The sequence below is a fragment of the Methanosarcinales archaeon Met12 genome (assembly GCA_002813105.2).
Classification (GTDB): domain Archaea; phylum Halobacteriota; class UBA148; order UBA148; family JAJOKI01; genus JAJOKI01.
The window spans coordinates 55,168-960,427 of record CP017966.2 but is presented as its reverse complement, the minus strand read 5'-3'; the positions used below and the strand labels follow the sequence as shown (position 1 = coordinate 960,427).

Annotated in this window: 1109 protein-coding genes, 33 tRNA genes, 3 rRNA genes, 1 other RNA gene, 9 pseudogenes and 1 CRISPR repeat array (2 of these 1156 running past the window's edge); of the genes and pseudogenes, 538 read left to right on the top strand and 617 right to left on the bottom strand. The window is 45.2% G+C overall.

What is annotated here, in order from left to right:
* From BME93_06125 to BME93_06085, 9 genes are all read left to right on the top strand, one after another.
* On the top strand, positions 1-419 hold the 3' portion of the coding sequence (locus BME93_06125) for an indole-3-glycerol-phosphate synthase (GenBank protein ID ATZ61621.2). 337 nt of this gene lie to the left of the window's left edge; the window shows 419 of its 756 coding nt (coding positions 338-756); the start codon falls outside the window, past its left edge; its stop codon occupies positions 417-419.
* Positions 420-1,580 (top strand): tryptophan synthase subunit beta, encoded by a 1,161-nt coding sequence (gene trpB / locus BME93_06120; GenBank protein ATZ61840.2) that lies wholly within the window; start codon positions 420-422, stop codon positions 1,578-1,580. It begins immediately after the preceding gene.
* Positions 1,577-2,362 carry a tryptophan synthase subunit alpha gene (gene trpA / locus BME93_06115; protein WRQ72895.1) on the top strand — a complete coding sequence of 262 codons (786 nt, stop codon included), beginning with the start codon at positions 1,577-1,579 and terminating at the stop codon, positions 2,360-2,362. The genes trpB and trpA overlap by 4 nt, the downstream gene beginning before the upstream one ends.
* Positions 2,363-2,427: 65 nt before the next feature.
* A complete protein-coding gene (locus BME93_06110; protein ATZ61620.2) occupies positions 2,428-3,225 on the top strand; it encodes a 2-amino-3,7-dideoxy-D-threo-hept-6-ulosonate synthase in 798 nt (265 codons plus the stop codon).
* Positions 3,222-4,361 (top strand): 3-dehydroquinate synthase II, encoded by a 1,140-nt coding sequence (locus BME93_06105; GenBank protein ATZ61619.2) that lies wholly within the window; start codon positions 3,222-3,224, stop codon positions 4,359-4,361. The genes BME93_06110 and BME93_06105 overlap by 4 nt, the downstream gene beginning before the upstream one ends.
* A gap of 9 nt (positions 4,362-4,370) precedes the next feature.
* Positions 4,371-5,111 carry a type I 3-dehydroquinate dehydratase gene (gene aroD / locus BME93_06100; protein ID ATZ61839.2) on the top strand — a complete coding sequence of 247 codons (741 nt, stop codon included), beginning with the start codon at positions 4,371-4,373 and terminating at the stop codon, positions 5,109-5,111.
* The gene (aroE, locus tag BME93_06095) at positions 5,074-5,895 is read left to right on the top strand and encodes a shikimate dehydrogenase (GenBank protein ID ATZ61618.2); all 822 of its coding nucleotides are present in this window, start codon (positions 5,074-5,076) and stop codon (positions 5,893-5,895) included. The genes aroD and aroE overlap by 38 nt, the downstream gene beginning before the upstream one ends.
* Positions 5,877-7,187, top strand: a complete 1,311-nt coding sequence (locus BME93_06090) for a prephenate dehydrogenase (protein ID ATZ61617.2) — start codon at positions 5,877-5,879, stop codon at positions 7,185-7,187. The genes aroE and BME93_06090 overlap by 19 nt, the downstream gene beginning before the upstream one ends.
* A gap of 187 nt (positions 7,188-7,374) precedes the next feature.
* Positions 7,375-8,607, top strand: a complete 1,233-nt coding sequence (locus tag BME93_06085) for a PGF-CTERM sorting domain-containing protein (GenBank protein ATZ61616.2) — start codon at positions 7,375-7,377, stop codon at positions 8,605-8,607.
* A 254-nt stretch (positions 8,608-8,861) separates the two neighbouring features.
* Here the strand turns inward: BME93_06085 and BME93_06080 are convergent, their stop codons facing one another.
* The gene (locus tag BME93_06080; protein ATZ61615.2) at positions 8,862-9,074 is read right to left on the bottom strand and encodes a DUF4258 domain-containing protein; all 213 of its coding nucleotides are present in this window, start codon (positions 9,072-9,074) and stop codon (positions 8,862-8,864) included.
* Positions 9,075-9,150: 76 nt separating this feature from the next.
* Between BME93_06080 and BME93_06075 the strand changes: the two genes are divergently transcribed.
* Both BME93_06075 and BME93_06070 read left to right on the top strand, forming a co-directional pair.
* Positions 9,151-9,396 carry an AbrB/MazE/SpoVT family DNA-binding domain-containing protein gene (locus tag BME93_06075; protein ID ATZ61614.2) on the top strand — a complete coding sequence of 82 codons (246 nt, stop codon included), beginning with the start codon at positions 9,151-9,153 and terminating at the stop codon, positions 9,394-9,396.
* Positions 9,387-9,818: a type II toxin-antitoxin system VapC family toxin gene (locus BME93_06070; protein WRQ72894.1), complete on the top strand. Its 432-nt coding sequence runs from the start codon at positions 9,387-9,389 to the stop codon at positions 9,816-9,818. Before BME93_06075 ends, BME93_06070 begins: the two co-directional genes overlap by 10 nt.
* Here the strand turns inward: BME93_06070 and BME93_06065 are convergent.
* Positions 9,815-10,150 carry a chorismate mutase gene (locus tag BME93_06065; GenBank protein ID ATZ61613.2) on the bottom strand — a complete coding sequence of 112 codons (336 nt, stop codon included), beginning with the start codon at positions 10,148-10,150 and terminating at the stop codon, positions 9,815-9,817. The genes BME93_06070 and BME93_06065 overlap by 4 nt on opposite strands.
* Positions 10,141-11,016 (bottom strand): shikimate kinase, encoded by an 876-nt coding sequence (locus BME93_06060; protein ATZ61612.2) that lies wholly within the window; start codon positions 11,014-11,016, stop codon positions 10,141-10,143. The genes BME93_06065 and BME93_06060 overlap by 10 nt, the downstream gene beginning before the upstream one ends.
* Positions 11,017-11,101: 85 nt before the next feature.
* Here BME93_06060 and BME93_06055 point away from each other — a divergent pair, with 85 nt between their 5' ends.
* Together BME93_06055 and BME93_06050 are read left to right on the top strand one after the other, a co-directional pair.
* Entirely contained in the window at positions 11,102-11,533 is a 432-nt protein-coding gene (locus tag BME93_06055) for a metal-dependent transcriptional regulator (protein ATZ61611.2), read from the top strand.
* A 98-nt stretch (positions 11,534-11,631) separates the two neighbouring features.
* Positions 11,632-12,303, top strand: coding sequence for a hypothetical protein (locus BME93_06050; GenBank protein ID ATZ61610.2), 672 nt, complete (start codon positions 11,632-11,634; stop codon positions 12,301-12,303).
* Between the two features lie 43 nt (positions 12,304-12,346).
* Here the strand turns inward: BME93_06050 and aroC are convergent, their stop codons facing one another.
* Together aroC and aroA are read right to left on the bottom strand one after the other, a co-directional pair.
* Complete coding sequence (aroC, locus tag BME93_06045; GenBank protein ID ATZ61609.2) at positions 12,347-13,435, bottom strand: chorismate synthase; 1,089 nt, start codon at positions 13,433-13,435, stop codon at positions 12,347-12,349.
* Entirely contained in the window at positions 13,435-14,715 is a 1,281-nt protein-coding gene (gene aroA, locus BME93_06040) for a 3-phosphoshikimate 1-carboxyvinyltransferase (protein ID ATZ61608.2), read from the bottom strand. Before aroA ends, aroC begins: the two co-directional genes overlap by 1 nt.
* Positions 14,716-14,736: 21 nt before the next feature.
* Here aroA and BME93_06035 point away from each other — a divergent pair, with 21 nt between their 5' ends.
* The 3 genes from BME93_06035 to BME93_06025 all read left to right on the top strand — a co-directional run bounded on the left by BME93_06035 (position 14,737) and on the right by BME93_06025 (position 15,887).
* The gene (locus BME93_06035; protein ATZ61607.2) at positions 14,737-15,054 is read left to right on the top strand and encodes a hypothetical protein; all 318 of its coding nucleotides are present in this window, start codon (positions 14,737-14,739) and stop codon (positions 15,052-15,054) included.
* Positions 15,055-15,152: 98 nt separating this feature from the next.
* A tRNA-Asn gene (locus BME93_06030) sits at positions 15,153-15,240 on the top strand.
* 11 nt (positions 15,241-15,251) lie between these two features.
* On the top strand, positions 15,252-15,887 hold the full coding sequence (locus BME93_06025; protein ATZ61605.2) for a protein-L-isoaspartate O-methyltransferase: 636 nt from the start codon (positions 15,252-15,254) through the stop codon (positions 15,885-15,887).
* Positions 15,888-15,910: 23 nt separating this feature from the next.
* Here the strand turns inward: BME93_06025 and BME93_06020 are convergent, their stop codons facing one another.
* From BME93_06020 to fen, 3 genes are all read right to left on the bottom strand, one after another.
* Positions 15,911-16,039, bottom strand: a complete 129-nt coding sequence (locus BME93_06020) for a hypothetical protein (protein ID ATZ61838.2) — start codon at positions 16,037-16,039, stop codon at positions 15,911-15,913.
* A gap of 15 nt (positions 16,040-16,054) precedes the next feature.
* Entirely contained in the window at positions 16,055-16,417 is a 363-nt protein-coding gene (locus tag BME93_06015; GenBank protein ID ATZ61604.2) for a type II toxin-antitoxin system death-on-curing family toxin, read from the bottom strand.
* Positions 16,418-16,480: 63 nt separating this feature from the next.
* The gene (gene fen / locus BME93_06010) at positions 16,481-17,494 is read right to left on the bottom strand and encodes a flap endonuclease-1 (protein ATZ61603.2); all 1,014 of its coding nucleotides are present in this window, start codon (positions 17,492-17,494) and stop codon (positions 16,481-16,483) included.
* Between the two features lie 87 nt (positions 17,495-17,581).
* On the opposite strand from fen, the gene BME93_06005 reads away from it, so the two are divergent.
* A complete protein-coding gene (locus BME93_06005) occupies positions 17,582-17,908 on the top strand; it encodes a hypothetical protein (GenBank protein ID ATZ61602.2) in 327 nt (108 codons plus the stop codon).
* Here the strand turns inward: BME93_06005 and BME93_06000 are convergent.
* The 3 genes from BME93_06000 to BME93_05990 form a co-directional block, all read right to left on the bottom strand.
* Entirely contained in the window at positions 17,882-18,670 is a 789-nt protein-coding gene (locus BME93_06000; protein ID ATZ61601.2) for a TatD family hydrolase, read from the bottom strand. The two genes, BME93_06005 and BME93_06000, sit on opposite strands and share 27 nt — an antisense overlap.
* Positions 18,671-18,679: 9 nt before the next feature.
* The gene (locus BME93_05995) at positions 18,680-18,991 is read right to left on the bottom strand and encodes a hypothetical protein (GenBank protein ATZ61600.2); all 312 of its coding nucleotides are present in this window, start codon (positions 18,989-18,991) and stop codon (positions 18,680-18,682) included.
* 84 nt (positions 18,992-19,075) lie between these two features.
* Complete coding sequence (locus BME93_05990; GenBank protein ATZ61599.2) at positions 19,076-20,026, bottom strand: NOG1 family protein; 951 nt, start codon at positions 20,024-20,026, stop codon at positions 19,076-19,078.
* Positions 20,027-20,258: 232 nt separating this feature from the next.
* Between BME93_05990 and BME93_05985 the strand changes: the two genes are divergently transcribed.
* The gene (locus tag BME93_05985) at positions 20,259-21,134 is read left to right on the top strand and encodes a CBS domain-containing protein (protein ID ATZ61598.2); all 876 of its coding nucleotides are present in this window, start codon (positions 20,259-20,261) and stop codon (positions 21,132-21,134) included.
* 12 nt (positions 21,135-21,146) lie between these two features.
* On the opposite strand, the gene hisE is transcribed toward BME93_05985, so the two are convergent.
* Genes hisE through BME93_05970 form a run of 3 tightly spaced genes read right to left on the bottom strand, consistent with a single transcriptional unit; the run spans position 21,147 to position 22,940 of the window.
* The gene (hisE, locus tag BME93_05980; GenBank protein ATZ61837.2) at positions 21,147-21,458 is read right to left on the bottom strand and encodes a phosphoribosyl-ATP diphosphatase; all 312 of its coding nucleotides are present in this window, start codon (positions 21,456-21,458) and stop codon (positions 21,147-21,149) included.
* Complete coding sequence (locus BME93_05975; GenBank protein ID ATZ61597.2) at positions 21,455-22,246, bottom strand: CBS domain-containing protein; 792 nt, start codon at positions 22,244-22,246, stop codon at positions 21,455-21,457. The genes hisE and BME93_05975 overlap by 4 nt, the downstream gene beginning before the upstream one ends.
* Before the next feature lie 58 nt (positions 22,247-22,304).
* On the bottom strand, positions 22,305-22,940 hold the full coding sequence (locus BME93_05970; protein ID ATZ61596.2) for a DUF1614 domain-containing protein: 636 nt from the start codon (positions 22,938-22,940) through the stop codon (positions 22,305-22,307).
* Between the two features lie 163 nt (positions 22,941-23,103).
* On the opposite strand from BME93_05970, the gene BME93_05965 reads away from it, so the two are divergent.
* From BME93_05965 to BME93_05940, 6 genes are all read left to right on the top strand, one after another.
* Complete coding sequence (locus tag BME93_05965) at positions 23,104-23,295, top strand: DUF5371 family protein (GenBank protein ATZ61595.2); 192 nt, start codon at positions 23,104-23,106, stop codon at positions 23,293-23,295.
* Between the two features lie 59 nt (positions 23,296-23,354).
* Positions 23,355-23,786: a type IV pilin N-terminal domain-containing protein gene (locus BME93_05960; protein ATZ61594.2), complete on the top strand. Its 432-nt coding sequence runs from the start codon at positions 23,355-23,357 to the stop codon at positions 23,784-23,786.
* A 135-nt stretch (positions 23,787-23,921) separates the two neighbouring features.
* Positions 23,922-24,155: a type II toxin-antitoxin system HicB family antitoxin gene (locus BME93_05955; protein ATZ61593.2), complete on the top strand. Its 234-nt coding sequence runs from the start codon at positions 23,922-23,924 to the stop codon at positions 24,153-24,155.
* Positions 24,148-24,369, top strand: coding sequence for a type II toxin-antitoxin system HicA family toxin (locus BME93_05950; GenBank protein ID ATZ61592.2), 222 nt, complete (start codon positions 24,148-24,150; stop codon positions 24,367-24,369). The genes BME93_05955 and BME93_05950 overlap by 8 nt, the downstream gene beginning before the upstream one ends.
* A 288-nt stretch (positions 24,370-24,657) precedes the next feature.
* Positions 24,658-25,395 (top strand): ATPase domain-containing protein, encoded by a 738-nt coding sequence (locus BME93_05945; protein ID ATZ61591.2) that lies wholly within the window; start codon positions 24,658-24,660, stop codon positions 25,393-25,395.
* A gap of 70 nt (positions 25,396-25,465) precedes the next feature.
* Positions 25,466-25,717 carry a hypothetical protein gene (locus tag BME93_05940; GenBank protein ID ATZ61590.2) on the top strand — a complete coding sequence of 84 codons (252 nt, stop codon included), beginning with the start codon at positions 25,466-25,468 and terminating at the stop codon, positions 25,715-25,717.
* 39 nt (positions 25,718-25,756) lie between these two features.
* On the opposite strand, the gene BME93_05935 is transcribed toward BME93_05940, so the two are convergent.
* The 6 genes from BME93_05935 to BME93_05910 all read right to left on the bottom strand — a co-directional run bounded on the left by BME93_05935 (position 25,757) and on the right by BME93_05910 (position 30,941).
* A complete protein-coding gene (locus tag BME93_05935) occupies positions 25,757-26,671 on the bottom strand; it encodes a type II secretion system F family protein (GenBank protein ID ATZ61589.2) in 915 nt (304 codons plus the stop codon).
* A gap of 4 nt (positions 26,672-26,675) precedes the next feature.
* Complete coding sequence (locus tag BME93_05930) at positions 26,676-27,428, bottom strand: type II secretion system F family protein (GenBank protein WRQ72893.1); 753 nt, start codon at positions 27,426-27,428, stop codon at positions 26,676-26,678.
* 97 nt (positions 27,429-27,525) lie between these two features.
* Positions 27,526-29,409 carry a type II/IV secretion system ATPase subunit gene (locus tag BME93_05925; GenBank protein WRQ72892.1) on the bottom strand — a complete coding sequence of 628 codons (1,884 nt, stop codon included), beginning with the start codon at positions 29,407-29,409 and terminating at the stop codon, positions 27,526-27,528.
* Between the two features lie 221 nt (positions 29,410-29,630).
* Positions 29,631-30,419, bottom strand: coding sequence for a cell division ATPase MinD (gene minD, locus BME93_05920; protein ID ATZ61588.2), 789 nt, complete (start codon positions 30,417-30,419; stop codon positions 29,631-29,633).
* A gap of 92 nt (positions 30,420-30,511) precedes the next feature.
* The gene (locus tag BME93_05915; protein ATZ61587.2) at positions 30,512-30,751 is read right to left on the bottom strand and encodes a PIN domain-containing protein; all 240 of its coding nucleotides are present in this window, start codon (positions 30,749-30,751) and stop codon (positions 30,512-30,514) included.
* Positions 30,741-30,941: a hypothetical protein gene (locus BME93_05910; protein ATZ61586.2), complete on the bottom strand. Its 201-nt coding sequence runs from the start codon at positions 30,939-30,941 to the stop codon at positions 30,741-30,743. The genes BME93_05915 and BME93_05910 overlap by 11 nt, the downstream gene beginning before the upstream one ends.
* Positions 30,942-31,172: 231 nt before the next feature.
* On the opposite strand from BME93_05910, the gene BME93_05905 reads away from it, so the two are divergent.
* The 12 genes from BME93_05905 to BME93_05850 all read left to right on the top strand — a co-directional run bounded on the left by BME93_05905 (position 31,173) and on the right by BME93_05850 (position 41,902).
* Entirely contained in the window at positions 31,173-31,370 is a 198-nt protein-coding gene (locus BME93_05905) for an antitoxin family protein (protein ATZ61585.2), read from the top strand.
* Positions 31,371-31,376: 6 nt separating this feature from the next.
* Positions 31,377-31,784 (top strand): type II toxin-antitoxin system VapC family toxin, encoded by a 408-nt coding sequence (locus BME93_05900; protein ATZ61584.2) that lies wholly within the window; start codon positions 31,377-31,379, stop codon positions 31,782-31,784.
* Between the two features lie 64 nt (positions 31,785-31,848).
* Positions 31,849-32,511, top strand: a complete 663-nt coding sequence (locus tag BME93_05895; GenBank protein ID ATZ61583.2) for a type IV pilin N-terminal domain-containing protein — start codon at positions 31,849-31,851, stop codon at positions 32,509-32,511.
* Positions 32,512-32,677: 166 nt separating this feature from the next.
* A complete protein-coding gene (locus BME93_05890) occupies positions 32,678-32,995 on the top strand; it encodes a V-type ATPase subunit subunit G family protein (protein ID ATZ61582.2) in 318 nt (105 codons plus the stop codon).
* A complete protein-coding gene (locus tag BME93_05885; GenBank protein ID ATZ61581.2) occupies positions 32,995-34,989 on the top strand; it encodes a V-type ATP synthase subunit I in 1,995 nt (664 codons plus the stop codon). The genes BME93_05890 and BME93_05885 overlap by 1 nt, the downstream gene beginning before the upstream one ends.
* Positions 34,982-35,953 carry a hypothetical protein gene (locus tag BME93_05880; GenBank protein ATZ61580.2) on the top strand — a complete coding sequence of 324 codons (972 nt, stop codon included), beginning with the start codon at positions 34,982-34,984 and terminating at the stop codon, positions 35,951-35,953. Before BME93_05885 ends, BME93_05880 begins: the two co-directional genes overlap by 8 nt.
* 20 nt (positions 35,954-35,973) lie before the next feature.
* Positions 35,974-36,561, top strand: coding sequence for a V-type ATP synthase subunit E (locus BME93_05875; protein ATZ61579.2), 588 nt, complete (start codon positions 35,974-35,976; stop codon positions 36,559-36,561).
* Positions 36,562-36,564: 3 nt separating this feature from the next.
* Complete coding sequence (locus tag BME93_05870) at positions 36,565-37,752, top strand: V-type ATPase subunit (GenBank protein ATZ61578.2); 1,188 nt, start codon at positions 36,565-36,567, stop codon at positions 37,750-37,752.
* Positions 37,749-38,081 carry a V-type ATP synthase subunit F gene (locus BME93_05865; GenBank protein ID ATZ61577.2) on the top strand — a complete coding sequence of 111 codons (333 nt, stop codon included), beginning with the start codon at positions 37,749-37,751 and terminating at the stop codon, positions 38,079-38,081. Before BME93_05870 ends, BME93_05865 begins: the two co-directional genes overlap by 4 nt.
* Complete coding sequence (locus BME93_05860) at positions 38,078-39,838, top strand: ATP synthase subunit A (GenBank protein ATZ61576.2); 1,761 nt, start codon at positions 38,078-38,080, stop codon at positions 39,836-39,838. The genes BME93_05865 and BME93_05860 overlap by 4 nt, the downstream gene beginning before the upstream one ends.
* Positions 39,839-39,851: 13 nt before the next feature.
* Positions 39,852-41,258 (top strand): V-type ATP synthase subunit B, encoded by a 1,407-nt coding sequence (locus BME93_05855; protein ID ATZ61575.2) that lies wholly within the window; start codon positions 39,852-39,854, stop codon positions 41,256-41,258.
* Positions 41,255-41,902, top strand: a complete 648-nt coding sequence (locus tag BME93_05850; protein ID ATZ61574.2) for a V-type ATP synthase subunit D — start codon at positions 41,255-41,257, stop codon at positions 41,900-41,902. Before BME93_05855 ends, BME93_05850 begins: the two co-directional genes overlap by 4 nt.
* A 145-nt stretch (positions 41,903-42,047) precedes the next feature.
* Here BME93_05850 and BME93_05845 read toward each other — a convergent pair whose 3' ends face one another.
* From BME93_05845 to BME93_05790, 12 genes are read right to left on the bottom strand one after another with little or no spacing between them, the layout of a single operon-like run.
* Positions 42,048-44,129: a proton-conducting transporter membrane subunit gene (locus tag BME93_05845; GenBank protein ID ATZ61573.2), complete on the bottom strand. Its 2,082-nt coding sequence runs from the start codon at positions 44,127-44,129 to the stop codon at positions 42,048-42,050.
* Positions 44,130-44,143: 14 nt separating this feature from the next.
* Positions 44,144-44,461 carry a hypothetical protein gene (locus BME93_05840; protein ATZ61572.2) on the bottom strand — a complete coding sequence of 106 codons (318 nt, stop codon included), beginning with the start codon at positions 44,459-44,461 and terminating at the stop codon, positions 44,144-44,146.
* A 2-nt stretch (positions 44,462-44,463) separates the two neighbouring features.
* The gene (locus BME93_05835) at positions 44,464-45,951 is read right to left on the bottom strand and encodes a monovalent cation/H+ antiporter subunit D family protein (protein ATZ61836.2); all 1,488 of its coding nucleotides are present in this window, start codon (positions 45,949-45,951) and stop codon (positions 44,464-44,466) included.
* Between the two features lie 12 nt (positions 45,952-45,963).
* Entirely contained in the window at positions 45,964-47,463 is a 1,500-nt protein-coding gene (locus BME93_05830; GenBank protein ID ATZ61835.2) for a monovalent cation/H+ antiporter subunit D family protein, read from the bottom strand.
* Between the two features lie 37 nt (positions 47,464-47,500).
* Positions 47,501-48,985 (bottom strand): monovalent cation/H+ antiporter subunit D family protein, encoded by a 1,485-nt coding sequence (locus tag BME93_05825; protein ID ATZ61571.2) that lies wholly within the window; start codon positions 48,983-48,985, stop codon positions 47,501-47,503.
* A complete protein-coding gene (locus BME93_05820; GenBank protein ID ATZ61834.2) occupies positions 48,985-49,332 on the bottom strand; it encodes a cation:proton antiporter subunit C in 348 nt (115 codons plus the stop codon). Before BME93_05820 ends, BME93_05825 begins: the two co-directional genes overlap by 1 nt.
* Positions 49,329-49,757 carry an MnhB domain-containing protein gene (locus BME93_05815; protein ID ATZ61570.2) on the bottom strand — a complete coding sequence of 143 codons (429 nt, stop codon included), beginning with the start codon at positions 49,755-49,757 and terminating at the stop codon, positions 49,329-49,331. Before BME93_05815 ends, BME93_05820 begins: the two co-directional genes overlap by 4 nt.
* A complete protein-coding gene (locus tag BME93_05810) occupies positions 49,754-49,975 on the bottom strand; it encodes a hypothetical protein (protein ATZ61569.2) in 222 nt (73 codons plus the stop codon). The genes BME93_05815 and BME93_05810 overlap by 4 nt, the downstream gene beginning before the upstream one ends.
* 46 nt (positions 49,976-50,021) lie before the next feature.
* Complete coding sequence (locus tag BME93_05805; GenBank protein ATZ61568.2) at positions 50,022-50,267, bottom strand: DUF4040 domain-containing protein; 246 nt, start codon at positions 50,265-50,267, stop codon at positions 50,022-50,024.
* A complete protein-coding gene (mnhG, locus tag BME93_05800) occupies positions 50,264-50,593 on the bottom strand; it encodes a monovalent cation/H(+) antiporter subunit G (protein ID ATZ61567.2) in 330 nt (109 codons plus the stop codon). Before mnhG ends, BME93_05805 begins: the two co-directional genes overlap by 4 nt.
* On the bottom strand, positions 50,590-50,853 hold the full coding sequence (locus BME93_05795; GenBank protein ID ATZ61566.2) for a monovalent cation/H+ antiporter complex subunit F: 264 nt from the start codon (positions 50,851-50,853) through the stop codon (positions 50,590-50,592). Before BME93_05795 ends, mnhG begins: the two co-directional genes overlap by 4 nt.
* The gene (locus tag BME93_05790; GenBank protein WRQ72891.1) at positions 50,850-51,353 is read right to left on the bottom strand and encodes a Na+/H+ antiporter subunit E; all 504 of its coding nucleotides are present in this window, start codon (positions 51,351-51,353) and stop codon (positions 50,850-50,852) included. Before BME93_05790 ends, BME93_05795 begins: the two co-directional genes overlap by 4 nt.
* Before the next feature lie 209 nt (positions 51,354-51,562).
* Between BME93_05790 and BME93_05785 the strand changes: the two genes are divergently transcribed.
* Positions 51,563-51,793, top strand: coding sequence for a hypothetical protein (locus BME93_05785; GenBank protein ID ATZ61565.2), 231 nt, complete (start codon positions 51,563-51,565; stop codon positions 51,791-51,793).
* Positions 51,794-51,979: 186 nt separating this feature from the next.
* Here the strand turns inward: BME93_05785 and BME93_05780 are convergent, their stop codons facing one another.
* On the bottom strand, positions 51,980-52,615 hold the full coding sequence (locus BME93_05780; protein ID ATZ61564.2) for an MBL fold metallo-hydrolase: 636 nt from the start codon (positions 52,613-52,615) through the stop codon (positions 51,980-51,982).
* Positions 52,616-52,736: 121 nt separating this feature from the next.
* On the opposite strand from BME93_05780, the gene BME93_05775 reads away from it, so the two are divergent.
* The 12 genes from BME93_05775 to BME93_05720 all read left to right on the top strand — a co-directional run bounded on the left by BME93_05775 (position 52,737) and on the right by BME93_05720 (position 61,829).
* Entirely contained in the window at positions 52,737-52,991 is a 255-nt protein-coding gene (locus BME93_05775) for a hypothetical protein (GenBank protein ATZ61563.2), read from the top strand.
* Between the two features lie 79 nt (positions 52,992-53,070).
* Complete coding sequence (locus BME93_05770) at positions 53,071-53,619, top strand: hypothetical protein (GenBank protein ATZ61833.2); 549 nt, start codon at positions 53,071-53,073, stop codon at positions 53,617-53,619.
* A gap of 109 nt (positions 53,620-53,728) precedes the next feature.
* On the top strand, positions 53,729-54,991 hold the full coding sequence (gene thiC / locus BME93_05765; GenBank protein ID ATZ61562.2) for a phosphomethylpyrimidine synthase ThiC: 1,263 nt from the start codon (positions 53,729-53,731) through the stop codon (positions 54,989-54,991).
* Between the two features lie 73 nt (positions 54,992-55,064).
* Positions 55,065-56,198, top strand: a complete 1,134-nt coding sequence (locus tag BME93_05760; GenBank protein ATZ61561.2) for an alanine--glyoxylate aminotransferase family protein — start codon at positions 55,065-55,067, stop codon at positions 56,196-56,198.
* A gap of 27 nt (positions 56,199-56,225) precedes the next feature.
* Positions 56,226-56,687, top strand: coding sequence for a riboflavin synthase (ribC, locus tag BME93_05755; protein ATZ61560.2), 462 nt, complete (start codon positions 56,226-56,228; stop codon positions 56,685-56,687).
* Between the two features lie 17 nt (positions 56,688-56,704).
* Positions 56,705-57,118 carry a 6,7-dimethyl-8-ribityllumazine synthase gene (gene ribH / locus BME93_05750; protein ID ATZ61559.2) on the top strand — a complete coding sequence of 138 codons (414 nt, stop codon included), beginning with the start codon at positions 56,705-56,707 and terminating at the stop codon, positions 57,116-57,118.
* 1 nt (position 57,119) lies between these two features.
* Positions 57,120-58,259: a pyridoxal phosphate-dependent aminotransferase gene (locus BME93_05745; protein ATZ61832.2), complete on the top strand. Its 1,140-nt coding sequence runs from the start codon at positions 57,120-57,122 to the stop codon at positions 58,257-58,259.
* A gap of 67 nt (positions 58,260-58,326) precedes the next feature.
* Positions 58,327-58,785: a PIN domain-containing protein gene (locus tag BME93_05740; GenBank protein ID ATZ61831.2), complete on the top strand. Its 459-nt coding sequence runs from the start codon at positions 58,327-58,329 to the stop codon at positions 58,783-58,785.
* Positions 58,786-58,793: 8 nt separating this feature from the next.
* Positions 58,794-58,970, top strand: a complete 177-nt coding sequence (locus tag BME93_05735; protein ATZ61558.2) for a hypothetical protein — start codon at positions 58,794-58,796, stop codon at positions 58,968-58,970.
* A 193-nt stretch (positions 58,971-59,163) separates the two neighbouring features.
* Complete coding sequence (locus BME93_05730) at positions 59,164-60,105, top strand: zinc metalloprotease HtpX (GenBank protein ID ATZ61557.2); 942 nt, start codon at positions 59,164-59,166, stop codon at positions 60,103-60,105.
* A 27-nt stretch (positions 60,106-60,132) separates the two neighbouring features.
* Complete coding sequence (locus BME93_05725) at positions 60,133-61,422, top strand: tripartite tricarboxylate transporter permease (GenBank protein ATZ61830.2); 1,290 nt, start codon at positions 60,133-60,135, stop codon at positions 61,420-61,422.
* A 98-nt stretch (positions 61,423-61,520) separates the two neighbouring features.
* Positions 61,521-61,829, top strand: coding sequence for a non-histone chromosomal MC1 family protein (locus tag BME93_05720; GenBank protein ID ATZ61556.2), 309 nt, complete (start codon positions 61,521-61,523; stop codon positions 61,827-61,829).
* Positions 61,830-61,876: 47 nt separating this feature from the next.
* On the opposite strand, the gene BME93_05715 is transcribed toward BME93_05720, so the two are convergent.
* Positions 61,877-62,148 (bottom strand) — tRNA-Ile (locus BME93_05715).
* A gap of 183 nt (positions 62,149-62,331) precedes the next feature.
* Here BME93_05715 and BME93_05710 point away from each other — a divergent pair.
* The 5 genes from BME93_05710 to BME93_05690 all read left to right on the top strand — a co-directional run bounded on the left by BME93_05710 (position 62,332) and on the right by BME93_05690 (position 63,213).
* A tRNA-Ala gene (locus tag BME93_05710) sits at positions 62,332-62,437 on the top strand.
* Positions 62,438-62,445: 8 nt separating this feature from the next.
* Positions 62,446-62,817, top strand: a complete 372-nt coding sequence (locus BME93_05705; GenBank protein ID ATZ61553.2) for a nucleotide-binding protein — start codon at positions 62,446-62,448, stop codon at positions 62,815-62,817.
* A 61-nt stretch (positions 62,818-62,878) separates the two neighbouring features.
* Positions 62,879-62,952 (top strand) — tRNA-Val (locus BME93_05700).
* Positions 62,953-62,991: 39 nt separating this feature from the next.
* Positions 62,992-63,065 (top strand) — tRNA-Phe (locus BME93_05695).
* A 77-nt stretch (positions 63,066-63,142) separates the two neighbouring features.
* A tRNA-Gly gene (locus tag BME93_05690) sits at positions 63,143-63,213 on the top strand.
* Positions 63,214-63,312: 99 nt separating this feature from the next.
* Here the strand turns inward: BME93_05690 and BME93_05685 are convergent.
* On the bottom strand, positions 63,313-64,554 hold the full coding sequence (locus tag BME93_05685; GenBank protein ID ATZ61550.2) for an Nre family DNA repair protein: 1,242 nt from the start codon (positions 64,552-64,554) through the stop codon (positions 63,313-63,315).
* A gap of 66 nt (positions 64,555-64,620) precedes the next feature.
* Here BME93_05685 and BME93_05680 point away from each other — a divergent pair, with 66 nt between their 5' ends.
* A complete protein-coding gene (locus tag BME93_05680; protein ID ATZ61549.2) occupies positions 64,621-65,349 on the top strand; it encodes an ABC transporter ATP-binding protein in 729 nt (242 codons plus the stop codon).
* Entirely contained in the window at positions 65,337-66,560 is a 1,224-nt protein-coding gene (locus BME93_05675) for a SufD family Fe-S cluster assembly protein (GenBank protein ID ATZ61548.2), read from the top strand. Before BME93_05680 ends, BME93_05675 begins: the two co-directional genes overlap by 13 nt.
* Positions 66,561-66,990: 430 nt before the next feature.
* Here BME93_05675 and BME93_05670 read toward each other — a convergent pair whose 3' ends face one another.
* From BME93_05670 to BME93_05640, 7 genes are all read right to left on the bottom strand, one after another.
* Positions 66,991-67,218 (bottom strand): hypothetical protein, encoded by a 228-nt coding sequence (locus tag BME93_05670; protein ATZ61547.2) that lies wholly within the window; start codon positions 67,216-67,218, stop codon positions 66,991-66,993.
* Between the two features lie 108 nt (positions 67,219-67,326).
* Positions 67,327-69,303, bottom strand: coding sequence for a methyltransferase domain-containing protein (locus tag BME93_05665; GenBank protein ATZ61546.2), 1,977 nt, complete (start codon positions 69,301-69,303; stop codon positions 67,327-67,329).
* 129 nt (positions 69,304-69,432) lie between these two features.
* Positions 69,433-69,876, bottom strand: a complete 444-nt coding sequence (locus BME93_05660; GenBank protein ID ATZ61545.2) for a Holliday junction resolvase-like protein — start codon at positions 69,874-69,876, stop codon at positions 69,433-69,435.
* Positions 69,877-69,896: 20 nt separating this feature from the next.
* Positions 69,897-71,426, bottom strand: a complete 1,530-nt coding sequence (locus BME93_05655) for an ATP-binding protein (GenBank protein ID ATZ61544.2) — start codon at positions 71,424-71,426, stop codon at positions 69,897-69,899.
* Positions 71,423-72,478: a DNA double-strand break repair nuclease NurA gene (locus tag BME93_05650; GenBank protein ID ATZ61828.2), complete on the bottom strand. Its 1,056-nt coding sequence runs from the start codon at positions 72,476-72,478 to the stop codon at positions 71,423-71,425. Before BME93_05650 ends, BME93_05655 begins: the two co-directional genes overlap by 4 nt.
* Positions 72,471-74,849 (bottom strand): SMC family ATPase, encoded by a 2,379-nt coding sequence (locus BME93_05645; protein ID ATZ61543.2) that lies wholly within the window; start codon positions 74,847-74,849, stop codon positions 72,471-72,473. The genes BME93_05650 and BME93_05645 overlap by 8 nt, the downstream gene beginning before the upstream one ends.
* On the bottom strand, positions 74,839-76,044 hold the full coding sequence (locus BME93_05640; GenBank protein ID ATZ61542.2) for a metallophosphoesterase: 1,206 nt from the start codon (positions 76,042-76,044) through the stop codon (positions 74,839-74,841). The genes BME93_05645 and BME93_05640 overlap by 11 nt, the downstream gene beginning before the upstream one ends.
* Before the next feature lie 214 nt (positions 76,045-76,258).
* Here BME93_05640 and BME93_05635 point away from each other — a divergent pair, with 214 nt between their 5' ends.
* Genes BME93_05635 through BME93_05620 form a run of 4 tightly spaced genes read left to right on the top strand, consistent with a single transcriptional unit; the run spans position 76,259 to position 80,465 of the window.
* The gene (locus BME93_05635) at positions 76,259-78,133 is read left to right on the top strand and encodes a DNA topoisomerase VI subunit B (protein ATZ61541.2); all 1,875 of its coding nucleotides are present in this window, start codon (positions 76,259-76,261) and stop codon (positions 78,131-78,133) included.
* Positions 78,130-79,230: a DNA topoisomerase IV subunit A gene (locus tag BME93_05630; protein ATZ61540.2), complete on the top strand. Its 1,101-nt coding sequence runs from the start codon at positions 78,130-78,132 to the stop codon at positions 79,228-79,230. Before BME93_05635 ends, BME93_05630 begins: the two co-directional genes overlap by 4 nt.
* A 52-nt stretch (positions 79,231-79,282) precedes the next feature.
* Positions 79,283-79,867 carry a winged helix-turn-helix domain-containing protein gene (locus BME93_05625; GenBank protein ATZ61827.2) on the top strand — a complete coding sequence of 195 codons (585 nt, stop codon included), beginning with the start codon at positions 79,283-79,285 and terminating at the stop codon, positions 79,865-79,867.
* Positions 79,851-80,465, top strand: a complete 615-nt coding sequence (locus BME93_05620; protein ID ATZ61539.2) for a hypothetical protein — start codon at positions 79,851-79,853, stop codon at positions 80,463-80,465. The genes BME93_05625 and BME93_05620 overlap by 17 nt, the downstream gene beginning before the upstream one ends.
* A 40-nt stretch (positions 80,466-80,505) precedes the next feature.
* Here BME93_05620 and BME93_05615 read toward each other — a convergent pair whose 3' ends face one another.
* Together BME93_05615 and BME93_05610 are read right to left on the bottom strand one after the other, a co-directional pair.
* Positions 80,506-81,339 (bottom strand): hypothetical protein, encoded by an 834-nt coding sequence (locus BME93_05615; protein ATZ61538.2) that lies wholly within the window; start codon positions 81,337-81,339, stop codon positions 80,506-80,508.
* The gene (locus BME93_05610) at positions 81,336-82,079 is read right to left on the bottom strand and encodes a signal peptidase I (protein ID ATZ61537.2); all 744 of its coding nucleotides are present in this window, start codon (positions 82,077-82,079) and stop codon (positions 81,336-81,338) included. The genes BME93_05615 and BME93_05610 overlap by 4 nt, the downstream gene beginning before the upstream one ends.
* Positions 82,080-82,292: 213 nt before the next feature.
* On the opposite strand from BME93_05610, the gene BME93_05605 reads away from it, so the two are divergent.
* Positions 82,293-82,457 carry a type II toxin-antitoxin system RelE/ParE family toxin gene (locus BME93_05605; GenBank protein ID ATZ61536.2) on the top strand — a complete coding sequence of 55 codons (165 nt, stop codon included), beginning with the start codon at positions 82,293-82,295 and terminating at the stop codon, positions 82,455-82,457.
* Between the two features lie 83 nt (positions 82,458-82,540).
* On the top strand, positions 82,541-83,731 hold the full coding sequence (locus BME93_05600) for an ATP-binding protein (protein ATZ61535.2): 1,191 nt from the start codon (positions 82,541-82,543) through the stop codon (positions 83,729-83,731).
* Positions 83,732-84,034: 303 nt separating this feature from the next.
* Here the strand turns inward: BME93_05600 and BME93_05595 are convergent, their stop codons facing one another.
* The 8 genes from BME93_05595 to amrS all read right to left on the bottom strand — a co-directional run bounded on the left by BME93_05595 (position 84,035) and on the right by amrS (position 89,511).
* Positions 84,035-84,247 (bottom strand): hypothetical protein, encoded by a 213-nt coding sequence (locus BME93_05595; GenBank protein ATZ61826.2) that lies wholly within the window; start codon positions 84,245-84,247, stop codon positions 84,035-84,037.
* Positions 84,241-84,687, bottom strand: coding sequence for a PIN domain-containing protein (locus BME93_05590; protein ID ATZ61534.2), 447 nt, complete (start codon positions 84,685-84,687; stop codon positions 84,241-84,243). The genes BME93_05595 and BME93_05590 overlap by 7 nt, the downstream gene beginning before the upstream one ends.
* A 688-nt stretch (positions 84,688-85,375) precedes the next feature.
* A complete protein-coding gene (locus tag BME93_05585) occupies positions 85,376-86,335 on the bottom strand; it encodes a hypothetical protein (protein ID WRQ72890.1) in 960 nt (319 codons plus the stop codon).
* 222 nt (positions 86,336-86,557) lie between these two features.
* Positions 86,558-87,073 carry a hypothetical protein gene (locus tag BME93_05580; protein ATZ61533.2) on the bottom strand — a complete coding sequence of 172 codons (516 nt, stop codon included), beginning with the start codon at positions 87,071-87,073 and terminating at the stop codon, positions 86,558-86,560.
* A 239-nt stretch (positions 87,074-87,312) separates the two neighbouring features.
* Positions 87,313-87,723: a hypothetical protein gene (locus tag BME93_05575; protein ID ATZ61532.2), complete on the bottom strand. Its 411-nt coding sequence runs from the start codon at positions 87,721-87,723 to the stop codon at positions 87,313-87,315.
* A 107-nt stretch (positions 87,724-87,830) separates the two neighbouring features.
* Complete coding sequence (locus tag BME93_05570; protein ATZ61531.2) at positions 87,831-88,235, bottom strand: type II toxin-antitoxin system VapC family toxin; 405 nt, start codon at positions 88,233-88,235, stop codon at positions 87,831-87,833.
* Between the two features lies 1 nt (position 88,236).
* Positions 88,237-88,464 (bottom strand): AbrB/MazE/SpoVT family DNA-binding domain-containing protein, encoded by a 228-nt coding sequence (locus BME93_05565; protein ATZ61530.2) that lies wholly within the window; start codon positions 88,462-88,464, stop codon positions 88,237-88,239.
* A gap of 30 nt (positions 88,465-88,494) precedes the next feature.
* On the bottom strand, positions 88,495-89,511 hold the full coding sequence (amrS, locus tag BME93_05560) for an AmmeMemoRadiSam system radical SAM enzyme (GenBank protein ATZ61529.2): 1,017 nt from the start codon (positions 89,509-89,511) through the stop codon (positions 88,495-88,497).
* Between the two features lie 66 nt (positions 89,512-89,577).
* On the opposite strand from amrS, the gene BME93_05555 reads away from it, so the two are divergent.
* Positions 89,578-90,597, top strand: coding sequence for a hypothetical protein (locus BME93_05555; GenBank protein ATZ61528.2), 1,020 nt, complete (start codon positions 89,578-89,580; stop codon positions 90,595-90,597).
* On the opposite strand, the gene thiL is transcribed toward BME93_05555, so the two are convergent.
* Entirely contained in the window at positions 90,563-91,537 is a 975-nt protein-coding gene (thiL, locus tag BME93_05550) for a thiamine-phosphate kinase (protein ATZ61527.2), read from the bottom strand. The two genes, BME93_05555 and thiL, sit on opposite strands and share 35 nt — an antisense overlap.
* 55 nt (positions 91,538-91,592) lie before the next feature.
* On the opposite strand from thiL, the gene BME93_05545 reads away from it, so the two are divergent.
* Entirely contained in the window at positions 91,593-92,324 is a 732-nt protein-coding gene (locus BME93_05545; GenBank protein ATZ61526.2) for a SagB/ThcOx family dehydrogenase, read from the top strand.
* 36 nt (positions 92,325-92,360) lie between these two features.
* Here BME93_05545 and BME93_05540 read toward each other — a convergent pair whose 3' ends face one another.
* Positions 92,361-92,651 carry a type II toxin-antitoxin system HicA family toxin gene (locus BME93_05540; protein ID ATZ61525.2) on the bottom strand — a complete coding sequence of 97 codons (291 nt, stop codon included), beginning with the start codon at positions 92,649-92,651 and terminating at the stop codon, positions 92,361-92,363.
* 378 nt (positions 92,652-93,029) lie between these two features.
* Between BME93_05540 and argH the strand changes: the two genes are divergently transcribed.
* Genes argH through BME93_05505 form a run of 7 tightly spaced genes read left to right on the top strand, consistent with a single transcriptional unit; the run spans position 93,030 to position 99,177 of the window.
* Positions 93,030-94,505 (top strand): argininosuccinate lyase, encoded by a 1,476-nt coding sequence (argH, locus tag BME93_05535; GenBank protein ATZ61524.2) that lies wholly within the window; start codon positions 93,030-93,032, stop codon positions 94,503-94,505.
* Positions 94,502-95,746 (top strand): Glu-tRNA(Gln) amidotransferase subunit GatD, encoded by a 1,245-nt coding sequence (gene gatD / locus BME93_05530; protein ID ATZ61825.2) that lies wholly within the window; start codon positions 94,502-94,504, stop codon positions 95,744-95,746. The genes argH and gatD overlap by 4 nt, the downstream gene beginning before the upstream one ends.
* A complete protein-coding gene (gene gatE / locus BME93_05525) occupies positions 95,739-97,610 on the top strand; it encodes a Glu-tRNA(Gln) amidotransferase subunit GatE (protein ID ATZ61523.2) in 1,872 nt (623 codons plus the stop codon). Before gatD ends, gatE begins: the two co-directional genes overlap by 8 nt.
* Positions 97,611-97,615: 5 nt before the next feature.
* Positions 97,616-97,801, top strand: coding sequence for a DUF5350 domain-containing protein (locus BME93_05520; protein ATZ61522.2), 186 nt, complete (start codon positions 97,616-97,618; stop codon positions 97,799-97,801).
* A 42-nt stretch (positions 97,802-97,843) separates the two neighbouring features.
* Positions 97,844-98,467: a DUF1614 domain-containing protein gene (locus BME93_05515; GenBank protein ATZ61521.2), complete on the top strand. Its 624-nt coding sequence runs from the start codon at positions 97,844-97,846 to the stop codon at positions 98,465-98,467.
* Positions 98,468-98,527: 60 nt separating this feature from the next.
* A complete protein-coding gene (locus tag BME93_05510) occupies positions 98,528-98,779 on the top strand; it encodes an AbrB/MazE/SpoVT family DNA-binding domain-containing protein (GenBank protein ATZ61520.2) in 252 nt (83 codons plus the stop codon).
* The gene (locus BME93_05505; protein ATZ61519.2) at positions 98,776-99,177 is read left to right on the top strand and encodes a type II toxin-antitoxin system VapC family toxin; all 402 of its coding nucleotides are present in this window, start codon (positions 98,776-98,778) and stop codon (positions 99,175-99,177) included. Before BME93_05510 ends, BME93_05505 begins: the two co-directional genes overlap by 4 nt.
* 125 nt (positions 99,178-99,302) lie before the next feature.
* Here BME93_05505 and BME93_05500 read toward each other — a convergent pair whose 3' ends face one another.
* The 3 genes from BME93_05500 to BME93_05490 form a co-directional block, all read right to left on the bottom strand.
* A complete protein-coding gene (locus tag BME93_05500; GenBank protein ID ATZ61518.2) occupies positions 99,303-99,674 on the bottom strand; it encodes a PIN domain-containing protein in 372 nt (123 codons plus the stop codon).
* Positions 99,675-99,887, bottom strand: coding sequence for a hypothetical protein (locus BME93_05495; protein ATZ61517.2), 213 nt, complete (start codon positions 99,885-99,887; stop codon positions 99,675-99,677).
* A 98-nt stretch (positions 99,888-99,985) separates the two neighbouring features.
* On the bottom strand, positions 99,986-103,159 hold the full coding sequence (locus tag BME93_05490) for a S8 family serine peptidase (protein WRQ72889.1): 3,174 nt from the start codon (positions 103,157-103,159) through the stop codon (positions 99,986-99,988).
* A 214-nt stretch (positions 103,160-103,373) separates the two neighbouring features.
* On the opposite strand from BME93_05490, the gene BME93_05485 reads away from it, so the two are divergent.
* From BME93_05485 to BME93_05475, 3 genes are all read left to right on the top strand, one after another.
* Positions 103,374-103,844: a hypothetical protein gene (locus tag BME93_05485; GenBank protein ATZ61516.2), complete on the top strand. Its 471-nt coding sequence runs from the start codon at positions 103,374-103,376 to the stop codon at positions 103,842-103,844.
* Positions 103,845-103,908: 64 nt separating this feature from the next.
* Positions 103,909-104,109: a hypothetical protein gene (locus BME93_05480; protein ID WRQ72888.1), complete on the top strand. Its 201-nt coding sequence runs from the start codon at positions 103,909-103,911 to the stop codon at positions 104,107-104,109.
* A 348-nt stretch (positions 104,110-104,457) separates the two neighbouring features.
* Positions 104,458-104,655, top strand: a complete 198-nt coding sequence (locus BME93_05475) for a type II toxin-antitoxin system HicB family antitoxin (GenBank protein ID WRQ72887.1) — start codon at positions 104,458-104,460, stop codon at positions 104,653-104,655.
* A gap of 88 nt (positions 104,656-104,743) precedes the next feature.
* On the opposite strand, the gene ilvC is transcribed toward BME93_05475, so the two are convergent.
* Genes ilvC through BME93_05445 form a run of 6 tightly spaced genes read right to left on the bottom strand, consistent with a single transcriptional unit; the run spans position 104,744 to position 110,159 of the window.
* Entirely contained in the window at positions 104,744-105,739 is a 996-nt protein-coding gene (gene ilvC / locus BME93_05470; GenBank protein WRQ72886.1) for a ketol-acid reductoisomerase, read from the bottom strand.
* A 10-nt stretch (positions 105,740-105,749) separates the two neighbouring features.
* Positions 105,750-106,238, bottom strand: a complete 489-nt coding sequence (gene ilvN / locus BME93_05465) for an acetolactate synthase small subunit (protein ATZ61824.2) — start codon at positions 106,236-106,238, stop codon at positions 105,750-105,752.
* A 16-nt stretch (positions 106,239-106,254) separates the two neighbouring features.
* On the bottom strand, positions 106,255-107,931 hold the full coding sequence (locus BME93_05460; protein ID ATZ61515.2) for an acetolactate synthase large subunit: 1,677 nt from the start codon (positions 107,929-107,931) through the stop codon (positions 106,255-106,257).
* On the bottom strand, positions 107,928-108,317 hold the full coding sequence (locus tag BME93_05455; GenBank protein ATZ61514.2) for a hypothetical protein: 390 nt from the start codon (positions 108,315-108,317) through the stop codon (positions 107,928-107,930). The genes BME93_05460 and BME93_05455 overlap by 4 nt, the downstream gene beginning before the upstream one ends.
* A 23-nt stretch (positions 108,318-108,340) precedes the next feature.
* Positions 108,341-109,822: a 2-isopropylmalate synthase gene (locus tag BME93_05450; protein ATZ61513.2), complete on the bottom strand. Its 1,482-nt coding sequence runs from the start codon at positions 109,820-109,822 to the stop codon at positions 108,341-108,343.
* A 55-nt stretch (positions 109,823-109,877) separates the two neighbouring features.
* A complete protein-coding gene (locus BME93_05445; protein ATZ61512.2) occupies positions 109,878-110,159 on the bottom strand; it encodes a hypothetical protein in 282 nt (93 codons plus the stop codon).
* Positions 110,160-110,292: 133 nt separating this feature from the next.
* Between BME93_05445 and BME93_05440 the strand changes: the two genes are divergently transcribed.
* Positions 110,293-110,619, top strand: a complete 327-nt coding sequence (locus BME93_05440; GenBank protein ATZ61511.2) for a winged helix-turn-helix domain-containing protein — start codon at positions 110,293-110,295, stop codon at positions 110,617-110,619.
* Between the two features lie 6 nt (positions 110,620-110,625).
* Here BME93_05440 and BME93_05435 read toward each other — a convergent pair whose 3' ends face one another.
* Positions 110,626-112,596 (bottom strand): sodium-translocating pyrophosphatase, encoded by a 1,971-nt coding sequence (locus BME93_05435; protein ATZ61510.2) that lies wholly within the window; start codon positions 112,594-112,596, stop codon positions 110,626-110,628.
* A 256-nt stretch (positions 112,597-112,852) separates the two neighbouring features.
* Between BME93_05435 and BME93_05430 the strand changes: the two genes are divergently transcribed.
* The 3 genes from BME93_05430 to BME93_05420 are packed head-to-tail and all read left to right on the top strand — an operon-like array spanning position 112,853 to position 113,719.
* The gene (locus BME93_05430; GenBank protein ID ATZ61509.2) at positions 112,853-113,026 is read left to right on the top strand and encodes a hypothetical protein; all 174 of its coding nucleotides are present in this window, start codon (positions 112,853-112,855) and stop codon (positions 113,024-113,026) included.
* Between the two features lie 37 nt (positions 113,027-113,063).
* Positions 113,064-113,300 (top strand): AbrB/MazE/SpoVT family DNA-binding domain-containing protein, encoded by a 237-nt coding sequence (locus BME93_05425; GenBank protein ATZ61508.2) that lies wholly within the window; start codon positions 113,064-113,066, stop codon positions 113,298-113,300.
* Between the two features lie 2 nt (positions 113,301-113,302).
* On the top strand, positions 113,303-113,719 hold the full coding sequence (locus BME93_05420) for a type II toxin-antitoxin system VapC family toxin (protein ID ATZ61507.2): 417 nt from the start codon (positions 113,303-113,305) through the stop codon (positions 113,717-113,719).
* 114 nt (positions 113,720-113,833) lie between these two features.
* Here BME93_05420 and BME93_05415 read toward each other — a convergent pair whose 3' ends face one another.
* The 4 genes from BME93_05415 to BME93_05400 form a co-directional block, all read right to left on the bottom strand.
* The gene (locus tag BME93_05415; GenBank protein ATZ61506.2) at positions 113,834-114,541 is read right to left on the bottom strand and encodes a glucose-6-phosphate isomerase family protein; all 708 of its coding nucleotides are present in this window, start codon (positions 114,539-114,541) and stop codon (positions 113,834-113,836) included.
* A gap of 30 nt (positions 114,542-114,571) precedes the next feature.
* Positions 114,572-115,279, bottom strand: coding sequence for an RAD55 family ATPase (locus BME93_05410; GenBank protein ID ATZ61505.2), 708 nt, complete (start codon positions 115,277-115,279; stop codon positions 114,572-114,574).
* Positions 115,280-115,385: 106 nt separating this feature from the next.
* Entirely contained in the window at positions 115,386-117,314 is a 1,929-nt protein-coding gene (locus BME93_05405; GenBank protein ATZ61504.2) for a type II secretion system F family protein, read from the bottom strand.
* Positions 117,315-117,324: 10 nt separating this feature from the next.
* The gene (locus BME93_05400; protein ID ATZ61503.2) at positions 117,325-118,926 is read right to left on the bottom strand and encodes a type II/IV secretion system ATPase subunit; all 1,602 of its coding nucleotides are present in this window, start codon (positions 118,924-118,926) and stop codon (positions 117,325-117,327) included.
* Between the two features lie 125 nt (positions 118,927-119,051).
* On the opposite strand from BME93_05400, the gene BME93_05395 reads away from it, so the two are divergent.
* From BME93_05395 to BME93_05380, 4 genes are read left to right on the top strand one after another with little or no spacing between them, the layout of a single operon-like run.
* Positions 119,052-119,918, top strand: a complete 867-nt coding sequence (locus BME93_05395) for a hypothetical protein (protein ID ATZ61502.2) — start codon at positions 119,052-119,054, stop codon at positions 119,916-119,918.
* The gene (locus BME93_05390) at positions 119,919-120,380 is read left to right on the top strand and encodes a hypothetical protein (protein ID ATZ61501.2); all 462 of its coding nucleotides are present in this window, start codon (positions 119,919-119,921) and stop codon (positions 120,378-120,380) included.
* A gap of 6 nt (positions 120,381-120,386) precedes the next feature.
* Complete coding sequence (locus tag BME93_05385) at positions 120,387-121,001, top strand: hypothetical protein (protein ATZ61500.2); 615 nt, start codon at positions 120,387-120,389, stop codon at positions 120,999-121,001.
* A gap of 1 nt (position 121,002) precedes the next feature.
* Positions 121,003-122,247, top strand: a complete 1,245-nt coding sequence (locus BME93_05380) for a hypothetical protein (GenBank protein ID ATZ61499.2) — start codon at positions 121,003-121,005, stop codon at positions 122,245-122,247.
* 7 nt (positions 122,248-122,254) lie between these two features.
* Here the strand turns inward: BME93_05380 and BME93_05375 are convergent, their stop codons facing one another.
* Positions 122,255-122,635 (bottom strand): type II toxin-antitoxin system VapC family toxin, encoded by a 381-nt coding sequence (locus BME93_05375; protein ID ATZ61498.2) that lies wholly within the window; start codon positions 122,633-122,635, stop codon positions 122,255-122,257.
* A complete protein-coding gene (locus BME93_05370; protein ID ATZ61497.2) occupies positions 122,632-122,889 on the bottom strand; it encodes an AbrB/MazE/SpoVT family DNA-binding domain-containing protein in 258 nt (85 codons plus the stop codon). The genes BME93_05375 and BME93_05370 overlap by 4 nt, the downstream gene beginning before the upstream one ends.
* Before the next feature lie 143 nt (positions 122,890-123,032).
* Between BME93_05370 and BME93_05365 the strand changes: the two genes are divergently transcribed.
* Complete coding sequence (locus tag BME93_05365; GenBank protein ID ATZ61496.2) at positions 123,033-123,440, top strand: hypothetical protein; 408 nt, start codon at positions 123,033-123,035, stop codon at positions 123,438-123,440.
* 137 nt (positions 123,441-123,577) lie between these two features.
* Positions 123,578-124,051: a small multi-drug export protein gene (locus BME93_05360; protein ID ATZ61495.2), complete on the top strand. Its 474-nt coding sequence runs from the start codon at positions 123,578-123,580 to the stop codon at positions 124,049-124,051.
* A 78-nt stretch (positions 124,052-124,129) separates the two neighbouring features.
* On the opposite strand, the gene BME93_05355 is transcribed toward BME93_05360, so the two are convergent.
* The 3 genes from BME93_05355 to BME93_05345 all read right to left on the bottom strand — a co-directional run bounded on the left by BME93_05355 (position 124,130) and on the right by BME93_05345 (position 126,238).
* The gene (locus tag BME93_05355; GenBank protein ATZ61494.2) at positions 124,130-125,194 is read right to left on the bottom strand and encodes a transcription initiation factor IIB; all 1,065 of its coding nucleotides are present in this window, start codon (positions 125,192-125,194) and stop codon (positions 124,130-124,132) included.
* A gap of 18 nt (positions 125,195-125,212) precedes the next feature.
* Complete coding sequence (locus BME93_05350; protein ID ATZ61493.2) at positions 125,213-125,455, bottom strand: Gar1/Naf1 family protein; 243 nt, start codon at positions 125,453-125,455, stop codon at positions 125,213-125,215.
* Between the two features lie 96 nt (positions 125,456-125,551).
* Complete coding sequence (locus BME93_05345) at positions 125,552-126,238, bottom strand: histidinol phosphate phosphatase domain-containing protein (protein ATZ61492.2); 687 nt, start codon at positions 126,236-126,238, stop codon at positions 125,552-125,554.
* Between the two features lie 68 nt (positions 126,239-126,306).
* Here BME93_05345 and BME93_05340 point away from each other — a divergent pair, with 68 nt between their 5' ends.
* Positions 126,307-126,600: a DUF211 domain-containing protein gene (locus tag BME93_05340; protein ATZ61491.2), complete on the top strand. Its 294-nt coding sequence runs from the start codon at positions 126,307-126,309 to the stop codon at positions 126,598-126,600.
* Positions 126,601-126,602: 2 nt separating this feature from the next.
* Here the strand turns inward: BME93_05340 and BME93_05335 are convergent, their stop codons facing one another.
* Positions 126,603-126,890: a signal recognition particle protein Srp19 gene (locus BME93_05335; protein ATZ61490.2), complete on the bottom strand. Its 288-nt coding sequence runs from the start codon at positions 126,888-126,890 to the stop codon at positions 126,603-126,605.
* A gap of 74 nt (positions 126,891-126,964) precedes the next feature.
* Between BME93_05335 and mvaD the strand changes: the two genes are divergently transcribed.
* Positions 126,965-127,936 (top strand): diphosphomevalonate decarboxylase, encoded by a 972-nt coding sequence (mvaD, locus tag BME93_05330; protein ID ATZ61489.2) that lies wholly within the window; start codon positions 126,965-126,967, stop codon positions 127,934-127,936.
* Positions 127,937-127,946: 10 nt separating this feature from the next.
* Here the strand turns inward: mvaD and BME93_05325 are convergent, their stop codons facing one another.
* Entirely contained in the window at positions 127,947-128,324 is a 378-nt protein-coding gene (locus BME93_05325; GenBank protein ID ATZ61488.2) for a 30S ribosomal protein S8e, read from the bottom strand.
* 191 nt (positions 128,325-128,515) lie between these two features.
* Between BME93_05325 and BME93_05320 the strand changes: the two genes are divergently transcribed.
* The 3 genes from BME93_05320 to BME93_05310 are packed head-to-tail and all read left to right on the top strand — an operon-like array spanning position 128,516 to position 129,512.
* Positions 128,516-128,983 (top strand): DUF2240 family protein, encoded by a 468-nt coding sequence (locus BME93_05320; protein ID ATZ61487.2) that lies wholly within the window; start codon positions 128,516-128,518, stop codon positions 128,981-128,983.
* Positions 128,980-129,306 carry a hypothetical protein gene (locus BME93_05315; GenBank protein ATZ61486.2) on the top strand — a complete coding sequence of 109 codons (327 nt, stop codon included), beginning with the start codon at positions 128,980-128,982 and terminating at the stop codon, positions 129,304-129,306. The genes BME93_05320 and BME93_05315 overlap by 4 nt, the downstream gene beginning before the upstream one ends.
* Entirely contained in the window at positions 129,288-129,512 is a 225-nt protein-coding gene (locus BME93_05310; protein ATZ61485.2) for a hypothetical protein, read from the top strand. The genes BME93_05315 and BME93_05310 overlap by 19 nt, the downstream gene beginning before the upstream one ends.
* A gap of 129 nt (positions 129,513-129,641) precedes the next feature.
* Here the strand turns inward: BME93_05310 and BME93_05305 are convergent, their stop codons facing one another.
* A complete protein-coding gene (locus BME93_05305; protein ATZ61484.2) occupies positions 129,642-130,625 on the bottom strand; it encodes a replication factor C small subunit in 984 nt (327 codons plus the stop codon).
* A 140-nt stretch (positions 130,626-130,765) separates the two neighbouring features.
* Here BME93_05305 and ileS point away from each other — a divergent pair, with 140 nt between their 5' ends.
* The 6 genes from ileS to BME93_05275 all read left to right on the top strand — a co-directional run bounded on the left by ileS (position 130,766) and on the right by BME93_05275 (position 136,935).
* The gene (gene ileS, locus BME93_05300; protein ID ATZ61823.2) at positions 130,766-133,999 is read left to right on the top strand and encodes an isoleucine--tRNA ligase; all 3,234 of its coding nucleotides are present in this window, start codon (positions 130,766-130,768) and stop codon (positions 133,997-133,999) included.
* On the top strand, positions 133,984-134,289 hold the full coding sequence (locus BME93_05295) for a DUF4258 domain-containing protein (GenBank protein ATZ61483.2): 306 nt from the start codon (positions 133,984-133,986) through the stop codon (positions 134,287-134,289). The genes ileS and BME93_05295 overlap by 16 nt, the downstream gene beginning before the upstream one ends.
* Positions 134,286-134,507 carry a YgiT-type zinc finger protein gene (locus BME93_05290; GenBank protein ID ATZ61482.2) on the top strand — a complete coding sequence of 74 codons (222 nt, stop codon included), beginning with the start codon at positions 134,286-134,288 and terminating at the stop codon, positions 134,505-134,507. Before BME93_05295 ends, BME93_05290 begins: the two co-directional genes overlap by 4 nt.
* A gap of 141 nt (positions 134,508-134,648) precedes the next feature.
* Positions 134,649-135,593 (top strand): beta-ribofuranosylaminobenzene 5'-phosphate synthase, encoded by a 945-nt coding sequence (locus BME93_05285; protein ATZ61481.2) that lies wholly within the window; start codon positions 134,649-134,651, stop codon positions 135,591-135,593.
* Positions 135,594-135,772: 179 nt separating this feature from the next.
* Complete coding sequence (locus BME93_05280; GenBank protein ATZ61480.2) at positions 135,773-136,303, top strand: 50S ribosomal protein L16; 531 nt, start codon at positions 135,773-135,775, stop codon at positions 136,301-136,303.
* A gap of 2 nt (positions 136,304-136,305) precedes the next feature.
* Entirely contained in the window at positions 136,306-136,935 is a 630-nt protein-coding gene (locus BME93_05275; protein ID ATZ61479.2) for a translation initiation factor IF-2 subunit beta, read from the top strand.
* Here BME93_05275 and BME93_05270 read toward each other — a convergent pair.
* The gene (locus BME93_05270) at positions 136,906-137,676 is read right to left on the bottom strand and encodes a coenzyme F420-0:L-glutamate ligase (GenBank protein ATZ61478.2); all 771 of its coding nucleotides are present in this window, start codon (positions 137,674-137,676) and stop codon (positions 136,906-136,908) included. The two genes, BME93_05275 and BME93_05270, sit on opposite strands and share 30 nt — an antisense overlap.
* A gap of 14 nt (positions 137,677-137,690) precedes the next feature.
* On the bottom strand, positions 137,691-138,860 hold the full coding sequence (locus BME93_05265; protein ID ATZ61477.2) for a cofactor-independent phosphoglycerate mutase: 1,170 nt from the start codon (positions 138,858-138,860) through the stop codon (positions 137,691-137,693).
* A 123-nt stretch (positions 138,861-138,983) separates the two neighbouring features.
* Between BME93_05265 and BME93_05260 the strand changes: the two genes are divergently transcribed.
* The 7 genes from BME93_05260 (at position 138,984) to BME93_05230 (ending at position 144,307) form a co-directional block, all read left to right on the top strand.
* Entirely contained in the window at positions 138,984-139,934 is a 951-nt protein-coding gene (locus tag BME93_05260) for a hypothetical protein (protein ID ATZ61476.2), read from the top strand.
* Complete coding sequence (locus tag BME93_05255) at positions 139,909-140,637, top strand: PRC-barrel domain-containing protein (protein ATZ61475.2); 729 nt, start codon at positions 139,909-139,911, stop codon at positions 140,635-140,637. Before BME93_05260 ends, BME93_05255 begins: the two co-directional genes overlap by 26 nt.
* A gap of 30 nt (positions 140,638-140,667) precedes the next feature.
* A complete protein-coding gene (locus BME93_05250) occupies positions 140,668-141,837 on the top strand; it encodes a tubulin/FtsZ family protein (GenBank protein ID ATZ61474.2) in 1,170 nt (389 codons plus the stop codon).
* 13 nt (positions 141,838-141,850) lie between these two features.
* Positions 141,851-142,696, top strand: coding sequence for a hypothetical protein (locus tag BME93_05245; protein ID ATZ61473.2), 846 nt, complete (start codon positions 141,851-141,853; stop codon positions 142,694-142,696).
* Between the two features lie 124 nt (positions 142,697-142,820).
* Entirely contained in the window at positions 142,821-143,051 is a 231-nt protein-coding gene (locus tag BME93_05240; GenBank protein ID ATZ61472.2) for an AbrB/MazE/SpoVT family DNA-binding domain-containing protein, read from the top strand.
* Positions 143,052-143,071: 20 nt separating this feature from the next.
* The gene (locus BME93_05235; GenBank protein ID ATZ61471.2) at positions 143,072-143,479 is read left to right on the top strand and encodes a PIN domain-containing protein; all 408 of its coding nucleotides are present in this window, start codon (positions 143,072-143,074) and stop codon (positions 143,477-143,479) included.
* A 273-nt stretch (positions 143,480-143,752) separates the two neighbouring features.
* The gene (locus BME93_05230; protein ID ATZ61470.2) at positions 143,753-144,307 is read left to right on the top strand and encodes an acylphosphatase; all 555 of its coding nucleotides are present in this window, start codon (positions 143,753-143,755) and stop codon (positions 144,305-144,307) included.
* Positions 144,308-144,436: 129 nt separating this feature from the next.
* On the opposite strand, the gene BME93_05225 is transcribed toward BME93_05230, so the two are convergent.
* Both BME93_05225 and BME93_05220 read right to left on the bottom strand, forming a co-directional pair.
* Positions 144,437-144,658, bottom strand: a complete 222-nt coding sequence (locus BME93_05225) for a type II toxin-antitoxin system HicA family toxin (GenBank protein ID ATZ61469.2) — start codon at positions 144,656-144,658, stop codon at positions 144,437-144,439.
* 9 nt (positions 144,659-144,667) lie between these two features.
* Positions 144,668-144,961 carry a type II toxin-antitoxin system HicB family antitoxin gene (locus BME93_05220; GenBank protein ID ATZ61468.2) on the bottom strand — a complete coding sequence of 98 codons (294 nt, stop codon included), beginning with the start codon at positions 144,959-144,961 and terminating at the stop codon, positions 144,668-144,670.
* Positions 144,962-145,048: 87 nt separating this feature from the next.
* Between BME93_05220 and BME93_05215 the strand changes: the two genes are divergently transcribed.
* The 5 genes from BME93_05215 to BME93_05195 all read left to right on the top strand — a co-directional run bounded on the left by BME93_05215 (position 145,049) and on the right by BME93_05195 (position 148,619).
* Entirely contained in the window at positions 145,049-145,249 is a 201-nt protein-coding gene (locus tag BME93_05215) for a hypothetical protein (protein ID ATZ61467.2), read from the top strand.
* Between the two features lie 208 nt (positions 145,250-145,457).
* Positions 145,458-146,414 (top strand): hypothetical protein, encoded by a 957-nt coding sequence (locus BME93_05210; protein ID ATZ61466.2) that lies wholly within the window; start codon positions 145,458-145,460, stop codon positions 146,412-146,414.
* The gene (locus tag BME93_05205; GenBank protein ID ATZ61465.2) at positions 146,393-147,619 is read left to right on the top strand and encodes a PGF-CTERM sorting domain-containing protein; all 1,227 of its coding nucleotides are present in this window, start codon (positions 146,393-146,395) and stop codon (positions 147,617-147,619) included. Before BME93_05210 ends, BME93_05205 begins: the two co-directional genes overlap by 22 nt.
* Before the next feature lie 114 nt (positions 147,620-147,733).
* On the top strand, positions 147,734-148,051 hold the full coding sequence (locus BME93_05200; protein ATZ61464.2) for a UPF0175 family protein: 318 nt from the start codon (positions 147,734-147,736) through the stop codon (positions 148,049-148,051).
* 4 nt (positions 148,052-148,055) lie between these two features.
* The gene (locus BME93_05195) at positions 148,056-148,619 is read left to right on the top strand and encodes a hypothetical protein (GenBank protein ATZ61463.2); all 564 of its coding nucleotides are present in this window, start codon (positions 148,056-148,058) and stop codon (positions 148,617-148,619) included.
* A 94-nt stretch (positions 148,620-148,713) separates the two neighbouring features.
* Here the strand turns inward: BME93_05195 and BME93_05190 are convergent, their stop codons facing one another.
* Together BME93_05190 and BME93_05185 are read right to left on the bottom strand one after the other, a co-directional pair.
* A complete protein-coding gene (locus BME93_05190) occupies positions 148,714-149,151 on the bottom strand; it encodes a type II toxin-antitoxin system VapC family toxin (protein ID ATZ61822.2) in 438 nt (145 codons plus the stop codon).
* Positions 149,135-149,380 carry an AbrB/MazE/SpoVT family DNA-binding domain-containing protein gene (locus tag BME93_05185; protein ID ATZ61462.2) on the bottom strand — a complete coding sequence of 82 codons (246 nt, stop codon included), beginning with the start codon at positions 149,378-149,380 and terminating at the stop codon, positions 149,135-149,137. The genes BME93_05190 and BME93_05185 overlap by 17 nt, the downstream gene beginning before the upstream one ends.
* A gap of 44 nt (positions 149,381-149,424) precedes the next feature.
* Here BME93_05185 and BME93_05180 point away from each other — a divergent pair, with 44 nt between their 5' ends.
* Entirely contained in the window at positions 149,425-149,541 is a 117-nt protein-coding gene (locus BME93_05180) for a DUF3368 domain-containing protein (protein ATZ61821.2), read from the top strand.
* Between the two features lie 102 nt (positions 149,542-149,643).
* On the opposite strand, the gene glmM is transcribed toward BME93_05180, so the two are convergent.
* Positions 149,644-150,990 carry a phosphoglucosamine mutase gene (gene glmM, locus BME93_05175; protein ID ATZ61461.2) on the bottom strand — a complete coding sequence of 449 codons (1,347 nt, stop codon included), beginning with the start codon at positions 150,988-150,990 and terminating at the stop codon, positions 149,644-149,646.
* A 65-nt stretch (positions 150,991-151,055) separates the two neighbouring features.
* Here glmM and BME93_05170 point away from each other — a divergent pair, with 65 nt between their 5' ends.
* Positions 151,056-152,234 carry a cysteine desulfurase gene (locus BME93_05170; GenBank protein ATZ61460.2) on the top strand — a complete coding sequence of 393 codons (1,179 nt, stop codon included), beginning with the start codon at positions 151,056-151,058 and terminating at the stop codon, positions 152,232-152,234.
* A gap of 60 nt (positions 152,235-152,294) precedes the next feature.
* Positions 152,295-152,924, top strand: coding sequence for an RNA 2'-phosphotransferase (locus BME93_05165; GenBank protein ID ATZ61459.2), 630 nt, complete (start codon positions 152,295-152,297; stop codon positions 152,922-152,924).
* On the opposite strand, the gene rtcA is transcribed toward BME93_05165, so the two are convergent.
* From rtcA to BME93_05150, 3 genes are read right to left on the bottom strand one after another with little or no spacing between them, the layout of a single operon-like run.
* Positions 152,914-153,918 (bottom strand): RNA 3'-terminal phosphate cyclase, encoded by a 1,005-nt coding sequence (gene rtcA / locus BME93_05160; protein ID ATZ61458.2) that lies wholly within the window; start codon positions 153,916-153,918, stop codon positions 152,914-152,916. The two genes, BME93_05165 and rtcA, sit on opposite strands and share 11 nt — an antisense overlap.
* A gap of 45 nt (positions 153,919-153,963) precedes the next feature.
* A complete protein-coding gene (locus BME93_05155) occupies positions 153,964-154,563 on the bottom strand; it encodes a hypothetical protein (GenBank protein ID ATZ61457.2) in 600 nt (199 codons plus the stop codon).
* Positions 154,564-154,589: 26 nt separating this feature from the next.
* Positions 154,590-155,432 carry a ribose-phosphate diphosphokinase gene (locus tag BME93_05150; GenBank protein ATZ61456.2) on the bottom strand — a complete coding sequence of 281 codons (843 nt, stop codon included), beginning with the start codon at positions 155,430-155,432 and terminating at the stop codon, positions 154,590-154,592.
* 102 nt (positions 155,433-155,534) lie between these two features.
* Between BME93_05150 and lonB the strand changes: the two genes are divergently transcribed.
* The 6 genes from lonB (at position 155,535) to BME93_05120 (ending at position 161,852) form a co-directional block, all read left to right on the top strand.
* Positions 155,535-157,418: an ATP-dependent protease LonB gene (gene lonB / locus BME93_05145; GenBank protein ID ATZ61455.2), complete on the top strand. Its 1,884-nt coding sequence runs from the start codon at positions 155,535-155,537 to the stop codon at positions 157,416-157,418.
* A gap of 13 nt (positions 157,419-157,431) precedes the next feature.
* Positions 157,432-158,763 carry a TldD/PmbA family protein gene (locus BME93_05140; GenBank protein ID ATZ61454.2) on the top strand — a complete coding sequence of 444 codons (1,332 nt, stop codon included), beginning with the start codon at positions 157,432-157,434 and terminating at the stop codon, positions 158,761-158,763.
* Entirely contained in the window at positions 158,760-160,073 is a 1,314-nt protein-coding gene (locus BME93_05135; protein ATZ61453.2) for a TldD/PmbA family protein, read from the top strand. Before BME93_05140 ends, BME93_05135 begins: the two co-directional genes overlap by 4 nt.
* Positions 160,074-160,197: 124 nt before the next feature.
* A complete protein-coding gene (locus BME93_05130) occupies positions 160,198-160,377 on the top strand; it encodes a hypothetical protein (GenBank protein ID ATZ61452.2) in 180 nt (59 codons plus the stop codon).
* Between the two features lies 1 nt (position 160,378).
* Positions 160,379-160,978 carry a hypothetical protein gene (locus BME93_05125; protein ID ATZ61820.2) on the top strand — a complete coding sequence of 200 codons (600 nt, stop codon included), beginning with the start codon at positions 160,379-160,381 and terminating at the stop codon, positions 160,976-160,978.
* A gap of 10 nt (positions 160,979-160,988) precedes the next feature.
* Positions 160,989-161,852 (top strand): radical SAM protein, encoded by an 864-nt coding sequence (locus BME93_05120; GenBank protein ATZ61451.2) that lies wholly within the window; start codon positions 160,989-160,991, stop codon positions 161,850-161,852.
* 20 nt (positions 161,853-161,872) lie between these two features.
* On the opposite strand, the gene BME93_05115 is transcribed toward BME93_05120, so the two are convergent.
* Together BME93_05115 and BME93_05110 are read right to left on the bottom strand one after the other, a co-directional pair.
* A complete protein-coding gene (locus tag BME93_05115; protein ID ATZ61450.2) occupies positions 161,873-162,199 on the bottom strand; it encodes a YgiT-type zinc finger protein in 327 nt (108 codons plus the stop codon).
* A gap of 4 nt (positions 162,200-162,203) precedes the next feature.
* Entirely contained in the window at positions 162,204-162,407 is a 204-nt protein-coding gene (locus BME93_05110) for a DUF4258 domain-containing protein (protein ATZ61449.2), read from the bottom strand.
* A 307-nt stretch (positions 162,408-162,714) separates the two neighbouring features.
* On the opposite strand from BME93_05110, the gene BME93_05105 reads away from it, so the two are divergent.
* On the top strand, positions 162,715-163,680 hold the full coding sequence (locus BME93_05105; GenBank protein ATZ61448.2) for a 5,10-methylenetetrahydromethanopterin reductase: 966 nt from the start codon (positions 162,715-162,717) through the stop codon (positions 163,678-163,680).
* Positions 163,670-164,182, top strand: a complete 513-nt coding sequence (locus tag BME93_05100) for a nicotinamide-nucleotide adenylyltransferase (GenBank protein ATZ61447.2) — start codon at positions 163,670-163,672, stop codon at positions 164,180-164,182. The genes BME93_05105 and BME93_05100 overlap by 11 nt, the downstream gene beginning before the upstream one ends.
* Here the strand turns inward: BME93_05100 and BME93_05095 are convergent.
* Positions 164,179-164,427, bottom strand: coding sequence for a methylated-DNA--[protein]-cysteine S-methyltransferase (locus BME93_05095; GenBank protein ATZ61819.2), 249 nt, complete (start codon positions 164,425-164,427; stop codon positions 164,179-164,181). The genes BME93_05100 and BME93_05095 overlap by 4 nt on opposite strands.
* Positions 164,428-164,430: 3 nt before the next feature.
* Positions 164,431-164,997: a TATA-box-binding protein gene (locus tag BME93_05090; protein ID ATZ61446.2), complete on the bottom strand. Its 567-nt coding sequence runs from the start codon at positions 164,995-164,997 to the stop codon at positions 164,431-164,433.
* A gap of 82 nt (positions 164,998-165,079) precedes the next feature.
* On the opposite strand from BME93_05090, the gene BME93_05085 reads away from it, so the two are divergent.
* The 8 genes from BME93_05085 (at position 165,080) to BME93_05050 (ending at position 170,590) form a co-directional block, all read left to right on the top strand.
* Positions 165,080-166,084, top strand: a complete 1,005-nt coding sequence (locus BME93_05085) for a THUMP domain-containing protein (GenBank protein ID ATZ61445.2) — start codon at positions 165,080-165,082, stop codon at positions 166,082-166,084.
* Between the two features lie 4 nt (positions 166,085-166,088).
* Positions 166,089-167,003 (top strand): ribonuclease Z, encoded by a 915-nt coding sequence (locus tag BME93_05080; GenBank protein ATZ61818.2) that lies wholly within the window; start codon positions 166,089-166,091, stop codon positions 167,001-167,003.
* Positions 167,004-167,045: 42 nt separating this feature from the next.
* On the top strand, positions 167,046-167,261 hold the full coding sequence (locus BME93_05075; GenBank protein ATZ61444.2) for an AbrB/MazE/SpoVT family DNA-binding domain-containing protein: 216 nt from the start codon (positions 167,046-167,048) through the stop codon (positions 167,259-167,261).
* Entirely contained in the window at positions 167,245-167,628 is a 384-nt protein-coding gene (locus BME93_05070; GenBank protein ATZ61443.2) for a type II toxin-antitoxin system VapC family toxin, read from the top strand. The genes BME93_05075 and BME93_05070 overlap by 17 nt, the downstream gene beginning before the upstream one ends.
* Before the next feature lie 75 nt (positions 167,629-167,703).
* Positions 167,704-168,093: a hypothetical protein gene (locus tag BME93_05065; protein ID ATZ61442.2), complete on the top strand. Its 390-nt coding sequence runs from the start codon at positions 167,704-167,706 to the stop codon at positions 168,091-168,093.
* A gap of 75 nt (positions 168,094-168,168) precedes the next feature.
* Positions 168,169-168,789 (top strand): magnesium transporter, encoded by a 621-nt coding sequence (locus BME93_05060; protein ATZ61441.2) that lies wholly within the window; start codon positions 168,169-168,171, stop codon positions 168,787-168,789.
* A complete protein-coding gene (locus BME93_05055) occupies positions 168,790-169,347 on the top strand; it encodes a magnesium transporter (protein ATZ61440.2) in 558 nt (185 codons plus the stop codon). It begins immediately after the preceding gene.
* Positions 169,348-169,387: 40 nt separating this feature from the next.
* Positions 169,388-170,590, top strand: a complete 1,203-nt coding sequence (locus BME93_05050) for a TrkA C-terminal domain-containing protein (protein ID ATZ61817.2) — start codon at positions 169,388-169,390, stop codon at positions 170,588-170,590.
* On the opposite strand, the gene BME93_05045 is transcribed toward BME93_05050, so the two are convergent.
* From BME93_05045 to BME93_05000, 10 genes are all read right to left on the bottom strand, one after another.
* Positions 170,567-171,322, bottom strand: a complete 756-nt coding sequence (locus BME93_05045) for a sugar phosphate isomerase/epimerase (protein ATZ61439.2) — start codon at positions 171,320-171,322, stop codon at positions 170,567-170,569. The genes BME93_05050 and BME93_05045 overlap by 24 nt on opposite strands.
* The gene (locus tag BME93_05040) at positions 171,319-171,708 is read right to left on the bottom strand and encodes an RNA-binding domain-containing protein (protein ATZ61438.2); all 390 of its coding nucleotides are present in this window, start codon (positions 171,706-171,708) and stop codon (positions 171,319-171,321) included. The genes BME93_05045 and BME93_05040 overlap by 4 nt, the downstream gene beginning before the upstream one ends.
* 1 nt (position 171,709) lies before the next feature.
* A complete protein-coding gene (locus BME93_05035; protein ID ATZ61437.2) occupies positions 171,710-172,249 on the bottom strand; it encodes an AAA family ATPase in 540 nt (179 codons plus the stop codon).
* Positions 172,250-172,254: 5 nt separating this feature from the next.
* Positions 172,255-173,016: an anaerobic ribonucleoside-triphosphate reductase activating protein gene (locus BME93_05030; protein ID ATZ61436.2), complete on the bottom strand. Its 762-nt coding sequence runs from the start codon at positions 173,014-173,016 to the stop codon at positions 172,255-172,257.
* Between the two features lie 270 nt (positions 173,017-173,286).
* Positions 173,287-174,549 (bottom strand): hypothetical protein, encoded by a 1,263-nt coding sequence (locus tag BME93_05025; protein ID ATZ61435.2) that lies wholly within the window; start codon positions 174,547-174,549, stop codon positions 173,287-173,289.
* A gap of 1 nt (position 174,550) precedes the next feature.
* Positions 174,551-175,885: a hypothetical protein gene (locus BME93_05020; protein ID ATZ61434.2), complete on the bottom strand. Its 1,335-nt coding sequence runs from the start codon at positions 175,883-175,885 to the stop codon at positions 174,551-174,553.
* Positions 175,886-175,945: 60 nt separating this feature from the next.
* Entirely contained in the window at positions 175,946-176,797 is an 852-nt protein-coding gene (locus tag BME93_05015; GenBank protein ATZ61433.2) for a site-specific DNA-methyltransferase, read from the bottom strand.
* A gap of 5 nt (positions 176,798-176,802) precedes the next feature.
* The gene (locus BME93_05010) at positions 176,803-177,447 is read right to left on the bottom strand and encodes a hypothetical protein (GenBank protein ID ATZ61432.2); all 645 of its coding nucleotides are present in this window, start codon (positions 177,445-177,447) and stop codon (positions 176,803-176,805) included.
* 93 nt (positions 177,448-177,540) lie between these two features.
* On the bottom strand, positions 177,541-179,805 hold the full coding sequence (nrdD, locus tag BME93_05005) for an anaerobic ribonucleoside-triphosphate reductase (GenBank protein ID ATZ61431.2): 2,265 nt from the start codon (positions 179,803-179,805) through the stop codon (positions 177,541-177,543).
* A gap of 30 nt (positions 179,806-179,835) precedes the next feature.
* Positions 179,836-180,090, bottom strand: a complete 255-nt coding sequence (locus BME93_05000; GenBank protein ATZ61816.2) for a glutaredoxin family protein — start codon at positions 180,088-180,090, stop codon at positions 179,836-179,838.
* 149 nt (positions 180,091-180,239) lie between these two features.
* Between BME93_05000 and BME93_04995 the strand changes: the two genes are divergently transcribed.
* The 5 genes from BME93_04995 to BME93_04975 all read left to right on the top strand — a co-directional run bounded on the left by BME93_04995 (position 180,240) and on the right by BME93_04975 (position 183,519).
* On the top strand, positions 180,240-180,833 hold the full coding sequence (locus BME93_04995) for a hypothetical protein (GenBank protein ID ATZ61430.2): 594 nt from the start codon (positions 180,240-180,242) through the stop codon (positions 180,831-180,833).
* 1 nt (position 180,834) lies between these two features.
* Positions 180,835-181,401 (top strand): RNA 2',3'-cyclic phosphodiesterase, encoded by a 567-nt coding sequence (gene thpR, locus BME93_04990; GenBank protein ID ATZ61429.2) that lies wholly within the window; start codon positions 180,835-180,837, stop codon positions 181,399-181,401.
* Positions 181,388-182,719, top strand: a complete 1,332-nt coding sequence (gene cca / locus BME93_04985; protein ATZ61428.2) for a CCA tRNA nucleotidyltransferase — start codon at positions 181,388-181,390, stop codon at positions 182,717-182,719. The genes thpR and cca overlap by 14 nt, the downstream gene beginning before the upstream one ends.
* Before the next feature lie 171 nt (positions 182,720-182,890).
* Positions 182,891-183,112, top strand: coding sequence for an AbrB/MazE/SpoVT family DNA-binding domain-containing protein (locus tag BME93_04980; protein ATZ61427.2), 222 nt, complete (start codon positions 182,891-182,893; stop codon positions 183,110-183,112).
* The gene (locus BME93_04975) at positions 183,112-183,519 is read left to right on the top strand and encodes a type II toxin-antitoxin system VapC family toxin (protein ATZ61426.2); all 408 of its coding nucleotides are present in this window, start codon (positions 183,112-183,114) and stop codon (positions 183,517-183,519) included. Before BME93_04980 ends, BME93_04975 begins: the two co-directional genes overlap by 1 nt.
* 114 nt (positions 183,520-183,633) lie before the next feature.
* Here the strand turns inward: BME93_04975 and BME93_04970 are convergent, their stop codons facing one another.
* Positions 183,634-184,683 (bottom strand): histone deacetylase, encoded by a 1,050-nt coding sequence (locus BME93_04970; GenBank protein ATZ61425.2) that lies wholly within the window; start codon positions 184,681-184,683, stop codon positions 183,634-183,636.
* Positions 184,684-184,742: 59 nt separating this feature from the next.
* Between BME93_04970 and BME93_04965 the strand changes: the two genes are divergently transcribed.
* Positions 184,743-185,708, top strand: a complete 966-nt coding sequence (locus BME93_04965) for a THUMP domain-containing protein (GenBank protein ATZ61424.2) — start codon at positions 184,743-184,745, stop codon at positions 185,706-185,708.
* A gap of 8 nt (positions 185,709-185,716) precedes the next feature.
* Here the strand turns inward: BME93_04965 and BME93_04960 are convergent, their stop codons facing one another.
* Positions 185,717-186,538, bottom strand: coding sequence for a DUF368 domain-containing protein (locus tag BME93_04960; GenBank protein ATZ61423.2), 822 nt, complete (start codon positions 186,536-186,538; stop codon positions 185,717-185,719).
* Positions 186,539-186,602: 64 nt separating this feature from the next.
* Positions 186,603-186,809, bottom strand: coding sequence for a histone family protein (locus BME93_04955; protein ID ATZ61422.2), 207 nt, complete (start codon positions 186,807-186,809; stop codon positions 186,603-186,605).
* A 91-nt stretch (positions 186,810-186,900) separates the two neighbouring features.
* Between BME93_04955 and BME93_04950 the strand changes: the two genes are divergently transcribed.
* The 4 genes from BME93_04950 to BME93_04935 all read left to right on the top strand — a co-directional run bounded on the left by BME93_04950 (position 186,901) and on the right by BME93_04935 (position 191,383).
* A complete protein-coding gene (locus BME93_04950) occupies positions 186,901-187,416 on the top strand; it encodes a DNA-binding protein (protein ID ATZ61421.2) in 516 nt (171 codons plus the stop codon).
* A gap of 1 nt (position 187,417) precedes the next feature.
* Positions 187,418-188,023: an orotate phosphoribosyltransferase-like protein gene (locus BME93_04945; GenBank protein ID WRQ72885.1), complete on the top strand. Its 606-nt coding sequence runs from the start codon at positions 187,418-187,420 to the stop codon at positions 188,021-188,023.
* A 23-nt stretch (positions 188,024-188,046) separates the two neighbouring features.
* Positions 188,047-190,908: a leucine--tRNA ligase gene (gene leuS / locus BME93_04940; GenBank protein ATZ61420.2), complete on the top strand. Its 2,862-nt coding sequence runs from the start codon at positions 188,047-188,049 to the stop codon at positions 190,906-190,908.
* Positions 190,909-191,005: 97 nt separating this feature from the next.
* Positions 191,006-191,383 (top strand) — tRNA-Arg (locus BME93_04935).
* A gap of 3 nt (positions 191,384-191,386) precedes the next feature.
* On the opposite strand, the gene BME93_04930 is transcribed toward BME93_04935, so the two are convergent.
* From BME93_04930 to dph5, 6 genes are read right to left on the bottom strand one after another with little or no spacing between them, the layout of a single operon-like run.
* Complete coding sequence (locus tag BME93_04930; GenBank protein ATZ61418.2) at positions 191,387-193,144, bottom strand: DUF2070 family protein; 1,758 nt, start codon at positions 193,142-193,144, stop codon at positions 191,387-191,389.
* Positions 193,145-193,149: 5 nt separating this feature from the next.
* The gene (locus BME93_04925; GenBank protein ATZ61417.2) at positions 193,150-193,818 is read right to left on the bottom strand and encodes a TIGR00289 family protein; all 669 of its coding nucleotides are present in this window, start codon (positions 193,816-193,818) and stop codon (positions 193,150-193,152) included.
* Complete coding sequence (locus tag BME93_04920) at positions 193,815-194,714, bottom strand: carbohydrate kinase family protein (GenBank protein ATZ61416.2); 900 nt, start codon at positions 194,712-194,714, stop codon at positions 193,815-193,817. The genes BME93_04925 and BME93_04920 overlap by 4 nt, the downstream gene beginning before the upstream one ends.
* Before the next feature lie 5 nt (positions 194,715-194,719).
* The gene (locus BME93_04915; GenBank protein ID ATZ61415.2) at positions 194,720-194,995 is read right to left on the bottom strand and encodes a DUF357 domain-containing protein; all 276 of its coding nucleotides are present in this window, start codon (positions 194,993-194,995) and stop codon (positions 194,720-194,722) included.
* Position 194,996: 1 nt separating this feature from the next.
* A complete protein-coding gene (locus BME93_04910) occupies positions 194,997-196,565 on the bottom strand; it encodes an ATP-binding protein (GenBank protein ATZ61414.2) in 1,569 nt (522 codons plus the stop codon).
* A gap of 28 nt (positions 196,566-196,593) precedes the next feature.
* Positions 196,594-197,376, bottom strand: coding sequence for a diphthine synthase (gene dph5 / locus BME93_04905; protein ID ATZ61413.2), 783 nt, complete (start codon positions 197,374-197,376; stop codon positions 196,594-196,596).
* Positions 197,377-197,804: 428 nt separating this feature from the next.
* Between dph5 and BME93_04900 the strand changes: the two genes are divergently transcribed.
* Positions 197,805-198,251 carry a hypothetical protein gene (locus BME93_04900; GenBank protein ID ATZ61412.2) on the top strand — a complete coding sequence of 149 codons (447 nt, stop codon included), beginning with the start codon at positions 197,805-197,807 and terminating at the stop codon, positions 198,249-198,251.
* Between the two features lie 48 nt (positions 198,252-198,299).
* Positions 198,300-199,280: a class I SAM-dependent methyltransferase family protein gene (locus tag BME93_04895; protein ATZ61411.2), complete on the top strand. Its 981-nt coding sequence runs from the start codon at positions 198,300-198,302 to the stop codon at positions 199,278-199,280.
* A gap of 25 nt (positions 199,281-199,305) precedes the next feature.
* Here BME93_04895 and BME93_04890 read toward each other — a convergent pair whose 3' ends face one another.
* Complete coding sequence (locus tag BME93_04890; protein ATZ61410.2) at positions 199,306-199,593, bottom strand: DUF5615 family PIN-like protein; 288 nt, start codon at positions 199,591-199,593, stop codon at positions 199,306-199,308.
* A 171-nt stretch (positions 199,594-199,764) separates the two neighbouring features.
* Here BME93_04890 and BME93_04885 point away from each other — a divergent pair.
* The 4 genes from BME93_04885 to deoC all read left to right on the top strand — a co-directional run bounded on the left by BME93_04885 (position 199,765) and on the right by deoC (position 201,502).
* Positions 199,765-199,838, top strand: a tRNA-Thr gene (locus tag BME93_04885).
* Between the two features lie 29 nt (positions 199,839-199,867).
* Complete coding sequence (locus BME93_04880; protein ID ATZ61408.2) at positions 199,868-200,026, top strand: hypothetical protein; 159 nt, start codon at positions 199,868-199,870, stop codon at positions 200,024-200,026.
* A gap of 68 nt (positions 200,027-200,094) precedes the next feature.
* Positions 200,095-200,210: transfer RNA gene (locus BME93_04875), tRNA-Leu, on the top strand.
* Between the two features lie 23 nt (positions 200,211-200,233).
* Complete coding sequence (gene deoC / locus BME93_04870; GenBank protein ID ATZ61407.2) at positions 200,234-201,502, top strand: deoxyribose-phosphate aldolase; 1,269 nt, start codon at positions 200,234-200,236, stop codon at positions 201,500-201,502.
* Here the strand turns inward: deoC and BME93_04865 are convergent.
* Positions 201,418-201,747, bottom strand: coding sequence for a hypothetical protein (locus tag BME93_04865; GenBank protein ID ATZ61406.2), 330 nt, complete (start codon positions 201,745-201,747; stop codon positions 201,418-201,420). The two genes, deoC and BME93_04865, sit on opposite strands and share 85 nt — an antisense overlap.
* A 189-nt stretch (positions 201,748-201,936) precedes the next feature.
* On the opposite strand from BME93_04865, the gene BME93_04860 reads away from it, so the two are divergent.
* Entirely contained in the window at positions 201,937-202,290 is a 354-nt protein-coding gene (locus tag BME93_04860; GenBank protein ATZ61405.2) for a heat-shock protein, read from the top strand.
* 25 nt (positions 202,291-202,315) lie between these two features.
* Here BME93_04860 and BME93_04855 read toward each other — a convergent pair whose 3' ends face one another.
* The gene (locus tag BME93_04855) at positions 202,316-202,750 is read right to left on the bottom strand and encodes a DUF371 domain-containing protein (protein ID ATZ61404.2); all 435 of its coding nucleotides are present in this window, start codon (positions 202,748-202,750) and stop codon (positions 202,316-202,318) included.
* A 43-nt stretch (positions 202,751-202,793) separates the two neighbouring features.
* On the opposite strand from BME93_04855, the gene BME93_04850 reads away from it, so the two are divergent.
* The 4 genes and pseudogenes from BME93_04850 (at position 202,794) to BME93_04835 (ending at position 204,575) form a co-directional block, all read left to right on the top strand.
* Positions 202,794-203,375 carry an HVO_0476 family zinc finger protein gene (locus BME93_04850; GenBank protein ATZ61814.2) on the top strand — a complete coding sequence of 194 codons (582 nt, stop codon included), beginning with the start codon at positions 202,794-202,796 and terminating at the stop codon, positions 203,373-203,375.
* 45 nt (positions 203,376-203,420) lie between these two features.
* Positions 203,421-203,785: transfer RNA gene (locus tag BME93_04845), tRNA-Ile, on the top strand.
* Between the two features lie 32 nt (positions 203,786-203,817).
* Positions 203,818-203,938: transfer RNA gene (locus BME93_04840), tRNA-Glu, on the top strand.
* 49 nt (positions 203,939-203,987) lie between these two features.
* Positions 203,988-204,575 (top strand): annotated as a pseudogene (locus BME93_04835) (RlmE family RNA methyltransferase).
* On the opposite strand, the gene BME93_04830 reads toward BME93_04835, so the two are convergent.
* The 11 genes from BME93_04830 to BME93_04780 all read right to left on the bottom strand — a co-directional run bounded on the left by BME93_04830 (position 204,547) and on the right by BME93_04780 (position 209,566).
* Positions 204,547-205,671, bottom strand: a complete 1,125-nt coding sequence (locus BME93_04830) for a tRNA (guanine(10)-N(2))-dimethyltransferase (GenBank protein ATZ61402.2) — start codon at positions 205,669-205,671, stop codon at positions 204,547-204,549. The pseudogene BME93_04835 and the gene BME93_04830 sit on opposite strands and share 29 nt — an antisense overlap.
* Before the next feature lie 4 nt (positions 205,672-205,675).
* A complete protein-coding gene (locus BME93_04825; protein ID ATZ61401.2) occupies positions 205,676-206,038 on the bottom strand; it encodes a type II toxin-antitoxin system VapC family toxin in 363 nt (120 codons plus the stop codon).
* The gene (locus tag BME93_04820) at positions 206,025-206,222 is read right to left on the bottom strand and encodes a hypothetical protein (GenBank protein ID ATZ61400.2); all 198 of its coding nucleotides are present in this window, start codon (positions 206,220-206,222) and stop codon (positions 206,025-206,027) included. Before BME93_04820 ends, BME93_04825 begins: the two co-directional genes overlap by 14 nt.
* A gap of 44 nt (positions 206,223-206,266) precedes the next feature.
* Complete coding sequence (locus BME93_04815; GenBank protein ID ATZ61399.2) at positions 206,267-206,770, bottom strand: NTPase; 504 nt, start codon at positions 206,768-206,770, stop codon at positions 206,267-206,269.
* A gap of 56 nt (positions 206,771-206,826) precedes the next feature.
* The gene (locus BME93_04810; GenBank protein ATZ61398.2) at positions 206,827-207,144 is read right to left on the bottom strand and encodes a hypothetical protein; all 318 of its coding nucleotides are present in this window, start codon (positions 207,142-207,144) and stop codon (positions 206,827-206,829) included.
* A gap of 77 nt (positions 207,145-207,221) precedes the next feature.
* Positions 207,222-207,623 (bottom strand): PIN domain-containing protein, encoded by a 402-nt coding sequence (locus BME93_04805; protein WRQ72884.1) that lies wholly within the window; start codon positions 207,621-207,623, stop codon positions 207,222-207,224.
* Positions 207,620-207,886 carry a hypothetical protein gene (locus BME93_04800; protein ID ATZ61397.2) on the bottom strand — a complete coding sequence of 89 codons (267 nt, stop codon included), beginning with the start codon at positions 207,884-207,886 and terminating at the stop codon, positions 207,620-207,622. Before BME93_04800 ends, BME93_04805 begins: the two co-directional genes overlap by 4 nt.
* Positions 207,887-208,041: 155 nt before the next feature.
* A complete protein-coding gene (locus BME93_04795) occupies positions 208,042-208,464 on the bottom strand; it encodes a type II toxin-antitoxin system VapC family toxin (protein ID ATZ61811.2) in 423 nt (140 codons plus the stop codon).
* A gap of 1 nt (position 208,465) precedes the next feature.
* A complete protein-coding gene (locus tag BME93_04790) occupies positions 208,466-208,678 on the bottom strand; it encodes a hypothetical protein (GenBank protein ID ATZ61810.2) in 213 nt (70 codons plus the stop codon).
* Positions 208,679-208,916: 238 nt separating this feature from the next.
* Complete coding sequence (locus tag BME93_04785) at positions 208,917-209,315, bottom strand: type II toxin-antitoxin system VapC family toxin (GenBank protein ID ATZ61396.2); 399 nt, start codon at positions 209,313-209,315, stop codon at positions 208,917-208,919.
* Entirely contained in the window at positions 209,312-209,566 is a 255-nt protein-coding gene (locus tag BME93_04780; GenBank protein ID ATZ61395.2) for an AbrB/MazE/SpoVT family DNA-binding domain-containing protein, read from the bottom strand. The genes BME93_04785 and BME93_04780 overlap by 4 nt, the downstream gene beginning before the upstream one ends.
* A 236-nt stretch (positions 209,567-209,802) precedes the next feature.
* Between BME93_04780 and BME93_04775 the strand changes: the two genes are divergently transcribed.
* On the top strand, positions 209,803-210,339 hold the full coding sequence (locus BME93_04775) for a nucleotidyltransferase domain-containing protein (GenBank protein ID ATZ61394.2): 537 nt from the start codon (positions 209,803-209,805) through the stop codon (positions 210,337-210,339).
* A complete protein-coding gene (locus BME93_04770; protein ID ATZ61393.2) occupies positions 210,336-210,773 on the top strand; it encodes a hypothetical protein in 438 nt (145 codons plus the stop codon). The genes BME93_04775 and BME93_04770 overlap by 4 nt, the downstream gene beginning before the upstream one ends.
* 65 nt (positions 210,774-210,838) lie before the next feature.
* Here the strand turns inward: BME93_04770 and BME93_04765 are convergent, their stop codons facing one another.
* The 16 genes and pseudogenes from BME93_04765 to BME93_04690 form a co-directional block, all read right to left on the bottom strand.
* Positions 210,839-211,330, bottom strand: coding sequence for a hypothetical protein (locus tag BME93_04765; protein ATZ61392.2), 492 nt, complete (start codon positions 211,328-211,330; stop codon positions 210,839-210,841).
* Complete coding sequence (locus BME93_04760) at positions 211,317-211,511, bottom strand: ribbon-helix-helix domain-containing protein (protein ATZ61391.2); 195 nt, start codon at positions 211,509-211,511, stop codon at positions 211,317-211,319. Before BME93_04760 ends, BME93_04765 begins: the two co-directional genes overlap by 14 nt.
* Before the next feature lie 302 nt (positions 211,512-211,813).
* Complete coding sequence (locus tag BME93_04755) at positions 211,814-212,761, bottom strand: FAD:protein FMN transferase (GenBank protein ATZ61390.2); 948 nt, start codon at positions 212,759-212,761, stop codon at positions 211,814-211,816.
* A 5-nt stretch (positions 212,762-212,766) separates the two neighbouring features.
* Positions 212,767-213,564, bottom strand: coding sequence for an RnfABCDGE type electron transport complex subunit B (locus BME93_04750; GenBank protein ATZ61389.2), 798 nt, complete (start codon positions 213,562-213,564; stop codon positions 212,767-212,769).
* A complete protein-coding gene (locus BME93_04745; GenBank protein ATZ61388.2) occupies positions 213,561-214,139 on the bottom strand; it encodes an electron transport complex protein RnfA in 579 nt (192 codons plus the stop codon). The genes BME93_04750 and BME93_04745 overlap by 4 nt, the downstream gene beginning before the upstream one ends.
* A 6-nt stretch (positions 214,140-214,145) precedes the next feature.
* A complete protein-coding gene (locus tag BME93_04740; protein ATZ61387.2) occupies positions 214,146-214,748 on the bottom strand; it encodes an electron transport complex subunit E in 603 nt (200 codons plus the stop codon).
* A 1-nt stretch (position 214,749) separates the two neighbouring features.
* Positions 214,750-215,271: an FMN-binding protein gene (locus BME93_04735; GenBank protein ID ATZ61386.2), complete on the bottom strand. Its 522-nt coding sequence runs from the start codon at positions 215,269-215,271 to the stop codon at positions 214,750-214,752.
* Complete coding sequence (locus BME93_04730; protein ID ATZ61385.2) at positions 215,268-216,083, bottom strand: RnfABCDGE type electron transport complex subunit D; 816 nt, start codon at positions 216,081-216,083, stop codon at positions 215,268-215,270. Before BME93_04730 ends, BME93_04735 begins: the two co-directional genes overlap by 4 nt.
* Complete coding sequence (locus tag BME93_04725) at positions 216,080-217,288, bottom strand: RnfABCDGE type electron transport complex subunit C (GenBank protein ATZ61809.2); 1,209 nt, start codon at positions 217,286-217,288, stop codon at positions 216,080-216,082. Before BME93_04725 ends, BME93_04730 begins: the two co-directional genes overlap by 4 nt.
* Before the next feature lie 101 nt (positions 217,289-217,389).
* Entirely contained in the window at positions 217,390-218,019 is a 630-nt protein-coding gene (locus BME93_04720) for an NTP transferase domain-containing protein (GenBank protein ID ATZ61384.2), read from the bottom strand.
* Entirely contained in the window at positions 218,004-218,750 is a 747-nt protein-coding gene (gene cobS / locus BME93_04715; GenBank protein ATZ61383.2) for an adenosylcobinamide-GDP ribazoletransferase, read from the bottom strand. The genes BME93_04720 and cobS overlap by 16 nt, the downstream gene beginning before the upstream one ends.
* Positions 218,743-219,816 carry a phosphatidylglycerophosphatase A gene (locus tag BME93_04710; GenBank protein ATZ61382.2) on the bottom strand — a complete coding sequence of 358 codons (1,074 nt, stop codon included), beginning with the start codon at positions 219,814-219,816 and terminating at the stop codon, positions 218,743-218,745. The genes cobS and BME93_04710 overlap by 8 nt, the downstream gene beginning before the upstream one ends.
* Positions 219,817-220,779: a cobalamin biosynthesis protein gene (locus tag BME93_04705; GenBank protein ATZ61381.2), complete on the bottom strand. Its 963-nt coding sequence runs from the start codon at positions 220,777-220,779 to the stop codon at positions 219,817-219,819. It abuts the gene before it with no gap.
* Positions 220,767-222,098, bottom strand: coding sequence for an aminotransferase class I/II-fold pyridoxal phosphate-dependent enzyme (locus BME93_04700; GenBank protein ID ATZ61380.2), 1,332 nt, complete (start codon positions 222,096-222,098; stop codon positions 220,767-220,769). The genes BME93_04705 and BME93_04700 overlap by 13 nt, the downstream gene beginning before the upstream one ends.
* Before the next feature lie 77 nt (positions 222,099-222,175).
* Positions 222,176-222,538 (bottom strand): annotated as a pseudogene (locus tag BME93_04695) (hypothetical protein).
* A complete protein-coding gene (locus tag BME93_04690) occupies positions 222,535-223,407 on the bottom strand; it encodes a cobyric acid synthase (GenBank protein ID ATZ61808.2) in 873 nt (290 codons plus the stop codon). The pseudogene BME93_04695 and the gene BME93_04690 overlap by 4 nt, the downstream one beginning before the upstream one ends.
* Before the next feature lie 113 nt (positions 223,408-223,520).
* On the opposite strand from BME93_04690, the gene BME93_04685 reads away from it, so the two are divergent.
* The 9 genes from BME93_04685 to BME93_04645 all read left to right on the top strand — a co-directional run bounded on the left by BME93_04685 (position 223,521) and on the right by BME93_04645 (position 232,018).
* Complete coding sequence (locus tag BME93_04685) at positions 223,521-225,119, top strand: helical backbone metal receptor (protein ID ATZ61378.2); 1,599 nt, start codon at positions 223,521-223,523, stop codon at positions 225,117-225,119.
* A 299-nt stretch (positions 225,120-225,418) separates the two neighbouring features.
* On the top strand, positions 225,419-226,441 hold the full coding sequence (locus BME93_04680) for an iron chelate uptake ABC transporter family permease subunit (GenBank protein ID WRQ72961.1): 1,023 nt from the start codon (positions 225,419-225,421) through the stop codon (positions 226,439-226,441).
* 9 nt (positions 226,442-226,450) lie between these two features.
* Positions 226,451-227,716, top strand: a complete 1,266-nt coding sequence (locus tag BME93_04675; protein WRQ72883.1) for an ABC transporter ATP-binding protein — start codon at positions 226,451-226,453, stop codon at positions 227,714-227,716.
* Positions 227,707-228,312, top strand: coding sequence for a hypothetical protein (locus tag BME93_04670; protein ID ATZ61377.2), 606 nt, complete (start codon positions 227,707-227,709; stop codon positions 228,310-228,312). Before BME93_04675 ends, BME93_04670 begins: the two co-directional genes overlap by 10 nt.
* Position 228,313: 1 nt before the next feature.
* Positions 228,314-229,375, top strand: coding sequence for a nicotinate-nucleotide--dimethylbenzimidazole phosphoribosyltransferase (gene cobT / locus BME93_04665; protein ID ATZ61376.2), 1,062 nt, complete (start codon positions 228,314-228,316; stop codon positions 229,373-229,375).
* 129 nt (positions 229,376-229,504) lie between these two features.
* A complete protein-coding gene (locus BME93_04660; GenBank protein ATZ61375.2) occupies positions 229,505-230,302 on the top strand; it encodes a hypothetical protein in 798 nt (265 codons plus the stop codon).
* Positions 230,303-230,337: 35 nt separating this feature from the next.
* Positions 230,338-230,643: a hypothetical protein gene (locus tag BME93_04655; GenBank protein ATZ61374.2), complete on the top strand. Its 306-nt coding sequence runs from the start codon at positions 230,338-230,340 to the stop codon at positions 230,641-230,643.
* A gap of 26 nt (positions 230,644-230,669) precedes the next feature.
* Positions 230,670-231,272 (top strand): hypothetical protein, encoded by a 603-nt coding sequence (locus tag BME93_04650; GenBank protein WRQ72882.1) that lies wholly within the window; start codon positions 230,670-230,672, stop codon positions 231,270-231,272.
* Between the two features lie 254 nt (positions 231,273-231,526).
* Positions 231,527-232,018 (top strand): hydrogenase maturation protease, encoded by a 492-nt coding sequence (locus BME93_04645; protein ATZ61373.2) that lies wholly within the window; start codon positions 231,527-231,529, stop codon positions 232,016-232,018.
* Here the strand turns inward: BME93_04645 and BME93_04640 are convergent.
* Positions 231,992-233,746 carry a nickel-dependent hydrogenase large subunit gene (locus tag BME93_04640; GenBank protein ID ATZ61372.2) on the bottom strand — a complete coding sequence of 585 codons (1,755 nt, stop codon included), beginning with the start codon at positions 233,744-233,746 and terminating at the stop codon, positions 231,992-231,994. The two genes, BME93_04645 and BME93_04640, sit on opposite strands and share 27 nt — an antisense overlap.
* Positions 233,743-234,723 carry a hypothetical protein gene (locus BME93_04635; GenBank protein ATZ61371.2) on the bottom strand — a complete coding sequence of 327 codons (981 nt, stop codon included), beginning with the start codon at positions 234,721-234,723 and terminating at the stop codon, positions 233,743-233,745. Before BME93_04635 ends, BME93_04640 begins: the two co-directional genes overlap by 4 nt.
* A gap of 245 nt (positions 234,724-234,968) precedes the next feature.
* Here BME93_04635 and BME93_04630 point away from each other — a divergent pair, with 245 nt between their 5' ends.
* Genes BME93_04630 through BME93_04615 form a run of 4 tightly spaced genes read left to right on the top strand, consistent with a single transcriptional unit; the run spans position 234,969 to position 236,904 of the window.
* The gene (locus tag BME93_04630) at positions 234,969-235,766 is read left to right on the top strand and encodes a hypothetical protein (protein ATZ61370.2); all 798 of its coding nucleotides are present in this window, start codon (positions 234,969-234,971) and stop codon (positions 235,764-235,766) included.
* Positions 235,767-235,801: 35 nt separating this feature from the next.
* The gene (locus BME93_04625; protein ID ATZ61369.2) at positions 235,802-236,107 is read left to right on the top strand and encodes a hypothetical protein; all 306 of its coding nucleotides are present in this window, start codon (positions 235,802-235,804) and stop codon (positions 236,105-236,107) included.
* Positions 236,108-236,133: 26 nt separating this feature from the next.
* A complete protein-coding gene (locus BME93_04620; GenBank protein ID ATZ61368.2) occupies positions 236,134-236,736 on the top strand; it encodes a hypothetical protein in 603 nt (200 codons plus the stop codon).
* A gap of 9 nt (positions 236,737-236,745) precedes the next feature.
* A complete protein-coding gene (locus BME93_04615) occupies positions 236,746-236,904 on the top strand; it encodes a hypothetical protein (GenBank protein ID ATZ61367.2) in 159 nt (52 codons plus the stop codon).
* A 5-nt stretch (positions 236,905-236,909) separates the two neighbouring features.
* On the opposite strand, the gene BME93_04610 is transcribed toward BME93_04615, so the two are convergent.
* The 5 genes from BME93_04610 to tatC form a co-directional block, all read right to left on the bottom strand.
* The gene (locus BME93_04610) at positions 236,910-237,635 is read right to left on the bottom strand and encodes a hypothetical protein (GenBank protein ID ATZ61366.2); all 726 of its coding nucleotides are present in this window, start codon (positions 237,633-237,635) and stop codon (positions 236,910-236,912) included.
* A gap of 127 nt (positions 237,636-237,762) precedes the next feature.
* A complete protein-coding gene (gene ccsA, locus BME93_04605) occupies positions 237,763-238,446 on the bottom strand; it encodes a cytochrome c biogenesis protein CcsA (GenBank protein ID ATZ61365.2) in 684 nt (227 codons plus the stop codon).
* Positions 238,430-239,089, bottom strand: coding sequence for a heme exporter protein CcmB (locus tag BME93_04600; GenBank protein ID ATZ61364.2), 660 nt, complete (start codon positions 239,087-239,089; stop codon positions 238,430-238,432). Before BME93_04600 ends, ccsA (BME93_04605) begins: the two co-directional genes overlap by 17 nt.
* Positions 239,086-239,793 carry an ABC transporter ATP-binding protein gene (locus BME93_04595; protein ATZ61363.2) on the bottom strand — a complete coding sequence of 236 codons (708 nt, stop codon included), beginning with the start codon at positions 239,791-239,793 and terminating at the stop codon, positions 239,086-239,088. The genes BME93_04600 and BME93_04595 overlap by 4 nt, the downstream gene beginning before the upstream one ends.
* Before the next feature lie 19 nt (positions 239,794-239,812).
* A complete protein-coding gene (gene tatC / locus BME93_04590; GenBank protein ATZ61362.2) occupies positions 239,813-240,550 on the bottom strand; it encodes a twin-arginine translocase subunit TatC in 738 nt (245 codons plus the stop codon).
* 105 nt (positions 240,551-240,655) lie between these two features.
* Between tatC and BME93_04585 the strand changes: the two genes are divergently transcribed.
* The 8 genes from BME93_04585 to BME93_04550 are packed head-to-tail and all read left to right on the top strand — an operon-like array spanning position 240,656 to position 245,916.
* Positions 240,656-241,375, top strand: coding sequence for a twin-arginine translocase subunit TatC (locus tag BME93_04585; protein ATZ61361.2), 720 nt, complete (start codon positions 240,656-240,658; stop codon positions 241,373-241,375).
* Positions 241,376-241,390: 15 nt separating this feature from the next.
* Positions 241,391-242,335, top strand: a complete 945-nt coding sequence (gene moaA, locus BME93_04580) for a GTP 3',8-cyclase MoaA (protein ATZ61360.2) — start codon at positions 241,391-241,393, stop codon at positions 242,333-242,335.
* Between the two features lie 4 nt (positions 242,336-242,339).
* Positions 242,340-242,768, top strand: coding sequence for a molybdenum cofactor biosynthesis protein MoaE (locus BME93_04575; GenBank protein ATZ61359.2), 429 nt, complete (start codon positions 242,340-242,342; stop codon positions 242,766-242,768).
* The gene (gene moaC / locus BME93_04570; protein ID ATZ61358.2) at positions 242,761-243,186 is read left to right on the top strand and encodes a cyclic pyranopterin monophosphate synthase MoaC; all 426 of its coding nucleotides are present in this window, start codon (positions 242,761-242,763) and stop codon (positions 243,184-243,186) included. Before BME93_04575 ends, moaC begins: the two co-directional genes overlap by 8 nt.
* Positions 243,187-243,690 (top strand): MogA/MoaB family molybdenum cofactor biosynthesis protein, encoded by a 504-nt coding sequence (locus BME93_04565; protein ATZ61807.2) that lies wholly within the window; start codon positions 243,187-243,189, stop codon positions 243,688-243,690.
* Positions 243,687-244,901, top strand: coding sequence for a molybdopterin-binding protein (locus BME93_04560; GenBank protein ID ATZ61357.2), 1,215 nt, complete (start codon positions 243,687-243,689; stop codon positions 244,899-244,901). Before BME93_04565 ends, BME93_04560 begins: the two co-directional genes overlap by 4 nt.
* 11 nt (positions 244,902-244,912) lie before the next feature.
* Complete coding sequence (mobB, locus tag BME93_04555; protein ID ATZ61356.2) at positions 244,913-245,605, top strand: molybdopterin-guanine dinucleotide biosynthesis protein B; 693 nt, start codon at positions 244,913-244,915, stop codon at positions 245,603-245,605.
* A 5-nt stretch (positions 245,606-245,610) separates the two neighbouring features.
* Positions 245,611-245,916, top strand: coding sequence for a LysR family transcriptional regulator (locus tag BME93_04550; GenBank protein ATZ61355.2), 306 nt, complete (start codon positions 245,611-245,613; stop codon positions 245,914-245,916).
* Positions 245,917-245,948: 32 nt separating this feature from the next.
* Here the strand turns inward: BME93_04550 and BME93_04545 are convergent, their stop codons facing one another.
* The 13 genes from BME93_04545 to fdhD form a co-directional block, all read right to left on the bottom strand.
* Positions 245,949-246,941 carry a hypothetical protein gene (locus BME93_04545; protein ATZ61354.2) on the bottom strand — a complete coding sequence of 331 codons (993 nt, stop codon included), beginning with the start codon at positions 246,939-246,941 and terminating at the stop codon, positions 245,949-245,951.
* Between the two features lie 109 nt (positions 246,942-247,050).
* On the bottom strand, positions 247,051-247,704 hold the full coding sequence (locus tag BME93_04540) for a hypothetical protein (GenBank protein ID ATZ61353.2): 654 nt from the start codon (positions 247,702-247,704) through the stop codon (positions 247,051-247,053).
* On the bottom strand, positions 247,658-248,032 hold the full coding sequence (locus BME93_04535) for a hypothetical protein (GenBank protein ATZ61352.2): 375 nt from the start codon (positions 248,030-248,032) through the stop codon (positions 247,658-247,660). Before BME93_04535 ends, BME93_04540 begins: the two co-directional genes overlap by 47 nt.
* Before the next feature lie 290 nt (positions 248,033-248,322).
* Positions 248,323-248,550, bottom strand: a complete 228-nt coding sequence (locus BME93_04530) for a type II toxin-antitoxin system HicA family toxin (protein ATZ61351.2) — start codon at positions 248,548-248,550, stop codon at positions 248,323-248,325.
* Complete coding sequence (locus BME93_04525; GenBank protein ID ATZ61350.2) at positions 248,547-248,786, bottom strand: type II toxin-antitoxin system HicB family antitoxin; 240 nt, start codon at positions 248,784-248,786, stop codon at positions 248,547-248,549. The genes BME93_04530 and BME93_04525 overlap by 4 nt, the downstream gene beginning before the upstream one ends.
* Before the next feature lie 159 nt (positions 248,787-248,945).
* The gene (locus tag BME93_04520) at positions 248,946-249,155 is read right to left on the bottom strand and encodes a type II toxin-antitoxin system HicB family antitoxin (protein ID ATZ61806.2); all 210 of its coding nucleotides are present in this window, start codon (positions 249,153-249,155) and stop codon (positions 248,946-248,948) included.
* Positions 249,156-249,235: 80 nt separating this feature from the next.
* Positions 249,236-249,670, bottom strand: a complete 435-nt coding sequence (locus BME93_04515; protein ID ATZ61349.2) for a PIN domain-containing protein — start codon at positions 249,668-249,670, stop codon at positions 249,236-249,238.
* A complete protein-coding gene (locus tag BME93_04510; GenBank protein ATZ61348.2) occupies positions 249,660-249,899 on the bottom strand; it encodes a hypothetical protein in 240 nt (79 codons plus the stop codon). Before BME93_04510 ends, BME93_04515 begins: the two co-directional genes overlap by 11 nt.
* 340 nt (positions 249,900-250,239) lie before the next feature.
* The gene (gene recQ / locus BME93_04505; protein ID ATZ61347.2) at positions 250,240-252,990 is read right to left on the bottom strand and encodes a DNA helicase RecQ; all 2,751 of its coding nucleotides are present in this window, start codon (positions 252,988-252,990) and stop codon (positions 250,240-250,242) included.
* On the bottom strand, positions 252,987-253,421 hold the full coding sequence (locus BME93_04500) for a DUF488 domain-containing protein (GenBank protein ATZ61346.2): 435 nt from the start codon (positions 253,419-253,421) through the stop codon (positions 252,987-252,989). Before BME93_04500 ends, recQ begins: the two co-directional genes overlap by 4 nt.
* Positions 253,418-253,942, bottom strand: coding sequence for a DUF488 domain-containing protein (locus BME93_04495; GenBank protein ATZ61345.2), 525 nt, complete (start codon positions 253,940-253,942; stop codon positions 253,418-253,420). The genes BME93_04500 and BME93_04495 overlap by 4 nt, the downstream gene beginning before the upstream one ends.
* Positions 253,943-254,077: 135 nt before the next feature.
* Positions 254,078-254,677 (bottom strand): molybdenum cofactor guanylyltransferase, encoded by a 600-nt coding sequence (locus tag BME93_04490; protein ATZ61344.2) that lies wholly within the window; start codon positions 254,675-254,677, stop codon positions 254,078-254,080.
* Between the two features lie 3 nt (positions 254,678-254,680).
* Entirely contained in the window at positions 254,681-255,427 is a 747-nt protein-coding gene (gene fdhD, locus BME93_04485; GenBank protein ID ATZ61343.2) for a formate dehydrogenase accessory sulfurtransferase FdhD, read from the bottom strand.
* An 83-nt stretch (positions 255,428-255,510) separates the two neighbouring features.
* Here fdhD and hisF point away from each other — a divergent pair, with 83 nt between their 5' ends.
* The 4 genes from hisF to BME93_04465 all read left to right on the top strand — a co-directional run bounded on the left by hisF (position 255,511) and on the right by BME93_04465 (position 258,237).
* A complete protein-coding gene (hisF, locus tag BME93_04480) occupies positions 255,511-256,323 on the top strand; it encodes an imidazole glycerol phosphate synthase subunit HisF (GenBank protein ATZ61342.2) in 813 nt (270 codons plus the stop codon).
* 4 nt (positions 256,324-256,327) lie between these two features.
* On the top strand, positions 256,328-256,783 hold the full coding sequence (locus tag BME93_04475) for a phosphopantetheine adenylyltransferase (protein ATZ61341.2): 456 nt from the start codon (positions 256,328-256,330) through the stop codon (positions 256,781-256,783).
* A 53-nt stretch (positions 256,784-256,836) separates the two neighbouring features.
* Positions 256,837-256,911, top strand: a tRNA-Pro gene (locus tag BME93_04470).
* A gap of 96 nt (positions 256,912-257,007) precedes the next feature.
* A complete protein-coding gene (locus BME93_04465) occupies positions 257,008-258,237 on the top strand; it encodes an MgtC/SapB family protein (protein ID ATZ61339.2) in 1,230 nt (409 codons plus the stop codon).
* A gap of 499 nt (positions 258,238-258,736) precedes the next feature.
* Here the strand turns inward: BME93_04465 and BME93_04460 are convergent, their stop codons facing one another.
* Together BME93_04460 and BME93_04455 are read right to left on the bottom strand one after the other, a co-directional pair.
* Positions 258,737-259,183, bottom strand: coding sequence for a phosphate-starvation-inducible PsiE family protein (locus tag BME93_04460; GenBank protein ID ATZ61338.2), 447 nt, complete (start codon positions 259,181-259,183; stop codon positions 258,737-258,739).
* Positions 259,184-259,392: 209 nt separating this feature from the next.
* Positions 259,393-259,812, bottom strand: a complete 420-nt coding sequence (locus tag BME93_04455) for a CBS domain-containing protein (GenBank protein ATZ61805.2) — start codon at positions 259,810-259,812, stop codon at positions 259,393-259,395.
* Positions 259,813-259,896: 84 nt separating this feature from the next.
* On the opposite strand from BME93_04455, the gene BME93_04450 reads away from it, so the two are divergent.
* The 5 genes from BME93_04450 to pyrF all read left to right on the top strand — a co-directional run bounded on the left by BME93_04450 (position 259,897) and on the right by pyrF (position 263,102).
* The gene (locus tag BME93_04450; GenBank protein ATZ61337.2) at positions 259,897-260,847 is read left to right on the top strand and encodes a methanogenesis marker 12 protein; all 951 of its coding nucleotides are present in this window, start codon (positions 259,897-259,899) and stop codon (positions 260,845-260,847) included.
* Positions 260,848-260,960: 113 nt separating this feature from the next.
* On the top strand, positions 260,961-261,257 hold the full coding sequence (locus BME93_04445; GenBank protein ATZ61336.2) for a nucleotidyltransferase family protein: 297 nt from the start codon (positions 260,961-260,963) through the stop codon (positions 261,255-261,257).
* The gene (locus BME93_04440) at positions 261,254-261,613 is read left to right on the top strand and encodes a DUF86 domain-containing protein (protein ID ATZ61335.2); all 360 of its coding nucleotides are present in this window, start codon (positions 261,254-261,256) and stop codon (positions 261,611-261,613) included. Before BME93_04445 ends, BME93_04440 begins: the two co-directional genes overlap by 4 nt.
* Positions 261,614-261,656: 43 nt before the next feature.
* Complete coding sequence (locus BME93_04435; GenBank protein ID ATZ61334.2) at positions 261,657-262,256, top strand: IMP cyclohydrolase; 600 nt, start codon at positions 261,657-261,659, stop codon at positions 262,254-262,256.
* Between the two features lie 30 nt (positions 262,257-262,286).
* On the top strand, positions 262,287-263,102 hold the full coding sequence (pyrF, locus tag BME93_04430) for an orotidine-5'-phosphate decarboxylase (protein ATZ61804.2): 816 nt from the start codon (positions 262,287-262,289) through the stop codon (positions 263,100-263,102).
* Positions 263,103-263,111: 9 nt separating this feature from the next.
* Here pyrF and thrC read toward each other — a convergent pair whose 3' ends face one another.
* Positions 263,112-264,326, bottom strand: coding sequence for a threonine synthase (gene thrC, locus BME93_04425; protein ID ATZ61333.2), 1,215 nt, complete (start codon positions 264,324-264,326; stop codon positions 263,112-263,114).
* Positions 264,327-264,592: 266 nt separating this feature from the next.
* Here thrC and BME93_04420 point away from each other — a divergent pair, with 266 nt between their 5' ends.
* From BME93_04420 to BME93_04410, 3 genes are all read left to right on the top strand, one after another.
* Positions 264,593-265,261: a hypothetical protein gene (locus BME93_04420; GenBank protein ATZ61332.2), complete on the top strand. Its 669-nt coding sequence runs from the start codon at positions 264,593-264,595 to the stop codon at positions 265,259-265,261.
* Between the two features lie 119 nt (positions 265,262-265,380).
* Positions 265,381-265,653 carry an AbrB/MazE/SpoVT family DNA-binding domain-containing protein gene (locus tag BME93_04415; protein ID ATZ61331.2) on the top strand — a complete coding sequence of 91 codons (273 nt, stop codon included), beginning with the start codon at positions 265,381-265,383 and terminating at the stop codon, positions 265,651-265,653.
* On the top strand, positions 265,613-266,053 hold the full coding sequence (locus BME93_04410; protein ATZ61803.2) for a PIN domain-containing protein: 441 nt from the start codon (positions 265,613-265,615) through the stop codon (positions 266,051-266,053). Before BME93_04415 ends, BME93_04410 begins: the two co-directional genes overlap by 41 nt.
* A gap of 17 nt (positions 266,054-266,070) precedes the next feature.
* On the opposite strand, the gene alaS is transcribed toward BME93_04410, so the two are convergent.
* Positions 266,071-268,791 carry an alanine--tRNA ligase gene (gene alaS, locus BME93_04405; protein ID ATZ61330.2) on the bottom strand — a complete coding sequence of 907 codons (2,721 nt, stop codon included), beginning with the start codon at positions 268,789-268,791 and terminating at the stop codon, positions 266,071-266,073.
* A gap of 63 nt (positions 268,792-268,854) precedes the next feature.
* Here alaS and BME93_04400 point away from each other — a divergent pair, with 63 nt between their 5' ends.
* Positions 268,855-269,082, top strand: a complete 228-nt coding sequence (locus BME93_04400; GenBank protein ID ATZ61802.2) for a hypothetical protein — start codon at positions 268,855-268,857, stop codon at positions 269,080-269,082.
* A gap of 227 nt (positions 269,083-269,309) precedes the next feature.
* On the opposite strand, the gene BME93_04395 is transcribed toward BME93_04400, so the two are convergent.
* The 8 genes from BME93_04395 to ftsZ (BME93_04360) all read right to left on the bottom strand — a co-directional run bounded on the left by BME93_04395 (position 269,310) and on the right by ftsZ (BME93_04360) (position 274,527).
* Positions 269,310-269,864 carry a PH domain-containing protein gene (locus BME93_04395; GenBank protein ID ATZ61329.2) on the bottom strand — a complete coding sequence of 185 codons (555 nt, stop codon included), beginning with the start codon at positions 269,862-269,864 and terminating at the stop codon, positions 269,310-269,312.
* Positions 269,865-270,093: 229 nt separating this feature from the next.
* Positions 270,094-270,405 carry a 50S ribosomal protein P1 gene (rpl12p, locus tag BME93_04390; protein WRQ72881.1) on the bottom strand — a complete coding sequence of 104 codons (312 nt, stop codon included), beginning with the start codon at positions 270,403-270,405 and terminating at the stop codon, positions 270,094-270,096.
* A gap of 40 nt (positions 270,406-270,445) precedes the next feature.
* Positions 270,446-271,381, bottom strand: a complete 936-nt coding sequence (locus BME93_04385; protein ID ATZ61328.2) for a 50S ribosomal protein L10 — start codon at positions 271,379-271,381, stop codon at positions 270,446-270,448.
* 1 nt (position 271,382) lies between these two features.
* Entirely contained in the window at positions 271,383-272,021 is a 639-nt protein-coding gene (locus tag BME93_04380) for a 50S ribosomal protein L1 (protein ATZ61327.2), read from the bottom strand.
* 92 nt (positions 272,022-272,113) lie between these two features.
* Positions 272,114-272,593 (bottom strand): 50S ribosomal protein L11, encoded by a 480-nt coding sequence (locus tag BME93_04375; protein WRQ72880.1) that lies wholly within the window; start codon positions 272,591-272,593, stop codon positions 272,114-272,116.
* Positions 272,594-272,616: 23 nt separating this feature from the next.
* Complete coding sequence (locus BME93_04370) at positions 272,617-273,081, bottom strand: transcription elongation factor Spt5 (GenBank protein ATZ61326.2); 465 nt, start codon at positions 273,079-273,081, stop codon at positions 272,617-272,619.
* Positions 273,082-273,099: 18 nt separating this feature from the next.
* On the bottom strand, positions 273,100-273,315 hold the full coding sequence (locus BME93_04365) for a protein translocase SEC61 complex subunit gamma (protein ID ATZ61325.2): 216 nt from the start codon (positions 273,313-273,315) through the stop codon (positions 273,100-273,102).
* 99 nt (positions 273,316-273,414) lie between these two features.
* The gene (gene ftsZ / locus BME93_04360; protein ID ATZ61324.2) at positions 273,415-274,527 is read right to left on the bottom strand and encodes a cell division protein FtsZ; all 1,113 of its coding nucleotides are present in this window, start codon (positions 274,525-274,527) and stop codon (positions 273,415-273,417) included.
* A 236-nt stretch (positions 274,528-274,763) separates the two neighbouring features.
* Between ftsZ (BME93_04360) and BME93_04355 the strand changes: the two genes are divergently transcribed.
* Positions 274,764-275,246 (top strand): DUF5806 family protein, encoded by a 483-nt coding sequence (locus BME93_04355; protein ID ATZ61323.2) that lies wholly within the window; start codon positions 274,764-274,766, stop codon positions 275,244-275,246.
* Positions 275,247-275,385: 139 nt separating this feature from the next.
* On the opposite strand, the gene BME93_04350 is transcribed toward BME93_04355, so the two are convergent.
* Positions 275,386-275,579, bottom strand: a tRNA-Thr gene (locus BME93_04350).
* Positions 275,580-275,624: 45 nt separating this feature from the next.
* Positions 275,625-276,854 carry a phosphoglycerate kinase gene (gene pgk, locus BME93_04345; GenBank protein ID ATZ61321.2) on the bottom strand — a complete coding sequence of 410 codons (1,230 nt, stop codon included), beginning with the start codon at positions 276,852-276,854 and terminating at the stop codon, positions 275,625-275,627.
* Positions 276,855-276,958: 104 nt separating this feature from the next.
* Between pgk and BME93_04340 the strand changes: the two genes are divergently transcribed.
* From BME93_04340 to radC, 4 genes are all read left to right on the top strand, one after another.
* Positions 276,959-277,444, top strand: a complete 486-nt coding sequence (locus BME93_04340; protein ID ATZ61320.2) for an Lrp/AsnC family transcriptional regulator — start codon at positions 276,959-276,961, stop codon at positions 277,442-277,444.
* On the top strand, positions 277,441-278,586 hold the full coding sequence (locus BME93_04335) for an aminotransferase class I/II-fold pyridoxal phosphate-dependent enzyme (GenBank protein ID ATZ61319.2): 1,146 nt from the start codon (positions 277,441-277,443) through the stop codon (positions 278,584-278,586). The genes BME93_04340 and BME93_04335 overlap by 4 nt, the downstream gene beginning before the upstream one ends.
* Positions 278,587-278,736: 150 nt before the next feature.
* Entirely contained in the window at positions 278,737-280,146 is a 1,410-nt protein-coding gene (locus tag BME93_04330) for an ATP-binding protein (protein ID ATZ61318.2), read from the top strand.
* Positions 280,147-280,223: 77 nt separating this feature from the next.
* Positions 280,224-280,925, top strand: coding sequence for a DNA repair protein RadC (radC, locus tag BME93_04325; protein ID WRQ72879.1), 702 nt, complete (start codon positions 280,224-280,226; stop codon positions 280,923-280,925).
* A gap of 94 nt (positions 280,926-281,019) precedes the next feature.
* On the opposite strand, the gene BME93_04320 is transcribed toward radC, so the two are convergent.
* The 13 genes from BME93_04320 to BME93_04260 all read right to left on the bottom strand — a co-directional run bounded on the left by BME93_04320 (position 281,020) and on the right by BME93_04260 (position 294,441).
* Positions 281,020-282,477, bottom strand: a complete 1,458-nt coding sequence (locus BME93_04320) for a class I SAM-dependent DNA methyltransferase (GenBank protein ID ATZ61801.2) — start codon at positions 282,475-282,477, stop codon at positions 281,020-281,022.
* Positions 282,467-283,933, bottom strand: a complete 1,467-nt coding sequence (locus BME93_04315; GenBank protein ID ATZ61317.2) for a restriction endonuclease subunit S — start codon at positions 283,931-283,933, stop codon at positions 282,467-282,469. The genes BME93_04320 and BME93_04315 overlap by 11 nt, the downstream gene beginning before the upstream one ends.
* Positions 283,933-285,342: an ATP-binding protein gene (locus BME93_04310; GenBank protein ATZ61316.2), complete on the bottom strand. Its 1,410-nt coding sequence runs from the start codon at positions 285,340-285,342 to the stop codon at positions 283,933-283,935. The genes BME93_04315 and BME93_04310 overlap by 1 nt, the downstream gene beginning before the upstream one ends.
* Positions 285,339-288,092, bottom strand: a complete 2,754-nt coding sequence (locus BME93_04305) for a type I restriction-modification enzyme R subunit C-terminal domain-containing protein (GenBank protein ATZ61800.2) — start codon at positions 288,090-288,092, stop codon at positions 285,339-285,341. The genes BME93_04310 and BME93_04305 overlap by 4 nt, the downstream gene beginning before the upstream one ends.
* Before the next feature lie 344 nt (positions 288,093-288,436).
* Positions 288,437-288,859, bottom strand: coding sequence for a type II toxin-antitoxin system VapC family toxin (locus tag BME93_04300; GenBank protein ATZ61799.2), 423 nt, complete (start codon positions 288,857-288,859; stop codon positions 288,437-288,439).
* Positions 288,856-289,110: a hypothetical protein gene (locus BME93_04295; GenBank protein ID ATZ61315.2), complete on the bottom strand. Its 255-nt coding sequence runs from the start codon at positions 289,108-289,110 to the stop codon at positions 288,856-288,858. The genes BME93_04300 and BME93_04295 overlap by 4 nt, the downstream gene beginning before the upstream one ends.
* A 320-nt stretch (positions 289,111-289,430) precedes the next feature.
* Entirely contained in the window at positions 289,431-289,715 is a 285-nt protein-coding gene (locus BME93_04290; protein ATZ61314.2) for a HEPN domain-containing protein, read from the bottom strand.
* The gene (locus BME93_04285; GenBank protein ATZ61313.2) at positions 289,712-290,275 is read right to left on the bottom strand and encodes a nucleotidyltransferase domain-containing protein; all 564 of its coding nucleotides are present in this window, start codon (positions 290,273-290,275) and stop codon (positions 289,712-289,714) included. Before BME93_04285 ends, BME93_04290 begins: the two co-directional genes overlap by 4 nt.
* A gap of 165 nt (positions 290,276-290,440) precedes the next feature.
* The gene (locus BME93_04280; protein ID ATZ61312.2) at positions 290,441-291,223 is read right to left on the bottom strand and encodes a CBS domain-containing protein; all 783 of its coding nucleotides are present in this window, start codon (positions 291,221-291,223) and stop codon (positions 290,441-290,443) included.
* A complete protein-coding gene (locus tag BME93_04275; protein ID ATZ61311.2) occupies positions 291,220-292,074 on the bottom strand; it encodes a CBS domain-containing protein in 855 nt (284 codons plus the stop codon). The genes BME93_04280 and BME93_04275 overlap by 4 nt, the downstream gene beginning before the upstream one ends.
* A gap of 12 nt (positions 292,075-292,086) precedes the next feature.
* Positions 292,087-293,028: a CBS domain-containing protein gene (locus BME93_04270; protein ATZ61798.2), complete on the bottom strand. Its 942-nt coding sequence runs from the start codon at positions 293,026-293,028 to the stop codon at positions 292,087-292,089.
* A gap of 4 nt (positions 293,029-293,032) precedes the next feature.
* On the bottom strand, positions 293,033-293,797 hold the full coding sequence (locus BME93_04265; protein ATZ61310.2) for a CBS domain-containing protein: 765 nt from the start codon (positions 293,795-293,797) through the stop codon (positions 293,033-293,035).
* 29 nt (positions 293,798-293,826) lie between these two features.
* Positions 293,827-294,441, bottom strand: coding sequence for a CBS domain-containing protein (locus BME93_04260; protein ATZ61797.2), 615 nt, complete (start codon positions 294,439-294,441; stop codon positions 293,827-293,829).
* An 86-nt stretch (positions 294,442-294,527) separates the two neighbouring features.
* Here BME93_04260 and BME93_04255 point away from each other — a divergent pair, with 86 nt between their 5' ends.
* Genes BME93_04255 through BME93_04245 form a run of 3 tightly spaced genes read left to right on the top strand, consistent with a single transcriptional unit; the run spans position 294,528 to position 296,017 of the window.
* Positions 294,528-295,169: a GTP-binding protein gene (locus BME93_04255; GenBank protein ATZ61309.2), complete on the top strand. Its 642-nt coding sequence runs from the start codon at positions 294,528-294,530 to the stop codon at positions 295,167-295,169.
* A gap of 5 nt (positions 295,170-295,174) precedes the next feature.
* Positions 295,175-295,594 (top strand): DUF2073 domain-containing protein, encoded by a 420-nt coding sequence (locus BME93_04250; protein ID ATZ61308.2) that lies wholly within the window; start codon positions 295,175-295,177, stop codon positions 295,592-295,594.
* A 9-nt stretch (positions 295,595-295,603) separates the two neighbouring features.
* Positions 295,604-296,017, top strand: coding sequence for a Zn-ribbon domain-containing protein (locus tag BME93_04245; protein ATZ61307.2), 414 nt, complete (start codon positions 295,604-295,606; stop codon positions 296,015-296,017).
* A gap of 3 nt (positions 296,018-296,020) precedes the next feature.
* Here the strand turns inward: BME93_04245 and BME93_04240 are convergent, their stop codons facing one another.
* The 4 genes from BME93_04240 to BME93_04225 all read right to left on the bottom strand — a co-directional run bounded on the left by BME93_04240 (position 296,021) and on the right by BME93_04225 (position 297,765).
* The gene (locus BME93_04240) at positions 296,021-296,497 is read right to left on the bottom strand and encodes a hypothetical protein (protein ID ATZ61306.2); all 477 of its coding nucleotides are present in this window, start codon (positions 296,495-296,497) and stop codon (positions 296,021-296,023) included.
* 68 nt (positions 296,498-296,565) lie between these two features.
* A complete protein-coding gene (locus tag BME93_04235; protein ID ATZ61305.2) occupies positions 296,566-296,826 on the bottom strand; it encodes a hypothetical protein in 261 nt (86 codons plus the stop codon).
* Between the two features lie 338 nt (positions 296,827-297,164).
* Entirely contained in the window at positions 297,165-297,362 is a 198-nt protein-coding gene (locus tag BME93_04230; protein ID ATZ61304.2) for a hypothetical protein, read from the bottom strand.
* A 217-nt stretch (positions 297,363-297,579) separates the two neighbouring features.
* Complete coding sequence (locus BME93_04225) at positions 297,580-297,765, bottom strand: DUF2116 family Zn-ribbon domain-containing protein (protein ID ATZ61303.2); 186 nt, start codon at positions 297,763-297,765, stop codon at positions 297,580-297,582.
* Positions 297,766-297,880: 115 nt separating this feature from the next.
* Here BME93_04225 and pyrH point away from each other — a divergent pair, with 115 nt between their 5' ends.
* From pyrH to argS, 4 genes are all read left to right on the top strand, one after another.
* Positions 297,881-298,582, top strand: a complete 702-nt coding sequence (pyrH, locus tag BME93_04220; GenBank protein ID ATZ61796.2) for a UMP kinase — start codon at positions 297,881-297,883, stop codon at positions 298,580-298,582.
* A gap of 533 nt (positions 298,583-299,115) precedes the next feature.
* Positions 299,116-299,304, top strand: coding sequence for a helix-turn-helix transcriptional regulator (locus BME93_04215; protein ATZ61795.2), 189 nt, complete (start codon positions 299,116-299,118; stop codon positions 299,302-299,304).
* A 69-nt stretch (positions 299,305-299,373) separates the two neighbouring features.
* Positions 299,374-300,600: a peptide chain release factor aRF-1 gene (gene prf1, locus BME93_04210; GenBank protein ATZ61302.2), complete on the top strand. Its 1,227-nt coding sequence runs from the start codon at positions 299,374-299,376 to the stop codon at positions 300,598-300,600.
* 2 nt (positions 300,601-300,602) lie between these two features.
* Positions 300,603-302,300, top strand: coding sequence for an arginine--tRNA ligase (gene argS, locus BME93_04205; GenBank protein ATZ61301.2), 1,698 nt, complete (start codon positions 300,603-300,605; stop codon positions 302,298-302,300).
* Between the two features lie 6 nt (positions 302,301-302,306).
* On the opposite strand, the gene BME93_04200 is transcribed toward argS, so the two are convergent.
* Together BME93_04200 and BME93_04195 are read right to left on the bottom strand one after the other, a co-directional pair.
* The gene (locus tag BME93_04200; protein ATZ61300.2) at positions 302,307-303,017 is read right to left on the bottom strand and encodes a glycosyltransferase family 2 protein; all 711 of its coding nucleotides are present in this window, start codon (positions 303,015-303,017) and stop codon (positions 302,307-302,309) included.
* Positions 303,014-303,358 (bottom strand): EamA family transporter, encoded by a 345-nt coding sequence (locus tag BME93_04195; protein ID ATZ61299.2) that lies wholly within the window; start codon positions 303,356-303,358, stop codon positions 303,014-303,016. Before BME93_04195 ends, BME93_04200 begins: the two co-directional genes overlap by 4 nt.
* Before the next feature lie 84 nt (positions 303,359-303,442).
* On the opposite strand from BME93_04195, the gene BME93_04190 reads away from it, so the two are divergent.
* The 14 genes from BME93_04190 to ilvE all read left to right on the top strand — a co-directional run bounded on the left by BME93_04190 (position 303,443) and on the right by ilvE (position 315,543).
* Positions 303,443-303,922: a hypothetical protein gene (locus BME93_04190; protein ID ATZ61298.2), complete on the top strand. Its 480-nt coding sequence runs from the start codon at positions 303,443-303,445 to the stop codon at positions 303,920-303,922.
* A complete protein-coding gene (locus tag BME93_04185; GenBank protein ID ATZ61297.2) occupies positions 303,919-304,929 on the top strand; it encodes a hypothetical protein in 1,011 nt (336 codons plus the stop codon). The genes BME93_04190 and BME93_04185 overlap by 4 nt, the downstream gene beginning before the upstream one ends.
* Positions 304,926-306,755, top strand: a complete 1,830-nt coding sequence (locus tag BME93_04180; GenBank protein ATZ61296.2) for a hypothetical protein — start codon at positions 304,926-304,928, stop codon at positions 306,753-306,755. The genes BME93_04185 and BME93_04180 overlap by 4 nt, the downstream gene beginning before the upstream one ends.
* Complete coding sequence (locus BME93_04175; protein ID ATZ61794.2) at positions 306,756-307,055, top strand: hypothetical protein; 300 nt, start codon at positions 306,756-306,758, stop codon at positions 307,053-307,055.
* Positions 307,049-307,978 (top strand): 4-demethylwyosine synthase TYW1, encoded by a 930-nt coding sequence (gene twy1, locus BME93_04170; protein ATZ61295.2) that lies wholly within the window; start codon positions 307,049-307,051, stop codon positions 307,976-307,978. The genes BME93_04175 and twy1 overlap by 7 nt, the downstream gene beginning before the upstream one ends.
* 410 nt (positions 307,979-308,388) lie before the next feature.
* The gene (sepS, locus tag BME93_04165) at positions 308,389-309,939 is read left to right on the top strand and encodes an O-phosphoserine--tRNA ligase (protein ID ATZ61294.2); all 1,551 of its coding nucleotides are present in this window, start codon (positions 308,389-308,391) and stop codon (positions 309,937-309,939) included.
* Positions 309,936-310,628 (top strand): glycosyltransferase family 2 protein, encoded by a 693-nt coding sequence (locus tag BME93_04160; GenBank protein ATZ61293.2) that lies wholly within the window; start codon positions 309,936-309,938, stop codon positions 310,626-310,628. Before sepS ends, BME93_04160 begins: the two co-directional genes overlap by 4 nt.
* A gap of 82 nt (positions 310,629-310,710) precedes the next feature.
* A complete protein-coding gene (locus BME93_04155; GenBank protein ID ATZ61292.2) occupies positions 310,711-310,995 on the top strand; it encodes a metalloregulator ArsR/SmtB family transcription factor in 285 nt (94 codons plus the stop codon).
* Between the two features lie 17 nt (positions 310,996-311,012).
* Positions 311,013-311,741 (top strand): metallophosphoesterase family protein, encoded by a 729-nt coding sequence (locus BME93_04150; protein ID ATZ61291.2) that lies wholly within the window; start codon positions 311,013-311,015, stop codon positions 311,739-311,741.
* Complete coding sequence (locus BME93_04145) at positions 311,716-312,378, top strand: aquaporin (GenBank protein ID ATZ61290.2); 663 nt, start codon at positions 311,716-311,718, stop codon at positions 312,376-312,378. Before BME93_04150 ends, BME93_04145 begins: the two co-directional genes overlap by 26 nt.
* A 52-nt stretch (positions 312,379-312,430) precedes the next feature.
* Positions 312,431-313,105, top strand: coding sequence for a winged helix-turn-helix domain-containing protein/riboflavin kinase (locus tag BME93_04140; protein ATZ61289.2), 675 nt, complete (start codon positions 312,431-312,433; stop codon positions 313,103-313,105).
* Entirely contained in the window at positions 313,102-313,797 is a 696-nt protein-coding gene (gene ribB, locus BME93_04135) for a 3,4-dihydroxy-2-butanone-4-phosphate synthase (GenBank protein ID ATZ61288.2), read from the top strand. Before BME93_04140 ends, ribB begins: the two co-directional genes overlap by 4 nt.
* Positions 313,798-313,981: 184 nt before the next feature.
* Positions 313,982-314,233 (top strand): hypothetical protein, encoded by a 252-nt coding sequence (locus BME93_04130; protein ATZ61793.2) that lies wholly within the window; start codon positions 313,982-313,984, stop codon positions 314,231-314,233.
* Between the two features lie 437 nt (positions 314,234-314,670).
* On the top strand, positions 314,671-315,543 hold the full coding sequence (gene ilvE / locus BME93_04125) for a branched-chain-amino-acid transaminase (GenBank protein ID ATZ61792.2): 873 nt from the start codon (positions 314,671-314,673) through the stop codon (positions 315,541-315,543).
* Here the strand turns inward: ilvE and BME93_04120 are convergent.
* Together BME93_04120 and BME93_04115 are read right to left on the bottom strand one after the other, a co-directional pair.
* The gene (locus BME93_04120; protein ATZ61791.2) at positions 315,536-317,134 is read right to left on the bottom strand and encodes a site-2 protease family protein; all 1,599 of its coding nucleotides are present in this window, start codon (positions 317,132-317,134) and stop codon (positions 315,536-315,538) included. The genes ilvE and BME93_04120 overlap by 8 nt on opposite strands.
* 2 nt (positions 317,135-317,136) lie before the next feature.
* The gene (locus tag BME93_04115; GenBank protein ID ATZ61287.2) at positions 317,137-318,387 is read right to left on the bottom strand and encodes a site-2 protease family protein; all 1,251 of its coding nucleotides are present in this window, start codon (positions 318,385-318,387) and stop codon (positions 317,137-317,139) included.
* Positions 318,388-318,437: 50 nt separating this feature from the next.
* On the opposite strand from BME93_04115, the gene BME93_04110 reads away from it, so the two are divergent.
* From BME93_04110 to BME93_04080, 7 genes are all read left to right on the top strand, one after another.
* Positions 318,438-318,734: a divalent-cation tolerance protein CutA gene (locus tag BME93_04110; protein ATZ61790.2), complete on the top strand. Its 297-nt coding sequence runs from the start codon at positions 318,438-318,440 to the stop codon at positions 318,732-318,734.
* Positions 318,735-320,261, top strand: coding sequence for a lysine--tRNA ligase (lysS, locus tag BME93_04105; protein ID ATZ61286.2), 1,527 nt, complete (start codon positions 318,735-318,737; stop codon positions 320,259-320,261).
* A gap of 77 nt (positions 320,262-320,338) precedes the next feature.
* Complete coding sequence (locus BME93_04100; GenBank protein ID ATZ61285.2) at positions 320,339-320,641, top strand: DUF2551 domain-containing protein; 303 nt, start codon at positions 320,339-320,341, stop codon at positions 320,639-320,641.
* 18 nt (positions 320,642-320,659) lie between these two features.
* Positions 320,660-321,598 carry a polyprenyl diphosphate synthase gene (gene uppS, locus BME93_04095; protein ID ATZ61284.2) on the top strand — a complete coding sequence of 313 codons (939 nt, stop codon included), beginning with the start codon at positions 320,660-320,662 and terminating at the stop codon, positions 321,596-321,598.
* A 102-nt stretch (positions 321,599-321,700) separates the two neighbouring features.
* Positions 321,701-322,519 carry a site-specific DNA-methyltransferase gene (locus BME93_04090; GenBank protein ID ATZ61283.2) on the top strand — a complete coding sequence of 273 codons (819 nt, stop codon included), beginning with the start codon at positions 321,701-321,703 and terminating at the stop codon, positions 322,517-322,519.
* Between the two features lie 2 nt (positions 322,520-322,521).
* Positions 322,522-323,172 (top strand): hypothetical protein, encoded by a 651-nt coding sequence (locus BME93_04085; protein ATZ61282.2) that lies wholly within the window; start codon positions 322,522-322,524, stop codon positions 323,170-323,172.
* A gap of 92 nt (positions 323,173-323,264) precedes the next feature.
* Entirely contained in the window at positions 323,265-323,834 is a 570-nt protein-coding gene (locus tag BME93_04080; protein ID ATZ61281.2) for a hypothetical protein, read from the top strand.
* 9 nt (positions 323,835-323,843) lie between these two features.
* On the opposite strand, the gene BME93_04075 is transcribed toward BME93_04080, so the two are convergent.
* Complete coding sequence (locus tag BME93_04075) at positions 323,844-324,497, bottom strand: undecaprenyl diphosphate synthase family protein (GenBank protein ATZ61789.2); 654 nt, start codon at positions 324,495-324,497, stop codon at positions 323,844-323,846.
* Between the two features lie 42 nt (positions 324,498-324,539).
* On the opposite strand from BME93_04075, the gene BME93_04070 reads away from it, so the two are divergent.
* The gene (locus tag BME93_04070) at positions 324,540-325,829 is read left to right on the top strand and encodes a TIGR00297 family protein (GenBank protein ID ATZ61280.2); all 1,290 of its coding nucleotides are present in this window, start codon (positions 324,540-324,542) and stop codon (positions 325,827-325,829) included.
* A gap of 5 nt (positions 325,830-325,834) precedes the next feature.
* On the opposite strand, the gene BME93_04065 is transcribed toward BME93_04070, so the two are convergent.
* The 4 genes from BME93_04065 to BME93_04050 all read right to left on the bottom strand — a co-directional run bounded on the left by BME93_04065 (position 325,835) and on the right by BME93_04050 (position 328,683).
* Complete coding sequence (locus BME93_04065) at positions 325,835-326,134, bottom strand: AbrB/MazE/SpoVT family DNA-binding domain-containing protein (GenBank protein ID ATZ61279.2); 300 nt, start codon at positions 326,132-326,134, stop codon at positions 325,835-325,837.
* Positions 326,131-326,349, bottom strand: a complete 219-nt coding sequence (locus tag BME93_04060; protein ID ATZ61278.2) for a DUF4258 domain-containing protein — start codon at positions 326,347-326,349, stop codon at positions 326,131-326,133. The genes BME93_04065 and BME93_04060 overlap by 4 nt, the downstream gene beginning before the upstream one ends.
* Before the next feature lie 254 nt (positions 326,350-326,603).
* On the bottom strand, positions 326,604-328,358 hold the full coding sequence (locus tag BME93_04055; protein ATZ61277.2) for a ribosome biogenesis/translation initiation ATPase RLI: 1,755 nt from the start codon (positions 328,356-328,358) through the stop codon (positions 326,604-326,606).
* 16 nt (positions 328,359-328,374) lie between these two features.
* Positions 328,375-328,683, bottom strand: coding sequence for a hypothetical protein (locus tag BME93_04050; protein ATZ61276.2), 309 nt, complete (start codon positions 328,681-328,683; stop codon positions 328,375-328,377).
* A 59-nt stretch (positions 328,684-328,742) separates the two neighbouring features.
* Here BME93_04050 and rqcH point away from each other — a divergent pair, with 59 nt between their 5' ends.
* Genes rqcH through BME93_04025 form a run of 5 tightly spaced genes read left to right on the top strand, consistent with a single transcriptional unit; the run spans position 328,743 to position 334,977 of the window.
* A complete protein-coding gene (rqcH, locus tag BME93_04045; protein ID ATZ61275.2) occupies positions 328,743-330,716 on the top strand; it encodes a ribosome rescue protein RqcH in 1,974 nt (657 codons plus the stop codon).
* A gap of 3 nt (positions 330,717-330,719) precedes the next feature.
* On the top strand, positions 330,720-331,760 hold the full coding sequence (locus BME93_04040) for an mRNA surveillance protein pelota (GenBank protein ATZ61274.2): 1,041 nt from the start codon (positions 330,720-330,722) through the stop codon (positions 331,758-331,760).
* Between the two features lie 10 nt (positions 331,761-331,770).
* Positions 331,771-332,883, top strand: coding sequence for a glycosyltransferase family 4 protein (locus BME93_04035; protein ATZ61273.2), 1,113 nt, complete (start codon positions 331,771-331,773; stop codon positions 332,881-332,883).
* Positions 332,884-332,890: 7 nt separating this feature from the next.
* The gene (locus tag BME93_04030) at positions 332,891-333,943 is read left to right on the top strand and encodes a glycosyltransferase family 2 protein (GenBank protein ATZ61272.2); all 1,053 of its coding nucleotides are present in this window, start codon (positions 332,891-332,893) and stop codon (positions 333,941-333,943) included.
* Positions 333,944-333,966: 23 nt separating this feature from the next.
* On the top strand, positions 333,967-334,977 hold the full coding sequence (locus tag BME93_04025; protein ATZ61271.2) for a flippase-like domain-containing protein: 1,011 nt from the start codon (positions 333,967-333,969) through the stop codon (positions 334,975-334,977).
* A 23-nt stretch (positions 334,978-335,000) separates the two neighbouring features.
* Here the strand turns inward: BME93_04025 and BME93_04020 are convergent, their stop codons facing one another.
* The 7 genes from BME93_04020 to BME93_03985 form a co-directional block, all read right to left on the bottom strand.
* Positions 335,001-335,507 carry a DJ-1/PfpI family protein gene (locus BME93_04020; protein ATZ61270.2) on the bottom strand — a complete coding sequence of 169 codons (507 nt, stop codon included), beginning with the start codon at positions 335,505-335,507 and terminating at the stop codon, positions 335,001-335,003.
* The gene (locus BME93_04015) at positions 335,492-336,643 is read right to left on the bottom strand and encodes an NDP-sugar synthase (protein ATZ61269.2); all 1,152 of its coding nucleotides are present in this window, start codon (positions 336,641-336,643) and stop codon (positions 335,492-335,494) included. The genes BME93_04020 and BME93_04015 overlap by 16 nt, the downstream gene beginning before the upstream one ends.
* 32 nt (positions 336,644-336,675) lie before the next feature.
* Positions 336,676-336,797, bottom strand: a 5S ribosomal RNA gene (gene rrf, locus BME93_04010).
* Positions 336,798-337,132: 335 nt separating this feature from the next.
* Positions 337,133-340,131, bottom strand: a 23S ribosomal RNA gene (locus tag BME93_04005).
* Between the two features lie 152 nt (positions 340,132-340,283).
* A tRNA-Ala gene (locus BME93_04000) sits at positions 340,284-340,485 on the bottom strand.
* A 109-nt stretch (positions 340,486-340,594) separates the two neighbouring features.
* A 16S ribosomal RNA gene (locus tag BME93_03995) occupies positions 340,595-342,117 on the bottom strand.
* Together the 16S, 23S and 5S rRNA genes with 2 tRNA genes alongside form the textbook arrangement of a ribosomal RNA operon.
* 236 nt (positions 342,118-342,353) lie before the next feature.
* A tRNA-His gene (locus tag BME93_03985) sits at positions 342,354-342,736 on the bottom strand.
* Complete coding sequence (locus BME93_03990) at positions 342,498-342,650, top strand: hypothetical protein (GenBank protein ID ATZ61264.2); 153 nt, start codon at positions 342,498-342,500, stop codon at positions 342,648-342,650. The two genes, BME93_03985 and BME93_03990, sit on opposite strands and share 153 nt — an antisense overlap.
* A gap of 146 nt (positions 342,737-342,882) precedes the next feature.
* Positions 342,883-343,761 (top strand): ABC transporter substrate-binding protein, encoded by an 879-nt coding sequence (locus tag BME93_03980; GenBank protein ID ATZ61263.2) that lies wholly within the window; start codon positions 342,883-342,885, stop codon positions 343,759-343,761.
* Positions 343,762-343,778: 17 nt separating this feature from the next.
* The gene (locus BME93_03975; GenBank protein ATZ61262.2) at positions 343,779-344,690 is read left to right on the top strand and encodes a UbiA family prenyltransferase; all 912 of its coding nucleotides are present in this window, start codon (positions 343,779-343,781) and stop codon (positions 344,688-344,690) included.
* 38 nt (positions 344,691-344,728) lie between these two features.
* On the top strand, positions 344,729-345,967 hold the full coding sequence (locus BME93_03970; GenBank protein ID ATZ61261.2) for a radical SAM protein: 1,239 nt from the start codon (positions 344,729-344,731) through the stop codon (positions 345,965-345,967).
* A gap of 15 nt (positions 345,968-345,982) precedes the next feature.
* Positions 345,983-347,104 carry an NAD(P)/FAD-dependent oxidoreductase gene (locus tag BME93_03965; protein ATZ61260.2) on the top strand — a complete coding sequence of 374 codons (1,122 nt, stop codon included), beginning with the start codon at positions 345,983-345,985 and terminating at the stop codon, positions 347,102-347,104.
* A gap of 1 nt (position 347,105) precedes the next feature.
* On the opposite strand, the gene BME93_03960 is transcribed toward BME93_03965, so the two are convergent.
* The 4 genes from BME93_03960 to BME93_03945 all read right to left on the bottom strand — a co-directional run bounded on the left by BME93_03960 (position 347,106) and on the right by BME93_03945 (position 350,598).
* A complete protein-coding gene (locus BME93_03960; GenBank protein ID ATZ61259.2) occupies positions 347,106-348,092 on the bottom strand; it encodes a radical SAM protein in 987 nt (328 codons plus the stop codon).
* Between the two features lies 1 nt (position 348,093).
* Positions 348,094-349,284, bottom strand: coding sequence for a radical SAM protein (locus BME93_03955; GenBank protein ATZ61258.2), 1,191 nt, complete (start codon positions 349,282-349,284; stop codon positions 348,094-348,096).
* Positions 349,285-349,296: 12 nt separating this feature from the next.
* The gene (locus tag BME93_03950) at positions 349,297-350,487 is read right to left on the bottom strand and encodes a radical SAM protein (GenBank protein ID ATZ61257.2); all 1,191 of its coding nucleotides are present in this window, start codon (positions 350,485-350,487) and stop codon (positions 349,297-349,299) included.
* Positions 350,488-350,512: 25 nt separating this feature from the next.
* A tRNA-Ser gene (locus tag BME93_03945) sits at positions 350,513-350,598 on the bottom strand.
* 58 nt (positions 350,599-350,656) lie between these two features.
* Here BME93_03945 and BME93_03940 point away from each other — a divergent pair.
* Complete coding sequence (locus BME93_03940) at positions 350,657-350,971, top strand: MoaD/ThiS family protein (GenBank protein ID ATZ61255.2); 315 nt, start codon at positions 350,657-350,659, stop codon at positions 350,969-350,971.
* Between the two features lie 358 nt (positions 350,972-351,329).
* Here the strand turns inward: BME93_03940 and BME93_03935 are convergent, their stop codons facing one another.
* The 3 genes from BME93_03935 to rnpB form a co-directional block, all read right to left on the bottom strand.
* Positions 351,330-351,869: a HEPN domain-containing protein gene (locus BME93_03935; GenBank protein ATZ61254.2), complete on the bottom strand. Its 540-nt coding sequence runs from the start codon at positions 351,867-351,869 to the stop codon at positions 351,330-351,332.
* Positions 351,859-352,431: a nucleotidyltransferase domain-containing protein gene (locus BME93_03930; protein ATZ61253.2), complete on the bottom strand. Its 573-nt coding sequence runs from the start codon at positions 352,429-352,431 to the stop codon at positions 351,859-351,861. The genes BME93_03935 and BME93_03930 overlap by 11 nt, the downstream gene beginning before the upstream one ends.
* Before the next feature lie 188 nt (positions 352,432-352,619).
* An RNA gene (gene rnpB / locus BME93_03925) (RNase P RNA component) lies at positions 352,620-353,020 on the bottom strand.
* A 73-nt stretch (positions 353,021-353,093) separates the two neighbouring features.
* Here rnpB and BME93_03920 point away from each other — a divergent pair.
* Complete coding sequence (locus tag BME93_03920) at positions 353,094-353,702, top strand: TIGR00296 family protein (GenBank protein ID ATZ61252.2); 609 nt, start codon at positions 353,094-353,096, stop codon at positions 353,700-353,702.
* Here the strand turns inward: BME93_03920 and phoU are convergent.
* From phoU to BME93_03870, 10 genes are all read right to left on the bottom strand, one after another.
* Positions 353,674-354,330: a phosphate signaling complex protein PhoU gene (gene phoU, locus BME93_03915; GenBank protein ID ATZ61251.2), complete on the bottom strand. Its 657-nt coding sequence runs from the start codon at positions 354,328-354,330 to the stop codon at positions 353,674-353,676. The genes BME93_03920 and phoU overlap by 29 nt on opposite strands.
* Before the next feature lie 13 nt (positions 354,331-354,343).
* A complete protein-coding gene (gene pstB / locus BME93_03910; protein ID ATZ61250.2) occupies positions 354,344-355,105 on the bottom strand; it encodes a phosphate ABC transporter ATP-binding protein PstB in 762 nt (253 codons plus the stop codon).
* Positions 355,102-355,575: a hypothetical protein gene (locus tag BME93_03905; protein ID ATZ61249.2), complete on the bottom strand. Its 474-nt coding sequence runs from the start codon at positions 355,573-355,575 to the stop codon at positions 355,102-355,104. The genes pstB and BME93_03905 overlap by 4 nt, the downstream gene beginning before the upstream one ends.
* Positions 355,576-355,577: 2 nt before the next feature.
* Positions 355,578-356,402, bottom strand: coding sequence for a phosphate ABC transporter permease PstA (gene pstA / locus BME93_03900; GenBank protein ATZ61248.2), 825 nt, complete (start codon positions 356,400-356,402; stop codon positions 355,578-355,580).
* On the bottom strand, positions 356,399-357,253 hold the full coding sequence (gene pstC, locus BME93_03895) for a phosphate ABC transporter permease subunit PstC (protein ATZ61786.2): 855 nt from the start codon (positions 357,251-357,253) through the stop codon (positions 356,399-356,401). Before pstC (BME93_03895) ends, pstA (BME93_03900) begins: the two co-directional genes overlap by 4 nt.
* A 131-nt stretch (positions 357,254-357,384) precedes the next feature.
* Complete coding sequence (locus BME93_03890) at positions 357,385-357,873, bottom strand: substrate-binding domain-containing protein (GenBank protein ATZ61247.2); 489 nt, start codon at positions 357,871-357,873, stop codon at positions 357,385-357,387.
* Positions 357,864-358,079 carry a hypothetical protein gene (locus BME93_03885; GenBank protein ATZ61246.2) on the bottom strand — a complete coding sequence of 72 codons (216 nt, stop codon included), beginning with the start codon at positions 358,077-358,079 and terminating at the stop codon, positions 357,864-357,866. The genes BME93_03890 and BME93_03885 overlap by 10 nt, the downstream gene beginning before the upstream one ends.
* A gap of 113 nt (positions 358,080-358,192) precedes the next feature.
* A complete protein-coding gene (locus BME93_03880) occupies positions 358,193-358,375 on the bottom strand; it encodes a hypothetical protein (GenBank protein ATZ61245.2) in 183 nt (60 codons plus the stop codon).
* A complete protein-coding gene (locus tag BME93_03875; GenBank protein ID ATZ61244.2) occupies positions 358,372-358,662 on the bottom strand; it encodes a hypothetical protein in 291 nt (96 codons plus the stop codon). The genes BME93_03880 and BME93_03875 overlap by 4 nt, the downstream gene beginning before the upstream one ends.
* 24 nt (positions 358,663-358,686) lie before the next feature.
* A complete protein-coding gene (locus BME93_03870) occupies positions 358,687-358,905 on the bottom strand; it encodes a hypothetical protein (protein ATZ61243.2) in 219 nt (72 codons plus the stop codon).
* 104 nt (positions 358,906-359,009) lie between these two features.
* Here BME93_03870 and BME93_03865 point away from each other — a divergent pair, with 104 nt between their 5' ends.
* The 38 genes from BME93_03865 (at position 359,010) to BME93_03680 (ending at position 388,645) form a co-directional block, all read left to right on the top strand.
* Entirely contained in the window at positions 359,010-360,035 is a 1,026-nt protein-coding gene (locus BME93_03865) for a phosphate uptake regulator PhoU (protein ID ATZ61242.2), read from the top strand.
* A gap of 9 nt (positions 360,036-360,044) precedes the next feature.
* Complete coding sequence (locus BME93_03860; GenBank protein ID WRQ72878.1) at positions 360,045-361,340, top strand: dihydroorotase; 1,296 nt, start codon at positions 360,045-360,047, stop codon at positions 361,338-361,340.
* 92 nt (positions 361,341-361,432) lie between these two features.
* Positions 361,433-361,732 (top strand): hypothetical protein, encoded by a 300-nt coding sequence (locus BME93_03855; GenBank protein ID WRQ72877.1) that lies wholly within the window; start codon positions 361,433-361,435, stop codon positions 361,730-361,732.
* A gap of 400 nt (positions 361,733-362,132) precedes the next feature.
* Positions 362,133-362,534, top strand: a complete 402-nt coding sequence (locus BME93_03850; protein WRQ72960.1) for a toprim domain-containing protein — start codon at positions 362,133-362,135, stop codon at positions 362,532-362,534.
* A 292-nt stretch (positions 362,535-362,826) separates the two neighbouring features.
* Entirely contained in the window at positions 362,827-364,059 is a 1,233-nt protein-coding gene (dnaG, locus tag BME93_03845) for a DNA primase DnaG (protein ID WRQ72876.1), read from the top strand.
* A 96-nt stretch (positions 364,060-364,155) separates the two neighbouring features.
* On the top strand, positions 364,156-364,422 hold the full coding sequence (locus BME93_03840; GenBank protein ATZ61241.2) for a UPF0058 family protein: 267 nt from the start codon (positions 364,156-364,158) through the stop codon (positions 364,420-364,422).
* 77 nt (positions 364,423-364,499) lie between these two features.
* Positions 364,500-364,916 (top strand): UPF0146 family protein, encoded by a 417-nt coding sequence (locus BME93_03835; GenBank protein ID ATZ61240.2) that lies wholly within the window; start codon positions 364,500-364,502, stop codon positions 364,914-364,916.
* Between the two features lie 34 nt (positions 364,917-364,950).
* Positions 364,951-365,952 carry a sugar phosphate nucleotidyltransferase gene (locus tag BME93_03830; GenBank protein ATZ61239.2) on the top strand — a complete coding sequence of 334 codons (1,002 nt, stop codon included), beginning with the start codon at positions 364,951-364,953 and terminating at the stop codon, positions 365,950-365,952.
* Positions 365,953-365,964: 12 nt separating this feature from the next.
* Positions 365,965-367,257 carry a UDP-glucose/GDP-mannose dehydrogenase family protein gene (locus tag BME93_03825; GenBank protein ID ATZ61238.2) on the top strand — a complete coding sequence of 431 codons (1,293 nt, stop codon included), beginning with the start codon at positions 365,965-365,967 and terminating at the stop codon, positions 367,255-367,257.
* Between the two features lie 5 nt (positions 367,258-367,262).
* Positions 367,263-368,258, top strand: coding sequence for a sugar phosphate nucleotidyltransferase (locus tag BME93_03820; GenBank protein ATZ61237.2), 996 nt, complete (start codon positions 367,263-367,265; stop codon positions 368,256-368,258).
* An 11-nt stretch (positions 368,259-368,269) separates the two neighbouring features.
* Positions 368,270-368,416 carry a hypothetical protein gene (locus BME93_03815; protein ATZ61236.2) on the top strand — a complete coding sequence of 49 codons (147 nt, stop codon included), beginning with the start codon at positions 368,270-368,272 and terminating at the stop codon, positions 368,414-368,416.
* Positions 368,406-368,819, top strand: coding sequence for a type II toxin-antitoxin system VapC family toxin (locus tag BME93_03810; GenBank protein ID ATZ61235.2), 414 nt, complete (start codon positions 368,406-368,408; stop codon positions 368,817-368,819). The genes BME93_03815 and BME93_03810 overlap by 11 nt, the downstream gene beginning before the upstream one ends.
* 482 nt (positions 368,820-369,301) lie before the next feature.
* On the top strand, positions 369,302-369,601 hold the full coding sequence (locus tag BME93_03805) for a hypothetical protein (protein ID WRQ72875.1): 300 nt from the start codon (positions 369,302-369,304) through the stop codon (positions 369,599-369,601).
* Positions 369,595-369,834, top strand: coding sequence for a DUF2283 domain-containing protein (locus tag BME93_03800; protein ATZ61785.2), 240 nt, complete (start codon positions 369,595-369,597; stop codon positions 369,832-369,834). Before BME93_03805 ends, BME93_03800 begins: the two co-directional genes overlap by 7 nt.
* A gap of 44 nt (positions 369,835-369,878) precedes the next feature.
* Complete coding sequence (locus BME93_03795; GenBank protein ATZ61234.2) at positions 369,879-370,817, top strand: SDR family oxidoreductase; 939 nt, start codon at positions 369,879-369,881, stop codon at positions 370,815-370,817.
* A complete protein-coding gene (locus BME93_03790; GenBank protein ID ATZ61233.2) occupies positions 370,805-370,990 on the top strand; it encodes a hypothetical protein in 186 nt (61 codons plus the stop codon). The genes BME93_03795 and BME93_03790 overlap by 13 nt, the downstream gene beginning before the upstream one ends.
* 43 nt (positions 370,991-371,033) lie before the next feature.
* Positions 371,034-371,411, top strand: coding sequence for a nucleotidyltransferase domain-containing protein (locus BME93_03785; GenBank protein WRQ72874.1), 378 nt, complete (start codon positions 371,034-371,036; stop codon positions 371,409-371,411).
* Position 371,412: 1 nt separating this feature from the next.
* Entirely contained in the window at positions 371,413-371,838 is a 426-nt protein-coding gene (locus BME93_03780; GenBank protein ID ATZ61232.2) for a DUF86 domain-containing protein, read from the top strand.
* A 55-nt stretch (positions 371,839-371,893) separates the two neighbouring features.
* Positions 371,894-372,190, top strand: a complete 297-nt coding sequence (locus BME93_03775) for a hypothetical protein (protein ATZ61231.2) — start codon at positions 371,894-371,896, stop codon at positions 372,188-372,190.
* A gap of 25 nt (positions 372,191-372,215) precedes the next feature.
* Positions 372,216-372,587: a type II toxin-antitoxin system VapC family toxin gene (locus tag BME93_03770; protein ID ATZ61230.2), complete on the top strand. Its 372-nt coding sequence runs from the start codon at positions 372,216-372,218 to the stop codon at positions 372,585-372,587.
* 39 nt (positions 372,588-372,626) lie between these two features.
* Positions 372,627-373,580 (top strand): GDP-mannose 4,6-dehydratase, encoded by a 954-nt coding sequence (locus tag BME93_03765; GenBank protein ATZ61229.2) that lies wholly within the window; start codon positions 372,627-372,629, stop codon positions 373,578-373,580.
* A 79-nt stretch (positions 373,581-373,659) separates the two neighbouring features.
* Complete coding sequence (locus tag BME93_03760) at positions 373,660-374,922, top strand: glycosyltransferase (GenBank protein ID ATZ61228.2); 1,263 nt, start codon at positions 373,660-373,662, stop codon at positions 374,920-374,922.
* A gap of 90 nt (positions 374,923-375,012) precedes the next feature.
* A complete protein-coding gene (locus BME93_03755) occupies positions 375,013-376,368 on the top strand; it encodes a glycosyltransferase family 39 protein (protein ATZ61227.2) in 1,356 nt (451 codons plus the stop codon).
* A gap of 29 nt (positions 376,369-376,397) precedes the next feature.
* Complete coding sequence (locus BME93_03750) at positions 376,398-377,960, top strand: oligosaccharide flippase family protein (protein ID ATZ61226.2); 1,563 nt, start codon at positions 376,398-376,400, stop codon at positions 377,958-377,960.
* 78 nt (positions 377,961-378,038) lie between these two features.
* Positions 378,039-379,100: a glucose-1-phosphate thymidylyltransferase gene (locus tag BME93_03745; GenBank protein ATZ61225.2), complete on the top strand. Its 1,062-nt coding sequence runs from the start codon at positions 378,039-378,041 to the stop codon at positions 379,098-379,100.
* Between the two features lie 43 nt (positions 379,101-379,143).
* The gene (gene rfbD, locus BME93_03740; protein ID ATZ61224.2) at positions 379,144-380,040 is read left to right on the top strand and encodes a dTDP-4-dehydrorhamnose reductase; all 897 of its coding nucleotides are present in this window, start codon (positions 379,144-379,146) and stop codon (positions 380,038-380,040) included.
* 2 nt (positions 380,041-380,042) lie between these two features.
* Positions 380,043-380,645 carry a hypothetical protein gene (locus tag BME93_03735; protein ATZ61223.2) on the top strand — a complete coding sequence of 201 codons (603 nt, stop codon included), beginning with the start codon at positions 380,043-380,045 and terminating at the stop codon, positions 380,643-380,645.
* A complete protein-coding gene (locus BME93_03730) occupies positions 380,642-381,121 on the top strand; it encodes a putative sugar O-methyltransferase (GenBank protein ID ATZ61784.2) in 480 nt (159 codons plus the stop codon). The genes BME93_03735 and BME93_03730 overlap by 4 nt, the downstream gene beginning before the upstream one ends.
* The gene (locus BME93_03725) at positions 381,106-381,585 is read left to right on the top strand and encodes a dTDP-4-dehydrorhamnose 3,5-epimerase family protein (GenBank protein ID ATZ61222.2); all 480 of its coding nucleotides are present in this window, start codon (positions 381,106-381,108) and stop codon (positions 381,583-381,585) included. Before BME93_03730 ends, BME93_03725 begins: the two co-directional genes overlap by 16 nt.
* Positions 381,569-382,819 (top strand): class I SAM-dependent methyltransferase, encoded by a 1,251-nt coding sequence (locus BME93_03720; GenBank protein ATZ61221.2) that lies wholly within the window; start codon positions 381,569-381,571, stop codon positions 382,817-382,819. Before BME93_03725 ends, BME93_03720 begins: the two co-directional genes overlap by 17 nt.
* Before the next feature lies 1 nt (position 382,820).
* Positions 382,821-383,600: a CmcI family methyltransferase gene (locus BME93_03715; GenBank protein ATZ61220.2), complete on the top strand. Its 780-nt coding sequence runs from the start codon at positions 382,821-382,823 to the stop codon at positions 383,598-383,600.
* On the top strand, positions 383,597-383,953 hold the full coding sequence (locus tag BME93_03710; GenBank protein ATZ61219.2) for a GDP-mannose 4,6-dehydratase: 357 nt from the start codon (positions 383,597-383,599) through the stop codon (positions 383,951-383,953). Before BME93_03715 ends, BME93_03710 begins: the two co-directional genes overlap by 4 nt.
* Positions 383,954-383,971: 18 nt before the next feature.
* Entirely contained in the window at positions 383,972-384,319 is a 348-nt protein-coding gene (locus BME93_03705) for a hypothetical protein (protein ID ATZ61218.2), read from the top strand.
* Positions 384,316-384,915, top strand: a complete 600-nt coding sequence (locus BME93_03700) for a nucleotidyltransferase domain-containing protein (GenBank protein ID ATZ61217.2) — start codon at positions 384,316-384,318, stop codon at positions 384,913-384,915. The genes BME93_03705 and BME93_03700 overlap by 4 nt, the downstream gene beginning before the upstream one ends.
* Positions 384,916-385,035: 120 nt before the next feature.
* A complete protein-coding gene (gene rfbB, locus BME93_03695) occupies positions 385,036-385,983 on the top strand; it encodes a dTDP-glucose 4,6-dehydratase (GenBank protein ATZ61216.2) in 948 nt (315 codons plus the stop codon).
* A complete protein-coding gene (locus tag BME93_03690) occupies positions 385,976-386,851 on the top strand; it encodes a glycosyltransferase family 2 protein (GenBank protein ATZ61783.2) in 876 nt (291 codons plus the stop codon). The genes rfbB and BME93_03690 overlap by 8 nt, the downstream gene beginning before the upstream one ends.
* Positions 386,851-387,762 carry a glycosyltransferase family 2 protein gene (locus tag BME93_03685; GenBank protein ATZ61215.2) on the top strand — a complete coding sequence of 304 codons (912 nt, stop codon included), beginning with the start codon at positions 386,851-386,853 and terminating at the stop codon, positions 387,760-387,762. Before BME93_03690 ends, BME93_03685 begins: the two co-directional genes overlap by 1 nt.
* A complete protein-coding gene (locus BME93_03680) occupies positions 387,752-388,645 on the top strand; it encodes a glycosyltransferase family 2 protein (protein ATZ61214.2) in 894 nt (297 codons plus the stop codon). Before BME93_03685 ends, BME93_03680 begins: the two co-directional genes overlap by 11 nt.
* Positions 388,646-388,656: 11 nt before the next feature.
* Here the strand turns inward: BME93_03680 and BME93_03675 are convergent, their stop codons facing one another.
* The 9 genes from BME93_03675 to BME93_03635 all read right to left on the bottom strand — a co-directional run bounded on the left by BME93_03675 (position 388,657) and on the right by BME93_03635 (position 395,493).
* Complete coding sequence (locus BME93_03675) at positions 388,657-389,763, bottom strand: glycosyltransferase family 1 protein (GenBank protein ATZ61213.2); 1,107 nt, start codon at positions 389,761-389,763, stop codon at positions 388,657-388,659.
* 90 nt (positions 389,764-389,853) lie between these two features.
* Positions 389,854-390,270 carry a DUF86 domain-containing protein gene (locus BME93_03670; protein ID ATZ61212.2) on the bottom strand — a complete coding sequence of 139 codons (417 nt, stop codon included), beginning with the start codon at positions 390,268-390,270 and terminating at the stop codon, positions 389,854-389,856.
* 2 nt (positions 390,271-390,272) lie between these two features.
* A complete protein-coding gene (locus BME93_03665) occupies positions 390,273-390,689 on the bottom strand; it encodes a nucleotidyltransferase domain-containing protein (protein ATZ61211.2) in 417 nt (138 codons plus the stop codon).
* A 235-nt stretch (positions 390,690-390,924) separates the two neighbouring features.
* Complete coding sequence (locus BME93_03660; GenBank protein ID ATZ61210.2) at positions 390,925-391,314, bottom strand: type II toxin-antitoxin system VapC family toxin; 390 nt, start codon at positions 391,312-391,314, stop codon at positions 390,925-390,927.
* Positions 391,301-391,546 (bottom strand): hypothetical protein, encoded by a 246-nt coding sequence (locus BME93_03655; GenBank protein ID ATZ61209.2) that lies wholly within the window; start codon positions 391,544-391,546, stop codon positions 391,301-391,303. Before BME93_03655 ends, BME93_03660 begins: the two co-directional genes overlap by 14 nt.
* A 96-nt stretch (positions 391,547-391,642) precedes the next feature.
* Positions 391,643-392,455: a class I SAM-dependent methyltransferase gene (locus tag BME93_03650; protein ID ATZ61208.2), complete on the bottom strand. Its 813-nt coding sequence runs from the start codon at positions 392,453-392,455 to the stop codon at positions 391,643-391,645.
* Positions 392,430-393,497, bottom strand: coding sequence for an NAD-dependent epimerase/dehydratase family protein (locus BME93_03645; GenBank protein ATZ61207.2), 1,068 nt, complete (start codon positions 393,495-393,497; stop codon positions 392,430-392,432). Before BME93_03645 ends, BME93_03650 begins: the two co-directional genes overlap by 26 nt.
* A 20-nt stretch (positions 393,498-393,517) precedes the next feature.
* A complete protein-coding gene (locus tag BME93_03640) occupies positions 393,518-394,669 on the bottom strand; it encodes a glycosyltransferase family 4 protein (GenBank protein ATZ61206.2) in 1,152 nt (383 codons plus the stop codon).
* 11 nt (positions 394,670-394,680) lie between these two features.
* Positions 394,681-395,493 (bottom strand): class I SAM-dependent methyltransferase, encoded by an 813-nt coding sequence (locus BME93_03635; GenBank protein ATZ61205.2) that lies wholly within the window; start codon positions 395,491-395,493, stop codon positions 394,681-394,683.
* A gap of 159 nt (positions 395,494-395,652) precedes the next feature.
* On the opposite strand from BME93_03635, the gene BME93_03630 reads away from it, so the two are divergent.
* Positions 395,653-396,528, top strand: coding sequence for an FkbM family methyltransferase (locus BME93_03630; protein ID ATZ61204.2), 876 nt, complete (start codon positions 395,653-395,655; stop codon positions 396,526-396,528).
* A gap of 2 nt (positions 396,529-396,530) precedes the next feature.
* Here the strand turns inward: BME93_03630 and BME93_03625 are convergent, their stop codons facing one another.
* From BME93_03625 to BME93_03605, 5 genes are all read right to left on the bottom strand, one after another.
* Positions 396,531-397,607 carry a glycosyltransferase family 4 protein gene (locus tag BME93_03625; GenBank protein ATZ61203.2) on the bottom strand — a complete coding sequence of 359 codons (1,077 nt, stop codon included), beginning with the start codon at positions 397,605-397,607 and terminating at the stop codon, positions 396,531-396,533.
* Positions 397,608-397,673: 66 nt separating this feature from the next.
* Complete coding sequence (locus BME93_03620) at positions 397,674-398,084, bottom strand: HEPN domain-containing protein (protein ATZ61202.2); 411 nt, start codon at positions 398,082-398,084, stop codon at positions 397,674-397,676.
* Positions 398,085-398,109: 25 nt separating this feature from the next.
* Entirely contained in the window at positions 398,110-398,613 is a 504-nt protein-coding gene (locus BME93_03615; GenBank protein ID ATZ61201.2) for a nucleotidyltransferase domain-containing protein, read from the bottom strand.
* Between the two features lie 127 nt (positions 398,614-398,740).
* Positions 398,741-399,118, bottom strand: a complete 378-nt coding sequence (locus BME93_03610) for a type II toxin-antitoxin system VapC family toxin (protein ATZ61200.2) — start codon at positions 399,116-399,118, stop codon at positions 398,741-398,743.
* On the bottom strand, positions 399,115-399,309 hold the full coding sequence (locus BME93_03605) for a hypothetical protein (GenBank protein ATZ61199.2): 195 nt from the start codon (positions 399,307-399,309) through the stop codon (positions 399,115-399,117). Before BME93_03605 ends, BME93_03610 begins: the two co-directional genes overlap by 4 nt.
* A 249-nt stretch (positions 399,310-399,558) precedes the next feature.
* On the opposite strand from BME93_03605, the gene BME93_03600 reads away from it, so the two are divergent.
* The 6 genes from BME93_03600 (at position 399,559) to BME93_03575 (ending at position 404,976) form a co-directional block, all read left to right on the top strand.
* Positions 399,559-399,804, top strand: a complete 246-nt coding sequence (locus BME93_03600) for a hypothetical protein (GenBank protein ID ATZ61198.2) — start codon at positions 399,559-399,561, stop codon at positions 399,802-399,804.
* A 191-nt stretch (positions 399,805-399,995) separates the two neighbouring features.
* On the top strand, positions 399,996-400,436 hold the full coding sequence (locus tag BME93_03595) for a nucleotidyltransferase domain-containing protein (protein ATZ61197.2): 441 nt from the start codon (positions 399,996-399,998) through the stop codon (positions 400,434-400,436).
* A gap of 3 nt (positions 400,437-400,439) precedes the next feature.
* Complete coding sequence (locus BME93_03590) at positions 400,440-400,655, top strand: DUF86 domain-containing protein (GenBank protein ATZ61196.2); 216 nt, start codon at positions 400,440-400,442, stop codon at positions 400,653-400,655.
* A gap of 52 nt (positions 400,656-400,707) precedes the next feature.
* Positions 400,708-400,857: a DUF86 domain-containing protein gene (locus BME93_03585; protein ID ATZ61782.2), complete on the top strand. Its 150-nt coding sequence runs from the start codon at positions 400,708-400,710 to the stop codon at positions 400,855-400,857.
* Positions 400,858-400,935: 78 nt separating this feature from the next.
* Positions 400,936-402,093 (top strand): glycosyltransferase, encoded by a 1,158-nt coding sequence (locus tag BME93_03580; GenBank protein ATZ61195.2) that lies wholly within the window; start codon positions 400,936-400,938, stop codon positions 402,091-402,093.
* 279 nt (positions 402,094-402,372) lie between these two features.
* Positions 402,373-404,976: an oligosaccharyl transferase, archaeosortase A system-associated gene (locus tag BME93_03575; GenBank protein ATZ61194.2), complete on the top strand. Its 2,604-nt coding sequence runs from the start codon at positions 402,373-402,375 to the stop codon at positions 404,974-404,976.
* A 61-nt stretch (positions 404,977-405,037) separates the two neighbouring features.
* Here the strand turns inward: BME93_03575 and BME93_03570 are convergent, their stop codons facing one another.
* Positions 405,038-405,382, bottom strand: a complete 345-nt coding sequence (locus BME93_03570) for a hypothetical protein (GenBank protein ID ATZ61193.2) — start codon at positions 405,380-405,382, stop codon at positions 405,038-405,040.
* Between the two features lie 55 nt (positions 405,383-405,437).
* Between BME93_03570 and BME93_03565 the strand changes: the two genes are divergently transcribed.
* From BME93_03565 to hisI, 5 genes are all read left to right on the top strand, one after another.
* The gene (locus BME93_03565; GenBank protein ATZ61192.2) at positions 405,438-405,584 is read left to right on the top strand and encodes a hypothetical protein; all 147 of its coding nucleotides are present in this window, start codon (positions 405,438-405,440) and stop codon (positions 405,582-405,584) included.
* A 196-nt stretch (positions 405,585-405,780) separates the two neighbouring features.
* Positions 405,781-406,008: an antitoxin VapB family protein gene (locus BME93_03560; protein ATZ61191.2), complete on the top strand. Its 228-nt coding sequence runs from the start codon at positions 405,781-405,783 to the stop codon at positions 406,006-406,008.
* Complete coding sequence (locus tag BME93_03555) at positions 406,008-406,403, top strand: type II toxin-antitoxin system VapC family toxin (protein ATZ61190.2); 396 nt, start codon at positions 406,008-406,010, stop codon at positions 406,401-406,403. The genes BME93_03560 and BME93_03555 overlap by 1 nt, the downstream gene beginning before the upstream one ends.
* A gap of 11 nt (positions 406,404-406,414) precedes the next feature.
* On the top strand, positions 406,415-407,314 hold the full coding sequence (aglJ, locus tag BME93_03550) for an S-layer glycoprotein N-glycosyltransferase AglJ (protein ATZ61189.2): 900 nt from the start codon (positions 406,415-406,417) through the stop codon (positions 407,312-407,314).
* Between the two features lie 59 nt (positions 407,315-407,373).
* Entirely contained in the window at positions 407,374-407,745 is a 372-nt protein-coding gene (gene hisI / locus BME93_03545) for a phosphoribosyl-AMP cyclohydrolase (GenBank protein ID ATZ61188.2), read from the top strand.
* Positions 407,746-408,188: 443 nt separating this feature from the next.
* Here hisI and BME93_03540 read toward each other — a convergent pair whose 3' ends face one another.
* Both BME93_03540 and BME93_03535 read right to left on the bottom strand, forming a co-directional pair.
* Positions 408,189-408,455: a hypothetical protein gene (locus tag BME93_03540; GenBank protein ID ATZ61187.2), complete on the bottom strand. Its 267-nt coding sequence runs from the start codon at positions 408,453-408,455 to the stop codon at positions 408,189-408,191.
* Positions 408,456-408,692 carry a DUF2683 family protein gene (locus tag BME93_03535; protein ID ATZ61781.2) on the bottom strand — a complete coding sequence of 79 codons (237 nt, stop codon included), beginning with the start codon at positions 408,690-408,692 and terminating at the stop codon, positions 408,456-408,458.
* A gap of 204 nt (positions 408,693-408,896) precedes the next feature.
* Between BME93_03535 and BME93_03530 the strand changes: the two genes are divergently transcribed.
* A complete protein-coding gene (locus BME93_03530) occupies positions 408,897-410,468 on the top strand; it encodes a PINc/VapC family ATPase (protein ID ATZ61186.2) in 1,572 nt (523 codons plus the stop codon).
* A 16-nt stretch (positions 410,469-410,484) separates the two neighbouring features.
* On the opposite strand, the gene BME93_03525 is transcribed toward BME93_03530, so the two are convergent.
* A complete protein-coding gene (locus tag BME93_03525) occupies positions 410,485-411,237 on the bottom strand; it encodes an ATPase domain-containing protein (GenBank protein ATZ61780.2) in 753 nt (250 codons plus the stop codon).
* A gap of 150 nt (positions 411,238-411,387) precedes the next feature.
* On the opposite strand from BME93_03525, the gene BME93_03520 reads away from it, so the two are divergent.
* Positions 411,388-411,492 (top strand) — tRNA-Arg (locus tag BME93_03520).
* Between the two features lie 19 nt (positions 411,493-411,511).
* Here BME93_03520 and argF read toward each other — a convergent pair.
* The 4 genes from argF to BME93_03500 are packed head-to-tail and all read right to left on the bottom strand — an operon-like array spanning position 411,512 to position 414,765.
* Entirely contained in the window at positions 411,512-412,414 is a 903-nt protein-coding gene (gene argF, locus BME93_03515; GenBank protein ATZ61184.2) for an ornithine carbamoyltransferase, read from the bottom strand.
* Positions 412,414-413,712, bottom strand: coding sequence for a phosphoribosylamine--glycine ligase (purD, locus tag BME93_03510; protein ID ATZ61183.2), 1,299 nt, complete (start codon positions 413,710-413,712; stop codon positions 412,414-412,416). The genes argF and purD overlap by 1 nt, the downstream gene beginning before the upstream one ends.
* Complete coding sequence (gene pyrE, locus BME93_03505) at positions 413,709-414,218, bottom strand: orotate phosphoribosyltransferase (GenBank protein ATZ61182.2); 510 nt, start codon at positions 414,216-414,218, stop codon at positions 413,709-413,711. Before pyrE ends, purD begins: the two co-directional genes overlap by 4 nt.
* Positions 414,219-414,246: 28 nt before the next feature.
* Entirely contained in the window at positions 414,247-414,765 is a 519-nt protein-coding gene (locus BME93_03500) for a CDP-2,3-bis-(O-geranylgeranyl)-sn-glycerol synthase (GenBank protein ID ATZ61181.2), read from the bottom strand.
* A 97-nt stretch (positions 414,766-414,862) separates the two neighbouring features.
* On the opposite strand from BME93_03500, the gene BME93_03495 reads away from it, so the two are divergent.
* The 3 genes from BME93_03495 to purN are packed head-to-tail and all read left to right on the top strand — an operon-like array spanning position 414,863 to position 417,598.
* Positions 414,863-416,095, top strand: a complete 1,233-nt coding sequence (locus tag BME93_03495; GenBank protein ATZ61180.2) for a serine hydroxymethyltransferase — start codon at positions 414,863-414,865, stop codon at positions 416,093-416,095.
* A gap of 46 nt (positions 416,096-416,141) precedes the next feature.
* Complete coding sequence (gene folD, locus BME93_03490) at positions 416,142-416,993, top strand: bifunctional methylenetetrahydrofolate dehydrogenase/methenyltetrahydrofolate cyclohydrolase FolD (GenBank protein ATZ61179.2); 852 nt, start codon at positions 416,142-416,144, stop codon at positions 416,991-416,993.
* Positions 416,990-417,598, top strand: coding sequence for a phosphoribosylglycinamide formyltransferase (gene purN / locus BME93_03485; GenBank protein ATZ61178.2), 609 nt, complete (start codon positions 416,990-416,992; stop codon positions 417,596-417,598). The genes folD and purN overlap by 4 nt, the downstream gene beginning before the upstream one ends.
* A 40-nt stretch (positions 417,599-417,638) precedes the next feature.
* Here purN and BME93_03480 read toward each other — a convergent pair whose 3' ends face one another.
* The 4 genes from BME93_03480 to BME93_03465 form a co-directional block, all read right to left on the bottom strand.
* The gene (locus BME93_03480) at positions 417,639-417,899 is read right to left on the bottom strand and encodes a type II toxin-antitoxin system mRNA interferase toxin, RelE/StbE family (GenBank protein ID ATZ61177.2); all 261 of its coding nucleotides are present in this window, start codon (positions 417,897-417,899) and stop codon (positions 417,639-417,641) included.
* Between the two features lie 5 nt (positions 417,900-417,904).
* Complete coding sequence (locus BME93_03475; protein ATZ61176.2) at positions 417,905-418,093, bottom strand: hypothetical protein; 189 nt, start codon at positions 418,091-418,093, stop codon at positions 417,905-417,907.
* Positions 418,094-418,170: 77 nt separating this feature from the next.
* Complete coding sequence (fxsA, locus tag BME93_03470; GenBank protein ATZ61175.2) at positions 418,171-418,569, bottom strand: membrane protein FxsA; 399 nt, start codon at positions 418,567-418,569, stop codon at positions 418,171-418,173.
* 110 nt (positions 418,570-418,679) lie between these two features.
* A complete protein-coding gene (locus BME93_03465; GenBank protein ATZ61779.2) occupies positions 418,680-419,114 on the bottom strand; it encodes an acylphosphatase in 435 nt (144 codons plus the stop codon).
* Between the two features lie 271 nt (positions 419,115-419,385).
* On the opposite strand from BME93_03465, the gene BME93_03460 reads away from it, so the two are divergent.
* On the top strand, positions 419,386-419,937 hold the full coding sequence (locus tag BME93_03460; GenBank protein ID WRQ72873.1) for a hypothetical protein: 552 nt from the start codon (positions 419,386-419,388) through the stop codon (positions 419,935-419,937).
* Here BME93_03460 and BME93_03455 read toward each other — a convergent pair.
* Entirely contained in the window at positions 419,909-420,754 is an 846-nt protein-coding gene (locus BME93_03455) for a DNA adenine methylase (GenBank protein ATZ61174.2), read from the bottom strand. The genes BME93_03460 and BME93_03455 overlap by 29 nt on opposite strands.
* A complete protein-coding gene (locus tag BME93_03450) occupies positions 420,751-421,071 on the bottom strand; it encodes a hypothetical protein (GenBank protein ID ATZ61173.2) in 321 nt (106 codons plus the stop codon). The genes BME93_03455 and BME93_03450 overlap by 4 nt, the downstream gene beginning before the upstream one ends.
* A 93-nt stretch (positions 421,072-421,164) precedes the next feature.
* On the opposite strand from BME93_03450, the gene BME93_03445 reads away from it, so the two are divergent.
* The gene (locus BME93_03445; protein ID ATZ61172.2) at positions 421,165-421,308 is read left to right on the top strand and encodes a hypothetical protein; all 144 of its coding nucleotides are present in this window, start codon (positions 421,165-421,167) and stop codon (positions 421,306-421,308) included.
* Positions 421,309-421,334: 26 nt separating this feature from the next.
* Here the strand turns inward: BME93_03445 and BME93_03440 are convergent, their stop codons facing one another.
* On the bottom strand, positions 421,335-421,535 hold the full coding sequence (locus BME93_03440) for a hypothetical protein (GenBank protein ATZ61171.2): 201 nt from the start codon (positions 421,533-421,535) through the stop codon (positions 421,335-421,337).
* Positions 421,536-421,562: 27 nt separating this feature from the next.
* Between BME93_03440 and BME93_03435 the strand changes: the two genes are divergently transcribed.
* A complete protein-coding gene (locus BME93_03435; GenBank protein ATZ61170.2) occupies positions 421,563-421,778 on the top strand; it encodes a type II toxin-antitoxin system HicB family antitoxin in 216 nt (71 codons plus the stop codon).
* Here BME93_03435 and BME93_03430 read toward each other — a convergent pair whose 3' ends face one another.
* From BME93_03430 to BME93_03410, 5 genes are all read right to left on the bottom strand, one after another.
* Positions 421,779-422,006: a type II toxin-antitoxin system HicA family toxin gene (locus tag BME93_03430; GenBank protein ATZ61169.2), complete on the bottom strand. Its 228-nt coding sequence runs from the start codon at positions 422,004-422,006 to the stop codon at positions 421,779-421,781.
* Between the two features lie 220 nt (positions 422,007-422,226).
* The gene (locus BME93_03425; GenBank protein ID ATZ61168.2) at positions 422,227-422,454 is read right to left on the bottom strand and encodes a DUF2283 domain-containing protein; all 228 of its coding nucleotides are present in this window, start codon (positions 422,452-422,454) and stop codon (positions 422,227-422,229) included.
* A gap of 49 nt (positions 422,455-422,503) precedes the next feature.
* Positions 422,504-422,890, bottom strand: a complete 387-nt coding sequence (locus BME93_03420; GenBank protein ATZ61778.2) for a HEPN domain-containing protein — start codon at positions 422,888-422,890, stop codon at positions 422,504-422,506.
* Positions 422,868-423,479 (bottom strand): nucleotidyltransferase domain-containing protein, encoded by a 612-nt coding sequence (locus BME93_03415; protein ID ATZ61167.2) that lies wholly within the window; start codon positions 423,477-423,479, stop codon positions 422,868-422,870. Before BME93_03415 ends, BME93_03420 begins: the two co-directional genes overlap by 23 nt.
* Before the next feature lie 146 nt (positions 423,480-423,625).
* On the bottom strand, positions 423,626-423,796 hold the full coding sequence (locus BME93_03410) for a hypothetical protein (GenBank protein ATZ61166.2): 171 nt from the start codon (positions 423,794-423,796) through the stop codon (positions 423,626-423,628).
* Positions 423,797-423,899: 103 nt separating this feature from the next.
* On the opposite strand from BME93_03410, the gene thiC (BME93_03405) reads away from it, so the two are divergent.
* The 9 genes from thiC (BME93_03405) to BME93_03365 all read left to right on the top strand — a co-directional run bounded on the left by thiC (BME93_03405) (position 423,900) and on the right by BME93_03365 (position 430,721).
* On the top strand, positions 423,900-425,120 hold the full coding sequence (gene thiC / locus BME93_03405; protein ID ATZ61165.2) for a phosphomethylpyrimidine synthase ThiC: 1,221 nt from the start codon (positions 423,900-423,902) through the stop codon (positions 425,118-425,120).
* Between the two features lie 4 nt (positions 425,121-425,124).
* Positions 425,125-426,060, top strand: a complete 936-nt coding sequence (gene purH, locus BME93_03400) for a bifunctional phosphoribosylaminoimidazolecarboxamide formyltransferase/IMP cyclohydrolase (protein ATZ61164.2) — start codon at positions 425,125-425,127, stop codon at positions 426,058-426,060.
* Positions 426,061-426,066: 6 nt separating this feature from the next.
* Entirely contained in the window at positions 426,067-427,284 is a 1,218-nt protein-coding gene (gene folP, locus BME93_03395) for a dihydropteroate synthase (protein ID WRQ72958.1), read from the top strand.
* Positions 427,285-427,302: 18 nt separating this feature from the next.
* Positions 427,303-428,058: a coenzyme F420-0:L-glutamate ligase gene (gene cofE, locus BME93_03390; GenBank protein ATZ61163.2), complete on the top strand. Its 756-nt coding sequence runs from the start codon at positions 427,303-427,305 to the stop codon at positions 428,056-428,058.
* A 4-nt stretch (positions 428,059-428,062) separates the two neighbouring features.
* Positions 428,063-428,362 (top strand) — tRNA-Gln (locus tag BME93_03385).
* Positions 428,363-428,467: 105 nt separating this feature from the next.
* The gene (locus BME93_03380) at positions 428,468-428,692 is read left to right on the top strand and encodes an LSM domain-containing protein (GenBank protein ATZ61161.2); all 225 of its coding nucleotides are present in this window, start codon (positions 428,468-428,470) and stop codon (positions 428,690-428,692) included.
* Positions 428,693-428,698: 6 nt separating this feature from the next.
* Positions 428,699-429,100: a hypothetical protein gene (locus tag BME93_03375; GenBank protein ID ATZ61777.2), complete on the top strand. Its 402-nt coding sequence runs from the start codon at positions 428,699-428,701 to the stop codon at positions 429,098-429,100.
* A 65-nt stretch (positions 429,101-429,165) separates the two neighbouring features.
* A complete protein-coding gene (locus BME93_03370; GenBank protein ATZ61160.2) occupies positions 429,166-429,582 on the top strand; it encodes a hypothetical protein in 417 nt (138 codons plus the stop codon).
* A 29-nt stretch (positions 429,583-429,611) separates the two neighbouring features.
* The gene (locus BME93_03365) at positions 429,612-430,721 is read left to right on the top strand and encodes a GTP-binding protein (protein ID ATZ61776.2); all 1,110 of its coding nucleotides are present in this window, start codon (positions 429,612-429,614) and stop codon (positions 430,719-430,721) included.
* Positions 430,722-430,862: 141 nt separating this feature from the next.
* On the opposite strand, the gene hypE is transcribed toward BME93_03365, so the two are convergent.
* The 5 genes from hypE to BME93_03340 are packed head-to-tail and all read right to left on the bottom strand — an operon-like array spanning position 430,863 to position 434,282.
* Positions 430,863-431,894, bottom strand: coding sequence for a hydrogenase expression/formation protein HypE (gene hypE / locus BME93_03360; protein ID ATZ61159.2), 1,032 nt, complete (start codon positions 431,892-431,894; stop codon positions 430,863-430,865).
* Positions 431,881-432,543, bottom strand: a complete 663-nt coding sequence (hypB, locus tag BME93_03355; GenBank protein ATZ61158.2) for a hydrogenase nickel incorporation protein HypB — start codon at positions 432,541-432,543, stop codon at positions 431,881-431,883. Before hypB ends, hypE begins: the two co-directional genes overlap by 14 nt.
* Entirely contained in the window at positions 432,536-432,946 is a 411-nt protein-coding gene (gene hypA, locus BME93_03350) for a hydrogenase maturation nickel metallochaperone HypA (GenBank protein ATZ61157.2), read from the bottom strand. The genes hypB and hypA overlap by 8 nt, the downstream gene beginning before the upstream one ends.
* Before the next feature lie 2 nt (positions 432,947-432,948).
* The gene (hypD, locus tag BME93_03345; protein ATZ61156.2) at positions 432,949-434,025 is read right to left on the bottom strand and encodes a hydrogenase formation protein HypD; all 1,077 of its coding nucleotides are present in this window, start codon (positions 434,023-434,025) and stop codon (positions 432,949-432,951) included.
* Positions 434,022-434,282 carry a HypC/HybG/HupF family hydrogenase formation chaperone gene (locus BME93_03340; protein ID ATZ61155.2) on the bottom strand — a complete coding sequence of 87 codons (261 nt, stop codon included), beginning with the start codon at positions 434,280-434,282 and terminating at the stop codon, positions 434,022-434,024. The genes hypD and BME93_03340 overlap by 4 nt, the downstream gene beginning before the upstream one ends.
* 85 nt (positions 434,283-434,367) lie before the next feature.
* Here BME93_03340 and hypF point away from each other — a divergent pair, with 85 nt between their 5' ends.
* From hypF to BME93_03325, 3 genes are all read left to right on the top strand, one after another.
* Positions 434,368-436,680, top strand: coding sequence for a carbamoyltransferase HypF (gene hypF, locus BME93_03335; protein ID ATZ61154.2), 2,313 nt, complete (start codon positions 434,368-434,370; stop codon positions 436,678-436,680).
* A 133-nt stretch (positions 436,681-436,813) separates the two neighbouring features.
* Complete coding sequence (locus BME93_03330; GenBank protein ID ATZ61153.2) at positions 436,814-437,338, top strand: NYN domain-containing protein; 525 nt, start codon at positions 436,814-436,816, stop codon at positions 437,336-437,338.
* 124 nt (positions 437,339-437,462) lie between these two features.
* Positions 437,463-437,705, top strand: coding sequence for a hypothetical protein (locus BME93_03325; GenBank protein ID ATZ61152.2), 243 nt, complete (start codon positions 437,463-437,465; stop codon positions 437,703-437,705).
* On the opposite strand, the gene BME93_03320 is transcribed toward BME93_03325, so the two are convergent.
* From BME93_03320 to BME93_03300, 5 genes are all read right to left on the bottom strand, one after another.
* Positions 437,706-441,098: a DNA polymerase II large subunit gene (locus tag BME93_03320; GenBank protein ATZ61151.2), complete on the bottom strand. Its 3,393-nt coding sequence runs from the start codon at positions 441,096-441,098 to the stop codon at positions 437,706-437,708.
* Positions 441,099-441,324: 226 nt separating this feature from the next.
* Positions 441,325-441,618: a hypothetical protein gene (locus tag BME93_03315; protein ID ATZ61150.2), complete on the bottom strand. Its 294-nt coding sequence runs from the start codon at positions 441,616-441,618 to the stop codon at positions 441,325-441,327.
* Entirely contained in the window at positions 441,599-441,757 is a 159-nt protein-coding gene (locus BME93_03310; GenBank protein ATZ61149.2) for a hypothetical protein, read from the bottom strand. Before BME93_03310 ends, BME93_03315 begins: the two co-directional genes overlap by 20 nt.
* Positions 441,757-442,281: a nucleotidyltransferase domain-containing protein gene (locus BME93_03305; GenBank protein ID ATZ61148.2), complete on the bottom strand. Its 525-nt coding sequence runs from the start codon at positions 442,279-442,281 to the stop codon at positions 441,757-441,759. The genes BME93_03310 and BME93_03305 overlap by 1 nt, the downstream gene beginning before the upstream one ends.
* 132 nt (positions 442,282-442,413) lie before the next feature.
* On the bottom strand, positions 442,414-443,886 hold the full coding sequence (locus BME93_03300; protein ATZ61147.2) for a DNA-directed DNA polymerase II small subunit: 1,473 nt from the start codon (positions 443,884-443,886) through the stop codon (positions 442,414-442,416).
* Positions 443,887-443,913: 27 nt separating this feature from the next.
* Between BME93_03300 and BME93_03295 the strand changes: the two genes are divergently transcribed.
* Positions 443,914-444,459, top strand: coding sequence for a signal peptidase I (locus tag BME93_03295; GenBank protein ID ATZ61146.2), 546 nt, complete (start codon positions 443,914-443,916; stop codon positions 444,457-444,459).
* On the opposite strand, the gene BME93_03290 is transcribed toward BME93_03295, so the two are convergent.
* The 3 genes from BME93_03290 to BME93_03280 all read right to left on the bottom strand — a co-directional run bounded on the left by BME93_03290 (position 444,449) and on the right by BME93_03280 (position 450,009).
* Positions 444,449-445,717 carry an ORC1-type DNA replication protein gene (locus BME93_03290; GenBank protein ATZ61145.2) on the bottom strand — a complete coding sequence of 423 codons (1,269 nt, stop codon included), beginning with the start codon at positions 445,715-445,717 and terminating at the stop codon, positions 444,449-444,451. The genes BME93_03295 and BME93_03290 overlap by 11 nt on opposite strands.
* Positions 445,718-446,874: 1,157 nt before the next feature.
* Entirely contained in the window at positions 446,875-447,144 is a 270-nt protein-coding gene (locus BME93_03285; GenBank protein ID ATZ61144.2) for a UPF0147 family protein, read from the bottom strand.
* Positions 447,145-447,543: 399 nt separating this feature from the next.
* Complete coding sequence (locus BME93_03280; GenBank protein ATZ61143.2) at positions 447,544-450,009, bottom strand: DEAD/DEAH box helicase; 2,466 nt, start codon at positions 450,007-450,009, stop codon at positions 447,544-447,546.
* Positions 450,010-450,116: 107 nt separating this feature from the next.
* Between BME93_03280 and BME93_03275 the strand changes: the two genes are divergently transcribed.
* Complete coding sequence (locus BME93_03275; protein ID ATZ61142.2) at positions 450,117-450,791, top strand: ATPase domain-containing protein; 675 nt, start codon at positions 450,117-450,119, stop codon at positions 450,789-450,791.
* A 45-nt stretch (positions 450,792-450,836) separates the two neighbouring features.
* Here BME93_03275 and BME93_03270 read toward each other — a convergent pair whose 3' ends face one another.
* The 6 genes from BME93_03270 to BME93_03245 all read right to left on the bottom strand — a co-directional run bounded on the left by BME93_03270 (position 450,837) and on the right by BME93_03245 (position 458,615).
* Positions 450,837-452,822 carry a type II secretion system F family protein gene (locus BME93_03270; GenBank protein ID ATZ61141.2) on the bottom strand — a complete coding sequence of 662 codons (1,986 nt, stop codon included), beginning with the start codon at positions 452,820-452,822 and terminating at the stop codon, positions 450,837-450,839.
* A complete protein-coding gene (locus BME93_03265) occupies positions 452,819-453,682 on the bottom strand; it encodes a type II secretion system F family protein (GenBank protein ID ATZ61140.2) in 864 nt (287 codons plus the stop codon). The genes BME93_03270 and BME93_03265 overlap by 4 nt, the downstream gene beginning before the upstream one ends.
* Entirely contained in the window at positions 453,679-455,475 is a 1,797-nt protein-coding gene (locus BME93_03260) for a type II/IV secretion system ATPase subunit (GenBank protein ATZ61139.2), read from the bottom strand. Before BME93_03260 ends, BME93_03265 begins: the two co-directional genes overlap by 4 nt.
* The gene (gene pstA / locus BME93_03255) at positions 455,468-456,364 is read right to left on the bottom strand and encodes a phosphate ABC transporter permease PstA (protein ID ATZ61138.2); all 897 of its coding nucleotides are present in this window, start codon (positions 456,362-456,364) and stop codon (positions 455,468-455,470) included. The genes BME93_03260 and pstA (BME93_03255) overlap by 8 nt, the downstream gene beginning before the upstream one ends.
* 19 nt (positions 456,365-456,383) lie before the next feature.
* Positions 456,384-457,397: a phosphate ABC transporter permease subunit PstC gene (gene pstC, locus BME93_03250; GenBank protein ID ATZ61137.2), complete on the bottom strand. Its 1,014-nt coding sequence runs from the start codon at positions 457,395-457,397 to the stop codon at positions 456,384-456,386.
* A gap of 279 nt (positions 457,398-457,676) precedes the next feature.
* Positions 457,677-458,615 (bottom strand): substrate-binding domain-containing protein, encoded by a 939-nt coding sequence (locus BME93_03245; GenBank protein ATZ61136.2) that lies wholly within the window; start codon positions 458,613-458,615, stop codon positions 457,677-457,679.
* 478 nt (positions 458,616-459,093) lie between these two features.
* On the opposite strand from BME93_03245, the gene BME93_03240 reads away from it, so the two are divergent.
* Positions 459,094-459,528 (top strand): hypothetical protein, encoded by a 435-nt coding sequence (locus BME93_03240; protein ATZ61135.2) that lies wholly within the window; start codon positions 459,094-459,096, stop codon positions 459,526-459,528.
* Between the two features lie 264 nt (positions 459,529-459,792).
* Here BME93_03240 and BME93_03235 read toward each other — a convergent pair whose 3' ends face one another.
* From BME93_03235 to BME93_03215, 5 genes are all read right to left on the bottom strand, one after another.
* Positions 459,793-459,972, bottom strand: a complete 180-nt coding sequence (locus tag BME93_03235) for a hypothetical protein (protein ID ATZ61134.2) — start codon at positions 459,970-459,972, stop codon at positions 459,793-459,795.
* A gap of 23 nt (positions 459,973-459,995) precedes the next feature.
* The gene (locus BME93_03230; GenBank protein ATZ61775.2) at positions 459,996-460,862 is read right to left on the bottom strand and encodes a hypothetical protein; all 867 of its coding nucleotides are present in this window, start codon (positions 460,860-460,862) and stop codon (positions 459,996-459,998) included.
* 73 nt (positions 460,863-460,935) lie between these two features.
* Positions 460,936-462,603 carry a glycine--tRNA ligase gene (gene glyS, locus BME93_03225; protein ATZ61133.2) on the bottom strand — a complete coding sequence of 556 codons (1,668 nt, stop codon included), beginning with the start codon at positions 462,601-462,603 and terminating at the stop codon, positions 460,936-460,938.
* Between the two features lie 17 nt (positions 462,604-462,620).
* Positions 462,621-463,463, bottom strand: a complete 843-nt coding sequence (locus BME93_03220) for a CBS domain-containing protein (protein ATZ61132.2) — start codon at positions 463,461-463,463, stop codon at positions 462,621-462,623.
* Positions 463,463-463,900: a universal stress protein gene (locus BME93_03215; GenBank protein ATZ61131.2), complete on the bottom strand. Its 438-nt coding sequence runs from the start codon at positions 463,898-463,900 to the stop codon at positions 463,463-463,465. Before BME93_03215 ends, BME93_03220 begins: the two co-directional genes overlap by 1 nt.
* Positions 463,901-464,036: 136 nt before the next feature.
* Between BME93_03215 and BME93_03210 the strand changes: the two genes are divergently transcribed.
* Both BME93_03210 and engB read left to right on the top strand, forming a co-directional pair.
* A complete protein-coding gene (locus BME93_03210) occupies positions 464,037-464,210 on the top strand; it encodes a preprotein translocase subunit Sec61beta (protein ATZ61130.2) in 174 nt (57 codons plus the stop codon).
* A gap of 2 nt (positions 464,211-464,212) precedes the next feature.
* Complete coding sequence (gene engB, locus BME93_03205; protein ATZ61129.2) at positions 464,213-464,806, top strand: GTP-binding protein EngB; 594 nt, start codon at positions 464,213-464,215, stop codon at positions 464,804-464,806.
* 109 nt (positions 464,807-464,915) lie between these two features.
* Here the strand turns inward: engB and BME93_03200 are convergent, their stop codons facing one another.
* The 5 genes from BME93_03200 to BME93_03180 all read right to left on the bottom strand — a co-directional run bounded on the left by BME93_03200 (position 464,916) and on the right by BME93_03180 (position 467,791).
* Entirely contained in the window at positions 464,916-465,821 is a 906-nt protein-coding gene (locus tag BME93_03200) for a carbohydrate kinase family protein (protein ATZ61128.2), read from the bottom strand.
* 194 nt (positions 465,822-466,015) lie between these two features.
* A complete protein-coding gene (locus BME93_03195; protein ATZ61127.2) occupies positions 466,016-466,210 on the bottom strand; it encodes a hypothetical protein in 195 nt (64 codons plus the stop codon).
* Positions 466,211-466,264: 54 nt separating this feature from the next.
* Positions 466,265-466,858, bottom strand: coding sequence for an HNH endonuclease (locus BME93_03190; GenBank protein ID ATZ61126.2), 594 nt, complete (start codon positions 466,856-466,858; stop codon positions 466,265-466,267).
* On the bottom strand, positions 466,858-467,577 hold the full coding sequence (locus BME93_03185) for a site-specific DNA-methyltransferase (protein ID ATZ61125.2): 720 nt from the start codon (positions 467,575-467,577) through the stop codon (positions 466,858-466,860). The genes BME93_03190 and BME93_03185 overlap by 1 nt, the downstream gene beginning before the upstream one ends.
* Positions 467,578-467,656: 79 nt before the next feature.
* The gene (locus BME93_03180; protein ATZ61124.2) at positions 467,657-467,791 is read right to left on the bottom strand and encodes a hypothetical protein; all 135 of its coding nucleotides are present in this window, start codon (positions 467,789-467,791) and stop codon (positions 467,657-467,659) included.
* Positions 467,792-468,250: 459 nt separating this feature from the next.
* Between BME93_03180 and BME93_03175 the strand changes: the two genes are divergently transcribed.
* Complete coding sequence (locus tag BME93_03175) at positions 468,251-468,571, top strand: DUF1622 domain-containing protein (GenBank protein ATZ61123.2); 321 nt, start codon at positions 468,251-468,253, stop codon at positions 468,569-468,571.
* Here the strand turns inward: BME93_03175 and asd are convergent.
* From asd to BME93_03150, 5 genes are all read right to left on the bottom strand, one after another.
* A complete protein-coding gene (asd, locus tag BME93_03170) occupies positions 468,568-469,644 on the bottom strand; it encodes an aspartate-semialdehyde dehydrogenase (protein ID ATZ61122.2) in 1,077 nt (358 codons plus the stop codon). The two genes, BME93_03175 and asd, sit on opposite strands and share 4 nt — an antisense overlap.
* Positions 469,613-469,783 carry a 4Fe-4S binding protein gene (locus tag BME93_03165; protein ID ATZ61121.2) on the bottom strand — a complete coding sequence of 57 codons (171 nt, stop codon included), beginning with the start codon at positions 469,781-469,783 and terminating at the stop codon, positions 469,613-469,615. The genes asd and BME93_03165 overlap by 32 nt, the downstream gene beginning before the upstream one ends.
* Before the next feature lie 194 nt (positions 469,784-469,977).
* Positions 469,978-470,703 carry a 4-hydroxy-tetrahydrodipicolinate reductase gene (dapB, locus tag BME93_03160; GenBank protein ATZ61120.2) on the bottom strand — a complete coding sequence of 242 codons (726 nt, stop codon included), beginning with the start codon at positions 470,701-470,703 and terminating at the stop codon, positions 469,978-469,980.
* Positions 470,700-471,572, bottom strand: coding sequence for a 4-hydroxy-tetrahydrodipicolinate synthase (gene dapA, locus BME93_03155; protein ATZ61119.2), 873 nt, complete (start codon positions 471,570-471,572; stop codon positions 470,700-470,702). The genes dapB and dapA overlap by 4 nt, the downstream gene beginning before the upstream one ends.
* 6 nt (positions 471,573-471,578) lie before the next feature.
* Positions 471,579-471,770, bottom strand: coding sequence for a 30S ribosomal protein S17e (locus tag BME93_03150; GenBank protein ID ATZ61774.2), 192 nt, complete (start codon positions 471,768-471,770; stop codon positions 471,579-471,581).
* A 212-nt stretch (positions 471,771-471,982) separates the two neighbouring features.
* Here BME93_03150 and BME93_03145 point away from each other — a divergent pair, with 212 nt between their 5' ends.
* Positions 471,983-472,588 carry a hypothetical protein gene (locus BME93_03145; GenBank protein ATZ61118.2) on the top strand — a complete coding sequence of 202 codons (606 nt, stop codon included), beginning with the start codon at positions 471,983-471,985 and terminating at the stop codon, positions 472,586-472,588.
* 5 nt (positions 472,589-472,593) lie between these two features.
* Here the strand turns inward: BME93_03145 and thiD are convergent, their stop codons facing one another.
* Together thiD and BME93_03135 are read right to left on the bottom strand one after the other, a co-directional pair.
* Entirely contained in the window at positions 472,594-473,910 is a 1,317-nt protein-coding gene (gene thiD / locus BME93_03140) for a bifunctional hydroxymethylpyrimidine kinase/phosphomethylpyrimidine kinase (protein ID ATZ61117.2), read from the bottom strand.
* A 359-nt stretch (positions 473,911-474,269) separates the two neighbouring features.
* Positions 474,270-474,698 (bottom strand): Hsp20/alpha crystallin family protein, encoded by a 429-nt coding sequence (locus tag BME93_03135; GenBank protein ATZ61116.2) that lies wholly within the window; start codon positions 474,696-474,698, stop codon positions 474,270-474,272.
* Between the two features lie 196 nt (positions 474,699-474,894).
* On the opposite strand from BME93_03135, the gene BME93_03130 reads away from it, so the two are divergent.
* The gene (locus BME93_03130) at positions 474,895-475,089 is read left to right on the top strand and encodes a hypothetical protein (GenBank protein ID ATZ61115.2); all 195 of its coding nucleotides are present in this window, start codon (positions 474,895-474,897) and stop codon (positions 475,087-475,089) included.
* Between the two features lies 1 nt (position 475,090).
* On the opposite strand, the gene BME93_03125 is transcribed toward BME93_03130, so the two are convergent.
* The 8 genes from BME93_03125 to hemA all read right to left on the bottom strand — a co-directional run bounded on the left by BME93_03125 (position 475,091) and on the right by hemA (position 482,768).
* Positions 475,091-475,351 (bottom strand): type II toxin-antitoxin system RelE/ParE family toxin, encoded by a 261-nt coding sequence (locus BME93_03125; GenBank protein ATZ61114.2) that lies wholly within the window; start codon positions 475,349-475,351, stop codon positions 475,091-475,093.
* Between the two features lie 326 nt (positions 475,352-475,677).
* Positions 475,678-476,862, bottom strand: coding sequence for a radical SAM protein (locus tag BME93_03120; protein ID ATZ61113.2), 1,185 nt, complete (start codon positions 476,860-476,862; stop codon positions 475,678-475,680).
* A complete protein-coding gene (locus BME93_03115) occupies positions 476,859-477,665 on the bottom strand; it encodes a uroporphyrinogen-III synthase (protein ATZ61773.2) in 807 nt (268 codons plus the stop codon). Before BME93_03115 ends, BME93_03120 begins: the two co-directional genes overlap by 4 nt.
* Positions 477,662-478,426, bottom strand: coding sequence for a uroporphyrinogen-III C-methyltransferase (cobA, locus tag BME93_03110; protein ID ATZ61112.2), 765 nt, complete (start codon positions 478,424-478,426; stop codon positions 477,662-477,664). Before cobA ends, BME93_03115 begins: the two co-directional genes overlap by 4 nt.
* Positions 478,395-479,285, bottom strand: coding sequence for a hydroxymethylbilane synthase (gene hemC / locus BME93_03105; protein ATZ61111.2), 891 nt, complete (start codon positions 479,283-479,285; stop codon positions 478,395-478,397). The genes cobA and hemC overlap by 32 nt, the downstream gene beginning before the upstream one ends.
* On the bottom strand, positions 479,282-480,538 hold the full coding sequence (gene hemL, locus BME93_03100) for a glutamate-1-semialdehyde 2,1-aminomutase (protein ID ATZ61110.2): 1,257 nt from the start codon (positions 480,536-480,538) through the stop codon (positions 479,282-479,284). Before hemL ends, hemC begins: the two co-directional genes overlap by 4 nt.
* 2 nt (positions 480,539-480,540) lie before the next feature.
* Positions 480,541-481,509 (bottom strand): porphobilinogen synthase, encoded by a 969-nt coding sequence (gene hemB, locus BME93_03095; protein ID ATZ61109.2) that lies wholly within the window; start codon positions 481,507-481,509, stop codon positions 480,541-480,543.
* A 5-nt stretch (positions 481,510-481,514) separates the two neighbouring features.
* On the bottom strand, positions 481,515-482,768 hold the full coding sequence (gene hemA / locus BME93_03090; GenBank protein ID ATZ61108.2) for a glutamyl-tRNA reductase: 1,254 nt from the start codon (positions 482,766-482,768) through the stop codon (positions 481,515-481,517).
* Positions 482,769-482,858: 90 nt separating this feature from the next.
* On the opposite strand from hemA, the gene BME93_03085 reads away from it, so the two are divergent.
* The gene (locus BME93_03085; GenBank protein ATZ61772.2) at positions 482,859-483,194 is read left to right on the top strand and encodes a hypothetical protein; all 336 of its coding nucleotides are present in this window, start codon (positions 482,859-482,861) and stop codon (positions 483,192-483,194) included.
* 6 nt (positions 483,195-483,200) lie between these two features.
* On the opposite strand, the gene BME93_03080 is transcribed toward BME93_03085, so the two are convergent.
* The 6 genes from BME93_03080 to BME93_03055 form a co-directional block, all read right to left on the bottom strand.
* Complete coding sequence (locus BME93_03080; GenBank protein ID ATZ61107.2) at positions 483,201-483,833, bottom strand: bifunctional precorrin-2 dehydrogenase/sirohydrochlorin ferrochelatase; 633 nt, start codon at positions 483,831-483,833, stop codon at positions 483,201-483,203.
* A gap of 1 nt (position 483,834) precedes the next feature.
* Entirely contained in the window at positions 483,835-484,296 is a 462-nt protein-coding gene (locus BME93_03075; protein ATZ61106.2) for an AsnC family transcriptional regulator, read from the bottom strand.
* A gap of 16 nt (positions 484,297-484,312) precedes the next feature.
* The gene (locus BME93_03070; GenBank protein ATZ61771.2) at positions 484,313-484,756 is read right to left on the bottom strand and encodes an AsnC family transcriptional regulator; all 444 of its coding nucleotides are present in this window, start codon (positions 484,754-484,756) and stop codon (positions 484,313-484,315) included.
* A 2-nt stretch (positions 484,757-484,758) separates the two neighbouring features.
* On the bottom strand, positions 484,759-485,820 hold the full coding sequence (ahbD, locus tag BME93_03065) for a heme b synthase (protein ATZ61105.2): 1,062 nt from the start codon (positions 485,818-485,820) through the stop codon (positions 484,759-484,761).
* A gap of 139 nt (positions 485,821-485,959) precedes the next feature.
* A complete protein-coding gene (locus BME93_03060) occupies positions 485,960-486,193 on the bottom strand; it encodes a type II toxin-antitoxin system HicB family antitoxin (GenBank protein ATZ61104.2) in 234 nt (77 codons plus the stop codon).
* A gap of 8 nt (positions 486,194-486,201) precedes the next feature.
* Positions 486,202-486,396, bottom strand: coding sequence for a type II toxin-antitoxin system HicA family toxin (locus tag BME93_03055; GenBank protein ID ATZ61103.2), 195 nt, complete (start codon positions 486,394-486,396; stop codon positions 486,202-486,204).
* A gap of 224 nt (positions 486,397-486,620) precedes the next feature.
* On the opposite strand from BME93_03055, the gene BME93_03050 reads away from it, so the two are divergent.
* On the top strand, positions 486,621-488,033 hold the full coding sequence (locus tag BME93_03050) for a radical SAM protein (GenBank protein ID ATZ61102.2): 1,413 nt from the start codon (positions 486,621-486,623) through the stop codon (positions 488,031-488,033).
* Here the strand turns inward: BME93_03050 and BME93_03045 are convergent.
* Complete coding sequence (locus BME93_03045) at positions 488,030-488,947, bottom strand: hypothetical protein (protein ID ATZ61770.2); 918 nt, start codon at positions 488,945-488,947, stop codon at positions 488,030-488,032. The genes BME93_03050 and BME93_03045 overlap by 4 nt on opposite strands.
* Positions 488,948-489,489: 542 nt before the next feature.
* Entirely contained in the window at positions 489,490-490,611 is a 1,122-nt protein-coding gene (locus tag BME93_03040; protein ATZ61101.2) for a DUF5667 domain-containing protein, read from the bottom strand.
* Positions 490,612-490,909: 298 nt separating this feature from the next.
* Between BME93_03040 and BME93_03035 the strand changes: the two genes are divergently transcribed.
* Entirely contained in the window at positions 490,910-491,269 is a 360-nt protein-coding gene (locus BME93_03035; protein ATZ61100.2) for a hypothetical protein, read from the top strand.
* An 8-nt stretch (positions 491,270-491,277) separates the two neighbouring features.
* Here BME93_03035 and BME93_03030 read toward each other — a convergent pair.
* A pseudogene (locus tag BME93_03030) lies at positions 491,278-491,771 on the bottom strand (nitroreductase family protein).
* Positions 491,772-491,898: 127 nt separating this feature from the next.
* Here BME93_03030 and BME93_03025 point away from each other — a divergent pair.
* The 8 genes from BME93_03025 (at position 491,899) to BME93_02990 (ending at position 498,321) form a co-directional block, all read left to right on the top strand.
* Positions 491,899-492,027, top strand: a complete 129-nt coding sequence (locus BME93_03025; GenBank protein ATZ61098.2) for a hypothetical protein — start codon at positions 491,899-491,901, stop codon at positions 492,025-492,027.
* A complete protein-coding gene (locus BME93_03020) occupies positions 492,024-492,401 on the top strand; it encodes a cytochrome c maturation protein CcmE (GenBank protein ID ATZ61097.2) in 378 nt (125 codons plus the stop codon). Before BME93_03025 ends, BME93_03020 begins: the two co-directional genes overlap by 4 nt.
* Before the next feature lie 197 nt (positions 492,402-492,598).
* The gene (gene ccsA / locus BME93_03015; protein ATZ61096.2) at positions 492,599-493,450 is read left to right on the top strand and encodes a cytochrome c biogenesis protein CcsA; all 852 of its coding nucleotides are present in this window, start codon (positions 492,599-492,601) and stop codon (positions 493,448-493,450) included.
* A 13-nt stretch (positions 493,451-493,463) separates the two neighbouring features.
* On the top strand, positions 493,464-494,162 hold the full coding sequence (locus tag BME93_03010; protein ID ATZ61095.2) for a hypothetical protein: 699 nt from the start codon (positions 493,464-493,466) through the stop codon (positions 494,160-494,162).
* On the top strand, positions 494,159-495,286 hold the full coding sequence (locus BME93_03005) for a hypothetical protein (protein ID ATZ61094.2): 1,128 nt from the start codon (positions 494,159-494,161) through the stop codon (positions 495,284-495,286). The genes BME93_03010 and BME93_03005 overlap by 4 nt, the downstream gene beginning before the upstream one ends.
* A gap of 168 nt (positions 495,287-495,454) precedes the next feature.
* Entirely contained in the window at positions 495,455-496,033 is a 579-nt protein-coding gene (locus tag BME93_03000) for a methyltransferase domain-containing protein (GenBank protein ATZ61093.2), read from the top strand.
* 261 nt (positions 496,034-496,294) lie between these two features.
* The gene (locus BME93_02995; GenBank protein ATZ61092.2) at positions 496,295-497,122 is read left to right on the top strand and encodes an ABC transporter ATP-binding protein; all 828 of its coding nucleotides are present in this window, start codon (positions 496,295-496,297) and stop codon (positions 497,120-497,122) included.
* Positions 497,119-498,321: an ABC transporter permease gene (locus tag BME93_02990; GenBank protein ID ATZ61091.2), complete on the top strand. Its 1,203-nt coding sequence runs from the start codon at positions 497,119-497,121 to the stop codon at positions 498,319-498,321. Before BME93_02995 ends, BME93_02990 begins: the two co-directional genes overlap by 4 nt.
* A gap of 95 nt (positions 498,322-498,416) precedes the next feature.
* Here BME93_02990 and purQ read toward each other — a convergent pair whose 3' ends face one another.
* The 5 genes from purQ to cofG all read right to left on the bottom strand — a co-directional run bounded on the left by purQ (position 498,417) and on the right by cofG (position 503,870).
* The gene (gene purQ / locus BME93_02985; GenBank protein ID ATZ61090.2) at positions 498,417-499,244 is read right to left on the bottom strand and encodes a phosphoribosylformylglycinamidine synthase subunit PurQ; all 828 of its coding nucleotides are present in this window, start codon (positions 499,242-499,244) and stop codon (positions 498,417-498,419) included.
* A gap of 3 nt (positions 499,245-499,247) precedes the next feature.
* A complete protein-coding gene (purL, locus tag BME93_02980) occupies positions 499,248-501,578 on the bottom strand; it encodes a phosphoribosylformylglycinamidine synthase subunit PurL (GenBank protein ATZ61089.2) in 2,331 nt (776 codons plus the stop codon).
* A 4-nt stretch (positions 501,579-501,582) separates the two neighbouring features.
* Complete coding sequence (gene purS / locus BME93_02975; GenBank protein ID ATZ61769.2) at positions 501,583-501,822, bottom strand: phosphoribosylformylglycinamidine synthase subunit PurS; 240 nt, start codon at positions 501,820-501,822, stop codon at positions 501,583-501,585.
* Between the two features lie 67 nt (positions 501,823-501,889).
* Positions 501,890-502,993, bottom strand: a complete 1,104-nt coding sequence (cofH, locus tag BME93_02970) for a 5-amino-6-(D-ribitylamino)uracil--L-tyrosine 4-hydroxyphenyl transferase CofH (protein ATZ61088.2) — start codon at positions 502,991-502,993, stop codon at positions 501,890-501,892.
* Positions 502,926-503,870, bottom strand: coding sequence for a 7,8-didemethyl-8-hydroxy-5-deazariboflavin synthase subunit CofG (gene cofG / locus BME93_02965; protein ID ATZ61087.2), 945 nt, complete (start codon positions 503,868-503,870; stop codon positions 502,926-502,928). The genes cofH and cofG overlap by 68 nt, the downstream gene beginning before the upstream one ends.
* 46 nt (positions 503,871-503,916) lie before the next feature.
* On the opposite strand from cofG, the gene cofC reads away from it, so the two are divergent.
* Positions 503,917-504,480 (top strand): 2-phospho-L-lactate guanylyltransferase, encoded by a 564-nt coding sequence (gene cofC / locus BME93_02960; protein ATZ61086.2) that lies wholly within the window; start codon positions 503,917-503,919, stop codon positions 504,478-504,480.
* A gap of 4 nt (positions 504,481-504,484) precedes the next feature.
* Here cofC and cgi121 read toward each other — a convergent pair whose 3' ends face one another.
* Positions 504,485-504,988: a KEOPS complex subunit Cgi121 gene (cgi121, locus tag BME93_02955; protein ATZ61768.2), complete on the bottom strand. Its 504-nt coding sequence runs from the start codon at positions 504,986-504,988 to the stop codon at positions 504,485-504,487.
* A 51-nt stretch (positions 504,989-505,039) separates the two neighbouring features.
* On the bottom strand, positions 505,040-507,199 hold the full coding sequence (locus BME93_02950) for an ATP-dependent DNA helicase (protein ID ATZ61085.2): 2,160 nt from the start codon (positions 507,197-507,199) through the stop codon (positions 505,040-505,042).
* A 249-nt stretch (positions 507,200-507,448) separates the two neighbouring features.
* Between BME93_02950 and BME93_02945 the strand changes: the two genes are divergently transcribed.
* The 7 genes from BME93_02945 (at position 507,449) to dapF (ending at position 512,700) form a co-directional block, all read left to right on the top strand.
* Positions 507,449-507,979, top strand: coding sequence for a hypothetical protein (locus BME93_02945; GenBank protein ID ATZ61084.2), 531 nt, complete (start codon positions 507,449-507,451; stop codon positions 507,977-507,979).
* Between the two features lie 81 nt (positions 507,980-508,060).
* Positions 508,061-508,561, top strand: coding sequence for a HEPN domain-containing protein (locus tag BME93_02940; GenBank protein ATZ61083.2), 501 nt, complete (start codon positions 508,061-508,063; stop codon positions 508,559-508,561).
* A complete protein-coding gene (locus BME93_02935; GenBank protein ID ATZ61082.2) occupies positions 508,558-508,911 on the top strand; it encodes a nucleotidyltransferase domain-containing protein in 354 nt (117 codons plus the stop codon). Before BME93_02940 ends, BME93_02935 begins: the two co-directional genes overlap by 4 nt.
* Positions 508,912-509,055: 144 nt before the next feature.
* Complete coding sequence (locus BME93_02930; protein ID WRQ72957.1) at positions 509,056-509,253, top strand: hypothetical protein; 198 nt, start codon at positions 509,056-509,058, stop codon at positions 509,251-509,253.
* Positions 509,254-509,455: 202 nt separating this feature from the next.
* The gene (locus BME93_02925; protein ATZ61081.2) at positions 509,456-510,613 is read left to right on the top strand and encodes an LL-diaminopimelate aminotransferase; all 1,158 of its coding nucleotides are present in this window, start codon (positions 509,456-509,458) and stop codon (positions 510,611-510,613) included.
* Positions 510,610-511,896, top strand: a complete 1,287-nt coding sequence (gene lysA / locus BME93_02920) for a diaminopimelate decarboxylase (GenBank protein ATZ61080.2) — start codon at positions 510,610-510,612, stop codon at positions 511,894-511,896. The genes BME93_02925 and lysA overlap by 4 nt, the downstream gene beginning before the upstream one ends.
* Before the next feature lie 15 nt (positions 511,897-511,911).
* Entirely contained in the window at positions 511,912-512,700 is a 789-nt protein-coding gene (gene dapF / locus BME93_02915) for a diaminopimelate epimerase (GenBank protein ID ATZ61079.2), read from the top strand.
* A 4-nt stretch (positions 512,701-512,704) separates the two neighbouring features.
* On the opposite strand, the gene radB is transcribed toward dapF, so the two are convergent.
* Entirely contained in the window at positions 512,705-513,415 is a 711-nt protein-coding gene (gene radB, locus BME93_02910; GenBank protein ATZ61078.2) for a DNA repair and recombination protein RadB, read from the bottom strand.
* Between the two features lie 56 nt (positions 513,416-513,471).
* On the opposite strand from radB, the gene BME93_02905 reads away from it, so the two are divergent.
* Positions 513,472-514,260 carry a hypothetical protein gene (locus BME93_02905; GenBank protein ATZ61077.2) on the top strand — a complete coding sequence of 263 codons (789 nt, stop codon included), beginning with the start codon at positions 513,472-513,474 and terminating at the stop codon, positions 514,258-514,260.
* Here the strand turns inward: BME93_02905 and BME93_02900 are convergent.
* The 3 genes from BME93_02900 to BME93_02890 form a co-directional block, all read right to left on the bottom strand.
* Positions 514,257-514,793, bottom strand: a complete 537-nt coding sequence (locus BME93_02900) for a hypothetical protein (GenBank protein ATZ61767.2) — start codon at positions 514,791-514,793, stop codon at positions 514,257-514,259. The genes BME93_02905 and BME93_02900 overlap by 4 nt on opposite strands.
* Positions 514,794-514,926: 133 nt before the next feature.
* Complete coding sequence (locus BME93_02895) at positions 514,927-515,178, bottom strand: PRC-barrel domain-containing protein (protein ID ATZ61076.2); 252 nt, start codon at positions 515,176-515,178, stop codon at positions 514,927-514,929.
* A 92-nt stretch (positions 515,179-515,270) separates the two neighbouring features.
* On the bottom strand, positions 515,271-517,493 hold the full coding sequence (locus BME93_02890; protein ATZ61766.2) for a CDC48 family AAA ATPase: 2,223 nt from the start codon (positions 517,491-517,493) through the stop codon (positions 515,271-515,273).
* 98 nt (positions 517,494-517,591) lie between these two features.
* On the opposite strand from BME93_02890, the gene larC reads away from it, so the two are divergent.
* Entirely contained in the window at positions 517,592-518,800 is a 1,209-nt protein-coding gene (gene larC / locus BME93_02885) for a nickel pincer cofactor biosynthesis protein LarC (protein ID ATZ61075.2), read from the top strand.
* 98 nt (positions 518,801-518,898) lie between these two features.
* Here the strand turns inward: larC and BME93_02880 are convergent, their stop codons facing one another.
* From BME93_02880 to BME93_02870, 3 genes are all read right to left on the bottom strand, one after another.
* Positions 518,899-519,561: a phosphoglycolate phosphatase gene (locus BME93_02880; protein ATZ61074.2), complete on the bottom strand. Its 663-nt coding sequence runs from the start codon at positions 519,559-519,561 to the stop codon at positions 518,899-518,901.
* Positions 519,558-520,526, bottom strand: coding sequence for a DNA repair and recombination protein RadA (gene radA, locus BME93_02875; GenBank protein ID ATZ61765.2), 969 nt, complete (start codon positions 520,524-520,526; stop codon positions 519,558-519,560). The genes BME93_02880 and radA overlap by 4 nt, the downstream gene beginning before the upstream one ends.
* Before the next feature lie 96 nt (positions 520,527-520,622).
* Positions 520,623-521,753, bottom strand: a complete 1,131-nt coding sequence (locus BME93_02870; protein ATZ61073.2) for an OB-fold nucleic acid binding domain-containing protein — start codon at positions 521,751-521,753, stop codon at positions 520,623-520,625.
* A 77-nt stretch (positions 521,754-521,830) separates the two neighbouring features.
* On the opposite strand from BME93_02870, the gene BME93_02865 reads away from it, so the two are divergent.
* Positions 521,831-523,105: a 3-isopropylmalate dehydratase large subunit gene (locus BME93_02865; GenBank protein ATZ61072.2), complete on the top strand. Its 1,275-nt coding sequence runs from the start codon at positions 521,831-521,833 to the stop codon at positions 523,103-523,105.
* A gap of 109 nt (positions 523,106-523,214) precedes the next feature.
* Here BME93_02865 and BME93_02860 read toward each other — a convergent pair whose 3' ends face one another.
* Positions 523,215-523,442, bottom strand: coding sequence for a type II toxin-antitoxin system HicA family toxin (locus tag BME93_02860; protein ATZ61071.2), 228 nt, complete (start codon positions 523,440-523,442; stop codon positions 523,215-523,217).
* Entirely contained in the window at positions 523,439-523,639 is a 201-nt protein-coding gene (locus BME93_02855; protein ATZ61764.2) for a type II toxin-antitoxin system HicB family antitoxin, read from the bottom strand. Before BME93_02855 ends, BME93_02860 begins: the two co-directional genes overlap by 4 nt.
* 300 nt (positions 523,640-523,939) lie before the next feature.
* On the opposite strand from BME93_02855, the gene BME93_02850 reads away from it, so the two are divergent.
* From BME93_02850 to BME93_02835, 4 genes are all read left to right on the top strand, one after another.
* A complete protein-coding gene (locus tag BME93_02850; protein ID ATZ61070.2) occupies positions 523,940-524,428 on the top strand; it encodes a 3-isopropylmalate dehydratase small subunit in 489 nt (162 codons plus the stop codon).
* 34 nt (positions 524,429-524,462) lie between these two features.
* Positions 524,463-525,590 (top strand): isocitrate/isopropylmalate dehydrogenase family protein, encoded by a 1,128-nt coding sequence (locus tag BME93_02845; protein ID ATZ61763.2) that lies wholly within the window; start codon positions 524,463-524,465, stop codon positions 525,588-525,590.
* Positions 525,591-525,614: 24 nt separating this feature from the next.
* Positions 525,615-526,145 carry an inorganic diphosphatase gene (locus BME93_02840; protein ATZ61069.2) on the top strand — a complete coding sequence of 177 codons (531 nt, stop codon included), beginning with the start codon at positions 525,615-525,617 and terminating at the stop codon, positions 526,143-526,145.
* A tRNA-Arg gene (locus BME93_02835) sits at positions 526,136-526,248 on the top strand. The genes BME93_02840 and BME93_02835 overlap by 10 nt, the downstream gene beginning before the upstream one ends.
* A gap of 14 nt (positions 526,249-526,262) precedes the next feature.
* Here the strand turns inward: BME93_02835 and serA are convergent.
* A complete protein-coding gene (gene serA, locus BME93_02830; protein ID ATZ61067.2) occupies positions 526,263-527,894 on the bottom strand; it encodes a phosphoglycerate dehydrogenase in 1,632 nt (543 codons plus the stop codon).
* A gap of 158 nt (positions 527,895-528,052) precedes the next feature.
* Here serA and BME93_02825 point away from each other — a divergent pair, with 158 nt between their 5' ends.
* The 11 genes and pseudogenes from BME93_02825 to BME93_02775 all read left to right on the top strand — a co-directional run bounded on the left by BME93_02825 (position 528,053) and on the right by BME93_02775 (position 536,260).
* Positions 528,053-528,439, top strand: coding sequence for a helix-turn-helix transcriptional regulator (locus BME93_02825; GenBank protein ID ATZ61066.2), 387 nt, complete (start codon positions 528,053-528,055; stop codon positions 528,437-528,439).
* 2 nt (positions 528,440-528,441) lie between these two features.
* The gene (gene ppsA, locus BME93_02820; GenBank protein ID ATZ61065.2) at positions 528,442-530,703 is read left to right on the top strand and encodes a phosphoenolpyruvate synthase; all 2,262 of its coding nucleotides are present in this window, start codon (positions 528,442-528,444) and stop codon (positions 530,701-530,703) included.
* A gap of 23 nt (positions 530,704-530,726) precedes the next feature.
* Positions 530,727-531,854, top strand: a complete 1,128-nt coding sequence (mfnA, locus tag BME93_02815) for a tyrosine decarboxylase MfnA (protein ATZ61064.2) — start codon at positions 530,727-530,729, stop codon at positions 531,852-531,854.
* A 42-nt stretch (positions 531,855-531,896) separates the two neighbouring features.
* Positions 531,897-532,484, top strand: a complete 588-nt coding sequence (gene hpt, locus BME93_02810) for a hypoxanthine/guanine phosphoribosyltransferase (GenBank protein ID ATZ61762.2) — start codon at positions 531,897-531,899, stop codon at positions 532,482-532,484.
* Entirely contained in the window at positions 532,481-533,476 is a 996-nt protein-coding gene (gene dph2 / locus BME93_02805; GenBank protein ID ATZ61063.2) for a diphthamide biosynthesis enzyme Dph2, read from the top strand. The genes hpt and dph2 overlap by 4 nt, the downstream gene beginning before the upstream one ends.
* A gap of 147 nt (positions 533,477-533,623) precedes the next feature.
* Positions 533,624-533,872: an AbrB/MazE/SpoVT family DNA-binding domain-containing protein gene (locus tag BME93_02800; GenBank protein ATZ61062.2), complete on the top strand. Its 249-nt coding sequence runs from the start codon at positions 533,624-533,626 to the stop codon at positions 533,870-533,872.
* Complete coding sequence (locus BME93_02795; protein ID ATZ61061.2) at positions 533,869-534,267, top strand: PIN domain-containing protein; 399 nt, start codon at positions 533,869-533,871, stop codon at positions 534,265-534,267. Before BME93_02800 ends, BME93_02795 begins: the two co-directional genes overlap by 4 nt.
* 88 nt (positions 534,268-534,355) lie before the next feature.
* The gene (locus BME93_02790) at positions 534,356-534,925 is read left to right on the top strand and encodes an exosome complex RNA-binding protein Csl4 (protein ATZ61060.2); all 570 of its coding nucleotides are present in this window, start codon (positions 534,356-534,358) and stop codon (positions 534,923-534,925) included.
* A gap of 13 nt (positions 534,926-534,938) precedes the next feature.
* The gene (locus BME93_02785; protein ATZ61059.2) at positions 534,939-535,214 is read left to right on the top strand and encodes a DNA-directed RNA polymerase subunit L; all 276 of its coding nucleotides are present in this window, start codon (positions 534,939-534,941) and stop codon (positions 535,212-535,214) included.
* Between the two features lie 3 nt (positions 535,215-535,217).
* Positions 535,218-535,844: a DUF99 family protein gene (locus BME93_02780; GenBank protein ATZ61058.2), complete on the top strand. Its 627-nt coding sequence runs from the start codon at positions 535,218-535,220 to the stop codon at positions 535,842-535,844.
* A 15-nt stretch (positions 535,845-535,859) separates the two neighbouring features.
* Positions 535,860-536,260, top strand: a pseudogene (locus tag BME93_02775) (O-phospho-L-seryl-tRNA:Cys-tRNA synthase).
* A gap of 37 nt (positions 536,261-536,297) precedes the next feature.
* Here the strand turns inward: BME93_02775 and BME93_02770 are convergent.
* The 3 genes from BME93_02770 to BME93_02760 all read right to left on the bottom strand — a co-directional run bounded on the left by BME93_02770 (position 536,298) and on the right by BME93_02760 (position 540,243).
* A complete protein-coding gene (locus BME93_02770; protein ID ATZ61761.2) occupies positions 536,298-537,365 on the bottom strand; it encodes an ABC transporter ATP-binding protein in 1,068 nt (355 codons plus the stop codon).
* Positions 537,362-539,056 carry an iron ABC transporter permease gene (locus BME93_02765; GenBank protein ATZ61056.2) on the bottom strand — a complete coding sequence of 565 codons (1,695 nt, stop codon included), beginning with the start codon at positions 539,054-539,056 and terminating at the stop codon, positions 537,362-537,364. The genes BME93_02770 and BME93_02765 overlap by 4 nt, the downstream gene beginning before the upstream one ends.
* Before the next feature lie 149 nt (positions 539,057-539,205).
* Positions 539,206-540,243, bottom strand: a complete 1,038-nt coding sequence (locus BME93_02760; GenBank protein ATZ61055.2) for a Fe(3+) ABC transporter substrate-binding protein — start codon at positions 540,241-540,243, stop codon at positions 539,206-539,208.
* A 440-nt stretch (positions 540,244-540,683) separates the two neighbouring features.
* On the opposite strand from BME93_02760, the pseudogene BME93_02755 reads away from it, so the two are divergent.
* The 3 genes and pseudogenes from BME93_02755 (at position 540,684) to BME93_02745 (ending at position 541,799) form a co-directional block, all read left to right on the top strand.
* A pseudogene (locus BME93_02755) lies at positions 540,684-540,884 on the top strand (ferritin family protein).
* An 8-nt stretch (positions 540,885-540,892) separates the two neighbouring features.
* A complete protein-coding gene (locus tag BME93_02750; GenBank protein ID ATZ61054.2) occupies positions 540,893-541,096 on the top strand; it encodes a hypothetical protein in 204 nt (67 codons plus the stop codon).
* A 103-nt stretch (positions 541,097-541,199) separates the two neighbouring features.
* The gene (locus tag BME93_02745; protein ATZ61053.2) at positions 541,200-541,799 is read left to right on the top strand and encodes a DUF2179 domain-containing protein; all 600 of its coding nucleotides are present in this window, start codon (positions 541,200-541,202) and stop codon (positions 541,797-541,799) included.
* Positions 541,800-541,919: 120 nt separating this feature from the next.
* On the opposite strand, the gene BME93_02740 is transcribed toward BME93_02745, so the two are convergent.
* Positions 541,920-542,150 carry a PD-(D/E)XK nuclease family protein gene (locus BME93_02740; GenBank protein WRQ72956.1) on the bottom strand — a complete coding sequence of 77 codons (231 nt, stop codon included), beginning with the start codon at positions 542,148-542,150 and terminating at the stop codon, positions 541,920-541,922.
* Positions 542,151-542,424: 274 nt separating this feature from the next.
* Here BME93_02740 and BME93_02735 point away from each other — a divergent pair, with 274 nt between their 5' ends.
* The 3 genes from BME93_02735 (at position 542,425) to BME93_02725 (ending at position 543,231) form a co-directional block, all read left to right on the top strand.
* Complete coding sequence (locus BME93_02735; protein ATZ61759.2) at positions 542,425-542,637, top strand: type II toxin-antitoxin system HicB family antitoxin; 213 nt, start codon at positions 542,425-542,427, stop codon at positions 542,635-542,637.
* A gap of 27 nt (positions 542,638-542,664) precedes the next feature.
* Positions 542,665-542,850, top strand: a complete 186-nt coding sequence (locus BME93_02730) for a type II toxin-antitoxin system HicA family toxin (protein ATZ61052.2) — start codon at positions 542,665-542,667, stop codon at positions 542,848-542,850.
* 199 nt (positions 542,851-543,049) lie between these two features.
* A tRNA-Gly gene (locus tag BME93_02725) sits at positions 543,050-543,231 on the top strand.
* Between the two features lie 135 nt (positions 543,232-543,366).
* Here the strand turns inward: BME93_02725 and mtnP are convergent.
* Positions 543,367-544,161, bottom strand: coding sequence for an S-methyl-5'-thioadenosine phosphorylase (gene mtnP / locus BME93_02720; protein ATZ61050.2), 795 nt, complete (start codon positions 544,159-544,161; stop codon positions 543,367-543,369).
* 61 nt (positions 544,162-544,222) lie between these two features.
* Between mtnP and BME93_02715 the strand changes: the two genes are divergently transcribed.
* Entirely contained in the window at positions 544,223-544,774 is a 552-nt protein-coding gene (locus tag BME93_02715) for an arginine decarboxylase, pyruvoyl-dependent (GenBank protein ATZ61049.2), read from the top strand.
* Positions 544,775-544,834: 60 nt separating this feature from the next.
* Here BME93_02715 and BME93_02710 read toward each other — a convergent pair whose 3' ends face one another.
* Positions 544,835-545,305, bottom strand: coding sequence for a multiprotein bridging factor aMBF1 (locus tag BME93_02710; GenBank protein ATZ61048.2), 471 nt, complete (start codon positions 545,303-545,305; stop codon positions 544,835-544,837).
* A gap of 111 nt (positions 545,306-545,416) precedes the next feature.
* Here BME93_02710 and BME93_02705 point away from each other — a divergent pair, with 111 nt between their 5' ends.
* Together BME93_02705 and BME93_02700 are read left to right on the top strand one after the other, a co-directional pair.
* Positions 545,417-546,655 (top strand): proteasome-activating nucleotidase, encoded by a 1,239-nt coding sequence (locus BME93_02705; protein ATZ61047.2) that lies wholly within the window; start codon positions 545,417-545,419, stop codon positions 546,653-546,655.
* A gap of 62 nt (positions 546,656-546,717) precedes the next feature.
* Positions 546,718-547,548 carry a TylF/MycF family methyltransferase gene (locus tag BME93_02700; protein ATZ61046.2) on the top strand — a complete coding sequence of 277 codons (831 nt, stop codon included), beginning with the start codon at positions 546,718-546,720 and terminating at the stop codon, positions 547,546-547,548.
* 193 nt (positions 547,549-547,741) lie between these two features.
* Here the strand turns inward: BME93_02700 and BME93_02695 are convergent, their stop codons facing one another.
* The 22 genes and pseudogenes from BME93_02695 to BME93_02590 all read right to left on the bottom strand — a co-directional run bounded on the left by BME93_02695 (position 547,742) and on the right by BME93_02590 (position 561,775).
* Positions 547,742-548,257 (bottom strand): adenylate kinase family protein, encoded by a 516-nt coding sequence (locus BME93_02695; GenBank protein ID ATZ61045.2) that lies wholly within the window; start codon positions 548,255-548,257, stop codon positions 547,742-547,744.
* A 7-nt stretch (positions 548,258-548,264) separates the two neighbouring features.
* Positions 548,265-548,894, bottom strand: coding sequence for a hypothetical protein (locus BME93_02690; protein ID ATZ61044.2), 630 nt, complete (start codon positions 548,892-548,894; stop codon positions 548,265-548,267).
* Positions 548,895-548,903: 9 nt separating this feature from the next.
* Complete coding sequence (gene hisC, locus BME93_02685; protein ATZ61043.2) at positions 548,904-549,983, bottom strand: histidinol-phosphate transaminase; 1,080 nt, start codon at positions 549,981-549,983, stop codon at positions 548,904-548,906.
* A gap of 1 nt (position 549,984) precedes the next feature.
* Entirely contained in the window at positions 549,985-551,106 is a 1,122-nt protein-coding gene (locus tag BME93_02680) for an acetylornithine transaminase (protein ATZ61757.2), read from the bottom strand.
* Between the two features lie 28 nt (positions 551,107-551,134).
* Positions 551,135-552,049: a glutamine-hydrolyzing GMP synthase gene (guaA, locus tag BME93_02675; GenBank protein ATZ61758.2), complete on the bottom strand. Its 915-nt coding sequence runs from the start codon at positions 552,047-552,049 to the stop codon at positions 551,135-551,137.
* A gap of 2 nt (positions 552,050-552,051) precedes the next feature.
* On the bottom strand, positions 552,052-553,632 hold the full coding sequence (gene pyrG / locus BME93_02670) for a CTP synthase (glutamine hydrolyzing) (protein ATZ61756.2): 1,581 nt from the start codon (positions 553,630-553,632) through the stop codon (positions 552,052-552,054).
* Positions 553,633-553,644: 12 nt separating this feature from the next.
* Positions 553,645-554,256 carry a hypothetical protein gene (locus BME93_02665; GenBank protein ATZ61755.2) on the bottom strand — a complete coding sequence of 204 codons (612 nt, stop codon included), beginning with the start codon at positions 554,254-554,256 and terminating at the stop codon, positions 553,645-553,647.
* A gap of 7 nt (positions 554,257-554,263) precedes the next feature.
* Positions 554,264-554,443, bottom strand: a complete 180-nt coding sequence (locus BME93_02660) for a methytransferase partner Trm112 (protein ATZ61042.2) — start codon at positions 554,441-554,443, stop codon at positions 554,264-554,266.
* 122 nt (positions 554,444-554,565) lie between these two features.
* Positions 554,566-555,093: a nitroreductase gene (locus BME93_02655; GenBank protein ID ATZ61041.2), complete on the bottom strand. Its 528-nt coding sequence runs from the start codon at positions 555,091-555,093 to the stop codon at positions 554,566-554,568.
* The gene (locus BME93_02650) at positions 555,094-555,819 is read right to left on the bottom strand and encodes a glycosyltransferase family 2 protein (protein ID ATZ61754.2); all 726 of its coding nucleotides are present in this window, start codon (positions 555,817-555,819) and stop codon (positions 555,094-555,096) included.
* Between the two features lie 9 nt (positions 555,820-555,828).
* Positions 555,829-557,133 carry a signal recognition particle protein Srp54 gene (locus tag BME93_02645; protein ATZ61040.2) on the bottom strand — a complete coding sequence of 435 codons (1,305 nt, stop codon included), beginning with the start codon at positions 557,131-557,133 and terminating at the stop codon, positions 555,829-555,831.
* 2 nt (positions 557,134-557,135) lie between these two features.
* Positions 557,136-557,993: pseudogene (gene ftsY, locus BME93_02640) on the bottom strand (signal recognition particle-docking protein FtsY).
* A 61-nt stretch (positions 557,994-558,054) separates the two neighbouring features.
* A complete protein-coding gene (gene pfdA / locus BME93_02635; GenBank protein ID ATZ61038.2) occupies positions 558,055-558,456 on the bottom strand; it encodes a prefoldin subunit alpha in 402 nt (133 codons plus the stop codon).
* An 89-nt stretch (positions 558,457-558,545) separates the two neighbouring features.
* Complete coding sequence (rpl18a, locus tag BME93_02630; GenBank protein ATZ61037.2) at positions 558,546-558,728, bottom strand: 50S ribosomal protein L18Ae; 183 nt, start codon at positions 558,726-558,728, stop codon at positions 558,546-558,548.
* Positions 558,729-558,738: 10 nt separating this feature from the next.
* Positions 558,739-559,398, bottom strand: coding sequence for a translation initiation factor IF-6 (locus tag BME93_02625; protein ID ATZ61753.2), 660 nt, complete (start codon positions 559,396-559,398; stop codon positions 558,739-558,741).
* A gap of 9 nt (positions 559,399-559,407) precedes the next feature.
* Positions 559,408-559,671 (bottom strand): 50S ribosomal protein L31e, encoded by a 264-nt coding sequence (locus BME93_02620; GenBank protein ID ATZ61036.2) that lies wholly within the window; start codon positions 559,669-559,671, stop codon positions 559,408-559,410.
* Positions 559,672-559,684: 13 nt separating this feature from the next.
* Positions 559,685-559,837 carry a 50S ribosomal protein L39e gene (locus BME93_02615; GenBank protein ID ATZ61035.2) on the bottom strand — a complete coding sequence of 51 codons (153 nt, stop codon included), beginning with the start codon at positions 559,835-559,837 and terminating at the stop codon, positions 559,685-559,687.
* A gap of 11 nt (positions 559,838-559,848) precedes the next feature.
* Positions 559,849-560,175: a DNA-binding protein gene (locus BME93_02610; GenBank protein ATZ61034.2), complete on the bottom strand. Its 327-nt coding sequence runs from the start codon at positions 560,173-560,175 to the stop codon at positions 559,849-559,851.
* Between the two features lie 89 nt (positions 560,176-560,264).
* Positions 560,265-560,687 carry a 30S ribosomal protein S19e gene (locus BME93_02605; GenBank protein ID ATZ61751.2) on the bottom strand — a complete coding sequence of 141 codons (423 nt, stop codon included), beginning with the start codon at positions 560,685-560,687 and terminating at the stop codon, positions 560,265-560,267.
* Positions 560,688-560,768: 81 nt separating this feature from the next.
* Positions 560,769-561,032 carry a YhbY family RNA-binding protein gene (locus BME93_02600; protein ATZ61752.2) on the bottom strand — a complete coding sequence of 88 codons (264 nt, stop codon included), beginning with the start codon at positions 561,030-561,032 and terminating at the stop codon, positions 560,769-560,771.
* Positions 561,010-561,294: a ribonuclease P gene (locus BME93_02595; GenBank protein ATZ61033.2), complete on the bottom strand. Its 285-nt coding sequence runs from the start codon at positions 561,292-561,294 to the stop codon at positions 561,010-561,012. The genes BME93_02600 and BME93_02595 overlap by 23 nt, the downstream gene beginning before the upstream one ends.
* 43 nt (positions 561,295-561,337) lie before the next feature.
* A tRNA-Gly gene (locus tag BME93_02590) sits at positions 561,338-561,775 on the bottom strand.
* A 35-nt stretch (positions 561,776-561,810) separates the two neighbouring features.
* Here BME93_02590 and BME93_02585 point away from each other — a divergent pair.
* The 4 genes from BME93_02585 (at position 561,811) to BME93_02570 (ending at position 563,777) form a co-directional block, all read left to right on the top strand.
* Complete coding sequence (locus BME93_02585) at positions 561,811-562,329, top strand: DUF367 family protein (GenBank protein ATZ61031.2); 519 nt, start codon at positions 561,811-561,813, stop codon at positions 562,327-562,329.
* Positions 562,330-562,529: 200 nt separating this feature from the next.
* Entirely contained in the window at positions 562,530-562,700 is a 171-nt protein-coding gene (locus BME93_02580; GenBank protein ATZ61030.2) for a hypothetical protein, read from the top strand.
* Between the two features lie 178 nt (positions 562,701-562,878).
* The gene (locus BME93_02575; protein ID ATZ61029.2) at positions 562,879-563,034 is read left to right on the top strand and encodes a 50S ribosomal protein L40e; all 156 of its coding nucleotides are present in this window, start codon (positions 562,879-562,881) and stop codon (positions 563,032-563,034) included.
* Between the two features lie 2 nt (positions 563,035-563,036).
* On the top strand, positions 563,037-563,777 hold the full coding sequence (locus BME93_02570) for a geranylgeranylglyceryl/heptaprenylglyceryl phosphate synthase (GenBank protein ATZ61028.2): 741 nt from the start codon (positions 563,037-563,039) through the stop codon (positions 563,775-563,777).
* A 35-nt stretch (positions 563,778-563,812) separates the two neighbouring features.
* On the opposite strand, the gene BME93_02565 is transcribed toward BME93_02570, so the two are convergent.
* The 13 genes from BME93_02565 to BME93_02505 all read right to left on the bottom strand — a co-directional run bounded on the left by BME93_02565 (position 563,813) and on the right by BME93_02505 (position 575,527).
* Positions 563,813-564,142 (bottom strand): HEPN domain-containing protein, encoded by a 330-nt coding sequence (locus BME93_02565; GenBank protein ATZ61027.2) that lies wholly within the window; start codon positions 564,140-564,142, stop codon positions 563,813-563,815.
* Positions 564,139-564,615 carry a nucleotidyltransferase domain-containing protein gene (locus tag BME93_02560; GenBank protein ID ATZ61026.2) on the bottom strand — a complete coding sequence of 159 codons (477 nt, stop codon included), beginning with the start codon at positions 564,613-564,615 and terminating at the stop codon, positions 564,139-564,141. Before BME93_02560 ends, BME93_02565 begins: the two co-directional genes overlap by 4 nt.
* A 386-nt stretch (positions 564,616-565,001) precedes the next feature.
* Positions 565,002-567,005, bottom strand: coding sequence for a DNA topoisomerase I (locus BME93_02555; protein ATZ61025.2), 2,004 nt, complete (start codon positions 567,003-567,005; stop codon positions 565,002-565,004).
* Positions 566,996-568,429 (bottom strand): Asp-tRNA(Asn)/Glu-tRNA(Gln) amidotransferase subunit GatB, encoded by a 1,434-nt coding sequence (gene gatB / locus BME93_02550; protein ID ATZ61750.2) that lies wholly within the window; start codon positions 568,427-568,429, stop codon positions 566,996-566,998. The genes BME93_02555 and gatB overlap by 10 nt, the downstream gene beginning before the upstream one ends.
* Positions 568,423-569,823, bottom strand: a complete 1,401-nt coding sequence (gene gatA, locus BME93_02545; protein ATZ61024.2) for an Asp-tRNA(Asn)/Glu-tRNA(Gln) amidotransferase subunit GatA — start codon at positions 569,821-569,823, stop codon at positions 568,423-568,425. The genes gatB and gatA overlap by 7 nt, the downstream gene beginning before the upstream one ends.
* Positions 569,824-569,825: 2 nt before the next feature.
* Positions 569,826-570,104, bottom strand: coding sequence for an Asp-tRNA(Asn)/Glu-tRNA(Gln) amidotransferase subunit GatC (gene gatC, locus BME93_02540; GenBank protein ID ATZ61023.2), 279 nt, complete (start codon positions 570,102-570,104; stop codon positions 569,826-569,828).
* An 8-nt stretch (positions 570,105-570,112) separates the two neighbouring features.
* Positions 570,113-570,982 carry an asparagine synthase-related protein gene (locus tag BME93_02535; protein ID ATZ61022.2) on the bottom strand — a complete coding sequence of 290 codons (870 nt, stop codon included), beginning with the start codon at positions 570,980-570,982 and terminating at the stop codon, positions 570,113-570,115.
* Between the two features lie 18 nt (positions 570,983-571,000).
* Positions 571,001-572,329 carry an adenylosuccinate lyase gene (purB, locus tag BME93_02530; GenBank protein ATZ61021.2) on the bottom strand — a complete coding sequence of 443 codons (1,329 nt, stop codon included), beginning with the start codon at positions 572,327-572,329 and terminating at the stop codon, positions 571,001-571,003.
* Between the two features lie 265 nt (positions 572,330-572,594).
* On the bottom strand, positions 572,595-572,834 hold the full coding sequence (locus BME93_02525; protein ATZ61020.2) for a hypothetical protein: 240 nt from the start codon (positions 572,832-572,834) through the stop codon (positions 572,595-572,597).
* A gap of 192 nt (positions 572,835-573,026) precedes the next feature.
* Positions 573,027-573,728, bottom strand: a complete 702-nt coding sequence (locus BME93_02520) for an MvaI/BcnI family restriction endonuclease (GenBank protein ID ATZ61019.2) — start codon at positions 573,726-573,728, stop codon at positions 573,027-573,029.
* Complete coding sequence (locus tag BME93_02515) at positions 573,725-574,612, bottom strand: DNA methyltransferase (GenBank protein ATZ61749.2); 888 nt, start codon at positions 574,610-574,612, stop codon at positions 573,725-573,727. The genes BME93_02520 and BME93_02515 overlap by 4 nt, the downstream gene beginning before the upstream one ends.
* A gap of 215 nt (positions 574,613-574,827) precedes the next feature.
* Entirely contained in the window at positions 574,828-575,211 is a 384-nt protein-coding gene (locus BME93_02510; GenBank protein ATZ61018.2) for a HEPN domain-containing protein, read from the bottom strand.
* Positions 575,192-575,527: a nucleotidyltransferase domain-containing protein gene (locus BME93_02505; protein ID ATZ61017.2), complete on the bottom strand. Its 336-nt coding sequence runs from the start codon at positions 575,525-575,527 to the stop codon at positions 575,192-575,194. The genes BME93_02510 and BME93_02505 overlap by 20 nt, the downstream gene beginning before the upstream one ends.
* Positions 575,528-575,754: 227 nt before the next feature.
* On the opposite strand from BME93_02505, the gene BME93_02500 reads away from it, so the two are divergent.
* The 6 genes from BME93_02500 (at position 575,755) to BME93_02475 (ending at position 579,755) form a co-directional block, all read left to right on the top strand.
* Positions 575,755-576,738: a tyrosine--tRNA ligase gene (locus BME93_02500; protein ID ATZ61016.2), complete on the top strand. Its 984-nt coding sequence runs from the start codon at positions 575,755-575,757 to the stop codon at positions 576,736-576,738.
* Positions 576,735-577,049, top strand: a complete 315-nt coding sequence (gene eif1A / locus BME93_02495; protein ID ATZ61015.2) for a translation initiation factor eIF-1A — start codon at positions 576,735-576,737, stop codon at positions 577,047-577,049. The genes BME93_02500 and eif1A overlap by 4 nt, the downstream gene beginning before the upstream one ends.
* Positions 577,036-577,830 carry a serine protein kinase RIO gene (locus BME93_02490; GenBank protein ID ATZ61014.2) on the top strand — a complete coding sequence of 265 codons (795 nt, stop codon included), beginning with the start codon at positions 577,036-577,038 and terminating at the stop codon, positions 577,828-577,830. The genes eif1A and BME93_02490 overlap by 14 nt, the downstream gene beginning before the upstream one ends.
* Entirely contained in the window at positions 577,805-578,311 is a 507-nt protein-coding gene (locus tag BME93_02485; protein ATZ61013.2) for a KH domain-containing protein, read from the top strand. The genes BME93_02490 and BME93_02485 overlap by 26 nt, the downstream gene beginning before the upstream one ends.
* Positions 578,312-578,389: 78 nt before the next feature.
* A complete protein-coding gene (locus BME93_02480) occupies positions 578,390-579,076 on the top strand; it encodes a DUF1614 domain-containing protein (GenBank protein ATZ61012.2) in 687 nt (228 codons plus the stop codon).
* Between the two features lies 1 nt (position 579,077).
* Entirely contained in the window at positions 579,078-579,755 is a 678-nt protein-coding gene (locus tag BME93_02475; GenBank protein ID ATZ61011.2) for a DUF166 family protein, read from the top strand.
* Here the strand turns inward: BME93_02475 and BME93_02470 are convergent.
* Positions 579,724-580,446 (bottom strand): HAD family hydrolase, encoded by a 723-nt coding sequence (locus BME93_02470; GenBank protein ID ATZ61748.2) that lies wholly within the window; start codon positions 580,444-580,446, stop codon positions 579,724-579,726. The genes BME93_02475 and BME93_02470 overlap by 32 nt on opposite strands.
* Positions 580,447-580,545: 99 nt before the next feature.
* The gene (trxB, locus tag BME93_02465) at positions 580,546-581,460 is read right to left on the bottom strand and encodes a thioredoxin-disulfide reductase (GenBank protein ID ATZ61010.2); all 915 of its coding nucleotides are present in this window, start codon (positions 581,458-581,460) and stop codon (positions 580,546-580,548) included.
* A gap of 145 nt (positions 581,461-581,605) precedes the next feature.
* Between trxB and BME93_02460 the strand changes: the two genes are divergently transcribed.
* Positions 581,606-582,187, top strand: a complete 582-nt coding sequence (locus BME93_02460; protein ID ATZ61009.2) for a DUF2150 family protein — start codon at positions 581,606-581,608, stop codon at positions 582,185-582,187.
* Positions 582,188-582,219: 32 nt separating this feature from the next.
* Here BME93_02460 and BME93_02455 read toward each other — a convergent pair whose 3' ends face one another.
* Positions 582,220-583,392 (bottom strand): argininosuccinate synthase, encoded by a 1,173-nt coding sequence (locus BME93_02455; protein ID ATZ61008.2) that lies wholly within the window; start codon positions 583,390-583,392, stop codon positions 582,220-582,222.
* 178 nt (positions 583,393-583,570) lie between these two features.
* Here BME93_02455 and cas6 point away from each other — a divergent pair, with 178 nt between their 5' ends.
* The 30 genes from cas6 (at position 583,571) to BME93_02305 (ending at position 603,065) form a co-directional block, all read left to right on the top strand.
* The gene (gene cas6, locus BME93_02450) at positions 583,571-584,302 is read left to right on the top strand and encodes a CRISPR-associated endoribonuclease Cas6 (GenBank protein ID ATZ61007.2); all 732 of its coding nucleotides are present in this window, start codon (positions 583,571-583,573) and stop codon (positions 584,300-584,302) included.
* Positions 584,303-584,326: 24 nt separating this feature from the next.
* Positions 584,327-584,467, top strand: a complete 141-nt coding sequence (locus tag BME93_02445; GenBank protein ATZ61006.2) for a hypothetical protein — start codon at positions 584,327-584,329, stop codon at positions 584,465-584,467.
* Positions 584,468-584,908, top strand: coding sequence for a nucleotidyltransferase domain-containing protein (locus BME93_02440; GenBank protein ATZ61005.2), 441 nt, complete (start codon positions 584,468-584,470; stop codon positions 584,906-584,908). It begins immediately after the preceding gene.
* 8 nt (positions 584,909-584,916) lie between these two features.
* Positions 584,917-585,339: a DUF86 domain-containing protein gene (locus BME93_02435; GenBank protein ID ATZ61004.2), complete on the top strand. Its 423-nt coding sequence runs from the start codon at positions 584,917-584,919 to the stop codon at positions 585,337-585,339.
* 40 nt (positions 585,340-585,379) lie between these two features.
* Positions 585,380-585,754: a HEPN domain-containing protein gene (locus BME93_02430; protein ATZ61003.2), complete on the top strand. Its 375-nt coding sequence runs from the start codon at positions 585,380-585,382 to the stop codon at positions 585,752-585,754.
* Positions 585,733-586,050, top strand: a complete 318-nt coding sequence (locus BME93_02425; protein ATZ61002.2) for a nucleotidyltransferase domain-containing protein — start codon at positions 585,733-585,735, stop codon at positions 586,048-586,050. The genes BME93_02430 and BME93_02425 overlap by 22 nt, the downstream gene beginning before the upstream one ends.
* A gap of 28 nt (positions 586,051-586,078) precedes the next feature.
* Positions 586,079-586,219: a hypothetical protein gene (locus BME93_02420; protein ATZ61001.2), complete on the top strand. Its 141-nt coding sequence runs from the start codon at positions 586,079-586,081 to the stop codon at positions 586,217-586,219.
* Complete coding sequence (locus tag BME93_02415; protein ATZ61000.2) at positions 586,161-586,526, top strand: HEPN domain-containing protein; 366 nt, start codon at positions 586,161-586,163, stop codon at positions 586,524-586,526. The genes BME93_02420 and BME93_02415 overlap by 59 nt, the downstream gene beginning before the upstream one ends.
* Positions 586,499-586,807 (top strand): nucleotidyltransferase domain-containing protein, encoded by a 309-nt coding sequence (locus BME93_02410; GenBank protein ATZ60999.2) that lies wholly within the window; start codon positions 586,499-586,501, stop codon positions 586,805-586,807. The genes BME93_02415 and BME93_02410 overlap by 28 nt, the downstream gene beginning before the upstream one ends.
* Before the next feature lie 99 nt (positions 586,808-586,906).
* Positions 586,907-587,071 carry a hypothetical protein gene (locus BME93_02405; protein ATZ61747.2) on the top strand — a complete coding sequence of 55 codons (165 nt, stop codon included), beginning with the start codon at positions 586,907-586,909 and terminating at the stop codon, positions 587,069-587,071.
* On the top strand, positions 587,072-587,443 hold the full coding sequence (locus tag BME93_02400) for a hypothetical protein (GenBank protein ID ATZ60998.2): 372 nt from the start codon (positions 587,072-587,074) through the stop codon (positions 587,441-587,443).
* Positions 587,436-587,768 (top strand): hypothetical protein, encoded by a 333-nt coding sequence (locus BME93_02395; protein ID ATZ60997.2) that lies wholly within the window; start codon positions 587,436-587,438, stop codon positions 587,766-587,768. The genes BME93_02400 and BME93_02395 overlap by 8 nt, the downstream gene beginning before the upstream one ends.
* A 56-nt stretch (positions 587,769-587,824) precedes the next feature.
* Complete coding sequence (locus tag BME93_02390; GenBank protein ATZ60996.2) at positions 587,825-587,953, top strand: hypothetical protein; 129 nt, start codon at positions 587,825-587,827, stop codon at positions 587,951-587,953.
* 79 nt (positions 587,954-588,032) lie between these two features.
* The gene (locus BME93_02385) at positions 588,033-589,745 is read left to right on the top strand and encodes a hypothetical protein (GenBank protein ID ATZ60995.2); all 1,713 of its coding nucleotides are present in this window, start codon (positions 588,033-588,035) and stop codon (positions 589,743-589,745) included.
* Between the two features lies 1 nt (position 589,746).
* Complete coding sequence (locus BME93_02380) at positions 589,747-590,799, top strand: hypothetical protein (protein ID ATZ60994.2); 1,053 nt, start codon at positions 589,747-589,749, stop codon at positions 590,797-590,799.
* A 2-nt stretch (positions 590,800-590,801) separates the two neighbouring features.
* A complete protein-coding gene (gene cas5 / locus BME93_02375; protein ID ATZ61746.2) occupies positions 590,802-591,755 on the top strand; it encodes a CRISPR-associated protein Cas5 in 954 nt (317 codons plus the stop codon).
* Positions 591,742-594,252 (top strand): CRISPR-associated helicase Cas3', encoded by a 2,511-nt coding sequence (gene cas3 / locus BME93_02370; GenBank protein ATZ60993.2) that lies wholly within the window; start codon positions 591,742-591,744, stop codon positions 594,250-594,252. Before cas5 ends, cas3 begins: the two co-directional genes overlap by 14 nt.
* Positions 594,253-594,443: 191 nt before the next feature.
* Positions 594,444-595,013, top strand: a complete 570-nt coding sequence (locus tag BME93_02365) for a nucleotidyltransferase domain-containing protein (GenBank protein ATZ60992.2) — start codon at positions 594,444-594,446, stop codon at positions 595,011-595,013.
* A 135-nt stretch (positions 595,014-595,148) separates the two neighbouring features.
* Positions 595,149-595,439 carry a HEPN domain-containing protein gene (locus BME93_02360; GenBank protein ATZ60991.2) on the top strand — a complete coding sequence of 97 codons (291 nt, stop codon included), beginning with the start codon at positions 595,149-595,151 and terminating at the stop codon, positions 595,437-595,439.
* A gap of 105 nt (positions 595,440-595,544) precedes the next feature.
* Entirely contained in the window at positions 595,545-595,808 is a 264-nt protein-coding gene (locus BME93_02355) for an AbrB/MazE/SpoVT family DNA-binding domain-containing protein (GenBank protein ID ATZ60990.2), read from the top strand.
* On the top strand, positions 595,769-596,206 hold the full coding sequence (locus BME93_02350; GenBank protein ID ATZ60989.2) for a type II toxin-antitoxin system VapC family toxin: 438 nt from the start codon (positions 595,769-595,771) through the stop codon (positions 596,204-596,206). The genes BME93_02355 and BME93_02350 overlap by 40 nt, the downstream gene beginning before the upstream one ends.
* Positions 596,207-596,264: 58 nt before the next feature.
* Positions 596,265-596,447 (top strand): hypothetical protein, encoded by a 183-nt coding sequence (locus BME93_02345; protein ID ATZ60988.2) that lies wholly within the window; start codon positions 596,265-596,267, stop codon positions 596,445-596,447.
* 8 nt (positions 596,448-596,455) lie between these two features.
* Positions 596,456-596,986, top strand: coding sequence for a CRISPR-associated protein Cas4 (gene cas4, locus BME93_02340; GenBank protein ATZ60987.2), 531 nt, complete (start codon positions 596,456-596,458; stop codon positions 596,984-596,986).
* Between the two features lie 38 nt (positions 596,987-597,024).
* Entirely contained in the window at positions 597,025-598,014 is a 990-nt protein-coding gene (cas1b, locus tag BME93_02335; protein ID ATZ60986.2) for a type I-B CRISPR-associated endonuclease Cas1b, read from the top strand.
* Position 598,015: 1 nt separating this feature from the next.
* Complete coding sequence (gene cas2 / locus BME93_02330) at positions 598,016-598,279, top strand: CRISPR-associated endonuclease Cas2 (GenBank protein ID ATZ60985.2); 264 nt, start codon at positions 598,016-598,018, stop codon at positions 598,277-598,279.
* Positions 598,280-598,416: 137 nt separating this feature from the next.
* Positions 598,417-599,179: direct repeats of the CRISPR family, unit length 30 nt; unit sequence ATTAAAATCAGACCATAGTGGGATTGAAAT.
* 98 nt (positions 599,180-599,277) lie between these two features.
* A complete protein-coding gene (locus BME93_02325) occupies positions 599,278-600,810 on the top strand; it encodes a catalase (protein ATZ60984.2) in 1,533 nt (510 codons plus the stop codon).
* A gap of 126 nt (positions 600,811-600,936) precedes the next feature.
* Entirely contained in the window at positions 600,937-601,353 is a 417-nt protein-coding gene (locus BME93_02320; GenBank protein ATZ60983.2) for a ferritin-like domain-containing protein, read from the top strand.
* Complete coding sequence (locus BME93_02315; GenBank protein ID ATZ61745.2) at positions 601,354-601,500, top strand: desulfoferrodoxin FeS4 iron-binding domain-containing protein; 147 nt, start codon at positions 601,354-601,356, stop codon at positions 601,498-601,500.
* A gap of 198 nt (positions 601,501-601,698) precedes the next feature.
* Complete coding sequence (locus tag BME93_02310) at positions 601,699-602,916, top strand: FprA family A-type flavoprotein (protein ID ATZ60982.2); 1,218 nt, start codon at positions 601,699-601,701, stop codon at positions 602,914-602,916.
* Positions 602,917-602,927: 11 nt separating this feature from the next.
* Positions 602,928-603,065 (top strand): rubredoxin, encoded by a 138-nt coding sequence (locus tag BME93_02305; protein ATZ60981.2) that lies wholly within the window; start codon positions 602,928-602,930, stop codon positions 603,063-603,065.
* A 480-nt stretch (positions 603,066-603,545) separates the two neighbouring features.
* On the opposite strand, the gene carB is transcribed toward BME93_02305, so the two are convergent.
* Both carB and carA read right to left on the bottom strand, forming a co-directional pair.
* A complete protein-coding gene (gene carB, locus BME93_02300; GenBank protein ID ATZ60980.2) occupies positions 603,546-606,743 on the bottom strand; it encodes a carbamoyl-phosphate synthase large subunit in 3,198 nt (1,065 codons plus the stop codon).
* Positions 606,743-607,816: a glutamine-hydrolyzing carbamoyl-phosphate synthase small subunit gene (gene carA / locus BME93_02295; GenBank protein ATZ60979.2), complete on the bottom strand. Its 1,074-nt coding sequence runs from the start codon at positions 607,814-607,816 to the stop codon at positions 606,743-606,745. The genes carB and carA overlap by 1 nt, the downstream gene beginning before the upstream one ends.
* Positions 607,817-607,927: 111 nt before the next feature.
* On the opposite strand from carA, the gene truA reads away from it, so the two are divergent.
* Positions 607,928-608,761: a tRNA pseudouridine(38-40) synthase TruA gene (gene truA / locus BME93_02290; protein ID ATZ61744.2), complete on the top strand. Its 834-nt coding sequence runs from the start codon at positions 607,928-607,930 to the stop codon at positions 608,759-608,761.
* On the opposite strand, the gene BME93_02285 is transcribed toward truA, so the two are convergent.
* Positions 608,737-610,071, bottom strand: a complete 1,335-nt coding sequence (locus tag BME93_02285) for a replication factor C large subunit (protein ID ATZ60978.2) — start codon at positions 610,069-610,071, stop codon at positions 608,737-608,739. The two genes, truA and BME93_02285, sit on opposite strands and share 25 nt — an antisense overlap.
* Before the next feature lie 61 nt (positions 610,072-610,132).
* Here BME93_02285 and BME93_02280 point away from each other — a divergent pair, with 61 nt between their 5' ends.
* Positions 610,133-610,720 (top strand): tetrahydromethanopterin S-methyltransferase subunit A, encoded by a 588-nt coding sequence (locus tag BME93_02280; GenBank protein ATZ60977.2) that lies wholly within the window; start codon positions 610,133-610,135, stop codon positions 610,718-610,720.
* Positions 610,721-610,730: 10 nt separating this feature from the next.
* Positions 610,731-611,666, top strand: a complete 936-nt coding sequence (gene mtrH, locus BME93_02275; GenBank protein ID ATZ60976.2) for a tetrahydromethanopterin S-methyltransferase subunit H — start codon at positions 610,731-610,733, stop codon at positions 611,664-611,666.
* Between the two features lie 422 nt (positions 611,667-612,088).
* On the opposite strand, the gene BME93_02270 is transcribed toward mtrH, so the two are convergent.
* Positions 612,089-612,220 (bottom strand): hypothetical protein, encoded by a 132-nt coding sequence (locus tag BME93_02270; protein ATZ60975.2) that lies wholly within the window; start codon positions 612,218-612,220, stop codon positions 612,089-612,091.
* Between the two features lie 91 nt (positions 612,221-612,311).
* On the opposite strand from BME93_02270, the gene BME93_02265 reads away from it, so the two are divergent.
* From BME93_02265 to BME93_02255, 3 genes are read left to right on the top strand one after another with little or no spacing between them, the layout of a single operon-like run.
* A complete protein-coding gene (locus BME93_02265; protein ID ATZ60974.2) occupies positions 612,312-613,631 on the top strand; it encodes a methanogenesis marker 14 protein in 1,320 nt (439 codons plus the stop codon).
* Positions 613,628-614,557: a methionine synthase gene (locus tag BME93_02260; protein ATZ60973.2), complete on the top strand. Its 930-nt coding sequence runs from the start codon at positions 613,628-613,630 to the stop codon at positions 614,555-614,557. Before BME93_02265 ends, BME93_02260 begins: the two co-directional genes overlap by 4 nt.
* Positions 614,550-615,212: a thymidylate synthase gene (locus tag BME93_02255; GenBank protein ATZ60972.2), complete on the top strand. Its 663-nt coding sequence runs from the start codon at positions 614,550-614,552 to the stop codon at positions 615,210-615,212. Before BME93_02260 ends, BME93_02255 begins: the two co-directional genes overlap by 8 nt.
* Here BME93_02255 and BME93_02250 read toward each other — a convergent pair.
* The gene (locus tag BME93_02250; protein ID ATZ60971.2) at positions 615,200-616,177 is read right to left on the bottom strand and encodes an HD domain-containing protein; all 978 of its coding nucleotides are present in this window, start codon (positions 616,175-616,177) and stop codon (positions 615,200-615,202) included. The genes BME93_02255 and BME93_02250 overlap by 13 nt on opposite strands.
* Positions 616,178-616,269: 92 nt before the next feature.
* On the opposite strand from BME93_02250, the gene BME93_02245 reads away from it, so the two are divergent.
* Both BME93_02245 and BME93_02240 read left to right on the top strand, forming a co-directional pair.
* Positions 616,270-616,569 (top strand): UPF0175 family protein, encoded by a 300-nt coding sequence (locus tag BME93_02245; protein ID ATZ60970.2) that lies wholly within the window; start codon positions 616,270-616,272, stop codon positions 616,567-616,569.
* Positions 616,566-617,081 carry a DUF3368 domain-containing protein gene (locus tag BME93_02240; GenBank protein ATZ60969.2) on the top strand — a complete coding sequence of 172 codons (516 nt, stop codon included), beginning with the start codon at positions 616,566-616,568 and terminating at the stop codon, positions 617,079-617,081. The genes BME93_02245 and BME93_02240 overlap by 4 nt, the downstream gene beginning before the upstream one ends.
* A 10-nt stretch (positions 617,082-617,091) precedes the next feature.
* Here the strand turns inward: BME93_02240 and BME93_02235 are convergent, their stop codons facing one another.
* Positions 617,092-617,703: an endonuclease gene (locus BME93_02235; GenBank protein ID ATZ61743.2), complete on the bottom strand. Its 612-nt coding sequence runs from the start codon at positions 617,701-617,703 to the stop codon at positions 617,092-617,094.
* Positions 617,704-617,782: 79 nt separating this feature from the next.
* On the opposite strand from BME93_02235, the gene BME93_02230 reads away from it, so the two are divergent.
* Positions 617,783-617,998, top strand: a complete 216-nt coding sequence (locus tag BME93_02230; GenBank protein ATZ60968.2) for a hypothetical protein — start codon at positions 617,783-617,785, stop codon at positions 617,996-617,998.
* Between the two features lie 122 nt (positions 617,999-618,120).
* Here the strand turns inward: BME93_02230 and BME93_02225 are convergent, their stop codons facing one another.
* From BME93_02225 to BME93_02215, 3 genes are read right to left on the bottom strand one after another with little or no spacing between them, the layout of a single operon-like run.
* Positions 618,121-618,357, bottom strand: a complete 237-nt coding sequence (locus tag BME93_02225; GenBank protein ID ATZ61742.2) for a type II toxin-antitoxin system HicB family antitoxin — start codon at positions 618,355-618,357, stop codon at positions 618,121-618,123.
* A 7-nt stretch (positions 618,358-618,364) separates the two neighbouring features.
* Positions 618,365-619,741, bottom strand: coding sequence for an NADPH-dependent glutamate synthase (gene gltA, locus BME93_02220; GenBank protein ID ATZ60967.2), 1,377 nt, complete (start codon positions 619,739-619,741; stop codon positions 618,365-618,367).
* Entirely contained in the window at positions 619,732-620,565 is an 834-nt protein-coding gene (locus BME93_02215) for a sulfide/dihydroorotate dehydrogenase-like FAD/NAD-binding protein (GenBank protein ID ATZ60966.2), read from the bottom strand. The genes gltA and BME93_02215 overlap by 10 nt, the downstream gene beginning before the upstream one ends.
* A gap of 91 nt (positions 620,566-620,656) precedes the next feature.
* On the opposite strand from BME93_02215, the gene BME93_02210 reads away from it, so the two are divergent.
* Positions 620,657-621,220 carry a DUF116 domain-containing protein gene (locus BME93_02210; protein ID ATZ60965.2) on the top strand — a complete coding sequence of 188 codons (564 nt, stop codon included), beginning with the start codon at positions 620,657-620,659 and terminating at the stop codon, positions 621,218-621,220.
* Between the two features lie 270 nt (positions 621,221-621,490).
* Here BME93_02210 and BME93_02205 read toward each other — a convergent pair whose 3' ends face one another.
* The 3 genes from BME93_02205 to BME93_02195 form a co-directional block, all read right to left on the bottom strand.
* The gene (locus BME93_02205; protein ID ATZ60964.2) at positions 621,491-621,916 is read right to left on the bottom strand and encodes a hypothetical protein; all 426 of its coding nucleotides are present in this window, start codon (positions 621,914-621,916) and stop codon (positions 621,491-621,493) included.
* Between the two features lie 3 nt (positions 621,917-621,919).
* Positions 621,920-622,954: an MBL fold metallo-hydrolase gene (locus BME93_02200; GenBank protein ID ATZ60963.2), complete on the bottom strand. Its 1,035-nt coding sequence runs from the start codon at positions 622,952-622,954 to the stop codon at positions 621,920-621,922.
* 61 nt (positions 622,955-623,015) lie between these two features.
* On the bottom strand, positions 623,016-623,291 hold the full coding sequence (locus BME93_02195) for a thioredoxin domain-containing protein (GenBank protein ATZ60962.2): 276 nt from the start codon (positions 623,289-623,291) through the stop codon (positions 623,016-623,018).
* Positions 623,292-623,380: 89 nt separating this feature from the next.
* Between BME93_02195 and BME93_02190 the strand changes: the two genes are divergently transcribed.
* The 7 genes from BME93_02190 to BME93_02160 all read left to right on the top strand — a co-directional run bounded on the left by BME93_02190 (position 623,381) and on the right by BME93_02160 (position 626,585).
* A tRNA-Glu gene (locus BME93_02190) sits at positions 623,381-623,499 on the top strand.
* Positions 623,500-623,515: 16 nt separating this feature from the next.
* Positions 623,516-624,118 (top strand): imidazole glycerol phosphate synthase subunit HisH, encoded by a 603-nt coding sequence (hisH, locus tag BME93_02185; GenBank protein ID ATZ60960.2) that lies wholly within the window; start codon positions 623,516-623,518, stop codon positions 624,116-624,118.
* Positions 624,118-625,467: an AIR synthase-related protein gene (locus BME93_02180; protein ID ATZ60959.2), complete on the top strand. Its 1,350-nt coding sequence runs from the start codon at positions 624,118-624,120 to the stop codon at positions 625,465-625,467. The genes hisH and BME93_02180 overlap by 1 nt, the downstream gene beginning before the upstream one ends.
* Before the next feature lie 45 nt (positions 625,468-625,512).
* Entirely contained in the window at positions 625,513-625,653 is a 141-nt protein-coding gene (locus BME93_02175) for a DUF5679 domain-containing protein (GenBank protein ID ATZ60958.2), read from the top strand.
* A 53-nt stretch (positions 625,654-625,706) separates the two neighbouring features.
* On the top strand, positions 625,707-626,021 hold the full coding sequence (locus BME93_02170; protein ATZ60957.2) for a twin-arginine translocase TatA/TatE family subunit: 315 nt from the start codon (positions 625,707-625,709) through the stop codon (positions 626,019-626,021).
* A 36-nt stretch (positions 626,022-626,057) separates the two neighbouring features.
* Entirely contained in the window at positions 626,058-626,369 is a 312-nt protein-coding gene (locus BME93_02165) for a twin-arginine translocase TatA/TatE family subunit (protein ATZ60956.2), read from the top strand.
* Positions 626,370-626,382: 13 nt separating this feature from the next.
* Positions 626,383-626,585, top strand: a tRNA-Met gene (locus BME93_02160).
* Between the two features lie 87 nt (positions 626,586-626,672).
* On the opposite strand, the gene BME93_02155 is transcribed toward BME93_02160, so the two are convergent.
* From BME93_02155 to BME93_02135, 5 genes are all read right to left on the bottom strand, one after another.
* Positions 626,673-627,170 carry an Hsp20/alpha crystallin family protein gene (locus BME93_02155; protein ID ATZ60954.2) on the bottom strand — a complete coding sequence of 166 codons (498 nt, stop codon included), beginning with the start codon at positions 627,168-627,170 and terminating at the stop codon, positions 626,673-626,675.
* Positions 627,167-629,329, bottom strand: a complete 2,163-nt coding sequence (locus BME93_02150) for a CDC48 family AAA ATPase (GenBank protein ATZ61741.2) — start codon at positions 629,327-629,329, stop codon at positions 627,167-627,169. The genes BME93_02155 and BME93_02150 overlap by 4 nt, the downstream gene beginning before the upstream one ends.
* 143 nt (positions 629,330-629,472) lie before the next feature.
* Entirely contained in the window at positions 629,473-630,039 is a 567-nt protein-coding gene (locus BME93_02145) for a hypothetical protein (protein ATZ60953.2), read from the bottom strand.
* Positions 630,040-630,076: 37 nt separating this feature from the next.
* On the bottom strand, positions 630,077-631,627 hold the full coding sequence (guaB, locus tag BME93_02140) for an IMP dehydrogenase (GenBank protein ID WRQ72959.1): 1,551 nt from the start codon (positions 631,625-631,627) through the stop codon (positions 630,077-630,079).
* Between the two features lie 68 nt (positions 631,628-631,695).
* Positions 631,696-632,397 carry a (5-formylfuran-3-yl)methyl phosphate synthase gene (locus BME93_02135; GenBank protein ID ATZ60952.2) on the bottom strand — a complete coding sequence of 234 codons (702 nt, stop codon included), beginning with the start codon at positions 632,395-632,397 and terminating at the stop codon, positions 631,696-631,698.
* Positions 632,398-632,447: 50 nt separating this feature from the next.
* Here BME93_02135 and BME93_02130 point away from each other — a divergent pair, with 50 nt between their 5' ends.
* Positions 632,448-633,146 carry a HisA/HisF-related TIM barrel protein gene (locus BME93_02130; protein ATZ60951.2) on the top strand — a complete coding sequence of 233 codons (699 nt, stop codon included), beginning with the start codon at positions 632,448-632,450 and terminating at the stop codon, positions 633,144-633,146.
* Positions 633,143-633,850: a dTMP kinase gene (tmk, locus tag BME93_02125; protein ATZ60950.2), complete on the top strand. Its 708-nt coding sequence runs from the start codon at positions 633,143-633,145 to the stop codon at positions 633,848-633,850. The genes BME93_02130 and tmk overlap by 4 nt, the downstream gene beginning before the upstream one ends.
* A gap of 11 nt (positions 633,851-633,861) precedes the next feature.
* Here tmk and BME93_02120 read toward each other — a convergent pair whose 3' ends face one another.
* The 4 genes from BME93_02120 to BME93_02105 form a co-directional block, all read right to left on the bottom strand.
* Positions 633,862-636,492: a valine--tRNA ligase gene (locus BME93_02120; GenBank protein ATZ60949.2), complete on the bottom strand. Its 2,631-nt coding sequence runs from the start codon at positions 636,490-636,492 to the stop codon at positions 633,862-633,864.
* Positions 636,489-637,259 carry a dihydroorotate dehydrogenase electron transfer subunit gene (locus tag BME93_02115; GenBank protein ATZ60948.2) on the bottom strand — a complete coding sequence of 257 codons (771 nt, stop codon included), beginning with the start codon at positions 637,257-637,259 and terminating at the stop codon, positions 636,489-636,491. Before BME93_02115 ends, BME93_02120 begins: the two co-directional genes overlap by 4 nt.
* The gene (locus BME93_02110) at positions 637,256-638,149 is read right to left on the bottom strand and encodes a dihydroorotate dehydrogenase (GenBank protein ID ATZ60947.2); all 894 of its coding nucleotides are present in this window, start codon (positions 638,147-638,149) and stop codon (positions 637,256-637,258) included. Before BME93_02110 ends, BME93_02115 begins: the two co-directional genes overlap by 4 nt.
* 262 nt (positions 638,150-638,411) lie before the next feature.
* The gene (locus BME93_02105; GenBank protein ID ATZ60946.2) at positions 638,412-639,098 is read right to left on the bottom strand and encodes a class I SAM-dependent methyltransferase; all 687 of its coding nucleotides are present in this window, start codon (positions 639,096-639,098) and stop codon (positions 638,412-638,414) included.
* 182 nt (positions 639,099-639,280) lie between these two features.
* On the opposite strand from BME93_02105, the gene BME93_02100 reads away from it, so the two are divergent.
* The 13 genes from BME93_02100 to BME93_02040 all read left to right on the top strand — a co-directional run bounded on the left by BME93_02100 (position 639,281) and on the right by BME93_02040 (position 651,895).
* Positions 639,281-639,694 (top strand): 4Fe-4S binding protein, encoded by a 414-nt coding sequence (locus BME93_02100; GenBank protein ATZ60945.2) that lies wholly within the window; start codon positions 639,281-639,283, stop codon positions 639,692-639,694.
* Positions 639,687-641,441 carry an aldehyde ferredoxin oxidoreductase family protein gene (locus tag BME93_02095; protein ATZ60944.2) on the top strand — a complete coding sequence of 585 codons (1,755 nt, stop codon included), beginning with the start codon at positions 639,687-639,689 and terminating at the stop codon, positions 641,439-641,441. The genes BME93_02100 and BME93_02095 overlap by 8 nt, the downstream gene beginning before the upstream one ends.
* A gap of 1 nt (position 641,442) precedes the next feature.
* Positions 641,443-642,204: a nickel pincer cofactor biosynthesis protein LarB gene (larB, locus tag BME93_02090; protein ATZ61740.2), complete on the top strand. Its 762-nt coding sequence runs from the start codon at positions 641,443-641,445 to the stop codon at positions 642,202-642,204.
* Position 642,205: 1 nt separating this feature from the next.
* Positions 642,206-643,402, top strand: coding sequence for a 5-(carboxyamino)imidazole ribonucleotide synthase (gene purK, locus BME93_02085; protein ID ATZ61739.2), 1,197 nt, complete (start codon positions 642,206-642,208; stop codon positions 643,400-643,402).
* A gap of 2 nt (positions 643,403-643,404) precedes the next feature.
* Positions 643,405-643,896, top strand: coding sequence for a 5-(carboxyamino)imidazole ribonucleotide mutase (gene purE / locus BME93_02080; protein ATZ61738.2), 492 nt, complete (start codon positions 643,405-643,407; stop codon positions 643,894-643,896).
* 87 nt (positions 643,897-643,983) lie between these two features.
* A complete protein-coding gene (locus tag BME93_02075) occupies positions 643,984-644,991 on the top strand; it encodes a sodium-dependent bicarbonate transport family permease (protein ID ATZ60943.2) in 1,008 nt (335 codons plus the stop codon).
* Positions 644,992-645,052: 61 nt separating this feature from the next.
* The gene (locus BME93_02070; GenBank protein ATZ60942.2) at positions 645,053-645,373 is read left to right on the top strand and encodes a hypothetical protein; all 321 of its coding nucleotides are present in this window, start codon (positions 645,053-645,055) and stop codon (positions 645,371-645,373) included.
* A gap of 217 nt (positions 645,374-645,590) precedes the next feature.
* Positions 645,591-648,272: a calcium-transporting P-type ATPase, PMR1-type gene (locus BME93_02065; protein ID ATZ60941.2), complete on the top strand. Its 2,682-nt coding sequence runs from the start codon at positions 645,591-645,593 to the stop codon at positions 648,270-648,272.
* Positions 648,273-648,470: 198 nt separating this feature from the next.
* On the top strand, positions 648,471-649,070 hold the full coding sequence (locus BME93_02060; protein ID ATZ61737.2) for a carbon monoxide dehydrogenase beta subunit family protein: 600 nt from the start codon (positions 648,471-648,473) through the stop codon (positions 649,068-649,070).
* The gene (locus BME93_02055) at positions 649,067-650,212 is read left to right on the top strand and encodes a transketolase C-terminal domain-containing protein (protein ATZ60940.2); all 1,146 of its coding nucleotides are present in this window, start codon (positions 649,067-649,069) and stop codon (positions 650,210-650,212) included. Before BME93_02060 ends, BME93_02055 begins: the two co-directional genes overlap by 4 nt.
* On the top strand, positions 650,213-651,037 hold the full coding sequence (locus BME93_02050; protein ATZ60939.2) for a thiamine pyrophosphate-dependent enzyme: 825 nt from the start codon (positions 650,213-650,215) through the stop codon (positions 651,035-651,037). It abuts the gene before it with no gap.
* Positions 651,034-651,687: a 2-oxoacid:acceptor oxidoreductase family protein gene (locus BME93_02045; protein ATZ60938.2), complete on the top strand. Its 654-nt coding sequence runs from the start codon at positions 651,034-651,036 to the stop codon at positions 651,685-651,687. The genes BME93_02050 and BME93_02045 overlap by 4 nt, the downstream gene beginning before the upstream one ends.
* A gap of 13 nt (positions 651,688-651,700) precedes the next feature.
* Positions 651,701-651,895 (top strand): 4Fe-4S binding protein, encoded by a 195-nt coding sequence (locus tag BME93_02040; GenBank protein ID ATZ60937.2) that lies wholly within the window; start codon positions 651,701-651,703, stop codon positions 651,893-651,895.
* Here BME93_02040 and fetB read toward each other — a convergent pair.
* The 15 genes from fetB to artA form a co-directional block, all read right to left on the bottom strand.
* Complete coding sequence (fetB, locus tag BME93_02035) at positions 651,887-652,615, bottom strand: iron export ABC transporter permease subunit FetB (protein ATZ60936.2); 729 nt, start codon at positions 652,613-652,615, stop codon at positions 651,887-651,889. The genes BME93_02040 and fetB overlap by 9 nt on opposite strands.
* Positions 652,616-652,759: 144 nt before the next feature.
* The gene (locus tag BME93_02030; protein ID ATZ60935.2) at positions 652,760-653,179 is read right to left on the bottom strand and encodes a hypothetical protein; all 420 of its coding nucleotides are present in this window, start codon (positions 653,177-653,179) and stop codon (positions 652,760-652,762) included.
* Positions 653,180-653,232: 53 nt separating this feature from the next.
* Positions 653,233-653,589, bottom strand: coding sequence for a hypothetical protein (locus BME93_02025; GenBank protein ID ATZ60934.2), 357 nt, complete (start codon positions 653,587-653,589; stop codon positions 653,233-653,235).
* 13 nt (positions 653,590-653,602) lie between these two features.
* Positions 653,603-653,992: a hypothetical protein gene (locus BME93_02020; GenBank protein ID ATZ60933.2), complete on the bottom strand. Its 390-nt coding sequence runs from the start codon at positions 653,990-653,992 to the stop codon at positions 653,603-653,605.
* Positions 653,989-654,405, bottom strand: a complete 417-nt coding sequence (locus BME93_02015; GenBank protein ATZ60932.2) for a hypothetical protein — start codon at positions 654,403-654,405, stop codon at positions 653,989-653,991. Before BME93_02015 ends, BME93_02020 begins: the two co-directional genes overlap by 4 nt.
* A gap of 266 nt (positions 654,406-654,671) precedes the next feature.
* Positions 654,672-656,108 carry a dihydropteroate synthase-like protein gene (locus BME93_02010; GenBank protein ATZ60931.2) on the bottom strand — a complete coding sequence of 479 codons (1,437 nt, stop codon included), beginning with the start codon at positions 656,106-656,108 and terminating at the stop codon, positions 654,672-654,674.
* 11 nt (positions 656,109-656,119) lie between these two features.
* The gene (locus tag BME93_02005) at positions 656,120-656,803 is read right to left on the bottom strand and encodes a dihydromethanopterin reductase (acceptor) (protein ID ATZ60930.2); all 684 of its coding nucleotides are present in this window, start codon (positions 656,801-656,803) and stop codon (positions 656,120-656,122) included.
* A gap of 116 nt (positions 656,804-656,919) precedes the next feature.
* Entirely contained in the window at positions 656,920-657,660 is a 741-nt protein-coding gene (locus tag BME93_02000; GenBank protein ID ATZ60929.2) for a class I SAM-dependent methyltransferase, read from the bottom strand.
* 108 nt (positions 657,661-657,768) lie between these two features.
* Positions 657,769-658,914 carry a NotI family restriction endonuclease gene (locus BME93_01995; protein ATZ60928.2) on the bottom strand — a complete coding sequence of 382 codons (1,146 nt, stop codon included), beginning with the start codon at positions 658,912-658,914 and terminating at the stop codon, positions 657,769-657,771.
* A 58-nt stretch (positions 658,915-658,972) separates the two neighbouring features.
* On the bottom strand, positions 658,973-659,311 hold the full coding sequence (locus BME93_01990) for a hypothetical protein (GenBank protein ID ATZ60927.2): 339 nt from the start codon (positions 659,309-659,311) through the stop codon (positions 658,973-658,975).
* Positions 659,312-659,426: 115 nt separating this feature from the next.
* Positions 659,427-660,035, bottom strand: a complete 609-nt coding sequence (locus tag BME93_01985) for a DNA methyltransferase (protein ATZ60926.2) — start codon at positions 660,033-660,035, stop codon at positions 659,427-659,429.
* A gap of 110 nt (positions 660,036-660,145) precedes the next feature.
* Positions 660,146-660,481, bottom strand: a complete 336-nt coding sequence (locus BME93_01980; GenBank protein ATZ60925.2) for a dihydroneopterin aldolase family protein — start codon at positions 660,479-660,481, stop codon at positions 660,146-660,148.
* The gene (pssA, locus tag BME93_01975; GenBank protein ID ATZ60924.2) at positions 660,468-661,148 is read right to left on the bottom strand and encodes a CDP-diacylglycerol--serine O-phosphatidyltransferase; all 681 of its coding nucleotides are present in this window, start codon (positions 661,146-661,148) and stop codon (positions 660,468-660,470) included. Before pssA ends, BME93_01980 begins: the two co-directional genes overlap by 14 nt.
* Entirely contained in the window at positions 661,145-661,726 is a 582-nt protein-coding gene (locus tag BME93_01970; GenBank protein ATZ60923.2) for a phosphatidylserine decarboxylase, read from the bottom strand. Before BME93_01970 ends, pssA begins: the two co-directional genes overlap by 4 nt.
* Positions 661,726-662,526 (bottom strand): archaeosortase A, encoded by an 801-nt coding sequence (gene artA, locus BME93_01965; GenBank protein ATZ60922.2) that lies wholly within the window; start codon positions 662,524-662,526, stop codon positions 661,726-661,728. Before artA ends, BME93_01970 begins: the two co-directional genes overlap by 1 nt.
* Positions 662,527-662,590: 64 nt before the next feature.
* Here artA and BME93_01960 point away from each other — a divergent pair, with 64 nt between their 5' ends.
* The 4 genes from BME93_01960 to priL all read left to right on the top strand — a co-directional run bounded on the left by BME93_01960 (position 662,591) and on the right by priL (position 665,118).
* A complete protein-coding gene (locus BME93_01960) occupies positions 662,591-662,995 on the top strand; it encodes an NUDIX hydrolase (protein ATZ60921.2) in 405 nt (134 codons plus the stop codon).
* A complete protein-coding gene (locus BME93_01955) occupies positions 662,979-663,287 on the top strand; it encodes a transcription factor S (GenBank protein ATZ60920.2) in 309 nt (102 codons plus the stop codon). The genes BME93_01960 and BME93_01955 overlap by 17 nt, the downstream gene beginning before the upstream one ends.
* Before the next feature lie 70 nt (positions 663,288-663,357).
* A complete protein-coding gene (locus tag BME93_01950) occupies positions 663,358-664,098 on the top strand; it encodes a DNA polymerase sliding clamp (GenBank protein ATZ60919.2) in 741 nt (246 codons plus the stop codon).
* Positions 664,099-664,107: 9 nt separating this feature from the next.
* Positions 664,108-665,118, top strand: coding sequence for a DNA primase regulatory subunit PriL (gene priL / locus BME93_01945; GenBank protein ID ATZ60918.2), 1,011 nt, complete (start codon positions 664,108-664,110; stop codon positions 665,116-665,118).
* A 13-nt stretch (positions 665,119-665,131) separates the two neighbouring features.
* On the opposite strand, the gene BME93_01940 is transcribed toward priL, so the two are convergent.
* The 13 genes from BME93_01940 to BME93_01880 all read right to left on the bottom strand — a co-directional run bounded on the left by BME93_01940 (position 665,132) and on the right by BME93_01880 (position 677,590).
* Positions 665,132-665,545 (bottom strand): type II toxin-antitoxin system VapC family toxin, encoded by a 414-nt coding sequence (locus BME93_01940; protein ATZ60917.2) that lies wholly within the window; start codon positions 665,543-665,545, stop codon positions 665,132-665,134.
* Complete coding sequence (locus BME93_01935; protein ATZ61736.2) at positions 665,542-665,775, bottom strand: hypothetical protein; 234 nt, start codon at positions 665,773-665,775, stop codon at positions 665,542-665,544. Before BME93_01935 ends, BME93_01940 begins: the two co-directional genes overlap by 4 nt.
* An 86-nt stretch (positions 665,776-665,861) precedes the next feature.
* Positions 665,862-666,977: a molecular chaperone DnaJ gene (dnaJ, locus tag BME93_01930; protein ATZ60916.2), complete on the bottom strand. Its 1,116-nt coding sequence runs from the start codon at positions 666,975-666,977 to the stop codon at positions 665,862-665,864.
* A gap of 76 nt (positions 666,978-667,053) precedes the next feature.
* On the bottom strand, positions 667,054-668,907 hold the full coding sequence (dnaK, locus tag BME93_01925) for a molecular chaperone DnaK (protein ATZ61735.2): 1,854 nt from the start codon (positions 668,905-668,907) through the stop codon (positions 667,054-667,056).
* A gap of 19 nt (positions 668,908-668,926) precedes the next feature.
* The gene (locus BME93_01920; protein ID ATZ60915.2) at positions 668,927-669,412 is read right to left on the bottom strand and encodes a nucleotide exchange factor GrpE; all 486 of its coding nucleotides are present in this window, start codon (positions 669,410-669,412) and stop codon (positions 668,927-668,929) included.
* 332 nt (positions 669,413-669,744) lie between these two features.
* Complete coding sequence (gene nikR / locus BME93_01915) at positions 669,745-670,167, bottom strand: nickel-responsive transcriptional regulator NikR (GenBank protein ATZ60914.2); 423 nt, start codon at positions 670,165-670,167, stop codon at positions 669,745-669,747.
* Positions 670,168-670,243: 76 nt separating this feature from the next.
* Positions 670,244-671,206 carry a dipeptide ABC transporter ATP-binding protein gene (locus BME93_01910; GenBank protein ID ATZ60913.2) on the bottom strand — a complete coding sequence of 321 codons (963 nt, stop codon included), beginning with the start codon at positions 671,204-671,206 and terminating at the stop codon, positions 670,244-670,246.
* A 14-nt stretch (positions 671,207-671,220) separates the two neighbouring features.
* Positions 671,221-672,183, bottom strand: coding sequence for an ABC transporter ATP-binding protein (locus BME93_01905; GenBank protein ATZ60912.2), 963 nt, complete (start codon positions 672,181-672,183; stop codon positions 671,221-671,223).
* The gene (gene nikC, locus BME93_01900; protein ATZ60911.2) at positions 672,180-673,061 is read right to left on the bottom strand and encodes a nickel ABC transporter permease subunit NikC; all 882 of its coding nucleotides are present in this window, start codon (positions 673,059-673,061) and stop codon (positions 672,180-672,182) included. Before nikC ends, BME93_01905 begins: the two co-directional genes overlap by 4 nt.
* Positions 673,061-673,999, bottom strand: a complete 939-nt coding sequence (locus BME93_01895; GenBank protein ATZ61734.2) for an ABC transporter permease — start codon at positions 673,997-673,999, stop codon at positions 673,061-673,063. Before BME93_01895 ends, nikC begins: the two co-directional genes overlap by 1 nt.
* Positions 673,993-674,793, bottom strand: a complete 801-nt coding sequence (locus BME93_01890; protein ID ATZ60910.2) for a class I SAM-dependent methyltransferase — start codon at positions 674,791-674,793, stop codon at positions 673,993-673,995. The genes BME93_01895 and BME93_01890 overlap by 7 nt, the downstream gene beginning before the upstream one ends.
* A 19-nt stretch (positions 674,794-674,812) precedes the next feature.
* On the bottom strand, positions 674,813-676,432 hold the full coding sequence (locus tag BME93_01885) for an ABC transporter substrate-binding protein (protein ID ATZ60909.2): 1,620 nt from the start codon (positions 676,430-676,432) through the stop codon (positions 674,813-674,815).
* A gap of 201 nt (positions 676,433-676,633) precedes the next feature.
* The gene (locus BME93_01880; protein ATZ60908.2) at positions 676,634-677,590 is read right to left on the bottom strand and encodes a nucleoside recognition domain-containing protein; all 957 of its coding nucleotides are present in this window, start codon (positions 677,588-677,590) and stop codon (positions 676,634-676,636) included.
* A gap of 384 nt (positions 677,591-677,974) precedes the next feature.
* On the opposite strand from BME93_01880, the gene BME93_01875 reads away from it, so the two are divergent.
* From BME93_01875 to BME93_01805, 15 genes and pseudogenes are all read left to right on the top strand, one after another.
* The gene (locus BME93_01875) at positions 677,975-678,217 is read left to right on the top strand and encodes a hypothetical protein (protein ID ATZ60907.2); all 243 of its coding nucleotides are present in this window, start codon (positions 677,975-677,977) and stop codon (positions 678,215-678,217) included.
* On the top strand, positions 678,207-678,902 hold the full coding sequence (locus tag BME93_01870) for a hypothetical protein (protein ID ATZ61733.2): 696 nt from the start codon (positions 678,207-678,209) through the stop codon (positions 678,900-678,902). The genes BME93_01875 and BME93_01870 overlap by 11 nt, the downstream gene beginning before the upstream one ends.
* On the top strand, positions 678,853-679,239 hold the full coding sequence (locus BME93_01865; GenBank protein ID ATZ60906.2) for a hypothetical protein: 387 nt from the start codon (positions 678,853-678,855) through the stop codon (positions 679,237-679,239). The genes BME93_01870 and BME93_01865 overlap by 50 nt, the downstream gene beginning before the upstream one ends.
* Before the next feature lie 47 nt (positions 679,240-679,286).
* Positions 679,287-679,967, top strand: a pseudogene (locus BME93_01860) (energy-coupling factor ABC transporter permease).
* Positions 679,964-680,221: a hypothetical protein gene (locus BME93_01855; GenBank protein ID ATZ61732.2), complete on the top strand. Its 258-nt coding sequence runs from the start codon at positions 679,964-679,966 to the stop codon at positions 680,219-680,221. The pseudogene BME93_01860 and the gene BME93_01855 overlap by 4 nt, the downstream one beginning before the upstream one ends.
* Before the next feature lie 5 nt (positions 680,222-680,226).
* The gene (gene cbiQ / locus BME93_01850; GenBank protein ID ATZ60904.2) at positions 680,227-680,898 is read left to right on the top strand and encodes a cobalt ECF transporter T component CbiQ; all 672 of its coding nucleotides are present in this window, start codon (positions 680,227-680,229) and stop codon (positions 680,896-680,898) included.
* A gap of 108 nt (positions 680,899-681,006) precedes the next feature.
* Complete coding sequence (locus BME93_01845; protein ATZ60903.2) at positions 681,007-681,828, top strand: ATP-binding cassette domain-containing protein; 822 nt, start codon at positions 681,007-681,009, stop codon at positions 681,826-681,828.
* A gap of 39 nt (positions 681,829-681,867) precedes the next feature.
* Complete coding sequence (gene priS, locus BME93_01840; GenBank protein ID ATZ60902.2) at positions 681,868-683,058, top strand: DNA primase catalytic subunit PriS; 1,191 nt, start codon at positions 681,868-681,870, stop codon at positions 683,056-683,058.
* On the top strand, positions 683,048-683,668 hold the full coding sequence (locus tag BME93_01835) for a hypothetical protein (GenBank protein ID ATZ60901.2): 621 nt from the start codon (positions 683,048-683,050) through the stop codon (positions 683,666-683,668). Before priS ends, BME93_01835 begins: the two co-directional genes overlap by 11 nt.
* Before the next feature lie 6 nt (positions 683,669-683,674).
* The gene (locus BME93_01830) at positions 683,675-683,953 is read left to right on the top strand and encodes a 50S ribosomal protein L44e (GenBank protein ATZ60900.2); all 279 of its coding nucleotides are present in this window, start codon (positions 683,675-683,677) and stop codon (positions 683,951-683,953) included.
* Positions 683,954-683,955: 2 nt separating this feature from the next.
* Complete coding sequence (locus BME93_01825) at positions 683,956-684,123, top strand: 30S ribosomal protein S27e (protein ATZ60899.2); 168 nt, start codon at positions 683,956-683,958, stop codon at positions 684,121-684,123.
* A gap of 31 nt (positions 684,124-684,154) precedes the next feature.
* The gene (locus tag BME93_01820) at positions 684,155-684,952 is read left to right on the top strand and encodes a translation initiation factor IF-2 subunit alpha (protein ID ATZ60898.2); all 798 of its coding nucleotides are present in this window, start codon (positions 684,155-684,157) and stop codon (positions 684,950-684,952) included.
* 32 nt (positions 684,953-684,984) lie between these two features.
* Positions 684,985-685,146 (top strand): RNA-protein complex protein Nop10, encoded by a 162-nt coding sequence (locus BME93_01815; GenBank protein ID ATZ60897.2) that lies wholly within the window; start codon positions 684,985-684,987, stop codon positions 685,144-685,146.
* Positions 685,143-685,898 carry a proteasome assembly chaperone family protein gene (locus BME93_01810; protein ID ATZ60896.2) on the top strand — a complete coding sequence of 252 codons (756 nt, stop codon included), beginning with the start codon at positions 685,143-685,145 and terminating at the stop codon, positions 685,896-685,898. The genes BME93_01815 and BME93_01810 overlap by 4 nt, the downstream gene beginning before the upstream one ends.
* A gap of 6 nt (positions 685,899-685,904) precedes the next feature.
* On the top strand, positions 685,905-687,131 hold the full coding sequence (locus tag BME93_01805) for a TIGR00375 family protein (GenBank protein ATZ60895.2): 1,227 nt from the start codon (positions 685,905-685,907) through the stop codon (positions 687,129-687,131).
* On the opposite strand, the gene BME93_01800 is transcribed toward BME93_01805, so the two are convergent.
* Positions 687,112-687,627 carry a hypothetical protein gene (locus tag BME93_01800; GenBank protein ID ATZ60894.2) on the bottom strand — a complete coding sequence of 172 codons (516 nt, stop codon included), beginning with the start codon at positions 687,625-687,627 and terminating at the stop codon, positions 687,112-687,114. The two genes, BME93_01805 and BME93_01800, sit on opposite strands and share 20 nt — an antisense overlap.
* Before the next feature lie 40 nt (positions 687,628-687,667).
* Positions 687,668-688,111 carry a hypothetical protein gene (locus tag BME93_01795; protein ATZ60893.2) on the bottom strand — a complete coding sequence of 148 codons (444 nt, stop codon included), beginning with the start codon at positions 688,109-688,111 and terminating at the stop codon, positions 687,668-687,670.
* 451 nt (positions 688,112-688,562) lie between these two features.
* Here BME93_01795 and BME93_01790 point away from each other — a divergent pair, with 451 nt between their 5' ends.
* From BME93_01790 to BME93_01750, 9 genes are all read left to right on the top strand, one after another.
* Complete coding sequence (locus BME93_01790) at positions 688,563-689,045, top strand: MarR family transcriptional regulator (GenBank protein ATZ60892.2); 483 nt, start codon at positions 688,563-688,565, stop codon at positions 689,043-689,045.
* A 5-nt stretch (positions 689,046-689,050) separates the two neighbouring features.
* Positions 689,051-689,221 carry a 4Fe-4S binding protein gene (locus tag BME93_01785; protein ATZ61731.2) on the top strand — a complete coding sequence of 57 codons (171 nt, stop codon included), beginning with the start codon at positions 689,051-689,053 and terminating at the stop codon, positions 689,219-689,221.
* Complete coding sequence (locus BME93_01780) at positions 689,218-690,396, top strand: NAD(P)/FAD-dependent oxidoreductase (GenBank protein ID ATZ60891.2); 1,179 nt, start codon at positions 689,218-689,220, stop codon at positions 690,394-690,396. Before BME93_01785 ends, BME93_01780 begins: the two co-directional genes overlap by 4 nt.
* Positions 690,397-690,450: 54 nt before the next feature.
* The gene (locus BME93_01775; protein ID ATZ60890.2) at positions 690,451-691,098 is read left to right on the top strand and encodes an NAD-binding protein; all 648 of its coding nucleotides are present in this window, start codon (positions 690,451-690,453) and stop codon (positions 691,096-691,098) included.
* Positions 691,099-691,105: 7 nt separating this feature from the next.
* Entirely contained in the window at positions 691,106-692,533 is a 1,428-nt protein-coding gene (locus tag BME93_01770; protein ATZ60889.2) for a TrkH family potassium uptake protein, read from the top strand.
* A 21-nt stretch (positions 692,534-692,554) separates the two neighbouring features.
* Positions 692,555-693,220: an NAD-binding protein gene (locus tag BME93_01765; protein ATZ60888.2), complete on the top strand. Its 666-nt coding sequence runs from the start codon at positions 692,555-692,557 to the stop codon at positions 693,218-693,220.
* A complete protein-coding gene (gene rnhB, locus BME93_01760) occupies positions 693,217-693,858 on the top strand; it encodes a ribonuclease HII (protein ID ATZ60887.2) in 642 nt (213 codons plus the stop codon). Before BME93_01765 ends, rnhB begins: the two co-directional genes overlap by 4 nt.
* 116 nt (positions 693,859-693,974) lie before the next feature.
* On the top strand, positions 693,975-694,205 hold the full coding sequence (locus BME93_01755) for a hypothetical protein (protein ID ATZ60886.2): 231 nt from the start codon (positions 693,975-693,977) through the stop codon (positions 694,203-694,205).
* Positions 694,202-694,612: a PIN domain-containing protein gene (locus BME93_01750; GenBank protein ATZ60885.2), complete on the top strand. Its 411-nt coding sequence runs from the start codon at positions 694,202-694,204 to the stop codon at positions 694,610-694,612. The genes BME93_01755 and BME93_01750 overlap by 4 nt, the downstream gene beginning before the upstream one ends.
* A 180-nt stretch (positions 694,613-694,792) precedes the next feature.
* Here the strand turns inward: BME93_01750 and scpB are convergent, their stop codons facing one another.
* The 14 genes from scpB to BME93_01680 form a co-directional block, all read right to left on the bottom strand.
* Positions 694,793-695,341, bottom strand: a complete 549-nt coding sequence (gene scpB / locus BME93_01745) for an SMC-Scp complex subunit ScpB (GenBank protein ATZ60884.2) — start codon at positions 695,339-695,341, stop codon at positions 694,793-694,795.
* Positions 695,338-696,000, bottom strand: coding sequence for a ScpA family protein (locus BME93_01740; protein ATZ60883.2), 663 nt, complete (start codon positions 695,998-696,000; stop codon positions 695,338-695,340). The genes scpB and BME93_01740 overlap by 4 nt, the downstream gene beginning before the upstream one ends.
* Positions 696,001-699,531 (bottom strand): chromosome segregation protein SMC, encoded by a 3,531-nt coding sequence (gene smc / locus BME93_01735; protein ATZ60882.2) that lies wholly within the window; start codon positions 699,529-699,531, stop codon positions 696,001-696,003.
* A gap of 250 nt (positions 699,532-699,781) precedes the next feature.
* Positions 699,782-701,086, bottom strand: coding sequence for an aspartate--tRNA(Asn) ligase (gene aspS, locus BME93_01730; protein ATZ60881.2), 1,305 nt, complete (start codon positions 701,084-701,086; stop codon positions 699,782-699,784).
* 102 nt (positions 701,087-701,188) lie between these two features.
* On the bottom strand, positions 701,189-701,452 hold the full coding sequence (locus BME93_01725; GenBank protein ID ATZ60880.2) for a type II toxin-antitoxin system RelE/ParE family toxin: 264 nt from the start codon (positions 701,450-701,452) through the stop codon (positions 701,189-701,191).
* Positions 701,453-701,456: 4 nt separating this feature from the next.
* Entirely contained in the window at positions 701,457-701,639 is a 183-nt protein-coding gene (locus BME93_01720; GenBank protein ATZ60879.2) for a hypothetical protein, read from the bottom strand.
* An 82-nt stretch (positions 701,640-701,721) separates the two neighbouring features.
* Complete coding sequence (gene hisD / locus BME93_01715; protein ID ATZ60878.2) at positions 701,722-703,005, bottom strand: histidinol dehydrogenase; 1,284 nt, start codon at positions 703,003-703,005, stop codon at positions 701,722-701,724.
* Positions 703,006-703,032: 27 nt separating this feature from the next.
* On the bottom strand, positions 703,033-703,758 hold the full coding sequence (locus BME93_01710; protein ID ATZ60877.2) for a 4-phosphopantoate--beta-alanine ligase: 726 nt from the start codon (positions 703,756-703,758) through the stop codon (positions 703,033-703,035).
* 2 nt (positions 703,759-703,760) lie between these two features.
* Complete coding sequence (locus tag BME93_01705) at positions 703,761-704,615, bottom strand: pantoate kinase (protein ATZ60876.2); 855 nt, start codon at positions 704,613-704,615, stop codon at positions 703,761-703,763.
* Positions 704,612-705,814, bottom strand: coding sequence for a bifunctional phosphopantothenoylcysteine decarboxylase/phosphopantothenate--cysteine ligase CoaBC (coaBC, locus tag BME93_01700; protein ATZ60875.2), 1,203 nt, complete (start codon positions 705,812-705,814; stop codon positions 704,612-704,614). Before coaBC ends, BME93_01705 begins: the two co-directional genes overlap by 4 nt.
* 4 nt (positions 705,815-705,818) lie before the next feature.
* A complete protein-coding gene (locus tag BME93_01695) occupies positions 705,819-706,277 on the bottom strand; it encodes a hypothetical protein (protein ATZ60874.2) in 459 nt (152 codons plus the stop codon).
* Between the two features lie 34 nt (positions 706,278-706,311).
* The gene (locus tag BME93_01690; protein ATZ60873.2) at positions 706,312-706,845 is read right to left on the bottom strand and encodes a PGF-CTERM sorting domain-containing protein; all 534 of its coding nucleotides are present in this window, start codon (positions 706,843-706,845) and stop codon (positions 706,312-706,314) included.
* 126 nt (positions 706,846-706,971) lie between these two features.
* Positions 706,972-707,379, bottom strand: coding sequence for a type II toxin-antitoxin system VapC family toxin (locus BME93_01685; protein ID ATZ60872.2), 408 nt, complete (start codon positions 707,377-707,379; stop codon positions 706,972-706,974).
* Positions 707,376-707,621 (bottom strand): AbrB/MazE/SpoVT family DNA-binding domain-containing protein, encoded by a 246-nt coding sequence (locus tag BME93_01680; GenBank protein ID ATZ60871.2) that lies wholly within the window; start codon positions 707,619-707,621, stop codon positions 707,376-707,378. Before BME93_01680 ends, BME93_01685 begins: the two co-directional genes overlap by 4 nt.
* 120 nt (positions 707,622-707,741) lie before the next feature.
* Between BME93_01680 and BME93_01675 the strand changes: the two genes are divergently transcribed.
* The 11 genes from BME93_01675 to acsC all read left to right on the top strand — a co-directional run bounded on the left by BME93_01675 (position 707,742) and on the right by acsC (position 717,689).
* Positions 707,742-708,245 (top strand): amino acid-binding protein, encoded by a 504-nt coding sequence (locus tag BME93_01675; GenBank protein ID ATZ60870.2) that lies wholly within the window; start codon positions 707,742-707,744, stop codon positions 708,243-708,245.
* A gap of 53 nt (positions 708,246-708,298) precedes the next feature.
* Positions 708,299-709,078: an AAA family ATPase gene (locus tag BME93_01670; GenBank protein ATZ60869.2), complete on the top strand. Its 780-nt coding sequence runs from the start codon at positions 708,299-708,301 to the stop codon at positions 709,076-709,078.
* Positions 709,075-711,411, top strand: coding sequence for a CO dehydrogenase/acetyl-CoA synthase complex subunit alpha (gene cdhA, locus BME93_01665; GenBank protein ID ATZ60868.2), 2,337 nt, complete (start codon positions 709,075-709,077; stop codon positions 711,409-711,411). Before BME93_01670 ends, cdhA begins: the two co-directional genes overlap by 4 nt.
* Positions 711,402-711,965, top strand: coding sequence for a carbon monoxide dehydrogenase beta subunit family protein (locus BME93_01660; GenBank protein ID ATZ60867.2), 564 nt, complete (start codon positions 711,402-711,404; stop codon positions 711,963-711,965). The genes cdhA and BME93_01660 overlap by 10 nt, the downstream gene beginning before the upstream one ends.
* 3 nt (positions 711,966-711,968) lie before the next feature.
* Complete coding sequence (gene cdhC, locus BME93_01655; protein ATZ60866.2) at positions 711,969-713,330, top strand: CO dehydrogenase/CO-methylating acetyl-CoA synthase complex subunit beta; 1,362 nt, start codon at positions 711,969-711,971, stop codon at positions 713,328-713,330.
* Positions 713,331-713,341: 11 nt separating this feature from the next.
* Positions 713,342-713,518, top strand: coding sequence for a hypothetical protein (locus BME93_01650; protein ID ATZ60865.2), 177 nt, complete (start codon positions 713,342-713,344; stop codon positions 713,516-713,518).
* Between the two features lie 119 nt (positions 713,519-713,637).
* Positions 713,638-714,384 carry an AAA family ATPase gene (locus BME93_01645; protein ATZ60864.2) on the top strand — a complete coding sequence of 249 codons (747 nt, stop codon included), beginning with the start codon at positions 713,638-713,640 and terminating at the stop codon, positions 714,382-714,384.
* 278 nt (positions 714,385-714,662) lie between these two features.
* Positions 714,663-714,890, top strand: a complete 228-nt coding sequence (locus BME93_01640; GenBank protein ID ATZ60863.2) for a type II toxin-antitoxin system HicB family antitoxin — start codon at positions 714,663-714,665, stop codon at positions 714,888-714,890.
* Positions 714,854-715,084: a type II toxin-antitoxin system HicA family toxin gene (locus BME93_01635; protein ID ATZ60862.2), complete on the top strand. Its 231-nt coding sequence runs from the start codon at positions 714,854-714,856 to the stop codon at positions 715,082-715,084. Before BME93_01640 ends, BME93_01635 begins: the two co-directional genes overlap by 37 nt.
* A gap of 104 nt (positions 715,085-715,188) precedes the next feature.
* Positions 715,189-716,334 carry a CO dehydrogenase/acetyl-CoA synthase subunit delta gene (gene cdhD, locus BME93_01630; protein ATZ60861.2) on the top strand — a complete coding sequence of 382 codons (1,146 nt, stop codon included), beginning with the start codon at positions 715,189-715,191 and terminating at the stop codon, positions 716,332-716,334.
* A 5-nt stretch (positions 716,335-716,339) separates the two neighbouring features.
* Positions 716,340-717,689, top strand: coding sequence for an acetyl-CoA decarbonylase/synthase complex subunit gamma (gene acsC, locus BME93_01625; protein ATZ60860.2), 1,350 nt, complete (start codon positions 716,340-716,342; stop codon positions 717,687-717,689).
* A 104-nt stretch (positions 717,690-717,793) separates the two neighbouring features.
* On the opposite strand, the gene BME93_01620 is transcribed toward acsC, so the two are convergent.
* The 18 genes from BME93_01620 to BME93_01535 form a co-directional block, all read right to left on the bottom strand.
* On the bottom strand, positions 717,794-718,453 hold the full coding sequence (locus BME93_01620; protein ATZ60859.2) for a cytochrome c biogenesis CcdA family protein: 660 nt from the start codon (positions 718,451-718,453) through the stop codon (positions 717,794-717,796).
* Positions 718,450-718,848: a thioredoxin family protein gene (locus BME93_01615; protein ATZ61730.2), complete on the bottom strand. Its 399-nt coding sequence runs from the start codon at positions 718,846-718,848 to the stop codon at positions 718,450-718,452. The genes BME93_01620 and BME93_01615 overlap by 4 nt, the downstream gene beginning before the upstream one ends.
* A 103-nt stretch (positions 718,849-718,951) precedes the next feature.
* The gene (locus tag BME93_01610) at positions 718,952-720,898 is read right to left on the bottom strand and encodes a hypothetical protein (GenBank protein ID ATZ60858.2); all 1,947 of its coding nucleotides are present in this window, start codon (positions 720,896-720,898) and stop codon (positions 718,952-718,954) included.
* Positions 720,895-721,998 carry a hypothetical protein gene (locus tag BME93_01605; protein ATZ60857.2) on the bottom strand — a complete coding sequence of 368 codons (1,104 nt, stop codon included), beginning with the start codon at positions 721,996-721,998 and terminating at the stop codon, positions 720,895-720,897. The genes BME93_01610 and BME93_01605 overlap by 4 nt, the downstream gene beginning before the upstream one ends.
* 67 nt (positions 721,999-722,065) lie before the next feature.
* Entirely contained in the window at positions 722,066-722,884 is an 819-nt protein-coding gene (locus BME93_01600; GenBank protein ATZ61729.2) for a F420-dependent methylenetetrahydromethanopterin dehydrogenase, read from the bottom strand.
* A gap of 1 nt (position 722,885) precedes the next feature.
* On the bottom strand, positions 722,886-723,866 hold the full coding sequence (gene mch, locus BME93_01595) for a methenyltetrahydromethanopterin cyclohydrolase (GenBank protein ATZ60856.2): 981 nt from the start codon (positions 723,864-723,866) through the stop codon (positions 722,886-722,888).
* Between the two features lie 9 nt (positions 723,867-723,875).
* Positions 723,876-724,769: a formylmethanofuran--tetrahydromethanopterin N-formyltransferase gene (gene fhcD, locus BME93_01590; protein ID ATZ60855.2), complete on the bottom strand. Its 894-nt coding sequence runs from the start codon at positions 724,767-724,769 to the stop codon at positions 723,876-723,878.
* Positions 724,744-725,370, bottom strand: a complete 627-nt coding sequence (locus BME93_01585) for a carbon monoxide dehydrogenase beta subunit family protein (protein ID ATZ61728.2) — start codon at positions 725,368-725,370, stop codon at positions 724,744-724,746. Before BME93_01585 ends, fhcD begins: the two co-directional genes overlap by 26 nt.
* Positions 725,371-725,372: 2 nt before the next feature.
* Positions 725,373-726,278, bottom strand: a complete 906-nt coding sequence (locus BME93_01580; GenBank protein ATZ61727.2) for a formylmethanofuran dehydrogenase subunit C — start codon at positions 726,276-726,278, stop codon at positions 725,373-725,375.
* The gene (locus BME93_01575) at positions 726,266-728,029 is read right to left on the bottom strand and encodes a formylmethanofuran dehydrogenase subunit A (GenBank protein ID ATZ60854.2); all 1,764 of its coding nucleotides are present in this window, start codon (positions 728,027-728,029) and stop codon (positions 726,266-726,268) included. Before BME93_01575 ends, BME93_01580 begins: the two co-directional genes overlap by 13 nt.
* On the bottom strand, positions 728,026-728,271 hold the full coding sequence (locus BME93_01570; GenBank protein ID ATZ61726.2) for a 4Fe-4S binding protein: 246 nt from the start codon (positions 728,269-728,271) through the stop codon (positions 728,026-728,028). Before BME93_01570 ends, BME93_01575 begins: the two co-directional genes overlap by 4 nt.
* Positions 728,264-729,568: a formylmethanofuran dehydrogenase subunit B gene (locus BME93_01565; protein ID ATZ60853.2), complete on the bottom strand. Its 1,305-nt coding sequence runs from the start codon at positions 729,566-729,568 to the stop codon at positions 728,264-728,266. Before BME93_01565 ends, BME93_01570 begins: the two co-directional genes overlap by 8 nt.
* Before the next feature lie 8 nt (positions 729,569-729,576).
* A complete protein-coding gene (locus BME93_01560) occupies positions 729,577-730,011 on the bottom strand; it encodes a molybdopterin dinucleotide binding domain-containing protein (protein ID ATZ60852.2) in 435 nt (144 codons plus the stop codon).
* A gap of 1 nt (position 730,012) precedes the next feature.
* Positions 730,013-731,089: a 4Fe-4S binding protein gene (locus tag BME93_01555; GenBank protein ID ATZ60851.2), complete on the bottom strand. Its 1,077-nt coding sequence runs from the start codon at positions 731,087-731,089 to the stop codon at positions 730,013-730,015.
* A 48-nt stretch (positions 731,090-731,137) separates the two neighbouring features.
* Positions 731,138-732,019 (bottom strand): Coenzyme F420 hydrogenase/dehydrogenase, beta subunit C-terminal domain, encoded by an 882-nt coding sequence (locus BME93_01550; GenBank protein ATZ60850.2) that lies wholly within the window; start codon positions 732,017-732,019, stop codon positions 731,138-731,140.
* On the bottom strand, positions 732,016-732,516 hold the full coding sequence (locus BME93_01545) for a transcription factor (protein ATZ60849.2): 501 nt from the start codon (positions 732,514-732,516) through the stop codon (positions 732,016-732,018). Before BME93_01545 ends, BME93_01550 begins: the two co-directional genes overlap by 4 nt.
* A 60-nt stretch (positions 732,517-732,576) precedes the next feature.
* Positions 732,577-733,677 carry an ATP-grasp domain-containing protein gene (locus BME93_01540; protein ID ATZ60848.2) on the bottom strand — a complete coding sequence of 367 codons (1,101 nt, stop codon included), beginning with the start codon at positions 733,675-733,677 and terminating at the stop codon, positions 732,577-732,579.
* A complete protein-coding gene (locus BME93_01535; GenBank protein ATZ60847.2) occupies positions 733,670-734,203 on the bottom strand; it encodes a tRNA (cytidine(56)-2'-O)-methyltransferase in 534 nt (177 codons plus the stop codon). Before BME93_01535 ends, BME93_01540 begins: the two co-directional genes overlap by 8 nt.
* A gap of 63 nt (positions 734,204-734,266) precedes the next feature.
* On the opposite strand from BME93_01535, the gene BME93_01530 reads away from it, so the two are divergent.
* Positions 734,267-735,547, top strand: coding sequence for an isopropylmalate synthase (locus BME93_01530; protein ATZ60846.2), 1,281 nt, complete (start codon positions 734,267-734,269; stop codon positions 735,545-735,547).
* 44 nt (positions 735,548-735,591) lie between these two features.
* Here the strand turns inward: BME93_01530 and BME93_01525 are convergent, their stop codons facing one another.
* From BME93_01525 to BME93_01515, 3 genes are read right to left on the bottom strand one after another with little or no spacing between them, the layout of a single operon-like run.
* Complete coding sequence (locus BME93_01525; protein ATZ60845.2) at positions 735,592-736,632, bottom strand: isocitrate/isopropylmalate dehydrogenase family protein; 1,041 nt, start codon at positions 736,630-736,632, stop codon at positions 735,592-735,594.
* Positions 736,625-737,137: a 3-isopropylmalate dehydratase gene (locus BME93_01520; GenBank protein ID ATZ60844.2), complete on the bottom strand. Its 513-nt coding sequence runs from the start codon at positions 737,135-737,137 to the stop codon at positions 736,625-736,627. The genes BME93_01525 and BME93_01520 overlap by 8 nt, the downstream gene beginning before the upstream one ends.
* Positions 737,138-738,397, bottom strand: a complete 1,260-nt coding sequence (locus tag BME93_01515) for a 3-isopropylmalate dehydratase large subunit (GenBank protein ID ATZ61725.2) — start codon at positions 738,395-738,397, stop codon at positions 737,138-737,140. It abuts the gene before it with no gap.
* Positions 738,398-738,494: 97 nt separating this feature from the next.
* Here BME93_01515 and BME93_01510 point away from each other — a divergent pair, with 97 nt between their 5' ends.
* Genes BME93_01510 through BME93_01500 form a run of 3 tightly spaced genes read left to right on the top strand, consistent with a single transcriptional unit; the run spans position 738,495 to position 741,517 of the window.
* Complete coding sequence (locus BME93_01510) at positions 738,495-739,346, top strand: diadenylate cyclase (GenBank protein ID ATZ60843.2); 852 nt, start codon at positions 738,495-738,497, stop codon at positions 739,344-739,346.
* A 43-nt stretch (positions 739,347-739,389) separates the two neighbouring features.
* Entirely contained in the window at positions 739,390-740,583 is a 1,194-nt protein-coding gene (locus BME93_01505; GenBank protein ID ATZ60842.2) for a methionine adenosyltransferase, read from the top strand.
* Positions 740,584-740,611: 28 nt separating this feature from the next.
* Positions 740,612-741,517: a TIGR00269 family protein gene (locus BME93_01500; GenBank protein ID ATZ60841.2), complete on the top strand. Its 906-nt coding sequence runs from the start codon at positions 740,612-740,614 to the stop codon at positions 741,515-741,517.
* A 14-nt stretch (positions 741,518-741,531) separates the two neighbouring features.
* Here the strand turns inward: BME93_01500 and ftsZ (BME93_01495) are convergent, their stop codons facing one another.
* The 4 genes from ftsZ (BME93_01495) to BME93_01480 all read right to left on the bottom strand — a co-directional run bounded on the left by ftsZ (BME93_01495) (position 741,532) and on the right by BME93_01480 (position 744,087).
* Positions 741,532-742,641, bottom strand: coding sequence for a cell division protein FtsZ (gene ftsZ, locus BME93_01495; protein ID ATZ60840.2), 1,110 nt, complete (start codon positions 742,639-742,641; stop codon positions 741,532-741,534).
* Positions 742,642-742,803: 162 nt separating this feature from the next.
* Positions 742,804-742,876, bottom strand: a tRNA-Asp gene (locus BME93_01490).
* A 176-nt stretch (positions 742,877-743,052) separates the two neighbouring features.
* Positions 743,053-743,267 (bottom strand) — tRNA-Tyr (locus BME93_01485).
* 421 nt (positions 743,268-743,688) lie between these two features.
* On the bottom strand, positions 743,689-744,087 hold the full coding sequence (locus BME93_01480; protein ID ATZ60838.2) for a hypothetical protein: 399 nt from the start codon (positions 744,085-744,087) through the stop codon (positions 743,689-743,691).
* Positions 744,088-744,356: 269 nt separating this feature from the next.
* Between BME93_01480 and ilvD the strand changes: the two genes are divergently transcribed.
* A complete protein-coding gene (ilvD, locus tag BME93_01475) occupies positions 744,357-746,000 on the top strand; it encodes a dihydroxy-acid dehydratase (GenBank protein ID ATZ60837.2) in 1,644 nt (547 codons plus the stop codon).
* Positions 746,001-746,101: 101 nt separating this feature from the next.
* Here ilvD and BME93_01470 read toward each other — a convergent pair whose 3' ends face one another.
* Positions 746,102-746,803, bottom strand: coding sequence for a phospholipase D family protein (locus tag BME93_01470; protein ID ATZ60836.2), 702 nt, complete (start codon positions 746,801-746,803; stop codon positions 746,102-746,104).
* Positions 746,804-746,967: 164 nt separating this feature from the next.
* On the opposite strand from BME93_01470, the gene BME93_01465 reads away from it, so the two are divergent.
* From BME93_01465 to BME93_01445, 5 genes are read left to right on the top strand one after another with little or no spacing between them, the layout of a single operon-like run.
* A complete protein-coding gene (locus BME93_01465; GenBank protein ATZ60835.2) occupies positions 746,968-748,125 on the top strand; it encodes an amidohydrolase family protein in 1,158 nt (385 codons plus the stop codon).
* The gene (locus BME93_01460) at positions 748,106-748,717 is read left to right on the top strand and encodes a TatD family nuclease-associated radical SAM protein (protein ATZ60834.2); all 612 of its coding nucleotides are present in this window, start codon (positions 748,106-748,108) and stop codon (positions 748,715-748,717) included. Before BME93_01465 ends, BME93_01460 begins: the two co-directional genes overlap by 20 nt.
* A 30-nt stretch (positions 748,718-748,747) precedes the next feature.
* Complete coding sequence (locus tag BME93_01455) at positions 748,748-749,782, top strand: phosphoribosylaminoimidazolesuccinocarboxamide synthase (protein ATZ60833.2); 1,035 nt, start codon at positions 748,748-748,750, stop codon at positions 749,780-749,782.
* A complete protein-coding gene (locus BME93_01450; GenBank protein WRQ72955.1) occupies positions 749,766-750,734 on the top strand; it encodes an L-threonylcarbamoyladenylate synthase in 969 nt (322 codons plus the stop codon). The genes BME93_01455 and BME93_01450 overlap by 17 nt, the downstream gene beginning before the upstream one ends.
* A 60-nt stretch (positions 750,735-750,794) precedes the next feature.
* Positions 750,795-750,950: a hypothetical protein gene (locus BME93_01445; GenBank protein ID ATZ60832.2), complete on the top strand. Its 156-nt coding sequence runs from the start codon at positions 750,795-750,797 to the stop codon at positions 750,948-750,950.
* Between the two features lie 277 nt (positions 750,951-751,227).
* Here the strand turns inward: BME93_01445 and BME93_01440 are convergent, their stop codons facing one another.
* Positions 751,228-751,791: a DUF447 family protein gene (locus BME93_01440; GenBank protein ID ATZ60831.2), complete on the bottom strand. Its 564-nt coding sequence runs from the start codon at positions 751,789-751,791 to the stop codon at positions 751,228-751,230.
* The gene (locus tag BME93_01435) at positions 751,778-752,620 is read right to left on the bottom strand and encodes a triphosphoribosyl-dephospho-CoA synthase (GenBank protein ATZ60830.2); all 843 of its coding nucleotides are present in this window, start codon (positions 752,618-752,620) and stop codon (positions 751,778-751,780) included. Before BME93_01435 ends, BME93_01440 begins: the two co-directional genes overlap by 14 nt.
* A 120-nt stretch (positions 752,621-752,740) precedes the next feature.
* Here BME93_01435 and BME93_01430 point away from each other — a divergent pair, with 120 nt between their 5' ends.
* A complete protein-coding gene (locus BME93_01430; protein ATZ60829.2) occupies positions 752,741-752,968 on the top strand; it encodes a hypothetical protein in 228 nt (75 codons plus the stop codon).
* On the opposite strand, the gene BME93_01425 is transcribed toward BME93_01430, so the two are convergent.
* The 8 genes from BME93_01425 to BME93_01390 all read right to left on the bottom strand — a co-directional run bounded on the left by BME93_01425 (position 752,963) and on the right by BME93_01390 (position 758,679).
* Positions 752,963-753,628 (bottom strand): YfcE family phosphodiesterase, encoded by a 666-nt coding sequence (locus tag BME93_01425; protein ATZ60828.2) that lies wholly within the window; start codon positions 753,626-753,628, stop codon positions 752,963-752,965. The two genes, BME93_01430 and BME93_01425, sit on opposite strands and share 6 nt — an antisense overlap.
* A gap of 112 nt (positions 753,629-753,740) precedes the next feature.
* Entirely contained in the window at positions 753,741-754,601 is an 861-nt protein-coding gene (locus tag BME93_01420; protein ID ATZ60827.2) for a DUF763 domain-containing protein, read from the bottom strand.
* Positions 754,570-754,839, bottom strand: a complete 270-nt coding sequence (locus BME93_01415) for a DUF763 domain-containing protein (protein ATZ60826.2) — start codon at positions 754,837-754,839, stop codon at positions 754,570-754,572. The genes BME93_01420 and BME93_01415 overlap by 32 nt, the downstream gene beginning before the upstream one ends.
* A gap of 9 nt (positions 754,840-754,848) precedes the next feature.
* Entirely contained in the window at positions 754,849-755,502 is a 654-nt protein-coding gene (locus BME93_01410; GenBank protein ID ATZ60825.2) for a class I SAM-dependent methyltransferase, read from the bottom strand.
* A gap of 7 nt (positions 755,503-755,509) precedes the next feature.
* A complete protein-coding gene (gene cofD, locus BME93_01405; GenBank protein ID ATZ60824.2) occupies positions 755,510-756,412 on the bottom strand; it encodes a 2-phospho-L-lactate transferase in 903 nt (300 codons plus the stop codon).
* 65 nt (positions 756,413-756,477) lie between these two features.
* A complete protein-coding gene (locus tag BME93_01400; GenBank protein ATZ60823.2) occupies positions 756,478-756,990 on the bottom strand; it encodes a DUF3368 domain-containing protein in 513 nt (170 codons plus the stop codon).
* Entirely contained in the window at positions 756,987-757,295 is a 309-nt protein-coding gene (locus BME93_01395) for a UPF0175 family protein (protein ID ATZ60822.2), read from the bottom strand. The genes BME93_01400 and BME93_01395 overlap by 4 nt, the downstream gene beginning before the upstream one ends.
* Before the next feature lie 94 nt (positions 757,296-757,389).
* A complete protein-coding gene (locus BME93_01390; GenBank protein ID WRQ72954.1) occupies positions 757,390-758,679 on the bottom strand; it encodes a hypothetical protein in 1,290 nt (429 codons plus the stop codon).
* A gap of 89 nt (positions 758,680-758,768) precedes the next feature.
* On the opposite strand from BME93_01390, the gene BME93_01385 reads away from it, so the two are divergent.
* A complete protein-coding gene (locus tag BME93_01385; GenBank protein ID ATZ60821.2) occupies positions 758,769-759,956 on the top strand; it encodes an HD domain-containing protein in 1,188 nt (395 codons plus the stop codon).
* A 135-nt stretch (positions 759,957-760,091) separates the two neighbouring features.
* Here BME93_01385 and BME93_01380 read toward each other — a convergent pair whose 3' ends face one another.
* The 7 genes from BME93_01380 to BME93_01350 all read right to left on the bottom strand — a co-directional run bounded on the left by BME93_01380 (position 760,092) and on the right by BME93_01350 (position 763,931).
* A complete protein-coding gene (locus tag BME93_01380; GenBank protein ATZ61723.2) occupies positions 760,092-760,331 on the bottom strand; it encodes a hypothetical protein in 240 nt (79 codons plus the stop codon).
* Positions 760,322-760,723 carry a desulfoferrodoxin gene (locus BME93_01375; protein ID ATZ60820.2) on the bottom strand — a complete coding sequence of 134 codons (402 nt, stop codon included), beginning with the start codon at positions 760,721-760,723 and terminating at the stop codon, positions 760,322-760,324. The genes BME93_01380 and BME93_01375 overlap by 10 nt, the downstream gene beginning before the upstream one ends.
* Positions 760,724-760,735: 12 nt before the next feature.
* Positions 760,736-761,320, bottom strand: a complete 585-nt coding sequence (locus tag BME93_01370; GenBank protein ID ATZ60819.2) for a ferritin family protein — start codon at positions 761,318-761,320, stop codon at positions 760,736-760,738.
* Between the two features lie 247 nt (positions 761,321-761,567).
* Positions 761,568-762,293: a hypothetical protein gene (locus BME93_01365; GenBank protein ATZ60818.2), complete on the bottom strand. Its 726-nt coding sequence runs from the start codon at positions 762,291-762,293 to the stop codon at positions 761,568-761,570.
* Between the two features lie 73 nt (positions 762,294-762,366).
* Complete coding sequence (locus tag BME93_01360; protein ID ATZ60817.2) at positions 762,367-763,242, bottom strand: malate dehydrogenase; 876 nt, start codon at positions 763,240-763,242, stop codon at positions 762,367-762,369.
* Between the two features lie 9 nt (positions 763,243-763,251).
* The gene (pth2, locus tag BME93_01355) at positions 763,252-763,602 is read right to left on the bottom strand and encodes a peptidyl-tRNA hydrolase Pth2 (protein ATZ60816.2); all 351 of its coding nucleotides are present in this window, start codon (positions 763,600-763,602) and stop codon (positions 763,252-763,254) included.
* On the bottom strand, positions 763,602-763,931 hold the full coding sequence (locus BME93_01350) for a hypothetical protein (GenBank protein ID ATZ60815.2): 330 nt from the start codon (positions 763,929-763,931) through the stop codon (positions 763,602-763,604). Before BME93_01350 ends, pth2 begins: the two co-directional genes overlap by 1 nt.
* A 59-nt stretch (positions 763,932-763,990) precedes the next feature.
* Here BME93_01350 and BME93_01345 point away from each other — a divergent pair, with 59 nt between their 5' ends.
* From BME93_01345 to BME93_01325, 5 genes are all read left to right on the top strand, one after another.
* On the top strand, positions 763,991-765,160 hold the full coding sequence (locus tag BME93_01345) for an NAD(P)/FAD-dependent oxidoreductase (protein ID ATZ60814.2): 1,170 nt from the start codon (positions 763,991-763,993) through the stop codon (positions 765,158-765,160).
* A gap of 71 nt (positions 765,161-765,231) precedes the next feature.
* The gene (locus tag BME93_01340) at positions 765,232-765,597 is read left to right on the top strand and encodes a HEPN domain-containing protein (protein ID ATZ60813.2); all 366 of its coding nucleotides are present in this window, start codon (positions 765,232-765,234) and stop codon (positions 765,595-765,597) included.
* Positions 765,570-765,890 carry a nucleotidyltransferase domain-containing protein gene (locus BME93_01335; GenBank protein ATZ60812.2) on the top strand — a complete coding sequence of 107 codons (321 nt, stop codon included), beginning with the start codon at positions 765,570-765,572 and terminating at the stop codon, positions 765,888-765,890. The genes BME93_01340 and BME93_01335 overlap by 28 nt, the downstream gene beginning before the upstream one ends.
* 247 nt (positions 765,891-766,137) lie before the next feature.
* The gene (locus BME93_01330) at positions 766,138-766,548 is read left to right on the top strand and encodes a nucleotidyltransferase domain-containing protein (GenBank protein ID ATZ60811.2); all 411 of its coding nucleotides are present in this window, start codon (positions 766,138-766,140) and stop codon (positions 766,546-766,548) included.
* Positions 766,520-766,894, top strand: a complete 375-nt coding sequence (locus BME93_01325) for a DUF86 domain-containing protein (GenBank protein ID ATZ60810.2) — start codon at positions 766,520-766,522, stop codon at positions 766,892-766,894. Before BME93_01330 ends, BME93_01325 begins: the two co-directional genes overlap by 29 nt.
* A 250-nt stretch (positions 766,895-767,144) precedes the next feature.
* Here the strand turns inward: BME93_01325 and BME93_01320 are convergent, their stop codons facing one another.
* On the bottom strand, positions 767,145-767,198 hold the full coding sequence (locus BME93_01320) for a hypothetical protein (GenBank protein ATZ60809.2): 54 nt from the start codon (positions 767,196-767,198) through the stop codon (positions 767,145-767,147).
* 208 nt (positions 767,199-767,406) lie between these two features.
* The gene (locus tag BME93_01315; GenBank protein ATZ61722.2) at positions 767,407-767,826 is read right to left on the bottom strand and encodes a ferritin-like domain-containing protein; all 420 of its coding nucleotides are present in this window, start codon (positions 767,824-767,826) and stop codon (positions 767,407-767,409) included.
* Positions 767,827-767,857: 31 nt separating this feature from the next.
* Between BME93_01315 and BME93_01310 the strand changes: the two genes are divergently transcribed.
* On the top strand, positions 767,858-768,160 hold the full coding sequence (locus tag BME93_01310) for a CRISPR-associated endonuclease Cas6 (protein ATZ61721.2): 303 nt from the start codon (positions 767,858-767,860) through the stop codon (positions 768,158-768,160).
* Positions 768,161-768,198: 38 nt separating this feature from the next.
* On the opposite strand, the gene BME93_01305 is transcribed toward BME93_01310, so the two are convergent.
* Positions 768,199-770,286 (bottom strand): ATP-dependent DNA helicase, encoded by a 2,088-nt coding sequence (locus tag BME93_01305; protein ID ATZ61720.2) that lies wholly within the window; start codon positions 770,284-770,286, stop codon positions 768,199-768,201.
* 97 nt (positions 770,287-770,383) lie between these two features.
* Between BME93_01305 and BME93_01300 the strand changes: the two genes are divergently transcribed.
* From BME93_01300 to acs, 6 genes are all read left to right on the top strand, one after another.
* Positions 770,384-772,891, top strand: coding sequence for a DNA-directed DNA polymerase (locus BME93_01300; GenBank protein ID ATZ60808.2), 2,508 nt, complete (start codon positions 770,384-770,386; stop codon positions 772,889-772,891).
* On the top strand, positions 772,875-773,141 hold the full coding sequence (locus BME93_01295; GenBank protein ID ATZ60807.2) for a DUF1922 domain-containing protein: 267 nt from the start codon (positions 772,875-772,877) through the stop codon (positions 773,139-773,141). The genes BME93_01300 and BME93_01295 overlap by 17 nt, the downstream gene beginning before the upstream one ends.
* Before the next feature lie 92 nt (positions 773,142-773,233).
* On the top strand, positions 773,234-773,713 hold the full coding sequence (locus BME93_01290; GenBank protein ID ATZ61719.2) for a universal stress protein: 480 nt from the start codon (positions 773,234-773,236) through the stop codon (positions 773,711-773,713).
* Between the two features lie 21 nt (positions 773,714-773,734).
* On the top strand, positions 773,735-774,007 hold the full coding sequence (locus tag BME93_01285) for a DUF485 domain-containing protein (GenBank protein ATZ60806.2): 273 nt from the start codon (positions 773,735-773,737) through the stop codon (positions 774,005-774,007).
* On the top strand, positions 774,001-775,455 hold the full coding sequence (locus BME93_01280; GenBank protein ID ATZ60805.2) for a cation acetate symporter: 1,455 nt from the start codon (positions 774,001-774,003) through the stop codon (positions 775,453-775,455). Before BME93_01285 ends, BME93_01280 begins: the two co-directional genes overlap by 7 nt.
* Positions 775,456-775,665: 210 nt before the next feature.
* A complete protein-coding gene (gene acs / locus BME93_01275) occupies positions 775,666-777,627 on the top strand; it encodes an acetate--CoA ligase (GenBank protein ATZ61718.2) in 1,962 nt (653 codons plus the stop codon).
* Between the two features lie 6 nt (positions 777,628-777,633).
* On the opposite strand, the gene BME93_01270 is transcribed toward acs, so the two are convergent.
* Both BME93_01270 and argB read right to left on the bottom strand, forming a co-directional pair.
* Positions 777,634-778,845, bottom strand: coding sequence for a TIGR00300 family protein (locus BME93_01270; GenBank protein ID ATZ61717.2), 1,212 nt, complete (start codon positions 778,843-778,845; stop codon positions 777,634-777,636).
* 36 nt (positions 778,846-778,881) lie between these two features.
* Positions 778,882-779,766, bottom strand: a complete 885-nt coding sequence (gene argB / locus BME93_01265) for an acetylglutamate kinase (GenBank protein ID ATZ61716.2) — start codon at positions 779,764-779,766, stop codon at positions 778,882-778,884.
* Positions 779,767-779,838: 72 nt separating this feature from the next.
* On the opposite strand from argB, the gene BME93_01260 reads away from it, so the two are divergent.
* On the top strand, positions 779,839-780,204 hold the full coding sequence (locus BME93_01260) for a DNA polymerase ligase N-terminal domain-containing protein (protein ATZ60804.2): 366 nt from the start codon (positions 779,839-779,841) through the stop codon (positions 780,202-780,204).
* Between the two features lie 112 nt (positions 780,205-780,316).
* Positions 780,317-780,535 carry a hypothetical protein gene (locus BME93_01255; GenBank protein ID ATZ60803.2) on the top strand — a complete coding sequence of 73 codons (219 nt, stop codon included), beginning with the start codon at positions 780,317-780,319 and terminating at the stop codon, positions 780,533-780,535.
* A 364-nt stretch (positions 780,536-780,899) separates the two neighbouring features.
* Here BME93_01255 and BME93_01250 read toward each other — a convergent pair whose 3' ends face one another.
* Together BME93_01250 and BME93_01245 are read right to left on the bottom strand one after the other, a co-directional pair.
* Positions 780,900-781,154: a SemiSWEET transporter gene (locus BME93_01250; GenBank protein ID ATZ60802.2), complete on the bottom strand. Its 255-nt coding sequence runs from the start codon at positions 781,152-781,154 to the stop codon at positions 780,900-780,902.
* Between the two features lie 163 nt (positions 781,155-781,317).
* The gene (locus BME93_01245) at positions 781,318-781,668 is read right to left on the bottom strand and encodes a hypothetical protein (protein ID ATZ60801.2); all 351 of its coding nucleotides are present in this window, start codon (positions 781,666-781,668) and stop codon (positions 781,318-781,320) included.
* Between the two features lie 58 nt (positions 781,669-781,726).
* Between BME93_01245 and BME93_01240 the strand changes: the two genes are divergently transcribed.
* On the top strand, positions 781,727-781,921 hold the full coding sequence (locus BME93_01240; protein ID ATZ60800.2) for a hypothetical protein: 195 nt from the start codon (positions 781,727-781,729) through the stop codon (positions 781,919-781,921).
* 110 nt (positions 781,922-782,031) lie between these two features.
* Here the strand turns inward: BME93_01240 and BME93_01235 are convergent, their stop codons facing one another.
* The 8 genes from BME93_01235 to argC all read right to left on the bottom strand — a co-directional run bounded on the left by BME93_01235 (position 782,032) and on the right by argC (position 785,938).
* Positions 782,032-782,172, bottom strand: a complete 141-nt coding sequence (locus tag BME93_01235; protein ID ATZ60799.2) for a hypothetical protein — start codon at positions 782,170-782,172, stop codon at positions 782,032-782,034.
* A complete protein-coding gene (locus tag BME93_01230) occupies positions 782,172-782,423 on the bottom strand; it encodes a hypothetical protein (protein ID ATZ60798.2) in 252 nt (83 codons plus the stop codon). Before BME93_01230 ends, BME93_01235 begins: the two co-directional genes overlap by 1 nt.
* A gap of 1 nt (position 782,424) precedes the next feature.
* A complete protein-coding gene (locus BME93_01225) occupies positions 782,425-782,667 on the bottom strand; it encodes a hypothetical protein (protein ID ATZ60797.2) in 243 nt (80 codons plus the stop codon).
* 84 nt (positions 782,668-782,751) lie between these two features.
* Complete coding sequence (locus BME93_01220) at positions 782,752-783,096, bottom strand: hypothetical protein (GenBank protein ID ATZ60796.2); 345 nt, start codon at positions 783,094-783,096, stop codon at positions 782,752-782,754.
* Between the two features lie 15 nt (positions 783,097-783,111).
* On the bottom strand, positions 783,112-783,240 hold the full coding sequence (locus tag BME93_01215; GenBank protein ID ATZ61715.2) for a hypothetical protein: 129 nt from the start codon (positions 783,238-783,240) through the stop codon (positions 783,112-783,114).
* Positions 783,241-783,294: 54 nt separating this feature from the next.
* Complete coding sequence (argJ, locus tag BME93_01210) at positions 783,295-784,455, bottom strand: bifunctional ornithine acetyltransferase/N-acetylglutamate synthase (GenBank protein ID ATZ60795.2); 1,161 nt, start codon at positions 784,453-784,455, stop codon at positions 783,295-783,297.
* Complete coding sequence (locus tag BME93_01205) at positions 784,452-784,922, bottom strand: CBS domain-containing protein (protein ATZ60794.2); 471 nt, start codon at positions 784,920-784,922, stop codon at positions 784,452-784,454. Before BME93_01205 ends, argJ begins: the two co-directional genes overlap by 4 nt.
* 8 nt (positions 784,923-784,930) lie before the next feature.
* Positions 784,931-785,938, bottom strand: coding sequence for an N-acetyl-gamma-glutamyl-phosphate reductase (argC, locus tag BME93_01200; GenBank protein WRQ72953.1), 1,008 nt, complete (start codon positions 785,936-785,938; stop codon positions 784,931-784,933).
* Between the two features lie 104 nt (positions 785,939-786,042).
* Between argC and BME93_01195 the strand changes: the two genes are divergently transcribed.
* Both BME93_01195 and BME93_01190 read left to right on the top strand, forming a co-directional pair.
* Complete coding sequence (locus tag BME93_01195) at positions 786,043-787,407, top strand: DHH family phosphoesterase (protein ATZ60793.2); 1,365 nt, start codon at positions 786,043-786,045, stop codon at positions 787,405-787,407.
* 53 nt (positions 787,408-787,460) lie between these two features.
* Positions 787,461-788,486, top strand: coding sequence for a hypothetical protein (locus tag BME93_01190; GenBank protein ID ATZ60792.2), 1,026 nt, complete (start codon positions 787,461-787,463; stop codon positions 788,484-788,486).
* A 154-nt stretch (positions 788,487-788,640) separates the two neighbouring features.
* Here BME93_01190 and BME93_01185 read toward each other — a convergent pair whose 3' ends face one another.
* The 12 genes from BME93_01185 to BME93_01130 all read right to left on the bottom strand — a co-directional run bounded on the left by BME93_01185 (position 788,641) and on the right by BME93_01130 (position 797,381).
* On the bottom strand, positions 788,641-789,093 hold the full coding sequence (locus BME93_01185; GenBank protein ID ATZ60791.2) for a hypothetical protein: 453 nt from the start codon (positions 789,091-789,093) through the stop codon (positions 788,641-788,643).
* A gap of 71 nt (positions 789,094-789,164) precedes the next feature.
* Positions 789,165-790,508: an NAD(P)/FAD-dependent oxidoreductase gene (locus BME93_01180; protein ATZ60790.2), complete on the bottom strand. Its 1,344-nt coding sequence runs from the start codon at positions 790,506-790,508 to the stop codon at positions 789,165-789,167.
* Positions 790,505-792,007 (bottom strand): radical SAM protein, encoded by a 1,503-nt coding sequence (locus BME93_01175; protein ATZ60789.2) that lies wholly within the window; start codon positions 792,005-792,007, stop codon positions 790,505-790,507. The genes BME93_01180 and BME93_01175 overlap by 4 nt, the downstream gene beginning before the upstream one ends.
* Positions 792,008-792,011: 4 nt before the next feature.
* A complete protein-coding gene (locus BME93_01170) occupies positions 792,012-792,389 on the bottom strand; it encodes a hypothetical protein (GenBank protein ATZ60788.2) in 378 nt (125 codons plus the stop codon).
* Between the two features lie 253 nt (positions 792,390-792,642).
* On the bottom strand, positions 792,643-793,194 hold the full coding sequence (locus BME93_01165) for a TATA-box-binding protein (GenBank protein ID ATZ60787.2): 552 nt from the start codon (positions 793,192-793,194) through the stop codon (positions 792,643-792,645).
* A 102-nt stretch (positions 793,195-793,296) separates the two neighbouring features.
* Positions 793,297-794,208 (bottom strand): hypothetical protein, encoded by a 912-nt coding sequence (locus tag BME93_01160; protein ATZ60786.2) that lies wholly within the window; start codon positions 794,206-794,208, stop codon positions 793,297-793,299.
* A 4-nt stretch (positions 794,209-794,212) separates the two neighbouring features.
* A tRNA-Ala gene (locus BME93_01155) sits at positions 794,213-794,284 on the bottom strand.
* 29 nt (positions 794,285-794,313) lie between these two features.
* Positions 794,314-794,580, bottom strand: a complete 267-nt coding sequence (locus BME93_01150) for an elongation factor 1-beta (GenBank protein ID ATZ60784.2) — start codon at positions 794,578-794,580, stop codon at positions 794,314-794,316.
* A gap of 16 nt (positions 794,581-794,596) precedes the next feature.
* Positions 794,597-794,767, bottom strand: coding sequence for a zinc finger domain-containing protein (locus tag BME93_01145; GenBank protein ATZ60783.2), 171 nt, complete (start codon positions 794,765-794,767; stop codon positions 794,597-794,599).
* A 172-nt stretch (positions 794,768-794,939) separates the two neighbouring features.
* Positions 794,940-795,947, bottom strand: coding sequence for a hydantoinase/oxoprolinase family protein (locus BME93_01140; protein ATZ61714.2), 1,008 nt, complete (start codon positions 795,945-795,947; stop codon positions 794,940-794,942).
* On the bottom strand, positions 795,944-796,798 hold the full coding sequence (locus tag BME93_01135; GenBank protein ATZ60782.2) for an ATP-grasp domain-containing protein: 855 nt from the start codon (positions 796,796-796,798) through the stop codon (positions 795,944-795,946). Before BME93_01135 ends, BME93_01140 begins: the two co-directional genes overlap by 4 nt.
* A 16-nt stretch (positions 796,799-796,814) precedes the next feature.
* Positions 796,815-797,381 (bottom strand): flavodoxin domain-containing protein, encoded by a 567-nt coding sequence (locus tag BME93_01130; protein ID WRQ72952.1) that lies wholly within the window; start codon positions 797,379-797,381, stop codon positions 796,815-796,817.
* A 22-nt stretch (positions 797,382-797,403) separates the two neighbouring features.
* Here BME93_01130 and rpiA point away from each other — a divergent pair, with 22 nt between their 5' ends.
* Complete coding sequence (gene rpiA, locus BME93_01125; protein ATZ60781.2) at positions 797,404-798,078, top strand: ribose-5-phosphate isomerase RpiA; 675 nt, start codon at positions 797,404-797,406, stop codon at positions 798,076-798,078.
* A gap of 20 nt (positions 798,079-798,098) precedes the next feature.
* On the opposite strand, the gene BME93_01120 is transcribed toward rpiA, so the two are convergent.
* Positions 798,099-798,494 carry a transcriptional regulator protein gene (locus tag BME93_01120; protein ATZ60780.2) on the bottom strand — a complete coding sequence of 132 codons (396 nt, stop codon included), beginning with the start codon at positions 798,492-798,494 and terminating at the stop codon, positions 798,099-798,101.
* 122 nt (positions 798,495-798,616) lie between these two features.
* Here BME93_01120 and BME93_01115 point away from each other — a divergent pair.
* A tRNA-Met gene (locus BME93_01115) sits at positions 798,617-798,729 on the top strand.
* 8 nt (positions 798,730-798,737) lie between these two features.
* On the opposite strand, the gene BME93_01110 is transcribed toward BME93_01115, so the two are convergent.
* A complete protein-coding gene (locus tag BME93_01110; GenBank protein ATZ61713.2) occupies positions 798,738-799,346 on the bottom strand; it encodes a class I SAM-dependent methyltransferase in 609 nt (202 codons plus the stop codon).
* Positions 799,347-799,443: 97 nt separating this feature from the next.
* On the opposite strand from BME93_01110, the gene BME93_01105 reads away from it, so the two are divergent.
* The 4 genes from BME93_01105 (at position 799,444) to BME93_01090 (ending at position 802,250) form a co-directional block, all read left to right on the top strand.
* Complete coding sequence (locus BME93_01105; GenBank protein ID ATZ60778.2) at positions 799,444-799,746, top strand: hypothetical protein; 303 nt, start codon at positions 799,444-799,446, stop codon at positions 799,744-799,746.
* Positions 799,739-800,935, top strand: coding sequence for a bifunctional 5,6,7,8-tetrahydromethanopterin hydro-lyase/3-hexulose-6-phosphate synthase (locus BME93_01100; protein ID ATZ60777.2), 1,197 nt, complete (start codon positions 799,739-799,741; stop codon positions 800,933-800,935). Before BME93_01105 ends, BME93_01100 begins: the two co-directional genes overlap by 8 nt.
* A gap of 27 nt (positions 800,936-800,962) precedes the next feature.
* A complete protein-coding gene (tpiA, locus tag BME93_01095; GenBank protein WRQ72951.1) occupies positions 800,963-801,628 on the top strand; it encodes a triose-phosphate isomerase in 666 nt (221 codons plus the stop codon).
* 73 nt (positions 801,629-801,701) lie between these two features.
* Positions 801,702-802,250: a hypothetical protein gene (locus BME93_01090; protein ATZ60776.2), complete on the top strand. Its 549-nt coding sequence runs from the start codon at positions 801,702-801,704 to the stop codon at positions 802,248-802,250.
* On the opposite strand, the gene BME93_01085 is transcribed toward BME93_01090, so the two are convergent.
* From BME93_01085 to infB, 3 genes are all read right to left on the bottom strand, one after another.
* A complete protein-coding gene (locus BME93_01085) occupies positions 802,245-802,646 on the bottom strand; it encodes a hypothetical protein (protein ID ATZ60775.2) in 402 nt (133 codons plus the stop codon). The genes BME93_01090 and BME93_01085 overlap by 6 nt on opposite strands.
* Positions 802,647-803,660: 1,014 nt before the next feature.
* On the bottom strand, positions 803,661-804,062 hold the full coding sequence (locus tag BME93_01080; GenBank protein ATZ60774.2) for a 30S ribosomal protein S6e: 402 nt from the start codon (positions 804,060-804,062) through the stop codon (positions 803,661-803,663).
* Between the two features lie 17 nt (positions 804,063-804,079).
* Positions 804,080-805,855 carry a translation initiation factor IF-2 gene (gene infB / locus BME93_01075; GenBank protein ID ATZ60773.2) on the bottom strand — a complete coding sequence of 592 codons (1,776 nt, stop codon included), beginning with the start codon at positions 805,853-805,855 and terminating at the stop codon, positions 804,080-804,082.
* 177 nt (positions 805,856-806,032) lie between these two features.
* On the opposite strand from infB, the gene BME93_01070 reads away from it, so the two are divergent.
* Entirely contained in the window at positions 806,033-806,233 is a 201-nt protein-coding gene (locus BME93_01070; GenBank protein ID ATZ60772.2) for a ribbon-helix-helix protein, CopG family, read from the top strand.
* Positions 806,221-806,490, top strand: coding sequence for a type II toxin-antitoxin system RelE/ParE family toxin (locus BME93_01065; GenBank protein ID ATZ60771.2), 270 nt, complete (start codon positions 806,221-806,223; stop codon positions 806,488-806,490). The genes BME93_01070 and BME93_01065 overlap by 13 nt, the downstream gene beginning before the upstream one ends.
* Positions 806,491-806,614: 124 nt before the next feature.
* On the opposite strand, the gene ndk is transcribed toward BME93_01065, so the two are convergent.
* The 5 genes and pseudogenes from ndk to BME93_01040 form a co-directional block, all read right to left on the bottom strand.
* The gene (gene ndk, locus BME93_01060; protein ATZ60770.2) at positions 806,615-807,046 is read right to left on the bottom strand and encodes a nucleoside-diphosphate kinase; all 432 of its coding nucleotides are present in this window, start codon (positions 807,044-807,046) and stop codon (positions 806,615-806,617) included.
* Between the two features lie 10 nt (positions 807,047-807,056).
* Positions 807,057-807,224 carry a 50S ribosomal protein L24e gene (locus tag BME93_01055; GenBank protein ID ATZ60769.2) on the bottom strand — a complete coding sequence of 56 codons (168 nt, stop codon included), beginning with the start codon at positions 807,222-807,224 and terminating at the stop codon, positions 807,057-807,059.
* A 20-nt stretch (positions 807,225-807,244) separates the two neighbouring features.
* The gene (locus BME93_01050; GenBank protein ID ATZ60768.2) at positions 807,245-807,454 is read right to left on the bottom strand and encodes a 30S ribosomal protein S28e; all 210 of its coding nucleotides are present in this window, start codon (positions 807,452-807,454) and stop codon (positions 807,245-807,247) included.
* A gap of 12 nt (positions 807,455-807,466) precedes the next feature.
* Entirely contained in the window at positions 807,467-807,835 is a 369-nt protein-coding gene (gene rpl7ae, locus BME93_01045; protein ATZ60767.2) for a 50S ribosomal protein L7Ae, read from the bottom strand.
* A gap of 216 nt (positions 807,836-808,051) precedes the next feature.
* Positions 808,052-808,348: pseudogene (locus tag BME93_01040) on the bottom strand (AAA family ATPase).
* Between the two features lie 6 nt (positions 808,349-808,354).
* Between BME93_01040 and BME93_01035 the strand changes: the two are divergent.
* Positions 808,355-808,645, top strand: a complete 291-nt coding sequence (locus tag BME93_01035; protein ATZ60765.2) for a transposase — start codon at positions 808,355-808,357, stop codon at positions 808,643-808,645.
* Between the two features lie 161 nt (positions 808,646-808,806).
* On the opposite strand, the gene BME93_01030 is transcribed toward BME93_01035, so the two are convergent.
* The 52 genes and pseudogenes from BME93_01030 to ppcA form a co-directional block, all read right to left on the bottom strand.
* On the bottom strand, positions 808,807-809,073 hold the full coding sequence (locus BME93_01030) for a hypothetical protein (GenBank protein ID ATZ60764.2): 267 nt from the start codon (positions 809,071-809,073) through the stop codon (positions 808,807-808,809).
* Between the two features lies 1 nt (position 809,074).
* On the bottom strand, positions 809,075-809,308 hold the full coding sequence (locus tag BME93_01025) for a DUF2683 family protein (GenBank protein ID ATZ60763.2): 234 nt from the start codon (positions 809,306-809,308) through the stop codon (positions 809,075-809,077).
* A 201-nt stretch (positions 809,309-809,509) separates the two neighbouring features.
* A complete protein-coding gene (locus BME93_01020; protein ID ATZ61712.2) occupies positions 809,510-811,195 on the bottom strand; it encodes a glutamate--tRNA ligase in 1,686 nt (561 codons plus the stop codon).
* A 51-nt stretch (positions 811,196-811,246) separates the two neighbouring features.
* Positions 811,247-812,209, bottom strand: a complete 963-nt coding sequence (locus tag BME93_01015) for a polyprenyl synthetase family protein (GenBank protein ID ATZ60762.2) — start codon at positions 812,207-812,209, stop codon at positions 811,247-811,249.
* 10 nt (positions 812,210-812,219) lie between these two features.
* The gene (locus BME93_01010) at positions 812,220-813,560 is read right to left on the bottom strand and encodes an RNase J family beta-CASP ribonuclease (GenBank protein ATZ60761.2); all 1,341 of its coding nucleotides are present in this window, start codon (positions 813,558-813,560) and stop codon (positions 812,220-812,222) included.
* Positions 813,557-814,648, bottom strand: a complete 1,092-nt coding sequence (fni, locus tag BME93_01005) for a type 2 isopentenyl-diphosphate Delta-isomerase (protein ID ATZ60760.2) — start codon at positions 814,646-814,648, stop codon at positions 813,557-813,559. Before fni ends, BME93_01010 begins: the two co-directional genes overlap by 4 nt.
* Positions 814,632-815,417: an isopentenyl phosphate kinase gene (locus BME93_01000; protein ID ATZ60759.2), complete on the bottom strand. Its 786-nt coding sequence runs from the start codon at positions 815,415-815,417 to the stop codon at positions 814,632-814,634. The genes fni and BME93_01000 overlap by 17 nt, the downstream gene beginning before the upstream one ends.
* Positions 815,410-816,312 (bottom strand): mevalonate kinase, encoded by a 903-nt coding sequence (locus BME93_00995; GenBank protein ATZ60758.2) that lies wholly within the window; start codon positions 816,310-816,312, stop codon positions 815,410-815,412. Before BME93_00995 ends, BME93_01000 begins: the two co-directional genes overlap by 8 nt.
* Before the next feature lie 37 nt (positions 816,313-816,349).
* On the bottom strand, positions 816,350-817,138 hold the full coding sequence (locus BME93_00990) for an MEMO1 family protein (GenBank protein ATZ60757.2): 789 nt from the start codon (positions 817,136-817,138) through the stop codon (positions 816,350-816,352).
* A gap of 8 nt (positions 817,139-817,146) precedes the next feature.
* Positions 817,147-817,758: a 30S ribosomal protein S2 gene (gene rpsB, locus BME93_00985; protein ID ATZ60756.2), complete on the bottom strand. Its 612-nt coding sequence runs from the start codon at positions 817,756-817,758 to the stop codon at positions 817,147-817,149.
* Positions 817,759-817,767: 9 nt separating this feature from the next.
* A complete protein-coding gene (eno, locus tag BME93_00980) occupies positions 817,768-818,973 on the bottom strand; it encodes a phosphopyruvate hydratase (GenBank protein ID ATZ60755.2) in 1,206 nt (401 codons plus the stop codon).
* Entirely contained in the window at positions 818,970-819,176 is a 207-nt protein-coding gene (locus BME93_00975) for a DNA-directed RNA polymerase subunit K (GenBank protein ID ATZ60754.2), read from the bottom strand. The genes eno and BME93_00975 overlap by 4 nt, the downstream gene beginning before the upstream one ends.
* A 34-nt stretch (positions 819,177-819,210) precedes the next feature.
* A tRNA-Pro gene (locus tag BME93_00970) sits at positions 819,211-819,285 on the bottom strand.
* 8 nt (positions 819,286-819,293) lie between these two features.
* On the bottom strand, positions 819,294-819,506 hold the full coding sequence (locus tag BME93_00965; protein ID ATZ60752.2) for a DNA-directed RNA polymerase subunit N: 213 nt from the start codon (positions 819,504-819,506) through the stop codon (positions 819,294-819,296).
* A gap of 21 nt (positions 819,507-819,527) precedes the next feature.
* On the bottom strand, positions 819,528-819,929 hold the full coding sequence (locus BME93_00960; protein ATZ60751.2) for a 30S ribosomal protein S9: 402 nt from the start codon (positions 819,927-819,929) through the stop codon (positions 819,528-819,530).
* Between the two features lie 16 nt (positions 819,930-819,945).
* Complete coding sequence (locus tag BME93_00955) at positions 819,946-820,365, bottom strand: 50S ribosomal protein L13 (GenBank protein ATZ60750.2); 420 nt, start codon at positions 820,363-820,365, stop codon at positions 819,946-819,948.
* A 10-nt stretch (positions 820,366-820,375) separates the two neighbouring features.
* Positions 820,376-820,729 carry a 50S ribosomal protein L18e gene (locus BME93_00950; GenBank protein ATZ60749.2) on the bottom strand — a complete coding sequence of 118 codons (354 nt, stop codon included), beginning with the start codon at positions 820,727-820,729 and terminating at the stop codon, positions 820,376-820,378.
* A 16-nt stretch (positions 820,730-820,745) separates the two neighbouring features.
* Positions 820,746-821,046 (bottom strand) — tRNA-Leu (locus tag BME93_00945).
* Between the two features lie 17 nt (positions 821,047-821,063).
* Positions 821,064-821,843 carry a DNA-directed RNA polymerase subunit D gene (locus BME93_00940; GenBank protein ATZ60748.2) on the bottom strand — a complete coding sequence of 260 codons (780 nt, stop codon included), beginning with the start codon at positions 821,841-821,843 and terminating at the stop codon, positions 821,064-821,066.
* 3 nt (positions 821,844-821,846) lie between these two features.
* Positions 821,847-822,236 (bottom strand): 30S ribosomal protein S11, encoded by a 390-nt coding sequence (locus BME93_00935; GenBank protein ATZ60747.2) that lies wholly within the window; start codon positions 822,234-822,236, stop codon positions 821,847-821,849.
* Positions 822,233-822,751: a 30S ribosomal protein S4 gene (locus BME93_00930; GenBank protein ATZ60746.2), complete on the bottom strand. Its 519-nt coding sequence runs from the start codon at positions 822,749-822,751 to the stop codon at positions 822,233-822,235. The genes BME93_00935 and BME93_00930 overlap by 4 nt, the downstream gene beginning before the upstream one ends.
* A gap of 12 nt (positions 822,752-822,763) precedes the next feature.
* Positions 822,764-823,240 carry a 30S ribosomal protein S13 gene (locus BME93_00925; protein ATZ60745.2) on the bottom strand — a complete coding sequence of 159 codons (477 nt, stop codon included), beginning with the start codon at positions 823,238-823,240 and terminating at the stop codon, positions 822,764-822,766.
* A 28-nt stretch (positions 823,241-823,268) separates the two neighbouring features.
* Positions 823,269-823,398 (bottom strand) — tRNA-Ser (locus BME93_00920).
* Complete coding sequence (locus tag BME93_00915; GenBank protein ID ATZ60743.2) at positions 823,389-824,438, bottom strand: RNA-guided pseudouridylation complex pseudouridine synthase subunit Cbf5; 1,050 nt, start codon at positions 824,436-824,438, stop codon at positions 823,389-823,391. The genes BME93_00920 and BME93_00915 overlap by 10 nt, the downstream gene beginning before the upstream one ends.
* The gene (locus BME93_00910) at positions 824,435-824,968 is read right to left on the bottom strand and encodes an AAA family ATPase (GenBank protein ATZ60742.2); all 534 of its coding nucleotides are present in this window, start codon (positions 824,966-824,968) and stop codon (positions 824,435-824,437) included. Before BME93_00910 ends, BME93_00915 begins: the two co-directional genes overlap by 4 nt.
* A gap of 2 nt (positions 824,969-824,970) precedes the next feature.
* A complete protein-coding gene (locus BME93_00905) occupies positions 824,971-825,576 on the bottom strand; it encodes an EMC3/TMCO1 family protein (GenBank protein ATZ60741.2) in 606 nt (201 codons plus the stop codon).
* On the bottom strand, positions 825,569-826,225 hold the full coding sequence (locus BME93_00900) for an adenylate kinase (GenBank protein WRQ72950.1): 657 nt from the start codon (positions 826,223-826,225) through the stop codon (positions 825,569-825,571). The genes BME93_00905 and BME93_00900 overlap by 8 nt, the downstream gene beginning before the upstream one ends.
* Positions 826,226-826,228: 3 nt before the next feature.
* Positions 826,229-827,722 (bottom strand): preprotein translocase subunit SecY, encoded by a 1,494-nt coding sequence (gene secY, locus BME93_00895; GenBank protein ATZ61711.2) that lies wholly within the window; start codon positions 827,720-827,722, stop codon positions 826,229-826,231.
* Entirely contained in the window at positions 827,719-828,162 is a 444-nt protein-coding gene (locus BME93_00890) for an uL15 family ribosomal protein (protein ATZ60740.2), read from the bottom strand. The genes secY and BME93_00890 overlap by 4 nt, the downstream gene beginning before the upstream one ends.
* 4 nt (positions 828,163-828,166) lie before the next feature.
* The gene (locus BME93_00885; protein ID ATZ60739.2) at positions 828,167-828,628 is read right to left on the bottom strand and encodes a 50S ribosomal protein L30; all 462 of its coding nucleotides are present in this window, start codon (positions 828,626-828,628) and stop codon (positions 828,167-828,169) included.
* 18 nt (positions 828,629-828,646) lie between these two features.
* Positions 828,647-829,261, bottom strand: coding sequence for a 30S ribosomal protein S5 (locus BME93_00880; protein ID ATZ60738.2), 615 nt, complete (start codon positions 829,259-829,261; stop codon positions 828,647-828,649).
* The gene (locus BME93_00875) at positions 829,258-829,812 is read right to left on the bottom strand and encodes a 50S ribosomal protein L18 (GenBank protein ID ATZ60737.2); all 555 of its coding nucleotides are present in this window, start codon (positions 829,810-829,812) and stop codon (positions 829,258-829,260) included. Before BME93_00875 ends, BME93_00880 begins: the two co-directional genes overlap by 4 nt.
* A gap of 12 nt (positions 829,813-829,824) precedes the next feature.
* A complete protein-coding gene (locus BME93_00870; protein ATZ60736.2) occupies positions 829,825-830,265 on the bottom strand; it encodes a 50S ribosomal protein L19e in 441 nt (146 codons plus the stop codon).
* Positions 830,266-830,907: a 50S ribosomal protein L32e gene (locus BME93_00865; GenBank protein ID ATZ60735.2), complete on the bottom strand. Its 642-nt coding sequence runs from the start codon at positions 830,905-830,907 to the stop codon at positions 830,266-830,268.
* Positions 830,904-831,434, bottom strand: a complete 531-nt coding sequence (locus BME93_00860) for a 50S ribosomal protein L6 (protein ID ATZ60734.2) — start codon at positions 831,432-831,434, stop codon at positions 830,904-830,906. The genes BME93_00865 and BME93_00860 overlap by 4 nt, the downstream gene beginning before the upstream one ends.
* Before the next feature lie 10 nt (positions 831,435-831,444).
* Positions 831,445-831,837: a 30S ribosomal protein S8 gene (locus tag BME93_00855; GenBank protein ID ATZ60733.2), complete on the bottom strand. Its 393-nt coding sequence runs from the start codon at positions 831,835-831,837 to the stop codon at positions 831,445-831,447.
* A gap of 16 nt (positions 831,838-831,853) precedes the next feature.
* Positions 831,854-832,009, bottom strand: coding sequence for a 30S ribosomal protein S14 (locus BME93_00850; GenBank protein ATZ60732.2), 156 nt, complete (start codon positions 832,007-832,009; stop codon positions 831,854-831,856).
* A complete protein-coding gene (locus tag BME93_00845; protein ATZ60731.2) occupies positions 832,006-832,515 on the bottom strand; it encodes a 50S ribosomal protein L5 in 510 nt (169 codons plus the stop codon). The genes BME93_00850 and BME93_00845 overlap by 4 nt, the downstream gene beginning before the upstream one ends.
* Positions 832,512-833,213, bottom strand: a complete 702-nt coding sequence (locus BME93_00840; protein ATZ60730.2) for a 30S ribosomal protein S4e — start codon at positions 833,211-833,213, stop codon at positions 832,512-832,514. The genes BME93_00845 and BME93_00840 overlap by 4 nt, the downstream gene beginning before the upstream one ends.
* A gap of 4 nt (positions 833,214-833,217) precedes the next feature.
* Positions 833,218-833,574, bottom strand: coding sequence for a 50S ribosomal protein L24 (gene rplX / locus BME93_00835; protein ATZ60729.2), 357 nt, complete (start codon positions 833,572-833,574; stop codon positions 833,218-833,220).
* Positions 833,575-833,598: 24 nt separating this feature from the next.
* A complete protein-coding gene (locus tag BME93_00830) occupies positions 833,599-833,997 on the bottom strand; it encodes a 50S ribosomal protein L14 (GenBank protein ATZ61710.2) in 399 nt (132 codons plus the stop codon).
* Positions 833,994-834,320, bottom strand: coding sequence for a 30S ribosomal protein S17 (locus tag BME93_00825; GenBank protein ATZ60728.2), 327 nt, complete (start codon positions 834,318-834,320; stop codon positions 833,994-833,996). The genes BME93_00830 and BME93_00825 overlap by 4 nt, the downstream gene beginning before the upstream one ends.
* A gap of 12 nt (positions 834,321-834,332) precedes the next feature.
* A complete protein-coding gene (locus tag BME93_00820; GenBank protein ID ATZ60727.2) occupies positions 834,333-834,605 on the bottom strand; it encodes a ribonuclease P protein component 1 in 273 nt (90 codons plus the stop codon).
* On the bottom strand, positions 834,605-834,811 hold the full coding sequence (gene rpmC, locus BME93_00815; protein ID ATZ60726.2) for a 50S ribosomal protein L29: 207 nt from the start codon (positions 834,809-834,811) through the stop codon (positions 834,605-834,607). The genes BME93_00820 and rpmC overlap by 1 nt, the downstream gene beginning before the upstream one ends.
* Before the next feature lie 89 nt (positions 834,812-834,900).
* Positions 834,901-835,677 (bottom strand): annotated as a pseudogene (locus BME93_00810) (30S ribosomal protein S3).
* 1 nt (position 835,678) lies between these two features.
* Entirely contained in the window at positions 835,679-836,140 is a 462-nt protein-coding gene (locus BME93_00805; GenBank protein ATZ60724.2) for a 50S ribosomal protein L22, read from the bottom strand.
* A 12-nt stretch (positions 836,141-836,152) separates the two neighbouring features.
* The gene (locus BME93_00800) at positions 836,153-836,566 is read right to left on the bottom strand and encodes a 30S ribosomal protein S19 (GenBank protein ID ATZ60723.2); all 414 of its coding nucleotides are present in this window, start codon (positions 836,564-836,566) and stop codon (positions 836,153-836,155) included.
* 10 nt (positions 836,567-836,576) lie between these two features.
* The gene (locus BME93_00795; protein ATZ60722.2) at positions 836,577-837,290 is read right to left on the bottom strand and encodes a 50S ribosomal protein L2; all 714 of its coding nucleotides are present in this window, start codon (positions 837,288-837,290) and stop codon (positions 836,577-836,579) included.
* A gap of 1 nt (position 837,291) precedes the next feature.
* Positions 837,292-837,540 (bottom strand): 50S ribosomal protein L23, encoded by a 249-nt coding sequence (locus tag BME93_00790; protein ATZ61709.2) that lies wholly within the window; start codon positions 837,538-837,540, stop codon positions 837,292-837,294.
* Entirely contained in the window at positions 837,530-838,297 is a 768-nt protein-coding gene (gene rpl4p / locus BME93_00785; GenBank protein ATZ60721.2) for a 50S ribosomal protein L4, read from the bottom strand. The genes BME93_00790 and rpl4p overlap by 11 nt, the downstream gene beginning before the upstream one ends.
* Positions 838,298-838,302: 5 nt before the next feature.
* Positions 838,303-839,316, bottom strand: a complete 1,014-nt coding sequence (locus tag BME93_00780; protein ATZ60720.2) for a 50S ribosomal protein L3 — start codon at positions 839,314-839,316, stop codon at positions 838,303-838,305.
* 214 nt (positions 839,317-839,530) lie between these two features.
* The gene (gene ppcA / locus BME93_00775; protein ATZ60719.2) at positions 839,531-840,991 is read right to left on the bottom strand and encodes a phosphoenolpyruvate carboxylase; all 1,461 of its coding nucleotides are present in this window, start codon (positions 840,989-840,991) and stop codon (positions 839,531-839,533) included.
* 290 nt (positions 840,992-841,281) lie between these two features.
* Between ppcA and BME93_00770 the strand changes: the two genes are divergently transcribed.
* The 3 genes from BME93_00770 to BME93_00760 all read left to right on the top strand — a co-directional run bounded on the left by BME93_00770 (position 841,282) and on the right by BME93_00760 (position 842,277).
* Positions 841,282-841,473: a hypothetical protein gene (locus tag BME93_00770; GenBank protein ID ATZ61708.2), complete on the top strand. Its 192-nt coding sequence runs from the start codon at positions 841,282-841,284 to the stop codon at positions 841,471-841,473.
* Positions 841,473-841,751 (top strand): type II toxin-antitoxin system RelE/ParE family toxin, encoded by a 279-nt coding sequence (locus BME93_00765; protein ATZ60718.2) that lies wholly within the window; start codon positions 841,473-841,475, stop codon positions 841,749-841,751. Before BME93_00770 ends, BME93_00765 begins: the two co-directional genes overlap by 1 nt.
* Before the next feature lie 103 nt (positions 841,752-841,854).
* On the top strand, positions 841,855-842,277 hold the full coding sequence (locus BME93_00760) for an archease (protein ATZ60717.2): 423 nt from the start codon (positions 841,855-841,857) through the stop codon (positions 842,275-842,277).
* Between the two features lie 129 nt (positions 842,278-842,406).
* Here the strand turns inward: BME93_00760 and BME93_00755 are convergent, their stop codons facing one another.
* The 4 genes from BME93_00755 to BME93_00740 all read right to left on the bottom strand — a co-directional run bounded on the left by BME93_00755 (position 842,407) and on the right by BME93_00740 (position 844,713).
* A complete protein-coding gene (locus BME93_00755) occupies positions 842,407-842,601 on the bottom strand; it encodes a type II toxin-antitoxin system HicA family toxin (GenBank protein ATZ60716.2) in 195 nt (64 codons plus the stop codon).
* Positions 842,602-842,708: 107 nt separating this feature from the next.
* Positions 842,709-842,918 (bottom strand): type II toxin-antitoxin system HicB family antitoxin, encoded by a 210-nt coding sequence (locus tag BME93_00750; GenBank protein ATZ60715.2) that lies wholly within the window; start codon positions 842,916-842,918, stop codon positions 842,709-842,711.
* A 143-nt stretch (positions 842,919-843,061) separates the two neighbouring features.
* A complete protein-coding gene (locus tag BME93_00745; protein ATZ60714.2) occupies positions 843,062-844,513 on the bottom strand; it encodes an RtcB family protein in 1,452 nt (483 codons plus the stop codon).
* A gap of 20 nt (positions 844,514-844,533) precedes the next feature.
* Positions 844,534-844,713: transfer RNA gene (locus BME93_00740), tRNA-Ser, on the bottom strand.
* Positions 844,714-844,823: 110 nt separating this feature from the next.
* On the opposite strand from BME93_00740, the gene BME93_00735 reads away from it, so the two are divergent.
* Positions 844,824-844,897, top strand: a tRNA-Arg gene (locus BME93_00735).
* 50 nt (positions 844,898-844,947) lie between these two features.
* On the opposite strand, the gene rpsJ is transcribed toward BME93_00735, so the two are convergent.
* The 14 genes from rpsJ to BME93_00665 all read right to left on the bottom strand — a co-directional run bounded on the left by rpsJ (position 844,948) and on the right by BME93_00665 (position 859,361).
* Positions 844,948-845,259, bottom strand: a complete 312-nt coding sequence (gene rpsJ / locus BME93_00730) for a 30S ribosomal protein S10 (protein ATZ60711.2) — start codon at positions 845,257-845,259, stop codon at positions 844,948-844,950.
* A 57-nt stretch (positions 845,260-845,316) separates the two neighbouring features.
* On the bottom strand, positions 845,317-846,582 hold the full coding sequence (tuf, locus tag BME93_00725) for a translation elongation factor EF-1 subunit alpha (protein ID WRQ72949.1): 1,266 nt from the start codon (positions 846,580-846,582) through the stop codon (positions 845,317-845,319).
* Between the two features lie 156 nt (positions 846,583-846,738).
* On the bottom strand, positions 846,739-846,891 hold the full coding sequence (locus tag BME93_00720) for a hypothetical protein (GenBank protein ATZ60710.2): 153 nt from the start codon (positions 846,889-846,891) through the stop codon (positions 846,739-846,741).
* Positions 846,892-847,020: 129 nt separating this feature from the next.
* Positions 847,021-849,186 carry an elongation factor EF-2 gene (locus BME93_00715; GenBank protein ATZ60709.2) on the bottom strand — a complete coding sequence of 722 codons (2,166 nt, stop codon included), beginning with the start codon at positions 849,184-849,186 and terminating at the stop codon, positions 847,021-847,023.
* Between the two features lie 5 nt (positions 849,187-849,191).
* Positions 849,192-849,749: a 30S ribosomal protein S7 gene (locus BME93_00710; GenBank protein ATZ60708.2), complete on the bottom strand. Its 558-nt coding sequence runs from the start codon at positions 849,747-849,749 to the stop codon at positions 849,192-849,194.
* Between the two features lie 4 nt (positions 849,750-849,753).
* Complete coding sequence (locus BME93_00705) at positions 849,754-850,182, bottom strand: 30S ribosomal protein S12 (protein ID ATZ60707.2); 429 nt, start codon at positions 850,180-850,182, stop codon at positions 849,754-849,756.
* 32 nt (positions 850,183-850,214) lie between these two features.
* A complete protein-coding gene (locus BME93_00700; GenBank protein ATZ60706.2) occupies positions 850,215-850,646 on the bottom strand; it encodes a NusA-like transcription termination signal-binding factor in 432 nt (143 codons plus the stop codon).
* A 16-nt stretch (positions 850,647-850,662) separates the two neighbouring features.
* Positions 850,663-850,956: a 50S ribosomal protein L30e gene (locus BME93_00695; protein ATZ60705.2), complete on the bottom strand. Its 294-nt coding sequence runs from the start codon at positions 850,954-850,956 to the stop codon at positions 850,663-850,665.
* Between the two features lie 12 nt (positions 850,957-850,968).
* Positions 850,969-852,105, bottom strand: coding sequence for a DNA-directed RNA polymerase subunit A'' (rpoA2, locus tag BME93_00690; protein ID ATZ60704.2), 1,137 nt, complete (start codon positions 852,103-852,105; stop codon positions 850,969-850,971).
* A 221-nt stretch (positions 852,106-852,326) separates the two neighbouring features.
* Positions 852,327-854,957 (bottom strand): DNA-directed RNA polymerase subunit A', encoded by a 2,631-nt coding sequence (locus tag BME93_00685; protein ATZ61707.2) that lies wholly within the window; start codon positions 854,955-854,957, stop codon positions 852,327-852,329.
* An 11-nt stretch (positions 854,958-854,968) separates the two neighbouring features.
* Positions 854,969-858,331: a DNA-directed RNA polymerase subunit B gene (locus BME93_00680; GenBank protein ID ATZ60703.2), complete on the bottom strand. Its 3,363-nt coding sequence runs from the start codon at positions 858,329-858,331 to the stop codon at positions 854,969-854,971.
* 14 nt (positions 858,332-858,345) lie between these two features.
* Complete coding sequence (locus BME93_00675) at positions 858,346-858,582, bottom strand: DNA-directed RNA polymerase subunit H (GenBank protein ATZ60702.2); 237 nt, start codon at positions 858,580-858,582, stop codon at positions 858,346-858,348.
* A gap of 196 nt (positions 858,583-858,778) precedes the next feature.
* Positions 858,779-858,948 (bottom strand) — tRNA-Lys (locus BME93_00670).
* 266 nt (positions 858,949-859,214) lie between these two features.
* Positions 859,215-859,361 carry a hypothetical protein gene (locus BME93_00665; GenBank protein WRQ72948.1) on the bottom strand — a complete coding sequence of 49 codons (147 nt, stop codon included), beginning with the start codon at positions 859,359-859,361 and terminating at the stop codon, positions 859,215-859,217.
* Positions 859,362-859,828: 467 nt separating this feature from the next.
* Between BME93_00665 and BME93_00660 the strand changes: the two genes are divergently transcribed.
* On the top strand, positions 859,829-861,127 hold the full coding sequence (locus BME93_00660; protein ID ATZ60700.2) for a DNA methyltransferase: 1,299 nt from the start codon (positions 859,829-859,831) through the stop codon (positions 861,125-861,127).
* Positions 861,096-861,485, top strand: a complete 390-nt coding sequence (locus tag BME93_00655; protein ATZ60699.2) for a hypothetical protein — start codon at positions 861,096-861,098, stop codon at positions 861,483-861,485. Before BME93_00660 ends, BME93_00655 begins: the two co-directional genes overlap by 32 nt.
* Positions 861,486-861,978: 493 nt before the next feature.
* Here BME93_00655 and map read toward each other — a convergent pair whose 3' ends face one another.
* Entirely contained in the window at positions 861,979-862,854 is an 876-nt protein-coding gene (gene map / locus BME93_00650) for a type II methionyl aminopeptidase (GenBank protein ATZ60698.2), read from the bottom strand.
* Entirely contained in the window at positions 862,851-863,963 is a 1,113-nt protein-coding gene (locus tag BME93_00645) for a Xaa-Pro peptidase family protein (GenBank protein ATZ60697.2), read from the bottom strand. Before BME93_00645 ends, map begins: the two co-directional genes overlap by 4 nt.
* A 75-nt stretch (positions 863,964-864,038) precedes the next feature.
* On the opposite strand from BME93_00645, the gene BME93_00640 reads away from it, so the two are divergent.
* The gene (locus BME93_00640; GenBank protein ID ATZ60696.2) at positions 864,039-864,692 is read left to right on the top strand and encodes a hypothetical protein; all 654 of its coding nucleotides are present in this window, start codon (positions 864,039-864,041) and stop codon (positions 864,690-864,692) included.
* Between the two features lie 15 nt (positions 864,693-864,707).
* Here the strand turns inward: BME93_00640 and BME93_00635 are convergent, their stop codons facing one another.
* The 3 genes from BME93_00635 to BME93_00625 all read right to left on the bottom strand — a co-directional run bounded on the left by BME93_00635 (position 864,708) and on the right by BME93_00625 (position 867,406).
* Complete coding sequence (locus BME93_00635; GenBank protein ID ATZ60695.2) at positions 864,708-865,478, bottom strand: A24 family peptidase C-terminal domain-containing protein; 771 nt, start codon at positions 865,476-865,478, stop codon at positions 864,708-864,710.
* Positions 865,479-865,518: 40 nt separating this feature from the next.
* Positions 865,519-865,995 (bottom strand): hypothetical protein, encoded by a 477-nt coding sequence (locus BME93_00630; protein ATZ60694.2) that lies wholly within the window; start codon positions 865,993-865,995, stop codon positions 865,519-865,521.
* A 67-nt stretch (positions 865,996-866,062) separates the two neighbouring features.
* Positions 866,063-867,406, bottom strand: coding sequence for an alkaline phosphatase family protein (locus BME93_00625; protein ATZ60693.2), 1,344 nt, complete (start codon positions 867,404-867,406; stop codon positions 866,063-866,065).
* Between the two features lie 243 nt (positions 867,407-867,649).
* Here BME93_00625 and BME93_00620 point away from each other — a divergent pair, with 243 nt between their 5' ends.
* The 4 genes from BME93_00620 (at position 867,650) to BME93_00605 (ending at position 869,616) form a co-directional block, all read left to right on the top strand.
* A complete protein-coding gene (locus BME93_00620; GenBank protein ID ATZ60692.2) occupies positions 867,650-867,811 on the top strand; it encodes a hypothetical protein in 162 nt (53 codons plus the stop codon).
* 85 nt (positions 867,812-867,896) lie between these two features.
* Positions 867,897-868,910: a type II glyceraldehyde-3-phosphate dehydrogenase gene (locus BME93_00615; protein ATZ60691.1), complete on the top strand. Its 1,014-nt coding sequence runs from the start codon at positions 867,897-867,899 to the stop codon at positions 868,908-868,910.
* Positions 868,907-869,341: a hypothetical protein gene (locus BME93_00610; protein ID ATZ60690.1), complete on the top strand. Its 435-nt coding sequence runs from the start codon at positions 868,907-868,909 to the stop codon at positions 869,339-869,341. The genes BME93_00615 and BME93_00610 overlap by 4 nt, the downstream gene beginning before the upstream one ends.
* A complete protein-coding gene (locus tag BME93_00605; protein ID ATZ60689.1) occupies positions 869,338-869,616 on the top strand; it encodes an acylphosphatase in 279 nt (92 codons plus the stop codon). Before BME93_00610 ends, BME93_00605 begins: the two co-directional genes overlap by 4 nt.
* Here BME93_00605 and hisS read toward each other — a convergent pair.
* Positions 869,613-870,845, bottom strand: a complete 1,233-nt coding sequence (hisS, locus tag BME93_00600) for a histidine--tRNA ligase (GenBank protein ATZ61706.1) — start codon at positions 870,843-870,845, stop codon at positions 869,613-869,615. The genes BME93_00605 and hisS overlap by 4 nt on opposite strands.
* 90 nt (positions 870,846-870,935) lie before the next feature.
* Here hisS and BME93_00595 point away from each other — a divergent pair, with 90 nt between their 5' ends.
* The 3 genes from BME93_00595 (at position 870,936) to BME93_00585 (ending at position 871,990) form a co-directional block, all read left to right on the top strand.
* Positions 870,936-871,376: a cytidine/deoxycytidylate deaminase family protein gene (locus tag BME93_00595; GenBank protein ATZ60688.1), complete on the top strand. Its 441-nt coding sequence runs from the start codon at positions 870,936-870,938 to the stop codon at positions 871,374-871,376.
* Positions 871,377-871,489: 113 nt separating this feature from the next.
* Positions 871,490-871,765, top strand: coding sequence for a hypothetical protein (locus BME93_00590; GenBank protein ATZ60687.1), 276 nt, complete (start codon positions 871,490-871,492; stop codon positions 871,763-871,765).
* Positions 871,766-871,771: 6 nt separating this feature from the next.
* Positions 871,772-871,990 carry a hypothetical protein gene (locus BME93_00585; GenBank protein ATZ60686.1) on the top strand — a complete coding sequence of 73 codons (219 nt, stop codon included), beginning with the start codon at positions 871,772-871,774 and terminating at the stop codon, positions 871,988-871,990.
* Between the two features lie 99 nt (positions 871,991-872,089).
* Here the strand turns inward: BME93_00585 and BME93_00580 are convergent, their stop codons facing one another.
* From BME93_00580 to BME93_00570, 3 genes are all read right to left on the bottom strand, one after another.
* Complete coding sequence (locus BME93_00580) at positions 872,090-872,398, bottom strand: hypothetical protein (GenBank protein ID ATZ60685.1); 309 nt, start codon at positions 872,396-872,398, stop codon at positions 872,090-872,092.
* 151 nt (positions 872,399-872,549) lie between these two features.
* Positions 872,550-873,374, bottom strand: a complete 825-nt coding sequence (locus BME93_00575) for an NAD(+)/NADH kinase (GenBank protein ID ATZ60684.1) — start codon at positions 873,372-873,374, stop codon at positions 872,550-872,552.
* A 5-nt stretch (positions 873,375-873,379) separates the two neighbouring features.
* Positions 873,380-874,153: a bifunctional fructose-bisphosphatase/inositol-phosphate phosphatase gene (locus BME93_00570; protein ATZ60683.2), complete on the bottom strand. Its 774-nt coding sequence runs from the start codon at positions 874,151-874,153 to the stop codon at positions 873,380-873,382.
* A gap of 85 nt (positions 874,154-874,238) precedes the next feature.
* On the opposite strand from BME93_00570, the gene BME93_00565 reads away from it, so the two are divergent.
* From BME93_00565 to BME93_00545, 5 genes are read left to right on the top strand one after another with little or no spacing between them, the layout of a single operon-like run.
* On the top strand, positions 874,239-874,625 hold the full coding sequence (locus tag BME93_00565) for a translation initiation factor IF-5A (GenBank protein ID ATZ60682.1): 387 nt from the start codon (positions 874,239-874,241) through the stop codon (positions 874,623-874,625).
* Positions 874,625-875,485 (top strand): agmatinase, encoded by an 861-nt coding sequence (gene speB, locus BME93_00560; GenBank protein ATZ60681.1) that lies wholly within the window; start codon positions 874,625-874,627, stop codon positions 875,483-875,485. Before BME93_00565 ends, speB begins: the two co-directional genes overlap by 1 nt.
* A 4-nt stretch (positions 875,486-875,489) precedes the next feature.
* The gene (locus BME93_00555; GenBank protein ID ATZ60680.2) at positions 875,490-876,413 is read left to right on the top strand and encodes a deoxyhypusine synthase; all 924 of its coding nucleotides are present in this window, start codon (positions 875,490-875,492) and stop codon (positions 876,411-876,413) included.
* Positions 876,410-876,835 carry a Mov34/MPN/PAD-1 family protein gene (locus BME93_00550; GenBank protein ATZ60679.1) on the top strand — a complete coding sequence of 142 codons (426 nt, stop codon included), beginning with the start codon at positions 876,410-876,412 and terminating at the stop codon, positions 876,833-876,835. Before BME93_00555 ends, BME93_00550 begins: the two co-directional genes overlap by 4 nt.
* Positions 876,836-877,264 (top strand): FAD synthase, encoded by a 429-nt coding sequence (locus BME93_00545; GenBank protein ATZ60678.1) that lies wholly within the window; start codon positions 876,836-876,838, stop codon positions 877,262-877,264.
* A 52-nt stretch (positions 877,265-877,316) separates the two neighbouring features.
* Here the strand turns inward: BME93_00545 and BME93_00540 are convergent, their stop codons facing one another.
* The 8 genes from BME93_00540 to BME93_00505 form a co-directional block, all read right to left on the bottom strand.
* Positions 877,317-877,571 carry a type II toxin-antitoxin system HicB family antitoxin gene (locus tag BME93_00540; GenBank protein ATZ60677.1) on the bottom strand — a complete coding sequence of 85 codons (255 nt, stop codon included), beginning with the start codon at positions 877,569-877,571 and terminating at the stop codon, positions 877,317-877,319.
* Positions 877,572-877,817, bottom strand: a complete 246-nt coding sequence (locus tag BME93_00535; protein ID ATZ60676.1) for a type II toxin-antitoxin system HicA family toxin — start codon at positions 877,815-877,817, stop codon at positions 877,572-877,574.
* Between the two features lie 165 nt (positions 877,818-877,982).
* Positions 877,983-878,777, bottom strand: coding sequence for a site-specific DNA-methyltransferase (locus BME93_00530; protein ID ATZ60675.1), 795 nt, complete (start codon positions 878,775-878,777; stop codon positions 877,983-877,985).
* A gap of 2 nt (positions 878,778-878,779) precedes the next feature.
* Entirely contained in the window at positions 878,780-879,511 is a 732-nt protein-coding gene (locus BME93_00525) for a hypothetical protein (protein ATZ60674.1), read from the bottom strand.
* A gap of 79 nt (positions 879,512-879,590) precedes the next feature.
* Positions 879,591-880,835, bottom strand: a complete 1,245-nt coding sequence (locus BME93_00520) for an adenosylhomocysteinase (GenBank protein ATZ60673.1) — start codon at positions 880,833-880,835, stop codon at positions 879,591-879,593.
* Positions 880,825-881,457 carry an MjaI family restriction endonuclease gene (locus BME93_00515; GenBank protein ATZ60672.1) on the bottom strand — a complete coding sequence of 211 codons (633 nt, stop codon included), beginning with the start codon at positions 881,455-881,457 and terminating at the stop codon, positions 880,825-880,827. Before BME93_00515 ends, BME93_00520 begins: the two co-directional genes overlap by 11 nt.
* On the bottom strand, positions 881,457-882,746 hold the full coding sequence (locus BME93_00510) for a site-specific DNA-methyltransferase (protein ID ATZ60671.1): 1,290 nt from the start codon (positions 882,744-882,746) through the stop codon (positions 881,457-881,459). Before BME93_00510 ends, BME93_00515 begins: the two co-directional genes overlap by 1 nt.
* A 40-nt stretch (positions 882,747-882,786) precedes the next feature.
* A complete protein-coding gene (locus tag BME93_00505; GenBank protein ATZ60670.1) occupies positions 882,787-884,064 on the bottom strand; it encodes an amidohydrolase family protein in 1,278 nt (425 codons plus the stop codon).
* A gap of 93 nt (positions 884,065-884,157) precedes the next feature.
* Here BME93_00505 and hisG point away from each other — a divergent pair, with 93 nt between their 5' ends.
* From hisG to BME93_00465, 8 genes are all read left to right on the top strand, one after another.
* Complete coding sequence (gene hisG, locus BME93_00500; GenBank protein ID ATZ60669.2) at positions 884,158-885,012, top strand: ATP phosphoribosyltransferase; 855 nt, start codon at positions 884,158-884,160, stop codon at positions 885,010-885,012.
* Positions 885,009-885,731 carry a 1-(5-phosphoribosyl)-5-[(5-phosphoribosylamino)methylideneamino]imidazole-4-carboxamide isomerase gene (gene hisA, locus BME93_00495; GenBank protein ID ATZ60668.1) on the top strand — a complete coding sequence of 241 codons (723 nt, stop codon included), beginning with the start codon at positions 885,009-885,011 and terminating at the stop codon, positions 885,729-885,731. The genes hisG and hisA overlap by 4 nt, the downstream gene beginning before the upstream one ends.
* Positions 885,728-886,303, top strand: a complete 576-nt coding sequence (gene hisB, locus BME93_00490) for an imidazoleglycerol-phosphate dehydratase HisB (protein ID ATZ60667.1) — start codon at positions 885,728-885,730, stop codon at positions 886,301-886,303. Before hisA ends, hisB begins: the two co-directional genes overlap by 4 nt.
* A 53-nt stretch (positions 886,304-886,356) precedes the next feature.
* Positions 886,357-888,021 carry a methionine--tRNA ligase gene (gene metG / locus BME93_00485; protein ATZ61705.1) on the top strand — a complete coding sequence of 555 codons (1,665 nt, stop codon included), beginning with the start codon at positions 886,357-886,359 and terminating at the stop codon, positions 888,019-888,021.
* Between the two features lie 91 nt (positions 888,022-888,112).
* Complete coding sequence (locus BME93_00480; GenBank protein ATZ60666.1) at positions 888,113-888,658, top strand: hypothetical protein; 546 nt, start codon at positions 888,113-888,115, stop codon at positions 888,656-888,658.
* 121 nt (positions 888,659-888,779) lie between these two features.
* A complete protein-coding gene (locus tag BME93_00475; GenBank protein ATZ60665.1) occupies positions 888,780-889,688 on the top strand; it encodes a substrate-binding domain-containing protein in 909 nt (302 codons plus the stop codon).
* 25 nt (positions 889,689-889,713) lie between these two features.
* Positions 889,714-890,406 carry an ABC transporter permease gene (locus BME93_00470; GenBank protein ID ATZ60664.1) on the top strand — a complete coding sequence of 231 codons (693 nt, stop codon included), beginning with the start codon at positions 889,714-889,716 and terminating at the stop codon, positions 890,404-890,406.
* Positions 890,407-891,477 (top strand): ABC transporter ATP-binding protein, encoded by a 1,071-nt coding sequence (locus BME93_00465; GenBank protein ID ATZ60663.1) that lies wholly within the window; start codon positions 890,407-890,409, stop codon positions 891,475-891,477. It begins immediately after the preceding gene.
* Positions 891,478-891,481: 4 nt separating this feature from the next.
* Here the strand turns inward: BME93_00465 and BME93_00460 are convergent, their stop codons facing one another.
* On the bottom strand, positions 891,482-891,889 hold the full coding sequence (locus tag BME93_00460; GenBank protein ATZ60662.1) for a Tfx family DNA-binding protein: 408 nt from the start codon (positions 891,887-891,889) through the stop codon (positions 891,482-891,484).
* Positions 891,890-892,218: 329 nt separating this feature from the next.
* Between BME93_00460 and BME93_00455 the strand changes: the two genes are divergently transcribed.
* The 4 genes from BME93_00455 to BME93_00440 are packed head-to-tail and all read left to right on the top strand — an operon-like array spanning position 892,219 to position 895,197.
* Complete coding sequence (locus BME93_00455; protein ATZ61704.2) at positions 892,219-892,761, top strand: hypothetical protein; 543 nt, start codon at positions 892,219-892,221, stop codon at positions 892,759-892,761.
* A gap of 4 nt (positions 892,762-892,765) precedes the next feature.
* Complete coding sequence (locus BME93_00450) at positions 892,766-893,548, top strand: TIM barrel protein (protein ID ATZ60661.2); 783 nt, start codon at positions 892,766-892,768, stop codon at positions 893,546-893,548.
* Complete coding sequence (gene hxlB / locus BME93_00445) at positions 893,538-894,146, top strand: 6-phospho-3-hexuloisomerase (GenBank protein ID ATZ61703.2); 609 nt, start codon at positions 893,538-893,540, stop codon at positions 894,144-894,146. The genes BME93_00450 and hxlB overlap by 11 nt, the downstream gene beginning before the upstream one ends.
* A 4-nt stretch (positions 894,147-894,150) precedes the next feature.
* The gene (locus BME93_00440) at positions 894,151-895,197 is read left to right on the top strand and encodes a M42 family metallopeptidase (GenBank protein ATZ60660.1); all 1,047 of its coding nucleotides are present in this window, start codon (positions 894,151-894,153) and stop codon (positions 895,195-895,197) included.
* 61 nt (positions 895,198-895,258) lie between these two features.
* On the opposite strand, the gene BME93_00435 is transcribed toward BME93_00440, so the two are convergent.
* The 7 genes from BME93_00435 to BME93_00405 all read right to left on the bottom strand — a co-directional run bounded on the left by BME93_00435 (position 895,259) and on the right by BME93_00405 (position 898,865).
* Entirely contained in the window at positions 895,259-895,459 is a 201-nt protein-coding gene (locus BME93_00435) for a TRAM domain-containing protein (protein ATZ60659.1), read from the bottom strand.
* A gap of 183 nt (positions 895,460-895,642) precedes the next feature.
* Positions 895,643-896,029: an NYN domain-containing protein gene (locus BME93_00430; protein ID ATZ60658.2), complete on the bottom strand. Its 387-nt coding sequence runs from the start codon at positions 896,027-896,029 to the stop codon at positions 895,643-895,645.
* A gap of 344 nt (positions 896,030-896,373) precedes the next feature.
* A complete protein-coding gene (locus tag BME93_00425; GenBank protein ID ATZ61702.2) occupies positions 896,374-896,649 on the bottom strand; it encodes a type II toxin-antitoxin system RelE/ParE family toxin in 276 nt (91 codons plus the stop codon).
* 2 nt (positions 896,650-896,651) lie between these two features.
* On the bottom strand, positions 896,652-896,831 hold the full coding sequence (locus tag BME93_00420) for a hypothetical protein (protein ID ATZ60657.1): 180 nt from the start codon (positions 896,829-896,831) through the stop codon (positions 896,652-896,654).
* 245 nt (positions 896,832-897,076) lie between these two features.
* Positions 897,077-897,280 (bottom strand): type II toxin-antitoxin system HicB family antitoxin, encoded by a 204-nt coding sequence (locus BME93_00415; GenBank protein ATZ61701.2) that lies wholly within the window; start codon positions 897,278-897,280, stop codon positions 897,077-897,079.
* A gap of 122 nt (positions 897,281-897,402) precedes the next feature.
* Complete coding sequence (locus BME93_00410) at positions 897,403-898,044, bottom strand: 2,5-diamino-6-(ribosylamino)-4(3H)-pyrimidinone 5'-phosphate reductase (protein ATZ60656.1); 642 nt, start codon at positions 898,042-898,044, stop codon at positions 897,403-897,405.
* The gene (locus BME93_00405; protein ID ATZ60655.1) at positions 898,041-898,865 is read right to left on the bottom strand and encodes a DNA glycosylase; all 825 of its coding nucleotides are present in this window, start codon (positions 898,863-898,865) and stop codon (positions 898,041-898,043) included. Before BME93_00405 ends, BME93_00410 begins: the two co-directional genes overlap by 4 nt.
* 192 nt (positions 898,866-899,057) lie before the next feature.
* Here BME93_00405 and BME93_00400 point away from each other — a divergent pair, with 192 nt between their 5' ends.
* Positions 899,058-900,128 carry an NAD(P)/FAD-dependent oxidoreductase gene (locus BME93_00400; GenBank protein ATZ60654.2) on the top strand — a complete coding sequence of 357 codons (1,071 nt, stop codon included), beginning with the start codon at positions 899,058-899,060 and terminating at the stop codon, positions 900,126-900,128.
* 112 nt (positions 900,129-900,240) lie between these two features.
* On the opposite strand, the gene mptA is transcribed toward BME93_00400, so the two are convergent.
* Complete coding sequence (gene mptA, locus BME93_00395; protein ATZ60653.1) at positions 900,241-901,185, bottom strand: GTP cyclohydrolase MptA; 945 nt, start codon at positions 901,183-901,185, stop codon at positions 900,241-900,243.
* 165 nt (positions 901,186-901,350) lie between these two features.
* Between mptA and BME93_00390 the strand changes: the two genes are divergently transcribed.
* From BME93_00390 to BME93_00380, 3 genes are read left to right on the top strand one after another with little or no spacing between them, the layout of a single operon-like run.
* Positions 901,351-902,850 (top strand): 2-isopropylmalate synthase, encoded by a 1,500-nt coding sequence (locus BME93_00390; protein ATZ60652.1) that lies wholly within the window; start codon positions 901,351-901,353, stop codon positions 902,848-902,850.
* Between the two features lie 28 nt (positions 902,851-902,878).
* The gene (locus BME93_00385; protein ID ATZ60651.1) at positions 902,879-903,091 is read left to right on the top strand and encodes a hypothetical protein; all 213 of its coding nucleotides are present in this window, start codon (positions 902,879-902,881) and stop codon (positions 903,089-903,091) included.
* Positions 903,075-903,338 carry a PIN domain-containing protein gene (locus BME93_00380; GenBank protein ATZ60650.1) on the top strand — a complete coding sequence of 88 codons (264 nt, stop codon included), beginning with the start codon at positions 903,075-903,077 and terminating at the stop codon, positions 903,336-903,338. The genes BME93_00385 and BME93_00380 overlap by 17 nt, the downstream gene beginning before the upstream one ends.
* Positions 903,339-903,541: 203 nt before the next feature.
* Here the strand turns inward: BME93_00380 and BME93_00375 are convergent, their stop codons facing one another.
* The 5 genes from BME93_00375 to rrp42 all read right to left on the bottom strand — a co-directional run.
* Complete coding sequence (locus BME93_00375; protein ID ATZ60649.1) at positions 903,542-903,901, bottom strand: prefoldin subunit beta; 360 nt, start codon at positions 903,899-903,901, stop codon at positions 903,542-903,544.
* A 4-nt stretch (positions 903,902-903,905) separates the two neighbouring features.
* Positions 903,906-904,151 (bottom strand): KEOPS complex subunit Pcc1, encoded by a 246-nt coding sequence (locus tag BME93_00370; GenBank protein ID ATZ61700.2) that lies wholly within the window; start codon positions 904,149-904,151, stop codon positions 903,906-903,908.
* Positions 904,148-904,285, bottom strand: coding sequence for a DNA-directed RNA polymerase subunit P (locus BME93_00365; protein ATZ60648.1), 138 nt, complete (start codon positions 904,283-904,285; stop codon positions 904,148-904,150). The genes BME93_00370 and BME93_00365 overlap by 4 nt, the downstream gene beginning before the upstream one ends.
* Positions 904,286-904,288: 3 nt before the next feature.
* Positions 904,289-904,570 carry a 50S ribosomal protein L37ae gene (locus BME93_00360; protein ID ATZ60647.1) on the bottom strand — a complete coding sequence of 94 codons (282 nt, stop codon included), beginning with the start codon at positions 904,568-904,570 and terminating at the stop codon, positions 904,289-904,291.
* 152 nt (positions 904,571-904,722) lie between these two features.
* Positions 904,723-905,260, bottom strand: the 3' portion of a protein-coding gene (rrp42, locus tag BME93_00355; GenBank protein ATZ60646.2) for an exosome complex protein Rrp42. 248 nt of this gene lie beyond the right edge of the window; 538 of the gene's 786 nt are visible here — the last part of the coding sequence; its start codon lies beyond the right edge, outside the window; its stop codon occupies positions 904,723-904,725.

Sequence of the window (905,260 nt, the reverse complement as noted above, 5' to 3'; positions counted from 1 at the left end):
TCATAGATAGTCGACAGCTGCAAGAAGTCGAGTCCGATATGATATTGCTCATCACACGAGTTCTTGGAGATGACCTCAATTACTTCGTAAATAGGGCAATGTTCTACGGGTTTGAGCCCGTTGTAGAAGTTCATACCAAAGATGAAATTAAGATGGCGATGAGAACTCCTGCGAGGATAATTGGAATTAATAATAGAGACCTGGATACGCTAAAAGTAGACCTGTCGGTCACGGAAGAACTGGCGCCAATAATAAGGGATAAGGGTCCGCAATGCATGATAATCAGTGAAAGCGGCATCGAAAATGCAGCAGACGTTGAAAAGGTCATCACGGCAGGTGCGGATGTCGTCCTGGTCGGTACGGCAATAATGCAGGATATCAGCAAGGTTAAAGAATTAGTCAATGCGTTGAGAGTATAGATGGATGAAATTATGAAGAAGAAATTTAATGGATACGGGGGGCAATTCGTCCCGGAAGCGCTGATGCCCGCGCTGGAAGAGCTTGAGAGGGGCTATGAACAGTATAGAGATGACCATAAATTCACGCAAGAATTAAATCGATATTTAAAGGACTTTGGCGGGCGCCCCACGCCACTGTACCATGCAAAGCGGTTGAGCGAGGCAGTTGGCACGAAAATATACCTAAAGCGTGAGGACCTCGTACACGGAGGCGCCCATAAGCTGAACAACACGATCGGCCAGGCGTTGCTGGCGAAATACATGGGAAAGGGGCGCATCATCGCTGAAACTGGCGCGGGACAGCACGGGACTGCGACGGCGATGGCTGGTGCAGTACTGGGACTTGAAACCATAATCTACATGGGCGCGAAAGATATCGAACGTCAAAAAATGAACGTATACCGGATGCAGCTACTCGGCGCAGAGGTCATACCGGTAAAATCCGGCTCCCAGACGCTGAAAGATGCCATCAACGAGGCATTGAGAGACTGGGTGACCAACGTGAAAGATACCTATTATCTGATAGGCTCTATAGTGGGGCCACATCCATATCCGACCATCGTCAGAGACCTCCAGAGTGTCATCGGTCGTGAGACGCGTAAACAAATTCTCGAAAAAGAAGAGGGATTGCCTGATTCGATTATAGCATGCGCCGGGGGCGGGAGTAACGCGATGGGCATATTTTATCAATTCATCGATGACGATGTTGACCTGTTTGCCATAGAGGCTGGCGGAGAGGACCTTAAAACCACTCTCGGAAGCGCTTCACTGTGCATGGGCGAAGACGGCGTGCTTCATGGTGCACGCACGAAAGTGCTCCAGGATAAATATGGGCAGATACTGGAGTCGCACTCCATTGCCCCTGGACTTGATTATTCAGGAGTAGGTCCGGAACTGGCATATCTCGCAGAGGTCGGACGCGTCAAGGTCAGAAATATCAGTGATGCTGGTGCTCTTGATGCATTTCATATGCTCAGTCGACTGGAAGGGATAATTCCGGCACTGGAATCTGCCCATGCAATTGCCTATGCTAAAAAAGCAGATGATATAGGTGGCCTGACCATCATTAATTTGTCAGGAAGAGGGGACAAAGATGTTGAGACGGTGATGAGGATAAGATGAACATCAAAGACGCATTTGAGGCGCTCCGCAGAAAAAAAGAGGGTGCGTTGATTGCATACATTTGTGCTGGCGACCCAAATTCCCAGAAGACCGTTGAGATAGTAAACGCATTGGTCAATGGAGGCGTAGATATCATCGAACTGGGCCTGCCGTTTTCAGACCCAATAGCGGATGGAGCGACAATTCAGGCGGCGATGGACAGGGCACTCACAGCCGGCATGAACCCCGATAGATTCTTTCAACTCATTCGGTCCATAAAAGTGGATGTCCCGTTAGTCGTAATGACCTATTATAATATAATCCTCAAGAGAGGAGTAGAGCGATTTATTTCTGAGTGTCAATCCACTGGCATTTCCGGCATAATCGTTCCAGATTTACCCGTTGAGGAGTCCGATGAGCTATATCAGGGTTGCAGGAAATATGACATCGATTTGATTTTCATGGTCACGCCTATCACGACGGAGAAAAGAATTGAACGCATCCTGAAGAGGACGTCGGGATTTATTTATGTGGTGTCGCGATTGGGCGTAACCGGTGCACGAGAGAATATCGCGGACCAGGCGAATGAAATATTGAAGCTCGTTAACAAAAAATCCCTCTCTGTTCCAACAGCCATTGGATTTGGAATCTCCAAACCAGAGCATGTGAGGAGTTTAATCGATGCTGGCGCAGATGGTGTAATCGTCGGCTCTGCTTTTATGGACGTCATCGCAAAGGACGGGGCAGATATGCTGGAAGAGTTGGAGGAGTTGGCAGCAACGCTCAAAGGCGCCACGAAATGAATTTTTCGATATCTTTAAGTCAATAGCGTGCTAGTATGTGACATAGTAACACAGTAGGTGAAAATATGTCTAAGATTGGAAAGAGGGTACGAATAGAAAGAATAATCGATCGGAAGAGCGGGAAATCGCTGATAATCCCCCTTGACCACGGCGTCTCGATCGGTCCTGTGAAAGGACTTGTAGATCTCGCTGAGACGGTAAATAAGGTAGCAGAAGGCGGTGCAAATGCAGTTCTGATGCAAAAAGGAATGGTCGCCCATGGCCACCGAGGATACGGCAGGGATATCGGATTGATCATCCACATGAGCGCATCCACATCAATAGGTCCTGATCCAGATAACAAGGTCCAGGTCTGCACTGTGGAGGAAGCCATCAAAATGGGAGCGGACTCGGTAAGCGTCCACATCAATATTGGCTCGGAGACAGAAGCAGAACAATTGCAGAAATTGGGAAGTGTCGCCGAGAAGTGCGATATATGGGGGATGCCATTGCTTGCGATGATGTATCCCAGGGGCAAAAATATCAAGGATGCGTTTGACCCAGTGGTGGTCGCACACGTAGCACGCGCAGGTGCTGAGCTGGGAGCAGATATCATCAAAACCAATTACACGGGAGATGTAGATTCATTCAAAGACGTCGTAAAAGGCTGTCCGGTCCCGGTCGTGATAGCTGGCGGTCCGAAGGTCGAAACCAATAGAGACGTACTTGAGATGATAAAAGAAGCGATAGATGCCGGTGCCAGGGGCGTAGCCATCGGACGGAATACATTCCAGCATGCAAATCCGATAAAAATGACCAGGGCTATAAGCCAAATCGTCCATGAGAACGCATCAGTCGAGGCTGCCCTGAAGGAGCTGATATGAAAGGAAAAAGCCTGTGGATTAAAGCAGACAGTGGGTCGTGGGAGGACAAACTCGCGAAGATTACCATGGGATTAGAGTCCGGCGCCGACTTCATACTCGTGGATGAAGAGGACATAGAGAGTGTACGAGAGTTGGGTAACATTCGGTTGGCGTCATTCTCTCATGGTGAAAGTGATGCAGATGTTATCGTAATCGGAAAAAATAGTGAAGGCGATGGCACGAATCCGCTGCCCAAGGATTTCTCCAACTCCAGAGATTTAAATCGAATCAAACTGCTTACCGAAAAAGGGAAGAAAACTGCAGCATACGTTGTAATCAAAGGAAAAAGGTACGAAGAGTTTGCGGTTGCGCTGGGAAAAATATGTGAGCATTTGATAGTCGTGGGAACCGACTGGAAAATCATTCCGTTGGAGAACCTAATCGCAGCATTGCGAGAGCAGGATGTCAACATCATTGCTGGTGTGAAAAATGCAACAGAGGCAAAGGTAGCCCTGGAAACGCTTGAACACGGCGCAGACGGCGTTCTCTTGGACACAGACGATCCTTCGGAAATCAAACGGGCCGCAAACATCGTTGAAGACGTCGGGGTGAAACCCATTCGTCTGACCACGGCGAAGGTCACACGAGTAAAAACAGTAGGGATGGGAGACAGGGTCTGCGTGGATACCTGCTCGCTCTTGTCGAGTGGAGAAGGAATGCTGGTTGGTTCGCAGTCCAATGGGCTGTTCATGGTGCATGCCGAATCAGAGGAAAGCCCATACGTGGCATCACGACCGTTCAGGGTCAATGCAGGTGCGGTCCATGCCTATGTGCATACGGGAGACAAAACCAAATATCTCTCCGAACTCGAAGCAGGCGACGAAGTCTTAATCGTGAACTCCAGAGGCGCAACAAAAAAGGCGATAATAGGGCGGGTGAAAATAGAGCGCAGGCCATTAATGCTCATCGAAGCCGAGGTAGAGGGGGCTAAAATAACGACGATTCTTCAGAATGCGGAAACCATCAAACTCGTGACCAAAGATGGAATGCCAAAAGCGGTGACGACGCTGAAAAAAGGCGACGAGGTCCTCGCATATTACGAGGGTGGCGGCAGACACTTTGGCATGAAGATCGATGAGACGATCGTTGAGAAATAGGTGCACATTATGATCGAGATTGGGGGGGTCGTACTGGATTCCCCAAGAATAGTGGGAGTGGTCGACAGTATTGATGCGGCGATTGGCGCAGAAAAGGCAGGTGCAGACCTGCTCGAGGTTAGAATAGACCTTCTTGATAGAGGTATCGAGGTGACGGGATTTTTGGATGATGTCCGTGAAGCGTCGTCCCTGCCGACCATCGTGACAAATCGACCAGAGGTAGAGGGTGGCGCATTTAAGGGCTCCGAGAATGAACGGATATCGATGCTATACACAGCTATGGGCCACGCTGATGCTGTTGATGTCGAGTTATCAACAGCCACAACTATGAATGTCGTGATACAGAGGGCAAAAGAGCAAAAAATTCCACTGATTGTATCATATCATGAGTTCAATAGAACTCCTCCAGATGAGGAAATAATGAAAATATTGAATGATGCGCGTAATATTGGGGGTGTTGAAAAAGTGATACCCAAGATAGCCGTCATGGCCAATTCGCTCGGCGATGTGCTGAGACTGCTGAGGCTCACTATCGAGGCATCAAAGCCCCTGTGCACCATTGCCATGGGTGAGCTTGGAAAACATTCCAGAGTGATTGCGCCGTTATACGGCTCTGCGCTGACCTATGGTCACGTTGACGGGGCAAAGGCGCCTGGACAGCTGTCCGTGAGCGAGTTGAAGGCTGCACTGGACATATGCCAGGGGAGTAGAAATGAAAACGATATTTGGAGTAATCGGAAATCCTGTTGAGCACAGCTTATCTCCGAGCATGCACAACAGCGCCTTCCGTAAATTAAACATGGATTGCGTGTACCATGCCTTTCGCGTCGCCCCTCAAGATGTACGTGGGGCAGTGCTGGGCGCAAAATCGCTGGGATTCGGCGGCTTAAACGTCACCGTCCCCCTCAAAGAAAAAGTCCTGGAGCTCGTGGACGCGGACCCAATCGCAAAGGAGATTGGCGCAGTCAATACAATTGATTTCAAGAGCGGGGTCACCGGGCATAATACGGATGGCATTGGCGCGAAGCAGGCGCTGGAAAAGCACAATATCGGCGTGAAGGATAAACGAGTCTTGCTCTTGGGTGCTGGTGGTGCTGCACGAGCGATAGCATTTCAACTCGCACATGAAGGTGCGGATATCATCATCGCCAATAGAACTGCTTCCAGAGCTATCAAACTCGCGCAGGATGTGCGAAGTGTAGGCAATGTCATAGGCACAGGATTGAAAGATTTGTCGAAGTTAGTGGATAAAGCCGAAATCCTGATCAACTCGACTTCGACAGGAATGCATCCTGATATCAATAAGACGCTGGTAACCGCGGACCAGATGCGACCTGAGCTGGTCGTCTTTGACATCGTGTACAATCCTGTCGAGACGCAATTACTGAAAGAAGTCAAAAAGGCTGGCGCTTTGGCCATAGACGGAGTAGACATGCTCGTTCATCAGGGTGCGGAGTCGTTCAGGATATGGACTGGCGTAGAAGCGCCTATCGATATAATGGAGGATGCTGTGAGATGTGCACTAAAGTGTTAATCGTCGGCGGCGCCGGCGAGATGGGGCAGTGGTTTGCACGTTTTCTCATGAGGCAGAACTATGCAGTCAGCATAACAGACATCGACCCCACTGCTAAGGAAGTGGCTAAAAAACTGGGAGCTGGTTTTGTCGAAGACGCAAGCGAGACAGCAGTTGACTTTGACATCGTATTGGTCTCGGTGCCTATCGATGTCACGGAAGAAGTGATACGCAGCATCGCACCACAGATGCGTGCCGGCAGTCTGCTCATGGACATAACGTCCATTAAAAAGGGACCGATGGAGGCGATGAAAAAAGCGCCGAAAGGTATCGAGTTGATCGGAACTCATCCCATGTTCGGCCCCATGGCGCCAGACCTCAGAAGACAGACCGTAATTCTTGTGCCCGTGCAGGGGCGCAGCGAGCATTGGTTGCCGAACATAAGGGAGCTTTTTGAGGAAAATGGAGCGCATGTAGAAATCCTCACAGCAGAGGAACATGACCAAATAATGGCAATCGTTCAGGGATTGACCCACTTTGCATACATAGCGATCGGAGTCACGCTAAATACATTGAACTTCGAAGTGCGAGAATCGAGACGGTTTATGAGCCCAGTATACGAGATAATGGTCGATTTCATGGGCAGAATCTTGGCACAGAATCCACACCTCTACGCCATGATCCAGATGAACCCAGAGGTAAAGAATGTGCACAACGCATTTATTGCCCAGTGTAAAGACCTGGCAAAGGATATAGAAAAGGGAGACGTGGAGAGGTTTGTAAGATCGATGAGAAGTGCCGCCGCCCATTTTGGCGACACCGAAGCCGCTCTGAAGCGGTCGGACAAACTGATCAACGTAAATATCGCTGAACTCGATGAGCTGGCGCAATCCGTCGGAATTGAGCGGGGGCTCCGCCATCTATACTCAGGCGCCGTACACGTTGGAATCGTCGAACAAGTAACGCCCAGCCACATCATATTGAAGATGAGGGGACGTAGAACCAAACTTAAAATTGAGAATATACAGCTGCTCAGCACAGATGAACTCCTGCAATGGAAAATCGATAACCTCCGCCACCATAGACGAGACATATCAGTAGCACTGCCAGAAAAAGTCCAACCAGATGTCATCGTTAGAATCATCAGCGGCATAGATGGGGTGGTCTCGGCCGAGGAAATAGATACATATAAAATCAAAAAAGGATGCTCCAGCATCACGTTCAGAATTGTTATTTTGGGGGACAAAAAACCAAAAGAAGTGCAGGGCGCAGTTGAAGAGCTATTGAAAGGAATTGGCGGGGAGATACGATAATCATCATATCTTCTTGTTCAGATGCTTGTTAGAGCATTCCAAAAAATGTTTCCATTTCCCTGTCACCAAAACGTCTACGGTGTATTTTTTGTTTAAAATGTCCATTCTCTGTCCAAGAAAATATTGGGAGAAGAGTTATATATTAAAAAAGGAAACATGTTATTAACTTTGAGAGGGATGTAAAAAGATGCGGACTAAGAGGATATTACTAATAACAGCAATTCTAATGCTGTCAGTTTTGTGTGCATTCGTGATGCCGGTGAGTGCGACAGCGACAACAGCAACAGGTCCAAACGTCACCATCAATGAGACGTTTGGTATGTGGGCACGTCTGCCAAGTACTCTCAACTTCACGATTATGTTCAATACGACCAACGTAACTGATAGAGCAAACACTACTTGGTTTATAAACATCACGCTTGTTAGCGGCTCAGGTGTTAACATAACTCATGCACCCCCTAATGTCACTGTCGTAGCCGGACACCCTCTGAATGCATCAATGACCAGTTGGAATACCACTTTCAGGATAAACGGCACAGCTGATGCAGTATTTAATGTCGGGGTAAGACACGCAAATAACTCAACCGAGAATGCAACTCTTACTAGATTTATTTTTGATGGTACGCCTCCAGCGGTAACCGCTCTGCCAACAATGTATCCAGTTAATCAGACACAAGCTAAGTCAGGGGATAGTATCACTTTGCGTGCCATGATAACTGACGTTGGCTCCGGCGTCTTCAATGCCACGGTGAACGCTACTCTAATAGGTCTTGGCCCTGCTATTGCTTTAGTAAATGATACCACGGGCAACTGGATCACCTCTGTGGTGGTTGGACCTGGAATAGCTACTGGAACCTACCTTCTCAATGTGACTGCACGCGATAATGCGACTAACATGATCAATACTACACAATTAGGGGTCATGATTGATAACACCCTGCCAGCGGTAACCATCTCAAGTTCACAGGGCACATCCACGTTTGCAACTTCGACGGTGATATCTGGGGTTGTAACGGAAGCGAATCCTCATAACCTCACGGTTGGTGGAGTACTAATAACACCAGCATTCGGTCCTTACAGCAGGGAAGTATCACTCTCGATTGGATACAACACGTTCACGGTCGTGGCAACCGATGTAGCCGGGAATGTTGTGACGCACTCGATCACGGTAAAGAGATTGTTGGCTGGTGTTGCACCTGTGCCGCCAGTAGTGCCTGTACCTACTCCCACGCCGACACCTACACCAGTGCCAACGCCTACGCCAACTCCGACGCCAGTAGTAACGCCGACACCTACACCGGTACCAACACCTACGCCGACACCAGTAGTAGAAGAGCCGCGGATTCCAGGCTTTGGAGCGATATTCGCAATCCTCGGACTGCTTGCGGTAGCATACCTGCTCAGGCGAAGAGAAGAGTAAAACACACAAAATCAAGAAGGGATGAAAAATCCCTTCTTCCCTAATTTTTGATTTTTATAACAATTCGTTTAAGTAGGACTATTTGTGATTTTAGAACAAGAAAGTCAAACGATTACGGGAAGAGCCTTTGCATGTAAAAAAGGTGGCTTGGCTTTTCGGTGAGTTACTGTATTATGCACTGACCACAGCTCGATAGACCAATTCTCGATGTGGCTTGATCTTCTTTGCAACCACCTTATCAACATAGGCATTTCTCATCTCCTCTTGTAACCAATCCATTTTTCGGGCTCTGGTTCATATACTATTATTATTGCGATTGCATCTTCATCGACACCGACTACAACGTGAATCGGCCGGTCCTTTGGCGTTTTCCCATATATCAGATAACTTGGCAACGGCTTGTCGCCAAGATATTCTTCCATTATCTCGCCGTTTGCTATAGCCTCTTCAACTTCACCTGATCTCAATCTTTCTTTCTATCGCCCATCAACTACACTCGCTCTTAATCGTAAGATATATATGTAATACGTCTTACAATAGAGTATGATTATCATGGCCGTGAAGGTGAAGGTCAGCAGTAAATATCAAGTGGTAATTCCCAAAGATATCAGGGAACGATTTGACGTCGAGGAGGGGGAGGAGATGATCGTTGACATCGAGGGTGAAAAGATTGTGATGAAAAAAGCACCAACTCGCCTTGTTGATATGATGAAAGGGCTACACAAGGAAGTCTGGAAAGACGTCATTGTAGGGGAATACATCGATAAGGAGCGAGAATCTTGGGAATAAAGCTCGATTATGAGAAAGTTGGACTGGACACGATGGTGTTCATCTATCAGTTCGAAGCGCATCCAGAGTATGGCGAAATTGTGAATGACATATTTGACAAAATAGAGAAGGGAGAAATAAAGGCAGTAACGAGCACTATAACGGTTGCAGAAATCTTAACCAAGCCCATGAAAGACGGTAATGAAGATGCAGTCAGAGACTACAAATACGTTTTGCAGAACTTTCCAAATCTCGAAATAGTGCCGATAACCTTTGAAATAGCCGAACAGGCGGCATCTTTGCGTGCAAAATATGGCTTGCGGGTTCCGGATGTTATCCAAATCGCGGTTTGCCTAGCAAATGACGCGCAAGCATTTGTGACAAATGATGCCAGATTGCGGAAAGTCAATGAGGTTGATATCGTTTTACTTTGCTTATTTTAATTAACAGATCTTTGAAACTCTTTTGAATTTTGTTGAGGGTCTTTGGCTTGCTGTAACTTTCCCCTTCCGCTCAATTCGCGCTGCCGTTCGATGTTCATTCCTATGAGTATTTCATAGAGCTGTTTTACTGCGCCAGCATCCAAGTTACATTCCGTTGCCGCTTCCGCCATCCTTTTTAGCACGACCTCCCTCTGTCCCTCATCGTTGATGCCCGTGCCCTCTTTTTTCTTTGCCACCAGCACATCTTCCGCCAGATCGGTTCGCTGAGCTATGAGTCTTATAATCTGGTCGTCAATTTTCTGGATTTTCTCCCGAACGCTCTTCAACGACATTTTTCTACTCTCGCACCTTCATTATTGATTTTAGTCTTTATGATTTTTCCGTTAAAATCGCCCCATGCCCTAATTACCGCATTGACTCTGTCCTTTTTCACCAATGCCGTGAATGCCGTCCCTGTCCCTGCAAGACTTACCCCGCTTGCCCCGGCTTCCAGTCCACGCAATATTATCTCTGGATCAAAACCAAGGGCAGCACAATAGAGGATGCCATTTAACGTCATCGCCTTTTCGAACTCACCCACAAGGGCCAGGTTGTATGCGATATCCACTGCAGGAGCGATGAGCCTTGACCTTTCTACACTTGTGTCCGAGGTAAATGCCATCTCCTCTGGCACAAAAATCAATACATCTGACTCCATCTCTACCCGCTTTATGAGTTGCCGAGTCTTGTTATCGGTCACCACGATGCCGCCCAAGAAGGATGCAGTGGCATCATCAAAAGCACCTGTTATCGTCACTCCTACATCAACGGCGGCTTTAACACCAAGGCGTATAGTTTCCAACGGTTCCATCTTTTCACCCAGCGCGTCCAGCGTAGCCAGAACGGCGGCATTTGCCGCAGCACTGCTGCTTTTCAGCCCTCTCGCAATGGGGATTTCACTGCTCGTTTTGACGTAAGCGCCACCAACATAATCAAATCTGTCCAGCACGAGCTCCACACAACGCTCAATCAGTGTTGTATCGCCGCCACCCGTGATCTCGCCATGGATGCCATCCATTTCCTCACTTAGCTCAACTTCTGCTGTTGTCCATAGGTCAACGGCAAACGCCGAGCCTTTCCACATCGCAATCGCGTTTATAATCGTGCCTGCACCGCAGGCTGATGCTCGTCCTTTTACTACCTGACTTGCCTTACTCATCATACGCACTACGCACATTTGTAATTTGGAGTATATCAAAGTGACCAAAATCTTTATATATTTTGGTAACCCTAAACTTGGTTACATGAGTGAAGAACGATTAGAGGAATACCTTGAAACTATTCTGTACTTGACCGAAAGATTTGGGATAGCAAAGACATCTGAGATAGCCAAAGAGCTCAGCGTTTCACCTCCAAGCGTTACTGAGATGTTGCAGAAGCTGGCTGAGGGAGGATATGTGGAATATCAGTTGTACTATGGGGTATCCCTGACCAAAAAAGGGCTGGATATTGCTCGGAAAGTCAAACGAAGGCACAGACTAATGGAACGATTTCTGGTTAATTTTCTGGGGATGGAGAAAGATAACGCACACGGTGAAGCTTGCAAGCTGGAGCATGCGCTATCTGATGACATGGAGCATCGATTTTGCTCGCTGATGGGGCATCCTAAAAAATGCCCTGATGGAAATCCAATTGCACATGCGTCATGCTGCTTTAAAGAGGATGCCTCTCCATGATTCCGTTATCTGAGCTGGACACCAAAAGGGCAGCAGTGATAAAACAGGTAGAAGGCGGGCGAGAATTCCAAAGACGCATGGCATCATAGGAGGATAATTTGAAAAGCGATGACTCCACTTTAGGACACGTCTTGGATGAATTGAGACACCACGCTCCATTCACGGCGTTTAGCGCTTGTGTCGCACTTATTTTATTGGGAATCTTGACGATGGCTTTCCCGCTGAGCAAAGCGCAAATGTCTGGGTACTGGTGTGAATTGTTCCACGTATTTCACCCTGTGCATATTTTGTTCTCTGCTACGGCCACGACGGCGATGTTTTGGAGACATGAGAGGAGGTTGCTCAAAGCGGTAATCATTGGACTGATCGGCGCTCTTGTGATTTGTGCTCTTAGCGACGTATTTTTTCCAGTCCTTGGAGGGGAGCTCGTTGGCATTGGGATGGAGGTCCATTGGTGTTTGATTAAGCATCCGACAGCCGTCGTACCCTTTGCAATCTTCGGCGTGCTCCTTGGAGTGGTGTCCGCCGATGTAATCAATGGCAGAGGCTCCACGATAGTTTCCCATAGCTCACACGTTTTCATAAGCACAATAACAACAATGCTGTACCTCATGGCATTTGGATTCACAGAATGGATTCCCCGTATAGCAGAAACGTTTCTCATCATATTCCTTAGTGTGGTGATTCCCTGTTGTATAAGTGACATAATATTCCCTACTCTGAGCAAATCTACAAATACCACAAATGATTCTGATGGCATCAAATCATAGCGACTTTGGATGCGAGTCCATCAATATTCTTGTGCTGGGAATCTCACCTGATTGGGTGGATAAATCCTCCAACTATCATGTGATCCGCCAGCACAAGAGCGACCATCGCCTCTGCCACAGGAACGATTCTTGGACAGATGCATGGGTCATGGCGCCCTTTGATTCGTATTTCGGCGTTAACCCTCTTCGACAAATCAACGGTCTTCTGCACTTTGGAAATAGAGGAAGTTGGCTTGACCGCAATTCTGCACACTATGGGCATGCCATTGGATATTCCACCGAGGATGCCGCCAGCATTGTTTGATTTGGTCATCACGACGCCTTTGTTGAGCACAAACGGGTCGTTCATCTCGCTTCCTCGCATCGTTGCACATCCAAATCCAACGCCCATCTCAACGCCCTTTACACTCCCAATTGACATCAGCGCTTTCGCCAAATCCGCATCTAATTTATCAAATACGGGCTCGCCCACGCCTGGGGGCACGTTTAATGCAATGATTTCAACGATGCCGCCAATGCTATCTCCTTCTGATTTTGCCTCCTCTATGCACTTGCACATCTTTTCCGCTATCCTGACGTCGGCGCACCTGACCACGTTCTTTTCCACGTTTTTTCGTATTTGGCCCAAATTGACGTCGCCGACAGAAATGCCCCCCACTTCAACGACGTGTCCCAGTATCTCAACGCCCTTCGTCCCGAGCAGTTTTTTTGCCATCGCCCCTCCTGCAACCCTGCCCACCGTCTCCCGTGCAGAGGCGCGCCCTCCGCCCCTATAATCCCTAAAACCGTATTTAGCCTCATACGTGAAATCGGCATGCCCGGGTCGTGGCATATATCTCAGTTGTTCGTACACGCTGGAATCGACATCTTTATTCCAGATTAGCATCGAAACGGGCGTTCCGGTCGTCTTGCCCTCGAATACGCCAGATAGTATTTCCACGACATCCGCCTCTTCACGCGGAGTGGTAATCTCACTCTGACCTGGGCGCCTTCTATCCAGCTCCTTTTGAATATCCTCCTCGCTTAAGGGCAGTCCGGCTGGGCAACCATCCACAACAGCACCAACAGCCCTGCCATGACTCTCGCCCCATGTTGTGAGTCTAAATGCCCGACCGAATGAATTTCCGCTCATCATTCCACTCTTATATTTGCGTCCATACTAAAAAGGTCATCGAAAAAGTCCGGATACGATACCCCCACGGATTCTGCGCTATCGATGGTCGTCTCTCCTTCCGCTACCAGTCCAGCTATCGTGAGTGCCATCACAATCCTATGGTCGTTATATCCGCATAACCTTGCGCCGTGCAGGTGCGATTCTTCGATTATCAGACCATCTGACAGTTGCTTCACCTTTGCCCCCATCTTCGCCAATTCGGTAGACATCGCCGTCAACCTGTCCGTTTCCTTGTAGCGCAGATGGGCAGCGTTGGTGATTTGCGTAACGCCTTTGGCACAAGCCCCCAATATGGCAATGGTCGGAACCAGGTCAGGGTGGGCCCCCGCATCAATCCTAATGCCCTTCAAATCAGCCCCATCAACGGTCACCACACCTTTCTTCTGGTTCCACTCCACGTTCGCACCCATTTGCTGGAGGATGGTTATGATGGCAACATCTCCCTGTTTAGATGGAAATAGATTCTTAACTACCACCTTTGAATTGGTAATCGCCCCTGCAGCGAGCAGATACGAGGCAGATGAGAAGTCGCCAGGAATCATATATGGCCCAACATCAATGGACTGCATGCATGGAATTGTAAATTGGGTGGAATCTGTAAATAATTTCACGCCAGCGTTTTTTAGCATATCTATAGTTATTTCTACATATGGCCTGGATTTCAGCTCACCGTCTACACGTATTGTAGTATCCTTTTCAACAAATGGGCATGCAAGCAACAAACCTGAAATAAATTGTGAGCTGATAGACCCGTCAACCGTCGTTTTGCCCCCTTTAAGTCTGCCCCTCACAACTATCGGCGCAGTCCCATCTCCTTTGGTGGAAAACGCGACCGCTCCCAGTTCATTCATCGCCTTCAACAAGGGGATATTTGGACGCTTGCGCAAGGATGCGTCACCCGTTAAAACTGCTGCGCCGTCTATCAAACCAGCAATGGCAATCATAAATCTAAGCGTTGTCCCTGAATTGGCGGCGTCTATTACATTTTCTGGCGTTGTGGGCTGTCCATCCACGCCGCTGATTCTTAAAACATCTTCTTTTCCTTCGATGATGCGTATAGTTGCTCCAAATGCCTCGCATGCATGAACAGTGGCCAACGTGTCTTTTGAAAGGAGAGGATACGATACCTCGGACTCCTTGCCAAGGCTGGCGATTGCCACTGCTCTGTGTGTATAGCTCTTTGACGGAGGAGCATATGTAGTACCTTTTACCGTTGACGGCTGAATACTAACATCCATAGTAAACAAATAATATTATGAATGAAGATATATAAACATGGTAATTGTATGCTGACCAAAAAATTGGTGCATGAACTAAATATGCTCGAGCGACATATATTAGTTCTAAAGACAGTTATGCGTGGAGAGCCAATCGGAATATTAAAACTTGCTGAAGAGACGGAATTTCCAAAACACAAGGTCAGATATTCCCTACGAGTGCTGGAGCAGGAGGGATTGATCGAGCCATCGCTTCGCGGTGCTATAACAACCAATAAGGCAAAAAAAAGTATCGTATGCTTAAAGTCAGATATCGAGCGGCTCGATAAAAAATTAAATCAGATTTATCGAGGACTTTAAGTAAATGGCCTATGTCACAAATAAATCAAAATCCTCTATCGAAAAATTTAAATCAAGTATAAGCAGTTTGATGTCAACGACCAATACCACATGGCAGTGCCGCCATAACTCAGTTGGTAGAGTGTCTGGCTGTTAAGTTTTCACATAGAGACCAGATAGTCACAGGTTCGAGTCCTGTTGGCGGCGTGAAGCAAGATATGGAATACAAGACCAAAAGGGACGAACTCATCGAGGGATTAAAATCATATGGCATTGGCGAGCATGTGCTAAAAGCGATGAGAGCGGTCCCGCGCCACCTGTTTATCCCTGAAGAATTTAGAAAGTACGCCTACGTCGATCGTCCCCTCCCAATCGGAGAGAATCAAACCATCTCGGCACCACATATGGTCGCGATGATGTGTGACCTGCTGGACATCAAAAAAGGCATGCAAATTCTGGAGATTGGTGCTGGGTACGGATACCATGCAGCAATCATGGCTGAGTTGGTTGAAGATGGTCATATTTACACGGTCGAACGCCTGGAATCCTTGGCAAATGCGGCGCGAGAGAACATCGAACTTGCAGGTTATTCAAATGTAACGGTCATCATCGGAGACGGCACGCTGGGATTGCCCGAACATGCGCCATATGATAGAATCAGCGTAGCATGCGCCGCACCAGACATCCCACCGCCCCTGCTCGAACAGCTCAAATACGGTGGAAAGATGGTGATACCCATCGGGCGTTATTCTCAGGAACTATATCTCGTCGAGAAGAAGGATGACGTCATAAAAAAGAGGAGTGGCGGTGTGATGTTCGTTCCACTGATGGGGAGATATGGATTTCGTGAGTGATGCCATCTGAGATTTTTGACTTTCTACATTCGTGACAGCTTTTTGTAGAATTCTTTTTCCTCCTGGAGGTCTTTTTTGACGATGTGTTCGATATCGTCCCATGTAGCTACCCTTACTGGTCGTTTCATTTCTGGATGGTATATAACTTCCATTATGGTCACTTCTAATTATTTTGTGTGGTTTGCTATCCATATAGTTACGTCATTTATATTATATGTTCCGTTTGCAATTCTAAAGAGAGCGTCAAGTTTGGTTCGTTCGTTTTTCACCTTTAGTTTTTTGCCATGTAGTGAAAGAAAAACTTTAGTTGATTCGTAGGCTGTCCTTTTATTGCCATCCACAAATGGGTGGTTTTTAGCTATGCCGACCATCAGGATAGCGGATTTTCTGTTCACTCCTCTTGACCTCATCACGTTATACAGTACATAATCCAGTATTCCTTCATCTCTAAATACTCCACTTTCACCGATGCTTTTGTTTATCTTTATTATGGCATGTTTTGAAATTACGTCTCTTTTTATACCAGTCATAACCACCATAAACTTAGTAATTTACTATATTTAAATTTATCGGGTTCCATGGAATGCCATACTTCAAAACCACTGGTCCAGCGTCCTCTGTCTCCTGTCAGAGGCATCGACCAACCGCTCCAGCGCTTTACGAACTCTGTCTTCTGAAAAATCGTGCCGACCGCAAAGAAAACTCTCGACCTCATTCTCGTCGGGTTCGCGCCATTTTACCTCGTAATCCGAGGCGACATCGGGATGTAAGAAAACGTCCCTAATCGCATCGAAATTCTCGATGTCTGCACCCAACTCGGCCAGCGCGCCCTCGATTGCGCCATGCTTTTTGATCAGTTTCAATGCCGTTTTTGGTCCAACTCCCTTGACGCCGGGGTCATAATCCGTGCCAATCAGAATTGCAATGTCGACCAACTGTTCGCGCGTAATTTCCAGGGTGCTTAGAATTGAGTCCAATTCGACGTTCTCTGGGTTCACGTCAATATAGACGTTCTTTCCAGGCAATTTGCGCCTGCCTGTGATGGCCAGGTTCCTGATCAATATGGGAGCACCAACGAGAATGGCATCGTAATCTTGTGAGCCTACTGCATATGCGTCGCCGTTTATCGCCATGAATGCCGCTTGAGCTTCTCCTTCGGACGGTGCCTGGATACATGGAATTCCCATGTGCCTCAAAAGCGTTTTTGCACCATCGACTATCTGCGTATCGATCTTGGAGGATGCCTGAGCGAATTTGATGGCTTCTGCACTTCCAGCTTTTTTTGCCTCCGCCCATAATCTCTCAGCCGCGATTCGAACCTCGTTGCGCTCTTGAATGGTCCTGGTCTTGAGTTTCGATGGCTCTCCATCAAATACGAAGATGGGCTTGAGTCCGCCCTCTATCAAGTTGGTATTCCGATATAGCAGTCCAGAGAGGTGCGATGTTATCTCTCCCCTGGAGTTCATCAATGGCGTGCCATCGGGCTGACGAATGATGCTGAGAAATTGATAGATGGCATTATATGCGTCGATAGCTATAGCCTTCCCGAATAGGTCCTTCAGGCTGATTTCCTGCCTTTCAACCATATCTCCAAAATCTACTCCCATGGCCGCTCCGAATAGGTTTTCAATTGTACTTTATTATACTTTGTGCCCCTTAAAACTAAATATACCTTAAGGCACAATGAAGTAATCATGTACAAGATCTCGCTGGCAAGACACTGTACCGATGACCCGGATAAGTATATAGCGGAAAGTAGTTTCAGCAGACCCTTTTTCATGAAAAAACTCTGCCAGTTGTTAAAAAAGCGCGTCGCCAACCTGAAATGCGCCGAAGACCTTGGCGTGGCCAAGTTCGAGATCGATGGCAAGACGGTCATGATTTACAGGAACGGACGAATAGACATAAGGTCGGTAAAGAATGTAGCCGACGCCGAAGCCATCATGGAAAAGACCGAAAGATTAGTAGCCACGGCGTATGATTGGTCTGGCGAGTTATCTCCCAATATTAAACGCGCTTAATGAGTTCTCATACACCTGGTTTAAGAGCTCCGTTGCGTCCATATTTTTTATTTCTGAGATTTTTTTAATCGAGAGTTCGACATTCCAGGGAAAATTTGTCGTTCCAGAAGGTGCGAGATAGGGCGCATCCGTTTCAAGCAGGATATTTTCAACAGGACAGGATTTTGCGAGTTTTTTATGCAATTTAGACGCCAGTATCATGGTCGAAAATGAGATATAATGGCCAAGTCCGATGCATCGCTCCATTATTTTTTTGCTTCCTGAAAAGCAATGCATAATGACGTTGTTCATATCGTTTTTTGTATCGTTTTTTTCTAAAACGCTTTCTAAAACGCTTACTACTGCGTCCTCTGCTTTTCTCGAGTGCACAACCAATGGGAGGCTTAATGACCTGGATAATCCTATCAGCTCTTCAAATCTTCGCCTTTGCGCCTGTAGTATATTCTCATCGGTATCCCAGAAATGGTCGAGTCCAGTTTCTCCAATTGCCACTATTTTATCCGCATTCTCCTCTATGTATCTAATTTCGCTTAAAAACTCCGAGTCGCTTATATTTTGGCATGGATGGATTCCTGCCGTGGCATAAATAAAATCGGGATGCCTGGTAGATAATTCGATTGCCCTCCTGTTCCATGGTATATTGGCGCCAGAAACGATTAAAAAATCCATTTTACGTTTTGCCTGCTCTATTATTTCATCCAGGCGACCATCGTATTTTTCGTGCTGCAAATGGCAATGGACGTCTACCAGGCGTAGTGACATCTTAATCGATTATCGATATTCGCGTTTTGTAAGCGATTCTACTGCCTCATTGATTCTTTTGACGGTAGCAGTTAGCTTTCGTTCCACGTTTTCCTCGACTCCCTGGATGTTCACCCTTAGTGAGCGCTCCTTGGCATCGAGCTTGTTTTCCAGAACGCTCAACCGCGTATCCATGCTCTCAAACAGTGCGGCTAATGCTCCTGCAAATATCATCGCAGCTATGACTATCACTGGGTCTCCCCTAACCACTGGCCAGAAAGTTGTGAGTACAAAAGCCGAAGCCACCAGTATGGCTGAAAATAATATGTTTCTCATCTCCATCTATTTCACCTCATATCGACGAACTTTAATCGTCTGTTATGTGATACTATCTCCATATATTATAAACTTTCGCCAATTGCCAATTTAAGATGTATGACTGGATGCCCGTGCCCTTGGTCGCTTGAGTATTTCGATTAACTGCGCCTTTATTTCTGCTACGCCCTCACCTGTCTTCGTGGACATGTCAGCGTCTACTCCCCTCAAATCGCCTTTATTCGTAACCACCACTATCGGGATTTTCAGTTCTTTCTCGATATCGACTAACAGGCGCTTCTGGGCATCAAGTAAATATCCACATGTCTCACTTGGGTCCAGTATGAACAAAACCACATCTCCCAGGTGTTTGAGCGCAGATATCGCCTGTAACTCAATGCGATTGCGCTCCGAAAGGGGACGGTCCAGTAACCCTGGAGTATCGATAACCTGGTACCCAATCCCATCATGAGTGAAGTGTCCTACTAAAACGCCCTTCGTCGTGAAGGGATATGTGGATATCTGCGGTTTTGCACTGCTAATCCATGCGACAAAGCTCGATTTGCCCACGTTTGGGTAACCAGCAACTATAATCGTAGGAATATCAGCCACCGCCGGCAACTTCCGCAATTTACCCCTTGCCTCATTTAAAAATTTCAGATCCGAATCTATTTCCCGAACAACCGAGGCAATTCGTCCAAAGGCTTGTTTTCGAATTGCCGCAGGATTCTGGCCCTTCCGCAAGTTTCCAATATAACTCCTCGAAAGTGTCTTGACTTTGGTGCTCGCCCAGTGCAGAGAGGACAACGACATTTTGAGTTGGTCTATGCCAACGAGGATGTCAGTTAGCTCCCTGTAAAACTGCGGTATGTCATCGAAGTTAGGAAATCGCCTGACGTTGTTCAAGAGATTATCTGAGATGATGTTCGATGCCGTCAGAATCATCGACTCTGTCGCTTTAACCCGCACCGCCTTTCCTCCTCCTGTACGGGATGCCTTTTTGAACGCCTTGTCAATCAGCTCTTCTGCTGTAAGCACTGTCGGTAATTTCTCGAATATCATGACCTCTTCATACCATTATATAAGGTACATTGATGTATAATTAGCCACTGTTGAATTTCCGAAGGAAATACAACCCTCGCAGTTCTCCGAACTGCGACATGTTCCATCACCTGAAACTCCATGGGAGTTGCAGGTCCACCACTTCTTTGAAGTGGTACATGGTGCATCTCGAAACATATTTAACATCTAAGAGACTAAAAACTATTTATTAATCATTATAATGGAGAACATCATGGAGCTGCCGCCGATTCAAAGGGAGATTCTTGCCGCCCTCATAAACATGGTCCGTCAGAAAAATGAGGCTGTGAGGGGGGAAGAGATAGCCAGGATTATCAACCGAAACCCCGGCACAGTTCGGAATCAGATGCAGACGTTGAAGGTGCTCCAGCTGGTGGAGGGCATTCCAGGGCCAAAGGGAGGATATATACCAACTGGAAAGGCATACGAGGTCATCGGCATCGAGAAGATAGATGAGGAGGCGATGGTTCGCATCCACCGCGACGGCTCCGAAATAGAGGGAGCTACGGTTTCGGAGATAAGTTTCACGACCATCAGACATCCCTATTTATGCTACGCATCCATAAAAGTCATTGGGAATATACGCTCGATTAATACAGGAGATAAAATCACGATCGGCCCCACGCCAGTGAACAAACTGATGATAAGGGGGGAGGTCTATGGCCGCAACGATGTAGATAATGTCATACTGTGCTCCATTGTAGAAATGATATCCCTGCCGAAGAGATTGGTCAAAGAATATGTACCCAAGAAGATGGTGTCCCTCACCCTTGACTCGACCATACAGGAGGCGGCGCGTGTTTTAATCAAGCACAATATCCACGGTGCCCCGGTGATGGAAAACGATGAGATACTCGGAATCGTGTCGTTTACTGACATTGGACGGGCGATATCGAGGGGGGAACCCAACGCACTGGTTGAGGATATAATGAGCAAGGACGTGATAACGATAGACGGCGAGAGGCCGCTCAACGAGGCCATCAAGGCAATGAACGAGCATAAAATAGGGCGACTGATAGTAACCGAGAAAGGAAAAATGATGGGAATCATCACAAGGACGGATGTCCTGAGTGGGCTGGCTGTGTACTGAAGCGTACCAATGTTACTCTTTCCTGCGACAGTTGTAATCTCTTCGAGATTTCAACTCATTTAATACATCTTCAAGGGGAATGTCATTGGCAGCCAATACCACCAGAGTGTGAAATATCAAATCCGCGGATTCGTGGATGATGTCTTTACGGTCTCCGCTTTTTGCCGCCATTATCAATTCGCCTGATTCTTCTTCGATTTTTTTCAGGATTCGGCCATTGGCATCGCTCAACAGTGAACATACATAAGACCCTTTTTTGGGATTCTTCTTTCGGTCCTCTATCACATCGTAAACTTCCCGTATGATGGAAACATCTGTCCTCATTTCAATCTCCTCCATCCCCTTCTGGTGAACTCGACTAATGGGTGCGGGGGATAGTCCAGTATTTTTATATCGTTCAGCGAATGAAGCCCAATATTTCTGGCAGTTTTTTCCATTCCAAGCGATATATCTTTTTCCAATATGAGTATGTATGCATCCATCGTGTCGATGCCAAGTTTTCTCGCCGCGATAACCCTGTGATGCCCGTCTACCAGGAGCAGTTTGCCGGGTTTTCGTATGACGACTATCGGTTCGACCATGCCTTTTTTCAATTCATATGTCCTGCCCTCGAGCTCGTCTGCGTAAATTTTTGATTGCGTCGGAACGAGCTGGTTTATCGCCACTTTATCATTTGCCACGCTTATCTTTACGTCGTGAATGGTTTCCAGCGTCCTCTTTAACTTCCAGACCTTTTTCGGGTCCGCCCGCTCGATCTGCGAGCGTATGACGTCTGCGTTGCTGAGAAGACCGATGAGCTTCCCGTGCTTATCGACCACTGGCAATTTGGACATGCCTGTTCTGAACATCACCCTTGCCGCATCGGCCAGGTCCATCTCCTGGTGCGCAAGCACGAGGTCGGTGGACATGACTTTGGATATCTTGTCATTCTGACCGCATAACAGCAAGTCCGTAGAGGTGACATAGCCATCTACCTTGCCGTTCCTTACGACCGGGAAACTCTCGTGCCCTGTCCTCTCGATGAGTCCTATGACGTCTGCCACCGTGCTGTCAGGCGAGACGATGTCGACATCATAGGTCATATAATCCCCAACTTTCAGTTTGTCTGTCATGGGCATCTCAAGTAGTTTGGTCGGCAGAGTATTTATAATATCTAATAATGTCATAATATTAGTCCTGTTTTAACATCCTGACGAAATCCTTGACCACGTTGTGCTCTTGACATGTAAATATCAGATCAAACAAAACAGCGATAATACCTGCCAGAAAAATGCCATCGGTGACACCTGCTCCGCCGATGATGATGAACACTGCTCCATCTGGCCTCCACCATTGCAATATGTGATATAGGTAAAGCACATCAGCCCCTATTAATATGCCAAGGGTGGCGCACACATATGTCATCAGCGCAGTGTTATAGTCATTAACTCTGGGGTCTTTTTTTAGTATGAATGCAATGGCTGCAGCGAGCATTGGCGGTATCGCGAAAAAGTATATGATGATTCCGACGTCTGGATCAAAATTAGTATATAAATATGTGACAGTGGCAACGATTGTAGTTATCAGCGCAACCTCCCTGAGCGGCAAGCGTTTCTGCATGAGTATCTTGGCTGAAACGATGAGGGGTATCAGCAGCCCGATGACGTTGAACCCAATGAGCTTGTTGCCCACCTCTATAACAGGTATGTTCATCAAGTTATTCTCCATGGGCAAAATATAGAAGAACAATGGGATAGCCATTAGCAGGACCAGCTCTGAGAATCTAAATCCCACCTGATAAAAATACAGCGCCAGCAACTTTGACATAATCAAGATGATGAAAAACAATGCAAAAATCTCGAGAAAGGGGGGGGGTCGGGCTCAAGCATGATATGAACAGGACGCACCATCTTATAAAGATAATCTGTAACTGTCGGTACCCAAAGTTTTATATATTACCTCATCATCATTATTATCATGAGGTGATGTAATGGTTAGAATATTACATGCGCAAACCGTGCTCACCGATGAAGACTTAAACCGGTTGAAGAAGAAGACCGGCGAAGGTTCGACAAAGGAAGCACTCGCAACAGCAGTTCAACATTACCTCGAATGCGACAGCACAGAAGTGAGTGATATGTGGCAAAGGCGATTAAAGCATCTAGTAAAAATAAAGCAATAGCCACCTTTTCAGACACTCTGTGCAAAAGAACATAAGAGGAGTGAAAAAATATGAAGAAAATGAAAGCAAATGGGAAATTTGGGGAAGATGAAGAGGCAGTATCGGCCGTCATCGGCGTCATTCTGATGGTGGCGATTACGGTCGTCTTGGCAGCAGTCATCGGAGCATTCGTATTCGGAATAGCTCCGCCAGAGCCAGCACCAGACCTGCGGTTCGTGGGCGTAGCAGCAAATCATACAACAGATAATATAACCATGACGCCTATTGGCACTGCGATGCCGATGAATGTTACGGATTTGGTAGTGGTGGTCAATGATGTACATATTCCCTCTGGCAGAGTCACCCCGACTGATATAATGGTTGGGAGGACGGTTACGATCAACGCCAGTGCCCTTGCCCCTTTCGGGCTTGGAGCGTCAGTCCGCGTGATAATAACACATCTGCCGACAGGGCATCTGATGTTGGACGTTCCCGTGACAGCCGGAGCGTAGTATCAACCCTGAACGAATTGGGAGCGGTGCGGACTGCTCCTTTTTTATTTTTTAATTTATTTTCTTTATTTTTCAGTTGGCAGTGTCATCTTTTTATATGAATGGCTGTAATGGAATGATGATAGGAGGAGATATATGAAAATATTAAGCTATAAAATCATGCTCAGAAAAGAGCCAGAGGGCGGTTATACAGTGATAGTTCCATCTCTTCCAGGCTGTGTTACATACGGGAGCACGATAGACGAAGCGATAGAGATGGCGAAGGAAGCTATCGAATTATACATAGAGAGCTTAAAAAGGCATGGCGAAGATATACCAACAGAAAAAGGAACTTTGGAATACAATCTAACGGTAGAGGCTCATGCCTAAACTTCCTTCTCTTACTCCCCAGAAAGTTATCAAGGTACTTGAAAGGAGGGGATTCGTGCTGGATAGGATTAAAGGAAGCCACCATATTTACTACCACACGGAAACGAAAAGAAGAGTTGTTGTCCCCCTTCATAAAAGAGATTTGCCGAAGGGAACATTGCTTGAAATTTTAAAACAAGCAGGGATAAGTAAGGAGGAGCTGAGAGACCAATGAGGTTTTTGTTGATTCTAATGTATTTCTAAAAATATGGGAAGGTCTTTAGGAATCCTATGATATAGCCAGAGCGTAGCATCAACCCTGAACGACTCTTAGGAACGGTGCGAGTCCGCCTAAATCTGTTGATTTAGTCGGTACTGCTCCCCTTTTTTATTTTCCTTGTATTTATGGAATGCTACTTTTGGGATATGCTGTTGATTAAATGAGATTAAATCATGCGAATCTGGAAAGTTTAATACTGGCAGCCAGTATATAGATACTAACAGGGGAGTCTCAATAGTGAACATGAAATTGGTTACGACCGGTATAAAAAGCCTGGACGCAGTACTAGGCGGGGGAGTACTACCCGGAACGACGATATTGTTGCTGGGAGAGTCCGGAGTCGGTGCCGAGGTGTTCGCAGACCAGTTCGTCTTTGGTGGCTTAGAGAACGGTGAAAACGCTTTCTACTTTTCGACCGAGAAACATATAGAGGGCATCAAAGATAATATGGCAAGATTGGGATTCGATGTTCAGAAGTATGAAAAGAAAATCGATTTTATCGATGCCTATTTGCCGCGATTCGCAGAAGCACTTCCCAGTACATTAACCAAAGGGACATCAGTGCAGAACATCATAGGAAAAAGCATTGGCGTTGATCAACTTAGCACATTGAAATCAGTGATAGAAAGAGATCATGGGAAAAAATATAGGGGTGTCATCGACTCGATTTCATTCTTCCTTAGAAACTATGAACTGGAAATGGTTACAGATATTGTCGAAGTCATGTCATCCATTGGACGGCTATCTGGTGGATTGCACTTGCTTTTGATGACCAGGGGCATACATGATACGATTGCTGAAAATATCATGAAGCATGTGGCAGGCGGGGTTTTCGAGCTATTCACAAGGGAGAAGGGCGACAGACTGGAACGCTCGATCATTATTCGTAAACTGCGTGGCATGCCAACGCCCACCAGAATCTTTCCATATAATATTGAGCATACGGGCATCGAATTGGATACTACAACCAGGGTCTTGTAGACGTCCCGAATCGGGTGTTGTGACATTGACCAATAATTTTATTAACAGTGAGTTATAAATCACGATATTCATGGAAAGTGAGCAGGTAAGAAAAGGGATAAAAAGCAAGTGGTACTTTGGGTGGAGGGAGCTGGCCCTCATTTTTGCCTCATTTACCTATGTGGCAGTTATGTATAGTGGGGCAGTGCTTCTCGGATTTGTCCCCATGCCAATCTATCTTGACCCCAATATTTTGCTAAAATCGATGGTGATATGGTCTACGGCCCTTTATTGTTTTGTCATATACATCTCTTTTCGGTCATCACGATTTACAAAACAATGAGATTTATCGTGTTCAGATGTTATCGGGAAATTCTCACCACTACCTGATAAAAGCAAACACTGTATATGCAAAGACCATGAGGATTACAGAGTGTTTTAGTCCGGCGGTGATGTTCCCACCTCCTATCTTTCCTGCAATCAATCCGGATGTGAATGCTTGGATTATTGCGGCATGGAAGAATAACCGTGTATATACAGCTGGGTCAAATTCAGCCAAAAAACCCACCCCTGGGCCCGCAAGGGCACCAGCCTCGGCCATAACAGGCATAAAGACCGTCGATAGAATCCAAACGATTAAAAGAAATACGAAGAACGCCATATAACTTATCACAACATACAGGAACATACTCCCTCGTCGTTCATCCTCAATAACCTTTGACCCTCGGGCATCTTTTGCCGTTGACTCTAATATATCAGGAATGTTGGCCCCGGCACGCTCTGCTTGATTGATCAGCGAGACAGACCGCTGAATCATCAGAGTTTTTTTCCGTCGGGCAAAGTTTTGCAACACTTGCTCAAACGGGATGCCCCATGATACCATTGCATCCATCCTCTTGATTTCCGGTGCCATTGCATCATATTCGCCCTTTGCCACAACGCTCAAGGCATGCGGAAGCGTCATCCCCGCTCGATTGAGGTCAGCCATTTCCAGCATAAAGTCCGGAAAGCGCTCTTCAATCTTAGTGATATCCTTGTACCTACTATATTGAAAGACTCCGGGAGGGACAATCGCAATCAACACCGTAAATATGATGACATCGTCAACCATGGGAGTGCCCCAAACAATCCGCATGCCAAATATCAAGAAGATAAGTGCGGCAGGTATGCTAAATATCATTGCAAAAGCCGGATTTCTGAGTAGCATGTCTTCTGGCGCTTCGATAGCCTGTTCTATGAACCACATGAGCTTCGCCCACCATCTTGGCTTCGGCCTCGTTAACACTTCGTCTTTCATTTAATCACGCCCTTGGAGTGGCCATATCTACCATGAGCAAGATTATCCCACTCCCCATAGGTATCATAACATAGATGACCAGATACAACAACACAATTTCAGCACCCATCATCGACATGATTGATAATATTACGATGAGAAATAATGGTCCAGCGACGAATGCCGTCACATACGTCTCGGCGATAATCCCCAATTTCTCGATGAACTCCTTCTGGACCATTCGTTTTTCAGTCATATATGCACCAGCTTTGAGCTTGAAATATGGCTCGAGTTCGCCACCCGCCGTGCTTGTCGTGATGACGCCTTGTAAGAACTCCTGTAATTTCTGGGATGGGGTTGTCGCAGCTACGTTTTTTATGGCTGTATTTAGGTCACGTCCAAACAAATCAACGTCCCTGATTACGTATCGCGCTTCTTTCGCCAGTTCGCCATATACCTCAGATTTAGCCAATGAATGGAATATCTTTAGTGGCGTCACACCTGCCCCTGCCATCGCAGCTATGTAGTTGATGGCATGCGGCAATGTGGCGTCGATGTCCCGTTTTCGCTGGGCCATTCGCATGACAGGCAAGACCAGAAACCCGAGATATGTCAAAACACCGAGTCCGAAACCAGTGAGCATGGAAAGAGCTACGGTTATAATATCAAAGACCCAAAACACATGTACGACCATAAGAGCAATGACGATGCTGACGAACCCAATTATCGTCGCATAGAGCGTGGCAGTGGAAAGGTACATTTCAAACGTAACATCCATCCGTGCTCCTTGGAGATCTTGCCGAAGATCATAATATTTCCTCGCTTTTGACCTGAAGCGGTCTCCAAAAATATTGTATGCGAGCCTCTGAAACGCACTAACTGCCATACAACTCCTGCCTAACTATTTTCATCAACTCTTCCGGTTCCTGATAGTACATGACCACGATTTTTGCAACATCTTCGTAATATTTAATCCCCTTTGATACCATCCATTTCAATATATCTTGCCGTCTCTTGAGTTCGTCTCCCATTTCTTTATCATTCCAGGCACGCTCTTCCATTATCCTCTTCAAAACATATGATGAACCGGAATATTTGAATTTGTCATCAGAGAAGTTCCAGCGGAAAACTTCATTGGTCAGTAGCTCGTTTGTATGTGGATCCATACCTACGACCTCTACAACTGCCTTCATCCGTCGAACTCGTTGCTTATTGACATATGTCTGGACGTTTATGCAGACGATGTCCAGTGATTTAAGCAATATTCGTGGAATGCTGATTGGCGGGTTCTCTAACCGATGAACAACCGAAATTACTGAATCTGCATGCATGGTCGAGAACGTCGTGTGCCCAGTAGCCATCGCCTGAAACATCACATAAGCCTCTTCACCTCTAATCTCGCCCACGATCAGAAATTCAGGACGTTGCCTGAGTGCGGAACGAAGCAAGTCATACATATCGATGTTTCCCTCTTTACTAAATGTCTCACGTACGACCCCTGGAATCCAGTTTTGGTGCGGTAGATTCAGCTCGCGAGTATCCTCAATTGAGACGATCTTCGCTTCTGGTGGAATGAACAGTGAGATGGCGTTGAGAGTCGTCGTCTTTCCAGAGGCTGTGCCGCCGACAAAGATAATGCTTTTAGCATTCTCTACAGCTAACCAAAGATATGCAATTGCCTCTACTGAGAACGTGTTGGATTCGATGAGCTCGGGTGGAGTAAATGGACTTTCTCTGAACTTCCTGATAGTGAATGTACTGCCACGCGTGGTGACCTCCTTACCCAATGTCAACTGAACCCTTGAACCGTCTGGTAACGAACCATCAAGTAATGGGTTTGCGATGGATATATGCCGTCCACAGATCTGAGCGAGTTTAATGATAAATGAGTATAATTTATTCACATCCTCAAAGGTAACGTTGGACCTAACTGACCCAAACTTTTTATGATATATGAAGATGGGGATATTGGGACCATCGCAAGAAATATCCTCTATATTGGGATCACGCATTATCGGGTCAATCTTTTCATACCCCAAAAAATTGCGTGTCGTATAATACATGACCCTCTCCTTTGAGGCAGGGGTGATATCAATGTGATGACTTCGTAAAAATTCGTTGATGCGATTAGTCATAAACTGCAATGCACCTTGTCTATCAACGTCCTTCAAGTTCATGTCTAATGTCTCAATCAATCGATCTTGAATCTCACTAAGGAGCTTTTGTTCACCTTCGCTCAACTTTGGCTCAAGAACATGGTAGTGATGTTCGTGCGTGGCCGGTTCATACATAACTCTGGTATATGCATATGGCTCATTAACTGAGCAGGTCTCAAGTATCTCCATACCTGGTGGCACGCTGAGGTCGACCAATGGCCCGTGCTTTTGCAGATCATATCTATCCACTTCCTCTGCCCCCCCAAACATGCGCTCGAACCATGTTGGCTTAACCGTGACATCTCTTGCCGTTCTCTGCCATACTGCCTCGGTCTCCTCGGCTATCTCGACCTGTTTAGAAATTTTTGGACGGACGATTCTCGCTTTTAACTGGTTTTTATCGACTGGTTTGGGAGAGACCAATTCGTCCAGTGTTTCTTTTGATATCTCTGCTGCTTTTTTTGGCATAATCCGCTTCTTAGTTGGTGCTATGTTTTGTCGCCGCCAGATGGAACATCTGACGGAGTCGTAATCCCTTTGGGATTTCGACATCTTCGAAATGCGCAGCGCATTTTCTATTTCCCTGAGCTCGGCGTCTGTCAAATTCGATTTTGGCTTGGGGAACGATATGAGTGTTTTACGCCTCTGCTTTCCGTCCTCACGCCAGTATAATCTTGCTCTTGTACATATCTCTCCGTCGTGGTATCTTTTGTATTCCTCAATTCTAGTAGATACTATTTTACCACCTGAGAAGATATGGGGAACATATTATACATATAGCTACTGGCTCAGAGAACACAAAATAATATTTATGCGTGAAAACATCACGACTTAAATCTAAATAAGTCCTTCAATCTCTCGACAAAACCCTTCTTTTCAAGTTTACCATAATTCTCTTCAAGTAAAGTTATGGCCAGTCTCTTGAAGCCTTTGGCAGCCGGTGAATTTGGAGTTGCAACTACTACTGGAGTCCTGAACAACGCGGCTTTTTTAATCTTCATATCCTCCGGAATCACTTGGAGGACCCGTGTCCCCAACAGTTCTCCCACCTTTTTACTTGATAATTCGTTCCTGCCCTCATCCGCCCGGTTAATGATGACTCCGCCCACTTCGACGCCAAACCCCTCTGCCAGTACTTTGGTTTTTAAGGCATCCACTATAGACGTGAGTTCCGGATTTACTACTAATAAAATTTCAGCAGCGATTGTCAAGGGCACCATGCTCTCTTTGCTGATTCCAGAGGGCGTATCGATCAATATGATGTCAGCTGTTTCACGAAGTGTATCTATCACCTCCTTGAGTTTTTCGGGCTTGGAATTCTGGAAGCCCTGTAAAGAAATGCCACTGGGGATGACCGTGACCCCGCCTATTCCCTTGTACATTGCATCTTCGACATCAGCCTTGCCAGCCAACACTTCGTGCAATGTCGTCGGGCTCTTTTCCAGCCCAAGAATAAATCCCAGATTAGCCATGCCGATATCTGCATCTATTATAACAACTTTTTTTTCGCTGTAATCAGGGCACATCGCAAGGGCAGTGCCAAGGTTGACCGTAATCGTCGTCTTTCCTGTGCCACCCTTGCCCGATGCAATGGCATATACTTTAGCCGCCATGTCTAACCTCTTTTTTATTTTTTCTTTTTGGTTTTTACCACAAAACCTCAACATCGCCAAATTCGATAATCTTACTATCCTTTGTCAAAACTTTAAACTACATAGTTCAGGCTCCTTTCAATTTTCCTTAAACCATCTTTGAACTTCAAATCGGCTCTTTTCTTTTCTAAAATAAATAAAGCCTCTGCCAATATAATTGCCGGGATGACAGCAGTTGTCTCCCCTCTATCTGCTTTATCGAGCACTTCTTTTGCTTTTCTGCCCAGTTTGGTATCTTCAGTTAGATGCCATAGCAGTGCATGCGTATCCACGACGAACATGCTAAATACCAACTTTAAATAATGAACTCTTCGCCTCTTTTATATCTTCTTCGGTTACCCCTACCCCTTTAAACAAACCGCCCAGTGAAACAACCCGCTTGGGAATCTGCTGTCCCTGAAGAAGGAGAGTCCTAAGGTCTTCGATTTCGCCCTCGATCCTGCCCAGTTTTTCATATATTTGGGTTTCGACTTCTGTCTGCATTTTTTCACCAGCGAATTGTATGTGTTAGTGTTTTATTAATCTTTGTGCGATTCTGCCTCGTCGGGTCACCACGATAACTTCCTTTATGACTTTCTTATATTGCAGGGAGTGGTGCGAACCGCTCCCCCTTTTTATTTTTTAATTTATTTTCTTTATTTTTCAGTTGGCAGTGTCATCTTTTTATATGAATGGCTCTATAATAGGATAAATAACAGGAGGGAATGTCGCAAGATGACAAAAACAATAGAGGTCGTCTATGAGAAGGGAGTGTTCAAGCCTCTGGAGAAGGTGGAGATAAGAGAGGGGGAGAGATTGCGGGTAGAGATAGATAGCTTAAGTAATATTGTAGACACTTCCTTTGGACTGCTGAAGGGCAAAGATACGCTCAAAACACTCAAGGAGTTAGAGGATGAATGGGGCTTTTGTTGATTTAACATATTTCTAAAAATCTTAGAGGGAAATTTAGAGATAAGAAATAAGTTTTTAGAACTGTGTAAGGATGAGAAGGTCTTTAGGAATTCCATAGTTTATAGTGAGGTCGTCTATGTCTTTTTAAAGCTCGTTACTGGAAAAAGTAGTTTTGAACTTAAGAAAGAGCCAGAAGTTATAAAATCAAAGGCTCAAGAATTGGAAAAAGTAGAAGCTTTGATTAATATCGCAGAGAATTTGCCCATAAGCAATGTTATAGAAGAAGAAGCAAGATGGATTGTTCAGCAATATGGACTACTCCCAAACGATGCACTCATCGCTGCAACGTGCAAACATTATGGAATTAAAAAGATAGCAACCTTTGACTCAGATTTTAAAAGGGTTGACTTTTTAGAGATAATCGTGCCAGAATGATGTTATTTTTCGATTGACCATAATTTTATTAGCATGAGCCTTGATAGAAACACCATAGGAAAACATGAACAGACTACCAAAAGGTTCGTTTACCGATCGCGGCATCGATGAAAATGCGGTATCCCCCATCATCGGCGTAATACTGATGGTCGCCCTGACCGTTCTGCTTGCGGCTATCATAGGAGCCCTTGCATTTGGCATTGGAACGCCAGAGAGGGTTCCACTGGCGAGTATCGTGGTAGAGAATGCAACGGGAGGACTACTACACAGTCAATCACCAGAAGTAAAATTCGGTGATAATTGGATCACGTTCATACACAGGGGCGGAGATTCACTCAACATATCCTGGACGAAAATAATTATCACAGGATATGGGGAGGCACAAAATATTACGGGAGGCGCTCCAGGAACCAGGGCGGGAGGCGATATCGTCGTCGTCTATGAGAATTTAGAATACGACGGCAAATACAAGGCATACAAAGACCGCAATATAGCGCTCAATGATGGAATCTGGTCTGCTGGAGAAGTGCTGATACTAAATGGTCACGATAGTAAGGAAGTGACTCGTCCAGCATCGACTGTCACGGTATCAATTGCTGATGTAAGTGTCACGAGCGACAATTGGAGATTCAAAGGAAACTCAAAAATCACAATCACGGTTATGGATATCCCTTCTGGTCTAATCATCGCTAGGTCTGAGGTTGTGGTGAGACAAGTCGTGAAATAAGTCGCATGAAGCTAATCATCGCGATAATCACATCCTCATCTGCTGTGGTCGTTGATAGGCGATGAGGAATCACACCTGTGACTCGGAATAACCAAGGCTCAAAAAAGATAAACTTTAAATGTGAAATCAACCGTTCTTATTTATTCAACAATTTCGAGGATTACCTGTGGCGCAAAGCGAGATTGAGATGCTCAAAAAGGCAGAATCCGATGCACTGAAGATGGTGGGGAGTGCCAGGTCCAATGCCGAGGAGAGGATTAAAAAGGCGCAAAAAGATGCCGAAGAGCTCGTCCTCCAGAAGAGAAAAGAAGCGATAGACGCTGTTCAGGATGCCAAAGAAAAGGCAGAGAAAACAGCGACAAAGGAGGCGGAGAAAATCAGACGACAGGGAGAAAAAGAGGCGGAAAGAATTAAAAGACAGGCAGAGCGCAAGGTCGCAGAAGCCGTTAGATATATCGTCGAAAAAGTGACAGGAGGGATATAGTGCTTTTTCCTGCTGAGATGAAGAGCGCAACGATGATCATGCATCGGGCGTATCAAGAAGAGCTCATTTTTGCCCTTCATGAAGCAGGAATCATGGAAATTACAAGTATACGGGATTCGAAGAGCGGTGTCGGCGACATTTTAGAGCAGGAGGAGACGCATCCCAAAATGGGAAAGTGCACAGAATATAAACTGAGGGTCGACCGTATTCTTGGTGCATTAGAGGAAGTTCGAGAGGACAAAACGAGCATATTGAGGGAATTGTTCCGCCCCACGCCCATCATTAAAACCCCCGTAAAGAGGAGAAATGTCGATCGGCTGCTCGATGAAACTGAGAGTATTTTTGAGGAAGTGGAGGATGCCATCAGCATTAAGAGCGAGCTGTCCACTATAGAGGAGGGCATCGATTCGTTTATGATGCAGCGGAATTCCATCGAGCTGTTAAAGCCGTTTGATTTTGACCTCAGCTATATGGGTGAATCAAAATACCTGTATATCGTCGCAGGGACGGTTGAACTGAAGAACTATGACAGGTTTATAGAAAATATCGATAAGGTGGGCATCGATACTTTATTGCTCAAGGAGAAGATTGATGATGAGCGTTATATAACAATCATCGCAACGCTTTCCGAAAACAAGGAGAAGCTGGACGATGCCTTGAGAGGGCATATCTTCGACGAGGTCAAAATTGGGCATTTTGAGGGCAAGCCTCTCGAGGTCATCGAAGGGATAAATGAAGAGCTGAAACAACTCAAAGCCCATAAGGATGAATTGCTCAAAAAACTTAAAAAAATGGACGAAAAGTGGGGTCGGAAACTCTTGACCCTGCAAGAGGAATTGGAAATCGAAAAAGAGCGAATGGCGTGTCCATCAAAGTTCGGCAGGACCAGAGATGCCATCGTTATCGAGGGGTGGGTTGCCTCCAAAGACGTCGACGAACTGAAAGGTCTTTGTGACAGGACGACGGATGGGCATGTTTTTTGTGAATTAAAAGCAGCATCTGCAACGCCGACTGAGATTCCAATTAAATATGATAACCCACGATGGTTAAAGCCATTTGAGTTTCTGACGACGATGTTTGGCCGTCCAAAGTATGATGAAATCGACCCCACCATTTTTATTGCCCCCATATTAGTATTGTTTTTTGGATTTATGCTTGGCGACGTGGCCTACGGACTGTTGATCATCGCAATCGGATACATGCTGTATCAAGGTGTGGGAAAGGTCAGCAATTCGATGCACGATATGAGCATCGTCTTGATGACGATTGGCGCATCGGCAGCCGTGTTTGGAGTCTGGCAGGGAGGATATTTTGGGGACTTTCTCCCGTTCTTCTTAGGCATAAACCCTCCATTCGTATTGTTAGATCCATTGAAGAACCCAGTAGCAGTTCTTCAGATTGCCCTGGTAATAGGCATAATCCATATCAATCTGGGCCTGCTTATAGCGGCTTACCAGAATATACGAAGGAAAAACTACCGAGATATATTGCATGGCCAAATTGCATGGTTCATTATCCAGCCATGTGCTGCCATCTTGATTTTCAGTTTCTTTGGATGGGCAGCGATAGAATCGCAGCTAATAACGGCTGCTGGCGTCGGAAGTATAATCGGAATGGCTTTGATTCTCATAAAACAGGGCCCGCTTGGGTTATTCGGCTTCACTGGATTTCTGGGCGACTGGTTGTCATATGCCAGGATTCTGGCACTGGCACTGGCTACATTCGGCATAGCGATGACCGTGAACATTTTAACCAAGATGGTCGCAGATATACACCCGGTGATGATAATCATGGCAGCCCTGGTCTTCGTGGTTGGGCAAACGTTTAACTTTGCCTTGCAATCCCTTGGAGCGTTTATTCATTCACTGCGTTTGCAGTATGTAGAATTTTTTGGGAAGTTCTATGTTGGTGGTGGCAAAGAGTTTATCCCATTTGGAGTTATGAGAAGATATACTGAATTAATAGACGAGAAAGGAAGAAATCTTGATGATTGAAATAGGAGTTGGAGCTGCGCTCGCAGCGATCGGAGCTGGATTGGCTGTTGGATTGACAGCGATAGGTTCAGGTATTGGAGTGGGAATTGCAGGAGCTGCAGGAGCAGGAGTCATCGCAGAAAAGCCGGATAGGTTTGGGATGGCAATCGTATTTCAGGCGCTACCGCAGACACAGGGGATATACGGCCTATTGGTAGCAATATTAATTTTAATGGCAACGGGATTGCTCGGCGGCATAGCGGTCGATATTCCTGTTTCAGTTGGATTGACTGCAATAGGTGTTGGCCTGGCAGTTGGCATCGCTGGTTTCTCTGCCATAGGTCAAGGGATCGCTGCATCGGCCGGTATTGGCGCAACTGCAGAGAAAAGCGAAGCAATGGGAAGAAGTATCGTGTTCTCGGTGCTTCCGGAGACGCAGGCGATATATGGTCTGCTCATAGCGATATTGTTGATGGCATTTACTGGAATGTTCGGCGGCATAGCTGTCGATGTTCCCATTTCAGTTGGATTGACTGCAATCGGTTGCGGTCTGGCAATTGGTCTCGCTGGTTTGTCTGGTATAGGCCAAGGGATTGCTGCATCGGCCGGTATTGGCGCAACTGCAGAGAAGGAAGAGATGTTTGGCAAGGGAATTGTGTTCTCGGTGCTTCCGGAGACGCAGGCGATATATGGTCTGCTCATAGCGATATTGTTGATGGCATTTACCGGAATGTTCGTGGGAGACTTCAATGCAACGGTTACAGTGGGTCTCGCAACAATCGGTTGTGGCCTGGCAATTGGTCTCGCTGGTTTGTCTGCCATAGGCCAAGGTATAACCGCGGCTGGTGCGATTGGCGCCACATCACGAAACCCAGATGCGATGGGGCGGGGCCTGATATTGACCGTAATGTCAGAGACGTTCGCCATCTTTGGGCTACTGGTCGCCATCTTAATCATGTTCGGCATAGGACTGCTCGGCGCATAATTTTAGGACGTTGATGACACATGGGTATTGATAAAATCATAGCAAAGATTAAAAGCGATGCAAATGCAGAGGTGCAACGTATCGAGGTGGAAGCAAAGCAGGAAGTGGATAAAATCCTGGCAGAAGCCGATAAAAAAGGAAAACAGGAGTATGCCAACATCGTCGAGAGAGGTAAGAGAGATATCGAAGCCATCGGTAACCGAATAAAATCAGGGGCTAGAATGGGTGCTCGTCGAATTACTATGGAGGCAAGGGGCCAGGGCATTTCTCAGTGCTTCACAGAGGCTGTAAAGAGCTTGAATTGCGACAAGACCAAAAAATATGAAACGGTGCTGAAAAGACTGGTAGTGGATGGCATTGAAGTGATAGGTCTCGATGAAGTTATCATCATGTCAGCTGAGAGAGACCATGCTATCGTCAAGAAGGTCGTTTCCAGTATGTCGGACAAAGTGGTGATGGGGAAAGAAAGCATAGATGCCATCGGAGGAGTCATCATCAAATCAAGCTCTGGAGATGTGACCGTGAACAACACCTTTGAGGCCATATTAGAGCGGCAAAAAAACGACCTCAGATATGGAGTATCCAAGATATTATATGAGGTGACCTAAAGTTTGCAGGAACTATTCGAACTGACCGAGCAATTCAATAGGATGTTTGGCATAACGTCGATTGAGTTTATAGCCTATGCAATGGCGATAATATTTCTGGTCGCTATCGGAATAGCGACAGCCCAGGGTTATTTTAAAATGATATTGGACATTGCGTATTTTGCCTATCCAACTGCCAGGGTTAAGGCGGTAGGAAACCCATATATTCGGTCTGATAGGGTACGTGAACTTTTGGAGTCAAAAAGTGCGTCTGAAGTTATGGATAAAATTATGGAGTTGGGGTATAAAATCGATGTAAGTGGCGATGTTGACAAAATCGAGAGAGCATTGAATGCCACACACCTCAAGGAATGCGAGAATATCGTACATACGGCGCCAGAAGGTGTAAAACCATTTTTCAAAGCATATCTAATGCTGCTGGAAACAGAGCAATTGAAAATTGCCATAAGGGCCAAGAAGATGGGGTTGCCGCCGGAAGAAATTGAAAAGAAACTAATTCCGACAGGCATTATAACTCCTGCATTGATAAGGAGTATGGCAGACGCGGATGGTGTTGAAGACGCTGTCCTGATGTTACAGAACACCCCATATGGAAAGCCGCTCTCAGACGTCCTTCCTGACTATGCCGAGATGAGGTCAGTGCTGCCCCTTGAACTGGCACTGGATAAATTCGTGTTTCAACAGCTTCACAATTCAAAACAGCACGTAGATGTGGGCATGGTCGAACCGATAAACAAATTCATTGGGGTGTATGCAGACGTGGCCAATATAAAGATGACATTGAGGGCTAAAAAGGATGAAATTGAAGCCGAGACGATGCAGAAATATATATTATCAGGGGGGCGGGAGCTTTCAGAAGCGAGTCTTAAACAAATTTCTGAATATAAAAATGTGATGGAAATCGTCACTCAACTTGAAGGGACGGCATATATGTCCTCAATAGAAAAAGCCATTCCAGAATATGAGGAGACTAAGAGCATCTATCCATTTGAGGCCGCCCTCGATAGATTCTTATTGAGCTCTGCATCATTCCTCGCTACAGCATATCATCTTGGTGCTGGACCGCTCATCAAATTTATAGTAGCCAAACGATATGAGATTCGAAATATCAGAGCGGTGATTCGCGGCATCAGCGAGGGTGTGCCGCTGGAAAAAATGAAAAAAATTGTGGTGTGTGAGGGAAGCATATGAAAGTAGCTGTGATAGGAGATATGAATATGGTGATGGGCTTTGCGTTGACAGGAGTGAGAAAAACAAAAATTGTCGATACGCCCATGGAAACAGAGGAGGCGCTGAAACAATTTATTGAAGATGCAGAGGTCGGAATAATAATACTTTTAGACCGTTTAGCAGAGGAGATTCGGTCATTTGTAACCGATATTCAAGAGAGAAAAACCGTTTACCCGATAATAATCGAAATGCCTGGGAAAGATGGCCCAACTAAAAGAGAAGACCCCATAAACAAATTGATTCGAAGGGCAGTGGGCATAGACATAAAAAGCAGAGGTATACAACCATGATGAGAGAAGGCGTTATCATCAAGATCACAGGACCGGTCGTTTTGGCTGAGAAGATGAAAGGCTCAAAGATGTATGAACTGGTCAGAGTCGGAAATGAGCAGTTAGTCGGAGAGATAATCAAATTAGAAGAAGATGTGGCGACGATACAAGTATACGAAGAAACAGTAGGCGTTGTGCCTGGCGAACCTGTTGTACGGACTGGTATGCCATTATCAGTCGAATTGGGTCCTGGACTTCTCGGAAAAATCTATGACGGCATTCAGCGCCCGTTAGAGTTAATCAAAATACAGACAGGAGATTATATAGAACGGGGCAGCGATGTACCGGCAATTGAGCGAGATGTCAAGTGGGAATTCGTGCCGACCGTCAAAAAAGGAGAGAAAGTAAACCCCGGAGACGTGATAGGAACCGTTCCAGAAACGAAAACTATCACTCATCGGGTACTTGTTCCGCCCGGGACCGCGGGGGGACTTATCGAGATAGTCCCAAAGGGCAAATATACGATCGCTGATACGATAGCGAAGATAGAAACCGATGAAGGCATTAAGGATATCCAGATGTTGCAGAAATGGCCAGTCAGAATTGCGCGACCCTACGTTAAAAAGCTTAACCCCATGATTCCGCTGACCACTGGCCAGAGAGTCATCGATACGCTTTTCCCTATTGCAAAAGGCGGGACCGCCGCAATCCCTGGCCCATTTGGCTCTGGTAAGACCGTGGTGCAACAATTACTGGCAAAATGGGTAAATGCAGATATAATCGTCTACATCGGGTGCGGTGAACGTGGAAATGAAATGGCAGATGTTCTAAGAGAATTTCCAGAACTCGTAGACCCAACAACTGGTGAGCCTTTGATGAAGAGGACCATACTCATCGCAAACACCAGTAATATGCCCGTAGCCGCGCGAGATGCGAGCGTATACACTGGAATGACGATGGCAGAATATTACAGAGATATGGGATACGATGTCGCATTGATGGCGGATTCGACGTCCAGATGGGCAGAAGCAATGCGAGAAATCTCCGGGAGGCTCGAAGAAATGCCTGGTGAGGAAGGATTCCCAGCATATCTGGCTTCACGGCTGGCGGATTTCTATGAACGGTCTGGGCGCGTCGTGGTAAATGGCAAAGAGAAGGCGGTAGGGTCAATTTCAGTAATCGGGGCGGTAAGCCCGCCCGGCGGAGACTTTTCAGAGCCGGTTACCCAGAACACCCTTCGAATCGTGAAGGTATTCTGGGCATTGGATGCAGACCTGGCAAATAAACGTCACTTCCCTGCAATCAACTGGCTCCAGTCGTATTCGCTCTACTCTGACCAGGTCAAACATTGGTGGCACGAACAAATAGGGACAGAGTGGGGAAAGATGAGGAACGAGGTGATGAACCTGCTCCAGAAAGAAAGCGAACTGGAGGAAATCGTACAATTGGTAGGGCCGGATGCTCTACCTGAAAGTGACCAGGTTATTCTGGAGGGGGCAAAGACCATCAGAGAAGCCTTCCTTGTGCAAAATGCATTCCATAAGGTTGATACTTATTGTCCAGGTAAAAAACAATATGAGATGATGAGAATCATGTTAAAATTCAATGAGCTTTCATTAAAGAAGGTCAAAGATGGCATCCCAGCCGAGATGGTCAAGGCGATGCCCATAAAAGACCAGTTGGCCAGAATGAGCACGGTCCCAGATGCAGAATACCAGAAGCATTTTGAGGAGATTGAAAAGAATATGGAGTCTCAGTTTAAAAAGATAGGAGAGTAGACCGATTATGGAGATGTCTTCAATTCACAGCAGCAGAGAATACACGACCGTAACAGAAGTAAGTGGACCGTTAATGATAGTAGAGGGCGTATCTGGCGTAGCATATGGAGAGGTCGTTGAAATCAAGACCCCATCTGGAGAGAGGAGACGGGGGCAGGTACTCGAAACAAGAACGAATTTGGCAGTCATCCAAGTATTTGAGGGCACGCACGATCTCGACGCCGACAAGACATCAGTTCGATTCACCGGAGAGACCATGAAGCTCCCAGTATCCGGAGAGATGCTCGGGCGAATTTTTGATGGCACTGGAAATCCTATCGATGGAGGAGCAGCCATCATTCCTGAAAAGGTGCTAGATATACATGGATATCCAATCAATCCAGTAGCACGAGAGTTTCCAAGGGACTTCATCGAAACAGGAATCTCGACTATCGACGGGATGAATACGCTGGTCAGAGGGCAAAAACTTCCAATATTCTCCGGCGCCGGTTTGCCGCATAATATTCTGGCGGCACAGATAGCAAGACAGGCAAAGACTCTCGGAAAAAAGGAGGAATTCGCAGTCGTATTCGCAGCGATGGGAATCACCCATGAAGAGGCGAACTTCTTTATCAAAGATTTCGAAGAGACTGGAGCGCTGGAACGGGCTGTGATTTTCCTGAACCTCGCTGACGATCCAGCTATCGAGCGAATTATCACTCCAAGACTGGCGCTTACTACGGCGGAGTTCTTGGCATTTGAGAAAGATATGCACGTGCTGGTGATTCTGACCGATTTAACAAACTATTGCGAGGCACTTCGAGAAATCGCTGCTGCCAGAGAGGAAGTACCAGGACGAAGAGGTTACCCTGGTTACATGTACACCGATTTAGCATCAATCTATGAAAGGGCTGGCAGGATAAAAGGGAAGAAAGGGTCGATCACCCAGATGCCGATGTTGACCATGCCAGACGACGACATAACGCACCCGATTCCTGACCTGACAGGCTATATCACGGAGGGGCAGATAGTATTATCAAGGGACCTTCATAGAACAGGAATATATCCACCTATCAACGTTCTTCCCTGCCTATCACGGTTGATGCAGGGAGGAATCGGAGAGGGTAGGACCCGGGAAGACCATGCTGATGTAAACGACCAGCTTTATTCCGCTTATGCCGAGGGGCGAAAATTGCGGAATCTGGTCGCAGTTATAGGAGAGGAGGCCCTGACAGACACTGATAGAAAATATCTCATGTTCGCTGATCGCTTTGAACGAGAATTCGTGCAACAGGAAAAAGTATATGCAGACAGATCGATCGAAAAGACGCTTGAAATCGCCTGGGACCTGCTGTCGATGTTTCCAGAATCTGAATTGAAGAGAGTCGACGTCGAGATGATAAAGAAATATCATCCCAAATACAGTGGTGGCAAGACTTGAGCAGGGACATCATCAGTGGCGTCAGGCCAACGAGGATGGAGCTTCTAAAGCTAAGAAAGAGAAAAGTGCTTGCCAAGAAAGGGCATGATTTACTCGAAGAGAAGCGGGATGCCCTGATTATGGAATTCTTCAAGATGATAGAGGAATATAGGAAGCACAGAGTCGAATTGGAAGAATACATCAAAGAAGCATTTGAAACGTTGATCGAGGCACAAATGGTGATCGGGCGCAATGGCGTCCAAGAGAGTTCGTATTCGGTCACCGAAATGGTCGACGTCCAGATGAATGTGCGGAACATAATGGGCGTGAGGGTTCCAGTAATTATGGAGCCCCCTCTATTAAGGGGGAGAGGGAGCAGAGAACGCGGATATGGCTACGTTAGCACGTCAGCCAAGTTGGATGAGGCATCTGACGGATTTGAGAGGGTTTTGAGACACATTCTACGGCTGGCAGAGGAGGAGACTTCGATAAGAAAACTGGCGCAGGAGATAGAGAAAACAAAGAGAAGGGTTAATGCGCTTGAAAATATTTTGATTCCACGTCTCCAGTCGACGCAAAACTATATCGAGATGCACCTCGAAGAGCTGGGACGAGAGGATTTCTTCAGAAGAAAGAGAATCAAGGCATTGTTAGAGGTATGTTGAACGATAAATGGTTAGAGAATTTCCTGAAAAATCCAGATATTCGGGCTAAACTCCATTTATTTTTATGGATTGCTCAAATATGCGCGATACTGTCTATTGCAATCGGCACGATAATATTTTTACTCCTCGTGCTGGTATAGGCGTTTCAAGAGACTCCCAGAAGATGCACCAGTGCCATATACACGAGAAATATCGATAGCATCACTGCTATGAGGAATATAGCGAAATCTATGCTTCTGACGTCCACTGTGGTGTCTCCGCGCTCTATCCTCTCCGCCCTCTCCTTGGCGCGCCTGGACGCCTTTTCAGCTGCCATGGATAACCTATCTATCCCATATACCACCATCGCATATGTGCATTTACATGCCCAAATCAAGCCAGTTACTATCTTTGCAAAAGCCATATCCACATAAGTGGCAAATGTTGAGACGGGATTCTTGCAGAACCATACGAAGCTTGATGCTGTTTTCTCATACCAGTAATTAGGGCCAATCCAGAGCGGCGGTTGTAGATGGAACCAGCCAGCCCTTATCCCTACTATAAATATCACGCCGGCCATCAGCATTTTGCCGCCCACACCCTGTATGCTTGTGAGCGTGAAAAACTTGGCTGCATCGTATCCATACTTCGCGATATATTCTACATTGTATGCAGAATAAGTGTAAACGCCCATCGCCGGAGTTATAAACATTTGCATCATCAGGTCAGGTCTTATGCCTATCAGTAATATCATGGCCGCCATAGCGAGCATTGCGACCTGCATTGACAATGGAACTGGCTTAACGTCTTTATATTTCTCTGACCTCTTGCCAAGGAATGTAAATATGAACATTTTCATGGCTGCACAGATAACTCCTGCAGACGTCACCTTGAATATGATTGGTGCAAGATACAACAAGCCGTCGCCATGAAGTTCATATGCCTCCACTATCGAATAATACAGCAAAACCTTGCTTGCATATCCATTGAATCCTGGTATGCCCGATATGCCCATGACCGCAATGAAACAGCATATCGCGGTGATAGGCATGTTCCTCCACAGTCCGCCCAGCTTATACATGTTCAGTTCATGCGTCCTGAAATAGACCGCTCCCACTGCCAAGAACAACAACGCCTTGAACAGTGCATGACTTAGTATGTAAGATGTGGCGCCAGCAAATCCCATTGCGCCCTCGTACCCGAGATATGCCGCACACCCAATACCCATCACGATGAATCCCATACTGCTGATTGACAGATATGCCAGCATTCGCTTTGAGTTCTCCTGTATCAACGCTAAGCACACGCCGATGAACATCGTGATGATGCCGATCCATATAACTCCATATCCAATGGCCTGAGTGGTGCTCCAGAGCACCGGGGCATGCTCAGTTGCATATGCCACGACATCATTAGCTGGTGTGAAAATCATGCCAACCGTCCTGAGTATGCCATATGCACCCGCCTTAATCATCACACCTGAAAGCAGGGCGCTCGCTGGAGAGGGTGCTACTGGGTGCGCCTCTGGCAACCATACATGCAAAGGCACTATGCCCGCCTTCACGCCGAAGCCTATGACCATGAGCGCTGCTATTAAATATTTCAGCCACCCAAGACCTGCCATCTCCTGCATCAGCGGCGAAATCATCAACGTTCCAGTAAAGTGATATATCAGGAAGATTCCCATGAGCAGGAACAGCCCTCCGATAACGCTCAGGAACAGAAACTTCCTGCCCGCCTTCATCGCCTCAGGCGTCTCCGTGTGTATGACCAATACATACGATGTAAGCGCCATCATCTCGAAGAATATGAATAAACTGAACAGATCGCCTGTTAGAAGAACGCCAAGGTTGGCACCTAAGGTGAGCAACATAAATACGTAAAATCTATTCCTCGCATGCTCATGGCTCATGTAGCCCGGCCCCACTGAGTAGAGCGTGGCTATCATCCAGATGAAGGACGTTACCACGGCTAACAACAAGCCAGTACCATCTACATAGAAATTCAACCCATAGAGGAAAGATGGGATAGTATATTCGATTGTGCTCCCGGCGGACACAATTGGATGCATTGAAACTACTAACCCAAACGTGATGGTGGTTATCGCCACTGCTAAAATATCTCTGACCTTCTCAGATTTTCTGCCAGCAATGTATACAAGAAGCGCCCCTACCAAAGGAAACAGTACCGCCCATGCTGGAATAACCGATGTCACCACGCTCGTCATCTCAACAACTTTCTCTGTCATTTCCTGCTTTCCTCCTAATGGTCATGTCTTCCTTTGACTGCATAATGCATCAACAATAGAGCGGTAATCGCCATCACAATGAAACGTATAACGCCGATGGCGGGGTGCTCATAATATTTGGCATATTTGTAGAATTCACTCGAAAAGGTAATGGCAAATGCACCCAAAGCGAGAGCAGATACTATGCCGGCAAATGTAAGTCCATCGTATATCGACTTTTTGTGCCCATGCTCTTCATGGCGCCGTGTCTCTATGATATATTTCATCAATAATATTATGAGCACCGCCAATATTGACCAGAAAACCCAGTACAGCACAGGAGGTGGTGTCATAACTAAACCCCTCCCCCTATAAATTTATGAACTGCCACCAAGACCAACTGTAAAGGCGTGTTTGGCATCATCGGCACGATGCCCAGTATCAAGGATATAGCTGCACATATCAGGATGGGCGCCAACAGCCACCAGGATGGTTCCCTGTCCTTAAACGATGCGTCCGGCTCTTTGAAGAATGCACTATATATGGGCGGCATAAAATATGCCGCGTTCAACAATGCACTCACCAGTATCACTAAAAGGAAAATTGGATACCCTGCCTCTATGGCGCCTAAGCAAAGATACCACTTAGAGATAAACCCACATGTGGGAGGTATGCCCATCATTCCCACTGCCGCTATCGCAAACGCAGCCATCGTTAGAGGCATTTTTTTGCCTATTCCATCCATCTCACTTATGTTCTTTTTCCCGGTCTGGACCAATATGGCTCCAGCACAGAAGAACAATGTGATCTTCATGAATGCCTGGTGCGTGATGTGAACCATGCCCCCCGTCAACCCATACGGACTCAATAAGGCGGCGCCCAATATGATATAGGCTAGCTGACTTATCGTGGAATATGCAAGTCGCAATTTTAGGTTATCCTGTGCCAATGCGAAGATAGATGCCACGATGATCGTAAACGATGCCACAATTGCAAGCGGCAGCCCTACACCGATATCAAGAGAAAGTTCTGCCCCAAAGACACAGTATATTATTCGTATGATTCCAAAGACGCCTGCCTTCACGACCGCCACGGCATGAAGGAGGGCACTGACGGGCGTCGGTGCCACCATGGCAGTAGGAAGCCATGCATGGAGGGGCATGATGGCTGCCTTGACGCCAAAACCGATTATGAATATCATGAACAACACACGGAGCACTTCTGGCGACCCATGACCTGAGAGAAATCCATGGTCGGCGAATGTGAGCGTGCCTGCCAGATAATACGTCCAAACCATTCCAAGCAAGATAACGACGCCTCCTGTCAGAGTATATGCCAGATACTTCCTGCCTGCCTTCATCGCCTCAGGCGTCTCCTTGTGTATCACAAGTGGATATGTGGCAAGGGTCAGCAATTCATAGAATATGAATAAGGTGAATAAGTTGTTCGCATGTGCTATGCCCACGGTGGATGCCACACATATCCCGAAGAAAAAGAAATATCTGGTCTGCCTGTGTTCTTCCAGAGCCCTCATATAGCCGATGGAATATACAGTGGTTAGAATCCACAGGAAGGATGAGAGCGAAGAGAAGAATATGCTGAATGCATCGGCTCTGAAATCAAGCGATATTCCTGGGGCGATTCCAGGTCCCTCAAATATATAAACTCCTCCAGCGAGCACAAAGGGAAACATCGATAGGACTACCAAAAATTTAGATGTGGATCCCAAAATGCTCCAAAATTCTCTTAGATTCCGATGCTTACCGTGTGCGAGTATCAAAAAAGTGCATGCCAATGAAACTGCTATGGCAAGTACTGGTCTTATCGAATGTACTGGTTCCATTTATTCAATCTCCTATGCTCCAAACAGCGCATTAACCGCCGGTACTATTACAGAAAAGCTTATGTTCGTAAATATGCCGAATATGATTACTCCCAGTGCCAATATCACCATCGGCACCAGCATCGAGACGGGGACGTCTCCATATTCCACCTTTTTGCCATGGTCCCCTTTGCCATGGTCCTCTTCGCCAAAGAACGCATTTATTATGATGGGCATGAAATATGCCGCATTCATAATACTGCTCAATATCAACACTACTATAAATATCATGAACACAGGCGCCCCGGTTTCCAGAGCGCCCATGGCAAGCACCCATTTGCTGATAAAGCCACATAGGGGAGGTATTCCTATCATCGAGATTGCGGCGATGGTGAACACGAGCATCGTCATCGGCATCTTCTTTCCAATGCCTGCCATCTCGCCAATCTCCCTGATTCCGGTTTTATAGATGATCGCACCAGCAGTGAGGAACAATGCACCCTTCATCATTGCGTGGTGGAGAATGTGCACTATCGCTCCCTGCAGTCCTGTTATCGTCAACAATGACATGCCCAAAAAGATATAGCCCATCTGCCCAACGGTCGAATAGCCCAGCATCGTCTTCAGATTGGTCTGCTTTATTGCCACTGCCGAGCCAAAGAGCATGGTAAATCCGGCGAGTATTGCCAATGGAACGTGAACGCCCATCGCTGCCACGAGGTCCACTCCAAACACATCATATATGACCCGTATCATCAGGTAGCAACCCTCTTTGACCAGCACCCCGGAGAGTATGGCGCTCGCTGGAGAGGGTGCGATTGGATGCGCCACCGGTAACCAGAGATGGAAGGGGAATATTCCTGCTTTAGTCATGGCACCGATTAGAAAAGCGATAAAGACGAGATACGATATCGTCCCTTGATACTCCAGGATTCCTCCCAGACCAAGGTCCAGCGTGCCTGCCATCATATAGGTCGTGACTATGGCTAAAAACAGGACGAGACCAGTACCTATGCCAAGGAATAAATATAATCTGCCCGCCTTCATCGCAGCAGGTGTCTCCTCGTGTATGACCAATACATACGATGTGAGCAGCATTAACTCGAAGAATATGAACAGACTGAACAAGTTTTTCGTGAGCAAAACGCCGAGCACCGAGCCGAGCGTCAAGAGCATGAACGTGTAATATCGGTTCCTCGCATGCTCATGGCTCATGTATCTTATCGAGTAAACCGTGGCCAATATCCACTCAAAAGAGCACATCATGGCTATTATCAAGCTGAGCTTGTCCACCCTGAAAGCGATTTCGATGGGGGCAACCTCGCCAGAGACGAGTATGAATTCGATGACCTTGCCACCAAGGATAGTAGGTGCCATTGCCGCTACTGCTAAAAAAGAAACGACACAGGTTGCGATAGAGACGATGTCTCTTGCACGCTCTGACCTTCTCCCGATATAATACAGCATGATGCCGACCAGGAATGGTGCAAGCACTGCTATTGCGGGCAAATATGAGGTTATTACTTCAGCCATAATATCTTCCCTTCACTTTTTATGGTGTTTCTATTAGTTATATGCCCAGCAACAACTCAACCGCTGGCCCTACAACCGACAGGGGGATACCTACGAATATGCCGAATATTATGCATCCCAGTGCCAGTATCACTATGGGAACCAGCATGCTGGGGGGGACTTCATCTACCTCGACGTGCTCCTCCTGCTTATGTTCACCAAAATATATGAGGTTAATAACTCTGAAGTAGAATACCGCAGTCAGGAGACTAGCCAGCAATATGACTATGGCGAAAGTCCATGCTCCTGCCTCCAGAGCTCCCAGACAGAGATAAAATTTGCTGAAGAATCCGGCAGTCGGCGGGAGTCCTATCATCGAGACGGCAGCCAGCGCAAACGCAGCCGCAGTGATTGGCATTTTATCTCCCAGTCCAGCGAGGTCATGGATGTTTCGCAGCCCGGTTTTATAGATAATCGCACCCGCACAGAAGAACAGGGCTCCTTTCGCCATCGCGTGATTGAATATGTGCAGGATCCCGCCTGTCGTGCCCATCTCTGTAGCCAATCCCACGCCCAATATCACATAGCCGATGTGAGCCACACTCGAGTATGCTAACATCCTTTTTATATCAGTCTGGGATATGGCAAACAAGGAACCTATGAGTATCGCAGCCGCCGCGACCCATGTGAGCACAGACATGATGGGCATCACCTCCGTGACGAACTCGGGCTGAAAAATGGTGAAAGACACCCTGATAATGGAATATGCGCCCACTTTTATCACCAGGGCGGAAAGAATAACGCTTATCGGTGATGGTGCGATGGAGTGCGCATCAGGCAACCAGGTGTGCAGGGGGAAGAGCGCGGTTTTGATGCCGAAGCCCACCATGAAAAAAGCCAGCGCGGCGAGCACAACATAAGAGCCATACCATGGTTGTAATCTGATTGACAGGTCGGCCATGTTCAAAGTACCTGTAATTATATACAGGTAGCCCGTGCCAAGCAATATGAAACTGGTGCCGATTGCGCCAAGCAAAAGATATTTATAACTCGCTATGAAAGACTCTTTTTTCTTTGATATGGCCACGAGTGCGTATGCTGCTACAGACATTATCTCTGTAAATATGAATAAATTGAACATATCCCCGGTGACTACTACGCCAAGCATGCCACCGATCAAGAGCATCAGCAGGGTGTAATATGAGGTCGTTTTTCCCTTTGGCAATTCCTTGTCGACGTAATTTTTGGAATATATTACTGCCAATAAACTGATGAAAGTTATCGTGACGCACATGAAAGCACTGAAATAGTCCACTACCAGCTCAATTCCCCATGGCGGCTCCCATCCCCCGAGATGATAGCTGATCGTACCATAAGTCATCACATATTTTGTGAGCACGAGCGATATACAAAATGATATAAATGTCGATGCTGTAGCGAGAGGGTGGCAAAGTCCTTTCCTCCACAACCCTAACGCAGGCATAAGGTATGCTGCTATAAGTGGCACCATGACAACCAATATCGGTAAATGCTCTATCATCATCACAACTCCATAAGCTTCTCGGCGTCCAGCGTTCCATATCTCTCATATATTTTTATCGTCAGGGCGAGGGCGAGCGCTGTCAGGGCAACGGCTACGACGACTCCAGTTAGCACCAGCACATGGGGCAGTGGATTCACATACACGTCAACTCCTGGTACGATTATGGGTGACGCCCCTCCCTCTTTATCCGCCAGTGATATCAGAAAAAGGAGCACCGACGTAGAGAAGATATTTAGTCCCAGAATCTTCTTTATCAGGTTTTCCTTCGCTATCATTGCATAGAGCCCTATCAAGAGTAGAATCACACATACCCAGTAATTAAAATTATCAAGTAGGAACTCAATCATACAGGTTCCTCCTTCTCCTGTGCCATGAGGAAGAATAGCGTTGCCATTAATGCCATGACGTGAATTCCGATGGCGACCCCAACCAATAGAATCATGAGTCCGCTGACCTGAGCCGGAGCCATCGGGAGCGGAATCATGCCGTATTGCAGAAAAGCTCCCCCGGCCAGCAGCGCCAGCAACCCGATTCCGGCAAACAACAAGATACCGCCGCTATCCATGATGAGTCTCATCTTGTGGCTTGCTCTGGCTTCGGCGCTGGACAAATCATAAGACAACGCCAGCAATATCATGCTCGCACCCACAATTACTCCACCCTGGAAGCCGCCGCCGGGGCTAACCGGCCCGTGTATGATGGTATATAGTCCAAATAGTTGTATAAACGGTACCATCAACCTCGAGACCGTTTTGACGATTACGGTCGTCATTCATCCTCCCTCCCAAGGAGGGATATGACCGCTGCCCCTGCGGTGAATATCACCGTAAGCTCGCCAAGCGTATCATATCCTCTATAACTCACAAGAACTGCCGTCACTATGTTCTTCACCCCAGTTTCCTCATATGCCATCTCAATGTACCTGGGGGCGACGTGCTGGTGTACCGGACCCTCAGGATCGCCGAACGCTGGCATGTCGACCACAGCCATGACAAGCACAGCTCCAATCATCACCAAGACGATAAGCGGTGCAATTCTAATCTTCCTCCCTCCTCGTCGTTTTAGCTATGGCTGCGATAAACAAGAGAGTCGTGATACCTGCTCCAACAGCTGCCTCGGTCAAAGCAACGTCTGGCGCATTCAGTTGCGCGAACACTATCGCCATGACCAAGCTGTAAATCGAGAAGACGACCGCTGCTGCCAACAAATCCCTGGTGAAGACCACGATGATGGAAAGTATCACCAGAAAATACAAGAGTACGATGTCAAGTGCCCATATCACCGTGATACCTCCTTGTACATGTCAACGATGCTCTTCTTCCATAACTCTATGCCGTGTTTATATGCAGCTCTTGCTATCGCATGAGCAGCGACTGGATTCGTCAGAAAGACGAAGCCTATGATGAATATCATTTTCACGCTTGCGAGTGTTGCCCCCTCATACAGTATCGACCCCGTCAATATCATACCAAGCCCAAGCGTATCGCATTTAGTCGCCGCATGCAGCCTCGTATAAACGTCAGGAAATCTCAGCAATCCAATGGTGCCTACGAAGAAGAAGAGAGTACCAATAGAGAGGAAAAGTATCTGCAGTGCCTCGATTATCATTCGACCACCTTCCCCGTCTCTAAATATCTCGCCGTAGCAAGTATCGCCAAGAACAACAACACGGCATATGTCAGAGCGATGTCGATGAACATCATCTGGTCATATATAACCGCGATTAAAACCAAGACCGCCAGCGTCTTGGTACCTATTACCTGTGCGGCAGCTATCTTGTCTGGCAGGGTTGGCCCAACTATAAGCCTGTAGAAACACATCAAGGCTGCGAAAGATAGTGCCAGGGCAACAAGTAAAAAGACGTTCATCGTTTCCCCTCCCCAAACACGTGCTCCATACGCCTCTCAAAATCCCCCTTCAAAAGGTTTTCTCCATGTTCGGTTGCCAGACAGTGAACATAATAATCTTCTCCAACTATATCCATGGTAAGCGTGCCCGGCGTCAGCGTTATCGAGCTCGCCAGCGTAGTGAGCGCGACATCACTTTTCAGTCTGGAGCTGAACTTTATGATTCCCGGAGATATTGGCATCTTTGGGTCGAGAACTCTGCGTGCCACGTCAATGTTAGACATAAAGATTTGAAATAGTAACCAAAAACTATATTTTATAAACCTTATGAGAGTGCCTGCACGGTCAATGATGCTGTCGTTACCTCTTATGAACAAATCATGTGAATAAAGTGCGACGAGAATAGAGCAGATTATGCCCATTGAGAGGTGCATCACATCCAAAAGGCCAGATAAAAATACCCAGAAACCAAATAAGACGATGAATGTTAGAAAGATGCCGACAATATCTTTAGAGTTCATCTCATATCCTCACTAACATTTGATGATAATTATAACATTCAAACGATGTAGGTGCATAAAAAGATTTTGAATTGATTGGCAATCTATTGAAAATCGCAGAAGATAATCTTCCGAAGGAGGGAATCTGTAATCTGTTTCCATTTAGGAGAGGGTTGACGGATTCAGCGAATAGAAACATTTTAATAGGTTATAGTTAGAATTATATAATAATGATTGGAACGCATATTGAAGTGATAGTGGGAACTATATCCTTTTTAGTGGCACTTGCTGGATTTATTCTCTGCATCATCCTGTTTCTAACGTTAGGAAGAGTTGACTGGAATATACTGAAAGAGAACACTTTTCAAGACATACACTTTTTAACTAAAAATTGGACGCTTCTTTTTGCATCAGGCGCGTATTTCGCAGTGCACCAGATCGAAGATCTGATGGAGTTGTAATTCCTACGGAATTTCAACACTTACGAATTAATTCGCCTCTTCAACCTGTGGGAGCCGATAGGGATACAGGTGTTTGCAAGCGCCCTAAGACTAATCTCCATAAGTTGTCTTGCGGTCCTGGTGTTTCGATGGTATCAAATGGTAAAAAAGAGTGTCGTTGATGCTGAAAAGCACGTATGAGCCTCTTCATTTGTTGAGCTCGGCGAATTCTAATGACTTTCTCATATGGATATTGACATTTTTGTGTACTGCCTCGCCATGCCCGGGATAAATGGCATCGATGTCCAGCGTTGTCAATAGTTTTATCGAATTTGCCAGCGCAGTGGAGTCGCCACCGGGCATATCAGTCCGCCCAATGCCGCCATTCGAGAAAATCGTATCACCAGAGAACAAAAGTTTAGAGCCGTAAAGACATATGCCACCCGACGTGTGCCCTGGCGTATGAATTACCTTAAGGTTTAGGTCTCCAAGGTCCAGAATCTCTCCCCCATGGAGCAGCATATCAGGTTTAATGTTGGGAGAGCATACTTCAAATAACGAGGATGCCGTCGCATGGTTGTCATCCAATAAATCAGCATCGCGCTGGTGAATCACAACGCTGGCATTTGTTTGTTCGGCCAGTTGAGCGGTGCCAGCAGTGTGGTCGTAGTGGCAGTGTGTCAGAATGATATACTCAAGAGAGTCGGGATCGATTATTCCCTTTATGGCGTTAAGGACAAAATCAGGCTCGGCGCCGACATCCACCAACACCGGCCGTTCTGCTTCGACCAGATACGCATTCGCGACGTATGGCGAAGCAGTAATTTTATGCACCTTGACCATTAAAATACATCTTTGGGAGTATAACTATATTAAACAAACTAAGAGTTGGCATGAACATGATAGGCGATGCGAGGCAAAAAAGAACAAATAAATAATAGCCTTGCACGGAGTGTGCCGAACAATGAAAGATAACATAGAGGAAATAGAGGAAAATTTAGGGAAATTTAATCAAATCGCTGATGGTTCAGATGACGACTTGACAAAAATAGTAAAGATGATACGTATTCTGAACGATAATATGAAGGAAGTGGCTGAAAACATAGAGGAAACAGACGAGCGCCTAAATGAAATAGAGGACTGCATAAACACCATTGAAAATAGGCTAAAACAGATTGAGAGAGACTTGAGGATAAAAAAAGGCGAATACTCAGCATAAGATGGAGGCGAAGGCAAAAAAGAACAAATAAATAATAGCTTTGGATTGTATCTGTTGGGTAAATCGTGAGGTTTAAAAAATGCAACATAAAATGTTTAAGTTCGTGTTGCGGGAGTCCGTGTTGCGGGTTGTGCGGGCTGTTGTTATCATTGTGATTGTCGTATTATTATTCTTTTTGTCACCTCAGCAACTAATTACCGCAGTGAGTGATAGTATAGGTGCAATTGCAGGTGCCTTACTGGGTGCCTTACTGGGTATCCTTCTATATCAATGGACGACCGAAAAGAGGCTCTCAACCGCATTAATCGATGAACTACAAGATAATAAAGAAGCATTAGAACATGGAGCAAACGCATTAGAATTAAAACCAACAAGTATATTGACTCGTCGTTATCATTTTGACTCTTACATCGCTGTACGAAATGCAGGAATATTAGCAAGTTTATCTAAAGTAACACGCAAAAAATTAGTGGACGTATATGATGAGTTACATACTATTGATGATATTAATAAGGGATTCGTTTACAGTCTTGCAAGCCTCAAAAAAGCACAGATTCTACATGCGCCTCAACATCTTAAGCGTGTTGCTGACGACATAGATGATTTGCTTAAAGATTTGAAGAAATGACTACTTCCTCTCGACACTACAAATAGTAGTCATTAACATACATATGAAAAAGACACACCACCAAAGACAATCTTCGTAATTATAATAGCATTAAACTAATGGCATGAACATGAGCATAATAAGAGACGCACAGAAAGGATATATCACGCCAGAGATGGAGTTTGTAGCCCGGTCAGAGGGCGTGGAATCCCAAAAAGTAAGGAAGCTAATTGCAGCAGGACGATTGGTCATCTTAAAAAATACACGTAGAGATACCATGCCCGTTGCCGTTGGCGAATCCCTCGGCACCAAAATCAACGTGAACATAGGTAGCTCTGTGGATTTTATCGATGCAGATGAGGAGACAGAAAAAGCGCTAACTGCAGTGAAATATGGCGCCGACACTATTATGGACCTGTCCACCGGCGGCGACCTCGACACCATTCGGAGGGGGATTCTCGATGCAGTAAGCGTTCCAGTTGGCTCTGTCCCCATCTATCAGGTTGCACATACCGACGTTACAGATATTACTTCTGATGATATGTTCAATATGGTGCGAAAGCATGCGGCGGATGGCATCGACTTTATGACCATTCATGCAGGCGTCACCATAAATGCCGTTGAACATCTGAGGAAGAGTGACCGAATTATGAGCGTCGTATCTCGCGGAGGTGCGCTCATGATTGCCTATATGACTCACAACGATTGCGAGAACCCGTTCTACGCCGAATATGATTATCTGCTGGAAATCGCGCGCGAACATGATGTCACGCTCAGCCTGGGAGACGGTATGCGACCGGGTTGCATCTCGGATGCTGGCGATGGGACAATGTTCATGGAGTGCATCACACTCGGAGAACTGGTGCGCAGGTCGCTGGATGCGGGAGTGCAGACGATGGTGGAGGGGCCGGGACATATGCCGTTAAACGAAATTGAGTCGAGCATAAGAATGATGAAGCATCTGACCGATGGTGCCCCATTGTACCTGCTCGGCCCTCTGGTCACGGACATAGCACCCGGCTATGACCATATAACTGCTGCTATAGGGGGGTCGGTCGCCGGCATGCACGGTGCGGACTTCCTGTGCATGGTCACGCCATCTGAACACCTTGCCCTTCCCACCATAGACGAGATCAAAGAAGGCACCATCGTGACCAAAATTGCAGCACACGTAGCAGACCTTGTCAAAACAGGCCGAAGAGGACGTGCAATAGAATGGGATGACAAAATGGCATATGCGCGCAGGGACCTTGACTGGGATAAACAGTTTGAACTTGCCATCGATACCGACAAAGCGAGAAGGATTCATGAATTCCGGAAGTCACCGAGCGATGCGTGTTCCATGTGCGGAGAGTTGTGCGCAATTAAAATCATGCGTGATGTCAGATTGTGACCAAAAAACAAAAACTTAAATTACATTGATGGCATTAAAATACCAATTACCGACATGAAGAGGCGCCCATATTATGGATTTGAACAAACCATTGCTGATGATACCAGGACCTGTGCCCCTGCATCCAAGGGTATTGAAGGCGATGTCCAGGCAAATGATCAATCACAGAGGTCCCGAATTTGCCAGAATCTTTGATGAATGCGTTTCCATTTTGAAGGATGTTTTTCAGACCGAGAATGATGTACTCGTGCTCAGTGGCTCAGGGACGGCTGGAATGGAAGCGGCTGTCAGCAACGTGACAAGGGGCGACGAGGTCGTTACGATTGTAAACGGCAAATTCGGCGAGCGCTTCAAGGAAATCGTTGCACTGTATGGAAATCCGATACCTGTGGAGTATGCATGGGGAAGTTCCATAGAATTGGATGACGTAGAGGGTGCCTTAAAAAAGGGTGCATCAGCCGTAACCATGGTTCACAACGAGACTTCGGTAGGCATAGTGAACCCAGCTGAAGAAGTCGGAGAACTGGCCAGAAAGTACGATGCGCTGTTTATAATGGACGGGATATCTTCCATAGGCGGCAACGAAGTGCCCGTGGACAAGTGGGGCGTGGACCTCGCTATCCTCGGTTCCCAGAAGTGCCTTGCAGTACCGCCTGGGTTGGCTGCCATCTCCGTCAGCGAGAGGGCATGGGAACGCATGGAGAATGTCAATTCCCCATATTACTTAGACCTGAAGGCGCATCAGAAATCTGCAAGCAAGGGACAGACGCCATACACTCCCGCCATTCCATTGTTTTTTGCGTTGCATGAGGCATTGCGCCTTGTGTGCGAGGAGGGGCTGTCCGCCAGGGTCAAGCGACATGAACGATGTGCAGATGCCGTTCGAAGAGCTATGAATGCAATGGGGCTCGAACTGTTTCCGCGTTTGAATAAAATTAGCAGATATTCGAACACAGTCACAGCAGTTAAGATGCCCGAAGGCATCGTCTATGAGCAATTGCGCGATGGAATAAAAAACAGGGGCGTACTCATAGCTGGCGGGCAGGAACATCTCAAGGGCAAGATATTCAGGATAGGGCATATGGGCAACGTCTCTGCTAAAGAGATTTTGACCACGATAGAAGCAGTAGAGTCCACGCTGGCCGAACATGGAGTCAAAGCGGAAGGTGGTGTAGCTACTGTAAAGGAAGTGGAAAGAAACTCTTAAATGAGATGCGTCGCATTCACTATAGCGATGAAGGTCGGCATCGCAGATACAACGTTCGCGCGCTTTGATATGGGCACTGCCGCTATCGATGAGCTGAAAAAGAATGCATCGATGCGCATCGAAAGATATACGGTGCCTGGCATCAAGGACCTGCCTGCTGCAGCCAAGAAACTGATCGAGGAGCGCAAGTGTGATATCGTGATGGCACTTGGAATGCCTGGCGCTACGCCAATAGACAAGACCTGTGCACATGAAGCATCTCTTGGCTTAATTCAGGCGCAACTGATGACGAACACGCATATTATAGAGGTGTTCGTTCATGAGGACGAGGCGAAAGACGATAAAATGTTAGCAGAGTTAGCAGGTCGCAGAACCAGGGAGCATGCGCAGAACGTCATTAAGTTGTTGCTCAAACCAAAACTGCTTGAAAAAGATGCAGGGATGGGCAAAAGGCAGGGAAGCGAAGATGTGGGACCTTTGAGGTTATAGCCTTTAGGAGGATTAAAATGAATAAAATCAGGCTTGGATTTGTCGTGTCGGAATTTAACAGAGACCTGACGCACCAAATGGAGTTGTTGGGAAGGGAGCATGCTGAATTTCTCGGAGCGCCAGTGGTACGAACTCTTCTGGTACCAGGTGTTTATGACATGCCTCTGGCTGCGAAGAAATTGGCTAAGGATAACGGCGTCGACGCAATCGTTGCTCTTGGCTGTGTTATTGAAGGCACAACAGAACACGATGAAGTCATCATGCAGCAAACGTCCAGAAAGCTCATGGATTTATCGCTGGATTTTGAGAAACCCGTTGCATTGGGCATATCCGGTCCAGGAATGAGCAGGCTGGAGGCGCACGAGCGCGTTGATTATGCGAAGAGGGCAGTAGAGTCAGCGGTGAAGATGGTACGGCGAATGCGTGAATGAAATGCCCTCAGAACGAGTCAACAGGATAGAAGAATCCGCGACGCTCAGAATATCCGACCTGGCGAATAAACTGAAAAGGGCTGGAAAGGACGTCATCAGTTTTAGCGTTGGCGAGCCCGACTTTGTCACTCCACAGCACATCATAGACGCTGCAAAGAAGGCGCTGGATGAAGGAAGGACACACTACACGCCGAGTGCGGGCATACCCGAGCTGAGAGAGGCGATAGCCAATAAGTTCAAAGAGAACGGCATCAGCGTATCTCCGAATGAAGTCATCGTAACACCCGGGGCGAAGCAGGCGATCTTTGAGGCAGTGCTTTCCATACTAGGAGATGGAGACGAAGTGATATTATTCGACCCTGCCTGGGTTTCGTATGAGTCCTGCATAAAACTGGCAGGTGCAAGGCCCGCGTGGATCAAGACAGGTGAAGAAAAAGGCTTTGTGCCAGATGATTTCCTGGAGTCCATCAGCAGAAAAACAAAACTGATCATCGTGAACACGCCAGGCAATCCAACCGGGGCAGTTTTTGATGAGAATACGCTCAAGATGATTGCGGATATTGCAAGGGACCATGACATATTCGTGCTTTCCGATGAGGTATATGAAAAGATCATCTATGAAGGAAAACATCTCAGCATTGCTTCCTTTGATGGCATGCACGATAGAACCGTCACGGTCAATGGTTTTTCCAAGGCGTATGCAATGACTGGCTGGCGAGTGGGATATGCATCCGCCCCGCCAGAGGTCATAGATGCCATGCTCAAGATACAGCAGCACTCAACGAGCTGCGCAACGTCTTTTGCGCAATATGGCGCTTTAGAGGCATTGAAAGGTCCGCAGGAATGTATCGCAGAGATGGTGAATGAATTTAAAACACGCAGAGACCTCATCGTTGACGGACTCGAGTCGATGGGTTTGGAGTGCAAAAAGCCAGATGGTGCATTCTATCTGTTCGTGAACGTCGCTCGATTCGGAGATGGTATGAGCGTCGCAGAACGTTTGCTAAATGAAGGGTATGTCGCTGTCACGCCTGGGTCTGCATTTGGGCCCCATAGTGAAGACTATATCAGAATTTCATATGCCACTTCCCAGGCGCGCATTTCAGAGGGATTGGACAGAATGAGAGAGGTGTTGGTGTGAATCTGTCAACTTTTCGTATATTAAGGAGTTATACGCCATGCCTAAGAAGAATAAGAGGTAGACGAAGATGAGAAGAAAAATGAGAGTATATATGGATACTTCGGTAATTTCAGCGCTATTTGATGAAAGGAATCCAGGGAGAGTATCACTCACAGAAGCTTTTTTCGCAGAAATAGGAAACTTTGAGACTTTCATCTCCGAAATTACGGTTGCTGAGATTGAACGCACTCCCGACATAGAACTCCGAGGCAAAATGAAGGATACAGTATCACGATTTTCAGTGCTCTCTTTAACCGATGACGTTGAATGGATAGCCAGCGAGTATATCCGCCATGGTGCGGTTCCTGAAGGTTACACCGAGGATGCCTACCATATTGCCATCGCTGTTATAAGCGAGGTTGACTATCTTTTGAGTTGGAACTTCAAACACATAGTGAGGAGGAAAACGAGAGACATAGTGAGGATGGTAAATACTTTAAATAACCTGAGACAAATAGAGATTATGACACCTGCGGAATTGCTATAGGAGAAAGTATGAGCAAGATTAAAGAAAAAGATATCGAGGAAATAAGAAGAGCGGTAGAAAAGGAGTTCCCAGACGACCATGCTTTACAGCAAGTTCATATCGCAAGGAAAATCATTGCTAAAGAAGCGCAACTTGAAGGATCAAGGTTCTCTGAATACATCAAATTGTTGGGAAGGCCAAGTTAAGCCTGTCTAATAATAAAGGTGCGGCGCATAACACAGGATATACGCTACGGGCTACGCCCTTGCCCTTCGGGACATTGTTCCCTTCGGTCGCAAACTCCATATATGCTAAAAACATTATCCCGTTGGTGTAAGCACAGAGCTTATATACATACATATCCTTATATGATAATCCAAATTAAATGGTGATCGTTAAATGTGGTTGCAAATACGGATGTACCTCTTACTGGGATTGATGTTCGCCATCATCTACGCACTAGTCGTAGTTGTAGGAACTATGATGGGCATAGGCAACTTTTTCTTCTTTGCTGTTTTAGCATCGTTCTTCCTCTTCATCCAGTACATGATCGGTCCCAGGATGGTCGACTGGTCAATGCGCATCCAATATGTATCTGAGAAGGAGCATCCAGAATTGCACAGAATGGTTGCAGAGCAGGCTCAACGGGCAGGAATCCCAAAGCCAAAGGTAGGAATAGCTAAAATCCAGATTCCAAATGCCTTTGCATTCGGCAGATCGATTAGAGACGGCAGGGTTTGCGTTACCGATGGCATCATCAGATTGCTAACAAAGGATGAGCTGAAGGCAGTGATAGGTCATGAGATTGCCCACATCAAGAACAGAGACGTCGCAGTTATCACGTTGATTAGCATAATTCCAATGATCTGCTGGTACATTGCCTGGAGCATGATGTTCTCAGGAGGTCAGCGAGGCAATACGATAGCCATCGGAATCTTTGCATTTGTGCTTTATTTCATTACTAATCTGTTGGTGATGTATGGCTCCAGAATTCGTGAGTATTATGCGGATTTGGGCAGCGTTAAATTCGGAAACGACCCTCACCTGCTCGCATCCGCCCTGTACAAATTATCCTACGGGAATGCGAGAGTCGCAAAGGAGACGTTAAAACAGGTCGAAGGGAACAAAGCATTCTTCATCAGCGACCCTTCCAGGGCATGGAATGAGATTAGAGAGTTAAAGCAGATAGACAAGGATATGAGCGGATGTGTCGACAGAAACGAGTTGATGCTGCTCAGGAGTAAAAAGGTACACGTCAGCACGACCGATAAGCTGATGGAGTTGCTTAGCACCCATCCAAATATGTTAAAGCGAATCAATCACCTGTCTTCGCTTACATAAATGTTCGAAATCTCGCCGCATTTTTTGTTGGCATCGGTTCTTCTGGGATGCATACTTGGCACCATCACTGGACTAATTCCTGGCCTTCATGTCAATAATGTCGCGTTGCTGCTCGTGGCTATGTCTCCATCCCTGCTGGTGCATGGTATTTCGCCGATTTATATCGTCGTTATAATCCTCGCAACTTCGATTGCACATACGTTTCTGGATTTCGTCCCTTCGATATTTTTGGGTGCTCCTGAAGCAGACACCGCACTGGCAGTCCTGCCAGGACACCGTATGCTATTAGAGGGCAGAGGCGTCGAAGCGGTCAGACTATCTGCACTCGGTAGTGCGGGTTCTGTGACCGTGGCGCTGCTGTTAGTGGCACCATTAAGCATGCTGGTATATCATATTTATCCCGTCCTCCACCAGCACATGGGCTGGATTCTTCTGACGATCGTCCTGCTTATGATCGGGTCAGAATCAGGAGAGATGGTCGAAGGGCAGGGCTCGCTTGCGCATCTCAAATACAAGGGATATGCCATACTTGTTTTTCTGTTATCTGGGGTACTCGGCATTCTCGCATTTATCGGAGATGGGCTGATGGACCCCTTGTTGCCCATGGGTACGCCGGCTATATTGTTTCCACTGTTCTGTGGATTGTTTGGGGCGAGCATGCTCTCTATAAGTCTCATTACGCGATCGGTCATCCCTGCCCAGACGGAGGTGGTGGAGTTCGACCTTCCAAGCCGAAATATCGTGAGGGGAGTGTTCACTGGAAGTATAGCTGGGTCGTTGGTGGCGTGGCTGCCGGGCATATCATCAGCAGTTGCGACGGTGATAATACGACTGGCGATTCGAGAAGATAATGATGGAGATTCCGCGAGGGAATTTATCGTCGCAGTCAGTGGAGTTAACACGGCAAACGCCATTTTCAGTTTAATAGCATTGTATATCATTCATCGGCCCAGAAGTGGTGCCATGGTCGCGGTCAACGAGATTTTGAATCCTGCCACATGGGATGTTTCATTAGTGGTGCTATTTTTAGCCGTTATCGTTAGTGTTTCCATAATATCCTATTTCGTGACCATTTCAGTAGGAGAGCGAATTTCCAAAGCGCTGTCACGCCTAAACTACCAAAGAATCAGCGCAACGGTTCTAATGTGTCTTTGCGTGATGGTGATTCTAACCACTGGTTTATTTGGGATGATAGTATTCGCAACTGCGACCGCGATTGGGATGATTCCATCTTATTTTAAGGTCAGAAAAAGCCATGCAATGGGCGTATTACTGTTTCCGTTAATACTATTCTTTTTTGGAATATTTAGATGGTGACATGTTGAATTTCCGTAGAAATTACAAGAAAAAACCGCAATGCTGAAATAGGATAAGCTTGTAAACATATTTACTCACAAAATATCAGGAGGTATAAAATGGTAAATAGACCTACAAAGAATTTTGGTTTGATAGAAAATGGAAGAGAAGTTGGAACATTCAGTGGATATCAACCACGAGATGCTGCCCTGAAGTGCGCAAGCAGGGGAAAGACAAACATAATGCTCAGGGAGAAGGGCACGAAAAGACTTCACGTATTTAAGGGATTCAGGGAAAAAGTCAGAGCTCCAAGCGGTGCCCCGAGCTGGTTGCCCTCCATGGTTTGGAAACCCAATGTCAAAAAAATCGGTGTTCGACATTTGAAGTACAACCAATTATCGAGAAATCCATTTGGGCTTCTACGATAGCTTTTCAACATCTCTTTTTTTATTTTTTTATATCGAATGATACATAATGGGCCCGAAGGAATTTGAATCCTTGACCTCACGGTGTCTACCACAACCCTCAAAAGGGTTGATCGTTTCAACGACCTGCCTCGTTATACTCGGCAGGTCATATCTTTCTGTGTTTAGTCCTACTGAGCCTGAAGGGCGAATGTAGGACGTTTTTGTTCAAACTTATCTTCTGCTTGCGCAGAAGGAAGTTGTTTCTGCAAAGCAGGAGCCAACTTTTTTTAAAAAGTTTGGTTATCAGCCGTGCGCTCCAACCAGACTAAGCTACGGGCCCAATAGATGTCTTTTTCAACCAAATAGGACGGCACATACTTTAAATTTTTCCTTTTAGTAATAGGCTCATGACCGATAAATTTAATTGCATGTATCTCACTTTGTTCGATAGCCAACATTTTACAAAAATGTTGATTAAAAGTGTGCATCTCACTTTGTTCGATAGCACAGGTGAGCATTTAAAGGGCCGGTAGATCAGGGGTAGATCGCTACCTTGGCAAATGTCATGGTCTGAAAGAGAGTGACATCCTTATTGGTAGAGGCCTCGGGTTCAAATCCCGACCGGTCCATGGGTACCATGCAAAAAGAGGAAAAAGTAGGTGCGGTGTTACTTATAGTGGCACTTTTATCGCTTGCCGTAATTTACTTTGTCATTACCATACCAATCGATGTGGAGCGCCTTTCGGACGAGTCCAAACTCGATGACAAGGTATATGCAGAGGGGCTGGTGATGGACAAGCGGATGACCAGAACAGGAGGACACCTCATTTTGAGCATCAAAATGGATGTTGGTACTATAAATATATTCGCCCATCGCGAGTCGGGTGCAGCTGAAATTGACGAAAAGGTGCGCGAGGGAGACCGAATCCGCGCATACGGCATATTAGACGAATTTAGAGGCGAAAGACAGATAAGAATTCAAAGCGGAGGAGATATAACCGTTCTGTGACCGCACATCCCCAAAAGGTTTATGACCAATTGAATGCCAACCTAATCGTGCGTCATAAATTGGGCCCGTGGTCTAGTTGGTTATGACGTCGCCTTGACATGGCGGAGATCACCGGTTCGAATCCGGTCGGGCCCATTTGTGTGGCTGACCAGTTTCGAAAGGACGTGGTCCTCTGCCCTGGTAGCTCAGCCTGGGAGAGCGTGCGGCTGAAGACCGCATTGTCCCCGGTTCAAATCCGGGTCAGGGCATGCAGAACTTCGACTGACCTGTAGTGATGCCTTAATCATATTATACTGGGTCAGAAGGGCGAGTGTATGACGCGGGTGCGCCGGTAGTGTAGTGGTATCACTATGGCTTGCCAAGCCATAAACCCGGGTTCGAATCCCGGCCGACGCATAATGGCCCACTGTTCAGGAGGCGTGTGAAGATAATTGATAGCGGCAAAGTAATGAAAAATGGATACTGGCTCCTGAATATTTCGAGATGTGTGCTCGCTTAATGCCCCTGTATCGTATCGGACATATAATCCATCAATCTTTTCTGGAATTTGAAGTCATCCAGAAATTTCGCTTCGTGTTTCCACCTGTACAGAGGTGTTCTTATTCGGGTTGCTATATCAATTATCGCCTCGTCTGCAGTTTCAAACTCTTTTGGCCGCCGCGCCATCGCATCCTTCACGGTCTCTTGAATCACCCAACTGCCCAGGGGCGCCCAATAGTCTGGAAGGATTTCCCGTACCATGAACACCGATGCCTGTTTCCTGGTTTTCTCGAGATATTCAAGTACGCCAAGGCGAGCGGAATAATATCCTCCACCAAGATTTGAATATGTGGTTTTGCCATCATATCCCTCCCGATCTGCGCCGACCCATACGGAATTCCCGGCCCAGACCGACTTCGGCAGCCAGATTTCTATCAACTCAAACGAGAATATGCGCGGGAGCAAGAGTATCTCAAAACGGTTGCCCAATTTCTGAGAACTGAACACCTTGATGCTGTCAAATATCGGCATATCCTTTAGTCCTGCAACAAGTTCCCTGCCAAGGACGTCGTCCGTTGCCGTAATAGCCCACCTTGTCGGAACGAGTCGTCGGGCATTCTGCTTCCCCAGCAATCCGATCGAGAGCAGCCTGTAAATGTGATAAACCGAAATGCCGCTTCCATACAACTCCACAACCGCATCCCCGGCCAAAACATCTGTATCAGACGTCAGACGGTCAATACTCTGCGGAACCGATGGATTTTCGGTTATGTCCAGTGATTTAATCTGACCGGATGGGCCCATCGGTGCGAGCACGTCATCAAAGCGCAACTCCTTTTTAGGAGGCTTTACGAACCACACCTCAGTATCTACCGGCATATCTGCCATTGCGAGCTCATGTGTCTTGACCAGAAATTTGTTGTCCAGTGTGCTGGCATCTTTGACGTTCAGCTTGATATTACATCGGACCAGATTCGAGCGCAATCCGATGACGTCCTCGACCTGCCTGTCGAGCCACTCCTGTGGACTGTCGTAGATCTGCGCATCACTGCCGCTTATTAGCGGTGGGACCTGCGGACCTGCTTGGATATTTGGATAACCCATCCGCCCGACAAAAACAGATGGCGGGGATGCACCAAAGATGATATCACCAATGGGTGGAAGTTTCTCGAACGCCTGGAATTTTGAGAGTATTGGACATTTCTGCCGTCCACACGCACCCTTTCCTTTGCACACGATGCACAGGGATGAATTCATATTGATGATGTATATATGAGATAACATTTAAGTTTGGTTAACAACGTTGACCATAGGTAGTGTCGCATGCTTAAAATTGACAACTTGACGGTCGCAGTCGACGGCAAACAGATATTGGACAACGTGAATCTGAACATAGGCAAAGGAGAATTGCACGCTTTATTTGGACCAAATGGCTCGGGAAAGACGTCTTTATTGCTAACCATCATGGGCAATCCAAAATATAAGGTGGTATCTGGTAAAATACTTTTCAAGGGCAAGGACATTACAAGCCTGCCAATGGACGAGCGAGCTAAACTTGGCATCGGCATTGCCTTTCAGAACCCGCCTGTTATCAGGGGCGTCAAATTAAGGGATATGGTCAACATCTGTGCACAATCAGGCAATTCTAACGCAGAGGAACTGGCCAAGAGGCTTAATCTGTCTGCGTTCTTGGACAGAGATATCAATCTTGGTTTTTCTGGCGGAGAGACAAAACGGTCTGAACTGCTTCAATTAGCAGCGCTACAGCCTGATTTTATCATGCTCGACGAGCCGGATTCAGGAGTGGATTTGGTGAATATCGCCCTTGTAGGCGAGGTCATAAATGATGTGCTGGAGAGAACTAAAAATTGCACCATAAGAGATACATCAGGACTGATTATAACCCATACCGGCCATATATTGGATTACGTGAACGCCGACCATGGACACGTCATGATCGATGGCACGATACGCTGCTCTGGAAAGCCGGATGGACTTTTAAAAATGATTAAAGAAAGGGGTTATGAGGAGTGTGCAAGATGCCTGAGATAAACAATACTCGGAAAAGGGCGCATAAAGCGAGAGACAAGCCCGCTGCACTTGGTCCTGACATAAGCTTGGATAAATATTCTGCTCAGGCGGAGGAACACGGCAGAATTAAGAAATTGAAGGAATTGTCCGTTGACGTACGAGAGAAAGCTATCGGCGCCGGCGTCGATGCCAATGAGTCGTATAGGTCGGGCTCGTTTTTTCAAATCGACCATTCTGTGATACAGTCGTCTGCCAATCAAAATGGCATAGAAGTCATGAGCGTCACGGAGGCACTGAAAAAATATGACTGGCTGAAGGATTACTGGTGGAAAAATGTAGCAGTCGATATGGACAAATACACCGCGCAGGCAGAGCTAAAATCGAATCATGGATATTTTATCCGAGCGCTACCAGGCGTTAAGGTGCAATTTCCAGTGCAAGCCTGCCTGTTTATTGACAAAGATGGCCTGGCACAGAATGTGCACAATATCATAATCGCTGAGGAGGGCTCCGAACTTCACATAATTACCGGCTGCACGACCGCCCATAACGTGAAAAATGGATTGCATATCGGCATTTCTGAATTTTATGTGAAGAAAAACGCACATATATCGTTCACGATGATTCATAACTGGGCAAAGGATGTCGTAGTCAGACCAAGGACTGGGACGATTATAGAAGAGAACGGCGTGTTTTTGAGCAATTACATTTGCATGAAACCTGTGAGAGACCTGCAGATGTATCCAACCGCATACTGCGCTGGCAAGAACGCCACCGTAAGGTACAACACCATTTTGTATGCCTCTGAAGGTTCAAATATGGATGTTGGCTCCAGAGTTTTCTTAAAGGCAAAAGGCAGTAAGGCTGAACTTATCGCCAGGGCAATATCAAAGGGCGGCAATATAATGGCAAGGGGACATTTGATTGGAGAAGTTCCTGAAGTAAAAGCACATCTAGAATGCCGCGGACTTATTTTGTCAGAGGGGGGCAAGATTCATGCAATACCAGAACTGGAAGGACTAAGAGAAGGCGTCGATTTGTCACACGAGGCTGCGGTCGGAAAAATTGCAGAAGAAGAGATACACTATTTGATGGCAAGAGGATTAAACGAGGAGGAGTCTGCTGCTGTGATTATCAGGGGTTTTTTGGACGTGGATATCAAAGGGCTGCCGCAGCATTTGCAGGATGAAATGAAACGAATTATGGAATCCAGTGAGAGGCAATTGCTGTAATAGGTCTATTAATGTTTTTTATGGCTTTGTAGAAAACCTCCATCTGAACGAGTAAAGGTTAAAATCTTCCCAAAGTTCGCCATACTATTTCTTAATGAGTCCAGTTACTAATACTTTGTGAGGGTTTTGTATAACGGTTTTGGTATATACGACGTTGCGACGAAGGGAACAACATCCCGAAGAGCAGGGGCGTAAGCCCATAGCGTATATGCTGTGGTATCTGATGATGCCGACTCTTATGCTCTACTATAGGCCTCCAAAAACTCCTCCCTTGTGATGCCAGCTTGGGTGCAAATTGTTCTGAGAGTAGAACCTTTTATTTTCGGATGGTTTATAGAAACGTGTTCTTTTTCCCGAACCACTTGAAAGCCCAAAGTCACCAGCGCTTTGATTACTTTCCGTTTAGGTGCACCCACAGGAAACTTTGTCATTACACATTAACTCCAGTCTCAGCAACGAAAGCTTCAAGGACAGGTGGTTCGACATCGAGAGCCTCTTTTCCAAAAGTCTCAACGTGGAAGCGAATTGCTGATTTCACGTCAGAAAGGGCTTCTTCATAGGTATCTCCTTCCCCGACTATAGCCCCTTTAAGCCCTAAAGGGTATGCTACATAACCATCAGGGTGCTTTTCAACGATAATTTTGAACTGACGCATCATAATTTCCTCCCATATAAATGTGATGTTCCCTTCCTAAAAGAACGTTATGGTCGGTGTTGTGAACGCATGTCAGGTAATTTGGGCGAAGGTGCGTAGCACCGTAGCCTTTTATCCGCTGTTAGGCGAAGTCTTGGCAACATGTTCTTCCATGCTTTTATCCGTCTGAATGCCCAATCGCTGTTCGGCTACGCGTAAAATAGATTCTAACATTTCAGTATAAGACATCCCTGCTATCTTTGCCATCTTTGCAAGATGACCATCCCAGCACCAGCCAGGATTCGGGTTAACATCAAGAAGTTTGGGATTATTCTCCACATCAAGCCTCCAGTCAAATCGGCAGTAATCTCTGACCTCCAGCCTCTCAAACAACTTCGAACAGCATTCCAAGACGAGTTTCTTTGTCTCCTCTGGTAATTCGGCAGGAACTGATTTAATGTTCCAGTATGGTGATTCTGGAAGCCACTTAGCCTCATATCCACATATTTTGGGAAGTTCTGGTGGAAGTGCTGAGTAATCTTCTTCTATGATGGGTAAGACTATGTAAGATTCGGGAGGATTTCCTATTATTCCTACGCTTATGTCTTTTCCTGTTAGAAATTCCTCAACAAGAATGGTTTTATCATAGCCAAGTCTCTCCCGGATCTCTGAAATAGCATTAACAAGCTCCTCAATATTGTTTGCCACACTCCTCTGGGTTATCCCAAAACTGGAATCGCCAAAGTTGGGTTTTACGATGACAGGAAATTCAAAGGGAAGTTCAAAAGTAGCGTCTTTGGACTTGATTAAGAATGCTTCGGGGACGGGGATCCACATCTCCTTTGCAATTCCACGTACAAGTGATTTGTCATAACAAAAAGCAAGACACTGAGGGTTAGAGCCCGTATATGGAATCTCAATCATTTCGAGCAAGGCTGGTATATGAAGTTCATTTCTTGCATTGTTGTTATAACCTTCATCGCATAGATTAAAAACAAGATCTACTTTATTCTTCAATTTCATAATATCATGAAGCAAAGTGTTGTGATTGACAAGATATGTAAAGTGGTAGCTCCTCAGTTCCCTTAATGAACCTTTCAGTTGGTCGATTGTATAAAGGTCGTCATCATCAAAGACGCATAATGGCTTCAAGGGATCGGCTTTCGCGGGGTCACCTAAGATTACGACAACATTCCTTACTTCCTCTTTTTTCCTCTTGACTGGCGACCATTCCTTCCTGCATATAGCTGTCGTAATAATTCGCCTCTCCATCATCCCCAAATCCTGATTTCGCTGTGAATTCTGAGATATTTCTCCATGAATAGTAAAGTTGCTGAATCCTGCTTTTTTCAGGAGTTCATCCATGCCCTCACGGGTGTAGAGTCTCTCTGCATAAAATTGATCCGCAATAACTCCTTTCTCCACATGAGTGGCCACTTCTCGTGAGATTAGACGCTGTTTATCCAATGAAAGGGAGCGCTCCCTGCATACAAAATGTTTATTGTCTATCCATTCCCAGGTTCTGGGCTGAAAACGCTCTCTTAAGTATTCCCCATCAGCAACATCGATAAGAAGTCGTCCCCAAGGCTTCAGAACCTTGAAAACCTCTTTCAGAACTCTCATGTCATCCTGAATCGTTTCAAAATAACCAAAACTGTTTCCTAAGATTGTAACCACATCAAACGTATCTGGTGCGTATGGGAGTTTTCGGGCATCACCTTCTCTAAATCTAACGTTCAACCCTTCCTTTTTTGCTTGTTCTTTAGCCTTTTGAATCAGGTAATGCGAACGATCTAACCCCTCACTGTTGAGAAACCCTCGCCTTGCCAGTTCAAGGGAATGCCGTCCCTGTCCACAACATAAATCTAAGATCTTATCATTTGGCGAAAGCTTTAGGATCTCCGAGAACAAGTCCACTTCTCGAAGAGTGATATTCTTGTCATCTACCACATCCGCATCTGTTTTCAGGTAAAAGGCGTTGAAAATGCTTCGCCACCATTCCGGACGAACGTGCTCTTCAAGACTTAGGACAGCTCCTAATACCCTTCTTGAGTGTCTTCCTTTTCTCCCACTTTGTGGGGGTTTGTCCTTAGGTGTTTTTTCATTCATTGTTTTTCCATTTCTATTATCCGAACCTATTTCGTTTATTCTCGACTCTAAACAACCTTCTAATCTTCCTTAAATCTTTCATTACAACATGCGTATAAATCCCTGTCGTTTTTGAATGTTTATCTCTACTCAAATCTTAAATTCGTCCCAACAAACCTTTCCATCCGTTACCAATGCTTTGATTTTCCTCTGCGCTTTCGTCAATTTGCTCTTGCCAGACTTTATTTCGACGAATACGATTTGTCGCAGGCCATCTCCAGTTCGATGACCTTCCGCATATCCATCGAATACGATGAGGTCCACGGGGTCTCCCAGCCACCGGACATCATGCGGGTCATACCCAAAATCCGCCAGAAACGGACATAACTTTTCCAGCGCCTTTCCAGAACGCGTTAGTGCGCTCCTCTGGATGGCGTCCTCCCTGATGCTGCGCTCCTCCCCTTCAAGCCATTCCTTCACGCGCATCTCAAATTTATATTCCCACCCTTTGACCTCCATCAGTGACCTCACTAAGAATATAAAACAGATTGTGAGAAGGATAAGGAGCAGCAGCACCAACAATTCATAATTCACAATACATCCTCCTATGTTCGTTACTTAAATATCTCATCCGCACGGTCTGCTATCTCGCTTATTTCCTCACTGTTTAGAGTCCCTTCACCAAAAAGACGTTTTACTGTATCTACATTATACTCCATGACATCGATGACGGTCGGAACCCTGATGGCATCGCCTACCGCAAGTACCGTTTTTGGAGGCATCGCGCCGACTATGCCTTCCCATACACTGCGGTCCGGTATGCCCGCAAGCGCAGAGGCGATGTCGTTTGGCTCTTTGAGCGACAATATCAACCGATTTGCAAGTTGACTTCGAACTTCATCATCGATGCGCGAGGGGCGCTGATCGATCAGTGCTAGTATCAAATTGAACTTTCTGGTCTCGCGAGCCAATTTGTCAAATGTCGTGTGCGATGCTATTTGCGGGTCCAGGAATTTATGTGCTTCTTCGAGGAAAACCACAAGGCGTGGAAGCCCTTCCGTCTTACCAGTATAAAGGTCGTACAGGCGCCTCGCCACTATGTTCGCTACGAAAAGATATGCAGTCGTATCCTGCCCGTATTTTCCGAAGTCAAGAACGATGGATTTTCTGGCTTTGATCAGCGATATCAGTTGACCGAATATGTCGGAAGATGTATCCCGAACAAAATCAAATCGGTCCATGCGCGCGATCTTTCGCTGGAGGGCCTGGAGTGAACCTGCGTGAATTCTTCCATCTGCGTCTGGTGTTGCCTCTCGAATCGCAGTCACAAGATCTTTTCTGTCACCTTTTTCTATCGCATACATGGTATCGATCATGGGAGGTGACAGGTCCTGAAAGGCGATGATGATGTCAGAGGGCGTTATCTCTCTCGAACTGATTACAAATGGTCTGGCCTCGTTGTTCGCCGGGTCCAGGGAGAACGTCTCCACTTTTTGAGGAAATGAAAACTTCAAACCAGGAGAGTTATCGCCTTTGGAGTACATGCCATATTCCTGGTGCATGTCAAACAAGAGTATGCTCGCGATGTCCTTTGTCAAAATAGAATTGCACACGATCTTGCACAGAATGCTTTTTCCCATGCCTGTGCGTCCAAAAAGTGCAAATGGCTTTTCAGTCAATCTGGCGAAGTCCAGTTGAATCTCAAAATCCGATATGCCACGCAAAGAGCCAATCGGCATGGAAGTCTCCGTGGGCTGGTAAATCTTCTGGACATCCTCATGGGTAGCCGTTCGAACCAACGAGAAATATGGCGGTATGGTCTCCGGCCCGTACAATTTGCCGCGTTCGTCGACCAACTGAATTGGCTTTAACAGCGCCTTTGAGAAGAATATCTGGCCGGCATAACCCTCATGAATGCCAGGTGAAATCATCGGCACGACCGATTTTCCCATGTCAGACCCTGCAATTTGTTCGATAATCCCGGTCGCAGGGTTGCGAATGTCCTGTACTACGCAGTAAAAATCATATTTTTGACCTTCGACGATGATGGGATATCCGATCTTCAATTCCTCTGGATTATTGAGTTCCAGTTTTGCCTCGATGCCTCCTGACACAGATGCCGATACGACTTCGCCAATCTTCATGGTTTCACCTTGCTATTTCTATCTAAAAACTCATGGAATGCCTGTCGCCTTAATCCATCGATATTCGTCCGCCCGTTTATGACGTCTTCTATCGAAATTCCATATTTCGGAGCGAGTTTAAGAACGACATTTTCATACATCTCGCGAAGATGTCGGACTGTTACGACGTATCTGTGCGCTTCCAGCAAAGGATATGGGTACCCTGGACAGATTTCTGATCGCGCATAGTGCGAGATGGCCGAGAAGACATAGTCTGGGTCATCCTTAAATGTGCCGACATCCACCCTGAACCACTTGGGCGCGCGCGGGAATAATTTTGCAAAATAAATATCGCCATAATGTGGCTGAGGATGTGTCTTTTCATATTCAGCACGCAAATAATAGAGGGCTGGCGTTTTGACCAATTTGCGCAATAACTCTTCATCGGTAGAGATTTGGCCGAGCATGTGCGTCTCAGAGTCCTTGGAGATTCCGACCAATATGTTTTCGTTCTTTTCACATAGCCGAATAGTATCTTCCATCAGATGCGCGAACTCATCCAAGAATGGCGGCGGCGTTGTTAACGCACCGTCGAAGGCCAAAATCTTTCCAGACACCTCTCCCGCAACTCGATTCATCAGCTTGCATTCCTCATATCTGCGCAGTTCGTTGGCGATATATATGTGCGTCTTTTTTAGTTGCGATTTCCTCGCACTTTTGAGCAACTTCTGGTACACCTCGGATTGCTCTCTGACAAACGATTCATGGGACGATACCAAAATGGGATGCTCAGCAACGAGATTGTGCCTGAGCTTATATCCAATCTTTCCATCGAGTTCCTTATCTACAAACTCGTATGTCAATGCACAAACCCGAATCGCCGCAAGTTTGATTCCTGAGAAATCAAATATGAATGAATGAGAACCGTCGACGGCAACCATGTCAGGCGATGCGTCTGCATATTCAAACCGAACGGGATTTACATCCACTACAGACTCCTCGTCTCGTATCTGGTCAAGATAATTTCGGACCGATATCAGCACTCCTGGAATCTCAACGCTAAAATCACTCATCGTACAGCACCCCTATCCTCGATTTGCCCTCTGGCGTCATATCTACCCTGAGCTTGGCCGGGAATTTTTCCGCCACATCGGTCAGATGGGTGATTAAAATGACCTTGTCGAAGAATCGTCCCATATCGAATAACTTCTTGACGAATAGTTCCCTACTGAGCTCCGTGTCCAGCGAGCCGAGGTCGCCTTCATCGATAAACAGCGTCTTCATCCTGCCGAATGATTTGCCGACCTGTGGCATGCTCGCGAGTTCTTTCGCTATCGCAAATCTCAGAGAGGCGTTTATCTGCGTCTTTTCGCCGCCGCTGAACTCCTGCACATCATGGAAACTGCCATCTGGTCCCTCTACCTCGATGCGAATGCCGTAGCGATTGTTTTCCTCATAGGGGCTCAGCCGTACCTTGCTAAACCTATTATCCGTCATATCTGAGAGATTGAGCGAGGACTCGCGGGCAAGTTGCGGCAGTAGCTGGTTGACCGCATACATCACTACTCCCCTCTTGTGAAATATCTTGTCTTTCAGGAGAAGGAGCACTTCGGAAGTCTCCTGTAATTTCTTTAGCTCATCCTCCAGTTCCCGAATCCGTTCGCCGAGAGCTTGAAGAGCTTCGATTTCCTTGGTGAGCTGCTTCATTTCCCCTTCCCTTCCATGGATGAGCCCGTCAAGCTCTCTTTGCCCTTCCTCCAACTTTCTCAACTCAGATTCCGTCGCTCTATACTGGGTTTCATATTCCTGAAGCCTCCTTAGCGAATCGCGCAAATCCTTCAGTTCAAACTCTTTTTGCGTTTTTTGGCCAGTCAAATCCTCTATGAGCGCATCGTAGTCCTTGACCTTATCTAATTCACTCCGTATTCGCTCCAATTCATCCTTCTTTTGTCTCTTAGCGTTCAACGATTGCTGTATCTCGTTCAATCTTGTTCTGTCGTGTATTTCAAAACCAATGGCGTCAATTTCAGCCTGAATCCCCTTGAGCTCCTCCCCGATTACCCGTATTTTTTCATGGTATCCTTCTCGTTTTCTTTGCATTTCATTTTGGATATGTTTTAGCCCTTCTTGAATCTCGGAGTGAACAAAGGAATCGACGTCGATCTTTTTCGTTTGCAACGAGACTTCGTCCAGTTCACACTTAGTGTCCTCTTGTTCTCGTTTAAGGCGGATGACAAGGTCTTCGTTTTCTTTTAGCCATTCGAGCTCCAGGTCTATTCGGGTGATGCGCTCCCCAAGTGCCCCCTCGCTTTTTAAAAGCGAGAATGCCATATCTTTATCGATGTCGGTAGTTATCTTGTCCAGCCTCGATTTCTGCACATTATACCGTGCAGATAATTCCCCAAATTCACGCTTATGCTCTGCATCAGTTTGCCGTCTTTGGCTCTCGTAAATCTGCTTTTGTTTCTGAATACTTGCGACCTTCTGCTCCTTTTCCTTTAGTACGTCCAGCTCCGTTTGCAGCAATTCATAATCCCCTGTTTCTATGGCTAATCTTGAAACCAGACGCTTGAGTTCCTGTGTTTTTAGATTATCCTCATGGGACTTTGCGATCTTCATTTTTAGCTCGGCGAGGCCACTGGATAACCCTGCCTCCTTAGCCCTTGCCTCTAAAAACTCTTCGTGCCTGCTCTTTAGTTCCTCAAGTGAGCCACTCATTATCTCAATTGTTTTTTTTAGCTCGTTTAATCTTTCCCTTTCGTCCTCGCTCTCCTTTTTTAGGAGGAAGTATTCTTCCTCTTTTTCTGGTAGTCTGGAATGTTGTTCCCCCATAACACCCAATGCCGATTCATTAGCCCTGATGTCCAACAAGACCTTGCCCAATTTCCCTGCGGCAATAGTTTGTGCCTTCTCAAACGTTTCAAGTCTGAATAACTTCTGGAAGATTTCGAGACGCTGGGAGCCAGTCTGCGCACCCAACTCCCTCATCTCGTCCTGCCTGACGAAGGTTGAATTTCTGAAACCCACATAATCCAAACCGATGATGTCCTGCATCTTCGCATCGATCTCCTGAATGGTGCCATTGATCGATGTGCCATTTATTCTGAGCGTGACATATGATGAACCAGAGCGAGTCAGCCCACGCGTGACTTCATATCTATCGGAACCCTGATAGAATGTAATCTTGACGTATCCGCCTTGCTGGCAAATGCTTTCGATCTTGACATTCGGCAGGTCGATTCTCGATGTGCGCCTGTATAATGCAAAGGTGATCGCATCGAGTATCGATGTCTTTCCAGTCCCTGTTCGCCCGGTTATCACCGTAAATTTATGCGGAAAACTGATCGTCGACCTGTCCAGGTAGCGCATGAAGCCCTTGATTTCAATATCCTCTATGACAAAGCCGCCATCCGAAACAAGCGAATCAAGCGTATTAATCCTCACGCAGAACCTCCTCCAGGATATTCCTGCCTTCATCCAACAGCGCATCACATTTTGGATGGGTTGAGTAATTTATCTCGATGAAGTTTTTGAGGAGTTCAAATGGATCCATCGTGAAATTGGCAAATCCTACCTTTTCCGCTGATTTTTCGCGCCAGCGCACATCATAATTGAAGGCACCTCTTAGCTTTTCAGCGATTTTGCCTTCAGCGACCTTGCTCCGAAGTCCTTCACCGATTGCAACCTCCAGTCTGACCAATTTTTCGGTGACGTCGGGTATTGCATCCAAAATTTTTTGCGTTGGGTCGTCATCTGCAGCAACTTCCACCTCAATCTTCAACATGTCTCTCGTCGGCAACTCTTCAAAGTGCCATTTGTTCGGAGCAAACAGATTAATTGCGATGAATCCCTTTTTGTCACCCATTTCGCCCCAATCGATTCTCTCGACGGCTCCCGCATAAATGAGTTCGGTAGAGTTGCTGCGCATCACCTGATGCAAATGAATATGTCCAAAAATAGCCAGGTCCAGATTATCTGGAATCATATCCTTCCTAAAGGAGAATTCGCCAGGCAAAACCTCCGGGCATGCGGTTTCCCTTAACTTCGCGCCTTCGATGTAGTAATGGGCGAATAAAATCTTAAAATCGGCATCCAGTTCTTCTGTCCTATTTTTAATCCAGTTCTTCAACACTTCCTGCCCCTGGTGGAACATCTGCTCTTGCGAAGTTTCCTTGCCCAATTTCTCCCTGACCAATCCCGCAATATGTGTTGGGTGCAAATAAGGAACGATGATGCAACCGACCGTCTTTCCATCAATGGTAAGTTTTTCTGTTGTGGGATTCCGGTATACTCTAACATGCGGATAACCTCTGAAGTCGTCGATGGACGTTCCTTTGTGCGTGTTACGGGGCTGGTCGTGATTTCCAGCAAGTATCCATATACCAATACCTGCCTCTGCCAGAGGCTCTATGACGTCACGTCTGACCAGCTCGCGAAATGCCGGGCTGACATGCGTACGATCAAAGAGATCACCGACTATGACGAAAAGTTTCGCAACATTCTCGATGGCAAACTGCGCTGCCCTCGTGAAATTATTGTGAGTGTCGAGAGTTCTCGCTGAGAGTCCTGTCTCTGAGTCTATCTGGAACCCAAAATTTATGCCCTCGTGAACATCCCCCACGACGATGATTTCGTTCATTGTTGTCAGGTTATTTTGCGTATATGTCGTTAAAAAGCTTGTTGAATAGGAGTGCGAAAGTGATTACATCCATAATCTTTTTGCCACATACAACTTATGTAAACGCAGTGAAGAAACTAAAAATTGGCAGTAATGATTAAATAAGTTCCCAGCATACTTAGTGGGTGGGGTGGGCAGAAACACCTCTTTTTGACTTTATCGGTAAGGTGAGTGAATGGCAAACTTGATTGCAGAAGAATTAGCAAAGAAACAAAAAGCGATTAGCGTCGCCGAGTTCTTTGAGAAGAACAAGCAGATACTCGGATTTGACTCGGCGCCGAGATGCCTCATCACGTGTGTCAAGGAAGCCGTGGACAACGCATTAGATGCGTGTGAAGATGCTGGAATCCTCCCAGATATATTAGTCCAGATTGAACGAGCAGATCGAGATAACTGCAGAGTCATAGTCGAAGACAATGGTCCAGGCATCGTGAAAGCCCAAATACCCAAAATATTCGCCAAACTGCTCTATGGATCGCGGTTCCACGTATTAAGACAGAGCAGGGGGCAGCAAGGCATCGGCATTTCGGCAGCAGTGCTCTATTCGCAGTTAACTTCCGGCAAACCTTCAAAAATAATCTCTAAAATCGGCAAGGATGAACCTGCCCACTACTATGAGCTGATTATCGACACCCAGACCAACGAGCCAGAGATCGTAGCCGAGAGCATCATCGAGTGGGACCGCCCACATGGGACCAGGACCGAGATGGAGATGACGGCGACATATGTCAGGGGGCGCCGTCAGTCGGTATGGGAATATCTCAAGGACACGGCAATCGTCAACCCGCACGCACGGTTGACACTGATAGAGCCGAATGGAGAAGAGGAGGTATTCGAAAGGGCAACCAACGAGATGCCTGCAAAACCCAATGAGATACGGCCGCATCCAGAAGGCATTGAACTGGGGACGTTAATCAAGATGATGAGGTACACAGAGCGCTATAAACTCATATCGTTTTTGATGAACGAATTTGCCAGAATTGGGCGAACTACTGCGGAGGACCTGTGTAAAACCGCGAATCTGGACCCTGATGCAAATCCAAATGATCTGTCCAGGGACCAAACAGTTCGATTGTTAGAAGCATTCAAAACGGTCAGAATTACGGCACCACCTACCGACTGCCTCTCACCGATTGGCAAAGACCTCATTTACAAAGGGCTGGAAAAAGAGTACAACGTAGATTTTATCTCGACCGCAACGCGACCACCCGCGGTCCACTCGGGCAATCCATTCATAGTCGAGGCGGGCATTGCATATGGCGGCGACCTGCCCAAAGAGGAGAAGGTCACCATATTGCGATTCGCCAATCGAGTGCCGTTACTATATCAACAGGGCGGATGCGCCATAACTCACGCCATGGAAAGGATGAACTGGAGACAGTATGAATTAAATCAACCAGGTGGAACTGGCATCCCGCTCGGACCACTGGTCGTGTCTATCCACGTGGCATCTACGAAGATTCCGTTTACCTCGGAGTCCAAAGATGCGATAGCAGATATCCCTGAGATAGTAGATGAGATCGAATTGGCGATTCGAGGTGTAGCCAGAAATCTGCGGAATTACCTCTCAAGGCAGAAATTGCTCGAGAAGCGCAGGGAAAAGGAAGAGATCATCAAAAAGGTCCTTCCAAAACTGGTGGAGAAGGTATCCTCAATTGTGGGAAAAGAAGAGCCAGACATCAAGCCAATAGTGGCGAAGATCATGGAAAATATATTAATACAACGAAAGATCGTAGGACAAAACGATGGCCAATATGGCGTGTCGATCAGACTCAAAAATTTCGGTGAACACACCAGGACATTCAAGTTATATGAATTATCCAAATATGAGATGGTAAAGCCAGATTCCGATGCAAAGGTCGTGGAGATGGATGGCGAGATGGGCCAGATATGGAAAGTATCACTGAAAGCAGATGAAGAGAAGTCCATTCAATATATGATCAAGTGCGATGAGGCACCGGAGCTATCAATTCCAATGGTCGAAGGGATAGAAGAGGAGCTCGTCACCGGTGCAAAGACTTTAGAGTCAAGAAAGGATGTGGAAGAATGAGTGCAGAAGCAAAAACAACGGAAAAGGACGAACTGACGAAGAAAAGATTGCTCGACATCATAGGAGGATTTTATGGCCAACTACTGGGCGAGCAAATTCCGCATCTCAATCTGCCTACCAGAACCAAAACCAACATAGAATACAGTGAGGATTCGGAGGTGTGGGTATATGGCGACAGGGAAAGTATCAGGAGTGCGAAAACCGTCAGGGGCGCATATCAGTTGCTAAAGACGTCATACTTGATCGAATTTTTAAATATGCAATTGGCTCAGGCAAGGTCCTCCACTCTGAGAGAATTATATTACATATCTGAAAATTGGAGTCTGGCAAAATTCAGGGAACAACAAGAAAGCGACAGGTTGATAGAAGACATTGAAATCATAAGTGAGCTACAGCGTGAAAACTTCCATATTCGGCCAGAAGAGGATGGAGCCTCCATCACTGGCCCAATCAAAATCAAGGAACAGACCAGACGTGGTACAAAGACATTCCACTGTCAGGATGATGTGGGAGAAGCTGGCTACCAGATTCCAAACACAGTGGACAAACTCGAGTTCCTGGAACACGACGCCAAGATGATCATAGCAATAGAGACTGGTGGTATGCGGGACAGGTTGATCGAGAACGGTTTTGACGAGAAATTTGATACGATTCTCGTGCACCTTAAAGGGCAGCCTGCCAGAAGCACAAGACGACTTCTCAAACGGCTGAACGAAGAGCTGAAGATACCCGTGGTGGTGTTCACCGATGGAGACCCATGGTCCTACCGTATTTTCGCCTCGGTAGCGTATGGGTCCATCAAAAGCGCCCATATGTCAGAGTACATGGCGACCCCTTCAGCGCAGTTTATCGGCATTCGCCCATCCGATATAGTCAACTACGAACTGCCGACCGATAAGTTGTCAGAGCAGGACATTAAAGCGCTACATTCAGAACTCTCCGACCCAAGATTTGAGACGGAGTTCTGGAAGAATGAAATCAACCTGCAGCTGGAATTGAACAAAAAGAGCGAGCAACAGTCGTTAGCGAAGTATGGGCTTGATTACGTGACGGACACGTATCTGCCAGAGCGCCTGACTGAGATGGGCATACTGTGAGATTTCGAAAAACATCGAAAGCTTTATAAATAAACCTATCATAAATTCGAACATGAAAAAGAAGGAGTTCGTGTACAGAGAAATCCTTTACCGAGTTTTAGAGCAGGGCGAGCGCGCGGCTACGCAGCAGGAGCTTTCAAAGGTATTGGACATCTCTCTGAGTACTGTCAATCACGCTTTCAAGCCGCTGACCAGGATGGGCACTGTAAAGGTCAATCCGATGAATTTCCGCATAATCGATGCAAAGAAGATTTTGCTGTATTGGGCTTCGATTAGGAACGTTCCAAAAGACGTCATTTACAGCACGAGAGCAGATGGTACCGTGACCGAAATCGAGAAGAGCATGCCAGACGATGTCGTCTATGGCGCCTATTCTGCCTACAAGTTCAATTTTAAGGACGTTCCAGCAGATTACAGTGAAGTTTATATCTACTCCGCTAAGAAACTCGAAGATAGGTTTCCAGAGATGCCAGGTCCGGCAAATTTATTCGTTCTGAAAAAGGATTCTTTGATGGATGGATATGGGAGAGTGACGACTATGGCACAAACCTACGTCGATCTGTGGAACATCAACACCTGGTATGCTGGCGAGTTCATCAAAGCGCTGGAGGATAGAATAAATGCAGTACTGGAGTGAGCTTCTGACACACAGGAGCTGGGAAGTTCTGCAAAAGCTGAGTCGAGAAGTGGATTTCATCGTCATCGGGGGCTGGGCAACCTATCTGTGGACGAATGCCAGCAAATCCAAGGACGTCGATATCATCGTCGATTTCACAACGCTGGAGCAGTTGAAGAAGAGCTATGGGCTGAGAAAAAACGACAGGTTGCGAAAATATGAGATGAAAATTGATGAGATAGATGTTGATATATACGTGCCCCATTACTCCAAGCTGCCGATTCAGGTGGAGGAGTTGGACAGCTATGTCACCAAGATCGAAAATTTGAGGACGGTCAAGCCAGAGGCGTTGTTGATCCTAAAGCAAGGGGCAGAGATGCACCGGAGAGATTCTGTGAAGGGCAGAAAAGACCAGATAGACATCATTGCACTGCTCATGCACCCTGTCGATCTTAAAAAGTATTTCGCCCTGCTCAAAAAGTACGGCAAGGAGGATTACGTCGGGGAGCTGATGACGGTAGTAAAGACCTTTGACCAACTTGAATATCTCGATATCAACCCGAGACAATATAGGCTCTGGAAAAACAAGATGATGAGCGAGCTGAGGAGTCTGTCCTGACTTGTATCTGCCTGAATTGCCTGACCGAGATGGGTGTCATCTAGGGTCGTTTGATTTTCGATTTTGTGGAGATTTCTTGCAGCAGGTCGTGTATCATTCCTGGCAGTCGCCCCCTCATGACGTAGGTGCTCCATGCATAGTATGCATATGCGTAGATTCCAAGGGCGATGTAGAGGGCTCCAAGCATTATTTCGCGCGGCAACAATATCGTCATGATAATCGTAGCGCTTGGGATGACTATGATTGGCACGAATCCCCATACATAGACGCCGTTATGACGCCATAGGCCGTATTCGGATGTGAGGCCCAGCCACCACATGAAGTACACAGCTGTGACCACGTATGGAAGGTATACCCATGGGAATTGCATCATGAACACAAACGCGGCAAACGTAACGTTTATCAGCACTACGATTTTGATGAGGAACAATATTGGATCTGAAGAATAGGTCAGTTTATCCGCCCTCATAGGCATTCTGCCAACAAGGGCGTCGTCAACCGCTTTTTTAAGACTGTTGATGCTGGACTCGATCGCGTTCATCTTATGTGATGCCCCATCCAGTCCGACCTGCACTCTGGCGACTTCTCTGAGCATGGGCTGGAGCCGCCTGTATATTCCCTTCTCGAACATGGCGTCAATCTTGGTGTTGAACAGGAGCGCCTGCTGGACCATCGAGAATGCGCCCAATCCTGCGCCTATGCCGATGAACAGTATTATCGTGTTTTGGATCAGACTGAGCCTGCTGAACTCCACGGTAAAAACATATATCAGCGGAAACACGGAAATATAAATTAGATATACGGAGGCGCATAGGGCGCAGACAACATTAATTTTTTGTGCCAGTGATAATCTTACTCCTTCCATACAGCTCATCCTTTGCCATCATATCTACTAAAAGCTTTTGAGTGAAATTCTTTGAGCGTCATGAGAACATATAGCGCTATCATCAGGAAAAACAAGATGAGTCCACTGGTCTGTACCGTCTGCACCAGCGATGTGATAAAACCGAATTCAGTGCCGAACACATGGGGCTGCCTGGGGTCTTCGATGAAATAAATGCCAACATCTCTGAGCACGATGGGTTCGCCATGTATCATGACCGCCTGTCCCTTGATGTCATCCTTAGGGATGGCCCACAGGTCAACAGGTCTGGCGTCACCCTTGGTCCTGAACCAATCACCCTCGCCCCCGATGGAATACACCCTGTGCACCACAGGAATAGCTACTCCTGGTGCGTCGAACATGATTATGTCCCCGGCGACGGGGTCTATCAACACACTCTGCATCACTAATAGGTCACCCTTCTCGAATGTCGGCGCCATGCTATCAGAGCCGATGACCACGAAGCCGATTATGCCGAAGTAGAGGATGAGTCCGACCATCAGCACGTTAATCAGTGGCAGAACGGATGAGATGACGCGCGGTCTCGTCGAGATGAATTTGTATCCCTGCATGACTGCATCTATGCGCTCCTCTCTCTTAGGCGTGAGCATGCCGATGAGTTTGCCAAGCAAGGTCAGCGGATATTTGACATCCCTCTTTTTCACCAGATATATGACGAAGAAGATGGTCGACAATATGCCCACGTAGATGATGAAATTGGTTTCTATCATTTCACTGAACAATTGAATGGTGTGCAAATATATAAATTTTGGTGCCGGAATTTCCTCCTGGAAATTCCTGCTGAAGGACTTAAATTTTAGAACTTTAAGAATATTGAAGGCATGATAGATTATAGACTTATAGGGATAGATGAACCGAAAGATGATGAGAAAAAAGCAATAGCTGATTATGAACAGAGAAAAAAGAAGGGAAAATTAAAATAAATGAAGTATGAGGTATTTTTAGAAAGAAAAGCACAAAAGAAATTAAAAGGATATAAAAACCATTATCGTTTAAGGGTTGGTCGTTACAGGGTTCTTTTTGAATTTATAGATGGGTACAAAATGGTGGTTTATGCGATTTTACCACGAAGAAAAGCATATAGATAAACATACAAATAAACAGAGAAACCAAAAGATTGGATAGGTATATTTATAACAAATAAGTTACTAACAAATGAGTTAGTGATATCATGCGGTTTACATTACAGCCTGTGAAAGGTGAGAAATTTATAAACAGGGCAGAACTGTTGGAAGAGATGGTTGCAGAACTAAAAGATAAAAGATCAACTGTCGGATATGCTCTTTATGGAAAAAGAAGGATAGGAAAGACATCAATTCTAAAAGAGATTCAAAGAAGGCTTGAAAAAGAAGATGAAATTATCGTTATATATTTTTCTGTCTGGGATTTGATTGAATCGACTCTGGCAGAGTTCTGCCAAAGATTGAGCATGGAGGTTATCGATGCATATAGACCGCACATCGGTTTGAAATACAGGGCAAAAGAGTTGATCCAAACACCCCTCACCATGCTGAGAAAAATCCTTGACGGCTCAGAATTTAAAGTCGTTTATAATGAAATCGAGTTTCTTTTATCCAGAAAAAGAGATGTCGCTGATGGGGCGCTCGTTGAACATGCATTCAGTATATCAGAGAAACTTGCTGAGAATACGGATACGAAATGTATTCTTCTGATAGACGAATTTCCTTCAATTATTGATCTGAAAAGTAACAATATAAAAATTGGTGAGGCGATTATCAGAAAAATCAGAACAATATTTGAGGATTGGGAACGAACATCCCTCTGCATATCAGGATCAATAAGAAGCACGATGAATCTTGCAGTTTTGTCATCAAGTTCTCCATTTTACAGACAATTGATCGTGAAAGAGATCAAGCCACTTGAACGGGAACATGTCGGGGAACTATTGTCGCAAAATCTTGAAATTCCATACGAAGGTATAGAAGAGATCTACAATTTTTCTGCTGGAATACCGTTCTACGTTCAGTTCATGGGTAAAATGCTCGAAAGAGAGGAAAAAATATCATTGGATTCGATTAAAAAGATAGAACACGAATTTCTGATGGAGGAAGGAAATATTTTGTTCAAAGAAGAATTTGGTACCCTGGGCCCAAAGGAGCGGTTGATCGTTATAAATATTGCAAACGGATGCCATGCACCGAAAGAATTGGCAAATGCCACCGGAGATAAAATCTCCAATGTCAGCAGGTTTTTGACATATCTAAGGGAAAAAGGTTATATCTCAAAAGCAGAGACGGGTTACTATGTTCTGGAGGACCCGGTTTTTGAGAGGTGGTTAAAGGAGGTTGTGCTGCAGGTAGATGTGGCTGGCACCCCCGACTCAAACATCACAGGAGAATAGAATGATCCATCCAAAAGTCTCAATCATAATCCTGAACTGGATGGATAGAAAGATATGGTAAAATGCTTGGAATGGTTTATTGAATTACACATCTGGAGAAGATGAAATTGGTTTCCATGCGACTAACTCCAAAACTATTAAGGGAACAGCCCAAAGAAATTTTAGGCCATGAATACATCACGACAACTGAACAATATCTAAACTACAGTGCGGAGAGGGTTATCGACGAATTTAAGAGAAAATGATAGTGGGCACACTAAAATCAAGCCATAGTGGGATTTTGATGCGAATTTACTGGTAAAATCAAAGTGTTATCCTAGCTCTTTTCCTCTTAAGCATTTTCATGAATTCTTCTTCACTAACGGTATCCCTAAATTTTCTTGTTTCTTTTACAGAGTCCCCTATCTTTGGAGTTATGATCGCCAAAAATCTGGCATACTCCACTGGATTAAGCTCTTCCTTTGCCAAATCAAATACTTTCTCTAAGATTTTTATTTCCACTGCTTTTACTACCATTTTTCTTCCTCCATCTTGATAAATTCGACGGGGCCACAGACCCTAATTCCATATCGTTTTTCAATTTCTTTGCCTTTTCTTAACACATCATCATCACATGATATAAAATATTTGCATTCTCCTGTTATTGTGCATGCAATGTGAGAGGCATCTGGGAGTTTTAATCCCATCAATTTTATTTCTTTTAACTTTGAGATGGAGACGTCATAAATCTTCTCTGAAACGAGGAGGGCTAACAATTGCTCAATGGCAGTTTTCTTCTCCACTTCTTCCATATTCCCAACTTCTACATCCAAAACCACCGAACCCACTATTGTTAACTCTCCTTCAAAGCCCCTCTCTAATATCTTGAAAAATGCATTTGTCTCGTTAATTATCCTTTGAGAAGGAGCATCAAAAGGACGACCCCATACATTTGTGTCAAGGTAAATTTTAAGCATGTTCCTTGACTGTCGTTGAAGTTAAAATAAGTTTTGTGTAACTTCTCCTCCCTCAAAAATGATGGTTATGTAGATAAATCGGTTGATGACCGTAAACCTCTCAGTGGGACCAACTGAAAATTCTACAATACCAGTATGAGTAAGAAGGAGCAAAATAGAAAATTGGGCTATATGATGAAGATGAGCGACAATATGCCCACGTAGAAACTAAAATCCCTTCGAGATTTTATAGACCTCAATTCTCTCTGATAATTTCGTTGATGAAATTGGTATTTATCATTTCACTAAAATAATTGAGTGTGTGTAGATATATAAATTTTGGTGCCGGAATTTCCTCCTGGAAATTCCTGCTGAAGGACTTAAATTTTAGAACTTTTTACTATATTCTAACACAAAATAAAAGTTCAATATCGAAAAGTGAACTTTTGGTAGCCTTCTCTTCCTCAGGTCTCTTTCCCTCACGAGGTTCAGCCACGAGGTTTCTCCGTCTCCCATAATCTCTCAACTATTAGCCGTTGATGTTGTAATGTATATTTAAATTTGTTTAAATTAATCAACGCGTAGATGTCATGTTATCCCAAGTATTAGCCGTGATGTTGTGACGCCAGAAAGTAGTTGTCCCATCACCTCCAAGGGATATGAATCAGAGTATGACACACCGTGCAGGCATAGCGACGCGGAGTAAACTTTAAACACTACGGTGCCAAGGGATATGAGCCATATTATGACACACCGTGCAGGGTTCTCCCACAGCACATATCCTGCCAGCGTGACAGTGCCGGCAGACCGTATCGAACCATATCGTTCTTACCCTGCTGATTTCTGCGGCAGTGTCGTTCACGGGCCTTACCATGAACCCGGCATGCACGCCCAAGTCGGGAATACGATAGGTGACGGGACTTATGTACGTGATGTTGAGAGCTCCCACGTGACACGAAACACACGGTGCTATTTGATTGTGGGTCATCCAAGCACCTCTTACAGCCCTCGAGGTGTTGTTACCGTGTGCATCCAGAAACCAGCTAGCATATGCGGCTGCATGGCATTTCCTACAGTCTTCGTTGCGGAAATGCGGCTCTGATGGAGGAAGACCTACAACAGGTTGAATCGTCGAGGCATTTGGCAAAAACCTATGCATGCCGACTAACGTCCCTGGCACAACCCCTGGCGCAGTTGTGAATCCGAAGCCAACATTTGTATGGCAGGCTATGCAGACCTCGTTTCCACTCACTTGTATCCCTGCTATGGTTGCATTTGTCCAGAAGCCCCTGTGCCTCTCCCTGCTATGATTGAGTTCTACTCTCACGCGGGTGTGGCACACCAAGCAATCGACCGTCACAGCGGCATGAGCACCAGATGGCCTCCCCGTGAAATTGATGTTGTGACATGTCACACATGCACTGTTCAATGTCCTTCCCCAGAAGGCGGTGCCAATTCCGTAGAGGGTGATGTTTCGCCCACCGCCTGTGACAGCATGATGATATGGCGATGCTAATAATTCAGCACCTTCTGAGACATGGCATCTAACGCAGTTGGTCTCATTTGCCCTGATGTAACGATGCATGCCTGTAAACAAGCCGAGCACCTGCGGTAGGGCTATCAGCCCGATTACCGTGACCGCGATGAGCAGGAGTAGTTTTTTGTTCATTATTTGAGCCACCTGCGTCTAAATATATAAAAGCGTCTAAATATATAAAATATACCATACACTTGTGATAAATATGTAATCTCCTCCATAATAATATCTTTTAACGGCGGAGGTATTACATCGTCCTTTGATTTATGGGACTTCTAAACCTAATCTAAGTCAAAAAGACCACATATAAAAAAAATATTATATCAGGGAGTTGGTCTTCCCCCTGATTTATCTTTAACGCGGTATTGTTCCAAATGCTCCAGTGATTGCGCTGTATGTGAGGTTTATCGGTGGCCTGGGGGTGTAGTTAAACCCGACCATCGTGTGGCAGGCTATGCATGCTTCGTTGCCGGCCCTCTGTATACCTGCAGCTGTGGCGTTTATGTAGAATCTCCTGTGTGCTTCTGTCGCATTCATAAGCTCGACTGATACATGAGCATGACATATTGCGCACCGAATGGTGACTGCTGAGTGTTGAATTGTACGATTAAACTCCCCCGCTACTTGGTGACACCTTAGACAAGCATCGTTGACTGTAGCTCCCCATCTAGGTACTCCTCCTGGACCTCCTCTCCAGTGATAAGGAGACGCGCTTAGTTCTGCCGCTTCCGCTGGGTGGCATTTCGTACAATCCGTTCTATTGGCAGCGACATATCGATGCATCCCTGTAAATAGTGCCAATGCCTCGGGCAGCACGAATAAACCGATGCACACCACTGCGACCATTAACACCAGTGTTTTGTTTTTCATTTTTATTTCCTCCTAGATATTTGTCTGTTAATATCTGTTATCTAACTTGATTTAATACTATAAAAGCCTTTGCACTTAATTAAGATCCCCTGTTTGCCAAAGGGAGCCGTCTAAGCGTAGCATTATTATTATGATGAGGTGATTTAAAAAGGTGTTTACGTTGTAGTTAATACAAGTGTTTTATTTCCAATCATCCTATTTTATCCACCCATAACGTCCCATATAAAACTATCTTGTGCTCATCTCCATATCATCACGGTTTCATTACGCGCAATAGTGTCACCCTGCTCATCCACAACTTGCACCAATACTAGCAGGTTATCGCCAGGGTTTGGTGCCGTCTTGAACCCGGCGGTGAGTTCATACGTTCCGGGTCCCGCGTATGGCACAGATGTCCAATAGTTGATAGTACCCATCCTCTCTTTTATCACCAATACATACACGCCTGGCATGCTTGGCGGATGGTCTTTAGGCCCTCTTAGCGCATCTATAGTACCCTGCTCGGTCTCTATGCTCTCGATAATTGGGGCATCAGTTGTGCCGCTGATAATAGTCGTGACCTTCAGAGTAGGAACGTAACCCAGACACCCAGAAATGCTGGTGATGAGGAGGATGATTACCATCAAAGAAATTGGTTTGGCTATCTTCATCTATGATACTTCCGTCTTTTACGACCCTTTATCTCAAACGCTAACAGAAATATTCCCTTAGTATATTTAAAGTCTCTTATCAAACGAATTGATGAAGCTGCTGTAACCTAATAATTGCTTGGATTGATTCGCTCAAGTCCAATTTTATCAAAGTCCTTGTCTGCCGATATGATTCTACGTATCCCAAGCTTTTTCATGGTGACTGCGTGCACACAATCATATGGACTTATTCCAGTTTTGTAAGAAAGGTCGACCGCTCCTCGGATGGTGGCGGAATCAACTTCATTTACGACCATATTAAGCGAATATAAGGCATCCACTTCGTTTTTTACCTCATCTCTAAAGCCGTATTTTCTTAAAGTGTTAGCAACTTCCAGAATAACCAGCACCGAGATTGCAGCCTTCAGCTTAGCTTTTGCGATGTCCTTAATGATACTTACACAGGTCTCGCCGTACTTAGCATCTAAAATTTTTGCGTAAAAGAAGACGTTGCTATCGACATATGTCAGCAAGTTATCTAAGCTCCGCTTTTTCTTCTAATTCCTCGATCGGCACGTGCTTGAACTTTTTTGTGCCAATTAACACCCTAAGCGGGTCTTTTATCGTTCTAAATCTCTTGATTATAATCCCTTTACCCATAGACTCCACGATTACCATTTCTCCAGATTTAAGCCCGATCTCTTCCCTGACCTCTTTCGGTATGGTCACTTGAAATTTCTCGGTTACTTTAACTTCAGACATAGTATACAGTATACCTGTATACCTATAAATCTATCGCCCATTCGAGCCTATTACATTCACTTCAAACCCACATTTGGGACAACAGTTCTCTGCGCCAAGACGGTTAATCACGCTGTACCCATGGCGCTCTATGAGAATTTCATCGCATTTAGGGCAAAACGTGCTCTCATATCTGTGCCCATACACGTTGCCGATGTATACGTATTCAACGCCACACTCCTTTGCGATTCGGTGCGCCTCCTCCAGCGTTTCCACGGGAGTAGGGGTGACGTCAGCCATCTGACGATGTGGGTGGAAACGCGAAAAATGCACAGGAGTATCTGCTCCAATGCCAACGACCCATTCTGAGAATCGCCTTATCTCTTCCGGGCCATCGTTATGCCCCGGAATTATCAGATATGTCACCTCCAGATGAATGTTCTTCTCCTTCATCCGCTCGCATGTTCTCAGTACGGGCTCAAGTTTTGCACCACAGACCTGCCTGTAAAACTCGTTATTGAACGCTTTGACATCAACGTTAGCCGCATCCAAATATGGCGCAATCGTGTTCAGCGCATCCTCACTCATATATCCATTGGTTACGTAAACCGTGTACAAGCCAGCTTTCTTCGCCAGTTTAGCGGAGTCATATGTATACTCAAACCAGATGGTCGGCTCGTTGTATGTCCAGGAGATGCCCTGGCAGCCATATTGCTTCGCCAGTTCGACCGATTTCTCGAGCGTGATTTCTTGAGTAGATTCTTCTCCTACGTTCGCAGTCGCAATAGCGTAATTCTGACAGTGCTTGCACCCAAAATTGCAGCTCACGGTTCCAAGCGAAAGAGCCATCGACCCGGGATAAAAATGGAACAGCGGCTTTTTCTCGATTGGGTCAACGTTAATCGAAGATACGGTGTTGTATATCAGCGTGTAAAGTTTGCCGCCATGATTCTCCCTGACGCGGCATATGCCCTTTTTCCCCTCGAAGATTGTGCACTGATGAGCGCAGGCATCGCATTTCACGCGCCCATCGTTTAGCGGCGCCCATAACATTGCCTTTTTTCTCATAATCGCCTATCTCAACATGTCGCAACATCAGTTATATATATTATCGGAAAGCATATTGAAGTTGAGATGTACCCTACAAAGCTTATCATAGTCATAATTATCCTCGTTTCCCTTGCCATTGGCTGCGCAGGGGCAGTTCACGCTGTCCAATACGCGGAGCAGCCAGAGTTCTGTGGAGCCTGCCATGCCATGCAGCCATATTATCACACATACATAGGAACCCCCCACAACCGCGCTAACGTAGCGTGCCATGATTGTCATGCCACGAGCCTCATCGGGGATGTGGAATTCAGGGGAATCATAGAGGACGTGACGATTCCTTTCATAGGAGATGAATTAGTGGTAACAGGTGAGCCAGAGTTCAGAGGGTCAACGATGCGCATGATACTGCTATATCATCTTGACGAATACGAGATGCCATCCGCCAATGTATCGACGGAAACCTGTTTAGGATGTCATCCAATGGAGGCTCAGCATTTCGCTAACGCCACCTGCACTGCCTGTCACACACTTCACGTGGCAAGAAGGGCAATATCCATGATAGAAGATTGTGCAACATGCCACGCAGAGCCAACTGCGATGGTTGGAGCGCACGTGGGCGTGACATGTGGTGGCTGCCATGTCAGGCATGAATACACGCCGAACTGCGTTAAATGCCATAGGCCACATGGAGTGAGGTATATTACTAACGCCGATTGCTTCTCATGTCATGGAGATGATCCACACCATATGGTGGGGATTGCACCATATCCAGATGTATCAAAAGAGGCTTGCGCCGATTGTCATGTGCGAGAATATGATGTGCTGAAGAAATACAATGAAGCGCATAACACGTTCGTGGGGGAGCATAGGGATGCTCTGCGAACATTCACATATGACTTCGCATCGAGCTGCGTGGATTGTCATCCTCAGCACCCGCAGGCGATTAGCTGCACCGCCTTTGGCTGCCATTTCAATCACCCACATCGGACGATGGGGTGCGTAGGATGCCACTTTGAATATGCGGGATATAGGTGCGGAACTTGCCATGTGGACCCACATGCACCAATGGCTAGCCTTGAGTGGACTGATTGGAGACGCATATAAAATGCTCATACCCTCTTGCCTCAATCTTTTCGGTCAAACCATCTTTTTTGATTAAAATATCGCCATGAGTGACTTCGCCTATCACAGTAAATTGACATGCTTTTCTTGCTCGCCCCAGAGCGTTGGGTTTAATGGTAAACAGAAGCTCAAAATCGCCTGCGCCATATAACGGCAAATTCAAGCCGGAAGAAATGACTTTTACTTCATCCAGAACTGGCAGTTTATCTCCATAAATAAGAAAGCCGACGCTGCTCGCTTTGCTCATGTCGTGCAGCGAAAGCGCAAGACCATCGCTGATGTCCATCATGGACGTCACCACACCTGATTCGGATAGGGCGATGCCCTCGTTAACTCTGGGCTGTGGCTCGAACAATTTTTTCGTCAACCTCTTTTTAGAGTTTTGCGGAATCTCTCTGCTGAGCGCTTGAAGACCTGCTTCTGCAGTGCCAAGCTCTCCAGTCACGCAGACCATGTCGCCCACGTTGGCGCCACTGCGCCTGAGCAACCCATCTTTTTTTACCCGCCCCAGCACAGTGCAGACTATAGTAAGTTCGTCATGCTCATCCGTGTCCCCACCGACGATGGAAACGCCGAACTTTTCTGCGCACGCATTCATTCCTTCTACCATGCCGTCAACAAACCCCACGTCAGTATCTCTTGGAAGCCCCATTGCAGCGACGAGGGCAAACGGCTTTCCGCCCATTGCAGCGACATCGCTCAGACTCACAGCAATCGACATCCAGCCCATCTGCCAGGGAGTCATCTCATCTGGAAAATCAGTTCTCTGGTGAAGCATGTCGGTGGTCATTAGAAGGTACTCGTCCCCATTCCAATCCAAAACTGCGCAGTCATCCTCTCCAGCGCCGAGGACCACACCATGAGGCAGTAATTTTGAAATCCGAGTTATGAGAGCCCTCTCTCCTAAGTCATGCACTTTCATCGAAAATTACATATATAACTCATAAGACATATAATATATATAAGAGGTGGGCAAGATGAATCAATTTGAAGATAGCATCTCGAGAAGGAGATTCATCCGTGCCGCGGCTGGAGTGGGGCTGGGACTTGTTGGCATATCGGTCGCTGGTTGTATCGAGAGAGAAGAAATGGTACAAAATGGAGGTGTAACAATGTTGCCAAATCCAAGACTAAAAGGAGATATATCGTTAGAAGAGGCGATAAAAGGGAGGAGATCTGAAAGAAGTTTCAAAGACATCGCTTTGACGAAGGAGCAGCTATCCCAGCTTCTCTGGTCTGCGCAGGGAATCACCGACCCTGACCCAGGAAGAAGATTTTTCAGGGCTGCGCCGAGCGCTGGCGCACAGTATCCACTGGACATATACGTCGTGGTTGGTGGAGTCGAGGAGCTCGGTGTAGGGGTCTACCACTATGACCCACATGAGCATTCCACGAGACTTCTCGTAGAGGGGGACCTTCGCGAGCCACTGGCAAGGGCGTGTGTGGCGCAGATGTTCATGGCGGATGCGCCGATTTCGATAGTCATAACAGCAGAATATGGAAGGATAACAGACCGATATGGAAACAGAGGGGTCAGATATGCCCACATGGAGGTCGGTCACGTGGGACAAAACATACATCTGCAGGCAGAGGCATTGGGGTTGGGTACCGTTGTGATCGGCGCATTCATGGATGATGAAGTCGCGGAACTATTACATCTCCCAAGGGGACACGAGCCGTTATATGTTATGCCGGTTGGATACCTATAAATCTGCCCGATTCTATTGTTTTTGTAATTTCACAGTTCAATTAAAAATGAACTGCATGTCATTTAATAAATTTGTCTCATTTACCAGAATTATGTGGCTACCTTTCTGCCTCACTGGGGAGAATCCTATTTTTGCAAGAATTTTTATCAGTTCACGCCCTGACAGCACAGGTAGTTTTTCATGAGTCCCTACCTCAAATCTTGCAATAATTGTATCGCTTTCCTTGATATCATCAGGTAACCCCATCGTGTCAATAAACAGCTCAGATGCTTCTTTTAAGTTCTTTAACGCTTCTTCAATGCTGTAACCCTTGACTAACGATATCAAGCTCGGGGCATAAAGCTACAAATTGCTTATCCCCTTTTTTAATAACTGCTGTCAAGTCCATATCAATTCACATACATTAATTAATTATTAGTGCTTAAATATTTGATGTATGTCACATTCCCACGATAGCGAGAAATATGTGCTTTGTTGAATTTAACAGACGGATGTCTGTGACAGTTGTAACCGAAAATATTCCATAGGAATATTTTATTCAGAAGATTGGTTATGCAACCTTCGTTCAGAAGTTATCCTTCGGATATCTTCGACTGACAGGTGTTTCAACATTTGCCATATTATCATGCTTAGTGGTGCAATACAAAACTTTTTCCACAAATACAGTTAAATCCAAATAGGGACAGAGTACGAATCGTGAACATTATGAGAGATATTTTACGCAGGGGGCGCCTATCATCTGATGTAGACAGGGAGACGGCGAAGTTTACGTCTTCTCCAGAAGTAGATGAATGGATTTTCGATTCCGCAATTCTCGTCAACAGGGCACACGTCGTAATGTTGTGTGAGCAGGGTATCATCTCCAAAGCTGACTGCTCCACCATACTGAAGGCGCTGGATGGCATAAAGAAGGAGGGCACGACAGGCATTAATTTGGCGTATGAAGACGTTCACATGGCACTCGAATCCAAACTCATAGAATCCATCGGCGAAGATGTTGGCGGAAGGATGCACACTGCTAAGTCGCGCAATGACGAGGTTGCCACATGCATCAGAATTGCACTTAGAGGCGAGTTGCTTGGGCTGATGCATGAGTTAAATGAGTTGAGGCAGGTGTTAATCAAGCTGGCAGAGAGCCATACTGAGACGATAATGCCAGGATTTACCCATCTTCAGCATGCCCAGCCCACCACCTTTGCCCACCATTTAATCGCATATGTAGATGCGCTTGAGCGCGATTTTGACAGGCTGTGCGATGCATATGCGCGGGTTAATCTGTGCCCGCTCGGCGCAGCAGCATTTGCTTCAACCGGCTTTCCGATCAACAGGGAAAGAACGGCACAGCTACTTGGATTTGACGACCTTGTAGAAAACTCGATGGACGCGGTAAGCACGAGGGATTTTGCCATAGAGTGCATGTCAGCGTTTTCGAATATAATGACGAATTTGAGCCGTATCGCAGAGGAATTGATACTCTGGAGCACGCCAGAATTCGACTTTATCGAACTGGATGACCGTTATGCATCCACCAGTTCCATTATGCCACAGAAAAAGAACCCAGATGTGTTGGAACTAATAAGGGCAAAAGCAGGTTCAACTTATGGTGCATTGATGTCGGCGCTCACCATCTGCAAAGCGCTGCCATACAGCTATAACAGAGACCTGCAGGAAGTCACACCCCATTTATTGAGGGCGATTGCGATGACCAGAGCGTCATCGAGGATGGTGGCTGACGTGGTCGATACGATGCAGGTAAAGGTCGATGTGATGCGAGACAAAGCAGAGATGGGATTCACCACGGCAACAGAATTGGCAGATACCATCGTCAGAGAGGCAGGAGTATCATTCAGAACAGCGCACCAAATCGTCGGGACATTGACCAAGAAAGGGGGACGCACGCTGAAGCACATCGATGCCATATCTGAAAAGGTAATAGGAAAACGACTGAGCGAGTTGGGGCTTTCACAAAAATCGGTCGATGTTGCACTCGATGTGGTGTCCAATGTAAAAACACGCAAGATCAGAGGGGGACCAGCACCAGAAGAGACCGTTAGAATGATCAAAAGTAGAAAGGAGAGCATTACAGGCAATATAAAAAATCTGAAAGGGAAAACTGAAACGGCATTTACGTGCCATAAAAAATTGGATGTAGCCGTTGGCAAACTTGGTGTACACAAATGAAGGCAGGCGACCGTGTTCGAATTAAAAAGGACGACGTCACTTATACTGGACTCATGATGCCCCCCACTGGCGAATATATCGTCCTTAAGCTCGATAACGGCTATAATGTTGGAATAAAGAAGGGCACCAAAATCACGGTTCTGAAAAAGGGGACAAAAATCGCACGAAGGAAAAAGGCATCCGCCCCGCCAGGCAACCGAGCGCTACCAAAGGTTTCCATCCTGTCCACCGGTGGTACGATAGCGAGTAAAGTGGATTATCGAACAGGGGCAGTGACCAGCCAGTTTAGCGTCGAGGATATACTCAGCGCCATACCTGAACTGACAGAGATTGCGAACTTCGATGGCAGAGTCGTCTACAGCATTTTAAGCGAGAATATGAAAGCTGAATACTGGCAGGAGCTGGCAAGAGCGGTCGCCGATGAGGTCAAGAAGGGCGCTGATGGCGTGATGATCACTCACGGGACGGATACCATGACATATACAGCTGCTGCGCTGTCATTTATGCTAAAGACGCCAGTACCAATCGTGCTCGTGGGTTCACAACGGAGCGCTGACAGGCCGAGTAGCGATAACGTGGTGAACACGGTTTGCGCTGCCAGGGTGGCGACGAGTGACATCGCCGAGGTTACGGTGGTGATGCATGCGACCTCCTCTGACGACCAGTGTTTGATACACAGAGGAACGCGAGTACGGAAGATGCACACCTCAAAAAGAGATGCGTTCCAGTCGATTAATGCCAAACCAATTGGACTGGTGAATTATAAAGATAAAGTGATATATCCCTTTCAACATGCGCCATATCAAAAGAGAAACGTGCAGGAGCTGGTTTTAGAGGAGGGTCTGGAGACAAAATGTGCGCTGGTCAAATTCTTCCCAGGGGCAAGTCCGATGATAGTGGACCATTATGCAGATGCGGGCTACAGGGGCATGGTAATCGAGGGCACTGGACTGGGACATGTATCCACTGAGTGGATTCCATCGATAAGAAGGGCAGTCGATAACGGCATGCATGTAATAATGACGTCCCAATGCCTCAGCGGTAGGGTTTGTGACCGCGTGTACGATACGGGCAGGGACCTGCTCAAGGCAGGCATCATCGAAGGAGAGGATATGCTACCCGAAGTCGCACTCGTCAAACTGATGTGGGTGCTGGACAAGACGAATGACCAAGGAGAGGTCAGGCAGTTAATGCAAACCAGTTTAGCTGGAGAAATCAGTGAGAGATCCACTTATGGTTGACTATCGGCGATTAGGGCTGAAGGCTGGCCTGGAAGTCCATCAACAATTGGATACTGCAAGTAAGTTGTTCTGTGGCTGTCCAACGAAGTTGAGAGATAATAATGAGCCGATTTATGAGATACATCGACATCTCCATATGACCGAAAGCGAATTGGGCGAAATTGACAGGGCAGTTCTGGAAGAGGCGCAGGTGCGACGGCGATTCGTCTACAAAGGATATGACACGACATGTTTAGTTGAAAACGATGAAGAACCTCCACGAGTGTTAAATCCGGAGGCTCTGGAGATAGCACTTGAAGTCGCCCTCCTGTTGAATATGGTGGTGGTCGATGAAACCCACACGATGAGAAAGATCGTCATCGATGGGTCAAACACGTCAGGTTTTCAGCGAACTGCTCTTATCGCCTCGGACGGAAGCGTCGTCGTGGATGGCAATGTAGTTCGAATCGATATACTCTGTCTGGAGGAGGAGGCGGCACAGAGGGTATCAGGGGGCGACATAACATACTCACTTGATCGGTTGGGAATTCCATTGGTCGAAATAGGAACCGCACCGTACATCACAACGCCCAAACAAGCACGTTCCGTCGCTGAACACATCGGAATTATCCTGCGCTCTACTGGAAAAGTAAAAAGAGGCATAGGCACCATTCGACAGGACATCAACATCTCGATTGCAGAGGGGGCGAGGGTGGAGATAAAGGGCGTGCAGACCCTCAATTTGATCGAGTCGATCGTGGAGAATGAAGTAACCCGTCAAGTAGGATTATTGAGAATTCGCGATGAACTCAAGAAGCGCGGTGCCAAGAGGATAAAAGCCAATGTGATAGATGTAAGTGATATATTTGCCAATACCATGTGCAATGCGCTGAAAAGCGGCATCGCTATGGCGGTCAATCTCTCCAAATTCGGTGGATTGGTGGGGTGCGAAATCCAACATAGCCGCAGGCTTGGCACCGAGTTCTCAGATCAGGCAAAACGATTTGGCGTGGGCGGAATTTTTCACACCGATGAGGTGCCAAAGTACGGCATCACGAATGGAGAGGTCGATATGGTCCGTAAAAAACTTCGTGCAGGTCCAGACGACTGCGTCGTGATCGCCGCAGGTGACGAAGAGCGGGTGCGTTCTGCACTGAATGCCGTAGTTAAGCGGGCCAATGAGGCACTGGATGGAGTGCCTGAAGAGACGAGACGGGCCCTGCCAGATGGTAATTCTGCCTATATGAGGCCACTTCCAGGCGCTGCACGAATGTATCCAGAAACGGACGTGCTGCCGGTCAGGATATCCGAAAAGAGATTAAAGCAAATCAAATGCTCCCTTCCAGAACTTATTCAGGAGCGCAAAGAGCGATATATGAAGGAATATGGCCTTAATGAGGAGCTTGCTGAATTAATCACACGCTCGGCAAACGCACCTCTTTTCGAGCGGATTATGAGGTTAAACGTCTCTCCAACCCTGGTAGTCATGACCCTGGAGGCAACGACTTCAAAACTTAAGAGGGAGGGCGTGCCCGTTCAGAATTTGGAGGCTATGCATTTCATCGAACTGTTTGAATTGATATGTGCCAACAAAATTGCCAAAGAAGGCATTCTACGAGTACTTGAAGGTCTGGCAAACAACCCGGATAAAACTGCAGAAGACATTGCCTCTGATTTTGGTCTGCGGACGCTGGATAGGATGGCAATCGAAAGTATTATAGAGGGAGTTGTACTATCTAAGAGAGCCTTTATTAAAGAAAAAGGATATGGGGTAATCGGGCCTTTGATGGGCGTGGTGATGACGGAACTCAGAGGCAAAGTAGATGGGAAGCTTGTTAGCACAATTCTCAAAGAAAAGGTCAGCGACATTATAAAGGAGAGATGATAGTTTTGGGTAAAACAGGAAGTGTAGAATGGATTCAGGTGAAGGGTAGAAAAGGAAGAATCAGACTCGTTCCAAAGAGTGGGGCTGCAACCAAACGACCTGGACCGGGACAGAGATACGATTCTGCTGGCAGTGTTAGAAGAAAGATTGCGCGGTCTGAAAAAGCCGTGATCGGTCCTAAAAATAAATAGGTGTATTTAAAATCGATGTTCGGAAACCAGCTATATACCTTGATGCTTATAGGGCTGATGGTTTTTGCCTTGGCATTTATTTTGTACGTAGTCATCAAGGCGTTTCGAGATATAGGATTCACTGTTTTTGAAACGCTCGTGCTATTGCTCGGTTCGATTGTCGCATTCAGGTTCATACCGGACATACCGATTTACTGGTATGAAAATACCATACTCTCTATTAACGTGGCAGGGTTCCTTATCCCTGTTATAATATCTGCCAAAATGATAAAGAGCGGCAGAGCACCGTTTATGGAGTGTTTGGTCGGCGTCGCTGTTGTGGCAGTTATAGCATATCAGCTGTCCGAGTTTATTGCAGGAAAGGGCGTATTAATCAGTAACATCTATCTGCCATCCTTTGTGGCCGCGATAATTGGCGTTGTGTTATCGAAAAAAGTATGGAATCGCGTGGGGCCGATTTCATATGTCTCCGGTTCAATGGGAATTCTGGTCGGCGCCGATGTGGTTAGACTAAATGAGATATTGGCATATCAATCGCCCACGTTGACCGTTCTATCGATAGGCGGCGCAGGCATATTCGATGCGATATTCATCGCGGGCATCATCGCAGTCACGCTCGGCATACTCACCATGCCTCTTGCACGAATGACTGAAGGGCAGAGATGAACGTGACGCACTTCCAAGAGTATAAATAGCAGTAATACATAGGTATAACTAGGTGTAGGAATGCTAGAGATAGAAATGAAGGTTGGACCAAAAGGGCAGGTGGTCATTCCACAGGTATTCAGGAAAGCGCTAAAAATATTTCCACGATCTGAGGTGATATTCAAGATAGAGAGCGACAAACTCATTCTTGAAAAGCCCAGGGACGATAGTATTAAAATATTTCGGGAGATTGCGAAGTCTGCCCCACTTTTCACTAGAAGGATACATCCGCATGAATCGCATGAGGAGGAGCTTGAGGAGCGATTAGGTTGATATATCTGGATTCTACCGTCCTCATCTATGCGATTCTGTACGCAGATGAGAGAGGAGAGTGGGCTAGAAATCTGTTGGAGAATGTAAAAGTTGGAGAGCGGATAGCAGCGACATCTGCACTGACATTTGATGAGGTATTCTGGAAGGTCAAAAAGGAGAAGAGCTTCAATGCCGCCTTGCGAGCTGGAGAGGCTTTTCTGACGATGCCAAATCTCACGTTTATCAGCGTGGATGACGAAGTGTTATGGGAATCATTAGCTCTGATCAAACAATACAAACTCGATCCAAGAGATGCAATCCATGCCGCATGTGCCATAACTCATGGCAGCTATACAATTATCTCAGAGGATACTGATTTCGATAAGATAGCCGTGTTGAGCAGGGAGTGGATGTGGTAACAAGGATTCCCTTCATCGCCTTCTTCTGAGTAGATATGCGACTGCTAGGAGTCCCAGGGGTTGTAAGTACAACTTCAAATTCTGGGATTCATGACTTTGGTTCTGCAGGACATGCATCATAATCTCTATAGTATGATCACATCATCCAGTCCCTTAAAATGGGGGTCTCTTGTAAGAAGTTTTTGCCTGATGCTTCTGGCACATGCTAAGATGAGACCATCCATTAAGCCAAAGTTCTCATTTACCTTTTTCCTTTCAAAGGTTATACGAGCACCCTCTTTATAGATCTCCTCACTAAGATCTAAAATGTCTACTATTTCCTTAGTTTCTTTGAAGAAATAATCTACATTTTCCCCTTCTCTGTAGCACCACAATGCTATTTCTGAGAGACTGATGGATGACGCATAGCAAGATTCTGTGGTTAAGATCTCTTTAACCCTTTTACCCTTACTAGAGCCTATGAAATGCTCGATAACAGCACTGCTATCGAGAAACATCTAGAGCTCCCTATCGAGGTGATCTAATCGGAAAAAGCCTTTTGCTCCTTTTGCGATGGCAAATGTCCTTTCAATGGCGTTCTTTCTTCTCCTACTCACGATAGCTAACTCAATTCGTTCCCCGACCACGATTTTATCCCCCTCCACAACTTCTTTGGGGATTAGCACTCCAATAGAACTACCTATTTTCAGCGTTTTGGCTTCAAAGGTCATTTTTCGTCATCTAGTTTAACGTTAAACTATTTAAGTATTGTGATCGATGTAAGACTGATCAGGATTTTTCGCTCTCTGTTATCTTCTGAGTTCTCTATTTACAATCGCCCTCTTCTGAGCAGATATGCTACCGCAAGCAGCCCGAGGATTGCGAATATCGCTCCAAATCCTGGAATCACATACCATGGTTTGAGTTCAGGCTCTGGTTCGGGCTCTGGTGTTGGAGTTGGCACTGGTGTAGGCACTGGCGTGGGCGTCGGTTCTATTTCAACTGGCGTGGGTTCTGGTGTTGGAGTAGGCGTTGGCTCTGGCGTTGGTACTGGTGTTGGCGTTGGAGTTGGCGTTACTACTGGCGTCGGAGTAGGTGTTGGTGTAGGTGTTGGCGTGGGAGCAGGTGCAGGTGCGGGAGCAGGTGCAGGTGCGGGAGCAGGTGCAGGTGCGGGAGCAGCACCATCAGCCAACAATCTCTTTACTGTGATTGTCTGCGTCAGACTATTCCCGGCAAGATCGGTTGCCACGACTGTGAACGTGTTATATCCAACGGATAGTGATACTTCTCTGCTGTAAGAGGCTGCAGGAGTTATTGGTGCTCCATTGAACGTGAGTGTATGAAGATTGACTTCTGTTACCGTACCAGATATCACCGTCGAAGTTGCAAATGTGGATGTGCCTGCTGAACTCGAGATGGTTACGGTTGGTAGGGTGTTATCCACACGAACCGTTAGATTGACCGTATTATTGAAATTGGTAGCGTTGTCAAAGGCAGTTATCGTTAGATTGTGCAATCCCTCGACAGCTGTGCCAACGATTACTGTACTATTTGTCCAGAAACCTGTGACATTCGTGAGTATAGCAGTTCCAACCGTCGCATTTACGCTGGAAACATTTACGGTAGCATTCCTGACGCCAGATAAAGCGTCGGTAACTGTGGCGTTTAGACGCAGAATCGTGCCATTTTTAACATGTAGACCGATGGGACCTATGGCGGTGACAGTTGGAGTGGTGCCGTCAAAAATAAACCCAATAAGAGTTGCAATCTCGGTTGTGTTATTCTGGTGTCTTACCCAGACATTAAATACTGCATCAGCTGTGCCGTTTATCCGGAAAGTGGTATTGTGACTAGTCAATGTTGCATTTAGAGAGTCTCGGACAGTGACAGTGACGTTTACACCTGATATGTTAATACCAGTGACTGTAACAGGCGTGATGTTTATAAACCAAGTAGTGTTTGCTGGATCAGTTCGATTGGTTGTATTGAACTGAATCGTGAAGTTAACAGCATTTGGTTGTCGTATAGCTATGCCCGCAGTTTCATTAATCGTGACATTCAAGCCTACTACTGGACCGGGTGCAGGTGCATGTGCAGGTACCCCCATGACTGTCAGAGTATAAGTCTCTAATGCTGTTATGAGATTCCATGCATTTATGGCAACTGTCCATGTTCCATGTTTTGGATTGACAACGGAAATTGTCTCTGGGCGTTTGTCAAGCCGAGGGACTCTTACAAGTTCACCTGTTGTATTGAACAAAAATAAGTTAAGGTCATTGGTTGCATTGGTCCAGTTCAAGCTAAGATACATGTTGGTGAGTCCTGATTGGACATCAAGGGTGTAATAGATCCAATCTCCACGTTCACCCACCGTTCCTGTTATGTGCCTAATCGTAATGCCGTCCACTCTTTGCATTACATTGACAGAGACGGGAATCGTTATGTTTGTCATCGGCACATTTGTGGTGTTGACGAGTGTTATACTGCCAACATACGTTCCTACTGCTGTGGATGGCACTCTCATCGTTACATTAAAGATTGCACTGCTCCTATTTAGGACGAACAAGTTTGTTGTGTTTAGAGTTATCCAGTCACCGATATCAACGCCTTGTGTGTCGGTCATGTTTGACTTGGTTATGCTCAGCGTTACGTTTGCCGTCGTATTTCTATTATGTACTGTGAAAGTCGTTGTGTTAGACCTTCCTGCCAACATATTTGGAACATACCATTCATGGTCAGCCAAGGTGCCATTCGTCAGTGCATCATAGGCATCTATTATATTCAGCCTTCCTGCACCCTGCTCAAGAACATTATAGCCTAAATTATCAGCAGAGTTTTTCAATGCCCTCTCAACTTCTGCGGGCGTAAGAGTCGAATTAACTTGAAGCAAAATTGCAGCAGCACCTGCCACATGTGGGGCAGACATTGAAGTTCCTGGATGATTCACATACATACCACGGCCATCTTCCCATTGTGCACGCGGTGCTCGTATATCAACACCCGGTGCAGCCAAATCCACGCCAATTCTACCATCTCCAGTTGGACCTCTTGAGCTGAAGTTTGCAATAATACCATTGATATCAGATGCAGCCACTGCTATCGCACCGTATGCGACTGCTGGCCTTGTAATTGTGGCTTCACCTGGACCCGAATTCCCAGCCGCAACCACTACAACAACCCTACGTGCAACTGCATTTGTCACTGCTCTAGAAAGTGGATCTCTCCCATCACCAGCACTCTGCCAGGCACCAAGACTCATGCAGATTATATCTGAATGGTTACTCACCGACCACCCTACGCCAGCGATGATCCAGCTATCAAGACCCCACCCACCATCTCCAAGCACCTTTGCATTGAAAATCGATGCATTATATGCAACACCTGAAACATTAGAGGTTATATTACGCGCTCCTGCGGCAATTCCTGCAACATGAGTACCATGTCCATGCATATCAAAAGTACCATTTGCCGAACTTGTAAAGTCCCGCTCTAATATAACTCTCCCAGTAAGATCAGGATGCGATTTATTAATTCCCGTATCTAGTATAGATATATTAATTCCAGTTCCATTAAACCCCATACCCCACAATATATTTGCACCTATCTGCCCATCCCCGTAATCCATAGGTGTCCATAATGGAGATACACTAGGCTCAATAAGATACACCCTCCTATCAAGCCACACCTCCTCCACATCCACTCTTGCAGCAATCTCATCAATCCTATCTGCTGAAACTCTTGCAGATATCGCATTGATGATCCAGTGTTGTTTCATGTTCTCTGCTTGCATCTGCCCCAAAGATGACATCAGCAACATCTGAGTTGTTGTTGCCAGTGATTTTGCTTCTTGGATGGAAAATTCCCCAACCTCAAAAGTGTCTCTCGGAATGTCTCCCGGCTGCTCTTTCAGCATTATTATAATTGAAATCTTTTCCACGGGACGGGCTTTTATTTCCGCTTCCAAAAGTGAGTCTATCTTTGGATTCAGGTCTTGTAGGGGCAAGACTTGTTCTTTAAAGTCGCGTTCTTTAAAATCACTGGGGGGGGTGAGAACGCAAATGCTGTGCTCGTCACAAAAAGAAGACATATAAATACAGAAGTTATTTTCAGCAGGATGCCTTTCATGATGGTACCTCGAATAAACCAGCCCCAGATGAATATTAATGAGATGAGGATTATATATATATCGGTTTGAGTTTATGTTATAGGGAGATAAAATGAAGAAGATTATTGCCATCGTCCTGTTGTTCTCGGTGATATTTGCCGCTGGCTGCATTCAATCGCCAAGAGAAGAAGCCATCTCGATTGCGATGCAGGTTCCAGAGTTCAAAGAAGCATCTGAGCAAGGAGACATAGTTTTTTCTGAGGAAGGTGGGGTATGGGTCGTCAAAGTCACACGAAGAATAGGGAATGAGACCATCGATGACCCGGTCGTCTTCATAGATTCAGAGACGAGAGATATCATGAAAGTATACGTAATCTCAAAAATAGAGGCAGAGAAGATAGCGCTCTTAGAATGGTGGAAGGACAGGGTGATGATTCCGGAACAGAAAGCTGTTGCAGTTGCAGAGGACAAAAGAGATCACTGGCTAGTTACCATCCAAATCGTCAACATGTTCACAGGTGAAATCATCTCTGAGAATGCAGGTGAATACAGGATAGATAAAGCGACAGGAAGGATGTCATGATGGTGAGTAGATATATAAATGCTATAGCGATATAAAGAATGTAAACATGGGAGGGTATTGAACAATGCTTGAAATAAAAAAGGAGTATGTAGTGACTAATGATAACATGAAGAGAGCTGTTTTGATAGACATAGACACATTTGAAAAAGTGGAAGAAATCCTTGAAAGCTTTGGTCTTGGCAAGTATATGGAGGAAGTTGAGGGTGAAGAGGTTTTATCTTCAGACAGTGCAAAAAGGTACTATGAGACCTTAAAAAAGGATTGATATGGTAACCTGCTTTTATAAAAAGACGTTTTTAAAGGATCTAGCAAATCTGCGTCAGTTTATCGAGAACGGATTGAGAAATTGGTCTTTGAGGAAATTTCTGAACTCGATAATATCTTTGGCACACTGGATATAAGAAAGATGCGAGGATACAGAGATTATTATCAGATAAGGGTAGGTGATTATAGAATAGGATGTAAGGTAGAATCAAAGAACAAGATCATCTTTTACAGGGTGAAGAGTAGAAATGATATTTACAAAGTTTTTCCATGAAGAGATCAATTCTTGGATGGGGGGGGTCAGTGCAAAGTTTTTAAAGTTGTTGAAATCCCTGCGGGATTACAACTGTTGAAGTCCCACGGGGACTACAACTCTCACAGTTCTCCGAACTGTGACATCCACCAGATGTTCCATCTGGTGCAGAAACAAACTTATACGCTTGTAAAGGTGTCCATGATGAAATTCAAAGTCCTAATCGAACGAGACGAAGATGGCTGGCATATTGCAACCGTGCCCTCTCTGCCGGGCTGTATTTCTCACAGGTAAAACAAGAGGGGGATGCCAAGAAAAACATCAAAGAAGCCATCAAATTACATTTATATCCAGTTATAAGATTACTGTAGTAATTGGAAAATCACTTCTCCAGCCACGGCATCATAGCTCTTAGTTTTTTACCGACTTCCTCGATTTGGTGCTCGGATTCATGGGCGACCAGTGTGTTGAAAACGCGACGGCCGGTTTGATTCTCCCGAATCCACTCCCTGGCGAACTCTCCTTCTTGAATCTCCCTCAGAATTTCCAGCATGGCATCTCTGGATTGTTGGTTTATTATCCTCCTGCCCCTTGTCAGACCGCCGTATTCTGCAGTATCAGATACCGAATGCCACATCGATACCAGACCACCCTCATATATCAAATCGACGATCAGTTTGAGCTCATGCAGTGATTCAAAGTATGCGACCTCTGGTTGGTAGCCCGCCTTTACCAACGTCTCAAATGTCGCTTTGATCATCTCGGTGACGCCGCCGCACAGGTCCACCTGCTCGCCAAATAAATCCGTCACCGTCTCTTCGCTGAACGTCGTCTCGATTAGCCCTGCCCTGGTACATCCAATTCCCTTGGCATATGCAAGCCCAATACGTCGCGCATTTCCAGTACTGTCCTGGTGAACTGCAAGCAAGCCAGGCACACCTGCGCCTTCCTGATACATCCGCCTGACGAGATGGCCTGGACTCTTGGGAGCTACCATGAATACATCTATATCTTTTAACGGAACTATCTGCTTGAAATGTATGTTGAATCCGTGCGAAAATCCCAATGCATTGCCCTTCTCAAGCCCTGGGAGTATCTCATCTTTATAGACGGCTGCCTGTACATGGTCTGGCAACAGTATCTGTATGACGTCTGCCATCGCTGCAGCCTTTTTAATTGAAGTGACTTTCATACCATCTTTTTGTGCTTGGTCCCATGAGTTCCCGCCATACTTTCTAACGCCAACCACCACGTCCAGCCCAGAGTCGCTCAAATTTTGTGCCTGAGCGTGCCCCTGGCTTCCATAGCCAATAACTGCGATTTTTTTGTCCTCAAGCACTGTTATGTCCACGTCTTCGTCATAAAACATCTTTGCCATTAAATATCACCTACTCTGTTCCCTTTGTGCCCCTGAGCATAGATGCCCTTCCAGTTCGCACCATCTCTTTGATTCCGAATCGCCTCAATAGTTGTTCCATTGCATCTATCTTGGAATCATCACCTGTGACCTCAATCACCAACGTCCTGGCACCCACATCAACGATTCGCGCCCTGAAAATGGTTGCTATCTGCATGATTTCCGAGCGCGTCTTTGGCTCAGCTTCCACTTTAATCAGTGCAAGCTCGCGATTAACAGACTCACCTTCTCGAAGATCCAAGACCTTGATGACATCTATAAGTTTGTTCAGCTGTTTAACGACCTGTTCCACGACGTGGTCATCTCCTGCCACTACAATGGTCATTCTCGAAACATCGGGATTCTGAGTTAGTCCCACACTCAGGCTGTCGATATTGTAGCCGCGTCTGCTGAAGAGTCCGGAAACGCGCGCCAGCACGCCTGGCCTATTCTTTACGAGTACTGAAAGCGTATGCTTCATTATGCTCTTTTCTCCTTTAGCCTATTATCTCATTTATAGCTGCACCTGCAGGTACCATCGGAAATACATTTTCTTCGGGAGCGACCTTGAAGTCGATGACTGCTGGCTTGTCAGAGTTTACTGCCTCTTCGATAGCTGATTTTACTTCCCCTGGCCTGGTTACTTCTATGCCAAGTGCCCCATATGCCTCTGCAAGTTTCACAAAGTCAGGAGTAGCGTCCAGACGAGTTGCAGAATACCGCTTGCCATAGAATAGCTCTTGCCACTGCCTGACCATTCCTAAAAATCCATTGTTGAGGATGGCAATTTTAACGGGAATATCATTTGATACGGCGGTTGCGAGCTCATGAGAGGTCATTTGAAAACTTCCGTCCCCTGCGATGTCAAATACGAGTTTATCAGGACACCCTACCTTGGCGCCAATTGCTGCAGGGAAACCATACCCCATCGTGCCGAGCCCTCCAGAGGAGATGAACGTGCGCGGTTTTATGGACTTGAAATATTGCGCTGCCCACATCTGGTTTTGTCCTACTTCCGTTGTGATGATGGCATCACCATAGAGTTTGCAGAGCTGCTCGATTACGTACTGTGGCTTGATGACTTTGTCACTGTATTCATACTGCAGCGGGAACTCTTTTTTCCACGCCTTTATTTTCTCGTTCCATTTGGATTCCCGTTTCTGCCTTAATGCCTTGATTAACTCTTTGAGTATGGCCCTGGCATCTCCCACGATTGGTATGTTGGCTTCGACGTTTTTGCTTATTTCGGCTGGGTCTATATCGATATGAATCACCTTTGCGTTTGGTGCAAAGCTACCGATTTTCCCGGTCACACGATCATCGAATCGCGCTCCAATCGCGATGATCAGGTCCGACTCTGTCATCGCATAATTCGCATATTTTGCACCATGCATCCCGAGCATCCCGAGAGACAGTGGATGCGTTTCAGGAAACGTTCCTTTGCCCATCAGCGTCGTCACTACCGGGGCCAGAATTAGTTCTGTTAGTGTGCGCAATTCATCATGGGCGCCCGAAATTACAACTCCGCCGCCGGCATAGATGATGGGTTGTTCTGCCCGCATTATACTCTCTGCCGCACGCTTGATTTGAAGTGGGTGTCCACTGTATGTGGGCCTATAACTATCTAGTTCTACTTTTTGTGGGTACTCAAATTTTATATTGTCCGCCTGTACATCCTTTGGCAAGTCAATCAAAACAGGACCTGGACGCCCTGTCGAAGCGATGTGAAAAGCCTCTTTTATGGTCTTTGGCAGGGTATTGGCGTCTTTTACAAGATAATTATGCTTGGTAATTGGAAGCGTGATCCCCGTAATATTCGCCTCCTGGAATGCATCATTGCCTATCATGTTGGTGGGCACTTGACCCGTAATCGCCACCATCGGCACAGAATCCATATATGCGTTGGCGATGCCGGTCACCAGATTCGTCGCTCCTGGCCCAGACGTCGCTATGCACACGCCCGTGCGCCCGGTAGCACGTGCATACCCATCCGCAGCATGAGCGGCACACTGTTCGTGTCGCACGAGAATGTGCCGTATATCCGAGTCATACAACGCATCGTATAATGGCAACACCGCGCCCCCTGGATATCCGAAGATAACTTCGATGTTCTCCCTGTACAGGCACTCGATTACAGCTTCTGCCCCTGTCATTTTTTGCCTCTTCGACATCATCCTCCCTTCATTAACGCTTTCTTTACATCCTTTATCAATTGAGAATCCTCCACACCATACATCTTTTTGAGCCCTGCGGTATCTGGACCTCCTCGCCCTTTTTTGATGTCATCTAGTATTCTCTTTTTCTCTCTTTTTCGGAGTTCAGACTCATCGATTTTGGGTATTTGTATTAAGCCGATTGGTCTATTGACGCCTATAACGAGGCTTTGTGATGATCTCTTCTTCACTTTTCTTACTATCTTATGTGGTTCACTGACATCTGTAACGGCTACGATAGTTTCATCTTGAGGATTTTGAACGCCCCGACCGCATGTTACAACGATTATATCCTTATATAAGTTGCATGGGTTGTTCTTTAGATTACATAGATCGCATAGACTCATAAATAAACCACTCCTATTAAACCTCACTCCAACAACCGATTAATTCCTTCCACCACCGCTTCAACCGATGCCATTATAATGTCGGCCCTTGCGCCCCTCGCCGTAACCATCTTTCCATCTTTACTCAATTTGACCCATACCTCGACAAGCGCATCCGTGCCCCCTGTGATCGCCTCTACCCGATATTCTTCCAGTTCGATGTCGGCAATATCAGCGATTGCCTTTCGCAGGGCATTGATGGCAGCATCGACAGGACCCAGCCCTGTGCCGGATTCAACTATATCTCGATTGTCAACTATTAACTTAACCGAAGCCGTTGGAGTTACCTTGTTTCCAGAGACGACTATCAGTTCCTCCAGCTTTACTCTGGCTTCTCGGCAATACCCTAACACTGCCTCTGCAATTGCCTGTAAATCGGCATCAGTAACGCGCTTTCCTTTATCACCGAGCTCTTTGATGCGCTTGGTTATCTCGCTTACCTGCCCGCCGCTCGCCTCGAGCCCAATCTCCTTTAACGCTATCTGAACGGAGCTTTTTCCAGCGTGCTTACCGAGGACAATTTTTCTCGTTCTGCCAACTATCTCCGGCGTAATTGGCTCGTAAGTAGATGTGTCAGCCAGTATGCCATGTGCATGAATGCCTGATTCGTGGGTGAAGGCGTTATCCCCAACTATCGCTTTGTTTGGCGCGATTGGAACGCCTGTTAGACGACTGACCAATCTGGAAGTCTTATATAAATTTGTAGTGTTTATCTTCGTTTTGTAGCCGTATAACGCATCCAGTGTCATGACCACTTCTTCAAGAGAGGCATTTCCGGCCCTCTCTCCAAGCCCGTTCACGGTAACGTGTACCTGCCCGGCTCCTGCTTTGAGCGCTGCAATTGAGTTCGCGGTCGCAAGTCCAAAGTCATCATGGCAGTGCACGCTGACCGGTACTCCCAATTCTGCGAGCTTCTTGAATATCATCTCAGTTCGCTCTGGAATCAACACCCCAACGGTGTCACAGAAGCACAGGCGATCTGCGCCAGAGGATATCCCCTCTTTATACAACGACATAAGGTAGTCCAAATCCGCCCTCGATGCGTCTTCTCCGCTCAATTCAACGATTAAGCCATGCTCCTTGGCATATTCCGTAACGTCTACTGCCATTTGCAGTACGGTTTCCCTGTCTTTCTTTAATTTTTGCTGGATATGAAGGTCTGAGACAGGTACGACAAGATGCACCGAATCCACGTTGCATTCCAGCGCGAGGTCTATGTCACTTTTTAATACCCTGGTAAAGCTGCAGATTTCTGCGTTTAAGCCTTCACTAGCAACCGCCCTGATGGCGGCCCGCTCACCCTCGGACGTGACTGCAGACCCTGCCTCAATCACATGAACGCCCAGCGCATCGAGTTGACGGGCAATCCACAGTTTTTCATCTGCTGTAAGCGAGACGCCTGGCGTCTGCTCTCCATCCCTGAGCGTCGTGTCAAAAAATTTTATGTCCTTGAACGGGGTGGTCATCTCTATTTACACCAGTGCACTAATCTATGTTTACCAAATATTAAGTTTTGGATTGTCATCTGATAAACCATATCTCAAAATTATGTGCATCAAATATCTCGATTATGGTTGCCCTGTTACGTTTGGGAATACACACATCATTTCGTCCTTTCGATTTATAACAAACTAATAATCCCTTTTTAATAAGAGATTTGATCGCATTTTTATAAATGCCAATGTCGTGAGATGGGAAGCCTCTCACAATATCGTCTTGTGAAATATGCTTTTTGCACCAGCGATTTTTACGAACGATCTTATATAAGATGTCCAGTTCATACTCTGAGAGTTCGCATGTCATATCACATATTTATTATTGTTCAGTTTATTTATACTTTTTGTCCAGCAAAAGCTTTAAATTATATAACATATAGAACATATAGAACATATAGTTAACGTATAGTTAACGTATAGTATAACATAAGAGGATAGAAATGACATTAACCGACTTTCTTGGAGATACCGCAGAAATGCGGATTATCGACTTCTTGGGCGAACACATCCGATATGATTACTCGATTAGTCAAATCGCTGAATACACAGGATTGTCACGGACGACCGTCTATGATAAAATTCCAAAACTTGAGGAGAACAATGTCGTCAAGAAAGTGAGAACGGTGGGACGAAGCGAGATGTTTAGGCTCGCTAACAATGAATTGACAAAGACATTAGAGAGGGTAGCGCTCACACACAGTTTAATTATGGCAGGGGATGAAAAACCCAAAGAGGTTATGAAAGAGCTTGCAAAAGCGTTGGCGTGATTTTATTTAAATGAACAGCGGAGCAAATACCAGTGCCACTATGGCCATCAACTTGATAAGGATGTTCAAGGAGGGGCCAGATGTATCTTTAAATGGGTCGCCTACGGTATCTCCTATCACTGCAGCGGCATGAGTCTTCGTGCCCTTGCCCCCAAGGTTCCCTGCTTCAATATACTTTTTCGCGTTGTCCCACGCACCGCCAGCATTGGCCATCATAATCGCAAGCAGGAATCCCGTGACGATCGCACCGGTTAAAAGACCTCCTAAAGCCTCGGGGCCAAGAATCAGGCCGACAGTGAGTGGCACTGCTATCGCCAGTATCCCTGGAACGACCATTTCCCTCAAAGCCACGACCGTGCTTATATCTATACATTTCACATAATCCGGCTTTGCCGTTCCCTCCATCAGACCGGGTATCTCTCTAAATTGCCTGCGCACTTCGTTGACGATCTGGGATGCTGCTTTTCCAACCGACTCCATCGTGATTGCAGAGAATAAAAACGGCAACATGCCACCTATGAACACGCCAGCGATGACTGATGGCTTGGTGACGTCTATGCTCTCCAACCCAATTTCCATGCAGTATGCTGAAAGTAGTGCCAGCGCGGTCAAAGCCGCAGAACCTATGGCAAAGCCCTTGCCGATGGCTGCGGTCGTGTTTCCAACTGCATCCAGTGCCTCGGCTCTTTCCCTTATCTTCGGGCCCATTTTCGCCATCTCTGCAATTCCTGCGGCATTATCTGCAACCGGCCCATAGGTATCTGCAGCGAGAGTTATGCCCAGTGTGGAAAGCATGCCAACAGCGGCTATCGCAACTCCATACAATCCAGCAAAATGATAGGCCAGTATGATTGCGAGGCATACCACGATGATCGGGGCGAAGGTGCTGCGCATACCGACCGACATCCCACTGATGATGTTCGTCCCAGCGCCCGTTTGAGAAGATTCCGCAATCCTTTGCACGGGCGCTCTATCAGGCGAAGTATAATGCTCCGTAAAGAGGCCGATCAGGATGCCGGTAATCAAACCCGTAATCGTTGCATAAAACACGCCCACGTCACCCAAAACGGCCATGATGACGATGTATGCCATAATCGTCATGAATACAGCACTCACATATATTCCTTTATTCATTGCGGCACCCAGGTTCGCATCCTTGCCGACTCTCACGAAGAATGTGCCGATGATCGAGGATAGAATTCCTACACCTGCGAGCAAGGGGGGAAGCACCACGGCATTAGGGCCCATATCCCCTGCCAGATATGCGACCAATCCTATCGCCATCGTTGCAATAATTGAACTGACATACGATTCGAATAAATCTGCCCCCATCCCAGCCACATCGCCGACGTTATCTCCGACATTATCGGCTATTACTGCTGGATTTCTCGGGTCGTCTTCTGGAATCCCCTTCTCGACTTTGCCGACCAGGTCAGCGCCGACGTCCGCTGCTTTGGTGAATATCCCGCCGCCGACTCTGGCGAAGAGTGCGATAGAGCTGGCACCGAATCCGAACCCAAACAATATGGCAGGGTCTTCAAATACGTAGTACAGGCTGCTTATGCCCAGCAGACCGAGTCCCACTACCGTTAATCCCATCACTGCGCCGCTTGAAAACGCGAGTTTAAGCCCCTGCCCCAATCCCTCTCTGCACGCATTAGCAGTTCTCGCATTGGATTTGGTAGCGACTCTCATTCCTATGTTTCCTGCCAATGCAGATACAAAAGCCCCGATGACGAACGTCACTGCTATTTCGATGCCTATTGCCACGGCAATCACTGCTGATACAATGACGGTGAAAACGATTAGCGTTTTATATTCCCTGTTCAAAAATGCCATCGCGCCTTCTTGAATCGCATCAGAAAGTTCAATCATCTCTGGCGTTCCAGCATCCTGTTTGAGAACGTTCCGTGCCATAAAGGCGGCGAAGATTAGGCTTGCGATACCAGCGAACAGTGCAAATAATATCAATTCCATCCTATGTCCTCCATAACAGCCGTATAAAAGTCATTTCCACTTCTCACTACTAGTTTATAATGTTTGCTATCATAAGTGAAAAAGATTATATAAACAGGATGCGTTTATAAATAGTTAGGCGAAATTTTTAATAGATGCATTCAAATGCTGTATGGAGATGTTTGCTTATGGAAACAAAAGTAAAGGATTTAACTGTTGAAGAGGCAAGAAGCGATTATAAAGAAGGTAAAGTGAAAGGTCTTGAGGAAATCTTTTGATGTATAAGGTAATATTCACTCAAAGGGCACTAAAAGACTTGGACGACCTCGATAAAGTGATGCAGAACAGAATCGCTGAGAAACTCAAGGAATGCGCTAAACATCTACGATATGCTTGGAACGTTATACGCAATGCCAGAGACCGCCTATCTATTAGGAAACCAAAAGTTTAATTAGGTAGTTTAACTACAGGGTTATTTAGTGGTTTAAATGATATCGAAAAATGTATTAGCAAAAGGTCAGATTGTAATCCCTAAAACAATTCGGGATATTCTAGGGATTAATGTAGGGGATGAAATAGTAATTGACATTGAGAATGAGAAGATAATACTCTCGAAAAAGCGGAATGTAGTAGATGTATTTTTAGAAGTGTGTAAAGAAAGTGCAAGTAAAATATCGATGAAAAAAATTAAAAGAGAATTAGAGACCAGATACGAGGAGGCCTAATTTTGTATATTGATTCCAATATTTTCATTTTTGCTGCGATAGACAAAGAGAAATTGGGACGAAATTGTAGGGAGATTATAAGACTCATAAACAAACAAAGGATTACCTGTGCATCGTCATTTCTCGTAATAGATGAAGTGATGTGGATTTTGAAAAAGAACGTTGGAAAAGATAACGCTATCAAGATTACAAAAGCTATACTTACATTGCCCATAAAATGGATTGAGCTTGATAAATCAGTTATTATTAGAATGGTAGAAATCTATGAAAAAACAACACTTGAACCAAGGGATGCTATCCATTTTTCTTCGATGAAAGAGACAGGCTTATCTACTATAGTAAGTGAAGATAAAGATTTTGATAACGTAGAAGGATTAGAGAAGATAAGTGCATCAAAATGTATTGAGAAATACCATTAAAAAGCAGTCTCTGGCACCCTCCGTTCGCTACGCTTTCCCCAAATTACCTTCAGCAACTTCTTTTCACAAAACGTTATACGCAAGCGAATGTTCCTTCCGATTTCGCCCCTCTTCTCATTCGTTAGCCAGAACCCTATCAAACAGCCACCCATAATCCTGTGGCCTGGTCAAAAACTCCAGTAGCTTCGGGTCTTTCCTGATGAGCCCATATATCTCTTTATTCTTGTCAAGCCCAATATCTGGAAAGTTTGCGGGCTTTAAAAATCGAATTTCGGACACATTATCATAATTTTCGTTCTTGACGAATCCTGCAGTCAGCTCAAAATATGCGGCACCACCCCTCTCTTTTATTGGAGCATATATCGGCGCAAAGTCACAGGCGACCCAGTTGCACATTTTAAGCTCTTTATTGGAGGGATTTATAGTTATATGACCGTAATCCGGAGGGATTATCACTTTATCTCCTTTCTGCGCTCTGATCACTATAACATCTGCGACATACCCATTCTGGCATTTTTGAAGCAAATAGTGCCCCTCTCCGCTTAATATCTCATATGCCTCCGCATATGATATGTTCGCCCCCGACGCCCTGGGATGATAGTGCCCGACCGTCTTTACATATTCGTTGCCCAACATACGTGGCGGAATGACCGTGATGTCATACCTGAGGTTATTTTCTTTTATAATCTGCCCATCTCTAATGCTCAGAGATAAGCCCCTATACATATAGTATACTTCTGGATTTCCCGCCCTTTTTAACCACTCTTTATCGTAAATGACGTCCCTCATGTCATCTAACGTTCTTATGTCGGGTTTTGTCATCGGGGACCTGAAGTTAAAACACATGAATGTCTATGCAATGTACATCGAGGTATCAATCTGTATGCCATCTATTATCTGATACTTGATAAATTGGGTTGGTACCGGGAATATGCCCCGTATTTTGGGTATGAGAAGTCTATTGTATATACATTCGCCGACCCTTTCGGATTCGATATCAAAGATCACATCACACGTATTGCTATGTGCCTCTATGATTTTTTCCTCATAAGCGCCTTTTAAGACATATAAATAGGAGACGCTGTTGGTCTCTTTGGACATTTCATATATCTGGTCAAGCAGTTCTCTTATCCTGCCATGGTCGACATCCAGTTCGAGGAAGAAAGAATATGTGTCGATAATGCAGACGAAATCCTCATCCTGTCTCAATTTCTCAAGTTCATCGGAAAAATATGCAAGAATCGTTTCATCTCTTTTGGAATCGACATTCTTGCGATACTGGTCATATATGTCAATGAAACTTATGTTGTCACTATTCAAACCGAAGCCATTAATATTTTGTTTTACATATTTGGGGGCCCTATCCGTAGCAAAGTAGTATGCCTTTTGTGCAGCAGCAAAATAATACAGAAAAATTTCTGACATTGATTTTGGGCTTGACCTGAAAAGAACCACCGATCCGTTAGGCAGGCCTCCGTCCAGGCGCCTGTCCAGCGCTTGGATGCCGGTGCTCTTTTTCGAGTTCATCTTTGTCACACGCTTTTCCTGTTCTATCTTCATGATTGTCCCCCCCCCTCAAGTTCTTTGCCATATAACTTTTTACAAGTTATATTTAACGCTTATTTAACACTAACATATATGAACATAACGGTTGAAAAACGAGCGCCTAGATGAATAAGAACACCAAATACGCAATACACATCATTACGATTGAATGTTTTAGACCTGATAATACACTGCCTTCACCCATCTGTCCGGCTATCAATCCGGAAAAAAAACCCTGCACTATAACAGCATGAAAAAATATGCGCATAAACATGTCAACATCAAAAGCTCCCATAAGGGATGGGGCGCCGGCATCAGCAGCCCCGACGCCAGCCATCACGGGCAAAAACGCTACAGACATGGTTACGATGACGAATAGAAAAACGAAAAATGCCATATATATGATGACCACATATATGATCATCTGGCCGAGTTGCTCTTCTTCCAGTCTTTGATATGCTACGGCATCTTTTGCTGCTATATCCAGCACGACCTTTGTGTTTCCACTTACTTGATTTGCCTTGACCAATAGCGTTATAACCCGCGACACAGGACCTGACATAATTCTGTTCCCGAGCCGCTTAAATGCATTCTCAACTGTCGTGCCCCATTGTAGGTCATTCCATATCTTTTTCACCTCAGTGGTTAAACTGCCGATGTTCGATTTTGATATCAATTTGATAGATTGAGGCAAGGACATTCCGGTTTCGTTTGCGCTCGCTAGTTTTTTCAAAAAGGTTGGCATTTCGCTTACCAACTTTTTCTGTCTCCGTGATGATGCCTCAAAGAAAGCAGCCAGCGGGAAAATCACCAGGAGCAAGGTGAATATAAAATAGTCGTCCAGTATGCTGACCGCTGTGTCGAGGGTCGTTAACTGTTCCCGGTAAGTGAATGCCACGGCGAGGAGGAGGATTATTCCAATCGGCACGCTTAAATAGAGAGTATAAAAAGGATTTTCTAATATGCCCTTAAATGGGTTACTCAAAAATTTTTTGAATTCTACCGATTTCCTGCCACTTTCAATGCTCTTTAATAATCTCTCTTCTTTAGTCCCTTCCGCCATTTGGACCTTGTACTCATCTACTTCTTCTACATCAAACGGTATAGCACTTATCGCACCCCTGGGATTAAGCATATCGATGATGACGATGAACATACACGAACCGAACGGCAGAGCTGCATAAATCAGTATATACAACATCATCAAATCCCCAGGCCCCATCGCGGCCATAACAAAGAATATTATCACGACAAACAGGGGACCTGCTACGAAGACGGTGACGTATGATTCTGCAATCAATCCCATCATCTCTATGAATCCACGTTGATCTCTGAGTGCCTTTTCTAAGTAATCTTCTGACTTGTCAGATAGATACGCGGTTATGTTGCCACCGCTCTCTATTACCGACAGCAGATTCACGACCAGGTCCTGGAAATTTTCAGAGGGAGATGTGTCGGCTGCATTTTGAATCGCAGTTCTTAAATCCTGTCCGAAAAAGTCCATGTTCCTGACGATTGTGCCCGCTTCTTTCGCCGCCTCTCCATATATCGTGGACTCGCTCAACGACCTGAATATATCGAGGATATTCATTCCGCCTCGACTGAGTGCATACATAAACGTGACGGCATACGGAAGTTCTCGGTCAATTTTGATCTTTCTCTCGCCGGCAACAAACTGTGGCATCAGCCTCATAATCATATATGTCGCGCCTCCTACTATGGTGGCTAATGTAACCATTAGAAAGAGGGCTAAAAAGACCGCTCTATACTCCAGCATCCACCAGAGTGCAGGTGGTAATCCGACTATGATGGCAGGGGGTAGGATGGCGGGGGGCAAACCAACCAGATGTATAACGATGATGACAAGCGTCAGACCGATGACGGCCCCAAGGAAACCCAGGATCAGCGAATATAACCTCGCTTTCGCAACATATACGTCCCATGAAACAGGGATGCGTGCCTGCCTCAAACTTCGCTCCAAGGAGTAGTACTTTTCCATCTCCAGCCTTGAACCAAATATACGAAATGCTAATTTGCTGATCGCATCCATTATGATTGCCTCAAAGGGTTTTATCCGCTATCTTCTTCATCAGTTTTTTGGAGTCGATATAGTACGCCTGTATAATTTTTATAATTCCTCTGTGGTCTTTTATTCCTTTTTCGAGCACATATTCGAGGACGGTTTGCCTATTTTCCAATTCCCTACACAACTCTTTTTTGTTCCACCCTTTCCGTTGTTGAATTTCTGCTAAAACAAGTGATTCACCAGTTTTTTCAAAATTATCAGCAATGGGGTTCCACACAAAAATATCTGTTGTTTGTATCTTTTTCGTGGTAGGGTCGATATCCGTTATCTCTGCGATTCTGTCTGCACGTCGAACACGTTTCTCGCCGATGTATACCTGAATCTGGATGGACGCAATATCCAGTACCTGCAACATCGTCCTTGGGACGTTGATGGGTTCGTTCTCCAGCCGATAAATCACAGACGGCACCGAGTCTGCATGCATAGTCGAGAACGTAGTATGTCCTGTGGACATGGCCTGGAATAATACAAGCGCCTCCTTGCCCCTGACCTCTCCCACGAGGAGGTATTCTGGTCGCTGCCGCAGTGCAGCCCTCAACAGTTCGTACATGTCGATTTTGCTGATCTCTCCACCAGTGAACGATTCTCTTGTTACTTGAGCAATCCAGTTTGGGTGGGGCAACTTTAATTCCCTGGTATCTTCCAATGTGACGATTTTTGACTTCGGCGGGATGAACAGGCAGACCGCATTCAATGACGATGTCTTTCCAGAAGCAGTGCCTCCTGCAAATATCAGGCTTTTATTGTTCTCTATACATAGCCAGAAATACGCCATCATCTCTGACGAGAAAGTATTCCAGCTTATGAGGTCGATAGGCGTGATAGGAATCTCCTGAAACTTTCTAATCGTGAACGTGCTGCCTTTTGTAGATACTTCTTTTCCAAGCGTCATCTGGATACGGGACCCGTCGATCATTGTCGCATCGATCATCGGGTCTGCGATGGATATATGTTTCCCACATTGTTGTGCAAGCCTGACCACGAATGAGTACAGCTCATCTTCATCGAAGATTATATTCGTCTCTATGTTTTCATAGTTCTTATGATACAGGAATACTGGGGCACCTGGCCCGTTACACGATATGTCTTCGATAAAAGCGTCATTCATCAGCGGATGTATCCTTCCAACTTTCAGGTAATTCCTTCGTATGAAATACAAAATTTTAATGAAGGTTTTTAAGTCCACATCTTCCATATAATTCATCATGAGTTCTTTTATTTTGTCGCTCAGCACTTTTTCTTTGTCTACTGTTTTATCGACATCTTCGACTATCAATACATCCTGCAGTCGTGCATGCAGTTCTTCCAGTAGCTCTTTCTCAAAAGGAGTAAGTGCAGGCTCAACGACATAGTACAGATATTCATTCTTTTTATCATCATATAGAATTGTGACAAATGCATAGGGTTCGTCCACCCAGTACCTTTCGGCTTCTTTATAGCCCTCCTTCCCTTCAAAGATGGCGATTGGGCCATATTTTTCAGGGTCGTACTTTTCGACCATAACCTCCTTGGGGGTTTTGCCCATTATGTCATCTAAAATTCCGACCCGTTTTCTCAAGTTATCTAAAAGTTCCATCTTCCATCTCCGCATGGCAATGGTTTATTCATATCGTTACATATACATTATGGTTAGATGGTTATATAATATCACATCATTCTTAAATATTAAGAACGAGATAATTTATATAGGGGGTTGATGGAGTGAATCGCAGCAGAAGGTTTCAACATGCCGATGATGCAGTTTCTTCCGTAGTGGGGATGATATTGATCCTCGCGATCGCAACGGCGATGATTGCCACAATTTATGCAGTGGGCATACCAGCGATAGATGCCGCCAGACACACTGTACACATGCAGAGCATACAGAACCACATGGGAATCCTCCAGTCAGATATAGGTGATTTAAAGGGCCCACTTGTAGGAGTTGGGCCGTCAAGACGCACCGCGATGCATATGGGCGGAGGAGCGATTACGATAATGCCCGATGCTCCAAATACTACGATACAGGTGAATTTTGGGAACACAACCGGCACTCATAATGTATTCAACACCTCCCTAAGAGTTGGAAATATCGAATGCACACTGCGGGACGATTCAGTAGTATTTGAGAATGGAGCTGTGATAGTTAGGTTTGCCCATGGCATACCCATAATGACCTCACAGCCAGATAATATGTTCATAACGCCTGCAGGTGGGACTAACATATCGATACATCTGCGCATGGTCAATCTCACCGGCCCCCTCTCCTCGGTGGGCGGCGCCGGCGTTGTATCTGTCGATTCGAGATTTGTCGGATTTGATAGAAATATCCGAAATCATCCCGTGGCGACAACTCTCAATAGAAACGTCACGATTACGATAACCAGTGAATACCATCAGGCGTGGGCGAGATTCTTCGAGGATGAATTAATCGGGGCTGGATTAATCAGAACTGGATTGGGCGCTGGCACAGGCTTTCAGATTCACACGACTGGAAATGTGGTTACAATAGGAATTCACGGCAAAACAGCTGGTGATGATATTCACCTTTCAGTTCACGAAACCATCATAGGGTCATCGGTGAGATAAATGATGAAACTTCTTCACGACACATCCGCAGTGGTCGTCCCGCTTAGTTATCTCATGTCCTTCATCATCGTCATGACGCTTCTGACAACCGTGGTCCTGTCTTTTCAGGGGATGGTCGACGGCACCGCCAGATTTGGATTCGCCGACGTCGGGAGCGATATTGCGGGCACTATCACAGACATGCGTCTTGCCGTCAATGTGAGCGGTAATGGAACTGTGACGAGAGTGGTGGATATCCCCTCACAAGTGGGAGGGGTTTCATATGTCATACGAACAAACCCCACCATATTGGCTCCAGGGACCACCACCCAGGCGATTTTACTCACTGCAAGGGGTACGGACGTTTACATTCCACTCAACAATATGGAGCCTGACGTTCGCATAACAGGAGAGGTTCCCAGCGGCATGGAACAGGTCATAGTAAAATATGACATAACCAACAGGACAATCACTTTGAGGTGAACTATCTTGATTCGAAAAACCGATATTCGAGATGATAGGGGCATTATCAACATAGACCTCGTCATTGCCGTATCGGTCTTTATGCTCGCCTTCTTCTTTATATTCCATACTTTAGCAGGTGCAGTTATGCCCTACACGGCCGAGTATAACAGAATATATCCAATTTCAAGTCGAGTTACAGATATCCTGGTGAAGGACCCTGGGCTATGGGATAATGGAACGAACTGGGAGACTGTATGGCGCACAAATCAATCGGCGGTGAGACGAATAGGCTTCGCAGTTGACGCTGAGAGGCATAATGTCCTCAACAGCTCCAAGATAGATGGGCTGATGGTAAACCACACTGTTGCAGGGAATCTGACCTGGTGGGAGTACCCAGTGGATGGTACGGGAGCTGGTGAGCTGCGAAATGCGACCAGAGCTATTGGACTAGAGGGACTTAGATTCTACCTGCAGATACGCCCGGTTAATGACAGTGCCTATAACTTTGCCAAAGCTGATGCCAACATTACAAAGGTCGTCCCCCTTACAGGCGACGTAGTTCAAATCGAAAGGGTCGCACTACTGCCCCAACCTGGCAGGGTGGATGGATATCAGATACTTCTGTGGGTATGGTGGTGAGATGAGCATTCGAAGAGATGATGCGGGTCAGATGTACACGATAGAGGCAGTGCTTGCCGTCAGCATGATGATCGCCGCCCTCTACATAGTGATGGCCACTACTCCAGTAGATATCACACCGAGGCAGGATTTCGCCGAAGTCCAGTTGAAACACTATGGCAGGGACGTGCTCACGCTCTTATCATACAGGGATGCAGATATAGTTGTGGGCTTGCTTGAGTATAGGTTGTATAGAGAGCATAGCCCCAGGCCGCCGCCCGGTAAGTGGGCGCACGATGTGAACGTAACAGATATAAGAACAGCAGATGGCAAGAATTGGACGACCAGGTATTTATATATCAATCATGACAGGGCAGGAGAAAATCTTACTACGAGGTTCAAATTATGGGATACGAGAGATAACAGATGGAAAAATCCCGCTGATATTATCGGCGGCCGCCTTTCCGTCGTTGAATATTTTGGTGTTGATGGCGGTGCTGTGAGGGATAGCCCAAACAATATCTTCACTTTCAGACATAGAGTAGGTATAACCAATTATACCATAAACATGGTCTGGTTTGAGGATGGTAGGGGAGGAGTTTCCACTCCTGTCTTGGTCTGGGTAGATAAAAAACCAGAAGGGAGAGATGGTTCGTTCAATATCACCAAGCCAAAGCTTACCGGAGAACAGGAGCTGTTGCAGTACGTAGTGATTGGTAGGGGTGGCACCATAGAGACGATGTTGAGGGAGAGAGTGAGGCCTGACAGATGGGATGCGTTGGGTATAAGGGGGAGAGACATCTATACAACAAGGGATATACCAACAAGGGATAGACCTACTACGGTGGATAGAGTAGTTACCATAAAACTTATCGGTAACAACACACTTGAATTCAAGTTTCACGATGGAGCAAGGGGTGGATATGCAATATGGGCAATAGATTCCGATCCAAGGAGGGGGCCCAATATTCATTCACACCCAATATTCGTCTGTGTCGGCAGACCAGGTCTGGCGCCAGGTGCAGAACTTAGCCCGCTCGAGGCGGCACTCAGGGGATTCATCAACCTCACCAAGCTGAACAACATTCTTCGCAGTTATATCCCGGAGAATGTCGAGTATAACCTGCATTTCTCCAACAGCACAGGAGAAATCGTTCAGATGAGAATCATCAATGGAATTCCTGCCCCGGGAGCGATTACAGTGACCGTGCCTGTATTTGTAACGGCCGAGGTTTATATGGCGAGATTGGTGTTGTGGTATAAGTAAAACATCGTCAAACCCACACAATTTCGACTTCGCTGACATCACCAAACTCTGAATCACCTGTCACGATTTTACATTCTGCTGAGACAGCAGTGGCAAGGCAGAAGGCATCTCCAAGGGCAAAAGAATATTTCATCTTGAACCTGCCTGCTTCTCTTGCAATCTCAACATCTGGTGGCATGAATTCTATGTTTAGTTTTGTAAACCACGTGAACTTCTCGTCCGCGTGCTCCTCTCCCCTCCGCCTCAATATAATGTTATAGACCTCTGCTGCGTTCACCGTACTCATGACCTTCTGCCCATCCCCGGATATTATCCTCTTCACCTTGTCTGCGCCATCTCCACCCTGAATCAGACTGATGATCGCATACGAATCCAAGCAGTGTTTCATGCTTTGAGCCCCATGAGTCGCTCATCTCTTCTTTTTTCCTCTTCATCCAATTCCCGCATCAGCTCTTTCGTCGATGCCCCGAGATTCAGGCATCCAGCTAATGCCTCCAAGGGGTCTTCTGGAATCCTGATGATCTTGATTACACCATCTCTCTCTATTATCTCAACCTCTGATCCCTTCTCCAATGACAGCTTCTCCCTAATGCACTTGGGTATCACTATCTGCCCTTTAGAACTTACCATAGTAGTAGTCATTCTTACTCACAGTATATTACTTAAGACTAAAGTTATTTAAGGCTTACCATTGATGACAAAATAATCAGCAAGAAGTGCCATTGCAGGAGATATGGAAACACAACCCTTTTTAACTTGTGACAGTTTACTATAAATTGGTACAAATGATGAAAGATGAGCAGGGACAAATTATTCTACTTGCGGGCTTCATTTTGGCAGTAGGCATCATCTCCTTCAGCATAGTTCTTCATACAGCTGCATTTGCAGGTCATCGGACCATAGAACAGGAAACCTGCGATGTAAACTTTGATTTTAAACGCATGAAAGACACATACGGAACCATCTTGAGGGATGTCTCACGTGCTGGTACAAAAAATCCGTTCGTCATCCCACAACTAACTAACCTAACCGCCCATGAAAACCAAATAATCGGGGTATATGCATCGGAGGGATATTCGGTTATATTCGTGCACGGGAGATATGACTCTGGTGCGAGAACAGCGACGGTACAAATAATATTTTCAGACGGCGAGACGACATATACCGAGACCGTGACCTATAAGCTTGGTTAAATGGCGATAATCTCATGAATCAAATGGACCTACTTTTGAAATTGAAGAGGGTACAAGACCATATCCTTAGAGGGAGTATGTCAGCATTAATTAAATTTGTCCTTCCCTTTCACATTGCAGCTGGAGTAATCTTCATTATGTATCTAACGTTGGATGAGGGCATCTTTGCCAAGGTAATCGTCATGATGACTGCTTATGTTATCCCGCCGGCTGGAAAAGAATCCGTGATTCCCATCGCTGTTGTTGCTGACGTTCACCCTGCTCTCGCTGCATCTTCCATTGCGTTCATCGATATCGTAACCGCACTATTTCTCGTATGGAACTTTGACCATCTCAAGAGGGTTCCAGTACTCGGAGAGACCATTGCAAATATGGAGAGGAGGGGTGGGATACTTTTAGAAGAACACTCCCGGATGAGGCGATTTGCCTTTACAGGTATCGTCATTCTTGTGATTATACCATTTCAGGGAACTGGAGCGGTTATGGCGTCAATTATTGGACGCATAATAGGTATGGACCCGTATAAGGTGTTCATTGCAATTACCATAGGTGCGCTGGTGGGATGTTTTGCCATAGCGTATTTTATCGACGTTATAATGCTCCTTGTTTAGGTCATTCTCTTTGAGAATGACCGTTTAAAGGATTGCATAAGCAATCTTTGTTTAAAAGATTGCATAAGCAATCTTTGTTTAAAGGACTATATCTATGTCGAGCTCCTCTGCCAACTCCTTATACCTGTTTCTGATGGTTACTTCAGTCACGCCTGCCACATCTGCCACTTCTCTCTGCGTTTTGCGTTCTCCGCAAAGAATGGATGCGATATATATCGCGGCTGCTGCGACCCCCGTGGGACCTCTCCCTGACGTCAGCTCCCTCTCTGCAGCATGGCGCAAGATTTCAACTGCCTTGGACTGCACCTCACCTTTGAGATTTAATCCAGAGGTAAATCGCGATACATAGTCAATTGGAGACGTCGGCATGAGTTTGAGTTTAAGCTCTCTGGATACGAATCGATACGTTCGCCCTATCTCCTTTCTGCTCACCCTCGACACCTCTGCGATCTCGTCCAGCGTTCTTGGCACGGAACTCATCCGGCACGAGGAATACAATGCGGCTGCAGCAACTCCCTCGATGCTGCGCCCCCTGATTAAATTTTTCTCCACCGCTTTACGGTAGATAATCGCGGCAGACTCTCTGATGTTTCTTGGCATACCCAGTGCTGATGCCATTCGGTCCAACTCCGATAACGCAAATGCGAGATTTCGTTCGGTCGCATTGTTCACCCTGATTCTGCGCTGCCATTTTCTCAGCCGATATAACTGTGCCCTGTTTTTCGATGATACTGACTTGCCACATGAATCTCTGTTCCGCCAGTCGATCATCGTGCTCAAACCCTTGTCGTGAATCGTATACGTCATTGGCGCCCCCACTCTGGAACGCTTCATTCGCTGGTCATGATCGAAGGCCCGCCACTCGGGCCCCATATCGATACAATCCTCTTCAAGTACAAGTCCGCACTCGCTGCATACAAGTTCTGCTCTCTCGTAATCGTGCACGAGTTGGGAGCTGTTACATTCCGAGCACTGCATTTTAGCCTCTTCATACTCTCTCCGTTCCTCGCGTGAGTCGGAAATCGAAGATTTCCCGACTGTCTGAAACTCTGTTGGAGTTTCGACTTGTTGAGACTCTACAGGGCTATCTTTGATTACTCTAATCTTCTTTTCGACTTCCTCGGCTGCCTTTATCTCTTCCATATCATACACCTTTTTGCATTATAATGAATAAACTCGCTGGCCTTTCAGCGCACATGCATCGGACATACTGATGCCATCATAAAGTCTGATGGAGATATATGGATGTCTTACGGGTCCAAAAACGTCATATATCCTTCCGATTCTTTTCATATTGTTCATTACTACCACTGATTCCAACTTTGGCATCTTATCGTCGGACTCGCCCCGTACAATCAAGCCCTTATGACCCAATAGATGAAGAACCGTACCTAATCTTTTCAATGCATATCGACCTCTTTAAAAATAGGATATCTAATTAATAGTAGAACAAAAAGGTGACTTTTAGTATATAATACTTTCGCAAGACTTATAATAGTCTCAACATTTGTAATCGAAGGCAGTGCCCTTGACCGTCTTCGCCCCAAGGGACTTCAACAGTTTAAGAGGATTGGCTCCTGTCGCCTTATCCGCATCATTTTTATCCAGTCCCGCCGCCATCGCAATATCGACCGCCTTCTTCTTCGTAATCAAGTCGGTCGGACTGTGTGCATCCGAATTTACCACCAGCATCGCACCGGCTTCGTTGGCAATTTTTGCGACATAGCCGTTTGTCATGCAGTGTCCCTGACGCGACGTGATCTCAAGATATACTTCATTATCTCGTGCTATTTCGGCATCCTCAATCGAGATGAATCCTGGGTGAGACAATATGTCCACATCCCCCAGACGAACTGCTGCGCTGTTGGTCCCAGGTGCAACCGGCTCCATCATGGTTTCTCCATGTATTACAATCAGTTCTGCTCCAAGCTGTTTTGCTTTGGTCACCAATTTTTCAATCTTAGCAGGAGGTATGTGAGTAATCTCGACTCCAATTACGACCCGTATATTCATTTCTCCTTCGAGGTTCATCTTTTTCAGGTTGGTCAGGACATATTCTACATTGGAAAAGTCAACATGGTCAGTGAGTCCGATTGCCGCATATCCTTGAACTACTGCTCGGCGCACTAACTCGGCAGGTATCAGTTCTCCATCGCTAAAAGTCGTATGAGAATGTAAATCAATCATGATTGGGTACATTTACCGCAAAAGTTATAAGTGTTCCTTTTGGTATTGCTATCATAAAGTGAAAGTCGATGAGTAGTAATATACAGCGAGTGGTGCTCGATGTCTTGAAGCCCCATCAACCATTAATGATGGACCTGGCAAAAAGCCTGTGTGAATTGAAAGGAGTGACTGGAGTCAATCTAAGCCTATATGAAGTTGATCAGAAAACGGAGAACATTAAGATTACCATCAAGGGAATCGATATAAACTATTCTGCGATAAAATCAACTATCGAAAATCATGGTGCGGTGATTCACAGTATCGATGAAGTAGCAGCTGGAAAAGAATTAATAGAGGGAGTCGAGACGCCACAAGATCGGTAAGTCTATTTCTTTCTCGATTTATTGACCTCGTTTGCTATTTTCTTTGCGATCAGGGATTTAGGACCTTTGTAATCTATGATTACCCGTCCGCTGGTCTCCCATGCTGATTTAGGATATGCCTTATCTGGCTCTATTTCTGGATAGAGACCTAGCATTTCAGCAGCCCTTTTGATTTCATCCAGTTCTGGCGATGAGATGGAATCTTTTTTTGAAATAATCCTGCCCTGGCTCCTGGACTTGGTCCCATCGACGTATGCAGGCCAGATGACCATTTTTCCCTTATTTTGCATAAACTATACATCGCATTTTTATTACTCTTAAACTTATGTAGGTTGACATAGATAATCACTACTTGGAGGATAAAATGAAGGCGACGGCAATAGCACATCCAATGCAGGCATTGCTCAAGTATCACGGCCTTATAGATAAAGAATTGCGAATTCCGTTCCACGACAGCATCTCCGTCAATGTCGATGCACTCCATACAAAGACGACGGTAGAGTTTGGCGATTTCGAGCAGGACATCGTTATGATGAACGGTAAAGAGATGGTGGAAGGGGGAGCGGCACTCCGGAGATGTCTGAGGGTCATAGATAGGGTACGGGAATTGGCAGAGCTCACAGAGAGATGCAGGGCAGTATCTGAGAACAGTTTAAGTTATAGTGAGGCGAAAGGTTTGGGCTTCTCATCGGCTGGTGGAGCCGCACTTGCAGGAGCCGCATTTAAGGCAGCGAACCTGGACGAGAGATATGGATGGGACCTTAAAATCATATCCAGAATAGCGAGGAGGCTCGCCGGGTCCGCATCCAGAAGTGTCGCAGGCGAATATGCGCGCTGGTATACTGGAAAAGACGATGAAAGTTCGTATGCAGAAAAGATAGCCACCAAATCTGATTTGGATATGGGAATACTGATAGTTCCAGTACCTTCAGATATCCGAACAGAAGATGTGCATTCGGATGTAACCACATCGCCGTTCTTCGAGGCACGTATCAAGAGCGCCAATATGCGAATCGGAGAAATGGAAACCGCAATCAAAGCAGGTAATCTGGAAAAGGTTGCGCATTTGGTAGAAATAGACTCACTTGAATTACACGGACTGACGATGACAGGAAAACATGGGTTGATTGCATATAAACCAGAGAGCATTCAGGTTATCACAGAGGTCAGAAAGATGCGCCAAGAGGGCATTCCAGCGTATTTTTCGATGCAAACAGGACCATCGGTGTTCATCAATACCTATCCAGAGCGCATACCAGAGGTACAGGAGCGGATAGGCTCCTTGGGGCTTAAGACCATTCGTACAGGGATTGGAGATGGGGTTAGGATAGTATAATCTATTCGAGCTACTCAACCAGTACAGCATTCACCATGCCGTCCTGTCCTGGTCGACTGGTTATCCTTACTTTGCCTAACTCAGTTCGTATTATTGCGCCCTTGGTCAGAATATTACGGCGAACGTAGTGCTGGTTTGCGGGATTTGCCTCTACTGTTTCAATCTTGGCTACTTTCGTCTCGCCTGTCTTGGGGTCTGTGACATTGGCAACGTCACTCCGGAGAACACGCATCTTGATGCCGCCTCCTCTGACGCGTACTTTCTTTCGCCGAATCTCGCCGATGTGGGACTCTGTAACCTCACGGCCCATCTCGTGCTTTTTCTTGCCTCTCGCCAGTTTCAACCGACCGCCCGTCTTCCTGCGCGTTGATTCACCCTGCCATCTCATCGCTGAACCTCCATATTCTACATTCCATATTCCACATAATAAACACAGAATGTTATTTGTATCTTTCGGATAGTTGGTGTCACAGATGAAACATCTGTGAGTCCGTCTAACTCTTCTAAGTTAGTCGGTGTTGCACCCCAAAGTTTTTTAATTCATCCTGTCGCTACCGATATTGATAGGATGTGTATCAAATGACCGACTTGATGATGACCGTTGCAATGCCATTTAGAAAGAGGGGAAAGGACTGCCTCACAACCAGCGAATTCATATTTGCCCTCTCTCTGGACCTTGGCTGGTTCTCGCCAGAACAGGCAAAAGAAGTTCTTAGTAAAGCAAAGGAGGAAAGTTTAGTATCCATAAAAGATGACAAAATCAGCCCGAGTTTCGACTTCAAAGTAATCGAGATACCGCTGGGCTTCAGACCTGACATGAAAAGTGAGCGGTCTATCTTTGAGCGCATCATCGAGAGGGTCATGACGACCGGGCTGAGTAGAAAAGATGTCATTGCATTGGTGAACGAAAAACAAGAACGCATGGCGAAGCTGATTGAGATTGAGGTTTCTGCGCTCCTGGTGGCGAAGGATAGAGGTGCCGACATCGAAGACCTGGCGGATGAGGTGTATCAGTCGTTGATTGAATGTAAAAGTGAAAGTAGGTGAACAAAATCAGATTTGAGGTTAGATCGACGTTGGATGTTATGATCAGAACCACTGAGGAGTACTGGGAGCTCATCACCGAATTAAAACACCCCATAATTAAAAAGTATGAAAATGAGGTTAAAGAGACGCTTCAAGATCCAGACGAGGTTAGAGTAAGCAAGAAAGATTCCACAGTTTTCCTATACTATAAACAGTATAGAAGGTTAAAGATGCGTTATATTTGCGTGTTGACCAAACGATTAAATAGTGAGGGATTCATAATTAGTGCATACCTCGCAGACAAAATAAAGAAGGGGAACATCATATGGCAAAAGAAGTCCTAGTAATATTTGATAAAGTTGGAAATACGTTGGATGTGTGGTTTGGTGAGCCTAAGGAAGCAGTTTGTGAGGAAACCGAAGAAGAGTTTCTGATCAAAAAAGACATCAAGACGGGCGAGGTCATCGGTTTTGAAAAATTTAACGTCATGCCAGAAGGAGAGGTCCCTCCAGTCAAAGTTTTGATAAAAACTTTGTACTCAAAGTTTTGATAAAAACTTTGTACTCAAAGTTTTGATAAAAACTTTGTACTCAAAGTTTTGATAAAATCAGGCACAGAATATCTCACGGCGTAGTATGTAAAACAAAGAAACCTACTTCTTCCCAGTGTCGCAGATGTTTCATCTGCGAGAGTTGTAATCCCTATGGGATTTCAACACCAGCATGAAATGGGCTATCAGCGCCTCCAATTGTATTCTTTCGTTTGCGCCTTCTGTTAGCCTGAAGTCAATCTCGCCAATTTTGTCAAGCAGCTGGACTCTCAGATTGTCCGAAATGTCGCCGAAGTCCATTATTGCCCTGTGAACTTGATATATTACATCTTCGCCAGCCATACCGTGGTCTATGAGCAGTGCATCCAATTTATCCCTTGCCCCCATAAAATCGCCTTTCAGAGATAACTCGATCAATTCGTTCATCTCTCCAGGGCATGCCGTGGCGGTTGTCTGGTATATCATATCTGCATCGATCTTTTTGCCCATAACTGCAGCGGACTGCAGCGAATTTATCGCCTTGCGCATATCCCCTCTCGTCACATATTTGATGGCTTCTATTCCGTCGTCCATGAGCTGCAAGCCCTCTTCTTTTGCAATCTGCCTGATGCACTTCTCAACGGCCTCGTCAGATATCGGCTTGAATCGATATACAGCACATCTGGACTGAATCGGTTCGATGATTTTAGACGAATAGTTACAGCTCAGAATGAATCTACACGTGCTGGTGTAGCGCTCCATGGTTCGGCGCAGTGCAGATTGTGCATCGTGGGTGAGGGCATCCGCTTCGTCGAGAAATATTATCTTGAACGCGGCTTTGCCCAGGGAAGCTGTCCTGGCGAAGTTCTTTATCTTATTTCGCACGACATCGATGCCCCTTTCATCCGAGGCATTGAGCTCTGTAAAGTTGCTTCTCCACACCTCTCCGAACATCTCCCTTGCGATGGCGATTGCCGATGCCGTCTTGCCAACCCCCGGCGGACCAGAAAAAAGCAGGTGCGGCAGGCTGCCGGATTTAACATATGATTGCAGGCGCTCGATTATGGCGTCCTGCCCTAAAACATCCTTCAAGGTCCTCGGTCGATATTTCTCGGTCCAGATTACTTCTTTAATCCTCGTGCCCCCTGTATTTAGTATATCATATTCATATATGTGAGATATAACTTTCCTCGGCGTTATTTAAAACATATGTCATACTGAAATCTTTAATTAGGATACAAGCATTTCAGAAACGCAGCAGTTGAGGTATGGACGTGAAGGAAGAAGTGGCAGGACAATATGATTCACACAAGGTAGAAGAACGGGTTATCCGACAGTGGAATGAGGCGGAGGCGTACAAGCGCACGCGAGAACATCGGAAGGGCAGCCAGCGATTTTATTTTGTGGATGGTCCGCCATATACGACGGGAGCCATTCACCTCGGTACCGCATGGAATAAGATCATCAAGGATGTGGTATTGCGCTTTAAATCGATGAAGGGATTTGACGTCCTGGACAGAGCAGGATGGGATATGCACGGCCTCCCCATCGAGGTCAAAGTGGAGGAGCATCTCGGTTTCAAGACGAAAAAGGATATCGAAGCATATGGTTCCGATCGATTTATCGATGAGTGCAAGCGCTTTGCCCTCCAGAATAAGGAACAGATGACAGCGCAGTTTAAGCGACTCGGCGCATGGCTTGACTGGGATGACCCCTACATGACGATTGATGACGGTTACATCGAAGCTGCCTGGTGGACGATAAAACAGGCACACAAAAAGGGACTGCTCGAGGGGGGCAAAAGGGTTGTCAACTGGTGTTCGCGGTGTGAAACCGCTATCGCGGATTCCGAGGTCGAGTACTGGGATCGAACCGACCCCTCGATTTATGTCAAATTTCCAGTAAGTCGGAAATCGAAGATTTCCCGACTGTCTGAAACTCCAAAGGAGTTTCGACTTGTCGGAGAGGACGACACCCACATCGTAATCTGGACGACAACTCCGTGGACAATCCCTTCCAACATAGCGGTTGCGGTGCATTCGGATTTTAAGTATTCAAAGGTGCGTGCATGGGACGAAAACCGGGACGAGATATTGATCATGGCATCAGAACTGGTCGAGAACGTTCTGAAGGAGGGGCACTATCAGGATTACGAGGTTCTCGAAACAATGCGTGGCAGGGACCTGGTCGGGCTTGAGTATGAAAATCCTTTAAGTGATGTCGTTCCAGCGCAGGCAGGCTTTGAGCACAAGGTATATCTTGCCGATTTTGTGACCGTCGAAAATACTGGATGCGTGCACATCGCTCCAGGACATGGTATGGACGACTTTGGATTGGGTACGGAGCACGAACTGCCCATCTTTTGTCCTGTGGGACCTGATGGACGTTATACGGCATATGCAGGCAAGTATGTGGACATGTATGTTTTCGATGCAAACCCGCAGGTCATAGAAGACCTTGATAAAAAAGGCGTGCTGCTGGCGCATGGAAATGTTACGCACAGATACGGCCACTGCTGGCGCTGTAAAACTCCCATTATCTATCTGGCGACGGAGCAGTGGTTCCTCAAGGTCTCGGAGTTGAAGGATTCGATGCTGAAGGAAATCGAGAAGGTCGAATGGCATCCAAGATGGGCAGGCTCTGCCAGGTTTAAGGACTGGATAGAGGGCGCCAGAGATTGGTGCATATCGCGCCAGAGATACTGGGGCATCCCGCTGCCGATATGGATATGCGAGTGCGGTAGCATGGACGTGATCGGAACGCGTGATGAGCTCGAGAAAAGGGCAGGCGACCTTCCTGACGATATGGAACTGCATCGACCAGACCTGGATAAAATCCGTTTAAAATGTCCAAAATGCACCGAGGATATGCGCAGAGTGGAGGACGTTTTCGACGTCTGGTTCGATTCAGCGATTGCTTCATGGGCTGGGCTGGACTTCCCGCACAAATCAGGGGCGTTCGATACATGGTGGCCTGCGGACTTCATCACCGAGGGACATGACCAGACGAGAGGGTGGTTCTATTCGCAGCTTGGCGCATCCATGATAGCGTTTGGCCGGGCGCCCTACAAGAGCGTGTTAATGCACGGCTTCACGCTGGACGACCTCGGCAGGAAGATGTCCAAAAGTATGGGGAATGTGGTGACGCCAGAGGATGTCATCAACAGGTACGGCGCGGATACGCTGCGCTTTTATGTCCTTTCATCAAACGCGCCGTGGGAAGACCTTCGATTTATCATAGAGGATGTCCAGAATGCGCATCGCATGTTGAACATTCTATGGAACGTGTATCGCTTTCCGCTTCCCTATATGGCGCTTGACAATTTCGACCCCTCTGCTGTGTCGTCGGAATCCGTGAAATCACATCTCAGGATTGAGGATAAATGGGTCCTATCAAAGGTTAATTCGCTGATTTTAGAAGTAGAGGATGCGATGGCCAGGTATGAGCTGCACCGAGCGACCAGAGCGCTCCAGAATTTCATAGTGGAGGATTTGTCGCGCTGGTACATCAGATTGATACGCCCGAGGATGTGGATAGAGGAAGATGACCCAGACAAGTTCGCGGCATATCGCACGATATGGGCTGTGACGGATACCATTGTCAAGCTGATGGCGCCCTTTACGCCGTTCATTGCAGAGGACATCTACCAGAACGTGAGTCATGAAGGCGATGTCGCAATGCGGCTGCCTACCGTGCATATGTGCGACTGGACGGTCGCAGACAAAAAGTCGATAAATAAAACTCTTGAAGCGCATATGGATGTCGCACGGAGGGTGGTTGAAGCCGCCTCGAATGCGCGCCAGAAGGCCAAGCGGAAGCTGAGGTGGCCTGTGAAGGTAATCGTGATAGCGCCAGATAACGACGCCGTGAACAAGGCGGTCAAATCACTTGAAAGCGTTATCAAGGAGCAGGCAAATACAAAGGAGCTCATCGTACTCGAGGCGGGAGAGGAGTGGGAGGAGCTCGGACTCAAGGTCGTTCCGAACCCCAATCGCATCGGACCGGAGTTCAAGGGAAGGGCTGGCAAGGTCATCGATGCGCTCAAAAAGATCGATGGCAGGGTAGTAAAAAGGAAAATTGCTAGGGGATACGAACTCAAACTACCTGACGGTGAGGTCCTCATCACCGAGGAGATGGTTGGATTTGAGGAGAGCGTTCCCGAACACATCAGCGTGGCAGAGTTCTCTGGCGGGCGCATATACGTGGATGTCGAGTTGACCGATGAACTCATTGCAGAGGGGTATGCCAGAGAGGTCATCAGACGCATTCAGGACATGCGACGCGAGCTGAACCTCGATATGATGGACAAAATAGACGTGTCCATGAGAATCCAGGATGGGCGAGTGGTTGGTTTAATGAGTGCATGGAGAGATTTCATCTCAGGCGAGGTCAGGGCAGAGAGTCTGAATATGGGCATAGATATCACGATAAAAGGCGATTTGGTAAAGAAATGGACCATAGAAAACATCGAGATGGAGTTTGGGATTGGGAAATGCGAGATGAAATAATATCACGCCTTAACAACATACGACACACGTTACATGCGGTTGAAAAAGAGTCCCTTGAAAATATCACTGCTGAAGAACTAGAGCAAGCCCTGAAACAAGATTTTGATGTTATCGAGGAACATCCAGATGATCCCAGAGGGGCCAGCTGCCTCTTGCTGTGCTCGATACACAAATCACCCATACATGTAGTATGCGCGCCCCATGAGGATGCATTGATTATCATAATAGTTTATAGGCCAGACTTAAATATATGGAAAGATGACTATAAACAAAGGAGAAGCGTGAAATGAAGACCTGCTATTCGTGTGGCGGCAAAGTCGAAAAGAAACTCGTCGAAGTTGAGATTAGAGGTGTTTCCGTAAGAGAGATGCCTGCAGAGGTGTGTACGCAGTGCGGCGAGAAGTATTTTGATACTAAGACCGCCACGTTCATTCAAAGGATCACATCATATGTCTCCAGCAAACGAAGAGAATATCTAGCGGATGTACTACAAGAAGCATCGAGTTAGTGACATGGTTTTTTGTATTTTGGTTCAGGGCTACTGATATGACTGTTGAAAAATTCGTTGATGTTGAAATTCCAAAGGAATTACAACTCTCGCAGTTCTCCGAACTGCGACAGACAGAAGAGTGGTGGAACGATTAAAACGATGATCAAGATCAGGACGCCATCGAGGATACATATCACGCTGATCGACTTAAACGGGGCGCTGGGAAGGGTGGACGGCGGCATTGGCATCACATTAGACCAGCCATCTCTCATCCTCTCTGCAGAAAAAGCCGACGGAGTGACAGTAGAGGGCGACAGCGCCCTGTGCGAACGCGTGAGGAGGAGCGCTGAAATGATAGCAGGTGGAGACAGGGGTGCACATATCACCATCGAGGAGGATATACTCTCACACGTGGGTCTGGGCTCCGGCACCCAGGCATCTCTCGCTGCGGGAATGGCTGTAAATATGTTATACGACCTCGGATTGTCCGTCTATGAGCTGGCGAAGATTGTCAAGAGGGGCGGCACATCTGGCATAGGCGTTGCTGCATTCGAGCAGGGAGGATTTATCCTCGATGGCGGGCACAAATTCGAGGAGAAAGGATTTAAGCCATCAGCAGTTAGTCATGCTTCACCACCTCCAGTGCTGATAAGGCACGATTTTCCAGACTGGGATATCGTGCTGGCCATTCCAAATCTGCAGGGAGCGTCTGGTGTGAGGGAGGTCGACATATTTCAAAGAGAATGTCCGATTCCCATAAGGGAGGTACAAGCCGTCTCGCATGTGATACTCATGGAATTGCTGCCTGCCCTATTTGAGGAGGATTTGACGACCTTCGGGTCCGCGATTAATCGAATCCAAGATATCGGCTTTAAGCGAAGGGAAATCGAGCTCCAGCCGATTGCCAGGGAAATAATGGACGTGATGCTTCAGAACGGCGCAGCAGGCGCTGGGATGAGTTCCTTTGGCCCACTCGTGTATGGAATTGCCGATCAACCCTCTGGACTTCAGGATGCCGTAAAGGAGCATCTGAAAACTAGTATTGGAGGCGACGTCATGACCGTACGTGCAAGAAACACTGGAGCATCAATAAGGTTTATATAAATGTTGAAACCCTTTCAGGGTTACAACTCTCGCAGAGGTCACAGATCGAAGATCTGTGAGTCCGTCTAACTCTTCTGAGTTAGTCGGTGTTGAATTTCCGAAGGAAATACAACTCTCACAGTTCTCCGAACTGTGACATGTTCCATCTGCGACATACACAAAATAATAAGAGGGCTACAATGGTCAGAAAACCAGCAAGAATGTATCGGGCACTTAAGGATCGTGCATACACCCGCAAGACATATATGGGAGGCATTCCAGGGAGCAAGATAGTCCAGTTTGACATGGGCAATCTGACCGATGAATTTCCTGTATCTCTGACGCTGATGGTGATGGAGGCGTGTCAGGTCAGGGATAGCTCTCTCGAGGCGGCGCGCGTCTCTGCAAACCGACTATTACTCAAAGAGGTGGGGCGTTTAAACTACCATCTCAAACTAAATGTGTTTCCTCATCATGTTCTCAGAGAGAATAAACAAGCAACAGGAGCGGGCGCAGATCGAATCTCTGATGGAATGCGAAAGGCCTTTGGCAAGGCAGTTGGGACCGCGGCGCGTGTTCACCAGAGACAAAAGATTATGACACTTGGTGTACATCCGCAGCACTTCAACATTGCAAAGGATGCGCTTAGAAGAGCGACCAATAAACTTCCCACACCGTGTCGAATCGTCGTAGATAAGGGCGAAGAGTTAATCAAATCAAAGGGGACGTAAGTTTGGGAGATTATGAGGCATTTTTGGACCGTGCGCTCAAGCAAGCACCAGCTACAAAAACCGATATGGCCCGCTTCGTCATACCTGCACCAAAAATACTGTTAGAGGGCAGGATGACGATCCTCGATAATTTTAAAGAAATAGTTGATGTTCTAAATAGAGATGCAGACCACCTCATAAAATATCTGCTCAGAGAAATCGGTACTGCTGGCAAGGTCGAAGGGAATCGGACGATATTTCAGGGACGTTTTTCAGCAGACGTCATCAAGTCGCACATAGATAATTATGCCAATGAATATGTTATCTGCTCGGAATGCAGGCTACCGGATACGCATCTTGTAAAGATGAACAGGGTATTAATGTTAAAATGCGATGCGTGCGGCGGACATAGGCCCATCAAAAAAAGACGGGCTCAAAAGGCAACTATCGTGAAGGGACTGGAAGAGGACAAGGTCTATGAAGTCCGCGTCGATGCCGTTGGCAGGAAGGGGGACGGCATCGCCAAAATGGATAAATACACGATATTTATACCAAATGTCAAAACTGGAGACATCGTCAAAGCTCGAATTAAGAAAATTTCTGGCAGTCTTGCCTTTGCAGAGCTAGTCGAGCACATCTCGTCCGGCCAATAGCGCTTTTTTAATCACGTCCTCTGCCTCTAACCTGTAGAGCTTGCGAACTCCGTCCTCACACTCTTCCCATTCCACGCCCCTGATTATCACAACAGGGGTGGCACCGTTACCTTCCCCCATCAACAGATTGGCAAAGCCCGCCAGCTCATCTACGATGGCTTCGTTGGTCGCCTTCAGTTCCCTGCCAAACAGGTCTTTTTTTCCCTTCCATGCCCTCATGGCAGGAACTCCTGCGCATCCAACCGCAACACCTGTCTGTCCAATCCTGAACGGGCGCCCGCACGTATCCGTGATGACGATGCCAACGCGCTTTCCAGTTCTATCGAAGATGACGTCTTTAATCCTCTTTGCGCTTGCGTCAGGATTCTCTGGCAACGGCACTATGAAACCATCTTCGACATTGGACCTGTCGACCCCGGCATTCACGCAGGTATGTCCGCATTTTATCTTAGTCAGCATAAAAGGAGCTTCAATCAACATCTCATCGCTCTCATCCAGAACGGCCTGAACAAATCTTGGGTCTTCCTGATTTATATGCGCAATGCGATTGGCATCCTCTCTTGGCGCGATATCATCCAGTGCAAGGACCCGCCCCTCGGACTTGGATACGATCGTTGAGGCGATTAGCACTATATCAACATGCTCCAGTTGCGCTAATTCTGATATAATCACGCCGATATCATCCCCTTTTTGTATCATGGGGATTCCAGTTACTGTAAATGCCTCGATTCTCAATGTCATGCTCCATTGCCCCATTAATAGATGAGCATATTCATCAGTGTATGACCATCTTTTAAAAAAATCCCTTTTCTTGCCGAAGCTTCGTCAAATGACCTGATGTCATCCGCACCGCCATCCGTCGAGTATATGGCGAATGGCACCGGGTCTGCGGTATGGGTTCTAAGCGAAATCGGTGTTGAGTGGTCCGAAAGCACCATTATCCTGTATTCACCATAGATATTAGCCAACACGCGCCCTACGACTTTTTCGTCAAAATCTTCTATCGCCTTAATTTTGGCTCTGATATCCCCCATATGTCCTGCCTCGTCGGGCGCTTCCACATGCAAAAAGACGAAATCATCATTTTTTAGGGCGCTCAGCGCATAATCTGCCATTCCCTCGTAATTGGTATCCAGGTATCCTGTGGCTCCTGGCACGTTTACGACGTTTAAATCAGCGCACCTGCCGATGCCTTTTACTAAATTTACGTCAGAAATCACAGAGCCACTTATGCCATATAGTTTTTCAAAAGAGGGCATAGTCGGCGCCATCCCCTGTCCCCACAGCCATATCATGTTCGCTGGACTTTTGCCAGCGCTCACGCGTCTGCGATTGACGTCGTGTTCATCAAGGATGGGCATTGAATCGCGCATTAACTTTTTTAGAAAGCCCCCATCACGAGGCAGGTATTTCTCGATGGATTTGTCAACTATGTCGTGCGGCGGAGTGCACTTCGCACCCTTGCCCTTGCCGTTGCCGAGCACCAGCAGGTGGCGGTAACTGGCCCCTGGATAAAATTTAGTTACCTCGTCCCCCAGTTTTTCATCGATATGTTTGATCAGAATCCGACTCTCTTCGGTTGGGATATGGCCGGCGCTATAGTCGACCATGATTTCATCCTTCACCGTCACCAGATTGCATCTGAACGCCACATCATCTCGGTTTAGAACTACATCCATGCTTGCTGCCTCTAATGGACCCCTGCCCGTATAATATACTCTGGGGTCATAACCGAGAATCGACAGGATGGCGACATCACTACCTGGGGACATTCCATCGGGTATGGTTTTCACAATTCCGTTTCTGCCGTTATTTGCGATGAAATCCATGTTTGGGATGTTGGCTACCTGCAGAGGAGTCCTGCCGTCCAACTCCTTCGACGGTAGATCAGCCATGCCATCTCCAACGAGTACGAGATACTTCATATATATCACTCACATCTTCGTTATGACGTAGATTAAAAACCGACTAAATCAACAGATTTAGACGGAGTTACAACATTTCAACAAATCTTATATATAAATCTTATATATGTAACATGGCAATTTATGGTTATCGATAGGGGAGCCATTATGACTCAGGTTACATTCAATGAGATAGTAAATGCCCTGGCAGTTAAATACTGGGACCTCAAGAAGGGGATTGATGTCAATGAGACAGATGGCAAGATAAAAGAGCTGGAGGAAATTGAGAAACTATTGGACAAGGGCATCGGCGGCAAACTCAGGTCACAATTGGAGGAGGAGGCGAACAGGCTTAGGACGGTTAAAGCGAAACGAGAGGACGCCTCTATAGATATATCGCACGTCACATCTGAGCTTCTCGACATGACATCGGACTTTGCTCCAAGTCTTGACCAGCGAAAGGATGGCATATATCATTATGACAGCGAGTACGAATCGATTTCCGCCCAATATTACATGGCGATAACGGACATATTGTTCAACAAACCAAAACCTGCAATTCAATTTAAAAATGCAATTATGTCCAGCAAAGGAATCGAAATCAATGCCCCTGATGCGAATAACTTAGCTGCATTGAGCGTCTTAAATTACGTTACTACGATACTCCAGGAGTCGGCAAAAAAGATGTTGGGCAGAGCCAACAAGATGGACTCCTCCTGGAAACGACTCAAGGAAAAAGATTATGCGTTTGACGTCTTTAGACGTCTGAACTCAAATTCAGAAATGAGTTTGAAAGAGCTGCAAGACGTCTGCAGTCGCGAGGATGGGGAATACAAAGGGCGCATAACCGACCTGTATGATGAACGTCTTGAAGAGGCGTTGAAGTACCTGACTGAGGACAAATGGGACCCTTATCTCGTTGAAAAATATGGCGATAGATACGCGGTGACGGACTTTGGAAGATGGGTCCAGATGCTCTGTGGCAGTGAGGAGAGCGGCAATGAAGATGACGAGGGAGTAGAAGAAAAATCAACATTGAGAAAGATTACCGAATTTATAAGGAAGCACAATGTCGATAGAACTAAGCACAAATAAGGCATACAATTATCTCAAATCGCGGCTATTTCCCTGGAATTTTCTTCTGGAGCCGGTTGATGACTCGGCAATCGAGCACTATATGAAACTGGCAATTCCAAGAGCAGTTGGCTTATTGAGAAATAATCTGGATGTGGAAAAGGTTATCGCAGACGAGGTGCGAAAGATAGCAAACGATTTTCTCATCGACCCAGGGAATGAGCATGCTCGAAATATTCACGGCAAATTTGCAGATGCCTATCCGTTCGCTTATGCGCAATGTCTGGTCTATGCGATGCTGTGCTGGCGCAAAGGCGAATTTTCAGGTCTGGGAGAGGCAACCGACATCAAGGTGCCCATGGACTTAATTGGCATGAGCATGACATCTCTTAACAACAAGGAGAGATTGATTCAGCGCCTAATGCACCAATATAAGGACGAGATGATTCGCGGGGTGCTGGTGAAGGATATATTGAATCGGCAAATTGTGTTTGGTGACGGCACACCTCTTGGAACCGTATGCAACGTCACCTTTGATACCGACACTGGTTATCTGCACGACATGGTAGTTGAACTGGAGGATGGAATCGACCCGTCAAAGTTTAAGAAGATAGAGGGGGAAACCTACGTGCAGATACCGATTCACTCGGTCAGGCTATCCAATATTTATAATGACTGTATAATCCATGACAACTCCAAAATACATTTATATAAGGAATATTAGTTATATTATATTCAAATACAGTTGATTACAATGAAATTTTTCCTAATTGGTTTTGGACAAGCAGGGGGCAAAGTGGTAGACCTTTTTGTGGAGTATGACAAGAGAACCGGTCAAAACAGCATCGCACGTTCTCTTGCCATTAACACCGCCAAGTCAGACCTCATGGGCCTGAAGAACATACCGATGGAGGACCGCCTGTTGGTAGGACAGTCGATTGTAAAGGGTCACGGCGTCGGCGCTGATAATGAAACGGGCGCAAAAATAGCTACGGATGAAATTTATACGATACAGAGCGCAATCGATAAACGGGGTACCCATCAGGTCGATGGCTTCCTGATCGTTGCAGGCCTGGGAGGGGGGACAGGGTCTGGAGGGGCGCCCGTCCTGGCACGCAGGTTGAAGACCCTGTACAACGAACCAGTATATGGTCTGGGATTTCTGCCTGCAAGAGAAGAGGGAGGATTATATTCATTGAATGCGGCTCGAAGTTTCATGACGCTGGTTAAAGAGGTGGATAATCTATTTCTATTCGACAACGACCTCTGGAAGAAAGAGGGAGAAACACTTGAGGATGCATACAATCATATGAACGATGAAATCGTGAGGAGATTCGGCGTTTTGATAAGTGCCGGCGAGCGGACCAAAAGAGGAGATGTAGGCCAGTTGGTCGTGGACGCATCCGAGATCATCAATACGTTGAAAGGAGGGGGCATTTCCGTTATAGGTTATGCAAGTGAAGAAGTGCAATCACACTCACGCGGCTTCCTTGCCAAACTGTTCCGAAGACGCAAGGCAACCATAAATACGTTGGATGCCACCACCAGGATCATGTCGCTGGTGCGAAGGGCGGTGATGGGCCGGCTGACGGTGCAGTGTGATATCAGAACTGCGGAAAAGGCGCTCGTGTTGATGGCAGGTGCGCCAGACGAACTGAATAAGAAGGGAATGGACAAGGCAAAAGTATTTGTCGAGGATTTGATAGATGGCACAGAGGTCCGTGGAGGAGATTATCCGATTCCAGGAAGTAAACACGTAGCAGTAGTGGTGCTCCTATCAGGCATATCCGACATACCCAGAATCAAGGAGTTGCAGCGCATAGCAATCGAGGCACAGGACAATATAGAGGGGCTCGTCGCCAAGAGCGGTAAGAAGTACGACGAACTGATGGACACGGACGACTCCCTCAAGCCGTTATTCTGAAAAGGGGAAAGTGATGAAGAGATTGGACAGATTGACCGGCAGAACAATTTTAATTACATTGGTCGTCCTCATGTTACTCAGCAGTGCTGTGATGCCCGTTTCAGCACACTTAAATTTCCGTGTGGTCTCCGAAGAGAGTATCCCGGACCGGGATTTGTTGATTGAAGAGCGGGTCTCTCTGGTGGTCGTTTTAAAGGAGGTCACTCCAGCCTTGATTACTGAAACATTGCTGTTGTTGGATACGGAGCTGGACGAACCGATCTGGACGATTATGGTGAACGGCAAGATAGTGGATACTCGCGATGTGCGCAAGTTCAATTTCACCTTCGACCATTTTGAGTATGATACTGTCACTATCAAGCTGGACGGCAGGGCTCCAACGGTTGGGGTGAGGACTTCCACCGCTATAATGGACATCCGACAAATGCACATCGGCCTGGTGGGTCCCAAGGCAGGCGATATAGAGGATATGCATCAGATAAGGGTGAATGTGACCAGCGAACTGATAGAGTATGCGTTGGCTACCATATTCGGGGCTATGGACCAGATCACCAGAGCCAAGAAGGCGATTGCAGATGCCGAAGGTGCGGGAGTGGATGTGACCGGGGCGATTGCGTATCTCCAGACGGCAAGGAATTTCAATAATTCAAGCAACGCACTGTATCATGCAGCGCAAATAAACGAGTCGATTGCGGCGGCCGATAGTGCCCATGCCAGTGCAGTGAGGGCACAACGTAGCGCCGAAGCCGCTGTCGTAGCACATGTGTTATGGGCCAATATAACCACAATAGGAATCGTTTTAGCCATCATCATAATAGCACTGGTCGTCTATTCCAAGAGGCGATGGGGAAGATTGTAAAGACGGCTCTTTTTATAAGTGTGAGGATTTCACATAACTTTCTCCCTTCAGAATTAGCTTCTTGATCGTGTCCGGAGGCAAAACGCCAAAAATCTTAAGTATTACTGAACAGTAATACTATAGTATGGAGTGTAGTAAAATCACAAAAAAGGGACAAGTCACCATCCCCCAGCGGATGAGGAGACTACTGGACATCAAGACAGGAGGAAAAGTGATGTTCGAAGTTGAAGGTGAAAAAATCGTGCTGAAAAAATCCCCAAGTCAGCCAATAGCAGACCTCGTTGGGCTGGGAAAGGGCATATTTGGAAAGAGCATGAATTACCAGATGCGGATACGGGATGAGTGGGAGAGGTGAAGAACGAGAGAAGTAACTGTATGAGGTTGTTTGTAGACACCAACATCTTCCTGAGCATTCTAAACGAAGAAGAAAATTATCACGCAGCGAAGATGGTACTCGAAAACATTCATAAAGGAAAACATGTTGGCTTCACTTCTGTGATATGTATAGCGGAAATCTTAAGCGGGTTCCAATCGAGCAGGGAGATTGAAAAAGGGGAAAAGTTTCTCATAGACATAATGAGCATTAACAACTTCACAATCATCGATGTGGATATATCCATCGCGAAAGAAGCATCGACGATCAGAGCCAAATATAAGGTGAGACTTCCAGATGCGATTATCGTCTCCACATGCAAAGTTCGGAGATGTGCCCTAGTTACAAGGGATGAAGAGTTTAAAAGAATAACGGAAATCGAGGTAAAGTCGCCTGAGGAAGTATGCTAACATCGACAACGAAGCATCAGACACCTACAATAAATTCCTTTTATCCCATCATTGGCCTTTTCTCAAGTCAAATATGTCTCCCCTTTTGGCTAATGACTGTGAAACCAAATCTTTTTGAGTGCTTTTAATGATTTCCCTGTCAGATGCGACAGGAAGTTTCATACAGCGACCTCATACACTCGGCACATCTTCTTATTTCTTATATATATTGATTCATCAATGCTTAGAGTTCTGGTAACTTATTTATACTGCATGATGGGAAAGTAAAATACGATGCAAGCCCACAAAAACTACAACATCCAGATAAAAGGCAGGGTTCAAGATACAGGATTCAGGAATCTGGTCGAAAGTATTGCCAAAAGCCTTAATGTCAGAGGCATGGTCTATAACGATAGTGATGGCACCGTAAAGATCGTTTGCAGGGGAGCAGCTCCTTTGGTCACAAGTCTGGTAAAGGAACTTGAGGACAAATGTGTGAACGTTGGAGCTGCAATAGATGAAGTAAATAAGGAAGAAATACCCTGCGATGTGTACCTGCCCCAGGTATTTTTCAAGGCACCAACAGACGAATTGAGCGATATTGGAAGAAAACTCGATGTCGGGATTGAATCAATTCGGGGGGTCGAGAGGAACACAGGAGCCCTGTTGGGTGGTCAGGATAAAATGATACAAAGTCTGGATTCGCTGACAGAGGGGCAGGATTCGCTGGTTAAGGGTCAGGATAAAATGATACAAAGTCTGGATTCGCTGACAGAGGGGCAGGATAAAATAGTTAATGGGCAAAATCGAACGGTTGAACTTCTTGAAAAGATGGTGAAGAAGCTGTAATTTGTGGTCATGGGAGTTGTACTCGCCATTCTCTGTTCTTTTCGTTCATCGATATTTCAGAAATAAGGCGATGACATCAGGCACGAGTTTTCTGACACAAAACCACAGTTTGACCAAGTAGTCTTCTTATCAAAACAAATCTACAAACTCTTCCACAGTTAAACCGGCCAGCTTAATCAGCTTCCTGAGAGTGCCTCTATCAAGTTCTCTGTGGATTGGTACGGAAAGAGTAACAATAGAGCCAACTTTTTCCATGATTATGTGGCTACCTGTTTGCCTATTTGCACTCCAGCCTGCTCTACTAAACGCTTTAACGGCTTTCGTCCCGGAGGTGACCGGCAGTTTTGTCATAGTGTTTGATTAAACAACTACCTCTACCACTTTATCATGGACACTGAATGCTCTTGCTCTTTGATTTAGAACTTCTAAACAACCCTGGATGGCATCTTTAATATTTTCTAAGGCATCCTCTATAGTTTTTCCTTGAGAAACACATCCAGGCAAGGCAGGGCATTCAACAACGTACCATCCGTCTTCCCCTTCACTTACAATTACTTTAAATTTCATCGTCTTTATCCATACTCGAACCGTTCTTGAGACCATTATCTCTGGGGTTCGGTGATAGTTGTAATCCCTATGTGGTTCAACATACATAAATTTTCGCCACCACCACAAAACATTCCAGAGATAAGGCGATGACATCAGAAATCTTTATATCGGCACACGTTCCACTGTTTTCACATGGTCGACCTGTTCGAAAAAGCCAAAGATATGGTCAAGTGGAAGGCTAAGCCAGAGAGAGTGGAGATAAACGTGAAAGGAATCGACAGGAAAACCTACCTGGAGTTCAAAGCAGAGGCTACCAGAAGGGGTATGGCGGTCGGAAAAGCCGTAACTGAAGCCATGCTGTCGTGGTTGGAAAAAGAGCAAAAACGTCGATGATGACCAAAAGATGGAAAACATCGAGAACATCGACAACCACAAAACATTTAAATAGGTAGGAACTTAACATATCCATAACAACCTCAAGAGGGGTTGGGAGGGCGCTGTAAAAAATAGGGTTTTATGTTTCGGACAAAAACGCCAAAACCAAAGCCTTATAATAGATGACGCCCAAAATGAATAAAACCAAAAGGAGGTTAAACAAATAATGAATAACATAAAAAAGAAGATTACAGCGACATTCTTAACGACACTAATGATACTATCCGTCTTTACGGCGTTTGTTACGCCGGTAGGGGCGACAGGTGCGACACCAGGCGAGAGTCATAATAGGTTTACTCCAGCAGCAGGAGTGGACTATCCGGTGTTGCTCGGTCAAGTCCTCAATCTTACAGATCTGAACGCCACTACCACAGTCACATTTACAGGTATGGTTGGTGCTGCAGCGGGCCACACCTTTGCGCTACCTGTAGGTCCTGCTCCTGCTAACCTAACCATCGTTGACACGGTCGCTCGAGCTATGAGAACTGGCATATATAATGTTACGGCTAATCGATCTATTGCGCCGGTTGGTTTGATTACATTCAGACTATTTGTCGATGCACCAATATTAACAATAGACACACGGTTCCACGGAACATCGGTGACCAGCGTTGCAGAAGGCTCTAATGTGACACTCAACGTGACGACCAACATAGCTGGTGGGGACAGGGGTGACATCATACTCACCGACCCGATTGGCAACATACATAGAGTAGCACCGAACAACTGGACTGTCGCAGGACACTCACAAAATGCTTTGAGAGACATTAACATGACCAACATCAGTGCGTTCGTACTGAACACGACCGGCTTGAGACATGGCACATGGACGATACAGGTCAGGACAGTAGCAGACAGAGCACAGGGATTATCAGCAAGTTCAAACATTGTATCGCTGAGGATAGTTGACCCAGCAGTAGCCATCAGTGCGACCAGGACCGCAATCGTCACAGGAGAGAGGACGACGTTCACGGTAACAGGAGTTGCCGGGCATAATGTCACCATAACCACGCTTCCCACAGGGGAGGCAAGGGTCATTCCACACCTGAACGACTTTACGACAAAGCCGACGGCACATTCAGGTTCACGATGGAGTTCGCCATGGACCGCACATTCACCGTGACGGCTACGGACCGTGTCGCCGTTCCAATGAGAGAGGCATCGATTGTCATCACCGTGGGCAGGGGTTTGGCAACCGTATCCGCACCGACGACCGCCATAATCGGCGAGAGGGTGGACATCACGGGTACGGTGACGGGTAACTTGGGTGCGACCATCCGTGTCATAAACCCGGCTGGCGAGAACGTGACAGTGGTATTCACGCGAGTGGATGCCGCTAATGTCTACAGGCACACATGGGTCACTAGCGGACTACTGCCAGGCACCTACAGGATAAACGTATACGCCACTGACGTATCAGGCATCAAACCATCCCCAGACGCAGTCACTTCGATACGACTGGTTGAAGGCGATTTAGTCGTAAACGTACCGGCAGTCACAGCTGAGAGCGATACCGTAGACATGAGGGTCGATGGTAGAGCACGTGGTGCCCCATGGGTCGGCATGATAGTGGTCAGGAACGACATTTCACGCATAGACTTCAGTGGCAATGTCACCGTCAGGGCAGCTGACTGGACATACGAACAGAGACCGTTCGCAACAGCAGTGACAAGAGGCACATACACCGTGTTCGTGGTACATCCAGGCAGGGATGGAAGAACAGATGTAATAATAGGTGCGAACCTGACTGCGGCTCGGGGTCACTACGCTGGTAGAACAATCGCAGAGATTACATCCATGATTAGGGCTAGAGCAACCGTTGCAGGCAGTGACGACATACTGACCATCAGGGAGTTCAGGGTCGAGAGAGACATCCTGACGATTCTTCCCATTGCAAATGTTACAGTGGGCAGAGACTTGACCGTTGAAGCAGAGACGAACAGGATGGCTGGTAAACTGGCAACCGTAACGCTGACAGGACCTGCTGGGGCCGTCGCACTGGCACGCCCAGTGGTTGTAGATGGTAGGGTGACTGCAGAGTTCAACACAACCGGCTTCGCAATAGGAGCATGGGAGGTTGAAGTCGAAATCTTAGGCACACCAGCAGAACGGACGACCGTACACGTCCTTGAGGCAGTAGTGGTCGTGCCAACGCCTACACCAACTCCAACACCAACTCCGACGCCTACACCAGTGCCAACACCTACACCAACTCCGACGCCTACGCCAACACCCACACCAGTACCAGTTCCAGGATTCGGAGCGATATTCGCAATCCTCGGACTGCTTGCGGTAGCATATCTGGTGCTGAGACGCAAAGAAGAGTAAAACACACCACAAATTGAGAAGGGAGCAATCCCTTCTTCCCTAATTTTTTTATTTTTGACAAACTTTTCAGCGACAACTTTAAATTATGTGACAACAATGTTTTCACGTGGTCAAATGGCAGAAACCAAATACGTAGGATTTAGGATTTCAAAAAACTTTGTGGCAGAGCTTGATGAGCTGGGGAGAATAGAGAAGAAGAGTAAATCAGCGGTCATCAGAGAGGTCTTCGAGGTAGGAATCGAGGAGAAAAGAAAGGAACTGGCACTGGAGTTATATAAAAAAGAAAAAGCCTCTCTCGAGAGAGCGGCGAGACTCGCAAAGCTATCACTACCTGATTTCATCGATTTCATTGAAAGCAAAAAAGTACCCAGAGACATAGACGTTGAGAACATCAAAAAACTGCTTCTCGAAGAGCTCGGTGCAGAGGTCTGAGGGGATGAAAGCCTCCGCCGACGCATCCATCATCATCGATCTACCTAAAGACGAGAGCCTGATACTGCTCGCGAAGAAGAGATACTCGAAAATCTATGTTCCAACCGAGGTTTTCGATGAACATAGGAGGCCAAAAAAGCACGTTCAACGAATAAGTCTACTGATAGAGGAGGGTTTCATCGAGAAAGAAGAGCTGAACAGGACAGGCATGAAATACCTCAGTTCACTTCTCAGCAGAGGGAAGATGGGGAGGGGGGAGTGTGCGGCCATTGCATTGGCACTCCAGCTGGATTTACCTGAGATTTTATTGGATGATAAGCTCGCGATAAGCACTGCCTCAAAACTCGGGCTCAGATGCGTTCCCATTTGCTACCTGCCACTATGGGGATTGTTGAAGTCCCTTCGGGACTACAACTCTCCCAGATCTCCGATCTGGGACATCAAAAAGAGCATTGTAACCAGCGAGGGGGCAGAGAAAGTATTGAAAAAACTATTCTCACGTGACGACCCAAATCTCTTAGTCCTACTCGGCATCCTGCATGAACTCGAGCGATATACAAATCCCTAATTTGGGACAATTCGCAGACACACCAAGATGTTCCATCTGGGATGTCCCTTCTTCCCTAATTTTTTATTTTTCTTATTATCCTTAGCGGTCTAAGTTACGCTATCTCCAAAAGAAAATCCTTGAAATTGAAGCACTTGATATCCTCGATCGCCTTGAAATCTCGATCGTCTGAAATAATCGTTGTTATCTTGTTTTCCATCATACAGCTTACATGAAAAGCGTCCCTTGGATTTAGACCTTTTAATATCAGTTCAATTGCATTTAATGGGATAGAGATTGAGACAGGTAATATTATCAAATTCCGAGTTTTGTAGATGTCATTCACGGCATCCTTTATTAGATGCCTCTTATTTGCTTTGACCAGTGCCCACATCATTTCGTCAAATGTCAGAGACGATGTAGCAGTATTTAGTTTTCCTTCGACCATCTTTTGATATATCATCCTTGCATCTTCGCCAACTTCCGTTTTATCGAGCAACGAGAAAATGAAGAAGTTTGCATCAAGGTATACTGTTTCAGAATATCTCTTCATACAACCTATCCCCGTATTTTATCTCTTTTTTTACATCCATGCCCTCTTCTTCTGCAATCCTGCTCCACTTCGACAATATGTCTTTTTCTGCCGATTTGATTTGTATCCCATCATCTGCCAGCTCAATAATAATCCCTGAACCCTCGATCATGCCGAGATTGTCCCTTGCTATCTTTGGTATCACGATCTGGCCCCTTGAACCAACCTTCGATTTTATTACAATCATCATTCATACCGCCATTCTGAATTATATATGAATTAATATATGAATCTATGCTCAAAGCAATTAAAGTTTTGCTTAAAAAATTGATTGATTCTGGTTTTAGAATCGACATCACGGTTTACGACAGGGTTTTAGAGGAAGCAGAGCAAATGAGCAGAAACCGCTAATCTTTAAGTCACCCATAGTGTCCTTCTAATCCTACCCCTCTATACTGACCCTTTGGGTGCCGACAAACCCGCTGCACCCTTTGTAATCACATTCTTCTTCACCTACACTCGCTTTGGCTGTTTAACCAACTCAACCCCTTCTTGCATCAATTCCCTTGCCCTCTCCATCGTCTTCGACTCCGCAAATACCCTGATAATTGGCTCGGTCCCAGACGCCCTGACCAACACCCAGCCATCGTCATGCCATATCTTCACGCCATCTGTGGTATCCACGTTGCCCTTGACGACCTTTCCAAGCTCCTTCATCACAGCATCTTTATCAGGAACCGTTATCTTCCTTTTTATGTGGAAGTACTTGGGAATCTCGTCAGCCAGCTGCGATAGGGGTTTTCCATCACTGAGCATCTCAAGAATCTTTGCAGCTGCCATTGTGCCATCTCTGCCATGCAGGTGTTCCGGGAAAATCAGCCCTCCGTTTCCCTCGCCGCCGAATACGGCCCCTGTTTCAATCATCCTCCTCGCCACGTGTATGCTTCCGACAGGAGTCCACACGATCGTTCCGCCATTCTGCTCAACGACGTCGACGACGCATTGAGACGAGCTCACCGGTATTACCACAATGCCTTTTTTCCTTTCCAGCATTGTGTGCTTTGCAAATATCGCAAGGAGGACATCCTCGCTGACGAATGCGCCATTTTCATCCACGAAGACCGCCCTGTCGGCATCTCCATCCAGGGCTACGCCTAAATTCGCTCTGGTTTTTTTCACAAGAGATATCAACTCGCCGAGTGCGTCTTCTATCGGTTCAGGAGGGCGCCCCGGGAACGTCCCATCGGGCTGTGCATTCAGCTCAATCACCGTGCAACCCAATTCACGCAATAAAGAAGGAGTGACAACACATCCCGCACCACCACCAGGGTCTACGACGACTTTGAACTTCTCGCCCCGTATTTTATTCACATCGACGAGTTTTTTAACACCCCCCTTATAACCAGATATTCCGTCAGCCATGCTCAATTTGCCGATATTTTTCCACCCGGCCCTTCGAAATTCTCCTCGCTCATACGCCCTTTCTATCTCTTTCTCCACATTCCTGCTGAACTCGGTGCCATCGCCGTCTACAAATTTCAGGCCGTTATACTCGCGTGGGTTGTGGGATGCAGTTACGATAACTCCCGCATCTGCGAAATCCCTTACATAATACTGAATGACGGGGCTGGGCGCGATGTCGAGGTCGATGACACTGCATCCGGTAGACTGCAGGCCAGAAACTGCGGCATTTTTTAGCATCTCGCCGGAGATTCGCGTATCCCTCCCCACCGCCACCGTACTTTTTTCATCCATCAGTGTACCCAGACTCAGACACAATCTCAGGGCAACATCTGGCGTCAGCTCTTTGTTTGCAATGCCCCTTATTCCATTTGTTCCAAAGATTGGTCTCCAGTCCATTGTCGATACATAGGTAATTAATACGCTTGAACACTTATAGATAATCACACGGTACGGTCGTTACTATGTATGATGTCAAACAGGTCAGAAAGGATTTTCCACTGCTTGAGAAGGTGACATATCTGGATAGCGCATCCACTTCGCAGACTCCCTGCCAGGTGGTCAATGCGATGAATGAATATTTTTTCGAATACGCAGCGAACTACGGTCGTGGAGCATACAGTCTCGTAAGGAAGACGACGGAGCGATATGAAGGGGCGCGAAAGCAGGTCGCGGATTTTATCGGCGCAGAGGAGTCGCACATAATTTTCACGCGGAACACGACCGAGAGCATCAATATGGTGGCGCTAGGGCTTGAATGGTCAAAGGGCGACCATATCGTGACCACGATAATAGAACACCACTCCAACCTGCTCCCGTGGCTCAGGCTGAAGGAAAAGGGAGTCCGTGTGGGCATCGTCGAGTCGAATCGGCAGGGAATCGTGAACCCGGCGTCTATCGAGGATGCGGTCACAGAACGTACGAAATTTATTGCGATATGCCACGTTTCGAACGTCTTCGGGTCCATTCAGGATGTCGAAAAAATGGCAGAGATTGCCCATGAGAACGATGCGCTATTTTTGATAGATGGCGCGCAGTCTGTGGGGCACATGCCGATGGACGTCGGGAAACTGGACTGTGATTTCCTGGCATTTCCAGGCCACAAGGGACTGCTTGGACCGCAGGGTACCGGCGCATTATATGTGAAAGACCCAGCGCAACTCAAACCAGCATACGTAGGGGGTGGAACAGTGCGGTCGGTCACGAGGGATTCCTTTGAACTGGACGAGCCGCCATACTGCTTTGAATCCGGAACCCAAAATATCCCTGGCGTGATAGGACTTGGACGGGCCGTTGAATATGTGGAAGACGTCGGCATAACTGACATCGAGCGTCACGTGACATCGCTGGCGCAGGATGCAGCCGACCGCCTGAGAGCATTGCCAAACGTCGATGTGTATGGGCCGACTGAAAGGAGTGGTGTGGTCTCATTCAACATAAAATCGATAAACCACCATGACGTCTCGATGATACTCGATGATGCCAAAATTTGCACGAGAAGTGGACACCATTGCGCTGTGCCTGCACATCGGTTCCTTGGGGTAGATGGCACTGTACGGGCGTCCTTTGCGATGTATAACACCCTGGAAGAGGTGGACATGCTGATAGATGCTGTGGAATCCATCGCTATGGGGTTGCTCTAAGAGAGAAAGGAGCAAATTTAATATTCTAAGTCTGGTATTGTATGCGAGAGTGAGAGTAAAATGGGAAATGGACAAATAAGATCGTGTTCTGCACACGGCTATTTTAGAGGAGGAGAATGCGAATGCGGCGAACCAGGACGCCTAATTTTGGATGAGGAGAGGACAGTGCGGCTTGGGAAGATGATTTCGGGAGCATTGCGGCACTTTCCAGATAAATTCGGTCTCGACATGGACCGACAGGGATGGGTGGACATAGAGCAGTTGGTCATCACACTCGAGGATAGGTACCAGTGGTTCCACAGGGAACATCTGTTTGCGCTGGTCGAATCCGATATAAAGCAAAGATATGAGATGAGGGATGGCAAAATTCGGGCGCTGTACGCCCATTCAGTGGAGGTGGACCTCGACCTGCCGCCAAATAAACTACCTGAACTTTATTATGGAGCGACCGAGGAGGAGGCTGACAGGATACTGGAGATTGGATTGAAACCCATTAAGCAGAGATACCTTCATCTGAGCACCAGCTTTGACGAGGCAATTCGAGTTGCAGAATACCGAACTCAACAACCAATAGTGATAATAATAGATGCACAGCGGGCACAGAAAGAGGGCATCAATATGATGAAGGTCAACGACCAAATCTGCCTGTCAGAGAGCATTCCACCTGCATTTCTGGATGTCATTTCTTAGTGATCCGAACCAGTTTATCCTCACGTACATCAAATTGCACGTCAAAAAACTGCCTGGTCACCCAGATATTCGTTTTCGTATGCGGGGTCAGGGTTCTCGTTGTAAAAGAGCATTCGCCATTAGCCAGCGCCATGTACGGTATCAACTGATCCGACAGATGTGCATCAATAGCTTCACCGCATTTAAGGCCAATCAAAAGCGATTTAGTCGCTTCTCTGCCGACTGCCTCTGCCGGCTTGCCCCTTTCTCCGATGGCGCATCCGCCAATTCCATCACACCACAGCGTGATGCCGCTGCCGGTAGATTCACCAGTAGTCGATGCCTCGATTGATATCTGTACATCATATCCTTCTTTAGTCAACACACTTCTTGCAGACTTGGCCTGCCTCACTGCGACATGCTCTGGCAGCCTTGAACAGTGTGAAATTCCCTTAATCTCGATTTCCCTGGGTGGTTCCAGTGCCACACCTTTCAGTTTAGTAGAGGGACGGATGACTGCTTTGACCATTCCCCCTCCGCGCGGATAATATCCTCTCTTGATGATATCAATTTGTGCGTCATATCCCATTTTAGCTATCGTAGGCAACATGACATGCCTCATATAATCAATAGACGGCGACCACCGTACGTCAGTGCCTCCTTTTATCTCCAGGCAAACAGGACCGTCGGCGTACATCGCCGCTGGCATCAGGCACTGCAAAAGAAGGGGAATGCTGCCGGCAGTCCCGATATCAAGCCTATACTCTCCGCTTTTTATTTCATTGGGAGCGAAGAATACTTCGGTCGATCCAAGCGCCAGTCCTTTGACCTCGGCATCCGTTAGTATTGCGACACCTCTCACTGCCTCAAGATGCTGGGCTGAAAGGCCAGGCGTCCGTCTGTTCGCCCTGATGTTCCTGATCGTGACCGCTTTTCCACATACAGATGAAAGCGCAATCGATGTCCTGAGAATCTGCCCTCCGCCCTCTCCATATGAACCATCTATTTCAATCATCTGACGGTATGCTCCCTATAAATCTCCATCTTTTTGCTGAAAATATCAGCTATGGATAATTGTCTTTAATATGGTCTCATCAGTGGGTCCGCCGGTGGCTATAATGGGAATGTCGGGAAACTCATCTCTAATCTGCCTAACTATTTTAGCGGTTTTAGCTGCCCCTGGAACATTTAAAATGGTCGCTCCTGCTTCTATTCGTTCCACCACAGCGTTTCTCCCCCCACTCTCTTCCGAAACCACGGTGACCGCCACCGGAATGTCTATAGTTTGGGCCAAACATTTTAAGGTCTCATTGGATATCAGGGCATTAACTACCACTCCTATAGCCCCTTGAAATTCGGCATCCAGTGCCAGGTTTATCACCCTTCTGTGTTGAGTTAGTCCGCCCCCCACGCCGCAAAAAACCGATACATCTGCAGCCATCATTATTGCATGGGTAATGCTGGGCTGAGGAGTGAAGGGATGGACCGCGATGATTGCATCGGCATTGGTGTTTTTTATTATCGCGATATCTGTGGTAAAAACTAAAGAACGGATAGTTTTGCCAAATATCTTTATCCCGCTTGCCTGCCCAATAACTTCTGGCACCTCTATGATGTCCCTTCTCAACATCCCTCTTATTTCGGGCGCTGGTATGTTCAATATGTATTCACTCCTAAAGACGATATCTATTCAACCGCTTTTGCTATCACTGGGGCGGCACTGACAATGCTCGCGCCGTTCTCGATGGTATCGGTGGCTATGAGCTCCTTTATACCTGCTTTGAACAACCTGATGAGCGCATTTCTAGCCAGCACTGGATGAACACATGCGACATATATATCGTTGGGTTTCTGCCTCCATAACAGTTCAATAGCTTCGACCATTGTCTCTCCAGTGGATATTATATCATCTACGATTACGACGTCCCTGTTCATTATATCTATATGTTTTGGTTTTATTTCCACATCTTCTCCATTCAGCCGTATCTTCTCTAATACGTCGTAATCGATGCCAAGTTTTGAAGCAGATGACCTGGCTAGCGCGCATGCACCATCATCCGGTGCGATGATGATCGGTCTATCGAGATCGAGGGACCTAATGTAGTCTCCTATTAATGGTGCCACATCCAGGTCATGTGCAGGTCCATTGAAGTGACCCAAGACCGATGGGTCATGGATATTGACCGTGAAAATTTCATCTGCATCGATCGTCCTTGCAATGGCGCGCGCACTGATCGGCTCGCCTGGGTGCGATGTCCTCTCCTGACGTGCATATCTAAAATATGGAATCACCACTCTAACCCGTTCAACCTCTTCACATGCGTCGACCAACTGCAGCAAGTAAATCAGGTCTCCATCGGAAACCGTGCTCTGAATGATCAGAACATCGTCGCCTATCTCATCCAACACCCTTACGCATGCCTCGCCATCGGGAAATCGCTTGTATTCAGCCAAAAGGATGTCGCAATCTAACTCTTTCGCAACCCTGGTTGCGAGCAACTGTGATGCAGGACCACTGATGATTTTCAAGTTATGCCTCCCTACGTTATGATTGTCTTGTCCTATTAATAATATTTGATATAACTCTATATTTATATAACATAAAGGGAGAATATACAGATGGCATAACAAATGAGCGACGACCTTTTAGGCGGACTGGAACTGAAGACGACCGACGATGTCGATGTGCCTGAACTTCTGATAGACCAGGTGATAGGCCAGGAACATGCTGTCGAGGTTATTAAGAAGGCGGCCAAACAGCGAAGGCACGTGATGCTGATTGGAACGCCTGGAACCGGTAAATCGATGTTAGCGAAGTCCATGGCCGAGCTCCTGCCAAAAGAGGAGTTGCAGGACATCCTGATATATCATAATCCAGAGGACTCGAACAATCCAAAGGCCGAGGTCGTCCCGGCCGGGGAAGGGAAACAGATAGTTCAAACTCACAAAATGGAGGCTCGGAAGAAGTCCCAGATGCGAAATATGTTTTTTATGATGCTCATCATGGGCATCGTGATATTTGCCTTCTTACAGGGACAATGGTTAATGGGCATTATTGCTGCTATTCTTTTGCTTATATTACTCAGACAAGTCATTCCAAGAGAGGATATGATGGTGCCGAAATTGCTGGTATCGAATGCTAAGAAGAACACAGGCCAATACATCGATGCTACTGGCGCACATGCTGGTGCCCTGCTCGGAGATGTGCGGCACGATCCATTCCAGAGCGGCGGGCTTGAAACTCCATCACACGATAGAGTGGAGGCAGGAGCGATTCACAAGGCGCACAAAGGCGTTCTCTTCATCGACGAAATCAACACCCTTCACATAGAATCCCAGCAGAGCCTGTTAACCGCCATGCAGGAGCACGAGTATCCAATTACAGGGCAGTCCGAGCGCAGCTCAGGGGCAATGGTCAAGACGGACCCGGTGTCGTGTGATTTTATCATGGTGGCTGCGGGCAATCTTGATTGCATCAAGGGAATGCATCCAGCACTGCGCTCCAGAATCAAAGGGTATGGCTATGACGTTTACATGCGCGATTCCATGGATGACACGCCAGAGAATCGATGCAAGCTAATCAGGTTCGTAGCACAGGAAGTTACGAAGGATGGAAAGATTCCCCACTTCACGGTGAACGCTGTCGAGGAGATAATCAAGGAAGCGAGACGTGGCAGTGGCAGAAAGGGGCACCTGACCCTTAAATTGCGTGACCTTGGCGGACTGATACGGATTGCCGGTGATATCGCTCGAGCAGAAGGTGCAGACCTCACTGAAGTTGAACATGTCCACAAAGCCAAGAAGATATCACGCTCGGTTGAACAGCAAGTGGCAGACCGACATATTGAGCAGATGGAAGATTATAAAGTATTCCGGAGTGAAGGCGCAGAGGTAGGGAGGGTTAATGGGCTTGCAATCATCGGTGGCGAATCCGGAGTGGTCCTTCCTATCGCCGTGGAAATAACACCGGCGCAGTCGAAGGAGGAGGGGAAGGTGATCGCGACTGGTCTGCTTCAAGATATTGCCAGAGAAGCAGTTCAGAACGTTTCAGCCTTCTTCAAAAAATTCTCAGGGCACGACATATCGAATAAGGACATACACATCCAGTTTATAGGGACATATGAAGGCGTGGAAGGCGACAGCGCATCGATATCGGTTGCTGCAGCGGTCATATCAGCGTTAGAAGGGGTTCCGATTGACCAGAGTGTGGCTATGACGGGGTCGCTATCAGTTAGGGGCGAGGTGCTTCCGGTGGGAGGAGTTACTTATAAGATCGAGGCGGCGGCGCAGTCAGGCATCAAAACAGTTTTAATCCCAAAGTCGAATGAAAACGATGTACTGCTCGAGGAACGCTATAAGGGCAAGATAAAAATAATCCCGGTCTCGACCATCAATGAAGTTCTTGGGCATGCCCTCATCGGTCGAAAGAGAAACAGCTTAATCAAGAAACTCCATAAATTCGCCTCCGATGCCAGGGTTGATATAGCACTACCAGAGAGGATAGTGCCACACTGATGGACGTGTTTTAATGGATGTAGAGCTTCACGATATCAAAGTCCTTGAGGCTTCCGGCACTTCCATCATCTTAGACAACGGAGCCATTGAGGAGATATCCGCCAATTTTTCGAAGAGGGCTGGCGTTCGGGTGCTGGTCGATGGTTCATGGGGCTTCACATCTACCGACGACATTAATGCTATTGATGATGCCCTGCGTTCCGCCATCGGCCTGGCGACGCAGGCGCACGAGAAGGCGCCGTGCACTTCATTTCCCATCACGTTGACGGGCCCCACCAACATTCGCCATATATCAAAGGTCAAAAAAGACCCAAGTGATGTCCCTGTTGAAGAAAAAGTTCAATTGTTAAAGGACATCGAACAGCAGATGAAACTTCCACAAATCGTCAGCACAAACGTATATTATTCAGAGTCGGAAGTACACATGCTTTATACTAACTCTGAAGGTTCTGAATGCGAATCCAAATTGACCAGATGTGGGTTTGGCATTACGGCTGTCGCCAAAGACGAGGACTTGCAGATGGGGTTCGACAGTCGATTCGGCGTTTGCGGTTATGAGATATTCGATCGATACGATGCACTATCACTGGCCAATGACGTTGCGACTGCTGCAGTTCAATTACTGAGTGCAAAAGCGTCTCCTGGGGGCCATCTGCCCGTGATACTCGACCCCAAGCTGGCTGGCGTATTCATACATGAGGCGCTGGGACATGCGGCAGAAGCGGACCTGGTGCTCGAGGGCAGCTCCATCCTCAAAGAAGAGATGGGAAGGCAAATCGCATCTGAATTGATATCCGTTCACGATGACCCGACGCTCCCAGAATTCGGATATTATCCATTCGATGATGAGGGCGTGTCGCCCACCAGAACGACGATCATCCGGGACGGCGTCCTCAATCATTACTTGCATTCAAGAGAAACCGCAGCCAGGCTTGGTTTTCCAAAATCTGGAAACGCCAGAGCACAGGGATGTGGAATTCCCATTGTCCGCATGAGCAATACGTTCATCGAGGAGGGCGATACATCATTTGATGAGATGGTTGAGGATATTCAATACGGCATATATTTAATCGGGTCAAGGGGCGGGCAGACGAATCCTGGCGAAGGCGTATTTCAATTCAACGCTGAAAAAGGCCACTTAATTGAAAATGGCTCTCTCACAATGCCACTGCGTAATGTCTCACTTTCTGGCAACACGCTCGAGATTTTGAAAAACGTGGTCGCGGTGGGCAACGATTTGAAATATCACTCGGGATTATGCGGCAAGAATGGCCAACTGATACCAGTAAGCGACGGCGCACCCCATATTAAGATATCTTCTGCAATGGTGGGTGGTTCTGTATGATATCACAGATAGAATCCATTGTAAAATGTGCCGAGCAAGCAGGCGCTGATGAAGTCGAGATTTTCTACGTTGATGGAAAAGTCATCTCCATCGACATCGAGAGGGACGAGATCAGCCTGGCAGAGAAATCGATTATACGGGGCGTGGGTATCAGGGCATCCGTCGACGGCGCAGTTGGTTTTTCGAGCACCAACGATTTTACGAAAGTCGAGGAGGTTATCGAGCATGCTGTAAAATATGCCACCATCAAATCACAGGATGTCAGTGATTGGGGGGGATTTCCATCCAACGGCAAATATCCAAAAGTAGACGGCGTATTTGACAAAAAACTCCATGACATCGGTCTTGACAGTTGCATCGATTATGCGGTCAAGATGATAGACGGCGCCAAATCAGTGGAACGGGCCATGCCTACCTCCGGAAACTTCGTATGTTCCTCCTCGACCAGAACGATTTACAACTCGAATGGAATTATGGTGCGTGAATCAGGAACCATTATCGAGGGGTCAATCGATTCGGTGGCACGTGATGGCGACATCTCAACAGCATCGGAATTCGATATATCGCGGAGCCTGGATATCGATTTTTATCAGATTGGTTTCAATGCATCGGACCTGGCCAATCGTTCTTTGAATGGCATCAGAATAGAATCCGGCGAGGTCCCTGTTCTACTCAGACCGACCGCCTTTGCAGAAATCATCGGCCATGCACTGGTTCCATCATTAGATGCAGACAACGTCCAGAAGGGGAGGTCGGCGCTGTGCGGAAGACTAAGCACTGCTATAGCTTCAGAGGAGCTTGACATTATCGATAACGGTTTGCTCGCCAAGGGAGTTGGGACCGCGATGATGGATGATGAAGGGACTCCTTCTCAAAAAATTGATATAATCGTCAATGGCATGCTCGAGACCTTCCTGTATGACTGTTATACTGCGGGTAAAGACGCTCGAAAGAGCACTGGCAACGGCGTCCGTCGCTCATACTCATCTGCACCAGCCGTTGGCATTCGCAATATGACCATCCAGTATCCGCCGACGGATATAATTTCTGAAACCTCCCATGGAATATTGATCAATTCGGTTATCGGGGCGCATACCGCGAACCCGGTGTCCGGCGACTTCTCGGTCGAGGCGAGAAACGCCTTTACGATAAGGGACGGCTCTATCTGCGAGCCTATCAAGTCCCTCATGTTATCTGGAAATGTGTTTGAACTGCTAAAGAACATAGATGGAGCAGGCTTTGATGTCCGTGCTGTTGGCAACATCATCACTCCTACCGTCAGAGTTTCAAACCAGCAGGTTGTAGGCTGAAAGGAAAGATTGAAGGGCATATAGCAAAGCTATGATAAGATGAGAGATAAATCGCAAGAGATATGAAGTTTAGTAAATGTTTTAAACTTACGAAGTATAAATCATGCAATAGGGGGTGTTGTTTATGGCGAAAAACAAAAAGAGGAGCTTAAAAAAGAGGATATACAACCCTGTAACTGGTAAGTACTATGCGCTCAGACAAAGAACCACGGAAACAGGGGAAAGAGGAGAGATAAGGGGGCTCTGGCAAGCACCTAAGGATAGAAAGAAAAAATCCCTGTTTGATATAATCCTTGGTAATTAGTATGAATTCGGTATTCTTAGACTCCAATGTTGTGGCAAATTGGATTTTGATAAAGGACTCAACTAATAAGTTTGAGGAATTAAAAAAAGATGAAATACTTAAAGAGAGATTGAGCAACATCAGCTACTCCCATATACTTGTGGAGGCTTTGTTAGGGACTGATGAATATTACTCCAAAGTATCAAACTTAGCTTTAGCAGAGGTTTTCTATGTTCTATATACTGAAATTTCATCGCTTAGGATGTATCGTTTAGGAATACCCATGACTCTATGGCCAAAGTTGAGAAAAAAGTATGCGAGTGAAGAAGATCTTTATCTTATTAAGGAGATAGTTTCAAAATACATTAAAGAACTTAAAAATAAAATAGGTATCGTCAATGATGAGATAGATGAGGAAGTTTATCCAAAGCTTGTTTTGGACTACCGGCTAAGGACTCATGACGCCGTATTGTTGACAACATCAATTTTAAACAAGTGCTCTTGGTATATAACCAACGATAAAGAGATTGTAGATCTTGATAAGGGCAGAAGAAAGCCAAAATTTTCAGAAAGATTTAAAATATCTCCAGAATTACCGCAAAATTTTCTGAGGGAATTGTAAGGTAGAGATTGTGCTTGGCAAACACAGGGCAAAATATATAGCCGCGAAGGAAACTTCGTCACTCGACTCAAAAATAGAGCTCGCTCATAAAATCCTCCAGAACTGCCATTTCTGTGAACGGCGCTGTGGCGTGAACCGACTGGCAAAGGAAATCGGATACTGCGGTGTCGATGCCGTATCGCGATATGCATCGGAATTCCTGCATTATGGCGAGGAGCCAGAACTGGTACCATCGCACACGATTTTTTTCACAGGATGCACGTTCTCCTGCGTATATTGTCAGAACTGGGATATAGCGCATAGAATCGCTCCCGAAGAGCCTGTTCTTCCGGAAAAGATGGCGGAACTTATCGCTATGAGGAAGTATCAGGGTGCGAGAAACGTGAATTTTGTAGGCGGAGACCCAACGCCGCACTTACATACCATACTGCAAATCATGAACAAATGCAATGTCAACACGCCCATGGTCTGGAACTCTAACATGTACTGCTCAAAAGAGGCGATGGAATTATTGTGCGGCGTGATAGATGTTTATTTAGCAGATTTTCGATATGGAAACGATGAATGTGCACAGAAATACTCAAATGTAAAAAACTACTGGGACATCGTCACACGAAACTTCCTTGCGGCATACGGGGATGCAGAGCTTATCGTAAGGCATCTTGTGCTGCCCAGCCATATCGAGTGCTGTACGAAGCCAATCGTGGAGTGGATTGCGGAATACATGCCTGAAGTGAGGTTCAATCTCATGTTTCAGTACGCGCCGCATTACAGAGCAAACCGATACCCAGAGCTGAACCGTCGGCTGGAATATGACGAAAGGAAGAAGGCGTTCGAGATCGTCAGGGATGTTGGACTGGAGAATTTGGTATAACTGCGGCATCTTTCAGTAAATCACTCTGTCTCGATAATCAGCCGCTTTTTATCCTCAGGTTTGATAAGAATTCCCCTCCCTTTTTTCAACTTCATGAATTCGGCCACTTTTTTCGGGATTCTCACTATAAGAGAATTCCCAGAATATCCTATTTTCCCTTTTTTCTCAAGTCCCCATAGTCCCGATGCTTTTGCATTCTTATCTATGGCATCAGACGACTTTTCTGTAAAGAATATTTCGCCACAAGACGAACAAACGTCTGCCTCAAAGGTGCCGAGTTTAACGCTTCCTATTGTATACGGGACTTTTTTTCTTTCCATATCTCCTTCACATATGGGACACTTCATCAATTCACCTCCAGTAAGTCGTTATGATATAATAATGGCAAGGTCTCTTCCAAAAGACGACTTCCAATTTTCCGAAGATGCCAATGACCTTTTTTCCTTGCAATCTTTTTGCTCCTTTCAAAATACAGTCCAACACCTCCCTTTTTGAAATGCCTCTAAGGACCATCTGACTCTTGGCATGTTTCGAGGGTTGAAATTCGCATTGCATATTATATCACTTACACTAACTCACATAAAAGTTATTGTATATATCATTTATTCTTTTTGGCGTCAGAATTTGGCGAGTTTGGTGTGACTGCGGCATTTTTTATCTTCAAATGTTCTGATTTTAATGCTATCTGCTCCTTGAGATTAATACGCCCTTCTACAAATGTTTATTTATCTTATTTTGTGATGGATGATTCAAAGATGAGCTCCTTATTATGTTTAACTCCAAAACACTCTAAGATTTTTTTGCCATGGAATCCTTTAGGATAACCTTTTAATCCTACGACCAATTTAATATGGTAACTCCTATGTTCAGCATCGAATTTGTACCGGATATGCCGTTGGACGAACTTGTAAAGTACTGCGTCTTAGCGGAGGATAACCGATTTGACAAAGTCTGGATCACCGACCATTATAACAATCGAAACGTCTATACAGCGCTGGCTTTAATAGCTAGAAAGACCGAACACATCAGGCTTGGGCCGGGTGTGACCAATCCATATCAAATACATCCAGCATTAACCGCCTCGTCTATTGCTACCATCGATGAGATTTCAAACGGCAGGGCTGTGTTTGGCATTGGGGCTGGTGATAAAACTACCCTTGGTGCACTGGGCATTCAAATAGATAAGCCCGTGACGAGGTTGAAGGAAGCGGTAGAGATCATAAAACGACTTTTGAGTGGGGAGTGCGTAACCTTCAACGGAGAGTTCTTCAAGATTGACGGTGCCAGACTGGCGTTCAAACCCTCCAACATTCCCATATATATCGGAGCCCAGGGTCCGGTGATGCTCAAGACAGCTGGAATGATCGGCGATGGCGTTCTAATCAACGGTTCGCATCCCGCAGACTTTAAATATGCGATCCCCAGGGTTCGCGAAAGCGCTCCAAAGAATTTTGACATCGTTGCATACACCAGTTTCTCGGTTGATGTAGATGCAGAAAAAGCGAAAAAGGCTACGATGCCCGTGGTCGCATTTATTGCTGCCGGAACACCTCAACCCATTTTAGAACGGCACGGCATCAATCCGGTAGATGTCACTCCCATAAAAAATGCATTATCCAGAGGTGATTTCAGGACCGCTTTTGGAGCTGTTACGGAGCAGATGATTAACGCATTCTCCATATGCGGCTCGCCGGACCACTGCATTCAGAAAATTAGAGAACTGTATGACATGGGGGTCACCGAGGTGGTGGCTGGCTCCCCAATCGGTCCGGATAAGCGGATGGCGATAAAAATCATCGGTGAGGAGATCATACCAAATGAAAACTAACAGAGCGTTCTACATAGGTCGCTTCCAGCCATACCACTTAGGGCATCACATAGTTCTTCAGAAGATCGTGGACGAGGTTGATGAGATAATTATCGGAGTCGGCAGCGCCCAGCGGAGTCACACGATGAGGGACCCGTTTACCGCCGGGGAGAGGGTGATGATGGTTTCGCGCTCCCTTGAGGGACTGGACACCACATTTTACGTCATTCCGATAATGGACATGGACTGGCATGCAGTCTGGGTGTCGCATGTCCGCTCACTGACGCCGCCGTTCAATGTCGTGTATTCCAACAATCCGCTTGTCATCAGCCTGTTTAGCGAGGCTGGTAAACAGGTTAGACGATCTCCATTGTACCAGAGAGACGAATATTCTGGCACAGAGATACGCAGAAGAATGCTTAATGATGAAAAATGGGAACACCTGGTACCAGAGGCAGTCGTGGAGATAATCAAAGAGATTAATGGCGTGCAGAGACTGAAGAATCTGTCACAATCTGATTAGACTCCAATCAAACCATTCTTCGCTACCACTCTATGACATGGAATTATTACGGGCGCTGGATTTTTAGCCATGGCATTTCCTACCGCCCTATCTGCCTTGGGGTGACCAATTTGTCGAGCCAATTGGGAATAAGTGATGATTTTTCCATGGGGAATCTTCATAACTTCCATGAGCACGAGTCGTTGAAATGGCGTCAGGTGCTGCAGGTCAATCTTGCCTATAAGCGGTGATTTATTGCCGTTCATATCTTATAAAAGGCTCAACCCCTCCAACTCCCCGACTATCTTTTCCACCGCTACCTCTGCATCAGCAATTTTTTTGCCGCCAGTAATTACCAACTTGCCAGACCCAAACAGCAACACCACTACCTTCGGGTTTGATAGTCGATAAACCAATCCTGGAAATTGCTCGGGTTCATATTCGATATTCTCCAAACCGAGTCCGATGGCGATCGCGTTGAGGTTCAGTTCCGTGCCCAGATTAGCGGATGCTACGATATTTTGAACCATGATCTGCGGCTCATCCACGACTTTGATGCCAACATCGCGCATATTCTTGAAAACTCTACTTAGTCCCACATCGACATCATCGATGCTTTTTGCACCAGTGCATACGATCTTGCCGGATTTGAAGACCAATGCAGCAGTCTTTGGATTCGTGGTCCTATACACTAACCCTGGAAACTGCTTTGGATCATATTCGGCGACATCAAATTTAAGCGCCAGTGATTTTAAGTCCAACTCCTGTCCTATCGCAGTAGATGCTACAACATTTTCAATCCTTATGGTCTTCTTTGCCGCTTCTGATTTAGATATGATAGCGCCCCCCCATCGATGAGAAAGTCATTTGTTTTCCTTCTTATATATATTTAAGTGGCTATGCATATATGTCGATATCATGCGGATTGCATTCGAGCTCTCGGGAGAGCATCAAACACTGCCCAGGTCAGAGGTCATCGGTTGTTTGACGTCTTCTAATATCCCTTTTAGGGAGATAGCCACTTTGGACCAGGTCCTTATCATCGAAACCAATGAAATGCCGCCGATTGCGAGGCGTCTTGCCATGACCCATCACATTTTGGAAGTTATTGACGTGTGTCAAACCGATATGGAGCTGATCCTAACTATGGTAAGTGCATCGGATTTACCACTTGGTAACGAGGAGACTTTTTGCGTCAGGGCAAAGAAGATCAAAAATTATGCCTTTAGAGGTGATATCGAAAAGGACGTCGGCGCAATCATACATAAACGAGGATACAAGGTGGGTTTAGAAGACCCAGATGTCGTTTTTCGTCTCGTCATCACTGGGGATAAATGCATATTTGGTAGATTGTTGTTTTCGATAGACAGACGCCAATATGAGTTTCGTCGACCACATCTAAAACCATTCTTTTATCCGGGGGCATTATTGCCTGGAGTTGCACGCGCCATAGTCAACATCTCCTCTGTCCGTCCAAGAGAACTCCTGCTGGACCCATTCTGTGGGACGGGGGGCATACTGATCGAAGCCGGGTTGATGGGGGTCAATTGCCTCGGTATGGATGTGCAGCGCAAGATGGTGTACGGTACTGCGATCAATTTTCAGCATTATGACATAGGGGGAGAGCTGATAATTGGAGATGCGTGTAATATCGGGCTGGCAGATAGCTCCGTGGATGCAATCGTGACAGATATCCCATATGGGAAGTCGACTTTGTACATGGCACAATCACTGCAAGATTTATATGTTAAATCATTAAAGGAGATGTATCGCGTACTCAAATCTGGAAAGAATGCCGTGATAGTGTCACAAATTCCCATGAAGGCAATCGGCGAGGATGTCGGTTTTAAAGTCCTCGAACATCATCAGCAACGAGTTCACAAGAGTTTGACGCGCCACATAATCGTATTGAAAAAAAGGTGACATCATGCTCAAAATAACCTTCCTCGGCACTGGCGGGACCATGCCAACGACCAGTCGAAGTTCATCCGCAATTATGATTGATAGAAAAGGAGAATTACTGCTCTTTGACTGTGGCGAAGGGGCGCAGCGGCAGATGATGAAAGCAAAGACAGGGATGATAAATCTCACTTCTATTTTCATAACACATTATCATGGAGACCACTTTCTGGGCATCCCTGGGCTCATCCAGACTATGTCGTTCCAAGGGCGGACCGAGCCACTGCACATCTACGGCCCTGCCTGGACGCATCAATTCGTCAAGATGCTGACTTCCCTTGGCTATTATAAGTTGAGTTTTTCCGTCGAGGACCATGAAATCAAGCCAGGCGATAAAATCGAGCGCCCAGAGTATACAATCCATGCTGTCAAGACCGAGCACGGCATCCCAAGTATTGGCTATGTGCTGGAAGAAAATCCTTTGTTGGGCAGATTCAATCGCGAGAAAGCCATTGAACTGGGTGTCCCACCTGGGCCATTATTTTCAAAACTGCATTCTGGACAATCCGTGTTCGTAGCTGGAAATGAAATCAAGCCAGAACAAGTGGTAGGTAAGCAGAGACCTGGCAGGAAAATCGTTTATACGGGAGATACCAGACCATGTGATGCGATAATAAAAATGGCAAAGAATGCAGATTTGTTGATTCATGACGGTACTCTCGCAGACGATTTGCAGGACTGGGCAATTGAATCTAAACATTCTACAGCTAAAGAGGCAGCGACCGTTGCAAACGCAGCGCAGTGTAAAGAGCTCGTACTGACGCACATCAGTTCGCGCTATTCTGATGACCCTTCTTCATTACTGAATGGGGCAAAATCAATCTTCAAGAACGTGTCCATTGCCCAGGACTTTATGGAGGTCGTGGTACCATATCCTGATTAGTAAACTATTTATATATCGATAGCATATTTGTTTTACGGTGATATGATGGATACTGTAACTGTATCCCCTAAATACCAGGTAGTCATTCCAAAAAAGATCAGAGAGCGATTGAGTATACGGGCAGGGGAACGAATGGTCATGATAGATAAGGATAATTTAATTCACATGGTCAAGATTGGGGCGATAAAAGATGCTAAAGGGTTGGCCAAAGGGGTCACTACAAAAAGCCTGAGAGATGAACGTGAACGTTTTAATTGACTCCTGTGGATGGATTGAATATTTTGGTAAGGGACCAAAAATAAATGAATATGCCTCCTTTATAGATAATGCCAACCCAAAAAACTATTACACGCCTTCAATCGTGCTCTACGAGGTTTACAAAAAAATTAAAAAGGAGTTAAGTGATGAAAAGGCGATGGAGGCTTGTGCCTACATAGTCTCCTATACATCTATCGTTTCTTTAGATGAAAAAGTAGCATTTGCGGCAGCTGACCTGAGTTCGGAATATGGTCTCCCAATGGCTGATGCAGTCATTATGGCGACTGCTATAATGTATGAGGCGACAATTGTCACCAGCGACAAACATTTCGAGAAATTAGACGATGTTAGATTTATCGGCGCCTGAGTGAAAACTCGGAATCTATAAGTATGTACACTCCATATTTCATTTATATCTTCGGGATGGGACGAGAGGTGCAGGATGAATAAACTTCAATTGGAGATTGACAGGCTTGGGCATGTGGTCGACCTCGAACCGAGCAGAATTCAAGAAACGCTCAAAAGCAGAGAATGTACGTTCATCTCACACAAATTCTATAACAAAGGGATATACCGGGTGAGAAACATAGAAACTAAGTCGCTGGAGGACTTTGCAATATATATCTATCGAATAGAATCGGCGACATATCAGGGGCTTGTTGACGAGTTGGGCGCAAAATGCGTGGACAAATCCCTATGGAAAAACGTACCCGAGGGGGGCGCCACCTTTTTCTATGCCTTCAGGGTGGAAGAACAATTCATCAAGGATACTAAAAAGTCCAAAGACGATATGAAGAAGGAAATAGGGTGGATACAGACGCAGGGGACGTAAAACTACGAAATATGATTGTGGTTACGCCAATCGTTCCAATTAACTTAAATATGAAATCGGCAATACAAACTATAGATGCCTCTCGAAGAAGGGACGGAAGACCTAAAAGAATATGTCGAAGAGTATATAGAAGAATACGCCAGCGTATCTTCCATCCTCAAGCAGACACTCCCTTTGCTCTTGATATGTGTCTTCTCAGGTCTGTTTGCAGGAATTGTATTGACGGGCATGGAAGCTTCGCTAAAGGCGCTTCCGGGATTATTAATAATGGTGCCAGCGATATTGGATACAAGGGGCAACATATATGGGGCGTTCGGCTCCAGACTTGGGTCAGCACTCCACCAGGGCATAATTCAACCAGAGCTGAAGAATGATAAGAACCTCATTCACAGCATTGCGGCTACACTCGCCATGGGAGTAATAATATCTGTCGTGCTGGCTGTTACCTCCCATTACGTCCTCCTGGTGCTCGGAAGAGAGAGCGCTGGCATACTTCCATTGACGATGATATCCCTGATAGCCGGAGTGGCCTCTGGACTGTTGCTGACTATGTTTGTCTTGGTAATCACCTTTGCAGGATATAGAAAAGGCATAGATCCCGATAACATCTCTGGACCTGTGGCGACCACTGCTGGCGATGTATTTGCAATGCTTGCACTTTTTATGGCGGCAGAAATCGTATTGGGGGTGTGGTAGTTGCAAAAAGAGTATAACGTTTTTAAAATCATGAAAACTGCGCTTCCATTACTCACGCTATGTTCTCTTTTGGGGATAGCTGCTGGAGTAGTTCTCACTACATACGAAGATACCCTGTTCGCGCTTCCTGGGTTGTTTATATTGGTCCCGGTTACGATTGGCATGGGGGGAAATATCGGCGCGATACTCAGCGCCCGTACTTCATCTGCCCTTCACCTTGGTACGATAGAATTCAGGCATACAAGTCTCGTATTTAAGAACAACATTCTTGCCACTCTCATCGTCGGTATGCTCTCGTTTTTTCTGGTTGGAGTCTTTGGACACCTATTCAGTGTTTTAATTGACTTTGGGAGCCCCGGACTCTTTGAAATGGTTTTGATATCTACAATCTCGGGGATTCTAATAACTATGATGGCGATAATCGTCGCTACTCTGTCTGCCTTTTATTCATATAACAATGGCATAGATCCTGATGATACGACGATACCCATAGTTACAAGTATCTGCGACGTGTTTGGCGTTTTGATATTATTTGGTGTGGCTATGATGATAGTATAAGGAAAGCATTTATTAATTCAAAGATGATTAATTGATTGATATGACCGAAGAAATCGACTATAGGCCGAAGAATGTAAAAGATATTTTGAAGGAGATGAAGGATACCTCAGAGCTAATGGTCGACCTGGCGTATTCAGCGGTTCTTTATGATGATGCAGATATTGCAGAGGAAGTGCTGAGATTAGAAGAGGAAATGACCATACTTGAGCATCACGCCAACATTGCGGCAATGCTCGGTGCCAGGGGAGTCGAAGAGGCGGAGGGGCTTTCAGGGGTCCTGCAGGTAGCTTCTGCTGCAGAAAAGATATCCAATGCGGCGGGAGACATCGCAAAAATCGTACTTAATAAATTAGGTCTCCCCCACGAGCTGAAGGCCGCAATTCCAGAGGCAGAGGAAACCGTCACGCGCGTTGCGGTCGAAAGAACATCCCCCCTTACAGAAAGATCACTCGGGGATTTGCGCCTGGAAACGGAAACCGGCATGAAAGTTATTGCGATTCGGCGCGACCACAACTGGATATATGACCCCAACAAGAAAACGGTCGTCATGGTGGACGACATCCTGTTCGCCAAAGGACATGACGAAGGCGTCGCCATTCTGTATGAATTGGCTACTGGAAAGAAATATAAGCCAACACCATCTGAGCCAGAAGCATTGTTAGACGATCTCGACAAGGCAGTAGACCTCATCATCGACATGAAGAACGTGTCCGAGCTGGCGGTGGGTCTCGCCTACTCCGCCGTGCTTTTTTACAACAAGGAGATTGCGCATGAGGTCGAGATATTGGAAACAAGGATGGATGAGATGAGATATGAACTCGAACATTGGGTGCTGGAATCTGCAAAACAAGTCGATGATGTGGATCGTCTAAGAGGGTTGCTCCACCTGGCCATATCATCAGAGATCATTTCAGATGCGGCAGATGAGATCGCAGATATAGTCCGAAGGGATATCGAACTTCATCCAATCTTTATGCTTGCGATAAGAGAGTCCGATGAGATCATCACCAACATAGAAGTGCGAGAAGGTGCAGATATCATCAACAAGACATTAGTAGAGTTGCAACTGGAAACGGAAACCAGCATGTTTATCATGGCAATTAGAAGGGAGAATAAATGGATATACCACCCAAGCGGGAGGACGATAATCAAAAAAGGCGACTCTCTGATCGCCAGGGGGACACGTGATGGCGAGGGGCGATTGATAGAGCTTTGCTCCTCAAAGCCTTCTCAAGTACTTTAGGCTCTCTCTACCCTCCTCGACGGTGCGCGCTTCGATGACAAACCTGCCTCTGTAATCCTTTAATTCCTTCATCACGGATGCCCAGTCGATGATGCCATGCCCGAGCGGAAGGTGTTCATCTGCCTTTCCACGATTGTCGTGTAGATGAACGTGTTTTGGTTTTAATTTTAGAAATCCACCCAATGTCCCAGTCAAGCTCGCATGCCCAACGTCGAAGGCGATGCCAATATTCTCCCTGTTTACATTCTCCACCATTCCGGCCAATTCCTCTGGCAATCTACCGAGTAAAAATTCGAGGTTGGGCATGTTTTCCACGCCAATCGTTATTCCAAACACCTCTGCGATGTCACATAGTTTCTGCATACCGATGATGTTTTGCTTCCAGGCTTCGTCCGGCAATTCCGCCCCCAGCGGTGAAAGATGTCCAGGATGCACGACCACCAAATCTGTAAATTCTCCCAGATGCCTTATTGCGCTGCCCATCTGCGCAATAGTCTCATCCCATATGCCTTGATTCAGGCTTGCAAGATTCAAATCAGAGAATGGAAGATGTGCTGTGAATTCCAGGTTCGTGCTCTCCTGCACTTCCTGTATTTTTTTGACGGTCGCCCTGGTCAGATATTGTTTTCCCTCGCCAACGATCTCCCATCCATTGAATCCAATATCCTCCAATTCATATGCCCAGTCAAATGGATTATTGACCAGTGCCAGTGATGAAAAGCCAATTCTCATTGCTTAGCCCCCTGTTCTATTCTTGGCGCCAGCCAGTATATCAATTCCTCTGTGTGCTCACACTCGATGGAGACATGGATATCCCCCAATGAACTCTCGCCAAAATTTGCCTTGCCTACGAATGCGACTTGTTTATTAAGCCTAAATTCGATTCTATTCCCACTTCTGCCATTGAAAAGTTCAGCCCTGACAGAATCCAGGATATTCTGTTTCATGAAAAGTTCGCGTAATTTATCCATGGAAGTGGTGCCGATTAGCAGACATTGTCGATTTGTGACGTCCTTGAACTCGAGTTGGGCATCTGGGAATATGTTGGTGATCGCCCTATTAACGCTTTCTACTAATTCAGTGGGGTGTACGGGTGCCGAGACCGTGGCCTTAAAAATATTAGATGCCTCCTAAAATGCTTTTAGCTTGTTTTTTAAACTCTTCCAGGGTTCCATCGTTATCCAGAGAAATGTCTGCTATGTTCATCGCTTCTGTTAATCCCCAGCGAAGTTCGCGCTCATCCTTCTGCTTGAACGATTCCCAGTTGGAAACATCATCTTCTCTTTTTCGAGCCATTGCCCTGTTGAACCTAATCTTTTGAGACGCCTCAATTGCAATCAATATAAATCGATTCCCGAATGCCTTTTCATATGCCTTTACCTCTGCTATGCCCCGTATACCGTCGATGACGACCGTGTCGCAGTTTGAGGGTGGAGTTTTCGAAATGAGAGATATGCATCGTTTGGCTACCGCATCCATCCCTTCATTTTTTCTCAGTTCATCTGCCACCCTTCCTACGTTCTCTTCGGTGATGTCGAGACCTCTTGCCTTAACCTCTGCCCGCACTACATCTCCCATCCTGATTATCGGGATGCCATGACATTGTAATACTTTAGCCGCCTCGGTCTTGCCTGACGCTGGCATCCCCACGAAACCCACTACTTTCAAATTAATTCCTCTCCAAATTCTTTTGTCCTAATTCGCACATCCCTCAGATATCTTTTTGCCATTCTACCCAATTCCAGCAGTTCATCTCTGTCCGGTGCATCATATTGCTTCAATTCTTCGCTCCGACCCTGCTCTGGTCTGCCCTGCTGGAGCACATATGGAATGTTTTTTCCATAAGAAGATACCTCCTCTGCAATCGCTTTGATATCGTTCTTGTCGCAGATCAGTCCCCTAAACACGGTAGTTCTGATTTCAAGATTATGGTCCCTGCATATCTCAAGCGACTTTTTAACCTGTGTCACAGCTTTTTTACCATCTGCCCCGGTTACTTTGCCATACAGTTTGGGGCTGAATAGAGGTGCCTTAACATCTATGAATATCTTATCCACTAACTTTGTGCCGATAAGTTCTTTAAGATGTTCAGGATAGTATCCATTGGTTTCGATACCAACCAGAAGGCTCTGCATTTTTGTAAATCCTGCCAGACGCTTTATTTGCTCGGGTTGCATCAACGGCTCTCCGCCAGAGAAGACGACGGCATCTATAAAATTTTTTGCCTTCTTGATTTGGCCCTCGAGATACTCGATGTCGACGAAGTTGTCCCCTTCGAGTATCGCATAATTTTGGCAATATGGACATCTAAATGGGCAACCCCTTAAGAATATAACCATAGACGCCTTTCCATACCACTCCACCGTTGATACTGGAACGACATCGCCAAGATTCACTTTAAATCCTTTTTTGTGTTCTCTTTTCATCAATGGACATCAATTAACATTTTGCGGATAAGAAGTTTGCTTCATGAATATCTGCTGTTAGGTGAAGTTGTCCTAGTGCTGTCCAGGTTCTCTCTTACCATTAAGATATGTTTTTCAACTCTAACAATTTTGAATCCGAGATATCGAGGATAAAAGAAGTTTTTGCGAAGCAAAAATTTGGGTGAGTGCCGTCAGGCACGAGCCTTTTATGCTGTGTTATACGCTGTTGGTCGCCATTCGTCATTGGTAAAATTATTCCTTGTAAAAACATTATGCCTCCGCTGCGCATAAAACTTGAATTACATCTGCTAAATACCCAGCCTTATTTTTCCCAGCAGGTAATATTTTATCTTCAAAAATGGGGGTATATTTATTAAGCAAGTAACTTACAATCGCATTAAGTTCGGTTTCTCCACACTCTGAATTTATTATGGCATCATACTTTATTCTCAAATCTCTATCTCTATTTAATAAACCCAAAAAGGTTGTAGTAAAATTCTTCTGATGCTTAAGTAACACGGCTCTTTCCTCAATGGTTATTAGTTGGGATAACCAAATATCATCGTATCTCAATAAAAGTAAATCGGATACCGGAAAACTTTTTCTAAAAAGCTTTAAAGTAATATCATTTCCGTATAAAGCACCTATCTTTACTTTTAGACTTGAATAACTCAACCCAAGTTCCATCTGTAAGTTCTCAGGATCTTCGTTAATTGTCTTTATTGTTGAACTTTGTTTTACCAGATTTTGCAGGTATTCAAAACCTTGCTTGCTTGAAGAATAAAATCCATTGGTTTTATCGCTCTGAACTGTTGCGGGATTATCGCCTGTATCAAACAAGACACCAATATATATTTCAAAGTTTTCAATACCAAAACTCTCAAGCAATTCTGCCAAAGAAAATTCTTTGTGACTTTTTCTAAACAATTTTTTATTGGACTTAAAATACTCTACAAAAATTCCAAACTTTTCAGAAGTCCAGATTTCTCGCCTTCCAGCCGTTCCCCCAGTATCTACTCTATTTTTAAGTTCAACCAACACCATCGTTTTTTCATCTTGTATAATGCTTCCTACATCAGTACTTACATCCCTATTACCCAACCAATCCCATTCAATTGTTCTTAAAATTTTCTTTTCCTCTGATGACAGACCTTGTTGAGTAAAGATTCCTTTCTTTTTATGAAGAGATGGATATTCCAACCAAAATGGAAATTTACTAAGTTCTATGTCAAGAGAGCAAGTTTCAAAAGACGAGGCTATTTTCTTTTCAATATACTTCCCCCTACCTCCTTGGCTGTGATGATAATACGAAGTAACACCTAATAAAGCCTCATAATATTCTCTAATTTCAGAAGGGACACTCAATAGCCCATCGTAAACTTTAGCTACAGGGTCAAAATCCTTAGCATTAACATCAATACATAACTCCTTAAAGTTTACCAGTATATTTTTATATGGTTCATAAAGTAATATCCGGCCAAGGTCTAATTTTTCTTTTACTTTTACACAAAGAAGATTCCTTTTTGTAATCATGTTATTTCCCCTTTTCACAAATTATTACACTTTCTCCTCTTATTGCCCTATTGCGAGCACCCAAGAGAGGATTGAATATTAACTTTTCAAATTTAAATCCTGCTTCTTCACAAAACTTTTTGGTTGTCATAGTTGTTGGTATCTTTTTCCCACTAACAGTACTATCCCCTATTATTATTGCGAGTTTACCACCAGGCTTTAATGCCCAGAAGATATTTTTTGTGGATTCTTTTAAGTCCTCATAATACATAGCAACCCTCGGAGGCAGTCCGTTATAATTATTTTTAGGGTATCCACTATTCTTCATTCCCAAATATTTTGATTCAATCTTTTTCATATCCGCACCTAAATAATCATAAGCAATCTTATCTTTCCCCACATAATCTATAGAAAAATAGTAAGGTGGACTCGTAATGCACGCATCAAACTTTTCTTCCATTTCACTCATATTTTTAAGTTCAAGTATATCCCCTTCTATAATTTGGGCAGGTTCAAATTTAAGTCCATATTTTTCTTTAATTTCCATAGTCTTTTTATAGCAGTCTCTTAGGTAATTCAATTTTTCAATAAAGAGACCTACCTTCCCTTTCCTGTTATATCTCGAAGTCCTTACAAAGGCGTCAACCGTATCAAAATATACTGCCAACATTAACTTATGAATTAAAGGGTCGGAATGTTCCCATCTTCTATTTTCTATTGCCTGCAAAATATCTTGTAGTTCCTTTGGTGCAAAACTCAATTTCTGGTCATCAATAAAAAGTAAATCATTTTTTAATTCTGATAAAACAATTCCCATTGGAGTAACATCTATCCCCACGCTTTTAATACCCATAAGAGAAGCCTCATGTGTAGCAGTTCCAGAGCCATTAAAAGGGTCAAAAAGTAGTGAATCATTATTTAATTTGAAGGCATTGATTAAAGTCCGTACAACTCTGGGATAAAATTTGCCTTTGTATGGATAAAGATTATGAAAAGCGTATGCATTAGTATCACCAAATTTATCCACTAATTCGGTATAAAGGGTTGTTTTTCCTTTTACTTTTTCAAGATGGGCAATTCTTAATCTTATATAGTCCTCATCTCCTTTTAAATTAACCACTCTATTTACTGGATCAATTTTATATTCGTCAGTTAAACCTTGTAATTCCAAATCTAAAAACTCCAAATCAGCCAATGTTTGCATCCAGAAACCAAATATAGTGTCCCCTTTGGGAAGAATATAATTTGCGAATTCCTTAGCGTAAACCTCCATTATTTCTTCATAAGATGAGAATTCATATGTTCCAAACATTGTTGTTTGTCTTGTTTGTTTTTGGGGGAAGGTTTTTTCAGTCATATTTCATTATCTCCTTTATCAATATTTAATTTCGCCAATGACATCCTCATTTTATTTTTTCTACTTCGCTACTAAATATTCTTTCTGTTCTTCAAGAAATTTTAGCTGCGTTTGGATATTGTTGATCTCATATTTTTTCATATTCAGACGATATTCTTGTTCAATTTTCCCTTTACTTAACCTATCAAGAATCATTTTGTAATACTTTTCATCAATTTCAGCTGAGATATATTGTCTGTTGAGCACCTTACAGATTTCTATTTCGGAACCACTCCCACCAAATAGAACCAAAACAATATCTTTTGGCATAGTGCAGGATTTAATTAACATTTCAGACATTTTTTGAGGAATTTGGCAAGCGTGAAATGTTTTCTCTTTGCTTACATTTTTGACCAAATCAAAATAGAACCAGTCATAAGGCATTCTTCCTTTTGAGCCATTGGCTAAGTTTTGTAAAATTCGTTTATCTGTTGGGTTTTTATAGGGGACTGCCACATTTTCTTTATAAAATTTGTTATCCTTTGTCCTTCTACAATGTAGTATGCTTCTGTGGGCAGTAGTAAAGCGATTGGGGGAGTGTCCTACATTTGTATTATAAACCCAAACATAATCCGAAACATCATAACAACCATTATCCAGATATTTAACACGCAAATATGCATTTTGTCTGGGATAGTTGATTAAAAATATATTACCGTCGTCCTTGAGAACCCTAATAGATTCTTTTGCTAATTCAATGTACCACTCGATATATTCATCAAAAGTTTTGGTATAAGATTTATCACCGTACTTTATACCAACATTATAATCTGGATCGCCATAAATCATATCAACACATTTATCAGGCAACTCTTTTAAGAGTTCCATGATATCTTTTAGAAAGACTTTGTTCAAGTACTTTTCTATTGTCATAAGGTTTACCCCTTGCTTGGTATCCATTCAATACCACACTTTCTCATGAAACTTTTTAATCTATCAGGATTTTTTACTTTTTCTAATGCCTCTTTGAGCCTATTATCATCTGTTTCTTCTGAGACATACCTAAGGAAATTAAATAAAAACGCCCGTCCTTCATTATCCCAATAAACGATATCTTCCATAATAAATAGCCATTTCACAACTTTCAGAATGACCTCAACTTTTGCACCTGTTTGGAATGATTTATCCATATCGGGATAACTTGACAATATCTTATCAGCATCACTTTCTAAACAATCATATATCTGGGTAATTGCATTCAATACCTCCCCAAATTTCTGTAGATTCTTTTGTTTCTTCTTTCTTAAATCTGTAGCTATTTCTATATGGCTTCCTTTCCCGAGTCCCAGATTTGTAATTACCCCTACTTTAAAATCAAAATTCTTTTTATGTCCAGGTCTAACGATAAAAAGTTGTTCATCCAGTAGATTTTCTACAGGATATTGGAATATTACATCTCTTCCTTTCTTGCGATACTCTGTCTTAATGAATGTATTAACAACCTTTTGTACTATTTTATGACGAGCTAGTGTTCCTTTAATCTCAATCATTTTCCCTGTAATGATAATCTTTTCTTTTTTCATGTTTTCATTTCCTCCCTAAGCCGACCAATTGGCGTATAACTCATATTAACTTCCACAGGATTTTAAAATTAGCTGGAGTTGGAAGCTCAGAACCTAAATATCATACCTCTTCCTATCCATTAACTCCTGTTTTTTAGCAGCGTTCCATCCACTGACTGCCTGAATATACCCGGTAACGCGCGACAGGTGCTCAATATTCGTGGAGTTGCAGTTGGGGCACTCATCTTTCAGTCCAGAGGCGACATGAAAATCATCCATGCATACCGTCATGTCCTTCGTGAACGCAAAATAGCCCACCTGCGTATTCTTCGCTATTTTCATTGCAAAACTCTTCAGTCCAGCAGGGTCAGGCGCACCTTCGCCCATCCATATATGAAGGATGTTCCCGCCATCGACTATTGGGAAGAATACGTGTTCGATGCCGATTCGGTCGATGATGGAGATATCTGCACCGAGGGGGACATGGGTGCCATTGGTGTAGTAGATGGGCAGGTCCCTTGTCTCCTTCATCATCTCCTTCGCCTTTTTTAAATTCCCTTTAACGACTTGCTCAGCGCACTTATTATATTCGTCATGCAGGGTATCTGACACTGCAAATCGTTGAGCAGTCATCTCCGCAGGTGTCCGTGCCAATACGATATTCATGCCGCATTTTTCAATTAACTCCTTGACATATAATTCCATTTCCGTCAACGCTCTTACTGCAAGCTTTTGCGCTTCTACAGACTCATGCAACTGCTTGCCCAGATGATGCTGGACCATCTCGTTGATGCCCACGACACCGATGGTATAGACGAGGCCTTCAATATATACGGCAACATCGCCCCTCTTGCCTGTAACGGGATCCTTTGGACGCTGGGTGACAAACGGCATCCGATTATTCTTGATTATAATGTCCATCCATTTTTTCTTGACTTTGAACAATTCGACGGAAACATCCATCAACCGTTTCAATTCATTAAATAGCTTAGCGTCATCATGGTCGGCTTTATATGCTGCCCTTGGACAGTTGAGCGAGATGACCTGCCACCCACCCATGGAGAAATGTTTACCGTCTCTGAAGTACAGCTTATTCTCGAATTCATCGTCCTCCTCATTAGAAGAGAACTGATAGGCGCAACACTGATAACACGAAATGCCCTTTCCAGCGCCCCTGTATGCTGGCAGCTGGTTATCGAAGTACGGCGACCCATATTTTGCCGCCAATTTAAATGCGAGATAGTACAGTTCGTCATAGGTCGGCAAATCTGGATGCGATTTGTTGAATTTCTCATCCTCCTCCATGAAATCCGGTTCGATGGATATCTCTGGTTTTGGGAAGTTGAATGGCTTGCCCCAGTAATCCCCCTGCAACATCACGTTAATCATCGCCTTGAATGCCAGCCTCACCTCTCGTTCAAACTCCCCATATGTGCGCAGGGGTGCCTGTTCTCCATCCCATAGCCTGCCTTGGTATACGACGGGCTTATCTCGCCAGAGCTTCGGGACGCCTGGAGATAGTTGCACTGAGGAGAATACCAGCTGGCCCCCTCTGGCGACCATCATCTGTGTCATCTCGTAGATGAACATCTGTACCAACTGTTCGATCTCCTCGTAGCTCTTGTTTTCAAAATAAGGCGCCATAAACGTCAGAAAATTATAGAAGCCCTGCCCTCCTGCGAAATTGGTCTGTGCCGACCCAAGTGCTTTCACAGCGTGCAGTACGGCAACTTCTGCCTTCTTTGCCGGACCTGCAACGCTTGCCTTGGTGCCAGAGCCGTCTGGCATCAGCCCGTAATAAAAGAAATATCGTAGGTCCCAGTCTTGACAGAAGCCCCTCGTGCCGAAATACTCTAAATCATGTATGTGAATGTCGCCATTCAGATGTGCATCAGCCAGATGCGGCGGCAGCAACAGCAGATACTGTTCCTTGGAAATCTTGTCGGCCTTCTTCTTGTGAGATGTCTCGGCATTATCCTGCAGATTTGCATTTTCGTTAACCTCGAAACCATTGCCGATATCGATCAGATGGGCATCATATACTGGTGTGCCGACGCGCGTGGAGACGTTTCGCCACTCCTGGTGATACTCTTCCAGTAAAACGTTGTTTACGAGCTCTCTTACGAGCGGACCGGATAGGTGGGTTATACCCATCATCCTTATGCGTTTCTCTACTTTTTTTGCAACATCTCGAGCAGTCTCTTCGTCAATTCCTGGAATCTTATAAAATTCCTCGCTGAGTTTTGTCTCCTTTATCAACTGATTGACAATGGCTTCTCGGTCCCAATCAAGTATGTGCCCATCAGATGTTCTGACTTTGGGCATTGCTGGCACTTCTGCGCCTTCAAGTGTTTTTTGTATTATGTTAGCCTTAGCCATATCAGAGCACATGTTACCTCCTTGTATCATCTATGGAACGAAAAAATCGTCTCCTACCTGCAGTACTGGTGCGGTTAGGGTGAATATTCCGTTCATTCTTAATTCGGTTAGCGCTTCGGGGGTGGACATATCTACCTCCCCATATCGAATTCCATACGACCTCAACAAGCGCTTCAGTTGCTCACACCTTGGACAATTTTCAGTGGAGTATACCTTGACGTTGTTGATTACACCTAAGCCGCGTCTGGCGAGAGCATCTAGTTTAGAGGTGTCATCGTCAGCCATCAATAAATCCCATCAACATCATGTAGTTTATGTGCTTTAAAACTTTTTAACATCAGACTTGGTCATAAAAAATAGAAAGTTTTATCAAACCTGATAACAATAAAAGAACATTCACCTGTATTTGTTACCAATTAGATTTTGAGGAAGATATGGAACAAAAATTCTATGAAATGTTAATTAAAATGCTTGAGAAAGGGCAACTATCGATCAGTGGAATAACCCGCCAGTTTAAAAAACAGGGGTATGACCAGCATAGATTGATCATCACAGGATATCTAAGGGCACTCAGAGATTTGGAGCATGTAATGGAGAAAGATATTCCTCCATCCAAAGTATACTCCCTCGCTCATTCATCCCCATCGTCATCCAAATATTACAAAGACATATATGCGCTTGTAGGGGAGCGTATAGCCAAGTTAGACCCTGATAGGCGCTTTGCGGTGGGAGTGTATGTGCTGTCGACGCTTTTTCACCGGCCTTGTTTCAAACATGAACTGAAATTGGCAGGACTACCTCCCATGACGACCGAATGGACCAGGGAGTGTGATAAGTCAAATCTGAAAGAATATCGTCAGGCTGTAAAGCGGATTAATATTCCTTCGGACGATCCAGCCTATGAATTTGTCGATAAAAAAAATAATCCAATTACTGAAATCGGGGCTGAGGTCTTATGTGGTATCACCAGAGAGGTCATGGACCTCGATGGCCTGTACATAAAGTACCAGCAGATGAAGTTGGGATAAAGTGATTCGAGCATTTATTGCAGTGGATTTTCCAGAGGATATCCAGAAGGAAGTGGCAGACATCCAGCGGCAATTCGTAGACTATGGTGTGAAGCTGGTGGACCCCAAGCTAATTCACATCACCATCAAGTTTCTCGGTGACATCGATGATGAACAAGTTGACGCGATAAAAAATGCCCTCCAGAACGTCCACCACTCCCCTTTTGATGCAGAAATAAATGGGATTGGGGTTTTTCCGGATGTGAATCACATCAACGTCATCTGGGTAGGGGTAAGCCCTTCAATTTCACGGCATTTCGAAAAACTGCACAGTGCAATAGAAGAAGCACTAATGCCTTTAAAAATTCGAGCAGATAATCGCAAATTCACGGCACATGCGACGCTGGCAAGGGTTAAGCGACTTTCGCCAGCGCAGAAACGATCCCTGATAAACGCCATCCGGGAATTCTCCGACATCTCACTCGGGCGGATGAGAGTTGACCATATTAAGCTAAAAAAGAGCACGTTGACATCAGATGGGCCAATCTACGAAACCCTATTGGAGGTAAAACTTGATGACCGGCGATAAAATATGTTCCACTGTCCTGAAGGAAATAGTGCCTGGCGAAGGTGAAAAAAAAGCGTTGCTGGAATTTGCTGAACATATCATATCTCGCATCGATGAGGCCGCAAAAGAGCTTGGCGTTGATGCGCATGGACTGTTGGTCGGCTCAGTTGCAAAAGGTACATGGATATCTGGTGACCTGGACCTCGATATATTTATAATGCTCCCTGAAACGATTTCAGAGGAAGAAATGGAGTCGCTGGGACTCCAAATCGCCAAGAGGGTTGCAACTAAATACGAGGAGCGGTATGCAGAACATCCATACCTAAAGGCATTCTTCGGGGGCTATGCTGTCGATCTGGTCCCATGCTTTAGCGTTTCCAATCCGGCATCGATCAAATCTGCGGTGGATAGAACGCCGTTCCATAACGAGTACATAAAAGCCAGAATCAATGGGCTGGAAAATGAGGTACGACTGCTCAAACAGTTCATGAAGGGCATCGGTGTTTATGGTGCAGAACTCAGGACGATGGGCTTTTCTGGATACCTATGCGAACTATTAGTCCTCAAATATGGGTCGTTCCTGAACGTGCTGCAAAGTGCAAAAGGGTGGCGGCGAGGGGTCATTATTGGCATAGAAGACCATAAAGGCCATGAGCATGATGCTCCCCTGGTCGTCATCGATCCAGTGGACCCATCGAGAAATGTCGCTGCTGCCGTCTCACTGGATAAGTTTTGTATGTTTATCGATGTATCGCGCACGTTCCTGAAAACGCCAGACATTAGTTTCTTTTTCCCACCAGAGGTCAAACCCATGACCGATGATGAGCTCGTCGATGAATTGAAGCAAAGGGGCATGGATGTATTTGCCATCGTGTTCAAGGCGCCGGATGTTGTGGATGATGTGCTCTATCCGCAATTGTATAAAGCGCTTAAATCCATAGAAGAACTGCTCCACCGAAATGATTTCAGGGTATTTCACGGCGACGTGTGGTCCAATTCCAACTCGGTTATCCTGCTGGAGATGGAAATAGCAAGACTGCCCCCTATCAAAATGCACATGGGGCCTCCTGTTGAATCGGTTACGCACGCCGAAAAATTCAAAGCGAAACATGCAAACTGCCATCCTTACATCCGCTCTGGGAGATATGCCGTCGAGATACCGAGGAAGTACGCCGATGTGAATGCCCTGTTGAAATCTGAATTGCAGACATGTAGCCTGGGGAAGCACGTGTCAGAGGCGATTGAGAACGGCTATCGCGTGTTGAAGAATGCGCAAATTATCAAAATAGATGATGAAGAATTCAGGGTTTTTCTAAGGAAGTATTTTAGGAAAAGATAGGCGAATGAAATGACGATATTAGAATCAAATGTTGAAGGTCAGATATCTATAGTTCTGATATAATCTTCAAGCAGTATCTTCCCACCCTTGTTTCTTTTTACTCTAAATATCACCATATCAGACCGTAAACTATTTAAAAAACGTAATACTATTTTAGAATGGGTGTAAGAAATGCAATCGTCAAAAGTCTCAACGAAGTATCAGATTACCATACCCAAGGGGATCAGGCAGAAAATTGGGATATCAGCTGGCGACATCATCGTCTTTGATGTTCAAAAGGACAAAGTTCAGATCGAAAAGCTCGAGGAGTTTTACGAGAAATATGCCGGCTCCATAAAGGTTAAGGAGCCTGTGAAGGCTGTTAAAGAAGCAAGAGAAGGGCTGTGGGAGTAATGGAGAATATATACATAGATACGAATGTATTTCTCGTTTTTCTTAAAAAGGAGGAGAACTTTAATCACGCAAAGGCAATACTCCAGAAAGTCGCTACTGGAAACGGCAGGGGTTTTATTTCCCCTTTTACACTTCACGAACTTCTATGGGTACTGGAAAAGGAGAGAGTATCCTGTGAAAAAGCAATCTCAGCCCTGGACTTCGTGATACACCACCCAAATCTTTCGTTTCTAACTCCTTCTACAAATACTTTCTACTCAGCCTTAGATATAAAACGCAAGAAGGGGCTAAAGATAGCCGACTCCTTGCACGTAGCGATCATGTTAGAAAACAACATAAAGAAGATAGCAAGTTTTGATTCGGATTTTGACAGGATAGAGGGGATTGACAGAGTAAGCGGGGCTTGATTGCCATCATAAATAGGAAATGGATAGAACTATCTGTGAAACTTACAATGGCGATAATCGCCGTTGCCACCGCAGAGGATATAGAAGCTCAAGTTGAGATGAAAGTTGCCCATATCAGAAAACATCCCAGTAATCCCTCTGCACTTCTTTAACCTCTTTTACCCTTTCTCTAACTTGATTGGATAATTCGTCTTTCGGGGAAGATGTCGGCTCTTTTATATCCATGCCCAAACTCCCCAATGAATTGAGGATGGATAAGACCGAATACGGTAGCGCAGTCAGGTCATATCCTCCTTCCAGCGCAGCAACCACTCGACCTTCAGATGTGGAATTTGCGATAGATTTGACTATGCTGGCGAGATATCCAAATCCCATGGCCGTTACGTTCATTCCCCCCAGTGAGTCTGCAAAATGCGGGTCCTGTCCGGCGGAAATCATTACAAGGTCTGGTCGAAATTCAAGGGAGATCGGAACCAGGACTTCGTTGAGAACGTAGACGTATCCTGCGTCTCCTGTCCCTCCAGGCAGCGGAACATTTACAGTAAAGCCGCTTCCATCATCGATGCCGACTTCACCCATCTTTCCAGTACCGGGATAGGATGGGCTTTGATGTATCGAAAAATATAAAACAGATGCGTCATCGTAAAATATATCCTGCGTACCGTTTCCATGGTGCACGTCCCAATCGACGATTAGGACTTTCTTCATATCGTGCCTGCTTTGAGCATATCGTGCCCCCATCGCAATGTTATTGAAGATACAGAAACCACCCCCATGATCTGAAAATGCGTGATGCCCTGGCGGCCTGATCAGCGCAAAAGCATTACTCAGCTCTCCAATAACTGCATCAACTGCGCTCATGACACCTCCAACCGCGAGCAGTGAAACATCGTATGAATTTGCCGATAGCACGGTATCGGCATCTAACATTCCCCCACCACTCTGGCAGAGCGCCTGCACACCCTCAACGTAAGAGGCGTCATGCACCCACTCAATCTGTTCAGGAGTTGCTTTTTTCGGAACGATGTCGACCAAATTCTCCAATGCTCCACTCTTTTTGAGCAGATTCATCGTAGCGGTCAAACGCTCCTTGCACTCCGGATGAGTGTTCGTCTTATGTTTCAGATAATCCTCGTGATATACGATTCCCGTTTTGATGGACATAATGAAAATACTTGCAGTTCGACAAAGATTAAACTATTCATAGGACAATAAGGTTATAGATGCTCAATTACGATGCAATTTTGATTCGCTACGGCGAGATAGGATTAAAAAGTAAGAGGGTGCGAAGCCGATATGAGCGCATCCTCGTGGAAAACATCAAGGCAGTACTGCACCTGCACAAGAAGACATATTCAGGCATCAGACGGGACCGAGGCAGAATATTCACCCATTCCAACGACCCAGACATCGCAGATGTGGTGGCGAACGTTTTTGGCGTGGTGTCAACGAGTCCTGTGATAACCACAGATCCAGACCTGCAGATGATGGCACAGATGGCCGCAGACGTCGGTGAATTGACAATACATCAAAACGAGTCGTTTGCCATACGGGCGCGCAAAGCAGGAGTCCACGATTTTTCCAGCAGGGACATCGGAGTATCGTGCGGAGATGCCGTATACGAGCGCATCAAGGGGCAAAATCCCTCCATTGACCTGACGTCTCCCGACAAAGAGATATTCATCGAGGTGAGACCCGACAAAGCCTATGTTTATACGAAAATCATCAAAGGCGTTGGCGGTCTACCGCTTGGCACGCAGGGTAGGATGGTGGCTTTGATAACTGATGACATCAGCTCGTCCGTTGCAGTATGGCTTATGATGAGGCGTGGCTGCGAGATAATCCCGGTATGCTGCGATAATGCTCATCTTTCCGGTGCGGCAGAGGGGGGCAGGGCGGTGGAGCATATTAAAATTTTGCAGAGATGGGCGCCGAATTACCCAATGAAAATCCACGAAGTGCCGCATGGAGGAGGCGTAGAGAATACGTATCGAATTGCTGCAGAAATAGCAAAAAAAGAGCGGGCGCATGGGATAATCACAGGCTCATCGTTGGAGCAGGTTGCCGCCCAGATATCAGCAGATGTGCTTGCAGAGGCTCTTGACATCGATTTCCCGATTTGCCGCCCGTTAATTGGCATGGACAGAGCAGAGATTGTATCTTTTGCAAAAAGGATTGGTATTTTTTGAACACTCTCTTATGCAAATTTCCCGCACATATCTTCCAAAACAAAAATAATAAAAAACCCAAAGAGGAATGAAGCAAAGATGGGCAGTATCAAATCAATCCAATTAACTATATTCTGATACAATATATAATCGACTATAATCTGATAAGGCAATCGCAGTGCGCCCAACATCATGCCAATAAGAAGAGAGATAGTAGCAAGTCTATATTTATCTAATATATAACTTATAACTCTTGAGAAAGATAAAACGCCAATTAAACCACCGAAACAAAATACAAAGATTTCTAATAATCGCATATCCCTCAGTACTGAGAGCATATATTCATATTGATTTAGCAACAACAGTACGAATGCGCCAGAGATTCCAGGCAACATCATTGCGCATGCAGCCATGATGCCAGAGATGAAGATAATAATCAGGGAATGCCCGATTTGCAATGTAGCCAACCCTACGAATAAGAAGGCAGATAAGAATCCGGCAATTATAAACAAGGTATTTTTAATTGAGAGGATACATTCTTTTTTGTAAAGCAAGATTGCTGATGCAAATATTAAACCAAAGAAGAAGGCATGAGTAATGGCAGGAAAATAATTCAAGAGAGAATATATTAGGTCAGACATGAGCAATATCGCTAAACCACTGCCTGAAACCAATGGAATAAATAATCTAAAATCTATATTCCTATAATCAAAATCTATCTTACTTATTGAATGAATCAATCTTTCATAAATGCCAGTTATCAGTGCAATTGTTCCGCCAGAAACGCCAGGTATTATATTGGCGATTCCCATAAACACCCCTTTTAAAAATATAATCAATGTCTCTTTCATGTCCTCTAATCCACTATTCTATGGCGATACACTTCTTAAAAAAACTAATTATTGACTATATTGACTATAATCTCTGAGCCGCCAATTTAATATCCTCTGCTTTTATGGTCCGTCTGCCAGCGTGTCCTGCTAACTTGAGCGCCTCTGCAGATACTTTGAGTCCATAATCCTCCAATATATCTGCCAAAATTATTCTGGCGTCTTCGCTGACCCTCTCAGCGCCTGCTTTTCTTACAATTCGGCCTACTGGTGCAAGTGGAAGTTCTGTCATATTTAACTTTAGGTGGTCTTTGTGTTATATACCTTTCGTTTTTGGAATAGATTTATGACCGCTCACGTGGTCTTTAAGATGGATAATACTTATGACCTCCAAAGTACTGATATTAGATGCCTCTGTATTCATCTACAAATGTCGCATAAATGATGGAGAACGGATTACGGTACCGGCAGTGATAGATGAATTGAAAGACGGAATGTCTGTTATGTCATTTGAACTGGCAAAAAGCGCCGGAATGGGGGTGGAGCCTGCGGAACAGCACTACATAGAGATGGTCAAAAAGATGGCAAAAAGCGCCGGCGACCTGAATGCGCTGTCCGAAACCGACATCGCATTACTTGCAAAGGCACTCCAGTACAATGGCAAAGATACATATTTGGTCACCGATGACTATGCCATACAAAACGTGGCATCTCATATGGGAATTCAAGTAAAACCAATCTCGCAGAAGAAAATCAAAGATGTTTTAATATGGGAAAAACGATGTATTGGTTGTGGAAGATATTTCACAAGAGAAATAGTATGTCCTGTCTGCGGGTCAAGACTGAAAAAGGCGAGATGCCGCAACCATGCAAAGGTCACAGGACGAAGGAGGGAATGAGATGAAAAATATCGACGCCCTTATAAAAAAGGCGATAGAACTGAAGAAGATGGGGTTGATGTCGGGCGAAATAGCTGATGAACTTAACGTTTCCAAGGAGACTGCTACTTGGCTGTTCTCCTGTGCCGAAGAGAAAGAGGGGCCGGCTCCGAAGGATATATTCATCGACTTGAGCAAGATAGGTCAGAGTTCACAGAGAATGAGGCATATCTCCAGCGCACTCACTGATATGGTCCTGGAGTCGATCGAGGCAGAAGTGGATGTTGTTGTGGGAATCGTCCTGAGCGGCATTCCATTCGCGACTTTGGTCGCAGATGAGCTCGGCGCGGAGCTGGCAATACTCCATCCAAAAAAGCAACGATGGGAACCGGAAAAACAGGGTGTTAAAGGAACTATCAGTCACAATTTCGCTCAAATCGAGGGCAAGAAGTGCATCATCGTCGATGACGTGGTCACCAGTGGCGCCACTGCACAGGAAGCAGTGGAACTACTCGAGGAGATGGGTGCAGAACCACTCGCAATAGTGGTTATGATGGATAAGAGGGGGCAGGACTCAGTAGCGGGTGTGCCCATGCTTTCGCTGATTAAGATAGGGCGAGTTGAGTAAACCCATTGTTTCGGAGGATCCATTTGAATCACGGTAATATCGACGAGAAGTGGCAAAAACGATGGGAAGAGGCAGGCATATTCGATGCAGAGGTAGATACAAACAAGGAGAAATTCTTCGTAAATTTCCCATATCCCTACATGAATGGCTACTTCCACATAGGGCACGCATTTTCTTTGATAAGGGCCGAAGTATTTGCACGGTATAAACGAATGCGCGGATATAACGCCCTCTTCCCTTTTGCATTTCACTGTACGGGCACGCCCATCGTCGCTGCTGCACAGAGAATAGCTGAAAATGAGCCCAAACAAATCGAGATTTTAAGACAGATGGGCATTCAAGAAGAGGAAATACCAAAATTCGCAGACCCTATGTACTGGGTTTCATTCTTTCCCGATGAAACGATGTACGATTTGAAAAGAATAGGTGCCAGCATAGATTGGCGCAGAAGGTTCATAACGACGTCCGCAAACCCATATTATGATGCGTTTATCAAATGGCAGTTTAATAAATTGAAAAAAGGCAGGTACATCACAAAAGGCGAGCATCCAGTTGTGTGGTGTTCAAAGTGCAAATCTACTGCAGGAGATCATGCGAGGTTGAAAGGAGAGGGCGTATCTCCAGAGGAGGTATTCTTAATCAAGTTCTACATGGACGGAGTGGTGCTCCCAACCGCGACTTACAGGCCAGAGACCTCTTTTGGGGTTACGAACATATGGGTAAATCCTAATGCAGACTATGTCGAGATGAAGGTAGATGATGAGGTCTGGATAGTCTCCAGAAAATCAATCGAGAAGATGGATGCGCAAAAGCACGCCGTAAAGGTCACCAGGAATCTTAAAGGCAGAGAGCTCATCGGAAGATGTTCTACGAATGCCGTAACAGGGAAAAAAGTGCCGATTTTGCCGGCGTACTTCATCGAACCAGCTACGGGAACGGGCATAGTTATGTCGGTTCCATCGCATGCCCCATATGATTATGTCGCTCTTAAAGATATCAAGAATTACCCCAAAAAACATGGAGTGGCACCCAATCTTATTAAGGATATAGAGCCGGTGTCGTTGATCGAAGTCCAGGATTTCGGGGTGCATCCAGCCATTGAAATCGTTGAAAAGAGGGAGATAAAAGGACAGGACGACCCCAAATTAGAGGAGGCGACAAAGGACATCTACAGAAAAGAATTCCATACGGGTGTGCTAAATAAGAACACCGGAAAGTATGCCGGACTGAGGGTTTCAGAGGTAAAAGAGGTTCTTGCCAGGGACTTCATTCGAGAAAATAAAGCCATACTATTCTATGAACTATCTGAAGAGGTTATCTGCCGATGTCTGACTAGATGCATTGTAAAAATAGTGTCAGACCAGTGGTTCTTGAACTACTCCGATATAAAATGGAAGGCAAAAGTACATGATGCCCTAAATGGTGTAACCCTGTACCCAGAAAAAGTTCGAGGGCAATTTGAATATGTCATCGACTGGCTGAAAGACTGGGCATGCGCCAGAGAATTCGGTCTGGGCACCCAGCTTCCATGGGATGAAAGATGGGTTATCGAGTCCCTTTCGGATTCGACGATCTACATGGCATACTACACCATCGCCCACTACCTGGAGAATGAAAGATATAGTATTAGGGCGGAGAAGCTGACGGATAATTTTTTCGAGTATATATTCCTTGGGAGAGGGGATTTGGAAGAAGTTGTAAGAGAGACAGATGTATCTCCTGCTTTACTAAAGCAGATGCGGACCGAATTCGAATACTGGTATCCATTTGACTTCAGAAATTCTGGGAAGGACCTGATTCAGAATCATCTCACTTTTTGTCTATATAATCATGTCGCCATATTTCCAAAAAAATACTGGCCATCTGGGATCGGCGTTAATGGATTCATCCAGATAGATGGAGAAAAAATGAGCAAATCGAAGGGCAACTTTTACACATTGCGCCAAATCTATGCCAAATATGGTGCAGACGCGACCAGAATAACGCTGATGTATGGGGGGGAGGGTCTGGATGACCCCAACTGGGATACGGAGTTTGCCAAATCCATTGGCCCGAAGTTAAAGCAGTGGCATGATTTTGCGATAGGAAACTATGAGTCTGCTGAGTGTCACAGTTCGGAGAACTGTGAGAGTTGTATTTCCTTCGGAAATTCAACATTTACAACCCGCCATATCGATAGATGGTTCCAATCAATACTCCATAAAACAATCAAGGCGACCGGCGAGGCGATGGACCATACGAAGTTCAGAACATCGCTTCAAAAAGGGTACTTCGACCTGCAGAGGCACTTGAAATGGTATACCCGAAGAACCCGTAAGTACAACAGGGATTTGATGAATCAATTCATCGAAGTTCAGACTAAAATGATGGCTCCGTTTGTGCCCCACATCTGCGAAGAAATATGGGAAAAACTGGGCAAAAAAGACTTCATTTCGCTGACAGAATGGCCTCAATACGATGAGACCTTAATCGATGAAAAAATCGAAAGAGCAGAGGAGTTTATCAAAGACGTGATTGCAGATGTTCAGGAAATATTCGCGGTCGCCAGGATAAGGGAGGCGAAAACTGCCCATATCTATACTGCCGAGGACTGGAAATGGAGAGTTATGGAACTTATAACGGGCAAGGATATGAGAGATGCGATGAGGAATGTGATGCAAGACTCGGAGCTGAGGAAAAGAGGCAAAGAAGTTTCAGCGTTTGTTCAGAAGGTGACCTCTGAAAGGATTTCCGTGGAAAAGATAGATGAAAATGGCATCCTGCAGGATGATAGGGAGTTCATCGAGGGAGAAATTGGCATGAGACTCGAGGTGAATCCAGATTACGACCCCCAGAATAAGAGAAAATTGGCGATTCCAGGCAGACCTGCGATCTATATAGAGTGACCACTTTCGCATACGGTCACCTCTTTCATCGTGCCATAACTCAACCTGAACGTATCGTCCAAAAGTTCTTATATATAAACCGATATTTCTTTTTGCTGGACTCGTGGCTTAGTCTGGATAGAGCGCCGGCCTTCTAACCCAAACTTTTTACTTAAAAAGTTGGTTCCTGCTTTGCAGAAACAACTTCACTCTGCGTAGCAGAGGTAAAGTTTGATCAAAAATGTCCTACGTTCGCCCTTCGGGCTCAGTAGGACCACTGATACAATTATGACCTATCGAATGAAGCGGAAACGGGTCAAATGATCAACCTTTTGCAGTTGGAACGGATCGACCCGTTGAAGCGAAAGCGGAAACGGGTCAAATGATCAACCTGCTCACTGCTCCGCAGTGAGAGGGTCTCTACGAAGTAGAGACTCCTTTTTGAAGGTTGGTGGAAGATAGCCGGGGGTCGAGGGTTCAAATCCCTCCGGGTCCGCTTTCACCCCGTCATCGTAAACACGACCACGGCGAGGGCAAGCGCTAAGAGTATAATCGAGATAGCAAATGCTCCGCCCATTGCCATTATTGCGTTGATCGTGCTCGCCAGTTGTGCGGTCCTATATGAGCCGAAAATTATGACATCCTCTGCAAATTCGGTAGTCATTCCAACCTCTACAGGCTCTAAATCCACCACTGCCTCATTGACAATCTCTCGGACTATGTCGATCAATTCATCGTGGTCTATTTTCATACCGATAAAATTTCGGCTGGATGTGATGTTCACGACATGGGAGTCGGTGGTCATCACCTCTGCCTCGTCAACGGGCAGCGTCTCGATGATTGCCTCTCTCAAGCCCATGACCATGTTATTTCCATCAATCAGTACGTATGCGGTACGCTGTCCAAAAACTTCAATAACGGCAACCCTGATGCCGAGAGGTCCCATTCCATCTTCCCGCGAGTACATCGCGTCCCTCTTGGATACTCCAACCCTGATCTCGCCGCTCTGGTGAGACAGCAACTCTTCTGTCGCATCCGATGAGGCTTTGATGATATCATAAGAAGTTCGGCTTCCCGGCGTTATCACCTTAGAACTCCCATAACCGCAGTTATGTGCATCTATGAGCGCAGCATACATAGCTCCTTTAACGCGTGCCTCTGCCATGGCAGTTAGCCCGACTGCGAACTCGATATCATCCGCAGGTACTGGCGAATGCGTCACCGTCAGCAGTACGGAGTCCCCAAATCGTTGACCCAGAATACACGTGTCATTTCTTTTTTTACGGGTCGACTTGGTCCCATATTTTACGTATTTCATACGACTTAGCGCCCTCTCTGTGGCAGATATGATTTTGAGTATCTCGCTGGCAGAAACCAGATTAAAATCATGATATGCCGTGCCGTGTGGGACAAAAACCAGCCCGTCAAAACTTTCTGCCACCCTCGCTGGCAAGTTCCCCCCTCCGATCTCTCCCATCGGTCCAGGGTGAACCATCGGTATTACGAACATCGCTTTGTTTTTAGTGTCCGTTCTAAAATTCAGGGCAGTGACGGGAATGTCTACCGCCTCCCCTATCTTTTTGAAGAATTCCTCCATCTCAGAGGAGCCATCAGTCGCATGGGAGATATAACTCTTGATGAAATCAAGCCCACTCACACCAAATGACTTTTTTATTGGGGCATCGACATATCGTACGAATAGATGGCATGCGAAGACGAATATGATGCCCCCTGCTGTTAGATTTATATAATATTCTGGACGTTGGGTATAGAGCAAAAGAAATGTTCCTCCCAAAAGGGTTTGAAGTGAAGCAGGAATGATCATTTTTCCAACACTGTTATTTGAAACCGCGAGCAGTATTAACATCCTAGTCGCAAAAACAACGCCCAGCGCCATTACATATGCGCTGAACGTCACGGGAAAGTTAAACAACACCGAAAAAAGTGCACCGGCGCCAGAAAAAACACCGATAATGATGGCTCCCACCAGAGATAGGAATGAAGACCTGTTGAGCGTCATAGCCCCGCCAAACCATCGTGCCATCGGGGCAGTTATCAGGGCAGATATCACGGAAGGAATTCCTATTAAAATTAAACCTGCGGTGGCACCCTCAAGCCAACCATAACCAGGCCTTAGGGTACCCATTCCCACTATTATCGAAAAGACCAGCAAAAAAGGAAGAGAGCGCGTCCACTTTGGCACCTCAAAAAGGTACTTGGCAAGATCGGCAGTTCGCTCATCCATTTCCTTTACCATATTATTCAACCCTCCACCAGCACTGCCTTCAGAATTCGCAGAGCCCCATAATCACCATGCCATATCCGCTCGGTTTTGACCAACTCGATGCTCTTCGCAAAGAACGTTGCATCCACCACCAGCGTCTCATATTCTCCGCCCTCTCCTGCTATGTGTATGCCATATCGTTCTTTTAATCTCTTCAACTCTTCTATCGTGCTTAGGTCTATTTTTCGGCCCAGCCAGCCTTCGTCCAATCCATGCGCTGCTACGTGGACAATTCGTATATCCATTACCTCGACCATCTCCCTGAGAAGCATTTCAGGGTCCATGTGCCACAGGGGCGTGTACATCTCGAGACCGAGCGACTCGCAGACACGACCAACCCGCGATGCCTGATATTCGGATTCTATCGACCCAGCCACAACTCCATCCACTTTTATGCGGCGCAATGCTCGCTCTAAATCCTTCAATTCACTCTCTTTTTTACCGGACGTCGTCTCCGTTATGAGCGGAATATCGACTGCTTCCGCGAATAGTTCAGTAAGATGTATGTTTGCCGTGTGATACATGTATGAGTGCGGATTTTCAGACCTGATCGTCACCAGATAGGTCACATTGTGTCCTGCTTGTAGTGTCTTATACAAGGCAAAAGCCGAGTCCTTTCCCCCGGAGATGAGTGCTGCCAGTTTCATAATTCATCCCCGAACGCATCCACATATCGCCTGCGCATTTGCTCCCATGTTGGTAAATTGGTTTGACACCCGCACTTTTCTACGATAAACGATGCCGCCGTCGCCCCAATTTTACCGCACACCTCCAAATCACAATCCTTCAACACCCCTACCAAAAATCCCGCCTTATAGCCGTCACCAGCGCCCGTCGGGTCAACTGGACTCGCTTTTACCGCAGGAATGTCGATCGCATCGTCTTCATAAATCTTGCTGCCATCTACATCATAGGTGACCACTATGGTCTTGATATCATCTCTGAGTTCTGAAAACGACTGGTCTGTCATTTCGCATATGCGCTGAATCTCATGCCTGTTCGCAAATAAGATGTTGGTCCTGCTAAATATGGACAACAGGTCCTCTTTTGAATACTTCATTAAATCCTGCCCTGGGTCAAACGAAACGAAATCAGCGGCTTGAGACATTCTGACGTTGAATTTCGGGCAGGCAGTGGCAAGATGCACCATCTGAACCTCAGGCACCTCTAACTCTGGAAAACGACTGGATGCGCCCCAATAAAAATATGTGATTTGATTGTGTTCATCATCATTGAAAATATAAGCTTTGGCGGTCTTCTCATCCTCAAATCTAATCAGACGGCCCAGCTTCACCCCCATATTCCGTAGGTGGGTCTCGTAATTCAAATCGATAAAGTCCGCACCAACTGGAGAGATAAGCTCGCAGTCTCCACCCAATTTTGCAATGGCTGCGGCAGTATTTGCCGCCCCTCCTCCGTAAAATTGTTCATAGTCTTTGATGCAGGCAGATGAATTGGCAGATGGGAATGCAGGGATGTCAAAAATATAATCCAAAGCCGTGTGTCCAACGATCGAAATCGTTTTCATTGCGCCCATATCCATCCTCTCTAAACCGTGAACAATGCCTTGTTCCCTACAACAAATACCTCTAGCCTTACGCCTGCATCCAGCCATGCATGACCATAACTAAAACAAGCCAGTGCATTGACCAAGTCGTTTTTTTCCTGGAAGTGAATACCATCTTCATAATATGAGCGCGCCATCGTCAAATAATACTCAGCAACTTTTTGCAGGTGTTCCGGTGATTTTATCTCAACGTCTCCCAGCGCCCTTTCCAATAACTCCTTATACCGATGCACTTTTTCTTCGAGTTCTGCCGCCATCTTATCTATTTTCGCCCCCGAACACCTTTCTGAAGAAGGTATCATTGGCACTCTTTTTCTCGGTATCACAGGTTGAACCTCTGTGAGTGGCGCCTATAATTCCAGGCGATTCACTGCTGCCATGTTGACTTTTTCTGACCCGTATATCTACGAGGACCGGGCGTTCGATGTCATTGTTGACCAACAGCGCCACTCCCGGCGGCAACCTCTTCACTTCTTCCTCCAGTTCAGAGCTAAATCCCTCGATACTTTTGCCAATCGCCCGCAGGTCATTGGGATTTGTCACCTTCATGATAATCTGCGTGTTACACTGAGACAGGACGTTCTTATCGATCCGTGCAGGTCGTTGAGACACTACCAGCAACCCCAGGCCGAATTTTCGTCCCTCTGATGCTATCGTCCGAAGAATGTCAGTTGATGCTGCTTTGCTATACCCTCTTTCTGGACAGAATCTGTGTGCCTCTTCAACGATGAGCATGGCGGGCGGGATCTTGCCTCTTTTTCTCTCTTCAAACAAGTCCATACAGAGACGAGCTACGATGATGCCCTGCAATTCTGGCACCACGCCCTTCATATCTATCACCGAAGCAGAACCTTTTTGTATCAATTCATCTATCGTCGTAGGATTGCTTGATAGTATAGCAGTTTCACGGAGCGCCTCCAGCGCACTGATTACGCCCCATTTTGCCCCACTCTTGCTATTGGCGATTGCACCTATAATGTCGTCGATTGTGTATAGCTCCTTTTTATCTTTCGCCTTATTGATGGCTTGATATAGGACACCCATTTGAGTATTGGTCAAATCGCCGGGAAGCATCTGTGCCAAATCCATGGCGCTCAGGTTAATTTCATCCAATCGAAACACTTTATCTGCATCTGGATTCAATGTAAGACTCGCAGGCGTGTATACTGTCACCTGTGAGCCATATCCTCGTGGATTGATGCCAAACCTTGCCATTAGACTTTGTTGTTTCCTATCACTGTTCAAATATTTCAGGGAGACATATTCACCATGTGGGTCTATAATCAAAAGCGGCACATCATGCTCTAACAACTCCTCAATTATGACTCCCGTGGTATATGACTTTCCGCTACCGGTCCTGGCTAAAATACTGCAATGGGTTCGCACCAATTTGTCTACATCGAGATAGACTGCCACGTCACATCCTTCTAACAAACCAATATATGCACCATCATGTCCGATGCCAAGCACCGACCCTATCATCTCCTTGTCCGCCTCGTACACGTTATCTCCTGGACTGAAGGGCGTTTTGGGGGAACGAAGCAATCCCTGCCGATCCCTCGACCCGATCACGTTCGCCTTTGCGACTATCTTTTCATCCGTGTCATAGATTTTTGCACCATCTGTGGCGCTTATCGCACCATTTAGAGAATATGCATCGCTGGATTTGGTGATGGATACTATCTGCGCAAGCACCCATCCATCGGATTCATGCCATACCTTCACGTAGTCTGACCTTTTTACTGCCTGACTGTCTGCGACGGCGAATTTGAACTCAAGCGAGCCCGTTTCTCCAAATACCACTCCAATCGAATTTCTGGCCATCATTTCTCCTAACAGGTTCTCTCTATACTCTCTATAATATCTCCTTCTCTATCTCGTTAGGTGCGTCGGCAAGCTTTATGAGCGCTTCCGCTTCAATGAAATGCAAACCCCCTACAATCACCAGGGTATGGAGGGGGAGCCCAAAGTCATATTTTTGCAGGTGCTCTATGTAATCCGCTTTAACCACTGGACTTTCCGAGCCGGCCCTCGCAACCCCTACTGCAACGCCTTTTAGGACATCTTCTTTTCTGCGCCTTTCAATCCTGAAGAGCAGTTCGATCGCCTGGTTTATCGTCATATATCTTTCCGCAATATCCAGGAATAACAATGTATGTAAATTATGTTCTTTATTGACTTTAATCGTATCGTAAGGGTATTCCGATACGTGCCTCTTGTACGGGAACGCAATAGTGGCTGATTTGCCGAACCGATAATTTTGTAGCCCTGTCAGTCCACATACTGCAGAATATATCGACGGTCCATGAATGACTCGCGTTTGGATTCCCTGCTCCATCGCTCTAAGCCTCAGGTCTATATGAGTGGTAGATATCATCGAATCTCCGCCCGTCAAGAAGACCACGTTTTGATTTTTCACATTGGACAATATATCATCCGCGCCCTCCTCGACATCTCTTCGGCTGAGAAGATGTATCTTTTTCCCATACAGTCGCTCCATCTTGTCCAGAGTAGTTCCCATCAGTTTGGATGTGTAGAACTCCGCCAGGACGAGGTCTGCGTTCTTGATGGCTTCAAGGCCCTTTAGGGTTATATCCGCTTCATCATACAATCCTATACCGACAAATGTTATAGGCATTTCACTTGTTCACCACATTTGTTAATGAGCGCGCATAATATCTCGATTTTTTTGCTAATAACCTTTTTATGGACGTATGATTACTTAAACTATGTGAACAACAGTATTAAAGACAAAAAAGGCAACCCCCTCGTTTCCCATGGAAAAAGGAGACACTCACTCAGAAAAGTATTCACATTAATCACACAATTGGGGTGATGTGAATCAAAAAATAAGCAGTTATAGCGGCTTTTAACGTTAAAGATGGGCATTTTTAGTATAGAATTGGTCATCTACTCATCTTCACCCTTCATTTCGACTGAAAGTTTATATAGTAGTTGTTAACTATTATTCACATGTTGTTCACAACAGTGTTTCACACGAAATTGAACACACCATCTTAGAGGGAATCTGGAGGGGATGGGGCACCTAGCCAACTGGGAGGCGGCATGATGAAGGTAAGTTTGGAGATAGTGGATGACGAAGGTGTAAAAACCAACGTGACCTTCGAGGGCGATTTCGCGAAAGAGCGCCTAATCCAATTGATCGAAGCTCTTGATTTCCAACCTACACCCAGACCTTCGTCACGCTCGCCCTCTCAAGGACCTGCACGTGACCTTATCAACGAGGCGCTGACGGCAAAGGATCGATTGAAGTTCTTTTTGAGGTATGAATATCCAAATATCTGGTTCAAATCAGTCGAGGTTAAAGAGCGCTATGGACTCACATATGGACATATGCCCCTGAGTACAATATCTACTTACCTGGGCCGGATGTATCGCGAGGGCATCCTGGAACGGAGGGGGACCAGGGCACAGCGAGAGTATCGGTATATCTCGATGGGAGCGGAAGAGCACAAAATGCCACAAGACATGCGCTCCGCTTCTAGTTTATAGGCAGAGCTTATATTATTTGTTAACGCCATTTGTCTCTGAGGCTTTATCGTGATATCTCCTTGTGTCAAGGTCATAAAATCAAGTGGCGAATCGGTTCGCAAAATGTTGATCGAACTTGGAGCTGTAGACCGGACTCTTAAAATCAAAGCAGATGAGCGGTTTTTGTATATACCAGTGCAAAACCAAGAGCTTGTCCCTTCCACCATGGAAATCACGACTGGAGATTTCAAAAAGATGAAAAAACCCAGGACGCTCGAGGAGATTTTGGGGTTTGCGCCTGCTTTTGATGTCATCGGTGATATCGCAATACTCGATACTGAAGCGAGTCGAAACGCAGAGGAGATTGCCAGGGCGATCCTCGCCGTGCACAAGAACGTGAGGACGGTTTTAAGCGCGGTCACGCCAGTAACAGGCGAATTTCGAGTCCGCAAATTTCGAGTAATCGCAGGTGAATCCAGGACCAATACCACCTACAAAGAGCATGGTTGCCGATATTTAGTGGACCTCCAGCGCGCATATTTTAATCCGCGACTCTCCACGGAGCGGGCACGTATTGCCGAACAGATACGCCACGATGAAACGGCCATAGATATGTTTGCCGGAGTCGGTTCCTTCTCGATTTTAATCGCCAAGCGCGCGAAACAGGTAATCGCCATCGACATCAATCCGGATGCGATCAAGTTTTTGCGAGAGAACGTACATCTCAATTCAGTGACGAATGTCGAGGCAATACAAGGAGATGTACGCGATGTGGCTGCATGCTTGAAAGGGCGCGCAGATCGTATCATCATGAACCTGCCACATAGCGCACACGAATACCTGAATGAAGCACTTATTATGTTAAAACATGGAGGGACGATTCATTACTATGACATCGGGCACGAGGATGAGTTGTTTGATGGCGCCATTGAGGCAATCCGAAATGCCGCGGCGCTTCACCGCAGGAACATTGAGATTCTTAATAGGAAAAAGGTGAAATCATATGCTCCCCGCCAATACTACATCTGCGTGGATGTTCGAGTATCTTAATTGGTTTTGTTGTATCCATAATTCATCAAAACTGTTTTAATTTTTCAACAACTATTTTGAAAATCTCATCATTATCAAGAAGGATGTATGGTAGATTATTTTCTTTACACGCCATTCCGTTTTCTGTATCCCTTGTAACTAAAATCATGCTATTTTCACGAGCATAATTGATTATGGAGTAATCGGTGTGTAGTTTTTTTCCTTCTGACCTCAGTTTTTTAACACTAAAGGCATCATACCCTATTTTTCTAAGTTTATCATCCATGCCATCATCCATTTCATCAACAAGAATTTTCAATTTATCATTAGACATGCTATTTCGACCTTATGTAACCCCTCTATCTGAACGAGCATAAACGTTCCCCTGAATGTCACAGATGGAACGCCGAGCGTATTTTATATGTAAAATGAGTTATCAAGTTGAAATAGACCGACAATTACGCAATTCTTAAGTTTGTATATGGCAATATAACATTCCCACATTGCCGTCGTGGCTTAGTCCGGCAAAGCGGCTGATTCGTAATCAGCAGAGCGAGGGTTCAAATCCCTCCGACGGCTCTTATAAGAGGAGAAGGGGGGAAGGTATTATGGGAGAGGAAGAAAAGTTAATAGATGCTGACAAGTGGAAAAGCGAAAGATTGTGCCCTGAATGTGGCGCCATCTTGCGGGTAGAGCCCTTGGATATAGATATAAAGACTGGCGCTCCACGCAGCTACTGCCCTAAATGCGAGTATAATCGAGTATAGACACTAAGTGATGTTGCTAAAAATATAAGTAACTTCAGCGACTAACATAGGAGAATTGCAAATATGTTGCGGGGGTAGCCAAGCACGGTCAAATCCGAGATATAACCTTGTCTTGAAGACCAACGGCGATAGACTCAAGATCTATTCTCGCAGGAGTTCGTCGGTTCAAATCCGGCCCCCCGCACTTGGGTTGTATATGAGGATAAAATGAGCATCTCAAAAGAGAAACTAGCAGGGATGATCGATCATACCCTTTTAAAGCCTGATGCAACAGTTGAAGATATCAAAAGACTTTGCGCCGAGGCGAAAAAATATCATTTCGCATCCGTCTGCGTCAATCCAGCCTATGTTAAGTTGGCGGCGGACATGCTAAAAGGAACTGGTATCAAGGTATGCACAGTGATAGGCTTCCCGCTGGGCGCAACCGCCCCAAGTGTCAAGGCGTTTGAGACGAAAAACGCGATTGTGAATGGGGCAGAAGAGATGGACATGGTGATGAACATCGGCGCATTGAAATCTGGTGATTATGAAGCAGTGAAACAAGATATAAATACGGTTGTGGATGCCGCAGGAGATGCGATAGTAAAAGTCATCATCGAAACAGGACTTTTGACGGACGAGGAGAAAATAAAGGCCTGCCAGCTTGCCAGAGAATCTGGTGCTGATTTCGTGAAGACCTCCACAGGCTTTGGTTTTAGGGGGGCAACCGTTCGCGATGTTAAATTAATGCGAAGGGTCGTAGGTGAGGATATGGGAATAAAGGCATCGGGCGGGATCCGCACATATGAAGATGCGGTCGCACTTGTCAAGGCAGGGGCCACAAGGATTGGGACGAGCACAGGAGTTGCAATCGTCTCTGGTGAGAACTATGTGGGGCGCAAATTCGAGACCGTTTTCGTTGGAAAGAGCGTGTCGCATCGGGAAAAACGTAATATCATTGAGGTTGGCAGAAAACTAAAGTCAATGCATCTGACAGAGAGTTCCTCTGGTAACCTGAGCGTGAAGGTCGATGATGGTATTTTGATAACCGCCGGGGAAGCGTCCTTGGGCGACCTAAAAGAAGAGGACATAGTCCTACTCAAGGCATACGATTCTGAAAGGAACATCGCCAATGTCATCGGTTCTAAGGAGCCGAGCTCAGAGACGCCATTGCACTATCTGATTTATCGACAGTTCGGATGCAGCGCCATCATACACGTACATGACGATTCACTGTTGGCGCGTCGGAAAGAATTGGGTCTTCCGCTGGCTGCATATGCGCCATATGGCACCCTGGAGCTGGCTCAGAACGCTCTGATCGCCCTCCAAAATGGCAATCTCATAGCGATGGAAAAACATGGCATACTATCAATCGGAAAGAATTTAGAAGAGGCGTTGTCAAAACTAATGCATCATCCAAATGCTATTAAGACTGTAGCGAGGAAGAACGCCACAACAGTAGATATTATGAACAGAACGAACAGCAATGGCTTTTGAAGCGATAAAACCTCCACCCAGGATGTCGTTTTTAAATCTACCCACTCTTCCTCATACCATTTTTTCTGCCTTCTTATGAAACAAACTGGCGGTTTAAATGCCGAGATGGCAGTGGGAACGTCTTCTATGCAGGTCTCACCTGACGCCACACATACTACTTTATAGGGACACTTCGAAGAGCGGTGCCTTATCACCTGCCCCATTATATCCTTAGTTACCTCGTTTATCTTCCTTCTCTTGGCCATTCCACTTTCTCCACAGTAACTATTTAGTTGTAACAGTGATTGTATCCTAATGGATATAGGCTTATTTGTTGTGTAGACTGCGACACTTATAAATCATGATAGTTATTTAGTATATTTATAGGAGGTATACCAATTCAAGTCAATTACTTTATCGAGGCGTTAATAGCTTCTGTCGTAGTGGCACTGGTAATGCTTGGAATTGTATTTGGAGTCATATATATAGTTGAGTTTGAGAGTCCAATTCATCCCGCCATCATGTTGATGATTGGCGCCATCTCCTTCATACTCGGCTCGGCATTCTTTGATACAAGAGGGGCAGGTCAGGCTCTTTCACTGGTTGGAGGGGGAGTCATCGCAGTTTCATCGACATTTGTAATTACGGCTGTATTTGGCGGAATTCGGTACGGTCTCGATGGCAGGCTCCAGGGGTGGGAGTGGGAAACGCTGGTTTCCATGTTAGCGGTTTGCATGATAGCGAGCGTGATCATCCTGAAATTCATATTGCCGCCCCAGTCCCGGCATTCACGTCGAAGGCCAATCTGATATAGCATTTATATTGAATCAGCTGTCAGTGTCGCCCCGGTCTGATCGCGATTAGTTCTATTCTTATCTCCACGTCTTTCAATTGAATCGCTCTTACAAAATTTCGGTCGAACCGAAGTGCTGATTTGTCAGCATTGACCATCAGCGTTCTGGGACACGTATACGAGCTCACTCGCCCGACCAGGTCTTCTGAATGTTCGAACGTTAAGTCTGGATGTCCGTGCCCGATTATTCGTTCGTGCAACTCGCCCGCGAAAAAGTCTACTACAATTCGAGTATCTGGTTGACTTGCCGCCTGTTTAAATCGTATGGAAAGGTCGTTCGCGCCTTTGTCCGCTGATACCGCCACGATACAATCTCCCGCCCCCATAATATGTACATCCTTCGTTATCTCAAACGTGGTCCGATGTCTAGCCGTAATGCTCGGATGCCCTAACGCATGAATGATCTCTTTGACCACAACTAATTATTTGTATCTAATTGTCCTTATGTATTGTGATTTCATGCAGATAGAGGTAATATGCCCAACATGCTCGCCCGAACATCCTGTGAGCCACCATATATTAAAGAAGGATTTGGTTAAGTGCGATGCTTGTGAAACCACCCATATGGCCTCCCCATCAGCGCCTCAAAATATATCGATAAAGGTTGTCATATCAAAACACGATACGTCCGCAGTACAAAAGATAGAGCTATTAGGTCAGAACGAGGTGACGATCGGTGACGAGTTCATAATCGATGAAGACGATAAACCAAGCGTGGTACAGGTCACGTCCATTGAGTTGCCAGGGAATAAAAGAGTCAGATGCGCTAATGCAGAGTCGATCAAAACGATTTGGGCAAAGGTTGTCGACGAAGTGGTGGTGAAAATATCTCTGCAATCCGGTAAGCGTACCGAACCAATCGACCTGCCTGTTCCAGGAGAGCGAGAGTTTGTGGTCGGAAACGTCGAGCATTTCAACAAAAATTACTTCAAAATAATGACGATCAAAGTGCGAGATGGCGCGCTGCTCAGGAAAACAGGCAAAAGCGCCAAAGCCAGATATATAAGGCGAATGTTTGCTCGTTTAGAAAAATCGACATAGAACTGGCTTAGGTTTAAGTGATGGAAGAATATATTTTGGTCTCACGGGCCCGTAGCTTAGTCTGGTTAGAGCGCTCGGCTCATAACCAAACTTTTTAATAAAAAGTTTGAACAAAAACGTCCTACATTCGCTCACATATGCTCGCTCAGTAGGACCAAACATAAAGAGATATGATCAACCTGCTCACCGCTCTGCAGTGAGAGGGTCTCTACGAAGTAGAGACTCCTGTTTGCAGGTTGGAACGGCGCGACTCGTTGAAGCAGAGCGAAAACGGGTCAAATGATCAACCTGTTTGCAGGTTGGAACGGCGCGACTCGTTGAAGCGGAGCGAAAACGGGTCAAATGATCAACCTGTTTGCAGGTTGGTGGGAGACACCGAGCGGTCATGCGTTCAAATCGCATCGGGCCCATAGGTTCACCGATAAAATATATCAAAACCTTTGCTCCGGTAGTGTAGTCCGGCCAATCATTCCGGCCTTTCGAGCAACCTTTTTGCAAGCAAAAAGCTTGACCAAAAAGGGCGAAGAAAGCCGAAGACTCGGGTTCAAATCCCGACCGGAGCATGATGAACTCCATAAACTTAAAATCACCATAGTTACACTTATTTAATCTATGCCGCGCCGTAAAGACCATTTTTACCATAAAGCGAGAAGAGATGGATATCGATCCAGGGCTTCGTACAAACTCCAGCAGATCAATGATAAGTTCAAGCTAATCAAGAGGGGCGCTACAGTGGTCGATCTTGGTGCCGCTCCAGGGGGATGGCTCCAGGTTGCAAAGGAGGTATCTGGCGGTTTTGTCCTGGGCATCGATATCCAAAAAATCGCCCCCCTCGAAGGAGTGGAAACTCTCGGGGGAGACGTGACCAACCCTGCCATGATTGAAAAAATCAAGGGGATTATCGAGAAGACAGGCGGCGCAGATGTGGTCATCTCTGATATGGCGCCAAACCTCTCAGGCAACTGGAGTCTGGACCATGCACGCTCTATCGACTTATCCAATTCTGCGTTGAATATTGCCGTAGAGATACTCAAACCTGGTGGAAATTTTGTGGTGAAGGTATTTCAAGGCGACATGTTCTCGGACTTCTTTAATGATGTCAGGAAATATTTCGGCTTTGTAAAACCATATACCCCGCTGGCATCCAGGAAGGAGAGTGCTGAGATATATATCATCTGCAAAGGATTCTTTCGATCTCCTCCAGCGGGGCATTCGTCTTGAATGACGTGCCTGAAAAATGAGTCCTCGATGCCTTAAAACCAGCATCGCATAATGCAGATATCGTCGACCCTATCGGCGGTGGATTGATTTTCAGTTTTTTGCACATCACGTGTTGGTCATAAAAAGTGGGAATCTCCTGTTCTTCAGCGCACAATCGCACGAGTTTTATCGCTGTTTGTCGTGTGCCCAATTTCCTATGCTCAAGTTCACGTAGAACCATGTCACAAAATTTTTTGTCGTGTAAGTTCCCCAGCCAGAGAGGGCCTGCCAGTGGTATGTGCTCAGCGCAAGAAGGACACTTTTCTGGCATGGAAACCGTTAAGCCATACTTCCAACTTCTAAAGCCGCAGCCAAAACAATGGCATATAAAACCCACTTGCTTCATCATTTCATTTGACTTTGCGGCGCCCTTTTCCACAGCCAAATAAACTCTAACATAGTGCTCCATGGCATAGGATAATAAAGGCGACATCGATTTGTCATATCTCGCCAGATTTCTGGCAATTGCACTCAGAAGGATGCGTACGCCCATCTCTGGATGATATTCCGTCTTGAGGGGGATGGCACCATATTTTCGGATGCCTGATGCCTTGTGGGCGCCACACAAAGGTGCCGTGTCCGTAGCAGTTATGCAGAGCATTTTTTTCACCGAACGGCAGGCAGAATCTAAAAATGGTATCGGAGTGCCAAACGGGTCTACGTCTACTATATCAAAATGAGACTCAGATAGAAGTACGTTCGCATTTTTATTCTGCGCCATGGCATTCAACTGATTCTGTTCGATATTTCTCTTGATCAATTCATATGCCCTGGGGTTCCAGTCGTTTATTACTACTTTTTTAAAACCGACTTCATTCGCCATCCTCGTGCCCATAATACCCGTAGCTCCGAGCACGTCTATATATGTATCCTGCTTTCTGGCAAATGCCCCAACACATGCAACGCTGATATCCCTGTTCAATTCCATCTTTGGATTGTAGAATACTGATGCGCTGGATGGAGGATAGTTCACCTCTTTATCCAATATAGGGACCATGATTTTTGTGCTGCCTTCCTGAATTATCTCGGTTTGCATGGACTCAAATCATCATTGTGTTTGGTAAATCCTTAAAGTGTGCATCTCCAGTTATAAGCTTGCCTCTCTTGACCGATGCCGTTGCGTATATCAAGGCATCGATAGTATGCAATTTATACTCAATCTTCATATCTGCAGCCTTTAACGCAATCTCCTTGTCGATCGGTGTGATGACACTTCTATTTTCCATAAAATTAACCCTCTTACTAGGATCTCTTCCCTCCCTTAGATACTTCGCCTTGAACTCAGTAAGACAGACAGAAGGCGTATAAATTATCTCCACATCGTCGATGACTTTCTTTACTTTCATTCCACATTCAGTGCCGGCAAAGTACTCTATCCATGCAAAGGAGTCAAAGACCTTCATGCTCCTCCTCATCTCTAAGTCCTTCGGTGGTGAGCCAGGGGTCGATGCCGAACATGCTTTTTTTCGTCCTGAACAGGTTCTTTTCGAGAATCTTGTTGATGGTTTCGGATATCTTTCTTCTTCCGAATCTCTCAACCAATATCTCGTGTATTTCATCCTTTAGAATCACAGTAGTTTTCACCATAAAACATACACCGTAGATGTATTAGGAAGGGGTGATATTTAAACTTATGTTTTTAGTTTTTCGGTAATCTCGTAGACGATCCTGTCCCTATTCTCCTTGGTTATCTCCCTCACCTCAAACTCGGACCTAATGCGCTCCGCAAGGGAATGTCTTGACCGCTGATGCAATGTAACCAGCATGGGTTTGTTTGAGTTCAGCGCCATCTCCACAGCTCTGACAAATCTCTCGGACTTCAATTCCATCGGTCCTATCTCATCGATGACAATCCGCTCTGCGTCTATTGAGCATTCGATGGCCTTTGCGCCGATGTTGTCTAAATCTGCCAGGTTGACATGATATTTTCCAATCCTTGGACCTGCTCCATGAACATGTGCAAGCGTGCCAACCATGCCAGTCATCAAATCCATAATCTGAAATCCAATTCTATCGCCGTCTCTGATTTCTGAAGTGCTCATTCCTCCGACTCTGCAGCCCAGAGAATCTATGACTCTCCTACATATCGTGGTCTTTCCAATTCTTGGCGGACCTGTTATGGCAATTCTGTTCATCACTATTGTTTCATCATTCAAAAGGGATAAATCTTGTAAGCAATGGCGTATGGTGCCTAGAACCTAAGGAATTGCCTTACCCTGTCCCACAATTCAACCTTGTATTCTTTTCCAATCAAGCGGGCGGCCAGTTTCTTGAATTCGACGGCAGCAGGGGAATATGGAGCGTTCAACACGACAGGATTCATATCAGATATGCTCCTTCTGACATCAACATCTTCAGGGATGACAGCGACCACGGGTGCATCGCAAACAGAATCAACTTCAGCAATAGATGGTTCATATCCTCTGCCCATCACCCTGTTTAATATGATTCCTTTGACAGGGATGCCATTTTTCTCTGCCATTTTTATCATTTTTAGCGTGTTGTTCAACAATCAACTTAGCCCGTTTTTCCGCTCTTTTGCCCATCATCCTTTATGACATTGTCGTTTTAAGGCATTAAACGTTTTTATGGAATCACGTTTACATATCTGGTGAAATGGTCATCAAAACTGGCAATCGTATCAATCTTCTTGCTCAACATGAGCGCGACAGAAGTCGCATCGGTCATGCTAAACTTTCGTCTATCGTCTTCTCTGAGGATTTTCAGCCCTTCGCTAAAAAGGGCAGGCCCTATGAAAATGACATCTATGTCTGGAGCTGCCAAGATCCCCAGGATTTTTTCATGCACTCTTTTTGTCTCTATCTCCCTTCTAAGCAAAGTAGCTAACTCATCCAACACGTAATCGCTTGTGACCGGTCTGCCGTATCTCCCGCTCTTGATGTTATCCTCTTCATCCAATGCATTTTGGTGCATGTCATCGGTCTCTACGATATGGGCAAACCAAAAGGTGGTATCGATGAAAATCATGCCGATCTACCGTAGAGTTCTTCATCAACTTTCGTTGACTTGACCTTACCCATGCCTTTAACCGGAGTTACTATGTCCCAGACGCTCTTTTTCGATAACATCATCTCCTCGAACTCAGGAAAGTTGGCGATCATGTATTTCACCGACTTAGAGATCAGCTCATATAGCGGGATGTTCACTCCCTCAGACTTTAGATGAGCATGGATCTTTTTTATTTCACTCAGCTCAGCCGACTTCATTTTAACGCTTTTCAATTCTTGCATTTTACCACTGGTAGAATTCTCTACTTGTAGAATATTAAAACTTTCGGTACTGCCCAACGATCAACTTAACCCTTCCATTTGCTCTTTTAGTCATCTTTCACCCAAACCATTTTTTTCTCTCCCTGTCTTTTATGACTATAGAGTGGTTAAAGTTTTTATAACTCTAATTCTTCCCTAGGTGTTAAAGCTTCAATGACATTAGAAGCTCTTTCCTTCTGCTCCTCATCCAAGGTTATTAGTTTAGATTTGAACATGCAGCTAACCGCCACATAGATGGCATCACAGCCTCTTAGCTTGTTTTCAGCAGCAAATTTACATGATAGATTAGAGAGCTCAGCGTCGATGGGAATGAATATGAAGTTGGGTACTTCTCTCAATTCGGTAACAAATTTCAGAGATATTTTGGGGTTATTGGTACCTCTGGACACGGCAGATGCAACTTCTGGTAAAACAATCTCAGGAACGACGACCATTCTTTCGTCCATCCTGATCTTTTCCATCAATCTCTTACTAAATTCGTGGAATTTCTCCCCTTCGATAAATGAATTCACCATCACACTTGCATCGATGCAATACATCCTATCTCCTTGATTCGGAAATTAGTTTCCAACTCGGCTTTTTACTCGTCCAACCTTTACTAATGCTTTTTCCAAGTTTCTCAAGCTCCTTCCAGGCTTTTTCATCTTTTTTTTCTGTTTTGACGCCCAATGTCCTCCGCATAACCAAGACCTCTGCCTCTAGGGATTCAACTTTCGTTTTTAATCCTTGTATCTCCTCTATCTCAACCTTCATTTTTCCACCTTCCTATGTTCTAAGTGTGTTTTATTACTTAAATTGTTGAGTTAAGGACAAACTTGTCCATCTCTCTGAGACTTGGGTATTTCTCGGGATTCAGGATTGTTGTGATTTGTTCTGTAGAGGTGGCTCCATAAGAAAGTGAACTTAACACCAAGAATAATGCTAATCCAACGGCCAACTTAGTCCTTCTTTTGTCCATTCTTCTAGAGCTCAATTTTGTAAGCCCCCCAAGCTACTCAAAGACCAGGTCTAGAAATTCAACTTTTCCGAGATGTTTTTGGTCGTTCGAATATACCTCGCTAACGTCATGGGCTCTCATCACTGAGATATTCACTCCATCATTGAAATCGACACGATAGCTGTTCATGTAATAGCAGCCTTGGATCAAATTTTTCTCATCAATTCCCTTGACTCCCAACGTTTTATAAGAGAAGATTCTTTCTAGGGTTTCTTTTATCTTGTTTTGCTCACCCATCGCCTCTAATACCCATGCGACTTCTTGCAAGACCACCATCGATGTTATCGCCTGCTCGCCGTCCTCTATCCTCTGGAGTATTTTCTTTGCAACTCCGCCAAATTTTTTGTGAGCAGTAATGTGATAGATGAAGACGTTGGTGTCAACAAACCTCATTCGTGCTCCCTCAATAGCTTAGACCTGATGTGGCTCCTAGCGAATTGTTTCGGATGATCTATGACTCCTTTCACGCTTCCTTCCAGTGCCTTTGTGGGATTTTCATATTCCTTGACTGAAACCAGAACGAGCCTGTCGTCTTCATCCACAAATATCACTTCTTTACCGATCGTCAGCCCAAATTTATCTCTGATAGAAGACGGGATCGTCACCCTCCAGTCCGCTCTGATCTTTGTGGTTGCCATAGTCATCACCGACAATTAATAGTAAGAGCGGCATTATTTAAAGTTATCGACAAAATTCATGATGGTGCTATCTATTTTCAGCGTTAGCCATTTCTTGCTTTTTGAAACGTGTAAATTGTAAGTTATTGTGTAAGGCACCATTTCACCATATTTTATCACTCTTTTTTCCTAAACTTCTGATGGGTTGCTTATGTGAAAATACAGAGAAAAATATTTAAACAGGTGTTTACAAAAGTAAACGTGTGTGTAAAAAACTAAACATACTTGAAATATTCATTGAAGATCCAGGTCAATGGTTCCATCTTAGAGAAATTGCAAGGTTATTGGACATATCTCCTAGGACTGCAAAGAAATATTTAACTGAATTGGTGGCAGAGAAGTTCTTATTGGAAAAAAAGGAAAGAGGCTATCTACTATATCGGGGGGACCAAGAGTCAGAAAAATTCAGGGATTATAAGATATCTCACATGATCCAACGCCTCAAAGATACGGGATTCATTTCTTTTTTAGAAGAGGAATTTCTATATCCGACGATAATCCTCTTTGGTTCTGCTGCCAGGGGAAAAGACATGAAAAAAAGCGATGTTGACATCTTCGTGCTAACGGAAAAGAAAAAAGAAGTGGATGTTTCTGATTTTGAAAAAAAAATGAATAGAAGCATACAGCAATTGGTCATGGATAAAGAGGGGTTTGAAAGAGTAAAAAAGCAAAGCCCAGAATTGGTGAACAACATATTGAATGGCATCGTAATTTCAGGTCAGTTAGAGGTGTTTAGGTGAGTTGGCAGGATTGTTTGGAGTCCGGTGATGCCAGACACTCATTTGTGGACAAGCAAAGAGCGAAATCACTACAAGGCATGGCAGACGCCAGGATCAAATTTATCGAGAATATCCGATTGACAGAAGAAAATTCTGCAATTTTAGTAAGTGAAGCATATCAGGCACTACTAGAGGTCGTTCAGGCCATCATAACATCAGAGGGATTCAAGGTATATTCCCATAAATGCGTGACATATTTCCTCGAGGATTATATGGGTATGGAAACGCTTTCTGAAAAATTTGATAAATTCAGGAAGATAAGAAACAAGATCAATTATTATGGAAAGACGCTTGATGTAAAAACAGGAAAGGAATTTATAGCTGAGATCTTTTCACTCATCAATCAGTTACGAACAAGATATAATAGTATGAATCTATCTCAACGATCAACTTAGCTCGTCTTGCTCATCATCTTACCATGACCTTATCGTTTTTAGGCTTTAAACGTTTTCTGATTGGTTTATTCCAATTTTTCATATCTTTCAATTTCTCTGATAGTCTCCCTAACAAGATCATGGGTGATAAACAGAGAGCTTCCCGTTTCCAATTCTGTTACCTTTTTCTCAACTTCTTCCTTCGTTAAAATTCCCTCTCTGAACGCTCTCAAAAGGATACCTACTGAACCATGGGGCTCTAAATTAAATCGGTCGGCTACAAGTCTGGCATCTAAATCATCGGTGAAAAACAGTTTTATTCCACTATGCTCAGCCAAGGCAATAGCTGTCGCTTCTCCCAAATCTATACCATACTTTCTGACTAACATGGCTGCCCTGTTCTTTTCTTTTTTCGTAAGCCTTTGAGTTTTTACTTTGAAGAGTATTCCCATATTCTTAACTTCACTTTCCACTTCCAGAGGTATGACCACATCGAAAAGCTTTAGGACATCTAAACAGTCGATCTCATTCAAATGGATGATTGGACCAGTATCAGAAACCGCCTTAGTCCTTGCCATACAAACCCCATCTAATATCCTCTTCGATAGCCTCTTCCAGGATCTCCAATTTCCTCTTTTCAATTAACTTGCGAACGGCATCTCTTATGGCTTCACTTCTATTGGAATACCAGCCGTCCTTGACCAGTTCATCCAATTCTATGATCAACTTATGCGTTAGTTTGGCGGGAATTGCTTCCATGATTATCTCCTCATAGTTTATACTATAGTATACAATATTTAAACTTTTTATCTCTCTAATCCTTTTTCACATCATCCTTCCACAAACATCATTGGATAGTTTCGCTCTTCATCGTATTCTATTCGTCCAGCGATTAAACGTTATCAGGACATCTTGAAAACCTTCATCCTTCCTATAAATTTCTCTGCTGTCTCTATAATGTCCTTCGCGATCTCTGCAGAGTATTCATATCTATAATCCGCTCCTTCTCTGGCTTCCATTCTAGCATGTCTCCGCCATGACATTGGTCATTTTCAGGTTTATCAATACTGAAACCCGCTTGACCTCAATATTCTTCTATCGTTCGTTATCACCAGCGCCTCTACACCACTCAGCCTCTCCACCAGTTCCATGCCCTTTTCCACTCCAAGCAAAAATATGGTGGTGGACAGCGCATCAGCATCCATCGCATTTTCAGCAATCACGGTTGCGCTCATCATTTCTTGGGCAACGCACCCTGTCCTGGCGTTCACGATATGGAATCTCTCATAGTTTCCGCTGGTCGCAATTGCTTTATCGCAAAGCTCGATGACGGTGACGCGCTCCTTCCTGTTGTCTGGGTCTCGTAAGGCAATTCTCCATGGCACTTCTGCGGTCCTGCCGCCGATGGTCCTGATGTCGCCGCCCGCATTTATCAGGGCGCGTTCTATACCGTTCTGCCTTAAAACCTCGATCGCCCTATCCACGGCGTATCCTTTCGCAATTCCTCCCAACGTTATGCCCATACCTGCCTTTTTGAACCCGATGTTACCATTCCCGATGAGAAGGTTCTCGTAATTGGCCAGTTCCAACGTGCTTCTGGTAAATCGAATACCTGTCATGATGGGCAAAACAGTGATGGCAAATGCGCCGCCACTCAGCCTGGAGTAATGATTCGCCCTCTCGATGACCCGTATGGTGTCAGCGCTCGCACCCTCATAAAACCCACTTTCGTTAAGGCTTCTAACCTCGCTGTTTGCCCTGTAGACGCTCATCAGGTCATCGATTTTATACATTTCGTTGAAGGCAAGGGCCATCGCCTCTTTCGCCACATCCACATCATGATGTATTATGCTTGCCGCCACAGATGTACCCATTATGTTGCGCGTGCCCTCTATTACGTGCGGCGATTCCTCGCCAATTCCATACAGTCGGAGCTTGCTGCCCATTAAAAACGTCATTGCAATGGCAACACCTCCCTTTATAAACTGCCTTCTACTAATCGATTTCATAGCTATTATACCCTCGATTTGATACATTTCTGGGGACATTTCTCAACACATATGCCGCAATCAGTGCATAACTCTGAATCGATTACGGCCAGATTGTCTTTAATCGTTATTGCCTTGAAAGGACATACCTTTACGCAAATGCCACATCCGATACAACCCACTTCACAAATACTCCTTACGTACTCCCCCTTGTCGCGCGACGAACACAGTACATGAGTTTGTTTATCCCTGCTAATCACCGTCAAAATGTCTTTTGGGCACACGTCGACGCACAAATCACATCCAACACACACTTGTTCATCTATCATGGGCAGGCCATCCTCGCCGATTGTAATCGCATCGACAGGGCACACATTTGCACAGTCACCGTATCCTAAACAATTATATGCACAGGCTTTTCCGCCCCCTTTTATTAACGCAGCGGCCCTGCAGCTCTTCACACCATCATACTGAAATTTATCGTCAGACCTTATGCCGCCAGCGCATTGAAGAAGTGCAACCCTTCTCCCCATTTCCCCTATGGATACTCCAAGGATGTTTCCCATTTTCTCTGCCACCTCTTCCCCACCAGGGGTGCAGAGACCAACCGCGGCCTTTCCACTGACCGCTTGCTCTGCATAATCATAACATGATGGGAATCCACAGGCGCCGCAGTTTATACCTGGCAGGACCTCCAATACTTTTTCCACCCGTGGGTCCGTCATAACCGCGAATTTCTTAGCAGCCCATACTAAAACAGCACTACATATAATCCCCAACACACTCAATGCGATTATCGCGTTTATTATCAATCCGCTCATCATAATAGACCCCCGAAAAAGCTCACGAATATGATGGACAGTATCCCGACGGTGATAAACGCGAGGGGCACGCCTTCTAAAGATTTAGGAACATCGGATAGCTCCAGCCTCTCCCGTATTCCCGACATAATCAGTAGTACCATGCCAAATCCAACACCGGAACTGGTGCCGAACACGATACCTTCAACGAAGGAATACCCTCCTCTGATGTTTAGCAGTACAGCCCCCAATACTGCGCAGTTGGTCGTTATTAAGGGTAGATATATCCCCAACGACCGGTACAATGGTGGACTGTGTTTCCTGATGATGAGTTCAATCAACTGAACCAATGTGGCGATTATCAGGATGAAGGATATCGTTTGTAGGAATCTGATGTTCAATGGAGTCAACATATAGGTATAAATGAGCCATGTAGCCGCTGTGGCAAGCGTCATGACGAAGATGACCGCGAGCGACATTCCCACAGCGCTTTTGGTATCCTTGCTCACCCCAAAAAGAGGGCACAATCCAAGGAATTTGGTCAAAACAAAATTGTTAATAAAAATTGCACCCAGTATTATAGCGAGTATGTTCTCCATTTTTAATCACCTGTCTTTTAATAGATTGATCAACCAGAGGAGCAAACCAATCACGAAGAATGCCCCTGGTGCGAGTATCATGAGCACGGCAGGCTCAATATTGACCTGCAGGAGGGTGTGTCCCATAAAAAATATCTCCCCCGTGCCGAACAACTCTCTGATGCCTCCAATTAACGTCAGTGCAAGCGTGAATCCCACGCCCATCCCCAAACCATCTATCGTGGACAGCGCTGGCGGGTTCCTCGATGCAAATACCTCTGCCCTGCCGAGGACTATACAATTCACCACGATCAGTGGGAGATATATGCCCAGTGCTCTGTGCAGTGGCGGCAGAAATGCCGACATCGTCATATCCACAATGGTGACGAAGGTGGCGATGACCACGATGAACGACGGAAGCCTCACTACAACAGGAATTTGCCTTCGCAATAGGGAGATGATGAGGTTGGACGCCGTCAGCACGAAAATAACGGCGGCACCCATACCAAGCGCAAGCTCTATGGAGGTGGACACTGCCAATGACGGGCACAAGCCAAGCAATAAACAAAGAACTGGATTGTCTTTTAGTATGCCCTTTTTGAATTCGTGCGCGTAGCTTTTTTCGCTCATGTCATCGCCTCTCGATTTCCATTATTTTTTCCCTTATGGCATCTACAACCGCCTGAGAGGATATGGTGGCGCCCGTAATGGCATCGATCTCGCCATATGGCGATAAGTGCAATTCTTCTGCAGATATGCCGGCGAATTGATTCAGAAACTGAGGCGCTGTTATTCTATCTCCAAGCCCTGGATTTTCAGTCTGTTTTATAATCGTCGTAGCAACGACCCGGTAGTTCAAATCAATCACTCCAGCGACTTTTATAGGACCAGAATATCCCTCCCTACTCGAAACAAAGGCATATCCAATCAGCATTCCTCCATCGTCGTATGCCTTAAAATAAATTATTTCATTGTCCATATCGAGCACAGGTCTAAACTGGACAGCTCCCGGCATAAGCTCTGAGAATATTATCTCAAGTTCGTTATTGACTGCAATATGCATTTCCGTTATTTCGTGGGTTATGCCTAATGCGCCTGCAGCTATCATTGTGATGAGGGTCAATCTCACTATCGTTCCCATTGCTTCCCTCATGGTTTATCCTCCCGAAGTGGCTTTGGCCTTGTAAATCTATCTATCAATGGCGTAACAGAGTTCATCAATAATATTGAGTAACCCACACCTTCAGCGTAACTGCCATATAACCCGTATATCACCGTCAATATCCCACATCCGATCCCGAAAACAAACCTGCCTTTTTTAGTTACAGGGGTCGTCACAGGGTCGGTGGCCATGAAGAATACGCCAAGTATGAAGATGCCGATGAAGATGCGGGAAATATCTATGGTGAATAGTGCCATCAGCGATACAGTGGTTATCAGATAGGCTGCGGAGATTTGCCACTTAATGTATCCCCTGTTCAACAAAAATAAAAATACCGCACAGACCAACAACACAACTGGCGGTATATCCGCCAGTCTTGCGACATCCATTGCCATGTGCATGGGCCATGCCATGGTCAAAAATGCCCATCCTACCAGCGCAGGATTGAATATATTGGAGCCGTAACCCCCGAAGGCGTGTTTTGCAATTGCCACGGCGACGAATGCTCCGACGATGGGGACCCACAACGGCACATTCGATGGGAGAAGCAGTGCTAACAGCAATCCAGTGACCACGGCGCTGCCATCTGTAATGGTCACCTTTTTCAAACGCATTTTTTGAATAATGCCATCTGTACAAACCGCCGCCAATACGCTTGTCGAGATGATGGTCAGTGCCTGGAGCCCGAAAAAGTGCACCGACGCTGCTACTGCAGGAAGCAACGCAATAATCACGTCCCACACCATTTTTTTGGCTGATGCACCTTCTTTGATGTGTGGCGGTGCGGATACGACCACGCTCACTTAATCCACCCCTTTGCGTATTTTATCAGTTGCACTATTGGTATCTTGGACGGGCATACATATGCACACTTGCCGCATTCCACACAGGCAGATATATTGTAATTCTCGCACATATCAAACCTGGCATCACCCGCAAACGCTACCAGCATGTTCGGCAGTAAATTCACCGGGCATACGTCGATACATTTGGCGCAATTGATGCATGGTCCTGGCTCTACTGTTGAAACGTCCCCTTCATACTGGACGAATACCCCATATGTCCCCTTGACGATTGGCACCTCATCCGTATACTGGGCCATTCCTGTCATCGGCCCGTTGATGATGATCTTTTTTGGCTCACCACTATAGCCCCCACAATGCCTGATTACATCTCTCACTGGAGTTCCAATCTTCACCAATACGTTTTGTGATTTTTTTGTCCCCAAAACGGTAATGACCGTCTCGATCATGGGCTTGCCTGTGCACACCGCATCATACACCACCTTCGCAGTTCCAACGGTAACGGTCATCGTGCTGGCGTTGGATATCTGCTGTCCATGCGACAGTTCCTTTCTGACGACGGCTTTGGCAAAAAGCCCCTCCATGCCCTGCACATACGTGGTTTTTAACGAAACCGTTCCTATGTTTGAGTCGTCAACCACTGCCCTGTTCATGCGATTGATTACATCAGAATCCCTAATGTCAATTCCGATAAGACCACGCGATGCTCCAGTAGCTTTCATCAATATTTTTAATCCTTCTATTATTTCGTCAGGAAAATCCAGCATGAGTGCATGGTTCATCGCCACGTATGGGGGTTCATCCATGCCGTTCAAGATGACCACATCTGACAGGTTCAACTTGGTGTGAACAGGGATGCCAGACTCAACGATTCCTGCCTCTTTTATGATTTCTATAATCTGTTCCCTTCCCTGCCGAGAATAATCCTTTGCTTTGAATTCAATAGAGGAGTCCTTCCCATTCGGCTCGATAATTATAGTCGGGGTGTTTTCATAAAAAGGGTGAGGATGCTTGGAAATTTCAATAACCTTCCCAGAGACGCTGGAGTGGACCGGTGAAATGCCCGATTCGCTTTCGCCAATCTTTTGACCAACTTTCACCACGTCGCCAACAATTACCAGAGATCTGTTTTCCACACCAACATGTTGCTGCAACGGGATCGTCACTTTTTCAGGTATTTTTGCAATGGATGTAATCTGCTTCATGTATCAAGCCCCACATAGAACAGAATTTATTGTTATATATTCAGCTAAGTTATATACTTAACGATTAATCATTTGTAGTGTTAACTTTAGGGATATCCTCGTCAAAGCTGGCTATCTCCAAGGCTTCTCTTACCTTTTTTGGCACTCAAAATTCTCTCGCAAACCACCAGATCATTGACCGTGTTCACATTGACCGCCAGCTCCCTTTGTGCAAGCACAAGCCGATGTTCGTCCTGTTCCTCTCTTATCAGGCGCCCATCCAGGATGTTCACACCTACTGGCACGGTCAATTCACCATTGTTATTTAACACGATGTCTGGGCGTACACCGACCTCTCTACAAACCCTAAGAGGGACGTAGACGGAGAGCGCTGGCTTGGTTATCTTTGAGTATATCTCGATAACTTCATCGATTAGCTTGGCGCTCAGAAGGGGCAGGTCAGCCATTACGATGAGGAATGGAGATTTTAATTCAAGGGACTCGGTCGCCTCCACTAAGTCAGATACATATCCGACGCCACCTGCTTCAATCACACGAAACTTATCTTTCAGGCACCTTCTTGTTTCCGGCGTATACGGCGAGGTTACGACAAAAATTTCATCGACTTTATCGCTTTGCCGAAGCGCATCCAAGACGTACGATATCATTGGATTTCCGCACAGACTTATCAGTGGTTTTTCTCCTTCACCCAGCCTATTTCCAGGTCCGCCAGCCATTACAAGGGCATCCATGTCATCACTCCGATTGCAATCAGTCCTGCTATGCGCCCCACTTCATTGGTTGCTCCGAGAACGTCGCCATTTACTCCTCCGAAGTTGCGGCTGGCGATATGCACTATCACGAGCGCAGACAATAGCGCAGATAATAGAGCGATAATGCCAAACACATCAAACGCAAGCCAGCATATAGCACAAGAAAAAACCAGCCCAATCAAGAAATCACGATGTCTGACATTGTCGATGAATATCGACCCCAGTCCCTTGTGTATGCTCTTTCCGAACATCGCTGCCGTGAGCATGGATTGTTTGGCGCTAATTTCTGCTATCAGGATAGCGAATAACAGGTTCTGCTCTATTGCAGCTATGGCTGAAAACAGAATCAGCAACGACATTACGCAAAAAACAGTGCCGCCAACCCCGGTGGTCGTATCATGCATAATCCTAATTCTTTCTTCCGGGGTGCCGTGCGCAGTAATGGCATCTCCAAAATCCATCAGCCCATCCATATGGTTTAATCCCGTAATGCAGTACAGGGCAAGGATGAGTAATGCCAAGGATAGGTACGGCGGCAGGTGTTGAAGCGCAAGCCCTATGCTGCCGATTATCAGGCCAATGAGGGCGCCTATGAAGGGGAGCAGGTATGTGCGTTTGCCAAGCTTCTGCAGACCGTCCATATCGATTCCAACCGGAATAGTCGTTAGAAAACCCATGCCTGCTTTGATAGCATGAAGAAGGTCATTCATCTTTATCCTCCTTGGCCCTCATCCCCGCATCATACATCTTCGCCGAGACGCCGCCTATCAATCCAGCAATCACATCGTCCATAAACGGACCCAACTCTGTAAGTATGCCCGGCTTTGCTTTATCAAACCTGATATACTCAAACAGCCCCTTATATCCGCCTATGTAATTTGCAATGCTCATCCCCAACACTTCATCGGCAATGAGGGCTGCAAGGTCATTTTCATATCCTTTGAGGTCAGGAATCATGCCCCTTTTTGCATCTCTTTCGAGAGTAATTCCTGCATAAATCAAAGCGCTCACGTTAGGGTCTGCCAGCGCATTGTTTAATTCATCTACAAATATTTGCCTCGCCTCCCTACCTGACTCTATTCCTGGGTGCGGGACAAAGAATGTCAGAGCAGTCTCTACAATCTTGGAAAGTGTTATTCCCAGTTCTTCCAGCCTCTGCATGATGGGCCTGTCTACGGTAATTTGTTCTTGTTTTTGGAGCGCCTGCAGCGTAGCTTCCCTAACAGTATTGTAAATCATCTTGCCAAGCGTTGTAGCAGTTCCGGCATATTCTATTCTCTCGCCTTTGCCCGTGAAGGCGATTGTCACCGTGTCCGTGCACGTTCCAGTTGCCTCCACACCTAAAAGCTGCAGGGCAAGACATTTGCCTTCTGTAGCGGTGATTACGGCGTTTACCATACACGACGGCGTCAGGTCGCTGTCTATCAATAGAATCGTGTTGACCGTATTACTGGATAGGCCAGCAGTAACCATGGCACAGACAGCCAGACCCCTCTCCTCTTCAAAAATTATTCCGGGATCATCCACGTTGGTAGCAGTCATCAGCCCTATTGTAGACTCTGGTAATTTTAGTCCTCTAATAACTTGTGCCAGTTTTGCCCTGGGTTCCAGACTGAAGTTTTTTCCAACTTGGTGGTTTATTATCGTCGTCGCCCTGCTGAAACCGCCATTTAATGCCGCAGAGCTTAGAATATAAAGAAGCCTCTCCGATTCTATCACAAGTGTTTTCTCTTCTACCCTCACACGAATCCCATCTATCGGAATCTTCAACATCATTTACATCACCAGCGGTAGTTTTGCGTAATAGAGGATGAGAAGGGATAACACGATGAGCATCATAGACGATATCCTCGTTATTTGAATTGCATCTCTTATTTGTTGTGGCTCGGGTAATGCAAACTCGCTCCCTATGGTATGGTACAGCGGCTTTTTCAGGGATATCTTCAATGCTCCAGCCATCGCAGCCATTGGCCATCCAGAATTTGGACTCGCGGTTTGACCATGGTCCCGTCTTGATGTTCTCAGAGCGGAAAGGGGCGAACCATGGACAGCTGACGCCATAGTGATAAAAAGCACTGACAATCTTGCCGGTATGTAGTTTGCTACATCATCCAGTCTTGCGGAAGCCCATCCAAAATCGCCCTGATTCCTGTATCCAATCATGGAATCCAGGGTGTTTATTGCCTTGTACCCCAATGCCCCCGGTAACCCAAAGAGCACGAAGTAAAATATTGGAGACAGTATTCCGTCTACGAAGTTCTCTGCGGTCGATTCTATGACAGCAGAACACATCTCCTCTCTTGTAAGTCCCTCAGGGTCTCTCCCAACCAGCGCAGGCAACTCCTTTTTGGCACTGACGAGGTCATCTTTCTCAAGATGTTCACATATCTTCGTCGCAGTATCCGTCAGGCATGTAATGGAAAATGTCGATTTTAGAACGTATGCGGATACGAGCAAACCGATGAAGCCATGCACGAGGGTGACCAGATATCCTCCCAATAGAGCGCTGCCAACGACTATCAACACCAATATGCAACCGGATATTTTTGATTTATCCTGGCATATAAAGTGAAACTTTGTATGGCTCAAGTAAATATGAGCGTAAGCGAACATTTTCTTGAGATGACTTTGTATGGCATCTATCAGTTTACCGATCCAGACTACCGGATGGAACGTTTTATTGGGTTCGCCGAACAGCAAGTCCATAATGGCCGCAAGACCAAGAATTATCCAGTGCATAATCGCCTCTCTATGATTTTCCAGACTTTGCTCAATTCATCACCAGCGAGAAGTCTGTCCAGCACCTCTTGCGCCACATCTGGCTGGTGTATAATATTGCAGTTAATACAACTCCATGCAACACCGCCAGATGATTTCTTCGTAAATTTTCCAGGGCGCTCATCCTCGCATGAATAGAACGGGCAGAAGCAGAAAGTACAGTCCTGCCCCTCGAAATGGCACGGATAATATTCACAGCCAAGATGGTCATGTTCCAAGGCATGATTGAAGGCAGTGGCGAGCCCCTCATTTTCAGCCCTTGTTTTAACGGCAACCCTGACATGGGTTTCACCAAGGGACCTAAACGAACTACAATCCCTGACCTGTATCCCATGTTCGAGCATGCGCTGCGTAATTTCACGTGATGTGAGGTCAGTGCCACTTATATCGAGCAAGATGAAATTAGCCTTGCTCTGCAAGGGACGTATGCCTATTATACTGCTCAATCGATTTATCAACCACTCTCGCTCGGTTTTTATCAATTCACGCGATCGTTCCAGATATTCAGGATTTTTGAGAAGATGGACGCCAATTACATCGGCAAATATATTGAGATTCCATTGCAATCGTGCCCTATCAAGCAATTCCACCAATCTAACTGAGCCGATGCCATATCCTATCCTGATTCCAGGCACTGCAAAGCACTTTGTCAGCGACCGAAGCACGAAGACGAAATCATTTTCCGCAGCGACATCGGCGATGCTCTGCTCTGGGTCGGATAGCTCGATGAACGCCTCATCCACGAAGAGAAATATCTTATTTTTTGAGCACCTCGTTGCCAGGTCTGTTAATACATCCCTTGGAAGCAGGTCGCCGGTCGGGTTGTTTGGGTTGCATATACAAAGGGCCTTGGAACCCTTTAATACACTATCACTTATTTGTCCATTTTTGACCTTCTCATATTCAATGAATCGCGGTCTTGCTCCAAATAATCTGGATTGAAATTCGTATTCCCCAAAGGTTGGGCAGGGGATGGTCACCCAGTCGCCGCGTTCGATGACGGTTTCGGCAAACAGCCTGATTATTTCCGTGGAGCCGTTTCCGGGGATTATATTATTTGCGCTTACGCCAACGAAGTTCGCGGCAGCCTCCCTGAATGCGGTATATCGGTCATCTGGATAATGCCCAATCCGTTTATATGCAGCCAACACGATGTCCGTTGCATCTGGCGGCGCAAGTGGGTTGATGCTGGCACTGAAATCGATTATGTCGTCTGTACTATTTCCCCCATGTACACATCGTTTTAGATTCAGCGCTTCTTCTCTGATGCGTTCCCTCATATTCTTACACCCAGCATTCTCGATATTGCATCCAAATCAACGTTTTCTTTTAATGCTCTGACAAATTCGTCTGGATTTTTGATATAGGGAATGACGCCGAGAACAGGGACCCCGGTCTCATCCTCAAGGAATTTCAGCCCAGGCTCCAGAATTGTACGATCTCCCCTGAACTTGTTAATCAAAAATCCGGATATATGCAATCCTTTTAGCAATATGTATGTTCCATACAGTCCGGCGAATACGCCGCCTTTTTCGATATCTCCAATCAGGATGAGCGATGCATCCGCATCTGCAACTCCAATCCCTTCTATGATGGTGCCGTCACATTCGCATCTTAACTGCGATTTGTCGATTTTGTGACCGAACAGTCTGTAAAGTGCATTGACTATTGTAGTTTTGCCGCATCCCTTACTCGCCCCCAAGAACAGGATATTATTCATAATGCTGCCTCTGTCCTTTCAATATCCACGCTCGCAGAAACGATGTTTGCCAGCCTATCTATCTCATCATCTAAATCTCGCTCAATTGTTTTAGAGGGTCTTTTCATGGCTTGTAATATTGCTTTTCGTACAGGTGGGGCGTCAAAATGGCCATCATGATTTTTCAGTCCCAGTGAGTCTTCCTCTGGCAGATTTAAATCTTCGATATATGGAACTACGCCCAGAACCGGTTTGCCGATAACTCTCTCAATATCACTTGTATCAAGTGATTCGCCATGAAATTTATTGATTATGACTCCTTCATATCGCTCTTTTTCATCTTCCAAGAGTCCCAGCGTGCCGAACAGATAAGCGAATGATCCTCCGTGCTCAATGTTATGAACAAGTATGCATTTTGCCTCAGCCAATCGAGCAGGATATATGTTCACGATATCCCGATGCATGATATTAATTTCCGCAGGACTACCCGCCCCTTCCATGATGACTAAATCATACTCCGATAACAGATATTCAAGAGAGGTTTTGACTATCTGGCGCCCCTGTCTTTCGATAAAATCATGATACTCACCAACATTCATGTCAGCGTAAGGTCTGCCATGCACGACCACCTGCGAAACATGCTCTGCCTTTGGCTTCAACAATATCGGGTTTATGTCGACAGTGGGCTCAATCCTGGCAGCATGCGCCTGCAATGCCTGCGCCCTGGCAATCTCCCCTCCATCTTTGGTGACGTACGAGTTCAACGACATGTTTTGCGCCTTGAAAGGGGTCGCGCTGTATCCCTTGTCAGCAAATATTCTGCAGAGAGCGGTCGCTATAATCGTTTTTCCTGCATTAGAGGTAGTTCCATGAATCGCTATCGCCGGCATCGCTGTAGTATTAAGCATGGATGATAATCTATAAATAGGTGGTTAACTTAACCATAGGGATGGTTAATATAACCAACTTGCTGGATATGTTAACTAGATAAGGAGAACATCAAATGTCTATAAAAATGGCTCGAAAGATTGCGATACTTCTCATTGCGGGTATATTGCTCATATGTAGTGTCGGTTTGGTAAGTGCAAGTCCTGTGATAACATCATGGGGTAACGATTTTACGAATGATAATTCAACGAATATAACAGTTTCCACAGGGACAACGGTTATGTTCAACGCCACTGCCAACGAGACGATCACGACGTGGAATTGGACAGTGAACAGCGTTGATCAGGATAATAACGCAAGCACTTTTAATTACACATTTCTATCGTATGGAATGTATAACGTCAATGTTTCTGGCACCAACGCAAACGGAACAACACCGATGGTTACCTGGAACGTCACCGTAGAACTGGTGATTACGGATGACCTCGGAAAAACTTGGAGGATATCACAACAACCGCTGAAGATAGTCTCTCTTGCACCAAGCAATACTGAGATTCTTTTTGCGGTTGGAGCTGGGAATAGGGTTGTCGGGGTGACAAACTTCTGTGATTATCCCCTTGAGGTGGGGGCAAGGGTGAGTGCAGGAAACATAACAAGGGTTGGTGGCTTCGTCGTACCTTCTACCGAAATAATCATCAATCTTACGCCTGATCTGATTCTGGCTGCTCATGGCAATCGCATAGATGTGATTAACAAGTTAATAGTGCATAATTTCACCGTGGTGGCATTACACCCAAAAAACATCTCTGACATACTTGGTCACATAGAACTGGTCGGAGACATAACGAGACAAAAGGCTAACGCCACCGCATTGACCACGAATATGACGCAGAGAATCGAAACCATAACAAGTAACACAACACATTACTCTGAGGCACAAAGATTGCGCGTCCTTCACGTGGTTTGGTACCCAGGCATATGGGTAGCAGGTTCAGGAACATTTCCCCACGACATAATTCAACAAGCAGGGGGAGTAAACATCGCATCCGGCATCTCTGGCTGGTCAATGATGAGCTTAGAGGACATACTCGTAGGCGACCCCGAGGTCATAATAACTTCAGGAATGGGCGGGGGGTCAGAAATCATCAAAGCCAATTTAATGAATAATACGATCATCCAGCAGACCACTGCATATAGAGATGGCAGGATTCATGCCATGGGTGATCCAAATATCATCGAGCGGCCTGGGCCTAGAATTGTATATGGGCTGGAGGAGTTTTATAGCGTATTCCGTTCTACACCGCCAATCACAACTATCGCAAGTTCAGCAGGAACATCCACATTTGCGACATCAACGGTAATATCGGGGGCTGTAAGGGATGCCGATCCTAAATCGCTTACACTAAATGGAGTGGCAATAACCCCTGCAGTAGATGGCTCTTATAGCAGGGGAGTGTCATTATCAATTGGATATAACACGTTCACGGTCGTGGCAACCGATCTTACCGGGAATAGCGTAACGCAGACAATCACGGTAAAGAGACTGCTGGCTGGTGGTGTTGCACCTGCTCCCACGCCAGTGCCTACACCAGTGCCAACTCCAACACCAGAGCCCGAACCTAAACCATGGTATGAGATTCCGGGCTTCGGAGCGATATTCGCAATCCTCGGACTGCTTGCGGTAGCATATCTGTGTCGCAGATCGAAGATCTGACTTCTCAAATCTTTGATTTGGAACTGTACTGAGACGAAAGGGAGAGTGAAAACAGGAAAACTCAAATAGGGGGGAGAATCTCTCCCCATCTTTGTATATGTGTAACCATGGACTGAAAAAAGATTAGCAAGAAGAATGGAGGGAGACAAAGAGTGCTCAAACAAAAACATAGCAACAGTTGAGAATGATTAGATATATGATATCATCAATTATTTGTTTACACTACAGGTCATATAATGGATTATATCAAAAAAACTCTCAGGTGGAAATCAATCATCTTCGCCTTAATGATGGCCTTAGTGTTGACCATTATCATAATCGTTTCCATAGGGCCTGTAAAGATACCGCTTCCAGACGTTTTTAATATACTCCTTAATGCGCTCCTCAATGAAATATATCTGCTACTTGGCAAAATGCCTCTAATAAACGGCCTGATTGCTCCCCCACAGATTCTCGTCAATCCCACCCATGAGAGCATAATCCTTCATATTCGTCTGCCAAGGATATTGCTGGCAGTGCTTGTGGGTGCAGCACTTGCAGCTGCAGGCACGATGATGCAGGGGTTGTTTAAAAATCCGATGGCAGACCCATTTATAATCGGGATATCCTCTGGCGCAGCAGCAGCAGTATCTGCGACGATAGTGCTCGGAATTGTTATATTTGGCGGATATACAATTCCAATTATGGCATTTCTTGGAGCCACTACCGCAGCCTTTGTAGTTTACAATATCGCCAGGGTTGGAGGAAAAGTGCCGGTAGAAACGTTATTGCTTTCTGGAATAGCTGTGGGTGCGTTCTTATCTGCTATCACATCATTTATGATATTTTTAGCCGGTGAGGATCTACACCATATCATATTCTGGATGATGGGTGGATTTTGGGCTGCCAATTGGGAGCAGGTTAAACTGATATCGCCTTTAATCTGCATAGGCATAGTGATTGTATACTTTTTTGCAAAGGATTTGAATGTGATGCTGCTGGGAGAAGAGCCTGCACAGCATCTTGGCATAAGTGTGGAGTCTTTCAAAAAAATCATGCTAATTTTTGCCTCTTTGATCACTGCAGCAGCAGTGTCGTTCAGCGGGCTTATTGGATTTGTTGGCTTAATCATCCCACATATAGTCAGAATCTTAACAGGTCCTGACCACCGCATTCTTCTTCCGGCATCTGCATTAGTTGGCGCCATATTTTTAGCATGGGCAGATACGTTAGCACGCACAATCATGGCGCCTGCAGAACTGCCGGTTGGAATAATAACTGCACTCTTTGGCGCCCCCTTCTTTGTTTACTTGCTGCGCACCAGAAAGAGGACGATGTTCTAAGGTGAAATCATGCCATTAAAAATCGACAATATCGATTGCTACTATGGAAGCATTAAGGTTCTGGAGAGTATCGACCTTTTAGCGGACAGCGGCGATTTCATCGGCGTGATAGGGCCAAACGGCTCAGGTAAATCGACCTTGCTCAGAAGTGTCAGCAGAATCCTCAGGCCAAAAGTGGGAACGGTTCTTTTAAATCACACAGATATTTATGCTCTGTCAAGCAAAGAGATAGCAAAAAGGCTTGCCGTAGTGTCTCAGGATAACGTGATTAATTTTGCCTTTACAGCACTGGAGATAGTGCTCATGGGACGCACACCACATCAGGGCAGATTTGAATTTGAAGGAGAAAGGGATATGTCCATTGCCAGAAAAGCCATGGAGCTGACCAATACATGGTATCTTTCCGAGCGCCCCATCACCGAGTTAAGTGGAGGAGAGAAGCAGCGAGTCATAATCGCCAGAGCCCTTGCCCAGGAGCCGAGAATCCTATTGCTCGATGAGCCCACCACCCATCTTGATATCAATCATCAAATTGAGATAATGGATATAATAAAACGATTGACCCGAACAGAAGGCCTAATTGCCATAAGTGTTTTTCATGACCTCAACCTTGCCAGTCGGTATTGCGACATCCTTGCATTGCTTGACCATGGAAAGGTCGTCTCCATTGGACCGCCGGAGACGGTCCTGACCGCCGAGAACATCAAAAAAGTATATCATACCGGCGTGCTGGTGAAACGGCATCCGGTGACGAACTCGCTCTACATCATTCCGCTGCCTGACGAGAAACCGGCAGCAGCATCACAAAGAATGGCCATTCACCTGATATGCGGAGGCGGGAGCGGAGCGCAACTAATGCATTGCCTCACTGAACATGGGTACCAGGTCACTGCCGGCGTGATTAATGTACTTGATGCCGACCACGAAGCGGCTCGATATTTGAATATCCCCACCATCAGCGAAGCCCCATTTTCCCCGATTACGCAGGAAGCGCACCAAGCCAATATTGAGTTAATCGACCAAGCCGATATAGTGATATTAACGAACATACCATTTGGACATGGGAACTTGAAAAATATGGAGGCGGCAAGCATCGCCTCGAAGGGCAAACCATTAGTGCTCATCGAGGATGGTCCAATCGAGCAGAGGGATTTCACAGATGGGGATGCCGAGAAGTGTTATATCGACTTGAAAAACAATGGTGCGATAGTCGTTAGAAATCTGGGCGAGGTGTTATCGATTATTGAAAAACAAGGTGAAAAGATATGGAGTTGATTGGTGCCATAAATAAGCCAAAAAAGGGCCCATTGCCCAACTATTCAGCATATCATGTCATCATGGCATTCTTTATTCTCGGTGATGGCCCGATAGGAAGAAGGGCGCTGGCGGAACGGCTTGACTTGGGTGAGGGAACGGTGCGCACCTTAATCGAGAAGCTGTATGGTCTGGGGCTGGTGAGCGCATCTGCCAAAGGATGTCAGTTGACCAAAAGAGGAGATAAAATGCTGATGGATATCAAAAAGAAGGTCTCTTACAAGCCACATATAGCAGCCGGTACCATAACGATTGGAAAAGCGAATTCTGCCATTCTCATCAGAGACGCTGCTAAGCTCATAAAATCTGGGATGGAGCAGAGAGATGCGGCGATATCAGCAGGCACCATGGGCGCAACTACCATCCTACTTGACGAAGATGATCCAAGAATCCCCATGTTCACAGCAGATGGACGCATGCAGGCAAGAACGAGAGTGCTCTGCGAGGACATGAAAATGGAAAAAGGCGATGTGCTGATCATCGGAACTGGCGAGACGGAAAAAGAGGCAGAGCGAGCAACATGGGCCGCAGCATATACTGTGTTGGAGCGTAGGTAGAATGCAGAAAATCAGAGAGATAATTGCTCAAATAGAACTGCTGGATAAAAATGCAATGAAGCTTGCTAAGGAAAGGCAGGATATATTGACCAAACCCAAGGAAAGTCTGGGAATACTGGAGGACCTATCGATCAAAGTGGCAGGCATTACGGGAAATCCCATGCCAGAAATACGCGATAAAGTTATCATAACGATGGCAGGCGATCATGGAGTTGTAGAAGAGGGGGTGAGTCTGTTTCCCCAGGAAGTAACTCCTCAGATGGTTTATAATTTCATTAGGGGCGGAGCAGGTATAAACGTTTTAGGCCGGCATGTTGGTGCTCGAGTTGTAGTTGTCGATATGGGTGTGGCTGCTGAGGTGGAGCATCAAAATATAGTGAATAAAAAAGTAGATTATGGAACGAAAAACATGACTAAGGGTCCGGCTATGAGTAGCGAACAAGCGGTGAGGTCGATTGAAGCCGGGATAGAGGTCTTTGAAGATGAACTGAAAAGAGGTCTGGACATCGTGGGAACAGGGGACATGGGCATTGGAAACACGACTCCGTCCAGTGCAATCGTGGCTGCCATCACAGGGGAAAAAGTTGAAAGAGTTACAGGCAGGGGCACAGGAATTGACGACACTGCACTTGAGGCTAAGATAAGGGCAATTAAAAAGGCGCTTGAAATTAACTCTCCAGACAAAAATGACCCATTAGATGTCCTGGCAAAAGTTGGGGGTTTTGAGATTGGTGGGTTGGCTGGCGTGGTCTTGGGTGCAGCAGCCCATAGGATACCGGTGGTGATAGACGGATTTATTTCTACTGCTGGTGCTCTCATCGCCACAGAGCTCGCTCCTTTAGCCAACCAGTATATAATTGCCTCTCATTGTTCAGTAGAAAACGGTCACAAAGTCATGTTGGAGAGAATGAGTCTATGCCCCCTTCTCAATCTACGCATGCGGTTAGGGGAGGGGACGGGTGCCGCATTTGGAATAAGCATTGTGGAGGCGAGCACAAAGATATTGAAAGAGATGACTACGTTCGCAGAGGCAGGAGTTTCGGAGGCTGTTGAGATTCCATAGTAAAATAAGAGCATAATGATATCATACCAAAAAAGACTTATAAGTGAAATTATATAACTAATTAGGATGTATAGCAAGGACAAGGGGATATAAGTGATTTAAATGGTTTCAAAAGTCATACTCATTTCAATGATGGCGATTATTGTTATTCTTGCAAGCATTAGTGGATGCATAGAATTTGAGCCACCAGTAGCAGAGCCAGTAGTAGGATTCACAGATGCACAATGTGGTTTCTGCCATAGGGCAGAGTATGATGCCCTCCAAGCTGAGGGGGGCTTTCATGGCAGAATGAGGTGTACAGCCTGTCATCCAGCACATCCTCCGGCCTTAGACCACACAATATCCTGTGATGATGCCGCATGTCATGACGTTTTCCATGGAGTTGACCCACTGCTTTTGAACTGCACGTTATGCCATTACGATCCCCATGCCATACTGCGACTTAACATGGAGGCGATGACAGATGAGGCATGTGCGGCATGTCATTACGATGTCGCAGCAGTGGTATATCAACACCCATCTAAACACGACTATGTAGCGTGCTCGGCCTGTCATCCGGAGCATGAAGCCGAAGCGACGCTTGCCTGTATGGTCTGCCATTCTGTTATTTCAGGACACTATCCCGGATTGACAAATATAGAGTGTCTGAGATGTCATCCACACGGGCACGATGAAATACCCGTCGTATATGTGTTACCCATACCCGATAAGTGGTGTGCATCTTGTCATGTTGAACCGGCCGATATCATAGCGACACGTGGTGCGGGGCACGCGAGAGTTGCGTGCGTATCATGCCACCCAGAACACCCACCATCTCCGAACCACACATTATCCTGTAATGATGCCGCATGTCATGGTCTACCTCATGGCACTGTGTTCACGGACTGCCTGACATGTCACGTTGGTGGTCATAACTTGAGGATATAGATATGACCTAAAGTGGGGGGAGAGGAAGAAAGACTGTGTCAAAAAAAGCGAGCATAACAATTGTTATTGGAGCATTTTTGACCGTTCTTATGGTCTATCTGCCATTCGCTATGGCAGGAGTGGTGCCAATCGACACCGGAGATTGTACCATATGCCATCTTGATATGATAGACGGTCACGCGACGGTAGGTGACGACTGCACCGCATGCCACATCCCAATTGCTCATCAAGAAACTCCTGAGGACTGTGCCATCTGTCATGGTGTAACCGCTACCAGGATGAGCTTGCACATAGAAACCGTAGTAGGGTGTGCAGAGTGCCATACTTGGCAGTGGAAGTAAGAAGTTTACATAAGTGATCAAACTAAATGGCGTCAAAGATAGGTATTGAGGGAAAACAATATAAATTATTCAGCATGGCGGTTCCATGGCAGCATTTTATACTCGCGATAGGCACGTTTTTATGTACGATCACTGGACTGTTTCTACTTTTTGCCGGGGGAGCCTATGGATTCATTCCAGGTCTTGCCGGTAAATTTGCAGGATATTTGAATGATCCCACAATGATAATCCTTCACTATGTTGGCGCAGCAGGTATCGTTGGCGCGGCAGTCTACCATATGATATGTGTGCTAAAGGACCAGGACTCGATATTTACGCCGAAGGCAGACTACATCGGAGAGGGCCCCAGCATCAAAAATATTCTGGCCATGGTGTCGGCCAAGTATCCCCTAAAGAGAGATGAGTATGACCTAGCACTCCAGACCTACGCATTCGTTATACTATTTGCCATGGTCATCGTCACTGGCTTCATAAAGTTATTTAAGGTCGAGCTCCTCGCCATCATAACGCCGCTTGGCTATGCGCACAACGTGATCTTTATGGCCAGCGTGCTTCACGGCATAGCAACTGTTCTTCTGATACCGCTTATCATAATTCACATAATAGACTCTGTAACTGCTGTCACTTGAAGGGCGCTGTTGACGACAAAAGTATCACTTGATTACGTAAAACATCACCATGAAAAATGGTATGATGAGCTGATGAGAGAGAGTCGACGCAGTGCCGGTAAAAGAAGGAAATAGAAAAGCCGGATAATTTGCCCTTTTTGACGTAAAACATGAAAATCCCGAGCTTGATGACAAATATATAGGAAGTTGTTTGACTTTTTGCTGGAACAACGGGATTTGTAGGGATTTAGACTTATCTGTAGGGGGGAGTAAAGATGCAGAAAATCCTCGTGGCAGGCATTGGGAACAAGTATATGGGAGACGATGGTTTCGGTCCAAGGGTCGTCGAGGCGCTAACGACGAGGGACCTGCCCGAGGACGTCGAGGTTAGAGATGTTGGACTCTGTGGCGTGACACTTGCACCAGACCTTGATGACTATAAGTTTGTCATCTTTGTTGATGCTGTCAAGAAAGGAGGAAAACCAGGGACGATTTATCGAATAGAAATTGGGGCCGGACAGATAGAAAAACTAAAGCCTGAAGATGCGAGGAGTTCACTTCCCCTCAGTATTCATGAAGCCAAGTTAGAAGAGCTCCTCCTCTTCGCTAAGGCAATTGGCACTCTACCTTCTACGATTGTCGTTATTGGCTGCGAAGTTGTGGAAGTTACACTGGGTGAAGTATTAAGCCAGGAGGTTGAGACCGCTGTCCATAGGGCGGTTGAACTCATTTTGAAGGAGTTACAGCGGTACCGCGAACGGAAGTAACTCGTGTTTAACTATTCGCTTACCCATATGGACAGCAACTGCACATCCCACGCACGGATCAAAGCTTCTTATAACTCTAACGACATCGACGCCTTTCCATTCTTCAGGCTTGCCAGCTTCGGTGATCGGCGTCTGGAGGAGGGCTTCTTCATAGGGCCCAGGATTGCCTTCAGGGTCTCTGGGTGATGCGTTCCATGTTGTTGGTGCGTGAAATTGATAGTTGTGAATGACCCCTTTCTTCATCACGCACCAGTGCAGACAGGCACCACGCATAGCTTCAGTCGCACCAAAACCTATGCCTTCTCTGGGCTTTTTGTATGGCGTCCATACCGCCACCTTGCCAGCCTTCAGGAGTTCTAAAGATTTCATTACCATCTTCAGCACGCAAGACGCAGAGTATGCGTGATAATATGCTCTGGCTCTAATCCTCTCCACAGTGTTTGGCTTCTCTGGAATCTTCCACTCAAATTCCATCTTTTCTGCGTACTTGAAACCTGGGATGACGGCTGCGGGTAGTTCAAACTTGAGGCTCTTGCCCGTGGATTCAGGAACGAGTTTTGCCTTTGTGGTCACCCACATCCTCGCTAGTGGTCCAAGTTCGATGTTGTGGTCCTCGCCATCCCCCTTCCAGTGCCGCCATCTCGGCGAGGTGCACCAGGAGTATGCAGAATCAAATTTTCCTAATTCGCCGGGCTTTGGAATCGTGCGCTTGTTCCATGGGTGTTCAAGGGCTATTTTGTTGCCTAACGGGTCGGTTTCGATTTCTTGCTTCCACTCACTCGAATACCAACTACTCCCGATATGCTCACGCACTCCGACATTGAACTCAACAAGGTCTGTGGTGACGAGTTTGCCGTCGAGGATAACTCCTGGGGATAACATCCTCTTGCGACCCCAGTCAGTCATCTCGCCATACTCGGCAGAATACGCCTCTGGATCGTCATAGGCGCCTGCAGAGCCGAGGTTTGCCTCTCTCGCACCTACGTCCTCATACCCTTGCTCGAGAACGAAATCGAGTAAATCGTCAGTAGCTGTAACCAGTTCCTTTGTGAAGGCCACATGCCTCATGAGAAGCGTGAGATAGGATTCAATGTCTGATGGCGAAAGATTTGCCTTAGCAACCCCTCCAGGAACGAAGGTTTGGACATGCGGGTGCTTTGCACCGAAGATTGCGGCCATGTTGTGCCCTGCCTTTTGGACGAGAAGAGACCTCAGGTAAAGCTCACCCGCTAGTGGATTAAGTGCGGTCATGATCTCGGCGATTGTCCCAAAGCCATGAACATCGGATCCCGATGCCTTTGTCTTTTGCGCTTCTTTCCACCAATCAGGGTTAAACTTCTTTATAGCAACCTCGCTGTAATCAGGCCCTTCGAGGTTGATAACGCCCACCTCTGCATCGTATAACTGCTCTGCACCATGGACCAAATTTCTGAGAACAATGCCCATGGGTGGTGGAGATGCCCCATATACCTGGTCAACAGCTATGACTGAAGCGAGAGCATGAGGAACAGGGCAAACACCACAAACCCGCTGCGTGATCATGACTGCTTCAGATGGTTCCCTTCCAACGAGAATGATTTCAAAACCCCTGAACATCGGGCTGTATGCATATGCATCGGTAATTTTTCTTGTGTTAGTGTCCACCTTCACGTGAACGCCGAGATGTCCCTCAATTCTCGTTACGGGTTCAATTGTTATTTCCTGTATAGCCTTTCCTTCCTTCATCATATCTTCCTCCTTTTAGCAGCCGCGATGGCAAGCTTCACTTGAGTCCTCAAACCGCGTGAGAAGTCCTTGAGGTATGCTATCGGAGGAGCGTCACCGAAGAATGGCGACGTTGGCGGGTCGGGGAAGTTAGGGTCGGCACATCCAATGCATGGAGAGCCCGTTTCTGTGCAACCTCCATATCCGTCCATCCACGTCGCTGAGGCGTTACAATGAGTGATGAGACCTTTACAACCGACGAGACCGAGGCAGCCTCTCTCTCCAAAGCCATGGCCAGCAACACCCCCTGAGAAGAAGCCGCATATTGAACAGTTTTCATGAGCAGTGTCACCATATAAATAAGTGGGTCGATGATGTTCATCAAGCTCTGGAAGTGGTGCTAATCCTCTCGCAGCCAAGACAGCGTGACCTAGGACCTGTACGATGTTATCAGGTCTGGGTGGGCAGCCAGGTACACAGATGACAGGAAGGCCCAGCCCTCCCTTCCACTTTTTTCCCAAGTAGTCCAGGAGTCCCCTCGCACCTGTTGGATTGGGCTTACCACTGGGTATGCCGCCATAAGATGCACATGTCCCAATGGCTACGGCTGCAGCACATTTCTTCGACAAGCCGTCTACGACTTCGTCAAGCAGGAGAAGTTTATGATTGTACTCACCAATAGCGCAGTAAACGCCGGGTTTTGCCCTCGCCTCGTCGGGAATCGCTCCTTCAAGAATCAATACAAATGGGTCATACTTTCCTTCCATTGCGTCAACGAGAACCTTTGATGCATCTTCTCCCCACTCGAACATGAGGGTTGGATTGAAAACGAGCTTCAGCCCTCCAAGCCCCGGAATAGCTCCCGTTACGATATCGATTAGCGTTGGATTGCTTGCCTGTTTGATAGAAATGGTACAACCAGCACAGTCCAGACCTTCAAGCCATATTAGATTTATTTCTTCCAGCGCCATGGCATATATACCTGTATATATGCTAAACAAATCAACTAAATAAATCTTTCTGTTTGAACATGGACAAGAGTTTGTTGACCCCCCCCTATTAAAAGGTTACAGAGCAAAAATTATTTTAATCACCTCATCCCTCGTTAATTACCGAAGAGCCTAATATCATACCGAAAAAGACTTATATATGTGAGATTATGTAATTAATTAAGACGTATAGCCAGATAGCCAGAACTAAGGAAATATAAGTGGTTTAAATGGTTTCAAAAGTCATACCCATTTCAATGATGGCGATTATTGTTATTCTTGCAAGCATTAGTGGATGCATAGAATTTGAGCCACCAGTAGCAGAGCCAGTAGTAGGATTCACAGATGCACAATGTGGTTTCTGCCATAGGGCAGAGTATGATGCCCTCCAAGCTGAGGGGGGCTTTCATGGCAGAATGAGGTGTACAGCCTGTCATCCAGCACATCCTCCGGCCTTAGACCACACAATATCCTGTGATGATGCCGCATGTCATGACGTTTTCCATGGAGTTGACCCACTGCTTTTGAACTGCACGTTATGCCATTACGATCCCCATGCCATACTGCGACTTAACATGGAGGCGATGACAGATGAGGCATGTGCGGCATGTCATTACGATGTCGCAGCAGTGGTATATCAACACCCATCTAAACACGACTATGTAGCGTGCTCGGCCTGTCATCCGGAGCATGAAGCCGAAGCGACGCTTGCCTGTATGGTCTGCCATTCTGTTATTTCAGGACACTATCCCGGATTGACAAATATAGAGTGTCTGAGATGTCATCCACACGGGCACGATGAAATACCCGTCGTATATGTGTTACCCATACCCGATAAGTGGTGTGCATCTTGTCATGTTGAACCGGCCGATATCATAGCGACACGTGGTGCGGGGCACGCGAGAGTTGCGTGCGTATCATGCCACCCAGAACACCCACCATCTCCGAACCACACATTATCCTGTAATGATGCCGCATGTCATGGTCTACCTCATGGCACTGTGTTCACGGACTGCCTGACATGTCACGTTGGTGGTCATAACTTGAGGATATAGATATGACCTAAAGTGGGGGGAGAGGAAGAAAGACTGTGTCAAAAAAAGCGAGCATAACAATTGTTATTGGAGCATTTTTGACCGTTCTTATGGTCTATCTGCCATTCGCTATGGCAGGAGTGGTGCCAATCGACACCGGAGATTGTACCATATGCCATCTTGATATGATAGACGGTCACGCGACGGTAGGTGACGACTGCACCGCATGCCACATCCCAATTGCTCATCAAGAAACTCCTGAGGACTGTGCCATCTGTCATGGTGTAACCGCTACCAGGATGAGCTTGCACATAGAAACCGTAGTAGGGTGTGCAGAGTGCCATACTTGGCAGTGGAAGTAAGAAGTTTACATAAGTGATCAAACTAAATGGCGTCAAAGATAGGTATTGAGGGAAAACAATATAAATTATTCAGCATGGCGGTTCCATGGCAGCATTTTATACTCGCGATAGGCACGTTTTTATGTACGATCACTGGACTGTTTCTACTTTTTGCCGGGGGAGCCTATGGATTCATTCCAGGTCTTGCCGGTAAATTTGCAGGATATTTGAATGATCCCACAATGATAATCCTTCACTATGTTGGCGCAGCAGGTATCGTTGGCGCGGCAGTCTACCATATGATATGTGTGCTAAAGGACCAGGACTCGATATTTACGCCGAAGGCAGACTACATCGGAGAGGGCCCCAGCATCAAAAATATTCTGGCCATGGTGTCGGCCAAGTATCCCCTAAAGAGAGATGAGTATGACCTAGCACTCCAGACCTACGCATTCGTTATACTATTTGCCATGGTCATCGTCACTGGCTTCATAAAGTTATTTAAGGTCGAGCTCCTCGCCATCATAACGCCGCTTGGCTATGCGCACAACGTGATCTTTATGGCCAGCGTGCTTCACGGCATAGCAACTGTTCTTCTGATACCGCTTATCATAATTCACATAATAGACTCTGTAACTGCTGTCACTTGAAGGGCGCTGTTGACGACAAAAGTATCACTTGATTACGTAAAACATCACCATGAAAAATGGTATGATGAGCTGATGAGAGAGAGTCACGACGCTAACAAGAAAATGTTCGCTACGATCACATTTAATTTATTAGATAGCAAGAGGGTGTTGCCAAATGAGGAATTATGATAATTTTACTTTTTAGTCCTCTCGTCTAAGAGGAACTTAAATGCCAAGTTTAAAACTGAAACAGCGGTTTGTCTATTTATTTTTTCTTTTTTTGGATGAACCGAGAATATCCTATATACATTACACAATTCTATAAGTGGTCTGTGTTCCTTAGGTATAATATTACCATATTTTTCCTTATTTTCCTGATATTCTCCTATAAGTTGTCCCAACGTTAAGCCTTCTAATTTTGAATCTGGTTTTACAGATTTCAGTAGGTTTAAAAGTCTAAACTCAATTGCAGATACCGACATAGCTACTGTTGAATAATAGCAACGCTCTAAGAAACAATGTATTGCCTCGTTCAATCTTTCTTTTTCAACGGCAGCTAGAAGAGAAATTTTTTCCTCTATTTCATCTTTAGCTTTGCTAAAAATATCTTTAATGAGGTCTATAGAATCTTTAAAATTCTTTTTTGTAGCATGTTCTGGATCTCCTAGAAAGCTAATATGGACTCGGAGTACTTCTTTATTTGCTTCCAACCTTTTAATTCCGAATATATCACTGATTTCCACGACCTTTTTGATTACATCAAAACGTTGTCGGTATCTTGGAGTAAAGCAAAAATACGCATTGTACGCTATAGGTGAATCTAAACCGAGACCTCCTTTAAAAAAATTTTGTAGTGTATCTTCCTTAAAATCCTCACACGACTTTTCCATATTCTGTATATGCTCTAGATAGTCTATCATATTGTCCTCTATCATCCACCCTTACTAGCAACTTAGTTTGACCATCACATTGACCGCAAAACATCATTGGTTTTCAACTTTCATAGGCTACTTTAACCACGCCGTTCGGTCTCTATCTCACTCGTAATCAGGATAAGCCCTGCCGAACTTCTTCACTCATCCTCTCGATGTCCACTTTAGTTGAAAACAGGTATGCATAGAGCAGCGTGAACGCCAGTATGTTGAACAACAACACGTACACAGGATATCCCTCGATCTGACCACCCCTAACCACGGCTGGGTGGAGAGTTGCCCAGATTCTCACCGATAGATGGCTGAGTGGCACTCCTATGAAGGCGACGATCCCAAATACCGCTGCAAGTCGTGCCCTTCTCTCCTGCTCGGGGACGGCAGACCGCACCATCAAATATGCGGCATATGATAGCCACAGGATTAGAGCGGTCGTCAGTTGTGGGTCCCATGCCCACCAGACGCCCCATGCGTCTTTCGCCCAGATTGGGCCCGTTATCAGGACCAGGCCGCAAAATATGACTCCAATCTCTGCTGATGACGATGCAAAGGCGTCCCATTTTAGCGCTCTGGTCCGCAGATACATGAAACTTGAAGCCGCCGTGACGAAGAAGGCCAGGTATGCAATCCATGCCAATGGCACATGGAAATAAAATATCCTGAAACTATCACCGAGGGGCACACCACCAGGACCGTATATCGCAGAAGCAGGAGAGAATACCAAATATATTGCAATGACCATTATCACAAGGGTTACCCAGGGGAGAGCCTTTTTGACCGTTTCATCAGTCCTCGATGACATATTCAAATATAAGCAGCGATACTATAAAAAATATTGCACCATAAGTACTCAATATCCTCACTTCCGCCCATATGTCATTTATGCCGCCCAGTACCTTACCGGTGGCAAGGACGGCAGAGATAATCACTGGCAATATGACCGGGAAAAGTATGACTGGAAGGAGTAATTCTCTCGCTCGCACATTTACTGTCAACGCGGAGAGCAATGTCCCCACAAACACGAATCCCAATGTTCCGAGTACGATGACGAACATCAGCCCTAATGGATTGGGAATGCTGTAATCGAAGAGCACCATGAATACTGGCACGGTAACCATCACCATTATGAGCATCAGTATCATATTTGATATCGCCTTCCCCACGTAGATATCGCTTCTATCCACCGGGCAGAGCTTCAGTCCATCAAGGCATCCGTTCTCTTTTTCAGATGCGAAAGACCGTGATAGTCCAAGCATTCCGGCGAAGGTGAACGCAACCCATAGTATGCCTGGTGCCAGCTGGTCGACGTTCTCGGGAAATGGGCCAAATGCAAAGCTGAATATCACGACCGCCAGCAATGCGAAGAGCAACATCGAATTCAGCATCTGTTTCGTTCTGAACTCGGTTTTGAGGTCCTTCCTGGCTATGTTCAGACAATGCCTCATAATTCCACCCCTACACACTGCTCGTAAATGGATTTGAAGTGCGCTTCATCACGAATTTGGTTCTTTTGCATATCACAGGTTAGCTCTCCCATGTTCAATATCGCCACCCTATCGCCCATCTCCAGCCCCTGGTTTATCATATGCGTAGTCATCATCACTGTCTTGTCCAAAAGGTTCAACCGTTTTAAGATTCCGTCAAAGGTCATGGCGGCGTGCGGGTCCAATCCAGTATAAGGCTCGTCGAGGAGTAATATAGGGGGGTCATGCAGAATTGCCCTTGTGATAGAAAGGCGTTGTTTCATGCCCCTGGAAAATGTTCTGACCATATCATCCAATCTTCTTGACAGGCCGACATCTGATGTCACTTTGGATATGCGCCCATCCAAGTCATCTACCTGGTACATCTTGCCGTAAAACTGTAGATTTTCGCGTGCTGTCAAATCATCATATAGATATGTCTCGTGCGAAATGACGCCAATCCTTTTGCGCACTTCAATGGGCGCCTCTTTTATATCATAGCCATCTATCGTGATGGTGCCTGACGTTGGGCTGATTAACGTCGACATGATTTTGATGAGCGTCGTCTTGCCAGCGCCGTTGGGACCGAAGAGCGCTATAAACTCACCTCTTTTTAATTCGAGATTTATCTCCCTTAAGGCAACGTTGCCGCCGAAGACCTTTGATAATCCGTTAATCGAAATCATCTTTGTTCACATCCCTTCTTTATAGAAATCGCGCTATTAATAAACTGACCTCAAATAATACCACCAGCATAGATGCCACTATTAATTGTGAGATGGCGGTTGGATCCGGTGATATGAACGTTGCAAAGGCCAAAAGCCCGAGATATATCCATAAGCGATTCTCCTTCAGCGTTTTATATTTTACCAGTCCCATCTTCACAGCGAGAGTTATCAATAAAGGTGTCTGGAATACCAATCCCATTCCAACAAGCATCGTCGTCACAACCGAGAACGTTCTCCTGATCGATAGTTGTGCGACTGCGACATCGCCGGAGAAAAGTATCAGGTATTTAAATAAAAGCGGCAGTACTATGAAGTAGGCCAGCAGCCCCCCAATTATGAACAAAATCAGCGAAAACGGTACGACGATAAGGAAAAAACGCCTCTCGCCAGGGAACAAGCCAGGATTCGCGAATGCCAGTAGTTCGTACATGAGCAGCGGGATGCCAAACACGAGGGCGCAGACGAGGGAGAGCGTAATTCTCACCGTGATGATTTCCCATGGCCCGTAGACCACCATCTCAACGCCGGGTGGGACCAGGTGGCTCCATATCATATTAAGCAGCAGAGAGGAAAATGGAAATACTATTGCGGTTATGATGGACACCCCTGCCAGGATTACGAGCAATCTATATCGCAATTCGGCTATGTGTTCCATCAGCGGCTGTTCTTTATCACATGGGGGCGTGCTGTATCTCGCGTTGCTGGTCTTGTTCATCACATACCACTCCCAATAAGGTCTTATCACTCCTTAAACTTAATTAATAAACTGCCCGATAGTTCTAATAAGGTAACGCACTTTATTAAGAATAGATGGAGGAAAATGTCCTTTAACGTAGTTCTGGTAAAATTACGGAAAAAAATGGTATACATAGGGGCCACCATAGCCATTGGTACGTTCGGAATATTCCCTTTTATGGGGGACATACTTCATCGAATCAGGACCGATCTTCTTCCAGGAGAGGCAGAACTGGTATTCCTTCACCCTCTCGAGGTGGTAATGCTCCAGTTGAAGTTATCTATTTTGTTTGGCATGCTTGCAGCGCTGCCGCTGGTCTTATACTATGTAAATAAAGCGCTAAAAGGAAGGATAAGCTCGGTGAGTTTATTCGGCATGGGGAGGTATTCCTGGATACTTGTGGCGACGTCCTCTATTTGTTTGTTTTTAGCCGGTGCAGCATATGCATATGTTATCATGTTGCCCGTGTTGTTGCAGTTTTTATATTTCGAGGCTATCAGGGCTGGTGCTATAGCAACGTATTCAATACATGAATTCATCTCCTTTGCGGCAATGATGGTCATCATATCCAGTCTGTCATTTCAAATGCCACTGGCACTATCCCTGCTGGTGCGCGCAGGCATTGTAGATTATCCGACATTGGTTCGACATCGAAAACATGCAATCGTCCTCATTTTCATCATCGCGGCTATCATAACTCCGCCAGACGTGATAACCCAACTGATGATTGGGGTCCCGATGGTGCTCTTCTATGAGGTCAGTCTATTGATAGTGAGGATTACTTCCAGAAAACACTCCCCATAGAAAGGTTTAATCGTTATGCTTGAACTAACATATCCTATAAGTATGCAGGATAACTTTGGCAGGAATATCAACAGTCTGCGCATATCAGTCACACAGCGATGCAACCTGAAGTGCTTTTACTGCCACAAAGAGGGGCAAGATGCCACAGACGGAGAGATTTCCCCTCCCGAAATCGAGAAAATCATAGAAATCAGCGCAAAGCTCGGAATGACAAAGCTAAAGCTGACCGGCGGGGAACCGCTTCTCAGGGAGGATGTCTGTGACATCATTCAGCGTGCGTCGAATCACATACACGACATATCGTTGACCACCAATGGCACGTTGCTGGACCAATATTGTGCAGAGCTCAAAGATGCAGGGCTAAAAAGGGTCAACATTAGCCTTGATACGATGGACTCCCAGAAGTACAAAATGATCACCAAGACGGATGCTCTGCCGCAGGCAATTGCTGGGATTGAAGCAGCGGTAGCTAACGATTTGACGCCCGTTAAGCTGAACATGGTCGTCATGAAGGGCATCAACGATTCAGACATCGAAGATATGATTCACTTTATTGCCGATAACGATGATATAATTTTACAGTTGATAGAGCTTGAGACAAGCGACATAAGTAATGAAATATATAAGAGATATCACCATGATTTCACGCTCATTGAGGGCTGGATTCGGAGGAGAGGATTACGAGTTCAAGAGCGCGAGCTGCACCACCGATGCAAATATTTCATCGAGAATGGCGGCGGCATCAGCGAAGTGGAAATCGTAAGGCCGATGCACAACACCACGTTCTGTAAAAATTGCACACGGATGCGGGTAACTTCTGATGGAAAACTGAAGCCGTGCCTGTTGAGGGGCGATAATTTGGTTGATATAATTGAGCCGATTAGAAATGGCGCATCGGATGAGGAGTTGACCGAGATGTTTAAAAAAGCTATCTTGCTGCGAGAACCATTCTGGGCGTGAAACTATGATCGACATTATAGAGGGCGATTTCAAAATTGAGGACATCATATTGAAGATGAAAAATAAGGACGCAGGTGCGCTTGTTCTTTTTCTTGGCACAGTAAGGGTGCGCTCAAAAGGGAAAACCGTTGAGAAACTCTACTTTGAGGCATATAGGGACGTAGCACTGGAGAGGATGAATGAACTAAAAAACACTGCAATGCAGCGCTTCGATATCAAGGATGTGACGATGGTACACCGAATTGGCACTCTTGACATTTTGGATAATATCGTGCTCATTACGGTCAGCGCAGAGCATCGCAAGGACGCGTTTGCGGCGTGTGAGTTCCTCATAGACGAGTTGAAAAAGGTCGTGCCAATCTGGAAGAAGGAGTTCACGACCGATGGTGAATACTGGGTGGAAGGTGGTGTTCTTGCAAACGAGAATGATTGACATAGGCGCCAAGGACGTTGTAAAAAGGAGCGCAAGAGCAAGAGGGGAAATACTGCTCAAGAGAGATACGGTCGACCTCATACAAAAGGGCAAAATCAAGAAGGGAAACGTTCTTGCGACGGCAGAAGTAGGCGGCATCATGGCCGTCAAGAAGACTTCGGAGATAATTCCACTCTGCCACCCAATTCCATTAACAAGCGTGAGTTTTGACTACGAGATTGAAGAGGACAGAATCATTTGCTACTGTCAGGTCCAGGCAGATTACAAAACAGGCGTCGAAATGGAGGCCATTACGGGCGTGACCATCGCATTGCTGACTATCTGGGACATGGTTAAATATCTGGAAAAGGATGAGGACGGACAGTACCCTTCGACCAGAATAACAAATATAGAAATCTTGGAAAAGGTGAAAGGGTAAATGGGCGTCAACGACCACAAATGTCATGCACTGGAAAATGTGCGGTGTGTGGTATTGACCCTCAGTGACACGAGGACAGAGGAAACCGACGAATCAGGGAAGCTGATAAAAGACCTATTGCAAGAACATGGCCACATCGTGGTTGGATACACCATTCTAAAAGATGAGCTTGAAACCATCAGGAAAGTGGCGTCCAGATTGATAGACAATCCTGATGTGCAGGTAATCATCACAAACGGCGGCACTGGGATATGCCACCGCGACGTTACCATCGAGGCGCTATCGGGATTGTTTGATAAAAAATTAGATGGCTTTGGCGAGATTTTTCGATTCCTCGGTTATGAAGAGGTGGGGAGTGTAGCGATGATGAGCCGTGCGTTGGCTGGCATCGCAAAGGGCAAAGTAATAATCTGCCTGCCAGGGTCAAAAAATGCCGTAGCTCTGGGCATGAAAAAATTGGTCATACCAGTGCTCGGGCATATGGTCTGGGAGGCAAATAGATGAGCATGCGGCCTTTTAAATCACTGATTCCATTAGAGGTGGCGCTTGATATCGTGAAAAACACGGTCAATCCAATCGAGCGGACGGAAGAAATTGCCATCGACAGCGCCGTTGGGCGTGTGCTATCAGAAGATATAATCGCCAACATGGATGTCCCGCCGTTTGACCGTGCTACCATGGATGGCTATGCTGTTATAGCAGAGGACATATATGGCGCAGGACAATCCAGCCCAAAGAAGTTGAAATTAATCGATGTGATAGAGGCGGGAGAGGTCAGCGAAAAGACGGTAAGGTCCGGCAAGTGCATTCAAATCGCAACAGGCTGCAAAATGCCGCAAGGTGCCGATGCGGTAGTCATGATGGAGAATACCGAGGAAGATGATGCAGAGATAAAAGTATTCAAGCCGCTTCATCCCAGGGCGAACACTTCCGGGCAGGGAGAGGATATTTCCGCAGGCAGTACGGTTCTGTGTGCCGGAGAACTGCTGAATCCAAGCAGGATAGGCGTATTATCAGCGATTGGGATGCAAAAAGTTCGCGTTTATGAGAGGCCGAATGTGGCAATAATCCCCACAGGAGATGAAATTGCGAATCTCGGTGATGATTTAAAAGAGGGGCAGGTATATGACATCAATTCATACACGCTCTCGGCGATTGTAAACGAAAACGGGGGCATTCCAATTAGGTTCGAAATAATTCCTGATATATATGAAGATATTAAGTCAGCGATGGAGCGCGCGGTAAGACAACACGATTTGGTCGCTTTTTCTGGCGGGAGTTCGGTCGGGGAGCGGGATATATTGTGTGATATTATCCGGGAGCTGGGCGAGGTGCTATTTCACGGCGTTCAGATTAAGCCAGGCAAGCCAAGCCTATTTGGCGTAATCGAAAATAAAGCGGTATTTGGGATGCCAGGATATCCCACTGCCTGTATGAGCAATGGCTATCGATTTCTGCTGCCTGCGGTTAGGTCGCTAGCGCGCTTGCCAAAGAAGATAGACATCATCATACGGGCGAAGATGGCAAAACGCATCGTCTCATCGTTGGGGCGAAGCCAATTCTTGACCGTGAGGTTAGAGGGCGACATCGCTCACTCCGTCTTCAAGGAGTCCGGCACGATAACCAGCATGGCGGATGCCGATGGATATGTAGATATCCCTGCTAATGTGGACCTCGTCGAGAAGGGCGAGGAAGTCGATGTGATACTATTGTAAAGGCGATCGCGATGATTCTCGGCGTATATGGGTATTCAAAAACGGGAAAAACTGTCCTGATAACGGAGTTGACGCAAAGGCTGACTTCTGAAGGGTACGACATAGTCACGATAAAACACATTCCGCACGAAGATTTCACCGTGGATGCTGAAAACAAGGATACATGGCTGCATGCCCATGCTGGAGCGAGTGCTGTAGTAGCCAGTTCACCTGCTGAAACGGCATTTATAGTTAAAAGCGGGATGGAGCTTGAAAGAATAATCGAAATCATCCAGAAGAGCCTAAATCCAGATTTGATCCTCGTCGAGGGATATAAGGATGAGGATATGCCAAAAATCGCGGTCGGCGATATCGAGGAAAAACCAAATACGGTTTTTAGATATGACGGCGACTTGGGAGAAGTTCTGCAGTATATAAAGCGAACGATCGGTGCAGAAAAGATTAACAAGCAAATGCCAGGGCTCAACTGCGGGAAATGCGGTCTGGAATGCGCGAAGATGGCAGAGCTCATTTATGATGGCGAGAAAAATCTCACAGACTGCCCCTCTTTTTCGCAACTCAACGTGATGGTCGAGGCAGATGGGGAGGGGATTCCGCTCGGTCACTTCACCAGGGAGCTTATCGCAAACGTGATCAATGGCATATTATCCTCATTGAAGGGCACTGCCGATGCAAACGAATTGAAGATCATACTCAGGAGATGAAATTTATGAAATTAAAGGCGAAAGTATGGTTGGAGAGGGATGGATGGCCCTTATTAGGTGAAGGTCGCGCAAGATTATTAGAAGCAATAGATGAAGAACGTTCAATCCTTAAAGCTGCAGAAAAACTTGAAATGTCATACAGGCATGCGTGGGGCATCATCCAGAGGGTTAACAAGGCATGGGGCGAGGATGTCGTACGCTCGGCGCGCGGCGGTAAAAAAGGTGGCAAGACCGAGCTCACCGCGAACGGGCGTGCCCTGTTAAATGAATATCATGAAAAGGTCGCTACATTAGAGCGGTTTTTGAGGTAATCGTCCTATGTAATCGTCCTTTTAGATGATATTTAGTTCGACCTTCTCCTAATACTTTTTGATTCATTAATGATTTTAAGCATATCTCTTTGTAAGACGAATAAATCATTTAACATCTTCTCACTCAATTCAACTATGCCCATTTTGAATCCAATTTTTGTTTTCTTTACATCAACGTTAGATTTCTTATTTATCCAAAATTCAAATTGGATGTACGGGAATCTACCGTCAATATATTTTTGAAAAGATTTTTGAGGTCTTTTGCCTTTTAATTGTTTGATATAATACTCAAATTCGTTTTTGATATATTCATCAAAAATACCATATCTTTTGTCGGAGGGGATATCCCTAATTTGCAGAATCGGATTCTGATTATTATGAACATATTCTATTTTGTCAGGATTATGGACAAGACAGTTTCTTATACAAACATAAAGAGATAAATCGACAGAATCATTAATCGATTGGTAGTAAGAAGGCAGATTATTTTTAGGATTTGTAAGGAAAGGCAAAATGTCTTTAAAGTTTTTAACGCTAATATTATTTTGTTTAAATCCTATCCGTTCGTATAAATTAATTGAAATCATGATTAATTCAACCAAAGTGGTGGTGAAATTTTCAAATCGTGCTAAAAAGAATTCTTTGAATTCCTCACCTTTATCCCAATCGAATCTCTTTGATAAATAATCAATTTCCATTTGTAGAATATTTAGATACGCAGTTTTACGATATATCAATCCTAATCTTTTTTCCTCTTCTGGGAATTTATTTTTCAGCTCATTTATATAAAAGAAGATAGGAGAGAATTCAGCACCATGTTCAGATGGGCTTTTATGCCATTTATAGAACGAAATCACTCCATAATATGAATCTAAGGCATCTAATTTATCAGGTTCTTTCAGAAGATTTTTTGGTGGATAAACATAAGGAGCAAAAATTGATCTCACCTTATCCGGTGCTTCAATATCTTCTTTAGACAACTGTTTAATTTTGTTTAATGATTCATTAGCTCCTTTTTTATCCATTCTTGCACCAATTCCAAAATCTATATTGCCCTTGTTATTATCAACTATCCTACTTTTAAGCTCCCAGTCACGTCACCATGCTTTGAAAAGCAGGGAATCCTTTTGAAGACTAAAATACTTCATCTAATATTTTAGCTCTACTTAATTTTTCAAAATTTGTGTATCTAGGTGCTTGTGGCGCCTTTATTTTACTTTTAGATACTAGTTTTATAGGTCCTATTTTTTTCGCACTATTCTTAAAATGAACAATGTATTTTTCTGTGTCTTTATACTTCTCTATTTTTGCAACCTCGGCGTAATAGGTAATTGCGGATATTGGAGCAGTTTGATACCCTGCAATATATTTAATTTTATCAATCATTGAACTAGAAATTCTAATTGCATACCAACAATTCGCACCAAGAAATGTCTCATTGAACCCATCTTCATTTGCTGGCACAACGATGGTATCTAACTGTTCTAATGGTTTTCCTGCTTCGCTTATATCCCTTATATCTTGTTGAAATGGCATAAATTTATGAATATGATTATTTTCCTCCCCTTCTTTGATATAAGTCTGAAATTCTAGTATATCAGTTTTCATTGCCAATTGATTCAAGACATTCGTTAAATCAATAGTAATTTGATCAATGATTACTATTGTTCCAACTGATTTATCAAAAATTAAATCTTCAAGAAACGCATCTATATTCCGATACCCTGCCCTCTTGACACCTTCATTTATTTTTTTCTTTTGTACCCTTGTCTTTGTTAATCTCTTCAAGTAAAAAAGATTTAATTTTTCGACCGTTTCCCTTATAAGAAATTGCAAATTTCAAAAGTTGTTCGCCAATATGTTTATAGGGATCGTGAGTTACTAATTCGTTCTCTAAAATATAGAGTCGTGGGTGTTGAGAAAATGAAAAATCTATCAAGTATCCATCTGGAATTGAAATTATATTGTCCAAACCAATTCTTTTTTTAACATCTATATAAACTGAATTTTCACCAAAGATTTCTTTAGAATGTTCGACTATATGTTTCTCAAAATCGGACTCGTTTTCATACTCGAACATCTTATAGATTGAATTTTGAAACATTATTCTATACATAGTCTTACCCTCTTTCTATCAACTCCCAACCAATATCAAAGTTACTATACCCATGCTTAAGATACTGAGTCTCATATAGTGTGCTATTTGCTTGTATTTATGGCGAAGTTCTTTTGAGGAGATATTAATTTCCACCACGCCCATCCTTGTCTTATTGAGCCATGAAAACGAGCTTTGTACGTCACCAACTTTTAGACAGATACCCCCTCGAGCCTTCTGTAGAATCCTTAGGCTGATGGAGTTTTTTAGTTGCCCTTATATTGAATACGGCGCCTGGTTAAAACTTAATCTTATAACAACTCGACAAATTCATCAACGCCTATTTCAGCATCCCTTAGAAGTTTTCTTAATAATCCTTTACCAAGCACTTTATGTTTTGGAATCGTTAATGGCTTCTTGCTTTTGTCAATTTTGTGCCACATGCGGATATGGCTTCCTTTTTGCCTCACGACTGTATAGTCCAGCTTTTCAAAGCATTTAATCGCCTTTTCTCCGGAGATAGCGGGCAATCTGTTCATATCTCTACCGACACGACATGGTAACTGAACTCTTGGATTGCATCAAGCTGTTCCACAATTTCTTCCTTCTGCTCTTCAAGACATAACTCAATCACTTCATGTATGTTTTTCAATGCCTCGTCGAGTGTTTTACCTTGAGTATAGCATCCCCGAAGAAGTGGGCATTCGACTACAAAGAGATCATCCTCATCTTTTTCCACAAGAACAGGGAGATGAAGTTTTTTAGCCTCTATCATTCTCAATCACCATTTTAATATCTTTTTACCTTCTTAAATATGTTTACTAAAAACCACCAACTAATTTACTCTGCAATGAATTGTGGGGGCATCTCCATTGTGTTATTCAAATTAGAGACCAATGATTAATAATTATTACTACGATCACTCGACAACGCGTCATACCTGAAAATTCATATCACTCGGAGATGCATCAGAATCTGGATTTGTCTTTTCATAGGTGTAATTCCTTTGTTTCCTATTTTTTCCTTGCGAAATACAGCCAGGTAAAGATGGGCACTCAACTACGTACCAGCCATCCTCTCCTTCTCTGATTACGACCTTGAACTTCATGTCAATCACCTTGCGATACCCACGTTCCTGTAACATGAATATGTACACCCAAGAACATAAAAACCTTGTCGTGGTTCAACCGCCTTATGTCAAAACCAACCCAAACACACCAAATCTTATTGCTTCATCGGATTTATGGCAGTTAGCCATGGTATCTTTTTGAATCCAGCATCTTCCGTATAGACGCGATGGACATGGTGTTCCCTCATCGTCGCTGCGAGCAACGCATCCCAGTAATGAACCTCATGCTTGGCGCTTATTTTGATCGCGGCTTGAATGGTATGGGCGCCAAAATCGATCTTTTTCCAGCCCTGGAATTCGGTTATGTCCTGCACGATTTCGCCAGCGATATTCGCAGACAGAGAGTTTTCAATCTTTTCTGTAACGATCACGTAAAACTCGGACAGATTTTGTAAAGAAATTGCGAAATCCTTTTTTAATCTCCAGCACGCATCCACTAATTTTTTACATATCCGATGCTTCTCCCCTTCGCTGACATCATAGGCATACACTAACAGGTTTGTATCAAGCAGACAAAGCTCATCGTTCATATAGCTCGTCCCTTGACCTATATAATTTTTTACCAAAATTGAAGCCATTATCCAGAAGTTTTAACTCCCTCTTGGCGATCTCTTTCTGCCTTTTCACATACACCCAGTTTTGCATCGCCTCGGTGATTGCCCTGCCCAGAGCTCCTTTTTTCCTTCCATAGAGGGTGTTGGCTGTCTCTCTAAACTCCTTCTCGACTTCGTTTTTCACGTTCACTGTAATTGTTCCCATATCTTCACCAATTACATTTAGAGTTATATTATATTTAAATATTTGGGCTTTGTAAATATTTGTGTAAAATGAATAGGTACACCCAAGAACATAAAAATGCAGAGCTTATCTAATAAAGAGAGATTTGAAAATGAGTTTGGTATTCAAATTAGAGAATTATATCAGGAATTTATCAATGAATTAAAAGATAAGATATAGTACTGGTTAAAAGCCCCAGCCACCCGCACAGCATGAGGCAGGAGGCATCCGTTTGGTGTGTGAAGCCCTACGTCTTATAACCTGTAATCTGGAAATGTATGGATGCCAAAAACTTGTAAATAACACATTCTTGCGGTCGTTTTTATGAAAGTATGCCCAATTTCTTTAGCCTTGAATTAATACCACCTCTTTGTCTTCCGAATAGTTCCATAAGTTCCTCTATGGCTTTACCAGATTTGTACTCGGCAATTAACTTTTCATCATCCTCTTTTGTCCATGGCTCATACGCTCGCGGATGGATTTTTTGAATTTCCTTTGCGGAATATGCCTTGGATTTATCAGAATACGCCTCTTCTTTGACTGGAAAAGATAGTATATGTTCACGTTTCTCGCAATAATCAACAATTTCTTTTACGAATAATTCCCCGTACTTCTCTAATTTGCTTTCACCAACGCCGCCGATCTTCCGAAAATCTGATAGACTTCGCGGGAACTGGGTTGCCATCGCCTTCAAACTTGAATCGTGAAAGATGATATACGGTGGCATATCCTCTGCATCAGCGAGTTCCTTCCTCAAACTTCTTAAAATTTCAAATAAACCGTGATTGAAGTCCTCATCGAAATATTTTTGCGCTATCTGAACCTCTTCTGCCGGCTTGGTCAACAAAACCCCTTCTTTTTTGGATAAAATATCGCAACTCTGCGGTGTCAGTTTTACGATTGGATATTTGTCACCTTCCGATTTCAGATAACCGAGTTGAGCGAGTTCCCTAATAAAAGCCTGCCACTGCTTTTTTGAGTATTCTTTTCCAGCGCCGTAAGCCCCTAGGATATCGTGTCGATTACGAATTAATTTTTGATTTTTTGAGCCATACAAAATATCAACGATGTAATTTATTCCAAATCTTTCTTTAACCTGAGAAACGCACGATATAATCTTTTGGGCGATAATAGTTCCATCAATAGTTTCTTTTGGCTCCAGACAATTATCACAATTTCCGCAATTTGTTTCATGATACGCTTCACCGAAATAATCCAATAAAATTTTTCTGTGACATGTTCTACATTCACAAAAATTAACCATGTCATACAATTTCTTATATGCAATTCGCTTTTCTGTTTCATCTCCTTTTTGCTCGATAAAATATTCTATTTTTCTCTTATCTCCATAACTAAAAAAGAGAATACAATCACTTCTAAGCCCATCTCTTCCAGCCCTGCCAGTTTCTTGATAATAAGTTTCAAGGTTTTTAGGTAAATCATAATGGATCACAAAACGGATATTGGGTTTATCTATCCCCATTCCGAAAGCTATTGTTGCCACAATTATTTCAACATCGTCTTTAATAAATTTATCCTGCGTCTCGGTCCTTAAGTTAGATCCTAGTCCAGCATGATAAGGCAAAACACGATAACCCTCTTCTTGAAGTTTATTCGCCAGATTATCGGCAGATTTACGACTGTAACAATAAATTATCCCTGAATCTTTTTTATGTTTCTTTAAATACTGGAGCAATTGGTGATAGGCATTATCTTTTGGTTTAACCTGGTAGAATAAATTTTCACGGTTTAAACTCGCTTTATATATCTTTGAATTGGTTAGCCTTAACTGTGTTATAATATCCTTTTGTACCTCGGGAATAGCGGTTGCTGTCAGTGCAATTAAAGGAGCTTGAGGAAAATGCTCTTTAAGCAATTTCAACTGGCGATATTCAGGTCTAAAATCATGCCCCCATTCTGAGATGCAGTGGGCTTCGTCAACGGCAATCAAACTGATATTCAAACGCTGTAAAAATGATAAGAAGCTGGGTAGCATTATTCTTTCAGGAGCCACGTAAAGAGTGCTGACTCTGTCCCCAAGCAATTCCGATTTTATGTGTTGTATTTCATCAAAACCCAAGGAGCTGTTGATATAGGCTGCAGCAATCCCATTTGCTTTCAAACCATCGACCTGATCCTTCATTAAGGCGATAAGTGGTGAAATAACGATCGTTACACCGTCCAAAAGAAGGGCTGGTAATTGATAACACAAAGATTTACCCCCACCCGTTGGCATCAGGGCAAAAACATCGTTTTTTTGCAGAATATCCTTGATAATCTCCTCTTGAAGAAGAAAAAATGAAGTGAAACCAAAGTATTTTTGTAGTGCCTGATACGCTAATTCCATGTTAACTTGCTTTCCGTAATCCTTCTCCCTATAATCTGGAAAAGCATGTAAGCCTGAGACCTGTAGCCAGTGCACATCTTTAAAAAGTCTCGTAAGCCCAATATGGAGGAAGAGATTACTTTGGTTCAACCTCCATCGTAGTTCGTCGCTAATAGAACCTGGATTTTTACCCATTTGAATTCTTTGAGCATCGCAGTACTCCCTAAACGCACAATCCGTGACTTGCAAATTGTAAATCTCTTCGCTCATATCCGAAAATGTTATTCTATATTTGTATTTCCTTTCTTCCTTCATCGAATAATTAACATCCAAGACATTTACTACTTTTATCGTTCCCAATGATCTTCTTCCTTCCCCTGGATTTGTGTATCGTCCTTCATGAATTTTCGCTCCAAATATATCCTTAACCGATCCATCCAATGTACTCTCCAAGAATTTTTCTCTCTCCTCTTCAGAGAGAACTCCTATCAATCTCGGTCTATATCTCGTATTTATCTCCCAATCCTCTGTATGTGGTGGTTTAGGTAAAGGACGGAGAAAATCAAATTCAATTTTTGCAAAGGGTTTTATGACCTGCCCGCCCCATCCATAAAAAAGATAACTCTCCTTCACTCCAGAATATGGTATCACAGGTCTTATTGGTCTCCCTTCTCCATCAATCCCAAATATGCAAACTTTACCTCCGTGCATCTTGCTTAAGTCGGTGATTATTATCTCCTTTTTCATAGATGCACCACTTTAACGTCATCCCAATGCTCTTTGAGATATTCTGCCAATAATCTCCTGTGGCAATGATCTGCTGATGCCTCACTGCAAAGAAAACACGTTCTTCTCTCAAAAAACGGTTTATCGAGCTTATCTATGACTTTCCTACTCTCAAGGAGTTCGATATACTCATTAGCATAAACATCCCACTCTTTACTTTTGATATATCGGTCTCTGATCTCCTTTGTTGGTGCAAGGAACTTAAAATGGTAGTAATCAATGTCACATAATTCTTTTAAAAAATACACTAAATCGTCCTTTTTCGTGAATCCAGCAAGTTGAGATGTATTATTGAGCCTTATATCAATTATCTGCTCGATATTGTTTCTTTTCAGTACTTCAAAGAATTCCTTTGCACTCTTTTTGGTAAAACCTATTGCATATATCTTCATATTAGTGTAAGTTGAACCATTATCTTTTCTGGTTTTTCTATTTTCTCCTTGCTTCCATCTCCCCTTATGTGAAAAACATCCATACCCTCTTTCAATAAACTCTGTGTGATCAAGTGATGCCTGTGACACTTATGAGGGTCTTCTTCGCTGCACATTATCACAGTCCCCTTCTTATTCGCAAGCTCAATTAATGCCAAGATACCCCTTTTATACCACCCTTTTTTCATTACGTTTTCATAAATTATTTTTCCATTTTCGTAACAGTCTCCATCTCTCGGTTCTCCTCCGAGAACGTTTCCCATGTATTCATCCTCCATAAAGACATATTCAATTCCAACGTTTTCAAGTTTCATTTTTATGTTTTTTATATTAAACTGAGGTGTATATTTACTAAATGGAACGCTCCTCACATCCACCAAAACCTCGATTCCGTTCAATAAGCTCAAAAACTTTTCAAATTCAACGTTACTGTGCCCAACCGTATAAATACCAGCTTGATTTAACGCTTTCTTGGGTTGCATTTTATCATTCTATTAGTTGCTCTTTCTTTCATATAAAACTATTACGACAGTCGGGAAACTCATACACCAAGGCACACTAAAAGTCACCATACCCCGTATTTGATATACAGACCCGCTATAAGGTTTTTATGGATTTTAGATGGACAGCCCTTCTAGATCGTCTGGAGTATTCACATTGACAAACGTCCTCAGTTCGGCATCTATTCTTTGAATATCCCTCTCTATGGGCACATACCTGACATTAAGTGCACGCAATGGCGCCATGATGGCTCTCTCCCCTCTTTGAATCGCCCTCTCGCATTCTATCACCATGCTTTCTCGCCTGTAAACGGCATGCAGTGGCTCAAAATTACCATCTGCCCATTTTGGCACCGCGGCATCATACCCTTCTGCCAGGGAGAACAACAACTCAACAACATCGGGATTGACAAACGGCATATCGCAGGCAAGGGTCACCACATACTCTGATTTTGCGCTCTTTAGCCCAGCTAAAATACCTGCTATGGGGCCGAAGCCAACAATAGAGTCGTATGCTATACTTACCCTACCGATGGTGGATATGACCCCCTCCCCCTGCTCCACCTCGCTGACCACTATGATAATCTCATCGACGATCTCCGATAGATTGCCAATCATGCATTCGAGCATCGTTTTGTTGCCAATCCTGAGCAGTGATTTATCCATTTCGCCAAATCGTGAGCTGCGCCCCCCTGCCAGAACGATTGCTGATTTCATATCTCACACCACTCTTTCTGGATGTGAATAAACCGATAATCCGCCTTCATGCGCAAAGCAAACCAACGTGATGCCAACTCTTTGCGCTGCCTCTATACCGGATGCTATCGGAGCCGTTTTTGAGACTATCATGGGAATGCCAATCCTTGCCGCCTTTAGCACCATTCCGGCGGATTGGCGACCGGTGGACAGCAGGAATACATTGTGCAGGTCAATACCATTCAAAATGGCACCTCCAATCACCTTGTCGACGGCATTGTGCCTTCCGACATCTATTGCCTTCGCAACCAAGTTGCCATCCTGGCCTATCAAACTCGCGCTATGCACGCCCCTGGTCTTATCATAGATATCTGAATTTAGATTGACCAGACTGTCCACAATAGAATTCACGGTGAACTTCGCATCCGATATGACGTGAACATCATCATAGCTTTCCCAGCCGACACCGATGCATCCACTAGAATGCAGCTCATGCCAGAGCTCCAGACGATCGTTCGCCTTTATACTTGCATAAACGTTCAAATTTTCGCCTAAACGTACATCGAGGATATCACTGGGGTCGCCGACGACGCCTTCACAAACGAGATAACCCACCGCCAGCTCGCGCAGCATATCTGGCGTGGCCATTATCGACGCAAGCTTGGCATCGTTGACGAACAGGGTGATGGCGTCCTCTGTGGCGGTCAGACTGGTGCTCTTCACCTTCGAGTTCCTTGTGATATTAACTACGTCGAACTTTTTGAGATACATAATGGTAGTTATTAATGTCAATGGAGAAGAAAGACTTTATTTATTAGATATAATATAAATTCAGTGTCGATGTGAGAGTTTTTATGCTGACAAAGAGAATCATTCCATGTCTTGACGCTACCCTTGACGGGGGGGGCATGGTCGTGAAGGGCGTCGAATTTGTAAATCTACGGGGCGCTGGCGACCCATGCGAGCTTGCCAGGCGATACGACGAGCAGGGAGCTGACGAACTCGTCTTTCTGGACATAACGGCATCACACGAAGGGCGAAGGACGATGATCGAGGTAATCGAGCGCACCGCAGATGCGGTATTCATCCCCTTAACCGTGGGCGGTGGCATCAATTCCATAGATGACATCAGGACCATTCTCAAGGCTGGGGCAGATAAGGTCTCGATTAACACGTCTGCTGTACAAAATCCAGCATTTATCAGCGAGGCATCAGATGTGTTCGGGTCTCAATGCATCGTCACCGCCATCGATTGCAGGCGCAATTATGACCTCAAAGACGATAAAACAACGGTTCGGTTGGAAGACGGGAACGAAGTCTGGTACGAAGTGGTCATTTACGGCGGACGAAAACCGACCGGCCTGGATGCGATCCGCTGGGCCCAAGAGGTAGAGTCGCTTGGCTCTGGAGAAATATTGCTCACGAGCATGGACCGTGATGGTACCAAGCATGGCTATGACATACCGGTCACCAGAGTGGTATCAGAAGCGGTCAATATTCCCATCATCGCATCGGGCGGTGCAGGGAACATCGAACACATGCATGAAGCATTCACCAAAGGCAAAGCAGACGCATGTCTGGCCGCGAGCATATTTCACTTCGGCGAATATACGATTGGCGAGGTAAAGGAATATCTTAGAGAGCGCGGGATTCCCATTCGAACGTGATATTATGGAGAAAAAGAGAGTTGCAGTTGGAGGGACATTTGAACCGCTGCATGAGGGGCACAGAGCCATACTTAAAAAAGCATATGAACTCGGCGAGGTATATATCGGACTGACCTCTGATGCCATGGCGGACCGCCGGTATCGCAAGGTGCTTCCATATTGGCGGAGAAAGAAAGCGCTCGAGCAGTACGTCCATCAAGGATTTGGCATCATCCCAAACATCCAAAAAATACACGACCCGTATGGTCCAACTATAGACGAGCATTTCGATTATATTGTCATATCTCCAGATACTTATCCTGTTGCCATGGAAATCAATCAAATTAGAGAAAAGAAAGGGCTTCGTCCCATCGAGGCCATCAAGATAGATTTCGTGCTGGCTCAGGATGGAAAACCAATATCCTCCACCAGAATCAAAAATGGCGAAATTGATGAGCATGGCGTCTTGTTGCACAAATAATCCCTCGGCATGACAATCTTTTTATTCGATATCGCCTACTACAATTGGTCATCGGGGCAGTAGGGTAGTCTGGTCTATCCTCGCGGCTTTGGGAGCCGTGGACGGCAGTTCGAATCTGCCCTGCCCCATTTATAAACCGATGAAATATTTATAGTCCAGATGGCATTAACACTGATTGTATATCTCAAATCTTTGATTTTGTAGATGATGGAGCGATATAACTTATGATGCACTCCCTGGAGATATATGAGTCCCTGTTCAAAATTGGCCTGAGCGTGGCCCTTGGTATGTTCATAGGCATTGAGCGCGAGTGGGCACACAAGGAAGCGGGCATCAGGACGTTCACACTGGTAACTCTATGCGGAACTATTTTCAGTTTTATAAGTCATCAGTTGGTTGTAGTGGGTGCGGTCTTCATCGTGATATTGTCGGTGCTCATATCCATCTGGAACTTGTCCAATAATAAGGATATAAATCTGACTACTATGGTTTCTCTCATGCTGGCATATGGCGTCGGCATCCTGATAGAGATGGAGTTTTATACATTTGCGATTGCCATCACGATAATCGTCACAGCCATTCTATCTGTTAAACACGAACTCCATGGATTCGCGAAAGGTCTGACCGACCAGGAAATAAAAGGAGTTGTCAAGTTTGGCATCCTTGCGTTCGTAATTTTTCCTGTTTTGCCAAACGCGTACATCGACCCATGGCACATGATAAATCCCAGAACCATCTGGTTGATGGTCATGTTGATTTCAGCTTTTGGCTTCATCAACTACATCATAATGAAGCGAATGGGTAGCCGCGGAATCATATATACTGGCTTTTTTGGCGGCCTGGCAAACAGCACGGCGGTCGTATTTGAGCTGGCATCGCGCGTGCGAGGCAATCCAAACCTGATGTTCTTTGCTACTTCAGCCGTACTTCTGTCGAATGTTGCAATGTGTATGCGCAATTTATTCATCTGCGCAATGTTTTCATGGCAATTGGCGACAACGACGCTGTTCCCCCTGCTCACCATGATGCTTACTGGCTTAATCTATGTGCATTGGGCAGGTACAAACACTCATCGAGTGGAAGTGGAGCTCAAGTCACCGTTCAGCATAACACAGGCACTGCTATTTGGATTTATATTCCTGGGTATTATCGTCATCTCCGCTCTGGCGCACGCGCAATTTGGCGATGCTGGTTTCTACGTCTCAAAACTCATCAGCGGAATGATAAGCAGCGCTAGCGCGACGACGAGCGCAATCGTCCTCTATCAAGCAGGTAAGATCGATCACATGACGGCGGCGCTGGGCATAATTATCTCCAATATCTCGAGCGTTGTGACCAAAATTGGGCTGGTTAGAGCGTCTGGCAACAGGGAGTTTGCAAAACACGTTATCATCGGAAGCAGCATTATCATAATATCGTCTTTGGCGGTGACTGCAATATTGCTACTTGCATAAACCAACCTGCAAACCAACCTGCAGACAGGTTGATCATCAGAACGACCTGTCTCGCTATACTCGACAGGTCATAAAAGCCCCGGGCGAGATTTGCAACCAACCTGCAGACAGGTTGATCATCAGAACGACCTGTCTCGCTATACTCGACAGGTCATAAAAGCCCCGGGCGAGATTTGAACTCACGAACTCCTGCGAGACAGCGCCCTGAACGCTGTGCCTTTAGCCAACCCTCAAAAAGGTTGATCCGAAGATGTCCAAAGGATATCTTCTTAAGAAAATATTCCTATGGAATATTTTCGGTTTCAACGACCTGTCTACACTTCGTTCCGACAGGTCATATGCCAGTATATCTACTCGTCCTACTGAGCCCGAAGGGCGAATGTAGGACATTTTTGATCAACCTTTACCTCTGCTACGCAGAGTGAAGGTGTTTCTGCCAAAGCAGAAACGACCTTTTTATTTAAAAAGGTTGTTGACCTGACTTGGCAACCCCCGCAATTTAATGAATTGATTTCGTTATTGGTCCATATTTTGTGAACACCACCATTGCTACAGTTAACACTACAATCAATGCCACTACGAGACTCATCATCATAGCATCTATGGGCTCCACACCGAATACAAGTACTTTCCGCACCATGGCCGTCAATCCAGCAGCCAGTATCAGTCGCATGTCAAGTTTATGTTCCCTTATAAAAACTATAACGGTCTGTAGTAGTTCAACGAGTATCATGGCAACCATTAGATCTTTGAGTGCCAATAACATGGCCGACATCGGGTCATTTGGAATCACAAAAACATTCAACAACAGATTTCTTCCCACGTGTACAAATGTGATAAATGCCATCCCAATCAAGAATACAGCGATAATCGCATAGATTGCTATTTCTATCCCATCTACCGTGTCTGCCAGTTTTTGCCTCCAGACTATGCTATTATATCTCATGATGCTAACCGCGCTAAGGACTATATTCGTTAGGATGACTTATATTTAAATATATTCTCTGTGGGCAGTGTTAACTTAAGGACTACCTGAAACGTAAAACAGGTAGGTGCTATGCGTTTTGAAATCGTCATTTCTGCTTAAGTTAACAGCACCTCTCTGTGTTGGTACTGATTTCAAAATAAACAAGTGATTGTGGCCGTATGAATTATTTAAAAGCTTGGTGGTCGAGAGCTTCTTCGGCGCCGCTCACTTACATATAAACGTCCCAAGGCATCCATGACGGTGCGTGCACTCACCATGCCTACGACCTTCCCTGAATCGTCGGAGACCGGAAGATGTCGTATATAATGAGTCATCAGCAATTTTACCGCATCCTGGACGGAGGCGTTTTCGTTAATTGTGACAACCGCGGGATGCATCACATTTTTGACCAGAGTCGTCTTTGGATCTATCCCTCCAGCTACTACTTTTTTTATTACGTCCCGCTCCGTCAATATGCCCTTTGAATCGGTAGCAGAACCAACTATGACGGAAGCTATGTTTTTTTCACACATAATTTTAGCGGTATCCGTGACCGTAGACATAGAGTCTACAAAAGTTGGCTTGTGCATAATTTCGCTTACTATCATGTTATCACATTTATTAATTGTTAATCATTATATTTTAAACTTGTGCATAAATTAGATTACCCCCCTATGTGAATACTAATGAACATGTTTGTTGGAATCGACCACGGTACCACAGCGATACGCTTCGGAACGGATGATGGTCATGGCTTTGAATTATCACGGGAAAGCGCCAGAGAAATGGCAGACGATATACTGCTTAAGGCCATCCTATGCGGTTTAGATGTCAACGCAAGTGATATCGATTTGATGGCGATAGGATATTCGATGGGAGACGGCATATCAAAGATCACCGATATTAGGTGCGTAGCCAATCGGGGCGTCAGAGGGGTTGGAGGTGCTGGGAGAAATGTTGGCGGCGGCACTCATGTATTCGATGTGATCAGGGCATCTAACATACCTGCGATTGTAATACCTGGTATACACTCCGGGAGCGACATAGACCCGCGGATGAAGATGTTTTCACATGGAGCTAGCCCGGAGAAAGTTGGAATCGCATACCATGCTCTTTTGCGCGGATATTATACTTTCATCGTCTCAGATGTAAGCTCGAATACCGTTACGGTTGGAGTGGTAAATGGAAAAATTATCGGCGCCATAGATGCGGGCATTTTTGCACCTGGGATACTCCATGGTCCATTGGACCTTGAAGCCATTCGGGACATCGATGCCGGCAAAATGAGTGCAAACGAGGCTTTTTCAAGGGGAGGCGTATTGAAACACACGCCCTTTAGGGACCAAAAGGAACTAATAAATGCAAAAAGTGATGATGCCAGATTAGCTCTGGATAGACTCGCCCTGTTTGCCGCGATGGAAATAGCTGGGATGCGAGTAATGGTCGAAGAGCGTGAAGTGCTGGAGGCCATTTTTTTGAGCGGACCTGGTGAAATCAGAATTAAAATAGAGAATATCTTAAATATGAAAACCATCCACCTTAATAAATGGGGCGCTGCAATAGGCTGTGCCGAGATAGCACGAGATGTACATGCTGGCAAGAAGAACATCCTTGGAATTGAGGTGGATAAGCGATTTAAGTAATTTAGAAAGATAATTGGAGAGATAGGGGGCATTATTTTTGTAAGGCGGGAGGGAGATGTAAATGGTGGGGGGATTGTATTCAGAATGAGTATTTTATGCATTGGAGGGAGAATATGAAGATGAAAACGCGAAAAGAAATGGAAGAAACATTGAAAAGACATAAACCTTTCCTGAGAGAGAAGTTCAAGGTAAGTGAGATAGGGATTTTTGGATCTTACATCCGGGGGGAGGAATCCAAAAAAAGCGACGTGGATATTTTAGTGGAGTTTTATGGTCCGATCGGATGGGAGTTTGTCGATCTCAAGGAATTTCTCGAGGAAATTTTGGGCAAAGAAGTAGATTTAGTTACAATAAGGGCTTTGAAACCACAGCTAAAAGATAAAATATTGGAAGAAGTGGTTTACGCATGAAAAAGAGGTCATACAGGATGTTTGCCGAAGACATACTGGAAGCCATGGGCAAGATTGAGCGCTATATCAAAGGTTTAAATTATGAGACGTTTGCAAAAAGTGAGATGATTGTGGATGCAGTTATAAGAAATCTCGAAATTATTGGTGAAGCGTCGAGAAACATTCCAGAGCATATGAGGGGAAAATATCCCGACATTCCATGGAAAAGGATGATCGGATTAAGGAATATCGCAATTCATGAATACTTTGGGGTTGACTTGAGTATCATCTGGGAGATCATAACCAGGAACCTACCGGAAACGAGTCCCATGATTGCAGAAATGCTGAAAGGATTTAATGTTGAAACCGTTAAGTGAAATTAGGCTTCGTGTTAAATATATAAAAATGTGAAGGGTTACCATGTATATAGGCAGAATCGTCGCAATAGGGTGCTCAGGTGAAATTCCTTTTGCAGGATATAGAGTATCTTCCCGCTCTTTTCCAAATCGAATTGCCGAGATAAAGGATGATGTAGTGCTCATCGTTCCGAAGGATATAGCAGACCTTCTCCAAAATCCCTATATCTCATATAACTGCATTAAGATCGTCGGAGACGTGGCGGTTGCCTCGAATGGCTCGCATACAGACCCCATAGCCGAAAAGATCCAGTTGGGATATCCGCCAAGAGATGCGTTAGCATTGGGACTGCTCACGATGGATTATGAAAAAGACTCATACAACACGCCGAGAATCGCAGGCGTCGTCGATGTCTCTGCTGATAAGGGATATCTTGGCATAATAAAGTCGGATGGATTAACAGTCAGAGAGTTCAAACTCAAAAAAGATGATGCGCAGTTTGTCGCCACGTATGAGCAGACCGACTTTAAGCCATTGAGAGTAAAGGGGGCAACAGCAGGCGAAATCGCCAGGTCGATGTATGGTCTGGACTTTGAGCATCCCGTATGCACGGCTGCCGCTGTGTGGGATGGGGAGTTTAAGATGGGCGTATATAACGGATAGTGTATATAAATAATGTAGTTGAGGATGAAAATGAAGTTCAAAGATAAACTCAACAGCATGTCAAAAGAGAACAACAGCCTCCTCTGCATCGGCCTGGATACCAACATCGACGAAATCGCGCCATTCCTTTTGCGCAAGAAAGACGACCCTGTCTTCGAGTTCAACAAACAGGTCATCGATGCGACGAAGGATTTAGTGGTTGCATACAAACCAAATCTGGCGTTTTATGAAGCCATGGGTCCGGAAGGCTTGAAATCTCTGATGAGGACAATAGAATATATTCCAACCTCCATTCCGATCATCGGCGATGCAAAGAGAGGGGACATCGGCAACACCGCCAGAGCATACGCAAGAGCCGTGTTCGATGTGTTCGGTTTTGACGCCGTAACGGTAAATCCATATATGGGGCTCGATTCGGTCAAGCCCTTCCTAAATTATGAGGACAAGGGAGTATTCGTGTTATGCAGAACTTCCAACCCCAGTGCATCCGAGTTTCAAAATATCGGCACAAAGCCGCTGTATCAAATCGTGGCTGAGCACGCGGTAAAGTGGAATGTGCACGAAAACTGCGGATTGGTGGTCGGAGCCACCTGGCCAGACGAGATAAAGAAGATACGAACTATTATGGGCGAGGACATGCTGATGTTGATTCCAGGCATAGGCGCACAAAGTGGTGACCTTGAAAAGGCTGTAAGGTTTGGCACCAACTCATCGGGGGATATGGCCATCATCAGCTCATCGAGGAGCATCATCTATGCTGGCAAAGGAAAGGACTTTGACAGAAAGGCCAGGGATGCTGCCATCTCTTTAAGAGATAAGATAAACCAGTTTAGATATGAGAGCTGAGAATTAGATTTATTTAGAAATACGTTCAGATAATACCTTTTTTATCGCCCTTATGTCCGCCTCTACCTCAATGGGCTTATCGCAAACCCTCATAATCTCCTCTGGGTCCTTCAGCAGATGCCCGGTGGTGACGCAGACGACGCACTCGTCCCCGTCAATGATGCCCTGCTCGACCAATTTTCTTAACCCTGCAATAGATGATGCGCTCGCAGGCTCAACGCCTATGCCCTCCAGCTTGGCAAGGTCTTTCTGCGCCCTTATTATCTCCCCATCAGATACAACTTCTGCCATTCCCCCAGAGTTGCGGATGGCTCTCAGCGCTTTCGGTGCGTTCACCGGATCTCCAATCCTAATGGCGGTAGCGATAGTTTCAGGATTTGGTTCGGGAACGATATCCTTTACACCTCTTTTGAATGCATCAACAATTGGGGCCGCCCCTTCAGCCTGTATCCCTGTCATCTTTGGGATTTCGTCTATGATATCAAACTTCTGAAACTCGACAAAGCCTTTGTGGATGGCAGAGATGTTGCCAGCATTTCCGACAGGCACGACAACTCTATCAGGTACTCCCCAGTTTAATTGGTCTACGATTTCAAATCCAATGGTCTTCTGCCCTTCGAGCCTGAACGGGTTGACCGAGTTGAGGAGATAAAATCCCTCTTGGTCGCACAACTCTTGCACCAGCTGGAATACATCGTCAAAGTTGCCCTTGATGCTGATGACTCTGGCGCCGTGCATCAACGCCTGTGCTACCTTTCCCATCGCCACCTTGCCAGTGGGCAGCAACACCACGGCAGATATTCCGGCCTTTGCTGCGTATATAGCAAGTGATGCAGATGTGTTGCCGGTGGATGCACAAGCAACGGTTTGCATTCCTAATTCAAGCGCCTTTGATACGCCGACCGTCATCCCCCTGTCCTTGAACGAGCCTGAGGGATTTAGTCCTTCGTGCTTTACGTATAACTTGCGAATGCCGACCTCGTCTGCCAATCGACCGCATTCATATAGGGGAGTTCCTCCTTCATATAAGGACACTGGCTCACCTTTAATCGGTAAAAGCGCCCTGTATTTCCAGACACTTGGAGGTTGTTTGAGGTTTTGCGCGCTAATGTCGATATTCGAGTAATCATATATGACATCAAGAAGCCCGCCGCACCTTGGGCATCTGTAAATGATTTCCGAATCTGGATATTGGGTTTTACATTCGATGCATTCTAAGAACATGGTCATTCCCTTGATAATAGGTATCAAGATTTAAAGCATTGTACTTAAGGAAGATGATTCATACTATAATCGTCATTTCTACTTGGGCTAACAACACTGAAATATATATATATAATCATGTCTTAATGGCTTCCTAACATAGGAAATGATAATGGTGATGAAAAACAAAATCGTTTTACCTTTTTTGATATTGCTTCTCTTAGTCTTGCTCGCTGCCCCGGCGTCAGCAGGACAGACACCACCAAACATTACTGTTCGTCGCCCTATTGAGCCAAGAAGTATTTAACGTAGAGAGGGAGACAAGGTCCTTCAGAATTGTAACAGACCAAATTGTCAATGTCACCTGGCAGATTGATGGTGCTGTTGTCCAGACAAATGAGAGCGTCATCTCTGCAAACCTTACGATTGATGGGCAGATACCACCTGGGAATTGGAACGTCTCAACCATAGTGGAAAATCCAAATGGAACCGATATTCATACATGGGTGTGGTATGTAGTCCCATATCATCCTGGGCCACCAAAACCGCTTGCAATGGTAAGACAACCCGACCACTATCACATATCCAATACTGTTGGTGAAACGAGAACGTTTAGTGTATCTCTTGAGGATACATATTTTACTGTTTATTGGATAATGACAGATGCATATGCACTATATGGGGAAGTGTTGCCATTCGATTTTCAAAATCATCCAGGACTGATTAGACGAGATGTAAATGTTAGCTTTTCGCAGATTGATATACCAGCTACGACGATTGGTGAGTTTTCTGTTATGGCGGTGCTTGAACAGAATGATGGGAGCATAATTGTAACATCATGGTTTTGGGAGATTAAATCACCACCAGCGTTGTCCCAACCACTATATTTTGGAGCAATAGTTGGAGTTGTTGGATTGCTATTAATAGCATGGCTAATGAGACGCTTGAAAAACTAAGAACTTAGAGCCTTTTTAACTAAATCAACGCCCTTTTTCGGTATCTCGCTCAGTTTTCCGTGGAAATCACATCAATCTATCGACAAGCTTAAATGGCAGTAATGGTATAAATGGATTTGATGGTAGATATGGAAATCGTAGGAGTAGACAATGCTGGACGTTTGATAATCCCAAAAGACATTCGTAAGCGAATGGGCATCAATGAGCATTCTAAGCTATTGATAACGGACGTAAAGGACGACATCATTGTAATCAAAAAGATGAACATATGGGAGATCGTTAAGAGGCTACAAGACGAACTAAAAGGCGTGGACATAGACAAGATTCAGAAAGAAGTTGAGGCAGAAACTAATGAAGAGGCCAGAAAAAAGTACCCACAAGTTCTTGGTTGACAACAATGTCTTTGTCTCAGCGATTAAACACCCTGGAAGAAGAACCCAGACGCTAAAATTAATCTTAAGAATGATATATGACGCCAAAATAGAGTTGGTCATGGATGCGCTCCTCTTAACAGAGATGAAGAAATATGCCCAGCGTTTTGGCTCAAAAACCACGACGGAAATTTTTGATGCCATCGTTGCTAAAGCAAACTCGGTTGAGGTCGAGGAAAAGTTCGTTAAGATCTGTAAGCAGTATCTACCTAAAAAAGAATCCGCAGATATCGTTCACGCCGCGGCCTGCCTTCAGACAGGTGCAATTTTAATAACGAATGACAAGCATTTTGAGAAGATTCGGAAGGAGAAGATCATCAAAGTATGGTACACAACTGAGGCGATAAAAAGGTTAAGGTGAATAAGCCGTTTGAAAAACTAAGAGTTTATAGCCTTTTTAACTAAATCAACGCCCTTCTCCAGCACCTCATCCAACCTCTCCACCTTCGGACCACCCCCCTGCGCAAGCTCTGGTCTTCCGCCACCACCACCACCTACCATTTTGGATAACTCGCGGACGATGGCGCCCGAGTCGATGCCGCGCTTGACTGCGACAGGTCCAGCCGAGACCACTATTTTCACATCGTCCTTACTGGATGCGAGTATCACGACCACGTCCTCTTTTGCCAACAGTGGCGCCATCTTTATCAATTCTTCTATATCGGCGTCGGCAAATGTCCTCGAAATCAATCTAACATCGTCGACCTTACGCGCACTATTGGCCATGTCCGATATCCTCGCCTTAGCCAGTTCCTCCTTCAGCCTGGCGTTCTCCTTCTTGAGCCATTTCCACTCTTCAAAGAACTTCTTCGCAGTCTTGGGAACATCGTCCCGTGAAACTCCCCACATATCTGACAATTCTTTTAAAATCCTCTCATGGTGCTGTATCTCTTTCATCGCATTCTCCCCTACCACAAATTCAAGTCGAACTACGCCGTCCTGTATTCTCTCCGAGCTCGTAATTTTGATAAAACCTACCTCTGAGGTGCTTTTGGTGTGAGTCCCTCCACATGCCTCTACCTCGTACTCGCCTATGCCAACGATCCTCAACACCTTCCCCGGGACGGCCCCGCCCTGATATATCCTCATAGAGTATCTGCTTTCAGCTTCTCCCCTTGGCATTTCCATGATACGAACTGGAATGTTCCGTTTCACAAGCTCGTTTGCCGCCCTCTCTATCTCCTGGAGCTGGTCAAAGCTTAAAGAGTCGTAATGGGTGATGTCAAGTCTCGCCTTTTCAGGGGTCTTTTCGGCGCCAGCCTGCCAGATATGCTCTCCCAGGACCTTTCTGGCAGCATAATTGACTATGTGCGTGGCAGTATGGTGCTCGGACAAGACCTTTCTCAACTCAGCATCTATAATTCCCTCAACCACATCGCCTTCGATGGGCTTTTCAGTAATATGTATTATGACGCCGTCTTCTTTTATGACCTCGAGGACTTTTACTCCGTTTAATGTTCCAGTATCATGCACCTGTCCCCCGCTGCTTGGGTAAAATAAGGTCTTGTCGAGTATTATTTTAGTAGGCGCAATCCGTTTGATGGCTTTTGCAGTAAACTTCGTTGCCGCTGGCTTTTCATAGTAAAGCATTTTCGTAGGGCGAATCCCTGTAACGTCGTATTTTGCCCTGTCCACTTTCGCCTCTTGTTTCTCATGCCGCATCTGCACCTGGTGGTAGAAATCATCCGGAATCGTGACAGAATGGCCGAATTCCCTTATGACAGCTGGAGATATCCCATGGGAATCATACAATTCCACCAGTTTGTTTACGTCGAATTTTTCGTTTCTCTGGGTCATCCTCCGCACGATGTCCCTGCTCTTTCTCATCGTCTCATCATATCGCCTCCTCTCGATTTGCAGAATTTCGAACAGGCTCCCATAATCTCTGAGCTCGGTGAACCATTTGCCGAATTCATCGATATGAAGTTTGAAAAGGTCTTCAAGCTCGACGTCGATGTCATACTCATCGATGAGGGACCAACAACGTCTCAGGATATTTCTGAGATTATATCCTCCCCCTACATTGCTGGGCAGTGCACCATCATGTAGTGCGACTAAAAGCGTCCTCGTGTGATCTCCCAAAGCATAAAGCGACCGTGTCCTGTAAACTTCTTCTTTGAGGTTGTGTGGCTCGATGCCAATATAGGACGCCACGTCATTCCATATGGGGCTGAGATTCTCCATCTCGTCGACGCTCAACAGACCCGCGTATCTCGCGAACTTGCTCCAGAATTCTGGGGGGGCGCCTCCATATTTGTATAGATATTTCATGACACTCGGGAAGACGGTATCATATGACATAGGGGTCCCCTGTGAAAGCCACGACCATCGTTCCAGACCAGCACCCATGTCGATTACCTGGGTTTGAAGTTCTTTATAAGAGCCGTCTGGCAGTGATTGGTATTGCATGTACACCTGGTTGCCCAGTTCAAGGCCTCTTGAAAAGAACTCCATAGATGGGCCGAAATTTCCTCCACCTGCCCAGACATCCTCATGGAAGTATAACTCATGTGGAGAAATTCCCAATCCATTTGTTAAAAACTCGTATATCTGGGCTATTCCCTCCTCCTTGAAATAGACGTACTTATCCGTGGTATTAAACACGTGCTGGCCCACCATTATGAAACCAGTGTAATGCCTACCTGTGATTCCCACGCTGTCGATATCCTGGAATCTCAGGCAGAATTGTGGTTCAATCACCGCATCCGCTGGTGGCTCCACTTCCCCAGAAACGACATATGGCTGGAAATCATTTATGCCTGCGGTCACAAAGTAAAGAGCGTCATACCACCTGCATACGACTGGATATCTGTCAAGTGGCACATAATCCCATTTCTTGAACGCATCTACATATACGTCCCATGCCTCTTTATATCCAAATTTCCTTTTCGTGATGGTCTGGTTGATAAACCGATACCCGCCACTGCACGCAGGTTCGTCACAGAAGTCCCGCGGCTGGATAGCCCAGAAACTTTTGCCACATTTTTTACAAATATTTCTGCAGAAACCAAGGGATTCTAACGTCCTGGCTGGGTAGAATTTATTATAATTCCTTGAGAAGTGAGATTTCATCTTATTTTTAATCTGCTCGTCGTTCATTGTGCTTTATTTATATGCCCATCTTCAAAAAGGTATTTGTTACAGGGGCACATATTAAATACCATGACAGAAGAAGAGGAAACGACAGAAGTAGTAGGGGAAAGTGCAGAGCAAGTAATCGATAGAGTGCATAAAGAGGGCGAAGCTGAACATGGCCCGATTTATCTTTCTAAATATATGCATAGGGATTTCATCGAATTATATCGCAATCTTAAAAAGGAATATAACAGGGAATTTGCAGCAGAGGAAGTTAAAAGGCGAATGAAGATGTTGACGAAACAACAGAGGTAGTAATTGGCCCTCACTTAGTGGTTTTAAAAGCGCCAGAAAGACCAATCGGTGTTGGTATCACTCTTTATGACGCTGACAATAATGCCCGAGTTTTTGGGACAAGCACTCGAATAATATAAGGTTTTGATGCCATAGGATATAAGTTTAATGCTGACCAAGCTTTGCACCTTTTAGGAGTTTAGGTGCAAACGCTACTCTTTAAGTGCAAAGCACTTAAACGGGAAAAATTAATCGATATGTTTTTCTATTTGGTTTTTCACTTGGATTGGATTTTTTACATACTTCCAAACAAACTCAAACACAATACCACTACCTGCGGTATCAATAATTATATCACCAAAATTGAACATTTTTCCAATTATTCCTTGCTTTGTTCTAACAGAGGTAATATGTTTAAACGAGGCGGATTTAAAGTCTTCTGAAATAACTCCATATCTATCCATGACTCGCTTATCTGTTATTGCATATTTTGTAGATAATTTTTGTATAATAACCCACCCGATAATTAGAACTCCGATTAGAAGTGGAATTGTTATTATCCCAAGACAAAATTTCCAAAAGTATCCTATCCATTCAGGAGTTCCTTCATATTCAATCTTCTCATCTTTTTGTAAATGTTGTTCGAGTTCCCACATGTTAATCTTTCCATTAATTCGGCCTTGTAGAAACCCTCTATCTGAACGAACATAAATGTCTGATGTCACAGATGAAACACCGACTAAATCAAAGCCGACTAACTCGGAAGAGTTAGACGGAGTCCGCAAATCTTTGATTTGGGACATTTAGACGGAATAGCAATTCTTTGAATTGCTACAGTTGTAATTCCTACGAGAATTTCAACACCCCTCTATCGATATTGTGTATCACTAGCTTGGTCTCCTTGGCTTGATTTCTGTAGTAATTGAGAGGAGGGTTCTACAGAGCCGATATCTTGCTCTCCCAGACAAGTAGATTACCCTTACGTGCTGAAACTTAAAAACTTCTCTCTGGGACAGGAAATTAAAAAGTGATTTAACCGAACAGAGCACTAAGCCCCTCCATTCCGGCTTCTTCCGTTTTCTCTTCTTTTTCCTTCTTTTCCTCTTTTTTACCTTCTTCCTTCTTTTCCTTAACAGTTGGTGCAGCCTGCGTTGGCGCCGCCGGTGCAAACGCCGCTTGTGCAATGGCCTCGTCTATATTGACGCCGTCGAGTGCGGCTACAAGCGCTTTTACTCGCGACATATCGGCATCGATACCTGCCGCCTTTAATACGGCGGTAATGCCATTTTCATCCACATTCTTTCCAGCATTGTGTAGTATAAGTGCTGCGTATACATATTCCATATCCTATAACACCTCTTTTTTGATTATAACAATAACGAACTCAAGCCCGTTTATATATCTCTTCTCCTTCTTTAACTTCACCTGCTTCTTCTGACGCCCGTTCGGATTTTGACTCTAGGGCTTTCTCTGAAAGTTTGGCTGTCAGAGATACCATTTGAAGATTTGCTTTTGCAAGCAGTGCATCGATGACATCTGGCTCAAATATCATCGCATTAATCGCCAAACTTCTCGCTTCGACGGATGCCTTTTGCAGTAATACTCGAATTGATGCACTGGTCGGATATGCGATATTAATCGATAGGTTAAAAGCATTACGCACGGCAGTCATGAAATCCGAGAAGTATTTGGATTCGTCGACCGCCAATATATCAGGCCTGAATATCATTCCCTCTTCATATACTGCTCTTAGATTCAAGCCGACCTCCATCGGATATATCTCAAGTTTTGTCAAGATATCTGCAACCTGCTGCTGAATTTTGTCGCCTGCCTTGACAAGGACTTTACGCTCCCGGATTACCACCTTGCCGCCCTCGATCGCAGCGGGCACCCCGACATTCTGGAACTCTCCCACTATTGGACCTGGTTTAAAGGGAGTTGGACCTTTTTCTATGATGATGTCACATGGAGCGATGTCTCCTGGCTTTGCTGGCGCAGATGACTTGTTTTTTTCTATTAGTCTTTGCAATTTGAATGGATTTAGTTCGGTGAACAACAGCGCAGTTTGTCCCTCAATAAATTCTTTCAGCACGCGGACCTTTTCATCAGATTCATCAAGCGCCCTTTCGATGAGCGTATTTCGGGCTATCTTCAGAATGGCCGACCCATATAACTCCGCCCTAATCTGCTGCAATTGTCTTGCTGGGATTCCATGAACATTTACTATGCCCACTGCAGGATGGGAATTAATGGACTCTTTAATCTCTTCGATTTCGTCCTTCTTCCATTTTGGAATGTGGGTGCTGTGCACTTCTGCCATCTTACATCACCTTCTCTGCAGGTCCCATCGTGGTTTTCACATAAATCGAACGAATATTCTGGGCTCCCCCTTCAAGTTTCGCCTCGATGTGCCTGAGAATCGCCTCGATGTTGGCAGCTATCTCTTCTGGCGCCATGGACTTACATCCGACCATCGTATGAAACGTCTTTTTATCCCTGGACTTCAATTTTACCGTCTTTCGCAGTTTCTTGATTATCGGAGTTATGTCCTCGTTTGGAGGGACCGGGTACGGTATTTTACCGCGTGGACCCAGGACCTGTCCCAAGTTTTTGCCTATCGATGGCATTAGTTGCACTTCGGCGAGGATGAAATCATATTCATCGGCGATGGATTTGGCCTTAGTCTTATCTTTTTTAAGTATCTCAATCTGTTCTGGCGGAAGAATCATATCTGCTCCCGCTTCCTTCGCCACTATGGCCAACTCATCCGAGGCAAAAACTGCTATTTTCACCGGCTTGCCCAATCCACTTGGGAGAACTACCGCTTCATCGATCCTATTTTGAGGTTGACCCATGTCGATATTTTTAAGATTGATCGCCAGGTCAACGCTTTCGGTAAAATTACGTTCCGGTGAGCTTAAAGCCGTTTTAACGGCCTGTAATATATCTTTGCGCGCCATATTATCCCTCGTAGTGTATTACGATCAGACGATCTCCTACGATGCATTTATCGAATTGTGAGTTCTCAAATTGACCAAGCACATATTTTAAACTATCGGTTGGCGAATACGCTGTCGTATTCTCCTTTATCAATATCCTTCAAGGCATCTTTAGCGCTTTTTCCATCCACGATAACGCCCATTGAAACACATGTGCCGATGACCTCTTTTGTGGCTTTTTTAAGCGTAGTTGAGAGCATGCTATCCATCTTCATCCTGGCAATTCTTGCCGCCTGCTCCATGGAGAGGTCGTTTACTGAATCGGTTCCAGCCGCACCAGGGGCTTTTTGTATCCCAAGTTCTTGCATTATCAGCGCAGATGTGGGTGGAGTCCCCACTTCTATGGATACGTTTTTGGCATCATCTACGATGACCTTGACGGGGACTTGCATTCCGTTAAACTCTTTCGTCTTTTCGTTGATATCCTCGACTACCTGCTTGATATTTATTCCAAGTGGTCCTAATGCTGGTCCCAATGGCGGCCCTGGATTTGCCTGTCCCCCTGCTACAAGAACTTCTATCGTTTCAGCCATGATATGGTGTGTTACCTCTTTATTTAACCCTCAGATTCCTCTTTGCCCAATACCCTAACGTGGTCCCCCCTGATCGTGATAGGTATTGGTACCATCGCTTCAAATAACTCAACTGTGATCTCCTCATGGCCCTCGTCCACTCGCTTGACTCGTGCCTTCTCTCCCTTAAATGGTCCGGCTATCAATTCTACAATACAACCATCTGAGATGCCTGTAACGCTCGGCTTCGGCGTCAGGAAATGCTCTATTTCAGCAAGGCTGGATTGTCCTTTAACCAAACCTCTCGTATGCGGAATACCATGAATGGCCTCATCTACGATCTCCTTCGCAGGTGACTCGATCAGTACATATCCCTTCAACTCGTGTGGAACTAATATTGCCCTGATGTCATAGCCCCCTTTGACCGTCGCCTGTGCAAGCAGGTTAGCGACAGGTCTTTCTTGATTGGCAGTCGTTTTAACCACATAGATGGTTGTTTTATCATCCATACTATCCTCCCCAAAAATCTAGTTGCCTATGAGTAACTGCGGCAGAAGGCTTAATACGAAGTATAATAAAAATCCGATTAAGCCGATCGATAGGGCGCCCATTATACAGACCTTTGAGACCATATTGAACTCTTCTTTACTAGGTTTTCTGGCTAACCTGATTATCCTCATATACTCATTAATTTTTGTTGATATATTGCCATCTAATGCCCTGCTGTCAATTCTTTTCGCCAACGTTTCACCGTCCGATAAACGGCATTATAAAATATACCCAAAGTATCACATGTCATTAAACTCAACGTAAAAATACCTTTTAAGTCATGACAATTGATATCATCTTAGGAAGTCGATGCCGTACTTTTGAGTGGTCCCTTTCAGTTCCTCTGCTCTCCCATATATCTGAGACGATTTTACCCCCGTCACGATTATCATCGTCTTGATGGTCCGCTCCAATGCTGGATCGATCTGCGCCCCCCAGATTAGATGTGCATCTGGATCGATGCGCTGATAAACCTCTTCGATTATTCCTTCTGCCTCGGCGACGGTCATATCAGTTCCGCCAATTACATTTACCAATGCAGTAGTTGCACCGGAGACGTCGACGTCGAGTAACGGGCTTCTCAACGCCCTCTTTGCCGACTCGATGGCTTTATCCTCGCCGTCTGCTTCACCGAGACCTATCATGGCAACTCCACCTTTTTGCATAACGGTTCTAACGTCTGCAAAGTCGAGATTTACCAGCCCAGGTTTAGTAATCAATTCGGTAAGCCCCTTAACTGCACGCATCAACACTTCGTCTGCAACCTTAAACGCAGCCTGTAATGGTAGGCGCGGTGCGATTTCCAGCAACTTATCATTAGGCACGACGATAACGGTATCCACTACTTCGCGCAGACGTTCCAGCCCAGCCTCGGCATTTGCTCGCCGGACCATGCCCTCTGCCCTGAAAGGAAGGGTCACTATTGCTATGGTAAGTGCCCCTGCATCTCTGGCAGCTTTTGCAACTACCGGGGACGCCCCGGTTCCAGTTCCACCACCAAGTCCGCATGTGATAAAGACCATATCAGATCCATCCACCGCCGCCCTGATAGTCTCTTCACTTTCCTTGGCTGCATCCTCCCCAATCTGTGGAATGCTGCCTGAACCAAGCCCCTTGGTCCTCTTCCGCCCTATTAAAATCTTATTATTCGCGTGAATATAAAACAAGTGTTGAGCATCTGTATTCAATGCAAACAGGTTCACCCCTTCAATACCTTCCTCTATTATTCTCTGAATCGTATTTGATCCGCCGCCTCCACACCCAAAAACACGTATGGTAGTTTTGAGCTCCTTTAAGATTTCAAATAGGTCCTCATCCGTCTCTCCAATTTCCTTCTTTTGGGACTTTTGCCCCTCTGCATTTTCCATTTCTGCCCTTGTAAGCGCCTCTTCTACGATAGACTTCATATTAATGTCCAACTCCTTTTTCATCACAATTTTCACAAAGAGATATACTTGTTTGTCTTATATTGTCAATATAATCTTTCATTCATTGTTAATATAGTCTTTCATTCTATCTTATATGTTTCTCTTTATTATATGTTTCTCTTTAAACAATGGCCTCATCTAATATTGTTGTTGATACATCTTAAAAACTTTTTTAAGGAAATGGACTAATATCGTAAACCAGTGGTTGGGATACCATGGCTAAAAAATATCAGAAGTTTAAAATGCTCGATAAACAACAATATGCTGAGGTCACCCGTTTTTTAAAGGAACGTACCCATCTAACTGCAAGGGAGTGGGCAATTGCGCGCTTATGCGCAGATTTTAGAACCACTACGAACCGAGCGGAGATGACATGGATTGGAGAGAATCTACCAGACCTCGTGCCGTTTATGAACGAATCCTATTCGCGTCAGGCAGTTGCTGCCGCACATTCAACGTTCAAGGACAAAGTTCTCAGGTCTGGCACCACTTTTTTCTATGCATACTATTCAGGACTTATCTCCATGGAGGACATGGTCGATATGGTTCACCAAATCGCGGAGAATATAGAGCATCTGCTCCAAGTCGGAGAGGGCAAAATCTCGGAAGATGGAGTGGATGTCGATGTCCAGTTAAGGGTCGCAGAGGTGTTGCGACAGATCACCCACAACCTTCAAAAAGGAGTCTCTACTTCGTAGAGACCCTCTCACTGCGGAGCAGTGAGCAGGTTGATCATTTGACCTGTCTCCACTTTGTTCCGACAGGTCGATCCGTTCCAACCTGCAGACAGGTTGATCATCAGAACGACCTGTCTCGCTATACTCGACAGGTCATAAAAGCCCCGGGCGAGATTTGAACTCGCGACCTAGTGATGTCCTGCAACCGTCCTACCGAGCGAAGCGAGCGTAGGACGTTTTTGATCAAACTTTACATCTGCTACGCAGAGTGAAGTTGTTTCTGCAAAGCAGGAACCAACTTTTGTTAAAAGTTTGTTACAAGTCACTCGCTCTTCCAGACTGAGCCACCGAGGCACATAAACTATTCAAACTACGATGTTACAGGCACAGATATAAAAGTTACCGCATGGATTTAAACCGTTTCGCTGAGTTCCTTAGCGCGGCTATCGCTGGCAATTCCTTCCCGGCGAGGGATATGATACATGCACCTCCGCCAGTGCTTATGTGTGCAACATTTTTCTCCAGCCCAACCTTTCGCATTGCAGCTCCAGTGTGCCCTCCGCCTATCACGGCAAATTTCGCTTTTGTAGCGGCTTCCAGAATCTCAAACGTTCCCAGGGCAAACTCTTTCTCCTCGAAAACCCCTGCGGCGCCATTCAATACCACAGTTCCAGCATTTTTGATTTCATCGGCGAAGGCCATGGTAGATTCTATGCCTATGTCAAATATCGGATATTTGACAGGCAGCGCATCTATGTTAACTTCAAAACGTTTGCCTTTTTTATTTAGTGCCACATCTCTTGGCACCCCTATCCTGCCGTCAAATTTTTTGAGCAGCGCTTTTGCCATAGGAATTGCGTCCGAACTCCCTTGTTTTTCGATGAGTTGCATATTTTTGGTCCCTATATCGACCCCGGATGCGGCCAAAAACACATTTGCCACGACACCACTTACAAGTACTCTATCGGCGACGTCATTCGACAGGACGTTTTTAATGACATCGATTGCATCGTTGGTCTTGGTTCCACCGAGCACGAATATGCGTGGCTGGTCTGAGCCAACCAGGACCCTATCCAATATGCCCATCTCCTTCTCCATCAGTTTACCTGCCGCAGACGGGACTACATGCGTAAATCCCACCATTGATGCGTGAGACCTGTGTGCAGACCCAAAGGCGTCGTTTATGAACAGATCGAAGTATGGTGCGAGGTTTTTGACTAGATGCGTTTTGGCATGCTCTTCTGGACCTTGTTCGAGCCTTTCCTCAGAATAGAACCTCACGTTTTCAAGAAGCAAGACCTCCCCTATGCCCATCTCCTCGATCGCACGTCGTGCAGAAGAGCCGAAAATATCATCTATATAAGCCACCTTCTGTCGTACGATTCTATTCAACAGTTTAGCATGTGGTTCCATAGTGGTGAAATCACTTTTTCCAGGTCGACTCTGATGTGCGAGCACTACTGTCTTCGCTTTTTCCAGCTTTTTCAAAGTCTCCATATGGCTCCACAATCGCTTGTCATCGAGGATTTTTCCTGTGTGAGGGTCCATTGGCGAATTTAAGTCTAGTCGAACTAAAACGGCTTTACCATCGACATCAAAATCATCCATCGTAAGGTATTTTAATTTCATGTGTACCCTCTGCTAGTTTAGTTAAATAGAGTAGTAAGATATAATATTTATTCACAAAGGTTTTTACTCAGTATATCCAAATTAGACAAATGTGAGGCGGAATTATGAAGGAAGAAAAGATACTCAGAATACTGGAAGACGATGCAAGAGTGGGTGCTGGCGAGATTGCGACAATGGTCGGAGCATCCGAATCCCAGGTTAAAAAGTCAATAGAGAAAATGGAGAAAGAAGGTATCATTCGAAGATACAAAACCATAATCAACTGGGACAAGGTCGGCAAAGATTACGTGTATGCGATGATAGAGGTGAAAATCACTCCAGAACGGGGCGTGGGATACGATGCTATTGCAGAGCGTATTGCCAAGTTCCCGGAGGTCATCTCCGTCCGCTTGATATCTGGAGGTCATGACCTATCTTTATTAGTCAAGGGCCAGACGATGAGAGATGTGGCATTCTTCGTCGCTGAAAAGATAGCGCCACTGGAGCAGATACAGGGCACTGTCACTCACTTCATACTCAGAACATATAAAGAAGGTGGCGACATCTTCTACGGAAAAGAAGAGCCCAAAAGGCTGGCGATAACCCTATGAAAGTTGCAGATAGAGTTCAACAAATCCCTCCATCGGGAATTCGAAAATTCTTTGAGATGATTGTAGGGATGGATGACGTTATCTCGCTTGGCGTGGGCGAGCCTGATTTCGTCACACCATGGTCCATACGAGAGGCATGCATATACTCTCTGGAAAAGGGATATACGTCTTACACGTCCAACTGGGGATTGCGCGAACTTAGAGATGAAATATCCCTGCAGATAGATTCAGATTACGGCATTTATTATAATCCAGAGGATCAGGTACTGGTCACCACCGGAGTGAGCGAGGCGATAGACCTTTGCAGTCGCGCTATTGTAAATCCTGGGGACGAGGTCATCGTCGTAGAGCCTTGCTACGTCTCGTATAACTCATGTGTTGTACTTGCAGGTGGAAAACCCGTACCAGTTTCCACGAATATATCCAATGATTTCAAGGTCACCCCGGAGCAGATAAAGGAGAAGATCACGAAGAAGACAAAGGCAGTCATATTCAATTATCCGAACAATCCAACAGGTGCAACCATGAAGAAAAAGGAACTGGAGGAGATTGCGGACGTCATCGTAGAATATGACTTGATAGCGATATCCGACGAGGTGTATGACCGACTAACATATGAAGGAAGGCACACTTGTTTTGCATCGTTGAACGGGATGCAGGACAGGACGATATTACTCAATGGATTTTCAAAGTCGTATGCGATGACAGGATGGCGCATCGGCTACGCTCTTGGTGACCCGGAAATAATTGGTGCTATGCTAAAGATACATCAATATACGATGCTGTGTGCTCCGATTACCGCTCAGATGGCTGCTATCGATGCATTGAAAAACGGCAAGGACAATGTAACTGAAATGGTCCATGAATATGACAGGAGAAGAAGACTCATCGTCAAGGGGCTGAACGACCTTGGTCTCGATTGTTTTGAGCCCAGGGGCGCTTTCTATGCGTTTCCATCGATAAAGAATACCGGAATGACCTCTAAAGAATTTGCAGAAGAGCTGCTCAAAGAGCAGAAAGTCGCCGTCGTTCCAGGTGACGTCTTCGGCGAATCTGGCGCAGGATTTGTGCGATGTGCGTATGCAGTATCACGGAATGAAATCAAAGAGGCGCTGGAGAGGATTAGGGCCTTTTTAAAGTAGTAGGCATCAGAGAATGTGCCCTCATTGTTGGTGGCTGGCAATGTTTTGGTGAGGGTCGTGGAATGGCAAATGAAGCATCTGAAAAATCGATATGGAACCTTAGTGATCGAAGGAAAATATTAAATACTCTAAAGTATGATACTCTGAAGTATGAATAAAAAATTCGTGGATAGAGAAAGCGAATTGAGAACCTTAGAGGACGCGTTCACCTCTGAGAATGCAGATCTCATCATCATCTATGGGAGGAGGAGGGTCGGGAAGACAGAGTTGATAAAGAAATTTTTTGAAAATAAACGGCACCTGTATTTCTTAGCGGATTTGCAAAAAGAGGAGCGGTTGCTTAAGATGTTTTCAGAAATTGCCAGGTTAGCTGTGAAGAAGGAGTATCTCAGGTTTGAGGGGTGGGATGGTTTGTTCGGTTTTTTGACCGACATTGCAAAAAAGGAGAGGGTTGTTGTTGCCTTTGATGAAGTCGGTTATATAAACGAGGCAAATCCAGCGTTTTACTCCATCCTGCAGAGGTTTTGGGATGAACGCTTGCAACATGCAAAGGTTTTCTTGATACTGTGCGGGTCGAGTGTTTCGATGATGGAGAGGGACGTTTTGGGCTACAGAAGCCCTTTGTATGGCAGAAGAACTGGACAAATTGAGCTAAAACCTTTGACATATAAGGATTCCAGGCGATTTTTCCCTGGGTTAGATGAGAGGGGGATGATTGAATTTTACTCCATCTTGGGAGGTGTACCAGCATATCTCAAGCAATTTGATGAGGATAAAGACGTTTTTGAGAACATAGAAAAGGAGATACTTGACCCAGATAAATTTCTTTACATGGAGCCGAGATTCGTCCTTTTGGAGGAGCTTAGAGATCCCACCACATACCTCTCGATCTTGACTGCCATATCGCAGGGAGCATGCAAGTTCAATGAGATATCTCAGAGCAGTTATGTTGAGCCCACTAAGCTATCAAAATATCTTTCGGTTTTGTTGAACCTGCGGCTGATAAACAAGATAAGGCCGGTTACGGAGAGGAGGGAGTTCAGGAGAAACACTTCATACAGCATCGGCGATAATCTGTTTAATTTCTGGTTTAAGTTCGTTCACCCGCATCACCCGTTAATCGAGGGTGGTGAAATTGAGGTGGTGATGGACATCATCAGATCTGATTTTGATCGGTTTGTTTCCTTTGCCTTTGAGGATGTTTGCAGGCAAACGCTCTTGGAGTTGAACGCAGAGAGGGGGTTGCCCTTCACTTTCATGAAGATCGGTAAATGGTGGCATAAGGAGAATGAAATAGACATCGTAGCTCTAAACGATAGAACGAAGGAAATTTTGTTCGCAGAGTGTAAGTGGCAGGACAGAAAGGTCGGGAAAGACGTTGCAGAAGACCTGCTCAGAAAGAAGGAACTCGTGGACTGGAATAAGGACAGGAGAAAGGAGCACTGCGCCATATTCTCCAAGTCAGGCTTCCAGAAGTCCTGCATAGAGCGCTGCAATGAGAATGGAATAGTGATGTTCGACCTGAAAGACGTCAAGAGAGCATCTGCGGGCATTGATTGAATTAGTTTTAGTTTCGCCCTCCACTTAGGTAAGGTTGATTATAAGGACAATCCTAAGGTCTCAACCGAGGGGTGAAGTTGAGCGAAGTCGAATACAGAATCAAAATAAAGGACCTGCCAAAGGATGAAAGACCAAGAGAGAGATTGGCTAAATTCGGTGCAGAATCGCTATCAACATCTGAGTTGTTAGCCATTATCCTGCGCACTGGCTCGCATGGCGAAACCGCCTTAGATACTGCAAATAAGTTGCTCAACAAGCATGACGGCAACATCAAATCCTTATTCTTTGCAGATATAACCGAGCTGAGCAAGATCAGGGGGATTGGATTTGCAAAAGCGGTTCAGCTCAAAGCAGTCTTCGAGCTGGCAAAGAGGATTCAATCTTTCACGAATGAAAAAACAAAGGTTTCAACTCCCGAGGACGTTGCCAATCTCCTAATGCCAAAAATGAGATCTCTCGACAAAGAACATTTAGTTATCCTATGCCTCGATCCCAGAAACAGAATACTAAACGGCTCAGAAGTCACGATCTCAATTGGCTCTCTGGACATGAGCATCATCGACCCCAAAGAAGTTTTCAAGGTTGCTTTGGCGAAGAACGCCGCATCCATTATACTTGCGCACAACCATCCTTCTGGAGATCCAAGTCCGAGCAGCGATGACCTAAGAATCACAAAGAGACTAATGGAAGCCGGGGACATCATGGGCATAGGCGTCTTAGACCACATCATATTTGGCGACGGTGAATACATAAGCCTAAAGAATAAAGGGTTGATTTAAGAAGGGCAAAATATACCAAATATGAAAAGATTGCCAAGCACATCTTAGAAAAGGCAAACAAAAACACTTCTGTGCATGTTCTTTTTTATGAAACCTATCTCTCTTTCAAATCCTCATGGATACTGCTAAACTGTTCTAATGCGGATTCAAGATTTTCTACTATATCACTTGCAAGCAAATCTGGAGCTGGAAGATTTTCAGAATCTTCAAGACTTTTATCCTTCAGCCAGAATATATCAAGGCTTACCTTGTCCCGCTGCATCAATTCGTCATAAGTAAATGCTTTAAATCGCTCTGCCTCTTTCCTGTTAAATCGGTTTTCCGGGTTGTAACATTTGATAAAGTCCTGGAGGTCTTCATAGCACAGAGGGTCCGTTTTCAATGTGAAATGCTTGTTGGTTCTCAAATCATATATCCAGAGTTTTTCTGTCCATGGTTTCTCGCTTGCTGGTTTTCTGTCAAAGAAGAGAAGATTCGCCTTTACTCCTTGTGCGTAAAATACCCCTGTAGGAAGCCTCAATAGCGTGTGCACATCGCATTCATGGAGTAATTTTTTTCTCACCGTCTCGCCAGCACCACCCTCAAAGAGGATATTATCAGGCACGACAATGGCGGCTTTTCCGTTTATTTTCAAAAGAGTTTTCACATGCTGGAGGAAGTTTAATTGTTTGTTTGAAGTAGTTGCCCAAAAATCTGGACGTTCGTATATCAAAGATTCCCTACCAGCCCGCCCCTCGCCATTTACTATAGTAATACTGCTTTTTTTGCCAAATGGTGGATTGGTTAGCACTATGTCAAATCGATCTCCAGGATCGGAAATAAGAGAATCGCCCACTTCAATAGGGCTTTCATCTCCGCCAATACCGTGGAGATAGAGATTCATTACACACAGCCTTACGACAGCATCAACGATGTCCTTTCCTTTGAAGGTGCGATATTTTAGGAGCTTCTTCTGATCTTTATCCAGTTGATGATGTTTGGATATGTGATTATGTGCTGCCAGAATAAATCCACCAGTACCACAGGCAGGGTCGCAGATAGTCATTCCCGGCTCTGGACGAATAACTTCCACCATGGCATTGATAAGTGGTCTTGGGGTAAAGTACTGCCCTGCACCACTTTTTACATCCTCTGCGTTCTTCTGTAAAAGTCCTTCATAGATATCCCCTTTCACATCGATATCAAGACCAATCCAAGTCTCATCGTTAATGAGCATGATGAGACGTCTAAGCTTAGCAGGGTCCTGAATCCTGTTCTGCGACTTTCTGAAGATGGCTCCAAGCATTCTCCCTTTCTTGCCCAGAGTTTCAAGGATATGCCGATAATGGACTCCCAGAGCATCTCCATCCTTCTCGAGGAGGCTTTGCCAATCAAGACCTTTTTGGATGAGGGTTGGCTTATTAAAAGGTGGCTTTGTCTGCTCATCAGCCATTTTCAAAAATAAAAGGTAAGTGAGCTGTTCTACATAGTCGCCATAACTTATACCATCATCTCTTAAAACGTTGCAGTAGTTCCATAATTTTTGCACGATTGAAGCAGATTCATTTGCCATTATACATCAACCTCGTTTGTTTCGTATTAACCTTTTTATTTTTCATCTTCTTTTCTTTCTCCTCTGCTTCGCACTTTGCCTTCTCTGCTTTTATTCGTTCAAGGAGTAATTCCGCAGGTTCGTCGGTGGGGTCTTGTGGCACAAGTTTACCTTCAAATGCTTTTTTCAGGATGCTCTGGCGCAATCTTTTCGATTGCTTGAGGCTCTGGTCAACTGTTTTTCCAATCTCATCTGCTACTGAAAAGCGGCGCTCAATTTCTTCAACGATTTTGTGTTGTTCGGGGAGTGGGGGGAGAGGCGCCAAGATATTTTGAACAATATCTTGACTGATATTAGGCTGGGCCCCACCAAATCTACTCTTGAGTAAGTTATCTCGATATGAGCTCAAGTAATTGAACAAATAGTCCTCCTCAAAAGCACTATATTTATTGAAAATCCCACATATTGCTTGATTCGTTGCAGCATCAATGCCTAACTTACCCATCTTTCCAACGGTAGCACCGTAAAGGGCGATTAGTAATGTATCTTTAGGAAATATTTTCGCGCTCGAATTAGCTAATCCCAATTTTGTTATTGATTCTTCACTCCGATAAATTATATTATCTTTCAACTCCCCAGATTTCAGCCATGGTATAGAACCACCGTAATATTCCTTTTTTGATCTTAATGGAGTACCGCCACTAGTAGTATCGCATACCTCCCCCAACCTCGTCCACACCCATCCCTCTGGCAATTCCAGCAAATCTGAAGTATCCGCCGGTGGTAGTTCTTTATATTTCCCCTTTGCGTGCTGCTTCCGCTCTTCCTTTATCCGCTCCAGAAGTACAGAAGCGGGTTCCAACTCCTCTTTATGCACCTCCCGCCATTCCTTGGTTAACTCTCCTTCAAATGCGTGCTTCAAAACCGACTGGCGGTAGCGCTTCAACTGCGCCTGCGTCTTTTTTAGCGCCTCCGCGCCTGCATCTAGGCTGGTGAAAAGCTCCTCAATCCTGGCAGCGATGCGGTGCTGCTCGGGGAGAGGGGGGAGGGGTAATGGGATATTCCAAAAAATATCTGGCTCAACGTGTGGGATTCCAACGCCTCTTGGTCTTTTGTTTATATATCCGTATTTTGTTTGAAGGAAGTAAAACAAGTATGCTGAGTTAATTTCATAACTGTCTAGCTTTGCCAATGTTGAGCCAATTGCACCAGATACGCCCCTTCCAACTAGTCCGCACCTTGCTCCATCCCAAACTATTAAGACATCATTCGTATCGCATAATGGAACATCCTTTCCATCTGTAAATTTCTCAAATACATTTTTCTCAAACGCTTCAATATTTATATATGGAACGGCTAAATCTTCACTTCTCAAGCTCAATTTTTTAGGCTTTTTACCTTTAATAAAACCTAATACCTCCCCCAACCTCGTCCACACCCATCCCGCCGGTAATTCCGGTAAAGCACTTCCGTCCATCATGTTGCAAGCGCCCCCATAATCTTCTTTCCTTTTTCTGTCAGGACGTATCTGCCTGTTTTTGGCGCACCCTCGAACTCCGTAAAGCCTTTATCTTTCAACAAAGCAATATCCCGCTCCAATGTCCTTTTAGAGATACCAGTCATAACGGCTAACTGAGAAATATTCACTTGCTCACTATATAATGCCTTAATGACTTTACCCAGTCGTTCAGCGACTTTTTCATTTACACCGCCAAATACGCCGCCAAATACGCCGCCACTTTCATCAAAAATGGTGGGCTCTATTCTCGCGGGTCTTCGGAAAATAGCAGTAAAGAATGTCCCAAACTCAAACACAATCGGCGGCAGTCCCGCTTCCGCTACCAACCTCCTCATCTTATTGATACCGGTCCCCATCTTCTCGATATACTTCACCCGGTGAAGAAGATCCGCAATGCTTGGATTCCTGAGCACACTCTTCGTACCAAAATCCTCAGGCTTCAAACCCTTAACAAGCCCGCCAAAATTCGTTATCTCAATCCTGTCATCAAACATCTCTACCATCACATTTGTGCCCTTCTCAAAGTAATCCCTGTGCGCCACCGCATTTATAATAGCCTCACGCAGAGCCTCATAAGGCACTTCCAGTATCTCCTTCCTCATCGGTTCGCCAGTTATTTCATATCGCACAGCTAAATACCGCATAAGAAAAATCATTGCACCGCCTATATTAGAGATCAAATCCTCGTTAAAATCACGTCTGTCCAAAACTTCTATCTTCTCTGTTCCTTTGTACAGGGCGCAGGTCACTGCGGTATGATAGTATATATCTTGCAAATTCTTCGCAAAGAATAGAATCCCGGCATTGTTAAAAATAACTTTTCCTTCCTGCTTTTCCGCAACACCCAAATTTATCAGTATAGATGGAATATCCAGCACCTTTGATATGCCTGCAAGTCTCAAAAACCGGTCAAGCTTAGTAGGGTCAAAGTGTGTATCATAATCGAATTTTAAATTTACCAGTTCATCAAACCTGATTTTACCTTCCACTTTAAAGAATTCGATAATATCGTCACGATTAAGCTTTTGGGAATTAGGACCAACTCGCGTATAAAATCCTGAAGAGCATTTATATGGCTTATCCTCTCCCCCTCTTACGATTATAACCAGTATGTCCTTAAACACCTCGAATAAAATCTTTACCGAAGGTTGACAATTATTGGCTATATCTTGAATTTGTGACTTGAGCCTATTTGTTATCTTCACTCCCCTTATCTCCTTATCGTCAGTTATTCCGAGAAATATTCTCCCGCCTGATGAATTGGCAAAAGCCACAAGCTCCTTATCAATATCCGTCAGAGCTTCTTTGAACTCTATTTTATAGCCTTCTCCTTCTTCGAGTACCAACTGCAACTCTTTTTCGTTCATGCCGTCAGCGCCTCATTAAGCTCTCCCAGAATAGTATTCAGTTCCTGCCCAAAGAGTTGATATGCTTTGACCGCTCCACCCCTCTGGTTAAAGGGTACCTCTTCAAAGTCTTCCATTTCGATACTCAAACTTGCAGCAATATGAGCTTCTACCATCTCAAGCCATTCCATCTGTTCGGGTGTGAAGTCCCTTCCTAGTTTTTTCTGTTCTTCAACCCATTCGCTGAATCTACGGTCTACGGTCTCCGCAAAAGGCTCAAGGACATCGCTCTCGCCAATGGCAAAGCGCATCAATGAAATGATATTGGTCAATAGTTTCTGGGGGCCAGCTCCCTTTACTTTCGATTTTTCCAATTTTTCATATGCCTGCCAAAGGAGTTCAGGAGTCAGATAGTAGGGCGGCTTTTTTATGGCTTCCGCAAGCTCCTTAATCCCCTCATATGTGATATGTCGTTTGCCGTATGGTTTGCTGTAAATGATCTGTAAAGCAGTTAGCTCGTCCTTGTTTTCCTCTATGAACTTTTTGAAGGTACCAACGATGTTAAGGGCTTTTTCCTTCGCCTTTTCATCAAAGCCTGCAATAATTACGGTATCTTTACTTATCGTGTCTATTGTCTGCTCGCTTCTTTTCTTGATATCGATGATCGTATTCCTCAATTTAGGATTATCAAAGGAGCTGCAAGCATCTTTTATTAACTCTTCAGTAACCTTTTCTACCTGCTCCTCTGTCGGTGTTTCTGTCTTAAAAATCTCCTTTGCTTTTTCCAATTTTTTATCTGGGTCAACTGCATCCAGCAGGTTGTTGATGATTTCTTTTAGGGGCTTGCCTCCTGCTACAGTCTCGATATCCTTTCTGTCTTTCTCGTCTATCTCTCTATCCAGCCTGGCAAGCCTTCCAGCCAGAGAGGTGAGCGTATCTTTATCCCCCTTACCCCAAGCAACAGACATGATAAGTTTTTCAAAAGTCACGCTCCTCTTTCTGTCCAGAGGACGAGAATCGGTCTTATCGTTTTCGCATACACCTATTGCATCAACGATCACAAAATGCGTTTTATGAGATGTATCCGGAGTAACGGCATTAATATCAGTTGGAGAAATAACTCTGGTCCCACGCCCTTTCATCTGCTCGAAATAAACCCTTGATTTAACATCTCGCATAAATATAAGGCATTCCAGTGGTCGAATATCTGTGCCTGTTGAAATCATATCCACTGATACAGTTATGCGCGGATTGTAGGAATTGCGGAAACTAGCAATTAAATCTTCTGTCTTCTCTCCCATGGTTTTGTATGTTATTTTTTTGCAGAACTCATTTCCTTTGCCGAATTCTTCTCGAACAATCTTGACGATATCCTCTGCATGAGAGTCATCTTTGGCAAAAATGAGAGTCTTTGGGACTTCTTTTCTACCTGGGAATATCTTCGTAAAGAGTTTTTCCTTGAAGGTTCTTATGACCGTTCTTATCTGGTCAGGAGTCACTACATCTCGGTCTAATTGCCTGGCAGAATACTCAAGTTCTTCGTCCAGTTGCTCCCATCGCATCTTTCTCGTGAGCCTGTCCCTTTTATCTATATAGTAGCCTGCTGGAACTTTGCCACCCTTTTGAGTGATCTCAGTACGTATCCTATAAACATCATATCCTACATTCACACCATCTGCAACTGCCCGCTCGTGGCTATACTCTGTAACAAGATTCTGATTGAAAAAACCGAGAGTTTGTTTTGAAGGGGTTGCGGTTAAACCTATAATAAATGCATCGAAGTATTCAAGCACCTGCCGCCAGAGGTGATAAATGGAGCGATGGCACTCATCGGTAACGATAAAATCAAAGGTCTCTATCGGAATCCGGGGATTGTAGTATGCCTCTTTTTGTTTCCCTTCCATGGGCGCGAGCTCAAAAAGTGAACTTTCCTCAAGCTCTTCATCAAATTCAGGCTCTCCTTTTAACATGGAGTATAGCCTTTGAATGGTAGTAATACAGACCCGGCTCACGGGGTCTAAGGTGTTTGAAGTGAGGTGTTGGACATTGTAAAGTTCTGTAAACTTCCTGCCATCATCCGGAGTGATATATTGTTGGAATTCCCTGCTTGTCTGACGTCCTAGATTGTTTCTATCAACTAAAAAAAGCACCCTTTTTGCATTTGCAAATTTTATTAATCGGTAAATGAAACTTACAGCAGCGTAAGTTTTCCCACCGCCAGATGCCATCTGGATAAGTGCTCTTGGCCTTGCTTCTGTGAAGGACTTTTCAAGGTTCTGGATAGCTTCTATCTGGCAATCTCTTAATCCCTCTATCCTTAAAGGAGGCATATTTCTGAGTCTTGCCCTAAGGGTGCCCTCTTGAGATGCCCACTCCTTAAGTGTTTCAGGTTTGTGGAAGGCAAATACCCTTCTGGAGCATGGCTCGGGGTCTTTCGAATCTCTAAAAAAGGTTTCTATACCCGTGCTCTCATAAGCAAAGGAGAGGGGTTCCTGTACATGTGGTAGATTTTTAGGAATGTCTGCCATATATTTTGCAGATTGTTCAGCAATGCCGCTTAATGTGGTGCCTTCGGGTTTTGCTTCTACAACTCCAACAGCCATTCTATCAATAAAAAGTAAGTAATCTGCTGCCCCAGATTTAAGAGGAAATTCACGGACAGCCACACCCAGAGAGGCGCCAAGATCTAATTCTCGCATATCTTGGATCATCCAACCTGCCGCTTCCAATAGTTGGTCGATCTTTTGCCTTGCTTTTTCCTCGGGCTTCATATCGACATCCTTCTCTCATACTCCAATACTATTCCAATTTATATAACATTTCGTGGATATATGAAGTTTCCCGAAAGCATTTGGGTGAAGCAAGTCGCAAACGTGCTGTTAAGTGAGTGCGATAGCACCTAGCAATCCAAAGGATTATGAAGAGTTACCCGAAGCCCGCGATCTCACTTAACAACTTATATGCGAACCCCACCCCTTAAAAAAAATTCTTACTAAATTTAAAGCTAAACTTATCTTACTATTTAATCATCGACTTGGTTGCCAGATTTTGACCTTCGGAACTACTGAATCACACCAAATCTCATCTAGATATGGTGGAGCGAAAAAGGAGAACATCAAAACTCTGGCAACCTCTTGATCCCATCAACACCTTCAAAGCTACGATCAAATGAATATATCTCTTTTATCTCCTCCCTCCTCATGATCTGTATGGCAAGAGAATCGTTCGGGTCCATCTTCGTCTCATCCATAAGTTCTATCGCTCCCAGATAATCGTTTTTAGTGACATCCACGATCTTGATGTTGTCCGATGAGTACAGTCCGATCAATAGCGTGGCAAGCTTATCCAGTGGCAATGCTCGTTTTAGTATATTTGAAACCTCAGACAGATGAACGACGGCTGTTATCACCGTCTCTCCTTCATTTATCCTATCCACAATTTCCTTTGATTTCTCCTTCATCGCCCTTCGCTTTGAACTCAGGTCATGCACTGGCTTATAATAGGCGTAGATGAAGATGTTTGCATCTAAGAACCTCAAACCTCTCCCTCATAGAACTCTTTTTCAAATTCGTCCCAGTCTCCTATGTTCATGCCTAGATCGGCTTTATCAAAGAATTTCGTCAGGTCCACCTTCTTCTTCGGAATCATCTTGAGATATCCTTTTCTCTTTATTATGAACACCTCATTGGTCCCTTTCAACTCTTCTCTTCTCCAGTCAGACGGCAACACGAATCTCCCTTGCTCATCGACTTTCTTCGCTTCAACGCCCTCGACCAAATCTATCACCATAATAAAGTAAATGTGCCATATATTAATAGTTTATGGTCAAAATAATATAATCTGGCATCACGTCATATACTTCGCATTGATCCTTATACAATCACATGTGAGACCACAGCATCATCGGATCGGTCGTTTAGTCACATCGCAGATCTTTATGAGATCGGCTACCAAACACACAAACCCCATCTGAGTATGTTAGACGTCGATCAGTTTCTTGGTTTGAGATATGAATTCCTCTGCAGATTTTATCGCTTCATCTGCATCATTCCCATCGATGGATGCGCCCAATCTGTACATTATTCTGTGCCTAAATTCTCTGTATGAATCTAGTACGTTGCATATCTTTCCAATTCTGGGTATCTCTCTTTGATATAGAGAGGTATGCAAATATGGCTACGTTCCTTAATCCCATCTCTGAACAGCATCGAACGGGCAGCATGGAACATTGAGGTATAACATAGTATCACGGTCACATCATAACACTCGATCTCCCTGTTCTTCATTGCCTTTTCCAAATATTCGTTTGAGATTTTTATGGACCTACGTGCATTTTCTGTGTCGGGATTTATCTTTCTAAGCAATCCTTGGCTAAAACAGTCATCCAAATTCATTTTAATCCACTTCCACGTAAGAGGACATGATTCTCGATCACCCTTCTGTAAAAAACATCATTTTTTCTTGCCAACGACCTCCATTGAGATAAATTAGATACCTCCAGGCTTATTTCAACCACCAAATCTCTTTCTAGATCGTTTATGAGTGCAGTAAAAATGTATCTGCCACTGGGAGTTATGGCCAACAAATCGATATCGCTTTTCTCATCATAGTCCCCTGTGGCATAGCTACCGTAAAGAGCCAGTGATATTATGTTTTCATCGGCATCCAGAAATTTGTCAGCGATTTTCAGTTCATGTATTCTCATGAGACTATATGCCTTTTTCAAGGATTTTACAATGGCGGATTCGTTGTTTAGTTTGTACAGGTGGGCTAGTCCTTTTTCCTCTTTTAGCAAAAGGTTATCCATGGCAAACCTTTTTACTGCTTTGCTCACGCTTCCCGGGCTGACATGGAGCCTTCTTGCCAACTCTTTAACATACACTGTCGTGGTAGGATTTCTCAAGAAGAATGCGAGTATCTTCCAGTCCACATATTTTTCAAACAGTTCAATCAACTGAACCACCGTTCAATATAATAAACGAGAGTTCGATATATAAAACTTTCTATGTGGGAGTTGTGCCCTCTGAATTTCACTTCCATCATATAAGAAGCACACCAAATCTCATCTGGGTACGAAAAAGAGGTATCGGGCGTCGCGTCATAGCTTTACCAGTTTCGCTCATAATAGCCCATCTTCAACCCGAATAATATCCCGGCGCGTGACCATACCGACCAGTCCATCTCGAATATTTAAAACAGGCAGCCCTCCAATATTCTCCTTCAGCATCAGATCGATGGCGTCTGACAACGGCGTATCAGTTCGTATGAATTTGACATTGACGCTCATTATATCACTGACCAGAAGGTTCTTGATTCTGCTATCTTGTTGATGTCCTGGAACCAAATCCCTGAACGTTCTCATTGCTCTTGCGATGTCGCTCTCTGTTATGATGCCGACCAGTTGCATATCCTCTATGACGAGCATTCGGCCAATGTCCTCGTCCAGCATACGCCTACGGACATGCACCACGCGCTCGCTTGGTGATACGGAAATGGGGTCGCTCATGATGTCTCCAGCACATCCTTTGGGTTTCAAGATAGTCAATACCTCCTTTGGAGTAACCCAGCCAACCAGCTTGTCATTGGAGACCGCTACAACCCCTACATCTCGAAAGAGGTGAAGAATCTTATTTACATCTTCGTCAGGGGAGATGGTCGCAAATTTATCAGTCATCGCAGTAGCTACATGGAGGGACGATGCTGGTAGATTCGACTTTTTCCTGGTACCGAGCACTCTTGCGATAGTGCGCTGTGTCACCACACCAATCAGACTATCATCTTTTGTGACTAACAGATGCCTGACGCCATGTTTCTTCATCAAATCCATGGCATGAGATAATGCCGCTGACTTATCGATGGTGAGTGCCTCGGCCATTATATCTTTCGCCACATATCTGCTCATCGCAGACCTCCTGAAATCAACTTGATGATGTCGGTCTTGGTCACGATTCCCACCATTTCCTCATCATCTATTACTGGAACCCCGTCGATCTTATGTGCCACCAATATCTTTGCCGCATCCGTGACAAGGGCATCTCTGCCTATAGTGATCAGTGGAGACGACATGACGTCTTCGGCGACAAGATGTACGACCTCTACATCTCGAAACTTTTTGCGCCCAGCAGGACTTTCCTTTCGGACCATTTTTATAGTCTTCTCTGGAGGTTTACCTTTGCCGTCTCTCAATTCGGTAAACGCCAGATTTGACGACGTGATGATTCCAACCGGTGTATTGCCACCTTCCATTACTATGACTCTGTGTACATCATTTCTGTCCATCTCTGCGATCACGTGACTTATCGAATGATGACGGTGAACCATGACTACGAAATCACTCATTATGTCTTCCACTTTTATGTCCAGTCTGACAGTCGAAAGATGATGGACGAGATTGGATTTAGTGATAATTCCAACCAATCCATCGATTCCAACAACGGGAATTCCACTGATGTCGTTTCCCAGCATTAACTCACTGACGTCCTCCAGCGATGCCTCGAGATAGGTAGTAACAAGATGTTCACTCATTATCACTTTAACCGGAACTCGGTCGATCGGCCGTCTACGCCATGCTGGTTCGGCCTGACCGAGTTTCCACATCAGGTCGGATTTCGTTATAATCCCCACGGGAATCTCGCCATCCACAACGACCAATCTACTTACCCCGTGCTTTAGCATGAGGTTTCTCGCACGTGAAAGCGGCTCCTCGGGGGCAATCACATATACTGGCGAGCTCATGACATCTTTTACTTTCATGGTAATATCAACTCACAGACAGGCTCGTAAAAGGTCTCTTTCCGTGAAAATCCCCACCAAGACACCTTCGCTGATGACTGATAGCGATCCGACGTTCCTTTCAATCATAACCTCTGCGGCTTTGCCCAAATCTACGTCTGGCTCTATAGTGATGGTGGCCGATCTCATAATCGTCTTAATCGGAGGCTTCAGGGCTTCATGAATGTCTCCCGTAATCAACTGATTGAACACCTCACCACTTCCTATGTATCTTATGATATCTCGAGAGGATGCCAGCCCCAGCAGAATGCCATCCTTGACAACCGGCAATCTGCGAAGCCCATTATTTCTCATCGTCTTTGTTACTTCTTTGATAGACATATTGGGCAGGACAGTTATTACGCGTTCGCTCATGTAATCCCTCACGGCCTTTCCAGTCTTTATGCCTGCAATCAACTCCACAAAATCTTGCTCGGAAATGATGCCAATTACGCGTCTGTCTTCGGTCACAATTGGCATCCCGCCGATGTTCTTCTGGAGCATCATATTCAGCGCATCTTTCAGCGATTGGTTTTCCTTTAGCGTTGCCACCTCACACTGCATTATCTCCCTGATGCCCCCATTAATGGCGGCGAGAAAATTTCCATCATATTTTTTTATGATTATGTTATATCGTTCACCGCCCCCCATAAAATCAAGCAAGTCAGTGCCGGTGAATATGCCAACGAGCCGATTTGTTCCTGCCTCTGCGACCGGGATACGTCTGAATCCATAAGTCATCATCGTCTTGACCGCGCCCATAATCGTCATGGTCGGTGGGACGGTGACCACTTCCCTGCTCGCAATCGTCATTATATCGCCAGGATGGGATGGGATTCGAGATTTAAATTCCACCGGTCCGCGATCAAGTACTGCCTCACTTGACTCATCTGCGCGTCTTGCTCCCTTCTTGATACTGCCGTGATGTCTCTTCATTATATCATGCCTCTGAAATATAGCCGCTAATCAAGTCATATCTATCGATTATGCCGACCAGTTTGCCATCATTGACCACGGGCAATCTTCCAATATCGTGTTTCAGCATCGCTTCGATGGCTTCTTTTAAAGTAGTTTCGGGATGGACGGTGTACACGGGCGTGTGCATTACCTTTTCGACAGTGGTCGAACGATTCGATTTTCCCTCTCCCGTTTCCCTTGACGTTCTGGCATAACCTGCTTTGATGATGTCGTATCGCGTGATAATTCCTATAAGTTTTTTCCTTTTGACGACCGGGAACCCGCTGTAATCATATTCATCCATGTTTGCCCAGCATCTTGAGACCGGATCTTTCGGAGAACATACCCTCACATCAGTAGTCATTATCTCGCCAACTGTTCTAGTCGGCATGATATCAATATCCAAATTTTTGAATATATCAGTGATGCTTAAGACGCCGACCATCTCACGATCATGGACCGAGTTCACGACGGGGGCGCACTCCAATTTAGATGCAAGCAGGATGCGCGCCGCTTCCAATCCGCTCATACCAGGGACTATTGTCGGACATTCTCGTACAAATCCTTTAACAGTTATATTTGACTTCGTCGATGATATTTTCAGCACATCTTGCCGGGTTATCACGCCGGTAACACGATTTTCATCATCTACGACGGGCACGCTCCTGAAATGATGAAGCCGCATCAATTGACGGGCTTTGGTCATAAATTCGTTTTCTTTGATAGACACGACGTCTTTAGACATCATATACTGAACTTTTATGTGCTTCCCCCCTTTCATCGGAATATTTCATCCTTACAACTCTCACAAACTGACGTCCCATCTATTACCTCTAAGGTCCCAGAGAGTTCATCGCACCTTTCACAAATACCCTGCGAGATCTTTTTAGTTTCAGAAAATGGAGGATGGTCCCGATTCATCTCGATTAAATTTGTGAGAATATCGGTGAGCCCTGGAGAAACCGCAATAATATCTGTATCGGTGACGATTCCGACTAATTTATTTTCCTCGACAACAGGTAGTCTCCTGATATCCAATCTCATCATTTTTCGCGCCGCCTCATCCAGACTCTCATCGCCTCTGATGGAGATAAGCGGCTGCGTCATCAAATCCCTGAGTGTTACGGAACCTGGTGTTATGTTTTCCGATATGATCTTTCGCACCATATCCCGTTCTGTCACAATACCCACTGGTTTGCCGTCTTCGACGATGATGAGGCTACCCACGTTGTGTGCGATCATTTTTTCTCCGGCAACAGACGCCCTCATATCGCCTTCTGCCGTGACGACCTCCTTGGTCATGATTTCTCGTACTGATATCCGCGTTTCCATTTCCTGCTCCATCGTCATTTTAACCACATATCTTATGACCACATAGGTTGTATTACTCATAGATATAAAATCTGAAGATATAAAAGTATCACGACCAGTATTAATGTGATAAAATATATATGACAATTAGATGACTTGTATATGGGATGGGAAGAATGATTAAAATAATTAAACGAAGTTTCTCATCGTGGATCAGAAAGATATTTAAAAAGAAGGCGGTGCGCATAGGGATTTATGGTCCGCCGAATGCCGGAAAAACCACTCTAGCAAACAGAATAGTCCGTGATTGGAGCGGTGATGATGTGATCGGCATAGTATCCGAGATACCTCATGAAACCCGTCGGGTGATAAGGAAGGAGAACGTACGTATTAATGCCAATGGCGTGGCAGTGACCTTGGATATCGTGGATACGCCGGGTTTGGCGACGAAAATCGATTTTCATGATTTCATGGCGTTTGGGATGGATGAAGAAGAGGCAAAGCGGCGGGCAAAAGAGGGGACGGAGGGCGTGATCGAAGCCATCAAATGGCTAGATGACATAGATGGAGTATTATTGATTATGGATGCTGCCGAAGACCCATTTACACAGGTGAACGTCATCGTCGTCGGAAACATGGAGGCGCGGGAGTTGCCCTTGTTAATAGTTGCCAATAAAATAGACCTGCCAGATGCATCTCCGGCCAGGATAAAAAGCGCATTTCCACAACATCCCGTAGTTCCTATTTCTGCCCTTGATGGCATCAATGTCGACAAGCTATACGAGTCAATAGCTGATCGGTTCGGGTGACCAAGATGACCGAAAAAGTTACTAAGACGGAGGAACGCACAAAGCGCGCAAATGGTGCCGTTGAGACGGGCATTCGGATAGATATGCTCTCCAAGGACCATCTGTCAACTATGACCTCGATGGAGAAAATCAGATTGATACTTGACAAGGTCAGAGAGGGCAATATCCTAATTCTTGAGGCAGGACTCACCCCCGATGAAGAGATGAAGTTAATGGAGCTCACAATGACGGAGATAGCACCAGGCGATTTCGCCGGCATTGAGATCGAGAGTTACCCCTCTAGGCGGAGATCAAATATCATCAGCAAACTCTTGGGAAGGGTCGTCATAGAAACGCGCCTTACCGTCATCGGACCGGCAAATCAGATCAAGACCATTAACAAAGACCACGATGTGATAAGCGCACTGGTGTCCGTGCGTTCATAGGAGTCCAAGATGCCACATAAATGTACCAGATGCGGTCAAACGTTCAGGGACGGTGCATCTGAAATTCTGAGTGGATGCCCTACCTGTGGATGGAATAAATTTCTCTACGTGACAGATAGGTCGGAGGAGATAGCCAGACAGGATGTGCTATCAGAAGATGCGGAAGTCATGGACATCAATGAACTGATAAACAAAGTTGAAATTGAGGAAAAGCCGAAAACGCACCCCGCACCCGACTCTCACAGGGTTGAAAGTATAAAAATACTCTGTCCGGGCTCGTATGAATTAAATATCAAGTCACTACTCGATCGACCGGAAATAATCATGGCGCTAAAAGAAGAAGGAACCTATATGGTTCACTTGCCATCGATTTTCAGTAAAGGCGATAAAAAGCGCAAATCTGGACGCAAACGAAGGAAATGAGCGTTACGCAGGAAGGAACATAATGAATTGTGTGTTATTTTTGTGGACGATCGGACGTGTGGCATTGATATCCTCGAGCATTATCTCATATCCATTTGGAAATATTATGTACAATTTATCTACATTCTGCCCAAGGTCGAACGCATGAATACGGTATATGCCGTCATCATATGTTATTACGTCGTTTGCAGTGATGTTGGCTTTATTCCATGATATGTCCGTTATCCTGATGTTCGAGAAATCAGCGAAAACATCCTCCAGCTTTTGCCTTATGGCATCGGGACCGAAGACCAGCAGGTAAAGTCTGGCAAAAAGGCCATCGATACTATACTCCACAGTGATGTTCGCGTCCTCTCCATCAAACGTCATTATTACATCGGTGATATCAATAAATCTCGATTCATGCGCCTCCGCAGCAGATACGACAGGCATCAGCAATAGAAGAAATATCATGAAAACTACCCATACTCGTTTAAACATCCTCCCCCCCAATATGGCATAGTTGTGCTGCTATATGTACTTTTTCATCTCGGAAGCTTTGCACATATTTAGAGCATATTATATACTGAATCTTTTTTCTTAACCAGTCCGTACTGCACTGAATATCTGCCCTCCAAGAAACTAATCGCTTCTTCTAAGTTTAGTATAGAGAATGGGATTTTAACATCATCCTGTGTAGTACTTTTTTTGTAGAGTTCCTTTGCAGTTTTCATCATGCCGTCCTTCATATCAGTTATGATTAAAGGTTCGTAATCGCTACGGTTATAAATTGCATCGGCTATTACAATAATACCTTCATTTTCTTCCAACTTATTTACTGATTCACTCTGAACACGAAAAATAAGCGTTTTTAATATATCCAAGTACTCATAAGTTTCTGGACTCGTATACTCGCTTTTAAGTTGCTCAGAAAACTCATTAAATATTTTTTCTGATGTAATAACAAAATAGGATATCCTTCAGAGCGTTCGGACCCCATCTCGATAATGAAATCAGCGATAAATCTAGACTGTGCCCATTTTTTGACCTGCGACAACGCCCCTCTTGGTTTTCTATGTTTACCAGACCTAAAAGCATTGTGAAAAAAAGTATGACATAAAATCAAAAGAGATCGTTTGGCATCGGACATATAATCACTTAGCTCTGACTAAGTTATTTTTCGTTGCAAGTACTCAATTGGACTTCCCTCTATCTTTTCGATTTTATAGGTGGGTAGAGAATTAATATATGTCCTCACAATAACTAAATCGTCTCCACTAAGACCTATTTGGTGCGCTTCCTCCTTCAATTTATCGCCAAGCACCCTAACTTTTCTAATCCTAATGTCATCATACTTAGTTGTCATATCCTTGCCCCCCGCTTCTTACACTATATTATAATGGGGGGTACCCCCCCATACAGTTTCCTATATGTTTCCTAATATACTACCAGTGAAGCCCTACTTACACTATACTATAATTGAGGGGTACCCCTCTATACCCCCCTTAAATGTTACTCCCTTGCACAAAAACTCTAACATCTGCACAAAAAGTAGGCCCAAATTAGGACTTTATGTGCAAAGCTCATCTCGGAAGCCAGGGCAACAACAGGATGACGAACATCAACACGATGAGAAGGATGAACATCAGTTTCTGCCTCCTCCGGGCATCACCATATCTCTTTGTACATTCGTCAGAGCAAAACGTTTCATTGGATTCAACCGACTTCCCGCATATTGCGCAGTGTCTATGAGGAATTATTTTTACCATGATTTAATGGATGGGGGGCCACCATATTAAAGATAACGTGCTTCACCCCCACCTTAGACGGCAATAATCATGTTCCATCTGGTGTAAATAGAAATCCCTTAGTACTTGGTGTGACATGTTAATCATCATGATTGTGGTGATATCTATAGGGGGCTCGATAATTGCGCCCAAGTTGGATTTCGAAAGGTTCGAGGAATATGCTGAAGCGATAAAGGAAATAGCGAAAGAGCATACGGTTTTCGTTGTAGTTGGCGGCGGTGCTGCTGCCCGTGAGTACATCCATGTTGCAAGAAAGCTGGGCGCAAATGAAGCCGTTTGCGATTTTATTGGCATTGATGTAACGCGATTGAATGCTCGTTTGTTGATTTCCGCCATAGGAGGGGATGCGCATCCTGAACCGCCCTCCGATTATAAAGAAGCGGCGAGCGTCGCATCGTGGGGCAAGATAATCGTGATGGGCGGCGTAACCCCTGGGCAAACCACAGATGCGGTCGCAGCCATATTGGCAGAATACGTCCAGGCGGATTTACTGGTCAATGCAACATGCACTGATGGTGTGTACACCGCCGATCCCAGGAGCAATCCCGATGCGCAAAAGCTCGATAATATCTCCCCCAAACAATTAGTCGAAATCGTAATGAGGACAGAGATGGGGGCAGGGTCAAAATCCGTTATGGACCTCTTGGCGGCGAAGGTCATCGAAAGGTCCAGGATACCGACGATTATATTAGACGGGTCAGATCCAAAAAACATCGTCGATGCCGTTCTCAGGAACAAACACGTTGGAACGGAAATTACATCCTCTTGCAAGAAGTGAGAAGTTGGTGGTGCAAACTAAAAAAACTATGGGGCGTAAAATATAAAAAGGTCGAAGCAATTATTATTTAAAAAGGGGTGAAAAAAATGAGTTGGTTTACTGAAATGCTTGAAAAATTTAGACGACAGAGCTTTCGAGTGATATTCATTACAATCTCTGCCAAATTTTTGGCTGGTGTGGGTATAGGAGCATTGTTAGCAAGCTATTTTCAAGCAATCGATTGGATACTATGGGGCTGGATATTGATTGTAATATCCCTGTTACTACATATACCAGTGATATACGCAATATTGATTAAAAAATAGCGTCCATTGTTCTCGCACTATCGTCTAACAGCAGATAAAAGAAGTTGCCAAAGGCAATTTGGGCGAAGCGTAGCGAAGTCTTTTTCCGCAGAAACGTTATTCGAGACCTCGGCGACGTCGGCTGGCTTTTGAATATATTAGGAGTAGGCTTTTCTCAAAACACTGACTGCTCAGTAATTATGTATTGAGTGTACAATATAAATTTGACGATAAAAGGCTTTAAAACTAATGTACGGGCAGGAGATAGCCAGAGAGATAGCGAAAAGGAAGGGGGAAAAGCCAAACCCCGGAACTCTTTATCCTGCCCTTGGGAATATGGAGGCAAAAGGGTTAATCATTTCGAATCAGACAGGTCAGATGCGAGACAGTGGTCGAATCTGTTTGAAGAAGGCGCGCGAATATTTCTATCGTGTATGAAGAGTGATAAGAGCGAAACAAACCATTTTAATAACGTGGAAGCCATCAGTATCAAGAGAGAGGTCTTAGATGTCGGATGGACAGAAAAAATACGAGTTCAAACGGAAACTGGAAGAGTTACGAGAGAAAACTGGCAGGGGGACCGAACTGGTTACGATTTACATCCCTCCTGATAAGCAGATATCCAATGTTGTGGCACAGCTTAGAGATGAGCATGGACAGGCTGCGAACATTAAATCCAAGTCCACAAGAGTAAATGTTCAGAGCGCACTGGACTCCATCATGGCCAGACTCAAATATTTTAAAAATCCGCCAGAGAATGGCATGGTTATTTTTTGCGGAATGATCTCTATTGGTGGAGATAGGACCACAATGGAGACGATAGTCATAGAGCTGCCGGAGCCCATTACGACCTATATGTATCGATGCGGCTCGGAATTCGTACTCGGGCCACTGGAAGACATGCTCAAGGAGAAGAAGACATTTGGTTTGGTCGCCCTGGATCGGAGGGAGGCAACCATTGGTTTGCTGAAGGGGAGACATATCGAGCTCATAAAACACATGACCTCCAACGTACCAGGCAAACAGAAGAGGGGGGGGCAATCGGCAAAGCGATTTCAACAATTGCGGCTAATAGCCATTAACGAATTTTATAAGAGGATCGGGGACTCTGCCAGCAAAATATTCCTTGAAGTGGATCACAAGGACCTCCAGGGCATACTGATTGGGGGACCCAGCCCGACGAAGGAGGAGTTTATAGGTGGAGAGTATCTTCATCATGAACTGCAGCCGAAGATACAGGGGGTATTTGATATCTCGTACACCGACGAGTCGGGATTATACGAGTTGGTGGATGCAGCGATGGATACACTTCAAAACTTGGATCTGATGCAAGAGAAAAAGTTGGTAAATCGGTTCATGAGGGAACTGGTAAGCGACCGAAATCTGGCCACTTATGGTGAAGATAATGTCAGAAAAAATCTCAAAATGGGCGCAGTCGACACTCTATTACTCTCCGAAGATCTGAGGCGAATTCGAATATATGTCAAATGTACCAGTTGTGATTACCAGTATGAAAAGACGGTCCAAAAACCGGATAAGTTGGAAGCGTGCCCAAGGTGCGATAAGGCACTTGAACTGGTGGAAATTACCGATATCGTAACCGAGTTATCCGAGATGGGAGAGCGGATAAATTCCACCACAGTGTTCATCTCAACGGATTTTGAGGAAGGGGAGCAGTTGATGAACGCGTTCGGAGGAATTGCAGCGATTTTGAGGTTTCAGACAGGAGTTTAAAGATGTTCATACAGTTCAAAAATGAGACGAAGTCACTGCTACAAAGCGCTGTCAAATCAGCAGGATATGCGGCAGAAGATGCCTATTTAGAGGAATCTTCATATGCAGATATATCCTCATCAATCGCCCTCAATCTTGCGCCACAATACAAGAAACTCCCTGCGAACATAGCGAAGGAAATCTTGCAGAATATCCAGATTCCGGATAAATCATATGTCGGACGCGTAGAAGTCCAGGGAGCATATATCAATTTTTACGTCAATCGCAGCTTCTTGAACCAAACGATATCGAGCATATCTGAGGAACGGGAGGAGTACGGCTCGCTTCCCAAGAAAGACAAGCGAGTAATTCTCGAACATACTTCTGTCAATCCAACAGGACCCATCCACGTTGGCAGGGGACGAAACCCCATCATCGGCGACACGTTGGCAAGGGCTCTCAGATGCGCCGGCTACGATGTCGATGTGCAATATTATGTAAACGATATGGGCAAACAGATCGCGACGATCGTCTGGGGATACGACAATATCGACCTGAATACCCTTCCTCAATTAGAGAGGGATAAGCCAGACCACGATGTCGTGCGATATTACCGAAAATCGACCGAGGCGGCATCAAATCCAGAAGTGGAATCAGCGATCATGCAGCTCTTGGGGGAATACGAGTCTGACAACCCCCTCGTCATCGAGAAGTTTAAGAAAGTTGTGAAACGCTGTATAGATGGGCAAAAGCAAACGTTAGAACGAATCAACATTTCCTTTGACAAATACGTGTGGGAATCACAATTTGTCAGAGACGGTACGGTGCATAAAATAATCGAGAAATTGAAAAAGACAAAATATGCCAGACTAAAAGACGGTGCATTGGTGCTTGATTTGACTCATTTTGGACTGGAGAAGGATTTTGTACTGACGCGTCTCGATGGGACGACTCTATACACTACCAGAGATATCGCATACCACGTATGGAAGTTCGATAACGCTGATATCATGATTAACGTGCTCGGCGAAGACCAGAAGCTGGCGATGGACCAATTAAAGTGCGCCCTTGAGATTCTCGGTCTCGAGAGATGGCCGCAAATGGTGTTTTATTCTTTTATCTCACTGCCAGAGGGCAGGATGTCAACGCGCAAAGGCACCACCGTCGATCTTGATGACCTGCTCGATGAGGCACTTGAACGTGCATACATCGAGGTACACAAACGCAGACCTGAACTGTCAGAGGGCGAAAAGCGAAGAATAGCGGAAATCGTGGGGATGGGTGCAGTACGATTTGACATCATCAAGGTGGCTCCAGAAAAGATGATGACGTTTAGATGGGAAGATGCGCTGGATTTCGAGAAACAGGGAGCGCCGTTCATCCAGTATTCGCATGCCAGAGCCTGCAGTATCCTTGATAAAGCGAAGCTGAAGAAGTTCAACCCGAATATGCTCGTCGAACCGCAGGAGATCGAATTGATCAAAAAGATGGCGATGTTTCCCAACGTCGTGGATGCGGTTGCACATTGCCTCAAGCCGCACATCTTAGCGACCTATGCCAGAGAATTGGCCGAGACATTTAATCAATTCTATGGCTTCGTCCCGGTACTCAAAGCAGAAGGAGATTTGAGAGATGCGCGACTGGCACTGGTGAACTGTACGAGAATCGTCCTGGAAAATACATTGAATTTGCTTGGAATCGAGGCGCCAAAATCGATGTGATATAGCTCAGCCAAAGCGCACCTTCAACAGATTGAAAAACATCTGCGGAGCGTATTTTAGACTGAATGCGGAATTGTCCTTATGCTGCCATGTGATTGGTATCTCTTCGATGATGTAGCCGCTCTTCTGGATGCGCCATAACAATTCGACGTCGAATTCAAAGCCCTTCAATACCATCCTTGGCACGATATCGTCGATGACGGTTTTCTTTACCATCTTCGCCCCACATTGGGTATCCTCAAAAGGCAAGCCAAATAATAGCTTAACAAACAGATTGAAAACCCTGCTTGCAACTCTCCTGCTCAACGGCTGCTGAATAAATATTTTGGCGCCCTGGGTGTGGCGCGAGGCAATGGCACAGTCTGCGCCACCATCTACCGCCTTTACCAATTTGTCAAAATCCTCGGGAGAGATAGAATCATCAGCATCAGTAAATCCAACCAATTCATTTCTTGCGGCTTTAAAGCCCTCCAGCACGCCGCCGCCTTTTCCCAGTTTGTGACGGAACACAAGAAGTTTTATGCGCGAATTCCGCCTGTGAAAATCCCTTACAATCGCAGGCGTTCTGTCAGTACAACCGTCACATACGACGAGTATTTCATAGTCTGGATAATGTAGATGCGCAAACGCCTGATGCTCGGTCAAGGTCCTGGTGATTCTTTTTTCCTCGTTATACGCCGGGATGATTATCGAGACGCTTATTTTATCTCTTGTCATCTTACTATCAGGCTGACCCCAAGAAGTATCAATCCAATACCGCCCCATTTAGCAAGGTTCATCGACTCTCCCAAGAACATCACGGCGAATAAAGCTGTCCAAATGAAACTCGTGGCGATAATAGGATAAAGAAGGGTTAAATTTCCGTGCCTCAGTGCAAGAATGAACAGGATGCTCGACAGACCATATAGTCCAAATCCAACGAGTAGTTTAGGTAGCCATGATGTGATGTCTTCCGATATCAAATCCGAACCCATTTTGAAGAATATCTGTCCTATTGCCCCAAGAAAGGCGCATACCACAACGACCAATATTGCCCATGTTTTTGTCTCTCCGATCATGTTTATCACTTTTTATTCGCCCTCTTGCCTTATAAATCCAGATGGCGAAAATTTTACATACGCCATAACCACATTAGTATCAATATGAATAAAATACTCGTCGTGGCGATATTTTCTGTTTTGCTCATCGCTGGAATGTACCAGGTAAAGTACCAAACAGACCCCTGGCTGGTACAGGTCGTTACTCAAGGTGAACTGGATGCGACCACCTGGATAAACGAGAATACATCGCCAGATGATAAATTCGCCGCAGATATTTTCGGTGGCGAGCTGATTATGGGCATGACGACGAGAATCCCAATCGTGGGAGGGGACTGGGCGAATGCACCGGACCCTATGCAACGCATGGCAGACGCAGAAAGGATATTTACCACCACCTCTTCCAGCGAGGCATTCGAGATATGCAGGAAATACAACTGTACCTACGTCTTTGTCCCGTTAAAAAGGCAAATCCATGCCGGATATGGGTGGAAGGATGTCGAAGTTGACAAATTTAGTGATACAAACTACTTTAAATTGGTGTACGAGAACCAGGATGTTAGAATTTATAGGGTGATATATTGAAGATAAAGAACGAGCAGCTTCTGTTATTCGCCATCATATGTGCAGCAATCTGGTACAGGCTCCCGATATTAGAGGGGCACATCATCCCCATGTTTGGCAATACGATGTATCACGTCGGAATCATACGAAATACAATAGATACGATGTATTATCCTGTGTATGAATTGTCGTATGGGGGGAATTTCAGACATTTTTACGTTCCAGCATACAGGCTGTTAATCGCATCCATTTCAATAACATCCAACATCGACCCGATGCCCCTCTCCGGCATAATGACGATCGTCATAGCCATTTTCATCATCCTGGCAATATATTGTCTCGCCTACAGGATTTATGACGGTCGTTATGTCGGACTCTGCGCCGCCATGCTCTTTGTATCGTCCCCAGAACTCTCCATTTTCACGTCGAGGCCATTGCCGCAACTGCTGGGGATGTTCATGGTCCCACTGACATTCTATTTTGTGGTCACGGAGCGGAAATCGTTGACCGTCCTGTCGGCTATGCTGACCGCCCTGACACATCAGATTACGCTGTTAGCACTTGTTGCTACACTGCTGGTTTACTCTATCTTCCAAATAAAGGACAGGAGTAAATTTTTATCGTCTTTTATTCCATTGCTTGCAGCCTGTGCCACATACGGCATCTGGCAGTTGCACTCTCTGCAAACATTGGACATCTTCGGCATATCACAGATAGTATATCGTGAAGGCACGGTCGTGGACTGGACATTGTTTGCCAGAGCGGGGCTTGTTCTCATTCCATTCTTCATAATCGGACTTTTCCGCACCTTTTACTCGGATGCAATAAAGAAAGACCATAAACTGCTGATGCTATCCTGGTTCATCGCTACGCTGTTGCTGACGAAAAATGACCTGATAGGGATGCATATATTTATGGACAGATTCTTCACGTTCCTGGTGGGCTGCATGGTGATATTCTCCGGTTTTGGCCTCTATTATTTCCTGTGCCAGCTCAATGGCATGTTGGATAAGGTGGTAGCACGATGAGGAAACTTGTGCTGGCAGGCATCCTGGCAGGCATATTGGTGATGCTGCCCCTTGGACCCGTATCATTGCCATTCCTGCTGTTCTCCCCAGGATTTTGTGTGTATGCTCACATGAAAAAGCAGGTTAACATCGTTGAACTGACTGCAGCGTCTATAACGCTGTCTCTGCTCGTATTACCAGTCATATCGGTCATCACGCGCCTTCTTGATCTGGACATAATGCGAATGGTACTTGGCCTGTTCATCATTTTGTCTATCTGCTTGTTGAACAAGGAATTTAAGGTGCAACCCAGCAGACAGGATGGCATCATCATTTTACTGGCGATAATCCCAGCAATGGTAGTATTTTTACCACTTCTGGGCTGCTTCACGTTTACTGGTGATGGTCTTGTGGCGAACCCAACCCATGTGGCAGATTTGAACTATCATCTGTCCATCATACAGCGATATATCAATGCGCCTCAAATTCCTGTGGAAGACCCATATCTCCCTGGGCACCATATACCGTATAACTGGTTCATGCACATCTTCATGGGGGATTTGTGTAAATTGACGGGGGTGCATCTATTCTCGATACTAAAAATCGTTTTTCCCATGCTCATATTCGCCCTGTTCTTGAACATGTACCTGCTTTCGAGATATGTGTTTGATGAGGGGTCGGCAGTGTGCTCATCTCTGATATATGTTTTCACGGGCGGTCTGTCGTGGTTGTATATAGCAATGCATCACGGACAGGTCGACCTGTTTCAAGCGCTTACATATAATTTCGAGGACGTGGTCATGCTAAAATACGACCCGACCCTGTTGTTCTACCTCATGCCGCAGACGCAGGCATTTGCCCTGGTCCTGATGGTCTTTGTATTATATGCCTGGACTGTCTCTACTGCCGAAGTTTCCAGGAGGATGGCGGCATTGACTGGCGTCTCCTTAGGTATTCTGACGTACTATCATCTCATATCCTCATTTCCGCTTTTCGTTTTGGTTGCCCTGCATATGCTATGGAACAGAAAAAAATTGGAAATCAATGCGATTATATTGGTATTAGCCTCTCTCATCGCAGTATCCCAACTGGCAGTGTTTCCACAAAATGCACCATCGCATATTATGATCGCACGCCATCCAAACATCATACTCTCGGCGATTCTGGCGCTGGGGATACTGGTGCCATTTGGCATCATTGGAGCGTGGAGATCGCGGCACAACGAAAAAGCACGGGGAGTCTTAATATTTGGCGCAGTCTTATTAATAATACTGAACTTCATCACCCTGCCGCTCACACAAAATACATACAGATTTCTCGTATATTTGACGATAACGGCTTCAATATTTTCGGGATATTTTGTGTATGAATCATACAAGAAGACATCCTCCCTCAAGAAGTATCTCCCATTATTGGCAATACTACTCATACTGCCCTCAACTATAATACTGGTCGGATTCTACATGAACAGCAATTATATCCATGTAGACAACAGTGAGATGCAGGCATTGGACTGGATTTATGAGAACACGCCATACGATGCAATATTCTTAGAAGAGCCCTCCCACTTTCCAAGAATCCCCTTATTGACCGGACGACGCATAGCCTATGCAGGTCAGTTATATATGATGCAGTATCACGGAGTCGATGACTGGGCAGACGTGAATCGCCTCTTTTATGAGGGGAATCCGTCCCGATTGAACAGCGACTTGCACGCCAGAGAGGTTTCATATGTGTTCGTCGGACACAGGGAAGCAAAATATCCACTTAACGATACTTTGAGAGATGCGGATTATTTCGAAAAGGTATACGATCTCAGTGGTGTGCGAATATATAGGGTGATTTAGATGGACATAACAGCGATTGGCATATTGGCATTTTCAGTATTGTATTTATTGATCCTGCCTGGACTCAACTTGCTCAGGACCATGAAGATGCTGAAAAATCTTGAGATAGAAGAGATTATCATGTTGAGTTTTGGATTAAGTTTATTGGTTTTGATATTCATCGCAATTGTTCTTAGCCTGCCCAAGAGTATTGGCCTAAACTTCCACACCTTAATCATATTTATGGCCCTTTTCATGATATTTACAAACATGGAAGTGATGGATTGCACGAAAAGAGCATTGCGCCGATTGATATGCTAAAAAAACAGGGATATCACATGGTCGGGGGACATAGCGCAGTAAAAGCGTGCCTATGGCTGAACAGGTCCCTCAGAGATGAGGGCGCCTGTTATAAATCCAAATTTTATGGGATACAGTCACACCGCTGCGTACAAATGACGCCAACGTTATCGTGCAATCAGCGGTGCATCTTCTGCTGGCGTCCGATAGAGATGGCCATCCCCGAGCATGGATGGGATGACCCAGAGACCATTGTAGAGGGTTGCATCGCTGCGCAGATGCGGTTGATGTCTGGATATGGCGGTGCCACCACGACCAATATGCAAAAACTGGAAGAGGCAAAAGAGCCGAAGCATGCAGCGATCTCGCTTGCGGGCGAACCCACGTTGTACCCCTACTTGTCTGAGTTGGTCGAAACGTTCCATAAACGAGGAATGACCACGTTCGTCGTGACGAATGGAACGCATCCAGAAATGATTGCGAGGATCAGGCCGACCCAGCTTTACATCTCGCTGGATGCTCCGGACCAGGAGACATATAAAAGTGTCTGCAACCCGGTTAGAGACACATGGAACGACATCAATGAATCACTTGAGATTTTGCGTACCAAAGATATCAGAACGGCTATCAGGATTACGCTCGTCGATGGGATAAATCTCAAGGGCCCTGAGAAATACGCCAGACTGATAGAAAAAGGAGAACCGGATTATGTCGAGGTGAAGGCATACATGCACCTAGGTTTTTCTAGGCAAAGGCTACCAAGAACTGCGATGCCATCCCATAAGACAATTCTCGAGTTCGCTGGAAGGCTCGCAGAAACATTAGGCTATCCAATAGTGGATGATGTAGAAATAAGTCGCGTTGTGCTCTTATCAAAGGTTAATGAGGCCAAGAGGGGATGCGAAACGTCGCGACAGCTTAACCCCTGTAGAATAATTTCTTAAACTTATCTACAATCCCCTCTGGTTTTTTAGCCTCTACTATTTTTTCCATTTCTTAAACTTATCTGTTATTCCCTCTGGTTTTTTAGCCTCTGGTTTTTTAGCCTCTGGTTTTTTAGCCTCTACTTTCTTTCCCTTTGATTCTCCACATTTAGACAATAGTCTCACCCCTTATATAGCATTTATAGTTCTTAGTATATAAAATAGTAACTTGATGATGTTGTAACTCCTGCGGAGTTATCAACTCTCGCAGATTTTTAATCTGCGTCATGTGCTGTTAACTTAAAGCAGAAATGACGATTTCAAAACGCATAGCACCTACCTGTTTTACGTTTCAGGTAGTCCTTAAGGTAACACTGCCCTGCGTCATATAGATAACTTAAATAAAGAGATTCAACATTCATTTAAGATATATGAAATTCGAGCCGAATGATATCAAGGAAAGGACCAATAAGGACTTTGATAAGACGTGGTTAGAGACTGCTGGGCTTGTCGATGGGCAGGAGAGAAGATTTACCATGCCGAAGAGGAGGGGGCAAAGGCATTTACTCACAGTATATTCTGATAAAGCACGCAATATACTTCTGGACATGGGCTTTGACGAAATCGTCTTGAAGCCAATCTGGGATGAACAACATGTCCGGCTTCAGTATGGACCTGAAGCACCAGCAATCCTTGACCGCCTTTATTATCTCGCCACCCTCCCAAGACCTGATATCGGCCTATCTGACGAAAAGAAGAAAATGATCAAAGACCATATAAAGGGTTTTGATAAGTTTGAGGAGCTCAGAACCCTTTTAAAGGAGTATAAAAGAGAGCGAATCGAATCAGGCGAAGATTTTACCGAAGCACTGGTCACGCGATTGGGGGTGGACACCATCGATACGCACTACTTGCTTGACGAAGTCTTCTCCGAATTAAAAAACATCAGAGCACTGCCTACCACGCTGACGTTGACGTCCCATCTCACGACGGCATGGTTCCCCACGCTCCAGGCAATTCAGCATAAAAAAGAGTTGCCCGTAATGCTGTTCACTTTTGGATGGAGATATAGGCGAGAACAAAGAGAGGATGCGACACACCTAAGGGCGCACTATAACCTCAGCATGGTAGTAATGGACGAAAACCTCACGATAGCAGATGGCAGGTACCTCACCGAAGAATTCTTCAAAAGGATGGGATATGGCGAGATAGAATTCCGGGCAAAACCAAACGCTCCGACTTACTATGCCCCAGGGACCAATTACGAGGTCTTTGCGAAGCATTCAGAAAAGGGCCGGATTGAGGTCAGCGAGATTGGCATGTACTCGCCTGTTGCCCTTGCAAACTACGGCATCGAATATCCTGTGTTCAATTCTGGCCCGGGGTTGGGTAGAATGATCATGATTTCAGAGAATATTTCCGATATCAGAGAGGTACATTTTCCAGAACTGTATAAAGAACTAAGCCTGAGTGATGAACAGATCGCCAGGATGATGTCCATCGATAAAGTGCCGGTCACACCTGTCGGAATGGACATTGCGGAAGCAATAGTCAGGACGTGTGAACGATATGGCAATGCACCATCCCCCTGTAAGTTCGATGCGTGGAAGGGGAAATTAAATGGCGAACAGGTTACCGTATCAGTAGTTGAACGAGAAGAAAACACAAGGCTTTGTGGACCGGCATATCTCAACGAAATATTAGTGTATAATGGAAATGTCATCGGCGTCCTGCCGACGAAAAAATTCAAAGAGATTCGTGATAAGGGCATCAACACAGGCATCCGATTCATCGATGGATTCACAGCATTGGCGGCGCATGAGATCGAAAGAGGGCGCAAAGAAATCCGAATCAGAATTGCAGAGGCATTGAGCGATGTGAACGTGAGGATAGACCCTACTGCAGTCAGATATATCCAGAGCAATAACAAGAAGATAGATATAAGGGGCCCTGTTTTCACGACGGTGCGTGTAGAAGGATGAAATTACTTTTATTACTGCCCACCCTAAACGAAGAAGATGCCATAAGGGCATTGGCAAATGAGATGCCTGGAGAGTTTGAAGTCCTGGTGGTAGACGGGGGCTCCACAGATTTCACGAAAGAGGTTGCCCTGCAACATGGATGGCGGTTCATCACACAGAGATATGGCAATGGCAAGGGATGCGGCATTCAAACCGGCATGGAAGAGTTTTTGAAGAGGGGGCATGACCATTTAGGGATAATCGACGCTGACTACACTAATGACCCTGGAGAGGTTATACAGATGTTAAAATTTCTTAAGGACAATGACCTTGACGTGGTGCTGGGCAACAGGAACATAGTCAAACAGAGAGAATACCTTGGATGGTTTTCGGTGTTCATAAACACCCTCACCTCTGGCATCGTTTCGCGCATGTACGGGCAGAAATTATCGGATATCCAGACCAGTTACTGGGTATTTAACAAAAAAGCAGTAGAAACGATAGCGCCAAATATAGTTGCCAACGGCTTTGATATCGAATATGATCTGACATATAATGCCTGGAAATCAGGTCTGAAAATAGGAGAGGTTCCAGTGAATTTTAGAAGAAGAATCGGATATTCCAAATTTCATACCTCTCACAGATTCAGGCAGATAGCCCATGGCTTGAAATATGTCTATTGGAGTTTAGTGCATTTATGCAGAAAGTGATGTTTTTGTTAGAAGGCACGATGTGATGATACTACATCAGAATCTTTATGTATCCTCAGCACATATATGATAATTTGTTCATATGAAAGAAGATATATTCTTCAAGTGCCTTGGCGAGGAAAATAGGCTCCAGATACTCAAAGTGGTTGGAAACGACGAAAAATGCGTCAACGAAATCGTGGAGTCGCTGAAAAAAGAACAATCTCTCGTCTCACACCATCTAAGGATATTGAAAGACTGTGGGTTGGTGCAAAGCAGACAAGCGGGTAAAAAAATAATGTACAAAGTCTCCGATCCAAGAATCATGGAGCTCATAAAAAGGTCGAAGACACTTGCCGAACAACTCGAAGGCGAATGCAAATGCTAAGCTACGGGGGATAAAAAATGATAGTTCTATTACTCTCAGACATACATGCAAATCTCGATAGCGTAGAGGCTATTGAAGAAGACTATGACCAACTGCTGGTTTTGGGCGATGTGGTCGATTATGGGCCAAATCCAGCGGAGTGTTTAGCGTTTGTAAGGGAGAATGCGCATAGAACTGTTAGGGGCAACCATGACCACGCTGTTGCGTTTGGAGTAGACTGTGGTTGCTCATACAAGTACAAACAACTATCCATCGCGACGAGAGATTTCACTTTGAACGTCCTTGAAGAGGGCGACCTAAAGTTTTTGAGAGAAATGCCATTAATCCATGAATTTAAATTGAGCGGTTATAATTTTTACATGGTGCACGCCTCCCCCACTGACAATTTGTTCAAGTACATCACACCTAAAACACCAGATGAAGAGATAGAAAACGAAATACGAACGATAGACTCTGACTTTATCCTTTTGGGCCACTCGCATATTCCAATGATCAAAAATGTGAATGGTCGAACATTGGTAAATCCTGGAAGCACGGGCCAGCCGAGGGACGGGGTGGCAAAGGCGTCGTATGCAATCTTAGATTTGGATGAGGGAGACGTGCGAATAAAAAGGGTGAGTTATGACGTCAGTAAAACAATAGAGAAGACGAAAAACCTCGATTTGGATAAAAACACCGTGGATGAGCTTGCCACGATTTTGATGAGGGGTGGGGACAAAAATGGAGAGGAATGTTTTACTAACTGAATACGTGGGCTCACTCATCCTAACCACAACGGTCATATCCTCTGGCATATTGAGTATGGCCTTCACGGGCGGAGACGTTGGCTTGAGCGTTCTTATTATCGCTTTTTCAACTGGATTTGTAGTCTTTGCTCTGGTGGAATCTCTCGGACCTGTTAGTGGGTGCCATATAAATCCCGTCGTAACGTTGTCCGCGGTGGTCACCAGGGCAATGGACGTTACAACGGGCATTAAATATGTAATTGTTCAAATCGCAGGAGGAATAACTGCAGCGGCACTATCTCATGCGATGTTTGAAATGCCATTGTTCGCCGTATCTGATGTTGTTCGCCTGAGTTATGGTACTGCTTTGAGCGAAATTGTCACCACTTTTGGGCTGGTCATGGTGATATTTTGCTGTGTGAGAAGAGAATCTAGATTAACACCATTGGCCATCGGCCTGTACGTAGTTTCGGCCGTGTACTGGACGTCCAGCACGAGTTTTGCGAACCCACAAGTTACGATCGGAAGAATATTCACAGATACGCTTACGGGCATACGTCCTACTGATGCCGTTGCGTTCATAGTAATGCAAGCCATCGGCTCAATTCTTGCTACGGGATTTTACTGTTACATCTATCCAAAAGGGCCGGAAGAATGAAGCGCAAACTTTAAAGCCCATCCATCCAATATTGAGATACATATCAATTTTGATGGTGGTTAGTATCAACATCGATGTCAATGCACTTAAAAAATTGGCGTTGCTGGGCGCAGTACAAGGACCTATACAAATATCCTCGTCGAGTTTTGCCAAACATATATCATCGAGCGCCCAGACCGCATCACGGCGACTACATGCTCTTGAACGGGACGGTCTGATTTCCAGGACCATTTTGCCAGCCAATGGGCAGCGGATAATGATGACCAAAAAAGGCAAGAATATTTTGAGAGACGAGTGTTATGATTATCAAAAAATATTCGCGCCCGCCGAGAATGAAATAAAACTGCAGGGGTCCATCATAACCGGTCTTGGCGAGGGGCAATACTATGTCTCAATAGAGGGTTACAAGGTGCAGTTTCGGAATAAATTGGGCTTTGCACCGTATCCAGGCACGTTAAACATCATGCTGACCGACAAGAGCATCGTTCTCAGGAAAAAATTAGATGAAAGCGAGGGAATTCCCATCAGTGGCTTCCAGTCCAGACAGCGAACATTTGGCGGCGGCAAGTGTTTCAGGGCGATGATAGATAAGATAGAAGGCGCTGTAATACTTCCAGACCGATCACACTATCCAGATGATGTGCTTGAGATGATAGCCCCTGAAAATTTTAGGGAGTCGTTGCATTTAAAAGATGGGGACATGGTCGAGGTAAGGGTTTTTCTATGATGATATATAAGACGGTAGAATCCATAAAAAAAGGTAGTATGGCCCTCATATATGATTTCGATGATAGAGAGGGAGAGACGGACATCGTAATGCCTGCCCATGCTATGACGCCAAAAACAGTTGCCACGATGCGAAGAGATGCTGGCGGATTGATATGTGTAGCGATACACCCTGTGGCAGCTCAACGTATTGGGCTGCCGTTTATATCGGATGTGTTGAGGTGTGCAGGTGAAAATGGTTTTAAGACGATAAAATCGATAATCGAGAAACCAGGAGACATCTTGTATGACGCTCGATCCTCCTTTTCGCTCTGGGTCAATCACAGAGATACCTTCACAGGAATCACCGATATCGATAGAGCCCTGACGATAACCGAGGTCGGCAAAGCAGTGCATTTATCGATGAACGGTGGGCAGGTCGATTTTGGCAGGGAGTTTCGCACACCTGGACACGTTCCATTATTGCGCGCAGCAGATGGCTTGCTGGATGAGAGAGCCGGACAGACAGAGTTGTCGATCGCCCTTGCGGAAATGGCAAATATCACGCCTGCTATGGCTATCTGTGAAATGTTGGACCATGAGACCGGTATGGCACTATCCAGAGAGGATGCAAAACGATATGCGGACGTGCACGATTTGGCTCTACTTGATGGCATGGAAATTATACAAGGATACAAGGCTTTTAATCGCTAAAGGTAAACTTTCGTCGATTCGTTTTGTTGCTTTGCGACAATTTCTCTGAACAGCGGCTAAACGACTCGGTAGCTTTCCTCAATTTTGATTTCTTAAAAACATTTATGTGCTATAATGAACAGGTTAAAAAAGAGCAGGGATTATGATTTTCTCGAATAAATCATTAAAGCAAGTAAAAAAAACTATGATTAAAAAATATAGCCAAGAACACCTTTTAAAGCTTTTTAGGAAACTTCCTCAAGAATTAAAAGAAATGATTCTTTCAGAAGAAACAGCTGATAATGCTTATAATATCCGTCAAAGATATAATATAGATTCTGAAATAGCTCAATATATAGGCTTTGTTTTGGTCGGGGTTCTTCCGCCAGATGAATTTCAAGAGACCTTAGAAAAAGAGCTTGGAATAAAACTAGAAATAGCCAAAAAGGTTGACTAAGAGGTTCTCACCGTTTTATCTTTTTCCGGTAAAAGAAAGTTTGGCTGAGCTTTATAGAATTAAAACCGCTCCTTATGGAGCAATAGAAAAACCTAAACCTGTAATAGAAAAGTCAGAACCTGAAGAAAAATCAGAATAAGACCTAACACTTATGTGACCAGACTTATAGGAGACACAGGATACAGAGTACGTGTAGGTGATTATAGACTCATACTTGACATCGATGGCAGTGTTACCTTAAGGACTACCTGAAACGTAAAACAGGTAGGTGCTATGCGTTTTGAAATCGTCATTTCTGCTTTAAGTTAACAGCACCACATCGATAAAAGAAAACTTCTTATTTTAATTTTAAAAGAGTCTATAAATAACCAATTTAGAAAAACTTAATGTCATAAAGCACATATCCCCCTAATATAGCACGCAAAGGTGACGTTTGCATGTCCAATTTAATCTACATAAACGGCGATTACGTTCCAAGAGATGAGGCAAAAATATCGGTTTTTGATCATGGTTTTCTCTATGGTGATGGCATATTTGAAGGAATACGCGCTTATAATGGCAGGGTCTTCAAGTTGGACGAACACATAAATCGCTTATATGATTCTGCCAAGGCGATATGTCTGACGATTCCCATGTCGAAAGAGGAGATGAAATCTGCTGTTTTGAAATGCATCAGGAAGAACAATTTGAAAGATACGTATGTCCGTCTGATAGTATCGCGCGGCGTTGGAGACCTTGGGCTCGACCCGAGAAAATGTCCAAAACCGAATGTGATCATCATAACGCAGGAGTGGGACGCATTATATGGTGGACTATCATATGAAAATGGATTGACCGCGGTGACCGTGTGCGTGCGGCGTAACGCTCCCGACGCCCTGCCGCCCAATATAAAATCATTGAACTATCTCAACAATATTCTCGCAAAGATTGAAGCAATTGAGAAGGGAGGAGATGAAGCCTTTATGTTCGATGTGCATGGCAATCTGTCAGAGGGGACGGGCAATAACATCTTTCTGATAAAGGACGGATGCATATCAACACCTCTCACACTTAATAACCTGAACGGGATTACGCGCGCTGCCGTGATCGAACTGGCAGGTAAGATGGAGTGCCCCGTCCAGGAAAAGAACTGCGGGCTAGTCGACCTGTATACAGCGGATGAGGTCTTCGTGACAGGTACGGCTGCGGAGATTGCCCCTATAATAAAGGTGGACGGAAGGATAATAGGAAATGGCAAGCCAGGCAAGATCACCAGGCGATTAATGTCAGAGTTCAAAAAGTTGACAGGGGAAGAGGGGACGCCTATATAAAGCCGCGCAATAGGTATGGCCCCATGAGTAGCAATATCAGCGATGATAGTATCAGCAGCGCCAGTCCAGTGACTATCGCATGCGAGATTTTCTCCCGGTTCTCCTCAGTTTTTATAATTCTACTCGTCTGGGATAATATCATCTCCTTAAATACGCGTCCGCCATCCAGTGGTACTACTGGCAGGCAATTGAACATTCCGACATAGAAGTTTATCCAGGCGACCCAAAACAATATATTTGCCATCCAAAAGATTTCATCTCCTATGGGAAACGCCCACTCCACTGGCTGAAAAAACTGCATGAGAAAATCAGTGAATCCTGTAAAGCCCATCAATCCAACAAATTCCATAAATGGCAGCGTGATCAGAATTGCCCATCCCATCGGTTCGTTCAATTTATGGGGAATTGCCTTTAAAAATTGGAGCGTGTCGCTGGCTGGATATTCTTCAAGTTGGACTCCGAGGCCTATAGAAGGCACGACTGTAACGCCAAGCCATCCCTTGTCCATGTCTTCGTGCGGTGGTTCGGCCAGTGTTATATTGAATATCCTCTCGGTCATGTTATCCAGCACATGGACGTCAACCCTCTGACCGGGCCTGGTGTCGTTCATAAACCTCAGAAATCCGTCCACCGTGTTGATGACGGTATCATCTATCTGGACTATGTACATGCCCGCAGTAATTCCGGCTTCTCTGGCAGGATACCCTTCGACTGTCCTCACGATCTCTATATGCCCTATTTGGTCCATTCTCACGCCGAATGCTCTTTCAGTTCCGTTGACCATGACATGTACTGTGACGATGTCTCCGGGTGGGATAGAGCGCATAAAGGCATGGACATCACGGATGGTTGTTATATTCCATTCGTTTAATCCAGTAAGGATCCCTCCCTTCTCGATTCCAGCAAGGTCGGCTGGCGATTCACTCGTCACACCAGTGATCATAACATCGCCTACCGGTGATATTGCACTTAGAGTGGCAAAAAAGAGGATAAACGAGACCAGCGCGACCACAAAATTGGCCATGACGCCAGCGGTTAATATGCGAATGCGCTTACCACGCTCCGCACCAGAGATTTGTCCATCTTCGAGTTTTGTAAAAAACGCTACGGGAATCAATGCCAGCACGATTCCCATCGATTTAACCCGAATCCCCTCCACTCTGCTCAAAATTGCATGACCAAATTCATGAACGATTGTCGCGAGCATCAGGCCGACCAAAACCCAGACCAATGGAATAAGCTCGTTTATATCTGGCAGCAGGAGTATCCCCTTTGGCTCGGGAAGGATAAAGGAGTAGGGAACATGGTCCAACATAACGTAATTTGCGTATAGCAGCATTGCAAAGACGAAGGCCAGCGTCATCAGCATCAGCGGACCTCCCACGTTTGCAAAAAATCTCCAGAACCGTTTTGGGCGCGCTAAGAAGTCCAGCAGTTTCTGCCCTCTTTTTGTGCCGACCATCAATATGGGACCATGTGCGCGAATATCATATCGCTCAAGCACCCCTTTTTTATCGAGTATGGCTATGGCAATCCAGTATGTGCTGAGGACCAGCAGCACAACGATCACGTCCAATATAAGGCGCTCCATAGTCATGTCATCACGATTAGTAGGATTGGGCCCAGATATATCAGAATAAATAACACACTGACCCAGTTTGAGATATTATTTGCAACTTTTTCATCTCTACTACCGAGTCGCTGTATCAACATCTTAACGTATTCTCCCATCAAATGTCCGCCATCAAACGGCTTCGCTGGCAACATATTTATCGCACCCAACCAGAAGTTGAGAAGGCCAACCCAAAATACGAGTTGCAGAGCGATGAGAACGACGTCACGATGCACCAGACCCGCACCAAAGAAATCAGGAGAGAGTAGTGGCAGCATGGTTCCAACCTGCGGCAAGATGAATCCTATGGGGTGCATCAGTCCCGCATAGAATTCGGTCACGGGAAAAAGGTGAACACCTAAAAAAGCCCTACCTGGATCATCTGGATGGACTCCCAGCTCTATTGTATACGCGTCTTTATTTGTTTGAATCTCGACGACGTCCCCGGGGCTGAACTCCGCCATCTTCCCCCTGAAGTCCTCTATGCCCTTCACCCCACTCTCGCCTACGTGGGTAATTATTTCGCCCCCCGTCATGCCGGCATCGGCGGCAGGAAATCCCTCAATGGTCTCTGATATGCCAATTCCCTCTGCGTTGGGCGCGAACATTGGCAATAGTATCTGCGTGAACACAAGGAACGATATCACGAATACCAAGATGTTTGCGGCTGGACCGGCGGCAAACATCTTCATCTTCGACCTCGAGGAGGCGTTCTTAATTCCTTCCTCATCAGGCTCCACAAACGCCAGAGGCAATGCCACCAAAACGCCGAGTCCAAGCGACTTTATGTTCATGCCCTCCGCCTCAGACAATATTCCGTGTGAAAACTCATGGACTACGATGGCGATTATGAGCGCGACCAATCCATATGTGAGGGGGAGCGCCAGCCCAGGCAGAAGGATCATTTCCCCTGCGCCGACATCTGGAGGTATGACTTCCGGGGTTCTGATGATTAAAATTGCCTGCGCAATTATCATAACTGCCGTGAAAACCATCGTCACCGTGGAGATTACTATGCAAATCACGCCCACCTTTTTCCAAAGAGGTCTGAACCTGTGTGCGATGAATCGTATAGTGCCCTTTCCATAGTTCGTGCGCCAAAGCAGCAGTGGACCAGATACCTCTAAGTTGTGCTTTGATAAGGTTCCCCTTTTATTTAGAGCGACTAATACGGCCCATGCGCCTACAAGAATTAGCGCAATCAGAATCCACGGTGGCAAATCCATATACATTTATATCTACACCTCTTACTATGTGAGTTTGGTGGCTTAAATTGTTCTCGATGATATATATAACTACACGCAACCTGGGCGAAGCCAAGCGCATTGCACGCACCTTGGTCGAAAAGCGGTTAGCAGCATGTGTGAACGTATTTCCGATAACATCAATATATCACTGGGACGGGATTCAGGAAGACGCCGAGGTTGCATTGATAGTAAAGACGACGAGGGGGAACGTCAAAAAGATAGAAGAGTGTGTAAAAGAACTGCATAGCTATGAGATGCCATGCATAATTTCGTTTGCAATTGACGGCGGCTCCGAGGAGTTTTTGAAATGGGTGAGAGACGAGATGAAATAGATGGCAGAAGATACGGTTCACTGGGCCGATGTCGTTGCGAAGGATGTATTGAAGAATCGCGGAAATAGACATGTGATAGCGACGGGAATCACCCCATCGGGGCCCATACATATCGGAAATATGCGGGAGGTGGTAACAGCAGATGCAGTGCGTCTGGCGCTAAAAGACCATGGAGCAGACGTACGCCTGCACTACATTGCGGATTCATACGACCCGCTTCGCAAGGTTTATCCCTTCCTGTCAGAAGACTATGCATCACACGTTGGGAAACCCATATCCGAAATACCGGACCCAGATGGATGTTGTGCAAATTATGCTGAACACTTTCTACAACCTTTTTTGGACGCAATGGAAAAGTTGGGCATCGGGACGGATGTCACCAGGGCGGACCAGATGTACAAGCGTGGTGATTATGCCGATGCCATCCTGACGGCACTAATAAACGAGGATAAAATTGCGCAGAGACTTGCCGAAGTCACTGGAAGAACGATGCCACAAAATTGGAGCCCATTCAATCCGTTATGTGAGCAATGCGGCAGGATTACCATGACTATCGTCACAGGATATCATGGGAAGGGAGTAGATTACGAATGCCAATGTGGGCACCAGGGCACCGCTGACATATCGAAGGGGGACGGGAAACTCACGTGGCGGGTGGACTGGCCTGCACGGTGGAAGATACTCGGTATCACAGTCGAGCCATTTGGAAAAGACCATGCAGTGGCTGGCGGTTCCTATGACACTGGAATACGCATTGCAAAGGAGGTATATGACTACGACCCTCCATATCCAATACCGTTTGAGCACATCTTTCTCAAGGGACATGGCAAGATGTCAAGTTCAGCAGGCGTTGTCATTTCAGTTCAAGAGATGCTCGATGTGCTCCCGCCAGAGGTACTGCGTTATCTAATCATACGGGCAAAACCAGAAAGGCACATTGACTTTGACCCCGGAGCGCCCCTCTTGAATTTGATAGATGAATATGACAGGTTAAACGAAACCGATCGGTCGTACGAACTCTCCACCAAGGTCCCGTTTAGGCATATGCAGATTGCTCGCGAGGTCTCCACCAAGGTCCCGTTTAGGCATATGGTCACGATCGTGCAGATTGCTCGCAACTTTGACCGAATCGTTGAAACGCTTAAGCGCAGTGGATATGAGATTGATGATGTGGGTGCGATCAAACAGCGTGCAAAAAATGCCGAGAACTGGCTGAACAAGTTCGCCCCATCTGTCGTGAAATTCAAGGTCAGGGAAACACTTCCCAACGCAGCAAAAGAGCTGTCTCCACAGCAAAAGAGGGCATTGAATATTCTCGCGGACGAAATAGGACGCGAATGGACTGCAGATGCGCTACATGCTGAAATATACCAAATTGCCGGGAATGTCGGCGTGGACCCGAAATACGTGTTTGAGGCGGCCTATATAGCGCTGCTTGGCACGCCCTCCGGTCCGAGAGCGGGATGGTTCCTGACGTCGTTGAGCCCAAATTTCATCAGGAAACGATTTAAAGAGGCGTCAACGTAAACTATTGGGTGATATACATATAACTTTATAATTGGTGCAGACTGATGTTTACATAGAAGAGCAAGGTGGTGTAGAATCTGAGTTATCCAGATGTTAAGGTCAAGGAAAGACTAAAAAATTATATAGAACGAGATGAGACAGGGGTACGAAAGACCGTCCTCAAGCTGTTTTTGGAGGACAAAACATACACCACCGAGGGCATCTATAACCATCTATTAGAGCAGAAATTTAACGTGAGCTACAGGGGCATCTCTGCAATGGTCGGTTTAATGAATATGCGTCTGGGCATTCTTTCCATCGATGTAACTGGCAACCATAATGTCTACTCCCTCAAGGGAGGATATAAGAAAGTTGTCGCCTCTGTTCTGGAGAATTACTAAATGTAGAAAGGTGAGCATATGACAGGGAGTAAGATACGGAATATATTGTACACGGGATATGAGTCCCTTCTAACGGAAGAAATAAAGGAGGGGCTAATTCCAGCGCATGTTGCAGTCATACAGGATGGAAACCGAAGATATGCCAAAAGGATTGGTGAACCTCCTTCCCATGGACATATCCATGGCGCTTACACGACCGAGAAACTCATAGAATGGTGTGTGGAGATCGGAGTTAAGCAACTGACCATATACACATTTTCGACCGAAAATTTCCGTAGACCATACACAGAACGCATGCAACTTTACAAGTTATTTAAAGAAAGATTCGATGAGATGTGCATTGACGAGCGAATTCACCGTTATAGGATGCGAGTCAGGGCCATAGGCGACATAGACCGTCTCCCCATCGACGTAAGACTGGCGATTAAACAGGCAGAGCAAAAAACGAAGGACTATGACAATTTTTGCCTCAACGTTGCACTGGCATATGGTGGACGGCAGGAAATCGTCGATGCTACAAGGAAAATAGCACAAAAGGTTCTTGCTGGAGAGCTGCGAACAGAGGATATCGATGAGAGCATAATATCTGCCCATTTGTATTCGGGTGATTCGGTCAACGTCGACCTGGTCATCAGAACCGGCGGAGAAGAGCGGGCATCCAACTTCCTCCCGTGGCAGGCAAGCGGTAACGAGTGCGCAGCATACTTCTGTGCACCATATTGGCCTGAATTTCGCAAGATCGACTTCTTGAGGGGCGTGCGCACATATCAGATGAGGGAATCTGAGAAACGGCGCAATACCGTTATACGGATGATTAAATTGTTAAGTGAATGCTCGAACGTCGAGGTCGAGGAAGTCATCAGCCTATGCGGGCGCATATTGAATATTACGAGAAAAGAGGTGCTAAGCATATTGCATGAATTGCCCGTTAACGTGAGAAGCGGGCTGAAGTTGTGAGTATCGATAAAAACGAGTGAATTGAGATGAAAGTTTATAGGCAAGAAAAGTAAGGTCATATAGGAAGTTATACGCCATCGCTCATGATAAGAAGGGGGTAAGATGGAAAAATTTGAATTTAACAAAATATACAATATGGATTGTATTGATGGAATGAAGCATATCACCGATAATACGATAGACCTTGTTATTACAGACCCGCCTTTTGCCATAGATTTTAAAGCAAAAAGAAATAATTATCGCAGAACACAATCTCGGGTTTTAGAAGGATACAATGAAATACCAAAAGAAGAATACTATGATTTCACACTCAAATGGATGAAAGGGGTTTATAGGGCTCTTAAGGAATCAGGAAGTATGTATGTTTTTTCAGGATGGAATAATTTAAAAGACATATTAGTTGCAATTGACGAAATCGGTTTTATTACAGTTAATCATATTATCTGGAAATATCAATTTGGTGTTGTGACGAAAAGAAAATTTGTAACTTCCCATTATCACTGCCTTTATGTTTGCAAAAATGATGAAAAACGGAAATTTTTTCCTTATTCAAGATATGGAAAAGAAGATGATGATAAAGATGGTGGCAGCTTGCATTATAAAGATAAAGAGGATGTTTGGATAATCAAAAGAGAGTATTGGACAGGAGACCAGAAAACCCCAACAAAATTACCTGCTGAATTGATTAAAAAGATATTGATGTATTCAAGTGAAGAAGGAGATGTTGTTTTAGATCCTTTCTTAGGTTCCGGGCAGGTGGCAGTTGTTAGTAAAATGATGAAAAGACAGTATATTGGATTTGAAATTGTAAAAGAATATTATGAGTTTGCTCAAAAAAGGTTGAATGAAAATAAATATAGGATTAAAGAGGTAGAGGAAAAGTTCCAAAAAACATTGAATTTATTTGAAATAGAAGGATAACAATGACTTTCTTAAAAACTGCCAAACATGTTGGAAAAGAATTGAGAAAGATTCCTAAGATGTGGGATGGCAGAAAATCAATCTTGGAGATGAAAGACGCAAACTATCCACATTGGAAACAAATGGAATGGATTGGTTTTTACTTTCAATTTCTATGTGAAAAATATTTATCAGGTTTTGTTGAAATACCAGGGCCAAAATATGGAAATGTTAGGTTTGATGGTTTTAAAAATGTTCCTTGGGATTTCAAAGCACATGCTATGAATACAAGCAGTCATCAGATAATTGTTAATGATAGTGAAGCGACAGCGAATGGAATTAAAGATTATGGAGCAGTTGGCTTAATTCTTGCCATCGGTAAGGTTCTATATAACGATGAAGATAGAACATTTCAAAAGTGGCATGAAGCGTTGAAAGGTGGAAAATCAAAATATGTGATAGAGAGGATAAAAAGAGGGGCATGGTCAAGATTGAGAAAAGTATCCTTTGAGTTACAGCAAATTTCTTTCATCAGAATAACGGATGATACATTGGTTAAATATGGTTCATTTCAGGAAGATTTCAGAAATGCCGATGGAAGTCCAAGAAGAGCAAAGGTGTTATTAGATTTGGAGGCAATAGATGATGAGCTGGAATATTTTATTGAGTTTTAAACGATGGCGTATAACACAGCATAAAAGATTCGTGCCTTACGGTACTCACTCAAATTTTTGTTTTGCAAAACTTCTTTTATGCTGGGAAAGTTATGAGTATCGATAAAAACGGAGTAATTGAGGAGATAATAGTTAGGCTTAAAAAATATAAGAGCATCGGCCGCCCTTTACCTCATGGGTTGGTCAGTAAGCTTGGAAAAAAGTGTGTATTGGACAAATTAAACGGATTGGGATTTAAAAAATTAACACCTGATAAAAGGAAAGCTAATATCTATATAGATTACAATGGCAAAAAAATAAACGTAAAGATTAGAACCTCCACGCTAAAGAATGAGGGATTATATCCTAAAGACGTGAAATATTGGGGTTGGACAGTTAAAGAATGGGATAAACAAGAGATAGAATACGATATTCTTGTGGGTGTAGCATTGAACGATGATTTTGTTGGTGCACAATTTTATATTTTTACAAGAGAGGAGGCTCTTTTAATAGATGATATACGCATAAAGAGGTTTAAGAATGTTCAAAATAAAATCCATTTATTTGAAAGCGAAGAAGCATACAGAAAAGCCATCGAAAAACCCAAGATTGTGACGAAGTATGAAAGATACATAAATGAGAATAAGTCTGAATTCCTATGTAAGTGGGCTAAGATACGATAAGCTACACCACTATTTCCCAAATCGTCTCTGTCTTTTCTGATAATCCCTGATCGCCCTTAAAAAATCCACCTTTCTGAACCCTGACCAGTTCACGTCTGTAAAAAAGAACTCTGAATACACTGCCTGCCATATCAGAAAATCCGTCAATCGTACTCCGCCTGTCTTGATGACCAAATCTGGTTCTGCTTTAAATACAAGGTGTGACTCGACCAATGCCTCATCAATATCGTCTAGAGTAAATTCTCCCACCTCGACTTTATGCATGATCTGCTTGATTGCCCTGACCAGTTCCTGCTTTCCCCCATAGCCAATTGAAATGTCAAGCATTAGGTCATATTTTCCAGAAGTTACGTCTATCCTTTCGGATTCTGTGTATATTGCGACCTTGGCTGGGATGTGGGACATTGCCTCGATCAATTGCTTCGTGAGTGTTGAATATATTCTTTTCTTTATCTCTCCTATGGCAATCACACTGATGTGTACTGTAACCCTGCGAATTCCAATTTCGGAACACCAGAAGACAAATGCCTTGAGCTTCTTGAGCGCATCGTCGGTCTGCAGGTCCTCTTCGGCGATCACGAGAATTATATGTTCTGGAATGCCCTCTTTCCCTATCTGACCGATGACCCTCTTCTCGTATTGGTCCAGAATGACTCCATCCATCTTGGCTAAATATAAGTAGAAAGGAGATAAAGTATTTTGTCAATGTGTTCGTCATCGAGATACGAGAGGCAATTAGTACGCATTTTGTTTGGCTGCGCCGCTTTGGTACTCCCATTTCTGGAGATGTGGCAGATAATACTCATAGTCCTGGCTGCGATGATTGGATTTGCATATGTCACAGATCGAAGGTCTGTTGCACTGGGCCCGCTACACCTGTGCTTTGCCGTTCTGATTCTAACGGTTTTGTCCTGGGTATCGAATTTTCCTGTCTACCTTTTGGGAGCGTCCATTGCCATCAGCACGTTCGCTGTCTCCATATGTGAGACCATCGAGGCGGATAAATCGCCAAGGATAAGGACGGTTATGGGCAGCGCAGTTTTCCTCATCTCCGGCATGATATCTGCATTTATCGTTGGCAGTTGGATAATTGCATTCAATGGAATAGGTGACATCCATATGTCCTCTTCTCCTTACCAGTTCATGTTCTTCCTGGCGGTAATCGGCACACTTACGGGTGCTCTGCTTGAGTCGATTCCCCACAAGAACAACAACCTGACGCTTCCCTTTGGCACTGCGATGGCGATGTGGCTATTTGCAGAGTTTGGATATTGGGTCCCCCCTTCCATACTAATATTCGCATTGGCGCTTGCGCTTATAATCGGTTATATCTCATATGGGGCAAAAATAGCGGACATCACAGGAGTGTTGAGTGGGACATTGCTTGGCGTTTTGGTCATCGTTTTCGGTGGCATCGAGTGGTTTGCGGTTCTCATGGTCTTTTTCGTACTGGGTGGGGCGTTCACGAAATATGAGTATAAATATAAGCAATCACTGGGAATTGCAGAGGCAGAAGGCGGAGCACGAGGATATAAGAACGTGTTTGGAAATGGACTCGTCGCCATGATTTTGGCTGTGGCATGGGGCGTGTTCGGCTGGCATGTCTTCTTGATAGGATACCTCGGCGCCATAGCAACCGCTACGGGAGATACGCTTGCCAGTGAGATCGGTGAAACCTGGAGGGGCAAGCCCAGGATGATTACGACATTTGAAAAGGTAAAACCAGGCACCAGTGGCGCCATCTCCGCATTGGGTGAATTTTCAGCGCTATTGGGAGCAGGTGCGATAGGCATAATCGCGGTGTTGCTTGGGCTGATAGATTATCCTATTGCGCTAATCACCACCATTTTAGGTGGATTCATCGGCACCAATGTCGACAGCCTGTTGGGCGCAACGCTGGAAAATAGGGGGCTTCTGACGAATCACTCGGTCAATCTTCTTGCAACGGCGGCAGGGGCGATTGTATCTGTGGGTTTGTATTGGGTTTTGGTTTGATATATCTATACAGTTGCTTCTTCCGTCTTGGAGATGGTGATCTTGTTCTTCGATACGGAAAAACCGACTTCGGTTCCCTCTTTGATTTCTAAAGCATCAGCCAGTTCCTTTGGAATTCTGATTGCGATACTTCCGCCAAGATTGAATGCTCTCCGCTTAAATAGGTCTAGCAACCTATCATGTTCTTTCTCATCAACCCATTCATCTTGGCAGTTTGAACATACCTCTACCTTTGCAAACACGCCTTTTTCTATTTCACGTTTTTCTTCTAATAGTTCGCTCTCGCAAAACGGACATTTAGTCATGTTTCCTCTATCGTTATTATCCACAGTATTTTGTTTCTAACCACGTACACGAATCGGATCTGAGAATCTCTTATCTTGCTCTGGATGATGCCGATGTTTCCTTCCTTCTCTGGCTTTTTGATATGTTTTCCTGTTTTAATGTGATGTCGCACTTCGTCAGAGCTCATCTGGAATCGTTTTATGAGTCTTTCAGATGCGTGTCTTTTGAATCTGATTGGTAACGTATGTAGATATCTCAGTCTAATTCCTCAGTATATTTTCAGTATTGAAAGTATATTAATGTTTGGTGTGAGGGCATTCATACTCTTTTGGAGGTGTAAATGTCAATTGTCACTCCACTCTTTCGTTATTTCAGCGATGCTTTTATCCAACTCATTCAACCAAATAGTATTGAAAATCCCGTCTTCTGCCTTACATATGATATTAAATTTGGCATTTCAAAATCCGTATTATCATCAACGTATTTAAATCACTGATAATAATACTCCCCTTTCGCCTTCTGTTCCCTGTCCAATTTGGATTCTGGTTTGTTTACCCTCGGCCTCTTGGTATTCTCGTCGCGCCTGAAGGTGATATCCATTTTTTCAAGAAATTTATTCATGCCTTCGCGCATATCGAACGGACCAAATACTTCACCACACACCCCTGGCTTCCCATCAAAGACCATCAAACGCTCGCTGAGCAGGTCTATCATATAGATGTCATGATCAACTACCATCGCGCTTGCTTTGTTGTTTTCTGCAAATCGGCGTATCGTCTTAATGGCGGAAGTCCGCTGCTCGACATCTAAATGTGCAGAGGGTTCATCCAAAATATATAAATCCGCCTTCCTGCTCAAACATGCTGCGATGGCAACGCGCTGGAGTTCTCCGCCGCTGAGGTCTGTCAGATTTTGGTCCAGTAAATATTCCAATTGCAATGGTCCGATCACCTCCGTATTGTAATGGCTTGTGCCGAATTGCTTCGTTATTGTTCGCAGCAAGTCCCTGACCGATTCGTCGCATCTCGTGATATACTGCGGCTTGTAAGATATCTGCAGGTCGAGACCTACCGCACCTTCATCTGGTTCGATGATGCCAGCCAATACCTTTATGAACGTGCTTTTCCCGATGCCGTTTGGCCCTACAATGCCTATAACCTCCCCCCTTCGTATTTCACCACCCTTTACGTTCAACGTAAATTCGGGATATTTTTTAACGAATGCATCAAATTTGGCGAGTGCTGGAATGTCCTTCTGAAGTCTGGGTGCATGAACCTCAAATTTGATTGCTTCTTGGCGCATTCTAATGTTCTCCTCTGGTAAAAAGCCCTGCAAATACTGGTTAATGCCGACTCTAACGCCTTTAGGGGAAGTTATTACGCCATACCCTCCTGGCGTCCCATATACAATATGCACGATATCTGCCAATAGGTCGAGAATGGCAAGGTCGTGCTCTACGATCATCACGGTTTTGTTCTTGGATAGGTCCTGGATGAGCTTTGCGACTTCGATGCGCTGGCAGATGTCCAGATGGGAAGTTATCTCATCGAAAAAGTAGAAATTGGCATCTTTAGCCATACATGCTGCGATGGCAACGCGCTGGAGTTCTCCACCGCTAAGGTCTTCAATCCCCCTATCCAGTATATGATCGATATCAAGTTTGGACGTCAAATCCTTTAACGCCCCGCGTTCGTCGAGGGGCTGGAGCAATTCACGAGCGCTGCCACTAAATGCCTTTAGTATTGCGTCGATGTGCTGTGGCTTTTGAGCAATTCTTATCTCTTTTTGCGATATCCCTCGCATATATCCTTGCAGTTCTGAGCCACGATAGTGCTGGATGATTTCGTCCCAATGGGGGGCGTCTTTTCCAATATTCGGTTTGAGGCTGCCTGACAATATCTTTATTGCAGTACTTTTTCCTGTGCCGTTTGGGCCAAGTATTCCGGTGACCTTTCCCTCCTGCGGAATGGGCAACCCATAGAGTGCAAAGCCATTTACGCCGTATCTATGCGTTTCCTGTTCACGAAGCTCCTCTGGCAGTCCGATGATCATTATCGCATCAAATGGACATTTTTTGGTGCATATGCCGCACCCGACGCACAGTTCTTCCGATATTATCGGTTTATGGTCCTCGCCGATGACGATGGTTTCGTCTCCAGTCCGCACCCTTGGGCAAAATCGATGGCACTCATGGGCGCATCTCTTAGGCTGACATCGATCCCTGTTCAGAACTGAAATTCTCATATCGTTCACTTCGAGATTAGTTCAGTAAAAGAGTCCAACTCACAAACCAGAACGTCGTCGTCATAAATACGGTATAAATCCAATCCTTGGCTTCAAACTCTTCTACTTTTATGTTGACCAGCGGGAAAACATACTTTTGCAAGAGTACCATGATGACCAATATCGCAAATCCAAATCCTGCCCTGGCCTGTGTTTCACCGGCGAGATGAAATGACATAATGCCCCCGATTATGCCAAAAATCCCAGGGATGATCGTTTTTTTGATGCCATCTATATATCCTTTCTTTTTTTCCTCTTCGGTTGGAACTTTCACCGTTTGATCCATGCTTAACCTCCGTTATTTTCAGCTAAAACTTATCTTATCCTTTATGCTATTAATACACGATGTACATAAAAAATCAGATGAGTAGTGTGGACATATCTGCCGTTGTATCCGAATTACAGATGCTGATTGATGCGAAACTGGACAAGGCATACCAGCACACTCCAAATGAAATCAGGTTGAAGCTTCAGCTTCCTGGCAGCGGACGCCAGGATCTTCTCATCGAAGCTGGCAAGAGAATACATGTTACAAAATATCCGCGCCCAAGCCCCAAAATCGCACCGAGCTTTCCGATGCTTTTGAGAAAGCATCTGATGGGTGGACGTATTACAGCGATAAAACAATATGACTTCGACAGAATCATCGAAATACACATCTTGCGCGGTGACACGATTGCAACACTCGTGGTAGAATTGTTCTCAAAGGGCAATGTCATACTTCTGGATGAAAATCGAAGAATCATAATGCCCCTTAAATCCATGAGTTTTAAAGACAGAGAGGTCAGGCGGGGTGAACAATATGAATTCCCGCCATCCCTGATGAATCCGATGGATATCACGAATGCTGAGTTGTGCACGTTGTTAGATATGTCCAACAGAGATGTGGTCAGAACGCTTGCCTCTAAACTGAATATTGGAGGATTGTACGCAGAGGAGATATGCATTCGAGCAGGGGTCGATAAAAATACGCTGACGGGGGATTTGACGAAGAGGCAGTCTGCATCAATCCACAGTGCGCTACACGGACTATTTGAGCCGATCATATCAGGAACGTTGAAGCCGCACATAGTCCTGGCAGACGATGCGCAAATCGACGTGTTTTCGTTTGAGCTGCGGCAATATGAAAAGCATGAAAAGAAGTACTTCACCACGTTTAACGAAGCACTTGATGAGTTCTTCAGCAAGCAGGCACTTCGAGAAGTGGAGGGGGTGGGAAGGAAAATTAAAGACGAGAAGCTAAGCGTAGTGAAGCGAATGTTAGAGCGGCAAGAAGACGCCATCAAGAGTTTTGAGCAGCTGGAAAAGGAATGTATCGAGAAGGCAGAGCTCATCTATGCCCATTATCAACATATAGATGAAGTTTTTGAGCGTGTTCGTAGTGCCAGAAAAGATGGCCATTCTTGGAGCGAAATTAAAACCAGAACCGATGAAATAATCGAAATCGATGAAAAGATTGGAGATATTACCATAAAACTTGATGGAGCCTCCATCGCATTGAATGTCAAGCTTACCATTCCGCAAAATGCCAAAAAGTATTATCTGCGCGCCAAGGAGCTCAGGAAAAAGCGAGAAGGGGCACTAAGGGCATTAGAACGGACTAAAAAAGAGGTCGAACAGGTAATGCTTGGGCACTATGAACCGGAATATCATCTGGCACCCCAGCGAAAAATCAGGCAAAAAAGTCACTGGTATGATCGGTTCAGATGGTTTACGTCTTCTGATGGATTTCTCGTGGTGGGTGGGCGAGATGCCGATACCAACGAGGATATCGTCAAGAAATACATGAAAAAAGACGACATATTTTTTCACGCAGAAGCACATGGCGCTCCAGTGACGGTGATCAAAACAGAGGGAAAGGATGTGCCAGAGGCGACTCTATCGGAGGCGGCACAGTTTGCAGTTTCATATTCCAGTGTCTGGAAAGCCGGGCACTACGAGGGGGCTTGTTATTGGGTCCACCCCGAACAGGTTTCAAAGACGCCGGAGACAGGCGAGTATATCGGAAAGGGGAGTTTCGTGATTCGTGGTAAAAGAAACTATATCAAGGCAGCGGTTGGTGTAGCGATTGGCATCGAAATCGATGAGGAAACCGATGTGATCGGAGGACCTTCAGACGCAATCAAGAAGCGTGCAAAATATGTCATCGAGCTTGAGCCTGGAGATAAATCCCAAAACCATATCGCAAAGGAACTGTCTGGAATTTTCTTGGAAAAAGCAGAACCCGAAGATAAATATCTGGTCAAGTCGATCGCCTCCCCTGACAAGATTGCGCCGTTTCTGCCGCCGGGAACATCTAACCTCAAAAATGGGAGGTAGCATATGCGAGTCGTTAAGCACAAATTGAAAAAACATCGAGGCGAGATCACGCTCGTTCCAGAATCGCTGGATGACCTGTGGCACCTAAAATATATCATAGAGCCTGGAGACACCATATTTGCGTTAACACATCGGCGGATAGAGGGCGCCACCGACAAAATACGTCCTGAGAAAATAGAGAAGAAGCCGATGCGCCTGGGCATCAATATCGAGGAGGTCAGATTTCATAAATTTTCCAATCGACTGCGTGTCAAAGGCACCATCGAAGAGGGCATTGACATTGGTTCACATCATACGCTCAATATAGAGCCGAATGTTAAACTTTCAGTTATCAAACAATGGAAAAACGATCAACTCGAGCGAATTAACGATGCAGTAAAGGCATCCGCCCGTCCAAGGGTGGTAATCGTTACCATTGAAGAAGGAGAGGCGTGTATCGGAACAGTCAGACAGTATGGCGTAGACGAAGTGGCAACCATAAAATCCTCCTCTGGCAAGGAGAGTGATGCAGCTGGCGAATTGTTTGATGAAGTTGCCCATCAATTGGACTGGACCTCCAGAGAAGTCCAGGCCATAATCATCGCTGGACCTGGATTCATCAAGGAGAACTTTCTAACGTTTCTAAAACAGAGCTATCCGGAGCTTGCCAAAAAAGCCGTGTTGGAGGATGTTTCTTCAATCGGCATATCTGGATTTCAGGAAGTGCTTCGGAGGGGGGCGGTCGACCGCATAGCAGAGGGGACACGAATATCCAATGAGGCAAAGTTGATGGAGCGTCTGCTCAAGGAAATCGCCAAGGATGGAAAAGTAGCATATGGGATGGAAGATGTTAAGAGGGCAATGGATTATGGAGCAATAGACGAATTATTAATCGCGGACGAAGTCCTCAGAGAGGAGCGTGAGCGTGGAGATATCGACGAGTTTCTGAAGGGAGTGGAACGGGCGCAAGGAAGAATAGTTGTGTTCAGCACCGAGTTTGAGCCCGGACGAAGATTGCACTCACTTGGGGGCATCGCAGCATTGTTGCGATTTAAGACCACATAGGGAGTCGCGTATGAAGATATTACAAGCAACACCGTATTTCATGCCACATGTTGGCGGCGTCGAAACACATGTTCTGGAACTATCGCGCACCTTGGTGGAAAGAGGACACGAGGTCGTGGTGCTTACTTCCAATGTGCCAAAGTCGGCTGAACGCGAATGCCTCAACGGAATTGAAGTATATAGGTTTGATGCTTTGAAGGTGCCGTATGTGCCATTCATACCCTTTTTGAAGAAGAAAATATCGTCGTATGATGCGGACATTTTTCATTCACACTGTCCTCCGCCGTTTTTTTCGCATGCGCTCATCGGAGTTCATCCCCATGTGGTGACCTATCACTGCGATGTTCAAATACCGCGATCCTTCGGGAAGATTCCCATCCCAAGATTCATCGGCTCCAGTCTGGAGTGGGCTCACGATCGATTTTACGCCGCCAAAGTGCTCAGGGATTGTGACGAGATCATTACGACGACGGATATCTACGCCAAGACTTCCGCCATCCTAAAACACATGGACTATCGAGTAATCCCAAATGCAATCAGGATTGAAAATTTCAATGAGGGGCTGGCGAAACGTGGGCCCATGGTCCTGTTTGTCGGACGCATTGCTGCATCCAAGGGTTTGGACTATCTGGTGCATGCGGTTCCAAAAGTGCTCGAAGAAATTCCTGATGCCAGATTCGTGATCGCTGGAGAGGGCGAAGAAAAAAAGAGCTTAATTAAATTGACAAAGGAATGTGGCGTCGATGATTATGTTTCATTCGTGGGCTTCATACCGTCTGAAGCGCTAGAGAGCATATATCAACGCGCAGGAGTATTGGTCCTTCCGGCCATATCGAGGTCGGAGTCATTTGGAATCGTGCTGCTTGAGGCAATGGCATGTGCGACGCCAGTGATTGCCACGCGGATGCCCGGCGGGATGGACGTCATTGATGGAGCGGGATTGCTGGCGGAACCTGCTAACTCTACCAGCCTGGCCAATGCGATTGTTGAAATACTCTCGGACCAAAAGAGGGCACGTGAAATGGGTAAACGCGGAAGACGGTTGGTAGAGGAGAAGTATACATGGGATATAGTCACAAACCAGATTATAGACTTATATGAGGGGGAAATCGACGCACCGTAAAGCACATATGCAGATTGCCCAATATTTAAATCAGGAGATGAAAAGTATCACAATTAGAGAGGGGGCTAATCAGGTGAAGTTAAATATCATCGTTCCCGTATCGCCACAGGAGCCGCTTTCGGTGATAGAGAGGTCCGTAGAATCTCTGTCCAGATTAGAGCACGGGGATATAGCTAAAGTTCATACGACATATGTCATTGATGTTCATCGTCCCGATGACCCGCGAGTCGCATATCTACAGAGCAAATCACATTTATGCACAATAGTCAGAACCCATGGACGGGGGCGACGCGCAGGTGCGATCAATGATGCACTGGATAAGATAGGCAAGACGGACTATCTTGCTTTTTTTGATGTAGACAGCCGACCGGATTCCAACTTTCTGGTCGAATGTGTCAGGAAATTAGAGGAAAATGGTGCTGTGATCGCTAGCGCCCCACGGTATATCACAAATCCGGATGCAAGCCTGACCGCAAGAATTGTGGCAACCGAATATGCCATTCTAACAGATATATATCAATTACTGGAGCGTTATGACGGGTTTAAGCAATTCAATGGCTTGGTCGGCGTATTGGATGCGCAGGTCTTCGACAATCGCGGACTCGATGAATCTACTGCTTGCGAGGATGTGGACATCACCCAGCAGGTCTATCTGGGAGGTGGCATCGCTGTACTCGCTGAGAGGACATGTGTGGGTGAGCAGGCCCCAGGTACTCTCAAAGATTATTATAACCAGAGGACAAGATGGATTAACGGCGCGTATGAAGGTCTAAATCGATACCTCTCAGCATTTGTGCGCGCAAAAATTCCGATGAGTCGCAAGATTACGTGGCTTTCGGCGACGGCACTTCCATTTGTCATCTTCTTGTTCAGTCCACTCACACTGCTGTACGGCATAAGATTGTGGAAGTCGTGTAACGACATAAAAGATTTTACGATTAGGGTATTCGGCCTGATACTACACGCTTGGATTCTGCAGGTATGTAGCTTGAACGTGTTGCTCAGACGATTATTCAATATGCAAATAGAATGGAAGGAGATGGGCAGGTCTGATATATAAATGGATGGGAGGGCTATCCAAGATTGGATAAAAAGAAGAAGTGGCTGGCGGTAAGCCTCACAGTAAGCATCATCTCAATGTTGGTAATCTTAATTCTCACTGTAGATGAGAATACGTTTGTCTATTTGAGTAAGATTCAACCGATATACCTTCTGATAGCAATAGGTCTAAATATCTTCTCATGGTTCGTGTGGGGCTTGCGCATAAAGATACTGGCAGAATCGCTTGGTAGTAGAATTCATATAATCAAGTCCACGAAGATAGTTGTAGCAAATCTATTGGTTGCTGCAGTAACGCCGTCTATGGCGGGAGGTGAACCAGTTAGAATACATCTGTTGAACAAGAACGGAATGACGGCAGGAGATGCAACTGCGGTTGTTTTTGGAGAAAGGGCGTTAGACGCATTATTTTTGGGGATAACTGCGCCGATTGCGATGTTTTTATTCCAAGATATCGTAAGAGATCAGATATATGTGAGTATGTTGTTTGCACTTGCAGGCATATTGTTATTTTGCTTGCTGGGCATGATGATATATGCTCTCTTCCGTCATGATAATCTTAAGAGGTGGTTATCTGCTCTTTTCAGATGGATCATTCCTAAATTTACTCGCAAGTATGCAATTAACATCGATAACATCGTCACAAGAATAAACACAGAGATTGACAACTTCAATAGAAGTTTATGGAGATTGCTTCGAGAGGGCAAGGTCGCATTGGTCCTCGCAACCATCTGTACGATCGCATTCTGGCTTCTGGGATTTGCCATTCCATCCTTCATCCTTATGGGGCTTGGTGCAGATCCTGTATGGTTGTACTCCATCATAGCACAGATAATTTTGACGTTCATAATGATGATTCCAATTACGCCTGGAGGCAGTGGACTGGCAGAGTTAGGACTTGTATCTCTATATGCGACTTTTGTACATATTCCCCTACTTGGCATATTGGCAGTTATATGGAGGGTTGTGACGTATTATTCCAATATCATCGCAGGCAGTATCATCAGTTTGAAGATGTTGAAGGATGGCAGTTGATTAAAAACATTTAAGTCCTGAGTTTAACTTAGCGCCCTGACGATAGCATTGCCAAATTTGGTGGCAGACTTCGGACCGTCAGCAGTTATCAGATTGTCATCTATGACCACCGGCTCAGGAACATACTGCGCTCCACCTTCTTCTACCTCGGCAATACCGGAGGAGAATGCCGTACTCTTTTTTCCTTTTAGCACTCCTGCTTTCGCCAGCACGACCGGTCCAAGACATATCGCTGCCAGTATTTTATTTTGCTCTTTTGCATCCCGTAGAATCTGAAGCACCTGCGGATACTGCTTTAAAACCGGCGTACCAGCGCCGCCAATGACTACAACGGCATCATAGGATTTTACCTCGATATCGTCAACGCTACAATCCGGCTTGACTCTGGCTCCGAACATGCCAATGCATGTTTTGGTTGTCACACTCGCAACAGTCACATCAAAATCGGCCTTTTGGAATGCATTAAACGATTCCTGATATTCCTCGTCTCTGAAATCCTGGGGAGGCAATATCATTAATATTCTGGGCATATCACATCCTCCCGTACCTCTTTGGCACCTATGTCGGCCTCTGGCCAGATTCGTACATCTGAATGGATGGTGGTTCCATCTCGAATTGTGACTCTTGGACCTATGACCGTTCCATTTTCTAAAACACAGTTATTTTCCACCACGGCATCATCGTCGATTATTGCACCGCATATGGATACATCATCTCCAATGCTGATGCCATTGTAGATATATGAGGACAATATCTGTGAACTGTCGCCTATTCTGCAACCATCTCCAATCGTAGTATATGGACCGATCAAAACGTCATTTCCGATTACAGTATCGGCTCCAATGATTACAGGTCCGATGACCACAGAGTTCTCCCCAAGAACGACCTCGTTCCCGATGTGTGCAGGTCCATTTAATCGTGCACCCTCGTGTAGATGTCCAGCGATCTCAATACCTGGTAGTTTTTCAAGCATCCACTTCGATGCCGCCCTATATTCCTTTGGGCATCCCAGGTCCATCCAAGACCCTCGCGCCAACCATCCATACATCGACATGCCATCCCGCAATAAAGCAGGAAATAAATCCCTGGCAAAGTCATATGGCCTGTCCTTTTGAATCAAATCAAATATTTCCGGGTCGCACACATATATGCCAGTACTCGCTAAATTAGTAAAAATCTGCCCAGGCGCTGGCTTCTCTATAAATCGCTTAATTCTATTGTTCACGTTTATCTCTGCTATGCCATATTCTGTTGGGTCATCTATCGGCAAAAGACCTACAGAGATGATTCCATCGTGCTTTCTGTGGAACTGATAGAATTCTCGCAGATTGAGGTCGAGAACATGGTCGCCTCCGACGACCAAAAAAGGTGAGTCGCTCAGATATTTTTCCGCATTCTTCACGCCGCCAGCGGTTCCGAGTTTCTCTTTTTCATAGACATAGTGAATCGTCACGCCGAACGACGACCCATCTCCCAGACATTCCTCTATTTTCTCACCGAGATGCCCCAAGGTCAGCACTATATTATCAAATCCCCTGTCAGATAGGTGTTCGATGAGATGCGCTATCGACGGTTTATTTAAAAGCGGGATTGTGGGCTTAGGTCGTTCAAACGTGAGCGGTCGCAATCTAGTTCCAACACCGCCACACATGATACATGCCTTCATATTGAACAAGCTCCAATAAAATATGATAAGTGGCCTGACGGCGATCTATGGTTCCCGAGGGCTCGCGCACCTCAGTACCACATAGAACGTGGACGGGCTTATCTTCTGGGTTCGAGATGGGACCAGGAGTTGCCCCGTCGCTATGGCCGTCATAACCACATTACATGAATTTTATTACTACTACTTCCTTCGGAACTTCGGCTCTTCGCTTATACTCAGAGCCTCATGTCGAAAATCCCTAAGGATTTTCTTATCCTCAATTCTCTCCACTTCGTTTCGAGAATTTCGGAAGCCAAGGACCGGAATCGAACCGGCAAAAAGCCGCTATCCACCAAGGAACCTACGGTTCCATTGACCCTTTTCCTTTTTCGTCTGCAGGCGGCTGCGTTAGCCATTCCGCCACCTTGGCAAGTATAAAAAGTTTGCGACCCAGATATCGCCTGAATTGAGCTCGAAAGCCCAACATCAGAACAATCTGATGTTTAGCAAAGCAAATGGCTTGGACGTTAGTGGTCGCGGACTGAACACCTCGTTGCCTTGGTGCTTACATCCCGACTCTATCAAACTCTTCTTCTAAGAATGTCCTTTAGAAGTCTCTTTTCAGGACGGGTTTCGGGCTTAGATGCTTTCAGCCCTTATCCCTTAGTGCGTAGCTGCTCGGCAATGCCCTGTCGGACAACCGATCGACCAGAGGCACCGTTGCCTTGTTCCTCTCGTACTAAAGGCAACTTTCCCTCAGACCTCAATACACCCCTAATAGATAGTAACCGACCTGTCTCACGACGGTCTAAACCCAGCTCACGATCTCCTTTAATAGGCGAACAACCTCACCCTTGGCCGCATACAGAACCTTTAGGTTCTGTGCTTTTGGTAAAGCTTTTACCTTAAAAGGTTTTGCTGCACGGCCAGGATGGAAAGAACCGACATCGAGGTAGCAAGCCACCGGGTCGATATGTACTCTTGCCGGTGACGACTCAGTTATCCCCGGGGTAGCTTTTCTGTCATCAATAGCCCCCACCAAGGAGGCATATTGGTTCGCTAGACCCGACTTTCGTCTCGTGATCCCTTGCTATGTAGAATCACATCAGGCTGACTTATGCTCTTGCGCTCTACAGTGGATTTCTGACCCACTTGAGTCAACCTTAGGGCGCCCTTGATATCTTTTCAAGGGCGTACCGCCCCAGCCAAACTGCCCACCTATCGGTGTCCTCCTCTCGGAGTTAGGGGCGTAGTTCTAGAGGGGTAGTGTTTCATTGTTGGCTCCACTCGACCTGGCGGCCGAGTTTCGACGCCTCCTACCTACGCTATACATCTAAAACCACAACCCAGCGACAGGCTGCAGTAAAGCTCCACGGGGTCTTCACTTCCCATTAGGGGTCCCCAGACTCTGCACTGGGACGTAAAGTTCACCGGTTTCTAGCTAGGGACAGTAGAGCTCTCATTAGTCCATTCATGCAAGCCGCCAATTAAGCGGCAAGGTACTACGCTACCTTAAGAGGGTTATAGTTACCCCCGCCGTTGACAGGTCCTTCGTCTCCTTGTACGGAGGTTTCAGATACCTGCACTGGGCAGGATTCAGTGATCGTACTAGCCCTTACGGGTTGGCGATCACCTATGTTGTTATTAGACAGTTAGAGCTCCCTCGTCACTGCGACCTGCTGTTTTCACAGCAGGCACTCCTTATCCCAAAGTTACGGAGCTAATTTGCCGAATTCCCTTAGCTAGAGTATACCGACACGCCTAAGTCTTCTCAACTAGGGGCACCTGTGTCAGATCTCGGTACGGCCACTCGACCCCCCTTTTCACGGGCCCCTGGGGTCAACCAGCTTTCGTCATCACGCATTCATCCACTTCTCACCATTACGGCTCTCCGTGGATTTCAACGCTTGAACAGCGCGACGGCGCTGCCTGGTCTGCCCTGAGGCGTCAGGTCGCTAATGCGATACGGTTGAGTGGTACAGGAATATTAACCTGTTTTCCATTTGACATACTCGAATTACGATATGTCTTAGGACCGACTAACCCTCGGCTGACGAACATTGCCGAGGAAACCTAGCCCTTTCGGCGGTTCCGATTCTCACGGAACTATGCTGCTACTATTGCCAGGATTTTCGTTCCCATGCGGTCCACATGACCTTACAGCCATGCTTCTACCCACACGGGACGCCTTCCTACAAGATCATCTTGCGATGCTCCATTGATGGTATCGGTGGTCGGCTTGAGCCCCGTCCATTTTCGGGGCCCCAAACCTCGACTGGTAAGCTGTTACGCACTTTTTAAAGGATAGCTGCTTCTAAGCTCACCTCCCAGTTGTCTGGGGCTTGGGACGCCCTTTAGTGTTAACACTTAGCCGACACTTGGGGACCTTAACCATGGTCTGGGTTGTCTCCCTCACGGACTAGAAGCTTACCCCCCAGCCCGGACTCCGATCTTCTACGACGACAGCAGTTTTGGAGTTTGACAAGAGGGCGGGCAGTTTCCCGCCCAGCTCCTCTAATCAGTGCGCTCTACTCTGCTGACTATCTCTGATCAGGTCATGCTGCGACATGTTTCGGAAGGAACCAGCTGTCTCCAAGCTCGATTGGACTTTCACCCCTAGACGCAGGTCACACGAGTGATTTGCATATCAACACCGCTAGGGACCTCCACGCAACTTTCGTCACGCTTCATCCTGCCCACGCCTAGATCGCCTGGTTCCGGGTCGTAACCTAGTGACTTCACGCGCTTATACACGCCGCGCCTCACCCGAAGGTTGCGCGCTTGTCGCTTTCGCTTTGACTTCGTTGGTCTCAACTTAGTCTCGCCACTTGGATACATTCCCTGGCCCGTTCTTCAAAACGTATGATATGACACTGGCAACATCGCTCGTACTAATGGGTCGCCCCATATTCCTTCACGATGAAGTTCCTTTTATGCCATATCGCTCCATCACCACCCAATTTCAGGCTCTTTGCACCCCCCTTTTTAGGGTACTTTTCAGCTTTCCCTCACGGTACTATTGCGCTATCGGTCTCAAGAATGTATTTAGTTTTGGAAGTTGGTGCCTCCCAAATTCCCGCGAGATATCCAACCCACGGTACTCAAGACCAAACCACAATCCACTAACTTGCGTCTACGTGGCTATCACACTCTTCGGCGCCCCTTTCCAGGGGACTTCGGCTTAATTAGTTTGGACTGTATTATGGCTTGGCTTACAACACTACATCTCCTTGACTTCTCTCGAAGCAGGATTCAGTTTGAACTGTGCCGTGTTCGATCGCCTTTAATAACGGCATCTCTTTGATTTCTTTTCCCGCCCCTACTAAGATGTTTCAATCCGGGGCGTTCCCGATCCTTACGGATCGCCTCCCGAAGGAGGCAGGAATTCCCATTAGGAAATCCTCGGTTCAATGGTTCCATGCACCTACCCGAGGCTTATCGCAGCTTGGCACGTCCCTCATCGGCTCTTGAGCCGAGCCATTCACTGGATGGCATATTTGCCATATTTTCACTTCACTAAACTCAGTGAGCGTCTGGGTCGCAAACTTATACGTGGCTTCATTTAGCAAAAGAAATGTTCTATATTATGAAATATATCACAGTAATATCATTTAGTCTGCTATTTGCCCTTCCCTGACAATATTTTCGTCAGGTGCATTGATGGACTCGCTGGGATTTGAACCCAGGGCCTCCGCCTGTTTTGTGCGAAAACCTGCTGGTTTTCTAATGCACTGTGTCACAGTTCGAAGATGCACCCTGCACCATTTCAAAGAAGTGGTGGACCTGCAACTCCTATGGGGTTTCAGGTGATGGAACATCTGGTGGATTGCAAAGGCGGCGCTCTTCCGCTGAGCTACGAGCCCTAGCACAACTCGCTAATTGCTCGTGCTCATACTAACAAGGGCTCATCCCATGTTTTATCATGTCTACCCCGCGACAATTTTTCGGTTCCGATCGGCGTTTAATTTCGTTAGGAGGTGATCCATCCGCAGATTCCCCTACGGATACCTTGTTACGACTTAACCCCCCTCGCGAAACCCAGGTTCGAACGTGACAATCAATCACGCCCTCATCCAGACCTCACTCGGGTGGTTTGACGGGCGGTGTGTGCAAGGAGCAGGGACGTATTCACCGCGTCATTTTGAGACGCGATTACTATGGATTCCAGCTTCATGAGGGCGAGTTACAGCCCTCAATCCGAACTACGATTGTCAGGTTTAAGAGATTGCCTTCACCTTTCGGTGTCGATACCCATTGTCCTGATCATTGTAGCCCGCGTGTAGCCCGGGAGATTCGGGGCATGCGGACCTACCGTTGCCCGTTCCTTCCTCCTCTTTAGCAGAGGCGGTCCCCACTGTGTACCCATCTCCCTTAAAAAGGGAATGCTGGCAACTGTGGGCGCGGGTCTCGCTCGTTGTCTGACTTTCTGCACCCTTTTCCGTAAACGCTTTTGCGCCAGTAAAAGGGTTTAACAGGATGCTTCACAGTACGAACTGACGACGGCCATGCACCACCTCTCAGCTAATCTGGCAAAGTCTTTAGCTTGACCTTCATATCGCTGTCTCCCCCGGTAAGATTCCCGGCGTTGAGTCCAATTGAACCGCAGGCTCCACCCATTGTAGTGCTCCCCCGCCAATTCCTTTAAGTTTCAGCCTTGCGGCCGTACTTCCCAGGTGGCGAGCTTCACGACTTCTCTACGGCACCAATTTCACTCGCAGTGAAACTGACACATAGCTCGCATCGTTTACGGCTAGGACTACCCGGGTATCTAATCCGGTTCGCGACCCTAGCTTTCGTCCCTCACTGTCAGACCCGTTCTAGCTAGACGCCTTCGCCACTGGTGGTCTCTCAAGGATTACGGGATTTCACTCCTACCCCTGAAGTACCTCTAGCCTCTCCCGGTCTCGAGCCTAATAGTATTCCTCAGCAGCCTGACGGTTAAGCCGCCAGATTTCCCAAGGAACTTATTAAGCCAGCTACGGACCCTTTAGACCCAATAATAACGGTCACCACTCGAGCCGCCGGTGTTACCGCGGCGGCTGGCACCGGTCTTGCCCGGCTCTTGCTAACGGTTGTTTTTTAGACAACTGGACAGCTCCTACTGAGTAGGAGCACTCGGGGTTCCCTTATCACACTTGCGTGCATTGTAAAGTTTTCGCGCCTGCTGCGCCCCGTAGGGCCTGGATTCGTGTCTCAGAATCCATCTCCGGGCTCTTGCTCTCACAACCCGTACCCGTCGTCGGCTAGTGGGTCCGTTACACCCACTACTACCTGATAGGCCGCAGATCCATCCTTGGGCACCGTAGTTTTGGGTCACAGGGCATTCCAGCATCTATGACCTATTTGGTATTATTCCCAGTTTCCCGGGATTATCCCAAACCCAAGGGCAGGTTATCCACGTGTTACTGAGCCGTCTGCCGAGGGCCGAACCCTCTCGACTCACATGGCTTAGTCGAACCCCGATAGCAGTGACCTCTGGCAGGATCAACCAGAATTGATTATCCTGTACTGGAAGTATTTTACCGATCGGAATTGACCGAATTGTTGGGGGTAAACGTCAGACATGAAATAGCTCACGTCTCCACTTGACACCATTGTATATGATTTATGACCATATAATGATTTTGCTATCCTGGGACCATGTAGGACCTCAGAAATGCTATTTGAATCGCTTATATAAAGCGTGCATTACCTACTCTATGCCAGTATTTAAGAGTTACGGTAACCATGAGGCCGGGGCCGAGATTTGAACCCGGGTCATAGGATCTCTGCACATCCCTCAAAAGGGTTGATCGTCAACCTGCAGACAGGAGTCTCTACTTCGTAGAGACCCTCTCACTGCCGACTAAATCCGGAGATTTAGACGGAGTGGCAGATGTTCCATCTGCCACACGGAGCAGTGAGCAGGTTAATCATCAGAACGACGTATCTCGCTCCGCTCGATACGTCATATGGTCCTACTGAGCGAGCATATGCGAACGAACGTAGGGCGTTTTTGATCAACCTTTACCTCTGCTACGCAGAGTAAAGTTGTTTCTGCAAAGCAGGAACGACCTTTTTATTTAAAAAGGTTGTGCCACAGTCCCATAGGATAGCCAACTACCCCACCCCGGCATGTGCACACATCCAATGCGTTACACTAAAATAAGCTTTTGCTCTAAAACATATTTTGTGGAAATTTGATGTTGAATGGGCACGGAATAATCGGTAAACTTTTAAAGCGAAAACACTAACTAATTCCAACTCTTGGAGGTACTACATTGTTAATCAATATTGGACTTATCAGGGGAGTATGCCAGATGCCCGCATACATAGCACACGAGAAGGGGTTTTTCAAAGAGCTGGGCTTGGATATCTCATACTCCATTAACCCCGCAGCTTGGGTATTGCCCGCCAAACTTATTTCTGGTGAGATATCCTTTGGAATCATTCCCTGGACACGGACAGTGAGCGCGAGAGATAATGGAGACGACATGGTCGTAATCGCTGGTTCCGGATATGAGGAGGCGGCTACGGTAGTTCGAAGAGACTCTGGGATAACCCGCCTTTCCGAACTAAAGGGAAAAAGAATTTCACTTCCAGCCGAAGGTGGTATGAAGGACCTGACATCACAAGCTTTGTTCAAAAAATACGATATAACTCCAGAGAACACAGAAATTATACGGCTTCCAAGTGGGGATGCGGCCATGCTTTCTCTGCTAAGCGGCAGGGCAGATGCCACAACCAACGTAGAGCCCTATGCCACAATGGCAGTTAAACTAGGAATAGGCAAGGTAATCGCCAGAGGTAAAGACGTGTTACCAAAAACGCCAGGCTGTAGCATCACTACTACCAATGAGTTTATTCAAGACCACCCCGAGATGACGTTAAATTTTTTAAAGGCGATCCTAAAAGCAGAGGAATTTTGTAATAAAGAGGCAGTAGAGGCAGCAGAAATCAGCTCCAAATACACCGGAATTTCCGCCGAGATTATACGAGAGGCTCTAAAATACAATCAGCCCCGCATTGATATAACCGGCAGCATAGACGCGATGATGCGAATTGTAAGACTGATGAAAGAGTTGAGATATATCGAAACGATGTCTCAAGATTTTTATAATTTCGAATTGCTCAAAAAGGCAATAGCTGAGTTGAAGTAGTCATGGGGCAATCTCTTTTGGATATAGGGTTTGGTGTAGCTGGACCGACAGGCAAGGGACCGTGGAGCAAAATTCTTGCAATCCTTTGCGTCCATCGAGTGCTGTGGCTTCCCTGGGGCGCTCTGTGTGCCAGCACCGGAGCACTTCTATTTATGGCACAGGGAGCCCCCCTTCTCCCATTATGGAAGCTTATTTTGGGCATCTTTGCAGCAGGCTTACTTACAAGAGTGATTTCTCAGGCCGATATGTTATACGACTGGTGGACAGGGGAGGATGAACGCCTTGGTCCGCCAAATTCAACCCTCCCTCTGGTAACCGGGCTCCTCTCACCGAAAACCGTCTTCTTCTTCATGGTAGTTGAGACGATATTCTGTCTGTGGGTTGCCCTCTTCATATTTAATCCAACCACCTTTTTGTTGGCGGTCCTAATGCTCATCTGGGGGCTGACATACTCCGCAAGCCCACCTTTAAAAAGGCTGACAGAACTGCAACGGCGCATTTACCGCTCCCTGAGCGGGCTTATAGTTCTGGGCGGCATCGCCATGGTGGCCCCAGAAAGGATTATCTCATGGGAAACTTTTGTGGTTTCTCTGGCAATTATAATAGGCTGCCTGTCCTACCACGATAAAGATTCGATGCGCTTTACACCGTTAACGCCAAAGGAAACGATATCATTCACGGTTGTTATGAGCATATTTGAATACTTATGGCTCATGGTGCTCTGGCAAACCTTTGCATTGAACTGGGCGTTCTTAATGCTGTACGTTGGGCTGGCAATTTTCAAAATTAGGGCGATTTCCCGTGCTTACAATCACCATGGAGAGCATAAAGCCCATATTAAACTGACACACGTAGGCGTTATAAACTACACTATCATGCTCATCATAATCAATATGGCTGCGGCTTATAATATTCTCGCTTCCGTGTGAGTGACGCCATTAATCATCGAAAGCTTTTTCCAATTGAATTGTCCAACTTAATAGAAACTGCAGGGGGAGTTACACTGGAATTATCAATCTATAAGGGTCCGGGCTTTGAGATTTTACTTGAAGTGACGGGCAGAAATGCCCAGATGAAGGCAAGAGGTCCGCTCTCAAAAGTAGTAGGATATATCCCCAAAGGGTTTAATAGGAGTGCATCACTGGAAAAGATAGCAGCTGTTCGGAAAGAAGACGTCGTAATCTCTTATGCAATGCCGCCCGTGCCGAGCGCACCTTTTAAAAGGCTTGTGAAGGCACAGATTAATCGCCTCCTTTTGCGAAGCTCCATGCCAGAGAGTTTGATGTTATTGGTCACGGCCAGATGCCAATGCAAATGCAAGCATTGTATATTTCACGGTTTTGAAAAAGGACGCGAGCTTTCCACTGAAGAATTTTATAGCGTGATAGACCAGGCCCTTGAACTTGGAGCGTACCACGTAAGCTTTGAGGGCGGGGAGCCAACGCTCCGGGACGATATATTTGATTTGATCGATCATGTCGATAAAAATATGGCCTCTACCCACCTGATAACGAATGGCCTCCGCTTGACAAAAGAATATGTACGGAAGCTGAAGAAGGCAGGACTCGAATACCTTCACGTCAGTCTTGATAGCCCCTATCAAGAGGGACATGATGAGTTCAGAGGGGTTGAAGGGACGTTTGAAAAGGCCTCTGCAGGAGTTAAGTATGGTGTCGAAGAGGGGTTGATAGGGATAGTCGAATATACCGCCACCCCCTACAACTCTGATTTTGAAACGTTAGAAGAGCTATACGGACATTGCAGGTCGCTCGGAGTACATGAGATTTTAATTAGTGATGTGGTTCCAGGAGGGAGGTGGGAACACCATGAAGACAATATTGTAAAGAAAGAGGATTATGATGGGATAGTTGCGTTTAGAGATGAGGCAAATAAGAGAAAAGATGGCCCACGAGTATCTACTTCTTTCTCATACAGAGACCCGAAGGTCATGGGATGTTTCGCGGGCAGAAGATGGGTATGGGTAACGTCAACTGGTGAAGTGATGCCCTGTCTGCATGTCCATCTTTCCTTTGGAAATGTGCGCGATCTAAGCCTGAAGAGCATCTGGAAAAAGATAAGAGGGGACCCTTTGTTTAGTAAAAAACCCGAAACATGCGCATGGAGAGACCCGATGTATAGGGCTCATTCAAACCAAATTGAGACCGCACTTAAAGAAGAAACTTTACCATACAGGACGGGGAAATAGACAGGGACGAATCCCATGAAATACGATGTAATAGTGATGGGGGCAAGTCCTGCCGGACTGATGGCCGCATGGAGAGCCGCAAGGGACGGGGCCGAAGTCCTGCTCCTGGAGGGGAGAGAAAGTTTCAACTCCGACCAAAGCCCAGCAGATACCTCTTTTGATGGCTTTTTTAAGATGATCGGACTTGAGCCCAAAAAAGAATACATCATCCACAGGGTCAAAGGAATGAATATAGTCTCTCCCTTTGGGACGGTCATAACAATAGATGCCCCTGGATTCTCAATGGATAGGAAAAAGTTTGACGCCCATTATGCTGAGATGGCAAGAGATGCCGGTGCAGAAATCAAAATGGATTCCAGGGCCATATCCTTCAATGGTGGAGAAGTGGTTGTGAAAGAGGAGGGGATCAAGAAAGAATACGAGAGAGATATTGTTATATGTGCTTCAGGCAACTCCGAAATCGTTAAAAAAGCGGGGTTAAAGACGATGAGGCATCCGAAAGACCTTGCATATGCAATCCAGGCTGAGATTGAGGAGGTGGATGTCGACGAAAATTATTTCCACTACTTCTTAGGTAAGGACGTTGCGCCTGGCTGGAAAGCCACGATTTCTCCAAAAGGAGACGGCAAAGCAAGCGTTGGAGCATTTGTAAGGGGAGCTGGGCCAAAAAAGTATTTTGATATATTTATGCAGCGCGACATGTTTGACAGGTCCAAAGTCCTTAGCATATCGCATGGAGCAGACCAAATAATCACAATGCCCAATGAGATAGTGGGTGATGGGCTGATGGTTGTAGGGGGGGCTGCTGGACAGGCCGGCATTCCTTACGGAATGGCTGCTGGCATGCTTTGCGGAGAGGTCGCTGCAGAAGCTGTGAAGATAGGAGACCCTTCCAAGAGGTTCCTTTCTAAGTACGAGAAGGAGTGGAAGAAGAGGTTTTTAAATCATTATAAGGCTGGACGTTTTGGCTTAAAGACCATAGAAAAGATGTCTGATGCAGAGCTTGATGAGACGATGAAGGCTTTAAAGGGCGTGAACATATCCCAGGTGCTCTCAAAACATAACACCATGAGCATGGGGCTCCTCCTTCTATGGAAGAATCCAAAGTTGATAAGATTTGCAAAATATCTTCTTTAGACTACCTGATGCCATTCAGTATTCTAATGCCATTTAGTATTGCTTCAGGTTTTAATGAATAGAGGAGGCTTAATTCAACATGTCCAAAAAACAGACACCCTTTACATTTCATCGATATTTTTTCCCTCCTCTCTTTTGAAGAGCTCCATGCATTGCCCAGCCCATCCTTGATGTTGCCCATGCTTTCTCTGTGAACCCTGCAGTTTTCTATCCTGCCATCCGATGAAACATGAAGAATGACTTTATTGGCGTGACATTTGAAATCTGGGCTTAGATTTTTTATAATTTTAAGATATGTGTTGGAGTTAATAATCGGGGCGCCCTCTTTTTTCAATTCAATTATCCTGTCAACGGTCTTCCCGTATCTGTCTATATCTCTTATCCCTATCTCTTCCCACACTTCTTGAGAGATTCCCTGGTATTCATAGATGGGTTCAAATGATATCCATCCTCCCATCTCTCGGGCTAAATATATCAGCTCCTCAATCTCGTCCAAATTCTTTCCGCTGATGACGCAGTTGATTAAGGTGGGGATTTTCATATCTCTTGCCCCTTTGATTCCATCCAGCACCTCATCCAACTTGATGCCCCTCAGTTCCTCGAAGGATTGATAGCCATCCACAGAAACAGACAGGTAGTCAAGGTCTGAGAGCTCCCCAATCCTTTTTTTCAACAGGACTCCATTGGTTACAAGGGATGTCATCATCCCAAGGTGATGAGCATGTTCAAGGATTTCTGGAAGATCCTTCCTCAAGAGAGGTTCTGTGGTCCATGCGTTGTAGAGTAGTATTCCCAAAGATTTTGCCGCTTTAAGAAGACTAAATATCTCCTCTCTGCTCATTTCTCCCCTGTCTTCTTTCCAGTATGGGCAAAATTTACAGCGCAGATTGCATTTCGAATTGATTCCATGAGAAAGAATTAGGGGCCTGTTTTCAATTTTCAACCGCCAAAGAGCTTTTAACCAGATAGGGTATGCGGGAGTCCTCATATTAAACAAACTCCTCAATAGGATAAGGTAAAACAGCGTCTTCTGGAATATTTTTTAGATATCTTTCCCTATATGCGGAGTCCTCATGTGCACATTTCTCTGGCTTTTTGCTGAAGAGTGGGTGCTTTCTAATTTTACTCCAAATCTTTGATAATTTTTCCTTCCTCACATTGCCGAAGGAGATGGGAGTATGCATGCAGGGCATGACCTCTCCGCTGGGAGAGATGTAGCACCATTTTCTGCCTGCAAAGCATCCAAAAAAACCAGGTCTTCTTAACTGGAAAAGGTTCGTGATAAAATTCTTCCCTTTCTTTTCGGCTACCTCTTTCTGAAACCTGATTATTTCTTCCTCCTGCTCTTCACCTAAGACGTCTTTACCTGCCCATTTTCCACCTGAAACAATTTTGTCGATCATCAGCTCAAAGACGCCGAGCTCTTCACAGTAATCCGCCATCCTTTCCAAACTCTTTCTATCACAATTTTCTGGATTTGCGATATATAAAACGCCAGTTAGAATTCCCACATCTACAGAATTTTTTATCCCTTCTGTAGCGCAATCAAAAAGCCCTTCAACGCCTCTGAACTCATCGTGTTTCTCCCGATAGGGGCTATCTATACTTACATTTATGTAATCCGCCCCGTGCTCCTTGAGCTTCTTGACATAATCCTTGGATAAATGCTGGCCATTTGTCACAATCATTGAAGTGGCCTTGCTTTTGTCGATATACTCGATAAGGTCGGTGAGGTCTTTTCTTAAAGTTGGCTCGCCGCCCTCAAAAGTGATTTGAGATACGCCAAGCTCCAGTGCCTGGTCAATAACATCGAATATCTCGTTCTTAGATAGCTCTACTCCTTCATCCATTTTATGCGCCAGACAGTGCTCGCAATTGCACTGACACTCTCCTGTAACCATAATCGTCAGGTTGTCCGGACTATGAAGTCCAAAGGCTCTTTTTATTTGAGAGAATACCAGCCTTTTAAAAGGTGCGCTCGGCACAGGAGGGAAGGCGGTTGAAAGATATAGTTTGTCCCCTCTTATGTCAGCTGGGACGCTTTTCAAATACTCATCAAACTTCTTCTCCACTTTTCCGAGGAAGGGAGAAAGTAGCCCTTTGGTCTTTATTCTCATCCCGGTGCCTGTATAGTCCAAAATCAGCTTAAATAGGATTGAATTATACGCGACAAATTTCATATTAATCAACCTTCAAATGATGTCTTTGTAGTTAATGGGAAGCTCGGAAGCGGAAAATTTATCGATATATTTCGACCTGAATTCCGCATCGAGCATCACGCAGGACCTCTTCTGCTTAAATTCCTTAAATTGACACATCCGCCTCCATATCCTTTCCACACTTTCTTCCCTGATATTCCCAAAAGAGATTGGCACATATGTGCAGGGAGTCAAATCTCCTGAGTGTATCAAGTTCAGCCATCTCCTGCCTGCCATACAGCCAAAGAGCTCTGGAGATTCAAAGACGCCGTTGTAGAATATTCTCGACCCCTCTTTAGAAGAGTTTGCTTTACAGTACAGTTCCCTGATTACCCTTCTGTGCTTATCCTCCAGAATTATATCCTTCCTATCTTTGTAGTTCCAGGTTGGGTGGCTTTCCCAGATGGATAACTCATGAACTCCGACCCTGGATGCAAGTTTATATATCCCCACAAGTCTTCCGCTCTCCACAAGTTTTGGGGTCACGTGTGTATGCATGGAGACATAGAGGCCGTTCTCCACCGCATTTTTCATGCCGTTTATAGCCTTATCAAATGCTCCTTTTTGTCCCCTCGCAGCATCATGCTCTTCCGGGTTGGGGCTTTTAATACCTATTATTACAGCGTATACTCCGTGCTCTTTCAGTTCCGCTGCTGCCTCATCTGTCAATAAGGGACCAGGGGTAAAAACGCTTGCAATGGACTTTTTCTTGTCCACGTAATCTATGAGTTCGAAAAGGTCCTCCCTTAAAAGCGGGTCCCCTTCTGCAAATCCAATTGTAATCGCCCCAAGGTCTTGGACTTGCCCTATAAAATTCTTCACATCTTTTGTTTTGAGCTCTTCCCCATGCTCAATTATGTTACATTCACTACACTCAAGCGTACAATCGGAAATATTCATTGAGACTGCCTGGGGAGAGAATTTTCCTCTCAGCAATATATCTATCTCGGCTTTTATAGCTCTTCGGAATGGTTCGCTTGGAATCGGTGGAAGCCATGTGCTTAAAACCACTTCTTCCTCGGTCGCCTTAATTGGCCTCTCATTCCTCAGCATCTTATTTACTTTTTTCAATAAAGGATAGGCCAATTTAGAAAATACGCCTGATGACTTGAGCTCAATGTTATCCTCGGCGATTTCGAGCCAAATTTCCAACCCCTTTTTCTTGTAAATCCCTATTTCAACCATTTCTTCCGCCAGCAGACGAAGTGAGCGCCGGGATTGGGATTTGAACCCAAGTGTCTCGAATGAGACAACAGGTCTCGAGCCTGCCGCGTTAGTCCGCTCTGCCATCCCGGCATATATCTAAAAACACTAAATTTAAATAGCTATCGAGTGTACGTTTGAAAGGTTTATCATGTCCAAGTATAAAAAGAAAGATGCCGAGCGAAAAGGTGCAAAAAAACAGAGAGAGATAGAGGGGAAGCTTATGAGAGAAAATCTGGAAGGGTCGGAGGGGATAAAAGATCACACGAAAGTGACTGTAATTTTGCCAGGCGGTGCAACAAAACGTTTTGACGTTTCTGCAAAGACGAGGTATGATGATATGCTCCTGGGCTTCAATCTAAATCCAGAAATTGTCGTCGTTCTAAAAAATGGGGTTCCAGTACCACTGGATGATGTTGTAGAAGCAGGCGAATTAAGGGTCTTGAAAGTGGTGAGTGGGGGATAGATATATTTAATGAACCCCTTAAAGGCGTATTGGTCCTCCGTTTACTTTATCACGAAACAAAATCTATTGTTATTAACTGTAATTTTGATTTATCAAACGACTCTACGATACTTTTCTTGAATACTCCCTTTTCCATCAAGAAATTGCTTACTTCTTTAATCAGTCTCTTCCAGTTATTAACCTTTATATATTGCCTCCAAATGCGTCTTGATACTTGCAGTCTTTTCTTGATTTGAGGAATATATATATAAGTTTATTCTTTAGAGGTTCCCAAAACTTTTCTATTGAATCATCATTCAGGAAACTAATTAATTTGTTTCCTTCACTGTTGTCTATGATTTCTTTTGGGATTGGCATTTTACCTTTCACCAACCATTAATTTTTCCATCTCTTTTGCAAATTCTTTTGCTCTTTGCAATGAAGTTTTTGCTTTGGATTTCTTTTCAAATTCAACTGTTTTATACTGAAGCATCCCTCTCTTGCTCCTCTCAAAATCAAAAGATTCAATTATTTGGTCAGCCCTTATGCCTGCTAAATTTAATGCTTCTTCTTTTGTTTCTTCATAATTCTCAATTAAAGATTCTTTTAGTTTTTTCCTAACGTAAACTATCAACGCATCGGCTGTAACTTTATGAACAATTTTTTCTCCAACTTTATAACCATATGTTGAAAGAACAGCATTGGCATAATAGAACATAGCATAATAGGAGCAGACAATAGTCCATAAATCAGAAAGTCCTCTTTTTTGAATTTCTTCAGCAACTCGCAGACTTTCTTTTGCATTATTTAAAAAGATATTTATAACATTATTTTCTACTCTTGTTTTTTTCAATAGTCCTTCTGCTAAGTAGGATTTAACATTGCTCTCAGCTTCATTTATCCTTTTTTCACTCAGCATTTTCCAACAACCTGTAATATTCTTCTATTCCAATTAAAATTATGTTATTTTTAATAGCTTCGCTTACTACTGTAAATTCCTTAGTTTTTGCCATATGAATAAACTCTTTATAGGTTACAAACGTTAAATGAATTTTTTCAGGCCATAAAGAGATAACTGATTGAATCTCTTTTTCATCTCCACCTATAATCAATAAATCAATGTCCGAATGTTTTGTTTCTTTTCCGTTAACATGGGAGCCGAACAACAGGGCTATAAATAGGAACGGCAATTCAAAGAGTCTCCTGTGAAGCACCAAAAAATCTTTGTTCCTAAACAAATCTTCTTTTCTTTTGTATTCTGCTTCAAAAATAAGAGGATGAATCTTCTTGTTCAGAGTTGCTTTTTTATTTTTGCCAAATGATTTCAGAGTTATCAATCCTTCTTTTTCAAGATTTCTGATTGTCAGATAGGCATTTTTATAATCAATTCCAGAATATTTGGCTATCTTGGCTATGTTAAGCTCCTCTTCCTGTTTCTCTATCAATACTTTAATAATCTCAATATTATTCCTTTTTACCATAATATTATGGTTATTTCACCATATATTTAAATGTTTTGGTTTGTGGCTTTTCCTGTTTTACTTTAAATTCTATTGTTTATTTAAAGCGATGTTTAGGTTTATTTTGGGGTTATAATCTGCTCTTAGAAAGATTGCCCTCTATGATTTAAAGCGTTTACTTCTATTTTTAATCCCTTAAAAGTCATTGTGAGTGAGGGGAGTAAGCCCCCTTCTGTTTCAGCGGCATTCATCTAAGCGCCATACTTTGGGCATCGGCTGGACTCCTTATCTGCCCATCTTTGGCTTGCACCTACGAGGTTTCGCCGTTCCAGCCACGACATGCACGACCTCATCGTCAAAAATCGCAAAAGCGATTCCCATACTCGAATCATCGCATTGGTGTAGCGTGGTATCGTTTCTGTTCCAGAGCCAAGACTCTCGCCTTGTGTGCTTGCACACACTCATATGTCCAGATGGTGGGGGGACTTTCCTCAACAACCCTTTTCCGCTTGTTCCAGATGGAATATCTGAAACTGCCTGCGAATCTCTGATTCGAGGCAAGCGCAAAAGCGTTGACGGAAAAGGTGTCGGCAGCCGCCCTTCCTCTCTCACAAGTTGTTATTATCCAGAAGAATCATATACCTTTCGTAACTTTTAAACATAACCGAGGAGTCATGAACAACATGTTAAGATTAAAAGATGGCGAACTTGCGATAAAACTCGCTAGAGAAGCGATTGAGGGATATTTAAACGAACGTACCACAATATCACCGAGGCTTTCCGGAAAGTTCATGGAGAAGAGAGGGGTATTTGTAACACTACACAAAGAGGGTTTGCGAGGTTGCATCGGCCAGCCATATCCAGATATGTTCCTTGGTGATGCTATCGTGGATTCCGCCATAAGCGCTGCAGTTAGGGATCCGCGGTTTTCTCCCGTTCAAATAAACGAATTGAAGGAGATTACGATAGAGATTACGATACTCGCACCGCCCAAATTAATAGAGGGCAAGGCAAATGAACGGCCTGAGAAAATACAAATTGGCAAACATGGACTGCTTGTAAAGTTTGCCACGCTTTCTGGCCTGTTGCTCCCTCAGGTGGCGACCGAATACCGCTTTGATGCAAAAAAATTTTTATCCCAGACGTGCATCAAGACAGGGCTGACGCCAGACATGTGGCTGGATGAAAGAGTGAATGTCTACACATTCGAAGGTCAGATTTTTGCCGAGGTTGAGCCGAATGGAGCGGTTGTGGAAAAGAAAATTACCCCAATTTTACCCTTTCACCGGTAACCATGTAGACGACCCTGCCAGCAATATTGCATGCATGGTCTGCCATTCTCTCTATGTGGCTCGCTGCAAATGAGAGATGAGATGCGCCGCCAATCGTGTGTGGGTCTTCGATCATGAGAGTTATCAATTCCCTGCGAACCTGGTCATATAACGCATCCACTATATCATCTTTATCTGATACGCTTCCCACCAACCTGGCGTCATACGTTGCAAATGCTTTTAAGCTGTCTTCCAGCATTTCCAATGTGAGCTCAGACATGCGCGGGATATCGATGAGCGGCTTAACCAATGGTTTGTCAGCCGTTGCAAGCGTGATTTCGGCAATATTTGTGGCAAGGTCGCTCATCCTGTCCAGGTCTGTTATCATCTTCATACAAGTACCGATAACCCTCAGGTCCCCTGCCATCGGCTGCTGTAGTGCTATCAGTTTCATGCATTTGTTCTCTATCTCAAACTCCATCTTATCGACCAGGGGATCGTACTCTTCAATGACTTTGGCAGCTAATTCCTTGTCCTGCTTAGCCAGAGATTGGACGGAATCGTGAATTGCCTTTTTGGCCATATCCCCCATTTTTAAAACGTCTTGTTTTAATTCCTCTAAACTCTGATGATACGTTTTCCTTATCATCGACATCGCCCCCTTATCCAAATTTCCCGGTTATATAATCCTCAGTGCGTTTATCCTGTGGACTTTCGAAGATTTTAGAAGTCGGCCCATACTCTATTAATTCCCCTTTAGTAAAGAAGAATGCGGTATAGTCTGATACCCTTGCCGCCTGCTGCATGTTGTGTGTCACGATTACGATGGTATATTCTTTTTTAAGGTCCTGAATCAGGTCCTCTATTTTAGAGGTGGCATTCGGGTCCAATGCGGAGCAGGGCTCGTCCATTAATATAACTTCTGGCTCTACTGCCAGGGCTCTCGCAATACAGAGCCTCTGCTGCTGACCGCCAGACAATTTCAGCGCAGGTTTGTTTAATCTATCTTTTACTTCCTCCCACAGGGCCGCCTCTTTTATACTTCTCTCCACTATTTCATCTAACTTTTCCCTATCTTTTATCCCATGGATTCTTGGACCATATGCCGCATTGTCGTAGATGCTCATCGGAAATGGATTTGGCTGCTGAAAAACCATGCCAACTCGTTTTCTGAGCTGCACCACATCTATATGGTCGCTATATATATTTACATCATCGAGCAAAACGCCTCCCGTGATGCGCACACCATCTATCAGGTCATTCATGCGGTTTAACGCCCTTATGAACGTCGTTTTCCCGCAGCCAGATGGCCCAATCAGTGCGGTAACCATATTCTTCTTAATCTTAATGCTCACATCCGTCAGAGCTTGATGCCCCCCATACCAGAGGCTTAGATTTGCTGTCTCCATTTTGTTTGTGGTCATAATAATCTCACATCCCTAATTGTCCAGACCAATGTCAACAGCACCCCGATTCCCAGAAAGCACCCGGACATTTTGCCGAGAGACGCCGACAGGGGAGTTCTAGCTTCCTCAATTCCATGTTCTCTCAAGTATTGCGCCACTCTTCCCTCCCATAAACCTGCAAATCCATCGGTGATGGCATCACCCGCAGCTGCCCCAACAATTGCCCCCAGAACCCCTGCAAAACTCGCGCCTATAAGAGCGGCGATTCCCAGGAAGAAGGTATCAACCGAGCCAAATACGATGTCGGCTGAACATGATTTTATCGTTCTTCCGGCGAGTTTTAGAGGAATTAGCGATAAAAGTGCCAGGAGGATGAGGGTAGGTCCCATCATGATTTTGTATTGTATAGTTATCGATAAAAGGCCAATCGCTATCAAAGAAATCACCAGAACGCTTGCAAAACTTACCCGTAAACTTTCTCGTTTCATTTTTATCCCCTTAGAGCCCTGGTATAGTATCTCATAATCAAGTTTGCAGTGAGATTTATGAACAGCACAGTCAAAACTAATACTGCAGCAGTACCATAGGCACGTTCCATAGATAACCCTTCCATGGCCAATATATATAAATGAAATGACATTGGCCTAACTGAGTCGAACAACGATGTTGGCAGTCTTAGAGCGCTGCCGGCAGTGAGCATGATTGCTGCCGTCTCCCCGGCAACCTTCCCCGCTCCCAATATTATGCCTGTAAATATGCCTGCGGCAGCACTTTTTAAGACAACATTTTGTATAGTTTGCCATTTAGTCGCTCCTAAAGATAGACTGCCCTCTCGGTATGAGTTAGGCACGGCTTTTAAAGCCTCTTCAGTGGTCCTGAGAATCATTGGCAAAATCATACATGCCACGGTCAATCCGCCCGATAGAATTGACCACCCGAATCCCAAAAAAATAACAAAAAAAGCGAACCCAAACAGACCAAACAAGATAGATGGTATGCCAGCTAAACATTCTGCCCCTGCTCTGATTATTTTAGTTATGGTACCCCGGTGTGTATACTCAGCCAAATATATCGCACCACCCACCCCAATTGGTGTCGCTATCACTAGAGCTACTACTACCAGAGCTATTGTTCCGATTATTGTTGGAAATATGCCACCTTCTCGCCCCAAAGCTCGCGGCGAATCCAGCAAGAACTCTATGCTTATCATGCCCATACCATTCAGAAGTATATGGCCAATCACAATGACTAAAATAGCGAGCGTTATCAGGCCAGAAGCCCACAATACGCCCATCGCAATTTTACCTGAATTCATGCCATATCCCTCTTTTGTACTATGTTGATTAAGGAAATAGAGAGCAATATTACTACGAACAAGATAATTCCGGTGGCAAATAATGCTTGACGGTGATCTCCGGTGGCGTAAGCCATCTCCAAAGCAATGTTAGCAGTAAGCGCCCTTACCGGATCTAATATGGACCGCGGAAAGATTGGGGCATTGCCCAAGACCATTATGACGGCCATGGTTTCACTTATAGCGCGCCCAAAACCAAGAATCACCCCTGCCGTAATACCGGAGCGTGCGGCAGGCAAAATAACGTTTCTAATGGTCTGCCAATGAGTTGCCCCCAATGCTAATGATGCTTCTTTATAGGTACGCTGCACTGAACGAATAGCATCTTCAGATACGGCGATAACCGTAGGCAATAACATTATTGCCAGTATAATTGAGCCAGCCAATATGCTAAAGCCAGGTCCACCAAAATGCTCTCTTATTATTGGAACAAGTATCACCAGCCCAAAGAAGCCATATACCACCGAAGGGATTCCAAGCAATAGTTCGATGGAGGGTCTAATCACCGACCTTATTCTTTTAGGTGCGATTTCAGCCAAAAATATAGCACAGGCGATCCCCAGAGGCACACCAAGCAGCATAGCACCACAGATAACATAAAAAGTACCAACTATCATGGGGGCGATCCCGAATATTCCTGCCAACGGTCGCCATTCAGCTCCAAGAATGAAATCAAAAAGTCCAACTTTGGCTATAAGTGGCAAACCTTCGCTGAAAATAACCACCGTAATAAGACCGAGGACAAAAATAGCAGCAAGTGCGCTTATGAATAAGACGGACTTGACAATTCGTTCCTTATAATGGCGATACATCTTTGCTTAACCCTCTATTGCTTCCCCTTAGATTATATCATAGTTTTAGAATAAAAAACTCTATCGCTCAACCACCACCCACATATTGGTGTTGTAGTGATAGTGAGCGATAATACTGTTTTTGGTGGCTTTTAGCGAACCGGCACAAGTCCTTTTTCTCTGATTATATCCTGGCCAGCGTCGCTTAAGACAAAGTCTATGAACGCCCTTTCGAGCACTTCTTCACCCAAGGTCAGGAATATATATGGTCTTGCGATTCCAAAATCGCCTGCCAGCACTGATTCGGCAGTCGGCATAACTCCATCTATCTTAACTACTTTTACGGTCTCATCTACACCCCATAATGAGATGTAGGCGATTCCACGTTCAGCACCGACCAAAGCAGCTTTAACACCGCCTGCCCCCACCATAGTGATAGCGCCGGGGAAAATAGGGTTATCATCCATTACCATGTCCTCAAATGCACCCCTTGTTCCTGAGCCTTCTTCTCTGGTTATGACCATAATCGGTGCATCTCTTCCGCCGACCTCTCTCCAGTTGGTGATCTCCCCAGCATATATCTGTCGAAGCTGTTCTGTCGTCAGATCAATGACTGGATTGGCAGGATGGACTATCGCCACAATGCTGTGCTATGTACATCGATTCGTACCTCAGGGTGTATCGCTTCAAATGCCCTGGCTAGTTCCTCAGCTATAGGCGCCACCGAAGTAGATCCTGCTATTACCAGTGTGCCTGTTAGTCCTGGAGCCTCTATGGGAGCCTCTGGAACATTGATACATCCTGCTACGATTGACATTATCATTCCTACTGCTACTACTAATGCCACTATTTTTTTGTTCATGTTTATCCTCCTTTTAACTATTACATATTTGTTTGCACTACTAATATATAATAATATCCCATATAGAATATATAGAACAATATAGACTATATAGACAATCATCTCATGGGCTTTTGAGAGATTCCATTGTAAAACACCACTTCCTCGATGGTTTTAGAAGAGATTCGCCTGACGACACGTCCCTCCTCGCCGACTTCCATTATATTGAAAGACGATGTTATCCTCGCCTTAACCTGTCTTGTCGTAGCGGTTCCAGCATTGACTATCAAGATTTCATTCAACTTCCAGAGCCATGGAACGCGTTTATGGCCGCATATGCCTTTAGAGTCTGCTGACCATGGCGCAATAATGAAATATATCTTCCCATCTTCATGTTCGTCTCTCTGACATTTAGGTGCAGGCCTACTTTCCACGCAAACCGGCGTATCTGTGTCATTCGTTCGTATTCGACGGTCAATCCTACCCACTTGTATGTACTCCTGTCCCACCACAGGCCAAGCTCCTTTAGCTCCTTTCTGAGTGGGTATGTCCTGCCACGAATCCCAATGTCATAGGTCTTTTGCGCCATTTACATCGCCATGCTCTTTAAGATTCATCTTATTTCATGCCATTCCAGCTGGTGCCCACAAAAAGAGCAGAATTTGTCACTGCTGTCTATCAGTTTGCCGCATCCACAACGGTACACCATGACGCAGTGCCTGCCAGCTCCAGCATCTCTCGTTGTCTTGCCTATACCATCATCTAAATCATCTGCAAGTATGGCCATATGTTTTGCACCACATATTCGGCGCTCGATACTGTTCACATCCATATTTATCTGCCTCCTTCACATATGGTCACACGACAGATAACTATATATACTTTATCCCAATATAGATATATCTACTCAATAGTCCATATATAGAGGTAAAAGAATTGGAAGAAGAGAAGCGAAAGGTCCAGATGACAGGCGGATCGACACTGATAGTATCTCTGCCAATAGACTGGGCAAGAAGCGTGGGGATAAACCAGGGAGACGAAGTAACGCTTATACGTGGAGCGGATAACTCGATTCTCATCACCACTGGGACAAAAAAGCAAGAGGCGTTCAGTACAGTTATAGAACTATTTCCCGATGAAAAGCCGGAGGACATACTCAGATTGCTAATAGCAAACTACCTGGTCGGCTATGACATAATAAAACTGATCTCCAGGGAAGGATTCAGCACACAGGACAGAAAATGGATAAAAGACTCGGTCAGACAGGGACTGATAGGGCTCGAAGTGGTCGATGAATCGGGAGATGAATTAATCCTGCAAAGCCTGTTAAACTATGAAGAGTTGTCACTTGAAAAGACATTTCAACGAATGGCGAGGATCCTCAAATCGATGCAAAAGGATTCCATAACGGCTCTGAAGGACGGGAACGTAGCGCTTGCACGAGACGTCATACAGCGGGATAACGAAGTGGATAGATTCTATCTGCTGATCGTGAGGCAGCTCAAGGCAGCGATCGGAGATTATAAAGTGGCTAAAAAAATGGGCATCGAGCACCAGAGAGAATGTATGGGATACAGGCTCATCGCGAAGAGCATGGAACGGATAGCTGACCATGCTGAAAAAATTGCGAAAGACGCAACTCAAATGAAGGGCATTGACCCGAAGTTAACTGCAGAAATAACTGAGGCGGGAGATTTTGTATTGAATTCATTCGATAACGTGTTTGCGTGTCTATTCAAAAAGGATGTAAAAGCCGCGAACAAAGCAATAGCAGAGTCTCAAGAGGCTGTGGAGCTGGTGACGGCTGTGAGCGAGAGAGTATTAAAGAATCGTCACGACACCATAAATCAAATACACCTGCGATCCGCTTTAGAGAGCTTGAAAAGGATGGCAGAATATGGGGTTGACATATCAGAGATGATGATCAACATGAGCGTCAAAGAACCGGAAAGGTGGACATAAAGAGATACAATGCCGGACCTTGTGATTAAAAATGCGAAATTATTCCTCGACGGGGATGTTCTGGAAGCCGAGCTGGCGATAACGGATGGCAGGATATCCAGGATTGCGAAGGACATTCGTGCAGACGATGTACTCGACGCGCATGGTTTGCTGGTTTTGCCTGGAGCGATAGATGTGCACGTGCACTTCCGCGACCCGGGTATGTCGCATAAGGAAGACTGGTATTCAGGCTCCTGTGCTGCCGCAGCTGGCGGCGTGACCACCGTTATAGACCATCCAAACACGATTCCACCTACTACGACATTAAAATCATTTGAGGCTAAGCTGAAGGCTTCAAGGAGCTCGATCGTGGATTTCGGCATCAATGCCGGTGTGGTTGAAGGCGCGGAACTCGAACTATTGTGGAGGGCAGGCGTAACCGCCTTTGGCGAAATCTACATGGCTGAATCGGTGGGCAGGTTGAACATCGATGACGATGCGTTGTCCAATGCGTTTCAGACCATTGCACAATTGAACGCCATCGCCTGCGTACATGCAGAAGACGAGCGCGTCATAAAGAGATGCACCGAGAAGTTGAGGGATAAGACCAACCCCGGCGCCTATTCATCATCCAGGCCGAATGAGTCCGAAGCTATTGCCATCGCAAGAGCAGTTCAATTCGCCAATGTTACAAGCACCAAGTTACATATATGTCACATCAGCACCAGGGAAGGTTTGCGCCTCCTAAGGACAAATGTGACATGTGAGGTCACGCCACATCACCTATTCCTCGCTGAAAAAGACTGGGATAAACTTGGTACGTTCGGCAAGATGAATCCGCCGCTGAGAAGCGAGGGGGATGGGCAAGCACTCTGGGCGGCGCTGGACCGCATCGACATGATCGCCTCTGATCACGCACCCCACACAGAGGAGGAAAAAGAGCAGGATATATGGAGTGCCCCTGCTGGCGTTCCTGGCGTTGAAACTTCATTACCATTGATGCTGTCTGCCGCAAAAGCAGGGCGCATATCACTTCAGCGCCTGATAGAGCTCATGGCTACCAATCCAGCGAGGGTTTTCGGATTGAACGGAAAAGGCGAGATTAAGGTTGGAAACGATGCCGATCTCGTGTTTGTCGATTTAAATGACATGAAGCCTATCAAGGACAGGAACCTGCACAGCAAGGCTGGTTGGACGCCATTTGAAGGAATGAACGCGATTTTCCCAAAGATGACGATGCTCAGGGGCGAAGTTGTGCTTGATGGGGAAATCGTCGGTGAAAAGGGGAGCGGGCGCTTCATCAGGGGGAGCGGATTTTCCGATTAAATTTATAGTTGATAATAGATGGGTGTGTTGGCTGTTGGAAAGAAGAGCCTAAGTCAGCCCCTAGTGTAAAAAAGGATGAAAAGGCTCGGCTTATGAGGCGACTTCTCATCGATACTGATATTTTTATCGACTTCCTACGTGGCAATGCAGAGGCGGTGAAATTCTTCGGCAAACTGTGGAGTTGTGGAGACATCATATTCTCATCAGTCATAATAGAAGCAGAGCTACTTAGCGGCAAGAGTTGTGAACGTCTTGATGTCGGACAGAAAACTGAAACACTCATAAACACCATTAATAAAATCAATGTCTGCCCAGATATTGCAAAAAGGCAGGAGAGTACAGAAGGAAATACGGGCGAATTTACAGGATGCATTGATTGCAGCGACCGCTAGCGAAACCAAGGCGATTTTAATCACCACGGAATTCAAAACGCTATGAGCAGATAAAGGAAGTCTCCATTAAATCACCATTTGACCGACAACACATCTTTATATAAGTGGCATGAAATAATATAATTGCCCTCTACGAGGACTGGTGCGAGGATTCCATTGGATACGGTGACCATCGGTGCAAAATGGGGGCGACAAATCCGCATTGTATAGGTCCTTGCGGGAGTTACTGGCAAAGCCTATCGATGACCGTATAGCCAACCCCAATGTGGAACAAACCCTGGCATGAGGGTAACTGAGGAGGACTGCGGATTATTCCAGCGGATGATCTCTCGGAGTTAGTGCGTCAGGGTACATCTAATTTATATTCTTATAACATCCCCTTGAATCGGGATTGATTGAGATGGAAGATGCTGAACGATTGCAGCGGATTGAGTGGATTCTCGCCGAAATTCAGGAATTGTTAGACGAGGGCGCAGTCATAATCGTCGAGGGTATGAAGGATAGGTTCGCATTGAATGAACTGGGCATTTCTGGTCAAATCATGCTTGCGTCCCATCCACCATTATTGTGCTTTGCCGAGGAGATTTCCAGAAAAGCCGATACTGTGATCATACTGACTGACTGGGATTCAAAGGGAAATGAAATGGCAAATAAGATTTTTAAATATCTACGCGCATCCGGTACGAAGCCGAATGCCAGACTTAGGGGGAGACTCAAAAAGCTTGTACAAAAGGAGATAAAAGAGGTGGAGAATATAGACACCTACATCCAAACGCTTCGCCACAAAGTGTGCAGATGTTAGCGTTCCAGCTCTTTGGTTTGCAGCCCATACCATAAGTTTATTATGTCCAAATGCGTAATCGATAATGTAATATTAAGAAAATAGCCAAGATAAAAAGGTAGTTTCAAAATTCATAGCGGATAGATTAAGATTAATCAAAATATGGTGTATGAAGGTATACATAGTTTTCATAAAAATATAGTAGTAAGTGCAATACTATCTTCATTGAGTTCGCTGTGTGGTTGAAACAAGTCAAGTGTGACCATCTTACCTTGACGCCTTTGGCTGTTTTTGTATCAAGGAGAGGATTTCAATGCAAAATTCCGATACCACGAAATACATTATTTATGCAAATATAAATGCCGATGGCATTGTAGAGAAGCCCGATGTGGTTGGGGCCATTTTTGGCCAAACAGAGGGTCTGCTCGGCGATGACATGGACCTTAGGGACCTGCAGAAGTCAGGAAGGGTGGGCAGGATCGAAGTTAATATCAATGCAAAATCCGGCAAGTCAAGCGGGTCAATCATGATTCCATCCAGTCTTGGTAAGGTCGAAACGTCGATTATGGCGGCGTCATTGGAAACCATAGAGCGGATCGGTCCATGTACCGCTAACATCACAGTATCGAAGATAGAAGATATCAGGGCGGTTAAGCGAAAACAGGTAATAGACCGGGCAAAATACATACTAACCGATAAATTCGATGATAATGTTCCAGAAAGCCAGGAGATCGCTGAATCGGTGAAGCATGCTATGCGCATCGAGGGCATCACATCTTATGGTGACGATGCCCTGCCGGCAGGTCCTAATGTGACCGATTCGGATGCAATACTCATAGTAGAGGGGCGTGCCGACGTTTTAAATCTATTGCGTTACGGCATCAAGAACACGATCGCAGTCGAGGGGACCAATGTCTCACTGACGATTGGAGACCTCAGTAAAAATAAAACAGTTACAGTTTTCCTTGATGGAGACCGGGGCGGAGATTTATTATTAAAAGAACTGCTTCAGATTGCCGACATCAACTATGTTGCACGCGCCCCCGAAGGCAAGAGTGTCGAGGATTTGACTCAAAAAGAGGTCATCAAGGCGTTGCGAAACAAGGTGCCGGCAGAACAGGCCATGGAAGTCTCTACAGGTCACCGGGTGCAGAAGAAAGAGGGAGTGGTAAAGAGGAGAATCTTGAATCTGAGCAGTATTCGACGCCGTGTAGAGAAGCCCAAGCAAGAGGATACGCCACCGGTGAGTGCAACAAATGAAAAAGCACTCAAGACATACGCAGAAGAGCTCAGCGGTACCTTGAGTGCAAAATTACTGAATGCCGATAAAAAGGCAATTGGAGACGTTGCAGTGAGAGACCTCGCCAACGTTTTAAGAGAGGCAAACAGCGATGTCAAAGGTGTCATCTTTGATGGCGTGATCACCCAGCGCATCATCGATATCGCTGCAGAAAAGAAGCTGGACTATCTGGTAGGCGTAAAACTGGGCAATATTGCCAATAGGCCGCCCTCCCTCAAGGTCCTTACCAGTGAGGAGCTCAAATAATAAATAAGGCGACCAAAAGCTTTAGTATGGTAAAGCTCTAACTCTCCTTAGTGTATCGTACTGTGATTGATTGCGTTGGTTGAATAGGGGTTTGAAATGCACAAGGATGAACTGATACATATCCATACAATATTGGTGCAGGTTAAAAGATTCTTCGAGAATACAGGTCACTGCAATAATTTCCAGAGATATCAGTCTTTACATATAAGCCCGGTTCACATACATAGGAGTAAAGCAGACCACAAAAAGGCTATTTTCGTACTTGGTAACGAATTAGCCTTGATTGTATCCGATGATGGGTTGTCCAGACAGGGCGCAGGGGTTTCCGCACGCATGCAGGAATTAGTAGACCGATGCCGTTAAATTTTGAATTGCACTCTCAAAATTAAGCTTCTTTTTCTCGTTCAGATTTATATGCAAGATGCTGCGTAGGGATGTCTATGGCAATTACTGGCCATAAGGATCTGGCGGAATATATTCTCAGATTATACAGGGGCAAAATCGTAGAGGTCGGCATAGGTAAACATCCCGAGGTAGCACTCCTGCTAAAAGACCGTCTGGATGTGACCGTAACTGATGTTATGTGCCCCCGTATTCATGGCATACGCTTCATCAGAGACGATATATTCAATCCGGATATACAAATATACAAAGGTGCAAGTCTGATATATTCGATCAGGCCGCCAATCGACCTTCAGTGTGCGATCGCGTCGGTCGCGAGGAAAGTTGATGCAGACATGATTATCAGACCATTTGCGTCTGAGAGAGCCAATATTGACAAATATTTTGTAGAATCTTTGGTAAACTATAAGGATGCGGCATTTTATTTGTATAAGAGACAAGTTAAAGAGAGGTAGTTAGAATCTACTTCTACTATATGAAGGGTGCCAAATGATCGGAATGATTCTATGCGGAGGGTATGGGAAGCGCCTCAGGCCACTTACATATGAGGTCCCCAAACCCCTCATCGATATCAAGAAGGGTTACACAATTCTCGATAAACAGATATTTGATTTTGCGAGTGCAGGAATCGATGAGGTCATTTTATTAGCCTGTCACTTAAATGAAAAAATAAAGGAGCGGTATGGCCAAAAATACAAAGGAGTGAATATCAGGTATCTCGTAGAAGATGAGCCGTTGGGCACTCTAAACGCCATACGCAGAGGTTTGGAGACGACCGATGATGAGGACGTCGTGGTCAGTAACGGTGACGTGATCGCAGACCTGAATCTGAAAAAGATGATGGATGAATTTGACATGTCGAAGTATTCCGTATCGATGTTCGTCACCAAGATGAAAAGCCCATATGGAATCGTGATGTTGGGCGAGGAGCATATCAAGGCATTCAAGGAGAAGCCCCTTCTGGACCATTACATAAATGGTGGCATATATTGTTTTGATAATGCATGTCTGTCGTTTTTCGAGGACTTTGAAACCGGTGCCATAGAGAATACCTTATTTCCATCGCTTGCCAAGATGGGGCGTCTCGGTTATTATCGAGAAGATGGTTTGCTCTGGATGTCAATCGATACGAGTAAGGACCTTGAGGACATCCGAAAAGAGTACGAGAACCGAACTGATAAGCCATGGGGATATGAGAAAATCCTGATCAGCACTGACAAATATCTGACCAAGAAGTTATTCATTCGCGAAGGATATCAAACATCATATCATTACCATGGGAAAAAGGATGAAACCATGCTTATAATGGACGGCATCGGTTACATTGAATTTGAGGACCACAAGGAGCAATTTGAGCGCAATGACGTCATCAGAATTGAACCAGGAACCCCCCACACCATTGTTGCGCTCGAGAACACGATACTTCATGAGGTCTCCACGCCGCATCTGGACGACAGCATCAGGATAAAGGATTTTTATAAGATGCGATGATTGGTGAATATCATGGGTGACAGTAGCATCTCGATTATCGGGGCTGGTTACGTCGGAGCGGTAACGGCAGCGTGCCTCGCTGAATTAGGCCATAATGTATGTTGCATAGACGTTGATGCAGAAAAGGTGGACAATATCAACGCCGGTATTCCACCCATCCATGAGGAGGGATTGGAAGAATTATTTCAAAAACACGCTGGTAAAATGTTGGTGGCTGCGACTGATTATACTTCCGTCGCTGACTCGGACGTCTCCTTTATCTGCGTGGGCACTCCATCTGCCCAGGATGGCGAAATTGACCTATCGGTCATCAAGACTGCAAGTAAAAGCATTGGCATATCGCTAAGAAACAACGAGAAGTATCATGTGATCGCGGTCAAGAGCACGGTGGTTCCAGAAACTACCCAAAACGTCGTAATACCGATTGTTGAAGAATACTCTCAAAAAAGGGCAGGGACAGACTTCGGCGTTGCTGTGAATCCAGAATTCCTTAGAGAGGGCAGGGCAGTCCATGATTTCATGAATCCAGACCGCATCGTCATCGGCGAGCTGGATAAGCGCTCTGGAGGGGTGGTGGCGCAGTTATATGAAGGTTTTGACTGCCCATTGATTCGAACCGGACTAAAGACGGCTGAGATGATCAAGTACGCTTCCAATGCATTTCTAGCGACGAAGATATCGTTTGCAAATGAAATCGGCAACATCTGTAAAGAGCTCGGCATCGATACCTATGAGGTCATGCATGCGGTTGGCTTGGACCATCGAATCTCGCCGAGCTTCTTGCGGGCTGGCGCAGGCTTTGGAGGCTCCTGTTTTCCAAAGGATATGAGAGCGTTGATTCATAAAGCCGAAGAGCTCGGCTATCGGCCAAAACTGCTAAGGTCCGTGATGGACGTAAACGAGGGGCAGCCGAAGAGAATGATTCGCCTGCTTGAGCGAAAATTAGGCAACCTTTCAGGGAGAAAAATCGCAGTACTCGGGCTCGCCTTCAAGAATGACACCGATGACATCAGGGAATCCAGAGCGATTCCAGTCATTCACAGCTTGATCGAGAAAAAAGCCATCGTCTCAGCATACGATCCTTTAGCAAATGAGAACATGCGCCCCATCTTTCCAAATATTCGATATCATTCAAGCGCAAAAGACGCACTCAAGGATGTGGATGCCTGCCTGGTGATGACCGAGTGGGATGAGTTTAAAAAACTGGGTGACGAGTTCAAGGTGATGAAAAACAGAATCGTCATTGATGGGCGAAATATAATTGCTTTTAGAGAGCATATCGATTATGAAGGGCTATGCTGGTGATTTGAATGAAAGTAATCATACCTGCAGCAGGCGTTGGCAAGAGACTGTATCCTCATACTCACACCAAACCAAAACCGATGGTGTTCGTGGCTGGCAAGCCCATCATCGGGCATATTCTGGATAGGCTGGTCGATGTTCAGCCAGAGGAGGTCATCATCGTCGTGGGCTATATGAAGAATAAGATGACCTCTTACATCGATGCGAACTACTCTGAGCTCTTTGACAAGCTCTCCTATGTCACGCAGGAAGAGCCACTTGGATTGGGACATTCCATATGCGTCGCCAAAGATGTTATCGGAGATTCGCCTGTGATGATAGCGCTGGGCGACATGATTTTCAAAGCTGGTTATAAGGATTTCCTGAATAGTCATCACGGCAATGGCAAATGCGCTGGCTCGATTGGAGTTAAAACTGTGGATGCGCCAGAGCACTACGGTATCGTGCACACCAGGGAAGGTGTTATCACCCAACTGGTCGAGAAACCCAAGCGCTCAGCATCCAATCTTGGCATCGCTGGCATCTACATCATAGAGAATACATCTCTCCTGTTCGAATCATTGGACAAACTAATTAGGAGTAGTAAAAAAGGCGAGTACCAACTCACGGATGCGCTTCAGCTCATGGTGAACGCTGGCGCAGTGCTGAAAACGTTTCCAGTGCATGATTGGTATGACTGCGGCAGAGCAGATACGCTGCTGGAGGTAAATAGGGTGCTCCTGGCCGAGAAGCCAGGCAATGATATCGCATCTGTCAATTCCATCATTATGCGGCCGGTAATGGTCGGAATTGGTGTGAAAATCGTCAACTCCATCATCGGTCCGAACGTGTCCATTGCAGACAATACCATCGTCAAAAACTCGATCATTGCTGACGGCATCATAGGCTCTGGTGCAAAGATAGTGAACATGAATCTCCAGACAAGTATACTTGGGGACGATGTCAATCTCGCTGGCAAACCAAATTCGCTCAACATAGGCGACTCGTCGACGATAGAGTTTTAGGCAGGGATAAGATGGTCATCAAGAAGGCGAAGAACATAAAGAAGGAGTTTGAGAAGATTGCAGCGCAAGGAAAGAGCATCTCAAAAATCGATCTCGATAGAGAGTATGAAGAACAGATAGAAGAGAGGATGCGAAGGATTGGTATCGATGTACCTTGATACAAATGTGTTCATCTATGCCGCTCTGAACAGAGAAGAGAAAGGAAAGAGGTGCAGAAAGATGATGGAAATGTTGGGGAGGGGCAAGCTATCATGTGCAATAAGTTGCCTTGTTTTGGATGAGGTGGCATGGGCCGTGAGCAAGCACAGGGACTTCAATACTGGGATGAAGGTATGGGGTGATATCCTAGAAGTCCCCAATCTGAAGATAGTATCCATAGATGAAAATATCGCTGTTAAAGCACCAAGTCTGATGGATAAGTACAGGTTGAGGCCGAGAGATGCCATTCATGCCGCCCTAGTTGTAGAAAATGCCATAGGCACTATTGTGAGCGATGACAGCGACTTTGATAGGGTAAATGAGATACAAAGAATAAAATTGGATGAAATGAAGATTACGTGACATAACTGGGTTTGACTCATGCATATATTGAATCACTATATATCTTCAATCTACTATCATTACTCTGACACTATACTCTCCGGAATCAAGACCGTTACTTGTATAATGAAAGATCCATATCTCGTGTTTCACGCCAGCCGTCAGCGTCACGGTATCATTATCAGGATAAGCAAAAAACTCTCCATCCTCCTACGCATCAAAGCTAACTTTATTTCCAGGAAGAACAATTATATCCACAGTTATGTTTTTAGTACTGTTTATCGTAATTTTCCTAGTTTGATGTAGAAAAATCATCTATCCAATGATTTATTTGCTAATTCCTTTATTGACGGGAATATCGGTAACTGCATTATTTATATCAAGAAAGATTAGACGATTTGAGAGATTATAATATTGCTTTAATATACGAATAGATAAATATAGGCATCTAATGAAAACGATGCTCATAACAGGCGGTGCAGGATTTGGGCAAGGTTGTTTAGATGACTAAACCAATCAGATATACTTCTCATTTAACTTTCCGTTTGAAAATAAGAAATATCCCCCAAAAGCTTCCAACTGAAGTATTTGAGAAAGCCAAAGAGTATTTTTATGACATCAAAACAAACCATTATATAGCAGTCACAAAAATAGTATCCAAAGAGAAAGAACGAGAGATGATGGTCGTATTCGATGTTGATGAGATTATTGAATTGATTACTATTCATCCTCTTAAGAGGGGACAAAAAGAAAATAGAGTTAAATTTGGAAGATGGATTGAAGTGAGGGATAAAGAATGGTGATAAAAAAAGTAGAGTCTGAAGCCGCCCCAGAGTTTCATTATGATAAAGAGCATGATGTCCTTTATATTATAGCAAAAGAGGGCGAAGAAGAAGAGTTTGTTGAGATAGCTGAAGGCGTTAACATAGAATTGGATGCAAAGGGCGAGATCATCGGGATTGAAATCTTCAACGCCTCACGAAGGTTGCCAGAGAGTTATATGAAAGCTCATATAAGGATGAAGGCTAAGGCTTAATCTTTTGTTGTGTTAAAAGAGCCTAGGGGACTTGGGGCAATAACATGAAGATACTCGTAACAGGCGGTGCAGGGTTCATAGGTTCACATCTATGTGAAAAATTATTAGACGATGGCCACAAGGTTATTTGTCTCGATAATTTGTGCACGAGCGACAAAAAGAACATCGTCAACTTGTTGAACAATAAAAATTTCACCTATCTACAGCATGATATAACTGAGCCGTTGACGCTCAAGGAGAATATCGATTACCTGTTTCACCTCGCAAGCCCTGCCAGCCCGGTGGATTATCAAAATATGCCAATAGAGACATTATTAGTCGGCTCATCTGGCACTCATAATACATTGGAACTTGCTAAGGAAAAAGATGCTGTATTTCTGCTGGCATCGTCATCCGAGGTTTATGGCGATCCGAAGATTCATCCCCAGCGAGAGGATTACTGGGGAAACGTAAATCCCGTGGGGCCGAGAAGTTGTTATGATGAGGCGAAGCGATTCGCAGAGGCATTAACGATGGCATATTACCGTAAACATGCTATGGATGTGCGAATCGTCAGAATATTCAACACATATGGGCCAAGGATGAAAAAAGACGATGGAAGGGCAATTCCCAATTTCATCACGCAGGCTCTTGCCAATGTGCCGATTACTGCCTATGGTGATGGTTCGCAAACCCGAAGTTTCTGCTACATATCCGACATGGTGGACGGCATATGCAAGATGGTCTTCTCTAATAAAGCGGGGGGCGAAATAATCAATCTCGGCAATCCAGATGAAATCACAATACTCGAGTTGACCAAAAGGATCAAGAAACTCACTGGATCGAGTTCACAAATCGTCTTCAAGGAGTTGCCAATAGATGACCCCAAACGCAGGTGTCCGGATATTTCAAGAGCAAGGAAAATCCTGGGTTGGGAGCCAAAGGTTGATTTAGATGTAGGTTTGAGTAATACGATAGAGTGGTTTAAATTATGTGTGGAATAATCGGATACATCGGTTCAAAGACCGCGTTGCCCATTATACAGGAGGGGTTAAAAAATCTCGAGTATCGTGGATACGACTCTGCAGGAGTCGCTGTAATATCAGACAGTCAGCTTCGCACCAAAAAAGTCGTCGGAAGGGTGGACCAACTTCTGGCAGATGAAACGGTGGGATGAACTGGAGAAGGCTTAAGTATTTCAAAATTTGATTAGAAATTATATGAGAGATGATGAGATGGAGATCGATAAGGTAATAGATGAATTGAAGAGAGATGGGATTGAGGCAATATACCTGTTTGGCTCTATGGCCAAAGGTAGTGTAAAACCATTTTCCGACATAGACCTCTGTGTGCTCACAGAGAAGGATATCTCCAAAAAAGTAAAAGAAGAAATATTGAGCAATTCATCTAAGAAAATAGACATATCCATATTCTGGGACCTTCCACCGACGATAAGGTTTAGGGTTTTAAAAGAGGGGGAAATTTTGTATAAAAAAGACGATCTAACATTGCAGAGGGCTAAAGTAGACACACTTAAATCCTATCTGGACGTTCAGCCGATGATTAAGAGGCACTGCTCCCACATCTTGGGTGAATGAAATGTATGATACAGAGAGAATTGGGAAGATAATAAGCGATATTGAAAAATATTTCAGAGATTTGGAAGAATTAGATATAAAGAAAATAGAGGATTTGGAAGATAAGAAAAATTTTTATTCTCTTTCGATGGTTTTGTTCTCTGCCATCAATAGAACTATAAATTTGGGAGAAGAAGTGGTGGTGGCGAACGATATCGGCATGCCCTCTACCTACAGAGAGATTTTTAGATTATTGGCAAAAAATAAATTTATCGATAGGAGATTGGAGAAGAGGCTGTCCAATTTAGTATTTTATAGAAACTTGTTATCACATGAGTACTATGACCTGACAGAAAAAGACGTGTTCGATGTGTCTAAGAGGATAAAGGTGGTCAAGCAATTTGTGGACATTGTGAAAGATGAGATATCCAAAAAAGGATGTGCATAGCGTCATCGAAGAAAGGTTTTTATATCTTATTACCTTAATGTCATTAGGAATTAAGATGAGTGGTATAAAAGTTTGTATCTCAGATGACGTGGAAAAAAAGTTTAGGGAGGCAGCTATGAGTAGCTTTGGGTATAAAAAGGGAGCTATTAGTATTGCTGCAGAAAAAGCTCTAGGCGAATGGGCCAATAGAACGAAGGAAGCCCTCAAAATAATGGAGCCACCAGAAGACCCAGTGGAGTCGATCTGGGGCATGCTCTCGCATGTAGATATGTCCGGCGTCGAGTTACAACATGAGGTGACTAAAATCAGAGCAAAAAGAGCTATGGGGCAAAATAGAGAGGTATCTGGTTGATGCCAATATCTTCTTGGAGGTTGAATTGGGTCAATCCAGGGGCGTGCACGCCAAAAACGTTCTAACCAGATTCAAAAACGGCGAATTAAAGGGAGTGATAACCGATTTCCATGTCGATGCAGTGGTAGTGGTCATGGAGAACTACAAATTGAGATGGAAGGACATTGCAATCTTTCTTTCCGGGCTTCTCAGATATGAGGGATTGACTGTACTGCCAATGACTCTATACAGTAGGATATGCGCAACATCTCATATGAAAGATTTTGGGCTGAGTTTCGATGATGCATTGGCATATCAATGCATGATAGAAAATGATATAGAGCGGATATTCTCATATGACCATGATTTTGATGTCCTGCCAGACATTCGGCGAGTCGACCCCAAAGAAAGTTGGTGATAAAAGGAGAGTTTGTAAAAGAAAGGCAAGGTGGAGAAAATGGAAAAAGCATTAATAACAGGAATATCTGGTTTCGTCGGCTCCCACTTGGCGGAGTTTTTGTTAGAGAAAAATTTAGAAGTATCCGGGACGATACGATGGAGAAGCAGGCTGGACAACATCCAGCACATCAAAAATAAACTGGGGCTACTTGACACCGATATAAGGGATGCCCACTCGGTGAAAAAAACAATAGATGAAGTTGAGCCAGATTATATCTTTCATCTGGCGGCCCAATCCTTCGTACCGACTTCCTGGAAGGCCCCATCTGAGACCTTAGACACAAACATCATTGGCACGTTGAACCTCTTTGAAGCGGTGCGAAATTCGAATGTAGATCCAAAAATTCAAATTGCGGGTTCATCTGAGGAGTATGGTTTGGTTTATCCAGACGAGCTTCCTATAAAAGAGACAAATCCACTGAGACCGTTGAGTCCGTATGCAGTCAGCAAGGTTACAACGGATTTACTGGGTTTTCAGTATCATCAGAGTTATGGACTGAAAATAGTGAGGACGAGAGCATTCAATCACACTGGACCTAGACGGGGAGAAGTATTCGTCTGCTCTGATTTTTCAAAGCAAATCGCAGAAATCGAAAAAGGATTAAAAGACCCCATCATACATGTCGGCAATCTGAATGCACAAAGGGATTTTACAGATGTCAGGGATATTGTTAGAGCCTATTGGTTGAGTTTACAAAAATGCGATTTCGGAGAAGTATACAACATATGTTCTGAAAAATCACGGACGATTCAATCTGTTTTAGACCTTCTATTGGAGAAATCAAAAGTAAACATCAAAGTTAAACAAGATCCGAAGAAGATGCGCCCGTCCGATGTTGAAATACTATTAGGGGACTGCTCTAAGTTCAGGAAAAAAACTGGCTGGAAGCCGACGATACCGTTTGAGCGGTCCATGGAAGAGTTGTTGGATTATTGGAGAGAACTGGTTTGAATCTTTGATAAACGTTGAGACATCATAATACTTATACCACGCCGTGTACAACTAAGAATATCTCTAAGATGGTGACGCTATGGATCTTTCCGTTGTTATACCAACATACAAGGAAGGTAAAAATATATCTAAATTAGTTTTTAAATTGCACGACGCGATACGTGATTTCTCCAATGATTATGAGATTATCATAGTCGATGGTGGCTCAGAAGATGGGACGGCGGAAAATGCACAAAGTGCGGGTGCCAAAGTTTTCGTACAGAGAAACCCGGGATATGGGAACGCTTTAAAGGAGGGATTTGGCGCTGCAAGAGGAGACTATATTATCACCATGGATGGCGATTTATCTCACGACCCCGTTGTGATTCGGGACCTTTGGAAGTCGAGAAATAAGTCTGATATCGTTATCGCATCTCGATACATAAAAAACGGCTCGGCAGACATGCCCTATTTTAGAAAATTTTTAAGTCTCGCCCTTAACAAATTCTTCACCTACTTCTTGTCCATTCCAGTAAAAGATATCTCCAGCGGTTTTAGGTTATATAAGGCATCGTCGATAAAAAGCATGAACATCACCGGACAAAACTTTGACGTGCTACAAGAAATATTGGTCCGAGCATATTCAGATGGCTATAGCGTGTCCGAAATACCTTTTAGATATAGGCCCAGGGAGCATGGGCAGTCCAAACTCAGGTTAATCAAATTTGGCATGTCTTACCTGAAAAGTTTTCTCAGATTATGGTTATTGAGAAACTCGGTGGAATCGGTTGATTACGATAGCCGGGCATATTATAGTAGAATACCACTTCAGAGATTCTGGCAAAGAAAAAGACACGGGATAATTACTGGCATGCTTGATAAAAACGATGATATAATCGATATCGGGTGTGGGACTAGTAAAATCATACAAGATCTACCAGATGCAGTTGCATGTGATATATCAATGGGCAGACTGAGATACCTCCAGCAAAACAATAAATTGTTGGTCTGCGGCGATGTGAGGGCACTGCCGTTTAAAGATAACACGTTCGACACTGTGATCTTTTCAAACGTCATTGAGCACGTTCCCCGATGTGGCTCAATACTGTCAGAGATCAATAGAATACTTAGAGCAGGCGGAACCCTAATTGTTGCAACACCTGATTATGGTAAAATCACATGGAGAGTAGTTGAGCACGTATATGACATAGTGAAGTTAAGAGGCGGATATAAACAAGAACACATCTCCCAATATGATTTGCCGTCTTTGAACAAAATTTTAAAGGAGAGTGGTTTTCAGATTATAGAGAGAGAATATATTTGTAATTCAGAGCTTGTTGTCAAGGCGATGAAAAACGTATGACTTTTGAAGAGAATTGAACAAAACATGTGAGGAAAACCAAACATGATGCATATAACAATTAAAAGGTTTAGAGCATGGGTGATTGTTAGTTTGGTTCTATATCATGTACTTTTTGCAATATTCTACGGTGGTAATCCTTTTCAACTGATCGAGCCTGATGTATGGTATAGCTTTGGAACTGGACTTAATCTGGTCGGAATGGAACATACAGGTATCCAATTTTTTGTTGAAAAAGAAATGACGCTCCCCCTCTTTATGGGCATTCTTTACAAATCCATGGGCTTTCCATCCTTCTTTTATTTTCTTTGGATTTGGAATGCCCTGACCATGGGCATCCTAATATTCAGTACATTTATAATAGCAAAATATTACTTCGATCGAAATACAGCATTCATCGCAGCGCTCTTAATCGGCCTCAATTGGCATGTGGCAGCATGGGGGCAAGAATTGGTAGATGATGTATCAATGGTATCTTTCATGTTCCTCAGCATCGCCCTCTACACCTTGTTCTTACGTGGTGGTGACCGGCGATATTTGTGCGCATCTGGGGTTGCAGCTGCACTCGCTATATGGACAAAAACCTCTGCATTGTATTTGTTCCCGCCATTTATCTTAATGCTAGCGGTTGTGAACAAAACCAAGATACGTGAAGCGCTCGTCTTCTTCGTAGGATTTGTTCTCGCTACGCTACCATTTTCTTTGGTTTGTAGTTTAAGATATGGACATCCGCTTGCTCCTTTTGTAGCCAGAGTCGTACAGTTTCAGCAAGCCGCGCTACCCCAAGAGCACGTTAACACACTATTTAACACATTTTATTTGGAAGCGTTACCCATTTCGGTGGGTCTCATTGTTTTTCCATTTCTCCTTGCTGGCTTGTTCTACTTGATTCGGAAAAGAAAATTTCTTTTTCCGGCATGGGGGTTGTATTGCCTCGGAATCTATGTTTTCGTTATACCGTTTGGACCGTATGACCAATATATGGTCCATTTTACCCCCATTTTTTTAATCATATCTGCTGTTGGGTTGATAAGAGTTGCTGAAGTTATAGGTCGTAAGGGGTTTCCACTTATCATTTTAGCGTTGTTATCCACAAATTTATCTCCTCCACTTGGAATTAGAGGAGTTGTAGAAGGCTTAGGATATGAAGGAATCCCTAAGATACTACTTTCCCTGAGACCACTGTTTCTCTACCCAAGGCAACGCTGGGAAGGGAATAAGTACGTTCATATTTCAGATCTACAAGATGCAGTTCAAAATGTTGCCTTAGGGTTTCCATCCCAAAGCATCTACTGGCCTGATTGGCTCCCAGAATTTTTTGTAACTCATAGTGAGCCAGACCACTCATATACGATAATAATGATAGTCATATTGACACTCGTTTGCATTTATTTGATAATGAATCGAGGAAAAATCGCACATGTGTGTACCAAGCTTTTCCAGTGCTAACTTAGAATATGTTAAATAGGGTAATCTAAATGACATCGAGCACAGAAATTTCATATCTAGATGGATATCTGAGGAAAATTGCTAAAGGGGCAGGTACCGTCTTCATCGGCACAGGCATTGGTCTGTTCTTTGCTTATCTTGGCATGATGACCGTTGCCAGACTCTTGGGACCAGCTGATTTTGGCTTGATATCACTGGCATCTACTGTTGCAATAATTGCGTCCACTATTGTGTTGGTTGGAATACCTGGGGGTGTTGTGAGATTTGTTGCTTTGTATAATGGAAAGAATGACCCAGGCCGTGTCAAAGGTGTGATCGTATCAGCGATGGGAATTGTTTTGCCGTTGGGGATAATCGCTGGAATACTCTTGTTTTTATTTGCAGATTTAATTGCTGTTAGGGCATTCAATGAACCGAACCTGACGCCGATATTAAAAATATTTTCGTTAACCGTTCCCTTTTATAGTTTATTTTCTATTTTTGTTCATGCTATCGGTGGATTTCAGGAAATGAAGTATGTGGTGTATGTCAGAGATGTATTCCAGAACGGTGTCAGGCTCATTTTGCTCATAATTTTGTTGCTTCTTGGATATGGCGTATATGGAGCTGTATTTGCCTATACTTTTGCGATTATTGCAACACCCTTCGTCGCCCTATACTACTTAAACAAGATTTTTCCAGTATTTAGTAAAAAAATAAGCTCGATTTCAATGAAAAGGGAGCTATTCTCTTTTTCCTGGCCATTGATGTTCGCTGGAATTCTTGGACTGGTGATGGGCTGGATTGATACGCTAATGATTGGTTATTTTCTCACGGCAGCAGATGTTGGAATATACAGGGCTTCGTTATCAACAGCTGCCCTATTAATGATTGTACCCAGCTCACTTGGAGCCATTTACTTTCCTGTTATTACAGAGTTCTATTCACGAGGAGAGAGAAGAAATTTAGAAAATACAAATTATGCTGTCACAAAATGGAGCCTTATGAGCGTACTTCCGCTGGTTCTTTTGATGATGCTTTTTTCAAAACAGGTCTTATATATTTTATATGGTGCTGAATTTATGGCAGGAGCGATGGTACTGAGTATTCTAAGTGTAGGAAACTTGATCATATCTATTTTTGGTCCTACAAACCAGCTTATTTCAGTGATAGGAAGAACGAAACTAATAATGATCAACACAAGTGTTGGTGCTGTTCTCAACGTTATATTAAATTTCTTGTTGATTCCTATCTACGGAATAAACGGTGCAGCTATCGCAACTGGGTTTTCACTTTTAGTAGTGAGTGCGCTTGCTTTTATCATGGTTCGTGCAATTACTGGTATCCAACCGATGAGATTGAATTATGCGAAGATATTTTTTGCCGCTATAATTTCGGCCGTGTTTGTTTATGCACTGACAAGAGCATTTTTTGAGAGCATCCCCATAACCGTTTTAGTTCTTATGTTCTTGCTGTATATGGGCATATATTTCATTCTACTTTTAATCATGAGAACATTCGAAAAAGAGGATGTTGTGATAATGAAGGCGATAGAAGCGAAGTCAGGAGTAAAATCAGAATGGATCAGGAATGTGATTGGAAGATTTTTGTAGTTTTGAGGCAATAAATAAACTTAAAAAGTCGATGAATTTAAATATTAACGAAAGGGTTAAAAAGATGAGGAACTTAATATGAAAGGCTTAATCTTATCGGGCGGACATGGAACTAAACTCCGTCCAATCACATATTCGCAGCAAAAGCAATTAATACCTGTTGCAAACAAACCAATTCTGTTCTATGCAATAGAAGACGTTATAGAAGCAGGAATAAAAGACGTTGGTATCATAGTTGGACCAAATAGAAAGGATGTCATGGAAGCAGTAAATAATGCCTATTTTGATGCAGAGATATCTTTCATAGAGCAAGAAGCACCATTAGGTATTGCACATGCAGTAAAAATCTCTGAGGATTTTATAGGCGATGAGCCATTCGTTGTGTACTTGGGCGATAACATACTAAAAGGCGGAATAATGAAATATGTTAAACGCTTTAAAGAAGGCGATATGGATGCCAGCATACTTTTAACCACCCATGAGAATCCAAGCCTGTTTGGATGTGCAGAGCTCAATGAAGATGGCTCCATTAAAAGGCTAATAGAAAAGCCCAAGAAACCACCTTCCAATCTTATTTTAGTTGGGATATACGTGTTCAGACCTTCGATATTTAAAGCAGTTAAAAATATAAAGCCTTCTTGGAGAAATGAGCTTGAGATAACGGATGCCATACAGTACTTGATTGATAATAACTTAAAAGTTGATTCTGATATAGTAAGCGGTTGGTGGAAGGATACAGGAAGACCAGAGGACATATTAGAGGCAAATCATCTTGTTTTGGATGAGTTAAAACCTTACAACGAAGGAATTCTGGAAGATGGCGCGAAAATAAGCGGGAGAGTTGCTATTGAAGAGGGCACAATAATAAAAAAATCAGTAATTAAAGGACCTGTAGTAATTGGAGCAAATTGTATGATAGGACCAAACACGTACATAGGCCCCTACACAAGCATTGGAAATTCTTGTGAGATAATAAACGGAGAGATTGAATCTTCTATCGTGATGAGCGGTACAAAGATAAATTGCAATAAAAAAATCATCGACAGCATAATAGGAAAGAACGTCAAGATATGCGATAAGGAAAAAATGCCGAAAGGCTATAGATTTATTATCGGAGATAGTTCTCAAGTGGAACTATAATAAGGAAGTTAAAAATAATATAAAGCAAAAGTTGTGATAGAAGGTGAAAGTGGCTATTATTGGGTCAACTGGTCAGCTTGGAAGTGATATCTCTAATGTATTTGGAAAGGAAGCTTTACCTCTCTCACACGATGAGATAGAAGTAAAAGATATTAATAGCTGCAGAAAAGCCTTAAAAGATGCTGATACTGTGATAAATTGTGCAGCGTATGTAAAGGTGGATGACAGCGAAGACCATCCAGATGAGGCTTTTATGATAAATGCGATTGGAGCAAGGAATGTAGCTATAGTATGCAATGAAGAACATCTAAAAAATGTCTATATAAGCACGGATTTTGTATTCGATGGTGAGAAAGAAGAGCCTTATAATGAAGATGATGATCCAAACCCGATTAATACCTACGGGTTGAGCAAATATGCAGGGGAAATATTTACAAGAAACTATTGCAGTAGACCCTATGTTATCCGATCTGCAAGTCTCTATGGAACAAAGGGTGCAAGAGGGAAGGGTGGAAATTTCGTTGAATGGATGATTAAGAAGGCGAATAATAATGAAATAATTAAAGTGGTAGACGATGTGGTAATGTCCCCAACTTATACAAAAGACATTGCTAAAATGATAAAAAATATAATTGAAAAGGAACTCCCTTATGGCATCTATCACGTTACTAATCAAGGATATTGCAGTTGGTTTGATTTTGCAAAGAAAATTTTTGAATTTTTGGATATTAAGCCCTTACAGGGCTTGCGGGGTCGTGGGGCAGAGCCCCACAATGCAAAGCTTTTTCCGATAAAGCCTGATGAGCTTAATAGAAAAGCGAGGAGACCGAAGTTCTCAGCACTTGAAAGTACAAAACTAAAAAAATATGGGCTTGAGATGAGAAGTTGGGAAGATGCTTTAAAGGATTATTTGAGAGAAAGAACAGGAGGCGTCAAATAATTATGAATCAATCAATAAGCGAAGAAGAAGGAATAAAAACGTTGAATAGCATGATTGAAGTTATTAAAAAATCTGAGGTTATTTATCATCCTTCTTTGTTTTGGGAGAAATTAAATAAAATCAACCTTCAACAACTACAAACATCAGGCTATCAAAATTTCAAAAGAACTGTTAACCAGAATTATTTTAATTTTTTAGTTACGAGTCCCATAAATGATCAATTTATAAGTCTATTTTTGAAATGGCTGAAAAATCCAAAATTAGGAGTATTTACGTCAAGATTTGAAGGAGACAAATACCTTGAATGTTTTGAACATAAATTTAAGCTTAACCCGATCCAACAGTTCTTCTATAAATTGTTTGTTTCCATGTTGTGGGAATATACAGGAACGATTGATAAAGAAAATTTATTAGAAAAACTCGAAGAACCGATAGAAGGAAATCCACTAAGAATATCTTACAAAGGAAAATTAATTTCGCAGGATTTATGCAATTCAATTTTGGAATATTATAGTATTATGAATCATGTACCCTCTGATGAAAAGGAGAATTTAACAATATCCGAACTTGGGGGGGGTATGGGAGGTGTGCATTCGTGTTTTTGAAAGCCATAAAATGTAAGTATGTTCTCTTTGACATTCCACCAGCTCTATATGTATGTCAAAGATATTTAAGCGCAGTTTTCCCTGAACTCAAAATATTTAAATTCAGGGATTTCCAGAAATATTCAGAAATTAAATCAGAATATGAAAATGCGGATATATGTTTCTTTACCCCGAATCAAATGGAGCTTTTGCCCAAGCGCCAATTTAATCTTTGTATAAATATTAGTTCACTGCACGAAATGACATTAGAGACAATAAAGCATTACTTTCATCTTATCAACGACTATTTCAACGGATACTTTTTTACAAAGCAGTGGCTGAATTGGACAAATCCTCATGATAATCTAACAATTTCTTACAAAGATTATCCGATTCCTTCTAATTGGAAATTAATATTTTTCAGAGAACATCCTATTCAAACAAGATTTTTTGAAGCATTATATAAAAAGGAGGAGAACTCATGTTACCCGGAGTAAGAGTTTATGATATAAAGAAAAATATAGATGAAAGAGGCTTTTTTGCCGAACTTCTCAGACTCGATTGGAAGGATTTTGTTGAAGACGATAATATCGTACAAGTAAATCTTTCAATGAGTTGTCCTGGAGTAATTAGGGCATGGCATCGCCATTCAAGAGGTCAAGTTGACTATATCTGTGCTGTGAAAGGATCTCTTATGGTTTGTGCGTACGACGATAGAAAGAATTCTAAAACAAAAGGGCAATTAGATGAGATTATTCTAAATAGTGAAAAGCTTCAAATTGTCAGGATTCCTGGATTTTACTGGCATGGTACAAAATGCATAGGTAATGAGCCTTCATTGGTTCTTTATAATGTAACAAAGCTTTACGACTACGAAGAACCCAATGAAGAGAGAAAAGCATGGAATGATCCTTCGATAATTGATTCAAAAACAGGCGAGCGATATGACTGGAATAAATAAAATAGAGATAGCAAAAGACAATTTCACACACAGGACAACATGCAGAGTCTGTGGAAGTGAAAAGTTACATAAATTCCTCTCGCTTGGCCCAACTCCATTAGCTAATAGTTTTTTGAGAGAAAATCAACTAGAGGCAGTAGAGCCATATTATCCGCTTGATGTGTACTTTTGTAGTAACTGTTATCTTGTTCAATTATTGGATGTGGTTTCCCCTGAAGTATTGTTTAAGGAGTACGCGTATGTAACTGGTGCTTCAAAGCCCATGCAAGCCCATTTTACGGGCCTTGTAGAAGATGTAATTCAGAATTTCAAAATTAGTGAAGATGGCTTAATAGTAGACATTGGGAGCAATGATGGGACGTTACTTCAGTGTTTTTCAAAATTAGGTTTACAAACATTAGGCATCGAGCCAGCTTCGAATATCGCACGGTTAGCAGAGGCAAAAGGATTTCGGACTGTGAACGAATTTTTCAGCGAGAAGTGCGCTGTAAAGATTCATGAAGAACATGGCAATGCAGACGTTATTCTGGCGACCAACGTTTTCGCCCACACTGACGATTTAGAGGGATTTGTACGCGGCATAAAGTACTTATTAGCAGATAACGGTACTTTCGTTATCGAAGTCCCTTATCTCTTAAATTTATTAAATAATTTGGAATTTGATACTATATACCATGAGCATCTTTCGTATTTTGCTGTTTATCCTTTGATTTACTTATTCCGAAAGTTTAACATGGAGGTTGTTCCTGTTCACGGGGGTTCAATTCGTGTCTTTGTGCAAAAAGCAGCGAAGCAGCAATCCCAACGTGTTACCGCTCTACTATTGATAGAACAGGAAGCTAAACTTGATTCTCTTAAGACTTACACAAAATTTGGCGAAGAGGTGTATTCACTAAAAGAAAAGTTAGTAAAGCTTTTAAAAGCACTGAAAAATGAAGGAGTAAGGATAACAGGCTATGGGGCTACGGCTAAGGGAAATACCTTACTAAACTACTGTAAGATCGGCACAGATATTTTAGATTATATTAGCGATACCACTCCTTTCAAGCAGGGATGCTACACTCCAGGTATGCACATTCCTGTATTTCCTGAGGAGGAGTTCCATGAAGACCCACCCGATTACTCTCTCCTCTTGGCTTGGAATTATGCTAATGAGATTTTACAAAAGGAGAGGAAATATAGACAAAATGGCGGGAAATTTATTTTACCAATTCCTGAACCTAAGGTGATCTGAAATGGAAAGACCAATTTCATGGTATTTTAAGAGATCAAGAGACATAATCCATGAGGAAGGTTTGGTAGCATTTATAAAGAAGGCACAAAAATATGCATCCGTACGTACACGCTTTGATAGGTATATAACCAGACTTCTCTCTCGATTTTATGTCAAGGGGTTTCATAAATTGTATTATTATTCTATCATCGAAAGTGCACCAGAAAGTACCCGTTACCTGGGGGTTCCGATAGTAAAAAACCCGCTTGATTGTTGGGTATATCAAGAAATAATTTATGAAACAAAACCCAAAGTAATTATCGAAACAGGGACCGCTCAAGGGGGCAGTGCATTATTTTTAGCATCCATTTGTGATTTAGTAGGGGGGGAAGTAATAACGATTGACATTGAGAATTGTAATATTCCAACTCACCCAAGAATAACAAAAATTACAGGAGATTCTGTTTCAGAGAAAACAGTGAATAAAGTGGAGGAAATTGTTAAGGGAAGAAAAGGAATGGTAATATTAGACTCGTGTCATGAGAAAGAACATGTTTTAAAGGAAATGGAATTATATAGTAAATTCGTTTCTGTTGGAAATTATTTGGTCGTAGAAGATACAAATATAAACGGTCATCCTGTTCTGCCTGGTTGGGGGGAAGGTCCAATGGAGGCTGTTAAAGAGTTTATACGCAATAGAGATGACTTTGAAGTAGATCGTAATATAGAAAAATTTCTCCTAACATTTCATCCAAAAGGCTTTCTGAAAAGAGTTAAACCAAATAGAGGAGATAAAAAATGAAAATATTAATAACAGGTGGAGCGGGATTTATGGGATGCAATTTTGTTCGGTATATGTTAGATAAATATCCGAATGATAAAATCGTTGTTTTGGACAAGCTGACTTATGCTGGTCGTTTAGAGAATTTGCAAGTTGTTAGAATCCCAGGCCATTACTGGCATGGATACAAAGTTATTGGAGGTGAAAGGGCATATCTTGTTTACTTCGTGAACCAATTATACGATTATGAGGAACCAGATGAAGAAAGAAGGCCCTGGAATGATAAAACGATAGTCCCAAAGGTAATAAATGGAAAGCAAGATGACCCTCGTTGTAACAAGCCCTGGGATTGGTTCTATACGCCATATAAGTAGAGGGGGTAGTGGTAGTATATGAATACAGATGGCCATAGAAAGAAAGCAGGCGAGATTGAGGACAGCTTGAATGAGTTGCTACCAGATCCCGGAGGCAGACACGTTGTTGCCGTGGTTGAATTGACCTTTGGGATTTTGTTGCACTGGGTTACCTTTGGTATGGAGAAGAAATTCGGTAAGCACATGGATACGCATGTTGGTCTGCCACGAGAGCTGAGGAGGTTGGGTGAACGCAAGGTGGCAGAGGTTTTTGAAACCATAAACACGTTCAGGGCTGGGAGGTGGTATGGTTCAAAGGGTAATGGTGATGTCGTGGAGAAATGTATAGAATCCATAGAAACAATCAAGGAGTGGGCACAGGGATGATAGAGGAAAGATTCAAGCTGCCGGTTATAGATTTCGTTAGTAGGGCAGATGAGATTCCGAACCTTATGGGTGTAGTGCTTTATGGTTCTGCAGTTACAGGAGATGTCTCCAAGAAGAGTGATATTGACCTTCTACTTCTTTTTGACTGCGATCATGACCCTGAACTTGGTGAGGAGGCACGCATCGCACATGGGATATCATCTGATGTTTCATTGAGGCACGATCTCGCTTTCCCGTTCTCTTTTGTTTTTGTGAACCTGAGAGAATTGAGAGAGATTGAATCAGATTTCTTGTGGAATGTTGTCAGGGAAGGCATCGTTGTCTGGGGGAAGCCAGAAGATATTATAAGCAAGGAACCCCACCCGTCCCTGAAGCCTTTGGTTGTGGTTAATTATTCTGTTGAAGGTCTGAGTGAAACTGATAAAAGGAGGCTGCTGAGGAGACTGTACACCTCCAAAAACAAGTTGTTGGAAAAGAAAACTGACAGACTCGGTCCAGGTACGATATCGGTGAGTGCAGAAAAGTTTGAAGATGTGAGAGAGTTGTTTGATAAGTTTCACGTGAAGTATTCATTGAAGAAAGTATGGGGGCACTGAGATGTCACTCTGGTGTCAAAAATGTTGGATGAGGAGGCCTATTTGTCATCCCGGTGACACTTATTCCCCTTGTTCTCACAATAAAAATGATGAGTTGATTGACGGAGAGATGGATAAAAAATGAAAATATTAATAACCGGCGGTGCGGGCTTCATAGGAAGTAATTTTGTTCGATATATGCTGGAAAAATATCCCGATGGAGAGATTGTAGTTTTGGATAAACTGACTTATGCAGGCAGAATAGAGAATTTACAGGATGTAATGGATAAAATAACGTTCATCAAAGGAGACATTTGCAATAAGGAAGATGTTGAAAAGGTAAAAGAATACGATATTATCTTCAACTTCGCAGCAGAAACGCATGTTGATCGCTCGATAATAGATGCGGGAGTTTTTGTAAAAACAGATGTCATGGGAACTTATAATCTATTAGAATACGCAAGAAAGCATGAAGTTAAAAAATATATCCAAATAAGCACGGATGAGGTTTATGGAAGCATTGAGAAAGGCTCTTTTAAAGAAGAAGATATATTAGAGCCTTCTTCTCCTTATTCCGCGAGCAAAGCAGGAGCAGACCTTCTGGTTAAGGCATATCACAAGACTTATGGTTTGCCAGTTTTGATAACTCGAAGTTCAAACAACTTTGGACCTTATCAATATCCAGAAAAATTGATTCCTGTTTTGATTCTTAATGCTTTGCACGATAAACCGTTGCCAATTTACGGAGATGGTAAAAACGTAAGAGATTGGATATTCGTTTTAGATAACTGTGAGGCAATAGATTTCGTTTTCCAGAAAGGAAAATTAGGTGAAATCTACAACATAGCAAGTGGTGATGAAAGAGAGAACATAGAGGTAGCAAAGCTCATTTTAAAAGAACTTAACAAGCCAGAGAGCCTGATAGAATTCGTTGAGGACAGGGCTGGGCACGACTTCAGATATTCATTAGATACGAAAAAGATAAGAGGATTGGGATGGGCACCGAGATATAAATTTGAAGATGCGATGAAAGAGACGATAAGATGGTATAAGGAGAACGAATGGTGGTGGGAAAGTGCCTATGAGTAAATCCAAAGTTTCAATCATCATCGTAAACTGGAACGGCAAACAATATCTGAAAGATTGTTTAACTTCGATTTCTAACCAAACATATCCCAATTACGAGGTTATTCTTGTAGACAATGGCTCGACCGATGGCTCTGTGGAATTCGTAAGAGGGAACTACCCAAATGTTAGAGTTATAGCATTAAAGAAGAACTATGGCTTTACAGGAGGCAACAACATCGGAATAAAGGAGGCACTAAAAGATAATAGCGTCAAATACATTGCTTTACTCAACAATGATACAAAAGTTGATAAGAGTTGGCTGTTTGAATTAGTCAAAGTTGCAAAAAAAGATGAGAAGATTGGAATCACAGCTTCAAAAATATTACCAATGAACAGTCAAAGTATTTACTCCATGGATAATGCGCAAATTTGGAGAAAAATAATTCACCGATTAAAATCTTTATATTATATATTGCAGTATGGTAATCACATATATGCTGCGAATGCTACAGCCTGTTTATATAAAAGAGAAATGCTGGAAGATATTGGTTTGTTCGATGAAAGCTTCTTTGCATATTGCGAAGATCTCGAATTATCATGGCGGGCTTATAAAAAAGGATGGAAATCAAAATATGTTCCTAATTCGATAGTGTACCATGAAGGTGGCGGAACAACCAAAAATAGTAAAAAACTTAAACGCGAGATGGGTTTTTTGTTTGCAAGAAACTGGGCAATAACTGTCAAGAGACATGCAACTCTGTTACAAAAATTTGTATTTGTATTAGTATTTACAAAAACCGCTGCTATGAGCTGGATTGGAATGCTATTAGGGAAAAATAATGTTGGTATTAAGCCTTATCTACGTGCTTTCAAGGAGTTTTTATCCTAATGGATCCAAAAGCCTCAATCGTCATCGTAAACTGGAATGGAAAACACTATCTAGATGCATGTCTTTCCAGTGCATCGAATCAGACATACAAGAACTTCGAGATAATTATGGTAGATAATGCCTCTACCGATGGCTCTGTGGAATATGTGCAGGAGAAATATCCATCTGTAAAAATCATCGAAACCAAAGATAATCTTGGTTTTGCTAAAGGGTGCAATGTTGGGATACGTGCATCAAATATGCCAGACTATATCGTGGCTTTGAGCAATGATACGAGGGTGGAATCCAACTGGCTTGAAGAGCTTGTTAAGGTGGCAGAAACAGATGAAAGGATAGGAATATGCGGCTCAAAATTAATATTGATGGATACGCCAAACATTTATAATTCGGCGGGATTTTTTATAATATGGAATGCTTTTATATACGATCGAGGTCCAGGCAAAAAAGTTGGGCGATATGAAAAATTAGAAAGAGTAGATGGTGTATGTGCTGCCTCAGCTCTCTATCGTAAAAAAATGCTGGATGAAATTGGCCTATTTGATGAGAGATTCTTTTTTGGTCACGATGATGTTGACCTCTCATGGAGAGCAAAAAATGCTGGATGGAAGGCAATGTACGTGCCCACCTCAGTCTGTTATCACAAGATGTTGGGCAGTGTAAAAGGGAAAAAGCTGCACGACCAATCTAATATTGATGCCGTGTGGGTCATATCTAAAAACTCCAATCTTCTGGGTATGGCTGGTATAGCTGTATATTATTTTGCTGGAATGATGAAAGCAATTGTTTGGAAATCATTTAGAAAAGATAAAGACTATAAACCATTCTGGAATGCGCTGAAAGCCATCCCCGATGAGTGGAAAAAGGGGAGACCGTATCGGGAAGGGCGGAGAATAAAGTTGCATGATGAATGAAAAAGTAAGTTTTTGCATTCCTGCTTATAACTGCGAGGATACGATAAGAAAATGCATAGAAAGCATCCTCAATCTAACTTATTCTAACAAAGAGATTATAATTGTAGAGGACGGAAGCACAGACAGGACTAATGAAATAATAAAAGAGTTGGTTAAAAAGTATGGAGATATAACGTATATACATAATGATGGGAGGCTAGGCAGAGGACAGGCTCGCCAAAAAGCCCTTGAAAATGCAACTGGCGAATATATTGCTTTGTTAGATGGTGACGGTTTTATCACCGATAAAAATTGGGTAGAAAAGATGCTGAGCAATTTCACAGACGAAAAAATTGCGGCGGTATTCTCATTAAGTAAGGCAATTAATTCTGAGAGCTCAATTGCCAGGTATTGGGATTATTTAACAACGACTATATTCACTCGTGGACAGATTACACGTGGTGCAGGGACTGGAAACACACTGATTAAGAAAAGCGTTTTAGATGAGGTTGGTGGGTTTGATGTAAGATTATGGAGCTGTGAGGATTGTGATTTATCAGAAAAAATATCAAAAAAGGGCTATGTCTTTTATTATGAACCTGATTGCCTGATGAGTAGAGAACAGCCATCAAGCATTAAAGAAGTGCTCAAAAAAGAAATAGATTATACCTTCTGGCATGGAAAACGGGCACATTATAACAATACCTTTCTAAAACTTTTTGTAGTTAGATTTTTAGTACTTTTAGCATTGCCAATTTTTGTTCTGTATTGTTTGTATATATCAGTGAAAATGTATATGCACACGAAAGATTTCGCCAGTTTTTGGTTCTTATTTTTTAAGACTGTAATGGCGATATTAGCACCATTTATTCTATTAAGTTCATTATATAGAAACGAATTATAAAAAGCCAAAACTTATTTCAATCTTTTTAAAAAATCCTCATATTTTTCCACTGAGTTTTTAAGATCAAAATCTTTAGACCTTTCTTTGGCGTTTCTTGAAAGTTGTTTTCTTAAATCACAGTCATTTTTAAGCATCTTTACTTTAGATACAAAATCATCCATCGATTCATACTCATACACCAAGCCAGCATCTCCGGCTACTTCGGGCATCGCGGTTCTATTTGGCACAATAACCGGCTTGCCACTTGCAAATGCTTCTATAATCGGAACACAAAAACCTTCATGTAAACTCGCGGTTACGAAAACATCTGATGCAGCATAATACTTTGGCAAATCTTCGTCAGATACTCTCCCGACAAAAATTATTTTATCTTCGAGATTTAATGAGTGTACTAAATCATTTAATTTATCCCTCTCTTCACCACCACCAACAACTAAAAGAGCCACCCCATCTAAGGCTTGTATTGCTTCAATCAAAAAATCGATCCGTTTAGATGTTGCAAGACGACCTACACAGATAATAACAAATTTACCATTCAGATGACGCTTTTCTCTGATAACTTTTCCATCCACATTCTTAAATCTAGTGGGGTTTATCCCTATTGGTATTATCTCTATGTCTTTTTTACCAATCTTACTTTCAACTTCTTTTTTTATGTAATTGCTATCTACTTTTACACAATCACTCCGTTTCATTGACCAGAAATATGCTATTTGCCTAATTCTCGTCAAAAGCTTCTGTTTATTACTCCCAAGGAATTGGGAAGGAGTAAGACCATGAAAGTCCCAAACAAGCTTAAGATTCGGATTAAAGCGCTTTGCCAGATGAATACTCGGCAAAACTGTGATATCAGGACCAACCAAAACTAGTATATCATATTTAGAGAGCTTCTTCGCTAAGTTATGTATCTTTGTAATTGCAGAAAGAACCGATAGTAAACTGTGTTCATTTTTTCCGGTGTAGTTGTATTGTTCTACTCTTTTTGGTATTTCTCTTTCTGTACAAAACGAATATAGATCTACTTTATTATTCTTAGATAATTCCGCTATCACCGCCATAGTATAATTGCTCACCGCATCATGTTCAACCAAGCGAGTTGTAGTAAATGCTATTTTCATCTAATGCTTCTCCTAAGCACTGTATCAAATTTCGAATCATTACGCTCTCCTGGAAGTTCCTGAAATATTGAGGCTTTGTTTATTTTAATCTCACCTCAGTAATTTTTTTATTATATCGCTGAACTCTTTAATGATTTTCAGATCATTTTTCAATACGCCATAAACCTCTTCCAGATTGAGTTTCCAGTATATGTGGACCAGCACATTTCTGAAGCCTGCCAGGTCTGAAAGAGCATCGCCAAGCTCAGAAGGAAGTATGCCCTCCTCAGAAAGAATTTCAAAACTCTCCCTGTATGTAGAGGGTTTTCTTAAGCCGCGTTCTGTTATCAAGTGGTTAGCTATGTCTATCGCTGTCTGAATACTAACAAGCAAAGCATGGAGCACCATATTTCTCTTATCTCTATCTGAACGTAACTCTTTCAGAGAGATGGATTGATACCTCTTCCAGTCTCCTGTTGCCTCTTCAAGCTCCCTTAGGTGGTCAATTACCCCTTCTTTGTCAAACATGTTTAAACCCTCGCAAGCAGTTTCTTGTCAATCCAATCTAAGGTATCCTTATAGTCAAGGTAGTTAGAAAGTACTTTAGCTTCATATCTAATCCGCTTTGTTTCATCCTTGCAAAAAACAACCTTCCCGTTTTTAATTACCTCATACTGAAAATAGGTTGGAGATGAGTTGAGGATCTTAACGTCAATCTCAAAACTATATTTTAATGTCCTCTCAACCTCTCTTCCTACTTTCATGGCAAATTTCATACTCTCATAAGGAGAAGGTGATTTTGATACTAACAAGGCGACATCTATATCCTCAAACTCTCCTTTGAGAAAAGAACCGAAGACATATCCAATGTCTATTTCCTCAAATCCGGACAAAACCTCGCCTATTTTTTGTAGAACTTCTTCCTTTTCCAGAACTTTCGCTCTCATTTTCACTCTTCCTTTAACTCCCGAGTTTAGGATATATTGTCAGTGCATACAAAAACCTTTTTGAAGGGCTGGTATTCTATCCCTATTTTTCCAATCAAAATGCTTTATCATCCTCTCCCTTGCATTTTTACCCTAGTTTCTTCCTCAATAATCCAGTTTCACAGTCTGTTATGGTGTCGAGCGTCCCGCCAACTCTTGTGCCAATAACTCTTTTAGGCTTTGCACATGCCATATATTAAAACATTCTTTTCAAGGGCGTTCTGTCGAAATCATCATCATTTGAATATATTTCACGTATTCCCAGACGCTCACAAACAGAAAAGTGTAATGCGTCCTCAAGGTCTATGGAGTAATTATCCTTGTTCTTTGATGCGAGGATGAAGTCCTCAGATATCAATGGTTCAACTCTCAAGTACTTTAGGTCCCCTATTCTCTGAAGCAGTTCCCCTATCGAGTAATCCTCTGCTTCTTTCTCAAGAATGACATGAAGGAGCCAGATTGTAAGAGCTGACGTGGTTGATCTCTCGCCTTTTTCAATTCTCTCTATGATGTTAGTGGCTCTCTCCCCGAACAAGGGATGATCGCTGAGCCAATATACAAAGACGTTTACGTCAACGTATTTCATCTTCGATTACCTGCTTCGAGTATTTCTTTGCCAATTCATCGACATCCTCGATGGGCCTTTTCACTTTGAAGATACCTCTGGATTTCCTTGCAATATTCATGGGTTTTAAGATGAGTTTGTCCCCTTCCACGACTCCCTTAAGTACTTTGTAGTCAAATTTCTCTCTCATCTCCTTGGGCAGGTATATTCTTCCTTGTTTATCCATGGTAACGATACAGTCCATCTTAATCACTTATGGTAAGTAATTATTTTTGGAAACTATAAAGTTTTTGGTAAAGAACCTACGAAGTAATGCATAGAGATCTACTTTATTATATTTGGATAACAATTAGATTTTTCTGAGTTTCAAAACTACATGCCAAGAGAAATTATAATTATGAGGTAAGTGGTCCAAAATTGCATCAAAGATGAGAATTACTCCAAATAATATTTGATGACGGTCAAAATAAGGTAAACCATATACTAAACTTCCTTTTCTTATTTTTTCTATCTTGAACCCTACTTCTTTTGATAATTCAATTATCTCCTTGCTGCTTAATACCGATATATGTCCAAAGGAGTCATCCACCTTCTGATATGATTCTGTTTTTTGACAATCAGCTTCAACCTTTTCTTCTATCATTTTTCCCGCTATTTTCTTTAAAATATTTTCTCTATTTGGTGTTGTGATGATTGCGACCCCCCCCAACTTCAATACCCTATGAATCTCTTTTAAAGTTTCATTTGGATTTGGTAAATGCTCTAACACTTCGGTACAAACAACGATGTCAAAGCTATCGTCTTTATATCCTAATCTTTCTGCATCCCCGACTGTAAAAAAACAGTTTTTCGATTCCATTTCCACTTCATACTCTTTTGCCGCTTTTATTGCTTTTAGTGAAATATCCATTCCATAAAATTCTATTCCTTTTGCATCGTAAAATAGGTCATTGAACATCCAAATATTCGTGCCTGCACCACAACCAACCTCCAAAACCTTCATGCCTTTCTTTGCTTCTTCGGAAAAATATTGGCAAATCATTTTTCTTAATTTATACCATGTAAATGCTTCAGAATAGCATATTTTATACATTTTTGTCACCTTTGAGAAATCTTCTACAACTGTGAAATTAATTTCATCGGATTGGTGTAAAAACGCCATTTTGAAATATTTCAATCAACATATCTCTAATAGCATATTTATAACCCCATCCAGGATAATGGGACTTGAACCTGCTAACATCGCTTATCCACCATATATGGTCACCAATCCTAATATTCTCAGTATATGAGTAGTTCAATTTATTTCCAGCAATCTCTTCGCACATTTCAATTGCTTCAAGCATTGAACAATTAGCCTGTCTTCCTCCTCCAATATTATATACTTCAGCTATTCTTGGTTTCTGATAAAAATGCCAGAAAGCGTTTACAAGGTCGTAACTGTGGATATTGTCCCTGACCTGTTTGCCTTTGTAGCCAAATATAGTATAAGGTTTTCCTGTAACAGCGCATTTCATCAAATAAGCCAAAAATCCATGAAGCTCGGTGGGAGAGTGTCCCGGTCCAGTGAGGCATCCTCCTCTGAAACTAACGGTTTTCATATTAAAATACCTACCATACTCCTGCACGAGTATATCCGCTGCCAATTTTGACACGCCGAACAGGCTGTGCTTTGTCTGGTCAACGCTCATGGATTCGTCAATCCCGTTCTTGTAATACGGGTGTGATTCATCAATTTCCCATCTTGTTTCAAGTTCTACCAGCGGCAAGCTGTTTGGCTGGTCGCCGTACACTTTGTTGGTAGAAGTAAATATGAATACGGCATCAGGGCAGTATTTTCTTGTCATTTCAAGCAGCGTGAGCGTTCCGTTTGCATTGACCGTGAAATCTGTAAATGGGTCTTTTGCGGCCCAGTCATGAGAGGGTTGAGCCGCTGTATGGATTATAACTTTTATATCTTCGCCATATTTATTAAAAATATTTTCCATTGCAGTTTTATCTCTGATGTCTTCATTGTAATGGATATAATTCTTTATCTCAGATTCAAGTTTTTTCCGGCTCCATTCAGTAGAGGCTTCATCACCGAAAAATACCCTTCTCATGTCGTTGTCTATTCCTACAATATCAAAGCTTTTTTTACTGAAAAACCTGACGGATTCGGCACCTATCAAGCCCGCAGAACCTGTAACCAGCGCGATTTTCATTTTAATACCTCTAATTTCACTCATTTTGGCAAAGCTTCTTCATATTTCTCCAATATTTGCCTGGCAATTTTCCTCCAATCATATTCAAGCGCTCTTTTTCTGGATTCCAACCCCATTTCCTCTGTCTTTTTTTCATCGCTGAGCATTGCCATCAAGGCATCTTCAATTCCTTTTACATCCCCCACTTTGAATAGAAACCCGGTTTTACCGTGAAGCACCATGTCCCTCATCCCACCCGTATCAGAGGAAACTGTTGGTTTCCCACAAGCCATTGCTTCTAAATTTGCCATACCAAACGGTTCAACTACGCTTGGAAAAGCAAAGATGTCAGCGCTGTTGTAAAGCTGAGATATTTTTTCATGGGGTACGTGTTCTGTTAAAAAGCTCACCTTTTTCTCTATGTTTAATTGCTTTGCCATATCTCTTAATTCTTTTTCCTGCGGACCCTTACCTAGAATTACAAGTCGTGTGTTTGGAAAGTTTCTTGCCACAGTCCCATAGGCTTGAATCAGGTAATGGAGACCCTTGAGGAGATGTAACCTTGCTATGGACAGGATGATTTTTTCATCACCCAGACCGAGTTTCTCCCGCAGCATGGAGGATGGATTTGGGGAAAATGTTTCAAGATCAACGCCGCTCGGTATCCAGTGGACCTTCTCTTCATTTACTCCATAATCAAGAAGATATTCTTTTATTGAAGCTGAGGGTGCAATAATGGCTGCAGCACGATTTCTAACGATTGTTGAGATGTACCTGTCGTAAAATTGGAACAGAGAGGCAAGCCTGATATTGGGTTTCCAGTAGAGCCAGCGTGTGATGAACAGAGGAATCTTATGTTCTTTTGCATACGAGCTTGCCTGCCACGAGCATAGCTGGAAGTCTTCGGTTGAATGGACAATGTCAAAACCGCCTGATTCAAGGTTTTTCCTCAGGTTCTGCATATACGGCACTTCTTTCATCTCGAATTTTATTGGCAGGCGTTTTACATAAAAACCCTCTATTTGCTCATCTGCCGTCAGAGCAGACCTGTCATTCAGATAATATCTCCTTACCTTTGTGGCAGAAGTTATTATGGTCACATCTTGGTTTAGCAGTGACAGGTTTTTTGCCAGATAATATTCGTAGCTGCCCCATTCTTTCTGAAAATATGGAACAATTAGTGCGATTTTCATAATGTTTCCTATTAATTGAGTTCTTCTGCCTTCTTAAACATTATAATAATATCGCTGCCCATTGATGGCAAGAAAGATGCTATTCTGTCGATTATGTTCAAGGGTGAAGGAATATGAGGATCATGTACGCCATAAGCTTTTATTATTTTGAAGTTATGTATTTCAATAAGTTCTTTGAGTGAGCGATATGTGAATCCTCTAATGTGCCCTGTTGACGTCATCCCTCCTTTGCTGCTGAGCTTGCCAACGTTATGATAAATGCTGACCTCTGTATAAAACGGCTGATATCCCAACGCAAGGCTTATTCGGTTATACCATGCGGCAAGATTTGGCGTGGTAAGAATGCAAAACCCGTCTTTTGCCATAACCCTGTAGATTTCGTCCAGCAGATGGTCGGTATTGAACAGGTGCTCAATTATCTCACCGCAAAAAACGCTGTTAAAAGCTCCATCTTTAAATGGATAAATGTCCTGCCCGACATCGACCCTGATAGCTTCTATCTTCTGACATGCCAGAGCAACCGCAGACTCTGAAACATCAATTCCAGTAACCTCGGCATTTGTGACTTTACCAAGCAAGTATGCGAATTTACCATTCCCGCAACCAATATCAAGGATATTTGAAGGTTTTTCTTTCTGGAACAGTTCTAAAATTCGTTTAAGTCTGGGGCCAAGAAGATCTTTATTATCTTCCAGGTAACTGGCATAATGATCTTTGTAAAACTTATTAATGTTCAAAGATTCTGATTGGAGTTCCGATCTCATTATTTTACTTATCCTCATAAATGCCTTCCTGAGTATTAAACCATACACTTTATTCTGCATTTGTATGATTACTTAAAAGATTACCGTTTGATGGTACAAAATCTTTTTGATTCAAACTTTAACGATTTTTTTGGTTTGTAAATTGTAAAGTAATAAAAATGCTTAAGTCATGTAATATCAGTAGTGATAATAAAAATAACCGCTTGGTCTGTTTAAGTTATGAATATCCATGAAATAAAGCTTTCAATATTTAGAGGTGGAGTTAAACTTTTTTCGGTTCATAGAGAGCATAAAATTGGCAAACTTTACCCTGTCAGAGTTGTATATGAGTTCATAATTTCTCATCTGAAGAGTTCTAAAAATGTTGCTCTTGTTCAGGGTCATAAAATGTTTTTAGATCCTGGAGATCAGTATGCATTGTCCGTATGGGGGGTATGGGAAGCATTAACAACAGGACAATTTAAGAAAGAAATTAAAAAGGGTGATGTCGTCCTGGATGTTGGAGCAGGTATTGGATATTACACCTTAATCGCTGCAAATCTGGTTGGAGAAACTGGCAGGGTTTATGCTTTTGAACCGGATCCGGATTTTTTTGGCTTGCTTAAAAAAAATATCGAAATAAATGGGTATAAAAATGTCATTCTTGAACAGAAAGCAGTTTCAGACAAAACTGGAAAGAACAAATCATACTTATGTAAAGATGAGCACAGAATACATGACTCACCTGATGCTTGTCATAAGTTTATCGAAATCGAATCTATACGATTAGATGATTATTTCAAGAATTATGATGGGAAGATCAACTTTATTAAGATGGATATTGAGGGGGCAGAAATAAAAGCGATTCAAGGGGCACCCTTGCTTTTACAGAAAAATAAAAATCTAAAAATAATCACCGAATTTTGGCCCATGGGGCTTATAAAATTTGGTATCGAGCCAAAAGAGTATATAAATTTACTCATAGACCACGGTTTCAAGCTTTATGAAATAAATGCACAAGAAAAGAAAATAGAACCAGTTGAAATCGCCAAGTTAGTAGAAACATATACTCCTGAAAAAGTATATTCTACAAATTTATTATGCATAAGAGACTGATTTTACTTTTCATCGTAAATCTTAGTCAATTTATTCACAACTTCATCCCAATCCATTAAATTTTTGACTTTATTTGCACGTCGGCTGCACACAGATTCTATTGTGCTGGCAAGGAGAGCACTTTCTATCGGATGACTCATGCCTATGCATGTTTCATCGTCCACGAATTCTTCAAGAGCGCTTCCCGTAGCCACGATGCAAGGAACCCCACTTGCAAGCGCCTCTGCCACCGTAATCCCGTATGCCTCAAACTGTGATGGCATGACGAAAACATCAGCGGATTTGTAATGTCGCAATAATTCGGCTCTTGAAAGCTCCTTTATCCAGTCAATCCTCTCGCTTACACCAAGTTTACTTGCCAATTTTTTCAATTCTTGCCCATATAGTCCTGTTCCTACAATCTCCAATCGATATTCTTCCAGTAACGGCAACGCTTGGATGATGTGCTGCACACCTTTATATTTTTCGAGACGCCCTACGAACAAGATCGTTTTATGCTTCCTTTCGAGTGGTTTAACATCCCTGAACTCATCTAAATTTATGCCGTTAGGAATGTGGATTAACTTAGATGCAGGAACGTTGAAATGCTTTTTTATCAAATTCAACTCAAACTGCGATACGCATACTACTTTGTCTGCTTTTTTAAATATCCTTGCTCCAAGCGGGCGATATGACTTGAGGAGTATATTTCGGATGAATGAATGCCCTGCTCCATGATAATAGGGTGTGAAAACTAATTTTCGACCCTTTTTGGCAAAGGCGGCAAATAACGCTGGAAACGCATGATAGCTGTGCGCATGAATTACGTAGTAGTCTCGATTTTTAAGATAATTATAAATCCCCGGTGCAAAGAAAAAGGCATCGTTAGGTGCGATTGACCTGAATCGTGTTACCTTTACTTCATTGATTGTTTCTTCCCTGTGGGGCGTTTTTCCGTAAACGCTTTTTCTAAAAGGGTTTGTGCATATAACTTCAATATCCAATCCATATTTTACCAACCGCTCACTGATCGCCTTTACATGCGTTTCCACGCCACCGATATCTGGATGGTATCTGGGGCAAACTTGGGCTATTTTCATCTTATTCTTTGCTCTCTACTGACAATTCCGTCAAAGCAATCGAACTCGTATCTTGGTTAATATGCCTCATTCCAACTCGAACGTTATTTTATATTCATCCTCCATGAATCCAATAATCGCATCGAAAGCGGATTCGGCTTTTTCAAAAGCTTCTACTGCGTCTGACTTTGTATATTCCTTGGATGGTATCCATATGGGTCTTGTCGCATCTCTGAACATCGGATATCTCGTTTTCGTCCCTTGACGTTCCAGATATTTTGCATCTTTCGCGATTTTCAAAGCATTGGGCATGTTTGAGAACGTGTGTGTAAATCTATCTGATACAAAATGATTATCTGTGATCATTTTTCCCGCCAGTGCAAGACATGACTTCATGGCTTTTTCAACCGCTTGCTGAGAGTGATAGATAGATCTGCTGTACTCTCCCCCTTCAAACAAAATTTGTGCAGAGTTTAGATCTGACTTTGCTTCTATCATCAAGGCTTCTGCAATAGCTCTGGTGTCAGGTCCCACTGCTAATCACCGCCAGTCCAGGAACGTCCCATTCTCCATAAGCAGTCTTTTTTGCTTTCCATTTTTTCATGTTTTTTTCGAATTTGGCCATGGACTTCTCAAAAAAATTATTTTTGTCAAAGATAACTTCATTTGCATCATAAATTTCAAACATTAGCGGGGATCCGAAGTTTATCGAAAGATCCATGTCTTTCTCCCCAACCAACGTTAGGTGGATCGTTTTTTCGTACCTAAAACCCAGTTCCTCTAATTCCAGAGTAATTTTGTCTCTGGCCCTCCAATCTTTCTCCAATCCTTTTACTATCACCAATCCATCTATGTCAGAACCTTCCGTAGCTCCTCCCCGAACAATAGAACCAAATAATACCAGAGATAACAGATTCTCTCCGAATCTGTCTTGGCACTTTTTCTTTAGATCGGATATTATGGTCATCGAGATTCCTTCTATGAAGTTTATACCTAAACCTTGTTCAAGCTTTTGGTTAGTTAACATTTATATTAGGGGGTCTCCACCGCCCATTTTCTTTACACCATTTTACCCTCTACTGACGATTCCGTCAAAGTGATCAAGGCACATCCCTTAGAGACAGATTTTGTCTTCATGGTATTTGAACACGGGCTCAAAGCATTACGCCCTCCGGGAAGTTCCTGAAATGCCGGTCTCCTGTCAACACTTTTATCTCCCTTTCTCTGGCAGTTGCAAGTATAAATGCATCTGCAAGTCCAAAGTTTTTTATATCCTTTTTCGCCTCTGCATGAATCTTGGCTGCCTGAACGGCAATTCTCTCGTCGATTGAAACAACCACACATCTTTTTACCATAAAATCCCTTCTTTCATCCTGTTTTCCATCTGTTCGAATCGATTTCGAATATATTTCCGCCAATACCACCGGAGAGATGTATACTTGCTCATCATCATCGATAATTTTTCGTACCTTTTCACCCTTTTCAGTCCCCATAAAGTACTCAATCCACGCAGAAGAATCGATCAACATCATATCCTGTCCTTGTGATCTCTTAGATCACCTATCCCTATTTTTGGCATCGTTCCAAAGAGGGTTTTCTTCTTTTTGAAAAGTGCTTCAGTAAGGATTTTATTTATCTTTTCTGACATTCTCCTCGAACCCGCGTCTTTTTTGAGCATCTGATACACATCCTCCCTTAATTGTATCGTGGTTCTTACATACATGCTATCACCTACATCAACATTAACCTAAATGTATATATACCTAATCGTTTATCAAAACTTTTCCAGTGTACCAATTGGCAAGAGCCGTAGCCAGTCACTCTGAAAATATTATCGATCTCTTTTGCATTTACTAAGCTTGTGGACGGGGGGCTTGAAAGTTTAATATAGTGATGCAACTTTGAAAAATATTACGCAAAGTCTTAAAAAGAGGTAATATGAATACATAACATAGGGGTGAAAAGATAAAAGATGACGCTGTACGTAGAAATCACGGAAGATGGATATTTATCAATCCCAAAGCGAAGCCTTGAGAAGATGCGGTTAAGGGCAGGCATGCGGTTCAAATTGTTGGCTGACGAGGATGATATTCTGGTTTTAAGGCTTGTGCATGAAGAAGAAACCGATACCTATATCGATGAGAGCTCTTTGTTGCTACAACAACAGGCGCTAAAGAATATTTGGGATAGTGAAGAGGAAGACGTCTATGAACTATGATCGTGCCACGCAGACTCGTTACGAGAAGGTTGGGACGTTTACCTGATGAAACAATGAAGGAAATCGATAAAAGATTGAAGTTGAGTTTAGGAATAAAGAGTTTAGGAGGTTAAAATACAAATAGAAAAGTTAGAGATGTTAACGAACCTTATCTAGATTCAAGGGCACAAGTGACCTTGTGGACGAGGGGCTTGAATAGTGATGCAACTAAAGTAGGGATAGGCATATTCATGGAAAAGAAAGCAATCATAAAGAGAATTGAACAAGTACTTTCCGGATTGGAAGTCGACCTCGGCTACGTTTTCGGTTCTTTTTTGGTCAGTGACGACTTCAGGGACGTGGATGTTGCCGTTTTAACCCCGGAAAAGCTTGGCCCATACGAACGTTTCAGATTTCCCATACAGGTTGCGAGGAAATTGGAAGACGAAATTAAGCCAAAGCATGAGTTCGATGTCAAAATTCTGGACTCGTCCCCTATCGATTTCCAGTATAATGTTATAAGCAGCAGTGAACTGGTCTTTTGCAAGGATGAATATGGGCGTATCGGATATGAGGAGGCGGCTATGAGAGAGTATCTTGACTATATGGAGACAAGCATGTGGCTGGATGAGCGATTTCTCGCGGAGGCGTAGGTAATGCTGGGTAGAAAAGGAGCAATGTGGCACCTCAGGGAGCTTGATGCTACTTTAAAAGATTGGGGCAGGTACAGGTCGATAAGCCTTGGTGATTTGAAATGGGACGGGGACAAGAGGGACGGGGTGCTCCATGCCATGCTGGTATCGATCCAGTCCATCATCGATATAGCTAATCACTTGATAGTCAAGAAAAAATTGAGAAAGCCGGCGACTTAACTTTTGAAATACTCCGCGAGTCAGACATCTTACCCGCCAACTATGTGAGTCCGTGTCCGACCTGGCAGGTCTCAGAAACGTGCTGGTCCATATCTACTGGAGATTAGACCTTGATGAGATATACAATGTACTCCAAAACGACTTGGGAGCATTAAAGGAGTTCGAAAAAACGATAAAAGAACTATTATTAAATTCTGAGTGATATTATGTTTATTTTTAATCGACTAACTCCTAAGAGCTACTTATAAATCCTCACCGCTTCATTAGTGTTAAAGTTACGATGAGAAACATATGCATCGTTGGTCCATCTAAGCAGTTCCTCAGCGGGTTGAGCTATTATACAATCCGCCTCGCTAATGCACTATCAACATCAAATAACGTGTCAGTGGTCTGTTTAAGAAAATTATTGCCCCAATTTTTGTTTCCGGGGCGAGAGCACGTTGGAAAAAAGATATCAGACCTTGAATTCTTGCCTAACGTCACGGTTTATGATGGCATGGATTACAATTCGCCATTGAGCTGGATTAGGGCATTTCACTTTATCAAAAAGCAGAATCCTGATGTGATTATACTACAATGGTGGACGTCTTCTGTGGCACACATGCACCTTGTCTTGAAGATGTTAAATATTCTATCTCTGAAATCAAAACTCATCATCGAGTTTCACGAGGTTGTCGATCCGTTAGAGGAGGCAATCTTGCCGATCAGGTTATATTCACGTATAGCTGGCCGCCTATTGACCCATAAGGCAGATGCATACGTCACACACTCCAACTTTGATAAGGAATTGATCGCATCGAAATATCGCCTCGATGAAGAAAAAATACACACCATTCCACTCGGGCTCTACGACCATTACAAACAAATCGACAGGAAAAAAGCCAGGTCTGCGCTGAAAATTAAGGAAAAGTTCGTCATTTTGAGTTTTGGGTTGATCAGGAGATATAAAGGAATTCCATATCTCATTGACGCATTCGAACGATTGCCAGAAGAAGTAGCGAAGAATGCAAGACTGCTCATCGTCGGAGAGCTCTGGGAAGGTGGAGATGAAGTGGTTGAGCGAGTTGCGGCATCAAAACGCAGGGACCAGATAACATTGATGCCAAAATATGTTTCCGATAAAGATATTCCGCTATATTTTTCAGCCGCCGACGTAATCGTCTTTCCATACACAAGGGCGTCACAGAGCGGCGCAGCCCACATAGCAATGTGCTACAAAAAACCCATCATCGTTTCCAATGTTGGCGGACTGGAGGAGTCCATGTCCAAATACGAGGGGACTCTCTTCATCCCACCCGGGGATGCAGATGCGATTGCAAGGGCACTCATTAAATGTTATGAACGCCCAATAGAGGTCAAATGTAATTTAGCAGACCTCGGCTGGGATACGGTTGCATCTAAGTACTGCGATGTAATAAACAGAATCGGCAACAAATAGCATCTTCAAAACAGTTGGTGATATCATTTAGCAACAAGCCTTTAATAGATTAAAGGATATAAAAAGAAGATGATGGGCTTTTTAAGATCTGTAGCAGGTTTCGTTCTTATAGTGGGAGTCCCCTTAGTTCCAACCATCTATATATTACTATGGCTGGGCCCAACTACATTCTGGCAGAACTTGGCAACATTGATACTTATAATACCATTGTACTTAATATTCCTGGTGATGTGGTTGATCATAATGACAATTATCAAATCTGTATGATAAGGATATGATATGGGCAGGAAAAGAAAAAAGAAGTTCAAGGCGCGACATAAGCCAAAGCAACCGGAACTGAAATTATCGGGCAAAGAAGCCAGCCAGAGTGGCAATCTTTTTAGAACTACCCCCATTGCTAGGCTCCGCTCATCGATAGAAAACTTGGAAAGAGAATATAAGCAGGGCAAAATTACCGAGGCGATATATGAGCGATTGAAGGCAGAATACGAGGAAAAAATCGAGAAAACAGAGCAACCAACTGTTTTGAGTCGCATATCGATTTACAATGTGCTGCTGGTCGCCATAGTTGCGCTCGCATTCTACATCAGGGTAGTCTTACCATGGGACAGCATATTCGTCGGCGACCTGATACGAGTAGCTGCTGACGATGCAGTATATCATATGCGCCTTGTGGAAAACACTGTTCATAACTTTCCGCACAGAATCTTCTTTGACCCTTTCACGCACTTTCCCTATGGCGCCCCCCTCCACTTTGGGCCGTTGTTCACCTGGATAGTTGCAATCATTGCATTTGTCGTTGAGGCAATTATAGGGGGCGGAGGGATACCGACCAGACGCACGATAGAACTTGTGGGCGCCTTCCTTCCAGCAGTTGGCGGAACGCTGGTCGTTCTCGCGACGTATTTCGTTGCCAAAGAGATATTTGACGACAGGCGAATTGGTTTGTTGTCGGCACTTATATTGGCAGTCATGCCTGGTCAATTCCTATCACGAACGATATTGGGGTTCGCAGACCATCACGTTCTCGAAATACTTTTCGGCACCACAACGATTCTTTTCTTCATAATGGCCATCAAAAGGGCAGAGGAATTGAGATTTGAGCATGTGTTGAATAGAGACTGGAATGTCTTGAAAACTCCACTGATGTATTCTGCACTGGCTGGACTTATGCTGGGTTTTTTCCTGTTATCCTGGCCAGGGGCTCCGATGTTCGCGTTTATCATCGTCGTATATGCCGTGGCTCAATTCGCTGCCAATCATATGAAAAACATATCATCCGATGGACTCTGCATTGTTGGCATGACCACGTTCGTGTTTCCGCCAGTGATGGCTGCACATATCATTCTGGAGGGCGTTGGCCAATACGGTAGGATGCACATATTGTCGTTTATTCTGGGAATCCTGGTGTTTTTAGTGCTGAGTATCGTCCCAAGGATAATGGAGCGCCAAAACATCAGTCGAAGCCATTATCCCTTTGTGTTGATGGGAATCGGCACCGTGGGCCTGGGAAGCATGTACTTGTTCAGCCCTGCTCTGTTCGGCTCGCTGTTCGGGGCATTTGGAATATTCATGCCAGTGGGCGGTGCGCTGACCATAGCAGAGGTTCAGCCGATGTTTTTCAGGGGCGGGGAGTTTACACTTATGCTTGCATGGTTCAATTTCACGACTACCCTATACATCGGACTCATCGCCATGGTGATGCTCGGCTATAGAGTCATGAGGGAGTGGAGAGCACCAGAAACCCTTCTCCTTGTATGGAGTATAGCCACGCTTCTTGCCACGTTCTCCCAGAACCGATTCGGATACTACTTAGCGGTGAACCTCGCGATTCTCTCTGGATACTTTGGCATAAAACTCCTGGAATTTGGCGGATTGGGTGCACTATATGAGAACTTTAAGAAAAGAGTAAGTGATTCGAGCGACCTGAGCAGATTCATCTCGAGATATGTCAAGCTCGGTCATGTGCTCGTCGTGGTATTGGTCGCGTTGCTCTTGATATATCCGAATCTTGGTATTACCGTGCAGGCAGCAAGACATGGCCCTGGGGTGGACTGGGACTGGTACTCTGCCCTGGTGTGGATGAGATATAATACGCCTGACCCTGGCGTTGATTACTATGGCATCTATGAGGCGCCGCTGCCTGGAGAGCGATTTTCATATCCTGAAGGAGCATACAGCGTGATGAGCTGGTGGGACTATGGGCACATCATCACATATTATGCCCGCCGCATCCCGAATGCAAATCCATTTCAGGCAGGCATAGGCGGTCCTGGACCGAATGGGACTATCATTCCAGGTGCATCCACGTTCTTCACCGCCACGAACGAGTCCACTGCTAATTGGATACTTGATGAACTTGGCACAAGATACGTGATCACAGATATCTCGATGGCGACCGGTAAGTTCTGGGCGATGGCTACGTTTGCAGAAGGAGACACATCGCGATTCTTTGGAGAGTATTTTATCGAGGAGATTACCCCGGAAGGTGTGGTGCTGCGACCAGTAAAGCCAGGCGATCCATTCTTATACTACCCTGATTTCTATCGTTCAATGGTAACGAGATTACATATTTTCAGAGGAGAGGAAGTTATTCCTGATAATTCAACTTGGGTTATCTCATACGAGGAGAGGACAGATGGAAGGGTGACATTTAGAGTGGTTACATCAAGCCAGTTGTTCCCCACATATACTGCGGCAAGAGAATTTATAGCTGCACAAGACCTTCCGAACTATAGGATAGTTGGGGCATCTCCGTTCATCAGTCCTGTGCCGTTGGAGGGGCTTGAGCATTATCGACTTGTTTATGAATCGCCCACGATGGTTGGCATGATAGAAGGCAGAGAGATCAGACAGGTGAAGATATTTGAATATGTTCCTTAACGCAATGTCTCCTATTCTATGGCAAAATGGGAATCCTCGTAAGCAAATGTAACAGTTATGATTATATCTGCTGTACTTTTATTGGCATGATCCTTTTACTCATGAGTGATTGCTCTGCATAGTAGTTGGATATTGCATCATCCAAATCCATCAGCTTCTTTATGATTGGATTTGACGTGTTCAATTTATACATCTCGGCCCTTCCAATCTCTCTGGTCTTGGTCACGATGTGGTTTCCCTTTAGGATGCCCCATATGTTGAAAAGAGTCGCTCTGCTAATGCCTGCACCCTTCGTTATGTCTGTTTTCGAGTGATCGAATGCCTCATTGTCCATCAAGAAGTCTATGACCTTCAATATCGGGGTTTCAGTTCCGAAAAATTCTAAGAATAATGTTTTATCTTCCATGCATACTCAATAAGGAAGAGTATGTTTATATAACTTATTATCAATGTATAAAAATATGGACACTAAGTCACTGTTGAAGGCAACTATATTAAAGAAATTGAAAAGGCGTGGTAAATGGGGCAAAGCTCATACAAGTTTTGATAAACTATCTACAGGAATACCCAGAACATTTGAGGGGAGAGGCAAAAGAAGTGGGGCATGATTTGATTAAATCTGGATTATTGCTTTCAAAGCCGACATCATATGGCTTAGAAGTCTCTCTTAATCCAAAACGAAAAGATGAAATCTTTAAGACTATTGAAAAATATCTCCCAAGAGAACGTTGAATGAATGGCAGTATGGCGGAAAAGGTATAAGACAAAAATCTTATATACACATACATACACATACACAGTGTGATGAACATGGCGACCAAAACGATTTCTATAACAGAAGAGGCATACAATCGACTGGTAAGTGAAAAAGAGAGAGATGAGAGTTTTACCAACACCATACTCAAACTGACGGGAAAGAAGGATCTTCTAAGGTATATCAGATCACTTAAGCCAGATGAGGAGCTGGCAAATAGCATTGAAGAAGCGATGACGGAGACAAGAAAACAGAAATTAGGGGATGTGCGTCTTTAATGGCCTGCCTTGACACCAATTTTTTGGTGGAATTGTTAAGGAGAAACAGCAGGGCAGAAAAGAAACTTGAGGAGCTGACCTTGAGGGGAGAAACACTGACCACAACGCCGTTAAATGCATGTGAGTTGTTCAAAGGAGCCTACAGGACAGGCAAACAAATTGAAGAGACGAAAAAAGTGAGAGAACTACTATCGCACTTAGACATACTGGATTTTTCGATCCCATCCTGTGAGGTGTTTGGGAAAATAATAAACAGCCTGCGAGACAAAGGGGATGATGTAGGCGAAGTGGATGTTCTGATCGCTTGCATTGTCATAACTCATGGAGAGATTTTAGTGACCAATAACGTAAAACATTTCTCGCGAATATCTGGGCTAAGACTGGAGACATTTTAGGTGAACATCAAATGAAAGAAGACGTCTGCATTCTGATTCCAACGCTCAATGAAGCGCACACAATAGGCGAGATAGTTCACAAGTTCAAATCCATGGGATTTTCGAACATCCTGGTCATCGATGGGCACAGCACCGACGGTACGGTCAAAATAGCGGAGGATGCTGGTGCCAAAGTCGTAACTCAAAAGGGGAAAGGCAAGGGACGGGCGCTTCAGCAAGCATTTGACATGATCGACGAAGAGGTCACCGTGATGATCGATGGCGATGGGACGTATCTTCCAGAAGAAGTGGACAGGTTGCTGGAGGCGATAAGGGACGGCGGCGCAGATCAGGTCATCGGCAACAGGTTTGCATCACCGCAAAAAGGAGCATTCACAAGGTTGAATCTCTTTGGCAATCGAATTCTAAACAAATTATTTAGCCTTGCATACGGCGCATGGATCACTGATATTCTGTCCGGGTACAGGGCATTTAACAAAAAATCCATAAAAGAATTGGAGCTGAACAAGACTGGATTTGAGATAGAAGTTGAGACCACCATAGAGGCAGTAAAAAAGAATCAGAAAATAATAGAGGTGCCGATAACATATTGCTCCAGACACAAAGGAGCTGTCACCAAGCTCAACCCCCTTAGAGATGGTATCAAGATCGGATATACGATATATCAACTTACTAAAACACACAATCCCTTGCTATATTTCGGCATATTTGGAGCTATTTTCATAATAGCGGGTATCGGTCTTGGAATCTACGTGACACTGGAGTGGCTTAGAGGAATAACCCGCATTCCAATGACGATTTTTGCCACTCTGCTGATCATGATGGGCGTTCAGATATTCGTCTTCGGCCTTCTGAGTGACCTTCTGGCGTTATTCCATAAAGAAGTGATGCGAGAGGTAAAGAAGCGATGATGATGGAGGACCAGAGAGTTACAAACATTTTTAATGCTTTAGTCATAATTAGAGGAATGATGCTCCAGAGGTTTAACTTCAAGAATGGCATGATTCACGCGATCGCACAGCATCGTCAGACCGGCGAAGTGCTGATGCTCGCCCATATGAACGAGGATGCGCTGAGGAGGACCATTGAGACCAAGCGGGCGCATTACTGGAGCAGAAGCAGAAACCGGATTTGGAGAAAGGGCGAGGAATCGGGCAACGAGCAGATCGTGCATGAAATTCGTGTTGATTGTGATGGCGATGCCGTTCTCCTGAAGGTGGACCAGGTCGGGGGAGCATGCCATATGGGATACATGTCTTGTTTTTACAGGGATGTGGACGGAAATGTCCTCGCTGAAAAGGTATTCGAGCCGGAAAAGGTTCGAGATGAGAATGGCCCTTGACCACAATAACATTTAAGTATGTCTCTCGATCACCTGTAAATATGATGCAAACAACTATTCCTAAAGAAATCGTAGAAGAACTAAAAACAATTACATTAAAAAGCATATGGTAGATGTGGAATTACTATTTTAACCACAGAAGAAGAAAAAGACTTGAAGAAAGTCTAAAAGAATATAAGGAAGGGGAAACAACTCGTTTAGATGATTCTGAAAAAGAGTTTGGCAGGTAAAATGTTCCAAGTTCAACTAGGTTCGCCTGCTAAACGTTTTCTTAAGTTGGGCTCAATTTCGTCTAATGGTTCTAACATATACGACGTTTTGCGATAGTAAAATGTCCCAAAGGGCGAGGACGAAGTCCGAAGTGTATATGCTGTGTTATATGACCGAGGGGCAAGGCGATGTAAGGAGACCAAAAGTTTCCGCAGAGTTGCGTTTTGGTGTTATTAATGCCTGTAAATGTTGTCATGGTGATCAAAATCCTCTAGTGTTACTGTTTTTGTATCTTCCTCGATAGAGAACGTTAGTACAAAATGTTTACCGACATGTGTTCTTTTCCAATTTTGCAAAGGACGTCTCAAATTTTTATATCGGTGAGGGTTTCTAATGATTTCCTCGGCTTTTTTCATAACGATTTCGTACTGTTTTCTGTTTTTCTTCACCAACTTCTTTAGTACCTTGTCCAACTCTGGTTTTATTGCCAAGGAATACATTTACTCATACCTCTTTCTAAGTTCCTCAATGCCTCCTACCCCAATGGGTTTTTGTTTTTGGATTTTTAACGCTTTTTCTATGTACTCAGGCCCCAACTCGGGGTCTAGTATTTCCTCCTCATAGTGTTGGGCCATCACATCGATGGCCTCAGATTTATCCCTCAGACTATACTTCGCTTTGATAATGTTTAATATTCTGTTAGTATGGTCAGATATATTAATTAGTGCTTGCACCATTGATATCACCCCAATACCATATTAATACGACATTTATATATATCCTTTCCTACACAAAAACGCGATTTCATCTAACTACTTACCAACGACCACCATATAAAATCGTGGCTACAAATACCAACACAGATATTAACTGTTTTGAAATCATCATTTCTGCTTAGAACCCCACAGATATATACCATATCATGACAATAAACAGCAAACATGAAACTCGTTCCAGATACAAGCGTAATCATCGATGGCAGAATCACCGCCAAAATAGAGAGCGGAGAGTTTGAGGGTGCCGAAGTAATCATACCGGAGGCGGTGGTCTCAGAACTTGAGGCGCATGCAAACCAGGGCAAGAACATAGGTTTTAACGGTCTGCAGGAACTCAAAAAGTTGAATGAACTGGCGAAAAAGAAAAAAATCGTATTAAAATATGTGGGTGAGCGCCCTACGCTAGATCAGATTAAACTATCCTCAGGAGGGGAGATCGACTCTATAATCAGGGCTGTGGCAATTCAAAATGATGCGGTATTTATATCAAGCGATATAGTTCAATCGGATGTTGCAAGGGCAAAGGGACTGGAAGTCATTTATCTTTATCCTGAAAAGAGAGAGATGGGTCCGCTGCAAATCGAATCTTTTTTCACGGATGACACAATGTCAGTGCATTTAAAGGATCGCGTCCTCCCCATGGCAAAGAGGGGCACTGTCGGCAAAATGCGCCTGGTGAAAATAGGAAACGAGCCATGCACTGAAAAGGGATTGCGTGATATGGTGCGTGAGCTCATCGAGAGGGCAAAGATGGACCCGGATGGCTTTATCGAGTTTGATAGAAAAGGAGCGACTGTGATTCAGCTCGGTTCGATGAGGATTGCGATAGCGCGCCCGCCATTTTCCGACGGAATCGAAATCACGGCAGTGCGCCCTATTGCGAAGGTCGGGCTGGACGACTATAGGCTAAGTGACGAACTTAAAGCAAAATTGATTGAAAAGCACAGGGGAGTATTGATTGCGGGTCCACCTGGTGCAGGAAAGTCCACCTTTGCCGCCAGCATGGCAGAGTTCCTGCAAACGCATGAGCACATAGTAAAAACCATGGAATCCCCGCGCGACCTGCCCGTATCGGACGAGATCACCCAGTATGCTCCCCTCGATGGCAACATGGCGAATACCGCGAATATTCTTCTGCTGGTCAGACCTGATTATACGATTTACGATGAGATGCGCAAGACATCCGATTTCGAGGTATTCACAGATATGCGATTGGCTGGCGTTGGAATGGTCGGCGTGGTTCATTCCGCCGGGGCCATAGATGCCATCCAGCGGCTCATAGGAAGGGTTGAACTGGGCATCATTCCACAAATCGTCGATATGATAGTGTTCATCGACAAGGGAGTGGTCTCCAAAGTATATGAGATAAAATTTACCGTTAAAGTCCCTGCTGGGATGCTCGAAGAGGATTTGGCGCGCCCTGTCATCGAGGTGCTGGATTTTGAGACGGAAGAAGTGGAATACGAAATTTACACGTATGGTGACCAGGTCGTGGTAATGCCCGTCGAGGCGCAGGTTAAGCCTGCATGGCGGCTTGCAGAAAAGGAGGTTTACAGGGAGATTGGCAAATACGTGCGTGGACATGTGGATGTGTCAATGGGGTCGGATTCGGGGGTTATCGTTTATCTTGAGCAGCGAGACATCCCCAGAGTTATCGGACGGGGCGGCAAAATCATCGATAAGATTGAAAGGGAACTTGGCATCAATATCGATGTTCGTTCGCATGAGGAAAAATGATGACTGCAGTATTAAATTAGAAAGAGATAGTTTTATCCGGATATACGACTATGCCCTTAGACATCATATCGAATGGATGGACTTTCTCACTGTGTTTGGTCCCTCTCATTTTATATATCTCTATGCCGCGAACTCGCACATCATTCGGTTTCCTATAATACAGTATGATAGTCCCATCAGTAACAAAGTTTTCCACTCCGAATCTATTTGTTTTCGTGTCATCAATGACCTCGCAGGTCAGCAGTGACGTTAGACCCAGGGTGTTCAGTATATTGCTTAATCTAAGCAACTCTATCCGTAGTTTAATTGGATCCATTTGAAGATAAAAACCTATTGAAGTCGAGGAGTCAACTACTGCCCTTTTTGCACCGATTTCTTCTTGTATCTTGATGACCTGGTCCAGCATAGAACGCATGTCGAGTGGTCTAACGTCCACGTATTTTTCGGTGGAAGGGAGTCCGACCTTGGCAGCACATGCATCCACTATTGCCAGTTTATTTTCAGCTTCAAGTGCATCCAAGTCCCAGCTAAAATTTGACGCATTTTGCCGAATTTGTTCTGGCTGCTCCTCTGTAGCTATAAAAATGCCAGCTTCATCGTATTTGGTAATTCCACCATAGAGATACTGCAGGCTAAAGATGGTTTTGCCGCTGCCGTATGTGCCAACGAGTAGATATGTTCTACCTCCAATAGGGCCCCCTTCGCATAATTCATCGAATCCTTTTATTCCGGTTGGCACCCGTTGAAGCACGCGTTTTTTGGTCGACATGTTTTTTTATTCTATTCTCTCCAACTATTTATAAGTATACCCCATAATTCGTTACAAACAGATATTGACTTATCATTATAAGCCTATCTATTTAATCCGAGAAATAGAAAATGAAAACAAATATAAAATTTGAGGGTGTTCGTATGCTAAGGGCGTGTGGCCTAGTTTGGATAGGGCGGCAAGCACTTGAGACGTTTTCAATTGTCCGCATGCCTCCTAAGCTGTAGGTCGCGGGTTCAAATCCCGCCACGTCCGTCAAACTTTAAAAAGTATCTCAACCCAATAGCTTCACCAACAGCGCCTTCTGAGCGTGCAACCTGTTTTCAGCCTGCTCAAAGATTACAGAATGCGGACCATCGATGATGTCTGCCGTTATTTCCTCGCCCCTGTTGGCTGGCAGGCAGTGCATGACGATGACGTCATCTTTTGCCATCTCTACTACCTTCTCATCAATCCGGAATCCCTGAAAATCGCGCATTTTTATCTTCTTCTTGCTCTCGTCCCCCATCGAGACCCACACATCCGTGTAGAGCACGTCTGCATCCCTGGCCGCACCTTCTGGGTCGTGCGTGATTTTTATATCGCCTCCAATCTCTTCCGCCTTTTTCACGACCGCCTCGTTAGGTTCGTATCCCTTTGGACATGCCACAACGACATCCATCCCTGTGAGCGCACCGGCCAGTATCGATGAGTTACATACATTGTTGCCATCTCCAATCCAGCCAAATTTAATATCGGCGAACTTTCCCTTTGATTCGTAGATGGTCAATAAGTCCGCGAGGGATTGGCATGGGTGCTCGATATCGGTCAATCCATTGATTACAGGCACCTTCGAGTGCTTTGCGAATTGTACTACCGTTTTATGAGCGTTCGCCCTGACCATCACTCCGTGCACATAGCGAGATATCGCCTGAGCACTGTCTTCTATCGTCTCCCCCCTTCCGAGTTGAATGTCCTGCCAGTTGAGATACAGTGCATGTCCGCCCAGGTCTGCCATGGCAGTTTCGAATGAAACGCGCGTTCTGGTGGATGGCTTTTCAAATATCATCGCAAGGCTCTTGTTTTTTAGATGGTCAGATATCTCCCCACGCGCTCGTTTTTCCTTTAGCTCCTCTGCCATGTCGAGTATATCGGTGATATCATCATATGTCAGGTCCGCCATCGAAATGAAATTCATCACAACCCTCTCAACGATTTTATATGGTCAATTCGTTTCTGGATTAAAAACTTTTTTCCAATATCGTGCCTGCACTGTATGTGTCCTTTTATTCTGGACAGTGCATTTTCTGCTTTTTTCTCTGCTTCGGAAATTGTATCGGCAATTCCCACGACGGCAAGCGAACGCGACGAAGTAGTGTAAATCTCTCCGTCGACCTCGTTCACGCTTGCATAAAACAGGAGAGCGTCCTCAATCGGCTCTATCGATAATTTCGCTCCGATGATGGGCTTGGCGGGATAGCCTTTTGGCACGGCGTACTTACATACGGTAGCCTTGCGCATGAATTCAACGTCTGAAAGCGACCCATTCAATATATCGTATGCTATCTCCACCAGATCGGTATTTAGAAGAGGGAGCACATTCATCGCCTCTGGGTCTCCAAATCTGCAGTTGAACTCGATAACTTTTAGACCGTCGGCGGTCAGCATAAATTGTCCGTACAGAATCCCCTTATACTCCACTCCAGTCTCCTTTTTCAGTGCAGCGACCGTTTGCTTCATTATCTTTATCCCATCCACATAGTCCTGTTCAGCCATGAACGGCAAAATGTCTCCGGCATCGCTATATGACCCCATGCCACCAGTGTTTGGCCCCCTATCTCCTTCATATGCTCTTTTATGGTCTTGCACTGCTGGACTTGACGCCAGCGCCTTTCCGTCCACAAATGCCTGGACCGTGAATTCCTCCCCCACAAGACGTTCTTCTATCACCACCTGTCCTTTTTCCAGAAGACCTTTGACGTATTCTTTGGCACCATCCTTGTCTACCTGGTCCCCGACCACCTTTACGCCCTTTCCGCCCGTGAGACCTGCGGGTTTGACGACCGCGCCTTTTTCAAATCCGTCTATAAATTCGCATGCATCGTCTGCATCGCCGAACACCCTGAAAACAGGACAGCCCTTGATGCCATGTTTCCTCATCAGCTGACGTGCCCATACCTTATCCGATTCGATTCTCGCAACTGTTTTTTTTGGACCGACTGCAGGAACGTCAATTTCTTCAAGCGCGTCCACGATGCCTGCGGCAAGCGGTGCCTCGGGTCCGATTATCGCTAAGTCGGTTTTAATCTTGTCCGCATAACCTGTAACTTTTGAAATGTCGGTCTCTTCGGCGATCAATATGCCTTCGCATAAGCGCGCTATACCAGGATTGTGATTTTTCATCACGGCGTACATGGCTGGGTGGCGTCTGCTTCGTGCCAGAGTCTCGGCGATGGCATGTTCCCTGCCGCCAGAACCGACAATTAAGAGTTTCATTTCAACAATTCCTTTGCTTTAATAAGCGGTATGAGTGAAACTCCAATTTTATCTAAATTCTCTTTTGCGCCCTCTTCTCGGTCAACTGCTACGATGGCGCAATCGACGACCAATCCAAGCTCGCGCAGCGTCTTGGCCGCCATGACTGCACCTGAACCGGTCGTGGTGACATCCTCTATCAGAAGGATGCGCTCGCCTGCTGCAAATTCGCCCTCGACTTTCTTGCCCGTTCCGTATTCTTTCTTTTCTTTTCTGACTATAACATATGGCAAACGACTGCAGATGCTTATCACCGCCGCCAGCGGAACCGACCCGAGCTCGATTCCTGCAAGTCTTTGCGTGCCTGGTGGTATCAGTTTTGACATTTGTTTGCCCAATGTCATCAAACACTCCGGGTTTGTCTCGAAAACATATTTGTCAATGTAATAATTGCTCTTCTTGCCCGAAGACAGTGTAAAATCACCAAATTTGACCGCTTTTTTAAGCGCTTTTATCAACTCTTTCATCAACACATCCTCCCTTTCATATTACTGGTCACCACGGCACATCTTTTTTTCCTATTTTATACCCGATGATGTTAAAAAGTATATGTAAAACCGGAGTCAACACGAGTATCGTTATGATGGTCCACGGCGTGAAATTTGCGATGACCCAGTCATAGCTGAAAATTGCTGTGAATATCAGTGCGCCAAAGACGAAATCCAGTTGGTCTATCAATGGAAGCGGCGCCCCACTATCAAGTCCTATACGCCTTTTAAAAAAACTCTTTGTGATATCTCCTGTCATCGCACCCATGGGCAGGCAGATGAGCGCAGGAATGGTAAACAAGGGCAAACCCTCAGGAGCGATGGTGTTTTGTCCCACTCCCATAACAATTCCTCCGAATACTCCTCCAATAAATCCCCTGTAGGTCTTTCCATCCCCCAATATCCTTTTTCCGTCTCTAAATTTTCGCTCCAAATCGATTGGGGTTCCGCCCCCACATAATACCGCACATATATTAGATATATATGCAGGCATCATCAACCAGACCGCAGTTATTATGGTTTCCAGCACATATATCAACACCGAAAATGTTTTTTAAGTAGGATTGATAGATGTCATGCAATTTAAATCCTCGTAATATAAATATACAAGAAGTGTAGGAGATTTGATGAGATTAGTTGAGGCGGACCCAGAGGTAGCAAGGGTTATTGAACAGGAAATCGAGAGAGAACGATCCGGGCTTGAACTGATTGCCTCTGAAAATTGCGTCGACGAGGCGATTTTAGAGGCACAAGGCTCGGTCATGACGAACAAGTACGCTGAAGGATATCCTGGCAGACGATACTACGGTGGATGCGAGTACATGGACGTGGTGGAGAACTTGGCGATCGAGCGGGCCAAGAAGCTTTTTGGCGCCGAACATGTCAACGTCCAGCCACATTCGGGATCGCAGGCAAATATGGCAGTTTATTTCGCGATGTTGAACGTCGGTGACACCATCATGGGCATGATGCTCTCCCATGGTGGACATCTGACGCACGGTAGCCCTGTCAATTTTTCAGGAAAATTTTTTAAGAGCGTTTTCTATGGGGTGGAGAGGGAGACGCAGAGGATAAACTACGACATGGTAGAGGAGTTGGCTAAAAAACACAAGCCAGCCATGATCGTGGCAGGGGCGAGCGCCTATCCGAGAGAGATAGATTTTGCCAGGTTCAGGGAAATTGCCGATGAAGTTGGAGCATATTTGATGGTCGATATGGCGCACATCGCCGGCTTGATTGCGGCAGGTCTGCACCAAAATCCAGTACCGCATGCGCATTTCGTGACGAGTACCACTCATAAAACGTTGCGCGGTGCAAGGGGGGGTTTCATCATCTGTAAGGGCGAGTTTGCCACAGCTATCGACAAAATAGTATTCCCGGGGATACAGGGCGGTCCCCTTATGCACGTCATCGCCGCCAAAGCGGTGACATTTAAACTGGCGATGACAAAGGAATTCGTGGATTATCAGAAGCAGACCGTCAAGAATGCAAAGGCGATAGCAGATACACTATCAAACAATGGATTTGCCATAGTATCTGGCGGGACCGACAGCCACCTGGTGCTGGTGGACCTTACTAATAAGGGTATCACCGGAAAGGATGCGGAGGCGGCGCTGGGTGAAGCGGGCATCACCGTGAACAAGAACACCGTCCCATTCGACACCCAGAGTCCTTTTGTCACCAGCGGAATTCGGATCGGTACACCGACTATAACCACAAGGGGCATGAAGGAATCGGAGATGAGAAAGATAGCAAATATGGTCAGCAGAGTTCTTTCAGATATTGGAGACAAAACAAAGAAGGATGCGGTTAAAAGAGAGGTCAAGGGGTTGTGCAATCGGTTTCCACTGTATTGAATGGATATCTGAATCATAGATTGAGAGACCACTGAGAGGATACATCTTGAATCTGATTGACGGACGCAAAGTCGCAACAGAATTGCAAGCCGAGATGAAACGTGAGATTGAGCAATTAAAGAGCGAGCAGAACATAATTCCTGGGCTTGCAACGATATTGGCAGGAAACGAACTGGCGTCTCGGATTTACGTCTCTATGAAGAAAAAGGCGTGCGAGAGCATAGGAATCTATCACGAGGAGCATGCGTTTCCAGAAGATGTCGGAGAGGATGAAGTCATTCAACTTATCCGTCAATTGAATGATGCCTCAAAGATTCATGGCATTCTGGTGCAACTCCCCCTCCCGTCACACCTAAACGAACGGAAAATTTTGAAGACGATATTCCCAAAAAAAGATGTGGACGGCTTCCATCCAACCAACATGGGCAACCTGATGATCGGTGTCGATATGGGAACGCTTGTTCCATGCACCCCTGCAGGAATTATGACATTATTGGAAGAGGCAGGAGTATCTATTGAGGGGAAACATGCCGTGATCGTGGGGCGGAGCGACATCGTCGGCAAGCCAGTAGCTTTGATGCTGCTTGCCAAACATGCAACCGTCACCATATGTCATTCGAAGACGAGGAATCTCAGCGAGTACACCAGACAGGCGGACATACTGGTGGCGGCGACTGGTAAGGCGAAGCTTATCACCGAGGATATGGTGAAGGAGGGCGCGGTGGTCATCGATGTTGGCATCAACCGAATCGATGGCAAACTCTGTGGAGATGTCGATTTTGAGGCTGTCAAGAGAAAGGTATCGGCGATCACGCCAGTCCCAGGGGGAGTGGGCCCGATGACCATTGCGATGCTCATGCGCAACACCATAACTGCAGCAAAGAGTGCGTTGTCATGAAGAAATTAAGCGTAGCAGTACTGGCCTCTAACAGGGGAGGGAACCTGAAATGCCTTTGGGAACTGGTCAAAAAGGGTGCGCTGGACGCCCGTATCTCGATACTGGTCACTGAAAATCCAGATGCGCCAGTCTTAAAATGGGCGAGAGAGCATGGGCTTGAGAACGTGTGCATTCCAGTGGACTCCAGGACCAGAGAGGAGCACGAGAAGGAGATCATGCAGCATCTCAAGAAGCATGACGTGGACCTGATCGTGCTCGACGGCTACAGGCGAATACTCAGCCCAGCCATCGTGAATGCGTACAGGGTCATGAACGTCCACCCATCGCTCTTGCCCGCTTTTCCTGGCAAGAATGCGTGGAAGCAGGTGCTTGACCACGGCGCCAAGGTTTCTGGATGCACCATACATTTCGTGGACGAGAGTGTGGATAACGGACCGATAATCCTGCAGAGCGCGGTTCCAGTCATGGGGGATGACACCGTCGAGACGCTGAAGGAGCGGATTCTCGTTGAGGAGAGAAGACTCTATCCAGAAGCGGTCCAGCTCTTTGCAGAAGGGCGATTAACGATAGAGGGGCGGCGGGTTATAATAAAGGAATCTGCGTGAGCCATGTGAGCAAACTGAAGAGATTATGTGCTTGCCCAAACTATCTCTTATAAGCTCTATCGTGGTGTTCAGCAACAAGAAATTCCACAACATCTCCTGTTATCTGGAAAATGATTACAATGCTCCCTATATGAACCCTTCTCAATCCTTTAAGTTTGTATCTCAATGGCTTGTAACCTTCTGGACTTTCTAAAATTTCCTCGATCTTCTTACAAATTCTCTCAAACAAAACCTTGTCTTTCTTCTTGATCTTCTGGAGGTCTTTTTCGAATTCGGGAGAAAATCTGCAGTTATATGTCATCCAAATCAGAGAGATTCAAAATATCTGCTTCTTTCTACCTTACTTTTGCACAGAATTCCTTTGCCTTTTTCGAGTTGCATCTGCGCTTTGCTTACCTTTTTTATAAACTCCTCGTTAAACTCCTCATAGAGTACCTTCTCGCATTTCTTCAAAAACTCATATTCCGCCCTGGGAATGGTCACAACTTCAGGCATGTTTATCACTAAATATAGTTCGTTCTGTGACTTTAAGGTTTCCTAACGATGTGCTGGAGATATGAGTTTTGAACAATTTACCACTCATATCTGTGCATTTGTACCTCGCCATACCTGATCTTTCGCTTGAGCCACCCCTTCAGTATCTTCTTTATCCACTTGCGCGTCAATGGAATGAGCAGGGCAAAGCCCAGTAAATCCGTGAGCACTCCCGGCGTGATGAGCAGAACCCCGCCTATCAGCACGAGTGCGCCATCGAACAATCTGTCTGTTGGCAGGATGCCGCGCATCAGGTCCATCTGCATGTCTCTGAGAACGGACAGGCCCTGGGATTTTGCGAGCATGGCGCCCAAAACCCCTGTGACCACGACGATGATGATTATATTCCACGTACCAATCAGCTTGCCAAGTTCGATTAATAAAAATAGCTCTATGATGGGCGTCAGGATAAAGATTAGTATTAGTGTGGGCAGCATTTTGGTTTCCTCTGCCGTAGTTTGTTTCTAGCACATGTAAACGTTTTGTGTCTAAAAGTGATGGTTAGCCAGAGAATTGGCGTGATGGATACCGTCAAATCGAATCCTTCTTATTTCTCTTTTAGGGTCTCATTAAGATTTTTTATGGCCCCAATCAATTCCTTATAAACATCAACACCTTTGTAAATTTGATCAAAAGTCAGAGAATGACTGAACAGACCGACATCCAAAACCAACAAATCTTCTTTAAATTCTAAATCAGTGACAGTAAGACTTGGATGAGGATTGCCCATTCGTCTTTTGAACTCTTCCTTATCCATAGCTCTTTGCTTTAGCCACTCGATTAAGTTTTCTCGGATTTCTTTATGTATGTACTTAATCTTATTTTCATCTCCTTCCAACACAACTTCTACCCTACCATCTGGTAAATTAAATGCGCCTCCTTTGGTGAACCCAGCACAGATTAATTCTCTCGTGACTGTAAGCCTACAACCAACATGTTGGACTTCTTTGCCCTCTATGTAAAAAAGTGCTTTTCTCTCCATTGTAACTTAGCTCACCCCCACTTCCTAAGTATGTTGCCAGGCTGCCTATATGAACAGGTGGCGCCACATATACATAAAAGTTGTTACCAATTTGTTGATAATGCCGCCGTAATCCCACCATGGTAGAAGTTAAGAGCATTTTGATTTTATCGATTTAAAGCAATCTGCGCGGCGATTTTTGAGAAAAGAGCGCTCTTTCGGATCAAAATGCTTAAATAAGCCCGCAGAGGATCAATCAAAGGGATGAAGTTTAAAAATCGGAGGTTAATTCTTGCCAAATTATAATCAAGGAAGAACACAAATAACAAGAGATGGAAATCCAATAATTTCCATCCTTGAAATTGATTTTGAAAATGGTTTACAAATTTACGTTTTTCCTGGTCAATTAAGCCCAAATGATATATGGATAAAATTTAGGAATTTTAACACTCCACGTTCACAAATAAGAACGCCAAAACATATTCATTGGACGGTTGATATTCTAATTAAAAAATTTGGTGATTCAAACCTTACTAATGAATTTTTGAATAATATGATAGCTCGATGGGAACAAATAACTCCTCTACCAGATAGAACAATGCAAACTATACGTAATAATCTGGTAAAATCACGAGATAATCAGTTTATTACACATTATCAAGACCTTAATAATCACGGATTTTTTGATATTGAATTTCTTACACACTTAATGGAGTTACTTATGTTACAAGAAAAGACTAATAATCCTAATGCTTTTATGTTTATAGGAGTAGTAGATAAACTTTTAAACTCAAATGATTTGTACTCAATATTATCTAAAGCTGGTTTTGGTGGGAGACGATAGGTTTCCAATTTCTGATAATTAATTCTCTTATTTTTCCCCGCCCATCTGCTTTACAACTTATCGCCCTTCCAGCAAATACTATTTCTAGATCAAATTCTTGATATAATTTTTGTGTATATGGGTGATATGAGTTACTTAGCATTACGAAACGTCCACCAGAATCGAGGTGCTTATAAACTTCGTATAGTCTATCTTGGTCTTCTTTGGTAAATCCTTCCGAGGTGTAACTCGTAAAATTAGATGTTTCTGACAACGGGAAATAGGGGGGATCGAAATAAACCAAATCTACCTTTTGGGCGTGTTTCAGAACCATTGAAAAATCCTCACTAACTAATTCAACTTTTTGAAGAGCTTGGCTTACGAGCTTCAAATTTTTTTCATCGCAAATTGTAGGATTCACATATCCCCCAAATGGGACATTGAATTTTCCTTTTTTATTTACCCGATAAAGCCCATTATAGGCTGTTTTGTTTAAGTAGATAAACCTAGCAACTCTCTTTACTTTATCTTTGAGTTCTTCAGCTCTGATTTTGTAATAAATTTCTTTTGTATTTTGATAGTTTCCAGATTGGAGTTCATTTATTAAGCTATCCACATCACTTTTGATTACCTGATATGCATTCATCAATTCTTCGTTTAAATCGTTAAGATATGCTTTTCTTATTTTGCCCATGCTGTATAATCGAAAAAATAAAGCCCCACCTCCAACGAATGGTTCGTGATAATTTTTAAACTCGGGGAGGTTCTTTGTAAGCTCATTTAAAAGACTTCCTTTACCACCCGCCCATTTTACAAAGGGTCTTGCTTCTTTGTTCATTTTGTATACCTCAGAACTTTTCTGGCTGAATCGAGGCAGTTTAAAACATTCTCCTCAAGTTCTTTACTATCCTCATCTAATTCAGGATACTTTAAATGAACTAGTTCATGACAGATGATTTCTTCGATTTCCTCTGTTGTAGCATCGGGGGCAAAAACTTCTAAAACCACTTTCTTCTCCGGTGGGAATGCTTCCCCGTACACATTATACCCTACAACTGGTGTATTTTCTAGAAAACTCAATTCAAGCTCGGCTTCGACTCCGAGTTTTCTCTTCTTCTCCTCAAATAATTTTTCTATCTCTTTTCTAACTTTCATACTTATCAACATATACACATATACACCCACCATATATAAATTTTACGCATATAGCGAAAAGTAGTTATATGCATACGTGCATGTCTGTCTTATATGAAAAGGCTTAACATAGTCTTGCCTGATGATTTGGAACAGGACTTTAAAGAAGAGGTCTTTAAACGTATGGGCATGAAGAAAGGTAACATGAGCAAGGCGATTGAGGAGGCGATTATGCTCTGGATCAGCAAAAAGTCATAGGAAATGCTTATAATTTCGCACAAACTTCATCTTGAGAAGACATCATCAAACTCCAATGGAAGACGAAATCCACGCGCGAAAGATGGCGCGGTAGGAACTACGATTTCCTTTTGATTGCCCACGAACATCTCTACGTCTTCAGGAAGCCTGCTCAGGACGAAAAAATCACAAAATTCAAGGAGAGTATGAGGTGGTGGTGAAAGGTTTATATTTATTAACACTAACATTGAGAGTGGGCAATACAAGGTGAAAAAATGAAGTTCAAGGTCATCGTCTGGGAAGATGAGGAAGATGAAGGATACGTTATAGAATGTCCTGCTCTCCCTGGGTGTGTTTCTCAGGGCGATACAATAGAGGAGGTCTTGGAAAATATAAAAGATGCGATTCAAGGCTGGTTAGAGGTTGCAGCTGAAAGAGGGAAAACCGAAACGAAAATCTCATCTGCAAGAGAGATCGAAGTAGAAGCGTGATTAAAGTAATTCTACGAATTCTTCTATCGTCAATCCTGCTTTTTTTATTAAGGTTCTCAACACGCCCCTTTTTAATGGTTTTTTGTGACAAGGTATTGTGAGAATCGCCTTCTCTCCAGGCTTTATCAAGTGGATATGACTTCCTTTTTGTCTTGCAACATGCCATCCTACTTTAGAGAACACCTTTACCGCCTTTTTCGGCATAACTACAGGTAGTTTTGATGGCATGATGTTTACTCAATATAGTATTTATATAAATCATTTCGCACAAACTTCATCTTGAGAAGACATCATCAAACTCCAATGGAAGACGAAATCCACGCGCGAAAGATGGCGCGGTAGGAACTACGATTTTCTTTTGATTGTGCACGAGCATCTCTACGTCTTCAGAAAGCCGGAAAAGGATGAGAGAATGACGAAGTTCAAGGAAAGTGTAAAGTGGTGGTAATTATGCCGTTACAAATCTAGCAGTTACAGGCACTTCTCTGCTAACACCCAATTTTTTGAATCTTTTTATGAAATTGAGTATCGTAAAGCCAACAATTTCGCCTTGGTCGTTTTTGTGAATTATGACGTCATCGCCTATCTCTTCGCTTATCGCTGGCTGAGGTTCACCTATCGTAACATCTAATACGTCACCTTCTTCATCCAAGAAGAATTTCAGCTTTTCTTCCATATCACATTCCCCTTCTTAATTCTGTCAGTGACATAAATAATAGGCATAATCACGCCTTCAAGCATTCTTTGGCGCATTCTATAAACTTCTGGGCTTTTCTAATCCATCTCTCGGCTTCTGCCTTGCTGACCTCTATCCCTTTATAGTCTGCCTTTGATTTTGTCTGCACTGCAGGGATTATGACCGTACTTCCCAAATCGGCAAATTTAGATGGAATTTTATTAAGACCGATAAGATCCCGAAACAGCCTTACAGCATCGTCATGTCTCATAGCCCGCCTTTTCAAGAACTTGAGCGTTAGGGCATCATTTGCTCTAATTATCGAGTGAATGGCTTGAGCGACTGCAACCGTGTACCTCTCCCTGTCCGGGCTTGCAGATTCCATCAGATTTTTAGCACTCTCCAGCCAAAATTCAGCCTCTTTTAGCTCCCTCATACAATACCACTCCTTCCGCTAATTCTGAGGCAAATTGCTCGTTTTCTTTCAATTCTCTCTGGGTCAATACTATGGGTATGATTTTCATTTTTGTTTCCCCCAAGATCTCATCGGCTACCTCTACGATCTTCTTTTCCAGTCGGTACTTCTCGCCTACGAGTAGAGCTACATCAACATCACTCGTAAGCTTTTCCTTGCCTTTTGCTACACTTCCAAATAGAATGACTTTTTTCACATGCTTCAGTTTTTTAACTCGGTCGACAAACTTGGATATAGCCAACCCGTGAGGTGATAGCTCCAACTCCACAAAGTCCCTCAATTCATCTATGATAGGCGATTTCTGATTTAATCTACACACATTGTACCCGCCTATTTTTTCTATGGTAATCATGCCCGCCCTTTCTAAGTCGTGAATAAACCTCCAAGTGGTAGTGTAAGATATCTTCGTTATCCTGGAAATCTCCAGGGGCGTGAAATTCCTGTTAGGGTATCCAAGGAACAATCTTAGCACGGCTGGATATTTGGTCAGCTTTTGAATAGTAGTTTTCACATTTGAATAGTAGTTTTCAAAATATTTAAAGACTTGCATCAATACTCCAATGGAAGACGAAATCTACCCGTGAATCGTGGTTCGGCAAGAACTACAACTTCCTCCTGATTGCCCAAGAGTAAGAATATTACAACATAGGTTATTGACTATGGGACCATCTGCAAATCCTTATGACCTGCAATACCTTATAGCAGAGCCACAATCCCGAGGATGATCAGGATAATCCCAAACACCCTGACTATCCATTTGGTTATGTTTGCCCCTATCGTGATAAGTATAACGCCAATTATTATCTGGATTATCGGGTGAATATGTTGTGGCATTATTCCAAAAGTGAATTCTAATTCTGGCAGCATAATAAATCAACCTACATTTACCTATTTTAATCTTATTGCTAAAAACGTTTGTGGTATCCCAAATTTATATGAGATATAGCATACCATAAGAAGGAATAATACGATGATGACGCAGATCGAAAGCGCTACACAGGGCAGAATTACAGAAGAGATGAAAAGGGTCGCTCTCGCAGAGGGTATCGATGAGGAGGTTGTACGGGAGCGCGTGGCGAATGGCGAGATTGTGATCATGCGCTCCGTTGGGATCGGTAAGGGATTGCGCACCAAGATCAATGCGAATATCGGTACATCCTCTGTGGCAGTTGATCCAGCACTTGAGGTTGAGAAGGCGAAGGTCGCAGTGAAATGCGGGGCAGACACCGTATCTGATCTTTCGATGGGCGGCGACATAGATGGCATTCGTCGAGAAATCTTACAAGCAGTCTCCGTCCCCATTACGACGGTACCAATCTACCAGGCCGTTGTTAGGTGCTCTTTCCAGAAGATGGCACAGAAGGATATCATCGAAACGATCCGAAAACAAGTTATGGATGGAGTCAGCTCGATTGTCATACATGCAGGATTTGTACTGGAGACATTGCCGCTGCTAAAAGAGCGCACGATGGGCATGGTCTCCAAAGGGGGGGCGTTCACAGCAGCCTGGATGCTCGAGCATAATAGTGAAAACCCCTTTCAAGAGGGATTTGACGACATACTTGACATCGTACATGATAATGACGTGGTCCTATCGCTTGGAAATGCGATGCGAAGCGGATGCGTTCACGATATGCAGGATGGTCCGCAACTACAGGAAATAAAGGCAAATACAGAACTTGCAGATCGCGCCAACGACGCGGGCATCCAGGTCATCATCGAAGGAATGGGAGGACATATTTGGGCAAGGGATATAGAGAAATATGTGAAATACCATAAAGAGGTTACCAGAAATCGACCGCTTTTCGTGGCAGGGCCGTTGCCCATCGATGTCGCGGTGGGCTATGACCATATCGCCGCATGCGTTGGAGCGAGCCTCGCCAGTGGAGCGGGTGCAGACTATCTATGCGCCGTGACACCATCCGAACATTTGGCCTTGCCAGACCTGGAACACGTCAGAGAGGGCGTGATCGCCTTTCGCATAGCCGCCCATATCGGTGACACGATAAAATATGGCCTCTCTGACAGGGACTTGAAATTAGCCATGATGCGGCGAGGTCGCAATTGGGAAGGGCAGTTCAAGTTCGCATTGGATGAGGAGAGGGCGCGAGAGATACATTCTCAGGAAGGATGCACGATGTGCGGAGAATATTGTGCGCTGGAAATAATGGATAAGTACCTCGGGAGTTGATTGTATGAGAGAGAAAGAACGTTTAAATCTGAGTTTCGAGAAGGTTCAGGACCTGAGATATGGAGAGAATCCACATCAAAAGGCGACATTCTACAGAGACTTGGGATTCAAGGGGGCCTGCGTAGCCAATGCAACACAGTTACATGGAAAAGAGTTGTCGTTCAACAATATCGTTGATCTGGATGCTGCACTTGAAATGGTGAAAGAATTCGAGAAACCGGCGGCCGTGATAGTCAAGCACACCAATCCATGTGGCGTCGCATGTGGCGAAACGATTTTAGAGGCATATCAAAAGGCGCATGCGTGCGATCCGATGTCGGCGTTTGGCGGCATAGTTGCGTTGAACAGAGAATGCGATGCTGAGACCGCGAAAGAAATTGCATCGGTCTTCAAGGAAGCAGTTATCGTCTCAGATTACGATGAAAAATCGCTAAAAATACTGAAGCAGAAGAAGGACCTGAGACTGTTGAGGGTGGGGGCGCTTACCAAGACCGCGGGAAAAGATATGAAAAAGGTTGTAGGCGGACTGCTTGTGCAGGATATGGACGTGGCGGACGTCGACGTGTTGAAAGTCGTGACCGAGCGGTCGCCCACTGATGAGGAGATGGTGTCTTTGTCGTTTGCATGGAGGGTTGCCAAACACGTAAAATCCAATGCAATAGTACTCATCAAGGACGAGCGGACTGCTGGCATCGGCGCAGGGCAGATGAGCAGGGTGGACTCCGTCGAGATGGCGGTGAAAAAGGCAGGAGAAAAGGGATGTGTTCTGGCTTCAGACGCATTTTTCCCATTTAGAGATGGAATAGACGCAGCGGCAAAGGCAGGTGTTACGGCGATCATACAGCCCGGTGGCTCCATCAGAGATGAGGAGGTCATCGCGGCGGCAAATGAGCACGACATGGCGATGGTATTTACTGGAATAAGGCACTTTAAGCACTGAGGCGATATGACGTTAATTGATGCTGAAATAGTAGGCATGAAGGTTGGCGACCTTCATCCGACGAGGGTCATGGGTGTGATAAACCTCAGCGAGGAGTCGTTTTACAAGGGCTCCATAGTCAGTGGAAATCAAGTTGCAGAGAGGGCATCCATGATGGTCGAAGAGGGTGCTGACATACTTGACATCGGGGCGAGGTCCACCGCCCCTGGCGTGAAACCGATTTCTGTGCAAGAAGAGGTGGGGCGCCTGTTGCCAGCGCTAAAAAGCGTTTTAGACGTAGTCGATGTGCCCATCTCGATCGATACGCAGTATGCAAGCATCGCAAAAAAATCCCTGAGTATGGGCGCCAATGTCATCAACGACATCAGTGGACTAAAAAACGACCAGGATATGGTGAAGACGGCGTCAGACTTCGATGCGCCGGTAATACTAATGGCGACCAAAAAGGTGCCAGGTGACTGTCTCACGTTCTCAGAAACCAAGGCCGCGTTGGTCGAGAGCATCTGTATGGCAGAGAACGGCGGAATAACTGATATCGTCATCGACCCGGGCATAGGCAGGTGGGTCCCCGAGAAGACGCATGAATGTGACCTGGCGCTGTTAGATAATTTTGAACGATTTAAAGTCCTTGGCAGACCCGTTTTGGTAGCAGTGTCGCGTAAATCCTTTATCGGTGGTGTTTTAGGTAAGCCAAGCCCATCTGATCGGTTGGCGGGTACCCTAACATGCACTGCCATTGCCGTATATAAAGGTGCACATATAGTTCGGACGCACGACGTAAAAGAAACGATAGATACTATTAAGATGGCAGAGACGGTGCGGAGCAGACCTATCACAGTGGAAAAAGATGGTCGCCAAGTTATCATAATCGATTGCATAAAGAAGCCAGAAGATTCGATAGATTTGATGAAGTCCATCAACGTGACCGATACTGGTATAAAAATAATGAAGGACAAGACGGTCTCCATGTCCATGTTCATCAAAAACGTGACAGCGCCGGAGGCTCTTGTTATTAAACAGGAAATGCTCGCAAGAGGGGGGGACGCTGCCATTCACAGGGGGGCGATATCTGGCGAGATAGAAGTGGCAGACGTGTTGCTTCTCGGCACGGTGGCGCAGATCAAAAGTTTGGTCCACAAGCTGAGAATGCAGTCGCTTAATTTACCCATGATCGGAGAGTTGATTCAAGATGCTTTGGCATTGCAAAAGAACGATAATAGGTGATAGCTCCTGGGACAGAAAATGATTTTATATCCCATTAAAACGCCTTTGATTGAACCTGGACACGATCTCGTCGAGATATTGATGAGCGTGCTGACAAGGGAAAAGCTGGACATCGAGGACGGAGATGTCCTGGTCATTGCGGAGTCGGTGGTCGCCACTGCCCAGGGCAGGCTGCAGAGGTTGGACCAGATTTCCCCCTCCAATGCTGCGATGGGGATGGCAGAGATTTATAAGATGGACCCGGCCGTCGTCGAGGTCATTCTTCAGGAAGCAGATGAGATATGTGGAGGCATGGAAAAGATATTGCTGACGGTCAAGGATGGGTGGTTTACCGTCAATGCGGGCGTGGATGTCTCCAACGCCCCAGAGGGTCATGTCGTCCTGCTGCCTGTGCATCCTTTCAGAGAGGCGGAACGTATCAGGAGGAGTATCAAGAAAAGGACCGGTAAGAGAGTTGGCACGATAATTGCCGACAGCAGAACTATTCCACTTAAAAAAGGTGTTATTGGAGTTGCACTGGCAACCGCTGGGATGGAGGCGGTAGAGGACCTCAGGGGAAAGAAAGACATATTCGGGAGGAGATTGCAGATGACGTTCAGGGCGATAGCTGATGATTTGGCTTCTGCGGCGCAGCTCTTGATGGGGGAAGCTGACGAACAGGTTCCCATGGTGCTAATACGGGGTGCTCCGATCAAATTGACCGAGAAGCCATCACAAAAGATGGATTTATCGCCAGAAGAATGTATATATATGAGTACCTTTCGGTATAGATGATATTAGCCCGGTGGTGTAGCGGTCAATCATACAAGGCTCTGGACCAAACTTTTACATAAAAGTTTGATCAAAAATGTGCTACATTCGCTCGCTTTGCGAGCTCAGTAGCACCATCAAATTACATAAAAAGACCATGACCTATCGAATGCAATGAAATAGAAAGGTAGGTCGTCAAAATGAGCAACCCTTTGCAGTTGGAACATATCGACCCGTTGAAGCGAAAGCGGAAACGGGTCAAATGATCAACCTGTTTACAGGTTGTGGGAGACACCTTGTGACCACGGTTCGAATCCGTGCTGGGCTATCTGAAGCAATGTTCGAAATATGATATAATATGGAGAAGAAGTTAGATTATCAAGATGGCAAATTATAGATACAGAGGGCGCATAAAAGAAGAGGGAGTTTTACTTTGTTTCCAAATAAGAAGGTTCAAGAGTTGGTCGGTTCCAAAATTCGGATCGAGATGAAGGGCAAAAAATACGTTCTCGAGGGCATGCTGAAGAGCGCGGACGATTATTTGAACCTTCACGTGGTGAATACAGTCGAATTACTCGATGGCGAAAAATCAAGGGCGCTGGGTTCGGTGATTATACGTGGAAATAATATAATTTTCATAAACCCTATCAACGAGTGAGATGATATGAAATGCTGGACTGATGATGAAATCAACCTGCTTAGAAAGCATATTTCATCATCAAAAGACGAATTACTAAAATTGTTCCAAAATAGGTCGTGGGCAAGCATCAGGAAAAAAATATCGAGGGTCATGAAAGCCAGAAAAATCCCGAAGTGGTTTTCTTTTGATTTGCTTAAGGACAGGTCAATAGAAGAGTTGGCGGAGGAGAGGGGACTTAGCCCGATAACTATTGAGAGAATCGTCCAGGCAGGTGGCAGGTCGGTAAAGGATTTCAGGAGACCTCAAGATGCAAAATTCGAGTTGCTGATGGCAGGAGGCATGATTACACCGTGCTGTGGCTGTACCGAGGAATGTCGACCTGAATACTGTGCCCTGCTTAACGAATGGATTCAAGCATTGGTGTGAACGTTATTTTAAAGGGGACGCACTTATACTTTTATGTATCAAGAAATCCTTTAATTATAACAAATATGAATGATATGAGCGACCGTGATTTGGCGTTATTTGCAGCGAAATGCTACTTTGGTATCGACGAGGAAAATGAAGACGATTGTCATTTCTACGTTGTTGATGACTTTAAAAGAAAATTGCCCCCTGGGGGGTTTATCGACGCCATGGAAAAGGAATTGCCTGGGTGGTGGAACGATAATATCGGGCACAAATCAAGAGTTGCACGCATGTCCATGGTCGATTTAATGCACCACATCAACAAACTGAGGGTTCAAAGAGGGTCGGACCATCTACCTGAACATAACGCGCTTTTTAATGTCTGGATGGAGCATATCGTGTCCAAATATCCTGACATATATCTAGTTGAAGTATGGAATAAAAAAAGCAATACAAGGAAGCGCATCCTCATCAATACCGGCGTCAGACAACAAGGCTAAACGGGTTGGGCCAAAGATGGTGGATGTACATGGGCATTGAAGATGACATCAAAGCCATAGAGGACGAGATTCGGAGAACCCCTTACAATAAGGCGACCCAGGTCCATATCGGCAGACTGAAGGCGAAATTGGCCAGGTTGAAAGAAGACGTTCAATCCACCAGGAAACGGAGGGGTGGAGGGGGATATTCGGTTAAGAAATCTGGCGATGCAACCGTCATCCTGGTCGGTTTTCCTTCTGTCGGAAAATCCACACTGCTCAATAAACTCACCAGTGCGCAGTCTCAAGTTGCCGACTATGATTTTACCACTATAGGTGTCATCCCAGGCTCTCTCGTTCATAGGGGAGCACATATACAATTGCTCGACGTCCCTGGTTTAATAGAGGGTGCTGCTGCGGGTAAAGGGCACGGAAAAGAGGTGCTGTCTGTCATACGAAGTGCAGACCTCCTATTGCTGATGACCGATATATTCCACCTGGAGCACCTAAACGTGCTTAAAAAAGAATTATTTGGCGCTGGGGTGCGCATCAACGAATTGCCCCCCAATGTTACGATTCGTAGAAAAGCCACAGGCGGCATTATCATTAATAGAACGACCGAATGCGAAATCGATGAGATGGCGATGCGCTCGATCTTGAATGATTTTAAAATTCATAATGCAGATGTGCTTATCCGTGAAAACATAACGATAGATCAATTCATCGATATAATTCTTGGCACCAGAAAATATGTGCCTGCTCTGCAGGTGTTGAACAAGCTGGACTTGATTTCATTTGGGGATAATGCCCTTGAAGACTTGCCGATACCAAATGATGCGATTTTGATCTCTGCAGAACATGGGTCGGGTCTTGATGACCTCAAGGATGCTATTTTTGAGAAGTTAGGGTTTATCCGCATCTATATGAAGCCACGGGGCGAGGGCGTGAATCAAGCGCCCATGATACTCATGAAGGGGTCAAGTGTCAGTGATGTCTGCGATCGCGTTCACAGAGATTTTAAGAGAAAGTTTAGATATGCGCAAGTATGGGGCAGATCCGTGAAACACAGGGGGCAGAGGGTTGGCCTTGAGCATACCCTGAGAGACGAAGATGTTCTGACGCTTGTGATGGAGAGAAAAGTTAAACCCCCAAAAAAATAAATAGGGGGGCTTGTGGGGTTATTTGTAATCCAGGCTAAACTCTGGACCGACCTCTAGTTCCTCTAAAACATGGATGCCAAAACCGTCGTCGGCAGCCAAGATATTTCCACAGCACAAAACGACGACCCTCAAAAAAACACCTCAACACACCCTCGGAACTGGGTCCCCTAAAGGCGTTTCAATATACCTCTTTCCCCCAAGTGCGGTTTCTAAAACGACTTTTCCCTTGTGCCCTTCGATTGCTTCTCCAATTATCTGCGCATCCTTCCCATATGCCGTCCCACGTATGGCAACAAGAACTGCTTTGGCACTCTCTGGCCGCACGCAAATGATCGCCTTGCCCTCATTTGCCACCTCCAGCGGGTCGATCCCGAGCATCTCTGACGCTGCTTTGACCCCTTCCTTCAGAGGGACTTGCTCTTCTTCGATAGATATTCCAACGCCGCTTTTTCTTGCCATTTCGTTTAGCGCGGATGTCAGCCCGCCCCTGGTGGGGTCCTTCATCGCGGTAATTCCGCCCACATCCAGTGCCGCCTTGATCACATCCCACAATGGCGCGGTATCGGATTCGAGCTCGGTCTCAAAACTGAATCCCTCCCTGAACGATAAAAGCGATGTGCCATGGTCTCCTATCGTTCCTGTGACGATGATTTTGTCACCGACATTCAAACCAGAGTCGCGTATCAACTCGTTTGCAACGCCGATACCTGCTGTGTTGATTACCAGGCCGTCCAACGCCCCCCTTTCCATCACCTTGGTGTCACCAGTGATTATTGCTGCTCCGACCTCTCCGACCACTTCATCCATGGACTTAACTATCTTTTCCAGGTCGTCAAGCGGAAACCCCTCTTCCATGATGATGCTGCTTGACAATGCGATGGGGCGGGCGCCCATGACCGCTAAATCGTTTATGGTCCCTGCGGCAGCAACTTTTCCGATGTTTCCGCCAGGAAAAAACAGCGGCTTGATAACATAACTATCGGTAGTAAATACGATCTCGGAGCCTCCAATCGATATCGTCGCGCCGTCATCAAGGTCGAGCAGGCCGACGCTGCCGGCGCGGTTGTTGGACACGTTCTTGACGATAATTTCGCTAATTAACTTTTGCATGAGTTCTCCGCCGGCACCGTGCGCGAGAGTTACGTTTTTTTCGGTTGCTTTACCTGCGGGCATTCACGTTCACCTCAATGAATTTGATCCAATCGTCAATGCCTTCGCCCGTGGTCTTGCTCGTCTTCAGTGCCTTAATCCGCGGATTGTTCCTGAGTGCATCATCGATCATCTTACCTGCATCGGCATCCACTGCCTCTGCGATGTCCACTTTGTTTACAATCGCCAGGCCACATGTCCTGAATATCATCGGATGTTTCTCCACTATGTCATCGCCCTCGCTGACGCTGACGACGACGACACGGTGATGTTCTCCAAGCGAATAATCCGTTGGGCACACCAGATTTCCGACGTTTTCGATGAACAAAATATCCATGTCATCCAATGGCAGCTGTCCAATGGCATGTTCGACCAGATTGGCATCCAGATGACATTCCTTCCCCGTGTTCAGGGAGACTGTGGGAGTGCCATGCGACTTAAAGCGGTCGGCGTCGATGTCTGCGACGATGTCCCCTGCTATCGCCCCTATTCCATATTTATCGCCAAGACTCTCAATCGCCAATTCTATCAGCGTCGTCTTGCCAGAGCCAATCGCACCCATGATGTTAAAGCCAGTGACGCCGAAACCATCCAATAATCTGCGATTTTTCTCCGCAAGCGCCTCATTTGCCTGCAAGACATCATATCCAACTTCTACGCGAATGTCATGCATTTTCCCCCACCTCTATTTTGATGTCTCTAACGTTTATCTCTCTGCCAGATATCAACCCCGGCAGGGAGTTCTCGCATTCTGGACAGACTATGCTTAGCGCTAAGTCAGATAGCGCGCGGTATTGTTTTGTATCGTCACAGTTCGAAGAATTGTGAGAATCTAAAACGCCTTCATATCCGCACTTGCATTTTATCGTTGGGGGGATTTGCATGATATTTAAGTCCGCACCCTCTGCCAGACTCTCCTTGGCGATAATTTCAAAACAAAAACTCAACTGCTCTGAATTTATGTGGGTCAGTTCACCCAACTCCAAGTATATTGATATCACTCTGATGGCATCGTTCTTCGATGCCGCATCCATCACGGCTTTGTATACTTCCATTGCCACACCATATTCGTGCATTCTTACTCCACACCGTAACGTCCGTATTTCCACCAATTATGACAGGTTCCCTCTATCCCCACCATGCATGGCCCATATGGCTTCTCTGGGGTGCACGCCTTTCCGAATAACTCGCATTCCTCTGGTGTGGCCTTGGCAGTCAATATAAGTCCGCAACTACAGCCAGGAGGCAAATCCTGCACCTCGCCAACGTCGATGTCGTATTTCTCCCTCGCATCAAACTGGCAGAACTCCGATTTTATTGCCAGCCCAGAATTTGCGATTTCCCCTATGCCACGCCAGTATGCATCCGTCACGTCAAACACCCTGTTCATGAGCTTCTGAGCCCTTAGATTTCCTTGCTCGGTCACCACCCGCGCATATTCGTTTTCCACCTTTGACTGCCCTTTTCTCATCTGTTTCAACGTCATCAAAATGGCAAAAAGGATGTCCAATGGTTCGAATCCCGTAACTATGACAGGCATTCCCATTTCGGCAAATCGCTCATATGGTCTGGTTCCGATGATCGTCGAGACATGCCCCGGAGCTATGACTCCATCAAAATTCACATCGCCATCGCCTACAAGCGCATCCATGGCAGGCGGGACCAGTTTGTGAGAGCTCAAGATGCTAAAGTTTTCCGGCGGCTTATTAAAGATGGTAGCGGCATTCGACGGCGCAGTGGTCTCAAATCCGATCCCAAAAAAGACGACGTCGTTCTTCGTGTTGGATGCCATCCGCACCGCATCGTTTACGCTGTATGCAACCTTTACATCTGCGCCATCGGCTTTTGCCTCTGCCAGACTCATGTCGGAGCCTGGGACGCGCATCATGTCGCCATAGGTGACCAATGTTGCACCGCTTTTTGCGAGAAAAATCGCCTCATCGATGTCCTTTGCAGAGGTGACGCAGACAGGACATCCCGGTCCGCTCAATAATTCCAAGTTGGGGGGGAGAAGTGCCCGCAGCCCGTGCTTTGTGATCGTTTGCTCGTGCGTCCCGCAAACATGCATTATTCTTACGGCTTCATCTAACATCAACGAATGAATCAACCTGACGACCTTTTTTCCAAGAGCCCTATCCCTAAATTCCAGGCTCATGTTGACTTCCCCCGAAGCTCTTTTTCCATCGCATCTGCATATTCGTAGAATACCTTCAGGGTTTCCTCCGCTTCCTGTTGAGTCATGAGTTGAATGGCATATCCGACGTGCACCAGCACATAGTTACCGATATGGTCGCCGTCCAGCTCACCAAGAAGGTCCAATCGCACCTCTTGCTTAACTCCGCCGAAGTCGACGGTAGCTACTTTTTTGTCGGCACCTATCTCTATTATTTTACCAGGTATTGCAATACACATCGCATAACCTCACCCAGCAGGTTTATTTCCTGCCAATTTATCAACATATTGGCTTATTACTTATAAAATAATATGGTCGATGGATATGGGATGTAAAAGGCTCCACATTTATGGAATCGTCCAGGGCGTCGGATTTCGTCCATTTGTATACCGACTCGCTCACGAATGCGGATTGAAAGGATATGTTCTCAATTTCGGAAATGGTGTCGAGGTCCTTATAGAGGGAGATGAGGAGCAAATGGAGATATTCCTACACGACCTGAAAACGAAAAAGCCGCCACTTTCCAGAATAGATAGGATTGAGATTAAAACTGCGCCCAAAATAAATTTTAGCGATTTTACGATAAGAGAGAGTGAAAAGAGCAATAGAATCGAGTCCTCGATAATTCCTCCAGATGTCCACATCTGCGATGAGTGTCTCGGTGAGATGTTAGATTTGAATGACCGCAGATACCACCATCCATTCACGGTCTGTACCAACTGTGGCCCCAGGTACACGATGGTCTCCCATCTGCCCTATGACAGGCAGAATACGACTATGGTGGACTTTCCGCTTTGTAAATTGTGCAGCGAAGAATATGCCTCGCCGATGGATAGAAGGTATCATGCGCAACCGACTTGCTGTAGCGATTGCGGACCGAAAACGATGTTGTACGATGATGCAGGGGCGTTGGTCATAGAAAGCGACAGGAGTGATGCGATCGTCAGAACGGCAGAGCTTCTCGATGAAGGGGGGGTCATCGCTATCAAAGGAGTTGGCGGAATCCACATAGCAGTAAAGGTCACCGATGATGCCCCCCTGTTAAGATTGCGAAAGAGATTGGGAAGAGATGAACAACCATTCGCAGTGATGGCGAGGGATTTGCACACGGCAAAGGGGTTTGCCCTGGTCAACCAGACCGAAGAGCAGGTTCTGACCAGTTACAGACGGCCGATGGTCGTATTGGATAAGAGCGGTGAATATTATTTTTCAGAACTCGTCGCGCCTGGACTGCACAACATCGGCGTGATGTTGCCTTATACTGGCTTACATCATCTGTTGTTCAGAGCACTCAAAGAGCCGACGTGTGTGATGACCAGCGCAAACCTGCCAAGAAGACCGATGGTAAAGGACAATGCAGTGGCTTTTGAGAAGCTGAACGGAATCGTGGATTATTATCTGCTCCACAACAGAAGGATAGCGAATCGGGCCGATGACACTGTCGCGAGGGTCGTCTGTGGCAGAACAAAATTCATCAGAAGGTCACGCGGCTATGTCCCGGAACCAATCGTTCTGCCCTTCGTCCTGGAGAAGGATGCGCTTGGCGTTGGCGCAGAGTGGGATGTCACCATAAGCATCGTACATGACGATTGGGCATACCTGTCCCAGTACGTCGGAAACACGAGAGAGATAGAGACGCTTCAATACCACAACGAGGTGGTGGAGCACCTAAAACGATTGACTCGCATATCGCCAGACATATATGGTTGCGACCTTCATCCCCTGTTCAATACGACCCGTTATGCCATGGAGAATGCAAAGAGCGTAAAAGTGCAGCATCATCACGCACATCTCGTCTCACTTATGATAGATAATGGATTGTCCATAGACTCCGAAATCGTGGGCATCGCCGTCGACGGTGTTGGCTATGGTCCAGATGGCACCATCTGGGGAGGGGAGATAATAGTGGCAGGCTACGGTGATTTTACGCGATGTGCGAGCCTTGAAACCCAGCCAATGCCTGGCGGCGACCTCGCCGCACATTATCCATCACGCATGGCTCTGGGAATACTCAACAAGGTCCTGAGCGACGATGAGCTCGCAAAGGTAAAACTGCGATTCAAACATGAAAAAGAAAAACAGATCATCATCGAGCAGTTGAGGCAGGATGTCAACGTCATGCGCACGACGAGCACGGGGCGTGTCTTAGATGCGGTCTCCGCGCTCCTGGGCATAACATATTACAGGAGTTACGAAGGTGAGCCGGCGATGAAACTGGAGAGTGCTGCCAGAGGTGGAAAGGACGTGCTCGATATCCCGATAAGGTTCAAAACAGAAGATAGCAGAAGGGTGTTAGATACAACGCAGGTCCTATTGAGTGTATATGATGGCCTGGGCACTTACTCAAAATCAGACCTCGCATTTTCCACAGAAGACGCCATTGCAACCGGTCTTGCCGAGCTCGCCATAGACGTCGCCAAAAAGCAAAACATAGAGACGGTCGGAATCAGCGGCGGCGTTTCATATAATGCACATATTACCAGAAGGATATGGGAGCTGGTAGAAGAACGTGGTTTCGGATTTATCATGCACGACAGGATACCGAATGGTGATGGGGGGATTTCCCTCGGACAGGCGATCGTCGCGAGTTTGCGGAAGCATGTGCAAAGCCATTTCCTATGGAAAATATTTATATAGTTAAGACATATAGGTTATTTGCGTATAAACTCCCTATTCTTATCTAATAAGGATAGGTATATTAACACCGGAGGGTTAAAAATTATTAACCCTCCGTACTCTTAATTTATATTGTCGGATGTGTGAGTATTGGATGAAGCGGGTATATGTTTTCGTAGATGGTAACAATTTCTATCATGGATTGAAACATAATGTGGGTTTTACTGATATTGATTTTTACAAATTCGGTTTAAAACTTGCAAAATTAAAACCAAAACGTGAGTTAATAAGAGTTTACTATTATAACGCCCCACATAAACAAGATAGTAGCAAGCGTTACAAAGATCAACAAAGATTTTTTAATGCAGTGAAAAGGACACCATACACTGAATTGAAATTGGGTCGATTAGTACCACGTGGAAACACCTTTATCGAAAAAGGTGTTGACATCCAAATCGCCGTTGATATGGCAAGATTCGCTGTTAACAATGTATATGATGTTGGCATTTTAGTGTCTGGAGATGGTGATTTTGCCCCGGCAGTTGAGTTTGCAAAATCAACTTTTGGTAAACATATTGAGCATGCGTACTTTGCAACTGGAAAATCTCGTCACCTTCAAGATGTCTGTGACGATTTTATTCTATTGGACAAGGATTTGATGGAGAGGGTACGTACATAATATGTTGCACAAAAAGTCCAACATCTGCACAATAAGTCCTTCGAAAAAGGGACTTTATGTACAAAGCCGATAAATAAGAAAAAGACATATAACAGAACAATCAGATAATCTTTTAGGTGGTCTAATGAAAATCATGGGATTTGATATCGAAGATGAGCTAAAACTCTACTATCTGGCGCTGGCGCTTGGGTCGGTCGGAGTGTTGTGTGGCATTGTGTTCTTTGTGAGCCAGTCGATGGTCACGATGATGATAATGGGCGTTGGACTGTTCCTGATTGTACTTGGAGCATTGTCCCTCCTATACGCGATCCGCCTTGATTACAAGAAGACGGGGTCGATAAAAGAGGCGATCGGCCTAAGCAAATGATTACATAAAATCCACTATGCCCATTTGCTTTGACTTGTCGCTTTTGAAGAGGGATTGGATTTCGAGATCGATTAACTTCAATCGTTGCTTTGTATAATCTGAGACGTCATACTCCATCGCGATTTTATGCGAGACGTCCAGATATTTTTTAACCGCCCCTTCGTGCACCGTCAGAATTATCCGTCCACCGCATTTCGAGCAGGTACCACTGAGCGGGGGGCGCCTGAATTTTTTATTGCATTTGACGCATCGCACTTTTTGTTTCGAGAATGCGCGTAGGTTACCTATCAAATCCGGTAGAAAGTGCGAGCTGATGACGCGTTCTGCCACATCTCTGGCATCCACCGCCCTGATTTTTTTTGCCAGGATTAGTTGTGCCTCCAGTTTATCCCCCATCGTGTCAAGGGTCTTGTAGGCACTGTTGGCTGGACCGGCCGCTATGTTGGACGTATCGTGTGTGAAGTCGAATCCCTCATACTGTGCTGGTGTGCCGAGTCTTGCGCCGATTAAATCCATCTTGGATGCCATGTCCTTTGGGTCTGCGTATTTGCGGGTCGCTTCGTAAAATTCCAATGGATATTGGCCAACCACATCGATGTTATGTGCCTCGCTATCGATCTCGTTGGGGTCTATCCTCGTCGTGAGCACGAGCGGCGCGTCCATCTTGCCGCCGCGCTTGTCAGGCAAGTATGAACGGGAAAAGTTGAGCAACCCGTCCATGAGCAGCATAACGCAGTCCTCGTCGCCATCGCAGTTACGGCGCTTCGCTGCATGGAAGAATGGGTGCGCATACCCGGCAGATGCATCGCTAAATCCGAGCATTCTGCCAAGCACTCCTGCACTGGTATGTGGGGCAAGCCCTATGACGAGGTGTCCGACCAGGTCCTCTGTTGAGCTGGCGCGATAATATGGCCCCGCCCCATAATATTTTACCAGTAGGTCGTCCACGAAGTTGGCGGCGCGCAGTAAATACCTGGCAGCATCCTTGGAGAGTATTAGGTCTTGTGGTTTGAGTTCTATCATCTGGTTTTCATCGATGAGGGGGCTACCATGGCGGTCGACGTCATATCCAAGCTCTTTGAGCTTTTCTATGGGCACGCCAATCTCCCTTGGTTTAAAGTGGGTGAGGGGGAGGTCTGTCAGGTCATATCTAACGGTCCCATCCTTGAATACGGATACGTCGTGTTTTGCCCTGAGTATGCCCTTTTCCAATGGCTCTGGCGTCTTATTCTTGGATATCAACCCGAGCACGCCTTTGAATACGTTGGGATTGTCACGTTCGCCCAATCGTTTCAATGATTGAGAATAAAGTGTTTTGAGGTCGATTGTCTGCAATCGAATGCTGGTAGTGTCTTTATTGCAGCGCGGGCATGTTTCTCCGTCTCCAGTAGATATGTTGCAACGTGGACAAAACATAGTTGGTTGTGTAAATTCCCCACACTCACATCTGGTCTTGAACGTGGTTTTGTTACAATTGTGGCATTTTCTGACCCCTAATTCTACCTCAATCTCGCCGATTTTGTCGTTAAGTGATTTTGAATGGTTTGCCGCATCCTGGAGCGACCGAATTCTGCCCCCAGCATGGCCTATTGGGAATAAGACGTGTACCGAGGGGCGCATTTCCCGTCTTTTTGACTTCTCCGGACGGCCCATTCTACCGCCGATTCTGAACGGTGCGCGCTCCATAATCTGCACGCCGCTCAGTATTGAAACTGCATTTACAGTCGTTTTTGCGTCCAGTGGCGATGGGTGCAACCTGTTCAGCTCGGGCGTCAGACCGAGACATTTGATGAGTGGATATGGCTGCTCGATTATTATATTACCTTCACGAACTTTGTGCGGAATTAACAGCGTTTCCAGAAGTTCCTTTATCTTCGCATCCTGGGGGATTGTGAGAGCCCCGTCGTGTCTTCCTTTCTCTGAGATATAGCTCACCAGCAATTCCAGTTCTTGGATGGAGACGTCGTGCCAGAGATATGTGTATTTGGGATGCAGTGGTATGCCAAATTTTTCCGATAACTCGAACGCTGTTTCCGGGGACATGTCCCTCAAATCTTCCGGCGTGGTGGTTTTTGCCCCGAGTTCTTGTATCCACCACTCATAACAATATGATGCCGGAACGAGGGGGCGGCCGTTCTCCAAAAAATCTCCATAATTGATCAATATCTCCCCCACATCTATTATCTTTGAAACGTTTGGGCGGAGTTCATGTGCCTGCTCCACTGAATTGATTTGCAGAACGTCCCCGTTGATCAATCGAACCGTCGGCCCCTCTATAGAGTCTACTGGCAACATGCCTGCTGCCTTTCCAGGTCCCTCAATCTTCATCTGTGTGCCGGTGGCGATGAAGTCATCAAATAATATCATCGTGGCTGGATGTATGCCTGCTGTGGCAAAACCGGAATTACGCGATCGTCCGTATCGTAATCGAAATCCACCTGGCCGAGAGGGGTGTGAAAACACGGGCCTCCCTGCTATGATATCGTCCAGAAACCGCCCCTTCGGCTTCATTGTTTCGTCTTTCCGTTCCCCGGTCTCAGTACTTTTTATGCTTTTTGTAAGATCATCCAACCATTCCCAGCCATCAAGACCCAATTGGGACACGTACTTCTTGATCTTTGGCGCCTTTAATGCGAGACCTTCGGCGAGCACCAGTGCCATTCCGCCCCTGACCCTGTTGGTCTCAATTCGGTCCAGGTCTCTATATCCTGAGACTTCCGCTTCCTCCGTGGGTTCGCCGTCTATACAAATGGGACAGTTTTCGACGATTAGCCGAATCTCCTTCTCGGCGGGGGTGTACTGAAGATTTGCCACTTTTTCGTAAAGCAAAACCTCTTCAACATAGCGCTCGACCTCGTCCTTTCGTGGTTTGTAGGCGCCGATACCCATTTTTCGTCTCACGTAATCGGCGACAAGAACCGATATCGTTTGAGCGGTCCCTCCTGCGCTCCTAATCGGTCCTGCATAGTATATCCTCACATAATCCGTGCCATCATCATTTTTGCCCAGCCCCACTCGAGCGATTCCCTCGATGGGCGCTGCTACCACTCCCTCAGTAAGTATTGCAACCGCAGTTCTGATTGCGCCCTCCGCCACATCAATTTTTGATTTGAACGTGCCGATGCGCCCGTTCACAAAGTCCAGACCAATCTGAAATGCGGCCTCTTCTCTGGACATTTTTGGCTCCAGTTCCCTGATCCTCTGCGCTACGCCCGATATCTCAACCAGGGCCTCAACCCGGTCCGCCAGGTCTTTGGCTGGAGGAATCTCTGGATGCGGCGCTGGGTCTGCGCCCGCCTCTCTGGCCCTCTGAGCTATCCACATCGCCTGCTCCAGCCCGCTTTCCAGTGAGCTAAAATAAGATGCGATGCGCTCACTTGTGCTTACGTTCATGCTCTTTAGTATTGGTTGGCTGATTTGAAATATGTTGTGATTGGGTTGCGATGCTAAAATAGTGTAAACAGATGGTTGGTATACTTTCTTAAGGTGAGGTTACTGATTTACTCAAAATCCAAAAACCCAGTATAAAATCTACTGCAAAAACTAAGTTGCTCTTGTCTCCATAGTGATTAAGATAATTCTATCAATCAAGTTGGTGATTGTTAGAGTGAGATGTTTCCTATACGCTCTCTCTTTCAAACTTCTCCCTAATTTTAGGCAAGAATCTTTCCAAAAACACCAATGCCTCTCTACATTTAGATATAGAAATGAAGAAGGCACCGTATACACATCTGTTCCTTAGCTTCCTATATCTATCAAAAGAGGATGTGTCTGCTTCAGGAAAGTTATAGAACTTTTTCAGAAAAGCTATCAGTGCCTCATGGGAGTATGGTTTGTAGCCTCTCAGGGACATCAGAGCTTGGGATGCCTCTCTTAGGGACTCGTAGATATCCTCAAAGATAAATGATGGCATTGAGCTCGGTAATTTCCTGTTCTTTCACATATCTCAAGCGTTGTATCGCTTTATTCATCAGTGACTTGGCTTCTTCTTTATTAGGATGCTTTTTGGCTACTAGATTTTCGTTTAGGTAATATTGAAACTCTTGCAGCATCAGAACACCTTCAAGCACCCGTAGAGGACTATTCCGTTTACGATGTTATTCAAAAATTCCTTCTCGCATTTTTTCAGTTGAATCTCATGGACGTTTATTTTTCTTCTCAGAATGCGTTCAAACTTTTGGAGATCGAGCTCCTTGGCTTCATCTGTCACGATTCCTATATCGATATCACTTTTGCTCGTATCCTCTCCCATAGAGTAGCTACCGAAAAGTATGATCGTCTCTGGCTCTTGGTATTCTTTTCTCAGGAAATCGACCAGGCCACTTTCATAGAGGGAGTGAAGATTGTAAGTTCTCTTAAGCCAGACAAAGTTCTCCGTCTTAGAAGCCGACACGTCTTCAACCATTTTTTCCTTTTTTGATTCCAGCAGTCCATCTTTCTTTAGCTCTGCAACTATTTTCGATACCGAGGGTGGTGACAGGGGCACCAACCTGGCAATTTCTCTGATGTGGAATCTCTTCTCAGGATTTTGGAGGAACAACTCCAGGATCTTCCAAGTGTTATTTTTTCTTAACACGTGTTAATTTTAATTAACGCTTGTTATTTAAATTTAACGACTCAATCATGCCAGATAAGATTTGCTGTGATTGGTAGCCGATCTCATAAAGATCTGCGCGTGACTAAACGGCCTATTCGATGATGCTGTGGTCTACGTATAAAACTTCAAAACAGACGTCTCCAGCGTATTCAAATTGACAATGGGTGCGCATCCTGGAACTGGCTCTAAATTCATGCGCTTCTGGAACTCGGTCTGTGCTTGCCATGTGCCAGAGTTTACCAACGTGACGCCCCGATATTTCGACAGTCCCATGGTGTGCACATGTCCGCAGTGCAGCACGTCTGGTACGATGTCGATCACAAAATGGTCTCGCTTCTCAGGGGCTATGGAGACGCGACCACCATATATCGGAGATAGATGTCTCCTTTTGAGCATTTCAACCATGGCCACCTCTGGCGCCTTGTATGATAGCCCTGGCAGCGTTGCAACAAAATCGTCCAGGGCGCGTCCGTGATAGACGAGGATGCGGGTGCCATTCAATTCGATTAGCGAGGGGTTGCCCACGAAGGTCGTATTGGAGGATTTAAACATAGACGTTATTTGTTTAGGAAGTGCTGGCTGCGGCTCTGCCTGGCGGACCGCATCGTGATTTCCTGGAGCGATGATGACCCTGATACGCGATGGCACGCCCGCTAGATGTTCGGCGGCGAGTCGGTACTGCTCATAAATATCCAGGATGGCGAGCTCCCTCTCTTGATTTGGATAGATGCCAATGCCGTCCACCAGATCACCGGCAATCACCAGGTATTTAACGCGCTCTGCAAGCGTTTGTTGTTGGTCATTGCCGACATCGCCGTTTATCCAGCTTATGAACCTGGACCACGTCTCCTCTAAAAACATATTGCTGCCTATGTGCACATCTGAAATCAGGACGGCGTAAGTCGGTTCTCCTGTTTTCTGGTGCTTGTTGTTCTTTGCAGGTGCTTCGGGCCATATGATATTGTTTGCGATCAACAGCCCGCCATCATTTGTAAGCGAGCCTGTGATGCCGATGACCTCATCCAAAATAATCTGTTGAGATTTCTCAAATGCGTCCTTGTCTTTAAGAAAAAGTACGGACATCGTCCCAGTTGGGTCCTCTATTTCCACCAATCTGTGCCCGTTTGGGGTGACCCTGGTGCTGGATATCATCCCTATTATGGTGATGTCCTCTCGTCCGTTTATCTGCGTGCCCTTGTTAACGATCTCGATAGGTCTGGCGCTAACCCGTTTTCGGATTATTTCTCCCGACCTGGCATAACGGTCACGAAAATATTTGACGAACTCATCATAATTACCAATGCATGTTGAATCGTCCGTGACGTCGCTTAAAATCCTGACCTCTGGTGCAGTTGTTATGATTTGTTGTTTATCTGGCGCGATAATGCCTAGTTGCAATCCTTGTTGCACGTTTCTGATGTGCTCTGGGGCGATTACCAGCACCGATTCGTCTAATGATGCGAGTATGTCCTGTACCATACTTTTTGAGAACCCATTGTACTGCTCGATCATCTTAACCGCATCTGGATGTATTTGATATCCAGTTTCGGCGAATTTTTGGATAATTTCGTCCGTTGTGCCCATAGGACCAGTAGATATATTATACTAAGTGTGTATAAATTATGCGATAGAGGTAAAAAGATGGGTCGATCTTTTTTGAGCGGAGTGATAAAAGATTTGGTTTCTGCCGTGGCGATCGTGGGCATGGTAGCGCTGGTGGCGTATGCTTTGGCCGGAACGTGGCCCGCAATGGTCGCGGTCGAGTCCGGCAGTATGGTGCCAAACATACACATCGGCGATATCGTATTCATACAATGTCCAAGTCGCGTTGAAATCATGACATATCAAAGCGGCAGAGAGATAGGGCATAGAATATTTGGGGACTATGGTGACGTGATCGTGTTCAGGCCAAATGGGGACCGATATGAGACGCCAATCATCCATAGAGTAATGTATTGGGTGTATGCTGGTGGCCGAATGCCCAACGGAGAGGTTGCCCAGCACGCTGGCTATATCACGAGGGGAGATAATAACCCAGGTTACGACCAACCCCATCTAAGCCCAGTAAAACCAGAGTGGATAGTCGGCGTTGCGTGGGGGAGATTGCCATATCTGGGACATATTAGATTGGCTTTCGACGTGAATGTTACAACATAGTCTGCCCGACCGATGCGATACCGCCAAGTGGTTTTAATCTATAATCTTCAAGGATTATGGTTTTTGTCTGCTCCAGCTGAACGTTGACTGATATTTCTTTTGTCCGCCCATATCGGCCCCTGCTGACCACTGCTGTGTTTATTATACCCAGCATATCAAGTTCTGATATGATATCAGTAACCCTCCGTTGTGTCAAAATATCCATATCGATCTGGCGACATAGGCGTTTATAGTGGTTGTAGACTTCCCCGGTGCATAATTTCTTGGAGTTGTTTTTGTAGAGTGTGGCCATCCCATAGAGAATTAATTTAGATTGTGTTGGCAGTGTGCGCACAACTTCCACGACGCGGTCCCCTTCAATTTTGTCCCTAGCTTTTCTCACGTGTTCTTCCTCGACCTTATCCACATTCACGCGCTCTGCCAGTTCGCCGGAGGTGCGCAGGAGGTCGAGTGCGCGTCTGGCATCGCCGTGCTCCTGCGCTGCAAAGGCAGCACAAAGGGGGATTACCGACGGCTTGAGTGCGTCGTGCTTGAAAGCCATTCTCGACCTCTGCTCGAGGATATCTCTGAGTTGGTTGGCATCATATGGTGGAAATATTATCTCCTCCTCTCCCAGAGAAGATCTGACCCGCGGGTCCAGGAATTCTATGAAGTTAAGGTCGTTTGATATGCCGATTATGCTAACTTTAGCATTATTTAATTCAGAATTGACCCTTGTGAGATTGTATAATATCTCGTCGCCTTTTTTAACCAGTTTATCTACCTCATCCAGTATTATTATGAGGCTTCTGTTCTCGGTATCGATGCCGTTTTTAAATTCATCATACACCTGGTCAGTCGGCCATCCAGTTGGCGGAACGTCCTTTCCAAAAAGCCTTGCCAGATGGTAGAGCACACGATATTGGGTGTCGACCACCTCGCAGTTGATATATAGTGTCGAGCATGGCATCCCCTTCGTCTCACTCGTTTCCTCAAGCTCCTTTCCCACGTGTTTTACCACCGCCGTCTTGCCCGTCCCGGTCTTCCCATAGATGAGGATGTTTGACGGCGTTTCTCCTCTAAGCGCTGCAACGAGGACTCGTGCGATGTCGTCTATCTGGGCTTTTCGATGCGGCAGGTGGTCAGGAACGTACGTAGGACGTAGGACGTCTTTGTTTGTAAAAATTGCCCTGGCATCTAACAACTCCTCAAAAAAACCATTAAGCGCTTTGTTTTTTAGACAATTTTCCTGCAAGACCGTTCCACCAGAAATGTTCATTATGCTTCCAATGGAAGAATACCATATAATAATTTTTGGTCTACGCCCCACCATTTCCACTGGAGCGTGCGTCCCGATGTGATGGTTTTGTTTCTACAAATAATCAGTTGGTGTTGGTTGGTGGACATGTTGGTGTGCACCATCATCGAGATTTAATTGATATTTTCTGTTTCTATTGGAGAGTTGCACCTACCCCACTACTTCCACTGGAGTTGTCAAAATATATAATGGCTTAAATTATCGAATATCAAAATATATTGTTGTATCTTTATGCACCTTTTAATATATAAATGTTGTTATCATAAACCACAAGTTGTGTTAGTAGGTTGAGATAATATTGAGATAAAATCTTCCCCTGAGACCGCTTCCGTGTTTCTGCACCCATTTCCAGACAGAGATATGAGTTGTCTCCCCCTAATCTAAGACAAAGCATGTGCGGCCCTCCTGAAAGATAGACCGCTCGTATAGAGAAGTATTCCTAGGTCTATCATGCCCACAGGCGCTCTCTCCCTTCGATGAAGTCGAGGGAAAAACTATTAATAATCTCTCAATAATCTCTCTTAGTTCATTAATTTGCAAATACCACTCCCTCCGAGGGACATTCTTCCCATCATAAAAACTTTAAGTTAACAGTACCTTAATCTCAAACCGAGAGGTTGAAGTAAGACCCTACACGCCCTATATAACAGCACTCAAATCCATAACATACTCTATAACATACCCTACATAACATGACACATAGCATACATAACACTCAAGTGAACACATAAGCGGAGGGATAGTATATAATATAGGGTGGATGAAATTCATACTTCTTCATCTTCCTACCACCTCTTCTATAACATAAAAACCAAACACAAAAGGACAACTCTGATTAAAAGCGACCCCCAATTAAGACACTCCAATCGAAACAATGGGGTAGGGAGATAATACAAACGAGTCATATAAACAAAACATATAAATAAATCATACAAATAAATATATAAATTATACGGACTATAAACTAGTGCTGTTAACTTAAGCAGAAATGACGATTTCAAAACGCATAGCACCTACTTGTTTTACGTTTCAGGTAGTCCTTAAGTTAACACTACCTATAAAATAATAAATCATACAGATTGTAAGATAATTAACGAATAATTAATGAATCAATTACATCATCTATCGACAGAAATGGCCTCTAACTGACTGACGACGCCCCAGACCAATGTCCGCGTGTATAATGGAATATTGGGATCAGCACACATTTCATCCAACATCGCTATGGCAGATGCAACCCGGATCGGGGGCGACTCATCTACACCCAACAAACGAGCCTTAACACCCTCTGCAGCACGCCGTATGTTTCTGGGAACAGAACGGTCTTCCACAATGTGCTCCAGACTACCAATACATTGTTTTATTATTTTTTCTGAGTCAACCGACATAATACCACCACAACCACATATACCACATACCATATATTACATTATTCTGCTCCTTAGTATACACATATACTATGCACATATACTATGCACATATACTATGCACATATACTATGCACATATACTATGCACATATACTATGCACACAATATATCATAACATTACACATACCACATCCTAATTACTAATGTTGTTTTATCAATTTCCAAATTTAAATTCCATTAGATAACCACAATATGAACAGAAAGGTACCCCGTCCTCTTTTACGGTTACGTCTTTCAGATAACAATCACACCACATATATTTATTTTCTATTTCTTCCATTTTTATCCATCTCGACAAATTTATTTTAACATCGTTTTGGCAGGGTTACCCCCTTATAGACAACCCCCACAAGTAGAATCACTCCTTATATTCAGACTCTACGACCTCCCGTATTCTGGCAGCCGTTTTGGGACCTATGCCAAAAACCGCCATCAAGTCATCGTGGGATGCACTCATTACATTCTGGACGGAGCCAAAGTGGAGCAATAGGCGCCTGGCAATGACCGGTCCGATGTTAGATATGGACGATACCAAATATTCTTGTTGCTCTTTTAACGTCTGGGGCGTCCTTCCACCATGCAGGGTTGGCACCCGACCACCCCCTTCCTGCTCCTGTTTTGCGACGACATACAAAAACGCAGCAGTATCCCCCGCATCCTCTGTTGTGATGGTGGGGACACCAAAACCAACCACCACCGCTCCAAGCGCCCCCCGTATCGCATTTGGATGAATTCTGCGCCTTGTGTAGAGCTCGCCCCCCTCTATGACCAATATCGGGCGGTCAAAACACCTCCGCAAATCAGATAATTGACCGAAAAGATCACGCCCCCCATCTACAAGCGATGACAGAAAGTCCTCAGCGGTCTTCCTCTCAACACAAACACGATCGCTCAACACATAATCTCCAACCTCCAGCGTCTTTATCCCAATACTAGCGCCCAATCGTTCCAGTTCTTTTACGACGGCGGAGCGCATCTCGCGTTGGTCGACGAATACGCGAACACCACCAACCCTACCAGTACCAACAGCACCACCAGTACCAATAGCACCAGTACCATTAGCACTACCTGAAGCACCAATAGCACCAGTACCAGTACCATTAGCACTACCTGAAGCACCACCATCAACACCAAAACTACTCAACCGTCTCTGTGCCACCACCTCTGATGCACCTGCATCCAACGTACCCACAACATCCACATCTGTAGCACCTTGACCGACCCCATTCTTAACGCCCCCAAAGGTCCCACCCCAATCATCCTCAAAACCAACACCACCATTAACACCCTCAAAACGACTCTTCAACCCACGTATTTTTTTATACATATTCTTCTCCCCCCTCCTACTCATCCAGTAATATGCCTCGTCCCTCGTTCCCTTGGTTATGAGCACTACCACGCGCCCCCTTCCGCGCCTGCCAGTCCTCCCCCGTCGCTGAATACTCCTAATTTCAGATGGCACTGGCTCGTAGAACACCACAAGGTTTGTGGAGGGTATATCCAACCCCTCTTCTGCTACCGACGTCCCGACCAACACGTTATACACACCATCTTTAAAGTTCCGCAGGATCTCGACCTGTTTCCGTTGGCTCAGGCCACAATCTTTATATTTATTTGCCTGCCCGACAAATTTGATAGGTCGAACGCCCTTCAAACCGCCCAGCGATTCGGTGACCAATTCAGCGGTATCCCTGAAGTTCGTAAACACGATTATCCTGCTATCTTGATTTCTGCGCATCTGCTCTTCGACTATCTGCCTCACTATATCCAGCTTCGGGTGTTTTTCCTCATCACAGCCATTGGCCAAACCCATTGCCATTTTGATATCGGCGCACTCCACCAGCCGCCTTGCTGCCTTGCTGCCCCCCCTCGATTGCGCCTCATTTTGGAGCCTCTCAAAATACCTCTTGAGCGCAGAAATGCCTTGCGTCTCGATCATGTCCATGGCATGTTTAATTTTAAAAACCTCTGCCAGCAATGATATTGACCTATATGCTTGTGGCCGTGGCGCTCTTTTCAATTGATATTGAAGGTTACTCTGCAACTGAAGCAACTCACTCTTTGAGGGGTCTGCACGCTTTGAGCTGACGACGCCCAACCGCCTCAACTCATTCAACCTGTCGCGCAGTACGTGGTCGACCAACTCCCTTATGTCCCGAATCTCATCTGGAAGGTCGACATATATCCATTCGACATCTTTTTTATACGTATATGGTACCACATCCAGGTCAGATTCGGTTCTAACTTCGACGCCCCCGATGTTTAGATTTCGGCAAACCTCCTCAATCTGTGTATCTCCTCCCCCAGGCGATGCAGTTATACCGAGGACAAGCGGGCTCCGAGATTGTCCCATATGCTTCTCAGCAATATAGACGTATGAATAATTACCAACCGCCCTGTGAGCCTCGTCAAATACGATGAGAACGACGTCATCCAAACACACCCGCCCACACATCAAATCGTTCTCGATCACCTGCGGGGTTGAAATGACCACGGACCCGCCCGCCCACAACTCCGCCCTCTCCGCTGGAGACGTCTCACCAGTGAACATCAGGATGTTGTGGCTTGGTACGTTGAGCATAGATTTTAAAAAGGCAGCATGTTGCTCTACTAAGGGTTTCGTAGGAGCCAGCACAAGGACCCTGCCCCCATACTTCTCAAGTCTGGCGACCATCACTAACAGCGCAACGATCGTTTTACCCAGGCCAGTGGGCAGCACCACCAGTGAAGATCGGTTCAGCGCGGCGTTGGCGAGCGAGGACTGATACAACCGTTTTTCAACTACGTTTGGTTTTATCAGCGGATGCGATATATATTTGGTCATCTACTAAGAAATAGTGTGTAACCATAAATAAGTGCTATCGCTGTAGAAACACGTATGGGTATAACAAAAACGTTATGAATGATGGCATTGAACCTTAACTAGTAATTATGGACTTATCTAGCATTGGATTGGAAGCGACTCTACAAAAGGGCGTATTATTGATTGAAGAGGAGTTAGGTAGTATAAAGAGCATATTCATCCAAAGGATTGGATTTGAATCGATAAAACTTGGAAAAACAGTGTTGTACATCTCAACAAAGCGGTCGAGAGAGGATGTTCTCGCTCAGATGTCGGCGTTTGGAATGGATGGGAATTCGGAGATGTTCACGATACTTGGAGACTTTAAGGACCGAACAACTCTGCTCGATATGTGCTACGAAGATACTCCGAAACGCCGGAAATTGTACCCTTTGGTCGCCCCATCGCCGCAGAACATCTCTGGTGTGGACCTCTGTATAGTGGACACCCTCACATCACTCTTCATAGATGTAGAGACGCATATGGTGGTGGATATGCTCAATTCTTTTATCGATGTAAGTCGACACAGCGATACAATGTTTTTGCTGGCAGCGGATATGGGCGTATTTCCTGAGAGGACTGAAAGGATTATGAGGTCGATGGTGGACGGCATAATTCAATTCAGAACCATATACGCCGGAGATAAAATAAATAAGGTCATCAACATCCCAAAACTGGAAGGCGTTCTGCCCCCGGAAAGGATGATACCCTACCATATGACAAGTGAAGGCATATCCATCGATACGAGAGAGCGGGTTGGATAGCTGCAATTAATAATTGCGGTCATTTTATTGAACTTAGTACCAAACTCAATATCGAATGTCTATGCTGAACGACATCGTATTGTTCACATTCTTCGCCTTATCTGTAGCGATGATGATGGCCTCTCTTATTCTATAGGGGGCTACCGTATTGACCATTATATCTGCTGTGAATAGGTCTGTTTCAGCAACCCGTGTTAAGGATAGGTACCTGATCGTATCGTTGATGCTTGAGACGTTAACTATCACATCCCTGACGCCAGAATGTTCATCTATAACGGTTACATTTAATCTGATTATATCCCCGTTCTTAGCCCACATACCTATTCCCGGGTAACCTATTGGATTGGAAATTACCTTTGGCGGTGTAACATCTATGATTGTTATCATCACTTCATCACCCGTCGTATTGCCCGTTGTATCGCTCGCGATGATTGTGTAGTTCCAGACCCCGGGTGTTGTGATAGTTATTGGAACGCTTATATTCACACTACTAAGGTGGGCGACTCCCATAATGGAGCGGAGTTGATAGTACAGTCCCTCCAACAAGGGCCGATCTATTAGCTGGGCGGGGCCCATGACCGTTTCCCCATCTCTCAATACCCGGAACTGATCAGGATTATCATCAGTTATATTCCATACAATCACTCCAAAGGCACCTGCTTCGAGTGTCTGGTCTAAGGGGGGCACTATAATCGGTCTTTCCGGGAATCTGACGTGGGCGGTCGCCGTCTCTTCCACGATGCCAGATATGGCTTTGATTTCATAGACGCCCTCTGTTAAACCAGGCACAATATTTACAGTGGCCCTGCCATCCGGCCCGGTCTTCACGATATCCGGATCTACACTGCCGCCCGGCAATATGTTAATACTAACCTGGACATCCTGGGCTGGGTCTCCATCCCGGTCCCGGACCATGAAGACGATAGGATATTCGAGTGGTACTCCGGTTATCCCTTCCTGCCCATCGCCCGAGAGCACTTCAATCGTAATATCGCCCTCTGCCGGCGGTACCGGGAGAATTAAAGCAGTGGATGCAACATAGCACACAATCATAAGGACTGCGGAATGCTTTAATCCGTGTTTTATATGCCCCTCTGTGATCTGGCCTATGATCAGGCCGCCAAAGAATGCGTTCATGATGATCATATGGAAGAATCCGAGTCTAAAATCTATATCAGCCACTCCCGCATCTCCTAACAATACCTCCATCCCCGCCCCCTCAATCATTGGAAGAAGCGAGGTCGAGAGGACATACATCAGCATGACGATGATTCCCTGCGCAAAATAAAATATAATTGTGTATTGTTTCAGGTCCCCCTCTTTTTCTTGCTCTATCCTGATTACGGTCCGCATATCCTCTGACGTTCTGAACACAATATCTGCGACCGAACCACCAGCGTACGATGCCCGAACCACCAGGGCTGTGTACTTTTTGATTATCTCGCTCTTCTGTGCGGCTGCCATATTATTCATCGCATCCGCAAACGAGTGCCCGAGAATCATGGCAGATGCCGCCCCCTTAATGCTTCCCGTTATTGCGCCAAGCCCGGTCTTTGAGAGTTCAATCACCCCTCTGATCGGGTCTATGCCGCCCCTCATCAGTTCAGACAGCTTGAATAGAAATCCACTGTATGCAATTTCACGTTTTTTAAGAAGCCCCTTTTGGATGTACATATCGACCGAATACGGGATAATCGCAACCAAGACTGCAAATACAAGTATATGGTCCAGATTATTTTTTATCTCCTCGTCCTTCTGGGGCACTTCAATCTGCTCCACGTCCATACCATCTTCGACTTCACCCAACTCAGCCACAAGTTCCGCAAACGCGGCAAGCCGTGCATCATCGACCTCATCTCTCGTTTCTCCTATGGCGGGGAAAGTATGGCCAATGAGCACTGCCACACAGAGGAGTACGATCGCAGCGATTACGGGAATCGCCACAGTGAAATACTCTCGCCTTATGTCATATTTCAATCTTATTATCTGCACGTATCTGGCGGCGTGCATGCGAAACTTTTCTATTTTCATGTCGGGCTCCCCGAATACTTCATCCAGAGTATGGTAAGAAATAATATGTTAATAAACGGCAGCATGCCATAGGTGGTGATGTTAAAGAGGTCTCGCGGTGGGAAGATGCCAAAATCTATGCCAAGCGCACCCCCAACCACGATTCCGAGGATTGCAATTATAATACTCATCACAATGCCGCCGAGGTATATTTCGCCATAAATCGAGAGCGAATCGACGAACTCCTTCTGGACCTGTCTCCGCATCGTCATCAGGTCTTTTGATTTCCCCTCAAGGTAACTCATAAGTCCGCCGCCCACGTGCATGATGTTTGCAATATCGATGCAGACGCCTCGAAACATCTCGGACGGCGTATTCTGTATCAAATCGTTCATAGCCGTGATGGCATCCTCTCCAAGAATATCGACCCGGTAGATGACCTTTCCGAACTCCTTTGATATATGGCCGTAATCCTCGATGGCAATCCTTCTGATAATGTCGAGCGGTGACGACCCTGCACTTGCAAGTACTGACATATAACCAAGTGCATATGGAAGCTCCCGCTCGATGTCCATCTTCTTCTCAGACGATCTGTTGTATAGTGCGAACGGGAATGCGCTGAGTACGAGCCCGAAGGTGAGCAAAGTCAACCCCGCGATATAGATGAGTGGGTTAGGTGAGTTGCGGAAGAGAATTGTCGATAAAACGAGCATCGTGACCGTCGCAACAACCGTCGTGACAAATACAAGCGAGATGAACATGCCGGGCGCCATCTCGATGTCGGCTCGATACAATGACTTCGCCACATCCCCCTGCGGCGATATGTTGATATATCGCCCAAAACGGTAACATAACACTTTGTAACGTTCGAGGCGCTTCATCCCACTCCCTCCATCATCGCATCCCTGTCTCGTGAATACTTCCGTATGGCGTTTACAACGGTCTCGTAATCTGTAATGTTGTTTTGAGCCAACCTGTCCAGTAGTTCTGCCCGGTCATTCAATTCATTTAAAAGCTGCTCTTCTTTTACCCCGAACTCGTCCCGTATACCTGTAAATAGGGTGTAACTTCCCCCGTGTATGAATGCATCAGAAACCGGGTCCCATTTGAAGACAGGATTTGTGATTAAGTCTCCGCGGTCCTGGTCGACCTCAATGACCTCAACGATACGTGTACTCCTTCTTATGTAATGCTCTCCCTGCTTTATCAGCGAGTTGAAGATTACGAGGTCCACATTCGAAAACAAATTTCTGGAAACGTCCATCGGTTTCGACTCGACCCTCGAGAGAAGTTCTTTCATCGACCCCGCATGAATCGTGCCGAGACATGGGTGTCCCACCGAAATTGCATGGAAGAGCGTGAAAGCCTCTGACCCCCGCACCTCGCCGACCACAATATACTCCGGACGCTGTCTGAGCGCAGCCACGAGCAGGTCATAGAGGTCCACGTCGCCTGCCAATTTGTCCCTGCCCGTACCGCCTCCCTCTTTGGTCGCGCCTCCACCGAACCCCGTTCTTGTGACCGATTGCGTCCAGTTCGGATGCATCAGGTTCAACTCTGCCGTATCCTCGATTGACACGATTTTGTATTCCGGGCGTATGAAGGCGCAGAGGGCGTTGAGGGTTGTGGTTTTTCCGGACGCGGTCCCGCCAGCCGCCAGCACCGACCGTTTGTATTCAAGGACAATCCAGAGATATGCAAGTTGTCTTGAATCAAAGGTTCCGTATTGGATAAGGTCGATCGGAGAGACCGGGTTTGTCCTGAAACGCCTGACTGTGAAGGTAGACCCCTTTCTTGTAACCTCTTGCCCGAGGGTGATGTTAACACGGCTTCCATCCGGTAACGTCGCATCCCGTATCGGCTGAAGCACCGAGATGTGCCTGCCGGCGGTCTGAGCAATCCTCATCACGAAATTGCTCAGCTCCACCTCCCCAAACACAATATTGGTTCGTATCGAGCCATATATCCTGTGGTAGACATATATATTGGTGCCCGGTCCGTTGCAGTGAATCTCCTCGAGGTAGGGGTCCTTCATCGGGATATCTACCCTGCCAAATCCGATGTACGTCTTCAGGAGGTGGTAGAACAGTTTTTCCTTCTGAAAATGGTCTAAATTAAGCGCATATATATCGACAATCATCGAAAATCTGTCTCTTATGTATTCTTCACGGCCCTTATGCCCAACTATCACCAGTTTTGAGTGAATCATCTTTTCAAATGCGTTTTCGATGACCTTCAGACACTTCAATTCATCATCGCTCAGTAAAGGCTCTACTGTATGATAGACCAGCTCGTCTCCCTCAAAACGAACGTTCACATACTGGAACGGGGGGCTAACTGCATAGGTGACATTTACATCTCGCAGCGGAACCCCCGGCATCGGAGTCGACACCTCACCCACTCCAAAGTCAAGGGCTTCGATGGGTTTGCTCTCCGGCGTTAAATGCTGCTCGATTCGCTTCCGTATGTCATCCAGACAGAATCCACCGAGCTCAAATCTGCCCGCCCCCTTAAGATGCGGCATCAGATGCCGCTCGATACGGTCTTGTATAGGGAGTGATGACACCTTCCGGAGCATCGATTTGAGTCTATCCGCCGACTTTGCTGGTTTCACAGCGTCATCTTCAGTCCGATCGGCAGGCCCCCTCTTTGGTTTTAATCTGAAATTAGCCAACCTGCCCCCTCCATCGAATAAGTATCCGTATGGTTGCATTAAGCAGTATCATGATGAGTACCAGTGCAAAGGCCGCTCCGAATCCGTCTGATGCCGGGGTGAGGTGCGGCTGCGAGAACGAGCGGAACACCGTGATTGGAAGTGCTGCGACCAAATCCTGTAATGGGCGTATTTCAATGCCAAATATAAGCACCTCGGACGGAAGTATTTTGAACTCCGGCAGAAACTGGGTGTAGCCCGCAGTAAGCAATACTACTGCAGATTGTTCGACAGCTCTTCCGATGCCAAGTATTACGCCTGTTATCATTCCGACGGATGCATATGGAATCGTTATATGCCGCAGCGTTTCCCATTTTGTTGCGCCGAGTGCATAGCTCCCCTCCTCAATCTCTGCCGGAACCGAATCTATTGCCGTTTCCGTCGCGCGCTCGATTACAGGCAGCACCACAAGGACAAGTGCGATTGTTGCCGCAAACAGCGAGAACCCCCCGGTTATGTGCTTCATGTAAAAGACGAGGAAAAAAAGCCCGAAGACGCCGAGCACAATTGAGGGCGTGCCTGCGAGCACATCGAGCAAGAAATTCATGGCGTTCACAAAGGCTCCGCTTTTTGTATAGCGTTTGAGGTATATCGCAGTTCCCAACGCAAGCGGCGCTGCAAACGCAGTCGACAGGACCGCAAGCAGGAATGTGCCAGCAATCGCATTTGCAACTCCGCCGCCGAGGCCAGGCACATCGGACTCGGGCGTGACCATAAAGTAGATGCTCAAACTTGGCAGCGCCTCCCATGTAATCGTTCCGAGGATTATGGTGAGTGCGAGCAAGGCGACCGCTGCCGCAGCCCAGGATATCATTATACAGATTCGCTCTTCGAGTTTTCGATAGTTCATGGTAATCCTCTAAGAAATCTTAATTGGGGCGCGTGCTAAGGCGAATCCTGTCCCAGCCTCCAACCAATCTCATGGCGCATACGAAGAAGAACTGCATCGCAAAAAGAACCGCCGCAACCCCAAAGAGCGCGCTTCGCGGCTCATCCATCGCGACATAGTAGCAAATCTCGTTTAAAATCTTTGCAGTCATCGGATATGCCGTATCCGTAATCGAGGCCGGAACCTTCGCGGCATTCCCGACCAGCATCACCACTGCGGTCGCCTCCCCCATCGCACGCAGCATTCCGATGATGGTTGCCGTAAGGATGCCGCTTGATGATATGGGAAGCACCACCTTCTTCATGGTCTCCCATCTGGTGGCGCCGAGCGCAAACGATGCCTCTCTGTATTTTGATGGAACAGAGCGTATAACATCCTCGGATATCGAGGTAATCGTCGGAAGGACCATCACCGCAAGTACCGTGGCTGCGAGCAGGATGCCTGAGCCGCTGTTTGGATCGACATCACGGAAGAACGGGATGAATGAGCCAAGCGCGGCGCATAAAAACGGGTCGACATGGTGCCGAAATACGTTTTCGAGCACGAAGAACCCGAGGATGCCATATACCACCGATGGAATCCCTACCAAAAGTTCGATGAGGGGGCGCAGAGCCGATGCCACGCGGGGGGGCGCAAACTCCGCGAGGAGCATCGCGGTGAAGACGCTCACAGGGACGGCAAGCATCAGGGTGACGCAGGTCATTATGAGCGTTCCGATGATGAACAGCCTGATTCCATAGACTCCCTCGTAATAAGACCACCTTGTGCCAGTGATGAAGTTTATCAGCCCCTCGCTTTTGAAGACAGGGAGCGCTGTGTAGAGTATGAATGCGACGAAGAATAGGGTGATAATTGCCACCAAAAGCACGGATGCAAGAAAGAACAGGTGCGGAATCCCTGACTGGAAGTTGATATGCCTTATGCTCTCCGGCAATCTGATATGCCTTATCATATGCCCTATCTTCTCCGGCAATTTCCAAGAGAGTCCCTTCATCGCCTCATCATCCCCCTCTCCACGTCCTTCACAATCTTCTTCAGATTATCTCTCATAAATACCCTGCCATTGGATATGTGGTAATTAGTTATATATAACTTTATGGCAGATTACGCAATTGATGTGTTATCACCTATATATACTATTGAGACCTATATAGTCTATATATGCACATGGCTGACAATCAAAACAAGGTCAAAAAAATAAAAAAGGGGTAGATTTGTGCCCGAAGGCACAAATCAATTCAGTTTATGGTTTTTGTGTGTGGCTGTCTCTAGGCTATCTGCAAAACATTGATCTCATTCCGACATCACGGAAGTGCTGAATCGAACCTGGCAGTCTCGCAAAATCAATGAATGCCTGCTCAAGTGCGGATGGCGCACCATTCGTGAGGAGGTTCAGTGGGCGGTCCGCCCGTAGGGTTGCGTTTGTGGATATTGTGATGGTGCGTATTGGAGCGCCTTCAGCGAATCCTATGTCAACGAAGCCTATGGAAATTGGTGTGGCTTGTACTGCTGCAAGTACGCCCGCATTGCCTGTCCTGCCCGATATAGTCCCATTGATTTGGTCTGCCCTAATTCCGAGCATCGCAGCAAAGGAGTCTTCAGTACCTGATGTGTCTGCTCTCCTGAATGTTGTAGCTGCTGTTATGCCTGCAGGGACAGTACTATTGAGGCGGATGGTACCGTTCTGGTACAGATCTCTCAAGTCAGCTATAGTGATATTGTTCAAATCCGTCAGATTAATACCGCTACCCGCAATCACGACGACTATGCTTCGTCCAATCTGAACCGTTCTGAGGTTCGGGTGCCTCGCCAACTCCGCGGGAGTAACATTTCTTGATACCCCACCGATGTCTACGACATCCATTGCGGTTGAGGTTATGCCTGCACCGGAGCCTCCGCCCTGCACGGTTGCCCTAACGCCTGGGTTCTCTCTCATGAATGCCTCTGCGAGCCGCTCCGTCACCGGCTGCACTGTCGTGCTGCCTGCGATGATAAGTCTTCCTGCTGGTATCGCCGCATCGCCTGCATCTATTTGTCTTCCCACGTCATCGCTGAATGCCCCTGTCATTGTTCCAACTGCTGCAGCTCCTGTGATCGCTACGACAATGAGAACGAGCGTTGCCATGACGGGAGACACAGCTTGCGTGTCCTCTATCAATCCATTGAACAGGTTTTTAATTCCTGCTCCTATTTTTTCTATTGTGTTTCTCATTTTCTATTCACCTATTGTGTTTTTATGCCGTTAGCCAGAGTGAGCAAACCGTCTTCAAGATGTCCAGAATCGTGTAGGACATGCACACTCTGACATTCAGAGCAGCCTTATAGCATCTACTAAATCTAGACTACTCTGAATGATGATTGGGATTGCCCCTATATATAGGTTGTGCAAATAGTATATTGATACATCTATAGCACCTATATATACTATTGAGACCTATATAGCCTATATAGATGTGGCTTTTGGATAAAACCGTTTGAATAAACGGTTTGAATAAGCGGTTTGAATAAACGGTTTGGTCAAAACCGCTTGGATAAAACGGTTCGGATAAACCGTTCGGATAAAACGGTTCGGATAAACCGTTTGGATAAAACGGTTTGGATAAACCGTTTGGATAAAGCGGTTTGAATAAACCGCTTGGATACAAACATATACCATTGGGAAGAGCATGTCAAATATAATGGTGAATCCAATGCAGCGAATATCACATGGCTTGCAATCAATTTATCACAATTACAAGGTCGTCCCGCTCGTTCTTTGCGCCGCAGTCGCCATTGACTATGCCCTCACGTTCTACTTTGCCGGCAGCATCGAGATGATACTTAAGTACGAACATAGCCCACTCCTGACACACGCCATCCGACACGACATCGTGATTCCATATCTGGTATTTACGATGTTCTTTTACTATGCCGTCGGCTATATTGTACTGAAACTTCTTACGGCTTCTGAAATGTATTATATCGGCGTTGCCGTCATCCTGTTGACGAGTATTGTGCACGTTCTTGGCGGGATGTCGTGGTATGTCATGTCCCCATCCTACTCGAATATGGTGCTTGCACTCTCACTGATATCCGTCATGTTCACGATTGCAGTTTTTGGATATGAGATACTCAAACGGGCATGACCGCCTTGTTTCTATATATCTCTATATAGTCTATATGCGCAAGATTTATCAGGGGATAGGATAAAGTCATTATCATGAAAGCCATCGTCAGTATGCTGGTTGCAACGATACTATCGCTGTATACATTCTACGCTGCTTGCTGGTATGCGCCATCCCCGCTCTTCAATCTGGCCATCCCCCTCGTCTTCGCAGCTCTCTTTGCATATTTCCTGACCGTATATGTCCTATATAGAAGTCGATGCGAGACATTCTGACTCAATCAGCTCAGCAAATCTCTGCACATTTCCGGCACATGCCGCCATCTACACCGAACGAACCGCAGATTCTGCATTCCTCGACATCTCCATGACCGCCGCACGCCCCGCACTTTTCTGTTATCTTGGCGCAGTTATTTTCTTCGATTAGAACGAACCCCCTGCCACCACATGCTTTGCATAATGTCATGTTAATCCATTTTTAATTTGTTTTCAGGGTCGATTCAGAATGGTGATATTCCCGGATCGCTGGCTGAGTTTTGATGTCATGCCTGTGTTATCATCTATTTCAAGGTCTATTCTTATATTCTGGGCTGTTGTCAGGTTAAGGTTCATAGGTCTTACCATCCTCCCGGTCAGGTTGTAATCATATATCAGTTCATTAGTGTTATTCCACACCGCCCACCTATATGCCGTAATGAAGTCACCATGGTCAGGGTCAAACGACCTCGACGCATCCAGTATAAGGAAATCGCGGAGGGTGACGTTGCCATTGGCAGCCACTATGCGTTCGGTCTCGAATCTAACCTCTGCAAGCGGCACGGGCGGCGCGAAAGCCCGTCTGAATATATTTATGTGCGAGGTCATCACCTCAATCACAAAAGTCTCATTATTGGCGATTTTGGTTCCTGTTGTGAAGTTGTTCGGGCAAGTCAGATTTATATGCGCCGTCCTTGCCCCTCCACCGGGAATCGATAATCTATTTGTGAAATTGAATATCTCGTTAGCTCCCCCTGTAGTTATAAAAATGCCCGCCTCATCCTTGGCAGTGAAGTTTATGACCCGCCCATCGTTCAGGGCAATCCCGATTATACGCGAGGGGCTGATATCGAGATTATGAATGGTTATATTGATCAGGCCCAATCGGGGGCGTGTGGCAATATGTTGGACGTGGTCGATTGAGACGACCCGAAGGTTCTCACCTTCTACAGCGGCTATACGCTCTTTTCGCGCCATCTCATCTCCCTGTAACTCTGAGACTATAAGCGCAAGACCGGATGCTGCGGTTATTGTAATCAGAATTAATATCAGTGTGCCGACTATAACGGCAACACCACTCTCGTCATGGTATAGTGACATCAATGGATATTTGGGGCATAACAATATAAATGTTGTGCAAGTGCCATATTAATATATATATTAGCTATAGATACTACATAGTACTATATAGTCCTATATAATCATCTCCAGACAACAACCCACAGACGATTTCCACCACCTCATCCGTTCTCACCCGAACCTGCTTCATCGAATCCCTGTCCCGAATCGTGACCGTATTATCTTCCAACGTTTGGTGGTCGATGGTCACAGCCAGCGGCGTTCCTATCTCATCATGTCGCCTGTATCGACGTCCAATCGTACCGGACTCATCATAATCTACCAGCAATTTATTTTGCCTTAATAGGGATTCGACCCCCCTCGCACACACAATCAGGCCATCCTTTGAGACCAGCGGGAAAACTGCAACTTGTATTGGTGCGACGTTTGGTGGAAACCGAAGCACGACCCGCGCCTCACCTTCTACGCACTCCTCATCAAACGAATGTTCCAGTAGCGCGTAAACGATTCGATCGATGCCGTATGAAGGCTCGATGATATGCGGCACGACATACTCTCCCTGTGCCTCCTCTGTGACGTGCTCATATTCAATCCACTTTGGGTCAATGCGAACTATCTCGCTGTCTACCTGTATGGTGATTTCCTCTCCCCTTAGCTGGTCAATGCTCAACGCCTTTAATTCATCTGCAACTTTTGCTGCCATATCCTTGAATTTGGGCCCAAGTACGCCCATATTTGGTTTGATGACAAGCCGTTCAACGGTCTTCGGACAGTCATATGGGACAAAAACCCTCATGTCGGCATGGGCATGTTTGGAGTGGGACTTAAGGTCATAATCCGTTCTATCTGCGATTCCCACAATCTCTATCCACTCAAATCGATCTGTTAGCGTCTCGGCATCCCAACAATCGATTGCATAATGTGCTATTTCATCCACCCGATGTTGTCGGAATCTGAGTTTCTCCAAAGGGATGCCAACATCCGTTAAAAAAGACTGGACCAATGCGATATGGTATCCTAAAAACTGGTGTGCTATGATACCCTTTTCGACCGCCTCTCCCACAGTGATATCGACCGCACTCCCCCCATCCTGCTCCTCCTTAGGATATAATCGCACCACGGTATCTGCAACGCTCTCAAATCGTGGATGCCGCTTCTCCTTGGGATGCACGAATATCTCCGCCTCGGCCTGAGTAAACTCCCTAAGCCGAATCACGCCCTGTCTTGGCGAAATCTCGTTTCGATACACCTTTCCAATCTGTGCCACGCCAAACGGCAGCCTATTTCTATAAAACCATACCAACCGCCCAAAAGCAGTAAAGATGTTCTGGGCCGTCTCTGGCCTAAGATATCCGATTCGCTTGGAATCGGTCCCAATCGTGGTCTTAAACATGAGGTTAAAATCGCAAGGGTCGCCGAGCACACCGCCGCATTCCGGACAACCATTATCGTGTTTTTCAATCAAGTGGTCAGCTCTAAACGCCCCACCACACTTCCTGCACTCGACCATCAAGTCGACGAAGCCCCCAACATGCCCGGAGGCTATGAACACGTCCTCTATGCCAATTGTTGGTCCCTCTATCTCGTAGAACCCCTCACTTATCACATAGAACTCGCGCCAGAGATTTTCAATTCGTCTTTTCAGAACGGTGCCGAGCGGCCCAAAATCCCAAAAGCCGGCAGTGGCACCATAAATTTCGAAAGATTGCCAAAGAAATCCCCGTCGCTTTGCCATCTCGATAACGCGCTCGTACTTGTCCATCTCATCCTCCGACGAGGCTATTCGATCAATACTCTGAGCAGGTCCACGTCTCTAAGCAATCCAATCAGCTTATTGTCCGCGGTGATGACGGGCATCTGTTCAATTCTTGCCCGGTACATCTTTCGTGCGCAGTCGCTGATCTCCGAGTGATGGAAAGCGGTAATAACCTCTTTGGTCATCACCTCGTTTACCGGCACATCTGGTAATTTTACATGTGAGACGCCATAGTACAAACTCATCGTATCGCGTATGCTTTCCCAAGTCCAGGGATTATCATCAGACCCTGCAGACATATCTGACATCTCAACAGAGTCCTCGATATCGCTTATGACGATTAAATTAGTATGGCTTATTATGCCAACAAGGTCTCTTTTGGCGTCGAGCACAGATGCCGCATCCACATCACCCAGTCTCAATATCTCCAGGGCCACGGGCAGCGGCGTCTCATCCCACATAGCAAGCAGATTACGCTGGGCGTAATCTTCAATGGGTTCTGTAAGGTTCATATTGGCGATGGCGCCCATTAAATCGACAACGGTTATGATGCCGACAAGCGTGTGGCCAGTCACCACAGGCAACCGCCGTATGTTGTTGTTGAGGATTTGTTTTGCGGCATCGACGATGCTGGCTTCAGGGGAAATCGAAATGGGGTTTCTCGACATTAACAATGCGATCTGCTCTTCCTCCGGATGCTTGAAAATATCCTTACGCGTTACTATCCCTATTAGTTTCTTCCCCTTGACCACGGGAACGCCGGAAATGTTCTCCCTCTTCATCAGCGCCAGCACATCATCCCTTGATCCTGGTACTGTTGCGCATACAACGTCTTTTACCATTATGTCTTCGACTTTTACTGACATTATCTATTCCTCACGACCATCACCGGAACTGGTGACGTTCTTATGACCTTTTCTGACACACTTCCCAACAAGAATCGTTCGATGCCAGCTTTTCCAAGCGTGCCCATCACGATCAGGTCGATGTTGCCCTCCTCGGCAAAGTTAACGATTTCGATGGCAGGCTGTCCAACTAGGACCTCCGAACGAACATCTACATCATTCTCCTTAGCCATTTCTTCGACCGCTCCTGTTATCTTCTCCCCCTTTTCGCGGAGCAAATCATGCGCCTTCTCCACTGCTGTGTCAACAGAAAAGAAATCGAATGCAGAAGTGTCAATCACGAAGACCACATACAATTTCGCATCCAACAATTTTGCAAGCTCAATGCCTTGTTTCACTGCTTTTCCTGTCTGCAGAGACCCGTCAGTTGCGATCAAAATTTTTTTATACGGACTCATATATTTCCACTCCATTAAATGGTGCTGAACTTAAATACTTCTCCTCATCTCTTAAAAATGTTTTCGATGCGAGTCCCGTATCTGATGGCACAAAAGATAAATAGGAACGCCAACATAGATAGAATAGAGGAGTCACATGGCGAAAAAGAAAAAATCTAAAAGTGGCTTTATGTCATCCGCAGGTTTGATGAGGTATTATGACGCAGATAAGTCAGCCATTGCCATCGATCCAAAAACGATAATGGTCGTAGGCATCGTAGCAGCGGTCACGACATTAGCGCTGAATGCTTATTATGGCTTATGGCCCTGACCATGGGATATGAAATCGTATTTGTAGGACGCTCAAATGTGGGCAAATCCACTCTTCTTCGTCAACTGATCGGCAAGAACGTCAGGGTTGGCCGCCGTCCAGGAGTTACCCTCAAACCCAATCACTTCTATCTCGATGATTTACTCATCACAGATATGCCAGGATTTGGATTCATGAGCGGCATATCCAGACAGGGACAAGAGCAGATAAAGGACATGATAGTTCAATATCTGGATGAAAACGCAGACCGAATTCTGGCGGCAGTACAGGTCATCGATGCATCATCTTTCATCGAAATCACGGACCGATGGGAGCGCCGTGGCGAAATCCCAATTGATGTGGAACTGTTCCACTTTTTGCACGATCTGGACATTCCAGTCATCCTCGCTGTGAACAAAATCGACAAACTAAAGGACATCGATTCGGAGGTGGACCAGCTCATAGAACGTTTTGATATGCTCCCCCCTTGGAGACAATGGCGCGACCGGATCGCATTAATGTGCGCGAAGAAGGGGCAGGTCGGCGAGTTGAGATTTTTGATCAAGGAACGGCTGCATGCCGCAAAAAGGGACGATTTGCTGAAGCATTTTTCTTAATCTAAATCACCCTCATACGGCATCCTCATCCCCCACCTCAAAAAGTGCAAAAGTTTAGACTATCAGATAAATTTCTGGGAAAACTTTTATTTTACGCCAACCTCGATTTTTATCGAAATTCCTCTAAATCCCTTTTATATGGCAGCCCCTCTCTTGCTCCGTATTTTCCTATGCACATGGATGCGACAGCAGTTCCCAACTCGCCACATCGCCTCATGCGCTCTCCCTTTGATAATCCATACAAAAACCCTGCTGCAAAGGCATCTCCTGCGCCAGTTGTATCCACGGCACATGCCCCCGACGCCGCTATGTAGATGTCCTCGTTGGCGATATAGCAACCTTTTTTGCCAAGCGTCACCACCACCATTTCAGCACCAACATTCAACAAAATTTCGCCGCCCTTTTTATAACCTACGCTGGTCAGCGAATGAATCTCTCCCTCATTTAGGAATACGATATGGCAGCTCTCGATGATTGGTTTTAACACATCAAACTTAAACTTGAAGCACATCATTCCTGGTGCGAAACTGACCGCCGCCCTCGTCTCCTTCATGAACTTCTTCTGCATCTCCAGTTGTTCTGCGCTCACGAACGAATCCATATGAACGAACTGGGCATTGTTGGCATACTCCAGATCGCCCTTATCAATGTACAGCGCATCATTGACTCCTGGGCTTATGTATAATGCCCGTTCCCCTTGTGCATCGACAAACACAAGTGCCGCTCCACTGCACCCCACTTCTCTCCTGATTCTGCTGACATCGACACCTTCAACAGCAAACTCATCCATGATGACATCCCCCTCTGCATCATCGCCCACGATGCCGATGAATCCTGTGCTCAGCCCCAATCGCGCCAACCCCACTATAGTATTCGCGGCAGAGCCGCCTGGGCAACCTTTCGCGTTGATAATATCAGCTTCTTCGCCTGGTTTTGCGAACTTCTTTGAAGTGGTGCATTTATCGACTGCATACAGCCTATCATAGTTCAATGCGCCCAGACCAACGACATCCATTTTTATGACCTCTGACAGTTTTAAATCATCCGTTTTTTCATAATAAAAAGATATTTGAAACCCCGAAGATAAAAATTGAATTTTCTGGCTCTATCGTGCCAGATGGGAGTATTCGATGTTTGATGGCGTCTGGCGACGCAAATCATGTCAATGGGCTCGAAATAGTTACAAAGTCGGTGATACATACGGCGTCTTCATAAAACTACTTTCGAATAGTGCCTAATCCTCTCTTTAATCCAGTTCCAATCAGTTTCACCCTCAGATAGAGAGTGGAAAAAACTTTTGTAGTTATCTTTTAGCCACTCATAGAAGTCATCTTCAGTATATTTACAGAAAGCCTCTACTAAATTGTCAAATAATATATCCTCTGGGACTTCAGTTCCATCCAACTCTTCTTCCAGAAACTCTCTTACAACTTGTCTGTCAAGTATTTTATCATCACCTTATTCATTATTTGGTCTCTGAATGTGGCTATTTACCTCATGTTTATCATAGCAGTTGAAAATACATCTGCAAAAATTAATTATCCTCTCATCATTGTTCGCCACTGCTTTTTCATATATTTTGATGAAATATCGTTTTCCTGCCCCAGTTTGCGAATAATTCTTTTTCATTAAATTACACGGGGTACACAAGGTTTGAGCATTACTAACATCATTTGTACCGCCTTGGTCTCTTGGTATTATATGATCAACAGTCAATTCAACGCCTTCTTTTTCTCCTCTTTCACAAAACACACAGCGATAGCCATCTATTTTTAATGCTGCCTCTTTTGTTTTTTGTGAAAAATCCCGTAATTCAACATCATGAACATAATCTGGATCATATCTGTAGACTCCTTTTTTGACTTTGATCAGTTTTCCTTCTTGGTGTAGTTTTCTTATGGCTCTCCAGGGGTCTCTTGGTTTCTTTTTGTATAACTGTAAATAACGTTCTTCTACCCAATCTACAACAGGTGCATGTTCCAAGTCTTCCTTAGGATGCATTCGAAAATACTCCATAATCAAATCAGAAATAGTTGTGTTTGTTTTCCCCATTATCTCCCCGCCTCTTGAATCATCTCCAGTTTGAGTTGGTTTATCTTCGCCTCATTTGTCAATCTTTGTTTCGCAATTTCACAATAATTTTTATCGATTTCAACTCCAATTCCTTTTCTATTCGTTAAAACACAAGCAATTAAGGTGGAGCCACTGCCTAAGAATGGGTCAAGCACAGTATCACCTAAAAATGTGAATAATTTTATACATCTCCTTGGAAGTTCTAATGGAAATGGGGCGGGGTGTCCTACTCGTTTTTTACTTTCACCCGTAAAATTCCAGACGCCATTTGTCCATTCCATAAACTCTCCTTTAGTAATATCAGATTTCCGACTGCCACTCGTTTTTTTCCATCGTTTTTTGTACAGGACAGCAATCATTTCGACCGGAGCTATAACAAACGGTGCAGACGCACTTAACCAAGAGCCCCATGCAGTTCGCCTTGAAATATTCTGCTCATTCCAAACAATAGTAGAATGATACTTCCAACCAATATCTTTGGCAATTGTTACTATATCAGCATAAACGCTTTGTTGCCCTCCCTTGTTTTTATCCAGTGGGATGTTTAAACAAAGGCGACCATCATCTTTTATTAATTTATAAGCTTTCTCAAGCCATTTTCGAGTAAATTCGAGATAAACATCATGGGAAATCTGATCATCATAAGAGTTGTACCTAATGTCTAAATTATATGGGGGCGAAGTAACAATTAAATCCACCGACCCCTTATGGATGTGCTCAGTGGATAAAAAGTCATCATTATATATCTGGATATCTCTTGCCTTTAAATAAGGTGTTTCATCTGTTCCCATATCTCCTCTCTTTATTAAATTCATCTCTTGCTCTGCATATAAATTCTCTATTGTTGGCTCTTCCTTCTCCATCGCTTCCTTTATCCCTCACTTCGTCATTAGCATTTATAATTCTCGCCATTATTTGGGTGTGTTAGATGATAAGTTTTTACTAAGTCAAAACTGAAAGTAATAATCCTTTCGACATTGTAGTAACCATGTGTCCATTTGCTTGTATCTGAGGGCTTGTACTCTACAAACGACCAGTCATTATCTATCTTTTTCGTATCGAATAGATATAAGATTTCTTCAGGAGATTTCATTTCCATCGTTCTCATATCGTCATCGCTCGTTATAAACAAACCGCTGTTTCGCTCAACTTCGCTTGCTCCTACTTATTTGATAGGGGGCGCATAAATCTGCCTGTCGATAGCTTAACCATGTCTCAACACGATCCCCGCACATCTACGTGTTCCAACCGTGGGTTTGCTCCTTTAATCCGTTTGCTCCTAAAGTACCTCAAAAACTAGACTTTAGGAGCAAATCCCCAACCGACAAAAATAATAAATAGCGGTAGAAACGTAGTGAAGTTGATAAAACAATGTCTTACGATATATTTACACCAGTACTTCTTACGATCGTATTTATACTGGAACTCCTCGGAATCACAATAATATGCTATGGCGTCGGAGTCTGCACGCTGAAGATGGTTAAAGCAGGGCCTTTTTTCGAACGTTCACAGCTTAAATCGTTCAGCCACGAGTTGGCACATTATCTAAAATTATCGTTGGATTACTTGCTTGGAGCCGAAATCATAAAGACGATCGTCGTCAGGACATTAGAAGAACTGATGATAGTGGGCGTTATCATAGTTTTGAGAGGTGTTCTTGGCTACATCATCCGTCAAGAGACAAAAGACTAAATCATCTTCTTCTTAACGAGGAGCTCTGCGTTCAACACGGATGCGCCTGCTGCACCCCTAATCGTGTTGTGCCCCATCGCGATGTATTTGACGCCGCCAGCATGTTCTCTGACCCTCCCGACCGACACGCTCATCCCCCTTCCGGCATTTCTATCTACTCTCGGCTGTGGTCTGTCGTCTGCATCGTGCACGATGATCGGTTTTTCTGGAGCGGTCGGAAGTCCTTTTACTTCATCGCATCTGAATGTGCGAAATGCATTCCTGACCTCCTCTATTGTGGGGTTGTCCCTCATCATTACCCATATTGCCTCAGTATGTCCATCCATCACAGGAACCCTATGGCAACTTGCGCTAACCGAAAAGTCAGCATTTTTCACTTTAGAACCATCGAATTTGCCCAAGATCTTCTGCGCCTCAGTCTCTACCTTCTCTTCCTCATCTTTGATGTATGGAATGACGTTATCGAGGATTGTCATTGACGCCACTCCTTCATAACCCGCACCCGAGACGGCCTGCATCGTTGCTACGTATACTCTTTCTATGTCGAAGCGCATCAATGGTCTCAGCGTGAGTGCCATCACGATCGTAGTACAATTTGGATTGGTGATTATGCATCCATCCCAATTGCGAGCATCTCTCTGGATCTTGATTAGACCCAGATGATCTGGATTGACCTCGGGAATCATGAGGGGCACATCACTCTCCATTCTGTACGAGCTGGCGTTGCTGGCTACTACAAATCCCGCCTCCGCAAATCTGGGCTCGACTTCCCTTGCTATCGACGCGGGCAATGCTGAAAATACGACATCTACATCTACCTGTTTTGGGTCAGTCGGCAGAACTTCAAAATCCCTCACATTCTCTGGAATGGGGGTGCCCAGTCGCCAGTTTGCAACATCTCCATATCTCTTTCCAGCACTCCGCCCAGAAGCGGCTAACGCTACCAACTCGAACCACGGATGCTCCGCTAACAGCTGAACGAATCGCTGGCCTACTGCGCCAGTTGCTCCTATGACCCCTACTTTAACCATTGCTTCAACATCAAAATGAAATTGCATTGATCGGGCAGACATCGATGCACATGCCACAATCGGTGCACAAACCCTCATCGACCGAAGCCACATCATCGTTCAATGAAATCGCATCCACTGGACACTCGTCAACACACGCTCCACATCCAATACACGCATCTAAATCAATCTTTATCACCATATTACATCACCTTTTTGGAATATTTGCACTATGGAACTATAATATTTATCTTTTTTGGTTTAATGTTCGGTGCTGTTAACTTAAGCAGAAATGACGATTTCAAAACGCATAGCACCTACCTGTTTTACGTTTCAGGTAGTCCTTAAGTTAACACTGCCTAATGTTCTGTCGTAAATTCGGGGACAGAACATGGTTTAGCATATTCCAAGCACATCGTCCATCGAATGTATTCCTTTTTCCGCATTCACAACCCACCGTATGCCTATCATGACGCCGGATGCGAATGCCTGCCTGCTGTGTGCCTGATGTTTGATCTCCATTCGCTCTCCATCCCCGGCATATAATATGATATGGTCGCCAACGATATCCCCACTTCTTATGGAGTGAACGGGTATTTCCACCCCTCCCAACGCTTTACCGATTAATTTTGCCGCTTTTATCGCAGTACCGCTTGGCGCATCTTTCTTATGGCGATGATGCACCTCGACGATCTCGATATCGCAACCACTGAGGTGCCTTGCCGCATTTGTAATTATTTTCCAAAAGACGTTCACGCCAACCGAGAAATTGGGAGAGATGACTGCCGCCACTTTTTTATCGATTGCCCTCTCCATCTCTGCATGTTGTTCTTGTGTGAACCCCGTCGTGCCGACCACCAGATTCACGCCGCGCTCGGCAGCGGATTTTACATTTTCTACCGCTGCATGCGCAATCGTGAAGTCGACCAAGACATCCGGGTTGGTTTCCATCAGCACTCTGCGGACATCCTTTGCATCCGATATACGCACATCTCCAACATTCGTGCCAATTCCTTTGACATCGAATGCAGCTACAAGCTTCATGTCGTCCGCACTGGCGACATTCTGGATGATCAGTTTGCCCATCCGCCCAGATGCACCGGCAACTGCAACACCAATCATAATAATCCCAACGATTCCATAGTGTAACGCAACTTGGCTACATTTTCTTCGTCCATGGGGGTCAAAGGCAATCTAAGTCCGCCAGCTGCCAAGCCCATCAAGTTCATTGCAGTCTTTACTGGAATTGGATTGGTCTCCAGAAACAGGGCATGCATCAGAGGAGATGTGGCGTGGTGAATCCTTCTTGCTGCATCGATATTTCCCTCGAAGAATGCGGATGTCATGTCACTTATCTGCTTTGGGATTATGTTGGCCGCAACCGATATCACGCCCTTCCCGCCAAGCGTTAAAATTGGAAAGGTCATGCCATCGTCTCCAGAAAACACGGCGAAGTTCTGACCTTGTGTTAGCCTGATGATTTGGGAAATTTGATATATGTTCCCGCTGGCTTCTTTGATACCGACGATGTTTTCAATTTTCGCCAATTCAGCTGATATGTGCGCCCCCATGTTTATCCCGGTTCTGGATGGCACGTTGTACAACAGTATTGGAATGTCACACGAATTGGCGACGGTTTCATAATGTTTAATTAAACCCGAATCAGTCGGCTTGTTATAATATGGAGATATCAACATTGCGGCATCTGCGCCAGCGTCCTCTGCGTATTTTGTGAGTTCGACCGCCTCTTTTGTATTATTAGACCCTGTCCCAGCGATGACGGGAACCGTAGAAACGTCTACTGCCACCTCGATGACCCTTTTCTGCTCCTGAAAAGAGAGCGTAGCAGCCTCTCCAGTGCATCCTGCTGGAACGATTCCGGATACGCCATTTTTTATGACGAATTCGATATTCTCCCTGAGCCCCTCCTCATCCACCCTGTTATCCTTTGTAAATGGTGTGACGAGCGCTGGCGCTACACCTTTAAACACGTTTTTCTACTCCGCCTTCTTTATTTTTAATTTGCTGGTTACGTATCCTGCAACGCGGTTTCTAATTCGTTTACTTCTGATATCTGTGAGTTCGGACACCAGATTTTTGTTCTCTTCGAAGTCGGCCGCAAACACATCCCGATGTAGTTTTAATAGGGCGTTTCCTGTTTTTTTGATATATGTTGGCTTAATGCCCATCCTTGTATCTCCTTTACCAAATCACCAATGTAATTCTAATACAATCCTGATACAATCGCTATGCATCCTTTACACTTAATCTTTTCCGATATGCCAAGAAGAATATATCAACCTATCAACCCAAGGACACGTAACTTTATATATTTCCCTATTATTTTGTATGTGGGTAGTTATGTGTTATGCCATGGGGCAAATTTGAAAAGAGATGCGAAATGGCAACAATAAAAGAACTTCATCCTGCATTCCAGCACAGTCACTACATATTTCGCAGGAAGGTATTCAAATTATTTGGAGGGGCTTTTCATGTATATGATAAGTATGGAAAACCTCTTTTCTATTCAGAGCAGAAGGCATTTAAGTTAAGAGAGGACTTCCGAGTCTACTCAGATGAACGTCAGACGGAAGAACTTTTGACTATTAAAACCCCCGAGATTCTTGATATTGGGGCAACGTATAATGTGCAAGATGCAACCACAGGCGAGGCTATTGGCGCCATAAGACGAAAGGGCATTAAATCCATTATTAAGGATGAATGGATTTTCCTTTCTAACGAAGGTCAAGAGGTTGGAAAACTAACTGAAAGTAGTATGGCAGGAGCCCTTTTGAACAGGTTCATTGATTTATGGTTCTTTAATTTAGTTCCACAAACATATGTTATCACCTCAACAGGTGGTAGAAAAATTGCTGAAATCAAGCAACATTTTAATCCGTTCGTACTCAAGTACAGCATGACCATAGTAGAGCTGGAACCCTCAATTGATCGAAGGCTTTTGATATCAGCAGGGATTCTGTTAGCTGGTATTGAACATGGGCAATGATAGTCTCATTTTGAAAAAAGTACTTCGCAAATCCTAACTGCTTTTTCTGCAACCTCCCTCGCGCTCTTGCCAAGCAATCGAACCATCGGCTCTTTTCCAGTGGCGCCCACGTCATAGATGACATCTGGCATGCGCCCTGATTTTTGGATTGCCTCTTCGACTCCCCAATCCATCGTGCTGACGCCTGTTGGTTCATCGCCCCTGTCAAACGAGGCAATCGAGAATCCCAATTTTTTGCAGACCGATAATATGTCCTGCGAATATTTGACGTTCATGGCTCCCACCATCTTTTCATCAAATCGCATCGCTGTGAGTATCACTCGCGCAATATGATTGCTCGCGCCGAAGTCAACGTCTCCTACTGCCCTTGCACCATCTGCGCGCACGATTCTTCCACTGACGGCAGCGACATCATCTTTCATGCTGGCCCCATGGACCGCCATCCCGATGTTGGTACCAACTTCTGGAATCAACTCAGAAAATCCTCTGCAATTCTTTAGCATCGAAACAGCGCCCCTTACATCCATCAGCACATGATATCTTTCAGCATCTTTTGATAGGCTCGCCAATTGATTCACTGGGTTGCTTCCGTGCCCGACCCGCACACCGCCAGCGATAGCAGCGGTCACGAATTCTTTTGCCTTTATTGCAGCATTTTTCAGTGCAAGACCATTTGCCAGATATGCTGTGAGCGCAGCAGAATATGTGCATCCCGCACCATGCGTGCCGCCAGCAATCAATTTCCCCTCTATGAAGTGAAATTCGCCATCGTACAGCACATCGACGGCATCGAGGTGTCCTCCTGTGATTATAACTGCTCTTGCGCCACGGTTGTGTATTTCAACTGCCGCCTTTTTTGCGCTTTTTTTATCCGTTATTTTCATGTCCGTGAGAACACCTGCCTCAAAGACATTTGGCGTCACGACCGTTGACAGGGGAAACAACCGCTCCACGAGTACTGAAACTGCATCATCTTTGAGTAACGTCCCTCCTGCCTCCGCGACCATCACAGGGTCAACTACCAGTGGAATTTTGTGTTTTTTAACTTCTCTGGCGACGGTCTTGATTATCTCCAATGACGACAGCATGCCTGTTTTTGCATATGCGACATCAAAATCAGATAATATCGCCTCTATTTGGCTCGCTATTATCTCTGCCGGCAAATCATAGGAGTCCTGCACGCCGAGCGTGTTCTGCGCTGTGATGGCTGTGATGGCACATGTTCCATGCACACCTAGCGCCGAAAACGTCTTCAGATCGGCCTGGATACCAGCCCCGCCACCAGAGTCAGAGCCAGCAATAGTCATCACTACTTTGTCCAAGTTTATTTAACCCCTGTAAAAATATGGCTTATTATTTAAAGAATTATCTGCATAAGGAAAGGCTGCCCAAAAAACGATTGCCGCCATAAAAAAAGAGGCGGGCATGACAACCGCGACAGTCACCGATAGCTACTAACTGGCAGCGAATCAATTGGCGAAAAGACTTGACATCGATGAGATATTTGCAAACGAATTGGACGCCAAATAATCGTTTGACCTCTACTTAATAATGTAATATTCTATAATAAATACTCATCCTGTCTCCAGTGGAAATGTAGGGGTGTAACGGTCATCATCTCATCTCAACATGCGCCAGTGCGAACTCCTGCGGAGTTTCGTAAAAGATAAAAGAGAGGGATTTATTCGATCGGAATGCCCCTCTTCTTCTCTATCTCCAACTTCGGAAGCCTGACCTCCAGCACACCATTCTTGAACGATGCCTTCGCCCTTTTATCATCGACGCTTACTGGAAGTTGAATGGACCGATAGAATTGATTATATGATCGCTCTCTCCTCCAGTAGTCCTTCTTTTTCTCCTCTTTTTCTTCCCGCCTGGATGCCACGATCTCCATGATATCACCCCTAACGTTGATCGAAATATCCTCTTTTTGTGCGCCAGGAATGTCTGCGGTCACCACTATCTCTTTGTCGGCATCTACTATATCGACAAAAGGAGACATTTTATCCCCAAAGGTTGGTGCAAAGGTCGGTGGTTTAATCTCTCTGAACATCCCGTCGAGTTGTCTCTGCATCCGCCTAATTTCATCAAACGGTTCCAAATCCCACATTCAAATCACCTTTCAATAATAATATTGGAATGAACCAGCTTATATAATTTTTGTTGGCGCTGACCTTAAAAGGTTTGATTGATAAATATATCTCAATTCCATCTAAATCAACATATTCAGGAGGGGTTCTGGTGCATAAAGTTGATCTGCCTCTAACGTTTATATAGTTTGATGAATAATTTAATTTACGATTAAAATGAATGAGATTGAGGTAGAAGGTGAACATAAAGCGAGATGGATTACTATTTCTACTGATAAGTATGAAAGCATGAAAGCGACTATTGAAGTTCTTTCTGACTCCAAACTATTAAAACAAATACAAAAAAGTAGAGAAGATTTTAAAAAAGGCAAATTCAAGAAACTTTCCGACTTAATTAAGGAAACAGAGTAGATTACATCTCATCCTTGTGCTTAAAACCAACGATGAGCACAATTTTTTGCTCCTCATATATTTCAAATAGAATTCTCCATCTTTTCTCAAAATAAATCTCCCAGATTCCTGCGAGTGGTTTTCTTAGCGGTTTGCCATAAACGGTTGGTTTTTTCTCAAGCTTTTTGAGCTTTTTATAGACTCTGTTGATCAGTTCCTTATTTTTGAGTTTCTTACTCACTATTCTTTCAATTTCGTCAGGAACTATAACTGTGTATGTCATCGATATATACTCCTTGTATAAATATGTGTTGAAGGAGTATGTAAAAATAGTGATATTTTAAAGAAATAATATGTATTTTTGTCATTATTTTTGTTATTTATTAGTTATTTTATTAATCAGTGATTCAACAGCATCGGAAAAAGACGTCTTGTCATCTGTGCCTCTTTCTCCCTTTATTTCTTTTTTGGTTTTATCGAGATATTTATATGCTCAATTTTTTAAGAAATAGAATGCAAATACCACTTACTCCGTAAGAGCATAGTGTGAAAAATAGATATTAATATCGATGCCACCGTCCTAAAAATCAATTCTATTATGGTCTGATTTTACACCTCAATCCTCTTCGTTTCGGGATTATATATGCACGTTGGGTCTTCCTCGAAGAAGTCGCCCTCAAAGAACCATGCCTTCTGCCTGCAGCCCCCACAGACGTCCTTATAATCGCAGATGCCGCATTTACCCTTCAACAACTCTTTTTGTCTACGCAACTCGCACAGCAACTTGCATGGATTTTCGTTCCAGAGCTCGTTGAACGAGCGTTCCCGTATGTTTCCGGCGGTCTTATGCAGGACAAAATGACACGGATTGACGTTGCCCAGATAGTCGATGTTTGCGACCTTATTTCCAATCGAGCATCCTCCGGACATCCTCAGCAGTTCTCGCACATCATCCAGCCGCTCCGGGTCCTCCTTTTTAAGTCGCTCCAGGATGTAAACGCCATCCATCGGCGAATCCGTCGTGAGGATTTCGATATCCCTGTCCTTCAGCTCGATGGCTTTATCATATAGATGCTTTAGCACCTCGACCCTCTGCGCTTTCGTGACATCCAATTCCGCGATGTTCTCCCCCCTCCCAGTGGGGACCAGATGATACAAGCAGAATCGTGGAACTCCCATTTCTACTGCCAAATCAAGCAATGCAGGCACCTGATTCCAATTATTCTTGTCGATGGTGATCCTGATGCCTGTCCGCAAACCCGCGTCCATCGCATTCCTTATTCCATCCATCGCCATCTGCCATGCGCCCCTTACTCCTCTGAACTCATCATGTATTTCTGGATCTGCGGCATCGATGCTGACGCCCACATAGCGTATGTCCGCCTCCTTCATCATCCGTGCAACCTCTGGCGTGATCAGGGTTCCGTTCGTGGAGATGACGGTGCGCACTCCCTTCTTCTTCGCATGACGGGCGAATGAGAAGAAGTTCTTGCTGGCAAGCGGCTCGCCCCCTGTAAATATCAACATTGGGATACCCAGCTCTGCAAGTTCATCGATGAACTTTATGCCTTCTTTCAATGTCAGCTCATCTGGGTGTGGACCCGACGATGCGCTGGAATAGCAGTGCTTGCACCTCAAATTACACTCCTGTGTGATGTTCCACATCACAACGGGCTTGATTTCAGAAGAAAACCTAATCAGGTCATCTGGTGCATCTGCCGCTGCCATCTCCTTCGCTCGTATGGCGTCCCATACCGTGCCCCTATCTGCCAATATTTTTGAAAAGATGATCATATTTTTAATTCTCCATGTGTTTTTCTGATCAGTGCATCCAGCATGCATTTGAAGGTAAATCGCTCCGGAAGCACATCCACGCAAATGCCGTTTTCCCTTAAAGCCTCTGCAGTAGGGTTTCCTATGGCTGCCACAGTTCTGTGCTTCATGCCCTCTACGAGTTCGCCCTTCTTACCTAAGTCTTCCGCCGTCTTCAAGAAATTTTTCACGCTCATCGCGCTCGTGAAGGCATATACATCAATCTCATCATTCAACGCGGCCTCTATCAGCTTTCTCTGGCATTTACCAACGGGCCGAACGATATCATATACTTTGACCTCATGTATTATGGCGCCATGTTTCTTCAATCCATCGACCAGCAACGGCGCACCATGCGAACTTCGCACAATCTCGACTTTTTTACCTCTGATATACGGCGCCAAAGCGCTAATGATTCCTTCCGAGCTGTATGCCCCCGGCACCACGTCAACACGTATGCCGTGTTTCTCCATCCCTCGCTGCGTGCTGGGTCCGACCGCTACCGTTTTGCAGGCATTCAATGCATCGATGAATTCGGTGATGTCGCAGATGGAAGATAATCGGCCCACCTTTTTCAGCGTGAATCGAACGCCATTGACGCTGGTGAATATCACATAGTCCACTTCGCCACCCAAAACACGATGGGCGAACACGTCAAACTCAGGAGCATCTCTTTCTTTAATTTCCACCATTGGCGCGGCGATCACCTTATACTCATGGGATTTTGCCAGTTCGATGGACTTCTTTAAATGTTGTTCAGGGCGCATTATCGCGATCGTCTTCATTTCCTTCTCCCAAGCGTTTCGTGTAGCCTGACGACATCGCCGATGACCATGACTGCAGGCGGTTTTACACCTACTGCTTCTGCAAGCTGGACGATGTTGCGCAGCACCCCGATGGTGACCTTCTGCTCATCTGTCGTTCCACGTTCAACTAAAGCCACTGGCGTCTCTGGGTTTTTGCCACGTCTCAACAGCGCATTTACATTGCGCTCGATGCCCTTCACACCCATTAAAACGACCAGCGTCCCAGACATTTTCGCAAGCAAATTCCAATCGAGTGCCGATTTTTCCTTGGTCGGGTCTTCGTGTCCAGTGATGAACGTCACCATCGATGCACATTCCCTGTGCGTAACAGGTATCCCTGCACATGCAGGGGCGGCTATCGCTGATGTGACTCCTGGAACGACCTCTACTCCTATTCCTTCGGCAGCCAGTGCCTCTGCCTCTTCGCCGCCCCGTCCAAACAGGTATGGATCTCCTCCCTTGAGCCTTACGACTATTTTCCCCTCTCTGGCGTGTTCGATGAGCATCTGGGTAATCTCATCCTGCTCGAACTTGTGAAGACCTGCGTGCTTACCGACGTCGATCAGCTCCGCTCCAGCAGGAAACGACTTGATGATTTCGCTCCCAATCAGTTGATCATACAGTATCACATCGGCTTCTTTGATGATGCGCTCTGCTTTTTTCGTGAGCAATTCCGGATCGCCAGGTCCCGCGCCGACCAGAAAAACTCTACCCTCGAATCCTTTTGTTCGCTTCTTCAATTAATTCCGCCCCACCTTTATTTTTTAAATCATTTCCAATTTCCACTGCCGCGGATTTATAATTACTGACCTCTGTTGAACGCTCGACAGAGATGCATCGCTCGCCCCCCGGAGAGAGAACTTCCGCCCTGACCACAATTTCGTCGTCGAATCGTGCCAGGATACCGATGGGAGCGACACAGCCCCCACCCAGAATCCCCAGAATCGTCCGCTCTATTTCCGTTTCGATCCTGGATCGCCCGCAATCCAATAATTTAACCTGCCTCTCCACATCCGTGCCTTTTTTCACGACCACGGCGATGGTTCCCTGGTTGGCAGACGGAGTGATAATAAGCCTCTCGGCACCGATATCCAATTTCAGCCGCTCCAGCCCTGCCTCGGCAAGAACAATTCCATCATACTTTCCTTCCCGCAGCTTCCGCAGTCTGGTATCGATGTTCCCTCGCATACCCCTGATGTCCAGGTCGGGCCTTAATCTCAACAATTGTGCCCGCCGCCGCATGCTCGATGTCCCTATCACGGCGCCACATGGCAAATCGTCGAACCCGTAATCGCTAATCAACACATCATAGGGCGAATCCCTGTGCAGAACGGCCCCTATACTTAGCTCTGCCGGACGTTCTGTCGGTATGTCTTTCATGCTGTGCACCGCCGCATCAATCTCGCCCTTCAACATCAGCTCGTCGATCTCCCTGACGAAGATGCCAACGCCGATTTCGTGTAACGGCCGATTTGTAAATACATCTCCGCTGGTCTTGATGATTTTTAGCTCGGTTTCAATGCCATTTTTTCGTAACAGCGACCGCACCGTCTCTACCTGTGCCAGTGCGAGTGCACTGCCTCTGGAACCGATTATCATTTTAAGTTTTCCCTGTATGCTTCTATTGTTTTTTGAATATCGTCTGGTGTGTGGGCATAAGATACAAAGTTGGTTTCGAATTGAGATGGCGGCAAGAATATGCCACTTTTAAGCATTCGATGGAAAAAATCAAGATAGCCAACCTTATCGCACTTCATGGCATCCTGGTAATTGCGCACCTCTGTCCTGAAAAATACCTCGAACATAGAGCCGATGCCAGTAACGCTGTAGTCGAGATGCAGATCGGCTATAACATCCTCCAATTGCGCCCTGAGCGAATCTCCTGTGCGATTTATCTCCTTGTGGACGTTATCCTGCTTCAATATATCCATGGTCACCAGACCCACAGTAAGCGATAATGGATTGCCGTTGAACGTACCGGCCTGATATACTCCCCCGGCAGGCGATATGTTTTCCATGATGTCTTTTTTCCCGCCTATGACGCCTATGGGAAGCCCCCCTCCAAGAATCTTGCCAAGTGTGGTCATGTCAGGCGTGACGCCATAATATTCTTGAGCGCCACCCATCGATAATCTAAAACCAGTGATGACCTCGTCGAATATCAGCACGATGCCATTTTTTTCCGTCAGTGTCCGCACCTCTCGTAGATATCCCTTCTCCGGCAAAATCGGCCCTACATTGCCCATCACAGGTTCCATTATGACTGCGGCTATGTCGTCATACGCATCCATCACATCGGCCATCGCATCTATGTCGTTGAAGGGAACCTGTAAGGTGTGCTTCGTGAAGTCGGCTGGAATTCCAAGTGAATCCGGCACGCCCGTCGTAGCGGCACCAGATCCAGCCTTCACAAGAACCGCATCGTGTGCACCGTGAAATCCGCCCTCGATTTTTATGATTCCGCTCTTACCTGTGAAGCCACGCGCTGCACGTATGGCGCCCATGGTCGCTTCAGTGCCGGTGTTGACGAAGCGGACCATATCGATGCTCGGATAATATTCTGTAATTCGCTTCGCCAATGTTATTTCCTGCTCGATTGGAGTGCCGTAGAGCCAGCCATTATCCAACTGATTCACGATTGCCCTCTTGATGGCAGGATGTGCATGACCGAGGATCAAGGGACCATATGCCATGCAGTAATCGATGTACCCATTTCCATCCACGTCATATATTTTGGAGCCTTTCGCGAATTTCGTATAAAAAGGGTATGGCTTAATCGCTCTCACTGGAGAGCTCACGCCTCCTGGCAAAAGAGCTTTCGCCTTGTCGAAGAGTTTTTTCGATGTCTCCATATTCAACTCATTAGCCACCCCGCAACATCTTTGGCAAAATAGGTAATGATCATATCAGCGCCCGCCCTCTTGATCGACAATAAGGATTCCATGACAACTGCCTCTTCATCAAGCCATCCGTGTCGAGACGCTGCTTTGAGCATCGCATACTCTCCGCTGACGCTATACGCAGATGTCGGCACGCCGAACTCGGATTTGACCCTGTAGATCACGTCCAGATACGGCAGTGCTGGCTTTACCATGACGATGTCAGCACCCTCTGCCAGGTCGAGCTGTATCTCCTGCAACGCCTCATCAGAATTGGCAGGGTCCATTTGGTAGGTCGTTCTATCGCCAAATGCATAACCAGAGTCGGCAGCCTCCCTGAAAGGACCATAGAAGGCAGAGGCATATTTCACCGCATATGACATTATAATCGTATCCAGAAACTCCTCTTCGTCCAGCGCACTTCGTATGGCGCCGACCATTCCATCCATCATTCCAGATGGAGCGACGATGTCCGCCCCTGCATGGGCATGACTGACTGCGGTCTTGGCGAGAATCTCCAGCGTTGGATCGTTTAAAATGCGCCCGCCCTCGACGATGCCGCAGTGCCCATGAGTAATATATTCGCAGAGGCATACATCAGTGATAACGATCAGATCGTTCACCTCATCCTTGATGGAGCGTATCGCTTTCTGTACGACACCATCTGGAGCATATGCCTGGGTGCCTACATCATCCTTATGCGATGGTATTCCAAATAATATGATGGCGGGGATGCCAAGGTCTGCCACCGCTCTTGCCTCATCTGCAACCATATTCAGCGGGTATCGAAACTGTCCGGGCATGGACGCGATTTCAACAGGTTTTGTATCACTCTCGCTGATGAACATGGGATAAACCAAATCATTATTCGTAAGTTCGGTTTCTCGAACCATATCCCTTATCTTGGGCTGCCGTAGTCTTCGCATTCTCGATACAAGAGACATAATATTCAATCCCCGCCATCTATCTTAAATAATTTCATAATCGAGCGCAGGAAATCGTCATCCCCGTCCTCGCTCCCATCTCTCAGGGTTTTTGTTGGGTGGGCGAGTATCTTGTTGACGAGCGATTTGGTCAGGTCGTCTATGACCTCGAGCTGATATTCATCTACTCCCCCGATGGCCCTTAGCCTATTGATCGCCCTCTTCCGCTCTTGGACCCTGATATTCTCGACCTGGGCGTATAACGATGAGATGACCCCATCTGCTCTTTTCCGTTTGTATTGTCTTTCGAGTAACTCAAGCTCTTCCTCGATTATCTCTTCAACTTTTAAAGCCTCGACTTTCCGTTTTTCTATGTTTGCATCTCTTATTTTCTTCAAAGAGTCGATGTTGTGCAACTCGACGCCTGGAATCTCGGCTACGGACGTCTCTATGTCTCTTGGATTTGCTATGTCAATGAGGAGGAGTTTTCTATTATTTTGTTTATCCATTGCCTCCTCTATCATCTTTCTGTCGATTACTATATGTGGAGCGGCCGTAGCGCTTATCACTACGTCTGATTGGGGTATGTAGTCCATGATGTCCTCAAAATACACTGCTTTTCCATCCAACTCCTTTGCCAACTCCAGTGCATGCTCGTGCGTCCGGCTCGATATGATAATTGCACGAATCTTCCTCTGCGAGAGTGCCTTTGCAACCAGCGCCCCCATCTCGCCCGCACCAATTACCATGATCGTTTTGCCATCCAGTGTGCCAAGTATTTGCTCTGCCAGGTCCACGGCAGCAGAGCCAATCGATACCGAGCCCCTATTGATATCGGTCTCGGTCCTACTTCTCTTGCCGACGTTGATAGCCTTGCCAAACGTCGTGTTGAGTATGTTGCCTGTAATGCCAAGCGATCGCGCGATATCGAATGCATCCTTGATTTGCCCGAGAATCTGATCCTCGCCGATGACCATGGATTCAAGGCCGGAAGCAAGCCTGAACAGGTGCCTAAGTGATTGCTCGTTGTTATAATATCTAACGAGATTTGCTGGCACACCCTTATAGCGAACATACTCCTCAAGCACATGCTTGCCGTTGTCAGAGGAAACGATATATGTCTCGATTCGATTACAGGTCTGGATGATGATGCACTCATCTATCCCATCAAAAGAGTACAGTTCCTTGAGGGACGCCCCTATATCATCATACCTTGCTTTTTCAAGGTCTTCTACGCTTGCCCACTTGTGAGTGGCCTGCATACTTGTTATTTCAGCCATTAAATCACTCTGATTAAGATGCCATGCATACACTTTCTGGGAAACACAATATATATATGATAGGGTAGAAATAAACTATCTGGCGAGAATATGGAACTTATAACTATACATAATAACCTAACTGGTTTTATTTTTGCCGTGGTACTCGGAGTGGCTTTATGTGTCTGGGGCAGGAACTACGAGCGCAAGTATATGATGACCTCTTCTCTGGCAGTGCTGAGCATGATTGCGATATATATGGCGATGATCATCGGTGCTGGCGGAATAGGGCATATGGTTGCAGGTCTCTTCGCATTGGTCATGAATATAGTTAACACCATTGCATTGAGGGCAAAACAAAGGGATGTCTTCTACATATCGATGTTCGCCGTGGCGCTGATAGCGATAAATGCGATGCTGGGCTTTGCATTACCGAACACTATTTGACTTAACTCACTCTGAATATGAATCTATATGGGCGATTGACAGCGCATATGCTTTATCATAGGACGTCTCTAGCGCATCCCAGATAACTTCATCATTCAGTATTTCCCATATCACTTTTTCTCTGATTTTCTGGCTTGTAATCCGCTCTTTCAAAAGTTCCCTGATTTCGTCCTGAAGCCTGACCATATCCGCATATTTCTGTGTGACTATCTGCTCCAGTTTCTTCCGTATGAATTTCGACACCGCAGGGCTTTTTCCCTGCGTAGATATGCCGATTATGATGTCGCCTTTTTTGATCACCGAGGGAATGAGCACATCGCCAACCGCGTTAACCTGGTTCACCAGGATGTTGCGCTCTCCGGCCATCTTGAGGATCCTCGAGTTCAACGCCAGGTCGTCGGTAGCCGGGATGACCAAAAACGCGTCTTTGATGATGGATTTTATGTCGATGTCATTCAAATCGCTCTTGACCAATTTGATGAAGCCACCCTCTGCGAGCTTTTGTATCCCTGGGGCAAAGTCCCTGCTCGCCACATATGTGTCTGCATCCCTGAATAACTCTGCCTTCCGCTCGCCGACCGCACCACCCCCAAATATGACGACCTTTCTATTTTCAACATCGATGATTAAAGGGAGCATTTTACTCAATTCTAACACCTGTCTTTTTGAATTCCCGTTCACTAAATAGGACTTTATAGTCATATATGGCGATCGCCTTGGAGATTCGTTTCACCGTTTCCTCGCAGTCCTTCCTGGTGCGGCCGTGAATCATCGCAAAGACGTTGTACTCCCAGTCAGGATGGCATGAGCGCTCATAGCAGTGCGTAACCTCATCGAAGTTCGCTATGATTTTTCCAGCTACATCTGCCCGTTTATCAGGCACCTTCCAGGCGCACATGGCGTTTGCGGTGATGCCGATTGCCCTGTGACCAATGGAGGCGGCAAAGCGGCGGATTACGCCCCCATCTACTAATTTTTGAATCCTTTTTAGCACCTCATCCTCGGTGATGCCTAATGAACTGGCAATGGCGACAAATGGCTCTGGAACCAGCGGGATTCCGTCTTGCGTTAACTTCAGTAGCTTTCTATCTATAGTATCCATGCGTCTTACAACCCCGTCATATGTCAAATTGAACTCCGAGTTTGAACATCTTTACCACTGGCAGATTGAGGCACTCGCAGCCAGTTTTATCCTTTATCTCCCCGAGTATTTGGTCCAGCCGCTCTTTGCTGGATGCCGAAACCGTAAACCATATATTGTATTTGTTTGGGCGCAAATAATTATGCGATACTTCGGAATATTCGTTGATTATGGCTGCCACCTCGTCCACCCTCTCCGATGGCGTGTTCATCGCTATCAAGGTACTGGAGCCACCCAATTTTTTCATGTCGATGATTGGACCTATGTGCCTGATTGCTCCAGCCGTTTTCAGTCGTTTGACGCGTGAAATCGCCTCTTCTCCACTGATTCCCAGCCCTCTTCCCACTTCGTCGAAGGGCCGACGTGTAAGTGGAAATCTTACCTGAATGATATTCAGAATCGCTTTGTCGACCTCATCCACTTCTATCGCCTCCTTGGTTGATATATGCAGTACGGCTCCTCTACTAAATAATCGCCGGTCTTTGCATATGCCCTGGCACGGCAACCGCCACATACTCGTTTATACTCGCAGATGCCGCATTTGCCCTTTAATTTGTCAACATCTCTCAAATCGTTGAAGACCTTCGAATCGCGCCAGATTTCCTCGAACGGCCGCTCTCTGATATTTCCAGCAAGTGCGGGCAGATATCCGCACGGATATATTTCGCCAACCTTTGATACGAAACAAAAGCTCGTGCCACCGAGACATCCTCTCGTCATGGCGCCAAATCCCTCCCCCTTCATATCGATTGGAGCGCCCTCCTGCTTTGCCCTCTGGTACATGATTCTGAAGTAATGTGGGGCGCACGTGGCCTTCAGTTGGATTGGTACCTCTCTTTGCATATCATAGAACCAGTTCAGCGCACGCTCGTATTCTTCTGGCGGGATTTCTTCGCCCCTGAGTATTTCTCCCCTGCCCGTCGGCACGAGCATGAAGATGTGCAACGCGACTGCCCCCAATTCCAGCGCCAAATCCAGAATCTTTGGCGTTTCATCCAGGTTGCGCTTGGTAATGGTCGTATTGATCTGAACTCCCATGCCAACCGTCTTCAATGCTTCTATGCCTCTCAGTGCGCCGTCAAATGCACCTGGCATGCCCCTGAACTCGTCATGCGTTTTAGCACTCGCACCATCTATGCTGATGCTGACGCGCTGTATGCCAGCCTCCTTCAGCTTGCGCGCGACGCCAGAGGTTATCAATACTCCATTGGTTGCCAGCACCATCCGCAGACCCTTGCCCGAACCGTATTGTGCGATTTCATATATGTCGTCCCGTATCAGCGGTTCGCCGCCGGTGAGTATCATGACCGGCTTGGCAAAATTCGCGACGTCGTCGATAAATCGCTTTGCCTCTTCCGTAGATAACTCGTTCGGATCCTGCTCTTTTGTGGCTGATGCGCGACAGTGTACGCATTCGAGATTGCATGCGCTGGTAAGCTCCCATGCAATCAGCCTTGGTAGAATTTGCTTCACGATAATGCTCATCAATTCGCCACTAATTGTTTAGAACGTTTATTAAGTTTATGAATGTGAGGTTTTGCAAGGCCATAAGGGGGGAAAAGCTTTGCGAAATCTACAAAATACTACGGCATTTTGGCAGACGTAGCGAACCACAAACCCTGTGTTATGCGATTTGTTGGGCGTGGCATTTAAAGACAACATATTCGGAGGACGTTCTTGATTTGGGAATCGGAAGATCGTCTTCTAACAATCCTTTAATGTGCATTTCAATGGCCCCGTACATGTTTTGTTCTGTTTCCTCCTTTGTGGAACCGGTGGCTACACACCCCGGAAGATCTGGAGAATACGCTGAATACCCCCTCCCTGTTTGTTCCAGCACTATCATGAATTTATACATATATGCATTCACCTCTCTTTTAGTTGTGCTTGTTTCAGGATGCTGTTTAGGGTTCCTGCTGCAAGGTCATGGTTAGGATGTCCTGCTATGGTAACTCGACCTTTTTTCGTTGGATGTTTGAACTGTTTGTGGCTTCCTTTGCTCTTTATCAGATGCCACCCATCAGACACAATGAGCTTGATAGCATCCCTGACTTTCATCATAAAAAGATGTTTCTTTCTATATATTAACTTTGATGATGTTTTAGTCACATACACATAAACTTCTATGCCAAAATAGTTACCTCTGAAGAAGATATCATCGAACCAGCAAAACAGGGATATAACCGTCAACCAATGGGAAACAATAAATGGTTATTGAGAATATGATGATGTGTGATTAAAACTCCACAAAAATATGTTTTAGGAGATAAGGTTGGGCTGAGAACATGAAGACGCTATTGATTCATCCCTCGTGTGAAGGAGAGATATATCAGCGCTTTCTCGGATTGGTTGCGCCGCCGATTGGATTGGCGTATGTGGCAGCAGCGCTTGAAAACGACGGATATGCTGTCAAAATCATCGATATGCCTGCCGAGGAAAAGGACATTCTCGATGTCAAGGAGGATATTAGAAAGTTCAAACCGGGCGCTGTCGGCGTTTATTGCGCAACGTATCGCGTGCCATATGCAAATCAAGTTGTGAACGCCGCTAAAGAGGTGAACCCGGATATCAAAACCATGATGGGAGGCCCCCATGCATCGTTGTTGGGGGGCGATTGTTTGGAGGGAAACCCCAACCTGGATGCAGTGGTCTGTGGTGATGGAGAGCTCACCACATCCGAATTGATTCATGCGTGGGAATCTGGCGGCGACCTTGCTAAAGTCAGGGGTGCGGTCTTTCGGGAAGACGGACGAATCATTAGAAATCCTCCGCGAGAGCCCGCAGACATCGATTCCCTCCCCTATCCCGCAAGACATCTATTGCCGATGGACCGGTATCGGCTTTTTGGCGCATTCAAGCTGGGCACCATGATATCCAGCAGGGGGTGCACTCATGGTTGCTATTACTGTAGCGTCGCCGCGATATATGGCAGGAAGTGGAGGGCACGCAAGCCAGAGCTCATCGCGGATGAAATGAAGCATTTATGTGACGACTACGATGTTGACATGGTAATGTTCATGGATGATAGCTTCGATCTGGATAAAAAACGGGTCATGACACTCTGTGATGAAATAGCAAAACGCGGGCTGGAGCTCACATGGGGGTACCAGAGCGCAAGCGTGATCAATGATGGGGAAATGTTGAGGAAATTGCGAAATGCAGGATGTCGCATTCTGACATACAGTATTGAAACGTCATCGCGCAAGTCCATCGATGTGATGAAGAAGAAGATCGACGTGCAACAGATCAGGGACGTGTTCCAGATATCAGGGGAGCTGGGCATGGTGCGAATTGCTAACATCATTCTCGGCCTGCCAGGGGAAACCAAGAAAGACCTAGAAGAGAGCATAGAATTTGCTAAGGAACTTGACCCAGAATATGCACTGTTCTTCCTACCCACACCATATCCAGGAACGATGTTCTATGAAACTGCTGAAAAAATGGGCATGATTAAGGAGCTGGACTGGGGCAAATATGATGCGACAAATCCGATTATAGAGACCGAACAAATATCCATAGGTGAGGTCAGGGAATTGAACAGAAAGGCATACAAAGAGTTCTATCTCAGGCCAAATATGATAAAAAATAATCTCAGGATAGGCTATGATTTCATGAGATGCGGGATTATAAAGCCAAGGCACATTCCAGCCCTTATCCGCCACATACTTAAGACCAATATAGACCTTGCAAGGCTCTAAGACATCCTAATTAGATTTTCCTTTCCCTTTTTGACTTTTTGTATGGTGCCGTTATCCTTCATGGATTTCAGTATTGCGCTGACCTTCGACTTCGAGAAGCCAGTTTTTTTGACTATGGCTGATTGATACATACTCCCTCCCGCTTCTCGCAGCAGTTCAGTGACCCGGTCTTCATCAGATTTCATTATTTCGTCTTCGGTCATTCTGCGTTTGGTCTTTTTTCTTTTCAAGATGGATAAGGCAATCGCAACAACGAGAATTGCTATGATGCCAAATATCCATATGGGCGCCACTGGCATGTACGTCAGCACGACATTGGGCTCACCTGGGCCAAAGTCCCTGAGCCCGTACCATATTAACTCATCATCTCTTGTAACATCTGGTTTTGGCGTCACGGAATCGACTTTGTAATTATAGGGGGACCTTATGACCAACGCATCGTCCCTGGAGAGGAAAAATCCATCCACGAACACATCTCCCACTACGATGTTCCCATCTTTAACTTCAGCAAAACCAATCCAATCGAATTGATATTTGATCACGCCAAATCTACCGATTGCCGCGTCTGTCACCTCATAAGAGATGTCGAAATTTTTAGCCATCATACCCCGCCCGGTCGCTGCTTCGGCATCTCTGATAATCCGATTTATTCGATTTGAGAACTCCTTTATATAGGTGCCTTCTATTGCTTCAAATTCTTCCATGTATTTTCTAAAGGCATCCTCCTCTTCTCGTGTCGCCAACGCAATCCTGTGCCCTATCGTCCACGTCGCAGACCCGCCACCATGTACATCTATCAGCGTGTATGTGGCCCTATATTCAGTTTCCTGCGCAAGGGCAGGTGTTGCTGAGAAAAATACTGAGCCAAAAAGAAGCAGGAGAACAAATAGAAAAGATATCCACCTTCTTGTCATCCCTACTCCCATTGTCTAATCGGAGATGGATGAATTAATAGTTTTGGGTGTTCGCAGTTTTGAGATGCACCACTTCAAAGAAGTGGTGGACCTGCAATTCCTATGAAGTTTCAGGTGATGGAACACCGACTAACTCGGAAGAGTTAGACGGACTCACAGATGTTTCATCTGTGACCCTCTGGTGGAGTTGTATTTCCTTCGGAAATTCAACACCGACTAACTCGGAAACCGACTAAATCAAAAGATTTAGACGGGGTCCGCAAATCTTCGATTTGGGACAGTTAGACGAAGTGACTATTCTTTGAATCGCTACACTGTGAGAGTTCGGCAATCGAAAACACTCTCTTTGATGGATTGGCACACGTCGCAATGTCTCATCTACGAGAGTTGCAACATATTATAAAAAATATATAAAAATAAAAAGAGGGGGTAAGTGACTAAGTCACTTACCTGTTGGTGGTTTATGGTGCTATAGTTGGCGTTGCTGTCGGTGTTCCTCTATGGCTCTGGTGTCGGTACTGGTGTCGGTACGGGGATTGGAGTTACTGCTCCTCATCCTCGAGCTCCTCGTCCTCGACCTCATCCTCGAGCTCCTCGTCCTCGACCTCATCCTCGAGCTCCTCGAGCGTGATGCCTATGGTATAATGCATCTCCGTATATGCTGCAAATACTGTCACGCTAACCGTTATTGTCACGCTCGGCGTATATGAAACTCCTCTGACATCCACTATGTCCATATCCTTTTCCATGGTGAAGTCCAGGGAGTCCTCGGTGAGACTGACATCTCCTTCCCAGTTCACTGCTCTTCTCAGCAGTAGCGCATCCTTCAGTTTACTCAGCGTTACGGTTTCGTTCGTCGTGAGCGTTTTTGTTATAGATAGTGTGTCGTCTTCAATATCAATGTCTTTAGAGACCACCGTAAACCCTGTGGGTGGTAAAGAGAATTCACGGTTTACCGCCGTCAGTGCTGCGTTTAGTTGTCTGCCCATCTCTGCTTCTACAAGACCCATTCGCCTTTCGATCCCTCTGATCTCAGTATCGACTTCTTCTTCGCTCATGCCAGTCTGCTGTATGATCTCGATCCTCGTCTCGCCCTTCCTAATCTCTATTTCAATTTCCACTTCACCAGTCCGGACTCGCAGACTGTTTAGTATAGAGGTGATAAGGGCTATCTGCTCTGGCGTGACGCCGCCCTCGATTTCAATGCGAAGTTCCAGCCTGTTGCTGAATCCCTCGATATTTCCTCTGTGTCTTGTGACATCTCGTTCTAATTCGATTCGCATCTCGATCTCCCTGGTTGCATTGGCATGCTCTATATCCTTGATGCGTTCCTTTACAACAGCTAACATTTGGTCGTGTTCGTGCTCTGCACTTGCCATTGCCTCAAAGTTCCCTTGTTCCGCCATCACTTCTGATTCTGCAAGCCGCTCATCGGCTATCTCCAGGCCTTTTCGTGCATGGGCCTGTGCCCCTTCAAGGCTGGCTATTAGCAAGCTGATTCTGTCAAGAGCCACGTCCAGTCCATAGAGTAGACTGTCCGGAGTTGTGCCTGCTACCTCTACTGGTATCCTTACAGCTGGTCTTTCTTGAGCAAATGATGGCATAGCTGTAGCTAAGAGAAGCATTGCAGCCACCATCATACTCTGGATTTTTCTCATTTTCATTCACCTCCTTTGTTTTTTTACATGTTTTTATATATTTTCCATCAATTTAAGGCTTTTTATAGTCTTGTTTTTCCAAAAACGACGAGATTGTCCCATTTCGTTCAAAAAAGTTCAGAACGCTCCCTCTTTCGTTCAAAAGACGCTATATGCGATTGTAGCAAAAGGTTTTAGATTATGGAGAGAAGTAACTGTGAATATTAATGAATTTACAAAGCAAATGCCACATTACAACGGCTGCAGATATTCTTGATGCGCCATCTGTGATATGTGGCACCGTACATATTGGAGGGCGCAAAATATGCCGTGGTACTCAGACCTGCTAAATTCGAATCGGTCCACGACAGAATTCGTGAAGGGCAGGTTTAAAAAAGTTCAATTTGGGATTATTAGACAGCATGAGACCAGTGATGCGATAATCAGAAGGGCGCAGTTCGTTTTAGATGGAGAGCCGCTGATTATATCGACGGCCACAATCCCTAAGGACAACCCCCTCGCTTTTTTACGTCAGGTGCGCGAGCAGAAAACCCCGATTGGCGATATCATAAAAGACAACAAGTACTGTGTTGAACGCCATATCCTGTCAAATGACAGGGCATCGAAGCACTACAAGATAGAAGGCGACGTCTGGATGGAGGTCTACGAGGAATATTTTGAGTGATATATCCTTCAGTACGGATGTCCGTACCGTTCCAGATGTGCTATCTCGCTCAGCGCCCTTCTCGTCGACCTTGCCCTCTCCACAGAATAGCCAATGGCAATGACCGCCATCAACTTCAAAGAGTCAGGTACGTTCAGTATTTGATTTACCTTCTCTCTTTTATTGAGTATCTCGCCCAGCCAGACCGCGCCTAACCCCAATGAGTCAAAAGCATGTTCTGGATGCATGCACCTATTGCCATAATATCTTTTGTTTGGTCATACATCTTGCCCTCGTCCAGAAAAACGGCAATCAAAAGGTTCGCAGAGCGGACTATGTCGCCATAGGTGGTGCACTCCGCCACCTCCTCAATGGTTTTCTCGTCCTTCACGCTGATGAACTGCCATGGCTGGTTGTTCATGCCAGACGGTGCCCACCTTCCGGCATCGAGTATGATGTCTACCTTCTCGTCCTCGACGTTAGCATCCCCGAACTTCCGAATACTCCTCCTGTTCCGAATCATATCTATGATGTCCACAATATCCACAATCTCAGAGAACGTTTATCGACATCATATTCTTTTCCATCCTATGCTACCATCACTCAATGTACCAAAAGTTTAAAGTAAGGGAATCCAAATATATTGTGCTATGGAATATCTATTAAGTGCCTTTGGGATAACCTGGGCCGTATTGATCGCCTATATGGTTTCGCTTCACGTGAAAAAGGCAAAGTTGATACGAAAGATAGAGGGACAGAGAAGAGGGGATGGTACTTGAAAAAAAGAGATAAGGCAGTCATTGGAGTACTCTTGATTGTTGGATTGTTGATTGTGATGCTATGGGGCGTTGGTACGGGAGGATATCTATCGATCTCCGAGGTCACATCCGACCCACAATACATCGGAAGAGATGTAAGGCTCATAGGTACCGTAAAGGAGGGTACAATCCAAGTAAATCTGAGCGAGACCTCATTTGTGCTTACAGATGGGAGTGCAGACATAAACGTCATATACATCGGCGAAGCACAGGTTGACATCACCGACGGAGAGGGTGTCGTAGTCATAGGAACGCTGGTCACGAACGAAAAAATAGAGGCTCGTAAAATAATAATGAGATGCCCCACGATGTATGTTGGTGCGCAGCCATCTTGAGATGCCTCTGGAGCAAATACCGTGCTTGTTGCCACAAGCCCAATTACGAGCGCCCACTCCTATTACCTCTCAAAGTTTCATATATATTTCGAAAAATCAGGAATTATGCGATAGGCTAAGTTTTATATTGATTAACGTAAAGTTATAGTGCAACGGAACCGAAAAGAGTAATAATCTCCACATTCAGGATAATACCAATGTTAGTTGAAAGTATCCCAATAATGATGATGACCGCAGTTATCATAGCTAGCGGAGCAAGCATAGCTTACCTATTTAAAAAGGACCCTTATTGGGATAAGCTAACCATTTTTGCTATGCTAGCAGGTTTTATTCTTATCACTATATTTTTTGTTATTCGTGGTCACATGATTTGGGTACTAGACATTCCTGATACACCATTACTCATGACGGTAATGGGTAGAGGCGGTAGCCTAGCACTCTGGGTTTGGGGAACATATCTCTGCTATTTCTGGGTTAGACAAAAATATAGGGAAGACGATCTACCACTTCTTAAATATACTCCAGCAACAGTCAACTTAACATCGCTCGTCATCATATATTTCCTTGTATTTTACTATGATCCGTATGGACTCCGTACGCTATGCCCTTGCTGTCTTGCATATACATGGTTACTAATTTCACATCCTCTCACACTATTCGCGAGCAGGAGCTTAATGGTGATAGCATTTGCCGGATACATAGGATACCTCATAACAGAGGATCGGCGGTGGGATGAGTTTACATACCCTTTTTTAATGGCTAGCTACGTGCTCCTAACTGCGGGCATAATAACCGGTGGTATCTGGATCTACGTGATATCTGTGACACATTGGGGCGCATTGCATCCAATATACTGGGGATGGGACCCTATAGAAACCGCTCCACTGGTTCCTTGGATAGTATGGACGGCATATATTCACACAAGGCGATTGATGAAAAAAAATGAAAATATGGAAATAGTCACCATAATGCTTGGCATAATAGGATGCATATTATTGGCATTTTCATATTTCATATTGGAAATACTGGTTATGCCGTGGACGAGGTAGAGGTGGTGAATGAATGGTAAGCATAAAAAGTGGTAGGAATGTCTTGTTAATATCAATTGTTATTCTTTTCATCACACTTTTAGTGATAGCTTGGATTGTTACTTATGGTATATTTATATATTCGGCGTTAGAGGCAGAAAGACCTGGCCTGGCGATTGAATGGCATGTTGCTACATTACTTCCATGGATCATCATCTACTCCAGCCTTCTGATTTATTGTTCCTTGCGAGGGTTAGTTCCATCACGCGGGGTGGTTCATGTTGGTACCTTTATAGTTTTGCCGTGTTTTGCCGCAGGCATTGTATCAAGCTGGGTACACACGCTCCTCCTACTTTCGATAGCTATTTCGGCTCTATGTCTTATACAGATATATACCGGTCTTACGAGCATATTAAGTAAGAAAGCAAAACTTGGGTTTAATATTGATAGTTGCAGAAGAGTTTTAAAAGGGGCTCTTCCTGCATCTCACACCACACATCTTGGGATGGCCATCATAGCCATAGGGGTCATCCTTGACACAAATGGGATCGTGCACGCAGATGGTATCATGTGGGCCGGTTGTTTAGTCCTAACTGTTGGATGCACAGCAGCATTTTATGCCCCCTCTAAAGAACCTATTGAGGTCGAATATATCAGAAAGAAGGACGTCAAGAAGAGGTATGAAGAAAGGCTCCAGGAAGAGCTTAAAAAACTTAGAGAGAGGGGCACATGAAGTTAAACTATTTGCTATCCTTCTGCTTTATATTGTCGTTGATATTGGTGGCGGGTGCACACGATGCTCCGCCCGGCATGGCGGCGGGTGAAATTGTTGTAATGGAGCACGACATCGAGGTGAGACAAGAGGGAGGAATATTGATAATTTCAGAGTCGATGTTGTTCAACAATACCGGCGATGGAGTGTTTGAAGGTAAAGTAATAACACGCACCCCTGGCAATGCTCGCGTTGAATCCGCTACTGGGCAGTTTCATGTTCACGGTGGAGAAGGCGCCCATGTTTGTTGGTCACTTGTATTGTCCCCGGGCGAATCGGCAAGGATGGGATTGGTTTACACGGTGACGCCCCATGTCTCAGGACTTATATGGAAAAATTCAATTTTTGAAAAAGAACTGCAATATCCCACAGGCAGGCTCATCTTGGTGGCCATAACCGAAAGAGATGTGGTGGCCAGTACTGCGGGCTTGACGACCATGCAGGAGAGCGAATACGATGAGACATTAGGCATGAACGTCGCACTATTTGTCGGGGCCAACATGCCTCCGCAGAGAGTGAGGCTTGCGATGGAGTGGACGGAAGTTTCCACAGCAGCTCAATATGCCGGGGTGATTGCCTTGGTGATGGTGCTCATAGCACTGCCCATCTTAAAAATAAAAAGTAGAGGAATTAAAAAGGAGGGGCGCGAGGAGTTGGAGTACAGGAAGAAGGCATTGCTATCGACGTTGAACCAGATAGAGGACGACCACCAGGCCGGAGAGATATCAGAAGTAGAGTATCAAGAACTTAAATCAGAGTATGAGAAGAATGTCATCAAGATAATGAAAAAATTGGATAAGATAAGGGAGGATACTGCAGAACCTGAGACAAAGAGAGCTGCATCGAGAAGTCCTGATAAGGTTCACATGCCCGACACAAAAATCAAAAAGCTTGGGGCGAAGGAAAATATAAAAGAACTGAAAATGAAGAAGGATGCGTTGATATCGATGCTAAAACAGATAGAGGATGACTACAAGGCAGGAGCCATTACAAAGGGCGAATATCAGGAACTCAAATCAGAGTACGAGGATAGCGCCATAAAAATAATGAGGAGATTGGATGAGATGCGGCGAGGCGAGATATAAAGAGAGTGACGATTCCTATGAATAGAACATTTAAAGAACTCATTTCAAAACCTTCCATAAGGGGAGGATGTTGGCCAGATTGATGAACGCCTGGTATGTTCTGACCAGTCTTTTGTGCCTTATGACAATTAAACTATAAATACGTTTGAAACGGGTTCTAAGGCAAATATGATAGTGCGAAAGCTACTGCTTGAGTTGGTCTATCTTTTAGAAAGACTTGTCGCTCATCAAAAACTGATAGGTATGTTTTACCTGAAGGCATATCGTGTCATTGTGCACAAGGAGATTGAGATGGCAGAAATTGGAGCGCAAACAAGAGCCCTCCATATCGGCGGTGGTGTCCCATTCACAGCGATCATCATAGCGCGTTCGACTGGAGCTGAAGTCGTGGTACTTGACAACAATCCCAAGGTGGTAGATATAGCACGCAGATGTGTTGGAAGTTATGGGCTCGGTGATAAAATCAAGGTCATTCTTGCCGATGGAATGAACTTTCCTGCATCAGATTTTGATGCCATAATCATATCTCTTCATGTGACTCCCAAAGAAGCAGTACTATCAAACGTGTTTGCTACTTGTCAGTCGGGGGCAAAAATCATCTATAGGAGCGCAAAGAAGTCATTTGAAGCAGTTTACAGGGACAGGGAACTCATTGGTAGATATGAACCATACATCAAATCTACAGTCCACCACTGTGGGTTTGCCATCGAAGCATCCCATCTGATCGTAAAAGATGAGGAGAGATGATGAACAGAAAGCATAAGATGTTACTTTATCTCATTTCAGGGGCAGCGGCTTTAATCATGTTCTCCAAAATGATCGATCTAAATGAATTTTTAGATACTCTCTTTAAAAAGAGTGCTTGTAAAAGCTGTTGGCAAGACTTCGACAGTAGTTCGTAAATCAACAGCAACCACGTTGCAATGGCATTTATGATTGTACCTGCAGGATACGCTGCTCACCCCCTTACTACTTGACTTATATATATACTTATATATATATTTGTAATTGGAATATGTCAAAGTACTAAGAAGTTTTAAATATTTTGGCAATACTAATTATTTGATCGGGTTTTTAGATGACCTGATAAGGTGTGGCGAAGGTATTTTCGGAACGACTCCTCTAAAATATGGTGGTGAGCTGGAAGTGATTCAGACAAAAAACCTATCAAAGATATATGGCAGTGGCAATACAGCGGTAAGAGCTTTAGATGGTATCGATTTGACTGTAGAGCAGGGGGATTTTATCGCGATACGGGGGCCGTCTGGATGCGGAAAATCTACACTTTTGAATATAATTGGCTGCTTGGAGAGCCCGACAAGCGGGGAAATTTTAATTGACGGTATAGATGTATCACAACTGAATGACAATGAACTTGCCAAAATCAGAAGAGATAAGATAGGATTTGTGTTTCAAAGCTATAACTTAATTCCGACTCTGAATGCTCTTGAGAATGTGAAACTCCCGATGATATTTGCCGGAGGAGATGACAGCAAGCTATCTGAGAGGGCAAAGATGTTGCTTGAACTTGTGGGGATGAAAGAGAGAATGGAACACAAGCCATCAGAGCTGAGCGGGGGTGAACAGCAGAGGGTTGCAATTGCAAGGGCGCTAAGCAATGATCCGGCGCTCATTATTGGTGATGAACCAACAGGTAACCTTGACAGCAAGACCGGTAATGTCGTGATGAACCTACTGAACAGATTAAATAAAGAAGGTCAAACGCTTATAATCGTTACTCATAACCCGGCAGTTGCAAATATGGCACATGGGGTCATGCAAATGAAGGATGGACAATTTATAGATGAAGAGCCGAGAATGGAGGGAGAGATATGAGGAGACTGCATGCAACAAAGCTTGCGTACAAAAATGTAAAAGAACGTAAAACGCGCTCCTTTTTGACTCTTTTGAGCATAGCGATAGGCATTGCGACAATAGTCTCTTTGATAATCATTAGCCAGAGCATGGAGAGCGCTGTAGGCGAAAGGCTTCATGGAACGGTAGATGTTATCCGGGTGTTCCCCGGTCATATAATCCCTGGCAGAGACTTTGTCCCTTATGGCTCTTTTACGGAAGAAGATGTAAGGATAATAAAAGAAATTGATGGTGTTGCAGATGTCTCCAGCTGGATGATTGAAATTGCCCAAGCAGGATATGAAGGGCGACTTGCTCCGGTCGAATTGATGGGAGGTGACCCGGCCGATATCAGGAGATTTCTGGGAGGAGTTATCGAACTTGAAGAAGGAAGGTTGATCAAAGAAGGTGCAGACAGAGAGGTGATACTCAGTACCTCAACCCTTGAGCATATAAACAGGTGGCTTGAAGCAGAGATAAAAGTCGATGATATCTTGATAATCAATGGCGTAGAGTTCACCATAGTTGGGGTTATGGCTTATGACATTGCAGGCATAGAGGTTAGTCACCGGGTCTTGCTTTCCAAAGAAGCTGCAAAAGAGATCACACAGTCTGACGATGTGATGCTTATGCTGGTACGAATTGATGATTTAGGCCGGGTTGATGAACTTAAGGAACAGATTAAAGAAACGCTGGATGAAAGACATGGCGTAAGCGGATTAACCACCGCAATTTCCGCAGAAGGAGTGCTGGGTCAGGTGGGGATGGTTTTTCTCATCATACAAGCTGTTGTTGTCAGTATTGCCTTTATTGCACTTATTGTGGGATGTATAGGAGTTGTAAACGTTATGTTGATGTCAGTTATCGAAAGAACACGAGAGATAGGAATTATGAAGGCGATAGGAGCAACAAGTGAAGATATTCTTTCTCTGTTTCTGGTGGAAGCGGCCACTATTAGTTTGATGGGGGGAATATTGGGCGTTTTAGCAGGGGTAGCTATTAGCGCTGTTGTAAGTACATTTATTTCTGGATTCATTATTGCTGACATGCCGCTTATCATCGCCCCTGGGGTTTTAATCGGAGGATTAATAATTGCTCTCGTAACCGGAATTATCGGTGGGCTGTATCCTGCCAGGAGAGCGGCCAAAATGAGACCTATTGAGGCGTTAAGGCATGAGTAATCGGTATTTCTGATGGTGCAAAAACACGATATTTAAACCCCGTCATCCATGGTAGAGTATTATTTTATCCCTGCATTGACTTGAAGCCTTAGAGACTAAAATTTTTCCCTGATATATCCCAAGACAGACTCGAATATCACCCTGCCGTCCCCATTTTCTTTGTCGATTCTCGTCCAGTCAGGATGTTGATGGCCAAAAAACACCCTCTCTGGATGCGGCATCATTCCAAAGACGTTTCCTTCTGGATTGCATATCCCTGCGATGTTGTACAGGGAACCATTGGGATTCCAGGGATACCCGGCATAGTCCCCTTCTGGGCTTACATATCGAAAGACGACCTGGTCGTTGTCAATTAGGCGTTGCAGATACCGCTCCTGCTCCTGCGGCGAAAAGACGATTTTCCCCTCGGCATGTGCAGACGGCATCAACAGGATTTCCTTTTCTGGTATCCTTCCAGTAAAAACACAATTCCCATTATTTTCATGTCTCAACAGGGTCGGCCTGCACTCGAATTTCGCCGAGTCGTTGGTCGTCAGACATGCCTCCGGGCAATCGGTCATGGTTTCATCAAATGCAGGCAGAAGCCCGAGTTCAACCAGCACCTGAAATCCGTTGCATATGCCGCCGATTGGGTAACCCGCCCCAGCGAATTCGGTCAAATCATCCTTCATGGTACTTTTCATCCTGGCGGCCAGGATGGCTCCTGCCCTAACGTAATCGCCCGAGGAAAAGCCGCCCGGAATCATCAGGCACTGATAATCGAACAGGTTCCTGCGCCTCGCTTCAGCAACCTCGCCAGTCAATTGCTTCAGATGAACTAATTCGGGCTTTGCACCCAGGCGCTTGAACGCAAGACATGTCTCCTGCTCGTTGTTCGTACCCTCTATCCGCAGAATGCAGATATTAATGTCTTCTACTTTCATGATTTATCCCATATAATCGTAAATCGGCCTTTGCCAGGAGCTTCGCATATCTTCTATCGGCAGGTCGATTAACTCCCTGTCATCTGCTATTAATAAATCGTTCCCTCCTGTCTCCCCAATTTCGAAAAGTGGAGTGTCCTTGAATGTTTTTTCAAACTCGTCTGCCATGCCGCGTTTCACCTCAACGACCCACCGCGTATTCGATTCGGAGAACAATTTATAATCGCTTCTCAAATTTGCAATTTCGCTGACGTTGACGCTTGCTCCGATGTCTCCGCCTATCATCATCTCGGCCAGGCATACTGCAATTCCGCCTTCAGAGACATCATGACAGGATAATACAAAACCATTGTGAATCGCAGACAGAAGCGCATTCATGCATTTTTTCAAAACACCCGGGTCAACCCTCGGAACGCCCATCGCAGCGTCCTGCATGAGTTTGGAGTACGCCGAGCCGCCGAATTCTCTACGGGTTTTTCCAATCAGATATATCGGATTTCCGCCCCTCTTTAAATCGGTTGTGACACATTGTCTGATGTCGGGCACGATGCCCACACCGAGAATGGTTGGAGTTGGTGCTATAGTCCCGGTAGGAGCCTCGTTATAAAGGCTGACATTTCCCGATACGAATGGGATGCCGAGCGCCTTTGCTACGAATCCAAGACCCCTTGCCGCCTCGTACAACTCGCCCAGCCTTTCTGGCTTATCTGGGTTCCCGAAATTCAGGCAGTCCGCAAACGAGTGCGGTATCGCGCCGACGGCGGTCAAGTTTCTACACACCTCATCGATAGCAGACGCTGAGCCCCAGTATGGATCTATCTTGGTGTACGAGGGGTTTACATCTGCGCTAAGTGCCAAACCTCGATACGAATTCTCCAGCGGCTTTATGACGGCAGCGTCTCCATGAGTTTGCTGTCCAATGATGCCCTGCATAGGCTTTATGATTGTGCATGCCCTCACCTCATGGTCATACTGCCTAATGACCCACTCCTTGCTAGCGATGTTTGGCGATGATAACAAATCCAATAAGACCTGGTCGTAATCTTGCGGTTCCCTGAACGCTTTCTCCTCCTGTCCCGCTCTTTCCAGTTTTTTAATCCTATGTGATTTACAGTAGGTCGGCCCATCTACAAGAAATTCCAAGTCCATCTCGAAGATTTTCTCGTCTTGATAGGAAAGCCGCAACGTCTTTTTGGGCATAACCGCTCCTATGGCAGTTGCGAGAATGTCCCAGTCCCCGAAGATTTTCAATACTTCCTCAAGATTTTTCGGGTCGACTGCCAGCATCATGCGCTCCTGTGATTCTGAGACCCAAATTTCCCACGGCGCCAGTCCCCCCTCTTTAAGTGGAACTTTATCCAATTGGATGCTGGCGCCCCATCCGCCCGCCAGCGCCATCTCGCCGATAACACAGGACAGTCCGCCGCCGCCGAGGTCCTTCATCCCGTTCAGCAATCCTCGCTCATTCGCCTCCAAGCAGGCATGGATCAGCGGCTCCTTCGTGATAGGATCTCCAAGCTGAACTGCTCCCCTTGACTCCTCTTCTGACGTTTCAGTCAATTCCATAGACGCAAACGTGACCCCATGTATTCCATCTCTCCCTGTCCTTCCACCTGCCAGTACGAACACATCCCCCGGTCTTTTGACCCTGCTTCTGATGATGTGTTTTTTCTTCGCGATGCCGACACATCCGACATTCACCAGACAATTTCCGAGATAACTATCGTCGAAAGCTACCATCCCCGTAGTCGTCGGGATGCCGATTCTATTTCCGTAATCTCTGATGCCAGCCACCACCCCTGAAAACAGATAGATGGGGTGTTTGATGCCCTTCGGAAGCTTTTGGTGCAGATAATCCAGCGGCCCAAAGAACAGCGAATCGGCCAACACAATGGGCTGCGCCCCCATGCAAACCACATCCCTTACGATTCCGCCGATTCCTGTCGCAGCACCACCATACGGCTCTATCGCCGATGGGTGATTGTGCGATTCCAGTGCAACCACATATGCATGCTCGTCGTCGAACTCGACGACGCCCGCGTCCTCTCCCAGGAGGAAATTTTGTGGCGCATCTATGCCGAAGACGAATTGCTTCAAAATTGATTTAGAGCTTTTATAGCAGCAATGTTCCGACCACGCCTGACCCAGCGACTGAAGTTCGATATCGGTCGGATTTCTGTTTTTTTTAGTGAAGTATTCCCGTATTCGCTTCATCTCGTCCAGACTGAGCGCAAGTCCCAGTTCTACGCTTATCTCTTTTAGCTGCCGATCATTTGCATCCTTTAAATTGACATCACATAATTCAAAAGGGAGGGGGCGCCTTGTATGGAGCATGGCATCACCTTATCTCTATCGTGTAGTTCTGGATAACCGGATTGGCAAGAAGCTTTTTGCACATTTTCTCGCACACAATTTCAGCCTCTTTTCGGTCATTCGTATCTATGTTTATTCTAAAAGTTTTCATCGACTTTACGTCCATCACATTGTCAAACCCGAGCAAGTTCAGGGCCTTCTTAATATTCGCCCCCTCTGGGTCAGCAACTCCTTTTTTTAGACTTATCGTAACATTGACTTCCATGAGGTCACCATCTTGGAGATACTTCACTGGACATTTGATTCTTTTGGTATATAGTAACTTTTAATATTTAGATTAACTCGTACAACGTGGTCCTTCTTCTCGGTATGCGCCCTGCGCCGATGATGGTCTCCTCAAACTCCTCGGGTGACATGTACTCGCCAGACGTTCCACCGGCAGATTTGGATATATTTTCCTCTATCAAGGTCCCTCCAAGGTCGTTAACTCCACAGAGAAGTGTCGTCTGCGCCAGCCTGCGCCCCAGCTTCACCCATGACGCCTGGATGTTTTTGATGTGTCGGTGCAATAGGATTCGAGAGAGGGCATGCACCTCAAGGCTGTCGATTTCGGTCGGTCCGTGTGCGATTTTGCCCAGACGATTGTTTTTCGCCATGAATGGAAGCGGTATGAACTCGGTAAATCCATGAGTTTTTCGCTGCAGGTCCCTTATCAAAAGAAGGTGGTTGATTCTATCTTCTCTGGTTTCGATGTGCCCGTATAACATCGTAGCAGTCGTCGGGATTCCTGTCTTGTGTGCTGTGGATATTACTTCCACCCACTGCGCCGTGGAAATCTTGCGCGGGCAGATTTTTTGGCGGACCCGATCGTCGAGGATCTCCGCGGCGGTTCCCGGCATCGAGTCCAGTCCGCTGCGCTTTAGCGCTGTTAGGGCGGCAGATATGCTCATGTCGGAATTATCGGCCGCATGGTGTACCTCCATTGGCGAAAGGGCATGTAAATGCACCTGAAATTGTGATTTTATGCATTCCAGCATCTCGCAGTAGTAATCCAGCGCCGCACCCCTGCGCAGACCGCCCTGAATGCATATCTCGGTCGCGCCGGAATCCACCGCCTCTTCGACTTTTTGCAAGATTTGTTCGGTACTGAGAACATATCCAGAATCGCTCCTAAATGCGCAAAAGGCACAATCGTTTATACACAAATTCGTGAAGTTGACGTTGCGATTTACCACATAGGTGACGACGTCCCCTGCTGCGGCAGCCCTCAATCGGTCGGCAAGATGGGACAATTCGTGCACATCCATGGTCGCCAGAAATAGCGCATCACCCTTTGTGACCTCCCCGCCCCATATCCGTTCTATGATATCATTCATCGTTTCTGAATCCATTTTCATCGGCATATCTTTCCACCAGTTCGCCAACTTCTTCACCATGCCAACCCGCTGCAATGAAACGCGGATATATCGGCAATCGCTCCTTCATAGATATTCCCATCGCATTAAGTTCGTTTACAGCAGGCCATTCTCTTTCAGGATTGATATGATCTACAGTTTCAGTCGAAATGCCCCCCAAATCTGATGCGCCCCATGGTATTGACAGTTGCGGAGGCATGAGATTTGGCGGCACTTGTATCGCAATTTCTTGCGGCAGAATCTCCCGCGCTGTTGCAATCATCTGCTGCATATCACGTATAGTCGGCGGGGGATGATTGGCCATCGGCGTGTTCGGCTTCGGCAAAAAATTCTGGATGATAACTTCCTGGATGTGCCCGTATTTAGCATGCAATTTTTTAATTGCCAATAGAGATTCAATGCGGTCGTTCCACGTTTCACCAATGCCGACGAGGATGCCTGTTGTGAAGGGAATCTTCAATCGCCCAGCATCCTCGATGGTCTTCAGGCGCAGTGCAGGGACCTTGTCTGGACTGTCGCGGTGCGCCTCCAACTCCCCAACCGTCTCCACCATCAATCCCATGCTGACGTTCAAGGGTTTCAATTTTTTGAGGTCTGCATAACTGACTACGCCCGCATTTGTATGTGGGAGAAGGCCACGCTCGATCGCCATCTGGCACAGCTCCGCCACATAATCGATGACGTCATGATGGCTCGGCTGGCCAAATGTAAACAACGCTTCGGTACAACTGCTGGAACTACCCACTCTCAACACTTCGTCAACCTGCTCAGGCGTCATCAGAAATGCATCGGGATGGGCGGCATCACGTCTAAAACCACAATAATGACATCTGTTTCTGCAGACGTTGGTGACCGGAATGAAAACGTTTTTAGAGAAGGTGACGTAATCAGCAATCATCACATCCACATATGAGGAGGGTTAAATAAGCATATCCGTGGTCGATATGAAGGCAATAATTCCCTTTAAAATGGAGAATGCAAAATCGCGTCTGTCTCCTCTACTTAGTGCGCTCGAGCGGAAAGAATTTGCGGAGCGCATGCTTGAGGACGTCATCCATGCACTCGACAACTCTGTGGTAAGAAAATATGAGGTGCTCACAGGAGGCACGTTGGATGATGCCATCAATGGCGCAATTCGAGATGTCCAGACGCCGATTTTGATAGTGATGCCTGACCTGCCACTGATCCAGCCCAGACACATAAACGAGGTCGTCGGCTCGAGTGCGGATGTCGTCATAGCGCCTGGGAGGGGCGGTGGGACGAATCTGTTGTTTTTGAGGGAGCCGCACCTATTCAAAGTGCAATATCATAACACAAGTTTTTTGAGACACGTCCAAATCGCACAGGATAGGGGGATGTCTGTTGATATCTATGATTCGTTCTTTGTCAGCACTGACATGGATGTGCCCGAGGATTTAGTTGAATTATTGATACATGGGACTGGCGCCGCGGCACGGTATTTATGTGAGATTGACGTGACCATCTCCACGATATCGGGCAGGGATTAGAGAATCACTTCATGATATCCAACAATGCCACTCTTTCCAACACCAGCTCCGGGATTTTCCCCTCCCCGACTGCTTCGATTTCGGCATCGGTGATGCCAAACGTTTTAACGATTAAATCTTTTTTTCGCTCGTTATAGTCCAGCACAGGCGCCTCTTGAACAAATTCCATTACATCCTTGCCTGCACGCTCCGCATCATTGCCGACTATGGCGATGGCTATCCTGTTCCTGCCAGGCGAAATCCCCATCTGTAAGGCGCGCTCGATCTGGCGCTTTCCGGAGGCGTACAAAAGAATTTCAAGTCCCAAATCCTCGGCGATGTTTCGTCCCTCTCGAATCGACCGCATCGCCTTTTCGGCCGCAAAACGAAGGTGTTCTGCACCCGCAGTTCTGTCTGCGTCTAATGCTTGAATTGTGACGCTGTGACGCCTTGCGATATCGCTCATCGTTTTGATGAATTCGTCAACGTCGCCAACCTCGGCGATGCCACCGATAATTTTGATGGTCATATGGGTCATTTCTTTCAAATCATAGCTTTAAATTATTTTCCATCTACTATGTTAAAACTCGAGAAGATTTGCCTGTCCTGTTTTTCTGTCCGTCGCTTCCACATCTACGCCCAACTGCCTCATGATTTTTATTCCGATTCTGGTCCCGACCAATCGCATGATCGCTTTGGGATTCGCATCTCTGAGTTTGGCGATATCGGTATAGCCGGCATTGTACAACCTGCGCGCTCTGACTCTGCCCACATCCTTTATTTTTATCAGTTTAAGCAATTCAGGACTGGCGCCATATTTAATCTGCTCGACCAAATCTCTTGCATCTTGTGTAAATCTTAAACCCAACAGCGCGGACAACTCGGCAGTGCTGTGCATGAGCCACTCCGCGAGTTCGCACAGCGCTCTTATATCTCCGGGACCAATGCCGAATTTTTTAATTATGTCATTTTCATGTTCTTCGCAAATCCAGTCGTAAAACAGCATCGCAGTCTTGGCTTCGGCAAGGAACCACTCATACTCTTTTTCGTATGGGTCTGGCACGCAGATAAACTCATCACGATGCCGCTCTACTAACTCATTGACCCAAGAGCCATCATTGCTGCGGAGGTACAACTTTCGCACATCGGGTGTTTGGCAGATTAAATGTAGCAGTGTAAACGTGGTGGCATCGTCGACGCTTTTCAGCCCCTTGATAATTATCGATGCGGACACCGGGTCTATATACAGTCTTGAGACCAATTCTCCCAGCTCAGTAGCATGGATGTCGTCACCTGACCGGATTATCATGCCCTCCTTTTCAAGAAATTCCAGCACAGCATCGACCACGTGTTCCAGACTCCACCTCTCCTGCTGACATGCATAGAACGTAGACTCTATAAAATCGAATAACTGTTCTCTGGATTGGGCAAACCCGGTCGCGATAGTGGACAGTAGATGCGTGCGCAATGTGGTCTCTACGCCAAGTTTGGACCATATGTCTTCTGGATTCGCAAGTACGTAGTTTTCCATCAGCATATCGAATTCATCAAGACTCTTGGCGATCAGGACGGACTCGCCATATGGGTCTAAGCCTGGGCGACCCGCCCTTCCGCACATTTGTTTGATCTCCAGCACTGGTATGGGTGTCAATCCAAAGTTAGCGTCGTACCGCCTATAGTCTCTGATGACCACTCGCCTTGCCGGTAAGTTGAGACCTGCCGCTAGCGTAGGAGTGCACGCTATGACCTTGATCACATTGGATCTGTAGCCATTCTCTATGATGCGTCGATGTCCACCTAGTAGTCCGGCGTGGTGAAACGCCGCTCCGTTTTCAATGCAGGAGGCAAGTTTTTCGCATAAGCTCGTCTCTCCTGTCTCGCGGATTTCTCCTGCCAGTTCGGCCAGCTTATTATCATCATCGGGATCGATCAAATCTTGGATCGCTTTGCCAACCTCTCTGGCCATGCTCTCAGAATTTTTGCGCGTATTGGCGAAGATGAGACATTGCCCCCCCTCCCTTATGGTATCGACCGAGAGTGCAATGGCATCGTCTTCGTTCGTCGCATCGACTTCCTTCCCCCCGTCCATGAACTTGATCGCTTTTCCAAAGAGGACGCCCTCTCGCAGCTCTACGGGGCGCCAGTCGCTTTGGACAAGTTCGGCATCCAACCATTTTGCCAGCTCGCTAGCGTTTCCGATCGTAGCACTCAGCGCAAGGATCTGTGCTTTTGGGTTCAATTTCATCAGTTTTGCCAGCGTTATTTCAAGTGTGGGCCCCCTGTCAGGAGAGTTGATAAGGTGGATTTCATCTGCGACTATCACGGTGATATCGTACATCCAGCTTGCCTTGTTTCTTAGCAACGAGTCCACTTTTTCAGAGGTAGCCACGATGATATCGTATTTGCCCAGCCACTCGTCCTTTGAATCGAAATCGCCTGTGGAGATGCCAGTTTCGATGCCGAGCGACGCGAATTGGGAGAACCTATCATATTTCTCGGAGGCGAGCGCGCGCAACGGTACGATGTAAATCGCCTTGCCGCCATTTAGCACGGATTTCAGCATGGCGAACTCTGCGAGCAGAGTTTTGCCCGATGCGGTGGGGATTGCCGCGACGATGTTTTTTCCATCGAGCAGGCCGCGTCGGATCGCGTCCGCCTGCGGAGGATATATCTCTGTGATTCCTGAGTCCATATAAAATTGAATAACGTTTTTGGGCAAGGACAGCTCGGTTATTTTCATTGCCATAAACCAATGGCTGGACGTGAGAAAAGTATTTCTGTCCAACGGGCAGAGTTCTAATCACTTCAATCAAGCGATCGTTAATGGCTCGATGGCATAAGCTTTGATGAGGTTTTTGACAGGTCAGAGAGATCAACAAGATTGTGGCGGCTTAGTCTAAGGTTGAAGAAAAATCTAATAAAGCAAGGATGGAAGCCTGTTAGAAAAGGCGATGAGCTCGTCGAGCGAAAGAGCCGGGGGTACTTAAAAATGGGCAAAAAAAACAAATGTCAGGAATGTGGCTTTTCAGACCATAGGGCACTACATAACCACCATGTAAAAGAAGACAAAACGTTTAAGGCCACGGTTACGTTATGTGCAAACTGCCACAACATCTTACACTATGATAAACCCAGTTTGGAGAGGTACAGGCACCTCGAAAGAGAGGCAGTAGAGTATGTAGAAATAAAAACTCTCAATACAGTAAGGTTGTTTACATTGATAGACCCTATTAAAGAAAGACTACAGAAGATGGGAATAGACTGCCAGATGAAAATGGATAGGTGTATACTTAAAGACTATAAAACAGGTAGCTTAGCAGGGAGAGAAGGAATACACTACAGAATACCATTAAAAGATTTAGAGGTTAGAGGCTGGATCAGGTTCCTTAAGTATATAGTGGGTGAGTTGAGTAAGGAAGGGTATCGCACTAACTCCCTAATAATCACAGATATTAACGGTAGAAATCTCTATTCAATGTGTAGTGAAACTACATCAATAGAGGTAGCCTCTGATCGATAAGCTCCTTTGTAGACCAACATCCAATAAACCGAGCTTCTTTCAGCAAGCTCGTAAAACAAGGATTGAAACTGCCCAGCCCCCATGAGTTATAATCCCCTGTCTTCGTTGCAAAGCACTCTAAAAAACATAGCCCTTGTTAAATCCAGAAAAACCTTTAAACCAATTAAAGACGATATAGCAAAATTAATGCTTAAATTTGATTTTCTTAAAATAAGAGGACAGGAATTTTTTGAGGAGGCAGAGGAATTACTTCAAAAGAAAAAATATAATCTGGCTGCTTTCAATTTAGAGCAAGCTTTTCAGCTTTGGATAAAATATCTAATTGGTAAAAAGATTGGAGATTGGCCAAAAACTCATTATTTCTCTGAGTTAACTCCTCAACTCGCTAAAGTATATGAGGAAGAGAAAATCTCAGAGTTTTATAGAGAAAATGAATTATTTTTTGATAGTTTAGAAGATGCCTATTTTACTTCTCGCTATTTTCCAAAGCAGTTTACAGAAAATGGAGTGAAGATGCTCTTAGAGAAAGTAAAAGAATTTATAAAATTACTTGAAGATTTAACTGGAGAAAAGCTTTTATGACAACTTTAGTGGATATCTTATTAGATACTCAAAAAAGAAAGAAGGAGTATTTTAAGAATTGGAAAAATTACTCCCGAAGAATTAAAGAGATTAGCAAAAAAATATTAGGGGAGGCAAGGGTTTTGGTATTTGGTTCAATTGTCCAAAATAAATGGGGGCCAAGTAGTGATATTGACGTTTTAATTATTTCGCAGAATTTGCCCAGTGATTTTGATGAAAGAGCAAAAATTAGGACAAAAATTAAGGAAAAAATTGGCCCTTTTTCTCCTTTCCAAATCCATTTAGCAACTCTTGAGGAGTTTAAAGGATGGTATCAAAATTTCATTAAAAAAGAATACTGGGAGGTTTAGATTATATGGGGAAAAATGGGGTCTAAAGATTTGACAAGGTTTTTGAGATATGATAAATTTTAAATAGCTCATTCTTTCAATGGTTCTTTTAAAACTGAATATCTATTGATATGAATTGAGCAGAAAAAAATAAAAAATATAGTGATGATGTTGGTAGGATTGGTTGCTGCTGCCGGATATTTGCTTTGGCAACAAGTGCCCGAGGAAATTAGAGCCGAGATACTTGCTTTGGAAAGGAAGCTTGCAGACTTAGTTGAGAAGATAGAGTTAGAACCAGAGCTAGTGCCAGTGGTAGTGCTGCCTGATCCTGTTCAGGAGGTAGAGGTGTGGAAAGCGCTCTAAAAAACAAGGGTTGAAACTGTGGTGTTTCTGTGTGGGGGATGTATTGCAAACCACGTTACATCGCAACATCAGAATTTCGTGTTCGAAATTCCTATCCAATAAACCGAGCTTCTTTCAGCAAGCTCGTAAAACAAGGATTGAAAATCATTTAGCCAATATGGCAAAAGTATTTTTATCCTCTGCATGATGTTAGACTGGGAACATGTACGCCGATAGAATAAATGCATTGCCGCCATATCTCTTTGCGACCATTGACAAATTGAAGTCGGAGAAGCTCAAACAGGGTGTGGACGTCATCGATTTGGGGGTGGGCGACCCCGACCATCCGACGCCAGAGCACATCATCAAGGCGCTGTGTGATGCCGTTCAGGACCCATCTACTCATCAGTATCCTTCTTATGTCGGTATGCCCTCCTTCAGGGAGGCAGTGTCCCAATGGTATAAAAGGACGTTTGGCATTGAATTGGACCCAGAGAAAGAGGTGCTCGCCCTCATCGGATCAAAAGAGGGCATTGCGCACATCCCTCTGGCATTTGTAAATCACGGCGATATGACATTGGTGCCGGACCCAGCCTATCCCGTATACAAAATCGGGACGATACTCGCAGGCGGCACCCCACACATCATGCCTCTGTTGTCTGAAAACGATTTCAAGCCCGATTTGAATTCGATCGACTCAACGACTGCGAAGAAATCCAAGCTCATGTTCATTAACTACCCAAACAATCCGACATCTGCGGTTGCGGACATGAAATTCTTCAAAGAAATCATCGATTTTGCGACCGACAACGACATGATCGTCTGCCATGACAATGCATATTCGGAGATGACATATGATGGGTTTCGGGCACCATCTCTCTTGGAGGTGGAAGGGGCTACGGACATTGGAATTGAGTTCCACTCCCTCTCCAAGACGTACAACATGACAGGATGGCGCATCGGCTTCGCTGTCGGCAATGCGGACATCATCAGTGGTCTCGGAAAGGTAAAGACCAACGTAGATTCGGGTGCGTTCATGGCGGTACAAATGGCGGGAATCGTCGCGATGACGGGCCCCCAGAGTTGTGTCCAGTACATGAGAAAAATATATAAAAAGAGACGGGACGCTCTAATTGCAGGGCTCAATGAACTGGGGATGCCAGTAACACCGCCGAAAGCAACGTTTTATGTCTGGGCACCAGTTCCCGTTGGATTCAATTCGTTAGAGTTCTCGAGATTGTTGCTGGAGCGGGCAGGCATCGTGGCGACACCCGGTATAGGTTTTGGTGATTACGGCGAGGGGTATATGCGCTTTGCGCTGACAAAACCAGTAGAGAGAATCAAGGAAGCGGTTGAGCGGTTGAGGACTTTGGAGATATGAATATATTACAACATAGGACACATTTGGGAATTGAAGACGGACACCTCACCATCGGCAGCGTTGACACCACTGTCTTGGCTGAGAAATTCGGCACGCCGCTCTACGTGATGGACGAATCTCGCATCAGGGCAAATTATCAGCGATTTCAAAGCGCTTTTCCAGATGCCGACATATATTATGCGGCGAAGGCGAACTATAATTTAACCGTGCTAAAAATACTGGCGCAAGAAGGAGCAGGAGCAGACGTCTTTTCGGATGGGGAACTATACTGTGCTCTCATGGCGGGAATTCCACAACAAAAAATCTTGTTCAATGGTAATTCCAAAACGGATGCCGAACTGGAAATGGCAGTGAAAAAAGGAGTGAGGATATCGGTCGACTCGTTAGATGAATTGAAAACCATCTCGAAGATCGCAAGTCGACATGACTCCGAAGTCGAGATTGCATTCAGAGTCAATCCAGACGTATCGCCAGTTACGCATCCAAAGATCAGCACAGGGCTTAAAAAATCCAAGTTTGGCATTCCTCATACAGAGGTTGTATCTGCATATAAGCGGGCAGGCTCACTTGATGGCATAAAGCCGATGGGCATTCACTGCCATATTGGCTCGCAGATACTCGATGTTGCGCCTTTCACAGAGGCTATAGCGAGGGTGCTCGACCTAGTGGAAGGAGTAACAGAACTCGGCATCGAGCTTGAGTTCGTTGACATGGGGGGCGGACTTGGCATCCCATATAGGGAAGACGACGTAGCACCATCGCCGTCAGACCTTGCGGATGCCATCCTGCCAATTTTCGATGAGCGCACGACATCTCTGGGCATCAGCCCAAAGCTTATACTCGAGCCAGGGAGATACGTCGTTGGTGATTCCACGATTCTTTTGACCAGGGTAAATGCGGTCAAGCAGGCACACAAGACCTTCGTCGGCGTCGATGCGGGTTTCAATCTCCTCCTCAGACCAACGATGTACGATGCACATCACGAGGTCATGGTCGCAAACAAGGCAGACCAGGAGCCATCAGAAGAATACACGATAGTGGGGCCGATTTGCGAATCCGGCGATATTCTCGCGAAGGATCGCGCTCTACCAGAAATTGCGAAGGACGACCTCATCGCGATCCTCGACACGGGCGCATATGGATTCTCGATGAGCTCACAATATAATGGACGGCTGAGATGCGCTGAACTGCTCGTGCACAATGGAAAAGTTGACATCATCCGAAAGCGCGAGTCATATGACGCTCTGCTGGCGAATCAGATTATCCCGCCGAGGATTTCGTGAGTTGTATCCATGATCATGTTCACCAAATTACATGGAAACGGCAACGACTTCATTCTGATAGACGAATATGACAGAGGAGTTATACCTGATGATAAAAAGAGCGATTTTGCCAGGCGATTTTGCGATCGGCAATTTGGAATAGGTGCGGATGGCGTTTTGTTCCTTTTGATATCAAGACACGCAAATCTCAAAATGCGGATTTTCAATCCAGATGGTTCAGAGGCAGAAATGTGTGGCAATGGCATTAGATGCCTCGTAAAATATGCAATCGACGCCGGCTATATTGGACCGGGAACCGTTACGGTCGAGACGGTTGTTGGAGATATGAAAGTCGAGACAAGAGAGGACTCGGAGAATCAAATCTGGGCAAAAGTAGACATGGGAGAGCCCAGGTTCAAGTTTCTGGAAAAAGATGTCGCAGGTGTGAAAGTATCTGCAGTGAATACGGGAGTGCCGCATGCAGTCATCTTTGTGGATGATATGGGCCTCCCAATAATGGAGATTGCGCCAAAGATTCGGTATAATCCCATATTTCCAAACGGGGCAAACGTGAACTTTGTCAAAGTAGAAGGGGGCGATATCAAGATACGAACCTATGAGAGGGGTGTTGAAGCCGAGACGCTTGCCTGCGGCACTGGAGCCGTCGCATCCGTCGCCATTGCGAATAAACTTGGGATGGTGGGCAACAATGTAACGGTCAAAACCGAGGGGGGCGAATTGTGCATATCGCTGGAAGGCGGTCGCGCGTTCATGGAGGGAAAAGCAGAAACCGTTTACGAAGGAATAATCAGGTCTACATTTTGACGGTTTATATGTCTTTCACACCATCCCGAGTTAGCACAAACTCACACGAAATCCCTTCCGGCTGGGACCTATGCTTTCGTATGCTCGCTCTCCTCCTCCCATTCTTTATCTTTTCCAGCTGGATGATGTTCTTGGAGAGGTGCTCCATCATATTCCCGCCGAGGGGATGGAATTGGTTGTCATCTATATTGGTATATACCTGGTTTGTGATGATGGCTGCCACATCATATTTTCTGGCAAGTACTAACAGGTGTGCCACTTGACCCGCCAGCTCTCTTATTGGTACAATGCCACGCCCATAATCATATCGTGAAATCTGTGAGTTAGGGACAAGTTCAGCTCGATAAAATAGCGTAGCAGAGTCGAGTATTATCACCCCTATATTTTCATTTAACACTTTTTCCATATCTTTAATGGCGGAATACTGCTGTTCGAAGTCCATCGGTTCATAGATTATGATGCCTTCTGCAAGCTTCTTCGCATCATCTCCGGCTATCTGTTTAAATCGCTCGGCGGAGAACCCCTCGCTATCGACAAATATGACCTTTTTTCCGCTTTTCACGGTTTCAATCGCCAATTGGAGACAGATATTGGTTTTACCGCTACCTGCCTCTCCAAATAACTGGGTCACGGTCCCGGACTCGAAACCCCCGCCCAATAATTCGTCGAGTTTTCCACATCCACTGGTGTATTTTTTGATTTTAATGATTTTCACATCCATCCATAGGCAACATTTAAGTATTTCCAACACACATTTTAAATGTGGGGGCTTTGAGGCATAAGTATATCGCCGCAATAACCGAGGACTTTTCGATCTATAGACCCTTGGTGGAGGAGCTGAGGGCACGGAATTTACACTTCGTATTACTTTCATTAAAAGATGCGATACCCATTAATGTCGGCGTAGTCATCACAACGGAAGCTGAATTTAATCGAATTAATTTTGATTCAGACCGTATTGTGATTGCCAAAAGAGTGCGCACCGCCGTGGACGAAGCCCAGCGTTTGCTTGGCGGCGTCCGCAAGTACGATAAGGTCATAATCGGTATTGACCCTGGCAAATATCCAGGAATTGCGGTCGTTGCAGACGAAATGGTCGTATCAGTGCATCAGGTATCGATCAACAGAGTTGGTGCGGTCGTACAGCACGTCTTGGGAGAACAACCCATTCAAAACGTTGTGGCTCGGATTGGACACGGTGCTCGGCTTGTCAGGGCACAAATCATAAATACGCTACTTGATTTAGGGATACGTGTGGAGTTAGTTGACGAAAGTTTTACCACGCCCCATCTTGGAAGGGGAATAAGGGGGCAAATGATTTCCGACGTGGTGGCAGCCATCAACATAGCCAGCCTCGAGGGAATTCCAGTCAGTAGGCAGCGAATCGAGCCATCAAAAGGAGAGATCAGGGTCATACAAGAGCAGAGTCGAGAACGATCAAACGGTCAGACGACCATTCCAAGAAAATTAGCCCGTCAGGTTGCCAGAGGCGAATTGGCACTTGAGGAAGCGATACTATGCCATACTGCAAATGGGCGACCACCTGTTGACTCATCTTAACCTTTTATTGCCCTGATAATATCGTCAGTCATTTCTTGAAGGGCTGGCGGTATTTCGACGTAGAAGATAGCCCGTCCATCCGCCCAGAAATAATGGTAATGTCCACTCGATGGCGGGTGCGGGGATGTTTTATATATGCTTTCGCCGTCGATGGTCATTTCTTCCAGGTTTTCTGCCCAATAACCTTTGGCGAATCTAACGATAGCATCCCGCATTTTTTCATTTTCGGCATACGCCATACTCTCGTTTTCGTATGTAGATATCCATAATTTTATTTGGTGCATTTCTGGACCATAGTAAATTATCGCTGCATCCTGTATGTACAGGACGGGTCCAGCGTGTATGCGTCTCGTCCTTTCGATGGCTTCTTCGCCCTCTGATTTAAAGACGACGGGCATGCCAATCAACTCCGTTGGCGCAAAATCCACAGCGCGTATCGGCTGTGGTGGTTGCATGTATAGTGCTGCAGACGCAGCTATGGTTAATATGCCAACGATCGAGACGATGATTCCAATTTTCTTAAATTTTATCATTTAAATGGCTCTGTAGAAATCCTCTCCCTTAACCTCATTGATAAGACAAAAGGGATGATTTTGCATACTAGAACAACTAGGGCTAAGAGTAAGAGGTGATTGATAAATTAGTGAGGAGATACCCGTTGATAATTTAGGGCGCCAATACTTTTTTATCAACTACGATGTAGTCGCTCACGGCCCTGACGGAATCAAATGGAAGGAGTAAAAAACCATCTTCCATCCTGAATCCCTCTGTATTTAACGCAATATCGGGCTTGATCACAAGGTCGAGTAGATTGCCCGTCCTGAAATCAGCTATTATATTATGCAGTATTCCCGTTTCAGTCCCATCTATTCCCATGATGTGCTTGTCAAACAAATTTTTTGTGAATATTTTCGTCATTTTTGATCACACTTTAATTCCTACTGGTATCCTATATAAGACCTCGCTTCAACCTTAAGTCCTTACTTATGCTTACACTTATAAATAAATTTCTATCGGTATCCTATATAAGACCTCGCTTCAACAGGCGTGCCGCCTTTGAACTGCTCTTGAATGCGCTCATAATATCCATTTATGCTTTCGTTGATGGTCGGCCTTATTTTCTTCAATGCCTCTCTGAAATGTCGCATCTCCACATGACTGGAATCGAAATCCTCCCTCAAAGCAAGTAGGGCCGACTCCCTGCACAATGATTCAATGTCAGCGCCCACGTATCCTTCGGTAACATCCGCGAGTTCATTGATGTCGACGTCGTCTGCTATGGGCATGTCAGCAGTATGAATCTTAAATATCTCGACCCTGCTGGGCTTGTTTGGCGCCCCTACAAGCGTCATTCTGTCAAATCTACCTGGCCGCAATAACGCCGGATCGATCATGTCAGGCCTGTTGGTTGCAGCGATTACGATGACGCCCTCCAACTCCACCAGACCGTCCAATTCTGTAAGTAGCTGATTTACAACTCTCTCTGATACCTTGGAACCTTCGTCTACACCGCGTATGGGGGCAATGGCATCCAGCTCATCGATGAATATGATCGATGGCGCGCACTGTCGTGCCTTTCTGAATATCTCTCTTATCGCCTTCTCCGACTCACCAACCCATTTAGAGAATAATTGGGGTCCCCTGATGCTGATGAAATTTGCAGCCGACTCGTTGGCGATCGCTTTGGCAATGAGGGTTTTTCCGGTTCCTGGCGGCCCATACAGCAAAATGCCCTTTAGTGAATGGATGCCCATTCGGGTAAATGTTTCAGGACTTCGCAACGGCCATTCCACCGCCTCGATGATCTCCTGGCGGACGTCGTCCAATCCCCCCACATCGCTCCAGGAGACTTTTGGTATCTCGATGAAGATTTCCCGTAGTGCTGATGGTTCGACCTCCTTCAACGCATTGAAAAAATCAGCTCTGGTAACTTTCATCTTTTCCAGTATCTCCTTGGGTATCTCCGCCTCATCCAGGTCGATCTTTGGTAGATATCTGCGCAACGTCTTCATCGCCGCTTCTTTAACGAGGGCGGATATATCAGCCCCCACAAAACCATGCGTGTGGTCTGCCAGCTCCTCAACATTCACATCGTCTGCCAATGGCATTCCCCTCGCATGAATCTGCCAGACTTCAATTCGGTCAGCCCTGGTAGGCACACCAATTTCAATTTCTCGGTCGAAACGACCCGGGCGCCTAAGTGCTGGATCAATCGCATCTACTCTATTGGTAGCCCCTATTACTATGACTTCTCCCCTTGCTTCCAACCCATCCATCAGGGACAATAACTGCGCAACGACCCTGCGTTCGACCTCCCCGGTCACTTCCTCCCTCTTGGGTGCAATCGAGTCGATCTCATCGATGAATATTATCGAGGGCGCCTCTTCGCGTGCCTCCTCGAAAATCTCGCGAAGGCGCTGCTCGCTCTCGCCATAGTATTTACTCATGATCTCGGGACCGGCGATTGAGAAGAAGTTCACTCCAGACTCGTTTGCAACCGCTTTTGCGATGAGCGTCTTTCCAGTTCCTGGTGGCCCATGCAACAAAACCCCCTTGGGCGGTTCTATGCCCAGCTTCTGGAATACTTCTGGGTGTTTCATCGGCAGTTCGATCATTTCTCTTACGCGTTGAATTTCATCCTTTAATCCGCCTATGTCCTCATAAGTTATGCCGGTCATTACGGCAGATTCATATCCGCTGACCGGTTTTTCCCGTAGCTCGAGCAGGGTAGTTTCGGTGATGAGAACAATTCCAGAAGGAGTCGTGTTGACCGCTACCAGTGGTATCACCTGTCCCATAATCATTCGTCCCATAATTGGCTGCACCATAGAACTTATTATCGGCACGATGTCGCCCTGTACAACCGGACGCTTGAGGACCTGGCGCTTTATCATATCCACGGCATCATCACTAAATCGAATTGCCGCCCCCTCGGGCGGTGCTAGGACTACTTTTTTTGCCTCTTTGACCTCTGCCTTTCTGACCACAACCCGTTCCCCGATACCAACATCAGCGTTCTGCCGGGTGAATCCGTCAACCCTGATGATTTTTTGTTCCCAGTCCTGTTTATCTGCGCGCCATACCTTTGCAGCAGTAACCGATTTGCCCTTTATTTCGACGATATCGCCAGGCGAAAGTTTCAACTCCAACAACGAGGTTGGATCAAGGCGTGCAATGCCTCTTGCAGAGTCAATAGGATATGCTTTTGCAACATTCAAGTAAAGTTCATCCACGGGCGTTCTCCTCCAAATAGTAATAAGACATCCATTGTACTATTGTTATATATTATTGTATCTAATGCACAGTGAGATATAAAAATTATGGTGCGACGATGAAGGCAGTTGTATTCGACCCCGTCTCTGGCGCCTCTGGAGATATGATCATCGGGGGCTTGGTCGATCTGGGAGCAAGGAAGGATATAGTAGAAAATGCGATGACGTGCATCACCGATTTCGGAGAGGTCGAGGTCGATATCACGAAAACGAATAGACAGGGTATCGATGGGACCATGGTGAGCGTGACCAGCGATGACAACGGTGACCGAAGATATGCGGACATCGTGAAGGCAGTTGAATCGTGTGGGCTTGATGATGCAATAATCAGGGACGCTATCGCAATATATGAGAAGATTGCCGATGCTGAATCGAGAATACATGGGGTGCCCAAAAACCGATTGCATTTTCACGAAGTTGGGACTGCTGACGCAATCGCAGATGTGATGGGTGCGTGCGCAGCATTTCATGACCTTGGTTTTAGGGAGTGCGCAATTCACAGCACCCCAGTATATGTCGGCAGCGGCTTTGTAGATACAAAATATGGGCGCCTGCCAGTACCGGCACCGGCGACGTTGGAAATACTTCGCAATTCCGGTTTGATTTTTAGAGGAGGTCCGGTGGAAGAAGAATTGTTAACCCCTACAGGGGCGGCGATACTTGCGCATTTCGTCCAGAAATGCAGCACATTTTTCCCCGAGATTGCCGTCAAAAAAATTGGATATGGCGCTGGATCAAAAGAGCTCGAGATGCCAAATGCGTTGCGCATTGTAGTTGGAGAGATGGATGCACTTATTCATGACTCAATTGAAGTACTTGAAACAAACGTCGATGACGTCACTGGCGAAATACTTGGCAACCTCCTCGAGGAGTTGATGAAGTTGGGTGCGAAGGACGTTGCCATCATTCCTGCCACGATGAAAAAAGGACGAAGTGGGCATATAATACAGATAATCGCAAAACCAGCAGACGTGAGCGTGCTGGCAAGAAAGGTCATCGAGGAAACGGGCTCACTCGGTGTGCGAATAATGCCTGTAAGACACAGGCTGATCGCCAAGAGGAAAATGGCATCGGTTGCTATCGAGATTGCCGGGAAAAAACACAAAGCCGATGTCAAAATCGCAACAGATAGCAATGGAAAACTGATGAACATCTCTGCCGAGTTCGAGGATTGCAAAAGAATAGCCAACGAAAACGGCATACCCGTAAAAGAGGTAATCAGGAGGGTAGAGGAGGTTGCTTGGAGTCGATTTAAATCGACCTTGTAGAGAAAACCTCTATTTGAACGAACATAAATGTTTTCTTGATTTACGTGTCGATATCGTATATCACCAGTTTGACCTTGGTCTTATACGGAGCTACATCTTTAGTTTATAAACCGCTCGACTGCCTCAATCACGCCAGCGCCGTACTTGCCCTCCATCACAAAATCCGCTACCGTTTTTAGTTTTTGGTCTGCATTGCCAACCGCTATGCCCAGTCCCGCGGTCTGAAGCATCTCGACGTCGTTTTCAGCGTCACCGATCGCTATGACATCTTCAGTTGACCAACCCAGCAGTTCTACGACTTTTTTCAATCCAGTCCCTTTATCGATGCGCTTGTCTTTGATGTGTATGGCAAATCTGCTGTCTACCATATTCACACCAAGATTGGCTCCATCCAGAATCGCCCTTGCCACGTCTAAATTAAAATTTTTTCGCACCGCAATCTCGGTCCCTCGATATTCTGAGTCGAGTTTCTCGAGTTTGAAATGCGTTTTTAAAAGGTCAAATGCGCGTCGACACCGCACGATGTCTCCGAGGACGTATTCTTTGCCATCAAGACTTGTCTTTACGACTCCGCCATTCTCAGCGATAACGATACCGCCGGTGCCGATGAGCCTTGCAGTAGCGGAGGCAAAGCATACTATATTTCCTGTTGCGAGGACTATCGGTATATCTAAACGGCGAATAACCTCTATCACCTTACAATTGACCCTCCGTTCGTCGTCTGTAATGGTGCCATCGATGTCCAGGACTAATATTTTCAATCTTCGAGCCCCACGATTCCCTCTTTCGTTACCGAGAACACGGCCTCTCCCTCGGGCAAAGATGGCGAATCCACCAGTCTGGCAATTCTTTTCTCGCCCTTGGACTTTCGCAGGTATAATCTAAACGTAGCAGTATGCCCCAGGATGTGGCCACCTATCGGTCTGGTTGGGTCGCCAAAGAAGGCATCGGGTTTGGACATGACCTGATTGGTCACCATCACTACGGCATTGTTCAGGTCACCAAACCGCATGAGGTCGTGCAGATGTTTGTTGAGCTGTTGTTGCCGGTTTGCGAGCGTCCCCCTCCCTATATATTCTGCCCTGAAATGCGCTGTCAGCGAATCGACGACTATCAACCTTACCGGATAGTCGGATTCCTTCAACTGCTCTGCCAGTTCAGACGCCCTTTCGACCAACAACATTTGATGACTCGAATTATACGCCCTGGCGACGTGTATGTTTTTGAGGAGCCCCTCGTAATCCAATCCAACTCCTTCCGCCATCTGCTGGATTCGCTCGGGACGAAACGTATTCTCCGTGTCGATGATGATAGCAGAACCACTCAGTCCACTCTTCTCTTTTGGCAATTGTACATTTATGGCCAATTGATGAGCAATTTGGGTCTTTCCCGAGCCAAACTCTCCATAGAATTCCGTAATAGACTGCGTCTCAATACCGCCCCCAAGCAGCTCATTAAGAGGGTTGCAACCGGTCGTCAATTTTCCGACCTGCTTTCTTCGCTCGAATACGATATCTCCTGTCTCGAATCCGCCAACATCTGCAGCGTCTCGCGCCGCCTTTATTATTTTTGCTGCTACCGTCTCTCCTATCTCTGCAGCGCCCGCCAATTCAGATGGTGATGCAACCGCAATCGCCTCTATCGAACCAAAGCCAGCATCTTTAAGTTTCTCGGCTGTTGCAACTCCTACGCCTGGCAACTCATCCAATGATATCTTTTCGCTCATACTATCTCCCTATGCTAATAAACACAGAATCTCATAAATACTTCGAGTATGTAGTGTGAAAGTGGTCATCCGTGATAATAAGCTGGTGATTCAATCTTACCCCTTGCCCATCAGTGACACTTTACTACGCCAACCGACATTCAACTCCACTTTATCATTCCATCTTACCTTGGCATAGCAGTCCATGATTTTGAGCTTGGTTCCGATGCTGATGCTATTGACTATATCTGCATGCTCTCCCCACAGTGCTACTCGGATGCCGCCCGTCTCGTCAGCGACCCTTAGATTTGCCACCTTTCCAGTACTGCCATCGCTTTTATTGAACTCCCGCACGCCCTCGATTTCGGTCACCACCCCCACTATGTCACAGGATTCATTTACCCCGATGTCCCCGATTTTCATAATCTGCTCCGAATACTCCACCTTTTTATCTCCAATTTTGATGGAGCCCCTGTTTCCAATGTGTATCTCCATCTGGCCGAAGTTCTCCCTGGAATATCCGTTTGTGGTCTCGATAGTATCTCCAACCGCAAACTTTGCACCCTTAGCAAGGTCGTCCCACAGTGTCACCCGAATCTTGCCCGTTTCATCTCCTATCGTGATGTTGTTCACGTGCCCCTCTGTTCCATCTTTTCTGGAAAACGTGCGCATCCCTCCGACGTCGATAACCTTTCCTGCAATGTTTATGCCACCCATGCCAACCTTGATGTCGCATATCTTATATGTCTTAACGGTGACGTCCCTGTCCTCGACGAAATTGAGGCTGCCGCCCCTGCCGATGTTAACCTCAACGCCAGAATACCCATCTTTCACATATCCACTGGCCTCGATAACCTGTCCGATTTTGACCTCATCTACTTTGACCAGGTCCGCAAGCTCATCCCAGAGGACAACCCGAATCGAGCCAGTATCATCAGAGACCAGGATGTTTGCGACCCTCCCACGTGAGCCATCTTCCCTACTGAACTCACGTACTCTATCTACATCCGTAACCTTGCCGATGAAACACACGTTTTTCTTCTCTAATGATATATCATTGATTTTTATAGCATCCGACTTGGATTTTGACATCGACATTTCCGCATCGAGGTCATGTGCCACGAGCATGGCAGCAGTCTTTTCATCGCACAGGCCCCCCATCAGTTTGAGCTTCTCTGCCACCTTCTCTTTAAACTCCTCTGATGAGGCCCATTCTACTTGTTCGTGGGTTTGTAGAATCTCCTTCATGTTTTCATCATTTACTTGCAAAGGATTTCAACATATCGATTGATTTATTTAGGTACTCTGCCATTATTTTGTCAATCATGTCCACAGGTCTGACTATTACTGAGAAGATATTCTCTCGAGCATCTGGAAAACCCGTTGTGGCAGGCGAATTTGTATTTGCCGATATAGATTGTGCCATGATTCACGACATTACCGGACCGCTTGCCATCCATGGGTTCTACGAGATCATGGCAGGTCGGAAAAAGAAGCGCGTGTGGGACCCAAGCAAAATCGTGATGTTGTTTGACCATCAGGTTCCAGCCGACTCGCTGAATGCGGCCAATAATCATATAATGCTCAGGAAGTTTGCGGATGAACAAGGCATCCTGAATTATGACGTGTATGAGGGGGTGTGCCACCAGGTAATGCCTGAAAAAGGCCATGTAAACTCAGGGGACCTGATAATCGGGTCGGATTCGCACACCTGTACGTATGGCGCACTCGGCGCATTCTCTACTGGCGTCGGCTCCACGGATATGGCGTCTGCTCTGGCTACTGGAAAATTATGGTTTAAGGTTCCGCAGTCCATCCGGTTTGAGATTGAAGGCAAACTGCCTGACAGAGTGTACTCAAAAGACGTGATACTGCACATAATCGGCGACGTGGGTGCAGACGGGGCGGCGTATTCTGCCTGCGAGTATGCTGGACCAACGGTGAGGAACATGAGCATCTCCGAGCGGATGACGATGTCCAACATGGCGATCGAGATGGGCGGGGCAGTAGGCATCATCGAGCCTGATAGAGAGACCGAGAAATATCTGAAGCAGTGCATTCCCGACTTCAAACTCGATTTGCATTGGTGCAGCGACGAAGATGCCAACTATGCACAGCATCATGAATACGATATATCTGACCTTCGGCCGCAGATAGCCTGTCCGCACAACGTGGACAACGTCAAAAACGTGAGTGATGTTGAGGGCACGAAAATCGACCAGATATTCATCGGCTCGTGTACCAATGGTCGATTTGAGGATTTGAAAGTCGTTGCGGAGATTCTCGGTAGTCATCATATTGCCAATGGCGTCCGCGTGATAATCATACCGGCATCGCGCATGGAATATTTAAAGGCGCTGGAGGTAGGATTCATCGAATGTTTCGTAGAGGCTGGCGCGCTTGTGGAAGCACCATGCTGCGGCCCATGCATGGGAGGCTCGTTTGGGCTTCTCGGGGACGGAGAGGTCGGGCTTGCAACTTCCAACAGGAACTTCAAGGGCAGGCAGGGCAGCGCCAAGGCATTCGTATATCTGTGCTCGCCAGCTACTGCAGCTGCGTCTGCGATTACGGGCAGTATAACCGACCCCAGGGAGATATAAGGGCAAAGCTTAAACTCACCAAGAACTGCAAAGTTTTAAATACTAACTAAACTTTTGCACTTTCGTCTTAAAGCCAACCACACCAACTCTCATAACAGGTTAAACGATCTTACAACCGCTCAACAAACCCCTCAACAGTCAAGTTAGCAGCCTTAATAATGCTCCTCAATGTGCCTCTATCTAAAACGTCATGGAGAGGTATAGTCACATTAATGGCTCGCTCAGCTGTGACCCTTTTCATTCTCACATGACTTCCTTTCTGCCTAACGAAAACAAAACCAGCTTTATTCAACACCTTAATTGCTTCTTCTCCAGAGATGACCGGCAGTTTTGTCACACTGTTATCTCCACCATTTGCTCTCCTTTCTGTGTCACCTGAACTTCTTCCGGCTCCAGGTAAAGCTCAATGGCTTCTTTGATGTTCTCCAAAGCTTCTTTCTTAGTTTTTCCTTGCGAAATACAGCCAGGTAAAGATGGGCACTCAACTACGTACCAGCCATCCTCTCCTTCTCTGATTACGACCTTGAACTTCATGTCAATCACCTTGAGTTATCATCTCTTCCAGACACGATTAGGTGGGTCCAAGAGCATAAAAACTTGTCGTAAAAGAGCTCCCGGACAGATTCAAATGGAGATAAACGGGTTGCCTTCTTTGAGGAACTCATTGAGCAAAGAGAGAAGCATTAAAAATTCTCACAGAATTAAGAAAAAAAGAAAAATCAAAATTCGTTGATTGGGGCGGGAAACTGAGAGAGCAGGGATATTTAGCCTATGATTTAGAGGATTTTTAGCAGAAGATATCCTTTAAGTATGACAAGCGACAATCACCACATCATGAAAGGAAACGTCTGGAGATTCGGCGACGACGTCGATACGGATGCCATCATTCCTGGCAGGTATCTTACGATAAACGACCCGAAGAAGCTGGCAAACCACCTCTTTGAGGGCGTTCGCCCTGGATTCGCACGCGAAGTAAAACCAGGCGATATTATCGTCGCAGGAAAAAACTTCGGTTGCGGCTCCTCCAGGGAGCATGCGCCACTGGCATTGAATGGCGCTGGAATCAAATGCGTCATCGCGAAATCATTTGCAGGGATATTCTTCAGGAACGCCATCAACACTGGGTTGCCCATTCTCGAATGCGCCGAAACAGAGCGCATTAAAGAGGGGGACATCCTCGTGGTGGATTTCAGGAAGGGCTTTATCAATAACAAAACGACGGGCGAGACACACCAAGCTACGCCAATGCCAGAGTTCGTGAGAAAGATTATCGAGTGCGGCGGGTTGATTAAATATACACGAGCGGGGTTAAGCCCAGAATAGTATAAATAACTACGACTCAGGGAGAGAAAACCAGATGACCTTATACAAAATTCCAGTTATAGCAGGCGATGGAATCGGCCCCGAGGTCATCGCTCAGGGCAAAAAAGTCCTCGAGACAGTTGCCGAGGTACACGGTTTTGATATAGAGTGGATCGATTATCCACATGGAGCCGACCATTATCTGGCGACCGGCGAGTTGATATCAGAGGACGTTTTGCGCGAACTGGAGCAGTACAAGGCGATATATCTGGGCGCAGTGGGAGATGATAGAGTAAAACCGGGTATACTGGAAAAGGGAATTCTGCTGGCGATGCGATTCTACTTTGACCAGTACATCAATCTCCGCCCCGTAAAATTATTGAAGGGCGTCTGGACGCCATTGAGAGACAAGGGAACAAAGGACATAGACTTCACGGTCGTGAGGGAGAACACCGAGGATTTCTATATTGGAATCGGGGGTTCCACGAATAAAAGAGTATCTGCGCATGAACTGGACGTCATCCGGAAATTATACAAGGTCAAATTTGACCTTGACATCGATTCAGACAGCGGCGAGATCGCATACCAGATCGGCATGATCAGCAGAGAAGGCACCGAACGCGTGATTCGATATGCGTTTGAACTTGCTCAGAATAGTAAAGGACATCTTTCTTCTGTGGACAAGGCAAACGTGCTGACAGATATATATGGGCTCTGGAGGCGAATATTCGAGGAAGTCGCAGCAGACTACATCGATGTTAAAACCGACTTCAACTACGTAGATGCCATAACGATGTGGTTCGTCAAGAATCCAGAGTGGTTTGATATAGTTGTTACGCCCAATATGTTCGGAGATATCATCACCGATCTGGGAGCCATGATCCAGGGCGGTCTTGGATTTGCACCAGGCGGAAACATCAATCCAGAAGGAACAAGCATGTTCGAGCCAATTCACGGCTCCGCTCCGAAATACAAGGGAATGAACACGGCAAATCCCATCGCGACGATATGGGCTGGCTCCATGCTACTGGAACACTTGGGTGAGAAGGAGGCGGCGGATACGGTGGTGAATGCCATAGAACGAAACACCAAAGAAGGAAAGGTAAAGACACGCGACATGGGCGGGTCATCCAGTACTTCGGATGTTGGTGACAACATCGCAAGGATCATAAGGGAAGCTTAAGAGAGGTGAAGTGAAATGGGGAATATGTGGCATGATATAGAGCCAGGAGAAAGGCCACCGCACATAATTAACGTGATAGTGGAGATACCGAAAGGCTCCCAGAACAAATACGAATATGACAAGAAGCGCAACATATTCAAGCTGGATAGGGTGTTATTCTCTCCCTTCCATTATCCAGGGGACTATGGGATAATGCCACAGACATTGGCAGAGGATGGAGATGCACTCGACGCACTGGTGCTTGTGACAAATCCGACACATCCAGGGATATTGATAGAATGTAGACCTATAGCCATGCTGAGACTCATGGATGTGGGCAAGCAAGACGATAAGCTACTCTGCGTGCCAAAACATGACCCAAGATTTGGAGAGGCAAGAGATATGGAAGATATACCGCATCAGAACTTAAGGGAAATAGCGCACTTCTTCCAGGTGTATAAAGAGCTCGAAGGGAAAAAAGTAGAATTGGTGGGATGGAAAGGTGCGGAAGAGGCAAAGAGGTCGATTGAGAAATCAATAAAGTTATATAAAGAAGAATATAAAAAGTCCCAGTAGGGTAGCGGATATCCTTTAGGCCTGCGGCAACCCTTTTCGCAAAAAGCGTTGATGGAAAACTTGCAGATAGCCTAAGACCCGGGTTCAAGTCCCGGCTGGGACGTCTAAAGCCGTTATTTAAAGCACGACGAGTTTAATATTTTGAATACCATCCACTGCCTCGATTTGCTTCAGTATGCCATCTGAGACCGGGCCATCGATGTTTAACACCATCACCGCTTCGCCGCCGATCGATTCACGTCCCACCTGCATCCCGGCTATGTTGATGTTATTTTTGCCCAGTATCATTCCGACATGTCCGATAATGCCTGGTTTATCGATATGTTTGGATATTAACATATATCCAGATGGCAGCGCATCTATGTGGTAATTATCTATCCGCACGATTCTGGCATCATTCTTTCCAAATAATGTTCCTGCAACGCCCTTTTCATCGTCTGCAGTTCTAACCACGACCGTGATCAATCCCGTGAAGTCTTCACTTGCTCCGACCTTGCGTTCTATGACCTTTATCCCTCTGTTTTTGGCAATAACGGGTGCGTTAACGAAGTTTACTGGCTCAGAAAGTATGGGGTCGAGTATCCCCTTCAATATCGTGGTCGTGAGCGGGCCGGTGTCGCGTTCTGCGACCTCTCCGCTGTACATGGCCTCTACGGTGTTTATGCGACCATCAATCAACTGGACGGACAGGCGCCCAAGTTTTTCTGCTAACGTCAAATAGGGTTTAATGAGGGCGAGGACATCTGGCTTGATGGCTGGCATATTAACTGCGTTTCTAACAGGTTTTTCCTTCAATGCATCTATCACGCCCTCTGCGACGCTGACCGCAACGTTAATCTGCGCCTCTCGTGTCGAAGCTCCCAGATGCGGCGTCATGATGACGCTATCCAATTCTAATAAGGGGCTATCTACAGGGGGTTCCTGCTCGAATACATCCAGCGCTGCACCAGCAACTTTCCCGCTTTTAATCGCCCCATATAATGCCTTCTCATCGATTATGCCGCCTCTGGCGCAGTTTATGATTCTGACGCCGCCCTTCATCCTTTCAAATTCTTTTTTACCGATTGAATGATGACTCTCTTTGGTCAGCGGTGCGTGAATCGTTATGAAATCCGCTTTGCTGACGACATCGTCTATTTTAGCGAGTCGAACTCCCAGTTCCTCAGCCCTCTCTACGGATATAAACGGATCATACGCCAAAATATGCATCCCAAGTCCATGCGCTATTTTTGCGACCTCGGCGCCGACACGTCCAAGTCCGATAATTCCGAGAACCTTATTGCGAACCTCCACTCCCACGAACTTGCTTCTAGTCCATTCTCCCCTCTTTACGGATTCATCGGCAGGGGGGATATTCTTGGAGAGGGACATCATCATCGCAATGGCGTGTTCTGCTGCCGATACCGTATTTCCTTCTGGGGCGTTTAGGACGATGATGCCGCGTTCGGTAGCAGCCCCCACATCGATGTTATCCACGCCCACTCCTGCGCGCCCGATGACTTTTAACCTCCGTCCAGCGTTTATGACGTCTCGTGTTACCTGTGTTCCGCTCCTGACGATAAGGGCATCATAGTCTTTGATGCGCATAACAAGCTCCTTCTCGGAGAGGTCGGTTGCCACATCTACGTCTGCCTCCTTTTTTAGTAGTTCAGTCCCGTCTTTAGAGAGGGAGTCGGTGATGAGAACTTTCAATTTAATCCCCAATAACCATTGAATTACTACCTTTTCATCTTTTCGTTCTGAGCGCATGTCGAAACTCCTTTAGAGTTTCAGGTCTGGTGCATCTACCACATATCCAATCTGTGACATAATATGCCACAATAATCAAAAAACTTAAATAGTTCCTACTTCTTATTGACCTTGGTAGAATTTATGTTACGTGATATGTAACATAATGGGGGAAAACCATGTACACGCCTGACTGGTTGGTCAAGTTTGCGCAGCACATTGCAGGCACCATCGTGATATCATCGGAAGTTGGAGCCACAATTAAGATGTACCGAAAAAAATATGGAATGGCTCAGAGACAGGTAGCCAATTTATTAAACTTACGTCGTGAGACCATATCTCGCATCGAGAGAGGCATGACGAATCCTACCATTCATTTCGTTCAAAATTTAACTGGTGTTCTGACTATGATAGAGGTGATACGGGCGTCCAGAGCACATGGTCATGAAATTGAATTTCCCCTTCTCAAGCGAATTGCAAGGGAATTTGGGATTCAACCCGAGAAAGTCGATATGATATTAAATATTGCACTCAAATCGAGAACCCTCGATCGTGAGGAGGTTTAAACATGATAATAGTATGGTTAGAAGAAGTAGGGTCAAAGGACATAGCAGTTGTGGGCGGCAAAGGGGCGAGTTTGGGGGAAATGATAAAAGAGGAATTGCCTGTGCCGAGAGGTTTTGCGGTGACTGCGCAGGCATTCAGACAATTCATAGACGACGCCAAAATCGCCGACAAGATATTTGAATCGCTAAAAGTAGACGTGAACGATACAGAAGAGCTGAAACAGGCGGAAAAGACAGCCAAAAAATTAGTCATCGAGACAGAGATGCCCAAAAAAATCGAGAAGGAAATTCTTGCCGCGTATGATGAATTGTGCAAAAGAGAGGGCGGGGAGGTTTTCGTCGCTGTCAGGTCCAGTGCAACTGCGGAAGACCTGCCCGACGCATCCTTTGCAGGCCAGCAGGACTCATTCTTAAATATCAAGGGGGGCGAGGCCGTTGTGAATACGGTGAAGCGATGTTGGGCATCCCTGTATGGTGCAAGGGCGATATTCTATCGGGTAAAGCAGGGATTTAAACATGAGCAGGTAAACATCTCCGTGATTGTGCAGACGATGGTTGATGCAGATAGGGCAGGCGTCATGTTCACATCACATCCGATGTCGGGTGAGCCGCTGACAGTCATCGAGGCAAACTGGGGCCTGGGAGAAACCGTGGTTGCAGGATCCGTGTCACCGGACAGCTATGTGGTAGATCGGAGGACTGGGAGGATCGCACAACGCGATATTGGAAGTAAGAAAATCATGCATATCAGAGACCCTAAGACCGGAAAGACCATCAGTAAACAAGTTCCCACAGGTCTGGTGGACAAAGCTGTGCTGAGAGACGACGAAGTGATGAAGCTAAGTGAACTCGGGGAACTTGTAGAAACACATTATGATTACCCGCAGGACGTCGAATGGGCCATAAAAGATGATAAAATTTATATGCTGCAATCCAGGCCGGTAACGACGATTCAGAAAAAGGAGAAGGGGCCAGAAAAGACCATTGATAAGCTGATACTGGAAGGACTTGGCGCATCACCGGGCATTGCATACGGGACGGTCAAGGTCGTGATGAAGCTCGATGAGATGGACAGGGTGAATGAAGGCGATATTTTGGTCACCACCATGACCATGCCGGACATGGTTCCTGCCATGAAGAGGGCAGCAGGCATCATCACCGACGAAGGAGGATTAACATGTCATGCTGCTATCGTATCGCGCGAACTCGGCACGCCTGCTGTTGTTGGAACTAAGGAAGGCACGAACGTGTTGAAAGATGGCATGGTCGTAACGATAGACGGCGAGAAAGGGCACGTATACAAAGGAAAGGTTGGTCGAACCGTACGGGACGAACAAGTAGTCACCGCTCCCATGGTAACGACAAAACAGGTTACAGTAACCGAGGTAAAAGTAAACATATCCATCCCAGAAGCAGCCCAAAAAGCATCGGCAACTGGTGCGGATGGCGTGGGATTATTGCGAATCGAACATATGCTCCTCGGGCTAAATAAGCACCCACAATTGTATATCAAAGAAGGCAAATCAGAGGAGTATGTTGCCCAGCTGGTAAAGGGAATACAAACGGTCGCCGATGCGTTTTATCCCAACCCCGTATGGGTCAGGACGATTGATGCACCGACTGACGAATTCAGGAGCATGCAGGGCGGAGAGGATGAACCCAAGGAGCACAATCCGATGATGGGGTGGCGCGGTATTCGGCGGGATTTAGGCGACGTCGAACATTTCAAACTCGAGCTACAAGCGTTCAGGAAGTTATATGAACTGGGATACAACAACATCGGGATAATGCTCCCACTGGTTCAGCATCCGATGGAATTACGCAGGGCAAAGGAGATTATGGTCGAAGTCGGACTGAATCTTGACAAGATCGAACTTGGCATAATGGTCGAGACTCCTGCATCCGCTTTGATTATCGATCAGTTTATAGAAGAGGGACTTGACTTCGTCTCGTTTGGCACCAACGACCTGACGCAATATACGCTTGCGGTTGACAGGAATAACGAGAACGTGGCGTATCTATATGATGAGCAACATCCAGCGGTTCTGAAGCTGATTGAGCACGTAATTCGGGAATGCAACAGGGCAGGCGTTAAGTCCTCTATATGCGGGCAGGCAGGCTCGTCTCCAGAGATGGCGCGAAAGTTGGTAGAACTGGGCATTACGAGCATCTCTGCCAATATTGATGCAGTCGAATCGGTCAGGGAAATGGTCGCCAGAACAGAGAAACAGATACTTCTCGAAGCTGCAAGGAAGTCTCTATAGTGGTGTTGGTTTGGGTCTAAGCGATGGACGAGAAAGGGGTTGCTGAGAGAACTGTACTGCAATTGATGAAGGAGCACAGAAAAAGGGACGTGCCATTCGGCCGCGTACTCAGCTCAATGTGTACAAGGCCGCATCCTCTGGCAATCAAGGCGCACATGCAGTACATAGAAACGAACCTTGGCGACCCATATTTATTTCCTGGCACCAAGGAAGTTGAAAACAACGTAGTGGGCATGCTCGGCAAATTGCTGGGCGCACCGTGTGCTTCGGGATACATCACGACAGGTGGTACCGAATCAAATATTCAGGCGCTTAGAGTGGCGAGGAATCTCAGACGCACACCAAATCCGAATATAATCATCCCTGAATCCGCGCACTTTTCGTTCGATAAAGCAGCTGACGTGCTCGGGTTGGAACTTAAAAAAGCGTCGCTAGACGAACATTATAGGGTGTGCCCAGCATCTGTGGAAGATTTGATTGATGAGAGCACCGTGGCTCTTGTCGGAATAGCAGGTACGACTGAATTTGGGCAGATAGACCCCATTGACGAACTGGCAGAGCTTGCACTGTCCAGCAATGTGTATCTGCACGTGGATGCGGCATTTGGTGGTCTAGTAATTCCGTTCCTGGACAAAAAACATCCGTTTGACTTTGGCGTTGAGGGAGTATCTTCTATTATGGTGGACCCGCACAAAATGGGCGCCGGGACGATACCATCTAGCGGATTACTCTTCAGGCACGAATCGCATATGGAAAAGCTTGCAACATCGACGCCATATCTCGTATCCAAAAAACAGCACTCGCTAACTGGGACCAGAACTGGTGCCTCTATAGCAGCTACATATGCGATATTCAAGCATTTTGGGTACGAAGGATATCGGCGCATCGTAAAACACTGCATGAATTTGACCTCGACGGTCGAGAAATGGGCAGAAAAATTTGGAATCGAGACGTTCATCAAGCCAGTTACCAACATAGTTGTGCTCCGAATACCATCTGTAGATACTGTTGTCCCCATGCTCGAAGAGCGAAATTGGTATGTATCCACTACGCCAAAACCCAAGGGGCTAAGGTTGGTGATGATGCCCCATATGACTGAGGAGACCTTGAATATCTTTCTTGCTGACCTGGGTGATGTGATAGAAAAGTAGAGAAGAGACGGAGAAGTGGAGAAGGAGCAGGGGGTGAATTAACTGCTAAACGTATTAAAAAAGTCATTAAGCGGCGTGCCCATCGTTAAGCGTGGAGATTACAGTTACTTCATCCATCCGATAACCGATGGCATACCTGAGTTGAAGCCAGAACTTATCCTGGAGGTGGCGGCACATATTGCCAAGATCGCGGATATGGACGTTGACAAGATCGTTACGGTCGAGGCTATGGGAATTCACATCGGAACCGCTCTTTCGCTGCTTACTCACATTCCTCTTGTGATCATCAGAAAGAAGAGGTATGGGGTATCAGGCGAGATCGCTGTGCATCAGGTTACAGGTTACTCAAAGGGCGAGCTGTATCTAAACGGAATTCATAAAGGGGACCGCGTAATCATCGTTGATGATGTCATAAGCACGGGGGGCACGATGAAAGCGGCGACCAAAGCCCTTGAAATGGCAGGTGCAGAGATAAAAGACATCGTCGTCGTGTTCACCAGGGGCAGTGGCATCGAGGATATTAAAGAGATGGGTTATCTGCCGAAGGTACTGCTTGCTCTCGATGTTTCTGAGGATGGAATCATCATCAAAGATAGTGCAGATACCGAAACTCAGGAGGGTTTCAACTGAGCGCTACTTTTGACTTTGATTTAGAGTGGGTAATAGATGCCATAGAAAAAAGGGGTGCAAAAAAGGTCGGGCTACAATTTCCAGAAGGGCTCAAGCGGTTTGGACCTGCAATAGCCAAGGAGATTCAGGAGCGAACAGGCGCTATTTCGTATATTTCAGGGAATCCCTGCTACGGTGCCTGTGATGTGGACGTTATACTGCAGACTCATGTTGACGTCTTATTTCATTTCGGGCATGCACATCGAAGCGTCGATGATGTCATCTTTATCGAAACACGATCAGATGTCGATATACGCCCAGTGATGGAACAGGCCGTAAAAATTCTAAAAGGAGATGTGATCGGGCTGATTACTACAGTTCAACACGTTCACAAATTGGAAGAGGCACATGATATTTTATCACGACATGGAAAGACGTGCATCATCGGAAGGGTCGATTCGCGATTGAAATACAAAGGGCAGGTACTCGGATGTAATTTTTCTGCCGCACAAGTGAATGCGGACGAATTCATCTACATCGGAAGTGGGAACTTCCACCCATTGGGTGTTACTCTTGCTACCTCCAAGCGTGTCATCATAGCAGACCCGATGTCAAATGAAGTACGGGAGACTAATCCAGAGCCGATCCTTCGACAGCGACACGCAATTATCGCAAGAGCACTGGATGCAGAGACATTTGGCATCATAATTTGCACTAAGAGTGGCCAGATGAGGGTGGATCTGGCAGATAAATTATGGAAGAAAGCCAGAAAAAAAGGCCTTGTCGCATATCTGATCTCGATGGACGAGATAACGCCCGAACGCTTAAACTCCTTTAAAGCCGATGCGTTTGTAAATACGGGATGTCCGCGCATAGCCATCGATGACGTCGCGATGTTTAAAGTGCCAATGCTGACACCCATAGAGTTCGAGGTCGTATTGGGCGAGCGGGGCTGGGATGAAATCGAGTTCGATGAGATTCTGGGCGGCTGCCTTTTTATTTCGACTCGATGACTTAGGGACGATTTCGCCCGTGAACATGTCGACGTAGCAACAGTCGCATATCTGCTCAGAAGAATTACCTCTCTATTCTGTGTGTAGTTTATTATGGGTAAGATTTAAATAGTGGGAATTAAAAATTTAATTGTATTGGTGGGTAAGATGGAAGTTGCACTGATAGACAAAAGAGGAAGAATAACAATCCCAAGGGGCATAAGGAGAAAACAAGGGTTTGAGGCAGGTATGAGAATTATGATAGGGGAGCAAAAGGACGAGGTAATCTTGAAAAAAACCCCAAGACTTACGGAGTTGTTTGGTGTTGATTCAGACATTCTCATGGGCGTAGATGTGGATAAAGAGGTCGAGGAGCTACGAAGAGCATGGGATAGAAGGCTGGAGAAATTAGAATGAAGACGATAGTTTTCGACACAATGATGTTGCTGAAATTCTTTAAAGGAGAGCGGGGTGCAAAGAGGACATTAGATGCTATGGAAAAAATTGAGAGAGGAGAGATTATCGGTGCGATATCCACGATTATGCTTATTGAGGTCTATTATATTCTTGCAAGAAAGAGCAAAAAGAGAGCTGAAGAAAGATATGATTATCTAGTTGCGTCTGTTTTGGAAAAAGTGCCTGTTGGCGTGGATGTGGCTAAAATAGCTGGTGAGATAAAAACAAAGTATCCCATACCAATAGCTGATGCCGTAATAGCAGCTACAGCCAAGTTCTTGGAGACAAGATATATTTTCACAGATGATGAACATTGTTCTGAGATAGAGGGGATAGAGACGCTTACAAGCCTGTGAAACGTTTACAGTTGGAGCAAAGTTGATTGGGGTAGAAAAGATTATAGGAATGAACGAATAGTTAGATGTCGAAAGGGAGATAAAAAAAATGCAAAAAACAAAAAGTGATTTCGTCATACCTGGCGATTTTATCGGAACCTCCGAAGAATTTCTAAATGGTGTTGGAACCTATGAAGAGGCAGGCAACATTTATGCGGCGAACATCGGGATTATCGAGATCGATACGAAGGAGAGGAGCGCATCTGTAATACCTCGGACGGACACGCCACCCGTTCCAAAAGTTGGGGATATCGTCATAGGGAGGGTCTCAGATCTTAAGAGTTCAGTCGTCCTCGTGGATATTGCACGCATAAAAGGGCGTGAGGACAGAGAACTAGCGACCTCGGATCGTGGCGCGATTCATATCTCAAACATAAAAAATGCATACGTAAAAGAGCTAAGCCATGAATTTGGTTTCATGGACATCGTACTGGGGAAGGTCATCGATGCCAAGACGTTGAGACTCAGTACCGATGGCAGGGATCTGGGAGTCATAAAAGCCATTTGTTCCAGGTGCAGAACCGTGTTGAAAAGAGAGGACGATATGCTCAAGTGTCCGGAATGCGAACATATCGAAACCAGGAAGATTGCGGAAGGCTATGGAACCGGTGTGATTTAGGTGTTGGATTAAAATGGACATAAAGATTTTCGAGAAAACCGACGACGAGGTCAGGCTGGAAATTGGGGGAGAGGACCACACACTCTTAAATGCGCTAAGGTCGATACTTCTCCAGGATGAGCGGGTAAAAATTGCATCCTACGACATCAAGCATCCTGGCATCAGCTATCCAGTATTGCATATACGAACGAAGGACGTAGACCCAATTATGGCATTAAAGGATGCGGCAACCCTGTTGGGCAAGCAATGCGATACGTTTAAGAGAAAGTTTAAGAATAAAGTAAAATAGGATATGCCCATCAAACATGAGGTTCGAATACTTGGCATCGATGATGGGCCGATAATATCTGCTAACGTGGTGTTAATAGGGGCTGTTTTCAGGGGCGCTTACTGGTTAGATGATGCGCTTCGGTCGGAGATCGAACGGGACGGTTTTGACGTTGTTGAAGTCCTTTCAGGACTACAACTCCACCAGATGCCCCATCTGGTGCACACGGAAAAAATGGTCGAATTGGTCAGGAGCAGCAACCGTTATGAACAGATACGGGCGATCATGCTGGACGGCATCACATATGCCGGTTTTAATATCGTAGATCTCAACGCATTGCACAGACAAACAGGACTGCCGATTATCGCGGTTATGCGGTCGCCGCCAAATCTTAAAAAGGTAAAAGAAGCGCTAAAGAACCTGGACCGTTCGGAAGAGCGATGGAACCTGGCTCAAAATGCAGGGGATATTCATGAGGTCACAACTTCGTATGGGTCTGTTTTCGTTCAATGTTGTGGAATCGATCTTTCGAGTGCCACCGAACTTGTGCAACTCACCTCAATACACAGCAGAATCCCGGAGCCACTGAGGGTCGCACATCTGATTGCCAGCAGGATATTCTCCAAAGGGGCAGATATATCTAAAGTTTAAATATGGCGTATCTCCATGTATGGGCAGGTATTTAGATTGTCAAACATGCAGAAGTTTCGCGATGTAAAGCGGGAGACAAGGGACATGGTCAACATCGACCGCTCCAGAGAGGCGGCATACTCACGCCCGAGGCAAGGGATGCGCTTCTCGAGTGGGGAGATGGCTACTCCGTCTGTGATTTCTGTACTGGTGCACTGGACCAAATCAAGACCCCTCCGATATATGATTTCGTTCACAGAGCATTACCAGAGTTTTTAGGTACGGAGCATGCGCGCGTTACCAATGGCGCTCGCGAGGCCAAATTTGCGATTATGCATGCACTGGCAGATGGGGGCGACTGGGTGGTACTCGATAAAAATGCTCACTATTCTTCGTTCGTCGCCGCAGAGCGAGCAGGACTGAATATCAAGACGGTCGCCAATTCTTAGATTCGATACCTCGCATAATCCAAAACTATCTCATCACCTCATCCCCTATGAAGGCAACGATGTGTGTGGGGGTTGCTGTCACTCTAACTCTGGTGCCATGCTCGACCAATAGAGTGGAGGGACGGCTGCTGTGCATCAGCTTCCCAGAGGCCAGTCTAAGGGTATAGAAATTCTCAGAACCCCTGAACTCCTGGCTTTCTACCACCGCACCGCCCTTTCCATCCAAGGTGAAAGTTATGTCATCTGGCCTAATCATGAGCTGAATTTTTGTACCCCTCGCCAGTGCCGTGTTATTCGGGAATATCCCGATTTCCGTTACGATTCCCCTCTCCTCCACGACACCGTCTATGAAATCCGCCTGTCCCACGAAGTCCGCAACAAATCGTGTAGATGGGAAATGATAAATCTCTTCCGGGGAACCTATCTGCTCTATCCGCCCTTCATTCATCACTGCTACGCGATCAGCCATGGAGAAAGCTTCCTCCTGGTCATGGGTGACGAAGATGACGGTAGCCCCGACGTGAGATAGTATGCCCTTGACCTCAGCCCTTATCCGAGTCCGCAGGTCTGCATCCAGGTTGGAGAAAGGCTCATCCAGCAAGATCACTTCCGGCCCGGGGGCCAGGGCGCGCGCCAGAGCGACCCGCTGCTGCTGCCCTCCCGAGAGTTCATGGGGGTACCTCGATGCCATGCCGCATAAGCCTACCAGCTCCAGTGATTCCAGCACCTTTTGTTTGAGTTCCTGCCGACTACATCCTTTTAAGCCAAAGGCAATGTTCTTGAAGACCGTCATGTGAGGAAAGAGGGCATAGTCCTGAAAGACAATCCCCACCCCTCTTTTTTCAGGCGCAATCCATCTCCCTCCAGCAACGATATCCTCGCCTATGGTTATAGTTCCTGAATCAGGCTCCTCCAGCCCGGCGATAAGCCTTAGCAGCGTAGTCTTGCCGCACCCCGACGGCCCGAGCAATGAGAAGAACTCTCCCTTGTTCACTTCAATGGTCAGGTTAACGATGGCCGCTACCTTGCCAAAATATTTGGACACCTGCCACAACGAAACGTGTGGTCTCTCAATTCTCTTTATCTTGCTCACCTCCTCATCTGTTGGATTCTTTTCGGCGTGGCTACCCGCATCAGCAATATCACCGGAAGAATGCCCACCGCTACGATGGTGAGCGCCGGCAGGGCGGCGCCAGCCCACAGGTGCTCAGCCGCCATCTGGAAGACCCAGATAGCAAGGGTGTCATAGCCGAAGGGCCGCAGCATCATGGTGATAGGCAGTTCTCTCATCACGCACACAAAGACCAGGGTTGTGCCGGCCAACAGGCCGGGAGCAATCAGCGGGAGATGAATGCGCCACAAGAGCCTCCTCGGCGTGGCTCCCAAGGTCCTGGCGGCCATGGTGATATTGGGGGTGACCTTATCCAGGCTCGACTCCACGCTGTTGTAGGCCGCCGCCATGAACTGCACCACATAGGCATAGATGAGCCCGACCACCGAGCCGGTGAGCAGCAGGCCAATCGTCACGCCGTGCCACCCCTCGACCAGGTCATTCAGCGCGTGGTCGAAGGCCGAGAGCGGTACCAGTATCCCGACGGCGATGACTGCCCCGGGGACGGCGTAGCCCATAGTGGCCAGGCGCGCGGTGAATCGGGTCAGCCGGCCACCGCCCATGCGCACGCCGTTGGCCACTACCACGGCCAGGGTGATAGCAGCCCCGGCCGCCAACCCGGATAGCATCAGGCTGTTGCCAGCCAATTCCCAGTACATGGCCAGGGCTCCTGGCGACATATGGGCAACTTCGCTGAGCGCCCAGTGGGCCAGTTGTGCCACGGGTAGAATGAAGGCAACCGATAGCACCAGAGCGGAGAACCCGGTCGCGGCCCATCCTTTCCAGCCGGAGAGCTTCACCTGCACGATGCCGTGGGACCTCCCTGCGGTTTGAGAATAGCGCGCCCGTCCCCGCAACCATCGTTCCATAAGGATCACCATCAGGGCAAAGAGCAGCAGCACCCCGGCCAGTTCTGTTGCCGCCCTCAGATCCATCATCCCGAGCCAGACGCGGATGACACCGTCAGAAAGGGTGGGGAAGTTGAACCAGCGCACCGTGGCGAAGTCGGTCAGCGCCGCCATCAACGCCAGGGTCAGTCCGGCGGCAATCGAGGGGCGCGCCATCGGAAGGGCGAGGCGGAGAAAGGATTGCAACCGGCTGTAGCCCATGGCGCGCGCTGCCTCAAAGGTGCTGCCTGACTGCTCGTGGAACGCCGCCCGTGCCAGCAGGTAGACATAAGGGTAGAGAACCATGGTCATGACCAGCACCGCCCCGCTGCCAGAGCGGATCTCGGGAAACCAGATATCACTGCCAAGCCATCCCCTGAGAGCCGATTGCACCGGGCCGGCAAAGTCGAAGATAGCCATGTAGACAAAGCCCATGATATAAGCCGGCACGGCCAGGGGCAACATGAACATCCAGTCAAAGACCGCCTGTCCGGGGAAGCGATAGGCGACCGTCAGCCAGGCCAATCCGGTACCCAATATCAGGGTGCCCACCCCTACACCTATCAGCAGCACTATGGTGTTGCGCGTTAGCTCCGGCAGCAGAGTGGCCCAGAGATGTTCCCAGACCGCTGGTGTGGGGGTGAGCAATGCCCAGAGCACCACTGCCACCGGCAAGATCACCAGACCGGCGATCAATAAGGGGAGAGCGGGCTGGTCCCGCACCAGGCGCCGTAGCGCGCGCGGCGTATAAATGTGCTCTCGGTTATCCAATGTATTCGTTACCATGAAAGTGCCTCCCCACACCCCCCCTCAGTGCAGTGAGGGGAGGTGTGGAAAAGTCCTGGGTCTTAACGGCGCCCTTATTTACCTGTACCAAAACGTTAATATTGGCGTTAGCGATTTTGGCAATGTCTTAACGGCGCCCTTACCCTTATTTACCTGTACCCTGCTCGATCAAGCAGGCGAACGGCAGCAGGCTGCAGACGACCGAACTCCGCTATGCTAATGGGGTCTACCCTGAAGGCGCCGAAGCCAGCGATGAGGGGATGTGGTTCCACCGCAGGGTTCACCGGGAACTCAAAGTTCCCATCGGCAAACGCCCTCTGCCCTGATGGGCTGCTTAACCACTCCAGCAACTTGATCGCGTTCTCCCTGTTGGGGGCGTGAGCGGTGACCCCGGCCCCGACGATATTGGCATGAACGCCCCGGTCGCCCTGGTGTGCCCAGAAGACGCGGACCGGAAACCCGGGAGTAGCGTTCAGGAGCCGCCCCAGGTAGTAGTGGTTGGTGATGGCGACATCGCCCCCACCGGCGGCTAAGGTCTCCAGGATGCGGGTGTCACTGTCGATTAAGATGGGGTCGTTAGCAACCCATCCGCGCACAATCTCCTCCGCCCGGGCTTCACCGTAGGCGGCGATCAGGCTGGCCACCAGAGACTGCGTGTAGACATGGGTAGCCGGCCTCAGGACCAAACGTCCGCGCCATTTGGGGTCAGCGAGTGCCGCATAAGTGGAAAGCTCGGCCGGATCGACACGGTCGGGATGGTACAGGATGGTGCGTACCCGCATGGTCAGGGCGAACCAGTGGCCATCAGGATCTCGCAGGTGGGCGGGGATATTACGCTCCAGCACCTCACTCTCTATGGGCTGCAAAAGACCTTCCTCAGCTGCCAGCCAGAGATTGCCGGCATCGATCGCCATGAAGACATCGGCTGGCGTAAAACGCCCTTCAGCCTTTAGACGCGCTCGAAGCGCAGGATCTGTGGCATGAGTGAATCGCACCTCGATACCGGTCTCTTCGGTGAACTGGTCAAACGCGCGTTCTATCCCATAGTGTCGAGCGGAGTAGATATTGACTATTTGAGCTTCCACGGTCTTCTCGACGACTTCTGCTGGTCTTAGCATAGCCCATGCGGTCCCCCCAACCAACAAACCTAATATCACAACTACTAAAATTTTTTGACTTCCTTCCATAATATTGCCTCCTTTTGATTTAGGTATTCCTAATTAATACTATAAAAAGGTTGCGGTTACCCTAAAAAAATTAGGAAATCATCGGCATCCCGAACTTTCTTAGAAAATAAGTAATTATCCGCCTAATCTTCTATTATCAGGCATGCATAAATCAAGGAACGGCAATACCTATGCATTGTTTTGGTTGCACTTTTAGATGTGCCCCTGTTTATCAGGCAGCTGGGCGATAGGCCACATATGCACGATTTGATGATATCATCATAAAACACCAGCAGGATTTTTGTCATTCATCCAGATGTGATTTGGTGTGTTTGGCCGTGATGCGTTGGGCGCAATCGAACTTTATTCGTATATCTCTTGTGTGTTGTGTAATTATGGTATCTGCCAGGTCGATCCATAACCTCACAATTGGAGGTGAAAATATGCTATCAGAAATACCCATAAATCTTTATGAGCAAATGGCAGCTCTGACTGAAAACAAAAATATTAAGAAAATTCTCTTGGACCTAGCAAAAGAAGAAAAGATACATATAGGAGAATTCCAAGCTTTATTGTTAGAGGAAGACGAGGAACAAGAAAAAGAATTGGAGGAAGGAACAAATACAAATCTACAGATGCAATGTCTGTGGAAACACTGTTGAGGTGTTGCATGCTGAGTAAGACAACTTGTTTGTTGCGGACGGCTGATGGAATTGCTGGGAGAAAGGACCGAAGATGTTGGCAAAGAGAAGCATGTGCAGGGATCGAAAAGACGGAATCTGGAGTGATATCGCCGTTATCCAGATATAATCTCGCTCTGAGACCGCTTCCGTGTTTCTGCGAGGGGCGTTCTTCCCTTCATAAAAACCCTTGAGTTAACAGTATCTTAATTACGGATGGAAAAGTCTATATCTGTGCTGTGTAATGTGTTCCGAACGGAAATCATCATCATATGTCAAAATTTAGGGATATAAACTATGGACTATCTATCAATCTTCAGTTCAGATGTATACACATGGGTTATCTTGCCACTGCTCATTTTTATTGCGCGAGTTTGTGATGTAAGCTTGGGAACGATTCGTATCATATTTATTTCAAGGGGCATGAAATATCTAGCTCCAGTTGTTGGTTTTTTTGAGATAATTATTTGGCTTCTTGCACTTGGACAGATTATGCAAGATCTAACCAATATCGTGATTGTCGCTTATGCTGGAGGCTTTGCCATGGGGACTTTTGTTGGAATTTACATAGAAGAGAAATTGGCAATGGGCGTATTGCTCGTTCGAATTATCACCAAAAAAGATGCATCTGAGCTGATAGATTTTCTTGAATCCGCAGGTTATGGTGTTACGAGCGTCGCTGCTCAAAGCAATGTTGAGCAAGCACACATCATCTACATTACCATAAAACGCGGTGACCTTCAAAATGTCGTTGAAATCATTAGAAGGTTTAATCCTACGGCATTTTACACAATAGTAGATATCAAATCTGTAAGCGAAGAGGTATTCCCATTAAAAAAACCCCGTTACGAAAGAAATTATCTAAGTTCACTTATATCGCGCCGAAAAGGAAAATAAAATATATTTTGAAGGCTTTAATCTCCTCTAAACTTGCAGAATGCACAATTCGGACTGGGCGCAGGTGGCTCTTCTTCCCCAATCTTCAACTTTCGACACTAGCCCATTGAAACTTTGAGACTAAGTATTTTTTGCTGCGGACCCTGATCGGAATCCCTTGTGAGAGTTATTTTCCTTAGAAACGTTCAAATCCCTGTACAACTTCTCCAGGGCTTCGTGAACCCTGATACCCATGAAGGCCTCGATGCCCGTTATTTCTGGCTCTAACCTGATCTTGTCAATATGGTTGTGCTTGTACTGTAAGGGGCAGTTTTCATAGGTGGAGAGCCTGGAATGGGAATAAACGGTCATGTTCTATCTGTCAATTTTAATCTTGTATGAAACTTAAAGGCTTTGATATCTTCAGTACCTTCTAAGCATCAAATTCTACCAACCAAGTCGATGATTGAGTAGTAAGACAAGTTTAGCTTTTATAGTAAGAATCTTTTATAGGAGGGTCGCATATAAGAAGTTTGGCGAAACGGCTTTAATATACGAGACTTATATACCTAATTGAAGGTATCAAAAATGAAAAATTACATCTGCCCATAATCATTGAGATGGACGAAGAGAAATGAGGGATATCATGAGGTTTAAGGTTGTTTTGGAAAAAGAAGAGGACGGTGGTTATTCAGTGCACGTTCCAGCCCTTCCTGGTTGTCATACCCAGGGAGATAATAGAGAAGAGGCTTTGATGAACGCGAAAGAAGCCATCGAATGCTACTTGGAGGGTTTGGAGAAGGATAAGAAATCTCTTGAATCCCTTCCCAAAATTGACATCGTCACGGTGGCTGTATGAGTAAATTACCAGTTGTTTCTGATAGAGATGTCATCAAAGCCCCTTCAAAAATTGGCTACCGTATACATCACCAGAAGGGGTAGCCACATACATCTCAAGAAGGAGACGCCCCCCCACAACAGAATTGTAGTGCCAAATCATAAAGAACTGAGGAAGGGCACGTTAAGAGGTATTCTAAGGGATGCTGGGTTAAGCGTTGAAGGAGTTCGTTGAATTGTTGTAAGAAACGGGCCAACGTCGAAGTCGTGAAGTTTGGTTAATCAAAGCCGTTGCCAAAACATACCTGTCACTAATTAAATAACCCAATCACGAGCAAGGGAGTAGCAGAGCATATATCATTGTAAGTTTAATATGGGATGTTCGTCGCAAATAGTGTTAAGCGTTTCAGTAAAAGGAGTAAGTATATCGGTCAGCGGCTGTAGTCTAGTGGTTAGGACTTAAGCTTCCCAAGAAACTTTTAGAAAAAAGTTGGTTCCCCCTTTGCGGGAACAACTTTACTCTGCGTAGCAGAGGTAAAGTTTCATCAAAAACACAAGGAAACTTTAAGGGTTGCGGAAATAGCTTGAAGCCCGGGTTCGACTCCCGGCAGCCGCATTTAGATTTGCCAAAGCAGCATTTAACACAACTTTAAAAGAGTGTCTTGGTCTTCCGAACGAAGCGAGTGTAGGACACGGGTTTTGAAAGGGTGTAACCCTTCAGTTCGAATCCCGGCAGCCGCACTTTTTGGCATCATTTGGTCAAAAGCTCTCCGATGTCGGCGCCTTTTAATACATCTTTGCATAAACACTTTCGCCCCTCGGGAACAAGTGTCGCGCTCTTCATGATGAGCGCCTTTAGCTCTTCCTGCTTGGACTTCATCTCATCGATCATCTGGCTATGGGATAGTTTCCCACTTGAGATGCCAGCTGCTTGATTCGTGACCAGTGCTATTGTGTTGTAGCAGATTTCCACCTCTCTTGCCAGAACGCATTCTGGAATGTTCGTCATCCCAACGACATCTCCGCCCAAAAGTGCAAACATCCGTATCTCTGCACTAGTTTCAAATCGTGGACCCTCAACACAAACATACGTTCCTTTTTCATGCAGGTCGATTTTTAACGTCTTTGCCGCATTTATGACGCTCTCCCGAATCTCAGGGCAATATGGATTCGTCATATCGACGTGTACCGCGGCGTCGTCATAGAATGTATGGATTCGATTCTTCGTGAAGTCAATGAACTGGTCCAACAAGACAAAATCGCCTGGTTTAAAGTCAGCGTTTATGCTTCCAACGGCAGTCGTCCCGATGATCCTTTCGACACCCAAATTCTTTAATGCGGCAATGTTTGCACGATAGTTGATCTTGTGCGGCGGTAATGCATGTCCTTTTCCATGCCTGGACAGGAAGACGATTTCCATATCCCCGTATAATCCTATCTTAACCTTCGCGGCACCGTATCCGGTATCGATGACCTCCTCTTTTGGGTCGGTCAATATATCGAGGTCATAGACGCCACTTCCACCTATGATTGCAGTTCTCATCATCTACACCCGCATCTTTTTCTGACAAAAATGTTTATATTCTCTATCTCTATTATATGTTCTGATGAATTCGCTAGTGCCAAAAAAGATGTTTTTTACAAGAGGTGTCGGAAGGCATAAAGAAATGCTTAGCTCATTTGAGCTTGCATTGAGGGATGCCGAGATAGAAAAGTATAATCTCGTTCTCGTTTCAAGCATCTACCCGCCTGGCTGTAAGGTGGTCTCAAGACGCCGGGGTTTAAATGAGTTAAAACCAGGTCAGATCGCATTTTGCGTCATGGCAAAAAATGCCACAAATGAACCAAACAGACTAATTGCCGCATCTGTTGGATGCGCAATCCCAGCCGATAAAAACGCCTACGGCTATCTGAGCGAGCACCATTCCTTTGGTGAGACAGAGCAGAAGGCCGGCGACTACGCAGAGGATTTGGCCGCGTCGATGCTGGCTTCAACGTTGGGCGTCGATTTTGACCCTGATATGAGCTATGATGCACGAAAAAATGTATGGAAAATCAGCGACAAGATAGTCAGAACGACTAATGTGGTTCAATCTGCGATTGGGGATAAAAAAGGGTTATGGACGACTGTGATAGCCACTGCCATATTCATATTGTGAGTGGCAGCAGCACATATCTGCGTGAGCTTTCTGCGATGGGGCGTTTACAAGAACCGTCGATTAACCCTTCCGTTTGATCACGACCACATCTCCAAGTGTGGCGCTCTTAAGGGAATTGTGTGTATCTGGTTTTACTTTTTCTACGTTCTCGACCAGCCGAATATCGAGGATATGTTCTAACTTCTTTCGAACCTTCTCATCGGGCAGCATTTCCCTTCTCTCTATTCTTCTTATCAATGATGCTTTCTCGTTGATCTTATCTGCCAGCTCTTCATGCGTCCAGCCGTGAGCCTGGCGCGCCTCACGAACGATCTCGTGATAGTCTTGTGCGATGTCATCTTTTATTTGAGAGTATACGTCTCCCTGTCTTCTCGTTTTGATTTTTATTCTGGGAGCAGGTGCAATCCTTTTGGGCTTGTTGGTGCCCTCTCCGTACTGCGCGCAACTATCACATACGTTTAGGTCAGACCGCTCTATCAGAACCCTGTGAGATTCGCCTTTTATCTCCGCACCGCATACCTCGCAGTTCATGTTGAATCGCCACCAAAACACTTCTTTAATAAACAAACATATAAACTAAGTTTGTTTCTATATGTAAAACATATATATGAGAATGACTTAAATAACATTCGGAGGTCTGAGATGGTCGCCCCGTCAACCAATGGCACACATAATATGAATTCAGATGACTTTTTGAAATACTCGCTCGACAAGATCCGCCAACTAGAGGAACGAAACAGCATACTCAGGGGCGAGTACCACCAAATGGAGTATGAAAAGCGCTCCATAGAGGCTGAAAAACAAAAATACGAGCAAGAAATACGAAAACTCAGAAGCGAGCTCGAGAGGCTTAAAACGTTGCCATTGATAATTGGGACGGTCCTGGACGTATTGGAAACCGGGAAGGTCGTCATCAAGAGCAGCACTGGCCCCCAATTTGTGGTAAACGCGTCACAATTTATCGATGGACTGTATTTGCAACCCGGAGCAAGAGTTGCATTGAATCAGCAGACTCTGGCGGTCATCGGCGTGCTGCCCTCTCCCAAGGACCCATTGGTCGGTAGCATGGAAATCATCGAATCTCCATCGGTGGACTATGAAGACATAGGGGGGCTTATGGAACAAATCAACGAATTAAGAGAGACCGTGGAGCTTCCGTTGACAAAACCAGAGATATTTGCCAAAGTAGGGATAGAGCCCCCCAGTGGGGTATTATTGCATGGCCCACCCGGGTCAGGGAAAACGATGCTGGGAAAGGCCGTTGCCAGACGCACAAACGCAACGTTCATCAAGGTGGTCGGCTCCGAGCTGGTACAAAAGTATATCGGAGAGGGTGCACGGTTGGTTCGTGAATTATTCAAGATGGCGAGAGAGAAGGCGCCGAGCATTATTTTTGTGGATGAACTTGATGCGATCGGGGCAAGGCGCATTGAGAGCGCAACCTCGGGCGACCGAGAGGTACAGCGAACGCTCATGCAGTTGTTAGCCGAGATGGATGGTTTTGATGCGAGAGGAGATGTCAAGATCCTTGCGGCGACCAACCGCATTGATATTCTCGACCCGGCACTGCTCAGACATGGCCGATTTGACCGGGTAGTGGAAGTGCCGTTGCCAGATTTTAAGACGAGAGTAGAGATATTTAAAATTCATAGCAGGGATATGAGTCTTGCAGATGAAATTGATTTTGAGTACCTTGCCTCTGTTACAAGCGGTACAAGTGGTGCAGATATAAAGGCGATAACAATGGAGGCTGGCATGTTTGCAATCAGGGATGAACGGGACTCAATCACGGTGGCTGATTTCGACAGTGCGGTGAAGAAGGTGATGACGAGCGCCCAGAGGACGGAAGCGTCACTTGATTCTGGCATGATGTTTGCTTGAGTGTTTATGTGAAATAAACACGCAGATGAAAGGAGATACGCAGATGAAAGGAGATGATGAATATGATAACTAAACCTGAAATACTTTATATTGATTTACTAAAAAAAGCTTTAACTTTTACTCTGTGGGATGAGCCGCCATACCCAATCACAAACTATACCCGTATATTCACTCTTAAGAGTATTTTAATTGCTATTGTTTCAAAGATTTTAGCTACTAAAAGACTGCAAATTGTTCAAAATAGAGAAGTCTCGGAAAACGAAAGAATAGAGGGGATGATATGGCCGGGCTATGCTCATACTATGATTGGTACTAAGCGTCTGGACAATCTACAGTTTTGTATTGAAACCGTAATAAAGAATGGTGTCGAAGGCGATCTAATCGAGACCGGCGTTTGGCGGGGGGGGGCGTGCATTTTTATGCGCGGAGTATTAGCTGCATACAAGATAGAAGATCGACGAGTTTTCGTTGCAGATTCTTTTGAGGGGCTGCCAAAACCAGATGCAGTTAAGTGTCCCAGCGATAAAGGCGATTCGCATTATAAATTCCAATTTCTTTCCGTTTCAAAAGAAGAGGTGGAAAAGAATTTTGAAAAGTATGGGCTTTTAGACAAACAAGTTGTATTTCTAAAGGGCTGGTTTAAAGATACCTTACCAACCGCACCAATTGAAAAACTTTCAATTCTACGTCTTGATGGAGATATGTATGAGTCTACAATGGATGCGTTAAACAATCTTTATCCAAAACTGTCACAAGGAGGATTTTGTATAATCGATGATTATGGATGTTTAAAAAATTGTAAGGAAGCGGTTGATGATTATCGGGCTAAAAATCAAATAAATGATGAAATTAAGGTAATTGATTGGACAGGTATATATTGGGTGAAATCATGATGAACTTCCCGTTTTATGATCATTTCGCAAAAGTGTTAGAAAAGGAATTAATTTTATCAGATGACAACCCCATAATAGTTAAAATACCTCTGAAGATAAGACATATATTAGAGAATGTTGGTAGAAATAAGAGGTGTTTTTATGGGAAAAGTAAAAGTAGATATTGGCTGTGGCGATAACAAAAAGAAAGGTTTTATCTAAACACCTCTTCGCTCCAATCGAGGGACCCCGGTTTGTATTTGTCCGTGCCCTCTATGATTTCTATGACGCACTTTGCAACCTCTTCTATACTTCTTTCAGAGGTATCTATCTCATGCACCCTGTCATTCATCTCCACTGCTTCGACTAATATAACGTCCAATGCCTCTGCCTCGACGTTCTCCTGTATTTTCAATGCGCCAAATCCCTTGCTTGCGAGCCTTTTGCGCAGTTTGGATGGCGACGCCCTGAGCACGATGACGGTATCCACGGGCAGATGATGCGCCAGGTGTCCCTCGAATATGGTGGTGCCTTTTATAGGCACATGTTTTACATAATCAACAAGCGCATCGATGTCTACATTTAGGGCATTGCGCTTGCTATCTATGCCCGTATATAATTTCTTTTCATCTATCAGCTGGTTTAAGTGGATTATGTTGTAGCGCTCTTTAAGAATTTCGCAGACAGAACTTTTGCCTGTGCCAGGCGTTCCAGTGATGGCTACTTTCAAGGTCTGTTTACCTCTTCAATTCACGGCTCTCAATTTTTTTGATGTAAAGACCGTTTCTTTTGCTCCAACAACGTATGTTAGGATGGTCTTTAAGTTCTGGTACTCCTTCTAAGGAGCTCCATACTATGTAATATGAATCTTTTATTTCGTACAACAAAAATTTACCTAAAAACGGATTACATGAAATATGGATATTTAATAACAATGTCATTGTTTCTTTGGGAATCGTATGTGTTATCAATGTTTTTATATTAGGGTGTTCAATCCTCTCGAAAAGATCGGGGCGCTTATCTATGATATCTCCCAACATAATAATCATGTCAGTTGCTTCACATGGATTTAAATAATCTAATTCCTTTGATACTTCAGCCAACTTCTCACCATTTAAGAGGAATTCATAATTTATCTTCACATTAGATGCTAAATTGTTAGAAATGTTACTGACGATGAGATATAGAGCAATATCTCCCTTCTCTAAGGTTCGTGGTATTGCTTTCGCACCGTTTTTAATCCTCTTTTCATCCGGGACTATTTTGGTCGTTATTATTGGTTTCTTTTGCTCCCTATATTGCGCATATATAAGACAAATTAGAATCACATTGGCTACAGCCATAACCCATCCAAATATGTCAATCATTTTTAACCCTTAATCTTGAACTTCTTTCTTGACGCTACTCAGCTCCTCGACTACGCGCTTATTCTGTTCCATCGTGCCCACGCTTATCCTTATCAGCGAATCTCCAGCGCCCCTGAATGACTTCCAATCCCGCACGATTATTCCCCTTCGCAATAGCGCTTCGCACACCTCCTCGGCGCTCAACGGCGAAACGTCGACCAAGACGAAATTAGCCTGCGATGGATACGTCTTAAACGGAATATTCTCAATGAGAAACGTCCTGCCATTTTTTACCGTCCGAATCGTCCGCCGAAGGTGCTCTCTATCGTCCAATGCAGCTATTGCGGCGACTATCCCGAGCTTATTGACGCTAAAAGCAGGTAATACCTTCATATATTCCTTGAAAATCCAGGAGGGGACAACACCATACCCAACCCTCAATCCTGCCAATCCAAATGCCTTTGACATCGTGCGCATGACGACGAGATTCTTATGCTCCCCGACGAGGCCAATCGCCGATGAATCCGCGAATTCCGCATACGCCTCATCCACTACGACCATTGCATCGGCGGCATTCAACACCTTCCTCAAATCCTCTTCGCAAATCTGGTTTCCAGTAGGGTTATTGGGCGAGCATAGGAAGACTATTTTGGTCTTACTGCTGATGGATTTAATAAGCGCATCGATATCGACGTCAAAGTTTGAATCTCTGGGCACGAATTTAGGAACCCCGTCGCACAATCGTGTGAAAAGTTCGTAATAGGAAAACGTTGGCATCGAGATGATAGTTTCATCACCCTTTTCTACAAAAATCCGTGTCAAGACGTCAAGAACTCCGTCCGCCCCATTTCCTGTCACTATCCGGTCCACGGGACAACCGATATACTGGGCCAGTGCAGTTCTTAGTTCCGCAGCATCCACAGATGGATACGAGCTGATGGCATCGGCATAATCCTTTACCGCCTGTACTGCCTTTGGGCTGGGCCCTAAGGGATTTTCGTTCGACCCCAGTTTGATGACCTCTTCTGGGAGAAAACCGTATTGTTTTGCCACTTCTTCTATCGTTTTGCTCGGCACGTATTTGTCCATATCTCGTATGGATTTCCGCATCTCAACCAAGCACTTCCACCACCCTATCGATCTGTTCTCTGGTGATGACCAGCGGCGGCACAAATCTGAGCACCGTATCGGAGATGCAGTTAAGCAATACTCCATCTCCTCTGGCTTTATCGACGATTATGTCCCCATTCATATTCAGCTCCATTCCAATCATCAGCCCTTTTCCACGTACTTCCCTGATGTAATCGTGCTTCAGCTCTTTAAGCCTTTTAATGAAGTAGCCCCCAAGCTTCTCCGATTGTTTGACCAGCCCATCTTCCAGTGCGCTAATCGTCCCCAGCGCTGCCGCGCATGCTAAGGGACTTCCGCCAAACGTAGATGCATGGTCGCCTCTCTGAAACTTTTGAGCTATCTCTTCTCGCGCTGCCATTGCTCCAATGGGAAATCCACCGCCAAGCGCCTTTGCCATGGCCATTATGTCCGGTTCCATCCCCCAATGTTCGAATCCAAACCACTTTCCGGTCCTGCCGAATCCGGTTTGCACCTCGTCTATGATGAGCAACGTGTTCCTATCATCGCAGACGTCCCTCACTGTTTTGAGATAATTATCCGATGGAACTCGCACACCGCTCTCCCCTTGAATCGACTCCAGGATGACTGCAGCGGTTTTTGGCGTAATCGCATCCCCAATTGCATCTGCATCATCATATGGTACAAACGTAACACCTGGCATCAACGGCTCGAACGGCTTTCGGTATTTCTCGTTGAATGTAACGCTCAATGCGCCCAGACTTCTGCCGTGAAAAGAACCATGGGTTGCTATGAAATCCGTTTTGCCCGATGCTCTTCTGGCGAGTTTTAACGCCGCCTCAACTGCTTCGGTACCTGAATTGCAGAAGAACACACGGTCCATCGGCGTTATCTCTACTATTTTTTCCGCAAGCAGAGCCTGCGGTTCAGTGTGGTACATATTGGACGTATGAATTAATAGCTCTGCCTGCTTTTTAATGGCAGAAACGACTTTTGGATGACAGTGACCGACGTTATTGACCGCAATCCCTGCTACGCAGTCGATGTATTCTCTGCCATCTATATCCCTTACAACGGCTCCTCTACCTCCGACGATCACGATGGGTTGGCGAGCATATGTTTGGAATACATATTTTTCCGTCATCTCAATCAGGTCTTTCAAGAGCTTCCCCCTATTCAAACTCAATGGTTGCGGGCGGTTTGGGAGTTATGTCATATACCACTCTGGAGACGTTTGGGATTTCGCTGGTGATTCTGGTCTCTATTTTTTTCAACTTCTCCCAGGGCAATTCGATGGCTGTGGCGGTCATGCCATCTCTGGATTCAACCGCGCGCACCGCAATTATCCACCCATGAATCCGCTGGTCTCCTTTCACACCAGTCCCTTTTTCGAGCAATGCGGCAAATGTCTGCCAGGGACGGAATTCTTCTACTAACTCCTCTTCTACTATTGCATTTGCCTCGCTGACTACTTCCAATTTTTCTTTGGTCACCTCTCCGATGATGCGCACCGCCAGTCCCGGGCCAGGGAATGGCATTCGTTCGCAAATTTCGGGGGCCAACCCGAGCGCACGCGCAACCCTTCTCACCTCATCCTTGTACAAATCGCGCAGTGGCTCTATGATTTTATCGAACTTTATCTCGGTGGGAAGTCCGCCTACATTATGGTGTGATTTGATGCCGCCTTCCGATTCGATTCGATCAGGATAAATCGTACCCTGAATCAAATAGCTCGCACCCACTTCCCTACCAACCTCCTCAAAAACACGGATGAACGTCTCTCCTATGATCTTGCGCTTTTCTTCAGGGTCTACCACTCCTTTAAGTGCGTCGAGAAACCGTTTACTTGCATCTATGACGCAGGGATTCATATGTCCAAACGCACTTCGAATTCGCTCGACCTCTCCTTTTCGCATCAGGCCTGTGTCCACGAATATGGGGACCAGCCTATCGCCGATAGCCCTGTGCGCCATGGCCGCACATACAGAGCTGTCGACACCACCGGATAGCGCGATGATGGCTTTGCCCCTGACTTCTCTTTTAATCTCTTTGATACTTTGTTCTATGAACCGTTCGACGTTGACCATAATCAACCCTCCAACATCGCTTCGACAAAAGCCCTGAATGGTGGCGAGGGCTTACCAGGTCTCGAGGTGAACTCCGGATGGAACTGCGAGGCGAAGAAGAATTTATGCGCTGGCATCTCCAGAATCTCCATCCTGTTCTTGTTTTTACCTGAAAATATCATGCCCTTCGCCTCTATCCGGTCGATATATTTTGGATTTACTTCGTATCGATGTCTGTGCCGCTCAACGATCCTGGTGGTACCATAAATCCTGTGTGCCAGTGACCCCTCCTTCAGCGTGGCATCATAATTGCCCAGGCGCATCGTTCCCCCCATCTCTTCGACGCCATCTTGCTCAGGAAGTATATCGATGACTGGATGCGGCGTATCCTCTAACTCTGAGCTGTTTGCGTTTTCAAGCCCGACCACATTTCTGGCGAATTCAATCACAGCCAGCTGCATCCCAAAACACAACCCTAAAAATGGGACGTCGTTCTCTCTCGCATATCTGATGGCTTTAATTTTCCCCTCGGCTCCCCTTACACCGAATCCACCTGGAACCAGTATCCCATCTACTTGTTCCAGGCATCGAACCGTCTTCAGGTCATCTTCAAGGTTCTCGGCTTCGACCCAGGTGATGCTCACGGTACAGCCACTTTCAATGCCTGCATGCTTCAACGCCTCTTTGATGCTCAAATATGCATCCTCTACATGCGTGTACTTTCCGATCAACGCGACCTTGACGCTTTTGTCCGCAGAATTCATCCGTTCAATCATCTGGTGCCATTTCGTTCCGTCCTTCGATGCCTTGAGATTGAGCAATTTCATGAGATACTCATCGAGATTTTCATCTTCCAATAACGGAGGGACGAGATATATATTATCGGCATCATGCACACTTATCACAGCCTTTTCTGGCACGTCGCAGAATAGCGAAATCTTTGATTTGGAGCTCGCCAATAATGGCTCCTTGCACCGTGCCACGATCACATCTGGGCTAAGTCCCAATTCACGTAGCGCCTTGACCGAGTGCTGTGTTGGTTTGGTCTTTTGCTCGCCACCGAGGTCCATTGGAACCAATGTGACGTGGATGAGGACCAAATCCTCTCTTTTTTCCTCACCGTGCATCTGGCGCACAGCCTCCAAGAATGGCATGCTCTCGATGTCGCCCACGGTCCCTCCGATCTCGACGATACATATATCGGCTCCGCTTTTTGCGGCAACTTCTCTTATCCTCTCTTTGATCTCATTTGTAATGTGAGGTATTATCTGAACGGTTTTTCCGAGGTAGTCCCCTCTACGCTCTTTGTCTATTACAGTTCTGTAGATTTTTCCAGTCGTGAGATTGTGTTCACTGGCGAGTTCAGTATCCAAGAAACGCTCGTAATGTCCAAGGTCCAGGTCAACTTCTCCACCATCCATGAGCACATAGACTTCTCCGTGTTGAAATGGATTCATCGTACCCGCATCGATGTTTATGTAGGGGTCGATTTTAATCGCAGTGACATCGTACCCCTTGTCTTTCAGAATTCGCCCTATTGAAGCGGCGGTGATGCCCTTTCCCAGGCCGCTCATAACTCCACCCGTGACCATTATATATTTCATGTTGAGTCCCTTTTACTTTATGCCTTTAATGAGTTTAGTGATGGTATATAAAATGACGAATACAGTCAAAATCGAGAAAGCCATAGCGCCAACGATTTCTGTTTCTGGTATGAATTTAAACACAAAGGTCAACAGTAGGATGAATATGGCGAGGATTAGAGCTATCGGCAGCGCCGGCGGCAGCTCCGGGAGCATGCCCGCTCGTTTAATTCTAGCCATCCGGCGTCTGCCCAGTCTTTTATCCACATTGACCAAGTGCACATCATCTTCTCTTGGCTCTTTCCCCAGTTTCGTGATAAAACCGTTCTTTTTTGAGCCATATCCAGTAGTCACGACAATCTCACCAGTGTAGAACTCAGTTTCACCTCGTGGAATCTTCGCTATAATCGGCACGTCTTCTTCATATCGCACGTATGGGTTATGGCTCTGAAATGTTATCTTATCTCGAATATCTCCAGTAGCTGATAGATGCACATGTGTCGGCATTCCGTAGTTGATAACCTTGATATTAAAACTGGTCTCCTCACCAGGGTTCAGTGGAATTATCAGCTCTTGAACATCGAACTCGATCGAATTGGCCTCTCTACGATTGATATGTATCCCTTGGTGCAATTGCCCAGTCATATCGGCATCAATCTCGCAGGTCTGGCGGCAAAAGATTCGGAATGCCGTCTTCTATTGGATAGTGTTCATCGCATTTCGTGCAGCAAAGCGTTCCAGTTATCACTTCTCCATCACCTTCTTCGACCTCTAATTTTAGATCGCCTTTACACATCGGGCAAGCAAGGATGTCCATTAATTCTCTTTTCATGTCGATCACCCTGTCCTATTCTGATATAAGATATCACATCTTTAATATATCCATCAGTTAAAGTCGATCATTTTTAGGGGCATACAACTATGAAATTCAAAACAAAATATAAGCTGACAGGGTTATTCCCATGGACTATCATACCGCTCCTTGTATGCGGTCTCTCTGATGGCTTTTCTCGTAGAGGCCCTCCTCTCGCCTGTTGGATGACCGATAGCGAGCACCGCCATCAATTCCAGGGAGTCAGGAGCGTCCAATATTTCATTGACTTTTTCCTTTTGGCTTAGTATTTCCCCGAGCCATACCGCTCCCAAGCTCATGCTGTGGATGGCTATGAGCATATTTTGTATGCATGCACCAATCGCTTGTACATCTTTGGTTCGATCATACATCGCATTTGTGTCTATGAAAATAGCTATTAGCAATGGGGCACTTCTAACAACATCGCTGTATTTGGTGCACTGAGAGATCCTGTCAATGGTGCCAACATCCCTGATCACGATGAATCGCCATGGCTGGTTGTTCAGCCCAGAGGGTGCCCATCTGCCAGCATCCAGGACGGCGGTGATGGTTTGGTCGTCAACCGTCTCATCCGTAAACTCACGAACGCTCCTCCTGTCACGGATAGCATCTAGCACATTTCCCCCAATTTACTTTAACTTTTCTCTAAGGTCTTCTAGTCTTACTTTCAACTTTTCATCTTTGATGTACTTTAAAACTACGTTCATAATTCTAAACCACATTTTTGGATTGGTAATAAGCTTACTTTTTCTGAGACCTCCTCCCCTTTTCAAATGTGGTATTGCCAATTCTTTTACCACAAATCCTTCGTTTGTTGCTTTTACGTTCATTTCTGCCTCTATTTCAAAATCATTACTTTTTAGATCAAGTTTATCCCAATCTTTTCTTCTGATTACTCTAAATCCTGCTAATGGGTCTGAGACTTTAAAGCCCACAAGATAAAATAGGGGCCTAACAAAAAACCCATAAACTCTGAATATCTGCCTCATCATTTTGTCATCTGTTTCAAAGCATTCCATACTTCTACAACCCAGAACGAGATCAGAATTATTCAACTTTTTTATTAATTTTGGGGTATACTCAGGCGGGTCAGTACCATCGCCATCTAAGAATATCAATACATCCCCTTTGCTTGATTTCACTCCTTTCTTCATTGCCCTGCCCTTTCCCTTTCTACTTTCTTTAATTACTTTTGCTCCCAATCTCTCTGCTATTATCGGTGTATAATCTGTGGAGGAGTCAACAACTATTGTTTCTGAATATTTGGCAACCTCTTCTGGGATAGAACAAAGCACCTTGGCTATGGCTTCTTCTTCATTTTTTGTTGCAATTATAATACTATATTTAGGCTTCATAGATTACCTCTACCTAAACTTCTTCATCAGTTTTTGCATCGGTGACCTGCCGCCCCGCAGACCCTTCATCGTCTTCTGCATTATCTTGTGGTACTTCAACAATTCCCTCACATCCTCGAGAGAAGTGCCGGATCCGCGTGCAATCCTTTTCATTCGCGAACTTCCGACAATCTTCGGGTCTTCGAGCTCTTCGTTTGTCATTGAATCCATCATTACCCTGTAACGGGCAAGTTTGTCCTTTGTGACCTGGCACGAATCGTCAGAGAGCTCCGCTCCAAAGGGCAGCATCTGCATTATATGCTTTAAAGGACCAAACTTGTCGATGGCCTCCAATTGTTTATACATGTCTTTTAACGTAAAGCGCCCCCGAATCATCGACTTTACGTCCACGTCTGCGGGAGATACTATCTCTTCAGCACGCTCGATTAGACTTTTGATATCTCCCATTCCGAGCAGTCTGGAGATGAAACCGTCTGGGTCAAATCGCTCCAGGTCATCGACGGCTTCCCCCATTCCTATAAACGCAATGGGCGAATTGGTTTCAGAAACCGCTGACAGTGCGCCACCTCCCTTGGCAGTACCATCCATCTTGGTTATTATGACGCCTGTGACCCCGATTGCATCGTTGAACGCTTTTGCCTGCTCGCTCGCGGCCTGGCCGATTGAGGCATCGAGGACGAGCAGTTTTTGATTTGGCCTTATAAGTTCATGGATATCCTTCATCTCCTCGATCAAATCCCTTTCAAGTGCATGGCGCCCAGCGGTATCGACGATTTTAATCTCACATCTTTCCAGTTCTTTCATCCCTTTCTTTATGATTGAAATCGGATTTGAATTGTCTCTTTCGCCGTAAAATGGGACATCGATTCGTTCACACAGCTGTTTCAACTGCTCGTAAGCGCCAGGCCTGTATGTGTCGGCGCATATTACGCCCGGCTTTAGCCTTTTCCGCTGGAAAAATCTGGCTAGCTTTGCCGTGGTGGAGGTCTTTCCACTGCCCTGCAAGCCCACCATCAATATAGTCTGTTCGCCCAGTGGCATGTCTGCGCCTTCGCCGATGATTTTGACAAGCTCTTCGTAGACTATCTTTATGACATGTTCTCTTGGATCTGCTCCTGCCACAGGTTTCTCCTCGAGAGACCTCTCTCTAATTCTGGATGAGAGTTGCATGACAAGTTTGACATTGACATCTGCCTGCAACAGCGCCCGCTGGATGTCCTTGACAATTTCATCTATTGTGCGCTTATCTATTCTATTGGCCCTGGCGACCCTTTTAATCACATCGCGCAGCGAACTACCAAGATCACCAATCATTCCTATCCCTCAAATAATCGATTTAATAGCCAATCTGGTTTGAATTTAGACAGGTCGTCATATTTTTGACCAGTTCCAAGAAATAATATCGGTTTTCCCGTGATAAATGCGATTGAAAGCGCAGCTCCACCCTTTGCATCCACATCCACTTTCGTCAGAATCGATCCATTGATGCCGATGGAATCATTGAACTGTTTCGCCCGCTCGACAGCGTCGTTGCCAGCCGTGGCTTCGTCGACGAATATGACCAGACCCGGGTCGGTCACCCTGCATATCTTCTTGAGTTGATCCATCAGATTTATATTCGTGTGCATGCGCCCAGCAGTATCCGAGAGGACGATATCCTTTTGTCGCGCTTTTGCGTATTGAATTGCATCATATATCACTGCAGCGGGGTCTGCTCCAGGCTGATGTTTGATCAGCTTAATCCCCAGCCGTTCGGCATGTTTATCTATTTGTTCGGTCGCTCCAGCGCGAAACGTGTCGCCGGATGCCATGACGACCGAGTATCCTCTGTTTGCCAGATGGTGAGCGATTTTTGCAATCGTGGTCGTTTTTCCAGTTCCATTGACTCCTACAAAAACGATGTTCTCTGGTTTTTCGACTTTTTCTATATATTCATCAAAATCGAAACAATTAGCAGTAAATACATCTGCTATTGCTTTGCGCAGCGCATCCTTCAGAATTTCGTCGAGATCGGTGCGCCATTTTCTTGTCGTGCCGAGTAGTTCAGTTCTCACGGATTGGACGATATCTTCTGCCACCGGCAGTGCGACATCACCTTCGAGAAGCGCCAGTTCGAGGCTCCATAATGGCGTTTCCAGGCTCTTTTCATCTATTATGAATTCACGTTCGATAAGGAACACTTTCGTTTCCTCTATAAAAGCACCGAACGTCTTCTTCAGGTCATTGAACATCGACTCACCTGTATTGCGCTGCTTTCATCTGCAATTTTTGCATCTCGTCGTATATTTCGCGCAAACTTTTGCCCAAATGCTCGTGCGTTTTGCCCAGTTGAGTTTTTCTCTTTACCAGTGCGTCTTTTGCCTCGGTTATATTCTTCTCTGCACTTATGCTGGCGCCGAGCTCCATCAAGACATCATCGGCCCGGGTTATTGTAGCATGCATGTACACCCCTGCACCAATTGGAACCAGGAGCTCTTCACCTGCTTTTTTATTCTCCAATTCTTCAAGCGTCTTTATGGCACTCTCGCACTCACCCAGCGAGACGTCGATTAGCGCGAGCTGCTGCTGATATATTCCCGCCCTGGCTTGATATTCTTGTGTCATGGCGACGATATCTTGAAGCTCATCTTTGTCCATTTTCATTCCTCTTTTACCGAATGAATTCTAACGAATTCTTTCTTTTACCGAATGAATTCTAACGAATTCTTTCTTTTACCGAATGAATTCTAACGAATTCTTTCTTTTACCGAATGAATTCTAACAAAATTCCTTTTTAGGCCATGTTCGCTGCCCATCAAGGAGTATGTTTTTTCAACTACTGTCTTTTCATTCTGGCTTGAAATCATCTTCGTAAATTTTTCCCATTCCGTTCCTGCCCTGAATTCTCCCTGTACGATGTATTTCTTCATAAATATCACCTCATATAAAGCCAAGAGTCTCTTCGATTCTTCCCAGTTCGGGCCCAGTTGTATCTCCTCCGGCTACATATCCCTTCGAGTTTACCAGCAGTGCAGAACCGATCAACTTATGCCCATAGTTTATAGTGCTGACGTTCACCGGCAGGTTAAATATATCCTCCAGAAACTTCAGTTCTGCACTGGTAGCATTGGGATGGACCAGCACACCTTTGTTGGTTGCCACTCCTGCCGCCCCAGGAGTTTTCAATCCGCCTATTGTTCCTTTATATGCTTCCACGTTTAGGGTATCCTTGATTGCCCTGATCGCTTTTTTAGACATGTCCGGGTGTACCATTGCAGTGCTATCGTTTGATAGGACTAAATTTCCGACCGCGGTCATCTTGCCCTGCAATCTTGAAACTTGCACATGTTTTTCGAGTTTTGCAATTTCGTCATCCAGTGCATATTGTGGCACAATAAAACCAGAAGAATTTCCACATATCAGCGCACCCAGCACAGAACTGCCCCCGATAAGCGTCTTTACGCCCTGGACATCCAATGCCTTACATATTTCCTTGAATACGTGCTCTTGAATGTTTGTCGGTAGGACCACGACATCCTCGGTGCTTGTGCCAAATACGCCGATGTATGGACTTCCATTAATATACAACTTATCTGGCATTTATACCAATCACTTCACAACTTCCGTTTCGACGACCCCGTCCTCGAATTTCATCGCTTTAATTCGAATTTTGGAGGGCGGAGCTTCACTTCCGCGCTCCCAGATTTTTTTATTTATGCTTTCGTCCAAGTGGAGCTTTTCCGGGTCGACCTTCATATGCCTTATTAAATATTCTCTAATCTCCTTCATCGCTCTTTTACTTCTCCGCCATCTCGGCACCTTTTTTGTATCTTTCAATGGGATCGTATAAATCTGTTCTTTTCCATCTGCCATGTTATCACCAGCACTATATGTCTAAATCGTTGCGTCTCCAGCTTCGTCTTTTTGGATGTGTCGTCACTGTCCTGTTGGTCTTCATTATCACCCAGACAGGAACGCGTCGATTCTGGGCAGTAGCCTTTGCCAATTTCATCTTTTTACCCTTTGTCTTCTTACTCATCATTCACCCCTTCAACCTCGTCGAATATTTATATCTCTCTTCTTTGGCTGAATCCGCAATAATATCTGCCTGAGTTGGCCATCGTCGATCATCGCCTGCAACCGTCCGCTCTGAGCCAGCATTATTAACTGCCCCTCTATTTGACTGGCAAATTCGGGGCGCGTCATTCGTATATTTGTGAGCCTCTCCCTCGCACTTGGCGTCAGTATCTGGCGGAGAATTGCCTGCTTTTTGGCAAGTACCTCTGCATGTACTGCATCTTCTTGTGCCGCCTGCATCTGTGTCCGCCTCAATTCTTCTAGTTTTCTTCTCCTGATATCTTCGATTTCGTCGACCATTATATCACGCTCAATATTTTACGATGTTGAAATCCCTTCGGGATTACAACTCTACCAGTTCTTCGAACTGGCACAGGGCGAAATCTTCTTCACGCAGATTTAGATTTAACTTCATTTGCGATTTTATCCAGAAATGACCTACCTTGTGGCGAGATGACCCGGCCGTTTTTCATGGTGCGAACGTACTCTATATCTTCTAATTGCCTGAGCGCTTTGCGTGCAATTGAACCGCTTCCTTTGAAGAATCGCTCGGGCCGTGACCCTCTGTTTTTCCTCCCGCCATAGAATGATCTGAGCCGCTCCACTCCTACTGGGCCATCTATGTATATTCGCCTGAGGATTGATGCACACCTGATATGCCACCAATCAGAATTCAACGGTGACAGCTCTTTGTGCACACCTGTTTTTACGTAAGCCGCCCACTCAGGTGGCGTACATTTTTCATTCTTCTTTAAGTGCTCTGCTACTTTAATTATGAGCTCATGTGCTGGCACATCATAAACCGTCGTCATATTCAACCTCCATTCAATAACGTGAACCTACTTATAATATTCGTCCTACTAAGGAAATATGATAGTTGATTAATCTATCGCTCATCTTTTAAAATATACTGCAGTTCTCCCCCTTATCTCGATTAACTCGGATTTTGTCGCTTGAGAGAGCTGTTGTGCAACTTGCTCTATCCCTGCGCCATCCGTAGCAGACCTAAGGAATTTGACCTTGACAAGGCGCATCTTCTTCAATTGCCCTTTCAACTCATCTGCAAGCATTTCCGTAACGCCGTTTTTGCCAACCTGCATAACCGGGTCGAGCAATGCCGCATCTGACTTGAGTTTATATAGCCTTTTTTTGTCCATATGGATATCTCATCAATTTTTTACATGATAGGCAGGTTACTGCCACGTATTCTCCCCGCAGTCGCACACGCGCGTTGCCACCTGGCACGAGATAAGAGTAACAGTGCCTGCACATCCGTCTCTTCAGTTCTCTCGGAATCCTGACGTTGTGGCGCATTCCGATTCGCCTTGCCAGGTGGATATATATGTCGCTCCTTTCTGGATGCTCCCTGAATTCCTGTTCGGCAAGTTCAAACAGCCTTTCTATGCGCTGTTTCGCCATGTCGCGTATCCAGCTTTTCTGCTTCACTTGGACTCCTCTTTAATGCGCCGACCGGGATTTGAACCCGGGTCATGGGCTATCTTCCAACCTGCAAACCAACCTGCAAACAGGTTGATCATTTCGACGACCTATCTCGCTTCGCTCAATAGGTCATGGGGTCGCGCTGTTCCAACCTGCAAACCAACCTGCAAACAGGAGCCGCTACTTCGTAGAGGCCCTCTCACTGCCGACTAAATCCGGAGATTTAGACGGAGTGGCAGATGTTCCATCTGCCACACGGAGCAGTGAGCAGGTTGATCGTTCTTGTAGTTGATTATTGTGAGAATTTCCTTAGTGCTGCCGAGCGTTAGCGAGTGCAGCACATTTTTTGATCAACCTTCACCTCTGCTACGCAGAGTGAAGGTGTTTCCGCGAAGCAGGAACCACCCTTTTTTAAAAGGTTGTTGGAAGGCCCATGTCATGGCCACTAGACTATCGGCGCATTCTTAAGGGTTAATATGCTTTGGACGTAAATAAATGTCGATGATGGATGTCCCCTTATATGTATATCACGCGCACCAATGCGCGCCCAAGAAATGCACTGCTAAAAAATTGGTGCGGCTCGGCATGGTTAGATTGTACAATGCTATAAAAAGGCTACCTTCTGGCGCGATATTGCTCGACCCCACCGCGGAAAGGGCATTTTCTCCTGTCGACGGGAAATGGGCACAGAAGGGCATCATCGTGCTTGATTGTTCGTGGGAAGAGGTTGAACGGGTTTTTTCTTTGCTCAGGGAAAAACGGATGGTGCATAGAGCGTTGCCGTTCTTGCTTGCCGCAAATCCCGTTAACTATGGCAAACCGTTCAAGCTGAGCAGTGTCGAGGCGCTGGCGGCAGCATTATATATTCTTGGACAAAGGGAACGGGCAGAACAAATTCTCGCTAAATTCAAGTGGGGATTGGAATTTTTAGAACTCAACAGGGCGCCACTGGAAGAGTATTCGGGGGCAAAGGATAGCAAGGAAGTGATTGAAATTCAGGAGGGGTATATGTGATTTATAATGGTTTTCCATAGTTTTTACAAAGTTTGGAACTGAAATACCAAGGAAGATTTTATAGCTACTATGATTGGGATAGACAATAGCTATATCATCTGAGGGTCTGCCATACTCTTGCCCTTTCCACCGTCGGAGTGTACACGTCTTAAATTACGACTAATATTACTCCAAAAAAGATTAGTGGCAACCCAATAATCATGCCAATTCCAGTAAGACTAAAAATTATTCCAGCGACAATTAAAACTGCCCCAGTTGCTTTTCTAATTGGTTTAAAGGAAAGAGAGAACAATCCACCAATAAATAACAACAATATTAGCAACAGTAATTCTGTAGAACCTATTATAAAGTTCACCTCTTGTGCTTTATGATATAGTGATTGTTTTTCTTATATATACTCTTTTTGCCTTTGGGTGTTCTGGTATATTGGTTATATTAAAGAGCATAACCATACTATAATACTATAGAATACTGTAGAATTTGTTAAGATTAAGGTTAATATTAAATGCTATATTGACTGTTAAACGTCATACGAATGGAGATGATATCATGGCACGATTTCCAGAGGCAGAGAAAAAATTACTCAATGTTAAAATATGCATGAAATGTAAAGCGCGCAATTCGGTACGGGCTGACAGATGCAGAAAATGCGGTTATACAGGATTGCGAATGAAATCCAAGATGAGCAAGGCAGGAAAGGGATAAGCGTGACGGTAGAAGCACACCTCAATGAGGTCATTCGACGGGATGGAGCCGCACACCTGACGTTAATAGACCCGGATTCACAGAGCCCCGAGGTAGCAGCAAAGATAGCGGCTGAAGCATCCACAGGTGGAACCGATGCCATCATGGTCGGTGGCTCTACAGGGGCAGGTGGCACAAAACTCGACCAGACCATATTGGCGGTCAAAGAACAAGTGGACCTGCCGACGATTCTGTTTCCAAGCGATGCGGGTGGGCTGAACAAACATGCGGATGCGGTGTTCTTCATGACCTTACTGAATTCCAGAGACGTGACATACCTCATCACTCACCAGGCTCTCGGGGCGCCTCTCATCAAAAAATACGGCATCGAGCCCATTCCAATGGCGTACATCGTCATCGCACCTGGCGGAACGGTTGGCTGGGTGGGAGATGCCAAGTTGATTCCAAGGGAAAAGCCAGAACTGGCGGCAGCCTACGCGCTTGCAGCAAAATATCTTGGAATGCGCTGGGTTTATCTTGAAGCAGGGTCAGGCGCAGATAAATCAGTTCCGCCCATTATGATCAAGGCGGTCAAGGAGGCCATTGGCGATACCAAACTCATCGTTGGCGGTGGGGTCAGGGACGGCGTGACTGCAGGACAATGTGTTAAGGCAGGCGCAGACGTCATCGTAACTGGAACGGCTGTGGAAAGGGGCGACGTGCGGTCTAAGATTGAGGAGATCGTTAGGGCGATCAAAAAGTAAATATAATTACCAATCACACTAATTTTTTAATCGCTTTAATAAATTTGCGCGTCTTGTCTATAAATATCCAACCAATTTACATGGCTTGGCTCTAACAACCTCTTTTTGACATAATTTTCTCTGAGATATTCGATGACGCACCAGTGACTCCTCTCAAATACGCCGTCCTTGAACAATAACGCCCTGGCAGATTGGAGCATCGCAGTATAGCTCGCAACCATCGCCTCATCCGGAAAATTATGGTCAAACAATTCCGTAGCCCTGTATAGTTTTTGCTCAGCGATTTCAATAGCCTTTTTGGCTTTAAGTTTGTCTGGCCTACCTTTCCTCAGCAATCGTTTCCTGTAACACTCGTCTAGACTCATTCTACCACCGGCCTCGTCCCGTAGAGCACGATACCTTCCGTGATTACGTCTAGATACAACGCTCTATTCTCTTTGGCCTGTCTTGACCACTCAGTGATAGAAAAGTTAAGTAAATTTACTTCTCTACCGATGTCCAACCAATCTCTACCACGATGTTCAAGACGCTCAGCGAGATCTGGAGTTTGTCTGTCTCTTGAAACTACCAATAAATCCACATCACTTTTCGCATCATTTTCTCCTTTTGCGTAGCTCCCGAATAAAAGAATTGCCCTCACATTTTTCATCGTTGTTCTGATGATCTTCACAGCTCTCCTCTCTTCAAGCCACGCAAGATTGTATGCGATTTTAAAATGTTTGAAGGCAGCGCTGTCCATGTTGGCTCTGTAAAGTATCTGATTCTTCACTTTCTTTTTTGTCAAAAATCTTTGATTTACTACCAAATCCAGCGTTCTTTTTACGGTCATAGGACTCATATTTAACAGACGAGCAATCTCCCTTAAATAAAAGGACTCATATGGATTTTCCAGGAAATGATGTAGTACTTTCAGTTGTGTAATTTTTTGATACAATTGTATCATATTTTAGTACACGTGCATCATATAATATATAGGTTTCGCGTCAAACATGATGGACTTAAAAACCAGCTTTTGAGAGAGCCTTTATCACATCTCTCGCAGAGAGTGGATAATAACCTTATACTTCATGATAATGATGTCTAAAAGTTAATATATTTAATCTTATCTTATTTGATTCTTTATATTATAGATTTTTATAGATTTCAACTCTATTTTATTCATATTTATGCTTCCTTCTATAATCGCCAAGCAAAATTCCACTTAACAATCTTTTAATCCAATTCTCACTCCTTCTTCGATTTTTGCCATTCAATATAATTACAATATGGGCATCCGAGGTCCCACGCCCTGCGCCCCTTGCTTATGATTTTAACCATATGCAGTCCGTGAATCTCGCAGCTATTCTGGGTGACGATCAGACGCCCGCTTTTCGGGAGGGGCAGCGTGAAAGTACAATCTGGGTATCCTGTGCATCCTATAAAGCGCCCTCCTCTCTTGGATCTACGTACGGTCAGGTCCGAACTGCATTCTGGGCAGGCACCGATGATGTTCTCCTCGCGCAATCCTTTCCTGAGCGAATCGCTTATATGCTCGCGTCTCTCGTTTAAAACCCCGAATACCGAGTTCAGCATATCCTTTGATTCTTGTACCACCGCCTCCTCGCTAATTCGCCCTTCTGCAATCCCATCCATGTCCTCTTCGAGCGTCCTGCTCATATCTGGTTGGGTGATTATTTCTGCATACCTCTCCAGCGTATCGACTACTACCATCGCTGTTTTCGTGGGCCTTACCGGGTTTCCATACACATATCCACGTGCATATAACTTGCTCAGCATCTCATGTCGCGTGGATTTAGTGCCGAGTCCCAGATCTTCCATCTTCTTGATCAGGGTACCCTGTCCATATCGTTTCGGCGGTTTAGTTTCTCTCTCAATCAAATCGACTTTTACGATATCCAATTGCTCGTCGTTTCTCAGTGAGGGCAAGATTGTCTCTTTAGGAGTATTATATGGATAATGCCAGCGCCAACCAGCGTCGAGTAACCGCAGTCCGTCTGCTTTGAAAGTCTCGCCGCCGATATCGACCGAAACTTTGGTATTCTCCCATATGGCAGGGTCTGCAAATGTCGCAAAGAACCTCCGCACGACGAGTTCATAAATCTTCCACTCGTCCACTCCCAGAGCGCTCTTTTTCGCAGCTGTGACTGGATATATGGGAGGATGGTCGGTCGTCTCCTTTTTGCCCCTGGTGGGTTTTAACACATCTTTTTTAAGCAGGGCATCAGCATGTTCTTTAAATTCGTCGTGTTTGGATAATGACCTGATAATCTCTCTCGTATCAAGGCTCTTTGGGTAGACCGTGTTATCCGTGCGCGGGTAACTGATCCATCCATCGATATATAGCCCTTCGGCGATTCTCATTGCATTTGCAGGCGAGAGGCCTATCGCACTGGATGCCCTTAAAAATTCGGTTGTGTTAAACGGTATGGGGGGGTTCTCAATCTGTTCTTCCTGTTCCAACTTGGAGATAATTCCCTCTCTACCCAGTCGTGATATGATAGATTCGGCTTCGCCCTTCTCCAGAAAGCGCCCCTTTTCATGCTTTGCGGTGAATTCGCCGCCGTTTCGACACAGCGCATGAATCTCCCAGTATGGCGTCGTCTTAAATGCCTCTATCTCTTTTTCTCTGTTGACCAGCAGAGCAAGCAGTGGACTCTGTACACGTCCGACCGAAAGAAAATTCTTGCCGAGGCGGCGCGATGACAGCGAGATAAATCTGGTCAGCGCAGCACCCCACACCAGGTCGATCTTCTGGCGCGCCTCGCCTGCTGATGCCAGGTTCAAATCGATATTAGATGGGTTTAAAAACGCATTGGCGATCTCGGATGGCGTAATTGCTGAATACCGCACCCTGTCCACTGGAACGGTTGACAGGGTCAACCGCAGCGCCTCCACGCCAATCAACTCCCCCTCTCGATCGTAATCGGTAGCAATCGTGATTCTGTCTGCCTTTTTCGCCAGTTTTTTGAGCACGTTGACGATCTTTTTTTGGACCGGAATTGAGATGATTTCGGCCTCTATCAATTCGTGCGGCTCCACCTCTGACCAGTTATTATATCTATCTGGAAAATCGATGGTGACGATGTGACCGCTCAATCCAACAATCGTACTGTCATCGTATTCATATATGTTTACTCCGTCAATCTTCTTCTGCTCTACCGACCCCTTTGATAGAATTTGCGCAATTCTCTTTGCCGTATTGTTTTTCTCGGTGATTATCAGGTGCATTGTAACTTCTCCTTTAGCAATTTATTAACTATGTTTGGGTCTGCCCTTCCGTGCGTCTTCTTCATCACTTGTCCCATAAGAAAATGCAGCGCCTCATTTTTTCCATTGCGGCAATCTTGAACTGCAGCAGGGTTCTCTTTGATGGCCTCGGCGACTGCCTTGGCAATTGTACTTTCCTCTACTTTTATAAGGCCCTTTTGTTTGATGATATCGGCCGGCTCACCGCCCCTGTCCAGTATCGTTCGTATGACCTGCACTGCGCTCTTTTCCGTGATATTTTTCCCCCTCAGTATTTGCAAAATTTGTATCATGTGTTTGGGTGGAAATGCGCTGATGCCCAAGCCGCGATAATTCAACTCGCCCTTCAAAACGTCTGCAATCCATGTGGCGCTTAAAATGGGGTCTATTTCAGATGCGACGGTTTCAAAAAAGTTAGATAGCCTTAGTTCAGAGGTGAGCACTTTTGCATGATACTCTGATATGCCATACTGTTGGACGAATCGCTGGCGCTTAGTATCTGGCAGCTCTGGCAAACTCTCTCTGATATCATCAATCCTGTTGCACACTCCAAGCGGCACCAGGTCAGGTTCCGGGAAATACCTGTAGTCCTGCTCCTCTTCTTTAGTCCTGAGCGAGATCGTGACTCCCCTTTTCTCATCGTAATGGCGCGTCTCCTGCGTGATTTTGATGCCCCTCCGCACCAGGTTTTTCTGGCGTACAATCTCGAACAACAGCGCCTTTTCCACGCCTCTGTAGGAGGATATGTTTTTCACTTCGGTTCTGGTTCCGCCTGCCAGTGATATGTTTGCATCGACCCTTAGGGCACCCTCCAGAGACTCGTCAAAGACATCCAAATACTCCAGTATGTTCCTCAACACATTCAGGAACTCCCTCGCCTCTTTTGGCGATCGCAGGTCTGGTTCTGTCACCACCTCGATCAACGCCACGCCAGATCTGTTATAGTCGATTAATGAATATCGCGAGCATTCGATGGGACCTTTATGCACCAGTCGTGCCGGGTCCTCCTCTATATGCACCCTTCTGATCCTGATATGGCGCTCGCCCCCTCCTGTCCCATTAACGCTGATTTTTCCATCTATAGCAATCGGATAATCGTATTGTGAAATCTGAAAGCCCTTCGGCAGATCAAGATAGTAGTAGTTCTTTCGATAAAATAGCGTCCGCTCCTCGATCTTGCAGTTCAACGCTAGCGCTACCTTGACGGCATCCACTACGGCACCCTCGTTCAGGACAGGCAATGCGCCAGGCAGCCCAAGGCAGACCGGGCACGTATGCGTGTTTGGCTCGGCATCGTGGTATTTAGGTGAACAACCGCAGAACAGCTTTGAGTTGAGTTTGTTCAGCTGCACGTGGACTTCTAGACCAATGATAACGTCCCCAGGCTCTTTACGGCTCTTCAACATCTCACCCCTGCATGTCGTTCGAAGGTATATGCCATCCTTAGGATTTTGCCCTCATCGAAGTGGCGCCCGATGATTTGCATGCCGATCGGCAGTTTTCCCGAGAATCCACATGGGACCGATATGGAGGGCACGCCTGCCAGGTTAATCGGAACGGTGTTCACATCTGCCAAGTACAGAGCCAGCGGGTCATCGGTCTTTTCGCCTATCTTGAACGCTGGGAACGGCATGGTCGGCGTGATAAGGACGTCTACATCTTTCAGCGCAGCATCAAAATTACGCTTGACCAGCGTGCGCACCTTTAGCGCTTTTAGATAATATTTTCCATAATACCCAGCTGAGAGCGCATATGTGCCCAAGAGGACCCTTCGTTTCACTTCCTCCCCAAAACCCTGTGCCCTTATCTCTGAAAACGTGGTATGCCAATCCTCATCCTTTCCCAAACGAAGACCATATCTAAGCCCATCAAATCGCGCTAGATTGGAGCTGGCTTCCGACATCGCGATGATATAGTAAGCTGCCAGGGAGTATTTGGTGTGCGGCAAGCTGATTTCTGTGTAGGATGCGCCCACGTCTTCCAGAATTTTGATGCCATCCCATACCGCTTTTTCCACATCTTCATCGATACCTTCGCCGAAGAACTCCTTTGGCACGCCTATTTTTACATCGGATACATCGTCCCTGAGCTCTTTCGTGTATTCACATTTTTTATCCATAGAGGTCGAATCTCTTGGGTCATAGCCTGCGATCACATTCAGGAGGAGCGCAACATCCTCTACGTTGCAAGCAAAAGGGCCGATTTGCTCTAACGAATTGGCATATGCGATCAATCCATATCTGGATACCAGTCCGTAGGTTGGCTTTAATCCCACTATGCCGCAGAATGATGCAGGACAGCGGACCGACCCGCCAGTATCCGAGCCCAGCGCAATTGGAACACCCTCTCCTGCCACGGCTGCTGCACTTCCGCCAGAAGAGCCACCTGCCACGCGGCTCAAATCATGCGGATTCTTGGTGGGGCCAAAATAACTGGTTTCCGTGGATGGCCCCATCGCAAATTCGTCCATGTTCGTTTTTCCGATTATGATTGCACCCTCTGCCCGCAATCGTTCGACGACATGAGCATCATAGGGCGGTACATATCCCTTTAGAATTCTGGAGCCACACGTAGTCTCTATGCCCTTGGTAGAGATACAGTCCTTGAGCGCAATTGGAATCCCTCCCAGTGCCCCTTTCGCACCGTTTCTGTCTACCTTCCTCGCCTCCTTCAATGCGCTCTCCTTTGCAAGGGTTATGAATGCGTTTAGCTCGCTTTTTTCGATATTGTCAAATAGGGATGTGACTACTTCTTCCACGGATTCATCCTCTGCCCTCTTTTTTGCCTCGCTGACGTTCATGTCTACACGACCCTCGGACCTTTGAAAAATTCCCCCTCCTTCTTGGGCGCATTGTCGAGGGCATCATCCCGACTCATGGAACCTCTCACGACATCAGCCCGAAAAACGTTCACAAGTCCAGATATATTATGGGCGGGAGGCACATCCGGGTCCACTTCATCCAGTCTCTCAAAATAGTCCAATATGGAGTTAAACTGCTCCGTAAACTTACTCTTTTCTTCTTCTGTCAGTTTTATCCTTGCCAGCCATCCGATGTGTTCTACATCTCTTTTGGTAATCATATCTATCACTAAATTACTTCTTGCGCAAGTGAGGTGAGGTAGCACTTGGTGCTCTCAAATCCACGGGATATGGCAAGCTTGCCAAGCTCTCTGTGCACACCAGTGCCGTATTGCATTGCCTTCTTTTCCATCCAAGCGAGTTCATGTGGTATGATGTTTTCGGCTACCCTTCTCAGAATGTACTTCCTCATATAAGTTCTATCTTTTTTACGGATTTTCAATTCTGGAGCTATCTGCAAACCTATTTCGATGACATTCCGATCGAGATATGGCGTTCTCAGTTCAATGGAGTTTGCAGATGCCACCGCGTGGTCTCTTTTAACGCCGATCTCGACAAGATTCTTGACATCTTTTTCTATCTCATCTGCAAGATGCAAGTGCGCCATTTTGAAGAAATGGCGGAGTTGTATTTCCTTCGGAAATTCAACACTTCGTATATAGCGCTGATACCCTGCAAATAATTCGTCCGCGCCCTGCCCAGAGAGCATTACCTTCATGCCGTCCTTGTGCGCTTCTCTGGCCGTGATGAACAGCGGAAGTCCTATTTCGATCGCCATCAGGTCAGAGCTCTTGACCGACCGTATGACATCCAGTATATGCTCCTCTATCTCTTTCTGGGTGATGATTTTGGTGTGCAGGTTGCCATCCAGTTCCAGCAATTCAGCAGCATACTGGGCATGTCGAAGGTCGTGAGACCCTTCAAATCCAACGGAATATAGATTCATATCACTTATATCACTTCGAGCCATTGCACTTATCAGCGAACTGTCCACTCCGCCAGAAAACGCGAGCCCTGTTTTTGGAGCAAGTCTTTCAGCAACCGCTTTTTGCAACGCATCACCGAGGAGCTTGACGACAGTTCCTTCGTCGCTTATCATGTCGGGGGTATCCTTTGGTTATCTCCTCAATTTCTTCACGACGCTCTCCACCTGTTCGACGGCCGTGCCGATGTAATTGTTTGGGTCCATCAGATGCTCGATCTCGTCAGGCGTGAGATGTTTGGTGACAATTGCCTCTTTAAGAAGGACATCTCTCATGTGCTCACCTGATGTATGCGCCTCCATCGCGCATTTTCTGACGACCCTGTGTGCCTCCTGTCTTCCAACCTTCTTTGCCAGCGCTATCATCACCGCTTCGGCCATGTTCACTCCACGCAAGAGCTCTAAATTGCGGCGGATGTTTTCGGGGTTGAATCGAAGGTTTTTGATGATGTCCGCCGTCAGATTGATGATGTGGTCGGTGAGGATTACCGCTTCAGGGATGATAATCCGCTCACACGAGGAATTGGTCAGGTCGCGCTCATCCCAGAGCGTGTTGTTCAATAAGGCAGGCTCCACATATGCCCTAATAACTCTAGCCAGTCCGCATACCTGTTCAGATTTTATCGGATTGCGTTTGTGCGGCATGGTGGACGAACCCACCTGTTTGGTGCCAAAGCCTTCTTCTACCTCGGCAATCTCACTGCGCTGGAGGTTTCGAATCTCGATGCAGACCTTGTCAAGTGTCGTTGCGACATTCGCCAGGAACATTATGAACTCTGCATGTCTATCGCGCTGGATGAGCTGATTGGAGACATCGACTGCGTCTAATCCCAATAGTTTCATCGTTTTATCCTTGATTTTAATTGCATCAGGGCCAAAAGCGGCTCCAGTGCCCACCGCACCGCTCATCTGACCGACGAGAATCCTGGGCCTCAATTGGTCCAGCCGCTGGAGATGCCTGTCCACTTCGGATGCCCATATTGCAAAGCGGAGCCCATATGTAGTCGGGACTCCGATCTGGCCGTGCGTTCTGCCAGCACAGACGGTGTGTTTATGCGCTTCCGCTTGATTGAGCAATGCATTATTCAGCTTATCCAGTTTCGCCTCTAAAAGTTCTACGGCATCCCTCAACTGGAGTGCCAGCCCCGTATCCAGAATGTCATTGGAAGTGGCGCCGAAATGAACCCATCCACCAGCGTCTCCGCATTGTTCAGCCAGTGCAAGTACCACCGCCATCATGTCGTGATGAATGTCCTCCTCGATCTCTTTGACCCTGTCCACGGTGACTTTTTTGATGCCGGCAGCAATCGCCTCTGCGGCTTTTTTCGAAATCAATCCCACATCTGCCTCTGCCTTTGCCAGCGCTCTCTCTACCTCCAACAGCTTCCTGAGCTTCGCCTCTTCGGTCCAGATTCTTTTCATCTCAGGCGTGCCATATCGGTATTCAATTGGATGAATTGCCATATCAATCTCCAATACTATTCATCTGCATTTAGTTAAAAAGTATCTGTTGGAATTATCAGTATTGGAACAAATCTGATGATCAAGATGCGGGCGGAGAGTTGATTTCTAACATATCATAGATTCCTGTATATGTTTTTCCTATGTCCTATTAATGTGACTTGGATTGTTTTATTTTTCTGTGATATGTCTGCTATTGCCCTATAATCACCCACTCTTAATTTGTAGTCTGTTCTTCCTGTTAATCGTTCAAAAGTGATTGTGTACATTACAACCCTAGCCGCTTTCTAGCTTCTTCTTCGGTTAAGAAGCGCCCTCTTTTGATTCTTTCCCTCGCTTTCTTGATTGCTTCGAGTGTTTCTATACTAAGTTCTGGCTCTGCTTTAACATTTTTTGCAATATAAATTACTTTTTTTATAACTTCATCATAACTTTCGTTTTTATATTCTCTAAAGGCATCTAATCTACTTTTAGTGTCTTCATAGATTTTTATTGTCGTTGCCTTCATTATATACCACCATATACTATAGTATACTTAGGTATATTTAATATTCTCTATTCGGTTGCCAGAAATAAATTTGGGGGAAGCGTAGCGGAGCCAGATACGCTCTGTTATATGACCGAGCCGAAGGCGAGGCAAGGAAACCGAAAGTTTCCGCAGAGTTCGGCTTGGCGGATATTTTTCTCATTGCCTTTCGCATCACATTATCCTCTCTCTATGGCTGAAACATAAATCCAATTTATCTGGAAAAACCCTAAACCCTGTACCGTGGTCATGCGTTCTGCCATCAGGATACTGTCCAATTCTTATGTCAACAAGAATTGTCCCCTCTTTCAACAACTGAACAAAACTATCAAAATCAAAACCACTTAATAACCAGGCTTCACTAAACCAAAACTCCTCATTAGAACCACTACCCTTCGTTCCTGCTTTCACATACAATAATTTTGGAAGCTTCCTTTCAAAATAATTCTTGAGCGTTTCTTTATCCCAATAAGCCGTAATCTCGTTTTCAGCAGTTATGAGATTTACTCTATCTTTTTGGATATCAATTTTAAAACCGATTTTTCCTTTCAATTGATTATATTTCACAGCATTTACCGTTGTTTCTAATCTTTTTCTACCATGTCTACCTTCATACCCAAATCTTTCCAATAAAATAGAATTTGCCCCAGGTGGAAGAGGCGATTTTGTAAACAGGGTAAGCATACTTGAAACATTTTTCCTTGCAGATTTCAACTCAATCATTACAGCGTTTGGGCCGGGAACATTATTTTCGGTTATTTCTAAAAGGTCTTCCAGTGTTTTCCCAATGCCTGTATTTCCTGCTCTATGGGTTTTAATATAACCCATGTCTTTTATTTTCTTCAATTTTTTTATCAATTTGGGATAGGTGATCATGGTTTTCTCCAGAAATCAAGTATATATTCAAAGGTTGTACTAAGAGTAATGTAATTGCTTGGCCATCCAAAAATACCTACCTTGTTTACTAAATTTCTTTTGTCCCAGATGATTATATTTCTGAGTTCATAGCCTACTTTTTCCATAGATTCAATAATATAACTATGCGTTGGATATCTGTGGTTATTTTCCCACAAATCATTAACATTAATTACACAGTGAGCCCTTGGCTTCAAAAGTGGCAAAATTCCTTTGTAAATCTCAGCAAGTGCACCTATGTATTCTTTAAGCATCATTGTGCCGAGATCTCGTGGATTATTTGAATACTGCTGAACCTCTTTATAGTGTTTATTCTTACGAAGATCACTACGGAGACTCTTGTTTAATCTTTTGTGATTTAACATGTTGGCATAAGGAGGTGAAGTAACGCATAATGATACCGTTTCTTTATCAAAGTATTCTAGAATATTGATTGCATCATCACAAATGGCAATCTGTTTTGTATTCTCCCCAAAGTCTAATTGTGCCTGAGTAAATCTTTTATTAGCAAAATCAATATATTCTTGGTTAAGATCAAACCCTACCGCGTTCCTTCCTGTATCTCGTGCCGCAACAAGAGTGGTTCCAATACCTACAAAAGGGTCAAGAACCAATTCTCCTTTATGGGTAAAAAGTTCTATACACTTTTTGGGTAAAGCGATTGGAAATACGGCTGGATGTATGTCTTTATCTCTAATATCCCTCTTTTCATAATATAGTTCCCAAATAGCAACTTGCCCTTTAACCCACTCCTTCGCGGTAAGGCAATTTATATGGCTATCAGAGCAAGAGCAGGTTTTTCTGAAATTAATGCCTATTTTTTTCACCATTTTTACCTTCCTCATTATAATAGACTTTATTAGTTTTTAAATTCTTTGTTAAACCGCCAAGCGGAATTTCATATAACGACTCCAGTATAAAAGAAGTTTTTGTGAACAAAAATTCCATAGGAATTTTTTAGAAGAAACATTTTTTCAAAATGTTTTTGAGGCAAAAATTTGGGTGAGTGCCTTTAGGCACGAACCTTTTATGCTCTGTTATCTGCTGTTGGTCACTCTTATCATTCTATTCCTTCTTTTAGCTTGTTGATAATCTCCTCTGCTGTTTCTATCATTTTTTCTACCTCTTCTTTTGAATAAGGAGTGATAGGTCCTGGAGGATACCGTCCTTCATAATAGAATGCGGTTAATTTCCTGCCAAAATCAAGATATTTTTGAAACACATCATCAAAACTCATCGCTTCTGTTACAAGCAGTTCAAGATCGTGAATCTTCTTTAATTCCCAACCTTTATGGATAAGAAATCCCTTCAGGTATTTTTCAACGGCCTGATGAAGATGAAAGAGCACTACATCAAAATATCCTTCCTCTGCGAGAAGAATTTTTGCGACTTCTAAGTCATGTTTTCCTCTCTCAATCCACTCTTTAACTACTTGCTCCTTCATACAAGATAACTCCTTTTTGGATTATTTCTTTTATAAAATCATCACCCATCCTAAGGCGCTCCTCCAACTCATTGGGAGTATATACCAGAGGAGAGACAGGTATTTTGTAATTAGGATTATAGATTATTCTTTTAACCCATACAAACCTATCAACCCTTCTTTTATCAGTATTTTTCAAAATTAAGAGATCTATGTCGCTATCTTCCTTAGGATTGCCGTAAGCATAAGAGCCAAATAAAATAATCTTCAGGGGCTTATATTCATTCTTTAGTTTCTCAACAACTTCATATAATATCGTTTTTACTTCTTCTTTCATTTTATACCTATCTCAGGATTTGCATGCACCTTTCCTATTCATGATAAGCCCTTTTGAATTTATAAAGGTTCGCGTCCAGGCGACCAAGTGGCGTATAACTACTTATCTTATATGCGAACCCCTCCAAAAAAGACCATTATTATATATATCGATAGAATTTGACCACCGGAACCATTATTTAATCCAAAACTATTAAACGATTGCCAGCCTCTTTTACGTAGATTCAAATGGACAAACTCTCATTGATAACCAGAAACGTCGACGAAATCGTGACGCTGGACGAGTTGAAGGCGTTAATCGAGTCCAAGAACCGTCCAACTGCATATGTCGGTTATGAGCCATCAGGAAAAATCCATATGGGGCATCTTCTCACGGTGAACAAATTGGTTGACCTACAAAATGCCGGATTTGATATAATTGTGCTTCTGGCTGACCTGCATGCATATCTGAATGAAAAAGGGGAGCTTGAGAAAATTCGGGAAATGGCGCAGGAAAACAAAAGGGTATTTGGGGCTCTTGGGCTCAATCCAGATAAGACGACATTCGTGCTTGGCGGCTCTGACGAACGTGGCTTTTCAGAAAAAGACGGCTTTCAAATGACTCCCGAATATCAAATGCGGTGGCAAAAATTGATGCAGCATATTCCCGAAAAAAGAGCCATAAGGAGCATGAGGCTGCTGGCCAGAGACCCGGATAACATGAAAGCCTCTCATATAGTCTATCCCATCCTGCAGGTTGCAGATATGCTCGAGCTCGGCATAGATGTTGCAGTGGGGGGAATGGATCAACGCAAGATACACATGCTTGCACGCGAAGCCCTGCCCAAACTCGGTTTTAAAGCACCCGTGTGCATACATACACCCATACTGGTGGGAATGGATGGCGCAAAAATGTCCTCATCTATGGAAAACTATATCTCGGTAGATGATTCACCAGAAGAGGTAGACCAGAAGCTCATGAATGCATTTTGTCCACCTCGACGGGTAGAGAACAATCCAGTGATTGACATATTCAAGTACCATATCTTTCCAAAATTAGCCGGGGTTACCATCGAACGTGATGCCAAGTTTGGAGGAGATATTCACTACCGCCAGTTCATCGAGTTAGAAAGAGATTTTATCTCTGGCGCAGTACATCCGCTGGATGCCAAGAAAGGTGCGATGAAACACATAAATCAAATTTTAGAGCCGATTCGGAAGGTGCTAAGCTGAGACATAATAAAAACAACAAGGACAATCAAGAAGAAATAGTCAGGGTGCGCGTCCCGCGCAAGCAAAATGGCGAAGTTCTCGCCATCGTGGAAAGCATGCTTGGCGCCAATCGGATAAGGGTAAGATGTATGGATGGAGTAACCAGGATGGCGCGAATACCAGGCAAGATGAAAAAACGGAGCTGGATACGCGAAGACGACGTCGTGATAGTCATACCATGGAGCTTCCAGGACGCCAAAGCGGACGTGATTTGGAGATATACGGGACCTCAAGTATCCTGGTTACAGCGCAGGGGCTATTTGCAGGAATAGGCGGGGATGTCAAATAAGAAGGGCCGAACGATTACGAATCAGGATAAAGGACTCAGATGACCTAAAGGTCGAGGAAGGAGTATTTGACGTTCCGACACTGAAAGCCCTGTATCGGCTTTCAAATAAGAAATTCATCCGTTCTTTGGGAGGAGTTATGAGCACCGGGAAGGAGGCGAACGTGTTTCATGCTCTCGATGAAAAAGGTGAGATAGCCGTGAAGATATACCGTATTACAACCAGTGACTTCAGGGCAATGCAGGAATATATAACTGGCGATCCCAGATTTAAGAGCATAAAGCACGACAAAAAGGACATCGTGATAGCATGGACTAAAAAAGAACTGCGAAATCTGATGAGGGCACACGATGCTGGCGTTCGAGTTCCCATGCCGATAATATCTGAGCGTAACGTTCTGGTGATGGAATTTATCGGGAAAGATGGCATCCATGCACCCTTGCTGAAGGAAGTTGCATCGGAGATCGAGGATCCAGTTGGGACTTATGAGAAAATAACAGAATATATGAGGCTACTGTATCATAAGGCAGGACTGGTCCACGCAGACTTGAGTGAGTACAACATCATGTACTACGGCGAACCGATATTCATCGATATGGGACAATCAGTGCTTCTGAGCCACCCCCACGCCGAAGAGTTTTTCGTCCGCGATGTAGGGAACATCGTCAGATTTTTCAGAAAATTGGGCGTAGAGTGTTCCGAAGAGGGGCTAATCGCAGAGATTAAGAGGGGAGGGAAAGATGATCCACATCAAAGTGCCGGCTGAGCGGGTTGGCGTGATCATCGGGAACAAAGGAGTCACAAAGAAGACGATTGAAGAGCGCTCCGGTACGACCATTCGCATCGACAGCGAAAGCGGCAGCATCGAAATAGAGTCATTGGACCCTATTGGCGAGATGAACGCCGGAGAGGTAATTAAAGCAATTGGTCGTGGGTTCAGCGAAGAAAATGCATTTCGATTGCTCGATGATGAAACGCTTGTATCTGATATCATCGACCTATCCAAGATATTCACGACGCAGAAGGATATCATGCGCATCAAGGGACGAATAATCGGGAAAGATGGAAGGGCTCGGGAGGTAATAGAGAACTTAAGTGATGTGAAAATTTCTGTGTATGGAAAAACCATAGGAATCATCGGAGCGATAGAGCGGGTGGAGATTGCGCGAAGAGCGATCGGGATGTTGATTGATGGCGCACCACACGGTGCGGTATATTCGTATCTGGAGAAGCAGAGGCGCGAGTAGAGTATCTGTGCGGGATTTTAGCCACTCCATACATAACAGTTATTAACTAGGCGGACAATCATTCTATTTGGTGATCATGTGAGAGGACTCATAAACACACCTGATTGTAAGGCGGTTGCATTATTTGGTTTCATATTATTGCCACTGGTCTATCTGCGCTACACGGGAAAACTGGGACCCGTGCTCGGTCTTGATTCTTATCTCATATTAGCAACAGTTGCTGCAATGTTGCTTTTCAGCGTTTTTGAAATCCCTATACATCGCATGAGGACCAGGAAACCCAGTTACACGGGGGGCGAAGCCAGCCTACTCGGCAGGCTGTATTCCGTGCCGGTAGAAGACGAACTTAGCACAGGAGCCCCACGCGTCTACCATACGACGATAACTCTCAATGTGGGTGGTTTTATCATTCCATTGCTTCTTATACTGGGCACCAGATATAACGTCCCCTTCCTTGAAACCGTACTGGTCACCATGATTTTAGCAGTATCTACGCATTTTCTCTCTAAAATGGAAGCAGGCATCGGCATAATAGTGCCGAATTATATTGGGTTGGCATCGATTCCATTTGCGTTCATATTGGCGCCAGAGAGCATCGCATCGGTAGTACTCATCGGTGGAGTCCTCGGTATTTTAATAGGGCTAATGACGCGGCTCCATCCGATAGAGGAGGGCAGTGCCTTCATCAATCTTGGCGGGGTAGGCAGTTTCAGGGCCATATGTATAACGGTGGTATTATCTCTATTGCTATCATTTTTTGCCTGACATGGTTAAGGCTAAGGATGATGCGACGATGCTCATAGGAGTCATCACTCGTGGAGAACATGGATTGGACATGGTCGAGACGATCGAGTCCAAGACCGATATGTCTGTGATATCGACAACCCTGCCATCAGATATGCCAGAGTTTATAGAAGATGCCACCCATTTTTTGAAGGGCATCGATGAGGCGGTGTTCAATGTAGATATGCTGATCACCTATTCGCTTCATCCGGACCTGACGCCAGAGGTCATAAAACTGGCTGGAAAATATGGCACCCGCGCCGTTATCGTTCCAGGGGGATATGCCAGGGCCGGCACAAAAAAGCGATTGGACGAGTTGTCCCAAAGATATAAAATTCATATTTTAGTCGATGAGATTTGCTGCACGCTAGAAACGTGTGAGAACGACATCATCAACGAATTCACGTCTAAGCTCGGGCGCCCAAAATACAAGGTCACCACATCCAATGGCATCATCACAAAGGTAGACGTGATCACAGGAACGCCCTGTGGCGGCAGCTGGTTTGTGGCAGAAAATTTGGTCGGCACATCGAGCAGTGAGGCACCGATAAGGGCAAGCCTCTTGATTCAATACTATCCGTGCAGAAATGAAAATATCCATAAGGCGGCGGAGATTCAAAAAGAGGCCATCATCGAGGCACTGGGGACATCAACTTCATGATATCCAACACCTCGTTTATGCCGGTTATCGTAAAATGGGGTTTAATTCCATCCTCTGGTTGTTCTCCGTTTTTGTTGTACCATATTGAATAGATGCCAGCGTTGTTTGCCCCAGCTATATCGATTTTAATGTTATCGCCTACGAATAAGGCGTTTTCTGGTCTTGTTTTCAATCTCTCCAGCGCGAATTTGAATATTCGATGGTCTGGCTTGTATACCCCGAGATTTTCCGAGATGATTATGTCATCGAATAGTTTGGCCACATCTCCCAGATGTTGCAAAAGCTCTCCACAGTCCCCGTTGGATATTATGCCCATCTTCATGCCATCGTCTTTCAACGTTTTTATCACATTCCTGGCCGAGGGCGATATGACGCATTTCTCATCTAAAAGCTGTTTGCAGAGCATATTGAGCCCGTCCAATCGAACATCGCTTACCGGGATTGAATGTTTTAGAAGAGCGTCTTTCAAGCTTATTCCGTATATCGCTCGGATGTTCAGAAACGGGCGTTTTTCCTCAATTACATCGAACATCGTATTTGTGAATTCCTCATTCCATACTTCCATGAACTGGTGCGGGTCCAGGTCGCATTCGATGTCTTTTAACACCTGCACCGGGAGGCCATGGAAATAATCCCTTACATCTATAAGGGTTCCGTATGCGTCGAAGAAGATCGTGTCTATGTTCATCATAATTTAGGTCTATATAGATTACCACTGAATCGAATTAAACCTTTTGTTCTAATATGTAAAGCATAACTTTATGATATAAATGTCGATTCGCACATCTCACTAATCCGCCCAATACGGACTCTTTAAATCCATATATGCGGACAGCGCAGCGGTTGCACCTTCGGCACACGCCATCACGATTTGTTTTGCGCCACCCGTCACATCGCCAGCGGCATAAACCCTTGGAACGTTCGTTCGCTGGTTTTTGTCGGTGATGATGTATCCTCGTCCGTCCAATTTTACCCCAATTGATTTGGCAAGTTCATTGTTAGGCGACTCGCCAACGGATACGAACACACCCTCTACGTTTAGCTCATCGAGGGCATCATCTTTTATGTTGTGAACTGCTACGCTTTTGACGAAATCGCCCCCTCTTATTTCCTTCACTACGGAATTCCAAAGCACCCTAATTCCCAGTTTAAACAGCTCACTTTGCAAATGGCTGTCTGCTCTGAGCCGATTCCGCCGATGTATTAGTGTGACGTCACAGCCAATGTTTTTGAGATAAATCGCGTTCAATACCGCTGTATTGCCACCGCCAACCACGAGAACGTGCTTTTTCTTAAAGAAAAAACCATCGCATATGACGCACTGAGACACCCCCCTACCTGCGAATTCCTCTTCGCCAGGCACGCCAAGTTTTTTATGGAACGCACCGGTGGCCAGTATCACCGCATCAGCCACATATTCTTCTTTGGCGGCAACTACCACTTTTTCTTTCAACTCCATGCTCAAAACATTTTCTAACTTGATATCGGCATATCGGGATGCATGCGCCTCCATCTTATTCATGAGCTCCCTGCCGCTTATGCTCTCGAAGCAGGGGTAGTTCTCCACAAGGGGCGCGTCGTTCGCCTTCCCGCCCGGCATACCCTTTTCCAGTATCAGCGTCTTTAGACCGCTTCGCACGGCATATATCCCCGCCGTCAAACCAGCAGGACCTGCTCCGATAATGATTGCGTCATAAGCATTCATAAAATCACCAATTTTTCATCGGGAAATTCATCATCCAAATCATAGGAGTTTTTGGGATATATACCTTACAATTGCACCCTTTTATCCCATCCATACCATAAACGTTTTAACATAGTGATGACAAATTTGAAGTATGGGGGCAATTATGGTCGAACAACATCCTGAAAATTATACCGAGGGGCGCTGGAAGAACTGGATCGCCAGGGCGAAGGAGAGTGGATTCAGTCTCTCTGACCCCGATAATGCGCCAGATACTACCATCTTCGTCAACATGGAAGATGACGTGGTATTAGCCTGCCTGAAAGTCATAAACAGGTTTCGTAAAAAGAAGATATCCAATAGCAAAGCCCGGGAGGACATCAAGAATATCGAAAGGATAACCCTCGCAAAGGTTGAGCCCATCAACGATGACATAGACATGATGATTCAATCGATTCAGTCATCGCTGGTCGGTGTGTTCGGCTCATGTCAGTGTTATATCGGGGATAGGTATGGGTCGGGTTCAATCGATGAGGTGATTGTGCAGGCGATAGAAGCCGAGAAAGGAGGGGACCCGGAGGCGGCGTTGGAACTGGTCAGCCAGGCAGGAGCGAAGATACTCGCAGGCCAATCATTCAAGTTTAACAGGGAATTGCCACCAGGATGCGTTGCCGAGTGGGTCGATGGACTGGATTCGATAAGCGCCACAATGGTCGGCGGTGACGGTTATAAGGAAGATGTGGACTAATCATATGTCCCCGTGTCCGCCTCTGCTCGAAATCATCTCTCAAGCTTCTTGAACAGCCTCGCCTGAAGTCCATGAAACTTCGCATATCCTTCTGCATACTTTTGGTCAAGCGACTTGTCGTCGAAGGACGCAAGCTCTTTTGAATATAACGTGTTCGGGGATTCACGTGCAATTACCTTCGCATCGCCCTTGAACAATCGCATCGTAACAGAGCCGCTCACCCTTTTTTGCGTCTCGTCGATGAACGCATTCAAATCAGCGAACAATGGGTCATCCACCAGCCCGTGATATACCAGCTCAGCCCATGCATCATCCACCAGCGCCTTGAACCTCAACTCGTTTCGCGTCAGGACCAGTTGCTCCAAATCCCTGTGAGCCGTGAGCAATATGGTAGCAGCAGGGTGTTCGTAATTTTCCCTTGCCTTTAGACCCAAAATTCTGTCTTCGATTAGGTCGGTGCGGCCTATTCCATGTCTGCCTCCAGTATCATTGAGCTTCTGTATCAACTCCACTCCTTTCATTTTTTCACCATTCAAGGATGTGGGGACGCCCTCGTCAAATCCTATCTCGATTATTTCTGGTTTATCCAGGGCTTTTTCGAGCGAGGCGGTCCATTCAAATATTTTCTCTGGTGGAACATAAGCCGGGTCTTCGAGTTTTCCCCCTTCGATACTCCTACTCCACAGATTCTCGTCGATGCTCCACGGCTCCTCTTTTGTGACAGGAACTGGTATGCCATGCGTCCTCGCATATTCTATCTCCCAGTCTCGCGTTAGATTCATATCTCGCATCGGCGCAACTATATCGAGGTCGGTCGTCCTGAATACCGCCTCAAAGCGGAACTGGTCGTTTCCCCTTCCAGTGCAACCATGTGATAGTGCATGCGCTTTTTCCTTGTGTGCAATCTCCACCGTTTTTTTGGCGATGAGTGGGCGGGCTATAGCTGTTCCAAGTACATAACCTTCATAATTGCCGTTCGCCTTGATCAGTGGAAAAATGTAATCATGCACAAACTCTTCCCTCGCATCTATCGTGTAATGTCTGTCGCTCAACTTTGCTGCATTTTTCTCCGCTCTTTCTATGTCTGGCTGTCCCACATCCACGGTGACCGTGATAACTTCATCATAGCCATAGTGTTCTTTCAGTAAGGGAATGCAGACCGAGGTATCCAGGCCCCCTGAATATGATAATACTACTTTTTTCATACTATTCCTTAGGCAGGTTAAACTATTTTTTATTATATCGTCTTGATATGTTTAAATATGATGATGGTCGAAAAATAAATTTGGGGTTTTGGCATAAAGATTATAGGTATGGTGCATCGATATAAAAATGTATATCAAACCGAGGATACTCGTAATAGAATGATACCATCCCAATTATATGCGTGCCAAAATATTTGTAAGAAAAATCTCGAAAGGACTGCTTCCATTCGATTACCAGTATGCCTTAGCTTCGATGTTATATGGGAAGCTCGCGCTCGGAAACATTAGGCTTGCAAACGAATCTCATTCTCATCAGGGCTTCAAGTTCTACAATTTTTCAAATCTGATAATTCCAGATCGTCGCCCTTCACGCAAAGGATTGGCATTCGAGGACGCCCATTTCATCCTGACTTCGCCTGACGTCGAGTTTGTGAGGAGTTTTGCTGAAGGTCTTTTACAGACGCCAGATTTTAATCTTTATAATCAGAGATTCGTCGTGACCAAGATCGAAATCTTAGAGCAGAAGAAGCTCACAAATCAGTCTACGTTTAGGACGATAAGCCCAATATTCGTGAAAACACTGCGAGAGGGGAGTGGTGAGCTCAAGGAATGGGAGTTATATCCAACTGATGGAAAATTTCATGAAAATGTTCATAAAAACCTTGTTGAGCGTTATACGGAATACCATGGCACGCCGCCAAAAAAAGATCACTTTCACATTACTAGCGTAAGGGATTTTAAGGGAAAGCGCATTCTAATAGGCAGCGGCGAAAAAGCCACGCCCAGAAGATGCAGTCTGATGACTTTTGACCTAGAAGCAAGCCCTGAGCTATTGGACTTTGCTTACGATGCTGGCATAGGGGAAAAGAATGCGATGGGCTTTGGATGTGTGGAGGTTATAAGAGAATGAACGGGAGAAACGATAGAGGAGTTTTTGAAAAGTGAAAAAATCAAAACACTAAAACCAGACGAATGCGGTCTCATCTATGATGAGAAGAGGGGCTTGTTGATAGGGGTCTGCAATAAGAATGGGGAAATTAAGGTCACATTGAAAAAGAAAATCGAGGAGATTTGATTGTCGATCGTCGTATCTAAGGGAGCCATATTAGAGAAAATTAAAGGGCTCTTTAACGCTCACTCATGCGTTGAACTTGCGTATCTATTTGGCTCTATGGCTAATGAGAAAAGAGGAAAGTTGAGCGATGTAGACGTAGGAATATATCTCAATGATGCTTTGACCAAAGAGGAGAGGGGGAAAGAGATGCTGAGTATAATCAGCGAGATCATCTCGCTATTAAAAACGGATAAAGTAGACATGGTGGTAATGAATGATGTACCCATTTCCCTTAATTACGAGATAATAAAATGCAACGCCCCAATCTTCATGAGAGACGAAGGAAAAAGGGTTGACGTCGAGCAAAGGATTTTATCTAGATATCTAGACAGAAGATATCATGAAAAGATGGCCTCTGACATATTCCTGAGAAAGGTGATGGAGGAAGGTATCACTTATTAGGTGAGCTTATGGATGAAAAGGAAAAAATATCCCTCAAGTTACGATCGATGAAAAAGTATGTGAATTTTTTATCGTCAAAAAGAAACGTGTTAATGGAAGAACTGGAAGGAAATTATGAGTTAAGAAGTGCTATCGAAAGGAACTTCCAGTTGGCGATAGAATCAACGCTTGATATAGGCGAGATCATCATCTCTGTTGAGGGGTTTGAAAAGCCCGAGGATTACAAGAGCGTGATATTGATTCTCGGAAAGCACGATATTTTGCCAGAGGATTTCGCCGAAGAATTCGCATTAGCGGCTGGCTTTAGAAATGTCTTGGTTCACATGTATGAAGAGGTTGATATGGGCATTCTCCACGACTTCCTGCACAACAAGTTGGATGATTTTGACACGTTTGCGAAGTTCATGGTTGAATACATCAGGTCAAAGTAAATGCAAATGCGATGGGGTTTGGATGGGAGGAGGTTGTAGGATGAGAGAGGAAGTATCGAACTGGTGGAAGCAGGCATTAAGAGACTTAGAGAGTGCCAAAAACGCACTGAGATATAAAGACTACTACGTGTCCTCTTTTCTCTCTCAGCAGGCAGTCGAGAAGGCTTTAAAGGCCTTATACATCGAGAAATACGATGAACTGTTGAGGATTCACGACATCGTTTTCTTTGCAAAAAAAGTTGGTCTTCCAGATGATCTGATCGCTGCATGCAAAAGATTAAATCCAGTTTACGCGGAAACTAGATATCCAGACGCCAGTGGAAAGTTGCCCGCGTATGAATATTCCAAAGATGATGCGACTAACGACTTAAAGGATGCCGAGAAGGTGCTGACATGGATAGAAAAAAAGACGTGATCAAGGATTTGAGAGATTTTAGAAAGAAATCCTCTAAACACACATCGATAGAAAGGATGATATTCTTCGGCTCTAGGGCCAAGGGAGAATATGAAAAACACAGCGACATTGATCTGATCATCGTATCACCTAAGTTCAAAGGGCTGAAGTTTAGGAAAAGACCTCTGTTGCTTTACGATTCCTGGGATTTAGATTATCCAGTTGATTTCTTGTGCTACACGCCAGAGGAGTTTGAGAAAAAGAAGAAACAGATCACGATTGTGAGAGAGGCGGTGGAAGAGGGAATAGAGATATGAAGATTGGGTTTGGATAAGGGGGTGGTAGATGGAAGAAGCGCAGAAGATGAAAATTGAAATTTCAATCTGGATGGGTAGTGGGCTTGAGGAAGAATTAATGAGGATATGCAATGAGAAAAGAAACCGAGAATTGGTGGAAGCAGGCAGTAAAGGATATGGAAAGTGCTGAGAAGATTATGGAACTCGGTGAGTATTATGTCTCTGCATTTCTTTCCCAACAGGCTGTAGAAAAGGCATTGAAAGCACTTATGATTCAGCAAATTGGTAGCTTCCCCAGAATCCATGACGTTGTAGAGCTGTCTAGGAGAGTTAATGCACCTTCAAAAATAATAGAACTCTGCGCCAAAATAAATCCTGCCTACACGGCCACGCGCTATCCTGATGTAGCTTCAGATTTTGATAAAGGCGAAGTAGAAGAAATCATCCACTCGGCTAAGGAGGTGCTGAAATGGACAAAGAAAAAGCTGAGATTCTGAGCAGGCTCAAAGATTTCATAAAAAAACATGGAGTGAAAAAAGCGATACTTTTTGGCTCTGTTGCAAGAGGCGAGTCAAGGGAGTTCAGCGACTTAGATGTGATTCTGGTCAGCGAGGAGTTTGAAGGAAAGAGTGCTCTCAAAAGACCTGTGCCGTTTTATCTTGAATGGGATCTCGGCTATCCTGTGGACTTCCTTTGCTACACTCCAGAAGAATTCGAGAAAAAGAAGAAAGAGATTACGATCGTGAGAGAGGCGGTGAAAGAAGGAATAGAGATATGAAGAATGCGATGGGTTTTGGATATGTGGGGGTTGTAGGAAATAGAGGCGGGAGAAACGATAATAACGAATGAGCCGAAAGTTGTGTGTAGAGGTGAGAATGTGGACAAAGAACTAGAGGAGTTTTTGAAAAGTGAAAAAATCAAAACACTAAAACCAGACGAATGCGGTCTTATCTATGATGAGAAGAGGGGCTTGTTGATAGGGGTTTGCAATAAGAATGGGGAAATTAAGGTCACATTGAAAAAGAAAATCGAGGAGATTTGATTGTCGATCGTCGTGTCTAAGGAGCCGAGCATCTTCATTCCAAATAGAGAATTGGTAATCAGTTATCCCTTCTATAAGACCACGCTGGCCGATCTTGTAAGCAGAGCAAACGGTTTCGAAGAGATAGCAAAAAAGATTATCTCGCGTTTACTTGAAAAGCTTACAGAACTCTCCATACCGTTTAAGTTTGTCGATCTAAAAATCGAACAGGACCCGGAGATCGAGTCGTGGAAGTACGTTGTGGTTAAAATAAAGTTAGATGTTAGAAAAGAGCTCTTCAGCGAGGTTTGTGATCTGCTTATCATGGATGTATATTCAAAGGTAGATTCGAAGGATGCTGTAAAAGTGCTACTGGAGTTTGAGCATGTTTGATCCCATTGATTTCTTTCATCTGGCTAAGGAGCTTATAAATGAGGATGAGGCGAGCATAAGGACCTCTATAGGCAGGGCATACTATGCGTCTTTCCTCATCACAAGGGATAAACTTGGATTGAGGTTGAGAGCCCCGGATGTTCACCGTAAATTAATTGAGAGTTTGTATGGTGCCAATCCCTTAATTGCGAATAAGCTGCATTCATTGAGGAGGCTCAGAAATTCATCGGATTATGATATGCATGTCAGTATGCAAATCATCGACGCAGAGAGGGCATTGAAACTGGCCGATGCTGTAATTAGTGGGATGAGAGGATGTAGATGATGGAAGGCGATAAGAATATATAATCGTATTTCGATGAAATAGTGGGGCAAAAGATCGTGAAGTTCACCATAGAAGAAAGCGTGGATCAGATTTTTACGCTGGAGACGGATAAAGCTATCTTGAAGTTTGGTGCAAATGATTTGGGAGTTTGGCTAATTGAGCTCAAAAAGAAGCGAGAGAGATGAACATTCAATTGGAGAAAATTGAAAAGAAGGAATAGAGATATGAAGAATGCGATGGGCTTTGGATGTGTGGAGGTTGTGAATGAGGGACGACATAAGCTTAGAAATAAATATTGGAAATCAGAATAAAACACTAATCTTAAATTCCACCAACAACTCATGGGTAAATAACGGTTTAATTGCCCTTGTTCAGGAAGTACGTAAGATAAATGAACTCTCTGAGGATGAGACAAATATAGAACTTAATGAGGGGCATATTCTAATATCTTCAGAGGACAGTGAGAGTTTATACGGGTGCATCTCTCAAGCGCTTCACAACATCGCAGCAAAAGGTACATACAACTTCTCTACGGCATTTAAAATTATAAACAAAGAGTCAAATGCGAGTTATGCCCCCCCTAAAGAATACCCTGCTCTTAAAGGCGAGGTAAAAAATACAATGGGAATTTTGGATTCTGAAAGAAAAATACTGAAAGATAAAAATCACTCTGACGGAAAGAGACAACAAATTTGGAAGATGCGAATGAATTATTTAGGAAGCGAAGACAACTATCTGGGAATAGGACTGAATCTTAAAAACCATGGAGATTTTAAGAAGTTAAGAGAACTTAAGGACGGAAATGAAATCTGCCCAGTATGTGGAATGGCCACAAGTACCCTCATCGAAATGAAACAATTTTTTAATCCATTATCAAGTGAACACCACAACAATATTGTTGAAGGTTTCAGCACCGATATTAGAAAGAAGGTAAAATCATGCCCAAAGTGCATTATTTTGTCTTATTTCTCTCTATTCGACTACTACATTCCTTTTTTCTATATCCCCGGGAAAGAGACTTATTTGGCAATTCCAAATACAGTAAATATAGAAACGCTGCGAATAATAAACAATAACCTTTCTTTAAAAGGGCAATATGTCGATTTTTCTGGTTCCCGATGCACTTCCTATTCCACCAATATCAGATTTTTACCACATAAATCCAAATCTGCATCCATGCTTACTTTGTTACATAACATAAAAAATAGATATTCCGAGAAAGATCCAGAGGAGTTAACTATTTCCCCTTTTATAGAGGTTACAAAAGAGAAATTTGTAGACATGGTCGAATGGCTATTCATTTCAAAAAATTCACATTCAATTTTCCATAGACGAGCAAATGAAAAAGTTTACGAAATATTAAAACCCCATAAAGACCCCACAAACAATGATGATGTTTATTTAGTTCCAGATGTCCTTTGTAACTTTTCGTTTGACATATTTGATGAAAATGAGATGGAAAGATTATATAATGGAATTTTAAAATTCGATGCCAAAAAAATTTCAAACGGTTTATTCAAGATGGCAAAGGAAAGTATTTCTAAATCAGACAGAATTCGGATGGGGTCTAGGGCGCAGGGAAGTCCACCACTCTATCTATTTAGGGAAGTGTTTTTAGATAAAATAATGGAGGTATCGACAATGTTGGAGGAAAATGTAAGAAAAGCATGTAAAGAAGTGGCGGAAACCATAGGAAAAGGTTTTAGCGAAGATGTTGGCATGATGACAAAGTTTGCATATGCTTCAAGTCCAGAAGATTTTAGAAGTGCTATGGCAGATGCGTCATTTAGACTTGCCAAAATAAGTGCATTAAATAAAGATAAAAACTATTGGTTGGATAAAGAGAGCATGGAGATATTTTTGGGATCTCTGGAAAGAGCAAAATTTGATGACATTAAAAACTATTTTGTGTCATTCATGAGTGTCTATACACTTTCGGAGAACTATAAAAACAGAAAAACACAAGGAGGTAAATGATATGAAGGAAAAATGCATCGATGCGACTTGGTTGTTCAAGACCGACCTATCAAATCTGAACGCCGGAGAAGGAAGTAGTAACCTAAAAGAACTAAAAACGTACAAAAATGGATTACCCTACATTTCAGGACAATCCGTAAGGCATGCGTTGAGAAAAGCAATTCGGAGAGAGTATCCAGATAAATTCAGGTGTACTGTTGAGTCCCAGTGTGAGGATATAAAAAACTGCTGGCTCTGCGATATGTTTGGATATCTGGTGCCCAGCAAGGGATCGAAGCGATGGAGCCCGATAAAAGCATCTCCCGCAATGGGTCAAATTAGAAGTTCGATTGTGACCGATATGATTCTCAGATTGGTAAGTGATATAGAATGTCCTGAATGTCATGAAAAGATAAATCCATACTGGGCAAGGGAAGAAGGAAAGAAAGAGATTAAAGAAGGAGCGAACCTTAAATGCCCCAAATGTAAAAAAGAGTTTGGAGCTCCTTATGACATAAGACAGGCTATTGCATACAAACAGCTCATAGAGAATATTTACAGGGTTAGTGTATCCATAGATATAGATGCATTGGGCGTGGAAGAAGTACCGATAATTGAAGGTGAAGGCACGAATGCTAAAATAAACGGGATCAATCGCAAAGATTTGTATGGAGAAAACAGTGAATCTGAAAGGAAAGAAAGAATTAAAGCTATTTTAAGTGCTATCTCTGACATCAGCGACTTCGCAAGTCAGAGCCGGGAATTGACAAACGCTACACCAGACGTGATATTGCTGAGTGTTCAGGGGCGATACAACCATAGACTATCTTCTGCTCTGCAAATGGATGAAAAAGGATGCATAAATCCTAAAATGTTTAAGGAGATATTGGAAGATTGCTTAGCCATACCCCAAACAAAAATTTATGCCGGGCTGATATCTGGTATCATCAACAACGAGAAGGATATAATAGCAATTCTCAAAGATGAAAATATGAAGAAGAAGGGTTTAGTTTTGTGTAACACACCGAGAGAGGCAATCCAAGAAACAATCAAACTATTCAACAGCGGAACCTAAAAATGAAATTGCTAAAAATTGATCTGAACATTCCGTTCTGGTGCTCATTTGCAGAATACGGAACGATGAATATACAACAGACGTATCCATTCCCGCCCCCGCCAACAATATTTGGAATGATATTGAATGCGTTGGGAAAACCAGCGGTGCATACAATTGATGATACTAATGCAAAGCAATGGCTTATTAAGGAATACCTGTGCGATTACTCTAAGTTACGATTTTCGATAGTTGTACGAGACATGGGAGAAAAAATCGATGACTATTTGAATATTTTGAAAGGAAATAGAAAAATCGAAGAAGAAGAAGCCAATTTAGAAGGTGAAATAACAAAAAAAATCGAGTTGTTTGGTAATTTAGATATGAAGAAACAAGAGGTTAATAAAATCGCAAATGAATTGAAGAGACAAAATATAAAGAATGACGATTTAAAAAACATTATGGATACACTAAAACAAAAAGGAGCGACTGTCAAAGAAACAAATGAACTCTTTGATTTCATTAAACAACATTGGAGGGGATTACCAGAGAAAGTAAAATACGAGATACGTAAATATTGGCTAAGAAGCCAGGTTAATCGACAGAGACTGATACGACCGAGATATACTATTTACATCCACTCTTTAGACGGCTCTGGTGATTATTCTCTGAACAATCTCTCATTTCATCTAAGAACTCCTAAAAGGCTATTATATCTAGGCGAAAGCGATGGCATAGTTGATGTAGGAATTGAGGGGGATGGCTTAGTTGAAGTCGAAGATGAGAATGATGCTTCATCACAAATATCCTCTGTGCTACCTGGCGTATATCAAAACTCCCAATTGGTGAAGATGCCTGTAAAACTGAGATACGACTCAAGTGAAAAACATAAACTATTATGTTCCGTTCCTTATGGCGATATAGGGGAGGAAGTCTCTTGCATTAACGTTTGTGGTGAATATATTGTCTTTCTATGAAGTTTTAGCAAAAAGTGATGGACGCACAACATTTGACCAGCACTCTAAAGATTGTGAATTTGTACTTAACTACTTGCTTTCAACAAACAAAGAGGTACTAAAGAAATGGTGTAATCGGAATAAGATAGCTTTTGGTAAATTTCAATCAGGAACAAGATTAGCAATGCACTATCACGATTTCGGCAAAGTTACGAGAAAGTGGCAAGAAGAAGCAAGAAAAGAAAAGCCAAATCTCCCCCCACATGCACCATACTCCGGATATTTTCTAATTCAGGATAATAAATACGAGTTGAGTGATGAGACTCCTCTTCTTACAGCCATTTCGCATCATTCACTGCTCACGGAATCTTCTTGGAGCACTTTAGGGTATCCTTCTGAGTTCCTTTTGGAATATCTGAAAGAATTTAACGAAAAATCTAATTTTACTTTGCCCCCCTTAAATCTTTCCCAGAGTGATTATTTTAAACAGCTTAAAGAATATCAAAAGGACTGTCAGCGCCCAACCTTTAGAACTTTATGGGACGAAAATAAGCAAATAAATACAACATTTAAGGCGAAATATTGCCTCATGCTTTCCTTGTTAGTAACATCCGATGGTATCGCTAGTAAATTTGAAGAGGAGCAGATACGAGGCTCTAAAAGAACCAATAAATTAAAGGAATGGTTTCCATCGCCAAAAATGATTTATGAGAAAATCAAAAATGTCGAGGGAAAAAAGGAATTAACTGGTATACAAAAAGACATTTTGGATTTGTTTTCTTCACCTTCGTATTTAAACGAAGGCATAAAACCACTAAGAATTGAGGCTCCTTGTGGTGAAGGAAAAACACTGACCGCTTTAATGTATGCAAAAGAACTTTTCAAAAATGGGCTAATTAACAGGGTTATTTTTGTCCTTCCTACACAAACAACAACCAATAACATGTTTTACGAATTTGAGAAAGAGTATGACATTCCATCAGAGTGGATTGGAATATACCACTCAGAGGTAATGAGTTTCTTAATAGAAAAAGGAGAAGGAGAGGATAACTCTGGAGATGCTTTTCCTATCAGTAATCAAAAATATTGGAGTGTTTTCTATTCAAAACCGTTCAACATTTCAACGATAGATCATCTTTTGTTGTCTCTCGTTAATGGCTATAAATACGCGCCTAGGGCATTTGGGAATATACAAACAAGCTTGGTTGTGATAGATGAGCTCCATTATTATGACACACACACGATTGGGATGATTGAATGTCTCTGTAAGATATTGAGAAGACTAAAAATTCCTCATATACTTATGAGTGCAACTATACCAAAACAAATAAAAGAAAAGTTTGAGGTGAAATATGTAAAAATAAAGAGCAAGGGACTAGATGCAAACAACAATAAAAAACAACCGTATAGGTTTAGATATCACAAAGAACCAATATATGATTTAACAAACAACGTTTGTTCCAATGCTCTTTTTGATTTAATATGCAACTCGCCAAGCCTCAACATTGGCATCATCGTTAACACCGTTAGAGAATCGAAGGAAATATTTAACGAGTTAAAATCAAAATTCCCTAGACGGCAGATATTGCTCTATAACTCTGAATTCATGCGCAAAGATAGACCAATCAAAGAGAAGATTTTAAGATTATTTGGTAAAGGCATAACCAAGCAACTAAAAAATGATGAAATAGAATATTGTAAAAAGTTCGGTTTTAATACAAATGAAAGTATCATCTTTGTTGGAACGCAAGTGGCAGAAATAAGCCTAAATATATCCTTTGATTTATTGATTTCTGATTTGGCACCTATGGATTCTTTAATTCAAAGGGGTGGCAGGTTACATAGAAGGCATAGCAATTTTACCGCTAAGAAATGTAATTGTGAGCAGTGTCAAAGACTTGATTCGGATCATGAATACCATTTCCATATATTCGACACGGGAACGCTGTGTTATCCATATTATACAAAAGAAAAATCAAAAGAGAATGAATTGATCGGCGAGATTATAGATGGTACTAGGAGGGAGATTGGTTCTGAGCCAGTTTATACATTTGAGAGTGGGATAAAGATGATGAATAATGTATACAAAAATGAAAATTTGTTTAAAGGTTTTAATCCTTCTGTGAGCTTTTGGGAACCATACAAAGAAGATATTATCTTTGGAAAAAAACCGTTTAGAGATGAAGAAAACGGTGGGCGTATGAGAATTAGGACAAGAAGAATAGATAGACAAAAATTTGACGTATTACCTCAAATATTCAAGTACGAAAACAAAGAAATATCAGCAGAAAATTTTATTCAAAAGGTACATGCTGACGACAAATTTGCAAAAAACGGTAAATTAAATACTGATGGTATTAATGAAATATCAAAATATTTACTAAAAATCTCCCCTTGGAGGTATTTCTCTATAAACCATGGTAAAGAGGATCTTATAGGATCTTATAAGTTCATCAGAATTGGAAATCGGCCTTATACTTTTGAATTTGGGTTGCAAGATTTAGATACTATTATTTAAAAAATCATCAAAACCAGCCTCACTAACACAATCTAATCTCTCACCCGATACCGACATGTAAAACGCCTTCTCCCCACCCCCACATGGGAATATTTAAATACAGTGGACGTACACCCAAACTCAACTTTAACACCACTCCAGCCACTCTCTTGAATAACTTTTTTATCCTATTAGATACAATATGTATTCATATGCTTGAAGCGATTATGGGCTCGAAAACGAGAGTGAAGATACTCACGCTGTTCTTGCTAAACCCTGACAGGAAGTTTTACGTTCGTGAGCTTATGAGGAAAACGGGCGAAAACATCAACTCTGTGCGAAGAGAGCTGCAGAGGCTTGAGGATATAGGGATACTGACGAGCAGTGTCGAAGGGAATATGAAATACTATGTTGTAGATAGGAAGATGCCGATATATGAAGAGTTGAGGGGCATGTTCCTCAAGGTCGAGGGCATAGGCGGGGTGCTGAAGGAGGAACTCTCGAAACTTGGAGAGATAAAAGCAGCATTTATCTATGGCTCCTTTGCGAAGGGCGAGGAAAGTCTGAAAAGCGATGTAGATTTGATGGTGGTTGGAAAAATCGATGAGAAAGATTTGATAAAAGTCATCAGAGGGTTGGAAGAACGCTTTTGTAGGGAGATAAACTATATCGTTCTCACTCCATGGCAATTTGAAAAACGGAGAAAAGAAGAAGAGCCCTTTGTTAAGAACGTGTTGAAAGAAAAGAAGATCGCACTTATAGGTGACATTGATGAAATTTGAAGAGATGGAGCGGGAAGGATTGATAAAGAAGTTGCCCGTGGACAAGAAAAAGGTTATAGAATCTTTTGAACTTGCAAAAGAGATCTGAAGATCGCCGAGAAGATTCTGGGCGAGGACTGTGACTGGGCATTCTCGATATCTTATAATGCCATGTTACAGGCTGCAAGAGCGATAACGTTTTCCAGAGGCTATAGGCCTGCAGGTAATGCACAGCATGTATCAGTGTTGAGATTTATCGAAGAGATTTTTGGGAGGAACTTTGCGGACGGGGTTCTTGTTTTTGACAGGATGAGGCGCAAGAGGCACATGGTGGTGTATGGCAAGGTTGGCTTCGTATCTAAAACAGAGGCGAATAATTCAGTAAAATGGGCAAGAGAATTTGTGGAAAAAATAAAAGAAACCTTGACAAGAGATGGGTTTTTATAATTGCTTGTGCCTACCCTCCCTCCAACCTCTTTTCTGCATCTCTCGCAGAGATTTCTGTATATCTACATCTTCCCACCATCATGTGGGAACATTTAAATATGGCGGATGCGCATTAGATATAGGGAAGAACTCATGGCAGAAGCGGTTGTGGATGACAAGGGCAGGATATTGATCCCGGCGCCTCTCAGGAAGCAGTGCAGAATTAAGGAAGGTATGGTAGTATCCTTTGAGAGGAAGGATGGGGATTTAATTCTCAAGCCCTTGCGGAAGAAAAGAACCAGTCTGAGAGAGCTGAGGGGAATTCACCCAAAAAGGACGGGGGAACCAAGATGGGCGACGCCAGAGGAGATAAAGAGCATCTGGGAGTAGACACAAACGTATTAGTATCGTTCTTGGATGCTGAGCACCCTGACCACAAGGATGCAAGTAGATTGGGTGACGCACACACTGCAACCAACCCAACCATCATTCATGAAGCCTATCATACCCTCGTGTACGCACAAAAGTGGGACAGAAATCAAGCAACAGACGTTTTGGTCGATTACTTGGACACGACGCTGTTCTTAAATCAGACGAAAGAAATCACGAAGATAGGGTTATCTCTTGGTATGGAGTATGCTTTAGGTGGCAGGGACTCACTGATACTGGCAAATTTTCTATTAAATGGTATTGAAAAGATGGTGACATTTGATACATCATTGTTGGAGCTTGAGAGAATCTCGATGGACGGAAGAGTAATGTGTATTATTCTGCCTTCTGATGCATAACGATGTTTGTGGATTAGTAGAAAGCTTTAAGCGAAATATACTTACGATTATTATACTCATGAGTATAAAGTTTATAGATAGGGGGCAGGAGCTGAATTTTATAGAGGGGGAGTACAAGAAAAAAGCCCCAGTTTATAGTGATATACGTGGCAAAAGGAAATCCTGTCTGAAATACTATAAAGAAAACAAAATTCTAACGTTCGATCTGAATCAAATGGAAGAAATATTTGCTCCCCATTAAAAAAGGCGATGATATTGCAAACCACTATCAAACCCATGACCATCACGGGCGTGAAGGTCGCATACTATTTCATCTGTCATACGAAGCTCTGGCTTTTCTCCCATAACATCCAGATGGAACGTGAATCGGAGGACGTTCTCATGGGCAAACTCATACACGAATCTAGATATAGGAGGATGAAAAAGGATGTTGTCATTGACAATGTGATGTCGATTGATTTTGTTAAGAAGGGCGACATCATAGAGGTGCACGACATCAAGAAGTCGAGGAAGATGGAAGAGGCACACAGATGGCAGCTCATCTATTATTTGTATTACCTGTATCAAAAGGGCGTCAAGGCAATAGGAGTATTGAACTATCCATTGTTGAATAAAAAAGAGATTGTTAAGCCTACTGATGACGACTTTAAAAACATCGAGCAAATAATGAAGGATATATTCACAATTGTTTCCGGGAAGATGTCCCCACCAATCAAACGCAGGTTATGCAGAAGATGTAGCTATGTCGAATTCTGCTTTGGAGGTGTTGAAACTCCTTAAGAGTTGCAACTCTCACAGATTCCCAATTCGGTGACAGAATGAAAACCAACTATTACCTCACAAAGGATGGCGTTCTAAGAAGGAAAGAGAACACCGTGTACTTCATCAATAAAGAGGAGAAACGTGCTCTGCCAATAAGTAAAATATATGCGATATATGCCTACGGCAATTTGTCTTTTACGTCTGGCGTGGCGTCATATCTATCACAAAAAGGTGTGCCAATTCACTTCTTCAACAATTATGGCTTCTACGAAGGGAGTTTGTACCCAAGGGAAACGCTGATATCTGGCGATGTTACCATTCATCAGGCAGAGCACCATCTTGATGCCGATAAACGTCTTTATCTCGCAAGAAGATTCATCGAAGGAGCGACGCAAAACATCCTGAAGAATCTCAAGTATTATTGTAGCTCAAATTCGTCGATTGAGAAATACATCGGGAGAATCGAAAAAGAACTTCCAAAAATTGAGGGATACACCGATATTCCCCAACTTATGAGTGTTGAAGGGCACATACGCGACACATATTACAGTGCCCTTGATGAGATCTTTCCCGAGGAATTTAGGATAGGTGAAAGAGTAAAGCGACCACCGAACAATAAGACGAACACCCTCATATCTTTCGGCAATTCTCTGATGTATTCAACAGTACTTACAGAGATTTATAACACACAGCTCAATCCAACGATATCATACCTTCATGAGCCATTTGTGAGAAGATTCTCGCTTTCATTAGATGTTGCGGAAATCTTCAAGCCAATCATCGTTGACAGAGTCATCTTCAAACTCGTCAACAAGAAGATGCTCGATGACTCGCATTTTGTCGGAGAGTTAGGTGATATGCTTCTGTCAGATACTGGAAGGAAGCTATTTCTCCAAAATTATCACGATAGATTATCGACGACCATCAAACACAAAGGTCTTGGTAGAGAAGTTTCGTATCAACGGCTCATCCGATTGGAGCTATATAAGTTGGTGAAGCACGTATTGGGAGCTCAGGAGTACAAGCCTCTTGTGATGTGGTGGTAAGATGTACGTAATCGCTGTGTATGACGTGAACGTGGATCGAGTGAATAAGGTCAGAATTTTTCTTAAGCAATACCTGAATTGGGTTCAGAATTCCGTCTTCGAGGGAGAACTAACAAAGGTGGAATTAAAAACTATAGAAGGTAGCGTTAAAGATTTGATCGATCAGGACGAAGATTCGGTGAGAATTTACATTTTGAGAAGTGATAAATTTCTGCAAACTATAGAGTTAGGAACGAGTAAAGTAGAAATCTCTGAAATCATATGAAGACATTTTCGGGGATATCTCATTTTGTAGCTCATTTATAAAGAACCACGAAAAATATAGGTAACACTTTAAATATCTGAACGAATTTATCTATTATTGGAGCGTAGTAGCAATATTCAATCGAGCGTGGCGGCTGGATTAAAATCAGACCATAGTGGGATTGAAATAAAATATCTTCATATGGATACCGAAACACAGAAGCTAATTAAAATCATACCATAGTGGGATTGAAATTATGTTGCCATCTGGTGATGTTATCCTTCCAAAAACATTAAAATCAGACCATAGTGGGATTGAAATGCAGTTTGGCTTTTTTCATGCGACCACACACGGTGCAATTAAAATCAGACCATAGTGGGATTGAAATTCGGAATATATCGCGTGATTATAACGTGCATATGCCTATTAAAATCAGACCATAGTGGGATTGAAATACTGGATCCGGACATATCTTTTGTTTCATAGGTAGAATTAAAATCAGACCATAGTGGGATTGAAATTTATCTGCCTGTCGGGGAGCTGATATTCCCTCGCCTAATTAAAATCAGACCATAGTGGGATTGAAATCATGGTAACCCCCCCAACATCTCGTCATCGATGGTCTATTAAAATCAGACCATAGTGGGATTGAAATGATACATGCAGCAACAATGGAACGGCATCCCTAGCAGATTAAAATCAGACCATAGTGGGATTGAAATGTTGAATACGAAGCTATATATGTAAGTAACTAATAAATTAAAATCAGACCATAGTGGGATTGAAATTAAAACGACACACCCCATCAACGCTCTTGCTTTTTAAAATTAAAATCAGACCATAGTGGGATTGAAATACGTTAGGTGGCAACGCAATCGATTTATATGTCGAATTAAAATCAGACCATAGTGGGATTGAAATAAACTACAAAACTAATTTAACGGCTTTGGGCAGATAGTATCGAAAAACTAATAAAAAGATTGAAATAAACTACAAAACTAATTTAACAGGAGGGTATCATGGAAAAAGGAAAAAAAATACTTACGACTAACTTTGGCGCACCGGTCGATGATGATCAAAACTCCCTAACAGCCGGTAATCCAGGTCCAGTATTGATGCAGGATGTCCACCTGCTGGAGAAACTGGCACACTTCGACAGGGAGCGCATCCCTGAGCGCGTTGTGCATGCAAAAGGGTCCGGCGCTTATGGCTATTTTGAAGTAACTGCTGATGTGACAAAGTACACCAAGGCCAAGTTTCTGTCTCAGGTTGGCAAACGCACAGAGGTTTTCATCCGTTTCTCAACAGTGGGCGGCGAGAAGGGTTCTGCAGATGCCGAGAGAGACCCGCGTGGATTCGCTGTAAAGTTTTACACCGAGGAAGGGAACTACGACATGGTGGGGAACAACACCCCCGTGTTCTTCATCCGCGATCCGCTGAAGTTCCCCGATTTCATCCATACGCAAAAGCGGAATCCTGTAACCAATCTGAAGGACCCTGACATGTTCTGGGATTTTCTGTCTCTGACGCCTGAATCCATCCATCAGGTTACAATCCTTTTTTCAGATAGGGGCACGCCCAAAACTTACCGCAATATGAACGGTTACAGCAGCCATGCCTTCAAGTGGTATAACGACAATGGCGAGTATTTTTGGGTGCAATACCACTTCAAAACAGAGCAGGGTATTCAGAACCTTACCCGAGAAGAAGCTGAAATCATGAAAGGCAAAGACCCAGACCACGCCACCCGTGACCTGCATAATGCTATTGAGCGAGGCGAATACCCATCATGGAGGCTGGAAGTGCAGATCATGACACCCGAGGAAGCAGAGAGCTATCGTTTTGACCCCTTTGACATTACCAAGGTCTGGCCTCACGCAGACTATCCGCCTATCACAATAGGCCGCATGGTGCTTAACCGCAACCCGGAAAACTACTTTGCGGAGGTTGAACAGTCCGCTTTCTCCCCTGCCAACTTTGTGCCGGGGATTGCTGCCTCTCCAGACAAGATGCTGCAGGGTCGCCTTTTCAGTTACCATGACACCCATCGTCACAGGCTTGGACCAAACTATCATTTATTGCCTGTAAACTCGGCAAAGGGCTGCCCTGTGAACAACTACCAAAGAGACGGATTTATGCGATTTGATAACAATGGCGGCGGCAGTCCCAATTATTACCCGAACAGCTTTGGCGGGCCTGAACCGGACCCAAAAGCAGCCGAGCCTGCCTTTGATGTTTCAGGCAAGGCTGGACGCCAGAAATATATACACCCCAACGATGATTTCGTGCAGTCCGGGGATCTCTACCGTAAGGTAATGACAGATACGGATCGAGATCATCTGATCGGCAACATCGTATCACACCTGTGTAATGCTCAAAAACGCATCCAGTATCGCCAGACCGCCGTCTTCTTCAAGGCAGACCCGGATTACGGCCGCAGAGTGGCAAAGGGACTCAATCTCGATGTGAAGGAAGTCGAGCGCCTTGCGAATATGTCCCAGGATGAGCGGGCAAAGGCAACAGCGCAGGAAACGTATTCGGAGACGAAATAAACAGGACAATACGGCATGTAAAACAAGGAGGAGAGCATGACAAGTCTTGGACAGAAATATAAGTGCAATATCTGCGGCAATACAATCTTTCAAAACGAAAATATAATACACTAAAAGGAGGTCTTTATGGAGAGCAAGGAATTGATGGAAAAGTTGAACGACGCAATAGCGAGGGAAATTCAAGTAAGCATCCAGTATATGTGGCAGCATGTTATGATCAGGGGTATCAATGCTGAATCCGTCGGCGGTGTTTTCAAAGGCATTGCAATCACAGAAATGAAGCACGCAGAGGCTATCGCCGAGAGACTTGATTACCTCGGCGGTGAACCCACTACAAAGTCAACACCTATTGAGATAGGCAAGAATGCTAAGGAGATGCTGCAGATAAATAAAAAGGCTGAGGAGGATGCAATTGCAATGTATAAAAACATCATAAAGCTTGCTGAAAAAGAAGATGACTACACCACCAAGAAATTATTTGAGCAGATTCTTGCAGATGAAGAAAACCATCACAATACATTCAGCAATCTATTGGAGGATTAAATGACAAAGGCAGGACAAAAATACAAATGTAATATATGCGGCAATGAGGTGGTTGTAACAAATGCAGGCGCTGGAGAACTCGTCTGCTGCGGACAGCCAATGGAAGTCATTGGAGAAGGGTTTGATTGCAAGTGCGTAGCGTGTTGAGATTATCTTGATGATTGCTTGACGGTAGTGTCAAAAGTTTCATGAAAAAGGTTAATAAGTTCCCCCATTTATTAAAAGGGGAATTTAAAAAACAGGGGGGAGGCAAGCAAAATATAAACAACATATTGAAAATCAAGGGGATTAAGCATTTTTGCTTAAAAAGTTTTGACAATACTTGCTTGACAATAAGGAGGCTGCATGAAGGCTATTGAACTGAAAAATGGCATATACTGGGTAGGAGCTATTGACTGGGCTGTGAGGGATTTCCATGGGTATGTAACACCCCGCGGCACGACTTATAACAATTATCTCATAATGGATGATGAAATCACCCTGCTGGATACTGTTAAGTATGATTTCTCCGACATCACCATCAAAAGCATACGATCTGTTGTTGATCCTTCAAAAATAAAACATGTTGTCATAAATCACATTGAAAATGACCATGTAACGAGCATTGACAGGATAATGGAATTAACCCCAACGGCAACCATTTATATAACAGAGAGAGGGAAAAAAGGACTTGAGAGGTTTTTTGATATATCAAAATGGAATATCAGGGTTGTTAAGACTGGAGATACACTGAACATAGGCAAAAGAACCCTGCTTTTTATTGAAACCCCGATGCTTCATTGGCCTGATTCCATGATGACGTATATAAAGGAAGACAAAATCCTTATCAGCCAGGATGCATTCGGGCAGCATATAGCCTCAACAGCAAGGTTTGACGACGAGTATGTAACCTGCGAGTCAATGTCAGAACTTGAAGATGCAGTTGTGGACTACTATGCAAATATCCTCATGCCTTTCGGGCAACTTATAAAGAATAAAATAGCAGAGATTCAAAAACTTGGACTGGAGATTGATATGATTGCGCCTGATCACGGGGTTATTTGGAAGGCAAATCCAGGGAAAGTTCTTCAGATGTATCTTGATATGGCAAATGGCAGGGCAAACCTAAGCGTATCAATTATCTATGACACCATGTGGCACGGCACAGAACATATGACATTATCTATCATGCAGGGAATAAAAGATGAAGGAGTTGACTGCAAGGTGATTAAACTGAGGGCATCTCCCATGAGCGCTGCGATTAAAGAGTTCTGGAAATCAAGGGGGACACTTATCGGAACGCCTACATTAAACAATATCATGTTTCCGTCTGTTGCTGAGATCTTAACGCATCTGAGAGGACTGAGACCAAAAAACAGGCTCGTCGGCGCCTTCGGAAGTTATGGCTGGGGCGGAGGGGCAGTAAAAGAGGCTTATGAAGAGTTTAAACGCATGGGGCTTGAGACGGTTGAGCCGGGGCTGCAAATACTCTACAGACCATCTTTGGAGGATGAAACAAAGTGCTATGAATTCGGCAGGGAGTTTGCGAAAAAGGTTAAGGAGTATCATAAGAAATTTGAGTGAGGAGGAAAATAATGTCTGTCTGGAGATGCACGGTATGTGGTTACGAATACGATGAAGCAGTAGAGGGGACTCCGTTTGAACAGCTCCCTGATGACTGGAAATGCCCGGTATGCAATGCGCCAAAGGATGCCTTTGAAAAAATAAAATAAAAGGAGGAGATAATCATGAATTAAAATCAGACCATAGTGGGATTGAAATCTTAATTTTTAAAATTGATTTCCTTTTCAGCTAAAGAGGCAAGCGTTATTTCGTATTCTATCATCTATAGTCTTTTTCCTCATGCAGCCTTTTCTTGGCATTTCCCACTTTACTCTCGGCTCCATTTTTCGTGACTCTACCACGAGAATATCGTGAATATCTTCCCATAGGGAACCGTAAACATCGAAGTCGATTACTGCCGCACTTTCTGTCCTCTATCATCGATAATGTATTCAATACCTCTCATTGTGAACCTCCTTTTCAATTTTGCCTAACTACTTATATCTAAACCGCTCCATAAAAAGATTCTTACTAAATTTAAAAGCTAAATTTATCTTACTACTCATCATCGATTTGGTCGTATAATTTGACCTTCGGAAAGTATTGGTCGAAGAAGAACGTATATTAAGCATATACTAAACATATTTGAACTATACTAATTCTCGTTGATAGTCCTGTATCGGGTTGATCGTCATCTTTCCTTTTTTAGCCATATTAATCGCATCCGCTGCTGCTTTAGCTGCCTGTATGGTTGTGATGTAGGGAATGTTGAAATCCACAGCGGCGCGCCTCATATCGTAGCCATCTTTGAGAGATAGTTTGGAAGTGGGCGTATTGATGACCAGATGTACTTCTTTTCCCCGCATCATACCAATTATGTTCGGACTGCCCTCGTATATCTTCTTGATAACGTCTATTTGAATCCCATGTTCTTTCAGGTAACGTGCAGTACCAGCCGTGCCTACGAGTTTGAGACCTGCATCCTGCATCTTCCTGGTGATGCTGACCATCGCTGGTTTGTCATCATCCTGCACTGAAATGAATACCGTTCCTTCGGTCGGCAGGGCATTGTCAGCGCTCAACTCTGCCTTAAAGAATGCCATGGCAAAGTCACGGTCGATTCCCATCACTTCTCCTGTGCTTCTCATCTCTGGACCCAATATCGAATCTGCACCTGGCAGTTTATCGAATGGAAGCACTACCTCCTTCACCGAAACATAGGGAATATCCGGGACATCTGCATATCCAAGTTCCTCGAGGCTGTGCCCGATCATCACCTTGGCGGCGATTTTCGCCAGCGGGATGCCCACGGTCTTGCATACATACGGAATGGTCCTGCTCGACCGTGGATTTGCCTCGAACACATATACCTTGCCATCTTTTGCGGCCATCTGAAGATTGATCAAGCCCTTTACCTGCAACGCCAGTGCAATCCGTTTAGTATAATCTCGCACGGTTTGCAGGACATCATCACCAAGCGACTGCGGAGGTATCACACAGGCCGAGTCTCCTGAGTGGATGCCCGCCTCTTCGATGTGTTCCATTATGGCGCCTATCAGTACATTCTTCCCATCTGAAACCGCATCCACGTCTATCTCGGTTGCACCCCGCAGGAAACTATCTATCAACACGGGATGTTCATGTGATACTTTTACAGCTTCGCGCACATATCTGTCGAGGTCTTTCTCATCGTAGACGATTTCCATCGCCCTGCCGCCCAATACATATGATGGTCTGACCAGTATGGGATAACCAATCCGTTTTGCGACACCCTTCGCATCCTCTACCGAGGTAGCAGACCCATTATCCGGCTGGGGAATATCCAATTTCTTGAGAAGGTTGCTAAATAGATATCTATCCTCTGCGATGTTGATTGATTCTGGAGAGGTGCCAAGGATTACTGTATCGAGGTCAGATCTGCGCTTAAGCTCTTTTTCCAATGGAATCGCGAGATTCACCGAGGTCTGCCCTCCAAACTGAACCGCCACCCCATACGGGCGTTCGGTCTCAATGACGTTCATCACATCTTCAAGCGTCAGCGGCTCAAAAAATAGTTTATCAGATATATCATAGTCAGTTGAAACCGTCTCAGGATTATTATTTATGATATGGGTTTCGATCCCCTCTTCGCGCAGGGCAAGTACTGCGTGTACCGTACAGTAGTCGAACTCGATACCCTGTCCAATCCTGATAGGTCCTGCGCCCAATATCAGCACCTTTCTTCGATCAGATGGATTCGCCTCACATTGCGTCTCGTATGTCGAGTAGTAATATGGCGTCTTTGCCTCAAACTCGGCTGCACATGTATCGACCATCTTATACGTATGTTTGATGTCGGCCTTCCGACGCAAGTCGTTAATGTCCTCTCGTCTCTTTTCGGTCAGTTCTGCGATGCGCTCATCGGTAAAGCCCATGCGCTTGGCCATCCGCAGATCATCGATGGACATGCGTTTCCTCAAACGCTCCTCCATATCGATGATGTTCTGGATCTTCTTGATGAAGAACGGGTCGATGGAAGTCATCTCAGCAATTTTTTCGCTCTTGAATCCATGGCGCAATGCATGATATATGACAAACAGTCGCTCATCGGTTGGGGTCCGGAGTAGTTCTTCTATTTCACTGCCCCTCCATTCGCCAAATCGCATCCCTATATCGAGCGAGCGTACGGCTTTATGTATCGCTTCTTCCAGAGTCCTCCCGATCGCCATTACCTCTCCTGTGCTCTTCATGGCTGTGGTGAGCGTTTTGTCCGCAGTGGTGAATTTATCGAACGGCCATCTCGGTATCTTGAGCACGACATAATCTACAGTGGGCTCAAACGATGCAGGCGTCTCCTTTGTCACACCATTTGGTATCTCATCGAGCGTAAGCCCAATCGCTATTTTGGCTGCCACCCTTGCAATGGAGTATCCTGTCGCTTTGGATGCAAGCGCTGACGAACGTGAAACTCTTGGATTGACCTCGATGACATAGTATTCATCACCTCTAACCGCAAATTGGATGTTACACCCGCCTTCGATGCCAAGCGCCCGGATGATTTTGATGGCAGCGCTCCGCAATGTTTGATGGTCTCTGTCAGAAAGCGTCTGCGCAGGCGTTACGACGATAGATTCACCAGTATGAACGCCCATCGGGTCGAAGTTTTCCATGTTGCATATCGTGATGCAGGTATCGTTTGCATCCCGCATGACCTCGTACTCGAACTCCTTCCAACCGAGCACGCTTTCTTCGACCAATACCTGTTGAATCCTGGAACGGTTTAATCCCCTTTCAACGATACTCTCCAGCTCGGATTTGGTCCTGGCGATTCCTCCGCCAAATCCGCCCAGTGTGTATGCCGGTCTGATAATCAGGGGGAGATGAAGCTCCTCCATGGCCTTCACGGCATCTTTTATCGAAGAAACCGCTTTGCTCCTTGGGACCCTCTCGCCGATTCGCTCCATCAGATGCTTGAACCTGTTCCTGTCTTCTGCGTTATATATCGCCTCCAATGGCGTGCCAAGCACCCGAATCCCATATTTATCGAGAACGCCTTTTTCCGCAAGTTCGGTGGTAATGTTCAATCCAGTTTGTCCACCAAATCCTGCCACTATGCCGTCAGGCCTTTCTTTGGCGATTATCTCTGCGATAATGTCTGAGTTGATTGGCTCTATGTAGGTGGTATCCGCTATATCCGGATCGGTCATTATCGTCGCCGGGTTCGAATTGACCAACACGACGCTGACACCCTCCTCCCGCAACGATTTACATGCTTGAGTGCCCGAGAAATCGAACTCTGCCGCCTGCCCTATCTGGATTGGTCCCGACCCGATTAACAGGACCTTATTGATATCCGGGTGCTTTGGCATTAGGCATCCTCCACGGTTTTTACAAAAATATCAAACAAAAACTCGGTATCCCTTGGACCAGGCGACGCCTCGGGATGATACTGAACACTTAGAATCGGCAATGATTCGTGCTTAAATCCCTCGACCGTGTTATCATTTACATTGATATATGTAATGTGCAAACCGGTTCCGCTCAAGGAATCGGGGTCCACGGCAAAGCCATGATTCTGTGAGGTGATGTGCACTATCCCCGTGCGTAAATCCTTTACCGGCTGATTGGCGCCCCTGTGCCCAAACTTGAGCTTGTATGTTCGGGCTCCAAGCGCCAAAGCGATGACCTGATGCCCGAGGCAGATGCCGAATACTGGCATCTCTTCAGCCAGCTCCCTGACGACGGAAATGGCATTTTTCGCCTGAAGAGGGTCTCCCGGCCCGTTGGACAGCAGTAACGCATCCGGCTCATACTCTTGAATTTGTCTTGAAGATGTGCCTGCTGGAACGACCACGATGTCGACGTCTCTCTTGCTCAAACAGGATAAGATGTTTTGTTTAACTCCGAGGTCCATCACGACGAACCGTTTTCCAGTCCCTTCAATCTGATATGGCTTCGCAGATGTCACCTCTCCTATCAGATCCAGTTCGGATATGGTGGGCTGCTCCTTGGCGAGTCGCACCGCCTCTTCTCCGTCGTCATCTCCCGTAATCAACGTTGCGCGCAGAGTCCCCTCCTTTCGTGTGAGGATGGTCAGCATTCTCGTATCGATGCTGCTGATGCCAGGTATTCCCTCTCCTTTCAGGAAGCTATGAATCGTGCCCTTTGATTTATGGTGAGACGGATGGTCACAAATCTCCCTGACGACGAAACCGTTTGCCTTTATCCCATCGGATTGAAAATTCTCGTAACTCACGCCGTAGTTCCCAATGAGCGGATATGTGAACATTAAAATCTGGCCTTTGTAGGAGGGGTCAGTCAACGCTTCTTCATAGCCAGTGAAAGGCGTCGCAAAAACCAATTCCCCCTGAGCGATGCCCTCTGCTCCAAATCCCTTTCCTTTGACCACCGTTCCATCTTCAAGTCCTAATACTGCCTTCATATTGTCCCCTTGAAACTCTTTCGGAGTCTCGCTTTAATACTCTGGAGTAGATATAATATTTGGATATCTTAGGATAAAACTAAGCATGAAAGATGGGTGGGAGAATTTAATTTGCGAATTGCTCTTCAATTAGGCTATTTGGGAAACAGGTATCACGGTTTCCAAATCCAGCCCCTGGTCCCTACTATCGAGGGCAAATTATTCAAGGCACTGGAACATTTGGGGATAATAGATAATCCAAAAAATGCAAAATACTCTGCTGCCGGACGGACCGATAGGGGGGTGCATGCGCTTGGACAGGTTATCGCATTTAATACTGATAAGCCAGAGCTGACGATGCCCAGAATATTAAACAGCAAACTTCCAGACGATATATGGGTGTGGGGAAGGGCTGAGGTGTCAAAAGCATTTGACCCACGACGAAAGGCGAACAGCAGAGAGTACAGGTACCTTCTCTATAGGGGGGGTTTGGACATCTCGAAGATGCGGATAGCATCCACATTATTGGTGGGCACTCATGACTTTGCGAATTTTTCGACAAGGGATGCGGAAAAGAGCACAAAGCGCACGGTGAAGCGCATCGAAATAAGGATAAGCGACCCATTTATAACACTCGACATCACCGCTGACAGCTTCACATGGAATATGGTTCGGAAAATCGTGACCGGGCTCAGTATGGTGGGCAGGGGGAGCAGGGACCTCCTCTGGCTGAGAAGTATGCTGAAGCCGGATAAATATGTGGATGTACTAAAATCAGCACCATCTTTTGGCCTGACCCTGAAAAAAGTTAACTACAATGGGATTAAATTTATAGAAGACGAATATGCAAAAAAAGCAGCGGCAAAAACCCTTCGAGACCAATTCATATGGCATGGCACCATGGCAGAGGTGGTTAGAGGTATGAGGGATAGTATGGGGCATCAAAATTCAGATAGTTTATATTGATTTGTGCTTGTTGAAGTAAAACCGCCAAAAATTTTGATGGCATGCTCCGTCTCTCGTGCAATATGTTCTTGGGATATCCCATGGACTTTTTGCGCCTTCTTGGAGTCCGCCCTCACGTTAAGCAAGAAAGCGATTTCCGTGATGTCGAGGCATAGCAGTGCTGAGATTTCAACCGCACATTCGTGATCCTTAAAAAGCATCCTTAAGAATGGAATTAAGTTAGAGCGTGCATATTGTTGCGAGACGTGACAGTGCTTCCCAATTTTTGCCGCCACCGAGTCGCGTACGCTTTTCATCGACCTGCCAAGCCCCATTCTCTTCCATGTGGCGGGCGGTTTGTAGGGAATGTATTCACGGCGTGGCTCTATTTTAGCATGCTGAACCCCGCATACCATCATTTCACCCGCATATCGCCAAAGGCCGTAGTTTTGCCGGCGGCGCACCCTACCAAGAAATATATCTGCCCGCGAGAGACATTCAAAGGCGTCGACAAGAACACTGCCCTCGTATTCTCGGGCTATGTTCTCATCTATCCAGTGAATGAAATCCTCTGGACTCTCGTCTAATGCATATGAGGCGTGTAGTGCCCCCTTTAGGTCATAGCTTTTAAATATCTTCGCCAAAACCTTGAAAATTGACTCTCGAGTATCCCGCAGCCCGACAGCGACATCTGTCATGTCAAATTTTGTCCGCCCCTGTGCGATGGCCTGGAGGTCGTTGACGGCGGACCTAAAATCAGGTGCATTCTCGGCGATGTGATTCAGCGCCACGATATCACATTCGATTTTCTCCTGGTCACATATCTTTTTTAATACTCGAATGATGGATTTACTTTGGACGGTCCTGAACTGGATTGGCCTGCACAGGGCTCTGAGGGCTTTGGGCATCTCGTAATATTCGTTTGCGATCAGGATGAGGGGGTGTTTTGTCTTTTTAATGACATCTGCTATCGCTTTGGTGCCCCCCTTGTCCACATTGCCATAAATGTTGTCAGCCTCGTCCAGGATGACCAACCTGCGGCCTGTTGTGCCCTCGAAAGTACCGGTCTGCGCAGCCGAGCCAGCTATTTTTTTGATTATATCCGCAGTCCGCTGGTCGCTGGCGTTAAGCTCGATGGTATCCCAGCCCATGTCATTCGCCAGTGCATAGGCAGCAGATGTCTTGCCAATGCCAGGGGGGCCATACAGGATTGCTGCTTTTTTATCCCATTTTTCTGCCCATTCCTTCAGCTCGCCGATCGCTTTATCATTGCTGCGTACTTCGGTCAGCGTTTTCGGACGATACTTTTCAGTCCATTGGGTTCTATCCATCACTATATACATAGTACGCAAGCAATAAGTAGATTAAGTTTATCTTCCTAAGTGGAGTCATATGGATGAAGAATGGCCAGTCGTAAAAGGCGATTATCGAATTGGAAACAAGGAGTCCAGGATTTGCATAGTCACGCTTTCAAGCCATTTTGAACTGCCGCCAGAGGAAATGAAAAAAGTCGCACTCATCGGCCCATGTCACACCGAGAATCTCGGAATAGAAAAGATTATAGCGAATACGATTTCGAATCCAAATATACGGTTTATATTGGTCTGTGGAGAGGAATCACGAGGGCATAAAAGTGGACAGACACTTGCGGCAATCCATGCTACTGGCATTGATGAGAGTGGCAAAATAATCGATTCTGATGGTGCAATACCCTTCATTGAGAATCTGCCGAACGATGCTATCGAGAGATTCAGGGCGCAGGTCAATATCATCGAACACATCGGCGAAACCGATCTCGAGAGCATACTGCGAACAGTAGAGGAGCATTACAAAAAAGGAGAAGCATTTCCAGAGCCTCCGATGGTCATTCAAACCGTTAAAAGAAAACGAAAGAAGGAAAAGATGGTGGTATGTGGCGAAGGAGATATCATAATATCTGGGGACGTATCACTGGATTCTGTTAGTGGAATTATCACGTAAATGTGGTATCATGTTTAGATTTCAAAAAGAACAAAAAATAGTAAACATCGCCGGCGTAAAAATCGGAGGACAGCCAGGCGAGCGGTCCACGGTATTGGCTGGCACCATCTTCTATCCAAACCATACTATCGTCGAGGATAAAAACAAAGGTGTTTTCGATGAGAGAAAAGCGGAGATGCTCATCAATAGACAGGTTACATGCGCCGAAGAAACCGGAAACCCCCATATAGTCCACATCTTTGGTGGCAGCGAGACGAGTATAAAGAAATACATTGACTTCGTCAGTGAACTCACAGAGGCACCATTTCTGATCGATTCTACCGAATCGAAGGTGCGCATATGTGGAGCTCAATATGTAACAGAGATAGGTCTCGCTGACCGGGCGATCAACAACTCCATCAACATGGGCATCACCAAAGAAGAGATGGATATATTGAAAAACTCGGACGTCGATGCATCGATCGTACTTGGATTTAATGCGATGGACTCATCATTAAGTGGACGTATGGCTCTCTTGGAAACTGGTGGCAACGTCTCGGATAAAGGACTGCTTGCAATCGCAGAGGAAGATTGCGGAATCTCAAAAATCCTGATCGATCCATCGATAACCCCTCTCGGAAACGGAGCTGGCATCGCGCTCAGGATGACCCTGGTTGCAAAGGCAAAATGGGGACATCCAGTGGGCTCAGGGGTTCATAATGCGCCATTATCCTGGGACTGGTTGAGAAACAAAAGGAAGAAAGACGACATGGTCTTCAAAACGTGCGACATCGGCTCGATTGGATTGCAACAGATGGCTGCTGGAGATTTTATATTATATGGGCCTATCGAGAGTGCGCCATATGCATTTCCGATGACTGCGATGGGCGATATTATGATAGCCGAGGCGTCGGCTGATTTTGATGGCATCCCAGAAGAGGGGCATCCGATAAATAAGTTGGTGTGAGGTTGAAAAAGCTACAATGGACGTAATCATGAATATAATTAAGAAGATGCGCACGCGCAAACTGAGAAAGCTGATAGTATCCTGCAAAGAGCGCGGCTCGGCTATAATAAACATATGGCAGAGCATTTGGCGAATGGGGGGCGGTAAGTGGGACGCCAGCATATGCATAAGACGCCACGAAATCCAAAGAACTGTTGTTTGGACCGAAGGATAAAGGCTTATGCCATCCCTAATTCTGAATTGCTGGAGGCTCTGCCGCGCGAACACCGTATGCAGATGCCATCCCGAGTCAAACAATTAGCGCATACGATGTTGCCACAGAGTGAACACGTATGCATTTTCTTCCAGGCACCTTCACAGATAGCGCAGATACCTGCAATTTCGACCATATCATGCTCTACGATAATGCTCTCACAAAACTCTCATGATGCTTGGTGAGGAGCATAATATTCAGCTGCCATCCACTCACCCAATTCCTGCTTCAGTCTTCGAAGGTTCTCTTCCCTCTGTTGCTCAAAATCATGCATCTCTTGAAAAAATTCTATTTGGTCCATAATCATTTGACAATATGATATAAAAGATTTAAATCTATCGATTTTACATCGGAGGATATTAAATAGGGCAATCACATTACAATTTGATGGAATGGTAGAAATCACAAAGGGAACTTTTGTAGACGCCTCGTTTGCCCTGAAGGAAAGCGTGTACGTAGTTGCATCTGTCGAGCTCGGGAATACGACGATTAAATCCATACTGACCGCCACCGACCTGGAAAAAGGGAGGACATATTTTCTGGACAAAACCGTCGAGCTCACGGCATCCATTCGCCTCCCTGAAAGAGGGGAAGATGTGTTTGGATGGACGGTTAAAGGGCAACCATTGTCACGCGATGCCATATCCGTGGCAGTCAAAAAGATTCTCATTCGCTCGCTCACGAAGGCGAAAATAAGCGTTCGCGATCTGGATTTTGTGGTCAGGTCAACAGGCGTGGTGGCCGGGCTAAACTCTCCCGAAGAGGTGGACGATGTCATCCGAGCACTGGCGGATGGTTGTCTCATGGCAGGGATACCTCCACGCAAGATGACCGGCGCCCTGCAGAAATCCAATTTGTCCAGACCACTACAAAAATATTCGTTTATCGATTATGTAGCGTTCGATGGTGCAGTAGCTAGTGTAAAATGCATCAAAACGCCAATTGTCGCAAATGAAATGGAAGGCGAATTGGCTCTCGCTGGCATCAAGGAAGGCGCCAAATGGACCCATATCGATTTCAGAAATCCGTGTATCGGCATTGACTTTGGAACGACCCTATCTGGCAGGGTGACCGATGGCGAGTTGCCATACGCAAACGTAGTCGGAAGCTACTGCGGACTGGCTGGCGCGATTTTCGATGCGATTGCGTTTTCTGCCGCAGAAACTGCACTTCAATTGACCGTCCAACCGGATATGGATATCCCAGAGAGCTATATCGAGGACGTGATGAGCATGATCATCGTTAAACGAGTAACTACAGAAAAAAAATGCGGCACAGTACCTGTAAATCCGAAAGGGCTGAAAGAATCGGACATGGTCCTCATAGGGGTGGACGTTGGGACAAATGGAGATAGGCTGAGTTGTTTAACCGATATCGGAGAGGAGTTACTGCTGGAGGCGGGAGCATCACATGTGATGGGGCTAATAGATCATGTAGCATCTGAACTGGTGAAAAGAATTATCGACAAGACGCATGAATATGGATTGTATGGCACAATCGGAATCACGGGAAGGGGAGCAATCACCGGCTTCAAACCCGATATGATCAGGGAAAAATTGGGCGAATTCGATGTGGTCTTTGTGGATGATGGACTGGCGAGGGGGGCAGCCGTGCTTGCCAGATGCCTGCACTCTCTTGGCACCCCAAAAAACCCGCTTGGTGGCGTGAGCGGCGGTGGATGCATTATGGAGTTACGGAGGCGTGAACAATGAACGGTCACCTGATGACAACTGTTGTGGGAAGCTATCCCCCAAAACTCGATATCACCGATATATATGCGCTGATGAGGGGCGCGAAAGACCCTGTTCGTTCAGCGATAGAGGTGGCTGTGAATGACCAGACAAAAGCTGGCGTGCAGTTGATTTCAGACGGACAGGTCAGGGCAGATTTTGTCACTTTGTTTGCAGGGAATATTCCTGGTTTTAAGGTTAAGGGCGGGCGCCCGAATATAGTGGATTATGTTACTCCTCCAGAGAAGCCAGTGGCCGTAGATGACTATATTTTTGCCAAGAGCATTACGAAATGTGAGGTAAAGGGCATCGTCACGGGACCGTCTACACTGGCGTATGCGAGTGTTGTTGACGAAAAGGCGCCATATAAGTCCAACGATGACCCGGAGTTGATTTATGACATCGCAGGGGCGCAGGCGATGGAAATCATGGCACTGATAAAGGCAGGAGCAAAGGTCGTTCAGATCGACGAGCCAGTTTTCTCCGTTGGGATGGACTTAGAAACAGCTATACCGGCCTTGAATGGGGTGATAAAAGGGGTAAAGGTGCCGGTGGTTCATGTGTGCGGGGATATACGCAGCATCTTCAAAAAACTTCTTGAACTGAACGTAAGCGTGTTGGACCATGAGTTCACGAATACCGCAAACCTCGAGGTTATGGAGAGAGAGATAATTGAAGCGCATGATGTGCATATAGGCTATGGGTGCGTTGACTCAAATTCGATGGAGGTAGAGCCAGTCGAAGTAATCGAGAAAAGAATACTGGCCGCAGTTGAGAAATTGGGCGCCAAAAACATATGGATTGACCCGGACTGCGGACTGCGAAATTTGACAAGGGAGTCCGCATTCGCCAAATTATCCAATATGGTTCAGGCAGCTAAAAACATGGGGGCATCACTGAATGAATGAAATGAGAATTGGAAGGCTTATCAGGGCATCTACGATAAGCGACGGATGGTATCGGGGGCTGGACCTGATATGGCATCACGGTGAGACTCTGAGGGATGAGCGCGGGAGCGAGACCAGGGAACTGCTAAATTTAGTGGTCGTAATAGGGAACCCATATAAAGACCAGATACCGGAGCATAGTTCATGGAACATAGAACGATTGGACGAGTATGCCAGGCAATTGATCACCGGCGAGAATGCACAGGACTTTGAGTATACCTATGGGCAGCGTTTACGTGACTGGGGTGCTGAGGGCATAGACCAGGTAAAATACGTGATCGACAAGCTTAAGAAAAATCCCAATTCCCGTCGAGCGACGTGCGTCACATGGATGCCTTCAAAGGACACCGTGTCACAGGAAATACCATGCATGATACTCCTGGATTTCAAGCTAAGAAATGGATGCCTCAATCTAACCGTCGTGTTCAGGTCGCACGATTTCTATGGCGCGGCGCCGAGCAACTGGTATGGCTTATCCAAGTTGATGGAATATGTCGCAGATAAGATAGGCGCTAAACCAGGCAAATTGACCAGCGTCAGCATCTCGGCGCATATATATGGGCATGACTGGGATAATGTTGGCGTTATTTTGGATGTTGATGATTACCGCAAATAAATATGCCCAAAATCCTTGGTGTAAATCCAGAGGTCTTCTGTCTCTGCCTCTTTTTTCAGCCTGATGGAATAGTCTACTTTGGCATCGCATTCATCTGCGTAGTAGATGGCGAGCGCCTCCGGGAACTGCGGCTCTTTTGGTGAGCCATACTCGTTCAATCCATGATGGCTCAGTATGATGTGTGCCATCTTCATCCTGAGGGTTTCTGGAAACTCCTCCAGCCCTTTTATCTTATTCAGCACCATCTGCTCGCCTATGATCAGGTGCCCTCTCAACATCCCCTCCTCGGAGATGTCAATACTCGTCGTCACTGCGTATTCCTCTATCTTCCCTATATCGTGTAGCATCGCGCCAGTCAGGAGCAGGCCCCTGTCCAGTAGAGGGTGTATGGCACCCATCGCATCGCATAATTTAACCACGTTCAGCGTGTGTTCGAGCAAGCCGCCGATATAGTTCTGATGACGTTGTATCGAACAAGGGCAGTCCTTGAATTTCTCGACGAAATTTGTATCCAGGAAAAATGAATTCAGAAGTGCGCTCAGGTGCGAATTCTCAATGGAATTGACGATGCTCATGAGCTCGCTCATCATCTGCTCCACGTTTTTATCTGTCTTTGCCACAAAGTCCTCGATGTTGTATTCGGTCGGCGCGCATTTCCTCACAGTGCTTGCGGTATCCAGCGCAACTTCTAATTTATCTTTGAACTCTCCAATCTCGCCGGTAATGTGAATGACGTCTCCCGTCTGAAACCTCTCGTAGACCTCTTTTATGCTGCCCTCGTTTCCGTCCCCCCAGTATTTTGCCGTCATCTCACCTGTTTTATCGCTAACCCTGAACTCAAAATAGAAGCCATACCTATATGGCTTTGGCGGCTTTTTGTACTTGACCGCGAAGATGCTATCTACAACATCTCCATTTTTAAGGTACTTGATGAATTGATTTTTGGACATTCTACTTTCACCCATCTAAATATGCTCCTTATCCATTATGTTTTTTGTTATTGAGTGCCACAAAACACACCAAAAGTCTTAAGTATACTAAAAACGAGTATGTATACATGGACGTCATATCGATTAGGCCAACAAAAGAGATGAAAAAGAAGTTAGAGGATTTGGCCGAGATCAGGCACATGGAGAGGTCTTCCTTAGTGAGAGAACTCATTGATATTGGCATACAAGAGAAGCTGAAAGAACACGCTCTCAATTTGTTTGCTAAAAATAAAGTCTCCGTCGGTAAAGCAGCTGAGATCGCTGGCGTTTCTATCAGGGAAATGTTAGGATTAATCAATGAAAGAAACTTGCCACTACACGTCTCCGCCGAGGACATCAAAAAAGATTTTGAGGCAGCGACCTCATGACCTTGGTTTTCGACTCAACACCACTCATTTATCTGAGTAAGGTTGGTCTTTCTTGGATTTTCAAAGAGCTTCCCGTGGAGATGCTGATTCCAAAAACTGTTTTCGAAGAAGTGGTTACAAAGGGAAAGAAAAGGGGAGATGCTGACGCATTTGTCATAGATGAGTTGGTCAAGGATAAAATCATAAATGTTGTGGAGGTGGCCAGCGAGTTCAAAAGAACGTTTGAAGGATTAAACGCAGAGCTGCACCCCGGAGAAATTGACGTCTTAGCATTGGCGAGTGCTAAGGGCGCCATCGCCATCTTTGATGAGAGTATAGCAAGAGAGGTCGGAGACATTCTTGGTATTAAAACTCATGGTACCTTCTATCTTATTTTCTCAATGGTTAAAAAAGGAAAATTGAGCAAGAAAGAAGCCAAAAACAAAGTAGATGAAATGATCAAGAAGGGTTGGAGAATCAGACACGAGCGATATCTGGAGTTCATGGAATTGTTGGAAAGGACTGAAGAATAAAATTTCGAAATTACTTTTTGACATCAAGAATACAATCCTCACATCTTTTCTTGTTACAATACTGCTTTCCATACTCCACGATAAGCGCATGAAATTCCTTGAAGAGCGTGACATCCTTTGGCAGCTCATTCTCGAATTTTCTCTGCAACCGATCATATCCTCCTGATATGCCCAGACATTTGCATATTCGCATAGTGTATGCGTCGATGACAAATCTTGGTTTGTTCAGCGCATAGAGCAAAATACTGTCTGCGGTTTCCTTTCCGATGCCCTTTAGCGAAAGCAGCTCCCTCCGTAGAACCTCAATGGGCATCTCAGAGAGCGATGTCATGTCATTTTTAGCGAAATATCGTGAAGCAATTTGGAGTCGCTCGGCCTTTTGCTTGTAGAATCCAGTGCACTTGATCAACGATTCCAGTTTATTTCTATTCACGTTGGACAGCACATCAGGGCATAACAAATCGTTCTTTTCAAGTTCGTGGATTGCTTTCGCTACATTATTCCATCTGGTCTGTTGCGTTAGAATTGCACCGACGACAACCTCAAAAGGAGTTTTTGCTGGCCACCATCTTTGTTCTCCTAGTATCTTTAGGAGTTTGTTGTAAATGTCCATCATCTTCATAACTGCATTATAAAAGCCAACAAGTTAAATTTATACACCATTATATTGAAATAGGAAGCCATAGGTCATAGGGACGGAGGTGGAAAATATACCAAAAATTACGGACGATACAATATTGGCTGATATTTTGAAGCATCCAAAGGCAAGTGAAATACTCGCAAAATATAAATTGCCATGTTTGCACTGCCCGATGTCTGCTTATGAGATTAACATGCTGAGGATTGGAGACGTTGCAAAGAGGTATGGTCTCGATATCAAAGGTTTGCTTGAAGAGTTAAACAAATCTTGTCGCTGATAAGATGAGCATATCAAAATTAAAATTCAAAAGGTGAGGCAACAAATCTTTCTAATGTAAAGATAGCTCACAGACAATGTAATAGGCTCAAAGGTACCAAGAGTCTATCAGAAACAAAGAGATTACTTGGAATTAAAACAAAAAGCAAAAGAAAATAACAAAGACAAAAAGAAAAACTTACGATCCATTCGAGATAAAAATCCCGTGCATAAGGTTTTAGAAGGAGGTATGGGCTCATTATGCTTTTTCAAGCTCTCCAAGTATCCTCGAGTGGCGTCTTTTATATTTTCTAGGGCTTCTCCTCTAGTTTTTCCCTGCGAAATACATCCTGGCAAAGAAGGACATTCAGCAATGAACATCCCATCATCATCGCGAGATATACTCATGAATTGTCCTCGCAGCCCTCTTTCCTGCGCTCATGGCTTCGATTACCGTTGCCGTCCCCGGCGTTATGTCGCCACCCGCGAAAACCCCATCTATGGACGTCATGCCATTTTCATCGACCTCGATGGCGCCGTCTTCTGTCGTCTTTAGCCCCTTTGTCATCTTTGAAATCAATGGATTTGGACTTTGCCCGATGGCTACTATCACCGTGTCGACATCTAAGGTAAATTCAGAGCCCTCTATTGGAATCGGTGTTCTCCGCCCTGACTTATCGAAATCGCCCAGTTCCATCTTGACGCACTCTATCTGTTTCACCCAACCACCTTCGTCGCCTATTATCCTGACGGGATCGGTGAGAAGTTTAAATCGAACCCCCTCCTCTCTGGCACGCTCTATTTCTTCTAATCTGGCAGGCATCTCCTTCTCTGACCGGCGGTAGATGATATATACGTCCTCGCCACCGAGCCTCAATGCCACTCTTGCCGAATCTATGGCGACGTTGCCCGCACCGATTACTGCCACCTTTTTGCCGACTTTGAGGGGAGTGTCGTATTCAGGGAATTTATATGCCTTCATCAGATTCGTCCTTATCAGAAATTCATTGGAAGAATATACTCCATTCAGGTTTTCGCCTGGTATGTTCAGGAAACGCGGCAGTCCAGCACCAGTTCCGATAAACACCGCATCGAATTGTCGAAGAAGTTTTTCAACTCCGAGCGACTTTCCAATGACCACGTTTGTTTGAATGGAAACGCCCAATTGTTTTACGTACTCGACCTCTGCTTGAACTATATCCTTTGGCAGTCTGAATTCTGGGATGCCGTACATAAGCACGCCGCCCACTTCGTGCAGCGCCTCGTAGATGGTCACGTCATGACCAAGTTTAGCCAAATCTGCCGCCGCTGCGAGCCCAGCAGGTCCAGAGCCAATAACTGCAACTCTTTTGCCAGATGTTTCTGCTTTTTTAGACGCCTTTATGCCCCTTTTCCTTTCGTGGTCTGCCACAAATCTCTCGAGCCTGCCTATTGCAAGCGCCTCTCCTTTTTTGCTCAGTACGCACATTTTCTCGCATTGATTCTCATATGGGCACACCCGCCCACAAATCGCAGGGAGGGCGTTCCTCTCTTTGATAACTTCGATTGCAGAGTCAAAATCGCCCTCTGAGACGTATTTAACAAATCGTGGTATATTTATCTCGGTGGGACATCCCTGCACGCATCCTGCTTTGGCATCTCGACACTGGAGACACCTTTTTGCCTCAGCTATTGCCTGTTTTGCACCATAGCCCAGGGCCACTTCATCAAAATTATGTCTGCGTCTTTTTACATCCAGTTCTGGCATTGACGGTCTCAATGACATTTGTGCTCTCCGAACTTTTGTAAGGCGACTTCTTCTTTATCCAGGTAAATCTGCTGTCGGTTCATAAGTTCTTCAAAATCGACGAGATGCGCATCGAATTCCGGTCCATCCACGCAGGCAAATCTGCTCTTGCCATCTATCGTTACCCTGCAGGCGCCGCACATGCCAGTTCCATCTATCATGATGGGATTCAGACTGACTATTGTCTTTATGTCGTAGCGCTTTGTTACATTGCTTACTGCCTTCATCATCACGACGGGCCCAACAGCCAGCACCAGGTCGATATTTTTTTGTGCGTCTATCAGCTCTTGCAGAACATCGGTGACAAAGCCGTGATGCCCTTTTGAACCATCATCAGTGGCGATGTAGAGTTCATCACTTATCTTTCGTATTTCTTCTTCCAGAATCAATAATTCTTTGCACCTCGCCCCGATTATGGAGATAACCTCGTTCCCTGCCTTTTTAAAGGCTTTAATCTTGAGATAAATGGGTGCGATTCCCACGCCCCCGCCGATACAAACGACGGTGCCGTATTTTTTGCTCTCCATGGCGTTTCCAAGCGGACCAACCAGGTCTGCAATACAATCTCCCTCATTCAAGCTTCCCAACTGCTTTGTAGTCTTGCCAACCTCACGAAATATGATGGTAATGGACCCTCTTTGTGCATCAAAGTCGGAAATGGTCAGAGGTATCCTTTCCCCCTTTTCGTCTATTCGCAGGACCACAAATTGCCCTGCTCTGGCTTTTTTGGCGACCAGTGGAGCTTTAATTTCAAATAGCTTGACAGCTGGGGCTATTTCTTTTTTAGTGATTATCTTGTGCAATCGACATTCTCCTGTGTTGTTTTACACGTGTTGGATTGATACACTGATATACTGACAAAGTATAAATGTTTATAACTTTTAAGCATGTCGTATGCTTGAACAGCTCTATCCGATAATCGGACAAATAGTCGTTTATCTATTTTTCATAATCCTAATTGCCACCATCGTCATTGCGATGCTGGCGCTTTATTATTTTAAAACTGGAGATTCTCCCACCCCAAATGTGTTGCTATCTGGTTTATTGGTTTTAGAGGGATTCGTCAAGGCATTTTTCCGACTGGCGGGGCTGGATGATTCCATCATAGATAAGGTGGCGATACAGCTTCAAAACAAAATTTCGTCGAGACAATTTAATGCACACCCACCAACCGAGAAGGCAATATTTTTTCCCCAGTGTTTGCGCTCCATAGATTGTATAGCAAAATTATCTCCCGAGGGCATTCAGTGTGTACATTGCGACCGGTGCGAGATAGGGGCGGCGAAGAAAATTCTGGAGGAACAGGGTTATACTGTCTTTATCGTTCCAGGGTCAAGTTTTATCAAGCGGATGATAATGAAATATGCGCCAAAGGCTATCGTGGGCATTGGCTGTGCTACCGAGATAAAAGGTGGCATGGAACTCTGTCACAGGTTTAATGTGCCACCCTCGGCATAGTACTGGACAAAGAGGGATGTATCTCCACTACTCTGGACTGGGACGTTTTTTATGATGGACTTGGTATGGGTGATATCGCCATTTCATATAACGTTCCCAGCATAAAAGAAGTTCCACCGAAGGCGGGATTTGGGCGAACGGAGTGAGCCGAAGCCAGATACGCTCTGTTAGGCGATAGTGCGAACGAAAGGCAATCTTTTTGTTTCATCGACTTTTTGTTTTACTATTTCTATCACTTTTTGGGGATTGTTAGTGGAGAACACAAATTCTTTATAAAATCTTTTCCCCTTTAAAGATAAGCACAACACGAGGTCCGCCAATAACATTGTAGACTAATCTCCATTTTCCTTTAACTCTTCCTATGCGTATGCCCCAACCACCATATCTAATGGCTGAAGCCTCATCTAAATAACAATCTTCAATATTTTCCCAAGGAATGTTATGCTTAAAAATTCCATATCCTACGGAGATATATCGAGGTGTCATCTTAATGTTTAGATTACTAAAGTTGACTGTCAATCCTAGGAACAATAGAAACATGGCTAAGAAAAACCAATTTGGTGCTGGACGAGTGCCAATAGGTCCTATCAAAATCTGATAAACCAATATAAAGAAAAGACCTATTGTAATTACGGATAACATAACCGTTATCCATTTTGAGAGAATCTTTTCCTTGTAGATATTTTCTAGCCGCATTTTCTACCTTCTTAATTTTATTATTGGTTTTTTAATCTTGCGCCCCGAAGTGAGCATTTCGTCTATCACGTTTGTAATATCATCAAGGGCAATCGCTGCGAATCCATTTTCATCTAAATACCGTGCGAATTTTATTGGGTTGTCCCCATTGGGATGATATACTATCGTTACATCAGGATTGCATTTTTTTACCATGTCCGTCAGAGCATCGACATCAAGATGGTCGCTTATCCTGATTTGCTGGTGTCGATATTGCCTTTGTCCAGTCAAAACAAATTTGTCGAATCGCTTTGGTAGGCGATACAAATCCCGCGGCGGCACAATAATGACCCCTCCCATATTTCCGTTCAAACCGACCAGCGGCTCAACCTGGTCCATCAGCCCTCTGGTCAATTCCAACGCTTTGTGCTCCATCTCGATTTCATCATGATAGCCAAAATTTCTTACCAATTCGACAGCACGCTGTGCTTTGCCAAACACATACGCACCAAATGCGACGTCTTCTTCGATAGCCTCCTTGAATAAGTCGACTTCCTCTTCAAATCTGCATTGCGGGTCAGCAGGGTTTCCGTAATTCGCCTCCGTGATCAAAACGTCGCATTTAGGGAGGCGTGATGCATCCTTGACGTCCCCTGTCGCCAAAATGGTCGTTCCAACTTCGTTCTTCCAGGAAAAAGCTGTTGCGCCAATGGTATGTCCAGTGGGATGGGTGCGAACCATAACGCCATCGATGTTTATGGGCTCTCCAATTTTAAACGTCGTTCCTGCAAACTTGCGCTCATATCTAATTTCAAGAGCTTTCGCAGTTTTTTCGGATGCTACAGACTTCTGGGAAAGCATCGCCGAATTTCCATAATGGTCTGAATGTGCGTGTGTTATCAAAAAAACGTGAGAGTCCATCGTTCCGTTAGTGCGAGAAGTATCTATCCCGAACAAATGTTGGCCATCTGACCTGAACAGAATTGACAGATGTGGCGTATATCCTCTTGGACTTTTTCTGCGTATTGGCAATATGCCCAGGTCAATCAACCTTTTCAAAAACGCTCCCACTCCCCTCTGATGGAAGTTATATCTCGAGACATATAAATGTATTCCATCTCTAAGATTTTAATATCTTATTTAGCGCATCACCCAGTACGTTAGCCTGCGTAACTCCCGTGAACCGTTGAACTATTTTATTTTCGACTTCTATAATCAATGTCGGAATGCTGAGCACGCCGTATTTCCTCGCCAATTCATGATTTTTGTCGATATTGATTTTTTTGAACTCAACTTTATCGCCGAATTTGCCTTTAAGCTCATCTATGATTGGGTTCTGTGTTTTGCAAGGTCCACACCAGTCGGCATAAAAGTCCATCAATATCGGTTTTGCCATTATCTTATCCTCACTGACAGTCTCATTTCTACATCATATAAAACTTTTTGGACAAAAGATTAATATCATTCAATAACTTTTGAATGATTGCTCCGATAGTGTAGTTCGGCCAAATTCAGCTAAGAACTGAAGGCTATTCATGCAGGACTCTCAAAAACCAAAAGCTTGGAGAACTCCTGCGACTGGGGTTCAAATCCCCATCGGAGCATATTGTAGAACTGGTTATGAAAAAAATCATCATCATAGATTATGGACTTGGAAATCTGAGGAGTGTACAAAAGGGGCTTCAATGCGCTGGCGCCGACATCATCATATCTAAGAAACCATCGCAGATCAAACAGGCAGGTGGACTTGTACTGCCTGGAGTGGGAGCATTCAAAAGTGCAATGAACGAGATAAAAAATATTCAGGATGCGATTTATGGTGCGGTCGCCGATGGTACACCATTGTTGGGCATCTGTCTTGGCATGCAGATACTATTGACTGAAAGCGAAGAGGGCGGCATGATTAAAGGACTTGATACAATCCCAGGGAAGGCCGTTCGATTTGCCCACAAGGGCCTAAAAGTACCGCATATGGGATGGAATTCACTTAAGATAAAGAAAGACCATCAATTCGTCGAAGGCGTACCGAATGGCTCATATGCATACTTCGTTCATTCGTACTATGCGGTCACGGATCTGCAATATATGCTGGCCACATCTGACTATGGACGGGAATTTCCAGCCATTATGATGAAGGATAATGTCATTGGAACCCAGTTTCATCCGGAGAAGAGCGGAGACGTTGGCTTGAGGATGCTCGAGAATTTCGTGGGGATGTGTTGATGGACCTTGAGGGTTATACAAGACTCGCCCTGCGCAGGGGCAAGAGCTACGACGACACTCTACACAATTTAACGAATCGCATCCTTGAGATAAAGGATATCTCGCGAAGTAGGGCTCGCGATTTAGCCTGTGCGGTTTTACGGGAGGTTATGGCAACCTCAGATCTGACAGACGACCTGATAACGTTCGCACCATCTTCTATCACGATGGGGGGATTTGGCGTTGGCTCCAGGGGAGAAGGTGATTTTTACGTACATCAAAAGATTGCAGAAGTAATCGGGAGCACTAGCGCAGTCATAGATTCAAGCCATCTGGATGATTCAGGGGCCGTTCGAGCAAATGGAAATTACATTGTACTCACGGTTGACGGCATGCACTCTAGGTTGAGTGATTTCCCATTTTTGGCAGGTTTTCACGTGGCGAGAGCCGCACTGCGCGATATCTACGTCATGGGAGCGCAGCCGATTGCACTCCTCTCCGACATTCATATAGCAGATGATGGCGACGTCGCCAAGATTTTTGAATACACGGCTGGCATTGCTGCCATATCCGAGTTAATGAACGTTCCACTGGTCACGGGGAGCACGCTCCGCATAGGGGGAGATATGGTGATTGGCGACAGGATGACTGGTTGCGTAGGTGCGGTGGGCATCGCGAACTTCCTTATAGCTAAGAAAGACGCACGGGCAGGGGACGTCATTTTGATGACCGAAGGCGCTGGCGGCGGTACGATATCCGCTACTGCTCTTTATTTTGGAATGTCCGAGGTGGTTCGAGAGACGCTTAATATTAAATTCCTTAGGGCATGCGAAATATTGTATGAGGATGGATTGACAGCCGAGATAGATGCGATGACCGATGTCACAAACGGCGGCATCAGGGGGGATGCGGCGGAAATTTCGAAAACCGCTGGCGCAAAACTCATTTTTGAGGAAGAAAAAATACGTGCACTGGTCAACCCCATCGTGCTCCGCATGCTGGATAAGTTGGACATCGATTATCTGGGAGTTTCACTGGATGCGCTTTTGATCATCGCACCACGGAGTATAGCAGGCGATATATTGGAATCGCTGAGGAGATGTGATATCGCGGCCGATGTCGTGGGGCGTGTTGAAAAAGGGTCCGGTGTCCAGCTCTTCAAAGACGGAAAATATCACGATTTGACTCTGAAATTTAGAGAATCCGCTTATACGCCCATCAAAAAAGTAGTGGGGGAGCTCGCTGACGTTGATATATCTGAAATGAGGGTTAAAATAGATGAAGCGACAAGGAACGCGGCACGAAAAAAGAAAAAGGTCATTCAGCTCATTCGAGGGCAAAAATCGCCACGTCAACCAAACCTTTTTTAACGAGCAATACAATTCAAACTCAAGGAAATAAAAAGGAGGAATTTAATGACCGAAGCATATTGCGTAAAATGTAGAAAGAAAATAACGATGAAAAACCCGCAGCAGGTAACCATGAAAAATAATAGAAAGGCGACCAAGGGCACCTGTCCAAGTTGCAGCACCAAGGTATTTAGAATTGGGGGGTGAACTCCCCTCCTTTCTCTTCGTGAACCCTCCTCTGCGGATATGGGGTGACATTGATGATAGGAATGCAAGAGCTTCTGGTGATATTTACATTGGTGCTGTTGCTATTCGGTGCAAACAAACTGCCAGAGTTGGCACGTTCTCTTGGCCAATTCATGGGCGAATTTAAAAAGGCGCAGAAAGAGGCAGAGTATGAATTGAGCGAGTTCCAGCATTCGAAGAAAGCCGCAGACCAGGCAAAAATCATTAGAATACAGAAACTGGCAAAAGACCTTGGAATCGAAACAGAGGGCAAGACCGAAGACGAATTGCTCGATGAGGTTCAACAGACATTGAGTAAACAATCGGTAGCCAAGAAGCAGAACGTTTAAGACTGTTAACGTGATAATTGAATATGAGTGAGACTGATGATAGGGCCACATGAGTTGATAATTATAGGCGTAATCATTATATTGCTGTTCGGCGCGTCCAAAATCCCAGAGCTAGCACGCTCTCTTGGCAAGTCCGTGGGCGAATTTAAAAAGGCGCAGAAAGAATCGGAAATAAAATTGAGCGAATTTGAACGCTCTATCAAAGACAGCGTCACTCCCCACGAAAAAAAGGATAAGGTCCATAAAATGGCAAAAGGACTTGGAATCGAAACAGAGGGCAAGACCGAGGACGAATTGCTCGATGAGGTTCAGGATATATTAAGCAAACGAGAACACGTCGAAAATTAGGTGTGATATCCTTAGCGGGGTAGGGTAGTCAGGAAATCCCGACGGGCTCATAACCAAACTTTTTAATAAAAAGTTTGAACAAAAAACGAAACCAAACTTTTTAATAAAAAGTTTGAACAAAAAACGAAACCAAACTTTTTAATAAAAGTTGGCTCCTGCTTTGCAGGTTGTGGGAGAGGGACCCGTAGACCAATGGTTCAAATCCATTCCCCGCTATCTGGCTGACCCAATTTACTATACCATGATTGTCTACGGAATAGTCCTATCGAGCGGAGCGAGTGTAGGACACGGGTTTTGAAACCATTACTCTACGTTAATGGATTTCCGTCTCTCTTTTAGTTCAACTGGTTCAACCCGCTTGAGGATTACTTCGAGCACGCCATTCCTGTAGCTGGCCTTTGCACTATTTGGGTCTACTTTTGCAGGAAGGTTGACATGTTCAGAATACTCGCGATCCTCGGTCTTGGCGTTGATGCCCAGTGACGTCTCGGTCGCATCAAGTTTGATATTTTCCTTCTCGACACCAGGTATTTCGGCTACTACCTGGATTTCATCCTCTGATTCAAACACATCGATGATGAGTTTCCGCTCGCCTATATCAAAGCCTCCACAATGCGGCCGTATGTTTCCGAACTCTCGTATCACCGGTTCCTCTCCTAGTCTATGGGTCATTGAGAATCCATAGATAAATGGCTCTTGTTCATCGGTAGACGTCATACCTTCTAATAGGTGCTCGAATATCTCATCGAAATTGCTGAACATATCGAATGGGTTTCTTCTATCTCTTCTTTTTCTTCTCATATCTTATCAACTCCTTTTTTAAATGTGACTTTTTCTGCGCTCGCTTTAATTTGTTTCATGGCCTCATCAAAATGCTCCTTCTTGATTTTAATCCTCTTGACACCATCCTTTACGGCTTTTTGGCCCATATTTGATTGTATAATCTCCTTGAGTGCCAACATGGATGCCCCTCGACATATCGCTTCAATGTCAGCACCAACATATCCTTCCGTGGCTTCTGCGAGCGAATTCAGATTTACATTACCATCAATTGGTTTGCCTTTTAGATGGACAGCAAATATATCTTTGCGCGCATCCTCATTTGGGGGTGGAACATATATTAATTTATCTATCCTGCCCGGTCGCAATAACGCCGGATCGATCATGTCGGGCCTGTTGGTTGCAGCGATTACGATTACATCTTTAAGTTCTTCAAGACCGTCCAACTCCGTCAATATCTGGCTTACCACTCGTTCGGTTACATGGGAATCCCCAAAACTTCCGCCCCGGATAGGGGTGATCGCGTCGATCTCATCGAAGAATATGATCGTAGGTGCAGCTTGTTTTGCCTTCCTGAAAGTCTCTCTCACGGCCTTCTCCGACTCCCCGACATATTTGCTCAACAGTTCAGGTCCTTTGATGCTGATGAAATTAGATTCGCTCTTATTTGCTATGGCTTTTGCGAGGAGCGTCTTTCCAGTTCCTGGCGGACCATGTAATAAAATACCTTTTGGTGGAGTGATGTTAATCTCCTCAAATGCCTCATGATATTTGAGTGGCCATTCTACTGCCTCTATAATCTCCTGTTTTACTTCGTCTAATCCGCCGACATCGTTCCACTCTACATGCGGCACCTCCACGAACACCTCTCTCAGTGCGCTCGGCTCGATGTTCTTCAGAGCTTCGTAGAAATCACCCCTTGTTATCTGTAGCTTTTCCATAATCTCTGGAGGTATCTCCTCCTCGATATCGATTTCAGGAAGGATTCTGCGCAGTGCGTGCATTGCCGCCTCTTTACACAGAGCGGCCATGTCTGCACCCACGAATCCATGTGTGATATCTGCTATTTCCTTAAGGTCAACTTCCTCTGCCAGAGGCATCCCTCTCGTGTGTACCTGCAGGACTTCAAGTCGCCCAGTTCTATCCGGGATGCCGATTTCAATCTCTCTGTCAAATCGTCCCCCGCGTCTGAGTGCCTCATCGATGGCATTTGGTCTGTTCGTAGCAGCGATTACTATGACTTCTCCCCTTGCTTCCAACCCATCCATCAGGGACAATAACTGCGCAACGACCCTGCGTTCGACCTCCCCGGTCACTTCCTCCCTCTTGGGTGCAATCGAGTCGATCTCATCGATGAATATTATCGATGGAGCATCTTCGCGTGCCTCCTCGAACACTTCACGAAGGCGCTGCTCGCTCTCGCCATAGTATTTACTCATGATCTCGGGACCACTGATATGTGTAAAATTGGCATCTGTTTCGCTGGCGACCGCTTTTGCGATGAGCGTCTTTCCAGTTCCTGGTGGCCCATGCAACAAAATCCCCTTGGGCGGTTCTATGCCCAGCTTCTGGAACAGCTCTGGGTGTCTCAATGGAAGCTCTATCATCTCTCTTACAAGGGCGATCTCACGTTTTAATCCGCCGATATCCTCATACGCGATTTGGGGAACCAGACGCCCCTCTTCAACCGGCTTCTCCTTCAAAACGATCTCCGTGTTCTTCGTGCAGATCACGGTTCCAGCTGGCCGAGTTCCTGTGATTATAAAAGTAAGCGGATTGCCAGGCATTAAATCTATTCTCATTTTTTGCCCTTTGAATACTGGGCGTCCATCAAGCACCCGCGCCAAATATTGCTCGCCACCGACGATTCTCACCGGTTGTGTTGGAGCGATTATGAGACTCTTGGCATGTTTAGCCTCCACTCTCCTTATTCCGATCTTGTCGCCTATGCCAACTCCGACATTACTCCTGATGTTGCCATCTATCCGTATTATGCCCTCTCCATCTTCCGGATATCCTGGCCAGATAATCGCCGCAGCCGTTTGTTTACCATGAATTTCGATTATATCTCCGCTCACCACCCCGAGGTTATCCATGTCTTTTATATCGATTCTGGCGATGCCCCTTCCAGCATCTCTATGGTATGCTTCCGCAACCCGCAATGTTATTTCTTCTGGCATTTTCTTTCTTACCTAATCTCTCATTTGCTTCATTATGAAGTTTACTGCCACATCTTAAAAAACAGCCAACCTATCGGAATGTGAAGTTCTGTAGGTGGAATTTGGATGAGTGAAGCGAACCGCAAACATGCTGTTAGGTGACGTTATTTTTCATCCCTTAATATTAACTTTGCAGTTATCGTGACCAGATTATCCTCCCATCCTTTTTCGGCCAGTTCTTTTACTTTGTCCCTGATTTGTTGTGGAGAGAATAATTTCCACCCTTTCTTCGAGAAATGGGTTCTTATATCGGCCTCATCCTTTGGTGAATGAATATTCCCAGCGGCTAGTGCGTAATTTATTTTAGTGCTTTCATTTATAAGGCCTTGCTTCAGATATTCTTCGCGTAATCGTTTAGTTACAATTTCCCTAAATTTATTATCATTAAACAACCTGTAACGTTTTACATCTTCTTCTTCATATTTCTTAAAAACTTCGTCAGAAACTGCTCCATAATAAACACCATAAGAATCAAGATAAGACTTAACCTCTACCAACAATAGCTCGTTTTCCTTCATATTTAATGCCACAAGGTCTATCTCTGGTCTGGGCATGGTAGGCAAACCGATCGCCTTTTTATCATCCTTTGATATTTCAACTTTAACAGACTGTCTAACCCAGTAGCCTTCTGCCTCTAAATATTGTGTTATTATGTTTTCGAATGCATTCATTTATTCTCCTTACTATCCCCCAAACATCATATCGCGCTCACTCGTCTATCGGGTAATTCGGAGCCTCATCCGTAATCAAGACATCATGTGGATGCCCCTCCTTATATCCGGATGGCGTAATCTTGATAAATCTTGCCTTTTTATGCATCTCTCCGATATTTTGCGCGCCTATATACCCCATTGCAGATTTCAACCCCCCAACTAACTGATGTGTCACATCTTTAACGGTGCCGCTGTATGGTATGGCCCCCTCAACCCCTTCTGGCACGAACTTGGTGCTGCCAAGCCCCCCTCTTTTTTCTTGGAAATATCGATCTGAACTCTCTCCGCCACTCATGGCGCCGAGTGAGCCCATGCCCCTGTACTGCTTGTATCGCCGCCCTTTGATGGTCATGGTCCTACCTGGCGCTTCATCCGTGCCTGCAATGAGGTTGCCAACCATGACTGAGTTTGCTCCTACTGCTATGGCCTTTGCGATATCGCCAGAATACTTCATCCCGCCGTCAGCGATTACCGGCACTTTATGTTTTCTGGCCACGTCTACAACTGAAGCGATTGCAGTTAATTGTGGGACGCCGACCCCGGTCACTATCCGTGTGGTACAGATAGACCCAGGACCAACACCAACTTTGATGCCGTCTACAAAACCGACCAATTCTTCTGCAGCCTCTGCCGTCGCGATGTTCCCCACCACGACGTCGGCACCGACTTTTTTCTTAATCACCTTGGCAGAATTCACCACGTTCATATTATGTGCGTGTGCACAGTCCACCACGAGCACATCGGCTCCTGCGGCATCCAGTGCAACCGCCCTTTCTACGTCAAAAGGGCCCACTGCAGCTGCCACCATGAGGCGTCCTTCTTCATCCCTGATCGCCCTGGGGTGCTGATGCCGGTGCAGGATATCCTGCATAGATATCATGCCTTTGAGATTACCTTTTTTGTCCACGATTGGCAAACGCTCTATTTTATGCTCGTACATTCGCTCAAGCGCGTCATCGAGTGGAATGCCTTCATGCCCTGTGATCAAATCCTTCGTCATCACCTTTTCAACTTTTTTTGTTGGATTCGATTCGACAATAGGTCGAATGTCCCGTCGACTGACGATACCTATTAGTTTTCCATCGGACAATTCCTTCGGAAGCGGGACTTCAACACCGACTAAATCCGAAGATTTAGACGGAGTTGGTAATCTCTTGGAGATTCCAACAACGGGAATTCCACTGACCTTTTCCTTTGTCATAAGGTGCCACACGGCCTGGACGGAGGTGTTGGGCGCAATCGTCACCACGTCTCGTACCAGCAGTTCATCGGCTCTTTTTACCTCACGAATTTCGTTTACCTGTCGTTCCCTGCTCATGTTTCGATGAATCACGCCGATGCCGCCTTCGTGCGCCATGGCAATTGCCATATCGGCCTCGGTCACGGTGTCCATTGCCGCGCTTACGATTGGAATGTTGAGGGAAACATTTTTTGACATGCGTGACGTTACGTCTACTTGATCTGGTTCGACATTGGATTTGCATGGCAAAAGCAAAACATCATCAAAAGTAATTCCTGAGGGGACATTGAGTTTATCTACAAACATTTCTTTCACCACTACACCTTTTTTGGTCTATACAACTTGACTCTTAATGAAGTTTTTGTTCACCGAGGTTAAATGCTACATATCATCTTTTTAAGCCGTTCCACTTCCTTTTGCTGTATCCTTCTGTTTCGATCACCACCGCACACAAGCCCCCGTATCCCGATAATGTCAGGGGAGATGCGATGGATGGTTTTTATATCTCCCCACCCGAGCGACCCAGCCAGTGCAGTACCAAGTCCAACCTCCTTGGCGCTTGATGTAAATTCAGCAACCTGTCCTTTGGACAGAAAATCAAATATGCCTCTGCCATCTTTGATGCCAGTGTCGATCATGACGATGTCGATGCCTGCTTTTTGTCCGACATCAGGCAAATCAAACGGAGAGAGTGTGTTCAGCCTTTCAAAGTCGGCGTATGCTGCTGCCACGACTTTTTTTGAGGAATCATAGTCCTTAACAGCTTTTTTGACGTTTTGGAGCAAAGTCAACGCCTGTTCTTTTGTACTGATATCGAACAAGCCGATCTTGATGAAATCCGCACCAGCAACAGCGGCACCAAGTGCGGATAGCGAAGCGGTACCTGGCTTAAATCCAAAATCTCCGATGGTTGCACTCAGCGGTTTTGACACCACTTTTTTAACCGCGCTGATTACCCATGGGAAATTTGCACCAAGCGAACCCTCTTTTGGATTCTTCACGTCGATGATATCTGCTCCACCTGCCTCGGCATCTTTCGCCTCTTCTATATCGATTGGACTGATCAGCAATTTCATTGGAACTAAAATACTTTTATGCCATAAAATACCTAACTATAGCGTTAAAGATGTTTCGAATTATTTTGGCGCTTGACATACTCGACGGCAAGGTCGTCCACGCCGTCAGAGGAGAGCGGCATAAATATGCGCCCATTGATAGTGTTAGCCATATATGTCGTTCATCAGATCCAGTAGAAGTCGTAAACCGATTGAGGCCCATGGAGGTCTATGTTGCGGATTTGAATCGATTGATGAACAAGGGCGACAATCTCGATGTCGCAGTGCGAATCGCATCGGTTTCTCGTGCAATGCTCGATTTGGGTGTAAAAACCATGGACGACATATCTTTGGGACTTCAGATTGCAGATAAGGTAGTTCTTGGAACTGAAACGGCCTCTCTTGATATACTCAAGGCGGCACCAGAGAGGACTTGCGTGAGCATCGACATCAAACACGGCAAAGTTCTTTCGTCCGACCCAGCACTCAGGGTCTCTCCAGTTGCGCTGATTCGTGAATTAAACGATATACACTTTGACGAGGTCATCATTTTAGATATGGATCGGGTCGGGACGGGCTCAGGTCCAGATACGGCTCTCCTTAGGGACATTATCGAACTTTCCGACCATCCTGTCCTGCTAGGAGGAGGGGTCGGTGCGTTGAGAGATTTAGAAATCTTAAAGGAGCTGGGCGCTAAAGGAGCGATTGTCGCAACCGCGATTCACAACAACTCCATACCGCTGGATGCGATAAGGAGAGAGCTTAAATGAAAAGACACATGCAAAAGGGCGTTCTCATCACGTTTGAGGGCATCGATGGGTCTGGAAAGAGTACCATAGCGAAAAAGGTCGTAGCACGCTTGCACGACGAGTATGACGTTTTGCTCACCACAGAGCCAACTCATACCTGGATAGGGAATGTGGTCAGGCGTTCGACATCCTTTGATGCCGACCCATTGGCAGAATTCTTTCTTTTTATGGCAGACCATGCAGAACACATTGCTAAGGTCGTTAAGCCGGCTTTGGACGAAGGGAAAATCATAATATCCGACCGTTATTCTGATAGCAGATATGCATATCAGGGTGTTACTCTTGCCAAATTTGCACAGCAGGTGAACAGATTCGACGACCCCATGCAATGGATTAAAATGCTCCACGAAGGTTGGACGATAACTCCCAATTTGACATTTTTATTTATTGTCGCTCCGGACATCGCACTAAATCGGTGCAATCAAAGGAGCATGCAGTCGAAATCCAGAAAGGATTACAACTCTCGCAGTTTTCCAAACTGCGACATGTCGAAATCTAAGTTCGAGAACCTCGAGTTTCTGCAAAAAGTGCAGGATAACTTTCTCAAGCTATATGATGAGGAGCCAGAGCGTTTTGTAAAGGTCGATGCAGAAAAGGGGATAGACGAAATAGAGAAAGAGGTGGTCGGAAAGATTCTTAAATATCTGCGAATGAGGGGACCATAAATCATCGCAGATTAACATTTTGGTTTTGTAATCGCAATCACCACATCCCCAACCTGGAGCACATCGACAGCCCTTCCTTTTGAGATGAACTCCTTCTTTATCTCGATGCTCCCTGCGTCCAGTTCTATCGTTTCGCCATCCACTTCTATCGATATGGTGCCGGCTTTGACCTGTTCTGCAACTCTTGGGAGGTCGTTCTTCAGCGCTTCCATTATCGCGCCGACCTTCCCCCTGTACAGCGGTCCAAGGACACTCATGTTGGGCTTGATGTCGACTATTCTCTCATCGAATTCCGGAGCTCCCTTCACGATGTCGACGTTCTTTGCACAGGTCGTTCCCTTGATGTCGTCGATGCCCTGTTCAAGTCCATTGCCGGCATATATCTCGATTCTCTCCAGTTCGGCGTTGAGTGGCATACCCTGCTCGGCTTTATATCTCCTGATTGCACCTGTCACATCCCTGATCAAATCACCGCACACCTCGGCATCATGGTCTATTAGTGACTCATCCGCCTCTGGCCACTTACACAGGTGGATGCTGCCCCTGGAGTTGGAACAGTAAGGATGCACCTCCTCGGCAAAATGGGGGATAAACGGCGCCAACATCAACACCATCGTATTGATGACAGTCCTCAGCGTATGTTGCGCAGCTATTTTTGCATTCGGGTCATCGCCGTATAGTCGGTGCTTTATCATCTCAATGTAGTTATCTGCCAGGTCGCTCCAAGCAAAATCCCTGATCTTCTGGAGCGTCTTGAACTCATATTTATCTAAATCGGCTGTGACTTCCCGGACCAATCTGTTTAGCTTGCTAAGCATCCACTGGTCGATGATGCTCAGTTTTTTTGGGGTTGTAGCAGAATAATGAGGAATGCTGAACCGAACGATGTTCCACATCTTCGTCAGGAATCGTTTCCCATACACGACCTCCTTCCACTCGAATGGATAATCCTCTCCCAGCGAGGCGGTAGCAGCCCATTGCCTGATCGGGTCCACGCCGAACTCAGCGATAATTTCATCCGGCTCGATGACGTTGCCCATACTTTTGCTCATCTTCTTGCCATCTTCTCCTTGCACCATCCCATTGACCAAAACATCCCCGAACGGTGGTTTTCCAGTCAAAACGAGACAGCGGTATATCGTGTAGAACAGCCAGGTTCGAATGATTTCATACCCTTGTGGTCTGATCGACGTGGGATAGAGCTTATCAAACTCGTCACCGAGCCAATCGCTGGCTATGAGGGGGGTTATCGAACTGTCGACCCAACAGTCGCACACATCTATGCTGCCTTTTATGTCTTTTGAGCCACAGCAGGGGCACGCATCAACCGGTGCTTTATCTATCGCCGGGTTTACAGGGAGGTCATTAACCACCGGGGCAATCACATTGTCGCATTTCTCGCAGTACCAGAACGGAATGGGCGTTCCAAACACTCTCTGTCTTGAGATTACCCAGTCCCATTCAAGTGACTCTGCCCAGTCGACGAGCCGCTGGAACATATACTGGGGATACCAGTCCATCTCCTTGGCGGCTTTAATAACATCATCAGCCCGGTCTTTGACCCTGATGAACCACTGTGGTGTCGGAATCAGTTCGACAGGTTTCTGGCAACTGGAGCGTTCCGAGTGGACCAATACTCTGTGTTCTATTGTATTTTGCCTTGTGATGGCACCCATCGCCTTTAGGTCTGCTATAATGTGTTTCTGACATTCAGACATGCTCATGCCGCTGTATCTGCCGGCAACTTCTTTCATCAACCCGTTTTGATCAATTGCGACGACCATGGGCAGTGAATATTTCTGCTGCCATGCCATATCCTGTTCATCGCCATATGTACAGACATACACTGCGCCAGTACCAAATTTGGGGTCGACATCCTCATCTGCGATGACCGGTACATCTCTATCGTAGAGGGGCAGCCATGCGGTTTTTCCAACGTATTTGTTGTACCTCTTGTCACCGGGATGCACCATGACTGCAACGCAGGCGCACATCAATTCTGGTCTGGTCGTAGCGATCGTCAAATGGTCTCCATCGACTTTCAACTGTATGTGCGTAAGATTGCCTTTTTCATCTTTATATCCGAGTTCTGCTTTTGCAAGTGCAGTCCTGCAGTTCCAACAATAATGAATCGGGTGGCGTTTTCTGTAAACCAATCCTAACTCGTTGAACTTGAGCAAAGAGTATTGGACTTTGGTGATATACTTGGGGGACATGGTTCGGTACTCTCGGGACCAATCGGCAGAATATCCTAGTTTTCTGAACTGCTCCTTCATCCTGTCGATGCAGTGCGAGGTCCAATCCACACATGCGCTACGAAATTTTGCTATATCGCGCTTGGAAACTCTCTCTTCGACGGCCAGCTCAGTGGGCAGACCGTGGCAGTCAAAGCCCTGGGGGAGCAAAACGTTGTAACCCCGCATGCGTTTATATCTGGCGACAATATCTATCCAGGTGTGATTGAGTACATGTCCTATGTGGAGGGAGCCCGATGTAAATGGAGGGGGAGTATCGAGGACATATACCTGGCCATCTGCATCTGGGTCAAAGCGGTACTGCTCCGATTCTTCCCATCTTTCTTGCCATTTGGGTTCAATGACAGTTGGGTCATATTCTTTTGGCAAGCTGAAACGTCCTATCAAATCAGTATCCTCCGTCCGCTTCCATCCCTCATATATTTGCCAAATTCCGAATCCATCAGCTGTTCTCCGTTAAACACGGGGCCATCTCTGCAGACCCTCAGTCCAGACGGGTCGATGCAGCACGACCCGCAGACACCAATCCCACACTTGATATAGCGATGGAGGCTGAACTGCGCCATCCTCGTCATGCCTGTATTTTTTGCAATATTCAACACCTGGGACATCATCCTTTCAGGTCCGCAGGAATATATCCCTTCGAATTCTTGGAGGTCAAGTTTGCTCACAACTTCGATGATGGTTCCCTTATATCCTCTGGATCCATCATCTGTAGCGATGGATATATCTCCACTTTTTTCAAATCGTTCCACGAACAACAATTCTCTATCTGTTTTGGCACCGATTAATGCCTTTACACTTATATTCTTATTTTTCGCCTTTTCTGCCAGTGGCGCCAACGGTGCAGTTCCAACACCGCCGCCAACTAACAGGATTGATTTGCCTTTGAGTACAAACCCATTTCCAAGAGGTCCTCTGACCCCAATCCGATCGCCAGCCTTCAGTTTAAACAGAGCGGAAGTGGCGTCTCCTACTTTTTGGACGGTGATGGCATTCGGATACGACAGGCTCATCGGTATCTCATCTACTCCATGAATCCATACCATTACGTACTGCCCCGGGATATAGTCCAAGGACGCATCTAAAAAAAACGTCTTGGTGGACGGAGTCTCCTCTACGATATCCGTTATTCTGACGTTCGTCGCCATCATTTATGTGCCACTCCTCTGATACTTTTCAAACTGCGTCGATTCTCTTTAAGATGTCGCGCCACCCCATCGGAAATATCTTTAAACACACCTATGTCGTTGTAGACGGCCGACCCGATTTGGACGGCTTTGGCGCCAGCCATGATGAACTCGATTGCATCTCTCCAATTTGTGATGCCGCCGACCCCTATGACATCGATGTTCAATGCAGAATACAGCTCATATACACATTTCAAAGCAATCGGCTTTATGGCAGGCCCTGATATTCCTCCGACCTTATTGCCGAGGAGAGGGAATCCCGATTCTATATCTATCGCCATAGCCGGAACCGTGTTGATAGCGACCACTGCATCTGCGCCCCCCTTTTGAGCAGCCAATCCCATTTCGACTATGTTTGTGAGTGGCGCAAGTTTAACCCACACAGGCACCTCGACGGCATCTTTCACCGCCTCTGTTGTTTCTCGAATTGCATCTGGATTAGAGGCAATTGAGGCACCATAGCCATTGGCATGCGGGCAGCTAACATTAAGTTCAAAGCCATCGGGTTCCGCATCATTTAATCCACGGGCAACCTCCTGAAATTCAGAGGCATTTGCACCGAATATACTAACGATGACAGGCACGTCTCCTTTTGCAAGCGCCAACTCGCTGACGAACTCGCGATAAGACGGATTGGGCAACCCCATAGCATTTAAAATGCTGTATTCTCGTTCGGTCACGACCGGTCCAGGATGCCCTGTTCTCGGCGCTGAGCCGATGGATTTGGTCACGACTGCGCCTGCGCCGCCTTGCATCACTCTTTTTAGTGAGGCAGCGGTTGTTCCCAGAATTCCAGCGGCTAATATGGTTGGGTTTTTCAGTTCTAAGCCCGTTAGGTTGGTCGTCAGGTTCATTTGATGTTAAGACTATCGTATCGAGAAATATATCTTTCTGCTTGGCGCAATAGTGGTGAAGTGATTGGGTATAACGTTTTCAGCATATACGAAGTTTTTGCGAACAAAAATTCATATGGAATTTTTTGGGTGAACGAAGCGAGCCGTATGTCCGCTGTTAAGTGACCCGAGCGACAGCGAGGCAAGGCACGAAGTGCCGCAGAGTTGCCCGAAGCCCGCCAACAATTTTAGTGTAATCCTTTAACAATTTTTTTCCAATAATTCAAATAACTTTACCACTTTGATATTTTAATCTTAAAGCTCCGTTAATACCAAACAATGTGCAATATATGAAAAAGCAAATATTTCTAAAACGATCGAATGAAGAATTTTTCTCCACTTTTTCAAAATATGTGATGGTATCAACTAATCGCGGATTTTTAATTTTAGATGAAAAAAGTAGAGGAATTGCTGTTGCTAAATTCGAGCCAATAAAGTGCCAAGAATCATGGAAAGCCAAAACTCCGCCGTTCATTACTTTGGGAAACCATAAATCAAAATCTAATTTAACAAAATTATATTCATGAGCGCCATCAATAAAACCAAATTCAACTGGTTTGTCAAAATTATTTGCGGCTTCTTCAGAAGTTTTAACAAGTGGGAGAATTATATCACCTACTTTTGCATTTTTAATATTCTTCTTAAATTCTTCAAACGTATCAACCTTGCCAAACATTTTTTGTTGTTCAGAGGAGCCCGTGTGTGGATCGATGGCAAAAATTTTAATTTTGTCTCCTTCTTTGGAGCCATTACCAAGACAGATAGTAGATTTTCCTTTCCAAGAACCAATTTCAACAATTACTCCTTTTCCTTTGCAGCTTTTTGCAAGATTGTATAACGTTTTTCCTTCTTCATCAGTAAGCCAACCTTCAGCTTTATCTGCAATTTTTTTTGTTTCTTCAATGTTCATAATCTCATGTTGTTTCTCAAGTTTATAAATTGTTTTATTTTAGGTGGGCTTCGAGACATAAATTTTATAAACAGTCTATCCAGATATGAACAAGGGTCGAATTTAAACAACTAGAACTGATATGTAAAAATATGGATTTTAGAGCTTGGGCAGATTCAAAAGTAAAAAAGGAAGAACAAACCATGAGATTAGCAGTAGTTGACACAGAAAGATGCGTTGGTTGTCAGAGTTGTATGTTCGCATGTACGAGGCGACAGGATGAAACAGGGCTGGCCAGATCTTGTATAGGCGTGAGGTCCGCCGGTGGCATGGAGCGCGGATTTGTCGTGGTAGTTTGCAGAGCCTGTGACGACCCGCCCTGTGAGAAAGTGTGCCCCACGGGCGCCCTTAAACCCAGAGATACGGACGGAGGCGTGCATTTTGACATCGACAAATGTATAGGGTGTGGCCATTGCCGTGATGCCTGTATCATAGGTGCGATTTTTTGGGACGATGAGATAAACAAACCGATGATTTGTATATACTGTGGTTATTGTGCCAGATTCTGCCCATATGGGGTGTTGGAATTAGAAAAGGAGGAGATTGGAGATGCTTAAAGATGACACTCTCGCAAATGTTCTTTACGTCGACCTTTCAAAGAAGCGTTTCTGGGTTAAAAAAAGGGAAGACCTTTTTGAGAAGTATATAGGCGGTACTGGTGTTGCCACTCAGCTTCTTCACGAGGAATGCCCCGAAGGAGCGGACCCACTCGGCGCTGAAAATCCGATCATATTTGTCATAGGTCCCCTGACAGCTCTGTTCCCTGTTGCCTCGAAAACGGTCGCCATGTTTAAATCGCCCCACACAGGCAATCTGGGTGAGAGTCACTGTGGCGGACGAAGCGCCATCGCCATCCGCATGGCAGGATATGGTGCAATTGTAATAAACGGCGCCAGCGATGTCCCGGTTTACCTCGCCATCCATGGTAATCGAGTTTATTTCAGGGACGCATCTACTTTGTGGGGAATGGCCAGCAACTTCACGGTGGGCAGGGTCATCAGAGAGGCTGAGTCGGGAGCAGGATTGAGAACGATTATGCGAATCGGCAGAGCCGGCGAGAAACTCGTCTCGTATGCATGCGTAACTACGGAGACCTACAGGCATTTCGGCAGGCTTGGTCTGGGGGCAGTTTTCGGTAGCAAGATGCTTAAGGCCGTCGTGGTCTCGGGCAAACGCTCGCTCCCCGTATTCGACATGAAGCAATATCGGAAATTATATGACGAGATTTACAAGGCGGCTACAGACTCTCCTGCGATGAAAAAATACCATAACCTCGGCACGGCAGAGAACGTTCTACCCTTAAATGAGCTCGGTGCGCTCCCAACGAGAAACCTCAAGGAGGCAAGATTCGAAGGGGCATCTGAGATTTCTGGTGAAACATTTGCCGAAGAATATTTGGGTCGGCGGCTTGCCTGTTCTCACTGTCCTGTGGGATGCATACATATTGCTGCGCTCAGGGAGCCTTATGAGGATAAGCTATATTTCTATAAGACCTCCATGATTTCTTACGACTATGAACCCATCTATGCGTTAGGCTCCATGTTGGGCATATCTGATGCCAAGGGTTACTTGAAATTGATGGACAGGGTGGAAAAGTTGGGCATGGATGCAATAAGTACTGGAGTGATATTGGCATGGGCTACAGAAGCACAAGAACGCGGCATCATCTCAGAGGATGAGACGATGGGCATCAGATTTCGCTGGGGCGATTATAGTGCCTACATTGGCGCACTCCAGTTAATCATCGAGCAACCGAACGACTTTTACAGGGCGCTTGCACAGGGAGTAGAACAAGCCGCCTCCATATATGGGGGAGAGGATTTTGCCCTGAGTTTTGGCAGGAACGAAATGCCTGGATATCATACTGGACCAGGGTCGCATATCGGGGCTTTGATTGGCGCAAGGCACAGTCACTTGGACAATGCTGGTTATAGCATTGATCAGACGACCCTTGTTAAAAAGCAACTCACTCCAGAGGAACTTGTCCAATCCCTGTTGACCGAAGAGCATTGGCGCCAGATTCTGTCGAGTATTGTGGTGTGCTTTTTTGCCAGAAGCATATACTCGCAGGAAGTCGTTTCAAAGGCACTCCATTTAGCGGGTTTTGACATTTCCCCTGCGGACTTGAACAGGATTGGGAAGGAAATACACAGAGAGAAATATAGGTTCAAGACCCGAGAAGGTTTTTCTCTGGATGACCTGCGTATACCTAAACGAATTCTCGAAATTTCTTCACCTGTCGGCAGGCTGGATGAGGAGTTCATTCGCAAGGCGATCGAGCATGCCAAGAAGGAGGTTATCTAGGATGGAAGACGTTTTAAGAGCACTTTTGAGGGGAGAAATCGACATAGCCACCGCCAAGAATAAACTGAGGGTGCTGAACATAAAAAGGGTGGGAGATGTTGCAAAACTCGATGTAAACAGGGCACAGAGGACCGGGGCGCCAGAAGCGATTTTGGCGCAGGACAAACGTCCCGAGGATGTGCGAAGGCTTGCACTGGCGATGGCAGAAGAGAACGGATATGCTCTGATAACCCGTGTGAAAGAGGAGGATGTAGCTGAACTTGAGGGTAATTTGCCCGATGGTTATGAACTGATACGCAACCAAAAGGCCAGGACCGTCATCCTCAAACGTGAGGGGCATCTTTTTCCAAAGGCTGGCAGGATTGGGGTGCTGGCAGCGGGCACGGCAGACATTTCTGTAGCGGAAGAGGTGGTGGTGACCGCCGAGGTCATGGGCTGCGAAGTGATAAAGGCATATGACGTCGGAGTGGCAGGAATTCATCGGCTCTATGAACCTCTGACGGAGATGCTGGAAAAAAATGTAGCCGCGATAGTGGTGGTTGCCGGTATGGATGCGGTGCTGCCCATCGTAGTGTCGAGTCACGTTGACGTTCCGGTGGTTGGCGTGCCAACATCTGTTGGATATGGGATGGGCAAAGATGGCATAGCAGGGCTTATGACCATGCTCCAAACCTGTTCGCCAGGACTGGCTGTTGTTAACATAGACAATGGTTTCGGAGCCGGTGTTTTTGCTGCCATCGTAGCCAAGCAGTCGAGGATATAACATGGTGATAGAGGCGCTAACATCAAGCCCGCCGACAAAAATAGGCATAATCGGCGGAGGGCAGCTGGGAAAGATGATGACCCAGGAAGCCAAGAAAATGGGATTCTATGTCACAATATTGGACCCGTCGCCCAATTGTCCTGCTGCCCAGGTTGCAGACAGACATATCGTTGGAAGTTTCTATGATGAGGAGAAAATAAGGGAAATTGTTTCAGATAGCGATGTCACCACCTACGATATTGAGCACATCAACGCTGGTGTTTTAAAAGAGCTGGAAGGTGAGGGGCACACAATACATCCATCACCAGACACCCTTAGAACCATCCAGAACAGGCTATGGCAAAAGGATTTGTTGAAGAAGGCAGGGCTACCAATTCCACGGTATGAGAAAGTGGAAAGTTTGGACTGCCTTATCCGGGCAGGTGAAGAGTTAGGATTGCCGGTCGTTCTAAAAACATGTAAGGGAGGGTATGATGGCCGGGGCAACTATGTGATTCACACCAGGGAGCAGATAGAACCGGCATTCCATTCATTTATAGAGAAAAATTTCTATAGAAATTTTTCAGATAAAGAGCTAATAGTAGAGGAGCTCATTGGTTTTGAAAAAGAGCTGGCGGTGATGGTGGCGAGAGGCACGCAGGGCGAGGTCAGATGTCATCCAGTAGCGGAAACCATGCACAAAAATAACATCTGCCACACAGTGGTCGCTCCTGCCAGGGTTGGAGAAGATATTCACAACAAAGCAAGAGAGATTGCAATGAAAACCATGAAGGCGCTCAAAGGCGCAGGGATTTTTGGAATAGAGATGTTTCTCGTAAATGGAGAGGTGCTGATAAACGAGATAGCACCCAGGCCTCACAACTCCGGGCATTACACGATAGAGGCGTGCGTAACTTCTCAATTTGAGCAGCATATTCGTGCGGTAACAGGGCTGCCGCTTGGTTCGACGGAACTGTTAACCCCGGCAGTTATGATAAACATTCTCGGAGAAGAAGGATATGAGGGCCCCGCCATCTTAGAGGGAATACAAGGAGCTTTATCAATTCCTGGCGTAGCATTGCATTTCTATGGAAAGGCGATGACGAAGCCTGGAAGAAAGATGGGGCACATAACGGTTATAGATGAGGATGTTGAAAAGGCAATGGAAAAAGCAAATAGGGCAAGAAGTTTTCTTAGAATGATGGCAAAGGAGGTCTGAAAATGGAAAAATTAGTAGGAATCATCATGGGCAGCGACTCTGATTTGCCGGTGATGAGGGCAGCGGCAGAGGTATTAGATGATTTCGGCATAAAATATGAGCTCACGATAGTATCAGCGCACAGAACTCCAGATAGGATGTTTGAATACGCATCTACGGCGGAAAAAAAAGGAATAGAGGTCATAATCGCCGGGGCTGGCGGAGCCGCTCACCTGCCGGGCATGGTGGCATCCATAAGCCCATTGCCTGTAATCGGCGTGCCCATCGAAACGTCTGCTCTAAAGGGAGCGGATTCCCTCTATTCTATCGTGCAGATGCCGGCCGGGGTGCCGGTTGCCACCGTGGCGATAAACAATGCAAAAAATGCAGGCATCCTTGCAGCGCAGATTCTCGGGGTAAAGCATCCTGGAATCAGGAAAAAGGTTAAATTGTATAAAGAAAAATTGAGGGAAGAAGTAGAAGAGAAAGCAAGGAAGTTAGAGGCAGGGCGATAATCTTCATTGTTAATTTTAACCGCAAGGTATATATAATTAATAATCATTATGATTTTGCAAACTAGGTGAAATATAGGAGGGTATAACATGGAAATATTGTTGGAGTTTTTCAATAGGTTCATTGCCCAAGTACAATCACCCACGTTGGCCTTTTTAATTGCCGGAATGGTCATCGCCGCCTTTAACAGCAAGTTGCGCATCCCGGATGCTATCTATCAATTTTGCGTATTTATGCTTTTAATGAGAATCGGCTTAAAGGGTGGCATGGCAATTCGAGATGCGAATATTGTGGAGATGTTGCTACCGGCCGTCTTTAGTGCAATCCTGGGAATCGGCATTGTTTTACTGGGCTCGATTACGTTTGCACGGCTCCCGGGAATAAAGAAAGACGATGCCTTTGCCACCTTGGGGTTATTTGGTGCGGTGAGTGGTTCCACCTTGGCGGCCGGACTGATGATGCTGGAAGGAGCAGGGGTTTTTTACGAAGCATGGGTGCCAGCACTATACCCCTTCATGGACATCCCGGCCTTGGTTACGGCAATTGTTTTGGCCAACTTATACATGAGTAAGGAAAAAGGCGGCGCTGGCGCCAAGGTTGCTATCTGGCCGATCATCAAGGATTGTCTTCAGGGAGCGGCGCTGACGGTTTTGATTATGGGGGTCGTGCTGGGATTAATCACTAAGCCGGAAAAGGTTTTCGAAGGGTTTTTTGATCCGCTTTTTAGAGGCTTTTTATCAGTGTTGATGTTGATTCTGGGCATAGAAGCCTACAAGCACTTAAAGGATTTGGCAAAAGTTGCACATTGGTACGTCGCTTATGCCTTCGTAGGTCCGATTGTACACGGCTTAATGGGGTTTGGGTTGGGCTATGTTGCCCATCTACTGGTCGGTCTCAGTCCAGGGGGCGTGATTATGTTGGCAGTTATTGCTGCTTCAAACTCTGATATCTCCGGGCCACCGACCATCAGGGCTGGGATACCTACTGCCAATCCTTCGGCTTATATCGGGACCTCAACGGGTTTGGGTACGCCGGTGGCAATCGCCGTTTGCATCCCGCTTTTTCTGGCATTGGGCCAGATGGTCTTTGGTTTTTAGTCAAGATGGTGTATAGTATAAATATATGATGAACAAGAGGAAAAGTGGGAGGTGAAACATCATGAAATTCCATAAAGCAAAAAAAGTGGTGATTGTAACAGAGGCATCCATACTGGATGATGTCATAGAAATGATGACTGAACTAGGGGTCGATGGTTACACCGTACAGAGTGCTACGGGTAAAGGAGAAAGAGGCGTAAGGTCTGGAAATAGTTTTAGCGGTCTGTTTAAGAACGTCAGAATAGATACCATAACAAGTGAAGAAGTAGCCAAAAAAATAGCTGTTGAAATGATGGAGAGGTTCTTTAAAAACTATGCCGGCATAGTTTACATGTTAGATGTAGAGATAATTCGGGCAAAAAAGTTCCATGTACCTGAATGAAAACGGATATTAGGACGTCTTTGTATCTTTCTTCTACGATCTCGAACCCATATGCATCAACATCGTCAAAAGATGCTTTGCTCCTAAAGTACTAATTTTCACCGACTCTGGAAGCAGATGAGAGAGTTTAGGAGCAAAACCTATTTAGGAGCAAAGCTCCTCCTGACCGATAAGATAGAGGAATTCTTTTGATTAAAAATAAGGTGGGAATGCGCTTATGGAAAAAGACAAGCAACCTTATAGTCTGACAATAGAAGGTGTGTTGACCAATCTGGGTTCAAGCCTTCATGGGTTAAGCCATGAAGAGGCGAGACAGCGATTAGAAAAATTCGGCCACAATGAACTCGTTAAAAAGAAAGGGGAATTCCCTCTTCTTCTGCTCCTTGCCCAATTTACAAACTTCCTCGTAATAATCCTTATTATAGCGGCTGCGGTCTCTGCATTTCTCGGTAAGGAGGTGGAGTTTATCACAATAATGGCAATAGTCATTATGGCAGGTGTCCTCGGCTTTGTTCAGGAATACAGGGCAGAAAAGGCATTAGAGGCATTAAGGCGACTGGCCGCACCCATTGCAAAGGTCTTAAGAGGAGGCAAAGAAGAGGATATACCAGCGAGTGAGCTTGTGCCAGGGGACATTGTTCTCCTCAGGACAGGTGATAAGATACCTGCTGATGGCCGTATTGCTGAGGCAATAAACCTGAAGACAGATGAAGCATCCTTAACAGGCGAATCTGTCCCTGTTGAAAAGACCGGAAATCCAATAGAAAAGGAAAAGGTGGCAACCGGGGACCAGAAAAATATGGCATTTTTCGGCACGATAGCCACTTATGGCAGGGGCAAATTTGTTGTAACCGCAACAGGAATGCAGACAGAGTTCGGCAAGATAGCAGATATGCTCCAGGAGGTAGAAGAAAAGAAAACACCTCTTCAGGTCAACATGGACCGGATAAGCAAATCTATTGGTATCGTTGCCTTAATACTCTGTGGAGTTATCGCCATATTTGGCGTCCTCAGGGGATACCCCATATTGGAGATGTTTGTTTGGGGTGTCGCATTAGCTGTTGCCGTAATTCCTGAGGCATTGCCGGCAGTGGTCACCATAAGCCTTGCACTCGGCGTTAGAAGGATGGTTAAAAAGCACGCCCTCATAAGAAAACTTTCCTCTGTGGAAACGCTGGGATGTGTGACATATATCTGTTCAGATAAGACAGGCACTCTTACCAGAAATGAGATGACGGTGCGCAGGCTCTGGGCTAATAACAAATTTATTGATGTCTCAGGGAGCGGCTACATACCAGAAGGAGAATTTTTTGCTAATGGGAAGACTTACCCGCATAATGACCCCCATCTTCAGTCCCTTTTAAGAATTGGCGCTCTGTGCAATGACGCTGAACTTGTATTCAAAGAGCAAGAAGGTATCTGGAATATCAAAGGCGACCCTACAGAAGGCGCACTTACCGTTGCAGCAGCAAAAGCAGGCTTAAAACAGTTTGAACTTAACAACTATTACAAGCGGGATGACGAGGTGCCATTTACATCAGAACGAAAAAGGATGACGACCATCCATTCCACACCTGACAGTGAGAGACTTGCCTATAGTAAGGGAGCGCCTGAAGTAATCCTGAGCACATGCAAGTATATATATTCTGATGGACTTAAGGAGCGAGCCCTTACCCAAGAAGACAGGGAGGCAATCCTGAATGCAGCCCATGAGATGGCCTCTCAGGCATTGAGAGTAGTTGGCATGTCCTATCAGGTCATTGAGCCGGGAATGACCTATCCCAAGGAAAACATAGAACAGGATATGGTCTTCGCCGGCTTAGCCGGGATGATAGACCCTCCGAGAGAGGAGGTAAAAGAGGCTGTAAAGGTATGTGAAGAGGCAGGGATAAAACCTCTTATGATTACAGGTGACCATAAGATTACAGCCATGGCAATTGGAAAGGAGCTGGGCATCCTCAGGATTGGCGAGGCAGTGAGCGGCATTGACCTTGACAGCATGTCGGATGAGGAATTTGAAAAGAGAGTGGAGACAATAGAGATATACGCCAGGGTCTCTCCTGAACACAAAATCAGGATAGTTAAGGCGCTTCAGAAAAACGGCCATATCGCTGCAATGACAGGTGATGGAGTCAATGATGCACCGGCATTAAAGCAGGCTGATATCGGAGTAGCAATGGGCATTACAGGAACCGATGTCTCAAAGGAGGCATCGCATATGATACTCCTTGATGACAATTTCACATCCATAGTCTCTGCAGTAGAAGAGGGAAGAACTATATTTGCAAATATCAGAAAATACCTCGTATATCTCCTTACAGGCAATACGGGTTCGGTATTCGGCATGGTGGCAGCGCTCTTTGCTGGACTGCCTCTGCCCCTTTCTGCTGTCCAGATACTCTTTATTAATCTCCTCATGGACGGTGCGCCTGCAGTAGCCTTAAGTGTTGAGCCGCCAGAGCCCGGGGTTATGAAAAAACCTCCCCGTAATCCCAAAGAAAGCATCTTTAACCGTCATGCACTCGCATTTATTCCATTAATGGGAATATGGATCGCTTTATGTGCGTTCGGACTTTTTATTTATAACCTCCAAGGCGATAATCTCGAAGAGGCAATGACGGTATTTTTTGCAGTAATCATCTCCATGAGGCTTATGAATGCCCTGAACTGCAAATCTGCTGATACATCCCTTTTTAAGCTGGGGATATTCTCTAACAAGTGGTTGATCCTTGCCATGGCGAGTTCATTCCTCCTGATGCTGGCGGCAATATATGTGCCGACCCTCAGGGTGGCATTCGGGACAGTTCCCTTAACATCCTCTGACTGGTTGATGATTGCAGCAGCGGCTTTCTCGGTCATCATTGTTGACGAGATACGCAAGGTTGTAAGGGCTAAATGATAGCACTTCAAGAAAGAGGTCTTTCCTCTACGGTCTCGAACCCATATGCATCAACATCGTCAAAAGACGAAATTTTATATATGATGATGCGCTATAAAATATTCCGCACACATAATCATTATCAATCATTCGTGTGAAAAGGGTGAGATGCATTTCCCTATTATTCTCTTCCTCACGAAAAACTGGCTGGAATCTCATATGGCATCAGCAATATGTTCGCAAAAAGATTATAAGGTCGTCCCCGGTCCCGAGGCATACCTCTCGCCAGCGGCCGCATCGATGGGCATAGTGCTTCCTGAAAAAGGGCAGGGATTGATTGAGGGACAGATCGTGTCCGAGAAGGTGGCGATGGAGGCAATTGCCAAAAAATTACTGGGCGCCAAAAATCCTACGTTTTTCCCTGGGCCAAATGTGTTGTGGGCAGTGTCAGAAAAGGCGGTAGCCAAGGCAGTCGCACTGCAGGAGATGGTAAAAGCGGTGCCAGGCATGAAAATCATACCGATGCCAGATTACAGACCTAAGTATCCGATGATCAATCCAGAGGTGGAGATCAATCCCAATCACCCCAACTTGACGATATGGCACAACGAGATAGATGTATGCGTTTTTGCCGGGGTTCACTGCCATTATGCAAACCTGGCTTTGAAGATCATCAGGGGCGGAACCGATTGTTATACGATAGCGCTATGTGCCAATCCAGGCCACGAGGATGCGATGATATCTCTTAGAGATGTCCATGTCGAGGATATACGAAGGTTGACGAAGGTCATTGAAAGACTTAGAGAGGGGTCGAAATGAAGGAAAGAAAGGTGGTGGACCCCGAATACCTGCTCAAAGAAGCTCCGCGTGAAAAGAAATTTTTGATTGGAAACGAGGCAGTTGCCGAGGCGGTGAAGCGGGCAAATGTCGACATAGGAGTTTCATATCCCATTACGCCGCAGAGCGAGGCCATGCATTTAGTAGGAGATATTTATGCAGAGGGGTATCTGAAGGATTATTATCGGGCTGAACACGAACTTGGCGCAATGGCTGCTGTAGCGGGTGCAGCAATGGGTGGCGCTAGAACTTTCACTGCTACATCTGGACCTGGCACATTGAGGGCATTTGAGATGTTTCCCTGCTGGGCGGGTGCGAGATTGCCCATTGTATGTGCATTTATGTGCAGGGGCGTGAATTCCCCACTGACCATTCAGCCAGATAACATTGAGATTGGGTGGCTGATGGACACGGGAATGCTGATATTTCATGCCGAGAACCCCCAGGAATTCTTTGATATGCTTCTTCAGGCATATGTCATAGCCGAACAACCCGATGTGCACATACCAGTTGGCGTGTGTGCAGACGGCTTCTTTGTCACGCATACAAGGGAAATTGTTGAGGTAACGCCAGAAGACGAGATGCTGCCCCCCTATGACCCATCTAAATCCCCCTGCCCTACGATGGACATGGAGACGCCGCCGATAAGGCAGATAAGAGACCCGTTCGTCATGAAAAGCAATTACATAAGCTATAATGCCCATGCCAGCTGGCAGCAAGAGGTCCGTGCTGCGGCAGAACGCTCCCGAAAGCATATTGCAAAATATCTGGGAAGTTCCATCGAAGTTACCAATCCAGATGCAGAGATACTGTTGATGGCGTCAGGCACCGCGGCTGCGCAGGCGAGAGTGGCAGTGGAGCGGGCACAGAAGGACGGCATCGATGCCGGGCTGGTGAAGGTCAAGGTAATAAGGCCATTTCCAGATAAGGAAATTCGGGAACTGACAGAAAATCCGAAGGCAATCTTGGTCCCAGAGCACAATATCGTTGGGTGGCTGGCGAGGGAGGTCATGTCGAGAACAGATTACACAAAAGTCTGTGGAGGTCCAAGAGTATTTGGCGGCATGACTATGCCTCCTGAAGTCATACTAAGTGAAATAAAAAATCTCGCGAGAGTGATATGAATGATACCTAAAATATCTCCTGGTTTCGAGGATGTATTGCCCGTAGAGTATCGGGAGCTCGTTCAGGATGGTTCCTATGGACGAAATCTGAGAATAAAAGACCTGGGCACTTTTAAAGAATCAATAGAGGAGCATCCATTATGCGCTGGATGCGCTCTTAGTTTATCGATAAGGTTGATCGTTGCATCGCTTCCATGTCCAGAAGACACCATTGTAGTCGGGACCACTGGATGCAACAGCATACTCATGCCGCAGTTGGCCATCCATAATATACACTCACTTTTTGGAAATCAAAATGCAGTGGCATCTGGTTTGAAGAGGGCGCTGAAGATAAGGTATCCAGATAAGCACAAAGATGTGGTAGTGGTAGCAGGAGACGGTGGCACGGCCGATATTGGGCTCTCCATGACGATGCACTCCTGGTTTAGAAGGGAGAATATCACGACGATAATGTTGGACAACGAGGGCTACTCCAACACGGGCGGACAAGAGAGTAGTATGACGCGTGAGGGTGTTGTATTGTATATGGCCCCGCTTGGGAAGAAATATCCAAAAACGCGAATGTTCGAGATTGCCAGGGAGTCCGGCTGCGCATATGTTGCTGCTGTGAGTCCTGCCAGCCCAAGGCGTCTGGAAAAGATGGTGAGAAGGGCAATACTCGTGGCAAGGGCTATAGGACCAACGTATGTTCAGATATATTGTCCCTGTGCGACCAACTATAAGTTCAGTCCATCGGAGACGTTAAAGAGGACTAAAGACGATGAGCAGATACGAGAATACATGAGCTCTGATGCGAAAGAGCTGATAGAGAGGCTGGGGGAATGAGGTTCGATATAAGGATGTCTGGACTTGGCGGGCAGGGAATGGTTACAGCTGCCAATATACTGGGCAGTGCCGCCGTGAAAGATGGAAAGCACAGCATCGTGATACCATTCTTTGGGGCAGAGAAAAGACTTGCCCCTACGGAGAGCTATGTTCGAATCTCTTCAGAGGAGGTCTATGAGAAAGGAGAGGTTACCTATCCAAATGTCATAATGGTGTTTCATGAAGAGGTGATCACAAAGGGAAAATGCTATACGATGCCGTTTTATGAAGGGCTACAGCAAGATGGTCTGCTGATAATCAACGACTCAGATGAAATATCATTGTCTAAGCGAGATACTCAAAGTTTAAAGGAGCGCAATGCGAGAATTTTTTATGTGCCCGCATCTCAAATTGCGCTGGATGTGGCAGGTACGGAGCTGGCAACGAACATGGCCATGCTCGGCGCACTGGTCGGTGCAACAGATATCGTCACATTTGATAGTTTGGAAAAGGCGATTGCGGAGAGATTCGGAGAAAGAAAGTTCGTCGCCTCTGCGACGACGGCAGCTCTTGACGATGTGCTGAAAAGGAAATATGCCAGAGCACAGGAACTGGTGGAAAAGAATATGGAAGCAGTTAGGGCGGCATCCAGATCGATTAAAAGCTCGTAGGTGTTGAGATTACATGCCTTTTGTAGCAAAGTTAGCAGAGGACCTATGCACAGGGTGCAAACAATGCATCTTTGCCTGTCCTGAGCCCAACATCATACGGTTCAATGGAAATACGAAAAAAGTGGAGTTTTATATTGATAAATGCAAGGGATGCGGGCTATGCGCCGAGGCATGCAAATTCGATGCTTTGGAAATCACGTTAGCGTGATGATGGTAGGAGCGCTCTGCAACTGGCATAGCTAACGACCATCGATGTTATCATCGCTGCAGCTATCAGCATGTACATTATAATTATCTGAAGCTTTACTGCATCGATTGGAGCTGCACCGCCAAGTATCATGCCAGCCATTCCACCCGGAAGGTAGACGAGTCCAACGGTTTTTGTCGTATCGATGGATGAAATCATTGCGACTCTAATGCTATTTTTCAAATAACTCCTTGAGGCTTGTTTGTTTGACGCTCCTAATGATATGGCGCCTTCTATTATGCTCCAGTTTGATCTTATCTCATTATGAAGGCGATCCATGCTTAGTGAGGCGACTGTCATTGAATTGCCTATTACCATTCCTGCTATTGGAATGACATATCTGGGGCTTAAATATATGATATCAAATACGAGCATGATGCCGAGAATTATGGATGTGCTGAGGGATATGGCAAGAAGCGCGTATGCCATTGAATTGGGAACATATGCCACTCTTATCCCCGACGTATATCCTGCTATCGCCACCATGACTCCGATCATTATGATGACCATGCGCATGTCATCAATCTCGAATATCAAATGGATTGCCAGCCCTACGGCCATCAGTTGAAAGAATGCCCGTATAGTCGCGATCAATATATCCCGCTCAAGATCGAGTTTTTCAAAATAGGACAATAGTATAGCGAGCAGTATGAGTAATAGAGAACAAAACACTTCAATCATATTATTATCTTACCCTCTTTATTGGTTATGTTCTGCCTCTTTATATTTTTGCATAGACGGTAGTGTAGAAAATAACGGCGGTTGTTAACCGAAGGATTCTACAGAACCACATTGTTGCCCCTCCAGAAACTTATAGCATCAATGCTAAATCACTACAATAGTATATTTATAAAAGTTGCTTTCGTATTTGAAAAAATGAGCAGGAAAGTCCATCTTTTCATATTCTTCAAAAGATATATAAGCCCAACCATGTTTCCTTCCTTCTGCTTCCATTTCATCCAAAATCGAACGGAATAATGGATAAACCACCATTTCTTCATCTAAAACAAAATAAGGTTCATGATTTTCTAATTTCTGGATAGTTAGCCACATCCCTATTTCCGGCACTGGAGGGGGAGATAGATAGAGGGCAACAGTGAACAGTGCTATGGCTGTTACAACTATCGCTATTTTTTTACTTTTTTTCATATTCTTGCTCTTACAAACAAAATACAACATTATCAAAAGACTAACTCCTCCAAAAGTAAGTAAATAAATAAAGGGCATGATATCACCATATGGCATATTCACTGACCTCCTTATTCCTCTGAGTTTTTCTTCTTATTTTCTCTTTCATATTATCTCTTCAACCGCTGTCTCAAAAGTCCAGCTAAGATAGGGCATATCATACCAAGAACGTATAGCCATATTGCGGAAAAACGATCGTCCGTGAAAATCGTCGCAGGTAAAAGTCCAATAAGAACACCCAGGAATATGGTACCTATACCAATTACAACGAGGGCAAGATTAAACAAATCATCGATAAATGTTAGCTCTGTTTTTATGTAATTAATACGCAACATCCATCCAACAAAAAGTCCATTAGCGATAGCTATCACATCCCACCTGCCAAAATAAAAACCTAGGAGAGATAATGACACGGTAGCCATTATCACTCCGATGATTTCATGTTCGATATTTTTCGTGGTTTTCATGTTCGTTCACACATCACTTCAACCGCTGTCTCAAAAGTCCAGCTAAGATAGGGCACATGATATAGCCGAGATATAGGAGTATCATGGGTTTTGCTTCGGGGTGAGGGGGATATGCAGATATGATAACCTCTTGAACCATAAAAAATAGGAGGATAATGATGTCCCAGATTGTCCAAAAGACAATACTAATTAACATCTCAATTGGCCCAAAGAGCTCTGTTTTCATGTAACTGATACGCACCATAAGTCCAATGAGAAATCCAGTATAAGCCAAACCCCACAAACAGCCTAAGAACAATGCACCAGTGGTGTGTAGTATGGTAAGTATTATTGTTACACTAAGCCACAAATTAAGCCAATCTTTTGATGTGACATCTTTAAAATATTTTTGTATAAGTTTCATATTTGATCTCCAAGAGGTCCATCAGCAGTCCATCTTTTGCAGAGTGGCGATGCACATATACCTATAGTATATTGAATGAGTTCTTTTGCGACCTGCTTACCCAAGAATATGGCTAGTGCGATTATAAGCAATTTTGGACTGTTTTTTTGACCAATTATCAGTACAACTTTATTATCGCACACTTCCACCGTAATCGGTGTTTCTTGTGTCTCATCAAAGACCACTCCCAGCTCAACACCAGATGTTTTCAATGCATCCAAGAGTTTAGCGATATCCTTTGCGTAGTTTTCTGCATCCTCAGGATATCCCTCTGCTATCGCCTCATTGTAATCCGCCACATATCCCTTAAGATCGTATATCAACCCCTCAATCTCGTATTTCTTCTCATCGTTCTTCTGTGCGGCCACCGGCATCGCCAGCGTCCCCAGCATCAGTATTGTCGCAAGTATCGCGAATATTTTTTGTGTTCATGGTCAATTCACCAATAACATCACAAACTTCGTGACATAAATAGTTTATCTACATAATATATATACATATATGTATATCCTATATATTCAATGAGGGGAGGATGATGTTAGTTGATTAAGTTTGATGAATCATGACACTATCTTGGCGCGTGACCATGCCGACCAGTCCATCTTGAGAATTTCAAGAAATCCTTAAGTTAGCTTCCAGATTAAAACTCATCATCCTGCATATAACTCCGCCCAAACTTCAGCGCAAGCTCTGCTTTCATCAGCTCCCTTCCCAGATATGCAGCATGCTCTGGTGTAGGTGCCAACCCCAGCCCCTGAATCGTGTCGAAAATTGCCTTTGCACTCGTGCCAGTTATACACCCCTCGTCATGCTTGGCGATGATTTTTCCATCCTCAAGCGCAATTCTGAAGCACCCCTCGGAGCCTTGAACCACTTCTGTGCTGGGTTTAGCTTCAATTGGATTTTCGACTTCTATTTTATCTTTCCTGCGCCTCTTCTCCTTGATAATCAAGAGGTCCAAGCCCAAATCCTTGGGGGCTGTGCCCCTCCTCTCAGCAAGGAACATCATCTGTGCGGCGGTCTTTAGTTCAGAAATGCTCCCTTTGGCTTTGTCACTGTACTCTGGTGTGAATAATATGCTGGCGCCAAGTTCCATGGCTATGCCTGCCAGGGTTGCGTTGACGCCGATGGAGTCTGCATCTATCAATTCGGTGACGTTACCTGCACCAAAAAAGAGCGGCATATCGCTGAATTGCCGAAATTCACGATACAGCATCAAAGAGTTAACCAGCCCATGCCCAATTGGATTGAGAATCAGGTCTGCAATGACCTTTTTGATTCCGATATCTTGTGCCTGTTCTATGTTCTCCTGGAGGTGCTTCAAATCACCGTCCCCTATTATCACAGCCGCCAGACCATGCTCTACGATAGCATTGCCAACCAATTCGATGTTATCGCTGTTCAAACTCAACACCATATCGATTCCCGCTTCGATACCCGCCATGATCAAATCCGGTTCGAGCGTATCAATGCTTGTCGGAACGTTCAGAGAGGATATCGCCTTTACAGCGCGCTTCACTTCAGCAGGAGTCGCATCTATGGGCACTCCGAGGTCGATGATGTCCGCACCATTGAGAATATATTCATTGCCAATCTCCTGAAGTACGTCGGAGTCCAAGCGCGTAGCATCCACTATTTCCCCCATCACCTTCATAATGGAGTCGCCGCCTATCTTCAGATTCTTTATCTCAAAAGAGCAGTCCGCCTTTTTCTCCAGCCCATGAATTATATCCATTGCTTCACTATGTTTTTTATTGGATAGCAATTGACAGGCGGGCATCGTATGGGAGAGGTCGATGGAATCGATGTATGGCAGCACAATATCCAGATCACATGCATGTTTCGGTCCAAGTCTGATTTTAACTCCGAGCTTCGTTTCAAGAGCTGAAAAATCACCAGAGGCGAGACCTGGGACCAGTACCAGGTCATACGAATCGAGGTTTGAGACAGAACGCAATAATTTCGGCGTGATGAATGCCCCTATATCCACATCCAGCGCCAAAATCTCGGCTCCACTGCCAACCGCTTTTTTTACCGAATCATATGCTTTACGTCCGGTTACAACCAAAACTCGCATTTGAATCGACCTCAAAACAGGCTTAGAATCTCGTTTGGATTTTTCAGAACGGCAATGCCATCCATGGACCGCATGGTCTCTACGTTCTGCGCATCGATATCGCGCACCCTGCACTTGACGAAACCCCCTCTAATGGCGCTGTGGGGACAACAATCCACGCACAGCCCACATCCATCGCACTTGAGGAGGTCTATCTGGTCGGTGATGGCGTTCTTTGGGCATCTCTCTTTGGGCGGACAATCATCGCACTTTTCACACGCATCCCTGTCTATGAAATATGGCATCTCAGACATGAGCGTGCCAGAGATGTCCACCGGTACGATATAGACAGGTGTCCCACCTTTAACGGTCTGCGTAACTGCATTGGTAATTAACGAGTCGGAGATGCCATGCACGACCTTTGCGACGGTGTTCGATGTCGCAGGCGAGATGATTAGCGCATCATATTTTCCCAGCAGAAAGCGCCCGGCCTTTGGAAAACTCTTGCCAGAACGGCTTTCTAAAAAGATTTCTCGCAGGTATTCCCCATTGGATATTTCGCTCATTTTATCGAACAGGCCGTACATGCGCAGCACCTCCTCTCCTGCACCAGATACGAACGTCGTGATTTGATGTTCCTGTGCAAGCGTCCAGAAAATCTCATAGCTCTCTCTCAGAAAGTGTCCTGCGCCGGTGATACCCCATGCGATATTCATTTCATTACCTCGCGGTTCTTCTAACGTTAGATTGGCAATTCAACTTATCATATACTTATCGTCTTATTGCGTCTTTCTATCAAAAAGAGTATTGATGTGAGGCGTTTAATATGTTGTTAAGTGAAATTGCCCCTATGCCCACAGATTTTAATGCAATCCTTTAACAATTTTTTCCCAATAATTGTTAGTAGTTTTGGTAAATGTAATTTGCCAGCGAATTCAAATAAATTTTTTAGTAAAAGTACATATCTATTTTTAATACGGTCTTTTAAAGTGTTTTGTTTTACTTTTTGAGCAAAAGTAATAGAATCAACAAATTTAACATTTTTGAAATGTTTAGATTTATAAACACAGTCAGCTACAACTTTCTTCGGACCTCCCCAATAAGTAGTGTCATGAAAAGCTATTATCCCACCATTTAACACTTTGGGAAACCATAAATCAAAATCTAATTTAACAAAATTATATTCATGAGCGCCATCAATAAAACCAAATTCAACTGGTTTGTCAAAATTATTTGCGGCTTCTTCAGAAGTTTTAACAAGTGGGAGAATTATATCACCTACTTTTGCATTTTTAATATTCTTCTTAAATTCTTCAAACGTATCAACCTTGCCAAACATTTTTTGTTGTTCAGAGGAGCCCGTGTGTGGATCGATGGCAAAAATTTTAATTTTGTCTCCTTCTTTGGAGCCATTACCAAGACAGATAGTAGATTTTCCTTTCCAAGAACCAATTTCAACAATTACTCCTTTTCCTTTGCAGCTTTTTGCAAGATTGTATAACGTTTTTCCTTCTTCATCAGTAAGCCAACCTTCAGCTTTATCTGCAATTTTTTTTGTTTCTTCAATGTTCATAATCTCATGTTGTTTCTCAAGTTTATAAATTGTTCTATCTTAGAGGGCGGGTGTAGCGAAGTCTTTTATGCTGTGTTATACGCATGTGCCGTGCCGTATTTAAATGATTCATATCTTTATCCCCAGATTTAATCGTAATTTCTGATGTAATACTTTCATGAAGTCATCTATTTTGGGCAAATCTGCTCCTCGAAATGCTTTCATTAGGTCCTCTATTGTCGAAGACTTGATATCCTCTACTGTAAGTTGATATTTATCAGGATTGGGATGATAGTCAATATCATAGATGAAAAATAAATTCGCATCACTTTTGTTAAGTTTCATGCCTTGTAGTCCGAATCTGCCTACCATATTTTTATAAACATATTTTTGAACCGCCCAGATAATCTTTTTATTCCAGACTTCGAAAACTTGCCCTTTGTTTAGCATCTGGATAAATGACAGTTTAATTGTATTGTAAGTATTCATGCCAAAGGCATAGGAATTTTTTGTTATATCCTTATCCTGCATAAAATCTTCTATCTCATCACTAATTGGCTTATGTTTCACCAGAACAAAATCAAAAGTGCCTATTCTTTTAAGTTTTACTTCTGAAAATAATAAAACATTATCTGTATCCCCAAAAACATGATTTGCGGCATTAATAAAAATGGTCTTATCTTGTAAAAGTCTCTTTGGGCAAATAGCTATAGGACTATTGTTTGGCCACCAAGTAGAACAAATTCCCATAGGATAGGTCAATAAGCGACTCTGTTTGGAGCATCTATCTTTATTGCTAAATGGGCATAGATGCCTTTTTCTTACTTGTTTTGCCTCTTTTGATTTATTTTGGACAGGATAGCCAAATATTTCTGCTGGTAGTGGTATATCATGCGTTGTGCTCCTTCTCGTTCTAAATAACTCAATATGCGCATCGGAATAGCCTATATCTTTAGCCATCTCGACAAAGATTTCACCCACAGGGATAATAATATTCTTATATGTTTGATCTCCTACAACCTGCAAATTATAGCTGCCCTTTTTCATAACTTTATAAAATTCCTCCAGGCAGATATACATTCCTCCGAAATATTCTCTTACCATTCTTGGATAATCAAATCCCCAATTTTTATCTGATAACGCTTCTCCTATTTGTTTTGCTACTTCCTGAACTGCTTTGAACTTCTTTACGTATTCATTCCAGTTATCTTCCTTATAAATTAACTTTGTACTTCCTTTTATCATTGTCTTTTTTAGCTTTTGGACATCATCCATATTCTTTACAAAATCTAAGAGATACAACTCCAATCGAGTCTGTCTTGTATATTCAAGATCATTCGGATAAGGTGGGGGATGTTATGATAAAATCAATAGAATTTGGCTCGATAAAAGAGCTCGATTCTGTTGCAGATTTATTAAATACTTTGGTTTTACCATATGCATCAAACTTTTGGACGAGTTTCAAATCATCATAAACTTGAATTATCTTTTTACAGAAGACATCAAAAAATGATTCTTTTTGTCTATGAGGATAAAATGTTGTTCCAGGACACAAAGCGACATATGAAGCATCGAAAGCCGCCTTTCCTAACATCACCATAAACAATTTATGTATTTTTTCATCCTCAATTTCATTTATTAAATCCTTCATTAAAGAAACTTCCTTTTGCATTCTCAGACTCATCCATTGATTCAATTCCCTTTTTGGCATCTTATTTAAGAACTCATTCTTAAAACTATAGTTTTCAAGATTCTGTGATAACTTAATAAATTTCTTATTTTTTTCTTTATAAGTGTCTTTTAGTGTCTATATCCCAAGTTGTTTTGACATCAGAAACAAGACACATTAAAGGATTAGCGTCTATACCGATTGCATTTAGCTGAAATAAATTGCTTGAAACCAAAGTAGTTCCACTTCCACAAAAAGGGTCTAAAACCAAATCTCCTTTTTTTAAACCATACTTTTTAATACTGTCCTCTAAAAGAGTATATGGGAAATCCTCCAAATAATCATACCAATGATGGACGACACCATCTCGGTTTAAATCGCTTATAGAATGGTACTCCTGAAAAAGTGGTAATTGCCAGGAAGTCTTTTTATCAATCTGATTAATCAAATCTTCATTATATTTAGTTTCTTGATTTTTAATCCTTTGTATCGTTTCTTCGAAAAAAGATTTTCTACTCTGTGGAACCTTAAAATTAAAATTGCCCCCATCTTCAATGAAGCCCTTTTCGATTAGTGAATGGATTGCGTTTAGTAAAATTTTACTATCTGTGGGATAACCAGTTAATTCCGATAGTTCATTAATATTGGGTTCTGCCTTATCAGATATCTTGAGGCATATATGTTCCAATATTTGGGACTGCAGGAACGGTAATTTTTTTGTGTTCATATTGATGCCCTTTTAAATGTTATATCTATCTTTGACCTATAATATTTTTGGCACGGCATTGCGTATAACTCCTTATATACGAAATTCGCTTTGTCGATCTTTTCCTTATCTCACTCTTCCACAAACATCATCGGGTAATCGCGCTCTTTGTCATATCTTATTCGCCCCACAACTCTTGCAGATTTATATTGCACCTCGACTCTAACATCGAGCATTTTACCCTCTAATTCGCAATATTCAAATTCGTTAAGATTTTTCCGCACCATTTCCGCATCTATCGACACCCGGACGTCTTGCACATATGGCTGGAGAGAGACGCTCTCTTCGATTGTGCGCTCCAGACCGCTTAACGTATCAGGATTTAGAGGCGCCCCTATGTATTGATGGTATAATGCGCCCAATTTGATGCCAACCTCCAGTAATGCCCTCTCCCTATCTGAAGACATGGTAAACCTCCTTTATTAATGGGCTGATGAGATACCCGCCGATTATTACGAGCAAGGGCCAGCTGAAGCAGGATACGACCCCTAACCCAATTATATAACCGAGGATGATGCCAATGATGACAACTATTCCAACTGGTATCAGAATTTTAAAGTTTCGGACCTTTGGGTAACCGATTCTGCTGACCATCAGCACCGATAAAATCATATATGCACCAACTAAAATCAGGGAATCGACGGCGACAAGGGCCAACAATGCAACGCAGACGCCTGCCGCAGTGATTGGCAGTCCCACAAATTCATCATCCCGAGACACGTTGAATCTCGCCAGCCGCAGGATTCCGCACATCAGGTACATCGCAGGCAGAATAAAAGCGATGGGAAAACTTCCAATCAAAAAGTAACCCATCACAGCAGGAGCCATGCCGAACGAGATCGAGTCCGCAAGTGAGTCAAGATTCAGACCGAATACACTGGGTTCGCCCCTTCTAGCGAGCGCACCATCCAGACCATCTGCCAGCGCAGCGACCAAAATCAATATTGCGGCATTGCTCAGCTCCCCAATCGCCACCATCAAGATAGCTGTAAATCCAAGTAGCGCATTTGCGATCGTCACCATGTCAGGTAGTCTGATCATATGCGCTATGTTCCCCAATCTACTCCCATTCATTTTGGTCTCCTCGCTATCATCGATTCCCCTGCCTTCACACGATCGCCAGGGCTCACGCTGACAACAAATTCATCGGGAATTGTCACATCGACCCGCGACCCAAATCGGATCATGCCAATTCTTTGCCCCCTCTCTACCATGTCCCCTTCGTTCACATAACAAACAATTCTTCTTGCAAGAATGCCTGCAATTTGAGTTACTTTCACGTCACCGTATTCAGTCTCTATCGTGATATTATTCTGCTCATTTCTATCGGAATCTTTATGAAATGCCGGGACACACCCCCCTTTTCGATATTCAATCCTCTTCACGACCCCTGATAGGGGTGCCCTGTTGACATGGACATCGTAAATATTCATAAATATGCCTACTTTTTTATCGGCATGCATCACCACTCCGTCTGCGGGGGAGACCATGCCATCTCCGCGAGGAGCGCGCTCAGGATCCCTGAAAAAGACCACGAAGAAGGCCGCCAAACATATGAAAGCAGCCGCAACCACATACGACTCAAATAATATGGCGACAACCCCCATCATCAGGGGTACCAGAATCCAATTGGCCGAACCTCTTGCTAACATTAACTAACGCCTCGAATGTCTCTGAACATTTGCACAACACCCGTGATTACGTCCGTCAGCTCTGGTAGGATGCGGATGACTGCGTATGCTATGAGGAACAGTGCGATGGTCGACCCAATTTTTGCGAGCACGTTGTGTGCTATGTGATAACTATCCATTCCAAACCAATGATATCCGATCGCCACCACGACGAACATGTTTCTGAATATGTTCAATGCATATATAACAGGCACCGAGACCACAAATGCCTTGAATTTGCGTCCAATGGATGCCCCAATTCCAAGGGTCACCCCGGCGAACAGCGCCATGCTCTCTATTCCCGTGCACGCAAGGACCATTTTCACAAGTGGGATATCTGGATAAATGCCAATAAAGTACCGCTGATATTGAACTGCAGGAACCCCTAGGAAGTTCAACCAGAAGACCGTATGACCGGCCACGGCTTCTATCAACAAGCTGTTCAATATCGGAATCTCGGAGAATAGGAAATAAAAGGTCCCGCCAATCACAGTGGCAAACGTTATCGTATGCAACACGTCCAGCTCCCTGTCCAACTTCCTGCCACTATATGCCTGAATGTTGAAAAATGCTATAAATATGCAAAAAATGGAGACGAGGAACGTCAACACAGCATTAAATACATCTCCTATGTCGAGGTAATGTTGCGGCTCCAGCGCCCAGTGTATGGCAAAAAACATCCATCCGAGAGCACCTATCAAGAACGAAAACTTTCTTTTGCGTACTATCGACGCGACGAGGAGTAATCCAAGGGATATCCATAATACATTTTGAATAATCATCTTTTATGATTATAGGATAATGGGCGATAAACATTTCTAATAAACCAACTAGTTACTATACTTGATGGCTGACAGAACACTTACAGTTGATGCGATAATACTGATGGATAATAATATCGTCTTAATCAAGCGAAAGAATCCGCCATTTGAGGGGTATTATGCACTCCCCGGGGGTTTTGTCGAGAGAGGTGAAACTGTGGAACAGGCGCTGATCAGGGAGATAAAGGAGGAGACTGGGTTGGATATTCGCATCGTAAAACTGGTGGGAGTGTATTCGGACCCAGATAGAGACCCACGTGGCCATGTCATCTCGCTGTGCTATCTTGTAAGGGCGTCAGGCACGATTGCTCCAGATTCAGATGCAGGAGATGTCGAGCTATTCGACGTTTCCAGATTGCCAGAACTGGCCTTTGACCATGAGCAAATGGTCAACGATGCTATGGAGGATATCAATGGAATTTTGTCCTGAGTGCGGCAGCATGATGTTGCCATTCGACAATGGTATGAAGTGTCGGAAGTGCGGTTACATCAAGGAGCGTGAAGGGACGAATCTAATCTTGAAAAAGAGAAGGATAGAGAGGGATTTATCCATCATAGAGGGTAGTGAAGACCTTGGACTGCCCACCATAAATATGCGTTGCCAGGAATGCGGCAACAACAGGGCATATTGGTGGCTTCGCCAATTGCGCTCTGCAGATGAGGGTGAAGTTCGATTTTTCAGGTGCACCAAATGCGGCAAAACTTGGAGAGAATACAATTAAGGATCGATCGTTCGGTCTGTTATCAAAATGATTATAAGATGTTAGATTATAATCGAAAAAGGGTGTAAAAATGTTTAGAGCTACGATCAATGCGGATATATTAAAGGACTCAATGGAAGCTATCTCTACGCTAGTAGATGAAGCGAGATTTAAACTCGATAAAGATGGAATCAGCACCAGAGCGGTCGATTCAGCGAACGTTGCGATGATAACTCTTGAGTTGGACGCAGATGCATTTGAGTCATATGAATGCACAGATGGCGAGATATGTCTGGATATGTTAAAACTCGTTGACATACTTGGCATGGCGGACAAATCGGACAAGATAGAGCTTGAATTGAATACGGAAACACATAAGCTGATGATCAGGATGGGCGGACTCGCGTATATGCTTTCGTTGCTTGACCCCTCTTCGATGCGGAAGGAGCCTAAAACACCAAATCTGGACCTTCCCGCAAAGGTGGTGTTAAACGGAAAAGATATGCGTTTGGCGGTTAAGGCAGCGGAAAAAGTGAGTGACCACATGGCGCTAGGCGTGGATGGGGACATCTTTTTTATGGAAGCTCGAGGCGATACCGATCAGGTTAGACTCCAGCGGACAAAGGACGAATTAATCGATTTGACCTCATCTGGTCCAGCCAGGTCATTGTTCTCACTTGATTTCCTGAGTGATATTGCCAAGGTGGTAAGCAAGGTGAACGAGGTGACGATTCACCTTGGCAAGGACTATCCGATTAAAATCGACTTTGAGATAGCTGATGGCAAGGGCAAGGTTGGATATCTACTTGCTCCGCGCATCGAATCGGATTGATATGGGCTTATGGAGCTGAAATTTGCGCATTACCCCTTTACCTCCAGCGCATCCAGATACGTCGAACGCTCGAATAAATCGTTAGAGAGTTTGCTGGATGGAGGCGAATTTGGGAAGGCGGTCATCGATAGGGGAAAAGAAAGAGCAATCCAGTCCATCGAAGGCGAGATACGAAAATCGTTTGGAGACGGCGTCCTGGCAGAGATAGAGCTTTTTTCATATCCACTTGCCAGAATTCTCATCTCATGCATCGATGACCACTACCTTATACGAAAATATGCGCTGGCTGAGGCGGAGGCAGCGCACGCCCAGATGAAGCAGGAGACCTTACAATTTTTAGGGGAATTGGGCGAGGAGTTTGGAATAGAACATGTAGTTCATGGACGTGATTTCAAAATTCACTTCACACATTATCTGCCGTTTGCCAGCAGGATGCGCGACCCAAAATGGAAGCTGGTAAATCGACGCCTTGATGATGGCTATGTGGTGGCGAATAAGGGGGAGTTTGCACGTTTGATTCAGGAGGCGGTGCGAAACAACATTCAGGACACGCTTCCGCTTGATGTACCAGAAGGCATTTGCAAGGCATTATCCTCACAGATTATGGAGATAAAGCTGCACCTGGAGAAGCGAAAATCCGAATTTAAAATAGGGGAGTTCGCCGAGGTAGACTCGAACTGCTTTCCGCCGTGCATCAGGCACCTGCTAATGGCGATACAAACTGGACAGAATCTCGCGCACTCTGCAAGATTCGCACTGACGTCATTTCTGGCGAATATCGGGATGGGCGCGGACGATATCGTGGAAACATATCGCGCTTCACTGGATTTCGATGAGGAAAGAACCAGGTATCAGGTCCAGCATATCGTCGGGTCTGCGTATACTGCACCGTCATGCGCCACGATGGCGACGTATGGGAACTGCGTTGGAAAAGAGCCGATGTGCAGCAGGGTTTCGCATCCGCTGAGTTTCTATCGAAAAAAATTGTATTTTAAAGATAAGTCAAATAATGCTGATTAAATAAAGATTATAGTCAATTGATTATCCTTATATCTAGGTTTTCAAAATGTTTATCAAATGTATAAATTTCCTCTATTCTCTTCTTTTTCATTAAAAGATAAGCAAGGGCATCGTTAATACCAACTCCCATCTCATCTGCCAGTAAAACGCTTTCCATATAACTCCTGTCACTTACCATATCGACATTAACATTTCTCTTGAGCAATATATCCTTCAAGAAAGAGATCGCAAAGCTGAGATTTGCGGCATCCTCTAACACATTTGCAACCTCACTTAAGTGCACTACCGTTGTTATAACTTCTTCTCCCTCGTTTATCCGCTTGAATATCTCTTTTGAAGCATTTTTTACTTCCCACTCCCTTTCACTCAGTTCTCTCTTGGGTTTTAATACTGCATAGATGAAAACATTTGCATCAATGAACCTCATCTCTTCCTCAGTTCTTTCCTCATTTTGTGATAATCTTCAAAGTTATCTACCTCTACCTCTACTGAATCAACATATTTTGTCAAATCTGCATCTCTTGGAAATACCTCAATTTTCTTTTCCCCCTCTATGATGACCATCTCGTTACCCTTCCTTCGTCTCCACGAAACAGGCAATACGATTCTACCCTGGGAATCAATTTTCTTAATTTCCACTTTCATTTCTATTACCATTTTATACTTTAATCTTCCTATTATTTAAACTTGCTTCCATTATATGGCTCTATCCCCAAAATCAATATAGGTCGAAATGACAACAATTAAATAAAGTCTTTCACCATGTCTATAAGTCCTTTATCTCTCTTTACCTCCTCCCCGCCTTCCTTTACAAATTCTTTCAATAATTCCTTTTGTCTTTTGCTCAATTTTTCCGGTATCTTAACGACGACTTTTACTAATTGGTCTCCTCTCCTATGGATATGCAAATCAGGCATTCCTTGTCCTCCCAGTCTAAAAACAGTATGGCTCTGCGTTCCAGCAGGCACCTTGATTTTCGCTTTGGTGGACATCGTCGTAACTTCGATCTCGTCGCCAAAAATCGCCTGTGCTAAATTAATCGTCGATTCAGATAATAAATCGCTTCCCCTTCTCTCAAATATTTTATGTGGCTTTATATGGATGGTAACATACAAATCCCCCGGCGCACCGCCATTATAACCAGATTCTCCTTGCCCTGCAATTCTTAAATACTGATTATTGTCAACCCCTTTTGGAATTTTAATCTCTACTTTTTTTATTTTTTTAACCCTTCCATTCCCTCTACAACTATCACAGGCTTTTTCTATGACTTTTCCATATCCTCCACAGTTGCCACAGGTGGCGATATTTACCATTTGCCCAAAAACAGACCGTTGCACTCTCTTAATCTCGCCCGTACCATTGCATTCAGGGCATTCTTTGAGAAAGCCGGGTTTTGCTCCGGTACCTCCACAAGTCTCGCATGCGACAAATACAGGGACATCTATTTTTTTCGTCGTGCCAGAAAAGGCATCCTCTAAGGTAATTTCCATATCATATCTCAAATCAGCCCCCCTTCTCGCTCTACTCCTGCCGCTCCTACGACTAAAGCCTGAAAAAGCATCAAAAATATCTCCCAATCCAGAGTCTCTGAATAAATCAGCAAAATTAAATCCGCGAAAGTCAGCAAAATCTTCCGGTCTAAAAGCAGTATGACCGAACCGATCGTATTGCGCTCTTTTTTGTGGGTCACTCAAAACCTGAAATGCCTCGTTTATCTTCTTGAATTTCTCCTCATTATCTTTGCCCGCAATATCTGGGTGGTGCTTCCTTGCCAACTGCTTGAATGCCCTTTTTATCTCTTCTTGTGATGCGTTCTTGCTTATGCCTAAAACTTCGTAATAGTCATTTTTTTCCATATTCCAGTCTCTCAAGTTGTCCTAAATCGAAGATTTACGGCACCATCTGGCGAAATATACAAAAAACTGAGCAGACCTATGTTCGCTCGTTTTCTACTTTGAATTCTGCGTCGATGACCTTTTCATCCTTGTGTTTTTCGTCCTCTTCCCCATGGACATCGGCTTGCTGTCGTGTTTGTTGATATATGGACGCACCAGCGTCCTGAATGGTCTTTGCCAAATTATCCGTTTTGCTTTTTATTTTTTGTATGTCCCCCTCGGATAAGGCATCTTTAAGAGATTTCATCCCCTCGTCAATTTTCTCTTTTTGTTCTTTGCCCAGCTTATCTCCTATCTCTGATAACGTTTTCTCGGTTGTATAAAGTAAAGAGTCGGCATTGTTTCTTATCTCAACTTCTCTTTTTCTCTTTTTATCCTCTTCATCATGCTCTTTTGCCTCTTTGACCATTCTCTCTACTTCTTCTTTTGAGAGTTTTGTCGAAGCGGTAATTGTTATCTTCTGCTCTTTTTTGGTACCCAAATCTTTAGCCGATACGTTTAAAATGCCGTTAGCATCGATGTCAAAGGCTACCTCTATTTGCGGTATCCCTCTCGGTGCGAGAAGTATTCCAACCAAATTGAAATTACCCAGACTTGTATTGTTCTGCGCCATCGGCCTCTCTCCTTGCAGGACATTGATGGTAACAGCTGTTTGCGAGTCGGCCGCCGTTGTGAATATCTGGGTTTTCTTGACCGGGATTGTAGTATTTCTCTCGATCAGTGGCGTTGCCATACCGCCCAGAGTTTCTATGCCCAAGGTAAGTGGAGTTACATCCAACAAAACCAAATCCTTAATATCCCCTGCAAGGATTGCGCCTTGTATTGCAGCGCCAGATGCAACACATTCCATTGGGTCTACCCCCCCTTCGACTTTTCTTCCCATGAAATCTTCGACAAATTTCCGAACGCGGGGCATTCTCGTAGGGCCGCCAACTAAAACGATATTCTCTATATCATCCTTTGATAATTTGGAATCTTTTATTGCCAGTTCAATCGAATGTTTACATTTATCTATTATGGGCTCAACTAATTTTTCCATTGTGGCCCTGCCAAGCTTCATCGTCAAATGTTTAGGTCCTGAAGAATCAGCAGTTATATATGGCAAATTAATATCTGTTTCAAGAACAGTTGAGAGTTCGATCTTTGCCTTCTCTGCCGCCTCTTTGACCCTCTGCAAAGCCATTTTATCTTTCTTTAAATCAACACCTTCTTGCTTTTTGAACTCCTCCGCAATATAATCAACTAAAACGGCATCCATATCTGTTCCGCCAAGTTGTGTATCTCCTGATGTTGACAGAACCGTAAATACTCCATCACCGAATTCCATTATGGTTACGTCCAGCGTTCCGCCGCCGAAATCAAAAACTAATATTTTATGCTCTCCTACCTTGCCCAGTCCATATGCCATAGAGGCGGCGGTTGGCTCATTGACCAACCTCACGACATCCAGACCAGCGATTTTTCCAGCATCTTTAGTCGCAGCTCTTTGATTGTCATCAAAATAAGCTGGAACCGTTATCACAGCTTTCTGTACGGGCTCTCCTAAGAATGCCTCACTATCTCTTTTAATCTTCTGGAGAATGAAAGCAGAGACCTGCTGGGGGCTATATTCTTTGCCATGTACTTTATATTTGTAGTCAGTACCCATTTTTCGCTTTGCGTTGGTTATCGTTCCTTCCGGGTTTGAAATGGCCTGTCTTTTTGCCGGTTCTCCGACCAGTAACTGCCCATCTTTTGTTAAAGCAACGACAGATGGGAATGCCTTGCCATACATGGTGACGCCTTCTGCCGAGGGAATTATAACTGGCTTTCCACCCATCATTACCGCTGCTTGGGAATTCGAAGTCCCCAAATCGATACCAATAATCTTTTCTGTATTTTGTTTGGTCATTTTTAACAATCCCCCAACACTATTTCTTTAAATCATTTTTACACTGATTGTCTGCTACCTTCACTTTTGCGTACCTCAAAACATTTGAATGCAGTAGATATCCTTTTTGAAGCTCATCTATGATGGTGCCATCTTCTTTATCAGACTTTTCTTTCAGGACGGCTTCATGGTAGTATGGGTCAAATTTTTTACCCAAACATTCGATCCTTTTCAATCCATGCCCCCCTAATATCTTTAAAATATTTTTATATATTAGTCCCACCCCTCTTAACTCTTCTTTATCCTTTACTGAATCTATCGCTCTTTCAAAATCATCAATACTAATCAGCAACTCTTTTATTAACTTTTCGTTGGCGAATTTCACGAATTCCAGTTTTTCTTTTTCTACCGACTTTTTATAATTCTCAAAGTCTGCTTGTAAATATTTCAACTGGTCTAAATATGCATCAGCTAACTTTGTCTTCTCTTCAAGTTCCTTCTCCAGCACCCTAATTTTACGGGACATCTTCTTCTCTTCACCTGATTTTTTTATCGCCCTGTTTTTCCCGAATCTTGACCGTCATAATTCATCCCTCTACTTTGTTTTCTATCTCATGGATCCGTGAGCACAGATTTGCTCCCCTCCACCCTGTGTGGATGAAGCAATCAAGTTTGACTTTACGGATTCAGATATCTTCTTTTCTATTAATAATCTATTTAGATGACTTATGTATTATGGGTGAAGAAGGTTCTGTAGAGTCTTAGGTTGATCATACCAAGAGGTTTACGGTCATCAACCGATTTTTCTACACTACCGTGACGATTTGAACGAAAATGGGTCAAACCATGCCAGAGTGTCTAAAGCCCCTCGCCCAGCGAAGTAATCGTCAATTTCACGTGCTTCACTCCTTTAAGCGCCATTATTTTTTCCACGAGGATTTTAACGTCTTTTGCATCACCCTTGACCAGTACGACTTCCATACAATTCTCATGGTCTATATGAACGTGAAGCGATGACTCGATCAACTTCAAGAATTTGTGTTGCAAGTCCGTGAGCGTATTACCCAATCCGCGCTTATGATGGTCGTAGATGAGCGTTATCACGCCGACCTTCTCACCCTCCTCTCTGCTCATCCACTCGTAGTCCACGATGTAGCTTCGAATCGCGTCTCTTATCCCCTCTGAGCGGGAGGAATATCCTCTCTGTGCTATGATCTCATCGAATCTACCCAACAAATTTGCTGGAAGTGATACGCCAATCCTCATCAGTTCCTTCTGCATAAGCTCACCTTGTTACCTTCGTGTATAGTTCGTAGCAATAAATAATACTTTGCTTCCTACTGCCTTTTGAAATGCTTTACGCCAAATGGCAGCTCACAAAGTGCTCATTTCCGATATCGATAAGTTTTGGCTCTATCTCATCACACTTATCAGTCCTACAGGGACACCTAGTATGAAATCTACAGCCAGTAGGGGGGACAATTGGACTTGGCATCTCTCCTTTTAGGATGATCCGTTTTCGCTTGACTTCCGGGTCAGGAATTGTGATCGCCGAGAGTAGGGTTTGTGTGTATGGATGTTGAGGATCGTTAAATATGCTTCCGGTCGTGCCCATCTCAACGATCTTGCCCAAGTACATCACAGCGACTCGGTCACTTAAGTGTTTGATCATACCCAAGTCATGTGCTATAAACAGATAAGTGAGCCCGAGATTTTTCTGTAAATCCTGCATTAAATTGAGTATTTGCGCCCGTATAGATATATCTAGAGATGACACAGGCTCGTCTGCAACGATGAATACGGGGTCTACGGCAAGCGCCCTGGCAATTCCGATCCTCTGCCTTTGTCCACCACTAAACTCATGTGGGTATCTTGTAGCATGCTCGGAGCTTAAGCCAACCAACTCCATCAACTTTAAGATCCTCTCTTCCCTTTCAGATTTACTAACCAGATTGTGTATCTCCAGTGGCTCACTGATTATGTCTCCAACGGTCATTCGTGGGTTGAGCGAGGCAAACGGATCTTGAAAAATCACCTGCATTTTATGCCTCAGCCTTTGCATCTCCTTTTTATCCAGCTCGAATATGTCATGACCCTCAAAGTAAACTTTGCCAGCTGTAGGCTCCAAAAGACGCAAAACGAGTTTTCCGATCGTCGACTTTCCACAACCAGATTCACCAACCAAGCCAAACGTTTCCCCTCTTTTGATACAAAAGCTTATACCATCGACTGCGTGCACCACCTCACCTTTTCTTGAAAACAGTCCCTCTGTCAAAAAATATTTTTTCAAACCCTTAGTTTCTAGCAGTATATCCCGCATCATGGCACACCTTTTTAGTACATCAAACAACTCACAAAATGCTCTGACTCGACTTCAACGAGTTGGGGTTTTTGTTTGCTACAAATCTCTCTGACATGTGGACATCTAGGATGAAACTTGCAGCCCGTAGGTGGATTGGCTAGATTGGGAACGGTTCCGTCAATGATCTCAAACTGCTCAGCACCAACGTCTATTCTGGGGATTAAGTCAAGCAATCCGCGTGCATAAGGATGCTTGGGATTTTTAAAGAGCGCTTTGGTATGAGCACATTCAACAATGCTCCCCGCATACATGACTGCAACTTTGTCGCATACTTCAGCTATAACTCCAAAGTCATGTGTGATTAACAGCAAAGAAGAGCCAAAATCCTTTATCAGGTTTTTCATCAGCTCCAAGATCTGTGCCTGTATGGTAACATCAAGCGCCGTGGTCGGCTCGTCAGCAATAAGCAGGGAAGGATTACAAGAGAGAGCCATAGCGATCATAACGCGTTGCCGCATGCCACCACTCAGTTGATGCGGATATTCGTTCACTCTTGTCGAAGGCGAGGGGATTCCCACCAATTTCATCATCTCAACTGCTTTTCTTTTTGCGTTCGAGCTGCTCAGCCCTTGATGCAATCTGATGGCCTCTGCTATTTGCTCTCCGACCGTCAGGACGGGATTTAATGAGCTCATAGGCTCTTGAAAGATCATTGAGATTTTATTGCCCCTGATTTTTCGCATTTCATCTTCGCTTTTCTCGAGGAGGTTCTCATTTTCAAACAAGATCTCCCCATCAACGATTCTGCCTGGATTTGGAATTAATCTCATAATCGAAAGTGCTGTAACGGATTTCCCACACCCAGATTCGCCGACCAACCCGACGGTCTCTCTTCTACCTATTGTTAGAGATACTCCATCCACAGCCCTCACCACCCCATCTTCAGTAAAAAAATGAGCCCCCAGGTCATGTATGCTCAACAGCGGCTCGGTCATCTTATCATCCCCTTCAGCCGCGGGTCTAGAGTATCTCTGAGCCCATCACCCAGGAAATTGAACGCCAGGACAGTCACCATTATGACCAGCCCTGGAAAGATTGTCAGGTGTGGTGCTGTTCGCATGAAGGCACGACCGGCGTTTAGCATCGAACCCCACTCAGGGGTGGGTGGCTGTGCTCCCAGCCCCAAGAAACTCAATGCTGCAGCAGCTAAAATCACATGAGCCATGCCAAGCGTTGCCATCACGATCACCGGCGCCATGACGTTTGGCAGAATATGACGGAACATGATACGTGCATCACTAGCGCCAAGCGCCCTTGCCGCCTCAACAAACTCCTTTTCTTTCACCGACAGCACCGACCCCCGGACCACCCGGGCATAACTGGTCCAACCAACGACTGCCAATGCCAGCATGACGTTGAAGAGAGATGGGCCCAATATACCTGCGATCGCCAACGCCAATATAATGCCGGGAAAAGCAAGCAGGATATCAACACTTCGCATGATCATCTCATCGATCAGACCGCCCAGATAACCAGCAATCAATCCCAGTGAGACACCGATGATCACTGTGATGCCAACGACCATAATACCGATTTGCAGCGAAACTCTTGTGCCATAAATAAGCCTGCTTAAAATACAGCGGCCAAGATTATCAGCTCCTAATGGATGTTCTGTGTTCGGTGACAGTAAACGGTTCTCCAAATTTTGCTCAATCGGATCATGGGGAGCGATGAAAGGTGCAAATACAGCGACGAAGAATAGCGTAAGAATAATTGCTGCACCAATTACTGCTAGGCGATGCTTTTTAAGTCTCCTGAAAACCTCGATGAATGGCAGCTTGCTTTCTATAATTTTTATTACGATATCGTGCATTATCTTGCCTCGTAACGTATTTTTGGATCTAAATAGGCATAAGAAATGTCAACCAATAGATTGACGAGTACAAACATTACTGCAATGAACAAAATGCATCCCTGTATCACGGGAAAGTCTCGGGCAAATATCGAATCTACTAATAACCTGCCCACTCCTGGCCAGGCAAATATCACCTCGACTATAACTGCACCCTCTAAAAGAAAGCCGAACTGCAAGCCCACAACCGTAACCACTGGGATCAGTGCGTTTTTCAATGCGTGTTTGTTGATAACCACTTTTTCGCTCAAGCCCTTTGCCCTCGCTGTCCTGATATAATCCTGCCTGAGCACCTCGAGCATGCTTGATCTCATCAATCTGGTCGTGATTGCGGCCATGCCCGTTCCAAGGGTTATGGCTGGCAATATGAGGTGTTCTATTCCTCCCCGACCAAAGACCGGAAGCCAGCCGAGATGCACCGAAAAAAACAATATGAGCAACAGTCCAAGCCAGAAATTGGGCATGGAAACCCCTAAGAGAGCACCAAACATGGAAACATTGTCAACTATTGAGTATTGCTTGGTTGCCGAGATGATCCCAACTGGAATCGCTATGATAAGAGATACCAGCATACCCGCTAGGGCAAGCTCTACTGTGGCGGGCAATCTGGCCATGATTTCATCTAAAACCGGCCGGTCGGTACGATGAGAATATCCAAGGTCGCCATGAAGAACATTGATTAGCCAGCGAAAATACTGGATGTAAATCGGTTGATCGAGTTCCAATTCCCTTCTTACATGTTCAATCGTCTCTGCTGTAACCTCCTCTCCATATCTTTCGATGGCGATTACCTCTGCTGGATCGCCAGGCACAAAATGCATCAGGGAAAAGGTGATGATGGATACGCCCAATAAGATAAAAACCATCAGGCAGATTCTGCGGAGGATATAGGTTAGCAATTGGTATCACCTACTTCAACACATATAACCGCACTCTGTCCTTCCTCTTTCAGATATAGCATTCCATCTTTTTCCTTCAGGCAATTCAGTAAATATGCCCGCAACTCATCTTTCTTTTCGGGTGGTAGATCAAGTCGAATTATCCAGTGCTTTGCTGCCTGTTCAATGCTCAGATAAACCTGGTCCCGGGGAGTTTTTATCATTTCTACATTAGCAGATATTCCCAGCTCATAGAGGACATTATAGAGGTGAATGAAACTGGGCGGAGGATGATATTCTCCCTCTTTGAAGCGCCGCCAGATATCAGTATAAAAACTTGACTTGCCAGCTCCCATAATGATGTAAAGGTGTTTTTTCGTTGCTGATATCATCTTTTTCAGTGCGGTCTCAATGTCGGTAATATCGTAGAGCGAATGGGCGGCTATTATCATGTCATGCTGGCCGATTTCCTCGAGGTCAACATCTTCCCAGCGCTGGTTGATGATGCGGAGGTTAGGCGTGTCCATTTTGCGACGCAGATGGGTGAGCATCTCGGCCGATGGCTCCACCACCGTGACCTCTTTAACCTCTTGAGTGAGGGGAATGGCAAAGGCGCCCGTACCGGCGCCGATATCCAGTACCGTTGAATTCTTATTTAGATGGCTTCGGATTTTGTCCAACATGATCCCGGGATAACCATTATGTGCAAGCTGCAGGTCATACCATTCGACGAATTCCCTTGAAGTAAAAGGGTCACCGCCCCTTCTGAGCGATGACCCCAGCACCAGTTTTCGCCATTCGTCAGACCAGTTCATGATATTATCCTAAATGAAATTACTGCTCACTCGCCACATAGATATCTTCCCAGTTGACGACAAACCAAGGGTGGAGCTTGTATCCTCTTATGTCATCCCGGACGGCGTTAATCATCACCTCCCCAAAAATAGGAACCACCGGAGATTCTTCAGCAATGATTTCCTGTACTTCAAGGTATATTTGACGTCGTTCATCATGATTCATTGTTACCTTTCCAAGTTCCGCCAGTTCGTTTACCCGGGAATTGTTGAAAAACGTGCCTCTTCCTAAATTCAGATCCCCCTCTGAGTGAAAACTCCGATAAAGAGCATTATGAGGACCTATGAACGAAAGGGCGTGTATCGTCATATCGTGTTCACCCGCTCGTATGGCATCTCTCCAAGCACCATGCTCTAAAACTTGTATTTCCACAATAATTCCTATCTCACGCAACTGACCCTGGATAATTTCCGCAAGAGTAGGGGCTGGCCAACAAGGACTTATAACCAACACAACTCTGAACTCCTCCCCATTTTTATCCAGGATACCATCACCATCAGTATCTGCCCATCCAGCTTCATTTAAAAGTTGCTTTGCCATTCCAACATTATATTTAACCATTATATCTGGGTTATTCCATTCAACAACAGCAGGGGCAACTATACTCCCCAAGGGCACTCCAATCCCTTCAAGCCCAAACTTCACGATGGATTCCTGATCAATCCCCCACTGAACTGCCTGCCTCACTTTTACATCATCGAAAGGTGGTCTTTGATTGTTGAAAATTAAATAACGAACCGTCGTTATTGGTTTTGTTAGGACATCAATTTCAGGATTGTTTTCTAAAACTTTTACATATTCAGGTGGCACTCCTCCAACATCGATGATCATAGCTATCTCACCTGCTTCTAGGGACATAGCACGAGTTATGTCATCAGGAATGTGCATAAGGGTGATTCTCTCCAATTTGGGCGTTCCTCCCCAATAATCTTCATTCCTCACCAGGACCAGCCTTTCACCAGGAATCCATTCTTCTTCTTTAAATGGACCGGTTCCAATAGGATTCACAATAACACCTTTTTCATCAAAAGCCGCAAGGCTAGCCATCGAAAAGAGTGGCCAGGTTAATTGATGAAGAAGCGGGGCAAACGGCTCGGTGTGAATAATTTGCAAAGTATATCCATCAATTGCCGTGAGTGATGCTATAGGGCCTAAGTGACCTGGACGTCTTATGTTATGCATTTCTAACGCAAATTTAGCAGCCTCTGCATTAAACGGTGTACCATCGTGAAAATAAACACCCTTGCGAAGATAAAAAGTCCAGGTTAATCCATCATCTGATACTTCCCACGAGGTTGCCAGTTGCGGAACGACCTCTGATTCAAAACCAGTGGTAACCAGCATCTCGAACAAACGAGTTAGAGGTGGATGATGATGAGCGCCGCCATATACTCCACCAGCATCTCTCCCCAACCCTGCAACTACTTCCTGCGGAACTTCAACCTCTACCTCTTCTGCCGGCTGCTCAATACACCCAGAAAACATGGTGCTTAACATCAAGATACACATAACCAAACTGATTGTTTTATTACGCATGATAATCGTCTTTAGGTTTGCAGTAATAAATATCTTTTGATTAGTAATACGATAAACATACAAAAATATTATTTGTAATACTTTCCAATTTTTAAGGGATTTTTTAACACAAACTTAAACATTCATCAAATATCGTGTTATTTTTTGGGAAAAATTTATTACTTATGGTTACTATTGATACATTGGGTGGAACGATCATGGATTTGTCATCGTTCCACTCACCCTCCCAATGACACGTTGATCCAAATGCAGTATTGCATCATCTCACATTTGCAATAATAATACTACCAGCACGATGGACGTGAAAACCAAATCGACAATGAGATTATAAAGCGCTATCTTCGTACCCATCTTGGCCCCAAAATATGCTATTTTCGATGGCAGCGAATGCCTGACATACATCACAGACATCGAGATGATTCCGCCCAGAAGAAGCGCGCAGACCGTTTGCACCGGGGTCAGAATTTGTTTATGTAGAAGCGTTCCAGCGATGATGACGCCAGATGTATATTCGAATATCAGAGTGGCTATGACGATCGCGGATTCGCCAGGGAGCCCCACAAGACCTGTTGCAGGCTCGGCAACCCCCGAAATGACATCAAGCCATCCGAGTTGCATCATGATGCTCACGATTAGATATACGATGAACAGTCTGGGAATCACTTTTGATAATATTGGAATCGATTTCTTAGCCCCCTGTACCGCCTTTTCTTTATTTGACCTAGTATCTTCATCATCTGGTGAAAAGCGCCGTATCTCTGGCTTTTCAAGGAATACACGTCCAAGTAAGACGGAAAATAGGGTGATCCCAAGCGCGATACCTATTCTTGCACCCAGATATAATACTCCTGCGGCCATCCCAAGGATTGGTAGTATGACTGGTATACGATATTGAATCATGTGCGATATCGAGCCAAAAAACGATTTCATAAGCGTGGTGACGATGACCTGCCGCTCGTTTAGCTCACCCCGCTCATAAAAACCTGCGAGCATCGCATAGCCGGCTGAAGTGCTTGCCATGCATGTCGTAATTGCCACACCAGCCCCATCCGGCAGGTTTCCGTTCCGCGTTAATGGTCGCACGAGGAATGCAAAGCGCCTGCTCAATCCCAATTCCGAGAGTACGTTCGCCCCTATGATGCCCATGATCAGCAGGGGAAGCACCCTGATGCAGAGAGATGTGAGCTGAGATACGATTGCATCTATTAGCGTCATTGGCATCAACGTTGTAAGCGTTTCAATATGTCACAGATGGAACATCTGCGAGAGTTGTAACTCCTACGGAGTTTCAACACATAACTTTTCTGGGTGTATTTCACTTTCATCAGTAGTTCCGAAAGTTGATGGCACCGTCAACTAAATTTTAGGGTTTAAATTTAAGGTTTTTAGTATCACCAGTACTTCCGAAGGTCAAATTCTACCAACCAAGTCGATGACCATATGCAGCAGTTGGACAAGTAGATTTGAATCGATTTACGTAATTTATGTGCAAGCCATGTAATTCATGTGCAGAACCTAATTTATGTGCAAAGCTGGTGACAGGGAAAAAGATTTAAATAGTCAGTACACCTTTCCTATAGACAAGGGAGGGAAACGGAGGGTGAAATGGAACTAATATCATTAAAACAGGTCACCAATGAATCTAAGATTTTACTTTTAAAGGAATTGGGATACGACTCAGATGGAGAATTTGTTTTGGACTCTAGAGGAAATAAAATTTTAGACAAATATTTAGAGATACCTATCAAAGTAGAAAGTATGGTTATTCTTCCAGGAAGTGAAATAATTCTTGACGATAATGAGTTGAGCATCTCCAAATATCTTGAGGAGTTTGGAGATGTCCTATGACCCGTCTCGTGACCCTATAAAAAGTGTAGCAAGAGGAGTAACGGAAGGACTCTTAGATTGGAGCAAAGAACAGGTCAGACAATTAATATCAAAACTTAGAGATAAAGAACTTGCTTTTATTCAAGATAAAAAAACAATAAAAAGAGTAAAAGAATTATATCGTTCTGGAGAATTAGCTATTTACAAAGAATATATCAAAGATGAAAAAATGCTTTTTTTATTAAAAATGGGTCTAACTCTAAGAAGTTTAGAAAAGGGAAACGAAGAGGAAAGAAGAGGCAAATTAAGGACGAAGATTTTCAACAAATACGAAATTAAGGGATTACATATCGCTCAATTTGTAGAAAATGGCATTCTGAATAGATATATAGGTATATTGATGGAGGATATTGATTCTGTTGATAAATTCAAAAAAGATATCAGAAACATTCTTGAAAATATAGAAAAGCATGTTTTATTTGTTGAACGTATTGATACAGAAAGAGGAATAATTAAACAAACCGTAACAATGGTACACTCTCATCGTCCAATGATTTTCGTTGTTTCTGGAATTTCTTCTGCTGCAAATATAGTCAGAAACTGCGAGGGGAGATTGAAGGAATTATTAGTTAATTATGAATTAGAGAAAATAAGTAGTGAAAGAAAAGAAAATCTCTTTTTCAAGAGAATCATCAACGTTCAATAGACAAATAGCACGCCGAGCATCTATGGAGCAAATGATAAGGTTTAAAAATAGAAGCATCTGCTTTTTAGAAGATAAAAAAGACGAGGCTTTAAACGCCTTTTTGAAAAATAAAGAGATAAAAATAATAAGTTATCAAGAATTGAGAGCAATGACCAAGCTTTTCGATGTAGATTTGGATAAAGACAGAAAGGGGGAGTTCATTGGCAGATTCAGGTCTAGAAGATCGTGCAAATTTCAAAATTTTGGAGACGATACATCCCCGACCCTATCCGAAAATTCAAATTCTTTGGCAGATTTTTCCACTCGGAACTACTGTTTCATACCAAAACTTATTTAAGTATGAGCTGGTATTACTTTTTTATTAAAACTTAACACGGTGACGAAATGCACATACCAGATGGATTGATGTGGCCACCTTTGTTGGCGATTGGATTTATGGTAGCAGCGCTTTTTATTGGAATTTCAGTGCATGGGACAAACAAAAGACTTGAAGACCGACAGGTTCCATTGATGGCACTTCTCGCAGCCGGGATTTTTGTCGCTCAGATGTTGGACATTCCAGTGCTATATGGCACCAGCGTGCATGTCATTGGAGCCGCCATGGTTGCCATCCTACTTGGACCGCTGGTCGGCATATTGGTCATCACCACCGTGCTGGTGATACAATGTTTGCTCTTCGGTGATGGTGGCATCACAGCGCTTGGACTAAACATTCTAAATCTGGGAATCATCACATCATTGGTCGGATATTACGTTTACATGCCGTTTGAGCGTTTTAGCAAGAACATAAGGCTCGTTGGGGTCTTCACTGCAACATCGCTCTCGGTGCTGGCTGCTGCCACCGCCTGCGCATTATAACTGGGAATATCAGCGTCGATGAGCGCAGTGCACGGCATACCATTAAACATTGCACTACCTTGGATGCTGTTCTATCACTCGATACTGGCACCCATCGAGGCAATGGTAACCGTGTTTGCCATCACAATAGTTGCCCAAGCGAGACCAGATCTCCTTGAAATACCAAGAATTACGTTGGGGAACGCCTTTCAGAGGGTTGTAACATGAAAGATGTAAAGATGTGGATGTTAGCACTCATTGGGATGACTATCCTATTAGCTGCTCTCCTCCCCTTCGTGGCTGATACTCCAGACGGTCTTGGAAGTACGATGGAACATGCAGGCGTAAAAGAGGGAGAACCAGTTTACAAGCACCCTATCGATTTTGGCGAGGGGTATATACCTGTTCTTTTAATGGGGCTGGTGGGAATAGGTGCGGTGTTGGTGGTTGTATACGTGCTTGGAATGGCTCTAAAATCGTGATACCCATGGAACATCCACACATTGACAAATATGCAACCCTCGTATCACCAATACATAACCTCGATCCAAGGGCGAAGTTTCTAGCATGCATCACATTCATAATTTTGGTGGTACTTCTCGATAACATCATACTATTGGTTACTTCGATTATTTTCGTGTTCCTGCTCATCCTCGTTTCAAAAGTACCCTTGGGATTTATTGCAGACAGAATCAAGTGGATAATCCCGTTTGGAGGTTTTTTAGGCATTTTCCTTTCATTCTCCAGACCCGAAGGGATGCCCATCATATCATTTGACCTTGTGATCACGACGCTGACGGCAACTCGAGAAGGGCTGCATCTGGCCGCACTCGTCATATTGAGGGCGACGGTGGCAGTTATGACCATAACACTCCTGACGTCTACGACCATGTTCACAGACTTAATCAAGGCAATGGAGGACCTAAAGATACCAAAAATCTTTGTCCAGATGACGTTGTTCACGTACCGATACATCTTTTTGCTCATCGACGAATTCCAGCGGATTAGTCGGGCACAAAAAAGCCGTGGATTTGGGTCAAGCAATTTGATGCACATGCGCACCATGAAAACCATCGGAAATACCGTTGGGATGTTGTTTGTCAAAAGCTACGAGCGCGGAGAGCGAGTTTATGAAGCGATGAGGTCCCGTGGATATTAGTGGGGAGATGAAAACTCTGGCAAAACCCAGTCTCACTGGGCTAGACATCCTCAAGGCGATGGGAATTATCGGAATGGGGGCCACATTGTTAGCCTTTGAGGTAGTCTTATGAGTGCAATTAGCGTCAGAGATCTGGAGTTCTGGTTTCCAGATGGCACTCATGCATTGAAAGGAGTAAACCTTGACGTCGAGGAGTGCGAGAAGACCGCTATCCTTGGCCCCAACGGCGCTGGAAAATCAACCCTTCTCCAACATTTTAATGGAATTTATGCTGCAAGGAAAGGAACGGTCGAAATCTTTGGCGAACCGATTACGAAAGAAAATGCTGCGAGGATACGAGAACGCGTTGGCATGGTCTTCCAATGCCCAGATGACCAATTGTTTTCCACGACGGTGTGGGAAGATGTCGCATTTGGGCCAATTAACATGGGATTGGAGCAGGCTGAAATCGAAAGGCGAGTTGAAAATGCGCTGAAATCCGTGGGGGTGGTTGGATTTGATGACAAGCTCCCGCATCATCTAAGTCATGGACAGAAGAAACGGATTGCAATTGCTGGCGTATTAGCGATGGATCCCGACATATATGTTTTAGATGAGCCGACTACAGACATAGACTCCTCTGGAAAAAATGAGATATTAAGTATTTTAGATGACCTGAGCAAACGTGGCAAGACGATTGTGATAACCACCCATGATGTCGATCTCGTTGCAAAATGGGCAGAAAAGGTCATCATCATCGAGAACGGAAAAACGCTCGCTGAAGGTGGGGTCGAAATACTCATAAATCGTGAAATCATTGAGTCGGCTGGTTTGAACCTCCCAACCGTTTCACAGATTTTCATCGAACTCGTCGAGCAGGGCGAGGTTGCAAACCCGGTGCCCAAGACGGTAAAGGAAGCGATCAACAGAATCCGAGAGTTGATCAATTAATCCGTAGGATTATCTATGGGGAATCCTAATTGATGGTTCATGAAGGTTGAAACCAAAGAATTCATCCAATATAGGTTTAGAGAGTACTATCAGTCCGCATCCATCCAATTGCCCCCTCAGTTTGAAAAAAGGGAGTGGGGCTTTATTTTCTTCGACGATGCGTTTCCAGACGTCGTGATGCGCAGGCATAAATCATTTATGGCAAGAGGGGAGGCAGTTGACTATGTCAGGAATAAGGCGCCAGCGCATGCGTTTCATTCTGCAGCGTACTATGTAAATCCAGAGGCACCGACGATGCAGGAGAAAAAGTGGCAGGGCGCCGACCTGATATTTGACCTCGATGCAGACCATCTTAAGCTAAAATGGACCACCTATGGCGACATGCTGCAAAAGGTAAAGGAGGAAACGATTAAACTCATCGGTTTTCTGACGGATGATTTTGGATTTGAGGATAATGATATCGAGGTTGTTTTTTCAGGGGGAAGGGGCTACCATATTCATGTGCGGGACTCACGGATTATTGGACTGGGAAGTTCTGAGCGAAGGGAGGTCGTGGATTATATCACAGCGACGGGTCTTGAAGTTGAAAACTTTTTATATCCTAAAGAAGTGACAGGAGACGCTGATGAAACTGGTCGCAGAAAGACGGTTAAGTCGTTGAGATTCAGGTCGGGGGGCAGTGGTTGGGGGTTAAGGCTTCATAAGGCATTGAAGGAATTCTTGGACAATATATCGTCTATGGACGAGAATAAGGCGTTGGAAGAGATTAAAAAGGTAGAAGGAATTAGCGAAAGAATGGCAGAGATGTTGCTCAAAGTCGTGAAGGACAAGTCGTCAATGAAGAGATTAAAAGAAGGAAACTTTGACCAGATTAGGAAATTTCCAAATTCTTTTTGGGAAGATATTATAAAAAGACAGAAAATTGAACTTAAGGGACATCCCGATGAACCCGTGACAGCAGATACGAAGCGTCTGATAAGATTGCCGACCTCCCTTCATGGGGGCTCTAGCTTTCAGGCCATGCCTTTGACGTTAAATGCACTCGACGACTTCAACCCACTGAGCGATGCAGTCGTTTTTGGAGATGAACTCACCGTGGTAAACGTGACCAAGGCGAGCGACGTCGAGATAAAGGATAAACGATATAACATAGTAAAGGGAATACATAAACTTCCCGAACATCTTGCGGTATTTTTGATGTGTAGAGGTGTAGCCGAATATGGACCTTGAGGACCTGCGTCTAATTCAAGCCAATGAGCGTCGCTCTAAAGGACTTCAGATGCTCGAGCGAAGCTTCTATGAAAAAATTGGAGCGTATATAAGCGCGCTGGAAGACAAAAGACGTGATACTGACGACTCCAACGTGATGATGGCCGATAACGAATTGCGAAATGCCAAGAGCGTCGTCGATGATATATTCAAACGGCGCATAGGTAAGATCATAAAAATGGCGACGACAAAGGCATTCGGACTGGACATACGCCCGGAAGGGGCGACTTCCGAGGAACTGGAGCTATTCGAGCAATTGGTGGACTTGGTCAAGAAGGGCAAGTCCAGAATGGACTCAGCCGTATTCAGCAAAGCCAAAAATATGGAAAGTATGGGGGAGAATAATGCCACCGAAAGTTCTTTATTGCATGACAGGATGAAACTCCAGACAAATCGAAAAAATATAGGGAAAGATTTTACGATAGTCCGGATATTGAAAGATATTCCCGTGTTTATGGGTGCTGACGGCTATAATTACAAATTATCCGGGCAAGATGTGGCGGCTTTGCCGAAGATCAATGCCAAGGCTTTATGTGGCCGCAATGTAGCCGAAGATATTACAATGGAGTAAATGAACATGAAAATGCATAGTAAATTTAGAACACACTGCCCTTACTGCAATAAGCATACGATACATGGCGTTGAAAAGGTCAAGAAAGGACGCACATCTTCGTTAACCTGGATTGCGCGACAGAAGAAACGGTCAAAGGGCATAGGCAATCTCGGAAAGTTCTCAAAGGTGCCTGGTGGCGACAAGCCGACGAAAAGGGTGTTTCTGCGATACAGGTGTACAGAATGCAATAAAGCGCATCAGAGACCTTGCTTTAGAGCATCAAAATTTGAGCTGGTGGAGTGATCATGGGCGGTAAATTCATCAAAGTTAAGTGTAATGATTGCGAGAACGAACAGGTGATATTTAATAAAGCCGATTCGGTTATCGGGTGTCTTGTTTGTGGACGGACACTTGCCGAACCAACCGGTGGAAAGGCGAATATTAAAACACAAATTCTGGAAAGTATCGAGTAGGTTATGACTAATATGATATATAGGTGTACTTATGAGGCATAAAGAATATCCAGAGCAAGGGGACTTGGCGGTCTGCACGGTTGTAAAAGTGGCAGATTTCGGTGCATTTGTCAAACTGGATGAATATGGAGAGAAAGATGGACTGATTCATATTTCCGAGGTCGCATCAGGATGGATTAAATACATTCGGGACCATGTCAAAGAGGGGCAGAAGATCGTATGCAAGGTACTGGACGTCGCGCCCAGCCACGATCGCATTGACCTCTCGCTGAAAGATGTAAATGCGCATCAGAGGCGGGAGAAGATTCAACAATGGAAAAATGAGCAGAAAGCAGAAAAATGGTTTGGCTTTGTCGCGGAACATATCGAGGTCAACATCGACAAGTTGTATGACGTCATCGGTGATAAGTTATTAGAAGAGTTTGGAAGTCTATATGCAGCGTTCGAAGAGGCGGCAATAAAGGGACCTGATGCACTGACAGGGGCATGTATCTCAAGGGAATATGCCGATGCCATAACAAAAGTTGCAAAAGAGAACGTAAAGATAGGTCGGGTAAATATTACCGGTTATATTGACCTCACATGTCCGCTTCCCGACGGTATAGCTGTGATCAAGAAGGCGCTGAATGCGGCTGGCAAAATCGACATACCTGACGTTGAAGTTGATATAACGTATACGGGCGCTCCGCGTTATATGATTAAGGTGGTCGCTCCGGATTATAAAAAGGCGGAAAACGCACTCAGGAAAGTAGCAGAAACCGCCATCAAAGTCGTAGAGGGGACAGAGGGTGCTGGTAAATTTTATAGGCAGCTCAGTGAAGCGACTTAATTCGTTTCGTGGTGTTGGATATGAAATCGAAAATGCGCAAATGTGTGGATTGTGGCACTTACACCTTTAAAACTCGTTGCCCAGATTGTGGGAAAGAGACGATTAACCCCCTGCCCCCCAAGTTTTCACCAGTTGACCCATATGGTAAATACCGAAGAAGTATGAAGCAGTATCATAAAGAGGCATCAAAATGAAGGAGACAACAGTTATCACAATCAAGGATGTTACGTTGAAGAATCCGATCATGATCGAAGGGCTGCCAGGGGTAGGGCACGTCGGAAAGCTGGTCGCAGAGCATATGGTCGAGGAGTCAGGCGCAGATAAGATTATTGAGATATATTCGCCACATTTCCCACCACAGGTTTTGGTGATGAATGATGGTACGGCGAGATTGGTAAGAAACGAGATATATATGGACCGGAAACACAATCTGTTGATATTGGTGGGCGATTATCAATGCGCCACCAGCGAGGGGCATTATGAGTTGGCGAGGATATATCTCGACATCGCCAAGAAATATGGTGTGAAGCGCATATACACTCTTGGAGGATATGGGATAGGTAAGTTGGTCGACAAACCACGTGTTTTAGGGGCGGTAAATAAGTTAGAACTGGTGGATGAAATGAAGAAATACGGCGTAGAATTTAAGGAGAATGAACCTGGCGGCGGAATCGTCGGTGCCGCGGGATTGCTCTTGGGGATGGGCGCGCTTGAGGATATTGAAGCAATCTGTCTTATGGGGGAGACGTCAGGGTACCTCGTCGACCCCAAGAGTGCTCAAGCAGTGCTTAGCGTGTTATCCAAGACCCTCAGCATGAGTATCGATATGGGCGCTCTTGAAGAGCGAGCGAAAGAGATGGAAAAGATCGTTGCAAAGCTTCAAGAGATGGAAAAAATGCAGGCAGGACCAATCTCGTTAGATGCGGATTTAAGCTATATCGGATGAGCCTTCATGGAAATCAATGCCGACCTCCATATCCATTCTAAATATTCAGCGGCAACCTCTAATCGCATGGATATGCAGACGCTGGCAAAAGAAGCGGCAAAAAAAGGCATCAAACTTGTCGGAACAGGAGATTGTCTTCATCCAAAATGGCTGTCTGAGATAAGGGCACTGGAATCTGTAGACGAGGGCACATTCGTTGTGAATGGCACACATTTTGTCCTGACAGGCGAGGTGGAGGACTCAAGTCAGGTGCACCATCTTTTGATTCTCCCATCGGTTTCCAAGGCCGAGGAACTGCATGAGCGTTTGGCAAAACATTCTAACGACATAACATCTGAGGGACGACCGAAGATATTCTTGAATGGAGAACAAATTGCGCAACACGCCATTGAGGTTGGCGCCCTTATAGGTCCCTGTCATGCGTTCACGCCATGGACCGCAATCTATGCATATTTTGACCACCTCTCTGACTGTTATGGCTCGATGACCGAGCACGTTTCTTTTGTCGAGCTCGGGTTGAGCGCGGACTCCGATTATGCTGATAGGATAAAAGAACTGGAGAATCTCACGTTCCTGACCAACTCGGATGCACATTCGCCCTGGCCGATACGGCTCGCAAGGGAATTTAATCGATTGAGGGTAGATGCACCAACGTCTGATGAGGTCATGCAAGCCATCCTGCGCAAGAACAATCGAAAACCCGTCCTGAACGTCGGACTGCCTCCTGAAGAAGGGAAATACAATGAGAGCGCATGCATACGGTGCTACAAACATTATACACTTCGAGAATGCCTGATGAAAAAGTGGCGCTGTGCATGTGGAGGCATTATTAAAAAAGGCGTGATGGATCGGGTAAACGAGTTGGCAGACCACGAGGAGCCAAGACACCCAGACCACCGTCCACCATATCTCAAACTAATTCCGTTAGCCGAGATAATCGCAATGGCGCTTGGAGTTTCCGGACCAAACAGCAGAGCGGTGCAGAAAGTATGGGATGTGCTGATACATGAACTTGGCGATGAAGTTGCGGTCTTAGTCGATGCAGACATCAATCAGCTGGATATGGTAGATGCGTGCGTACGTGATGCCATCGGGCAGTTTAGAAAAGGACAGGTGATACTTCATCCAGGTGGCGGGGGGCGGTATGGACGAATCGAACTGCCCAGCTCCAATGGGACTTCAACTGCACAGCAGAAGGGTCAGGCGCAGAGCGCTATTTTTGATTTTCGATAGGAGTTTTGGGTGTTCCGTCTGGTTTAGGATTGTCTCTTTCTCTGATTAGGTCATCGGTTTTCTCGGCATAATCGTCATCAGACATTCCAATTTTAAAAGCATCAGCTAATGCCACTGCCGCAACTACAAGAAATATAAGAACAACTCCACGAACTCCAACAACCAACCATACAAACACGTTTGAAAAGTCCAAAGCATAAGGTATAATAGCATAATATATAGTAACCATACAAACAAATAGAAAAATCATAAATTTGATAAATATATCAAGGCGTGCACTTCTACGCTCTTCAATTCTTTTTCTTACTTCAATATTCTTTTCATCTTGTTCTTTCTTTTCATCTTGTTCTTTTTCTGTAAATCTGAAATACTTTTCAAATCTTTTTCTTATTCCACACATCAAGGAGAGTTGTAATGCCCATCTTATAATCTCTTTTGTTCGCCTTTCGTGTGTTACACCTAAGACAATAGAATATAAGAATATAATCAGCAGCATCTCGTATCTAATGTTTAAGATTGTAGTTGCCAACCACAAACTAGAGTGAGAAGGGAATTACACTTACAGTTCCCGTTCCACGACATTCTGGACACGCTGGATGTATAATCTCGGGTACTACGTAGTATCTATACCACCCTCCCCCCGGCATTTCGGCTCCTAAATAAACGTGTATATCCTGTGTCACCCCGCGTCCTATCCGTGCTTCACTACTCTCAGTTATGCTCATATTATCATCGTACATCGTTCCAACCACTACGAATGTGCCTGCTGTGTCGTCTATGTTTTTAATAGTAACAACTATCCAGAAGTGCACCCCCTTCCAGAAGCCACGACTATCCGTCACTTGATACCGCAATTCACGGGGGATGGTGCCCGTTCCATCACACTCAACACATCTTTGTTCCAGACACCCCGACGCAAACACCATAATTACAAGCATTGCAAAAATTGCCGTAATTAATACAAATTCTTTCCGTGTCATATTGCCAGCCGCCAATCACTAATTCTTTTTTGTTTCAATCTTCTTTTGAATTCGATTTATACAATTTAATAAGTGTGTCTAACTTCTTTTCTAGGCACTTCTCTGGGAAGTTTATTTTATCTGTGGGTACACCATATTCATCGCTTAGGCACTTATACAGCATACGCGCTCGTATTAGAGCATTACAAGTTTCTTCAATCTGTTTTAGGAGCCTATCCTGTCTAAGTTCTCTAATAATATTTCCTAACCCAATCCTTAAGTTGATTGGTATGAAATTTTTTATGCACATCACAAATAGTTATTGAACCTCTTATTAAATAATCCTTACGTCCACAGGTTCATCATCATCCGACTTCTTTAATCATCTATGTTATCTATGAATATATGCGCTATATTCTGGATTTTTAGAAATTTCAAAAAACTTATATACTCAAATGATTATTTTCCGTAAATGATGAACGACCCCTCCAGATTTATAGAGGACAGGGAAAGTCTGCTCGGGTCTTTTGAAGCTCTGTTCCGAGCAAGAGGCATGAGCGGAATCTATGGACGGGTCTTTGGAGCTCTTATGTTGTCTGCCAACACAATGACGCAGGACCAGATCAGTGAATACACTGGTTATTCAGTTCCGGCCGTGAGCGGGGCACTTGATGAGTTGATTCGACTCGGATTGGTCCAAAAGTTGCGGCGCCATAACAATCGTAAATACTTTTACACGAGCAGAGTGGACCTGGATGCCATGTTCAGGCGCACCCTTCAGGCGATTCACGAAGAATACGTAACGCCTGTTTTGAATCGGCTGGAGAAAACGGAGCAGATGCTGCAACATAGTCATGGCGAAGAGACACGGCAGCATCTTGAGACCGTCAAGCGCTACCAGGGCGAACTGAACGATTTGAAGAAATATCTGGAAAAATTGCTTGAAGTGAGGTGAGTGATATGGTCATCGTCGATAGACATAAATGTGGGTATTGCGGAGCGTGTGTGGCTGTCTGTCCGTTCTGTGTGATAGAATTGGTCGGCACATGGATCGAGGTCGGCGAGGAGTGCAAAGAGTGCGGATTATGCGCCAAAGTTTGTCCGATGGGCTCGCTGGAGGTTGTAACATGAAGGACAAATACGATGTGATCGTCGTTGGTGCAGGTCCAGGCGGGTCTATTGCCGCGAAGACCGCTGTTGAACATGGTCTTGATGTGCTGCTGATTGAAAAGAGAAGCGAAATCGGCGACCCTGTGAGGTGTGCGGAGGGAATCAGCAAAGAAGGGCTGGAACGGTTTATTGAACCAGACAAGCGTTGGATCGCTGCCATGACGAAGGGAGCAAGGATACACTCTCCAGATGGCACGAAAATTGAAATGACAGAGGATATGGCTGGGCCAGAAGTGGGTTATGTCCTCGAGCGCAAGATATTTGATCGTGTGCTGGCAAAAAATGCTGCCATGGCGGGCGCAGAAGTTATGGTGAAAACCAGGGCCACCGGCCTGATTATCGAAGACGGTTTTGTCAGGGGCATAAGGGGAGAGCATATTGGCGAGGGGTTTGAAACAAGGTCGGACATAGTCATCGGTGCGGATGGCGTGGAATCCAAGGTCGGACGGTGGGCAGGAATCGATACCACGCTCAAGTTGTCGGACATTGAATCGGGTGCTCAATTTCTGATGGCCGATATCGATTTTGACCCAAACTACTGCGACTTTTACCTTGGGAATAAGCTCGCACCGGGAGGTTACGCATGGATATTCCCAAAGGGCAAGCATGAGGCAAACGTTGGATTGGGAATACTGGGGAGTAGGTCAGGCGGTATGCCAGCGATAGAATACCTTCAGCGCTTTGTCGAAACGCATTATCCTGATGGCAAAATACTTGAGATAGTGGTCGGGGGCGTGCCAGTCAGCGCCCCGATAGAACGCACCACTGCCAGTGGCCTGATGCTTATCGGTGATGCCGCCAGAATGGCAAACCCAATTACTGGCGGAGGAATTCTTCATGCCATGGAATCAGGAATGATGGCTGGCGAGGTGGCGGCAAGTGTGATTTCCAGAGGCGACGTCTCTGTCAAAGCGTTGGGTGAATATGAAAAGAGGTGGCGCTCTACGATTGGTGCATTGAACGAAAGGTCATACAAGGTAAAAGAACTGTTTATGAACCGCTCGGATAAAGAATTAAATGACCTTGCACACACAATTGAAAACGTTGATTTCACAGAACTAACTATTAGCGGGCTGATTGGGGCACTTATTAAAAAGAATCCAAAACTGTTTTGGAAAATTAGGCAACTATTTTAAGCTCGTATGCGGTAAGGTTAAAATCATTTAATCATAATCCAGAGTAGGTTTGATATGTATATCATAATCATCGGATGTGGCAGGGTCGGCAGTCGTCTGGCACAGTTGCTTTCTGCAGATGAAAACGATATCGTTATAGTCGATACGGAATCGGCCAAGTTGAAGGAAGTCGATTCAGAGTTTGATGGCATTACCATCATCGGCGACGGGACGGATCAGGATATTATGGAAAAAGCTGGTGCGAGCAGGGCTGACGTATTTGTGGCCACTACAGATGACGACAATGTAAATTTGATGGCGTGCCAGGTCGCAAGACAGGTCTTTAACATAAAGCGCGTTATTGCACGGGTAAACGACCCGACACGAGAACAAACGTTCAATGATTTAAAAATCGATATGACGGTATGCCCAGCATCGATTGCGGCCGCTCGTTTTAAGAATGCCATCATGCATCCAGATTTAATTACGACCATTGGCGAAAGTGTCGAGATCAATGAGATAAAGATTAAAGGTTCGGTAGGTGGAAAAGCGCTGAAAGACATAAATATGCCAAAAGAATCCACTATGGCGGCGATCATCAGAGATAAAAAGATGTTAACTCCTTCTGAAGATGTGGTACTCCAAGATGGCGACATCGCCATTGTAGTAAATTTAGATAAGGTCTCTAAGGAAGTCAGGAAAAGTTTAGGGGCGGAGGAATGACTAACCATTGAATGAAGACCGAATGATAGATGGCGGCCTCGGGACAGCATTACATTATGTCGGGCTTATTCTACAGCTTTTTGCCATTCTCGTAGCCATCCCGATTCTTATAGCGATATATTTCAAAGACGGACTTTATATGATTTTGTCATTTGCAACAGTTTCCATATTTTCATTGACGATAGGTTATATCCTTCGAAAATATACATCACCAGAGGAGCTGGATATTCGAAGTGCCATGGTCATTTCTGCGCTTATCTGGCTTACTTTGGCGGCGTTTGGCGCAGTTCCATTTGTATTGGCAGGAGTTCTCTCACCGGTGGATGCAGTGTATGAGAGTATGTCAGGATTTACGACGACCGGGCATACGATGATTGTGGATTTTGAAAATTTGCCTGCTTCCATCTTTTTCTGGCGCAGTTTGATGCAATGGGTTGGTGGTGCCGGAATTATACTTTTGTTCATAGCAATATTGATTCATGGTGTGGGAGGGGCAGCAAAGAGATTGTATATCGCAGAAGGCCGGACAGATCGTATTGAGCCGAGCATTATTCATACATCGCGTTGGATCTGGAAATTTTATGTTGTATTCACCATCATCGGAATTATGCTGCTTTTCATCGCAGGCATGCCGCTTTGGGATGCGATAAATCATTCCATGACTGGAATCGCTACTGGCGGCTTCTCCATAAAAGACGGTGGCATCGCCGCCTATGATTGCATTGCTATTGAAACAGTTATATCGTTAACAATGATATGTGGGGCTATAGGTTTCGTTCTTCATAAAAAATGGATTAATCGAAATTTTCGTGATTTCATTCACAATCCTGAAATCAAATTGATGGCTTTTTCAATCTTGATATTAACAATTCTGCTTACGGTTGAACTGGGCAGCAATATGAGGTTGGCATCGTTCAATGTAATCTCAGCTCTGACCGGGACTGGTTTTTCTAATGTTAAATGCATGGCAGAATGGAGCGACCTCTCCAAGATATTACTGGTAATACCTATGATAATGGGAGGAGGATATGGATCAGCTGCAGCTGGCATAAAACTTATTCGATGCGTTATATTTCTGAAATCGATTGGATGGTTGATTAAGAAATATTTATTGCCCCAATCTGCAGTTGTCCCATTGAAAGTGGGCGGCACAGTTATTAAGGATGACGAAATAATGATGGTTGGATTATACATACTTATTTATCTTTTTGTTATGGTAATTGGAACGTTGATATTGATGATGCATGGCCATCCAATGATAGACTCACTCTTCGAGGTCGCATCTGCGCAAGGCAATGTTGGCTTATCAATCGGATTGGTCGGCCCAGGCATGGCACTCTCTGAAAAAATAACCATGGTCATCGTTATGTGGATGGGCAGGCTTGAAATATTTCCAGTATTACTACTGTTGACCAATATGATCAAGCGTCCTTAATAAAATAATGGAGATTTAATTATGTATGTAGTCATCGTTGGCGGCGGGCGAATCGGTAGTTTTCTCGCCAAGACACTGTCTGACGAGGGGAAGCAAGTTTCGCTGGTCGAACTGGATAAGGACGTCTGTCAGACATTAGCCGAGAAACTTGATATTTTGATAATCAATGGTGATGGGACCGACATAAAGTACCTTGAGGACGCTGGTACTGAAAAAGCAGACGTTTTCGTTGCCGTTACAGGAGATGACAAAACCAACCTCATATCCTGCCAGATAGCCAAAAAGAACTTTAGCGTTGGCAGGACGGTAGCAAGGGTAAATGAGCCGAAAAACGAGTCGGTGTTTAATGAGCTGGGCATCGACATTGCCATTAGCACCGTAACGGCAGCATCCATAGTAATAAAGAACGCTGTAACATCTGGCGAACTCATGACGCTCTTAACTTTGGAAGGGGGCGGGATGGAGATGGTGGAGCTCAGGATACATGAGGACTCGTCAGCTGCCAACAAAGCGATAGAAGAACTCAGGCTCCCAGATGATTGCGTCCTTACCGCAATTATCAGAGGAGGACATGTGATTTTCCCAAAGGGCAAAACGGTGATAAAAGTAGGAGACCTGGTCATGGTTCTTACAACCACTGAACGCATCGACAAACTGGAGAGAGTATTTGTCGGAGAACGAGCATGAAGATTGCCGGAATCGATGAAGCAGGCAAAGGTCCAGTTATAGGTCCGATGGTCGTCGCAGGGGTAATGGTGTCGGAGAATCGGCTCCCCTCCTTGGAACAATTGGGCGTAAGGGATTCCAAGGCGACGTCACCTAAAAGGCGTAAATTTTTAGCTGAGGAGATAGAGAGAATTGCAGAATGCTATAGCCTCAATGTCAGCGCCGAACAGATCGACGAATTACGCAAGGTGATGAACATGAATTATGTCATGGTCGTCTGTTATGCAAAGGTGCTCCATCGGTTAAATCCAGACATGGCATTTTTAGATGCGGCTGACGTAATCCCTATACGATTTGCGCAAAACGTGCGCGAGAAGTGCGATAAGCCCATTAAAATAATTTCAGAGCACAACGCAGACGCCAAATATCCGATCGTTTCGGCTGCATCCATCATCGCCAAGGTCAGGCGAGATGCGGCGATACGCGTTCTGGAAAGTGAAATCGGACAGGAGATAGGTTCTGGTTATCCATCGGATGCCAGGACACAGCGCTTTCTTGATGGCTGGATTAAGAAGCACAACTCCCTACCGCCTTTCGTACGCCATTCTTGGAAGACGGCGCAGGCGGCGATGAAGAAGCACGCATCGAGTTTGTTATAGGTTTTAGTAATTACGATTTGGATTCTGTAGAAGACCGTTTCTCACCTTCGGAAACGAGCCTGCAATATCAAAACACATAAATATGTGTATTCACTTATTATAACGAGGTGATACGGATGGTTAATATAACGCTTGCAATTCCAGAGGAACTGCATCGCATCGTGAAGCAGCACAGCGAGGTCAAGTGGAGCGAAATAGCAAGGCGGGCGATGTGGGACTATGCGAAGAGACTTGAGCTGATGGATAAGATAGTTGCGAAGAGCAAGCTGACCGAGGAGGATGTGAAGGAGTTAGACCATAAACTCAAAAAAGCCATATTCAAGCACTACAGGGAGTTAATCGGATGAAGTTGGTCGTCGACACCAACATCATCATGGCCGCTATCATCAGAGATTCAGCCACAAGGAAACTCCTGCTCAACCCAGAGCTCGAATTGTATTTACCCGATCATGTATTCTGCGAGCTGAAAAAACATAAAGATGATATCACCAATAGAAGTGGTCTTAGTGAAGACGAGTTCTACATTCTGCTGTACACCATTATGGATCGCATAACCATCGTATCCAAAGAGGATTTTGCAGAATATATTCCCAAAGCATGGAAGATCATGGCTAAGATCGACGAAAATGACACACCCTTCCTAGCATTGGCCATGTCATTTGAGAACGATGGAATCTGGAGCGAGGACGACCATTTTAAGGAGCAAAACGAGGTAAAGGTCTGGAAGACCAGGGATCTTATCGATGTTCTTTGATCGGCGTTCCATCTGTAACATCAGGGAATATTTATCTTCGTTCAGATAAAGGTTTTTTATTATCAAAAAGAAGGGGGGATGGGAGCTGCATCCAGCCTATAAACGCGTAAGGAGGATGCAGTTCTACGTCCCAAGGAGGGGATTTCAATATCTTCTTTAGTCTTAGTCAGGTGGAGATTTTCAATCTTGAGCAGACGCGGTTTCATCCACATCATCTAGTGGCATCAATTTTTGCGCATCCGCCAGTTTCTCGATCGTTTTTTTAATTGCCCCGGGGTCGCTTGTTTCAAGCCTGAAATATTCTGCAAAAGCACGCGTCGTCGTCAGCATCTTCGTGCGACCGTGCTTGGTCGCTTTTACCAATCCTCTTTCCACCATCTCTGCAATGTGTGAGTATGCCTTATTGCCTCTGATCTCGACCACCCCTGCCTGCGTAATCGGCTGTCGATATGCTATCACGGAGAGCGTCCGGAGCACAGGAGCCCCAAATTCTCTCGGTGCCATGTCTCGCACCAGCTCCGCATATCTTGGTTTGACCTGCATCACATATTTTCCATCGATTCCAGTCAATTCCAGCGATGTGTCCCTTGTTTTATATTCTTCCAAGAGGGAATTCAAAATATCTGCTACATGCTCAACTGGTTTGCCCAATAGTTCTGCCAGTTCTTTCACGCTCAAGGGTTGGCCTGCAGCGAAAAGTGCAGCCTCTAATACCTCTTTATCGCTCATGCACTTTTGGACCTCGATTTTATATATATATCGCCAAACAGCTCCTTTTGCTCTAACCGTATCTTTTTTCTAATCGCTAAAAATAACAATGGGATATATGTCTGGACGATGGAGGAGGGATTCTTTTCTTCGACCAGTTCTGAAAATGATATGCGCTTTTGTTTCTTGAACCTCTTTTTCAGCTTTTCCATCACCATTTGAATTTGATTCTCCAAGTTCTCCTGGTTTACTACCTGAAGGGCGTCCTCTGTCGTCGGTCGATTTTGCTCTCTCCTAATGCCTCTTACTCTGCTTTGTTCCCTTCGGTCTATCGCATTTTTCAATTCATCTATCAATTCCAAAAGCGTCACAGGTCGCTTCGACTGTCGGCGCACATTGGGGCGCAAAACAGGATACTCCTCTGTCTGGGAGTAATCGGGTAGGAAGTTGAAGAATTCCTCTTCCTCCACCTCGTCCTCATCTTCTACCAGCGCCTCCGACTTCATGCGCAAGAGTATCGAGGCATACAGAAGCGTCCTTCCCGAAACCCATAGGTCCAGCTGTTCCCTATCCTCTAATTTCTTGAGGAATCTATCTGTGACATCCACTATGTCGATGTTCCATGGGTCTATCTCGCCGCTTTTAGCTAGGTCCACCAATATTTCAACAGGTTCTTCCAATTAGTTCAACCTCACGCCAGTTATGCTGGATATGTTATCCTCTTGCATGGTAACGCCGATGGTCCTATCTGCAGACTTCACCATTGACTCCCTCAGCGATACCACGATAAACTGTGCGTTTTTGGACGCATTCTTGATCATGTTCGCCACCCGTTCGACATTTGCTCCATCGAGGAACATATCTATTTCATCAAATGCATAGAAAGGAGCTGGCCTGTGTTTTTGAATTGCGAATATGAAAGCAAGTGTCGTCAAGCTCTTCTCGCCTCCAGACATTGAATCCATTCGCCTAATCGTCTTACCGGCTGGTTTGGCTTTGATGGATAGTCCTCCTGCAAATGGATCCTCCCAATTGTTAAGCACCAACTCACCCTCTCCATCAGAGAGCAGGGCAAATATCTCTTTGAAATGTGCATTGATGGCGAGAAAATTCTCCATAAATGTGTCTTTCTTCATCTGCTCGTACCGCTGGATTCTATCGATAATCTCGTTGCGCTCTTTGAATAGTGTATCTCTTTTGGTTTGTAGTATATGCCCTCTCTCCTGGACCTGGTCATATTCCTCGATTGCCCGCATATTGACGGGTTCCATCTCTTCCATCTTAGTATTCAAAGTCGCGATATTTTCCAATAACAACTCATGTGGTGGAACATCCTCTACCTCCTGTATGTCGCATGCCTTGACTTCCATGTTAATTTCATCGATCTGGGCTTGCAGGTCGTCTTTCATTGTCACAAGGACTTCTATCTTGACCTCGACCCTTCCAAGATTGTTTTGAATATCGTTCTTCTCGACTTCTACCTTCGCCACCTCCTCGAGTATCCTGTCCCTTACTTTGCGCATATCGACCAGTTCGACTTCCAACTCCTCCTCTCGCTGCATCTTTTCTCTCAATCTTTCCTCGAAGATGGTAATCTGATCCTGATACTCCTTTGTTTTGTCCTTTAACTGTTTTTTGCGCTCTTCTAATTCGTTTAATCTTTCCCCGACCTCATCTCTCTTTGTCGACGTGAAGCCCTTTTCTATGTTTATCGTGTTTATTCTGGCATCGATGTCGCGCACTCTATCCTTCGATCGTTGTATCTCTGCTTTGACTCGCTCTACTTCTTCGGTCAGCGCTGGAATCTCTGACTCCTTCAGCAATCTCTCAAGTCCCCCTATCTCTTTATCGCTCTCGCCAATCTCGCCATCGATCTCCGAATTTTGCTCCTCCAAAGAATTCATCTCGGCGCCGAGTTTTCTCCCCTCGTCCACCCGTTCCTTCAACCTCTTTTCACTCGCCTTAATCTGTTCCTCATATAGCTCACTCCATTCTTCTAGTTCGACCAGTTTTCTTTTCTTTCCAGATATTTCTACATCTATGTCGGTTGTGCCCCTCGATGTGGATGCGATTTGCCCATCGATTGCATCGATCTGGCCGATGATATGTCGCCGTCTCGATTCATATTCGGTGACCTGTTCTGCTAATTTCTTGAGCCCCTCTTTTTCCAATGCAGCGAACTTGAAGCGAGAACTCCCCCTCGAACCACCTGTCATCGCGCCGCTCTTCTCCACCAGTTCGCCGTCAAGCGTCACCATTCGTATCGCAGTATGATTGCCCATCAATTTCCGCGCAGTATCCAGGTCCTCGACGATGAGAGTATCTCCAAAAACATACCAAAAGGCAGGGCCGAATTTTATATCGTAATCCACGAGGTTTATCGCGTAATCGATCACTCCCTTTTCCTTGGCGAAATTCTTTCGCACCGATCCAGGACGCATCTTGTTCAATGGTAGAAATGTAGCTCTGCCGACATTCTTTCGTTTTAAAAATTCGATGGCGCATGCAGCGTCCTCGTCGTTATCGGTCACTATGCACTGCATCCGACTGCCTGCGGCGACTTCCAATGCCGTGGCATACTTCTCATTGACCTTGCCAAGTTCGGCTATCACTCCGTAAATGCCAGATAATTCGCGTTGTTTTTTTGCTTTTAGAACAACTTCGACAGAGTGATTGTACGTGCCCATCTCATCCGCAACTTTTACTCGCGCCTCTGCTTTTGCATACTCCTGCTGAACGTCCCATAACTTCTTTTCGATATCGCTTAATTCGCGGGTCAGAGCAGATTTTTTACCCTCTAACTCACTTACATCTCCTGACATCTTGCCAACTTTTTTCTCGAGTTCTTTAAGCTCACTATGAATCCGTCTCATCTCAATTTCAGACTCAGAGATGCGCTCCTTGGCGTTTTCCATCTCTCGTTTGACCTCGCTTTCCTCTGAGGACTTTCGCCTTATCGCATCAAGCAGTCGGTCCTTTGCTCGAAGCATCTCATTCTTTTCGCTCTTTTTTCGCTCTATCTCCTCCTTGAGTTTTGTTAGTTGGTCCCGTGTATCAGCGAATTTCATATCCACTTCTTCAATCCTGGTCAGGGCAACCGATAATGTGCTATTCAGTTCGCTTATCTCCGCGAGCATGCTTCCTTTTCGAACCTCTTCTTCCGTAAGCTGTGTCGTCAATTGTTCAATCTTATTTTTTGTTTTGTCAATCTCAACAAATGCCCTTCTTCTTTGCTCTTCGACGCTATTTATCTCATGTTGGGAGAACTCTATAGCCTGTCTATTCCGTGCTATGTCCCCTCTAATTGACTCGATTTCTCGTTTTATCCCTATTTGTTCATCTTCTCCTTTCTGGGCGATCTGCTCATTCAAAACGCGCAATTTCCCTTCAAACTTTGTGATTTCACCTCTGATTTCGGTCAGCTCATGAATCAGGCCATCTTTTTTCCGATTTCCCGCATCCAGCTTTTGGAGCACTTTTTTAAATTCATCTTCGACGCTTTTCAGTTTTGCAAGCAGGATAAACGCCTCACAGCGCCGCCTTTCGTCCCTAAGCGTCCGATACTTGAGCGCTTGCTCGCGCTCTTCTTGCAGTTGAACCAGCCTGGCGCTTACTTCGTCGAGTATGATGTCGACCCTTTCTATGCGCTCTCTTACGGTCTCCAGCTCTTCGTGTGACCGCTCTTTCTTTGCATCGAATTCCGCAACCCCTGCGATATCGTCTATTATCTTTCGGCGCTCTACAGGACCCATTTCGATGATATCGGTGACATCGCCCTGCATGATGATGTTGTATCCTTCTGGCGATATCTTGGCTTTGGAGAGATATATGTGAATATCATTCAGGCTGCATGCCTTGTCGTTAAAATAGAAGTAGCTATAATACCCCTTGTCCGTTCGCTGAATCTTTCTGGTGATCGATATCTCGTCTTCATCCACTGGAATCTCCCTATCAGCGTTGTCAAATCGAATGGTCACCTCTGCAAAGTTGGGGTTTTTTCTTCCGTTACCATTATAAATCAGGTCCGTCAGCTTCTCAGCTCTCATCATTTTGGAAGTGAAAATGCCAAGTGCGAAAAGAATAGCATCGACGATATTGGACTTCCCTGAGCCATTTGGTCCAGAGATGGTCGTGAAGTCATCGAAAAACGGAATCTTCACCCGTTTCCAAAAGGATTTGAAGTTCTGGAGCTCAATCTCTTTGATATGCAATGCCGATCACTTCTTTATCGCTTATCACATACTTTCATTTTTAACATGTTGGTCTTCTACTCTCGTCGGGAGGCGGCATCTTCATATGAATCAGATTCGAGACATCAAGAAGTTCGGTCGTTAAGCCACGCATCCCCATCCCCCGTGTAATACAATACAAATATGTGCTACATATTATATAATACGATAAAAAGAACATATAACTTATGGTGCTATAACGCTTAATACGACAATTAATGCCAGAGTAACTTTACGGCGAAAGTCTTCTTCTATCCCGAGGGAACAAAACGGTTTCCCTGATGTTTGCCAAGCCCAACATACTCATAAGTAACCGCTCCACACCCATACCCCATCCTGCATGCGGGGGCATTCCGTATCTAAATGCGTCGAGGTAGCACTTAAATCCCTCTGCATCCAGCCCCTTGGATTCGATTCTTTTTCTCAAAAAGTCATATGAATGCACTCGTTGCGCTCCGGATGCCATCTCCATTCTTGGGTCCATCAAATCGAATGCCTTGCATACCTCTGGACGGTCTTCATACGGCTCTACATAATATGGCTTGATATCTGTGGGCCAGTCTACTATGAAATAGTACTCGCCGATACTTTCGCCAACGGCTTTTTCCGCAGCCGTGTCAAGGTCGTCTCCCCATTCTACGCCCTTGCACTCATCATGTCCTCTCGCGATGTCCATCGCTTCATCATAAGATATCCGTCTGAATGGCGTCTTTGGTACAGACAAACTGATGCCGAGAACATCGAGTTCATGCGCACAATGTTTCGACACATGACCATGTGCGTGCTTGACAACCTCTTCCAATATCGACATAACCTCCTCATGGGTAACAAAAGACGCCTCTATGTCAATGGATATCACCTCGTTCAGGTGCTTTCTGGTATCGTGCTCCTCTGCTCTGAATATTGGACCTATCTCGTACACCCTGTCCAGTCCCGCCGCCATCATCATCTGCTTGTACAGCTGTGGACTCTGACTGAGGAACGCTTCCCCCTCAAAATAGGTGATCGGAAACAGGGCAGTCCCTCCTTCGGTCGCGGTTGCGACCACTTTTGGCGTATTTATCTCGATGAAGCCGTTGCTCTCCAGGAATATGCGAATCGCAGAGAGAGTATGATGTCGGACTTTAAATATTGCCCGTATCTCGGGGCGCCTGAGGTCTACAAATCTGGCATCCAATCGCGTATCCAGGTCTGCGCCGACCTTTCCGGTGACATCTAATGGAAGCGGCGACTCCGCCCCGCTCAGAACACGAATCTCATTAGGAATGATTTCATAACCGTTGGGCGCTTTCTCCTCGCGTTTAACTGCGCCAGAAACCACTACAACCGACTCTCTGCTGATGCTCCTGGATATTTCGCTCAGTTTTTTGTCCACCTTTTTCTTTGGCAGCGTGACCTGCGCCAACCCTCTCCTATCTCTTATCACTATGAAGGTGATGCCTCCCAAATCTCTAATCTCATGAATCCATCCTGCAACGGTGACGTTTTTGCCGTCATCATCCGGTGTTATCTCGCTTGAGTAGTGAGTTCGTAACATGTTAAACACTCAGCCTCTTGATTGAACTTCTCGTCTTAAAGATGCACGTCATGTTTAAAAGTATAATCTAAGATGGATGCATTGCATTTCAATATTGAGGGGTTATCTCTTATATCCTTTCTTCCTTTGCCGAATATCGTGAATAATAACCTCTTTTTCTTTTTTCAAGACTTCGTAAGTAATTCTCCAGTCTCCAATCCTAATCCTGAAGGCCATAGAATGGCCTTTAAGTTTTTTAATGTCATAACCCAAAGGCGCAAAGGTATGTTGCAGTGCCTCGAAAACTTCAAAACATCTTTCTCTTACTTCATTGGGGGCTTTTTTCAGTTTGTGCTGGACTGACTTGAGGATAACAACTTCAAACATTAAATCACGTTCTTAAATTCTGAAACTTCACGAAATCCCCTTTTTTATATTCCGCCCGCCCTCTTTCAATTGCCTCTATTTCTTCCTGCTCGGGTTCAACTTCAGGAATAAGTATATCCTTCAACTCATGAAGCTCTTCTCTTAAAGATTTTATCTCTCTTAAGACATCGTTCATGGTGGCGTTCATACTTCTACCTCGTACTTTAACGTATTAAAACCTTCTTTCTATGGTCGTTCTGACTGAAATCAAGATAGTTTAATGGATAATCTCACCTTTCAAACCTCTTCCTGACCGAATTCGCATGCGCCTCCAGTCCCTCTGCCTCGGCAAGCGCTATTATCGTGTCCTTCAGGTCGCGCAACCCGGACTTGCTGATGATATGGATGCTGGACTTCTTCGCGAAATGAGCTACATCCAAGCCGGAAAGCACCCTTGCATATCTCATCGTTGGCAGAACGTGATTTGTTCCGACGGCGTAGTCCCCGGCGGCGACCGGAGAGTATTCTCCAATGAATATCGCGCCAGCATGTTTGATATTCTTCAATACGTTCAGCGGGTCGGGAACCATTAGTTCAAGATGCTCGGGTGCAATCGTGTTGACAAAGTCTATTCCCTGTTCGAGGTCGTCTGCTACCAAAATAGCGCTTCGCTTCAGTGACCTGGTGATTACATCCTTGCGTAGTGATTTTTTCACCTGCCTCTCTATCTCGCCATCGACCTTTTCTGCCAGTTTTTTGGAGGTCGTGATTAGGATTGCAACAGACGATGCATCGTGTTCTGCCTGTGCAATCATGTCCGATGCGATGAAGGATGCGATTTTTGCCTCAGAAACTTGATCTGTTAGGATGACGATCTCGCTGGGTCCTGCTGGAAAATCGATCTCCACATCATTGCGCACCAACATCTTGGCAGCTGTTACATATACGTTCCCAGGTCCGACGATTTTGTCAACCTTTGGGATGCTCTTCGTACCATATGCCATTGCCGCTATTGCCTGCGCCCCTCCCACCTTGAATATCCTGTTTGCGCCTGCTATGCCGGCTGCTGCTAACGTGAGAGGGTTTACAGTGCCATCTGGCCTGGGTGGAGTACAAATGCACACCTCTCGAACGCCAGCCACCTTTGCCGGAATCACGGTCATCAGCGCTGTGGAAGGGTAAGACGCGGTGCCACCAGGGACGTATGCACCTATCCTGTCCAATGGCGTGGTCTTCTGTCCGAGCATTATACCTGGTCTAAATTCAGTCAGCCATAACTCATCATTCAACTGCTCGTCGTGGAATGCGGCTATATTGCGCGCCGCCTTCTCGAGGTGTTTGATGAGTTTTGCATCTATGGATGCCTCAGCATCCTTGATATCCTCTTCTATAACCTCAAGGTTTTTCAGTACCGCATCATCAAACTTCTTCGTATACTTGATGACAGCGCTGTCACCGTTCTTCAGCACATCCTCTAAAATCCTCTTCACAACGCTCGTGACTTCCTCGACATCACTGCGCAACAAGTTTCTCATTTGTGCATCGTTCAACTCAGACAGTCGTTTGATATTCATGGCATCATCCTCGAAGCCTAACAAGTCTTAAATCATTTTAATCCTTCTGATTACATTTTCCAACATCGCCTTATTGTCGTATGACGCGCATATATGTTCCAATTCAGACTTAGACAATGTCATCATTTCATCAACCAGTTTTATCATATTGGGCACAGCTCTGACCACGTTGTCCACTATCGTAATGCTTGCCGCCTGAGCTGTCCTCGACAACGGGTTTAAATCCACGACTATCACGGTTTTGCCCATGTTTACGAGCGCTTCGCATCGGTCTCCATCCTCCAGCGGAACCAACACGACGTCTGCCTTGTATATTCCATCTTTGTCCACCTTTGCCCGTTCATGGGATATGTTGGGAATGCGCGCATTCGCTCCTTTCCCTAGAACATCCTTTGCTCCATGTGCCTCCAGATGATGGATTATCTTCTCTACTCTCTCTTCCGTCCTGTGAAATAGGTTTACTTCTAGTGGTGCGTTTAGTTTTACGCTCAGGCGTCCTAGTCCTTCTGGAGCCAATGCAGCAGTATTGCCGTTAACTGAGATGACTGGGTGCTTTGCTGCTAACATCATTGCAACCGCAACCCTATTTGCGGTCATTACAGGCTCAATCGTCTTTTCGCCGACCAGATAATCAAATGCCTCACCCCGTCCATGCGCGATCAACCCCTCTGCGCAGACGATGCCTGCTTTAAATCCGTCCACCAGCTTCTCCCGAATCTTCAGCGATTCGTATCGAGGGTGGTCTCTTGACATTATCATAGCAATTGCGCTCCATGATGGCATATCCTGCTCGTATGAACTTTTCCGAACTCTTTTAACGCATCGCATCCATTAACAGCGAACACGGTGTTGCCCAGCATCGCCATGCCTGCCATTCCACCATCAGATTCAGCCGCTTCTATTGCATCAGCCGCTTCACTGCTGAGAAATCCTGTTTGGATGGCGAATTTTTTGGACAACCGAATAAACTCGTCAAATGTCGGTCTATGGAGCAATTTCTTCATGGCGGTTTTCCCTGCTTTATTAATTTCTTTTCTCATGCTCGTATCCTCCAAGACCTCCCTTGTGATGATTTCGCCAAACACCACGTAATCGATCATGACATCACTGATGGGAATCCTGTCAACGACACCTATCCCCGGCGCTCCTGGCTCTTTTCGCATCACTACGCCGCCGTATGACTGTCCAATCACATCTCCCAGACCGGTTTTATTCACCACCTCTGCAATGTGGGCTATCTCTCCAACCTGGTTATATGTGAGGTTCAGGGACAGCGCCTCGTTCAATGCAAGCGCGGTGCTCAACGCACCGGCTCCACTGGCTCCAAAACCGCATCCAATCGGGACGTCTATCTTGCTGTGCACCTCGACAGACCGATTGGCTGCCAATTCCTTCACGACGAATTCGGTGGTTGGCGCCCTTGTGAGGACGTCATTTAAGTGAATGGATACTCCTTTTCCATCTTCAACCACGACCTCTGTCACCGTCCCTGCCTTTAGTGTAAATCCACAGCCCCTGGACCCCATGCACTCGGGTTTTTCTGACTCACAAATCTCAAAAAAGCCTGTGATATGCGACGGCGCATATGCCTTAGCTTTTATGGCGTTCATAATATTCCAACTATTGCGTCTATTACCTTTTTTGCGATGTCTCGTTTGGAACCCTTGACATGCACAATGTCCTCGCCGATGATATACACTTCATTCTCGTCCTCGCCGATTCCGCCCTTGCCGACATCGTTTGCCACGATCAGGTCCAATCTAACCGCATCCTTCAGTGATTTTGCCCTGTCGATCAAGACATCTGTCGCCACATTTGTCTCGGCTTTAAAGCCAACCATCGGCAAATCAGGATATTGTTCTCTGACCAATCCTATCAACTTTGGAACGGGCTTCAGGGGAAGCGTTAAATTCTTGCCAGAGGGTATCTTGTTCGGCGCTCTATTGACCGTATAATCAGATATGGCAGCGGCACAAATGAATATGTCATATCCTCCTTTTAACTCATCGAGCACCGCATCTGTCATCTCTCCAGCGCTCTCAACGTGGATGTGGCGCATCATCGGATATGGACTATCTCCCCTGTGCACTAACGTGACATCTGCGCCCCTGATGAACGCCTCTCTGCCGAGTTCCAATCCTGTCCTGCCAGAACTTCGGCTGGTGAGTATCCGGATGGGGTCGATTGATTCTGCTGTAGCCCCGGCGGCGATCAACACCTTTTTCCCCTTAAGTCCTTTTTCCGAGAGCGTGCGCAGTACGTACAGGACGATATCCTCGACATCCGCTATCTTCGCCTTTCCTTCCTCTAAGCGAGGGCCCACAAATTCGATTCCAAGCCTTTTCAATCGCTGGATGTTATCGGCGACGATGGGCTGCGAGTACATTGATTCGTGCATCGCAGGAGCGATGATGATTGGAATTTTAGTGCCCAGTGCAGTGGATGCAAATGTCGTTACAGGAGTATCATCTATGCCAGTTGCGATTTTTCCAATCGTATTTGCCGTGCATGGGGCGATTAATAATAAATCGGCTTTGCCAGTCCCATCTCCGCACAATTCAATATGCTCTACATCTCCTGTGAGCCCGGAGATTACATTTCTCCCGATTGCGTATTGCAGCGCATCCTGGTGTATGACCTTTTGAGCCGCATCGCTCATCACCGCGTAAACGTCAGCCCCGTGTCTGACCAGCTCGCGCGCTAATTTGACGGCTTCGACGGCGGCTATGCTGCCCGTGACGCACAGCACGATTTTTTTGCCACCGAGCTCATCACCTTTGGAGCCCCTGATGTCGGTTGTGGGATGCAAGATATCACTGTTTACGCATTATTATGGTCAACCCATATATATCGAACTCCTGGGAATGAACAATGGGGCCACCGTACCAAGATACGCCAATTCGATAAACGCCAGGTGAGACCTGTTCTCTGTTGTAATCAGTTTGCCCCCAGCTATATGACAGCGACTCCCCTGGCTTGAGTGATATTCTGTGAAGCGCAGTTGGCGAGAGAACGAGGGTCCACGCATCGTTCACCATTTTTTCAACATGCCAGGGGGCTGTAGTCGGTAAATACACCGTACTGTGTCCGATGTTTTTGATTGTGAACTCTACTGGTTCTCCAGTTAAATAAGCATCCTTGCTGACCTCAATCGCTATCAACGCAGGTGCTGGCAGCGGTTCAGGCGCTATGGGAGTCAACTTCACATAATATATTCCAGATAACGATATGATAATCACTATCAGGACTAATATAGTCCTTCTTTTCATCATCTCATCTCAATGAGAGAAGAGAGACAATAAAAGATTATCGTCTCCGCATCGCCAGAAATGCTGCGGCAAGCAAGAGTACGATGGCTGATATTGCCCCAAATCCTGGAATCACATACCATGGTTTAGGTTCTGGTTCAGGCTCTACTACTGGCGGCTCCAACACAGGCGGTTTGATTGGCACTGGCCTCTCTGCAATTGCATGACACCAATCACAATCGTTCATTTCGTCCAGCAGATTGCCATGGCACGGGGCACACGTTGGGAAGAATGCCCAAAAGTTAACGCCATCGTGTGCTATGTGGATTTCATCGGCAGGGAGGTAAGGGGAGCCAGACGACATGAACCACCCGTATGGCGTGTGTGCCCTTGCTCTGACCGCGAACAGATGGTACTCATGGCACTGGATGCACGTGTACCTATCTGCCAGCTCGACTCCATGTGCTGTTTGTGGCTCTGGCACAAATTCCACATGGCAAGCGAAGCAGTCCGTATCATTTGGTGATTGCACATAATGCACCGTCGGATTATGACACCAGCCGCAGCCCTCTACGCTGCCATCATCGTGCATGTACTGCTCCGTTAATCACTCTTTGTGGATTATGCCTCTTTGTATCTATATTCTATATAGTATTATTAACTTATAAATTATGGTGAATAAGGGATTGAAAATGTAAACAAGGCCCTTTAACTTCGTTCATGTAAAACGCTTGATGGGATTAATCACCTTAATCTTGGAGTGTTTGCTAAAATCCTTTACGTTGTCTGTGGCTATCCTGTCAATGCCATTTCTCAGCATGTTTGCAATTATTGTGGCATCATTCGTTTTTATGTTATATCTCCGGGAGATTTCTGCTCCCTTAATCAAATCTTCTTCGGTTATGGCATAATATTTGAGAAGCTTGGATTCTAACATGGCTTTCAGCCTGACTTCTGCTTCCTCTGCGCCCAAGTTTCTTAGATATCCATAATGGGATTCGAGGGCGATGATGGTGTTAAAACAGAATTTTTCCCTTTTTTCTTCAAAAAAGCTCTTCGCATTCATATGTTCAGGATAGTTTTCATCGCCGGCGAACATGAAAATGTTGGAGTCTACGAATATCATCCTGACCAGAGCTCCTCTTTCAGCTTAGAGGGCTTAATCGCCTTGCCCTTCTTTGGATTGCGAATAGTTATAAGGAATGAGTCCTCGCCTCTTATTACCTTGACCCGCAATTCCTCTCTTGATATATTTTCAAATAATAGTGTATCGCCCTTCTTAACACCAAGGTCATCTCTGACATTTTTGGGTATCACAACTCTTCCGTTTTCCCTAATCTCGGCAGTTTTTATTGCCATTTTTACCATTATTTATTGACATTTTCTGAGATATAAATATTTGGGTGCATAGATTCATCACCTCACACAAAAACCTTTGTACAGGGACTCCAATGCATATAATGTATATACTTGAGCGGTGAAGTCGATATGTGGACGAAAATCATGGAAAAGTTTAGCAAGTTTCCTGCGCAAGAAAAGGTAATCCGCCTTCTTTTTGGGCGGGGCTTTCAGATTAATTCAGAGGGAAGGGTGGTCTCTGGCACCATAGAGATACCGCATACGCAGATTGCAAAAGAGATTGGGGTGGACAGAAGGGCCGTCGATGCCACGGTCAAGGCAATTTTAGGAGATGAAACGCTCAAAAAGGTGTTCCAGAACATCACATCGATAGCCTTTTTAGAACATGTCGCACCACTGCTGGGGCTGGGAGTTGTAATCATCATCCCAAAAAATGCTCAAAAAACAGGCATACTCGGCGAGGTCGCCACCACAATCGCAAAGCACAACATCAGCATCAGGCAGGCCGTAACCGATGACCCTTACTTTACTGAGAGCCCAAAACTCACGATAATCACGGATGCAAGGGTTCCGGGAGAGGTAGTAGATGCTCTGATGAAGCTTCCGTCCGTGAAAAGCGTCATGGTTTATTGATATGAGAAGCGTCCAGAAAGATTTATACTGTTTAATAATGATAAACTACTACCATGAAGATATGCGTCAGTGGCAAGGGCGGCGTCGGCAAGACGACTTTTGCTGGAACGCTGGCGAGGTTGCTTGCCAGGGACGGCTTGGATATCATCGCGATAGACGCTGACTTGGATCATAACCTTCGCTCCACCCTCGGACTCGGTAGAGAGAAAGTTGAAAATCTGACTCCGCTGTCAGAAATGAAGGACCTTATCAAGGACAGGACAGGAGCGGACCCGGATGCCTATGGGTCGGTCTTCAGACTAAATCCCGCTGTCTCAGACCTGCCCCAGAAATTATGGGTGGACGGACCTGATAACATCAAGTTCATTTTGATGGGGACGATGAAAAAAGGCGGAGCTGGGTGCGCATGTCCAGCAAACGTGCTGTTAAAATCGTTTTTAAAATATATGTTTTTGAAAGACTACAACGTGATAATAGACATGGAGGCGGGCATCGAGCATCTGGGAAGGGGCACTGCGAAATATGCCGATGGCATAATCATCATAGTCGAGCCGACGCACAACTCGATAGAGACTGCCAAAAGAATAATAAACATGTCAGAGGACATCGGATTGATGAAGGTTTATGTAGTTGGAAACAAGATTGCCAATGCTGAGGAGGAAGGGTTCATAAGGGAGCATTTCGATGACGTTTTAGGAATCATACCATTCGACCACAAAGTGAGAGAAGCCGAGATGGATGGAACAGCTCTGGTCGATTTTACCGCATCAGCGGCAGTTGAGGCTATTTCAGAAATAAAGGATTTGCTAAAGAAAATGGAGAGCACAACATGAGTAAACTTAAATTTAAAATCGAAGAGCTAAAAAGCGCCCTCGCCAGGATGGAGGGAGTGGACGTCACCATCGGAAGCATCATCGAGGACACTTGGGAGGAGAGCATGGGTCCGACTCCAATGCCATCCATCGATACTCTAAGGGCATGGGACCACATTTTGCTGAACAGATACAAACCATTTTACTCTCCATTCTGCGACATGTGCTGTCTCTGCACATATGGAAAGTGTGACCTGACGGCTGGAAAGAGGGGTGCCTGTGGCATAGACATGGGTGCCCAGCAAGCCAGGATGTATCTTCTATCGAGTTGCATAGGTGCTGCTACGCATGGCGCTCATGCAAGGCACATGGTCGAACACCTGATCGAAAAATTGGGAGGCGACCATAAAATAGACCTGGGACGATTTATCAGCGTGAATGCCCCCAACATAATGGCGGTAGTTGGGATGAGGCCAGAACGCTTAAGCGATTTGAGGAAGGTGCTGGATTATGCCGAGGAACAAATCGTTCAATGTTTGTCAGCCACCCATACGGGTCAAGAGGGCAGTTCTATTGACTTCGAGTCCAAATCCATGCACGTTGGCATGATCGACCACGTGGTGATGGAGGCGGCAGATATAGCCCAGATAACCGGCTATGGTTTTCCAAAGGGAGACCCTGATGCTCCCCTGGTCGAGATCGGCATGGGAACACTCGACCGGAGCAAGCCCGTGGTCATATGCGTAGGACACAACGTGGTCACAGGAACCGAGATAGTGGATTATTTGATGAAAAAAGATATGATGGATAAACTGGAAGTAGGCGGATTATGTTGTACAGCTCATGACCTGACCAGATATGAAAAAACAGCCAAAGTGGTTGGCCACCTCTCCAAGCAACTATATTTCATAAGGTCGGGAGTGGCAGATGTCATCGTGGTAGATGAACAATGCGTTAGACTTGACACGCTGAAAGAGGCCACAAAGGTGAAAACAGCGGTCATAGCGACCTCTGACAAAATATGTTATGGTCTGCCCGACAGGACCAACGACCCTACTGGCGAGATAATAAAGGACTTGGTAAATGGCGCTCCTGGAGCATTGATACTCGATTCAGAAAAGGCTGGAGAAGTGGCGGTCGAAGTGGCATTGAGAATATCGGAGAAAAGAAGGAAATTAAAAGCCCTGCCGGATAAACAAGAGGTGATGGAACTTGCCAGGGATTGCAATGTGTGCGGCGAATGTAAACGGACGTGTCCGCTTGACCTGTCAATTCCAGGGGCAATGGAGGCGGCCGCAAAAGGCGACTTGAGCGGATTGGTCGACATCTATGACCTGTGTCTGGGATGCGGGGTATGTGAGCCAGTGTGCAGAAGGGACCTGCCAATATTGAATATGGTGCAAAGGGCCGCAGAGCGCAAGGTCAAGGAAGAAAAACACCTCTTGAGAAGTGGCAGGGGACCAATCCTGGACACGGAAATAAGACACGTCGGTCCACCGATAGTATTGGGAACGATTCCAGGAGTGGTAGCTTATGTTGGATGCGCAAACTATCCAAAGGGAAGGGGAGCACTTGCGGAGATGGCAGAGGAGTTCCTCCGTAGAAAGTATATAGTGGTCGCCTCTGGATGTGCAGCCATGGATATAGCGATGCATGAAGATGAAGATGGGAAGACGTTATATGAAAAATATCCTGGAGACTTTGATGCGGGTTGTATAGCTAATGTTGGGTCATGTGTTGCGAACTCGCATATTTCGGGTGCATGCATCAAGATTCCCAGCATATTCGCCAGGAGGAATATAAGGGCGAACTACGAAGAGATAGCTGACTATATACTAAATCGTATTGGTGCATGCGGAGTTGCATGGGGGGTATACTCCCAGAAAGCCGAAGCGATCGCCGTGGGCTGTAACAGATGGGGTATCCCGGTGATAGTTGGACCGCATGCTTCTAAATACAGAAGGCTGTATCTGGGACGAAAAGACATAGAGGATGATTGGCACGTCTACGACGTCAAAGCCAGGGGAGAGAGGGTTTTTGTTGGACCTGCTCCTGAACATCTCATGTACGCATCCGAGACAAAGGAAGAGTGCATAGTCATGACGGCGAGGCTCTGTATAAGGCCCAATGATACCACCAAGGGAAGGATGATAAAATTATCACATTATCTGGACCTGAGCGAGAAATATTTTGGCACACTCCCGGACGATTGGCCAGTATTCGTTAGAACCGAGGCTGACCTGCCAATTGCTAAAAAGGATGTGCTATTAAAGGAATTGAAGGAGGTTGGCTGGAAGCCGGGCAGGATTCCAGACCCCACCAATCTGGAGAGGTTCAAACTCAAATGGAGATGATGGACACGATGGCGAAAGAAGATATTGTTAGCATTAACAGGTCCTGGCAGCTTGGCAGGGGAATTGGCAAGGGTGATACGCCCAGGGTGATATCTCCAGAAGTCCTTGGCAAGTTGATAAAGAAGGCAAAGAGGCCTTTGTATGTATTTGGACCTTCGTTATTGGAGGCAAAATATGATGATAAGCTGGCACTGGACTATGCTATTGAGATGGCAGAGGCATATAATGTACCAGTGGTCGCTGTTTCACATGCGATAAAAGGATTTCTGCAGAAGGGCTTCGAACCAGATGCCTGGATGCCCGCTGTCAATATAGTTGACAGGCTCAGGGACTCCGAATGGGACGGCATAAGGGAAGAGGGGCAACACGACCTCGTGGTTTTTTTCGGGGTCTTTTGCGCCCTTGGCGAACAAGGACTTTCGACTCTGAGACATTTTGCCCCATGGCTGAAGACCATAACTATCTGTCCTCGCTACCATCCTAGTGCAGATATGTCAGTCATAATAGATGGTGAAAAATTAAATAAACTCGTTGAAACGTTGAGGAGGGATTAAAATATGGAACTTCCATTCGATATTGGTCCTCAATATGAGGGAGAGAGAATAAGAAAAGAAGACATGTACGTTGAGCTGGGGGGACCGAAGGTAAAAGCAAAAGCAGAGCTCGCTAAATTGAGAAAGACGGATGAAATAGAGGATGGCAGGGTTGAAGTAAAAGGTCCGGACATCGGGGAGATGAAGGAGGGAGGCAGCTATCCTTTTGGCATCTTCGTTGAGGTGACTGGAGAAAAGTTGGAAGAGGATATGGAAGGTGTAGTTGAGAGAAGGATACACGAGTACTGCAACTTCATAGAGGGATTCATGCACCTGAATCAGAGATATGACATCTGGTGCAGGTTGAGCAAGGGCGCCCATGCAAAGGGCTTCAACCTGAAATACATGGGACAGGCTTTAATCAAATTGTTCAAGTCTGAGCTGCCGATCATCGAGAAAATGCAGGTCACATTCATCACAGACGAAAAGGAGATAGAGGGATTTGTGGACAACGCAAAGAAAACCTATGAGGACAGGGATGCAAGGGCAAGAGCATTGAGCGAAGAGGAAGTAGATGAGTTTTATGCGTGTCTCATGTGTCAAAGTTTTGCCCCAACACACGTCTGCATCATAACGCCGGAGAAGATGTCACTTTGCGGCTCGATAAGCTGGCTCGAGGGCAGGGCTGCCACGAGGGCGGACCCTGAAGGTACGAACTTTCCAATCCAAAAAGGCGAGCTTTTGGATGCGATAAAGGGAGAGTACGCCGGGGTGAACGAAGTGGTATCAGAGAAATCAGATGGCGAGACCGAGAGATGTTATCTGCACAGCATGTTTGGTTACCCGCACACATCCTGCGGGTGTTTCGAGTCGCTCGCGTTCTACATCCCAGAAGTGGATGGAATTGGTGTTGTGCACAGGGAATACTCAGAGGATACTCCGATTGGCATACCCTTCTCAAGATTGGCGGCACAAACTGGCGGGGGGAGACAGGAAGAGGGCATCCTTGGGATGGCCATCGAATATATGCGGTCTCGAAAGTTCCTGCAGGCAGACGGCGGATGGGAGCGTATTGTATGGCTGCCAAAGGATGCGAAAAAAAGGATAGAAGATGCCATTCCAGAGGGGCTTCACGAAAGAATAGCTACGGAAGACGATGCCACGGATATCGATTCCCTCAAGGCATTTTTGCAAAAGAAAGCTCATCCAGTGGTTCAGCGATGGGAGTTTGAGGTCACAGAAGAGCTAAAAAACAAACTTATAGCATATATAGAACAACAAGATGGGGAGATATATCCCGAAGAGGCCGCCAAAGAGCTTGGCCTAAGCGAGGACCAATTGACAAAAGTCATAGACAGGCTTCGGGAAGATGGAATACTGGAGTGAGGTTTGTAAAGATGAGTGATAAAAAACCATTGAAATTAAAAATTAAGAAAAAAGAGAGTTCTCCGACGACCGCGGCTCCGAAAGCGCAAGTTTCTGCAACCGAACACATCCCACAAACAGGGGGCATTAAGCTGGTTTTGAAGAACGCAAAGATACACATAGACCAGGTCATAATCAGGAAGAAGTAAATGACGACGGAAAAAGAGCCGTACATATCGGGAATCCATGGGATTCTAAAAGAATACAGTATCGAACTGGTGGGCGTGACGATCGAGGGAGACATCGAGATAGAGATCGAGGAAATTTGATGAGGATTCTTGCCGTATCCGGTAAGGGTGGAGTAGGGAAAACCATGCTCGCCGCCCTCATAATCAGAAAAATGGTGAGAGACGGCGAAAAAAATATCCTGGCAATAGATGCCGACCCTGACTTTAATTTACCAGGCATGTTGGGAGTGTCTGTTAAAAGCACTGTTGGGGATATCAAGGAAGAATTGTTGACAAAGCAATCCCAACTGCCGCCAGGATACTCCAAGGACAAGTGGCTGGAATATAGGGTATTTGAGATAATTGCAGAGACGCCTGATTTCGACATCCTGGTGATGGGGCGGCCAGAAGGACCTGGATGCTACTGTTCGGTAAACAACATACTCAGATGGATAATAGATTCGATGACGAAGAGTTACGACCATGTCATCATCGACGCCGAGGCCGGTCTGGAGCATATAAGTAGAAAGACCACCCTGGGCGTAGACGATATGATCATAGTGACGGACATGTCTCAACATGGATTTGACACGGCAGAGAGGATAAGTGAGCTGGCCGGCGAACTTGATGCCAGGTTCAAACACTTATATTTAGTGGTAAATAGAGTGAGCGCAGGGCATGAGAAGGCAATCATCGACAGGGCAAAATCCTTCGGACCAGAGTTTTTAGGAACGATTCCCTACGACGTTCATATCGAGGAATATCTCTTCGCAGGAAAGTCTTTACTGGATTTAGAAGAGTGCAACGCAACAAAAGCCGTAGAAACCATCATGGACAAATTGTCCTGAAAATTGTTAGATTAAATGAGTGATTATCTCGGTTGATAGTTGTTATATTCAATTGAGAAATCTACTAATAAAATTCGCAGTCTCTTCTAATATTTATTGGTATTCTGAGTGTAACAAATCCTTCCCATATCCACTTTTGCTTCAACGATTGTTATATCTATGCATTTGAATCCATCAAATTTTTCAAATTCAACAAACCAACCAAAGAATCTTTAAGGGGTAGAAACACATTTTATGAAGGGGGTTTACAAAGTAAACACCCGATGGGGCGAATAAAGATGCAGACGTTTACAGCAGTATTACATAAAGAAGAGGATATGTATGTGGCAGAGTGCCCAGAAGTTGGCACAGTCAGCCAAGGGGAGACTATTGAGGAGGCTATAGCTAATCTTAAGGAGGCTACTGAGCTTTATTTGGATGAATTTCCGTTAAAGGAAAAAGAGAGAAAAACGTTGATGACAACGTTTGAGTGCCAAAACTTAGGAAAGTTTCAGGAGAAAAAGTAATCAGAATTCTTTGTAACAAAATGGGATTTGAGATTGGTGGTAAAACTGGTAGCCATGTTAGGTTATCAAAAATGGCTCCCACGGGAAAAGTAGGAACTGTTGTTCCTATACACAAAGAGCTGAAAATAGGGACACTGAAAGGAGTTCTAAAATTGGCAAAAGTAGATGAAGATGAGTTTTCTAAATATCTATAAACACCCAAGCCGACACTTGCACAACAGTTGACATACGGCTCGGCGGTTAGATAACTGATTTGAAAAGACAAAATTTATAAGCTCTTCGACAGCCCGAGGGAAATATGACGGATATAACCAAACTTATTGAAGCACTGAAGCAAGCAGAGCAAATCGAGATGGAAAACATCGAGATAATCGCCGATGAACTGGAGTTGATGGTCAGCCCACTTTCAGTTTTACCCGCATTACAAAAGGCGGTCGAAGACGTTCCCAGATATAGTGTGCAGATTTTTGAAAAACCTCCGGTAAACTACAGGGGAGAAGTTACCTCGGTGAAATTGGGAAATACAAAGGCAGAGGGCGGAACAAGGAGCCATTCCATAACGGTCGGCGGAGATAAAGCGATGCCATTTGAATCTGGAAATCCCTCCAAACCAGCAGTCGCCTTCGATGTCTTCGACATGAAGATACCTCTACCCGGTCCAGTCAGGATGCATTTCGAAGAGGTTTTAGAGGACCCAGTGGAGTGGGCAAAGCTGTGCGTCGACAAGTATGGTGCCGATATGGTGACCATACACCTGATAAGCACTGACCCAGGCATAAAGGACACAACAGCTCGAGAAGCGGCTAAAACGGTCGAGGAGCTATTGCAAGCCGTAAAAGTTCCCATGATAATAGGGGGCTCAGGCAATCCAGATAAGGACCCCGAAGTTTTGAAAAAAGCAGCAGAAGCTGCCCAGGGGGAGAGATGTCTGATTAACTCAGTTGGCATGAACTTGGATTATAAAAAAATCGGCAGTGCCTGCCTGGACAATGGTCATGCCGTATTATCCTGGACTCAATTGGACGTCAATAATCAAAAAACTATGAATAAACGCTTATTTGAACTTGGTCTTAAAAAAGAAGACATTATCATGGACCCCACTACTGCCCCCCTTGGATATGGGTTGGAATTTTCCTTCAGCACGATGGAGAAAATTAGATTGGCAGCACTGAAGGGCGATGATGATTTGCAGATGCCAATAGCTTCTGGAACGACCAATGCATGGGGTGCCAGGGAGGCTTGGATGAAAGCACCTGAATGGGGTGACCGTGAGAAGAGAGGGCCTTTGTGGGAGGCTGTAACTGCCATGTCGCTGTGGTTGGCTGGGTGCAACCTTTTCATGATGATATGTCCAACTTCCATAGAACTTTTCAAGAGCATGGTTGATGTGCTGACTAGCGACAAGAAAGAGATAGTCGACGTCACGAACTGGATAGGGCTGTGATATATGTGAGAAAAAAAGCGGGTCCTCTAGATATTTATAAATATTTACCAAAAATCAACTGTAAAAAATGTGGTGAGAAGACCTGCATGGCCTTCAGCTCTCAGTTGATCGAGAGAAAGGTCGAACTCAAGGATTGTCCACATCTAAAAAGAGAGAGCTTCAAGGCTTTAGAAGAAATTCTTGCTCCAGCTGTTAGAGAGGTAGTTTTTGGGAAGCCCACCGTTAGTGTAGGAGGGGAGAAAGTCCTCTACAGGCATGAACTGACGTATTTTAACCAAACTGCCATCGCCATAGATATTCACGATGAGATGGGCAAAGAGGAATTGTCGAAAAGGATAGAATTTGTAAACAATTTTGCGCATGAGAGAATCGGCGAGACGCTTACTCTGCAGGCGATTGCGATAAGAAACAGGTCAGGGGACGTTGAAAAGTTCGATAAATGCGTCGAAGAAACGGCAAAGCGGACGAAAAAAGCACTGATACTGTGTTCCTGGAATTCTGAATCTCTGGACAAAGCCCTGAGAATCGTGGGAGATAAAAAACCATTGGTCTATGCGGCGACAAAGAATACCTGGAAGGAGGTTGGAGAACTGGCCGTAAAATACAATTGCCCTGTAGTGGCCTTCGCAGATAACGATATTTCTGAACTAAAATCCGTTGTAAACGCCTTACAAAGAATGGGCATAAATGACATCGTCATCGATCCTGGTTCTCATCTGGACTCCTGCACGCTAAACAATTTCGTGATGCTGAGAAGAAGCGCTACGAACGAAGATAAAGTGCTCAATCGTCCGATACTGGGCATACCTGCAGCCGTTTATTTGCAGAGTGGAGACGGACTCAAGGAGGCAATGGCCGCCTCTTTGATGATGGCCAAATATGCTGACCTGATTATATTACACAATATTGAAATATGGGCATTGCTTCCAAACATCACCCTGAGACAAAACCTGTACACAGACCCGAGACGGCCTGTTAGAGTTGAAGCAGGCTTAAAAGAATTCGGCTCCCCAGATGAGAACTCGCCAGTATTGTTGACGACGAACTTTGCTTTGACTTATTATACCGTTGCGTCAGACATCGAATCCGCTAAGGTCGACTGTTACTTAATCGTCCTGGATACGAATGGAATTGGCGTCGAAGCCGCGGTTGCAGGTAGACAATTAAGTGCGTCGAGGGTAAAAAAAGTCATCGATGAAACCGGGATTGAGAAAAAAATAAGGCACAAGAAGATGGTCATTCCAGGCCTTGCGGCGCGAATTTCCGGAGAATTGGAACAGTTGAGTGGATGGAAAGTGCTCATCGGACCAAAGGACTCATCAGAAATAGGTAGATTCATAGAAAGGGAGCGGTAATCGCAATAAGACAAAGTCAGTCAACTTTATGTTGTCGTAATTCGACTCAAATTCGTCTAAAAATCGAATCATCCTGTTATGCTGGACCTCTATGCATCTCCTCATCACCAGCCGCCCACGTATCGCATGAAGCTGAGCAGGAAATAAAATCCAGTCGCCATTAATACGGCACCAGCCATGCGCCTTATCGTAACCCCCTTCTTAGTTCCAACACGCACAAACTTCATGGAGAGTCTTGGCAAGTAGGCTATCACGAGCATCGGCAACCCAAGTCCAAGTGAATATATAAACAACAAAAAGCCCCCTGTGACGATATTGCCCTCGACTGCAACTATCATGAGGATTGCCGCAAGGATGGGGCCTATACATGGAATCCATACCAGTCCAAGTGCAGATCCAAATAAAAGTCCGCCAATTATCCCTCTCGATTGGACTCTATCAAGAAACGGTGCTACTTTGGCCTCGACACCACCTGACTTAATGGGTAAGTCAAACACGAGAAGGAATCCCATACTCAAAATTATGACTCCAGAAAGAACCCGCAGGTAGTCGATGTGAGCCTGTATCGCGTATCCGACTGCCGATGTTATTACGCCAAGAATCGTGAACGATATGGATAGGCCAAATACTATTATTGCGGGACGATACTTGTCTCCATCGATAGAATATGCTACTATAGCAGGAATTATTGGCAGGATACATGGCGAGACAATACTTGCCATACCGGCCAGGAAAGCGAGTGCTGGCAATGGAAGTGACATCATAATCCCGGACCGCGATTCAACATTGCCCACTGGATGGAAGTATTCAACGTCTCCTTGTCCGTTACGCCGACATGTCTCATATAACTTTCACCACTAGCGAACACAATCGTCGTTGGGATGCGTCTTATGTCATATTTCCGCATCGCCGTGGCATCCTCATCTATATTTATCAGTATGAACGTCACATCTCCACCATGCTCTTTATCCAACTCTTCGATGATTGGCTTCTGCGGCGCGCACGCTGGACACCAATCTGAATAAAAATATGCGACGACCGGACCATCTTTTAATGCAACATCAATCTTGTTCGCATAATCTACTTCCCCGCCGTGGATACATCCAGATATGGCCATGGTCAAAACGATGGCAATGATAACCCGTCCTTTCATCACCATGCCGTCTCATTTTATCAATTATAAAGGTTTTGTTTGCTTTTTTCATAACCGAGCAATTAATCATGCATAGCTTGTATGGATGATAGGCAAGGAGTTCACAAATTTAGCATTTGCACAGTTTAAGATATGCAAGCAGGTCCGCCAATTCGATGGTCGCAACCCCCACTACTTTATCACCGCCTCCGTAATAGACGAAAAGTTTATCATCCAAGACCACATTGCCGCAGGGAAAAACAACATTGGGAACCAACCCCTTTTTTTCATAGGGAGTTTCTGGCTCAAGAATAGGATTGCTGGTGCGACCGAGGATTTTAAGCGGGTTTTTAAGGTCTAAAAGCACGGCCCCTACTCTATAAACGCCATCTTCTGAAATACCGTGGTAGAGCATAATCCATCCCTCTTTTGTTTTTATGGGCGGGGCAGCAGCCCCTACTTTTTTACTGTCCCACCACCCTTTCCTCCTATATATCCAACGTTGCTCTTCAAGAAAAACATCACCTTTAAAATCTAAAGTCTGGCAGAAAGAATAATCAATGTCATAACCAACCCGATGAACAATCAGATATTTGTCGTTTATCTTCTCTGGAAAAACAAAGGCATTTTTATCGTTTAAGTCAGCTGGCGAAATAAGCACTGGCTTTGCCCAATTCCATTGCTTTTCGAGAAAATCTTTTGCCCAAATCCAACTTAAAGCTACTCGCGGAAGATTTCCATCAAAGGCGGTGTAGCAGATGTAGATCTTCTCATCTATTTTAGTAAGTCGAGGGTCTTCGCAACCAGAACCGGCTCCTGGTTGAAGTTTCTGCTCAAATGGCTCTCTAGGGACATATATCGGTTGCGACAAACGTTCATCAATATGAATCCCGTCTTTACTTGATGCATAGCCCAAAACAGAGGTATTGTCTTCTGAAATTGCCCTATACACAATGTGAACTTTCCCTTGAAGACAAATAGCCGCAGGATTGAAAACGGACTTGCTTTCCCAGGGGTGTTTTTTCTCGGGAGTAATAATCGGATTTTCCTTGGCCCGCTTCAAGGTGACTGCTTTATTTTTACCTAATAATTCTTCTAACAAAAAAGAAAGATTTATAAAAGCGAGGCAGCAGGTGGTGTCAGCTGCTCCATAATAAAGGTGAATCCAGTCCTCTTTGCCCCCACTACAAAATTTTTGGTGGGGGGGTAAAATTATTGCTCCTGAAGGGAAAACCACATTTGGCACAAGGCCTACTTTTTCATAGTACTCTTCTGGCACTAAAATCGGGGCATCAATCTTGCCAATAACTTTTAAGGGATTTTTGAGGTCAAGTAAAACTGCTTCTACCCCGAAGAGTTTTTGAGGAGAAAAATAATTACGGATATAGGAATATAGCAAAAGCCAGCCGTATTTTGTCTTTAATGGCGGAGCGCCAACTTCAATATGGTCTTCGGGTTTGCGCTGTAAAGGTAAAGAGTATTTTTCAAAAACGTCATACCATTTCTGCCAATAAGTTTCAGACCAAATGTCTTCTTCTTTAGCAAAAGAGGCAAGACATATTTTTGAAGGAGGTTTATCAGTATGAACTGTAAGTATAGCCCACATTTTTCCTCCTATTTTTTCTGGGAAAAGAGCCATTGCCTTGGCGTTAAAAGGGGTGACTAAATGTTTTTCTTCAATCTTTTTTAAGTCCTTGCTGATAGCCAAACCAACTTTAATGCCTTCGGTTCTAAACGGATACTCGGAGAGGGCGGTATAAAAAATATAATATTTTCCATCAAGTTTTGTTACTCGGGGGTCTTCGCAACCAAATTTTTCCCAATCGTATTCCGGAACAATAAATCGTTGCCGATTTGTGAAATGAATCCCGTCTTTGCTTTCAGCAATACCAATATCAGAAGTCATTATGTTAGCCCGGCTGGCGGTATGATAATAAGGCAAAGAAATTGCTCGATATAAAATGTAAATTTCTCCATCTTTTTGAACAGGGCAACCATTAAAGACAGCCTGGGCTTCCCAAGCATGGGCGTTCAAAGGTGTTAGTATTGGATTTTCTTTCGCTCTCTTAATTATCATATTTTTTTCTTTAAGACCCTTGTTTTAAGTTTCGGTTTAACATCTTTTTTCAGTACTCCCAAAAATTCTTCAAAGTTGGAATAAGCAACACAGACATAACTATCAGAGCTTCCGTAATAAATCAGCAAGTTGTTATTTTTTACTACAGCCCCTGAAACATAAACAACACCCGGTTTAAAGCCATTGCTGTCATATAACCCATTTGGCTCTAAGATCGGTTCTTTAGCACAGCACAAAACCTTGGTTGGTTCTTCAAGGTCCAAAAGCATAGCTCCCACTTTATATTTACCGGGATCACGCCGATCTTCTGCATGATAGAATATTAGCCAGCCTTCTTTGGTCTTTACAGGTGAAGGTCCTACTCCCCTAATCCGGCCTTCCCAATTCCAATGACTTCCCTTGGGCTCTTTTTCATGATAACTATCAATATAGGTTTTACCATCAAATTTTAAATTATCAAAAAAATCTATTGATATTTGAGGGCTAAGGCTATGCAAAATAGCGTAGCGGCCCTTAATCTTTTCTGGAAATATTACCCAATTTTTATGCACTTGGCCGGGTGGAGAAATGAGTACTGGTGGATTCCATTGCCATTTTTTATTTAAAAAATCGTTAACTTTTATTGAGGTTAAACCTACCCTTAATCTCTGATCGCAGGCAGTATAGGTCATATAAAGGATATCTTCTTTATTCACTCTTACGGGACGAGGGTCTTCACATCCGCCAAAACTACCCCCTGAAGCAAAGGAAAAGATATAAAAAGAAGGATTGTTAATTAAAGGATGCTCATAAACTGGTTGAGGCAATCTTTCATCAATTTTAAATCCGTCGCCAGAAACAGCATATCCCAGGCGCGAAATGCCGTCTTTTCCAATTGCCCTGTAAAGAAAATGGATTTTATTTTCAAGTAAAATAACTCCGGGGTTAAAGGTTTGCCAAGATTCCCAACTGCTTTCAACGTTTGGCGATATTATCGGATTTTCTTTGGGTCTTATTAATACGACTGTCTTTACTGATTTTTCCTCTTTAGGGTCCTCTTTTTTCTTGCGTACGGCAACTCGCCTTAGAGAAGATTTTATTATTTTCTTTTTTGTCTTCATATAGGAGAAAAACATCTATCTGAACGAACATAAATGTTTCCCTGATTCTACAGAGCTCGAGGTTTATCTATTCAGGTATATCCAAGAGGCGCCTTTTGGATAGTATATTCCCATCATCGTCGTGAGGCTTGCGCGACACGCTATCGGCACCTTTTTCAATCTCCCTGGCTTCGTTGGCGAGCAGCGCCGCAGTCCTCATCACCTCATGGGCAGCAGCACCCATCATAATGTACTTGGGCGGCTCTCTTAGGACGAAACACGTTTGCACGTTCATCTCTGCGACAAGCTCGGCCATTTTATACGATGCCATGGCCTTCGCCCTCGCGTATGGATTCGCAAACCCAGCTCTATCCACCACAGTCTCCGCACCTGCGGTGATATGCGGCAGCTTCACATTTCCCTGCCGAACTCCCTCTATTGCGGCATCCAATTCCTCCTGTACTAATCTCACTGCACCGCATATCGTCAATACGCGCAGAGCATCTGTATTGAACAGCGTCATCTCTACCGGGTCGAGAAATTCTCTCCTTGCGCCAATGAGTGGATCGCCCTTTAAAATGATATACCCAAAACCCTCTTTCGCCAGCCCGTCTTTTATCTTTTCCGTGGGGCCATCCGAGATAACGATGCAGGGCGTATCTTTAACCGCTTCTCGTGCTATTTTCGGTCCTGGAAGCGAGGCATTCGGGCTAACGACCACCACCAAATCAGGGTCCCATTCCATCAACTTTTCTGCATAGCCTGCTTCATCCTTTCCCATTTTTGCCCCAGTACCAACCGTTCTGATATCTATATCCCTCTCCGCCCTCTCATCCAGCAGTAAATCGACTACCTGGGTGATTCCCAGGGCACCGAGCTTCACAAATCCTATTTTTACTTTTGCCATCTTAATCAACCCCCAAAGATTTTCTTAAAACATCTATGTTCACGTTGCCGGCGTGGAAGTTGTTCCCAGTCCTCATATTGTTGATAGTAATATCGGCAGGTGAAAACAGCAGAGGGTCTATCTTGTAAAAGTCCCTGTTGTATTTCTCAAATATTTCCAAAAACGGCATGCCGTAGTCCTTCGAGGAATCAGACGGTACCTTCTCTATCATCTTCCCTATCTCATCATCCTCACAATCCACGTTATACCATGTTCTTCCGCCGTATAGTATGCAGTCATTGGTTCTGCCCATTGCCTCCAGGTCATTCTTTGCTATGGGCGCTATCGGACACACGCCGAATCCGCTGACCACCGAGCCGATGTCAAACCCTATTTCGTGCATTTTATGCATTCCGGTTTCGACTAAACGCGCTGATATCTGGATGGACCCTGCTACGCTTGCGCACGGGGCAACCAATATATACAGGTCTTCAGATTTGACGCCGCACTTCTCGGCGATGTAGTCTGCAACCTCCGCCTCTGGCATCTTTGATGTTTCCAGCACCAATATGGCAACATCGGACTCGTCTTTATATTTTAAATCCTCGAACAATTTCTCTCTCAAAGCCAATGCTCTGGCTGGACCTGACCCAAGTGCAAAGAACTTCCCAATGCTAATACTCCATCCAGCATATTGTGAAGCCATGCATCCAATCAACGGCTGGTCAACAACGACATTCATGGCATGAAAGTTGCGACTGCAACAACCGTCGTCATCACCGTCGCATTCGCAGATGCTCATCTGAGTAAACGATACCTCTCCAAGTCCTCCCATACATATCTCTGAAAGCAGTTTTCCCGCCTGCATTCCTCCCTTTGCCTTGATTCCACAGTCCAATATGGTGGTGCCATTTTCGATCTCCAGCACATCGATATTCAATTTATCCGAATTGTCCACCATATGGTCTACTATCTTTTTTGCCTCTCTATTTACGCTGATCATAATCTCATCTCACCTCAAAATCTCCTTTAAGTGCATCTTATATTTGCCGAGCTTTCCACCGTAATTGCCAGCAGTTATCTTTACGACGCCTGGGATTTTGGTCGTCGCCATGATTCCATACCTCATCGCCTTTTCTACTGCATCAGGACATATGCCGTTTATGACGATTTCGTATATCGCTTCCACATCAGGAGGCACCATGGTCTCCACTTCGTCTCTGAGGCTCGGACAAAATTTTTCGTTGGTAGTCGCCTTCATAAATTTATATTTGTTTGCGCCGACCTTCGACCCGGATGCCACTATGCCGCCGGGGAACGGGGTGATGCTGCCCTCTAATCTGGAGATGGCGCTAACCGCAGTTTCCGCTGCCATGAGCGCCGCCATCTGATTCTTGGCGAGGATGAAGAAATTGCCACCGGCAACGCCGCTGACCGCACCCATGCTGTGTTCAACGATGAACTCTCCTTGCATCATGGGAATGCGATATACTCTGCGTCCACCAATGGTGTCCTCTTTCTCATATCCATCGGCAAAGAATTTTAGCTTAAAACCTGTGTCATATTGTATCTCTGCATCCAACAGACCATTGAATGCGGCCGCAGTTGGGGCGGTCAATACGCACTGCCCTATTCTCGCAAGCAACTGATTTTCCAGCTCTTTGCCGCTCATATGGCATATCATGATATATGCGCCAGGTCTTCCGTCAGGCGTTTCATCGCCGCCAACCTCTCTTTCTATTCCAGCTTCTGCAGGACACATGATGATCGAGGTTCCGAATCCCGTCGCTTCCTGTGCTGCTACGCGCGCCCAGTGGGGAGTGGCACCGGTTATCAACACCCTCGCCATCTTTATCCCAAATGCCTCTGCAAAAGTATCTTCAATTTCTACCCCATTTATTCGCATTGATGTCTCCTCCTATTTTTTCAAACTCTTTTATAGTCCATTCCACGTACCTTTCAAACCCTGCTTTGTTCTGCCTGTGCCATGTGAAATCTGCGTTATGATGAAAACGATGGCAAATTGTATATGTCTTCAGCCACGGGGCATATCTCAGCAAGGTGGTCAACGCCCTTTCGGCAAAATAACAGGGTATTCCATGGAACAAAACCCAATCATGTTGGCCCTTTCCATTGACTCCCTTCCAGTTAGGGTCCGTGAGATAGATGCCGCTTATTTCCAGTATTCCGCAACTGAGATTTGGCTTCAAGCCCCTTTCTGTTAATGGCCCAGCGGTATCCCCGGTCGCACATACCGGCAAATCACCTGCCTTGGCAATCTCAACACACCAATCAACCGCAGGCTTTCCTTTTATGGTGCCCATCAGAACGCCAGGCCCGACTATATACAACGGATTTTTTGCCTCTGCAAGGTGCTCCGCGTATTCTTTCGGCGAGGATACTTTGGCAGTGGTTACGCGAGAGACATCGGTCAGGTTCATCGCCAGTCTTCCTTTCAGGTCGAAGCCAAGGCAATCTGGACCGCCTATCACTATTTTCGGCTCCATTTTCAACACCTCCCCCTTATTTCTGAGTGATAAATTTTCAAATATGGCAACATATTCCTTTTTGGCGGCATATCTGCCCCGCCTGGCAGAATATGCTCATTGTGCTCAACAGAGGCGTATATGACCCCTGACCCGCATTTTGGCTCATATCCCAAATCGCCGCGCAATTCATAGAACTCCCCTCTGACCATCGTGCCACCCACCTCAGGGTCCCTGACTATCCTGCCTATTGACCCATATCCAAGCGAGGCCGTGGTCAGGTGCACCTTTCCTTTGACGAGAATCGTTCCCGTTGCCATCTCACTGCCTATTCTGGAGAACGCATTTCCGCCGATGATAATGGTGCCCCCTCTCATGTGCGTCCCGGCGCATTGCCCAACATTTCCCTCTACCTTGATGTTTCCTCCGTACATGAAGTTTCCAACATGGTCTCCCGCGCTTCCATCGATGAGCAGTGTTCCGCCAGCCATCCCTCTCTTTTTACCCCGTGCAGTCCCGCCAGCATAGTGCAGCGCATTGCATTTGATATGGATAATTCCTCCTGTCATCTCCCTTCCAGCATAGTTATCTGCACTGCCCTCTACGGTTATTTTGCCACCAGTCATCTCCGCACCCACATGCATATCTACATTGCCGCGGATGACGATCTCGCCACAGCTCATTTTCTCACCAATTCTCTTTGTTCGCGAAGCATCGCCATCTATTACTATTCGCAACCTCTCAGCAGTCTCGCAGGGCGTTCCACTCACATCAAAATGCTCTTTGAGCTGAACGGACATATTTCCACGATATATCACCATGTTTTCAACGTCGCCCAGAGATTTGCCGGCAAAATTATCTGGAGTTATCACCTCTGCCTCTAAGGATATAAGCGATTGGTTCTTTGGTGTAAGGATTATTTCATGCATTTTACATCCTCCGGAATCTCGTGCGGTATAACATGGAGCTTTCCAGAAACGACTTCAATTCGGTCCGATTTTGATAGATATAGTTCAGGGTCCACCATATAGTTTTCAAACTGGAGAGTATAGTACCTCTTGAACTTGGTCTTGACTTCCTCCTCCACTACTTTTTGGATGTCATGTTCAACTTGTGGGAGCACTCTTTCAATTGGCGCCACGGGTGCACACACGACTTCACCATCTTTTACCACAACCTCTCCATCCTTTAGCGTATATGCCGCGGAAGATAATTTATCCGCAGCCGAATCTCTGGAGAAATCAATTTCCAATGGGTCCACATCCCATATCGCAATATTTGCTTTAGCACCGATGCTTAGGTGCCCTTCTGTCTTGGATATGCCCATCGCCTTGGCGGGTCCAGCGCTGGTTGCGATGACCAATTCGTAGAAAGTATATTCTTTGTCAATTCCGCCGAGCCCGGTTCTTTTAAGCGCCCATGGATGGATATTTTCCGCTATGTCCATCCTCTCTTTTTTGCTCATCAGCCATGAATACACCAGCGGATAGTCAAAAAATACGCCGCCATTTGGATGGTCCGTTGTCACGAACATCTTCCATGGGTCAGTCAATAGCTGCAGCTCCAGTCCAATCGCCCACATCACAGCGTGAACTGGGGATTTTTTTGAATAGAGGAATGGAAGAATGCCAACACTGTCTTCTGCTTCGGTATCGCCCGTAACAAGTTTATTGTGCGTCATTTTATACAGTGCCCATTCTGCTGGCGAATCAGCGGTCATCGTGGTTACATCACCGAATATCACGTTTCCACTATCACCTGTGACGTGGTCATGGTGGTTGATGTATTTCGCAATCTCATCTGCCTTCGACTCGAATGTCCCCCACGAGTCTCCTCCGTATGCATGGAACTGAAGGTGTGTTGCATGCGTGTTTTGTGTTCTGCCGGAATCGCACCTCACCTCGATGTTCTTGGTTATGTTCAGCTCTTCAAGAGTTACCTCATAATTTCCTGGAGTGCCAATTTTATTGACATGGAGATGTATGGAATGCGGCAGACACAACTCCTCGTTCGCAGTGCACAGCCCTTTTATTATTTCCCTTGGAGTCACCCCGAAATATGGCACTGGGTCATCTGCGTGATGGCAATTCCACTCAGTGTTCCATTTATATGCCTCATTGCCACCTGGATTGACTATTTTCACGGCATATCCGCCCGTCGCCCTGAGAAGAGACGCCACGTAAGCAGTAACCTTATCCTGCTCCCTGGATTTCAGATAATCCAGTATCATCCAGTTGTTGCCCATGAGTATGAAAATCCCCTTGCCAAGTATTGGCATTCGGTTGAACTCTCTGCAGGCCTGCCGCGCATACAACGGAGTCACCGCTGCTTCATATGCTTTGGTGAACCCAAGCTTGGCATATTCATATCCAACTTCCCAAGTGGTGGGTACGGTGCGCCCTCCCCCGCCCCTTCGCACCCCTGTGGCAGAGCTCAAACGCACTCTTATATCCTCTGGCCTCAGTATTCTGGCGCTGGTTGGAGTAGCACCCACCATGTGTGAATGACACTCTATTTTGCCAGGGGTGACTGCTTTTCCCATTGCATCGATGACCTTCGCGTTATCGCTCACTTTGTCGACGATTTTTCCATCCTTGATGCAAAGGTCCATCACCTCTCCATTCACGTCGTTGATAGGGTCATATACGACTCCGTTTTTAATCAATAATTCTGTGGTCATCGATAGTTCACCCTCAATTCTATTGCACCCACTGGACACGATTCGATGCATGTTCCACATCCTCTGCATATGTCCCCGTTCAGAATTTTTATCACGCCATTTTCCACCCGCATGATGACCTCATCCGTCTCCGGACCTTTTCCTCCGGCAACCGCTGGATCGATATATGCGTTCACCGGACAGGCGACCACACAATTGCCACATCCGTGACATTTTTCTTCATGGGTTATGAGTTCATACATATTCCTTGACCCTCTTCAAAATCTCTCCTAAGATAACGGTATCTGGCATGCTGTTCTCAGGTGGGTCCACAATTTTTTTCATCTTTATTGGAATGTTGTCCATTCGATATGCAGTTCCATCGCATTCAACTCCAACGATCGCAGGGGGAATTACCACATCTGATATCTGCATGGATTGTTGATTGTGGGGTTCGATGTTTATGAGTGGTATCTTTGCCAGATGGGCTAGGGCCCTATTCGAGAACGATGTCCCGGGGTTGGCAGCGATGTTGAGCATCGCATCGACCTCGCCACGATATAACACATCCATGGCAGTCGTTTCACCCGGGTGGTATCTGGGATATCCGCGTGAAAAGTCCACTGCAAACGGATGCCCTGTCTCGGCGCATATCGTGACGTTTGACCCTGCGACATTGTAGTGCCCCCTCATCGGCATTAAAACGGTCTTGGTGCCGATGTATTTATTGAATTCGTGTATGAATTTTATGGCAACGTCGATGTTCCTATCCTTCCCCATCTGTTGGGTCAATCCCATCCCAAAGAACAGTACCGCCCACTGATGCTGCCCCATTGCCTCTATCGTTTCCCGTATCGCATCTGCTGGAATGCCAGCCACGGTCTCGTGCGTAACGTCATATGAATTGATGATTTCACGGAACGTGTGCACCAACATGTGGTCCGACCCAGGTGCTATCTGGATGTGCAGGTCCGCGAGTTTCGCCGTATCCGTCCGCCTGGGGTCGACGACTATGATGGTCCTGCTTCTTCGCCCCCTCTTCCTGAACAAGCCCCTTGGGAATACTGAATACCTGCTCATATGCCTTGGATGTGCATGCATTGGATTGCAGCCCCAATATATGACCAAATCGGCACGATTCATCACCTCTCCCAACGTGCAGCTGGGTGCACCCTGGTCTTGAATCGCTAAAAGCGATGGCCCATGACATAGCGTTGCAGTGCAGTCGATGATTCCGCCGCATGCCTCTGCAAGCTCACATCCAATTTGGATTGCCTCGGCGCTCGTCGAACACCATCCATATAGGAGGGGACGCTCCGCATTTGCAAGTATCTGTGCGCTTTTATCGAACGCCTCGTCCAAACTTACCGGCTCCAGTTTTCCATTCTTTCGTATTTGTGGTGTTTCAAATCGCCCTTTCTGGGCATGTGCAAATTTTTGGTGCCCTATCCTGCACAGATTTCTCGTCCCGATGATTTTGTTGTCATCAACTATGACCACCCCATCATCACATAAACATCCGCAGAAAGGGCATGGCACATTTTTAATTTCGCGCATCATCTTCACACCTAATGTATATCATAATATGACTTCAACTCCTCCGCCCTCTTTCCCCACTCTCCATCGGCATAATAAATTTTTATTGCTTCGTGGGCGCCCAGAACCCTTTCATCGGTTTTTTCCGTCGTCGCAGGAATGCACTTACAGTTTGGCATACCTGTACACTCGGTCGACGGCTGAACGACGACGTTAGCCCATGTACCAAATGGCATAAATATCAACCCACGATGTGGTGCCTGTGTAGACGTTTTCGCATAAACGACGACCTCGCCATATCTCGTCTTCACCTTAACGGCATCATTTTCCTTGAGGCCAAGACGCTCCATGTCATCAGGGTCCATTTCGACTCTTGCGCAGGCATCAAAGTACAGTTCAGAGTCACAACCAGCCTCGATACCCTCGCCCTGCCATATGCTTCTACCCGTACTCAATATGAACTCCATGTTACGCCTCCATTAATTTGCTGAGCGCCTTTTGTGTGGGTTTCGGGAGCGTGTCCATCATCCTTATCTTCTTCCGTGTAACTTTGATCGCATCGATGGGGCAGGCGTTCGCACAGGCACCGCAAAATATGCACCGCTGTTTATTGACCTTCAGTTGAACTGCGACAGGAATTGCGCGTGGTCGGATTGGTTTGCTCCAGCCCCTGTCCAGCGCATAGGATTCCTCAATTTTGATATATTCGGTCAATGGGAAATACAGCGCATCGCACGGGCATATTTCTACGCATGTGCCGCAGCCCTGGCACCTCTCCACATCGATTTCAATGTCTCCTTCAATCGGTTTCTGGACCTCGATGACCTTCTCAGGGCACACCTCCTCGCACCAACCACACCACGAGCATCTATTATTGTCTATGACCACTTCCCCGGTAATCTTGATTTTATCATCGCATGCATCTTGAGTCACTGTCAGGGCATCGACAGGGCAGGCGCGTGCACATATTCTGCATAAAACGCATTTACTCTCATCCAGCTCTATTCGCTCAAACCTCGCCGGCGTGTCTTCTGAAACGCCCCTCTGTTTTGCGCTCAGTCCCCCCCGCTCAACCGTTAATGCCCCAGTTGGACATATGTCCTGGCAAATCCCGCAATAGATACACTTCTCCATGTCAATCTTGAATTCACCGCTCACCAGTTCTCCCATGCCTGGCATGGTCCGATGCACGGTGACGGCGTCTCTGGGGCAGACTTCCTCGCACAATTTACAGAATTTGCAGCCGCCCTTCACGCCAGCGCTTCCAAGTGCATCGTATTCTTCTTTCACGCCATCTATATACAATGCGAGTGCACCGAACATGCAGACGCGAGCACATAGGCCACATAGCTTGCAATCTTCATTTACGGCCAGATATGCCGCATCCACGACGCCCCTTGCGATTGCTCCGGTCGGCCCTAGCCGTATTGCATTTGATGTACATACTTCACAGCACATTCCGCAGCCAGTACAGCTGTCTTGGAAGAATACCAGCTCTCTCTTCCGTGGCGCATCTCTGGTGGCGACCGTTCTCCCGTTTTCCATGCCCTCCCTCATCTATTATATCATAATGTTAATGATTAATAATGCTTTCTATGAGGTCTTCCGTTTCATATCCGACAGTCTTTTGACCGCATCCATATCGGCATCTCCGTATTCCAGCTCAACTAAATCGAGGAGCTTCTCGCCATTTTTGGTCCTTATCAGCATGGTGCTCCACCCTTCTGGAGAGCCGACCGAGCCCACTGAAATATCAGCATGATAAGCGCTAAAATCACGACAGTGCTTACATGATGGGCGTGCATATTCTTTGACGTCCTTTATCGGGACACGATGCTCCTCGTCTGCATATACTACAAATTTCCCCCTGTCAAAGTCCATCTTATGCACATCGCAGACGTTAACCCCAAGACTGGATATGAATTCGCACAAGCCGTGCGTGAAGCTCGACATGCAGAAAAGCCCTATAATCGCAACTATTTTTCTCTCATTGAGCAGTCTGGCGGAATGAACCTGGCATGGCACACCTATTATCGCAATTTTCTCATATTTCTCCATGGCATCCTTGACCAGGGAGAGAACCGGGGCATGAGTATATTTTGTTCCACTCGTCTTTGCAACATCCTGGGCATCGGTTATCAAAATAGGCGTTGCCCGCCACACGTCATCCCTGCCCACGCCTATCGCACAGTCTATATGCCCTCCTGCGAGCAACGACCTGAGTATCCCACTAACGACGGCACCATCCTGTCCCTGCATATCGCTTCTGCCAGCGCACACGCGCAGCACATTATCGAACTCGTTTTCTGGAAATCCATCGACCACAGGACATGTCATGGAGCATACATCGCACTCTGTGCATTCGTCGCCGATGACGGCATACTCTTTGACCATAACGGCATCTATTGGGCAGACCGCCACACAGCCTCCACAGCCTGTGCATTTGCCTGCGTCGATGACCTCTCGTATCTTCATGCACACGCCGCCTGTATTTCAGCGATATGTTTTTCGAGTGCAGTTACGGCCTTCGTATTATCCTCAAACTCGAGCGGCGCACCACAAAATGGGCATACAAAATTTGTCTTTGCCGCCAGATCGAATAAAAACCGCCCACAATTTTCAGTACACACGTAGAACATGTTTCCTTTTTCTGATGCCAACCTTTTCTGAAGGTTATTTAACAATTTTCGCAGTTCCAACTCCATGGCCTGTTCGATATTGTGCAAATCGACACGCCATAGGTATGTAAGCCATCCACTGTCCTTATCCCGCTCTCGCCGATATTCTGCCAATCGATTCTCATACAGAATGAATAGAGATCGCCTAACTAAATTTAAGGCTACGCCTGTTATTTTCGATATTTCCACATCGGTAACTTCGCCTTCGGGCATCTTTTCGATCATTGGGATGCCCTCCTCCCCAATCAGTTTTGTGATATATGCGCGAGTTACTGCATTCTTCAACGATATCAAACCAATCACCTGTTGCCTTTTTACTCTCTATTGTTATTATTGTTATACAACTGAATAGCCTTAAACTTGTCCATGTCTCGATGGGATGCTTGGGGCTTGCGTCCTTATCATCAGCGCCTTTTTCATCGCAGCATGAAGTGCACTCTTTCTGTCGATGCCTGTTCCGAGAGCAGTGGCGATGGGAGCTCTAGCACATATTTTACTTCCGATATGTGGAATGTCTGCTATTCCATCGATGTCCAAACTCGTCCTGACTATCATATCATCCGTGGCAAAGACCACCATCTTAGTTGCAAAGCATTGTGCTTTTACATTCCGCTTTAAGACGCCTGATATTGCCTGCACATGTGCGTCAAACAGATTGACGCCAGTAGCAAGTTCGACCGTATCCAGGCTGCCCTGAAACCTTGGATTCACTTCGAGTACGACTGGTCCGTCCTTTGTGATTATAAAGTCCACACCATTCGAGCCAATTAGTCTCAGATGGAGTATTATTCCCTCTGCAATTTGACGCATTTCATCACCGTGTTCATCATTAAAGGGAGTGATATTGCCACAATAGCGAAACGGAAACGCCGTTCCCAACCATGGTACTCCTATCAACTGCTCGTTTACAGCCAGCGATATGGCATCATCCTCAGTAGACAGTACTGAAACACTGGCAAAATTGCCAACCAGACATTCCTGCGCTATATAATCTGGAGGGACATCCCCCTCATGAATAATCCGACACAAGCGCCCGCCCATGCCTTGTTTTGGTTTTATGATGGCGGGATACTCGATATTTCCATTGGCGTAAATGCGCGGATGGGGTATGCCCAATTTATTTAGCTCTTTTGCCAACCATTCTTTATCAGATACTCTGTTCGCTACAACCGGGTCGTTGCCCAATAATATCTTTTCAGATAGATTCACTCTCCTCGTTTCGAAGCCCGCGCCCAATACCACCGCATCCACGTCAGACGCCTTTATATGCTCATTCAGCTTCGAATCCGATATATCGCAGTGCGAATCTAAAACGATCACTCCATCGACACATCGCCTGACGTCCACGTCTCCAAAATGATCGATGACGTAGACGGTGTATCCTGCTCTTTTTGCCGAACAAGCGATATGGCGAGTATTGTTTCCTATGATGAGTATCCGTCGTATATCATTCATGAGAAACCCTGCGTACCTCTTTATTTCTCTCCCTTGGAACGATCTGGAGTTCTCCGCCCTCAAACACACGGCTTAACTCCCTCCCCTTCTGCAGTCGATCCAGAAAAATTGCCAGTGCCGCCACTTCAGAATGCGGCTGATTTCCTATCGCGATATTCCAGTCTGCCATACTATAAATTTCAGCTGGAACTTTTTCAGCGCCAACTACGACCAAGATATCCCCTGCTGCATGAACATCGTCAATAACATCTGGCAAATTGATGCCGTACATGGTGAGGTGACAGACCCTTCCTCCGCGCCCCTTCCACTCCATAACCTCGTTCTTCCACTTAATGCCGCTTCTGACAAAAAACTTTCCGCCCCATCGTCTGGTAATGTCGTCTATGTTTTTTTCGATCGACCTGTCCTGGGCGGCGATAAGCATGCCATTTGCGCCAAAGGCCCGTGCCGTCAGTCCGACATGCGTCGTCATCCGCTGGTCGCGCTCTGGTCTGTGTCCCAGCCGAAGAACCACTATTTGTCCCATGAGCATCCATATATCACGCTATCTTAGTTAATTTTATGTGCATTCTAAGGTAATTGTGATGAGATGATGTACAGAACGTATGAAGATATGCCAAAAATCAAGTTACCAGGTGACGTCGAGGTTAAAATAAGCGATAGTACCATACGAGATGGAGCGCAAATGCCAGGCATCGTGTTTAAAACGTCCCATAGACTGAAGGTATATGAATGGCTGCACGAAATCGGCATCGAGAAAATCGAAACTTTCCTGTATAACAAACGGGACCGCGTCGCAGCCAGAGAAATGCTGGATCGCGGCTATGAACATCCGGAAGTCACGGCGTGGGCGCGGGCAGTTCCAGCGGATATAGATTTAGCCCTGAATATGGATGGTATAGGAGAAATCGGGATATTGATGTCCATCTCGGATGTACACATCTTCGACAAGATGAGTTTAAAAAATAGGGAAGAGGCTGAAGAGAAATATTTAGCTGCGCTGGACTATGCAATTGATCACGGTCTGAAAGTTAGGTGTCATTTCGAGGACATCACAAGAGCAGATATGACTGGATTTGTGATTCCACTTGTTGAGCAGATTATAGAAAGGTCCCCCGATATCCTCATTCGAATTTGTGATACGCTAAACTTTGGATTACCATTTCCTGAACTGGATGTTCCATATGGAATTCCAACTATAATCAAGCGGCTTAAAGATGCAGGGGTTGTAAACATAGAGACACACATCCACGATGACTTCGGTCTCGGCATAGCCAATACATTGGCAGGATACTGGTATGGCGCCAATTGGTCAAATCTGACATTTTTGGGCATAGGCGAAAGAGCGGGCAACGCAGAATTGGAGAAAATATTGTTGTTTTTGGCATACCGTGTTGAGGGTTTCCAGAAATACAACCTCAAATGCCTCGTAGAATTTGCGAGATATATGGAGAAAGAAGTTGGAATCAGGGTTCCCAGAAATAAGGCAGTAGTCGGCAGGAATATCTTTGCCCATGAAAGTGGCATCCACACAGCAGGGGTTATCAAGAATCCATTTACATACGAGCCGTTTCCACCAGAGCTCGTTGGTGGGAAAAGGGAGCTGCTGATAGGTGATTCCTCTGGAACTGAAGTAATACGAATGAAGGTTGAAGACGCCCTGTCCGAACTGATGCATGTTAATGCAAAAGTTGACAAAAATGACATGCGCATAAAGGCCATTCACCAGGATATTCAGAAACTGTATGACGATGAAACCAGACGCTCATGCATATCCGATGAAGAGCTGAAGAGTTATGTTAAGAAGTACTTCATGTTCGAGCCCATCGTCAAAAAAGATGCTGGTAGAAATGGAGAAGAGAAGGAGTAAGTTGGTTCAGGAAAGTGCCACAATTCGAAGAATTATGGCTCCGTCTAAATCTTCGATTTAGTCGGTTTCGATTCCATGCGCCTGGCGATTTCGTCCGCCATCTCGCTGAGTTTTGCGTTTCCGCCAAGGTCATAGGTGACCTTTTTGCCATCTGCAATTACCTCTTCCGTCGCCTTGAAGATCGCATCGGCTTTATCTTTCTCTCCCATATAATCGAGCATCCACGCACCTGCGAGTATGGTTGCGGTTGGATTTACTCTATCCATGCCTTTGTATTTGGGAGCTGACCCATGCGCGGGTTCGAACATCGCATAGGAGTCCCCGATATTCGCTGAATAAATCAGGCCAATGCTTCCAACAAGGGCAGAACACTCCTCGCTGAGTATATCCATAAACATATTGGTGGACAATAGAACCTTCTGGTTGAAAAGTTGCGGATTCTTGATGAGTTGCTGTGCCATATTATCGACATGGTAATCCCATATCTCAATGTCTGGATACTCTTTTCCTACGTCATTGACCGCCTCTAAAAATGCCCCGCATGTCAGTTTTAGTATGTTGCTTTTGTGAATTGCCACCACGGTATCCCACTTTCTGCGGGTCGCCTCATCAAATGCATATCTGGCAATCCTTCTGCATGCGGATTTCGTGATTATTCTATGCGCTACGTATGTGTCCTCATCTACCTGAGTTTCAGAACCGCTGTAAAGCCCCTCGGTCCCCTCTCGCACGCAAACAAAATCGACATCGCCCAGCGGCTTCGGGGTGTTTTGAAATGTTTTGATCGGTCTGACGTTTGCATACAGGTCAAACTTCTGGCGGATGGAAACCGCCACGCTCTTGGGTGACCCTGCCCCGCCTGGCGTTGTGGTCGGTCCCTTGAAACATGAATCGCTCTCTTGAAGTATGCTCCATGTATCATCTGGTATCAGCGAATCTCCACCGTGTTTATCCCACCATTCGGCGCCTGCATCGCACATGATCAACTCGATATCTGAACCGGTAGCATCTAAGATGGCAATAGCCACATCGACGAGTTCTGGCCCCACTCCATCGCCTCTGATTACCGCCACTTTTTTAGTCACGATACCCTCCATGCGACCTTAGATATGGCATAATGCCCCCTGCCTCAAGCAATTCCTGCATGAATCTCGGGATTGGTTTGAAGCAGTATTCCTCCTTTTTCGTTATATTGCGGATTACGCCCAAGTCAAAGTCGACCACTACCACATCTCCCTGCGCGACTTTTTTTATCATGTCCTTGCACTCGATTAGTGGCAGACCGATGTTGAAACAGTTTCTGTAAAAGATATGCGCAAAAGATTCGGCGATTATACACGAGATACCGCATGTCTTGAGGACTTGCGGTGCCTGTTCTCTGGACGACCCGCATCCAAAATTAGTGGCTGCAACTATCAAAGGGTTCTTCGCCTTCGAGGCATCGGCATAAAATGACGGATCGATCGACTTAAAGGTGTGAACTGCAAGCTTCTCGAGGTCAAGTTCATCGTATTTGTATTTCCCTGCGATGATTTCATCTGTGTTGGTGTCCTTTGGAAATATTCGCAGAATTTTTCCTTTGCGCTTCATCTATATCACCACGTCCCTCGGGTCGGTTATTTTGCCCGTTATCGCACTGACTGCCGCAGTAGCAGGACTGCAAAGATATATTTCTGCATTGTCGTTGCCCATTCTGCCCTTAAAGTTTCTATTCTGGGTAGATAATGCAACCTCGCCGTCCCCAAGTGCCACGGTTCTCCCTATACAAAAGCCGCATCCAGGGGGGCAGATTGCAGCACCCGCCTCTGCCATGGTTTTTATGAACTCCTCCTCCATCGCATGAATCAGAATATCTCTGCTGGCAGGATACACGACCAATCGCGTATTTTCTGCCACCTTCTTTCCCTTTAATATTTGAGCTGCGATGCGCATGTCTTCCATCCTCCCATTGGTACACGAACCTATGCACACCTGGTCGACGTCAACTCCCTCAAACTGCGTTACTGGGGCAACGTTATCCACCCGGTGCGGGTATGCGACCATCGGTTCCATCTGTTCGGCCTCGACGATGATTTCATCGGCATATGTCGCATTCTTGTCAGGAGCGAGTGGTCTGTAATCCTGCCCTCTTTTATGAGATTCAAGAAATGCCCTTACCTTTGAATCCGCCTGGCACAAGCCCGTTACAGCTCCCGCTTCGATGGCCATGTTGGACATCGTCAGCCTGGATTCCACGCTCATGGCATCCACCGCATCCCCTAAAAATTCCATGGACATATGTGTGGCACCATCTGCGGTTATCTCTCCAATTATGTGCAGCATTACGTCCTTGGAGTACACATGCTTTGGTGGCGTCCCTGTCACCTCAATTTTAAATGATTCAGGAACTCTAAGCCACGTCTTGCCATATGCCATAATTGCAGCTATGTCAGTGCTCCCCATCCCGGTGGCGAATGCACCAAGTGCGCCATGCGTACACGTATGACTGTCCCCCCCTATGATGATCTTCCCTGGTGCGGCGAATTTCTCCACGACGATCTGATGGCAGATCCCATCGCCGTTCTCGAAGAAATATGGCATTTTGTTCTCCTTTGCAAATTTGCGCATGAAAATGTGAACATTGGACGCTTTTTCGCTTGGGGAAGGAGATGCATGGTCGCACACACCGGCCACTTTATATGGGTCGTATACCTTACGCGTCGATAGTCCAGCTTCCATTTGCTGAATCGCAAGTGGCATGGTGCCATCGTGAGAGAATACGAAATCAACTGGAACGATGACGATGTCACCTGTTGAGACATCAGCCCCGTGTTTATCCGAAAGTATTTTTTCTGCCATTGTCCTGTCCATAAAATCACAGCCCTCATTGTGATAATGTTACACATTTCTTATATAGCTTAACTATATAACATAAAATAGAACAAATCAATCAGAACAAGTGAGAGGGATGAAGAAAAAAGATATCAAACTCGAGATTGGCAAAGCCGCAGTTAGATTGGCAAATAAAATTGGTGCCGCTGCAATCATCATCGTCGATGAGAAATATGTGCAAAAAGACCTCAAGACGAAGATTCCCGTCGTAATCAGCCAGATAGAAGGCGGCATTGAGGGCATTCGTGATGATCTGGTCATCAATCTGCTTTCTAGGGCATCCACCAGAATCGACAAAATGCGGGGTGCCGTCCTGGGCGCATATGTTGAGGAGAGTATCAAAGCGGATGATGTGGTGGTCGGCATCGTTGGAGGGAATTCACTCGACGCGATCACAGTATGTGATGTCAGAGGAGAGGGCGTTATCAAGGAAATAGATAAAAGCGCAGACAGAGCAAATCCAGAAGTGATACGGGCTGTTTTGAGGCTGGCGCTGGAAATAGGATATGAAGGGAAAGAGGACAAACGCATTGGAACTGCCTTTATTCTGGGAGACTCGGATGAAGTTCTCAAACGGTCGCACCAGATGACGCTTAATCCATATCACGGACATGAAGATAAAAACAGAGATATAACAATCCCTGATAATGTGGAGTCAGCCAAGAATTTTGCGCAGTTAGACGGAGTATTTATCGTCCGTGAGGACGGGCATATTTTGGCAGCAGGCAGATATTTAGATATCGATGCAAGAGACATACGGGTCCAGAAAGGATTGGGAGGGCGCCATGTCGCAGCAGCAGCGATAACCCGTGATACGCAGGCGATCGCCATTACAGTATCTCAAAGTGGCGGGATAGTAAGAATATATAAGGATGGATTGCAAATCGCCGAAATCGCACCAACCATCCGATTTTCACACAGGAGTTAAATTATCGCAACTTATAACATCCAGTATCTATATAGAGGTTTTGATGAACAGGAATATCAGAATAGAAAATATTATCCAGACGCCAGTAGAACGGCAGGAGATCGAGCTGGTAGAGCGAAAAGGAATAGGCCATCCAGATTCGATATGTGATGGAATCGCAGAGGCAGTCAGCCGTACGCTATCGAATGAGTATCTAAAGCGGTTTGGTAGGATATTGCATCATAATACCGATCAAGTTGAATTGGTCGGCGGCGAGGCATCCCCTGTCTACGGTGGAGGGGACGTGATAAAACCGTTGTATATCCTGCTGAGCGGTAGAGCCACCGCATACATCGGCAATGAAAAGATACCTGTTGGAGAAATCGCCCTTGAGGCTGCAGGAGAGTATCTAACAAGTACTATTAAAAATATAAAGCCATCACACATAGTCTTAGAGCAGCGGTTGGGGCAGGGCTCTGTGGACCTTGTAAATATTTTTGAGCGTGACGGCATCCCCAAGGCAAATGACACATCCATCGGAGTGGGTCATGCTCCCTTATCGGAAACCGAAATGATCGTATATAACGTAGAGCGGGCTGTGATGAACGATTTTAGGAAAAAACAATTGGCAACTGGAGAGGATATCAAGGTAATGGGGTTGCGGAAAGGAGATAATATCAGCCTGACGGTTGCAGACGGTTTCGTATCCAGATATGTGGATGATATTGATCACTATGTGGCGATAAAACAAGAATTGGCAGAATATATTTTGAATGTCGCAAAAAAATACACCAACCGCGATGTATCGGTGGCCGTCAATACAGGAGATAATTATGAGACCGGTTCTGTGTATCTCACTGTGACCGGGACGTCGGCCGAGATGGGTGATGATGGTTCTGTGGGCAGGGGCAATCGCTGTAATGGGTTGATCACACCAAATCGGCCGATGAGCATGGAAGCTTCCAGCGGCAAGAATCCAGTAAATCACGTTGGCAAGATATATAATTTATTATCTACCCAGATAGCACACGATGTAGTGGAAATCGTCGATGGCATTGAGGAGATATACGTGCGCATTCTATCTCAAATCGGGCAGTCGATCGACAACCCCAAGGTCGCAAGCGCGCAAATCATACTGGAAAAGGGCACCAGTATGAAATCGATTAAATCCAAGGTCAAAGGCGTGTTCGATGAACGGTTATCAGACATCACGAAGATCACGGAGATGGTTGTGGAAGGGAAGCTAAAGACGTTTTAGATTTAGCGGATAAAAATATGGGAACCAGATGAAATGCGATAAGTGTAACAGTCCGGCAGTCATTCATCAACGATATTCTGGCATGCACCTATGCAAGAGCCATTTCAAGGACGATGTCGAGCGCAAGACCAAGAGCGTCATCCGAAGGTACAGGATGATAGAAAAAAACGACACCATCGCGGTTGCACTAAGTGGGGGAAAGGATAGCATTGTTACGCTGCATATATTGGAGTCCTTATTTGGCAAGCGCCCCGATATTCAGCTGACTGCCATATTGGTTGACGAGGGAATCAAAGGATATCGTGCAAAAACGATCAAAACAGCAAAAGAGGCCTGCAAAGCGATTGGGATACCGCTCACCATCGTATCATTTGTCGAGAAATATGGGGCAACGCTGGATAAGATGATGGAGCAAGGGACAGGTCTAACACCATGCTCTCTGTGTGGTGTATTCAGAAGGGTTTTATTAAACAAGACTGCCAAGACGTTGGGCGCCACCAAAGTGGCAACAGGGCATAATCTGGATGATGAGGCACAGGCAGTACTGCTAAATTTGTTGCGCGGTGATGTCGATCGGCTGGCAAGACTCGTTCCAGCAAGAGTTCAACCAGGTTTAATTCCGCGAATAAAGCCGTTGAGAAACATTCCAGAAAAAGAGGTAGGCCTTTATGCACTACTCGACGAATTGCCCGTAAACTTCGATGAATGCCCGTATACGGGCCGGTCGATGAGGGGAGAGATACGGGAGATGCTGAACGACTTTGAGACAAAACACCCGGGCACCAAATACGCGTTAATGCGAAGTTTTGAAAAAATGTCCGAGACGTTGAGAAGGGAATGGATGCAGGCAGACCTCAGGCAGTGTAGTATCTGCGGTGAACCAACGACTAACACCACATGTCAGGCATGTAAGCTACTGGAAATGTTGAGTTGAAAAATAAAAAACCACTATCGAATTACATCGATAATGGTCTTCTCCTGTTTTGGCGTATAGCGACCAAACACGGCATCGGACGCATTGGCGTTGCGTGGCCCGAGTACTTGCGCAGATTGAACTCCTGTCATGATGGCCATCACTCGCACTTTACCGTCAAATTCCTTGTTGACTCGTGCACCCCATATCACATTTGCACGTGGGTCGAGTTCATATGTGATCGATCTAGTGATTTCTTCGGCCTCACCCAGTGTTAGGTCCGTCCCTCCACTAATGTGAACCAAAGCACCAGTTGCTCCTCGATAATCGACATCCAACAGTGGATTAGCCAATGCATTGCTTACCACGGCTTCTGCCCTGCCCTGCCCCTTCGTCTCGCCAACCACCATGACCGCAACCCCGCCAGAACTCATGATGGTCTTGACATCTGCAAAGTCGAGATTTATCAGCGATGGTTGTGTTATCGTTTCGGATATGCCCTTCACAGTATCTGCAATCAGTTGGTCCATCACTGAGAACGCCTGTTCGAGCGGCAGATTCGGCACGTATGCTAAAAGTCGGTTATTGTCCAGAACGATCACGGTGTCCGCAGCACGTCTAAGGGTTTCCAGGCCTTCTTCTGCCTTGATCAATCGAGCTCGTTCCACCATAAATGGAGACGATACCATTCCAACGACTATTGCGCCCTGCTTTTTTGCGATTTCTGCAACTATTGGCGCAGATCCCGTGCCGGTTCCACCACCCATACCTGCGGTGATGAATACCAGATCGGCACCCTTCAAAGCTTCTTCAAGCGTCCCTCGCGCGAGTTCAGCAGCCCGCCTCCCGATCTCTGGATATCCTCCAGCACCGAGACCTCTCGTGATTGATCCGCCAATTAAAATCTTTTTGTCTGCATTGACTATGCTTAGATGCTGTTTGTCGGTGTTTAATGCTATTATCTCAGCGCCCGCGACTCCAATGCGATATAGTCTATTGATAGTATTATTCCCTGCTCCACCACATCCTATAACCTTAATCTGCGGCATCCCAAATTCCTCAAAAACATCGTCGGCGTCTGTGGACTCTCTGCACACTTGCTCTTTTCCAGCATACCTTAAAGCTTCTTCTATTATCGATTCCATTTTCATCCCCTCATTTTATATTTTATTTATTTTTTTGGGAGCGGATTATTATTGCGCCACTCCTTTGACCTTACAAACAATTCTAAATAGAAATCATCATATATATAATACTATGGGTTCTCATAACAATATCGTTTTGCCAATCGAGGCTAAAGATTGAGGCGCCCAGGTCGGGATTCGAACCCGAGTCGAAGCCTCGACAGGGCTTCATGATAGGCCGCTACACTACCCGGGCAAAGGGTTTACACTTATCTCTTGACTCCGCATCCTACATTCGCTATCCTCGACTTCAAAGTACTCCATAGGAATATTTTATTCAGAGGGTTGGTTATGCAACCTTCGTTCAGAAGATATCCTTCGGATACCTTCGCCTTGCGGAGTCTCGATTGCTCAATAGGACGACAGGACTGATCCCGCCTCCCGGATTCGAACCGGGGACATCGCGGTATCTGCGCGGTAATGCGTGCCATGCACATGTCCCAGTTCGAAGAACTGGGAGAGTTGTAATCGAAAACACTTCGCAGAAGTGTTTTCTTCAGAAGATGATCAAAGACCATCTTCGCCCGAAGGGATTTCAACACCATCAAACTACAGCCGCGCACTCTACCAGACTGAGTTAAGGCGGGCTATATGACAATGCCAACTGCTATATTTATCTTTTTCTATCGTATGTTCTATAAAATCTTCGGTTGATTCTATAAAGAGGTTTACGATCATCAACCGATTTTCCTACAGTACCCTTTACATATTTTTATATATACAAGAGCATATGGTATCTGTTAAGGGCAGAACTATCATCGCCATCGTCGCCGCGTAAGCAACTATCATGGCCCAATGTAAGTGCCAAGGTATGTTCAAAAAATTTACCAAAATTATATCGCCCACTCTTATAATTCCGCTTACTACAACTATCCCCACTCCAACATATATTAAGTTTCGTTTTAACTTAAGTGGAAAAGATACAAGGAAATTACATACACTACTATGCAGGCGGTCACAATCACTTGGATCAATGAGAATACATCATCGAATTTAGACGCCGTTCCATTATGCGACAACCGTTTCTACACCCCCTGATCCCCAGGGCGGTAAAAATATTCTAACTGCCCCAGACGGAAATGGGATTGGAAATCTTGGAATGATCTTGATTGGATTTTCAATTACTACCTCTACTTCCACGCCCAGTTCTAAAAGTTCTGCTTGAATGTTGAGAATGTCTTTCTTGTAGTTGGCTGCATCTTCTGGATATCCCTCTGCCACCGCCTCGTTATGATCCGTCACAGCAGTTTCAAGATCGTACAGCAACTCCTCGATCTCGTATGTCTTCTCATCGTTCGTCTGTGCGGCCACCGGCATCGCCAGCGTCCCCAGCATCAGTATTGTCGCTAATATTGCGAATATTTTTGTGTTCATAGTTAATTCATCAAGTGGTATCACAAACTTCATGGTATAAATAGTTTATCTACATAATATATATATGTATATACATCCCATATATCCAATGAGGAGGGATGAGGTTAGTTGATTAAGTTTGATGAATCATGACGCTATATAAAAATCTCTGAAAAGGATTCTATGGGGTCTTCGATTGGTCCTACCAAGAGGTTTACGGTCATCAACCGATTTTTCTACGGTACCACATAGGCGAAGATTTTTAAACCATAACTCTTTTAGGCATTAGGACAAGATTAACCCCTACTAATCACAGGAGTGCAATGAAAAGCGATATAATGAAAAAAGGAGTTGAGAGGGCGCCCCACCGGGCATTGCTAAAGGCATGCGGCGTGACGGATGAGGGCATAGAGCGCCCCTTTATCGCAGTGGTCAACTCCTGGAACGAGATTGTGCCAGGGCACATCCATCTCCGCCAGGTTGCCGATGCCGTGAAAACGGGCATACATAGCGCAGGAGGATCGCCATTTGAATTCCACACCATAGCGGTATGCGATGGACTGGCGATGGGGCACGATGGAATGAGGTACTCTCTGCCCTCCAGAGATGTCATAGCGGACTCCATAGAGGTAATGATAAGGGCACACGCGTTTGACGGAATGGTGCTCATATCTTCCTGCGATGAAATCGTCCCAGGACATTTGATGGCGGCTGCCAGGCTGGACATTCCTGCAGCAGTTGTAACTGGAGGGCCAATGCACTCCGGAGTATTTAAAGGCGAGAACGTCGACATAATATCTGTTTTTGAAGCCATAGGCAAGCTCAAGGGCGGCAAAATAAGCGAAGATGACCTGAAGGAGCTCGAAGATTGCGCATGTCCAGGTGCCGGTAGTTGTGCTGGGATGTTCAGCGCCAATACACTGGCATGTGGCGTAGAGGCTTTAGGATTATCTCTGCCAGGATGTGCAACCGCTCATGCTATAGATATTAGTAAGCTGAGAATTGCCAGAGAGAGTGGAAAACGGATCGTGTCGCTGGTAAAAGATGACGTGACCGCACGGGACATCATGTCCTATGATGCATTTGAGAACTGGATGAGGGTTTCCATGGCGACTGCTGGCTCCACCAATGATGTGCTGGAAATACTCGCGATAGCCAAAGAAGCGGACATAAAAATATCGTTAGACTCATTCGATAAAATCAGTAGGAAGACGCCACACATCTGCAATATGCGTCCAGGAGGAGTCTATACTATGTTGGACCTGGATAGGGCAGGCGGTATTCCGGCAGTGATGAAACGTCTGAGAGAACTGCTGAATCTGGAGTGCATCACCGTTACGGGAAAGACTGTGGGGGAGAACATAAAAGATGTAGAGGTGATCGATGACGAGGTTATACGCCCCCTCAGCGCCCCCATTCATTCTGAGGGAGGGATTGCCGTGTTGAGGGGTTCTTTAGCTCCGAATGGCGCCGTGGTAAAACAAACTGCCGTCGACGAGCAAATGTTAAGGCATACTGGGCCTGCCAGAGTTTTTGAATCGGAAGAGGATTCAATAGATGCGATACTGAATGGTAGAATCAATGATGGAGATGTTGTCGTTATCAGATATGAAGGTCCTAAAGGCGGTCCTGGTATGCGCGAGATGCTAGCGCCAACCTCTGCTATCTATGGTATGGGGCTTAAGGTCTTATTGGTCACTGATGGGCGCTTCTCTGGTGGAACCAGAGGTCCATGTATAGGGCACGTGGCACCAGAGGCGGCAGATGGGGGTCCGATTGCTATCGTTGAGGAAGGAGATATGATTAAGGTTGACATTCCTGCCAGAAAACTGGACATAGTCATAAAAGAGTCAGAGCTCAAGATGCGCTTGCGGCGCTGGAAACCCAGAGAACGAAATGTGAAGGGATATCTCAGGAGATATGCGGAGCTATGTTTAAGCTCTGACAAGGGCGCATGTATGAAATAATGTGTAACGTAGTGGACCTTTATATCCTTGTTATATAGGGGGTGAAGCGAAAGTTTAACGTCCCCTTGAGCTTTTGAATTGGTTGACCTAAGTTTATTTTTTTATAATAATAACTTATAACAAGAATAACAAACTGGTTTTTCCATCGACGATGAATTAGATTTTCCACACATATGGCAAAACTTTTCTTTATAGGTTGGATCGGAATATTCCTTCCAAATGGTATAACATTTTTTACATAATGGGTAGTTAGGATTAAGTGTTATGTCAGCATCACATCTTATGCAATGACCATTTCTATTTTTCAATTGTTTCTCGTTAGGTGTAGTTTTGTCTAATCCTTTTTTCTTAGTTTCAACTTTCTCGATAGAAATTGAAACATGTTCGCTTGTTCGAATTAAACTAGTTACTTCCCCGTGAACGTCTTGATATAATTTGGGGTCATTTTCTTTGGTAATGTAAATACCCATCTCAATATTATTTTGCTGAGAAAAATCATAAAGATTCATTGAAGTAATAATTGCTTCTTTTTCATTAATATAACATTTTGCATGTAAATTTTTACAAAATAGAACTTTTATTGAATCCATAGATTTAAGCCATTTACTTTCTTCTGTTTGTAAATCTGCTTTTCCATAAATAATCCGAATGTCTAACCTAAGTCTATTTTTTTCATCTAATATCTGTTTTATTCTTGAGTTGAATTTTAAATAAGGGCTAATAAGAAATAAACTAACACCTGCATTTTTAATGAGATTCTCTAAATGATAACTAATCGCCGAACTATTCAAAAATTCTACCATATACAATTAAACTTGTTATTTCTATTTAATGTTTTTCTAAGTGTCAACTCAAAAATAACCCACTATTATACGACTTTTTATTAAGTTAGATTGCATATAATCTATTGTGGACATTTTAACCGCGATACCAATTTATAATGATATACTGTACTACTCAATATATAATGATAATCTACAACGCAAGAATTCTTTATGGCGCGGACTTCGAGCTGATTCGCGGGTACATCAAGGTCGAAGATGGACTGATATCTGAGGTTGGCGAGGGCGACATCAGAGGCGATATGGATGCAGAGAACTGCATAATAATGCCGGGCCTCATCAATGCTCATGTCCACCTTCTCGATTCCATTGCAAAGGAGAGCGGTGCAGGTATGACGCTGGATGAGCTGGTAAGACCTCCCAATGGCTATAAACAAAAAATCCTGAGGAGCACGCCAAAAGCAAAACTCGTTGCTGCGGCTCGCGGTGCCGTTCGTGAGATGATATCCAACGGGATAACCTATTTTTGCGAGTTCTCGAATGACCCTGTGTTGTCCAAACAGGCAAACAAAGAAGCGAAAATATATTATGAGCCTACCATGGTGCAGGTGGATGATGACGTGGCAACAAATAAGCCCGGTCCTTCTATCGTCGATGATGTACATGGACGTGCCATGGAATGCGACGGAATCGGGTTGAGTGGCGTGGGAGAGTTTTCAGATGCCACGCTCGAAAAGATTGCAGACCTGGGACTACCTCTGGCGCTTCATGCTGCAGAGCACATGCCCTCACAACAGCGTTCTCTTGCGCTGACAGGAAAAACAGAGGTTGAGAGAGCGGTGAAATTAAACCCTGATTTTCTTGTCCACGTGACCAACCCGCTTGAAGATGACGTGAGGCATATTGTCAAAAAAAACATTCCTATAGTATGTTGTCCCCGTTGCAATGCCCTCCTTGGAGTTGGAGTGCCGCCCATCATGGATTTTCTGGAGAAAGGCGTCTTGGTCGCTCTGGGAACCGACAATGTCATGTTGAACTCACCCGACCTTTTTCGGGAGATGGAATTTCTCTCGAGAATCATCAGCCATGTTCACAAGGATTCAGGGACGATCTCAGCGAAAGATATACTTAGAATGGTCACCTTGAATCCAGCAAAGATATTGGGTCTGGACTCAGGCTTGATACTGGAGGGAAAACGGGCTGACCTTCTATTCCTCAGGCCACATAGAAATATGAGTCCATTGGGTGATGCGGTCTCGGCGATCGTTCATAGGGCGGATGCGAGAAATGTTTGGAGAGTCATGTGCAGGGGAAGGACTATCTATGATAGCAGCGTCGGCTAAAGGTGCGGTTGTTTATAGATACAAGCATTCATTATATCTGAACATAACAAATGAGTGCACCAATGACTGTGTTTTTTGCGTCAGGAAATTTACGAGAGGACTGGGCGGTTGTGTTCTCTGGCTACAAAGCGAGGCTTCAGCGGATGAGATTCTCAGAGAATTGTCCAAAGAACTTGATGATGTTACGTACGAAGAAATCGTCTTTTGCGGCTATGGAGAGCCATTGATTAGATTGGATACTATATTGAAAGTGACAGGAGCTATTAAAAAGAGATATCCAGACCTAAAGGTGAGGGTGAACACCAACGGACAGGCCAAATTGCTCTATCCCAATCGAAATGTGGCAAAAGAGCTTAAAGACGCTGGAGTGGACTCCATTTCCATAAGCATGAATGCGGAGAACCCAAAGAAATACTTTGAGATGTGCAGACCAAAGTTTGGGAGGGCGACATATGAAAAAATTATTGAGTTCATCAAAGAGTGCAAGGAACATATTCCAGAAGTCCGAGTGAGCGTCGTTGAGGGATATGCGAACATAGTAGAGTGCGAGAGGGTCGCTAATGAGCTCGGCGTCGGGTTTAAAGTGAGATAAATAACTGAGAGGTGATTTGGGTTGGGGAGTGTGAAAGATCTGGAAGTTCTGATGGAGCCGACAAAAGAGAGGATGGGTGTAGGAAGGTTTCACTTTTCAGATAGATATTCGGTCTTTGATTGGGGAGAGATGCCTGACCACATACCATACAAAGGAGAGGCGATTGCTCTTTTGGGCGCCTATTTTTTTGAAAAACTTGAGGAGATGGATATTTCCACCCACTACCTGGGTATTGTGGAAGATGGCGAGGTGAAAAGGCTTTCGGATGTCAAGAGGCCAGCAAATAAAATTGAAATCAAGCTCCTGCGCGTGATAAGCCCCAAACTCCAGGACACTGATTATGATTATTCCGTTTACCGGGAAGAGAAAGGCGGCTTTCTGGTCCCCCTTGAGGTAATTTACAGAAATTTTTTGCCTGCAGGAAGCAGTGTTTTCAGGCGCCTCAAAGACGGAGAAATATGCCCTGCTGACCTGAACCTTTCCAGCATGCCCTTGCCAAACCAGAAACTGGATTCTCCCTTTTTGGATTATTCTACCAAACTGGAGATAACGGATAGATACCTCACTCGTGAAAGAGCTCGCAGTATAGCAGGTTTGAGTGATGACGAAATCCTTGAGATAGAGGGGATTGTGATCGATGTCAACGACCTTATTACAAAGGAGTTTTCAAAGATTGGGCTGGTAAACGAAGACGGAAAAGTAGAATTGGGTTTTGATTTAAAACGATGTTTTATGCTGGTCGACGTCCTTGGAACCCTGGATGAGTGCCGTGTTACATTCGACGGAACCCCTGTCAGCAAGGAGATAGCCCGAATTTACTACCGCAAGACAGAGTGGCACCATGCGGTTGAGGAGGCTAAAAAGAAGGACAGGCAACATTGGAGGGAGACGTGTGAGCTTAGTCCAGAGCCGCTTCCCGAAATGCTAAAACTTCTAATCTCTCAGATTTATTGCGCCGTCACAAATGAGGTGACCCAGAGGACGTGGTTTAAAGACCTGCCCACCTTGAAGGAGCTATTGAAGGATATAAAAGAGGCGCTAAATGTCGATGACAAACGTTGTTAAGGCTACGCCAAAAGCCCTACAGGACGCGGGCGATATCATACGAAAAGGCGGCTTAGTAGCCTTTCCCACGGAGACGGTATACGGACTTGGAGCAGATGCGCTGAATCCACAGGCAGTTGCCCGAATATTTGAAGTAAAGAACAGGCCTCGATTCGATCCGCTGATAGTGCATATAGCGGATTTTTTAGAGGTCGAACGCTTATGCCATTCGCCAAATGAAAAGGCTGAAAAACTCATTGAAAGGTTCTGGCCCGGACCGCTTACCATAACCCTACTCAAATCAAAAGTCGTGCCAGATATCGTAACGGCGGGCCTTTCAACAGTGGCTATACGGATGCCGGCACATCCAGTGGCTTTAAACCTTATTAAAAAGGCAGAGGTGCCCATAGCTGCTCCAAGCGCCAACCCTTTTGGCTATTTAAGTCCAACAACTGCAGAGCATGTGAAGGAGCAGATAGGAGAAAAGGTTGATATGATACTGGATGGTGGAAAATGTCCTATTGGCGTGGAATCCACGGTCATAGACCTCACAGAAGCCGAACCCATTCTCCTCAGGCCAGGCGGACTGTCCCTTGAAGAGATAGAGGCGGTGATAGGCAAGATAAAACTTTCTACAATCGATTCTTCAAAGCCACGTTCACCTGGACAGCTGCCTCGCCATTACTCGCCGCGAACTCCCATCAAGATTCTAAAAGAGGTGGGGTTTGATATGGTGCAAGGGAAACAAGTAGGGCTCCTGGCATTTACGTACCCAAAAAAGAAATTGCCATATAAAGCAGTAGAAGTTCTTTCTTCTCACGGGGATTTGCGGGAGGCGGCGGCAAATTTCTTTACCCAGCTTCACAGGTTAGATGCAGCGGGTTTGGACATTATCTATGCTGAACCTGTTCCAGAGGTTGGATTGGGCAGGGCGATTATGGACAGGTTACGTAGAGCATCGGGAGATTTATAATAAACAACGAGATGATTTATATGCCTCTTAAGCAGTATTAATACAAGGGAGGTGAAAAATATGTGTGAAGGATGCGGATGTGAAGTTGCAGAAAAACCGATCCAATACGAATGCGTATGCGAAGAAGATGGATGCAACTGTAGTATCATCGAGTTCGATGAGGGGCCGAAGGCAGTACCTTACTGCTGTGGCGTGCCGATGAGACGGATAAAATAAGCGAGAAAAGTATCCTTGCAAACTGAATACAAGAGCACGTGACGATGCTCGCAATCCTCTATATCTATTCCTTCACGAATTTACAAATCTTCAATATGACTTTTAACGTTCTTAATGGCATCCATTTCAAGTTTTAGTTCAAACGAGTACCCATAAAATGAGCATAAAGGCGATTATCGCATCATCTATACTAAAACCAAGGGGAGAGTGCTAATCTTACGAATCGGGCACCGCGGCAAAGTATACAATGGCAGATGATGTTAGCAATTCTCCATATCTACTTCTTCAAGAACTCCCTCAACTTTTTCATCGCCTCTTTTTCGCGCGCCCCTCCGCACTTTTTCACGACCCCCTCGTAATGCGCAATCCACTCCAGATATTTTTCATCCTTTGTAGCTGCGTAGCGTGTGGCATGTACCGTCGCCTCGATTACGGCGTTAGCCCCCCTGTTTATCGCCCGCACTCTCTTTCGAATGACCTTGCCCCTTACAAGATGCAAATGTATCAAAGTACTATCTCGTTTATCCTCTTCGCACTCAAATGACGCCCAGGCGTCTGCGCATCTCAGCACCGGCAACCCATCGACTACATAGAACCCCCTCTCGCCTAAATCTCCCAGTGCGGATAACATAAACAAAAACGGGTCGTTCACGACGTTAGCAACAAGTTTTTTCGTCGCCTTGATGTTCGAATATGTGTGCGTATCAGGATACAATCTCACGTGCATGATGTCATCCGAGATTATGCCAATCGGCGCAGCATTTGGTCTTCCATCCTTCGATATCGTAGTAGCAATGACCTCTGATATGCCGTCCAGTATGCCGAAATCATGCAATCTCATCGTATTCCTCCAGAAGGTGCACGAACAAGGAGGCTGCCACGATGTCAGCAGTGGTGCCTGGGTTTATCTTCCTCCGAATCAATTCATCATCAAATCGGCGTATGGCATCTATATTTCTTTCTTTCAGCACCGCAGAAGCCTTTCTGCCGACCTCTTCTGCTACAGATGACCCAAACTTCTTCTGAACCAGGGTATCAGGCCGCTCGGCGAGAAGTGCGAGATAACTATGCACAATGGCATCGTTCATGCTCATCTCCTTCGCTTTTTCCGCCAGCATTCTGGCACCGGCTAACGTCCTTGAAAAATCGCGCACCCATTCCTGCGCGATTCCATCGTGCTCGGCAGATATCTGTATAATATCGTACAGCGTCAATCCTCTCCTTCTAATTTCGTCGACCGAAGTTGCGTCCTTCACATTCAAATCGTCAATGTCCTCCAAATATACATCAACGCATTTGAATGCCTTATAAAGCTCGATAGCATCTTCGACGGTGGTATTGCGCACGACATCATTTACTGCACGGACATCACCTTTGCCAGCTGCCACTATCAGCGGAACCAGCAGAAGAAACGTGCCGAAATGAGTGTTTCTGCCGCCGTTCCATTTTGCACTTTCCTCGACGGCTTCCCTAATCAGCGACCCGACTTTATTATCGTTCACGGCCGCCCTCTCGAACACATGTCCAACTCCAATTGCAGAAGCCAAAAAATGCTCGTATCTAAGGTCAGCAAAATCATGGTCCCTGTCGACGTTGCCTGGTTTTGGCGTGGCGGACACCTCCAAGAGCATGGCGATTTGAGCACATCTGGCGATGTATTTAGGATTCATGACGACCACTATCCTTAGAGTTGACGCATAATCACAAATATCTTGCGTAATTATTTATCCGATGGAAAAAGAGTATAAGTGGAGAAAGCCCAGTAGGATTAAAAAAGGAGGTGAAAGGATTTGGTAAAGACATTTACGTTTGTGAACGCCGAAAGTGGCAAGGCGAGAGACGTCTATGCAGGGCTCAAAAAGATCAACGCAGAGGTACATCCACTGTTCGGCGAGTTCGATTTTCTGGTAATAGCGGACTCGGTAGACCTGAGGGAGTCTGCAGCGAAGGTACTGGATAGAATTCAGAAGGTCAAAGGCGTTGCAAAGACAAGAACACTCATTGGAGCAGAGTTATAGGCCAAAGAACAGGCGACGTGCCATGTGCTGAGGCAGCCCAACTTCGAGCGTCTTTGATGCCGTTTCCTCGACATCATATTCAATTCTGTGCATCGTAAATTCTTCCGACTTTGTATCAAAGATAGCATAAGCTGCCTTTGGATTTCCATCACGCGGTTGTCCCACTGCCCCAGGATTGATTATTTTTCGGCCTCCGAGCTCGAAACTCCATTGAACATGCGTATGACCAAGAACTAAGACCTTTTTGCTCACTTGATCCAAAAATTTTTCCAGTTTGGCAGGCGATGTTGTTGGATATACGTATTCATTTGGATCATGTGGACTGCCATGGACTATGGTAACGTCCTCGAACATGAGCTGCGCCGGAAGTTTTTCAAGAAATTTCATCCCACTCTGGGAAATGTTATCGCGCGTCCACTCGATTGCAGAGGCGGCAATTGGATTGAACCAGGACGTGTCTCCGGTTAGCACTGCAACGTCATGATTCCCCCTGATCGAAATGATTTTGTGTCTCTTCACAGTCTCAATGACCTCCTTGGGGTAGGGATAATATCCGACGATGTCGCCAGCACATAAGATTTGGTCTACATCGATGACATCGAGCACTGCTTTTAGCGCAGGTAGATTAGAATGTGTATCTGCTATGAGCCCTATTTTCATCAACATCACTTTTATTGAAAAACTAATTATTTACATATGTAGAAAAAGATAACCCAGATGCACCGCTATTAGACAATATGGAAAAATAGCTATTTCCATCGTTATTTTTTCATCACACCACACAAAACTCTCTTAGCCTCTTGATGGCATAGTATCTATCTTTATCGTCCAATTTAACTCCTTCTACCGCATCCTTTAACATCTGAATCGAGTTGTCATAAACTGCTCTGTCGACGGGATAAGGATGACCATCCTTGCCTCCATGAGAGAAACTGTACTTTACTGGGTCTTTCCAACTCGGGCGCGTACCGTATACCAGGTCGGAGATCAGCGCAAGCGCTCTCATCTTCTTCGCCCCCAGCCCTCTCAACGACACCAGCTCTTCATAGCTCTCCGGCTGTATCTCGTATGCCTTCTGCAGCGTTTTCATCCCTCGTTCGGTAATGTCGATGTCGAGGATGGGATGATGAACTGGCATCGACAGCTGTTGAAATTCTGTGAGCAGTTTCTGCTTTACGGGTTTGAAATATTTTATCAGGTGCATAGGGTCGTCTCTAATCAGGTCAAGGCTCGTCTTTCTCGTCTCAGAACTCTCTTTGGCGGTCAAATCCAGAGTCATGTTTTCAACCCTGTCGCAGCAAATACCGGTATGCGGTTCTTCCACAAAACACTCAACGTTGTCAGATAGCCAGTGATAGCGCCTTGCATATCTGTCGTTCATGCCCTGTTGTACAACTACCCACTCCCCCTTCTCGGTAAATATAAAACAATGGTGGTAGAGCTGGTATCCATCCTGGACGCAACTATTGTCGACCTTGGCTGACATCCTGCTCGAATACTTTAGTTTTTCGATCTCGCTTGTGGATAAAGTGAACAAATCCGCTGTCTTCTCGATCTCAGCAAGCGTCTTTCTCGATGTTCTGCCCTTGCCGCCTGCGACTTTAATGCCAAGCTCTTCGGAATCGAGTGCCAATCTTTAGGGCGCCGCATGTCGTGGTAGTCGTCCCGGACGAGTGCCAATCAAAACCAAGGACGCAGGAGAACGCCTGAAACCAGTAAGAGTCTGCAACTCGCCTTAAGAATTCCTCCTGTCCATATTCATATACGACGACCTCAGTGATGCCTCCTGCCAATCTGACCATTCTATCAAATAGCCATCTTGGAGCTTTTCCCCTGTGCAATGGGAGATTTGTAATTCCCGTGCGCTTCAACTTCAACCCTCACTTTTTTATCTTGCATTTCGAGATTTTTGCAAATCCCAGCATTACTGAAATCTGCATTTCTATTTTGAGCTTAGATTTCTCGACCAAATCCTCAAAATCCAATTGGATAAATTCCTTAAAATACTTCGATTCAAAAAGTGATGCCAACCGCAGAAACAACCATCGCTTGATTTTGTTCATTTCTTTATATAAAGCGTAATCGACGATAATTATGCAACCGTCTCCCTTGGTCACCCTAATGATTTCTTTCAGAACCCTCTTCCCGACCTCTATCGGCATGTGATGAAGGGCGAAAGAGATACAACAGATATCAAAGGAATCGTCCTTAAATGGCATATTGGCGGCATCTGATAGGCTGAATGTGACATTTGCGCCATCTCCCTTTTCACGGATCCGAGATTTCAACATTGCCACACTTAGCATATCCTTGGATAGGTCAATTCCAACCACTGAGCAACCTCTCTTAGAAAACGCTAACGCTTGGGCACCTGTTCCAGTACCGACATCTAATACTTTTGAGTTCCTTTCTAATTCAACGATGTCCACGACCTTCTCCCTTATTCCTCGTATGTGAAAGGTGAACAGATCATATATATGGGCCAGCTTCCCATATTTCTTTATATGCTGATAATACTCTTCGTTATTCTTCACTTCCAAATCATCCCCATGTTAATCCAACAATAAATCTTGCCAGTTCTATGCTTTTCTCCACAGAGCCCATCATCGTGTCCGTCTTCACCACCCTAACATCTGGAGGAACGCAATTATCCCTCTGGTCAACCACTAGCACATCTAGGAAATCAGCATAGCACTGTGCAACACCAGCAGATGAGACCTCATAACCCTTTGCAGTCATGAGCTTTCCAGCAGGGCCGCTCACAGGATTATTTCCAACGATTGGAGATATGGCGATCACTCTCTTTTTTTGCAGCATTGACCTGATGCCTTTCAATCTTAGGATTGGTCCAATACTGGTGATGGGATTGGACGGGCCGATGATTACCGTATCCTCGGACTTTAGTGCATTCATCACCTCTGGCGTCGGCTCTGCTTTATCAAGACCTACAAATCTGACATCCAATACCTCTGGTTTTCCCTTGTGCGTGATCCAGAAGTTCTGGAAATGCATCTCCCCTTCTGGCGTAAGAATCATCGTAGCAACTGGATCGTCGCTCATCGGCGATATTTTAGCCGTAATTCCAAACAGATATCTTAGTTCGTATATGGATTGTGTCAGCGTATAGCCATTCTTGATCAACTCAGAACGAATGATATGTGTCGCTCTATCCTGATCCCCCAATTTCATCGATTCATGATATCCTAATTTTTTCAGCGCTTCATGCGTGTAGAATGTATCATCTCTGATGCCCCACCATCGGCTCTCATCGATCAAGTCTGCGAATGTATAAAGGACCGTATCAATATCAGGGCACACCAGATTTCCAGAAACCCACCTGTCTTCGGCAGTGTTCACGATTGTAGTTATCTCTTCTTGGGGGATTATTCGCTTCAAACCATTCAACAACTTTGGAGTTCCAGTTCCACCAGAGAGTATTATCATGATTTTGACTTCCATGGGACGCTCGGCAATGTCAAAAAATACATTCAATTTTGTTATTTAGATAGTTAATCCCTTATTTTTTCAATTTCCCTTAGAACTCCTCCAAGAACCTCAGGCGATAATCTAAATCCTGATGAGGCCAGCTCGAGAATGTAGTCTTTTGCAATCTTTTTTGAGAGCACATTTTTCTTCAATCCACGTAGAATCACGTATAGGGTTCCCTTTGCATTCAGCCCGAGGCTCTCGGCTACCTTTCGCCCAGTGGCATCATCGATCAAGATCAAGTCCGCTTTTATATTTCTGCCCAGAGAGATAGCTTCGGCCTCACCTCTATCGATCTCTCTAGCGATCTCAAAGAGTTTAAGGTCAACTTTTGCATCTTTGACCTGCAACCATTTGCCTCGTATCGCCTCTTCTATTGCGACAACTTCAGAATAACCTTCCTTTCTGCCCCTTACTACCACTTCATTGAAAACCTCGCGCGGGATAATAACTGTTTTGAAAACCTCTCTTAACAATGATAGCTTGTTCGTCTTGGCTAAATATATCAGGGGGGTTGAGTTAGAAACTACTCTCAAGGGGACTCCTCTAAGGCTTTTAGGTCTTCTTTGAGTTCTTCTGGCCCGTATTGAAGTTCGACATGCTTTTCCCTGAGAACCTCGATTATTTTCCAGAGGGATACGTCTGCCGTCCTTGCTGCTTTCCAGAGGGTGATTTTTCCTTGGCTGTATAACTCGATGGCTTTATCCAATCTCTTTTCTTTGATTCCTCTGGTTAATAGTTCTCTTATTATCGCCGATTTGTCTTTGTCCTCTGCTTTTGAGAGGTGATCTAGTTCAGTGTGTATGTCCTCAGGCAATCTCACCGATATTAATTGGCTCATCCAAGTCACTGTAATACAGTATATATAAACGGTATACTTAAGTTTTTCTAAGTGAAACTGCAGGATTGTTTTTTAATCGATTTTATCTAACTTGTTAAACTGTTTTAAAGTCGAATTCAACATCGATTTTCTTGCCCGCAATATTCTCCAGAGCCTCTAATAACCGCCTTACTTCACCAGCGAGGTTCTTTTCCAACGAATCTATGTGCCTTTTAGAGCGCTCTATCCCTTCTCGTAATTGGGCGAGTTGTCCCTCAGTTGAAACGATTGTTCGTTCGATTTCCCTTCTATCCTTGAGTATCGTTGTATTTGAGAGTCGGCCTTTAATCTCTTTGATATCCAACTGCAGTGAATCGTGACGCCCCTTGATAGAAGATATTTCAGCATCTAACAGATGGTCTATCCATTTCACTGCCTTCTCTCGTCCTCGCCCTTTTAGAGGGAGGACGTCTCCTTCGATGATACTCCGTAGAGTGCGAAGAAAATCATCAACATCTCCATCGAGTGCATGAATCGGCGAGGATAATATCGATGATAACGCCCTTCTCTCTCCAAGAGCGAGGGTATGCCGCCCAGTTTCATCCTGCCTCTTTAAGAGTTTGAGCGCCTTGTCAATCGGTGAGAAAAGCATGGCTAAATTCGCTTCGAGCGTGTTCAACTCTTTTTCTAACGAAGATAATTTGATTTCTAGCTCTTTGAACCGCGTCCACTCTTCACCTTCTTCAAGTAATCTCATTCTTTCCTTATCCGCTTCAAGTCTCTTTTCGAGTGCGAATACCTCCTTTTCTCGATTGTCGACCACCTCTTTTTCTCTCTCTATTGTGGATTTTATATCTTTTACACTTCGTACTATCTCTGGCACCTTCTCCAGACCTATGATCTGACTTTCTTTTTCCGCGAGAGGTGCGATAAGCTGGTTAAGAAGCGTTTTCAGTCGATCGAGATTTGAGAAGACCTTCTCAACCTCATCAGGAAACAGTGACCTAACACAATAGATATTCCTCCGCGGCATCGCCAGTGTAAATTCCATGCTGGAGGTCGTCGTCCTATGAAATGATAAAACCGTTTTATAATCTGTTTGAGTCGGGATTGACATCTTTTCGACCATGGAATTGAGATGTTTCACCATCTTATCGCGGGCGGTCAATCCCGATTTTGCGATGGGGGCGGGTATATGTTCAGCTGGCTCGGCATCCCGAAGCTCGGAGGTGTTTTGCCCAAGTCTATCCCGCACATCCTTCATCTCCTCATACAACCGGCTGGCAGTTGTGCTCAAGCCAGGAAATAGTGCTCCCGATGCCGTGTCCAGCCAGGCGTATATTCCATCGAAGGCGATTGTAGTTGGTATTTTCTCTCTGCCAAAGATTCTGCTCAGCCACTTCACCTGTTCAAATTGGATGGCAAGGGTTTAATATTTTTGCAACAACCTCACCATCAGAAAAACGTTATAATATGGAGCACTAACTATATGCGATGAAAGTCGTCAAAGACCCAATCCATGGATATATATTACTTGATGACCTCGCGCTCGAGTTAATTGACACTCCCGAGATGCAGCGCCTCAGGCGCATTCGCCAGTTGGGCCTATCGAATCTCGTCTATCCAGGCGCAAATCACACCAGGTTCGAGCACTCGCTTGGCACGCTGCATTTGGCAGACCAGCTCTTGGGTCAGTTGGACGTCGCTGGCAAGGATAGAGGTGAAGTTCGGGCGGCTGCATTGCTACATGACGTTGGGCATGGGCCATTCTCTCATGCCATGGAAGGACTGATAATTCAACATACGGGCAGGAGTCATGACGATGTGGAAAAATTGATTTCAAATAGCACGATCGCAGAAGTATTAGACGCACATTCGCTGGACCCTGCGCATATAGCTCAACTCATCAAAGGTGAAACGGCATATGGGCAGTTGATAAACAGCGAGCTTGATGTGGACAGAATGGATTACCTGACTAGAGATGCCCATTATACAGGCGTCGCATATGGGGTCATCGACTATGTGCGATTGATACATGAGATGGAGATTCAAAACCAAAATCTGGTGGTGGGAGAGGGAGGACTACAGGCCGTAGAATCCCTATTGGTGTCGCGCTTTCTAATGCACCCTACCGTCTATTATCATCATGTGAGCAGGATTGGCGAGGCTATGCTGGTGCATGCTGTTGAGGCATTACTCCGAGCAGGACTGGAACCGGCTATGCTGAGAGAGATGGACGATTATGAACTGATAATGACACTGCGGAGCTCGGAGGGATATTCACGCGATATCATCGCACGGATTGATCAGCGAAGGCTGTTCAAACGCGCGCTGTACGTCGGGAAGGACATGGTAAACGTCGAAAAGATGCTAATGCTGAGGGGGCAAACGGAAAAAATCGAGAACGAAATCGCAGAAGAGGCAGGCGTCCAGGAAGGATATGTATTATTGGACATCCCCAGGCGACCGGAAATAATCGAGATGAGGGCAAAGATACTGGTCAATGGCAAGATGAAGCGGCTGGACGAGGCATCACATTTAGTGAATATACTGGTAGATGTGCAGTGGGATAATTGGAAATTGGGAGTATATGCGCCAGAGGAATACAAAGGTGCTGTTGAGCAGGTGGCAAAGGAGATGCTCGATGTTAAAAAACCCCTTGTCCAGCAGAGATTTTGCTGAATGAAACCGCACCCACTTTTATGCTTTTACAAAATCATCCTTGGCATTGCACTCAGGACATTTTCTTGGTTTGCATCTCGTTTCCTTCTTGAAACCACATTTCATACATTTCCAAACTGCCATTTTTTGCACCCCCTATAAATGTCTTTTCTTTCCCATGATTTTCTTGTATTTTTCCTCGCCTATACACTTCTCCGCATATGGACACCACTCTACACAGGAAGGGCGGGCATCTCTAAACACGGTTGCCCCACAATTTTCACATTCTGCTTTCTGCTCATCTGTGAATATTTCCACTTCCCAGCCACAACCACATTTAATGATTTCGATGGTCGGCCTTCTTATGCTTAAACTTCCAGGGCATTTTATTTCCATGATTTCCACAAACCGTGGATATTGCAGTATTCTCTTGCTTCGATTCTCTCCGCTTTTATCTCAAACTCTGCTTCTGGATTATCGCCAGGCCTCAAGAACTTCCTGTAAACCCTGCCGTCTGTAATTAGCACTACCCACTCAATGTAATGGCGTTCTTCCATTGGATGAGGAACTGAACCGACTCTCACTTTTATTCCCGTCTCCGTCTTTTCAATCACCGGTATATGTTTCTCTTGGCCAACGTCCTCTGTTTTTTCCTTGAGTAGTTCCATCGGCTGTCCACAACAAACGAGCTCTCCAACTCCCACATGTAAAACCTCGACAATATTCCCACAGACATTGCATTTGTAGATTTGATTTTGTTCTATATTTTCAGGCAATTTTCCAATCATTTTCCAATGCCCTCAGTATTCCTCGCATTTAACCTGATAAAAGCTTCTTCCGTGGTCACATGAAGGGCATCTCTCTGGCGGCTCTGTTCCAAAGTGAACATATCCGCATTCCAAACACACCCAGTCAACTTCCCTTGTCTTTTTGAAAATCGTACCGGCTTCTACTTCTTTTAGTAATTTTTTATATCTTTCTTCATGATGTTCTTCTGCTTTGGCAATTGCCCGCAATCTCCTGGCAATTTCAGGAAAACCTTCTTCTTCGGCAGTATCAGCAAACTCAGGATACATTTCTGTATGCTCGTGATGCTCTCCGGCGATTGCGTCTTTCAGATTCTCGGCAGTAGTACCAAGAACTGTTGGAGCCGATGCTTCAACTTTAATTTCATCCAAATTTTCATCGCTTTTCTTCTTCAGCTCATTAATCAACTTAAACAACCAGCTGGCATGTTCCTTTTCATTTTCGGCTGAGACGAGAAAAATCTCGGCGATTTGCTCAAACCCTTCTTTCTTGGCGATTTTAGAATAGAAAGTGTATCTATTCCTTGCCTGGCTTTCGCCAATAAATGCTTTTGTTAAATTTTGGATTGTGTTTTTCATGATTTTTACCTCGTGTTATCTTAAGTGTTTTAGTGTTATTCGCTATATATTTAACTTTTTTTTATATGTTTAGATGCTTTGCACAAAAACTAACGATTTTTGGTGACTTTTTGTGCAGAATCTGAAAATGGTTCATCGATAGTAAATAGCTTGGCCAGTGGGGAGGGGCATAAGAATTCCAGGTTTATCGGCAAAGAATTTGTCAACAGCTTTTTTTGTGGGGGCGTAGCTAATCCAGCCATAATCGTCAAAAAGAACGACCCCCCCCCCTCGCGAGTCTGGGGAAAAAGTACTCTAACACCGCAACTGTTGGCATAGCTGAATTCAAATCGATATGAAGGTAAGATATTTTTTCTGGTGAAGGCGGTTCTATGTGGAGCGATTCTGGGATATATCCTGGATGATACACGATATTATCGAATTCAGACAAATTTTTCTTTACACGCGACATTGAAATATTTGAATAATTTCCTGTCGAATGTTGTTCTGATTCTAAAAGGCATTCACTACGCATAGGTGCCCATGCATCATATAGATGCATCGTAGAGCGGCTACCTAATCCTCGTAATTCTCTTAGCGTGAAAAATGCTGATAGACCGTCACACACACCACACTCAACCATGTCTAAATCTTCATTTGTGAGCTCAACTGCGTGTCGTACACAATACGATACTATCCAGTGTCGCCACAATAACTCGTCTATGAAACCGTCTATGTTAGACAAATTTACTCCACCGTCACCAGAGAATTCAAAATGCTCTTTGACATCCTGACTAGCACGTAGAAAAAATTCATTTCTTATACCACCATTCCATGGAAGTTCGCAACTAGTTTTCATTCCCCAACCATTGAAAGTTATGCCATGATCGAGTTGTCTGCCAATCCATATCCTAACATTTATTGGTATTATGTTTTTCAGCATTCTTGGCGTCGAAGATTGAAGAAAATTAAATATGGCTTGTTTTGATTTCATATTTCCTCTTTATTTCTTCATCATATTTGAATCATCCTGTAAATTCAACAGCACTTTATGTGCAAAGCTCATTTTAGATGCTTTTCAACATCCCCTTGATGATATCCGCTGACCTTTTTAATTGAATCAGCTCTTCTTCGGTCAGGTCGTATTCGAGGACACTCGACACGCCGTTTTTGCCTATCAGCGCCGGCACACCTATGGCGACGTCACGCAGTCCGTATTCACCCTCCAGCACAACGCTCACCGGTATCATGGCGTCCTCATCGCTTACAATCGCCTTTACGATTTTTGCAATGCATGAGGCAGGAGCATAATAGGTAGCGCTCTTTCTCCTTATAATCTCCATGCCTTTTTCCTTCGTGGTCTGGACAATCTTATTCCAGTCAACTCCTTCTATCTCCTTTTGGCCCTTTATAAGTGTCATGCTATCCCCGTGCTCTCCGATCACCAGCGCATCACTCTTAACGTTTAGTCTCAGCAACTGCTCTTTCAACCTGGCGGTATCATGCGATGAGCCCATGCCAAGGACTTCATTTCTTGCTTTCCCGGACGCTTTATAGGCGACATATGTCATCACATCGACAGGGTTGGTGACTAAAACGAGTATTGCGTCCGGTACGGTTTCGTTTACCCTTTTGATGACATCGCACATGATATTCGCATTAGTCCGGGTAAGGTCCAACCGCGTCATTCCTGGTTTTCTTGCAATGCCAGCAGATATCACAATGACATTTGAGTCACTCAAAAGTGAATAATCGCTCCCCCCCTCAACAATTGCGCTCTTGCCAGTGGCGATGGCCGCAGCCCCCAAGTCCATTGCCTCGCCCACGGCCAAATCCTCGACCAAATCTATCAGCACTATTTCATCGCAATCCACATCGTACAGTGTGGCATATGCCGATGTCGAACCTATCCTGCCAGCGCCCACAAATCCAATTTTGACCATTACCACACCTCATAATAATGCCAGATGGCCTGTAAGTTCATTCAGGTCCTCGCTTTTTGCCGGGCCAATGCCCAGCGCCGTAATGGTTCCTGGCGGCACCTCAGTCAATCCAGCGTCTGTGACCAGAGCGGCTGGAAAATTCAGTCGTCGTGCCCCCTCTTTCAATTCAAATAATTCCCTCTGATTGCTAACCTTCAGAACGACCTTCTTTTGACCTTCGTCTTTCCATGCCTTACGGGTTCGTGGTTCTGCAAACTCATATGCTGATACCGCTGCGTGCGCCACCTGTGCAGCCAATTTGCCCCGCGATAGAATGATATCGGTCCTGATGATTATACACTGCTTATACTCGGATTCCATCACTGAATCAGCATCCCATTCTTATCGTATTTCATCTCGTCCCTTCGTTCAGTTCTCCACTGCTGCCCCATCTTCTTGGCTTTAGCCTTATTGAATTTATCGAGGATGATATCATCTGAGACGGCGCTAATAGAATCCAGCGGAACGGAGAGAATCTCTTTTTTATTCTTAATCAATAATTGCCCATCATCGACGGCTATGCTTTCACCGACCTTTTTTCCACGGTGTTTAACGATTTTGCACATATAATCGATTTCGGGACTCTTATCCATTTCAGAGTCTTCCCTTTCAATCCTTAAAAATTTGAGGATTCTGGTTTTAAGCGTCATCGTATCACCCAATTAGAACAAACTGCTATATATTGTTCCACGTTTAAAAGGATGATGATATGATAAAATGTGATGTGGCGGTCGTCGGCGCTGGGCCCATTGGGTCAATGGCGGCAAAATATGCAGCTAAAAACGGGGCAGATACTCTTCTTATCGAAGAGCATCAGGAGATCGGAGCGCCAGTTGCATGCGCAGGCATCATCAGCACCAGAGCATTAGACGAATGTGAAATTGGATTGGGCAGATGGATAAACCGGGAGGTCAAGGGCGCCTTCATATATTCTCCAAACGGCCACAGCATTGCAGTCGGTGGAAATGAGACCAGGGCATATGTGATAGAGCGTAAGGCATTTGACCAGGAACTTGCACGCCAGGCGCTCAAGACGGGCGTCGATATTCTACTCAAGACCAGGGCAGTTGGATTGAAAAATCGAGTTCTTGAAGTTGTCAGTTACGGAGAGCGTCTGGAGATAGAGGCAGACATCGTCATCGGTGCGGATGGCGTTAAAAGTCAGGTCGCCAGATGGGCCGCTCTGGGAAATGTAAAAAAGGTCCTCGGTGGCGTACAGATCGAGGGACTGTATGAGTTGCGCAACCCGGGATTTGTAGAAGTATTTATCGGGCCGGTTGCACCGGGATTTTTCGCCTGGACAATTCCTGTTGAGGATGGCATTGCAAGAGTTGGGCTATGTGCGACTGCGAGGCCGTTTCATCATTTCAGGACCATGTTGAAGTCTCATCCGGTCATCTCCAAACGGTATCACGGGTCATATCTTGATTTTGTGGTCGGCGGCATTCCACTTGGGCCGCCTGAGCAAACCACAGCCGATGGCGTGATGCTTGTCGGCGATGCAGCCGGACAGGTTAAGCCGACTTCAGGCGGAGGCATCTATACTGGTGCTCTGTGTGCGAAGGTCGCAGGTGAAGTGGCAGCAGCCGCTGTAAGCGAGGGCGACACATCAGCGAAACGCTTGGCAGAGTATGAAAAGCGCTGGAGGTCTGCCATATGGCGAGAATTATCGATTGGGATGAAGATTCATGAGGCCATGGGAAAGTTGAGCGACTCAGATTTTGACAGGATTATCAGGACACTTGACGACACAGGGATTTTGGGCATCATATCCCAGTATGGGGACATGGACTATCCCTCGGCAGTGGTGAAGAAGTTGATTTTAGCAAAGCCAAGCTTGCTGAGATTGTCAGGTGTGCTGGCGAAGGCGCTGAGGTAACAAGGATTTATGCGGAGGCAGTAGATAGTAAATATAAGTAGTGAATATGATAAACTAGGTGCAAATATTCAATGATGGAAGAAGTATCTGACTGGTGGAAGCAAGCTCTTAGAGACTTGGAGAGCGCTAGAAATGCACTTAGATGTGGGGACTATTATGTGTCTGCTTTTCTTTCTCAGCAAGCTGTTGAAAAGGCATTGAAAGCTTTGTATATCCTGAAGTTCAATGATCTGTGGAAGATTCATGACCTTGTTCGGCTTGCCAGAAAAGTAGATGCTCCCCATAACATCGTTGAATTGTGTGCGAAAATCACACCAGGTTACATGGCAACACGTTATCCTGATGTTGGAAGAAAGTATGACCGGGGAGAGGTTGAAGGACTTTTGGTTGCTGCCAAGGAGGTTTTAGATTGGGTGAAAAAAAATCTGAACTCATAGATGAATTAAAACAATTCAAAAACGAAATCAGTAAAAAACATGATATTCGCAGTATGATCTTATTCGGATCGAGAAGCAAGGGCATGGGAGATCGACACAGCGATGTTGATCTCCTCTTGGTCAGCGATGAATTCAAGGATAAAAGCACTCTTGAGAGACCATGTCAATTCTATCTGGAATGGAGCCTGGACTATCCAGTGGACTTCCTGTGCTTCACCCCGGAAGAATTCGAGAAAAAGAAGAAACAGATCACAATAGTGAGAAAAGCAGTGGAAGAAGGAATAGAGATATGAACACATATTAGTGACCACGCACACCAGAAAAAAATTATAAGTACAGGCAATGTAAAAATGCATACCAAACCCAAGGATGATAATGACAACGAGAAAAATCAAAATAGCACAGTATTATGATTGGTGGACTGGAAGATGATTGAGGCGATTAAGAATGTTATAGGGGCGGTTGTAAAGTGGTATTATCCAGAGAAGATTCGCAGAACGTTTTTATATTCTTAGGCCTATTTTGACTATGGGATAAAACATGCTTCCAGATATAAAAAGAGATTTTGAGTTCATAAATGATAGTGTTAAAGGAGTTCTCTTGTTCGGCTCCTGTGCCAAAGACGAGAGGAGCAAGAGCTCTGACATAGATGTTTGTCTGGTCAGCCCTGAAGATAAGAGCGTGCTTCTAAAGGTGTTTGAAAGACTTGGTGGGAAATATGATATTAAGATATTTGAGGATCTACCACTCACCGTGAAGATGAGCATAATAAATAAGCATCAGACCGTTTTTGGCGATGAAATTGAGCTCTCCCATTATTTCTACAGGTTCAGGAAGGAATGGGCGGATGCTGAGCCAAGGATCAGAAGAAACACATTCTCCAGCGCTCGAGAGATGATAAGACAGAGGAGGGCATGGCTAGATGGGAGAAAGATATCTCAAAAAGCTTGAGACATTTGAGAAAGAAAGAGAATTTATCAAAAACCACAGCATAGAGGATGGCGTCACAGAGCGCGCACTATTATATTCCCTGCAGATATGTGTTGAGATTGCTATGGACATAGCAGCCATGAAAACAAAGGATGCTGGCTTGGTCGTGGAAGATGATTATATAAACATTGAAAAGCTGATCGAAGAAAGCATAATTCCCAGAAAAGATGGTGAGTTATTGAAAAAATTTAATGGGATAAGAAATTCAATCGCTCATAAATACGATCGGCTTGACATGGAAATCATAGAAGAGGCTTTCAGCAGAATAGATGAGCTTTCAGACGTCATATTGAAGATTTCAGAATGAATGACAGATATAAGAACAGCACAGTATCGTGATTGGTGGATTAGATGATTGAGGCGATTAAGGAAATCGGAGAATATGTAATTGAGAAAGAAGGTGAGAAAGAAGGAAAATAATAATGGAGGCGAAGAAAATGAGTGAAGTGATAAAAAACAGGTCGGAAATCGTATTTTTGTACGATATAAAGGATGCAAATGGCACGGCTTCTTCAACTTTATCTTGCAGTGCGCATTCATAACATCTCAGCATAACATCACCAGTTCTCCTTGAGTGCTTCATGGCACGGTTGACATAGTATTCGCTTCAGTTTTTCAATATCCTTCTCAAGCCGTACAGGATATAATCGCCTTCCCAGATTGGGGTTTCTTCGTAGATTGCATGTTACATATATCTACTCATTCAACACACTATACAGGCTGCCACTGCATCCGTATTTTTTCCCATCTTCGCACTTCAAATCATTCACTCTCCACAGCTTCTTCGCCTAACCAGCTGTGCGTCTATTCCAAACATGTTTATTTTCTTATTTCAAGGGTGGTCTCCCACGTGTCCGCGTGACCCTCCTCATCCGATAGGATTTCTTCGAGCATGAGCCTGGTCACAGGATCGCCCTCTTCAGCAGCCAGTTTAATATGCTCTTTGTATTGTTTGATTGCACCGTTTTCTTTTGCAAGGTCGTCCTGAATCATCTTCTTCAGGTCGCCGCCTTCTATTATAAGGGATGGCTTCTTTGTTGGGGTCCCTCCCAAGTACGCGATGCGCTCACCCAGCTTCTCTGCATGCTTCATCTCATCTATTGCGGTTTCTTTGAATATCTCAAGTATTTCCGGGCTCTCCATCCCTTCTCCCTCATAATGATGTTTCATATACTGTATGATGGCGCTCAGCTCGTCTTCGCGGTCTTTGTTCAATGCGTCTATTATTTTATTGCTCATATCATCCTCCATGTATATCATTGATAAATCGATGAACACGAAAGTATTTAAACTTTTTTTTAGTTTATCGAGGTCTTCTTCCGAAGAAATCAAGCTGGATATGGGGAAGTCTGTCTCCGAAAAAGTGTTTCATCAAAAAACACCACTTGTTGGATTCGAGTGTGATTTTATTGTGAACTTCAACATCCCTGGTCTCATGGGTCTCGGAAAGTCTGTTTCAAGAGGTTTTGGTGCTATGCTGATAGAATCCCTGCGGGAATATATGTATTTATCACCCGAATGTCCCCTTCTTTGCGCATCTTTCTTTGTAAACCTTGAGTGGGGGTATCTATAGGCGTATCTAAATTTTATGTTACATATCTATCATTTAGATTATTTAGTATGAGCTGACTTCTGTTTGATGTCGTCAAAGAAATTCATCAGCGCATACTTGACCTTCTTCGGCGTCACGTCTATTATTTCCTCTCTCTCATCTGGCGGAAAACGCGGATATACGGAATATTTGCCCATCGTTTTTTGGGATTCGTTCGTGTATCGCACATCTAATAACACCCTTGCGCCGTAATCTTCTGGCGACCTGATTACTCTCCCCATTGCCTGTCTGACCTTTCTGACCATAGGAATCTCAATCGCATAACGCCACCCCTTTCCAGCGCCGAATTCGTAGTCATACGAATACTGAATCGCCCTAATTCTATCGCTCAGAGCAGGGTAGCCAACACCCACGATTACGACAGTTCGTGCACGACCGTCTTTATAGTCTATTCCTTCGGTCAGCGTTCCCCATAAATATGAGAGCATTACGGCTTTTCCACCAGATTTTCCTATCTTCAAGAATTCTTCCATTACATCCATCGCGGAAACGCCAACTCTGTCTAAAAACATGGGCACGCTGATACCCAACTCCTGCAGATTGGGGACTAAAAGGTCATAATATCGTGCCGCCTCGCTAAAATTCGGAAAGAATATCAGAACATTTCCATTGGATTGTTCTATGACATCCTCCAGAACCCCTGTGATGGCATCTATGACATCCTGGTCCTCTCGATTCCTCGCAAATAGGGGAGGGGCGGTCACCGCAATGGTATGCCTGCGAGTTCTTGGGAAGGGGGAACCATATACGAGTTTCCTCACGTCCCTATCGATGCCCAGCGTCGTTTTTACCACGTCGAATGGTCGCAGGGTAGCGGACATGAGAATCGCAGAATAAAATGAGTTGAACAGGAATCTGGTTACGTTCTTGGGGATACATGAGAAAAGTTCGATTCTGCCGGTTATCTCGCCATTTTGGTCTCTTCTGATATTGATCAGTGGATAGTACCCCGGGTCTCCTGCCAGTCTCAAATAATTCTCGAGAAACGTTGAAACCGCGATAAGATAAGAACTCTTCTTTGTCCCGGATAATCCCTCTTTATATTGATTGCGGTATATGGTATCAAATTCGATGCCGAGGATATGCGCCTGTTCGACCAATACGTCGATATCAAGAAGGCGGCTGTGGAGGTTGACGCTCAGCAGGTCCTCGGTGCCCGACGGCTCCCGTATAATAACATCATGCCATTCGACGCCGATACGTTCCTTTTCACCAAAGGCGAACTTCGACTCATATATCTCTCTAAGTACATCTCTCAGTGTGCGAAGCAGTTTTTCGACAGCATCTTCATGCGCACCCGTATCCCTCAGTTCGTTCAGTGCCTGTTCTATGGTGTACTCGGTCAGTGTTAGTGATGAATGCAACCTTGCTGCCGATTCGATGTTGTGTGCTTCGTCGAATATCGCTATGATGTCCTCCAGTCCGCGGCCCATCCACGAGAGCAACTTCGCCAGGATATCCGGGTTTAGTAGGTGATGATAATTGCAGATGACCAGGTCTGCATTGCACATCTCTCTTTTTAACAATTCATAGCCACACGTTCCATCATCAGATGCCCGCGCTTCAACTTCTTCGGGGGTTCTAACTCCTGAAAAGAGCCACCTGTGGAACTCCATATTATCTCCTTTGAGCGTCTGAAGCATGTACCCGCATGATCGCTTTTTCAATGCCCTTATGCGCATATCATCTGCATCGGATCGATTCACGCTTTGCTCTAATTTGATCAATTCATACGTGCTATCCCTGCACACGTCACACTCTTCATAACTCTTTTCGGCGGGGCACATATGCAGTTTGCCCTTCAGGACGATGACTTTGATATCTGCTATGTCTCTGATCTCCCTTGCCTCGTCTATGAATTGTAGCATTTGTTGATGGACGTTAGTGGCAATGACGACCGTTTTATCGCTTTGTTGTGCAATGTGCAGTGATGGAACGAGAGCGCTCAGGGTCTTGCCGGTACCGCACGCACCCTCGAACAAAACGATATGACGGTCTGACAGCGCCCGATATATATCATCCATCGCCCTGTCTTGGTCTGGGTAGGGCGATTCCTTTGGAAAATATTTTAGATATTCCCTGTTCATCGTTTAATAAAGCGTAGTCATATTACATAAATAATAGGCGGTTTCAGGTATCGTTTTTGCCACAAGTATTTAAGGTATTCGGGACCATCGTTTATGGATGAATCAACTCAGGGGCTGGTTGCTCGACGTCGATTATGTGACTGTTGAAATCCCAAAGGGATTGCCAACTCCGTCTAAATCTTCAGATTTAATCGGTGTTGAAATTCCTTCAGAATTACAACAAGTCGGAAAATCTTCGATTTCCGATAAGGGAGGTAAAGCTGTAATCAGGCTCTGGTGCAAGGACGAGCAGGGGAGAAATGCGGTCGTTTTTGACCCAAACTTTGAGCCGTATTTCTATGCGGTGGCTGCTCCCAACCACAGATTTAGGTCAGAAAACAGAAGTGCCGACGATATTATGGCGGTCAGGGCAATGCGATATGGTGAGACGATATCTCCAAAACGAGTTGAGACCGTCAAAAGGAGGGATTTTGGGAAAGAGGTTGAGGCTTTTAAAATAATCGTAGGGCATCCTCAGCACGTGCCAAGTCTGCGTGAAGCCGTTGATGCTCTTGGTCTGGATGTCAGGGAAGCAGATGTGCTGTTTGCGGTGAGGTATATCATCGATCATGGTCTGGCGCCCATGGATGGCATCGTCGTGCAGGGAAAGCCGATCGACATCGAGTATGCAGAGTATGCGCTTGAGGCGAGCGAGGTTAAGCCGCAAAAGAGAGAGGGAAACCCAGATCTACGAATAATGGCGTTCGATTGTGAGATGATAAACCCCCATGGCATGCCGAGCCAGGAGCGCGATCCAATCATCATTATAGGAGTGGCGACGAATCGTGGCGACGTTAAATTGCTTACATCCAAGGACGAACCATCTATCATCAGAGAGTTTATTGATTTTATACGTGATGTTAATCCAGACGTGATATGCGGTTACAATTCGGACAACTTTGATTGGCCGTATCTCTTGCACCGCGCAGAACTTGCTAAAATTCCGCTCAAGATGGGGAGGGATGGAAGTACCCCACAGCTTCGGCCTGGCATTCCTGGGAAAGTCTCCATTGCTGGCAGACTTAACGTCGATTTATACCGTGTCGTTGACAGGGACTTGGGCAGTGTCAAGGTCAAGACACTGGAAAACGTTGCGGATTTTCTGGGCGTAATGAAAAAATCCGAGCGCGTCAATTTACCTGCATCAAAGATACATCAGTACTGGGAAGACCCTGAAAAGCGCAAGACCCTTCTCGAATATGCCAGAGATGATGTAAATAGTACGCTCGCAATAGCGGAAAAGATGCTCCCGCTGCAATATGAATTCGCGAGAATGAGCAGGCAACCGCTGGATGAGGTATCAAAGATGGGACGTGGGCGCCAGGTAGAATCGTTTTTGAGTAATGAGGCATATAAAATAGGAGAACTGGTGCCCTCTAAGAGGGAAGTCGGTGCGCCATATGCTGGCGGTTTCGTTCTCGAACCGAAAAAAGGCATACATGAAAACGTGGTATGTCTGGACTTTTCAGCGATGTATCCATCGATAATGATATCATTCAACATATCGCCGGATACTGTAATAGCAGATGGCGATGAATTCTTTGAGGCGCCAGAGGTTGGATATAAGTTTCGGAAAAAGCCAGACGGTTTCTTCAAACGGATTCTTCAGGACCTGGTTGCCAAGCGTAATAAATTGAAACGCGAACTTGCGAGATACGACAGGGACACATATGAATATCAATTGCTCGATATCCGCCAAAAAGCCATCAAGATACTCACTAATGCGTTTTATGGGTATACTGGCTGGTCTGCAGCCCGCTGGTACCGTAAGGAATGCGCAGAGGCGACCACTGCATGGGGGCGCCACTTTATCAAGCAGGCCATTCAGAAGGCCGAGGAAATGGGGCTTGAGGTGCTGTACGGAGATACCGATAGTTTGTTTATAAAAAAGGATGGAGATATTGTAAGACTCGCAAAGGAGTTTTCAGATGCCATATCCAGGGAACTCCCCCTGGAACTGGACATCGATAACTATTATGAAGTGATATTCTTCACCGAGAAGAAGAAGCGCTACGCAGGCCTCACCGCGGATGGCGAGATCGTTATTAAGGGACTGGAAGTCCGCAGGGGGGATTGGTGTGCTCTGGCAAAGGAAACCCAGGCCCAGGTGGTCGAAGTGATACTCGGGGAAAGGGACCCGGCTAAAGCGGTACGATTGGTCCAGAGCATCGTGCAGCAGGTCAAGAGGGGAAAAGTACCCTTGGAAAAGCTCGTGATATACAAAACTTTGACTAAAAAAATATCCAGCTATGAATCGATACAGGCGCATGTAAGGGCGGCAAAAAGGGCAAAAATACCGATAGAGGTAGGGACGAAAGTAGCGTACGTGGTAGTCAAGGGATCCGGCAGCATCGGGGATAGAGCATATCCAGTCGATATATTCAAAAAATATGAAGATGGATATCTATATACTGATGATGATAAGAGAGATAGGATTGATGCAGAATATTATATCAATAATCAATTGATCCCCGCTACATCACGGATACTTAACCACTTTGGGCATTCTGACGTCGAGTTGAATGGGGGGCCAAAACAGGCAACGTTTGATGTATTTGGTGATTAGGTGCAGCGATTGCAGGCGATTTATTTCGAAGATATCCAAAGGATATCTTCTTAAGAAAATATTTCATAGAAATATTTTCGATGCCAAAGAAGGCCAGAAGACGCGGGCATGCCCTTGTGGACAAAAGGTGCTCGTATCTAAAATGCGGATTTATGCACGCGTTGACGACGAGCGCAAGGCCGGCGATGCCGTGCGGTTTTTGCAGGAAAAGGAGTTTGGAAAACCGCATTTTAGGATGTTCACTCAGTAATGAATTTACGACAGAACACAAAATATATATAATAATACACTCCTTGAAAACATAGACATCATGAATAATGATGATATACTTGGAGGTTTTCGATGAACTCATTAAACAAAACAGCAGAAGGGCTCTCTAAAACTGATGTAAAAAAGGTGGTTTTGGACATGAAGAAAATCCTACTGGCTACAGACGGTTCAGCACCATCCGTCGAGGCTACAAAACACGCAGTTGCACTGGCAAAACTGATGAAGGCAGAGTTGATGGCGATATACGTGGACGATACGGTTGCCCTATCGCCTTTGGAAAAGGCAGAATTTGGAGTATCTGAAGCAGTGGAACATGGTAAAAAGGGGCTTACAGTCGCGAAATGGTATGGAGAAAAGAATGGAGTTAAAGTAAAAACCATAACGGAACGTGGAAGTGCACCAAAACATATCGTCGAGACCGCTGAACAGGAGAACGTGGACTTGATAGTGATGGGCACGATAGGGCGAACTGGGTTGAATAGAATAACAATTGGGAGCGTTGCTGAGATGGTTATAAAAGCCGCCCATATCCCAGTGCTGGTTGTAAGGTGATATAAGTGGGTGAAAAGATATATGCAAACAAGTAAGGAAAAGCATGAAGAGATATCTCAACTGATGTTGCGTCAATGGAACATGGTCCTGCCGCTTGGAGTGCTGTTCATGGTTGTGTATCATGCACTACCACTGTTAAACGACTTTGCGACAGACTTTATGAGAATAAAGATATTCGGAGAGTTTACAATCTCTTTTCTGTATGCCATATTCTTAATATTTTTTGTCAGCTTGGGCACATCAATAATATATGTAATTAGAGCACTTGAAATGGAGGAGAAAACACCATGGTAGAAAATCCAACCGCATTGGGTCTCGTGATATTCATGGTGCTTATCACTATGAGCATTGCAATCTTTGCAAGGCGATTTGGTAGTTCGGCGGCAGAATTCTATGTGGCTAACCGGGGGATAAGCGCCTTACAGAGTGCCCTTTCGCTCGGAGGCAGTTACATGAGTGCTGCATCGTTTTTGGGCATTGTGGGGTTAGTATGGCTGCACGGATATGATGGCTTTGCGTACGGATTGGGATTTTTCGGAGGATATGTGGTGCTGTTATTCTGGATTGCCAGTCCACTCCGGAGATTTGCAAAATTCACCGTTGCGGATTTTGGATTTGCAAGATGGCACTCGCAACGGGTTAGAATGGTGTGCGTTATATTTACATTGATATCGATGATATTCTACATCGTTCCGCAGTTAGTAGGGTCTGGTGCTTTGCTCCATATATTGATGGGCTGGGACTATTCCACTGGGGTGGTGGTCGCTGCTGTTTTGATGACGCTGTACGTGGTGGTGGGGGGTATGAGGGGCACCACCTATAACCAGATTTTCCTGTGCGTGATGCTGTGGGGTGCGATGTTCATCACTATGATATTTGTCCTGATGCACTATGGATGGAGTTACAACGCAATACTTGTGGATGTCGGTCGCCCCTACATATACCATGGGATGTGGTTAGACCCTATAAACAACTTTGGATTGCTCTTTGGACTGGTCCTTGGTACTGCCGGGCTTCCCCACATTCTGATTCAATATTATACCAATCCAACTGGTAAAGCGGCTCGGTGGGCCACTGTGGGTGTGTTGTGTATTCTCGCAACGTTCTACTTCATGACGCCGATCGTAGGATTTGCAGCCAGAGCAATACTAGGAGATGCTGCGGGTGTAAACACTGCTCTGCCATTGGTGGGATTTGCACTTGGCGGCGAGCCACTGAAGGGTATCATTGTTGGCGGTGCATTTGCGGCAATAGTATCGACAACGGCAGCATTGCTCATTGCCTGCACTGGCGCGATAGCCCATGACTTATATACGGGCATTATCAATCCGAAGGCTTCAGATAAGAAGCAAGTTCAGGTTGCAAAGGTAACAACGATAGTGCTTGGAATACTCTCGATCGGTGCTGGTCTCGCGTTTGAAGGATATCCAGTCGCCTTCCTCGTTGGACTGGCGTTCGCAATTGTTGCAAGCATCTTCTTCCCACTGTTGTTCATGGGCATCTGGTGGAGGAGTATGACTGAAAAGGGCGCACTGGCGGGCATGATTGCTGGTGGCATATCATCATTAGCGATAATATCCACCAACCTCCTTGGCATGCACCCGCTGATGAATCCAGCAATCATAACAGTGCCGCTGGCATTCCTTGCGATATACTTCGTTTCCAAGTGGGATGGCAAAGTGCCCGACGATGTCGACGAGTTGATGTATCAAATGCACAGTCCAACCAGAGATATAAAGTGAGTTTGCGGTCAAGTGCGGACAATCAAAAAAGGGAAAAGTGGGATATATAATCACAACTCCTCCTTTCCCCTATTTTATTTATTTTTATGTACGAAGTGTGTACGCTGCATAGCGACGCGGAGTAAACTTTAAACCCTAAGGTTTAATTAATGATGAGTATTGTGAGTTAGGGAGTAGAAAGGGGGGGAGGAGAGAGGAGGAAGCCTCAAAATGACACATGGAGATATAAAAGCGCTATTGAAGGAAACTAGAGTCTTTGAGCCATCGGCTGAGCTTGTTGAGAACAGCAACGTCAAGAAATGGATGAACAAGCACGGCATAAAGGACTATGATGAACTACTCGAAAGGGCGAAGGACATAGAGTGGTTCTGGGAGGAGGTATCAAAAGGAGTGATAGAATGGTACACTCCTTATGAGAAGATTTTGGATTGGGCTCCTCCTTATGCTAAATGGTTTGTTGGGGCAAAGTGCAATATCGCACATAACGCCCTGGATAGGCACGTGAAGACGCAAAGAAAGAACAAAGTTGCATATATCTGGGAAGGAGAACCCGGGGAAGTCAGGAAACTGACATATAATGACCTTTATATAGAGGTTAACAAATTTGCCAATGCACTTAAAAGCATTGGGATTGGGAAAGGTGACAGGGTTATGATTTACCTGCCAATGGTTCCTGAGTTGCCCATAGCCATGTTGGCATGTGCAAAAATCGGCGCGATTCATTCCGTCGTATTCTCTGGCTTCTCTGCTATTGCCCTCAGAGACCGAACAAACGATGCTGAAGCAAAAGCCGTCATCACCTGCGATAGTTTTTATAGGCGCGGAAAAACCATCCCGCTCAAGAAGCAGGTGGATGAGGCATTGGAAGGTGCGCCAACCGTTGAAGCTGTGATTATATTCAAGCGCACTGGCGAGGATGTTCCATGGAACAAGAAAAGAGATCACTGGTGGCATGAGCTCATAGAGGGACAACCATCTACATGCAAGACCGAGGTGATGGATTCAGAAGACCTATTATACATTCTCTACACCTCCGGCACCACTGGAAAGCCAAAGGGCATACAACATGTTCATGGCGGATATGCAGTCGGGGTTGCTCATACTCTCAGGTGGGTCTTTGACATAAAGGAGGAGGACGTATACTGGTGCGCGGCAGATATAGGATGGGTGACCGGTCATAGTTATATCGTATATGGGCCGTTGATACTTGGTGCAACTTCTGTTATGTATGAGGGGTCGCCTGATTATCCTGACATCGGCAGATTATGGTCGATGGTTGAGAGATATGGGGTAAATGTCTTTTATACGTCGCCTACTGCCGTCAGGATGTTTATGAGATTTAGCGGGGAATATCCTGCTAAATACGATCTGAGCTCCCTCAGGTTGCTTGGAAGCGTTGGCGAGCCGATAAATCCTGAGGCATGGATATGGTACTGGAAGCATATCGGTAGGGAGCATTGTCCGATAATGGATACCTGGTGGCAGACCGAGACAGGGGCACATGTGATATCGCCGCTTCCGATCACAACACCACTCAAACCAGGGAGTGTTACAAGACCTTTGCCAGGTCAGACCGCAGATATATATGATGCCGATGGCAAGTCGGTCCCGGCTGGGGCAGGTGGGCGCCTGGTCTTGCTTTCTCCGTATCCATCGATGATGAGAGGGCTATACAAAAACCCCGAGCGATACGTAGAAACGTATTGGAGTGAGTATCCTGATACATATCTTGCAGGAGATATAGCGAGGAAGGACGAGGATGGATATTTCTGGATACAGGGAAGGTTTGACGATGTCTTGAATGTTTCAGGGCACAGGATAGGCAATTCAGAAGTGGAATCTGCTCTGGTCAGCCATCCAAAGGTGGCAGAGGCAGCGGTTATTGGAAAGCCACATGAGATAAAGGGCGAGTCTATAACTGCTTTTGTCGTTTTGAATGCAGGGATTGAACCCGATGATGAGTTGAGAGCAGAGATAAGAGAGCACGTGTCGAAGGAGATAGGGAAGATAGCAAGACCAAGTGAAGTATGGTTTGTCGCAGATGTGCCGAAGACTCGCAGCGGAAAGATAATGCGCAGAGTGATAAAAGCCAAGGTGATAGGAGAGCCAGTGGGAGATATATCCACGCTTGCAAATCCCGAGGCGGTTGAAGAGATAGGTAAGGCAAAGTAAACCAAACTACTCTAATAATTTCTCCGCCAGCATGGGCAGGAACGTCCCCACATCTGTGACGATTCCAATTACCTGGGCAGTGCCTCGATCCATCAGTTTTGTGACCGTTGCAGGATTTATGTCGATACAAATTGTCTTGACGTGAGATGACAGGCGGTTGCCAGTTGCTATCGAGTGCAACATCGTCGCCATCATCAGTACCATGTCGACGTCCTTTATCGCCACTCTTATCGCATCTTGTGCAGCCATCGCATCGGTTATAACATCGGGCAACGGCCCATCGTCTCGAATAGAGCCAGCAAGCACAAATGGAATATTCTTCTTGACGCATTCATACATGATGCCGCCTTTTATTATCTTTTGTTCTACGGCTTTGGCGATAGACCCGGCTTGGATTATCTCACTAATCGCATAGATGTGGTTTTTGTGCCCCTCTGATACGAGTTCGGCATTTTTGATATTCATCCCGAGGGATGTGCCATACAAGTCATACTCGATGTCATGAACTGCCAGTGCATTGCCGGCGAGCAGGACATCCACGTAGCCTTTTTTGACCATCTTCGCTAAAGAGGGTGCTGCACCCGTATGTATTATAGCAGGACCTGCTACTACTGCAATCTTCCCGCCTTTTTTCTTTATCTTCTTGATCTCTTCGGCTATCTGTGATATTAACGTCTCAGAAGGCCTTTCAGAGGATGTCCCCCCTCCCATGAACTCAAAAATAGACCTGCTCCTGGGTCGTTCAGGCGGAACTACACGTATGCCCTTTTTTCCTATCGCCACATGGTCTCCCTTTTTTATCATGGCGAGCGGTTTGCATAATGCCCTTGTATCCTCTACCACCACCAGGCAGTCCATCTCTATGTTTTCCACGCCTAACCACTCGTTTTTATGCCTGACGTGAGTCGGATGATTGGTAGTGGAGTAAAATCCTTTCGGTATGACCCGATCGGCAGGAGCAGGTGCAAGCTCTACGTCTTCCATCTCTGGCAACCGTGCCCCAAGCCGATGCAATTCGCTTATGATTTGGTCCACGTGTTCATCATCTTTGCCGCCGACCATCAGACGGGCGTAACTGGAGTCTGTTTTACGTTTTCCTATATCAAAAGTCAATACTTCGAACTCGCCGTTCATGTCCATAATCCTGTCGAACACCTTTGTGAGAATTTGCGAGTCGATGATATGTCCTTTGAGTTCAATTTCTCGCATCGCCTTCATGTAACGTCTCCTGATAAAAATATAAATGCCCTATACTTAAATCTTGGCGAACATCATCGTACCTATCCCTTCATCGGTAAAAAGTTCCAACAGGAGTGAATGAGGTCTATTCCCGTCGATGATATGTGCTTTTTCAACCGACCCATCGATTGCCCTCATACATGCTTTGACCTTGGGGAGCATCCCCTTCTGAACCGAGCCACTGCCAATCATCTCATTTGCCTCCTCGATGGACAGGCTCGATATCAGCGAGTCTGGGTCGGATGGGTTTCTTAACACGCCAGGCACATCCGTTAACACTATCAGTTTTTTGGATTTGATGGCGATGGCAATGTCGCCTGCAACGGTATCGGCATTCAGATTAAGGTCGTTACCCTTTGCGTCGGGTGCGATTGGCGCTATCACGGGTATGTACCCTTCTTCGATAGCCATCCTCAGGACCTCCGGGTTTATCGTTTCAACCTCGCCGACCCGTCCAAGGTCGACATCCTGCTCCACACCGTTGACCTTTATTTTTTGAGGTACCTTTTTTTTCGCGGTTATCAGTTGACCGTCTCTTCCAGATAGCCCCAGTCCCTTTGCGCCGTGTTTATTAATCAATGAGACAATCTTGGGATTCATATCTTCGGTCAGCACCGTCCTAACGATATCCAGGGTATCATCGTCTGTGATTCTCAAACCGCCCACAAACTTGGGTTTTTTTCCATCCTTCTCCATCTTACGGGTGATTTCTGGCCCGCCTCCATGGATGATGATTGGCTTCATTCCAACGTAGTAAAGCAGAACTATATCTTTGACGATTTCTTCTATAATCGGTTTGACTATGGCATGGCCGCCAATTTTGACCACGATGATGGAGTTATAAAATTTCTTGATATGTGGGAGCGCCCCGATTAAGGCGTTTTCTGGCTTGATTTTCATATGGTTGATATATTATAGCTTCAACTTAAAAACTCTTTTAACATACCGTCCCTACTAATAAAGGCGAGTTATATGAGATTTGTCGTGCAGGAACATTTTGCCACCCATCATCACTTTGATTTTCGCCTTGAGATGGAGGGAGTGGCAAGGAGCTGGGCGGTGCCAAAAGGTCTGCCTGAACGAAAGGGAGAGAGAAGATTGGCAATACAGGTCGAAGACCATGAAGTTGACTACATGGGATTTGAGGGGGGTATCCCCGAAGGCATGTATGGGGCTGGCAAGGTGGTTATATGGGATGAAGGCGAATATAAACTGCTCAAGATGAATAAAAAAGAAGTAAAGGTCGACCTTGATGGAAAAAAGCTAAAGGGCGCATATGTGCTTCTCAGATTCCCAAAAGGAGGCGAGAATGCCTGGCTTGTCATTAAGCAGTCTTGATGCCCCTTCTCGGTTTACCCATAACTCCATATACTATGAGGATGATTATTTCTTACCTGCTAAGTGGGGTAATACCCATCGAGTGGGAACCAAAAAAAGATGAGGAAAAAAAATGGATGAAAATGAAGGCTACGACTCTGAAAGAAGCTCAAGAGGTCCGAAGTCGAAGACCGCTAAAAGAAGCTTTGGATACAACAAAACACCAAGAGAGATGCATAAGGTAACATGCGCCGATTGTAGCGCTGAAACCGACGTTCCGTTCAAGCCGAACGGCACAAGACCCGTATATTGCAGGGACTGTTATCAGAAACGCAGACCAAAGCGATATTAGGCGATATTAGCATATTCATTATATCATTATATACTCAGTTTTGTTTTTTGTTCACAACGAGTATATCTGCTATAAGAAACTAAGATCGGCTCGCATACTAAAGATGAGCGGTAGCTATGCAAGAAGTACAGGGCATCCGTTTGGCTGCAATGTCTCTTCTTGCTAGTGGCGGGCATTTTGGGAATGTATATTTAAGAAAGTAAAGGAGCTGCCCTTAGAAGAACGACCAAGAGAGAGAGCGATCAAGTTTGGAGCAAAGGCGCTTAGCTTAAGAATGCAGAATTAGTGGTTATTATCTTGAAAATTTGGTCCAACAAAGAAACAGCCATCGACCTGTCTAATAAGTTGCTGAAAGTCGAGACGTTTATTTATATTTAATAATTAGAAATAATATTGTAGCAACAAAAATTAGTGTTGTTCCATTTGCAAGAATAATAGGTAAATCCTGAATTAAAATTCCATATAAAAGCCATAGAAAAATACCTGCTGTTAATATTGTATACATGCCTAATGATAAACCTTTAACATGTTTGGTTTTTATGATTTTTATTGCTTGTGGCAAAAATGAAATGGTTGTACAGGTTGCTGCCGCCAATCCAAGTAAGGTAATTAATTCCATATAAGTTAGATTATTAAATAAGGTTTATATAATTTTATATTTAGTTTCGGACATTATTTCGTATAACTCCTTATATACGAACCCCTTCCTAAAAAGATTCTTAACTGATTTAAAGTTAAACTTGTCTTATATGATCATCGACTTGGTTGGTGGGATTTGACCTCTAAGCAGGAGCAACAATTTTTTGGCTCTCGATGATATCCGCAAGTCTCTCATCAGAGACTTTCATGGTCTCCTTTATGGTGATCATTTTATCGATTTTTATCAGTCCCCTTGTTATCGGCGAGTCAATGTTTAACTGATACATTTTTGCCCTGCCGATATCTCGCGTTTTTTTGATGATGCCCATGTCTACCAACCCTTCAAAAAATGTGTTTAGTGTAACTCTCGACATGCCCGAACCCTTCGCTATTTCCGTTTTAGAGTAGTCGTACCCATAGTTATCTATGAAGAAATCCACAACCCTGAAAAAGGGACTGGTTCCAAACCCCTTTATGAAATATGATTCTTTCATTTTGCCTCCCTCTTGTTTTATTTTACTCACTTTTTGTTTATTATATTGGAGAAATAGGTTGATCAATTTTGGTGATTTATTCAGACATTTCAAAGGCATAAGAAAAAGAGATTTTGAAAAGATATTAAGAGAGATGTTAGATGAGGGAATTCTCATAACAAAAACAGGCAAATACGGAGCGAGATTTTCCCTCAATTCAAATAAAAAGGCAGAGATATTGGAGGTATATGGACGAATTTTGGAAGATGATTGAAATAAAACCTGTCCACGCCGCATTAAATATTGCAGTCACGTCATATATTTGGCATTAATCCTGACGTAATCGCATGTGAGGTTATGTCTCCAGCCATGACCTTTTGCACATCAAAACTCTGGTAGCTTCTCCTCTAATCTAACCCTTTTTAATCCAATCTCACTATACTTTTTATCAGAACTTATTATCTCATCCCCATCGCAATATATCGCATGAAGTGCATCGAACGGTGTAACTCCATATTTTTTCATCACATAACATGCAGATAGATAAAACCATTGACACCTATCTTTGGCTCTCTCACTTCTACAAGGTTCGATGCCCCTTCTACCATCTCAAGTGGATCTTTTCCGTCCCTATATGCCAGCAAAATCAGTTCCATCAAGGTATGCGTCGATGTCCATATCTTGCCCTTGTGCTTCTTGTATATTTGCTCTGCATTCTTTTTTAGCCAGTCCCTCTCTTTTAACAGTGCGAGAAAGAAATCCGTCTCTGCATACATCTTATCTGCCTGCCTCTATCAAAGCCTCTTTTAAAATCTCCTTTTTAACTTCGGAAATCGGCTTTTCTATCCTCCCAATGGACTGAAACTCTTTTAATGGGTTTTTGGACTCCTTTGCTTTGTGTAGAACGATGTCTCCATCAGGCAAAACTAATATAGTATATTTCGATCTGGCATCCATTCTACTTCTAACTGCCTTTGGAAGGTATATCTTTCCTGTTTTGTCCAGTGCCACATATTCCATCGTACCACCACGCCCTATATTAATTCCAAAACATATAACATTTTTGGCGAATTATCCAAAATTTTCCCAAAACTGTTTTCGATATTACTGATCAGTCTGCTGGAAAGTTCTCTCTGGATGTTCTTTTATGAATTCCTTATATTCCTCTTCATACATCCAACAATACTCATCACAATTTTTACAATGGAAATGAACTTCATATGGTTCGCATCCCACATCTAAATAAGTCAAAGTGTTCCTACTATCACATTTCGAGCACATCAATCCTAATTCAAGGTCTTTTGGTATTATGCGGGTTCCTACACCAAAAGGATCTTCGCAAAGTTTCTCTATCGCACCATAAATTTTCACTTGATCTTCTTTCGGCAATTTATTCAACCGACTCACAAAATCATCTGTCAATATCGCTTTGTATTTTTTCTTAGCCACCTTCTTATCCCCTCTTCATGATCTTCTTTGGCTCTCTTTTCGCCCTTTAAATTCTTTTTCAAATTCGTCCCAGTCTCCTATGTTCATTCCCAAATCGACTTTATCAAAAAACTTTGTCAGGTCTACTTTCTTCTTTGGAATCATTCTGAGATAACTTCCCTCCTTTTTACTATATTTAATAGCCACTTTGAATACTTCTCACGTCATATATTTGGCATTAATCCTGACGTAATCACAGGTGAGGTCACAGCCCCACGCCCTCGCCCCCCCGTTTCCAAGCCCCAAATCTGCTTTGATGACGATGATATCCCTTACCATGAGCGCCCTCGCTTGATCAAGCACCCCCTCGACGATACTCCCCTCTTTGACCAATGTCACGACATTAGCGCCATCTGAGAGCTCCAGCGTGATTTTATCAGCTTCGACATCTGCGCCAGAACGACCTATGGCTGAGACAATCCTTCCCCAGTTTGGACTTTCTCCATAAACTGCTGTCTTGACCAGTGGCGATCGCACAACGGCTTTTGCCGCCTTTCTTGCATCATCTTTTGATATTGCGCCTGAGATATCGACCTCGATGAATTTGGTTGCACCCTCGCCATCCCTTGCGATCATCTTCGCCAGTTCGGTGCACACAAAATTCAGACCTTCTTGAAAGTGGTGATCGCTTATGTGCTTTTTACCCGTCGCCGTTAGCAGGACCATATCGTTGGTGCTGGCATCGCCGTCCACGACGACCATGTTGAAACTATCGTCTACCGCTGTTCTCAAGCATTTATACAACACATCATATGAAAAATCAGCATCGGTGTAGATGAACACCAGCACCGTGTTCATATTTGGCTCAATCATGCCTGAGCCCTTGGCTATCCCACCAATGCGGACACCATCAACCTCAACAGCAACCTGCTTCAGTATGGTATCGGTGGTCATGATCGCCCTTGCAGCAGCTTCACTTCCGCCTGACTTTGATGTCAATCCATTCATCACATCTTTTACGTGCCTCTCGATCCAGTCCATATCGACATGATGGCCGATGATGCCAGTGGACGCGACGCCTACGGATTTTGAATTGACATCCAGTTCGTCCGCAACCAACTGACTCATTCTTTTTGCATCTTCGAGACCTCTTTCACCTGTAAAGGCGTTTGCACATCCGCTGTTGGCGATAATCGCATTCATAACACATGGCAAGCGCTCGTTCATGACGATGACCGGAGCAGCTTTTATTTTATTCTGGGTGAAAACCCCAGCAGCGTTACCTTTTCCTACTATAATCGCAAGACCTTTTTTGCCCTCTTTTATGCCGTATGCTTTGACGCCACGAACGGCGCATATCCCTCCGCTCAGAAGCTTCATTTTTTGCCCCCAAGTCCAGCTATGATATCTCCCCTGGTGACGATTCCAACCAGTCTGTCATCTTCTGTAACAGGAAGCCTGTTGACACGATGTTTGGTCATCATCTCCGCTGCTTTTTCGATACCCTCCTCTGGCGAGATGACATATAAGCAACGCGACATTACCCTGGCGACCGGTCTGTCACCCATATCTTCCAGCGCCTTTTTCGTTTTAGTCCAATCTACCAGCTCACGTATTGGCACCTCTATGAGCTCCAGCGGACTCGGCAGCCACAAGTCTTTTGAATATTCAGGAGTGCGCAAGAGTCCGAGAATATCTCTTTCGGTTATGACGCCCACTACTTTTCCACCTTCTACCACGGGCATGCCGCTTATGTTATGCTTTTTCAACTTCTTTACCACGTCGCTGACGACATCGCCTGGGACGCATGTGACAACTTTCTTGTTCATTATGTCTTTAACTTTCATGTTTCCACCTATGGAGCAATACCAGGCATCCATAGCCCAGCCTTTTCATCCAGGCCGAACATGATGTTCATGTTCTGAATTGCCTGGCCGGATGCACCCTTTACCATGTTGTCGATTGCCGAGATTACCACGATTCTATCTCCTTCTACGTCAAAACAACCGATATCGCAGAAATTAGAGCCTCTAACGGCGCCAAGCGACGGCACTCCCTCTACAATTCGCACGAAAACCTCGTCTGCGTACATCTTCCAATATAAATCCATGACATCTTTCTTGGATACTGCCTTCTTTACAAATATATGCGCCGTGGTCAGAATGCCCCTTACTGCAGGGATTATATGGGGCGTAAAGTGGACCTTACACCTGCCCAAAAGCGCCAGCTCCTGTTCGATCTCTGGATTATGGCGGTGCGTGGTTACATTATACGGCAATATGTTTTCGGCAACATTCGGATAATGCGTGACCTCCGATGGGTTCATGCCCGCGCCAGATATGCCAGTCTTTGAGTCGAAGACTATTCGCTCTACAATGCCAGCTTTAACAAGGGGGGCGGCAGCCAGTATGGCTCCCGTCGGGAAACAGCCTGGATTTGCGACCAGGTCAGAATGCCTGATATCTGCCCTGTGCAATTCAGGAAGGCCGTATGTTGCCTTCCTCTCACGGTCGCTGTGGGATGTTCCATATATCTTCTCATAGATATTGGGCTTCAATCTATAATCTGCACTCAAATCGATAACCTTGGCACCATTTGTCAATAGCTCTGGGACCTGTGTCATCGCAGCTTTGTGCGGAACTGCCGTGAATACGACGTCCGAACGCTTTGCCACTTCCTTTGAGGGTATGTCTTCAAAATATAGGTCCAATGTCTTCAAAAGGTGGGCGTGTATCACATTGACGGGCTGGTTTTTGAAAGTGCGCGAGGTCACCGTTACTATTTCCACATCAGGGCGATTCGCCAACAGTCGGAGCAGTTCTCCGCCTACGTACCCCGACCCTCCAATGATTCCAACTTTCATGTGTATTACTACTGCATTAGGGATATAAAAGATGTTTCGTTGAAGAAAACCTTATTGTGATTTGCACCAATTGTATTGTGCAGGAAAGTATTACGATGGACCAGATGTTAAAAAAAGCCGCAGAATGTGCCGAGACGCTCAAGAAGTGCGAGGAAGCGATCATCGTGTCACATATAGATGCAGACGGCCTGACCGCTGCTGGCATCATGTGCATGGCACTGGAGCGAGAGGGCATAGATTACACGACGAAATTCTTGAAGAAGCTGGACACGACAGCGCTCAACGAAATCGCGGATATCGGCAGGGAACTTGTCATTTTTACCGACCTCGGATCTACCATGCAGAAAGAGATCGATGCCCTAAATTTGAACGTCATAATCTCCGACCATCATCAGCCTGTTGGAGTCACGCTTGAACATCATCTTAACCCCCATCTTTTCGGCATCAACGGCACCGACGAGCTGAGTGGTTCTGGGACGGCATACCTGTTCGCCAAGGAGATAGGGTCCAATATGGATCTGGCAGGACTGGCAGTTGTAGGCGCTGTTGGCGACATGCAGGATGCGAAGACTGGACGGCTTATCGGGATGAACCGACACAACATGCAGGATGGCGTTGATGCTGGCGTCATCTCTGTTGAGACCGATATCCGTCTATTTGGTAGGCAGACGAGACCTGTTTACAAATTACTGGAATATTGCTCGGACCCATATATCCCTGGCATCAGCGCCAACGAAGCAGGATGCATCGAATTCCTGCGCGAGTTGGATATACCATTAAAAGACTTTGGGTGGCGTCACTGGATACATCTGAACAGGGATGAAAAACAGCGAATCGTCTCCAAGTTGATGCGGTTGTGTATGGAATCAGGGATACCGCCTTACAAGGTCGAACGTATTGTGGGCGAGGTGTACACCCTGCAGAGAGAACAGGAGGGCACAGAACTGAGGGATGCAACCGAATATTCCACATTGTTAAATGCCACGGCCCGATATGGCCATGCAGACATTGGTCTCAATGTATGTCTGGGAGACAGAGATGAATCCTACACATTCGCTCATAATCTACTGGCACAGCACAGGCGCAATCTGGTGGATGGATTACATTTTGTCAAGGAAACTGGAGTGACCACAATGAAGCATCTGCAATATTTCCATGCGGGATATAACATCCAGGATACGATCATCGGAATCGTTGCCGGGATGAGCGCTAGCACGGAAAGTGTCGACAGGAGGATGCCAATAATAGCGCTTGCCGATGCGGAAGATGGAATCAAAGTATCATCTAGGGGGACACAGGATTTAATCAGGCAGGGATTGAATCTAGCTGTTGCACTTCGCGAATCTGCTGAACAGGTAGGTGGTACTGGAGGCGGGCATGACATAGCGGCAGGTGCGACGATTCCAAAGGGGGAAGAAGAACGGTTTTTAGCAATCCTTGATACCAGAATTGGGATGCAATTAAAATAATTGGGATAATCATAAGGTATTTTTATTTTAATGTGTAATCTCATGTGATTACCATGAATTACGATGCGATTTATAAAATCCTCAAAGATGTCTTCACCACATATCACTATCACGTTGGCGTGCATCCGTTCGAATTGAAAAATAACATACTAGTCGCTGAAAAGGATGACGACAGACTTTTGGTTATGCACAGCCAGAATGGCGATTATTACGATGTAGAGCGCCTGATTGGGGTCGCCAGAGATCAGGGAGGCAGAGGTCTGCTGGTAACCATCGGGTCGTTTGCCCTCGATGCCTGCCTATTTGCTGAGCAAAACAACATACTTCTCTGGGATCGGGGTGAACTGGAGAAACAAATTGGAAAGGCCGCACTTGCCAATATATGTGGAAAAGATGGTTTTGCATTGCAGGACTCCGTATCAAATTTTTTTGGATTGGATGCCGAGCAGGGCAATTATATCCCGCAATTGCCACTATCCGATGAGAGTTGTATTTCCTACGGGATTCCAACACAGAAAATTGACATACAATTACGCTCTCTTTCGGTCCATATCACGAGACAAAACGCCGTCTCCATAGCCAACAGTCGGGTGGGGCAGACAGAAAGCGCGATTATCGTGTTTACACCATTCTGGCAGTACCATTATAAAATCAGTCTGGTAAAGCAATACAAGTCGAGGACCGTGGATTTATCCGGAGATGGCACAGGCGTCGTCAACGCTTTAGTTGGTGAAAACAAATTCGTGCAATATGAGCGGGCGCGCGATCGGGTAAGCGTCCCTGATGAGAATTACAGGATAGAGAGTCTGGCGATATCTCAAGAGGAGGCACAGGATATCGCCATTCAAGCGATCATTAAAAAGCACACAAAGCGACTTCGGATTAATGAAATGGTCGGCGAAGCGATCATTTTCGAAAATAAATCCTTTAAGCCGCGCCAGAAGGATATTAGCATTGAACTGGATTTAATTCACATTCCAATATGGAATATCAGGGGAAAGACCGGGTCTATCAAACTCAATGCGCATGATGGTCATATCCTGACAGAGGTGATAGACAGCGATGCAGAGTTTGTATGAGACTTCCCCTCGATTGAAAGATGTTCAGATATAAACCTCCAAGAGCTATCTTAAACGAGAGGTTCTATAGAATCTTAAAAGGTGTAAAGAAATCGGTTGATGATTATGATTAACTGAAATTTCTACAGTATTCAACGAACAAGAACACGGAACCTTATAATTTCTTTAAATCTTTAATCAAATCATCTGTGTCATCAGCATGTCTCTTAAAGAATGTAACGGGCGCTTGAATTCGCTTTTCTTTTTTGAAGCTCATAAGACCAAAATCCATTGTAGTAACAATACCATTAAGATATCGTAAGTCAATATATATTCCCATTAATTTATTGCGTGTTTCTTTAGGTAAACTTGCTAATATTCCTGCATTTCGTGCAGCGATGTAAGAGTCAGAGTAATAAGAAATTCTCAACTTCCTTGTTGCATTCCTTATTGCTTCTAATTCTAATGAATTTACCTCAGATTTTAATATTTCTTTATTCTCCTGTAGTTCTTCAATTAATGCTGTTAAGAGCTTCTTTTTGGTTATTATTTCTACCGCATGAATATATACAATGACACCTGCAATAGCACCGATTAATGCGATTAGTAGTGAGGCAATTACTTCCATGATAGATATGCTGTCTCCCTAAACTTTTGATATTCTTCCATGATTAGTTCAATCAAACCTCTCAACCCAGTTCAACATAACAAACCATCATCTTCTAAAACAGTGAGACACTCCACCACAGAATATGATGCCCTGGTGATGCCCATGCTTTTTTTGGATGTATCGGTCCCTACCAAATAGAGTCCACGAATGGGAGTTCTGTGCGATGGGACAATTTGATTGGTTTTGTTTACTGATTTCTCTGGAATCATGACCTGGTAGTGAATCATCTCTATATCCTTTTCGATGGATGGGTAGTACTTGCAGATAAACTCCATTGCACGTTTTTTAGTGGATTCAATATCTTTATCACCGATCTTAAACAAGAATCCAATAAGTTGCCCTTCTGGCGGAGCAAGATTTTTGTCATAATTGGTTACCGAAATTGCCCAAGCGCCTGTACAGCTTGAATTGCCTACTAAAATTTCGGACCCGACATTTTTAAGATATTTTTTCTTTAGCCCAAGCCAGATCGTTAGAGCCAGGACATTTGTAATATTGCTGAGTTTATCTGCGTATTCAGTTGCTATCGCACCGTCATCGAGTATCTTGGGGAATTCGGACACGAAGCCAGAGTAAACCACCAGGTCGGAATAATATTCATTTTCGCCATCTGAAACTCCCTTTACCGAATCGTTTTCTATGATTATTCTTTTCACCTCGACATTCTTCTTGATATCGACCCTGCCATCTGGAAATGAACTGACAATTGCATCGATAATGCTTCCTATTCCGCCAATCGGATATGCCTGATCCCTTGCCCCCTCCTTGAACAAGAAGTTTACCAGACCTGTCACTTTTTTCTGCATACCCTTCGTGTCGCTCCAGTCGAAAATCCTGAAGACCGATGTTTCATACATCGATGTGCCCGTCAAAAAGTGCGCCATGGTATCGATGAATCTAAGCGTGCTCTCCGAGAAATTATAGTTTTTAATATAGTCGTACACCGAGACTCCTGCAAGCTTTTTTGGTGTTATCAAGGATGCATTTAGGGCTGAAAATAACGCTTGGATGATCAGTATTCTATCTCTCAATGGAAGCACGTCGAACTGGATCCAGTCGGTAACAGTCCATGGAAACTCTTTTGTCGAACCGTTTATTTTAACGTAATATTTTCCATGTGGCTTAAACACCGGGACGACGTCGAAATATCTTGTCATAAGTTCTCTCAGGGGACCATCGTTAAGTTGCGTGATGATGTGCGGTCCTGTATCGACCGTATAGCCATCCACGTTATATGACCTGCAGGCTCCGCCGATGTAATCTTCTTTTTCGAGCATCAAAACGTTTTTTCCACCATTCGACTTTGAGATTGCGAGTGCAGTAAGCAGTCCACTGATCCCAGCCCCCACGATTATGGCATCGTATTTTTTCATATCGCCCCTCCCTCTTTGCAATATTCTCTTTCGATATGCGGCCGATATATCGTGTTGTAGGCGCAAAATGGAATCACCCTCCCATCAGGCACCGCATAGTGAATGCCGCATCGCTGGACCCTTTCCAGGTCTATGTTGTATGGGTCCTGAAAATGCATGACTCCTAAGAAAAGCGTATTTCTATGGAACTCGGAAGTGGCACCGATAGACCCCTTTCTGAGGACATCTATCAGCATTTTTGTGATGTTTATTCCGGTTGGCACCTTACTTTTATCCACGAACTTTGGAACTTCTCTGAGTATTTTTTCCACGGTCATCAGCCTACTGACCTTCGATTGGTTGACTTCCTTTGCCGAACTATCTAAGAACTCCATCAATCTTTCTACATCTATGAATCTGGTTATGGGTACAAAATGACCGTTTTTAACGAAAATGTAGGTTGCAGCACCACAGTGTGGATGGACGGTAAATTCTACCTGTTGACGTCTACGCCACGCCTCTACAAAATGAGATATTGGCAATACAAACGGCACAGGATAAAAATCGTCTCCAGTTATTTCGCCATTTGTCTGTTCTTCTATGAGTTTAAAGAAGTCTGGTATTGTAATCCTCTGTTTTTCGCGTTCTTCCTTGGTGATTCTCCCCACAAAAGAAACGGGCTGTATGTTCACGCCCCTGATAACATCCAGATTTTTAGAGGCGAATCGTAATATCTCCCCTATCTGGTCGTCATTTACTCCTTTAATCAGTGTCGGAACCAGTACAATGCTGGTCAGACCCGCCCTTCTACAATTCTCAATGGCGCCTAATTTGGCCGGAAGTGCGTTATAGCCGCGGGCGTGCATATAAGATGCACTATTCACACCATCAAATTGTAGATAAACTGTATTTAATCCGGCTTCCTGCAATCTTCTGCAGTATTCTACGTTGTTGGCAAGTTTTATGCCATTTGTCGCCACCTGTATCTGGGAGAAGCCAAAATCCTTTGCCATAGCTACTATTTCTGGAAAATCCTCTCGCATAGTTGGCTCACCGCCAGCGAATTGTATTGCCAGACATGGAATGGGTTTATCATTTCTGAGAACAGCCATCATCTTCTTAATTTGATTCATCGACGGCTCGTAGATGTGTCCACTAACAGCCGCATTTGCAAAGCAGACACGACAGCTTTGGTTGCATCTGTTTGTCACATCCATATTCGCGAGCAGTGTCATCGTCTTGTGATTGGAGCACAGCCCGCAATCATAGGGGCATCCCTTTTTATCTCCGAGCTTCTCTTGAGAGGCGATGTGTTTTCTGGTGTTTGAATTTTCAGGGAATTCACCACAGTTTCCAACCCTTTCGAATTTTTTATAAAAATCAGAATTGGACCAGCATATATCCTTAAATTCTCCATGGTCTTTACAATTCTTTTCGATTATAATTTTGCCGTCTTCTTCAAATATGGAGGCATCTATGACCTTCATGCATTCTGGACAGAGTGATTTTGTCTTCTTCATATATTCACTCTCTAACCTCATCGTCTTTTTGAGACTTCAACTTCAGCAAGACATGCTCAAACCGTTTGATATCTTCGTTTGTCTTCGCTAATTGTTTATCAAGGCGATATGCCGATTGCCTTAAATTTGCTATATGCTGCTCTATATAGTCTTTAATCGATGTGTCCCATACATAGAACTGTTTACGTATTTTTATGACGATTTTATGGCGTTGTAATGTTGCCAGTGCTCGACTTATCGTCGCCTGCTTTTTACCATCCAATAACCTGCCATCGCTGCAGAAGGCACTCTCTCCGTAAATACGTCTTGCGATGCCGTTGATTGTATTAGCACCTTCTTCTAATGCTAACACCACATTCCGCATTACTTTTCCCTGTCTCATACGTTATAAATAAGCATTATAACATATAAATATTACATGACCACAGGTCATAAAACAGTCCTGACAAGTTTATTAAGTCTAATTGGTGTTATAGATAATGGGTGTTGAAGTCCCTTCTGGCGAAGATGGTCTTTGTCGCATCTGTGAGATGGAACAGTCCGTCTAAATGTCACAACTCAAAGATTTGCGGACTCCAACTAACTCTTCGATTTAGTCGTATGGCTTTGATTAGTCAGTCTCCGATCTGAGACAGTTACAATAGGTTTAGAGCTTCTAATTGACGCCGCACCACTTCTACGCCCATCTCACAGTCCTCTGGCGTTTTGCATCCGGTTATCACCAATTTTCCAGAGCCGAATATCAACACGACGAGTTTGGGATCGGAGACTCGATAAACCAATCCTGGAAATACCTCGGGTTCATATTCGATATTCTCCAAACCGAGTCCGATGGCGATCGCGTTGAGGTTCAGTTCCGTGCCAAGATCAGCAGATGCTACGATATTTTGAACCACGATTTCCGGGTCACCTCTGATCGTAAGCCCTATATTGCGCAACTCTGCAGTAAGCCCCTCGGTCGCTTTTTTCACATCTTCCACTCTTCGTGCGCCAGTACAGTTTACCTTCCCTGACTTGAATATTAAAAAGGCCGCCTTGGGGTTTTTAACCCGATATACAAGCCCAGGGAATTTTTTCTTATCATATTCGGCATTATTCAGTTTTGTGCCAATCTGCTTCAGATCAAATCCGTCAGCGAGATGCATAGATGCTACTACATTTTCAATCTTGACTGGTGATTCTAATATTGACATATGTTCCCTTCTATTTTTGTTATGTGATTCTATATACTGTATACACAGTATCTAGAAATAAATAGCAGTTATAACCATAAAACTTACGAATTTAACTTAATCCTTTTGGTTTATTGGATTCATCAAGACGGAATAATAGATGAACATCAGAACCTCCAATAATATGCAAATCGCCGCAGGAACTGCCGCCTTGGTGCCGAATAGGATTAAAGAGGTTGTTGCAGTAAGGCCAAGATTCTTATATGAGCTGAACAGCGTGTAGGTGACCAGTTCATCATATGGAATGTTGAGCATTCTGCCAATCTTGAACACCAGTGTGCCCGAAAAAAAGGTCCTCATAGCTCCTATTATGAATATTGGCAACAATAGGCCATAATCACCACTCAACAAAATATCCTGATTTAGTCCGATGACCACATAGATTACCAAGAAAAAACCCAGATTGATGAGAATGTCCTTGTCCTCTTTATGCTGTTCGTAGTATGGAATTCGAATTATTATCCTCGAGAGGATTAGCGGCAAGAGTATCAGTATCAATAAAATTTTCAATACTTCAAAAGGATTCACCACCTCTATCCCCAGCAATAGGAGGAGAATTACCGGCATTAAGAATATGGATAATACGTAGATAAATGCGTTTGCCATCAATGCCAAATGCGTATTCCCCTTCAAAAGCGAACTATAAGCTATGACCCCTATGGCCGGTGGTGTCGCAACCATCACGATGAATCCTTTAAAGAGGGCGTCATCTTCTATGAGCAAAACGCTCATGATTAGAACTATGCCAGACAGAAGAACATAATTCAACATTAATGCTACGAGAATTGGCTTGAGGTTCTTTTTCATGTCAAGCTTTCGTAATTTAATGTCACAAAGGGAAACCGTAGTGGGTATGATTAGCGCAGGTATGATATACCACGTTAGGCGTTCTGCAAAATCTGGGTAGATTAGCGCGAATATGGTGGCAGATAAAAATACAAAATTCGAGTTCTTGAGGACTCTTTTCATATTATGGACTCGGCGGGATTCGAACTCGCGGCCTTTACGTTGCGAACGTAACGATCTACCCCTGATCTACGAGCCCCAAAAATATTTCATAGGATATTTCCGATATCAAATTAAACCCAGGCCTATGACCTGTATGCTTTTTACACCATCCAATTTGGCAAACATCTCCTCTATCCTTTCAGTTCCCCCTTCTACATCATCTATGATCACCGTTGCTATTAGTGCCTTGAGCCCAAATGCTATCGCCTCCTCGGTGATTCCGTATAACTTTGCACCGTCTGGCATGGCGGCTTTGATATCTCCCTTAAGTCTTTCATGGTCGGTTTCTATACCTTGAGGCATTATCTTGATTTTTGCTGCTACTTCTCCCATATTATTGTGCCACCTCTCACGGTCCGGTAAATCCGCACGTTGGACATTTGTATGGATTGCTCTGTCCTCGACACTTTGCACACCTGCCGATTGCTTCCCCACAATCTGGACATGGAAATCTAGTAAAGCCAGTGCCCGTTAATTTCACCGCACATGATATGCAATTCTCTGCTTTTGTTGATACCATAATTTATTCCCCTTCCATGCTTATGGCTCTTATAATATAAAAAAGACGGGGTGCCTTAATTATTCCCCTCCAAACGAGCGCTTCAAAATAGAATGAGGAGCGAATCTAGGGCATATCTGAGGGGATGGGACACCTAGATCCAACTCCCATCTGTAATCTACTTAACTTATATTTAAGATTTACCCATGTTGAGGTCATGGCATGTTGACGGATTAACTCTTCGAGACGTTTCCAACAGTCTGGCTACAGCATATGCTGGAAAAATCGAAGAAACCTTCTTTCCGTATCGATTTGATAGGCTGATATATTTCAGACCCACTCGTCGTGCAACATCCTCTGCGAGAAATTCTCCCAAACCTCCGGCGATGACGACTCCGCAATCAAATCTTCCGCATACATTGAGGACGGCATCTACCAGACTCTGCACCTGATGCTCTTTTATCTGCTTTGCGATTTGTCTTAGTTCCTGTGGCGATATCTCCTTCATGTCACAACAAACGACTCTAGCAAGTCTGCGCATCGCAGATTCGGCGTCCTTGCCAGCGCCGTCAGCCGTCTCACAGGTATAATCGTCTTCTGATATCTCGCCCAGCACCGAATACACATCTGCAGTTATTGCGAATAGTTCAGAGGATATTCTACACGGCACATCCAGCATTACCCGGTCCAATATGGTGGCGACATTCGTCCTTAGAATGCCTGAGTACACCAGCTCATTTCGTTTCAGCCGTTCGAAATCGGTCTTGGCCGCCATTGGAACGCCATCCATTATCGGTATTATATCACTTGTAGTGCTTCCTATGTCCATAAATAAAGCGTCGGGGAACTCGGTACTGATTAAATTGGCGGATGCTACCCAATTTGTCGATGCTATCGCTTCTGAGACGTCGGATACAAAAGTGCCGTTTGCATCGAGAAAATGGACATCATCGAACACGGAGAGAATGGCATCTGCGATAAATCGAACTCCGTTGCCCTTGGACGCAAAACAATCAGCGAGTTCACCTGTCATCACCACGCCGACAGCGTCTGCACCAGTGTACTTGGGTCGAAGACCGCCTTCGAGCAGGGACTTAATATCCTTATTTTTCCAGAGGGGCAGGTAATAAGACTCCGCGATTGAACCATCTGCCGAGGATATTTTTGTGTTGGCTCCGCCGACGTCAATGCCTATGATCATAATGCCTCCAGCTCTCTTTTTGTAAACGAATATGAGCCGCTAATCTGGACGTCATCTGGCAGCTTGCCGAACCGCGCTCTCAGTATCAGATCTGCGATTTCACGGTCGATGACCCTGCTAACACCGATAATTGATGTGGTCGCCCTTGGGTTCACATCTACGACATATGGTTTGTCATCCAGGACGATGTCCACCCCCACATACCCAGTACAGCTCAATATTTGAGCGCTTTTTACTGCAGCATTTATGACTTCTTTCCATTGGGGGACATAATGAGGAACGATTCCTCCCATGTATTGAATCCTATGGTCAATTTCGACCAATTGTTTGTTAACGGTCAATGGAAGCGCGGAACTGCCGATGATGAGACTGACGCTCAGATGTTCACCATCTATATATTCAGTGGTAATGCAACCCTCTTTTTGCACGAAATCCGAGACCACGAAGACGTCTTCGGATGCGCAACCGTATCTTGGCTTTATCACGTATCTGGGGCAGTCATCGGAATCGATTCTGGGAACCGAAATACCGGCGCGCGATAATTTTTCCGATGTCCTCAACTTATCAGCACACAATCTCACAACGCTGGACGAACATCCAAGGTTAACCGTGTTATCTTCGATGATGCGGGTAAATTCATGGAGGATGTCGTCTGGCGCGATGACGAGCCCTGCATCACAGTCCTTTGAGAGGTCTTCGATGCTTTGCCTGAAGTCACCTTCAGTTGATACAACTTCATGGCCAATGCGCCTGAAACTTCTCACCAGAGTGTTCAGCATGGCACGACCCTCGAAGAAAATGGGTCCCGTCAGCCCCGTGCCCACTGCAAATTCTGCGACTAATATTCTCATTGTGGAACGTTTTTGATTAACCTTTTTTTAAAAGGTTATTCGATAGCTTCTCTGCGATGTTTACAACTCGCCTTCCGAGGCCACGCGCCTCTTTTTGTGCCTGTTCATCTACTTCTTTTCCATCTCCAGCTGCACCGTAATGCCCTCCGGTTTCTATGGGGTCGCCGATGACGATCATTCCATGCACCAGCATAGCCTCCAAGATGGACAGCAGCGTTGTCTCCTTGCCCCCTGTTCGGTGCCTTGATGTGACGAACGCCGCCCCGACTTTGCCTTCGAGTTTCCTGCGGATGCTGATGGATTCGTCTATCAATTTCTTTACCTCTGCCGCCATGGTGCCGAAATAGACAGGAGAGCCGATGATGATTCCGTCATATGTTGGCAGTTCTGCGACATCTACTTCGTTCACGCTCTTCAGCGTTACTGTCCCTCCTGCATCCTTAACGCCATCCGACACTGCCATTGCGAGTTTTTTGGTGCTTCCGCTCTTCGAATAATACGTCACGAGTACTTTGGTCATGATTATCTCCACAATATCTTCTACCGCACCATTAAAATCTTTTGTCATGGTAAGTTTTTTCATCGATTGGGATAATTTGGTTATTATGAAAGTGGATGACGGGAAAAAAATAGCAGGAAAATCCGCGGCGGAACTGGTTAAAGACGGCATGGCAATAGGGCTGGGCACAGGTTCGACTGTTGCCCATGTGATTCAACGATTGGGCGAATTGGTCAAGGGTGGCTTGAACATCGTCGCAGTTCCTACATCATATCAAACTGAAATGCTGGTGATACGGGCAGGAATCCCGCTTACCTCTTTATGGGTGCACACGTCACTTGATATCGCGATAGATGGGGCAGACCAGGTCGACCCAGAGCTGAATTTAATTAAGGGCAGGGGCGCCGCACATACGCGCGAAAAGATAGTGGCATATTCTGCAACAAGATTTGTGATAGCAGTCGACGAGGGGAAAATCGTGGACGTATTGAATTGTCCCGTTCCGCTGGAAGTGTTGCCGTACGCACGAAAATTAGTAGAAATTCAAGTGACAAAATTGGGTGGAACTCATAGCTTGCGGTTGGCACAGAAAAAAGATGGGCCGATAATTACCGATAATGGTAATTTCATAATCGATGCAGATTTTGGAGAAATATCGGATCCTCAAAGATTGGACGAAGTGCTCTCATTCATTCCAGGCATTGTCGAGCATGGCATTTTCACAAATGCAGATGAAGTTCATGTCGGAGGGAAGGGCGGACTGCGTATCCTGAAGCGATGATGCGATTTTTGAGGTGGCTTCTATGGTTTATTCTGGGTAAACCGAACACTTAACTCTTGAAGTTTACGGATGTTTTTCAGGTCGTTCTCTGCCTGCATCTGTTTCAGATTCTCTATATTCGAGATGATATCCTGAATCGAAAAGGCCAATTTGTAACATTTCAGAGGTCTACCTTTGCCCTTCTTCTTGATATCGCGCACATCCACCCAATTCTCTTCCATGAGTTTTCGCATCGCGATGCTCACTTCAGGTTGCCTAAGGTCCGCGCCCATCTCTATATGTCTGGACGTCGCCTCGTCTACGTTTGCCAGATATACTAACGTCTTTGCGACATTTCTCTTCAATCCTGTGTCTATCAAAATGTTGGCAAACTCCTCATCTTTTTCATCTAACCCTGGCACAATTAATTCTCTCACCTATCTCACTCCTGCCTGCCCTGCCTAATCATAGGATTTTTATATCTCAGATTCTATAAATCTTTCGGAAATATATTATTATATCATAATCATTATGTAGTTCGAGTGGATTAATCGATGGAGCCGGGGTGGCCTAGTTGGTTAAGGCGTCAGACTCATAACAACCCTTTCCGCTAAAGCGTTGACGGAAAAGTGAGAGATCTGAAGACCGCGCGTTCGAATCGCGCTCCCGGCATCGTCATTTCAACACTTCTCTACTACCAGTGCATCAGCCAGTATTAAGTCACGGTTTTTAACTATCGTCAAGGGCTGGTCTGCAATAATCGTTGATAAGTCAACGTATCCTGTCTTCCAGACCAAATCGTAAAACTTCATAAGGGGCGCAAATAGGTGTTTGACCCGTCCTTTGGGTTCTCTAAAATACATCATCCCGAATCGTTTCCTCTTCTTCAAAACTCGCGTTGCCTCTGACATCACGCCCTCCGGGTCGTCGACCGTATCCATTCCGCACATACAGCTCGCTACATCGAATATCTCATCCTTGAACGGTAGATGGGCCGCATCACATAATATAAAGGTGATATTGTCTCTGTTCCTGTTTCGGATCCGCGCAATACTCAGCATGTTTTTGGAGAAATCGATGGCGACTATCTGTGCATGTTCTGCTCGCTTTGAAAGTATTTTCGCTGCCCTGCCCGTTCCTGTTGCGATGTCCAGGATGAATTGCCCTTTTTCGACGTTTAAGTCATTTATGATTTTCTTGCGCCACATTTGTTTCAGTCCAAAACACATCGCATCATCAAGGTCATACAGAATGGCCAGTCGCTCGTATGTTCTTTTAGTTGCCGTCATAGTAGCGTCCCCCTAATCATTGATTCATGTAAATTATTAGTCATATAATTATATCTATGCGAAAAGTCTTATAGTGAACCGACAATGGTTGAATTTGGTGATTAATTTGGACAAGAGTGCTGAGCTTGACGAACAGGAAAGCGTATTTCATAAAAAACTGAAATTAAAATTGAAGGAGGGGGGTAAAGAGGGCAGGATAACGTTCCTCAAGGATTATCTGGATTATCTTATCAAAAATAACAAAACCATCCCGCCTGACTTTCCTACTTTTGTAAGGGAAATCATGGGCTTGGATGATAGAGCTGGATTTATCCATATAAGGATATGGCACGAGAAAAGCGAGCTTGTCGAATTTGCAATAAACAGGAATTACGAGCACAGAGTAGAACACTATGACTGACAACGGATTTCTAGTGGGAGAGGCTCTTGTTGGAGAGGAGCCAGAAATCGCTCATATAGACCTAATGATTGGCAGCAAAAATGGTGCAATGGGTCAGGCGTTTGCCAATTCATTGGCCCAGCCCAGACAGGGGCACACGCCTATTCTGGCGGTGATAAGGCCCAATCTGCCTGTCAAACCAGCGACGCTAATAGTGCCTAAGGTAACCATAAGAAATCTGGAAGACGCCGAGAAGACGTTTGGGCCAGCCCAGAGCGCTATAGCAAAAGCAGTTGCCGACGCGGTAGAGGAGGGAATCATACCCAAGGAAGCAGTTGAAGAAATAGCGATTATAGTCTCTGTGTTCATCCACCCCAGGGGAAAGGACTACCAGAGGATTTATAGATATAACTATGGGGCCACTAAGCTTGCGATAAGACGTGCTATAGAAAAGTTCCCGGATATAGATAAAGTTTTAGAGGAGAAGGATAAAGCTATGCATGCAATGATAGGATTTAGGATAAATAACTTGAAGAACCCTCCCTATTTGGAGGTTGCCTTCGACATACCGGATTGGAGGAGGGTTGAGGGCATCATTAGAGCCCTACCGAGGACCGACGCCATAATAATTGAGGCAGGGACGCCGTTGATAAAAAGATACGGCGTAGAGGTTGTGCAGAAGATACACCAGCTAAGGCCAGAATCCGTTGTCGTCGCTGACTTGAAGACCCTGGACACGGGAAATCTGGAGGCGAGGATGGCTGGAGACGCCACCGCTGACGTGATAGGATTCTCAGGTCTCGCTCCATTGAAAACCATGGAGAAGTTCATAGCGGAGTGCAAGAAGGTTGGAGCCCTGTCTCTCATGGACACCCTCAACGTGTCCGACCCAGTAGCGGTCCTTAAAAAATTGAAGGAAAAGCCAGATATCGTGGAGCTCCACAGGGCGATAGATGTTGAGCGAGTGGAAGAGGCCCAGTGGGGGAACATTAAGGAAATCAAAAAGGCATGTAACAACAAAGTCTTGGTTGCAGTAGCTGGAGGGATAAGGGCAGACAAAGTGGAAGATGCCTTGAAATCAGGTGCTGATATCCTGGTGGTTGGAAGGGCTATTACATCTGCGAAGGACGTGACCGGTGCTGCGAGGGCATTCCTTCAGAAGATGGGAATAGAAGAGGTCGACCAGTTCAGGGTGATGACGGATTTCTAACGTATTTCTGGTCACTGGTGAACTTTGATGAAAACCCCAATAATAATCGTAAACTTCAAAACGTACTTGGAGGCTACTGGCAAAAATGCCCTGAAGATGGGAAAAATTATCAGGGAGCTAAGGGACGAAACCGGTGTGGAAATAATAGCAGTTCCACAATTTTCAGATATTTACCAGGTTGCGAGCATAGGCGCCCCCGTATTTGCGCAGCATATCGATGCGATTGTACCTGGAAGCCATACCGGTCATGTACTGCCGGAGGCGGTAAGGGAAGCAGGAGCGATTGGAACGCTCATCAATCATTCAGAGAGGCAGCTGGAGTTGCCCGAAATAGAAGCTGCCATCAATGCAGCGAGAAGAGCAGGGCTTATCACCGTCGTTTGCGCAAATGACATAGCGAAAGCATCGGCCGTAGCTGCACTCAAGCCGGATTTCGTGGCTGTGGAGCCGCCTGAACTGATAGGCTCGGGCATTCCCGTATCCAAGGCAAATCCAGAGATAGTAAGCGGGACCGTCAAGGCTGTTCGGGACATAGCGCCAGACGTGGGCGTTTTATGCGGTGCTGGAATATCAAAGGGCGAGGATGTTAGGGTAGCACTTGACTTAGGTGCAAAAGGCGTGCTGCTGGCATCTGGTGTTGTTAAAGCGGCAGACCCGAAAAAAGCATTAGCCCAGTTGGTGGATGGAGTATGATTTCCATGGCTTTGGTCACTACGCCATAGTATGTCCAAATTCTATTAATAGTTATATGATGTAGTTGGATTATATGAAAGGTCCAAAAAAACTGTTCTTGCAGGAAAAACCCGCCAGCATTCTGCAGGCAGTTGCAGCACATGAAATGCCGTACATCTCCCTTATCGCCAAAGAAGTGGATAGCACGTATGCGCACACAACAAATACACTCTCCACAATGGAGCGATACGGATTGCTCACATTTTCTCGTGATGGGAGGACCAAGTACATCGAATTGACTTCCGCGGGTTGGACGATTGTAAGGGCATTAGAAGGGCTGATAAGCGCTTTTGATGGCACCAAGCCCGCTCTGCAGACGAAAGATATGACCGAACTTTCGGGAAAAATTAAATCAATTTATTCAAAAATAGATGCGATTTACGAGGAAGAGTTTGCCGACAAAAGATCGCTTTCTATGGGGGAGGCGACGCGGATAAGCCGCAGACTTGGCCCATACTGCAGAGAAATCAGCAAAATCGAGAATCTGGTCGCCAATGCCCCCTCACTTCAAAAAGATTTTGAAAATATCAAAAAACGGATGGACGAATTAATGGAACTTAGAAAAAGTCTCACAAATCTATAGCGTCTCTGGCGAGTTTCCTAAGATTACGGTCCACCACCATCGCGCCATATCTGCCAAATCCTTGCTGAACTGCCCGGATGTGTGATATTCTCCTTTCCTCACTTCGAGTACACCAGCGCCCAGCAACTTGTTTCGCATGGCATAAAAAGATGACCTGCTAACATTTAGCTCTTTGATCAAGTTTTCCCATTCGTCAATTGATATTGGTTTGCCCTCTTTTTTTCTTTTTTCGACCATCTCAAGAAAACGTTTAGCCCGCATTGCGGTGACCTCTCCCTTGAACAGGCGACGCATCAGCTCAAGATAAGGATCCCGAGATTGCGTTATCCTCGCCGCAGTATACGATCTCACTACCAGCGTAGTAGCTGTTCGGGGAGCATCTTTTATTCTGGTCATCGTTTATTTAATTAATTTGTACAAATATATATCTTCTCTACTCGAACTCTCACTTTTATTTTTTATCTAAACTATTTAATTTTTAAAAATTAATTTATTTTATTTTTAATTTTAAAGTTTTTTAATTTTTAGATGAAAAATATTATCTCAGATGCATCTCAGATATATTTTATGTTATCTAAATATTTCAAAAATTAGAGCTTATATCCTTAATTAGCGTATTTTCAGAGCTGTTTTCATCTCAGACAGTTCTTAAATCGTCTATTTTAGGATGGGTAAAACGTACCATCACCAAGGATGCTATGGGGATATTTCTAATATTACCCGTTTCAAGCGTAATTTGAGAGAACTGTGCAACAAGATATGGGTCTCAGGCGTGAGTGAACCTCCCATTTCGCTTTGTCATAGATGGAATACCGACTAAATCCCAACAGATTTAGATGGACACTCACAGATGTTTTATCTGCGACCTCTCTTTGTGAGAGTTGTATTTCCTTCAGAAATTCAACATTGACGTATTCTATATGATATAAGAATACATTCCACAAAATATTCAGTTTGTCATTTTTGATAGTTTTTTGGTAGTTAAGGAGGGTTTTACACATGGCAATGTGTATATTCATACATGTATTGGAATAATTAAATTGATAAAATCGATCCATTTTCGACATCATTTTTTTCATTCTTATATTTATTAGGTATAAGCGTGATTTTGATGGTTTTTCATGTTTTCATTATTCTCCCTTATGTGTGCTAATCCCCTCCCCCAGTTAATGGACATTTATCATTATATAATCAACTACAAATAAAAATATAAATATTATAATCTTATGTCGATTTTATGATATTTTAATATATATTGTTTAATAGCACTATTATGATATATATCTTATAGTATCATAAGAACTTAATTATATATTTGCTATGTATAAAAATTTAAAGATAATATTAAGTGTAAAAATTAATTGTAAAAAAACGAGCCCAAACGTTCAAATTGTGGAGTGTATGTGAGAGTTATTCGTCTTTTTCGCCTTTACTTTTCCCTATCAAATCTTCTATCGGCTTGCTCCCATGTTTGGTGACGACGACGTTTATCTGAGATATATCTGCCGTGATATCTCGACCGTGCACGGTTTTTCGTCCTCTCTGCCCCTTTTCTTTTGGGTGACAGCCAGTACCCTCGGATATCAGAATCTTCCGTCTCTGTCCACCTGGCAGATCTTTTCTCATTGCAAATCCGCCATTGTCCGTTCCACCGACAATCTGCAATTTGTATCCTGGCAACCCAAGCGTTTCATCATCGACCATATCGCCGATTGATTTGCCTATGAATTTATTTGCACTCGCGCCAGAAATCTCTATTTGATATGCCTTCCCACTTTTGGGATCTGATATGACTACTCTATATTCTACCATATTTCCTTTCACGACCTTTATTTAGCCCATAACAGGTCTTTTTTGCGTTTTATATCCAGAAACGCCCTTAGCGTTTCAGCTTCGTCTTCTGATAATGTATCACATAGTTCTTGTTCAAGAATCTTCGCATGTTTTTCAGGGATATCTACATAGAGCATATCTCCCTCATTAATCTGTCGACCGACCGTAGGACCTTCAATCGAAAAAGCGGCTTCTTTTCCGATGTTGACCTCTCCAGTATTCTCTCCGTGCTCCTGGATTCCCTTGACGACGCCGACCCGTATCCCATCCTCTCTAATCACGTCGACTCCGGGCTTGACCACACCTCCAACGACCTTAACACCAACGACCGCTGGTTTACTCTGTCTGAATGTGCAGTCAGGCAGCAATCGAAACCTGCCGGGCGTGACAATAGTTTCCAGCCGTTCTTTCTCATATATCGACCGCTCATGTTTAACCCATTCGTTATAATCCTCGATCAACTGATATATCACGTTGTTTTGAAATACTCGAACGTTGGTTTTTGATGCTTCCTCTTTTGCATCTGATAATATACCAACACAGAATCCGATTACAACTGCTAAATAGGGGTCATTTGTGGTAGCCGCCCCAATGATATCTCGTTTGGATATGTTCCCTATTTTGGCCTTATGTATTGGGATTTTGTTGTTTCTTAGTTCATTTATCATGGCTTCCAGTGATCCAATCGTATCTGCTTTGAGAATCACGCCGACTTCATCGGTTTGGATCGTCACTCTATCCAACTCGGATTGGACCTCGTTCATAATACGTGGTATGTCTTTTTCGTCCTTGGCTACATAAAGCGGTGAGCCGGCAAGTGCCTTTTCGAGGTCAGGTGCAGTTATCTTTATTCCTGAGGCAGCTGTCACATTGGTGACACGGAGGAACCGTTCTTCTGAACGTATCTCGCTAAGGGGGCGCGGTCTCAATAATGCACGCACCCTTGTCACAATCGGCTTCTCTTTACTACCGATTATGATTGTGTCTCCTATCTTTAACTCGCCATCGTACAATATGGCATCAAGGGTTGTGCCCAATCCCTTTTCCTCCTTGACTTCTAATACCGTTCCGACACCTGCATCATGGCGCCGAAGTTGCAAGTCGTTCTCGAGAAATCGCTGTGCAAGACCGATTAAGAGCGTCAGGAGGTCAGGAAGCCCCTCCCCTGTCTTGGCACTAATCGGAATCACCCCGACGTTTGTTCTAAAATCACGGATCCTGTCGTACCTGTCTGAGCTAAATCCTTCTTTGTGTAACTGCTCGATTAACCTATAGATGACCACGTCGAGCATCTGCGTCGCTCGCTCGCTTTGCCGTTTGTATGTGTCCATAAAAGGCTCGTTTTTATGTGGATACCACCCATGAATTCGATCGATCTTGTTGGCTGCAAGCACAAAAGGAGTTTTGAATTGACGCAGGATTTTCAGCGCCTCTATTGTTTGTGGCAGAAAACCCTCGTTAACATCGACAACTACTACTGCTATATCTGCAAGTGCTCCACCCCTGCTTCGTAGCGTTGTAAATGCATGATGTCCAGGAGTATCGATAAAAAGCAGTCCTGGAACTTTAAAATCACCTTCCTTAATGGGACCGCATATCTTTTTTATATAACTCAGTGGTACCTCAGTAGCCCCGATGTGTTGGGTAATGGCGCCTGCCTCAAGTTCTGCTAGTGACGTCCCACGTATCTTGTCAAGTAATGATGTCTTGCCATGGTCTACATGCCCCATCACGCACACGATGGGCGTCCGCAATTCTTTTCGGCTTTTCATCATCTCTGGTCGGTATAAAAGTGTCTTGGGAATATATATAAGGGATATGTTGTGAAGTGTGATTACTGATTCATTTTTGGCATTCGATTTTCATGCAAGAGACCGAAAATCATATAGTCATGTGTTGCATACGTAATACAATGGATTTCTATGTCAACAAAAACCAAGACTCTTAATGTGAGAATCACAGAAGGCCAATATGATGAGTTAGAGGAACTCGTGTATAGGGGAGAATATACTTCTAAAGCCGAGATTATAAGAGAACTTTTACGAGAGAAATTTGACGCCTTCTCTATATACCTCCATAAAAAAGCAGAAAAGGACCGAGAAAAGCACACCTCCCTTGAAGAATACGGCAAGAGTCGATGCTTAGAATGAGTTATTCTGTTTTCCTGCATCCGGATGTAGAGAGATACATGGATTCGCTCTCTGAAAGGGAGAGAAAAAGATGTTATCAATCTCTGAAAAGATTGCCCGAAGATCCATTCAAACCAAGATCAGGTTGCGACATACGAAAAATGGCAGGGAAAAAGCCTTTTTATAGACTACGCGTTGGAAATCATAGATTTGTGTATGTCGTAAAAGAAAGAGAAATACTCGTTGAAGAAGCGTTCAAAAGAGAGAAAGAATATTAAGTTACATGCCAAAATTGACACGATGAAACTTCTTCGGATTGCTTCGCACCTTGGCATAAATTCACCTTCGGCGAACTTCACAAACACCGAAAACGTCCCACTCAATCCAGACGCCACACTCATATTATGGTGAATTTAAAGACTTGCTTACAATCTCATCATCAAAATAGATGGCTATTTCTCTATCTGCCGACTCGGGAGAGTCGGATGCATGGATTATGTTTTGTGTAATGTCGAGTGCAAAATCGCCACGAATTGTGCCTGCGGCGGCTTTTGAAGGGTCTGTCGCACCCACCATGTTTCGCGTCACAGATATGGCATTCCTGCCCTCAATGACCATTGCAATGCTCGGCCCTGACATGATAAAATCGACCAGTGAACCGAAGAACGGTTTATCCGCATGTTCGGCATAATGTCGTTTTGCAGTTTTATGCTCCACCTGAACCATCTTCAGTGCGATGATATTCAGACCACGTCGTTCAATGCGAGAGATGACCTCTCCAGCTAAGCCACGCTGAATTCCGTCTGGTTTGATCATTAAAAACGTGCGCTCCATATGATATTTCTCACTTTGATTTGGTCCATTTAGTCTTTCTTGGGGCTCTCCCCAGGCTCATATTATTCTCGCATTTAGATGAGCAAAAATAGTAAACGCTTCCATCTCTTTTTACGAACATTTTGCCAGTTCCTATTTCGATTGGATTTCTGCAGAATGAACACTTCTTTGTTTCCATGAGGCCTCCCCTATTTCCTATTACCGCGTCATTAGTTTCTTGGCCTCTCGTGAGGTCTCCAACAGCATAAGAATATCACCTATACGTACTGGTCCAATGCAGTTGCGGGTTATTATTCTGCCTTTGTTGCTCCCCTCGAGAATGCAGCATTTAATCTGAGTAGCCTCTCCATGCATTCCAGTTCTTCCGAGTATCTCGATGATTTCTGCAGGGACACTTTCATCTGTCATTGGATTCACCTTTCACTTTTTCAGTGCCTTTACTTTCTTGACTATCTCTTCTACGAGCTCTTCAGCCTTGCCAGCTTCTATGATTGCCGATGCGGCGCAGCCCACGCTCAGACCAGACGCTGCCCCGATTTCATCCTGTTTTTTGATGTAGAGATAGGGAATCTTCTTTTCCTCGCTGAGGGGCGGGATATGTGCGACTATCTCTTCTGGTTGAACGTCTTCTCCGATTAAAACAAGCAATGCAACGCCACGCTCAATTGCCTTCGTGACCTCATTCGTTCCCTTTTTTATCTTTCCCGTATCTCTTGCCAGTTCCAACGCTTCCAACGCTTTATTTCCCAACTCGGCTGGAACCTCGAATTTGACATATATTGCAGTCATCTTATTTTCCTCCTTCTGGGCATATAAGCCCTTCATCAATCATCGTCTGTAAATTTGTAAGTGACACTGTAATATTCCATCAATATGTTTAAAGGTTGTGCTTATCCAGAAAGGCACCCCCTCAAAGGAGTAGATAACCTACACAGATTCGCTCTCACGTTCCTTGATTGCCATATCAAGATGCCTTTTATTGATCTTTTTATGCTTCACATCTTTTTTCACTTTCTCTCTATCCATATCCGGCCTGATGAACTCTCTCAGGGCGAGCATCGCTGCCTCTCGGCATATTGCCTCGATGTCTGCTCCAACGCATCCCTCTGTCTGTTTTGCAAGTACACCGATGTCAACATCATCTGCCAATGGCTTGTCTCTCAGATGAATCTGGAAGATCTGCTTACGCTCCCTTTCTCCTGGTGGTGGGATGCAGATCAATCGGTCGAACCTTCCAGGGCGAAGCAGAGCAGAGTCGATCAAATCAGGTCTGTTCGTCGCGGCTACGATGACCAAAAGCTTCGAGATATGCTGAGGGGGAGAGGAGTTCGCCCCCTCATCAAACACAGAGAATTCAAGCCGTATGATAGGGCTGCCAATGCCAGAATGGACAAAGAGCTATACGGCCAGAGGAACATGGCAGAGACGGCTAACTCTGTCATCAAAAGAAGATACGGAGACCATGTGAGAAGCAGAAAATGCCATCATCAGTTCCGAGAGATCATCGGAAAGTGCATCGTGTACAACATAGAGAGAGCGATAAAAAGTTTGGTCCTAAATATTCAGGCTATCATCCAAAAGCTTTTCTACAAAGCCTGATTTTTTCTTTTTCATGATTGACCCTCTCTTTGATATTATCTTCACCCGCCATATATTAAACTAATAAAAAGAGTGCCCAAGTAATATTTTGTATAACTTCTTATATACGAAATTCGCTTCTATGATGCCATCCAAGGAATCTTGAGTTGCGATTTGTTTGCTTACGTTTTATATATTTTATCGTGATGGTCATAATCTTCAATAATAACTAATTTTTTAGATTCTTCGATAGAAAATACTAATACAAAACTTTTGTCGATATGAACCCTTCTTAAATGTTGAAGAGGACGCCTTAGATTCTTATAATGATGTGGATTTAATCTTATCTTTTCAATCTTGCTATAGATTATTTCTAATTGTTTTGGGCCCTTCTTTGCAAGTTTAAAGAAAATCTTTTCTACAGATTTTCTCAGTTCATAATCATACATTCTACTTCAATCCAAAGTGTTTTCTAAAATCTTTCACTTTGATGGTGGGCCCCTTCTCTCGCCTTTTCATCTTTCCGATAAATTCGGGCCTAAGCTCAGGTTCCAAGAATTCTTTTTCATACTCACTTATTATTAAATTAATCACCTCAGATTTATTTTTCAGACCAAACTTACCTTTAACTATATTTAAAACTCTATCCTCGTGCTCGTTTAAAGTTACAATCGCCTGAACCATCTAATCACCCATTATGTTTTATTATAAATAATAATGTTTTATGATTATAAACCTTTTGGCTTCCGTTGTGAGAGCCTGCAAGGCGTGGTCGTAGTGAAGCCAAGCGTAACGAAGAAGTTAAATTTTCATTATATCAATTCGACCAAAGGGAGTCTATATTTTCCTTAAGTTGGCAGATTCAAACTGCCACCATCATCTCGTTCATTTATGCGCAAAATATGCCACGACGACCTCATTCACAGAATCAATCCTCACAAACCCGAATCGCTCGAACTGGACGACATTGTTCAACTCCGATTTGATGCCTTTTTCGCCAACGCCCTCGTACACGCCGTCCGGAGCGAAGACCTTTATCTTGACACCGTCGATGGGCGCCCAATGGATGATATCAGCACCTTTTTTGGCAAGGTCATCTCCAATGTATCTTGCCTTCAGGGGTTTCAAGTCCATAATCTGGATGTTGTATAACTCCTTGAGTCGTATTCGGTCACCTGCTGATAATGCAGTAGCATCATCCTGACATATCAAAACCTCTCCATCGACTAAAATCTCCCTGAAACCCCTGTCTATGTTCGGGTGCAGTGGCGCCTTTGCCACGGTCGATGGTGCACTTTCAATCGTTAAATGGACTGGAGTATGGACGAAGAAATATCGATTTGTCGAGGAGTCAATGATCTTTCTGTTCTCGGCATATAGCGTATCCATGCTGATTGCGATATCGGTCTCGGTTACACTCATCTTTATCATGAAATTTCTGATTGCTTCTGCCTGGATACCGCGTCTTCTCAGGGCGCGCACCGTCGGCAATCTTGGATCGTCCCATTGCGCATATATCCCATTCTGGATACCTTTTTTTATCTCGCTGGTGCTGAATTTGCCAATCTCGTGGATTTTAATGCGTCCCCAGTGTGATGTTTTTGGATATTCCCACCCTAAATATCCATAGATGAACTTTTGCCTTTTCTCGCTGTCTATCAGGTCTTTTCCCCTCATTATGTGCGTTATTCCCAACAGGTGGTCTTCTATCGCCGACTCAAAATCCAGCATCGGCCAGACAGCGTATTTGTCGCCGACGCGAGGATGTCTCTCCTTGACGATTCTGAAGGCAACCCAGTCGCGCAGGGCAGAGTCCTTGTGTTTGACATCGGTTTTAATCCGCAAAACTGCCTCTTTTTCATCATACTTTCCGCTCAGCATTGCCCTCCAATGCCCAATGTTAGTTTTGACACCCTGTTCTCTGTGTGGACACGTCTCTTTATTATCTTTAAGCTGCTTGAATTCGCTTTGACTGCAGAAACAGACATATGCCTTGTCCATCTTTATCAATTGTTCAGCATACACGTAATATCTGTCAATCCTGTCCGATGCTATCACGACTTGATCTGGTTTGGCACCCAGCCACTCGCAATCTTCGAGATACCAACCATATGCCTCCAGCATCGGTTTTTTGACCTTGGGGTCGGTGTCGTCGAACCTGAGGATAAACTTGCCGTTGTACATCCTGGCATACTCATGATTCACGATGATTCCGCGTGCGTTTCCTAATGTAGGGGGTCCATTGGGATTAGGGGCAATTCGCATCACCACCTCCCCATCTACGTCCAATGCTGGAAGTTTCTGCTCCTTCACTTTTTTTTCATGCAACTCTTCTATTAATTCGGGTGCGATCTGTCGGAGTTTGGACAGGCGCACTTCTGCGCTCATTTTGTCAACGTCGTCGAGTACTGCCCGTATTAATGGCATGATTCCGCGTGCGCTCTGGCGGAGTTCGGGGTGTGCCCCTATCACCTTTCCCATTACCGAACTTGCATTTGGAGTGGAGTCATATTTGATCGCGTTCTGCAACGCATATTTTTGTATAAGGCTCTTAATCTCCGATTTCTTCATCTAATCCTCATATGTTCTGGCACCACAATAATGATTTGCTGTAGAAACGATTTAGTATGTGCGGGTCACCATATACTCTGCCAGCTCTTTTAGAAGCTCTTTTGCTCTGGAATCTGGCAACACATCCAGTTTAGCTTTTCCCTTCTCAACCAGTTGATGCGCCTTTTTCATCGCGTAGTCTATCGATCCGGACTCGTGGAGCTTTTGTACTACTGCATCTATTTCTTCCTCGGACGCCCCTCTCGTGAGATGCTCTAATTCAACTCCCTTTTTGAGTGCGTGTATTGCAATCAACGTCTTTTTACCCTCTATGAGGTCACTGCCCCTATTCTTTCCAAGCCGCTCCTTTGGGGTGATGAGATCAAGGACGTCGTCGCGTATCTGAAATCCGAGCCCAGTCGTTCTACCTATCTCCCAGAACGCATCTGCCTCCTCTTCAGTGCAACCACTGAGTATCCCCCCTATCAAAGTGGATGCCGCAAACAGTACAGCGGTCTTTTTCTCGACCATTTCCATATAATCCGCTTCGGAGACTTCGGCAGACCCCACGAACGTCATATCCATCCACTGCCCCTCACAGATATCTGCACAGATATTCGCAAGAACTTTCAGACATTGCACGATACGATCGGAATCAGCATCAACGCTTGCGAGGATTTCAAATGCCTTTGAATAGAGCGTATCCCCTGCGAGTATCGCTGCTGGCAATCCCCATTTCACATGAACTGTAGGGGCGCCCCGTCGTAGGGTATCCTGGTCCATGATGTCATCGTGGATGAGCGTGAAATTGTGGACCAATTCGATGGAAAATGCAGCAGGCAATACTTTTTTTATATCGCCATTGACCGACTCAGCCGCGAGGATTAGCATAGCAGGACGAAGTCGTTTTCCTCCTGCATTCACCAAGTGCCTGGAGGCGAGATACAACTCCTTTGGTCGCGTAATTGGCAGTAATTGATCGATCATCTTATCGATCATCTGCCCTCTTTTCTGGATTTCATCGATCGTATGCATCGCATAACCTCTATTCAAGGGTAAGTTCCTGTCCGTTTCGCAGGATGTGCACGGTATCGCCCAGCACATACCCAACTTTTTCAGCCAGCTCTCCATAGGCACTGGTCATCTCGAGGTTGCCGTGTGTTGGTATGACGTGTCTCGGGTTGATCATTCTGAGTAGTTCCCAGTGGTCTTCTTTAGAGGCATGTCCGGAGACGTGCACGTTATCATATATTCTGGCGCCCTTCATCTGCAATTTCGTCTCAACGGCGTATCGGTTTGCTATATTGGGTGGGTTTGGTATTGTATTGGCTGAGAATATTACTTTATCACCATCTTCGACAGTGTAGGGTGTCGAGCCGTTGGAGATTCTTGTGAGTATTGCATTTGGCTCGCCTTGGTGACCGGTAACTATTGGCAGATATTTGTCCTTGCCGTCAGCCATCACACGATTGAGTATCTTATCGACGGACTTTCTATCTCCAAACATCCCAAGTTCAGCAGGAAAGTCTACATATCTCATTCGTTGTGCGGACATAGAATACGCTTTCATTGACCTACCCAACAGAAGTGGACGTCGACCCATTTCGATCGCGGCGTCGGCGATTATTTTAATACGTGCGATATGCGACGAGAACGTAGTAATTAGAACGCCGGATTTGGTCTCCTCGGTGCCGAGCAGCACGTCTCTGACCAGTTCACGTGCGACCTGCTCTGATGGGGTTTTCCCAGATCTCTGGACATTGGTGCTCTCGACTATCATGGCTATCACGTCCTCTTTGCTCAATCTTTTCAATCGCTTGAAGTCAGGCAATTCCCCGAGGGTGGGCGTTCTGTCTAATTTAAAGTCGTTTGCGTAAAGCACTATCCCCTCTGGCGTATGAAGTGCGGCGAACACACAGTCTATCATGCTGTGTTGAACCCTGATAAATTCCACTGCCAAATCAGGCGTAATCTGAAATGTGTCACCAGCCATCAGAGTACATAGTTTATTCTTTGTGCCAAATTTTCGTTCTGATTTTGTAAGCTTTGATATCAGTTCGATTGTAAATGGCGTGCCTATAATTGGGGCGTTGTATCGATGTGCTAATTTTGATATGGCACCTATGTGATCTAGATGGCCATGTGTACATACGATTGCCCTGACGTCACCCTTCACGTTGCTCATTATTGTGTCATCCGGGATGGCGCCTATCTTGATAAGGTCTAACGAATGCATTTTTTCCGTTTCCACATCTTCGTGAATCTGCACCCGATCCAATCTAAGTCCCATATCCATTATTACGATATCAGTTCCAACGCGTATTGCAGTCATGTTTCTTCCTACTTCGTCATATCCTCCAACCGCGATCACTCCTATATTTTTCATTTAATTCCTCCATTGTATTTTGAAAATTGTCTTATGTTAAATCCGCGTTGCTCCAGGATTTCTCTGGTCTTTCCGGTTATCACGATCTGGGCGCTTCCAATATCGGTAACCGAGCGACATCCTGTCAGAAACATCGCGGTCCTCAGCTCTTCGGTCATGATGTTTAATCTATTTATTATCTCTTGTTTCCCCTTTCTGGCAGGTATTACCAATGGCAGCGCAATGCTGCACAGTGATGCACCCAATGCCAGACACTTTGCCATATCTATTCCAGTGCGCACACCGCCCGTGGCGATGATAGGGATGCCTACGGACGACTCGACGATGCTTATCGTGGTGGGAATGCCCCAATCCCAGAACACCTTGCCCAGATGTTCTAACAATTCATCGCCTTCTGCTCTTGCCCTGTATACTTCCACCGCGGCAAAACTCGTCCCTCCACGTCCACCGACGTCTATTGCAGAAACTCCTGCCTTTTTGAGGGCAACTGCCACCTCATGTGATATTCCGGCGCCAGTTTCCTTTACCATCACGGGAACACTTGATTGGGCACATATCTCTTTGATTGTATCTAAACAGCCGTATGCATCCGTGTCTCCCTCTGGTTGGATTGCCTCTTGCAGGAAGTTCAGATGAATCGCCACGGCGTCTGCATCGATCATTTCGATCATTTTCTCGATACCCTCAATTCCATACTCCTTTAATTGGGGGGCACCGACATTTGCATATATAAAGGCGCTGGGCGCGACATCTCTGACGATGCGAAACGAATCCTCTTGTTTCGAATCTTCAACTGCGGCTCTTTGACTGCCGACGCCCATTCCGATTCCAAGCTCTTCGGCAGCACTAGCCAGCGCAGCGTTTATGTTTTTGGTATCGGGATGCCCTCCTGTCATGGATGCTATCAAAATCGGTGCATTCAACTGCTTACCGAGAAAATTGATGCTCAAGTCAATCTTATTTTTGTCGATCTCAGGCAACGCTTTATGGATCAATGTGATATCCTCGAATCCGCCTCCTTTTGATTCCACATCCTCTTCGGTGCATAGCCGTAGGTGTTCGATTTTTCTTTTAGAGGTTTGTCTCATGTCGTTCGCTCCTGATAATCGTTCCAAAATTCTCCTTGCCATTTAAGAAATTAGCTATATTTCCCGTTTTTGATGCATTGAATATATGAGAAGAGATGCCATCATCCGCCAGTTTTATCAATTCATTTACCTTTCCTAACATTCCCCCGGTGACGTCAATACCAGATGACCCACTTAATAATGCCTTTACATCATTAAATGTTTTTGGAGTAATTGTGGCTATTACCTTGTTGCCGCCCATTACTCCATCGACATCGGTTCCAACTCCTACTTTTCCAACGCCCAAGTGGCGTGCCAGGTGAACGACTATCTGATCGCCTGACAGTATCGAGACGCCCCATGCAGTATCCATCACGACGTCGCCATGAAGTACCGGTATAGTTCCATTTTCGAGCATCAGTTCGATCTGGCGTATCATCATCTCGCTCAATCTGCTGCTATGCGATATTGTGCAGCTCAGCGGATGCACGGGTACAGCGGCAACGCCGTTTTCAACCAATCTTTCGATTAACGCTCTATTAAGCTCCTTTACTATTTCATGTGTTAATGCGACTTCTATAAAATTGCGCTTTCCGGACACATCCAATCCGAATTTTTTCGCTTGGGGATGCCCAAATGAGCCGGCGCCATGGACTATAATCAAGCCCCTCACGTTGGCAGAGGCAATTTCCCCTGCTACCCGGTCAATCTCATTGACGTTCAGGCATTTCTCTCTGGTTTTATCGGTCAAGACACTTCCGCCGACCTTCAATATTATGCGGTCACTCATCCTCTGTCGCCACCCCCACTTCTGTCACTCTGGCCTTAATCGCACGCCCGCCAGCCTCTTCGATGGCTTTGGCAACTTTCTCCGCATGATCATGGGATACCAGCGCAACCATACATCCCCCGCCACCGGCGCCGGTTATCTTCGCTCCAAATGCACCGGCATCTCTTGCAGCATAAATCTGCGCCGATAGCTCAGGACATCCCACACCCAGAGATTCAAGCAGGCCCTGATTTATGTTCATCAGCTCGCCAATGGCACTACAATCGCCCTCCTCTATCAAATGTTCGCCCCTTTTTGCTATGGCCCCTATTGCATTAAATATCATCTGGACTACGTCAGGATATCTTTCTCTAAGCAATGACACCCTTCCAACGAGTTCTTTAGTCGAAGACGTCTTGCCCGTATCCCCTACCACGAAACCGTAGTCCAGATTTTTCAGTCGCCTGCGCGAAGGCATCAGCACGACGCCGCCCATCGTAGAGATAAACGTATCAGTGGGACTCGCTGCACCCTGTATTTCCACTTCTATCGAGTGCCCCAGTTCTGCTATCTCTTCGTCAGACAATCCTACATCGAACTCCATGTTTATCGCGGACAGCGTCGCAATCGTAACAGCGGCAGAAGACCCCAATCCCGACTCAGGAGGGATTTCGGAATCGATTTTGACCTTCACGCCATCGAATTCGGTAAGCATCTTCATCCTCTCAATCGCCTTGAGGACGTATGGATGCCTATCGATTCCCCTGCCAAGTTTGGAGGTGATGGAGGTATCTAAACTCTCTTGGATGCTGACGCGTGTCCGTAGATCGATTGCGCATGCGATGGCAGGCTCGCCATAAACTACGGCGTGTTCACCGCATAAGAATATCTTTCCTGGTGCGGAACAGATGGTCATTTAATTCCTTATATATCCCGGATATGGTATAATCCTTTTAGTCAATAACAATTCCAGCATAACCGACCACGCTCGAGTAGTCCCCGGTCACATCCCCACTTGTGGCGTATTTCAATAACGCTCCTTTCTTCGCACCCATAGCTCTTGTCGTTTCCATCATCGTTGCGATAGGGCCATGACCACAAACCGATGCCTGCAGACTATAAATGTGTGAATAGAAAGTCGATACGTCCAATTCCAAGATTGATTTGATTATCCTATGGTCGTTTTTCCTTGCTACTTGGTTGGGTTCATAATGCGTGAAATCAGAGGACGCCAGTATGACCACGTCCTCGTCCTTTAGAACGTTTCCTAACTCGGCACCGAGCTTTTTAGCAGTTTCTTCGTCCTGCAAACCCATACATATCGGAACGATCTTAAAATCCTTAAACCTGTACTGGAGAAATGGCAGTTGAACCTCTATTGAATGTTCATATCGGTGTGCAACTTCGTCACGGTCGATGCGGTCCGGGAGCATATTCACGATGCCTTCATCTATTTCCACCTCTCCCAACGGAGTACTCCAGGTATCAGTGGACACCGCGACCATAGAGCCCGCTCCCCGATGATTGGGGCCAAGGATGACGTATGTCTCGGCAGAGGGAAGTGCAGCATAGACATGCGCAGCCACTTGACCGGAGTAAACATAGCCTGCATGTGGGACCACAGCCCCTGTCATCTCCTCAAATATCTCCACTTCAGCAGTAGCTATGTAACCTTCAATCCGTCTCCTCAGGGCTTTGGCCTCACCCTCGTAAAATTGTCCCGCAACGACGGCCCTTCTCATTGGACGCCTCACAATTCTGCCTCGAAATCCTCTACAGAATAGTCGAACGGCACGCCTTTTTCCTTGAGAGTTTCCTTGGCAAGCAACCAGTACACTATGGCCAGCGCCTTTCTACCTTTGTTATTCGTTGGAATTATCAGATCTATGTTTGCGGTCATGTTGTTCGTATCGCACATTCCGACGATCGGGGTGCCTACGCTCATCGCCTCTGTGACTGCTTGTGCATCTCCGATAGGGTCGATTACGATTAGAGCATCGGATTCAGTATAATTTTGATAAGCAGGGTTGGTAAGCGTACCTGGGATAAATCGCCCTAAGATCGCCCTCGCACCGAGCGCCTTGGCAAACATTTCCGTTGGTCGTTGTCCATACTGTCGTGCTGACACCACCAATATCTTCGACGGCTCATATCTCGATATGAATTTGGCTGCAGCCCTGATGCGCTGGTCTGTCGCCTGTACGTCTAAGATGTATAATCCGTCTGTTCTTACCAAATATATGAACTTCTCCATATCCTTCGTCTTCTGCTGTGTTCCAATATGAACGCCTGCTGTTAGATATTCGTCAACTGGTATCAGGGATTCATAAGCTAGGTCTTTTTTAGTATCTTGTTTCATCATCACAACCTCTCATTTAATTATGGCCATTCTTGGGTCCTTAAGGTCTCCTTCTATCCTTATCAACTCATTAAGTTTTGCAATTCGTTCGCCGCCAGTTATTCCTGTTTTGATGATTGGAATGTCCAGTGCGACCGCCAGGTGTGCAATGGTATCATCGGTCGTCTCACCAGATCGATGAGACATAACACAATGGTATCCATTGTCATTTGCCAGCTTTACGGCTTCATAGGTGCCGGTTACAGTTCCTATCTGGTTTGGCTTGATTAAAACTGTATTTACGGCACCAGTATCTATTCCTTGTTGGATTCTCGTGGGATTTGTGGCGAACAGATCATCGCCGCAGATCATACATCTCACCTGCTTCGTCAGTTCGGCAAAGCCCTCAAAATCGTTTTCCTCCAGGGGGTCTTCTACATAATAGAGGTTATATCTGTCTATTAGTTCAGATACATATTGTATCTGCTCCTCTGTGCTCAGTTTCACATCTGAATATACATATCTGCCATCTTTCCACAATTCTGTTGCCGCTATGTCAATAGCGACGCGCATATCAAATCCAACTGAATCGGACACATCTTCGGTTGCTTCGGATGCGATCGTGAGCGCTTCTTCGTTGCTGATAGAGGGCGCCCATGCTCCCTCATCGCCCTTGCCACACACTATCTCTCTCTTGTTTAGCAATTTCTTGACCTGCTTGTATGCCTCTGCATTGGCAAATATCGCGTCTTCGATATTCCTTGCACCCGTGGGGATTACGAGAATCTCTTGGATATCTATTGATCCTTTTGCGTGCACACCGCCACCGATCACATTGCCCAGGGGAAAGGGTAAAGAGTTAGAGGAAACGTTAATATATTGGCATAGCGGAACTCCAGAAGATGATGCGGCTGCCTTGGCAACTGCCATGGAGATGCCGATGCTCAGATTGCCACCGATGTTTGAGAAGTCTTTCGTACCGTCTATTTCATGCAAAGTGTTGTCTATATTCTTCTGCTCGCCAACATCTAAGCCGATCAGCCGAGGGATGACAACACTTTTTGCCTTTGATATCGCATCGGCGACTGGGATCGATTTGGCTTCAAATGCACCTTTACTCGCCCCCGATGGCACTGCAGCCCTTCCAAAACCATTGGAGGTGTGCACATCGACCTCCACCGTCTCGTCCCCACGGCTGTCTGATATTTTCCTAACGATTATGTTCTTGATTACCGTCATGATATTTTACTTTTTTCATGTTGGTCTTTATTCGCCCTATTTACCGTTATTGGGATTATGCCCTCGTCAAATTCCTGCATTGCGATGCTAATGGGGTCTTTTTCTCCTAGGTTACGTATCAGAATCGGTGCCCCTGCAGAAATCTGTAAGGCGCGTGCCCCTATTATTCTAGCTCGTTCATATCTTGTATATTTTTGGTCCACGTTAACAACTCCTTTAAGAAATGTCCTCTAAAATTGGGGTTGCTGAGATTCGAACTCAGGTCACAGCGCCCCGAACGCCATAGGATGGTCCAGCCTACCCTACAACCCCCCTCTTCCCTATTGATATGGGGATAGCATGTCTATTATATCCACGTGCGTTAACAACATTCGTCGACAGCAATATCTTTCGATACCCAGATCATCCAATATGTCTCCCACTTTGATATCATTTGTTCCCGATTCCTCTTTTCTGTCCTCTACTCGTTTCTTGTACATGTCCCACACATTTGATATTACTTTTCCACACGTAAAACACCTAACAGGGATCATATTGTCACCTTCTCTCCAACCTCATCTATATGATTTTTGTTGTCTGGCTCTCGCTCCACGTCCTCCAAACTTTTTACGCTCTTTTTGTCTAGCATCACTTACCAGAAGGTTCCTGTCGTATTTAAGAAACGCATCTCTAAGTGAAGAGCTATCTGTCCATTTTACTAGACCTCTGGCTATTGCAGTTCGCACCGCATCTGCCTGCCCTATGACTCCTCCTCCCCTTGCATTGACCTCGACGTCTATCTCATTGACAAGGTCGCTTGCAATGGTCAGCGGCTCAGTGATTTTGAGACGTGCCAATTTGGGCTCTATATTCTCTAGAAGTTTCTTGTTTATCCTTACCTGTCCTGAGCCCTTCTTGATCACAACTCTGGCTATTGCAGTTTTTCTCTTACCGCTTTCATTGACTATTTTCACCATATGATAAACTCCAAACTTAATTGGCACCGAGCTTTTTACTCAGGTTACCAAGCCGTATATACTTTATCGTACTCAATCGCGACATCTTAGCATTTTCGATGGTTTCCAGAGGCTCACTTTGTATTTCAATAGGCGTCCCGATATATACTTTTAACCGCGAATATGCATCTCGTCCGCGTTTTCGCTTATACGGGAGCATCCCTCTGATAGTCCTCTTCAATATTTGGTCGGCTCTCTTTGGGTAGTAAGGCCCTTTTTCTCTGGTGCCCTTTTTCACCTGGACATCATATTCCTTGAAGATCTGCACTTTTGACCCAGAAATTATCGCTTTTTCTGCGTTTACAATTGCGATATCTTCATCGCCTTCTAACAGGCGTTTTGAAATATTGCTCGCCAAACGTCCTAATATAAGTCCATCTGCATTGATGATGACCATTTATCATACCTCATTGGATTATTCGAACTCCAGCTCCCTTTGGGTTATCTTTTATTAGTTGCTCTATCATTATGCTTTTCCCTTTGACGCTTTTTATTTTATCGACAGCAACTTTGCTGAATCCTAGACCTGCTATTGTCACAGGATGGTCTAAAATACCAGCGCTTATGACTTTCCCTGGTACGAGTACTGTTTCGTTCTTTTTTGTGTTTCTATTGATCTGGCCGAGGTTCACTTTCGAATAGTTCCTAGTAGGGCGCTCCAATCTTTTGGCGATATCTTTCCATATCATGACGTCCTCTTCACGTGATTTTGCCTTGAGATTTTCTATCAGTTTTATCAGTCTTGGATTTGTTTTTGTCATGCCTTGCACCTTTTTATGCGGGGAGTGAGATTTGAACTCACGAACTCCTACGAGACAAGGCCCTCAACCTTGCGCCTTTAGCCAACCCTCAAAAGGGTTGATCGTCAACCTGCAGACAGGTTGATCATCAGAATGACCTGCCTCGTTATACTCGGCAGGTCATATCTTTCTGTGTTTAGTCCTACTGAGCCCGAAGGGCGAATGTAGGACATTTTTGATCAACCTTTACCTCTGCTACGCAGAGTGAAGGTGTTTCTGCCAAAGCAGAAACGACCTTTTTGTTAAAAAGGTTATTGACCTGACTTGGCAACCCCCGCCAACTGCAAATTTTATGTCATGTCACTTCGAGACTTTTAACCAATATCTTGGCTTTTTTCTTTACGGCATCTGCAGCTCTTTGGACCAACTCTGCCGCAGGAATTGACCCATCTGATTCGAGGCCGAATATGAATGATGTTGAATCACTGTCGATGGTTATCGCTCCAAGTTCGCATGCATCCTCACAAAGGCGACACAACGAACATTCGGCGCTGTTTTTGACCGTCACCGTTTTATCGAGTGCGAGTATACCTCTCGGGCAGACCTCTACGCATGCACCACACCTGTCGCACTTCGAGATTGTGATGGTCGGCATATTTTTATAACTACAGGCGATTGCAGATTGCCACTTTGCATGCGTTTTACCCCTGCCCAACCTGGCAACAGCCTCTAACACTACTTTTTGCCCCTCCTTGAGCTCGATGATCGGTGTATTGTCGTCCACTGGAGCGACTTTCGGGTCAGCAGATTTCAACTCATTGGAATAGACTATTTTTGGCCCTTCAACGCTAAGCATTATGGATACCTGACATCGGGGACATCCCCCTTCACAATCACACTCGGAGCGGGATACATATAACTCTAAATCCGATTTTAATGGAATCAGCCCCAAACGTAAAGCGAGCATTTCATCGAACAGCACAGATGTATTCTCATATATATTGACGTCATCTATCGCTAACGATGGTACTTCTGCGATCATGCTGCGCCTTAAACTGTTAGCGAAAGCAGGTGAAACGCCCGATAATACAAATTTTATCTTTCGGTCAGACAGCTCAATAATATCAACATCCATTATTTAAACCCTCCTGCCACGCCTTCCACCAGCCGGTTTTGTTCCATCATGCGGTATAGGAGTCACGTCTTCGATTCGCCCGATTCGTAAACCTGCTCTAGCCAATGCTCGTATTGCAGCCTGTGCACCTGGACCGGGGCTGCGCTGTTTATTCCCTCCAGGAGCTCTAACATATATGTGAACGCCTACAATCCCCCTGTCCTTTGCCTGTTCTGCGACGTTCATCGCCATTTGCATAGCTGCATAAGGTGAACTTTCGTCTCGATCTGCTTTGACCACTCTCCCACCAGATGATTTGGAAATCGTTTCAGCTCCAGTCAAATCAGTTATAGTGATTATCGTGTTGTTGAATGATGCATAAATATGTGCGATTCCCCATTTTTCGTCCGTCATAATATCTCAGTCCTTTTTATTGGAGAGCCCACATAATATTCGATTTGTGATTCCTCCTCCTCCAGAACTACATAACCTGGGATGGTGACCTTTCTCCCGGCGATCGCGACATGTCCATGGGTGATAAGCTGTCTGGCGTGTTTTGTGGAATTTGCGAGCCCCTGTCGATATACAAGCGTTTGCAATCGTCGTTCCAATATATCTTCAATTTTAATGCTAAGGATTTCATCCAATTCTGCGCCCTTTTTTGATAATTTCATTTTACTTAATTTTTCCAATAGTTCCTTCGATATGGATTTGGCCGATTCTCCCTTCTTCCCTACATCGGTTAATTCTGCGCGTAATTTTCGTGTACCCCGCCGATATCTTCTTAAAACACTATGAGCTTTCCAGAGCTCTCGCTTGTTTCTCAGCCCATATTCTTTAACGAGGGCCACCTCATCACTCATTCTCGTCGCTTGCCATGGGTGGTTCGGAGACTCATATGTTTTACGATTTTTTCCTGGATATCCCATCAATTATCACCATTATTTTTTCTCTTCTTCTTGTCTGACAACCTTTTTCCTTATAACTCCTACTGTAGCTCCTTTTCGTCCTGTCGATTTTGTTCTTTGCCCTCTCACTTTATGCCCTCTTTCATGTCTGATGCCTCTGTAACTCCTCGTCTTCTTCATCAGGTCTATATCCTCTTTGCACTCCATCGTGAGTTCAGAACCCATTAGATGCATATTTTTGCTGGTTAGGATCTCTCTCCGTCGATTGACCACCCATTCAGGGACGTTTTCTCCAAATTCATCAACCGCCTTCTTCAGTCTATCGACGTCTTCATCTGACAGATACCCCATGATGGCTTTACGATCTGTTTTTGCGTTATGGGCTATTATCCCGGCAGACCTCACGGAAATGCCCTTGATGCCAGTAAGTGCGTAGCATACGCTCTTTTTTCCGTCTAGGTCAGTATTACAAATCCTTATTATATGCCTGATTTTTTCATCTTTGGCCATTTATTCACCTTAGTTCTTGTTTATGCGACGCCGAGGAAGGGATTTGAACCCTTGGGGGACTTGCGTCCCACAAGCTTACTAAGTTGATTTCCCCATTCCAGGCTTGCGCCTTCAGCCGACCTTCAAAAAGGTTGTTGACCGGACTTGGCTACCTCGGCACGCGACAGGGAGAATCCCCCCAGATCGAAGACGCACCACGTATGAGAGTGGGACTTCCACGCCACATCTTTGGGTATATGCCAGGCGCCATTAAAACTCTATCGGTGTCGACTGCAATACCATTTTTGGCACCTAATATATAGGTTGCGTTCATTTTTGCCGTGCCGAGACATACACACTCTCCCTTTAGCGTGAATACGGCTACCTGGCACCCCATCTCGATTTCACTCTGAACGCTAAGCACGCCAGGTACGGCCAGGTCTGCGCCATGGCAGATTGCATCCACTGCGGTATCTCTTATGATTACCTTCGGAAGATGGGTCACCCCATATTCCATTGGCATGACAATTTCTCGAAGAAACTGTTCGGTACCATCCTCTTTCCAAAAGACATGAGCGTCTTTGAGGTCTTGTAATGTTGCAATATGCGCGTCTTCGGTAAATGGGCCAGACATGGTCCTGCGCAGTTCGGCCATATGTGCGCCGACTCCTAACGCTTCTCCCATATCATGGCAGAGTTTACGTATATATGTTCCTGCTTCACACTCAACTTCGAACAGCACTTCGTTATCTTTGATTTCCTGTATTTTTAAATGATGAATCTTCCGTTTGCGTATCTGTCGCTTAACTGCGGATTTCAGGGGAGGCCTCTGATATATGTCTCCCGTAAATTCCCTGCAAACATCTCTAATTCTCTCTTCAGGAACGGTCCTGTGCAGTCTCATAACACATACGTACTTCTTCCTTGCCGTCAATAGGGCGCCAACGGCTTTGGTCGCTCCTCCAAGCATTACTGGGAGTACGCCCGTCACTTTTGGGTCTAAGGTACCGCTGTGGCCTGCTTTATCGAGGTCCAATATTTTCTTTATCCATGCGACCACTTCGTGTGAGGTTGGGCCTGCTGGCTTGTCTATGTTTATTACTCCTTTATTGATATGCTCATCGATTCTGCGTTTTTCTGGATCGCATCCGTACTCGGGATTGGTAGTATCTGATGCCTTTATGAGCATCCGTACCCCTTTTTCACCAAATTGATTCATTTACTGCAAAACACCCCGTCTATCGAAGAAGATATGATTTCTATAACTCCCTTTTTATCCCATTTTGAGGAATTGATGACGAGGTCATAGGGTGATAGGTCCTCGATATCGATTTCATAAGAGTCCATATATCGTTTGGATTCGCAACGTTCCCGCTCCTTTACTTCCTTCGATGCCTGTTCGATGGACATGCCATCACGCTTTGCAATTCGTTCGCAGCGGGATTCTATTGGAGCCTTGAGCCATATTTTGAGGTCTGCATTCTTTACCATCCACCCTGATAACCGCCCCTCTATCAAGACATCACATCCTCCCTCGGCGATTCTGCTCTGTTCTCGATCGATTTTTTTATCTATCTCCGCGTTAGATTCTGCCAGTTTTCCGAATTCAGAAAGTGTCATGCCGCGTTCCTTGGCCATCATTCTGAACATCTCTCCTATGGATATCAATTGGAGTTTAAAACGGTCTCCGATGGCACGCCCCACCGTCGTCTTTCCTGTCCCTGGCAACCCGCTTAACGTTATAATCATGTCTACATTCCTCCCATATTCAGTGCCTTCCGTATCACCTGCCCCATCGATATGGAACAGAGCATATACCAGAATATCCACACGGGTATAAATCGGAGCACCGTGTCGGTAGCCAGGTACAACTCGCCATAGAATGGCAATATGATGGTGGCATTCAGAGATAGGGTGAACATCAGATGATACAACCAGCCGAATATCGGCAGTGATATCAGCATGATATATGCCATCGGCTTGAGTTGTTGTTTCATCATTTCGGCTTGTGCCCTCATTATTTCGTCCTTCTGTTTATCCAGCTTCTTCAACTTGTGCTTGTTTTTTGATAACTGCGCCTCTCTGAGCTCTTTTTGGAATAACTTCATCTGCTCCATCGCCCCCTTATTCTTTTCCCAATCGATGGTATACTTCTGAATGACTGATGTAAATAAACCGGTTATCAGAGATAGGACGAATATCACCATATGGAGCGGCAGTATCGTTAATGGCCCAAATAAGTGATTCGTGGTCTCTCCCAAAAATATACGAAACCCCTCATCCATAAACCCGAGCATGAGGACAAACCCGATTATCAATGCAATTTTGTCCAGCGATTCTTTCAATTTTTCATTCATATCGCGCCCCCTCAAAAATCCTGCACAACTCTTCAAATATCTCGGGTATCTTCCTCCCCCCATCTACTGTAATCAGCAGGCCATCTTTTCTGTAATAATCTATGAGTGGTTTCGTTCGACGTTGATATTCATTCAGTCGATTCTGAATCGTCTCCTTTTTATCATCATCTCTTTGATATAGTGCGCCCTCACATTTATCACATAGGTTCTCATCCTTTGGGGGTTTGAAGTTTATATGATAATCAATGCCGCACGATCTACACGTCCTTCTGCCAGATAATCGCGTAATTAACTCTTCAAAAGACACGTCAAAATAAATGACTGCATCGAGTTTTAGCGCCAACTGGTGTAAAATGCTCACCAGTGCCTCTGCCTGTACGACTGTCCTGGGAAAACCGTCTAAAATAAACCCTTTTGAACAATCTGGAGATGAGAGTTTATCTTTTACAAGTCTTATGATTATTTGATCCGGTACCAGTTCGCCCCTATTCATATAGGACTTTGCCTTCTTTCCCAGTTTTGTTTCATCCATCACGTTTTTTCGTAACATCTCTCCCGAGGATATGTGCGGTATATCATACTTCCGGGATATCATCTCTGCTTGGGTACCCTTGCCAGCACCGGGCGGACCAAGAAATACATATCTCATTTTTCACTCGCCTCCGAGGAGTGTTCGCATCATCGGATGCATTTCACTCATCTGCTCTTTCGCTATTTGCTCGTACATCTTGTAAATGATGCTAACGGTCAGTAAGAGCCCTGTTCCACCGGCATGTCCAATGATACCAGTAAAGCTCGCCAATGCAGCTAACGCGCCGATGAATGCGCCCCCGATTATGGTGATGTTTGGAATATATCGTTTCATGATATTTTCAACGACTCCAATATCTCTCCTGTACCCTGGAATTTGCATGCCAGAGCGTTGAATTCGTTCTGCCACCTTTTTTGGCCCCATGCCAGTGGTTTCGATCCAAAACAGCGCAAAAACTATGGATCCAATGATCATGACCGCTAAATATATGATCACACGAAGAAGTATCTGCCCCGGCTCATGTACCCCCGGTATCAGCTCATGTGGACCGGCAATTGGCGCAAGATAATACATCAGCCCCGATACGGCCACGCCATCTATGAACTCTCCGATCATTGGATTATTACCTAAGATAGGGACATCGCTTTCCCATAGCAACATCCCTCCCATCTGGATATTTGCCACCAGCGCCATCACCAGGATTATCGGTAGAACGCTTGCATAGATCAGCTTAACAGGAAATTTTCCTCGTGCACCACGCACTGCAGAGTGAGCAAGTGGAATCTCGACTCTCATACTCTCGACATACACTACAATGATAAATATCAAGATCGTGCCGAGCAAAGCCATCAATCCGCCGCTCAACAAAAAGAAGAACAGCCCGTCTCCACCGAGTAACCACCCCATATCTATCGTAGTAAATATCTCATGCCATTTTGGGATCAATCCAACTGGAAGTGCTGCACCAGTAAACGGATGAATCGCAAAGGGATCTGGCTCCCAACTAAATAACCCTACAACCATCGCCTGTGATATGCTGGCAACTATAAATAATCCTACACCGGAGCCAATGCCCCATTTCGAGACAATTTCATCCATGAACAAGATCAAAATACCCCCAATTGCCACTTGTATGAATAGTATCCATATGACTGCAGATACACTCACACCCAATGTGCCTGCCAGTTCATAATTGGGTAGCAGAAATCTCCCTAATAGCTGAAGAGCAGCGGTCATCGTAATCATGACTAATACGAGTAGTTTCTGAGCGCCCTGGAATATCGACTGGTCTTTCGGATCACTCAGGTCCAGTTTGATGATATCCGCACCGACGAGTAGCTGCAGTATAATCGATGCCGTAACTATGGGACCGATACCTAACTGCACGATCGAACCAAACTCTCCTGCCATGATCGTTCGATACATCGCAAACAAGTCACGGGAATCTGGATGGAGTCCAAATAATGGAACATTGGTGAGTACGAAATATAGTAGTAGAATGGCAATAGTCCACATCAATTTAGTTTTGAAATGTACGTGCCCTTTTGGTTTTGCCACTGCTGGCAGACGATTAAGAAATGGTTCCAGTCGGTCTTTAATGCTCGCTTCGCTCATATGTTGCACCTATTCAGAAATATACATTTGCCCCCCAGTTTTTCTATTTTCGCCTTGGCAGTTTCGGAAAACTTGCTTGCAGTTATGGTCAGCTTTTTTGTCATCTGTCCACTGCCGAGCACCTTGTCGACATTTATATCGGTCAAACTGATTTGAATTGTCCCGTCCAGTTCTTTTGCCATGCCCTTCGATAACAAAATTTCTGAAATCTGGTCCAGTTCGCCCACGTTGATGGATGCATATTTCGTGACTACCTTGGGTGGTCGTTTGAAGCCATGTTTGCCATAGGCTCGCCCTTCCTGCAGCGCCCTGACAAAGTGATGTTTACATCCGCCAGCATGCCCTCTCCCACCTCTACTTCCGCCACCTCGGCGGTTTTTGTGTGTACCGGCACCAAAGGTTCTGGACCCTCTGTATTTCTTCGTCTTCGATTTGCTCATTTCATCACCGCATTTGCTTAATAAGTGCGTTAATTTCCTCGCCATAAAATCCCAGCGCTCCACCTTGTTGGAACGTCTTTTTGATACCTCTATGTCCTTTGCGAGGAGGATGGAGTCTGAACACCGGTGTGAGCTTTGGAATATCTTTGAGGGATGCATCTCCATCACACACCGCCTTGGCGAACTCCTTGATGGATTTATATTTGGCAGCATCTTTCACATATTTGTCAGTGAGTGGTGTCCCTCCTTCTAATTCGCCTCTTTTATGCAGGATTAAATCGAGAGAGTCTACATCGATGATGCCCCAGGCTACATAGTCCTTCACTTTTTGAATCATGCCTTTGTTGTTGGGAGTTTCGGCAAGCACAGCACAATGGTTAATTCGATTCAGGCGCATCATTTTCAGAGTATCTTTTATATCTGGCCTGGTGTGGACGCTGCTCCGCAATCTGATTACTGCATACATGTTTTACTCCTCTCCTTTTCATTTTATTGTTCGCATAGTAATAGTCCGTTTTAATGCGTTATATGTGGCCTTTGCGAAGTTTATAGTAGTTCTCGTATCGCCTTCAGATCTGGTCCAGACATCTTTAATGCCTGCCAATTCCAGTACTTTTTTGGCAGCTCCACCGGATGCTATTCCAAGCCCCCTTGGAGCTGGTTTGAGTACTATTGTAACACTGCCCGCCTTCCCCTTTACTTCAAACGGGACGGTGTGAGCCAGTCCACAACCACACTCCCATGAGCCACAACCCATTTTGACCTGTATGATATTCCGTTTTGCCATATCGATGGCCTTTTTGATGGCAGGTCCAACCTGTACGTCTTTGCCTTCTGCCAGCCCCATATATCCGCCACCATTTCCAACCGCGACAGTCGCCCTGAATTTCACCCGCCGCCCGGAGTCGGTCATTCGCTGGACCATATTGACGTCCAACACCTCATCCTGTAGGTCTGGCATCAGTGTATCTATGATTTCCGCTTCTTTTATCGAGAGACCGGATGCGAGCGCCGCCTCTATTGATGTAATTTCTCCTTCCTGCACCAGCCACCCAAGTCGCGTCTTGGGTATCCATTCCCCTCCATCATCGAGTTTCATATCTCACCTTTGGCAAGTTCATTCAATATAATTTCTTTGGTCTGATTGAAATGGTCGGCCAAATCCGTCGCCTTCAGACCACGTTTGGCGTATTTAGGATAGGCATCTTTCCGTTTATTAGCGTAATTGGCTATATGCTCACCGCGGATTCGTCCATCATCCGGGAATATTGAAGGGTCATGGGGGATGTCCATCCCCGCGTCGACCATGCCCTTTAGCGCTGCATAGACTTTAGAACCTTTTGACGATGTTTGCAACCCTATATCCAACACTCCCTCTTTGTGCCCTTCTTTCAATGTCCTGAGTCCAAACAACAATCCAGTCAAATATGTCGCTGGGGTGTTTCCTGTTGCACCTTTGTATCCAAACTTTGAGAGTTCACACGAACTCGCGGAGGATAAAATGGCATCTCCCTGTTTACGCGGTACTACGAGTTGAACCCCCACATGCTTCAAACTCTTTCGCACCACAACCCTCGGTTTTTGCGACAGGAGCAACTTAAGTCTCTTTCGATAATCTGTTTTTCCCTCCCTTCTTCGTCTGAATACCATTTAATCATCCTCTTATTGCTTGGACTCAAGATGTGAATTTAAGTGGGCGACGCTTCGGAATTCTCCACCTCTTGCTTTATTGTAAAATTTGCGATACGTGTTAGTGTCTATGGTTTCCTCCTCTCTTAGCGTTCGGAGTCTGCGTCTCAAAGCTCTTATCTTTTTCATCCACTGTTCTTTTCTCGGGGCTCTGGCACCCTTTGCCCCCCTTCGGCTACCGTGCCCTTTTCGATGCCCATATGTGCGTTTCACTTTTTTTGCACGAGCCCTCCCGCGGCTGATACCCTTTTGAGGTTTCGATGTAATGACACCCTCGCTGACCAGCGTGCGAATGTCCTCCCTGGTGATGGCTGCAGCTATATCTTCCAGTCTCTCAGAGGTCATCCATACCCGTGTTTCACCGACTTTCATTATGCTTGCTGCCATTCTTCTTTGATTTGATAAGTTGGCCATTTATTCCCTCTTCACAGGATTTAATATTTTAAGACCGAGTTCTTCTGCCTTTTCCTCTATGTCCAATCGCTTTTTGAGACCTACCGTACTGCCGATTCGGATTACCTGTATCGACGTATCTACCATATCCACCTCGTTAAGATTGTGCACCAGTACTTCTTCGTAGCCCGATGGATGGAATCCTCTTACCTCTTTTGGACTGCCATAGCCTATCTGGACCATTGCCCCTTTTGCGACGATTCCACTGCGTTGTTTGTTGTGAATGCCACTCGGGAACCTCCAACTTGCACCCACACGCTTCTTCTTATGAGAATCGTGGCGCCTGAACGAGGGTTTTTTGCTTTTTTGCTGCCTTCTCACTCTTAGAAGCCGCTCTCTGTTACCACTAAAGCCCATTTTGACAGGTTTTTCGGCCGCGGCCAGTTTTTTCTTTTTCTTCGCAGGTTTTCTGGTTTCCAGCCTCTGGACTGCCTTTTTTACATCCTCTGCAAGAGTGGGACTGATGCCATCCACTGCGGTAATATCTTCTAATGATGCTTTTTGTATATCCCCCACTGAGCTGAATCCAGCCTGAACCAGTGCATTGGTCTTCGCCTTGCCGAGTCCTTTTATCTTGGGCAGCCCCCTAATAATCTCAGTCACCGTGACCACCCGATTACGTAGATGCCGTCTTGAAATACCCTTGGGTCATATCTACGGATTCTGGTTGCCTGCTCTATATTTGCGGCAGTTTGACATACTCCTTCTTTGTCAATTCCCGTGACAATTATTTCATCGCGGCCGATTTGAACCCTGGAATTTCTGACTATTTTTGCCCTTCTTGATTTTCGCTCTCCCAAGAAGTTGCTGATGAGTGTGGCATTTCCCTCTACTTTGACTTGGATTGGAAAGTGAGCATAGACTATTTTTAGTTTACGTTCAAATCCCTCGGTCACACCGATTATCATATTTTGGATGTGCGAGGCAAATGTGCCCATCATCGCCCTCCCTTCTTTTCCGGGGCTTTTAGCCTTGACTATAATTTCTGAATCTTCTTTGGTAATGGTGATGTTAGGATACCACAACTCGCGTTGCAACTCGCCGTTGGCACCAGAGATTTTGATACAATTTCCCTCGATTTGAACGTTCACATCTTTTGGAATCGATATGACCTCTTTGGTTTCTCTCATCTATGTCCCCCTAATATACATATGCCAATAATATTCCGCCAGTTCCCTTTTCTCTGGCGTCGTAATGAGATATAACACCATGAGGCGTTGCAAGTATCAATGTCCCAAAATTCTGGGCGGGCAAATATCTCTTCTCCCATTTTTCAAATTCCGTCTTCTTGACCGAAAATCGAGGTTTTACTACTCCACATTTATTGATCCTGCCGCGTAACTCCACCTTAAATTTACCTGACTTTTTATCATCTATTAACTCGAACTTACCGATATATTCCTGCTCCTGCATGATTTTTAGGATATTACGGGCAAGTTTCGATGCAGGTGCTACCGTACATTCTAGTTTTCCGGTATCGCTTGCATTCTTGATTGAGGACAATATATTTGCAAGAGGATCTACTAATGTCATTTAAACGATCACCATTTTAGCTGTACTTTCTAAATCCCATATCATATGCGACTTCTCTAAAACATTGTCGACATAAATATATATCGTATTTTCGGACCAGTCCTCGGTTTCTCCCACACCGCTTACACTGGTTTGCCCAATATCCAAATTTTACATTTTGTGGTTTTGTCATGTTACCACCGCGCCGAATTTATCTTTGATGAAGGCAGTTGCATCCTCTTTATTCAATCTATGGGCGGATGGAATCTTATGTTGTTTCGCCCATCTACGACGAACTCTGTAACCTGGACGCTCCAATGCGACAGATACATCCATACCAAATATCCCGATTTCAGGGTCATATCGCATGTCGGGAAAATCGGTATGCTCTTCAATGCCAAATGAGAAATTGCCGTTTTCGTCAAACTGTGATAGGTTAAGTTGACCATCTTTTATCGCCAGGGCAGACCGTAAAAACTTCTCCGCCGCTTCTTTCCTGAGCGTTACAACGCATCCAACGGGTCCCCCCCTCTTGATGCCGAATGTCGGCATAGTTTTCTTTGCGACAGTCCTGACTGGCGTCTGCCCGCTTATTTTTGTGAGAATCTGCTCGGCATTGAGCAGCTTTTGTCCACCTTCTCCCAAACTTATATTGATCGTGACCTTGTGTATCTTTGGGGTTTTCATAGGATTCATCATTTGCGCACCTCCAGGTCGATATCGGGCTTCTCGGTGCCGATGACGAAGACATAATCTTTTGTGGTCTCAAATTCTTTGTCACTTTTCACGGTCACCATGTTTGGTCGTGAGCTGCGAACTTCTATCAATTCTTTGATCGTACCGATTTCTCCTGAATGCCTTCCACCAACGACCATTACCAGATTTCCTGGTTTATATTCCAGTCGTTTCACTATCTTTCGTTCTGGTAGTTTGAGCACCACAGAGTCGCCAGAACGATATTCGTTCGAGCCGATGATATTTGAGCCATCATGCAAGTTAAGCTGCACCATTCCCCCCCTGACCACGGTCTTGTTGTTGATTCGACACAGCTTGACGTTCGAATCCTTAATTTTATGGAGGGTGAATCTACCTCTTGGATCGAGTAATACTCTGTAATGCGTCTTAATGGCAGAAATTGAAACTACGTCGAATATTCCAATTGGAAATTTATGGTCTCGTATAACCTTCCCATCTACGATAATCTGTTTACTATCTAACATGTATCGGATTTCCTTGATATTGTCTCCAAGCTTCAGCATGTCGCGTAACACTATGGCAAGTGGTACGCATCGTTTTTTGGAGTGTGGACCAGGAACTGGTTTAACGGCCCATTTGTGCGTTTTTCTGGTTATCGCCCAGCTAGTCGGAGCTGATATTCTCTTTTGATGACCTGCCATAGACTTATCGCTGCCTCCTTAATATCTCCTCACGGCGTTTATCTTTGAGATTTAGTTTGGTTATTTGGATATTGGATGGATGAATCGGACGTGCGACTTCGGAACCATCTGCCTTCTTGACAGTGACGCCATCAATCGTCACCCTCTCACGTCTAAGGTCGACGGTTTGAACCTTTCCTTTTGTACCTGCGTGGTCTCCTCTCATCATTTTAACCACATCGCCTTCGACAACTCGTGCCGTACGTCTGGAGTATTTTTTACGCAGCTCATCGTCCAGTGCTGCCCCCATGAACCCCTGTCGTTTATGTAGTGGCGCTTTTATCCTTTCCCTTCTCTGTTTTCTTGGCTGTATCGATGTCATGACAATACTCCCTTTCTTTTTCCCTTATACTATCATAGTAGCAGCTGAAGCGATTTTTGCAAACCGCTCTGCAGATTCTCTGGCTACGGGTCCTTTAATTTCGGTGCCCTTGGGCTCTCCTTTTTCATCGGTTATCACGGCGGCGTTGTCATCAAATTTCACCCTCATCCGCTCAGGCCTCGTGAACTCTTTCTTCTGCCTGATAACGACGGCATGTAGTATCTGTTTTCTCATCTCAGGCGTTCCCTTTTTTACCGAAACGATGACTATATCACCAATGCCTGCTTTTGGCTGCCGTCGTTTTACGCCTCTATATCCTTTAACCGAGATGACCTGTAAAACCCTTGCGCCGGTATTATCAGCACATTCGAGCAGAGTGCCAGTGTTTATAGAACGCGGAATTCGGGAGGTATGCCCTCTCATTTTGGCATCACCTGGATTATCACAAACTTCTTGGTCTTGCTTAATGGACGGCATTCGGCGATTTTAACGGCGTCTCCGCTCTTTGCATCTATACATGGCGGGTTGTGCGCATGGATCTTTGATCGCCTTTTTTCGTATCTCTCGTACTTCGGAACTCGTTTGACATATTCTCGCTGGATAACTGCGATTTTTTTCATCTTGGAGCTTACGACAGTCCCCTCTAATACTTGTCCTCGTACGGGGAGCACGCCGTGAAATGGACAGGCGGGGTCTTCACACTCTTTTTCGGGTGCAACTACATTCAGTCCGATATCCTTTGCCATTATCTGATCCTCTCATCTTCTTTTTTGAACCCTATTTTCGGGTCGTGCGAGTAGCAATTTACCATTTACTTTAACTTTGGCATCTGAAAGCATAAACACGAATGTTACTCCCTCTTTTGCAGTCTTTTTTATCCGATGGTCTTCTTTTTCAATCATGAACATATTTCGCGTCTCATCTACGATTTTTCCTTTAAGTCCTATCTGATTTGGAGCTGTACTCGCGACAATCTTGGTGGTGAGTCCAATTAATTCGTGATGGATTAAATTTTTAGGAGTGATATCCATTATACGGCACCACCTTGCTCGCGTTGGATGGTCTTGATTCTGGCGATGGTCCGCCGCAATCCCCCGATTCTACCAGGATTTTCAGGCGCACCACCTGCAGATGCGATAGCCCTTTCTCTGATGAGCTCGCTGGTAAGTTTGGCTAGTTGTTCCATCTGTTCATCAGACGTCATTTTTCTAATTTCTTCTGGCTTCAAGACCGCCATTATTCATCCCCTTTTGTAGATTCTCCGTCTTTAATTTCCTTCGTTTTAGGCTTTTTAGGAGATTTAGATTTTATCTCTTCTTTGTATGTTTCACTCTTATCTATTGGTTTGATATCTGCTGATTTTTCATCAGGTGTTTCTTTAACTTTTGCTGTGGATTTCTCAACCTTCGTTTTAGGCTCTTCAACAGATTGTGTTTTTGTCCCTGTCTCACTTGTATCGTCTTTACCTTCTTCTTTGACTTCCTCTTCGATTACTTCTGCAGGCATCTCTCCACTAAGTATGGTGAAGTTATCCGGCATCACGACATCGGGTTGAACAATTCTAACCTGGACACCGAGGACGCCAAGTTTCTTGATTGCTTTCGCGAATCCCTTGTCCACAAGTTCTTCAGCAGGAATCCCTGTGTGTTTGATACGTCCGGCCAAAAATTTCTCTCTGCGTTTTCGGGGACCAGTTAGCTTTCCAGATATTATGATTTCACAGCCAAGCGCGCCAGCATTCATTATGCGTTGTAGCGTTGAGTGTCCTGCTTTTCTAAAATACCATCCGCGCTCCAGTGCGTTTGCGAGCATGTTTGCCATCATCTGCGCATTCAGTTCTGGTTTTACAACCTCCTGTACGTCGATTTGTGGATTATCTAACTGAAATTCCTCATCTAATTTTTTAGTGAAGATACGTACGGTCTTCCCGGCTTTTCCTATAACCATCCCCGGTTTCTCTGCGTAAATGGTAATCTGCGTCCCCATTGGGGTTCTGTTGATTTTCATCCCGCTATAGCCTGCCCTATCCAGCTGTTGTATGAAGTATTCGTTTATTCTTACTTTTTTAAGTCCATCTTGGACGAACTTCCTTTCGATAGCCAAATTACTGCACCCCTTCTAAGACAAGCTCAATTGTGACCGTTTCGGTATTCTTTGGAGTTGCCCTTCCCATCGCCCTGGGCATATTCCCCTTTATCACACGTCCTCTCTTGGCAGCTATATGCCAAATCCTCATCCGTTTTGTATCGAGACCTTTATACTCGGCATTCTTTTCTGCACTGGCGATGAGCAGCAGAATTTCAGAGGCAGCTTTCTTGGGATAGCGTCCAGCATCCCATTTATGCAGACCTTTCTTGTGCCCGACGTTCCTCTTGTATCTCCTGAATGGAACTGCTTTTTTCAGGGCGACGACCTCTCCCATATACTCTTTGGCTCTGGATACGCTCATCCCCTTTATCTCACGGCATATCTCCACTGCGTGTTTTGGAGATATGTGCACCTCATAACACATGGCCTTAGCCGTTGTTTCAGGCAATCCATCTTTTGAATACTTGATTCTTGACACTTGAATAACCTCTCACTTCAATGGCACATATCTGCTTGATCGAGTTGCACCAACACCTGCACTCCCGTGTATAACCCGTTTTCGAGTAAGCGCAAACTCGCCGAGATAGTGTCCAATCATCTCTGGTTGAATCTGCACGCGGTTAAACTGTTTTCCGTCATGTAATTCGAATTGCATGCCCACCATCTTCGGTAATATGATTGTATCTCGCAGATGCGTTCTGATTGGCGATTTTCCTTTTTTGATGGATTCTAATAATTTTTTATGCGCCTCAGAAATTCCTCGCTTGATGGTTCTGCGCGCTCGTGCTGGCAACAGGTTGGCAACATCTTCCAGGTCCATCTCTTTTAACTCGTCGATTGTATATCCACGATATTTGAATTCTTTCTTTCGTCTCGGTAATTTGTTTGTTTTGCCCTTTGCCATCTTTCCACCTCTATCGTTTTCCTGTCCTTCGTGCCGCGATGGATCCTACCTTTCTTCCAGGCGGAGCGCGCCTGCTCACGGTCTTCGGCCTTCCTGGATGCTGCCACCCACCTCCTCCAAATGGATGGTCGACGACGTTCATCGCAACACCTCTTACCCGTGGATATTTGGCAGCTCTGGATTTCATCTTATGGTACTTTTTACCGGCCTTGACGAACGGCTTATCGGTTCGACCTCCGCCTGCAACGACGCCGATAGTTGCCCTGCATTTTGGGTTCAGCCATTTCATCTTGCCGCTTGGTAGTTGAATAATTGTTTTGCCCACATCGTGTGTTATCAAGGTCCCATGTGTCCCAGATGATCTTGCAAAGTGTCCTCCATCTCCTGGGCGGGATTCGATGTTACAGACTAAGCTCCCCTCTGGAATCTCTGCCAAAGGCAACGTGTTGCCGGGTTTGATCTCTGCGGATATGCCGCATGATATTTCATCTCCTGTCGCTATGCCTTCGGGTATCAATACATACCGTTCCTCATCGTTTTCGAGCCTAATTCTGGCGATTGGAGCACTTCTGGCTGGATCGTGCTCTATGTCGATCACCACTCCTTTTACTATCTCATTCTCATCGATTTTTATGTGTTTGAGATCGGATTTGTATTTGTGAGATGGGGCCCGATATGTTGGGGTCCCCTTCCCCCTCTGTTGTGATATTATGCGCTTTCCCATTTTAGAACACTCCCAGTCGTGTTGAAATCTCTTCGGCAGAATCTTCATGGGACAATGTAACTATGGCTTTTTTCTGCCCCTTCGGAGTCATCATCGTTTTTATATCGGTAATTGTGACCTCGTACATATTTTCAATCTCTCTCTTTATTTGATCTTTCGTCGCATCGACGTCGACCAAGAATTGGAGCTTATTATTCGCATCTATCTGGATGGTCGCTTTTTCCGTTGTATGGAGATGTTTAATGGTCATTAAATGCCTCCTCTAATTTGGAAAGTGCAGACCTGCTCCAGACCGTCAAACGACCCGCATGCGTGCCAGGGGCAAGCAGCTCTGCATTCAAATCCTTTACGGTCGTTACATCTATGCCGGATAGATTGCGTGCAGCCCTACTCACTTCTTTATTCTCAGAGGTTACAATCAAAATGCTCTTCCTATGTTTGTACTTTCTGCCTCGGCGTTTTCCTTTGCCAGCCCGTATCGATTTTCCATTTTTGGCTCTGAGCACGTCATCCCATAGATTGATGTTCTGTAAAAATTCGCGCACTTCACTTGTCCTGGACAATGACTCCATCGAATCCTCGACGACCAGTGGCAGTTTTGCATCGAATTTATGTCCTCTGCTTGCGACCAGATCTGGGTCTGCCGTTGCCGCAATAGCGGACCTTATTGCCTTTCTTCTCTCTTTCTTGTTGACCTTCTCCGAGAGGATTTTATCTGTTTTTGGGGGGTGAGCCCTGCGTCCTCCAACAGCCTGAGGCACTCTGGCGACCCGACTCCCGCCCTTTATTCGCGGCGCACGTGAAACTCCTCTACCGGTACCCCATCCTTCTGCAGACGTCCTCATACCAGCATATGGGTCGGCTCCATATGGTTGTAATCTATTTGCCTGCGCAGCGATAACGGCTCTTTTAATCAGGTCAGGCCTGTATACTTCTTCGAAAACCGAGGGGAGCTCGATTTTTTCTTTGATTTTTCCAGATAAATCCATGACCTGTGCCCATAACATATCTATCACCCTTGTTTGGACCTCACGCTGATGTAGTTGATTTCAGGTCCTCCTTTTGGTGCCATCCTTGACCTGATGGATGGTCTTATCCGAATCAAGCGCTTGACAGGACCTGGGATGCTTCCTTTGAGAAGTATGAACTCATTTCTAACCACGCCGTAATTCAATAATCCGCCATCCGGCACGATTTCGCTTGCGTCGGATCCGATTTTTAGAATTCGCTTATTAAATTCGGTTCGTTGATGATATCCAGTTTGACCGAGTTGCGGCACTCGCCAGCTTACCCTAGCCGGATGCCATGGCCCTAGAGTGCCCAAATGTCTGGTCTTTCCCGCTCTTGCATGTTTACGTTTCCGCATTTTGATTCCCCACCTCTTTACAGGTCCCTGGGTGCCTTTTCCCTTTGTGACGGCAGATGTATCTACAAGTTCGCCCTCTTTGAATATGTCTGATATGTTGAAATCTTTTCCAAGGATATTCTTTGCATACTCAAAGCGAGCCATGATGTCCCCGCCACCTATGCGGCACTCCATCAGCTCGGGTTTCTTCTTGGGGATACCTGTCACTTTTGACGGATGCGTGTGATATAATATTCTAACATCGTCTATCATGTCTTGTGAAATCAGTTTCTCGATGCGCTTTAATGCAGCATCTGTATCATGCTTTTCTGGTAATGGTGATGCTCTGCTCAAATTTTCATCTAGGTCTTTTGCCCATGCGTCCGTTACGGATTTGGCACCATATGGCGTATTGGCGTAAACTCTAATCGCCGCTACTTTCACGGCAGGGGTTTCGATAATCGTAACCGGCACCGTGATTTGCATGCCTTCTGTGAGGCTGTTTGGCCGATCATCTATCATTACTATGTGGGTCATCCCGGCCTTGTAGCCGACGAAGCCCTGTGCTTTAGGCTCTCCTGCCGCTTCTGGCCATGACCTGAAGACGGGTACCTGGCTTTTTGCCCGCTTTCTTGGACTGAATGCCAGAGACCCACGTCTTGGGCGATGTGTTCTTGCCATTTGTACTTCTCACCACTTTAATGTCAATCGACAATCTGAAAATAAAGCGAGACAGACCATAAAACTCGAATCCCTCTAAAAGATTCTGATGTCAATTCAACGCGTCATCGTCAGATTCAATACGGCGGGCACAAAATACTTGTGTCCATCTCGTATTTCCACATAAATTGGAGTATTGTTATATAAATCTTGTCTTAGGCTGTTTTACAAAGCTTCATCCCAGGAATTTTCTTAAACTTGCTGCTCTTAAAACATGCCCTCCTATATCTTCAATCTTATTCTTCTTTAATGAATTTGCAATGTAGTTTGTCAGTTCTCTATGCTCTTCATCTATTTGAACATCTAATGGAAAATCTTTAACCTTTGCTTCGATACCTTTTGGCAAAAAAACAGCATTCGGATTAAAATATTTAAGAGAATCCATCAAATCGTCTTCGAAATTTACATAAACGTCTCTGATGAATTGAATGTCATCTTCATCCAGAGCATTCAAACCCAGGATTTCTGGTGGCAGGCCCATAGAATAAAGGGCGGCTGTGAATGTTATCGCCCTTGGCAATGTAATTCCCCCTACATCACGTGAATAACCGAATAGCCCTATATGCAACTTCCTTTTTCTCCTACTCGGAACATATCTCGCAACCTTATTGATAATTGGTGCCAGTACTACGATCTGTTTTTGGTATTCTCGAGAATATTTTTCAATTATCTCCAGGCACTTCTCCTCATCCACTTCCTGAGGCAGACGTGTTTTTCTCTCTCGCAGTTTTTTTACAGCCTCTTCAACCTCTTGAGGGGGATTGTCATATTTGAATGCCGATTGAATCGTAAACGTATGAGCGCTTGGATATTCTTCCATAACTCTTTCAACTGTCTGGGGTTTGAGATTGCCCCTGAAAGGAGCCGAGCCAACGCCTATAATTGGATAAATTTTGACATCGATGTCCTCTGATAATCCTTGCAATCTCTGAAGCGCAATTTTATTCAAAAGAACAGCACTAACTAACCCATAGTTCATCGTTGGGTCTGACCTTGCCAGGAAGACTCTTTGATATTCACTATCCTTATCTTGCAAATATTCTCCAACTATGTTGTGGGCGTCAAGCATGTGGACCATGTCCTCAAAAAGAGGTATGACATTTATTCTTTCAGGCTCGAAGTTCCCAATCCACTCGGCGATCGTTATATCCCCATCTCTAAATGGCTTGTTCTGTTTTCCCACGACAAAATCGTGATAATATCTATAAATTCTATCAATACACATAGATGAGCTCGTCATTGGCAGGATGACTTCGAATACTGGTGGCATCTCATCTCCGTAAAATAATTTAGCAGCGTCAAATGATCTGGGTATGCTTTCCAATGTTTCCAATAAAATTTTTGCCTCGCCCCTTTCTATGGTCGGATTTGGAACCCTTAGAGTAATGAACGTATCCCTGCCCAATCTTTTTTCTCTAAAAAATGGCTCGTATTTTGTCAGTAATTTTTTGACTACAAAACTATCGACTTCCTTGCCCTCACAATCCCACATCTGTTCATCACAGCCCAAATGGGAAAATGCATAGTATGCTTCCTGTATCTCATCTTCTCCGCCGAGCTGGGTGTGCTCTGCAAAAAACGGGGAGTTCACATTATCGGGATGTTGCGTACTCATGCACTTTGGTATTTTTGTCATCTGAATCACTTCCTAATTGGTTTATCTTTATATATCAATTTTTAAGTGTTGAAGCGAATTTCGCTTTTGTTTCAATTTAGGAGCCCATCTAACTTAATATCATATCATAGATTGGGGTGATATGCTATATTAATCATGTTATCTAATATAATTGAGAAGTATTGGTATGCAAAAATTTGAGTTTCTGGATTTTGCGACAGCTGACGTTTGCTTTAGAACAAATTTATGGTATGAGCATTAGAGAATCTTATAAATACTTATAGCATTAATAATGATTATGTGGTTATACTATGACTGGACTAACTACCATCCCCGTTGATAAAGAGACTCGAGATAGGTTAAAAACATTTGGGCTAAAGGGAGAGACTTACGACGACATAATCAATCGCATGATGGAGCAGATTGAGTACGAGAAATTCATGGAGCGTCTGTATAGACGCCTTGAGGAGAAGGATAAGTTCATTCCTCTGGCTGAGGTCTAATGGTGTTCGAAGTAAGAGTACATCCCGAGGCAGCGAGGTTTATCCGGAAATTGGACTCAAAAGCTCAGCAACGAATAAAAAATGCCCTATTCCTTCTTGAAGAAGATCCCTTTTGCAGTCGCTCTAAGGTCGATATCAAGAAGTTGAGGGGTACAAAAGGAAGACAGAACCTTTTCAGACTTCGTATTGGTGAATATAGGGCAATCTATTCCATAGAAGGAAAGATAGTTTGGGTTACAGATGTTTTTAGACGGGAAAAAGGCTATACAGGAATCTAGATCGGTCATCAGTGAGCATGGACGTTATGATGGCTCACCATACTCCGAGAAGGCATTCCGATAACTATTATTAATTAAGTGACAAATGAGAAGATGCGTCAGTATGAAAAAATTTGAATTTCTGGATTTTGCGACAGCTGATGTCTGCTTTAGAGCATATGGCGCAACTCTCGATGAAGTATTTGCCAATGCTGCCCTTGCGATGTTCGAGACGATGGTGGAAACCAAGGGCGTTGTGCCCAAGATTACAAAAGATGTCGAGGTCAATGGTGAAGATTTAGTATCGCTGATGTTCAATTGGCTCAACGAATTGCTCTTTTACGTCGATGCCGAGGGTCTGGTGTTTTCCAGATTCAACGTCAAAGTAGATGAAAGACGGATGACGCTCAGCGCAAAAGCCACAGGCGAGCAGATAGATTTCCAAAGGCACGAGACGAAAACCGATGTAAAGGCATGCACATATCACGATATGACTATCGAGAAGCGCAATGGAAAATGGGTGGCGCAGGTGATTTTAGATGTGTGATGTGGCGCAACCGAAAAAGAAAAATGCCCCAGCTGGAGTTTATCCTTGACGAGTGGATTTACATAGGGCGCGAATATCACGAGGGGGCACTTCGAGAAGTGGTGGAGTCGTTTAGGTAAGTATAATTAATTACAAAAGGTCTACAAACTCTTCTACAGTTAAGCCAGAATCTTTGACCAAATCTCTGAGGGTGCCCCTCTTAAGCTCTTTGTGTTTTGGGACAGAAAGAGTAACGATAGAGCCAGCTTTTTCCATAATAATATGGTTTTTCTTATATCGGGCCACGCTCCAGCCAGCTTTTCTGAAAGCTTTTACTGCTTTCATCCCAGATATGACATTTAATTTTACCATAAAAGCAATTCTATCGATGGCATATGTGGTTGACGTTAAATAAAACTATGTTGACAATGTTGGGGGGGTTATTTACAACTTCAAACAGCTACTTCTACCACGTTCTCGTTTATGCTAACGGCTTTTGCTCTTTGATTTAAGACTTCTATACAGCCTTGAATTGCCTCTTTGATGTTCTCCAACGCCTCTTCTATCGTCTCACCCTGTGAGTGGCAACCTGGCAGGGCAGGACAACTAACGTTGTATCCTCCATCTTCCTTATCTTCTCTGATTACGACTTTAAATTCCATCTTCTCCTCCGGCCGATCCACATTATGTGACATATATCAATATGTTGCGTTTGTTATAAAGATTATCGACAAGTAAAATCAAATAAAAAATATATCAGTCCAAAATTGGCGTTGTCAAAATTATAGTTAAAAAGGGCAGAATATTAACCCTTCACAACACCCATCGGCACTAATTTTGCCACCGTCTTGCTGATGCCTGCCACTTCGCAAACCCTGACAACCTCATGAATGTCCTTATACACGCCAGGCGCCTCTTCTGCAAGCGCCTTCCAGCTGGATGATTTCACATATATGCCCCTCTCTGCCAGATTTGCCCTCACCTTTTCGCCCCTGAATTGTTTCAGCGCCCCGTGCCTCGACATGAGGCGCCCTGCACCATGGCACACGCTGGAGAACGTCTCTTCCTCTGCCTTTTTCGTTCCCACCAGAACATAGCTCGCTGAGCCCATATCTCCTGGAACGAGCACTGGCTGGCCAACATCGCGATAATCCCTGGGTAGGTCATCTGCCTCAGGACCCAGGCACCGAGTTCCGCCCTTGCGATGCACGAAAACTTTTGTCTTCTTCCCATCTATTACATGCTCCTCTAATTTGCCGATGTTGTGCGCCACGTCATAGACGACCTCTATGTCCATGTCCTCTTGACTCATGCCGAGAACCTTTGCCATGCTCTCCCTTACCCAGTGGTTTATCATCTGTCTGTTGCACCATGCAAAATTGGCGGCGCAGGACATAGCGGCAAAATAATCATCACATTCCTTCGTTCCAGCAGGGGCGTAAACCAACTCACGATCTGGCAATTTCGCAATCTCATTCCTGAATTTGGTATTCAGAATTTGCAGATAATCTGTGCAGACTTGATGTCCAAATCCTCTGGAGCCGGTGTGAATCATGATACAGACCTGTCCTTCGCGTGTTATGCCAAATGTTTTTGCGATCTCTTGTAAATAGATTTTTTCCACTTTCTGAATCTCCAAAAAGTGATTTCCTGCGCCCAGTGACCCCAATTGCGGAGCGCCCCTCTGCATAGCCTTCGATGACACCTTTTCTGAGTTGGCAGAGTTCATGCTGCCATTTTCCTCTAAATGTTCCAAGTCTTTTTTTGTCCCATAGCCGCGCTCAACTGCCCATTGTGCTCCCCTCTCTAACGCCCCGCAGAGTTCTTGTGTTGTCAATCTGATTTTACCTCCTTTGCCGACACCAGAGGGGATGTTTTGAAATATCTTCGTCACCAGATTCTCCAGGTGCGGCCTTATATCCTCTGCCTCTAAATTCGAGCTCAACAGCCTGACACCACAGTTGATATCAAAGCCGATTCCTCCTGGAGAAAGCCCACCGGTTTCGAAATCCAGGGCTGCGACCCCTCCAATAGGAAATCCATAACCAAAATGCATATCTGGCAATGCGATGGAATGTTTGTGGATTCCTGGAAGGCAGGCGACATTTGCGATCTGCTTTATTGCACTCTCTTCGACCAGGTTTAGCAATGTATTTGATAAAAAGAGCCATGCTGGTACGTTCATCCCTTCGATGGCGTCCTGGGGCAGTTCCAACAGATACTCGTCAATCTTCTTCAATTTGTTTTTAAAATCCATATCATCACCTGGAATGTCGACGCCGAGGGCGAGATTTGAACTCACGTGGCGCGTAAGCGCCACCGGTTTGCTTTAACCTTTCTATCTCAAGTTACTTTTTCGTCGGGTTGTTCAAGACCGGCGCCTTAGGCCTCTCTGAGATTCGCCTGCGAATCGAGGCAGGTTAAATCTTGGATTTGACCTGGCTTGGCTACCTCGGCCGAAGGGTTATGTCTCACTCCCTTTTCAAGAGGAAATGAACTTAGCACATATTAAGCATTATCCTAAAAATCATCGATATTCTCATATCGCATGAGGAGAATGACGTACTGGGCTCGTAGTATAGCTTGGATAGTACAGGGGCCTCCGGAGCCTCTAACCCGGGTTCAAATCCCGGCGGGTCCGTTCTGATAGTTCACAGCATATATATCGCAAAAATATGTGAATCCTCGGCGTTAATCCTCTAATACAATCTCGATGTTAATGTTTTTTGGTACCTGAATTCGCATCAATTGCCGCAATGCCCTTTCATCTGCGTCTATATCTATCAGGCGCTTGTGCACCCTCATTTCCCAATGATCCCATGTTGCACTACCCTCTCCATCAGGACTCTTTCTACACGGCACCACTAATTTTTTTGTCGGGAGCGGAATTGGACCTGAAATGTTCACGCCGGTTCGTTCGGCGATATTCTTGAGTTGATCACAAAGCACGTCTAATTCGGCTGGACTCGTCCCTGATAATCGTATCCTTGCTCTCTGTGACATTTTACTTCTCCTGACAGTATATACTTTGTTTTATAAAAAGAAAGGGGGGAGAAAGAGCTATCGCGCTTTGATGTCGATGCACATGCCAGCTGCGACCGTCATCCCCATGTCCCGTATTGCAAATCGTCCTAACTGTGGTATCTCCTTAACCTTCTCTATAACCAGTGGACGCGTTGGCTTGATTTGCACGATGGCAGCATCTCCTGTTTTCAGGAAGTCTGGGTTCTCTTCCTTGACCTGCCCTGTCTTGGGGTCGAGCTTCTTCTTGAGTTCGATGATTGTGCAGGCTACTTGTGCAGTGTGGCAGTGGAATACTGGCGTATAACCAACGGTAATTGCACTCGGGTGTTGAAGTATCACTATTTGTGCTGTAAACTCGTTTGCCACTGTTGGAGGTTTATCCGGGTGTCCGCAGACGTCACCACGTCTGATACTATCCTTGTCGATGCCCCTTACATTGAATCCAATGTTATCTCCAGGAACTGCTTCTGGAATCTCATCGTGATGCATTTCGATCGATTTGACCTCTCCACTGACGTTTGCGGGCTGGAAAATCACCTTATCTCCCTTCTTCATCTTGCCAGTTTCAACACGTCCTACTGGCACGGTGCCGATACCGGAGATAGTGTAGATATCCTGGACAGGCACACGTAATGGGAGCTTGGTTGGTTTCTCTGGCATTTTCAACGTATCTAGCGCCTCTAATATCGTGCTTTCTTTGTACCATGGCGTATTTTTACTCTTTTTGGAGATGTTGTCTCCTTTCAGCGCAGAGGTTGGCACGAATATGGTCTCTTCGGGCTTGTACCCGACCAGCCTAAGCAGTTTTGAAACGTCGTCTTTCACCTGCTTATATACGTTTTCGTCATAGTTGGCGCCATCTATCTTGTTTATTGATATGATTAATTGGTTGATCCCGAGCGTTCGCGCCAAGAATACGTGTTCTTTGGTCTGAGCTTGGACCCCATCAGGACCGCTGACTACCAGAAGTGCTGCATCAGCCTGTGATGCGCCGGTGATCATATTCTTGACAAAATCCCTGTGACCTGGACAATCCACGATGGTAAAATAATATTTGGCAGTGTCAAATCGTTTGTGAGCGATATCAATAGTGATACCTCTCTCTCTCTCTTCTTTTAATGAGTCCATGACCCATGCAAATTCGAACGTTGCCTTTCCCTTTGATTCTGCTTCTTTTTTATACTGTTCAATTACATGCGCTGGTACAGCGCCTGTCTCGAACAACAATCGACCGACCAGGGTTGACTTCCCGTGATCAACGTGTCCGATGACCGCTAAATTTAGGTGTGGTTTATCTACCATCTTCTTATCGCTCCTTTTTTCCTCTAATATAGTGCTATCACTTATTTTGTGCGATTATATATGTTTTTCTTTGACTTATGTTATCAGTTCTCGTTATTACAACACTTTTTCGTATCCTTCTATAATATAACAAAAGGATATCGTTTTGAATCGTCTTTAAAATTCATCTCTTTCATAATTTTTGTCGCCCTTTTTTTTGTCTTTTTTGGTCTCCTTACCTCGTTTTTCATTTTCTTCATCAATGCCGTCACCAATGCCTATCAAATCCTTCAACGTTTCCATTATCGTTTCTATTATACCCTTTGCCATCTCTTTAGTTCATCTCCTTTTTTCCTCTAATATAGTGCTATCACTTATTTTGTGCGATTATATATGTTTTTCTTTGACTTATACAATTCGGTTCTATCTCGGTTCAACCTGATGATACTTTATCTTTTTTTATTCGCGTGGTTTTAGTCCTTTTCTCTGGCGTATTTGACGAATTATCTCCTCTTGTATGCTTTGTGGAAGAACCTGGAAACCCGCATGTTCCGTGTTCCACAATGCCCTTCCTTCGGTTGCAGATCGAAGCTCTCCTGCAAACCCAAATAATTCTGCTACTGGCGCCTTACCGGTAATCACGGTTGTATCTCCTTCCTGCCGCATGTCGAGAATCTGTCCCCTCCGACCCTGAATTTCTCTGGTGGCGCTGCCCATCAAATCCGATGGGACATGTATGTACACATCTTGTATCGGCTCAAGGATCGATGGATTTGCCATCCTGATTGCTTCATGAATTGCCTGCCTGGTAGCCGGGATAACCTGTGCAGGTCCTCGGTGTATTGCATCCTCGTGGAGTTTCACATCTACTAATTTGACCTTTATCCCCTGGCACGGTTCTCTCGTAAGTGGACCATTTGCCATAGCTTCTTCGAATCCCTCTATGATAAGTTCCATGGTTTCTCGTAAATATTGAATTCCTTTCGTCATATCGATAAGTATGTTAGATCCATGGATTGCAACGATCTTCTTGGCCTGGTCTTTGTGCATCCCCCCATCAATCAACAATTGACGTCGTTCAAGCTCCTGCATTTTCATGGAAACTTCGCCAGTTTTTATCAAGTTGGTGACATCGTCCTCCAGAGGTTCGACCTCGAGGTAGAATCTATTGTGTCTGTTGGGCGATACGCCTTCTACCGGACCGGCAAGATTTTGTACAGTCTCTCTATAAACCACAATCGGCGGAGATGTTGTAATTGGTATGTTGTAATCTCGCTCAATTCGATAGGCGATAATTTCCAGATGCAGTTCACCCATCCCAGATATGAGATGCTCTCCAGTCTCTTCGTCGATCTCGACTTTGAGGGTGGGATCTTCTTTTGAAACTTGACGGAGCACTTCGATCAGTTTGGGTAGGTCCTTCATATGCTTCGCTTCGACGGCGACGGTGACTACTGGTTCACTCGCATGTTTGATGCTCTCAAATGGAATAATTCCCCTAATCGACGTCACAGTAGACCCAACTATCGCATCCTTCAAGCCAGTAACAGCAGCGATATTTCCTGCGGGAATGCGCTCTATTTCCTGGCGCTCAGCCCCCATGAATATTCCAACCTGTAAAAGCCTGTTGGTGCGTGTTGTACCCGAGATGTGTAGCTCCTGTCCTCGTTTTAGCGTTCCGCTGAACAACCGTCCAGTCACGACTTCTCCTGCATGCGGGTCTATAGTGATATCTGTGACCATTAATGCGATAGGGCCGTTTGGGTCGCATCTCTCCATTGTCAATCCTATCTCGCTCGATTTATCGCCTTTCCATATCGCTGCTATTCTGTATTTTTGCGCAACGAGCGGGTTGGGCAGGTGATGAATGACCATGTCTAAGACGACCTTATGAAGTGGACATTTCTCTGCAAGTTCCTTCATCTTATTTGATTGGCAATATTCGTATATCTCATTAAAGCCTATCCCGCTCTTTTTCGTATAGTGGACGCTAATCGCCCAATTATACAGCGCAGAACCAAATGCAACCGTTCCATCTGTAACGTCGACCCTCCATCCCTGACTGTATCGCTCTGGATTCATCCCTTTGATCAGTTTATTGACGTGGGTTATGAGATTGCCGAGTCGAATCTGCATCTCCTGTTTGTCGACTTTGAGTTCGTTGATGAGCCGGTCCACTTTGTTTATGAATAAAATCGGTTTGACGTTCTCCTTGAGGGCTTGGCGCAGCACCGTTTCGGTTTGGGGCATCGTCCCTTCAACTGCATCTACGACCACAAGTGCGCCATCCACTGCCCTCATCGCCCTGGTAACATCGCCGCCGAAGTCAACGTGACCTGGCGTGTCGATAAGATTGATGAGATATTCTTCCCCCCCTACTTCATGGACCATCGAGACGTTTGCGGCATTGATAGTAATGCCTCTTGCCTGCTCTTGTTCATCAAAATCCATGAATAATTGTATGCCTGCCAACTCCATCGAGATCATTCCTGCGCCGGCTAAAAGGTTATCCGATAAGGTCGTCTTGCCATGGTCAATGTGAGCGACAATGCCGATATTCCTTATTTTTTCTGGCTGGTCCATCAGGGATACGACCTGCTCAACCATCTTTTTGCTTCTAGTCATATATCTTACCGTGCGGCTTTTGCAATTCTTTCTTTCTCTTCTTTCTTGCTGATTGCATAGCTCTTTACGTCATACTTTGCCACTGCTATAATCTCGGATGCAAGACACTCCTCTATACTCCTTTTGCTCCTGAATGCCGCCTTTTGGGCGCCCCGAGCTATAAACTTCAGCGCCTGATCAACTCTTCGCTGTGAGGAGGCGTCTACTGCTTTTGGGACCGACATCCCGCCATATCTTAATTTTATCGTCTCTTCCTTCGGTCCAGCGTTTTCCACAGCCCTTACGAGCCACTGAATTGGGCTCTCTTTGGTCTTGTCATGGATTATGTCGAATGCATCCCTTACTATGGTATATGCTTTATGTTTTTTCCCGGTGTTATGTCCCTTTTGCATCATCTTGGTTATCAGTCGTTCTATTATTGATATCTCTGACTTACTGCCTTGCTGACTTGATATTTTGCCACCAGTATGGACTGATACTGCTTTGATATTCACATACTCTCGTATCCCTGGGTCGTCAATTTTAATGTCTGAGACATCCCATTTTTCGAATATCTTGCTCAATCTCTCACCTCATTGGTTTTTCTTTGCGCCCGCGCACCATTTCGGATAGGGATACGTTATTAACCTCTGTGACTTTCCACCTGACCCCCGGAATGTCCCCCATGGCACCGCCCATCCGACCGCCGATGCCATCGACCGTAACCTCATCGTGCTCGTCGATGAAATTAATCGCACCATCGCCTGGACAAAAAGCAGTTATTTGTCGCCCATTTTTGATTAATTGTATCCGCACACATTTTCGAATGGCGGAGTTTGGTTGTTTAGCTTCCACGCCAACCTTTTCAAGCACTATGCCTCTAGCCTGTGGCGCCCCCTTCAACGGGTCTGCCTTTCTGTTTAGGTCAAGTGCCTGCCGTTTGTAATATATGTCGCTCCATCGGTATTTTTTGCGTTCATTTTTTAGTTTACGCGCCGCATATGTTCCTTTGCCCATATATATATCCCTCACTAAATTACTTAGTCTACTCACTGAATCACTATATCATCTATGCCATGGTGTCTTTCTGCCAATATTCTCGCCTTTTGTATATTCCTGCCATTTCGTCCTATCACTATCCCTTTATCATTGGGAAGTATTTCTACATAAGCCAAACGCTTGCCATCTTCATTTCTTATGCTCATTTTCTGGATAGTGGCGGGTAGAAATGAATTCCTGATAAATTCATCGGCGTCTTCTGAATATTCGACAATTTCGATGTGTTTTCCTATTGCCTTTTTTACCCTATTTATATTGCACCCTTTTTTACCGATGGCAATTCCCATTTCACCCTTTTTGATGACAAAAATCACCCGAGTATTATCTTCATCAATTACACAATCTCGTGTTACCGCGCCTGTCAGGCTTTCCAATAGTGCGATATAGCGCATTCCTTCACTGGTGAGTTTGACTTTGCTCATTTCAACACCGACTAAATCAAGAGTTATATGCTAATATGATATCCGACTCGCCAGGATTTATTATTGCCAGGGCAGATATTATATATGGCTTGCCGCAGGCGAGCCCGAGGTCCACACTCTTTCCAGCATAATTAAGGACCGGAACCTCACTCTCTTCTATTTTCATCCTAACTTCGCGTGGAGAGTTAGAGGCGAGAATTATCAACTGCGCCTTTCCATTTTTAGCGGCGTCGATTGTCCTGTTTGCACCTATGATGACCTCTCCGGTCTTTATAGCACTTCGTAATGCTCTGTTTAGATCGATTTTCATCTCTTCTCTCTTCTACTTTTTCGCTTTATAAGTCAGCGCAATGCCCCCCGTCCCCAACTGTATGGGCTGCCCTACGATGACGTTTTCGGTCACTCCTGTCAGTTCGTCGACATCTCCTCTCACAGCCGCATCTAATAGGTGGTTTACTGTCATCTCAAAAGCAGCTCGTGATAATACACTCGCCTTTTCTCCTGATATCCCATGGCGTCCGATCTGTTTGACTTCGCCGTCCACGGTCATCCTATCAGCCACGAGCATAACGTGTCGTACATCTACTTCCAGGCCTTGTTCACGCAAAGTATCCATCGCCTCTGATATAATGGCGTTGCGCGCAGCCTCTATTCCCAATACCTCTTCAATTTCGTTGATGTTATTCGTTTTAGTTCTGGTAGCGTCTACGCCCTCGAATTGAAGTATTTTCTTCAATGCGGTACCTTCGGTATATAGTACATATTCGTCGTTTTCTTTCCTGACCACGACACGGTGGATGCCCTCTATGCCTTTGAGTGTAATATTTTTAATCTTTTCTACTAATTGTAACAGCTCTCGATATGAGACCTTCTTTGGGCGTATCAAAAGTTTTCGATTGTTTTGGTGTACTTCTATTTTGGCTGTATCCCTGATCTTCTGGGCGACATCGTCAACGGCAATCTTTCGTTGGCTTAATATTTTCTCGTTTAGATCGCATACTATTTGCATTTCTGTCAGGTCGATCGTAAGGTCGCCTAAATGCATTAAGGTGGTTTTCTGTATTTCCCATGCGAGAGCTCGAACTCTATCCCTATCAGCGTATCCTGGCTCAAGTTTGATAGTCATAATGGGGGTGCTCGGATTTTTCCTTGCATCTACTATCTCGATAAGGCGCGGCAGACCCAGCGTGACATTGATTTCAGCGACACCTGCGTAGTGAAATGTTCTCATGGTCATCTGAGTACCAGGTTCACCTATCGATTGTGCCGCAATAACGCCAACCGCTTCACATGGCTCGACTTTGGCACGCTCATATGCATCTATAACGGTATTTACAATATCGTCTAATTGACTTTTGGTTATCTCTGCTTGGTTCAGGTCGCATCTAAGCTCTTCTATTATGCTTGCCGGAAGGGCAAGGCCGTCAAGTTTGGAGTCGATCATCTTCGGCGTAACCATGACATCTTTCTTTGTTGCCTCGCTCTCGGAGGGCTTCGCAGTTGGTTCCTCTAAAAGTCCCATCACTTTATTAGCGGCAGCCTTTGAGATGCCAGCTTTTACAAGCTCTTCGACTGACGCCTTTTTCAATTTCCTCAATGTGAATCCCGCGTTTAAGAGTGCCTCTGCTGTTTTTTGGGGTACATCCCTCTTTAGAAGGGCATTAAGGGTATCTTTCTTAGCTAACTTTCCACCTCCTCTCCCGTGATGTTTTCAATAATCTTGCGCACGTTTACGGATTTGCCGTAGTCGCTTTTTGTCGGATCTACTCCATCTTCTCCATATTCAAACTGTATGATCAGTCCCGTGGTGTCTCTGACACTTCCATCGTATTTGACATCCAGGTCCTGCAGAGCATTGATCAACCGCCGCTGTAGATAACCAGATTGAGATGTTCTGACGGCAGTATCTACCAGCCCTTCTCTACCTCCAATTGCGTGGAAGAAAAATTCGGTAGGGCTCAGTCCCTTCTTATAACTGGACGTTACGAAACCACGGGCGGCCGCTCTTAGGTCACCTATCTCAAAATGGGGAAGTGTCCTTTCCTCATATCCTCTTGTGATTCGTTCACCCCTAATGGATTGCTGGCCAACACATGCTGCCATTTGGGTCAGGTTGAGCATAGATCCACGAGATCCCGAAATTGCCATTACTACCGCAGAGTTGTTCTGGCCGAGGTGTTTACCTGCGATACTACCAGCAAGGTCTCTTGCCTTGCCCAGCTCCTGCATTATTTTCATCTCTATGGTTTCATCGAGTGTCCTACCTGGTAGTGGCTCGAGCTCTCCTGCCCTATATGCTTCAATAAGGCGATCAACTCGCTCCTCTACATCCCCCATAACATTGTAAATCTGATTTTGTGTCTCACGCGGAATATCTTCATCGTCAATTCCAAAGCTAAAACCAAAGTGCATGATGGCTCTAATGGCTAACTGTGTCACATCCTCTAAAAATTTCCGTGCCTCAATTACGTCATATTTCTTGCAAATTCTATCGAGAATCTTCCCGTTAAAAGCACCTATGCCATTTTCGTCGATGGTTCCGCATAACAATTCTCCATTGCGAATCCTCACATATGCGCCTTTTTCGCACTTCGCTTTTTTACACACCTCACAATTCTCGCACATTTTTGCTTTGTAGGTGATATTCAAATCCTCCGGGAGTACGCAGGAGAATATCTGCTTGCCTGTCCAGTATGGTTGTCCATTCATGGTTTCGGCAGGCATCGTCAAATCCTTGGCGTCTGATTTTCTTAACATATTCAGGGCAGTGCTCTTATCGAAGAGCTTCCGTCCCATAGATAACATGAATATGCCGGATATGTGGTCATGAATACCGCCGATAATGGGTCCACCAAATCTCGGAGAAAGCATGTTTTCCTCTACTTTCATCAATATCCTTGCATCTGCTCGCGCCTCCTCGGTCTGTGGCACGTGTAGGTTCATCTCATCTCCATCAAAGTCTGCATTGTATGGCGGGCATACAGCGGGGTTTATCCTAAACGTCTTATCTGGCATTATCTTGATACTGTGCGCCATTATACTCATTCGATGTAGTGACGGCTGCCTGTTAAACAAAACAATATCACCTTCCTTTAACTGTCGATCTACGCTCCATCCTGGCTCGAGCATCTCTGCCAGTTCTTCGCAGTTATGCTCGGTTATCTTAACACGACGACCGTCACCCCTCTTTACATAATTGGCGCCAGGATGGTTGTCAGGACCTCTGCGCACGTATTCTTTGCATTCTTTTATATTTTGCGGAGTTACGTTCATCGTGATAGTCATTTCTTGAGCAATTTTCAATGGAACCCCCACTTCATCGATGTTAAGGTTTGGATCTGGCGATATTACGGTCCTTGCAGAGAAGTTTACCCTTTTTCCAGAGAGACTACCTCTGAATCGTCCCTCTTTTCCCTTCAGCCTTTGGGATAGTGTCTTCAGAGGACGTCCACTTCGATGGCGTGCAGGTGGAACACCGGAAACCTCGTTATCCATGAAGGTCGTCACATGATATTGGAGCAGTTCCCATAGGTCTTCAATAATCAGTTGGGGCGCCCCTGCTCCCGTATTCTCCTGAAATCGCTGGTTGATCCGTATGATGTCGACCAATTTATGTGTCAAATCGTCTTCAGAGCGTTGTCCGCTTTCTAAGGTTATGGACGGGCGTGTATTTACCGGAGGTACTGGCAATACCGTCAAAATCATCCACTCAGGCCTGGCATTGTTTGGGTCCATTCCAAATACTTCGATATCTTCGTCCGGGATGCGCTCAAATCGATCACGTACATCTGCTGGCATTAGTTTATGCTCCTCTTCGATATACATAGTCGGTTTTTCAAATGCGATTTCCTTTTGCCTCTCCTCACAATATGGGCACACGCGAATCTTGGTGGCGCTTTTGAATGCCTCTTTCACCATGTCATCTGTTAACTGTCCCAGTTTGTTCAAAGATTTTATCTTGTCAAGATATTGCTTCTTTGTCATCTCATCAAACAGCAGATGGCCACATTTGCGGCACGTTGCTCGCAAGATTTTTAAAATCCATTTTGCAAATCCAACGTGAATCACAGGGGCAACGAGTTCGATATGCCCAAAGTGACCTGGACACTCTCCTATCCGTCCTCCACACGTCTTACATCGCAATCCAGGGTCAATAACTCCAAGACGCTGATCCATCAGCCCCATATCAATGGGAAATCCATCATCGTCGTACGTATCTGCAGTGATGATCTTGGTGGCACTCATCCTTCGGATTTCTTTGGGTGAAAGGAGGCCAAACTTGATTCTTCGTATTTTCTTAATACTCGCCATTTTTACCTCTTTTAAACCGCATCCTCTAATTCCAGTCTTGGAGCAATTCCAAGGGACTTCATCTCGTCGAGCAACAATTTGAACGCGTAACTCATCTCTACAGAGTATATATCGGTGTCCGCTCCACAACTTGCACAGTACGCCACATTTCGGCGCTTGTCATATGTTGCCACCATTCCACAGTGGTTGCACACCAACTCGGCCACTCTATCCGATTCATCGAGTAATCGCTCCTTAAGGGCCATCGCAGCCCCGTGACCGATCAGGACATCTCTCTCCATTTCTCCGAATCTAAGTCCTCCTTCTCTGGCTCGCCCCTCAGTAGGTTGTCTGGTAAGGACCTGTATGGGTCCTCTTGATCTGGCATGCAGCTTACCCGAGACCATGTGATATAGTTTTTGATATTGTATGACGCCGATGAATATGTCTGCTTGAATTTGTTTCCCGGTGGTGCCATCGTACATGACTTCCTTTCCAGTGTGAGTGAAATTAAATTTCTTGAGTGCTGCACGCAATTTGTCCTCTGGTTCTCCTGAGAAAGCGGTTGCATCGATGCGTTTTCCTTCCAGGGAGCCGACCTTCCCCCCAAGCATCTCAAGAACATGACCGACGGTCATTCTGGAGGGTATGGCATGAGGATTGATGATCAGATCCGGTACGATTCCGTGCTCGGTAAACGGCATGTCTTCATGTGGCACGATGAGCCCAATAACGCCTTTTTGTCCGTGTCGTGAGGCGAATTTATCTCCCAATTCTGGAATTCGCTGGTCCCTGATGCGGACCTTTGCCAGCTTAGCGCCATTTTCCGATTCGGTAAGAATAACGGTATCCACACAACCCCTCTCGTTTGAGCGCACTGTTATGGATGCCTCTCTTCGTTTTTGTGGCGTCAGTCCTCCAAGGTCCATCGCCTCCTCTAAAAACCTGGGAGGGCTTGTCTTTCCTATCAAAGCGTCATTCGGTCCCACGATGGTTTCTGGGTTTACAAGTCCGTCTTCATCCAGATGGGCATAAACTTCACTGCCTCTGGCACCCCTTATCTCTGCATCTGGAACCTCGAATTTGTCTTCATGGCCACCAGGATAACGCCGTTCCTCGCATTCATATGTTCTAAAGAAGTGACTTCTTCCGAGTCCTCTTTCTATTGAGCCTTTATTGATGACGAGTGCATCCTCGATGTTATATCCTTCGTATGAAAGTACGGCGACGACGAAGTTCTGACCACCAGGACGCTCGTCAAAACCAATGATATCTGCTGTTTGGGTTGTTACTATTGATAATTGTGGATAATGCAACATATGCGCTCTTGTATCCGGTCGGAGCTTCATATTTGCGGCTGACACCCCGAGTGTTTGCTTTATCATTCCAGCACCCATGGTATTACGCGGGGATGCGTTATGCTCAGGATATGGTATCACTCCAGTACAGATGCCCAATATCAGTGAAGGGTCTATCTCAAGGTGTGTGTGTTTCTCTGTGAGATCCTCTTCATTTATTGCGATAAGCGTATTTTCTTCCTCTTCTGCATCCAGATATTCTATCAAACCCTGATTGACAAGATCTTCAAATATTAGACTCCCCTCTTCCAGTTGGCGGATGGAGTCATCCGTCAATAATGGTTTGCCATTTTCCACGATAATAAGCGGACGTCTTGCCCGTCCACGGTCTATACTTATTATCACTTCATGGGTTTTCTGGTGATGCGTAACGTTTAGCTGTTTTGAAATAGTCCCCTCTCGTCGTTTCGTTCTTATATCTTTTATCAGTTTAACCGGGTCGTCATGAGTTCCGACAAGTGCTCCCCCTATAGATACATTGGCATTCTGTATGCTCATCTGGTTTTCATCGGAATTTCTTGTTGGTGGCAGTACTCCAAGCTCATATAGATATGTCTGTAATTTATCCTCGTCATCCACGCCAGTCGATAATTCCACCATCTGGGCGAAGTTCTTGACCAAACCGCAATTAGGGCCTTCTGGCGTCTCGGAAGGACATATCCTGCCCCACTGCGTTGGATGCAGGTCCCTCGCCTCAAAATGGGGTTGTGCCCTGGACAGTGGTGATATAACTCTTCGCAGGTGTGATATCATCGCCGTGTAGTCTATCTGGTCGAGAAGTTGTGAGACTCCTGTTCGCCCGCCAACCCAATTACCAGTGGCTAGCGGGTGCATTAGCCTTTCTGAGAGGACGTCTGCCCTGACCACCGTTTTAATAGTCAACTCTCGACTCCTCATGCTCGATCGCTCTAATTGGTACTTGATGTCCCTCGTTAATCGATTAAATGAAACCCTAAACAGATCCTCCAATAAATCCCCAGCAAGTTTGAGTCGTTTGTTGGAGTAGTGGTCCTTGTCATCCTCGCCCCTGCGTTTTAAAGTCAGCTCAAAACACGCCTCTGCCATTCGTCCGAGGAAACGTGCCTTTTCAAGTCTATCTTTTTCTTCATTGCCTATATGTGGAAGCAGATATCTATCGATCACATAGTTCGCTCGCTTTTTCCGATATTCCTTTGCCTGACCTGGTGCCACCCGTTTGCCGAGCATTTCCATAATGTCTTCGGTGTTGTTTGCTTCTGCCTCTTCCAGATTTTCCAGCACAAATTTCGTTATTTCTGGGTCATTTGACACGGCGTTCACAATCTCTTGGTCAGTCTCTAAACCAAGCGCCCTCATCATCATGATGAAGTTAAGTCGTCCTGATATTGATGGAAATGATATTTCAAGTATGGAGTTACGTCCCCTTTCTACGATGACCAGTGTTCTGTATCCTCTTCGTTGGGAGAACACTTTGGCCACTTCGATCTTGTCACCGTATCGATCATCGTATTCCACGAGAATCTTATTTGGTGCAAGGTCCTCCATGCTTATTATAACTCGTTCAGTACCATGGACGATAAAATAGCCACCAGGGTCTAACGGGTCTTCTCCAACCTGGGTCATCTCTTCGGGTGTGAGTCCCTCCAGATTACATTTGCTTGACCGTAACATTGTGGGAAGAGAACCGATCTCTTCTTCGACTTCATCCACCACCTCACGCTCTCCAGCCCCATAATAGTCCTTGATGATGGACATTTTGAGATGAATTGGCGCGGCATATGTGATATTTCTGAGTCTTGCCTCGGTTGGATATAGCAATTCACGCGAACCGTCTGCCTCTTTGACCATGGGATGCGTGACTCGGATTTTGCCGAGTTTAATATATACTTTGTATCTGCCTCGTGAGTCTTCTTTCTCGATATCGGTTTCTATTACTCCCTGCTCATCGATGATCTTCTGCAGACCTTTATCAACGAAGTTATTGAATGAATTAATATGGTGTTGAACTATTTTCTCTCTTGTGAAATACGCCTTCGATAAAATTTTTCGGTCTAACACGCTAGCTCTCCTATTTAATCGATCACCAATCGGTATGCTATTGCCTTACCAGCGGTGTGACTGTTCCTCATAATTTTTATGACATCACCCACACTTGCGCCTATCTCTTTAATGACTGTGTCTGAGATTTTTATTTTTGGTAGCTCCCCAACAGATATATGATGTTTTGCTAAGAGGGACTTTACGTCTCTTTCTGATAACACCATATGTTCCGGGACTATCTCATGGTCAATTACGCTGATTTTTTTCATATCACAATGCCTCACAATCCATGTGGGATGTTCTAACTCTGCCTTGATCTTTTGGTACAGCGATTGGGCGTGTCACAGTTCAAAGATGCACCATGCACCACTTCAAAGAAGTGGTGGACCTGCAATTCCTATGAAGTTTCAGGTGATGGAACATCTGGTGGAGTTGTTCAACACCGACTAAATCAAAAGATTTAGACGGGCTCGAAGGGATTTGAACCCTTGGCCACCTGGTTTCTTTCTGTCTCAGATCGAAAATCCCCCTCTCTTGTGAGGGTGAGGGATGCAATCATATATCTCCGAGATTTTAACCTGTCTTATCTGACGTAGATAAAAGCCAGGCGCTCTGCCTAACTGAGCTACGAGCCCCAATGTAGAACTTACGTTCGATTGATGGCGTGTAATTCCAACATAAGTTACTAAGTTTATCACTTCAGACAGGCAATCACCATTGTTGACCAACTATATTATGGAAACCAATTGGCCGCTTCGATTATGCAATGCATTTATCTCATTTAAGCCTTTCTTTTATCTAATATGTCATACTTAAAACTTGTGGTCTTATGCAGTACTTCCGAAGGTCAAATTACACCAACCAACACGTCCAAAAGGAAGCCCCAACACCCCTCCAGCATTCATGCCACAAAAGCTGTACCAGTCACTTCTTTCTTTCCTTTTCCACTGCTCGGATTGCCCTTTTTCGATGGAAGTAACTCTCTTAACATGGTTTCAAGGAACGTAGTTTCAAGGCTTACAAACCCAGTGTCTAATCTAATGCCCATCTAACACCCATCACGAACAAGGCGGAAAACATCCCAGCCAATAATGTAACCATGAGTTCGGTCTTAAGTATGTAATGAGTGAATATCATGATAATAAGAGCACCTGTAAGAGCACCTAAGGGATAGTTCCGCGCTTTACTGAAAATCCCCTCAATTGAACTATAAATTGTGTTTTTGTCTGTCATTTTCCTCCCCGGTCTTAGTTTGTGTTCATCAACCGAAGATTTTACACCCATTTTTTCAGAGATTTTTTTATATTCCGTCAACCTTAACTTCTACAAAATCCTCTTATCTAATATATTGTACTTAAAACTTGTGGTCTTATCAGTAGTTCCGAAGGTCAAATTCCCCAACTATAGTAAGAATCTATTTATGAGGAGGTTTGTATATAAATAGTTATACACAATTTGACCTATACTGTAAGGATAAGGAGATAAACCAATGACAGAAACGAGTAAAGGACAAAAATGATGGAAAAAGCAGAGGAAATTCAGGAATTTTGGGCTTATGATTTAGGACAGGTTTCAAACTCAGATATAACATTGTTAGATAATGTCCAGTTTATATATGAATTGTCTTTAGCTCAACTAGAATTAAAATCTTTGGACGTTGATTTTGAGGCGACAAATGGGCTAAGAGAGTTTAAGATTGCTAATAAATCGGCTAAATTGGAAGAAAAAATAAGAAAACGGACTGCCTATTGTAAATCTATCAATAAAAAGTATACTGATTATTTTCAAATAATACAGAGGAATAGAACACGATCAGTAAATCAATATTTGACTCATTGGATTTATCCATATAAGGGCAAGTTCCATCCTCAGATGATAAGAGCACTCCTGAACATTATTGGACTTGAGCAAGGAGATACGGTCCTTGATCCCTTTATAGGAAGTGGAACAACTGCCTTAGAGGCTCAACTTTTGGGTATAAACTGTGTTGGTATTGATATATCTCCTCTTTGTGTGCTTCAAAGCAAAGTTAAAGTTGAATCTATAGATGTTTTGGCAGATATTATAAATTGGAAAGAAAGAATAAGAGACAAAATAGGAGCCCCTTTGTTTAATACTGAAAATAAAACCCTTGATGAAACTATTGAGGTTATTCCAGAGGAAAAAGTAAGAAATTTTTATAGGATGGCAAGGTTAGTTGCTATAAGTGACAATGCCAGACGCGGAAGAAATTTTTCTAACGCCTTCCTCAAAAATTTAGAAATGATGGTTTCCTCAGTTACTGATTATCATCAGATAGTAAAGGAGCTTGACCTAAAATTAGGCGAAATGGATATAAAAGTTGGTGATTCTAGAAAATTACCTTTAGATGCTGAAAGTATTGATGGCATAATAACCTCCCCCCCTTATTCTATTGCTTTAGATTATGTCGTAAATGATGCCCACGCCTTAAAATCATTGGGATATAATCTACCTGAAATTAGGGAAGAGTTTATCGGTGTCAGAGGAAAAGGACAAGACAAAGTTAATCTTTATAATGAGGATATGAAGCAGTCTTATAATGAGATGTATAGGATATTAAAACCCCAAAAATTTGCTGTCATTGTTATCGGGAATGCGACTTATCAAGGAAGACAAGTTAAAACGGTTGAGTTTACCATAGATTATATGGAAAAGATAGGATTTAAACTAGTCAGGAATATTAATAAAATTATCTTTGGGCTATATAATGTGATGAAGAGAGAAAATATTTTAATTTTTCAAAAAACAGGAGAAATTAATCATGAAAGACGAAAAATACATTTCCAAACTTGAAAATGTAATCAAGCAAATGCTTGTGCCCTTGAAAGAAATCCCGTTTAATTTGGTAATTGAATCACTGACAGGTAAAAAAGTAATTCCTTTCGATTCCAATGACCCGGAGGACAATCAACTTCTGGATATTTTGAAAGATGTTACTCTGATTGCCGGCAGAAAGATAAATGAGAGTGGAATAATCAGGGCAAGGGCAAACGAGGTAGGGAACGATATTGAAGGTTTTATAAAATCAGCAATGGAAGGTCATAATCTAAGTCCTGATATCCCTTCAGGTGCAAGCGGAAGGAAGAAAGCGATGGGTTATCCAGATATTATCTTCTATTACAAGGGCAGTGTTAACTTAAGGACTACCTGAAACGTAAAACAGGTAGGTGCTATGCGTTTTGAAATCGTCATTTCTGCTTAAGTTAACAGCACCATTACAAGGATAAGCCCTATTATTTGGAGTGTAAACATATAATCAAGAGAATGTTGAGACGACTCAGAGGAGTTTCTATTTTTCTCCATCTGAGGATTTCAAAGTTGTTTATGATACCCACCATTTTATTGTTTCATATGAGATGTATATTGCAGGTAGGGAAGGTAACAAAAACATTTACAAATGCAGACATTGGAAAATTCTTTCGTTAGAGTCTTTATCACTTGATGTTAAATATGAATTCAATTCAGATAATAAGCGATTATATTCAGGAGTAAATGGAACAATTCTTTTGGCAGAAGGGAAAGTATAAATGTGCAATAATGGCTTTTTCAAATAATTATTCATCAACAGCCTTGAGGGGGGTACTTCCACTTTGCAGTAAATTCTCTCTAAATCCCTCATAAAAACTCTAAATTAACAATACATCTCATATCGTAATTATCTGACATCCATCCCCTTCTACTATTATCGTGTGCTCTGCCTGTGAAATCAAGCCACCAGCGTCTTCTTTGAGCACTGGATATGGGTGTACAATGCTCATTGCTTCCAGTTGTTTTAATATAAAGTCCAGACGCGTCTGTGGCAACCATCGTTTTGCAAATGGAAGTGTTTTGTACTCTTCGATATCCTTCAATAGCTTTCTGGCAGCGGGCAATCGCACGGATTTCAGTTTTTTTAGGCGATATATCTCAGTGGACACTCCTTCAGACACATGCCCGGCACCATTTGTCGCAAATGGTTCGATTGCGATCACATCTCCTTCTCGGAGGACGATACCATGTTCAACCCGCCTATTTGGAATTGACGGAGGCATGTGCTGCATATATCTATCAAGTCTATGGCCGGCAAGATTCGCCACCGGCTTGTATCCAAATTCGTTTATGCTCTCTTCGATCACAGCGCCTATCTCTGCAGTACTGACGCCTGCGCGAATCATTTGAATGGCATTTTTCAATGCGACCTCAGTCGCCTCTACCAGCTCTGGATTATCACTTAGGTCGACCGTCACGGCAGTATCGGCGATATAGCCATCTACATGTACGCCGATGTCGAGCTTGACCATATCCTCTCCAAACACGGATTTGTCATTATATGATGGGGTTGCATGCGCTGCTTCATCATTTCGCGAGATGTTGCATGGAAACGCAGGCCGTCCGCCATGTTCCCTGATGGAGTTCTCCACGAATTCTGCCACCTCCAGCAGGGATGCATCGACCTTTACCCTATTTACTACTGCACTTCTCACTTCTGCCAGGATTTTGCCTGCCTGCTTATATTTGTCCAAAATTTCACCATCCATCATATCACCAGTTGTTTTGGAAATTTCGTGAGGTTCTGATGGCCCCTATTGGTGACGACGACCAGGTCTTCTATCCTGACCCCGCCGAACTTTGGGTCGTATAGTCCTGGCTCAACTGTGATTACGTTGCCCGCCCTCAGCTCAGAGCCACCCTCGCTCAAAGAGGGATTTTCATGAATATCCAGGCCAATCCCATGGCCAGTAGAATGAATAAATCCTATTTTCGCATTGGCTCTGTCTGTGCCATACCCTCGTTCCTCAAACAAATCGCACACGGCATTGTGAACATCTTCTCCAGTTACGCCAGCCCTGATGGTGTTAAACGCAACTTCCTGTGCATCCAAAACAGTTCGATACATCTCTTTTATCTCTGGGGCAGGGGTACCTCTCAAGAATGTACGCGACATGTCCGCATAATAGCGTTCTTTTTTATGATATGGAAAAATATCTATAAGAATTGGCGCATCTTGCAATAATGCTCCCGAGCCGACGCAGTGGGGATTGCTGCTTTGCTCACCGCATGATACAATAGGGTCCTCCATCCTGCATTGGTTGTCAACCAGTTCATGTTCGATGATGGTTTTCACCTGCTCAGAGGTGATGTTCAATTTATCAGACGTTACATCTGCTCCCTTGATAACGTTCAAGGCAGCGCGCATCGCCTTTTCACACGCGCGCTGTGTGCGCGTGATGCATTCGATTTCCACTTCACTCTTGACTTCTCTGTCTCTATCGAGCTCCTCGGCCAGATGTATGCCAACTCCTTTCTTTTTCAGTTCTCCAGCGACATAAAATGAAAAATCGTTCGGCACGTTTATACTCGAAATGCCTTCTTCATGCAGGATTTTGTACAGCAGTTCGTAACGCGCCTTTTTTGGACCATACTTTTTGACCATCTCCTTAAACCCATAATCAGCAGTGGACCTTATGTCCAGGATTTTCGACTCTTTCTTGGCCCGTTCCACTTCCATCTGGGAGAGTACGATGAACTCCTTTTTATCGCCCTTTATATAGACCATGGAACTTGATGTCAGAAACTTTGTAAAATAATACATATTGGCGTTATGAATGCTGTTTCCGGTAATCAGCAGTGCCTTCCTCATGACCATCATTCAGGCTTAATGTACCTATTGTCTTATGAAAGTTTAGCAAAAGTTTAATGTGCTCGTGGAGGAGGATAATACATTATGAAGAAATTATTGGTGGCTCTGGTTATTTTGGCTATCGTCACAACTGCTGCGGGGTGCATCGAACCAAAAGAGGCGGGCGCTGCCAGAGTGGATGAGGGCGCACTTGTAAGGGCTGAATGGATTCAGGAAGGTGATGTACAGAAACAGACCATGGAAATTTTAAATACAACTTTTCTCACGCTTGAGATAAACACTGCGATGCTGACTTATAAGGACAAGGAGCTACAAGATAGAATAGAACGCCATACGGCCGGATTATCAGATGCGACGTCTTATATGATGACCGTGCGAGTGGTATTTCCCCTCGATATTGTTCCGCCGTCCGATATGGTTCTTGATGCGATGGAGGGACAATTCCTGGAGTCCATGAGGGAGAACGCCCCTGATGTGCAGCAAACTGAGGTTAAAACGATTAAAATCGATGCAGGATACGTGGCATACGCTAAAATATACGAGGGCACAGTCCATTATGAGGGTGGCTCTGTGAGGATAAGGGGAATCTTGGCCATATGGAATGATGGAGAATCTACTATTGTGGCCGGAGCGGTCGTCCCATTGGAGGATATTACCTTTTTGGGAATTCCTATCGTCAAAATAGATGGCGAGGCAGAGTTTAAGGAAGTTATCACACTGATTCAGAGTGTTGCGTAGTGAGTTTAGGTGGTTTCACGTCCCGAGGATACTGATAATGATCAGATAGATGAAGTCTCCGTAGACTACTGCCGTTATAAATCCTAATGTCAGCGGAATCATGAAGGGCAGACCCGGCGTTATCCATATCCTTTCCGGTATTTTGCCCTCCTTTGCAAATCGCTGGAGAGTTTCCACGACCTCCTCGTCTATCGCGATGCCTCTGCGACTGAATTTACGGATGACTCTGCCCCCTTCTTCGACGTAATTTTCCATCAGCCTGATATGTCGTCGGTTTTTCAATTCCGATATCTTGGATTTATATCCTAGGAATAGATATGCTGGCTTTTCCATCATTTCATCACGGTTCAAGTGAACCAAATTGTAGATGAATACGAAGAATGGAACTACGCTCGTCAGTATGAGGGCGTTCCCGAAAGTGCTGAACGCAAATAGATTAAGTGGCGGAATGCCAGCCAATGGAATTGAATGTTCAAACAATCTGATGGGATGGAACGTTGGGACCACTATCGCGAGTGAGATGATGGCCTTGGCATCCGCTCCACCAAATGCGCCCATTTTAAAAAGTACGTATGCGAATGCAGAAATCAGCATCACAGAAAGCCCAAAATTGAGAAGCGAGATGAAGCCGTGATCGATGAAATCGAGAAGTGCTAAAACCGCTCCGACTCCAATCATTGGAAGCCATACTAAATTTGAGACGCGTCTATTCTTTAGATCAGAATAGCAAGCATAGAGCAGAAAGGGAATGCACACGAGTATTCTCATCACGCCGATATCCAACATTCCACTCACTAAAATTCTCCATTAAAGGTCTCTCGCTCATTTATGATTTTATGGCTTCTTTGAGTCTGGCATCGTACTTTTCTAGAATATCCTTACTCGGTGTTATGTTCATGACACTCAAATAACTGGGGTCATTGTAGCTATACAGTTCTATTCCAATTATGTTGATATCGCGGGATGCTATGAATTTCGCCCCCGTTTCGACCAATGTGTCGTAGATACTTTCCCCTGGATGTCCCGTCATTATTATATTATTACCCCGAGATGTCATGCGAATAATCGTTTCGGCAAGTTTATATTTGCTTACCGTTGTATGTGGCATTTTTTTTGGCTCATCTATTACGAGCGTGGTAGTTTTCTCCGAGTTCAATAGCTTCATTTCTAACCTGAAGAGCTCCCCGACGTTGAAGATGACTTGTGATATGCCAAAGTCACCCAATCTCTCCGCCAAACCGAGCGCCATATATGTTTTTCCTGAATACTCAGGTCCACATATAAATATTATATTGCCAGCCATATAGATTAATTGTATCCTGCACAATACTTAAAAAGGTTGCTAAATCATGGCTTGGCGATATAATCGTTTAATCTTTCATAATTTTCCATATCGCTACCAACCCTCCACCCACGATGATCGATATCATCGCAACCGCGATAAATAGTCTGTCATGGCTGCCTACCGCACGCACGTCTATTTCGAGTATTGTATCATGTTGAATATCGATGCGTTCGATGTGAGGTCCAGCAAATATGGTGTAGTTGCCGAACGCCAATCCAACGAACGTGACGTCATCGCTGGTGACCGATGATATGACTACACCGTCTTTCTGGAGTACTATATCCATCGGGGACCCTGTGACGACTCGCAGGTTTGCATATTCTTTAATAAGAATGACCCCGCCATCAGAGTACGGTAACGTGTCCATGACGTCTAATATGCTGAGCAACGTTGGTGCAATGTCACTCTGCCTGCCAGACTCAACTACGCCCACCCGTACATTTGGGCCAGATATTATCAAGGGAATCCGCTGAGCTTCGAGCGTGTCCGCATATTTATCCGAGGCATGTCCGCCACGTGCACCCTGTCTTGGAAACGCCATTCCATGGTCGGCGGTTATGATGAGCACAATATCCTTCTCGATACATGTTTGATACAGCTCGTACAAGTCCCTATCCAACTCTTCGATCACCTTCACATATCGCTCTGAGCCGAGATAATGGCCTGCCAAGTCCACTGCACCCACGTTCACAGTGAGCAGAAACTTCTGAGTGGGATGGTTTTCAGCCATATAGCGTATGATTGCATTCGAAGCATCGATGGCCCACCCATTATATGCAGCGTATCTCTCAACTCCCTCTTTGCCATCCAGATAGTTAGGGAGCCTTTTCTGCCATGTTTGCATCAATTCATGCAAACCAGCTGGCACATGTGGACGGGCTTCCATGTCTATGGATGGATTTCGAATCGAGGCGGATGCATCAAAGAGGATGGCATCCTGTTTAGCGCGCATCTCTTTGAAGTCACCCTTCTGCATCACGGCAAGGCAGAGATAGTCATGGACGCGCAAAACGTCAAATATCGTCGCCCAACCGCGCCCGACCAGCTCGGTATCCGCGCGCGAGTAGCCGGTGACGAGGACGGAATGTCCAGGGGCAGTGCTGGTCTGGGGTGCTCTGATATCCAGGACACGCGCTCCACCGTCTGCGATCAGCATGATGTTGCTTACATTTGCCCGATTAAGGGCACTTCCATCCAATGCATATGGGGTGAATTCTGGATAGATGTATGATGAGCCCATGCCATCGACGATCAATAAAACAGCGCCTCTTGTGACTGCAGGGGAATCGACGTCGACAATTGTGGCAGATGCTACGGATAATAGCGTGCATATGGTCAGCAGGAATAATATCACTTTAATCGTTTGCACGTAAATGAGTTGATTTTAGATATATAAATACGTGACCAAAGGTGGCAGTTATATTTCGATAGATATGTTTCGGGAAATAAATCCAATATGTTGCCGAGCTGAATTTTGTGTAACGTAGATCCAGTCCAGTTTTTTGCTTGTGAATCCGGCTGTTAATTCATCTAAATACGATAGCATATTAGATATATCATAAAGGAAAAATCAATAAGCTCGTTCAAACTAGAGCCTGAAGAGAGTAAAGAATTGCTGATACTTGATGAGAATAATCCAATTATTCCTATAGATAAAAAGTATGTGGAAGCTGATATTGAAATTTATGGTACAAAAAGAGATATCATAAAAAAGGTGCCTGTGAAATTATATATAGGCGCTTCTTATGGCCATAGATTTCCCACAGGAATATGAGGATTTTTGAGTTTTAATCAGGATTACATAAAGCTATTATTTTAAGAATGAGATAAGACCTATGATAACATGTTGAGGGATGTAAATGATTAAAGTGGCGATAAATGGGTATGGAACGATTGGCAAAAGGATAGCAGATGCGGTAAAAGCTCAAGACGACATGGAGGTCGTGGGCGTCGCAAAGACACGACCCAATTTTGAAGCCAAGCTGGCTATCGAGAGGGGATATGACTTGTATGCGGCAATTCCAGAAAAGTGCGACGATTTCGAAATGGCAGGAATCGATATCGTTGGAACGATCTACGATATGCTGGGTGAAGCAGATATTGTCGTCGACTGCACACCCGAAGGGATGGGAGCCAAAAACAAGCCAATGTATGAGGAAGCAGAAATCAAAGCGATCTTCGAAGGAGGGGAGAAGCACGATGTTGCGGGATTTTCATTCAATGCCGAATGTAATTATGCAGGCGCTATCGGGCGGGATTTCGTCAGAGTAGTTTCGTGTAACACCACCGGCCTCTGCAGGGTCATTCATCCTCTAAATGAGGCGTTCGGCATAAAAAAGGTGCGAGCAGTCTTGGTTCGACGTGCTACAGACCCTGGAGACGTCAAAAAAGGACCTATCAACGCCATCATGCCTGACCCTGTAAAACTGCCGTCCCATCATGGACCGGATGTTAACACCGTGTTACCTGAAATCGACATCACGACGATGGCAATCAAAGTCTCCACGACGTTGATGCACTTGCATACGTTGAATATCGTGTTCGACAGCATTCCAGCGGTAGACGACGTAAAAGCGGTGTTGCAAAAAAGACCGCGAATTCGATTTGTAAGCGCGGCAGATGGACTGACTTCGACTGCCTCCATCATCGAGATGGGGAGAGATATGGGCAGGCCCAGATATGATGTATGGGAGAACTGCATCTGGGAGGATTCCATTGATGTCGAAGGGGGAGAGCTCTATTTTTTCCAGGCAATTCACCAGGAGTCAACCGTAATACCGGAAAATGTGGATGCGATTCGTGCGATGACGAATCTGGAAAAGAGTGCAGAGAAATCAATGCAGAAAACTAATACGGCGATGGGTCTCGGATGAGAATACAGGTGGTTGCACACTGTTTGCTGAATCCAATGGTGCGAGTGAGCAAGGGCGTCGAATTTGAGCTGGATGCGCCCGTGATCCAGCTACCGTGTCCTGAAACCATTTATTTTGGACTGAAGCGCTGGGAAGTGACTAAAAATCAGCTGGACTTTCCTGAATACCATAGATTTTGCCACCGCTTATTTAAGCCATATGCAGACATGATTCAATTATTGGCTGAAAAAGGTGCAGAGATCGAGATGATAGGGATGCCGAAGAGTCCATCTTGCGGAGCAGAGACGACCAGCATGGGATATCGTGGGGGCAAGATAGCATCATGCAGACATGAACACGTGAGTGGCAAGGGCATATTCTTCGAGATAGTTGAACAGGAATTGAGGCAGAGAGGAGTCAAGGTCACGTTCAAGGATGTGCAAAAGCCATGATGGAAACGCGTGCAGAGATATATGTATCTGGAAGAGTGCAAATGATCGGCTTCAGGGCATTCACCGTGCGTCATGCAACGATCCTTGGCCTGACAGGATACGTCTGCAATTTATCGGATGGTCGCGTTCATGTGGTCGTTGAGGGAGAAAAAGACAGAGTAAATGAACTGATTGCATTGCTCCGAAGGGGACCACCTGGTGCATACGTTCAAGATGTAAAAGTCAAGATGGGCACTCCAACGGGCGAGTTCACAACTTTCGGCACGAGGTATTAATATGCGATGCGCCGAATAACCTCATCCAGCGTCAGCATCTCCTGTTCAGCAGTCTCCATATTTTTAAGGGTAACCTTCCCGGCCCGTAATTCTTTTGGTCCAATTATGACTGCATAGGTGGCTCCAATGGCATCGGCGTGGGATAACTGGACTGTGAAATTCCTGCCCATCAGGTCTACGTTCGTGGGGATGTGTTCTCTCAATCGTTGCGCAATTTTTTGTGCTTCGGAGCTCGCCCTGTCGGTGGATATGACTACGACTGTCTTTTGAGTGGGCACCCGTATAGTGCCCAGCGCCTCGATGACCCTGTCAAAGCCTATGGCAAAGCCAGTAGACGGCGTATCCCTGCCACCGAACAGATGTGCCAGTCGATAGGTGCCTCCTCCGCAGATCTGGTTCTGCGCACCAAGGTTCTCCGCGTAGATTTCAAAGACCATATCCGTGTAATAGTCCAGCCCTCGTGCAATGCCGAAATCGATCGAGTACTCAATCCCAAGTGCATTTAACGTGTCCAAAACACTTTCGAGATGAGCCAGGCCAGGAAGGTCGCCGACTATCTCGCGCGCCTTGCTGATTGCATCTCCTCCTTTTAAACTGATCAGGTTGAGAATGGGCTCTTTTATATTCTGGGCGCCGACCTGTTCTAAGAGTCCAACAAGCCCTTGGCTATCTTTCTTGTCGATATGCCTCATGACCATACTCCGCGTTTCCGCATCCAGTGAACCCATGAGTGCTCTAAGTACGCTTAGTTGTCCAATGCGCAAATCTCCCTTAAGATCGATCGCATCAAGCACAGAGGATGCGAGTGCGATGACCTCGGCGTCTGCTTCAGGACGGTCACTGCCGATTAATTCGGCCCCCAAATGCCAGAATTCTCTAAGGCGCCCTTTTTGCGGCCGTTCATATCGAAAACAGTTTCCGAAATAATAGAGTTTCAGGGGTTTTGGCGTCACCTGTAGCTTGTCAACATACATCCGCAGGACCGATGCGGTCAGCTCTGGTCTGAGGGCCAATGCCCGTCCACCCTTGTCCTCGAAATCATATATTTCGTCTACGATGGTTGCCCCTGATTTAATCGTGAATAGTTCCAGGTGCTCAAAGGTGGGCGTTTGGACCTCTCGATATCCCCAGTTTTCTACTGTCTGGCGCATTTTACTCTCGATAAAGCGCCTTTTTGTCATCTCTTCTGGCAAAAAATCGCGCGTGCCTCTCGGTTTCTGTATTTTCATTTTTTGCCCCCATCCCGAATGAACATATACATATGTATATATCATTTAATACTTCTTCTAAAAAGATATTGGGTAGCATATGGGAGAAAAATGAGGCAATCTGTCGACGAATATTTCATGGAGATATCATCGGTAGTGGCAAAGAGGTCGACGTGTCTGAGAAATCAGGTGGGCGCCGTAATGGTAAGGGACAACCGCATCCTCTCAACAGGGTATAATGGAGCTCCGCATGGCCTGGCGCACTGTTTGGATATTGGATGCATAAGGGAGCAAAACGGCATCTCATCAGGAGAGCGGCACGAACTCTGTCGGGCTGTTCATGCTGAACAAAATGCAATTATACAAGCCGCCATCCATGGCGTGAGTACGGAAAACGCGACAATGTATACTACACATCAGCCGTGCATACTCTGCGCTAAAATGATCATCAATGCGAAGATTGGGAGGGTTGTATACCTTGGAGACTATCCTGATACGGAAGCGCTGGAGTTTCTAAGACAAGCCAACGTGGAAGTCGTTAAATTTGGTTAGGTCGAGGCTGTTGTCGACATCTTTTTTGTGTCATGAATCGTCGTTGTCCAATTGTTTATTATAAAATTACCAATTGATAGCTCCGTTGGAGCGATATTGGGGAAGTGGTATAGGTGAGAAGAGAAATAGTCATTCAATGGGATAGAAATTCGATAAAACACATTTCTAAACACAATGTAACCGATAAGGAGGTTAATAAAGCCGTAAACGGCAAAATCTTGATGAGAAAAATATCGAGGAAGGGCGTATCATTGGTGGAAATACTGGGACAGGTAGAGGGAAGAACGTTGTTCATCGTTTTAAAACTGCATGGAGATAGATACAAAGTCGTGACCGCAAGAGACGCAAATGACAGCGAAAAAAGGTTATATAAGAAAAGGAGAAAGTAATGTGCTATGAGAAAAGTTAAGATCAAATCCATGGAGAACATAGAAGCACTGCAAGAGGGGGAGTGGGTAGAAGTTCCCGAAGGATTACATGCCAAATTTTATTATGAAGTGAGCAAGAAGGGCGACAAACTTACGATTACCATGCCTAAAGGAGTGTCCAATAAACTAAAGGGCGAGCTGTTCGCTTCTTTTGACGATGATAAAATTGTGATCGAAAAGGCGTAAATTGTAGATAGATTCATAAAAATCGTTTTTATTTACCAGTGCTGGAGTTTTTAAAGCAAGCCAACGTGGAAGTCGTGAAGTTTGGTTAGGTCGAGGCTATTATAAAAGCCCAGCTTGTTCTCTCACGCTTTTGCTTTTCGGGGCTTTTCCATGTTCTTTTATGTGAGCCATGATCCACGCACAAAGCTCTCTTGCTTCACTCTCTCCCTGCTTCTCCAATATGGTTTTAAGGGCACCCTTGTACATCGTTCTCTGTCTGGAAAAACCTCGGCAGTCAATAATCTTCTCCTCTGCCAAACCATCAATCATCCGAATTAACTCGCTGACCGTCTCATCCTTATCAGTAACTACTCCAGTCTTATCGGCACCAATAATCTTCTTGATTATACTAATGAATTTATCTATCATTTGAGCACCTTTACTTTTTTTAACTCATAGCTATGTGGAATATAATCGTATATCTTATACATATACTAAAATATAAGCATATCTATATAGATTTGATATCATCAAATATTTCTCCTTTTTGACAAACGACGAACTTTATTTTATCCCTCGTTCAGACCACCAACGTGTCTCGCACTTTTGTATAAAAATCCCTATCCGTCCTGACGAATAGTGCAGGTTCTCTTGCCTTGATAAATCTGGTGATGTCCTCTTTTGTGATGGTTTGACGATGCTGTCCGTCTATGACGATCGTGGCGTTCTTGTCTATGCGCAACAACTCAAGTGTTATTTCACTATCTCCTGGGATGACCCATGGTCTGGCAGATAATTTATAGGGGGCGAGGGGCACGATCACAAAGGCATCTACACGCGGGTCGATGATAGGTCCGCCAGCGCTCATGGCATATGCAGTCGAACCAGTGGGTGTTGCCACTACAACACCATCAGCTCTTGTGGTTTCGATCTCTTTCCCATCGATTAAAACTCTGAAGTGCAGTATTTTGGCAGGTCTTGAAGTGATAACTGCCACCTCATTGGTCGCAGGAGGAAGCTTTTCATCATTCACGTGCACGGCAAGTCGCGCACGCTTCTGTATCTCGAATCCATCGAGTACCCGTTCGATCACTTCTTTGGCGCTTGCTGGAACGACATCGGCCAGAAATCCCACGTCTCCCATATTGATGCCGAGGATGGGCGTTGGTCTGGGGAGTAGCTGGATGGTGCGCAGTATGGTTCCATCTCCCCCAACCGTGATAATCATATCTACGTCCATTTTGGATAGGGGAACTGCACATTCACGTTTGCCTATTTCGGCTGCAGCTCGCGGCTCCAGAACTATCTTGACCGAATCCTGGAAGGAGTTCACGATAGCATTGACCATCTGAATCGCCTCCACCGTGTCGCATCGTGAAACAACGCCTATTTTCTTTGGTTTCACCTACATCACCCCTGTAATCTGGTAATCAACTCTTTGTGTATCCCCTCGTTAGCAGCTACGATATTAACCCTTCTTTTGACATCGAGTGGCGAGTTCAGTATGGCGCCGTTATCGTCCGTCACGATTCCGCCCGCTTCTTCTATAATCAGTTTTCCTGCTGCCACATCTGTGATGCGCAAGCGCCTTCTGACGTCGACAAATCCGTCCAACCTATTGGATGCCACATAACATAATTCGAGCGAGGCGCTTCCCATCAGTCGAATCCTTTTATTATTTTTATTCATGAAATCCATCAACGGTGTACACCCGTTAACCGACACGCAATATTCATCTAAATTGGTCTTGTCGGCTACACGGAGCTCTTTTCCATTCATGAACGCTCCCTTGGCTCTTTCTGCGCTGTATTCATCCCCTGTCACCAGGTCCTTAACATATCCATAATATACCTGAGAGAGATCGGAGCCACCAACGGCTATGGAAATTGAATAGAAGGGTATGCCATGAATGGCGTTATATGTCCCATCCACCGGGTCTAATATGATGGTGAACTCGGGACGCTCACCTAAGACGATGCTTCCCACCTCTTCGCTTACCAGCCTGATCGACCGTCCATCTTCCTTTAAAACGCAAAGTGCCGCCTTCTCAGCGATGTCGTCTATCCTGGCGGTGGGCGTGCCATTTGCCCCTTCGTAAAGTATGACTCCTCCATCTGCAATATTGGTAAGGTCTTTGATAGCATCGCCAACTGCATCTGCGATATCCCTGCATAATCTTTTCATGGTGCTATTGTATGTCATTGACATACATTTAAATTGTGGCATATATATTAAGATGTTACCTAGATTTAATAGGAGGGATACGTTAATGAAAGAACAAACAGAGGTCAGAACGCTCAAACAGGGGAGGTATGTCGTTATAGATGATGAGCCGTGTACAATCCTTAACATCGCCACTTCCAAGACAGGTAAACACGGGTCTGCAAAGGCACGAATAGATGCAGTTGGCATATTCGACAATCAAAAAAGGTCGATAGTACAGCCAATCAGTGCCAAGATATACGTGCCTATAGTTGAGCGTAAGAAAGCACAGATATTATCTTTTTCTGGAAAAGATTCCGCACAGCTAATGTGCATGGATGACTACTCCACGTTTGAGCTTAAGGTCCAAGAGGAGTTGCAGGGCAAATTGAGTGTGGGGCAGGAAATCACATATCTTGAAAGCATGGGAAACAGAAAAATAGATATGCGGTGATGCGATTGTTTACCTGTCCTGTTTTTGCAGATGCCAATGCTGGCTATGACGACTCGGAATTTGTTATATTCGGGGTACCTTTCGATGGCACATCATGTTTTCGCCCTGGCGCCAGATCAGCGCCTGCAGCAATGCGAGCGGCATCTTACAATTTTGAGACATATAGTTCAGAGCATGACGTGGACCTATGCGAGGTGCCATTCTGCGACCTGGGCGATATTGAAGTGAGCACCAATATAGACGAGACGCTTGCACTCGTACGGTCGGCAGTGGAAAAAATCATAGGAGATGATAAGGTGCCTATCATGATGGGCGGTGAGCATACACTGACACATCCGTGCATTCAGGCAATCGATGATGTTGGGGTCATGGTACTGGATGCGCATCTCGACCAGAGAGATGAATACAGCGGAAGTAAACAGAGCCATGCATGTGTCTCGCGGCGCATCCTTGAGGAATGTGGCGTAGAAAACTACGTCTCCATTGGGATTCGAAGCGGAGCGAGGGAAGAATATGATTTCGTCAGGCAAAATCGCGTTAGATTTTACACAGCAGAACAGGTTCAATCGGAGGGCATCGATATGGTGGTACAGGAGACGCTCGATTATTTAAGTACAGATAGGATATATCTCTCAATAGACATCGATGCCATCGATCCTGCATACGCGCCGGCGGCTGGGACGCCCGAACCCTTTGGGTTAACGCCCTCTGACGTTAGATTCGTCATTAAAAGCATAGCATCTCGCGCAGTTGGATTTGATATGGTTGAGATTGCACCTGCTTATGACCACGGGCAAACCGCCTTGCTGGGTGCAAAACTAATTCGGGAATTCATTGTAGCAAAAAAGAGGGGTGAATAAGGTGTTGCAAAAGCCAATCAAACAAATACGACTTGATTCGGGTATGACGGTAGCTCAACTAATTGAAGAGATGAGGGGGGCTGCGTTTGGTGCGGGCAGACTGGCAGAAGCCGTTGACATTTATGAAGCGATGCTATGCGACGACGGGACGAAGTTTTTAGGATTCGCAGGGGCAATGGTGCCTGCAGGAATGCGGCAGATAGTCGTGGATTTGATAAAAGAGCGGCAGATAGACGTTCTCGTCACTACGGGCGCAAATATCGTTCACGATTTGATAGAAGCATTTGGAGGGCGCCACTACAAAGGAGTGGAGCAGGTAGATGACCTTGAATTGAGACGCAGGCATATCAATCGCATATTCGACGTTTTTCTTCCGGAACGTCACTTTACCGTTTTTGAGGATAGGCTTTTGGATATTTTTGCAGACATCGATAGGGACGGCATGAGTATCAGGGAGTTGCTGACGGAGATAGGATTGAGAGTCGATGACCCCAATTCGATAACAGGTGTGGCCGCAGAAAAAAATGTCCCGATATTCTGTCCCGCAATCGCGGATTCTGCCATAGGGTTGCAGGCATGGTTATACACCCAGACCAAGAGACTTGATGTTGATACATTCAAGGATATGCGCGAATTCATGGACATCTGCTATAGCGCGAAGAAGACGGGCGCGATGTTCGTTGGCGGTGGCGTTCCCAAGAACTTCATACTCCAGTCCATGATCGTCACGCCGAGAGGGGGATTTGATTATGCGATACAGCTCACCATGGACCGCGCGGAGATGGGTGGGTTATCAGGGGCGACGCTGGACGAAGCAAAGTCATGGGGCAAGATCGGTGAATATGCTCGTGCTGTTACAGTTTATGCCGATGCAACGATAGCTTTGCCCATCATCATAGCTGCTGTAAAAGAGCGATTGAATAGATGAAGATATTTCAGAAACGCATTAAGGGGATAGCAAAGGACACTCTGCAATTTATACTTGAATCGTGCAAGTCCACACACCCAAATGAATTTGTCGGATTGCTGCAGGCAAGAGAAGATATCATCACTGATGTGATCATATTACCGGGCACCATCTCATCAGAGGTCAGCGCAGTTATGATGCTATACATGATGCCTTTAACTCTAGATAGTGTGGGGTCTGTTCACAGCCACCCATCTTCAAACATAATCCCTTCAACGGATGATCTGGTGATGTTCGAGCGTGGGAACAATTATAATATTATCGCAGGACACCCATACACTGGACAGAGCTGGGCATGCTACAACTCTGCTGGAAAAAGAATAGAATTGCCGGTATTGGATATTGAAATCGAGGATGACATATCGATTTTAGATGAGGATTGAATGATAAAAGTGCTTGCAACTGGAACCTTTGAGATATTGCACCCCGGCCACCTTACATATCTCAAAAAGGCAAAGGAACTCGGGGATGAGTTAATTGTCATCGTTGCCAGAGACTCGAATATTAAACATAAACGAAAGCCAATGATCCCCGAGAAACAGCGATTGGAGATGGTGAAATCGCTCAAACCGGTTGATAAAGCAATTCTTGGCAGTGAGACCGACATCTTCGCGCCACTGAAGGATATAAAACCTGACATCATCGCGCTGGGACATGATCAACATTTTGACGTTGATATGCTGGTAACACAATTGCGCCACAGAGGTATAATGGCGGCAGTGGTGCGCATAGGGGAATTTAATTCGTGCAAACTATGCAGCAGTGGCGGGATTATGGAAGAGGTCCGTAGAAGATTTGTGGATAAATCTTGATGGATTCTTCCCAATAATGAGTATTTTTTAATTTGGATTTTATATAATGTCCTTAATTGCTTGGCAACCCTTGAGATACTTTATCAACGATACTCTTTAAAAATTCCTTTCCCATGGATTTTGGAATTTCTCTATTCTCTTTTTTAGCAGTCTCCAACCATAGATCAATAGCTACTCTAATTTCTTTTAACGCTTCTTCTTCAGTCTCTCCAAAAGCTGAACAGCCGGGAAGTTCTGGAGCTATTGCAATATGGCCTCCATCTTCCTCGCTATAAAATATCTCTATGGTGTATTTATGACTCCCCATCTATTCCTCTACTAAGTTATATTTCTCAATAATCTTTATGAATTGCCTGACTTGATAAGGTTTTGCCCTCCCTTTAACATTCTGAAGGTTTAACATCTCCCTTATTCCATTCCTTACAAGTATCCTGTGGCTGCCTTTACCACCTTTAAAATTAAAGCCAAATAATTCTGCTGCCCTGCAAAGCTCCTCAAATCTGACATTTTTTGGATTTTCTTTGAGCTCTTTGTATATTCCTTTCTTGTCCATTGAGATTACTCATAGATATTCCTTGTATAATTACTTTTAAAACCTTTCGCCATATGGAATATAACGTTCCGAGCATATACGACGTTTTGCGATAGCAAAATGTCCCGAAGGGCAAGGGCGTTAGCCTGTAGCGTATATGCTGTGTTATCGGAAGTTTTGCGACAATCATACAATTTCAAATAATGTTTTTTGTTTTTCTGGCTCAACTTGTTTATTCCTTTTTATCTCTGCAAATTTACCACTTAATCTTTTTAATATAACATTATAATATTCCTTTGATATTTCCATTGTAATAAAATTTCGTTTTAGTCTTTTGGCTACTGCAGCAGTTGTTCCCGTACCACCGAAAGGGTCTAAAACTAAATCGCCTTCTTTAGAACTTGTTTTTATTATTAGCTCTAACAAATCTTCAGGCATCTGACAGGGATGCTTTCCTATCCGTTCTTTAAAAGTGCCACAAACCCTTGAAAATTGCCAAACATCATCAGGGATTTTTCCAATTGGATTTGCCCGTCTATCTTTATAAATAAGTTGCCTCGCAGAAGGAATTCTTATATTTTTATCATTAAATGTAAATCGTTCTTTGTCTTTAGTGAAATATAGAATATGAGTATGCGCACGATTAAATTTTTTTCTCTGATTTTGCCCAAAAGTGTAGTACCAGATAATCCAATTTCTAAAATAGAAGCCTGTCCTTTTTAAAATTACATTTATCTCTGCTGCGAATTCATCACCAATTGCAATGTATATTGTCCCATTGTTTTTAAGTAATCTATAAGTTTCTTTTATCCATTTTTCTGACCAGTTATAGTACTCTTCATAAGACATGTTGTCATTATGAACATCGTATTTTATCCCTATATTGAAAGGCGGATCTGCAAATACTAAATCTATAGACTTATCTGGTAATGTTCTCATAATTTCTATACAATCGCCCAAATATACTTTGTTTACTTCCATTGTTATTCTCCAAGATTAAATAACTGACATGGTTTTGTCTTGAATTGTATTTTTGTTGGGTCTGGAGTTCCACCTTTTCTTTGCATTGTGATTTTTCCAATAAGTTTTGTAACTAACATCCAATCAGCAGATAACCCACCTCTTCCCTTGATTATATCGCTTATTATCATAATTTGATTTCTCTTAAAGAATTTAATAATTTTATCCTGAATTCTTTCTGGCATTTCGTTCAAGAACAGGCGTCGTTTATCTCTAAATTTTTTAATACTTATTTTCCCTGAGTATTTTTTATGGGCTATTTCTCCTGTAAAAAGTTTAAGCCAAAATGTAATCTCATCATCAAATTTCCACATTTCTTGATAGTCTGCAACAGTTCTTTTGTCAATTTGATTATAATCAGCATCAGAATTTGCTTTCTTGAGTGACATATTTTCAATTTTAAGTATATTCCCAATCTTTATAATAATTCTTATCTGAGCGTCTGCCTTTTTAAATCTCACAAACTGCTCGTACTCTTTTTCATTAACTTCAAACTTACTTAAATCATTCTTCTTTATTCTGGTAGGAACTTGAATTGCTTTTACAGAATCAAGTTTTTTAATATCGTAATTCATTATTTTGAGCCATTCCTGTGCCTCTTTATCTTTTCTCCAAGAATTAAACTTTCTACAAATTGCCTTTTCGTTTGCAAACCCGCCTTTTGCAATTTTTGAGCCAAGTTCTGTTTTATCCATATTTTACCTCTTTAAGCAAAATTTCCGATAACTCTTTATATCTGAACTCAAGTTCGCATATCATTCCATCTTGGTCACATTACTCAGTTCCATGTTTCCATCCAGACATATATTCTATTTGCTCGGCGCTCATTCGGTCAATCTGAATCCCCATTGATTCCAATTTCAGGTGCGCCACCTGCTCATCGATGTCTTCAGGGACGCCGTATACCTTGTTTTGGAGGTCTTTTCCATACTCCACGATATATCTGACACATAAAGCCTGGTTTGCGAAGCTCATGTCCATAACCTCGACAGGATGCCCATCACCTGCTGCCAGATTAACAAGCCGCCCCCCTCCCAGGACATAAAGTCTCTTCTCATCCAAATCATACTCTTCAATATTGGCTCTAACTCTTCTGACGCTCTTTGCAATCTTGCTGAGTTGAGCCATATCAATCTCCACGTTAAAATGACCGGCGTTTACCAGTATTGTGCCATCCTTCATAAGCTTAAAATGCTCCTTTATGATGGCATCTTTGTTGCCGGTGGTAGTGATGAAAAAGTCACCGATCTTCGCGGCTTGAATCATTGGCATTACCCTATAGCCGTCCATTTTTGCTTCCAAGGCTCGAATCGGATCGACCTCGGTTATTATCACGTTTGCGCCATGGCCATCCGCTCTCATCGCAACGCCTTTACCGCACCACCCATAACCTGCGACCACGACATTCTTTCCAGCTACCAGCAGGTTCGTCGTCCTGATTATTCCGTCCCATGTCGATTGCCCGGTGCCATATCGGTTATCAAAAAGAAACTTGGTTTTAGCATCGTTGACAGCTATCACTGGAAATTTAAGCGCATCATCAGCCTGCATAGCCTTTAAGCGACGGACGCCTGTGGTGGTCTCCTCACATGCCCCAATGATGTCTGGGAGCAGTTCCTTGCGGTCAGTATGGAGCCTGAATATCAGGTCAGCGCCATCGTCTATCGTAATATCTGGTTTATTATCCAGAACAGCGTCGATTGCCCGATAGTATTCTCTGGTGTTACAGTCGTGTTTTGCATAGCATGGTACATCCTTCTGACGCAATGCAAGTGCCACATCATCCTGCGTGCTTAATGGATTGCAACCCGTGATTGCGACCTCTGCGCCACCTGCCGCCAGAGTCTCTACTAACACAGCGGTTTTGGCTTCGACATGAAGCGCCATTCCAATCGTATGCCCCTCAAGCGGGAGCTCTGCTTCAAACTGTTTTCGTATGCGCCCTAAGACGGGCATATGTTTTTTTGCCCACTCGATTCTGAGGCGACCCTCTTCTGCTGATGGAGATTTACTTTTCATGCTTCTTGATCTCCTCTTCAATTTCCGAAATAACGTCTATGTTATGTATCTTCTTTTTTCCGCCCTCTTTTATAGATATAACATAGAACACTTTGCCACCGTATTTTTCAGTAAATTTCTTATGAGTGGCTTCTTGAATCGAATGTTCTTTAAAGATTTGAGGTATGTGTGAAACATCTCCAGCAGGTTTAATCTGAAGTCCGATATACTTGTCTCCTATCTTGATGAAAAAATCTACGTTGTACAATCTGTCCCACTCATCGGGGGCAGGCTGAATCTTCACATTCAACTTCTTTTGCAATTGACCATAGATGGTATCAATCTCGGTCATATATCCGTCAAATGTCCTGTCTATTACCATGTTAAACATATATTCAATACAATCTTCCTCTGTGATTTCTTCAACTTCGGCGGAGATCACTTCGGTAATTTTAATGTATAATTTCCGACCTAATTCTTCTATGTGTTCTTTGGTTCTGACATTTCGAAAATAATACTCGCTCCACTCCTTGATGGTCTTTGGAGAACATTTTCTGATCTCCTCGGAAACCGCTCCAACGTTGCGTTTGAAATTCAACTGAAAACGATTCATCGCACTATTTAAAATCCATTCCTTTGCCATTATTTTACCATCCTGTAGGTTAAAAATTGAGACTTGTATTTGTAATCTAATGTAGTATCCACATCAACAAGATCATTTTTAATAAGGTGTGCATTGATAAATGTCTTGTTTCTTAGATAGAGATAGCATAACAGATGATCTTTTTCATCGTATTTGGTGGCGTCAAATTTCAAGAATACTTTTTGCCCTTTCGTTTTCTGCTGTAAAAACTGTATTGCGTCTCTATTTTTTTCTGGTATCTCATTCACCCCCAATAATCTGACTTTTAATCCATTATTCAGTATCAATATCTCAGGACTGATTACATCTTTCACAGCGTAATATGTTTCTCTTCCAGGATGAGAATTATCTATTTTTGACCCAAATCTCAATTTCCTCGGGTCAATTTTCTTATCAAACTTTATCGGGTCCTTGAAAATATATGGGAGTTCTTTAATCTTTTCTTTGAAGTCTATTCTTGGTTCCTCTTGCCTGATTATCTCAAAAGTTACATCTTGAAAAATAGTGCTTTGGTTTATTCCAAGTTTTTCTTTTATGATTGGCAGAAAATCTTCATTTATTTCGTATCCGATGGAGTTTCTGTTCAGATTTTTAGCAGCCAAAGATGTCGTCCCGCTTCCAAGAAATGGGTCAAGGACTGTATCACCAACAAAACTAAACATTTTAATAAGTCGTTTCGGTAGCTCTTCAGGAAACATCGCAAGATGCTTATCCTGCTTTTCACCTGGAAAATTCCAGTGTCCAGTAAAGTATTGATTCCATTCTTCTTGCGTTAATCTCGATTCCTCTTTAATCTCTTTGCTACCCTTAGGAGGACTCCCATGTTTTTTGAAAATTAAAATAAATTCGTAATCCAGTTTGAGAATACCATTTCTTGGATAGGGAAAAGAACCCATTACAGTAGCCCCACCAGTCGTATGGCAAGTAGTAACCTTTTGCCAGATGATGGCTCCCATATAATCGAAGCCAGCACTTTCGCAGAACTTGATGATTTCGGTCCTTATCGGGATAACTTTATACCTTCCATAATAGACAGAGCGAGCAAACTGGTCGCCTATATTAACACACAAACGACAGCCTTTATGCAAAACCCTATGGCATTCACTCCAGACCAGATTGAGATTATTGATATACTCTTCATAACTATCATTGAAACCTATCTGTTTTCCATTTCCATAATCCTTCAGTTGCCAATACGGTGGAGAGGTAATGATAAGATGGACTGATTCGTCCTCTACCTCCTTCATACATCTTGAATCACCAATGATTATTTTTTGCTGGGTTTTCATACCATCATCTCATCCTTAATCCACCTTGATGTTACTAATATTACGCGCAACTTGAGATTAAATTCTCTGCAGCCTTTTCAGCCTTTTCCATGATATCCTCTTCATCCAATGCCTTGACTACATAGTTTTCCATCAAAACCTTTCCGTCCACTATGGTCGTGCCGACATCGCTGCCTTTTGCACAGTAAACCAGATGTGACGTGAGACTATGCTTAGGCGTCAGGTGCGGCTTATGAATATCGACGATGATGATATCCGCCTTCTTGCCCTTGGCAATGGTTCCACCGTCAATACCAAGTGCATGTGCGCCGTTGATGGTAGCCATTTTCAACACCTCCTGTGCGGGAATCACAGTTGGGTCGAGTTTGTGGACCTTGTGGAGCAGCGCAGCCATTTTCATCTCGTGGAACATATCAAGGGTGTTGTTAGAGGCGCACCCATCCGTTCCTATTCCTACTACAATCCCATTGTTGATACACTCTGGAATCGGGGCGATTCCCGATGCGAGTTTCATGTTGCTGGTGGGATTGTGTGCTATTTTAACATCGCTCTTCTTCAGGATTTTGATATCATCATCTGAAAGCCAGACGCAGTGCGCAGCCAGCACATCTGGACCGAGAAAACCGATATTGTCCAGCAGTCGTACGGAGCACATGCCATATTTGGCCATCATTTCATCCGTCTCCATCTTCGTCTCTGCAAGATGGATGTGAATGCAGACACCATCTTTATATGCTCGCTCCCTTACACGTGTCAAAAAATCTGGCGAGCAGGTATTCGGCGCATGAGGTCCATATCTAGCCACAATTCGTCCATCTGCCGCACCATTCCACTTTTTGATGAATTTTCTGCCGATTTCCAGCTCTCTTTCCCCCTTCTCTTCATCGCCGAGTTCGATCATGCCGTATGACAGCACACCCCTGAGTCCGGACTCTTCTACTGCCATGGCGGTTCCATCCATCTTGATATACATATCTGCGAATGTTGTCGTGCCGGACCTGATCATCTCGAGGCAGCCGAGCAAGGTACCAATGTGCACATCAGCATCGGTCAGCTTTGCTTCTATTGGCCATATGTGCTCTGTGAGCCACTGCTTCAATGGAAGGTCGTCCGCATAGCCCCTGAACAGAGTCATGCCAAGATGTGTATGGGTGTTGACCAGACCTGGCATCACGATTCCGCCACTGGCATCTATCACCTGGTCTGCCACGCCACTCTTGCCGATATTTGCGATTACCCCATTTTCAATGGATATGGGCTCCTTGACAAATCCCTTCGGAGTCATGACAAGTCCATTTTTGATTAATATGTCGGTCATACACAGTCCACACTCGTTTATGGTTTAGGATTATATATAACAAAACTTCATATGTAATTAATGGTGTACATAAAATACGGAGGTACTATAAACTTGAAAATCGCGTTGCCAAACAAAGGACGGTTGTACGAGCCTTGCACTCGATTATTGGAGCGTGCAGGGCTGCACATCATCGACGGGTCGATGAGAAAACTGTTTGCGAAAACAGTAAACCCTGATATTAACTTGCTATTCGCACGCGCTCCTGATATTCCGGAATATGTGCAAGATGGTGCAGCAGACCTTGGGGTTACTGGATTTGATTTGATTACTGAAGCAGGCGTAGATGTTGAAGTCCTGCTTGATCTGAAATTTGGAAAAGCGGAGCTAGTGTTGGCCGTGCCAAACGATTCCAAGATCAAAACGGTGATGGACTTAAAAGGTAAACGAGTCGCAACCGAATTCCCAAATATCACCAACAGGTTCTTCGATGAACGCAAAATCGACGTCGATATAATAGAAGTGTCTGGAGCCACGGAGATGACGCCACATGTCGGCATCGCCGATGCCATAGTAGATTTAACGAGTTCTGGCACGAGTCTGGTGATGAATCGATTGGAGGCGATAGGGCATGTGCTCTCGACATCTGCTAGGCTGATCGCAAATAAAAATAGCCTGAAGCAGAATTTGGAAAAGATAAACGAAGTTAAGACTGCACTGGAGAGTGTTGTCCGTGCCGAAGGTAAGCGATACCTTATGATGAACGTGCCTCAAGAGGCATTGGAGAGGGTAAAGAAGAGGATACCGGGATTATCTGGTCCTACTGTACTGCGCGTAGAATCTGCCACGCCCATGATGGCAGTTCATGCTGTTGTCGACGAGGATGACATATTCACCACCATAAACGAGCTTAAGCGACTGGGTGCAAAGGATATTTTAGTGGTCCCGATTGAAAGGATGGTACTGTGAGTTTTGAGATAATCCCTGCCGTAGACATCAAGGACGGCAAATGCGTCCAGCTCGTGCAGGGCGTGCCTGGCACTGAGACGATTTCGCTGGACGACCCTGTCGGGGTCGCCATGCGCTGGGTCAAAGAGGGTGCAAACGTCCTGCATTTAGTGGACCTAAATGGTGCGATAGAAGGAAGGCGAAAAAACACCCACCTAATTTGTCAGGTCAGAGAGAGATGTCCTGTGACGATTCAAGTTGGAGGTGGCATCAGGTCCTATGATGATGCTGTGGTCCTTCTCGATATGGGAGTTGACAGAATCATCTTGGGAACCGCAGCAGTAGAAAATCACATGCTCGTCAAAAAACTGGCAGATGAGTATGGAAGTGAACATATCATGGTCTCTCTGGATGTAAAGGATGGCGATGTCATGGTGGAGGGATGGAAAAAGAGTTCTGGAGTCAAACCGATTGACATAGGTATGAAGTTCCAGAAATTGGGCGCAGGCTTCATCTTCTTTACAAACATAAACGTCGAGGGATTATTGTCTGGAGTGGACCCAGAACCGATTGACGAGTTGGTTCATGCGGTGGACATCCCAGTAATCGCATCCGGGGGTGTCGCATCTCTGGACGACCTGATCGCCATCAAAGGGGTGGGTGCTGCTGGTGCAGTGGTTGGAACTGCACTATATAAAGGCAACTTCACGCTAAAAGAAGCGATGAGAGTGGTACGATGAGGATATCCAAAACAAAAAGAAAGACGAATGAAACCGACATCGAAATTTCCTTGAACATAGATGGAAAAGGGAATTATGATATAAACACGGGTATACGATTCTTTGATCATCTGCTTTCGAGTTTTGCTAAACATGGGTTATTTGACCTGAATGTCAGGGCGTCCGGGGATAATGAGCATCACATCGTGGAAGATGTGGCAATTTCACTTGGAGCGGCGTTCAGGGATGCTTTGAAAGAGAAGAGAAGTATAAGACGTTTCGGTTCCGCCATAATTCCCATGGACGATGTCCTATTATTAGTTTCAGTAGATATAAGTGGCAGAAGTCACTGCAATTTTGACGTCAACTTTAGTAAGAAGAGTATAGAGGGCATGAGCATCGAGATGATATCCCATTTTATCGAAACTTTCGTCTCAGAGTTCAAGATAAACCTTCATGCGAAACTTTTGGATGGAAAGAACGACCACCACAAGAGCGAGGCGCTATTTAAGGCACTGGCACTGGCGCTGGACGATGCTACGAAGATCGACACCCGAAGAGAGGATGTACCGAGCACGAAAGGATTGTTGTGAGCATCCTCAAATAGCCTTATATGTCGGCGCACATCATGTCCTTAAAGAATAAGATGACCAAAAAAATACTCGTAACGACGGCATGGCCATATGCCAATGGTCCCCTGCATCTGGGACACCTTGCAGGCTCGTATCTGCCTGCCGATATATTCGCCAGATACAACAGGATGGTCGGAAACGAGACGCTGATGGTTTCCGGGACAGATGAGCATGGAACGCCCATATCTGTGCAGGCAGAGAGGGAAAACCGCGCGCCCAGGGATATAGCTGATAAATATCACGGAATAATCAAACGCTCTCTTGGGGATATTGGATGTTCATATGACCTGTTTACCAGAACGACGACTGAGAATCACCACAACACCGTACGGGATTTCTTTCTGACGCTGCTCGACCACGGTTTTATTTACGAGAAAACCATGAGTTTGCCTTACTGTCCAAAGTGTAATAAGTTCTTGCCAGATCGATATGTAGAGGGGACATGTCCTAAATGCGGCGCAAAAGAGGCAAGAGGGGACCAGTGCGATGAATGTGGCAGGACACTTGACCCTACTGAGTTAATCGATCCATACTGCAAGCACTGTCATACTATGCCCGGGATGAGAGAAAGTAAGCATTACTTCTTAAAACTTTCCGCATTTCAAGACAAGCTTATAGCATGGATCGAGACCAAAAAGGGCCAATGGAGACCTAACGTCTATAATTTCACGATCAACTGGTTAAAGGAAGGATTGCTGGATAGGCCTATCACACGCGACCTTGAGTGGGGAGTTCCGATACCAATCGAAGGGGCCGAAGGTAAAGTAATCTATGTGTGGTTTGAGGCGGTGATAGGTTATCTTTCTGCGACTAAACAGTACTTTGCCGAAAGAGGTAAGCCCTACGCATGGAAGGACTGGTGGAAAGACCCAAATACGGAGACATATTATTTCATCGGAAAGGACAACATCCCCTTCCACACCATCATATGGCCTGCGATGTTGTTGGGCTATGGCGAATGCTTGAACCTCCCAAGCGATGTGCCAGCAAACGAGTTTCTGAATCTCGAAGGGGGCAAATTTTCGACCAGCAAGGGCTATGCGGTCTGGTTAGATGAATATCTGGAGCATTTTGATCCAGACCCCCTGCGGTATTACTTGTCCATCAACATGCCGGAGTCAAAGGATGCGGATTTCACATGGGATGAATTTCGGCGCAGGAATAACGAGGAACTAGTAGCCACTTTCGGAAATTTTGCCCATCGCGTTCTGACGTTCATCGATAAGTTTTATGATGGCATCATACCAGAGGCGGCTGACCTTGATGAACAGGACATGTCCGTATTAGCTGATATTGACATGGCAGTGGACGAGGTCGGCACCCATATTCAAAAGTGCGAGTTCAAAAGGGGGATGACGAGGATAATGAATTTAGCATCGCTCGGCAACCAATACTTCAACGAAAAAGCTCCCTGGAAGGACAAGGAATCATGTGGAAATACGCTTTATGTAAGCGCATGTATTGCACGGGCACTGTCCATTCTAATAACTCCCTTCTTGCCATTCTCGGCGCAAAAACTCTGGAATATGTTGGGATATGATAGTTCGGTGCATGAGCAGGAATGGAGGTCTGCGAAAGGAAACATCAAATCCCAGCGCATAAGGGATGTGAAGCCTCTGTTTAAGCTCATTGAGGAGGGGGACATTAGAGAACGGAAAGCCAAACTGGGCAAAATGTGACCTGGGATAAAAACGGATTTGTAAAAACATGCGGGCATTTTAAAAGTATGTCTGTTTATTTACGCACAATTTGTAATGTTATGGGAATGAGATGATAAAGGAAAAAGAGCTCGTGAAACCTATCGTTTGGCACTTATGTAATCAATTTAGCCTTAAATCAAAAATTTTGATCCATGAAGAAACAGAACTTGGAGAGGGTAGAGTCGATTTAATTATTATATATACTCAGCCTTTCGATTGGAAGGAAGGTTCTATAGTTGTTGAAATAGAAAGTAGCGGATATAAAGCTTATTGTGATGAGAAACATGGCATATTTCAGTTAGGTGGATTCCCTGCAACACAAAAATATTTAGGAATACCTCCTCCTTCCTCTTACGACATGGAAATAATAAAAAAGAAATGTAGAAAAAGATGCTTTGGTCTTCTTATAGTTAGAAGCAATGGGGTCGAAGAAATATGTAGTCCAGTACAAAGTGGAGAATTTTCATTAGGTCGTGCTAGCTCTAATCGATGGGGAAGTTTGATAAAAAGTAGAGATGCAATCAGATGGATTAAGGATAGAAAAATTAAATGGAAAGGACGTCGAATAAGGCATCCTACATGGAAAGAAGAACTGAAAGATTATTGTTCGATTTAAAAAAAAGTAAAATAAATTTTTAAAAATAGGGAAAAAACGTAATTTCTTCTCTTTTTATAATAATGATTATAAAAACAAAAAGGTTTTTATAGGGAGTGTGGTAACTAAGTTTGGTGACCAAATGAATAAAAAGTTAACAGTTTTAGTTGCAATGATCATGCTATCTGGTATGCTCATAACCGGCTGTGTAGAGATGCCGACCGAAGAACCAGAGGTCTTGATATTGGCAACGACGACGAGTCTCTATGATACAGGACTGCTTGTCCATCTTGAGCCCATATTTGAAGATAAACACAATGTAGATTTACAGATAATTTCCGCAGGAACAGGCATAGCCATTCGACATGGGGAGGATGGAGATGTAGATGTGTTACTTGTTCATGATAGAGCAAGAGAAGATGCATTTGTGGAGGCTGGATATGGAGTTAATCGGAGATGCATAGCCTATAACTACTTCCTTATTATAGGGTCTAAAGACGACCCGGCAGGCATCCGAGGAATGAGCCCGGAAGATGCAGTTACAAGGATAATGGAAGCAGGCATAAAGGACCCACAAATCCGGTTTGTTTCCAGAGGAGATGACTCAGGGACACATGCCCGAGAGATAGCGATATGGGTAAGCGCTGGCCATGACTACGAAATGGTCAGAATGTCGGGACCATGGTACGTAGAGGCTGGGGCAGGCATGGGAGCAACACTCAGGATGGCAAATGAGAAATCAGCCTACACACTGGTTGACATCGGAACATTTCTGGCATTTGCAGGCGATGTGGATTTAGTTCCACTCGTTGAGGTGGGGGAGCTCTTGTTCAATCCCTATGGAGTGATTGCGGTGAATCCGGAGTTACACCCACATGTGAACTTCGAGATGGCAAACAACTTCATAAACTTCCTCATGTCGCCGGAGATCCAGCAAAAAATCGGTGAATTTGGCGTCGTGGATGGAAGACCCTTGTTTTTCCCATTAGCCAGCGACTGCCAGAGGAAAGGATGCCCAACATGGGAATTATGCAAAACATCAGCATCATAAAGGGAATTCAGGAGACTGAATTGGTGTGAGTGAAATTATAGAAGCATTCATACAAGCGATAGAGCTTATAATCACACTCGACCCCGAGGTTATGGGGATAGCAAAGAGGAGTATACTCATCTCCTCTCTTTCTACTTTTTTTGCGGCTTTAATATGCATACCAATTGGTGGCCTCATACATTTTCATGATTTTGCTGGCAAAAGAAGTTTGATAGGCATTATTCAAACACTCTTCAGTTTACCAACTGTTATTGTGGGCCTTTTTGTCTTTTTAATGCTGTCAAGAGCAGGTCCGCTTGGCATATTTGGTTTACTTTTTACACCTTATGGCATGGTATTAGGACAGATGGTATTGATATCTCCAATTATACTTGGCTTTACAATCTCATCTCTTAGTGGTGTTGGCATAGAAATAAAGGACACTGCCCTCTCACTCGGTGCAACTAAATTTCAAACCATCGTTACTATCATAAAAGAGGCAAGATTTGCTGTTATATCCACTATAGTGCTTGGCTTTGGCAGGGCAATATCAGAAGTTGGAGTTGCCCTGATGATTGGCGGGAATATAAGAGAATTCACAAGAGTATTCACTACTGCCATTGCTATGGAAACGGCAAAAGGTGAGGTTGTAATTGCAATATCACTCGGAATTATTCTTATGTTACTGGCATTGATGGTCAATTTGGTTATGAACATAATACAATACAGAGGTAATTAAATGTCTCTGATAGAAGTTAAGAGCTTATGTAAGAGCTTTGGAAATAAAGAGATATTAAAAGACATCAATTTTGAAGTTAAAAAAGGTGAGACTCTTGCACTGATAGGCCCCACTGGCTCTGGCAAGACCACAATATTGCGTTTATTAAATCTACTTGATACTCCCACCAGTGGAAAAATATTTTTTGATGGAATCGATACCGTAGATCAGCCTGAAGGAATCAAACTGAGTATTCGCAGAAAAATGGCAATGGTGTTTCAAAAGCCAATAGCGTTTAATGCAAGTGTGTATGATAATGTGGCGTATGGTTTGAAGGTGAGGGGGGAGGATGGCATCGATGAAAAAGTTGCAAATGTATTAGAGATGGTATCTCTTTCTGGTTTTGAGAATAGAAATGCTCGGACTCTTTCAGGAGGGGAGATGCAAAGAGTGGCATTAGCACGAGACCTTATAATCGAGCCCGATGTGCTGTTACTGGATGAGCCAACCGCGAATCTCGACCCAAAAAGCGCAGATATAATCGAGGGGATGATATCGCGCATCAGATATGAGCACGACGTCACCATAATAATGGCCACTCATGACATGTCCCAGGGCCAACGCCTTGCGGATAGGATGGGGGTACTCATGGAGGGAAAACTCGTTCAAATCGATACGCCGGAAGAGGTATTCCGCAAGCCAGAATCCGAGTTCGTCGCAAACTTCGTTGGCGTTGAGAATCTGTTCGCTGGGAGGGCAAGAGAAGAGGGCGGCGTTACAAAAGTATTTACAGATAACATTGAGTTGATTTCCAGTACGAAGAGAACTGGCGAGGTCTTTGCAGTTGTCAGACCAGAGGACATCATCGTATCGAAGAAGAAAATCATGTCGAGCGCGAGGAACGTTTTAGCTGGCAGAATAATCGATATATTTGACTGTGGATCAATTATGCGATTGGTCGTAAATGCGGGGGAGCCATTCGTCGTATTCATAACGAGACAGTCCTTCTTGGACCTGAATCTCGACATTGGGTCGGAAGTATTTTTATCTTTTAAGGCGCCGAGTGTGCACGTGTTTGGACGGCTCAGATGATGTATCAGTCGAGTATTATCTCTCCAGTCACGCTGATATAAATCTGAAGACCTTCGATGAGCATTCGGTTCTTTATTTTATCCTTCTTTTGTTTTTCTATCTGCGTGATTAACTCCAGCGTATCGGCTTGTATCTTGATGCCATTCTCGTCCGCTTGACGGAATACCTTCTTTGGTATTTCCAACACATCCGTGCCCTCTGGGATGTTGATTTGAACCGGTGCCAATAGTTCTTTCCATTCTTTAAGCGTCTCTCTCGCACGTTCGATATTGGCATGGGCCCTTTTTTCGATGGTGCTTATGTTGGCGCGAGTGGTGCCCAATCGGTGGGCCACTTCTTTTTGGGTTAGTCCTTTTTCACGCAACTTCAGAACTCGAATTTGTTGGGCGGTTAAAAACGATTTATCTGACATAAAATGAAGTGGCAGGACTCGACCCTCGAAGTACTTATCGACTAGATAGAATCTGCCGATTTTTCGTCCTTTGGGCCTTTTTTCTACGGGTGTCGCATCAACACCTTTCTGCTAAGGTGTTTAGTTGTGTCATTCTCTGGTTTTTAACCCAGGCTTATACACAACGACTATCATCCGTAGATAATAGTTTAGCTTTCGTCGTAGACTTCATCCTGCCAGACATCAATACTCTATATAGTTATAAATAAATTTTGGTAAAGATTCTGGTACATGATTTGATAATAAAAAGGTAAATATATGCATCTCATATAATTTGGCTGTGAGATTATATGATATCCATATCCATAGATGCTGATGACGGCTATCCGGATATAGCGAAGTTTGATATTAGTACAGCAGATCACATTGTATCTTTGATGGGTATGGGCAGGGATGATGTTACGATTTCCTGTACTCATGGGAAGATAACAATTTGGTTTGGAAAAAAGGCGACCATCGATTTGATCAAACGGATTATCACTGGCGTTTCCAGCATAGATTCTTCAGTGGAATGTGAAAAAGAGGTCATCTGTAGCTTTGAGGGGATTCAGGACTATCAGGTGAGGGGATACACTCTGGTTTCATATGCAAAGACGAGGGAAGGATATCGTGCGATATTTAACATACCATTCTCAAAAAGAGAGGCATTAGAACATTTTGCGCTATCTATTTTCGCACAGCTCCGAAAAGGAGACGTCAAGAACACTATGTTCTGGGATGGAAGCGTCGCAAAGATCATGCTGCTTTTTGACGAGCTGCGCGATGTGGTTGGGTGGCACATCAAGAAGATAGACTTCAAAAAAGATGCGTATAGCGTCCAACCAGGCGAGTGATCGATTGATTCAAGTAGGCATAGCCGGAATCCCTGTGGATAGAAAGGGGAAGGGGATAGAAGAAGGAATTCGGTATCTTTCTGAAATTGGATTGGACGCAATGGAGATTCAATTTGTCAGGGGGGTCTTCATGAATAGCGAGTCCGCCGAAAAGGTCGGTCGTCTGGCTGAAAAATTGGAAATCAGATTATCAGTCCATTCTCCCTATTACATCAATCTCGCTTCAACGGAAATTGCAACGATCGAAAAAAGCAAGGAATATATCATCAAATCAGCCAAGCGTGCAAAAGAGGCAGGTGCAGGTATCGTAGTGGTTCATCCTGCTTATTACTCGAACGATACCTTCGAACTTGTTCGAAGAGCCTGCGAGGAGGTGTCAAGTGTGGTCGATAATGATGTAAAAATCGGGCTTGAAACTGCTGGCAGGCAGCGGCAGTTTGGCACCGTTGATGAAATAGCGAAGCTCGTGGCAACGGTAAAGGGCACTGTGCCAGTGCTCGATTTTGCCCACATTCATGCAAGGGGCAACGGTTCATTGAACCAGAAAGAAGACTATGAAGCGGTCTTTGATAGATTTGAGGGGAATAAATTTCATATTCATTTTACCGGTGTAAAATATGCGAAGGGGAATGAAATAAAGCACACTCCCATAAACGATGACCCAAATTTTAAGCATTTAGTAGAGGCATTAATCGAACGAAAATATCATGCGACCGTGATATGTGAATCACCTTTATTAGAGAGTGATGCATTGAAGATGAAGGAGATTATCACCAGTGTCCAATGACAAAAATACCACAAAGCGGGATACCAAGTTAACGATGAATTTGATAGGGGCGCATATTATCAAGATAGCAGGCGAGATTCATGATGACCAGGTAGATGCCCTGATAAGTCATATTCTCGCCGCCAAGAAGATATTTGTGATGGGTGCTGGCAGGTCAGGGCTGGTCGGAAGAGCGTTCGCCATGCGATTAATGCATTTGGACTTGCCTGTATATGTGGTGGGCGAGAGCGTTACCCCTGCGGTGGAGAAGGGGGATCTTTTAATCACAATTTCTGGCTCAGGTGAGACAAAATCGGTCGTCGAACTCGCCCTTGTTGGGAAACAATGTGGAGCCAAACTGGTGACGATAACTTCGAATATCAGCTCGCCATTGGCGAAGAAATCTGACGTAGTAATTGAAGTAAAAGGGCGAAGCAAAATGGACAGCGTCGACTATTTCGAACGCCAGGTGCGTGGAGAATATCAACCACTGGTGCCGCTGGGAACAATTTTCGAGACGACGAGCCTTGTATTTTTGGATGGCCTGATATCTGAATTGATGACCGTCACCAAAAGAGATGAGAAATATCTTCAATCCCGACATGCGAGCTTGGAGTAGACTTATGAAAAAAATAAGAAATTTGCTGGAAAAATTGTCAAATGCACACGGAATTCCGGGACATGAGAATGACGTTCGCGCGATAGTCCAGATGGAACTGGAATCATATGTTGACGAAATTAAAATTGACTCACTTGGAAACCTCATCGCGACAAAAAATGGCAAAAAGCCATCCGTCATGCTCGCCGCACATATGGATGAAATTGGCATGATGGCTAACTATGTGGATAAAGGTGGATTTATTCGCTTCGTAAAGGTTGGTGGTTGGTTTGACCAGACGTTGCTCAATCAGCGCGTGATTTTACATACTGAAAAGGGGGCTCTAACCGGAGTGATTGGGTCCAAACCGCCGCACAGAATGAAAGAAAAAGAGAAAGATACGGTGGTCAAGGCAGACGATATGTTCATCGATATCGGCGCCACCAGCATAAAAAATGCTGAGGAATTGGGCGCGACGGTAGGGACGCCGATAACCATCGATAGAGAGTTCAGAACGCTTGCAAATGACAAGGTCACTGGGAAGGCATTCGATGATAGGGTGGGACTGGTAGTCATGCTCGATGCTTTGAAGCGGACAAAATCGAATGCCACCATATATGCCGTCGGTACGGTCCAAGAAGAGGTCGGGCTAAAAGGCGCAAGGACTTCTGCGTTCGGATTAAATCCAGATGTGGCACTGGCAACAGAAGTTACCATCGCCGGCGATCATCCGAACATCAAGAAGCGGGAATCCGCGATCGAAATGGGTAAGGGTCCCTCTATTACGGTGATGGATGCGGCAGGAAGGGGCATCATCACGCCGAACACAATCCTTAAATGGCTAAAAGAGACCGCAGAGAGAAACAAGATTCAATACCAGCTGGACGTCTCTGATGGCGGAACGACCGATGCGACAGCAATTCAATTAACAAGGGTTGGCATCCCAACGGGCACCGTCAGCGTACCAGTGCGATATATTCATTCACCTGTTGAAGTGGTCAACTTGAAGGACATCGACATGTGTGCAAAGCTGGTCGCACATTCGATCGAGAACGTGGACAGCTACTTTTAGGGACCCCTCTAATACCCCTCTAAATATATGTAAGAACGAAATAACGCTGAAGTGAGAATGATTATGCCAATTCAGCTATAGCGAATCTATGCATGACCTTGTTAACTTTTATCTTGACCTCATCGCCTACTTTCGTATTAGGGACGAATACGACAAATCCCTCGATGCGGGCGATTCCGTCTCCTTCTCTAGCTATGTCTTCTATCTTTACGTCGTACGTTTCCCCCTCTGTTACGGGGGCACTCGGCTCTCTTCTATACAAAATTTACACCTCTATGGTTAGCATTATGATGCTACGATAGTTTATAAAGGTTTGGCTGGATGGCTTTGTTAACGTTTTGCGTGACGTAAGCGAACCACATACACCGTGTTGTCCGAGTGCGTTAGCATCGAGCAATCCAAAGGATTGGTAGAGTCGTGGACGAAGGGCGTTTTTAATGGTAAATCATTTCATTCTACAAGAATCAATTAGCTCCTCAGTAATCACAAAACTTTCATCTACAGCGGAAAGGAGCTCATCATGTATAGAACTTCGAGAATAATATAATTGAACCAGAACACCAGCATCTTTTGCTGCCTCAACAGCAGGAACGAAGTCGCCATCTCCAGTTACAAGGATTGCGGTACCTATTAATCTTCCCCAACTCATTCTGACGAGATCTACCGTAAGTAAGATATCAACTCGTTTCTGTACTAATTCTCCCCCAGCCCAGCCTAATTTACCTAATCTTACCTCGAACCGAGGGAGTCTTCGTAATGTGTAGATAAATTTGTCCATCGTGGAAAATCTTCGTTTTTCCTCATCGGTTGGTGGACTACTTTGGTAAGGCATGCAAGTATAATAATACGTTCTTTTGGACGACCAAAATCTGTGTCTAAAATCCTAGCAAAATAGCCACCATCAATCAGTACTGCGACGCGATCCATCAAAATCACAATATTTTATTTTTGACTGTCATCCCCGAAGGAACGACAGCGATTATTTTACTATTATTTAATATGAGCTCGACCATATTTATATTTACCGATGAAAGACCGCTAAATTCGCCCGAAGTCCACGATTTCACTTAACGTTCTGCGGATATACGAAGTTCGCCGAAGGCAATTTGGGCGAAGCCTTTTATCCGCTGTTGTATGACCGAAGCCCGTAAGGGGCGCAGCGTTGGGCTTAGAGCGCTAGTCACGTTCTAACCTTTTATAAACCCTGTTCCTTGTATCGACCTTTAATATAATGATCCTGCTCTCTGGTTGATCTACCTTATACAATATCCTATATCTGCCAATTCTAATTCTGTATAGATCTTGTTCGCCCCTGATTTTTCTGTACGGATACGAAAATGGATTTTCCTTCAGTCTCTCGAAAACGCCCCTTATTTTGTTCTTGTAACCTTTATCTAAAGACTCTACAAAATCTGCTGCTTGTTTGGTAAAAATGATTTCATAGATAATCAATCCTAAAACATTTCCTCAAATCTCACGTACTCCCCTGATTTAACTTCTTCTCTGAGTCTCTCTATTTCTTCTAATTCCTCCTCGCTTAACTCTTCAAATCCAAGAAAATTATCTATTTTTGCATTTATTTCCATTAACAGTTTTTCGATATGATCTATCTTCTCCATCATTGCCTCCGTCATGCGATCACCTTATTACACTATTTACAATCCTCTATCCAAGATTTCTTTCCTTAGCCACCAAGTCCAATATCATATAACATATTGTGGATATATGAAGTTGCCGAAGGCAATTTGGGGAAATCTTTGATTTTCCTTTTATCCGCTGTTAGGCGACCCGAAGGGCGAGCCACGATAGTGGCGTAGCGTTTTGCTTGGCCGTTTTCATATACCCACCTCATCAGCAGGCACTCGAGGAAGCTTCTCCCTCATACCGCCACTTCCAAAGAAGTCAGGCTGATAGATTCAATGAGAGGAATATCCTCCTTATTTTCTAATCTATCCTCTATATGAAGAAGACGAATTGCGTCTTTAATGTTTTCTAAAGCCTCCTCATAACTATCACCCTGAGTATAACATCCCTGAAGCTCAGGACAGAAAGCAAAGTATCCGTCTGCATCTTTTTCAGTCACCACAGATAGCCGATAGCACTTCATCTTTAATACCTTTCCTTTTAGAGCATAACGACGACCAAGCAAAATGTCGCCTAACTCCTTATATATTCAAACTATTTACTACCACTTTTTGCTCAGGTTCAAAGCACGCACCACTTCACCAAAACGCCATCATCCAGCTTTTCGATGCTTAACAAATCCAATTTTACTGGTTTGGTAAAGCCGAGTCCATCTACAAGCGTTGGCGCATCCTTGCCACCAATAATCATATTCCCGATATAAACATAAATCTCATCGACCAATCTTTCTGAAATCAACCCCCAGTTAAGCGTTGCGCCTCCTTCAACCATCAACCGATTGATACCTCTACTTTTCAATTCACTGAGCAATTCTGGCAGTGAAACTTGCCTATCGCCAACTGTGATAATCTCTGCCTTTCCCCTCAGCGCCTCAACTCTTTTGGGGGGTGCAGACTTGGACACAGCGATAATTGTTGGACTGCCTTTTCTGGAGATAATCTCTGCATCTACAGGCGTCCTCGCCATGCTGTCCACAACTATTCGAATTGGATTCTTCTCTCCTGACTTCATAGTTAAACTAGGGTTATCTGCCAGAACGGTGCCTATGCCGACCATTATGGCGTCAGCACCTGCTCTAAGTTCATCAACCCGCCTCATATCCGCATCGCTCGATATTCTTATTTGCCTGCGCTCATATGTGGATATCTTTCCATCCGCGCTCATCGCTGCATTGATGAAGACGAATGGTCGTTTATGTTTCATTTTCTACTCTCCGATCTCTCATAATAAAATAAGTATTCCTGGGCATACCCGGCGTATTTTCCAAAATATCCTCTTGCCAACTCACGGATTTTCTCATCGGACACCACCTTGTTTTGAAAATATTCGCGTCGCATGAATCTTCTTATGTGGACATCAATTGGAAATGCCTCCAACTTGTCCAATGAAAACAAGAGGACACAATCGGCGACTTTATGTCCTACTCCCTCGACTCCCATCAGCGTCTTCTTGGCACTCTGATAATCGAGATTTTTCAATTGACTTAATTGTAGCCTGTCATCATAAACTTTCTTAGCTACGCCTCTGATCCACCTCTCTCTGAACCCTAATTTACATTTTTTTAGTTCACTCTGGCTTGCTTTATATATTCTCTCCGGGCATGGAAATCCATATGCACCACCGATATCATCTCCAAATTGCGTGCATAGATTTTGAATCATGCTCTCGATTTGTGGTATTCTATTGTTGATGGAACAGATGTAAGAAACCAGACATTCCCAGGAGTCCTGCCTGATCAACCGCAAACCATTGTATCTGGCGATAATTTTTTTCATCAATTTGTCTTTACCAATGTGCTTGTATATGTTTTCCAGGTCATCGTCCAGTCTAAAATAATTTATAATGTCTTTTTTTGATAGGTCGGATTCGATGACCAACATATCGCCTCTTTGTCTTGCCCTGACGATCGAATTCAGGACGATGCCCGTCCATTCCTCTTTATTTTCCCGCCATCTAAAAACTTGACCACATCGCAACGTATGGTCAAGATCGAAAGTCGGGACAGGTATTTGATATGTCTTCATTCCGATGACTTTTTATCGCTTTTGAACCATTAACATATTGGTGCTCTGGAATGTTTGCTGAAAGAGAATTGGCATGGAGGATTTTGCAGAGGAATTTACCCCCTTTTAACGAGGCATCACATTAGAGAGAGCAGAGGCATACCTGCTGGATGGAACGCACATTGGGAAGGTCAGGGATATTAGAAGGGTGAGATGATGCATATATCGATAATTGGTGGAAGCGTCGGCGGTCTTAGTTCTGCTATTGCACTGAAAGAAAACGATGGCTACGATGTCACCATCTATGAGACACATGAGGAGATAGGCCATCTACTCCAATGTGCTGAAGGATATCTAGCTACTTATGAGCTCGAAGTGCCACCGAGAAATGTCATAGATTGCACCATTCATAGCTGCATCGTTCGGACATGGCAGAACGGAGTTAGAAAGGATAGGACGATATCATCTGAAAAAGAGCGAACGTGGATAATTGACCGGCCGAAATATGAGCAGTTACTCGCAAACCGATGTGAAAAACTTGGCGTCGACATACAGACAGCCAGAAGAGCTACCGTCAGAGAGCTGAAAAGGAAATCAGAATACGTCATAGATGCCAGTGGTTGCTATTCCCAGACATCGAAAGAATATGGATTTAGATATGAAGACGTGAGCAGGGCACTCCAATACACGATAGAAGGTGATTTTTCAGAATACTATGAGGGCAAGACAATAGTGATGGGATACGAACCGCACTATATTGGATTTTACTGGATATTTCCTAAGTCACCGAAAAAAGCGAACGTTGGCATTGGACGGGTTGACTCCGGCGATCTACATGCTGAGTTAAAAAGGATATTAGAAATGGAAAACATTGAGGGGGACATCATCAACAAGACAGGAGGTAACATTCCATGTAAGCCCCTGAAGAGATTCACCTATGATAACATTCTCTTGGTTGGAGATGCTGCAGGATTAGCCAATTCATTTACGGGAGAGGGGACGAACAACGCGATCATAAGCGGGAGGATCGCAGCTAGATGTATCCTTAAGCATAGCATCGATGGATACAGGGACATGGTGATGGCAAAAATCGGTGGTCGACTGTACGTCGGTCGGTTAATGCGAAATATAATGAAAAATCAGTATCAAATGTTTTGTGATGGGCCTGAGAAATTGGATATAAGCTTTGAGATGCTTGACAGCCCATACAGGCTCTATAGAGCAATGCTGACAAGACCAGGTTTGCTTATCAGAACGATCATGGTATCATTGCGAACGATATGACGACAGCATTTGATTCTCTGGACACAAGAATTCAAGAGGCACTTAGGGAAAGAGGTTTTTTAGTGTCCACTGAGCCGCAGGAGCGGACCATTCCTCTTGATGTATTTTCATCTCATATGCCGTCCATCTCTGACCGCAGCTCCCTCATCGTAGCAACACGCTCTGCGAATGCGTTGTGCTGGTGAATGCTTTCCTCGTTAATCTGTTTAATCGATACGATGGAGTCATCTGGTATGTCCGAGAATTCCTGTACGACCTTTTGTGCCATTATTCTCACACAGTCTTCGACAAATCTCGGATTTTTATGCGCCGTCTCGACCACGAATATCTCGTCCGAGCGCTTTAATAACTCATATATCTGCGAGCTCATCGAACTTTTTATTATGTCGATTAACCTCTCGATGCTGACTTTGTGTAAGTCCCCAACCTCGATGAAGATGGAGCCGCGTCCCCTCTGATTGTGCGTTGCCATCGGAATATTCTTCAGGAACTTCTTTATTGCCGTTTTCGAAACGTTCAATTTCGACAGTTCTTCTTCAGCTTTCTCGTGCATGATCTGCTGTACACAAGGACAGGCGGTCATCCCAGCCGCCTCGACGCCTATTGTTTTTCTCGTCCTTTTTTCTGACTTATTAGCAGTCGCCCCCACAAAAATATTCACAACTTCCTGGCACTGAGTTTTTGTCTTCGGTGTTTTGTGCTTGATGACATATTCGCTTGACATCTTGACCTCAGCACGGGATGCGTATTCATGTCTTTCAAGGAGACGGCGTGCGATCACTTCACAGAGTTCTTCGGTCATGTATACAGGAGCAGCTATACACTCTTCCAGTACCTCGTCGATTACTTCAAAATTTCGTGACAGATTTGCCCCTTTCCTGTTGGATGGCAGGTCCACGAATATATCGAACGTCGCGATCAAGATGATCGGTCTTTCTTTATCCCTTGCAACCTCTACGAGTTTCTTTACGTCGGTGACACCAACTCGTGTCAGGTTGATCCGAATATCAGGGCAGTTCGCCTGTACATCTGGTAAACGCATGTGCAGCCTCTTCATAATCTGTTGATGTATACCTCTTTAAGTCATTTTATGGGTTATAATTATATGCTTCGAAAGGAATGGTCTTATAAATTGGCACATACATAGAGTATCAGGTGGTAGTTATGAACAAAAGCAAACAGAGGGATCGTTTTTTACAGCATTAAATCGATTCGCAAGGATATGCACAAAACTGTTCGGATATTTGATACCACGCTTAGAGATGGGGAGCAGACGCCAGGCGTTTCATTCACAGCCGATGATAAACTAATCCTCGCGCATCAACTGGATAAACTGGGCGTTGACATAATCGAGGCGGGTTTTCCCACGTCGTCAAAAGGTGAAAAAGATGCAGTGAAAAAAATCACAGGTGCCCGCTTGGATTCGCAGATATGTGGATTGGCCAGGGTGACGAAGGCGGATATTGAGGCGTGTCTAGATTGCGACGTGGACGTGGTTCATACTTTTGTACCCACATCGGATGTCCAGATAAAATATACGATTGGGAAGAGCAGAGAAGAGGTAATACAGCTGTCAGTGGAGGCTGTCGAATATATCAAAGCGCATGGGGCCAAATGCCTCTTTTCAGCAATGGATGCTACCAGAACGGATATGAAATATCTGCTCGACGTGTATCAAAGTGTCGAGAAAGCTGGTGCGGACATCATCAACGTCCCTGACACCGTTGGCGTGATGATACCCTCCCTCATGTATCGATTCATCGAAGATATCCGTAGTATCATGAACACGCCCATCGATGTACACTGCCACAATGACTTTGGGCTGGGGGTGGCGAATACTCTTGCCGCCGTTGAAGCAGGAGCGCAACAGGTTCATGTGACCATCAACGGTCTTGGCGAGAGGGCGGGAAACGCCTCCTTGGAAGAAACGGTTATGAGCCTTCATTCCATCTATGGCATCAAGACGAACATCAGGACCAAGTATCTGGTCGAAACGTCACGGCTGGTGGAGCGTCTGTCTGGAATTCACATACCGCCAAACACGCCCGTTGTCGGAGATAACGCTTTTTCTCATGAATCTGGCATTCACACACATGGCGTGCTCAGGATGGCAGAGACGTTTGAACCAGGAGTGATGACGCCCGAAATGGTCGGGCACAAACGCAGAATTGTAGTTGGCAAGCACGCTGGAAAGCACGCCGTGAAGAAAATATTGCACGAGATCGGATTGGAACCGACAGATGCCCAGCTTGATGAAATACTGCAACGGCTCAAAGACTTGGGTGACAAAGGAAAACGCGTGACAGATGCAGATCTTTATGCCATCGCTGAGGCAATCATGGGCGAAATAGCCAAAGGAGAGCAAACGATCATATTGGAGGAAGTTTTGGTCACGACCGGCAGTAAGATCGCACCTACTGCCGTGATAAAGGCAAAAGTTCACGGAAAGCAAAAAATAGGAAGGCAGACTGGCGTTGGACCCGTCGATGCTGCGCTGAAGGCGGTGCAAACCATTCTCGGAAAGAAAGACAAAATAAAGTTGCGAGATTTTAGGCTGGAGGCCATTACCGGCGGCTCTGACGCGCTGGCCGAAGTGACGATCGGCGTAGAGGACGAAAAGGGGAATATCGTCACCGCGAGAGCTGCACGCGAGGATATCGTCATGGCTTCTGTTGAGGCATTGGTAAGCGCGATAAACGGGCTGATGCTACGGAAACGATGACCATTAAATTACGGCAGAAAGAAATGTAGTGATAGTTGATACGCATGGAAGGATTGTCATCCCGAAGCGTGTTCGAAAGATCTTTAAGACAAACAGGTTTGAGATAGGCGTGAAGAAGGAAAAGATAGAGTTGAAACCCATAAAAAGTTTGGATGAGCTGTTTGGAAGTCTACCAGAACTAGATCTAAAGTTGATTAAGAGAGAGCACGAAGAGGAAGCCAGAAATGAACATTTTGATTGATAGTTTTGCATGGTTGGAGCTCTTTCAAGGCTCTGTCACGGGAAGAAAAGTACTGCATATTCTTAAAGAAAATGCTGGACAAATTTATACATCTGTCTTAAACCTCTATGAGATTAGATATAGAGTAGAAGAGATCAGGGATGCAAAAACAGCCGATGAATTTGTTAAGACCGTTGAAAATCATGCGAAAAGCTTAGATGTACCAGAAAGATCGCCATTGAAGCTTCAAGAATTAAATCGAAAATGAAAAGGATGGGCGCAGTAGATTGCGTTGTTATAGCCTCAGCAAGGGTTCACGGTCTAACGGTTTTAACAGGCGATCCACATTTTGATGACATCAAGGACGTGCTCAGCTTGAGGGAATAAATGCTAGAGTTTCAATCTTTTATTAAGGACATTTCGCCTAACTACTTATACCCAAACTCAATTTTATCACTCGAAGGATTATATTCATCCAGCGCCCTCTTTCTGGCCAAGCGCCGTCCGAATTTGGTTCTGTAGTTGTTGAAACTTTTCCTGGATTTTTTGCTCTTGCTTTTCAAGCGTCTTGAGTCGTACGCTCAGGACCTCTTTTTTCTCCGCCAGGTCTTCTGTTACAGCCGTCTTTTCAGATTTAATCAACAACTGGCCGATTCCCTTGTAAACTACTGCATCTTTTTCCAGCTTTTCCAGCTCTTCCTGTGCTTGCTCGGTTTCACGCAACATCAGCTCCATCTTGGTTTTTTGCCCGATTATGACCTGTGCCTGATGCTGTATCTGTTGCAACTGTGCTAATTGATGTTGAACTTGTTGTGGTAATTCATTATTCATTTTATCACGCCGTTTTCCATTTCGCCATGTCATATGCGACTTTAACCAGTCTCAACCAAGTGTTCAGTGCGGCTCGAAATGAGACTATATCGTCTGAATTTATATGGAGTTTGACCATATCGTTTCTCAGTTCAAGATTGACCTCCACTCGTTGGGATGGCGCATCTTTTAATTCCGGGAGCAATGAACGATATACATTATCGACGTGTTTGCCCAAATCGAACTCAAATTGAGAATACATCCGTCTCATTCGGCCTTTATCCTTTTTATTATTGTGCCCCTTTCTTTCAAGAGCACTCTATGCCCACAGTATGGGCAACGAACTCCCCCATACTCATGATCGATTTCTACTGTTCGTTTACATTTAGCGCACTTATATGCCATTATCTATCCCTCTTTTTCTGCTTTAATGGGTATGACTTTTGAAGGCCCCATAGATGTTTGTGGGATATAGGCGCCACCAGAAAACGTTATTTCACATTTTGGGCATCGCCAGATACCTGTGCCCACCCGTGATACGGACATGCGATCACACCGTGGACACTTGTGCGGCGCCCGCATCAATTCCTCAATATCGGCTACCATCTTCCTGACTTTTCGTCCATATCTAGGGCCAAAACGACCGGCAGATCTGGTCTTTTGCCCCTTCTTTCCCACCTTTTTTGCCATTGATTTTACTCCAAAATTTTCTTTCTAAAATTTCTTCCCAAATTTTCTTTCTAAAATTTCTTCCCAAATTTTCTTTCTAAAATTTCTTCCCAAATTTTCTTTCTAAAATTTCTTCCCAAATTTTCTTTCTAAAATTTCTTCCCAAAACTTCTTTACTTCAAGAATCTCTTTCGTATGTCTTTTGCCGTTTTACATGCCATCTCTACTATATGGTACACCTCATCTGGCGAGAGCGTACCAGCTCCACTCTTTTGCATACCTGCAAGACTCCCATCCTTGTTGGATATCACCGTCAACTTCGTAGATGCGGCTTGTTCCTCGTCTAAGTTTGGATCAAGTATAAATTTTTTACCTATCTTCATCACAGTAACGGCAACGGGCAGGTCGCTAACTGGCAATGGAACGTCTTTGCCCAATCCATATCGCTCATTTGGCAATTTTGCGTTCAGCAATGCGGATATCGCACCCAATGAAGCGGCATCTATCAAATTGCCATCATAATCGATAACTTGTACGTCGATAAAGACCATCCAGACTTTAACGCCCTCTTCGATGCATAGTTTTGATAGCTCTAACGCACCGGATTCACGAATGCCGCGATCTACAACTCGTGCCAATTCTATTGCGTCATCTCGTGGAGGTCCTGCCTCAAACGTGGGTGAGGCAAGTGGCGACAGCTCTACATTCGTG

Coding starts and splice junctions, on each gene's coding strand:
- BME93_05235 (ATZ61471.2), top strand. CDS start 143,072: ATGAGGTTGTTTGTAGACACCAACATCTTCCTGAGCATTCTAAACGAA.
- BME93_04355 (ATZ61323.2), top strand. CDS start 274,764: ATGGCTAAAAAATATCAGAAGTTTAAAATGCTCGATAAACAACAATAT.
- BME93_02320 (ATZ60983.2), top strand. CDS start 600,937: ATGGAGAGCAAGGAATTGATGGAAAAGTTGAACGACGCAATAGCGAGG.
- BME93_04930 (ATZ61418.2), bottom strand. CDS start 193,144: ATGGTAAAGGAAATGGATGAGCGAACTGCCGATCTTGCCAAGTACCTT.
- BME93_02025 (ATZ60934.2), bottom strand. CDS start 653,589: ATGAAAACCACGAAAAATATCGAACATGAAATCATCGGAGTGATAATG.
- BME93_03555 (ATZ61190.2), top strand. CDS start 406,008: ATGGCCTGCCTTGACACCAATTTTTTGGTGGAATTGTTAAGGAGAAAC.
- cas4 (ATZ60987.2), top strand. CDS start 596,456: ATGATATTGCAAACCACTATCAAACCCATGACCATCACGGGCGTGAAG.
- BME93_02945 (ATZ61084.2), top strand. CDS start 507,449: ATGGGCAAAAAAAACAAATGTCAGGAATGTGGCTTTTCAGACCATAGG.
- BME93_01030 (ATZ60764.2), bottom strand. CDS start 809,073: ATGTATGATTATGAACTGAGAAAATCTGTAGAAAAGATTTTCTTTAAA.
- BME93_00645 (ATZ60697.2), bottom strand. CDS start 863,963: ATGATGGTCATGAGGAAGGCACTGCTGATTACCGGAAACAGCATTCAT.
- BME93_04780 (ATZ61395.2), bottom strand. CDS start 209,566: ATGACTATGGCAACCACAAAGATCAGAGCGGACTGGAGGGTGACGATC.
- BME93_01300 (ATZ60808.2), top strand. CDS start 770,384: ATGAATCAACTCAGGGGCTGGTTGCTCGACGTCGATTATGTGACTGTT.
- gatB (ATZ61750.2), bottom strand. CDS start 568,429: ATGTTGAAGAGCCGTAAAGAGCCTGGGGACGTTATCATTGGTCTAGAA.
- dapB (ATZ61120.2), bottom strand. CDS start 470,703: ATGATTGGTGTTGCAGTTGCCGGTGCATCTGGGCGGATGGGCAAACTG.
- BME93_00955 (ATZ60750.2), bottom strand. CDS start 820,365: ATGGTCATCATCAATGCAGATGGACTTATATTAGGACGTTTGGCGAGC.
- BME93_04465 (ATZ61339.2), top strand. CDS start 257,008: ATGATGCACTCCCTGGAGATATATGAGTCCCTGTTCAAAATTGGCCTG.
- BME93_01515 (ATZ61725.2), bottom strand. CDS start 738,397: ATGGACAGGACAATGGCAGAAAAAATACTTTCGGATAAACACGGGGCT.
- BME93_02280 (ATZ60977.2), top strand. CDS start 610,133: ATGGATGAAGAATGGCCAGTCGTAAAAGGCGATTATCGAATTGGAAAC.
- ppsA (ATZ61065.2), top strand. CDS start 528,442: ATGATAATAGTATGGTTAGAAGAAGTAGGGTCAAAGGACATAGCAGTT.
- BME93_03680 (ATZ61214.2), top strand. CDS start 387,752: ATGATGAATGAAAAAGTAAGTTTTTGCATTCCTGCTTATAACTGCGAG.
- BME93_02940 (ATZ61083.2), top strand. CDS start 508,061: ATGAGTTATAATCCCCTGTCTTCGTTGCAAAGCACTCTAAAAAACATA.
- BME93_03575 (ATZ61194.2), top strand. CDS start 402,373: ATGGGCAGGAAAAGAAAAAAGAAGTTCAAGGCGCGACATAAGCCAAAG.
- BME93_01530 (ATZ60846.2), top strand. CDS start 734,267: ATGATGTACAGAACGTATGAAGATATGCCAAAAATCAAGTTACCAGGT.
- BME93_01825 (ATZ60899.2), top strand. CDS start 683,956: ATGGGCGGTAAATTCATCAAAGTTAAGTGTAATGATTGCGAGAACGAA.
- BME93_00410 (ATZ60656.1), bottom strand. CDS start 898,044: ATGAAACATAAACGACCATTCGTCTTCATCAATGCAGCGATGAGCGCG.
- rpl7ae (ATZ60767.2), bottom strand. CDS start 807,835: ATGACTGCAATATATGTCAAATTCGAGGTTCCAGCCGAGTTGGGAAAT.
- BME93_01660 (ATZ60867.2), top strand. CDS start 711,402: ATGGAGATGATGGACACGATGGCGAAAGAAGATATTGTTAGCATTAAC.
- BME93_05045 (ATZ61439.2), bottom strand. CDS start 171,322: ATGAGAATTGGCTTTTCATCACTGGCACTGGTCAATAATCCATTTGAC.
- BME93_03720 (ATZ61221.2), top strand. CDS start 381,569: ATGACTGGAATAAATAAAATAGAGATAGCAAAAGACAATTTCACACAC.
- BME93_05225 (ATZ61469.2), bottom strand. CDS start 144,658: ATGACAAAACTGCCGGTCACCTCCGGGACGAAAGCCGTTAAAGCGTTT.
- BME93_04050 (ATZ61276.2), bottom strand. CDS start 328,683: ATGGATCAAACGGTGAAAGTTCCAACCGAAGAGGAAAAAAAGAAAGGA.
- nikR (ATZ60914.2), bottom strand. CDS start 670,167: ATGCAGAAGGAACTGATGAGGATTGGCGTATCACTTCCAGCAAATTTG.
- BME93_00795 (ATZ60722.2), bottom strand. CDS start 837,290: ATGGGAAAGCGCATAATATCACAACAGAGGGGGAAGGGGACCCCAACA.
- BME93_03940 (ATZ61255.2), top strand. CDS start 350,657: ATGTCCAAGTATAAAAAGAAAGATGCCGAGCGAAAAGGTGCAAAAAAA.
- BME93_05970 (ATZ61596.2), bottom strand. CDS start 22,940: ATGTCAAAGTTGCTGGCGCTGTATTTTTATCAGGTGGGATTTAGATTC.
- rplX (ATZ60729.2), bottom strand. CDS start 833,574: ATGACATCGATACAGCCAAGAAAACAGAGAAGGGAAAGGATAAAAGCG.
- BME93_05905 (ATZ61585.2), top strand. CDS start 31,173: ATGACAAAAACAATAGAGGTCGTCTATGAGAAGGGAGTGTTCAAGCCT.
- BME93_04955 (ATZ61422.2), bottom strand. CDS start 186,809: ATGACAGAACTTCCACTTGCACCAGTAGGCCGAATTGTAAGAAAAGCA.
- BME93_04850 (ATZ61814.2), top strand. CDS start 202,794: ATGCAGATAGAGGTAATATGCCCAACATGCTCGCCCGAACATCCTGTG.
- BME93_06065 (ATZ61613.2), bottom strand. CDS start 10,150: ATGTCGTTGAAGAGCGTTCGGGAGAAAATCCAGAAAATTGACGACCAG.
- BME93_00360 (ATZ60647.1), bottom strand. CDS start 904,570: ATGGCAAAAAAGGTGGGAAAGAAGGGGCAAAAGACCAGATCTGCCGGT.
- BME93_01875 (ATZ60907.2), top strand. CDS start 677,975: ATGGAACTAATATCATTAAAACAGGTCACCAATGAATCTAAGATTTTA.
- BME93_05510 (ATZ61520.2), top strand. CDS start 98,528: ATGCTAGAGATAGAAATGAAGGTTGGACCAAAAGGGCAGGTGGTCATT.
- BME93_02580 (ATZ61030.2), top strand. CDS start 562,530: ATGCCAATTCCAGTAAGACTAAAAATTATTCCAGCGACAATTAAAACT.
- BME93_04435 (ATZ61334.2), top strand. CDS start 261,657: ATGTATATAGGCAGAATCGTCGCAATAGGGTGCTCAGGTGAAATTCCT.
- BME93_05255 (ATZ61475.2), top strand. CDS start 139,909: ATGTCGATAGAACTAAGCACAAATAAGGCATACAATTATCTCAAATCG.
- BME93_02520 (ATZ61019.2), bottom strand. CDS start 573,728: ATGATCACCTATCCCAAATTGATAAAAAAATTGAAGAAAATAAAAGAC.
- BME93_05000 (ATZ61816.2), bottom strand. CDS start 180,090: ATGGCTGACGATGACACCTCTAAACTAGATGCTCTCGCCAGACGCGGC.
- BME93_04515 (ATZ61349.2), bottom strand. CDS start 249,670: ATGAACGATGAGCTTTGTCTGCTTGATACAAACCTGTTAGTGTATGCC.
- BME93_02930 (WRQ72957.1), top strand. CDS start 509,056: ATGATGTTGGTAGGATTGGTTGCTGCTGCCGGATATTTGCTTTGGCAA.
- BME93_05135 (ATZ61453.2), top strand. CDS start 158,760: ATGATATCACAGATAGAATCCATTGTAAAATGTGCCGAGCAAGCAGGC.
- BME93_00525 (ATZ60674.1), bottom strand. CDS start 879,511: ATGGATAAAACAGAACTTGGCTCAAAAATTGCAAAAGGCGGGTTTGCA.
- cdhA (ATZ60868.2), top strand. CDS start 709,075: ATGAGTAAACTTAAATTTAAAATCGAAGAGCTAAAAAGCGCCCTCGCC.
- BME93_01650 (ATZ60865.2), top strand. CDS start 713,342: ATGAGTGATAAAAAACCATTGAAATTAAAAATTAAGAAAAAAGAGAGT.
- BME93_00695 (ATZ60705.2), bottom strand. CDS start 850,956: ATGAAAATCGATCTAAACAGAGCATTACGAAGTGCTATAAAGACCGGA.
- BME93_00935 (ATZ60747.2), bottom strand. CDS start 822,236: ATGACGGACGAAAAATGGGGAATCGCACATATTTATGCATCATTCAAC.
- carA (ATZ60979.2), bottom strand. CDS start 607,816: ATGAAGGCAGTATTAGGACTTGAAGATGGAACGGTGGTCAAAGGAAAG.
- BME93_01950 (ATZ60919.2), top strand. CDS start 663,358: ATGTTTAGAGCTACGATCAATGCGGATATATTAAAGGACTCAATGGAA.
- BME93_03540 (ATZ61187.2), bottom strand. CDS start 408,455: ATGTATTCCTTGGCAATAAAACCAGAGTTGGACAAGGTACTAAAGAAG.
- BME93_06015 (ATZ61604.2), bottom strand. CDS start 16,417: ATGACTGGTATAAAAAGAGACGTAATTTCAAAACATGCCATAATAAAG.
- scpB (ATZ60884.2), bottom strand. CDS start 695,341: ATGAGCGATAAAGAGGTATTAGAGGCTGCACTTTTCGCTGCAGGCCAA.
- BME93_02095 (ATZ60944.2), top strand. CDS start 639,687: ATGCTTAAAGATGACACTCTCGCAAATGTTCTTTACGTCGACCTTTCA.
- BME93_00705 (ATZ60707.2), bottom strand. CDS start 850,182: ATGGGCAAAGGAACATATGCGGCGCGTAAACTAAAAAATGAACGCAAA.
- BME93_03935 (ATZ61254.2), bottom strand. CDS start 351,869: ATGCTGAGTGAAAAAAGGATAAATGAAGCTGAGAGCAATGTTAAATCC.
- BME93_04595 (ATZ61363.2), bottom strand. CDS start 239,793: ATGATTTCGATTAACGGATTATCAAAGGTCTTCGGCGGCAACGTTGCC.
- rnhB (ATZ60887.2), top strand. CDS start 693,217: ATGAAGATTGCCGGAATCGATGAAGCAGGCAAAGGTCCAGTTATAGGT.
- BME93_05410 (ATZ61505.2), bottom strand. CDS start 115,279: ATGAAGATAGAACAGGAAAAGCGTGTGACAAAGATGAACTCGAAAAAG.
- BME93_04150 (ATZ61291.2), top strand. CDS start 311,013: ATGATAGTTCTATTACTCTCAGACATACATGCAAATCTCGATAGCGTA.
- BME93_00760 (ATZ60717.2), top strand. CDS start 841,855: ATGAAAAAATTTGAATTTCTGGATTTTGCGACAGCTGATGTCTGCTTT.
- BME93_02735 (ATZ61759.2), top strand. CDS start 542,425: ATGAGGTTTAAGGTTGTTTTGGAAAAAGAAGAGGACGGTGGTTATTCA.
- BME93_01500 (ATZ60841.2), top strand. CDS start 740,612: ATGAAATGCGATAAGTGTAACAGTCCGGCAGTCATTCATCAACGATAT.
- BME93_05745 (ATZ61832.2), top strand. CDS start 57,120: ATGCCCTCAGAACGAGTCAACAGGATAGAAGAATCCGCGACGCTCAGA.
- BME93_01810 (ATZ60896.2), top strand. CDS start 685,143: ATGAAGGAGACAACAGTTATCACAATCAAGGATGTTACGTTGAAGAAT.
- BME93_00880 (ATZ60738.2), bottom strand. CDS start 829,261: ATGAAACTCGATGATGGAGGGGAATGGATACCCAAGACGCGACTTGGG.
- BME93_01025 (ATZ60763.2), bottom strand. CDS start 809,308: ATGGTTCAGGCGATTGTAACTTTAAACGAGCACGAGGATAGAGTTTTA.
- BME93_05580 (ATZ61533.2), bottom strand. CDS start 87,073: ATGAAAAACAAAACACTGGTGTTAATGGTCGCAGTGGTGTGCATCGGT.
- BME93_05190 (ATZ61822.2), bottom strand. CDS start 149,151: ATGAAGAGATATTCTGAAACAGTATACCTTGATGCAAACTTCTTCATT.
- BME93_03830 (ATZ61239.2), top strand. CDS start 364,951: ATGATCGGAATGATTCTATGCGGAGGGTATGGGAAGCGCCTCAGGCCA.
- BME93_03705 (ATZ61218.2), top strand. CDS start 383,972: ATGAATACAGATGGCCATAGAAAGAAAGCAGGCGAGATTGAGGACAGC.
- BME93_05210 (ATZ61466.2), top strand. CDS start 145,458: ATGAATAACATAAAAAAGAAGATTACAGCGACATTCTTAACGACACTA.
- BME93_05340 (ATZ61491.2), top strand. CDS start 126,307: ATGAGTAGTAATATACAGCGAGTGGTGCTCGATGTCTTGAAGCCCCAT.
- BME93_06085 (ATZ61616.2), top strand. CDS start 7,375: ATGCGGACTAAGAGGATATTACTAATAACAGCAATTCTAATGCTGTCA.
- BME93_04860 (ATZ61405.2), top strand. CDS start 201,937: ATGCTTGGAATTGTATTTGGAGTCATATATATAGTTGAGTTTGAGAGT.
- BME93_02050 (ATZ60939.2), top strand. CDS start 650,213: ATGATACCTAAAATATCTCCTGGTTTCGAGGATGTATTGCCCGTAGAG.
- BME93_03060 (ATZ61104.2), bottom strand. CDS start 486,193: ATGTATAAATTCATGATAGTGCTGGAACAAACAGGGAGGGGGTATTCA.
- BME93_04215 (ATZ61795.2), top strand. CDS start 299,116: ATGTACGGGCAGGAGATAGCCAGAGAGATAGCGAAAAGGAAGGGGGAA.
- BME93_01235 (ATZ60799.2), bottom strand. CDS start 782,172: ATGAAAAAATATGGAGTTACACCGTTCGATGCACTTCATGCGATATAT.
- BME93_01145 (ATZ60783.2), bottom strand. CDS start 794,767: ATGGTATCAACAAAAGCAGAGAATTGCATATCATGTGCGGTGAAATTA.
- BME93_05200 (ATZ61464.2), top strand. CDS start 147,734: ATGGCAGAAACCAAATACGTAGGATTTAGGATTTCAAAAAACTTTGTG.
- BME93_05010 (ATZ61432.2), bottom strand. CDS start 177,447: ATGAAAAAAGAAAAGATTATCATTACAGGGAAAATGATTGAGATTAAA.
- BME93_05935 (ATZ61589.2), bottom strand. CDS start 26,671: ATGAAAGACGAAGTGTTAACGAGGCCGAAGCCAAGATGGTGGGCGAAG.
- BME93_05625 (ATZ61827.2), top strand. CDS start 79,283: ATGAAAAAGAAGGAGTTCGTGTACAGAGAAATCCTTTACCGAGTTTTA.
- BME93_03075 (ATZ61106.2), bottom strand. CDS start 484,296: ATGGATACTATAGATAGAAAGCTACTGAAGTTAACGCAAGACGGAATC.
- BME93_04275 (ATZ61311.2), bottom strand. CDS start 292,074: ATGAAAGTAAAAGATGTCATGAGCTCGCCAGTATATGTGATTGCCCCC.
- BME93_04310 (ATZ61316.2), bottom strand. CDS start 285,342: ATGAACGAAAAAGAGTTGCAGTTGGTACTCGAAGAAGGAGAAGGCTAT.
- BME93_00605 (ATZ60689.1), top strand. CDS start 869,338: ATGATGGAAACGCGTGCAGAGATATATGTATCTGGAAGAGTGCAAATG.
- BME93_05845 (ATZ61573.2), bottom strand. CDS start 44,129: ATGACAGAGAAAGTTGTTGAGATGACGAGCGTGGTGACATCGGTTATT.
- priL (ATZ60918.2), top strand. CDS start 664,108: ATGGAGCTGAAATTTGCGCATTACCCCTTTACCTCCAGCGCATCCAGA.
- BME93_05730 (ATZ61557.2), top strand. CDS start 59,164: ATGTGGTTGCAAATACGGATGTACCTCTTACTGGGATTGATGTTCGCC.
- BME93_01920 (ATZ60915.2), bottom strand. CDS start 669,412: ATGTCCCGTAAAATTAGGGTGCTGGAGAAGGAACTTGAAGAGAAGACA.
- BME93_04740 (ATZ61387.2), bottom strand. CDS start 214,748: ATGAGCGAAAAAAGCTACGCGCACGAATTCAAAAAGGGCATACTAAAA.
- BME93_05855 (ATZ61575.2), top strand. CDS start 39,852: ATGTCTTCAATTCACAGCAGCAGAGAATACACGACCGTAACAGAAGTA.
- BME93_03420 (ATZ61778.2), bottom strand. CDS start 422,890: ATGAGGGAGCTAAAAGAGGCTGAATTTTGGCTGGAGAGTGCTAAAAAT.
- BME93_04445 (ATZ61336.2), top strand. CDS start 260,961: ATGAAGATGAAAACGCGAAAAGAAATGGAAGAAACATTGAAAAGACAT.
- BME93_01685 (ATZ60872.2), bottom strand. CDS start 707,379: ATGATATTCGTAGACTCCAACATTTTCATGTTCGCCGGCGATGAAAAC.
- BME93_04195 (ATZ61299.2), bottom strand. CDS start 303,358: ATGATCGGAGAGACAAAAACATGGGCAATATTGGTCGTTGTGGTATGC.
- BME93_00630 (ATZ60694.2), bottom strand. CDS start 865,995: ATGGCTGGCAATATAATATTTATATGTGGACCTGAGTATTCAGGAAAA.
- BME93_04720 (ATZ61384.2), bottom strand. CDS start 218,019: ATGGATGCCCTTGTAATGGCTGGCGGACCTGGAAATAGGCTGGGTGAA.
- purL (ATZ61089.2), bottom strand. CDS start 501,578: ATGCTCCATACAAGGCGCCCCCTCCCTTTTGAATTATGTGATGTCAAT.
- BME93_03990 (ATZ61264.2), top strand. CDS start 342,498: ATGTTCCATCTGCCACACGGAGCAGTGAGCAGGTTAATCATCAGAACG.
- BME93_03670 (ATZ61212.2), bottom strand. CDS start 390,270: ATGTTTGACAAAGAAGGGGTAATTGACCACCTAAGGGAGCTTGAAGAG.
- BME93_02260 (ATZ60973.2), top strand. CDS start 613,628: ATGAACGGTCACCTGATGACAACTGTTGTGGGAAGCTATCCCCCAAAA.
- BME93_05975 (ATZ61597.2), bottom strand. CDS start 22,246: ATGACAGACAAACTGAAAGTTGGGGATTATATGACCTATGATGTCGAC.
- BME93_00535 (ATZ60676.1), bottom strand. CDS start 877,817: ATGGACAAGAAAGGAATATACAAAGAGCTCAAAGAAAATCCAAAAAAT.
- cofG (ATZ61087.2), bottom strand. CDS start 503,870: ATGATTGCTGATTACGTCACCTTCTCTAAAAACGTTTTCATTCCGGTC.
- BME93_04090 (ATZ61283.2), top strand. CDS start 321,701: ATGGAAAAATTTGAATTTAACAAAATATACAATATGGATTGTATTGAT.
- BME93_04585 (ATZ61361.2), top strand. CDS start 240,656: ATGTCCTTTAACGTAGTTCTGGTAAAATTACGGAAAAAAATGGTATAC.
- BME93_04945 (WRQ72885.1), top strand. CDS start 187,418: ATGAAAAATATCGACGCCCTTATAAAAAAGGCGATAGAACTGAAGAAG.
- BME93_01385 (ATZ60821.2), top strand. CDS start 758,769: ATGAAAGTCGTCAAAGACCCAATCCATGGATATATATTACTTGATGAC.
- BME93_04645 (ATZ61373.2), top strand. CDS start 231,527: ATGCAGAAAATCCTCGTGGCAGGCATTGGGAACAAGTATATGGGAGAC.
- alaS (ATZ61330.2), bottom strand. CDS start 268,791: ATGAACGACGAGCAGATTAAAAATAAGATGAAATCTCACTTCTCAAGG.
- BME93_01470 (ATZ60836.2), bottom strand. CDS start 746,803: ATGGTAGAATTTTTGAATAGTTCGGCGATTAGTTATCATTTAGAGAAT.
- BME93_02840 (ATZ61069.2), top strand. CDS start 525,615: ATGTGGCATGATATAGAGCCAGGAGAAAGGCCACCGCACATAATTAAC.
- BME93_03635 (ATZ61205.2), bottom strand. CDS start 395,493: ATGCAGAATAAAGTGTATGGTTTAATACTCAGGAAGGCATTTATGAGG.
- BME93_04055 (ATZ61277.2), bottom strand. CDS start 328,358: ATGAGAATTTCAGTTCTGAACAGGGATCGATGTCAGCCTAAGAGATGC.
- BME93_01645 (ATZ60864.2), top strand. CDS start 713,638: ATGAGGATTCTTGCCGTATCCGGTAAGGGTGGAGTAGGGAAAACCATG.
- BME93_05405 (ATZ61504.2), bottom strand. CDS start 117,314: ATGGATGCGATCAGCAAATTAGCATTTCGTATATTTGGTTCAAGGCTG.
- BME93_01085 (ATZ60775.2), bottom strand. CDS start 802,646: ATGACCAGAATAAAAGATGCTCCCCGAACAGCTACTACGCTGGTAGTG.
- BME93_01315 (ATZ61722.2), bottom strand. CDS start 767,826: ATGAGCAATAAAATAATAGACGCATTGAACAAAGACCGCGAAGACGAG.
- BME93_02315 (ATZ61745.2), top strand. CDS start 601,354: ATGACAAAGGCAGGACAAAAATACAAATGTAATATATGCGGCAATGAG.
- BME93_01695 (ATZ60874.2), bottom strand. CDS start 706,277: ATGATGAAAAGAAGGACTATATTAGTCCTGATAGTGATTATCATATCG.
- cca (ATZ61428.2), top strand. CDS start 181,388: ATGACCGGCGATAAAATATGTTCCACTGTCCTGAAGGAAATAGTGCCT.
- BME93_01340 (ATZ60813.2), top strand. CDS start 765,232: ATGATGGAAGAAGTATCTGACTGGTGGAAGCAAGCTCTTAGAGACTTG.
- hypA (ATZ61157.2), bottom strand. CDS start 432,946: ATGCACGAATATGGTGTGGCAATGGAAGTATACAAAGCCGTGATGGAT.
- pstA (ATZ61138.2), bottom strand. CDS start 456,364: ATGAACTATCGAAAACTCGAAGAGCGAATCTGTATAATGATATCCTGG.
- BME93_04115 (ATZ61287.2), bottom strand. CDS start 318,387: ATGTATATGGATTTGCCACCGTGGATTCTGATTGCGCTAATTCTTGTA.
- BME93_00475 (ATZ60665.1), top strand. CDS start 888,780: ATGAATAAAAAGTTAACAGTTTTAGTTGCAATGATCATGCTATCTGGT.
- BME93_05075 (ATZ61444.2), top strand. CDS start 167,046: ATGATGGATACTGTAACTGTATCCCCTAAATACCAGGTAGTCATTCCA.
- BME93_04250 (ATZ61308.2), top strand. CDS start 295,175: ATGACCGAAAAAGTTACTAAGACGGAGGAACGCACAAAGCGCGCAAAT.
- BME93_05620 (ATZ61539.2), top strand. CDS start 79,851: ATGCAGTACTGGAGTGAGCTTCTGACACACAGGAGCTGGGAAGTTCTG.
- BME93_01295 (ATZ60807.2), top strand. CDS start 772,875: ATGTATTTGGTGATTAGGTGCAGCGATTGCAGGCGATTTATTTCGAAG.
- fhcD (ATZ60855.2), bottom strand. CDS start 724,769: ATGCGAATAAATGGGGTAGAAATTGAAGATACTTTTGCAGAGGCATTT.
- BME93_03055 (ATZ61103.2), bottom strand. CDS start 486,396: ATGATGAAAGTCAGGGATGCTATCAAGCTCATTGTGTCTGATGGGTGG.
- BME93_05245 (ATZ61473.2), top strand. CDS start 141,851: ATGAAGAGATTGGACAGATTGACCGGCAGAACAATTTTAATTACATTG.
- BME93_02015 (ATZ60932.2), bottom strand. CDS start 654,405: ATGCCGGTGGCCGCACAGAAGAACGATGAGAAGAAATACGAGATTGAG.
- BME93_05060 (ATZ61441.2), top strand. CDS start 168,169: ATGCCTCTCGAAGAAGGGACGGAAGACCTAAAAGAATATGTCGAAGAG.
- BME93_05585 (WRQ72890.1), bottom strand. CDS start 86,335: ATGAACAAAAAACTACTCCTGCTCATCGCGGTCACGGTAATCGGGCTG.
- BME93_03745 (ATZ61225.2), top strand. CDS start 378,039: ATGAAAGGCTTAATCTTATCGGGCGGACATGGAACTAAACTCCGTCCA.
- ilvN (ATZ61824.2), bottom strand. CDS start 106,238: ATGAAGCATACGCTTTCAGTACTCGTAAAGAATAGGCCAGGCGTGCTG.
- BME93_04925 (ATZ61417.2), bottom strand. CDS start 193,818: ATGAAACTGGCAGCACTCATCTCCGGGGGAAAGGACTCGGCTTTTGCC.
- gatE (ATZ61523.2), top strand. CDS start 95,739: ATGGTTGACTATCGGCGATTAGGGCTGAAGGCTGGCCTGGAAGTCCAT.
- BME93_03825 (ATZ61238.2), top strand. CDS start 365,965: ATGGGTGACAGTAGCATCTCGATTATCGGGGCTGGTTACGTCGGAGCG.
- BME93_05775 (ATZ61563.2), top strand. CDS start 52,737: ATGAAAGATAACATAGAGGAAATAGAGGAAAATTTAGGGAAATTTAAT.
- BME93_03795 (ATZ61234.2), top strand. CDS start 369,879: ATGAAGATACTCGTAACAGGCGGTGCAGGGTTCATAGGTTCACATCTA.
- rpsB (ATZ60756.2), bottom strand. CDS start 817,758: ATGATGAAACAAGATACTAAAAAAGACCTAGCTTATGAATCCCTGATA.
- BME93_02765 (ATZ61056.2), bottom strand. CDS start 539,056: ATGGTAACGAATACATTGGATAACCGAGAGCACATTTATACGCCGCGC.
- purB (ATZ61021.2), bottom strand. CDS start 572,329: ATGGCAATTCATCCAATTGAATACCGATATGGCACGCCTGAGATGAAA.
- BME93_05835 (ATZ61836.2), bottom strand. CDS start 45,951: ATGGAACCAGTACATTCGATAAGACCAGTACTTGCCATAGCAGTTTCA.
- BME93_02245 (ATZ60970.2), top strand. CDS start 616,270: ATGGACGTCATATCGATTAGGCCAACAAAAGAGATGAAAAAGAAGTTA.
- BME93_05140 (ATZ61454.2), top strand. CDS start 157,432: ATGGATGTAGAGCTTCACGATATCAAAGTCCTTGAGGCTTCCGGCACT.
- BME93_01100 (ATZ60777.2), top strand. CDS start 799,739: ATGACTGACAACGGATTTCTAGTGGGAGAGGCTCTTGTTGGAGAGGAG.
- BME93_00455 (ATZ61704.2), top strand. CDS start 892,219: ATGATATCCATATCCATAGATGCTGATGACGGCTATCCGGATATAGCG.
- mtnP (ATZ61050.2), bottom strand. CDS start 544,161: ATGATGAGAACTGCAATCATAGGTGGAAGTGGCGTCTATGACCTCGAT.
- lysS (ATZ61286.2), top strand. CDS start 318,735: ATGGCAGAAGATACGGTTCACTGGGCCGATGTCGTTGCGAAGGATGTA.
- aglJ (ATZ61189.2), top strand. CDS start 406,415: ATGAAAGAAGACGTCTGCATTCTGATTCCAACGCTCAATGAAGCGCAC.
- hisB (ATZ60667.1), top strand. CDS start 885,728: ATGAGGATATCCAAAACAAAAAGAAAGACGAATGAAACCGACATCGAA.
- BME93_01555 (ATZ60851.2), bottom strand. CDS start 731,089: ATGGAAAACGGGAGAACGGTCGCCACCAGAGATGCGCCACGGAAGAGA.
- aspS (ATZ60881.2), bottom strand. CDS start 701,086: ATGTTACGAACTCACTACTCAAGCGAGATAACACCGGATGATGACGGC.
- BME93_04255 (ATZ61309.2), top strand. CDS start 294,528: ATGGGAAGAATGATTAAAATAATTAAACGAAGTTTCTCATCGTGGATC.
- BME93_01325 (ATZ60810.2), top strand. CDS start 766,520: ATGGGAGAAAGATATCTCAAAAAGCTTGAGACATTTGAGAAAGAAAGA.
- BME93_02145 (ATZ60953.2), bottom strand. CDS start 630,039: ATGAATGCATTCGAAAACATAATAACACAATATTTAGAGGCAGAAGGC.
- BME93_04030 (ATZ61272.2), top strand. CDS start 332,891: ATGCAGATTGCCCAATATTTAAATCAGGAGATGAAAAGTATCACAATT.
- rqcH (ATZ61275.2), top strand. CDS start 328,743: ATGTACATAAAAAATCAGATGAGTAGTGTGGACATATCTGCCGTTGTA.
- aroC (ATZ61609.2), bottom strand. CDS start 13,435: ATGAGCGGAAATTCATTCGGTCGGGCATTTAGACTCACAACATGGGGC.
- BME93_05390 (ATZ61501.2), top strand. CDS start 119,919: ATGATGAAACTTCTTCACGACACATCCGCAGTGGTCGTCCCGCTTAGT.
- BME93_02070 (ATZ60942.2), top strand. CDS start 645,053: ATGAAATTCCATAAAGCAAAAAAAGTGGTGATTGTAACAGAGGCATCC.
- BME93_05655 (ATZ61544.2), bottom strand. CDS start 71,426: ATGAAGATTGGCGAAGTCGTATCGGCATCTGTGTCAGGAGGCATCGAG.
- lonB (ATZ61455.2), top strand. CDS start 155,535: ATGAGCGACGACCTTTTAGGCGGACTGGAACTGAAGACGACCGACGAT.
- BME93_03025 (ATZ61098.2), top strand. CDS start 491,899: ATGGAATATCTATTAAGTGCCTTTGGGATAACCTGGGCCGTATTGATC.
- BME93_04340 (ATZ61320.2), top strand. CDS start 276,959: ATGAAGGAAGAAAAGATACTCAGAATACTGGAAGACGATGCAAGAGTG.
- BME93_04575 (ATZ61359.2), top strand. CDS start 242,340: ATGATCGACATTATAGAGGGCGATTTCAAAATTGAGGACATCATATTG.
- BME93_02950 (ATZ61085.2), bottom strand. CDS start 507,199: ATGAAAATAACCGAGCTGTCCTTGCCCAAAAACGTTATTCAATTTTAT.
- BME93_01175 (ATZ60789.2), bottom strand. CDS start 792,007: ATGAAGAAGACAAAATCACTCTGTCCAGAATGCATGAAGGTCATAGAT.
- BME93_04880 (ATZ61408.2), top strand. CDS start 199,868: ATGGGAGAGGAAGAAAAGTTAATAGATGCTGACAAGTGGAAAAGCGAA.
- BME93_04745 (ATZ61388.2), bottom strand. CDS start 214,139: ATGGAGAACATACTCGCTATAATACTGGGTGCAATTTTTATTAACAAT.
- rpsJ (ATZ60711.2), bottom strand. CDS start 845,259: ATGTCACAGAGAGCAAGGATACGATTATCAGGGACGAGTCCAGCCGAA.
- BME93_02595 (ATZ61033.2), bottom strand. CDS start 561,294: ATGGCGAAACAGCGCATAGAAAGGCTGTTTGAACTTGCCGAACAGGAA.
- cbiQ (ATZ60904.2), top strand. CDS start 680,227: ATGGAACATCCACACATTGACAAATATGCAACCCTCGTATCACCAATA.
- BME93_03750 (ATZ61226.2), top strand. CDS start 376,398: ATGACATCGAGCACAGAAATTTCATATCTAGATGGATATCTGAGGAAA.
- purQ (ATZ61090.2), bottom strand. CDS start 499,244: ATGAAAGTAGAAGACATTAATATCTGCATTCTGCGGATAGAGGGTACG.
- BME93_03050 (ATZ61102.2), top strand. CDS start 486,621: ATGAAGACGCTATTGATTCATCCCTCGTGTGAAGGAGAGATATATCAG.
- BME93_05265 (ATZ61477.2), bottom strand. CDS start 138,860: ATGAAGTATCTCGTACTCGTTGGAGATGGCATGGCTGATCTACCGTCG.
- priS (ATZ60902.2), top strand. CDS start 681,868: ATGAAGGTTGAAACCAAAGAATTCATCCAATATAGGTTTAGAGAGTAC.
- BME93_00580 (ATZ60685.1), bottom strand. CDS start 872,398: ATGATAGATAAATTCATTAGTATAATCAAGAAGATTATTGGTGCCGAT.
- larC (ATZ61075.2), top strand. CDS start 517,592: ATGAAGGCAGTTGTATTCGACCCCGTCTCTGGCGCCTCTGGAGATATG.
- BME93_05115 (ATZ61450.2), bottom strand. CDS start 162,199: ATGAAGTGTCCCATATGTGAAGGAGATATGGAAAGAAAAAAAGTCCCG.
- BME93_01365 (ATZ60818.2), bottom strand. CDS start 762,293: ATGAAATCAAAACAAGCCATATTTAATTTTCTTCAATCTTCGACGCCA.
- BME93_00790 (ATZ61709.2), bottom strand. CDS start 837,540: ATGACCATTAAACATCTCCATACAACGGAAAAAGCGACCATCCAGATA.
- BME93_00430 (ATZ60658.2), bottom strand. CDS start 896,029: ATGCCTTACCAAAGTAGTCCACCAACCGATGAGGAAAAACGAAGATTT.
- BME93_06110 (ATZ61620.2), top strand. CDS start 2,428: ATGTCTAAGATTGGAAAGAGGGTACGAATAGAAAGAATAATCGATCGG.
- BME93_01195 (ATZ60793.2), top strand. CDS start 786,043: ATGTTAAAAAAAGCCGCAGAATGTGCCGAGACGCTCAAGAAGTGCGAG.
- BME93_03875 (ATZ61244.2), bottom strand. CDS start 358,662: ATGGCGCAAAAGACCTATGACATTGGGATTCGTGGCAGGACATACCCA.
- BME93_03920 (ATZ61252.2), top strand. CDS start 353,094: ATGTTAAGATTAAAAGATGGCGAACTTGCGATAAAACTCGCTAGAGAA.
- BME93_01360 (ATZ60817.2), bottom strand. CDS start 763,242: ATGGTCAAAATTGGATTTGTGGGCGCTGGCAGGATAGGTTCGACATCG.
- radA (ATZ61765.2), bottom strand. CDS start 520,526: ATGAGCGAAAAGATATCATTGGATGAGTTGCCAGGCGTAGGAGTTGCA.
- BME93_04270 (ATZ61798.2), bottom strand. CDS start 293,028: ATGAAGAGACATCACGGCAGTATCAAGAAGGGAGCAAGACGCGCAGAT.
- BME93_04140 (ATZ61289.2), top strand. CDS start 312,431: ATGGTGGTTAGTATCAACATCGATGTCAATGCACTTAAAAAATTGGCG.
- BME93_03560 (ATZ61191.2), top strand. CDS start 405,781: ATGAACATGGCGACCAAAACGATTTCTATAACAGAAGAGGCATACAAT.
- BME93_04660 (ATZ61375.2), top strand. CDS start 229,505: ATGATGGCGATTATTGTTATTCTTGCAAGCATTAGTGGATGCATAGAA.
- BME93_03580 (ATZ61195.2), top strand. CDS start 400,936: ATGAGAAACATATGCATCGTTGGTCCATCTAAGCAGTTCCTCAGCGGG.
- BME93_04785 (ATZ61396.2), bottom strand. CDS start 209,315: ATGAGGTTTGTTGACACCAACGTCTTCATCTATCACATTACTGCTCAC.
- BME93_01395 (ATZ60822.2), bottom strand. CDS start 757,295: ATGAGCCAATTAATATCGGTGAGATTGCCTGAGGACATACACACTGAA.
- BME93_05895 (ATZ61583.2), top strand. CDS start 31,849: ATGAACAGACTACCAAAAGGTTCGTTTACCGATCGCGGCATCGATGAA.
- BME93_02235 (ATZ61743.2), bottom strand. CDS start 617,703: ATGAAGATGATGGACATTTACAACAAACTCCTAAAGATACTAGGAGAA.
- BME93_05065 (ATZ61442.2), top strand. CDS start 167,704: ATGAATAAACTTCAATTGGAGATTGACAGGCTTGGGCATGTGGTCGAC.
- BME93_05950 (ATZ61592.2), top strand. CDS start 24,148: ATGCCTAAACTTCCTTCTCTTACTCCCCAGAAAGTTATCAAGGTACTT.
- BME93_04725 (ATZ61809.2), bottom strand. CDS start 217,288: ATGAAGCAGATTACATCCATTGCAAAAATACCTGAAAAAGTGACGATC.
- BME93_02010 (ATZ60931.2), bottom strand. CDS start 656,108: ATGCGAGTTTTGGTTGTAACCGGACGTAAAGCATATGATTCGGTAAAA.
- BME93_02030 (ATZ60935.2), bottom strand. CDS start 653,179: ATGCCATATGGTGATATCATGCCCTTTATTTATTTACTTACTTTTGGA.
- cobT (ATZ61376.2), top strand. CDS start 228,314: ATGCAGAAAATCAGAGAGATAATTGCTCAAATAGAACTGCTGGATAAA.
- BME93_04225 (ATZ61303.2), bottom strand. CDS start 297,765: ATGGTAAAAATAATTCCTCATAGACACTGCGCAATATGCGGGAAGTCG.
- uppS (ATZ61284.2), top strand. CDS start 320,660: ATGACAGGGAGTAAGATACGGAATATATTGTACACGGGATATGAGTCC.
- BME93_01540 (ATZ60848.2), bottom strand. CDS start 733,677: ATGAATGATATACGACGGATACTCATCATAGGAAACAATACTCGCCAT.
- BME93_01750 (ATZ60885.2), top strand. CDS start 694,202: ATGAAGTTGGTCGTCGACACCAACATCATCATGGCCGCTATCATCAGA.
- BME93_02760 (ATZ61055.2), bottom strand. CDS start 540,243: ATGGAAGGAAGTCAAAAAATTTTAGTAGTTGTGATATTAGGTTTGTTG.
- BME93_04385 (ATZ61328.2), bottom strand. CDS start 271,381: ATGGCAGAAGTGCACAGCACCCACATTCCAAAATGGAAGAAGGACGAA.
- aroE (ATZ61618.2), top strand. CDS start 5,074: ATGAAAACGATATTTGGAGTAATCGGAAATCCTGTTGAGCACAGCTTA.
- BME93_03415 (ATZ61167.2), bottom strand. CDS start 423,479: ATGCAAGTCTTTAAATATTTTGAAAACTACTATTCAAATGTGAAAACT.
- BME93_02990 (ATZ61091.2), top strand. CDS start 497,119: ATGAGGAGACTGCATGCAACAAAGCTTGCGTACAAAAATGTAAAAGAA.
- BME93_01445 (ATZ60832.2), top strand. CDS start 750,795: ATGTGTGAAGGATGCGGATGTGAAGTTGCAGAAAAACCGATCCAATAC.
- BME93_04765 (ATZ61392.2), bottom strand. CDS start 211,330: ATGGCAAGGACTAAGGCGGTTTCTGATACTGGTCCAATCATCCATTTG.
- BME93_04245 (ATZ61307.2), top strand. CDS start 295,604: ATGCCACATAAATGTACCAGATGCGGTCAAACGTTCAGGGACGGTGCA.
- BME93_00440 (ATZ60660.1), top strand. CDS start 894,151: ATGAAAAAAATAAGAAATTTGCTGGAAAAATTGTCAAATGCACACGGA.
- BME93_04565 (ATZ61807.2), top strand. CDS start 243,187: ATGGGCGTCAACGACCACAAATGTCATGCACTGGAAAATGTGCGGTGT.
- BME93_03930 (ATZ61253.2), bottom strand. CDS start 352,431: ATGGTAAAAAGGAATAATATTGAGATTATTAAAGTATTGATAGAGAAA.
- BME93_03330 (ATZ61153.2), top strand. CDS start 436,814: ATGAAGCGGGTATATGTTTTCGTAGATGGTAACAATTTCTATCATGGA.
- BME93_05425 (ATZ61508.2), top strand. CDS start 113,064: ATGATATCGAAAAATGTATTAGCAAAAGGTCAGATTGTAATCCCTAAA.
- BME93_04965 (ATZ61424.2), top strand. CDS start 184,743: ATGCTCAATTACGATGCAATTTTGATTCGCTACGGCGAGATAGGATTA.
- ilvC (WRQ72886.1), bottom strand. CDS start 105,739: ATGGCAAAGATGTTTTATGACGAAGACGTGGACATAACAGTGCTTGAG.
- BME93_03650 (ATZ61208.2), bottom strand. CDS start 392,455: ATGGCGTTTTTACACCAATCCGATGAAATTAATTTCACAGTTGTAGAA.
- BME93_02115 (ATZ60948.2), bottom strand. CDS start 637,259: ATGATGGCGACGAACGTCAGAATAACGGATATCGTAGAGGAGACTCCG.
- BME93_05230 (ATZ61470.2), top strand. CDS start 143,753: ATGCAAGCCCACAAAAACTACAACATCCAGATAAAAGGCAGGGTTCAA.
- hemL (ATZ61110.2), bottom strand. CDS start 480,538: ATGGAGACATCGAAAAAACTCTTCGACAAGGCGAAAGCTCTTTTGCCA.
- BME93_03450 (ATZ61173.2), bottom strand. CDS start 421,071: ATGAAAGTTAGAAAAGAGATAGAAAAATTATTTGAGGAGAAGAAGAGA.
- BME93_01185 (ATZ60791.2), bottom strand. CDS start 789,093: ATGGAAGTAATTGCCTCACTACTAATCGCATTAATCGGTGCTATTGCA.
- BME93_00715 (ATZ60709.2), bottom strand. CDS start 849,186: ATGACTAGAAGCAAAAAGATGGTTGAGCAGGTCGTATCCCTGATGGAC.
- BME93_01890 (ATZ60910.2), bottom strand. CDS start 674,793: ATGAACTGGTCTGACGAATGGCGAAAACTGGTGCTGGGGTCATCGCTC.
- BME93_02430 (ATZ61003.2), top strand. CDS start 585,380: ATGAGAGAGGAAGTATCGAACTGGTGGAAGCAGGCATTAAGAGACTTA.
- BME93_03315 (ATZ61150.2), bottom strand. CDS start 441,618: ATGCCATCATTTATCTTTGAGGATATCTACGAGTCCCTAAGAGAGGCA.
- BME93_04395 (ATZ61329.2), bottom strand. CDS start 269,864: ATGTCCCAAATCAAAGATTTGCGGACTCCGTCTAACTCTTCCGAGTTA.
- BME93_05440 (ATZ61511.2), top strand. CDS start 110,293: ATGACATTAACCGACTTTCTTGGAGATACCGCAGAAATGCGGATTATC.
- BME93_03785 (WRQ72874.1), top strand. CDS start 371,034: ATGAGAGATGATGAGATGGAGATCGATAAGGTAATAGATGAATTGAAG.
- BME93_00400 (ATZ60654.2), top strand. CDS start 899,058: ATGATGCATATATCGATAATTGGTGGAAGCGTCGGCGGTCTTAGTTCT.
- BME93_01510 (ATZ60843.2), top strand. CDS start 738,495: ATGAAGAAAAAAGATATCAAACTCGAGATTGGCAAAGCCGCAGTTAGA.
- BME93_05485 (ATZ61516.2), top strand. CDS start 103,374: ATGAAGAAGATTATTGCCATCGTCCTGTTGTTCTCGGTGATATTTGCC.
- minD (ATZ61588.2), bottom strand. CDS start 30,419: ATGGCGGCTAAAGTATATGCCATTGCATCGGGCAAGGGTGGCACAGGA.
- secY (ATZ61711.2), bottom strand. CDS start 827,722: ATGAGCGAAGCGAGCATTAAAGACCGACTGGAACCATTTCTTAATCGT.
- BME93_02850 (ATZ61070.2), top strand. CDS start 523,940: ATGAAAGGAAACGTCTGGAGATTCGGCGACGACGTCGATACGGATGCC.
- mvaD (ATZ61489.2), top strand. CDS start 126,965: ATGAAGGCGACGGCAATAGCACATCCAATGCAGGCATTGCTCAAGTAT.
- BME93_03965 (ATZ61260.2), top strand. CDS start 345,983: ATGAAATACGATGTAATAGTGATGGGGGCAAGTCCTGCCGGACTGATG.
- BME93_00900 (WRQ72950.1), bottom strand. CDS start 826,225: ATGAGATATGTATTTCTTGGTCCGCCCGGTGCTGGCAAGGGTACCCAA.
- BME93_01620 (ATZ60859.2), bottom strand. CDS start 718,453: ATGATGTCACTTCCATTGCCAGCACTCGCTTTCCTGGCCGGTATGGCA.
- BME93_00510 (ATZ60671.1), bottom strand. CDS start 882,746: ATGAAAACCCAGCAAAAAATAATCATTGGTGATTCAAGATGTATGAAG.
- ppcA (ATZ60719.2), bottom strand. CDS start 840,991: ATGACAAAAATACCAAAGTGCATGAGTACGCAACATCCCGATAATGTG.
- BME93_01010 (ATZ60761.2), bottom strand. CDS start 813,560: ATGAAAAATATAGGAGTGATCGCGGTTGGAGGATATGACGAAGTAGGA.
- BME93_02865 (ATZ61072.2), top strand. CDS start 521,831: ATGTCCACAGGTCTGACTATTACTGAGAAGATATTCTCTCGAGCATCT.
- BME93_04805 (WRQ72884.1), bottom strand. CDS start 207,623: ATGATTTTCATCGATACCACCTTTTGGTTTGCCCATATCGTAGAGACC.
- BME93_01870 (ATZ61733.2), top strand. CDS start 678,207: ATGTCCTATGACCCGTCTCGTGACCCTATAAAAAGTGTAGCAAGAGGA.
- BME93_06000 (ATZ61601.2), bottom strand. CDS start 18,670: ATGTCACTACGCCTGGTAGACGTCCATTGCCATTTGCAGCACGAAAAA.
- BME93_01375 (ATZ60820.2), bottom strand. CDS start 760,723: ATGATTGGAAAATTGCCTGAAAATATAGAACAAAATCAAATCTACAAA.
- BME93_03320 (ATZ61151.2), bottom strand. CDS start 441,098: ATGAACGTAAGCACAAGTGAGCGCATCGCATCTTATTTTAGCTCACTG.
- gatC (ATZ61023.2), bottom strand. CDS start 570,104: ATGATTACCAAAAGAGATGTAGAACACATCGGATGGCTGGCAAGGATA.
- BME93_04685 (ATZ61378.2), top strand. CDS start 223,521: ATGTCTATAAAAATGGCTCGAAAGATTGCGATACTTCTCATTGCGGGT.
- BME93_05605 (ATZ61536.2), top strand. CDS start 82,293: ATGAAGTATGAGGTATTTTTAGAAAGAAAAGCACAAAAGAAATTAAAA.
- BME93_01450 (WRQ72955.1), top strand. CDS start 749,766: ATGACAAACGTTGTTAAGGCTACGCCAAAAGCCCTACAGGACGCGGGC.
- metG (ATZ61705.1), top strand. CDS start 886,357: ATGACCAAAAAAATACTCGTAACGACGGCATGGCCATATGCCAATGGT.
- BME93_04450 (ATZ61337.2), top strand. CDS start 259,897: ATGTTTGTTGGAATCGACCACGGTACCACAGCGATACGCTTCGGAACG.
- BME93_01440 (ATZ60831.2), bottom strand. CDS start 751,791: ATGAGATTGCATGATTTCGGCATACTGGACGGCATATCAGAGGTCATT.
- BME93_04160 (ATZ61293.2), top strand. CDS start 309,936: ATGAAATTACTTTTATTACTGCCCACCCTAAACGAAGAAGATGCCATA.
- cofE (ATZ61163.2), top strand. CDS start 427,303: ATGATTTTATATCCCATTAAAACGCCTTTGATTGAACCTGGACACGAT.
- BME93_05940 (ATZ61590.2), top strand. CDS start 25,466: ATGGAAAGTGAGCAGGTAAGAAAAGGGATAAAAAGCAAGTGGTACTTT.
- BME93_03325 (ATZ61152.2), top strand. CDS start 437,463: ATGAAAATCATGGGATTTGATATCGAAGATGAGCTAAAACTCTACTAT.
- pstA (ATZ61248.2), bottom strand. CDS start 356,402: ATGAATTCAGGTAAAATTGCGATGGGCGTATTGTGGGCTTCTGGCCTG.
- BME93_03840 (ATZ61241.2), top strand. CDS start 364,156: ATGCACAAGGATGAACTGATACATATCCATACAATATTGGTGCAGGTT.
- BME93_00820 (ATZ60727.2), bottom strand. CDS start 834,605: ATGGATATCACTCCTAAAAATTTAATCCATCACGAATTAATTGGACTC.
- BME93_02710 (ATZ61048.2), bottom strand. CDS start 545,305: ATGAACTGCGAGGTATGCGGTGCGGAGATAAAAGGCGAATCTCACAGG.
- BME93_05735 (ATZ61558.2), top strand. CDS start 58,794: ATGAGCAAGATTAAAGAAAAAGATATCGAGGAAATAAGAAGAGCGGTA.
- BME93_05320 (ATZ61487.2), top strand. CDS start 128,516: ATGACCGACTTGATGATGACCGTTGCAATGCCATTTAGAAAGAGGGGA.
- BME93_02385 (ATZ60995.2), top strand. CDS start 588,033: ATGAGGGACGACATAAGCTTAGAAATAAATATTGGAAATCAGAATAAA.
- BME93_01675 (ATZ60870.2), top strand. CDS start 707,742: ATGTGGACGAAAATCATGGAAAAGTTTAGCAAGTTTCCTGCGCAAGAA.
- BME93_01310 (ATZ61721.2), top strand. CDS start 767,858: ATGAACACGAAAGTATTTAAACTTTTTTTTAGTTTATCGAGGTCTTCT.
- BME93_03715 (ATZ61220.2), top strand. CDS start 382,821: ATGGAAAGACCAATTTCATGGTATTTTAAGAGATCAAGAGACATAATC.
- BME93_05400 (ATZ61503.2), bottom strand. CDS start 118,926: ATGGAACTTTTAGATAACTTGAGAAAACGGGTCGGAATTTTAGATGAC.
- BME93_01520 (ATZ60844.2), bottom strand. CDS start 737,137: ATGAAGCGCAAAGGAAAAATTCTGCGAATATTTCCAAAGGACACCAAC.
- hisS (ATZ61706.1), bottom strand. CDS start 870,845: ATGAAAATACAGAAACCGAGAGGCACGCGCGATTTTTTGCCAGAAGAG.
- BME93_03590 (ATZ61196.2), top strand. CDS start 400,440: ATGCTGGGTAGAAAAGGAGCAATGTGGCACCTCAGGGAGCTTGATGCT.
- BME93_05480 (WRQ72888.1), top strand. CDS start 103,909: ATGCTTGAAATAAAAAAGGAGTATGTAGTGACTAATGATAACATGAAG.
- BME93_05365 (ATZ61496.2), top strand. CDS start 123,033: ATGATGAAAGATGAGCAGGGACAAATTATTCTACTTGCGGGCTTCATT.
- BME93_05945 (ATZ61591.2), top strand. CDS start 24,658: ATGAAATTGGTTACGACCGGTATAAAAAGCCTGGACGCAGTACTAGGC.
- BME93_05215 (ATZ61467.2), top strand. CDS start 145,049: ATGGTCGACCTGTTCGAAAAAGCCAAAGATATGGTCAAGTGGAAGGCT.
- BME93_02265 (ATZ60974.2), top strand. CDS start 612,312: ATGGTAGAAATCACAAAGGGAACTTTTGTAGACGCCTCGTTTGCCCTG.
- BME93_02935 (ATZ61082.2), top strand. CDS start 508,558: ATGACAACTTTAGTGGATATCTTATTAGATACTCAAAAAAGAAAGAAG.
- BME93_01820 (ATZ60898.2), top strand. CDS start 684,155: ATGAGGCATAAAGAATATCCAGAGCAAGGGGACTTGGCGGTCTGCACG.
- BME93_05545 (ATZ61526.2), top strand. CDS start 91,593: ATGAATCAATTTGAAGATAGCATCTCGAGAAGGAGATTCATCCGTGCC.
- hisI (ATZ61188.2), top strand. CDS start 407,374: ATGCTCCAGAGGTTTAACTTCAAGAATGGCATGATTCACGCGATCGCA.
- BME93_01880 (ATZ60908.2), bottom strand. CDS start 677,590: ATGCCAATGACGCTAATAGATGCAATCGTATCTCAGCTCACATCTCTC.
- BME93_00405 (ATZ60655.1), bottom strand. CDS start 898,865: ATGAAGACATATCAAATACCTGTCCCGACTTTCGATCTTGACCATACG.
- BME93_01015 (ATZ60762.2), bottom strand. CDS start 812,209: ATGCATACGATCGATGAAATCCAGAAAAGAGGGCAGATGATCGATAAG.
- BME93_03775 (ATZ61231.2), top strand. CDS start 371,894: ATGAGTGGTATAAAAGTTTGTATCTCAGATGACGTGGAAAAAAAGTTT.
- BME93_03310 (ATZ61149.2), bottom strand. CDS start 441,757: ATGCTGCAAGAGTTTCAATATTACCTAAACGAAAATCTAGTAGCCAAA.
- BME93_03735 (ATZ61223.2), top strand. CDS start 380,043: ATGAATCAATCAATAAGCGAAGAAGAAGGAATAAAAACGTTGAATAGC.
- BME93_05250 (ATZ61474.2), top strand. CDS start 140,668: ATGAAATTTTTCCTAATTGGTTTTGGACAAGCAGGGGGCAAAGTGGTA.
- BME93_03455 (ATZ61174.2), bottom strand. CDS start 420,754: ATGAACAAAGAAGCAAGACCCTTTGTAAAATGGGCGGGTGGTAAAGGA.
- BME93_02715 (ATZ61049.2), top strand. CDS start 544,223: ATGAATTCGCTAGTGCCAAAAAAGATGTTTTTTACAAGAGGTGTCGGA.
- BME93_04750 (ATZ61389.2), bottom strand. CDS start 213,564: ATGATGAGCGGATTGATAATAAACGCGATAATCGCATTGAGTGTGTTG.
- BME93_03565 (ATZ61192.2), top strand. CDS start 405,438: ATGGACACTAAGTCACTGTTGAAGGCAACTATATTAAAGAAATTGAAA.
- BME93_01280 (ATZ60805.2), top strand. CDS start 774,001: ATGGTAGAAAATCCAACCGCATTGGGTCTCGTGATATTCATGGTGCTT.
- BME93_01190 (ATZ60792.2), top strand. CDS start 787,461: ATGAATTACGATGCGATTTATAAAATCCTCAAAGATGTCTTCACCACA.
- BME93_02100 (ATZ60945.2), top strand. CDS start 639,281: ATGAGATTAGCAGTAGTTGACACAGAAAGATGCGTTGGTTGTCAGAGT.
- BME93_01350 (ATZ60815.2), bottom strand. CDS start 763,931: ATGACGCTTAAAACCAGAATCCTCAAATTTTTAAGGATTGAAAGGGAA.
- cofC (ATZ61086.2), top strand. CDS start 503,917: ATGAAGGCAATAATTCCCTTTAAAATGGAGAATGCAAAATCGCGTCTG.
- BME93_02555 (ATZ61025.2), bottom strand. CDS start 567,005: ATGCACCTGATAATCACCGAGAAAAACAATACGGCAAAGAGAATTGCG.
- ftsZ (ATZ60840.2), bottom strand. CDS start 742,641: ATGGAATCGATAATAGAAGAAGCTTTAAGGTATGCTGGAAAAGAGCAA.
- BME93_06055 (ATZ61611.2), top strand. CDS start 11,102: ATGAGTGAAGAACGATTAGAGGAATACCTTGAAACTATTCTGTACTTG.
- BME93_00845 (ATZ60731.2), bottom strand. CDS start 832,515: ATGATGAATCCTATGAAAACCCCAAAGATACACAAGGTCACGATCAAT.
- engB (ATZ61129.2), top strand. CDS start 464,213: ATGGGATATGAAATCGTATTTGTAGGACGCTCAAATGTGGGCAAATCC.
- BME93_04190 (ATZ61298.2), top strand. CDS start 303,443: ATGAATAAAATACTCGTCGTGGCGATATTTTCTGTTTTGCTCATCGCT.
- moaC (ATZ61358.2), top strand. CDS start 242,761: ATGATTGACATAGGCGCCAAGGACGTTGTAAAAAGGAGCGCAAGAGCA.
- BME93_01065 (ATZ60771.2), top strand. CDS start 806,221: ATGCTTAGAATGAGTTATTCTGTTTTCCTGCATCCGGATGTAGAGAGA.
- BME93_02870 (ATZ61073.2), bottom strand. CDS start 521,753: ATGAAGGAGATTCTACAAACCCACGAACAAGTAGAATGGGCCTCATCA.
- BME93_00655 (ATZ60699.2), top strand. CDS start 861,096: ATGAAAGACGAAAAATACATTTCCAAACTTGAAAATGTAATCAAGCAA.
- ccsA (ATZ61365.2), bottom strand. CDS start 238,446: ATGTCATCGAGGACTGATGAAACGGTCAAAAAGGCTCTCCCCTGGGTA.
- BME93_03765 (ATZ61229.2), top strand. CDS start 372,627: ATGGAAAAAGCATTAATAACAGGAATATCTGGTTTCGTCGGCTCCCAC.
- fxsA (ATZ61175.2), bottom strand. CDS start 418,569: ATGCTGCCCACACTAATACTAATCTTTATCCTGACGCCCATCATAGAG.
- BME93_05295 (ATZ61483.2), top strand. CDS start 133,984: ATGCGAGATGAAATAATATCACGCCTTAACAACATACGACACACGTTA.
- BME93_03700 (ATZ61217.2), top strand. CDS start 384,316: ATGATAGAGGAAAGATTCAAGCTGCCGGTTATAGATTTCGTTAGTAGG.
- BME93_02255 (ATZ60972.2), top strand. CDS start 614,550: ATGAATGAAATGAGAATTGGAAGGCTTATCAGGGCATCTACGATAAGC.
- BME93_02645 (ATZ61040.2), bottom strand. CDS start 557,133: ATGATTGGTGATCTTGGTAGTTCGCTGCGCGATGTGATTAAAAGGGTC.
- BME93_05080 (ATZ61818.2), top strand. CDS start 166,089: ATGCTCAAAATAACCTTCCTCGGCACTGGCGGGACCATGCCAACGACC.
- BME93_03200 (ATZ61128.2), bottom strand. CDS start 465,821: ATGGATGTCGTTGGTCTGGGCGCATTGAACTATGATAGGCTGTATGCA.
- BME93_01000 (ATZ60759.2), bottom strand. CDS start 815,417: ATGAGTGACCGCATAATATTGAAGGTCGGCGGAAGTGTCTTGACCGAT.
- BME93_04520 (ATZ61806.2), bottom strand. CDS start 249,155: ATGTTACAGGAACGTGGGTATCGCAAGGTGATTGACATGAAGTTCAAG.
- BME93_03950 (ATZ61257.2), bottom strand. CDS start 350,487: ATGGTTGAAATAGGGATTTACAAGAAAAAGGGGTTGGAAATTTGGCTC.
- BME93_05125 (ATZ61820.2), top strand. CDS start 160,379: ATGAATTCGGTATTCTTAGACTCCAATGTTGTGGCAAATTGGATTTTG.
- BME93_05435 (ATZ61510.2), bottom strand. CDS start 112,596: ATGGAATTGATATTATTTGCACTGTTCGCTGGTATCGCAAGCCTAATC.
- BME93_00745 (ATZ60714.2), bottom strand. CDS start 844,513: ATGGATTTTAAAAACAAATTGAAGAAGATTGACGAGTATCTGTTGGAA.
- BME93_01560 (ATZ60852.2), bottom strand. CDS start 730,011: ATGGAGTTCATATTGAGTACGGGTAGAAGCATATGGCAGGGCGAGGGT.
- BME93_06060 (ATZ61612.2), bottom strand. CDS start 11,016: ATGAGTAAGGCAAGTCAGGTAGTAAAAGGACGAGCATCAGCCTGCGGT.
- BME93_05195 (ATZ61463.2), top strand. CDS start 148,056: ATGAAAGCCTCCGCCGACGCATCCATCATCATCGATCTACCTAAAGAC.
- BME93_04295 (ATZ61315.2), bottom strand. CDS start 289,110: ATGGTGATAGATTTGGTCGAGGGCGTTGAAGCGAAGAAAGTCGATGAG.
- BME93_04815 (ATZ61399.2), bottom strand. CDS start 206,770: ATGAACAGAATTGCCATAACAGGTCCGCCAAGAATTGGAAAGACCACG.
- BME93_02620 (ATZ61036.2), bottom strand. CDS start 559,671: ATGGCAGATGGAAAAGAACAGATTTATACGATCCCATTGAAAGATACA.
- BME93_05665 (ATZ61546.2), bottom strand. CDS start 69,303: ATGAATGAAAAAACACCTAAGGACAAACCCCCACAAAGTGGGAGAAAA.
- BME93_01670 (ATZ60869.2), top strand. CDS start 708,299: ATGAAGATATGCGTCAGTGGCAAGGGCGGCGTCGGCAAGACGACTTTT.
- ftsZ (ATZ61324.2), bottom strand. CDS start 274,527: ATGAAGTCTATCGTAGAAGAGGCGCTTACAAGGGCAGAAATGGAAAAT.
- BME93_05965 (ATZ61595.2), top strand. CDS start 23,104: ATGGTTAGAATATTACATGCGCAAACCGTGCTCACCGATGAAGACTTA.
- BME93_05995 (ATZ61600.2), bottom strand. CDS start 18,991: ATGGAGATGAGAAACATATTATTTTCAGCCATACTGGTGGCTTCGGCT.
- BME93_02380 (ATZ60994.2), top strand. CDS start 589,747: ATGAAGGAAAAATGCATCGATGCGACTTGGTTGTTCAAGACCGACCTA.
- BME93_03035 (ATZ61100.2), top strand. CDS start 490,910: ATGCCGTGGTACTCAGACCTGCTAAATTCGAATCGGTCCACGACAGAA.
- cas2 (ATZ60985.2), top strand. CDS start 598,016: ATGTACGTAATCGCTGTGTATGACGTGAACGTGGATCGAGTGAATAAG.
- BME93_00665 (WRQ72948.1), bottom strand. CDS start 859,361: ATGGGCATTAGATTAGACACTGGGTTTGTAAGCCTTGAAACTACGTTC.
- acs (ATZ61718.2), top strand. CDS start 775,666: ATGACACATGGAGATATAAAAGCGCTATTGAAGGAAACTAGAGTCTTT.
- BME93_03040 (ATZ61101.2), bottom strand. CDS start 490,611: ATGAAAATGAGAAAAATCCAGAGTATGATGGTGGCTGCAATGCTTCTC.
- hisC (ATZ61043.2), bottom strand. CDS start 549,983: ATGCGGAAATCCATACGAGATATGGACAAATACGTGCCGAGCAAAACG.
- twy1 (ATZ61295.2), top strand. CDS start 307,049: ATGCTAAAAAAACAGGGATATCACATGGTCGGGGGACATAGCGCAGTA.
- BME93_03780 (ATZ61232.2), top strand. CDS start 371,413: ATGTATGATACAGAGAGAATTGGGAAGATAATAAGCGATATTGAAAAA.
- BME93_05670 (ATZ61547.2), bottom strand. CDS start 67,218: ATGATGCGTCAGTTCAAAATTATCGTTGAAAAGCACCCTGATGGTTAT.
- BME93_02000 (ATZ60929.2), bottom strand. CDS start 657,660: ATGAACATTGAAGAAACAAAAAAAATTGCAGATAAAGCTGAAGGTTGG.
- BME93_04415 (ATZ61331.2), top strand. CDS start 265,381: ATGGTAGATATGGAAATCGTAGGAGTAGACAATGCTGGACGTTTGATA.
- BME93_01570 (ATZ61726.2), bottom strand. CDS start 728,271: ATGTATGAACTCATAACCCATGAAGAAAAATGTCACGGATGTGGCAAT.
- BME93_01980 (ATZ60925.2), bottom strand. CDS start 660,481: ATGTCTTCAGATAGGGAGAGGGCATTACTGGAGGTTGGCATCAAATTG.
- BME93_01345 (ATZ60814.2), top strand. CDS start 763,991: ATGATAAAATGTGATGTGGCGGTCGTCGGCGCTGGGCCCATTGGGTCA.
- BME93_01110 (ATZ61713.2), bottom strand. CDS start 799,346: ATGACGGCAACTAAAAGAACATACGAGCGACTGGCCATTCTGTATGAC.
- BME93_02110 (ATZ60947.2), bottom strand. CDS start 638,149: ATGAACCTGACGACCAACCTAACGGGCTTAGAACTGAAAAACCCAACC.
- BME93_03960 (ATZ61259.2), bottom strand. CDS start 348,092: ATGAGGACTCCCGCATACCCTATCTGGTTAAAAGCTCTTTGGCGGTTG.
- BME93_02305 (ATZ60981.2), top strand. CDS start 602,928: ATGTCTGTCTGGAGATGCACGGTATGTGGTTACGAATACGATGAAGCA.
- hisF (ATZ61342.2), top strand. CDS start 255,511: ATGCTGACAAAGAGAATCATTCCATGTCTTGACGCTACCCTTGACGGG.
- BME93_04960 (ATZ61423.2), bottom strand. CDS start 186,538: ATGAAAGAGACATTGATTATATTTTTAAAAGGGGTGTTTATGGGAATC.
- BME93_00520 (ATZ60673.1), bottom strand. CDS start 880,835: ATGAAAAGTAAATCTCCATCAGCAGAAGAGGGTCGCCTCAGAATCGAG.
- hypE (ATZ61159.2), bottom strand. CDS start 431,894: ATGCCCGCAGGTAAAGCAACCGAAAAAAACGTAACTCTCGCGCACGGT.
- BME93_01970 (ATZ60923.2), bottom strand. CDS start 661,726: ATGTTAGCAAGAGGTTCGGCCAATTGGATTCTGGTACCCCTGATGATG.
- BME93_02535 (ATZ61022.2), bottom strand. CDS start 570,982: ATGATAAGCGACGAAGGAACTGTCGTCAAGCTCCTCGGTGATGCGTTG.
- BME93_05170 (ATZ61460.2), top strand. CDS start 151,056: ATGTATGATGTCAAACAGGTCAGAAAGGATTTTCCACTGCTTGAGAAG.
- BME93_04240 (ATZ61306.2), bottom strand. CDS start 296,497: ATGTTTAAACGAGTATGGGTAGTTTTCATGATATTTCTTCTATTGCTG.
- rpmC (ATZ60726.2), bottom strand. CDS start 834,811: ATGGCGGTCTTGAAGCCAGAAGAAATTAGAAAAATGACGTCTGATGAA.
- BME93_02475 (ATZ61011.2), top strand. CDS start 579,078: ATGGTTAAGGCTAAGGATGATGCGACGATGCTCATAGGAGTCATCACT.
- BME93_03340 (ATZ61155.2), bottom strand. CDS start 434,282: ATGTGTATTGCAATACCTGGTAAAATAATAGAGATAGGTGCCGACAAA.
- cgi121 (ATZ61768.2), bottom strand. CDS start 504,988: ATGACCATCAAAATTATCGGTGGCATCGCCGAGGTTGGCGACGTTGAC.
- BME93_03815 (ATZ61236.2), top strand. CDS start 368,270: ATGGTCATCAAGAAGGCGAAGAACATAAAGAAGGAGTTTGAGAAGATT.
- BME93_04455 (ATZ61805.2), bottom strand. CDS start 259,812: ATGATAGTAAGCGAAATTATGCACAAGCCAACTTTTGTAGACTCTATG.
- hisE (ATZ61837.2), bottom strand. CDS start 21,458: ATGAGGACAGATGTTTCCATCATACGGGAAGTTTACGATGTGATAGAG.
- dnaJ (ATZ60916.2), bottom strand. CDS start 666,977: ATGGAAAAAAATGACTATTACGAAGTTTTAGGCATAAGCAAGAACGCA.
- dph5 (ATZ61413.2), bottom strand. CDS start 197,376: ATGCCTATAACATTTGTCGGTATAGGATTGTATGATGAAGCGGATATA.
- BME93_06105 (ATZ61619.2), top strand. CDS start 3,222: ATGAAAGGAAAAAGCCTGTGGATTAAAGCAGACAGTGGGTCGTGGGAG.
- BME93_04080 (ATZ61281.2), top strand. CDS start 323,265: ATGAGTATCGATAAAAACGGAGTAATTGAGGAGATAATAGTTAGGCTT.
- BME93_01505 (ATZ60842.2), top strand. CDS start 739,390: ATGAACAGGAATATCAGAATAGAAAATATTATCCAGACGCCAGTAGAA.
- BME93_04690 (ATZ61808.2), bottom strand. CDS start 223,407: ATGCCGGCGATAGCGATTCATGGAACTACCTCTAATGCAGGAAAAACG.
- BME93_03610 (ATZ61200.2), bottom strand. CDS start 399,118: ATGATGTTGATCGATTCTTCTGCGTGGATTGAGTACTTTATGGGGACT.
- BME93_01835 (ATZ60901.2), top strand. CDS start 683,048: ATGGACCTTGAGGACCTGCGTCTAATTCAAGCCAATGAGCGTCGCTCT.
- BME93_05740 (ATZ61831.2), top strand. CDS start 58,327: ATGAGAAGAAAAATGAGAGTATATATGGATACTTCGGTAATTTCAGCG.
- aroD (ATZ61839.2), top strand. CDS start 4,371: ATGATCGAGATTGGGGGGGTCGTACTGGATTCCCCAAGAATAGTGGGA.
- BME93_05880 (ATZ61580.2), top strand. CDS start 34,982: ATGATTGAAATAGGAGTTGGAGCTGCGCTCGCAGCGATCGGAGCTGGA.
- hypB (ATZ61158.2), bottom strand. CDS start 432,543: ATGCATGACATTCGCGTAGAAGTTGGATATGATGTCTTGCAGGCAAAT.
- BME93_05595 (ATZ61826.2), bottom strand. CDS start 84,247: ATGGTAGTAAAAGCAGTGGAAATAAAAATCTTAGAGAAAGTATTTGAT.
- BME93_00685 (ATZ61707.2), bottom strand. CDS start 854,957: ATGGCGAGTATTAAGAAAATACGAAGAATCAAGTTTGGCCTCCTTTCA.
- BME93_02740 (WRQ72956.1), bottom strand. CDS start 542,150: ATGACCGTTTATTCCCATTCCAGGCTCTCCACCTATGAAAACTGCCCC.
- BME93_04460 (ATZ61338.2), bottom strand. CDS start 259,183: ATGAGATATAATAGCATAGTCTGGAGGCAAAAACTGGCAGACACGGTA.
- BME93_02165 (ATZ60956.2), top strand. CDS start 626,058: ATGATAGGGCCACATGAGTTGATAATTATAGGCGTAATCATTATATTG.
- BME93_00965 (ATZ60752.2), bottom strand. CDS start 819,506: ATGATCCCTGTTAGGTGTTTTACGTGTGGAAAAGTAATATCAAATGTG.
- map (ATZ60698.2), bottom strand. CDS start 862,854: ATGATGGATGGTGAAATTTTGGACAAATATAAGCAGGCAGGCAAAATC.
- BME93_00505 (ATZ60670.1), bottom strand. CDS start 884,064: ATGACCGACATATTAATCAAAAATGGACTTGTCATGACTCCGAAGGGA.
- BME93_02065 (ATZ60941.2), top strand. CDS start 645,591: ATGGAAAAAGACAAGCAACCTTATAGTCTGACAATAGAAGGTGTGTTG.
- BME93_04530 (ATZ61351.2), bottom strand. CDS start 248,550: ATGAACAGATTGCCCGCTATCTCCGGAGAAAAGGCGATTAAATGCTTT.
- BME93_05790 (WRQ72891.1), bottom strand. CDS start 51,353: ATGAACTCTAAAGATATTGTCGGCATCTTTCTAACATTCATCGTCTTA.
- BME93_03220 (ATZ61132.2), bottom strand. CDS start 463,463: ATGTCAGTAAAAGTCGAAGACATAATGGTAAAAGACGTTGTATGCGCA.
- BME93_05455 (ATZ61514.2), bottom strand. CDS start 108,317: ATGAGTCTATGCGATCTATGTAATCTAAAGAACAACCCATGCAACTTA.
- BME93_05830 (ATZ61835.2), bottom strand. CDS start 47,463: ATGGCTGAAGTAATAACCTCATATTTGCCCGCAATAGCAGTGCTTGCA.
- aroA (ATZ61608.2), bottom strand. CDS start 14,715: ATGGATGTTAGTATTCAGCCGTCAACGGTAAAAGGTACTACATATGCT.
- BME93_05085 (ATZ61445.2), top strand. CDS start 165,080: ATGCGGATTGCATTCGAGCTCTCGGGAGAGCATCAAACACTGCCCAGG.
- BME93_05450 (ATZ61513.2), bottom strand. CDS start 109,822: ATGACCACCCCGTTCAAGGACATAAAATTTTTTGACACGACGCTCAGG.
- BME93_04330 (ATZ61318.2), top strand. CDS start 278,737: ATGAATAAAAAATTCGTGGATAGAGAAAGCGAATTGAGAACCTTAGAG.
- BME93_02350 (ATZ60989.2), top strand. CDS start 595,769: ATGGGCGACGCCAGAGGAGATAAAGAGCATCTGGGAGTAGACACAAAC.
- BME93_05820 (ATZ61834.2), bottom strand. CDS start 49,332: ATGATTGAGTTCCTACTTGATAATTTTAATTACTGGGTATGTGTGATT.
- BME93_03180 (ATZ61124.2), bottom strand. CDS start 467,791: ATGGCGAGAATTATAAATGCTAATGACGAAGTGAGGGATAAAGGAAGC.
- BME93_02175 (ATZ60958.2), top strand. CDS start 625,513: ATGACCGAAGCATATTGCGTAAAATGTAGAAAGAAAATAACGATGAAA.
- BME93_04260 (ATZ61797.2), bottom strand. CDS start 294,441: ATGAGTAATACAACCTATGTGGTCATAAGATATGTGGTTAAAATGACG.
- BME93_02310 (ATZ60982.2), top strand. CDS start 601,699: ATGAAGGCTATTGAACTGAAAAATGGCATATACTGGGTAGGAGCTATT.
- eno (ATZ60755.2), bottom strand. CDS start 818,973: ATGACGGTAATCAAGAACATAATCGTTAGGAAAATATCAGACAGCCGT.
- BME93_02225 (ATZ61742.2), bottom strand. CDS start 618,357: ATGTTCATTGCTGAATGTCCTTCTTTGCCAGGATGTATTTCGCAGGGA.
- BME93_00375 (ATZ60649.1), bottom strand. CDS start 903,901: ATGAATAATGAATTACCACAACAAGTTCAACATCAATTAGCACAGTTG.
- BME93_05650 (ATZ61828.2), bottom strand. CDS start 72,478: ATGAGTGATTTTAGCGTTGAGATTCCAGGAGTGCTGATATCGGTCCGA.
- serA (ATZ61067.2), bottom strand. CDS start 527,894: ATGCGCTCAGAACGAAAAGATGAAAAGGTAGTAATTCAATGGTTATTG.
- BME93_01035 (ATZ60765.2), top strand. CDS start 808,355: ATGCTGAGGGGGAGAGGAGTTCGCCCCCTCATCAAACACAGAGAATTC.
- BME93_04020 (ATZ61270.2), bottom strand. CDS start 335,507: ATGCCCAGAATATTAATGATATTGCCTCCCCAGGATTTCAGAGACGAG.
- BME93_04495 (ATZ61345.2), bottom strand. CDS start 253,942: ATGCAACCCAAGAAAGCGTTAAATCAAGCTGGTATTTATACGGTTGGG.
- BME93_02585 (ATZ61031.2), top strand. CDS start 561,811: ATGTCGATGATGGATGTCCCCTTATATGTATATCACGCGCACCAATGC.
- hemB (ATZ61109.2), bottom strand. CDS start 481,509: ATGTCTCTTGTATCGAGAATGCGAAGACTACGGCAGCCCAAGATAAGG.
- BME93_05360 (ATZ61495.2), top strand. CDS start 123,578: ATGTATCTAACGTTGGATGAGGGCATCTTTGCCAAGGTAATCGTCATG.
- BME93_02420 (ATZ61001.2), top strand. CDS start 586,079: ATGGAAGAAGCGCAGAAGATGAAAATTGAAATTTCAATCTGGATGGGT.
- BME93_02785 (ATZ61059.2), top strand. CDS start 534,939: ATGGACATAAAGATTTTCGAGAAAACCGACGACGAGGTCAGGCTGGAA.
- mnhG (ATZ61567.2), bottom strand. CDS start 50,593: ATGATAATCGAGGCACTGCAGATACTTTTCCTCTCTATTGGTACTCTC.
- BME93_05495 (ATZ61517.2), bottom strand. CDS start 99,887: ATGACCTTTGAAGCCAAAACGCTGAAAATAGGTAGTTCTATTGGAGTG.
- BME93_03710 (ATZ61219.2), top strand. CDS start 383,597: ATGAAAATATTAATAACAGGTGGAGCGGGATTTATGGGATGCAATTTT.
- BME93_05095 (ATZ61819.2), bottom strand. CDS start 164,427: ATGAACGGCAATAAATCACCGCTTATAGGCAAGATTGACCTGCAGCAC.
- BME93_04145 (ATZ61290.2), top strand. CDS start 311,716: ATGGAGAGGAATGTTTTACTAACTGAATACGTGGGCTCACTCATCCTA.
- BME93_05415 (ATZ61506.2), bottom strand. CDS start 114,541: ATGACAAAACCCGACATAAGAACGTTAGATGACATGAGGGACGTCATT.
- BME93_00995 (ATZ60758.2), bottom strand. CDS start 816,312: ATGACCATCTGTTCCGCACCAGGAAAGATATTCTTATGCGGTGAACAC.
- BME93_01260 (ATZ60804.2), top strand. CDS start 779,839: ATGAGATTTGTCGTGCAGGAACATTTTGCCACCCATCATCACTTTGAT.
- BME93_04130 (ATZ61793.2), top strand. CDS start 313,982: ATGATTAAAAAATATAGCCAAGAACACCTTTTAAAGCTTTTTAGGAAA.
- BME93_01250 (ATZ60802.2), bottom strand. CDS start 781,154: ATGGAATTAATTACCTTACTTGGATTGGCGGCAGCAACCTGTACAACC.
- BME93_02020 (ATZ60933.2), bottom strand. CDS start 653,992: ATGAAACTTATACAAAAATATTTTAAAGATGTCACATCAAAAGATTGG.
- BME93_01600 (ATZ61729.2), bottom strand. CDS start 722,884: ATGGCAAAAGTAAAAATAGGATTTGTGAAGCTCGGTGCCCTGGGAATC.
- BME93_05445 (ATZ61512.2), bottom strand. CDS start 110,159: ATGACATGCGAACTCTCAGAGTATGAACTGGACATCTTATATAAGATC.
- BME93_01580 (ATZ61727.2), bottom strand. CDS start 726,278: ATGCATGAAATAATCCTTACACCAAAGAACCAATCGCTTATATCCTTA.
- BME93_01285 (ATZ60806.2), top strand. CDS start 773,735: ATGCAAACAAGTAAGGAAAAGCATGAAGAGATATCTCAACTGATGTTG.
- BME93_05865 (ATZ61577.2), top strand. CDS start 37,749: ATGAAAGTAGCTGTGATAGGAGATATGAATATGGTGATGGGCTTTGCG.
- BME93_00380 (ATZ60650.1), top strand. CDS start 903,075: ATGAACATTTTGATTGATAGTTTTGCATGGTTGGAGCTCTTTCAAGGC.
- BME93_01830 (ATZ60900.2), top strand. CDS start 683,675: ATGAAAATGCATAGTAAATTTAGAACACACTGCCCTTACTGCAATAAG.
- BME93_01150 (ATZ60784.2), bottom strand. CDS start 794,580: ATGGGAGAAGTAGCAGCAAAAATCAAGATAATGCCTCAAGGTATAGAA.
- BME93_03855 (WRQ72877.1), top strand. CDS start 361,433: ATGAGGCGACTTCTCATCGATACTGATATTTTTATCGACTTCCTACGT.
- BME93_02365 (ATZ60992.2), top strand. CDS start 594,444: ATGCTTGAAGCGATTATGGGCTCGAAAACGAGAGTGAAGATACTCACG.
- BME93_03870 (ATZ61243.2), bottom strand. CDS start 358,905: ATGGATGTGAACAGTATCGAGCGCCGAATATGTGGTGCAAAACATATG.
- BME93_05875 (ATZ61579.2), top strand. CDS start 35,974: ATGGGTATTGATAAAATCATAGCAAAGATTAAAAGCGATGCAAATGCA.
- BME93_04500 (ATZ61346.2), bottom strand. CDS start 253,421: ATGAAGATATATGCAATAGGTTTTACCAAAAAGAGTGCAAAGGAATTC.
- BME93_05220 (ATZ61468.2), bottom strand. CDS start 144,961: ATGTATGTTGAACCACATAGGGATTACAACTATCACCGAACCCCAGAG.
- BME93_01090 (ATZ60776.2), top strand. CDS start 801,702: ATGAAAGGTCCAAAAAAACTGTTCTTGCAGGAAAAACCCGCCAGCATT.
- BME93_03760 (ATZ61228.2), top strand. CDS start 373,660: ATGGATCTTTCCGTTGTTATACCAACATACAAGGAAGGTAAAAATATA.
- BME93_05240 (ATZ61472.2), top strand. CDS start 142,821: ATGGAGTGTAGTAAAATCACAAAAAAGGGACAAGTCACCATCCCCCAG.
- BME93_04705 (ATZ61381.2), bottom strand. CDS start 220,779: ATGCACTGGATAATTCTTGGTCTTGCGGCCATTATGGACTTGCTGTTC.
- BME93_03620 (ATZ61202.2), bottom strand. CDS start 398,084: ATGATAGAAGCAAAGTCAGATCTAAACTCTGCACAAATTTTGTTTGAA.
- BME93_02515 (ATZ61749.2), bottom strand. CDS start 574,612: ATGAGGAAGGTAAAAATGGTGAAAAAAATAGGCATTAATTTCAGAAAA.
- BME93_01585 (ATZ61728.2), bottom strand. CDS start 725,370: ATGGAGCCGAAAATAGTGATAGGCGGTCCAGATTGCCTTGGCTTCGAC.
- BME93_03410 (ATZ61166.2), bottom strand. CDS start 423,796: ATGCTGCCAGAATTAGAATTCACTTTTGGAATAATGCCACAACATATT.
- BME93_05110 (ATZ61449.2), bottom strand. CDS start 162,407: ATGCAATGCGAATTTCAACCCTCGAAACATGCCAAGAGTCAGATGGTC.
- BME93_02895 (ATZ61076.2), bottom strand. CDS start 515,178: ATGACGAAAATATTCACAAAAAATTTGTTTGACAAGCACATCATGGGA.
- BME93_03285 (ATZ61144.2), bottom strand. CDS start 447,144: ATGTCGGTTGACTCAGAAAAAATAATAAAACAATGTATTGGTAGTCTG.
- BME93_00615 (ATZ60691.1), top strand. CDS start 867,897: ATGATTAAAGTGGCGATAAATGGGTATGGAACGATTGGCAAAAGGATA.
- BME93_04070 (ATZ61280.2), top strand. CDS start 324,540: ATGTGTTCGTCATCGAGATACGAGAGGCAATTAGTACGCATTTTGTTT.
- BME93_04085 (ATZ61282.2), top strand. CDS start 322,522: ATGACTTTCTTAAAAACTGCCAAACATGTTGGAAAAGAATTGAGAAAG.
- BME93_02355 (ATZ60990.2), top strand. CDS start 595,545: ATGCGCATTAGATATAGGGAAGAACTCATGGCAGAAGCGGTTGTGGAT.
- tatC (ATZ61362.2), bottom strand. CDS start 240,550: ATGAACAAGACCAGCAACGCGAGATACAGCACGCCCCCATGTGATAAA.
- BME93_03480 (ATZ61177.2), bottom strand. CDS start 417,899: ATGACATATAACTGCAGATTTTCTCCCGAATTCGAAAAAGACCTCCAG.
- BME93_03010 (ATZ61095.2), top strand. CDS start 493,464: ATGGTAAGCATAAAAAGTGGTAGGAATGTCTTGTTAATATCAATTGTT.
- BME93_00905 (ATZ60741.2), bottom strand. CDS start 825,576: ATGAATGAAAAATTGAAAGAATCGCTGGACAAAATTGCATTGATAATC.
- BME93_05430 (ATZ61509.2), top strand. CDS start 112,853: ATGTATAAGGTAATATTCACTCAAAGGGCACTAAAAGACTTGGACGAC.
- pstC (ATZ61786.2), bottom strand. CDS start 357,253: ATGTATCGCCATTATAAGGAACGAATTGTCAAGTCCGTCTTATTCATA.
- BME93_03445 (ATZ61172.2), top strand. CDS start 421,165: ATGAAAAGGCTTAACATAGTCTTGCCTGATGATTTGGAACAGGACTTT.
- BME93_04490 (ATZ61344.2), bottom strand. CDS start 254,677: ATGAAATCAGCAATCGTTCTGGCAGGGGGGCGCAGCTCACGATTTGGC.
- BME93_04230 (ATZ61304.2), bottom strand. CDS start 297,362: ATGACAACTAAGTATGATGACATTAGGATTAGAAAAGTTAGGGTGCTT.
- BME93_01225 (ATZ60797.2), bottom strand. CDS start 782,667: ATGGAATATGTGGCACTGGACAAAACAGGAAAGATATACCTTCCAAAG.
- tpiA (WRQ72951.1), top strand. CDS start 800,963: ATGAAAACCCCAATAATAATCGTAAACTTCAAAACGTACTTGGAGGCT.
- gatA (ATZ61024.2), bottom strand. CDS start 569,823: ATGAACGTCAGCGAGGCAAAAAAGAGGGCAGAGGATGAATCCGTGGAA.
- thiC (ATZ61562.2), top strand. CDS start 53,729: ATGAGCATAATAAGAGACGCACAGAAAGGATATATCACGCCAGAGATG.
- BME93_04035 (ATZ61273.2), top strand. CDS start 331,771: ATGAAGATATTACAAGCAACACCGTATTTCATGCCACATGTTGGCGGC.
- BME93_01780 (ATZ60891.2), top strand. CDS start 689,218: ATGAAGGACAAATACGATGTGATCGTCGTTGGTGCAGGTCCAGGCGGG.
- BME93_03235 (ATZ61134.2), bottom strand. CDS start 459,972: ATGACATTATGCAAAGCATGTGGTGGCAGGGGGTTCGTTCTAATCGAA.
- cas5 (ATZ61746.2), top strand. CDS start 590,802: ATGAAATTGCTAAAAATTGATCTGAACATTCCGTTCTGGTGCTCATTT.
- BME93_05590 (ATZ61534.2), bottom strand. CDS start 84,687: ATGCTTAAAATTTACCTTGACACAAATGTATGGGGTCGTCCTTTTGAT.
- hisD (ATZ60878.2), bottom strand. CDS start 703,005: ATGAATATCAAACGACTGTCTGAGTTGAACGATGCACAAATGAGAAAC.
- BME93_00930 (ATZ60746.2), bottom strand. CDS start 822,751: ATGGGATATCCAGGAAAAAATCGTAAAACATATGAGTCTCCGAACCAC.
- nrdD (ATZ61431.2), bottom strand. CDS start 179,805: ATGGCTAAGGCTAACATAATACAAAAAACACTTGAAGGCGCAGAAGTG.
- BME93_04950 (ATZ61421.2), top strand. CDS start 186,901: ATGACCTCCAAAGTACTGATATTAGATGCCTCTGTATTCATCTACAAA.
- ilvD (ATZ60837.2), top strand. CDS start 744,357: ATGAAAAGCGATATAATGAAAAAAGGAGTTGAGAGGGCGCCCCACCGG.
- BME93_05860 (ATZ61576.2), top strand. CDS start 38,078: ATGATGAGAGAAGGCGTTATCATCAAGATCACAGGACCGGTCGTTTTG.
- gatD (ATZ61825.2), top strand. CDS start 94,502: ATGAAGGCAGGCGACCGTGTTCGAATTAAAAAGGACGACGTCACTTAT.
- BME93_01805 (ATZ60895.2), top strand. CDS start 685,905: ATGGAAATCAATGCCGACCTCCATATCCATTCTAAATATTCAGCGGCA.
- BME93_02470 (ATZ61748.2), bottom strand. CDS start 580,446: ATGATGAACATAGACACGATCTTCTTCGACGCATACGGAACCCTTATA.
- BME93_00830 (ATZ61710.2), bottom strand. CDS start 833,997: ATGAGAGGGCATACCTCCCGAATTCCGCGTTCTATAAACACTGGCACT.
- BME93_01960 (ATZ60921.2), top strand. CDS start 662,591: ATGGCTGACAGAACACTTACAGTTGATGCGATAATACTGATGGATAAT.
- BME93_01305 (ATZ61720.2), bottom strand. CDS start 770,286: ATGAACAGGGAATATCTAAAATATTTTCCAAAGGAATCGCCCTACCCA.
- BME93_02250 (ATZ60971.2), bottom strand. CDS start 616,177: ATGGGTGAAAGTAGAATGTCCAAAAATCAATTCATCAAGTACCTTAAA.
- BME93_04075 (ATZ61789.2), bottom strand. CDS start 324,497: ATGGATGGAGTCATTCTGGACCAATACGAGAAGAGGGTCATCGGTCAG.
- BME93_04175 (ATZ61794.2), top strand. CDS start 306,756: ATGGACATAACAGCGATTGGCATATTGGCATTTTCAGTATTGTATTTA.
- BME93_00755 (ATZ60716.2), bottom strand. CDS start 842,601: ATGAAAGCAGTAAAAGCTTTCAGAAAAGCTGGCTGGAGCGTGGCCCGA.
- BME93_04830 (ATZ61402.2), bottom strand. CDS start 205,671: ATGCAAACCGAGATAATTCAGGAAGGCAGCACAAAAATCATGGTCCCT.
- BME93_01135 (ATZ60782.2), bottom strand. CDS start 796,798: ATGAGAATATTAGTCGCAGAATTTGCAGTGGGCACGGGGCTGACGGGA.
- BME93_01380 (ATZ61723.2), bottom strand. CDS start 760,331: ATGGAAATAAAATGCCCTGGAAGTTTAAGCATAAGAAGGCCGACCATC.
- BME93_01800 (ATZ60894.2), bottom strand. CDS start 687,627: ATGCTGCTGATTATATTCTTATATTCTATTGTCTTAGGTGTAACACAC.
- BME93_03675 (ATZ61213.2), bottom strand. CDS start 389,763: ATGAAAATAGCATTTACTACAACTCGCTTGGTTGAACATGATGCGGTG.
- BME93_04560 (ATZ61357.2), top strand. CDS start 243,687: ATGAGCATGCGGCCTTTTAAATCACTGATTCCATTAGAGGTGGCGCTT.
- BME93_05020 (ATZ61434.2), bottom strand. CDS start 175,885: ATGACTGAAAAAACCTTCCCCCAAAAACAAACAAGACAAACAACAATG.
- BME93_01460 (ATZ60834.2), top strand. CDS start 748,106: ATGATAGCAGCGTCGGCTAAAGGTGCGGTTGTTTATAGATACAAGCAT.
- BME93_04975 (ATZ61426.2), top strand. CDS start 183,112: ATGGAGAATATATACATAGATACGAATGTATTTCTCGTTTTTCTTAAA.
- BME93_04910 (ATZ61414.2), bottom strand. CDS start 196,565: ATGATGGCCAGAAATTCGATTGGAGTGGTATTTGGAGAAACGGGCTCG.
- BME93_01055 (ATZ60769.2), bottom strand. CDS start 807,224: ATGGAAACAAAGAAGTGTTCATTCTGCAGAAATCCAATCGAAATAGGA.
- moaA (ATZ61360.2), top strand. CDS start 241,391: ATGCTTGAACTAACATATCCTATAAGTATGCAGGATAACTTTGGCAGG.
- BME93_05370 (ATZ61497.2), bottom strand. CDS start 122,889: ATGACTACTACTATGGTAAGTTCTAAAGGGCAGATAGTGATACCCAAG.
- BME93_03805 (WRQ72875.1), top strand. CDS start 369,302: ATGACTAAACCAATCAGATATACTTCTCATTTAACTTTCCGTTTGAAA.
- BME93_02560 (ATZ61026.2), bottom strand. CDS start 564,615: ATGAGTCCTATGACCGTAAAAAGAACGCTGGATTTGGTAGTAAATCAA.
- BME93_01985 (ATZ60926.2), bottom strand. CDS start 660,035: ATGAACACAAAAAAATTACCGTTCCTGCAGTCCCAAATATTGGAACAT.
- lysA (ATZ61080.2), top strand. CDS start 510,610: ATGAATATATTACAACATAGGACACATTTGGGAATTGAAGACGGACAC.
- BME93_04200 (ATZ61300.2), bottom strand. CDS start 303,017: ATGACAAGAGATAAAATAAGCGTCTCGATAATCATCCCGGCGTATAAC.
- BME93_05460 (ATZ61515.2), bottom strand. CDS start 107,931: ATGATGTCGAAGAGGCAAAAAATGACAGGGGCAGAAGCTGTAATCGAG.
- dapF (ATZ61079.2), top strand. CDS start 511,912: ATGTTCACCAAATTACATGGAAACGGCAACGACTTCATTCTGATAGAC.
- mfnA (ATZ61064.2), top strand. CDS start 530,727: ATGGACGAGAAAGGGGTTGCTGAGAGAACTGTACTGCAATTGATGAAG.
- BME93_02325 (ATZ60984.2), top strand. CDS start 599,278: ATGGAAAAAGGAAAAAAAATACTTACGACTAACTTTGGCGCACCGGTC.
- ndk (ATZ60770.2), bottom strand. CDS start 807,046: ATGGAGCGCACGTTTTTAATGATCAAACCAGACGGAATTCAGCGTGGC.
- BME93_02700 (ATZ61046.2), top strand. CDS start 546,718: ATGATAACTAAACCTGAAATACTTTATATTGATTTACTAAAAAAAGCT.
- BME93_03275 (ATZ61142.2), top strand. CDS start 450,117: ATGGACTTATCTAGCATTGGATTGGAAGCGACTCTACAAAAGGGCGTA.
- BME93_03150 (ATZ61774.2), bottom strand. CDS start 471,770: ATGGGCATTAAGCCAACATATATCAAAAAAACAGGAAACGCCCTATTA.
- BME93_00910 (ATZ60742.2), bottom strand. CDS start 824,968: ATGATTATAACGTTAAGCGGGTTGCCAGGGACAGGAAAGACGACGGTG.
- phoU (ATZ61251.2), bottom strand. CDS start 354,330: ATGATAAGGAAAACGTATCATCAGAGTTTAGAGGAATTAAAACAAGAC.
- BME93_05555 (ATZ61528.2), top strand. CDS start 89,578: ATGTACCCTACAAAGCTTATCATAGTCATAATTATCCTCGTTTCCCTT.
- BME93_02660 (ATZ61042.2), bottom strand. CDS start 554,443: ATGAAAAGAGAATTAATGGACATCCTTGCTTGCCCGATGTGTAAAGGC.
- BME93_03175 (ATZ61123.2), top strand. CDS start 468,251: ATGTCTTACGATATATTTACACCAGTACTTCTTACGATCGTATTTATA.
- BME93_05760 (ATZ61561.2), top strand. CDS start 55,065: ATGGATTTGAACAAACCATTGCTGATGATACCAGGACCTGTGCCCCTG.
- BME93_02500 (ATZ61016.2), top strand. CDS start 575,755: ATGGACAAACTCTCATTGATAACCAGAAACGTCGACGAAATCGTGACG.
- BME93_03690 (ATZ61783.2), top strand. CDS start 385,976: ATGAGTAAATCCAAAGTTTCAATCATCATCGTAAACTGGAACGGCAAA.
- BME93_04890 (ATZ61410.2), bottom strand. CDS start 199,593: ATGTCTAATGATAAATTGAAAATTCTTGTTGATGAAATGGATGATGGC.
- BME93_02485 (ATZ61013.2), top strand. CDS start 577,805: ATGATCCACATCAAAGTGCCGGCTGAGCGGGTTGGCGTGATCATCGGG.
- hypD (ATZ61156.2), bottom strand. CDS start 434,025: ATGAGCCTGGAATTTAGGGATAGGGCTCTTGGAAAAAAGGTCGTCAGG.
- BME93_03535 (ATZ61781.2), bottom strand. CDS start 408,692: ATGGTGCAAGCACTAATTAATATATCTGACCATACTAACAGAATATTA.
- BME93_02060 (ATZ61737.2), top strand. CDS start 648,471: ATGGCATCAGCAATATGTTCGCAAAAAGATTATAAGGTCGTCCCCGGT.
- BME93_04920 (ATZ61416.2), bottom strand. CDS start 194,714: ATGGATATGGGCGCAATGAAAACGATTTCGATCGTTGGACACACGGCT.
- BME93_03215 (ATZ61131.2), bottom strand. CDS start 463,900: ATGAGTCCGTATAAAAAAATTTTGATCGCAACTGACGGGTCTCTGCAG.
- BME93_05640 (ATZ61542.2), bottom strand. CDS start 76,044: ATGAACGAAATCATCGTCGTGGGGGATGTTCACGAGGGCATAAATTTT.
- tmk (ATZ60950.2), top strand. CDS start 633,143: ATGAAAAGACACATGCAAAAGGGCGTTCTCATCACGTTTGAGGGCATC.
- BME93_01815 (ATZ60897.2), top strand. CDS start 684,985: ATGCGCAAATGTGTGGATTGTGGCACTTACACCTTTAAAACTCGTTGC.
- BME93_00640 (ATZ60696.2), top strand. CDS start 864,039: ATGAAGAAATTATTGGTGGCTCTGGTTATTTTGGCTATCGTCACAACT.
- BME93_02780 (ATZ61058.2), top strand. CDS start 535,218: ATGCCCATCAAACATGAGGTTCGAATACTTGGCATCGATGATGGGCCG.
- BME93_04510 (ATZ61348.2), bottom strand. CDS start 249,899: ATGGGAACAATTACAGTGAACGTGAAAAACGAAGTCGAGAAGGAGTTT.
- BME93_04790 (ATZ61810.2), bottom strand. CDS start 208,678: ATGAAGGTTGAGATAGAGGAGATACAAGGATTAAAAACGAAAGTTGAA.
- cdhD (ATZ60861.2), top strand. CDS start 715,189: ATGACGGATATAACCAAACTTATTGAAGCACTGAAGCAAGCAGAGCAA.
- BME93_01140 (ATZ61714.2), bottom strand. CDS start 795,947: ATGATCATAGGCATTGACGTCGGCGGAGCCAACACAAAAATATCCTCG.
- BME93_03660 (ATZ61210.2), bottom strand. CDS start 391,314: ATGAAATACGTTGACGTAAACGTCTTTGTATATTGGCTCAGCGATCAT.
- BME93_05375 (ATZ61498.2), bottom strand. CDS start 122,635: ATGAAACACTGCTTGGATTCGTATGCGATCATCAGTCTGATTCAGGGT.
- BME93_05630 (ATZ61540.2), top strand. CDS start 78,130: ATGAGTGCAGAAGCAAAAACAACGGAAAAGGACGAACTGACGAAGAAA.
- trxB (ATZ61010.2), bottom strand. CDS start 581,460: ATGAATGCTTATGACGCAATCATTATCGGAGCAGGTCCTGCTGGTTTG.
- BME93_02055 (ATZ60940.2), top strand. CDS start 649,067: ATGAAGGAAAGAAAGGTGGTGGACCCCGAATACCTGCTCAAAGAAGCT.
- BME93_03615 (ATZ61201.2), bottom strand. CDS start 398,613: ATGTTAACTAACCAAAAGCTTGAACAAGGTTTAGGTATAAACTTCATA.
- pth2 (ATZ60816.2), bottom strand. CDS start 763,602: ATGGAATCCGAGTATAAGCAGTGTATAATCATCAGGACCGATATCATT.
- BME93_03300 (ATZ61147.2), bottom strand. CDS start 443,886: ATGGGCACAACGGACGAAATTATCCAAAAATTCGCCGAAACTGGATAT.
- BME93_00675 (ATZ60702.2), bottom strand. CDS start 858,582: ATGAAAAAAATCAGCGTAATTGACCATGAGATAGTCCCGGAACATATG.
- BME93_02575 (ATZ61029.2), top strand. CDS start 562,879: ATGGCACGATTTCCAGAGGCAGAGAAAAAATTACTCAATGTTAAAATA.
- hisH (ATZ60960.2), top strand. CDS start 623,516: ATGAAAAAAATCATCATCATAGATTATGGACTTGGAAATCTGAGGAGT.
- BME93_00420 (ATZ60657.1), bottom strand. CDS start 896,831: ATGACGGAGGCAATGATGGAGAAGATAGATCATATCGAAAAACTGTTA.
- BME93_04710 (ATZ61382.2), bottom strand. CDS start 219,816: ATGATGTTGAAGATTCCGATAGATGGGATTCGTGTGAGGGTAGAAGAG.
- BME93_00460 (ATZ60662.1), bottom strand. CDS start 891,889: ATGTCAGATAAATCGTTTTTAACCGCCCAACAAATTCGAGTTCTGAAG.
- BME93_01535 (ATZ60847.2), bottom strand. CDS start 734,203: ATGGGACAAATAGTGGTTCTTCGGCTGGGACACAGACCAGAGCGCGAC.
- BME93_01710 (ATZ60877.2), bottom strand. CDS start 703,758: ATGTCAAGAGACCACCCTCGATACGAATCGCTGAAGATTCGGGAGAAG.
- BME93_03625 (ATZ61203.2), bottom strand. CDS start 397,607: ATGAAAATAGCCCAAGTTTGCCCCAGATACCATCCAGATATCGGTGGC.
- cofD (ATZ60824.2), bottom strand. CDS start 756,412: ATGATAATACTCTCTGGTGGAACTGGAACTCCAAAGTTGTTGAATGGT.
- BME93_05635 (ATZ61541.2), top strand. CDS start 76,259: ATGGCAAACTTGATTGCAGAAGAATTAGCAAAGAAACAAAAAGCGATT.
- BME93_03425 (ATZ61168.2), bottom strand. CDS start 422,454: ATGGAAGAAAAGCTGAAATTCTTCTTGGATGAAGAAGGTGACGTATTA.
- dnaG (WRQ72876.1), top strand. CDS start 362,827: ATGCAAAATTCCGATACCACGAAATACATTATTTATGCAAATATAAAT.
- BME93_03120 (ATZ61113.2), bottom strand. CDS start 476,862: ATGATCATCTTTTCAAAAATATTGGCAGATAGGGGCACGGTATGGGAC.
- BME93_05025 (ATZ61435.2), bottom strand. CDS start 174,549: ATGATTACAAAAAGGAATCTTCTTTGTGTAAAAGTAAAAGAAAAATTA.
- BME93_02105 (ATZ60946.2), bottom strand. CDS start 639,098: ATGAACATTGAAGAAACAAAAAAAATTGCAGATAAAGCTGAAGGTTGG.
- BME93_02650 (ATZ61754.2), bottom strand. CDS start 555,819: ATGAAGCCTAAATATAGTATTATAATTGCAACAAAAAATGAAGAAGAA.
- BME93_01050 (ATZ60768.2), bottom strand. CDS start 807,454: ATGACAGATGAAAGTGTCCCTGCAGAAATCATCGAGATACTCGGAAGA.
- purH (ATZ61164.2), top strand. CDS start 425,125: ATGAGAGAGAAAGAACGTTTAAATCTGAGTTTCGAGAAGGTTCAGGAC.
- BME93_04795 (ATZ61811.2), bottom strand. CDS start 208,464: ATGTATTGCATCGATGCAAGTGTGATGGTGAATTCATTTATCGAAGGG.
- BME93_02135 (ATZ60952.2), bottom strand. CDS start 632,397: ATGAAATTGCTGATCAGTCCAATCGATATAGAAGAGGCGAAAGATGCC.
- BME93_05500 (ATZ61518.2), bottom strand. CDS start 99,674: ATGTTTCTCGATAGCAGTGCTGTTATCGAGCATTTCATAGGCTCTAGT.
- BME93_04320 (ATZ61801.2), bottom strand. CDS start 282,477: ATGGCAAATGAATCTGCTTCAATCGTGCAAAAATTATGGAACTACTGC.
- BME93_00780 (ATZ60720.2), bottom strand. CDS start 839,316: ATGGCAAGAACACATCGCCCAAGACGTGGGTCTCTGGCATTCAGTCCA.
- BME93_03265 (ATZ61140.2), bottom strand. CDS start 453,682: ATGAAGCGCCTCGAACGTTACAAAGTGTTATGTTACCGTTTTGGGCGA.
- BME93_02415 (ATZ61000.2), top strand. CDS start 586,161: ATGAGAAAAGAAACCGAGAATTGGTGGAAGCAGGCAGTAAAGGATATG.
- BME93_04040 (ATZ61274.2), top strand. CDS start 330,720: ATGCGAGTCGTTAAGCACAAATTGAAAAAACATCGAGGCGAGATCACG.
- BME93_01755 (ATZ60886.2), top strand. CDS start 693,975: ATGGTTAATATAACGCTTGCAATTCCAGAGGAACTGCATCGCATCGTG.
- BME93_04865 (ATZ61406.2), bottom strand. CDS start 201,747: ATGGCCAAGAGAAGGAAGATAAACGAGGTAACTAAGGATATAATGGGG.
- BME93_02565 (ATZ61027.2), bottom strand. CDS start 564,142: ATGAGTCTAGACGAGTGTTACAGGAAACGATTGCTGAGGAAAGGTAGG.
- BME93_03000 (ATZ61093.2), top strand. CDS start 495,455: ATGATAGTGCGAAAGCTACTGCTTGAGTTGGTCTATCTTTTAGAAAGA.
- BME93_02045 (ATZ60938.2), top strand. CDS start 651,034: ATGAGGTTCGATATAAGGATGTCTGGACTTGGCGGGCAGGGAATGGTT.
- BME93_04600 (ATZ61364.2), bottom strand. CDS start 239,089: ATGAGGCATTGTCTGAACATAGCCAGGAAGGACCTCAAAACCGAGTTC.
- BME93_04180 (ATZ61296.2), top strand. CDS start 304,926: ATGAGGAAACTTGTGCTGGCAGGCATCCTGGCAGGCATATTGGTGATG.
- BME93_01020 (ATZ61712.2), bottom strand. CDS start 811,195: ATGAAGAAATCGGAGATTAAGAGCCTTATACAAAAATATGCGTTGCAG.
- pstC (ATZ61137.2), bottom strand. CDS start 457,397: ATGAAGGGACTCTCTTGGAAATTGCCGGAGAAGATAGGGCATATGATA.
- BME93_02525 (ATZ61020.2), bottom strand. CDS start 572,834: ATGAAGGCAACGACAATAAAAATCTATGAAGACACTAAAAGTAGATTA.
- BME93_00545 (ATZ60678.1), top strand. CDS start 876,836: ATGATAAAAGTGCTTGCAACTGGAACCTTTGAGATATTGCACCCCGGC.
- rfbB (ATZ61216.2), top strand. CDS start 385,036: ATGAAAATATTAATAACCGGCGGTGCGGGCTTCATAGGAAGTAATTTT.
- BME93_01995 (ATZ60928.2), bottom strand. CDS start 658,914: ATGGATGATGTCCAAAAGCTAAAAAAGACAATGATAAAAGGAAGTACA.
- BME93_04630 (ATZ61370.2), top strand. CDS start 234,969: ATGATGGCGATTATTGTTATTCTTGCAAGCATTAGTGGATGCATAGAA.
- BME93_03440 (ATZ61171.2), bottom strand. CDS start 421,535: ATGTTAGTGTTAATAAATATAAACCTTTCACCACCACCTCATACTCTC.
- BME93_03860 (WRQ72878.1), top strand. CDS start 360,045: ATGCCGGACCTTGTGATTAAAAATGCGAAATTATTCCTCGACGGGGAT.
- BME93_02270 (ATZ60975.2), bottom strand. CDS start 612,220: ATGGACCAAATAGAATTTTTTCAAGAGATGCATGATTTTGAGCAACAG.
- BME93_00750 (ATZ60715.2), bottom strand. CDS start 842,918: ATGGAATTTAAAGTCGTAATCAGAGAAGATAAGGAAGATGGAGGATAC.
- BME93_03135 (ATZ61116.2), bottom strand. CDS start 474,698: ATGTGGGATTTGGAACCGTTTGATGAAATTAGGCGGATGCAGAGACAA.
- BME93_05290 (ATZ61482.2), top strand. CDS start 134,286: ATGAAGACCTGCTATTCGTGTGGCGGCAAAGTCGAAAAGAAACTCGTC.
- BME93_03570 (ATZ61193.2), bottom strand. CDS start 405,382: ATGGAAGATAAAACATTATTCTTAGAATTTTTCGGAACTGAAACCCCG.
- BME93_02510 (ATZ61018.2), bottom strand. CDS start 575,211: ATGAAGGAGCAAGTAGTTAAAGAGTGGATTGAGAGAGGAAAACATGAC.
- BME93_03130 (ATZ61115.2), top strand. CDS start 474,895: ATGAATGAGATTGAGGTAGAAGGTGAACATAAAGCGAGATGGATTACT.
- BME93_06035 (ATZ61607.2), top strand. CDS start 14,737: ATGAAGATATATAAACATGGTAATTGTATGCTGACCAAAAAATTGGTG.
- BME93_00465 (ATZ60663.1), top strand. CDS start 890,407: ATGTCTCTGATAGAAGTTAAGAGCTTATGTAAGAGCTTTGGAAATAAA.
- BME93_03365 (ATZ61776.2), top strand. CDS start 429,612: ATGGGCATTGAAGATGACATCAAAGCCATAGAGGACGAGATTCGGAGA.
- BME93_03290 (ATZ61145.2), bottom strand. CDS start 445,717: ATGAACATTTCTGGTGGAACGGTCTTGCAGGAAAATTGTCTAAAAAAC.
- BME93_04110 (ATZ61790.2), top strand. CDS start 318,438: ATGATATATATAACTACACGCAACCTGGGCGAAGCCAAGCGCATTGCA.
- ribC (ATZ61560.2), top strand. CDS start 56,226: ATGAAGGTCGGCATCGCAGATACAACGTTCGCGCGCTTTGATATGGGC.
- BME93_02395 (ATZ60997.2), top strand. CDS start 587,436: ATGTTTGATCCCATTGATTTCTTTCATCTGGCTAAGGAGCTTATAAAT.
- BME93_03790 (ATZ61233.2), top strand. CDS start 370,805: ATGTGTGGAATAATCGGATACATCGGTTCAAAGACCGCGTTGCCCATT.
- asd (ATZ61122.2), bottom strand. CDS start 469,644: ATGTCTGCCCGATCAATGCAATTTCATTTTGATGTTGAAGCAATGGTT.
- BME93_03240 (ATZ61135.2), top strand. CDS start 459,094: ATGCAGCGAATATCACATGGCTTGCAATCAATTTATCACAATTACAAG.
- BME93_05600 (ATZ61535.2), top strand. CDS start 82,541: ATGCGGTTTACATTACAGCCTGTGAAAGGTGAGAAATTTATAAACAGG.
- BME93_03245 (ATZ61136.2), bottom strand. CDS start 458,615: ATGAGAAACACAATAGAAAAAATAGGAGCAGGAATTAAAAACCTGTTC.
- BME93_02795 (ATZ61061.2), top strand. CDS start 533,869: ATGAAGACGATAGTTTTCGACACAATGATGTTGCTGAAATTCTTTAAA.
- BME93_01990 (ATZ60927.2), bottom strand. CDS start 659,311: ATGCAAAAGGAAGTTTCTTTAATGAAGGATTTAATAAATGAAATTGAG.
- mch (ATZ60856.2), bottom strand. CDS start 723,866: ATGATCAGCGTAAATAGAGAGGCAAAAAAGATAGTAGACCATATGGTG.
- BME93_05565 (ATZ61530.2), bottom strand. CDS start 88,464: ATGTCTGAAGTTAAAGTAACCGAGAAATTTCAAGTGACCATACCGAAA.
- BME93_03230 (ATZ61775.2), bottom strand. CDS start 460,862: ATGTCACTATACCATGACGAGAGTGGTGTTGCCGTTATAGTCGGCACA.
- BME93_03430 (ATZ61169.2), bottom strand. CDS start 422,006: ATGCCATCAAAACTACCTGTAGTTATGCCGAAAAAGGCGGTAAAGGTG.
- BME93_05310 (ATZ61485.2), top strand. CDS start 129,288: ATGGCAAAAGAAGTCCTAGTAATATTTGATAAAGTTGGAAATACGTTG.
- BME93_00960 (ATZ60751.2), bottom strand. CDS start 819,929: ATGGTGAAAATAGTCAATGAAAGCGGTAAGAGAAAAACTGCAATAGCC.
- BME93_01245 (ATZ60801.2), bottom strand. CDS start 781,668: ATGAAAGAATCATATTTCATAAAGGGGTTTGGAACCAGTCCCTTTTTC.
- BME93_04155 (ATZ61292.2), top strand. CDS start 310,711: ATGAAAGAAGATATATTCTTCAAGTGCCTTGGCGAGGAAAATAGGCTC.
- ribB (ATZ61288.2), top strand. CDS start 313,102: ATGATGATATATAAGACGGTAGAATCCATAAAAAAAGGTAGTATGGCC.
- BME93_03165 (ATZ61121.2), bottom strand. CDS start 469,783: ATGGTGATAAAGATTGATTTAGATGCGTGTATTGGATGTGGAGCGTGT.
- BME93_04980 (ATZ61427.2), top strand. CDS start 182,891: ATGCAATCGTCAAAAGTCTCAACGAAGTATCAGATTACCATACCCAAG.
- BME93_04620 (ATZ61368.2), top strand. CDS start 236,134: ATGGCGTCAAAGATAGGTATTGAGGGAAAACAATATAAATTATTCAGC.
- BME93_05815 (ATZ61570.2), bottom strand. CDS start 49,757: ATGACGACCGTAATCGTCAAAACGGTCTCGAGGTTGATGGTACCGTTT.
- BME93_00700 (ATZ60706.2), bottom strand. CDS start 850,646: ATGAGCAAAGTCAAACTCACCAGTGAAGGAATGCGCTATATCGCACTA.
- BME93_02900 (ATZ61767.2), bottom strand. CDS start 514,793: ATGATAAAATTTAAGAAAATTGGAATCATCGTCTCGATCGTTGGCATA.
- BME93_06075 (ATZ61614.2), top strand. CDS start 9,151: ATGATTATCATGGCCGTGAAGGTGAAGGTCAGCAGTAAATATCAAGTG.
- BME93_04675 (WRQ72883.1), top strand. CDS start 226,451: ATGCCATTAAAAATCGACAATATCGATTGCTACTATGGAAGCATTAAG.
- BME93_05015 (ATZ61433.2), bottom strand. CDS start 176,797: ATGACAATAGAAAAGTACTTGAACAAAGTCTTTCTAAAAGATATCATG.
- BME93_05100 (ATZ61447.2), top strand. CDS start 163,670: ATGAAAACTAACAGAGCGTTCTACATAGGTCGCTTCCAGCCATACCAC.
- BME93_03375 (ATZ61777.2), top strand. CDS start 428,699: ATGAAATGCTGGACTGATGATGAAATCAACCTGCTTAGAAAGCATATT.
- BME93_00950 (ATZ60749.2), bottom strand. CDS start 820,729: ATGACAAAAACAAATCCAAGACTGATAAAACTGATAGAAAATCTCAAG.
- BME93_01575 (ATZ60854.2), bottom strand. CDS start 728,029: ATGACCACAGAATTATTGATTAAAAACGGAGTCGTATATGACCCTATC.
- BME93_05355 (ATZ61494.2), bottom strand. CDS start 125,194: ATGGAAGAGATAAAGGCAGCCGAGGAAGTCGAAAAGAAGATTAGAGTA.
- BME93_03640 (ATZ61206.2), bottom strand. CDS start 394,669: ATGAAAATCGCACTAATTGTTCCATATTTTCAGAAAGAATGGGGCAGC.
- argF (ATZ61184.2), bottom strand. CDS start 412,414: ATGAATTTCATTTCGATGGCGGACCTGACATATGATGATATCACCGAT.
- BME93_01290 (ATZ61719.2), top strand. CDS start 773,234: ATGAACTCATTAAACAAAACAGCAGAAGGGCTCTCTAAAACTGATGTA.
- BME93_05030 (ATZ61436.2), bottom strand. CDS start 173,016: ATGAAAAGAGAACACAAAAAAGGATTTAAAGTGAATCTTGGCGATGTC.
- BME93_05345 (ATZ61492.2), bottom strand. CDS start 126,238: ATGATTGATTTACATTCTCATACGACTTTTAGCGATGGAGAACTGATA.
- BME93_02705 (ATZ61047.2), top strand. CDS start 545,417: ATGGTCGCCCCGTCAACCAATGGCACACATAATATGAATTCAGATGAC.
- BME93_01790 (ATZ60892.2), top strand. CDS start 688,563: ATGATGAACGACCCCTCCAGATTTATAGAGGACAGGGAAAGTCTGCTC.
- BME93_03525 (ATZ61780.2), bottom strand. CDS start 411,237: ATGTCGACCAAAAAACGCGTGCTTCAACGGGTGCCAACCGGAATAAAA.
- BME93_06090 (ATZ61617.2), top strand. CDS start 5,877: ATGTGCACTAAAGTGTTAATCGTCGGCGGCGCCGGCGAGATGGGGCAG.
- BME93_03475 (ATZ61176.2), bottom strand. CDS start 418,093: ATGCCTGAAGTTGTGACCATTCCCAGGGCGGAATATGAGTTTTTGAAG.
- BME93_04015 (ATZ61269.2), bottom strand. CDS start 336,643: ATGAAGGCATGTATCATGTGTGGCGGTGTTGGAACTAGATTGCGACCG.
- purD (ATZ61183.2), bottom strand. CDS start 413,712: ATGAAACTCTTAATTGTCGGTTCTGGCGGCAGGGAACATGCCATCGCC.
- BME93_00595 (ATZ60688.1), top strand. CDS start 870,936: ATGAGGCAATCTGTCGACGAATATTTCATGGAGATATCATCGGTAGTG.
- BME93_01605 (ATZ60857.2), bottom strand. CDS start 721,998: ATGAAGACAAAAAAGAAAATAATAAAATCTTCTCTAAGGCGAGTTGCC.
- argJ (ATZ60795.2), bottom strand. CDS start 784,455: ATGAAGCTTCTGAGCGGAGGGATATGCGCCGTTCGTGGCGTCAAAGCA.
- argS (ATZ61301.2), top strand. CDS start 300,603: ATGTTCATACAGTTCAAAAATGAGACGAAGTCACTGCTACAAAGCGCT.
- glyS (ATZ61133.2), bottom strand. CDS start 462,603: ATGGACAAGTACGAGCGCGTTATCGAGATGGCAAAGCGACGGGGATTT.
- BME93_04535 (ATZ61352.2), bottom strand. CDS start 248,032: ATGTATAGAATAATGTTTCAAAATTCAATCTATAAGATGTTCGAGTAT.
- BME93_04700 (ATZ61380.2), bottom strand. CDS start 222,098: ATGAGGGAACGCATCAGAGAAGAAGCGCTGAATCTAAAACGATGTGTA.
- BME93_03905 (ATZ61249.2), bottom strand. CDS start 355,575: ATGAAACGAGAAAGTTTACGGGTAAGTTTTGCAAGCGTTCTGGTGATT.
- BME93_01910 (ATZ60913.2), bottom strand. CDS start 671,206: ATGCGGGATATACTGCTAGAAACTAAGGGTTTGAAAAAATATTTTTTG.
- BME93_03955 (ATZ61258.2), bottom strand. CDS start 349,284: ATGAAATTTGTCGCGTATAATTCAATCCTATTTAAGCTGATTTTGGAC.
- BME93_03685 (ATZ61215.2), top strand. CDS start 386,851: ATGGATCCAAAAGCCTCAATCGTCATCGTAAACTGGAATGGAAAACAC.
- BME93_00840 (ATZ60730.2), bottom strand. CDS start 833,213: ATGGCAGGTCATCAAAAGAGAATATCAGCTCCGACTAGCTGGGCGATA.
- BME93_05780 (ATZ61564.2), bottom strand. CDS start 52,615: ATGGTCAAGGTGCATAAAATTACTGCTTCGCCATACGTCGCGAATGCG.
- BME93_00370 (ATZ61700.2), bottom strand. CDS start 904,151: ATGAGACGGATGTATTCTCAATTTGAGTTCGATTTGGGCAAACACGTC.
- BME93_06020 (ATZ61838.2), bottom strand. CDS start 16,039: ATGGAAGTTATATACCATCCAGAAATGAAACGACCAGTAAGGGTAGCT.
- BME93_03600 (ATZ61198.2), top strand. CDS start 399,559: ATGACGCTGTACGTAGAAATCACGGAAGATGGATATTTATCAATCCCA.
- BME93_00585 (ATZ60686.1), top strand. CDS start 871,772: ATGAGAAAAGTTAAGATCAAATCCATGGAGAACATAGAAGCACTGCAA.
- purS (ATZ61769.2), bottom strand. CDS start 501,822: ATGGAAGTCAATGTTACGATAAGTCTAAAAAAAGGAGTTGCTGACCCA.
- BME93_02240 (ATZ60969.2), top strand. CDS start 616,566: ATGACCTTGGTTTTCGACTCAACACCACTCATTTATCTGAGTAAGGTT.
- BME93_00540 (ATZ60677.1), bottom strand. CDS start 877,571: ATGGGGAGTCATAAATACACCATAGAGATATTTTATAGCGAGGAAGAT.
- BME93_01610 (ATZ60858.2), bottom strand. CDS start 720,898: ATGATAATTAAGAGAGCGAAAGAAAATCCAATACTAACACCTTTGAAC.
- rtcA (ATZ61458.2), bottom strand. CDS start 153,918: ATGATTGAAATAGATGGTTCATATGGAGAGGGCGGAGGGCAGATTCTC.
- argB (ATZ61716.2), bottom strand. CDS start 779,766: ATGAAAATCAAGCCAGAAAACGCCTTAATCGGGGCGCTCCCACATATC.
- BME93_01725 (ATZ60880.2), bottom strand. CDS start 701,452: ATGTTTGAAGTTGTTATCCTCAAGTCAGTCCAGCACAAACTGAAAAAA.
- guaB (WRQ72959.1), bottom strand. CDS start 631,627: ATGTTTGTAGATAAACTCAATGTCCCCTCAGGAATTACTTTTGATGAT.
- BME93_05955 (ATZ61593.2), top strand. CDS start 23,922: ATGAAAATATTAAGCTATAAAATCATGCTCAGAAAAGAGCCAGAGGGC.
- BME93_02610 (ATZ61034.2), bottom strand. CDS start 560,175: ATGGTCGACGAAATCGAAGATATCAGGAGAAGAAAACTAGAAGAATTG.
- purN (ATZ61178.2), top strand. CDS start 416,990: ATGAAGAAATTAAGCGTAGCAGTACTGGCCTCTAACAGGGGAGGGAAC.
- pyrF (ATZ61804.2), top strand. CDS start 262,287: ATGAAGTTCAAAGATAAACTCAACAGCATGTCAAAAGAGAACAACAGC.
- BME93_04755 (ATZ61390.2), bottom strand. CDS start 212,761: ATGAAATCGATTAGTAGAAGGCAGTTTATAAAGGGAGGTGTTGCCATT.
- BME93_01205 (ATZ60794.2), bottom strand. CDS start 784,922: ATGAAAGTTAAAGACATAATGAACAAGAAAGTTGTCACATGCGTCCCA.
- BME93_02170 (ATZ60957.2), top strand. CDS start 625,707: ATGATAGGAATGCAAGAGCTTCTGGTGATATTTACATTGGTGCTGTTG.
- BME93_01480 (ATZ60838.2), bottom strand. CDS start 744,087: ATGAAGTTTGTGATACCACTTGATGAATTAACTATGAACACAAAAATA.
- BME93_02625 (ATZ61753.2), bottom strand. CDS start 559,398: ATGCCAGATAAGTTGTATATTAATGGAAGTCCATACATCGGCGTATTT.
- ribH (ATZ61559.2), top strand. CDS start 56,705: ATGAATAAAATCAGGCTTGGATTTGTCGTGTCGGAATTTAACAGAGAC.
- BME93_05720 (ATZ61556.2), top strand. CDS start 61,521: ATGGTAAATAGACCTACAAAGAATTTTGGTTTGATAGAAAATGGAAGA.
- BME93_01785 (ATZ61731.2), top strand. CDS start 689,051: ATGGTCATCGTCGATAGACATAAATGTGGGTATTGCGGAGCGTGTGTG.
- BME93_00515 (ATZ60672.1), bottom strand. CDS start 881,457: ATGGCAAAGGAATGGATTTTAAATAGTGCGATGAATCGTTTTCAGTTG.
- BME93_00720 (ATZ60710.2), bottom strand. CDS start 846,891: ATGGCAAAGGGTATAATAGAAACGATAATGGAAACGTTGAAGGATTTG.
- BME93_02285 (ATZ60978.2), bottom strand. CDS start 610,071: ATGGATAGAACCCAATGGACTGAAAAGTATCGTCCGAAAACGCTGACC.
- BME93_05785 (ATZ61565.2), top strand. CDS start 51,563: ATGATTGGAACGCATATTGAAGTGATAGTGGGAACTATATCCTTTTTA.
- BME93_05185 (ATZ61462.2), bottom strand. CDS start 149,380: ATGATGATTGTAATAAAATCGAAGGTTGGTTCAAGGGGCCAGATCGTG.
- fni (ATZ60760.2), bottom strand. CDS start 814,648: ATGAGACAAACCTCTAAAAGAAAAATCGAACACCTACGGCTATGCACC.
- BME93_02210 (ATZ60965.2), top strand. CDS start 620,657: ATGCTTGAACAGCTCTATCCGATAATCGGACAAATAGTCGTTTATCTA.
- BME93_00550 (ATZ60679.1), top strand. CDS start 876,410: ATGAAGATATTTCAGAAACGCATTAAGGGGATAGCAAAGGACACTCTG.
- BME93_05840 (ATZ61572.2), bottom strand. CDS start 44,461: ATGACACCACCTCCTGTGCTGTACTGGGTTTTCTGGTCAATATTGGCG.
- speB (ATZ60681.1), top strand. CDS start 874,625: ATGCGATTGTTTACCTGTCCTGTTTTTGCAGATGCCAATGCTGGCTAT.
- amrS (ATZ61529.2), bottom strand. CDS start 89,511: ATGAGAAAAAAGGCAATGTTATGGGCGCCGCTAAACGATGGGCGCGTG.
- BME93_05680 (ATZ61549.2), top strand. CDS start 64,621: ATGCTTAAAATTGACAACTTGACGGTCGCAGTCGACGGCAAACAGATA.
- BME93_05335 (ATZ61490.2), bottom strand. CDS start 126,890: ATGCAAAATAAGGGAAAAATGGTCATCTGGCCTGCATACGTCGATGGG.
- BME93_04760 (ATZ61391.2), bottom strand. CDS start 211,511: ATGGAAGCAATTCCCGCCAAACTAACGCATAAGTTGATCATAGAATTG.
- BME93_05825 (ATZ61571.2), bottom strand. CDS start 48,985: ATGATGATAGAGCATTTACCGATATTGGTTGTCATGGTGCCACTTATA.
- BME93_00365 (ATZ60648.1), bottom strand. CDS start 904,285: ATGGCATATAAGTGCGCTAAATGTAAACGAACAGTAGAAATCGATCAT.
- BME93_00940 (ATZ60748.2), bottom strand. CDS start 821,843: ATGGATGTTGATATTATTGAGCTGTCTGACCGAAAGATAAAATTTGTA.
- BME93_05610 (ATZ61537.2), bottom strand. CDS start 82,079: ATGATAGAAACCAATTTCATCATCTACGTGGGCATATTGTCGACCATC.
- BME93_02460 (ATZ61009.2), top strand. CDS start 581,606: ATGGTCGAACAACATCCTGAAAATTATACCGAGGGGCGCTGGAAGAAC.
- BME93_03435 (ATZ61170.2), top strand. CDS start 421,563: ATGAAGTTCAAGGTCATCGTCTGGGAAGATGAGGAAGATGAAGGATAC.
- BME93_00915 (ATZ60743.2), bottom strand. CDS start 824,438: ATGAATCAATTTGGTGAAAAAGGGGTACGGATGCTCATAAAGGCATCA.
- cdhC (ATZ60866.2), top strand. CDS start 711,969: ATGGAACTTCCATTCGATATTGGTCCTCAATATGAGGGAGAGAGAATA.
- BME93_05930 (WRQ72893.1), bottom strand. CDS start 27,428: ATGGATGTTACGTTTGAAATGTACCTTTCCACTGCCACGCTCTATGCG.
- BME93_02435 (ATZ61004.2), top strand. CDS start 584,917: ATGGATGAAAAGGAAAAAATATCCCTCAAGTTACGATCGATGAAAAAG.
- BME93_00875 (ATZ60737.2), bottom strand. CDS start 829,812: ATGGTATTCAGACGAAGAAGGGAGGGAAAAACAGATTATCGAAAGAGA.
- tuf (WRQ72949.1), bottom strand. CDS start 846,582: ATGGTAGATAAACCACACCTAAATTTAGCGGTCATCGGACACGTTGAT.
- BME93_01550 (ATZ60850.2), bottom strand. CDS start 732,019: ATGAAGATACGAGAGGTCATCGACGCAGGCAAATGCACAGGCTGTGGA.
- BME93_00770 (ATZ61708.2), top strand. CDS start 841,282: ATGACTGGACTAACTACCATCCCCGTTGATAAAGAGACTCGAGATAGG.
- BME93_02150 (ATZ61741.2), bottom strand. CDS start 629,329: ATGCCAGAAGAAATAACATTGCGGGTTGCGGAAGCATACCATAGAGAT.
- BME93_01935 (ATZ61736.2), bottom strand. CDS start 665,775: ATGGTAATAGAAATGAAAGTGGAAATTAAGAAAATTGATTCCCAGGGT.
- fetB (ATZ60936.2), bottom strand. CDS start 652,615: ATGATTGAAGTGTTTTGTTCTCTATTACTCATACTGCTCGCTATACTA.
- BME93_03810 (ATZ61235.2), top strand. CDS start 368,406: ATGTACCTTGATACAAATGTGTTCATCTATGCCGCTCTGAACAGAGAA.
- BME93_01690 (ATZ60873.2), bottom strand. CDS start 706,845: ATGCACGATGATGGCAGCGTAGAGGGCTGCGGCTGGTGTCATAATCCG.
- BME93_03115 (ATZ61773.2), bottom strand. CDS start 477,665: ATGAAGACGATCGCGATAATGCGCCCTGAACAACATTTAAAGAAGTCC.
- BME93_04820 (ATZ61400.2), bottom strand. CDS start 206,222: ATGGTGAAAACTACTGTGATTCTAAAGGATGAAATACACGAGATATTG.
- ahbD (ATZ61105.2), bottom strand. CDS start 485,820: ATGAGCATTATCGTGAAGCAAATTCTACCAAGGCTGATTGCATGGGAG.
- larB (ATZ61740.2), top strand. CDS start 641,443: ATGGAAGACGTTTTAAGAGCACTTTTGAGGGGAGAAATCGACATAGCC.
- BME93_00390 (ATZ60652.1), top strand. CDS start 901,351: ATGCACAAAACTGTTCGGATATTTGATACCACGCTTAGAGATGGGGAG.
- BME93_04610 (ATZ61366.2), bottom strand. CDS start 237,635: ATGATAGACTATCTAGAGCATATACAGAATATGGAAAAGTCGTGTGAG.
- BME93_02925 (ATZ61081.2), top strand. CDS start 509,456: ATGTACGCCGATAGAATAAATGCATTGCCGCCATATCTCTTTGCGACC.
- BME93_02505 (ATZ61017.2), bottom strand. CDS start 575,527: ATGAAAGAAGAAGTAAAAACGATATTATATGAAGTTGTTGAGAAACTA.
- BME93_00570 (ATZ60683.2), bottom strand. CDS start 874,153: ATGAAAAGATTATGCAGGGATATCGCAGATGCAGTTGGCGATGCTATC.
- recQ (ATZ61347.2), bottom strand. CDS start 252,990: ATGAAAAAGGAGATAATAATCACCGACTTAAGCAAGATGCACGGAGGT.
- BME93_01905 (ATZ60912.2), bottom strand. CDS start 672,183: ATGACCGAGCCGCTGTTGAGCATACATGACCTGGGGGCTCATTTTTTT.
- fen (ATZ61603.2), bottom strand. CDS start 17,494: ATGGGAGTAGATTTTGGAGATATGGTTGAAAGGCAGGAAATCAGCCTG.
- purE (ATZ61738.2), top strand. CDS start 643,405: ATGGAAAAATTAGTAGGAATCATCATGGGCAGCGACTCTGATTTGCCG.
- BME93_01230 (ATZ60798.2), bottom strand. CDS start 782,423: ATGTATGCAGAGACGGATTTCTTTCTCGCACTGTTAAAAGAGAGGGAC.
- BME93_05130 (ATZ61452.2), top strand. CDS start 160,198: ATGGCGAAAAACAAAAAGAGGAGCTTAAAAAAGAGGATATACAACCCT.
- BME93_01765 (ATZ60888.2), top strand. CDS start 692,555: ATGTATGTAGTCATCGTTGGCGGCGGGCGAATCGGTAGTTTTCTCGCC.
- rpl4p (ATZ60721.2), bottom strand. CDS start 838,297: ATGTTATGGGCACAGGTCATGGATTTATCTGGAAAAATCAAAGAAAAA.
- cas6 (ATZ61007.2), top strand. CDS start 583,571: ATGCGTGCCAAAATATTTGTAAGAAAAATCTCGAAAGGACTGCTTCCA.
- BME93_03530 (ATZ61186.2), top strand. CDS start 408,897: ATGAAACTCGTTCCAGATACAAGCGTAATCATCGATGGCAGAATCACC.
- BME93_02855 (ATZ61764.2), bottom strand. CDS start 523,639: ATGAAGTTCAAGGTCGTAATCAGAGAAGGAGAGGATGGCTGGTACGTA.
- BME93_04995 (ATZ61430.2), top strand. CDS start 180,240: ATGGAACAAAAATTCTATGAAATGTTAATTAAAATGCTTGAGAAAGGG.
- BME93_01640 (ATZ60863.2), top strand. CDS start 714,663: ATGCAGACGTTTACAGCAGTATTACATAAAGAAGAGGATATGTATGTG.
- BME93_05615 (ATZ61538.2), bottom strand. CDS start 81,339: ATGAGCTGTATGGAAGGAGTAAGATTATCACTGGCACAAAAAATTAAT.
- nikC (ATZ60911.2), bottom strand. CDS start 673,061: ATGCACGATATCGTAATAAAAATTATAGAAAGCAAGCTGCCATTCATC.
- BME93_05105 (ATZ61448.2), top strand. CDS start 162,715: ATGTTCAGCATCGAATTTGTACCGGATATGCCGTTGGACGAACTTGTA.
- BME93_04335 (ATZ61319.2), top strand. CDS start 277,441: ATGAAAGTTGCAGATAGAGTTCAACAAATCCCTCCATCGGGAATTCGA.
- BME93_02665 (ATZ61755.2), bottom strand. CDS start 554,256: ATGACTGGGCAATTGCACCAAGGGATACATATCAATCGTAGAGAGGCC.
- artA (ATZ60922.2), bottom strand. CDS start 662,526: ATGATTATTCAAAATGTATTATGGATATCCCTTGGATTACTCCTCGTC.
- BME93_02790 (ATZ61060.2), top strand. CDS start 534,356: ATGCAAAAAACAAAAAGTGATTTCGTCATACCTGGCGATTTTATCGGA.
- gltA (ATZ60967.2), bottom strand. CDS start 619,741: ATGTCATTGAGACCGTCAATGCCAGAACTGGATGTAAAAAGACGCAGA.
- BME93_01720 (ATZ60879.2), bottom strand. CDS start 701,639: ATGAACGCCACCATGAACGATGTCTTAAGAGAGATAAAATCTTTAAGA.
- BME93_01855 (ATZ61732.2), top strand. CDS start 679,964: ATGAAAGATGTAAAGATGTGGATGTTAGCACTCATTGGGATGACTATC.
- cobS (ATZ61383.2), bottom strand. CDS start 218,750: ATGAATGACCTTCTTCATGCTATCAAAGCAGGCATGGGTTTTCTAACG.
- BME93_04305 (ATZ61800.2), bottom strand. CDS start 288,092: ATGAAGCCCGAGGAAAAAGCAAGGCAAAAGATCGACCAACTATTGGAA.
- BME93_02005 (ATZ60930.2), bottom strand. CDS start 656,803: ATGAATATCGCATGGGGTATCACCGGCGCAGGACACTTTCTGAGAGAG.
- BME93_03045 (ATZ61770.2), bottom strand. CDS start 488,947: ATGACAAGAAGGTGGATATCTTTTCTATTTGTTCTCCTGCTTCTTTTT.
- argH (ATZ61524.2), top strand. CDS start 93,030: ATGAGAGATATTTTACGCAGGGGGCGCCTATCATCTGATGTAGACAGG.
- BME93_01955 (ATZ60920.2), top strand. CDS start 662,979: ATGGAATTTTGTCCTGAGTGCGGCAGCATGATGTTGCCATTCGACAAT.
- BME93_03725 (ATZ61222.2), top strand. CDS start 381,106: ATGTTACCCGGAGTAAGAGTTTATGATATAAAGAAAAATATAGATGAA.
- rpl12p (WRQ72881.1), bottom strand. CDS start 270,405: ATGGAATATGTATACGCAGCACTTATACTACACAATGCTGGAAAGAAT.
- BME93_03605 (ATZ61199.2), bottom strand. CDS start 399,309: ATGTATGTAAGAACCACGATACAATTAAGGGAGGATGTGTATCAGATG.
- folP (WRQ72958.1), top strand. CDS start 426,067: ATGACGTTAATTGATGCTGAAATAGTAGGCATGAAGGTTGGCGACCTT.
- BME93_02745 (ATZ61053.2), top strand. CDS start 541,200: ATGGACTATCTATCAATCTTCAGTTCAGATGTATACACATGGGTTATC.
- BME93_01255 (ATZ60803.2), top strand. CDS start 780,317: ATGGATGAAAATGAAGGCTACGACTCTGAAAGAAGCTCAAGAGGTCCG.
- BME93_02410 (ATZ60999.2), top strand. CDS start 586,499: ATGGACAAAGAAAAAGCTGAGATTCTGAGCAGGCTCAAAGATTTCATA.
- BME93_05685 (ATZ61550.2), bottom strand. CDS start 64,554: ATGAATTCATCCCTGTGCATCGTGTGCAAAGGAAAGGGTGCGTGTGGA.
- BME93_02205 (ATZ60964.2), bottom strand. CDS start 621,916: ATGCGGCTAGAAAATATCTACAAGGAAAAGATTCTCTCAAAATGGATA.
- infB (ATZ60773.2), bottom strand. CDS start 805,855: ATGAAAAGCCGAAAAGAATTGCGGACGCCCATCGTGTGCGTGATGGGG.
- BME93_04825 (ATZ61401.2), bottom strand. CDS start 206,038: ATGAAGGTCTTTGACTCCTTTGCATGGATAGAGTACTTTGCCGGCACT.
- BME93_05985 (ATZ61598.2), top strand. CDS start 20,259: ATGGAGCTGCCGCCGATTCAAAGGGAGATTCTTGCCGCCCTCATAAAC.
- BME93_01215 (ATZ61715.2), bottom strand. CDS start 783,240: ATGATTCCAAAGAAGAAAGTAGACCTGACAAAGTTTTTTGATAAAGTC.
- BME93_04120 (ATZ61791.2), bottom strand. CDS start 317,134: ATGGAGCGCCTTATATTGGACGTGATCGTTGTGCTGCTGGTCCTCAGC.
- BME93_06005 (ATZ61602.2), top strand. CDS start 17,582: ATGTACAAGATCTCGCTGGCAAGACACTGTACCGATGACCCGGATAAG.
- BME93_02825 (ATZ61066.2), top strand. CDS start 528,053: ATGTACACGCCTGACTGGTTGGTCAAGTTTGCGCAGCACATTGCAGGC.
- BME93_02040 (ATZ60937.2), top strand. CDS start 651,701: ATGCCTTTTGTAGCAAAGTTAGCAGAGGACCTATGCACAGGGTGCAAA.
- BME93_03800 (ATZ61785.2), top strand. CDS start 369,595: ATGGTGATAAAAAAAGTAGAGTCTGAAGCCGCCCCAGAGTTTCATTAT.
- BME93_03280 (ATZ61143.2), bottom strand. CDS start 450,009: ATGACCAAATATATATCGCATCCGCTGATAAAACCAAACGTAGTTGAA.
- BME93_05675 (ATZ61548.2), top strand. CDS start 65,337: ATGCCTGAGATAAACAATACTCGGAAAAGGGCGCATAAAGCGAGAGAC.
- BME93_02690 (ATZ61044.2), bottom strand. CDS start 548,894: ATGATTGACATATTTGGATGGGTTATGGCTGTAGCCAATGTGATTCTA.
- BME93_03370 (ATZ61160.2), top strand. CDS start 429,166: ATGAATGATATGAGCGACCGTGATTTGGCGTTATTTGCAGCGAAATGC.
- BME93_04650 (WRQ72882.1), top strand. CDS start 230,670: ATGGCGTCAAAGATAGGTATTGAGGGAAAACAATATAAATTATTCAGC.
- pyrH (ATZ61796.2), top strand. CDS start 297,881: ATGTTAATCATCATGATTGTGGTGATATCTATAGGGGGCTCGATAATT.
- BME93_05180 (ATZ61821.2), top strand. CDS start 149,425: ATGCTCAAAGCAATTAAAGTTTTGCTTAAAAAATTGATTGATTCTGGT.
- BME93_02155 (ATZ60954.2), bottom strand. CDS start 627,170: ATGAGAAGAAAAAGAAGAGATAGAAGAAACCCATTCGATATGTTCAGC.
- BME93_01680 (ATZ60871.2), bottom strand. CDS start 707,621: ATGGTAAAAATGGCAATAAAAACTGCCGAGATTAGGGAAAACGGAAGA.
- BME93_03005 (ATZ61094.2), top strand. CDS start 494,159: ATGAAGTTAAACTATTTGCTATCCTTCTGCTTTATATTGTCGTTGATA.
- BME93_04550 (ATZ61355.2), top strand. CDS start 245,611: ATGAAATTAAAGGCGAAAGTATGGTTGGAGAGGGATGGATGGCCCTTA.
- BME93_05280 (ATZ61480.2), top strand. CDS start 135,773: ATGGTCAGAAAACCAGCAAGAATGTATCGGGCACTTAAGGATCGTGCA.
- BME93_04400 (ATZ61802.2), top strand. CDS start 268,855: ATGACAGAAGAAGAGGAAACGACAGAAGTAGTAGGGGAAAGTGCAGAG.
- BME93_00990 (ATZ60757.2), bottom strand. CDS start 817,138: ATGAGAAGGGCCGTCGTTGCGGGACAATTTTACGAGGGTGAGGCCAAA.
- BME93_04970 (ATZ61425.2), bottom strand. CDS start 184,683: ATGTCCATCAAAACGGGAATCGTATATCACGAGGATTATCTGAAACAT.
- BME93_02180 (ATZ60959.2), top strand. CDS start 624,118: ATGGACCTTGAGGGTTATACAAGACTCGCCCTGCGCAGGGGCAAGAGC.
- BME93_02680 (ATZ61757.2), bottom strand. CDS start 551,106: ATGACGGAAAAATATGTATTCCAAACATATGCTCGCCAACCCATCGTG.
- rpiA (ATZ60781.2), top strand. CDS start 797,404: ATGAAAGTGGATGACGGGAAAAAAATAGCAGGAAAATCCGCGGCGGAA.
- carB (ATZ60980.2), bottom strand. CDS start 606,743: ATGCCAAAGCACCCGGATATCAATAAGGTCCTGTTAATCGGGTCGGGA.
- hemC (ATZ61111.2), bottom strand. CDS start 479,285: ATGATAATCGGTTCCAGAGGCAGTGCACTCGCACTGGCACAGGTAGAG.
- BME93_03145 (ATZ61118.2), top strand. CDS start 471,983: ATGGCAACAATAAAAGAACTTCATCCTGCATTCCAGCACAGTCACTAC.
- thiC (ATZ61165.2), top strand. CDS start 423,900: ATGATGACGCAGATCGAAAGCGCTACACAGGGCAGAATTACAGAAGAG.
- glmM (ATZ61461.2), bottom strand. CDS start 150,990: ATGGACTGGAGACCAATCTTTGGAACAAATGGAATAAGGGGCATTGCA.
- BME93_02600 (ATZ61752.2), bottom strand. CDS start 561,032: ATGGACAAAAAAAGGCTATATAAACTCAAGTCAGATGCGGCATTGCTC.
- BME93_00825 (ATZ60728.2), bottom strand. CDS start 834,320: ATGGCAAAGGATATCGGACTGAATGTAGTTGCACCCGAAAAAGAGTGT.
- BME93_01940 (ATZ60917.2), bottom strand. CDS start 665,545: ATGAGGTTCATTGATGCAAATGTTTTCATCTATGCAGTATTAAAACCC.
- BME93_00635 (ATZ60695.2), bottom strand. CDS start 865,478: ATGTTGGATATCGGCGTGATGAGAATACTCGTGTGCATTCCCTTTCTG.
- BME93_02750 (ATZ61054.2), top strand. CDS start 540,893: ATGCTGAGTAAGACAACTTGTTTGTTGCGGACGGCTGATGGAATTGCT.
- BME93_00925 (ATZ60745.2), bottom strand. CDS start 823,240: ATGGCCAAAGATGAAAAAATCAGGCATATAATAAGGATTTGTAATACT.
- trpB (ATZ61840.2), top strand. CDS start 420: ATGGATGAAATTATGAAGAAGAAATTTAATGGATACGGGGGGCAATTC.
- BME93_03835 (ATZ61240.2), top strand. CDS start 364,500: ATGGCAATTACTGGCCATAAGGATCTGGCGGAATATATTCTCAGATTA.
- BME93_05960 (ATZ61594.2), top strand. CDS start 23,355: ATGAAAGCAAATGGGAAATTTGGGGAAGATGAAGAGGCAGTATCGGCC.
- BME93_01775 (ATZ60890.2), top strand. CDS start 690,451: ATGTATATCATAATCATCGGATGTGGCAGGGTCGGCAGTCGTCTGGCA.
- BME93_03820 (ATZ61237.2), top strand. CDS start 367,263: ATGAAAGTAATCATACCTGCAGCAGGCGTTGGCAAGAGACTGTATCCT.
- BME93_01160 (ATZ60786.2), bottom strand. CDS start 794,208: ATGAAAAGAGTCCTCAAGAACTCGAATTTTGTATTTTTATCTGCCACC.
- cofH (ATZ61088.2), bottom strand. CDS start 502,993: ATGGTGAAGAAGTTGGCGAACTGGTGGAAAGATATGCCGATGAAAATG.
- BME93_03665 (ATZ61211.2), bottom strand. CDS start 390,689: ATGAGAGCGAAAGTTCTGGAAAAGGAAGAAGTTCTACAAAAAATAGGC.
- BME93_03270 (ATZ61141.2), bottom strand. CDS start 452,822: ATGAAAATAGAAAAGTTTCGCATGCACGCCGCCAGATACGTGCAGATA.
- mobB (ATZ61356.2), top strand. CDS start 244,913: ATGATTCTCGGCGTATATGGGTATTCAAAAACGGGAAAAACTGTCCTG.
- BME93_01180 (ATZ60790.2), bottom strand. CDS start 790,508: ATGAAAAAATACGATGCCATAATCGTGGGGGCTGGGATCAGTGGACTG.
- BME93_06025 (ATZ61605.2), top strand. CDS start 15,252: ATGGAATACAAGACCAAAAGGGACGAACTCATCGAGGGATTAAAATCA.
- BME93_05575 (ATZ61532.2), bottom strand. CDS start 87,723: ATGAAGATAGCCAAACCAATTTCTTTGATGGTAATCATCCTCCTCATC.
- BME93_04280 (ATZ61312.2), bottom strand. CDS start 291,223: ATGAGCAGATATGTGGCGAAAGATATAATGGCCGAGGCACTCACCATC.
- hemA (ATZ61108.2), bottom strand. CDS start 482,768: ATGGCTGAAATAACAAGTATGCAGGCCACTCACAAGTGGGCAAGCGTA.
- BME93_00885 (ATZ60739.2), bottom strand. CDS start 828,628: ATGTATGCAGTAATCAGATTGCGGAGCAGCGTCCACACCAGGCCAGAT.
- BME93_04545 (ATZ61354.2), bottom strand. CDS start 246,941: ATGGATAAAAAAGGAGCTAATGAATCATTAAACAAAATTAAACAGTTG.
- argC (WRQ72953.1), bottom strand. CDS start 785,938: ATGAAAGTTGGAATCATTGGAGGGTCGGGGTACGTAGGCGGAGAACTG.
- BME93_05270 (ATZ61478.2), bottom strand. CDS start 137,676: ATGACATTGAGAATCGAGGCATTTACAGTAACTGGAATCCCCATGATA.
- BME93_05910 (ATZ61586.2), bottom strand. CDS start 30,941: ATGCAGACAGAAGTCGAAACCCAAATATATGAAAAACTGGGCAGGATC.
- BME93_04800 (ATZ61397.2), bottom strand. CDS start 207,886: ATGCAAGAATTGAAAAGCGTTAAAATGAAGTCGGCTGAGCTGAGTGAA.
- BME93_00480 (ATZ60666.1), top strand. CDS start 888,113: ATGATAAAGGAAAAAGAGCTCGTGAAACCTATCGTTTGGCACTTATGT.
- cas1b (ATZ60986.2), top strand. CDS start 597,025: ATGAAAACCAACTATTACCTCACAAAGGATGGCGTTCTAAGAAGGAAA.
- BME93_00850 (ATZ60732.2), bottom strand. CDS start 832,009: ATGACAAAACCACAAAATGTAAAATTTGGATATTGGGCAAACCAGTGT.
- rpoA2 (ATZ60704.2), bottom strand. CDS start 852,105: ATGGTTACGCCGAAGATGATCGACTCCAAACTTGACGGCCTTGCCCTT.
- BME93_05810 (ATZ61569.2), bottom strand. CDS start 49,975: ATGGCTGTGGTCGACATGCCAGCGTTCGGCGATCCTGAGGGTCCGGTA.
- BME93_05705 (ATZ61553.2), top strand. CDS start 62,446: ATGCAAAAAGAGGAAAAAGTAGGTGCGGTGTTACTTATAGTGGCACTT.
- BME93_04440 (ATZ61335.2), top strand. CDS start 261,254: ATGAAAAAGAGGTCATACAGGATGTTTGCCGAAGACATACTGGAAGCC.
- BME93_04065 (ATZ61279.2), bottom strand. CDS start 326,134: ATGACTAAATGTCCGTTTTGCGAGAGCGAACTATTAGAAGAAAAACGT.
- BME93_01080 (ATZ60774.2), bottom strand. CDS start 804,062: ATGGTAGAATATAGAGTAGTCATATCAGATCCCAAAAGTGGGAAGGCA.
- hypF (ATZ61154.2), top strand. CDS start 434,368: ATGGGATGTAAAAGGCTCCACATTTATGGAATCGTCCAGGGCGTCGGA.
- pgk (ATZ61321.2), bottom strand. CDS start 276,854: ATGAAATTAAAATACCTTACGATGGATGATTTTGATGTCGATGGTAAA.
- BME93_04265 (ATZ61310.2), bottom strand. CDS start 293,797: ATGATGTCTAAAGACGTCGTGTCTATCAAAGAAAACGAATTTATGACC.
- BME93_00800 (ATZ60723.2), bottom strand. CDS start 836,566: ATGGCAAAGGGCAAAACAAACAAATTACCGAGACGAAAGAAAGAATTC.
- BME93_05285 (ATZ61481.2), top strand. CDS start 134,649: ATGATCAAGATCAGGACGCCATCGAGGATACATATCACGCTGATCGAC.
- BME93_01615 (ATZ61730.2), bottom strand. CDS start 718,848: ATGGTGATGAAAGGACGGGTTATCATTGCCATCGTTTTGACCATGGCC.
- pyrE (ATZ61182.2), bottom strand. CDS start 414,218: ATGAAAGAGTTGATAAAAGCGCTTAAAAAAGCGGTCAAATTTGGTGAT.
- BME93_02425 (ATZ61002.2), top strand. CDS start 585,733: ATGGATAGAAAAAAAGACGTGATCAAGGATTTGAGAGATTTTAGAAAG.
- thiL (ATZ61527.2), bottom strand. CDS start 91,537: ATGAAAGTGCATGACTTAGGAGAGAGGGCTCTCATAACTCGGATTTCA.
- purK (ATZ61739.2), top strand. CDS start 642,206: ATGGTGATAGAGGCGCTAACATCAAGCCCGCCGACAAAAATAGGCATA.
- BME93_03190 (ATZ61126.2), bottom strand. CDS start 466,858: ATGGGGAAAACAAACACAACTATTTCTGATTTGATTATGGAGTATTTT.
- BME93_01465 (ATZ60835.2), top strand. CDS start 746,968: ATGATAATCTACAACGCAAGAATTCTTTATGGCGCGGACTTCGAGCTG.
- BME93_00565 (ATZ60682.1), top strand. CDS start 874,239: ATGAAAGAACAAACAGAGGTCAGAACGCTCAAACAGGGGAGGTATGTC.
- BME93_01170 (ATZ60788.2), bottom strand. CDS start 792,389: ATGAGACAGGGAAAAGTAATGCGGAATGTGGTGTTAGCATTAGAAGAA.
- BME93_00610 (ATZ60690.1), top strand. CDS start 868,907: ATGAGAATACAGGTGGTTGCACACTGTTTGCTGAATCCAATGGTGCGA.
- prf1 (ATZ61302.2), top strand. CDS start 299,374: ATGTCGGATGGACAGAAAAAATACGAGTTCAAACGGAAACTGGAAGAG.
- BME93_04290 (ATZ61314.2), bottom strand. CDS start 289,715: ATGAATTTGGATGACTGTTTTAGCCAAGGATTGCTTAGAAAGATAAAT.
- mptA (ATZ60653.1), bottom strand. CDS start 901,185: ATGAAGAGGCTGCACATGCGTTTACCAGATGTACAGGCGAACTGCCCT.
- trpA (WRQ72895.1), top strand. CDS start 1,577: ATGAACATCAAAGACGCATTTGAGGCGCTCCGCAGAAAAAAAGAGGGT.
- BME93_00860 (ATZ60734.2), bottom strand. CDS start 831,434: ATGAGAGAAACCAAAGAGGTCATATCGATTCCAAAAGATGTGAACGTT.
- BME93_02455 (ATZ61008.2), bottom strand. CDS start 583,392: ATGAAAAAAGTAGTATTATCATATTCAGGGGGCCTGGATACCTCGGTC.
- pstB (ATZ61250.2), bottom strand. CDS start 355,105: ATGACCACAAACAAAATGGAGACAGCAAATCTAAGCCTCTGGTATGGG.
- BME93_05515 (ATZ61521.2), top strand. CDS start 97,844: ATGCTTATAGGGCTGATGGTTTTTGCCTTGGCATTTATTTTGTACGTA.
- BME93_02730 (ATZ61052.2), top strand. CDS start 542,665: ATGTCATCAAAGCCCCTTCAAAAATTGGCTACCGTATACATCACCAGA.
- BME93_00530 (ATZ60675.1), bottom strand. CDS start 878,777: ATGGAAGTAAACAAAGTATATTTGGGCGATTGTATAGAAATTATGAGA.
- BME93_00890 (ATZ60740.2), bottom strand. CDS start 828,162: ATGAGCAAATCGAAGACGAAGAAATACAGAGGGTCCAGAACCTTTGGT.
- BME93_02075 (ATZ60943.2), top strand. CDS start 643,984: ATGGAAATATTGTTGGAGTTTTTCAATAGGTTCATTGCCCAAGTACAA.
- BME93_04380 (ATZ61327.2), bottom strand. CDS start 272,021: ATGGCGCGCAAAGATATATTACAGGCCGTTAAAACGGCTTTAAGCTCA.
- BME93_03645 (ATZ61207.2), bottom strand. CDS start 393,497: ATGAAAATCGCGCTGGTTACAGGTTCTGCGGGCTTGATAGGTGCCGAA.
- fdhD (ATZ61343.2), bottom strand. CDS start 255,427: ATGTATCTCAAAAAGTTCGACGTAGTTAATATCACAAGGAACTCGAAG.
- BME93_04315 (ATZ61317.2), bottom strand. CDS start 283,933: ATGGACGGAAGTGCTTTACCGGAATTACCGGCGGGATGGGTGTGGACG.
- dnaK (ATZ61735.2), bottom strand. CDS start 668,907: ATGACCAAACAAAATACAGAAAAGATTATTGGTATCGATTTGGGGACT.
- BME93_02345 (ATZ60988.2), top strand. CDS start 596,265: ATGAGTATAAAGTTTATAGATAGGGGGCAGGAGCTGAATTTTATAGAG.
- BME93_04475 (ATZ61341.2), top strand. CDS start 256,328: ATGGAGAAAAAGAGAGTTGCAGTTGGAGGGACATTTGAACCGCTGCAT.
- BME93_01795 (ATZ60893.2), bottom strand. CDS start 688,111: ATGACACGGAAAGAATTTGTATTAATTACGGCAATTTTTGCAATGCTT.
- BME93_04525 (ATZ61350.2), bottom strand. CDS start 248,786: ATGATAGAGGCTAAAAAACTTCATCTCCCTGTTCTTGTGGAAAAAGAT.
- BME93_04410 (ATZ61803.2), top strand. CDS start 265,613: ATGAAGAGGCCAGAAAAAAGTACCCACAAGTTCTTGGTTGACAACAAT.
- BME93_01845 (ATZ60903.2), top strand. CDS start 681,007: ATGAGTGCAATTAGCGTCAGAGATCTGGAGTTCTGGTTTCCAGATGGC.
- ilvE (ATZ61792.2), top strand. CDS start 314,671: ATGTCCAATTTAATCTACATAAACGGCGATTACGTTCCAAGAGATGAG.
- pyrG (ATZ61756.2), bottom strand. CDS start 553,632: ATGAAATATATAATGGTCACGGGTGGAGTTATGAGCGGCCTGGGAAAG.
- BME93_02130 (ATZ60951.2), top strand. CDS start 632,448: ATGTTTCGAATTATTTTGGCGCTTGACATACTCGACGGCAAGGTCGTC.
- BME93_05990 (ATZ61599.2), bottom strand. CDS start 20,026: ATGATATTCGAGAAATTACCGACAGTGCTTACAGCAGAAGAGCTGATT.
- deoC (ATZ61407.2), top strand. CDS start 200,234: ATGAGCATCTCAAAAGAGAAACTAGCAGGGATGATCGATCATACCCTT.
- pssA (ATZ60924.2), bottom strand. CDS start 661,148: ATGAATGGGAGTAGATTGGGGAACATAGCGCATATGATCAGACTACCT.
- BME93_00660 (ATZ60700.2), top strand. CDS start 859,829: ATGATGGAAAAAGCAGAGGAAATTCAGGAATTTTGGGCTTATGATTTA.
- BME93_04370 (ATZ61326.2), bottom strand. CDS start 273,081: ATGGATGATAAAACAACCATCTATGTGGTTAAAACGACTGCCAATCAA.
- BME93_03630 (ATZ61204.2), top strand. CDS start 395,653: ATGAATATCCATGAAATAAAGCTTTCAATATTTAGAGGTGGAGTTAAA.
- BME93_04375 (WRQ72880.1), bottom strand. CDS start 272,593: ATGGCTGAAACGATAGAAGTTCTTGTAGCAGGGGGACAGGCAAATCCA.
- BME93_01425 (ATZ60828.2), bottom strand. CDS start 753,628: ATGAAAATAGGGCTCATAGCAGATACACATTCTAATCTACCTGCGCTA.
- BME93_02195 (ATZ60962.2), bottom strand. CDS start 623,291: ATGGCAAAACCGATATTGATGGACTTTTATGCCGACTGGTGTGGACCT.
- BME93_03080 (ATZ61107.2), bottom strand. CDS start 483,833: ATGCTCCCTTTAATCATCGATGTTGAAAATAGAAAGGTCGTCATATTT.
- BME93_01130 (WRQ72952.1), bottom strand. CDS start 797,381: ATGAAAAAACTTACCATGACAAAAGATTTTAATGGTGCGGTAGAAGAT.
- BME93_02800 (ATZ61062.2), top strand. CDS start 533,624: ATGGAAGTTGCACTGATAGACAAAAGAGGAAGAATAACAATCCCAAGG.
- BME93_00765 (ATZ60718.2), top strand. CDS start 841,473: ATGGTGTTCGAAGTAAGAGTACATCCCGAGGCAGCGAGGTTTATCCGG.
- thrC (ATZ61333.2), bottom strand. CDS start 264,326: ATGTTCTTAGAATGCATCGAATGTAAAACCCAATATCCAGATTCGGAA.
- guaA (ATZ61758.2), bottom strand. CDS start 552,049: ATGGTCAACGTCGAACGGTTCATAGAACAAAGTATCAAAGAGATTAAA.
- sepS (ATZ61294.2), top strand. CDS start 308,389: ATGAAATTCGAGCCGAATGATATCAAGGAAAGGACCAATAAGGACTTT.
- BME93_05205 (ATZ61465.2), top strand. CDS start 146,393: ATGGACCGCACATTCACCGTGACGGCTACGGACCGTGTCGCCGTTCCA.
- BME93_01270 (ATZ61717.2), bottom strand. CDS start 778,845: ATGAAGGCGATGCGAGAAATTGAACTCAAAGGACATATCATCGACTCG.
- BME93_01435 (ATZ60830.2), bottom strand. CDS start 752,620: ATGAATCCTAAATACATCGCCAGATGTGCTCAAATCGCCATGCTCTTG.
- BME93_02605 (ATZ61751.2), bottom strand. CDS start 560,687: ATGACGACGGTTTATGATGTGCCAGCACATGAGCTCATAATTAAAGTA.
- BME93_00870 (ATZ60736.2), bottom strand. CDS start 830,265: ATGGCCAACTTATCAAATCAAAGAAGAATGGCAGCAAGCATAATGAAA.
- BME93_03850 (WRQ72960.1), top strand. CDS start 362,133: ATGGAAGATGCTGAACGATTGCAGCGGATTGAGTGGATTCTCGCCGAA.
- BME93_03210 (ATZ61130.2), top strand. CDS start 464,037: ATGGCGAAAAAGAAAAAATCTAAAAGTGGCTTTATGTCATCCGCAGGT.
- BME93_00855 (ATZ60733.2), bottom strand. CDS start 831,837: ATGACATTAGTAGATCCTCTTGCAAATATATTGTCCTCAATCAAGAAT.
- BME93_03125 (ATZ61114.2), bottom strand. CDS start 475,351: ATGACATACACAGTTATAGTTCCTGACGAAATTGAAAGAATAGTGAGT.
- rpl18a (ATZ61037.2), bottom strand. CDS start 558,728: ATGAAGAAATACATCGTACAGGGAGAATTCAGGGCAGGAACGGAATGG.
- BME93_05325 (ATZ61488.2), bottom strand. CDS start 128,324: ATGAGATGGCAGGGTGAATCAACGCGCAGGAAGACGGGCGGTCGGTTG.
- BME93_04670 (ATZ61377.2), top strand. CDS start 227,707: ATGGAGTTGATTGGTGCCATAAATAAGCCAAAAAAGGGCCCATTGCCC.
- BME93_01370 (ATZ60819.2), bottom strand. CDS start 761,320: ATGAAAAACACAATCCAAAATTTAACAAAAGCATTTATTGGCGAAAGC.
- BME93_05380 (ATZ61499.2), top strand. CDS start 121,003: ATGAGCATTCGAAGAGATGATGCGGGTCAGATGTACACGATAGAGGCA.
- BME93_01705 (ATZ60876.2), bottom strand. CDS start 704,615: ATGAACGCCATAAAAGCTAAGGCATATGCGCCGTCGCATATCACAGGC.
- BME93_05165 (ATZ61459.2), top strand. CDS start 152,295: ATGGGAAATGGACAAATAAGATCGTGTTCTGCACACGGCTATTTTAGA.
- BME93_02615 (ATZ61035.2), bottom strand. CDS start 559,837: ATGAGTAAGAAGACAAAGGGTAAAAAGATGAAATTGGCAAAGGCTACT.
- BME93_02845 (ATZ61763.2), top strand. CDS start 524,463: ATGACCTTATACAAAATTCCAGTTATAGCAGGCGATGGAATCGGCCCC.
- BME93_03465 (ATZ61779.2), bottom strand. CDS start 419,114: ATGGAGAGAAAAGCACTTTTTTACATAGAGGGCAAAGAAGTCCAACAT.
- BME93_04900 (ATZ61412.2), top strand. CDS start 197,805: ATGATGAAGGTAAGTTTGGAGATAGTGGATGACGAAGGTGTAAAAACC.
- BME93_05795 (ATZ61566.2), bottom strand. CDS start 50,853: ATGAACGTCTTTTTACTTGTTGCCCTGGCACTATCTTTCGCAGCCTTG.
- BME93_01330 (ATZ60811.2), top strand. CDS start 766,138: ATGCTTCCAGATATAAAAAGAGATTTTGAGTTCATAAATGATAGTGTT.
- BME93_04735 (ATZ61386.2), bottom strand. CDS start 215,271: ATGAGGGAAGCAATGGGAACGATAGTGAGATTGACCCTCATCACAATG.
- BME93_03085 (ATZ61772.2), top strand. CDS start 482,859: ATGGAACTTATAACTATACATAATAACCTAACTGGTTTTATTTTTGCC.
- BME93_01565 (ATZ60853.2), bottom strand. CDS start 729,568: ATGATGCGCGAAATTAAAAATGTGCCATGCCCTTTCTGCGGATGTTTA.
- mtrH (ATZ60976.2), top strand. CDS start 610,731: ATGTTTAGATTTCAAAAAGAACAAAAAATAGTAAACATCGCCGGCGTA.
- BME93_05260 (ATZ61476.2), top strand. CDS start 138,984: ATGGTTATCGATAGGGGAGCCATTATGACTCAGGTTACATTCAATGAG.
- pfdA (ATZ61038.2), bottom strand. CDS start 558,456: ATGGACAAAGATGAGCTTCAAGATATCGTCGCCATGACACAAGAATAT.
- BME93_04915 (ATZ61415.2), bottom strand. CDS start 194,995: ATGGCGGCAGAACTCGAAGAAAAAGTGCATCGGTATAAGGAGTTATTG.
- BME93_05770 (ATZ61833.2), top strand. CDS start 53,071: ATGCAACATAAAATGTTTAAGTTCGTGTTGCGGGAGTCCGTGTTGCGG.
- BME93_05050 (ATZ61817.2), top strand. CDS start 169,388: ATGACCGAAGAAATCGACTATAGGCCGAAGAATGTAAAAGATATTTTG.
- BME93_04640 (ATZ61372.2), bottom strand. CDS start 233,746: ATGATGAAGGAAGGAAAGGCTATACAGGAAATAACAATTGAACCCGTA.
- ccsA (ATZ61096.2), top strand. CDS start 492,599: ATGTTAGTTGAAAGTATCCCAATAATGATGATGACCGCAGTTATCATA.